845 protein-coding genes, 9 tRNA genes, 7 other RNA genes, 5 pseudogenes and 1 riboswitch (2 of these 867 only partly in view) are annotated in these 922,746 nt (G+C 53.0%); of the genes and pseudogenes, 280 read left to right on the plus strand and 586 right to left on the minus strand.

The window, feature by feature from the left end; genetic code table 11:
* The 8 genes from QUD59_RS00540 to QUD59_RS00575 form a co-directional block, all read left to right on the plus strand.
* Positions 1–428, plus strand: the final stretch of a protein-coding gene (locus QUD59_RS00540; RefSeq protein ID WP_286238855.1) for an NAD(P)/FAD-dependent oxidoreductase. The gene continues 925 nt to the left of window position 1, outside the view; the window shows 428 of its 1,353 coding nt (coding positions 926–1,353); the start codon falls outside the window, past its left edge; the stop codon is at positions 426–428.
* A 493-nt stretch (positions 429–921) separates the two neighbouring features.
* A complete protein-coding gene (gene dctP / locus QUD59_RS00545) occupies positions 922–1,953 on the plus strand; it encodes a TRAP transporter substrate-binding protein DctP (RefSeq protein WP_286238856.1) in 1,032 nt (343 codons plus the stop codon).
* Positions 1,954–2,045: 92 nt separating this feature from the next.
* Positions 2,046–2,549, plus strand: a complete 504-nt coding sequence (locus tag QUD59_RS00550; RefSeq protein WP_286238858.1) for a TRAP transporter small permease — start codon at positions 2,046–2,048, stop codon at positions 2,547–2,549.
* A 57-nt stretch (positions 2,550–2,606) separates the two neighbouring features.
* The gene (locus QUD59_RS00555; RefSeq protein ID WP_286238859.1) at positions 2,607–3,905 is read left to right on the plus strand and encodes a TRAP transporter large permease; all 1,299 of its coding nucleotides are present in this window, start codon (positions 2,607–2,609) and stop codon (positions 3,903–3,905) included.
* 63 nt (positions 3,906–3,968) lie between these two features.
* Complete coding sequence (locus tag QUD59_RS00560) at positions 3,969–4,655, plus strand: AzlC family ABC transporter permease (RefSeq protein WP_286238860.1); 687 nt, start codon at positions 3,969–3,971, stop codon at positions 4,653–4,655.
* 13 nt (positions 4,656–4,668) lie between these two features.
* On the plus strand, positions 4,669–4,995 hold the full coding sequence (locus QUD59_RS00565; RefSeq protein ID WP_286238861.1) for an AzlD domain-containing protein: 327 nt from the start codon (positions 4,669–4,671) through the stop codon (positions 4,993–4,995).
* 133 nt (positions 4,996–5,128) lie between these two features.
* Positions 5,129–5,917, plus strand: a complete 789-nt coding sequence (locus QUD59_RS00570; RefSeq protein WP_286238862.1) for a substrate-binding periplasmic protein — start codon at positions 5,129–5,131, stop codon at positions 5,915–5,917.
* 141 nt (positions 5,918–6,058) lie between these two features.
* Positions 6,059–7,912 carry a methyl-accepting chemotaxis protein gene (locus QUD59_RS00575; protein ID WP_286238863.1) on the plus strand — a complete coding sequence of 618 codons (1,854 nt, stop codon included), beginning with the start codon at positions 6,059–6,061 and terminating at the stop codon, positions 7,910–7,912.
* Between the two features lie 117 nt (positions 7,913–8,029).
* Here QUD59_RS00575 and QUD59_RS00580 read toward each other — a convergent pair whose 3' ends face one another.
* From QUD59_RS00580 to ylqF, 23 genes are all read right to left on the minus strand, one after another.
* Positions 8,030–8,644 carry a 2-hydroxychromene-2-carboxylate isomerase gene (locus QUD59_RS00580; RefSeq protein ID WP_286238864.1) on the minus strand — a complete coding sequence of 205 codons (615 nt, stop codon included), beginning with the start codon at positions 8,642–8,644 and terminating at the stop codon, positions 8,030–8,032.
* A gap of 547 nt (positions 8,645–9,191) precedes the next feature.
* Positions 9,192–10,322, minus strand: a complete 1,131-nt coding sequence (locus QUD59_RS00585; RefSeq protein ID WP_286241069.1) for a BaiN/RdsA family NAD(P)/FAD-dependent oxidoreductase — start codon at positions 10,320–10,322, stop codon at positions 9,192–9,194.
* A gap of 107 nt (positions 10,323–10,429) precedes the next feature.
* Positions 10,430–10,672 (minus strand): CDGSH iron-sulfur domain-containing protein, encoded by a 243-nt coding sequence (locus QUD59_RS00590; RefSeq protein WP_286238865.1) that lies wholly within the window; start codon positions 10,670–10,672, stop codon positions 10,430–10,432.
* Positions 10,673–10,747: 75 nt separating this feature from the next.
* Entirely contained in the window at positions 10,748–11,563 is an 816-nt protein-coding gene (locus tag QUD59_RS00595) for a hypothetical protein (protein ID WP_286238866.1), read from the minus strand.
* A gap of 8 nt (positions 11,564–11,571) precedes the next feature.
* Complete coding sequence (locus QUD59_RS00600; protein WP_286238867.1) at positions 11,572–12,450, minus strand: metal ABC transporter permease; 879 nt, start codon at positions 12,448–12,450, stop codon at positions 11,572–11,574.
* Positions 12,450–13,151 (minus strand): metal ABC transporter ATP-binding protein, encoded by a 702-nt coding sequence (locus QUD59_RS00605; RefSeq protein WP_286238868.1) that lies wholly within the window; start codon positions 13,149–13,151, stop codon positions 12,450–12,452. Before QUD59_RS00605 ends, QUD59_RS00600 begins: the two co-directional genes overlap by 1 nt.
* The gene (locus tag QUD59_RS00610) at positions 13,152–14,060 is read right to left on the minus strand and encodes a metal ABC transporter solute-binding protein, Zn/Mn family (protein WP_286238869.1); all 909 of its coding nucleotides are present in this window, start codon (positions 14,058–14,060) and stop codon (positions 13,152–13,154) included.
* Positions 14,047–14,547, minus strand: coding sequence for a DUF6162 family protein (locus QUD59_RS00615; RefSeq protein ID WP_286238871.1), 501 nt, complete (start codon positions 14,545–14,547; stop codon positions 14,047–14,049). The genes QUD59_RS00610 and QUD59_RS00615 overlap by 14 nt, the downstream gene beginning before the upstream one ends.
* Positions 14,534–14,842, minus strand: a complete 309-nt coding sequence (locus QUD59_RS00620) for a hypothetical protein (RefSeq protein WP_286238872.1) — start codon at positions 14,840–14,842, stop codon at positions 14,534–14,536. Before QUD59_RS00620 ends, QUD59_RS00615 begins: the two co-directional genes overlap by 14 nt.
* On the minus strand, positions 14,839–15,672 hold the full coding sequence (locus QUD59_RS00625) for a DUF4198 domain-containing protein (protein ID WP_286238873.1): 834 nt from the start codon (positions 15,670–15,672) through the stop codon (positions 14,839–14,841). The genes QUD59_RS00620 and QUD59_RS00625 overlap by 4 nt, the downstream gene beginning before the upstream one ends.
* 2 nt (positions 15,673–15,674) lie before the next feature.
* On the minus strand, positions 15,675–16,175 hold the full coding sequence (locus QUD59_RS00630; protein WP_286238874.1) for a DUF2271 domain-containing protein: 501 nt from the start codon (positions 16,173–16,175) through the stop codon (positions 15,675–15,677).
* 13 nt (positions 16,176–16,188) lie between these two features.
* Positions 16,189–16,824, minus strand: a complete 636-nt coding sequence (locus QUD59_RS00635) for a PepSY-associated TM helix domain-containing protein (protein ID WP_286238875.1) — start codon at positions 16,822–16,824, stop codon at positions 16,189–16,191.
* 141 nt (positions 16,825–16,965) lie between these two features.
* Positions 16,966–18,912, minus strand: a complete 1,947-nt coding sequence (locus tag QUD59_RS00640) for a TonB-dependent receptor domain-containing protein (RefSeq protein ID WP_286238876.1) — start codon at positions 18,910–18,912, stop codon at positions 16,966–16,968.
* Positions 18,913–19,011: 99 nt separating this feature from the next.
* Entirely contained in the window at positions 19,012–20,358 is a 1,347-nt protein-coding gene (locus QUD59_RS00645) for an ATP-binding protein (RefSeq protein ID WP_286238877.1), read from the minus strand.
* On the minus strand, positions 20,355–21,083 hold the full coding sequence (locus QUD59_RS00650) for a response regulator transcription factor (RefSeq protein ID WP_286238879.1): 729 nt from the start codon (positions 21,081–21,083) through the stop codon (positions 20,355–20,357). The genes QUD59_RS00645 and QUD59_RS00650 overlap by 4 nt, the downstream gene beginning before the upstream one ends.
* 4 nt (positions 21,084–21,087) lie before the next feature.
* Positions 21,088–22,299 (minus strand): tetratricopeptide repeat protein, encoded by a 1,212-nt coding sequence (locus tag QUD59_RS00655; protein ID WP_286238880.1) that lies wholly within the window; start codon positions 22,297–22,299, stop codon positions 21,088–21,090.
* 4 nt (positions 22,300–22,303) lie between these two features.
* Complete coding sequence (locus QUD59_RS00660; RefSeq protein ID WP_286238881.1) at positions 22,304–22,939, minus strand: energy transducer TonB; 636 nt, start codon at positions 22,937–22,939, stop codon at positions 22,304–22,306.
* Positions 22,939–23,349 (minus strand): ExbD/TolR family protein, encoded by a 411-nt coding sequence (locus QUD59_RS00665; RefSeq protein ID WP_286238882.1) that lies wholly within the window; start codon positions 23,347–23,349, stop codon positions 22,939–22,941. The genes QUD59_RS00660 and QUD59_RS00665 overlap by 1 nt, the downstream gene beginning before the upstream one ends.
* Positions 23,346–23,864, minus strand: a complete 519-nt coding sequence (locus QUD59_RS00670; protein ID WP_286238883.1) for a MotA/TolQ/ExbB proton channel family protein — start codon at positions 23,862–23,864, stop codon at positions 23,346–23,348. The genes QUD59_RS00665 and QUD59_RS00670 overlap by 4 nt, the downstream gene beginning before the upstream one ends.
* On the minus strand, positions 23,854–25,212 hold the full coding sequence (locus QUD59_RS00675; protein WP_286238884.1) for a MotA/TolQ/ExbB proton channel family protein: 1,359 nt from the start codon (positions 25,210–25,212) through the stop codon (positions 23,854–23,856). Before QUD59_RS00675 ends, QUD59_RS00670 begins: the two co-directional genes overlap by 11 nt.
* Positions 25,202–25,966, minus strand: coding sequence for a DUF3450 domain-containing protein (locus QUD59_RS00680; RefSeq protein WP_286238885.1), 765 nt, complete (start codon positions 25,964–25,966; stop codon positions 25,202–25,204). Before QUD59_RS00680 ends, QUD59_RS00675 begins: the two co-directional genes overlap by 11 nt.
* 180 nt (positions 25,967–26,146) lie before the next feature.
* On the minus strand, positions 26,147–26,407 hold the full coding sequence (locus QUD59_RS00685; protein ID WP_286238887.1) for a hypothetical protein: 261 nt from the start codon (positions 26,405–26,407) through the stop codon (positions 26,147–26,149).
* A 4-nt stretch (positions 26,408–26,411) separates the two neighbouring features.
* Positions 26,412–27,326: a ribosome biogenesis GTPase YlqF gene (gene ylqF / locus QUD59_RS00690; RefSeq protein WP_286238888.1), complete on the minus strand. Its 915-nt coding sequence runs from the start codon at positions 27,324–27,326 to the stop codon at positions 26,412–26,414.
* A 183-nt stretch (positions 27,327–27,509) separates the two neighbouring features.
* On the opposite strand from ylqF, the gene QUD59_RS00695 reads away from it, so the two are divergent.
* The gene (locus tag QUD59_RS00695; protein WP_286238890.1) at positions 27,510–28,727 is read left to right on the plus strand and encodes an EAL and HDOD domain-containing protein; all 1,218 of its coding nucleotides are present in this window, start codon (positions 27,510–27,512) and stop codon (positions 28,725–28,727) included.
* A gap of 117 nt (positions 28,728–28,844) precedes the next feature.
* Here the strand turns inward: QUD59_RS00695 and QUD59_RS00700 are convergent, their stop codons facing one another.
* Positions 28,845–30,116 carry an MFS transporter gene (locus tag QUD59_RS00700; protein WP_286238891.1) on the minus strand — a complete coding sequence of 424 codons (1,272 nt, stop codon included), beginning with the start codon at positions 30,114–30,116 and terminating at the stop codon, positions 28,845–28,847.
* A 171-nt stretch (positions 30,117–30,287) separates the two neighbouring features.
* Between QUD59_RS00700 and QUD59_RS00705 the strand changes: the two genes are divergently transcribed.
* From QUD59_RS00705 to QUD59_RS00730, 6 genes are all read left to right on the plus strand, one after another.
* Positions 30,288–31,178 (plus strand): LysR substrate-binding domain-containing protein, encoded by an 891-nt coding sequence (locus QUD59_RS00705; RefSeq protein ID WP_286238892.1) that lies wholly within the window; start codon positions 30,288–30,290, stop codon positions 31,176–31,178.
* Between the two features lie 93 nt (positions 31,179–31,271).
* Positions 31,272–32,042 carry a substrate-binding periplasmic protein gene (locus QUD59_RS00710; RefSeq protein WP_286238894.1) on the plus strand — a complete coding sequence of 257 codons (771 nt, stop codon included), beginning with the start codon at positions 31,272–31,274 and terminating at the stop codon, positions 32,040–32,042.
* A 407-nt stretch (positions 32,043–32,449) separates the two neighbouring features.
* Positions 32,450–36,067: a hypothetical protein gene (locus QUD59_RS00715; protein WP_286238896.1), complete on the plus strand. Its 3,618-nt coding sequence runs from the start codon at positions 32,450–32,452 to the stop codon at positions 36,065–36,067.
* Complete coding sequence (locus QUD59_RS00720; RefSeq protein WP_286238898.1) at positions 36,064–37,281, plus strand: ankyrin repeat domain-containing protein; 1,218 nt, start codon at positions 36,064–36,066, stop codon at positions 37,279–37,281. Before QUD59_RS00715 ends, QUD59_RS00720 begins: the two co-directional genes overlap by 4 nt.
* 175 nt (positions 37,282–37,456) lie before the next feature.
* Complete coding sequence (locus tag QUD59_RS00725) at positions 37,457–38,422, plus strand: WG repeat-containing protein (protein ID WP_286238899.1); 966 nt, start codon at positions 37,457–37,459, stop codon at positions 38,420–38,422.
* Complete coding sequence (locus QUD59_RS00730; protein WP_286238901.1) at positions 38,419–38,862, plus strand: hypothetical protein; 444 nt, start codon at positions 38,419–38,421, stop codon at positions 38,860–38,862. The genes QUD59_RS00725 and QUD59_RS00730 overlap by 4 nt, the downstream gene beginning before the upstream one ends.
* 16 nt (positions 38,863–38,878) lie before the next feature.
* On the opposite strand, the gene QUD59_RS00735 is transcribed toward QUD59_RS00730, so the two are convergent.
* The 4 genes from QUD59_RS00735 to QUD59_RS00750 are packed head-to-tail and all read right to left on the minus strand — an operon-like array spanning position 38,879 to position 41,276.
* A complete protein-coding gene (locus tag QUD59_RS00735; RefSeq protein ID WP_286238902.1) occupies positions 38,879–39,250 on the minus strand; it encodes a hypothetical protein in 372 nt (123 codons plus the stop codon).
* Positions 39,251–39,259: 9 nt separating this feature from the next.
* Positions 39,260–39,682 carry a hypothetical protein gene (locus QUD59_RS00740; RefSeq protein ID WP_286238903.1) on the minus strand — a complete coding sequence of 141 codons (423 nt, stop codon included), beginning with the start codon at positions 39,680–39,682 and terminating at the stop codon, positions 39,260–39,262.
* A 4-nt stretch (positions 39,683–39,686) separates the two neighbouring features.
* A complete protein-coding gene (locus QUD59_RS00745) occupies positions 39,687–40,160 on the minus strand; it encodes a hypothetical protein (protein ID WP_286238905.1) in 474 nt (157 codons plus the stop codon).
* A gap of 6 nt (positions 40,161–40,166) precedes the next feature.
* Positions 40,167–41,276: a hypothetical protein gene (locus QUD59_RS00750; protein ID WP_286238906.1), complete on the minus strand. Its 1,110-nt coding sequence runs from the start codon at positions 41,274–41,276 to the stop codon at positions 40,167–40,169.
* 226 nt (positions 41,277–41,502) lie between these two features.
* On the opposite strand from QUD59_RS00750, the pseudogene QUD59_RS00755 reads away from it, so the two are divergent.
* The 6 genes and pseudogenes from QUD59_RS00755 to QUD59_RS00780 form a co-directional block, all read left to right on the plus strand.
* A pseudogene (locus QUD59_RS00755) lies at positions 41,503–41,865 on the plus strand (transposase); the annotation flags it as partial.
* A 23-nt stretch (positions 41,866–41,888) separates the two neighbouring features.
* Positions 41,889–42,173, plus strand: a complete 285-nt coding sequence (locus tag QUD59_RS00760; RefSeq protein ID WP_286238908.1) for a hypothetical protein — start codon at positions 41,889–41,891, stop codon at positions 42,171–42,173.
* Between the two features lie 18 nt (positions 42,174–42,191).
* The gene (locus QUD59_RS00765; RefSeq protein ID WP_286238910.1) at positions 42,192–42,896 is read left to right on the plus strand and encodes a hypothetical protein; all 705 of its coding nucleotides are present in this window, start codon (positions 42,192–42,194) and stop codon (positions 42,894–42,896) included.
* A 446-nt stretch (positions 42,897–43,342) separates the two neighbouring features.
* Positions 43,343–43,966 (plus strand): DUF2889 domain-containing protein, encoded by a 624-nt coding sequence (locus tag QUD59_RS00770; protein WP_286238911.1) that lies wholly within the window; start codon positions 43,343–43,345, stop codon positions 43,964–43,966.
* Between the two features lie 14 nt (positions 43,967–43,980).
* On the plus strand, positions 43,981–44,526 hold the full coding sequence (locus QUD59_RS00775) for a hydrolase (RefSeq protein WP_286238912.1): 546 nt from the start codon (positions 43,981–43,983) through the stop codon (positions 44,524–44,526).
* A 155-nt stretch (positions 44,527–44,681) separates the two neighbouring features.
* On the plus strand, positions 44,682–46,631 hold the full coding sequence (locus QUD59_RS00780) for an acetoacetate--CoA ligase (protein WP_286238913.1): 1,950 nt from the start codon (positions 44,682–44,684) through the stop codon (positions 46,629–46,631).
* A 46-nt stretch (positions 46,632–46,677) separates the two neighbouring features.
* Here the strand turns inward: QUD59_RS00780 and QUD59_RS00785 are convergent, their stop codons facing one another.
* The 16 genes from QUD59_RS00785 to QUD59_RS00860 all read right to left on the minus strand — a co-directional run bounded on the left by QUD59_RS00785 (position 46,678) and on the right by QUD59_RS00860 (position 62,981).
* Positions 46,678–47,154, minus strand: a complete 477-nt coding sequence (locus QUD59_RS00785) for a DUF1499 domain-containing protein (protein ID WP_286238914.1) — start codon at positions 47,152–47,154, stop codon at positions 46,678–46,680.
* Between the two features lie 112 nt (positions 47,155–47,266).
* Positions 47,267–47,548, minus strand: coding sequence for a peptidylprolyl isomerase (locus tag QUD59_RS00790; protein ID WP_286238915.1), 282 nt, complete (start codon positions 47,546–47,548; stop codon positions 47,267–47,269).
* Between the two features lie 113 nt (positions 47,549–47,661).
* Entirely contained in the window at positions 47,662–48,801 is a 1,140-nt protein-coding gene (locus tag QUD59_RS00795; protein ID WP_286238916.1) for a hypothetical protein, read from the minus strand.
* A gap of 117 nt (positions 48,802–48,918) precedes the next feature.
* Positions 48,919–49,608 carry a 5,6-dimethylbenzimidazole synthase gene (gene bluB / locus QUD59_RS00800; protein WP_286238918.1) on the minus strand — a complete coding sequence of 230 codons (690 nt, stop codon included), beginning with the start codon at positions 49,606–49,608 and terminating at the stop codon, positions 48,919–48,921.
* A gap of 80 nt (positions 49,609–49,688) precedes the next feature.
* Positions 49,689–51,122 carry an aspartate kinase gene (locus QUD59_RS00805; RefSeq protein ID WP_286238919.1) on the minus strand — a complete coding sequence of 478 codons (1,434 nt, stop codon included), beginning with the start codon at positions 51,120–51,122 and terminating at the stop codon, positions 49,689–49,691.
* 172 nt (positions 51,123–51,294) lie between these two features.
* Positions 51,295–52,560, minus strand: a complete 1,266-nt coding sequence (locus QUD59_RS00810; RefSeq protein WP_286238920.1) for an inorganic phosphate transporter — start codon at positions 52,558–52,560, stop codon at positions 51,295–51,297.
* 18 nt (positions 52,561–52,578) lie between these two features.
* Positions 52,579–53,262 carry a TIGR00153 family protein gene (locus QUD59_RS00815; RefSeq protein WP_286238921.1) on the minus strand — a complete coding sequence of 228 codons (684 nt, stop codon included), beginning with the start codon at positions 53,260–53,262 and terminating at the stop codon, positions 52,579–52,581.
* A gap of 238 nt (positions 53,263–53,500) precedes the next feature.
* Positions 53,501–54,070: a class I SAM-dependent methyltransferase gene (locus QUD59_RS00820; RefSeq protein WP_286238923.1), complete on the minus strand. Its 570-nt coding sequence runs from the start codon at positions 54,068–54,070 to the stop codon at positions 53,501–53,503.
* A gap of 26 nt (positions 54,071–54,096) precedes the next feature.
* Positions 54,097–54,576 carry a GNAT family N-acetyltransferase gene (locus QUD59_RS00825; protein WP_286238926.1) on the minus strand — a complete coding sequence of 160 codons (480 nt, stop codon included), beginning with the start codon at positions 54,574–54,576 and terminating at the stop codon, positions 54,097–54,099.
* Positions 54,577–54,607: 31 nt separating this feature from the next.
* The gene (locus QUD59_RS00830; RefSeq protein ID WP_286238928.1) at positions 54,608–55,471 is read right to left on the minus strand and encodes a M48 family metalloprotease; all 864 of its coding nucleotides are present in this window, start codon (positions 55,469–55,471) and stop codon (positions 54,608–54,610) included.
* The gene (locus QUD59_RS00835) at positions 55,461–55,922 is read right to left on the minus strand and encodes an SH3 domain-containing protein (RefSeq protein ID WP_286238930.1); all 462 of its coding nucleotides are present in this window, start codon (positions 55,920–55,922) and stop codon (positions 55,461–55,463) included. The genes QUD59_RS00830 and QUD59_RS00835 overlap by 11 nt, the downstream gene beginning before the upstream one ends.
* Positions 55,912–57,768: an adenylate/guanylate cyclase domain-containing protein gene (locus QUD59_RS00840; RefSeq protein ID WP_286238932.1), complete on the minus strand. Its 1,857-nt coding sequence runs from the start codon at positions 57,766–57,768 to the stop codon at positions 55,912–55,914. The genes QUD59_RS00835 and QUD59_RS00840 overlap by 11 nt, the downstream gene beginning before the upstream one ends.
* 168 nt (positions 57,769–57,936) lie before the next feature.
* A complete protein-coding gene (gene fldB, locus QUD59_RS00845; protein ID WP_286238933.1) occupies positions 57,937–58,452 on the minus strand; it encodes a flavodoxin FldB in 516 nt (171 codons plus the stop codon).
* Positions 58,453–58,612: 160 nt separating this feature from the next.
* Complete coding sequence (hpf, locus tag QUD59_RS00850) at positions 58,613–58,963, minus strand: ribosome hibernation-promoting factor, HPF/YfiA family (protein ID WP_286238934.1); 351 nt, start codon at positions 58,961–58,963, stop codon at positions 58,613–58,615.
* Positions 58,964–59,111: 148 nt separating this feature from the next.
* Positions 59,112–59,993, minus strand: a complete 882-nt coding sequence (locus QUD59_RS00855) for a DMT family transporter (RefSeq protein ID WP_286238935.1) — start codon at positions 59,991–59,993, stop codon at positions 59,112–59,114.
* A gap of 66 nt (positions 59,994–60,059) precedes the next feature.
* Entirely contained in the window at positions 60,060–62,981 is a 2,922-nt protein-coding gene (locus QUD59_RS00860; RefSeq protein WP_286238937.1) for an insulinase family protein, read from the minus strand.
* Positions 62,982–63,357: 376 nt separating this feature from the next.
* Here QUD59_RS00860 and QUD59_RS00865 point away from each other — a divergent pair, with 376 nt between their 5' ends.
* The gene (locus QUD59_RS00865; RefSeq protein WP_286238938.1) at positions 63,358–63,915 is read left to right on the plus strand and encodes a phasin family protein; all 558 of its coding nucleotides are present in this window, start codon (positions 63,358–63,360) and stop codon (positions 63,913–63,915) included.
* A 102-nt stretch (positions 63,916–64,017) separates the two neighbouring features.
* Here the strand turns inward: QUD59_RS00865 and QUD59_RS00870 are convergent, their stop codons facing one another.
* Positions 64,018–65,238 (minus strand): UbiH/UbiF/VisC/COQ6 family ubiquinone biosynthesis hydroxylase, encoded by a 1,221-nt coding sequence (locus QUD59_RS00870; RefSeq protein ID WP_286238939.1) that lies wholly within the window; start codon positions 65,236–65,238, stop codon positions 64,018–64,020.
* 117 nt (positions 65,239–65,355) lie between these two features.
* Here QUD59_RS00870 and dbpA point away from each other — a divergent pair, with 117 nt between their 5' ends.
* Positions 65,356–66,732, plus strand: a complete 1,377-nt coding sequence (dbpA, locus tag QUD59_RS00875; protein WP_286238940.1) for an ATP-dependent RNA helicase DbpA — start codon at positions 65,356–65,358, stop codon at positions 66,730–66,732.
* On the opposite strand, the gene QUD59_RS00880 is transcribed toward dbpA, so the two are convergent.
* The gene (locus QUD59_RS00880; RefSeq protein WP_286238942.1) at positions 66,713–67,180 is read right to left on the minus strand and encodes a glycosyltransferase family protein; all 468 of its coding nucleotides are present in this window, start codon (positions 67,178–67,180) and stop codon (positions 66,713–66,715) included. The two genes, dbpA and QUD59_RS00880, sit on opposite strands and share 20 nt — an antisense overlap.
* 109 nt (positions 67,181–67,289) lie before the next feature.
* On the opposite strand from QUD59_RS00880, the gene QUD59_RS00885 reads away from it, so the two are divergent.
* Positions 67,290–68,879, plus strand: a complete 1,590-nt coding sequence (locus QUD59_RS00885; RefSeq protein ID WP_286238943.1) for a recombinase family protein — start codon at positions 67,290–67,292, stop codon at positions 68,877–68,879.
* 115 nt (positions 68,880–68,994) lie between these two features.
* Here the strand turns inward: QUD59_RS00885 and QUD59_RS00890 are convergent, their stop codons facing one another.
* Positions 68,995–69,750, minus strand: coding sequence for a hypothetical protein (locus QUD59_RS00890; protein WP_286238945.1), 756 nt, complete (start codon positions 69,748–69,750; stop codon positions 68,995–68,997).
* Between the two features lie 133 nt (positions 69,751–69,883).
* Entirely contained in the window at positions 69,884–70,687 is an 804-nt protein-coding gene (locus tag QUD59_RS00895; protein ID WP_286238946.1) for a hypothetical protein, read from the minus strand.
* Positions 70,688–71,226: 539 nt separating this feature from the next.
* Here QUD59_RS00895 and QUD59_RS00900 point away from each other — a divergent pair.
* From QUD59_RS00900 to QUD59_RS00915, 4 genes are all read left to right on the plus strand, one after another.
* Positions 71,227–71,772: a recombinase family protein gene (locus tag QUD59_RS00900; RefSeq protein WP_286238947.1), complete on the plus strand. Its 546-nt coding sequence runs from the start codon at positions 71,227–71,229 to the stop codon at positions 71,770–71,772.
* Positions 71,773–72,352: 580 nt separating this feature from the next.
* A complete protein-coding gene (locus QUD59_RS00905) occupies positions 72,353–73,207 on the plus strand; it encodes a hypothetical protein (protein WP_286238948.1) in 855 nt (284 codons plus the stop codon).
* Positions 73,208–73,810: 603 nt separating this feature from the next.
* On the plus strand, positions 73,811–73,966 hold the full coding sequence (locus QUD59_RS00910) for a hypothetical protein (protein WP_286238950.1): 156 nt from the start codon (positions 73,811–73,813) through the stop codon (positions 73,964–73,966).
* A 325-nt stretch (positions 73,967–74,291) separates the two neighbouring features.
* Positions 74,292–74,855 (plus strand): hypothetical protein, encoded by a 564-nt coding sequence (locus QUD59_RS00915; protein WP_286238951.1) that lies wholly within the window; start codon positions 74,292–74,294, stop codon positions 74,853–74,855.
* On the opposite strand, the gene QUD59_RS00920 is transcribed toward QUD59_RS00915, so the two are convergent.
* Positions 74,839–75,993: a tRNA-queuosine alpha-mannosyltransferase domain-containing protein gene (locus QUD59_RS00920; protein WP_286238952.1), complete on the minus strand. Its 1,155-nt coding sequence runs from the start codon at positions 75,991–75,993 to the stop codon at positions 74,839–74,841. The genes QUD59_RS00915 and QUD59_RS00920 overlap by 17 nt on opposite strands.
* A gap of 160 nt (positions 75,994–76,153) precedes the next feature.
* On the opposite strand from QUD59_RS00920, the gene QUD59_RS00925 reads away from it, so the two are divergent.
* Positions 76,154–76,759 (plus strand): YiiX/YebB-like N1pC/P60 family cysteine hydrolase, encoded by a 606-nt coding sequence (locus tag QUD59_RS00925; RefSeq protein ID WP_286238954.1) that lies wholly within the window; start codon positions 76,154–76,156, stop codon positions 76,757–76,759.
* On the opposite strand, the gene QUD59_RS00930 is transcribed toward QUD59_RS00925, so the two are convergent.
* The 6 genes from QUD59_RS00930 to nfuA all read right to left on the minus strand — a co-directional run bounded on the left by QUD59_RS00930 (position 76,756) and on the right by nfuA (position 83,194).
* The gene (locus tag QUD59_RS00930) at positions 76,756–77,223 is read right to left on the minus strand and encodes a DM13 domain-containing protein (protein ID WP_286238955.1); all 468 of its coding nucleotides are present in this window, start codon (positions 77,221–77,223) and stop codon (positions 76,756–76,758) included. The two genes, QUD59_RS00925 and QUD59_RS00930, sit on opposite strands and share 4 nt — an antisense overlap.
* A 94-nt stretch (positions 77,224–77,317) precedes the next feature.
* On the minus strand, positions 77,318–79,201 hold the full coding sequence (locus QUD59_RS00935) for a SurA N-terminal domain-containing protein (RefSeq protein ID WP_286238956.1): 1,884 nt from the start codon (positions 79,199–79,201) through the stop codon (positions 77,318–77,320).
* A 142-nt stretch (positions 79,202–79,343) separates the two neighbouring features.
* A tRNA-Asp gene (locus tag QUD59_RS00940) sits at positions 79,344–79,420 on the minus strand.
* A gap of 107 nt (positions 79,421–79,527) precedes the next feature.
* The gene (locus QUD59_RS00945; protein WP_286241070.1) at positions 79,528–79,803 is read right to left on the minus strand and encodes an HU family DNA-binding protein; all 276 of its coding nucleotides are present in this window, start codon (positions 79,801–79,803) and stop codon (positions 79,528–79,530) included.
* Between the two features lie 133 nt (positions 79,804–79,936).
* Entirely contained in the window at positions 79,937–82,363 is a 2,427-nt protein-coding gene (lon, locus tag QUD59_RS00950) for an endopeptidase La (protein WP_286238957.1), read from the minus strand.
* A 237-nt stretch (positions 82,364–82,600) separates the two neighbouring features.
* Positions 82,601–83,194 (minus strand): Fe-S biogenesis protein NfuA, encoded by a 594-nt coding sequence (gene nfuA / locus QUD59_RS00955; protein WP_286238958.1) that lies wholly within the window; start codon positions 83,192–83,194, stop codon positions 82,601–82,603.
* A 194-nt stretch (positions 83,195–83,388) separates the two neighbouring features.
* Between nfuA and QUD59_RS00960 the strand changes: the two genes are divergently transcribed.
* Both QUD59_RS00960 and QUD59_RS00965 read left to right on the plus strand, forming a co-directional pair.
* Entirely contained in the window at positions 83,389–84,714 is a 1,326-nt protein-coding gene (locus QUD59_RS00960) for an MATE family efflux transporter (RefSeq protein ID WP_286238959.1), read from the plus strand.
* A 71-nt stretch (positions 84,715–84,785) separates the two neighbouring features.
* Positions 84,786–85,961 (plus strand): cation:proton antiporter domain-containing protein, encoded by a 1,176-nt coding sequence (locus tag QUD59_RS00965; RefSeq protein ID WP_286238960.1) that lies wholly within the window; start codon positions 84,786–84,788, stop codon positions 85,959–85,961.
* 21 nt (positions 85,962–85,982) lie between these two features.
* Here QUD59_RS00965 and QUD59_RS00970 read toward each other — a convergent pair whose 3' ends face one another.
* Positions 85,983–86,972: a glycosyl transferase family protein gene (locus QUD59_RS00970; RefSeq protein ID WP_286238961.1), complete on the minus strand. Its 990-nt coding sequence runs from the start codon at positions 86,970–86,972 to the stop codon at positions 85,983–85,985.
* 73 nt (positions 86,973–87,045) lie between these two features.
* Here QUD59_RS00970 and QUD59_RS00975 point away from each other — a divergent pair, with 73 nt between their 5' ends.
* The 3 genes from QUD59_RS00975 (at position 87,046) to QUD59_RS00985 (ending at position 89,889) form a co-directional block, all read left to right on the plus strand.
* Complete coding sequence (locus tag QUD59_RS00975) at positions 87,046–87,801, plus strand: adenosylcobinamide-GDP ribazoletransferase (protein WP_286238962.1); 756 nt, start codon at positions 87,046–87,048, stop codon at positions 87,799–87,801.
* A 110-nt stretch (positions 87,802–87,911) separates the two neighbouring features.
* Positions 87,912–89,267 carry a 23S rRNA (uracil(1939)-C(5))-methyltransferase RlmD gene (gene rlmD / locus QUD59_RS00980; protein WP_286238964.1) on the plus strand — a complete coding sequence of 452 codons (1,356 nt, stop codon included), beginning with the start codon at positions 87,912–87,914 and terminating at the stop codon, positions 89,265–89,267.
* 1 nt (position 89,268) lies between these two features.
* Positions 89,269–89,889, plus strand: a complete 621-nt coding sequence (locus tag QUD59_RS00985; RefSeq protein WP_286238966.1) for an RluA family pseudouridine synthase — start codon at positions 89,269–89,271, stop codon at positions 89,887–89,889.
* Here QUD59_RS00985 and QUD59_RS00990 read toward each other — a convergent pair.
* The 4 genes from QUD59_RS00990 to dapA form a co-directional block, all read right to left on the minus strand.
* A complete protein-coding gene (locus tag QUD59_RS00990; protein WP_286238968.1) occupies positions 89,886–90,668 on the minus strand; it encodes a substrate-binding periplasmic protein in 783 nt (260 codons plus the stop codon). The two genes, QUD59_RS00985 and QUD59_RS00990, sit on opposite strands and share 4 nt — an antisense overlap.
* 56 nt (positions 90,669–90,724) lie before the next feature.
* Positions 90,725–91,672 carry a D-2-hydroxyacid dehydrogenase gene (locus QUD59_RS00995; RefSeq protein WP_286238970.1) on the minus strand — a complete coding sequence of 316 codons (948 nt, stop codon included), beginning with the start codon at positions 91,670–91,672 and terminating at the stop codon, positions 90,725–90,727.
* A gap of 69 nt (positions 91,673–91,741) precedes the next feature.
* On the minus strand, positions 91,742–93,130 hold the full coding sequence (locus QUD59_RS01000; protein ID WP_286238971.1) for an NlpB/DapX family lipoprotein: 1,389 nt from the start codon (positions 93,128–93,130) through the stop codon (positions 91,742–91,744).
* 25 nt (positions 93,131–93,155) lie between these two features.
* The gene (gene dapA / locus QUD59_RS01005; RefSeq protein WP_286238972.1) at positions 93,156–94,031 is read right to left on the minus strand and encodes a 4-hydroxy-tetrahydrodipicolinate synthase; all 876 of its coding nucleotides are present in this window, start codon (positions 94,029–94,031) and stop codon (positions 93,156–93,158) included.
* Between the two features lie 297 nt (positions 94,032–94,328).
* Here dapA and QUD59_RS01010 point away from each other — a divergent pair, with 297 nt between their 5' ends.
* Positions 94,329–94,796, plus strand: a complete 468-nt coding sequence (locus QUD59_RS01010; RefSeq protein WP_286238974.1) for a peroxiredoxin — start codon at positions 94,329–94,331, stop codon at positions 94,794–94,796.
* A gap of 17 nt (positions 94,797–94,813) precedes the next feature.
* On the opposite strand, the gene QUD59_RS01015 is transcribed toward QUD59_RS01010, so the two are convergent.
* Both QUD59_RS01015 and QUD59_RS01020 read right to left on the minus strand, forming a co-directional pair.
* Complete coding sequence (locus tag QUD59_RS01015) at positions 94,814–95,890, minus strand: AI-2E family transporter (protein WP_286238976.1); 1,077 nt, start codon at positions 95,888–95,890, stop codon at positions 94,814–94,816.
* Positions 95,891–95,901: 11 nt separating this feature from the next.
* Positions 95,902–96,138 carry a sulfurtransferase TusA family protein gene (locus tag QUD59_RS01020; RefSeq protein ID WP_286238977.1) on the minus strand — a complete coding sequence of 79 codons (237 nt, stop codon included), beginning with the start codon at positions 96,136–96,138 and terminating at the stop codon, positions 95,902–95,904.
* A gap of 277 nt (positions 96,139–96,415) precedes the next feature.
* On the opposite strand from QUD59_RS01020, the gene QUD59_RS01025 reads away from it, so the two are divergent.
* Complete coding sequence (locus QUD59_RS01025; RefSeq protein ID WP_286238979.1) at positions 96,416–97,849, plus strand: M48 family metalloprotease; 1,434 nt, start codon at positions 96,416–96,418, stop codon at positions 97,847–97,849.
* 47 nt (positions 97,850–97,896) lie between these two features.
* Here QUD59_RS01025 and nadA read toward each other — a convergent pair whose 3' ends face one another.
* The 20 genes from nadA to QUD59_RS01125 all read right to left on the minus strand — a co-directional run bounded on the left by nadA (position 97,897) and on the right by QUD59_RS01125 (position 112,992).
* Positions 97,897–98,949 (minus strand): quinolinate synthase NadA, encoded by a 1,053-nt coding sequence (nadA, locus tag QUD59_RS01030; protein WP_286238980.1) that lies wholly within the window; start codon positions 98,947–98,949, stop codon positions 97,897–97,899.
* A gap of 709 nt (positions 98,950–99,658) precedes the next feature.
* Positions 99,659–99,795: non-coding RNA, RtT sRNA (locus QUD59_RS01035), on the minus strand.
* A 192-nt stretch (positions 99,796–99,987) separates the two neighbouring features.
* Positions 99,988–100,125: non-coding RNA, RtT sRNA (locus QUD59_RS01040), on the minus strand.
* 41 nt (positions 100,126–100,166) lie between these two features.
* Positions 100,167–100,242 (minus strand) — tRNA-Lys (locus tag QUD59_RS01045).
* 50 nt (positions 100,243–100,292) lie between these two features.
* Positions 100,293–100,973: a 7-cyano-7-deazaguanine synthase QueC gene (gene queC / locus QUD59_RS01050; RefSeq protein WP_286238981.1), complete on the minus strand. Its 681-nt coding sequence runs from the start codon at positions 100,971–100,973 to the stop codon at positions 100,293–100,295.
* 18 nt (positions 100,974–100,991) lie between these two features.
* Positions 100,992–101,771 carry a tol-pal system protein YbgF gene (gene ybgF, locus QUD59_RS01055; protein ID WP_286238982.1) on the minus strand — a complete coding sequence of 260 codons (780 nt, stop codon included), beginning with the start codon at positions 101,769–101,771 and terminating at the stop codon, positions 100,992–100,994.
* A 3-nt stretch (positions 101,772–101,774) separates the two neighbouring features.
* Positions 101,775–102,290 carry a peptidoglycan-associated lipoprotein Pal gene (gene pal / locus QUD59_RS01060; protein ID WP_286238983.1) on the minus strand — a complete coding sequence of 172 codons (516 nt, stop codon included), beginning with the start codon at positions 102,288–102,290 and terminating at the stop codon, positions 101,775–101,777.
* Between the two features lie 93 nt (positions 102,291–102,383).
* Positions 102,384–103,697, minus strand: coding sequence for a Tol-Pal system beta propeller repeat protein TolB (tolB, locus tag QUD59_RS01065; RefSeq protein WP_434025464.1), 1,314 nt, complete (start codon positions 103,695–103,697; stop codon positions 102,384–102,386).
* Positions 103,698–103,742: 45 nt separating this feature from the next.
* The gene (tolA, locus tag QUD59_RS01070; protein ID WP_286238988.1) at positions 103,743–104,651 is read right to left on the minus strand and encodes a cell envelope integrity protein TolA; all 909 of its coding nucleotides are present in this window, start codon (positions 104,649–104,651) and stop codon (positions 103,743–103,745) included.
* Positions 104,652–104,661: 10 nt separating this feature from the next.
* Complete coding sequence (gene tolR / locus QUD59_RS01075) at positions 104,662–105,078, minus strand: protein TolR (RefSeq protein WP_286238989.1); 417 nt, start codon at positions 105,076–105,078, stop codon at positions 104,662–104,664.
* 15 nt (positions 105,079–105,093) lie between these two features.
* Complete coding sequence (gene tolQ / locus QUD59_RS01080) at positions 105,094–105,771, minus strand: protein TolQ (RefSeq protein WP_286238991.1); 678 nt, start codon at positions 105,769–105,771, stop codon at positions 105,094–105,096.
* A gap of 211 nt (positions 105,772–105,982) precedes the next feature.
* Complete coding sequence (locus QUD59_RS01085; protein ID WP_286238993.1) at positions 105,983–106,357, minus strand: TraR/DksA family transcriptional regulator; 375 nt, start codon at positions 106,355–106,357, stop codon at positions 105,983–105,985.
* Positions 106,358–106,476: 119 nt separating this feature from the next.
* Positions 106,477–107,490, minus strand: coding sequence for a Holliday junction branch migration DNA helicase RuvB (ruvB, locus tag QUD59_RS01090; protein ID WP_286238995.1), 1,014 nt, complete (start codon positions 107,488–107,490; stop codon positions 106,477–106,479).
* Between the two features lie 6 nt (positions 107,491–107,496).
* Entirely contained in the window at positions 107,497–108,129 is a 633-nt protein-coding gene (gene ruvA, locus QUD59_RS01095) for a Holliday junction branch migration protein RuvA (protein ID WP_286238996.1), read from the minus strand.
* Positions 108,126–108,788 (minus strand): trimeric intracellular cation channel family protein, encoded by a 663-nt coding sequence (locus tag QUD59_RS01100; RefSeq protein ID WP_286238998.1) that lies wholly within the window; start codon positions 108,786–108,788, stop codon positions 108,126–108,128. The genes ruvA and QUD59_RS01100 overlap by 4 nt, the downstream gene beginning before the upstream one ends.
* A gap of 4 nt (positions 108,789–108,792) precedes the next feature.
* On the minus strand, positions 108,793–109,311 hold the full coding sequence (ruvC, locus tag QUD59_RS01105) for a crossover junction endodeoxyribonuclease RuvC (RefSeq protein ID WP_286238999.1): 519 nt from the start codon (positions 109,309–109,311) through the stop codon (positions 108,793–108,795).
* Between the two features lie 159 nt (positions 109,312–109,470).
* The gene (locus QUD59_RS01110) at positions 109,471–110,211 is read right to left on the minus strand and encodes a YebC/PmpR family DNA-binding transcriptional regulator (RefSeq protein WP_286239000.1); all 741 of its coding nucleotides are present in this window, start codon (positions 110,209–110,211) and stop codon (positions 109,471–109,473) included.
* 98 nt (positions 110,212–110,309) lie between these two features.
* Entirely contained in the window at positions 110,310–112,070 is a 1,761-nt protein-coding gene (aspS, locus tag QUD59_RS01115) for an aspartate--tRNA ligase (RefSeq protein WP_286239001.1), read from the minus strand.
* 75 nt (positions 112,071–112,145) lie between these two features.
* Entirely contained in the window at positions 112,146–112,376 is a 231-nt protein-coding gene (locus QUD59_RS01120; protein ID WP_286239002.1) for an FmdB family zinc ribbon protein, read from the minus strand.
* Between the two features lie 166 nt (positions 112,377–112,542).
* Positions 112,543–112,992 carry an HIT domain-containing protein gene (locus tag QUD59_RS01125; protein ID WP_286239004.1) on the minus strand — a complete coding sequence of 150 codons (450 nt, stop codon included), beginning with the start codon at positions 112,990–112,992 and terminating at the stop codon, positions 112,543–112,545.
* A 96-nt stretch (positions 112,993–113,088) separates the two neighbouring features.
* Between QUD59_RS01125 and QUD59_RS01130 the strand changes: the two genes are divergently transcribed.
* The 4 genes from QUD59_RS01130 to QUD59_RS01145 all read left to right on the plus strand — a co-directional run bounded on the left by QUD59_RS01130 (position 113,089) and on the right by QUD59_RS01145 (position 117,977).
* Positions 113,089–114,216 carry a GNAT family N-acetyltransferase gene (locus QUD59_RS01130; RefSeq protein WP_286239005.1) on the plus strand — a complete coding sequence of 376 codons (1,128 nt, stop codon included), beginning with the start codon at positions 113,089–113,091 and terminating at the stop codon, positions 114,214–114,216.
* Between the two features lie 448 nt (positions 114,217–114,664).
* Positions 114,665–116,374 (plus strand): hypothetical protein, encoded by a 1,710-nt coding sequence (locus QUD59_RS01135; RefSeq protein WP_286239006.1) that lies wholly within the window; start codon positions 114,665–114,667, stop codon positions 116,372–116,374.
* 11 nt (positions 116,375–116,385) lie between these two features.
* Positions 116,386–117,135: a DUF3726 domain-containing protein gene (locus tag QUD59_RS01140; RefSeq protein ID WP_286239007.1), complete on the plus strand. Its 750-nt coding sequence runs from the start codon at positions 116,386–116,388 to the stop codon at positions 117,133–117,135.
* Between the two features lie 107 nt (positions 117,136–117,242).
* Positions 117,243–117,977, plus strand: a complete 735-nt coding sequence (locus tag QUD59_RS01145) for a sulfite exporter TauE/SafE family protein (RefSeq protein WP_286239008.1) — start codon at positions 117,243–117,245, stop codon at positions 117,975–117,977.
* 2 nt (positions 117,978–117,979) lie between these two features.
* On the opposite strand, the gene QUD59_RS01150 is transcribed toward QUD59_RS01145, so the two are convergent.
* The 5 genes from QUD59_RS01150 to QUD59_RS01170 all read right to left on the minus strand — a co-directional run bounded on the left by QUD59_RS01150 (position 117,980) and on the right by QUD59_RS01170 (position 123,230).
* Positions 117,980–119,194: a tetratricopeptide repeat protein gene (locus QUD59_RS01150; protein ID WP_286239009.1), complete on the minus strand. Its 1,215-nt coding sequence runs from the start codon at positions 119,192–119,194 to the stop codon at positions 117,980–117,982.
* 81 nt (positions 119,195–119,275) lie between these two features.
* A complete protein-coding gene (locus QUD59_RS01155; RefSeq protein WP_286239010.1) occupies positions 119,276–119,842 on the minus strand; it encodes a pyridoxamine 5'-phosphate oxidase family protein in 567 nt (188 codons plus the stop codon).
* A 46-nt stretch (positions 119,843–119,888) separates the two neighbouring features.
* On the minus strand, positions 119,889–120,134 hold the full coding sequence (locus tag QUD59_RS01160; RefSeq protein WP_286239011.1) for a DUF2164 domain-containing protein: 246 nt from the start codon (positions 120,132–120,134) through the stop codon (positions 119,889–119,891).
* Between the two features lie 274 nt (positions 120,135–120,408).
* Positions 120,409–121,761 carry an aminotransferase gene (locus tag QUD59_RS01165; RefSeq protein ID WP_286239012.1) on the minus strand — a complete coding sequence of 451 codons (1,353 nt, stop codon included), beginning with the start codon at positions 121,759–121,761 and terminating at the stop codon, positions 120,409–120,411.
* An 11-nt stretch (positions 121,762–121,772) separates the two neighbouring features.
* Positions 121,773–123,230 carry an NAD-dependent succinate-semialdehyde dehydrogenase gene (locus tag QUD59_RS01170; RefSeq protein WP_286239013.1) on the minus strand — a complete coding sequence of 486 codons (1,458 nt, stop codon included), beginning with the start codon at positions 123,228–123,230 and terminating at the stop codon, positions 121,773–121,775.
* A 155-nt stretch (positions 123,231–123,385) separates the two neighbouring features.
* On the opposite strand from QUD59_RS01170, the gene QUD59_RS01175 reads away from it, so the two are divergent.
* The 4 genes from QUD59_RS01175 (at position 123,386) to QUD59_RS01190 (ending at position 128,603) form a co-directional block, all read left to right on the plus strand.
* On the plus strand, positions 123,386–124,309 hold the full coding sequence (locus QUD59_RS01175; protein WP_286239014.1) for a LysR family transcriptional regulator: 924 nt from the start codon (positions 123,386–123,388) through the stop codon (positions 124,307–124,309).
* A 377-nt stretch (positions 124,310–124,686) separates the two neighbouring features.
* Positions 124,687–125,970, plus strand: a complete 1,284-nt coding sequence (locus QUD59_RS01180; protein WP_286239015.1) for an NAD(P)/FAD-dependent oxidoreductase — start codon at positions 124,687–124,689, stop codon at positions 125,968–125,970.
* 75 nt (positions 125,971–126,045) lie between these two features.
* Positions 126,046–127,551 carry a Na+/H+ antiporter NhaC family protein gene (locus QUD59_RS01185; protein WP_286239017.1) on the plus strand — a complete coding sequence of 502 codons (1,506 nt, stop codon included), beginning with the start codon at positions 126,046–126,048 and terminating at the stop codon, positions 127,549–127,551.
* 95 nt (positions 127,552–127,646) lie between these two features.
* Positions 127,647–128,603, plus strand: a complete 957-nt coding sequence (locus QUD59_RS01190; protein ID WP_286239020.1) for a DMT family transporter — start codon at positions 127,647–127,649, stop codon at positions 128,601–128,603.
* A gap of 29 nt (positions 128,604–128,632) precedes the next feature.
* On the opposite strand, the gene QUD59_RS01195 is transcribed toward QUD59_RS01190, so the two are convergent.
* The gene (locus QUD59_RS01195; RefSeq protein WP_286239022.1) at positions 128,633–129,538 is read right to left on the minus strand and encodes a LysR family transcriptional regulator; all 906 of its coding nucleotides are present in this window, start codon (positions 129,536–129,538) and stop codon (positions 128,633–128,635) included.
* Between the two features lie 100 nt (positions 129,539–129,638).
* On the opposite strand from QUD59_RS01195, the gene QUD59_RS01200 reads away from it, so the two are divergent.
* On the plus strand, positions 129,639–130,121 hold the full coding sequence (locus tag QUD59_RS01200; protein WP_286239024.1) for a PACE efflux transporter: 483 nt from the start codon (positions 129,639–129,641) through the stop codon (positions 130,119–130,121).
* Here the strand turns inward: QUD59_RS01200 and QUD59_RS01205 are convergent.
* On the minus strand, positions 130,096–130,590 hold the full coding sequence (locus QUD59_RS01205; protein ID WP_286239026.1) for a Crp/Fnr family transcriptional regulator: 495 nt from the start codon (positions 130,588–130,590) through the stop codon (positions 130,096–130,098). The genes QUD59_RS01200 and QUD59_RS01205 overlap by 26 nt on opposite strands.
* A 75-nt stretch (positions 130,591–130,665) precedes the next feature.
* A complete protein-coding gene (locus QUD59_RS01210; protein WP_286239028.1) occupies positions 130,666–131,373 on the minus strand; it encodes a type 1 glutamine amidotransferase in 708 nt (235 codons plus the stop codon).
* A gap of 227 nt (positions 131,374–131,600) precedes the next feature.
* On the opposite strand from QUD59_RS01210, the gene QUD59_RS01215 reads away from it, so the two are divergent.
* Both QUD59_RS01215 and QUD59_RS01220 read left to right on the plus strand, forming a co-directional pair.
* Complete coding sequence (locus QUD59_RS01215) at positions 131,601–132,317, plus strand: AzlC family ABC transporter permease (protein WP_286239029.1); 717 nt, start codon at positions 131,601–131,603, stop codon at positions 132,315–132,317.
* The gene (locus QUD59_RS01220; RefSeq protein ID WP_286239030.1) at positions 132,307–132,615 is read left to right on the plus strand and encodes an AzlD family protein; all 309 of its coding nucleotides are present in this window, start codon (positions 132,307–132,309) and stop codon (positions 132,613–132,615) included. The genes QUD59_RS01215 and QUD59_RS01220 overlap by 11 nt, the downstream gene beginning before the upstream one ends.
* A 12-nt stretch (positions 132,616–132,627) precedes the next feature.
* On the opposite strand, the gene QUD59_RS01225 is transcribed toward QUD59_RS01220, so the two are convergent.
* Complete coding sequence (locus QUD59_RS01225) at positions 132,628–133,401, minus strand: ferredoxin--NADP reductase (RefSeq protein ID WP_286239031.1); 774 nt, start codon at positions 133,399–133,401, stop codon at positions 132,628–132,630.
* 116 nt (positions 133,402–133,517) lie between these two features.
* On the opposite strand from QUD59_RS01225, the gene QUD59_RS01230 reads away from it, so the two are divergent.
* From QUD59_RS01230 to QUD59_RS01240, 3 genes are all read left to right on the plus strand, one after another.
* On the plus strand, positions 133,518–134,393 hold the full coding sequence (locus QUD59_RS01230; protein ID WP_286239033.1) for a LysR family transcriptional regulator: 876 nt from the start codon (positions 133,518–133,520) through the stop codon (positions 134,391–134,393).
* A gap of 232 nt (positions 134,394–134,625) precedes the next feature.
* Positions 134,626–134,970: a DUF7352 domain-containing protein gene (locus QUD59_RS01235; protein WP_286239035.1), complete on the plus strand. Its 345-nt coding sequence runs from the start codon at positions 134,626–134,628 to the stop codon at positions 134,968–134,970.
* Positions 134,971–135,078: 108 nt separating this feature from the next.
* Positions 135,079–135,972, plus strand: a complete 894-nt coding sequence (locus tag QUD59_RS01240; protein WP_286239036.1) for a LysR substrate-binding domain-containing protein — start codon at positions 135,079–135,081, stop codon at positions 135,970–135,972.
* Positions 135,973–136,043: 71 nt separating this feature from the next.
* Here the strand turns inward: QUD59_RS01240 and QUD59_RS01245 are convergent, their stop codons facing one another.
* The gene (locus tag QUD59_RS01245; RefSeq protein WP_286239037.1) at positions 136,044–136,676 is read right to left on the minus strand and encodes a CBS domain-containing protein; all 633 of its coding nucleotides are present in this window, start codon (positions 136,674–136,676) and stop codon (positions 136,044–136,046) included.
* 188 nt (positions 136,677–136,864) lie between these two features.
* Between QUD59_RS01245 and QUD59_RS01250 the strand changes: the two genes are divergently transcribed.
* The gene (locus QUD59_RS01250; RefSeq protein ID WP_286239038.1) at positions 136,865–137,122 is read left to right on the plus strand and encodes a hypothetical protein; all 258 of its coding nucleotides are present in this window, start codon (positions 136,865–136,867) and stop codon (positions 137,120–137,122) included.
* A gap of 111 nt (positions 137,123–137,233) precedes the next feature.
* On the opposite strand, the gene QUD59_RS01255 is transcribed toward QUD59_RS01250, so the two are convergent.
* Together QUD59_RS01255 and aptA are read right to left on the minus strand one after the other, a co-directional pair.
* On the minus strand, positions 137,234–138,724 hold the full coding sequence (locus QUD59_RS01255; protein WP_286239040.1) for a CoA-acylating methylmalonate-semialdehyde dehydrogenase: 1,491 nt from the start codon (positions 138,722–138,724) through the stop codon (positions 137,234–137,236).
* 76 nt (positions 138,725–138,800) lie between these two features.
* A complete protein-coding gene (gene aptA, locus QUD59_RS01260; RefSeq protein WP_286239042.1) occupies positions 138,801–140,147 on the minus strand; it encodes an omega-aminotransferase AptA in 1,347 nt (448 codons plus the stop codon).
* Between the two features lie 112 nt (positions 140,148–140,259).
* Between aptA and QUD59_RS01265 the strand changes: the two genes are divergently transcribed.
* Positions 140,260–141,189, plus strand: a complete 930-nt coding sequence (locus tag QUD59_RS01265) for a LysR family transcriptional regulator (RefSeq protein WP_286239043.1) — start codon at positions 140,260–140,262, stop codon at positions 141,187–141,189.
* A gap of 15 nt (positions 141,190–141,204) precedes the next feature.
* Here the strand turns inward: QUD59_RS01265 and QUD59_RS01270 are convergent, their stop codons facing one another.
* From QUD59_RS01270 to QUD59_RS01280, 3 genes are all read right to left on the minus strand, one after another.
* Complete coding sequence (locus QUD59_RS01270) at positions 141,205–141,561, minus strand: cupin domain-containing protein (protein WP_286239045.1); 357 nt, start codon at positions 141,559–141,561, stop codon at positions 141,205–141,207.
* Positions 141,562–141,625: 64 nt separating this feature from the next.
* Positions 141,626–142,306 (minus strand): TetR/AcrR family transcriptional regulator, encoded by a 681-nt coding sequence (locus QUD59_RS01275; RefSeq protein WP_286239047.1) that lies wholly within the window; start codon positions 142,304–142,306, stop codon positions 141,626–141,628.
* Positions 142,307–142,391: 85 nt separating this feature from the next.
* Positions 142,392–143,675 carry an NAD(P)/FAD-dependent oxidoreductase gene (locus tag QUD59_RS01280; protein ID WP_286239049.1) on the minus strand — a complete coding sequence of 428 codons (1,284 nt, stop codon included), beginning with the start codon at positions 143,673–143,675 and terminating at the stop codon, positions 142,392–142,394.
* Between the two features lie 354 nt (positions 143,676–144,029).
* Between QUD59_RS01280 and QUD59_RS01285 the strand changes: the two genes are divergently transcribed.
* Positions 144,030–145,376, plus strand: a complete 1,347-nt coding sequence (locus tag QUD59_RS01285; RefSeq protein ID WP_286239052.1) for a glutamine synthetase family protein — start codon at positions 144,030–144,032, stop codon at positions 145,374–145,376.
* 80 nt (positions 145,377–145,456) lie between these two features.
* The gene (locus QUD59_RS01290; RefSeq protein WP_286239054.1) at positions 145,457–146,575 is read left to right on the plus strand and encodes a polyamine ABC transporter substrate-binding protein; all 1,119 of its coding nucleotides are present in this window, start codon (positions 145,457–145,459) and stop codon (positions 146,573–146,575) included.
* Between the two features lie 238 nt (positions 146,576–146,813).
* Here QUD59_RS01290 and QUD59_RS01295 read toward each other — a convergent pair whose 3' ends face one another.
* The 16 genes from QUD59_RS01295 to leuC form a co-directional block, all read right to left on the minus strand.
* Positions 146,814–148,031 carry an O-succinylhomoserine sulfhydrylase gene (locus tag QUD59_RS01295; RefSeq protein ID WP_286239056.1) on the minus strand — a complete coding sequence of 406 codons (1,218 nt, stop codon included), beginning with the start codon at positions 148,029–148,031 and terminating at the stop codon, positions 146,814–146,816.
* A gap of 12 nt (positions 148,032–148,043) precedes the next feature.
* Entirely contained in the window at positions 148,044–149,561 is a 1,518-nt protein-coding gene (purF, locus tag QUD59_RS01300) for an amidophosphoribosyltransferase (protein WP_286239057.1), read from the minus strand.
* Positions 149,562–149,599: 38 nt separating this feature from the next.
* A complete protein-coding gene (locus QUD59_RS01305; protein WP_286239058.1) occupies positions 149,600–150,094 on the minus strand; it encodes a CvpA family protein in 495 nt (164 codons plus the stop codon).
* A 65-nt stretch (positions 150,095–150,159) separates the two neighbouring features.
* Positions 150,160–150,723, minus strand: coding sequence for an SPOR domain-containing protein (locus QUD59_RS01310; protein ID WP_286239059.1), 564 nt, complete (start codon positions 150,721–150,723; stop codon positions 150,160–150,162).
* Positions 150,724–151,971 carry a bifunctional tetrahydrofolate synthase/dihydrofolate synthase gene (folC, locus tag QUD59_RS01315; RefSeq protein ID WP_286239060.1) on the minus strand — a complete coding sequence of 416 codons (1,248 nt, stop codon included), beginning with the start codon at positions 151,969–151,971 and terminating at the stop codon, positions 150,724–150,726.
* A gap of 93 nt (positions 151,972–152,064) precedes the next feature.
* Entirely contained in the window at positions 152,065–152,994 is a 930-nt protein-coding gene (accD, locus tag QUD59_RS01320; RefSeq protein WP_286239062.1) for an acetyl-CoA carboxylase, carboxyltransferase subunit beta, read from the minus strand.
* A gap of 24 nt (positions 152,995–153,018) precedes the next feature.
* Entirely contained in the window at positions 153,019–153,822 is an 804-nt protein-coding gene (trpA, locus tag QUD59_RS01325) for a tryptophan synthase subunit alpha (protein WP_286239063.1), read from the minus strand.
* 20 nt (positions 153,823–153,842) lie between these two features.
* Positions 153,843–155,063, minus strand: coding sequence for a tryptophan synthase subunit beta (trpB, locus tag QUD59_RS01330; protein ID WP_286239065.1), 1,221 nt, complete (start codon positions 155,061–155,063; stop codon positions 153,843–153,845).
* Positions 155,047–155,676, minus strand: coding sequence for a phosphoribosylanthranilate isomerase (locus QUD59_RS01335; RefSeq protein WP_286239068.1), 630 nt, complete (start codon positions 155,674–155,676; stop codon positions 155,047–155,049). The genes trpB and QUD59_RS01335 overlap by 17 nt, the downstream gene beginning before the upstream one ends.
* A gap of 71 nt (positions 155,677–155,747) precedes the next feature.
* Positions 155,748–156,599: a tRNA pseudouridine(38-40) synthase TruA gene (gene truA / locus QUD59_RS01340; protein WP_286239069.1), complete on the minus strand. Its 852-nt coding sequence runs from the start codon at positions 156,597–156,599 to the stop codon at positions 155,748–155,750.
* Position 156,600: 1 nt separating this feature from the next.
* Entirely contained in the window at positions 156,601–159,633 is a 3,033-nt protein-coding gene (locus QUD59_RS01345) for a motility hub landmark protein FimV (RefSeq protein ID WP_286239071.1), read from the minus strand.
* A gap of 143 nt (positions 159,634–159,776) precedes the next feature.
* A complete protein-coding gene (locus QUD59_RS01350) occupies positions 159,777–160,799 on the minus strand; it encodes an aspartate-semialdehyde dehydrogenase (protein ID WP_286239074.1) in 1,023 nt (340 codons plus the stop codon).
* A 73-nt stretch (positions 160,800–160,872) separates the two neighbouring features.
* Complete coding sequence (asd, locus tag QUD59_RS01355) at positions 160,873–161,988, minus strand: aspartate-semialdehyde dehydrogenase (RefSeq protein ID WP_286239076.1); 1,116 nt, start codon at positions 161,986–161,988, stop codon at positions 160,873–160,875.
* A 157-nt stretch (positions 161,989–162,145) separates the two neighbouring features.
* Positions 162,146–163,228, minus strand: coding sequence for a 3-isopropylmalate dehydrogenase (gene leuB / locus QUD59_RS01360; RefSeq protein WP_286239078.1), 1,083 nt, complete (start codon positions 163,226–163,228; stop codon positions 162,146–162,148).
* Between the two features lie 55 nt (positions 163,229–163,283).
* The gene (gene leuD / locus QUD59_RS01365; protein ID WP_286239079.1) at positions 163,284–163,931 is read right to left on the minus strand and encodes a 3-isopropylmalate dehydratase small subunit; all 648 of its coding nucleotides are present in this window, start codon (positions 163,929–163,931) and stop codon (positions 163,284–163,286) included.
* Between the two features lie 17 nt (positions 163,932–163,948).
* Positions 163,949–165,367, minus strand: a complete 1,419-nt coding sequence (leuC, locus tag QUD59_RS01370; RefSeq protein WP_286239081.1) for a 3-isopropylmalate dehydratase large subunit — start codon at positions 165,365–165,367, stop codon at positions 163,949–163,951.
* 175 nt (positions 165,368–165,542) lie between these two features.
* On the opposite strand from leuC, the gene QUD59_RS01375 reads away from it, so the two are divergent.
* The 4 genes from QUD59_RS01375 to speD all read left to right on the plus strand — a co-directional run bounded on the left by QUD59_RS01375 (position 165,543) and on the right by speD (position 169,504).
* The gene (locus QUD59_RS01375; protein ID WP_286239082.1) at positions 165,543–166,418 is read left to right on the plus strand and encodes a LysR family transcriptional regulator; all 876 of its coding nucleotides are present in this window, start codon (positions 165,543–165,545) and stop codon (positions 166,416–166,418) included.
* Between the two features lie 67 nt (positions 166,419–166,485).
* The gene (locus QUD59_RS01380; RefSeq protein ID WP_286239083.1) at positions 166,486–167,478 is read left to right on the plus strand and encodes a poly(R)-hydroxyalkanoic acid synthase subunit PhaE; all 993 of its coding nucleotides are present in this window, start codon (positions 166,486–166,488) and stop codon (positions 167,476–167,478) included.
* Positions 167,475–168,539: a class III poly(R)-hydroxyalkanoic acid synthase subunit PhaC gene (gene phaC, locus QUD59_RS01385; RefSeq protein WP_286239084.1), complete on the plus strand. Its 1,065-nt coding sequence runs from the start codon at positions 167,475–167,477 to the stop codon at positions 168,537–168,539. The genes QUD59_RS01380 and phaC overlap by 4 nt, the downstream gene beginning before the upstream one ends.
* Before the next feature lie 143 nt (positions 168,540–168,682).
* Complete coding sequence (gene speD, locus QUD59_RS01390; RefSeq protein ID WP_286239086.1) at positions 168,683–169,504, plus strand: adenosylmethionine decarboxylase; 822 nt, start codon at positions 168,683–168,685, stop codon at positions 169,502–169,504.
* Positions 169,505–169,655: 151 nt separating this feature from the next.
* Here the strand turns inward: speD and QUD59_RS01395 are convergent, their stop codons facing one another.
* Complete coding sequence (locus QUD59_RS01395; RefSeq protein ID WP_286239087.1) at positions 169,656–171,140, minus strand: aldehyde dehydrogenase; 1,485 nt, start codon at positions 171,138–171,140, stop codon at positions 169,656–169,658.
* A gap of 214 nt (positions 171,141–171,354) precedes the next feature.
* Between QUD59_RS01395 and QUD59_RS01400 the strand changes: the two genes are divergently transcribed.
* Complete coding sequence (locus tag QUD59_RS01400) at positions 171,355–172,050, plus strand: TorF family putative porin (protein WP_286239089.1); 696 nt, start codon at positions 171,355–171,357, stop codon at positions 172,048–172,050.
* A 159-nt stretch (positions 172,051–172,209) separates the two neighbouring features.
* Here QUD59_RS01400 and QUD59_RS01405 read toward each other — a convergent pair whose 3' ends face one another.
* The 3 genes from QUD59_RS01405 to speB form a co-directional block, all read right to left on the minus strand.
* Positions 172,210–172,851 (minus strand): YceH family protein, encoded by a 642-nt coding sequence (locus QUD59_RS01405; RefSeq protein WP_434025549.1) that lies wholly within the window; start codon positions 172,849–172,851, stop codon positions 172,210–172,212.
* Positions 172,852–172,955: 104 nt separating this feature from the next.
* Positions 172,956–175,091 (minus strand): methyl-accepting chemotaxis protein, encoded by a 2,136-nt coding sequence (locus tag QUD59_RS01410; RefSeq protein ID WP_286239093.1) that lies wholly within the window; start codon positions 175,089–175,091, stop codon positions 172,956–172,958.
* Positions 175,092–175,381: 290 nt separating this feature from the next.
* Entirely contained in the window at positions 175,382–176,278 is an 897-nt protein-coding gene (speB, locus tag QUD59_RS01415) for an agmatinase (RefSeq protein WP_434025550.1), read from the minus strand.
* Positions 176,279–176,457: 179 nt separating this feature from the next.
* Here speB and QUD59_RS01420 point away from each other — a divergent pair, with 179 nt between their 5' ends.
* Positions 176,458–177,384 carry a LysR family transcriptional regulator gene (locus QUD59_RS01420; protein ID WP_286239095.1) on the plus strand — a complete coding sequence of 309 codons (927 nt, stop codon included), beginning with the start codon at positions 176,458–176,460 and terminating at the stop codon, positions 177,382–177,384.
* 10 nt (positions 177,385–177,394) lie between these two features.
* Here the strand turns inward: QUD59_RS01420 and lhgO are convergent, their stop codons facing one another.
* Complete coding sequence (lhgO, locus tag QUD59_RS01425; protein ID WP_286239097.1) at positions 177,395–178,609, minus strand: L-2-hydroxyglutarate oxidase; 1,215 nt, start codon at positions 178,607–178,609, stop codon at positions 177,395–177,397.
* 70 nt (positions 178,610–178,679) lie between these two features.
* Positions 178,680–179,624, minus strand: a complete 945-nt coding sequence (gene glaH, locus QUD59_RS01430) for a glutarate dioxygenase GlaH (protein ID WP_286239099.1) — start codon at positions 179,622–179,624, stop codon at positions 178,680–178,682.
* A gap of 155 nt (positions 179,625–179,779) precedes the next feature.
* Between glaH and csiR the strand changes: the two genes are divergently transcribed.
* Both csiR and QUD59_RS01440 read left to right on the plus strand, forming a co-directional pair.
* Positions 179,780–180,481 (plus strand): DNA-binding transcriptional regulator CsiR, encoded by a 702-nt coding sequence (gene csiR / locus QUD59_RS01435; protein WP_286239101.1) that lies wholly within the window; start codon positions 179,780–179,782, stop codon positions 180,479–180,481.
* 123 nt (positions 180,482–180,604) lie between these two features.
* Positions 180,605–181,711 (plus strand): ABC transporter substrate-binding protein, encoded by a 1,107-nt coding sequence (locus QUD59_RS01440; protein ID WP_286239103.1) that lies wholly within the window; start codon positions 180,605–180,607, stop codon positions 181,709–181,711.
* A 3-nt stretch (positions 181,712–181,714) separates the two neighbouring features.
* Here the strand turns inward: QUD59_RS01440 and QUD59_RS01445 are convergent, their stop codons facing one another.
* The gene (locus tag QUD59_RS01445; RefSeq protein WP_286239105.1) at positions 181,715–182,011 is read right to left on the minus strand and encodes an antibiotic biosynthesis monooxygenase family protein; all 297 of its coding nucleotides are present in this window, start codon (positions 182,009–182,011) and stop codon (positions 181,715–181,717) included.
* Positions 182,012–182,020: 9 nt separating this feature from the next.
* Complete coding sequence (locus tag QUD59_RS01450) at positions 182,021–182,662, minus strand: LysE family translocator (RefSeq protein ID WP_286239107.1); 642 nt, start codon at positions 182,660–182,662, stop codon at positions 182,021–182,023.
* A gap of 721 nt (positions 182,663–183,383) precedes the next feature.
* On the opposite strand from QUD59_RS01450, the gene QUD59_RS01455 reads away from it, so the two are divergent.
* From QUD59_RS01455 to QUD59_RS01475, 5 genes are all read left to right on the plus strand, one after another.
* Complete coding sequence (locus QUD59_RS01455; RefSeq protein ID WP_286239109.1) at positions 183,384–184,283, plus strand: DMT family transporter; 900 nt, start codon at positions 183,384–183,386, stop codon at positions 184,281–184,283.
* Positions 184,267–185,277 carry a CobW family GTP-binding protein gene (locus QUD59_RS01460; protein ID WP_286239110.1) on the plus strand — a complete coding sequence of 337 codons (1,011 nt, stop codon included), beginning with the start codon at positions 184,267–184,269 and terminating at the stop codon, positions 185,275–185,277. Before QUD59_RS01455 ends, QUD59_RS01460 begins: the two co-directional genes overlap by 17 nt.
* Positions 185,278–185,356: 79 nt before the next feature.
* Positions 185,357–185,845: a hypothetical protein gene (locus QUD59_RS01465; RefSeq protein ID WP_286239113.1), complete on the plus strand. Its 489-nt coding sequence runs from the start codon at positions 185,357–185,359 to the stop codon at positions 185,843–185,845.
* Positions 185,846–185,865: 20 nt separating this feature from the next.
* Entirely contained in the window at positions 185,866–186,456 is a 591-nt protein-coding gene (locus QUD59_RS01470) for an SCO family protein (protein WP_286239114.1), read from the plus strand.
* 14 nt (positions 186,457–186,470) lie between these two features.
* Positions 186,471–186,932, plus strand: coding sequence for a copper chaperone PCu(A)C (locus QUD59_RS01475; protein WP_286239115.1), 462 nt, complete (start codon positions 186,471–186,473; stop codon positions 186,930–186,932).
* A 50-nt stretch (positions 186,933–186,982) separates the two neighbouring features.
* Here QUD59_RS01475 and QUD59_RS01480 read toward each other — a convergent pair whose 3' ends face one another.
* Positions 186,983–187,768 (minus strand): DODA-type extradiol aromatic ring-opening family dioxygenase, encoded by a 786-nt coding sequence (locus QUD59_RS01480; protein ID WP_286239118.1) that lies wholly within the window; start codon positions 187,766–187,768, stop codon positions 186,983–186,985.
* Positions 187,765–188,718, minus strand: a complete 954-nt coding sequence (locus tag QUD59_RS01485; protein ID WP_286239120.1) for a glutathione S-transferase family protein — start codon at positions 188,716–188,718, stop codon at positions 187,765–187,767. The genes QUD59_RS01480 and QUD59_RS01485 overlap by 4 nt, the downstream gene beginning before the upstream one ends.
* A gap of 125 nt (positions 188,719–188,843) precedes the next feature.
* Here QUD59_RS01485 and QUD59_RS01490 point away from each other — a divergent pair, with 125 nt between their 5' ends.
* Positions 188,844–189,752: a LysR family transcriptional regulator gene (locus tag QUD59_RS01490; RefSeq protein ID WP_286239121.1), complete on the plus strand. Its 909-nt coding sequence runs from the start codon at positions 188,844–188,846 to the stop codon at positions 189,750–189,752.
* A gap of 61 nt (positions 189,753–189,813) precedes the next feature.
* Here QUD59_RS01490 and QUD59_RS01495 read toward each other — a convergent pair whose 3' ends face one another.
* The 10 genes from QUD59_RS01495 to QUD59_RS01540 form a co-directional block, all read right to left on the minus strand.
* Positions 189,814–190,245 carry a GFA family protein gene (locus QUD59_RS01495; RefSeq protein ID WP_286239122.1) on the minus strand — a complete coding sequence of 144 codons (432 nt, stop codon included), beginning with the start codon at positions 190,243–190,245 and terminating at the stop codon, positions 189,814–189,816.
* Between the two features lie 86 nt (positions 190,246–190,331).
* Complete coding sequence (locus QUD59_RS01500) at positions 190,332–190,667, minus strand: hypothetical protein (RefSeq protein ID WP_286239123.1); 336 nt, start codon at positions 190,665–190,667, stop codon at positions 190,332–190,334.
* Between the two features lie 171 nt (positions 190,668–190,838).
* A complete protein-coding gene (locus QUD59_RS01505) occupies positions 190,839–191,366 on the minus strand; it encodes an elongation factor P hydroxylase (protein ID WP_286239125.1) in 528 nt (175 codons plus the stop codon).
* A gap of 10 nt (positions 191,367–191,376) precedes the next feature.
* On the minus strand, positions 191,377–192,096 hold the full coding sequence (locus tag QUD59_RS01510) for a hypothetical protein (protein ID WP_286239126.1): 720 nt from the start codon (positions 192,094–192,096) through the stop codon (positions 191,377–191,379).
* Between the two features lie 68 nt (positions 192,097–192,164).
* Positions 192,165–192,815 carry a type 2 periplasmic-binding domain-containing protein gene (locus QUD59_RS01515; protein WP_286239127.1) on the minus strand — a complete coding sequence of 217 codons (651 nt, stop codon included), beginning with the start codon at positions 192,813–192,815 and terminating at the stop codon, positions 192,165–192,167.
* A 97-nt stretch (positions 192,816–192,912) separates the two neighbouring features.
* Positions 192,913–193,230, minus strand: a complete 318-nt coding sequence (gene soxZ, locus QUD59_RS01520; protein WP_286239128.1) for a thiosulfate oxidation carrier complex protein SoxZ — start codon at positions 193,228–193,230, stop codon at positions 192,913–192,915.
* Positions 193,231–193,258: 28 nt separating this feature from the next.
* Complete coding sequence (gene soxY, locus QUD59_RS01525) at positions 193,259–193,717, minus strand: thiosulfate oxidation carrier protein SoxY (RefSeq protein ID WP_286239129.1); 459 nt, start codon at positions 193,715–193,717, stop codon at positions 193,259–193,261.
* A 189-nt stretch (positions 193,718–193,906) separates the two neighbouring features.
* The gene (locus QUD59_RS01530) at positions 193,907–195,217 is read right to left on the minus strand and encodes a sigma-54 interaction domain-containing protein (RefSeq protein ID WP_286239130.1); all 1,311 of its coding nucleotides are present in this window, start codon (positions 195,215–195,217) and stop codon (positions 193,907–193,909) included.
* Positions 195,218–195,303: 86 nt separating this feature from the next.
* Complete coding sequence (locus QUD59_RS01535) at positions 195,304–195,861, minus strand: LOG family protein (protein WP_286239132.1); 558 nt, start codon at positions 195,859–195,861, stop codon at positions 195,304–195,306.
* Entirely contained in the window at positions 195,861–196,949 is a 1,089-nt protein-coding gene (locus QUD59_RS01540; RefSeq protein WP_286239133.1) for a methyl-accepting chemotaxis protein, read from the minus strand. The genes QUD59_RS01535 and QUD59_RS01540 overlap by 1 nt, the downstream gene beginning before the upstream one ends.
* 212 nt (positions 196,950–197,161) lie before the next feature.
* On the opposite strand from QUD59_RS01540, the gene QUD59_RS01545 reads away from it, so the two are divergent.
* On the plus strand, positions 197,162–197,650 hold the full coding sequence (locus QUD59_RS01545) for a hypothetical protein (RefSeq protein ID WP_286239134.1): 489 nt from the start codon (positions 197,162–197,164) through the stop codon (positions 197,648–197,650).
* A gap of 9 nt (positions 197,651–197,659) precedes the next feature.
* Here the strand turns inward: QUD59_RS01545 and QUD59_RS01550 are convergent, their stop codons facing one another.
* Positions 197,660–198,115, minus strand: a complete 456-nt coding sequence (locus QUD59_RS01550; protein ID WP_286239135.1) for a DUF3833 family protein — start codon at positions 198,113–198,115, stop codon at positions 197,660–197,662.
* 165 nt (positions 198,116–198,280) lie between these two features.
* Between QUD59_RS01550 and folE the strand changes: the two genes are divergently transcribed.
* Positions 198,281–198,919 carry a GTP cyclohydrolase I FolE gene (gene folE, locus QUD59_RS01555; protein ID WP_286239136.1) on the plus strand — a complete coding sequence of 213 codons (639 nt, stop codon included), beginning with the start codon at positions 198,281–198,283 and terminating at the stop codon, positions 198,917–198,919.
* A gap of 16 nt (positions 198,920–198,935) precedes the next feature.
* Here folE and QUD59_RS01560 read toward each other — a convergent pair whose 3' ends face one another.
* Positions 198,936–201,941 carry an EAL domain-containing protein gene (locus QUD59_RS01560; RefSeq protein ID WP_286239137.1) on the minus strand — a complete coding sequence of 1,002 codons (3,006 nt, stop codon included), beginning with the start codon at positions 201,939–201,941 and terminating at the stop codon, positions 198,936–198,938.
* Between the two features lie 121 nt (positions 201,942–202,062).
* Between QUD59_RS01560 and QUD59_RS01565 the strand changes: the two genes are divergently transcribed.
* Positions 202,063–202,854 (plus strand): substrate-binding periplasmic protein, encoded by a 792-nt coding sequence (locus tag QUD59_RS01565; protein WP_286239139.1) that lies wholly within the window; start codon positions 202,063–202,065, stop codon positions 202,852–202,854.
* A gap of 21 nt (positions 202,855–202,875) precedes the next feature.
* On the opposite strand, the gene QUD59_RS01570 is transcribed toward QUD59_RS01565, so the two are convergent.
* Genes QUD59_RS01570 through QUD59_RS01590 form a run of 5 tightly spaced genes read right to left on the minus strand, consistent with a single transcriptional unit; the run spans position 202,876 to position 207,295 of the window.
* Positions 202,876–203,574, minus strand: a complete 699-nt coding sequence (locus QUD59_RS01570; protein ID WP_286239141.1) for an MOSC domain-containing protein — start codon at positions 203,572–203,574, stop codon at positions 202,876–202,878.
* A 48-nt stretch (positions 203,575–203,622) separates the two neighbouring features.
* Positions 203,623–205,041: a cryptochrome/photolyase family protein gene (locus QUD59_RS01575; protein WP_286239142.1), complete on the minus strand. Its 1,419-nt coding sequence runs from the start codon at positions 205,039–205,041 to the stop codon at positions 203,623–203,625.
* Positions 205,042–206,007, minus strand: a complete 966-nt coding sequence (locus QUD59_RS01580) for a YbgA family protein (protein ID WP_286239144.1) — start codon at positions 206,005–206,007, stop codon at positions 205,042–205,044.
* Between the two features lie 29 nt (positions 206,008–206,036).
* Positions 206,037–206,702, minus strand: a complete 666-nt coding sequence (locus QUD59_RS01585) for a ChrR family anti-sigma-E factor (protein WP_286239145.1) — start codon at positions 206,700–206,702, stop codon at positions 206,037–206,039.
* Entirely contained in the window at positions 206,699–207,295 is a 597-nt protein-coding gene (locus tag QUD59_RS01590; RefSeq protein ID WP_286239146.1) for a sigma-70 family RNA polymerase sigma factor, read from the minus strand. Before QUD59_RS01590 ends, QUD59_RS01585 begins: the two co-directional genes overlap by 4 nt.
* Positions 207,296–207,427: 132 nt before the next feature.
* Between QUD59_RS01590 and QUD59_RS01595 the strand changes: the two genes are divergently transcribed.
* From QUD59_RS01595 to QUD59_RS01605, 3 genes are read left to right on the plus strand one after another with little or no spacing between them, the layout of a single operon-like run.
* On the plus strand, positions 207,428–208,798 hold the full coding sequence (locus tag QUD59_RS01595) for an NAD(P)/FAD-dependent oxidoreductase (RefSeq protein ID WP_286239147.1): 1,371 nt from the start codon (positions 207,428–207,430) through the stop codon (positions 208,796–208,798).
* A complete protein-coding gene (locus tag QUD59_RS01600; protein ID WP_286239148.1) occupies positions 208,795–209,595 on the plus strand; it encodes a DUF1365 domain-containing protein in 801 nt (266 codons plus the stop codon). Before QUD59_RS01595 ends, QUD59_RS01600 begins: the two co-directional genes overlap by 4 nt.
* Positions 209,582–210,802, plus strand: a complete 1,221-nt coding sequence (locus QUD59_RS01605; protein ID WP_286239149.1) for an SAM-dependent methyltransferase — start codon at positions 209,582–209,584, stop codon at positions 210,800–210,802. The genes QUD59_RS01600 and QUD59_RS01605 overlap by 14 nt, the downstream gene beginning before the upstream one ends.
* 6 nt (positions 210,803–210,808) lie before the next feature.
* Here the strand turns inward: QUD59_RS01605 and QUD59_RS01610 are convergent, their stop codons facing one another.
* The 3 genes from QUD59_RS01610 to QUD59_RS01620 all read right to left on the minus strand — a co-directional run bounded on the left by QUD59_RS01610 (position 210,809) and on the right by QUD59_RS01620 (position 214,677).
* Complete coding sequence (locus QUD59_RS01610) at positions 210,809–211,249, minus strand: nuclear transport factor 2 family protein (RefSeq protein WP_286239150.1); 441 nt, start codon at positions 211,247–211,249, stop codon at positions 210,809–210,811.
* Positions 211,250–211,329: 80 nt separating this feature from the next.
* The gene (locus QUD59_RS01615; protein WP_286239151.1) at positions 211,330–212,400 is read right to left on the minus strand and encodes a hypothetical protein; all 1,071 of its coding nucleotides are present in this window, start codon (positions 212,398–212,400) and stop codon (positions 211,330–211,332) included.
* A gap of 93 nt (positions 212,401–212,493) precedes the next feature.
* Positions 212,494–214,677, minus strand: a complete 2,184-nt coding sequence (locus QUD59_RS01620; protein ID WP_286239152.1) for a methyl-accepting chemotaxis protein — start codon at positions 214,675–214,677, stop codon at positions 212,494–212,496.
* 263 nt (positions 214,678–214,940) lie between these two features.
* On the opposite strand from QUD59_RS01620, the gene QUD59_RS01625 reads away from it, so the two are divergent.
* Positions 214,941–215,981, plus strand: coding sequence for a M48 family metalloprotease (locus QUD59_RS01625; RefSeq protein ID WP_286239153.1), 1,041 nt, complete (start codon positions 214,941–214,943; stop codon positions 215,979–215,981).
* 96 nt (positions 215,982–216,077) lie between these two features.
* Positions 216,078–216,716 (plus strand): helix-turn-helix domain-containing protein, encoded by a 639-nt coding sequence (locus QUD59_RS01630; RefSeq protein WP_286239154.1) that lies wholly within the window; start codon positions 216,078–216,080, stop codon positions 216,714–216,716.
* 111 nt (positions 216,717–216,827) lie between these two features.
* Here QUD59_RS01630 and QUD59_RS01635 read toward each other — a convergent pair whose 3' ends face one another.
* Both QUD59_RS01635 and QUD59_RS01640 read right to left on the minus strand, forming a co-directional pair.
* Entirely contained in the window at positions 216,828–217,340 is a 513-nt protein-coding gene (locus QUD59_RS01635) for a hypothetical protein (RefSeq protein WP_286239156.1), read from the minus strand.
* An 8-nt stretch (positions 217,341–217,348) separates the two neighbouring features.
* Positions 217,349–218,212 (minus strand): TraB/GumN family protein, encoded by an 864-nt coding sequence (locus QUD59_RS01640; RefSeq protein WP_286239158.1) that lies wholly within the window; start codon positions 218,210–218,212, stop codon positions 217,349–217,351.
* Between the two features lie 168 nt (positions 218,213–218,380).
* On the opposite strand from QUD59_RS01640, the gene QUD59_RS01645 reads away from it, so the two are divergent.
* Positions 218,381–219,175, plus strand: coding sequence for a response regulator (locus QUD59_RS01645; RefSeq protein WP_286239159.1), 795 nt, complete (start codon positions 218,381–218,383; stop codon positions 219,173–219,175).
* Positions 219,176–219,382: 207 nt separating this feature from the next.
* A complete protein-coding gene (locus QUD59_RS01650) occupies positions 219,383–221,155 on the plus strand; it encodes a DEAD/DEAH box helicase (RefSeq protein WP_286239161.1) in 1,773 nt (590 codons plus the stop codon).
* A 231-nt stretch (positions 221,156–221,386) separates the two neighbouring features.
* Here QUD59_RS01650 and QUD59_RS01655 read toward each other — a convergent pair whose 3' ends face one another.
* Positions 221,387–221,776, minus strand: a complete 390-nt coding sequence (locus QUD59_RS01655; RefSeq protein ID WP_286239163.1) for a RidA family protein — start codon at positions 221,774–221,776, stop codon at positions 221,387–221,389.
* Positions 221,777–221,864: 88 nt separating this feature from the next.
* Entirely contained in the window at positions 221,865–222,293 is a 429-nt protein-coding gene (locus QUD59_RS01660; protein WP_286239166.1) for a hypothetical protein, read from the minus strand.
* A 110-nt stretch (positions 222,294–222,403) separates the two neighbouring features.
* Between QUD59_RS01660 and QUD59_RS01665 the strand changes: the two genes are divergently transcribed.
* Positions 222,404–223,168, plus strand: coding sequence for a TlyA family RNA methyltransferase (locus QUD59_RS01665; RefSeq protein ID WP_286239168.1), 765 nt, complete (start codon positions 222,404–222,406; stop codon positions 223,166–223,168).
* Here the strand turns inward: QUD59_RS01665 and QUD59_RS01670 are convergent.
* The 13 genes from QUD59_RS01670 to QUD59_RS01730 all read right to left on the minus strand — a co-directional run bounded on the left by QUD59_RS01670 (position 223,158) and on the right by QUD59_RS01730 (position 235,529).
* Positions 223,158–224,870: a SpoIIE family protein phosphatase gene (locus QUD59_RS01670; RefSeq protein WP_286239170.1), complete on the minus strand. Its 1,713-nt coding sequence runs from the start codon at positions 224,868–224,870 to the stop codon at positions 223,158–223,160. The two genes, QUD59_RS01665 and QUD59_RS01670, sit on opposite strands and share 11 nt — an antisense overlap.
* A 2-nt stretch (positions 224,871–224,872) precedes the next feature.
* Positions 224,873–225,181, minus strand: coding sequence for an STAS domain-containing protein (locus QUD59_RS01675; protein ID WP_286239172.1), 309 nt, complete (start codon positions 225,179–225,181; stop codon positions 224,873–224,875).
* Between the two features lie 51 nt (positions 225,182–225,232).
* Positions 225,233–226,420, minus strand: coding sequence for a methyl-accepting chemotaxis protein (locus QUD59_RS01680; protein WP_286239173.1), 1,188 nt, complete (start codon positions 226,418–226,420; stop codon positions 225,233–225,235).
* A 24-nt stretch (positions 226,421–226,444) separates the two neighbouring features.
* Positions 226,445–227,518 (minus strand): protein-glutamate methylesterase/protein-glutamine glutaminase, encoded by a 1,074-nt coding sequence (locus QUD59_RS01685; protein ID WP_350227790.1) that lies wholly within the window; start codon positions 227,516–227,518, stop codon positions 226,445–226,447.
* A complete protein-coding gene (locus QUD59_RS01690; protein ID WP_286239174.1) occupies positions 227,515–228,129 on the minus strand; it encodes a chemotaxis protein CheD in 615 nt (204 codons plus the stop codon). The genes QUD59_RS01685 and QUD59_RS01690 overlap by 4 nt, the downstream gene beginning before the upstream one ends.
* Before the next feature lie 4 nt (positions 228,130–228,133).
* A complete protein-coding gene (locus tag QUD59_RS01695) occupies positions 228,134–228,973 on the minus strand; it encodes a CheR family methyltransferase (RefSeq protein WP_286239175.1) in 840 nt (279 codons plus the stop codon).
* An 85-nt stretch (positions 228,974–229,058) separates the two neighbouring features.
* A complete protein-coding gene (locus QUD59_RS01700; RefSeq protein ID WP_286239177.1) occupies positions 229,059–231,416 on the minus strand; it encodes a methyl-accepting chemotaxis protein in 2,358 nt (785 codons plus the stop codon).
* Positions 231,417–231,439: 23 nt separating this feature from the next.
* A complete protein-coding gene (locus QUD59_RS01705) occupies positions 231,440–231,961 on the minus strand; it encodes a chemotaxis protein CheW (protein ID WP_286239179.1) in 522 nt (173 codons plus the stop codon).
* Positions 231,958–233,199 (minus strand): chemotaxis protein CheA, encoded by a 1,242-nt coding sequence (locus QUD59_RS01710; protein WP_286239181.1) that lies wholly within the window; start codon positions 233,197–233,199, stop codon positions 231,958–231,960. The genes QUD59_RS01705 and QUD59_RS01710 overlap by 4 nt, the downstream gene beginning before the upstream one ends.
* Before the next feature lie 58 nt (positions 233,200–233,257).
* Positions 233,258–234,409 carry an Hpt domain-containing protein gene (locus tag QUD59_RS01715; protein WP_286239182.1) on the minus strand — a complete coding sequence of 384 codons (1,152 nt, stop codon included), beginning with the start codon at positions 234,407–234,409 and terminating at the stop codon, positions 233,258–233,260.
* A gap of 6 nt (positions 234,410–234,415) precedes the next feature.
* Positions 234,416–234,778, minus strand: coding sequence for a response regulator (locus QUD59_RS01720; protein WP_286239184.1), 363 nt, complete (start codon positions 234,776–234,778; stop codon positions 234,416–234,418).
* Positions 234,779–234,811: 33 nt separating this feature from the next.
* Complete coding sequence (locus QUD59_RS01725) at positions 234,812–235,096, minus strand: STAS domain-containing protein (protein ID WP_286239186.1); 285 nt, start codon at positions 235,094–235,096, stop codon at positions 234,812–234,814.
* Between the two features lie 223 nt (positions 235,097–235,319).
* Positions 235,320–235,529 (minus strand): DUF1289 domain-containing protein, encoded by a 210-nt coding sequence (locus QUD59_RS01730; RefSeq protein WP_286239187.1) that lies wholly within the window; start codon positions 235,527–235,529, stop codon positions 235,320–235,322.
* Between the two features lie 169 nt (positions 235,530–235,698).
* Here QUD59_RS01730 and msrB point away from each other — a divergent pair, with 169 nt between their 5' ends.
* Entirely contained in the window at positions 235,699–236,835 is a 1,137-nt protein-coding gene (gene msrB, locus QUD59_RS01735; protein WP_286239189.1) for a peptide-methionine (R)-S-oxide reductase MsrB, read from the plus strand.
* A gap of 59 nt (positions 236,836–236,894) precedes the next feature.
* Here msrB and hisA read toward each other — a convergent pair whose 3' ends face one another.
* The 5 genes from hisA to QUD59_RS01760 form a co-directional block, all read right to left on the minus strand.
* Positions 236,895–237,653, minus strand: coding sequence for a phosphoribosylformimino-5-aminoimidazole carboxamide ribotide isomerase (hisA, locus tag QUD59_RS01740; protein WP_286239191.1), 759 nt, complete (start codon positions 237,651–237,653; stop codon positions 236,895–236,897).
* 112 nt (positions 237,654–237,765) lie between these two features.
* The gene (locus tag QUD59_RS01745; protein ID WP_286239192.1) at positions 237,766–240,945 is read right to left on the minus strand and encodes a bifunctional diguanylate cyclase/phosphodiesterase; all 3,180 of its coding nucleotides are present in this window, start codon (positions 240,943–240,945) and stop codon (positions 237,766–237,768) included.
* A gap of 163 nt (positions 240,946–241,108) precedes the next feature.
* The gene (locus QUD59_RS01750; RefSeq protein ID WP_286239193.1) at positions 241,109–242,257 is read right to left on the minus strand and encodes a murein transglycosylase domain-containing protein; all 1,149 of its coding nucleotides are present in this window, start codon (positions 242,255–242,257) and stop codon (positions 241,109–241,111) included.
* A 42-nt stretch (positions 242,258–242,299) separates the two neighbouring features.
* Positions 242,300–242,995 carry a response regulator gene (locus QUD59_RS01755; protein WP_286239194.1) on the minus strand — a complete coding sequence of 232 codons (696 nt, stop codon included), beginning with the start codon at positions 242,993–242,995 and terminating at the stop codon, positions 242,300–242,302.
* 24 nt (positions 242,996–243,019) lie between these two features.
* Entirely contained in the window at positions 243,020–244,621 is a 1,602-nt protein-coding gene (locus QUD59_RS01760; protein ID WP_286239196.1) for an ATP-binding protein, read from the minus strand.
* 180 nt (positions 244,622–244,801) lie between these two features.
* On the opposite strand from QUD59_RS01760, the gene QUD59_RS01765 reads away from it, so the two are divergent.
* From QUD59_RS01765 to QUD59_RS01775, 3 genes are all read left to right on the plus strand, one after another.
* Positions 244,802–245,785: a tripartite tricarboxylate transporter substrate binding protein gene (locus QUD59_RS01765; protein WP_286239198.1), complete on the plus strand. Its 984-nt coding sequence runs from the start codon at positions 244,802–244,804 to the stop codon at positions 245,783–245,785.
* Positions 245,786–245,947: 162 nt separating this feature from the next.
* Positions 245,948–246,421, plus strand: a complete 474-nt coding sequence (locus tag QUD59_RS01770) for a tripartite tricarboxylate transporter TctB family protein (RefSeq protein ID WP_286239199.1) — start codon at positions 245,948–245,950, stop codon at positions 246,419–246,421.
* Positions 246,422–246,425: 4 nt separating this feature from the next.
* Positions 246,426–247,979 carry a tripartite tricarboxylate transporter permease gene (locus tag QUD59_RS01775; protein WP_286239200.1) on the plus strand — a complete coding sequence of 518 codons (1,554 nt, stop codon included), beginning with the start codon at positions 246,426–246,428 and terminating at the stop codon, positions 247,977–247,979.
* A 63-nt stretch (positions 247,980–248,042) separates the two neighbouring features.
* Here QUD59_RS01775 and QUD59_RS01780 read toward each other — a convergent pair whose 3' ends face one another.
* Genes QUD59_RS01780 through QUD59_RS01795 form a run of 4 tightly spaced genes read right to left on the minus strand, consistent with a single transcriptional unit; the run spans position 248,043 to position 250,622 of the window.
* The gene (locus tag QUD59_RS01780) at positions 248,043–248,750 is read right to left on the minus strand and encodes a hypothetical protein (protein ID WP_286239201.1); all 708 of its coding nucleotides are present in this window, start codon (positions 248,748–248,750) and stop codon (positions 248,043–248,045) included.
* A 1-nt stretch (position 248,751) separates the two neighbouring features.
* On the minus strand, positions 248,752–249,267 hold the full coding sequence (locus QUD59_RS01785) for a hypothetical protein (protein WP_286239202.1): 516 nt from the start codon (positions 249,265–249,267) through the stop codon (positions 248,752–248,754).
* Positions 249,264–249,872: a DUF2135 domain-containing protein gene (locus QUD59_RS01790; protein ID WP_286239204.1), complete on the minus strand. Its 609-nt coding sequence runs from the start codon at positions 249,870–249,872 to the stop codon at positions 249,264–249,266. Before QUD59_RS01790 ends, QUD59_RS01785 begins: the two co-directional genes overlap by 4 nt.
* Positions 249,873–249,875: 3 nt before the next feature.
* Entirely contained in the window at positions 249,876–250,622 is a 747-nt protein-coding gene (locus QUD59_RS01795; RefSeq protein ID WP_286239205.1) for a MotA/TolQ/ExbB proton channel family protein, read from the minus strand.
* 363 nt (positions 250,623–250,985) lie between these two features.
* Here QUD59_RS01795 and amrS point away from each other — a divergent pair, with 363 nt between their 5' ends.
* A complete protein-coding gene (gene amrS / locus QUD59_RS01800; RefSeq protein WP_286239207.1) occupies positions 250,986–252,071 on the plus strand; it encodes an AmmeMemoRadiSam system radical SAM enzyme in 1,086 nt (361 codons plus the stop codon).
* Positions 252,072–252,257: 186 nt separating this feature from the next.
* Here amrS and QUD59_RS01805 read toward each other — a convergent pair whose 3' ends face one another.
* The 6 genes from QUD59_RS01805 to QUD59_RS01830 form a co-directional block, all read right to left on the minus strand.
* Positions 252,258–252,749, minus strand: coding sequence for an STAS domain-containing protein (locus QUD59_RS01805; protein WP_286239208.1), 492 nt, complete (start codon positions 252,747–252,749; stop codon positions 252,258–252,260).
* Positions 252,750–252,751: 2 nt separating this feature from the next.
* Positions 252,752–253,921, minus strand: coding sequence for a PP2C family protein-serine/threonine phosphatase (locus QUD59_RS01810; protein ID WP_286239209.1), 1,170 nt, complete (start codon positions 253,919–253,921; stop codon positions 252,752–252,754).
* 137 nt (positions 253,922–254,058) lie between these two features.
* A complete protein-coding gene (locus QUD59_RS01815; RefSeq protein WP_286239210.1) occupies positions 254,059–254,754 on the minus strand; it encodes an MlaA family lipoprotein in 696 nt (231 codons plus the stop codon).
* A gap of 177 nt (positions 254,755–254,931) precedes the next feature.
* Positions 254,932–255,870 carry a porin gene (locus QUD59_RS01820; protein WP_286239211.1) on the minus strand — a complete coding sequence of 313 codons (939 nt, stop codon included), beginning with the start codon at positions 255,868–255,870 and terminating at the stop codon, positions 254,932–254,934.
* Positions 255,871–256,229: 359 nt separating this feature from the next.
* Complete coding sequence (gene hrpA, locus QUD59_RS01825; RefSeq protein ID WP_286239212.1) at positions 256,230–260,165, minus strand: ATP-dependent RNA helicase HrpA; 3,936 nt, start codon at positions 260,163–260,165, stop codon at positions 256,230–256,232.
* Between the two features lie 162 nt (positions 260,166–260,327).
* Positions 260,328–262,130 carry a methyl-accepting chemotaxis protein gene (locus tag QUD59_RS01830; protein WP_286239215.1) on the minus strand — a complete coding sequence of 601 codons (1,803 nt, stop codon included), beginning with the start codon at positions 262,128–262,130 and terminating at the stop codon, positions 260,328–260,330.
* Between the two features lie 390 nt (positions 262,131–262,520).
* Here QUD59_RS01830 and QUD59_RS01835 point away from each other — a divergent pair, with 390 nt between their 5' ends.
* Together QUD59_RS01835 and QUD59_RS01840 are read left to right on the plus strand one after the other, a co-directional pair.
* Positions 262,521–263,552 carry a hypothetical protein gene (locus tag QUD59_RS01835; RefSeq protein ID WP_286239217.1) on the plus strand — a complete coding sequence of 344 codons (1,032 nt, stop codon included), beginning with the start codon at positions 262,521–262,523 and terminating at the stop codon, positions 263,550–263,552.
* A 132-nt stretch (positions 263,553–263,684) separates the two neighbouring features.
* On the plus strand, positions 263,685–264,728 hold the full coding sequence (locus QUD59_RS01840) for a 2Fe-2S iron-sulfur cluster-binding protein (protein WP_286239218.1): 1,044 nt from the start codon (positions 263,685–263,687) through the stop codon (positions 264,726–264,728).
* Positions 264,729–265,644: 916 nt separating this feature from the next.
* On the opposite strand, the gene QUD59_RS01845 is transcribed toward QUD59_RS01840, so the two are convergent.
* The 9 genes from QUD59_RS01845 to peaA all read right to left on the minus strand — a co-directional run bounded on the left by QUD59_RS01845 (position 265,645) and on the right by peaA (position 276,983).
* Positions 265,645–267,057, minus strand: coding sequence for an aldehyde dehydrogenase family protein (locus QUD59_RS01845; protein ID WP_286239219.1), 1,413 nt, complete (start codon positions 267,055–267,057; stop codon positions 265,645–265,647).
* A gap of 81 nt (positions 267,058–267,138) precedes the next feature.
* Entirely contained in the window at positions 267,139–268,410 is a 1,272-nt protein-coding gene (locus tag QUD59_RS01850; protein ID WP_286239220.1) for an alginate export family protein, read from the minus strand.
* 173 nt (positions 268,411–268,583) lie between these two features.
* Positions 268,584–269,921 carry a flavin-dependent monooxygenase QhpG gene (gene qhpG / locus QUD59_RS01855; protein ID WP_286239221.1) on the minus strand — a complete coding sequence of 446 codons (1,338 nt, stop codon included), beginning with the start codon at positions 269,919–269,921 and terminating at the stop codon, positions 268,584–268,586.
* Positions 269,922–269,932: 11 nt separating this feature from the next.
* Positions 269,933–270,601, minus strand: coding sequence for a subtilisin-like serine protease QhpE (qhpE, locus tag QUD59_RS01860; protein WP_286239222.1), 669 nt, complete (start codon positions 270,599–270,601; stop codon positions 269,933–269,935).
* Positions 270,602–270,604: 3 nt separating this feature from the next.
* Positions 270,605–272,338, minus strand: a complete 1,734-nt coding sequence (locus tag QUD59_RS01865; protein ID WP_286239224.1) for an ABC transporter ATP-binding protein — start codon at positions 272,336–272,338, stop codon at positions 270,605–270,607.
* A 99-nt stretch (positions 272,339–272,437) separates the two neighbouring features.
* Entirely contained in the window at positions 272,438–273,565 is a 1,128-nt protein-coding gene (gene peaD / locus QUD59_RS01870) for a quinohemoprotein amine dehydrogenase subunit beta (RefSeq protein ID WP_286239226.1), read from the minus strand.
* Between the two features lie 13 nt (positions 273,566–273,578).
* Positions 273,579–273,902 (minus strand): quinohemoprotein amine dehydrogenase subunit gamma, encoded by a 324-nt coding sequence (gene qhpC, locus QUD59_RS01875; RefSeq protein ID WP_286239227.1) that lies wholly within the window; start codon positions 273,900–273,902, stop codon positions 273,579–273,581.
* 4 nt (positions 273,903–273,906) lie between these two features.
* Positions 273,907–275,340, minus strand: coding sequence for a quinohemoprotein amine dehydrogenase maturation protein (gene peaB / locus QUD59_RS01880; protein ID WP_286239228.1), 1,434 nt, complete (start codon positions 275,338–275,340; stop codon positions 273,907–273,909).
* A 59-nt stretch (positions 275,341–275,399) separates the two neighbouring features.
* The gene (gene peaA, locus QUD59_RS01885) at positions 275,400–276,983 is read right to left on the minus strand and encodes a quinohemoprotein amine dehydrogenase subunit alpha (protein ID WP_286239229.1); all 1,584 of its coding nucleotides are present in this window, start codon (positions 276,981–276,983) and stop codon (positions 275,400–275,402) included.
* A 576-nt stretch (positions 276,984–277,559) separates the two neighbouring features.
* Between peaA and QUD59_RS01890 the strand changes: the two genes are divergently transcribed.
* The 3 genes from QUD59_RS01890 (at position 277,560) to paaX (ending at position 285,786) form a co-directional block, all read left to right on the plus strand.
* Entirely contained in the window at positions 277,560–278,291 is a 732-nt protein-coding gene (locus tag QUD59_RS01890) for a response regulator (RefSeq protein ID WP_286239230.1), read from the plus strand.
* A 2-nt stretch (positions 278,292–278,293) separates the two neighbouring features.
* Positions 278,294–284,605: an AAA family ATPase gene (locus tag QUD59_RS01895; RefSeq protein ID WP_286240977.1), complete on the plus strand. Its 6,312-nt coding sequence runs from the start codon at positions 278,294–278,296 to the stop codon at positions 284,603–284,605.
* Between the two features lie 257 nt (positions 284,606–284,862).
* Positions 284,863–285,786, plus strand: coding sequence for a phenylacetic acid degradation operon negative regulatory protein PaaX (gene paaX, locus QUD59_RS01900; protein WP_286239232.1), 924 nt, complete (start codon positions 284,863–284,865; stop codon positions 285,784–285,786).
* Positions 285,787–286,113: 327 nt separating this feature from the next.
* On the opposite strand, the gene paaY is transcribed toward paaX, so the two are convergent.
* Positions 286,114–286,707, minus strand: a complete 594-nt coding sequence (gene paaY / locus QUD59_RS01905; RefSeq protein ID WP_286239234.1) for a phenylacetic acid degradation protein PaaY — start codon at positions 286,705–286,707, stop codon at positions 286,114–286,116.
* A gap of 15 nt (positions 286,708–286,722) precedes the next feature.
* Positions 286,723–288,405, minus strand: coding sequence for a phenylacetic acid degradation protein PaaN (gene paaN / locus QUD59_RS01910; RefSeq protein ID WP_286239236.1), 1,683 nt, complete (start codon positions 288,403–288,405; stop codon positions 286,723–286,725).
* Positions 288,406–288,932: 527 nt separating this feature from the next.
* On the opposite strand from paaN, the gene paaF reads away from it, so the two are divergent.
* From paaF to QUD59_RS01990, 16 genes are all read left to right on the plus strand, one after another.
* Entirely contained in the window at positions 288,933–289,712 is a 780-nt protein-coding gene (gene paaF, locus QUD59_RS01915; protein ID WP_286239237.1) for a 2,3-dehydroadipyl-CoA hydratase PaaF, read from the plus strand.
* A gap of 2 nt (positions 289,713–289,714) precedes the next feature.
* Positions 289,715–290,506, plus strand: coding sequence for a 2-(1,2-epoxy-1,2-dihydrophenyl)acetyl-CoA isomerase PaaG (paaG, locus tag QUD59_RS01920; protein ID WP_286239238.1), 792 nt, complete (start codon positions 289,715–289,717; stop codon positions 290,504–290,506).
* A 7-nt stretch (positions 290,507–290,513) separates the two neighbouring features.
* On the plus strand, positions 290,514–292,046 hold the full coding sequence (gene paaH, locus QUD59_RS01925) for a 3-hydroxyacyl-CoA dehydrogenase PaaH (protein WP_286239239.1): 1,533 nt from the start codon (positions 290,514–290,516) through the stop codon (positions 292,044–292,046).
* The gene (gene paaI, locus QUD59_RS01930) at positions 292,039–292,524 is read left to right on the plus strand and encodes a hydroxyphenylacetyl-CoA thioesterase PaaI (protein ID WP_286239241.1); all 486 of its coding nucleotides are present in this window, start codon (positions 292,039–292,041) and stop codon (positions 292,522–292,524) included. Before paaH ends, paaI begins: the two co-directional genes overlap by 8 nt.
* A gap of 6 nt (positions 292,525–292,530) precedes the next feature.
* Complete coding sequence (gene pcaF / locus QUD59_RS01935) at positions 292,531–293,739, plus strand: 3-oxoadipyl-CoA thiolase (RefSeq protein ID WP_286239242.1); 1,209 nt, start codon at positions 292,531–292,533, stop codon at positions 293,737–293,739.
* 144 nt (positions 293,740–293,883) lie between these two features.
* Entirely contained in the window at positions 293,884–295,188 is a 1,305-nt protein-coding gene (gene paaK / locus QUD59_RS01940; RefSeq protein WP_434025500.1) for a phenylacetate--CoA ligase PaaK, read from the plus strand.
* 114 nt (positions 295,189–295,302) lie between these two features.
* Positions 295,303–296,244: a 1,2-phenylacetyl-CoA epoxidase subunit PaaA gene (gene paaA / locus QUD59_RS01945; RefSeq protein ID WP_286239243.1), complete on the plus strand. Its 942-nt coding sequence runs from the start codon at positions 295,303–295,305 to the stop codon at positions 296,242–296,244.
* Positions 296,245–296,256: 12 nt separating this feature from the next.
* A complete protein-coding gene (gene paaB, locus QUD59_RS01950; RefSeq protein WP_286239244.1) occupies positions 296,257–296,550 on the plus strand; it encodes a 1,2-phenylacetyl-CoA epoxidase subunit PaaB in 294 nt (97 codons plus the stop codon).
* Between the two features lie 17 nt (positions 296,551–296,567).
* On the plus strand, positions 296,568–297,329 hold the full coding sequence (paaC, locus tag QUD59_RS01955; RefSeq protein ID WP_286239245.1) for a 1,2-phenylacetyl-CoA epoxidase subunit PaaC: 762 nt from the start codon (positions 296,568–296,570) through the stop codon (positions 297,327–297,329).
* Positions 297,330–297,335: 6 nt separating this feature from the next.
* Positions 297,336–297,875 (plus strand): 1,2-phenylacetyl-CoA epoxidase subunit PaaD, encoded by a 540-nt coding sequence (paaD, locus tag QUD59_RS01960; protein WP_286239247.1) that lies wholly within the window; start codon positions 297,336–297,338, stop codon positions 297,873–297,875.
* A gap of 35 nt (positions 297,876–297,910) precedes the next feature.
* On the plus strand, positions 297,911–299,008 hold the full coding sequence (paaE, locus tag QUD59_RS01965) for a 1,2-phenylacetyl-CoA epoxidase subunit PaaE (RefSeq protein ID WP_286239249.1): 1,098 nt from the start codon (positions 297,911–297,913) through the stop codon (positions 299,006–299,008).
* A gap of 60 nt (positions 299,009–299,068) precedes the next feature.
* Positions 299,069–301,114, plus strand: coding sequence for a phenylacetic acid degradation bifunctional protein PaaZ (gene paaZ / locus QUD59_RS01970; RefSeq protein ID WP_286239250.1), 2,046 nt, complete (start codon positions 299,069–299,071; stop codon positions 301,112–301,114).
* Between the two features lie 210 nt (positions 301,115–301,324).
* Positions 301,325–301,747 carry a homoprotocatechuate degradation operon regulator HpaR gene (gene hpaR / locus QUD59_RS01975; RefSeq protein WP_286239251.1) on the plus strand — a complete coding sequence of 141 codons (423 nt, stop codon included), beginning with the start codon at positions 301,325–301,327 and terminating at the stop codon, positions 301,745–301,747.
* Between the two features lie 247 nt (positions 301,748–301,994).
* Entirely contained in the window at positions 301,995–302,846 is an 852-nt protein-coding gene (hpaD, locus tag QUD59_RS01980; RefSeq protein WP_286239252.1) for a 3,4-dihydroxyphenylacetate 2,3-dioxygenase, read from the plus strand.
* A 76-nt stretch (positions 302,847–302,922) separates the two neighbouring features.
* Positions 302,923–303,354 carry a GlcG/HbpS family heme-binding protein gene (locus QUD59_RS01985; RefSeq protein ID WP_286239253.1) on the plus strand — a complete coding sequence of 144 codons (432 nt, stop codon included), beginning with the start codon at positions 302,923–302,925 and terminating at the stop codon, positions 303,352–303,354.
* A 3-nt stretch (positions 303,355–303,357) separates the two neighbouring features.
* Positions 303,358–304,542, plus strand: a complete 1,185-nt coding sequence (locus QUD59_RS01990) for a multidrug effflux MFS transporter (protein ID WP_286239254.1) — start codon at positions 303,358–303,360, stop codon at positions 304,540–304,542.
* A 210-nt stretch (positions 304,543–304,752) separates the two neighbouring features.
* On the opposite strand, the gene QUD59_RS01995 is transcribed toward QUD59_RS01990, so the two are convergent.
* The 5 genes from QUD59_RS01995 to QUD59_RS02015 form a co-directional block, all read right to left on the minus strand.
* On the minus strand, positions 304,753–306,039 hold the full coding sequence (locus QUD59_RS01995) for a dicarboxylate/amino acid:cation symporter (RefSeq protein WP_286239255.1): 1,287 nt from the start codon (positions 306,037–306,039) through the stop codon (positions 304,753–304,755).
* Between the two features lie 56 nt (positions 306,040–306,095).
* Complete coding sequence (locus tag QUD59_RS02000; RefSeq protein ID WP_286239256.1) at positions 306,096–307,535, minus strand: aspartate ammonia-lyase; 1,440 nt, start codon at positions 307,533–307,535, stop codon at positions 306,096–306,098.
* A gap of 271 nt (positions 307,536–307,806) precedes the next feature.
* On the minus strand, positions 307,807–309,225 hold the full coding sequence (locus tag QUD59_RS02005) for a sigma-54-dependent transcriptional regulator (protein ID WP_286239257.1): 1,419 nt from the start codon (positions 309,223–309,225) through the stop codon (positions 307,807–307,809).
* Positions 309,225–310,895, minus strand: coding sequence for a transporter substrate-binding domain-containing protein (locus QUD59_RS02010; protein WP_286239258.1), 1,671 nt, complete (start codon positions 310,893–310,895; stop codon positions 309,225–309,227). The genes QUD59_RS02005 and QUD59_RS02010 overlap by 1 nt, the downstream gene beginning before the upstream one ends.
* Positions 310,888–311,808: a LysR substrate-binding domain-containing protein gene (locus QUD59_RS02015; protein ID WP_286239259.1), complete on the minus strand. Its 921-nt coding sequence runs from the start codon at positions 311,806–311,808 to the stop codon at positions 310,888–310,890. Before QUD59_RS02015 ends, QUD59_RS02010 begins: the two co-directional genes overlap by 8 nt.
* A gap of 275 nt (positions 311,809–312,083) precedes the next feature.
* On the opposite strand from QUD59_RS02015, the gene cuyB reads away from it, so the two are divergent.
* The 3 genes from cuyB to QUD59_RS02030 are packed head-to-tail and all read left to right on the plus strand — an operon-like array spanning position 312,084 to position 314,285.
* Positions 312,084–312,794, plus strand: coding sequence for a cysteate racemase (cuyB, locus tag QUD59_RS02020; protein WP_286239260.1), 711 nt, complete (start codon positions 312,084–312,086; stop codon positions 312,792–312,794).
* Between the two features lie 16 nt (positions 312,795–312,810).
* Entirely contained in the window at positions 312,811–313,563 is a 753-nt protein-coding gene (locus QUD59_RS02025) for a TSUP family transporter (protein WP_286239261.1), read from the plus strand.
* 17 nt (positions 313,564–313,580) lie between these two features.
* A complete protein-coding gene (locus QUD59_RS02030) occupies positions 313,581–314,285 on the plus strand; it encodes a pseudouridine synthase (protein WP_286239262.1) in 705 nt (234 codons plus the stop codon).
* Positions 314,286–314,369: 84 nt separating this feature from the next.
* On the opposite strand, the gene QUD59_RS02035 is transcribed toward QUD59_RS02030, so the two are convergent.
* The 10 genes from QUD59_RS02035 to hpaH all read right to left on the minus strand — a co-directional run bounded on the left by QUD59_RS02035 (position 314,370) and on the right by hpaH (position 323,552).
* A complete protein-coding gene (locus tag QUD59_RS02035; RefSeq protein ID WP_286239263.1) occupies positions 314,370–314,855 on the minus strand; it encodes a universal stress protein in 486 nt (161 codons plus the stop codon).
* A 61-nt stretch (positions 314,856–314,916) separates the two neighbouring features.
* On the minus strand, positions 314,917–316,248 hold the full coding sequence (locus QUD59_RS02040) for a TRAP transporter large permease (RefSeq protein WP_286239264.1): 1,332 nt from the start codon (positions 316,246–316,248) through the stop codon (positions 314,917–314,919).
* 36 nt (positions 316,249–316,284) lie between these two features.
* Positions 316,285–316,800 carry a TRAP transporter small permease gene (locus tag QUD59_RS02045; protein ID WP_286239265.1) on the minus strand — a complete coding sequence of 172 codons (516 nt, stop codon included), beginning with the start codon at positions 316,798–316,800 and terminating at the stop codon, positions 316,285–316,287.
* Between the two features lie 37 nt (positions 316,801–316,837).
* Positions 316,838–317,848: a TRAP transporter substrate-binding protein gene (locus tag QUD59_RS02050; RefSeq protein WP_286239266.1), complete on the minus strand. Its 1,011-nt coding sequence runs from the start codon at positions 317,846–317,848 to the stop codon at positions 316,838–316,840.
* 481 nt (positions 317,849–318,329) lie between these two features.
* The gene (locus QUD59_RS02055) at positions 318,330–318,728 is read right to left on the minus strand and encodes a 5-carboxymethyl-2-hydroxymuconate Delta-isomerase (protein ID WP_286239267.1); all 399 of its coding nucleotides are present in this window, start codon (positions 318,726–318,728) and stop codon (positions 318,330–318,332) included.
* A 108-nt stretch (positions 318,729–318,836) separates the two neighbouring features.
* A complete protein-coding gene (gene hpaE / locus QUD59_RS02060) occupies positions 318,837–320,360 on the minus strand; it encodes a 5-carboxymethyl-2-hydroxymuconate semialdehyde dehydrogenase (protein WP_286239268.1) in 1,524 nt (507 codons plus the stop codon).
* 104 nt (positions 320,361–320,464) lie between these two features.
* The gene (locus QUD59_RS02065; protein ID WP_286239269.1) at positions 320,465–321,238 is read right to left on the minus strand and encodes a fumarylacetoacetate hydrolase family protein; all 774 of its coding nucleotides are present in this window, start codon (positions 321,236–321,238) and stop codon (positions 320,465–320,467) included.
* 13 nt (positions 321,239–321,251) lie between these two features.
* Positions 321,252–321,902: a fumarylacetoacetate hydrolase family protein gene (locus QUD59_RS02070; RefSeq protein WP_286239270.1), complete on the minus strand. Its 651-nt coding sequence runs from the start codon at positions 321,900–321,902 to the stop codon at positions 321,252–321,254.
* A gap of 16 nt (positions 321,903–321,918) precedes the next feature.
* Positions 321,919–322,725 carry a 4-hydroxy-2-oxoheptanedioate aldolase gene (gene hpaI / locus QUD59_RS02075; RefSeq protein WP_286239271.1) on the minus strand — a complete coding sequence of 269 codons (807 nt, stop codon included), beginning with the start codon at positions 322,723–322,725 and terminating at the stop codon, positions 321,919–321,921.
* A gap of 23 nt (positions 322,726–322,748) precedes the next feature.
* Positions 322,749–323,552, minus strand: a complete 804-nt coding sequence (hpaH, locus tag QUD59_RS02080; protein ID WP_286240979.1) for a 2-oxo-hept-4-ene-1,7-dioate hydratase — start codon at positions 323,550–323,552, stop codon at positions 322,749–322,751.
* 179 nt (positions 323,553–323,731) lie between these two features.
* On the opposite strand from hpaH, the gene QUD59_RS02085 reads away from it, so the two are divergent.
* The 4 genes from QUD59_RS02085 (at position 323,732) to QUD59_RS02100 (ending at position 327,727) form a co-directional block, all read left to right on the plus strand.
* Complete coding sequence (locus QUD59_RS02085) at positions 323,732–325,060, plus strand: hypothetical protein (protein WP_286239272.1); 1,329 nt, start codon at positions 323,732–323,734, stop codon at positions 325,058–325,060.
* A gap of 103 nt (positions 325,061–325,163) precedes the next feature.
* On the plus strand, positions 325,164–325,775 hold the full coding sequence (locus tag QUD59_RS02090; RefSeq protein WP_286239273.1) for a glutathione S-transferase family protein: 612 nt from the start codon (positions 325,164–325,166) through the stop codon (positions 325,773–325,775).
* A 173-nt stretch (positions 325,776–325,948) separates the two neighbouring features.
* Entirely contained in the window at positions 325,949–326,668 is a 720-nt protein-coding gene (locus QUD59_RS02095; RefSeq protein WP_286239274.1) for an SIMPL domain-containing protein, read from the plus strand.
* A 63-nt stretch (positions 326,669–326,731) separates the two neighbouring features.
* Positions 326,732–327,727, plus strand: coding sequence for a zinc transporter ZntB (locus QUD59_RS02100; protein WP_286239275.1), 996 nt, complete (start codon positions 326,732–326,734; stop codon positions 327,725–327,727).
* Here QUD59_RS02100 and QUD59_RS02105 read toward each other — a convergent pair.
* Positions 327,724–328,710 (minus strand): YeiH family protein, encoded by a 987-nt coding sequence (locus QUD59_RS02105; RefSeq protein ID WP_286239276.1) that lies wholly within the window; start codon positions 328,708–328,710, stop codon positions 327,724–327,726. The two genes, QUD59_RS02100 and QUD59_RS02105, sit on opposite strands and share 4 nt — an antisense overlap.
* 95 nt (positions 328,711–328,805) lie before the next feature.
* On the opposite strand from QUD59_RS02105, the gene QUD59_RS02110 reads away from it, so the two are divergent.
* Positions 328,806–329,678, plus strand: a complete 873-nt coding sequence (locus QUD59_RS02110; protein WP_286239277.1) for a LysR family transcriptional regulator — start codon at positions 328,806–328,808, stop codon at positions 329,676–329,678.
* Between the two features lie 15 nt (positions 329,679–329,693).
* On the opposite strand, the pseudogene QUD59_RS02115 reads toward QUD59_RS02110, so the two are convergent.
* From QUD59_RS02115 to QUD59_RS02130, 4 genes and pseudogenes are all read right to left on the minus strand, one after another.
* Positions 329,694–329,885, minus strand: a pseudogene (locus tag QUD59_RS02115) (Txe/YoeB family addiction module toxin); the annotation flags it as partial.
* 60 nt (positions 329,886–329,945) lie between these two features.
* Complete coding sequence (locus tag QUD59_RS02120; protein ID WP_286239278.1) at positions 329,946–331,403, minus strand: NAD-dependent succinate-semialdehyde dehydrogenase; 1,458 nt, start codon at positions 331,401–331,403, stop codon at positions 329,946–329,948.
* Positions 331,404–331,493: 90 nt separating this feature from the next.
* Positions 331,494–332,432: an AEC family transporter gene (locus QUD59_RS02125; RefSeq protein WP_286239279.1), complete on the minus strand. Its 939-nt coding sequence runs from the start codon at positions 332,430–332,432 to the stop codon at positions 331,494–331,496.
* 122 nt (positions 332,433–332,554) lie between these two features.
* Positions 332,555–333,730 carry a p-hydroxyphenylacetate 3-hydroxylase oxygenase component gene (locus QUD59_RS02130; protein ID WP_286239281.1) on the minus strand — a complete coding sequence of 392 codons (1,176 nt, stop codon included), beginning with the start codon at positions 333,728–333,730 and terminating at the stop codon, positions 332,555–332,557.
* 357 nt (positions 333,731–334,087) lie between these two features.
* Here QUD59_RS02130 and hpaA point away from each other — a divergent pair, with 357 nt between their 5' ends.
* Together hpaA and QUD59_RS02140 are read left to right on the plus strand one after the other, a co-directional pair.
* Positions 334,088–335,011 (plus strand): 4-hydroxyphenylacetate catabolism regulatory protein HpaA, encoded by a 924-nt coding sequence (gene hpaA / locus QUD59_RS02135; protein ID WP_286239283.1) that lies wholly within the window; start codon positions 334,088–334,090, stop codon positions 335,009–335,011.
* 205 nt (positions 335,012–335,216) lie between these two features.
* Positions 335,217–336,161 (plus strand): flavin reductase, encoded by a 945-nt coding sequence (locus QUD59_RS02140; RefSeq protein WP_286239284.1) that lies wholly within the window; start codon positions 335,217–335,219, stop codon positions 336,159–336,161.
* Between the two features lie 162 nt (positions 336,162–336,323).
* Here QUD59_RS02140 and QUD59_RS02145 read toward each other — a convergent pair whose 3' ends face one another.
* The 9 genes from QUD59_RS02145 to QUD59_RS02185 all read right to left on the minus strand — a co-directional run bounded on the left by QUD59_RS02145 (position 336,324) and on the right by QUD59_RS02185 (position 344,643).
* On the minus strand, positions 336,324–336,770 hold the full coding sequence (locus QUD59_RS02145) for a MaoC family dehydratase (protein ID WP_286239285.1): 447 nt from the start codon (positions 336,768–336,770) through the stop codon (positions 336,324–336,326).
* Positions 336,770–337,999: a multidrug effflux MFS transporter gene (locus tag QUD59_RS02150; protein WP_286239286.1), complete on the minus strand. Its 1,230-nt coding sequence runs from the start codon at positions 337,997–337,999 to the stop codon at positions 336,770–336,772. Before QUD59_RS02150 ends, QUD59_RS02145 begins: the two co-directional genes overlap by 1 nt.
* Positions 338,000–338,080: 81 nt before the next feature.
* Positions 338,081–338,926 (minus strand): YitT family protein, encoded by an 846-nt coding sequence (locus QUD59_RS02155; protein WP_286239287.1) that lies wholly within the window; start codon positions 338,924–338,926, stop codon positions 338,081–338,083.
* 29 nt (positions 338,927–338,955) lie between these two features.
* The gene (locus QUD59_RS02160; protein ID WP_286239288.1) at positions 338,956–340,629 is read right to left on the minus strand and encodes an AMP-binding protein; all 1,674 of its coding nucleotides are present in this window, start codon (positions 340,627–340,629) and stop codon (positions 338,956–338,958) included.
* A 36-nt stretch (positions 340,630–340,665) separates the two neighbouring features.
* Positions 340,666–341,433 (minus strand): class II glutamine amidotransferase, encoded by a 768-nt coding sequence (locus QUD59_RS02165; protein WP_286239289.1) that lies wholly within the window; start codon positions 341,431–341,433, stop codon positions 340,666–340,668.
* Between the two features lie 47 nt (positions 341,434–341,480).
* Positions 341,481–341,930: a bactofilin family protein gene (locus QUD59_RS02170; RefSeq protein ID WP_286239290.1), complete on the minus strand. Its 450-nt coding sequence runs from the start codon at positions 341,928–341,930 to the stop codon at positions 341,481–341,483.
* Positions 341,879–342,826 carry a M23 family metallopeptidase gene (locus tag QUD59_RS02175; protein WP_286239291.1) on the minus strand — a complete coding sequence of 316 codons (948 nt, stop codon included), beginning with the start codon at positions 342,824–342,826 and terminating at the stop codon, positions 341,879–341,881. The genes QUD59_RS02170 and QUD59_RS02175 overlap by 52 nt, the downstream gene beginning before the upstream one ends.
* Before the next feature lie 174 nt (positions 342,827–343,000).
* On the minus strand, positions 343,001–343,750 hold the full coding sequence (locus QUD59_RS02180; protein ID WP_286239292.1) for a TIGR00266 family protein: 750 nt from the start codon (positions 343,748–343,750) through the stop codon (positions 343,001–343,003).
* 128 nt (positions 343,751–343,878) lie between these two features.
* On the minus strand, positions 343,879–344,643 hold the full coding sequence (locus tag QUD59_RS02185; RefSeq protein ID WP_286239294.1) for an EAL domain-containing protein: 765 nt from the start codon (positions 344,641–344,643) through the stop codon (positions 343,879–343,881).
* 329 nt (positions 344,644–344,972) lie between these two features.
* On the opposite strand from QUD59_RS02185, the gene bktB reads away from it, so the two are divergent.
* From bktB to QUD59_RS02205, 4 genes are all read left to right on the plus strand, one after another.
* Entirely contained in the window at positions 344,973–346,157 is a 1,185-nt protein-coding gene (gene bktB, locus QUD59_RS02190; RefSeq protein WP_286239295.1) for a beta-ketothiolase BktB, read from the plus strand.
* A 120-nt stretch (positions 346,158–346,277) separates the two neighbouring features.
* Positions 346,278–349,406, plus strand: coding sequence for a bifunctional proline dehydrogenase/L-glutamate gamma-semialdehyde dehydrogenase PutA (gene putA / locus QUD59_RS02195; protein WP_286239296.1), 3,129 nt, complete (start codon positions 346,278–346,280; stop codon positions 349,404–349,406).
* Between the two features lie 146 nt (positions 349,407–349,552).
* Positions 349,553–350,857 carry a sensor domain-containing diguanylate cyclase gene (locus QUD59_RS02200; protein WP_286239298.1) on the plus strand — a complete coding sequence of 435 codons (1,305 nt, stop codon included), beginning with the start codon at positions 349,553–349,555 and terminating at the stop codon, positions 350,855–350,857.
* A gap of 108 nt (positions 350,858–350,965) precedes the next feature.
* Entirely contained in the window at positions 350,966–351,472 is a 507-nt protein-coding gene (locus tag QUD59_RS02205; protein WP_286239299.1) for an RDD family protein, read from the plus strand.
* Between the two features lie 36 nt (positions 351,473–351,508).
* Here QUD59_RS02205 and ppnN read toward each other — a convergent pair whose 3' ends face one another.
* Positions 351,509–352,903: a nucleotide 5'-monophosphate nucleosidase PpnN gene (ppnN, locus tag QUD59_RS02210; protein WP_286239300.1), complete on the minus strand. Its 1,395-nt coding sequence runs from the start codon at positions 352,901–352,903 to the stop codon at positions 351,509–351,511.
* 272 nt (positions 352,904–353,175) lie between these two features.
* Positions 353,176–353,886: a Sir2 family NAD+-dependent deacetylase gene (gene cobB / locus QUD59_RS02215; protein WP_286240980.1), complete on the minus strand. Its 711-nt coding sequence runs from the start codon at positions 353,884–353,886 to the stop codon at positions 353,176–353,178.
* A 297-nt stretch (positions 353,887–354,183) separates the two neighbouring features.
* On the opposite strand from cobB, the gene QUD59_RS02220 reads away from it, so the two are divergent.
* The 3 genes from QUD59_RS02220 to QUD59_RS02230 all read left to right on the plus strand — a co-directional run bounded on the left by QUD59_RS02220 (position 354,184) and on the right by QUD59_RS02230 (position 358,482).
* The gene (locus tag QUD59_RS02220; protein ID WP_286239302.1) at positions 354,184–355,578 is read left to right on the plus strand and encodes a PhoH family protein; all 1,395 of its coding nucleotides are present in this window, start codon (positions 354,184–354,186) and stop codon (positions 355,576–355,578) included.
* A gap of 276 nt (positions 355,579–355,854) precedes the next feature.
* Positions 355,855–356,172 carry a membrane protein insertion efficiency factor YidD gene (yidD, locus tag QUD59_RS02225; protein ID WP_286239304.1) on the plus strand — a complete coding sequence of 106 codons (318 nt, stop codon included), beginning with the start codon at positions 355,855–355,857 and terminating at the stop codon, positions 356,170–356,172.
* 96 nt (positions 356,173–356,268) lie between these two features.
* A complete protein-coding gene (locus QUD59_RS02230; protein WP_286239306.1) occupies positions 356,269–358,482 on the plus strand; it encodes a sodium:solute symporter family protein in 2,214 nt (737 codons plus the stop codon).
* Between the two features lie 68 nt (positions 358,483–358,550).
* On the opposite strand, the gene QUD59_RS02235 is transcribed toward QUD59_RS02230, so the two are convergent.
* Positions 358,551–359,363 carry a mechanosensitive ion channel family protein gene (locus tag QUD59_RS02235; RefSeq protein ID WP_286239308.1) on the minus strand — a complete coding sequence of 271 codons (813 nt, stop codon included), beginning with the start codon at positions 359,361–359,363 and terminating at the stop codon, positions 358,551–358,553.
* A gap of 220 nt (positions 359,364–359,583) precedes the next feature.
* Here QUD59_RS02235 and QUD59_RS02240 point away from each other — a divergent pair, with 220 nt between their 5' ends.
* The 3 genes from QUD59_RS02240 (at position 359,584) to QUD59_RS02250 (ending at position 361,184) form a co-directional block, all read left to right on the plus strand.
* Complete coding sequence (locus QUD59_RS02240) at positions 359,584–360,153, plus strand: TIGR04211 family SH3 domain-containing protein (protein WP_286239310.1); 570 nt, start codon at positions 359,584–359,586, stop codon at positions 360,151–360,153.
* A gap of 475 nt (positions 360,154–360,628) precedes the next feature.
* On the plus strand, positions 360,629–360,871 hold the full coding sequence (locus QUD59_RS02245) for a GrxA family glutaredoxin (protein ID WP_286239312.1): 243 nt from the start codon (positions 360,629–360,631) through the stop codon (positions 360,869–360,871).
* A 172-nt stretch (positions 360,872–361,043) separates the two neighbouring features.
* The gene (locus tag QUD59_RS02250; RefSeq protein ID WP_286239313.1) at positions 361,044–361,184 is read left to right on the plus strand and encodes a hypothetical protein; all 141 of its coding nucleotides are present in this window, start codon (positions 361,044–361,046) and stop codon (positions 361,182–361,184) included.
* 81 nt (positions 361,185–361,265) lie between these two features.
* Here the strand turns inward: QUD59_RS02250 and recD are convergent, their stop codons facing one another.
* From recD to recC, 3 genes are read right to left on the minus strand one after another with little or no spacing between them, the layout of a single operon-like run.
* Positions 361,266–363,113: an exodeoxyribonuclease V subunit alpha gene (recD, locus tag QUD59_RS02255; RefSeq protein WP_286239315.1), complete on the minus strand. Its 1,848-nt coding sequence runs from the start codon at positions 363,111–363,113 to the stop codon at positions 361,266–361,268.
* Positions 363,106–366,648 (minus strand): exodeoxyribonuclease V subunit beta, encoded by a 3,543-nt coding sequence (gene recB, locus QUD59_RS02260; RefSeq protein ID WP_286239317.1) that lies wholly within the window; start codon positions 366,646–366,648, stop codon positions 363,106–363,108. The genes recD and recB overlap by 8 nt, the downstream gene beginning before the upstream one ends.
* On the minus strand, positions 366,645–369,920 hold the full coding sequence (gene recC, locus QUD59_RS02265; RefSeq protein WP_286239318.1) for an exodeoxyribonuclease V subunit gamma: 3,276 nt from the start codon (positions 369,918–369,920) through the stop codon (positions 366,645–366,647). The genes recB and recC overlap by 4 nt, the downstream gene beginning before the upstream one ends.
* 169 nt (positions 369,921–370,089) lie before the next feature.
* Here recC and QUD59_RS02270 point away from each other — a divergent pair, with 169 nt between their 5' ends.
* Positions 370,090–370,257, plus strand: coding sequence for a hypothetical protein (locus QUD59_RS02270; RefSeq protein WP_286239320.1), 168 nt, complete (start codon positions 370,090–370,092; stop codon positions 370,255–370,257).
* Here the strand turns inward: QUD59_RS02270 and QUD59_RS02275 are convergent.
* The 6 genes from QUD59_RS02275 to ttcA form a co-directional block, all read right to left on the minus strand.
* A complete protein-coding gene (locus QUD59_RS02275; RefSeq protein WP_286239322.1) occupies positions 370,233–370,454 on the minus strand; it encodes a hypothetical protein in 222 nt (73 codons plus the stop codon). The two genes, QUD59_RS02270 and QUD59_RS02275, sit on opposite strands and share 25 nt — an antisense overlap.
* Before the next feature lie 49 nt (positions 370,455–370,503).
* Entirely contained in the window at positions 370,504–371,508 is a 1,005-nt protein-coding gene (locus tag QUD59_RS02280; protein ID WP_286239323.1) for a sensor domain-containing diguanylate cyclase, read from the minus strand.
* Between the two features lie 202 nt (positions 371,509–371,710).
* Complete coding sequence (locus tag QUD59_RS02285; RefSeq protein ID WP_286239325.1) at positions 371,711–372,517, minus strand: class II glutamine amidotransferase; 807 nt, start codon at positions 372,515–372,517, stop codon at positions 371,711–371,713.
* A 2-nt stretch (positions 372,518–372,519) separates the two neighbouring features.
* Positions 372,520–373,701, minus strand: coding sequence for an MFS transporter (locus QUD59_RS02290; RefSeq protein ID WP_286239327.1), 1,182 nt, complete (start codon positions 373,699–373,701; stop codon positions 372,520–372,522).
* A gap of 4 nt (positions 373,702–373,705) precedes the next feature.
* Positions 373,706–374,668, minus strand: coding sequence for a GlxA family transcriptional regulator (locus QUD59_RS02295; RefSeq protein WP_286239328.1), 963 nt, complete (start codon positions 374,666–374,668; stop codon positions 373,706–373,708).
* Between the two features lie 149 nt (positions 374,669–374,817).
* A complete protein-coding gene (gene ttcA / locus QUD59_RS02300) occupies positions 374,818–375,792 on the minus strand; it encodes a tRNA 2-thiocytidine(32) synthetase TtcA (protein ID WP_286239330.1) in 975 nt (324 codons plus the stop codon).
* Positions 375,793–375,887: 95 nt separating this feature from the next.
* Here ttcA and QUD59_RS02305 point away from each other — a divergent pair, with 95 nt between their 5' ends.
* Positions 375,888–376,367 carry a DUF302 domain-containing protein gene (locus tag QUD59_RS02305; protein ID WP_286239331.1) on the plus strand — a complete coding sequence of 160 codons (480 nt, stop codon included), beginning with the start codon at positions 375,888–375,890 and terminating at the stop codon, positions 376,365–376,367.
* 4 nt (positions 376,368–376,371) lie between these two features.
* Here the strand turns inward: QUD59_RS02305 and QUD59_RS02310 are convergent, their stop codons facing one another.
* Genes QUD59_RS02310 through recQ form a run of 3 tightly spaced genes read right to left on the minus strand, consistent with a single transcriptional unit; the run spans position 376,372 to position 379,713 of the window.
* Positions 376,372–377,157: a hypothetical protein gene (locus QUD59_RS02310; protein ID WP_286239332.1), complete on the minus strand. Its 786-nt coding sequence runs from the start codon at positions 377,155–377,157 to the stop codon at positions 376,372–376,374.
* A gap of 13 nt (positions 377,158–377,170) precedes the next feature.
* Entirely contained in the window at positions 377,171–377,590 is a 420-nt protein-coding gene (locus QUD59_RS02315; protein ID WP_286239334.1) for a YqaA family protein, read from the minus strand.
* Positions 377,587–379,713 carry a DNA helicase RecQ gene (recQ, locus tag QUD59_RS02320; RefSeq protein WP_286239338.1) on the minus strand — a complete coding sequence of 709 codons (2,127 nt, stop codon included), beginning with the start codon at positions 379,711–379,713 and terminating at the stop codon, positions 377,587–377,589. Before recQ ends, QUD59_RS02315 begins: the two co-directional genes overlap by 4 nt.
* 116 nt (positions 379,714–379,829) lie before the next feature.
* Between recQ and QUD59_RS02325 the strand changes: the two genes are divergently transcribed.
* Entirely contained in the window at positions 379,830–380,414 is a 585-nt protein-coding gene (locus tag QUD59_RS02325) for a YecA/YgfB family protein (RefSeq protein WP_286239339.1), read from the plus strand.
* A 67-nt stretch (positions 380,415–380,481) separates the two neighbouring features.
* On the opposite strand, the gene QUD59_RS02330 is transcribed toward QUD59_RS02325, so the two are convergent.
* Positions 380,482–381,150, minus strand: a complete 669-nt coding sequence (locus tag QUD59_RS02330; protein WP_286239340.1) for a haloacid dehalogenase type II — start codon at positions 381,148–381,150, stop codon at positions 380,482–380,484.
* A 103-nt stretch (positions 381,151–381,253) separates the two neighbouring features.
* Positions 381,254–382,360: an adenosylhomocysteinase gene (locus QUD59_RS02335; protein ID WP_286239341.1), complete on the minus strand. Its 1,107-nt coding sequence runs from the start codon at positions 382,358–382,360 to the stop codon at positions 381,254–381,256.
* Positions 382,361–382,574: 214 nt separating this feature from the next.
* On the opposite strand from QUD59_RS02335, the gene QUD59_RS02340 reads away from it, so the two are divergent.
* Positions 382,575–384,224, plus strand: a complete 1,650-nt coding sequence (locus QUD59_RS02340; protein ID WP_286239342.1) for a sensor domain-containing protein — start codon at positions 382,575–382,577, stop codon at positions 384,222–384,224.
* Here QUD59_RS02340 and QUD59_RS02345 read toward each other — a convergent pair.
* The 4 genes from QUD59_RS02345 to QUD59_RS02360 form a co-directional block, all read right to left on the minus strand.
* Complete coding sequence (locus QUD59_RS02345; RefSeq protein ID WP_286239343.1) at positions 384,221–384,679, minus strand: outer membrane lipoprotein; 459 nt, start codon at positions 384,677–384,679, stop codon at positions 384,221–384,223. The genes QUD59_RS02340 and QUD59_RS02345 overlap by 4 nt on opposite strands.
* An 8-nt stretch (positions 384,680–384,687) precedes the next feature.
* Positions 384,688–385,803, minus strand: coding sequence for a phospholipase D-like domain-containing protein (locus QUD59_RS02350; protein WP_286239344.1), 1,116 nt, complete (start codon positions 385,801–385,803; stop codon positions 384,688–384,690).
* A 21-nt stretch (positions 385,804–385,824) separates the two neighbouring features.
* A complete protein-coding gene (locus QUD59_RS02355; protein WP_286239345.1) occupies positions 385,825–387,603 on the minus strand; it encodes an ABC transporter ATP-binding protein in 1,779 nt (592 codons plus the stop codon).
* 119 nt (positions 387,604–387,722) lie between these two features.
* The gene (locus QUD59_RS02360) at positions 387,723–387,959 is read right to left on the minus strand and encodes an HP1242/YdcH family protein (protein ID WP_286239346.1); all 237 of its coding nucleotides are present in this window, start codon (positions 387,957–387,959) and stop codon (positions 387,723–387,725) included.
* A 129-nt stretch (positions 387,960–388,088) separates the two neighbouring features.
* Here QUD59_RS02360 and QUD59_RS02365 point away from each other — a divergent pair, with 129 nt between their 5' ends.
* Complete coding sequence (locus QUD59_RS02365) at positions 388,089–388,547, plus strand: methylated-DNA--[protein]-cysteine S-methyltransferase (protein WP_286239347.1); 459 nt, start codon at positions 388,089–388,091, stop codon at positions 388,545–388,547.
* 19 nt (positions 388,548–388,566) lie between these two features.
* Here the strand turns inward: QUD59_RS02365 and QUD59_RS02370 are convergent, their stop codons facing one another.
* From QUD59_RS02370 to QUD59_RS02380, 3 genes are read right to left on the minus strand one after another with little or no spacing between them, the layout of a single operon-like run.
* Positions 388,567–388,881 carry a BolA family protein gene (locus QUD59_RS02370; protein WP_286239348.1) on the minus strand — a complete coding sequence of 105 codons (315 nt, stop codon included), beginning with the start codon at positions 388,879–388,881 and terminating at the stop codon, positions 388,567–388,569.
* Positions 388,881–390,230 carry a DUF3422 family protein gene (locus QUD59_RS02375; protein WP_286239349.1) on the minus strand — a complete coding sequence of 450 codons (1,350 nt, stop codon included), beginning with the start codon at positions 390,228–390,230 and terminating at the stop codon, positions 388,881–388,883. The genes QUD59_RS02370 and QUD59_RS02375 overlap by 1 nt, the downstream gene beginning before the upstream one ends.
* A gap of 33 nt (positions 390,231–390,263) precedes the next feature.
* Positions 390,264–390,629, minus strand: coding sequence for a hypothetical protein (locus tag QUD59_RS02380; protein WP_286239350.1), 366 nt, complete (start codon positions 390,627–390,629; stop codon positions 390,264–390,266).
* Between the two features lie 182 nt (positions 390,630–390,811).
* Here QUD59_RS02380 and QUD59_RS02385 point away from each other — a divergent pair, with 182 nt between their 5' ends.
* Positions 390,812–391,501, plus strand: coding sequence for a hypothetical protein (locus QUD59_RS02385; RefSeq protein WP_286239351.1), 690 nt, complete (start codon positions 390,812–390,814; stop codon positions 391,499–391,501).
* 181 nt (positions 391,502–391,682) lie between these two features.
* Here the strand turns inward: QUD59_RS02385 and QUD59_RS02390 are convergent, their stop codons facing one another.
* The 5 genes from QUD59_RS02390 to QUD59_RS02410 form a co-directional block, all read right to left on the minus strand.
* Positions 391,683–395,129 (minus strand): SbcC/MukB-like Walker B domain-containing protein, encoded by a 3,447-nt coding sequence (locus QUD59_RS02390; protein WP_286239352.1) that lies wholly within the window; start codon positions 395,127–395,129, stop codon positions 391,683–391,685.
* Entirely contained in the window at positions 395,126–395,845 is a 720-nt protein-coding gene (locus tag QUD59_RS02395) for a DUF4194 domain-containing protein (protein WP_286239353.1), read from the minus strand. Before QUD59_RS02395 ends, QUD59_RS02390 begins: the two co-directional genes overlap by 4 nt.
* Complete coding sequence (locus QUD59_RS02400) at positions 395,835–397,268, minus strand: Wadjet anti-phage system protein JetA family protein (protein ID WP_286239355.1); 1,434 nt, start codon at positions 397,266–397,268, stop codon at positions 395,835–395,837. The genes QUD59_RS02395 and QUD59_RS02400 overlap by 11 nt, the downstream gene beginning before the upstream one ends.
* 232 nt (positions 397,269–397,500) lie before the next feature.
* Positions 397,501–405,819, minus strand: a complete 8,319-nt coding sequence (locus QUD59_RS02405) for a retention module-containing protein (RefSeq protein ID WP_286239357.1) — start codon at positions 405,817–405,819, stop codon at positions 397,501–397,503.
* A 188-nt stretch (positions 405,820–406,007) separates the two neighbouring features.
* Complete coding sequence (locus tag QUD59_RS02410) at positions 406,008–415,043, minus strand: retention module-containing protein (RefSeq protein ID WP_286239358.1); 9,036 nt, start codon at positions 415,041–415,043, stop codon at positions 406,008–406,010.
* 467 nt (positions 415,044–415,510) lie between these two features.
* Between QUD59_RS02410 and QUD59_RS02415 the strand changes: the two genes are divergently transcribed.
* The 6 genes from QUD59_RS02415 to QUD59_RS02440 all read left to right on the plus strand — a co-directional run bounded on the left by QUD59_RS02415 (position 415,511) and on the right by QUD59_RS02440 (position 417,539).
* Positions 415,511–415,586: transfer RNA gene (locus tag QUD59_RS02415), tRNA-Asn, on the plus strand.
* 28 nt (positions 415,587–415,614) lie between these two features.
* A tRNA-Asn gene (locus QUD59_RS02420) sits at positions 415,615–415,690 on the plus strand.
* A gap of 17 nt (positions 415,691–415,707) precedes the next feature.
* Positions 415,708–415,784 (plus strand) — tRNA-Pro (locus QUD59_RS02425).
* A 42-nt stretch (positions 415,785–415,826) separates the two neighbouring features.
* Positions 415,827–415,903: transfer RNA gene (locus tag QUD59_RS02430), tRNA-Pro, on the plus strand.
* Between the two features lie 40 nt (positions 415,904–415,943).
* Positions 415,944–416,067: non-coding RNA, RtT sRNA (locus QUD59_RS02435), on the plus strand.
* Positions 416,068–416,615: 548 nt separating this feature from the next.
* A complete protein-coding gene (locus tag QUD59_RS02440; RefSeq protein WP_286239359.1) occupies positions 416,616–417,539 on the plus strand; it encodes a tetratricopeptide repeat protein in 924 nt (307 codons plus the stop codon).
* A gap of 25 nt (positions 417,540–417,564) precedes the next feature.
* On the opposite strand, the gene QUD59_RS02445 is transcribed toward QUD59_RS02440, so the two are convergent.
* From QUD59_RS02445 to QUD59_RS02460, 4 genes are all read right to left on the minus strand, one after another.
* Positions 417,565–418,281 (minus strand): hypothetical protein, encoded by a 717-nt coding sequence (locus tag QUD59_RS02445; protein ID WP_286239361.1) that lies wholly within the window; start codon positions 418,279–418,281, stop codon positions 417,565–417,567.
* A 118-nt stretch (positions 418,282–418,399) separates the two neighbouring features.
* On the minus strand, positions 418,400–418,765 hold the full coding sequence (locus tag QUD59_RS02450; protein ID WP_286239362.1) for a hypothetical protein: 366 nt from the start codon (positions 418,763–418,765) through the stop codon (positions 418,400–418,402).
* Positions 418,766–418,774: 9 nt separating this feature from the next.
* Positions 418,775–419,191: a hypothetical protein gene (locus QUD59_RS02455; RefSeq protein ID WP_286239363.1), complete on the minus strand. Its 417-nt coding sequence runs from the start codon at positions 419,189–419,191 to the stop codon at positions 418,775–418,777.
* Positions 419,188–419,673: a hypothetical protein gene (locus tag QUD59_RS02460; RefSeq protein ID WP_286239364.1), complete on the minus strand. Its 486-nt coding sequence runs from the start codon at positions 419,671–419,673 to the stop codon at positions 419,188–419,190. The genes QUD59_RS02455 and QUD59_RS02460 overlap by 4 nt, the downstream gene beginning before the upstream one ends.
* A 42-nt stretch (positions 419,674–419,715) precedes the next feature.
* Between QUD59_RS02460 and QUD59_RS02465 the strand changes: the two genes are divergently transcribed.
* Both QUD59_RS02465 and QUD59_RS02470 read left to right on the plus strand, forming a co-directional pair.
* On the plus strand, positions 419,716–420,564 hold the full coding sequence (locus tag QUD59_RS02465) for a hypothetical protein (RefSeq protein WP_286239365.1): 849 nt from the start codon (positions 419,716–419,718) through the stop codon (positions 420,562–420,564).
* Between the two features lie 18 nt (positions 420,565–420,582).
* The gene (locus QUD59_RS02470) at positions 420,583–421,287 is read left to right on the plus strand and encodes a hypothetical protein (RefSeq protein WP_286239366.1); all 705 of its coding nucleotides are present in this window, start codon (positions 420,583–420,585) and stop codon (positions 421,285–421,287) included.
* On the opposite strand, the gene QUD59_RS02475 is transcribed toward QUD59_RS02470, so the two are convergent.
* Entirely contained in the window at positions 421,266–422,180 is a 915-nt protein-coding gene (locus QUD59_RS02475; RefSeq protein ID WP_350227801.1) for a diguanylate cyclase domain-containing protein, read from the minus strand. The two genes, QUD59_RS02470 and QUD59_RS02475, sit on opposite strands and share 22 nt — an antisense overlap.
* Positions 422,132–422,362, minus strand: a complete 231-nt coding sequence (locus tag QUD59_RS02480; RefSeq protein WP_286239367.1) for a hypothetical protein — start codon at positions 422,360–422,362, stop codon at positions 422,132–422,134. Before QUD59_RS02480 ends, QUD59_RS02475 begins: the two co-directional genes overlap by 49 nt.
* Before the next feature lie 858 nt (positions 422,363–423,220).
* Here QUD59_RS02480 and QUD59_RS02485 point away from each other — a divergent pair.
* Both QUD59_RS02485 and QUD59_RS02490 read left to right on the plus strand, forming a co-directional pair.
* The gene (locus QUD59_RS02485) at positions 423,221–425,206 is read left to right on the plus strand and encodes an autotransporter family protein (RefSeq protein WP_286239368.1); all 1,986 of its coding nucleotides are present in this window, start codon (positions 423,221–423,223) and stop codon (positions 425,204–425,206) included.
* Between the two features lie 6 nt (positions 425,207–425,212).
* Positions 425,213–426,130, plus strand: coding sequence for an alpha/beta fold hydrolase (locus QUD59_RS02490; RefSeq protein WP_286239369.1), 918 nt, complete (start codon positions 425,213–425,215; stop codon positions 426,128–426,130).
* A gap of 80 nt (positions 426,131–426,210) precedes the next feature.
* On the opposite strand, the gene QUD59_RS02495 is transcribed toward QUD59_RS02490, so the two are convergent.
* The 3 genes from QUD59_RS02495 to bamJ (QUD59_RS02505) all read right to left on the minus strand — a co-directional run bounded on the left by QUD59_RS02495 (position 426,211) and on the right by bamJ (QUD59_RS02505) (position 429,942).
* On the minus strand, positions 426,211–427,995 hold the full coding sequence (locus QUD59_RS02495; protein ID WP_286239370.1) for an HD domain-containing phosphohydrolase: 1,785 nt from the start codon (positions 427,993–427,995) through the stop codon (positions 426,211–426,213).
* Between the two features lie 128 nt (positions 427,996–428,123).
* Complete coding sequence (locus QUD59_RS02500) at positions 428,124–429,407, minus strand: M18 family aminopeptidase (protein ID WP_286239371.1); 1,284 nt, start codon at positions 429,405–429,407, stop codon at positions 428,124–428,126.
* A gap of 19 nt (positions 429,408–429,426) precedes the next feature.
* On the minus strand, positions 429,427–429,942 hold the full coding sequence (gene bamJ, locus QUD59_RS02505; protein ID WP_286239372.1) for a BamJ family beta-barrel-assembly machinery protein: 516 nt from the start codon (positions 429,940–429,942) through the stop codon (positions 429,427–429,429).
* 159 nt (positions 429,943–430,101) lie between these two features.
* On the opposite strand from bamJ (QUD59_RS02505), the gene QUD59_RS02510 reads away from it, so the two are divergent.
* The 4 genes from QUD59_RS02510 (at position 430,102) to amt (ending at position 438,113) form a co-directional block, all read left to right on the plus strand.
* Positions 430,102–432,192, plus strand: a complete 2,091-nt coding sequence (locus QUD59_RS02510; protein ID WP_286239373.1) for a carboxy terminal-processing peptidase — start codon at positions 430,102–430,104, stop codon at positions 432,190–432,192.
* Positions 432,193–432,222: 30 nt separating this feature from the next.
* Entirely contained in the window at positions 432,223–433,002 is a 780-nt protein-coding gene (locus QUD59_RS02515) for a hypothetical protein (RefSeq protein ID WP_286239374.1), read from the plus strand.
* Positions 433,003–433,196: 194 nt separating this feature from the next.
* Positions 433,197–434,876 carry a 30S ribosomal protein S1 gene (gene rpsA / locus QUD59_RS02520; RefSeq protein WP_286239375.1) on the plus strand — a complete coding sequence of 560 codons (1,680 nt, stop codon included), beginning with the start codon at positions 433,197–433,199 and terminating at the stop codon, positions 434,874–434,876.
* 156 nt (positions 434,877–435,032) lie between these two features.
* Entirely contained in the window at positions 435,033–438,113 is a 3,081-nt protein-coding gene (amt, locus tag QUD59_RS02525) for an ammonium transporter (protein WP_286239376.1), read from the plus strand.
* Between the two features lie 2 nt (positions 438,114–438,115).
* Here the strand turns inward: amt and QUD59_RS02530 are convergent, their stop codons facing one another.
* The 7 genes from QUD59_RS02530 to QUD59_RS02560 all read right to left on the minus strand — a co-directional run bounded on the left by QUD59_RS02530 (position 438,116) and on the right by QUD59_RS02560 (position 445,535).
* A complete protein-coding gene (locus tag QUD59_RS02530) occupies positions 438,116–438,556 on the minus strand; it encodes a YcgN family cysteine cluster protein (protein WP_286239377.1) in 441 nt (146 codons plus the stop codon).
* Complete coding sequence (locus tag QUD59_RS02535) at positions 438,557–438,844, minus strand: YcgL domain-containing protein (protein ID WP_286239378.1); 288 nt, start codon at positions 438,842–438,844, stop codon at positions 438,557–438,559. It abuts the gene before it with no gap.
* A 12-nt stretch (positions 438,845–438,856) separates the two neighbouring features.
* Positions 438,857–440,041, minus strand: coding sequence for a ribonuclease D (gene rnd, locus QUD59_RS02540; RefSeq protein ID WP_286239380.1), 1,185 nt, complete (start codon positions 440,039–440,041; stop codon positions 438,857–438,859).
* 7 nt (positions 440,042–440,048) lie between these two features.
* Positions 440,049–440,648, minus strand: coding sequence for a recombination mediator RecR (recR, locus tag QUD59_RS02545; protein WP_286239382.1), 600 nt, complete (start codon positions 440,646–440,648; stop codon positions 440,049–440,051).
* A 3-nt stretch (positions 440,649–440,651) separates the two neighbouring features.
* Positions 440,652–440,978, minus strand: a complete 327-nt coding sequence (locus QUD59_RS02550; protein WP_286239383.1) for a YbaB/EbfC family nucleoid-associated protein — start codon at positions 440,976–440,978, stop codon at positions 440,652–440,654.
* Positions 440,979–440,991: 13 nt separating this feature from the next.
* Entirely contained in the window at positions 440,992–443,061 is a 2,070-nt protein-coding gene (gene dnaX / locus QUD59_RS02555) for a DNA polymerase III subunit gamma/tau (RefSeq protein WP_286239384.1), read from the minus strand.
* An 83-nt stretch (positions 443,062–443,144) separates the two neighbouring features.
* Positions 443,145–445,535, minus strand: a complete 2,391-nt coding sequence (locus QUD59_RS02560; RefSeq protein WP_286239386.1) for a putative bifunctional diguanylate cyclase/phosphodiesterase — start codon at positions 445,533–445,535, stop codon at positions 443,145–443,147.
* 257 nt (positions 445,536–445,792) lie between these two features.
* Between QUD59_RS02560 and QUD59_RS02565 the strand changes: the two genes are divergently transcribed.
* Both QUD59_RS02565 and pyrC read left to right on the plus strand, forming a co-directional pair.
* Complete coding sequence (locus QUD59_RS02565; RefSeq protein WP_286239388.1) at positions 445,793–446,122, plus strand: hypothetical protein; 330 nt, start codon at positions 445,793–445,795, stop codon at positions 446,120–446,122.
* Positions 446,123–446,239: 117 nt separating this feature from the next.
* A complete protein-coding gene (gene pyrC, locus QUD59_RS02570; protein ID WP_286239389.1) occupies positions 446,240–447,268 on the plus strand; it encodes a dihydroorotase in 1,029 nt (342 codons plus the stop codon).
* Between the two features lie 52 nt (positions 447,269–447,320).
* Here pyrC and QUD59_RS02575 read toward each other — a convergent pair whose 3' ends face one another.
* The 4 genes from QUD59_RS02575 to QUD59_RS02590 form a co-directional block, all read right to left on the minus strand.
* A complete protein-coding gene (locus QUD59_RS02575; RefSeq protein WP_286239390.1) occupies positions 447,321–448,085 on the minus strand; it encodes a class I SAM-dependent methyltransferase in 765 nt (254 codons plus the stop codon).
* A gap of 237 nt (positions 448,086–448,322) precedes the next feature.
* Positions 448,323–449,756, minus strand: coding sequence for an aldehyde dehydrogenase family protein (locus QUD59_RS02580; RefSeq protein WP_286239391.1), 1,434 nt, complete (start codon positions 449,754–449,756; stop codon positions 448,323–448,325).
* A gap of 168 nt (positions 449,757–449,924) precedes the next feature.
* On the minus strand, positions 449,925–450,632 hold the full coding sequence (locus tag QUD59_RS02585; RefSeq protein ID WP_286239392.1) for a DUF445 domain-containing protein: 708 nt from the start codon (positions 450,630–450,632) through the stop codon (positions 449,925–449,927).
* A 65-nt stretch (positions 450,633–450,697) separates the two neighbouring features.
* On the minus strand, positions 450,698–451,873 hold the full coding sequence (locus QUD59_RS02590) for a GGDEF domain-containing protein (RefSeq protein WP_286239393.1): 1,176 nt from the start codon (positions 451,871–451,873) through the stop codon (positions 450,698–450,700).
* 335 nt (positions 451,874–452,208) lie between these two features.
* Here QUD59_RS02590 and QUD59_RS02595 point away from each other — a divergent pair, with 335 nt between their 5' ends.
* Positions 452,209–453,831: a methyl-accepting chemotaxis protein gene (locus QUD59_RS02595; RefSeq protein WP_286239394.1), complete on the plus strand. Its 1,623-nt coding sequence runs from the start codon at positions 452,209–452,211 to the stop codon at positions 453,829–453,831.
* A gap of 51 nt (positions 453,832–453,882) precedes the next feature.
* Here QUD59_RS02595 and QUD59_RS02600 read toward each other — a convergent pair whose 3' ends face one another.
* Together QUD59_RS02600 and QUD59_RS02605 are read right to left on the minus strand one after the other, a co-directional pair.
* Positions 453,883–456,021, minus strand: a complete 2,139-nt coding sequence (locus QUD59_RS02600; RefSeq protein WP_286239395.1) for an acetate--CoA ligase family protein — start codon at positions 456,019–456,021, stop codon at positions 453,883–453,885.
* 2 nt (positions 456,022–456,023) lie between these two features.
* Positions 456,024–456,818: an enoyl-CoA hydratase/isomerase family protein gene (locus QUD59_RS02605; protein WP_286239396.1), complete on the minus strand. Its 795-nt coding sequence runs from the start codon at positions 456,816–456,818 to the stop codon at positions 456,024–456,026.
* Between the two features lie 192 nt (positions 456,819–457,010).
* Between QUD59_RS02605 and QUD59_RS02610 the strand changes: the two genes are divergently transcribed.
* A complete protein-coding gene (locus QUD59_RS02610; protein WP_286239397.1) occupies positions 457,011–457,907 on the plus strand; it encodes a MurR/RpiR family transcriptional regulator in 897 nt (298 codons plus the stop codon).
* A gap of 18 nt (positions 457,908–457,925) precedes the next feature.
* Here the strand turns inward: QUD59_RS02610 and QUD59_RS02615 are convergent, their stop codons facing one another.
* From QUD59_RS02615 to QUD59_RS02625, 3 genes are all read right to left on the minus strand, one after another.
* On the minus strand, positions 457,926–458,399 hold the full coding sequence (locus tag QUD59_RS02615) for a peroxiredoxin (protein ID WP_286239398.1): 474 nt from the start codon (positions 458,397–458,399) through the stop codon (positions 457,926–457,928).
* Between the two features lie 105 nt (positions 458,400–458,504).
* Positions 458,505–458,696 carry a hypothetical protein gene (locus tag QUD59_RS02620; RefSeq protein ID WP_286239399.1) on the minus strand — a complete coding sequence of 64 codons (192 nt, stop codon included), beginning with the start codon at positions 458,694–458,696 and terminating at the stop codon, positions 458,505–458,507.
* Positions 458,697–458,929: 233 nt separating this feature from the next.
* On the minus strand, positions 458,930–459,811 hold the full coding sequence (locus QUD59_RS02625; RefSeq protein WP_286239400.1) for a LysR family transcriptional regulator: 882 nt from the start codon (positions 459,809–459,811) through the stop codon (positions 458,930–458,932).
* A gap of 102 nt (positions 459,812–459,913) precedes the next feature.
* Between QUD59_RS02625 and QUD59_RS02630 the strand changes: the two genes are divergently transcribed.
* A complete protein-coding gene (locus QUD59_RS02630; RefSeq protein WP_286239402.1) occupies positions 459,914–460,129 on the plus strand; it encodes a DUF2798 domain-containing protein in 216 nt (71 codons plus the stop codon).
* Between the two features lie 46 nt (positions 460,130–460,175).
* On the opposite strand, the gene QUD59_RS02635 is transcribed toward QUD59_RS02630, so the two are convergent.
* From QUD59_RS02635 to QUD59_RS02645, 3 genes are all read right to left on the minus strand, one after another.
* Positions 460,176–461,066: an EamA family transporter gene (locus tag QUD59_RS02635; RefSeq protein ID WP_286239403.1), complete on the minus strand. Its 891-nt coding sequence runs from the start codon at positions 461,064–461,066 to the stop codon at positions 460,176–460,178.
* 322 nt (positions 461,067–461,388) lie between these two features.
* Entirely contained in the window at positions 461,389–463,311 is a 1,923-nt protein-coding gene (locus QUD59_RS02640; RefSeq protein WP_286239404.1) for an acyltransferase family protein, read from the minus strand.
* 1,271 nt (positions 463,312–464,582) lie between these two features.
* On the minus strand, positions 464,583–465,032 hold the full coding sequence (locus QUD59_RS02645; RefSeq protein ID WP_286239405.1) for a hypothetical protein: 450 nt from the start codon (positions 465,030–465,032) through the stop codon (positions 464,583–464,585).
* 172 nt (positions 465,033–465,204) lie between these two features.
* On the opposite strand from QUD59_RS02645, the gene QUD59_RS02650 reads away from it, so the two are divergent.
* Entirely contained in the window at positions 465,205–465,618 is a 414-nt protein-coding gene (locus tag QUD59_RS02650) for an MmcQ/YjbR family DNA-binding protein (RefSeq protein ID WP_286239407.1), read from the plus strand.
* Positions 465,619–465,679: 61 nt separating this feature from the next.
* Here QUD59_RS02650 and QUD59_RS02655 read toward each other — a convergent pair whose 3' ends face one another.
* From QUD59_RS02655 to QUD59_RS02765, 23 genes are all read right to left on the minus strand, one after another.
* The gene (locus QUD59_RS02655; protein ID WP_286240982.1) at positions 465,680–466,753 is read right to left on the minus strand and encodes a sirohydrochlorin chelatase; all 1,074 of its coding nucleotides are present in this window, start codon (positions 466,751–466,753) and stop codon (positions 465,680–465,682) included.
* 97 nt (positions 466,754–466,850) lie between these two features.
* Complete coding sequence (locus tag QUD59_RS02660) at positions 466,851–467,933, minus strand: aminotransferase class I/II-fold pyridoxal phosphate-dependent enzyme (protein ID WP_286239410.1); 1,083 nt, start codon at positions 467,931–467,933, stop codon at positions 466,851–466,853.
* Complete coding sequence (gene cbiB, locus QUD59_RS02665; protein ID WP_286239411.1) at positions 467,930–468,874, minus strand: adenosylcobinamide-phosphate synthase CbiB; 945 nt, start codon at positions 468,872–468,874, stop codon at positions 467,930–467,932. Before cbiB ends, QUD59_RS02660 begins: the two co-directional genes overlap by 4 nt.
* A complete protein-coding gene (locus QUD59_RS02670; RefSeq protein WP_286239412.1) occupies positions 468,871–470,358 on the minus strand; it encodes a cobyric acid synthase in 1,488 nt (495 codons plus the stop codon). The genes cbiB and QUD59_RS02670 overlap by 4 nt, the downstream gene beginning before the upstream one ends.
* 72 nt (positions 470,359–470,430) lie before the next feature.
* Positions 470,431–474,288: a cobaltochelatase subunit CobN gene (gene cobN, locus QUD59_RS02675; protein ID WP_286239413.1), complete on the minus strand. Its 3,858-nt coding sequence runs from the start codon at positions 474,286–474,288 to the stop codon at positions 470,431–470,433.
* Between the two features lie 3 nt (positions 474,289–474,291).
* The gene (gene cobW, locus QUD59_RS02680; protein WP_286239414.1) at positions 474,292–475,365 is read right to left on the minus strand and encodes a cobalamin biosynthesis protein CobW; all 1,074 of its coding nucleotides are present in this window, start codon (positions 475,363–475,365) and stop codon (positions 474,292–474,294) included.
* A 9-nt stretch (positions 475,366–475,374) separates the two neighbouring features.
* Positions 475,375–476,157, minus strand: a complete 783-nt coding sequence (gene cobM, locus QUD59_RS02685; protein ID WP_286239415.1) for a precorrin-4 C(11)-methyltransferase — start codon at positions 476,155–476,157, stop codon at positions 475,375–475,377.
* The gene (gene cobJ, locus QUD59_RS02690) at positions 476,154–476,930 is read right to left on the minus strand and encodes a precorrin-3B C(17)-methyltransferase (RefSeq protein WP_286239416.1); all 777 of its coding nucleotides are present in this window, start codon (positions 476,928–476,930) and stop codon (positions 476,154–476,156) included. Before cobJ ends, cobM begins: the two co-directional genes overlap by 4 nt.
* Positions 476,931–476,942: 12 nt before the next feature.
* On the minus strand, positions 476,943–477,743 hold the full coding sequence (locus QUD59_RS02695) for a cobalt-precorrin 5A hydrolase (protein ID WP_286239417.1): 801 nt from the start codon (positions 477,741–477,743) through the stop codon (positions 476,943–476,945).
* Positions 477,740–478,465, minus strand: a complete 726-nt coding sequence (gene cobI, locus QUD59_RS02700; protein WP_286239418.1) for a precorrin-2 C(20)-methyltransferase — start codon at positions 478,463–478,465, stop codon at positions 477,740–477,742. Before cobI ends, QUD59_RS02695 begins: the two co-directional genes overlap by 4 nt.
* Positions 478,462–479,733 carry a precorrin-6y C5,15-methyltransferase (decarboxylating) subunit CbiE gene (cbiE, locus tag QUD59_RS02705; RefSeq protein ID WP_286239419.1) on the minus strand — a complete coding sequence of 424 codons (1,272 nt, stop codon included), beginning with the start codon at positions 479,731–479,733 and terminating at the stop codon, positions 478,462–478,464. The genes cobI and cbiE overlap by 4 nt, the downstream gene beginning before the upstream one ends.
* Positions 479,733–480,374 carry a precorrin-8X methylmutase gene (locus tag QUD59_RS02710; RefSeq protein ID WP_286239420.1) on the minus strand — a complete coding sequence of 214 codons (642 nt, stop codon included), beginning with the start codon at positions 480,372–480,374 and terminating at the stop codon, positions 479,733–479,735. The genes cbiE and QUD59_RS02710 overlap by 1 nt, the downstream gene beginning before the upstream one ends.
* A gap of 9 nt (positions 480,375–480,383) precedes the next feature.
* Positions 480,384–481,154, minus strand: a complete 771-nt coding sequence (locus tag QUD59_RS02715; RefSeq protein WP_286239421.1) for a precorrin-6A/cobalt-precorrin-6A reductase — start codon at positions 481,152–481,154, stop codon at positions 480,384–480,386.
* Positions 481,151–482,266, minus strand: coding sequence for a cobalt-precorrin-5B (C(1))-methyltransferase (locus QUD59_RS02720; RefSeq protein ID WP_286239423.1), 1,116 nt, complete (start codon positions 482,264–482,266; stop codon positions 481,151–481,153). The genes QUD59_RS02715 and QUD59_RS02720 overlap by 4 nt, the downstream gene beginning before the upstream one ends.
* A 9-nt stretch (positions 482,267–482,275) precedes the next feature.
* Positions 482,276–483,616 (minus strand): cobyrinic acid a,c-diamide synthase CobB, encoded by a 1,341-nt coding sequence (locus QUD59_RS02725; protein WP_286239424.1) that lies wholly within the window; start codon positions 483,614–483,616, stop codon positions 482,276–482,278.
* A complete protein-coding gene (cobO, locus tag QUD59_RS02730) occupies positions 483,616–484,203 on the minus strand; it encodes a cob(I)yrinic acid a,c-diamide adenosyltransferase (RefSeq protein ID WP_286239426.1) in 588 nt (195 codons plus the stop codon). The genes QUD59_RS02725 and cobO overlap by 1 nt, the downstream gene beginning before the upstream one ends.
* Before the next feature lie 2 nt (positions 484,204–484,205).
* Complete coding sequence (locus QUD59_RS02735; protein WP_286239427.1) at positions 484,206–485,873, minus strand: ATP-binding protein; 1,668 nt, start codon at positions 485,871–485,873, stop codon at positions 484,206–484,208.
* 51 nt (positions 485,874–485,924) lie between these two features.
* Positions 485,925–487,307, minus strand: coding sequence for an MFS transporter (locus QUD59_RS02740; protein ID WP_286239428.1), 1,383 nt, complete (start codon positions 487,305–487,307; stop codon positions 485,925–485,927).
* A complete protein-coding gene (locus tag QUD59_RS02745; RefSeq protein WP_286239429.1) occupies positions 487,307–487,990 on the minus strand; it encodes an energy-coupling factor ABC transporter ATP-binding protein in 684 nt (227 codons plus the stop codon). Before QUD59_RS02745 ends, QUD59_RS02740 begins: the two co-directional genes overlap by 1 nt.
* Before the next feature lie 8 nt (positions 487,991–487,998).
* Positions 487,999–488,781 carry a cobalt ECF transporter T component CbiQ gene (cbiQ, locus tag QUD59_RS02750; protein ID WP_286239430.1) on the minus strand — a complete coding sequence of 261 codons (783 nt, stop codon included), beginning with the start codon at positions 488,779–488,781 and terminating at the stop codon, positions 487,999–488,001.
* A 1-nt stretch (position 488,782) separates the two neighbouring features.
* Positions 488,783–489,364 (minus strand): NikL family nickel/cobalt ECF transporter subunit, encoded by a 582-nt coding sequence (locus tag QUD59_RS02755; RefSeq protein ID WP_286239431.1) that lies wholly within the window; start codon positions 489,362–489,364, stop codon positions 488,783–488,785.
* Positions 489,357–489,977 (minus strand): cobalt transporter CbiM, encoded by a 621-nt coding sequence (gene cbiM, locus QUD59_RS02760; RefSeq protein ID WP_286239432.1) that lies wholly within the window; start codon positions 489,975–489,977, stop codon positions 489,357–489,359. The genes QUD59_RS02755 and cbiM overlap by 8 nt, the downstream gene beginning before the upstream one ends.
* 14 nt (positions 489,978–489,991) lie before the next feature.
* Positions 489,992–490,792, minus strand: a complete 801-nt coding sequence (locus QUD59_RS02765; protein ID WP_286239433.1) for a DUF4198 domain-containing protein — start codon at positions 490,790–490,792, stop codon at positions 489,992–489,994.
* A gap of 125 nt (positions 490,793–490,917) precedes the next feature.
* A riboswitch (cobalamin riboswitch) is annotated at positions 490,918–491,146 on the minus strand.
* 115 nt (positions 491,147–491,261) lie between these two features.
* Here QUD59_RS02765 and QUD59_RS02770 point away from each other — a divergent pair.
* Entirely contained in the window at positions 491,262–491,672 is a 411-nt protein-coding gene (locus tag QUD59_RS02770) for a SpoIIAA family protein (RefSeq protein ID WP_286239434.1), read from the plus strand.
* 42 nt (positions 491,673–491,714) lie between these two features.
* Here the strand turns inward: QUD59_RS02770 and QUD59_RS02775 are convergent, their stop codons facing one another.
* Together QUD59_RS02775 and QUD59_RS02780 are read right to left on the minus strand one after the other, a co-directional pair.
* Positions 491,715–491,939 (minus strand): hypothetical protein, encoded by a 225-nt coding sequence (locus tag QUD59_RS02775; protein ID WP_286239435.1) that lies wholly within the window; start codon positions 491,937–491,939, stop codon positions 491,715–491,717.
* 154 nt (positions 491,940–492,093) lie between these two features.
* Positions 492,094–493,464: an alanine/glycine:cation symporter family protein gene (locus QUD59_RS02780; protein WP_286239436.1), complete on the minus strand. Its 1,371-nt coding sequence runs from the start codon at positions 493,462–493,464 to the stop codon at positions 492,094–492,096.
* Between the two features lie 383 nt (positions 493,465–493,847).
* On the opposite strand from QUD59_RS02780, the gene QUD59_RS02785 reads away from it, so the two are divergent.
* Complete coding sequence (locus tag QUD59_RS02785; RefSeq protein WP_286239437.1) at positions 493,848–494,195, plus strand: hypothetical protein; 348 nt, start codon at positions 493,848–493,850, stop codon at positions 494,193–494,195.
* On the opposite strand, the gene QUD59_RS02790 is transcribed toward QUD59_RS02785, so the two are convergent.
* A complete protein-coding gene (locus QUD59_RS02790) occupies positions 494,192–494,689 on the minus strand; it encodes an Lrp/AsnC ligand binding domain-containing protein (protein ID WP_286239438.1) in 498 nt (165 codons plus the stop codon). The two genes, QUD59_RS02785 and QUD59_RS02790, sit on opposite strands and share 4 nt — an antisense overlap.
* A gap of 144 nt (positions 494,690–494,833) precedes the next feature.
* Between QUD59_RS02790 and QUD59_RS02795 the strand changes: the two genes are divergently transcribed.
* The 4 genes from QUD59_RS02795 to QUD59_RS02810 all read left to right on the plus strand — a co-directional run bounded on the left by QUD59_RS02795 (position 494,834) and on the right by QUD59_RS02810 (position 498,006).
* Complete coding sequence (locus QUD59_RS02795; protein WP_286239439.1) at positions 494,834–496,090, plus strand: D-amino acid dehydrogenase; 1,257 nt, start codon at positions 494,834–494,836, stop codon at positions 496,088–496,090.
* A 75-nt stretch (positions 496,091–496,165) separates the two neighbouring features.
* Entirely contained in the window at positions 496,166–496,549 is a 384-nt protein-coding gene (locus QUD59_RS02800) for a Rid family detoxifying hydrolase (protein ID WP_286239441.1), read from the plus strand.
* A 24-nt stretch (positions 496,550–496,573) separates the two neighbouring features.
* Positions 496,574–497,650 (plus strand): alanine racemase, encoded by a 1,077-nt coding sequence (gene alr / locus QUD59_RS02805; protein WP_286239443.1) that lies wholly within the window; start codon positions 496,574–496,576, stop codon positions 497,648–497,650.
* A gap of 8 nt (positions 497,651–497,658) precedes the next feature.
* Positions 497,659–498,006, plus strand: coding sequence for a RidA family protein (locus QUD59_RS02810; RefSeq protein WP_286239445.1), 348 nt, complete (start codon positions 497,659–497,661; stop codon positions 498,004–498,006).
* 77 nt (positions 498,007–498,083) lie between these two features.
* Here the strand turns inward: QUD59_RS02810 and QUD59_RS02815 are convergent, their stop codons facing one another.
* Positions 498,084–498,578 (minus strand): MarR family winged helix-turn-helix transcriptional regulator, encoded by a 495-nt coding sequence (locus QUD59_RS02815; RefSeq protein ID WP_286239447.1) that lies wholly within the window; start codon positions 498,576–498,578, stop codon positions 498,084–498,086.
* A 425-nt stretch (positions 498,579–499,003) separates the two neighbouring features.
* Between QUD59_RS02815 and QUD59_RS02820 the strand changes: the two genes are divergently transcribed.
* The 5 genes from QUD59_RS02820 (at position 499,004) to QUD59_RS02840 (ending at position 505,725) form a co-directional block, all read left to right on the plus strand.
* Complete coding sequence (locus tag QUD59_RS02820; RefSeq protein ID WP_286239448.1) at positions 499,004–500,317, plus strand: OprD family outer membrane porin; 1,314 nt, start codon at positions 499,004–499,006, stop codon at positions 500,315–500,317.
* Positions 500,318–500,327: 10 nt separating this feature from the next.
* A complete protein-coding gene (locus tag QUD59_RS02825; RefSeq protein WP_286239449.1) occupies positions 500,328–501,881 on the plus strand; it encodes a sulfatase-like hydrolase/transferase in 1,554 nt (517 codons plus the stop codon).
* A gap of 28 nt (positions 501,882–501,909) precedes the next feature.
* Positions 501,910–504,039, plus strand: a complete 2,130-nt coding sequence (locus QUD59_RS02830) for a multiheme c-type cytochrome (RefSeq protein ID WP_286239450.1) — start codon at positions 501,910–501,912, stop codon at positions 504,037–504,039.
* 134 nt (positions 504,040–504,173) lie between these two features.
* A complete protein-coding gene (locus QUD59_RS02835; protein ID WP_286239451.1) occupies positions 504,174–505,037 on the plus strand; it encodes a bile acid:sodium symporter family protein in 864 nt (287 codons plus the stop codon).
* Positions 505,038–505,131: 94 nt separating this feature from the next.
* Positions 505,132–505,725: a hypothetical protein gene (locus QUD59_RS02840; protein ID WP_286239452.1), complete on the plus strand. Its 594-nt coding sequence runs from the start codon at positions 505,132–505,134 to the stop codon at positions 505,723–505,725.
* Positions 505,726–505,746: 21 nt separating this feature from the next.
* Here QUD59_RS02840 and QUD59_RS02845 read toward each other — a convergent pair whose 3' ends face one another.
* On the minus strand, positions 505,747–507,126 hold the full coding sequence (locus tag QUD59_RS02845) for a class II fumarate hydratase (RefSeq protein WP_286239453.1): 1,380 nt from the start codon (positions 507,124–507,126) through the stop codon (positions 505,747–505,749).
* 153 nt (positions 507,127–507,279) lie between these two features.
* On the opposite strand from QUD59_RS02845, the gene QUD59_RS02850 reads away from it, so the two are divergent.
* Entirely contained in the window at positions 507,280–508,182 is a 903-nt protein-coding gene (locus QUD59_RS02850; RefSeq protein ID WP_286239454.1) for a substrate-binding periplasmic protein, read from the plus strand.
* Here the strand turns inward: QUD59_RS02850 and QUD59_RS02855 are convergent.
* Positions 508,179–510,776, minus strand: coding sequence for a bifunctional diguanylate cyclase/phosphodiesterase (locus QUD59_RS02855; protein ID WP_286239455.1), 2,598 nt, complete (start codon positions 510,774–510,776; stop codon positions 508,179–508,181). The two genes, QUD59_RS02850 and QUD59_RS02855, sit on opposite strands and share 4 nt — an antisense overlap.
* 232 nt (positions 510,777–511,008) lie before the next feature.
* Between QUD59_RS02855 and QUD59_RS02860 the strand changes: the two genes are divergently transcribed.
* The 3 genes from QUD59_RS02860 to QUD59_RS02870 are packed head-to-tail and all read left to right on the plus strand — an operon-like array spanning position 511,009 to position 513,575.
* Positions 511,009–511,200 carry a zinc ribbon domain-containing protein gene (locus QUD59_RS02860; RefSeq protein WP_286239457.1) on the plus strand — a complete coding sequence of 64 codons (192 nt, stop codon included), beginning with the start codon at positions 511,009–511,011 and terminating at the stop codon, positions 511,198–511,200.
* 4 nt (positions 511,201–511,204) lie between these two features.
* Positions 511,205–511,714 (plus strand): MOSC domain-containing protein, encoded by a 510-nt coding sequence (locus QUD59_RS02865; RefSeq protein ID WP_286239458.1) that lies wholly within the window; start codon positions 511,205–511,207, stop codon positions 511,712–511,714.
* A 31-nt stretch (positions 511,715–511,745) separates the two neighbouring features.
* Positions 511,746–513,575: an ABC transporter ATP-binding protein gene (locus QUD59_RS02870; protein ID WP_286239460.1), complete on the plus strand. Its 1,830-nt coding sequence runs from the start codon at positions 511,746–511,748 to the stop codon at positions 513,573–513,575.
* Positions 513,576–513,605: 30 nt separating this feature from the next.
* Here the strand turns inward: QUD59_RS02870 and QUD59_RS02875 are convergent, their stop codons facing one another.
* From QUD59_RS02875 to QUD59_RS02975, 21 genes are all read right to left on the minus strand, one after another.
* Positions 513,606–514,322, minus strand: coding sequence for a substrate-binding periplasmic protein (locus QUD59_RS02875; protein ID WP_286239461.1), 717 nt, complete (start codon positions 514,320–514,322; stop codon positions 513,606–513,608).
* A 199-nt stretch (positions 514,323–514,521) separates the two neighbouring features.
* Positions 514,522–515,946, minus strand: coding sequence for an amidase family protein (locus QUD59_RS02880; RefSeq protein WP_286239462.1), 1,425 nt, complete (start codon positions 515,944–515,946; stop codon positions 514,522–514,524).
* A 66-nt stretch (positions 515,947–516,012) separates the two neighbouring features.
* Entirely contained in the window at positions 516,013–517,239 is a 1,227-nt protein-coding gene (locus QUD59_RS02885; RefSeq protein WP_286239464.1) for a Zn-dependent hydrolase, read from the minus strand.
* Positions 517,240–517,276: 37 nt separating this feature from the next.
* A complete protein-coding gene (locus QUD59_RS02890; protein WP_286239466.1) occupies positions 517,277–517,972 on the minus strand; it encodes an ABC transporter ATP-binding protein in 696 nt (231 codons plus the stop codon).
* A 2-nt stretch (positions 517,973–517,974) separates the two neighbouring features.
* Complete coding sequence (locus tag QUD59_RS02895; protein ID WP_286239467.1) at positions 517,975–518,727, minus strand: ABC transporter ATP-binding protein; 753 nt, start codon at positions 518,725–518,727, stop codon at positions 517,975–517,977.
* Complete coding sequence (locus QUD59_RS02900; protein WP_286239468.1) at positions 518,720–519,715, minus strand: branched-chain amino acid ABC transporter permease; 996 nt, start codon at positions 519,713–519,715, stop codon at positions 518,720–518,722. Before QUD59_RS02900 ends, QUD59_RS02895 begins: the two co-directional genes overlap by 8 nt.
* A gap of 3 nt (positions 519,716–519,718) precedes the next feature.
* On the minus strand, positions 519,719–520,576 hold the full coding sequence (locus QUD59_RS02905) for a branched-chain amino acid ABC transporter permease (protein WP_286239472.1): 858 nt from the start codon (positions 520,574–520,576) through the stop codon (positions 519,719–519,721).
* 168 nt (positions 520,577–520,744) lie between these two features.
* Positions 520,745–521,962, minus strand: coding sequence for an ABC transporter substrate-binding protein (locus tag QUD59_RS02910; RefSeq protein ID WP_286239474.1), 1,218 nt, complete (start codon positions 521,960–521,962; stop codon positions 520,745–520,747).
* A 241-nt stretch (positions 521,963–522,203) separates the two neighbouring features.
* Positions 522,204–523,466, minus strand: coding sequence for an ABC transporter substrate-binding protein (locus QUD59_RS02915; RefSeq protein ID WP_286239475.1), 1,263 nt, complete (start codon positions 523,464–523,466; stop codon positions 522,204–522,206).
* Positions 523,466–524,824, minus strand: a complete 1,359-nt coding sequence (locus tag QUD59_RS02920) for a sigma-54-dependent transcriptional regulator (RefSeq protein WP_286239476.1) — start codon at positions 524,822–524,824, stop codon at positions 523,466–523,468. The genes QUD59_RS02915 and QUD59_RS02920 overlap by 1 nt, the downstream gene beginning before the upstream one ends.
* Entirely contained in the window at positions 524,817–526,538 is a 1,722-nt protein-coding gene (locus tag QUD59_RS02925) for an ATP-binding protein (RefSeq protein WP_286239477.1), read from the minus strand. The genes QUD59_RS02920 and QUD59_RS02925 overlap by 8 nt, the downstream gene beginning before the upstream one ends.
* Positions 526,539–526,726: 188 nt before the next feature.
* Positions 526,727–529,963 (minus strand): EAL domain-containing protein, encoded by a 3,237-nt coding sequence (locus QUD59_RS02930; RefSeq protein ID WP_286239479.1) that lies wholly within the window; start codon positions 529,961–529,963, stop codon positions 526,727–526,729.
* A gap of 277 nt (positions 529,964–530,240) precedes the next feature.
* Positions 530,241–531,020 carry a nuclease-related domain-containing protein gene (locus QUD59_RS02935; RefSeq protein ID WP_286239481.1) on the minus strand — a complete coding sequence of 260 codons (780 nt, stop codon included), beginning with the start codon at positions 531,018–531,020 and terminating at the stop codon, positions 530,241–530,243.
* A gap of 153 nt (positions 531,021–531,173) precedes the next feature.
* Entirely contained in the window at positions 531,174–532,439 is a 1,266-nt protein-coding gene (locus tag QUD59_RS02940; RefSeq protein ID WP_286239483.1) for a type II toxin-antitoxin system HipA family toxin, read from the minus strand.
* Complete coding sequence (locus QUD59_RS02945) at positions 532,436–532,795, minus strand: helix-turn-helix transcriptional regulator (RefSeq protein ID WP_286239484.1); 360 nt, start codon at positions 532,793–532,795, stop codon at positions 532,436–532,438. Before QUD59_RS02945 ends, QUD59_RS02940 begins: the two co-directional genes overlap by 4 nt.
* A gap of 116 nt (positions 532,796–532,911) precedes the next feature.
* Positions 532,912–533,044, minus strand: a non-coding RNA gene (locus QUD59_RS02950) — RtT sRNA.
* Positions 533,045–533,072: 28 nt separating this feature from the next.
* Positions 533,073–533,205, minus strand: a non-coding RNA gene (locus QUD59_RS02955) — RtT sRNA.
* Positions 533,206–533,233: 28 nt separating this feature from the next.
* A non-coding RNA gene (locus tag QUD59_RS02960) (RtT sRNA) lies at positions 533,234–533,366 on the minus strand.
* Positions 533,367–533,394: 28 nt separating this feature from the next.
* Positions 533,395–533,471, minus strand: a tRNA-Val gene (locus tag QUD59_RS02965).
* Between the two features lie 87 nt (positions 533,472–533,558).
* Entirely contained in the window at positions 533,559–534,212 is a 654-nt protein-coding gene (locus tag QUD59_RS02970; RefSeq protein ID WP_286239485.1) for a response regulator, read from the minus strand.
* An 18-nt stretch (positions 534,213–534,230) separates the two neighbouring features.
* Positions 534,231–535,586 carry a cache domain-containing protein gene (locus tag QUD59_RS02975; RefSeq protein ID WP_286239486.1) on the minus strand — a complete coding sequence of 452 codons (1,356 nt, stop codon included), beginning with the start codon at positions 535,584–535,586 and terminating at the stop codon, positions 534,231–534,233.
* A gap of 75 nt (positions 535,587–535,661) precedes the next feature.
* Between QUD59_RS02975 and QUD59_RS02980 the strand changes: the two genes are divergently transcribed.
* Positions 535,662–536,525 (plus strand): DUF4922 domain-containing protein, encoded by an 864-nt coding sequence (locus QUD59_RS02980; RefSeq protein ID WP_286239488.1) that lies wholly within the window; start codon positions 535,662–535,664, stop codon positions 536,523–536,525.
* A 4-nt stretch (positions 536,526–536,529) separates the two neighbouring features.
* On the opposite strand, the gene QUD59_RS02985 is transcribed toward QUD59_RS02980, so the two are convergent.
* The 4 genes from QUD59_RS02985 to QUD59_RS03000 form a co-directional block, all read right to left on the minus strand.
* Positions 536,530–537,606 carry a TRAP transporter substrate-binding protein gene (locus tag QUD59_RS02985; protein WP_286239489.1) on the minus strand — a complete coding sequence of 359 codons (1,077 nt, stop codon included), beginning with the start codon at positions 537,604–537,606 and terminating at the stop codon, positions 536,530–536,532.
* Positions 537,607–537,802: 196 nt separating this feature from the next.
* Complete coding sequence (locus QUD59_RS02990) at positions 537,803–539,092, minus strand: TRAP transporter large permease (protein ID WP_286239490.1); 1,290 nt, start codon at positions 539,090–539,092, stop codon at positions 537,803–537,805.
* A gap of 12 nt (positions 539,093–539,104) precedes the next feature.
* The gene (locus tag QUD59_RS02995) at positions 539,105–539,641 is read right to left on the minus strand and encodes a TRAP transporter small permease subunit (RefSeq protein WP_286239491.1); all 537 of its coding nucleotides are present in this window, start codon (positions 539,639–539,641) and stop codon (positions 539,105–539,107) included.
* Between the two features lie 84 nt (positions 539,642–539,725).
* Positions 539,726–540,802 carry a TRAP transporter substrate-binding protein gene (locus tag QUD59_RS03000; RefSeq protein WP_286239492.1) on the minus strand — a complete coding sequence of 359 codons (1,077 nt, stop codon included), beginning with the start codon at positions 540,800–540,802 and terminating at the stop codon, positions 539,726–539,728.
* 384 nt (positions 540,803–541,186) lie between these two features.
* On the opposite strand from QUD59_RS03000, the gene QUD59_RS03005 reads away from it, so the two are divergent.
* Positions 541,187–542,920, plus strand: coding sequence for a methyl-accepting chemotaxis protein (locus QUD59_RS03005; protein WP_286239494.1), 1,734 nt, complete (start codon positions 541,187–541,189; stop codon positions 542,918–542,920).
* A 28-nt stretch (positions 542,921–542,948) separates the two neighbouring features.
* Here the strand turns inward: QUD59_RS03005 and QUD59_RS03010 are convergent, their stop codons facing one another.
* The 23 genes from QUD59_RS03010 to QUD59_RS03120 form a co-directional block, all read right to left on the minus strand.
* Positions 542,949–543,083: a hypothetical protein gene (locus QUD59_RS03010; RefSeq protein WP_286239496.1), complete on the minus strand. Its 135-nt coding sequence runs from the start codon at positions 543,081–543,083 to the stop codon at positions 542,949–542,951.
* 134 nt (positions 543,084–543,217) lie between these two features.
* The gene (locus QUD59_RS03015; RefSeq protein ID WP_286239497.1) at positions 543,218–544,150 is read right to left on the minus strand and encodes a flavin reductase; all 933 of its coding nucleotides are present in this window, start codon (positions 544,148–544,150) and stop codon (positions 543,218–543,220) included.
* Positions 544,151–544,189: 39 nt separating this feature from the next.
* The gene (gene thmT / locus QUD59_RS03020; RefSeq protein WP_286239498.1) at positions 544,190–544,381 is read right to left on the minus strand and encodes a 2-hydroxymuconate tautomerase; all 192 of its coding nucleotides are present in this window, start codon (positions 544,379–544,381) and stop codon (positions 544,190–544,192) included.
* Between the two features lie 33 nt (positions 544,382–544,414).
* Positions 544,415–544,606 carry a 2-hydroxymuconate tautomerase gene (gene thmT / locus QUD59_RS03025; RefSeq protein ID WP_286239499.1) on the minus strand — a complete coding sequence of 64 codons (192 nt, stop codon included), beginning with the start codon at positions 544,604–544,606 and terminating at the stop codon, positions 544,415–544,417.
* A gap of 11 nt (positions 544,607–544,617) precedes the next feature.
* Entirely contained in the window at positions 544,618–545,409 is a 792-nt protein-coding gene (gene dmpH / locus QUD59_RS03030) for a 2-oxo-3-hexenedioate decarboxylase (RefSeq protein WP_286239500.1), read from the minus strand.
* The gene (gene dmpG / locus QUD59_RS03035; RefSeq protein ID WP_286239501.1) at positions 545,409–546,437 is read right to left on the minus strand and encodes a 4-hydroxy-2-oxovalerate aldolase; all 1,029 of its coding nucleotides are present in this window, start codon (positions 546,435–546,437) and stop codon (positions 545,409–545,411) included. The genes dmpH and dmpG overlap by 1 nt, the downstream gene beginning before the upstream one ends.
* A 4-nt stretch (positions 546,438–546,441) precedes the next feature.
* Positions 546,442–547,353 (minus strand): acetaldehyde dehydrogenase (acetylating), encoded by a 912-nt coding sequence (locus tag QUD59_RS03040; RefSeq protein WP_286239503.1) that lies wholly within the window; start codon positions 547,351–547,353, stop codon positions 546,442–546,444.
* Positions 547,354–547,378: 25 nt separating this feature from the next.
* Entirely contained in the window at positions 547,379–548,164 is a 786-nt protein-coding gene (dmpE, locus tag QUD59_RS03045; protein ID WP_286239504.1) for a 2-oxopent-4-enoate hydratase, read from the minus strand.
* Between the two features lie 60 nt (positions 548,165–548,224).
* On the minus strand, positions 548,225–549,685 hold the full coding sequence (locus QUD59_RS03050; RefSeq protein WP_286239505.1) for a 2-hydroxymuconic semialdehyde dehydrogenase: 1,461 nt from the start codon (positions 549,683–549,685) through the stop codon (positions 548,225–548,227).
* Positions 549,686–549,754: 69 nt separating this feature from the next.
* Positions 549,755–550,678 carry a catechol 2,3-dioxygenase gene (locus QUD59_RS03055; RefSeq protein ID WP_286239506.1) on the minus strand — a complete coding sequence of 308 codons (924 nt, stop codon included), beginning with the start codon at positions 550,676–550,678 and terminating at the stop codon, positions 549,755–549,757.
* A 22-nt stretch (positions 550,679–550,700) separates the two neighbouring features.
* Positions 550,701–551,012, minus strand: coding sequence for a 2Fe-2S iron-sulfur cluster binding domain-containing protein (locus QUD59_RS03060; protein ID WP_286239507.1), 312 nt, complete (start codon positions 551,010–551,012; stop codon positions 550,701–550,703).
* Between the two features lie 5 nt (positions 551,013–551,017).
* Positions 551,018–551,530, minus strand: coding sequence for a universal stress protein (locus tag QUD59_RS03065; RefSeq protein ID WP_286239509.1), 513 nt, complete (start codon positions 551,528–551,530; stop codon positions 551,018–551,020).
* 184 nt (positions 551,531–551,714) lie between these two features.
* Positions 551,715–553,031 (minus strand): TRAP transporter large permease, encoded by a 1,317-nt coding sequence (locus QUD59_RS03070; RefSeq protein ID WP_286239511.1) that lies wholly within the window; start codon positions 553,029–553,031, stop codon positions 551,715–551,717.
* 3 nt (positions 553,032–553,034) lie between these two features.
* Entirely contained in the window at positions 553,035–553,574 is a 540-nt protein-coding gene (locus tag QUD59_RS03075; RefSeq protein ID WP_286239512.1) for a TRAP transporter small permease, read from the minus strand.
* Between the two features lie 11 nt (positions 553,575–553,585).
* A complete protein-coding gene (locus tag QUD59_RS03080; protein WP_286239513.1) occupies positions 553,586–554,602 on the minus strand; it encodes a TRAP transporter substrate-binding protein in 1,017 nt (338 codons plus the stop codon).
* Positions 554,603–554,737: 135 nt separating this feature from the next.
* Positions 554,738–555,694 carry a PDR/VanB family oxidoreductase gene (locus QUD59_RS03085; protein WP_286239514.1) on the minus strand — a complete coding sequence of 319 codons (957 nt, stop codon included), beginning with the start codon at positions 555,692–555,694 and terminating at the stop codon, positions 554,738–554,740.
* 84 nt (positions 555,695–555,778) lie between these two features.
* A complete protein-coding gene (locus tag QUD59_RS03090) occupies positions 555,779–556,522 on the minus strand; it encodes an SDR family NAD(P)-dependent oxidoreductase (protein WP_286239515.1) in 744 nt (247 codons plus the stop codon).
* 11 nt (positions 556,523–556,533) lie between these two features.
* Positions 556,534–557,013: an aromatic-ring-hydroxylating dioxygenase subunit beta gene (locus tag QUD59_RS03095; protein ID WP_286239516.1), complete on the minus strand. Its 480-nt coding sequence runs from the start codon at positions 557,011–557,013 to the stop codon at positions 556,534–556,536.
* Positions 557,014–557,032: 19 nt separating this feature from the next.
* Complete coding sequence (locus tag QUD59_RS03100; RefSeq protein WP_286239517.1) at positions 557,033–558,310, minus strand: aromatic ring-hydroxylating oxygenase subunit alpha; 1,278 nt, start codon at positions 558,308–558,310, stop codon at positions 557,033–557,035.
* A 24-nt stretch (positions 558,311–558,334) separates the two neighbouring features.
* Positions 558,335–558,856, minus strand: coding sequence for a nuclear transport factor 2 family protein (locus QUD59_RS03105; RefSeq protein ID WP_286239519.1), 522 nt, complete (start codon positions 558,854–558,856; stop codon positions 558,335–558,337).
* 10 nt (positions 558,857–558,866) lie between these two features.
* Positions 558,867–559,226, minus strand: coding sequence for an IacB protein (locus QUD59_RS03110; protein ID WP_286239520.1), 360 nt, complete (start codon positions 559,224–559,226; stop codon positions 558,867–558,869).
* Between the two features lie 36 nt (positions 559,227–559,262).
* On the minus strand, positions 559,263–560,411 hold the full coding sequence (locus QUD59_RS03115; protein ID WP_286239522.1) for an acyl-CoA dehydrogenase family protein: 1,149 nt from the start codon (positions 560,409–560,411) through the stop codon (positions 559,263–559,265).
* 32 nt (positions 560,412–560,443) lie between these two features.
* Positions 560,444–561,577 carry an amidase gene (locus QUD59_RS03120; protein ID WP_286239523.1) on the minus strand — a complete coding sequence of 378 codons (1,134 nt, stop codon included), beginning with the start codon at positions 561,575–561,577 and terminating at the stop codon, positions 560,444–560,446.
* A gap of 337 nt (positions 561,578–561,914) precedes the next feature.
* Between QUD59_RS03120 and QUD59_RS03125 the strand changes: the two genes are divergently transcribed.
* The 4 genes from QUD59_RS03125 (at position 561,915) to QUD59_RS03140 (ending at position 565,089) form a co-directional block, all read left to right on the plus strand.
* On the plus strand, positions 561,915–562,394 hold the full coding sequence (locus QUD59_RS03125) for a MarR family winged helix-turn-helix transcriptional regulator (protein ID WP_286239524.1): 480 nt from the start codon (positions 561,915–561,917) through the stop codon (positions 562,392–562,394).
* 114 nt (positions 562,395–562,508) lie between these two features.
* A complete protein-coding gene (locus QUD59_RS03130; protein WP_286239526.1) occupies positions 562,509–562,886 on the plus strand; it encodes a group II truncated hemoglobin in 378 nt (125 codons plus the stop codon).
* A gap of 250 nt (positions 562,887–563,136) precedes the next feature.
* Entirely contained in the window at positions 563,137–564,036 is a 900-nt protein-coding gene (gene rimK / locus QUD59_RS03135) for a 30S ribosomal protein S6--L-glutamate ligase (RefSeq protein ID WP_286239527.1), read from the plus strand.
* A gap of 6 nt (positions 564,037–564,042) precedes the next feature.
* Positions 564,043–565,089, plus strand: coding sequence for a succinylglutamate desuccinylase/aspartoacylase family protein (locus QUD59_RS03140; RefSeq protein ID WP_286239529.1), 1,047 nt, complete (start codon positions 564,043–564,045; stop codon positions 565,087–565,089).
* 92 nt (positions 565,090–565,181) lie between these two features.
* Here the strand turns inward: QUD59_RS03140 and QUD59_RS03145 are convergent, their stop codons facing one another.
* From QUD59_RS03145 to QUD59_RS03155, 3 genes are all read right to left on the minus strand, one after another.
* Positions 565,182–565,481, minus strand: a complete 300-nt coding sequence (locus QUD59_RS03145; RefSeq protein ID WP_286239530.1) for a hypothetical protein — start codon at positions 565,479–565,481, stop codon at positions 565,182–565,184.
* A 210-nt stretch (positions 565,482–565,691) separates the two neighbouring features.
* Positions 565,692–567,719, minus strand: coding sequence for a vWA domain-containing protein (locus QUD59_RS03150; RefSeq protein ID WP_286239532.1), 2,028 nt, complete (start codon positions 567,717–567,719; stop codon positions 565,692–565,694).
* Complete coding sequence (locus QUD59_RS03155) at positions 567,716–568,243, minus strand: RNA polymerase sigma factor (protein WP_286239533.1); 528 nt, start codon at positions 568,241–568,243, stop codon at positions 567,716–567,718. The genes QUD59_RS03150 and QUD59_RS03155 overlap by 4 nt, the downstream gene beginning before the upstream one ends.
* 291 nt (positions 568,244–568,534) lie before the next feature.
* Here QUD59_RS03155 and QUD59_RS03160 point away from each other — a divergent pair, with 291 nt between their 5' ends.
* A complete protein-coding gene (locus QUD59_RS03160; protein WP_286239534.1) occupies positions 568,535–569,239 on the plus strand; it encodes a DUF5610 domain-containing protein in 705 nt (234 codons plus the stop codon).
* A 46-nt stretch (positions 569,240–569,285) separates the two neighbouring features.
* Here the strand turns inward: QUD59_RS03160 and QUD59_RS03165 are convergent, their stop codons facing one another.
* Entirely contained in the window at positions 569,286–570,224 is a 939-nt protein-coding gene (locus QUD59_RS03165) for a LysR family transcriptional regulator (protein WP_286239536.1), read from the minus strand.
* A gap of 141 nt (positions 570,225–570,365) precedes the next feature.
* Here QUD59_RS03165 and QUD59_RS03170 point away from each other — a divergent pair, with 141 nt between their 5' ends.
* The 3 genes from QUD59_RS03170 to QUD59_RS03180 all read left to right on the plus strand — a co-directional run bounded on the left by QUD59_RS03170 (position 570,366) and on the right by QUD59_RS03180 (position 574,383).
* A complete protein-coding gene (locus QUD59_RS03170) occupies positions 570,366–571,781 on the plus strand; it encodes an acetyl-CoA carboxylase biotin carboxylase subunit (RefSeq protein WP_286239538.1) in 1,416 nt (471 codons plus the stop codon).
* 51 nt (positions 571,782–571,832) lie between these two features.
* Positions 571,833–573,635, plus strand: coding sequence for a sodium-extruding oxaloacetate decarboxylase subunit alpha (gene oadA / locus QUD59_RS03175; protein WP_286239540.1), 1,803 nt, complete (start codon positions 571,833–571,835; stop codon positions 573,633–573,635).
* Positions 573,636–573,726: 91 nt separating this feature from the next.
* The gene (locus QUD59_RS03180; RefSeq protein ID WP_286239541.1) at positions 573,727–574,383 is read left to right on the plus strand and encodes a carbonic anhydrase; all 657 of its coding nucleotides are present in this window, start codon (positions 573,727–573,729) and stop codon (positions 574,381–574,383) included.
* A gap of 72 nt (positions 574,384–574,455) precedes the next feature.
* Here QUD59_RS03180 and QUD59_RS03185 read toward each other — a convergent pair whose 3' ends face one another.
* From QUD59_RS03185 to QUD59_RS03210, 6 genes are all read right to left on the minus strand, one after another.
* Complete coding sequence (locus QUD59_RS03185; protein WP_286239542.1) at positions 574,456–575,097, minus strand: DUF47 domain-containing protein; 642 nt, start codon at positions 575,095–575,097, stop codon at positions 574,456–574,458.
* Positions 575,098–575,113: 16 nt separating this feature from the next.
* Positions 575,114–576,151 carry an inorganic phosphate transporter gene (locus tag QUD59_RS03190; protein WP_286239543.1) on the minus strand — a complete coding sequence of 346 codons (1,038 nt, stop codon included), beginning with the start codon at positions 576,149–576,151 and terminating at the stop codon, positions 575,114–575,116.
* 764 nt (positions 576,152–576,915) lie between these two features.
* Positions 576,916–576,992, minus strand: a tRNA-Met gene (locus QUD59_RS03195).
* A gap of 158 nt (positions 576,993–577,150) precedes the next feature.
* Positions 577,151–577,567, minus strand: a complete 417-nt coding sequence (locus tag QUD59_RS03200; RefSeq protein WP_286239544.1) for a PilZ domain-containing protein — start codon at positions 577,565–577,567, stop codon at positions 577,151–577,153.
* Positions 577,567–578,364: an OmpA/MotB family protein gene (locus QUD59_RS03205; protein WP_286239545.1), complete on the minus strand. Its 798-nt coding sequence runs from the start codon at positions 578,362–578,364 to the stop codon at positions 577,567–577,569. The genes QUD59_RS03200 and QUD59_RS03205 overlap by 1 nt, the downstream gene beginning before the upstream one ends.
* 2 nt (positions 578,365–578,366) lie before the next feature.
* A complete protein-coding gene (locus QUD59_RS03210; RefSeq protein WP_286239546.1) occupies positions 578,367–579,146 on the minus strand; it encodes a motility protein A in 780 nt (259 codons plus the stop codon).
* A gap of 166 nt (positions 579,147–579,312) precedes the next feature.
* On the opposite strand from QUD59_RS03210, the gene QUD59_RS03215 reads away from it, so the two are divergent.
* Positions 579,313–580,188: a DUF72 domain-containing protein gene (locus QUD59_RS03215; RefSeq protein WP_286239547.1), complete on the plus strand. Its 876-nt coding sequence runs from the start codon at positions 579,313–579,315 to the stop codon at positions 580,186–580,188.
* A gap of 1 nt (position 580,189) precedes the next feature.
* On the opposite strand, the gene QUD59_RS03220 is transcribed toward QUD59_RS03215, so the two are convergent.
* Together QUD59_RS03220 and smrA are read right to left on the minus strand one after the other, a co-directional pair.
* Positions 580,190–580,795 carry a DUF924 family protein gene (locus QUD59_RS03220; RefSeq protein ID WP_286239548.1) on the minus strand — a complete coding sequence of 202 codons (606 nt, stop codon included), beginning with the start codon at positions 580,793–580,795 and terminating at the stop codon, positions 580,190–580,192.
* A 46-nt stretch (positions 580,796–580,841) separates the two neighbouring features.
* On the minus strand, positions 580,842–581,432 hold the full coding sequence (gene smrA / locus QUD59_RS03225; RefSeq protein ID WP_286239549.1) for a DNA endonuclease SmrA: 591 nt from the start codon (positions 581,430–581,432) through the stop codon (positions 580,842–580,844).
* 241 nt (positions 581,433–581,673) lie between these two features.
* On the opposite strand from smrA, the gene QUD59_RS03230 reads away from it, so the two are divergent.
* The 3 genes from QUD59_RS03230 to QUD59_RS03240 are packed head-to-tail and all read left to right on the plus strand — an operon-like array spanning position 581,674 to position 583,835.
* Positions 581,674–582,468: a hypothetical protein gene (locus QUD59_RS03230; protein ID WP_286239550.1), complete on the plus strand. Its 795-nt coding sequence runs from the start codon at positions 581,674–581,676 to the stop codon at positions 582,466–582,468.
* A gap of 9 nt (positions 582,469–582,477) precedes the next feature.
* Positions 582,478–583,095 (plus strand): glutathione S-transferase family protein, encoded by a 618-nt coding sequence (locus tag QUD59_RS03235; RefSeq protein ID WP_286239551.1) that lies wholly within the window; start codon positions 582,478–582,480, stop codon positions 583,093–583,095.
* Positions 583,092–583,835 (plus strand): glycerophosphoryl diester phosphodiesterase, encoded by a 744-nt coding sequence (locus QUD59_RS03240; RefSeq protein ID WP_286239552.1) that lies wholly within the window; start codon positions 583,092–583,094, stop codon positions 583,833–583,835. The genes QUD59_RS03235 and QUD59_RS03240 overlap by 4 nt, the downstream gene beginning before the upstream one ends.
* A 55-nt stretch (positions 583,836–583,890) precedes the next feature.
* On the opposite strand, the gene QUD59_RS03245 is transcribed toward QUD59_RS03240, so the two are convergent.
* From QUD59_RS03245 to QUD59_RS03255, 3 genes are read right to left on the minus strand one after another with little or no spacing between them, the layout of a single operon-like run.
* Positions 583,891–584,739, minus strand: a complete 849-nt coding sequence (locus QUD59_RS03245) for a pirin family protein (protein ID WP_286239554.1) — start codon at positions 584,737–584,739, stop codon at positions 583,891–583,893.
* Positions 584,739–585,719, minus strand: a complete 981-nt coding sequence (locus QUD59_RS03250) for a glutathione S-transferase family protein (protein ID WP_286239555.1) — start codon at positions 585,717–585,719, stop codon at positions 584,739–584,741. The genes QUD59_RS03245 and QUD59_RS03250 overlap by 1 nt, the downstream gene beginning before the upstream one ends.
* A gap of 28 nt (positions 585,720–585,747) precedes the next feature.
* Complete coding sequence (locus tag QUD59_RS03255) at positions 585,748–586,344, minus strand: FMN-dependent NADH-azoreductase (protein WP_286239557.1); 597 nt, start codon at positions 586,342–586,344, stop codon at positions 585,748–585,750.
* A gap of 122 nt (positions 586,345–586,466) precedes the next feature.
* Between QUD59_RS03255 and QUD59_RS03260 the strand changes: the two genes are divergently transcribed.
* On the plus strand, positions 586,467–587,381 hold the full coding sequence (locus QUD59_RS03260) for a LysR family transcriptional regulator (RefSeq protein WP_286239558.1): 915 nt from the start codon (positions 586,467–586,469) through the stop codon (positions 587,379–587,381).
* Here the strand turns inward: QUD59_RS03260 and QUD59_RS03265 are convergent.
* Positions 587,360–589,795 carry an EAL domain-containing protein gene (locus tag QUD59_RS03265; RefSeq protein WP_286239559.1) on the minus strand — a complete coding sequence of 812 codons (2,436 nt, stop codon included), beginning with the start codon at positions 589,793–589,795 and terminating at the stop codon, positions 587,360–587,362. The two genes, QUD59_RS03260 and QUD59_RS03265, sit on opposite strands and share 22 nt — an antisense overlap.
* A gap of 222 nt (positions 589,796–590,017) precedes the next feature.
* Positions 590,018–590,845, minus strand: coding sequence for a hypothetical protein (locus tag QUD59_RS03270; protein WP_286239560.1), 828 nt, complete (start codon positions 590,843–590,845; stop codon positions 590,018–590,020).
* 171 nt (positions 590,846–591,016) lie between these two features.
* Here QUD59_RS03270 and QUD59_RS03275 point away from each other — a divergent pair, with 171 nt between their 5' ends.
* Positions 591,017–592,030, plus strand: a complete 1,014-nt coding sequence (locus tag QUD59_RS03275; protein ID WP_286239561.1) for a type I asparaginase — start codon at positions 591,017–591,019, stop codon at positions 592,028–592,030.
* A gap of 3 nt (positions 592,031–592,033) precedes the next feature.
* On the opposite strand, the gene QUD59_RS03280 is transcribed toward QUD59_RS03275, so the two are convergent.
* A complete protein-coding gene (locus QUD59_RS03280) occupies positions 592,034–592,438 on the minus strand; it encodes a phnA protein (RefSeq protein WP_286239562.1) in 405 nt (134 codons plus the stop codon).
* Positions 592,439–592,672: 234 nt separating this feature from the next.
* Positions 592,673–593,200 carry a hypothetical protein gene (locus QUD59_RS03285; RefSeq protein WP_286239563.1) on the minus strand — a complete coding sequence of 176 codons (528 nt, stop codon included), beginning with the start codon at positions 593,198–593,200 and terminating at the stop codon, positions 592,673–592,675.
* Positions 593,201–593,317: 117 nt separating this feature from the next.
* On the opposite strand from QUD59_RS03285, the gene purT reads away from it, so the two are divergent.
* Both purT and QUD59_RS03295 read left to right on the plus strand, forming a co-directional pair.
* The gene (gene purT / locus QUD59_RS03290) at positions 593,318–594,499 is read left to right on the plus strand and encodes a formate-dependent phosphoribosylglycinamide formyltransferase (RefSeq protein ID WP_286239564.1); all 1,182 of its coding nucleotides are present in this window, start codon (positions 593,318–593,320) and stop codon (positions 594,497–594,499) included.
* 100 nt (positions 594,500–594,599) lie between these two features.
* Positions 594,600–594,800 (plus strand): transcriptional regulator, encoded by a 201-nt coding sequence (locus tag QUD59_RS03295; protein ID WP_286239565.1) that lies wholly within the window; start codon positions 594,600–594,602, stop codon positions 594,798–594,800.
* Here QUD59_RS03295 and QUD59_RS03300 read toward each other — a convergent pair whose 3' ends face one another.
* The 5 genes from QUD59_RS03300 to QUD59_RS03320 form a co-directional block, all read right to left on the minus strand.
* Positions 594,801–595,733, minus strand: coding sequence for a nucleoside recognition domain-containing protein (locus QUD59_RS03300; protein ID WP_286239567.1), 933 nt, complete (start codon positions 595,731–595,733; stop codon positions 594,801–594,803).
* A gap of 127 nt (positions 595,734–595,860) precedes the next feature.
* The gene (locus QUD59_RS03305) at positions 595,861–596,400 is read right to left on the minus strand and encodes a DUF3299 domain-containing protein (RefSeq protein ID WP_286239568.1); all 540 of its coding nucleotides are present in this window, start codon (positions 596,398–596,400) and stop codon (positions 595,861–595,863) included.
* 13 nt (positions 596,401–596,413) lie between these two features.
* Positions 596,414–597,673, minus strand: a complete 1,260-nt coding sequence (locus tag QUD59_RS03310; RefSeq protein WP_286239569.1) for an ABC transporter permease — start codon at positions 597,671–597,673, stop codon at positions 596,414–596,416.
* A complete protein-coding gene (locus QUD59_RS03315) occupies positions 597,670–598,374 on the minus strand; it encodes an ABC transporter ATP-binding protein (RefSeq protein ID WP_286239570.1) in 705 nt (234 codons plus the stop codon). Before QUD59_RS03315 ends, QUD59_RS03310 begins: the two co-directional genes overlap by 4 nt.
* Positions 598,375–598,387: 13 nt before the next feature.
* A complete protein-coding gene (locus tag QUD59_RS03320) occupies positions 598,388–599,137 on the minus strand; it encodes a ZrgA family zinc uptake protein (protein ID WP_286239572.1) in 750 nt (249 codons plus the stop codon).
* A 215-nt stretch (positions 599,138–599,352) separates the two neighbouring features.
* Between QUD59_RS03320 and QUD59_RS03325 the strand changes: the two genes are divergently transcribed.
* Positions 599,353–599,727 (plus strand): hypothetical protein, encoded by a 375-nt coding sequence (locus QUD59_RS03325; RefSeq protein WP_286239574.1) that lies wholly within the window; start codon positions 599,353–599,355, stop codon positions 599,725–599,727.
* A 13-nt stretch (positions 599,728–599,740) separates the two neighbouring features.
* Here the strand turns inward: QUD59_RS03325 and QUD59_RS03330 are convergent, their stop codons facing one another.
* Positions 599,741–601,150 carry an aminotransferase-like domain-containing protein gene (locus QUD59_RS03330; RefSeq protein WP_286239575.1) on the minus strand — a complete coding sequence of 470 codons (1,410 nt, stop codon included), beginning with the start codon at positions 601,148–601,150 and terminating at the stop codon, positions 599,741–599,743.
* Positions 601,151–601,282: 132 nt separating this feature from the next.
* Between QUD59_RS03330 and ccoG the strand changes: the two genes are divergently transcribed.
* Positions 601,283–602,674: a cytochrome c oxidase accessory protein CcoG gene (gene ccoG, locus QUD59_RS03335; RefSeq protein WP_286239576.1), complete on the plus strand. Its 1,392-nt coding sequence runs from the start codon at positions 601,283–601,285 to the stop codon at positions 602,672–602,674.
* Between the two features lie 73 nt (positions 602,675–602,747).
* Here ccoG and QUD59_RS03340 read toward each other — a convergent pair whose 3' ends face one another.
* The 15 genes from QUD59_RS03340 to cysD form a co-directional block, all read right to left on the minus strand.
* A complete protein-coding gene (locus tag QUD59_RS03340) occupies positions 602,748–602,993 on the minus strand; it encodes a GIY-YIG nuclease family protein (protein WP_286239578.1) in 246 nt (81 codons plus the stop codon).
* Positions 602,994–603,354: 361 nt separating this feature from the next.
* Positions 603,355–603,990 carry an endonuclease III gene (gene nth, locus QUD59_RS03345; protein WP_286239579.1) on the minus strand — a complete coding sequence of 212 codons (636 nt, stop codon included), beginning with the start codon at positions 603,988–603,990 and terminating at the stop codon, positions 603,355–603,357.
* 25 nt (positions 603,991–604,015) lie between these two features.
* Positions 604,016–604,984, minus strand: a complete 969-nt coding sequence (locus QUD59_RS03350) for a GGDEF domain-containing protein (RefSeq protein ID WP_286239580.1) — start codon at positions 604,982–604,984, stop codon at positions 604,016–604,018.
* Positions 604,984–605,961 (minus strand): response regulator, encoded by a 978-nt coding sequence (locus tag QUD59_RS03355; protein ID WP_286239582.1) that lies wholly within the window; start codon positions 605,959–605,961, stop codon positions 604,984–604,986. Before QUD59_RS03355 ends, QUD59_RS03350 begins: the two co-directional genes overlap by 1 nt.
* 188 nt (positions 605,962–606,149) lie before the next feature.
* Positions 606,150–606,707, minus strand: a complete 558-nt coding sequence (locus QUD59_RS03360) for a hypothetical protein (RefSeq protein ID WP_286239584.1) — start codon at positions 606,705–606,707, stop codon at positions 606,150–606,152.
* 16 nt (positions 606,708–606,723) lie between these two features.
* The gene (locus tag QUD59_RS03365; protein WP_286239586.1) at positions 606,724–607,851 is read right to left on the minus strand and encodes a M48 family metallopeptidase; all 1,128 of its coding nucleotides are present in this window, start codon (positions 607,849–607,851) and stop codon (positions 606,724–606,726) included.
* 2 nt (positions 607,852–607,853) lie between these two features.
* Positions 607,854–608,621 carry a hypothetical protein gene (locus tag QUD59_RS03370; RefSeq protein WP_286239587.1) on the minus strand — a complete coding sequence of 256 codons (768 nt, stop codon included), beginning with the start codon at positions 608,619–608,621 and terminating at the stop codon, positions 607,854–607,856.
* Between the two features lie 87 nt (positions 608,622–608,708).
* Positions 608,709–609,410 carry an electron transport complex subunit E gene (locus tag QUD59_RS03375; protein WP_286239590.1) on the minus strand — a complete coding sequence of 234 codons (702 nt, stop codon included), beginning with the start codon at positions 609,408–609,410 and terminating at the stop codon, positions 608,709–608,711.
* The gene (rsxG, locus tag QUD59_RS03380) at positions 609,410–610,057 is read right to left on the minus strand and encodes an electron transport complex subunit RsxG (RefSeq protein ID WP_286239592.1); all 648 of its coding nucleotides are present in this window, start codon (positions 610,055–610,057) and stop codon (positions 609,410–609,412) included. The genes QUD59_RS03375 and rsxG overlap by 1 nt, the downstream gene beginning before the upstream one ends.
* Complete coding sequence (gene rsxD / locus QUD59_RS03385; RefSeq protein ID WP_286239593.1) at positions 610,057–611,118, minus strand: electron transport complex subunit RsxD; 1,062 nt, start codon at positions 611,116–611,118, stop codon at positions 610,057–610,059. Before rsxD ends, rsxG begins: the two co-directional genes overlap by 1 nt.
* 14 nt (positions 611,119–611,132) lie before the next feature.
* Positions 611,133–614,075: an electron transport complex subunit RsxC gene (gene rsxC / locus QUD59_RS03390; protein WP_286239596.1), complete on the minus strand. Its 2,943-nt coding sequence runs from the start codon at positions 614,073–614,075 to the stop codon at positions 611,133–611,135.
* Positions 614,075–614,671, minus strand: coding sequence for an electron transport complex subunit RsxB (gene rsxB / locus QUD59_RS03395; RefSeq protein WP_286239599.1), 597 nt, complete (start codon positions 614,669–614,671; stop codon positions 614,075–614,077). Before rsxB ends, rsxC begins: the two co-directional genes overlap by 1 nt.
* A 9-nt stretch (positions 614,672–614,680) precedes the next feature.
* Positions 614,681–615,262: an electron transport complex subunit RsxA gene (rsxA, locus tag QUD59_RS03400; protein WP_286239600.1), complete on the minus strand. Its 582-nt coding sequence runs from the start codon at positions 615,260–615,262 to the stop codon at positions 614,681–614,683.
* Between the two features lie 144 nt (positions 615,263–615,406).
* Entirely contained in the window at positions 615,407–617,089 is a 1,683-nt protein-coding gene (cysN, locus tag QUD59_RS03405) for a sulfate adenylyltransferase subunit CysN (RefSeq protein WP_286239602.1), read from the minus strand.
* 111 nt (positions 617,090–617,200) lie between these two features.
* Positions 617,201–618,118, minus strand: coding sequence for a sulfate adenylyltransferase subunit CysD (gene cysD / locus QUD59_RS03410; RefSeq protein WP_286239604.1), 918 nt, complete (start codon positions 618,116–618,118; stop codon positions 617,201–617,203).
* A 292-nt stretch (positions 618,119–618,410) separates the two neighbouring features.
* On the opposite strand from cysD, the gene QUD59_RS03415 reads away from it, so the two are divergent.
* The 6 genes from QUD59_RS03415 (at position 618,411) to QUD59_RS03440 (ending at position 625,993) form a co-directional block, all read left to right on the plus strand.
* Positions 618,411–619,196 (plus strand): sulfite exporter TauE/SafE family protein, encoded by a 786-nt coding sequence (locus QUD59_RS03415; RefSeq protein ID WP_286239605.1) that lies wholly within the window; start codon positions 618,411–618,413, stop codon positions 619,194–619,196.
* A gap of 50 nt (positions 619,197–619,246) precedes the next feature.
* Positions 619,247–620,905: a nitrite/sulfite reductase gene (locus QUD59_RS03420; RefSeq protein WP_286239606.1), complete on the plus strand. Its 1,659-nt coding sequence runs from the start codon at positions 619,247–619,249 to the stop codon at positions 620,903–620,905.
* Complete coding sequence (locus QUD59_RS03425) at positions 620,889–621,362, plus strand: DUF934 domain-containing protein (RefSeq protein ID WP_286239608.1); 474 nt, start codon at positions 620,889–620,891, stop codon at positions 621,360–621,362. The genes QUD59_RS03420 and QUD59_RS03425 overlap by 17 nt, the downstream gene beginning before the upstream one ends.
* 18 nt (positions 621,363–621,380) lie before the next feature.
* The gene (locus tag QUD59_RS03430) at positions 621,381–622,004 is read left to right on the plus strand and encodes a phosphoadenosine phosphosulfate reductase domain-containing protein (RefSeq protein WP_286239609.1); all 624 of its coding nucleotides are present in this window, start codon (positions 621,381–621,383) and stop codon (positions 622,002–622,004) included.
* A 365-nt stretch (positions 622,005–622,369) separates the two neighbouring features.
* Positions 622,370–623,794: a siroheme synthase CysG gene (cysG, locus tag QUD59_RS03435; protein WP_286239611.1), complete on the plus strand. Its 1,425-nt coding sequence runs from the start codon at positions 622,370–622,372 to the stop codon at positions 623,792–623,794.
* A 447-nt stretch (positions 623,795–624,241) separates the two neighbouring features.
* Positions 624,242–625,993: a diguanylate cyclase gene (locus tag QUD59_RS03440; protein ID WP_286239612.1), complete on the plus strand. Its 1,752-nt coding sequence runs from the start codon at positions 624,242–624,244 to the stop codon at positions 625,991–625,993.
* Positions 625,994–625,995: 2 nt separating this feature from the next.
* On the opposite strand, the gene QUD59_RS03445 is transcribed toward QUD59_RS03440, so the two are convergent.
* The gene (locus QUD59_RS03445) at positions 625,996–626,178 is read right to left on the minus strand and encodes a PCP reductase family protein (RefSeq protein WP_286239613.1); all 183 of its coding nucleotides are present in this window, start codon (positions 626,176–626,178) and stop codon (positions 625,996–625,998) included.
* 79 nt (positions 626,179–626,257) lie between these two features.
* Entirely contained in the window at positions 626,258–626,842 is a 585-nt protein-coding gene (locus tag QUD59_RS03450) for a TetR/AcrR family transcriptional regulator (RefSeq protein ID WP_286239614.1), read from the minus strand.
* Between the two features lie 108 nt (positions 626,843–626,950).
* Between QUD59_RS03450 and QUD59_RS03455 the strand changes: the two genes are divergently transcribed.
* Both QUD59_RS03455 and QUD59_RS03460 read left to right on the plus strand, forming a co-directional pair.
* On the plus strand, positions 626,951–627,490 hold the full coding sequence (locus tag QUD59_RS03455; protein ID WP_286239615.1) for a carboxymuconolactone decarboxylase family protein: 540 nt from the start codon (positions 626,951–626,953) through the stop codon (positions 627,488–627,490).
* A gap of 107 nt (positions 627,491–627,597) precedes the next feature.
* Entirely contained in the window at positions 627,598–627,888 is a 291-nt protein-coding gene (locus tag QUD59_RS03460; protein WP_286239617.1) for a hypothetical protein, read from the plus strand.
* Between the two features lie 84 nt (positions 627,889–627,972).
* On the opposite strand, the gene QUD59_RS03465 is transcribed toward QUD59_RS03460, so the two are convergent.
* A complete protein-coding gene (locus QUD59_RS03465; protein ID WP_286239619.1) occupies positions 627,973–629,256 on the minus strand; it encodes a DEAD/DEAH box helicase in 1,284 nt (427 codons plus the stop codon).
* A gap of 169 nt (positions 629,257–629,425) precedes the next feature.
* Between QUD59_RS03465 and QUD59_RS03470 the strand changes: the two genes are divergently transcribed.
* The gene (locus QUD59_RS03470) at positions 629,426–629,707 is read left to right on the plus strand and encodes a hypothetical protein (protein WP_286239620.1); all 282 of its coding nucleotides are present in this window, start codon (positions 629,426–629,428) and stop codon (positions 629,705–629,707) included.
* Here the strand turns inward: QUD59_RS03470 and pdxR are convergent.
* Positions 629,690–631,138, minus strand: a complete 1,449-nt coding sequence (gene pdxR / locus QUD59_RS03475; RefSeq protein ID WP_286239622.1) for a MocR-like pyridoxine biosynthesis transcription factor PdxR — start codon at positions 631,136–631,138, stop codon at positions 629,690–629,692. The two genes, QUD59_RS03470 and pdxR, sit on opposite strands and share 18 nt — an antisense overlap.
* A 94-nt stretch (positions 631,139–631,232) precedes the next feature.
* Here pdxR and QUD59_RS03480 point away from each other — a divergent pair, with 94 nt between their 5' ends.
* Positions 631,233–631,829, plus strand: a complete 597-nt coding sequence (locus tag QUD59_RS03480; protein WP_286239623.1) for a pyridoxamine 5'-phosphate oxidase family protein — start codon at positions 631,233–631,235, stop codon at positions 631,827–631,829.
* On the opposite strand, the gene QUD59_RS03485 is transcribed toward QUD59_RS03480, so the two are convergent.
* From QUD59_RS03485 to QUD59_RS03495, 3 genes are all read right to left on the minus strand, one after another.
* On the minus strand, positions 631,826–633,646 hold the full coding sequence (locus QUD59_RS03485) for an SLC13 family permease (RefSeq protein ID WP_286239624.1): 1,821 nt from the start codon (positions 633,644–633,646) through the stop codon (positions 631,826–631,828). The genes QUD59_RS03480 and QUD59_RS03485 overlap by 4 nt on opposite strands.
* A gap of 175 nt (positions 633,647–633,821) precedes the next feature.
* Positions 633,822–634,199, minus strand: a complete 378-nt coding sequence (locus QUD59_RS03490) for a DUF3461 family protein (RefSeq protein ID WP_286239626.1) — start codon at positions 634,197–634,199, stop codon at positions 633,822–633,824.
* Between the two features lie 107 nt (positions 634,200–634,306).
* The gene (locus QUD59_RS03495; protein WP_286239627.1) at positions 634,307–635,785 is read right to left on the minus strand and encodes an AAA family ATPase; all 1,479 of its coding nucleotides are present in this window, start codon (positions 635,783–635,785) and stop codon (positions 634,307–634,309) included.
* Between the two features lie 177 nt (positions 635,786–635,962).
* Between QUD59_RS03495 and QUD59_RS03500 the strand changes: the two genes are divergently transcribed.
* Positions 635,963–637,258 carry a cation:proton antiporter gene (locus QUD59_RS03500; protein WP_286239628.1) on the plus strand — a complete coding sequence of 432 codons (1,296 nt, stop codon included), beginning with the start codon at positions 635,963–635,965 and terminating at the stop codon, positions 637,256–637,258.
* A gap of 17 nt (positions 637,259–637,275) precedes the next feature.
* Here QUD59_RS03500 and QUD59_RS03505 read toward each other — a convergent pair whose 3' ends face one another.
* The 4 genes from QUD59_RS03505 to nrdA all read right to left on the minus strand — a co-directional run bounded on the left by QUD59_RS03505 (position 637,276) and on the right by nrdA (position 642,260).
* A complete protein-coding gene (locus QUD59_RS03505; RefSeq protein WP_286239629.1) occupies positions 637,276–638,043 on the minus strand; it encodes an META domain-containing protein in 768 nt (255 codons plus the stop codon).
* A gap of 442 nt (positions 638,044–638,485) precedes the next feature.
* Positions 638,486–638,752, minus strand: coding sequence for a class I ribonucleotide reductase maintenance protein YfaE (gene yfaE / locus QUD59_RS03510; RefSeq protein ID WP_286239631.1), 267 nt, complete (start codon positions 638,750–638,752; stop codon positions 638,486–638,488).
* 8 nt (positions 638,753–638,760) lie between these two features.
* Positions 638,761–639,891: a class Ia ribonucleoside-diphosphate reductase subunit beta gene (gene nrdB, locus QUD59_RS03515; protein ID WP_286239632.1), complete on the minus strand. Its 1,131-nt coding sequence runs from the start codon at positions 639,889–639,891 to the stop codon at positions 638,761–638,763.
* A gap of 104 nt (positions 639,892–639,995) precedes the next feature.
* Complete coding sequence (gene nrdA / locus QUD59_RS03520) at positions 639,996–642,260, minus strand: class 1a ribonucleoside-diphosphate reductase subunit alpha (protein WP_286239633.1); 2,265 nt, start codon at positions 642,258–642,260, stop codon at positions 639,996–639,998.
* A 510-nt stretch (positions 642,261–642,770) separates the two neighbouring features.
* On the opposite strand from nrdA, the gene QUD59_RS03525 reads away from it, so the two are divergent.
* A complete protein-coding gene (locus QUD59_RS03525; RefSeq protein WP_286239635.1) occupies positions 642,771–642,980 on the plus strand; it encodes a DUF2788 domain-containing protein in 210 nt (69 codons plus the stop codon).
* 2 nt (positions 642,981–642,982) lie between these two features.
* On the opposite strand, the gene QUD59_RS03530 is transcribed toward QUD59_RS03525, so the two are convergent.
* The gene (locus QUD59_RS03530) at positions 642,983–643,519 is read right to left on the minus strand and encodes a HugZ family pyridoxamine 5'-phosphate oxidase (RefSeq protein ID WP_286239637.1); all 537 of its coding nucleotides are present in this window, start codon (positions 643,517–643,519) and stop codon (positions 642,983–642,985) included.
* Positions 643,520–643,636: 117 nt separating this feature from the next.
* Here QUD59_RS03530 and QUD59_RS03535 point away from each other — a divergent pair, with 117 nt between their 5' ends.
* The 5 genes from QUD59_RS03535 to QUD59_RS03555 all read left to right on the plus strand — a co-directional run bounded on the left by QUD59_RS03535 (position 643,637) and on the right by QUD59_RS03555 (position 649,255).
* Positions 643,637–644,047 (plus strand): hypothetical protein, encoded by a 411-nt coding sequence (locus QUD59_RS03535; protein WP_286239638.1) that lies wholly within the window; start codon positions 643,637–643,639, stop codon positions 644,045–644,047.
* A gap of 82 nt (positions 644,048–644,129) precedes the next feature.
* Complete coding sequence (gene kdsA, locus QUD59_RS03540) at positions 644,130–644,978, plus strand: 3-deoxy-8-phosphooctulonate synthase (protein WP_286239639.1); 849 nt, start codon at positions 644,130–644,132, stop codon at positions 644,976–644,978.
* A gap of 108 nt (positions 644,979–645,086) precedes the next feature.
* Positions 645,087–647,111 carry an SUMF1/EgtB/PvdO family nonheme iron enzyme gene (locus tag QUD59_RS03545; protein ID WP_286239640.1) on the plus strand — a complete coding sequence of 675 codons (2,025 nt, stop codon included), beginning with the start codon at positions 645,087–645,089 and terminating at the stop codon, positions 647,109–647,111.
* 57 nt (positions 647,112–647,168) lie between these two features.
* Positions 647,169–648,587, plus strand: a complete 1,419-nt coding sequence (locus tag QUD59_RS03550; RefSeq protein ID WP_286239641.1) for a DUF4139 domain-containing protein — start codon at positions 647,169–647,171, stop codon at positions 648,585–648,587.
* A 2-nt stretch (positions 648,588–648,589) separates the two neighbouring features.
* The gene (locus tag QUD59_RS03555; RefSeq protein ID WP_286239642.1) at positions 648,590–649,255 is read left to right on the plus strand and encodes a tRNA-uridine aminocarboxypropyltransferase; all 666 of its coding nucleotides are present in this window, start codon (positions 648,590–648,592) and stop codon (positions 649,253–649,255) included.
* On the opposite strand, the gene QUD59_RS03560 is transcribed toward QUD59_RS03555, so the two are convergent.
* Positions 649,225–649,695, minus strand: coding sequence for a tetratricopeptide repeat protein (locus QUD59_RS03560; RefSeq protein WP_286239643.1), 471 nt, complete (start codon positions 649,693–649,695; stop codon positions 649,225–649,227). The two genes, QUD59_RS03555 and QUD59_RS03560, sit on opposite strands and share 31 nt — an antisense overlap.
* A gap of 196 nt (positions 649,696–649,891) precedes the next feature.
* Between QUD59_RS03560 and cysK the strand changes: the two genes are divergently transcribed.
* Positions 649,892–650,860 (plus strand): cysteine synthase A, encoded by a 969-nt coding sequence (cysK, locus tag QUD59_RS03565; RefSeq protein ID WP_286239644.1) that lies wholly within the window; start codon positions 649,892–649,894, stop codon positions 650,858–650,860.
* A gap of 73 nt (positions 650,861–650,933) precedes the next feature.
* Here cysK and QUD59_RS03570 read toward each other — a convergent pair whose 3' ends face one another.
* Complete coding sequence (locus QUD59_RS03570) at positions 650,934–651,119, minus strand: hypothetical protein (RefSeq protein ID WP_286239645.1); 186 nt, start codon at positions 651,117–651,119, stop codon at positions 650,934–650,936.
* Positions 651,120–651,273: 154 nt separating this feature from the next.
* Complete coding sequence (locus QUD59_RS03575; RefSeq protein ID WP_286239647.1) at positions 651,274–652,194, minus strand: Dyp-type peroxidase; 921 nt, start codon at positions 652,192–652,194, stop codon at positions 651,274–651,276.
* A gap of 268 nt (positions 652,195–652,462) precedes the next feature.
* Here QUD59_RS03575 and QUD59_RS03580 point away from each other — a divergent pair, with 268 nt between their 5' ends.
* The 4 genes from QUD59_RS03580 to QUD59_RS03595 are packed head-to-tail and all read left to right on the plus strand — an operon-like array spanning position 652,463 to position 658,337.
* Positions 652,463–653,917 carry a circularly permuted type 2 ATP-grasp protein gene (locus QUD59_RS03580; RefSeq protein ID WP_286239648.1) on the plus strand — a complete coding sequence of 485 codons (1,455 nt, stop codon included), beginning with the start codon at positions 652,463–652,465 and terminating at the stop codon, positions 653,915–653,917.
* 2 nt (positions 653,918–653,919) lie between these two features.
* Positions 653,920–654,897, plus strand: a complete 978-nt coding sequence (locus QUD59_RS03585; RefSeq protein ID WP_286239649.1) for an alpha-E domain-containing protein — start codon at positions 653,920–653,922, stop codon at positions 654,895–654,897.
* 42 nt (positions 654,898–654,939) lie between these two features.
* Positions 654,940–657,456 (plus strand): circularly permuted type 2 ATP-grasp protein, encoded by a 2,517-nt coding sequence (locus QUD59_RS03590; RefSeq protein WP_286239650.1) that lies wholly within the window; start codon positions 654,940–654,942, stop codon positions 657,454–657,456.
* Complete coding sequence (locus QUD59_RS03595; protein WP_286239651.1) at positions 657,453–658,337, plus strand: transglutaminase family protein; 885 nt, start codon at positions 657,453–657,455, stop codon at positions 658,335–658,337. Before QUD59_RS03590 ends, QUD59_RS03595 begins: the two co-directional genes overlap by 4 nt.
* On the opposite strand, the gene QUD59_RS03600 is transcribed toward QUD59_RS03595, so the two are convergent.
* Both QUD59_RS03600 and QUD59_RS03605 read right to left on the minus strand, forming a co-directional pair.
* Positions 658,334–659,176, minus strand: coding sequence for a sulfurtransferase (locus tag QUD59_RS03600; RefSeq protein ID WP_286239652.1), 843 nt, complete (start codon positions 659,174–659,176; stop codon positions 658,334–658,336). The two genes, QUD59_RS03595 and QUD59_RS03600, sit on opposite strands and share 4 nt — an antisense overlap.
* An 18-nt stretch (positions 659,177–659,194) precedes the next feature.
* The gene (locus QUD59_RS03605) at positions 659,195–660,472 is read right to left on the minus strand and encodes a tryptophan--tRNA ligase (RefSeq protein ID WP_286239653.1); all 1,278 of its coding nucleotides are present in this window, start codon (positions 660,470–660,472) and stop codon (positions 659,195–659,197) included.
* Positions 660,473–660,655: 183 nt separating this feature from the next.
* Between QUD59_RS03605 and QUD59_RS03610 the strand changes: the two genes are divergently transcribed.
* From QUD59_RS03610 to yaaA, 3 genes are all read left to right on the plus strand, one after another.
* A complete protein-coding gene (locus QUD59_RS03610) occupies positions 660,656–660,949 on the plus strand; it encodes a hypothetical protein (RefSeq protein ID WP_286239655.1) in 294 nt (97 codons plus the stop codon).
* Between the two features lie 95 nt (positions 660,950–661,044).
* Positions 661,045–661,278 (plus strand): DUF2789 domain-containing protein, encoded by a 234-nt coding sequence (locus QUD59_RS03615; protein ID WP_286239657.1) that lies wholly within the window; start codon positions 661,045–661,047, stop codon positions 661,276–661,278.
* A gap of 118 nt (positions 661,279–661,396) precedes the next feature.
* Complete coding sequence (gene yaaA, locus QUD59_RS03620) at positions 661,397–662,173, plus strand: peroxide stress protein YaaA (RefSeq protein WP_286239658.1); 777 nt, start codon at positions 661,397–661,399, stop codon at positions 662,171–662,173.
* Positions 662,174–662,247: 74 nt separating this feature from the next.
* On the opposite strand, the gene QUD59_RS03625 is transcribed toward yaaA, so the two are convergent.
* From QUD59_RS03625 to QUD59_RS03640, 4 genes are read right to left on the minus strand one after another with little or no spacing between them, the layout of a single operon-like run.
* Positions 662,248–663,111 (minus strand): Tim44 domain-containing protein, encoded by an 864-nt coding sequence (locus QUD59_RS03625; RefSeq protein ID WP_286239659.1) that lies wholly within the window; start codon positions 663,109–663,111, stop codon positions 662,248–662,250.
* Between the two features lie 58 nt (positions 663,112–663,169).
* Positions 663,170–664,057 carry a DMT family transporter gene (locus QUD59_RS03630; RefSeq protein ID WP_286240984.1) on the minus strand — a complete coding sequence of 296 codons (888 nt, stop codon included), beginning with the start codon at positions 664,055–664,057 and terminating at the stop codon, positions 663,170–663,172.
* Between the two features lie 18 nt (positions 664,058–664,075).
* Complete coding sequence (locus QUD59_RS03635; protein ID WP_286239660.1) at positions 664,076–665,770, minus strand: potassium channel family protein; 1,695 nt, start codon at positions 665,768–665,770, stop codon at positions 664,076–664,078.
* A gap of 11 nt (positions 665,771–665,781) precedes the next feature.
* Positions 665,782–666,165: a DUF6394 family protein gene (locus tag QUD59_RS03640; protein ID WP_286239661.1), complete on the minus strand. Its 384-nt coding sequence runs from the start codon at positions 666,163–666,165 to the stop codon at positions 665,782–665,784.
* A 201-nt stretch (positions 666,166–666,366) separates the two neighbouring features.
* Between QUD59_RS03640 and QUD59_RS03645 the strand changes: the two genes are divergently transcribed.
* A complete protein-coding gene (locus QUD59_RS03645; protein ID WP_286239662.1) occupies positions 666,367–669,216 on the plus strand; it encodes an insulinase family protein in 2,850 nt (949 codons plus the stop codon).
* 45 nt (positions 669,217–669,261) lie between these two features.
* Here QUD59_RS03645 and QUD59_RS03650 read toward each other — a convergent pair whose 3' ends face one another.
* Both QUD59_RS03650 and sbcB read right to left on the minus strand, forming a co-directional pair.
* Complete coding sequence (locus tag QUD59_RS03650) at positions 669,262–669,765, minus strand: hypothetical protein (RefSeq protein ID WP_286239663.1); 504 nt, start codon at positions 669,763–669,765, stop codon at positions 669,262–669,264.
* The gene (gene sbcB / locus QUD59_RS03655) at positions 669,755–671,221 is read right to left on the minus strand and encodes an exodeoxyribonuclease I (RefSeq protein ID WP_286239664.1); all 1,467 of its coding nucleotides are present in this window, start codon (positions 671,219–671,221) and stop codon (positions 669,755–669,757) included. Before sbcB ends, QUD59_RS03650 begins: the two co-directional genes overlap by 11 nt.
* Before the next feature lie 124 nt (positions 671,222–671,345).
* Here sbcB and QUD59_RS03660 point away from each other — a divergent pair, with 124 nt between their 5' ends.
* Entirely contained in the window at positions 671,346–671,768 is a 423-nt protein-coding gene (locus QUD59_RS03660; protein WP_286239665.1) for a YchJ family protein, read from the plus strand.
* A gap of 261 nt (positions 671,769–672,029) precedes the next feature.
* Entirely contained in the window at positions 672,030–674,855 is a 2,826-nt protein-coding gene (locus QUD59_RS03665; RefSeq protein ID WP_286239666.1) for a DUF349 domain-containing protein, read from the plus strand.
* A 63-nt stretch (positions 674,856–674,918) separates the two neighbouring features.
* Here QUD59_RS03665 and phbB read toward each other — a convergent pair whose 3' ends face one another.
* The 7 genes from phbB to QUD59_RS03700 all read right to left on the minus strand — a co-directional run bounded on the left by phbB (position 674,919) and on the right by QUD59_RS03700 (position 683,777).
* A complete protein-coding gene (gene phbB / locus QUD59_RS03670) occupies positions 674,919–675,668 on the minus strand; it encodes an acetoacetyl-CoA reductase (protein WP_286239668.1) in 750 nt (249 codons plus the stop codon).
* A gap of 209 nt (positions 675,669–675,877) precedes the next feature.
* Complete coding sequence (locus QUD59_RS03675) at positions 675,878–677,209, minus strand: MATE family efflux transporter (protein ID WP_286239670.1); 1,332 nt, start codon at positions 677,207–677,209, stop codon at positions 675,878–675,880.
* A 94-nt stretch (positions 677,210–677,303) separates the two neighbouring features.
* Positions 677,304–678,422, minus strand: a complete 1,119-nt coding sequence (locus QUD59_RS03680) for an ABC transporter ATP-binding protein (RefSeq protein WP_286239671.1) — start codon at positions 678,420–678,422, stop codon at positions 677,304–677,306.
* A gap of 4 nt (positions 678,423–678,426) precedes the next feature.
* Positions 678,427–680,001 carry an ABC transporter permease gene (locus QUD59_RS03685; RefSeq protein WP_286240985.1) on the minus strand — a complete coding sequence of 525 codons (1,575 nt, stop codon included), beginning with the start codon at positions 679,999–680,001 and terminating at the stop codon, positions 678,427–678,429.
* Between the two features lie 179 nt (positions 680,002–680,180).
* A complete protein-coding gene (locus tag QUD59_RS03690; protein ID WP_286239672.1) occupies positions 680,181–681,230 on the minus strand; it encodes a Fe(3+) ABC transporter substrate-binding protein in 1,050 nt (349 codons plus the stop codon).
* Between the two features lie 95 nt (positions 681,231–681,325).
* Positions 681,326–682,237, minus strand: a complete 912-nt coding sequence (locus tag QUD59_RS03695) for a sterol desaturase family protein (RefSeq protein WP_286239673.1) — start codon at positions 682,235–682,237, stop codon at positions 681,326–681,328.
* 142 nt (positions 682,238–682,379) lie between these two features.
* Positions 682,380–683,777, minus strand: coding sequence for a DUF4856 domain-containing protein (locus QUD59_RS03700; protein WP_286239674.1), 1,398 nt, complete (start codon positions 683,775–683,777; stop codon positions 682,380–682,382).
* A 178-nt stretch (positions 683,778–683,955) separates the two neighbouring features.
* Here QUD59_RS03700 and QUD59_RS03705 point away from each other — a divergent pair, with 178 nt between their 5' ends.
* Positions 683,956–684,666, plus strand: coding sequence for a 16S rRNA (uracil(1498)-N(3))-methyltransferase (locus QUD59_RS03705; protein WP_286239675.1), 711 nt, complete (start codon positions 683,956–683,958; stop codon positions 684,664–684,666).
* Here QUD59_RS03705 and ampD read toward each other — a convergent pair whose 3' ends face one another.
* On the minus strand, positions 684,667–685,215 hold the full coding sequence (ampD, locus tag QUD59_RS03710) for a 1,6-anhydro-N-acetylmuramyl-L-alanine amidase AmpD (protein ID WP_286239676.1): 549 nt from the start codon (positions 685,213–685,215) through the stop codon (positions 684,667–684,669).
* Between the two features lie 115 nt (positions 685,216–685,330).
* Between ampD and nadC the strand changes: the two genes are divergently transcribed.
* Positions 685,331–686,179: a carboxylating nicotinate-nucleotide diphosphorylase gene (nadC, locus tag QUD59_RS03715; protein WP_286239677.1), complete on the plus strand. Its 849-nt coding sequence runs from the start codon at positions 685,331–685,333 to the stop codon at positions 686,177–686,179.
* Positions 686,180–686,264: 85 nt separating this feature from the next.
* On the opposite strand, the gene QUD59_RS03720 is transcribed toward nadC, so the two are convergent.
* Together QUD59_RS03720 and QUD59_RS03725 are read right to left on the minus strand one after the other, a co-directional pair.
* The gene (locus QUD59_RS03720; RefSeq protein ID WP_286239679.1) at positions 686,265–686,606 is read right to left on the minus strand and encodes a hypothetical protein; all 342 of its coding nucleotides are present in this window, start codon (positions 686,604–686,606) and stop codon (positions 686,265–686,267) included.
* Positions 686,607–686,714: 108 nt separating this feature from the next.
* Positions 686,715–687,158 (minus strand): pilin, encoded by a 444-nt coding sequence (locus tag QUD59_RS03725; RefSeq protein ID WP_286239680.1) that lies wholly within the window; start codon positions 687,156–687,158, stop codon positions 686,715–686,717.
* A 203-nt stretch (positions 687,159–687,361) separates the two neighbouring features.
* On the opposite strand from QUD59_RS03725, the gene pilB reads away from it, so the two are divergent.
* Genes pilB through yacG form a run of 5 tightly spaced genes read left to right on the plus strand, consistent with a single transcriptional unit; the run spans position 687,362 to position 692,007 of the window.
* Positions 687,362–689,074: a type IV-A pilus assembly ATPase PilB gene (gene pilB, locus QUD59_RS03730; RefSeq protein ID WP_286239682.1), complete on the plus strand. Its 1,713-nt coding sequence runs from the start codon at positions 687,362–687,364 to the stop codon at positions 689,072–689,074.
* A gap of 16 nt (positions 689,075–689,090) precedes the next feature.
* The gene (locus QUD59_RS03735) at positions 689,091–690,311 is read left to right on the plus strand and encodes a type II secretion system F family protein (protein ID WP_286239683.1); all 1,221 of its coding nucleotides are present in this window, start codon (positions 689,091–689,093) and stop codon (positions 690,309–690,311) included.
* A 15-nt stretch (positions 690,312–690,326) separates the two neighbouring features.
* Positions 690,327–691,175, plus strand: coding sequence for a prepilin peptidase (locus tag QUD59_RS03740; RefSeq protein ID WP_286239685.1), 849 nt, complete (start codon positions 690,327–690,329; stop codon positions 691,173–691,175).
* Between the two features lie 2 nt (positions 691,176–691,177).
* The gene (coaE, locus tag QUD59_RS03745) at positions 691,178–691,783 is read left to right on the plus strand and encodes a dephospho-CoA kinase (RefSeq protein WP_350227791.1); all 606 of its coding nucleotides are present in this window, start codon (positions 691,178–691,180) and stop codon (positions 691,781–691,783) included.
* Complete coding sequence (gene yacG, locus QUD59_RS03750; RefSeq protein ID WP_286239686.1) at positions 691,780–692,007, plus strand: DNA gyrase inhibitor YacG; 228 nt, start codon at positions 691,780–691,782, stop codon at positions 692,005–692,007. Before coaE ends, yacG begins: the two co-directional genes overlap by 4 nt.
* Here the strand turns inward: yacG and QUD59_RS03755 are convergent, their stop codons facing one another.
* From QUD59_RS03755 to rsmI, 21 genes are all read right to left on the minus strand, one after another.
* A complete protein-coding gene (locus QUD59_RS03755) occupies positions 692,008–692,952 on the minus strand; it encodes a Nudix family hydrolase (RefSeq protein WP_286239687.1) in 945 nt (314 codons plus the stop codon).
* Positions 692,952–694,172 carry a bifunctional glutamate N-acetyltransferase/amino-acid acetyltransferase ArgJ gene (gene argJ, locus QUD59_RS03760; RefSeq protein WP_286239688.1) on the minus strand — a complete coding sequence of 407 codons (1,221 nt, stop codon included), beginning with the start codon at positions 694,170–694,172 and terminating at the stop codon, positions 692,952–692,954. Before argJ ends, QUD59_RS03755 begins: the two co-directional genes overlap by 1 nt.
* Before the next feature lie 75 nt (positions 694,173–694,247).
* The gene (secA, locus tag QUD59_RS03765; RefSeq protein WP_286239689.1) at positions 694,248–696,989 is read right to left on the minus strand and encodes a preprotein translocase subunit SecA; all 2,742 of its coding nucleotides are present in this window, start codon (positions 696,987–696,989) and stop codon (positions 694,248–694,250) included.
* Positions 696,990–697,196: 207 nt separating this feature from the next.
* On the minus strand, positions 697,197–698,111 hold the full coding sequence (gene lpxC, locus QUD59_RS03770; protein ID WP_286239691.1) for a UDP-3-O-acyl-N-acetylglucosamine deacetylase: 915 nt from the start codon (positions 698,109–698,111) through the stop codon (positions 697,197–697,199).
* A gap of 82 nt (positions 698,112–698,193) precedes the next feature.
* Positions 698,194–699,366: a cell division protein FtsZ gene (gene ftsZ / locus QUD59_RS03775; protein WP_286239692.1), complete on the minus strand. Its 1,173-nt coding sequence runs from the start codon at positions 699,364–699,366 to the stop codon at positions 698,194–698,196.
* Between the two features lie 92 nt (positions 699,367–699,458).
* A complete protein-coding gene (gene ftsA, locus QUD59_RS03780) occupies positions 699,459–700,715 on the minus strand; it encodes a cell division protein FtsA (RefSeq protein ID WP_286239693.1) in 1,257 nt (418 codons plus the stop codon).
* Between the two features lie 6 nt (positions 700,716–700,721).
* Positions 700,722–701,591 (minus strand): cell division protein FtsQ/DivIB, encoded by an 870-nt coding sequence (locus tag QUD59_RS03785; protein ID WP_286239695.1) that lies wholly within the window; start codon positions 701,589–701,591, stop codon positions 700,722–700,724.
* 1 nt (position 701,592) lies between these two features.
* Positions 701,593–702,540: a D-alanine--D-alanine ligase gene (locus QUD59_RS03790; RefSeq protein WP_286239696.1), complete on the minus strand. Its 948-nt coding sequence runs from the start codon at positions 702,538–702,540 to the stop codon at positions 701,593–701,595.
* Positions 702,537–703,982: a UDP-N-acetylmuramate--L-alanine ligase gene (gene murC / locus QUD59_RS03795; protein WP_286239699.1), complete on the minus strand. Its 1,446-nt coding sequence runs from the start codon at positions 703,980–703,982 to the stop codon at positions 702,537–702,539. The genes QUD59_RS03790 and murC overlap by 4 nt, the downstream gene beginning before the upstream one ends.
* Positions 703,982–705,073, minus strand: coding sequence for an undecaprenyldiphospho-muramoylpentapeptide beta-N-acetylglucosaminyltransferase (gene murG, locus QUD59_RS03800; protein WP_286239701.1), 1,092 nt, complete (start codon positions 705,071–705,073; stop codon positions 703,982–703,984). The genes murC and murG overlap by 1 nt, the downstream gene beginning before the upstream one ends.
* Complete coding sequence (ftsW, locus tag QUD59_RS03805; protein WP_286239702.1) at positions 705,070–706,308, minus strand: putative lipid II flippase FtsW; 1,239 nt, start codon at positions 706,306–706,308, stop codon at positions 705,070–705,072. Before ftsW ends, murG begins: the two co-directional genes overlap by 4 nt.
* 26 nt (positions 706,309–706,334) lie before the next feature.
* On the minus strand, positions 706,335–707,684 hold the full coding sequence (murD, locus tag QUD59_RS03810) for a UDP-N-acetylmuramoyl-L-alanine--D-glutamate ligase (protein WP_286239703.1): 1,350 nt from the start codon (positions 707,682–707,684) through the stop codon (positions 706,335–706,337).
* A gap of 9 nt (positions 707,685–707,693) precedes the next feature.
* Positions 707,694–708,776 (minus strand): phospho-N-acetylmuramoyl-pentapeptide-transferase, encoded by a 1,083-nt coding sequence (gene mraY / locus QUD59_RS03815; protein WP_286239704.1) that lies wholly within the window; start codon positions 708,774–708,776, stop codon positions 707,694–707,696.
* Positions 708,776–710,149, minus strand: coding sequence for a UDP-N-acetylmuramoyl-tripeptide--D-alanyl-D-alanine ligase (locus QUD59_RS03820; protein ID WP_286239706.1), 1,374 nt, complete (start codon positions 710,147–710,149; stop codon positions 708,776–708,778). Before QUD59_RS03820 ends, mraY begins: the two co-directional genes overlap by 1 nt.
* A complete protein-coding gene (locus QUD59_RS03825; protein WP_286239708.1) occupies positions 710,146–711,612 on the minus strand; it encodes a UDP-N-acetylmuramoyl-L-alanyl-D-glutamate--2,6-diaminopimelate ligase in 1,467 nt (488 codons plus the stop codon). Before QUD59_RS03825 ends, QUD59_RS03820 begins: the two co-directional genes overlap by 4 nt.
* 10 nt (positions 711,613–711,622) lie before the next feature.
* Positions 711,623–713,326 (minus strand): peptidoglycan D,D-transpeptidase FtsI family protein, encoded by a 1,704-nt coding sequence (locus QUD59_RS03830; RefSeq protein ID WP_286239710.1) that lies wholly within the window; start codon positions 713,324–713,326, stop codon positions 711,623–711,625.
* On the minus strand, positions 713,316–713,681 hold the full coding sequence (ftsL, locus tag QUD59_RS03835; protein WP_286239711.1) for a cell division protein FtsL: 366 nt from the start codon (positions 713,679–713,681) through the stop codon (positions 713,316–713,318). The genes QUD59_RS03830 and ftsL overlap by 11 nt, the downstream gene beginning before the upstream one ends.
* The gene (gene rsmH, locus QUD59_RS03840) at positions 713,681–714,619 is read right to left on the minus strand and encodes a 16S rRNA (cytosine(1402)-N(4))-methyltransferase RsmH (protein ID WP_286239712.1); all 939 of its coding nucleotides are present in this window, start codon (positions 714,617–714,619) and stop codon (positions 713,681–713,683) included. The genes ftsL and rsmH overlap by 1 nt, the downstream gene beginning before the upstream one ends.
* Before the next feature lie 20 nt (positions 714,620–714,639).
* Positions 714,640–715,095, minus strand: coding sequence for a division/cell wall cluster transcriptional repressor MraZ (mraZ, locus tag QUD59_RS03845; protein WP_286239713.1), 456 nt, complete (start codon positions 715,093–715,095; stop codon positions 714,640–714,642).
* Between the two features lie 270 nt (positions 715,096–715,365).
* An RNA gene (rnpB, locus tag QUD59_RS03850) (RNase P RNA component class A) lies at positions 715,366–715,724 on the minus strand.
* A gap of 31 nt (positions 715,725–715,755) precedes the next feature.
* Entirely contained in the window at positions 715,756–716,589 is an 834-nt protein-coding gene (rsmI, locus tag QUD59_RS03855) for a 16S rRNA (cytidine(1402)-2'-O)-methyltransferase (RefSeq protein WP_286239714.1), read from the minus strand.
* Between the two features lie 36 nt (positions 716,590–716,625).
* On the opposite strand from rsmI, the gene QUD59_RS03860 reads away from it, so the two are divergent.
* The 4 genes from QUD59_RS03860 to QUD59_RS03875 are packed head-to-tail and all read left to right on the plus strand — an operon-like array spanning position 716,626 to position 720,011.
* The gene (locus QUD59_RS03860; protein ID WP_286239715.1) at positions 716,626–718,446 is read left to right on the plus strand and encodes a penicillin-binding protein activator; all 1,821 of its coding nucleotides are present in this window, start codon (positions 716,626–716,628) and stop codon (positions 718,444–718,446) included.
* Between the two features lie 10 nt (positions 718,447–718,456).
* On the plus strand, positions 718,457–718,816 hold the full coding sequence (locus tag QUD59_RS03865; RefSeq protein WP_286239716.1) for a YraN family protein: 360 nt from the start codon (positions 718,457–718,459) through the stop codon (positions 718,814–718,816).
* A 20-nt stretch (positions 718,817–718,836) separates the two neighbouring features.
* Positions 718,837–719,427, plus strand: a complete 591-nt coding sequence (locus QUD59_RS03870; RefSeq protein ID WP_286239717.1) for an SIS domain-containing protein — start codon at positions 718,837–718,839, stop codon at positions 719,425–719,427.
* Positions 719,427–720,011 carry a BON domain-containing protein gene (locus QUD59_RS03875; RefSeq protein WP_286239718.1) on the plus strand — a complete coding sequence of 195 codons (585 nt, stop codon included), beginning with the start codon at positions 719,427–719,429 and terminating at the stop codon, positions 720,009–720,011. Before QUD59_RS03870 ends, QUD59_RS03875 begins: the two co-directional genes overlap by 1 nt.
* 38 nt (positions 720,012–720,049) lie before the next feature.
* On the opposite strand, the gene QUD59_RS03880 is transcribed toward QUD59_RS03875, so the two are convergent.
* The 11 genes from QUD59_RS03880 to QUD59_RS03930 all read right to left on the minus strand — a co-directional run bounded on the left by QUD59_RS03880 (position 720,050) and on the right by QUD59_RS03930 (position 728,208).
* Positions 720,050–720,484 carry a ClpXP protease specificity-enhancing factor gene (locus tag QUD59_RS03880; RefSeq protein ID WP_286240987.1) on the minus strand — a complete coding sequence of 145 codons (435 nt, stop codon included), beginning with the start codon at positions 720,482–720,484 and terminating at the stop codon, positions 720,050–720,052.
* Positions 720,485–720,560: 76 nt separating this feature from the next.
* The gene (locus tag QUD59_RS03885; RefSeq protein WP_286239719.1) at positions 720,561–721,199 is read right to left on the minus strand and encodes a glutathione S-transferase N-terminal domain-containing protein; all 639 of its coding nucleotides are present in this window, start codon (positions 721,197–721,199) and stop codon (positions 720,561–720,563) included.
* A gap of 83 nt (positions 721,200–721,282) precedes the next feature.
* The gene (locus tag QUD59_RS03890; protein ID WP_286239721.1) at positions 721,283–722,056 is read right to left on the minus strand and encodes a cytochrome c1; all 774 of its coding nucleotides are present in this window, start codon (positions 722,054–722,056) and stop codon (positions 721,283–721,285) included.
* Entirely contained in the window at positions 722,056–723,303 is a 1,248-nt protein-coding gene (locus QUD59_RS03895) for a cytochrome b (RefSeq protein ID WP_286239723.1), read from the minus strand. Before QUD59_RS03895 ends, QUD59_RS03890 begins: the two co-directional genes overlap by 1 nt.
* On the minus strand, positions 723,303–723,899 hold the full coding sequence (gene petA, locus QUD59_RS03900) for a ubiquinol-cytochrome c reductase iron-sulfur subunit (protein ID WP_286239724.1): 597 nt from the start codon (positions 723,897–723,899) through the stop codon (positions 723,303–723,305). The genes QUD59_RS03895 and petA overlap by 1 nt, the downstream gene beginning before the upstream one ends.
* A gap of 268 nt (positions 723,900–724,167) precedes the next feature.
* Positions 724,168–724,560: a 30S ribosomal protein S9 gene (gene rpsI / locus QUD59_RS03905; protein WP_286239726.1), complete on the minus strand. Its 393-nt coding sequence runs from the start codon at positions 724,558–724,560 to the stop codon at positions 724,168–724,170.
* Positions 724,561–724,574: 14 nt separating this feature from the next.
* Positions 724,575–725,003: a 50S ribosomal protein L13 gene (rplM, locus tag QUD59_RS03910; protein ID WP_286239727.1), complete on the minus strand. Its 429-nt coding sequence runs from the start codon at positions 725,001–725,003 to the stop codon at positions 724,575–724,577.
* A 255-nt stretch (positions 725,004–725,258) separates the two neighbouring features.
* A complete protein-coding gene (gene zapE / locus QUD59_RS03915; protein ID WP_286239729.1) occupies positions 725,259–726,371 on the minus strand; it encodes a cell division protein ZapE in 1,113 nt (370 codons plus the stop codon).
* A 197-nt stretch (positions 726,372–726,568) separates the two neighbouring features.
* A complete protein-coding gene (locus tag QUD59_RS03920) occupies positions 726,569–727,276 on the minus strand; it encodes an LrgB family protein (RefSeq protein ID WP_286239730.1) in 708 nt (235 codons plus the stop codon).
* Positions 727,273–727,620: a CidA/LrgA family protein gene (locus QUD59_RS03925; protein WP_286239732.1), complete on the minus strand. Its 348-nt coding sequence runs from the start codon at positions 727,618–727,620 to the stop codon at positions 727,273–727,275. Before QUD59_RS03925 ends, QUD59_RS03920 begins: the two co-directional genes overlap by 4 nt.
* Positions 727,621–727,629: 9 nt before the next feature.
* On the minus strand, positions 727,630–728,208 hold the full coding sequence (locus QUD59_RS03930) for a TMEM165/GDT1 family protein (protein WP_286239733.1): 579 nt from the start codon (positions 728,206–728,208) through the stop codon (positions 727,630–727,632).
* 162 nt (positions 728,209–728,370) lie between these two features.
* Here QUD59_RS03930 and galU point away from each other — a divergent pair, with 162 nt between their 5' ends.
* The 3 genes from galU to QUD59_RS03945 all read left to right on the plus strand — a co-directional run bounded on the left by galU (position 728,371) and on the right by QUD59_RS03945 (position 732,251).
* Positions 728,371–729,261, plus strand: a complete 891-nt coding sequence (gene galU, locus QUD59_RS03935; protein WP_286239734.1) for a UTP--glucose-1-phosphate uridylyltransferase GalU — start codon at positions 728,371–728,373, stop codon at positions 729,259–729,261.
* 84 nt (positions 729,262–729,345) lie between these two features.
* Positions 729,346–730,989 (plus strand): glucose-6-phosphate isomerase, encoded by a 1,644-nt coding sequence (gene pgi / locus QUD59_RS03940; protein WP_286239736.1) that lies wholly within the window; start codon positions 729,346–729,348, stop codon positions 730,987–730,989.
* On the plus strand, positions 730,986–732,251 hold the full coding sequence (locus tag QUD59_RS03945; RefSeq protein WP_286239737.1) for a nucleotide sugar dehydrogenase: 1,266 nt from the start codon (positions 730,986–730,988) through the stop codon (positions 732,249–732,251). Before pgi ends, QUD59_RS03945 begins: the two co-directional genes overlap by 4 nt.
* An 11-nt stretch (positions 732,252–732,262) precedes the next feature.
* Here the strand turns inward: QUD59_RS03945 and QUD59_RS03950 are convergent, their stop codons facing one another.
* From QUD59_RS03950 to pdhR, 5 genes are all read right to left on the minus strand, one after another.
* Complete coding sequence (locus tag QUD59_RS03950) at positions 732,263–733,267, minus strand: NAD-dependent epimerase (protein ID WP_286239739.1); 1,005 nt, start codon at positions 733,265–733,267, stop codon at positions 732,263–732,265.
* A gap of 93 nt (positions 733,268–733,360) precedes the next feature.
* Positions 733,361–734,701 carry a UDP-glucose dehydrogenase family protein gene (locus tag QUD59_RS03955; RefSeq protein ID WP_286239740.1) on the minus strand — a complete coding sequence of 447 codons (1,341 nt, stop codon included), beginning with the start codon at positions 734,699–734,701 and terminating at the stop codon, positions 733,361–733,363.
* A gap of 258 nt (positions 734,702–734,959) precedes the next feature.
* Positions 734,960–736,903 carry a pyruvate dehydrogenase complex dihydrolipoyllysine-residue acetyltransferase gene (aceF, locus tag QUD59_RS03960; protein WP_286239741.1) on the minus strand — a complete coding sequence of 648 codons (1,944 nt, stop codon included), beginning with the start codon at positions 736,901–736,903 and terminating at the stop codon, positions 734,960–734,962.
* Between the two features lie 45 nt (positions 736,904–736,948).
* A complete protein-coding gene (aceE, locus tag QUD59_RS03965; RefSeq protein WP_286239742.1) occupies positions 736,949–739,609 on the minus strand; it encodes a pyruvate dehydrogenase (acetyl-transferring), homodimeric type in 2,661 nt (886 codons plus the stop codon).
* A 222-nt stretch (positions 739,610–739,831) separates the two neighbouring features.
* A complete protein-coding gene (gene pdhR, locus QUD59_RS03970; protein ID WP_286239744.1) occupies positions 739,832–740,599 on the minus strand; it encodes a pyruvate dehydrogenase complex transcriptional repressor PdhR in 768 nt (255 codons plus the stop codon).
* Between the two features lie 358 nt (positions 740,600–740,957).
* Here pdhR and QUD59_RS03975 point away from each other — a divergent pair, with 358 nt between their 5' ends.
* From QUD59_RS03975 to QUD59_RS04005, 7 genes are all read left to right on the plus strand, one after another.
* Positions 740,958–742,028, plus strand: a complete 1,071-nt coding sequence (locus tag QUD59_RS03975) for a TRAP transporter substrate-binding protein (protein ID WP_286239745.1) — start codon at positions 740,958–740,960, stop codon at positions 742,026–742,028.
* A gap of 163 nt (positions 742,029–742,191) precedes the next feature.
* Complete coding sequence (locus QUD59_RS03980; protein WP_286239746.1) at positions 742,192–742,719, plus strand: TRAP transporter small permease subunit; 528 nt, start codon at positions 742,192–742,194, stop codon at positions 742,717–742,719.
* Entirely contained in the window at positions 742,719–744,101 is a 1,383-nt protein-coding gene (locus tag QUD59_RS03985) for a TRAP transporter large permease (RefSeq protein WP_286239747.1), read from the plus strand. The genes QUD59_RS03980 and QUD59_RS03985 overlap by 1 nt, the downstream gene beginning before the upstream one ends.
* Before the next feature lie 87 nt (positions 744,102–744,188).
* Positions 744,189–745,889 (plus strand): D-lactate dehydrogenase, encoded by a 1,701-nt coding sequence (dld, locus tag QUD59_RS03990; protein WP_286239748.1) that lies wholly within the window; start codon positions 744,189–744,191, stop codon positions 745,887–745,889.
* A gap of 137 nt (positions 745,890–746,026) precedes the next feature.
* Positions 746,027–746,515, plus strand: coding sequence for a universal stress protein (locus QUD59_RS03995; protein ID WP_286239749.1), 489 nt, complete (start codon positions 746,027–746,029; stop codon positions 746,513–746,515).
* 50 nt (positions 746,516–746,565) lie between these two features.
* Entirely contained in the window at positions 746,566–747,456 is an 891-nt protein-coding gene (locus QUD59_RS04000) for an AEC family transporter (protein WP_286239750.1), read from the plus strand.
* Between the two features lie 29 nt (positions 747,457–747,485).
* Positions 747,486–748,382 (plus strand): ROK family protein, encoded by an 897-nt coding sequence (locus QUD59_RS04005; RefSeq protein WP_286239751.1) that lies wholly within the window; start codon positions 747,486–747,488, stop codon positions 748,380–748,382.
* Between the two features lies 1 nt (position 748,383).
* Here the strand turns inward: QUD59_RS04005 and QUD59_RS04010 are convergent, their stop codons facing one another.
* The 12 genes from QUD59_RS04010 to gyrA form a co-directional block, all read right to left on the minus strand.
* Complete coding sequence (locus tag QUD59_RS04010) at positions 748,384–748,674, minus strand: ComEA family DNA-binding protein (RefSeq protein WP_286239753.1); 291 nt, start codon at positions 748,672–748,674, stop codon at positions 748,384–748,386.
* Positions 748,675–748,752: 78 nt separating this feature from the next.
* A complete protein-coding gene (gene pyrF, locus QUD59_RS04015) occupies positions 748,753–749,463 on the minus strand; it encodes an orotidine-5'-phosphate decarboxylase (RefSeq protein ID WP_286239754.1) in 711 nt (236 codons plus the stop codon).
* Between the two features lie 49 nt (positions 749,464–749,512).
* Positions 749,513–750,703: a lipopolysaccharide assembly protein LapB gene (gene lapB / locus QUD59_RS04020; protein WP_286239756.1), complete on the minus strand. Its 1,191-nt coding sequence runs from the start codon at positions 750,701–750,703 to the stop codon at positions 749,513–749,515.
* Positions 750,693–750,998: a LapA family protein gene (locus tag QUD59_RS04025; protein ID WP_286239757.1), complete on the minus strand. Its 306-nt coding sequence runs from the start codon at positions 750,996–750,998 to the stop codon at positions 750,693–750,695. Before QUD59_RS04025 ends, lapB begins: the two co-directional genes overlap by 11 nt.
* 10 nt (positions 750,999–751,008) lie before the next feature.
* Positions 751,009–751,302 carry an integration host factor subunit beta gene (locus QUD59_RS04030; RefSeq protein WP_286239759.1) on the minus strand — a complete coding sequence of 98 codons (294 nt, stop codon included), beginning with the start codon at positions 751,300–751,302 and terminating at the stop codon, positions 751,009–751,011.
* A 38-nt stretch (positions 751,303–751,340) separates the two neighbouring features.
* Positions 751,341–753,029, minus strand: coding sequence for a 30S ribosomal protein S1 (rpsA, locus tag QUD59_RS04035; RefSeq protein WP_286239760.1), 1,689 nt, complete (start codon positions 753,027–753,029; stop codon positions 751,341–751,343).
* A 34-nt stretch (positions 753,030–753,063) separates the two neighbouring features.
* Positions 753,064–753,750, minus strand: a complete 687-nt coding sequence (gene cmk / locus QUD59_RS04040; RefSeq protein WP_286239762.1) for a (d)CMP kinase — start codon at positions 753,748–753,750, stop codon at positions 753,064–753,066.
* Positions 753,750–755,966: a bifunctional prephenate dehydrogenase/3-phosphoshikimate 1-carboxyvinyltransferase gene (locus QUD59_RS04045; protein WP_286239763.1), complete on the minus strand. Its 2,217-nt coding sequence runs from the start codon at positions 755,964–755,966 to the stop codon at positions 753,750–753,752. Before QUD59_RS04045 ends, cmk begins: the two co-directional genes overlap by 1 nt.
* A complete protein-coding gene (gene hisC, locus QUD59_RS04050; protein ID WP_286239764.1) occupies positions 755,963–757,069 on the minus strand; it encodes a histidinol-phosphate transaminase in 1,107 nt (368 codons plus the stop codon). Before hisC ends, QUD59_RS04045 begins: the two co-directional genes overlap by 4 nt.
* A 10-nt stretch (positions 757,070–757,079) precedes the next feature.
* Positions 757,080–758,171, minus strand: a complete 1,092-nt coding sequence (gene pheA / locus QUD59_RS04055) for a prephenate dehydratase (RefSeq protein ID WP_286239765.1) — start codon at positions 758,169–758,171, stop codon at positions 757,080–757,082.
* Positions 758,172–758,202: 31 nt separating this feature from the next.
* Positions 758,203–759,288: a 3-phosphoserine/phosphohydroxythreonine transaminase gene (gene serC, locus QUD59_RS04060; RefSeq protein ID WP_286239766.1), complete on the minus strand. Its 1,086-nt coding sequence runs from the start codon at positions 759,286–759,288 to the stop codon at positions 758,203–758,205.
* A gap of 68 nt (positions 759,289–759,356) precedes the next feature.
* Entirely contained in the window at positions 759,357–761,957 is a 2,601-nt protein-coding gene (gene gyrA / locus QUD59_RS04065; RefSeq protein WP_286239767.1) for a DNA gyrase subunit A, read from the minus strand.
* 196 nt (positions 761,958–762,153) lie between these two features.
* Between gyrA and ubiG the strand changes: the two genes are divergently transcribed.
* From ubiG to QUD59_RS04080, 3 genes are read left to right on the plus strand one after another with little or no spacing between them, the layout of a single operon-like run.
* Entirely contained in the window at positions 762,154–762,888 is a 735-nt protein-coding gene (ubiG, locus tag QUD59_RS04070; protein WP_286239768.1) for a bifunctional 2-polyprenyl-6-hydroxyphenol methylase/3-demethylubiquinol 3-O-methyltransferase UbiG, read from the plus strand.
* Complete coding sequence (locus tag QUD59_RS04075) at positions 762,881–763,555, plus strand: HAD family hydrolase (protein WP_286239770.1); 675 nt, start codon at positions 762,881–762,883, stop codon at positions 763,553–763,555. The genes ubiG and QUD59_RS04075 overlap by 8 nt, the downstream gene beginning before the upstream one ends.
* A 25-nt stretch (positions 763,556–763,580) precedes the next feature.
* On the plus strand, positions 763,581–764,321 hold the full coding sequence (locus QUD59_RS04080; protein WP_286239772.1) for a YciK family oxidoreductase: 741 nt from the start codon (positions 763,581–763,583) through the stop codon (positions 764,319–764,321).
* An 85-nt stretch (positions 764,322–764,406) separates the two neighbouring features.
* Here QUD59_RS04080 and rluB read toward each other — a convergent pair whose 3' ends face one another.
* The 4 genes from rluB to QUD59_RS04100 form a co-directional block, all read right to left on the minus strand.
* A complete protein-coding gene (gene rluB, locus QUD59_RS04085) occupies positions 764,407–765,237 on the minus strand; it encodes a 23S rRNA pseudouridine(2605) synthase RluB (RefSeq protein ID WP_286239774.1) in 831 nt (276 codons plus the stop codon).
* Positions 765,238–765,327: 90 nt separating this feature from the next.
* Positions 765,328–765,720, minus strand: a complete 393-nt coding sequence (locus QUD59_RS04090; RefSeq protein WP_286239775.1) for an H-NS histone family protein — start codon at positions 765,718–765,720, stop codon at positions 765,328–765,330.
* Positions 765,721–765,799: 79 nt separating this feature from the next.
* Positions 765,800–766,417, minus strand: a complete 618-nt coding sequence (locus QUD59_RS04095; RefSeq protein WP_286239776.1) for an L-threonylcarbamoyladenylate synthase — start codon at positions 766,415–766,417, stop codon at positions 765,800–765,802.
* 75 nt (positions 766,418–766,492) lie between these two features.
* On the minus strand, positions 766,493–767,335 hold the full coding sequence (locus QUD59_RS04100) for a PHP domain-containing protein (RefSeq protein ID WP_350227792.1): 843 nt from the start codon (positions 767,333–767,335) through the stop codon (positions 766,493–766,495).
* A 65-nt stretch (positions 767,336–767,400) separates the two neighbouring features.
* Here QUD59_RS04100 and QUD59_RS04105 point away from each other — a divergent pair, with 65 nt between their 5' ends.
* The 3 genes from QUD59_RS04105 (at position 767,401) to QUD59_RS04115 (ending at position 769,092) form a co-directional block, all read left to right on the plus strand.
* Positions 767,401–767,952 (plus strand): septation protein A, encoded by a 552-nt coding sequence (locus tag QUD59_RS04105; RefSeq protein WP_286239778.1) that lies wholly within the window; start codon positions 767,401–767,403, stop codon positions 767,950–767,952.
* 9 nt (positions 767,953–767,961) lie between these two features.
* The gene (locus QUD59_RS04110) at positions 767,962–768,261 is read left to right on the plus strand and encodes a YciI family protein (protein ID WP_286239780.1); all 300 of its coding nucleotides are present in this window, start codon (positions 767,962–767,964) and stop codon (positions 768,259–768,261) included.
* Between the two features lie 225 nt (positions 768,262–768,486).
* On the plus strand, positions 768,487–769,092 hold the full coding sequence (locus tag QUD59_RS04115; protein ID WP_286239782.1) for an OmpA family protein: 606 nt from the start codon (positions 768,487–768,489) through the stop codon (positions 769,090–769,092).
* A 132-nt stretch (positions 769,093–769,224) separates the two neighbouring features.
* Here QUD59_RS04115 and purL read toward each other — a convergent pair whose 3' ends face one another.
* On the minus strand, positions 769,225–773,127 hold the full coding sequence (gene purL, locus QUD59_RS04120; RefSeq protein WP_286239783.1) for a phosphoribosylformylglycinamidine synthase: 3,903 nt from the start codon (positions 773,125–773,127) through the stop codon (positions 769,225–769,227).
* A 108-nt stretch (positions 773,128–773,235) separates the two neighbouring features.
* Between purL and mltF the strand changes: the two genes are divergently transcribed.
* A complete protein-coding gene (mltF, locus tag QUD59_RS04125; protein ID WP_286239784.1) occupies positions 773,236–774,714 on the plus strand; it encodes a membrane-bound lytic murein transglycosylase MltF in 1,479 nt (492 codons plus the stop codon).
* On the opposite strand, the gene tadA is transcribed toward mltF, so the two are convergent.
* The 3 genes from tadA to guaB form a co-directional block, all read right to left on the minus strand.
* The gene (tadA, locus tag QUD59_RS04130) at positions 774,700–775,218 is read right to left on the minus strand and encodes a tRNA adenosine(34) deaminase TadA (RefSeq protein WP_286239785.1); all 519 of its coding nucleotides are present in this window, start codon (positions 775,216–775,218) and stop codon (positions 774,700–774,702) included. The genes mltF and tadA overlap by 15 nt on opposite strands.
* An 83-nt stretch (positions 775,219–775,301) precedes the next feature.
* Positions 775,302–776,882, minus strand: coding sequence for a glutamine-hydrolyzing GMP synthase (gene guaA / locus QUD59_RS04135; RefSeq protein ID WP_286239786.1), 1,581 nt, complete (start codon positions 776,880–776,882; stop codon positions 775,302–775,304).
* 90 nt (positions 776,883–776,972) lie between these two features.
* A complete protein-coding gene (guaB, locus tag QUD59_RS04140; RefSeq protein ID WP_286239787.1) occupies positions 776,973–778,442 on the minus strand; it encodes an IMP dehydrogenase in 1,470 nt (489 codons plus the stop codon).
* Positions 778,443–778,611: 169 nt separating this feature from the next.
* On the opposite strand from guaB, the gene xseA reads away from it, so the two are divergent.
* The 4 genes from xseA to QUD59_RS04160 all read left to right on the plus strand — a co-directional run bounded on the left by xseA (position 778,612) and on the right by QUD59_RS04160 (position 782,372).
* On the plus strand, positions 778,612–779,970 hold the full coding sequence (gene xseA / locus QUD59_RS04145) for an exodeoxyribonuclease VII large subunit (protein WP_434025551.1): 1,359 nt from the start codon (positions 778,612–778,614) through the stop codon (positions 779,968–779,970).
* A complete protein-coding gene (locus QUD59_RS04150) occupies positions 779,967–780,818 on the plus strand; it encodes a M23 family metallopeptidase (RefSeq protein WP_286239790.1) in 852 nt (283 codons plus the stop codon). The genes xseA and QUD59_RS04150 overlap by 4 nt, the downstream gene beginning before the upstream one ends.
* A 115-nt stretch (positions 780,819–780,933) precedes the next feature.
* On the plus strand, positions 780,934–781,560 hold the full coding sequence (gene bamJ, locus QUD59_RS04155; protein WP_286239792.1) for a BamJ family beta-barrel-assembly machinery protein: 627 nt from the start codon (positions 780,934–780,936) through the stop codon (positions 781,558–781,560).
* A 50-nt stretch (positions 781,561–781,610) separates the two neighbouring features.
* Positions 781,611–782,372, plus strand: a complete 762-nt coding sequence (locus tag QUD59_RS04160; RefSeq protein WP_286239794.1) for an alpha/beta fold hydrolase — start codon at positions 781,611–781,613, stop codon at positions 782,370–782,372.
* A gap of 21 nt (positions 782,373–782,393) precedes the next feature.
* Here the strand turns inward: QUD59_RS04160 and QUD59_RS04165 are convergent, their stop codons facing one another.
* The 7 genes from QUD59_RS04165 to bioB form a co-directional block, all read right to left on the minus strand.
* The gene (locus QUD59_RS04165; protein WP_286239795.1) at positions 782,394–783,335 is read right to left on the minus strand and encodes a putative metalloprotease CJM1_0395 family protein; all 942 of its coding nucleotides are present in this window, start codon (positions 783,333–783,335) and stop codon (positions 782,394–782,396) included.
* 45 nt (positions 783,336–783,380) lie between these two features.
* On the minus strand, positions 783,381–783,632 hold the full coding sequence (locus tag QUD59_RS04170) for a hypothetical protein (protein ID WP_286239797.1): 252 nt from the start codon (positions 783,630–783,632) through the stop codon (positions 783,381–783,383).
* A 73-nt stretch (positions 783,633–783,705) separates the two neighbouring features.
* Complete coding sequence (gene bioD, locus QUD59_RS04175) at positions 783,706–784,404, minus strand: dethiobiotin synthase (protein WP_286239798.1); 699 nt, start codon at positions 784,402–784,404, stop codon at positions 783,706–783,708.
* 6 nt (positions 784,405–784,410) lie between these two features.
* Positions 784,411–785,205 carry a malonyl-ACP O-methyltransferase BioC gene (bioC, locus tag QUD59_RS04180; protein WP_286239799.1) on the minus strand — a complete coding sequence of 265 codons (795 nt, stop codon included), beginning with the start codon at positions 785,203–785,205 and terminating at the stop codon, positions 784,411–784,413.
* On the minus strand, positions 785,202–785,972 hold the full coding sequence (locus QUD59_RS04185) for an alpha/beta fold hydrolase (RefSeq protein ID WP_286239800.1): 771 nt from the start codon (positions 785,970–785,972) through the stop codon (positions 785,202–785,204). Before QUD59_RS04185 ends, bioC begins: the two co-directional genes overlap by 4 nt.
* Positions 785,969–787,141, minus strand: a complete 1,173-nt coding sequence (bioF, locus tag QUD59_RS04190) for an 8-amino-7-oxononanoate synthase (protein WP_286239802.1) — start codon at positions 787,139–787,141, stop codon at positions 785,969–785,971. Before bioF ends, QUD59_RS04185 begins: the two co-directional genes overlap by 4 nt.
* Before the next feature lie 42 nt (positions 787,142–787,183).
* Positions 787,184–788,227, minus strand: coding sequence for a biotin synthase BioB (gene bioB / locus QUD59_RS04195; RefSeq protein WP_286239804.1), 1,044 nt, complete (start codon positions 788,225–788,227; stop codon positions 787,184–787,186).
* Positions 788,228–788,336: 109 nt separating this feature from the next.
* Between bioB and QUD59_RS04200 the strand changes: the two genes are divergently transcribed.
* The 5 genes from QUD59_RS04200 to QUD59_RS04220 all read left to right on the plus strand — a co-directional run bounded on the left by QUD59_RS04200 (position 788,337) and on the right by QUD59_RS04220 (position 792,258).
* Positions 788,337–789,044 carry a ComFC family protein gene (locus QUD59_RS04200; protein WP_286239805.1) on the plus strand — a complete coding sequence of 236 codons (708 nt, stop codon included), beginning with the start codon at positions 788,337–788,339 and terminating at the stop codon, positions 789,042–789,044.
* Positions 789,045–789,157: 113 nt separating this feature from the next.
* Positions 789,158–790,786 carry a Na/Pi cotransporter family protein gene (locus QUD59_RS04205; protein ID WP_286239807.1) on the plus strand — a complete coding sequence of 543 codons (1,629 nt, stop codon included), beginning with the start codon at positions 789,158–789,160 and terminating at the stop codon, positions 790,784–790,786.
* A gap of 14 nt (positions 790,787–790,800) precedes the next feature.
* On the plus strand, positions 790,801–791,523 hold the full coding sequence (gene tsaA, locus QUD59_RS04210) for a tRNA (N6-threonylcarbamoyladenosine(37)-N6)-methyltransferase TrmO (RefSeq protein ID WP_286239808.1): 723 nt from the start codon (positions 790,801–790,803) through the stop codon (positions 791,521–791,523).
* A 60-nt stretch (positions 791,524–791,583) separates the two neighbouring features.
* Positions 791,584–791,934: a hypothetical protein gene (locus QUD59_RS04215; RefSeq protein WP_286239809.1), complete on the plus strand. Its 351-nt coding sequence runs from the start codon at positions 791,584–791,586 to the stop codon at positions 791,932–791,934.
* A gap of 153 nt (positions 791,935–792,087) precedes the next feature.
* Positions 792,088–792,258: a hypothetical protein gene (locus QUD59_RS04220; protein ID WP_286239810.1), complete on the plus strand. Its 171-nt coding sequence runs from the start codon at positions 792,088–792,090 to the stop codon at positions 792,256–792,258.
* A gap of 47 nt (positions 792,259–792,305) precedes the next feature.
* Here the strand turns inward: QUD59_RS04220 and QUD59_RS04225 are convergent, their stop codons facing one another.
* The 4 genes from QUD59_RS04225 to QUD59_RS04240 all read right to left on the minus strand — a co-directional run bounded on the left by QUD59_RS04225 (position 792,306) and on the right by QUD59_RS04240 (position 795,040).
* Positions 792,306–792,908: an HvfX family Cu-binding RiPP maturation protein gene (locus QUD59_RS04225; protein WP_286240989.1), complete on the minus strand. Its 603-nt coding sequence runs from the start codon at positions 792,906–792,908 to the stop codon at positions 792,306–792,308.
* 26 nt (positions 792,909–792,934) lie between these two features.
* Positions 792,935–793,711, minus strand: a complete 777-nt coding sequence (locus QUD59_RS04230) for an HvfC family RiPP maturation protein (RefSeq protein ID WP_286239811.1) — start codon at positions 793,709–793,711, stop codon at positions 792,935–792,937.
* Positions 793,692–794,549: an HvfB family MNIO-type RiPP peptide maturase gene (locus QUD59_RS04235; RefSeq protein ID WP_286239813.1), complete on the minus strand. Its 858-nt coding sequence runs from the start codon at positions 794,547–794,549 to the stop codon at positions 793,692–793,694. The genes QUD59_RS04230 and QUD59_RS04235 overlap by 20 nt, the downstream gene beginning before the upstream one ends.
* Before the next feature lie 65 nt (positions 794,550–794,614).
* Positions 794,615–795,040 (minus strand): HvfA family oxazolone/thioamide-modified RiPP metallophore, encoded by a 426-nt coding sequence (locus QUD59_RS04240; protein WP_286239814.1) that lies wholly within the window; start codon positions 795,038–795,040, stop codon positions 794,615–794,617.
* A 295-nt stretch (positions 795,041–795,335) separates the two neighbouring features.
* Here QUD59_RS04240 and bioA point away from each other — a divergent pair, with 295 nt between their 5' ends.
* Both bioA and QUD59_RS04250 read left to right on the plus strand, forming a co-directional pair.
* Positions 795,336–796,622, plus strand: a complete 1,287-nt coding sequence (gene bioA / locus QUD59_RS04245) for an adenosylmethionine--8-amino-7-oxononanoate transaminase (RefSeq protein WP_286239815.1) — start codon at positions 795,336–795,338, stop codon at positions 796,620–796,622.
* A 9-nt stretch (positions 796,623–796,631) separates the two neighbouring features.
* On the plus strand, positions 796,632–797,063 hold the full coding sequence (locus QUD59_RS04250) for an acyl-CoA thioesterase (RefSeq protein WP_286239818.1): 432 nt from the start codon (positions 796,632–796,634) through the stop codon (positions 797,061–797,063).
* Positions 797,064–797,119: 56 nt separating this feature from the next.
* Here QUD59_RS04250 and dnaB read toward each other — a convergent pair whose 3' ends face one another.
* From dnaB to rpe, 14 genes are all read right to left on the minus strand, one after another.
* Positions 797,120–798,514 (minus strand): replicative DNA helicase, encoded by a 1,395-nt coding sequence (gene dnaB, locus QUD59_RS04255; RefSeq protein ID WP_286239819.1) that lies wholly within the window; start codon positions 798,512–798,514, stop codon positions 797,120–797,122.
* An 85-nt stretch (positions 798,515–798,599) separates the two neighbouring features.
* Complete coding sequence (rplI, locus tag QUD59_RS04260) at positions 798,600–799,046, minus strand: 50S ribosomal protein L9 (protein ID WP_286239821.1); 447 nt, start codon at positions 799,044–799,046, stop codon at positions 798,600–798,602.
* 38 nt (positions 799,047–799,084) lie between these two features.
* The gene (locus QUD59_RS04265; protein ID WP_286239822.1) at positions 799,085–799,933 is read right to left on the minus strand and encodes a hypothetical protein; all 849 of its coding nucleotides are present in this window, start codon (positions 799,931–799,933) and stop codon (positions 799,085–799,087) included.
* 19 nt (positions 799,934–799,952) lie between these two features.
* Entirely contained in the window at positions 799,953–800,180 is a 228-nt protein-coding gene (rpsR, locus tag QUD59_RS04270) for a 30S ribosomal protein S18 (RefSeq protein WP_286239823.1), read from the minus strand.
* 23 nt (positions 800,181–800,203) lie between these two features.
* Positions 800,204–800,626 carry a 30S ribosomal protein S6 gene (gene rpsF / locus QUD59_RS04275; RefSeq protein ID WP_286239824.1) on the minus strand — a complete coding sequence of 141 codons (423 nt, stop codon included), beginning with the start codon at positions 800,624–800,626 and terminating at the stop codon, positions 800,204–800,206.
* A 129-nt stretch (positions 800,627–800,755) separates the two neighbouring features.
* Positions 800,756–802,423 carry a cache domain-containing protein gene (locus QUD59_RS04280; protein ID WP_286239826.1) on the minus strand — a complete coding sequence of 556 codons (1,668 nt, stop codon included), beginning with the start codon at positions 802,421–802,423 and terminating at the stop codon, positions 800,756–800,758.
* 185 nt (positions 802,424–802,608) lie between these two features.
* Positions 802,609–803,016, minus strand: coding sequence for an OsmC family protein (locus QUD59_RS04285; RefSeq protein WP_434025552.1), 408 nt, complete (start codon positions 803,014–803,016; stop codon positions 802,609–802,611).
* 16 nt (positions 803,017–803,032) lie between these two features.
* A complete protein-coding gene (gene trpC, locus QUD59_RS04290; RefSeq protein WP_286239829.1) occupies positions 803,033–803,842 on the minus strand; it encodes an indole-3-glycerol phosphate synthase TrpC in 810 nt (269 codons plus the stop codon).
* Positions 803,843–803,845: 3 nt separating this feature from the next.
* Complete coding sequence (trpD, locus tag QUD59_RS04295) at positions 803,846–804,868, minus strand: anthranilate phosphoribosyltransferase (protein WP_286239830.1); 1,023 nt, start codon at positions 804,866–804,868, stop codon at positions 803,846–803,848.
* 5 nt (positions 804,869–804,873) lie between these two features.
* Positions 804,874–805,467: an aminodeoxychorismate/anthranilate synthase component II gene (locus tag QUD59_RS04300; RefSeq protein WP_286239831.1), complete on the minus strand. Its 594-nt coding sequence runs from the start codon at positions 805,465–805,467 to the stop codon at positions 804,874–804,876.
* 62 nt (positions 805,468–805,529) lie between these two features.
* Complete coding sequence (gene trpE, locus QUD59_RS04305) at positions 805,530–807,014, minus strand: anthranilate synthase component I (RefSeq protein WP_286239832.1); 1,485 nt, start codon at positions 807,012–807,014, stop codon at positions 805,530–805,532.
* 335 nt (positions 807,015–807,349) lie between these two features.
* Positions 807,350–808,537, minus strand: a complete 1,188-nt coding sequence (nhaA, locus tag QUD59_RS04310; protein WP_286239834.1) for a Na+/H+ antiporter NhaA — start codon at positions 808,535–808,537, stop codon at positions 807,350–807,352.
* A gap of 243 nt (positions 808,538–808,780) precedes the next feature.
* Complete coding sequence (locus tag QUD59_RS04315; protein WP_286239835.1) at positions 808,781–809,458, minus strand: phosphoglycolate phosphatase; 678 nt, start codon at positions 809,456–809,458, stop codon at positions 808,781–808,783.
* Positions 809,459–809,461: 3 nt separating this feature from the next.
* Positions 809,462–810,133: a ribulose-phosphate 3-epimerase gene (rpe, locus tag QUD59_RS04320; RefSeq protein ID WP_286239836.1), complete on the minus strand. Its 672-nt coding sequence runs from the start codon at positions 810,131–810,133 to the stop codon at positions 809,462–809,464.
* Between the two features lie 88 nt (positions 810,134–810,221).
* Between rpe and QUD59_RS04325 the strand changes: the two genes are divergently transcribed.
* Positions 810,222–811,322, plus strand: coding sequence for a DUF3530 family protein (locus tag QUD59_RS04325; protein WP_286239837.1), 1,101 nt, complete (start codon positions 810,222–810,224; stop codon positions 811,320–811,322).
* Between the two features lie 8 nt (positions 811,323–811,330).
* Here QUD59_RS04325 and djlA read toward each other — a convergent pair whose 3' ends face one another.
* Genes djlA through QUD59_RS04340 form a run of 3 tightly spaced genes read right to left on the minus strand, consistent with a single transcriptional unit; the run spans position 811,331 to position 813,883 of the window.
* Positions 811,331–812,155 carry a co-chaperone DjlA gene (djlA, locus tag QUD59_RS04330; protein ID WP_286239838.1) on the minus strand — a complete coding sequence of 275 codons (825 nt, stop codon included), beginning with the start codon at positions 812,153–812,155 and terminating at the stop codon, positions 811,331–811,333.
* Positions 812,145–812,825 carry an N-acetylmuramate alpha-1-phosphate uridylyltransferase MurU gene (gene murU / locus QUD59_RS04335; protein WP_350227803.1) on the minus strand — a complete coding sequence of 227 codons (681 nt, stop codon included), beginning with the start codon at positions 812,823–812,825 and terminating at the stop codon, positions 812,145–812,147. Before murU ends, djlA begins: the two co-directional genes overlap by 11 nt.
* 5 nt (positions 812,826–812,830) lie before the next feature.
* Positions 812,831–813,883 (minus strand): aminoglycoside phosphotransferase family protein, encoded by a 1,053-nt coding sequence (locus tag QUD59_RS04340; RefSeq protein ID WP_286239841.1) that lies wholly within the window; start codon positions 813,881–813,883, stop codon positions 812,831–812,833.
* Between the two features lie 227 nt (positions 813,884–814,110).
* On the opposite strand from QUD59_RS04340, the gene QUD59_RS04345 reads away from it, so the two are divergent.
* From QUD59_RS04345 to QUD59_RS04385, 9 genes are read left to right on the plus strand one after another with little or no spacing between them, the layout of a single operon-like run.
* Positions 814,111–816,996 (plus strand): LPS-assembly protein LptD, encoded by a 2,886-nt coding sequence (locus QUD59_RS04345; RefSeq protein ID WP_286239842.1) that lies wholly within the window; start codon positions 814,111–814,113, stop codon positions 816,994–816,996.
* On the plus strand, positions 816,950–818,281 hold the full coding sequence (locus tag QUD59_RS04350) for a peptidylprolyl isomerase (RefSeq protein WP_286239844.1): 1,332 nt from the start codon (positions 816,950–816,952) through the stop codon (positions 818,279–818,281). Before QUD59_RS04345 ends, QUD59_RS04350 begins: the two co-directional genes overlap by 47 nt.
* 4 nt (positions 818,282–818,285) lie before the next feature.
* The gene (gene pdxA / locus QUD59_RS04355; protein ID WP_286239845.1) at positions 818,286–819,281 is read left to right on the plus strand and encodes a 4-hydroxythreonine-4-phosphate dehydrogenase PdxA; all 996 of its coding nucleotides are present in this window, start codon (positions 818,286–818,288) and stop codon (positions 819,279–819,281) included.
* Between the two features lie 3 nt (positions 819,282–819,284).
* Entirely contained in the window at positions 819,285–820,091 is an 807-nt protein-coding gene (rsmA, locus tag QUD59_RS04360; protein ID WP_286239846.1) for a 16S rRNA (adenine(1518)-N(6)/adenine(1519)-N(6))-dimethyltransferase RsmA, read from the plus strand.
* A gap of 12 nt (positions 820,092–820,103) precedes the next feature.
* On the plus strand, positions 820,104–820,490 hold the full coding sequence (apaG, locus tag QUD59_RS04365) for a Co2+/Mg2+ efflux protein ApaG (RefSeq protein ID WP_286239847.1): 387 nt from the start codon (positions 820,104–820,106) through the stop codon (positions 820,488–820,490).
* A 15-nt stretch (positions 820,491–820,505) separates the two neighbouring features.
* A complete protein-coding gene (locus QUD59_RS04370) occupies positions 820,506–821,345 on the plus strand; it encodes a symmetrical bis(5'-nucleosyl)-tetraphosphatase (RefSeq protein ID WP_286239848.1) in 840 nt (279 codons plus the stop codon).
* Positions 821,346–821,364: 19 nt separating this feature from the next.
* Positions 821,365–821,685, plus strand: coding sequence for a thiosulfate sulfurtransferase GlpE (gene glpE, locus QUD59_RS04375; RefSeq protein WP_286239849.1), 321 nt, complete (start codon positions 821,365–821,367; stop codon positions 821,683–821,685).
* Entirely contained in the window at positions 821,685–822,776 is a 1,092-nt protein-coding gene (locus QUD59_RS04380; RefSeq protein ID WP_286239850.1) for a tRNA nucleotidyltransferase/poly(A) polymerase-related protein, read from the plus strand. The genes glpE and QUD59_RS04380 overlap by 1 nt, the downstream gene beginning before the upstream one ends.
* Before the next feature lie 22 nt (positions 822,777–822,798).
* On the plus strand, positions 822,799–823,539 hold the full coding sequence (locus QUD59_RS04385) for a pteridine reductase (protein ID WP_286239852.1): 741 nt from the start codon (positions 822,799–822,801) through the stop codon (positions 823,537–823,539).
* On the opposite strand, the gene folK is transcribed toward QUD59_RS04385, so the two are convergent.
* Both folK and folB read right to left on the minus strand, forming a co-directional pair.
* Positions 823,536–824,060, minus strand: coding sequence for a 2-amino-4-hydroxy-6-hydroxymethyldihydropteridine diphosphokinase (folK, locus tag QUD59_RS04390; protein WP_286239854.1), 525 nt, complete (start codon positions 824,058–824,060; stop codon positions 823,536–823,538). The genes QUD59_RS04385 and folK overlap by 4 nt on opposite strands.
* Before the next feature lies 1 nt (position 824,061).
* Positions 824,062–824,418, minus strand: coding sequence for a dihydroneopterin aldolase (folB, locus tag QUD59_RS04395; protein WP_286239855.1), 357 nt, complete (start codon positions 824,416–824,418; stop codon positions 824,062–824,064).
* Between the two features lie 378 nt (positions 824,419–824,796).
* Between folB and QUD59_RS04400 the strand changes: the two genes are divergently transcribed.
* Together QUD59_RS04400 and plsY are read left to right on the plus strand one after the other, a co-directional pair.
* Positions 824,797–825,765, plus strand: a complete 969-nt coding sequence (locus QUD59_RS04400) for a GGDEF domain-containing protein (protein WP_286239857.1) — start codon at positions 824,797–824,799, stop codon at positions 825,763–825,765.
* 143 nt (positions 825,766–825,908) lie between these two features.
* On the plus strand, positions 825,909–826,496 hold the full coding sequence (gene plsY / locus QUD59_RS04405; RefSeq protein ID WP_286239859.1) for a glycerol-3-phosphate 1-O-acyltransferase PlsY: 588 nt from the start codon (positions 825,909–825,911) through the stop codon (positions 826,494–826,496).
* A gap of 13 nt (positions 826,497–826,509) precedes the next feature.
* On the opposite strand, the gene tsaD is transcribed toward plsY, so the two are convergent.
* On the minus strand, positions 826,510–827,538 hold the full coding sequence (gene tsaD, locus QUD59_RS04410) for a tRNA (adenosine(37)-N6)-threonylcarbamoyltransferase complex transferase subunit TsaD (RefSeq protein WP_286239860.1): 1,029 nt from the start codon (positions 827,536–827,538) through the stop codon (positions 826,510–826,512).
* A 200-nt stretch (positions 827,539–827,738) separates the two neighbouring features.
* Here tsaD and rpsU point away from each other — a divergent pair, with 200 nt between their 5' ends.
* The 6 genes from rpsU (at position 827,739) to QUD59_RS04440 (ending at position 834,146) form a co-directional block, all read left to right on the plus strand.
* Positions 827,739–827,954, plus strand: a complete 216-nt coding sequence (rpsU, locus tag QUD59_RS04415; protein WP_275814767.1) for a 30S ribosomal protein S21 — start codon at positions 827,739–827,741, stop codon at positions 827,952–827,954.
* A gap of 40 nt (positions 827,955–827,994) precedes the next feature.
* Positions 827,995–828,444: a GatB/YqeY domain-containing protein gene (locus tag QUD59_RS04420; RefSeq protein ID WP_286239862.1), complete on the plus strand. Its 450-nt coding sequence runs from the start codon at positions 827,995–827,997 to the stop codon at positions 828,442–828,444.
* Between the two features lie 35 nt (positions 828,445–828,479).
* Complete coding sequence (gene dnaG / locus QUD59_RS04425; protein WP_286239863.1) at positions 828,480–830,447, plus strand: DNA primase; 1,968 nt, start codon at positions 828,480–828,482, stop codon at positions 830,445–830,447.
* Between the two features lie 296 nt (positions 830,448–830,743).
* Positions 830,744–832,588: an RNA polymerase sigma factor RpoD gene (rpoD, locus tag QUD59_RS04430; RefSeq protein ID WP_286239864.1), complete on the plus strand. Its 1,845-nt coding sequence runs from the start codon at positions 830,744–830,746 to the stop codon at positions 832,586–832,588.
* 116 nt (positions 832,589–832,704) lie between these two features.
* Positions 832,705–832,781: transfer RNA gene (locus QUD59_RS04435), tRNA-Ile, on the plus strand.
* 102 nt (positions 832,782–832,883) lie between these two features.
* Entirely contained in the window at positions 832,884–834,146 is a 1,263-nt protein-coding gene (locus tag QUD59_RS04440) for a Wzz/FepE/Etk N-terminal domain-containing protein (RefSeq protein ID WP_286239866.1), read from the plus strand.
* 114 nt (positions 834,147–834,260) lie between these two features.
* Here QUD59_RS04440 and QUD59_RS04445 read toward each other — a convergent pair whose 3' ends face one another.
* Entirely contained in the window at positions 834,261–835,937 is a 1,677-nt protein-coding gene (locus QUD59_RS04445) for a methyl-accepting chemotaxis protein (RefSeq protein ID WP_286239867.1), read from the minus strand.
* 41 nt (positions 835,938–835,978) lie between these two features.
* Positions 835,979–836,878, minus strand: a complete 900-nt coding sequence (locus tag QUD59_RS04450; protein ID WP_286239868.1) for a type IV pili methyl-accepting chemotaxis transducer N-terminal domain-containing protein — start codon at positions 836,876–836,878, stop codon at positions 835,979–835,981.
* Between the two features lie 231 nt (positions 836,879–837,109).
* Between QUD59_RS04450 and QUD59_RS04455 the strand changes: the two genes are divergently transcribed.
* Positions 837,110–838,039 carry a LysR family transcriptional regulator gene (locus QUD59_RS04455; protein WP_286239869.1) on the plus strand — a complete coding sequence of 310 codons (930 nt, stop codon included), beginning with the start codon at positions 837,110–837,112 and terminating at the stop codon, positions 838,037–838,039.
* Positions 838,040–838,101: 62 nt separating this feature from the next.
* Here QUD59_RS04455 and QUD59_RS04460 read toward each other — a convergent pair whose 3' ends face one another.
* The 3 genes from QUD59_RS04460 to QUD59_RS04470 all read right to left on the minus strand — a co-directional run bounded on the left by QUD59_RS04460 (position 838,102) and on the right by QUD59_RS04470 (position 842,375).
* Positions 838,102–839,439: a glutamine synthetase family protein gene (locus QUD59_RS04460; RefSeq protein WP_286239870.1), complete on the minus strand. Its 1,338-nt coding sequence runs from the start codon at positions 839,437–839,439 to the stop codon at positions 838,102–838,104.
* 1 nt (position 839,440) lies between these two features.
* Entirely contained in the window at positions 839,441–840,739 is a 1,299-nt protein-coding gene (locus QUD59_RS04465) for an NAD(P)/FAD-dependent oxidoreductase (protein WP_286239871.1), read from the minus strand.
* Positions 840,740–841,299: 560 nt separating this feature from the next.
* A protein-coding gene (locus tag QUD59_RS04470; protein WP_286239872.1) for an IS3 family transposase occupies positions 841,300–842,375 on the minus strand; the annotation gives its coding sequence in 2 pieces (ribosomal slippage) (positions 841,300–842,123 and positions 842,123–842,375; 1,077 coding nt in all).
* Between the two features lie 113 nt (positions 842,376–842,488).
* Between QUD59_RS04470 and QUD59_RS04475 the strand changes: the two are divergent.
* Positions 842,489–842,635 (plus strand): annotated as a pseudogene (locus QUD59_RS04475) (cyanase); the annotation flags it as partial.
* A gap of 68 nt (positions 842,636–842,703) precedes the next feature.
* Here QUD59_RS04475 and QUD59_RS04480 read toward each other — a convergent pair.
* Complete coding sequence (locus tag QUD59_RS04480) at positions 842,704–844,650, minus strand: polysaccharide biosynthesis protein (protein WP_286239873.1); 1,947 nt, start codon at positions 844,648–844,650, stop codon at positions 842,704–842,706.
* A gap of 400 nt (positions 844,651–845,050) precedes the next feature.
* Here QUD59_RS04480 and cysC point away from each other — a divergent pair, with 400 nt between their 5' ends.
* From cysC to QUD59_RS04495, 3 genes are read left to right on the plus strand one after another with little or no spacing between them, the layout of a single operon-like run.
* Positions 845,051–846,841 (plus strand): adenylyl-sulfate kinase, encoded by a 1,791-nt coding sequence (gene cysC, locus QUD59_RS04485; RefSeq protein WP_286239874.1) that lies wholly within the window; start codon positions 845,051–845,053, stop codon positions 846,839–846,841.
* A 2-nt stretch (positions 846,842–846,843) separates the two neighbouring features.
* Complete coding sequence (cysQ, locus tag QUD59_RS04490) at positions 846,844–847,638, plus strand: 3'(2'),5'-bisphosphate nucleotidase CysQ (protein WP_286239875.1); 795 nt, start codon at positions 846,844–846,846, stop codon at positions 847,636–847,638.
* The gene (locus QUD59_RS04495) at positions 847,635–848,420 is read left to right on the plus strand and encodes a sulfite exporter TauE/SafE family protein (protein ID WP_286239876.1); all 786 of its coding nucleotides are present in this window, start codon (positions 847,635–847,637) and stop codon (positions 848,418–848,420) included. Before cysQ ends, QUD59_RS04495 begins: the two co-directional genes overlap by 4 nt.
* 13 nt (positions 848,421–848,433) lie before the next feature.
* Here QUD59_RS04495 and QUD59_RS04500 read toward each other — a convergent pair whose 3' ends face one another.
* From QUD59_RS04500 to QUD59_RS04665, 34 genes and pseudogenes are all read right to left on the minus strand, one after another.
* A complete protein-coding gene (locus tag QUD59_RS04500; protein WP_286239877.1) occupies positions 848,434–849,579 on the minus strand; it encodes a DegT/DnrJ/EryC1/StrS family aminotransferase in 1,146 nt (381 codons plus the stop codon).
* Positions 849,580–850,215: a sugar transferase gene (locus QUD59_RS04505; protein WP_286239878.1), complete on the minus strand. Its 636-nt coding sequence runs from the start codon at positions 850,213–850,215 to the stop codon at positions 849,580–849,582.
* Positions 850,202–851,059 (minus strand): sulfotransferase family protein, encoded by an 858-nt coding sequence (locus tag QUD59_RS04510; RefSeq protein ID WP_286239879.1) that lies wholly within the window; start codon positions 851,057–851,059, stop codon positions 850,202–850,204. The genes QUD59_RS04505 and QUD59_RS04510 overlap by 14 nt, the downstream gene beginning before the upstream one ends.
* Before the next feature lie 19 nt (positions 851,060–851,078).
* The gene (locus QUD59_RS04515) at positions 851,079–852,209 is read right to left on the minus strand and encodes a glycosyltransferase family 4 protein (protein WP_286239880.1); all 1,131 of its coding nucleotides are present in this window, start codon (positions 852,207–852,209) and stop codon (positions 851,079–851,081) included.
* Between the two features lie 67 nt (positions 852,210–852,276).
* Complete coding sequence (gene wecB / locus QUD59_RS04520; protein WP_286239882.1) at positions 852,277–853,407, minus strand: non-hydrolyzing UDP-N-acetylglucosamine 2-epimerase; 1,131 nt, start codon at positions 853,405–853,407, stop codon at positions 852,277–852,279.
* A 22-nt stretch (positions 853,408–853,429) separates the two neighbouring features.
* Entirely contained in the window at positions 853,430–854,542 is a 1,113-nt protein-coding gene (wbjC, locus tag QUD59_RS04525) for a UDP-2-acetamido-2,6-beta-L-arabino-hexul-4-ose reductase (RefSeq protein WP_286239883.1), read from the minus strand.
* A gap of 3 nt (positions 854,543–854,545) precedes the next feature.
* Positions 854,546–855,583: a polysaccharide biosynthesis protein gene (locus QUD59_RS04530; protein WP_286239884.1), complete on the minus strand. Its 1,038-nt coding sequence runs from the start codon at positions 855,581–855,583 to the stop codon at positions 854,546–854,548.
* Between the two features lie 77 nt (positions 855,584–855,660).
* A pseudogene (locus QUD59_RS19285) lies at positions 855,661–855,828 on the minus strand (DapH/DapD/GlmU-related protein); the annotation flags it as partial.
* Positions 855,829–856,161: 333 nt separating this feature from the next.
* Positions 856,162–857,313: a glycosyltransferase family 4 protein gene (locus QUD59_RS04540; protein ID WP_286239886.1), complete on the minus strand. Its 1,152-nt coding sequence runs from the start codon at positions 857,311–857,313 to the stop codon at positions 856,162–856,164.
* A gap of 4 nt (positions 857,314–857,317) precedes the next feature.
* A complete protein-coding gene (locus QUD59_RS04545; protein ID WP_286239887.1) occupies positions 857,318–859,132 on the minus strand; it encodes a hypothetical protein in 1,815 nt (604 codons plus the stop codon).
* Positions 859,133–859,174: 42 nt separating this feature from the next.
* Positions 859,175–860,272, minus strand: a complete 1,098-nt coding sequence (locus QUD59_RS04550; protein WP_286239888.1) for a glycosyltransferase family protein — start codon at positions 860,270–860,272, stop codon at positions 859,175–859,177.
* On the minus strand, positions 860,262–860,942 hold the full coding sequence (locus QUD59_RS04555; RefSeq protein WP_286239889.1) for a CatB-related O-acetyltransferase: 681 nt from the start codon (positions 860,940–860,942) through the stop codon (positions 860,262–860,264). Before QUD59_RS04555 ends, QUD59_RS04550 begins: the two co-directional genes overlap by 11 nt.
* Position 860,943: 1 nt before the next feature.
* Positions 860,944–861,942, minus strand: coding sequence for a hypothetical protein (locus QUD59_RS04560; RefSeq protein ID WP_286239890.1), 999 nt, complete (start codon positions 861,940–861,942; stop codon positions 860,944–860,946).
* Positions 861,943–861,974: 32 nt separating this feature from the next.
* Positions 861,975–862,787, minus strand: coding sequence for a sulfotransferase domain-containing protein (locus tag QUD59_RS04565; protein WP_286239891.1), 813 nt, complete (start codon positions 862,785–862,787; stop codon positions 861,975–861,977).
* Between the two features lie 22 nt (positions 862,788–862,809).
* On the minus strand, positions 862,810–863,976 hold the full coding sequence (locus QUD59_RS04570) for an O-antigen ligase family protein (protein WP_286239893.1): 1,167 nt from the start codon (positions 863,974–863,976) through the stop codon (positions 862,810–862,812).
* A gap of 21 nt (positions 863,977–863,997) precedes the next feature.
* A complete protein-coding gene (locus tag QUD59_RS04575) occupies positions 863,998–865,788 on the minus strand; it encodes an ABC transporter ATP-binding protein (RefSeq protein WP_286239894.1) in 1,791 nt (596 codons plus the stop codon).
* Positions 865,789–865,824: 36 nt separating this feature from the next.
* Positions 865,825–866,766, minus strand: a complete 942-nt coding sequence (locus QUD59_RS04580) for a Gfo/Idh/MocA family protein (protein ID WP_286239895.1) — start codon at positions 866,764–866,766, stop codon at positions 865,825–865,827.
* Between the two features lie 7 nt (positions 866,767–866,773).
* Positions 866,774–867,742: a Gfo/Idh/MocA family oxidoreductase gene (locus tag QUD59_RS04585; RefSeq protein WP_286239896.1), complete on the minus strand. Its 969-nt coding sequence runs from the start codon at positions 867,740–867,742 to the stop codon at positions 866,774–866,776.
* A 46-nt stretch (positions 867,743–867,788) separates the two neighbouring features.
* Complete coding sequence (locus QUD59_RS04590; RefSeq protein ID WP_286239897.1) at positions 867,789–868,487, minus strand: acylneuraminate cytidylyltransferase family protein; 699 nt, start codon at positions 868,485–868,487, stop codon at positions 867,789–867,791.
* The gene (locus QUD59_RS04595) at positions 868,484–869,539 is read right to left on the minus strand and encodes a nucleotidyltransferase family protein (RefSeq protein WP_286239898.1); all 1,056 of its coding nucleotides are present in this window, start codon (positions 869,537–869,539) and stop codon (positions 868,484–868,486) included. Before QUD59_RS04595 ends, QUD59_RS04590 begins: the two co-directional genes overlap by 4 nt.
* A gap of 54 nt (positions 869,540–869,593) precedes the next feature.
* The gene (locus QUD59_RS04600) at positions 869,594–870,190 is read right to left on the minus strand and encodes an acetyltransferase (protein WP_286239899.1); all 597 of its coding nucleotides are present in this window, start codon (positions 870,188–870,190) and stop codon (positions 869,594–869,596) included.
* The gene (gene neuB, locus QUD59_RS04605; RefSeq protein ID WP_286239900.1) at positions 870,183–871,259 is read right to left on the minus strand and encodes an N-acetylneuraminate synthase; all 1,077 of its coding nucleotides are present in this window, start codon (positions 871,257–871,259) and stop codon (positions 870,183–870,185) included. Before neuB ends, QUD59_RS04600 begins: the two co-directional genes overlap by 8 nt.
* Positions 871,256–871,924: a PIG-L deacetylase family protein gene (locus QUD59_RS04610; RefSeq protein WP_286239901.1), complete on the minus strand. Its 669-nt coding sequence runs from the start codon at positions 871,922–871,924 to the stop codon at positions 871,256–871,258. The genes neuB and QUD59_RS04610 overlap by 4 nt, the downstream gene beginning before the upstream one ends.
* Positions 871,921–872,817 carry a methionyl-tRNA formyltransferase gene (locus QUD59_RS04615; RefSeq protein ID WP_286239902.1) on the minus strand — a complete coding sequence of 299 codons (897 nt, stop codon included), beginning with the start codon at positions 872,815–872,817 and terminating at the stop codon, positions 871,921–871,923. The genes QUD59_RS04610 and QUD59_RS04615 overlap by 4 nt, the downstream gene beginning before the upstream one ends.
* Complete coding sequence (neuC, locus tag QUD59_RS04620) at positions 872,814–873,992, minus strand: UDP-N-acetylglucosamine 2-epimerase (protein WP_286239904.1); 1,179 nt, start codon at positions 873,990–873,992, stop codon at positions 872,814–872,816. Before neuC ends, QUD59_RS04615 begins: the two co-directional genes overlap by 4 nt.
* The gene (locus QUD59_RS04625) at positions 873,985–875,154 is read right to left on the minus strand and encodes a LegC family aminotransferase (RefSeq protein ID WP_286239905.1); all 1,170 of its coding nucleotides are present in this window, start codon (positions 875,152–875,154) and stop codon (positions 873,985–873,987) included. Before QUD59_RS04625 ends, neuC begins: the two co-directional genes overlap by 8 nt.
* Positions 875,155–875,166: 12 nt before the next feature.
* Complete coding sequence (locus QUD59_RS04630; RefSeq protein WP_286239906.1) at positions 875,167–876,354, minus strand: UDP-N-acetylglucosamine 4,6-dehydratase; 1,188 nt, start codon at positions 876,352–876,354, stop codon at positions 875,167–875,169.
* Between the two features lie 257 nt (positions 876,355–876,611).
* A complete protein-coding gene (locus QUD59_RS04635) occupies positions 876,612–877,697 on the minus strand; it encodes a DegT/DnrJ/EryC1/StrS family aminotransferase (protein ID WP_286240990.1) in 1,086 nt (361 codons plus the stop codon).
* Positions 877,697–878,278: an acyltransferase gene (locus QUD59_RS04640; protein ID WP_286239907.1), complete on the minus strand. Its 582-nt coding sequence runs from the start codon at positions 878,276–878,278 to the stop codon at positions 877,697–877,699. The genes QUD59_RS04635 and QUD59_RS04640 overlap by 1 nt, the downstream gene beginning before the upstream one ends.
* The gene (locus QUD59_RS04645; protein WP_286239909.1) at positions 878,279–879,226 is read right to left on the minus strand and encodes a Gfo/Idh/MocA family oxidoreductase; all 948 of its coding nucleotides are present in this window, start codon (positions 879,224–879,226) and stop codon (positions 878,279–878,281) included.
* A 12-nt stretch (positions 879,227–879,238) separates the two neighbouring features.
* Positions 879,239–880,519: a Vi polysaccharide biosynthesis UDP-N-acetylglucosamine C-6 dehydrogenase TviB gene (gene tviB, locus QUD59_RS04650; protein ID WP_286239910.1), complete on the minus strand. Its 1,281-nt coding sequence runs from the start codon at positions 880,517–880,519 to the stop codon at positions 879,239–879,241.
* Positions 880,520–880,665: 146 nt separating this feature from the next.
* Positions 880,666–881,628 carry a GDP-L-fucose synthase gene (gene fcl / locus QUD59_RS04655; protein ID WP_286239911.1) on the minus strand — a complete coding sequence of 321 codons (963 nt, stop codon included), beginning with the start codon at positions 881,626–881,628 and terminating at the stop codon, positions 880,666–880,668.
* 6 nt (positions 881,629–881,634) lie between these two features.
* Positions 881,635–882,765 carry a GDP-mannose 4,6-dehydratase gene (gene gmd / locus QUD59_RS04660; protein ID WP_286239912.1) on the minus strand — a complete coding sequence of 377 codons (1,131 nt, stop codon included), beginning with the start codon at positions 882,763–882,765 and terminating at the stop codon, positions 881,635–881,637.
* Positions 882,766–882,768: 3 nt separating this feature from the next.
* Positions 882,769–884,169: a mannose-1-phosphate guanylyltransferase/mannose-6-phosphate isomerase gene (locus QUD59_RS04665; RefSeq protein WP_286239914.1), complete on the minus strand. Its 1,401-nt coding sequence runs from the start codon at positions 884,167–884,169 to the stop codon at positions 882,769–882,771.
* A 526-nt stretch (positions 884,170–884,695) separates the two neighbouring features.
* Here QUD59_RS04665 and mnmC point away from each other — a divergent pair.
* Together mnmC and QUD59_RS04675 are read left to right on the plus strand one after the other, a co-directional pair.
* Complete coding sequence (gene mnmC, locus QUD59_RS04670) at positions 884,696–886,663, plus strand: bifunctional tRNA (5-methylaminomethyl-2-thiouridine)(34)-methyltransferase MnmC2/FAD-dependent 5-carboxymethylaminomethyl-2-thiouridine(34) oxidoreductase MnmC1 (protein ID WP_286239915.1); 1,968 nt, start codon at positions 884,696–884,698, stop codon at positions 886,661–886,663.
* A 71-nt stretch (positions 886,664–886,734) separates the two neighbouring features.
* Positions 886,735–887,376: a CBS domain-containing protein gene (locus QUD59_RS04675; protein WP_286239916.1), complete on the plus strand. Its 642-nt coding sequence runs from the start codon at positions 886,735–886,737 to the stop codon at positions 887,374–887,376.
* Here QUD59_RS04675 and QUD59_RS19240 read toward each other — a convergent pair.
* The 14 genes and pseudogenes from QUD59_RS19240 to ccmA form a co-directional block, all read right to left on the minus strand.
* A pseudogene (locus QUD59_RS19240) lies at positions 887,345–888,036 on the minus strand (DUF4126 domain-containing protein). The gene QUD59_RS04675 and the pseudogene QUD59_RS19240 sit on opposite strands and share 32 nt — an antisense overlap.
* 43 nt (positions 888,037–888,079) lie before the next feature.
* Positions 888,080–888,292 carry a YheU family protein gene (locus QUD59_RS04690; RefSeq protein ID WP_286239921.1) on the minus strand — a complete coding sequence of 71 codons (213 nt, stop codon included), beginning with the start codon at positions 888,290–888,292 and terminating at the stop codon, positions 888,080–888,082.
* An 8-nt stretch (positions 888,293–888,300) separates the two neighbouring features.
* Positions 888,301–888,867: a transglycosylase SLT domain-containing protein gene (locus QUD59_RS04695; RefSeq protein WP_286239922.1), complete on the minus strand. Its 567-nt coding sequence runs from the start codon at positions 888,865–888,867 to the stop codon at positions 888,301–888,303.
* A complete protein-coding gene (ligA, locus tag QUD59_RS04700; protein ID WP_286239923.1) occupies positions 888,867–890,897 on the minus strand; it encodes an NAD-dependent DNA ligase LigA in 2,031 nt (676 codons plus the stop codon). The genes QUD59_RS04695 and ligA overlap by 1 nt, the downstream gene beginning before the upstream one ends.
* A gap of 32 nt (positions 890,898–890,929) precedes the next feature.
* A complete protein-coding gene (zipA, locus tag QUD59_RS04705; RefSeq protein ID WP_286239924.1) occupies positions 890,930–893,326 on the minus strand; it encodes a cell division protein ZipA in 2,397 nt (798 codons plus the stop codon).
* A gap of 64 nt (positions 893,327–893,390) precedes the next feature.
* Entirely contained in the window at positions 893,391–894,638 is a 1,248-nt protein-coding gene (gene ccmI / locus QUD59_RS04710; protein ID WP_286239925.1) for a c-type cytochrome biogenesis protein CcmI, read from the minus strand.
* The gene (locus QUD59_RS04715; protein ID WP_286239926.1) at positions 894,635–895,111 is read right to left on the minus strand and encodes a cytochrome c-type biogenesis protein; all 477 of its coding nucleotides are present in this window, start codon (positions 895,109–895,111) and stop codon (positions 894,635–894,637) included. Before QUD59_RS04715 ends, ccmI begins: the two co-directional genes overlap by 4 nt.
* On the minus strand, positions 895,108–895,653 hold the full coding sequence (locus QUD59_RS04720; protein WP_286239927.1) for a DsbE family thiol:disulfide interchange protein: 546 nt from the start codon (positions 895,651–895,653) through the stop codon (positions 895,108–895,110). Before QUD59_RS04720 ends, QUD59_RS04715 begins: the two co-directional genes overlap by 4 nt.
* Positions 895,654–895,671: 18 nt before the next feature.
* Positions 895,672–897,627 carry a heme lyase CcmF/NrfE family subunit gene (locus QUD59_RS04725; RefSeq protein WP_286239929.1) on the minus strand — a complete coding sequence of 652 codons (1,956 nt, stop codon included), beginning with the start codon at positions 897,625–897,627 and terminating at the stop codon, positions 895,672–895,674.
* Positions 897,624–898,085, minus strand: a complete 462-nt coding sequence (gene ccmE / locus QUD59_RS04730) for a cytochrome c maturation protein CcmE (protein WP_286239931.1) — start codon at positions 898,083–898,085, stop codon at positions 897,624–897,626. The genes QUD59_RS04725 and ccmE overlap by 4 nt, the downstream gene beginning before the upstream one ends.
* Positions 898,082–898,261 carry a heme exporter protein CcmD gene (gene ccmD, locus QUD59_RS04735; protein WP_286239933.1) on the minus strand — a complete coding sequence of 60 codons (180 nt, stop codon included), beginning with the start codon at positions 898,259–898,261 and terminating at the stop codon, positions 898,082–898,084. Before ccmD ends, ccmE begins: the two co-directional genes overlap by 4 nt.
* Positions 898,262–898,272: 11 nt before the next feature.
* Positions 898,273–899,031 (minus strand): heme ABC transporter permease, encoded by a 759-nt coding sequence (locus QUD59_RS04740; protein WP_286239934.1) that lies wholly within the window; start codon positions 899,029–899,031, stop codon positions 898,273–898,275.
* Positions 899,032–899,042: 11 nt separating this feature from the next.
* Positions 899,043–899,762 carry a heme exporter protein CcmB gene (gene ccmB, locus QUD59_RS04745; protein ID WP_286239935.1) on the minus strand — a complete coding sequence of 240 codons (720 nt, stop codon included), beginning with the start codon at positions 899,760–899,762 and terminating at the stop codon, positions 899,043–899,045.
* Positions 899,762–900,397, minus strand: coding sequence for a cytochrome c biogenesis heme-transporting ATPase CcmA (gene ccmA, locus QUD59_RS04750; protein ID WP_286239936.1), 636 nt, complete (start codon positions 900,395–900,397; stop codon positions 899,762–899,764). Before ccmA ends, ccmB begins: the two co-directional genes overlap by 1 nt.
* Before the next feature lie 337 nt (positions 900,398–900,734).
* Here ccmA and fliK point away from each other — a divergent pair, with 337 nt between their 5' ends.
* Together fliK and QUD59_RS04760 are read left to right on the plus strand one after the other, a co-directional pair.
* Positions 900,735–902,693: a flagellar hook-length control protein FliK gene (gene fliK / locus QUD59_RS04755; RefSeq protein WP_286239937.1), complete on the plus strand. Its 1,959-nt coding sequence runs from the start codon at positions 900,735–900,737 to the stop codon at positions 902,691–902,693.
* Entirely contained in the window at positions 902,690–903,016 is a 327-nt protein-coding gene (locus QUD59_RS04760) for an EscU/YscU/HrcU family type III secretion system export apparatus switch protein (protein ID WP_286239938.1), read from the plus strand. Before fliK ends, QUD59_RS04760 begins: the two co-directional genes overlap by 4 nt.
* A gap of 103 nt (positions 903,017–903,119) precedes the next feature.
* On the opposite strand, the gene QUD59_RS04765 is transcribed toward QUD59_RS04760, so the two are convergent.
* The 22 genes from QUD59_RS04765 to QUD59_RS04870 form a co-directional block, all read right to left on the minus strand.
* Positions 903,120–903,527: a DUF2802 domain-containing protein gene (locus QUD59_RS04765; protein ID WP_286239939.1), complete on the minus strand. Its 408-nt coding sequence runs from the start codon at positions 903,525–903,527 to the stop codon at positions 903,120–903,122.
* A gap of 23 nt (positions 903,528–903,550) precedes the next feature.
* A complete protein-coding gene (locus QUD59_RS04770; protein WP_286239940.1) occupies positions 903,551–904,444 on the minus strand; it encodes a chemotaxis protein CheW in 894 nt (297 codons plus the stop codon).
* Positions 904,441–905,226: a ParA family protein gene (locus QUD59_RS04775; RefSeq protein WP_286239941.1), complete on the minus strand. Its 786-nt coding sequence runs from the start codon at positions 905,224–905,226 to the stop codon at positions 904,441–904,443. Before QUD59_RS04775 ends, QUD59_RS04770 begins: the two co-directional genes overlap by 4 nt.
* Positions 905,227–906,162 (minus strand): flagellar motor protein MotB, encoded by a 936-nt coding sequence (locus tag QUD59_RS04780; protein WP_286239942.1) that lies wholly within the window; start codon positions 906,160–906,162, stop codon positions 905,227–905,229. It abuts the gene before it with no gap.
* Positions 906,163–906,166: 4 nt separating this feature from the next.
* Complete coding sequence (locus QUD59_RS04785; protein WP_286239943.1) at positions 906,167–906,907, minus strand: flagellar motor protein; 741 nt, start codon at positions 906,905–906,907, stop codon at positions 906,167–906,169.
* 5 nt (positions 906,908–906,912) lie between these two features.
* Positions 906,913–908,136, minus strand: coding sequence for a protein-glutamate methylesterase/protein-glutamine glutaminase (locus tag QUD59_RS04790; RefSeq protein WP_286239944.1), 1,224 nt, complete (start codon positions 908,134–908,136; stop codon positions 906,913–906,915).
* A gap of 23 nt (positions 908,137–908,159) precedes the next feature.
* Positions 908,160–910,247, minus strand: a complete 2,088-nt coding sequence (locus QUD59_RS04795; RefSeq protein WP_286239945.1) for a chemotaxis protein CheA — start codon at positions 910,245–910,247, stop codon at positions 908,160–908,162.
* Between the two features lie 12 nt (positions 910,248–910,259).
* On the minus strand, positions 910,260–911,057 hold the full coding sequence (locus tag QUD59_RS04800; RefSeq protein WP_286239946.1) for a protein phosphatase CheZ: 798 nt from the start codon (positions 911,055–911,057) through the stop codon (positions 910,260–910,262).
* An 18-nt stretch (positions 911,058–911,075) separates the two neighbouring features.
* Positions 911,076–911,447 (minus strand): chemotaxis response regulator CheY, encoded by a 372-nt coding sequence (gene cheY, locus QUD59_RS04805; protein ID WP_350227793.1) that lies wholly within the window; start codon positions 911,445–911,447, stop codon positions 911,076–911,078.
* Positions 911,448–911,541: 94 nt separating this feature from the next.
* On the minus strand, positions 911,542–912,252 hold the full coding sequence (locus QUD59_RS04810; RefSeq protein ID WP_286239948.1) for an RNA polymerase sigma factor FliA: 711 nt from the start codon (positions 912,250–912,252) through the stop codon (positions 911,542–911,544).
* Positions 912,253–912,263: 11 nt separating this feature from the next.
* A complete protein-coding gene (locus QUD59_RS04815) occupies positions 912,264–913,091 on the minus strand; it encodes a MinD/ParA family protein (RefSeq protein ID WP_286239949.1) in 828 nt (275 codons plus the stop codon).
* 14 nt (positions 913,092–913,105) lie between these two features.
* Positions 913,106–914,542, minus strand: coding sequence for a flagellar biosynthesis GTPase FlhF (flhF, locus tag QUD59_RS04820; RefSeq protein WP_286239950.1), 1,437 nt, complete (start codon positions 914,540–914,542; stop codon positions 913,106–913,108).
* Between the two features lie 45 nt (positions 914,543–914,587).
* Positions 914,588–916,693 carry a flagellar biosynthesis protein FlhA gene (gene flhA, locus QUD59_RS04825; RefSeq protein WP_286239951.1) on the minus strand — a complete coding sequence of 702 codons (2,106 nt, stop codon included), beginning with the start codon at positions 916,691–916,693 and terminating at the stop codon, positions 914,588–914,590.
* 142 nt (positions 916,694–916,835) lie between these two features.
* Positions 916,836–917,975 carry a flagellar biosynthesis protein FlhB gene (gene flhB / locus QUD59_RS04830; RefSeq protein ID WP_286239952.1) on the minus strand — a complete coding sequence of 380 codons (1,140 nt, stop codon included), beginning with the start codon at positions 917,973–917,975 and terminating at the stop codon, positions 916,836–916,838.
* Between the two features lie 9 nt (positions 917,976–917,984).
* Entirely contained in the window at positions 917,985–918,758 is a 774-nt protein-coding gene (gene fliR / locus QUD59_RS04835) for a flagellar biosynthetic protein FliR (RefSeq protein WP_286239953.1), read from the minus strand.
* Positions 918,759–918,762: 4 nt separating this feature from the next.
* Positions 918,763–919,032 (minus strand): flagellar biosynthesis protein FliQ, encoded by a 270-nt coding sequence (fliQ, locus tag QUD59_RS04840; protein ID WP_286239954.1) that lies wholly within the window; start codon positions 919,030–919,032, stop codon positions 918,763–918,765.
* A gap of 17 nt (positions 919,033–919,049) precedes the next feature.
* Entirely contained in the window at positions 919,050–919,799 is a 750-nt protein-coding gene (gene fliP / locus QUD59_RS04845) for a flagellar type III secretion system pore protein FliP (RefSeq protein ID WP_286239956.1), read from the minus strand.
* Positions 919,792–920,235, minus strand: coding sequence for a flagellar biosynthetic protein FliO (gene fliO / locus QUD59_RS04850; RefSeq protein ID WP_286239957.1), 444 nt, complete (start codon positions 920,233–920,235; stop codon positions 919,792–919,794). The genes fliP and fliO overlap by 8 nt, the downstream gene beginning before the upstream one ends.
* A gap of 4 nt (positions 920,236–920,239) precedes the next feature.
* On the minus strand, positions 920,240–920,680 hold the full coding sequence (gene fliN, locus QUD59_RS04855) for a flagellar motor switch protein FliN (RefSeq protein WP_286239958.1): 441 nt from the start codon (positions 920,678–920,680) through the stop codon (positions 920,240–920,242).
* A 32-nt stretch (positions 920,681–920,712) separates the two neighbouring features.
* The gene (gene fliM / locus QUD59_RS04860) at positions 920,713–921,690 is read right to left on the minus strand and encodes a flagellar motor switch protein FliM (protein ID WP_286239959.1); all 978 of its coding nucleotides are present in this window, start codon (positions 921,688–921,690) and stop codon (positions 920,713–920,715) included.
* A gap of 29 nt (positions 921,691–921,719) precedes the next feature.
* Positions 921,720–922,247, minus strand: coding sequence for a flagellar basal body-associated FliL family protein (locus tag QUD59_RS04865; protein WP_286239960.1), 528 nt, complete (start codon positions 922,245–922,247; stop codon positions 921,720–921,722).
* Positions 922,248–922,404: 157 nt separating this feature from the next.
* A protein-coding gene (locus QUD59_RS04870) for a flagellar hook-length control protein FliK (RefSeq protein ID WP_286239962.1) crosses the window boundary here: on the minus strand, positions 922,405–922,746 show its 3' end. 1,458 nt of this gene lie beyond the right edge of the window; the window shows 342 of its 1,800 coding nt (coding positions 1,459–1,800); its start codon lies off the right edge, out of view — the gene reads right to left on this strand; the stop codon is at positions 922,405–922,407.

The raw sequence follows: 922,746 nt of genomic DNA on the forward strand, positions 1-922,746 counted from the left end.
GCGGGGATCGCATCGTCATCAGAAACCATGCGACTCTGAATCAGTCCATTGAAGCCAAAGAGAGCAATATGCAGCGGGCTGCAATGCTGCAGGACCGCTCATTTGAGAATCGGTTTCCCATGCTCTCGGGTATTGAAATGGAATATCGGTGGGGCGGCAGATTATGCCTGACACTGAATTCAGTACCGGCCTTTGGTGAAATTGAAGAGCGGGTCTGGTCCGCCTGCTGCCAGAACGGACTGGGGACGGTGAAAGGTACACTGTCGGGCATGATGGCTGCGGAGCAAGCCGTCTTGGGCAAATCCGAACTGCTTGACCTGTTTCTGGACTACCCTAACCCTTCCCGACTGCCACCGGAACCCTTCCTCAGCATTGGTGCCAATGCCACCATGCGCTTCAAGGAGTGGCAAGCGGGGCTTGAACTCTGACGTTTATCTGAAGCCGGCCGCTGGCCGGCTTACCCGCTTTCTGTAGCTGCAATACCTTGTACCTGCATCACCTCATATTGACCTAAAAACCCTTGTTGATTTCAACATCGCTTTAAACGCCGATCATCTCGTCTGTTCTGGCTTGTTTTATCCAGCTCAGCGTTCTCTGTGCTCAACCACACAGTCCCGCAGGCCTGCTCAATCGAAGCGCCCTCCCCTTTATCCCCGACAAAAACCGGTGGTTTTCATGGTTCAGATGAAAACTCTGTTTTCATACTGCCATTGAGTGAAAACCAGCAGAAATAAGGCATGAAAAGCGCAAAAACCAATAACTTCAGGTTATGGATAGCACAGTAAATATATCATTGGACGGTTTTTGCCCCCCCTCCATATACTGATTGAACGTACTCATAGCGCTGTCGAAGGTCACCTTCGGATGATCACAACAGTATTTGAGAGCAACCAAAAGACAACAATAACAAGGGTTACTAGCATGAAGTTTATTGCTAAAAAAATTGCCAAAACCACACAGATTGTTACGGTTTCCGCAGCGATTGCTCTGTTTGGCGCAGCCGAAGCCACTGCCAGTGATAACAACTACAAATTCAAACTTGCTCTTGAGTCAGGGGACCGTGACTCCGCTCAGGGTAAATCCATGCAGAAATGGGCAGATTTGATCAAACAGAACTCCGATGGCCGCATGAAAGTGAATATTTTCTATCAGGGCGAGCTGGGTGGTCAGCAGGAGATGTTCGATCAGTTGGTCAAGGGCAACATCGATATGATGGTGACCTGGCCGCAAACCTCTTATGACGAGCGCCTGGCGGTCAACTACATTCCGTATCTGACCCTTGGCTGGGATGATGCACTTGCAGCCTACGGCGAGAACGGCTGGCTGAAGAATATCCTCGGCCCGGTCTACAAAGATATCGGCCTGAAATATTTCGGCCCTTATCCTGAAGGTTTTGGCGGCATTGCCACCAAAGGTCGCTACGCGACTTCCTTCGAAGCTGCGAAAGGCATGAAAGTACGTTCACAGCCGGTATTCCCTCTGCCACAGACCATGAAAGCCATGGGTTTCCAGGCCGTGCCAATCGATTGGGCTGAAGTTTACACCTCTATCCAGACAGGCGTCGTGGATGGGGACTCCAGCAACGTGATCTACTGGGATTACGAGTACTTCCGTGATCAGCTGAACTACTACGTTCATTCAAAACACAACTTCTCCTCTTACGCATTGCTGATGAGCGATGAAACCTGGGCTGAGCTTGACGCTGAAGATCGCAAGATCATTGAAGAAAGCGCTCAGGTGATCATTAACGAACAGTTCAAGGCCGCAAAAGCTGAAGATGAGAAATGGATCAAGGCTGCTCAGGAAGCGGGCATGGAATACATCGTGCCAACCACTGAAGAGATGCAGGCCTGGGTAAAACGAGTGCGTGACGAAGTATGGCCACAGGCTGAGGAATCCCTCGGCAGTGAGCTCATGGCTAAACTGCGCGCTAACGCCTCTGTACCTCAGTAAGTCGTCATTAGTTCTATCCTTATAAAAGCTCTCTGAGCACAAACGACCGGCGGAACCCCGTCGGTCGTTACAAGAAAAAAAGCGGGTTACCAATGACTATTCTCCTCTCCTCCATAAGCACGATTGATCAACTGATCTCCGCGGTGATTAAACCTATCGTTGTGCTGATCAGTTCAGCGATTGCACTGATGCTGACTTACGGCATTTTCACCCGGGCGATACTCGATCAACCCGTGTTCGGCCTTGAAGAGCTGGTCCTTATGAGCGCCATGTGGCTCTACATGCTCGGAGCCGTACTGGCTTCCAGAGATCGCTCTCACCTCTGCGCAGACTTCGTGCAGGTTTTTACCGATAACCAGAAAGTGATCAGCTTTATGCATTTGCTGGCCACTTTTATCTCACTGGTGATGGCTGGCTTCTTTGCCACCTGGAGCTTTGACCTGATGCAATGGGCCTTTGAAAAGAGCCAGACCACTACGGTGTTTAAACTGCCCTGGTATCTGTCTCAAAGCAGCCTGTTTGTGGCCAGTGTTTTATTTATCTTTTATCTGATCCGCGACCTGCTCAACGATCTGAATAGCTTTAAAAATGATTAACGACCCACGGAATAGCGGCGTAGTCAAAATATAAATATAAAGTATTAGGGTTTTATTATGGGTGCTTTAATTGCAATCGCCGCTGTGGTGATATTAATGATGATTGGCGTACCGGTGGTCTTTTCATTCGCCGCCATGACGCTGATTCTTTCCGTGATGTACGAGGTCGATATCTCGTCTCTGATGACCACCGGCTTCTGGTCGGTTAACTCCATCATCCTTCTGGCGCTCCCCCTGTTCATCATGACCGGCTACCTGATGCAGGCCGGTGGACTGGCCGCCCGACTGGTAGAGTTTGTTGAAAATCTGGTGGGACGCTCACGCAGTGGTATGGGCTCATCCATGGTCTTGGCCTGCGGTGTTTTCGGTGCTATCTCCGGTACCGCCTCCGCCGCCGTAGCCTCAATCGGTACCATTATGATCGGCCCGATGGAGCGCCATGGATATAGCCGCGAATACACCAGCGCCCTGCTCGGCATCTCCTCATTACTCGGCCTGCTGATTCCTCCCAGCATTACCATGATTCTGTATGCAGTAGTAACCCGACAGTCCGTAGCCGCCTGCTTTCTGGCAACCATCGGTCCCGGCATTCTGCTGATAATAACGTTGTGCTTCATGAACTGGCTGAAGATGCGCAATCACCCGGATGAAGCCGCTGAGAAGATGAACATGCGCGAACGCGCCGAAGCAATCGGTGGCAGCTTCTGGAAAGCGCTGCCCGCACTGATGCTGCCTGTCATCATTCTGGGGGGTATTTACGGTGGTGTATTCACACCGACAGAAGCCGCTGCCGTTGCTGTTGTCTACTCTGTTCCGGTTGGATTCTTTATCTATAAAGAGCTGGATTTCAAGAAAATGGCAGCCTGCCTGATTAACGCAGCCGCTACCACCGGCGTCATCATGGTCATTCTGGTATTCTCATTCGTCGCCAGCCGCATCTTCACCTTCGAGCGGGTTCCTCAGGAACTCACTGAGCTGATGATGGATCTGTTCCAGAATAAACTGCTGATTCTGCTGGTCGTGAATATCTTCCTGATCCTGCTGGGCATGATTATGGATGATGTCAGTGTCGTTGCGATTATCAGCCCGCTGCTACTGCCCGTGATGGTGAATATCGGTGTCGATCCGGTTCACTTTGCAGCGATTGTCGGTACCAGTGTGGTCATTGGCTGTAACAGCCCGCCGATGGCGCCAATTCTGTTTATGACCTGCCGTATCGGTAAAGTAGGTATGTCTCAGGTGATGCGTCCGGCCCTTGGCTTTATGGCATTCGCTGCCCTGCCCGTCATGCTGGTCACTACCTACTGGCCACCACTGGCGCTTTATCTGCCAAGACTATTTGGTTATATCAACTGAGCGAACCATGCTCCCGATCAAACAGGGCTTTATGCCCTGTTTTCGCATGTTCGAGGTAGCGATATGAAACCGCTGACTAAGCAATTCTGGCTGGGCGTAAAAGATCTGATGCCTCTGGTATCCGGAATCCTGCCCTTCGGGCTCATCGCCGGTGCTACCGGCGTTTCACTGGGCATGACCCCGGAAATGATCATGGGCATGACCCTTTTATTCTTCGCGGGTTCCGCGCAACTGGCCAGCTACAGTCTTATTCAGGATAACGCGCCCTTCCTGATCATACTGCTGACAGTCATCGTTATAAATTTACGCTTCGCTATCTATAGCGCCAGCTTCTCCGGACTGATCGGCCCTCTGCGAAAACGCTATCGTTTCCCACTGGCCTATATGCTCTCCGATCAGGTTTATGGTCTCTGTCAGCGCCCGGAACAGGTGGAAAAAACAGCACCTGAACGGCTTTTCTATCTCAGCGGTGTAGCCAGCTCTATGCTGCTGGCCTGGATTGGTTCTGTCGCGCTCGGCATCGTTTTGGGCTCGGAAATTCCACCGAGCTGGTCCCTTGAATTTACTATCCCACTGGCCTTTCTCACGATGCTGGTCGGCACCATCAGTAACCGACGAATGCTGCTGGCAGCCATCATCTCGGCCAGCGCAGCCATTATCTTTTACGCCTTACCTTACAACCTGGGCTTTCTGATTGCTGTCGGCTGTGGCGTCCTCAGCGGCTACCTGATTCGCCCAAGTCACCCATAATGGATCAATGACCATGAACACGACTGAGCTCTGGTTTCTCTTTGCCGCTGTTGGTCTGGCAACTTTTCTGGTCAGGCTTTCTTTTATTCAGTTTCATGCCAGAACCGATACCCTGATCCAACGCTATCGGCACGTTTTAAGCCTGCTACCTGCTGTGATTCTGGCCGCGCTCTGCGCGCCCTCTCTCCTGTTCAGCAGACCCATAGCAGAGTTTTCGATCAGCGCTGAACAACTGGCAGCGGCGACGGTAACAATAGTGATCGCCAGGTTTTCACGCAGTGTACTCTGGCCTGTGGCCGGAGGGATGCTGACGCTCTGGATGCTCAACAGCATCGGTTAAGGCACACAGATCCGCCCAACTTATGTCTATACTGCATTTCATAATCCGTGCTGCGGTAATGCGGTATTGCCAATCAGTACCCAGTGTATTCCGGTTTAATCGGATACTCCCGGGAAACGAGTTAAGCGCTGCGATGAGTCAGTTCCCAGTCCACCTTGCGGGTAAGATCAGGCGGGCCTGCGCAATCGCGCTGACCTGCCTTCTGTTAACCCCTGCTGTTTATGCAGGTGATAACACTCTGCGCCTGACGGCCAATGAATGGCCGCCCTACACATCCGCCCGGATTCAGGGTGGGGGTCTGGTTGTAGAACTGATCTCAGCCGCTTTTAAACGGCAGGGTATCAACACCCGCTGGGAGATAATTCCATGGAACAGAGCCCTGCGCGAGGTTGCGTTTAACCAGTTAGACGGCATGCCCGCCTGGTATAGCAGTGAGCGTGCCCGAAAGTTTCTCTACAGTGATCCGATCCTGCTGAATAAGATTGTGCTGGTAAAACGGAAAGACCGGGTATTTTCCTGGAACACCATTGAAGATCTGACCCCTTACACATTTGTACTCCTCAGAGGCGGTGTTCACTCCGAAGAGTTTGATCACTCAGACAAGATCACCAGGCGGTATGTCTCAGAGGAGGAAAGTGCAATAAAAATGGTCGCAGAAGGCAGAGTAGATCTCACCATCAGAGACGCCGGCATGCTGAACTACTCTCTGCAAGGGCCTCTGCAGGAGTACCAGGACAAAGTAGAGATGGTAACTCCCGCCCTCAGCTACAACCATCTGTATTTTATGGTCTCCCGGAACCACCCCAGAGCTACAGAGATTATCGACACCTTCAACAAGGGGCTGAAAACCATCAAACTGGATGGCACGATGACGTCCCTGAAACAACAGTATGGTTTTTCACCCGATCAGGCAGTGGAGTAAAAAGGACTTCGACGGTAAACGCTTAAGCGGCTTGTCGTAATAATAAAAAATGCCGCCGTATGCCAGACAATCGTTTTGGCCAATTCCCATAAAATATCTGAGCATCATAACGCCTCACAATCATAACAAGATGGTAGTTGTATGCCCGGTATCAATCTCAGCTTCAAGCACAAACTTCTGCTCGCCATTGGCTTGACCTTTATAGGCTATTTATCACTGTCTACCCTTTCGGTTTCCTCACTGGCCTCGCTCAGTGAAACATCCGAAGATATTGACCAGTTAAATCAGCAACAAACCATTCTTAACCAGCTCCATCTGGAAATCCTCAAACTTTCAGCAGAAGATGACAGCCCGAAAAATATGCAGGCAATCAACGGGCTTGAGCAGAAATATTCTGATTTATTTGCACAGTATTCGATTCCCGAAGAGAGTCAGGCATCCATGATGCCGTTACTCAGTAGCTGGATCACCAGCAAACAGGATGCTGCCCTGATACTGCAACAACTCGGTGATCTGGAGACCCGGGGCGAACTTTATAACTACAACCAGAAACTGCTGACATTAGAGCAATCACTCTTCAGTGTTTACCGTAAGACATTTAAAGCCTTCCATCTGGCGGTACTTGAGATGATTCAGACTGGCAGCCTTAAAAGTCAGGATGCAATCCAGTCTGAACTGGCTGAGTTAAACCGTCTGGTCGTAGAAAAAGATATGACGGATTATCTCGGCGAGCCGCTGGCCGCAGTAGAAGCCACTTTAAAGCCGCTGATCCTGCGTTACCAGCAACTAGAAATACTGTCAGTGGCTATGCAGCAAACCCGGGCTCAGTTAATCCAGCAGATCAGTGCAGAGAAGCAATCCTTAAATACCAAATTATCCGACGCAAGAGCTGTGGCTCAACAGAACGGTCAGGTCGTTATTCAACAGATTATTCTTTGCGGGGTTATTGTTTCATTGCTGGTTCTGGGGCTTCTTCTGTTCACCTGGCTGCAGGCTAACCGCACCCTCAGCCAGACCGTCGGTTCTTTACAAAAAGTTTCCTCAGGCGATCTGAGTATTAAGCTCAACGTCAATCAGCAGAGAAACGATGAGTTTGACCAGTTAGGCTTAGCCGTGAACCTGCTGACGCAAAACCTCTCCGATATGTTCAGCAAGATAACCAAAGGCAGTAATCAGGTTCAGCAGATGACTCACCAGCTACAGGCCACGCTGAGCAGCCTTACGGAGAGAAATATCGATGCAGGCCTGCAGGCGCAAACTGTCGCTGCCGCCGTTGAGCAGATCACAACAACGACTGCTCAGATGGCGTCTGAAACATCCGCCGCACAAAAACAGGCGACTCAGGCCAGAGATACCGCAGAGAACAGCAAAGCGGTAGTCACAGACGCGCTCAGCTCACTGGACCAGATTGGTCAGGTATTCACTGAACTTAATCATTGTGCAGGTGAGCTCGATAGCGCATCGAGTAAAGTGGACGGCGTGACCGACATGATCAACGGCTTAGCCGAGCAAACCAACCTTCTGGCACTCAATGCCGCGATAGAAGCCGCACGTGCGGGTGAAGCCGGGCGAGGCTTTTCGGTTGTCGCTGACGAAGTAAGAGCACTGGCGGAAAAAACAGTAAAGGCCACCAGCGATATCAACCAGATCGTTCAGGCCATGAAAATGCAGCTCACCTCACTTATGACCACTATGGATCAGGGCGCCAGCCGGGTCACCGAAAGCCTGCAATTGGGAGATCAGGCAGCCGGGGAGATTAACAACATCAGCAATCTGATTGTGCAGGTTTCAGAAACCAACAACCGGTTAGCGATTGGTATCGAGGAAGTCGCACAGACATCACATGAAATAAACCAGAACATGACGAAAGTGGCTGATACGGTCGAACAGAACATAGGGCTCAGCCGTGAAGTTCTGGATTTTTCAGGCAGCGTGACCACGCTGAGCGCCGAGCAGGAAACAATTTGCCGGCAATTCCGAACGGAATCTGACTGAGGAAAGCTAAAGAAAGCCAGCTTCGGACAAGCACCGGTCATCCCTTGATCTGTCGGCCACGCTGACTGTAAAGAAACTGCTTTTCAGCTCAGCGTTACAGAAGCGTGGCCGCACTTCTCAATCCGCTTGGGTATGCAGACTCTGCAGTGTATCTGCTAATAATTCCAGACGATCCTGCCCCCAGAACTGTTCGCCATCCAGCACATAGGCAGGTACGCCGAGTACCTCTTTGGCTATCGCATCTTGCGTGTTTTCCCGGTAAACCGCGTCCACCTCAGAGGAATCTGCTTGCAGCAGTATCTCCTCACTTTCCATGTTTAATGCATCCAGAAGCGCACGGATTACCTCCGGGTCGGCAATATTTTTCTGTTCTGCCCAACACGCGGCGAGTGCGCGCCCAAGAAACGCACCAGCGTCCTCGCCGGCGAGCTGCAGTGCAATCACACATTTATCGGCAAGACTGGGATCCACCGGGAAATAAGCCGGATGTAAATGGACCGGCAAGCCCCTTTTCCGTGCCCAACGACCGATCTCCAGCAAACGATAGTTCTGCCGGGCCTTGGGTCGCTCCTTAAGCGGAAGCGCGCCCGATTCGGCAAAGATCTGAGGCACGATAACAGGCTTATAAAGTATCCGGGCATGAAAACTGCCCGCCAGTTCCAGCAAACGCGTATGACCCAAATAGGTAAACGGAGAGAGGCTGGTACAGTAGTAGTCTATTTGCCTGTTCATGTCGGACGTCCCCGGTAGCATTATCACTAAGCAGATGAAAAGATTTGCCAGATTAATAGCATATCAGTGCAGGGCGTGAAAGCGGATCAGGATTATTCCGGGCCCGGCTACGCGGTCACAGTCACCGCAATAGCGGATAGTGTGAGGCTGCTGTTCAACTAATCCCGGTAAACAGCAGCCGTCTGATTGCCAGCCTGATTATTCCCTACGTTGAAGGATATACCCTGACCGCTAAAGCCTTGCCCATCGATATTGAAGCGATCAATACCATGCTTGTGGCGACGGTCGTTGACATATTTTCGAATCAAACAAGAACATAACAATTGAGTATGAATCACCTGCAACGCTATAGGCACAGAGCAAGCGCTTTTCATATCGGTTCTTTTACCCTAACGGGGAACAATTCAGTATTGCCTTAGACTGCATAGGATCTGACCAAGGTACTGAGCACTGAATTAAAGCCTATACATTAGGATTAAGGCCTAATAATAGTCATATCTTAATCAACAAGCTTTCTTCAATTCGCAAGAAACGGAGATACTCCACATTAAACCACCTGCCCCGCGGCAAACCCTGAGGCCCAGGCCCACTGGAAGTTGTGGCCGCCCAGATGGCCGGTGACATCGAGGCATTCACCGATAAAGTAGAGGCCGGGGGCTTTTTTCGCTTCCATGGTTTTCTGGTTGATCTCGTTGGTGTCGATACCGCCCAGCGTGACTTCCGCAGTGCGGTAGCCTTCGGTGCCGGAGGGTTTGATTTTCCACTGGCGGAACGCCTGTTCGACCTGTTCCAGATCTTTGTTGGAGAGGCTGCCCATAACCCCTGCCAGAGCGAACATCTGGCAGAGTATCTGCGCCATGCGCTTACTCATCTGCTGTGCCATCACATTCACCAGCTCCGCTTTAGGCCGGGCTTCACGCTGCTCTTTCAGCCAGGTGAGCAGATCAAATTCGGGGAACAGATCCAGCGTGACTTCGCCACCGGGTTGCCAGTAGGAGGAGATCTGCAGGATCGCGGGGCCGCTGAGGCCGCGATGGGTAAACAGCATATTTTCTACAAAGCGGGTCTTACCGATGCTGGCGGCAATTTTATGCGATACTCCCGACAGCTCCTTCAACAGCTCTTTCTCTTTCGGCTGCAGGGTAAAAGGCACCAGCGCTGCGCTGCAGGGCAGCACTTCAAGGCCATACTGCTGAGCAATGTCGTAAGCAAAAGGAGTCGCACCGCCATTGGGTATGGAGAGACCGCCGCTGGCAATCACCACTGAAGATGCAGCAATTTCGCCATCGCTGCTCTGTAACCGGTAGCCCTGCTCACAGGGCACAATGGCAGACACTGAAACGCCGGTGCGGATCTCATTGCCGGCCCATTCCGATTCGGTGAGAAGTAGTTGCAAAATCTCTTTGCTGCTCTCATTGCAGAACAGTTGGCCAAGCGTTTTCTCGTGGTATTCCACCCCGTGACGTTCGACCAGTTCGATAAAGTCCTGCGCACTGTAGCGGCTGAGAGCTGATTTGCAGAAATGCGGGTTAGCAGAGAGAAAGTTAGCCGGGCCGTTATGAATATTGGTGAAGTTACAGCGCCCGCCGCCGGACATCAGAATCTTCCGGCCCACCTTTGCAGTATGTTCCAGCACCAGCACCGAACGCCCCCGGTAACCGGCTGTTGCAGCGCACATCAGCCCTGAGGCTCCGGCACCGATAATCACCACATCATACTGCAACACGCGCACTCTCCGCTGATTTTGAAAGCGCGCTATCTTACCATAGCCCTGATCGCCCGGTGTCAGTTTTTATGGGAGCCATCGCACAGTGGCGGCGTGCCGGACTGCTTACACATGCAGAGCCAGACATCACCATCTTTTTCGGCGGTGAACACCACCGGATCGATGCCGGTACCCTGATGTGAACCATCACAAAACGGCTGTGAAGCAGAGCGCCCGCAGGCACACCACGCGTAGGTCTGGCCCTCTTCCAGATGAACTTTGGCCGGCGCATCCCCTGCCCGGTGTACCGGTGAATGAGACATAGCATGGCACTCCTCTGATTTAGGGTTCGGTTTCCACTAAACGTAGAAGAGAGCCGGGGTTTGAGCAAACTTTGCTCAGCCTGCAGATTGCCTCAGGCGCTGAAGATTAGCATCAAGCCACTGCTCAAGGTTACCTTTGAGCGGCTTCTGTAAACCATTGACCTGCCACACACCGGCAACCGGACTGCCTTTACCCGTATCCCGCTTAAGTTGCAGTGCGTCAGGGGCACAGTCAGAGACAGCCACCGGTAAGTTGGTGGCCCGGGCCAACGGCATCAGTTCAGGGCTTAACAGGCAGATCTCTGCCAGATCATGATCGATCAGCCACTGATCCATCTGCAGTGCATAATCCCGCACCTGTTGTTGCAATTGCAGTTGGTTGGCCCGAATGGTGGCGGCATAGCGCGGCCAGATCCGCTGCATATCACGCGCCAGTATCTGACTCATCACCTGCAGATTATCCGGTGCCATCCAGAATGAGGTGCGGTTATCGGTATCTTCCCGGCTCAGGCTGATCCGGGCACCGCCATTGAGCAGTTCGGAAGCCGCATCCAGCTCAATCACGGCAACGTTATTCGCACGCAGGTGTTTCAGCAACGCCTGTTCCGGCCAGACTGACTCGATGGTCGTCAGAGCCGTTACCGGTTCCAGCCCGGAAATCACGTTGCCGCTTTTATGCTGCAACCAGTTACCGATCCGGCTGACCGGCAGACGTTTCGGAGGCAGGTAGATGGCTTTAACCGGTGTTCCGTTCAGCAGGGCCTGATTGAGTGCATGCAGCACGGGCAGTGCACTGACAATCGATGCATCCGGTTGGGCTTTACTGTGGGCCTGTGCAGGTGTGAGGTAAAACAGAAAAAGTACAGAGGTAAGAGCAATCAGTGTTCGCATATCAGGCCTCAGGCATACGCATTCATTCGGTTAATCAATACGGCGAGAACAAACCCAAGGCTCGCCAGCAGCACGATGGAAGCGCCGGATGGAATCGGCAGTTCAAGCGCCATCGGCAGAATAATCCCCAACACACAACAGGAGGTCGACAGCAGAATATTCAGCCAGAAAAATTGCCGCAGGTTGTGGCTGATCAAGCGGGCCGTCGTCGCCGGAATCAACAGCATAGCGCCCACCAGTACCGCACCGGCGATCTTTACCGCCGCCACAGTAATCAGCGCAATGAGGGCGACAAATACATAATCGAACAAGCGGGTATTGATACCGCTCACCTGCGCCAGTTCAGGGTTCAGCGCGGCCTGCAATGCCTGATTACCAAAGCAGATCGCCAGCAGGGAGCAGATCGCCGCAATCACCGCCAGTACCAGCAGGTCCTGATCCTGAACCGTAAGGATCGAGCCAAACAGCACATTTTCCAGAATATGGATGTTTACCTTACGCGCCACATAGAGCAGCAGCGCGGCCCCTATAGCGATGGCCACCGCCAGAAACACGCCGACCAGTGCATCATAAGGCACCTCGGTACGGCTCTTTACCCAGTGCAGCAACAGGGCAAAGATCAGGCAGAAACTGAACAGCGAGGCATACGGGTGCGCCGCCGGCTCGCCCAGCAGAATCCCTATCGCAATACCGGTCAGGGCTGCGTGCCCTACCGCTTCGGAGAAAAAAGCCAGACGCTTGATCACCACCAGACTCCCCATCCCCCCCAGCAAGGGGCCGATGATCAGCGCCGCCACCAGCGCATTGATCAGAAATCCGTATTCAAAGATCGCCGGCAGGCTTCCCGCCTCTGCCAGTTGAAACACCCAGTTACGTAATGCCTCCATCAGGCCACCTCCGCCATCGCACTGCCAAACGACGTCTCAGGCAGGCTCAGCAGATGCGGATGCCCGCTCTGTTTTAAGCCACCGTCTACCAGCAGGACATTGTCGGCATGCTGCGCAACAAACTGCATGTCGTGGTGCACCATGATCAGCGTTTTCTCCTCTGCCCTGAGGCTCAGTATCAGTTCGGCAAACAGCGTCTGCCCCTCTGTATCCAGCCCGGTCATTGGCTCATCCAGAAACCACAGATCCGCCGGCCGGCTCAGCGCAAGTGCAAACATCAGGCGCTGACGTTCACCACCGGAGAGCCGCCCCAGTTGCAGGCCGGCTTTATCCTGCATCCCTACCCGGCACAACAAATCCGTTACCTGCTGACGGCGCTTCAGTCCGGCACCCAAAAACACCGGGCGGCGACTGACAGCCGAGAGCAAAAAATCAGCGCAGGTCACCGGCAGTACCTGATCAAATCGTGGCTGCTGCGGTATATATACCGGACGCTGCGCCTTACCCGGCCAGTGCCGGATAATCTCACCCCGGTAGGCAGTCAGCCCCAGCAACGAACGCAACAATGAGGTTTTTCCTGCGCCATTAGGCCCCACCAGCAGATGCAACTGCCCTGCTGCCAACTGGGCATTCACAGGGGCCAGAATGGTTCTGCCATTCAGGCTCAGGCTGAGGTTATTCACGCTGATTTCCGGTCCCATTCAGGCCCCCTTGTTCACTGCAGACTGGATCGCCTCAACCAGTGTTTTCAGGTTCGCTTCCATCTCCCGGTAAACCAGATCCGGGTCATACTCACCAAATGTCAGGTGGGAGAAGTGATGCAACTGAACCCCGGTGGCTTCCTCCACCGTCGCCACATAGCGATAGTCCATATTCAGCTCGGTAAACAGCAACTGCACATTGGCCTGCCGAATCCGGTCGATGGTGGCCTGTAACTGACTGGCACTGGGCTCAACACCGTGAGCCGGTTCAATCACCGTATCGACACCGATTCCGAATTCCTGCAGAAAATACCCGTAAGCGTTGTGGGTACTGGCGATGCGGATGCCCGTCAGATCCAGCCCCAGCAACGCTTTGCTGTAATGATTTTTCAGTTTGCGCAGCTTACGCGCATAAGCCACCGCGTTTTTCTTGAAGAACGTGGCGTTGTCCGGGTCCAGCTCACCCAACGACTCGGCGATGGTATAAACCTGCCGCACTGCCGCACTGATCGAAACAAAAGTATGCGGATTCCATGCCCCCTGCGTATTCTCCGCCGCCAGCAGTGGGACGTCGCGGTTGGCGTGGATCAGACGCAGATGATCACGCTCTTTCCCATACTGACTCTCCAGCGTTTCCAGCGCCCGGAACGCAAACTCATCATGGCCAATTCCGTTCACCACCAGCGCGTCCATGGTCATCAGGCGTTTCAGGTCTGCCGGTTGCAGCTCGTAGCTGTGGGGGTTAAACCCGGCTTTCACCAGCGGTACGATCTCAGCGCGGTCCTGCACAATATTCGCCACATAGGCATAGTAAGGGTGCAGTGTGATACCGACTTTCAGCGGGGCTGCCGACAGATTCAGACTGAGCAGCAGAAGAGAAAAAATAAAGCCTGGTTTAATGATGTTCATCGACGGTCTGCCATGAGGTCAGATCAGCGCAATCTGCGCTGAATCCGGGATTAAAATACCAATACACGCCGGAGTCAGATGCCCCCGGCTTAAGAATAAATGTCGCGTCTCCGGGGGACCCCGGCACGCCGTAATAACATCCCCCGGCCAGCAACTGCCACTGATACTGCCCGGCATGCTCCGTATCCGCTGCAAACGGCGGCAGTTGCATATCTACCAGCTCAGCCAGAGCCGGCAATACTCCGGGATCAGAGGTGATAAAGCGGATCTCGTCGGCCGCGTTGATCAGCGATGTCAGCATCGCCCGGCCCTGCAGATCCAGATGCAGATGGGTCGTCGCGCTCCGGGTCTGAGTCTGATTAAACTGCAGTAACATGGCGGCCGCAGTCAGGATGATTGCGATACAGAGCAATAGCCAGCCACTCTCACGACGGCCATCATCGGGCAGGAGCCGCTCCCGCGTGCCGCCCGAATTAAAGCTCGCCATAGTCCACCTCTACCGGGAATTCATGCCCGGAATCAAACTGGATATAAAACTCGCCCTGTGGCTGGCTGAAGCTGACCAGTGAGCGCTGATCCGCCTCGGCTTCGGCAATCAGATTTTCATCGTAATCGTACAGGCGCACCGGTTTACCTGTGGCTTTGGAGCCATCACTGAAACCAACCCGACATTCGATCATTTCGCTCTGTGCTGCACATTCCATCATCGGATAATGCGCCAGGGCGCCCGCGGAGATCATCAGCCCCGTCAGGCCACCAAGGAGAGTCAACGGCCGGATCATTCCGGCAGTACCTCAAAGCTCATATAGCGGATCGACATTTTGTAATCTGCCAACGGGCTGTCTACCGGGCTTTTCAGGCTCGCACCGAGCAACCAGGGGCCTGCCTGCTCCGGGGTAAAGCGGATAGCGCCCTGCTGATCAGTATTCAACTGCAGAGCGCCACGTTCACTGCGATAACGGGTGCCGCCGGGGGTGATTTCCACTTCAACATCGCTCACCGGCTTGCCATCAAGCAGCAGCGCCAGCTCAACCGGCTCACCGACGACAATATCGCTCGGATGGGTCAGCAGATTAAGATCCAGACCTTTGGCCGCCGGGGTCAGAACGCTGTCACTCGGTGTGTTGTTGGTGACATAGGTTCGGGTCGACAGATCGATCAGCAGGGTAGATACGTCACGGGCATTTTTCGGCAACCGCTGCTTCGCTTCCTGTTTGTTCGCCATCATCCGCTTCGGGGTATCCCGTTTGCCGGATTTATAGCTGGTAAAGTAGAACGCCGGGCGCTGTCCCTCAATCTTGTAGGTTCCGTTCTGATCCAGATACAGCTCAAACACACTGCGCCGATGGCCTTTGAAATAGCTGCCCAGCGGTTGCCGGTCACCATCCGGCGCATACAGCTTAAAGCTGTCCAGCGGTACACCTTTGTCATAGGCAAAAACCGTATGCGATGCACTCACATCAAAACTGACCCATTGCCCCTGACCCTCTTCAGTCGACAGAGAAAACTCACTGGGCAGTACCCACAGCGGATGAGCCTGCGCCATCGATGAGATGGCCAGCAAACCGCCCAGCAGGCAGCTTTTAACAGGGTGACGTATGCCTTTAAACATGGTTATTTCTCTCCAACACTGATAACTACCGGGCCCAGTTCTTCGCCGGCATCCAGACGGTAAGTCTGCGCCGACTGGCCCAGGGTAAATTTCTGCTTCAGCAGGGTGTGATCGCCGTGCTCGCGCACAGCTTCCAGATAGAGGGTGTACTCGCCATCCGGCAACGCTTGTCCCTGCTGATCCTCGCCATGCCAGATCAACTGATAATCCCCCGGTGGCCGGGTGGCACCAGAGACACCATCCAGCTCGCTTTGATAACGGCCATCTTTGCGCCACCAGCGGCGAATATCCTTGAGCCATTTTTTGTCGTCATACCAGACACTCACCGTACCCACCGCACGGCGCTCGCCTTTACGTTCAACCCAGACCGCCAGAAACGGCCGCTGATACTTCGCCACCTGCAGTTGCGGCAGGGTAAAATCGATCTGCACCTGCTGCGCAACCGCCGGGACAGCGCCCAGCAGACAACACACCAGCAGTGCAGGATTAAGGATGCGTTTCATGCACACTCCGTATTTAAGTCAGAATCACCCAGAGGTAGGCGCTGCCAAACAAACCGCTCCCCAGCAGGCTGAGTGAGATCAGACGCTGGCGCTTTTTCTTTTGCGGCAGCACCAGCCAGAATCCGGTCAGGGTAAACAGCAGCATGGCGACGGCTGAGAGGTCGATAAAGCCGCTCCACAGCGCACCGGAATAGCGCCCCATATGCAGATCATTGAGCGTCGCTACAGCGCCGTAGGTCTGTTTTTCCAGCAGCACGGAGGCGCTTTCCAGATCCACCTCAGCCAGGCTGTAACCACCGGGACGCTTCACATCGATCACCATCAACTGTGAATCGGCCTCCCACTCGTAACTCACCTGATTCCCCAGCACCTGATATTCCCGGCTGAGCCAGCGGCGTACCTGCTCAGCCTGCGCCAGCGGATCTTCCCGCCACAACTCAGGCTGCGCCAGCATTTGCGGCAATGGCAATTCCAGCCTTTCAGGCGCAGGGGCATCGGCAAACCAGTCGCGATGGTTCAGCGTCAGGCCGGTCAGGGTAAAAAACAGCATCACCAGCAGCATCAGCATGGAGGTATAGACGTGCAGCAACCGGACCAACCGGTTTACTTTGCTGCTTTTCTTTGGCCTGACAGTAAGGGACTGATTCATTAATCTAAATAACAATCAAAATCATTAATTTATAGCTTGAGTCAACTGACGCCAAACACCCATACATTCTTTACAATCGAAAAGCGCCCGGACAATTGCCCGGGCGACACTCTGCATCTTTCCTGAAGGGGGAGGAAATAATCAGAAGCTGTAAGAAGCGGAAAGCTTGAAGTTACGCCCCGGCTCGTAGTCGGTCAGGTGCAGTGCCCCAAACACCGGGTGGTTCGCATCACCGATGCGGGAGGCGTGGGAGGCGTAGTACTCATCGAACAGGTTCTCGATACCGGCGGTCAGAGTCAGTCCCTGAATCGATACCGGTGTCCAGTTAGCCGACAGGCTGTGCACATCGTAAGCCGGCTTATCGTAGTACTCCTCTTCCAGAATGAACTGGCTGGTCCAGTTAAGCGCCAGATTCTGTGACGGAATGTAGTAATCCAGACCCAGTGCAATGCTGTCACCTACTTCGCGAGAGAGAGCCTCACCGGTTTCCCGATTCTCGGAGCCGGAATGCGCGTAAGAGAGGCGTGCATCCAGATTACCCTGACTCAGCCCCACACTGGCTTCGAAACCGCGCAGGCGGTAGTCGCCGACATTTTCCAGCGTTCCGTTACCTTCATCGTCGATGTAATCATCAATATCTGTCTGGAACAGGGTCAGGGAGAAGTTCAGCCGATCTAGCCCGGCCACCCCGGATTCTTCGAAGGACACACCCAGTTCATGGTTGATACCGGTTTCTGCTTTCAGATCCGGGTTAGCAGCCGATGTAGAGCTGGAGAACACTTCAGACAGGTTTGGCCCCTGGAACAACTGAGTGCTGCTGGCACGGAGGGTCCAGGCATCGGTCAGCGGATAAGCCGCCGCCAGACCCAGCGTGGTATCGGTAAAGGTTTTATCTGAGGCGGTGGTGTCGAGTTTGTAGCGGTTATAGCGAGCACCCGGCGTCAGCACAAAGCCATTTTCAAATTCGATCGCATCTTCCACAAACAGGGCCATCGAGGTGGCCTCTTCCGGACGAACCAGTGCGCCATCTTCCAGACGTTCGGTCTCATGCTTCCAGGTTTCCAGACCGTAGCGCAGGGTATGCAACACGCTGTCACCTTCCAGCACAGACTCTGCCAGCAGGTTCAGACCCCGGTTCACCGATTCACCCTCAGCGTAACGGTAGGATGCACGGCTGTTCAGCGCTTCATCACGCCACAGGTGCATCGTGTTCTGGTAGAGGGTTGCCCGCAGGTTGACAGCATCACCCAGATCCAGCTCGTAGTTCAGGGTCAGGGTTTCACGTTCAAACTCGGTCGGGTAAACCGTGTTGTCGGTAATCGCCGCATTGGTCAGTGCGCCCATGTCCGCACGCGGCGCGTAGTCACCTGCATCGGTGTATTTGTCGTAGCTGAACTCCACCCGGTTGGCATCATCAATATCCAGCCCCAGTTTGACCAGTGCGTTATCGATCTCACCGTCGTTACCGATGCTCTCATTGCCCGAGCCATCTTCCGGGTTGTCACGGTTGGTAGTGTTAAAGTAGGCCAGCAGATCCAGTTGATCATTCAACTGGCTGTAGGCGGTAGCGGAGTATCCAAAGTAGTCGTTGCTGGCAACGCTGGCATGCAGACGGGCACCGATTTTCTGGCCCTCTTTCAACAGGTCTTTGGCGTCTTTGGTTTCAAAGGCAACGCCACCGGAAAGGCCGCCATTAATCACCGAGTTGGTGCCCACCTGAAGATCAACCGCCTTAAGAATATCCGCGTTGATCAGCAGGTTGCCCATATGGTGGTACATAAAGTTGTTCTGACGGGCACCGTCGATGGTGATATCCAGATCCAGATCCTGCATACCACGGATATTGATACGCTGGTTGGTTGAATGGGCGCCACCGATATCCACACCGGGCTGATCACGCAAAAGGTCACTCAGGTGATCTGCCTGTTTCAGTTCGATATCCTCACTCAGCAGTGAGGAGGCATTGCTGATCTGCGTGCCCCATACCTGAACTTTACTGTTTTCGACAACCGGGGTTTCTGCCCAGGCCTGGGTGGCGATGCCGACAGCCAGCACCAGAGGTAATTTGGTAGCAACAAGCGTTTTCATTTGCGTTATTCCGATAATAAATAATGAGAATGATTTGCATTATTTATATCTACTGCAAAATTCCAACACCCTTTACACAATTTACAATTCAAAACCGGTTCAGGCACCTGCCGGCAGCGTGAGGACAATATCCAGACCGCCCGCCGTATTCAACTCTGCGCGGATCTCTCCACCTAAAAGGCGTACCTGCCGTTTACACAGCGCCAGACCGAGTCCAAAGCCTCCCACTTCGCGGGACCGGGCTTTATCGGTGCGAAAAAACGGATCGAAGATTTTCTCCAGATAAGCCTCAGGTACGCCCGGCCCCCGGTCAGAAATTGTCACCCGATACTCCCCTTCCCTGCTGCAACAGGACACCCTCACCGGCTCATCTTCAGGTGAATATTTCAGTGCGTTACGCAGGGCATTTTCCAGTGTCTGTGCCAGCGCCATCTGAGAGGATTGCCGCAAGGGTAGCTGCGCCGGGTAATCTCGCCGGATCTGCCGCCCGGGAAACTCAAAACCGGCGTCTTCACAGATCAGGTCCAGCAAGGTTGTCAGGTTAAATGCATCCCCGGTCTCTATTTCCGGCTCCCCTTCGAGCCACGCCAGCGTCAGTGCATCCTCAACCAGTTGGTGCATCTGGGCCAGTTCCCGTTTCAGACGCGGCTGCAACTCACCGATCCGTTTCGGTTCGGTTTCGCTGATCTCCAGTGCCAGCGCCAGACGTGTCAGCGGAGTTCGCAGCTCATGGGAAAGATCCCCCAGCAACTGTCGCTGGGAGCTGACCAGTTGTTCTACCTGATCGGCCATACGGTCAAATGAAATCGCCACCCGGGTCAGTTCATCGGCGCGCCGCCGACGGATGTCGGGTAAAACCCGCGCAGACAAGTCACCATCGGCCAGACGCAGCGCCCCCTTATTCATCGCCTCCAGTGGCTGCATCAGATAACGATAAGCCAGCCAGCAGAACAGGGTCATAATCAGTGAGGGCAGTATGATGGTCAGCAGACTGTGAACCAGCGCCGTATTGCCCTGCGGATACATGCTTCGCGGCAACTGCAGAATAAAACTGCCGCCGCTACGGGTGAACGGCTCACCGATCAGCAGGTGCTGCATAAACGGGTGCACCGGCCAGTTCACCTGGCGCTGGAACCCAAGCCGGGGCCGCAGCACTTCGGGTATGGGCTGATCTGCCAGCAACCGGTGATCCGCAAGCCTGACGCCAGACCAGACCCCGTATTCCCGCCGGATCCTCTGCTGTACCTGCAGTACCCGGGCTTCATCACCCTGCAACAGGGCCCCCTCAATCTCCAGCGCCAGCTCACGGATCCGTGTCTGATTGTCCGCTGAGACTTCGGTCATCCCCAGCGTAATCCGGGATGAGAGGTGATGCAGACCCGAAAACAGAATCAGTGACAGCGCCAGCAAACTGAAGTTAAGACGCCAGAATAAGCGACGGTTCATTGATAGCAGTAACCCTGTCCGCGGATGGTTTTAATCCGTTGCAGAGCAGACACTGCGGTAAATTTGGAACGCAGATTACTGACATGCATATCCAGCCCCCGGTCATAACGGCTGAAAGGCTTGTTCAGTACCCGCTGGTAGAGATACGGCTTGCTCAGTATCTCGCCTTTGTGGCTGAGAAAGGTTTTCAGCAGTTCGGCTTCGATCGGTGTCAGCTCCACCTCCGCCTGTGGCGAAACCAGCCGTTGCTGCTGCAGATCGAGCACCAGCTCCTCATCCTCAAACCGACTGGGGCGCTCCCGGGTTGCAGGTTGCGCCAGACTGCGGCGCAGTAACGCCCTGATCCGCAGCATCAGCTCAGTCATATTGAACGGTTTCGGCAGATAGTCATCGGCACCGCCATTGAAGCCGTCGATCCGATCCTGTTCCGCACCACAGGCAGACAGGATCATTACCGGCGTATCACGATAACGGCGGAGCCGCTGTAACAGCTCCAGACCATCCAGCTCCGGCAACATTTTATCCAGTAATATAAGATCAAAGGTCTGGTTGATCGCAGTGATCAACCCCTCCCGGCCGTTGAAGCTCTGTACGGTATGATAGCCCTTCTGCCCGAGCATTCCGGCCAGCGCATCACTGACTTCACGGTCATCCTCAATCAACAGAATGCGTGCCGTCAGATCCGGCCTGACCGCAGCGGAATCCACCTGTACTCCCCGCTCCATCCAATCAGCCCTGGCGTTCACTGGCAGCCTCCAGTTGTTCCAGATAACGCATCCAGCCAGCCACAGACCGGGCGTAGCGATCTTCACGGGAGGCGTTAACAAAGGCGCTGCGTGCCTGCTCAAACTGCTTCATGTTGACCCGGGCGATTCCCAGCAACAACTGCAGCTCAGCCGGTTTGGCCGGTTTCTGCTGCAACGCTTTGAGCAGCAAGGTTTCTGCGCTGTGCCACTGCCCTGTTTTCAGATGCAACTGCGCCAGACGCACTGCGCGACTCTGGCGAGGGGCCTGAGCCTGAAGGCGATTCAGCACGTTAATAGCACGCTGATCCTCCCGCGCCCTGATCCAGGCGTTGGCCAGCAGATCCAGATTTTTGGCGTTGGCCCGGAGTACGCCCTTGCGCACCCCTTTATCCAGTATCTCTCCGGCAACATAGGGCAACTGCTGGTTCAGCAGGAGCTGCGCCAGCAGACGATAATCCCGTGCTTCGTTTAACAACCCGCGCTGATACCCCAGACGCTGGGTTGCCAGCGCCTGCTTTTCGGCCCCCTGACGTACCTGCAAAGAAACCAGTTGGCGCCAGTATTCGGGCTTATCTGCATAATGCTGCACCAGTTGCTGTTGCTGCCTGACCGCACCGGCCCACTGTTTCAGTTGCACGTGGGCACCGATCTGTAGCAGGTACCAACTGGCCGGTGCTACCTTACGCTGACTGATAGCAGCCCTGATCGGCGGTAGCACTTCGCGCCAGCGCTCCAGTTGCGCATTAGCCTGCGCCAGCAACAGATAATCCTCAGCTCTGGCCTTAGCCTCCGGCTGCTGCATCCACTGGCTGATCTCACGGATACAGTTTTTCCACTGCGCCTCAGTGCAATATAACTGGCCAAGCGTATGCTGCAGGTTGAGCATCTGTTCAGGCGGCAACGCATCCAGCCCCCTGGCCTGCTTCAGATAGCCGATAGCAGCCGGGTACTGCTCCAGTTGCAGGCTGACCTGCGCCAGATTATGGAAAACCAGCGCTTTGGCATAATCACTGCGAACCTGTTTCTCAACACTGAGCCACTGCTTTCTGGCTTCAGCCCATTGCCCCTGCTCCATCAACGGAAATACCGCATTCAACTGCCGGTATTCCGCTTCGGTCAGCCTTGCCTGAGCCGCCTGCGATGAGCCCGCGAAGATCAGGCATAACCAGAGGATAGACTGTGTAATAGGTTTCATGGGATTACTTCTCCAGTTTGAATTCCAGCTCCTGACGGGCCTTAAAAGGTACGGCCCGCCCCTCGACCCGGCGTATTTTGAAACGCCAGCGCTTGATCGAGCGAAGCACCGCATCATCAAACACCCCGGCCGGTGTCGAACGGATCACCTTAATGCTGTCCGGCTGAACCGTACCGGCTTCGGTCACCAGAAACTCCACCGTCACACTGCCCTCCTGCTTGCGGCGCAAGGCCCGTCGCGGGTAGCCCGGAGGCACCTGACTCAGCACCGTCGGGTTGCTGTCCAGATACAGCGCTGGCTGGGGTGGCGCCAAGGGAGCCAACGCAGTGAGCACCGGTTGCGAGGGCATCAGATCAGGAATATCGACCTGCGGCGCCAGCGTATCCAGCTCCGGCTGTGGCAGATCCATACTCGGCACCGGTGGAGCAGACTGCGGCACAATCTGCTCCGGTTCCGGCGGCTTCTGCCGTTGCCGCAACTGCAGCTCCGGATCTTCACGCAGCAAGTGGAAATTCAGCTCCGGTGTCATCGACGAATCCCGGTTTGCCTGTTGCGGGCTGAGCGAAAGCATTGCCAGCAGATAAAACAGCAGCAATACCGATAACACACCGCCCGGCAGGGCCAGCAACATGCGCAACATCAATCGTTACCCTCGCGGGTCGAAACGGTGTAAGCCACCTTCGCCAGTCGCAACTGATCGATCACTTTAACCAGTTGCCCGGTCGTAGACGCCTGATCCGCCTGAATCACCACATTGATCTCAGCCTGTTCACTCTTCAGACGTTCAATAGCAGGACGCAGCATACGGATATCAACCGGCTTACGATCCACCCAGATCTGATTCTGGTCAGAGATAGCCACCAGCACAGCAGTCTTACTTTGCTCCGCACTGCTGGCCGCACTCGGCCGGTTAACGTCGATACCCGCCTCACGCACAAACGAGGTGGAGACGATAAAAAAGATCAGCATAATGAAAACCACATCCAGCATCGGCGTCATATTAATCTCAGCTTCATCCTGTTGTTGTGAAACCAGCAAACGCTGCCTCATCGGTTTTCTCCTGTCTGTAGCACCAGACGCAAACGACTGCGCTCAGCCTCCGCCCAGCGAAATAATCGGTTGTAAAACAGCAGGCCGGCCACTGCGACCGCCATTCCGGTCATGGTTGGGAAGGTTGCACTGGCCACACCCGCCGCCATCATTCTCGGATTGCCCGTGCCATAGAGTGCCAGCGCATCAAACACCTGAATCATGCCGGTGACCGTGCCCAGCAGGCCGATCAGCGGACAAAGCGTAATCAGACATTTGATCATGGCGAACTGACTGTTCAGAGCGATATCGAGATCACAGACCCGGCTGCGTCGTACCGAGAACGTGGCAGTGCGCCCCAGCTCTGTGGTCAGCGCCTTCTTAGCCGCCGGATACTGCCAGAAGCGATACCCCAGCCTTTCCAGAATCAGACTAAACAGCACGACACCCACCAGCAGAATCAGGTAAAGCACCCAACCGCCGGTCTGAAAAAACTGGCTCAGTGCATAGAGCCAGTCATGCAGGCTAGGCAGCATGTGACAGCGCCTCAGGTTCTTCCCCGATTTCCGATTCCGCCAGCAGGCCGAGGCTTTTCTCCTGCAGCAACTGGCTGATCCGGCGACTGCGGGACGACAGATAGCTGTGACAGAACAGCAGCGGAATCGCTACCACCAGACCCAATACCGTGGTCATCAGCGCCTGAGAGATACCGCCGGCCATCAGTTTAGGATCACTGGTTCCGAACAGCGTGATGCTCTGGAAAGTCGCGATCATACCGACCACCGTACCCAGCAGCCCCAACAGCGGGGCCACCGCGGCCAGCAGTTTGATTATGTTCTGACCCCGTTCAATGGCCGGCAACTCCCGCAGGATCGCCTCATCGACCCGCAGTTCGCGCTGACTGAGAGAATCATCAGTTCCGTTCAGTGCCAGCAACACCCGCCCCAGCGGGTTGCCTGAATTCAGATTGAGCGGATCATTTAACTGGCTGCGCACCCGCAGTTCGCTGCGGGTCATCATCAGCATCTGCCATAACGCGACCAGCAGACCTATGCCACCCAGCGCCAGAATCAGGTAACCCACTTCACCCCCCTGACGAATCCGCTCCGACAGACCGGGCATACGCTCCAGCAATGCCAGCAACTGCCCGCGCGAGGGATCAATCAACAGATCGCTACCGGTGCCATTCAGATATTCCACAAACGCCTGCTGATCTGCCGCCGGGGGCTGTTTTGCCAGCACACTGAATAGTTGCTGTGAGGTGTTCCAGCTAAGAAACTCGCCCTCCGCCGTTGCTGCGGTGAAAGTACCTATGCGCAGCAGGTCGCGTACTTCAGACAAACCATCCCCCGCCGTTACCGGGGCCTTGATACGGGCAATCTCACCACTAGCGGTCATCTCCAGTTGTAACTGGTACCAGAGATTTTGCAGATCCTGCAGATCCGGCACCCGCTTTGAATCTGCAAATGCCAGTTGTCCGGTCCGCTCAGGGTATTCAGCACTGGTCATGGAGTCCTGCAACAAAGGACGCAGCTCTGCAGCCACTTCACGGGCAACACCAAAGACCTCACCTAACTGGCCGGAACGTTGCTGCAACGCCTCTTCCAGACCGGCCAAACGGGTATCATTGGCATCAAATTCAGCTTTCAGGCGGGTCTGTTCCGCTTCCGCTGCCTGCAACCGTAACTGACTCTCTTTCAGCAACTGTTCGCGCTGATCCAGCTCGGCGGTAAAACGGGCTTCACGCTGACGGTTGATCTGGGTGTCGTTACTGCGAATCTGTTGCACATCATCCAGCAATCCACGCAAAGGCACCGGATCAGCCATAACCGCACTACTGATACCCAGCACCAGCAAACCTGAAGTTAACCATTTATTCCGCATGAGCCACCTCCATTGCCGGCAACGGCAGATTCAGCAAAGCGGGAACCTGCTGCTGCAGTGCCACCTGAATCGCCTGACCCAGCGCCAGATTCTGCGCTTCATCCAACATCTGCCAGCGTTGCTGCGACGGTTGCCAGAGTGCACTCTGACGTCGATCCAGACTCTGATAGTAGAGCGCCACGCGCCCCAGACGGAGGAACGTCACCTGTCGGCCCTCTGCGTCCGGCAGGCTGCCACTGTAGGCTTCAAGCGTCCGCCCATACTCCACTTCCACCAGATAGGCCTGCAGAATCTGACGATACTTTTCCGCAACACTGATATCCGCACGCTTTAACAGGGCATGCAGGCGCGCTATTCGCTGCTGGCGCTCTTGTGGAAGAAACGGGGTATCTGCGGAGACAAACTGCTGCAGGGTACTGAGCATTCGATTCAGCATCGGCAGCACGCTCTGATCCATCTCTTCAATGGAGTCGATCTGTTGCTGCAGATCAGCCATTTCAGCCTGTTGCGAGGCGACCAGCTGAGCCATCTGCTGGTTGTAGGCTTCTGTCAGATCAGCCATGCGCTCATTAGCCAGATAGGTCTCGGTTGCCTCCTGACTATTCAGGTCAAGCTGATTTATCCGCTTCTGCGCCTTCTGACCGAGTTCATGCACTGCGCCCGCCTGTGCGCTTGCGGAGGGTAATTGTGCCGCGTTTGCCACAGCGACAGACAGTGCCAGGCTCAGCACCGTACAGGTAAACTTTCCATGCATGATCATTCCCAAGAGACAAATAAACGTTAATGAGAATGATTATCTAGCACATTCTTATACACATCAAGCTTCTTTATCTTCTTTACAAACTTGACGCAGGCAATAAAAAACCGAAACACAGGTTTCGGTTTTTCAGGCACATCCACAACGGTGAGTGCCGGCTGATTCAGGAAACAGAGGTTACTCCTGCTGTTCTTTATCCTGATTCAGCTTTTTAATTTTATCCGCCAGCCGGGTTTTGCGCTCAGCAGGCTTCTGGCCCGCGGCAGCCTCCTCTTTCTGACGTTCTTTTTCATATACAGAGACATGCTTTTTCTTTTTTTCCTGCGCTTTACGTCGTCTGCTGTCATAGCTTTCCGGATCCGCCAGACGCTCACGCCGACTAGGGGTATCGCTGGGAATAAAGCCTTTTGCCTTACGGCTTTTCTTCAATCGTGTCATTTTATTACCTTTTGCTCTCTGCGGCTTCTTCTGCTGCCGCAGCTTCAGCGGCTAATCTTTCCAGCTCAGCCAGATGACGCTTATGCTGCCATTCTGCCACTGTTTCAAAACTTATTTTACCGAGTTTTCCGGAACGTATCTCGTTTAACAACAGCGTTGCCGCCTTATTGCGGTCAACAATGCCACCCGGCCGTAAACACCCGCGGCGGCGGCCGATTTCGTCGAGCACCCCCTGTGCATGATCCGGCATCTCTTTCAGGTTGAAGCGCTCGGCCAGCCGTTGCGGATAATCCTGACTCATAAACCCGGTCGCAAACAGCGCCACATCCTCATGCTCGATCGCGGTATCCTTGATCGCGCCACTGGCCGCCAGACGGTAACCGGAATCCGGGTCTTCAATTTTTGGCCAGAGAATACCCGGCGTATCCGACAGCGCCAGCCCATTGCGGGCGGTAAAACGCTGCTGGCTTTTCGTCACCGCAGGCTCATTACCCACCTTGGCGATTTTGCGCCCCAGCAGCGCATTAATCAGCGTCGATTTACCAACATTGGGAATACCCATGATCATCGCCCGCACCGGCCGACCGGCATCAGAACGCCCCGGCACCATCTGTTTGCAGATCTCGGCGATACGGTTGATCAGTTTTTTCTGGGTATGATTCAGCGCCATAGCGCGGGTGTCCGGCAGGCTGTTGAAATACTCAAGCCAGGCCTCGGTTTTTTCATCGTCGGCCAGATCGCTCTTATTCAGCAGTTTCAGGGTTGGCTTGCCTTTGCGCAGAGTATCCACCAATGGGTTTTCACTGGATTGAGGCAGACGGGCATCAAGCACCTCAATAATGACATCCACCTCATCCATTACTTTGGCGATCTCTTTCCGGGCTTTGTGCATATGCCCCGGAAACCAGTTAATACTCATTGGCTAGTCCTAAAACGGTAAAAGTACACTATTATACTGCATGCAAAGTATGAATGCTGATCCGGCACCACCCGGGAAGATAATTAATCTGAAATTTAGCCGAATTGGGCTTTTCACCCCCCCAGTTGGTGGTAGACTTGGCTTTGTTCTGTTCATCCATGCATTAAGGATACTTCACGCTATATGGAACATACCGATAACTCTCAGGTCCTGATGGCGCGCCAGCCAATTTTTGACCGCAATCAGAAAGTTGTAGCCTACGAGCTGTTATACCGTACCGAAGATGCCCAGGGGCATGCTCTGTTTGCGAACACAGAGGCCACCAGTGAGGTTCTGCTCAATGCATACACCAGTATTTCTGACTCTGGTGAGATGCGCCGGGTTCCCGCTTTTATCAATCTGACCCGTGATATTCTGGTTGAACAGAAGCTGCCTGAAGTTTCCAAGAAACAGATCGTGCTCGAGATTCTGGAAGATATCGAGCCCGATGACGAGCTGCTGGATGCCGTCCGTAAACTTCACAACGACGGATACCGCATCGCCATGGACGATTTTGTCTATGAGCCCAAATTTGATGCACTGCTGGAGTACTGCCATATCGTCAAAGTTGACGTGTTTGAGCTGGACTCCGAGCAGATCAAAGAGCAGGTCAAAGCGCTGCGCAAGCATAAAGTCACCCTGCTGGCAGAAAAGATCGAAACCCACGAAAAGCTCGAAGAGTGTATCGAGCTGGGCTTTAAACTGTTTCAGGGCCACTTCCTGAGTAAGCCTAAGGTGATCAAAGGCAAAAAGATTCAGGGCAGTCAGGTTGCGCTGATGCAGCTTATACAGGAACTGCAGAACCCTAAAGCCACACCGGAAAAGCTCGAAGAGCTGATTATCCGTGACCCGGCCCTTACCTATAAACTGCTGCGTATCGTTAACTCCGCCGGTTATCAGTTGGTTCGACAGGTAGAATCAGTTGCTGAAGCGATCGTTCTGCTGGGCCTTGAACAGGTTAAGAAATGGGCAACCCTGATCGCCATGTCCTCCAATCAGGACAAACCGGAAGAGCTCTCCCGCAGCCTGCTGATTCGCGGCCGTATGTGCGAACAGGTCGCTCAGAATGAAAAACGCCCCAGCCCGGGCAGCTACTTTATGGCCGGTATGATGTCCGGACTGCATGCTCTGCTCGATATAGAACGCGACACCATGCTGGAACAGGTTCCCCTCGGCGATGATATTAAAAATGCTGTCAGCCTGGGTCAGGGGCCAATCGGCGAAGTCCTCCGGAACGTCGTTAACTACGAAAACGGCGACTGGGACCTGTTACCGATGGATCTCGATGGCACCCTGTATGACAAAGCGTACCGCTCCAGTCTGGAATGGACTCAGGAGTCGATGCAGGCGATGTACGAATAATTCTGCCAGAGCGACCGGCTGCCAGATTCATCGCAGCGACAGGACACAAAAAAACCACCCGATAACGGGTGGTTTTTTTTCGAATGCACACTGCCCTGATATTCCGGGTCGATTCCTTCAGGCCGGCACCGGTGCACCGCCGCTTCTCTGCGCCCAGGGCTTTTCATTAACCGGCAGGTGGATCAAGGCTGAAAACGCACCAACACCGATGCCTATCCACCATACCAGCGTGTAATTACCATACAGGTCATACATAGAACCGCCGAGCCACACCCCCAGAAATCCGCCTAGCTGATGTGAGAAAAACACCAGCCCATATAAGGTTCCCATATAACGCAGCCCGTAGATCTGGGCGATCAGCCCGGCGGTCAGCGGCACGGTGGCCAGCCAGAGTGCGCCCATCAATATGGAAAAGATCACCACAGACTCAGGGGTAATCGGGTTCATAATGAACACGGCTGCAACCAGAGTTCGCATCAGATAGATGCTCGCCAGCAGGTATTTACGGGAGTAACGGTTGCCAAGCCAGCCGGCCAGAATTGTGCCGCCAATATTCGACACACCGATCAGAGCAATCGCGACCGCCCCCAGAATCGAGGTCGTGGATACGCCCAGCGACTGAATGATACTCCCTGGCGCCACCGCACTGCACATTTCAGTGATAAACGCCGGAAAATGGGCGGTAATAAACGCGAGCTGGTAGCCGCAGGAGAAAAATCCGACAAAGATAAAGGCAAAGGTCGGGTCCTGCACCGCTTTGAGAACAACCTGTCCCAGACCTTCATCCTGCTGTGTCGGGCTTGCAGGTTTCGGCACCTGCATAAAAAACAGCACCAGAAGCGAAAGCATAATCAGACCGGCGAAAACAACAAAGACAGACTGCCATGCAAGATCCTGCAACAGGAACTGCGCTAAAGGAGGGCCTACAATCTGGCCTGCCGAGCCTGCAGCGGTTGCAATACCCAGCGCCAGAGAGCGGTGCTGATCCGAAGCAGCCCTGCCAACAACCGCAAGGATTACCCCAAAACCGGTACCCGCTATGCCAAAGCCCACGAGAATTTCCAGAAACTGATGCTGCCCCGGAGTAATCGCATAGGAAGAAAGCAACAACCCGGCGGCATAGGTCATAGCACCGGCAATAATCGCCTTCCGGTCGCCGTACTTTTCCGCAAGCGCACCAAACAACGGCTGGCCGATCCCCCAGAACAGGTTCTGAACAGCGATGGCAAAAGAGAAATCGGCTCGCAGCCAGTTAAACTCTTCCGCGATGGGAATCTGGAAAATTCCAAAGGAGGACCTGATCGCAAAACTGACCAGAATGATAATACAACCCGCGATTAACACGGGGTTAAACAAAACATTGCCGGGGTGCGTATTACTACGACTCATCATTAGATCCTGCCTCCTGAAATGTTATGACCGGCCTGCGGCTGAACCGAAGCGCCCGTCATAGCGGAACTGCTCTGGCGAACCTATTTTTTGTGATATTTACGCTGGTGACAAACGATTAATTACCTCATAATGAAATAGAATTTCTATCTTATAAGCAGTCAGATTCCGATGCACAGAACCCTTCCTCCCCTGCGCGCGCTGGTCGCATTTGAAGCCGCCGTTCGTCACGGCAGCTTCAAACAGGCCGCAGCAGAACTTAACATCACCCCGGGCGCGGTTTCACAGCAGGTGATTAAACTCGAGCACTGGCTGGGTTATCCCCTGTTTCTGCGTCAGGTGCGCAAGCTCGAGGTAACGGAACGGGGCATGACCTACTTCAGTCAGATTGCACCGGCCATGGAACAGATCAGTACGGCAAGTAAAAACAGCCGGTGCAGCTCAGAGCGAAAAGTCGCTGTCTCTATGACCCATGCACTCGCATCCAGATGGCTGGGGCCCCGCCTTGAAAGCTTTGTCAGTCAGCACCCCGATATTGAGGTACATATTAATGCTTCGAACAGCCCGATTGATTTTGCAACCAACCAGATAGATCTGGCGGTGCGGCATTTTGATGGCCGGGATCCAGAGCTGGATGCCACGCTGGTCTATGATGATGAAATTCACCTCTACTGCAGCCCTGCCTACCAGCAGAAGAAACAACTTTATGCAATAGACCAGCTACACCATGCCACTCTGATTGTTACGACAGTGCTCCCTTTCTGGGACGCCTGGCTCGACCAGTTCACCCGGATAAGCCCCGAGCAGCGAAACGCCATGAACAGGATACATTTTGATCAGGCCCTGCTCTCAATTGAGGCGGCCAGACGCCATCAAGGTGTGATATTGGCCAATGCACTGCTGGTTCAGGAAGAACTCAGGCTGGGAGAACTCATTGAGCCTTTCCCACTCAGCCTGCCGCTGGAAAAAAACTACTATCTGGTGCATCCGAAACAACGCCCACTGAATAAAGCCTCGCGCCTGTTTAAAGACTGGATGCTGGAACAGTTTTCGATTAAGTGAAGAAGACAGCAGATTCCCGGCCCCCACCCAAATTAAGGCTTATACTTAAACAACCGGGCGCTTAGTCGGTTCAATAAAAAACGGGTGCTCCGCATGTTTTCCGTTATTTCGCTAACAATCCTCATGCTTGCCTCCCTGCTGTTTCCGCTGAAGGCCATGGCCGCATGCACTCAGGCCGTTATCGGCGGGCACCCGGATTTTCCGCCCTATATCTGGGCTGAAGAGGGAGCGGTTAAGGGCATTGGCGCCACAGCGACAGCGCTGTTACTGGATGAAATGGAGATTAAGGTAATCCATGATACGGGCTACCCCTACAAACGGCAGTTAAAGATGCTCGCCCGAGGTCAGGTTGATATAGCCCCACTGATGGCCCGCAACCCGGACCGGGAACAATACACGCTGTTTATCGAACCCGCCTACCTCTATGCCGATACGGTGATCTGGCAACGGTCCGACTCGACCCGGGAACTGAATACGCTGAATGATCTTAACGGGCTTCGCGGAGCACTGCGTTTTGGCACAACTTACGGTGAGCAGTTCGACCTGTTCTTTCGCAAAGAGAAAATCCTCAGAGTTCATGAGATTGAGGATGCATTCTCTATGCTAATCGCCAACCGTGTGGATTACGTTGTTTACGATCACCTGAGAACGCAGCTTCTGATCCGGCAACAGGGCTGGGAGGACAGATTCAGACATAGCGCTGAGGTACTCATTCGCAACCCGCTTTATCTCGCAATTTCACGCAAATCCCCCTGCATATCGCTCGCCCCCGCCTTTTCCGAACAACTCAAAAAACTGATTGAAGCCGGCCGGATCAGAGAGATCGTCCATCAGCAAATTGAAGGCACAGGACTGAAACAATAAGAATCCGAATTATGTCAACGCTCTGGCCATTTCTCATAAGTAATAAAAAGGCGCCTCATAAAAGTGAAACGGAAATGAAAAAGCAGCCTTAAGACTGCTTTATGATTGCTGCGCAACTTCCAAGTGTCAGGCACAGGCTATTCCTAGATGCCGAGTCTTCTACCGACACTGAGCGACAATAACGGAGATATTTCGAATATGGCACTCCGGTATCAAGCTTCCCTAACCGGACATTCTAGCCTCAACAGGGTGGATCTACTCAAGTACCTTACTGTCATAAGAACTCAAAGTCCTGCACAAGTTTAGTAAATGAACTACCATTCATGAGACTGTTAGGGAATGCTAACAACCTGATAACTTGTACAAACTTTTCTGAAATGCGCACCAATTGACTTCTGGAGTGTGTAATGCGAATAGGTTTTAGTTCATTTCTATTGCTCAATGTTATTTTGGCATTTATAAAACCTGCTTTTGGTGGCCTTATTGACTTAGAGCTTGAGCGTAATAAAAATTTTCAACTCAAGATTGCTCAACGAAGCTACTACGAAAAGCATACAGATGGTTATGCGCGCTTTCTAGACAAAGCTCATACCCGCATATTTATGGAGGAAAAGCTCAATAACGCAAGAGAAGGATCAGAATTAAGGCGTATTGTTAAAGACCGTATGGACAATGTAAGGCATGAAGCTGAAAGCTACAAAAGCTGTATACAAAGAGGTAATTGTTCTCCAGGTGCGGTGAACTCCATAGGTACAGTGGGATCGGCTATTTATTCTGTTTTTGGAACCAAGGTTAAATCAGCGCTTTTTGCTGTAGGGGTAGATACGGCAGGTCCGGGTTTACTGGATGGTTATCTTATCAAGGGAGCTAGAAAAGCCTTTGATGAAGATAATCCCTATGCTAATTCCGATGTTTATAATGATCTTGAAAAGGTAAAAGAAAAGTACCCGGGTTTCTATAATGATTTTGTCCAGTCCTATAACACTAATAGGAAAGCTTATTCTTCAGGAAGTGAATTCCAGTTAAACCTAACACAAGACGAAATTGATAGTAAGTTAGGGCATTCTAAGGCGAAACAATACAAGGAAATTATAGATAAAATTGAATCTATAAAAAAACAACATCCGGGTGACAACAATAAGGCTCGAGATGAGGCTATTGATCAATTAAAGGGGGAATTGAGCAAACTAACAGAGATGGCAAAGAAAAGCATTCAGACCTCAGAAAAAAACCATAAAGCAATATATAAATTAATTCAAAGTCAAGCTGGCCCCATCGCAATGGATGAGAAAAAAAGGCATATGCTTGATATGCACTTACGCCTTGGGAATTCCGAAGCCATTTTTGATTATTTAACAGGAGATGAAACTAAGCGGAGACACGCAAAAAGAGTACTGGGTAAAGATATTACGGTCACTTTAGATGCCGTGAGAAAAGACCCGCGTTTAATGAAATTACTAAACCCTATCAAACAGGATATCCAACAGGCAAGAGACGAACAGAAACTCAAGGTAGCGGAGTATGAGGTAGCCACACATATACTTATTGAGGTTATTAAGTTCGAAGACCCTGAAGCCGCAAAAAAAATAGGGGAAGTATCACAAGTTGTTTATAGACTCGTCAAAATGCAAATCGACTCTAATAACGGAGTTGGAGGCATTAGTACGACTTTACTATCTGGCAACTACATTTTGGGTGCGATTCAGATATTCAGTATTTTTAGTACACCAGATAAAAAAACTCCAGAGGAAACTATTTTAGAAGCCGTGCAGGATCTCGGCAAAATGATCGAACAGCTTTCTAAACAAATGCATACCCGCTTCGACAAAATTGATCATAAGCTAAATCAAATACACTTTAGCTTAAATGAAGAGCTTAGCCAGATTCAACGAAGCCTGGATTACCTTAAGGCTGAATCCAGGACTATTGTACAAAACCTTGAAAAAATAAGATCTAACAATATTGCCACCGAAAAAAGAATCACCCGAATGATGGCAGAACTTGCAAACAAGGACATTCAGCTATGCCATACACGGAGCTTTACTCAAACTGGAGCAATGGCTAAAGAGGTTTTCTCTGAATGTGAAGCTATATTTTTTAATTGGTCTGAGTTTGAAAGTGGAGAAGAAATACTTGCACCAAGTTTTTCACATTCAGATAGATTAACTAAAAGTACTGATATTTTAAAACTGAGTGCCGATAAAGCCTCTTCTCTAGACAATAAATTATTAAAATATTACTCAACATTAAAATATTTATTCGGGCTTATAAATGTCAAACTTCCAAACAAAGCTATAAATTTTCAAGAGTGGTTAAGGGGCGTTGAATGGCTTAAGAAACTACACTTCCACAATCAAGGACACACCCCTTCCGTAAGTAATGAGAGCATCCTTAAAAGCCTTACCGCATTTCTAGAAAATATAGAGCATATACGTAAAAGCAGGAAAATACTTTTAGGCGAGGCACTTGATAACTACGAAAATTCCAGCATAGAACTGCGAAAGAAAATACTAGAATCTAAGCCAAAAGCTGTTATGGCCAGCATTGATGCTGACAGAGCTAATGTCACTCTGAAAAAAGCTGAATCTGAACCGATTAGTGGCTTTTTTGACCTTGGTCTACTGGATATCCAACTGGCTCAACGCCCTCCAAACCCCGATGGACACATAGCAAATTGTTTAAGCCTCAGTGGCTTTAATATAGAATATGCACCCAAGATAGAGTATCGAAATGATCTGCTAACAGATGTAAATTTAAAAGCTCCTAACATCGAGAATGCAGCAGCCAAATATCTTAGCTCTGAGAAGGTGTATTTAATTGCTTCAGGTTTTGCTACCCATAAAGTCTGTTATTACTTGTCTTATCACATGTCATACTCAAAATCTTCAATGGACGCTATCGATGCACAAGAAGTTCAAAAAATTCTTAATATAAGAAACAATGGCAAGATAGGACCACTAAGCCATGGTCATTATGCTATTGAGCTTGTAAACGTTTTAAAACCTACTGAAAAATTTAAAAGAAAAATCAGATCCTACCTATCTGATGAAAACAACCGGCTATTCAAACAGTCCATCCTTGACAGGTGGGCATATATAAAATCCCAAAGTAAAGCAGTATCTTTTACCGAGTATCTTGAAGGACCCATTTTTGAATTCATAAATATTAAGAAAACCCATGATTTTAAAATAAACTCTTTACCTTTCTTAGGCAGCGTAACGACAGGTGTGATTCACCCTTTAATGGATCAAAACGGAAATATTGCAGATGGACAGGGGAGTAAATTTTTTAATTATACATCCAGCACGGATATTAGCACTCAGGTTTATAAACTCGATTACAATAATTTTGCTACAAAATTCAAAAGTTCAATGGAAGCCAATTCTGACAGCTTCGCATATCGTTTATCAACCTTAGACCCTCTAGAATACAACTCTCATAAGTTATTAGGAGACAAAGAGTTTTACTATTTAAGAAGCAGACCTGTTACAGATTCTGCTCTTCAGCCATTAAACTTATTTTTACATCAGCATCTTGAGCAGCTTTCTAAAAAGGTAGTTGATGATATTTTAACAGTAGCTAGGTTAGTAGAACCATCTGAATTCAGAACCCAATCAACATCATCTCATCAGGTTGAGTATGAGAAAGCCATTCAGGAAATTGGTGAGTACCTGAATGAACTTGAACTTATGAAAGTCATTACTACACACCTTTTAGGCATTATTTTCACTGATGAGATTATCAATGATGATTATCTTAATGCTGTTTTTCAAACGCAAAATGGGCTGATAGGTAAAGATGAATTTCTGACTCAGGTACAACTTTCTAATTTATCTGACCGCTTCAACAAACTATACCTTTTAAGGAACCCAAACATACTCCGCGCTGATCAACAACCGGACTGGATCGGCTTACCTTTTGAAATTGTCACTGAAGAAGTAGATAAGCTGTTAAGCTATGAGGCTAATCCTTTACCGGATTTCTTAGTAGATATTAAGGAAGAACTACAACAGGAGGCATTATGAAGTCTTTATTTATTACTTTAATATTATTATTTAGCAATGCAGTTTTTAGTGCCTCAGACCCGCTTTATAAAAAGGTGTGTAATCCAGCCTATAAAGACCGGGTTGCTATTGTAAATGCTGCTTTACAAGGAAAAGAAAGCTATACAAAAAAAATTTCTCAATACAAGCTAAGTAATAGTGAACAAAAAGTTTTAAATACTTGTGTTATAAATTTCTTAGAGGAAGGACTGACCGGACTAAACCAAAAAAGCCCCCTGTTTAGTGGAAATATAGAGGGCTCTATCATTATGCTTTTGGATTTTGGAGTTCATCCAGGACACAAATATTCATGGAGCCTGAGTCCTTTTTCTTCTATCGACAAGCTAAAACCTCATTTAAGTTCAGGTTCTCATATCGATATTTGGAATAAATACTTAATCCCCCTATTGAGTGATGATATCGATGAATCCATACGTTTTAATATGCTGGTTTCAGGTCTGACCAGAAATAACCCTCATAAGATCATAGCATTAGCTGAAAACGGAATGAGCCTTAGTTTTTCCAGAGAGTTTTACTCATTAGCTAATCCAAAGCGCCCCGATATGCAGTACATGGAAGCATTGATTCGACATGTCATGTTTTCTCCCTACGCAGATGTGGATGCATACCGACAGGCGTTTAATGCATTGAGAAAGAAAGGGCTTAAATACTACGATATGGGCCATGGTTATGATCTTTTTAAACTCAAGGAATTAGTTAAAAAGAACTATGACCTTTCATTTGAATATGTAAAATATTTAGCTCATAACGGTGTTCAGGTGCACTTAAAACCTGTAGATGAATTTGGAAAGAATCGGCAGGATGAACTAAGTCAATCCACTGAATTAAATACCTTATTTGATAGGTATAAGGAACTGAATTCTCAGTTAGAAAAAGTGGTTAAACCTACCGATCATAGTCCTGTTACACAGTGGTTTCGAAGTGTTTCAAGCAATGATGTAGCAATGGTTAGAACTCTAAACGGAGTTGTGAATATTGATACTGAAAATGATTTAGGTAGTACTGCTTTGATCATTGCTGCGGAGAAAGGTTATTTAGATCTTGTAAAATACCTCGTGCAAAACGGCGCCGAACTGAAAACTAAAGACCTTATGGAGCTTGATGCGTATCAAGCAGCCATCAACAATGGGCATGAGGATGTGGCTGGATATATCAAAAACTCTATGAGCTACTAAGGTAAGACAGGAAGGTAAGTCGTCTTATGAGCTATGTAACAAGAATTGGTATGATATCGTCTTTAAACTATCTAAAAAAGCTATGCATCTCCTGTGTCGTAATATAATTGTTTCAGCCAATGCTTTTCATCGCTATACATTAAGAAATAATAATTTTTCAACCCTAGGCCCTGATATGAAACTAAATTCTGGATCTCTGGTACTTGTCTCTGCCCTACTGGCTATTTCATCAGAAAGCTTTGCATCTGACTGGGGTTATATAGATAAACAGGGAACCGTGGTCATTAATGCGAAGTTTGATGGTGCGAAGCCCTTTTCTGAAGGTCTTGCTCCTGTATTGTTAGGTGAAAAATGGGGCTACATTGATCGTTCAGGCAATGTAATTATCGCATCAGAGTTTGACACCGCCATTCCCTTCCATGAGGGTTTAGCCGCTGTTCTGAAAGATGGCTCATGGGGCTACATAAAACCTGATGGCAGTTTCAAATTAAAACCCTCATATGCAAACGCCTGGCCCTTTACCGAAGGGGTCGCCCGAGTAAGCTCTAAACAAGCACCCCGAAATTACTTTTTTATCGATCAAGACGGCAAACGCATTATTTCCCCCAAACAAAACTGGGATTTCAATGGAGATCCTACGGACCCGTTCTCTGATGGCCTTGCAATGGTTGGTGTCGATTATTCATATAAAACCAAATACGGCTTTATTGACCATAGTGGAGCCTGGGCGATAAGTTCAGAATATGATGGAGTAGGTAGCTTTAGCGGAGGGTTGGCCCCATTTTGGAAAGGTGGGCTGGTTGGTTACTTTGATCACCAGGCCCAGCCAGTAATCCCCCCTATTTACCATTACGGGCATAACTTTTCTGAAGGCCTGGCTTTAGTCCAAAACTCTAAAGGTAAATGGGAGTTTATCGATATCAGAGGAAACGTCATCTTTTCGATAGATGGCGACGGATATGGACTATGGCCTGCGCCGGGTATTGATTATTTGAATTGGGGGTTCTCAGAAGGTTTAGCTCCTGTCTACTTATCTGATCAATGGGTTTTTGTTGATAAAACAGGGAAAACGGTTATTGATGGCTCCTATAGCTCTCTTTTACCTTTTTCAGAGGGCCTTGCCCCAGTGGAATTTAAATGATGAAAATAAGAGTAAGTAACTTTCTTCCCCACTTAAAAGCAGCTCCGGTTTTGCTTTTATTCTGTATCACATCAGCAAACGGATCGGAAAAAGACCACCATAAGTTACCGCTGTTTTATATTCAGAACACTGTAAAAGAAGTAACTAATAGCAACACCCTTGAGGAAAAGTTTTCTCTGATTAACGATCTCAGGGAATCTTTACAAAAACATTTCACAGAGCTTGAGGGATCGATGCCTACACAAGTCCGCCTAGACTATCTGAGTGTTATGGAAGTATTTCTCCCAGCTATTCCAACAAACGAAATTTTCATGCAAGAAGATTGTGATTTATATTGGCAAACTTACACAAACCCGGATGGCATAATCTCCGCAACATCTGAGTCAGAGAAAGAAATCGGCAAACTTCTTTCCAGTATATGCCCCGGACTTAATAACTGAGATAAGTGGGATTGGGTTAAAATTCAGGGTATTTTATACAGTGTTTGGTACCAGAACCGTTCAATGCGTAGCAGGTATATTCATCACCTGATTGCCCCTGAGACATTACATCCACTACCTCTCCATTGATCGAGACTTTTATGTCTGTTTCGGGACCAACCTGCTCCATGATCTGTGTTTTATCCGCTAATACCCACTTGATCATATAGTCATTGGCACTAGCGCAAACTTTAACCTGGCAAGCAATCGCCTTCTCTTCCTGACCAGTTACCACTTTGCAAACACCTTCTCCTGAATCACATCCAGCATGAGTATGCGAAGAGATGAACACAGGTATAAGGATAGTCAGGTATTTCTGAGGCTGTAATCTTCCTAACAGGCTGTTCAAAATATCCCCCTAACTAAAATCGTCTGAATCAAAAAAGCACAAATGATGCACAATGTCGTATACAACACGATACATCCCATAGGGAGGTGACATATCTGTTTCAGACACTGAGCTACCGCCTTTCTCTAATCGATCCAGTGCTTGCAGGCAACTCTCTGAATCCAGAGTATTAAGCTCAGCATGGGCTAACGCAGCAACTAGTTCCTGATAATCATAGTGCTCACTTAGCTGATCTGACTCATCCAATTTAAAGAGATCATATTCCAAAGTGATTAGAGCCTGTTGCTTCTTTTCAAAAGTAGGTGAGGTTTCAACCTTAAACAGTGTTTCCTGCAACATTACCTCAATAGGGTCTTCCCCACCTGATCCTGCCAGCAGTTTAACTGGCATAAAGAGCACAATAGCTAGAACAAGGTTCTTATATAGGTTCATTAGTTCATTCCCCCATTGTTTTCAGGACTCGGAGTCTGAAGAAGAGAGCAGCTAGGAGTAATAGCATCGCGATGAAGCCTGAAGTGATAGCCATGTTTTCAAAATAAGGGGTAAAGATGGTTATGGCAGCCCCCAGCCCGAAAAGATTGACTATTACAGAAAGAGAGATGGAAATCAGTATGATCTTTTTACGGAAATAAGCGACAAAAGGGGACAGGAAAAGAATCACTACTGTTGTGAATATAACCAAGGCTAGCATCAAAACGTTCTCTAACCCGATTTTCATTACAAGATAAAGTCCGTAGATAGGTATCCATGACTCCCCATCGATCTGAATCGATGGTCTACCGATAGTCAGTCGTCCAAAGTGAGGATCTGCAGGCAAAAGTAATACGGGCGAGATCAGGAAGTAGCAGTATAAGGCAACACCAAAAATTGAGAGCAGCAACGTGATATTTCTATAAGGTGCTTTGTGCATAGCTGATTACCGCTCGACCCTTCTGATCACTTGGCTATTCATATCAAATTCAAACGCTTCCCATGTCCCCCAATGTGAGCAGTAGGTACACAGCTCCAAACTAATCTTAGAGGAAGACAGTGATGTGTATTCAGGATAGTAGAGAAAGTGTTTCGAGCACCCAGAAGGAATACTATACAGGTGAAACCAGCTATCTGTTTCATTCACATGCAGCAGATCTACACCCGCACTGTCACAATCATGAATAAACTCGAGTCGATGAATTTCGTATTCAGGATGTTTTACTACCAATGAGAATTGGCTGTAACTGGGTAAGCAGCTCCGTTCGTAAATCTCATCATCCTGCCCCACCTCACAATCAGGCACATTGTAATAGCCGTTATATCGCTCAAAGTGTTCTAGGATAGAAGCTCGAGGATCACTGCTTAGCTCTGTGACTTGTAAAGTATCATTAAGGTCTGACCTTCCCTGCTTACCCTTTAGAGGGGTCAGACTTTCAATCAACTGCTGTTCCGCTTTGACAGCCTCTACGCTCAACTGTTTGTAGGCATCGATCAAATCTACACAACCCTTAGTCGTTAAGAAGCCCTCAGTGACTTCCTTATACTCAACGCGCTTATGCTTTTGATCGTAAAAAACATAAAATAAATCATCCGGGCGGGCGGCATTTACCGTCCCAGAGTAGTTACCCGCAAATATCAGGCTCATATTTCCATTCGATTCCCGTAAGCAGTACCCCCTGAAAGACACATAGTCATATGAGGCTTCAGGCCCAGGGATATCTTCAGAAGCAAATGTTCCCTCTCTGCCATTAATAGCGAAAACAGTCACATCATTCCAACTAAGTGCTGCACTACTTATCATGCTGCTCTCACCAGCAGCAATCATCTCTGCATCATCGTCATACACAGAGACCGCAATGATATTTAGTTGGTCATTCGCTGTGCTAAAAGGGCCTTCTACCTGAATTGTCCCGGTTTCTACATGAATATCGACAGAGCTGGAGGGAACAGTTGTTAAGGGCTGACAGCCTGATACTAAAAGGAGACTCATCATTGAAAACAACACAAGAAAGAACTGGGATGAATTACGGCTAACTGTCTGGACCATTTCCATTCCTAAAATCCATTCATAACGGGTGTCATCAGACACCATGGAAGATGTACGGAAGGTTAACTATATTGCTTTTAAGCAACAAAGCGTAAGCATCTCAGGTTATATTCATAAACTGACTATAATTATCAGCTAATAAACCGAACACATGCGATACTTATGAAAGAGACTGTAGATAAAACTGTGTAACTGCCTATTACAGAGCCAGCAATGGCTAAGGATAGGCAGTATGGATAAGAAACAACTCGAAACCCTCGCTCGTGAGGCCGCCAAAAGCATCAAAACTGAAAGTGACCTTAATGTCTTCAGGCAGATGCTGACCAAAGTCACCGTGGAAACCGCCCTCAATGCCGAGCTGAATGATCATCTGGGTTATGATAGGCACGGTAAAAGCCCATCGGATAACAGCCGTAACGGCCACTTCATCAAGACCCTACGTACTGAAGACGGCCAGTTCGAGATCGATGCACCACGAGATCGGGATGGCAGTTTTCAACCTCAGCTAGTCAAAAAGCAGCAGACTCGCTTTACGTCAATGGATGACAAGATTTTGAGCCTATATGCCAAGGGGATGACCGCCCACCCTGTTATTGATAGATACTGAAGAAGCCGAAGGTGGCGGTATTTTCAGAGAGGGGTTATCAGTTCGCAGTAGAAAAAGTACGTTATAGGCAGCATGGTGCTTTTCACTCTGTAACACTTTACTTTAACCACCCTGTAGTAGAAAGGCTGAAAATTGTATCGACACAACACCCTCGAGAGATCTATGTTTATCAGCTACAACAACAAACAGCAGGGGAAGGCTTCTGGGAAACACTGGAGAGCGCCTTAAACTCGGTTCAGCATATTGGTGGACAGATGTTCACTATTAAGCCAACAGCAAAACACTATTACGATTAAGGGAGGTAAAAGGAATTTATGCTTGATTATTTGTGTATTCCTGCAGAATACCTGACTGCTGATGAGAACCTCAAAACTAGCCCCATAGTCGATTCTCAGAACCGGGGTTGGCACTGTGGTAAGCCACCTGAATTGACGCCGAAGATTCAAGACAGCTTAAGTTCAGAGTATGCATATGCTGCATGGGAACTGAATTGCCTTAAGAGACTATTGGATCAGCTACATGTACCCACACCTGGGATGTTCGGTGGCTGGCCTACGGAGATCAGCGAGGTCTACAGTCTGGCGACAAAGATTAAAGCAGAATCCCAAGATTCATTAGCTATGGCTTTGGCCAATGTAGAAATACCAAACATAGATCAATCCATCAATCTTAATGCACTTCGATCTACACAATTACCCCTTTCAACACTCAGCAAAGATGAACGCAAGACTCTTTTAAAACATGCCAAAAGGGTTTGCAAAAAGCACCGGGAGTACGGTTCAGAAAAATACTTCTCAGGTGAATTCCGCCAAAACCGAGAGAACTATGCCAAAGATATCATTCGGGCTGCAGACTACGCTCTGGACCTGATTGAAGCCATTCCACGTAATTCTCTCTCTGTTGAGACAATTCAGTACATTCTTGAACATGGTGAGCACACCTACCTAGAGGAGTATGAAGATATGGAGGGGTTTGCTATCGGGACCCTAAGATGTATCCAACATGAGATATCTGAGTAACGCGGAAATCGAATCAGACGAGATTCCATCTCCTCATGGAGTGCTGCTATATAGGGTTACACTGGGAATCTAGTCTATTATTCGGTCTTGGCTTAACCCTTCTCGTAGACAGAAAGCTGAATTAACAGCTGCTTTTGGCACATTGCAGTCGCCTCTGTTCTGTTTATCAATTTATTTCACTATATCTGAACTTCAAGACATTCCTTTCGACTCTACTGAGATGCGTGCCTTCCTGAAATGTGAGGGCACGCAGAAACGACCCGCTGTTACAGGGACTTTAATTCCTTACTTATAAGAAACGGCAGTTCTGCATACGGATGCCCCGCGTACACACGCCCCTAGAACAGTGAGTTGCTTTTTTACGCATATACCTGAAGCTGTTTCCCCCGTAAAATAGCGCCCTTTTCAGTAATCCGGGCGTTTACGTCCGCCAATCAGTAACGCCTATGCCTTTACCTACACCTGCTGCGCGTAAACTTAAGCACACCCGCCGTGTTATCTGCGAAGGATATGAGCGGGAAGACGGACTCTGGGATATCGAAGCGTTTCTGCTCGATACCAAGAGCTTTGATCTGCAGATCCGGGATCTTAACCCGCGTACCCTGCCAGCCGGTGAGGCTCTGCACGGAATGTCGATCCGCATTACCGTGGATCTGGAGCTGAATATTCTCGATGCCGTGGCGACGATGGATCACACCCCCTTTAAACAGTGTCCGGCCATTGCCAGTGCGTACAGGCAACTGATCGGCCTGAAAATTCAGCCGGGTTTTACCAAACAAACCAAAGCACTGTTTGCCGGTCGCAGCGGCTGCACACACCTGCTTGAACTGCTTGGCCCGCTGGCTACGGCGGCCTTTCAGTCAACCCATCAGGAGCGGGAGAAAGCCGCTAATTTCTGGCAGGACAGCGATGAACGCCCCCCGCTGCTGGACACCTGTCATGCGCTGGCGGCGGATGGCCCTATTGTGAAGAAGCACTGGCCTCACTATCATCAGGGAAATCAACCGGAAGCCATCCCGGTTACCAACCTGGAGCAGGAGCCGCGCTGCAATCAGCCTGAGCCTGCCTGAACAAGGAAAAGACGATGCTGATTCATCCCAATAAGTCCTGCCTGCTGATTGTCGATATTCAGGAGAAACTGGTTCCGGCCATTCATAACAAAGAAACGCTGGTAGAAAACACCCGCTGGCTGGCGGAGATTGCCGGCAAGCTGAATGTGCCGGTACTGACGAGTGAACAGTACCCGCAGGGGCTCGGCCATACGATTGCCGAAATTGCCGAGGTGGTACCGGCCGAAGGAATCATGGAGAAAGTACATTTTTCCTGCATGTCCGAGCCCGCCTGCAATGAAAAGATCAACGCCCTGCGTCCCAATCAGGTTGTCGTTGTCGGAATGGAAGCCCATGTCTGTGTGCTGCAGACCGCGCTTCAGCTCAAACAGCAGGCACGTGAGGTGTATGTGGTGGCAGACTGTGTCTCTTCACGTAATCCGGAAGATAAAGCGCTGGCGCTGGAACGCATGCGTCAGGCTGGTATTTACGTGGTAAGCCGGGAGATGGTGGCTTTTGAGTGGATGCAGAAAGCCGGAACCGACAGCTTCCGCGAGATTTCAAAAAACTATATCCGCTGATTCGGTGAAGCTGGCCGGGTAACACCGCCAGCTTTTTTCAGACAAAACACCTTCCGTTTACGTAAACTACCCTATACAGGTATTCCCTTATTGTTTATTATCAGGCGATAACAGGTCTGGTGATCTATTCGACAATAATTAGAACGGAAAAGATTATGAGCAATCCACTGTGGAGCCCAACGCAAGCGCAAGTTGAACAGAGTCAGGTTTATCAGTTCATGCAGCATATCAATCAGGCACATGGACAAAAGCTGGACTCCTATTCCAGTTTTCACCAGTGGTCAGTATCCCACCCGGAATCCTTCTGGAACGAGATATGGGATCGCTGCGGGGTGATTGGCCATAAAGGGGATGCGCCCTATCTGGTTGACGGCGACAAAATGCCCGGCGCTAAATGGTTCCCACAGGCGCGAATTAATTTTGCCGAAAACCTGCTGCGCTACCGTGATGAGCGCAGCGCTATAATCTTCCGCACAGAAACCGATCAGCGTGCTGAGCTAACCTATGCCGAGCTTTACACCCGGGTCGCTCAGTATGCAGCCGGCCTGAAACAACGCGGTGTCGGCAAAGGTGACGTGGTTGCCGGCTTTATGCCCAATATTCCGGAAACCCTGATCGCCATGCTGGCCACAACCTCGCTGGGTGCGATCTGGACCTCCTGCTCGCCCGATTTTGGTATTCAGGGCGTGATGGATCGGTTTGGTCAGGTTAAGCCGAAGGTTCTGTTCACGATCCCTGCCTACCTCTATAACGGTAAAAAGATCGACTGCATCGAAAAAGTGGAGAAGATCGCGGCTCAGCTAGACTCCACGGAACAGGTGGTATTTGTGCCCTATCTGGGACAAAACGAAACGATCACCGACGTGCGTCATGCCTGCTGGCTGGATGCATTCGTTGACACCAGCGCCACCGAAGTAAGCTTCGAGCCTGTAGAGTTCTCCGCACCGCTCTATATCATGTACTCTTCCGGCACGACCGGCACACCCAAATGCATTGTCCACAGTGTCGGCGGCACCCTGCTGCAGCACCTGAAAGAACATCAGTTACACACGGATATACGCCGCGAAGACAAGCTGTTCTATTACACGACCTGCGGCTGGATGATGTGGAACTGGCTGGTCAGCGGGATCGCCTGCGGCTGTACTCTGGTCCTGTTTGACGGCTCGCCGTTTGCCCCCTCGCCTTCGGTGCTATGGGACATTGCTGAACAGGAAAAAATCAGCGTGTTCGGCACCAGCGCCAAGTATATTGCCGCGCTGGAAAAAGCCGGCAACAAACCGGGCAGCAGTCACGATCTGAGCGATCTGCGTGCAGTGCTCTCCACCGGCTCACCACTGGCCCATGAGAGCTTTGAATACGTCTACCGGGATATTAAAGCCGATCTGCTGCTGGCCTCTATCTCCGGCGGTACCGATATTCTTTCCTGTTTTGCTCTGGGCTGCCCGATGCTGCCGGTTTACACCGGCGAGCTGCAGTGCCGCGGACTGGGCATGGATGTCGCCATCTTTGATGATCAGGGTCAGGAGATTCGCGAGCAGAAAGGCGAACTGGTCTGCCGCAGCCCCTTCCCGTCGATGCCGATCGGTTTCTGGGCTGATGAAAGCGGCGAGAAGTATCGCAGCGCCTACTTCGCTCAGTTCGATAATATCTGGGCACACGGTGATTACGGTGAACTGACCGCCCATGGGGGCGTGATTATTCATGGCCGCTCTGATGCAGTGCTGAACCCGGGCGGGGTTCGTATCGGTACTGCGGAGATCTACCGTCAGGTAGAAAAGGTGGATGAGGTACAGGAATCGATCTGCATCGGCCAGCCGTGGAAAGATGATACCCGGGTGATTCTGTTTGTCGTCCTGAAACCGGGCTTCACACTGGATGATGAACTGAGTACACGGATAAAACAGACCATCCGCGCCAACACAACGCCCCGCCATGTACCGGCGCTGATTATTCAGGTCGCCGACATTCCCCGTACCATCAGCGGAAAGATCGTGGAGCTTGCGGTACGTAAAGTGGTACTGGGTGAGACCGTGACCAACAAAGATGCACTGGCCAATCCGCAGGCACTGGAGCTGTTTGCCAACCTGCCACAGCTACAGAGCTGAACCCATGCCCTGCGACGGTATTCGTTGCAGGGCGTTGCTTGCCGGCTTAGCCTGAGCCTGAGCCTGACGCCACAGCGAGCTTTTGCTGTAACTGCTCAACCCGTTTACGGTTGACGCCAAAATCAGAATGCCCGACCCGGGATGCAGAGCGGAAGTGTAACTGCCGCTCTGCCAGATCCAGCCTGACCTCAAGGTCATCCACAAAACCGAAAAACCGGCTTTTAAACACCGCCGCCAGATAAAGATCCGATCTGATCTCAACCCGACCACCGGCCTGTTCGATCAGTGCGACCAGGGGCGGCATGACCTGCTCGGCCGAGTCCACAGATTCGGGAAGTTGCAGGGGCGCGATGAAAGATTCAGGCCGGGTATCGGGTTCGGAACAAACACAGTTTGCCTTATTCGGGCACCCCGCAAGCCGCCCCTCAGTCAGACCAATCGCACGCCCTTCCCGGGAGGAGATAGCCAGCAGCCAGAACAGTAAAAAAATTGCGACTGGCAGCAGCAAACCAATCCATTGCATACAGCGAATCCATTTTCTTTGCATAAAACAACAGCCAGCCCTTGCGGGCGCAGGAATCTGCAAACAAGCCCTGAAGCCTGCGGAGCACCTTCAGGGCTTGCTTTGAGGTTTCTTAGTCTTCGCGACTGGTAACTTCCAGCAGGTGATAACCGAACTGAGTTTTGATCGGTCCCTGCACCGCACCTACTTCACCGGTAAATACTGCCTGATCAAACTCAGGTACCATCTGACCACGACCAAATGAACCCAGATCACCGCCCTGCGCACCGGACGGGCAGTTGGAGTGCTGACGTGCGGCTTCAGCAAAATCAAGACCAGCAGCAATATCTGTCTTCAGTTGTTCACACTGAGCTTCGGTGTCTACCAGGATGTGTCGAGCGGTTGCACGTGCCATATTTTTTACTCCGGTTCAGATAGATGAACGGCCCTGATGCGGGCCGGTGGTACATTGTAGGTGAAAATGGCTGACAGCCCAAACCTGTTCAGCTTAGTTGCCTGAACCAGCGTTTAATTCTGACTCAGCAGGTATAACCCCTGTTGCCGCTTATCGCTGAAACCATAACCACTGCCATTGCGGGAATGGATCAGTGCCAGTACCTGCGCATCCGGCGGTGACGGCTCCAGATAACCTTTCTGATAGCACCAGCCCACATAACTGGCGGCTCGCGCAACCTGCCCATAGATCAGGCTTTCATTAAAATAGTGACAGGCATCGACAAAATTGCTTTTGGCCAGTTGGATCTGCCCCATCGGAAACCCGGCGAATGGCTCACCCGCCTCGATCCGCTCCAGATAAGCGGTTTCGATCTGGTTACTCATATAATCATCAATATCGTTGCGCAAACGGCTACAGAGCCGGATCTGCTCAGCGCGGCTCAGTTCAGCGCAGTGATCCGGCATATGCTGTATCACCGCAGCCAGCAATCGCGGATAGTAACCATCCCCCGAGAGCATAGCCCAGCGGTCCTGTTCGAAGATAAAAGCAATGACCAGCATCCGGCCCAAGGGGTTTTCGCCATCAAGATAGTGGGCGCGGAAATGCTCCGCCCACTCATCCGCTTTACGCTCCCCCTCTTCCCGGACAATACTGCTGGCCCGGAAATGATAGAACGCATCCATGGCGTGATGCCCCATCTCATGCAGCAGTACATCCTGCAATACACTGAGAAACAAACGCTGCTTTTCCGCTAAAAGCTGCGCCTGCTCTTCCTGCCCAACGGCAAATAGCTGCCAGGGTGATTTAACCGGTGCCGCTGCGGAGTCCGGGTGACGGTTCCAGAAATACTGACTGAAATACTGCTCTATCCACTGCGGCTGCTGACGCTCACGAGCCAGCAGGTAGACTTCAATATAGTGCGACAGGCCATCAAGGAATTGTTCACTGATCAGAATTTGCGGCGCATCACCCGGCAGTGCCAATGCCATGGGCAACCCGCGCGGATGATCTGCAAGGCGGATTTTCACATCAGCCAGACGCTGCTGTTGCAGAGCCGGAAGCTGCTTAAGGTCGGGTGCTAACCGGACAGTGAGCTGGTGTAAAGTGTCGGCATACTGATCGCTTGTATCGCTGACTTCCAGTGCCTGTATGACCGGCGGGTAGAAAGCAAGCAGAGATAAAACGGCAGTAATACTGAGGACGAAACGCATATCGAACCTCCCTGCGGTCTACCTGAGTGCGGTTTAAACAGACAATGTTTAAACAGGGATACATGCACTATAGGTTATTTTTTCACCACAAAGGCTCAGTATGAGCAATCCTCAGTTTCAGTCAGACTGTGCTGGTTGCCCCCATTTTTCACTGAATACCATCTGTTCCAGTTGCTTGCGCTTCTCCCAGTTGGCCAGTTCCAGCTCAGGTTTTTCCAGAAATTCAGAAACATAGCCAACACACAGGTAGGCTACCGGCACGACACCCTCTGGCAATTCCAGCCGTTGTGCCAGCGTATCCCGGTCGATGATCGAGACCCAGCCAACCCCGACATTTTCTGCCCGGGCTGCCAGCCACAGGTTCTGTACGGCGCAGACGGTACTGTACAGATCCATTTCCGGCTGATGGGTTTTCCCCAGAATAACCGGACCACCCCGTTTACGGTCGCAGGTAATGCAGATATTCAGCGGCGCATCGAGAATCCCCTGAAGCTTAAGCCCCTGATACTGCTCACGGCGTGCACCACTGAACATCTCAGCCGCCTCACGATTGGCCTGCTCAAAGGCCGCATGTATCTGCTTACGCTTCTCCTGATCCCGAATCAGGATAAAGTTCCAGGGCTGGGAAAGCCCTACCGACGGTGCGTGGTGCGCGGCATGCAGAATATTCGTCAGCACCTCGTCCCCGACAGGCTTCGACAGAAACTGACTGCGTACATCACGACGCCCGTAGAGAACCTGATAAAAGTGCTGCCGGGTCAGCTCATCAATATCGGACTGAGTACGGTTTTGGTTGTCAGCGCTCATGTATGGCTAAAGCCCCTTTGTTCAGTCGATACAAACTCGATAATAAAAAGCCCGCACTGGGCGGGCTCAGGGTCTGCACATCAGGCGGCGGTGCCGATATCCTGCCCCGCTTTTTCAATCAGGGCGGCGTGCAGCGCGATAATCGCTTTTTCGTAATCATCTTCTGAGACCACACACTGCATCTCCACCTGACGGATTGACTGGTGCAGCGCCATCACATTGATACCGGCCTCAGCCAGCGCACTGACGGTACGGGCCAGAATGCCCTTCACTTTCATATGCGAGCCGATGGCAGAAACAATCGCCAGATTATGCAACTGAATCTGACCTTCCGGGTACATATCTTCCATCAGCCGTGCAGCGCGGTTCACCATCTTACGGGAACCACCCACGTAGTAGGTGATACTGTTAGCATCAGCGTCTTTATTCACCACGTAGAGTTTCAGTTTGGCCAGCAGCTTGGAGATCTCGATATCGTACTCCGCATCGCCCAGCATCTCCTGATCGAAGATCTCAATGCCAAACACATCCTTACGCCCGGCAACGATCTCTACCCGTGGCGTATCGCTGTGGTAATCCTGACTGATGGTGGTTCCTTCATGTTCTGGCTCAAACGCGTTTTTAACCCGCAGTTTCACACCGTTACGACGCAGACCTTTAGCTGCCTTAGGGTGGATCGCTTCCATCCCCAGATTAGATAGCTGATCCGCCACATCGTAGTTGGTCGCACCGATGGTCACCACATTTTCCGGGCCAACCAGCATCGGATCCGCCGAGCTCAGGTGGTACTCTTTGTGGATAATCGCTTCAGCAGCGCCGGTTACGGTGGCAATCATGCTGAAGGTCATCTCACTGTAACCCCGGTCAAACGTTTTCATCAGGCCTTCGGCGCAGTGCGTGTAACCGGTCGCGATCACCATCTCTTTGTCGATCTCAACGCCTTCAAACTGCAGTTGAACCATCTCTTCAAACGGCAGCGGCTGATCCATATGCCAGCCGGTCAGATCCACGAAACGGGCGTTGATTCCGGCTTTACGCAGCGCCAGTACAGAGTTGTATGCACTGTGCGCTTCACCGATAGAGGCGAGCATTTCACGCACCTTCATCAGGTGCTCTTCCAACTGGAAGTGACCATAGGTGCAGAGGTGGTGCAGACTCTTCATGCAGTCACGGACATCGTTCAGACGTTCAATCACGAAACTGTCGGCGGCATTGCGTTCAAACTCAGCATCCGGGAACAGTTCAGCGTTGATCTCTTCCATCCGCGCCTGAACCTTGTTCAGCTCTTCAACCCAGGCTTCTTCGCTTTCGGCGTTGGCAAAACGGGCATAAACACCCGGCTCACCGGTTTTCTTGTGCTCCAGAAGATAGTTGGTAATACCGCCGTAGGCAGATACCACAAAAATTCGGTTATACAGTTCTTCAGGTGTGGTGCGCTTACCCACCAGAATGGTGTCCATCAATTCCTCAAAGCGACTCATGGAAGTGCCGCCGATCTTCTCAACTGTATGCATCTTCTTTCCGGATTAACTTAATCGTTGCCAGAGCCCCGACCCTGACAGAAAAATTGGGGCGGAAATTTTACCCTAATATGATGAAATTGTGACCACATTAATTAGTTTTAGAGATAAAAAAAGCCCCGCAATGGCAACATTGCAGGGCTTTTTCGGGTAAAGCTCAGCCGTTTTAGCTGAACATACCTTTAAACATAAAGAAGAAGATGATTGCCAGACCGGCACCTGCAGGCAGCGTTACCACCCAGGATACGAAGATCGTACCGACAATACGCAGGTTCAGTGCCGCCATACCCCGGGCAATACCAACACCCAGTACCGCACCCACCAGGGTGTGCGTGGTAGAGATCGGCAGACCCGTACCTGAAGCCACCACCACTGTCGCGGCAGCCGCCAGAGTCGCAGCAAAACCACGGCTCGGAGTCAGCTCAGTGATATTGGTACCCACCGTTGCAATCACTTTGTGACCGTACATCACCAGACCGGCAACGATACCGCCACCACCCAGCAGCAGGATCCAGGCCGGCATGGCAGATTTCTGCGCCACTTCACCACCTGCACTGACCACACCGACAATCGCCGCCAGCGGCCCCACCGCATTCGCCACATCGTTAGAACCGTGAGCAAAGGCCATGGCACAGGCGGTAAACATCATCAGGATACCGAACAATTTTTCAACGCTGGTGAAGTGGTGTTCGCGATCCGCATCAACATCCGGGCTGATCTTCTTCAGCATCTGCACACCGATTGCCATGATCACAACACCGATAGCGACCGATGCCAGCGCACTTTCACCCCAGCTCAGGTGCAGACCAACATGCTTCAAGCCTTTGGTAAACGTCACCATCGCTACGATAAAGCCCACCAGGAAGATATAACCCGGAATGTAGCGCTTGGCGTTTTCGAAAGGCTTGTCAGTATCCAGTACCAGCTTCTGTACACTGCGGAACAGGAAGAAAGCGATAATACCGGCGGTCACGGGTGAAACCACCCAGCTTGCAACAATCTTACTGACTTTGCCCCAGTTAACTGCATCCATCGAGATGCCCACAGCAGCAAAACCAACGATCGCGCCCACAATGGAGTGGGTAGTGGAAACCGGCCAGCCAAAGTGAGTCGCCACCAGCAACCAGATACCGGCTGCCAGCAGAGAGGCCATCATGCCGAACACCAGTAATTCAGGTGTTCCACTTAACAGACCCGGGTCAATAATGCCTTTACGGATGGTGGAGGTTACTGCACCACCGGCCAGATAGGCACCGAGGAATTCAAAGATGATGGCGATCATGATCGCCTGCTTCAGGGTTAATGCTTTAGAACCTACTGAGGTTCCCATCGCGTTGGCGACATCGTTAGCCCCCACACCCCAGGCCATAAAGAAACCAAAAACACATGCGAGGATGACGATGATATCGCCGTACTGAGCAATAATTTCCATGAGCGTTTACCGAAACATTTAGCGGGCTACCAGTAGCTGAAGTCGGCTACCAACCTGTTGAGAACGATCAGCCAGGTCGCCGATCAGCCTGATCACCTGATAGAGGAACATCACGTCCACCGGTGGGAGTTCCTTCTCAATAGCGAACAGTTTCGCGCGGATAGCACGCTCATGTTCATCGGTGCGATGCTCCAGTTCGTCGAGGCGAACCAGCATCTTTTCAATGACATCCGTTTCGTGGCCACCGAAGCCACTGTTAACCAGTTCGTCCAGTTCCTGCAATGCTGTCAGCGCCTGTTCTGATGTATTCAGGGCCATACGCACAAAATCCTGCATATCCGACTGAATCGACTCAGGAATCTGCATCTGACGTCCCAGCATCAGACCTGCGATATCTTTGGCACGGTTAGCGATCTTATCCTGCATCCGTACAACTTCGAGCAGATCGGTACGCGGTACCGGCAGAAAAATACTTTTTGGCAGGCTCTGGCGGATATCTTTCTTCATTGCATCCGCTTCACCCTCCAGAACAGCGATTCTTGCCTGTACGCTGGAAGCTTCGTTCCAGTCATTGGCAATAACCGCTTCCATAAACGGGATCAGCTCAACAGCACATTCCTGCGCTTTAGCGATGTGTTCCTGCATGGGTTTGAACGGAGAACGTGCAAACATCTGCAAAAACGGGTTGTTGGTGGACACCATTTAACACACCTTAAAATTTAGGATGATTTTTGAACAACGCTGCTGTTCAGGCGGGCGAATTATGACGGAATTATTAAGCCAAGTAATTACAGTTTTGTTACAAATTCGTCATTTTTCGGTAAAAAAAATGAAATATTGAGTTCGATCTATTTTTCTGCTGTACCACAAATATCCCTTGTAAATCAGATGTATAACTTTGTATATACATTGATGTTCGAAATATTTTAAACACAGCGGTTCAGGATTCATCTCTTTTCTCAAACAGATAGAGATCCATACCCGACTGATGGGTATCGCTCTCAAGGCAACATAATCGCAGCCCGGTAAAACGCGCCAGCAGTTCGTTCGGCTGCAGACAGAATCGTTTTGAAAAGCCCGTTCGCCGATGGTGCGCCAGATTAAAGGTGGTAATCAACAAGCGGCCACCGGGGCGCAGTGCTTTGATCAGTTGGGGCCAGAGGCGGTCTGCCGGCTTGTAACGCAGGATAACAATCGAATCGAACAGACCCAGCTCCTCTAATGAGCAATCCACCGATTCAAGATCCTGCTGAAACAACTCGGCATGGTAGCCGCGGGCCCCGAGATGGGATGCCAGTCGCTGCAGCCCTACCGAAGAGATATCGACAGCCGCAAGGCGGAACCCTTTATCCGCCAGAAACAGACTGACGGCGCCATCGCCTGCTGCCAGATCCAGCACCCGCCCCGGCTTCAGATCGGTATAGTGCTCCATCAACGATTCCGGTACCTGAGGCAGTTGATCGCCTTTTTCAAGATAACGCTGATCCCACTTCTGTTCTGCTTTAGACATAGATTCCTGTGCTCAGGTTATTGATATCAGAGAGGTTTGGCGGCAATCACTTCGTAGTTACGAAAACCGAGCTGCTTCCAGAACAGGTCCGCCGCCCGGTTATCCGGATGCCAGCCAACCTGCGCGGAGGTTGCCCCCTGCGCGCGCAGCCAGTCGCTGGCAGCGGCAACCAACTCACTGCCCAGCCCCCGGCGACGGTACTCAGGTTCTATCCAGAGATTAAAGATCACACCGCTGTGCGGTTTGCTGAAACCGGTGTGTTGATTCAGTATGACTGCAATGGAACCCAGTTTCCCGCCCGCACTGGCCAGCAGAATGACAGCATCATCCCGTGCCGCACACTGTTGCAGTGTGTGCTGCAGGCGTTCGCGCTGCCCCTCTTCAAGCGGCGTTCCGAACGGCTGGAAGTGATGCGCCGGCAACTCCCGGTTTAACTGACACCAGTGTTCCAGCACCCGGGGTATATCCTCTGCGGACATCACTTCAACAGAATCGGTCTCTTGCACAACAGGCACTCAATCGCGGTGATTAAAGCGGCTACTTTATCATGTCGGCATAGCGCTGATTAAGCACTTTACCGCGCAGCGGGGACAGAGCTGCGGCGATCGCTTCCAGTGCTTCCAGCCGATCGGTCGCCGAAGGGTGGCGTTTATTAAAGCGCTCCCAGAAGTAACTGTCCTGACTGCGCGAGTCGATCTTCTGCAACACGGTGATATAGGCCATCGGGTCATAACCGGCCCGTGCTGCGATCAGCATCCCGAGACGATCCGCCGCCAGCTCGTCTTCACGGGCCAGACCATCACTGTAAATATCCTGAACCGACTGCAGCAATTTTGCTTCCGGGCTCATACCGGCAAACATCTCATTATGCTGTTTGGTATCGCGCTGACTGTCGCGGAGGAATTTTGCCAGATCCGCCGCAATGCCTACCCGGGCCTCTTTCTGAATTGCCTGCAGGTGATGTTTCTCTACCACATGGGCGATCTCATGGGCTAAAACCCCTGCCAGTTCCGCTTCGCTGTCGAGTTGCTCCAGCGTGCCACTGGTAATGTAGATGTACCCTCCGGGGGTCGCGTAGGCATTGAAACTGTCATCCCGGATCACCGCAAACTTCCACGGCACTTCTGTTCTCTCACTGTGCAGTGCCAGCCACAGGCCGACGGAACTGACATAGCGCTGAACCTCAGCAACGTTGTAAAGATTCTGATCCCGCAAAAGGACACCACTGACCTCCTGCCCCAGACTCACCTCCTCATCCAGCGATTTCTCAAACAGATCAGAGGACTTTTTACCGGCATCCATCAAGGGGGTCAGATTAATGTTATTGACCTGACAGCCACTGCTGATCAGCACCGCACTGAGCAGCAGGGAGAATCCGGCCTGTTTGTATTTACTCAACATAGCCCACCTCCCGGGACTTCAGTCCCGCCTGCCGGGCGAATCCCTGCGCCTGTTGCTGGCTCACCTGATACTGATCGATCCTCTGCAGCTCAACACCCTGCCCGGCACCGGATGCCGCATCTTCGTTGAGGCCTCTGACGCCTGTAGTTGTGGTGGTTTCACTGCGGTAGTCTTTTTCGCCCGCCAAATGTGGCGATGTCTGTACCCGGTCATAGCGGACACTGAGCATCTTAATCCAGCCGGTCTGCCCTTTGACCTCAACCAGATACCAGCCACCCTCTCGTTGCAGGATCAGGACTTGGGTATTTTTGGGTAACAGAAGAATGGATTTGGCGGTCAGGGCGGGCGTTTCAAGAAGGGGGACAGCGCGCACCGTCAATGCGTTCTGTTCGGCACTTGCCCAGGAGGATAACAGGAGTGCCAACCCTATTATCCCGATTTTAACTTTCATCACTCAACCTCCTCGGTTGATACACCGTGACTAACTCTTCCCGGCCTTTAACCTTATAGTCACCGATAAGTTCAAAGTCAAAAGCGTCACCGCAGGCAAGGCGGGTCTCCTCAGAAACCAATACACGCCGGTCAGCCTCTTTGGTCAGCCCCTCGATCCGGCTGGCCAGGTTCACTGCATCGCCAATGGCCGTATAGTCATAACGACTCTGGGTACCAATTGCACCGACCACCACTTCACCGGTATGGATACCTATGCCGATATCAAAATCAAATAAGCCGAACTCCCGACGGAACTGCATCATCTGCTCAACCATATCCAGCGCTGCTTCAACCGCTGCGATCTCCTGATTCGGCTGCGGTACCGGCTCCCCCCAAAACGCCATAATCGCATCGCCAATAAACTTATCCAGCGTGCCAGAATGTTTGAAAATCACTTCAACCTGACGGGAAAAATAGTGATTAAGCAGCTCCACAATCTCAACAGCAGAACGGTATTCCGAGAGATGAGTGAACTCACGAATATCAGTAAACAGAATAGTCACCCGGGTGCTTCGCCCTTTCAGGGCCCGCTCCGTCAGCCCCTGTTCCAGCAGCAGTTTGACCACCTTCGGGTCCAGAAACCGACCAAAGATATCCACTGTTTTACGGATCTCCCGTTGCTGTTGCAGGTAGCGGTATACGTAGAAACAGATCAGCATCAGGCTGAAAAGCGACAACCAACTGAGAACAGGCAACAACAGGGCCATCTGCATCAGTAACTGATGGCTGAGAAGAAACATCGAGGCATAAACCAGCAGCAGAGCCGGCAGCACCCTGCTGATACGTGGCAGCATCAGCATAATCAGACAGAGTAGTAAAAAGACTCCCAGATAGATTGCCAGGGTGACCCCGCGAGAAAGAGGGGTTAGAAAACTCTGTTGCGTAAAATTATCGATCGCGGTGGCAAGGATAAACACCCCGGGATAAGTGGTGCTGATCGGCGTCACCTTAATGTCATGCAGGCCGGCCGCCGTTGAGCCGATAATCACAATTTTGTCGCGAAAGTAGTTTTTGCTGTGAAAAACCTCGCCCTGACTCAGTGCGCTGTACACCTGATAGTAGCCATGACGAGGATAGGGTTGCACGCTGTTTCCCCGCCAGTCCAGCCAGTACTCCTGTGCGGTCGGCTCTACCCCGGCCAGATCCTGTGCGAGCACCGCAGGCATGGTCGCCACGCCCCAGCCGGAAAAACGATGGATCGATTCATAACGGCGGCCAATGCCATCCTTATCGGATTGAAAATTGATACTGCCCAGTTTCCAGGACGCCGGTTCAATCGCTTTAGGTAATACCAGACTGACATGAGGGGCCGGCTGCTCAGCTTCCAGTTGATAGCTCGGCACCTGGGGAGGGTATTGATCCAGTTGCGGGAAAAGAAGATCGGAATCGGTCTTCAGGTGCAGAAAAGGCAAATAGACATTCGCCGAGGCCGCCATCACCTCATTCAGATAGAGGTCGCTTTCCGGGTTATAGATATCACGATCGGCAAAAATCAGATCAAACACAACCGCTGTTGGCTGCTGCGGTTGCAGCAGCTCAAGCATTTCTGCATGAACCGCCCGAGGCCAGGGCCAACCGCCGGCAAGCGGCGCCATATTGTCCAGGCTGGCATCATCAATATCGATAACCACGATATTACTGGCTGGCTGAACCTTTTCAGCTCGCTGTCTAATCAGGTAATCCAGCCAGAGGTTGTCATAACTTTCCAGCAGCGGAGAACGTAAACTGAGACCGCCGAAGGCCATAAAGACCAGAGCTAACAGGAAGATAACTGCCAGATCATCCCGTTTAACGACGTTGCTCATAGTATTGGACTCAGCGGGAACGTTCCCTCAAGCATAGTCCAATGGGTTCAGAGCGCTACGGAACCTTTGAATAAGTCCTCGTAGTGCTCTGTCTATTCTGAAGTTTGTGTCGACAAGGCGCAGTTCGCTGTTCATGGCTGCAACCCTGAACAAGCGCTGCGTGGTGGGTCAGAAGATGCCAAGCTCCAGTTTGACCTGCTCCAGCCAGTCGCTGATACGCTGATCAGTCTGATCCCGCTGCCAGTCTTCATCCAGTGCCAGACCTACAAAGTGTTTACCATCTTTGCTCAGGGCCTTGGATTCTTCAAATTCGTAGCCCTCTATCGACCAGTGGCCGACAATCTCAGCGCCCCGGGCGATCACTTTATCATGCAGCATGCCCATAGCATCCACGAACCACTCCGGGTAACCAAACTGATCTCCGAGGCCGATCAGCGCGACCTGCTTGCCGCTGAAGTCGATCTGATCTACTTCATCCCAAACCTCAAGCCAGTCTTCCTGTACCTCGCCATAATCCCAGGTCGGCAGTGCAAAAATCAGCAGTTCATACTCGTCAATTTTGCCCAGCGCCGTGTCCACCACGTCAAACAGATCCAGCTCACTTTCATTCCACTGCTGCCTGATCTTCTCCGCGATATCTCCGGTGTTACCGGTAGTGCTGCCATAAAACAGTGCTGCCTTCACAGAATCTCCTTAACCGACTCAATAGTAATGATAACGATTCACATTATCTTCTTTAAAGACTGTCAGATCAAGCACTGCGTTTCCGCTCTTCCCATGCATAAACAAAAATGCCCGGCCAAAAGGCCGGGCATTCAGATTGATCTGCAATCGTGTTCAGGTATCAGGCCAATGCCTCTTCATCTACCTCAGCGTCATCTACTGCCGCTTCAGGTCGCCCTGTCCCCTTCTTGCTCACATGCTTCTGATGAATTTTATCCAACTGGCGATCAATCTTGTCGGCCAGTGCATCCAGCGCGGCATAGAGATTATCTGCGGATGCTTTCGCAAAAATATCTTTACCGGCGATGTGGATAGTTGCTTCAGCCATGTCTTCGCGATCATTTTTCTCCAGAATGACATGGGCGCTTGTAATCACTTCATAACGATCCTGGCTGTTATAAAGCCAGTCATTTACCTTCTCTTTGATACTGTCAGAAACTTTAGCATTGCGGTGAGTTATTTTAATGTTCATGAGCAAATCCTTAATGCCATGTTGCTGTTAGAGCAGTCCGGACGATTGTCCTGTTGCTCTTTACACTTACAGTAGTACCACTCTCACCCGGGAATACAAGCTATTTTTACTCACCATGAAAAAAACTTGACCTGAATTAACCAACCGATCAATTGTTAACCAACTCTTTGTTTAACCGTGGCTTTTTCGATTGTCCCACCGCCAGAACACCGGCACCGATAATCAAAAAAATACCGATCCAGCTGTGGTACGAGAGCACCTCATCCCACAACAGCCAGCCAAACAGCGCGGCGAACGCCACCGAGGCGTAGGTATAAGGCCCTAACTGCCCGGCAGGTGCCAGCGAGTAGCCTTTACTCAGCAGCAACTGGGCAGTCGTTGAAGTCAGCGCCATGAGCAGCAACCAGGCTGCCTGTGGCAGATCAGGTGTCTGCCAGTTAAGCAACGCCGGTAACAGCGAAAGCAGCGTACTGAAGAAAGCAAAATAGAACACCACCCGCTGCGCAGGTTCGGTACTGCTCATCCGGCGGATCACCACCTTCGCCAGCGCACCCAGCATCGCGCCAAACAGAGCAACCAGTACCACCAGATTGAGGCTCCCCTGACCGGGGTTAAGAATCATAAAGACACCGGTAAAACCCACCAGAATGGCCATTTTGACAGCGCCGGTGATTTTTTCGCCCAGCCACCACAGTGCAAACAGCGGAATAAAAAACGGTGCAGTCTGCTTAATCAGCGCCGCTTCAGCCAAAGGCAGATGACCCCAGGAGTAGTAGAGGCACATCATGGCCGTCACCCCGACCGCAGCCCGCATAAAATGAAACCGCAGGTATTCGGTTCTGATCGCACCCAACCCTTTGCGTAACAACCAGGGAATCAGCAGCATCAGACCAAACAGGTTCCGTGCAAAGACGATCATCTCGGTTGGAAGCTCACCGGAGATCTGCTTGACCACCATGCCTGATCCCACCAGAAACAGTTCTGAAAAAATAATCAGCAGCGCGCCCTGATAGATAGCATTGGTTGGCATAGAGAGTCTTCTGAAAGCAAAGAGCCACCCTAATGGGTGGCTCTGATCGATAGAGAGCGGAGAAGTTTATACCTCTATCACCTCGTAGTCATCCGCCAGCTTGACCGCCAGCTCTTTGCTGGTCACTACGGCCACACTGCTCTCGGCATCCAGCAGATAGGTCCGGGCGACCCGTTTAAGATCATCCATGGTCACCTGCAGAATGCGCGATCGGAACTCACGGCGCTGCTCCGGCGTACGCCCAAACAAGGTGCTGTGGAATGCCTGTTTCGCTTCGCCTGCCGGTGAACCGGGTTTATCAATGGAACTGACCACACCCAGAATAGCCTCTTCCAGCTTCTGCGGATCGTGATCCTGTTGCAGTAACCAGGAAACCGAGGCATCAAAATCATCCAGCGTCTCGGTCAGGCGCGGGTCACGGTAGGAGAAGAAACGGAAAGCCGCATCACCTGAATCCTGACCGGCGCCGGAACCATAGGCACCTCCGCGCTCACGGATGGCCCGATGGAGGAAGCCGTTGCGCAGAAACTCACCGAGAATTGTCAGCGGTGCAGCATCCGGGTGATCAACCGCCACGGTAGGAAAGGCTTTGGCACAGAAGCTGACCTGAGTACTGGTCACCCAGCATTGCTTAACCGTCTCGCGCAACGCCGGCAGTGAGAACCCTGCTACCGAACCCGAAGGCGTCTCCGCCCAGACGGATTCCAGCGATTTCTGCAACAGCGCCTGATGCTCCTCTTCGGCCACCAGCAGGAACTGACGCGGCGCCTGACGGATCTTCGCGTGCAGAGACTGCAACTGATCCGACAGGTTTTGCAGCGCGGCCTCTTCTGCCAGTTTCTCATCCAACTGTTTAAAGAAATGAATGGATTCAAGCCCTTTCGTTGCCTGAGCAAGCGCAGCGGCAGGACTCATCTTCGAGGTGGCTGCCATCATCGCCAGCGCATGACCCTGACCGGTAATGCTCTGCTCTTTACGGGTGCGCATCTGGGATACCACTTCACGGATACGGCTCAGCTCATCAAAACGTGCCTGATCCAGTGTTTCTTTCATCAGCCCGAGCAGCTCACTCTGTTTACTCAGCAGCGCCTTACCGGAAAGCGTGAAGTAACCTCTGACATCCTGTTCGTTATCCGGCATTCCACGGACCGACGCAAAGGCATGGATTCCACCACTGACTTCTGTCTGGTACTGCTGGTTCTCCTGATAACTGCGTTCACCGCAACCCAGTTCTGTCAGCAGATGGCTGAAGAGTGGCAGCAGATGTTGCTCCGCCTCGCTTAATTCAGGCAACTGCATAATCACCTGCTGATAGACCAATCCGTTCGTGCCCTGATCATAACGGGTCAGTGGCAACGTAGAAGAAACCTCTGTGGTTTCCGGTACGATCAGCTCATCCGGTACATCCGCCAGCGTGACTTTGGGCAGGATGGTCTCATCATCCTCAATATTCTGCCGTGCTTCCAGTTCAGCAGCACGTTCCACCAGATGCTGTTTCTCAGCGTCGCTCAGGCCCGCTTTGATCTGCGCCAGACGCGCTTTCTCAGCGGCATCCCGGCGTTCGGCCAGACGATTATCCGGGTACAGCGTCAGGCGAACGCGGTGCGGATTGTCCAGCAGTTCCTGAACCTGTTTCTGAACGAAATCCGGTTGTTTGATCTCTTCACGCAGACGATCCAGCACCGGATCCAGATTCAGCAATGCAATCGGATCGCCATGATTCACAGCCGCTCCCAGCGAGGACATGATCAAACTCAGACCATAGGGGTAGCCGTCACCGTTGATTTCGCGTTGCTGCAATTCTAACTGATGTAGCTGTGCTTCCAGCATCGCCTGAGGTACGCCCTTTTCAGCGACCTCACGCAGAACATCCAGCACCAGGGTTTCAAAGGCTGCGGCGGATTCCACCTCGCTGCCCTCAATACCACACATAAAACTCATCTCCCGGTTAGAGTCTTCCAGTCCGCAAAGCGGTGAAGGCGCACTACCCAGATCGGTCGACTCCAGCGCATAACGCAGGGGTGATGCACTGTTATCCAGCAATACCCGTGACAGCAGATGCGCTTTTAGCTGCGCTTCCAGATCACTGGAATGCCCCAGCAACCAGGCCAGTACATGGTGGGTTTTGCCGCTCAGATCGTCCTGATCCAGCTCATACCCCTCTTCTACCCGCAACGGTGCGAAGTAACGCTTCTCATCATGGATATCAATAGTCCGTCCAAGCGGCTCAAACCGGGACAGGGCTTTCTCATCAATAAAGGACTGCAGTTCTTCTGCCGGGATATCACCAAAGGTCATAATCACCGCGTTGCTCGGATGGTAGTGGGTCCGGTAAAACTCAAGCAGCTCGTCGTAGCTCAGATCAGGAATACTCTCCGGCTCACCGCCACTGTTATGGTGGTAGGTCGTGGTCGGGAACAGGTACTTAGTCACCGACTGCCACAGACGGGAAACCGGCGAGCTCATCGCCCCTTTCATCTCGTTGAAGACCACCCCTTTATACTCCAGCGCCGAATCCGTATTTCCGGTTTCGGCAAACTCAAGACGATGCCCTTCCTGCTCAAAGTCCAGCTCATCCAGACGGCTGAAGAAGACCGCATCAAGATAGACATCCAGCAGATTGAAATAGTCTTTGCGGTTCTGGCTGGCAAATGGGTACGCGGTCCAGTCACTGCTGGTCATAGCGTTCATAAAAGTATTCAGTGAGCGCCGCGTCATCATAAAAAACGGGTCACGTACCGGGAAACGTTCACTGCCACACAGGGCAGTATGTTCCAGAATATGTGCGACCCCTTTGGAGTCCTCAGGCACGGTTCGCAAACCTACCAGAAATACATTTTCGCTGTGATCAGCGGCAATATGGTAGTGAACCAGGCCGGTCTTATTATGGACATATTCCGTAACGTCGATACCCAGAGACTCAATGGTCTCAGCACGAAGAAAACGGAAAGATGAATGGGCCTTGCCTGCGGTTTGCAATTTTGTCATGGAAATAAACGATCCTGTCACAAGGGAGCGGATGCGATCAGCCGGAAAAGCTGTAACCTGGCCGTTTCGCGTGATGCCTTGATTGTAATGATAATTGCTTTAGATAAACAACCGTCGTCACACTCAGCAACCGGCGTTTCGGGCGAACAGAAATTACCGTTTTTCGCGCTGCCAGAGCACAAAACAGCTTCCTCATGGAAATTTAGTCATTTAACTAACCTTCTGTTATTTATGACTAAATCCATTCAATAATTAACCCTAAAGCCCTTTTGTGCATCGCACAAAAAAATGTTTGACAGGTTATTTATTAACCACTATATTGAGCACTAATGCTGCAATGCAACAAAATAAATTTAGGTTCTCAGAGGAATTGAAAATGTACGATGATCTGATGAAAGACGTTCAGGAAAAAATGCAACCTGCCATCGACGTTGCTGAAGTAAACAAAAAAGCACTGGAAACCCTGTTTACTCTGCAGTCTGAATACGTAACAGACTTTGTTGACTCCAGCGTTGCTCAACTGAAAGCTCTTTCTGAAGTTAAGGAAGCAAAACAGGCGGTTGAACTGCAGGTTCAGTTTATGAAGGACCTGGAAAGCAAGATGTCTGCAACCGCTGAAAAAGAACTGGCAGCCCTGACTGCAGCTAAGGAAGAGATCTCTGAGATCGTTGAGAAAAGTCTGTCAGAAATCAGCGAAATGCCGTACATGACTGATTTCAACAAGTTCCTGACTGAAACGGCTGAAGCTGCGTCTTCTGCCATGAGCCAGGTTCAGGCAACGGTTACACCAGCCGCAGAAGCTGCGCCAGCCGCCGCTGCAACACCGGCACCGGCAAAGAAAGCGCCAGCTAAGAAAGCTCCGGCTAAGCGTAAGCCTGCTGCAACCAAAGCAGCACCGGCTGCACCAGCGGCTGCTAAACCTGCTGCCGAATAAATTCACGTCCGGGACCACGTTACGGTCCCACTTCTCTACTCTGGCTGGTTAATCACCAAGCCTTTATCCTTTGCCGGTCTCCCAGACCGGCCTTTTTTTATCTCAGATCTGTTCCCTACGCGCCAGTGCGGGCAACGGCCCTTCCAGCCCCATCGCAAACTGCATGACTTTGTTTTTTGCCGGGGTGACTTTTTCTGCCAGCCCCAGACCAATATTCCGCAGTAGCTTTAATGGCGTGTTCTGATTGCTGAACACCCGGTAGAACGCGTCCATGGTTTGCATCATCAGCAGATTATGCTGACGACGTTGTTTCTCATAATCACGCAGCACTTCCAGCTCAGTGATATCCTCACCGGTACGTGCCGCCTGCAGTAAAACCTCAGCCAGCGCGGCAGCATCCAACAGACCAATATTCACGCCCTGACCTGCCAGCGGGTGAATCATATGCGCTGCATCACCGGCTAAAGCCAGACCTTCGAGCACATATTCCTGAGCATGCTGCCTGCGCAGCGGGAAGTAGCCACGCTGCAGTAGCTGATCGATTTCACCCAGCGCAGCCGGGAAGGTAGCGTTCAGCTCCTGCATGAACTGATGATCGTCCAGCGTCATCAAACGCTTCACCTGATCCGGGGTGTTGTACCAGACCAGTGACGCGTTCTGACCACACAGGGGCAAAAATGCCAGCGGGCCGGTCGGGGTAAACTGCTGCCAGGTAATATCCTGCTGCGGGTAAGCGGTCGTTACCGAGGCGACCAGCGCAAACTGATCGTAATCCCATTTGGTCACACCGATACCGGCAGCCTGACGTACCCTGGATTCACCACCATCAGCCGCAATCAACAAGCGGCCGATCAGTTCACGGTCATCACTCAGACGAATCAGGCTGGAGCCCGGGGAATAATCGATCTCTTCGATACTGACCGGACAGATCAGATCGATATTGCTGAATGCTTTGAGGCGTTCCAGCAACGCCAGTTGAATCACCCGGTTTTCAACGATATGCCCCAGATGATCATGGCCGATATGGTCAGAATTAAACTCGGTGGCGGCCCGCTCTTCGCTAAGTTCCCAAACCTTCATTCTGCGGTAGGGACAACTGCGTCGGGAAGTGATTCCCTCCCAGGCGCCAACCATGCGCAGGATATTTTCTGATGCCTGGCTCAGGGCGGAAACCCGTAAATCGTTCGGTTGGGAGGACTCAAACTCCTCTGGGTAGACGCTTTCTAACAGCGCAATCCGCAGATCAGTATCGCCCAGCGCTGCCGCAATGGTGGCCCCCACCATACCGCCGCCGACGATCACAATATCATAAGGAGTGTTCATCTCAATCCACCTTTCCTGACCGGTAAAACAAGGCTCGCAGTATACGCAAAAAAGCCGCTAAATACCTGCAAAGATCCGCTATAATGCCCAGCCAATCATTCCAACGATGAGCATTCCGTGTCCAGTTCCAGTTTTTCCAGCCTTGCCCTGCCAGACTCCATGCTAAGTAACCTGAAACAGATCGGTTATCAGGAGATGACACCCATTCAGCAACAGGCGATCCCTGAAGTGCTGGGTGGACGTGATCTGATTGCTAAAGCCAAAACCGGCAGCGGGAAAACCGCAGCCTTTGGTATTGGTCTGTTACTCAAGCTGAAGCAGCGTAATTTCGCCACGCAGGCACTGGTGTTATGCCCGACGCGTGAACTGGCCACTCAGGTCGCCAACGAGCTACGGAAACTGGCCCGTTTTACCGAGAACCTGAAAATACTGACCATCTGCGGCGGCATGCCCATCGGCCCGCAAATCGGCTCTTTAGAACATGGCGCTCATGTGATTGTCGGCACACCGGGACGGATCAAGGACCACCTGCGAAAAGGCACCATGAAACTGGATCAGGCCAGCACCGTGGTGCTGGACGAAGCTGACCGCATGCTGGATATGGGTTTTGCCGATGAGATCCGCAACATCATCGGCCACTGCCCTGAGCAACGACAGACTCTGTTGTTTTCCGCAACTTACCCCAGCTCCATCAAGCAACTCAGCGCTGATATTCTCAACCAGCCGGTCACTGTCGAGGTAGAAACACAACACACACCGGGCCAGATCGAACAACTGTTCTTTGAGTTTGATAAGGAAGATAAACTGGCAGGGCTGGGCCAGTTGCTGCAGCAGTATCAACCCAGTCATGCGGTGATCTTCTGCAATATGAAGCAGACCTGCACTGAGGTACAAAGTTTCCTCCGCTCTCAGGGCTACAGTGCCATGGCCATCCACGGTGATCTGGACCAGCGTGACCGGGATCAGATTCTGGTGCAGTTTGCCAACCGGAGCTGCAACTTCCTGATTGCCACCGACGTAGCGGCTCGCGGACTGGACATTGATGACCTGCCCTGTGTGATCAACTACGACCTGACCCGCGATGCGGAGGTGCATACTCACCGGATCGGTCGCACCGGCCGGGCCGGTAAGCAGGGCCTTGCCCTTAACCTCTACCAGCCATCAGAGGCGTACAAGGTCACTGCGATCGAACGCTCCCTGAACTGTGAGTTTCCGGTCAGCCAGTTACCTGCCGACCTGCCTCACTACGAACCACCCCGACCGGCGATGGTGACCCTGTCGATTGCCGGCGGCAAGAAAAACAAGGTACGGCCCGGCGATATTCTCGGTGCACTCACCGGAGATGCAGGCCTGAAAGGGGATCAGGTAGGCAAAATTAACGTCTTCGATTTTTTTACCTATGTCGCAGTGATTCGTAAAGAAGCCCGCAAGGCAGAAGACCGCCTTGCCAAGGGCAAAATCAAAGGCCGCAAGTTTAAGGTGCGCCGCGTTTAGCCACGCGCTCAATCTGCTGCCGGTAGCATTCAGCCAACTGTCCCCAGCCCAGTTGGCTGACATCCACCCGGCTCTCAGCTCCGCCCTCTGCTTTCTCATTAATTCGCTGTAGCAACATCGCCGCCATCGCTGCAGGCTCATCCTGAGCCGGATAGCGACAGGCTTCCGGAAACAACTCCTGATAGGCCAGCCGATCCGGAACGATCGGCCATGCGCCGGCGGCAGCACCTTCCAGTACAGCAATGCCCTGATAATCATGCAGTGCCGTCGATAACACCACATCGGCCTGCTGCAATAATTTCTGATAAGCTTCGCGGGATTGCATATAGCCCCAGTGGCCCGCCTGATCACCGAGCAGGCTATGCAATTCGCTAAAGGGCGGTGGCGTATGCCTGAACTGCTGACCAACAACATGCAGGGTGAAATCGCGGCTCTGCTGCAACAGCATACGGATCCCCTCCAGCAGCAGTTGCGGATTCTTGTCGAACTCCCAGCGATTAGTTACACATGGTCATCCAACACCCTATAGGACTTTTAAGTAATTACGGGGATAGACCATGAAAGCGTACAGCTATATTCGATTCAGCAGCGCCCAGCAATCCAAAGGGACCAGCTTAGAAAGACAAAGCCAACAAGCATTTGAATACGCACAAGCCCACGGTTGGGATTTAGATACACAAGCGACTTTCCAAGACCTAGGAGTCTCAGCGTTCCGGGGGAGTCATGACGGTGGAGCGTTCGGTAAATTCCTCAGAGCAGTGCAGGAAGGACTGATAGAAACACCTTGCGCCCTCATCGTTGAGTCCATTGACCGCTTAGGCCGCGATGAACTGGGCAAGGCTCAGACTCGATTCCAATCACTTCTGACCAGCGGTGTGACTGTAGTCACTCTCTCTGATAACCAAGTGTATACCCCTGAGAGTGCTAATGACTTGGGTCGCATTATGATCTGCCTAGTCAACATGCACCGGGCGCATGAAGAGTCTCAGGTCAAATCCAACCGCAGTGCTTATGCGTGGGACAAATGCCGTGAAGGAGACATAGCAAAGATGGGCGGTATCGTCCCCGGCTGGTTGAAACGGACAGCAGACCGTAAAGGCTTTGAGTTAATCCCAGAGCGTGTAGAGGTTGTTCAGCGTATCTTTCATTTGGCTGCTACGGGGTTTGGTTCAATGGCTATCGCCCGCAAGCTTAATGAAGAAGGGGTTAAGTCTTTCACAGGTCAGCAATGGTCTGCCGGTTGTCTATCGAAGATGCTGACCAGACGTACAGTGCTAGGTGAGTGGCAACCAAGGAAGTCACACATTGTTGAAGGTAAGAAGCGCTTTATACCTCACGGTGAACCACTGACCATCTACCCAGGGATCATTGACCAAGCGACATGGGCAAAGGTTCAAGCTGACAGAAGAGGCAGGAACCGAGGGGGGCTTAAAGGCAGTGAAGGTAAAGCCAAGTTTGGCACATCAATCTTCACCCGCCTTCTCTACTGTGCCTGTGGCTCACCGATGAGGTACACCAAGAACAAGGGGAAGCAAGCCTACCTACACTGCCGCCGCAATACTGAATATGGGCACGATTGCGGACACGACACTAGATTCCTCAACTATAAAAAAACTGTAGGTTCTCTCCTTGTTGGGCTTCAGCATCTTGATTGGGCTTCGGTCTTCCCGGAGATTCAGAGCGAGCAGAGTCAGGCACTATGCAAGCTGACTGATGAGATCGAAGTACTACAGATGCGCCAAGGTGAGTTAGAGAAGCGTCAGGCTAAACTACTGGAGGCAATTGAGGAAGACAGTTCCATCCCAGTCTTACTCAGCCGACTCAAGGAGATCGATCTGGAATTGGATAATGTACAAAGGGAGTTAGGGGTAAAACTCCCTAAGCGAGAACTGCTAGACAAAGCGCAAGGTGAATTAGAAGAGACACGTGAGGCTTTCTCTAAGCTGCCGGAGCTACTGAAGGAAACTGACGGTGTATGCGTTGTCAGCAAGTTTCTACGTGATCGCTTCAAGGCTATTACTGTCGATTGGGAAACTGACACCCTTGTATGCCACAGAGCAGACAGTGAGGTCTCTACTGGTATCTGGTTACATGCAGATAAGGCAGCAGAGGACTTCGGTGGTAAGCCTTTAGCAGACGCTATGTGATGCTGAGTGGGGCCACTTGTTAACTACAGGTGGCCCTATTGTTTTCGCCAGATAAACGATCAAGAACACTTACCCAAATGGTAGCCACGATAATACATAGGACCAAGGAAAGTTATCATTGCTCTTTAAACTGGTCAGACGGTAAACCATAGATTTGATTATATAGATCGCTCAGAATGAAACGTGCAGCAGTAATAGTCATCATACAGAAACCGTGAACATCATTTCGACTCATAGTTATTTCAGGGACGTTAAATAAGAAGTCCTTTACAGCAATCACATTACCACCGGCTACGTTAGTCCACCCCTCAGCGCCAACAGGACTATGCGGTTGAGAAAAATCAACAGAGCCGTTGTCATTCACTTTATACATTGGGGATACTGTAACCACTGCCCCACCGGGAAATTCAATTCTGGATTTTGCTTCACGCTTTCCCACAACCTCTGTAACCCGATCATGCTTTTTTGAATTTACGAGTTCATTAACGGCTTTCATGTCTCCATAGCTACAGATGGTGCCTGGAATAGTGTCACCAGATACGATTTTATTAGCTACGGATTGCAATACGGCGTATACATGTCCATGTCCTTCACTGAGAGGGTACAACGGTTTCCCCCTAGATAAAGTATCAGGATGAAACGGGAAATAAACATTGCTACGTGCGTCAGGGAGAAAATCAGATTTAATGTCAGCAATGAAGTAGTCAAAGCACTCTCTAACTGCACCTAGGATTGACCCTGCTTTCTGTGAAATATGTTTAACTTGTCCATCTGTTTTTTGCGCTTCGGAGATAAGCACAGCCAGTGCTCGATTCTCATCGAAAGCAAATTCGATGTTAGCGCTGATATAAGGAACTCGTGAAGCAGACATATCAAAACTCCCTTTGATTAAGTTGAAAAAAGTATCTGAGGTTCAGACTATTCTGTCCAGTTGCATTCTGACAGGATCGGGACAGGATAAGTACACCCCCTTGTGTGCGAGCTTTTATCAGCTCTCTGAATTATTAAGCTGTATAGTTTTCTTGCTTTACTCCCCCTTCCCAAAGCCCCGAGTAAAACGGCTTTAACTCTCCGATAACTGCAATTTGGTGCTGGCTCAAATTGGGCAAAGTATTTTCAGCAATCCATCCCATTGGCTCTTTTACTAACCAAGAAACTGACTCAATCATCGGATTATTCGGTGATAGCTCATGCATTCTCTCTAGTAATTTTTTGTGAACCGTTAGCAATGTCATAACCTCAGACAAGGCGGGTATCAAATCTGATCCGAACTCCTTAGGGTCAATACCGAAACCAGGAGCGGTCATATCGTGCAAAGAATAGTATTTAGATACCATCGATCCATCCTTAGCCGGGTGGTTGATAGGTATATCAGTCGGCTTGTTCCAGCTACGATTTACTAGCTCGGTAGTTTTAAGTAATGCATCTACAGTGGATTGGAGTTCAGCTTGTTTTACTGCAAGATAATTTTGCGTTTTGAACTCCTCAGCCTGGTACTCATTTGCTTTCCTGGTCATCTCAATTTCCTTTCGAGTCTCAGCGAGTTCTTCTTCAGTTAATTTCAATACCTTTTGGTTTTGCAAAATAGTAAAGATCAATGCCATAAAGGTCATCGTACTAATAATGGGATTGGAAAGACCTCCAACAAAGTCACCAACCACACCCCAGTCATTTATCTCCTGCGGCATCGTTTCGTGATTGCTGTAGAAAAACCACATGAATAGACCTAGTGGTGTAAAAAAGCACAAGACCCACATAAGAAGAAATCCATTTGCTATGCTGTTGTATCGCTTATCAAAGTCGCTCATTACTACTCCATGTATACCAGATCAACTAAGAAGTAATCCTAAGGCATATAGCTAGATTCAGAAAAGCTTTAAAAAACAGAGAAAAATCCATGAGTCTATTTTCAGACTCTATAAGCATAAGTTCCCCCCTTCCCCCCTGCTTTTTTCCAAACCCAGACATACCCCAGATTAACGATGGAAGCACCTTCAAAAAACCACAGTGAGAAGGGGTGTATATGACATAGTGTCTTACCACTGCAATTGAACCGGTGGATCGAAAGACAGTGAAAATGTCGTAACCCAATAGGCAGATTGGCCATGAGACCTCTTCAGGGTACTCAGAATTGGGGAGGAATACCTTCTATATTCATACTGAGGAGAGATTTCAAAATTGATCCTCGTAATGACATTGGCCAAAACTAGCTAGCCTCAGATCAATGTATTCTTGGAGTAAACCCTAGCAATACAATAAAACCTTGTCTCATAAAGGTTGACTTAGCCTTATACGATACAGTAACGTCTCACCATCTTAGATTTATACGAGACAGAAGGACAACGCTGTGACTACCTTTGCATACTGCCGTGTATCAACTCTGGATCAGGACACGACCATTCAGGAAGAGGCTATACACAAAGCCTACCCTGACGCAGTAATCAGAACGGAGAAGGCTTCAGGGAAAACCACAGAAGGCCGGGAAGTCCTTGAACTGATACTGGATATGGTCAGCAAGGGAGACAAGCTGGTTGTCTGGAAGTTGGACCGTCTCGCAAGGAATATGAATGACCTCACGAACATCGTTCAGACCCTAGAGGACAAAGGCGCATCCCTAGAGATACTTGATCAGAAGATTGACACCAGCACCGCCAGCGGCAAAGCGTTCCTTCAGATGCTTGGGGTCTTCGCTGAGTTTGAGACCAACCTGCGCAAAGAGCGTCAGATGGCTGGTATAGCCAAAGCCAAGGCTGAGGGTAAGTACCGAGGAAAGCAAGCTGTTATAGACACTGAGAAGGTCAGAGAGCTAAAAGCGAAAGGTATGGGTGCCACTGCTATCAGCCGGGAGTTGGGCATAGGTCGAGCCTCTGTGTATCGCATCCTGAATGGGTAGATGTATATACATTTAATATACCACACTCTAGGAAAGAAGATGACTAGGGAAATACTATAGGTACACCTACAGTACTTAAAGCCTACCCTGAGTTACTTAGGTACAGTGATACTCAGGGTTACTACTATGGTTATTAATTATTAATGTTATACCTATGCCAGTAGTCTTCAGTACCTTAGAGAAGACCCAGTCCTCTTTAGGCATTGTGTCAGCCCTATTGTTTTCTCGCTGTGAAACACTCCGTGAAACGGTGAATCCCTGTATCTATCTGTCACCCTGTTGTTTTCATCAACTACACACAACAGCAATCAGAAATCTAACTACCCCTAATTCTTCAAGCAGCAAACCTTGTGTGCCGAAATACACATAGGGGAATAGGTTTAACAGCTACCCCTCCCTGTTTTCTCTGTCAGAAACCTAGCTTAGTAATGACGGAGAGGTCATAACCCACTCTAATAGCACTTAATCTCCTGTGTAAGATACAGGAGGTCTTTACACACATATATATACATATGTAGGTTAAAAACCAATAATACACACTATGTAAATAAAAGCTCTTTAATACACACATAAAGGAGTGATGATTTTGGTCACCACAGATAACTTAGAACCCCATGAAAAAAGGCGACTCGCTGCATATCAGCACAGAGGCCTGAAACCTCTAAAAGCCGATGGATTGCCTGACACTATTTTTTTAACACTCAATGAATTTCCATCAGGCTCTTTAGTTTCGACAGCAGAGCTTCGCCTAAGCTTAGAAGGTATCTATCTTTCTAGTAAGCCCAGCCCACAGCAAATATCTAATTGCCTCAACTCCTTAGTCAAACGTGGCTATGTAGAAAAGATAGACAAAAATTACCGAATACTAGGTGATATCTCTGAAGACTTAGAAGCCGTAGTACTATCAAGCAATGTCGTTGAGGCTTTTTGCCGAACACTAATCAAGATGATTACACATAGCCTTAGATTTCAAAACAATAAAGAAATCCCTTCATACAGATACGATAGCCAAGCACGTTGCATAGAAGAGTCTTCATATGGATATCCGAAGTCAGGCATTCACTTCATGCTTATTAAAGATATGCCTCGTTTCATGTACTTGCCGACCTGTTCACCTGGGCCTGAAAGAATCATCGAGACCGCATTTGAAGCGCTACAAACTAGATATGCAACAGGTGACGAAGCTACACCAATCCTAGCGATGCCTTATTTCAAAGAATGTACAAAACTCAATCAGCGCTTTCGTAAAGTATTCACACAGTTTACTTCGCAAAAACATATTCTCGATTTGGGAGACGGTCACCTTGCACTATCGCTGAAAGTAGATTGGTTTTACTACGCGAACAAAGAAACAAAGGATTGGTTTGCCTCTGAGCTAGAACGCGCAATGCCACCAAAAACCAATCTACGACCAGCAAGTTCAGCTCCCTCTTGATAGCCCACATTATAGGCATCGCACATTCCCTGGACCTCAGATCAGCTTGCTATACGAAAAGGTATTCCTAAAGCTGTTAAGTGAAGGTTTAGGGAAACGACTGTCATTGCAACAACCAATTAAACCAACAAAGGAGAACACACATGTGCTCAAAGAAGAACTTTTACGAATTTGAAACCTTGCTAACCGAAGCAAAGAGACTCCAAGATCAAGCAATAGATTTCGAGATAGAAGGTCTAACCTACGAAATATTCTCAGACCTATTATTCAAACTGCAGGAAGATTTAGAGTTCATACCTCGCCCCCTAACAACAGCAGAGCAGTATTTAGTAAAAACAGCCCCAGAAAAGATCAGACTTAGATACCTCCCAAAATTCCGAAAGGCTATATCACAGATAATATAGCTCCTATATCCAAAAGCATTGGCTCCTAAACCTGTCTTTGTACCGCCCCCTCGATAACCTTCGCCTACACCTACTACCACCAAGCAAGCCTAGAAAAACCCGCAAATCAGCTTCTTTTTAAAGCTGTGAGCTGAGTTCAGATGGCGGGGTATACCAACCTACAGCCCCGCCCCTTATACCCAAAGAAAGAGAGATAAAAATGAGTTTACGTAACGCCATCAACGAGATGTGTACCCAGTGTATCTATGACAAGAAAAGTGAAGGCGGGAAGCTGCAACAGATAGCTGCCTGTACTGCTAAGCACTGCCCCCTGTTCGCAGTACGACCACAGCCAAAGGGTCAGAGCAGTGATTAAGTTGGTGATCGATGAGCAAGAGAATCTGATCGAGGCTGAGGGGACTGAGAGACCAGAAGCCCACTCAGCGTATGACTTGGAGCCTTCCCACGATGAGTAAGCCCAAGCTAGAAACATTCACTTTCAAGTTACCAAGGCGTGTTTACAAAGAGCTGTGCCGCGCCTCTGCGGATAGAAGGATGAATCCTAATGTTTACCTTGATTGTCTGGTAGTCAGCGACAAAGTACGGCGGGATATAGAAAGGGAGACTTAATGTCTCCCCTATTGTTTTCGAGGTAGTTGGGGCATATTCTCTTGGTCTTTAGGAGTGATCAGGAGAATGGAATGGGTGGTAGAAGTCCATCACCGCGCGCCGTGACTAAATGTGCAAGTCCCGAATTAAAACTTGATACGCTTGATGATCCACAGGATGAACAGCCTAAGAAGGCTGACCCTGAAGAGTTGAAAATCAAGCTGGAACGGCAGAAGCAACTCAATGAAAACCAAGCAGACACAAGGAAACGCGTTGATACTCTTGTACGTTATATCCTGACAGTCACGGGCGTTGCTTTGTCAGTGTCCATCGGTGTTTTTACAAATAGCCAACATACTATTTTATCTGAAGATACTCGCTTACTCTTAGCATGGTCATGGTCGTTATTATTCTCAAGCATTATTTCAATGTTAGCCGTAATGCTACTGATGATTATTGGTGGCTATATATTTGGTGAGAGATGGAAATTGCTTGAAGACGGAGAACTGGAAGTTGCTCAACAACCTAGGTGGGTTGATCCTCTCGCATGGACTTGTGGAACTCTAGGAGTAGTAACATTTGTCACAGGATTGATTACCCTATGTATTGTCGCCATATCCAGCATACCAATAACTCATATCATTTTGCGACCATAGTATCTATGAGGTGACGGTATCGGTCTGCCATGACACCCCAACTATACCCTGACACATCTGGGACTTTATGCCGACCCTGCTCAATCAACCCCTTGTGATGACAGATCGCATCTACAGCCGCCACCGATTCATACTCTATGTCAGCCCCACAGTCAGCATAAAGATACTCACTACTGAACATCTCTGTGTAAGACATCCGGTCAGGCAGCACAGGGATACAGCCTTGCGCGACCGCCTCCAGAACAGCAAGTCCTTGGAACTCATGTATTGAGGTGGATAAGAAAATGTCTGACGCTGCCAACCACGCCTTGTACTCATCTCGACTGGCTGCGTATCCCGCATGGTCTATCCGATGGGCAAACTCTTCCTTGATCATCTGGAACTCTTTGGGAGAGTGCTTGAAGCTCTGACCCAGAAGACATAGGCGGTAGTCCACAGCGTTACTCTCAAGCCGTCTGAGGATAGCTAGAAGCCTGTCTGGCCCCTTGTCATATTCCCATCTAGCAGCCCATGTGATACATATGGGTCTCACTGTATGACCATCTGTGACACTCTCCCAGCGGTGGTTCCAGACAATATGAAACCGCCCCGCTTCAGGCAATGCGGGCTGAAAGCTGTCATCACGCAGTGGCACGGGCAACACCGATGAATTGGCAGCGATCCGTTCGACCAACCCCGACGGCACCTGATCCGGGAGTTTTTTCAGCAGTTTTTTCGCTCCTTTGAGCAGGGTCCGGCGATTGTACTCACTGTTGAACAGGCAGTGATCCGCCGCCAGCGCGGTATACAGGTTGAGGATACAGGGCTCAACCGACTGAAACTCTCGCCCTGAACTGGGGTAGGCAAACTGATTCTCGTGGAAATAAACCAGCGTCGGGATCTGCGCCATTGAAGGCACAAAGCCCCGCAGTGCGGAGAGATCAGTCATGGAAGTCGCAATCACCAGATCGTAATCCTGCTGCAATGTATCACGCTCAGAAAACGCCCAGCTCAGACTGTTACCCCGAATCCGCCAACTGAAATAGCGCCCGGGGAGCGAAAGAACTGTCCAGTCATGCTCAGGCAGATGTTCAACCAGCCCCTTACGCCAGTAAAGATGGCTTTCAGCATCGTAAGCAGAGAGTAGAAGTATGCGCATGGACAGCCCGGACAAGAAAAAAGAAGCCTATTTTAGCACCGCAGACAGGATTCACATCCCAAAGTAGTGGATTTTGCTACCTCAACCAATCTTCTGCAGAATCCCCAGCATACGCAGCATACTCGGCACTCCCCGTTGATGAGTAGCCTGGAGTGCCGCTATGAAAGACCTGACCCTGAATCAACTCACCCACCAGATCGCCAGCCAGATTAAAGAGGGAGATATTATCTTTATCTCGATCCGTAACCTGCTCTACCGACAGGTAGCAAAAGGTACCGGGAGCTGGACCTCCCATGTGGGTTTTATTGTTCGTGAAGGGAATGAATGGATTGTACTGGAAAGCGCAGTGCCTTTTGTCCGCCGGACACCACTGAAGCAGTTTCTCGCCCGAACCTGTGACAATCAGGTCAGCATCAGACGACTTAAGCAACCCTTAGCGCCGCAACAGATTACAGCGCTGAAACAGGTCGCGGAACGCCGTATGGGCAAACTCTATCACACCGGTTTCAAATTCGACTCGCAACGCCAGTTCTGCTCAAAGTTTGTCTACCTGACATATAAGGAAGCACTGGGAGTGGAGCTGGGTAAGGTTCAGACCCTGCGTGAACTTCTCGACGAAAATCCACAGGCGTCGGTTGGTTTCTGGCGCTGCTGGTATTTCGGTCTGATCCCCTGGAAACGGCTGACGATTACCCCGGCCAGCCAGTTACATGACCCTAAGCTAACAGCGGTATTCTCTACCCTGCCGGAAGAACGGGCCTGCTAGCGATAGCGGGCTGCGGTGATAAACTCGCCGAAGGATTCACACCAGATCACCACCGTGTTGTATTGCTGTAAATCCAGCCCCTTCGGCAGATCAAACATAAAGCCATCAAAGCCCCGTACATCGGCAATCTGAACCATCTGTGGTTTCAGAGCCACAAAACTCGCTTCATCCTCGACGAACTGTGGTGAGAGATACAGCTTATAATCTGGCCCGGGCGCCAGTTCCCCCTGAAAAATAATCTGCTCTGCACTCAGACTGATTGTGCCTGTCCCCCAGTGCAGCCAGTCACTGCCGCGCAGATCTTTTCGAAACTCCCCATGAAACTCAGCTCTCTCAGCCGCACGCTCTAGTCTTTCTGGAGCCGGGGCCTGCTGCGCAGTCAGCACCGGCAACAGATAAATACCCAATGCAAAGCCTAAAAACCCGACAACACCATGGCTCAGTAACAATACGATTTTTTTCATCTGTGCATCCTTTTCGGCAGGCTAATGGACAGAGCCAATGCCGTACAACAAAAAACCACCCGAAGGTGGTTTTTGAAGAAAGTGAGTGGCCTGATTACAGGCGTTCAATCTCTGCTTTCTGTTTCAGCTGGCTCAGGTGATCCTGATAATCCTGCTGTCCCAGACGGTTATTCAGCATCATACCCATAAAACGAAGCTGCTCCGCTTCAAGGGTTTCCTCAGATTCAGACACCTTATCCAGCGCTACCAGCGCTTTACTGCCATCGAGCATGTCTACCGCAGCGTAGCTTGGCTTATCAGCCGGTTTTGGCATGCTGAACAGCGCTGTACGCAGCTCCTGCGCAACGCCCTCACCAGAACGGTTAACACCGTTTTCAGCGATCACCTCAGCACCCCCGGCAACGGCTTCCAGTGCTTCACCCTGCTTCAGTCTGGCAATCAGCTCATCCGCCTGAGTATTCAGTGCCTCTGCGACCTTTTCTTCAACCAGCAGCGCACGGATCTGGTCGGCTACTTCGCTCAGCTCTTCTGCACGGGGCAGTTCATGCTGAACAACGCGCAGCACCACTGCACGACCGGAATCGAGCTCAATCGGAGTACTGTTCAGGCCATCGTTAATCAGCTCCGGATCAAAGGCCATCGCCAGCACTTTAGGATTGGAGGTGATTTCCGCCTCGTTCCCGACCCGGGAGAACAGCTCGGTTTTCTGGATCTTAAGGCCCAGCGCTTCCGCCGGTTCAAGCAGATCCCCGGAAGAGAATGAGATATCCGCCAGACGCTCTAACTGACCGACATACTCCTCTTCGGAGCGAGCATCGATCAGGTCAGATTCAAGACCCGCACGAGCGGCAGCGAAGCTCGGCACTTCAGATTCAACAACATCAACCAACTGGATCAGGTGGTAACCGTACTCGGTACGAACAGGAGCAGAGACATCTCCCTTTTCCTGAAGGCTATACAACGCATCATCGAACGCTTCCGAGAAAACGCCTTTTTCGTTAACGCCCAGATCACCGCCCATCTCCGCAGAAACCGGATCATCGGATTCAGCCTGAGCCAGATCAGCGAAAGACTCGCCCGCCTGCAGGCGCTGTGCCAGAGATTCGATCTTCTCTTTCGCGGCTGCATCATCACGGCTGTCAGACACTTCTACCAGAATGTGCGCCGCATGACGCTGTTCTGAGGCCTGGAAGTTATCCACCAACTGCTGGTAGGCCGTTTCCAGTTCCTGCTCAGAAACAGTGATCTCCTGCTCAAGCGCGGAACGATCAAGCAGCAGGTATTCGATGGCCACCTGCTCCTCAGTCATAAACTCAGCGCTGTGTTCGGCGAAGTAAGCCTCTACATCGGCATCCGATACCTGCAGGCTGCTGCGCAGATCGTCTGCACCGAGAACGAAGTAGCGGAAATCGCGGGTCTGGTTCTGCAAAGCGGTCAGGGTGTTGAGTTCACCCGGCAGAGAGAAGGCAGACAGCAGGTAAGCGACACGCTCCTGCTCAGTCACTTTCTCTTTGCGTACCAGATCACGATACATCAGCGGGGTCAGACCAACATTTCGCAGCGTGGCTTCGAACTGTGCCCGGTCAAAACGGCCGTCAACCTGAAACTCTTTGGTCGCCAAGATCAACTGATCAATCATCGGGTCTGAGAAAGTCAGCCCCTGATTTTCGGCAGACTGCACCAGAACAGACTGTTCGATCAGCCCTTCCAGCACCATATTGCTGATCAGGTTTTCATCCAGCAGTGCAGGATCGGCATCTTCGCCCATCTGAGACAGCATCTGTCTGCGCTGCAGCTGTACGCCCTGATAAAGTTCCTGCTGACTGATCTCTTCGCCATTAACCGTGGCTGGCGCATTACTGCCCGCAGTCAGGCTAACCAGCGATTCAACACCGAATAAAGCAAAGGTAATGGCAATCAGACCAACGATGACTTTGGCGATGATTCCCTGAGAGTTATCCCGAATGGACTGTAACATTATGCCTTCTAAACCCCTGGCAATTTCTTTTACACATAAAAAAAGCGCTTTCATCTGAAGGCGCCTTTCTAGAATTCTTTTCCGACGCGCTGATGAGTCTCAGCTTGTCACTATGCCAGTCCGGACTTGTGTACTGCATAGTTGGCGGAACGGACGGGACTCGAACCCGCGACCCCCTGCGTGACAGGCAGGTATTCTAACCAACTGAACTACCGCTCCTGTTGCGGGTTTTATCCCGCTGCCCGGAAAACCGAACTCTGGTTTTCAGGGCTGGGCAATTCACGAATGAACCGCCCGGCAAAGCAAGATCGTGACGCGATCAGATCTTACTTGTTAACTGCGTCTTTCAGAGCCTTACCAGGCTTGAAAGTTGGCAGCGTCGCAGCAGCAATCTCGATTGGATTACCAGTCTGCGGGTTGCGACCAGTGCGCGCAGCGCGCTCTTTAACCGAAAATGTACCGAAACCAACAAGCGCAACAGAATCTCCATTCTGTAGTGCACCAGTAACCGCTTCCAGAGTTGCATCCAGCGCGCGACCAGCGGCTGCTTTTGGAATGTCGGCTGAAGCTGCGATAGCGTCGATCAGTTCAGACTTATTCACGTTGTTCCCCTTTAATAGATCGTTATTTTTAATTGTTCCGTTATCCATGCCCAGCAAGATGGTCAGGCATTTATACCAAGGGCTAGAAAGGGGTGTCAAGACAACTTCAACACCTTTCTACCCCTGATGGTTACTAATGTGGCTTTATTTGCTTCGGCGCAGTTTTAGCCGATTTCTCCTTTGCGGAAACCACCTCTTTTGTGCTTTCGCCGAGGGGTTCCGGCTGGTACTTCAGCGCAATATCCAAAACCTCATCAATCCACTTCACCGCCTTAATATCGAGATCTGCTTTGATATTGTCGGGAATTTCCTTCAAATCACGCTCATTCTCCTTCGGAATGACCACGGTCTTGATCCCGCCACGGTGCGCTGCAAGCAGCTTTTCCTTCAAGCCGCCGATCGGTAAAACCTGCCCGCGCAGGGTGATTTCACCGGTCATTGCCACATCCGCTTTCACCGGAATATTGGTCAAAACTGAGACTAAAGCGGTACACATACCGATACCCGCGCTCGGGCCATCTTTTGGTGTCGCGCCTTCCGGGACATGGATATGGATATCCTGTTTCTCATGGAAGTCGCTGGCGATACCCAATGATTCAGCACGATTACGCACAACAGTGAGAGCCGCCTGAATCGATTCTTTCATCACATCACCGAGGCTACCGGTCGTCACCTGACGTCCTTTACCCGGGACCACAGCCGTTTCAATGCTGAGGATATCTCCGCCGACCTGAGTCCATGCCAGACCGGTTACCAGACCCACCTGATCCTGTTCTTCCGCCATACCGAAGTTATGCTTGCGCACACCACTGTAGTGCTCCAGATTTTCAAGGTTGATTACCACCGGCTTGGACGCTTTGTCATCAAGCGCCAGCTCTTTAACCACCTTACGGCAGAGTTTGGCAATCTCACGTTCCAGACCACGCACACCCGCTTCACGGGTGTAGTAGCGGATCAGTCCGGTGATGGCTTCGTCGGTAACTTCTACTTCACCGGCTTTCAGGCCATTGTTTTTAAACTGTTTCTCAATCAGGTAGTTGCGTGCGATGTTGAGCTTTTCATCCTCGGTGTAACCCGGAATCCGGATAATCTCCATACGGTCCAGCAACGGACCCGGAATGTTCATGGAGTTAGAGGTACAGACAAACATCACATCGGAGAGGTCGTAGTCGACCTCGAGGTAGTGATCGTTAAAGCTGTTGTTCTGCTCCGGATCAAGCACTTCAAGCAGTGCTGAAGCCGGATCACCACGCTGATCCATACCCATTTTGTCGATCTCGTCGAGCAGGAACAGAGGGTTCTTCACGCCGACTTTGGACATCTTCTGCAGCAGTTTGCCCGGCATAGAGCCAATGTAGGTACGACGGTGACCACGAATTTCGGCTTCATCACGCACGCCACCCAGCGCCATGCGCACATACTCTCGGTTTGTCGCACGGGCGATAGAACGGCCCAGCGAGGTTTTACCGACACCCGGAGGGCCAACCAGACAGAGAATCGGCCCCTTCAGCTTTTTAACCCGCTTCTGTACCGCCAGATACTCAAGGATACGGTCTTTCACCTCTTCCAGACCGAAGTGATCCTGATTCAGGACTTTCTCGGCGCGCTTCATATCATGGCGAACTTTGGAGCGTTTCGACCATGGGATCTGCAGCATCCAGTCGATATAACCGCGAACAACCGTCGCTTCGGCTGACATCGGCGACATCATCTTCAGCTTGTTATATTCGCCCATGGTTTTATCGAACGCTTCCTGAGGCATTTTTGCGTCAGCGATGCGCTTTTTCAGCTCATCCATATCGTTGCTGCCGGACTCATCCATGTCCCCCAGCTCTTTCTGGATCGCTTTCATCTGTTCATTGAGATAGTACTCGCGCTGGCTCTTCTCCATCTGCTTTTTGACCCGGCCGCGGATACGCTTCTCAACCTCAACCAGATCGATTTCAGACTCCATCAGCGCCATCAGATGCTCCAGACGCTCTTTATTACCGAGCATCTCCAGAATCTGCTGTTTCTCTTCCAGCTTGAGGGACATATGCGCAGCAATGGTATCTGCCAGACGGCCCACATCATCGATATTCTGCAGCGAGGAAAGCACTTCCGAAGGAATCTTCTTGTTGACCTGAACGAAGCGCTCGAACTGTTCCAGCACAGTACGTTTGTATAGCTCATCCTCAGCTTCACTGAGTTCCTCAATCGGCAGCACGGAGGCATGGGCGGTAAAGAAGCCCTCCTCCTCATGCAGGCTGTGAATGCTGGCACGATAATCACCTTCGACCAGCACTTTGACTGTGCCATCCGGCAGTTTCAGCATCTGCAGTACGCTGGCTACGGTACCCACAGAAAACAGATCGTCTGCGGAAGGTTCATCGTCCGAGGCATTCTTCTGCGCCACCAGCAGGATCTCTTTATCCCCGGACATGGCTGCTTCAAGGGCTTCGATGGATTTTTCCCGGCCAACAAACAGCGGGATCACCATATGCGGGTATACCACCACATCCCGAAGCGGAAGTGCCGGTAACTCAAAAATTTGTGCCTGAGTTTCGTCAAGTTGCGTCATGCTGCTAAAGCCTCGTCAAACCAGTCCGCGGTGTACTGCGGAGAATTCTTAATAGTGCGCGTTTAGGTTACATGTGGGGGTCAACTTTTCAAATGCAACCAACCGGAGTAAAAAAATGCGTGCACGTCAGGGGGTTAGGGACATAGAGAGTCGGGATTGATAAAACTTATAGCAACATCCCGACACTGAGACAATAAAAAAGGGGACCTCTGCCCCCCTTTTATAAAGATTTTATGCTTACTTGTAATATGCCTGATCACGAACACTGTGATCAGTGATATCGCGAACCCCTACGAGGCTGGCGATACGCTCAACCAGTGTCGCTTCGACACCGTCTTTCAGCGTCATATCTACTGCGCTGCAGCCCTGGCACCCGCCACCGAACTGCAAAATCGCAATATGACCCTCTTCCTCTTCAACCACTTCCATCAGCTTCACTTCGCCACCATGGGACGCCAGGCCGGGATTGATCTCAGAGTAGAGGATGTAGTTGATCTGTTCAGCGATAGGGCTGTCCGGAGACACCTTCGGCACTTTTGCGTTCGGCGCTTTAATGGTTAACTGTCCGCCCATACGATCCTTGGCGAAATCCACCAGCGCTTCATCCAGATAAGGAATGCTGTTCTTCTCAATGTAGAAGCGCAGCGTAGGCAGCTCGAGGATCTCGTCATCCTCAATAACTTCATCCGGGCGACAGTACGCCAGACAGGTCTCAGCGTAGGATGTACCTGGCTGGGTGACAAACATACGCACAGCCATGCCTTCTACGTCCTGTTTTTCCAGGAGTTCTACCAGATATTCTTCAGCCGTTTCGGTGACGGTAATGTTCATACGATGTCCTGTATGTTGAACCAGATAATCTTTGCCCTGCTAGGATACACCCAAAACAAAACCGAGTAAATTGATCAACTATTATCCGGAACAGAAAAAATAATAATTTATTTCGCCCGTCTGACCGCCCGGAAAACGATCTTCTGCGCCTGATATCTGGTAGAATCGCGCGTTTTCAGCGACGCCGTTCTTCCATGACCTCCCTGCAACGCCAGAAGATTATATTCACTCTTGGCCTGCCGATCATCGCCGGCATGCTCTCCCAGAGCGTGCTTAATCTGATCGACGCAGCGCTGGTCGGCCGCCTTGGCGAGGCCTCTCTCGCCGGTGTCGGTATCGGCGGCTATGCCAATTTTGTCGTTATCAGCCTGATTCTGGGGCTCTCTTCTGCGGTTCAGGCGTTGGTGGCCAGACGTCGTGGTGAAGGACGGGCAGAACTAGCCTGCCATCCGGTTTATGCCGGTGTGTTGATCTCATTTCTGATCGCCCTGCCCCTGAGCCTCCTCTTTATCAGTCATTCGGAATGGATAATCAGCCTGATGACTGACGACCCTGCCGTACAGGAGATCGCTTCCGGCTATTTCGACTACCGTACCGCGGCTATGCTGGCGGTCGGGCTTAACCTGTCTTTCCGCGGTTGGTGGAACGGCAGTAAGCGCCCCTACCATTATTTCCGTGCCCTGCTGATCACCCATCTGCTCAACGTCATCATCAGCTATTGTCTGATTTTTGGTGAATTCGGCCTGCCCCGGCTGGGGGCTCAGGGGGCCGGGTTAGGCAGTGCCATCGCCCTGTTCAGCGGTGCGCTGCTCAATGGATTTCTGTTCTGCCGCGATCCACAGGCCCACCGCCAGATCAATTGGTTTAATCTGCTGCCCGGCCTGCGCCAGGTGATCCAACTGGCAGTGCCCCACTCCCTGCAACAGTTATTTCTGGCATTGGCGATCTGCATACTGATCTGGATTATTGGCCAGTTGGGTACCAATGAGCAGGCGATCGCTCATGTCCTGATCAACCTGTCACTGTTCCTGATCCTGCCCGCTGTAGGTTTTGGCGTCGCCTCTACCTCACTGATCAGCCATGATCTGGGCGCCGGGCGCGTGGATGCCGCAGCACAGTGGGGATGGGACGTGGTTAAAACAGCCCTGTCGACGCTCTGCCTGCTCAGCCTTCCTCTCTGGTTTCTTCCGCAGCAGGTACTGGCGATCTTCCTGACCTCAGCGCCCCTGATCGAACAGGCCAGCCTGCCTTTACAGTTGACGGCGCTGGCCATCTGTCTGGATGCTGCGGCACTGGTTCTGACCCAATCCCTGCTCGGCGTCGGTGCAAACCGTACTGTGCTTCTGATCAGTACCTTTGGACAGTGGTGTTTCTTTCTGCCGCTGGCCTGGCTGTTTGGCCCGATACTCGGCTTTGGCCTGATCGGAATCTGGCTGATGCAGGTGCTGCATCGCGCAGCCTCTTCGGTTCTGTTCATGCGCATCTGGTCACAGCAGAACTGGCAGAAGATCAGAATTTAGTTTTCGCCCCAAGGGTGAAATTGATATATTGGTTTAATCCCTTAAAGCTTGATGGAATAAGTGACGAATAGATGACAGAACAGTCGCTGGTTTTTTCGTTTTTTCTGATTTTTACAGGCGCCGCCGTTGTCGCCTCTCTCGCGCTCTACACCCGCCAACCTCTGCTGGTCGCTTATATCGTTCTGGGTGCCATCCTCGGCCCTTATGGGATGAGCATGGTGTCTGATACCAAACTGCTCTCAGATATCTCCCATGTCGGTATTATCTTCCTGCTGTTTCTGCTCGGTCTGGATATGCAGCCCTCACACCTGCTGCATATGCTGAAGAAGGCGACTCTGGTCGCCATCGGCAGCTCTCTGATCTTCTTTGCACTGGGGTATGGCGTTGGCTATGTCTTTGGCTACAGTCAGACAGAGAACATGATCATCGGCATTGCTGTGATGTTCTCCAGCACCATTATCGGCATCAAGCTCCTGCCCACCACCGTGCTGCACCACCGCCATACCGGTGAGCTGGTCGTGGGCCTGCTCCTGCTGCAGGACGTCATTGCGATCATGGTACTGCTGTTTCTTTACAGCGGCGATGGCGCAAGCAAGAGCGACACAATGGCGCAGTTCGCCACCACGCTGGTTGCCCTGCCGCTGATCATTCTCGGTGCCTTTATCTTTGTAAAATATGTACTGCTGAAACTCATACAGCGCTTCGACCGTTTTCATGAGTATATCTTTCTGCTGGCAATCGGCTGGTGCCTGGGGCTGGCCGAACTGGCACATCTGGCCGGGCTGTCCGCAGAAATCGGTGCGTTTGTTGCCGGAGTCTCGCTGGCAACCAGCCCGATCTCGCAATACATAGCCACCAGTCTGAAACCCCTGCGTGATTTCTTCCTGATCCTGTTCTTCTTCTCGATCGGTGCCAGCTTTAATCTGGATCTGGTTGGCGTGATCGCCATTCCGGCGATCATTCTGGCAGTGTTGATTCTGGTGGTGAAACCGGTGGTCTTCCGCTTTATGCTGAGCCGTATCAGCGAGTCGCCACAACTGGGCTGGGAGGTAGGCTTCCGTCTCGGTCAGATCAGTGAATTCTCGCTGCTGATCGCTTATATCGCGGCAGGCGCACTGATGATCGGAGAAGAAGCATCACATGTTATTCAGGCCACCGCGATTCTGACCTTCCTCTTCTCCAGTTATGTGGTGATCTTTAACTTCCCATCACCCATTGCAGTCTCTGACAAACTGCGCCGCGACTAATCGGTTAATCCAGCCGGAATGTCAGCCAAACAGGCTGATGTTCCGGCTACCCCAGAGTGCTTCAGCGCGCTGCCGCAGTTCGCTGACATCACCCGACTCACCAAGCAGACGCAAAGTCACCGCCAGTGTATCGATAATCGCGCGCTGACCGTACTCATGCGATCCCGTACCCTGCCAGAGTTCGAGCAGCATCTGATCGGACAGCTCATCCTCTTTAACAAAGCGTTTCTCCACTGAACGGGGCCATTCGTATTCACTGAGTTCGCCATCGATTACCCACTGCAGCAGGGACTCAGTATCCGGTCGGATCTCCGCCTCACCGCCATCCCCTTTCATCGTCAGGTTGCGCTGAATTCCCAATAACTGCGCGGCCTTCTGATGCATAGGCCCGTAAGGAGGGTGAAAAACGCCATCAATACTTGCCGGCGCCTGAGCCGGATTGAGCATCCGGCACAGGGTATGCACCGGAGAGCGCAACCCAAGGATCGGACGCAACTGGATAATCTCACCCAGCGGCGGGCAGAAATGGTCGACCGAAATATAAGCAAAATTGCACCGATCCAGCTCCGTACTCACCTGCTCCCAGTCCTGACAAGCCTTCATACCGAACAGCGCCAGCATATCCTCAACGTAGATCCGGCCCGGCGTATGGCCACGGGAACCATGCATAAACACCCGGTAGCCATGACTGGCCAGACACAGCGCCACCAGCAGATACCAGGAATGACGCCGTTTTTTACCGGCGTAAGTAGACCAGTCCAGATCCACATGCAGTTCGCGGCCCACCGAATAACGGGCACGTACCGCATCCGCAAACCCTGCCAGTTCTTCCGGCGCCTCCTCTTTGACCCGCAACAGCATCAGGAAAGCCCCCAACTGTTCAGGGCGTACCTGACCATCGAGAATCATACCCATCGCCTCGGCCGCTTCTTCACGGCTCAGCGAACGGGTACCATTCTTGCCTTTACCCAGAATACGTACAAATGGGGCAAATTTATGCTCTTCTACCATGGTCAGTTTTACCTTGTCCTTCGTTGGCGGAATGAATAGAGTAGGCAGCAATCACCTTCTGACCCTAAGTTTAATGAAATCCTACCCACAGCAGCTACACCTTTTTTTTAATGCGCTGAGCTTCTTCAGCCGCATCCCGGTGCCCGGCTGGGTAGATTTCCGCCCGGACAATCAGGCCAGAGCACTGCCCTACCTACCCTGGGTCGGGCTTTTAATCGGCGTATTATCGGCACTGGTTTTCTGGCTCTGTGAGTCAATTCTGCCCACCAGCGTTGCACTGCTGTTAACCATAGGCGCAGGCATTCTGCTTACGGGCGGATTACATGAAGATGGTCTGGCCGATTGCTGTGATGGCTTTGGCGGTGGCTGGCAGCGGGACAAAATCCTGCAGATTATGAAAGATTCTCAGGTCGGCACATTTGGTGTCATAGGCCTTGTTCTGGTGCTGCTGACAAAATATGAGGCACTGCTGCAACTCGAGCAGATTATTCCGGCTCTGATTCTCGGCCACACATTAAGCCGCCTTGCCCCCCTGCTGCTGGTTTATCGGGAAAGTTACGTCGGGCTGGAACAGAGCAGCAAATCAAGCGCCCTGCTGACACCGCCGACACGCACGCAACTTTTATTCGCAGCCCTGCCGGTGCTCCTCTGCCTGCTGTTTCTGCCGGCCAGCTACCTGAGTCTGATTCCACTCTGCCTGCTGATCACCCTGTGCATGGCGCGCTACTTTCGGCGCTGGATCGGCGGCTACACCGGCGACTGCCTGGGTTGCTGCCAGCAACTGTGCGAACTGGCCATCTACCTCTGGCTCTGCCTGTCCTGGTTTTAAAGCCAGTTAAAGACGGCCGGCACCGACAATTACCCAGGAAAAGATCAGACCACTCTGACGATCCCTGCGCTTTCTGCTAAAATCACGCCTCTTCCATCGGGTAGTGATACATGAAACGCAAAAACAGTCTGTTCAGCCGTCCAGCCGCCAAAAAACCGGTAAAATCCCGCGAACCTCTGGCTTACCCTGAAACCCTTGAGATCGAGCGCCTCAGCCACGAAGGCAGAGGTGTTGCCCGGCATCAGGGCAAAACCCTGTTTATTTCCGGCGCCCTGCCCGGTGAAACCGTGCGTTTCAGTATTGATACAAAACACCGTCGCTTTGATGAAGGTCACTGTGTTGAAGTCATCACCCCGGCTAACGAACGTACCGACCCGGTCTGCCCGCATTATGGTGTCTGCGGTGGTTGTGACCTGCAGCATCTGGCGCATGATCAGCAGATCAACGCCAAACAGGAGATTGTGCTGGAGCAGTTACAGCGCCTTGGCAAATTCCGCCCGGAGCAGATCGAAGCACCCATCACCAGCCCCGCCTGGCATTACCGCCGCAGTGCACGCATCGGCGTTAACCAGCTATTACGTGATGGCAGCCCGCTGATCGGCTTTCGCCGTCGCGGCAGTAGCAAGCTGACCCAGATCGAGCACTGCCCGGTACTGGCGCCCGCGCTGGAGCAGATTATGACCGGCCTGCGCGAGGTACTGGCAACCGCCGATCAGTTTAAAGAGATCACGCACGCTGAGCTGACTCAGGGTGATACAGAAGGGGCTCTGACCCTTCGGGTAAAAAAGACACCGCAGCCGGAGCTCTGCGTGAAACTTCAGCAGTTAGCTGAAAGCCACAACTTTAAACTGTATCTGGATAACGGTGAGCAGATCCGCGCCTATGCTGGGGATGCAGAACTGTTTTATCAGCATGCCGCGAGTGGTGCAGAGATCCATTTTAAACCCGGCGATTTTATTCAGGTGAATGCCAGCGTGAACCAACAGATGATCGATCGCGCACTGGCCTGGCTTACCCCGTCCGCAGAAGACTCCATCCTCGATCTTTTCTCCGGGGTCGGTAATTTCACCCTGCCGCTAGCCCGTCAGGCGGGACGCGTTGTTGGCATTGAAGGCGTCGATGAGATGGTGCATCGTGCTCGGGACAATGTTCAACGCAATCAGCAAAACAACTGCGAATTTTTCCGCGCAGACCTGAGCAAAGATCTGCGCGCAATGGCCTGGTACAAGCAGGGATTCAACAAGATTCTGCTCGACCCGCCCCGCACCGGTGCGCTGGAAATTATCCGGCAGTTACAGCAGCACAAGGCGGATACAGTCCTCTATGTTTCCTGCAACCCGGCGGCACTGGCAAGAGACGGCGCTGAGCTTATCCGGCAGGGCTATCGTGCCAGTCGTTTCTGCGTGATGGATATGTTCCCGCATACCTCTCACGTTGAGTCGCTGGCTCTGTTTGAGCGCCACTGAGATGATCGAGATTATTTATGCCGATGACGCACTGGTCATCGCTAACAAACCCTGGGATATGCTCTCCGTACCCGGTCGTGGCGAAGATAAGCAGGACTGCCTCTGGCGCCGGGTGCAGCAGCAATTCCCGACCGCCCGGATCGTCCACCGACTTGATTATGCCACCTCCGGCCTGATGGTTCTGGCGCTGACACTGGAAGCACAACGCCAGTTGAGCCGGGCGTTTCAGGAGCGCCAGACACAAAAGCGCTATCAGGCGATTATTGCCGGCACACCCGGACAGCGCTGTGGCCGCGTGGAGCTACCGCTGCGTTGTGACTGGGAACGTCGCCCATTACAGATAGTCGACCATGAACAGGGGAAAGCAGCGCTGACGCACTGGCAGATCACAGGAGAACATGAACTGGGAACACGGATCGAACTGACCCCGGTTACCGGCCGCTCTCATCAATTGCGGGTACATATGCAGGCGATTGGCCACCCCATTGTCGGGGACCGGTTTTATGCCGATGAAAGATCGCAGGCCGCATCGGAAAGACTGCTACTGCACGCGGAACAACTGGCCTTTCCCCACCCGGAAAATGGGAAAGAGTGCAGTTTCCAGGCACCCTGCCCGTTTTAATCCAGATAATTACGGTTGATAGCAGCCAGCTCACCGCTATTGAGCATTGCCTGAAGTTCCTGATCCAGAATCTGGCGCAATTCAGGAGACATTGCCGGGCTGTAAACCACCCATTGCGGAGTGGTTCTGAAGCGGGTTGGCAGGACTTTCAGTGAATAGTCGCTGTGCTTAACCAGATAATTCAGGCCCAGATCGTGGTAATAGAACAACCGAATCTTGCGTTTTGCCACCAGCCTTAGTGCTTCATCCAGACTGTAGATCTTATCAAACACTTCGGTGCCCTGATGGCTTTTCAGATAAGCCGCCGAGCTGGTACCAAACAACGCCCCCACACTGATCCCATCTTTGGCCAGCTGAGCAATGGAAGACGGCAGGTAGGCCTCATCCTGATGAGCCAGCACCACATTGGAGACGCTGTATACAGGAATCGCTGAATAGATAAAGCGCTTCTCGCGCTCGGCATTGCGACCCGCACCACAGTAAATCCCCGCCGGGCCCATTTCGACCTCACGCAAAATGCGTTTAATGGGCAGATACTGGGTATCAATCTTCAGCTCTACCTGACGCTGTGCCAAACGGCTTTTCAGCCTTTGATAGATCTCACCGCACAACCCGCCGAGGTTAGCGTTTTCCAGAAAATACTTGGGCTGAGAGTTCTGAACCAGCGCACGTACTGTCGCATCGGCCTGTACCATTGGGCTGATCAACACCAACGCCGCGGCACAGATAACAGAGCGCAGTCCATAGCGGCTGCGCGAGGTGGGCTTGGATAACGGCACTACATTCCCCCCAGAATGATCATTGCGGTTACATGCATATTACGTTTGATAATAAACTATACGCCGCGAATATGTCTTCCACCAACAAACGCATGAATATTTTCTGCCGTCTGCTGGATAATACGTGTACGTGCCTCGGCACTTCCCCAGGCGATATGCGGTGTAACGATCAGATTCGGCAGCGCCTGATCCAACAGCGGGTTACCCTGCCGGGGCGGTTCTTCGCTGAGCACATCGGTCGCAGCCCCTGCGATCTCTCCCGCCTGCAAAGCTGCCAGCAGATCAGCCTCGTTAACGATGCCTCCCCGCGCTGCATTGATCAGGAACGCATTCGGTTTCATCCGCGCCAGCACAGCCGCATCGATCAGATTTTCGGTATCCTCGGTGAGCGGGCAATGCAGGCTGAGTACATCGGACATTTCGAGCACCCGGTCCAGGCTGACCCGGCCTGACTGCGCCTGCTCGGAACCCGGTCGCTGCGCGATCAGCACCTGCATACCAAACGCACGACCAATCTCAGCCACGCCCTGTCCCAGATGACCATAACCGATAATCCCCAGCGTTTTACCTTTGAGCTCCACGATCGGATGGGTAAGAAAACAGAACTGTTCTGAACGCTGCCATTCACCCTGCGCCACGTCACGGGAATAGTTAAGCAGATTGGTATGCAGCGCAAGAATCATTGACCAGACATGCTGAACAACCGAATCAACACCATAAGCCACACAGTTAGAAACCGGAATACCCAGCTCCGCCGCCGCTTCTTTATCAACCACATTGGTGCCAGTGGCGACCACACAGATATATTTCAGATCCGGCAACGACTGCAGCAGTTCGCGGGTGAGCGGGGTTTTGTTGGTGATCACAATATCAAAACCTGCCGCCCGCCCTGCAACATCCTCAGCCCGGGTCAGGGGGTAGGTCACCAGTTCGTCCAGCTCCCTTTGCAGTGGCGTCAGGTCCAGATTTTCCATTCCTTTAAGGTCTAAGATCACAGCGCGCATGGTTTTATCCTGTTACAGAAAGTAAAAAGGGCCCGTCGGGCCCTTATTAAGTTAAGAGAGTGCGTCTGATCAGGCGCCCGGCAGGCGGTCCTTGATCTCCCACAGAATCTCTTCAGCAATAATAGCGGGTGCAGACACCGCTTCAGCCGTCTGCACACTGAGGAAGACATCACTGCGGGTACGGATCATCTTCAACTGATACTGACCGGTGTGTTCAAACTTGCCGGTGCTCTGGTTAAAGATACCGGAGTTATCGCCACCAAAGACATAGATCGGCTTGCCGGCAAACCAGATTTTGTAACCCTGTTTGTTTGCCGCATCCTGCGGATCATTCAGCAGATCACTGGAACCCTCACCCTGCGCAGCCATGAAACGCTCGGCTGTCTTGCCGGATGTATAGGTAACACCACCCTCTTCCGGATCGCGTTCAATACCCAGTGCAGACTCCAGTACGCTGGTATCCAGCTTGATCTCACCACGATCTGAGTGCAACCACTCGAAGAAACCCATCTCTTCCTCGTTTTCAAACGGCGTCGTGGTGGTATAGGTCATATAGAAGACACCGGCACCTTCATCGCGGGTACCCACATCCATATCGGCTTCATCCAGCGCCCGGCTGACTTCATTCCAGGCGGTCTGGATATCTGCATTCAGTTTCAGAACCGGGTTACCACGGGAATCACGCCCCAGTTGGGTGCCCTGACGGCGTTTTTCCTGGAACGCCAGCAGGGTCTGCGCACTGCGCTCACCGGTGGCTTTACCCAGATAACGCAGCATCTCAAACATCATGTCGGACTTGTAGCTGACGTCGCGGGCACTTTGCCCCCAATCAATAGCCGTCACTTCTTCGTCAGAGGCAAAACGAACATGCTGCATTGCCACCATGGTCCGCCCCGGCTCACCATCGACCGGCTTCAGACTAACCCGCAGACGATCTTTGGTAGGCCCCGGAATATCCTGGAAGGTCAGGCGCTTAACCCAGGTATCTACAAAGCTGTAGTCTTTCGCTTCATGGTAGATCCACTGGGTTTCCATCACCCCGCGTCGCGGATCAGATTTGGCAATATCGATGCCGTTAAACTGCCAGAACTCCTGCAGCTTGACCCAGACACTGGTAATCCCTTCGTCGACGATGATGAGTTTTTCACCGTCTTCACGTTTCATGCTGACCGTTTCGCTGCCCGCATGGGCATAGAAGAACTCAGGGCGGGGAACAATAAAGTCCCCGCTCCGTGTGGTTGCCACACGACTGACGTCTGGCACCCGCAGGGTATCTTCTGTCTGTTTTGGCTTCAGGTGACCGGGAACCTGCAACCGTTCAGCCTTCTCAGCCAGCTCATAGTCCTGACTGCGGTCACGGATGATGCCGCTGTCTCCATAGATAGGATTGTCATCAATGACACTACAGCCGGAAACCAGAAGACCAGCCAGTACAGATAGAGATACTTGTTTCTTCATTAGTCGAATCGCTTAAATGAATCGCTTAAATAATGTCGCATTTCTGCATTGCTTCACGCACCTGAGCGTGGCAGCCATCTGCCAGCACGGTCAGTGGCAGACGAATACCCAGGCCCATCAGGCCCATCTCTGCCATCGCCCATTTAACCGGGATCGGGTTCGCTTCTACAAACAACTTCTCATGCAGAGGCATCAGACGGTTGTTCAGGTCACGTGCCTGCTCAGTTTCTCCGGCCATAGCCAGCCGGCACAGTTCAGACATCTCTGCCGGCGCAACGTTCGCAGTCACAGAAATATTGCCTTTACCGCCACCCAGCATCAGCTCAACGGCTGTCGGGTCATCACCGGAATAAACCGCAAAATCTTCCGGCGCACGCTGAATCAGGTCAACGCCACGTTCAACATCACCGGTTGCTTCTTTAATACCGACAATATTCGGAACTTCAGCCAGACGCAGCACCGTTTCGGTCTGCATATCACAGGCGGTACGGCCCGGAACGTTATACAGGATCTGATCGATATCGACCGCTTCAGCGATCGCTTTAAAGTGCTGATACAAACCTTCCTGAGTCGGTTTGTTGTAGTACGGCGTTACGAGCAGACAGGCGTCTGCACCGACACGTTTCGCTTCTGCGGTCAGCTCAATGGCTTCGGCAGTGGAGTTAGCACCGGTACCGGCGATCACAGGCATGCGACCGGCAACGCGGTCAACCACCCGTTTAATGACCTGGCAATGCTCATCGCAGTTCAGAGTAGCGGACTCACCGGTGGTGCCCACAGCGACGATGGAATCAGTGCCCTTATCCAGATGCATATCCACCAGTTTGTCGAGGGCTTCCCAATCGACGTCACCGTTAGAATGCATAGGGGTAACAAGAGCAACAATGCTGCCAGTAATCATTTTATTCTCCATGAGATATATATCAGGTTAAGCAAGGGACAAAACTACTCTGCCCCAGTGCTTATTACAACCTTAAAACTATACTTATCCCGCCCTAGCTATATGAAAAAATTAATTTTTTGCAGAAGCGGGGTCGTTTCCCGGCGAACCCGGCCAGAATCAGGATCCCGGAAAAGATCGCTGTGCCGATTCCCGGTACAGCTTATAATCCGAACCATATCTGGTATCGTATAAAAGGGTCGTTATTCTATACGATTTTTCACTTTGTTGAGTAGCCATCATCACTAAGGATTTATTATGAGCAGCGTAGCTATTGGCCAGAAAGTGCCTGATTTTACCGCCCAGGCCACCAGCGACATGAGCGTTACCCTGAGCGAACTGCAGGGCAAAAACCTGGTTATCTACTTTTACCCTAAGGACAGCACACCGGGCTGCACCACTGAAGGCCAGAATTTTCGTGATGCGATCGATCAGTTTGAAGCCGCCAACACGGTCATTTTCGGGGTATCCCGCGATGGCCTGCGCGCCCACGAAAACTTCCGCAGCAAACAGTCATTTCCGTTCGAGTTGATCAGCGATCCTGATGAAGCGCTGTGCAAACTGTTTGATGTGATTAAGCTGAAGAAAAACTATGGCCGGGAATATATGGGCATCGATCGTTCAACCTTCCTGATTGATGCCGAAGGCGTGCTGCGCAACGAATGGCGCAGCGTAAAAGTCAAAGGTCATGTAGACGAGGTACTGGCAGCCGCCCAGGCCCTGTAAGCCATCCTGAGCGGTACTCAGGTACCGCTCTCCTCCACACCGACCTGCTGCACCTTCGGCCAGGCATTCACCACGGCCTTGAACAAAGTTGCCAGCGGGATCGCAAAGAACAGCCCCCAGAAGCCCCAAAGCCCACCGAAGACCAGCACCGCTACGATAATAGCCACCGGATGCAGGTTAACCGCTTCCGAAAATAACAGCGGCACCAGCACGTTACCATCGAGCGCCTGAATAATGCCGTAGGCGATCATCAGGTACATGAACTCGCTGCTCCAGCCCCACTGGAAGAAGGCGATCAACGCCACCGGCAAGGTGACCAGTGCCGCGCCGATGTAGGGAATCAGCACCGACAGCCCCACCAGAATCCCAAGCAGGGCCGCATAGTTAATACCCAGAAATACGAAGGTCACATAAGTCACCGCACCGACTACGATAATCTCTATCGCCTTACCACGAATGTAGTTAGCGATCTGATCATCCATCTCCACCCAGACCTTGGTCATCATCTCGCGTTTTTCCGGCAGAAATGAAACCCACCAGTTAGCCAGCGACGCGCCATCCTTGAGGAAGAAAAACACCAGAATCGGTACCAGTACCAGGTAGATCAGCAGCGCGATAATATTGGTGATTGAGTTCAGTGAGAAGGTCACCACCCACTGCCCCATCTGCGAAAGCTCCGTTGCCGCCAGGCTGATCAGCTCACGAATCCGTTCCTCAGAGATCATCTCCGGGTAACGCTCCGGCAACAGCAGAAGCACGGACTGGGTCTGCGACATAATTCCGGGAAGCTCATTAAACAGGTTAACCGACTGACGCCAGGCCAACGGCATAACGATCAACAGTAAAGCCGCCAGCCCCCCGACAAAAGCCAGAAAGACCAGCACCACCGACAGCAAATGCGGCACGTTAAGCTGCTTCAGGCGGTTGACGCCCCCCTGCATCAGAAACGCCAGAATAATCCCGGCGAATACCGGCGCAAGCGCCTGCCCCAGAGTAAGAATAACCACCAGAGACCCGGCCAGCAGGACAAACAACAGCAGCGCTTCCTCATCGGAGAAGTAGCGATCAATCCATTTACTGAAAATCTTGCGCATGGCGTGCCTGGTTAACCCCGTTTGATCAGGTAGATATAAGGTTCTTGATCGGTCTCAGCCGCCAGCAGCTCGTGTGCGGACTGATCGGTATAAGATTTGAAATCGCGGATGGAGCCACTGTCAGTTGCCACCACTTTCAGGACCTGACCTTCGCTTAGGCGGTTCAGTGCCTGCTTGGCTTTGAGCAGCGGCAGCGGGCAATTCAGCCCCGAGGCATCAAGGAGTTCGTCGTAGGCATATTCCGTCATCTGGGTCTCTTCAGGCATCAGCGATTTGGATTTAATCGGGCACTATATAACATATTCCCGGACAGGCCCTAACCCTTTACAGCAAAAACGGAACTCCGCAGCCGATCCGGCGCGGATTTACTCTCCGGGTTAAGCCATTCATGTTTAAAGATTGATGAACCGGGCCAGACGCAGGGAACTTTCGGACCGGTATTCAGATCTTAACCTTTTATTTTTAAAACAGGACCACAGATAACGTATAGTGGACCTTAGTTGCTTTTTTATTTTGGACAGGGATATGCGTCAGCTTTTTACCGCCTTATTCGCCTGGGTTATTCTGGGCTCTGTAACAATCAGCCATGCAGCGCAACAACTGCCCGATCTCGGCGGAAGTGGTTACAGCGTAATCTCAACGCAGCAGGAGTATCAGCTCGGACGGGCCTGGGTCAGAATGCTGCGCGGCAGCGCCAAACTTTCGGAAGATGCCCTTGCCAGTCAGTATATTGAAGAGCTGACCTGGAGCCTTGTCGGTCATAGTCAGCTGAATGACCGTCGTCTTGAAATTCTCCTGCTCGACAACCCCAAGGTGAATGCCTTTGCTGTACCCGGCGGCATTATCGGGGTACATACCGGCCTGATACTGGCCGCAGAAAATGAAGCTCAACTGGCTTCGGTACTGTCACATGAACTCGCTCACCTGAGCCAGCGTCATTTTGCCGCCCAACTGGAAGAAAAACGCCGTAACCGCCCCTTTATGCTGGCTTCAATTCTCGGCAGCATCCTGTTAACCGCTGCCGATCCTGAAGCCGGTATTGTCGGACTGCAATCAAGCATGGCGGCCAATATCGCCAACCAGCTCTCTTTCAGCCGGGACAATGAACGTGAAGCCGATCATATCGGCATGCAGACCCTGATATCAGCCGGCTATGCACCACAAGCGATGGCCGCCATGTTTGAGCAACTACAGAAACAGGCACGCTTCAGTCGCCTGCCACCCGAGTTTTTACTCACCCACCCGATCACTCAGGCGCGTATCTCTGATGCGCAGAATCGGGCACAGGCCTACTCACCTGCCGGCAAACGCAGCAACAGTCTGGACTTCAATATTATTCGAGCCCGTCTGCAAACCCTGTACGCCGCAGAGCCGAAAAAACTCCTTCAGGAGTACCTCAACCAGCAACAGCAGAACGATCACGACGGCATACGCTATGCCGTTGCTTACAGTGCGATCAAAAATGAAAACTTTGCCCTTGCAGAGAAAAACATGGCTGCTTTCAGCCCCGCTTTTCGCGCCCAACTGAGCGCAAAGCTACTGCAGGCTGAAATGCTGATGGCACAGGAAAAGTACCGCGACGCTGCTGAACAACTGACCCGGCTGCGACAGATCTATCCTGGCAACCGGGCCATAAGCTATACCCTGGCTGACGCCCTCCTCAAGACCAACCGCCCGGCGCCGGCAGTTGAAATCTATGAGTCGCTTACCGAGAGCAACCCCAACGACAGCCACGCCTGGTATCTGCTGGCAGAAGCCTACGGTCTGGAAGGCAACATCGTTGCAGTACACGAAGCACGAATTGAATTCTTCCTGCTGACGGCAAATATCGACCGCGCACTGCGACAGATTGAATTCGCGCTGCGGGAGAAAAGCCTGACGGAGTATCAGCGCGCCCGGCTGGAACAGCGTAAAGAAGAGGCGCTGGAGATCAGACAGTCACTGGAGATGGATTTCTGAAGAAAAAAACCCGGTCTGATTCACACCAGCCGGGCTTAATCGGGACTTCAGCGCTTCAGGTTGGCGGAGAAGTCGAGCATGCGCTGCAGAGGTTTGCGAGCATCTTCGATCAGGGCATCATCAACGAAGATCTCATCCTGCCCGGTTTCCAGTGCATGCAACACACTTTCAAGACCGTTCATGGCCATCCATGGGCAGTGCGCGCAGCTTCGGCAGGTTGCACCGGAACCGCCGGTCGGCGCCTCAATAAATTCTTTGCCCGGCGCTGCCTGACGCATCTTGTAGAAAATCGCCTTATCGGTAGCCACAATAAACTGCTTGTTCGGCAGATCGCGCGCGGCATTGATAATCTGTGTGGTAGAACCTACAGCATCGGCGATCTCAACCACAGAATCCGGAGACTCAGGATGCACCAGCACCGCCGCATCCGGGTAAACCTGTTTCAGATCGAGAATACCTTTGGCCTTGAACTCCTCATGCACAATGCAGGAACCATCCCACATCAGCATCTCGATGCCGGTTTCCCGTTGCACATAAGTGCCCAGGTGCTTATCCGGCGCCCAGATAATCTTCTTACCCTGTTCCGCCAGGTGCTCAACCACTTCCAGTGCGATGCTGGAGGTAACCACCCAGTCCGCCCGCGCCTTAACCGCAGCCGATGTGTTCGCGTACACCACGACTTCATGGTCAGGATGTGCATCGCAGAATGCAGAGAATTCATCGATCGGGCAACCGATATCCAGCGAACAGGTTGCCTCGATGGTCGGCATGATAACCCGTTTTTCAGGTGTCAGGATCTTGGCCGTCTCACCCATAAATTTAACACCCGCCACAACCAGTGTACTGGCCGAATGGGCATTACCGAAACGCGCCATCTCCAGCGAGTCAGATACACAACCGCCGGTTTCATCGGCCAGTTGCTGCAGAATCGGATCGGTGTAGTAGTGGGCGACCAGACAGGCATCCTTTTCTTTCAGCTTCTGCTTAATACGTGCCTTATAGTCTTCGACCTGCTCAAGGGTCATATCCAGTGGCAGGTGCTCTTTAGCGAAGTGCTCCTGCACAAGGATCCGATCGGAAATATCCTGTTTGCTCAACATGTGCTGTATTACTCATTCGTTCTGAGGTGGAGCGCCGCCCTGCTCACCTTTCATGTTGCGGCGCTGCTATCTGAAAGCTTTCAGATGCGAGAAAGCGCGCATTGTATCACACAGTCTGAGGCGGAAGCAGCGTTGTAAGCAGGTTACCGGGCACTGACAAGAGAACAGGGTACTGTACTCACCGTCGAAACAGCCTTATGCATTGATAACCCCCTAGAACCACAAAAACAATGCATGGAATAATCCACACCATCCCCCCACTGGAAAGGCTTAAACCCTGCTCAGACACACAGCCCGAGATCGCTTGCTGAATACACTCCGCGTATTTCCAGTAGCGCTGGTAAAAGAGGAAGCCAAACAACGCCGCCAATAAAAAACAAAGGAGCAGTTTAATCACAGTCCAGATCATGATTGTTTCCTGAGGCTTTCAATAAGGCATGCAGGATGATTATTTGCTTACCGGTACTGCCGTTAAGTTTAGACAGATTACAGAGCGGGCGAAGAGAGGCAGCGCCGGATAAATCAGAACGATAGCGCATCGGACCCGGATCGTGGTGACAAGTGGTAACAGGCTCTCGGCTCCGTTTCGGCTCGAACCTCCCCCTCCTGCTATCTACATTAAAGGAAGCGGTTCTCATCCTGTACGAAACGCAGTTTCTTTCAGGCATAAAAAAACCAGCCGAAGCTGGAGTTTTTAGAGTGGCCTGACCGAATAGCCGTATAGGATTGCTACGCACCTTCGGTGCTTGCCCTACGGGTCGTTGCTGCAAGCAGCAACGCTGTCTCGCGGCAAAGCCGCTCGGCTCGAACCTTTACGGTTCTCATCCTATACGAAACGCAGTTTCTTTCAGGCATAAAAAAACCAGCCGAAGCTGGAGTTTTTAAAGTGGCCTGACCAAATAGCCGTATAGGATTGCTGCGCACCTTCGGTGCTTGCCCTTCGGGTCGTTGCCGCAAGCGGCAACGCTGTCTCGCGGCAAAGCCGCTCGGCTCCGTTTCAGTTTGGCCATCAACAGCGTTAGGACTGTTTTTTTAAAGTGGTGTGTCGTATAGGATTACTGCGCACCTTCGGCGCTTGCCCTTCGGGTCGTTGCCGCAAGCAGCAACGCTGTCTCGCCGCAATAGCGGCTCGGCTCGAACCTTTACGGTTCTCATCCTATACGAAACGTAGTTTCTTTCAGGCATAAAAAAACCAGCCGAAGCTGGAGTTTTTAAAGTGGTGGGTCGTATAGGATTCGAACCTATGACCAATTGGTTAAAAGCCAACTGCTCTACCGACTGAGCTAACGACCCACACAGAGAGCGCGTATTCTACGTACTCTTATTTGAAATGCAAGGCTTTTTTACTGGTAACGGGTCGGGTCATCCACGCCTGCATCAGTGAAGCCTTTGGCCCTTAATCGGCAGCTATCACAGACACCACAAGCGCGGCCTTCATCGTCCGCCTGATAACAGGAAACCGTCAGACCGTAGTCGACTCCCAGTCGCGTTCCTTCCTGAATAATCTGCTCTTTGGTCAGGTCAATCAGCGGCGTTTCGATCCGGATCGGATCACCACTGACACCACGCTTGGTCGCCAGATTAGCCATCGTCTCGAACGCTGCGATATATTCCGGGCGACAATCCGGGTAGCCCGAGTAATCGACCGCATTCACGCCGATAAAGATCGCATCCGCCTCAAGCACCTCAGCCCAGCCCAGTGCCAGCGAAAGAAATACGGTATTTCGTGCAGGCACATAGGTGACCGGAATTTCATCGGTTTCGTCTTCAGGCACATCGATGCTGTGATCAGTCAGAGCGGAGCCACCGAAATCTTCCAGATGCAGACGGATCACACGGTGCTCAGCGACCTTCTGCTCAGCAGCGATCTGCCGGGCCGCATTTAACTCAGTCAGAGAACGCTGACCGTAGTCGAAACTCAACACGTAGCAGGCATATCCCTGATCCGCCGCCATCGCCAGAGCGGTAGCCGAATCCAGCCCACCCGAGAGCAGTACCACTGCCCTTTTCTCAGTAGTTGTCATGAAATTTACCGGTGTAACTTATTGCAGACGCTTGAACTCTTTAGCCAGTCGAACGGCTGAGGAGTCCGGATACTTAGTGATAACCAGATCGAGATACTCTTCAGACTTCTTAGCATCTCCCAACTGATCATAGACGATGCCCAGCTTATAGGCCGCATCAGGTGCTTTGCGATGACCGGCAAAGTGGGTAACCACCTGCACAAAGGACTCTCGCGCCAGCTCAGGCTTCTGCTCCGCAAGGTGGATCTCACCCAGCCAGTAATGCGCATTAGCCAGGCGCGCACTCTGCGGATAATCCTTGATGAAAGCGGTAAAAGCTTCAGCCGCTTTTGCAAAATCCCGCTGCCGGACTAAAGCAAAGGCTTCGCGATAAGCCTTGGCATCACTGGGCGATGCATCAGGCTGAGTTAATACAGGTTGTGGTTGAGGCTGCGTCGCAGGTGCTGCCGCCTGTCCACCTGTTACAGGTGGCTGTGCAACTCCAGGCGTCGATTGCATGGAACCAATACGTCGATCCAGATCGCGATAACGATCCAGTTGCTGGCGTTCCATCTGCTTAAGACGGTAACCCTGTTCTTCAACCTGCCCTCGCAGTGCCCGGACCTCATCCTGAAGCTGCTGGACAATCAGAACCAGTTCACTGTTACGCGAGATCGGCGCAGCAGCAACAGCCACAGGCTGATTGTTCTGAGGAACGCTGCCGCCCCCCAGATCAATCACCGGCACTTCTTCTGCACCGACACTGGCGCTGATCATCAGCGCCAGTGCAGGAACGGATAGTATGCGCGCTGAAGGCATAACTTAGCGAGTTACGTACTTCAGTTCTACACGACGGTTCTGGCTCCAGCTGGCTTCGCTATGACCCAGAATAGCCGGCTTCTCTTCACCGAAACTTACGGTTTCGATCTGAGAAGCAGAGGCACCGTTTACCTGCATGAAGCGCTCAACCGCTTTGGCACGACGCTCGCCCAGAGCGATGTTGTATTCGCGGGTACCACGCTCATCGGCGTGGCCTTCCAGAACAACCTGCGCGGAAGGGTTAGCGGCCAGGTAAGCGGCATGTTTTTCCAGATCTTCAAAGCCAGCAGCACGTACTACAGACTTATCGAAGTCAAAGTAGAAAACAGTCTGCAAGTTAGCGACATCAGACATGGAGGAACCGCTGACACCAGTACCCTGGCTTACGCCCTGAGTAGAACCGGTATCAGTGCCTGCTGTAGCAGATCCTTCAGAGGTTTTACTGCCGGTAGAACAACCTGCTACCCATGCTACGGAAAGAGCCAAAGCCACTGCTTTAGTTACATTGGAAGCTCGCATTGAATACTCCTGTAATTTGCCGGTTTTCGGCAAGATAAAATTGTGTTTAGCCGCCACATCCAAAACTGAACATAAGTTAATGTCTAGACAGCATTATTGCAAGTAGGGACTCCACGCTGGCTCCCTGACATCACCACTGGCCGATGGCAGAATGAAACGCACGTTGCCATCCAGAGTCACGCCACCCAGTACACCCTGCACCCCTTTCTGAGTTGCGTAGAGGATAATGCTGCCATTAGGCGCGATGGTCGGGGACTCATCCAGATAGGTGTCGGTCAGTATATCGAGCCGGCCGGTTTTCAGATCCTGTACCGCAATATGGAAGACATTGTCATCACCACGATGCACCATCGTCAGAAAGCGCCCGTCCTGCGTCAACCGTCCACGGGAGTTATAGTTCCCTTCAAAAGTGACACGTTCAAGCTGCCGGGTCGGCAGATGAATACGATAGATCTGGGGCTGACCGCCACGATCCGAAGTAAAGATCAGAGACTGACCATCAGGCGACCAGGAAGGTTCGGTATCAATACCGTAATGATGGGTCACGCGCACCAGTCGTGGGGAGGTCAGATCCTGAATATAGATTTCAGGGTTACCATCTTTAGACAAAACCAGTGCCAGCTTGGTACCGTCCGGTGACCAGGCCGGCGCACCGTTCAGACCACGGAAAGAGGGCAGACGCTCGCGTTTGCCTGTCGCCAGATGCTGGATATAGATTCTCGGCTTACTGGTTTCGAAGGAAACATAAGCCAGCTTGCTGCCATCCCGGGACCAGGCCGGGGACATAATGGGCTCGCTCTGCTCGCGAATGGTCATCGGCCGGGCGCCGTCGGCATCCGCCAGTTTAAGGCGGTAGCGTACTTTACCCTCACCAAAACGCTGCGCGGTAACGTAGACAATGCGGGTAGAGAAAGCGCCACGAATACCCGTCAGTTTTTCGTAGATCATATCAGCGATGTAGTGCGCTATACCACGCATGTTATCGCGGTTACCGGAAACACGCTCAGCCAGAATCTGCTGCTCTTTGAGCACATCGTAGAGTTCGAATTCGACCTTCATCTGGCCGTTTTCAGCGGGCATCTGCCGGCCGATCACCAGAAACTCAGTTTTGCTGACACGCCAGTCACGGAAAAACACTTGTCCACGCTCTGTGGGCAGGCTGAGCATATTCTTTCGATCCATCAGGGAGAACAGGCCTGTTCTGGCCAGATCCGCGGAGACAATCTGGGCAATATCTTCAGGCAGCGCTGAACCGCCACTCCATGAAAACGGTACCACCGCCACCGGCGTTGGCTCATCTATACCCTGGGTAATTTCCAGCGCCAGGTCACTTTCAGCAGCCTGGGCTGAAAAACCCCATAGTAAAGCTAAAGTGGCCACTATCCGGCATATCAACTTGTTCACCATAAACTCCTTTAACTCCCTGAAACCTCAGTATGAGACATTACCGGTTTAGTCACGCAGATCTTCCGGACGGAAACGCAGCACCCGTTTACGGAAATAACGATCAAAGACCGCAGAATCCATCTCCTGCAGCTTATCAAACACACCTACCCGGTCTATTGCCCGAAGCGCATCGTTATCGAACCGGCTGTCGCCACTGGAGCGGCTGACATAACGATCATTCACCCGGCCGGATGGCAGCAGGTGCACGGTCACCTCCACTACCATACCATTTCGGGCTGAAGGTGAACGTCGCCAGTTGCGTGTGATCATCTCAACCACATAGGCCTCATAGCTCATCGCTGAAGCCCGCTCCTCCTCGGCACGAAGAGCCGCCTCTTCTGCTTCCATCGCCCGCTGCAGGGCTTCATTACGCGCTTTACGCTCAGCCGCTTCTTTCGCCTCGCGGGCAGCTTTCTCTTTCGCGGCCCGCGCTTTGGCTTCTGCCGCTTTGCGCTCAGCTTCCTGTTTGCGTTTTGCCTCTGCCTGACGTTTGGCTTCTGCGGCTTTGCGCTGTTTTTCTGCCGCGGCTTTCTTAGCCTTTTCCTGCTCTGCTTTCTTCTTTGCAGCCTGCTGACGTTTCTTCTCTTCAGCAGCGCGCTGCTTCGCCTGTTCCTGCTTACGTTTTTCTGCCGCCTGTTTCTCTTTCAACGCCTGTTGACGCTTTTGCTCGGCTTCACGTTTTTTCTGCTCATCCGCGAGACGCTGCTGGCGCGCACGCTCTTTTGCCTTCGCCTCAGTTTCAGCTTTCTTGCGCGCGGCCTGAGATTTCAGGTCAACCACCTGCGCCTGCACATGACGCGGTGTTTTACGCACCTCTTCATGGTGTTCAAACCAGCTCTGCGCCAGCAACACAATCACAACGCCGTGCAGCAAAACCGCCAGAATGGTTGGGACTAGGTAACTACCCGCTCTCAAAAGCCCGCCCCTACTCTGTCACCAGACCGACAGCAGGCGCACCGGCCTGCTGCAACAGAACCATCAACTGCACCACCTGATCGTAATTGACGCTTCGATCACCCCGTACCAGCAACATCTTCTTAGGATTGGAGGCCAGCACTTTACCGACCCGGTCAGCCACCTCTTCACCGCTGACCGGTACCTTCGGATCGCCACCGATATCGATGTAGTAGCGGCCTTCAGCATCCACCGTGACAATCACCGGCTCATTATCGCTGTCATCCACAGGCTCAGCCGGCGCTTTCGGCAGCTCAACATTAACCCCCTGCGTCAGCATCGGCGCGGTCACCATAAAGATTACCAGCAGTACCATCATCACATCGATATAAGGTACAACGTTGATCTCTGCATTCAGCTTGCGTTTTTTCTTGTGTCGTCTGATCACAGTTCACCCCAGCCCTTAAGAGGCATGCATACGGCGGTGCAGAATCGAGGAGAACTCATCGGCGAAGGTTTCATAGTTACCCAGCAGGTACTCTACCTGCGCCGAATAGCGGTTGTAGGCAATAACCGCTGGAATCGCAGCAAACAGGCCAATCGCGGTCGCAATCAGTGCCTCGGAGATACCCGGTGCAACCGAAGCCAGCGTTGCCTGATGCACATTAGCCAGCCCCCGGAAGGAATTCATAATACCCCAGACAGTACCAAACAGGCCCACATAGGGGCTGGTAGAACCGACCGTTGCCAGAAACGGCAGATGCCGCTCTAACTTATCCTCTTCTCTGGATAGCGCTACACGCATGCTTCGCTCGACGCCATCCATCACTGAATCCCGGTCATAACCATTCTGCTGGGTCAGGCGGGTAAACTCTTTGATTCCGGCCCGGAAGATATTTTCAGCGCCGCAATCGTTGTTGGGTTCATGATTGATCTCCCGGAATAACTGACCGAGATCGACTCCGGACCAGAAACGGTCCTCGAAACGACGCATTGATTTACGCGCCTGCTTCAGAACAGCATGACGCTGAAAGATCATCACCCAGGAAAGCACCGATGCCAGCAGCAGCATCAACATAACCAACTGCACTACAAGACTTGCATTTGCCACCAGACTCCAGATCGACATTTTTTCGACCACAGTACCTTCCCTCTAACAATTCCCAGAACCTGAATCTAACCGGCTCTGTGATTGTATTCGGCGGCAGAAGTTCAGTTCATTTTTTGGTGATGAATAAGAAGGCTAAACAATAACAGTCAGAACGATTAATACAAGAAAAAACCAGCCAATTTGGCTGGTTCCGGGTGCTTTTGACAGGCCGGATGGAACGGCCGTTTAAACAGGAGGGTTATCAGGCGGTTTTTCGAACCCCCGCCTCATGAACAGACTGGCAGCGGATGCAGCGAGACGCGGTCGGGCAGGCTTTGAGACGAGTCAGTTCGATCTCCTCATCACAATCGATACAGAAACCGAAATCTCCGTTTTCTATTCTCGCCAGCGCTTCCAGACACTCCGCAATCTCTTCGTTCTGGTGACTGATTGATTCCACATTAACCAGCAGACTAGTGACCGCTGCAGCCTCATCACCCACATCGTGAACCTCAGGGTTCTCCGCCTGCTGCTGACGCCTGAACTGCTCGGCGGATTCTGCTTTGAGCTGCTCCAGCAGCGTTTCCAGCTCGGCTTTAAAAGACGCGACTTCAGAAAGATTAAGAGTTGCCGTCATGCTCGTACCCGCTATGCGTATTTAATTATTAGTTATTTTCTACGCATATTAGACGGCTAAAGCATGAATGCACCTTGATTGAGATCAGCGGAAAACAAAAAGCTTAGTTTCTTCAGGGTTTATTGATCTGTGTCGGGTTTGGCTATACCAAAGTGGCGATACGCGTGATCCGTCACGACCCTGCCTCGCGGTGTTCGCATCAAAAATCCCTGCTGAATCAGATAGGGTTCCAGCACATCTTCAATGGTATCCCGCTCTTCACTGATAGCCGCTGCCAGACTCTCAACACCCACCGGGCCACCACCGAATTTTTCGATCATAGTCAATAACATACGCCGATCAAGATGATCAAAGCCATGATGATCCACGTTCAGCATATTCAGCGCCAGATCGGCGACCTGATTATTGATCACACCGTCGGCCTTCACTTCTGCGTAGTCACGGGCACGGCGCAGCAGACGATTGGCAATTCGCGGAGTCCCGCGCGAGCGCTTTGCCACTTCACCGGCACCCTGCTGATCGATCTGCATACCAGACAGGTTGGCCGAACGGGCCACAATATGCGTCAGATCCTCGACGTTATAGAACTCCAGTCGCTGAACGATTCCGAACCGATCGCGCAACGGCGAGGTCAGCAGCCCGGCACGGGTGGTTGCGCCGACCAGCGTAAAAGGCGGCAATTCCAGCTTAATAGAACGAGCTGCTGGGCCTTCACCGATCATAATATCCAACTGGTAGTCCTCCATCGCAGGATAGAGCACCTCTTCAACGTTAGGGCTGAGACGATGAATCTCATCAATGAACAGCACATCATTCGGTTCAAGGTTAGTCAGCAGGGCAGCAAGGTCGCCCGCCTTTTCAAGCACCGGCCCTGAAGTGGTTTTAATCTCAGAACCCATCTCATTGGCAATAATATTTGCCAGTGTCGTCTTGCCCAAACCGGGCGGCCCGAAGATCAGCGTATGATCCAACGCCTCATTGCGCATCCGTGCAGCCTGGATAAAGATCTCCATCTGCTCGCGCACCACCGGCTGACCCACATAGTCTTCAAGTGTTTTTGGCCGGATCGCCCGGTCCTGAGCCTCTTCAACCGGATTGCTCAGTGGTGAAATAAAACGGTCTGCTTCGATCATCACGATTTACCCTACCATCGCCCTGAGTGCCGCCCGGATCAACTCTTCACAACTGGCCCCGGCACCCAGCGCTTTATCTGCCTGCGCAATGGCCTTGCTCGCCTGAACCGGTTTATAGCCCAGCGCTACCAGCGCACTTTCCGCTTCAGCACGCACATCATTCACCGGTTCAAAGCCGCTCATATCCGGCCCATCTGCAGCCGATAGCTGGAATTCACCGGCACTTTCAAGCCCCAGCGCTTTAATCTTGTCTTTCATCTCAACAATCAGCCGCTCTGCCGTCTTTTTACCCACCCCCGGCAGTTTCACCAGTGATGCGGTATCGCCATCGTTCACGCAGCGGACAAATTCTGAAGTCGATATACCTGAAAGAATCGTGATCGCCAGCTTAGGGCCCACACCGTTAGCCTTAATCAGCGTGCGGAATAACGCCCGCTCTTCACGATCATAAAAGCCATACAGCAACTGAGCATCCTCACGCACCACAAAGTGAGTGAACAGCGTCAGCTTTGCCCCCAGCTCCGGCAGACGATAGAAGGTATTCATCGAAGCCTCGACTTCGTAGCCCACTCCGTTCACATCCAGTACCAGTTGAGGCGGCTGTTTCTCGATCAATTCTCCTGTCAGTCGACCAATCACTTATTCTCTTCCTTCTCAAGCTTTTCCAGTTTATGCCCGGCCACAATAAATTCAGGCAGACTCAAATCAGCAAACAGCGTTGCCATACGCAGCACAAAGATGATCATCATCGAGGTTACCGCCAGCGGCTGCCCGGGTATATAGGGCTGAAAAACCACATAGAACAGTGCGCCGGCAAGGGCGCAGGTGGCGTACAACTCCCGTTGCAGCAATAGTGGAATCTGTCCGGTGAGCACATCACGGATCATGCCTCCGGCACAGCCGGTAATCACTGCCATCATAACCACTATCAAGGCCGGCAACTCCATCGCCAGCGCTTTTTCAGCACCCAGCACCGCAAACAGCGCCAGACCCATCGCATCCAGCACCAGCAACATGCGACGTGGATACTGCATATAGCGACACACGATAAAGGCGACCACCGCAGAAACAATCGCAGTCCAGAGGTAGGCTGTATCAGCCACCCAGACAACCGGATGAATATCCAGTGTAATATCGCGAATCGTTCCGCCGCCCAGTGCGGTGACAATGGCCAGCACTACAACCCCGAGAATATCGAGCCGTTTACCCTGAGCCGCCAGAGCACCGGCGGTAGCAAACACCGCCACCCCGATCAGATCCGCAATATAGATAAATTCACTGTAACTTAATTCAGGCATCAGATTATCGCCGCCAACTGGCATTTCGGGCCGACATACTGCCAGCGGTTTTGATCAGACTATTCCGGGTATGAGCATGACAGAGCGCAATGGCCAATGCATCGGCAGCATCTGCCTGAGGCAGACCGGGCAATTTCAGAATATGCGCCACCATATGCTGAACCTGACTTTTATCGGCGGAGCCTTTACCGACGACTGACTGCTTTACCTTGCGTGCCGCATATTCATAAACCGGCAACTCCGCATTGGCGCCAGCGACAATCGCCACGCCACGCGCCTGCCCCAGCTTCAGCGCCGAATCGGCATTTCGCGCCATGAAGACCTGCTCTATCGCCATCTCCTGCGGGCAGTACTGCTCGATAATCTGCGCCACCCCGGCATAGACCTGCTGTAACCGCTCCGGGAGCTCTTCACCCTTAATCCGGATACAGCCACTGGCCACATATTCGTTCTTATTACCCACGCAGTTAATGATCCCGTAGCCGGTAATTCGCGAACCCGGGTCTATACCTAATATCAGCATTCAGTCAGCACATTCATCCCGAAGCCTTCAGCCTCGAATCACTGGTTATTTATACAGGCAAGCATACAGCAGTGATGCCGATTTAAAAAGCCCAAACACGTACCTACAGAAAGCAAAAAGCCGGGACTGAGCCCGGCCTTCTATCGCTTCAGTAGAGGATCACTCCTCCATCGCCTCTTCCGGTATGATCGCGTTGTGATAAACATTCTGCGAATCATCCAGATCATCGAGCGCATCGATCAGCTTGAGCACTTTACGCGCGGTCTCCACATCGAGTTCGACCGTGGTCGATGGAATCATGGACACTTCCGCATGAACCGCCTCAAGCCCGGCATCGGTCAGCGACTGCTTCACATCCATAAACTCCTGCCAGGGTGTAAATACATCGATAGAACCATCGTCATTACTGACCACATCATCGGCACCCGCTTCGAGCGCCGCATCCATAATCTGCTCTTCATCGGCCTCATCAGCAAAGGTGATCTGACCTTTCTTCTCAAACAGATAGGAGACCGAACCGTTAGTCCCGAGATTACCGTTGTACTTATTAAACGCCGCCCGCACACCCGCTACCGTACGGTTGACGTTGTCGGTCATACATTCCACCAGAATCGCCACGCCGTTGGAGCCATAGCCTTCGTAGGTCAGTTCATCATAGTTCTCACCTTCACCACCGCCCGCACCACGCAGGATCGCCTTATCGATGGTATCGCGCTTCATGTTCGCGCCCAGGGCTTTATCAACGGCCGCCCGAAGGCGCGGATTATCCTCCGGGTTGCCGCCACCCTCTTTCGCAGCGACCACCAGTTCACGAATCAGTTTGGTGAAAATTTTGCCTCGCTTCGCATCTTGCGCTGCCTTACGATGCTTGATATTTGCCCATTTAGAATGACCTGCCATAGCGTCCCTCTTCTGTTGCAATCAGGTGGAGCCTTGCCCCGGATACAAATAAGCTGCCCGGAGGCAGCTTATCGTTTTACACTGAACGACCTGAAAAATCAGGGCGTTTTACGCAGTTTAATATTCAGTTCACGCAACTGAGCCGCACTCACTTCACCCGGAGCCTCTGTCATCATACAAGATGCACTCTGAGTTTTCGGGAATGCGATCACTTCACGAATGGAATCCGTGCCAGTCATCAGCATGATCAGACGGTCCAGACCAAAGGCCAGACCACCGTGCGGAGGCGCACCGAACTTCAGCGCATTCAGCAGGAAGCCAAACTTGTCATCGGCTTCTTCATCAGAGATACCCAGAATATCCAGTACAGTCGCCTGCATCGCCTGATCGTGGATACGCACAGAACCACCGCCCAGTTCGCAACCATTCAGAACCATATCGTAGGCACGGGACAGCGCTTCCAGCGGATTCGCTTTCAGCTCTTCCGGTGAGCAGCTTGGCGCAGTAAACGGGTGATGCAAGGCTGTCAGGCCTGCATCGGTCTCTTCAAACATCGGGAAGTCGACAACCCACAGCGGAGCCCACTCACTCTCGGCCATCTGCAGATCTTCACCCACTTTAATACGCAGGGCACCCAGCGCCTCAGAAACGATCTTCGCTTTGTCTGCACCGAAGAAGACGATATCGCCATTTTCAGCACCCAGACGCTGCATGATCGCCATGGTCACATCTTCACCCAGGAACTTGATGATCGGCGACTGCAGACCATCAACGCCGTTCTCGATCTCGTTCACTTTGATCCAGGCCAGACCTTTGGCACCGTAGATGCTGACGAACTTGGTGTAATCGTCGATGTTCTTACGGGTTAGCTGAGCACCACCCGGCACTTTCAGCGCGGTCACACGGCATTTAGGATCGTTTGCAGGGCCTGCAAATACCTTGAACTCGATCTCAGCCATCAGGTCAGCAACGTCAACCAGCTCCATCGGGTAACGCAGATCCGGCTTGTCGGAGCCGTAACGCTGCATTGCTTCAGCGTAAGGCATGCGCGGGAACTCGCCCAGATCTACACCTTTCAGCTCAACAAACAGCTTGCGAATCATACCTTCAGTGATCGACATAATGCCTTCCTCGTCCATAAACGAGGTTTCGATATCGATCTGAGTAAATTCAGGCTGACGGTCAGCACGCAGGTCTTCGTCACGGAAGCACTTGGCCACCTGATAGTAACGATCAAAACCCGCCACCATCAGCAACTGTTTGAACAACTGTGGAGACTGCGGCAGTGCGAAGAAGTGACCTTCGTGTACACGGCTTGGTACCAGATAGTCACGCGCTCCTTCCGGTGTTGCACGGTTCAGAATCGGCGTTTCAATATCCAGGAAGCCATTGTCATCCAGGAAGTTACGGATCGCATTGGTCACTTTAGAGCGGAAACGCAGTTTTTCCTGCATTTCAGGACGGCGCAGGTCGATATAACGGTGACGCAGACGCACCTCTTCACCTACATTCTGGTGCTCATCCAACTGGAACGGAGGCGTTTCAGCCTTGTTCAGGATGATCAGCTCTTTGCCCAGAACTTCGATCTCACCGGTAGGCATATCTGTGTTAACAGTACCTTCCGGACGATTACGCACAGTACCTTTGATCTCAACCACGAATTCGCTACGGCAGCTATCCGCCAGCGCAAAGCTGTCTTCACGGTCCGGATCGAATACCACCTGTGCGATACCTTCACGGTCACGCACATCCAGGAAGATAACACCACCGTGGTCACGACGACGATGCACCCAACCACACAGGGTAATGTCTTCGCCGATATGCTCTTTTCTGAGATCGCCGCAATAATGACTGCGCATATTTTCTTGTTCCTGTTTACTTAGCTCGGCCCGGACAACGCCCGGACACTGATAAATGAATTAGGTTAGACTGCTTTAACTACCGGAAGAGGCATCTGAACCGGAAGCCAGATTTTTCTTTTTGCCGGTTTTAAAATCGGTTTCGTACCAACCGGAACCGGACAGACGAAAACCCGGAGCAGATATTTTTCGGATCACTTCATTGCTCGAACAGGCCACGCAGGCCGGGGCCGGCGCGTCACTTTTAAGTACAAGCTTTTCAAACCCGTGACCGCAGCTTTCACACTGAAAATCAAAGATTGGCATTTGTTTTAAACCCGATCCCCGCAAAGGGGCTGTACGTTATAAAAACGGCGGATTATACCTGATTTATCCAGCGGAAACAGGCCCCAGATGAGATTGGGGCCGGAAAGATTTCAGACACTCAACAGCAGGCAGGAACGGGCAATCAGTCCGCCCGATAACCTACCGGTTACACAGCCTCCGGTACAAACTCCAGCTCCCCGGCCATCAGCGCCTCCAGCTTACGCCGGACATCATGAAGCTGTTCTGCGGTGTAGGGCACCGCTGGCACCTTACCCCAAACCGGACCCGGCCAGGCCTTATCGGATTCATAGCGAACAATATGATGCAGATGCAGTTGCGGTACCATATTTCCCAGCGAGGCCACATTCATCTTCCGCGCCGCAAAGGTATCTGCCAGGTTTGAAGCCAGAAATGATGACTCACGAATCAGCGTACACTGCTCCTCTTCTGACAGATGATAGATCTCTGTCGCCCCTGCCCGTCGCGGAACCAGAATAAACCAGGGATAATTGGCATCATTTAACAGCAACAGACGACTCAGGGGAAAATCCCCCAAAACGATACAATCTGCCGCCAGTTGCGGATGCAGTTCAAATTCAAGTTCTAATTCATCCATTACAATACTCCTGTACCTACACCTGATCGGGTATTTAAAATGGCCCGTACGATCATCCAGTAACTCAAGCTTAGCAATTCTGAGTGGAACCCGCACATGCAGGAAGTAAAAATCAGCCATAAAATCAGTGAAATAGGCGCGCAACGCTGGAACAGCCTATGCCCTGATGATTACCCGTTCTGCCGCTATGAGTTCCTCTCTGCGCTGGAAGAATCTAACAGCGTCTGCGCCCGAACCGGCTGGCAACCGCTACACCTGCAGTTCATCGATCAGGGTGAACTGATCGCAGTAATGCCGCTCTATCTGAAAAGCCACTCTTATGGCGAATATGTGTTTGACTGGGCCTGGGCTGATGCCTATCAGCGTTACGGCCTGAATTACTACCCGAAGCTGGTCACTGCCATCCCCTACTCACCGGTCTGCGGCCCGAGATTACTCACCCGGCTCGACCCGGCACCGCTGTTACAACAACTGGAACGCCTGCTGCCGCAACTGTGTGAGTCCCTCAAAGCACACTCATGGCACCTGCTGTTCCCACGCGAACTCGAGCAAACAACAGACACCGACCTGATTGTGCGTAAGGGCTGCCAGTATCAATGGTTTAACCGTGACTACCGCGACTTTGACGATTTCCTCCAGCACTTCACCTCACGCAAACGAAAAAACGTCAGAAAAGAGCGCCAGAAAACCCAACAACAGGGCATTACCCATCTTCAGCTCAGTGGTAACGACATCACAGCGGAGCAGATGGATCAGTTTTATGATTTTTATCGTCTGACCTACCTGAAACGTGGCCGCGAAGCCTATCTGAGCCGGGCTTTCTTCGACCTGCTGCAACAACAGATGCCAGAGAACCTGCTACTGGTGCTCGCCTGTCGCGATGACAAACCGGTGGCCGGCGCCCTCTCTCTGCGCGACAGCACGACGCTATACGGACGCTACTGGGGCTGTTACGACGAATATGACAGCCTGCATTTTGAAACATGCTACTACCAGGGGATTGAATACTGTATCCGCGAAGGCCTGCAGCGGTTTGATTCCGGTGCACAGGGCGAGCACAAGATTCAGCGTGGCTTTGAACCGGTGCCAACCTGGTCTGCACACTGGCTTCAGGAACAGGGGTTCAATCAGGCGATCCGCCAGTTTGTTGATGAAGAAACAGAAGCAGTTGATCAACAGATAGAGGAGCTGACAGGCTACCTGCCGTTCAAACAAACCTCATAAGAAGCCTGCCTCAGTCCGAACAGCTCTTTTGCCCTGTCACAGCAGACATCGCGCGGGGACCGCGCTCCTACAGCATTGGCCCCTTGAAAGGCCTGTCTCAGGCCGAAAACCTTCCTCCGCGCCAGAAAAACCTATAGAAAAAATAATAACTTCGCCACATTTGATAAGTTTGCCTTATCAAACGATATAACCTTCTGATTTGTACGGCCACTGCGTTATGCCCGATGATGTATGCAAGATCTAAGCAGATGGCATCGGCCTTAAACAGTGCCAGACTTAAGATAGTCTCAAACTGTCCTCTGCTCTGATCGCTCCTGCTGCCAGATAACAACATCAATAACGACAGCTATAGCGAGCAGAACAAGCCTGTCGCCGACTGAGGCCTCAAGGCAAGCGACACCACTATGCTGCAACCTTAAATGTGCTGCAAAGTATGAGGATAATAAAAATGACAACGCCAGCTTCCATTCAGGCGGCCCTGCGCGGCGATAACGCCCTGCCCCTGCGACCCGTTGACCAGGTGATGAACCTGGAGCGTCTCGGCTCTATTCACCAGAGCCGGCTGAGTTTTATGCGTACTCTGGTACGTCGGATTATGCGGGAACGCTGGCAGATCAAACCTGTTCAGTTCAATCTGAATGATCAGGGCTACGGCACCGTGATCTATGAGATCCACACCCCGAACAAGTGCTACAGCTTTGTCCTGTTTTCCGACTATCTGTCGCCTGAGGAACGCAATGACCGTGTGATCGCGACTAAGTGGGATCTGACCATGGCACTGGTCGATGGCGAAGTAGATGATATCTATCTGGAAAAACTGCGTCAGAACGTACCATTACAGGAAGCAGGCCGGGTCGATGCCCGGGTGTTTGTGCTTTCCCGCGCAAATCGCAGTGCACGCAATTTTGATTATGTGGTCGCGCAACTGGCAAAAGGCGAACAACCGGACGTAGAACAGATTGCAAAGGTTGGCTACCTGTACCGTACTACCGCCGTTTATGGCAGCGGCAAACTGGGCATGTCGGACTGGGAAAAGGTTGCCAGCCGGCACCCGGATTTTGCCCGCCCCTTTGCCGCAGAGATGTTTGTCTGCCTGATGCTGCGTAACTTCAGCCTGATTCAGGCGGAACATATCGCTCGCCATCAGGCCCCGGAAACCTGCACACCCATGCTGCCCGAAGTGAAACGCTTTTTCGGTATCGGCAACTCCACCGGGCTGGGCATGGCTCCCTATCTGATCAACCATCCGTTGCTGATTAACCAGTGGGTGGAGATGCGTGAGCTGGCGCTGGCCCGGGTCAGAGTGCTCGGCACCCTGAATCCACGCATTGCTGCTCAGTTTCAGGAGCTGCTGCAACGCTGCGCTGCCCACACCGCAGAAACCGTTACCGAAGATGAGTGGCAGACTGAAAATAACCGCCTGGTTCTGCAAGATCTGCAACAGTTGCAACAACACTGCTCAGAGGGAGTCAGTGATTGGGACAGTTTGCTGAGATGGAGTGAACAGCACTGCTCCCTGCAGGGACAGGAGATGCTGGTTTCCATTCTGCTGGAACTGTACCCGGAGCTGGTCAATGAACTGGAAGATTACCACTGTGCTGAAGAGTTTCTCGATCTCGACCCGGTGATGCCCGTGAGCGAGCTGAAATCAGTGATCGAGCAACGCTATCGCTGGGCGCTGGATTACGACTTCAGCGAGGAAGGCAGCCGGGATATTTTCTGGTATCGCTCCGAGGAAAAAATGGAACCGCGTTTAGGTAACGCCGCCGAAGAAGATGGTAAAGATAAGCAGATGGCGCTCGGCGTAGCCTATGCGGTACGTAAATGCTATGACCAACTTTCAGCCTACATCGCCGAACACCCGGACCACAGCACTGCCCGGTTTATGGTTGCACAGCCCAAACTGCGTGGCATCGTGCGCCGTATTCAGAGCATGAACCGCTGTATCTATGGTGACATTCAGGCCAACCTGCTGGATCGGGATATCCTGCCCATGCACCTGCTGCGCGCAAAACTGGCGTTTTTCGGGGTCGGAAAATTCGATCCCCGTTCCCGGCTCTGGGTGCGCAACACCATGTTCCAGGGCGCCCCGCTGCTGGAAGATATTGGCCACTGCTTTAATGATGACTGGTTTATGCCGCTGGCACCTAAGGTTTGAGGAGAATCACCATGCATGTCTCTATGACTGAACTGAAAGCGGCACTGCGCCGCTGCTTCGAAGCCACCGGCTATTTCGTTGGCAATTATGAAGATGCCGCGAATATGATTCTCTGGCTGGAAAAACATGGCCTTAACGGACTTGGCGAACTGCAACGGGCACTCCCCTACATCAATCAGGATAGTGATAAACCGCTCAGCACGGTGGTCTATGAAGACAGTACCTCGGCAATCATCGACAGCCACGGCCGCAGCGCCCTGAACTGCATCGCCGCATCGGTGGATCTGGCCCATGCCAAAGCACTGGAAACCGGCATTGCCACGGTTACAGTACACAACTGCCATAACCGGATGTTTATCCTTAAGGCACTGACCGATTGCGGTCGCCGGGGAATCAGCGTGGCCGCTTACTGGCGCAATGGCAGTCAGACCATCACCGAACATACCGCTGCGATAAAAGCCGGCGAGCGCTACCCCAGTTACAGCGAAGCCACCACCAGTCTGGCGGCCAGCAGTGAGGACCGGCAGGCCCTGACTATTGTCTGCAGCTCCCGGGTAGATCTCACCTCATCACTGCAGCAATCCAGCGGCAACCGAAATGTCAGCCACATCAGTGCCCGACAGATTAAGCTGAACAAGGAACAGAGCGTAGATTTCGGTATCGATATTGATCCTGCTGTCTGGTCTGAGATCAACCGGATCGGCGATGGCGTTCTGGTAGAAAACAGCGAACGCTCACGTCTCGGCGCTGGCGGTCGCTAAGCCCCTTCTGCCCCGGCCCGCAGCAGGCTAAACTGGCTGCGGGCCCTCTCCTTGTCTGGTGCCGGGAACCGGCTTTTCCGCTCTGCATAATTCAGGCAATTATTCACATGCTCTACACTCCCACTGACATACTGGCGCTGTTACTGGTCAGCGCCGGCATCAGCCTGCAAAGCTGGTTTGGTATCGGCTTTGGTCTGGTCGCCGCGCCGCTGCTCTACCTGATTAATCCGGCCTATGTGCCGGCACCGGTGTTGATTCTTGGCTTTTGCCTCTCCCTGCTGATGGTCCGACGTACTCGCGGGCAGGTACAGTGGTCCCGGATTACACCGGCAATACTGGCGCGACTCCCGGGAGCCTGGCTTGGCGCAGTGCTGCTGGCAGCGATTCCCGGCTGGAGTCTGAGCCTGTTATTTGGTGTCTGTCTTCTGGCTGCCGCAGGCCTGACCTGGCGCCTTTTCAAAGTCCGCGCGACGCGGCGGAACATGCTGGCAGGTGGCTTTTTCTCCGGACTGACCGGCACCGCCACCTCGATCGGCGGGCCACCCATTGCTCTCGTGTATCAGGAGCTAGACCGGATCGAAGCACGTAATGAGCTGGCGATGTTTTTCCTGCTTGGCACCCCGTTCTCCCTGCTGGCCCTGCTGCAACAGGGGGTATTGGATCTGGACAGTCTCCAGCTCAGCCTGAAGCTCCTGCCCGGCCTGCTACTGGGTTTCTGGATAGGTAACCGGTTCGATGGTCGTATCCCGGCAACCAGTGCGAAGCCGGTACTACTCAGCATTGCCTTACTTTCAGCTCTGCTGATTATCGGTAAAGGAATCATCCAGTGGTGGCAGAGCTGAAGCTAAGACAAGGTTGGCTGGCGCGCCCGGCTCTGCTGCTCAAGCAACTCGATCAGAATCCGCTCGACATTACTGCCGCCGATACCGATCCGCTCGCCCGGCGTGATTCCGGCCAGTGATGCCTCCGCCGCAGTATAATCTGCAGCAACGTAGCTGATAAGCGCATCAATCAGCACCAGCGAGAGCGTCCGGTTCGGACTTTGGGCCATTATATTCACTGTATCGTGACAGCGTTGTAGCCCGGCTTTATCTTCAGCCGAAGCGTAGAGCCCGGCCACATGCAGGGCGATAAACGGATGCCCCAGCATGTGCCAGACCTTATCGATATGCGCCTGAACCTCCTGATCCAGTGTCTGAACCTCACCGCTTTTGAGATAGTCCCTGAGCAGGAAACCAGCACAGTCAGCCAGCGTCAGAATCGGGCCGCAGGTTGTGGTTCGCGGCGAACAGTACTGCTGATAGCGACGGATCGCGGCTTCCCGCTCCCCCACCTGCCATTCGGAAAGCGCCAGATGCCACTGCACATGACCGTACATCTGTCCCTGCAACGCACCGTCGCCATACTGTTCTAACCAGTCGTGGAGTAACCGGGCAGATTCCTCCGCCGCGCCCTCATCATGCAGCAGATGGGCCAGCGCATGAATGCTGTAAAGCGCCTGCGGACGCAACGCTAATGCCCGCTCGAGCAGCGCCCTGCCGCGCTTATATTGCCCGGCCTCACTGGCGGCAAAACCGAGCCGGGCCAGCAGAGCCCAGTCGTCGGCCAGCGCCCCGGATACCGAATCGAAGAGCGTAAGCACGATATTCAGTTTGTCCGGACCGCCGTAAAAGAACAGATAACCGCCCAATTGCGCCAGTACCAGCCGGTCTGTTGGGTTGCGCCGCAGATACGCTTCAGCTTCGGCGCGGTTCTCTGCGGGCTGATCGATCAGGCCGATCAGAATCCGGATATGCTGTTGCTCAGGTTCAGATACAAGCCCGGCGGTGGCTTCTGCCTGCTGGCGGAACCGGTCCGCCCCCGCCTCACCACTGTCCTTGGCCACGCTGTAACGCGCGGCCGCGGCCAACGCAAATTCAGGGTCCAGTTGCAGGGCACGGTCGAGATTATCCGCAGCCCCGGATTCAGAGCCCAGCATCTGCTCCAGCGCAGTCCGGTATAAAACCTGAGCCTCGTCTGAGTGACAGGTCAGTGGCTGAACAAGAGAGGAATCCTGCATCGGTGTACTCCTTACAGCGGGTATCCGGGCGTGGCGGCCCGATGACCACCGTATCAGCGTAGTACAGGGGGAACCCTGCTGTTAGCTGCCGGGTTTCACGCCACTGCGTTCGACTATTTCGGTGGCAAAGCCATCGATTGATTGCTGGTTACGGCTGACCCAGTATGCCTCAATGCCGGCACGGCCCTTCTGTTGCGCCCACTGGCTATGCTGACTGCGCTCCTCCTGATACTGAAACAGGGGCACCGAGGTACCGCAGGAAGCCTGTACCTGATCGATGCTTTGCACAAAGATCTGCCGGGCCGCCACGTACTCAGGAAACAGTGCTGAATACGCTGCCCATTCAGGATCATCAGGATGAAGCACACGGGCGTTGCCGTAGGTTCGCAGAATCAGCGGTGCCCCATCAAAGGCACAGAACATCAGGGTCATACGCGGATTTTTCAGAACGTGGGCGGCAGACTCATTACCGCTGCCGGTCAGGTTCAGCCAGACAATGGTATTGGGGTCGATTACCCGCAATGAATCGGCGCCTTTGGGCGACAGGTTGACGTTGCCGGTCTCTGCCGCCGTGGCGACAAAATAGATTTTCTGTTCAGCAATAAAGCTTATCTGCTGATCGGTTAACTGAGAAAAAAGCTTACCCATTTGCCTGAACCTCCTGTTACTACATTAAGGGCTATATCCCCCTCGATCATCCGGGAACCTTCTCCAGTTCCTGAATCTGGTAACCCAGCTCCTCTACTTTTTCCTGCAACAGCAGATGAGCGTCGGCCAGCCCCTGATTGTAAAAGTGGGGGCCAATCTCGGATGCGAAAAAATCGATCAGAAATTCAGCCTCAAAGCCACCAATCTCCTGATCGAGCTCGGCTTCAAAGTAGGCTTTGACTTTGCTGACCAGCCGCGCGGTCTGATCGTTACTGAATTTAATTTCACTCATGATCTGTCCTTAAACGAGGGAATCCAGCCATTGTAGCAAACAATAAATAAGGGAGATGGCAGCGGTGAAAGCGCAGATAAAAAAAGGGGGAACAAGGTTCCCCCAAAACAAACAAACGATCCAGGATGGACCAGAGCGTAGAGCCAAGGTACTCCGGAAACAGAGCGCCTATCGTAAATCAGGGTGGAAGCGATCCGCAGTGGTAGTCTCGGATCAGCAACCGTCAGCCCCCCTGATCAGCAGGCTGACGGCTCTTGGGTTTTAGCGTCTGGAATTAGTCTTCCAGCAGACCTTCGCGGGTCACGAAGTCCAGGGTGTCCTGCAGACCAAGCGAGAACTTCTCGATCATCTCATCGACCTGGGATTTGTCGATGATCAGCGGAGGACAGAACGCCAGAGAGGAACCCGCTACCGCGCGGGTGATCATGCCGTGGTTCTGGCACGCCTGCATGGCGAAACCACCGACTGCACCACCCTCAAAGGCCTTACCGGTCTTCTTGTTGGCAACCATTTCAACCGCAGCGATCATGCCCTTGCCGCGGATCTCACCCACCAGCGGGTGATCCTGGAATTCACGCAGACGTTTCTGCATGTATTCACCGATCTCAGCAGCATGACCAAAGATGTTGTCACGCTCGTAGATCTCCAGCGTTTTCAGTGCAACCGCACAGGAAACCGGGTGACCGGAGTAGGTGTAACCGTGACCGAATACGCCGACCTGAGCGCTTGGCTCGATCATCGCTTCGTACATATCACCACGGATCGCAGAAGCACTGATTGGCATGTAAGCAGAAGAAAGCTGCTTCGCCATGGTCATCATGTCCGGCTTCTGGATGTTCATTGTGGTAGAACCGAAGTCATTACCGGTACGACCGAAACCGGTGATTACTTCATCTGCCCAGAACAGGATGTCGTACTTATTCAGGATCGCCTGAACCTTCTCGTAGTAACCTTTAGGCGGCACGATAACGCCGCTGGCACCGGTGATTGGCTCTGCGATGAAGGCAGCGATCGTGTCCGCGCCCTCTTTCAGAATCAACTGTTCCAGATTGTTGGTAATACGGTCAACAAACTGCTCTTCCGATTCGCCCTGCAGACGGCCACGGTAGTAATGTGGCGCATCAGTACGCAGGATACCCAGTGCTTCGAACGGCAGATCGAAGTGAGTGTGGTTAGGCGTCAGGCCGGTCAGAGACGCAGCCGCAACGGTTACTCCGTGGTAAGCACGTTCCCGGGCGATAATCTTGAATTTCTCAGGCTTACCGATCGCGTTGAAGTAGTAACGCAGCATTTTTACGTGGCTGTCGTTCGCATCACTACCGGAGTTACCGAAGAAGATCTTCGCGTTATCCATCGGCAGCATAGAAGACAGCTTTTCAGCCAGATCCATACCCACCTGGTGCGTTTTACCACCGAACATGTGGGAGTAAGAAAGCTGACCCATCTGCTGGTTTACGGTATCGATCAGCTCACGGTTGTTGTAACCCAGAGAGGTACACCACAGACCCGCCAGTGCTTCCAGATACTGCTTACCGTTGTTGTCGTAAACGTAAGCACCGTCACCACGCTCCAGAGTCAGAGTCTCTGTTGCTTTCAGGTTTGTAGTTGGATAGATAATTGTGCTCATTTCAATGCCCCTCACAGACCGCCCAGGCAGATATATTTAGTTTCGAGATAGTCATCCAGGCCATACTTGGAACCTTCACGGCCCTGACCGGACTCTTTAACGCCACCGAAAGGAATAATTTCGGAGCTGATCATGGTCTCGTTAACACCGACCATGCCGTAATCAATACCCTCAGACACGCGCCAGATACGGCCCAGGTCGTTGGTGTATACGTAGGAAGCCAGACCAAACTCAGTGTCGTTGGCCATATCAATCGCTTCCTCTTCTGTTTCAAATTTGAAGATCGGCGCAACCGGGCCAAAGATCTCCTCTTTGAACAGACTCATATCCTGAGTAACGCCGGTCAGAATCGTTGGCTCGTAGAAGTGAGAACCCTGTTCGCTCACTTTACCGCCCAGCACAACCTCTGCACCTTCCGCTACCGCCGCATCAACTTTTGCGTGGATATCGGCCACTGCTTTCTCAGTAATCACCGGGCCGTGAGTCGTGCTCTCTTCCAGACCATTACCGATACGGAACTCTTTAACCGCGGCAGCAAACTTCTCGACGAAAGCGTCGTAGATACCGGCCTGAACCAGCAAACGGTTCGCACAGATACAGGTCTGACCGGAGTTTCTGTATTTAGAAACCAGTGCACCGGCAACGGCTTTATCCAGATCAGCGTCATCAAATACGATCACCGGTGCGTTACCGCCCAGCTCCATCGAGGTGCGCTTAACGGTATCGGCACACTGTTTCATCAGCAGTTTGCCAACGCCGGTAGAACCGGTGAAAGTCACTTTCTTAACGATCGGGTTAGAGGTCATCTCACCACCGACGGCCGATGCAGTCGCACTTGGCAGTACGCTGAACAGACCAGCAGGCAGACCGGCACGCTCAGCCAGTTCCACCAGCGCCAGCGCAGACAGCGGCGTTTCCGCTGCAGGCTTGAGCACCATGGCACAACCAACCGCCAGTGCCGGCGCCACCTTACGGGTGATCATGGCATTCGGAAAATTCCATGGCGTGATGGCCGCCACAACCCCTACCGGCTGCTTAATTACGATGCTGCGACGATCCTGAGTGGATGGCAGAACATCACCGTAAACACGCTTGCCTTCTTCAGCGAACCATTTCAGGAAGGACGCACCGTACATCACTTCGCCACGTGACTCGAACAGTGGCTTGCCCTGCTCTGCAGTCATCAGCACCGCCAGATCTTCCTGGTTGTCCAGAATCAGTTGATGCCAGCGTTCCAGCAGGTCAGAGCGCTCTTTTGCCGGCAGCGCACGCCAGGATTTCATCGCTTTTTCCGCCGCTTCAATCGCCTGACGGGTCTGGCCTGCAGTCACGCTGGCCACTTCAGCAATGGTTTCTCCGGTTGCCGGGTTCAGTACGGGAAAGGTTACACCTTCTTCACCGTCTACCCACTGACCATCAATGTAAGCCTGGGTTTTCAGCAGCCCGGCATCTTTCAACTGGATCGACATTCTTGTTATCTCCTGCACATTAGCAGCCCGCTACAATATGGGCTGCACACTATATGCTCATTTATAGACCAGAATATTTATGGCTTATATAATGATTTAAATGAGCTTACATTTAGTTTTACAAAAGTAATTACTATTTTCCGGAGCGTTTTCCCATGGGTCGCCGTAAAGCAGCACTGTCCGGCCAACTGGCAGATATCGATTTCCGCCTGCTACGGGTTTTTAAATCCGTGGTTGAGGCCGGCGGTTTCAGCGCCGCTGAGCTGGAGCTCAATCTGGCCAACTCGACCATTACTAACTATATCTCCGATCTGGAGAAGCGCCTCGACATGCGTCTCTGTGACCGCGGCCGCTCCGGCTTCGCCCTGACCGATCAGGGCCGGGTGGTCTATGAATCCACGCTGGAGTTACTGGCAGCGGTCGATCATTTCCGCAACACCATCAACCGATCCCACAACCGGATACTGGGCAATCTGCATCTGGGTTTTGCCGAACATATGCTCGGTGCCCATGACTCCTGTATCACAGCGGCGCTGGATCGTTTCTCAACCGAGGCGCCGGACGTTAATATCCGGATCAGCACACTGGGCTCTGAAGAGGTGGCATCAGCACTGATGAATCACCAGATCGATATCGGCATCACCGTACTCACCCGCCCCTACCCGGAGCTGAAAAGCCTGAAACTGTTTGAAGAGGATATGTTGCTGTTCTGCGCCCGCAGCCATCCACTGTTTTATCGTGATCAGCCGATACCGCCGGAGGAGCTCAGCGAGCACCGCTTTATTGAATCCCCCCGCCTGCTGCCCGGACGCGAAACACACCCGGATATGCGTGGCTGGAACAAACAGGCCAAAGCCCACCATCAGGAAGCCCGTGCATCGCTGATTCTGAGCGGGCACTATCTGGGCTTCCTGCCCCGCCATCTGGTACAGAACTGGGGCCTGAGTGACGAGCTGCGCCCGCTTTTCGAAGAGCGATACGGTTATCGCAATACGTTTCAGGCCCTCTGGCGCGACACTCAACGCAACCCGCTGATCACCAACCTGTTTATCGAGTGCCTGACCGAGTCCCTCGTCTGAGCATCAATTCCGTCGGGATTAATCACGCATCACAAAGACTCACCAGGCGGCCGGAAGGGATGGACTACTTCCACCTTTTATAAAGCCCACGACCCGGTTCTGACAGATGATGCGATGATCAGCCTCTATAGTGATGCTGCTATAGCAGATGTTATATATCGCTTCTCCCGGAAGCGATCCGGATCAGGCCCCGTACTGAACAATTTCAGCTACAGGCCCCGCCGTCCGGGCTATGCTTAAAAATACCCTGCGGGGGGTATATAAACCCACCTCAATGGCAACGTATCTTTGTTATATCTGGAGACACCCCCTGAGGGGGCGTTGATAAGAATAAAACCGGCTGTAGCGCAGCGGTTAAATAAAAACAGAGAATTATTATGTCTGCACCTTCACATACCACCTCATACTATGCTGCCTCAGCGAATGATAAAAACATTCGCCCTGCGCTGACATCTCACGTTGAAGCGGATGTCTGCGTCATCGGTGCCGGATACACCGGCATGTCAACTGCCCTGCACCTGGCCGAAAGCGGTTTCAAGGTGGTTGTGGTTGAAGCAACCCGCATCGGCTTCGGCGCGTCCGGCCGTAATGGCGGTCAGATCGTTCACAGCTACAGCCGTGATATCGATTTTATCGAGAAACATTACGGTAAAGACACCGGCACTGAAATGGGCAAGATGGCCTTTGAAGGTGGCCGTATCATCCGTCGCCTGGTTAAAGATTACAATATCCAGTGTGATCTGAAAGACGGTGGTATCTTCGCTGCCTGTAACGACAAGCAGATGCGTGAGCTGGAAAGCAAAAAAGCACTGTGGGAGGCCCACGGCCATAAAGATCTGGAGCTGCTGTCTGCAGCCGGCACTCAGGATTACGTGGGTACCGATCGCTACCATGGAGCTCTGCTGGATAAGTCAGGCGGCCACTTTCACCCACTGAATCTGGTTTTGGGTGAAGCGGCGGGTTTCGAATCCCTCGGCGGCGTGATCTATGAAGATTCTCCGGTGACCCGTGTCGAAGAAGGCACAAAAGCGAAAGTATTCACCGACAAGGGCAGCGTCACGGCTGACTTCGTTGTGGTTGCCGGCAACGCTTATCTGGGCGGTCTGATTCCTAAACTGCAGTCCAAAGCAATGCCCTGTGGCACTCAGGTAATCACCACCGAGCCCCTGAGCGAAGCGCAGCAGAAAGCTCTGCTGCCTCACGATCAGTGCGTTGAAGACTGCAACTACCTGCTGGATTACTTCCGTCTCTCCGGCGATGGTCGCCTGATCTACGGCGGCGGCGTTACTTACGGTGCCCGCGAGCCGGGTAAGGTCGAATCCCTGATCGTGCCGAAGATGCTGAAAACCTTCCCGCAACTGAAAGGTGTGCGCGTTGATTACGCCTGGACCGGTAACTTCCTGCTGACTCTGATGCGCCTGCCGCAGTTCGGCCGTATTGGCAGCAACATCTACTACGCACAGGGCTACAGTGGCCACGGCGTAACCTGTTCACATCTGGCGGGTAAAGTCCTGTCTGATGCCATTCAGGGCCAGGCTGAGCGTTACGACGTTTTTGCCAGCCTGCCACAGTACCCGTTCCCGGGCGGTACTACCTTCCGAATCCCATATACTGCGATGGGCGCATGGTACTACAATCTGCGCGATAAACTGGGTATCTAAAACCTGCTCCGCAGGGTGACCCGCTGGTCGCCCTGCTCTGTCACAAGTGTCATAAAAAATATAAAGGGTCCCTCCATGAGTACTGATGCTACTCAGCCAAGTGCTGCGCAACTGGCTGACGCTGCCCAACAGGGTGTTTCCCAGCCTACCCGCTGGTTAGTTTTTTACGGTCTGGTGATGGCTGGCTTTGCCTACCTGTCAACCCAGCACGTTGATGGTGAATCCTATGGTGTCTACAGCCTGCTGCCGGCCCTGCTGATTCTGTTTGTGGCGGTAATCACCAAAAAGCCGCTGGAATCGATCTTTGCCGGTATCATCTCCGGCCTGCTGCTGCTCGATCCGACAAATATCGTCACCGGACTCGGCGATATCTCAATTGCGGTCGTTATGGATGAGACCATCGCCTGGATCGTACTGGTCTGCGGTATGATGGGCGGCCTGATCAACATGCTGGAACGGGGCGGCAGCGTCCTGAGTTTTGGTGAGATGCTGGCCAGGCGTATCAAAACCAAACGCGGCACCATGCTGACCACCTGCTTCCTGGGCATTATGGTCTTCATCGATGACTACCTGAACTCGCTGGCCGTTTCGGCCTCCATGAAAAACCTGACCGACCGCTACAAAATCTCCCGTGAGAAACTGGCATTTCTGGTTGACTCCACGGCTGCGCCGGTCTGCATTCTGGTGCCGGTTTCTACCTGGGCGGTTTACTTTGCTGCTCTGCTGGAAGAAAACGGTGCGGTTGCTGAAGGCAAGGGCATGTCCCTGTACATCGACGCGATCCCGTATATGGCTTACGGCTGGATCGCGCTGTTTGTCGTTTTCCTGGTGGCTGCCGGTATCCTCGGTGACTTCGGCGCCATGAAACAGGCCGAGAACCGCGCTCAGGCAGGTCAGCCAATCCCGGACGGTGCTCAGCAGGATGGATTTGATCTGTCCGGCATCAAGAAAACCAGCCCGATTGTTGGTCTGATCAACTTCCTGCTGCCAATGGCTGTACTGGTTGCTGCCAGTGTTTACTACGAGATTGATCTGCTGCTAGGTGCTCTGGTTGCGTCCATGTTCACCATGGTGCTGTACTTCTGGCAGGGTCTGCTGAGCTTCGGCAAACTGGTCGATTCCATGCTCGATGGCTTCAAAGTCATGCTGCATCCGATCGCGGTGGTCTGTGCCGGCTTTATGCTCAAAGAGGTAAATGATCAGTTGGGTATGACCCCCTATATCATTGAATCCCTGACTCCTTACCTGTCTCGCGAGCTGCTGCCTGCGCTGGTATTTGCTGCAATGGCTGCCGTGGTATTTGCAACCGGTTCAAGCTGGGGCGTGTTTGTTGTCTCTCTGCCGATCGTTATCCCGATGGCGCTGACACTGGATATCTCCATGCCCCTGACCGTAGGTGCACTGCTGTCCGCTTCCGCGTTTGGTAGCCATGCCTGCTTCTTCAGTGACTCCACTGTACTCTCTTCTCAGGGTTCAGGTTGTACACCGATGCAGCACGCACTGACACAGATCCCTTACGCCCTGATTGGCGCAGCGATCACCTTTGTTGCTCTGATCGTACTGGGCTTTGCCATGGCTTAACGCCGGGCTCCCACACTAAACCGTTCTGAAAACGCCCCGGGGTTGCCACTTTCCCCGGGGCGTTTGTTTGTTTCAGGCCACCGCGAGAAATAATCATGACAATAACCTCCCCTCGCAACGCGATCCTTCTTCTGCTGCTGGTCAGCTTTTTCTGGGGATCAGAGTTCGTTCTGATCGACCTGGCTGTAGCCATACTCCCGACCCATAGTTTTAACGCCGTGCGCTTCAGCATTGCGGCCCTCTCCCTTCTGCCACTGCTGTGGTTTGCACGGGAAAACATTGCCCCCGGCACCTGGCCGAAGCTGCTGGCCGCCGGTCTTCTGCTCGGCTTTCTGCTGTTCATCGGCTTTTACACTCAGACCGAAGGATTGCGCTACACCAGCGTCTCCAATGCCGGCTTTATCACCGGCCTGAACGTGCCACTGGTACCGGTTATGGGTTACCTGCTGTTCCGCAACCGGGTTGGCAAGAATGTCTGGCTGGGGATTATTATCGCGACCCTGGGCCTGTATTTCCTGACCATGGGCGGCGCGCTGACACTCAACCGGGGTGACCTGCTGGTACTTACCTGCGCCTTCGCCTTTGCGGTACACATTGTACTGACCGGTCGCTTTGTCGATAAAATGCCGGTGATTCTGCTGAGTATTATTCAGCTATTTGCGGTCGCCATTTACAGTGCACTCGCCGCCTGGCTGAGCCCCGACCCCGCGTTCTATCATCCGGAAGCAACGCCGGTAAGCTGGCCGGATCAGCTAAACCAGCCGGTCATTATCTGGGCCCTGCTGGTTTCTGCTCTGCTTGGAACCGCTTATGCCTACTGGGCACAATCGGCCTGCCAGACCGTTATCGAACCGCACAAGGTGGCACTGGTATTTGCTACCGAACCGATCTTTGCCCACGCCTCCGCCTGGCTGTTTCTGGATGAACATCTGGGGCTTCAGGGATTTATCGGGGCCGGCATGATTCTCGGCGGCATGCTGATCTCCGAACTGGGTGACCGGCGCCGTAAAGCCAGTATGAAACCGCTGGAACACACCGCTGCGGTGGATTAACCCACAGATAACCCACAGATGAGTCCGGGTCAGACCGAACGGTTCAGGCCCGGGCTATATTCCAGCCGCTGCAGTTGCTGCAGGAACCATTGCCCTGCACGCCCCAGAGGGCGGCTATCACTCCAGATCAGATCAATCCCCTGCAACAGGTCGGCCTGCTGATAGGCCAGATTCAGCTCCACCAGATCGCCACTGGCCAACTTTTCCTCGACCACCGCCTGATGCAGGTAGGCCCAGCCAATACCGGCCGAGAGCAATTCCAGAATCGAATAGGGACTTTCCGCCAGCCAGACGCGGGGACTGAGCCGGTAACGCTCATGACTGCGATTATCCGGATCCAGACTGCGTCCGATCAGTTGCCGATGCTGGCGCAGATCTGCCAGATCAACGCTGGGCTTCTTTGCCAGCGGGTAGTCAGCATGCGCAACCGCCACCACCTGAGAGTGACCAATCCCACGAAAGTGAAACCCCATCGGGTAATGCTCCTGCTCGATCATCAAGCCGATATGGGCGCGATGACTACGGATCAACTCCGCCACATCACCGCTGCCGGGATCCAGCAGTTCCACGGTGACGTAAGGAAAACGCTCAGCGAAGGTTTCCAGCAAGGGCAGCAGCGGAACGGTAGAAATATTCTGCTCCAGCGCAATACACAGGCTGGTTTCATCCTCCTCCCCCAGCGAGGCCGCATGCGCTGTAAACTCCTGCTGACTGAGCAACACACTGCTGGCGGTTTCCAGCAGTGCCCTCCCGGCATCCGTCAGCACCGGCGTGCGACCGGAACGCTGAAACAGCTCAAGGTTAAGATCGATCTCCAGATTACTGATCGCCATACTCACAGCAGACTGCGCCTTACCCAGTTTTCTGGCGGCTGCGGAGAATGACCCCGTTTCGGCCGCTGTGACAAAACAGTTGAGCTGTTCAAGACTCCACATATTCAACCTATCTATAAAACTGATGGATGCTAACTATTATTTATCAATAATCACTTTATTATGCAGAAAAACTTATTGCTAAACAGGACAGGAGGAGAAAATGGCGACCAAAATTGTTATGCGAAGCGGATGGGACCGGCTGCGTTATGCCCTGTCGTTTGAGCTTATCCTGCTGACGCTCTGTACCCTGATCATCGCGACGATTCTGCAACGGGAACTGCTGGATATCGGCCTGATGGGGGTCGCCATGAGCCTGCTCGCGCTGGGCTGCAACTATGTCTATAACTACGTTTTCGACCGTTGGGATGCCCGTTGCGGCCGGATACCAAGCGAACGCTCCATGCCCCGCAGGGTGTTACATGCACTGGGGTTTGAGCTGTCGCTGGTCACGCTGACCCTGCCACTGATGATGTGGTGGCTGGAGCTGGGGTTTATTGAAGCGCTGATTATGGATCTGGGGATGATGGCCGGGGTCGTCGTGTATACCTTCCTGTTTGGTCTGGCCTACGACTGGCTGTTCCCGGTTAAACAACCAGACGCTATGGAAGACTCCGCTCTCAGCGCTTCCTTAACTGGGCACTGAGACCGCTGCAGATCGCATCAAGATCAGTAATCTCCCGGCTCATCTCACGGGTCATATTGATCAGAAAGATAACAAAGTCACTGGCAAAGGTGTCACAGACCCGGTGAAACAGCTCACAGGAGATCTCCAGAACACAGCTATCCACTTCCGCCACAGCGTCACCGCGACGTTCATGCAACCCGATCATACCGACGTAACCTAACTGCTCACCGGTACGAAAGCTGCGGATGTGGATAGCTTCACCCTGCTCTTTGCGGAAATAACCCAGACTGCCATCGAGGATAATATAGAACCGCTCTGATGCATCCCCGTCATGGAACAATGTCTCTCCGGCGGCATATTCCAGTACCCGTCCCTCCGCCAGAAGAAACTGCAGACTGTCATTGCTCAGGGCACCAAACATCGACAACTCCCGGCAGCGGATCTCCGGAAACCGGGTTTTAATCTCAGAACCAGACAACTGTTGCATTCAACCTCACCTCTTCCTGCGAACGATCAGCCGATCGCCCTACTACAGGTATAGGCCATTATCACGACGAATACCTCAGACCGAAACCGGCCGCAGCAGATTCAGCATCAGGCGTCTGACCAGATCCGTATCTGCCGCCCACTCGGGCTGCTGTAAACGTTGAATCGCAGCATCGGTTAACGCCTCAGGAAACAGATTTCCTTTCAGCTCAAGTAGCTGTTCAGCCGTGAAATCCGCCATAAACTCCGGATGGGCCTGAATGCTCATCATTGACTCACCGTAGCAGACGCCGGCATACGGGCAAAATTCTGAACGCATAAACACCTTGCCCTGTGGCGGCAGGCTCAGTACCTGATCCTGATGGATAGCGTTCAGTACGACACTGCTCTGCTCTGCGATACCTTCAATCTGGTAACGCTGCGGCCCCAGCCCCCAGCCTTTATCGGATTTTTCTACCCGGGCACCCAAAGCCGCTGCCATGATCTGATGACCGAAGCAGATCCCGACCATCGGGACTCCGGCTGCTGCGACCTCCCGGATAAACTGCTGCAGCGGAGCCATCCACGGCAGGTTGTCATATACACCATGCTCCGATCCGGTAATTAACCAGCTATCACACTGCTGCGGGTTATCAGGAAACTCATGCTTAAGCAGATCAAAACAGGCAAACTCCAGATCAGGATCGGCCTGACGGAGCAGCGCCATAAACATGTCCGCGAAACTGCCATAGCGCTGCTTAAGCTCACCCTTGGTATCACCGGTAATCAAAATGCCTGTCTTCACCTTCACTCTCCAACAAAACACAGCAAAAACCCACTAGACCACAGCCTGAAACCGGAAAGATATCACCCCAAAGCGGTATATTATGCTCAGCACACACCGCATGATCGATTAAGGCCTTGAAACACCCGCTGCGGTACCCATATAGTGCACTCCACTCCGGTGTTTATTTATATATTAATCAAATTCAGGCACAGCTCGCTCTGCCCGGCAATCACAAGGAGACCTGCGTGGAGCAACCCGATAAGGAACTGCATCAACTCAACTGGCCACTGGTCTGGGCCGGTTATAAACAACTGGTGCCGCTTTCGACGCTGGTGATCGCCTTCGGTGCAGCCTTTGGTCTGGCCGCCAGTCAGACCGGTATCAGTGACCCGCTGATTTTGGCGATGAGTACGCTGGTCTTTGCCGGGGCGTCGCAGTTTGCTGCACTGGAGCTATGGGGGCCAGAAGCGCCACTGTTTACGATTCTGATCACGGTTTTCGCCATCAATGCCCGCCATCTGTTGATGGGGGCAACCCTTTACCCCTGGCTACGCCATCTGCCACCCGGAAAACGCTACGGCACGATGCTGCTGGCTTCCGATGCGAACTGGGCGCTTGCGATGCAGGCGTTCAGCCGGGGTCAACCGGGGCTTGGTCTGCTGCTCGGCGGAGGCCTGACGCTCTGGTCGTTCTGGATTGTCGGTACCTGGGCGGGGATCTACTTTGGCAGCGCGATTCAAGACCCGAAAAGCCTCGGTCTGGATATGGTGATGGGTTGTTTCCTGCTGGCGATGGTGGTGGGCGGCGAGAAGAACCTGCGCATGCTGTTAATCTGGATCGTCGCAGCCGCTGCGTCGTTGCTGGCGTTCTGGTATCTGCCGGAAAACAGCCATGTGGTGGTTGGCGCACTGGCCGGCGGTATAGCCGGGCTTATCATCAGGGAGCAGAAACATGAACATTGAGACCACCGGCTTCGGTGCACTGTTAATCATCCTGCTGATGGCACTGGTAACGCTGGCAACCCGCTGGGGCGGCGTCTTTGTGATGTCCTATGTGCCTATCAGCTACAGAGTGAAGCAATTTATCAACGCCATGTCAGGCTCTGTGCTGGTTGCCATCCTGACACCCATGGCCATCTCGGGTGACAACGGTGCCCGGCTGGCGCTGCTGGTTACCGCCGTGGTGACCCTGCTACTGAAAAAACCGCTGCCTGCGATCCTTGCCGGGATCCTGACAGCGGCCCTGTGGCGCTATTTCTGAGCCAGTGCTGAATCAACGCTCAACAAAGGCACGCTCAATCACATAGTGGCCCAGATCACCGTGGCGCGCCTCGATAAAGCCCATCTCATCAAGAATATCGCAACAATCCTGGAGCATGCTCGGGCTGCCGCAGATCATAAACCGGTCTTCCGCAGTATTCAGCGGTGGCAGACCAAGATCATCGGTGAGTTTGCCGCTGGTAATCAGATCCGTCAGGCGGCCCTGATTTCGGAACGGCTCACGGGTTACTGTCGGGTAGTAGCGCAGCTTATCCGCCACCATTTCACCGAAGTATTCGTTACCCGGCAGGTGCTCCTGTATCACATCGGAGTATGCCAGTTCCGACAGGTGGCGTACGCCATGGGTCAGAATCACCTGATCATACTGCTCATAGATCTCAGGGTCTTTAATGATGCTCATAAACGGCGCCAGTCCGGTACCGGTACTGATCAGGTAAAGCCGCTTTCCGGGCAACAGATGGTCATTAATCAGCGTACCGGTGGGTTTGCGGCTGACCAGAATTTTATCACCCACCGTAATATTCTGAAGCTTTGAGGTCAGCGGGCCATCCGGCACTTTAATGCTGAAGAACTCAAGCTGGTCTTCGTAGTTGGCGCTGGCAATGCTGTAGGCACGCATCAGTGGACGCCCTTCATGTTCCAGCCCGATCATCGTGAAATGGCCGTTCTTAAAACGAAACCCGGGATCACGGGTGGTTGTAAAACTGAACAGAGAATCATTCCAGTGATGCACACTGAGCACTTCTTCATGACCGATATTCGACATAGTTACGCCACCTGCTGTTTAAAAAAGGTATAGCTGATCTTGTGATGACAGCCTAATCCTGACTAACATATTGGTAAAGACGATTATTCTTCTAACCATAATCGGAAATACCGAATATGAAATATACCCTGCGTCAGTTAGAGGTATTCCTCGCCGTCGCCCAGAGTGAAAATATCACCCGTGCAGCAGACCAGTTGTCGATGTCCCAGTCCGCAGTCAGCGGTGCCCTGCGAGATCTGGAAACCCAGTTTGAAATTCGCCTGTTTGATCGCATCGGTAAACGCCTGCAGATCAACGAACTGGGGAGGCTGCTGCGACCTCAGGCTGAAGCGCTGCTGGAACGGGCATCGGCCCTGCAACAGAGCCTGCAGCAGCATCAGGCTATTGGTGAGCTGAAGATCGGTGCCACCCTGACCATCGGCAACTCACTGGCCGTCGACCTGATGGCGCGCTATCTGAAACAATACCCCGAGGCCCGACTGCAACTTAAGGTAGGCAATACCTCAAGCATCGCCGAACAACTGCTGAACTATGATCTGGATATCGGCCTGGTTGAGGGGGAGATCAATCACCCCGATCTGGATATTCAGCCCTGGCTGCAGGACGAACTGGTGGTATTTGCTGCACCGGATCACCCGCTGGCCAGCAAAAACCTACTCAGCGACAGCGACTTGCTGAGCGCTCAATGGATACTGCGTGAATCCGGCTCAGGTACCCGTCAGGCCTTCGACTGGGCGTTGCACGGCCTGCTCTCGAGCCTGAACATTCTGTTCGAACTGGAGCAAAGCGGCTCTATCATCCGCGCCGTAAGCAGCGGTATGGGGATCGGCTGCCTGTCACGTATTGCCCTGCAGGAATCATTCGACCACGGCACACTGGTACCGCTTAACGTCGCCGGAAGGGACTTTAACCGCCAGTTGTTTATCGCCCTGAACCGGCACAAGTATCAAAGCGAAGGCATCAAACGCTGGCTCCAACTGTGTCACGAATAGTTCGCATACATTCTGTATCTGACTGCGATCAGAATGTATGCCAGAGATCAGCGATCAACCGGGCCCGGCCTCCTCAACAGAGCAGACAAGGTATAAACACCAGAGACCGGTGTCCGACAGCCCCCCCTTGACCAGACACCCCAATTTTTTCGAAGCTTTGTTTCCATCAATTCTGTTTTTTCCGAGCGTTTACTCAGGGATAGTGACTGCAACCCAATAGAGGAGTGTAGTTATGAAAACCATACAGAAGCTCACCCTGACGACCGATAAAGAACATCAGACCCTGTCTTTTAAAGCGGGCTACCGGATTGTTCGCATCGAGTATCTGGTTACCGAACGCCGTATCTGCTTGTGGGTAGAGATCCCGTTACGTGCAGATATCCCGGAAACCAGAAAGACATTTGTGGTAAAGAAAACCAACGAGTCCGTGCCTTCTGATTTCATACACGTACATACCGCAGTCGATCTGCTTAAACCCGAAGCGTTTCATATATTTGAAGTGCCTGTAACACACGACCCTGCCCAGCCCGGCTGGGACAATAGAATGGAAATGTCAGATAAAGAACTGGCTGCTTAGGCAGCCAGTGTCCCCGCCGGTTAAGTTGACAAAGTTGCACGGCCATATAACCTAGTAATGCACTAGGTTATATGAGTGGTACTCACAGCCTGCAACGGAGTCAACACGATGAAAATGTTGAACCTGAAACACCTCTACTATTTCTGGCTGACAGCCAGAGAAGGCTCTATTTCCCAGGCCTGTGAAATTCTGGATTTAGCGCCACAAACACTCAGCTCGCAAATCGCTACCCTCGAAGAGAACATTCAGCACATGCTCTTTAAACGCGAGGGCCGCTCTCTGGTGATGACACCGTTAGGCAAGGAAGTATTTGCCTATGCCAATAAAATTTTTGATATTACAGCTCAACTCGAGGAAGTGTTGCAGCAGGCACCTGAAAACCGCGCGATCGATTTTTCAGTAGGTATTGCATCTACCGTGCATAAGATACTTGCCTGGAAAGTCATAAAACCCGCTATGCACATACCGAATAAGATTCAGCTTGTATGTAAAACATCAGACGCATATGAATTACTTCTCCAGTTAAAGCAAAAAAAAGTAGATGTGCTGATTACCGACTACCTGCCCCATGAATGTGACCGTGATGGCCTGACCGCACATAAACTTTTAACCACATCCATGTCATTCTTTTTCCAGAAAGAAAAAGCAGCCCTGCTCAGAGAGGAGTTCCCGCAAAGCCTTAATCATCATCCTTTTCTCAGTTACGGCCGACAAACACCTTATCTGGAAAAGTTAAGAGACTGGTTCAAAATCCATAACATTCAACTCAACATCCGGGCTGAGATCGATGACAGCGCTCTGTTAAAAGTATTAGGGCAGTCCGGGGAAGGTTTTTTCTCAGCGCCCACATTTATCGCAGATGAAATCTGTCAGCAGTATGGCGTCGAAGTGATTGGTGTTGCTAATAGCATCACTGAGGATCTATATGCGATTTATCGCGACAGCAGTCTGATTAATCCGGGTCTGGAGCAACTGCTGAACTTCAGCAATAAAAACGTATGAATGAAGCCCCCTCCCGGTTTATAGCCGTTAGAACATGCGACAAACCTGACCGCGTACACTGAGTCAGCCGTTTACGTCCAGATACTGACGGGAGGCTCATTCGCGACAGCTTTAGCTATATCTCTGGCTGAGATAAGGCCCACTAACGCTTCATAAGCATCGGTCACAGGTATCAGCGTCAGATTATATTGATACATGACCTCCGCAATTCTTCGAATACTGGTGACAGGTTCAGCGGTAATGACCTTATCTGAGACACAGGTATTCAGCGGCGTTATTTTTAAATTCGGGGGTTCCGATTCACTTTCAAGCAACGTTTTCACAAGCAGATCATGTGAAAATATGCCGACAATACGTTTCTTATCATTGACCACCGGTAATGCATTTAATTGCCGCTCGACCAGTGTATTCATTGCTTCATAAACCGTGCTGGTATCACTCAGCAAGTCAAATTCTTCCTGCATGATCTCATAGGCGTGGCGTAATTCATCTTTAGGACTGGCATGAATTAAGTCACGGTATGCCTGCAATGCGGTATGGTTAGGCACAGGGTGTTTAGCAACAAAACCGGCCTGTGAGCTGTCCTGATGGAACTCACCGCTGGACTTGAGCAGCTCAGCCGAACTCTCGACAGGATTAACCCTGTAAAGCTCCTCAAGTGTGTTTCTGAAAACTCGCCCTTCATAGTCATAAATAGAGAACATAGGCCACCCCGCATCTGGAATTTAATACCCGCCTGAAAACAGATTGACCTCGTTGGTAATAAATAGTTTTAAGATTTTTTAAGAACGACTCTCTCAGAAAACCTGTTATCAGGTGCAGGATTTTTTGTTTAGATAATCACAACCAGGCTACTCCCCCGGAACTGAATACACTTTTGAGGAAGGCTGAGATGAAGCACATTAATCAGAGTTTAGTCAAAAGAGTACACGCCAAAATCATGCGGTTTGGTAAGCGCCTGAACGGTTGCCATCACTTCTTAGGTGGGCTGTATGCACACAATAAAGGAAAGGGATTCAGCATCGCCGTATCTGATGCCTACAACTATGTGAAACTGGGTCAGAGCAATCATCTGCAATACGAGTGCGTATCGGCTGATTCACAGGAAAGGTTTTTAAGAAAAGTCCGCAGACTGGATCAACAGTATTGAGCCATAGCCTCTGGCAGAAACCTGATAAAAAAAAGCGGCTGTGAAAACAGCCGCAAAACTTACTAAGTAGAGCAAAGAATGTATAAACAATAGAGGCTACTAAGGCTGGCCTTAGCTCGGGAATGAGAAGCTCACCCCTTCACGCACACCGCTGGATGGCCAGCGCTGGGTGATCGTCTTGCGCTTGGTGTAGAAGCGAACCGCATCCGGGCCGTAGGCATGCAGGTCACCGAACAGAGAGCGCTTCCAGCCACCAAAGCTGTGGTAGGAAACCGGTACCGGCAGCGGTACGTTGATACCGACCATGCCCACCTGAATGTGATCAGAGAAGTAACGCGCCGCTTCACCGTCACGGGTAAAGATACAGGTACCGTTACCGTATTCGTGATCGTTGATCAGTTGCATCGCCGCTTCCATTGAATCTGCACGTACTACCTGCAGCACCGGGCCGAAGATCTCTTCCTGATAGCTCTGCATCTCTGCTGTAACGTTGTCGATCAGCGTTGCGCCCACATAGAAGCCTTCTTCATAGCCGGCAACCTGCGGGTTACGGCCATCAACCACCACGCTCGCACCATCGGCTTCCGCACTGCTGATATAACCGTTCACTTTCTCCTGATGAGCACGGGTGATCACCGGGCCAAAGTCGTTTTCGCGGTTGCTGAACGCACCTACTTTCAGTGGTGCCATCGCTTCTTTCAACTTAGCGACCAGCGTATCCGCGGCTTCATCACCCACGGCAACGGCAACAGACAGGGCCATGCAGCGCTCACCGGAGGAGCCGAAAGCCGCACCGAGCAGTTGGTTTACGGCGTTATCCATATCCGCATCCGGCATCACGATGGCGTGGTTTTTCGCGCCACCCAGTGCCTGACAACGCTTACCGTGCGCGTTCGCCGTGCTGTAGATGTACTCAGCAATCGGTGTAGAACCAACAAAGCTGACCGCTTTAACACGCTCGTCGGTCAGCAGTACATCAACTGCTTCTTTGTCACCGTTAACGACGTTGATCACGCCTTTTGGCAGACCCGCTTCTTCCAGCAGTTCAGCAATGAACATAGTGGAGGAAGGATCACGCTCAGATGGTTTCAGAACGAACGTGTTACCGCAAACGATCGCCATCGGGTACATCCACAGCGGTACCATCGCCGGGAAGTTGAACGGCGTAATACCGGCCACCACACCCAGTGGCTGGAACTCACTCCAGGAATCGATACCCGGACCGACGTTACGGCTGTGCTCGCCTTTGAGCAGCTCAGGCGCACCGCAGGCATACTCAACGTTTTCGATACCGCGCTGCAGTTCGCCCATCGCATCGTGGTGGATCTTACCGTGTTCTTCACCGATCATTTCGCAGATTTTGTCTGCGTGCTGTTCCAGCAGGTGTTTGAAGCGGTACATCACCTGTGCACGTTTCGCCGGTGGGGTGTTGCGCCATGCCGGGAAAGCGGCTTCTGCTGCTGCAATCGCCTCTTCTACAGTTGCAACGCTTGCCAGTGCAACCTGCTTATCTGCAGCACCGGTGGATGGGTTGAAAACGTCCTGGGTGCGCGCCGCATCAGTGCGGATCTCGCCGTTAATCAGATGTCCGATAATTGACATAATTTCTACTCTATAAAATCTGTAAGACTCAACAGCCCCGACGGGGCGGGGCCCTTTAAAAAATGACTGACCGGAATTAGTCCAGTTCGTTAATCGATTCACCCAGCGCATTGATCAGGGAATCGATTTCGGAAATCTCAACCGTAAACGGCAGACCCAGCTGGATGGTGTCACCGCCGTAACGCACATAGAAACCTTTCTCCCAGCACTTCATCGCGATCTGGTAAGGACGCAGCGCAGGCTCACCCGGTGCGGATTCAATCGTGAAGCCCGCCGCCAGACCGTAGTTACGGATATCGCTGATGTACTTGGTACCTTTGAGGCTATGCACCATCTCCTGGAACTGAGGAGAGATCGATTTAACCCGCTCCACCAGCTTGTCATTCGCCAGAATATCCAGAGAAGCCAGACCCGCTGCACAAGCAACCGGATGCGCTGAGTAGGTGTAACCGTGTGGCAGTTCGAGCATGTAATCTGCACCGCCCTCAGCCATGAAGGTGTCGTAGATCTCTTGCTTTGCGATCACAGCACCCATCGGAATCACACCGTTGGTCAACTGCTTCGCTGTCGTCATCAGGTCCGGGGTAACGCCAAACTCTTCGGCACCGGTGTTGGAGCCCATACGACCGAATGCGGTGATCACCTCATCGAAGATCAGCAGAATATTGTGCTTGTCGCAGATCTCACGCAGACGCTGCAGGTAACCCTGCGGTGGCGGGATTACGCCGGCAGAACCGGACATAGGCTCAACGATAACCGCGGCAATGTTAGACGCATCGTGCAGCATGATCTGTTGCTCCAGATCATCCGCCAGATGAGCACCGGAATCCGGCATACCCTGAGCAAAGCGGTTTTCCGCCAGCATAGTGTGCGGCAGGTGAATCGCATCGATGCCCTGACCGTAGATAGCCCGGTTAGGCCCAATACCACCCACACTGATGCCACCAAAGTTAACTCCATGGTAACCTTTCGCGCGACCAACCAGACGAGTCTTGCCGGCCATGCCTTTCTTACGCCAGTAAGCACGGGCGATCTTCAGGGCAGTTTCTACCGACTCAGAACCGGAACCGGTAAAGAACACGCGATTAAGGCCTTCCGGCATCAGCTCGGTGATACGGTGTGCAAGCTCAAAGGATTTCGGGTGACCAAACTGGAAGGCCGGAGAATAATCCAGCTCCTTAACCTGTTTGCTGACCGCTTCGGTGATCTCCGGGCGGCTGTGACCCGCACCACAAGTCCACAGGCCGGAGAGACCATCAAAGATCTTGCGGCCGTCAGCATCGGTGTAGTAGTTACCTTCGGCTGATACGATCAGACGCGGGTCCTGTTTGAACTGGCGGTTACCAGTAAACGGCATCCAGTGTGCATCCAGCTGCTGCTGGGTCAGGCCACATTTTGCCAGGCGGTCATTTTTGTCAGGCATTATCCACCTCTTCAGGGAAAACATTGCTCAATTAAGTTGACCCCATTATGGCCCACCTGTTAGGTTGTTAAATTCAATAAATATTAATTTAAGATAAGTAAAAAGTTACCCAATGAGCCGCTCCGATAACCTCCTGCCGCGCCAGCTTGGCGACGCCCATATACGCTTGCTGAGAATCTATAAAGCAGTCATTGAGAGTGGCGGTTTCTCTTCCGCCGAAGTGATTCTGAATATCAGTCGCCCGGCGATCAGTCAGGCGATCAGCGAACTGGAAAGCCTGCTGCAGATGAGACTCTGCAACCGCGGACGCTCCGGCTTTTCCATCACAGAGGAAGGCGAAGCGGTCTATCAGGCCACCTTGCAACTACTGAGCAGTCTGGAAACCTTCCGCGCCCAGATTAATGCCATCAACACCGACCTGCGCGGCGAATTGAATATTGGCATTACCGACAATATGGTGAGCATGCCACGGATGCGTATCACCCGGTCGCTGGCGGCGCTGAAACAACGCGGTCCGGAGATTGTTATCAATATCCGCATGATTCCGCCGAATGCAATTGAAACCGCGGTACTCGACGGCCAGTTGCAGATCGGCGTGGTACCGGAACTGCGCACCCTCCCCGGCCTGAACTACTTCCCACTGTATGAGGAACGTTCGGAGCTGTACTGCAGTGATACCCACCCACTGTTCGGGCGCTACGATTCCGAGATCAGCGAACAGGATCTGGCCAGTGCCGAAGCCGTTTTGCCCGCCTACCCTCAGGCCGCCGAAATCCGTCAGCAGCAGGCCGGGCTCAAAGCCAGCGCCAGTTCGACCGATCGTGAAGGGATCGCGTTTCTGATTCTGAGTGGAGAATATATCGGATTTCTACCGACCCACTTTGCTGAACGCTGGGTCAGGGACGGAAAGTTACGCGCGATTCAGCCGGGGCAACGCTATTTTCATACCCAGTTTATGGCAATAACCCGTAAAGGAGCCCGTACCAATCTGGTACTGGAGGCTTATCTTGAAGAACTGATTAATACAGAGCGGGCCGGATAGCCCGCTCTCAACGGTTTACGCCTCTTCGTAGATCGCGTAAAACTTCTGCGCTTCACCTACGGTTTCCCAGCTACCCTGAAAGCCCGCCGGAATCACAAACGCGTCACCGGCGTTCACCTCTTCGGCGCCACCTTCACTATTGGTGATAATCGCTTTGCCACGGATCATGTAGCAAAACTCATCCTCGGTATAGTTCAGAGTCCAGCGACCTGTATCAGAAGACCAGACGCCACAGAAGAAGTTTTCTTTATCGTTGGTAAACAGGTTTTCCAGCACCTCTTTGGGCGCACCGGACAAAATCCGCTCCTGAGCAATAGGCATCGCTTCAGGTGCAACCTCTGCCGGCTTGATACGAAGTAGTTTTTTCTGCATAAATCACCTCAAACATATTGGCCTTGATCGGCCTTTAAAAAACTGTTTGAAGTTGCTTAATCACTTATTGATCTGTCTGACACTGCTGCAGATGCTGACGCAACAGGCTACAAAGCATAAATTTCAGATCTGCAAGGGTACGCTTGGAACGCTCGCCGGTCTGATTCACCACCACCAGAAAAACACTATGACTGGTTTCCAGGTAGAGTCGACCGAGGCGCTCACGCTCCTTAAGGTGACGGTTGATCCCCATACGTTTGAACAAGGCCGCCATCCGGGAGATAACCAGCTCATCGTGCCGGGCATCCAGATCACGTAATTCAGGTACGGAGAACATCGCCTGCACCAGCGTCAGAACCGCCTTCTGTCGCTTATAAACCTTAAGGTTGATGGCCAGCATCTTATCGACCAGCTCTTCAAGCGCCATCTCCTCAACCGGCCACTGGGCAATCTCTTGCAGTACCCGGTCAATCTCTTCAAGCCAGCTCAGGCCCATGGCATAGAGAATCGCATGCTTGTTCGGGAAATAGTGGTACAGAGAACCGATTGAGATCCCCACCTCTTTAGCGATCAGAATGGTGTTCAGATCGTCAAAGCCAACCCGCTCCAGTAATTCGCCAGTCACATCAATGATCTGCTTTGAGCGTTTTTTTGAACGCCCCTGAACCGGAGCGTTACGCGGTTTAAGATCCTGTGCCTTACGTTTTACCGGGGTCTTCTGGTTTGCGGATTGATCCTTGCTCATCCCTTCCTTACTCATGCTTAAGCGTCAGCCTGAAATCGTATAATTGCAGTCATTATAAGTGAAAAGCAACTTCGATTGGGGCCGATTAAAAGAACCGGTCACGCATAGAGTAATAAAGCATCCCGGCAACCAGCCCCGGGAAACGCAGTAAGGTTCCGCCCGGGAACGTTGGCGTCGGCACTTTCGAGAACAGATCAAACTTCTCGGCAGAACCACTGACCGCTTCAGCCATCAGCTTGCCTCCCAGTGTCGCCAGCGCAACACCATGCCCGGAGTAGCCCTGTGCCACAAACAGATTCTCCTCAACGCGGTCGAAATACGGCATCCGGTTGAGCGTAATCGCCAGCGTTCCGCCCCAACCGTAGTCAATACGCAGATCTTTAAGCTCAGGGTAAAACTCAAGCATATACTTGCGCACAAAACTGCCGATATCGCTCGGGAACTTAGTGGTGTAGTTCTCACCGCCCCCCCAGAGCAGACGGTTATCACCGGACAATTTGAAGTAGTTAATAACGAAACGGGAATCAGCAATCGCCAGGTCATCGCGGTTTATTTTGCGGCACAGTGCTTCATCCAGCGGTTCTGTAGCCAGAATAAAGTTATTGATCGGCATGATCTTACCGGCAATACGCGGCTCCAGCTTACCCAGATAACCATTACAGGCCAGCAGAATGTAGTCAGCCCGCACCTCACCCTCTGCAGTTTTTACCCGGGCACCCGCACCGGCGTGGTACTCCGTTACGCGACTGTTTTCGTAGATTTTGACGCCGGCCTTCTCTGCTGCCGCCGCCAGACCCAACGCATAATTCAATGGATGCAGATGCGCCGCTTCAGTCCAGTATTCTCCGGCATGGTAACGGTGAGTCCCCAGCATGTCGGCCACCTCAGAGGGCTCTACATACCTGATCGCATCATAGCCAAGCACATTCTGCTTATATTCTACGGATTCCTGCAGCTCTTTACTGTGTGAAGGTTTGGCAGCAACGTGCATCACGCCCTGCTTCAGGTCACAACTGATCTGATGCCTGTCGATCAGCTCTTTCACCAGATCAACCGACTCCAGAGACATCTGCCACAGCGCATCCGCTGCCGGACGGCCCACTTTAGCGATCATCTCTTCATGGCCCATATTATGACCCTGACAGACCTGACCACCATTGCGGCCGGATGCACCCCAGCCCACCTTCTCAGCTTCCAGCAGAGAAACCGAATAGCCTTTTTCTGCCAGATGCAATGCGGCAGACAAGCCGGTAAAACCGGCACCGATCACACAGATATCGGTCCGTACCTCACCCTGCAGAGAAGGATAATCCTTTTTTGCGTTTGCAGAGTCCGCGTAATAAGAGGACTCGTACCCTTTCAAACTCATAGCCTTTTTCTCCAAAACCCTTACAAAACCGTTAGTTATGCAAGAAGGAAACATGTTTTATTAGAATAAGACCACACAACAAACCGAATAATACTTCTAATAATTACCCCTTACAAGCCAGATTTTTTGGATATTTTTTTCAAGTTTAGTGTTGATTTATAAATTCTCATATCTTAGCCTAAAAGCCGAATAATGATTCGACTTACAGCACACCACACAACAACGCATAGTCGAAACATTATTCGAAAAAATAAAATCCGCTTTGACACTGACTGCTGTTTACCGTTAAACAGACTAAAGTGAAGAGGCCAGCACTCAAGCTGAAACTAAGAACAAGATTGATATAGGTGATTTATGGAAGCCGTTGCCAGGTTTCTCAAAGAGAACGCCATTACTGAAGTTGAATCCACCATGCCGGACATGACCGGCAATGCCCGTGGCAAGTTTTACCCGACCAAGAAGTTCCTTGCGGAGAAAGGGGGTCGCATTCCTGAGACCCTGCTGGTCCAGACCGTTACCGGTGAATGGGCCGACAACCACTACGACATTGTTGACTCCAGCGACCGGGACATGGTGCTTAAACCAGACCCCGATACCCTGCGCACCGTTCCCTGGGCCAACGAGCCAACCGCTCAGGTAATTAATGACTGCTACACCGTGGAAGGCGAACTCCACCCTCTTTCAAGCCGCTCGGTACTGCGTAAGGTACTGGCGCTGTATGAAAAAGAGGGCCTGAAACCGATCATCGCACCTGAAGTCGAGTTCTATCTGATTCAGAAAAACACCGACCCGGATTACGAACTGAAACCGGCCATTGGCCGCTCCGGTCGCCGTGAAAGTGCACGCCAGTCTTACAGCATCGATGCGGTCAATGAGTTTGATCCGCTGATCGACACCCTGTATGACTACTGCGACACCCTCGGTCTGGATGTAGATACCCTGATTCACGAGACCGGCGCTGCGCAGATGGAGATCAACTTCCTTCACGGAGACCCGCTGAAGCTGGCTGATCAGGTGTTCACCTTTAAGCGCACCCTGCGTGAGGCGGCGTTTAAACACGGTGTTTACGCTACCTTTATGGCCAAGCCGATGCAGGCGGAACCCGGCAGCTCAATGCATATTCATCAGAGTCTGGTCGATGTTAAAACCGGAGAGAATATCTTTGCCGGTAAAGATGGTGAACGCTTCAGCGAACGGTTCTACCACTACCTTGGCGGTCTGCAGAAATACACGCCAAACGCGATTACCTTCTTTGCGCCTAACGTAAACTCCTATCGCCGTTTTGCACCAGAAATTTCCGCACCGATCAATATGAAGTGGGGTATCGATAACCGCACCGCAGGCCTGCGCGCACCCGATGCAACAGGCGCTGCGACCCGTATCGAAAACCGCTTCCCGGGTGCAGACTGCAACCCATATCTGGCAATTGCTGCCAGTCTGGCCTGCGGCTACCTCGGCCTGAAAGGCAAGCTTCAGCCAACTAAGCCAACGACAGATGCAGCCGCTGAAGAGGGAGACACCGTTGAACTGGCACGCACCCTGGAAGAGGGTCTGCGTCTGCTGGAAGAGTGCCCTGAACTGCGCGAAATCATGGGGTCCGAGTTCGTCGAAGCCTACATTGGCGTGAAACGTGCGGAATTCGAAACCTTCCATAAAGTCATCAGCTCCTGGGAGCGGGAATACCTGCTCCTCAACGTCTGATTAGCTAACTGATTTTCATTCCAAACGGCTCCGGTTGCCCAGCCCGGAGCCATTAAACTTAAGATGTGAGGCAGAAAATAATGAGTAAAACTGTTCCATCCCGTTTAAAACTCAGCCTGTCAGCACTGGCTCTGAGCGTGGCAGCCGCCACTCAGGCCCAGGCGCAGGAGGTCTTGAACGTATACAACTGGTCCGACTACATTGCTGAAGAAACCATTGCCAAATTTGAGCAGGAAACCGGCATTGAGGTGACCTACGACGTTTTTGACAGCAATGAAACTCTGGAAGCCAAGCTACTGGCCGGCAACTCCGGTTATGACCTGGTCGTTCCAAGCTCCCACTTTATGCAGCTTCAGATCAAAGCGGGTATCTTCCAGCCACTGGACAAAAGCAAACTGCCGAACCTGACTCATCTGGATTCGGACCTGATGAAGACACTGGAAAAGAAAGACCCGGGTAACAAGTTCGGCGTACCTTACCTCTGGGGCACCACCGGTATCGGCTACAACCCTGCAATGGTTGCTGAAGTCCTGGGTGAAGACGCCCCTGTGGATAGCTGGGATCTGGTATTTAAGCCGGAATACATGGAAAAACTGGCAAGCTGTGGCGTCAGCTTCCTGGATTCTGCGGACGAGATGATCACCTTCGCCCTGCACTACAACGGTCAGAACCCAAGCAGTACCGATCGCAAGGATTTCACTCCGAACTCCCCGGCGATCAAAACCCTGAAATCCGTGCGTCCTTATGTGAAACAGTTCCACTCCTCCCAGTACGTAAACGATCTGGCGAACGGTGATAGCTGTGTAGCAATCGGCTACTCCGGTGACGTTTTCCAGGCCGCTGCCCGCGCTGAAGAAGCAGACAACGGTGTTGAAGTGCTGTACAGCATTCCTAAAGAAGGTACCGATATCTGGTTCGATATGATGGTGATTCCGGCAGATGCTAAAAATGCTGAGAACGCGCACAAGTTTATTAACTTCCTGCTGCGCCCGGAGATCATTGCAGAGATCACTGATTACGTCTGGTATGCCAACCCGAACAAGGACGCTACCGATCTGATCGATCAGGAGATCGCTACAGACACCGCGATCTACCCGACTGAAGAGGCGAAAAAGAACCTGTTCATGGCCGACCAGACACCGCCTAAGATCACTAAACTGCGCAGCCGCCAGTGGTCTGACATCAAGACTGGTCGCTAAGCAACAGGCTCCATTTTTGGCTTGCTAAGGTGCAGACAAGCCTCCCACCCCGGCCCCGTGCCGGGGTTTTTTATGGGCACAAGGCCAACAACCACTGCACAAACAGCAGTGCGGGACAGCGCTGTTCACTATCGCACTCAAACGATGTTGTCTTTACAGATGGTGGTGCACGAGAGGGAAGAGAATACTGTCACGCCGGCGCAATCGGCAACGACGTGACAGTTGATACAGGAAAGCTTCAGATAGCAGCCAGACCGCGCTGCAGATCCTTCTTGAGATCATCCAGATCCTCAATCCCTACAGAGAGGCGGATCAGGTTATCCCGAATACCCGCTTCTGCGCGGGCTTCTGGTGACATACGACCATGGGTAGTCGTAGACGGATGGGTGATGGTGGTTTTCACATCGCCCAGATTTCCGGTGATGGAGATCATTCGGGTGGCGTCGATAAAGCGCCAGGCTGCTGCCTGATCACCTTTCACCTCAAACGACAGCACCCCCCCAAACGCTTTTTGCTGGCGACTGGCCAGCGCATGCTGCGGATGGCTTTCGAGACCTGCATAGAACACCCGCTCAATCCCCGGTTGCTGCTCCAGCCACTGAGCCATAGCAAGCGCGTTTCGACAGTGTGCATCCATACGCAGCTTCAGGGTTTCCAGACCTTTAAGGAAAACCCAGGCGTTAAACGGGCTGAGGCAGGCACCACCGGTACGGATGAAGCCATATACCTCTTCCATCTCTTTATTGGCACCCACTACAACACCGCCGACACAACGCCCCTGACCATCCAGATATTTGGTCGCTGAATGGATCACAATATCTGCGCCCTGCTGCAACGGCTGCTGCAGGATCGGGGTACAGAAACAGTTATCTACCACTAACAGCGCGCCATGCTCATGAGCAATCTCTGACAGCGCCGACACATCAGTCAACTCTGCCAGCGGGTTAGATGGGGTCTCCAGAAACAGCATTTTGGTTTCGGCCCTGATGCCGGAACGCCATGACTCCAGGTCAGTCGGGTCAACATAGCTGACACTGATCCCGGTGCGGGAGAGATACTTATCAAACAGTGAAACTGTCGAGCCAAAAACGCTGCGTGAACAAACCACGTGATCACCCTGCTGTAACAGAGACAAGCAGGTAGAAAGAATCGCCGCCATGCCCGAGGCCGTAGCTACCGCGCGCTCACCGCCTTCCATCGCCGCAATACGCTCTTCGAAGAACTGGACCGTCGGGTTGGTGAAACGGGAGTAGATATTACCCGCTTCATCACCACCGAAACGTGCAGCCGCTTCCCGCGCACTGGAGAATACATAGCTTGAAGTCGGGTAGATCGGGTCGCTGTGCTCCCCTTCCAGAGAACGATGCTGACCTGCACGCAGGGCAAGCGTTTCCTGTGCATAGCCATCCGGGTCGAACTGGATGCGCTCGGAACGCTCATAATCCGCAATGGACATTACATCCTCTCCTTAGTCGATCTTATTGCACAGGTTGGAAGACTCATTGCTGATCACCTGACCCTGCTCACCTTTGGCAGCGTCGTTACGCGCTTCCTGCAGACGGTTAAGGTAGTTCTCATCGATATCACCGGCCACATACTCACCGTCAAACACGCAGGTATCAAACGCCTGAATATTGCTGTTGCCTTCGCTCACAGCATCTTTGAGATCCTGCAGGTCCTGATAGATCATCCAGTCACAGCCGATCTCTTTGCCCACCTCTTCATCGGTACGACCGTGTGCGATCAGCTCTTCCGATGAAGGCATGTCGATACCGTAAACGTTCGGGTACTTAACCGCCGGTGCGGCAGAAGCAAAGTAAACTTTCTTCGCCCCGACATCACGTGCCATCTGTACGATCTGGCTGGAGGTAGTACCGCGGACGATGGAATCATCTACCAGCATGACAACCTTGTCTTTGAACTCCATGCCGATCGGGTTGAGCTTGCGGCGAACCGACTTTTTACGCTGAGTCTGCCCCGGCATGATGAAAGTACGCCCGATATAACGGTTTTTGATAAACCCTTCACGGAACGTCACACCGAGCTCCCGCGCCATCTCCATCGCAGAGGTACGGCTGGTATCAGGAATCGGGATAATCACATCAATATCATGGTCCGGGCGTTCGCGCCGCACTTTGTCGGCCAGCTTTTTACCCATACGCATACGCGAGATATGCACGTTAACGTCATCAATGATGGAGTCCGGGCGCGCCAGATAAACGTATTCAAACAGACAAGGAGCCAACTGTGTATTATCTGCACACTGCTGAGTCGAAATATTGCCTTCCATATCGATATAGATCGCTTCACCCGGCTCAATATCACGTACCCGCTCAAAGCCGGAGATATCCAGTGCCACGCTCTCAGAAGCCACCATATACTCGGTGCCCTGTTCGGTTTCACGCTTACCGTAAGTCAGCGGACGAATGCCGTTCGGATCGCGGAACGCCAGCATGCCGTAACCGGTGATCAGCGCGACCGCAGCGTAGCCGCCTTTACAGCGCTCATGTACGCGACGCACCGCTTCAAACATATCTTCTGCCTGAGGCTGCAGCTTACCCTGACGCTGTAACTCGTGGGCAAATACGTTGAGCAGTACTTCAGAGTCGGAAGTGGTGTTGATATGGCGCAGGTCAGCACGGAACATCTTCTCTGCCAGCTCTTCAGCGTTGGTCAGATTGCCGTTATGGGCCAGCGCAATACCGTAAGGTGAGTTAACGTAGAAAGGCTGTGCCTCCGCGGAGCTTGAGCTGCCTGCGGTCGGGTAACGGACGTGACCGATACCCACGTTGCCCAGCAGGCGTTTCATATGACGGGTACGAAACACCTCATTGACCAGACCGTTATCCTTTCTCAGGAAGAAGCGATTGCCTTCACAGGTCACCATACCAGCAGCATCCTGGCCACGGTGCTGAAGTACAGTCAGCGCATCAAAAATAGTCTGGTTTACATAAGATTTGGCTACGATGCCAACAATGCCGCACATTAAAACTCACCTCAGGTGCAAACTAACGATTAAATAATTCAGCGTCCCGCATTCCAGATAAGACGGCCCACTTCGCCCGCCGCATCTTTGGTCCATGCTTCCATAAGTACGAAATGGGGAATCAGCTCCGATTCCTGAAACCAGCGATCGTTTACCGCCGGGCTCATTCCGATCAGCGCAACGATGGCGACAATAATCAGCCCTCCACGCGCAGCACCGAACCCTATTCCTAAAATTCTGTCAGTGGCCGAAAGGCCAGTCGCTTCTACCAGCGCGCCAATCAGCTTATTAATCAGTACGCCCACCACGAGGGTGACTATAAAGAGGATAGCAAAGGCTGCCACAAGGCGTACGGACGGTGTTTCAATATAGGCTTCGAGCAGCACAGAGAGTGACTGCGAAAACAGACGGGCTACAATAAATGCCGCAATCCAGGTGACCAGCGACAGCGCTTCGCGGACAAAGCCCCGCTTCAGGCTCAGCAGGCTTGAGATTGCGAAAATGCCTAAGATAGTCCAGTCAGCCCAGTTCATATCCACTGCTCAACGAAAAAGAGGGCGCATTTTAACAGAGAAAGCAGCCCCGCTAAACGCCCTTATTACTGCGTTGTAAAACGCACAATGATTCCGTTTAAGCCAAACTCCTGTTTGAGTTTCAGCTTCAGACTTTCTAACCGGCTCTTCTGAAATTCCGGACCGATATAGACCTTAACCAACTCACCCTGTTTCCGGGTGAAGACCTTGTGACCTTCGGCAATCAGTTGCTTGCGCAGGCTTTTGGCGTTGGCTTCATCTTTAAAACTGGCTAACTGCAGCGTCCAGGCAACCGGCACCCCCTGCTGATCGAGCACCGGCTGGTCCTGATGAATCTCCAGCTCAGCTTTATTCTCTTCACGTTGGCGTTTGATGACCTGAACCACTTTCTCCGGCGGTACAGGCAACGCTGCCGGTGCTGCCGGTTCGGCAGGCTCGGATGTATCCGGCAATGGCTGATTCTGTGGCTCGATACGTACAATCTCAGGGCGCTCTGGCGCATCGGGTATTTCCGACACCAGATGCCTCTCTTTATAGCCTGAACCGTCAAAAAACACAGGAAAGATCACCGCAGCCGAGAGCAGGATGACAGCCATCCCCACTAAACGGTATTTAACCTTCTGCTGCATTTATCTGTCCTTTTCCAATGCCTGCAACGCTTCACTTACGGTGAAGAATGATCCTGCGATAATAACATTGTCGCCCGGGTTAGTGTCTATTTTCAGCGCCTGAAGCGCTGCAGTTACCGAACTGAACTGCTGTGCAGGACAACCCTCAGGTAACATGCCCGCCAGTTGCCCGGCGGTTTGTGCCCGCGACCCCTGCAGATCAGCCAGATAGAGGCTTTCTACCTCCGGTGCGAGCAAACTGAGAACCTGACGACAGTCCTTATCGGCGAGCATTCCCAGCAATAATTTACTGCACCCCGGCAACGCCCGGATCCGCTGTGCCAGTAACCCGGCCGCTTCCGGGTTGTGTGCCACATCCAGCCAGTAGATGCGCCCGTTTTTTTCAAGACGCTGCATCCGGCCGGTCATCTGCGCCCGCGCAATCCCATCACGAATCTGCTGCGGTGTGACCGGCAATGGAATCAGTTGCACTGCCTGAAGCGCGGTTGCCGCATTCTGCAATGGCAGAGCCGGCAACGGTAACTGACTGATCACCGGCTCAGGCTCACCCTGAGCAAACCAGTTCCAGCCGTTCTCATCCGCTGTGATCGAGAAATGGGTGCCGGACTGATATAACTGAGCCCCGATCTGTGCCGCATATTCTGCAACCGATGGTGGCGGATCCAGATCACCGCAGACAGCAGGACGCCCGGCACGGAAAATCCCGGCTTTCTCATAGCCGATCTTATTCCGGTCATCTCCCAGCCAGTCGACATGATCAATCGCCACGGTCGTGACAACTGCGATATCCGGATCGATGATATTCACCGCATCCAGCCGACCGCCCAAACCTACTTCAAGCAGGACCAGATCCGGCTTTTCTGCCGAGAAAATAACCAGCGCCGCCAGCGTACCGAATTCAAAATAGGTCAGCGGAATATCACCACGGGCCTGATCAATTTTCTGAAAAGCATCGCACAACTGCTGATCACTGGCATTCACACCATTGATCTGGACCCGCTCGTTATAATCTATGAAGTGGGGTGATGTATAAGCCCCGACACGGTAACCCGCCTCGCGATAGATGCGATTGAGAAATGTCAGGGTTGAGCCTTTGCCGTTGGTCCCGGCAATGGTCACGACAGTAGATGCAGACAGATCCAGTTGCAGGCTTTCAGCGACCCGGCTGACCCGCTCCAGACCCAACTCAATTTCAGCAGGATGGCACTGCTCCATCCAGGTAAGCCATTCAGACAGGCTTGTTTTCATCGCAGAGTCACTCATACAACGACAGTAGGGCTATCAGAAGAAAATAAAAAGGCCGGCGTTTTCACGTCGGCCATTCAGGTACTGAACGTTCGTTTAGCTGGCTTCCGGCGCTGGCGGAATCTCCGCTTCAGTCACCACTTCACCCTCTACCGCTTCAGGCACTTCAACCGGGCTCTGATGGGTAAACTTGCGCAGAATTCGCGCCAGTCGGGAACGCATCTCACCACGGCTGATAATCATATCAACCTGACCATGCTCAAGCAGGAATTCACTGCGCTGGAAACCTTCCGGCAGTTTTTCACGAACCGTCTGCTCAATGACACGAGGGCCGGCAAAGCCCATGAGTGCTTTAGGTTCAGCAATGTTCAGATCACCCAGCATCGCCAGAGAGGCAGATACACCACCATAAACCGGATCAGTCAGAACCGACAGGTAAGGCGTACCCTGCAGACGCAGCTTCTCAAGTACCGCACTGGTTTTAGCCATCTGGAACAGAGAGAACAGCGCTTCCTGCATACGCGCACCACCGGAGGCAGAGAAACAGATCAGCGGGATATTCTCTTCCAGCGCGATATTCGCCGCACGTACAAAACGCTCGCCGACCACCGCGCCCATGGAACCGCCCATAAAGCTGAATTCGAAAGCGACGGCCACAACCGGCATCCCTTCGAGCTCACCGCGCATAGCGATCAGTGCGTCTTTTTCACCGGTCCCCTTCTGCGCAGCAGAAAGACGGTCTTTATATTTCTTCGAGTCCTTAAACTTCAGGCGATCGACCGGCTCAACCTCAGCACCAATCTCACGACGGTTGTTCTCATCGAGGAACAGCTCCAGCCGACGACGGGCATGCAGCCGCATGTGATGATCACACTTCGGGCATACATTGAGATTCTTTTCCAGTTCCGGACGATACAGGACCGATTCACACTTCGGGCACTTCTTCCAAAGCCCCTCAGGAATGTTTGAACGCTTCTTCTCTGAACGCACCAGAGAAGGAACAATTTTTTCCAGCCAGTTACTCATCTTCTTACAAAACCTTAATTAACTTTAGCTGTCCATGGCCTGACGCATTTCGCTGATGATTGCCGCAACCTGCGGTGCAATCTGCGCCTGATCCTTAACCAGTTCGGCTATTTTATTCACCAGTACGCTACCGACAATAACCCCATCGGCAACTTCAGAGACCGCCCGTGCGGATTCAGCATCTTTGATGCCGAAGCCCACACCCAGTGGCAGGTCAGTGTAGCGACGCACCACATCCAGCTTGTCCGCCACCGCCTGAACATCCAGCGATGCGGAACCGGTTACACCTTTAACCGAAACATAGTAGATGTAGCCACTTCCGTTGTCACAGATGTACTTGATCCGTTCCTCTTCGGTGGTCGGTGCCAGCAGATAGATCGTGTCGATACCATGGGCACTCATAATCTGATTAAATTCTTCAGATTCTTCCGGTGGCAGATCAACGGTCAGAACACCGTCAACACCCGCCGCCTGAGCTGCCTCAGCGAAGCGCTGGTAGCCCAGCACCTCAATCGGATTCAGATACCCCATCAGAACAATCGGCGTTTCCTGATTGCTCTGACGGAATTCAGACACCATATCCAGTACATCCAGCAGACGTGTATTGTGGGTCAAAGCCCGCTCACATGCCAGTTGAATTACCGGGCCATCGGCCATCGGATCGGAGAATGGAACACCCAGCTCGATTACATCTGCGCCCGCCTCAACCAGCGCATGAAGCAGACCAACCGTGATAGCCGGAGCCGGATCACCGGCAGTAACATAGGGGATGAGCGCCTTGCGCCCTTCCGTCTTAAGCTTGGCAAAGCTTGTTGAAATACGACTCATGATTTAATTCTCCGCACAAATCAGATATTGATGCCATCGATCTGCGCGACCGTATGAATATCTTTATCACCACGACCAGACAGGTTAACCACAATGGTCTGATCTTTATCCATCTGTTTCGCCAGTTTCATGGCATAAGCCACAGCATGACTGGACTCCAGCGCCGGCATAATTCCCTCAACCCGGGTCAGGGTACGGAACGCATCCATTGCTTCTTCGTCGGTCGCATCCACGTACTCAGCACGGCCAGTATCTTTCAGATAAGAGTGCTCTGGCCCCACGCCCGGATAATCCAGACCCGCAGAAACCGAATGCGTACCGATGATCTGACCACCATCGTCAGACATCAGGTAGGTACGGTTACCATGCAGAACCCCCGGAGAGCCGGCAGACAGCGGCGCTGCATGCTGACCGGTTTCAACCCCGTAACCACCCGCTTCAACACCATACATTTTCACGTCGGCATCTTCGATAAACGGATGGAACAAGCCGATCGCATTGGAGCCACCACCGACACAGGCCACCAGCGCATCAGGCAGACGACCGGTCTGATCCAGACACTGCTGACGGGCCTCACGGCCGATAATGCACTGGAAATCACGAACCAGTTTCGGATACGGGTGCGGGCCCGCAGCAGTACCGATGATATAGAAGGTATCATCGACATTGGTTACCCAGTCACGCATCGCTTCATTCATAGCGTCTTTCAGAGTACGGGTACCCGATTCAACCGCGATAACCTCAGCACCCAGCAGCTTCATACGATAAACGTTAAGCGCCTGACGCTGAACATCTTCCGCACCCATGTAAACCTGACATTCCAGACCGAGTCGCGCCGCAACAGTAGCGGATGCAACACCGTGCTGACCGGCACCGGTTTCTGCGATAACACGCGGCTTACCGGTGTATTTCGCCAGCAGCGCCTGACCGATGGTGTTATTCACCTTGTGGGCACCGGTATGGTTCAGATCTTCACGTTTCAGGTAGATCTGAGCGCCACCGACTTTGTCAGACAGATGTTTGGCATGGTACAGCGGCGAAGGACGACCAACATAGTGCGCCAGGTCACGGTCAAACTCTTCCTGGAACGCGGGATCTCGCCACAATTTCTCATAGGTTTCTTCAAGCTGTTTCAGAGCAGCCATCAGAGTTTCAGAAACGAAACGGCCCCCGTAAGGACCAAAATGCCCCTTAGCATCGGGCAACTGAGAAAGTGCTTTAAGATCAATTGTTGTTGGCACGGGTTACCTCATTGATAAACGTAGTTACTTTAGCGGCATCTTTGATGCCTTTACTTGCTTCGACCCCACCACTGACATCAACAGCATAGGGCCGGACAACAGAAACAGCTTCGGCGATGTTGGCGCTGTTAAGACCGCCCGCCAGAATAATCGGTGCCGGATGCGACTCGGGAATCCGATCCCAGTCAAACACCTCTCCGGTACCACCCGGTACGCCGGGCTGATAAGCATCCAGCAGAATTGCCTGAGCACTCGAAAACCGCTTCACTTCCGCGCCCAGATCCAGCCCCGGCTTCATGCGCAGTGCTTTGATGTACGGGCGGGAAAACTGGTTACAGAAGCGCTCATCTTCGTGACCGTGGAACTGCAACAGATCTATACGTGTCTGTCGGATAACCCGATCAATATAATCGGTTTCTGCATCAACAAACAGAGCCGTTGTGGTAATAAACGCCGGCAGGTGACGGTTAATGTCAGCCGCCTTCTCAACATCTACCGCACGCGGGCTTTTTGCATAGAACACAAAACCCAGTGCATCAGCCCCTGCCTGTACCGCATGCAGGGCATCTTCAGTACGGGTGATGCCACAAATCTTAACACGGGTTCTGTTCACGTAGCTGCGTTCCACTCTGAAATCTACCAAGCTGCAAATAGTAGCAGATACCTGAGCCTGAAGTCAGGCTGCTAGCCAAGGAAAAACGGGCCTATTTGTGATTTTGGCAGTTCAAACTCTGGCGGATAGATCGCGTCGACAAAATACAGGCCATATGGCGGGGCTGTAACCCCGCCCTGACGGCGGTCCCGCGCTTCCAGCACCTGCTTTGCCCAGACCGGCTCCGCCTCGCCGGCACCGATTTTCATCAGCACGCCGGCAAAGTTGCGGATCATATGGTGCAGAAACGCGTTGGCGCGGACATCCAGCACAACCAACCTTCCGGATTGATAGACATCCAGTTGCTTAACCGTGCGCACCGGGCTATGGGCCTGACAACCCACCGCACGGTAAGAGGTAAAATCATGCTCGCCAATAAGGTACTGTGCAGCTTCATTCATCTGCGCCAGATCCATCTCTTTATAGGTCCAGGTAATCCCCTTAGGAAGGATGGCAGGCTTAAACGGATTCGAGTAGATCAGGTAGCGGTAACGCCGCTCCAGTGCCGAGAAACGGGCATGAAAATCCTGCGAAACCGGCTTTGCCCACTGAATCGCAATATCATCAGGCAGATTGGTATTGGTACCCAGCACCCAGGCTCGCTCATCGCGCTGTACCGGGCTGTCGAAATGGATAATCTGATAAGTTGCATTAACCCGGGCATCAGTTCGCCCTGCGCAGACCACCGAGACCGGGGCATTGGCAATTTTACTGAGCGCAGCCTCAACTTCAGCCTGAATACTGGGTACATCGCCCTCGCGCTGAATCTGCCAGCCACGATAGGCCGCACCTGAATATTCCACACAAAGGGCATAACGATAAGGGGCGATCGAAATCGCCCCTTGGGTGGAGCCTTGCGGCTCCGGATTTTTTTCGTTGGTCATACTATTTTTCGTTAATGGACCGAATCAGCGCTTCCGCTTCTTGTTTCTGCTCATCGCTGCCCTCAAGGATGATCTCTTCGAGGATATCCTTAGCCCCATCCAGATCTTCCATATCCATATAGGCACGTGCCAGATCCAGCTTGGTTTCGACCTCATCAGCGCCTTCCAGCAGATTCAGCCCGGCCAGCTCATCAAAGTCCTCATCCACTGAACCATCCTCTGCATCGGCCATGGTTTCATCCAGCTCAAAGTCATTGTCACCACCTTCAAGCAGCGCACTCAGCTCAGAATCGAGTTCCGCTTCAAGGTCATGCGCCCCGCTCAGCAGACCGTCATCTTCAAGATCGATCTGATCCTTGCCATCAGCCTGCGGCGCCGCAGCCATCTCTTCTTCGATGCCAACACCAATATCATCCAGCATCGCATCAAGATCATCAGCGGCAGCATCGGATTCCTCTTCAGACGCTTCCTCTTCAGCTTCCGGTTCAGCAGCCCTCGCCAGATCGATATCTTCATCGACTTTATCGAGCAGTGCATCGAAGCCTTCATCGGATTCGAAATCCATATCCTCAAAGTCTTCTTCGACCTCAATCTGGTCTTTAACCGGCACCGCCAGATCCTGTGGATCAGGGTTAGCTGCCAGCATCGCTTCCAAATCAGCATCCAGCTCTTCATCGTCAGCAGCAGCCGGAGCTTCAGCATCAGCTTCCGCTGGCGCCTCTTCCAACTCGCTCATATCCAGATCGGATGCCATCAGAGCTTCCAGATCGTCATCAGCGCTGTCAGTTTCAGCCGGTGCCTCTGCTGATGCTTCCGACTCCTCTGTGGAGGAGAGAATGTCGTCGAGGTCTTCACCCAGCTCCAGATCCAGATCGTCATCCGCTGAAACCACTTCAGCCTCTGCAGCTTCCTCTGTTTCAACCAGCTCAGGCACTTCATCAACGACAAAATCTAACCCGTCGTCGTCAGCCTCCCCGGCTGCCTCCGCCGCTTCCGGCTGAGCCATCTCCTGAACATCGAAGTCCAGATCATCGCCCAGTTCCAGATCAAGCTCTACATCCTCTTCAGCAGACTCGTCTGCAGAGGCTTCGCCAAGAATGTCATCCAGCGCATCATCGGTCGCGGTTTCTTCTTCAGCTTCAGGCACCTCATCCAGAATCGCATCCAGACTGTCGTCTTCAGCCGCATCCTCTTCGGCTGTTTCAAGCTCATCGTCAATGCCCAGGTCGAATTCGTCATCCGCCAGCAGAGCATCCAGCTCATCGTCGGCTTCGTCGTTTTCCTCAACCTTATCCAGCGCACCACCTGCCATCTCATCTTCAAGATTCAGGTCCATATCCAGATCAAGGTCATCCAGATCAGAAATTTCATCCGCATCATTCAGATTCAGATCGCTGTCGTTGAGCAGATCTTCCTCATCACCGATATCCAGATCATCCACATCGCTCAGATCTTCAAGGTCGTCGAGGTCATCCAGATCACTGATCTCTTCCAGATCATCAGCAACCTCTTCAGCTTCAGGCTCTGCAGTCAGCTCTTCAGCAGCCTCAGCCGCCGCCATCGCTTCAAGATCATCGTCAGTTTTAGGCGCGTTCAGCTCCTCCGGTACCTGTACCAGCCCATCGTTATCCTCGGCCGATTCCTCTTTTTTGTTCCGGCGCAGGAAGAACAGCAATCCGGCCAGCAGCGCAATCAGGCCGGCACCCAGGCCACCCAGCATTGCCGGGGACTGCAGAATGGTATCCAGCAGGCTTTTTTCCGGAGCAGGAGCAGGTGCAGGAGCCGGTGGCGGAGCCGCCTTGGCTTTCGCCACCTCGTTCTGCAACGAGGCCATCTCCTGATCTTTGAGCTCAAGCATCTCGCGAAGTTTTTCCAGTTCATACTGGATAGAATCAAGACGCTCATTCAGCTCCGCGTTTTCACGGCTGACTTTATCAACGTTTTCCAGAGACTGATTCAGACGATCTTCCAGATCCTGGTTCTTTTCCAGCAGCGCTTTTTCCGTATCTGTCTGCGCATCACCGGTTTCTTCAGTCGCCGCCTCGTCGTCTTTCATTTCCGGTTTGGGTTCTTCGCCCATACCGTTATCAGACTGGTCGGTTGCCATGCCCTCTTCAGGCTCAATCTTATCTTTAGGTGTGACGATTTTGAGTTCGGCAGATTTGTCGTCCTCAGGCGCAGGCTGTTCAGGCACAGCATCCGTTACCGGCTTTTTCGCGGAGGCTTCAACCGGTGCTTTTTCCTGCTTGGTCTGATTACGCCAGGATTCTGTCTGACGCTCGAATTCGCGCAGCACCTGAGCATTATCCAGCTTGTTCAGCTCCTCAGGGGTCGGCATCTGCAGCGTTACGCCCGCTTTCAGCCGATTAATATTGCCGCCGATAAAGGCATCAGGGTTTTTATCCTGAATCGCTATCATCATCCGGCGAACAGGGACGCTCTTAGCCGGGCGATGTTTAAGGGCAATACCCCACAGCGTATCTTTTGTATCCACGTACACCTGGGACTGACCAGCCGAACGGGATCCGGTAACAGCGGGTGCGGTTACTGCAGGCCGTGGGCTAACGGGCTTTTTTGCCGCGGGCGCCTCTACCGCCGCCGCAGGCTGGACGGTCTGACGTACCGGGGTTGGATCAAAAACAGGAGGATCCAGTAGCAGGGTATATTCACGAACCAGGCGGCCGTTTGGCCAGTTAATCTCAACCAGGAAGTTGAGGAAAGGTTCACGTACCGGATTCTTGGAACGGAGGGTGATCAGGCCAGTACCATCCGGATTAACTTTAACCTGGAAGCTGACATCGCTCAGAAAGCGGGACCTGTCGAGTCCGGCAAGTGCGAACTCATCAATATCGGCCATCCGCGGTTGAATCTGCAGCGGACTCAGTTGCCGCACCTGAAGCAACTTAATCTCTGCACTGAGTGGTTCGTTCAGTGCGGAATTGATCTTAATTTCACCTAACCCAAGCGCGTTTGCGTTGGTGGCCCCAATTACACCTGCCACAGCAAGGCTGACGGCGAGTTTACGCAACATCATCAGTTTCCTTGTTCCCCGACCCTCAAAACTTGGCATAAATCAGAGGGTTGCGATTCCGAAATCTCATCACAGTATTGTTTATAAACTGCTTATGGGTCAAGGAAATACAAACAGCTGTTTGTATTTCCCCTGATAAAAGCGCGCTAAATATAGTGCCGGATCAAATTTTCTGCGATCTGCACACTATTCAGGGCTGCTCCCTTACGCACATTATCGGCCACTACCCAAAGATTTATAGCATTCTCACAGGAAATATCCTCCCGGATTCGACTAACGAATACCTCGTCGGCCTTTGCCGCATCGCTTACCGGAGTTGCAAATTCAGCCTCATCCTGACCGTCGATTACCTCGACGCCTTCTGCATGACTCAGCAGTTCACGCACCTCTTCAGCACTGATCGGATCCCAGCACTCCAGATTGACAGCTTCACTGTGGCCGAAAAACACCGGCACCCGAACACAGGTCGGGTTAACCATGATGCTTTCATCACCGAGAATTTTCTGGGTTTCCCAGACCATCTTCATCTCTTCACGGCTGTAACCATTATCTTGCAGCTCATCGATCATCGGCAGCACATTGAAGGCGATCTGCTTCGGATACACCTTATTCTCCGGGGTCTGAGCATTCAGCAAACGCGCCGTCTGTCCGGCCAGCTCTTCTACACCGGATTTGCCGCTGCCGGATACCGCCTGATAAGTCGCCACATTGATCCGCTTCACAGACGCATGACGGTGGATCGGCGCGACCGCCAGCAACATCTGAATGGTCGAGCAGTTCGGGTTAGCGATAATGCCACGATTCTGATAATCAGCGATCCGCTCCGGATTGACTTCCGGCACCACCAGCGGCACATCATAGTCATAACGGAAGCAGGAGGTATTATCGATAACTATACACCCCTGATCCGCCGCAACCTGAGCATGTTCCTCAGAAACCGCTGCGCCTGCCGTAAAGAAAGCGATCTGTGCCTGTGAAAAATCGAACTCATCAACCGCTTCAACCCGGTAGGATTTGTCGCGGAACTGAATCTGTTTACCGACACTGTTTTCACTGGCCAGCAGATAAAGGTTCTCTACCGGAAACTCCCGTTGTTCGAGAATTTCCAGAATCGCCTCACCCACCATGCCGGTCGCGCCCACCAGCGCAATACTGTAACCCTGACTCATCTATTTGCTCCCAAAAGCAAACCAGCCCGAACAATGTCGGGCTGGTTAATATTCTTTTTTAAACGGTGACGGTTTAGTCAGCCAGCAGAATCCGCAGCATACGGCGAAGCGGCTCGGCCGCTCCCCAAAGCAACTGATCACCTACGCTGAATGCATTAAGGTACTCATCACCCAGATTCATCTTACGCAGACGACCCACCGGTACACTCAGGGTGCCGGTCACTTTCGCCGGGGTCAGCTCCTGCGCAGTGATGTCACGCTCGTTCGGAATCACTTTAACCCAGTCATTGGCTTCGGCCAGCATGGACTCGATCTCGTCCATCGGTACGTTCTGCTTCAGTTTGATGGTGAACGCCTGACTGTGGCAACGCATCGCACCAATTCGCACGCAGGTACCATCGATCGGGATCGGGTTATCACCCAGCCCCAGAATCTTGTTGGTTTCGGCGTAGGCTTTCCACTCTTCACGGCTCTGGCCGTTGTCCAGTTTGGTATCGATCCATGGAATCAGAGAGCCCGCCAGAGGAACACCAAAGTTATCAACCGGCATCGCATCACTGCGGATGGTTTCCGCTACCTGACGATCGATATCCAGAATCGCAGACGCAGGATTCGCCAGATCAGTGGCTACCGACTCTTTGATAATACCCATCTGACTGATCAGCTCACGCATATGACGCGCACCGCCACCGGAAGCCGCCTGATAGGTCATGGAGGTCATCCACTCAACCTGACCGGATTTAAACAGGCCACCCAGCCCCATCAGCATCAGGGACACGGTGCAGTTACCACCAACAAAGGTTTTTACGCCCTGGCTCAGACCGTCTTTGATCACGTTCATGTTGACCGGATCCAGCACGATGATCGCACTGTCGTCCATACGCAGGGAGGATGCAGCATCGATCCAGTAACCGTTCCAGCCAGCACCACGCAGATCAGCGTAGACCTGTTTCGTGTAGTCACCACCCTGACAGGAGATAATGGCATCCATCTGCTTCAGCTCATCAATCGATGTCGCGTCTTTCAGCGCCGGAATGGTTTTACCAATATCCGGACCCGCCTGACCTACCTGAGATGTGGTGAAGAAGACCGGTTCTTCGATATGATCGAAATCACGCTCTTCCATCATGCGTTGCATCAGCACGGAACCCACCATTCCACGCCAGCCAACAAAACCTACACGTTTCATTAAATTCACCAAATAATCTAGAAAAAACAACAAAGCCGGTGCCGCCATCGACACCAGCTTTCGTATACCCTGAACGCATCAGAGTCGCTCAATTATGCATTATTTCTGCATTTGAGACTATGGTAATCTGGCATCAGGATGCCCGACTAAGACTAAATTACGCCTGCAGCGCAGCGATTACCGCATCGCCCATAGCCGAGGTCGAAACCTGCTGCATCCCTTCAGACATAATGTCTGCAGTACGCAGATTCTGATCCAGCACCTTGCTTACTGCCGCTTCAATACGATCAGCAGACTCGCCCGCCCCCAGAGAGTAACGCAGCATCATTGCCGCAGACAGGATAGTCGCCAGCGGGTTAGCCAGACCCTGACCGGCAATATCCGGCGCAGAACCGTGGCAAGGCTCGTACATACCTTTGCCACTCTCATCCAGAGAGGCGGATGGCAACATACCAATAGAACCGGTCAGCATCGCCGCCGCATCGGACAGAATGTCACCGAACATGTTGCCGGTCACCATCACGTCGAACTGTTTAGGCGCACGCACCAGTTGCATCGCAGCATTGTCGACGTACATGTGGCTCAGCTCTACATCCGGATACTCCTTAGCCAGCTCTTCCATGATTTCACGCCAGAGCACGGTCACTTCCAGCACGTTGGCTTTATCGACAGAGCAGAGACGCTTATCACGCGCCCGCGCCGCTTCAAATGCCACCCGGCCAATACGGCGGATTTCATTTTCATCGTATACGTAGGTGTTGTAACCCTCACGAATACCACCCTCTTTCTCACGCACACCGCGTGGCTGACCGAAGTAGATACCGCCGGTCAGTTCGCGCACGATCAGAATGTCCAGACCGGATACAACTTCAGGCTTCAGCGTAGAAGCATGAGCCAGTTGCGGATAAAGAATGGCCGGACGCAGGTTACCAAACAGCTCAAGCTGCGAACGGATACCCAGCAGACCTTTCTCCGGGCGAATCTGGAAGTCCGGATTGGTATCCCACTTAGGACCACCCACCGCACCCAGCAGAATCGCATCGGCTGCTTTCGCTGCAGTCAGCGTGGCTTCAGGCAGAGGTACGCCATCCGCATCAATCGCGGCACCACCCACCAGCGCTTCACTGAATTCAAGACCCAGCTTATCCTGCTCGTTAACCAGCTCCAGTACGCGACGCGCTTCAGTTACGATTTCCGGACCAATGCCGTCACCCGGCAAAATCAATACATTCTTAGACATAGTAAAATTTTCCACTTACTCCGCTCAGGGGAGCTTTAATTCTTTTATAAACCCGTCACTGAATCGCGCCAAACAACCAGGGAGCCGACTGCTTGCGCTTCTCTTCATAGGCTTTGATATCGTCAGCATGCTGCAGGGTCAGACCGATATCATCCAGGCCATTAAGCAAACAGTGCTTACGGAACCCATCGATCTCAAACGCCATTTCAGCGCCTGAAGGCGTTACCACAACCTGCTTTTCCAGATCGATGGTCAGTTGATAGCCCTCTTCTGCCGCAACCTCTTTGAACAACTGATCGACCTGCTCATCACTGAGTACGATCGGCAGCAGGCCGTTTTTAAAGCAGTTATTGTAGAAGATCTCAGCAAAACTCGGCGCAATCACGCTGCGAATACCAAAATCTTCCAGCGCCCACGGGGCGTGCTCACGGCTGGAACCACAACCAAAGTTTTCGCGCGCCAGCAGCACACTGGTGCCCTGGTAACGAGGCTGGTTGAGTACGAATTCCTGATTCAGCGGACGACCGCAGCAATCCTGATCCGGCTGACCTTCATCCAGATAACGCAGTTCGTCAAACAGATTCTTGCCGAAGCCGGAACGCTTGATCGATTTCAGAAACTGTTTCGGAATGATCATATCGGTATCCACATTGGCACGATCCAATGGAGCTGCGATACCGGTGTGTAACGTAAACTTATTCATCTCGCTCTCCTGATACCTTACTTAATCAACTCACGTACATCGACAAAATGACCGCTCACCGCAGCCGCCGCGGCCATCGCCGGGCTGACCAGATGAGTACGACCACCAAAGCCCTGACGGCCTTCGAAGTTGCGGTTAGAGGTCGACGCACAATGCTCGCCATTACCCAGCTTATCCGGGTTCATCGCCAGACACATAGAGCAACCCGGCTCACGCCATTCCAAACCCGCTTCGATAAAGATCTTATCCAGACCTTCCTGCTCCGCCTGCTCTTTAACCAGACCAGAACCCGGAACCACCAGCGCCTGCAGAATGTTGTCCGCTACTTTACGGCCTTCAACCACTTTCGCCGCATCACGCAGATCTTCGATTCGGGAGTTGGTGCAGGAACCGATAAAAACGCGATCCAGTTTGATATCAGTAATATTCTGATCTGCATTCAGACCCATGTATTTCAGCGCACGGTTGATACCATCCACCTTAACCGGATCAGATTCATTGGCCGGATTTGGCACCTGACCGGATACACCCACCACCATCTCAGGTGACGTACCCCAGGTTACCTGCGGTTCAATATCCGCACCGTTGATCTCAACCACGGTATCGAATTCAGCATCCGCATCAGACACCAGCCCTTTCCAGGCCTTAACCGCCATATCCCACTGCTCACCCTTCGGCGCAAAAGGACGACCTTCCACATAATCAATGGTGATCTGATCCACAGCCACCAGACCCACGCGGGCACCGGCTTCAATTGCCATGTTACACACGGTCATACGGCCTTCCATGCTCATATTACGGAACACTTCACCACCAAACTCAATGGCGTAACCCGTGCCACCGGCAGTGCCGATTACACCAATTACATGCAGAATCACATCCTTCGGTGTCACGCCAATGCCCAGTTCACCATCCACACGCACCAGCATGTTCTTCATTTTCTTGGTAATCAGGCACTGAGTAGCCAGAACATGTTCCACTTCAGAAGTACCCACACCGTGAGCCAGTGCGCCCAGCGCACCCAGCGTTGCCGTGTGCGAGTCACCACAAACCGCGGTCACACCCGGCAGGATCGCGCCCTGCTCCGGCGCCATTACGTGAACGATCCCCTGACGCTGGTCGTTCATCTTGAACTCCAGAATGCCAAAATCATCGCAGTTGGAATCGAGGGTTTTCACCTGAATGCGGGATACCGGATCAACAATTTCATCTACACCACCAGAACGATCAGTGGTCGGTACGTTATGGTCCGGCGTTGCGATGTTCGCATCGATACGCCATGGCTGGCGTCCCGCCAGACGCAGACCTTCGAAAGCCTGTGGCGAAGTCACTTCATGCAGAACCTGACGGTCGATATAGATCAAAGAACTACCGTCATCATTGGTTCGAACCAGATGCGATTCGAACAACTTATCGTACAACGTCTTACCGGACATGCGCGTTCACCTCATTTATCTCTCAGTGCCGAACCCCTTCACCGGTCCGGCTTTCAGCTCAATGCAGCCATCCTAGTGCAGACCAAGCTACAAAACAAATTCATAATTTTTATACTTTGGATTCCAATATGGAATAGAATATTTTCAATCCTTATCACTGACACAGATGAAGCCCATGGATACCAACAGCCTGCAGGCCTTTCTTGCGGTTGCCGACAGCCGCTCCTTTTCCAAAGCCGCCGATGCCCTGTTTATTACCCAGTCCGCCGTGAGCAAACGGATCGCCCTGCTCGAAGAGCAACTCGACAGCAAACTGTTTGACCGCATCGGCCGCACCGTCTCCATGACAGAAGCAGGCAATGCCCTGCTGCCACGCGCCCGGGACATACTTCTGCAGCTGGATGATGCACGCCGGGTGATCGGCAATTTAAATGCGGGTGACGTGACCGGCCGCCTCTCGCTGGCAGCCAGTCACCATATCAGCCTGCATCGCCTGCCTCCCTTATTGAAACAGTTCAGTCAGGAGTGTCCCCGGGTGGAGCTTGACCTGCAGTTTGCAGAATCCGAAATCGCCTACGAAGGTGTGCTTAAAGGGGATCTTGAGCTGGCACTGATCACCCTTTCACCCCAGCCAGATGCCGCCATCCGTTCCGAAATCATCTGGGATGATCTGTTGCGTTATGTAGTGGCACCGGATCATCCGCTGGCCAATAAACCCCGGATCGCCCTGCAGGAGCTGACCCGCTACAACGCGATACTCCCGGGCAGCAACACCTTCACCCGCTCACTGGTAGAAGATCTGTTCGCCCATCACCAACTGGCACTTAATGTCAGCATGTCGACAAACTATCTGGATACAGTGCGCATGATGGTCAGTATCGGCCTCGGCTGGAGCCTGCTGCCGGACAGTCTGATCACCCCCGAACTGAGGGTACTGAACGTCATTGATTCGGAACCGGTTCATCGAAATCTGGGGCTGATTTACCACCGCAACCGCACTTTATCCAACGCCGCAGGCTATCTGGTTGAGATGCTGCGTCAGGAACGATAAGCGTATATAAAGCAGGGCTTAGTTGTAATAAGATGAGACAGACCAACTGAAGCGGAAAAACTGGCTTATGGAAAATAACGGTTCAACACTCGATGCTCTGTTAGAAGCCCAGAAAACCTACTGGGAGCAGATCGCCTCCGGCAGTGGCGCGCAATCCCCTGAAGCGTGGGCAGAATTTATCGCCCGCAATCAGGAAACAGTTAAACAGGAAGCGCCAAAACAGTTTTCTCAGCTACTGGATATTCTCGGCGCCCAGTCGGCTAACTTTACCCAGTACGGCGAGGAGCTGCTGAAGCAGTACCGCGAAGGTGGCGAACAACACATCAATGATGCCGTACAGCAGTTTCAGAAATATATGCAAAAACAAACCGCTGATGCATTGATGCAGCAGTGGCAATTCCCGGAACAGTTTGCCTCGCTTTTCAAAACCCATAGTTTTCGCGACGATCTGCTGTTTGAAAACCCATTTATCAGCGGTATGAAAAGCCTGCTGGAAACCCCGGTGATCGGCGGCCAGCGCGAATCCCAGGAACAGATCAGAGAAGCGATCCGCCTGACTCTGGAATATCAGGAAGCGCTGCAGGAATACGTCAACCACTACAACTCCATCAATCAGCATGCCGCCAGTAAGATGCTGCAGATTCTTGGCAACAGCGACGACAAGATCAACAGCCTGCAGCAACTGCATGATATATGGGTCGACGCCTACGAATCCGCTTATGCCGACACCGTGTTCACCGATGCCTATCAACGCTCCCACGGGCGCATCAGCAACGCCCTGATGCAACTGCGCAAGTATGTGCAGGATGTGCGCGACGTTCACTTCCAGTCAGTCGGTCTGGCCACGCGCAAAGGACTGGATACCGCCCTGCAACGCCAGCACCAGATGCGTAAAGAGCAGCGCACCAGCCATCGCGAGCTACAGGCACTGAAACAGCAGGTAAATGAGCTGCAGAATGAATCCGCAGCCGCACTGATCAGCGAACTGAAACAAGAGATTGCCAGCCTGCGGGCTGAGGTGGCCGAACTGAAAAAGCAGCGCAGGAGTGCTAAAGCATGAGTGGATTCAATCTGGACCCGGCCCTGATCAGCAACGAGCTGTTTGAGTTCAATCGTAAGCTGCTGAAAAGCTACAATACGCTGGCGCAACTCAAGGAAGTGGATGTCGACTCCACCCCCTACGAGGTGATCTACACCGAGGACAAGATGCGCCTGCGCTACTACAGTGCCCGCGGTGAAAAACGCTGCACCACCCCGCTACTGATCTGCTATGCGCTGGTTAACCGGCCCTATATGATCGATCTGGAAAGCAAACGCTCCATGCTGCAGCGCCTGCTGGAACTGGGCCTGGATGTTTACCTGATCGACTGGGGCTACCCGGACCCGGCAGACCGTTATCTGGATCTCGACGACTATATCAACGAATACCTGAATAACTGCGTTGCCGCCACCTGCCAGCATGCCGGCAGCGAACAAACCAACCTGCTCGGTATTTGTCAGGGCGGCACCTTCAGTCTTTGCTATACCGCGCTGAATCCGGCGCGGATCAAAAACCTGATCACCATGGTCACCCCAGTGGATTTTCAGACCGAAGATAACCTGCTGTACCATCTGGCCAAGTACGTGGATGCAGACCTAGCCGTTGAAACCTATGGCAATATTCCGGGCAGCATGCTGAATGACTCCTACAACTCTCTGATGCCGATGCGCCTCGGCGTACAGAAGAACCTGGGCATGCCCAACCAACTGGAAAACCGCGAGAGCGCGCTCAGCTTTCTGCGCATGGAAAAGTGGATCTACGACAGCCCGGATCAGGCCGGTGAAGCATTCCGCCAGTTTATTACCCAGTTTTTTCAGCAGAACAAACTGATCAAAGCGGAAGCGATGATCGGCGAGTACCGGGTCGACCTGAAACAGATCAGCCAGCCGGTACTTAACATCTATGGCAGCTTTGACCATCTGGTACCACCCAAAGCCTCAACCGCACTGAAACCACTGATCAGCTCAGACGATTATCAGGAGCTTGAGGTCCGGGCCGGGCATATCGGCGTGTTTGTTTCCGGAAAATCGCAAACTCAGGTCGCTCCCGCTATAGTTGAATGGCTTGCTGAACGCGACTAAGCAGGCCCGCAGAGCCCATGTTTAAAGGGCTTGAGAGGAATTAATGATTTTCATCCAGATGTAATGATTTTTTTCTTCCTCCGAGCCCCATTGTCTACTAAAATCGCGCGTCTGATTTTGGTGCCTAACCGGAGCATACGACATTGCCTACCACCAGAAAAATCAAGCTGCAGGGTTTTAACAATCTGACCAAAAGCCTGAGCTTCTGCATCTATGATGTTTGTTACGCACAAACGGCTGAACAGAAAGCCGAATACATTGCGTACATTGATGAACAGTACAATGCCGACCGCCTGACCGAAATCCTCAGCGAATGCTGCGAGATCATCGGCGCCAACATTCTGAATGTTGCACGACAGGATTACGATCCGCAGGGCGCCAGCGTAACAATTCTGGTGGCTGAAGAACCGGTCAAAGACGCTAACAACGTCGACACCACCGAGAAACCCGGCCCTCTGCCCGACTCCGTGGTAGCCCATCTGGATAAGAGCCATATCTGCGTTCACACTTACCCTGAAGCACATCCGGATGACGGTATCTGTACCTTCCGCGCCGATATTGAAGTGTCTACCTGCGGTATTATTTCACCGCTGAAAGCGCTGAACTATCTGATCCATCAACTGGAATCGGATATCGTCACCGTGGACTACCGGGTGCGTGGTTTTACCCGTGATATTCACGGCGTGAAACACTACATCGATCACGATATCAACTCGATCCAGAACTTCTTCACGGCCGATATCCACGACCAGTACCAGATGCTGGACGTGAATGTTTATCAGGAAAACATCTTCCACACCAAGATGATGCTGAAGGACTTCAACCTGAACACCTACCTGTTCGGCACCACCAAAGAGGAACTGCCGGCGTCAGAGGTACAGGATATTACCGATCGCCTCTATAAAGAGATGAACGAGATCTTCTACGGCCGCAATATGCCGGATATGAAACTGAAGCAGCCTTAAGCCTCTGGCTTTAACGGCCCGCTCAAACGAAAAAGCCCTCCAACGGAGGGCTTTTTTACGCCTTTAACTTTGCCTGACTATTTCGCAGACAAAAAAATACCCCTGTCAGATAACAGGGGTATTCCGGGTTAAGAGTAGATTCAATCTGCGATTACAGACGAATCAGCACCTTCTTAACATCGGTGTATTTTTCCAGCGCATGCAGGGATTTATCGCGGCCGTTACCAGACGCTTTAACACCGCCGAATGGCACCGTAGAGTCGCCTTCACCCCAGGTATTAACCCAGACCATACCACTCTCGATCTGACCGCTGACACGGTGAGCACGGGACAGATTTTCAGTCCATACGGCAGCACCCAGACCATATTCAGAGTCGTTCGCCAGCGCGATCGCTTCCGCTTCCGTTTCAAACTCGCAAACCGCCAGTACCGGACCAAAGATCTCCTCTTTGACAAAGGTCATTCCGTTGTGTGCCTTATCGACAATGGTCGGTTTAGCATAGAAACCCTGCCCTTCAACATACTCAGGCAGACCACCCAGTACCACTTCACCGCCCTCTTCCACAGCAGAGCGAACATAGCGCTCAACGGTCTGCAACTGCGCTGCATCAACCATCGGCCCCATCGTGGTTGCCGGGTCCAGCGGATCACCGGTCTGGAAGCGTGCCGCTTCTTCGATCAGTGCCGCCATAAACTGCTCTTTGATGCTCTTCTCAACATACAGACGGGAGCAGGCAATACAGACTTCACCCTGATTGGCAAAGATCGCGTTCGCGGCACCGGCGGCCGCTTTCTTGATATCGCAGTCCGCGAATACCAGATTCGGCGATTTACCGCCCGCTTCCAGCCAGATACGTTTCATGTTGGACTGACCGGAGTAGCCCATCAGCATACCCGCAACCCGGGTAGAACCGGTGAAGGCCAGTACATTAACATCCATATGCAGAGCCAGCGCTTTACCTGCGGTATGACCAAAGCCCGGCAGCACGTTCAGTACACCCGCCGGGATACCGGCTTCTACCGCCAGCTCAGCCAGACGCAGCGCACTCAGAGGTGACTTCTCAGACGGTTTCAGCACAACCGAGTTACCGGCTGCCAGCGCCGGTGCAATCTTCCAGCTCACCATCAGCAGCGGGTAGTTCCACGGCGTGATAGCGCCCACAACACCCACGGGTTCGTGGCTGATCAGGGCCAGCGTGTCGTTACCGGTCGGCGCAATTTCACCGTACACTTTATCAATGGATTCGGCAGTCCAGCGGAAGCAATCGATCGCATCCGGCACATCGATATTCACCATCTCATTGATGGATTTACCCATGTCCAGCGTATCCAGCAGTGCAAACTCATCTTTGTGCTGCTCGATCAGGTCGGCCCACTTCAGCATGATCTGCTTACGCTCGCGCGGATGTTTCTGCGACCACTCACCGGATTTGAAGACTTCACGGGCGTTCGCCACCGCAATATTGACGTCCGCCTCATCGCAGCTCGCAACGGTCGTCAGGAGTTGTTCTGTAGCCGGGTTTACACAGTCAAAGGTTTCACCACTGACAGCTGGCTGAAAACCACCATTGATATAAGCCTGACCATGAAGTGTCAGGGTTTCACTGAGGGCTTTCCACTCGCTATAGCTTTTCATTGTTAAAATTCTCCCGAGGCTAGTTACAGCAATAGCCGGATTCTAGAAGAGCGCCCGCCGGGGCGGCTATACACCCAAATGGGTAGTTGCCCGAAGTTTCTCTGTTCGACCTTTAATCTACCCCCCGAGGTATACCCTCCCGGGGGTATAGACGGTTCTTGTGCAGATTTTCAACAATGACTATCTCTGTAAAAAATAAGAAGGGGAACAACTGATGAAAAAAATTCTTACCGGCCTGACTCTGGCGATGGCTGTCAGCAGCGTAAACGCGGCTGAAGTTTCCGGCACGATCAGCTTCACCAACGACTACCGTTTCCGTGGCGTCAGCCAGACCGCTGGTGATGCCGCCGTTCAGGGCAGTCTGGATGTGGAGTTTGAAAACGGTGTTTACGCCGGTATCTGGGGCAGTAACGTAGATTTTGATGACGACGCAAACCTGGAAATCGACTACTACGTGGGTTACTGGGGCGAGATCAATGATGATTGGAGCTACGACATCAGCCTGAACTACTACACCTATCCGGGTTACGATGCTGCAGACGGCGATTACGCTGAAATTATTGCCGGCCTGTACTACGGCGATCTGGGTCTGACTTACGCCTACGCTGACGACAACTTCAACGCGGGTGAGTCTGCTCACTATCTGGCGATCGATTACAGCTACGCGCTGACCGAAGCAGTAAGCCTGGATCTGCACGCTGGCCGCTCTTTCGGTGACTACTGGGGCAACGAAGATATCGGCGATCTGGATGACTACACCGACTACTCTGTAGGCATCTCCGGCTCATACGCGGGTCTGGATCTGTCTGCAGCTTACCTGTTCACTGATCTGGACGGTGACGACGAAGTTGATTCCGGTGCATTCCGCAACGACAACACGTTGCTGCTGAGCGTATCCCGCACGTTCTAAGCTGAAGGATCCGGTAGTGGACTGGCTACCGGATTAACAGCGACCGGCCTGACTTACCCCGGGCCGGTCAATGCTACTCCACTACAGTCACGGGCAAAGGTTCATGCCCTCTTCGATATTATGCACTTTCCGCCCCTGCTCCCTCGCAGGGGCGGCTTTTTATCTCTCCTGCTCTTCTGAGTGCGTCATCTCCAGTAACTGCTGCTTCAGTGACGCCAGCTCATCTTCCAGTTGCGCTACCCGCTGCTCCAGTGCACTCCGGCTCAGGGGTTTATCTTCTTCCGGGATAACAGCAGCCTGATCCACCGGGCCACTGAATAGATGCAGATAACGCGACTCCCGCTTGCCCGGCTCGCGTTCAAGCCGCACCACCAGCGCTCGCTCAGCAAGGCGGACTAATACCTGCTCCACCTCACTGACATCATTAAAGCTGCACAGGCGATTAGTCCGGCTGCGCAACTCTCCCGGGGTCTGCGCGCCTCTGAGAAGCAGGACGCAGATAATGCCCAGCTCCTGCGCGGTTAGCTGCAGATCACTGAATTCAGTGTTACAGAAGCGATGTTTGTACTTCATGACCCGGCTGCCAAATCCGGATTCTTCACGAATCAGACGCTTATCACGCAACTGATCCAGCAGCGTCATTACATCGGCTTCAGCGAGGCTCATCACCGGTTCACGGTTACTTTTCTGGTTGCAGGCCTGGGTCAGGGCATTCAGGGAGAGGGGGTATTGATCCGGGGTGGTGATCTCTTTTTCAAGCAACGCACCAATCACCCGGGTCTGAGGTAAGGTTAAATCCATATCCACAATGGGTTCCTTCTGTTCCATCTTACTGAGATCAAACATAGCACAGCCGACGCTGACAGGAACCCATTACATTAGTCGCGCCCTCCCGGCGCGCTTTATCAGGTACGCAGTGAACTCAGTTGCTGATCCAGCGTCAGGATCTCATTCTCCAGTTCAGTACTGGCCTGATTACTCTGTCCGGCCAGCTCTGCCAGCGCTTCCGTTGCATCACCGATCACAGTGAGGTTTCGGCTGATCTCTTCGCTGACCGAGCTTTGCTGCTCAGCCGCCGTCGCCACCTGAGTGATATGCTCGGCAATCTCTCCAATTTCACTGCCGACCGTTGCCAGCAGATCGTAGCTCTGCAAGGTCTCTTCGCGGGTGCCATTAGCACGCTGAGTACCCTGCTCAATCGTCGCTACTGCCTGTGTCACACCGCTCTTGAGGCCCTGAATCATCGTATTGATCTCTTCAGTACTGTCCTGTGTTTTCGATGCCAGATTACGCACCTCATCAGCCACCACCGCAAAGCCACGACCTTTATCACCCGCCCGCGCTGCTTCAATCGCCGCGTTCAGTGCCAGCAGGTTCGTCTGCTCGGCAATGCCCTGAATCACTTCCAGAATCCGGTAGATTTCATCAGTGCGGTTAGCCACCTCCTGAATCGATTCATTGGCTTGCCCCATCTCAGCCGTCAACTGACCAACCTCATCCACGGACGCCGAAAGGGTTTTCTGCGCATTCTCAACTGATTGTCTGGCCCGCTGCGCGTTACCCGCCACCTCTGCTGCCAGTTTGGATACCTCCGAGGAGGTTGCAGAAAGCTCATTGGTTGCCACCACCACGCTCTGAATTTCGCGCTGCTGATCGGTGGTTGCATTCAGCGACAGGTCATTAATTTCCCGGCCTTTCAGGGCGCACTGTTTAGCGCCCTCGCCGACATTTTTAAGCTGCGTCACCATATCCCGCAGCTTATGCATAAACTGGTTGAAGCCATTACTCAATGAGATCAGCTCAGCATGGGTATCGATGGTCAGCACCTGGGTCAGATCCCCCTCAGCACTGGACAGGTTCATCACCCGGCGATCCAGCTCACGAATCGGTGACACCACCGAACGGATCAGCAGCAACAGCAGGAAGATCGCCGCCGCAGACACCACCAGAATCTGAATAATCTGCGAGCTGAGTATGGTCAGTACCTGCTGATCAATGGTCGCAGACAGACGGTTGGCACTCTCCAGCACCACCTCCTGAGGCAGTTCAATCAACAGCGACCAGGTAGTATCAGCCGCAGCGATTTTAACCGGATAGGCAACATAGTAAGTCCCCTCAAACAGCTCAATACCATTAGCCTGCTGGTGCAGTTTAAGAATACCGGCAGGCAGATCATTGCGCGCTTCGGTCAGGGGCCGGGTGAGTTTTTCACGGTAATGACTGGAGCTCACAATCAGCCCTTTATCACTCAGCAGACTGACCTTACTGCGTCCGCCATAGAGCTCTTTACTGACACGCTCGGTCAGGTTCTGAAAAATCGGCAGATTAACGTCAATCCCTACCAGACCGGAAAACGTACCTTCAACCATGACCGGTGCTGTCAGGCTGGTCATCAGCTCACTGTTGCCCGGCGAGATCTCATACAGGTAAGGGTCAAGAATACAGGGCGCTTTCTTATCTTTCGCGCAGAGATACCACTCCGCTTCACGAATGCCAAACTCACCGACTTCGTCGGCATATTTTTCCTGACTGTCCTCTACCCGCTGCTGTTCCAGCTCCGAGGGAGAGTTGCGCACCCAATAGATCTCCAGCGCACCCGAGTCGGCGACGGTATGGATCGACTGGCTGCCCCGGTTGTAGTTATCCGCACCATCATAACCATTGGCTTCAAACTGCGCATAGGTAGAGCTGATATCCTGATGCTGGCTGAGGCTGGCGCGTACCAGCTCGTTGACCTGATCCCGGCTCAGACGCACATCCGGTTTCGCTGCGGTTGCCGCGAGAATCCGGGATACCGTCAGGGGAACCCGGTAGACACTGTCTACGTATCCTGAGATAAAACTGCTCAGACGACCCGCTTCAGCATTCAGGCGGCCGAGTATTTCACTCTCCATCTCCTCCTGAGTCTGCGCCAGAATATCGGACTCCATCTTGCCCAGACTCAGATAGAGGCTGCTGCTCAGAATCCCGACCAGCAGAACAAACGCAATAATAATGGTAGACAGCAGCTTGACACTGATCGGCAAGGCTCTGATCGACATCAGGAAGACTCCTTATTGTTATTGTTGAACTGTCCTTTGGGGAAAGGGTGTGACGATCTTGAGCATCGCCATATATTGTTGAAAGTGTAGTCAAAATCCGGGGCAAAGCACTCTAACCCTGAAGAGGTATATGCGGGCAAAACCTGACAGAGCTGATGGCAGAGCTAACCGATAGCGCGGCTGAGCGATGTCGCCGGCGGGGTGAATACAAATGAAAAAAAGCCGGCAGGGCGAATTCGCTCTGCCGGCCATGCACGACCACCGGTAGCAGCCATGGCTGATCTGTCGCGTTATTTAGACAGGTAGTCCCCGCCTGCGCCCTGATTGGCTGCCAGTACGTAGAGGTATTCCAGTGCCAGCGTAGCGCCTGCCAGAGAGGTAATATCGGAGTTATCGTAGGCCGGTGCCACTTCAACCACATCCATACCGATCAGGTTCAGACCTTTCATACCACGAATCACTTTCAGCGCAGTATCGATGCTCATGCCTGCAGAAACCGGGGTACCTGTACCCGGAGCAAACGCCGGATCCAGACCGTCGATATCGAAGCTGACATAAACTTTCTTATCGGCCACACGTTTGCGGATACGCTCCAGCGTAGCTTCCGGACCGTTGCCATTCACCCAGGCCGCATCCAGTACTTCAAATGGGTGACCTTCTGTATCGTAAGCGGTACGGATACCGATCTGCAGAGAGTGCTCAGTGTCGATCAGACCTTCATTGACCGCATGATGGAACAGCGTACCGTGGTCATACTTAGTGCCACCGGAATAGGTATCGGTGTGTGCATCAAAGTGGATCACCGCAATCGGGCCATGCTTTTTCGCGTAAGCACGCAGAATCGGCAGGGTAATAAAGTGATCACCACCGAAGGTCAGCGCGGATTTGTCCGCTTCCATAATCTTGCTGATATGCGCTTCCAGATTATCTACCAGCGTCTGCGGCTCACCATGCTTGAAGTAAACGTTACCTGCATCTTCTACGTTCAGGTGATCATCCAGAGCAAAATTCCACGGCCAGCGCGCGCCTTCCCATGACAGGTTGGCAGAAGCTGAACGGATCCCTTCAGGTCCGAAGCGAGCACCCGGGCGGCCGGAAGTGGACATATCGTAAGGCACGCCGCTGACAATGACTTCCGCATCACTCGTCTGCAGATCCCGTAGCTGAGGAAACTGCATAAAAGTCATACCCAGTGCGCCGTACAGGGGAACATCCGCATTTGCCACTGTTACTTGTTGTTCTTTATCACTCACCGTGCTCACCTCACACTTAAATTCAACTTGATTACAGGGTAGCCTCTGACCAATAATTATTGAAATGCATTATTAAAATATATAAATGCACCAAATTAATAATTGGATTCCGCATGAAACTCCTGCGACAGTTTGACCTCAATCTGCTGGTATTGTTTGAAGCCCTGATCAGCGAATGCCATGTAACCCGGGCTGCGGAAAAGGTATTTCTCAGCCAGTCTGCCATGAGCCACGCCCTGAACCGTTTACGTGAACTACTCGACGACCCTTTACTGGTACGCACCGAGAACGGCCTTCAGCCCACCCCCAGAGCCTTACAGATGCTGCCTCAGGTGCGACAGGCGCTACAGTTAGTTGGCAGAACGCTGGAACCCCCTGCCCCCTTTGATCCGGCCAGCAGCAGCCGGACCTTCCGCATCGCCAGCACCGACTACTTTGAAACCGTTGTCTTCCCGGACTGGTTCAGCCAGTTGCGCCAACGGGCACCTCATATTCAGGTTGAGATCGCCCTGATTGCCGTTGAAACCGCCAGTAGCCATCTGCAGCAGGGGCAGATCGATCTGATTGTGGGTATGGAAGCGGGTCAGTCACTGCCTAAGCATCTGCTGGTAGAAGACTGGATAAGCGAGCGCCAGACCTGCCTCAGCGCGGCGGCCAATCACCAGATCGGCGACCAGCTCAGCCTCGATGAGTATCTGGAACAGCCGCATATTCTGTTTTTTGATCTGGAGGGAGAAACCAGTAGCGGGGTCGATCACTGGCTGACCCGGCTGGGTAAAACCCGCCAGCCGATTGCCCGCGCTACCAACTATACGGCAGCAGCGAGGCTGGCGACGCATACCGATGCACTGATCACGCTGCCCTCTCGTATGGGCGAGCTGTTTGCCGAAATGCTGCCGCTGAAACGGGTGGAACCGCCCGCAGAGCTACCGGCTATCGACATGACCATTGTCAGCCATCCATTGTATGCAGAAGACCCGGCGATTATCTGGTTGAAAGAAGAAATTCAGGCGTTTGGTCAGCGGCTGATCCGCCGCTGACCGGAGCGGGTTACTCCGCGCCAAGCTTCTCGGCGACCTTGTCGCAGATATAATTGCCGATCGGAATCGACGAGGTAGCAGCCGGAGACGGCGCGTTACAGACATGCAGGCTGCGCGGACTTTCCGCAAACAGAAAGTCATGCACCAGCGAGCCATCGGCCATCACCGCCTGAGCCCGAATACCGGCAGGATACGGCTTAAGATCGGACAGTTTCAGCTTAGGGCAGTATTTCTGCACAGTTTTCAGGTAACCCGGCTTCCACCAGGAGTTACGGGTCTCCACCAGACCCACCCTGAAGTGAGCACACAGCACCTTCCAGAATCCACTGAAACGGAACATATCCAGCAGGTCTCGCAGGCTGATATTAATCCGCCCATAGCCCTCACGTTTCCAGCCCTGCACCGCATTCGGCCCAACCGTCACCGAACCATCGATCATCCGGGTCAGGTGAACGCCGAGGAACGGCAAATCCGGGTCGGGGATCGGGTAGATCAGATGTTTAACAATCTGGTTGTGTTCCGGGCCCAACTGATAATATTCACCCCGGAACGGAATGATCTGAAAATCGGTCTTGATGCCCAGCATACGCGTCGTGCGATCCGCCATCAGACCGGAACAGGTAATCACAAAGCGACTTTCAATCTGTTCGCTGCGGCCCTGAGTTTCAACATCCAGCCGGATCAGATCCGCCGTTTCCTGCATCCCGACCACCCGGGTATTGAGGCGCGTTTCGCCACCCAACTGCTCAAAGCATTTCGCCATCGCCGTGGTGACTTTCTGATAATCGACAATCCCGGTCGTGTTGACCTTAATCGCCCCAACCCCGGTGATGTCCGGTTCCAGCGCGTTAAGCTGCTGCTGATCCAGCAGCTCCACCTCAATGCCATTGGTCTGACAACGCTCGAACAGGGCCAGCATCCGTTCCCGCTCCAGCTCGTTGGTTGCCACCAGCAACTTACCGCATTGATCGTAAGGGATATTCTGCTCTTCGCAGAATTTGATCGTCGCAGCCACGCCCTCTTTACAGAATTTAGCTTTAAGACTGCCCGGCGCGTAATAGACACCGGCATGGATCACACCGCTGTTATGACCGGTCTGGTGCATAGCATACGCCGCTTCTTTCTCAACCAGCAGCACCGATTTATCGGGGTAACGCTGCTTCAGTTGCCAGGCGGTTGAAGCGCCGACAATCCCGCCGCCAATAATCAGATAATCGTAAATCATGGTTTCCAATACGCAATAAAGCGGGAGTTTCGCTGTTAACGAAAGACTCCCGCCGGGTGACTAGACAGAATCAGGCTTTTGTAAAGTGGCCGCGCTGACGCAGCAGCTCACGGGACAGGCCCGGATGCGGCACAAATTTATCACGGCCATGCAGCCAGCAGTGGTTCTGTACAACCAGCATAGAACCTACAGGCACCCGCACGTTAAAGCAATTCTCTTCCGCCTCCAGCGATTCGCCCATCTCGTACAGGTAAAGACCCTGACGCATGTTCTGTGGCTCCGCAAACTGGTCGATAAACAGCATATGCGGCTTACCGTTACTGTCCTCTTCGAAGAACACCGGGTGCTCCAGTTTGTAATCCACCTTCTTGCTTGGCGGAGAACCCCAGACGATATCCTGTTTTGCCAGCGGGTGATTGTAGAATTTATCCAGATCCTGCCAGTCATCGATGTGCAGCAGCAGGGAATCACCGCCCTCCATGTTCTGCTCTTCCATCTTCATCATCAGAACAAAATCGGTGCGTTCATCTACGTATGTACCGTCATTATGCAGCTCCATACGGCGGTGAGCCTGACGCAGGTAGCTGTCACTGTTGTCTTCATTTTTCACCGTAAAGCGGGCGTAGTACTTGCCATACATGGAGTCAAAGTTAGGCATACCGATCAGATGTGACACAGCCGTGGAGAGCTTAACGTTCAGCTCGGTCTGATCATCTTCCGCCTGCCCCTCATACTGCAGCAGGAAACCGGCCTGATCACGGTTGCGCATAATCCGGTTAAGGCACTCACCGAGTTCACCACTGCACAACTGATCCAGCTTATCGGCAATAGCAAAACGCAGGAATGGTTTGTACTCCAGCGCCTGAACACCCCACTGACGGGTTTCGGTTTCAAACCGGTTCAGCACCTGTTCGGACAATGTAACTACCTGCAGACGCTGATTGGCGGCAAATGAGTGAACGCTGAAACCAGAGGTTTCAGCAGAATTGGCCTGTAATTTCTCGATCGCTGACATTTTTATTCTTCCTCAGAATCGGTGTATGAGTAATATGCAGCCAATAATGTCGACATTTTTTAATTATGTCAACATTATATTTTTTGATCGATGTTTAAATCTGTTCGCCTATTCACGTAAAATACCCCCAATCAATGCTGATACAGAGAGTACAGATGACAGCGCAAACCCGCCTGAACCCGGCCCAGAGCAGCGACAATTTTGCCGCTCAGGTACTGGGGCAACTGAAGCAGGACATTCTTAGCGGTTACTTTAATCCGGGTGAAAAACTCAAGATGGCGCGTCTGAAAGAGCGTTATCAGGTGGGTGTCGGCCCTCTGCGGGAAGCGCTTTCTCAGTTGCTGGTAGAACAACTGGTGGTGGTCGAAAACCAGCGCGGTTTCACCGTACACCCGATCAGCGCTGAAGAGCTGGAAGATATCTATCAGACCCGGGCGGAGATTGAAGCACTCTGCATCAGTCAGGCCATTGATAAAGGCGATGACGCCTGGGAAGCAGGTATTCTTGCCGCAGCCCATCAGTTGAATAAATCATCTCACCTGCTGGAACAGGATAATCCGCAGAACATTCAGCAGTGGGAAGCACTGCATCAGGCTTTTCACAAGGCGATAGCCGCTGGCTGCCAGTCACCGACACTGTTGCATGTTCGCCGCTCCCTGTATGAGAAAGCCTCCCGCTACCGAAACTACTGGCTGAAAGAAAACATGCTCGACAAAGTGGTGTTTGATGCCAATCAAAAAGAACATCAGACCCTGACCGACGCGCTTCTGGCACGCGATAAAGCCACTGCAGTGGCGCTGATCAGGCAACATATTCTCAGCCCTTACCGTCTGCTGAAGGACTCTATCCGTTTCTGAAGCTGGCACTTCGGGCCGCTGCCGGGCGGCCCTTATTTGAAAACTTCCCGGCAAAACACCTTCGCCGTTCTATACTCACTGATATAGAAAAGGATGTCACAGTACCGAACGCTGAGGTGTCCTATGTGTGTTTTACGTGCCGACAGATGTCGTGCCCTGTTTGCTTCCCTGCTCCTGCTGTTTGCCCCCCTGCTGGCCGCTGATACCCTTCGCATTGGTTACGTAATCTCACGTACCGTAGACGATATGTTCTACGGGCCGGTCGTTGCCTTTATGCAGCAGGCCGCCAACGATCTGGAAGTTGAGCTGGTTGTCATTGAAGCCAACGATAACCACCTTCAGGTGGCTGACCTTGTGGCTGAACAGCTTAACGGTGACCATCCTCTGGACGCTGTGATTGCTGTCAGCGTGAAAGAGAGCGGCGCCCGGATTCTGAAAGTCTGCGAACAGGCATCCGTTCCCCTGTTCATCGAAAATTCTGCCATTCTGGATACCGCTGTAGGCAGCCCCAGGCAGTACTTCCCCTGGTACATTGGTGAAATGCTGCCCGACGATGAGATGGCGGGTTATGTACTGGCGAAATACCTGATCCAGCAAAGCCTGATCAATCACCCCAATCATCCGGCAACGCTGGTAGCGATCAGCGGACCGTTTGGCACCTCGGCCTCGCTGGAGCGGGAAAAAGGCCTGATGCGGGCAGTAGAGGAATTTCCGGACACCGAGCTGTATCAGGTAGTACGGGCTAACTGGGAGAGGGAAAAAGCCCAACGGGCTTTTGAACATCTGCTAAAACGTTACCCGGATATCAGTGCCGTATGGACGGCCAGTGACGGCATGGCGCTGGGCGTAGCCGATGCCCTGGAGGGGATGGATGACTCTCAGGCTACTATTCTGGTGGGTGGAGTAGACTGGTCTCTGGATGGGGTCGAAGGGGTTCATCAGCGCGTTATTCAGGCCAGTGCCGGCGGCCACTTTATGGAGGGTGCCTGGGCGCTGATCAGTGTTCACGATTATCTCAAAGGGCATGACTTCGCCAACAGCGAAGGGCTGAAAATGAAAACCGATATGAGCCTGCTCTCCGCTGAGAACTACCAGCGCTATGCCCGGCTGATCGAACCTGCCACCTGGTCCAGAATCGACTTCAAACGATTCTCCAAAGTCTATAACCCGCAGCTAAAAAACTATGACTTCAGTTTACCCAGTGTACTCAGGTCGGTCTCAGAGGAATAAGGCTTACTCAGCAGGAAACTGATAACGCCGCTTCAATTCAACCACTTCGACACTGTAGCCGCGATACCATTGATCCCGGCCCTGCTGCTGAGCCAGTGCGTGTTCCGGGTCTTGCTTCCAGGCCAGAATGTCCGCTTCGCAGCGCCAGTAAGAGATCGCAATCTCCTGATCCCCTTCAGTCAGGGCCACAAACTCAAGGCAAGCATATTTTTCGAATGCCAGTTGCCGCATCCGCGCCACCGTATCCGCGTACGCCTGATCCTGCTTCCCGGTTTGTGCCCGGAAAATCACCGCATACATAAAATGACCTCAGGCCCTGTGAGTCAGCAGCAAACTGCTGAAATAGATCATGACACTGCCGGATAAACGCTGCACCCAACGGCCTGCTCTGCCCTCTCCGGCACGGGCACGAATCCGGTCAATGGCCAGAGTCACGCCGAAAAACCACAACGCGATCAGCACCGCATGAATGGCCACCAGAACAAATGCGCTGGCATAGCCCGGCGTTGAAAAATCGAGAAACTGCGGAAAAGCTGCCAGATAAAACATCGACACTTTCGGGTTAAGCAACTGGGTAAGAAAACCTTCGACAAAGCTTCCCCCCAACCCTCTGGCTTGTGGCTTTTTCATACTGGCCGGCAAGCGCTCCCGGGCAGCAACGTCAGCAGCACGAAACGAGGCGAAGATTGCACGGGCACCAATATAGAAAAGGTAAGCGGCACCGAGCAACTTAATCAGCAGAAACAGTTCTGCCGACTGCAACAGCAGCGCTGACAAGCCAAAGATAGAAAATGCACCATGACAGAAGGTTGCACTGAACAATCCGGCGATATTGGCGAAAGCCGGTGCGCGTCCGCCAACCGAAGCGGTCTTGACGATCAGGACACCATTGGGACCCGGTGACATCACCAATAACAATGCCACCACAGAAAAAGTCAGAAGCTCCTGCATCACCCTCTCCACACCGTTAATGAGTCGGATCGCAATTCTACCACAACAGGTGTTTACTCCGGCCAAAAAAAAAACCGGAGCCCCTGAGGGTCCGGTTAAGCAATGTGCTTCAATGACAAGAGCCATGTGCTTGAATACCTGTAAGGGAGTATTCAGATTGCGCCTGCGGAGGCACGGCGCGACACATACACACGATGCAACTATCAGAAGTGCATGGCGGCCGAGCTAGTGAGGGGAGCCTGCCGCCTGACGTGTTGGAAACTATATTATACGAATGATAATGATTTGCAATAATATTTATAAAATTATTTGTAATTATTTCCTCCCCTGTCTGTTCTTACCCTGTAAAGCGCTGAGCACCACAGAGGATATTTCACTGAATAGACAGGATTGATCTGCTCAGGGGGCCAACGGAAATAAAAAAGCCGGATCAGATGATCCGGCTTTAGGGTGAACCGAACAGGTGAGGGTCCGGTAATGATACCGGGGTTCGAGGGGGAAACCCGGTATCCCGGTGCCAGCCTCCAGTGAGCAGTGAAGGTGGCACCCATTTTCGGCAATGTTAGTGAGGTGAGGTCGTCCATTGCCGATCACTTATGAGCGAGTACGATAATATTGATATTGAGAATGATTTGCAACATCATTTTTATAAAAATATTCACATTTCCCTGATTCCCCTGAATAAGGTAACTTAGCGCCAATTTTTGCTGGCGGGGTTCCCATGCATTCCAAGAAAATACAATCCGATCTGATTCTGCTGCTGGTCGCCGCGATCTGGGGCTTCGCTTTTGTTGCCCAACGTCTGGGCATGGAGTCTCTCGGGCCTTTTGGCTTTAACGCCTTCCGCTTTATGCTGGGCGCCCTGTCACTGCTGCCACTGTTACTGCTGTTTAAAGCCAGCCCGGAACACTGCAATAAAAGCCTGCTTAAGAGCGGCGTGATTGCTGGCTCAGTTCTGTTTGCAGGTGCCTCGCTGCAACAGGCCGGCCTGCTCTACACCACCGCAGGTAATGCCGGTTTTATCACCGGTCTGTACATTATACTGGTACCGATTCTCGGATTAGCCGTGGGACAGCGCACCATTATCAACACCTGGATCGGTGGACTGCTGGCTGTACTGGGGCTCTACTTGCTGAGCTTTCAGGATCTCGGCGCGGTCAACTTTGGTGACATTCTCGAGCTGCTGGGTGCCGCCTGCTGGGCAGCCCATGTGCTGCTGATTGGCAAACTTGCCCCCAAGCTGGACAACCTGCGACTAGCCATTACCCAGTTTGCTGTCTGCGCCATGCTCAGTGGCATCGTTGCGCTGTTTATTGAAGCCGACAGCTTTAACCTTGAAAATGCTGTCAGCTCCTGGGCGCCAATTGCGTATGCAGGTCTGATCTCCGTGGGGATCGCTTATACGCTGCAGATTGTTGCCCAGAAACATGCACCTCCGGCCCATGCAGCAATTATCATGAGTCTGGAAGCCGTCGCCGCTGCACTCGGTGGCTGGTGGATGCTGAATGAGCAGTTCAGCACCGCCGGTTTGATCGGTTGCGGGCTGATGCTGCTCGGCATGCTGATCTCACAATTGCCAGCTTTGATAAAACGGGAAAAACAGATTGCACAAGTTGAATAATATACCGACTAACCTGATCACCGGGTTTCTCGGCGTTGGTAAAACCACCGCGATCAACAGGCTGCTGGAGCAAAAACCAGAAACGGAGACCTGGGCGATACTGGTCAATGAGTTCGGCCAGATCGGCATCGATCAGGCCACCCTGCCCCAGTCCTCAAACGGCCTGATCCTCAAAGAACTCCCCGGCGGCTGTATCTGCTGTGCTCAGGGGCCCGCTCTCAGCAGCACCCTGACGACACTGATCCGTCGTACCCGCCCTGACCGGCTGTTAATTGAACCGACCGGTATCGGACATCCGGCAGGGATCATCGATCTGCTGCAGGGAGCCCAGTTTAATCAGGTTCTCTCCCTGCAGTCGGTAATCTGCCTGCTGGATCCGCGTGCGCTGGATCAGCCGGAGGTGGTCAGCAATCCAAGCTTTCAGGATCAACTGAATCTGGCAGATCTGGTTCTGATCAACAAAACCGACCTGGCCAGCAGCGCACAGCTCAGCGCAGCCCGGGAATATATCAGTGCACTGTACCCGGCCAAACAGCATGTGCTGGAAACAACCCGGGGTGAGCTTGATCCGGCACTGCTCGATCATCAGCGCAGCGCGCACTTCGCCAGCCAGTTTCCTCTGGCCCATCAACAGACCCCCGTGGCTGAGCCTGTTCTGACACCGGGGCTACAGTTAGCTCCCCTGCCCGGCGCGCCCTTTTTCAGGGATGGACAGGGTACCGGTCTGTTCAGTGCCGGCTGGGTCTTTAATCCAAACGATAAATTCCGCAGCCAGGCGCTGTTCACGCTGCTCGATTCCCTGCAGGACTGCCAGCGTGCGAAGGGCGTGTTTTATACCGATCGCGGCTGGTTGCTGTATAACCGGGTCGGCGAGGAAACCGACATCAGCCCGATTGCCTATCGGCGAGATAGCCGGCTTGAGCTGATCAGTCACCGCAAGCCCGACTGGCACCCCGTCAACGCACAACTGATGGCGTGCCTGATGCAACCCTGAACAGGGAGTGCGACAATATGTCACTTTTTAAGGCCCTTCGCCTGCCCCTACAATAACGCTGCATTCGGGATGGACACAGATGACAGAACCAGCCACAGGGAAACGCCCCCTTCTCCTTCAAGCACTCTTCGTCCTGCTGATGCTGGGCGGACTGGCGGCTGTACTCTATGGACCACAACTGTTGCAGCCCGCGCCCCCGACATCTCGCCTGCTGACAACGGCTCCCGGATGCAATCTCGATCGCAGCAGTTGCATGGCCGGTTCTGCAGATCAGCAAATCAGTCTGAGCATTCAGGCCGACCCGCTTCGTTCCGGTGTGCCATTGCAATTTAAGGTCATACTGCACAATATCGAGGCCGATCAGGTGCTGCTCGATCTGAAAGGCAAAGCGATGTATATGGGAATCAATCAGGTCCGGTTGCAACCGGTTCCTGAGACACCGGGCGCGTGGCAGGGCGAGGCCACCCTCGCCGTGTGTACCACGGGTGAAATGATCTGGATAAGTTCAGTCATGGCCGAGGCCGAAGGCAATATCATCCAGGCTGATTTCGAATTTAAGGCGCATTGAATCGACAGGAACCGACCCCCATGAAAACATTACGTAATCTGCTGTTTCTGACTCTGGTCATGCTGATCGGTGTTGCCGTTGCTCTTTATTTCCGCCCACAACCGCTGGAACAGAGGATCGCTCTGGGCGAACAGCTTGGCGGTGACTTTACCCTGCAGTCGGAGTCAGGTCCGTTAAGCCTGAATGATATGCGCGGTAAAGTGGTACTGTTTTTTATCGGCTACGCATCCTGTCCGGATGTATGCCCCACGGCACTGGCGGTTGCCGCGCAGGGGCTGCACAACCTCTCTGAAGAGGAACAGCAACAGGTTGCCGGCATCTTTATGAGCGTCGACCCGGATCGTGACTCGGTCGAAAAGCTGGCCAAATACAGTGGCTTTTTCCACCCCAATTTTCGCGGCGCCACCGCCGACCGGGAAACCATTGACCGGGTGGTTAAACAGTACGGCGCCTTCTACCGCATGGTCGATATGAATGACTCCGCCATGGGCTACGCGGTTGACCACTCATCCCGGCTGTACCTGATCGGTAAAGATGGCAAGCTGGCCCGTGCCCTGCCCCACGCCACAGCGCCGGACCAACTCAGCGAAGAAATTCGGAATTTACTCTGACAGGAATCATAACGATGACCAAAGCACGTTTGCGTACCACCCTGATAGCAGCCTGTCTTGGCTTCTCAGCAACCGCAATGGCAGAAATCAGCATCGAAGGTGCTTATGCCCGTGCGGTACCGCCCGGCCAGAAAATCAGCGCATCGTTTATGCAGTTGAACAACAGTGACGCTGAAAAAGTAGCGCTGGTATCCGCCAGCTCGGCTGTAGCTGAATCAGTCGAACTGCATACCCACAGCCACGCTGACGGCGTCATGCAGATGCGTCAGGTAGAGCAGATCGAGGTACCCGCCTCCGGCTCTGTCACTCTGCAACCCGGGGGCTACCATATCATGCTGATCGGCCTGAAACAGGATCTGCCTGAAGGCTCACATATCGACCTGCAGCTTAACTTCTCCGACGGCACCCGGCAGGATCTCAACCTGCCGGTAAAGCGGGTCATGGCAGGCATGCAACACGGTAAAATGAACCACTGAAGCTCCCGCCAAAGAGGGGCCGGCAGATCGTACACGGCCCCTGATTCAGGCTACTCCTGACCACTCCACAGATAGCTCTCCATCGACAGCGCGTAGTGACTGATACCCCCTTCAAGCACGCTGAACCTGTCCTCAACTGAAGAGGCCCCCAGCGCAATCAACAACGGTAGATAATGCTCGGGGGTCGGGTGGGCCCGGTTAAAATCCTCATTGTGCTGATCCGGCCTCAGCAATGCCTGGCTATCGCGCCCTTCCAGCCGGGAGCGCAGCCAGCCCTGAAAGCGCTGCACGTACGCTGCCGACTGCTCACTGTCACGCCGGATATCGTAAAGATTGTGAGTGACCCCACCGGAAGCGATGATCGCAATCCCCTGCTCCCGGAGCGCGCTCAGTGCCGCACCCAGCGCCAGAAGCCGGGGCAGTGTATGCTGACGACTCAAAGAGAGCTGTAAAACCGGAATATCCGCTTCCGGGCGCAGATGCAGCAGCGGAACCCAGACCCCGTGATCCAACCCCCGGCGCGGATCCGCCTGACCGGAAAACCCAGCCTTATCCAACAGACCCCGCACCGTTTCAGCCAGCTCAGGTGCCCCCCTGACCGGATATTCCAGTTGATACAACGGAGCCGGAAAGCCTCCAAAGTCGTGAATGGTTTCGGGCTGTGCCCCACTGCTGATTCGCAGGTCCGGTGTACTCCAGTGTGGCGATACCCAGAGCATCGCCTTTACATCATCCAGTTCTGTTGAGTGTTGCTGTAACAGCCTGCCCGCCGGGCCCGGCTCGAGCGCGAACATGGGCGATCCATGACTGATAAACATCACCGGTGCCCTACTCATACGCCCTCCTGTAACCATCTGAACCAGGGTAACTGCGGCCCTGCCGGCACAATACCGTTGGGGTTCAGCGCCTTGATTGAATAATAGCCCGCCTTGATATGATCAATCCGGGTGTTTTTAGCAAATGCCGGAATCTGCAGCAGCCTCTCCAGATAAGCAGAAACCGACGGATAATTGCCGATCTGATGCAGATTGGTTTTAAACAGGCCGTAATATGCCGGATCGAAACGCACCAGTGTCACAAACAGGCGGATATCACTCTCTGTAAGCTGATCTCCCACGGCAAACGCCTGCTGCCGGAAATGTGTTTCCAGCCAGTTCAGGGTGGTGAACACATCATCCAGCGCCTCGGCATAGGCCTGCTGACTGGAAGCAAAACCGGCCCGGTATACTCCGTTATTAAAGCGCTGGTAGATCCGCTCGTTAAACTGGTCAATCTCTGGCTTCAATGCATCGGGACACAGGTTCAGATCGCCCCCATGCAACGGGCGAAAGGCCTCATTCAACAGCCGCAATATATCTGCAGATTCATTGTTAACGATCCGGCCTTCGCGCTGATCCCAGAGTACCGGCACGGTCGCCCGGCCCGTATAGGCAGGCTCGGTAGCCGTATACAACTGATGCATATACTCCACACCGGTAATACCACTGCCGGTGGCACCGGGATATTCAGCCCCCTGTTCTGACGCAAAGCGCCAGCCAGAATCGGTCAGAACCGGCTCCACCACTGATAACGGAATATGCGCTTCCAGCCCCAGCAGTGACCGGGCAATCAGGGTACGGCAGGCCCAGGGGCAGATATAGGCAACGCAGAGCCTGTACCGACCTGACTCGACCTCTTCCGCTGACAGCCCCCCGGTAAACGCACTGCTCTGACGGATAAACCGCCCCCGCTCATCTTTTTGCTGTACCGGATCCCATTTTGCGGACCACTGACCATTCATCAACATAACACGGACTCCTGCTGCCCCGGACTTCGGGCCGGATAAAAAATAGGGTTTGAAAAATTATCAGCAACAGAACAAAATCAAACAATATCTATATTTTATAAAACAGTGTTCAAATTTATTTAACAATGAACAAGATTAACCTGATGCAGGCGTTTATCTGTGTGTATGAAGAGGGTAGCTATACCGCCGCCGCGCGGAGACTGGGGAAAACCAAGGCCCTGCTCAGCACCCAGATAGCTCAGTTGGAGGAACACCTTCAGGTGCGTCTGATTACCCGTTCCACCCGAAGCCTGAAGCCGACATCAGCCGGTCGCAGCTACTATGAACAGGCCAGACAGATTCTGGATGAGATCAGTAATCTGGAAGCACGCCTCAGGGATGAACATCACAGCCTGCAGGGAAAGCTGCGCTTGAGTGCGCCCACTACGTTTGGCGAGGTCGTCCTGATGCCGTTTCTCGCCGAGCTGCTGCAGACACATCCGCAACTTGAATTTGATCTGATGCTCAGTGACCGCTACGTGGATATTATCAACGAGGGGTTTGATGCGGCAGTGCGCATTGGCCAGTTGCAGGACTCCTCACTGATTGCCAGCCAACTGGGCGAAATCCGAATGCAGCTTTGCGCAGCACCTGATTTTCTGCAACGCTACGGCACTCCCGCGAATCTGCAGGCACTGAAGTCACTTCCCTGTGTATTCGATACCAACTACCGATACAGTCACTGGGCGTTTAATACTGAACAGGGAAGCGTGCAGGTGAACCCAAGGCAGAAAGTACGGGTCAACAGCGCTCTGGCATCAGCCAGTATGGCCCGCAGTGGCGCTGCGATCTGTTACTGCCCGGACTTTGCTGTCACTGCGCTGATAAATTCCGGAGAACTGATCCCCCTGCTGGCGGATCAGTTTGATAACCGGACTCCGGTTCAGCTGATCTACCCACACCGAAAACATCTCTCAACGCGGGTAGCCCTGCTGAGTTCTGAACTGAAAACTTACCTGACCGGCTCCGGTTTCTCCGCCGAAAACGAAGCCTGAAGAGACCGTAGGCCGTAGCCAGGCATCTCAGTACAGCGTCATCACCTGGCGCGGCTACTATTCAGTCGCAACCGTTCTGAGCGTACTCAGCAAACACCGCCTCGCCGGTCAGTTCCCGGGTTTTGTCAGCAAAACGGTAGTAGCGGGGCTTTTCGTCGATAAAGATCTGTTCACTGAAACGCCACTCAACCCCGGCATCAAACAGCCCTACCGGAATCACGTAATGCGCCCCCTGCTTGAGACGATAAAACAGGTGAGTGCCGCAGGATTTACAGAAGCCCCGTTCAGCCCACTCAGAGGAGGAGTAAACCCCGATATTCTCCTCACCACTGAACTCCACGCCGCCACCACAATCGGTTGCAAACAGCGGCCCACCGCCCCACTTTCTGCAGATTGAACAGTGGCAAACGCCCATATTCCCGGTTGTCACATCGGCCATGACCTGCACCGCACCGCAAAGACAGCTTCCCTGTTGGTTTTTTTCATTATCCATAATGATCCTCCCAGATCCCTTGTTATTGCCGTAAAGGCAGTCAGAACCGCTGCCGGCTTAAAACCCGCCTCGCTGTGAAAGGGGCTTTAATTGTGCTCATCCACCCGGGTTAAACGAACGCCATCTACCACCATCTGCCAGCGACCATTCACCTTATGGGGTGGCTGACTGACATGAAACCGGGTCGACAGAGGGCCCAGACCTACTTCAAAACTATCGCCGTCGAAAGCTTTAACAGGGCCATTAACCGACACCGTGGTACCGCCTTTAAGACGCTTATAAGAAACGCTGCCATCTGCCAGTATCAACAATCCCATCTCCCGACTCTGCCACTCACCGGCATAATTGAGACGATCTTCAGGTAAGGGATCACTGCAACCGAGCAGTAGCGTAAACAACAGAATCAGACATCCCTGCTTCATCCTGTACTCCTTTTAGTCACCCGGACGGCAGCAGCCGTCAGGATTCCCGGACGCAAAATGTCAGGGAACCTTCATCACCTTAGCATAAGGTCCTGAGGAAAACCTGAACCTGAAGCAGGATCAGAACAAAGAACGCCCGGCTGCCGGGCTGAACTCATCCGGGAGGCCCGGTCAGAGCTGAAATTCAGCTTTCTGCAACGGCCCACGGCCGCTCTGCAGGCACAGGGCATGCACCAGTTTACCGAGTCGTTCCGGCAGTCCGGTATCGAGAAGCTGATGCACGGTCGTCAGCACATTCTGCTGAAACTGATCGCTGGCCCCCAGCTCGGCGGAGAGGTTATCGGCACTGAAATGGAATCGTTTTCCGGCAGCACAGGACATCAGCCACTCAAAGGCCTGAGGGCGCACCTCTACCCGTTCAAACTCAGCCTGCTCATCGGCACTGCGTCCGTCGGGTTTATACCAGTAGCCAAAATCGACTAACTCCCGTCGTCTGGCACCGGCTACACACCAGTGTGCGATTTCGTGCAGGGCGCTGGCATAAAAGCCATGGGCAAAGATCACCCGGTGATGCGGGTGGTCGGCATCGGCAGGAAGATAAATGGGCTCATCTTCCCCCTTCACCAGAATGGTATTCAGAGAATCTTTAAACAGCTGATTGAACAGCTCAATCAGCGCCTCAACGTGCGGTTCTTTCACATCTTGCCTATCAGTTGCGTATATAGGGCTGCCAGGTGTGCTGCTTTAACCACCAGCTCTCACCACTGATCCGGTTTATACGGGCAGCCACATAACCTTTTACATCCTGTTCGGCGCGCAACAATACAACGTCGTACTCGGCTGTACCAGTGCTGGTACTCTCTTCCAGCCTGATCCATTGACCTTTATCAGCCAGCCAGGTCTCCCCGCTGTAACGGTGATAACGGATCAATACCCATTCACCCTTCGCGGTGTAAGCCGAGGTGATCTGAAAGGCCCCGTTCTGAACCTGATTACTCATCTCGTTGGCCAGCATAGTGATCTGATCGAGCACACCGTTAAATTCTGCTGCATCGGGTGCAGCAGCCGGTTCTGCAGCCCCGTCCGCTTGCGGGACACTGCTGAGCGCTCCCTGCAACTGCTGTAACTGCAGCGACAGGGCCTGATTCTGTTGTTGTAGCTGGGCCGCCTGCGACTTGATCTGCAGCAGGTGGTCCTGCACTGCGGTGAGACGATTAGCGATCAGTTCGATCTGCTGCGGTTTCTGAGCCGCAGGCGCGGCAGCGGTATTGATCGGCTGTTTTGGCGGAGTGACCACCTGACGTTCGGCGGAAGCCAGTTCCTCTGCAGGAACAGCATCATCACCCGCAGACTGCGGTTTGACTCCGGCAGAATTACACGCGGTTAGCAGCACCGCAGATAGCAATACGGCTGAATGCAACAGTTTCACCTGGTCACTCCATTCCCTGATTTAAAGCAGATATTCTAACCGATTCCCCTGCTGAGAAAAGGAGAGCGTTAACGGAAAAACCGGCTGAGTGGACACTGGGGGTTGAGATGAATACCGATGGGCGTCGTGATCAGGGCTGTGGTGGAGAAACGGAACGGCAGGTCACGTCGCCACTGGTCGCTCAAGAATGCCTGCAGATGCTCATCCCCCAGCGCCGCATCTACCCTCTTCTGTTGCAGCATTCTCATTCCCTGAATCACCGTATCAACAAAAACCGGCCTGATCCCTGCTACCTGAAATTGCTCATTAAACACACTGGTCTGCAAATTCCGTAACAGAGCCACCCGATAGCCTTTGAGCTGGTGCAGCGTTTGCCAGTTATAGTGGGGGTCATCCTGACGATGGTATAAGCCGATCTTCAAAGGCTCAGCAGACAACGGGAAAAAACGGCTGCCGGATTCCGCTGGTGGCGGGTAAAAACTGCCGCACCAACGGATTTCACTAAACTGCAACTGAACTCTGGCCGGCGGCAAAAACCGCGGTTTAACCCGGATCTCCGGCTGATCGGCCAGATACTGACGCAGCAACCGAAACGCGATTCCCTGATCGCTCTGGTTGCGGGTTGTATAGGGAGGATACTCAATCGCCAGCACCTCCAGTTCAGCGGCTGCAAGCGTCTGAGTGTATATAACGATGAATAAAAACAGAAAGTTCAGCACCCGGGCAGTCCTTTTGTGTCACTGCTGTTGATACTAGTACACTCAGGGACGCTTGCAGAGAACTGATCAGGTCAGAAGGGGAACCGTCCCGGGGCCGTTATTTGATCTTGACGCTTTCGGTGGCCGTATCGCCGGTATTTTCCAGCCAGGTGATCATCAGTTCATCACCCGGTTCACCGGCCGCAAAGCTGAAGGCGAAGAAAGGGTTCTTTGAGATTGCTGTCCCCAGATTCGCGGCAAACACAGTTTTACCCTGATGCATCACCTGCAACGTCTGCAGATACCTGGCCGGAATCCGTTCACCGCTGGTATTATCCGTGCGCCGTCCGGTTTCCATCGTGTGTTTAGCCATCATTTTTACTTTGGTCATGCCACCCACCGCTTTGGCTTTGACCCGGATAATGCCTTTTGCCATTGTTTCTACCTCTTCTCAACCCGACCTTTCAGCTATCGCAACCACCCAGCACGACCTTCACCTCTTTAGCCGCACTGTAGAGCTGGCCCTCCGCTTTAACAACAGCGGTCACGGTCGAGGTTGATGCCATCCGCACCCGGGTAGCCACATCCGCCTCGGTCCCCTCAGGAATCAGGAACTCTGCCACCAGCGGTGCCGGATTACCTTCAACAAACAGACTGATCGATTCCACATTGGCCATGCTGGTGCGCACGGTGACCGGCACCATCGCCCCATTGTCGGCACTATCCGGCACTTTCAGTGTGACGTCTGCACTGGGCTGCGGACTCCCCCCCAGCAGTGCTTCCATGGCAGTTGCCTGATTATCTGCCTGAAATGCGTCGCTGTTCCAGGCAGCCAGCGCGATGCGTGGCATCAGCACGCTGATGCCGATCAGGGCACTGCCGCTGGCGATCGCTTTAACCACTGCACGACGATTCATACTCATGAACTCTTTCCTCTTACTCCACCACAGGGTAATCAACACGGTCCGCTACTTGATAACTCAGGTTGGCCGGCAAGCCCCTCTTTCCGCAATCAACGGGTTCTTTCCCGGCACAGCCTGCGAGCTAAATACAGCCCAATGACCCGATTCAACCACGTATTCCAGCCACGGTTCAACCAGCGTATTCCCAGGTCAGGATAGCTGACGTAATTTACGATACAGGGTTCGCTCACTGACCCCAAGCTGATCCGCCAATTCCCGGTTACTTCCGCTGAACTGCTTTCTGATCTGTTGCAGATAAGCCGTCTCGAGCTGGTCCAGCGGGATCAGGGTTTGCGGCAATAACGGATTCACCTGTTGAGACTGAATACCACCCACCTCATCCGGCAGATGCTCCGGCCCGATCCATCCGCTGTCACTGAGCAGGACCCCGCGTTCCAGAAAGTTTCTCAGTTCACGGATATTGCCGGGAAATGCATAGCGGCGCAGCCGGTCAAGCGCAGCCGGCGTCAGCTGGTAATGTTCGCCCCCCTTAATCCGTTTCAGCAAGGCCTCAACCAGTAACGGCAGGTCTTCCAGACGCTGCTGCAAACTCGGCAATTCAACCGGAAAACTGCTGATACGATAAAACAGGTCCTGTCGAAATAATCCCTGCTCCACTTTCTGCCGCAGATTATGGTGGGTCGCACAGATCAGCCTGAAATCAGCCTGTTTGAGATCAACCCCACCCGCCGCGCGGTAGGTACCGGTTTCAATCAGTCGCAGCAATTTAACCTGCAGCGTTGGCGGAATATCCCCCACCTCATCGAGAAACAGGGTCCCCCCCTGCGCTTCAGACACCAGCCCGGTTTTTCTGCTCACGGCACCGGTGAACGCTCCGCGCTCATGGCCGAACATCTCACTTTCGAACAGCGATTCAGAAAGCCCGGAACACTCCACCGTAACAAAGGGTTTATCACTGCGACGACTGGCCTGATGCAGGGCTTTCGCCACCAGCTCCTTTCCGCTGCCGGACTGCCCCAGCAACAGCACCGAAATCTCACTCGGAGCTGCCCGCTGAATCAGTTCCAGCATGCGGTTAAATGCCGCTGAGGTGCCAACCAGACCACTGCCTTCAGCATGGGTTTCTGCAACCCGGACCTTATGCATAATTTCAAGGTAAAGCCGGGGTTTGCCGGGCTGTTGCGGCAGCGGCAGCATCTCTACGTCAACATGTTCACGGCCGTGGCAGGTGTTATGCAGATGCAGCACCCGCTGGCGTAATCCACTGCTGCGGCAGTTTAACAGGGGACAGGACTCCCCGGCCTGATCGCAGGGCCGGTCATACCCGTGGGAAACTTCATAGCAGTTACGGCCCACCGGCGAAGGGGCCTGCTGATAATGTTCCAGATAAGCCTGATTGGTCGCCAGAATCCGGTAACTGTCGGATAATACAGCGACCGGCTGATCGAAACTTTCAAGAATGGTATTGAGCTGATCCGGGCTCAACAGAGGATTGTCCACCTTGTCTCCTTGCCTCTCGGGCTGCATGATCCTGACAAGTTACCTGAAACTCAGCGACATCCCCGCCGGGGCCGGCAGCACAAACGTTAACGGCTGTGGGGATGAACAAAGCTATCCATCTGGCGCAGAATCTCGTCGACAGAGCCGGAACAGATCAGCATACGGTAGTAATCCGGGTGCAGGAACCCCTGATCCCGCGCTCCCGCCAGAAATGCCAGCAGCGGATCGTAGAACCCCTCGATATTGAGGAAAGCACAGGGTTTTCTGTGCTGGCCGATCTGTGACAGGGTGATCGCTTCAAAGATCTCATCCAGCGTGCCACTGCCGCCGGGCAGGGCAAGAAAGCCATCGCTGATCTCCAGCATCGTCGACTTTCTTTCTGCCATCGTATCGACCGGGATCAACTCGCTGAGGCCCGGATGGATCGGCTCCTGCCGTGTCAGATGTTCCGGCATCACCCCGATTACCCGCCCGCCTTCGGCCAGCGCTGCATCAGCAACCGTGCCCATCAGCCCATTTACGCTGCCACCAAATACCAGACCAAGACCAGCTCTGGCGAGGGCCTGCCCGGTCAATACGGCTGCCTGACGATAAACCGGATCATTACCCGGCTTTGCACCACAAAATACTGCGATGTTCTGCATCAACACAATTCGTGATTTAACTGATCCAGCACCCGGGCCACTTCAAGGCTGGCCTGTTCCATGCTGGCAAGATGCTGGGCAGCGGTTTTAATATCGCCCTGACGTGCAGCTTCGACCGCCGCAAGCCCTGAGCTGTGAACCCGTTCATGGGGTGCATTCAGGCTGTCAAAGCCTGGCAGATGGCTGTATTTTTCCCGGCCATCACCGACAAAATACCAGTTCCCCAGACGGCAGGAGGTGTGATCCGCCAGCGAACTCAGGCTGCCGAGATTGCCGGTCACAATCCCCTCATAAACACTGTTTTTCCAGTTAACGTGATCCAGCTTAACGGTCTCGATAAAGGTACTGGAAGCGCTGCGGTTAATGACCGCGCTCATCCGCCCGGACAGATCAACCACATCCCGTACACCGGCTTTAATCTGCTCCGCGGAGGCCACAACCTCGCTGCTCAGCAAGTCTACCTGTTCAATATCTTCCGAGGCCACTGCGGTCTGCTGGCTGATCTGGCCGACCAGATTGGCAATCTCATTACTGGCTTCACTGGCTTTACGTGCCAGATTACGTACCTCATCGGCCACCACCGCGAACCCCCGACCTGACTCACCGGCACGGGCAGCTTCAATCGCAGCGTTCAATGCCAGCAGGTTAGTCTGATCGGAGATATCACGAATCACACCTACAAACTTTTCAATCTGCTCCGATACGGTCAGCAGTCCTTTCACCTGCTGATTACCATCCTGAGAACGGGTCTGGATGACATGCACCCGCTCCAGAATGGTTTCTACCGCCTGGCGGGTTTCGTCGAATATAGACAGAGAGTTATCCAGACTGTGCTTTTCCTGATCCAGATTAGCTGCGGCAGCAGCGATGGTATCCCGTACCTGTGCCACCAGTTGCCCGCCCTGAACCCAGGCGGAGCAAAGTGCCTGCTGTTCAGCACTGTGATCATCCTGGCTGTTATCCTGCTCATAGCAACGAACGGTCAAAGCCTGATTTTCAGAAATCAATTGTTGATTCTGATCTTTCAACTGAGCAATCTCAGCTTCAAGGTCCTTAATTTGCAGGTTCAATTTCCCTGAAAAAAACATTCACCGATTCTCCCGATAACAGCTCTGAATAAGCGCCCATCATAGCTCCTCTAAACGCCCGTTTCATCCTCCTTAGAGACTAATCGGTCTGAACTTTGATCCACATCCCGGTTTCCCCGGATGCGCGGCCGCGTTTTCGCTCATGCCACTATCCTCCATCCGCAATCTACCCTAAAATCGTCAGGCGAAGGTTTTCAGGATAAGGATTAACGATGGCTAAGATTACGCTGAGCGAAGATCAGTACCGCACTCTGGTTAAAGATTTTTTTGCCAAGCGCTCTGCACGCAGACTATTGACCCGGACAGAGTGTATCGCCATTGCCGGGCGGCTGAATGAAAAAGTCACCCTGCCATTTCTGAGTGAACAGAAAGAGCACGCTGTACTGGTTAAAATCGTGCTTAAGCTGGATCATTACCTCTACGAAAATCTGCCAAATGAGATCTACGAACTGATCCATAATCTGGATGAGGGCTTCGACGACAGTGAAGCGGCCCAGTTAGCCGCGCGCCTCAGTCAGCAGGCCCATAGTGAAATTAACCTGCCCTTCCTCACCAGCCATGTGGAGTATTACTCGATCGCCTTTATTCTCAGCCTGCTGATCAATGCCATGCGAGAGGGCTCAGATATCAAACACGCGATTGAAGTGACTAAGCATCCACGGATGATGTGTGACGATTTCCCGTTTCCGGATCTGATCTGATACGGCCCCTTACCCCGGTTCCGGCTTACAGAAACTCAGAGTCACCTGCCCGAGCGTCAGCCCCCATTTGCTGACGCGGGCCCGGTTCAGCAGTATCTGATCGGGCATCAGCAGCATCTGATCATCAAATTTCACCCGCAGCTTATGCTGGCCCAGCGGGAGATCGAAACGGTAATGCCAGCGCAGATGGTTTTCCCGGATCAGCCCTGAAGCCTCGCCGACCACCCCCTCGGCACGCCCCCGATAAATCCCTTCGCCCTGCTGACGTATCCGCCAGACCCGGAGCTCTTTGTTCCCGTCGTCATAGAGAAAATGCTCCTCAAGCACCAGCTCAGGCCCTTCAACCCGGCCCTGAATATCCACAGTAAAGCTGCGCCGAATGCGCCCGAAGCGATCTTCAAACAGGCCATAGGCCCGGGTCTGACCGCTGAAATAGGTGAATAGATCCAGTGCCTGGGTCTGCATTGTCTGGTCCTGTTCCGGTATAAATTCACTACTCTGATACAACAATTGAGAGTACGACTTACACCTTCTGTCAGATCACAACTAATCTGAATTGAGTATTCCCGCGTAACAAGGCTGTAACCGCGTAGTCATTTGCCGCTTAAAGCCAGAATAAGGATACCCTGTATGATCTCTGCCGAAGCGATCGCCGTCCGCGACCAACTGATCGAAAAAGGGCTGGAAACTCCCAGCATTGATAATGGCATCTCTCAGGAGCAACGCTACCAGAGGATTAAAGGCCTGATGACCGAGGTGGTCAGCACGCTCGGCCTGAATCTGGAAGACGACAGCCTCAGAGAGACCCCACACCGCATCGCCAAGATGTATGTATACGAGATCTTCTCAGGGCTTGATTACGCCAACTTCCCGCAGATCGCGATGATCGAGAATAAAATGGACGTTGAGGAGATGGTCAAGGTATGGGATATCAGCGTGGTCAGTTCCTGCGAGCACCACTTTGTAACCATCGACGGCACAGCCAAAGTGGCTTATATCCCCAATCGCAAGATAATCGGCTTGTCTAAAATCAACCGGCTGGTGCGCTTTTTCAGCCAGCGCCCGCAGGTGCAGGAGCGGCTGACCAAGCAGATACTGATTGCCCTGCAGACCCTGCTCGAAACCGACAATGTTGCCGTATCGATCAATGCCACCCATTACTGCGTCAAATCCCGCGGTGTAATGGACGTTAACTCACAGACCGAAACGACAGCTCTGGGCGGGATTTTTAAAAGCAACCCCCGCACCCGGGCCGAGTTTCTTACCTGAGATGGTCTGCGGCGGACTACCGGTTTTTCTTCAGCACCTCGATAAAGTCGGGTTCAGACAACGGCCGTGAGAACAGATATCCCTGAATCTTCGGTCGCCCATATTGTTGCAGTCGATTAAGCTGCTCCACCGTCTCAACCCCCTCCACAATAACCTCCATGGCCAGAGAATCCGCCATGGAGATAAGGCCGGAGACCAGCGCCTGATCATCCTCATTATGATCAAGGTCGTTGATAAAGGATTTATCGATCTTGATCCGGGAGATCGGGTATTTCTTCAGGTAACTGAGTGAGGAATAACCGGTACCAAAATCATCAACCGCCAGCCGGATTCCCATCGCCACCAGCGCCTGGAACTGCTTACCCACGATCTCCTCATCCATCAGCAGAAGGCTCTCGGTTATCTCCAGCAGAAGGCTTTCACCCGGCAGCTCATAGCGTTGCAGCATCAGCGCCAGTTGCTCAGCAATACCGCCGCGCTGGAACTGTAGACTGGACACATTGACACTCACCGTCGGACAGAAACCCTGTGTCCGGTGCAGATCACGGGCAAAACGACAGGACTGTTCCAGCACCCACTCGCCGATACTGTGGATGCAGCCGGTCTCCTCTGCAATCGGGATAAAGTCCGCCGGTGATACCAGCCCCTTCTCCGGATGACGCCAGCGCAGCAACGCTTCTGAGGCTTCAATCCGTGCGCCATCGGTGCTCCAGATCGGCTGGTAAACCAGAAAGAACTGATCCAGTTCCAGTGCACGGAAGATCTCTTTCTCCATCTGCGAACGCAACAGGCTGGTTTCGTTCAGCTCGCTGGAATAGTACTCTTTGGTATTCCGCCCCCGGGCTTTCGCTTTATACATCGCAGCGTCGGCATGCAGCACCAGACTCTCGAACTCCTCGCCGTTATCCGGGTACAGAGCGATACCTATGCTGCAGGAGATAAAGGCCTCGTGGCCATTCAGGTTATATGGCTTTTCCAGACTACAGAGAATCTTGTCGGCGATGCGGTCAACCACCTCAACCGAATTGAGCTGCGGCACCACCACAGCAAACTCATCGCCGCCCAACCGGGCAACCGTATCACTCTTACGAACGCACTCGGCCAGACGCTCAGCGACCTGCTTCAGCAACAGATCTCCGGTGAAATGGCCAAAGGTATCATTCACGTACTTAAACCGGTCCAGATCGATAAACATCAGCGCCACCTGCGAATGTTCACGGCTCGACAGCCGCACCGCCTGAGACAGACGATCACTGAACAGATTGCGGTTAGGTAACCCGGTCAGGGCGTCAAAGTTGGCCTGACGGATAATGATCGCTTCATCATTCTTGCGCTTGGTGATATCACTGAACAGGCAGACATAGCCTTCCAGCTCTCCCGCCTGATCATAGCGCGAAGAGATGGTCAGCCATTGCGGATACAACTGACCATTTTTACGCCGGTTCCAGATCTCTCCCTCCCAGTAATGGTGGGATTTCAGCGTGCTGTAAAGTGACTGATAAAACTCATCATCATGCTTACCGGATTTGAGCAGAGAGGGGTTCAGCCCGAGCACCTCCTCCTCATCGTAACCGGTAATACGATGGAACGATTCATTCACCATCTGAATCCGGTTATCCGCATCGGTGACCATAATCGCCTCGGCCGCGGCACTGAATACCGCTGAGGCCAGACGCAATTTCTCCGCCGCCTCTTTCTCCTCGGTAATCACCTCTTTCAGGGCAATATAGTGGCTGACCTCACCCTGTTCATTGCGCAACGAGCCGATGGTAGCCCGTTCCCAGTACAACGAACCATCCCGGGCGCGGTTATGGAATTCACCATACCAGGTACCGCCGTTGCGGATCTGCTGCCACATCGCCTGATACTCTTCCTCCCCGGTTTCACCGGACTGAAGCATACGCGGGTTCCTGCCAACGACCTCTTCGAGAGCGTACCCGGTCACCCGTGAGAAGGTTTTATTAACGTACTCAATATTGCCTTCAGCATCGGTAATCACGATCACCGTAGGGCTGTGCTCCACTACTTTCGACAGAAGCTGTACCTGCTCTTTCATCTCCAGCGAATGGCGGTTATTGCGCACCAGCAGCAGCGCTGAGCAGCCGAGTACCAGCAGAGCACCGATCAGACCGGCCAGCAACAGGAGCTTTTCCTCGAGCCACAAATAGAGCGACTGGCGATGCTCCACAACCAGTGCCACCGCCAGCGGATACTTAGCCAGCAGACGGATGGCCACAGTATTTAACGGCAACAGGCCCGGTTGCTGCTCCTGTAGCGCTTCGTCAGCCCCCCGGTCGATCAGTTGCTGAAGCTGGGCCACAACGGCCTCGCGATGCGGCCCGTAAAGGCCTTTTTGCAACAGCGTATCAGCCCTGAAATCCACCAGATAGACATTATCGCGGGCCGCCAGATCAAGGTCATTGATATAGCGTTTCAGATAATCCGGATTCAGTGTGGCGATTACCTTGAGCGGCTGCTGATCCTGCGTGAGAGCGCTGAAACCCACCGGAATCATGCTATGTCGCATCGATTCGTCCGGGAAACTGCCCGCTTTGGGGAGAAAACGGCCACGTACCGTATGCCCCAGTTGTAACCCCAGCGAGAGATGCTGGCGTTGCTGCCAGTCGATACCCAGTACCCCGAGGTTGATCGGATAGGGATCGTCATAAAGGGTATCTATCAGGGTCTGGTCACCGCGAATCACCACAATCTGCCGCAGATGCGGGGCAAACCGCAGCATTTTCTGGGCACGTGCTCTGACCCGGTGCAGATGTTCCGGATCCAGTTGGCCCGCATTCAGATCATCAGCCACCGAGGCCAGGCTGACTTCGACTGATTCCAGTGTCCGGGTAATAGTGCCTTCGATCATGCGCGCATACAAACCTGCGCGCTGATTCCGTTCGGTAACGCTCTGGGTAAAACTCAGCCAGAGCAACAGCAGGATAAGTATTACAAAGCAACTGACGATGGAATAAACCCATTTTGAGAAACTATACGGCCCGGGTTTAGCCTTTGGCGTCATACAACTACTTCACATCAATAAAACTCGTATTTAACGCGCATCCTATCACGCCACTCTTGCAAATCACCATGACCTGAATGCTTAATATCGCCTATTGTATTACCCCTGAGGAAGTGAGCGTATGAACCTGAAAGCCCTGACCTGCGGTATTCTGCTCTGCACCACCCTGAGTGCGCCGACACTGGCCAGTGAACGGCTGCAACAGATCAAGCAGGCCGGAGAGGTAAAAGTCTGTATCTGGCCCGGCTATTTTGCCATCAGCTATCGTAATCCGCGCTCCGGCGAACTGGAGGGGATCGACATTGATATGGCCGGCGAGTTTGCACGCCACCTCGGCGTTAATCTGCGTTTTGTCGAAAGCTCCTTTGGTAAGCTGATCGACAACATGAGTAATAATCAGTGCGATATCTCTATGCACGGTGTGGGTGTGCGTGACAGCCGCAAGCCCTACATGGAGTTCTCTGAGCCCTATCTCTCCAGCGGGATCTATGCAGTGGCCACGCGAAATAACGAACTGATCAGGCAATGGCAGGATATCGACCAGTCAGGCAATGTTGCCGTCGTACAGAAAGGCACCTATATGGAGCCGGTCGCCAATAACTACTTTAAAAAAGCCCGGGTCGCGGTGGTAGACAGCTTTAAAGCCCGTGAACAGGAAGTAGAAAGCGGCCGGGCCGATGTTTTTATGACCGACTACCCCTACGGCAAACGCATGACCGCCCTGACCGAGTGGGCCGTGCTGTTCGCCCCGCCACAGCCTCTGGCCCCCACTTCATACGCCTATGCTGTACCTAAAGGAGAGACGGCGTGGCTGGAAGAGGTTAATGCCTTCCTCAGGGAGATGAAACGTTCGGGCAAACTGGCCGCCGCCGCGGAAAAACACGGCCTCAGCGAGATTCTGGTTAAACAGTAAACCTCTGCCATTACCACTGATCTACCCTGATTCAGGTGGGCCCTGCAAACGAAAATGCCAGGGCTCCACCTGTCCGGTTTGCAGGCGCTGCTCAATTTTCTCCCGCCAGCTTGCCGCCAGTGCACTCTGGCTGAGCAATTGGCGTAAACCCTGCTCCTGCAACGGATCGCCGAAGTAGATCTGACAAACCTGCGCCACTGTCATCGCCTGCGCCAGCCGGTCAATCAATACAAGCGGTTCAGAGATACTCACCCTGCCCGGCTTCACAACCCGATACAGCCAGCCGCAGCGTCCGGAGCGCTGCATCTGTGCGGCAAAATCAGCCACCTGCCAGCGACGGTTGAGTTTAAAACAGGGTGAACGGGGCTGGCTGACTTCGATCTCAGCGTCACCCCAGCGCAAGCGATCCCCGAGACATACGGTTGCTTCTGTCATTCCCAGCGTACTGAGGTTCTCGCCCATACCGGGGGCCTGCCAGTGGCCACTTTCAGGACATTGCTGCTGCCAGAATGCGTAATGCTCTCTGGGATAATGATGCAATGCCCGGTCAAGCCCGCCGTGATGACGCAGATCGGCGCACTGATCTCCCTCGAGCCCCAGCTCAGAAAGATACACCGGCGTATCAACCGGGCATTTAGCGATCGCGGTTTGTAGTCCATAGCGCTGCGTCACCGCACCCCGATAGACTCCCAGCAGCGCAACATGCGGTTCCTTATTCATCCGGCTCCCTCTGTGTTTAGTGAGCCGGATTATAACCGAACCCGGAGTCTATGGCGTTTCGCCGTTGTACTGCTGAATACTGATAGTTCGCTCACGGGCATAATCGATCAGCGGTTCTGGCCGCCCCTGCCCCTGAGCAAACAGCGGATCCTGCTGCCGGCGCCAGTCAAGACCCGCCAGTTCCGGCAACCAGCGGGCCACATACTCACCCTGCGGATCGAAACGTTCTGCCTGAAGCATCGGATTAAAGATCCGGAAATAGGGAGCCGCATCGGCACCCACCGCGGCACTCCACTGCCAGCCTCCGAGGTTGGATGCAAAATCCCCGTCAATCAGATGCTGCATAAAGAAACGTGCACCAAGGCGCCAGTCCTGACGCAGCAACTTGCAGAGAAACGCAGCCGTGATCATCCGCAAGCGGTTATGCATCCAGCCGGTTTCCAGCAGTTGTTTCATACCGGCATCGACCATCGCATAGCCGGTTTCACCGGCGCACCAGGCGTGAAATATCTCCGGCTGAGACTGCCAGCGCAATTTCTCTTCGACCTCTGGCTTAAAAGGCAGCCAGCGGTTCATTTCAGGGAACAGCACCAGCAGGTGACGGTAGAACTCACGCCAGATCAGCTCGGTCACCCACTGGTTTTCAAACCAGTCGGGTGATTCTGAATACGCCTGCATCGCGGCCAGACACTGACCGGTACTGAGCACTCCGACACTCAGATAGGGAGAGAGTGCTGAGGTTCCCGGCTGCGCCGGAAAATCCCGCAACTGCTTATACTCTGACACCTGCTCCCGGACAAACGCCTGCAGCCGGTGATGCGCCTGATCACAACCGGCCGGCCACAGATCCTGACGCCATTCGGCGCCCATGGTATTGGCGTAACCAATCTTCTCGGGAATCGGGTCTGAAACGACCGGAGCCTGCGCCTGCATCGGGGGTGGGGGCAGTGGCTGCGGGTTCAGTTGCATATACTTGCGCCGCCAAGTGCGGCTGAAAGGGGTAAACACTTTGTAAGCGCCCCCCTGCTGATTCAGCACCGAACCGGGCGGCAGTACCAGATCATTATCGAAGCTGAGGCAGGCGATCCCCTCACGGCGAAACAGCGCCTCGACCTGCTGGTCCCGGCGCTGCTCATAATCCGGGTATTCCCGGTTGAAATAGAGCGCGGAGACCTGATGCTGACGCGCCAGATTGAGAAGTGTCGCGGGAATTTCATTGTTGGTGGCAGCACGTACCACTTTTAAAGGGATGTTCAGCCTCGCCAGATCCTGTTGCAGGGAGGCCAGATTAGCCAGCCAGAACTGCACCCGGCACCGGGCTTCATCCTGTAACTGCCACTGTTTCGGGCTGATCACGGCCACGGCCAGAACGCCCTCTCCTGCACTGTCCATACATGCCTGGTAGAGGGCGCGGTGGTCTCCTGTCCTGAGATCGTTACGAAACCAGACCAGTTTATTAGGCGTCACTTAAATATAGTTCCTTAAACCGAGTTCGTGTGGGTAGGGGTCAAGATAAACCTGAGACCGGATGTAATCAGAGCCATAACGTTTCAGATAATGCTTCAGCAACGCCAGCGGCACCGCCAGATGCACTTTGTTGGTCCGGTACTGCTCGATCGCCTCCAGCAGATCCTGCTTGGTCTGGGTATCGATCTCTTTTTTCAGGTAGCCCATGATATGCATCAGGGTGTTGGTATGGGTTTTACGGCTGGCGCGATGGCTGAGGTGCGCCATCAACTGCCGGATATAATAGTCCAGTACCTGCTCAATCGGCTGTTCCGATGCCTCCATCGCCAGATAACGGCCAAGCTGCTTGTAGCCCTCATAGCTGTGCGCCATCAGCATATACTTATGGCAGCTATGGAACTGAATAACCCGGTGCAAACTGGGTTCCGGCAACACCTCTTTTTGCCAACCGTAGTAAACAAATACCCGGGTTATGAAGTTTTCCCGAAGCACCGGATCGTTGAGACGCCCCTCCTCTTCGACCGGAAGGGCCGGATTATTCTGCATCAGCCGTGCAGCATAAACCCCGCTGCCAGCTTCATTTGGCAGACCATTTTCATGGTAGACCTTAACCCGTTCCATGCCGCAACTGGGCGAGCCCTTCATCAATATGTAGCCACAAAGATGCGTATTTTGCTCAGTCACCCGATCGGCATAAGCCTGCAGGGGCTCAGTCACATCCAGTGAGGGGTCTTTTGTCCCCAGAACCCGGGGCGCATCTGCCTGACCTACCAGCCGGATCGGCTCCCGCGGCGTACTCAGGCCAATCCCGACCTCTGGGCAGAACGGTACAAAATCAAAGCAATCACTGAGCACATTCAGGCAGTAACGGGACTGCTTGTGGCCGCCATCGTAGCGCACCTTATGCCCCAGCAGGCAGGCACTGATGCCCACCGGAATACGCGGGATAGTCTGTTCTTGTTCCATCGGTTTCCCCCGTTGTTAAGCGCTGTCTGCTAAAAACCGGTAAACGGCTGCACGACCCGACCCAGCAATGTGCTGAATTTGAGCGGTGCATCGGTAGCGATCAGGCAGATACAATCCTCATCACTGTCGACCAGTGGCTGGTGTTCTATCTCGGAATCCAGATCCGCCACATCGCCGGCACTGAAGCGGCCCACCTCATCACAGAATGATCCCTGCAGTACCAGCGTCAGTTCATTACCATCATGGGTATGCGGCAACATTCCCTTACCCGGCGCGATCCGCATCAGGCGTGACACCCCGCCGCGTTCACTTTTACAGGGCAGATCATGGTAGTAAACCCCGGGAACGAGACGTTTCCAGTTCACCTGATCCAGATTGCACCCCAGTTGTTCAAACAGCGGCGCGGGCAGGCCCGGTTCTCGCCGGACCGTGCTGATCGGTTCTCTGGCACTTACGGATTCCGGCATGACACCATCCAGCGCTGCCAGCGCCTGTTCCATGGCGTCACTGCGGATCTCCGCCTGTTGCATCTGATCCAGCAGCAGACCACCGATCGATTCAGCCTGGGCAACCCGTTGCCGGCAACTCGGGCAAAGGGAGATATGGGAAGCCACAACCAGTGCCATTGACTGCGAGATGGCTCCCGCGGCGTAACTGACCAGCGTTGCTTCATCCAGGTGATGTTTAATGTTCATACATCAGCCCTCCACATCTGTTTCAATTTTTCTGATGCCAGCCGGATCCGTGATTTCACACTGCCCAGCGGAATGCCAAGTCGTTCCGAGATATCAGAGTGGGAACGCCCCTCGAAAAAGGACATGTAGATCACCTGCGCCTGATTCTCCGGCAGTTGTTCAATGGCTTTTCCCATGCGATCTGCGGTGACGGTCTGTTCACACATATCGATCGACTCATCCGGCTCCTCATGCCACTCCTCAAGGCCATACTCAGGGTATTTCTGCTTGCGCATCCAGTCGATACTCTGGTTACGCGCCAGAGTAAAAATCCAGGTACTCGCTGCCGCTTTGCTGCGATTGTACATGTGGGCTTTTTTCCACACCGCGAGCATCGTCTCCTGCATCAGCTCTTCAGCGGTACTGTCAGTCAACCCCAGACGAATAATGTAAGCTTTGATCCGCGGGGCGAAATGCTGAAACAACTGAACGTACAGCTTACGGTCCCGGGTCTCGGCCAGGCGGGTCAGCAGGTCGTTCCAGTCAGCTTTTTTTTCTTTTTGTGAAAGTACGAGCAGATTTTCCACGTCATCACCGGGTGGCTTATTTTGCATAGTTCCCCTTACGCAGCCGTGTTCAGATTGGATCACCCTGTTACCATTCCGGACTGAAATCAGCCTGATTGTGATCTTTTCCCATGATCGCTGCGTAACAGGCAGCAAACAAGCTTTAAGTATGGATAAAGAATGAACGTTTCTGCCATCCGCGAAAAAAAAATAGCCGTTGTGGGTTCCGGGATCTCCGGGCTGAGTTGTGCCTGGTTGCTGAACAAAGCACACAAAGTCACCCTGTTCGAGAAAGATGATCGCCTCGGCGGCCACTCCAATACGGTCGAGTTTGAGCGTCAGGGCGAGCGGATCGCGGTTGATACCGGCTTTATAGTCTACAACCCGGTTAACTACCCTAATCTGGTGGCGTTTTTCTCAGAGCTTGGCGTAGAGACCTGTGACACCGATATGTCATTCTCGGTTTCGATTAATCAGGGCAACCTTGAGTATTCGGGCACGGGTATTCCGGGCCTTCTGGCTCAGAAACGTAACCTTCTGCGCCCTCGCTTCTGGCAGATGCTGTTGCAGTTGAAGCGGTTCTACGCAGAATCTGCCGAGCTGATGCAGGAGCCACAACAACTCCGTGGGCTGACACTCGGCGATCTGTTACAGCAGAAGAACTACTCCGATCCCTTCATCTATGATCATCTGCTGCCCATGGGAGCGGCGATCTGGTCAACACCGGTGAGCGGCATGCTGGAATATCCGGCAGAGAGCTTCCTCCGCTTCTGTCAGAATCACGGTTTAGTGCAGTTCAAAGACCGCCCCCAATGGCGCACCGTAGTCGGCGGCAGCCGGCAGTATGTCAAACGGATCGCTGACGAGCTTCAGGGTAGGGTCAGCCTTAACCGACGCATTCATAAGATCTATCGCCAACCCAACGCTGTGATTATCGAAGATCATCACGGTCAGCGAGAAACCTTTGATGAGGTGGTGCTCGCCTGCCACGCGGATCAGGCGCTGCGGTTACTGGATTCACCCAGCGTTGAAGAACAGCAGTTGTTGCGGCACTTCCCCTACCAGCGCAATCTGGCCTATCTGCATCAGGATTCTGCATTAATGCCTGAACGCCAGGCGGTATGGTCTAGCTGGAACTATTTGTCTGAAGGCTGGCGCGATGCCTCACAACAGGTTTCCGTAAGCTACTGGATGAACCGGTTACAACCGCTCAACACAGAGCAACCTCTGTTTGTCTCGCTGAACCCGCTGCGTGAACCGAAACCGGGATCGATCATTCGTACCTTCCACTATGATCACCCGCAGTTCGGTCGTAACTCTCTGGACGCCCAGCAGCAGCTCTGGTCTCTGCAAGGGCAGCAGAATACCTGGTTCTGCGGGGCCTATTTTGGTTACGGGTTCCATGAAGATGGCTTGCAGGCGGGACTTGCCGTAGCCGAGCAGCTTGGTGGCATACCCCGGCCGTGGACGCTGGAAGACAAGCACAGCCGAATTCACGTTACCCCTGTGCGGCATCATCCACAGCCGATTCGTGAGGCCAGCAGCCAATGAGTGATTTCAGCTCCTGTCTGTTCACCGGCAAGGTGGTTCATCACCGCTATCATCCGGCCCGGCATCGTTTCGCCTACCGGGTGTTCTCGATCTGTATCGATCTGGATGAACTGCCCTGGCTGCAAAAGCTGAAGCTGTTCTCCATCAACCGTTTTAACCTGTTCTCTTTTATGGAGCGTGACCATGGCAGCGGAGAAGGTCATCTGGCAGGAGAGATTCGTCGCCTGCTGATCCGGCACGGTTATCCTCAGGCAACACACCGTATCCGCCTGCTCTGCTATCCGCGTATTCTGGGCTATACCTTCAACCCGCTGAGTGTCTATTACTGCTACGACGCCAACGAAGAGTTAGCCGTCGTCCTGTATGAGGTCAGCAACACATTTGGTTCGCGGCACACCTATATTCTGCCCGCAGAAGCGCAAGCCCGGCCCCTGCAACATAGCTGTGACAAAGCGATGTATGTCAGCCCGTTTATGCCGATGCAGACCCGTTACGGTTTCCGCATACTTCCGCCTCAGCAACAGGTCTCTGTGCTTATCAGACAAACTGACAGCCGCAGTGGTGATCCGCTGCTAAACGCCAGTTTCACAGGCAAGCGCACAGCACTGGGAGACCGTCAGTTAGCCAGGCTTTTTTTCACTTACCCACTGATGACCCTGAAAGTGATAGCGGCGATTCACTGGGAAGCGCTGCGTCTGTGGCGCAAAAAACTCAGCATACAGCCCCGCGACCGGGCGATCAGTCGCAGTATCAGTTGGCAGGATGAGCAAGGAGTATCCCACTATGAGCGCCTATGAACAGCCCTCGCACCCGTTACAGCAACAGCAACCTTCTGGTCTGGAAAAACCGCTGCTCAGCCTGCTCAAAAAGCAGCTGGAGCGGTGTCAGGGGCAACTGCTGTTAACCCTGCCCAGTGGCTATCAGACCCGGTTTGGTCAGCAGGGCCCTGCAGCCAGCCTGCAACTGAACTCTCTGCGCCCGTTCGTCAGGCTGTTTTTTGGTGGCATTAATGGCTGGTCTGAGGGCTATCCCGCCGGCGAATGGGAGAGTCAGGATCTGACCGCCCTGATACGCTGGGCCCTGAAAAACGAAACCCGGCTGGAGCAGATGACCAAAGCCGGCTTTATCATTCGCACACTGCACAATCTGTATCACTACAGCCGGGATAACAGCCGTCGGGGCAGCCGCAGGAATATTGCCGCCCACTATGATCTGGGCAATGAGTTTTACCGCCGCTGGCTTGATGCCGGCATGACCTACTCGGCCGCACTGTTTGCGCATCCCGGCCAACCTCTGGAACAGGCTCAGGCGAATAAGAACCAGCGCATTCTGCAGATGCTCGATGCCCGGCCCGGTCAGCAGATTGTCGAGATAGGCTGTGGCTGGGGGGCTTTTGCCCGTCAGGCTGCAGAACAAAACCAGTTACGGGTAGATGGCATCACCCTCTCCCGGGAGCAGCTCGCCTGGGCACAGGAGAAAAGCACGGCTGCCGGGCTGGATTCTGCCCTGCAGTTTTCCCTGACCGATTACCGGGATCTGCAAAAATCTTATGATGGCGTGGTATCCATTGAGATGTTTGAAGCGGTGGGTGAGGCCCACTGGGATCATTACTTTTCGACCCTGAAACGGATTCTTAAACCCGGCGGCAACGCGGTACTTCAGGTGATCAGTATCGACGATCAGCGTTTCCTGAAGTATCGAAAGCAGGCTGACTTTATTCAGCGGTATATTTTCCCCGGCGGGATGCTACCCAGCGTCTGTGCACTGAAGGAGAAGATCGCAGAACATGGATTTGTTCTGCAGCAGGAACAGCGCTTTGGCAAAGATTACGCAGAGACCCTGCGCCTCTGGCGACAGCAGTTTGAAGATAACTGGTCAGAGATTCAGCAGTCGGGTTTCGACCAGCGCTTTTACCGGTTATGGCGCTATTATCTGGCTTACTGTGAGGGCGGGTTCGAGGAAGGTGCTATCGACGTGGGGCTGTACCAGCTCAGGCATGCCTGATCAGGATCACCCGCGGCTGCTGCTCGCGCCAGCATGACTGGCGCGACGCTTCACGTAGCGGAGCACCCTGCCGAGCATTGGCACCTTTTGCAGGATCTCCGCGCTGTCCCAGTAATCGTGGTGCAGCCTGATTAGCCCTTCGGAATCGGCTTCGATCCGGCTCATTCCCTGAAAACTGAAAGCCCCGGTCATCTGGCTATGCCCGGAAAAACGCCAGTGAATCATCGCACAATGACCTTCAGCGATACGCTGATCTACCCGAAACTCAACCTCATCCAGCCGCTCAAACATATCGGCCATCAGTTCGATAAACGATGCCCGCCCCTGACTCAGGTTAAAGGGATCGCGAAACTCAATATCAGCAGAGGTCAGCTTCTCAAGTGCATCTACGTTACCGGGATTCAACGCTTCCAGCGCCGAAATATAAGCTTCCAGCCAGTTTGCCATCGGTTCACCTGTTGTTTAGTCATGGATATCGCGGTTTCGCCTGAACCATTACGGCAGCCTGAGCCACTCAGATCATCGCCTCAGGCTGTCTCCGCTTTGGCCAGTAAAGCCACACCCTGTCGATAACCCAAACCACCATTGCCGTGCACCATGCCATAAACCTCTTCCCCTTCGAGCAAACGGTGATGCATCGTGATCAATGCGTTCAGGGCCGGATTATTCCAAGGGGCACGCGCCAGATTCATGCCTCCGGTTACCGTAATACTGTGCTGCTGAAGAAAATCAGGTAACTGATCCAGCATATCCACCAGACCACTGACCAGCAGGAAGGCCATGGGTACCACCGGATAGCAGGTATACGCTTCGAGTAACCCGGCACCACGCCGGAATTCGCTGGCAAAATCGATTCCCGCTTCGCTGCAACACTGCTGGTAAGCCTGACGCAGATGTTCATAGCTGGCGATCTGTTCAATATAGTGTTGCCCATCGCCCTCAAGCCGCCCCAGCCCCACACTTTTGATCTGCAAGCGCTCCTCGGCAGGCACTCCCAGAGCTTCGGTCAGGGTATCAGAGCAGATCAGCAGACGGCCGGAGAAGTCCACCAGCGGGTTAGCGCAGTCAACACCCCGAAACAGGGTGGTAATCGGTTTGTACCAGCGCTCGTCCGGAAGCTGATCCGGGGTAAAGTTATCTGCCAGCGCATGCCGGTAACTGAGTTTGTAGTTTTCGAACAGGGCCTGAGCGATTTCACGAAAGTGTTCATCATCCCTCTCATGGACCCGGAGAAAATGTTCAGCCAGGTCATTATAGGCTTCGGTCAGCGGGTATTCGTCACCGTAAACCGCCATTTTGCGTAACCGCTCTTCACGGGGGTAACCGGTCTTAATCTGATCCTCACCGCTGATCAGTACCGCATCGGCACCGGATTCGATCAGCGCTTTGGCTCTGGCCAGTGCTTCGATGGGTGCACAGCCGCTGCGAAAATGGTTCTCTGCCTCAGGGCTGTGCCAGTCCGCACTGAGCGGCTCAATCACCAGCTCGTGCAGCTCTGTACCCCGGGAGCGGATCGCCTCTTCCAGTTGCAGACAGTGTTGCTGACAGCCCTCGCTGTCGATGGTTTTCGCCGCTGCAATAAGCCACGCTGTTGTCATGATGCTGCCTTACTAATCAGGGATTCAGGCCCGATCATAACAGATTAATCAGGGTAAACCCCAATACCCTGAATTTACCCTTTGCCGGGCTATTCAGACTTTGAACCGGCCTACCAGCGATTGTAACTGCCCCGCTTCCGCCTCCATGGCGCTGGAGGCGGCTGCAACCTGCTCGACCAGGGCAGCATTTTGCTGTGTCGCCCCGTCCATCTGGGTAACTGCAACATTGACCTGTTCAATTCCGATCGCCTGCTCCCGGCTGGCACTGGCAATCTCACGAGTGATCTCAGCCACCCGGGTAATAGCGCTCATAATTTCATGCAGCGCCTGCCCGGACTGATCCACCAGCAACGACCCTTCACCAACCTTGTCAACACTGTCGCTGATCAGCTCTTTAATCTCTTTCGCCGCCGCGGCACTGCGCTGCGCCAGACTACGCACTTCTGACGCCACTACGGCAAAACCACGCCCCTGCTCCCCGGCACGGGCCGCTTCGACGGCTGCATTCAGGGCTAACAGGTTAGTCTGGAAAGCGATCTCATCAATCACTCCGATGATCTCGGCAATCCGCGATGAACTGTCACTGATCCCATGCATGGAGGCGACCACACTGTCTGCCACCTGCGTGCCTTTCTCGGCAAGGCGCTGCGCTTCTACTGCCTGTGTTCTGGCCTGCTCAGCATTGTCTGCATTTTGCCGTACGGTACTGGTCATCTCCTCCATGCTGGCCGCAGTTTCTTCGAGACTGGCCGCCTGACTTTCGGTGCGGCTGCTCAGCGTCCCGTTACCGGTGGAGATCTCGGTTGCCCCGGTGGTGATGGTGCTGCCCGCCACGGCAATCTGACCCAGCAACTGATTCAGGTTATCGATTGAGCGATTCAGAGCGTCATTCAGTTCGGCAAATTCCCCCTGAAAATCGCCGCTCATGCGTTGTCGCAGATCACCCTCTGCCATCGCACCCAATACCCGTTTTAACTCCTGCAGCGGCGCCACCACAGCCCCAAGCATCTGATTGATGCCGGATGCAATCTGCTGCAGGAACCCGGTGTAAAGGCTCTCATCCAGACGCTGGTTCAACTGCCCGCAGGAAGCCTGACGAATCAGCTCCTCTACCTGCTCCTCAGCGATGAGCTGGTCGGTAATATCCTGCCACTCAACTACAGTGCCCAGTCGTTTACCCTGCTCATCCAGCACCGGGCTGGCATGCAGATCAAAGCGACGCCGGCCCACTTTAATCCGCCCGTGATAGGTCGAGCTGAGACTCTGCAACAGGTCACGCTGATGCTGAGGATTTTTGTGAAAACGATCAAAATTGGAGCCGACAATCTGCTGTGCTGAAAAATCCGGTAACTGCTCGCGGATGTCCGCCTCAGCCCGGGACATCATCTCTGACACTGCCTGATTGCAGTAAATGATCTCGCCCTGATTATCCGCCAGCATGACGTTGGCTGCCACGTTATCCAGCGCCACTCTGATACGGTCTGCCTGCTGTGCCGCCTGTCTGGCATCATTAACCTCAAATCCGAGTTTAACCGCCAGCATCTTGATACTGCGATTCAGCTCACCGGTCTCTGCCGGTTGCTCCAGTGGGATCGGCTCCAGATAAGCGCCCTCCACCACTTCCAGCATATGCGCCCGGCTGACCTGCAACGGCTGAATCACATCCCGTTGCAGCGTGCGGAACGCCCCGAGCAGCATGATAATAAAGGCCAATAATGGCCCCAGAATCAGGCCGGCACCCTCGACTCCACTGACATAAAGCGCCAGATTGACCAGTACAGCAGCGAACACACCGACCAGCGCAGTGCGATGCAGATTACTGCAAAGCCCTTTGGCGCTGAGCTGGCGGGGATCCGGCAGGCTGATTTCGCCCCGGCCAAGCCTGGCATAAGCGGCCGATGCGGCTGCAATTTCCTGCTCCGAGGGACGGGTTCGGACCGACATATACTCGGTAATCTGTCCGTTTTTGAAAACCGGGGTCACGTTGGCTTTGACCCAGTAATAATCGCCGCTCTTACAACGGTTTTTGACCAGTTTCGACCAGGGACGCCCTAAGTGCAGCGTATCCCAGAGGTCTTTGAACGCCGCAGGGGGCATATCAGGATGGCGAACCAGATTATGGTTTTTGCCGATCAGTTCGGCGTGGCTGAAACCACTGATTTCAATAAAATCCGGATTGGCATAGGTGATGATCCCTTTAAGATCGGTGATCGATACCAGCTCCTGTCCGGGGCGGAGCTTCACTTCTCTGTCCGTAACCGGCTCGTTTATTTTCATCGCTATACTTCTGTAAACAGACCACAGCCCCGATGGTGGTCTTAGCCAACCATCACCGCAGCATTTGATTTCAGCCAAATATTGCATACTAGCCGGGTTATCCGTTGATGCCAGCGTGCCGGCGGGGAGTGTGCGCAGAGTTTGATCTGGATCAACCCCGCGGCCTCATCTGATCGGCCTAAAAAATGGCACAGTCTTTTCTCCGCTTGCCTGAGCCCGCAGCAGACTGCTATAAGAGTGAAAACTGCTGATCCTCTGACTCTATGAAACGCTGTCACTTTATACGCCGCTTACTGCCCCTCACCTGCCTTGTGATCCTCAGCGGATGCGCCGCACCGCAGCATATCGCACCCGCGTATAGCGAGGAGGAACTGAGTCAGGAGCGTCAAACGCAGTATCAACTGGCCTTTGAATATCAGCTACAGCAACAGATTCGCCTTGCCGAAGTATCCCGCCCCCTGCTGCGCAGCGCGACTGACCAGTGCAGAAGTCAGCGCAACAGCCTCGGGGTTCTGTTACACAGCATTGATGATTACCCTGAAGCTCAACGTAAAATGGTAGCACAGCGCTATAACACTGACCGGCGCCTGCAAGTGCTCTATCCGCTGAGTAATGGGTCGGTTAACGGGCAGTTACTGCGCGGCGACATATTGCTTCAGGTCAACAGCGAAAAACTCCCTCAGGACAACAGTCGGCGAGCACTGCAGAAGTTGCATCAGGCACTGCAACAGAACCCCTCGATCAGCCTGAAGGTGGAGAGAAACGGGCAACCACTGAACCTTCAATTGCAGGCAGAACCTGTCTGTGACTACCCGGTGAGCCTGCGTAACAGCGACCAGATCAACGGCTACGCAGACGGCAGCCGGGTGATTATTACCGCCGGGATGATGCGCTTCGCTGAGGCTGATAACCAACTGGCTCTGATTATCGCCCATGAGATCGTACATAACAGTCAGCGGCATATCAGCCAGCGCCTGAGCAATGCAGGCCTCGGCAGTTTGCTGGATATAGGGCTGATCAGCAGCGGCATTTTCAGCCCCATGCTGATGACAGGTCTGGCTGCCAACCTGCACACTCAGGACTACGAGATCGAGGCCGACCTGCTGGCTCTGCCCCTTCTGCAACAGGCGGGCTATGAGATCCGGGGGCTGGACCGTTTCTGGCAGCAGATGGCCAGCCTGCACCCCCAGACCATCGACCCGGGCCGTGAGCGCTCGCACCCGACTACGGCCGAGCGCGCCCTGCTGATGCGCAAGGAGATTGAACGTCTGAGCGGTCCATTTGCGACAGCCGCTGAGGAGTGATTATGGAACCCGGCCACAACCATGTATACTGTTCTTATCCAAGCATTTTTTGTCGATTTTAAGAACAACAGAAGCACAAGAGAGTGGAGTGCGTGAATGTCTGACGAACCATTTTTCCTCAAAGAAGAGAAAGAGAAACTGGGCCTGCAGCGGGCTGATGCCAGCACCGAAGCGACTCTGGAACCTCTTCAGCTTGGAAAAAGGGTCAAGGAGATCCGACTCAGCCAGAACCTGACTCTGGAAGAAGCCAGTAAACTGACTGGCCTGGCACGATCCACCCTGTCTAAAATCGAGAACGAACAGATCTCCCCCACCTTCAGCGCGGTTAACAAACTGGTTAAAGGTCTGGGCATCGATATCCCGCAGCTTTTCTCGCAACCCAAACGCGGTAACGGTGCCGGCGGACGACGCGATATCACCCGTGGTGGTGAAGGCCTGCCCCATCCGACCCCCACCTATGAACATGAGCTGCTGGCGACTCAACTGAGCACCAAGAAGATGATTCCCTACCGCACCACGGTCAGGGCACGCAACTTTGATGAGTATCAGGACTGGGTACGCCATGACGGCGAAGAGTTCCTGTTTGTCCTGCGCGGCTCATTGCTGCTCTACACCGAATTCTATGAACCACTGGAGCTGTTTGCCGGTGATTCCGCCTATTACGATTGCGAGATGGGCCATGCGCTGGTTTCCACCAGTGAAGAAGACGCCGAGGTGATCTGGGTCACGGCCTGACGGTGACTATCAGCATTTTTGGTTTATACTGAAACTAACCTTCCTGAACACCGTCACAGCTTGCCACGCCTTAGCGCAGCAAGATTATGTGGCGGTTTTTTTTATCTTTCGCTACCAGCCAAAGCCCGCAAGCGCGATCGGGTTTCCTGACGACCACACACCATCAGCCTGTAAGGCTTGCAGACAGGCGGCAGGGTTTGTCGCGATCCGTTGCAGTTGCTGCAAGCGTTGAGCAAGCTCCTGCTCCAGTGTCCCGGGGTCGGCCCGGTTGCGCCAGAGCTCATAGGTATCAATCGCCAGAACGGGATAATCCTGTTCCGACAAAAACGCCTGCCAACGCTTCAATAAGCCGGCATCATCCGGATTCAGCTCTGGTAACAGAGAGTCTATCCGGTTTTGCAGGCAGCTCAGCAGTGCGGTACGCCCGGCAATCAACAGCGGGTAGTTTTCTGCTTCAGCGCTTTCATCGGTAAATTGCTGCAGATCCGATTCGACAAACGGCAATAACCAGAACAGCGGAATCTCATGGTTAGCGGCACATAACATTTCTGCTCCCGTATCGCCCTGATCCGCATCCGGTAACGCGTTCATACCCAACAGAATAACCCGGGTTCCCAGCATCATACGATCCTCTACAACTGTTCTATCTGATAGCCCTGCGCGGCTAAAGCCCGCAGAATACCGTCAGGCCCAATCAGATGTGCGGCCCCAACCAGAACCAGCTCGACCTCCTGATTATCCAGCATACGCTGAATCTGTGGCAGCCAGTTCAGGTTTCGCTCCACCAGAAGCGACTGATATACCGCAGGATAGTATTGCTGCATATCTGACACCACGAGACGCTCAAGCGCCGGCACATCCCCCTGTTTCCAGGCCTTCACAATCTGTCTCATCATCTGTTCGGTCTGAAGACTATCTTCGAGCGACTGACGCAGAAATGTCTCTTCGTTGCCCTCACCAAGCCCTGCAATATAATTCAGATGGCTCTCGATCGACTCCAGCCCGGCAACCGCTTTTCCGTCTGCCACAGCGCGCTGGTAGTAGACCGTATCGGCACCACTTTCTGAGATTCCCAGACGCTGAAACTCAATCGCCAGCATCGTCAGCATGACCCCCGCCGGCTTCATACCAATAAACAGGTTGGGCAGCATCCCGCGTGCGCGCAGATACTGATTTAATTCAGCATAAAGCTCTGCCGATATTATCTGGTTCAGCAATCGGCCATCCTGATAAGAGAGACGGGACATCAACTGCATCTGGAACTGAGGCTGCAACAACACCGCCATATCAGTTTCCAGCACCACCCGCGCAGCATCTGAATAGGCCTGATCAAACGCCTGCGGTAACGGAAAATCTGTCGCCGAAAGCATATGAATAGTGCCACCCAGGTACATATGGCTCTGCCCTTTACTCACCTTCCATACCGAGGTCTCCGCATGCAACAGCGAGCTGAAAAGCAGGGCCAGAAAAAGCACCACCTGTTGTTTCTTCATCATCAGAATAGTCACCGTTAAAAATTACCCTTAAACTCTGTGCCGAATTAGCTATGATTGCAAACTGAACCGGCTCAATAGAGATCCGTCTGCTGTTATACAAACAGCGACTGTTCCGGGCCGGTAAAGACTGCTATGTTCTGGTTATAACAAGGAAAAATGGTTAACTCTATGGCTGAACTGAGATCATCAGACCTGAATATATTGCTGGTCGAGCCTTCGGCGATGCAGCGCAAAATTATCCGTAAAGAGCTGAACAAAGAGCGCGTCGATGCCATCGACGAAGCAGGCAGTGTAGCCACAGCACTGGAACGGATTCATGCGGTGAAGCCGGATCTGGTGATCAGTTGTCTTTACCTGCCCGATGGCTCAGCGATGGACCTGCTGCAGCAGATCCGGGAATCGGATGAAACCAGCGATCTGCCGTTTATGCTGGTTTCCAGCGAAACCCGTCATTCAGAACTGGATCAGTTTAAACAGTCCGGTGTCATAGCTATCCTGCCAAAGCCTTTCAATCACGATCATCTTGTCACCGCCCTTAACTCAACCCTTGATCTGCTCTCCAATGATGAACTGGACCTTGAGTTTTACGACCCGGCCTCTCTGCGGGTTCTGGTCGTCGATGACAGTCGCATGGCACGCAATGTCATTATCAAGGTACTCGGCAATCTGGGCATCGACCAGATTACCCAGGCGGAGGATGGGGCAGAAGCGATCACCCTGTTACCGCAGGGGTTTGATCTGGTGGTAACCGATTTCAACATGCCTCAGGTAAACGGCCTTGAACTGGCCGAACATATTCGTAATTCAGCGGACTACTCCCACCTGCCCATTCTGATGGTCACCAGCGAGTCCCGGCAGACCCACCTCAGTAACGTGGCTAAATCGGGTGTGAATGCGATGACCGACAAACCTTTTGAGCCAGCCACGGTAAAACAGTTACTGACCCGAATTCTGGAAGCCTGAAGCCGGGCCGCCGTTCATTTCACCGGTTTTATTATCAGAAACCCGCTCACAACCCTTCAAGATAACGGTATAATGATGGACTACAACGCCCTATACCTTGCTTTGCAGCAAATCAAGTGTATAATGCCCCCCTTTCCTACCAGCGCAGCCTATACTGTATCAACACAGATACACCCTGCCCTAATTCCAAACAGGTAACACAAATAAATGAATTCAGAAGATCAGCTATCCTTTGCTGAACTTGGCATTGCAGCACCCGTATTAAAAGTTCTGGACGAGATCGGCTATGAGACGCCGTCCCCCATTCAGGCAGCCAGTATCCCTCATCTTCTTGAGGGCAGGGATCTGCTGGGTATCGCCCAGACCGGTACAGGTAAAACTGCTGCCTTCTCTCTGCCACTGCTGTCCCGGCTTGATCTGAAGAGCCGTAACACGCAGCTTCTGATTCTGGCACCCACCCGTGAACTGGCGATTCAGGTAGCTGAAGCCTGTCAGACCTATGCCCGTAACCTGCCGGACTTCCACGTCCTGCCAATCTACGGTGGTCAGGCCTATGACAGCCAGTTGCGCCAACTGAAGCGTGGTGCTCAGGTGGTTGTCGGCACTCCGGGCCGGGTCATGGACCATATGCGTCGTGGCTCCCTGAAGCTGAACAACCTGCAGGCACTGGTACTGGACGAAGCCGATGAGATGCTGCGCATGGGCTTCATCGACGACGTTAAATGGGTTCTGGAACATACTCCGGAAACCCGCCAGATTGCTCTGTTCTCAGCAACGATGCCGACCGAGATCAAAACCGTTGCCCAGAACCATCTGGACAATCCGGCTGAAGTACGGATCAAAGCGAAAACCGCAACAGCAACGACCATTACCCAGAAATACCTGCGGGTTTCCGGCAATCAGAAGCTGGACTCCCTGACCCGGATTCTGGAGATGCAGTCGTTCGATGCCATGCTGATCTTTGTGCGCACAAAATCGGCGACCGTGGAACTGGCTGAAAAATTGTCTGCCCGTGGTTATGCCTGTGAAGCGCTGAACGGTGATATTTCACAGAACCTGCGTGAACGCACCATCGACCGCCTGAAGAAAAGCCAGATCGACATTCTGATCGCGACCGATGTCGTTGCCCGTGGTCTGGACGTAGAGCGTATCAGCCACGTACTCAACTACGATATTCCGTACGACACCGAATCCTACATCCACCGTATTGGCCGTACCGGCCGTGCGGGCCGCGAAGGTGAGGCGATCCTGTTCGTTTCTCCACGCGAGCAGCGGATGCTGAAAGCGATCGAACGCGCGACCCGCCAGAAGATCGAACCGATGCAACTACCCTCTACCGATGCTATCAACGAAAAACGTGTACAGCGTTTCGTAGATCGCATCAGCAACACCATCGAGAGCGAAAATCTGGAGTTCTACCACAACCTGCTGACCGAATATCAGCAGGAGCATGAAGCCGATCCTCTGGTGATCGCCGCTGCTCTGGCGCAGCTACTTCAGGGCAAAACTCCGCTGCTGATGGAAGAGCAGGCACGTCCGCCACGCGCTGAGCGTGAAGACCGTGGCGATCGCGGTGAGCGTGGTAACAGACGGATGCCGAAAAATTTCTCCTCACGCGCTAAGCCGCTGAAAGACCATCCGGATGTTGAGATGCGTCGCTACCAGATCTGGGTTGGCCATGAGCATGGCGTTGCACCGAAAAACATCGTCGGCGCTATCGCTAACGAAGCGGATCTGGATGCTAACTTTATCGGCAGCATCGATATCTATGATGACTTTTCTACGGTAGACCTGCCAGGCGGCATGCCTAAGTCTGTACTGGCACAACTGCGCAAAGCGGTTGTCTGCGGTCAGCGCCTGAATATTAAAGATCTTTCTGAAGACCAGAAAGAGGGACGTGGTGGCCGCCGTCGCGGCAATAATGGCCACAAACCACCTCGCCGTCACAAGAAAGACACAAAAAAGAGTAAAGATAGCTAAGGAGCCTGCGAATAAGTCCTGCTAGTGCTCTGCAATTCCTGAAGCCTGCAGATACCGGCTACAGGGCCTGATCGCAGACTCCCTCCCTGATCAAAATACAATCAGGACCGGTTAGTTCCCATCTTCACCGGGTATTCTGCCACCCCTTCGCAGAATATCCGGTGCTCTCTAAGGGATTAGACATAAAAAAAGCAAGCCACCGGCTTGCTTTTTTTCTTTCAGAAATTCGGCTTATTCTGCCGTTACCACCATAATCGCTTCAACTTCAATATCCGCATCTTTCGGCAACTGCTTCACCGCAAAGGCCGCGCGTGCCGGGTACGGCTCAGAGAAGTAGCGTGCCATCACTTCATTTACGGTCGCAAAGTGACTCATATCTGACAGCAGAATGGTAACCTTAACCACATCAGCCAGAGTGCCTCCCGCTGCTTCAGCGACTGCCTTCAGGTTACTGAATACCTGTTCAGCCTGAGCCTCAAACGATTCGGTCACCATCTCCATGGTCGCCGGAACCAGTGGAATCTGGCCGGAAAGATAAACCGTGTTACCGACACGTACAGCCTGAGAATAGGTGCCGATTGCAGAAGGGGCATTCTCGGTACTGATAATACTTTTATTCATGGTTGTCCCTATCAGAGTTGATATGATTTTCAGCTATGGATTATAAGCCAAACCGCCGCCCAGGGCCGTGCCACAGGGCGGCAGTTTGTTAACTTCTGGCGGCGATACGTAAGCGCACCCGGTTGGGTAGTTTAGGGTTGAAGATACACTGGATCTCCGCATTGCTTTCACGCTCGTAATACATCAGTACTCCGGCACCCTGATCAAACCAGCGCGCTTTATCAAAGTCCTGACTGTGCCAGTAGGAGGCCCACAGAGAGGAACCTGCGGCACGCCGTTTAAAAGCCAGACGGCAGGACTCTTTTGCCTGCTCCTGATAGCGATCCTGCCAGCATTCAAGGTCTTTTTTGCAACGGCTGAAAGCTACCCGGGTATTGGTTCGTTTGTAGAACTGCACACACTGACTGCGCAGTGCTGCGTTAGCGTATTCACGGCATTTGCTGAGATCCGCTTCATTGGTCTGGGCCCAACCCTGCAGAGGCAGGAACAACAAGATCAGAGGTAATAACTGGCGCATGGTCTTTCCCTGGGTTTGCACAGATTCAGAGTGCAGTTTACACCGCCCTCAAATATCTAACCAGTCAGGATCGAATGGCGTATAATTGGCCATTTTCCCGGATATACCCTATGCAACGCGCCGACCTGCTTCTGGTTGAACTGAACCTTGCTCAATCCCGCACCCACGCCCAGCGACTGATTAAAAATGGTCAGGTTGAAGCCTGTATCAAAGATCACTGGCAGACGTTGACCAAGCCGGGACTGAAACTGGAAACCGACACCCAGTTTCGGATCGAGGAGGATCTGGCAGACCGTTTCGTCTCTCGCGGTGCACTTAAACTGCTCGGCGCACTGGAGCGCAGCGGTTTGTCTGCAGAGGGTCTGACCGCCATAGACGTGGGTCAGTCGACCGGTGGCTTTACCGATTGTCTGTTACAGGCGGGTGCCGCCACGGTCGTGGGTATTGAGGTGGGTCACGATCAGTTAGCCGGGAAACTGCGACAGGACAGCCGGGTTCACTGCTACGAAGGGATGAACGCCCGGGAGCTCCCCAAAGCACAGTTACTCGAGCACACCGCAGGCAACGGCTTTGATCTGGCTGTCATGGACGTTTCTTTTATCTCGCAGTGTAAAATTCTGCCCTCACTGGCCGGGCTGATTGCCCCGGGCGGTACGCTGATCAGTCTGGTTAAACCACAGTTTGAAGTCGGCAAGGCCGGCGTAGGTCGCGGCGGTATCGTCCGCGACAGTAGCCTTTACGCTGAAGTCAGAACCAAGGTTGAGGATTGTTGCAAAACGCTGGGCCTTGAGCCCCGCGATTATTTTGAAAGCCCGATAAAAGGCGGAGACGGCAACCGGGAGTTTCTCCTGATCGCCGCGAAAGTCACTTCTTAACCGTGTAGTTGTAAACGATCTCGACTGCACTGCCGCCGTTTTCGTAGTGCACCTTTTCGCAGAGATCGGTCACCAGAGCAATGCCACGCCCGGAAAACATATTGTCCCCTTTGCTGCGCTTACTCAGCCAGTGATCATAGTCAAAGCCATCACCACTGTCTTCCACCCGTACCATCAGCCGACCGCCGGAAGACAAACGGGTGTGCTGCATAAACAGAGAAACCGAGCCGGTATTGAGACACTCCATCCGCTTTTCGCGCTCGCTGAAATAACTGGCAAACCCTTCCGGAGAAGATTTCATGCTCGATTCCAGCTTCAGTACCCCGTGGTCCAGCGCGTTCACGTAAAGTTCGGTCAGGATACTGAACACACTGTGCCAGTGATCACCGCCTCCCTCTGTTTCCTGTAACCGGCTCAGGGCCTGGGCAACCGGATTAATACGTGCCAGACTTTTGCCTTGCAGCTCCAGACTCCAGTTCCAGGTGTCCAGCGCCGCATCATCCGGCTCAACACCCGATTCACTGGCGACCTCCGCAGAAAATCCCTGCGCCGTCACCCGGCCGGGAACATCAATCATGGAGATATCATCTTTCTGGGTATGGGAGCCAACAAAGTCGTAGAGCCCTTTTAGAACCAGATCCACCAGACAACTGTCACTGCTCTGACCAAGCGCTGCAACCGCTGCAAGCAGACGCTCCTCACCAAACTGCTCCCCTTCAGCATCTTCCGCTTCCAGCACCCCGTCACTGAGCAGCAGGATTCGATCCTCCGGCTCAAGTTGGGTATGCTCAAAATGAAGCTCATGCAGGTTCGCAACGATACCCAGCGGTGGGTGATTAGAGAGCACCCGCTTTAATAAGCGCCCCTGAGAGATCACCAGAATATCCGGTAAGCCACCGTTCCAGATCTTTGCACTGCCATCATGGGCCAGCGTCACCATGCCACAGGCAAGGAACATCCCGGTCGGCAGCAGGCGCTGTAACTTGCGGTTGATCTGGGCCAGAATATCTTCCGCATCATAACCTTTCGTGGTCATGGCCCGGAATGTCTCAGACAGAGGCAGTGCCCCCACGGTGGATGTCAGGCCATGGCCGGTGAAATCACCGAGCAGCACATTCAGTTCACCATTGGGCCGAAACGCTGTCAGCAAGACATCGCCACTGAAAGTCTCGGCGGGCTGTTTGTGGATGCGTACCTGATCCAGCGCAACATTACTCGACTCAACGGCACCGCTGAGCAGTTGCTCGGCAACCTCCTCTTCACGGGCGCGCAGATAATAGAGCTGGTTAACCTGTCGATAGAGTTCTGCAATACGGCGCAGGGCAATGATCTTACCCTCCAGTAACTCGAACGGAAATGGTCGCTGAATATAATCGTCCCCGCCCACGCCAATGGCATTTCGAATCACATCCTGACCTTCAGCGCCGGTCACAAAAATTACCGGAATAAAGCGGTCTTCGGCCAGTGCTTTTATCCGCCGGGTCGCCTCAATACCATCCATACCGGGCATGTTGATATCCATCAGGATCAGGCTCGGCTGGAGCTCGATAAACTTTTCGATGGCCTCCTCACCGGTGCAGGCAAATGCCACCTCAAGCCCCATTCCACGGATCATCTGACCGAGAATCTCGCGGTTCAGACGGACATCATCAACGATCAGGACCAGCTTTTCGCTGTCCATCGACTGGCCTGGCTGCGGCATGATTAGTTCTCGATGGTTACAAACTGATCAAAATTGGCGATCATCAGAATTTTGCGTACTGACTCGTTGGGTTTGCTGATGATCACCCGACCACCCAGCTTCTCCGCATGCTCCTTGAGCAGCAGGATCATGCCCAGCGCGGAGCTGTCCATGTAGGTGGCTTTCGACAGATCAACCTTGAAGGTGGTACCGGCAGCACTGACATTACGGTAGGCGTCACGGAAGCCCTGATGCAGGGAATAATCAAACTGCTGCGAAACATTGATGTTAACGGTTTTGCTGTCGCTCGCGTTGTTAACGGATATTGTCATACTACATTCTCACTATAAGAAACTGATCCTGCCGGTTTAAGCCCGACAGATTTAAAACAATTCGATGTCGCCTTCATCCATGTCATTCTGAGCAACCGTGCGCATCTGGTTGCGGCTCTGCGCCTCCTGGCGCAGTTCACGGCATCGGGTCATACAATGCTCAGCCGCTTCCGGATTGACCTGATTATCTGCAGTGACCACATTCGAGATCAGCGCAGAAACCTCATTCAGGGAGTTCACATTGTGTTCTACCGAAGCCAGCGCCTGAGAGGAGATATCCTCAAACTGCAGTGAGCGTACCGCCTGATCCACACTGCCGCTCAACTGCTGACCAATATCGGAGATCTGCATTACCTTCTCATTCAGGTAATGGTTCATATTCGCCATATGCTCCAGCATATGGGCCATTTTATCCTTAGTGCCGATGGTATCGCTCATATCGGTTGAGGCCATGCTACCCACGGTGTTACGCAGGACTTCGATGGTCTCTTTTGCCGAACCGATCTCTTCGCGGATCTGATTATTCAGTTGTGCTGAGTTAATCGACAGGGTTCTGACTTCATCGGCGACCACCGCAAAACCACGTCCGGCTTCACCGGCACGGGCCGCTTCGATACTGGCGTTCAGTGCCAGCAGGTTGGTCTGACTGGCCAGCCCTTCTACGTTTTCGATCAGGCCAAAAATCCCGTCCAGTTTTTCCACCATATCATCAATATGGTGCACCGTTTCCAGACTGTTTTTGCTGACATCCACCATCACCTTAACAAACTGATCAAGGGTATAACCGGTTTCATTGATAAAGCCCTGAATGCTGAAACCTTCACTGTTACCCTCTCCCTCATGTGTCTGGTCGATGATTTCAGTGGTCAATGCTGCCTGCTGGCTGGCCAGCGAGTGCATGGTATGAAAGCTGTCGCTGAGCAGGTGCACCGATTCTTTTATCAGGCCGTCAACCCGGTTAACCTCCTGATTCACGATCATCGCATCATGCACCAGTGTCTCAGACACTTCACCGATCGCATTGCGCAGATGAGTGTCCACCGGATCACCGGGCTCTGCTTCAACTTTTTTCTGCGCTGCCGGCGCTTCGCTCTTTTGCAGCAGAAGGATCAGGACTGCCACCACGACAACAGCGATGGCGGCCCACTCGATCAGCGCTGCCAGACCCAGCAGTTTCGATACGGCCAGAACAATGGCTGCAACCAGGGCCAGCACCAAAATCAACTTTTTCTGTTTCATCCGAATAACCTCACTCATCCCGAGCTACGACAGGTGTTTAACCAGTTGTTTCGCAATCTTATCTAACGCCACGACTTCCCGTGCAGCACCAAGCCTCACCGCAGCCCCGGGCATTCCCCAGACCAGACTGCTGGCTTCATCCTGCACAATGGAATAGGCGCCAAGATCGACCAGACGCTTCATCGCTGCAGCCCCATCCTCCCCCATGCCGGTCAGCATCACGGTGGTGATATTACGCTGATCAAGCGCTTCCAGTGAATCGAACATCACTTCAACAGAAGGCTTATGACGATTCACCGGCGCCCGGGGATCCAGCTTACAGACATGTTCATGGCCATACTGAACCACCGTCAGGTGGTAATCTCCCGGTGCAATATAAACGCTGCCCGGATGCAGTACATCGCCATCACTCGCCTCTTTAACATTCAGGGTACAGTTCCGGTCCAGCCGGTTAGCAAAACGCTCACTGAAACTGGCCGGAATATGCTGGGTGACGATAATCGGCGGCATAGTCGCCGGCAATTGCACCAGAATATCGTGCAGCGCTTCTGTACCACCGGTGGAAGAGCCAATGGCGATCAGCTGATTGTGACGCTTAACGCCTCCCTGAAGAGGGATAGTACTGGCCGCAGGCTCTTTTGCCGCACTCGGGCGTCTAAATTTCAGTTTATTACTGGTTGAAGCGGCGGTTTTAACCTTGCCAATCAGCTCCTGCTGAAACTGCTGTAATGCACTGTCAGACTCAGCGGTGGACGGCTTGGCGATAAAATCAACCGCCCCCAGCTCCAGCGCCTGAAGCGTTGCATCCGCCCCTTCGTGGGTCAGTGTTGACAGCATGACCACCGGCATCGGGTTCAGTTTCATCAGATTTTTGAGGAAGGTCAGGCCATCCATTTTCGGCATTTCAATATCCAGCGTCAGCACATCCGGCTTTAACTGTTTAATTTTGTCCCGTGCATCATAAGGATCCACAGCAGCCCCTACCACTTCCAAACCTGGATCTTGCGACAACAGCTCCGTGAGGATACTGCGGACAACCGCAGAATCATCAACCACCAGTACCCGGGTAATATCCATAGGCTTAACTAGTACCTTCAAAACAGTTCTACATCTGTATCATCAAGATGCTGATTAACATCGACCTGATAGGAGCGCTCGGCCTCAATCAGGCGCTGGTCTTCACGATGATCCAGCTTATTAACCAACATCCTGCCTTCCAGCGGAAAGTAAGCCACTTTCCGCGCCTGATCACCGCCTAAATCTGAAGCTATCAGGTTTAGGCTTTCATCCTCAATATACTTAAGAATAAAGTCTATATTCTGCTGACCTATATTACTCATGCCGGCAATCATCCGGCCGCCTCCCGTCAGCTTGACCTGCATGTTATGACGACTGCAGCCATGCTTCATCAATTCATTGATCAACTGCTCCATCGCAAACAGTCCATAACGGGATGAACGGCACAGATCATCGCGTGCATCCCCTTCCGGCAACATAAAGTGGTTCATTCCGCCAAAACCGGCAACCGGATCATGGATACAGGCGGAGATACAGGATCCCAGCACAGTAGTGATCACCAGTTCGGTATTGGCAACGAAATAATCGCCGGGATAAACCTTAACCGCATAACACTTCCAGCGCGGCTCCCAGAACAGTTTGGCTCCGCTGAAGTCGTGTAACAGGGTCGGGGTCAGCATCTGGTCGCCCATCAGACTAGCCAACCTTGCGATAGATGGTTTTGCCCACCAGTTCAAACATTTTTGCCTGACGCGCCAGCGATTCAGAATGCCCGACAAACAGATAACCGTTGGGCTTCAGTAGCTGCGCCATGCGTTCCAGCAGGTTTGTCTGGGTGTTCTGATCAAAATAGATCATCACGTTTCGACAGAAGATAAAATCCAGCGGCCCCTGCATCGGCCAATCCTGCATCAGGTTAAGGTATTTAAAGGTCAGCATTTTCTGCAGTTCCGGTCTCACTTTAACCTGCCCCTGATTTTTCCCTTTGCCTTTCATAAACCAGCGACGGATCTGAGCCTGTGGTAAAGCCTTCAGGCGATCATGGGCATAGATCCCGGCCTGAGCGCTGCCGAGCACCTTAGAATCGATATCCGTAGCCAGCAGCCGTACATCCCAGTTGGTTGTATCTACGCCGGCTTCACAGAGTGTTATCGCCAGACTGTAGGGTTCCTCACCCAGAGAACAGCCGGCCGACCAGCCGCGCAAACGCCGCTGCCCACTGGCTTTAATCTCCGGAAGAATGGTGTCTCGAATAAATTCAAAGTGATGACGTTCACGAAAGAAGGCCGTGAGGTTAGTCGTCAGCGCATTGATAAACTGGGAAAATTCGGCCGGATTTTTATCCAGATGCTCGAAGTACTCGGCAAAACTGTTCAGCTTCAGCTCACGCAGCCGGCGTACCAGCCGGTTGTAGGCCATATCCTGTTTGTGATCTGCCAGCACAATTCCCGCATAATCGTACAGTTCGTCCCTAACCCTGATGAAATCCGCCCGTGAGAAAACAAACTCACGGTCTCTTTCAGGCTCTTTCGACATATCGTTTCCTTATGGCGGGCAACAACGAACAGCTAAAGCGGATAACCGGCTCCCTCATGGGGAGCCGGTCGGGAAGATTCAGTGCTCAGAACTCTTCCCATTCGTCATCACTGCCACCGGCCGGAACTATTGGCTGCGGCGGCAGATTACGTTTAACTTCCGGTTTTTTCTCTGCCGGTGCGCCCTGCTTTGCCAGTTCCCGAATCCGGTTAACCGAGCCCGTTGCCGGGGCCGCAGCAGCAACCTGTGCCTGAGATTCAGAAACCACAAACTGATTAACAAGACGTTGCAGTTGTCCTGCCTGATCTTCCATAGAGGAGGAAGCGGCTGCCACCTCTTCCACCAACGCAGCGTTCTGCTGGGTCCCCTCATCCATCTGGGTCACGGCAATGTTCACCTGCTCGATACCGATCGCCTGCTCACGGCTGGCGGCGGCTATCTCACTGATGATTGTAGAGACATTTTTGATCGCTTCCATGATCTCAGCCAGGGCTTTGCCGGATTCATCTACAAACAGGCCACCCTCTTCCACTTTTTCCACGCTGTCGCTGATCAGCTCTTTGATCTCTTTCGCTGCGCTGGCACTGCGCTGTGCCAGACTGCGTACTTCAGAGGCAACCACCGCAAATCCACGTCCCTGTTCACCGGCACGGGCCGCTTCCACCGCGGCGTTGAGCGCCAGCAGGTTGGTCTGGAAGGCGATCTCATCAATCACGCCGATGATTTCGGCAATTTTGGTAGAGCTGGCACGGATATCACCCATTGAGTGAACCACTTTGTTGGAGATTTCTCCGCCTTTCTCAGCCAGACTCTGGGCATCCGTTGCCTGCTTACGTGCCTCATCTGCGTTATCCGCGTTCTGTTTCACCGTACTGGTCATCTGCTCCATGCTGGCTGCAGTTTCCTGCAGGCTGGCAGCCTGAGCTTCTGTCCGGCTACTCAAAGTCGCATTCCCGCTGGAAATTTCCGAAGCACCGGTAGTGATACTCTGGCCGGCAGAACGAATCTCACCCACCATGTTATTCAGATTGCTGATCGAACTGTTCAGGGAGTCATTCAGCTCCGCAAATTCGCCCTGGAAGTCACCGCTCATCTGCTGGGTCAGATCACCGTCAGACAGTGCATTCAGTACCCGCTTCACTTCACGCATAGGTTCAACCACTGCATCCAGCATCTGGTTAACCCCGGTGGCGATGTTCTTCATAAAGCCAGAGTAAATTGATACATCCAGACGCTCGTTCAGCTCGCCCTGAGAGGCTTTCTGGATCAGATTCTCAACCTGTTCTTCCGCAATAAGCTGATCGGTAATATCCATCCACTCAACCACAGTACCCAGGCGGTTGCCGGTTTCATCGATAACCGGATTGGCGATCAGGCTGAAGCTGCGTTTACCCACTCGGATTTTGCCGCGGTAGGTCGATTTCAGGCTCTCCAGCATCCGCCGCTGATGATCCGGGTTCTTGTGGAACAGGTCAAAATTGGAGCCCAGTATTTTATCGGTGTCAAAGTCTGGCAGTTGCTCACGGATATCCTCCTGAGCGTTGCGCATCATGTCCAGTACCGCTTCGTTACAGTAGATAATCTCACCGTCATTGTCGGCCAGCATGACATTGGAGGAGACGTTATCCAGCGCCACTTTGATACGCTGAGCACGACGCCCGGCTTCTTTCGCGTCATTGACCTCATAGCCCAGTTTCACGGCAAGGATTTTAACAATCCGCTTCAGTTCACCTGCTTCACCCGCTTCATCCAGCGGAATGGGTGCCAGATACTCACCCTCGGTGACATCCAGCATATGCCGTTTCGCCTGATTCAGTGGCTTGATCACTTTGCTGGACATGCAACTGTTGGCACCAAACAGCATAATCAGGAACGCAACGATCGGCCCGATCATCAGACTGGCACCCGGCAGGCCTGCCAGATAGAGCCCGGCATCAATCAGCAAAGCAGCCACAACCGCAATAATCGCGTACTGCGTCAACTGACTGGACAAATTGGAGCTGGAAACAGAGCCCGGTGCCGGCAGGCTGGCTTCATTACGCTTCAGCTTGGCATAGAGCGCACTGGAAGCCGCGACCTCTTCTTCACTGGGGCGGGTGCGAACCGACATGTATTCAACGATCTCGCCATTCCGGAAGATCGGCGTCACATTGGCCTTAACCCAGTAGTAATCGCCATTTTTACAGCGGTTTTTCACCAGCTTGGACCACGGACGACCCAGCTTCAGGGTATCCCACAGATCCTTAAAGGCTGCCGGAGGCATATCCGGGTGACGAACCACATTATGGTTCTTACCCACCAGCTCCTCACGACTGAAACCACTGACCTCGACAAAATCGGGATTGGTGTAGGTAATGATCCCTTTAAGGTCCGTCTTTGTTACAAGTTCCTGACCATCTCTGAGCTTTACCTCTCGATCTGTAACCGGCTCATTGATCTTCATTGTTTAACCTCCGCACCCAGTGCTTAAACATCGCTTCTTGCTGGCTGTTCAATGGCCAGTTCATCGGAATTCATCAGTTCATCGATGTCCATCAGGACAATCATTTTATCTTCCTGCGCAACCAGACCGGTGATGAACTCAGTGTTTATCACCCCTCCGATCTGCGGTGCCGGCTGAATCTGATCAGCCGACAGGGTATAGGTTTCAGCAACCGCATCCACCACGATCCCCATCACTCGTTCACAACTTCCGCTGTCTACCTTGATTACAATCACCACGGTGGTGGGTCCGTATTCCAACCGTTTCAGGCCAAAACGCTGGCGCAGATCGATCACCGGAATGATCGCTCCACGCAGGTTCAGAACACCTTTAAGGTATTCAGGCATATCCGGGATATGGGTCACCGGAGTCCAGCCCCTCAGCTCCTGAACCCTGAGGATATCGATACCGTACTCTTCGTTATCCAGCAGGAAACTGAGGTATTGCTGACCATCGACCTGATGGCCCGCCTGCCCGGTCTCCAACTGCCATTCAGCGTCCGTCATGCCACGACTCCCCGCGGGTTGTGCCCCTGTTCATTGTGAAATATTTCATTCCGTTTCTGCGCCGCCTTCGCGGTTTCAAAGTCCAGTCCGCGTTTCATCAAACCGGCAATATCAAGGATCAGCGCAACACTGCCATCACCGAGGATGGTCGCACCGGCAAAGCCTTCAAGCCGTTTGAAATTAACTTCGAGACTTTTGATCACCACCTGCTGCTGGCCATAGAGCTCATCCACCACCAGCCCTACTTTCTGGCCGCCGTTTTCTACAATGGCGATCAGACTGTTGTCGGCCTGCTCTTCAAGTTGCGGCAGTTTGAACAGGGAGCGCAGATTAATCAGCGGGATATATTCGTCACGGAAATGCAGCAGTTTGTGCTCGCCGGCAATCGGGCTCATGGCATTTTTATCAGCCAGAATCGTTTCGACAATGGAGATCAGCGGTACGATGTAGGTCTGCTCCTCGACCCGGATCAGTTGCCCGTCGAGAATCGCCAGCGTCAGCGGCAGACTGACGCTGAAGGTGGAGCCGTGTCCCGGCTCCGATTTAACCTGAACATGGCCACCCAGGGATTCAATATTCCGACGCACCACGTCCATACCCACGCCGCGACCGGACAGATCGCTGACCGCATCGGCGGTGGAGAAACCGGGCTTGAAAATCAGTTCATTGATTTCGCTGTCAGAAAGCTGCTGATCGGCAGTAATCAGGCCGTTATCCAACGCTTTCTGATAAATTTTTTCGGTATTCAGGCCACGCCCGTCATCGGTGATATCGATAATGATAAAGCCACCCTGATGGTAAGCATCCAGCTCAACCCGACCGGTTTCAGACTTACCCGCGGCGACGCGTTCTTCAGGCATTTCCAGACCATGATCCAGAGAGTTACGGATCAGGTGAACCATAGGGTCACCGATCTTCTCCATCACGGTTTTATCAATCTCGGTCTGCTCACCCTTGATAATCAGTTCAACTTTTTTGCCCAGCTTACCGCTGACATCATGGACCAGACGCGGGAAACGGTTAAATACGAAGCTGATTGGCAGCATTCGCACCCGCATCACATCTTCCTGCAGATCCCGGGTGTTACGTTCCAGTTGTTCGAGACCTTCCTGCAGCCGCTCCACTTCAGAGCCTGCTGCAATCTCAGCCAGTTCAGCACCCACCTGCCCCAGCATCGCCTGAGTGATTACCAGCTCACCCACACGGTTGATCAGCGCATCAATCTTATCGGTATCCACCCGGATAGAGCTGCTTTCTGCAGCCGCTTTTGGCTTACGTGCTGCGCTGGCCGCAGGTTTAGCGGCAGCGGCCGCAGCCGGTTTGCCCGGAGCGGCAGGTTTGAGGAGAGGACACAGGTTCAGCCTGCGCGGCAGCCTGCACCGGAGCGGCTTCTTCAGCTACCGGTTCAATCGGGGACTGCAGCGCTTCGATCTGCAGATCGCACTCATCCTCAACCCATTCAAAAACTTCGGCTACCTCTTCCCGGTCACAGTCAGAGTAAATCTCCAGCTCCCAACTGAGGTAGATCTTTTCCGGGTCCAGCTCCGTCAGATCCGGCAGCGCCTGCGCCACAGGCGAAACCACCAGGCGCCCCAGCTCAGCCAGGGCCTGAAACATGTACGCCGGTTCATTTCCGGTTTCCAGCAAGCTCGGTTTAGGCCGGAAACTTATCCGCCAGCCCGACACCTGCCCGGACTGCCCTGCTGCCGGGGCCTCTGTTAACGCAGTTTCGGAGCAGCGGCGAATATTCAGCTCGCACTCGTCTTCCACCCACTCAAACACTTCGCGGATTTCCGCTTCGTCACAGTCCGAGTGCAACCGCAGGGTCCAGTTAAGGTGAATCTGTTCCGGATTCAGCTTGGAGAGTTTCGGCAACTTTTCAGGGTTTACCTGCACCTCCAGACGGCCAGATTCGGCCAGAGTCTGGAACATAAAGATCGGTTCATGGCCCGCCTGTAACAGGTCAGCATGGGGCAGGAACTCAATCTCCCAGTACCCCTTACCGGATGTCCCGTCGGATGTTTCGACCGGCATCGGCGTCTCGTCAGGGGTTTCAGCCACCCCCTCTGCGCCTAAGGCCTGCTCGAGCCGCTGTCGAACCTGAGCAATCACATCCGCATCCGCTTCAGGCCCCTCCTGAGTCGCTTCGAGCAGCATCTTCATGCAGTCGACCGACTCCAGCAGCAGATTTACCAGCGGCGGTGTAATGCTCTGTTTACCGCTGCGCAGTTCATCCAGCAGGGTTTCGACCACATGGGTAAAGTCCGCAACTTCGCTGAAACCGAACGTGCCGGCACCGCCTTTGATGGAGTGGGCGGCCCTGAATATTGTATTGATCGTTTCTTCATCGGCCGAATCCAGATTCAGCAGGCTGGACTCCATCACCTCCAGCCCTTCGTAACTTTCTTCCATGAAAGTCGCAATAAACTGTGAAAGATCAATAGACATAGGTTTCTACCGTACGACGCGTTTAATAGTGCTGAGCAGCTTTTCCGGGTTAAATGGCTTCACCAGCCATCCGGTAGCGCCTGCCGTTTTACCACGCTGCTTCATCTCGGGTGAGCTCTCGGTTGTCAGCACCAGAATAGGGGTAAATTTGAAAGCAGGCAGCTTACGCAACTCTCCACACAGGGTAATGCCATCCATAATTGGCATGTTCACATCGGTCAGGACCAGATCGAATCGTGCGCCCTGAGCCTTGGTCAGAGCCTCCTGCCCGTTTCCGGCCTCTACAACCTGATAACCCTCCTGTTTCAGGGTAAAGGTCACCATATTTCTCAGGGAAGCCGAGTCATCAACAACTAAGATGCTAGCCATGTAAATCTCTCCAAAACATCAGGGGGCAAGTAATTAATCTGCATTGAGTGAAAGGGACTGACTCAGGCCAAGCTGTTCAGCCGTCTCAATAAGAACAGTGGATGGGTTTTGCCACTGGCAGGATTTATTCGCAGCACTGGCTTTGCGCACAAAGGCCAGCAGCAACTGCATCGCAGCGGTATCTACCCGGGCAAGCTGATCGGCTTCGAGCAGCAGAGGCTCAGGTTCATTAACCAGATCAATCAGCTTATTTTTCCATTCTGTGACATTTGCTATAGAGAGCTCTTCGGGCAATTTAAGGGTACTACCAGTAGCCATAGATTGTTTTCCTTTGTTCCACTGAGCGATCAGGTTCTGGTAAGTACTTCCATACCGAACGGGCGACCAACAAATCTCATTATAAAATTCGCTTAACTACAATAATATGTCAAAGGGTTTTCCAGAAAACCATATGATTTTTCGGCTTTTTTTGACTTTCCTACTACTCAGGTAGTAAAGCTGGTTAATCTTTATCCGCTGCTCACACTGCCCTTTCCCGGCTTCAGCTCTGCAACTGCAACCGGGCGATACTTCTTCTTTCTTTTGTTCGGCGCAGGATCGCGGCCTTCTCCTCTTCACTTTCTTCGCTCCAGGCCAGAATTTCAGACAACGAGCGATAGCAGCCCAGACAGACATCGTTATCATCCAGGCAGCAGTTTCGGATACAGGGAGAAGCGTTTTGTTTTTTAGCCTTGCGTGGATCAGTAAGCATGTTTCGTTCCTTGATAGATGCCGGGGGCAGCAGAGAGCACCGATTTATCGTGAAGTTCAGCCATTAAGCATAGCAGAAAGCTGAACAAAACCTGTCTGGGGAACCTATTCCTTTGTGTTGCATCAAAAGCGGAGGTAGCCAAGCCTTAATTAACCCACAGGTGAAGAGCATGAACAAACTGATTCCCGTCTCCCTATTAACCCTGAGCATGCTGTTACAGGCGCCATTGGCCAGCGCCGGCAGCAACGCAAAAGAGATGCCCGCGAGTACGCCCCCGCTGGCTGAAAACCTAGCTCTGGCGACATTTGCCGGCGGCTGTTTCTGGTGCACCGAAGCCGACTTTGAAAAACTGGAGGGCGTAGTACAGGCGATTTCCGGCTACAGCGGCGGCGAAGAAACTAACCCCACTTATAAGCAGGTTTCTGCCGGCCGTACAGGACATACGGAAGCGGTTCAGATTTACTATAACCCTCAGGTCATCTCCTACGAGGGACTATTGCAGCGGCTCTGGCGTGAAATGAATCCATCCGATGGTGATGGTCAGTTCGTAGATCGTGGCAAACAGTATCGCCCTGCCGTGTTCTACCACAATCAGGCGCAGAAACAGTTAGCAGAAGCTTCACTGGCCGCACTGCAGCGCTCCGGCGTTTTCCCCAAACCTATGGCCACCGAAGTAAAACCTTTTACAACGTTTTATCCGGCCGAGGAGTACCATCAGGATTACTATTTCAAAAATCCGATCCGTTACAGTTATTACCGCAATGGCTCCGGTCGGGATCAATTCCTGAAACATATCTGGGGAGAGCAACTGGAACTCGACTACAGCCAGTTCAGTAACCAGCAATCCGCAGCAGACTTCCCGGCGGGCAGGTATGTGAAACCCTCCGAACACTATCTGCGTCATACCCTCTCTGATCTGGAATATGAAGTGACTCAGGAAGATGGCACCGAGCGCGCCTTTGATAACCCCTACTGGGACGAAAAACGCGAAGGGATTTATGTGGATATTGTCAGTGGTGAGCCGCTGTTTTCCTCTACCGACAAATACAAATCCGGCACCGGATGGCCCAGCTTTACCCAACCCATTCAGGGTGTTTCGATTGTAGAGAAAGAGGACAACTCACTGTTTATGACCCGCGTGGAAGTACGTAGCCCGATCGCGGATTCGCACCTCGGCCATGTGTTCAGTGATGGACCTGCCCCAACCGGTCTGCGCTACTGTATCAATTCAGCAGCGCTGCGCTTTGTGCCAAAAGAGGAGTTAGAACTGCGCGGTTACGCAGAGTACAGCCAGCTATTTAAGTAAACAGACAGGTGGTTAAGTAAACAGACAGGGGGAGTGGTTGATACCACTGCCCCGCTGGCTTACTGCTGACGATTCCAGTCGATACAGGCCTCTAACGTCACCCCGGAGCCCCCGAAGATATCCAGCGCACTGCCAATCGTCAGGTCGACCCTACCGGCCGATAAGTGTTTTACCCGTTCCAGATCGTCCAGTGAACGTGCGCCACCGGCATAGGTGACCGGGATCGGTGAAGCCTTACCGAGCAGCTCCACCAGCTCCTGATCGATTCCCGCCTGCAGCCCTTCTACATCCGCTGCGTGGATCAGAAATTCGGCACAATGATCACCCAGCGCCTGCAGCGTTTGCGCATTAACCGAGGTCTCGGTTACGGTCTGCCAACGGTCAGTGGCGATGTTCCAGCCACTTTCCGTACGACGGCAGCTCAGGTCAAGAATCAGTCGATCGGCACCGGTTTCTGCCTTTATTTTTTCCAGTCGTGACCAGCTAAACTGGCCATCTTCAAACAGATAGGAGGTTACGATCAGATGCGATGCGCCCGCCTCAAGGTATTCGGCGGCATTTTCCGGATTAACACCACCGCCAAACTGCAACCCCTGCGGCCAGGTTTTCAACGCCAGCAGCGCCTGCTCTTTGTTACCCGGGCCGAGTGCGATAACGTGCCCGCCGGTCAGGTTATGCTGTTGATAGAGCCGCGCATAGTACGCCGCATCATAAGGGCTGACATAGTTGGTCTGGGCGCCACTGTCCTGCAGACTGCCACCAACGATCTGTTTAACCTGGCCCTGATGCAGGTCGATACATGGACGAAACTGGGTCAAGGGAGTCTCCTAGCTGAAGTCGAACGATGGCGCTATTCTAACGATCGATCCGGGTTTGGTATATTGTTTCTGTGCCGGAATCAACAGATACCTGAAGGGCAGCGCCCCGCATTCAGGCCTCTGCGATTGCAGTCCATTCGGCCGGATTACGCCATGTCTCCATCCAGCCTGCGATCTGATCAGCCGGCATCGGCCGGGCAATCGCATAGCCCTGAGCGTATTCACAGCCCAGTTGCAGTAAGCGGACACCATGTGCGGTTGACTCAACCCCCTCGGCAATCACCTGCCGTCCGAAGGCACGCGCCAGACCCAGCACGCCTTCGATGATCGCCAGATCATCCGGATCTTCCAGCATATCGCGCACAAAGCTCTGATCAATTTTAAGCTCCGCCGCAGGCAGCCGTTTCAGATAGGTCAGCGAGGAGTAGCCGGTGCCGAAATCATCCAGCGAGAACTGTACCCCCATTGCACGGCACTCTTTCATGGTGCGGGATACTTTCTCAATGTCTTTGAGGGCGCAGGTTTCGAGTATTTCCAGTTGCAGACAACCGGGCTCTAACTTAGGGTAAGCGCTCAGTTTCTGCCGCAGGCGTTGCATGAAACGCTCATCCTGAATTTCGATACTGCTGATGTTCACACTGACCCGCAAGTGCACACCCTGCTCACGCCAGTTCGCTAACTGGCTCAGCACCTGAGACAGCACCTGCTGGCCCAACTCTACACTCAGCGCGTGTTCTTCAATTAAGGGCAGAAACTCCGCCGGCGATAACAGCCCCCGTTGCGGGTGCTGCCAGCGCACCAGCGCCTCCATCCCGACCACTTCACCCGTGGCCAGACGAATCTTAGGCTGGTAGTAAACAACAAACTCTCCCTGCTCCAATCCCTGACGGATACTTTGCAGACTGGCATTCAGACCTTTGGCTGCACGGTCTTGCTCAGGATTGAAGAAGTGATAGCAGTTTTTGCCCTCAAGTTTGGCCTGATACATCGCCTGATCGGCCTGACGCATTAACTGGTCCGCACTGATCTCCTCGTCCTGGGGGTAATAGGTCACCCCCAGACTGGCCGATACCTGAAGGCTGAGTTCACCGCTCTGTACCGGACGCGCCGCAGCCCGCAGCAAACGTTCCAGCAACGCAGAGGCATCAGCAACCTGCTTAAAACCGGTCAGCACGGCGACAAATTCATCGCCGCCCAGACGGGCAATGGTATCGCATCTGCGCAGGCAGGCCTTCATTCGCCGGGCCACTTCGATCAGCAGCAGATCCCCCTGATCATGGCCGTAACAGTCGTTGATATCCTTGAACCCGTCCAGATCCAGATAAGCAACCACCACCTGTTCCTGCTCACGGTCCGCCTGTATAAGGGCCTGACCGAGCCTGTCTGCCAACAAAATCCGGTTCGGCAGATCGGTAAGCGCATCATAGTGCGCCACATGTTCCAGGCGCTGCTCATTCATTTTGCTGTGGGTAATATCTGAGAACAAGGCCACATAGTTAGTCAGTTTCCCGGAGCGATCCCTTACCGCACTGATGGTCAGCAGTTCAGCATAGAACTGCCCGGATTTTTTCCGGTTCCAGATCTCACCATTCCAGTGATCATGGTTCTGCAGGTGTTGCCACATATCCTGATAAAACGCTTCACTCTGCATCCCCGAACGGAGAATCCGCGGATTCTGCCCCAGCACCTCTTCACGGCTGTAACCGGTCAGGTCGGTAAAGGTTTCGTTGACCTCAATAATCCGGGCATCAGCATCGGTGATCATGATCCCTTCACGGGCATGGGAGAAAACGCTCGCTGCCATTTTCAGCTCATGCTCCGCCGCCTTCCGGTCGCTGATTTCCGTGTGAGTTCCTGAGATTCTCTGTGGTTTTCCCTGCTGATCCAGCGCGGTAATCCGCCCCTTACTCTGAACCCAGATCCACTGCCCCTGCTTGTGCTTCATACGCATTTCGCATTGAAACGTCGCCTGTTTCCCCTGCAGATGCAGCTCCATCTCCCGCTCGACTTCAGGCAGATCATCCGGGTGCAACAGATTCGTAAAGCAGGCGTAGTTATGCGGTTTTAACTCATCGAGGGTATAGCCGAGCATCCCGGCCCATCGCTCGTTAAAATGACAACTGTCTTCCTGCAGGTTCCATTCCCAGGTACCTACCTGAGTGGCTTCGATAATATCCTGCAGACGCTGGCGAGCGTCCTGTACCGCATTTTCACGCAGGATCAGTTGGTGAGTTCGTTCTTCGACCCGCTGCTCCAGTTTCTGGTTACTGAGCTGTACCTCGCGCTCAGCAGCCTGCCAGCGTGCCCCGATCTGACGTACCAGCAAAATCGATGCGCCAATAATCAGCAGAATCAGCATTGCAGCAATCAGCGCAGTCTGTTCAACATTGGAAGCAAATTGCTCCGCCACCGCAGAAAAATTAGACACGACCCCCAGCGTCCAGCCACTCTGCAAGCGTACCAGCACCAGTAACTGCTCCCGGCCATAGGCCTCACTCAGCGCACCAATGCGGTAGGCATAGCCCTGATCCAGTTCCTGCCAGGCATCGCGCTCGGTGACCAGTTGCCTGATATGTTCATTAGCCCCGGCAGAGAGTCCCGTTTTCACCACCTCGTTGCCCACACGGTCGAGCATAAAGTAGGTTTCACCCAGCCCCATGCGCCCCTGACTGCTGAACAGGGATGTCATCTGGTTGAGATACATCACCCCCCCAAGGTGGGAGAGGATCTCACCTTGGGGATCGAGTATCGGAACATCAATCGCCACGGCCGGCACGCCGTCAGCCCCCACAAATGTATTCGACAGTACCGATTTCTTCATCGCCGTCGCCCGGCGGAAATATTCACGATGCGACAGGTTGTATGTTTTCAGCTCTTTCTGAACACGATAGGGATGCGAGAGGTAGTGATCACCGTTGGCAAAAAGGACAAACAGCACATTAAAACCGTGACTGTTATCCTCCAGCGTCCACTGCAGCGATATCCGGCGCCCCGGGTCCAGACTCTGGGGAATGCCGTTGAGTTTACGATCGACCAGTTGCCGATCCAGTGGCGGGGTAAATTCCGGTCGGTTGGCAATGTACTCCAGTCGTTCCCGGGCCTGATCAAATTCACTATCCACCCAGCCCGCCAGTTGCCTCACCGAATGCAGTACATCCTGCTGCCAACGCTCCACCGCAGACTGTCGCAGACTGACATTCAGATAAGCGATCAGAATCAACAGGGCGACCACCCCGCCGACCAGCAGAACCAGGTTAATTTTTTTAAGCGGTGAGAGCGTCTTTAACGGCATATACGACCTACAGGCGAAACTCCATTCAGGAAACCGACGAACAACCCCTGTTCGTGCTCTGCATGCTCTGAAGCCTGTATAGGTAAGGCGCAGTTCGCAGATTCTTTAGTTAATAGGTTTCCCTGCATAAATACCAGCATAAACTATAAGTATTTATTTTCACTCAGACATAACGCTTTTTAGCTTCGGTAACTTTAACCAGATAATGCCGGCTTTCATTGGGCATTTTTTGCCGCAAACGCTGCCAGACCTGCTGCGGTGACTGGCGGTTGATGGCATTGATTGCCCGCGTCCGGTCGCCGGAAAAACTGCGCAACACATTACCTGCCCCACCATTGTAGGCAGCAATCACACAGTATTCCTTGCTTTGCGGATTCTGTATGTCAGCCAGATAGCGGCTCTGCAGGATATGCAGGTAGGCGCAGCCCATACGGATATTATTTTCGACATTAAACAGATAATCCCGCGAAGGCGTCCCCTCACGACCGTGGATCAGGGCATGCGCATCCCGTCCGGCGGTGGTCGGAACGATCTGCATAAGCCCGTAAGCCGGCACCCAACTGACCGCATAGGGGTTAAAATGACTCTCAGTTTCAATGATTGCATAGACCAGTGAGGGGTTCAGCCGATACTGACGTGCGTATTTCTCGACGTACTGCGCATAACGGTAGCGCCGCTTGAGCCGATGATCAGAAACCAGCGGAAACTCTACATAATACTCCGTTCCCTGCTGACCATCCGGCAGGTTGATCTGGCGCTGCTGCAGCGCAGTATTAAGCAGATGATCAGCAAAACGACCACTGCGCCATGACCAGCGCAAGGGTTGCCCCTCCTGATCCAGTACCTGTCGGAAGAGGAAAGGTTCCGCACCGAGTTGCACCGCCTGATCTGAAAACAGATCAATATTCACCGGATCTTCGGGTGACAACAGCGTAACGATAATGGCTTCGCGCAGTTTCTCACGCTGCAGGCTCTCAACCCGGACCCGCCCGGTTTCGAAATCCACCACCCCCCGGCTGATATAGTGCTCACTGTATTTCACGTAGGTTGTTGCCGTGGGCCTGCGTGCGTTCTCTTCACCCCAGACTCCGGTGATCTGCCGGACAAAACCGCTCACCCGCTCAACATCATTGACCAGCGATTGCGGATTAGTGACCCAACCCGTCGCGCGGCTTTTCAGCCGGGAGCCCACCGCCCCCTCAAGGCTGTTCCCCCGGGCCACGCTCTCAGCAATACGAAACGCATCATGGGTGGTGCAGCCTGCCGCTCCCAGCGGTAAAAGGCCAATCAGAAAGCGTCGCCGGTTCAGCATCCACACCCCGTCAGCTCCGCAACAGACCCGACCTGAATCAGATCAGCGTTTGCAATAGCGCCGTTCCGGTCGCCCCACACTGCCATAATTAACCTCAGTTCCCAGTTCATCGGTACTTACCAGATACTCCAGATAACGCCGCGCGGTGGTTCGGCTGGCACCGATCCGCTCACCTACCGCCTCTGCACTCAACGCGCCTGATTCCGTCAGAACAACCTGCCGCACTTTATCCAGCGTCAGTGCATCTACACCTTTCGGCAAGCGCTGATCCGTCACAGGCTGAACCGGCTGCGTCTGCCCTGAAGAACGGGGCAACAGGGTATCCACATCACTCTGTGCCAGCGACTCCATCGCGCGTAGTTTCTGCAGGTGAGACTGATAGTTTTCCAGCGTCTCACGTAAGCGATCAAACACCAGCGGCTTAAGAATATAATCAAACACCCCGCCATGCAGCGCCTCGCGAAGGGTATCGACCTCTTTTGCCGCCGTAATCAGTATGACATCCACACGACGGCTGCCGGAACGGATCTTACGCAACAGATCCAGACCGGTGCCGGTTGGGAACTGAATATCCAGAAGCAGAAGCTCAGGTTGCATGATATCGACCAGATCCTCAGCATCCTGAAGACCATGCGCCACGCCCACCAGCTCAAAACCATCTATACGCTCAAGAAAGCGCTTTTGAATCTCGGCGATCTGCTGATCGTCCTCGGCAATAACTACCCGTACTTTACTCATCTTTTTATACTTATCTTGTGAGTCTTATTTTGGTATGTAAACAATAAACCGGCTGCCGTGAGGCTCCACCGGCTCCCAGGTCACAGTGCCTCCCAGGCTGTCCAGTAAACTTTTCACCAGATGCAGGCCATAGCCATGCCCCTCGTTTTGTTTACTGCTGAAACCTTTGTCGAAAATCCGTTCCTGTGCTTCTTCACTGATTCCCGGGCCCTGATCTTCGATCTCAAAAATCAGGTCATTCCCCAGATCCGTCATACTCAGTGATATTTCACCGCCGGCACCGGCCTGACGCCAGGTGGCCTCCAGTGCATTATCGATCAGGTTGCCGATAATACTGACCAGATGCTCTCGGGGCAGGCATTCCGGAATCTCTGTCATATGACTCTCCGGATCGATACTCAGCCGGAGCCCCATCTCCCGCGCCCGATTATATTTACCCAGCAGACAGCCCGCCAGAATCGGGTCGGGTACCGCGTCCATCAGCAACCGGATAAGATCCTGATGACTGCGCGATTCCTGCCCGATCAGCGCCAGTGCCTCTTCAGTGGCGCCAATCTGAATCAGTCCGGCAATGGTGTGCAGTTTATTCGAGTATTCATGGGACTGACTGCGCAGCGTATCGGCATACTGCTGAATCCGGGTCAGTTTTTTACTCACCATGGCCAGCTCATCTTTGCGCCGGAAACTGGAGACCACACCGGTAATCGTATCTCCCTGCTTCAGGGGCAGGCGGTTGGCGATAATACTACTGCCATGTCGCCAGACCTCCTCGTCATACTGAGGTTCTCCGGTACGCAGCACCTCCAGCATCGAACTATCCGGCAGCACATCGCCAATATAACGCCCGGACAATTCTATCCCTTCCGGCAGGCCGAGGGTTTCCACAGCCGTACGGTTAAAGGTTGTGATCAGGCCATCACTGTTGATCGCAATAATCCCTTCCCGCACCGATTCCAGCGTAGCCTTCTGTTCATCAAACAGCCGGGCAATCTGTTCTGGCTCCAGACCGAAGATCGCTCGCTTGAAGTGATTGGCAAACCAGACCGCAATCAAGGCGCTAAGCAGGAATGACGCCGAGATAACACCGATCAGGGTAAACCGGTAACGACGGATGATCTGTTCAACCTGATCCAGATGATACCCGACAGACACCAGCCCGATAATCGCACCGGTTTCGGTTGAAAAGATCGGCGCCTTGCCCCGCATCGACCAGCCCATACTGCCTTGCGCCTTAGACAGATAACCCTGCCCCTCAACCAGCGCCGGAGCATTGTCATCGCCTTCATCGTCAGACATCGAATGACCAATTTTCTCTGGCCGCGGGTGGGCTAACCGGATCCCTTCGCGGTCGCCAATCACCACAAACCGGGCTTGCGTCTCCCGCGCTAATGTGAGACTGAGTGGCTGCAGATAGTCACTGTTACGATGTTCAACCGCCGTAATAACCTGGGGGGTTGCGGCTATGGTTTTAGCCACATCCAGCGCCCGCTGGCCGATCTGTTCATCCAGCGACTGTTGCAGGGAGTGGACAGCAAAAAAACCGATAAACCCGGTCTGCACCAGTGCCATCAGGCCCAGAATCAGAATCATCCGGCTTTTCAGTTTCAGGTGAGGAAGTCGTTTCATAAGCGGATCAGTCGTCTATACACCTCTTGATAGTAGCGCAGCTCTCTGATATCTGGCCCGTGAACAATATAAACAAAATGCACTTTATGTTTTAAAAACTCTTTAAATTCATAAGCTTCATTTCAAAACAGTAACAATCTAATTTGCAGACATCAAAACAATAACGATTGAGGTGACACGATGTTCTGCAAACCAAACAGCAAAAAAGGTCTGGCAGCCGCTCTGCTCAGTACCTGTATCGCAGCCGGTGCTTCGTTCAATGCCCAGGCACTTGAAGAGGTCCACTTTCTGATTCCCGGCGGCGCTGGCGGCGGCTGGGATTCTACAGCCCGTGGCACCGGCGAAGCCCTGTCTAAATCCGGACTGGTCGAGACCATCTCCTACGAAAACATGTCCGGTGGCGGCGGCGGTAAAGCGATCGCGCACCTGATTGAGACGGCCGATCAGAAAAGCGACACCCTGATGGTGAACTCAACCCCGATTGTGATCCGCTCCCTATCTAAAGTATTTCCGCAATCATTCCGCGATCTGACGCCGGTCGCCGCTACCATCGGTGATTACGGCGCATTTGTGGTCAAGAAAGACTCCAAATACCAGAGCTTTACTGAAGTGGTCGCCGATTATCAGGCGAACCCTCGCGCCATCAAAATTGCCGGCGGTTCAGCCCGAGGCAGCATGGATCATCTGGTTGCAGCGATGGCATTCAAAGCCGCCGGTGGCGATGCCCGTCAGGTACGTTATGTAGCATACGATGCCGGCGGTAAAGCGATGGCTGGCCTGCTCTCCGGCGAGACCCAATTGCTCTCTACTGGTTTTTCTGAAGCGCTGGCACTGGCAGAAGCCGGTGAAGTCCGGATTCTGGTAATGACCGGCGCTGAGCGTAATGAAGCCGCGCCTGAAGTTCCTACTCTGCAGGAGCTTGGCTACGATGCGACTTTCGTCAACTGGCGTGGTTTCTTTGCTGCACCGGGCATCTCCGAAGCTGAAAAAGCCGAGTATGTCAGCGTCCTGAAACAGATGTACGACACCGAAGCCTGGGAAGAGGTCCGTTCACGTAACGGCTGGACCGAGATTTTCAAACCGGGTCAGGAGTTTGTTGCATTCCTCGAACAGCAGGAGAAAGAAGTCGGCGCACTGATGCGTGAGCTGGGCTTCCTGCGCTGATTATTGACTGATATCTGGCCGGTAGATTACCGGCCCCTGTTAAATGTGCTCCCGGCCCCTGTTTGCCGGAACCTCTCTTACCGGGGCCTGGCTCTGTCGACGGGCCCCGGATTTTTTAACCAGACAGACTGATGGTGCCCTTGCACCATTGAGGGAGGCTCCATGTTCCTGAGTAAAGACCATATCGGCGGTCTAGTATTTCTTGCCCTGTCGGTGGCCTATGGCTACTACGCCGGTCAGATCCCCCTGCTGCCGGGCGATGAGTTTGAACCGTTCCACGCCCAGACCGTACCTAACGCTCTGGCCCTGTTCGGCACCCTGCTGTCCATCGCACTGCTGGTCACCGCCGACCGCACCGGCGAGCACAAGCTTAAGCTCAAAGGCTACGATTTCGCGCTGGTAGCCAAACTCCTGCTACTGGTCATCCTGTTTGCCCTGGCGCTGGAATGGATCGGTTTCCTGCTGGCAACCTGTGTCTTCCTGATCGGCGGCTACTGGTTGCTCGGCGAACGCAGACCCCGCACTCTGCTGCTGGCGTCAGTACCTTTTGCGGCCGGCATCTGGTTTGTTCTGACCCAGTTGCTGGATATCTATCTGGCACCGGGCCAGTTATTCACACACCTTTTTGGAGGCTGATCCGATGTTAGACGGAATTATGACCGGCCTGACCACTGCGGTTATGCCCTTTAACCTGATGATGGTCGTCGTTGGCTGCTTTGCCGGCACCTTTATCGGTATGCTCCCGGGCCTTGGCCCCATCTCAGCGGTTGCGCTGATGATCCCGATTACTTACGGACTGGATCCCTCATCCGGTATCATCCTGATGGCCGGTGTCTACTACGGCGCAGTGTTTGGCGGCTCCACCTCCTCCATCCTGATCAATGCGCCGGGCTGCGCCAGCACCGTGGTAACCTCCTTTGACGGCTACCCGCTGGCTCAGCAGAAACAGGCCGGTAAAGCGCTGGCACTGGCGGCTTACTCTTCATTCACCGGCGGTACGATCGGAGCACTGGTACTGCTGTTTGCCGCACCTGCTCTGGCGTCGGTTTCACTCAGTTTTCAGTCCAGCGATTACTTTGCACTGATGATTCTCGGCCTCACCGCGGTGGCTGCCTTCTCCGGTAAGGGTCAGGTCATCAAAGCGCTGATTATGACCGTATTCGGCCTGATGATTGCCACGGTCGGCACCGATGTCACCTCAGGCACCACTCGCTTTACCTTTGGCAGCGTTGATCTGATTGACGGTATCAGCTTCCTGCTGCTGGCAATGGCTACGTTCGCCCTGACCGAAGTGATTATGACCGTACTCAAAGGCCAGCACCGCGAGGAGGAAGAGCAGATCGACATGAGCCAGCTAGGCAGCATGAAGCTCAGCCGCGAGGAGGTGAAACACGTAGCACCAACCATCGGCCGCTCATCTGTCTTCGGTTTCCTGATCGGAATTCTGCCGGGTGCCGGTGCGACTATCGCGTCTTTCCTTGCCTATGGTCTGGAACGTAATCTGGCCTCTGCGAAAGAGAAACTGAAGTTCGGTAAAGGCGCTCTGCGCGGTCTGGCTGCGCCAGAATCTGCGAATAATGCCGCCTCAACCGGCTCCTTCGTGCCTTTGCTGACACTGGGTATTCCCGGCTCCGGCACCACGGCCATTATGCTCGGTGCGCTGATCGCTTACGGTATCCAGCCCGGCCCACGGCTGTTTCTGGATAACCCGGATGTTTTCTGGTCAGTTATTATCTCCATGTACTTTGGCAATCTGGTACTGCTGATCCTTAACCTGCCGTTGATTCCGTACATCTCCAGACTACTGGTGATCCCGCGGCCCATTCTGATTCCGCTGATTCTGTTCTTCTCGATCACCGGCGTCTATCTGGTCAGCTTCAATAGCTTTGATATTCACCTGATGGCGATCATCACCGTGATAGCGATCTTCCTGAAACTGCTGGAGTTCCCGATGGCACCGATGCTGCTGGGCTTTATCCTCGGCGGCCTGATGGAGAACAACCTGAGCCGGGCACTGACGATCTCCGATGGCAGCTTCGCTTTCCTCTGGGAGCGGCCACTGACCCTCAGTATCGTTATCGTCGCGGTTGTGGTTCTGCTGCTGCCTCCGCTGCTGGAGCTCTATCGCCGCTCGAAAGGTGTGAAACAGAGCACTCCGGGGGCCGAGTGTTCGGTACAGGAGGGTGAAGGTTAACCTTCAATGACAACGGGGAAGCAATGCTTCCCCGTTTTGTTTACCCGCCTACAGGGGCGCACCTCAATACTCAAATCGCTGTAACTCAAAAACCATACTGCCACCTTTAAACAACGCCAGATCCAGCGGCTCCTGCCGCGCTAACTTCACCAGCCCGACGCCGGGCGCGTACCACTCACTCTGTCGCACACTGACCTCCTGATAGCCCAGCCTGGGATCCGCATAAAGTACCAGCGTGCCCGTCGCTTCCACCCGGATACAGTCCACAAACTCTCCGGCAGGTACCACGACCCGGGCATCAGTTTCGATAATTTCATAGGACAGCATAAAGCGATGCTGACCGGGATCAGGCAGCGCATGCGCGGTTACGCCATGCAGCAGATAAGGTTGCGACTGCACCTGCCACACCCGGCCAACTTCCAGATCCCTGAATGCGGGTAATACCTGTCTCGGTTCAGGGTCGAACCGCGGTCGGGTTTCCACCAGTGTCCGCTTGGCCACCCGATGGGTGCCGGCATCATCCTGCAGAATGAAATAATCGGTGCCGTTGCTGGTCCGCCGGAGAATCAGCGGGGTTTCATAATACCGCTCTTCATCCCGGTAGCTGCCCCCGATCTTAATCGAAAACGGAGAGCGCTCAATTTCACCCGCACGTTCAAGGGTTACGTCATAATGCCACTCAAGCCCCGGTTGCAGAGGAAAATAGTTATCTTTGGGAGGCTTTTCCCCACATCCCGCCAGAACCAGTATAAGAAGCAGAAAACCACGCATCCTATTTCTCCGGCAGAGCAGGATCAGGCAACCGGACAAATTCCAGTTGCGGGTACTTCTGTCCGGTCCGGCCTTTCTGTTTTTCCTGCTGGCGAAGCGCGGTCAGGGGTTTCACCTCTCCCAACTGAAGCTGACCGTTACGCATCTCCCGTAATGCCCGTTCGACCCGGCCATGCAATGCCTGATCGTATTCCAGCCGATAAGCCCGGGGACGTTCAGCCAATGTGTCTTCGCTCAGGTTACTGAGCCAGAGGTAGATACTCCCGGCGCTGCCCGGCTGTTGATCCGGCTCCTCTATCACCGCCGCATGCAACAGAAATCGCTCAGGCACTGACCGTTCTGCAGGCCATCCCTGCACCTCTTTCCAGCCCTGATAACTGCCCCCGTAGAACAGCAGTACCAGAATCAGCAGAATCGTTTTCAGCCAGTGCTTAAGCCGACCGTAGATCAGTACCAGCAACAACAGAGCCGTGAGAAATCCATATGCCAGTACAAACCAGATCTGCATCTCCGTCATTTATTCTGCCCCCGGGCCAGTGGTTTCTGTAACTGATTAATATTGATAACGTTGCCTTCGGGCGTCAGCGTAAACCGGACGGCGGTTGCCTCCTCCCCCTCCCGGGTTAACTGCAGGGTATGATAGTGCAGGACTTTCATTACCGGATTTACCTCCGCCAGATAGACAGTCACCGGCACGGCCTCTGCGGATTCGCTTTTGAAGTAATGCACGTTAACCACATACTCTCCCGGTGGACGACCGCGGATTGTCAGCACCTCCTGATTGAGCGGGTTGATAATCTCCCTGCCCTCAACCACCTGCGTATCATTGACCAGCCCGCGATCATCCCGATCAAGATGGATCAGCCCGTCCTGGGTTCGCTTATACCAGACCTTTCGACCGCCCGGCCCCTGCGCCCAGAGGTCGATATCATTCGGGTCCAGGTCCGGCCAACTGACGGTGACCAGTAATTCCGCTTTAGGGTCGATAATCCCTGTCTTGGCGGGAGGATTCAGCAGCAACAGAGCAACCAGAAACAGGAAGGTAAAGGTCAGAAGCGCATTAAACAGCAGATCCGTAAAGGGATCTAAATCTGAGCGCTGACCTGAACCGAACAGCGCCACGCCTCAGCACTCCTCAACTGCTGGCATATCTGTGCGATCCAGCTTTAACGCCACTGCGGCAGCCAGTAGCTGATCTGCGCAACGATCCAGCAACAGATACTGAACCCCCAGCAGCATACTGGCCAGTAATCCTACCAGCGTCGTATTCATAGCCACGCCCATTCCCTGCGTCATCTGTTGCATCAGTTGTTTGATATCGGAAATGTCCAGTTGCTGCAGGCCGGAAACAGAGCTCAGCATCAGAATAAACCCTACCACCGTGCCGAGCAGGCCCAGCTTGATCAGCAACGAGCTGAGAAACCAGCCCACCTGATGGGCACCGCGCAACTTCTCAGCCAGCAACTCAGCGGAAAGCGCGGAGGTGTCATCATCCGGACGGTTTCTCCTCAGGTAATCCTGAACAAAGGACTCACCTGCAGAAAACCGACACTGCTGTTCGTGCTCCGCAACATGCTCCAGAACACTCATCATCCACGCCTGACGGCTAAGGAACCAGCTTCGGTAGGCACAGTGCAGCCAGCCAGCGCCGGTAAGTATCAGAATGACGACGGAAATGCGGGTGCTGTCCTGCTGTAATACACGGGGTAACAGGCCCAGCTCCCAGACGATGAACAGCGCAAACAGAAACAGGCCGCTGAACAGCAACCAGAGATGAAAACACTGATGGGGATTAGACAATCGGTTCAACACGACCTCGTTGACTGACTGAGTATGTAAACAGGCCAGAGACCTGACCCTTACTATAGACATCTCTGAACAGCCCGGCAGCGCGTTCTGCCAAAACAGCACTAAAGAACACTCAGCCGGGGGTCAATAGTCGCAGAGGATAATTCTGTGAAAAAAGTCACAAAAAATTAGTAATAGCGCTTGACTATTGGATCAAACAAAGGAGAAAGATTTAATTAAATACAAATTTTAACACCATGAAAATTAAAGGATTTTACCCTGATTCATTTTCAATCAATTTGCTAAATCTGGCATAAAAACAGGCGTTTCAGGCCTTTACCCATAAACTATAAACAGAGTTATCCACAGAAGTTGTTTATAACATCAATAACCCTCCTGAGCGCGCCATAGCGATCTAAACTTAGAGGCAGAACGGAGGGAGCAACCATGAATATCGATGAACAGCCTGAGGGCCACCCAACCCGCTACTGGCACACGCTGGAAGATGGACGGGTACAGTGCGATCTCTGCCCCCGCTTCTGCAAGCTCAAAGAGTCACAGCGAGGACTTTGTTATGTTCGTGGTAATCAGGGAGGCGAGATCAAACTTTTTAGCTGGGGCCGCTCAAGTGGCTTCTGTATCGATCCGATTGAGAAAAAGCCCCTGAATCATTTCTACCCGGGGGAGCCGATACTCTCCTTCGGTACCGCCGGCTGTAATCTGAACTGCAGGTTCTGCCAGAACTGGGATATGAGCAAGTCCCGGGAGATGGACACGCTGGCTGATCAGGCCAGGCCGGAACAGCTTGCTGAATCCTGCCTGCAGCATCACTGCCTTGGCGTTGCATTTACTTATAACGACCCTGTGATCTTTATGGAATACGCACTCGATGTCGCCACGGCCTGCCATGAGCGGGGGCTGAAAGCGGTAGCCGTCAGCGCCGGCTATATCTGTGATGCTCCCAGAACCGAGTTTTTCAGTCAGATGGATGCCGCCAATATTGATCTGAAATCATTCTCAGAGAGATTTTATAAGAAGATCTGTGGCGGCCAACTGGCCCCCGTACTGGATACCCTGCTCTACCTGAAACAGGAAACCGACTGCTGGTTTGAGATTACCAACCTGATTATCCCCGGAGAAAATGACAGCAATCAGGAGCTTGAAGCGATGTGTCGCTGGATCCACGATGAGCTCGGCCCGGAAACTCCACTGCACTTTTCTGCCTTCCATCCAGACTACAAAATGCTGAATACGCCCCATACGCCATCAGAAACCCTCACAAGGGCCAGAGAGATTGCTCTGAATTGCGGACTGCACTACCCCTATACGGGTAACGTACACGATCCGGCGGGGAGCAGTACCTACTGCCATCACTGCGGGCTCCGCCTGATCGAGAGGGACTGGTATCAACTCGGGGAGTGGAATCTGGATGCTGCGGGTAACTGCCGGGGCTGTAGCAGCAAACTGCCGGGACGGTTCAGCACTCAACCGGGCAGTTGGGGGCCACGAAGGATGCCAGTCCGGTTGGTATAACCATAAAAAAGGCCCGATAGCATACCTGCTAACGAGCCATTTCCCCCAACGTCCCTGTCGGTCATCGCCTCTTCCTGAAGCAATGAGATTGAGGATTCAGTCCATGAAAACTGCTGCAATTCCTTTGCACCTCATGTCCAGTACCGATTGTAAGGTCTGAGAGGGAAACTGATATAGGAAAAATTCCTATTTTTCCTTAACTGATTCTAAAGTCGAAACCAGATCCCTGAAGGCTTCTCGATTGCTCTCGTTCAGATCCATCAGAATCCGGTGAGCCGCAATAATCCGAACCTTCATTTCATCCACAGACTCCTGCACCAGAGGCAACTGCTTCAGATCATGCACACTGGTTGGCAACTGCTCCAACAGGATAAAGATATGATCAAAGCCCATGGTGTAAAGAATGCGGGTAATATCGGGATTGGTTGAGACCAGCGCCGGCTTATCCAGCCCCAGCGCCTTGGCTTTTATTGCCAGCTTGGCGATGAGCCCCAGAGAAGTGCTGTCGATTCCTTCCGCCTGTGTCAGGTCGATAAGAATTTCACTGACTTCAGGCTCAGATAACGCGCCCTCAAGGTGACAATCGAGCGATGAGCAAAGCGTCAGCCGGACATCACCCACAAATTTCAGGACAAACCGCCCTTCGACCAACGCTGAATAGATAGAACCTTCCTGCATTATCACTGCCTGCAAATTGTCATGATCGCGATATCATCCGGTGCCGGGCTGATTATACCGGGAAGTAAAGCATGCTTAATCCTTTCAGGGCCTCCCCCTTTAGTCTCAGCAACCGCATCAATCAGACGCTGTTCTTTAGCCTCCATTCCCTCCTCTGGTAACACCTCGAGAATACCATCAGAGAAAAGGGTCAACTCAAACTGAGCGGGCAACATCAGTTTCTGCTCCTGAAACAGCGGTTCAGGAAACAGCCCCACCGGCATGCCCCGGCCCTCAAGGAAACGACACCCCTGCTGATCACGTAGCACCGGCATCGGATGATGACCTCCCACCGCATAGGTAAGACTACCGTTCTGCTCATCATACAAACCGATAAAAATACTCAGATGCTTACCTAATTCTGTTTCCAGAAGTTCAGAGTTGATTCGATAAAGTACGTCAATCGGCGACAAAATATCAAAGCTGGAGCGGCGCCGAAAATTACGCAGCAGCCGATTGGTCATATTTTTCAGCAGCACCGTTACCAGCGCAGAAGACGCACCATGACCTGAAACATCCGCCAGATAAAACAGCGTCTTATTTTTATCAATGGATACCACATCGACAAAATCACCACTGAGATACAGTGAGGGAATCAACAGATAACGCGCCTGCACCCGCCCCAGCACAACGTGATTATCCGGCAGCATATTCTGCTGGATCTGTCGCGCCGCCTGCTGATCATCCTGCAGCTCGCCTAAACTCTTTTCCAGCTCATCCCGGTAGTGGACATTTTTTTCGATCAGATCCGCCTGATTCAGCAGCCTGGAAATGGCCTGGGCAAAAACCGTCTGTTCAAGACTGACAGATTTACGCAGGAATACATCGGACGCTCCCTGACGCAAAGCCTGTAGCACCAGCTCCCCCTGCTCATCCGGCAACAGGGTTAACACCGGTTTGGGGGCCTGCTGTGCCGCCAGAAGCTTCAGGGCTTCCAGATCGAGATGCTCACCCACCCCGACAATCAACAAAGAGAACTCATGCTCCTGCATCATCTCAAGTGCATAACGGCTGCTGAAGGCGGTAGAGATCTTGACCGGGGGTAGATCCGCCAGATCACAGGCATCGATAACGGAATCGATAGCTTCTGCCATCTGATCAATTAAAAGAATGGTTTGGTAAATCTGCCTCATAGCTTAGCCTTTGTGAATAGGCTGCGATCCATGAGAGACCACGTTAAATCCAGAAGACTTAACATGCAATGAAAATTTAGCGAAAAGAAGAGAAAAACAGGAAGGCCGATCCCCGGACAGGCCGGGGATCGCACAGATCAGAAATTGCTGTCATCGTAATTTTCAATATTACCATCAGCAATTTCGTAAGCGCGCTTCTGCAGGTAAGCGTCACGGATAAAGGTGTACTTATCACCGGAGATCAGCTTCTCAGACTCCAGCAGTTGAGCACGTTTATCGATAACACGCACCACGTAAAGCGCGTTGCGATCACCATTCTCACCCACGTGATAAACAGGATCCGTATAAGTATCCGGAATCAGGCCAATACCATCACGCACGCTGGACGGACCAAAGAACGGCAGTACCAGATACGGACCACTCTCCATACCCCAGTAGCCAAAGGTCTGGCCAAAATCTTCGTCATGCTTAGGGATGCCCATCGGCGTTGCTACATCGATCAGGCCCGCCAGACCGAAGGTTGTATTAAAAGCAACACGCCCCAGATCCTGACCGGCATCGTTAAACTTACCCTGCAGCAGGTTATTGATCATGGTGCCAATATCCGCCAGGTTTTCGAAGAAGTTATTCACACCCTTTTCTGCCGGCTCAGGCATCACCGCTTTATAACCTTTTGCAAGCGGCTTCAGAGCATAGGTATCCAAACCATCATTGAAGCTGAACATTGTGCGGTTAAACCCTTCCCAAGGATCAACATCCTCAGCCACCGCAGGCTGGATCAGTGCCGCAGAAAGCGCACCCGTCAAAAGCAGATTACGTAGTTTGGATTTCATTTAGGTTCCCTTCTCACCTTACCCCACTGATAGTGCGTATTCTAACGGAGAATAAACACTAATAAAAATAAGAAAAAAGCTTATTTTTCAGATAAATGCCATAAAAATAAAAAGTTCATAAACGCAAAAAGGGCTCACAAGGAGCCCTTTTCGGATTCAAATCTTTGCTAAGAAAGATTAGAACTTAACAGTGTAACCAACAGACAGGATGTCGTCATCGTCTGCAGCAGTAACACCTTCCAGGTCAACCCACTCTACGTCCAGAGACGCCTGGGAACCCAGCTTGTATACAGCACCCAGACCGTACTGGCTGTCGATTTCGTTGTTGATGTCATCATCAACGTCGTGGTAGTTAGCCCACAGAGTCAGGTTGTCGATTTTGTGGGAAACTTTGATGCTAGCTACGTCAGTCTGAGCAGTAGTAGTATCATTTTCCTGGTAACCCAGAGCTACAGTAGTAGCACCGAAAGTGTATGCACCGGAGATACCAGTGAATTCAGTCTCAGCAGCATCGTACTTGTCATCAGCAGCCCAATGAGCAACAGACAGATCCAGACCGTTTGCAACGTAGTTTGCACCGATCAGCCATACGTCGTCGTCAGAGTCAGCATCGCTAGGAGTACCGTCCTGATCCATTACAACACCAACGTATGCAGTGAAGCCGTTCATTGCTGGAGATACGTAAGCAACAGTGGAACCCAGGAAGTCTGGAGTCATGTCGCAAGCAGTAGTCATTTCAGACTGGTTGCAAACTTTAGAAGGAACAGCTTCAGCTGGGTTAGCAATCTGACCCGCCAGAACTGTACCGAAATCGCCAGTTACACCAACGAATGCTTTACGAGTGTTCAGAGTAGAAGTAGAAGCATTGTACTCTGTAGGACCTACAGATGGGTTAACTTCAAATTCGTAGCCGTACAGGCCTTTAACACCATCGATACCCAGATCTGCATCGCCTTTGATACCGATACGGAAGTCGTCAGACTCAATGTTCAGGTCTTCAGAGTCCTGAGCAGTCAGACGTACTTCGAACTTACCGTACAGAGTAGCGTCAGCCTGTGCGATCATTGGTGCAGTCATTGCGCCAGCAACAGCCAGAGCGATCAGTGACTTTTTCATCAACATTTCCCCTTCAATATATTCAACATACTAGTAGTGAATTATTAATTTTTCTTAGCATAACGCACTCTATGCGCTATTACGCTATGAAAATACTATAAAAAAAAAATATTTCAAATAAATGAAAGATTTTTTCTTCTAAATTCTTTTCGGCAAAAAATCAGTTTTCTGAATAGCTGCCGGTCATTTTGCCTGACTTTTACTGATTTGAGGCTACTTTTCGGCCTTCAGCAGTCGCCAGCGTATCTAAATTTCGCGCATTACAACATAGACCCAGCCCTTGTGCAACCTTTGCTCTGGCCAATATCGACCTTATCGACACCTACAAAAGTATTAGTCGTCAAGTTGGTTGATCTGGGTCAAGCCAGCACTTTAGACCACTGTTGTTGCAATCGTTTTACAGAGACGGTCATTTCCGTCCCTAACTGTTGAGCGAACAGCGAAATACGTAGCTCTTCGATCATCCAGCGGTAGTTTTCCAGCTCGGGATCAAAGACCCCTTGCGAACGGTGTTTTTCCAGCCTGGCTTCATACTGCTTATAAAAGCCGCCCAGTTGCTCGCTGTGCAGCACTTCCTGTCGCAGACTACGCCGGAATTTCTCCAGCCGTACTTCGATCCCTTTCAGGTAACGGGGGTATCGATTCAGCACCTGACGGGAATTCTGCTGTAATGCATCGGCACTGAACAACAGCGCAAGCTGCTGTTTTATATCGTTCAGTACCGGCACTTCGTTCAGTTGCACTTTGCCTTTAAGCTGTTTCTGAATCCGGTTGTAGGATTGAGCCATTTCCAGCATCAGCTCCAGCAGGGATTCAGCTTCCGGCACCAAATCAGTCCGGGCACGCTGAACTGCGGTGGCAAAAGCGCCCTGATCACGCACCAACTGCCGATCCAGTTGCATCAACTCGCGGCAAGCTGACCAGATAATATCGGCTTCAAGTTTCTGCGGGTTCAACATGCCCCCGGTTAGCAGTGCAATCTGGGTCAGTTTATCTTTTGCTAATGCTTTTTTAACAAAGCGGATCTGCTCTTTGAGTTGTAACAGGGCTAACCTGACAATACCCTGCAAGCTGGCCTGATCCGCTTCTGCTTTGTGCGGTTTCAGACAGAGCGAAACCGACTCTGTGTTATCCACCAATGCAGGATAGGCCTCAACCTCTACTCCGGCGTATTTATTTATGCGGATACTTTCCTCCAGCTCACCAAAGCTCCATTCGGTAAGCCCTTCCCGGCCCCAGTCCTGATCCGACTTCTGAGCAAGCCGTTCGCCAATCTGCGAAGAGTACTTTTTGTTAAGCTGCTCCCAATCGCGGGATTCTTCCAGTAAACGCCCTTTTTCATCCACCAGACGGATATTCATCAGCAGGTGATCAGTCAATTCACTGCGACGCAGATCCTCCACCTGGAGGCGCACACCGGTCATACGCAGTAACTGGTGAGCGAAGACTTCGTACAGATCCCCCACACCAAATTCCGCTGCCTGAACAAACGCCTCCACATAGTTCGGCACCGGGACAAAGTGTTTGCGCTGCTGTTTTGGCAGGCCCTTGAGGATCGCCGTGCACTTCTCTTCCAGCATTCCCGGCACCAGCCATTCCATCTGTTGCAGCGGCAGCGCCGTTAACAGGGGCAGCGGTACCTGCAGGCTGACGCCGTCATCCCTGGCACCGGGAGCGAAGTTGTAAAACAGGCGTAAGCGGGCCTCTTCCCATTGCAGGTAATCGGGAAACGCCTGAGCCGTTACATGGTCTGCTGAGCGCTGCAGGATATCTTCCTCCTGCATCAAGAGCGCTTCCGGCTGCTCCTGCTCAATCTGCTTACGCCACTTTTCGAAACCAGCCGCATTCACCAGATGTTCTGCATTGAGAGATTTCAGACGCAGACGGTAGAACTCAAACAACTGCTCCTCATCCACCAGCAGGTCTTTACGTCGCGACTTGGCTTCCAGTTGCTCTACATCACGCAGCAACGCTCTGTTTTTCCGGATAAAAGTCGCCTGAGTCTTCAGCTCACCTTCTACCAGCGCCTGACGAATGAAGATCTGATGCGCCAACTGAGCGTCAATCTTACTGAAGCTGACTTTACGCTTTGGCACGATAATCAGCCCATACAGCGTTACCTGTTCGGTGGCAACCACCTCCCCGCGCTTTTTCTCCCAGTGCGGCTCAGAGTAATTTTTCTTGATCAGATGCGGAGCCAGCTTCTCCGCCCAGAGGGGATCGACCCGGGCGATACAGCGGGCATACAACTGACTGGTCTCCACCAGCTCGGCCGCCATCACCCACTTCGGGGCTTTTTTATAAATACCTGACCCCGGAAACAGGAAGAATCGACGGTTGCGCGCACCGAGATACTCTTTGCCTTCCTGTTTAAAGCCCATATGGCTGAGCAAACCGGCCAGCAGGGAGCGATGTACCGCTTCATAGGAGGCAGGCTCACTGCGCTCGACAAAACTACCGTCCTGCTCTTTCAGGTTTTTACAGATAAGGTGTAACTGACGGTGGGTATCACGCCACTCCCGCATGCGCATATAGGAGAGGAACTGTTTCGCACAGTATTTTCGCAACTGATTCTGGCTCAGCTCCTGGCGCTGCTCTTCATAAAGATCCCACAGGTTCACCAGAGTAAGGAAATCGGACTCCTCATGGGCATACAGACGATGTTTTTCATCACTCGCCTGACGTTTATCCTGAGGGCGCTCCCGCGGATCCTGAATACCCAGTGCACTGACAATAATCAGCACCTCACGCAAACAGTTATTGCGTGCGGCTTCGATCACCATTCTTCCAAGACGGGGATCGATCGGTAACTGTGCTAACTGGCGACCAATTCGGGTAATACCGCGCTTTGAGTCAACCGCACCCAGTTCCTGCAACAATTTGAAGCCATCATTGATATAACGACTGTCGGGCGGATCGACAAACGGAAACTCAGCGATATCTCCGAGCTTGAGCGACAACATCTGCAGAATAACCGCCGCCAGATTCGTCCGCCGGATCTCGGCATCCGTAAATTCAGGACGGCTGACAAAATCTTCTTCAGCATAAAGCCGGATGCAGGTACCTTCCGAAACACGACCACAACGCCCGGCACGCTGATTGGCACTGGCCTGTGATACAGCCTCAATCGGCAAACGCTGCACTTTAGAGCGATAGCTGTATCGACTGATACGCGCCAGGCCGGTATCGATCACATATTTAATACCCGGCACCGTCAGGGAGGTTTCAGCGACATTCGTCGACAACACCACCCGGGTGCCAACAGCCCCTTTACTACGCTGAAACACCCGGTTCTGCTCCGCCAGAGACAAGCGCGCATAGAGTGGCAGTATATCGACGTGTTTCAGCTCAGCCCGACGCAACTGGTCGGCGGTTTCGCGGATCTCCCGCTCCCCCGGAAGGAACACCAGAATATCGCCCTGCGGCCCCCTGCCCTGTTTGCGCTCCATCTGCAGCAGCTCCTCAACCGCAGCCAGTACGCCCTGTTGCAGGTCAAGCGCCTTATCATCGTCCGATTCCAGCTCATGCAGCGGGCGATAAAGCACCTCCACAGGATAGGTACGCCCGGAAACTTCAATAATTGGTGCGTCATTGAAATGCTTTGAGAAGCGCTCCAGATCAATGGTGGCGGAGGTGATAATCAGCTTAAGGTCCGGACGTTTCGGCAGAATCCGTTTGATATAACCCAGCAGAAAATCGATGTTTAGGCTGCGCTCATGAGCCTCATCGATAATCAGGACTTCATATTTTTCGAGAAAGCGGTCATGTCGGGTTTCGCCCAGCAAAATACCATCGGTCATCAACTTGACCTGAGTACTGTCGCCTACCTGATCGTGAAACCGTACCTGATAGCCGACACGCTCGCCCAGCGTGGTATCCAGCTCTTCAGCAATCCGCGAAGCCACTGTCCGGGCGGCCAGACGGCGCGGCTGGGTATGACCAATCAGCCCCTTGCAGCCCAAACCCAGATCGAGACAGATTTTTGGCAACTGCGTCGTCTTACCGGACCCGGTCTCGCCGGCGAGCACCACCACCTGATTTTCCGCTATCGCTTTGGCAATCTCCTCACGCCGTGAAGAGATCGGCAGATCCGGAAAAACAATCTCCTGCTTTGCAGACAGCTCTTTGCGCAGCGCAACCCACTCTACCGAAGCAGCAATATCATCTGCCAGTTTATTCAGTGCGGCCTCATCCGTGCCCTCTTTCAATCGATCCAGACGACGTTTTAGGTGGAATCGGTCAGATAATTTACATTCGCCGAGCAGTGCACGGAGCTGTTTCTTACTGTGGGCCAAAAGTCTTGCCTTAGCTGTTCTTCAATGAGGCGGCAATTCTAATGCATTGCAGAAGGGGCTTCACCTTTATCTCGGCATGAGAGCCAGGTACGGGGGAGGAGCCCCTCCCCCAAAAGATAAATATGTAGTCAGACTGCTGACTGAACCTGAATAGGCAGGTGCTTAGTTTTCAACGCTGAGTAGCTGCTCCGGCAGGAAACCGGCGCAGAAATTACCCCAGTGCTGGCCATTCACATACAGCGGTATGGAGATGGAGTTCATAATTTCGCCGGTATCACGGATAAAGGTCAACAACAGGAAAGGTGATGTCTGATTGGCACGACGCTGCTCCCCCCGGTTCGCGTTATAAAAGCGGCGATGGCGACTGAGTGCATTGTCCTTATCAAAATCGCCCGTCATCGGCTGCGATATTTTGCTGTTATGCGCCGGGCAGTAGCCGTTTTTATCAAACGCACAGGCAATAACGAATTCGGGATTTTCCGCGGTGACCTGATCGTAAATCGGCTGCATCACACGTTCAAACGCATCGGTGTAGCTGGTATCGAACTTCTCAGGCAATTGATCAGGGTTACTGCGCTGGTATGCGGTATCAAACAGATTGAGCCCCTGAGCCGCCAGATGATCCAGCGCTTGCTGAACCCGGCCGGCACCTTCGCGGGTTTTGCTGAGGATATCTTCAAAACCGCCGTAGCCAATTTTGAAGCGCGACAGCAACTCCTGCATCTCCTCAGTGGAACCTTCCAGTTCCAGTGAGTGATTCGCAGACAACTCCATCTCAGAGCGGATCGATCCCGAGAGCTGAGTAATTTCGGTGACATGGGTATGGGTATTGTCGTTGGTATAAGACAACTCCTCAATCGCCGCACTGATCTCATTCATCTGCTCACTGACCTGCTCGAAGTCAGCAATCATGGAGATAAACTTCTCACTGCTCTGCGAAATATAGCTGTCTGTATCTGTGACATAGCTCATAATATTCGCAGCCCCACTGCGGGTGCCTTCAACCAGCGTCACCATCTCATTGATGTTACTGTCGATCTCTTTGGTCGCCTCGTTCACTTTCTGAGAGAGCGTGCGCACTTCATCAGCCACCACAGCAAAACCACGTCCGGCTTCACCTGCACGCGCGGCCTCGATAGAAGCGTTAAGGGCCAGCAGATTGGTCTGATCAGAAAAATCCTGAACCAGATTCAGTACCTTGAGAATATTCTCCGAATTAGCCGACAACTGCTCAACTACACCACGGAAATCACTGACCTGAGATTCGATCGCCCGCATCTGCTCACGCACATGCTGCATCTCTTCCCCCGCAACCCGGATCTCCTGCAGATTATTGTCATTACTGCTGGAGATACTCTGGGTATGCTGAGCGATCTCCGCTATCGCCTGAGAAGCCTCCTGACTGGCCTGAAACACCTTCTGTGCCTGCTCCTCCTGAGACTGCGCCGACTGCTCCGCTTCCAGAATAACCTTCTGTAACTGGTTAGCACTCAGCGCCACCTTGACACTGCGTTGCCGGGTATCGGCGATCATCTGTTTCAGGCTTTCAGAGAAGCCATTGTAGCTTTTCGCCAGCAGTGAAATTTCATCGAAAGTGTAATCCGGCAGCGTTGCCGAGATATCGCCGTCCTGTTCTTTTACTGCACTTAACACCTCAGTGATCTGATTAACCGGGCGCAAAAACAGATGACGCATGAACAGGATACTGAACCCTGCCACCAGCAAGCCGAATACAGCCACCACCAGTACCGCCTGCAGCAGACTGTCGCCGACTGTCCGGATAACCTCAGCGGTCTGTCCATCGGCAGCCGATAATTGCTGCACCACAGGCTGCAACTCAAGATAGCTCCAATATCCCGCCAGCATCATCAGAATGCCTGGCAGCGACAGAAAAACCACGTTACCGACTATTTTTTTACTAAGGGAGTTGAAGCAGACACGTTCAACCGACTGATAAATACTCAAGGCAGCGACCTCTTTTGTTGTTCTTATACGCTGATGCTACTAAAGGATGAAACAAAAGATAAGCCCATAAGACACATAGATGACACTCAAAAACAAAAAACAGGTATCAGGTTACAAAAAATTACAATTTGTTACCCGCTCAATAAGCCAGTACGACCACCCCTGCCCACCATTAAATTAACCCTATAAATTTATTAGCTTTTTTAAACAGCGCAGCCACTCTGAAACATTCATTTCTCGCGCAAAAACGGCTTTGAATACGAATACCCACACAAAGTAAATGACACAACAATAAAATTTAATATTGATTTTGCGTATCACTTTAAAATAACCTTACTTTCGTTAATGTATTAAATAATTACAACAAGACACATAGACGAGGTTAAGAGAATGGCTTCACACGACAAGATTGCTAACACCATGGACATGCCACCGGAAACGCCGCAGCCGAATATCTACCCGCTGCGCTGGGAAACCAAAACGTCCAAAGCGGAGGAGATCTGGGATGCATCATTACGCGAAGCATGGAACCCGAAAGACCTGCCATGGGACACCTTCGACGTTTCCAGTTACTCCTGGGAAGAGCGTGAAGCTATCGCTTACTGGTGGACCCTGCTGTCTGTATTTGACGCGTCTGCGCCGCCAGTATTTGCAGAAGCCTTCATAAAAACCTATGAAGATCACGAAGAAGATGCGATTCGTCGCTGCTTCTTCTCCGTTACCCGTGATGAGCAGAACCACGAACAGATGTGTGGTCTGGCCATTACAAAATTACTGGAGTGCGCCAGCCCGCTGGAATACGAGCCAAAAACCGATCTGGGTAAACGTCTCAAACGTAATGCTGCATGGCTTTACTACAACGGCGGTCGTTACTGGAACGGTTACAAACAGGCCGTGCCTAAGTACAGCCTCGCTGTACTGTTCAGCTCCTTCCTGATGGGTGAAATTGCTGCGGCAACGATCTTTAAGCAGATGTCTGAGAGCTGTGAGGAGATGGTGTTCCAGGAAGCATTCAAGAACATCGGTCGTGACGAAGGCCGCCATATGGCGATCTGCCTCTCTCTGATGGAACGCGACTATCCGAAGCTGACCGACGAAGAGAAGAAGATCATCACCAAGCAGATCCGCGCGGGCTACCTGTTCCTCTCTGCGGTACTGTTTGAGCCACCCGCAGAGTTCTGGGATCTGCCGGAAGACTTCATTGACACACAGCGCGAAGCTGAAGCGATCGCCCGCGAAGCCGGCTTTGGCATTCCTGATTTCGAAGCGAAGAAGGATAACTGGCGCGCTGCCATGCTCAACCTGAAGGCGGTACTGGATAAGTACGACACCCCATTCCCGGCGATCCCTGAAGTAGATATCACCGGCGAAGAGGTAACCCAGGCTGATCTGGATGCGGCGGATATTATCCCGATCTTCTGATCCTGTCTGACTTAATCCAGACCACACAAGCCAAAGGCCCCTCTTTGGCCTGAGAACCTGCGAACAAGTCCTGTTAGCACTTACACGACTGGTTCGCAGGTTTCTTTGCTATAACCCTTCAGGAGAAAAAGCATGGGAGTTGTCAGACTTTCCCCTTCCGGTAAGGAAGTAGAATCAAGCGCAGGTGAAACCGTACTGGAAACCCTGGAACGGGCCGGATACGCCCTGCCCAACAACTGCCGGGCAGGTGCCTGTGGTGAGTGTAAGGTTAAGGTCACCAGCGGCGAGTTTGACCAGGGAATGGTGCTGGATATGGCCCTGTCTCAGGAAGAACGCGCCGAAGGCTACGGCCTGATGTGCATGTGCAAACCATTGACCGATGAGCTGGAGATTGAGTGGGGTACTGAAGACGCTCAACCGAAACTGTTCCCACCCAGTGAAAATATCCGTTTTATCGTGGTTGACCGGATTGAACGCACCCCACGTATCACTGAACTGCGCATCCGCCCGATTGGCCAGCAGATGCGTTACTGGCCCGGTCAGTATGTGATGCTTAACGACGTGGAACGTAAGATCACGCCACGCTGTTATTCCATTGCCAACGCACCGACCAACGACGGTGAAATTGTCCTGCAGATCACCCGGGTACCTGAGGGCGAAACCAGCAACTGGGTGCATGACAACCTGTTTCCCGGAAAAATGCTGAATGTTTCCGGCCCCTACGGGACTTTTATCGGCGATCCCAGCACCGATGGCCCGGTACTCTGTCTGGTTGCAGGCACCGGGCTCGCCCCCATTCTGTCTCTGGCCGATGCAGCTTTACGCCGTGGCTTCAAACAGCCGGTACACCTGATGTTCTCCGCTCAAAAGGAAGAGGATATCTACGATAAAGGGCTGATGGCGTTCTGGAATGCCAAACACCGCCGGTTTAAATTTATCCCGACCCTGACCCGGGAAGAGAAAGAAGGCTATCTGCACGGCCGTATCCCGGCGATTCTGGGCGAGCATTACCCCGACCTGTCACAGCATTCGGTGTATATTGCTGGCAGCCCGGATTTTGTCGAAGCCTGCTCAGAAGCTGCTATGGCGCTGGGTGCCAGTGAAACCATGATCCACAAAGAGGGATTTTTTGATCAGGCCCTGCCGGAAGCTCCGGCAAGTGACCGACTGGTCTGAAATCCATCCTGAAACCACCCAACCGGGTGGTTTTTTTCACGATTTCGACTGCTGGCCTTATCGGGCCTGTAGGGTGCAATAGCAAAGCGTATTGCACAAATCGGGATTCCCCTCATGCCACAACTTCTCATTTTTGGGTTACGCTCCGCTAACCCAACCTACAATCCTTTCACAAAGGCTCCGCACCGGCCATGCAGGGTGCAATAGCAAAGCGTATTGCACCAATGAAAACCCATCCGGCAAACCCATAAATTTTTTTGGGTTACGCTCCGCTAACCCAACCTACAACCCTTTCAGAAAGGATCGCACCGACCATGCAGGGTGCAATAACGAAGCGTATTGCACCAATGAAAACCCATCCGACAAACCAATAATTTTTTGGGTTACGCTCCGCTAACCCAACCTACAATCCTTTCACAAAGGCTCCGCACCGCCCATGCAGGGTGCAATAGCAAAGCGTATTGCACCAATGAAAACCCATCCGGCAAACCAATAATTTTTTTGGGTTACGCTCCGCTAACCCAACCTACAATCCTTTCACAAAGGCTCCCCACCGACCATGTAGGGTGCAATAGCAAAGCGTATTGCACCAATGAAAACCCATCCGGCAAACCCATAAATTTTTTTGGGTTACGCTCCGCTAACCCAACCTGCAATCCTTTCACAAATGCTCCGCACCGACCATGTAGGGTGCAATAGCAAAGCGTATTGCACCAACCGGGATTCATCCCGCAGGCATCATTTACAGGGTATGGGTTCAAATCAGATAGAAAAAAGGGAGCGGGCCGCTCCCAAGGTTCTCAAGCTGCCAAAGTGACTTGAGGGCAGATCCGGGACGGTCGCCCCGAACCTAGCAGAGGAAAGAATAAAACAAATAAACGGTGTGCCGCGCGAAGGGGTACGCAGCACAACCGGATCAGCGGTTGATGTTAACCACCTGAATTGTGGTGTACTCCAGCAGGCCTTCCTGACCAAACTCGACACCAAAGCCTGACATTTTACAGCCGCCAAACGGTGCGTGAGGCAGTACTTCAGCATGACCGTTGATCCATACGGTGCCACACTCAAGCTGCATACCCACTCTCTGTGCCAGTTCCAGATCAGAACCCCAGACAGAGCCACCCAAACCATTTTCACTGGCGTTGACCGCAGCCACCGCCTGATCCACATCGCTGTAGGCGATGATCGGCAGTACCGGGCCAAACTGTTCTTTATCGACTACCGCCATGCCATCTTTTGCACCGGTAACAATGGTCGGCGCAATAAAGTAACCATTACCGGCAGGTAAGGCCGCAGAAGCATGCACCTGAGCACCATTGTCTGCCGCATCCGCAATCAGGCTGTTAACCAGATCGTACTGCATCTTATTTTGCAGCGGACCGAAGCTGACACCTTCATCAAAGCCGGAACCGACTTTCTGCTGAGCTGCAATGGCTATCAATTTTTCTGCCAGTTCATCGTATTGAGACTCATGTACATAGAGTCGCTTCAGAGCGGCACAGGTCTGGCCCATATTCAGGAAAGCCGTCTGGAAGATACCTTCAGCGATGGCATCCAGATCAGCGCCCGGCAGAACGATACCGCCATCGTTACCTCCCAGTTCCAGCGTCAGGCGTTTCAGATTGGCCGCCGCGCTGCGCATAATATGCTGTCCCGTCGGGGTAGATCCGGTGAAAACAATCTTCGAAATCCCCGGATGTGCACTCATCGCCGGGCCGACCTTCTCTTCATCGGTCAGCACATTGATCACACCGGCAGGCACCACTTCGCTGATCAGTTCGACCAGACGCAGGGTATTAAACGGCGTCAGCGGAGAAGGCTTAACCACCACGGTATTACCGGTCCGCAGCGCTGGCATGATATGCCATACCGCAATCATCAGTGGCCAGTTCCATGGCAGAATCGAGCCAACAACACCGATCGGTTTACGATGCATCTCAATACGCTTGTTTTCGCTGTCCTCGATCACCTCAACCGGTACTTCCAGTTCAGCGGTGTAACGGGTCCAGGCAACAGCACCACCCACTTCCATCTGTGCCAGCGGCATGGGTTTGCCCTGTTCACGCACAATGATCTCAGCCAGTTCAGCAGCATTCTGCTCGATCTTATCAGCGATCTGATGCAGCAGCGCTTTGCGCTCATCATGGCTGGTGTGCTGGAAGGATTTAAAAGCCTCAGCCGCAGCAGCAACCGCCTGATCAAGCTGTGCAACCGACGCTTTAGGGCATTCAGCAAACGCCGCTGCCGTCGCCGGATCGATAACCGGGAAGCTTCCTTCATCCCCGGCAACAGCGCTGCCATTAATCAGCATGGAGTAGTGTTTAGTCATAGAGCATGCATCCGAATTCTGTGAAGTTAAAACCGCCGGGACAGAGCCCGGCGGTCCAGTAGATCGTTTTTTCCGAAGGGGTTAGAAAGGTACGATCGCCAGAACCTGGAAGTAAGTGTTGGTATCATCGTTACCCTGAGTGCTACCAGCAGAATCAGGCGTATAGAAACCCAGCAGCGGGCTGATGATCAGGTTATCGTTAACCACCCACTCCGCGTACAGGTCAATTTCCTGACCATCCATCGCATCACCTGCAGTGCCGCTGAAGTCGAAGAACAGCGCACCCACTGCCAGTGTTTCAGTCGGTGCCGCTTTCAGCGCAATGTGATGAACATCGGTATCGCTGTTGAAAGGACCGGCATAGTTTGCCGCTACTTCACCCTGGAACCAGGTACCGTAGCCACGGTTAAAGCCGAAGAACAGAGGGTCAAAACCTTCATCGAAGGTGCTGTAGCGATAGTTTACGCTTGGGGTCCAGGCTACGTCAGCAAACGTCCAGCCCGCTTCCACGTACCAGGCGTCGCCGTCGGCGCTGTTATCACCCGCGTTCTGGGTAACAAACTCACCGGACAGGAACAGGTTCTCAACACCGGCACTGCCCTGATAGCGCAGGCTGAAAGTGTCCTGACCATCACGGTGGTCATAACCATAGCCCTGTTCAACATCCAGACCGTTCAGGTACATAGCACCGAAGGTACCGGTCTCGGTTACGTACTCAACGTTGATACCCGCCATCTCAGGCTTAGCCTGTGCAACGTTATCAGACTCGAACCAGAACAGGTCAGAACGCAGGCCGGAGTCACCACCCACGCGCAGCATTGCCGTTTTGTCGAACGCTTTACGACCTGCCAGCCAGTACGCACCACCCCGGTCAAACTCATCACCCAGACCTTCACCCAGGTTCAGCGCATCGCCGTTAATCAGGAAGCCGTCGCCGAAAGAAAGGTTCTGACGACCAACAGAGAAGTCGATCATGTCGTTACGGTAACCGATATACGCGTCTTCCAGATCGATTTCACGCTCATCACCGGTGGTGAAGCCCGCAGGATCACCGTCACCCCAGGTACCGCTGAACAGCGCGTTGATGCCACCGTAAACCTGAGCACCGTTGTCAAGATTACGGAAACCGCTGAAGCCCGCTTTGATGTAAGCTTCCTGCCAGTCACGGCTTTCACCGGTGTTACCACCCACCGTGTTGTAGGTTTCTTCACTGCTGAAAACACCGAAGATCGCCTCAACATCCAGATTCACCTCACCGGCATCGCTGGAACTCAGATTATAGGCCTGGGCAGGCATGGCAACTGCTGCCGCTACCGCAGCGGTCAACAGAGATTGGGTAAACATTTTTTTCATCGGGATGGCTCCTCCACCGATCACAATCATCTTTCTTGTTATTGACCGCAGCCATGAGGACTTACGGTTTTGATCAGATGATAGTAAAACGGCGGTGTAAACCAGATACGCGATGAATGTCTTAAATTGTTCTCAGATGTAACAGAACGTAACCAGAACCCTGAACTGAACGCTCAGAAGCGAGCCCCTTGCTGTTGCAGCCAGCCCAGCACCATCTTCTGCTGCGGCTCGGAGAGCCCCCCGGCAGCAAGCCGGCTGAGTAGTTCCGGCAGATCCCGGCTACTACGGTAGGCAGTCACTACCGGCGCCAGAGGCGTACCGGACAGATGCCAGATGCCCAGCGGCTGGTCCGGTGTTGTCACCACATCCACCATCTGCACAAAACCATGATTCACCACCGGGCGCTGACAGACCTGAACCTGATCAATATCCGCTGGCAGATGCAGGGGCTGATCATCCGGCCAGTGACTACGTCCCTGCCAGAACGGCTGCTCCGGCCACTGCTGTTCCATGGCATAAAAATCGCGGCCAATCCGGGCAAAGCGATAGAACAACTCAGTAATTCTGAGTTGATGAAACTGCTGCGCCAGACGCGCCTGTGAAGGTTTATTCAGCAGCGTATTGATCACCGCAGGCGCCTGCAACGAGGAGGAAAGCGTCTGAAAAATCCCGTTACCGGAGAGCGGATCAACCGACATCGCCGCATCGCCGACCCTGATCCAGTTCGGGCCTGATGCTTCTTCGCAAAGCACCGGCGTGCTGGTACGGGCATGCAGCTCTCCGGTAGGTTCTGCACCACTGAGAAACGGCGCCGCCTGATCCAGACGCAGCAGCTGCTCATTACAGAACTCCACCAACCGGTTTTTTTCCGGCAGCGCGGCACTGGCCACATCAAAGGTCAACTGCAGATAGCGTCTCCCCAATCCATCGGATGCCAGCCATGCCCAGCCACGATCAAAACTCTGCACCGCAGAGCGGCGCTCCATCTCACTCCCCTGCCAGTACTGCAGCAGGGAAACCGTTTCCGCACCGCGCAGGCGCTTAAGCTGACCGCCCGGTGCTGCCCTGCCCCGGGCCTCAACCAGAAAATCCGCCTGCAAAACAATCGGCTGCCCGCAGGATTCCACCTGAATTTCATGACCAAACTCAGCGCTTTTAACCCCTTTAACCCGGCCCTGAATCACATGCACACCCTGCATCGCCAGATCCATCATCAGCGACTGATCAAACAGAACCCGATCAATCAGACGCTCTGTATTCGCCTGGTTACTCTCTCCGTTCCAGGTGACAAATCGCGGCCCCGGCTCCGGAAGATCTTTCAGCGCATGCTGAAACCCCGCGCCACGCAGCCCTTCCACCACACGTTCGGATATCCCCTCCATCGCTTTGAATGGACGGGCTTCGGTCACCAGCGTGATTCTTTCATAACCAAGCTTCTGCAAGCCCAGCGCGACCGCCGCACCTGAGGGGCCGCCACCGAGGATTACAATTTCGCGTTGTTGACTCAGCATCCTTTCTCCCTCTAGCGCAGTCGTCGTTCCGGGCCAAAATAAACCGCCCGCTGTTTAAGTATGGCAGCCGCTTCGGCGCTCTTCAGACCGGGCTGCTCCTGCAACAGTTTAGCCAGATGACCGCACATATGCGCACAACCCAGACTGGCACCTGCCCGGGCCTGAACTCCATCAAATCCGAGTACGTGTCCGCCAAAGTCGGCAAACTCCGTTTCCAGACAGGAGATCTCATCGACCGAACAACGTGCATCGCCGGTCATGCGTAAAACACCCGGATAGGCCGAAGGATAGACCGGCTCCCCCCGTGCCGGAGAGGATGCACAGAGGATCACCCCCTGCGCAACCGCACGTGCCACCGCGCCGGCGAGTACCTCGCGATCCTGACGCAGGCCCAGACTCATATTGATCAGGCGTACCCCCTGCTCACAGAGCCAGTCGATTGCAGCCGCAACCTGCGCCGGACTGGTTACCCCGCGACGATCAAATACCTGAGCCATATACAGTTCAGCCTGCGCCGCATGATGGCTGATAATTTCGGCAATCCGGGCACCGTGATCCATCTCATCAGGCCCCGCCTCACCCATCCATAGCGCGCCATCCTCAAGGTAGAAAGCCGCACTGTCTGCCAGCAACTGATCCGCGGCGGCGCCGCTGTCGATTACACCTACTTTGACTGTCATCGGTTACTCCACTGTCAGCTCAGAAACCGCAACCGGCTTCAGCTTACCGCCCTCAACCTGATAGTGCTGATCAACCCCCAGCAGGGTTGAAGCACGGTGCGAAATCAGAATACGGGTCTGCTGGCTGAACAGATGATCCACCGCCGCTATCACCTCAGCTTCGGTCTGTTCATCCACCGCCGCCGTCGCTTCATCAAGAATCAGCAAACGCGGCTTTTGCAAGATCGCCCGGGCAATCGCAATGCGCTGGCGCTGCCCACCGGAAAGCTGCTGACCTCTTTCACCAAGCTCCGAATCCAGACCCTGCGGCAGATGCTCGATTAAGCCATTTAACTGAGCGGCTCTTGCCGCCTGCTCAACCTCATCATCACTGGCGGAAGGCGCTGCATAGCGAATATTTTCTTTAAGGGAGGCGCGGAACAGCACAATATCCTGACTGACAACCGCCACCTGAGTACGCAGCAGCGCCGGAGCAATGGAATTAACCGGCTGCCCATCCAGCAGAATCTCGCCGCCTGCCGGTTCAAAGTGACGGTGAATCAGATCCACCAGCGTTGATTTACCCACCCCGGAGGTACCACTCAGCGCCACCTTGCTGCCACCGGGTATATAAAGTTCAGCCTGATCAAACACCTTCTCCTGACGCCCCGGATAGGCAAAGTCGAGACCGGAGATACGTAATTCACCGAAACCGGCGGGCAGATCTGCCTGTAATGATGCGGATGCTGAAACATCCGGCTGATGCAAACGTAATTCGTTAACACGCCCCAGGCTGACGCTCATTCGCTGTACCGCCACATAAAGCCCCAGCAGGCTGTTCACCGGCCCGACGGCCATACCCAGATAGGTAGAAAAAGCGATCAGCGAACCCAGTTGCCACTGCCCCTCAATCACCCAGTAGCCACCAATCAGAAATGCACTGGCCCGGGTCATGGACGTCAGGGTATTGGGGATCGCCTGGGTAAAGAATTCGGTGACCTGAAGTTTCAGCAGATCACCCAAGTACTCCTGATTCAGCCCTTCAAGCCGTTTCCGCTCGCGCGGTTCCTGACCAACCGACTGAATAAACTTCATGGCTGGCAGCGTTTCCACCAGAAAACTGGAGATATCGGCCGAACGTTCGCGCAAGCGCCGGGTCTGCACCTCGACCTTCTGCCGCATCCAGCGTAACCAGAGCACCTCCAGCGGAATCATGATCAGCACCAGCAGGGAGAGCTTCCAGGAGAGCAGCAACATCATCACTGCGGCGCCGACCAGCCCGAGAATACTGCTGACCGCAGAGAACAGGCTATCGACCGCAAAACGCTGAATCTGGGCAACATCGCCATCCAGTCGCGATATCAGATCACCGATCCGCTGACGACCATAAAACAGAGGTGATAAACCCTGAAGGTGCTGGTAAAGATCATTGCGCAAAGCAAACAGAATGCGGCCAGATAATCCCGTGTGCAGGTAGCGGTTCACACCCGACAGGGCTGTACTGAAAATCCCGACAAAGATCATCCCTATAGCAATAGTCACCAGCGCGGAATAGTCTTTAGCCAGCAGGCCGTCATCGATCAGCATCTTGGTCAGCCAGGGCTGCAGCAGCACCAGCAGAGAGGCACACATCGAGAGCAACAACAGCCCCAGAATCGATTTTTTCTGTGGCCGGACAAAACTGTAGAGCCAGCGGAAAGCCTGTTCCAGTTGGGCCGGGTTATCGTGGGTAACGGTGCGGGAAAGCCATTTCAGCATCAGGTGCTTAACACTCTTCTGATTATCGGATTCAGTCTGAGACAAAAAAGGGGCGATAAGAATCGCCCCTTTTCTTACTGATAAGTGATTACCCTAATCTTAGCGCTGTACTTTTGCAATACGCAGATCAGAGGTCGACATATCACCGGTGAGCTGGATCGAACCGATCTTCTCCAGCGTTTTCGGGTCATGAATCGAAATATCACTCGAGGTACCACCGACATAGATCTTACTACCATCCTGCAGCATGTTCAGGTTGTAGTAGGTGTGTGCCAGAGGCTGAACGATCAGGTTTTTACCCTCTTTGATGTTGTGCTTGGACAACTGGTTAAAAGAGCCGTACACCACATCTTTGTCGTTCGGGTCGGTCAGCCAGTTGAATACGATAAATTCAAATGGCAGCACTTCACCCGTTTCCACCTCACCGGTTTTGGTATCGATACGGGTCATACCCCAGAGGAACTCCGCTTTCTCCATATCGCCCGGCTCGCCGTTCCACTTAATAGTGAAGTACGGCATGATGTATTCGCCAATGTGCTCACCGATGGTGTGCATCTGGAAGGCATCAGGTGGAACCCACTCGCTCTGATCCCGATCCCAGTTCTGCAGTTTCGCCAGAGTACGGATTTCGCCGGTCTTGGCATCAATCGCCTTAACGTCACCACCACCCAGAATAACCTCACCGGTTTTCTCAATGAAACCCAGCTTGGTAATACGACGGTCTACCGGGAAAGTACGGACCGGTTTTGCATCCAGACCATCAGCGGTGTTGTATACCGCCAGACGTGGCTGCAGAGCTTCAAAGTGATCTTTATGCAGTTTCACCGGGTTCTGAACCGTATACAGCTCTTTACCGTCGGCACTCACTGCCATAGAGATCATGCTCTTCACCTGCTCCGTCGGAGAGGACTGTTTCATGGAGAAGACGATCTCGCAGTTGCTGATATCAAAACCAACCACGTCTTCCCATTTATTGGTCATCACGTAAGCGATCTTACCGTCCGGAGAAGGTGCAACCCCACCATTACCGAAGATACCCGGCACATCGCAGCTACGCAGTACCTTGTCAGTTTTGGTATCAATCACATGTAACTGGTTAGGACGGGTCACCGTCAGCAGGTACTCGTCAGTCGCCGCCTGAGCGCTGAAGCCGGTACCCAGCAGAGCCAGACTGGTCATCGCACCACCCAGCAGCTTCGCCGGGCTGAACTTGGATTTACGTTTCATCACTGTCACTCCCTTACTCAGATTCCGGGAAGATGGCATCGATCTTACGCCAGTCTTCATCTGCTTTAGCCACATCCTGAGACCAGTTAGGATGGGTCGACATAGTGTCTGGTACCTGAGCAGGCCACCAGCAGGCGTCTGCACAACCGTAGAGGTCAGACTCCATCGGCTGGCACAGGGAACCCAGGCCACCAAACGGGTCTACTTCCCAGCCCGGATCGTTCACGGAGGTACAGCCGACAACCGACTGCATCGCTACCACCTCTTCCACATCCCCCTGGGAAACGGCGGCATCAAGCATTTTTGCTTTCTTATTGAATGACTTTAAGTGTTTCATCTTATTAAGCACCTCTTCGTGGAGATACATATGCATCAAAGAACCCCGGGTTCTCGAGCATAATCTGCGAGTAAATCTCTACCCCATAGTCGATCCAGTCGCGCAGCAGATCGCAGTAGTGGTAGGACGGTTTCGCAGGATCACCATATTTTGCATAGCTTTCGTGATAGCAACCGCCAGAACAGATATTACGGATACGGCAGGTTTCGCAGCCTTTACCGCTACGATCCAGACGCTCCTCAATAAAGCTGGAGAGCGCCGGTTTATCGATGCCGTTTTCCACATCCCCAAACAGCGGCATATCCGATCCGGTAAAACGGTGACAGAGGTTAAGACCACCCTCTTTATCTACCGCCAGCAGACCCACACCGGCACCGCAGGGCAGTTGTTTCTTATTGCCTTCGTGCAGGTCGGTCATTAACTGATGCATATTGCCAAAACCGAAGTTTTTGTTTTGCAGCGCCGCTTCCAGGTACTTTTTACCCAGACGCTTCTGCCCTTCAAACACCTCAGCCATCTCCTCTTCGGAGAGGTTAAAGGCGGCAATATCACCCGAAGTTACCGGTCCGAATCCGACCTCGGCGAAGCCCAGGTCGTGATAGAGGTGATCAAAGATCGTTTCCACATCGGTGATACCCTTGGTCAGGGTGACACGGCAACCCACCGGGCGCGCCGTATACCGCGACAGCAGCATATCGACCTTTTTCTTAACCACATCATAAGTACCCTGACCACCGACCGTGATCCGGTTTTTGTCGTGCATCGCCTTTGGGCCATCCATAGAGATGGTCAGACCAAAACGGTGCTCGTTAAACCAGTCAATCAGATCTTCAGTCAGCAGTGTCGCATTGGTTGTCAGAGTGAAATCCACCCGGGCTTCCAGATCAGCAAAACGGCGTTCGCAGTACGCCACCACTTCACGGATCAGCGGCATGTTCGACAGCGGTTCCCCGCCGAAGAAAACAACGTTGTACTGACGCTGATCAGGAGATTCCTTAAGCAGCATCTCAACCGACTGAATCGCCGTATCTACCGACATTTTCAAACCTTCGGAAGGGGTCGTCAGGTCCTCTTTGTAGCAGTAGGTACAACTCAGGTTGCAGCCGGTGTTAACGTTCAGTACGACCGTGGTTAACGGAAAATTTTCGACCTTTTTCGGTTCAGGATTGTAGCGTGCAACACCGTTGCTATCGTGGATGATTTCCAGCGACTTGAACTCTTCAAGCAGCTCGAACACATCGCTCGCCGCATAACGGTCTTCCAGACGCTGTTTGATCATTGGCGCTGTTACTTCACCCTGTTCGCCAAACAGATCAATCACATCCTTACTCATCTCATCCAGTTCGAACAGACCGCTGGTTGGCACATGAAACAGCATAGTGCGTGACTTCAGGTCCACCAGGTGGATGTTCGGTTTTACCAGAGACAGAGATCCCATACTCACCTCGTTAATATTTGTATGCCCTTAGGCTGGTTGAGGTTGCTATCACATTCAGATTACTGAATCAGTTCTTTGACAAAGTCCTGAACGGTTACCATCAGATGTGCCTGACCACTCACTGCATCAGCGCCATCTTTGACTGTACCGACAACCGCCAGATTACCCACGTTGTTAGTGGACATCTTACGCTCAGGGTTAAGACCCGCATCACCCGGTGTAAAGATACCTTTGGCATCGATCGAACCGGCGTATTTCAGGTCATTGTCATGTTCGGCCATCTCATCGAAAGCCTTAAGCGTCCAGCTTGCTGGCAGATAACCCAGAGACAGGTCATCTTCAGTGCCCGCTTTACCATCGGCACCCGCGGCATAACCAACGGCGCGATAGATCGCTTTCTGCTTAGGAATCGGACCACCATTACCACCGATACGGGCAATGGATTCTGACGGAGTGATCTCAACACGCGCTACGCTGTCATAAACAGCAACCGCACCGGCCAGCGTCTGATCACCGACTTTCAGATCGCGCTGACCCATCGCCGCATTGGCTGCAGCCTTCACCTGCACAACCAGACGATCGGCCGACTGGCTGAGCACTTTCTCAACCTTAACACCGGCACCCAGAGAGACTTTGTCGCTCAGGTTGGCACCCGCGATCACCAGCGTCTGAGTTGCACCCTGCTTCACGGAAGCCGGTGAAACAGAAACCAGCGTGGCAGCTTTATCCGCTTTAACCGCGGTAACAGAACCACCCATCACATCGTCATTTTTAAGGTACGCACGACCGCTCAGCTGCTTACCGTCTTCAGAGGCCGCAAACACCTGACGCACGTTACGTCCGTCGATCACGACAGCCGCACGCCATTCGTAACCCGTGAACACCTTAGCACTGCCACTGCCGCTCAGTTTGGAGCCGTCCGCGTAGTGACCATTGATCAGTACCACGTATTCATCTTTCTGGCTCGGCATCACAGACATGGTCGCGGTGAACTCACCTTTATCCGGCATAAAGCCAGACATCGCCCAGTCGCCTTTCAGATCAGCTTTAGGCGCTGCTTTCCAGTCATCCCAGGCTTTAGATTTGAAGGGATAGCCTTCGCCCAGCTTAACGCTGGTCTCATCCACAGCAATCTGGAACCATGGACGGTCACGATGACCCGCCAGGAATTCAATCGAAGGTACCTGCCCCATATGGAAGTGGACCAGTTTTTCCCACTCGTCCTGAGTTCTGCGCTGCAGACCAGAACGGGCGCTGGAGTGACAACCGGTACAGGTGCCTGCCACATGCTCGGGCACATCCTGCTCTACTACGTTCGGCTCACGTTCCAGAACATAACGCAGACCTGCTGTCTCACTCGGTGCCAGACCCTGATTATCAGCCAGGTACTTAATCAGCACCCGCTCATGCTCAGGAGAGATATGCAGACCGCGCTGTGACTTCATACGGTTGATGGTCATCTGCCATCCTTCCGGGGTTTTACGCTGCTGGCTGATGCGCGTGAACGGCGCTTCCGCCTGACCGGTTTCACTGTGGCACAACAGACAGTTTTCCTTGATGATCTGCGGCCCGTCTATCGCCGACGCAGCACTTGCAAACCCCAGAAAAGCTACAGCCCCGCCAAAGCGTAGAACCCGCTTCATGCTATGATTTTTCAAGACTATCACTCCCCACTTTTTGGTGATCCTTTGTTATATAGCAAACATCCTGCGGCTTATCCGGCGGATGTTCAGGAACCTGCGAACAAGTCGTGTAGGCACTCTGGCTCCAGTGATGGTTCACAATCAAGGAAGTATTTTGCAGTAATGTCTGGACCTTACAAAAAATACTGACACCGAGTGTGAATCATCACTGAAGCCCCGCAGGGCAAGCCCTGCAGCCTGTATCTGCGGTGTTGCAGCTCTTGTTAAGGACTACGGCCATTAACGGCGAACTGCGCCTTGCATCTACAGGCTTCAGGGCTTGCAGAGCACTAACAGGACTTATTCGCAGATTCCCTTGTTTGGGTATGCCCAAAGTACGCCAATGATGTAAATGAAGTACCGGGCAGATGTGTTGTTTTGTCGGCTTATGTAACAAACTGTAACAATCGATCATTCAAAAATCATAAGCTAATGAAATAAAAAGAGTATTTAATTATCGCACCCCGTTACACCGAATACTTTTCATGCCCTGAAGCGGTTGCTAGACTGGAATCAAACCCTTGCTGATGAACCCCTATGAATCAGAATGCCAATACCCCTTACCGCATCCTTATCGTTGAAGACGATCTGGCCTCCCGCTCGTTGCTGTCCAGTTACCTGAGCAAAGAGGGTTACAGCGTCAGTGAAACAGAGCAGGCGGACGATCTCAGTACGCGGGTACAGAATGAACGGATCGATCTGGTTCTGCTGGATATCAACCTGCCCGGAAAAGATGGCCTGACCCTGACCCGGGAACTGCGTTCCGTCTCCAGCGTCGGCATCATTCTGGTGACCAGTAAGGGCGACGAAATAGACCGTATCGTGGGTCTGGAGCTGGGCGCAGATGACTATGTCAGCAAACCCTTCAATCCACGAGAGTTGCTGGTTCGGGCAAAAAACCTGCTGTGGCGGGTCCGGGACAGCCAGCAGGCCCGCGCCAGCGAGAACAGCAACAGCCAGCAATGGTTGTTTGAAGGCTGGAGCCTGAACGCCAACAAACGCCTGCTGACCGACCCTCAGGGGGTCAGCGAGCGCCTGCCGGAGGGAGAGTTCAAACTGCTCTCCTGCCTGCTGGCGACACCCGGCGCCATCCTTTCCCGTGACCAGCTAATGGACGCGATCCATGACCGGGAGTGGACCCCTAACGATCGCTCAGTGGATGTCATGGTCGGCCGCCTGCGGCGTAAGCTGGGTGATAACCCGGCTAACCCCCACTTTATTCTCACCGCTCACGGTGCCGGATACATGTTTGCCGGTGAGGTCAGTTGAGCATGGTCACAGACCGGCTTCGGTTCACGGAAAGACTGCACAAAGGAAAACATAGCCGCATCTCCCGCGGCAGCATTGAACGGGCTGGCGGCCAGCAGTTTCCGGTGATCATCAAACAACTGGCGCGCAGCGAACTGAATAAAACCGGTAATCTCCGGCTCAGCCATGAATTCAGCATCCTCAGCCAGCTTGATCTGGAGGTTATCTGCAAGCCACTGGAGTTGCGCCAGAGCGAACAGGGCAATCAGATCCTGTTTCAGGACGCCGGATCGCTCAGCCTGCGCCGCTGGCTCAGCCTGCAACGCCCTGACTTCCGGCAGCGACTGAGCGCTGCACTGAATATCGCCCGCGCGCTGGGTCAGATCCACGAGGCCGGCATTATTCATAAACAGATCAGCCCGGACAATCTGCTGATCGATCCGGAAACCCTGCAGATCAGGATCATCGATTTCAGTCTGAGCTCCCGCCTGCAACGGGAACACCCGGTATCCCTGGCGGCGATCAGCAGCAAGCAGGATCTGGCCTACATCGCCCCGGAGCAGACCGGGCGAATTAACCGGGTGATCGACTATCGCAGCGACTATTACGGGCTCGGTGCCACCTTCTACGAGATGTTCACCGGTGCCCCGCCGTTTCAGAGCGAAGACAGCCTGGAACTGATCCACTGCCATCTGGCCCGCCAACCGGTCGAGCCCTATATCCAGAACACAGATCTGCCGGAACCCCTGTCCCAGATCATTATGAAGTTGCTGGCCAAAGATGCCGGACAGCGCTATCAATCCTGCCTGGGTCTGTGTAAAGACCTGCAGGCCGTCGAAACTATGAACGCCAGCCAGAAGCGCGGCCCCTTCGCTCTGGGTAAAGAAGATATATCGGAACGCTTTGAACTGCCGCAGAAACTCTATGGCCGGGAGTTTACGGTTAACGCGCTGAAAAGCAGCTTTGATGCGATTACCCGTGGCCGCCAGTCACTGACCCTGATCACCGGCTATGCCGGGATCGGGAAATCCAGTCTGGCCCATGAGATTCGCCAGTACATTACCCAGCACCACGGTTTTTTCGCTGCGGGCAAGTTCGATCAGTATCACCGCAACCGCCCCTACTCGGCGATCTATCAGGCCCTGCAGATACTGATCCGCCAGTTACTCACCGAGTCCGATGACCGTATTCAGCAGTGGCGTGACGATCTGCTCAAAGCCACCGGCAGCAATGCACAGGTTCTGTTTCGCCTGATCCCGGAACTGGAACTGATACTGGGTAAGCAGCCCACTGCACCGAAACTGCCACCGTCCGAGGAGCAGCACCGTTTCTCCCACGTCATCCGGCAGATTCTCAAAGTATTCGCTACCGCTGCGCATCCGCTGGTCTTGTTTTTTGATGACCTGCACTGGGCCGATCTCTCATCCCTAAAACTGCTGAGTAAACTTTCACATAACCCGCAGCACCCCTATCTGCTGATTATCGGCAGCTACCGGGATCAGGATTTCAGCAGCAACCACCCGTTCAAACTGGCGATTGAGCATCTGAAACAGGCCCCGGTAGAGGTACAGCAGCTGGAGATTCACCCGCTGCAGCTTGAGGACATCACCCAACTGGTGATGGATACACTGGGCCAACCGCGTCATCGATGTGCCGAACTGGCCCGGATCTGCATCCAGAAAACCCGCGGTAACCCCTTCTTTCTTAACCAGTTCCTGCTCGATCTTTATGATAAGGGGCTGATCAGCTTCCAGAACAATGGCTGGACCTGGGATGACCAGCAGATTCGCGAATGCGAGATCAGCAACAGCGTTATCGACTTTATGGTTGATAAGCTACAGAGGCTTTCCAGTCAGGCACTGCGGGTACTTAAGGTCGCCGCCTGTATCGGCAACCCGGTGCCCCTGCATATTCTCTCCCGGGTGTGTCGACTGAATGCGGTTGAGACCGCAGATAACCTCTGGCAGGCCCTGACCGAAGGCCTGCTGCTACCGCTGGGTAACAGTCACCTTTACGACCCGGCTTCTGAGCCGGAAAAAATCCTCTATCGCTTTGTGCATGACCGGGTTCAGCAGGCCGCATACTCACTGATCAGCCCGGATGAACTGGCCCCGCTGCACTATCAGATCGGTCAGGAGCTCAAAGCCAGCCTGCCGATCGCCGAACTGGGCCGCCGCCTGTTTGACGTAACCAATCATCTGAATCAGTCACAATCCCTCATCAGCAGCGATAAAGAGCGCACGGAGCTGGCCCGGCTGAACCTGAAAACAGGCATCCGCGCCAAGGAGTCAGCCGCATTCGAATCTGCGTTTGAGTATTTCACTCAGGGGCTCTCACTGCTGCCCGCCCGAAACGAACCGGGCGCCCTGTTGAGAGACCTGCAGAAACACGCCGCCGAAACCGCCTATATCCGGGCCGATTTTGAATTTCTGGACCGACTGCTGAGCGAAGCAATCCCCAATGCTGAGACCCTGCCCCAGAAGAGCCAGCTAGAGGAGCTGCGAATCCACGCACTGGTGGCGCAAAATCAGTTTTCTGAAGCGCTGCGGGTCGCCATCCGACTGCTGCAACAGTTAAAAACCCCGCTGCCGCTGCTGCCATCGCCAAAGAGTATCGCCCTCAACCGGGTTAAGCTCAGCCTGCTGCTGCAACGCTACTCCGATAAACGCATCCTCAGCCTGCCCATAATTACCGATCCCACCCGGCTCGCCGCCATGTCGTTACTGGCGAATATGTTTGGCGTGGTGAAGTTTTCCAGCTCAGGTCTGCGTCCTCTGGTTATGGCAAAAGAGGTTGAGCTGACGCTGCGCCACGGACTCAGTGACGAGTCTCCCATGGCTTTTGCCGGTTACGCCGGGATACTCTGCGGCAAATATGGCCAGATTCCACAAGGCCTGCGTCTGGGCCATCTGGCAATAGAACTGAGCCAGCAACTGGGCAATCCCCGGGAGCACCAGACCCAATACCTCTACAACGCCTATGTACGGCACTTTAAAGATCCGCTTCGCATCTGCGCTGACAGCCTGTTTGATTACCATATCAAAGCGCTGGAAGGGGGTGATATCGAGTGGAGCGCCTACCTGCTGGCCGCTTACTCCCAGTATGAGTTTGCCCTGAACGGCAATCTGCGCAGTTTTGCCCAGTCGCTGAAACAGTATGTTCTGCAACTGCGTGAATCCGGGCAGCAGCAATCGCTGGATTATACCCTGATGACCCAGCAGACCGTGGATACCCTGACCGGGCCTTCACCAGCCGGGCTGGATGGCGCCTTTTATAACGAAGCACAGATGCTGGAAGAGTACCGCAGCAACAATCACCGAACAGCGATCTGCCTGCATTATCATTACAAGGGCCTGCTCGCGTTTATCTATCAGGATTACACTGAAGCGGAAACCTGTTTTGCTGAAGCCAGCGCCTATGCCCCCTATATCAGCGGCACCTATACCGCTCCGCAGCTGCATTTTTTCGCCACCCTGAACAGTCTGATGCTGCTGGAGCAGACCAGCGTACTGGAGCACCCGGCCACCCTGAAGCGAGCGCGACGCTACCTGAAACAGACCGGGAAACTCTGCCGCTATGCGCCGGAAAATCACCGCCACCACTATCTGCTGGTGAAAGCGATGCTGCTCACCTGTGAAGGCCGTTACAGCAGCGCCATCGATCTGTTTGATCAGGCCAGCAGCCATGCGCAGAAACAGCAGTTTACACTCGATCATGCCATCTGCCTGGAACTCACCGGACACTGCTACCGTCTGTGGCAGAAAGAACCCCTGTTCCAGCATTACCTTAACCAGGCTCATCAGGTTTATGCTGACTGGGGCGCGAAAAGCAAAACCCGACAACTGGAGCAGCGCTTCAGTTTTATCAATCCGGACCCGCTACTGCCGACAGAAACGAATCATAATCTGGCCGAGCGTGACGATCACCTGAGCCACCACAGTTACGATATCGCTTCGGTCATTAAAGCCTCACAGGCGATCTCTGACGAGATTATGCTGGAACCCCTGATCTCCACCCTGCTCAGGCTGGCCATCGTCAATGCCGGGGCACAGCGCGCTGTCCTGCTGATGAACCACGACAGTCTGGTGCTCTCAGCAGAAACCATGATCGATCAGGAGACCCGATTCTTTCAGGAGATGCCGCTGAACCGGGCCGTAGAAATCTTACCCACCAGCATCATCCACTACGTCGCCCGCACCAAGGAAAACGTAGTGCTTGGCAATGCCAGTGCCCATGAGATGTTCCAGCAGGACAGCTATATCCGGGACGTGCGCCCGTTATCATTACTGGCGCTACCGATCCTCTACCACGGCGAACTGACCGCCATCATCTATCTGGAAAACAACCAGAGCAGTGACGTTTTCAATCGTGACCGGCTGGAAACCTTGCAGATACTCGCGTCTCAGGCAGCGATCTCCATCGAAAATGCCAAGCTCTACCAGAGTCTGGAACAATCCGAGCACGACTTTAAATCCCTGTTCCTGAACGCCGTTGAGGGGATCTTCCGAACCACGCCACGAGGGCAGTTTATCTCCGCCAACCCGGCACTGGCGGCCCTGCTCGGTTTCCAGACCATGGATGAGTTCCACAGCAATATCAGCGACATCACCAAACAATGCTTCTTCGATGATGATGAGCGTGATGAATGCCTGCAGAAGCTGGACCGGGAACACAAGGTAGTTAACTTTGAAACCCGCTGGCGCACCAAATCCGGGGAGCCGCTGTTTGTTTCCATCTCCGCCCGCAAGGTGATCGATGCCAACGGACAGATTCAGTACTACGAAGGCTCCCTGACCGATATTGGCGAGCGAAAAGCCAAGGAAGCCGCCGAGCAGGCACGGCACGAAGCTGAGGCCGAAAATGAGGCTAAATCCCTGTTCCTCGCCACCATGAGCCACGAGATCCGCACCCCGATGAACGGCATCCTCGGCATGGCACAACTGATGAAAAAGGGTCAACTCAGTCAGGCGCAGAGCGAACAGGTAGAAACCATCTACAACGCGGGTCAGTCCCTGCTGGCGATCCTGAACAATATTCTCGACTACTCCAAGGTCGAATCAGGCCAGCTTGAACTGGAACAGAAACCGTTCTGGCTGCAACAGGTGCTCGACGAAACCTACAACCTGTTCCTGCCGGTTGCGCAGGAGAAATCCCTGCAGATAGTCCCGGCGATCGATCGCAGCCTGCCTCCCCTGCTGGGCGATAAGCGCCTGCTGAATCAGATCCTGATGAACCTCTGCTCCAACGCTCTGAAGTTCACCCATCAGGGCTATATCCGGATTCAGGCCCGGGGAGAAACGCTTCAGGATAACCGGGTCAAAGTGCATTTCAGCATAGAAGATACCGGCATCGGTATTGCCGATCAGGCCAAAGCAAAAATATTCCAGCACTTCACTCAGGCAGACAGCTCCATTACCCGCCGCTACGGTGGCACCGGGCTGGGTCTGGCGATCACCAAGCAGATTATCGAACAGCAGGGCGGGCGGATCGGCTTTGACAGCGAAGAATCCAGTGGTACCACGTTCTGGTTTGAACTCACCTACCCGATCGCCTCTGAAGCACCGCAGCAACTTCAGGAAGAACAGCCACTTACCGGCCGACAGGCGCTGGATATCCTGCTGGTTGAAGACACCCCGGTGAACCAACAGGTTACACAGGGGCTGCTGCAAAGCGACGGCCACCGGGTCAGCATCGCCGACGACGGCTTTACCGCCCTGTCGATGCATAACGATCATGATTACGACCTGATCCTGATGGATATTCACCTGCCGGATATGGATGGCGTGGAGACAACCCGCCGTATCCGCCAGCACCCGGACCCGGATAAAGCCAGCGTCAAGGTTATCGCCCTGACCGCCTCCGTTACTCCCCATGAGATCGAGAGTTATCTGGCCGCAGGCATGGATGGCGTGCTGGCGAAACCGATCCAGTATCAGGAGTTGCAGGCACTGCTGCTGCGACAACAACCCGGCACTACCATTGAGCAACAGACGGAATCCGGGGGGCTGTTAGATCTGGCGCTGATAAAACAGCACCGGGAGATGCTCGGCGATGAAAGCCTGAGTCACCTGCTACAGCAGTTCCACGATCAGGCAATCAACCTGCTTGATGAACTTGATCAGGCGTTCAGACAGGTACAGCGGGATAAGCTGGTACAGAAGGCCCACACCCTTTCCGGGGCGGCCGCCAACTTCGGCTTCAGCGCACTGCAAAAAGCCAGTAAAACGCTGGAAAATGAAGCCGAAACGGCTGATCCGGAAGCATTGCAAACACAACTGGAAGAACTGCGTTCGATCTACAGACAAAGCTGCGAACAACTGGCCCTGCTCCCATAATGGGTAACCGGGGCCTTCCCTTTCAGAAGGCAATTTTGTTCTATCCTAAGATCTATTTATAACAGGAAAATATAACAGTTTTGAGCAATAATATGCTCAACTACGTATCACTTTAAAGTTAAGATATTAATAAAAACAACAGCCACCCGGTTTCGTCTGGTGATCCCTGAACAGGTTCAAGTTGCCTGCATAAACAACGAGTTATAAAATGCGCAACCGTAAACCAGCGAGTAACCCTGAGTGTAAATTGGAGTCACATGCCCGCTTTCCCCGCCCTTGAAACACTGGTAGAAAATTTTCGTAACCGGCGCCCGATTCGCGCGGGTTCGCTGATCATTACGGTCTACGGTGATGCGATTGCGCCCCGTGGCGGCACCGTCTGGCTGGGCAGCCTGATCAATCTGCTGGAACCACTGGGCCTGAATCAGCGTCTGGTACGCACCTCGGTTTTCCGGCTCGCCAAGGAAAACTGGCTGGTTGCAGAGCAAGTCGGCCGGCGTAGCTATTACAGCCTCACCGGCCCCGGCATCCGACGCTTCCAGAAAGCCTTTGAACGGGTTTACGCCGAACACAATCCGGAATGGGATGGCCGCTGGCTGATGGCGATCCTCAGTCAACTGGAACAGGATGAACGCCAGAAACTGCGTCAGGAGCTGGAATGGCATGGCTTCGGTACGCTGGCACCCACGGTATTGCTGCACCCGCAGATGCAGAAAACCGAACTGCAATCGGTCTTGCAGGAGTTCAACTACCAGAACGATGTGATTATTCTGGAAGATATGGGTGAAGGCTCTCAGGCCACCCGCGCCCTGCGCCTGCAGACCCGCGAATCATGGAACCTGCCAAAGCTGGCTCAGAACTACCAGAGCTTCCTCGACAAGTTCCGCCCCATCTGGAACCACATCAAAGAGAAAGGCACCCCCACACCGGAGCAGTGTTTCCAGATCCGCACCCTGCTGATTCACGAATACCGCCGTATTATTCTGCGTGACCCGGAGTTACCGGATGAACTGCTCCCCGGCGACTGGGCCGGCAGCGCAGCCCGGCAATTGTGCAGCAACATCTACCAGCGCGTCTGGCAAGGGGCCGAAGCCCATATGGATGATGTACTGGAAACCGCTGAAGGGCCGCTGCCACCACCGAACAGCAAATTCTATAACCGCTACGGCGGCCTTAACTGAAAAACGGAGCCACAGGCTCCGTTTTTTTATGCGATCTTCATGCGAATTAATTGGCAATACAGAGGCGCGATGGAATACGCCAGATGGAATAAGTTTGGTGCAATAAGTTTGGTGCAATAAGTTTGGTGCAATACGCTCGGTGCAATACGCTTCGCTATTGCACCCTACGGGCCGGGGCTAACAGCCTGATTGAACGACCTTCACACAGCTAGCTCTTCCCAGCAGCGAAGCGTTCTAGTCCCTAGCCAGCCGAAGGCGTCCTGACAAGCGAAGCGTTCTGATCCCTAGCCAGCCGAAGGGGTCCTGACAAGCAAAGCGGTCTGGCATTTAAGACTGATACTTCGGTTTCACCTGACCTACATCCATCCGCGGGCGATCCGGCTCCACCTCTGTCAGCGGTTCAACCTGTTGCATCGTGCTCTGGCAACGGCGGGTGAGATCCTGATAGGTCGCGGTTCCGGCACTCTTCCAGGCCACTTCTTTGTCGCTGACTTCCCGAATCACTTTCGCCGGCGAGCCCACCACCATACTGCGGGGGTCACACTTAAAAGCCGCTTTTACAAAAGCACAGGCCGCCACAATCGACTCCGCACCTATCTCAGCGCCGTCCATCACCACCGCATTCATACCCACGAGTGCGTTACGGCCGATCCGGCAACCATGGAGCACCGCGCCATGACCAATATGACCATCCTTCTCGACTACCGTATCGGTGCCCGGAAAACCATGCAGCACGCAGGTATCCTGCACATTAGCCCCCTCTTCCAGAATCAGGCGACCAAAATCACCACGTAAAGAAGCGGCCGGGCCCACATAACAACCGGGGCCGATAATCACATCACCAATCAGAATGGCGCTGGGATGCACATAGGCGGTCGGATCGACCACCGGGGTGATGCCATCAATACTGTATACCTGCATGCTCAATACTCCTTTTTATTCTTCTCTGGCAGCCACATGGCGACGGCTCTGTACAACAGCAAAACGTCCGGCGACAAAGGCCGGATCGGTCAGGGAGGCGTTGGCTGCCGGGTTATTGCCGGTGGCATGAAAATCACTGAAGGCCGCCGCCTGATTCACAAACACAGCGCCATCGAGATTACACGAAAGCGCCACACCCTGCTCAACCGCCACGGCTTCCGCCTGATCAAGCAGCGCCTCATCGGTTGAATACACACCGAGCGTGATGGCCCCTTTACTCGCCACCGTTTCGGCAATCAGCGCCAGCCCCTCCTGACTGTCCTCAACCGCAACCAGGAAGGAAACAGGCCCGAACTGCTCCTGCTGCCAGACCGGATCATGCCCCTCCACCGACAGTATCAGTGGCGTGCGATACAGCGCGCCCTCATAACCGGGAATCCCGTGAGCCTCAGATGCCAACAGCACCTTACCCAGAGCGCTGGCCTGCTGCAGACGCTGTATAGTCGCCGGGTTAGGGATCGCCCCCAGTACCCCCGCCGCACGTTCCGGATCGGAAAGGAATTTACGCACCGTGTTACAGAGGTATTCACAAACCTGTTCATAGCTGAGGGTACCCTCATCAGTCGACACACCGGATCGCGGAATCAGTATTGCCTGCGGCGTGGTACACATCTGGCCGGAATAAAGGCTGACAGAAAATGCCAGATTCTGCGCCGTGCGCTTCATACTGGCAACACTGTCGATCAGCACCGTATTCACCCCGGCCTGCTCTTTATACAGACGCGCCTGTGTTGCGTGTTCGCTGAGCCAGTCACCAAACGCATTTCCGCCGGTGTAATCGATCAGCTTAACATCCGGGTGAGTCGCCAGAGTCTGCGCGATCCCCACTTCAGCGCCCTCAGCCGCCATCGTCACCAGACGCGGATCAAATCCCGCCTCGGCAAGCACCTGCTGACAGACCTGAACGGTAATCGCCACCGGCAGTACCGCCTGAGCATGAGGTTTGATAATCACAGGATTGCCGGTCACCAGACTGGCAAAGACGCCCGGATATGTGTTCCAGGTAGGGAAGGTCGAACAGGCCACCACCAGCGCGACACCGCGCGGCACAATATGGTAGCGCTTATCCATGACCAGCGGGTCATGCTTACCCTGAGGTTTGTGCCAGTGCGAAGTCGCAGGAACCACAGACATGGCCTGCCAGGCCGCCGCGACCGCTTCCAGCCCCCGATCCTGTGCGTGGGGGCCACCCGCCTGAAACGCCATGGCAAAACCCTGCCCGGTGGTATGCATCGTCGCATGGCCTATCTCGAAACTGCGCTTATTCAGACGCTCCAGAATTTCAAGACAAACGGCGGCCCGCTGCTGCGGACCGGCATCACGCCAGGCAGGCATCCCCTGCTTCGCTACATCCACCAGATCTTCAGCGGCATACAGGTCATAACTGATACCCAGCGACCCTGTGTAGGGTGATACCTCAACGCCATCTACCCCCTGCGGCGCAGGCCCCAGCAGCGAGAAATGGCTGCCGGGTAGCGCCTGATAGGCCGCTTCGCCCTCCTCTCTGGCACTGGCACCATAAAGCTTGCCACTGGGGATTTCCGGATAAGGCGTCCAGTGCCCGCGCGCCTGAAGAGCGGCACAAGCCTGTTGAAGAAGGGGCTGATGTTTCTGCCAGAGCTGATCCACGACTACCATCGGTCTACCTGCATTTGTAATAAATCATTACATTGTGATTCAAAAAACCACAAAAAAATTAATTTTGCGTATCTCAATACTGATCAAACTATAACCGAGGATATTGACCAGCATCAAGGAAAAAATTATTTATCATTATTTTTCAATAAGTTACAAAAAATTACTACCGCCCGAGTCGACACATCTAAAGCGATAATTCTGGTCTATAATTCGACTAATTGATCAAACAACATCCAGACCAGCGGTTTCATTTCAGGCTCGGAATAACAGAATAATTTCAATATATTTCAACACCTTAATACATATATCAGCAGGATATGGAGCAAATGCAGAAGTGACACAAAAAAAGCAGCATAAGTTTGACAAAGTGCATCACTTTGCATTTTACTATCCATATATTGACCGGTATCAATGTTTGCAGTGACTTTTCGAACCACTCAAAAGCACAGTCAAACCAGGCCAAAACAGAGTACTCCGCGCTAAGAGAAGGTACTCGTTAACATATTAAGCAAATGACAGGATAATGCATGAGTACTCTGACTACCCTTAAGGTCAGCGAGCCAGCCAATGGCGTACTGACTATCACCCTGCACCGCCCTGAAGCCCTTAATGCCCTGAATACCAAACTGCTGGAAGAGCTGGCTGACCTGCTGCAGGAGACTCAGGCAAACCCTGAAGTCGGCGCAGTGGTCATCACCGGCTCCGGCAAAGCCTTTGCTGCCGGCGCCGATGTCCGGGAGATGGCAACACTCGATGCCGTAGGCGTCCTGCGCGACCCCCGTGTTGATCACTGGAAACGCATCACCGCGTTCAAAAAACCTCTGATCGCCGCCGTAAACGGTTTCTGTCTGGGTGGCGGCTGCGAGCTGGCCATGCACGCCGATATCATCATTGCCGGTGAAGAGGCTAAATTCGGCCAGCCGGAGATCAAACTCGGCATCATGCCGGGCGCTGGCGGTACTCAGCGTCTGCTGCGCGCTGTTGGCAAGTCCATGGCGATGCAGATGGTCCTGACCGGCGAGCCGATCTCTGCACAACAGGCGATGGGCTTTGGCCTGATCTCTGAAATCACGATTCCTGAAGCAACCGTTGAGCGCGCCCAGAAGGTCGCCCGACAGATTGCCCGCCATGCCCCCATCGCGGTGGAGATGGCAAAAGATTCCGTTCTAAAAGCATTCGATACTGATCTGGCATCCGGCCTGCTCTATGAGCGCAAGGCGTTCACTCTGCTGGCGGCCACTGAAGACCGCAATGAAGGTATCAACGCTTTTATCGAAAAACGTAAACCCGCTTTCAAAGGATGCTAAGCATGAATTTCGAAACTGTCAGCCTGTCAATTGAAGATGGGGTAGCACTGCTGGCCCTGAATCGTCCGGATCGTCTGAACAGCTTTAACGCTGATATGCACGAAGAGGTACGTCAGGCGATTAAAGCGATCAAGAAAGATGAAAGCGTACGCTGTCTGGTACTTACCGGTAATGGCCGCGGTTTTTGTGCCGGCCAGGACCTGAGCGACCGTAATGTCGCAGCCGATGCTGAGATGCCCGATCTGGGCCTCTCCGTTGAGAAGAACTACAACCCGCTGGTACGTACCCTGCGTGATCTGCCGATGCCGGTTATCTGCGCGGTTAATGGCGTAGCCGCCGGTGCCGGTGCCAATCTGGCGCTGGTCTGCGACATTGTGGTTGCCGCACGCTCCGCCAGCTTTATTCAGGGCTTCAGCAAGATCGGTCTGGTACCTGATTCCGGCGGCACCTGGACCCTGCCACGTCTGGTGGGTACTGCCCGTGCCAAAGCGCTGATGCTGCTGAGCGAGAAAGTTTCCGCCGAGCAGGCTGAAGCCTGGGGCATGATCTGGAAGTGCGTTGACGACGAAGCGCTGATGGATGAAGTCATGGGCATGGCGAAGAAGCTCGCCAAGCAGCCAACCAAAGGTTTCGATCTGACACTGCGTGCCGTGAACGCTGCCAATACCAATACGCTGGATGAGCAACTGGATCTGGAACGCGACCTGCAGCGTCTGGCCGGTCGTACTGACGACTACCGTGAAGGTGTAGCTGCCTTTATGGAAAAACGTGCCCCTGAATTTAAAGGTAAGTGAGCGCCCTATGACTAATACTGTTTCACCTCTGGACAAAAGCGCTCAGGTTGCGGTGATCGGTGCCGGCACCATGGGTGCAGGTATCGCTCAGGTTGCTGCGGCCTATGGCCACCCGGTTATTCTGTTCGATATGAACCCGGAAGCGATTGAACGCGGCATCAACCAGATTAAATCCGGTCTGGAACGTCAGGTTTCCCGTGGCAAGATGACTCAGGAAGCGCTGGACGCCCTGCTGGCGAATATCACGCCGGCCTCCGAAATCGCTGCGCTGGCCGATGCCAGTCTGGTCATCGAAGCGATCATCGAAGATCTGAAAATCAAGCGCGGTCTGCTGGCCGATCTGGAAGCAACCTGCGCGGCTGATGCGATTCTGGCAACCAACACCTCCTCTATCTCCGTGACAGCACTGGGCGCTGAGATGCAGCACCCGGAGCGTCTGGTCGGTATGCACTTCTTCAACCCGGCTCCGGTGATGAAGCTGGTTGAGATCGTTTCCGGTCTGGCAACGTCTCAGGAGATCGCAGATCTGACTCACGCCACCGCGACTGCCTGGGGCAAACAGGCGGTTTACACCAAGTCCACACCGGGCTTTATCGTAAACCGCGTAGCCCGCCCTTTTTATGCTGAATCTCTGCGTATCTTTGAAGAAGGCGCAGCCGATATTGCTACGCTGGATCAGTTGCTGAAAGGCGCAGGCAACTTCCGCATGGGGCCGTTCGAACTGATGGACCTGATCGGCCACGATGTGAACTACGCCGTGACCTGTTCCGTATTCGACGCTTACTATCAGGACCCGCGCTTCCTGCCTTCACTGACTCAGAAAGCGCTGGTTGAGTGCGGTCGTCTGGGCCGTAAGAGCGGTCACGGCTTCTACAACTACGCTGAGGGTGCCGAGAAACCGGCTGCGGCTGTCACCACTGGCGGAAATACCCCTGAGCAGATTCTGGTCGTCGGTGATCAGGGTGTGGCCAATGCGCTGGTTGAGCGTATGGAAGCAAAAGGCCTGAACGTTGAGAAACAGGCCTCTGAAACTGAATCCTATATCAAAGTAGGCAGCGCCCGCCTCTGCCTGACTGACGGTCGTTTTGCGACCGAAGTCGCAGCTCAGGGTAATGCCAACACCGCACTGTTCGATCTGGCACTGGATTATGCCACGGCCAGCGCGCTGGCTGTCGCCTTTGCCGATCAGTGCAGCGAAGAAGCCAGACAGGACGTCATCGGCCTGTTCGCCGCGCTGGAGATCGCCCTCAGTGTTGTAGACGATATTCCGGGACTGGTGGTGATGCGTACCGTTGCGATGCTGGCTAATGAAGCCGCAGATGCCGTGAATCAGGGCGTCTGCACCGCTGCCGATGCTGACGTTGCCATGCGTGGCGGTGTGAACTACCCACAGGGCCCGCTGGCCTGGGCCGATCAGGTCGGTGTTGCGCACATCTTTACCTGCCTGAGCAACCTGCAGCAAAGCTACGGCGAAGACCGTTACCGCCCTTCCGCGCTGCTGCGTCGTAAATTCTTTTCCGGAGCGACCTTCCATGGCTGAGCAGACCAACTACGCAGAAAAATATGATCTGAATGATCCACAGCAACTGGCTGAAGCCTGCCGCGATGCCCTGCTGGCCGATGATCCGCTCACCCGCGAGCTGAAGATGGAGATCATCAAAGTGGCGCCCGGTTATGCCGAGCTGACCATGCCGGTACAGGACTGGATGACTAACGGTCACAACACCTGTCACGGCGGCATGATCTTCTCACTGGCAGACAGCGCCTTTGCTTTCTCCTGTAACACAGAGAACTACCCGACCGTTGCGGCGGGCGTGACCATCGATTACATCAGCCCGGGCCACAGAGGCGATCTGCTCACCGCGAAGGCGAGTAAATCTCACCAGCGTGGTCGTACCGGCGTTTATGACGTCCGGGTTGAAAATCAGAAAGGCGAACTGATCGCAATGTTCCGCGGTCGTTCACACCGAATTCGTGGTGTCGTTATTCCCGGCACTGAACTACCGGAAGGAAGGTAACTGACAATGACTGATGCATATATCTGCGATGCGATCCGTACCCCGTTTGGCCGTTATGGCGGAGCCCTCTCCCCTGTACGTGCCGATGATCTGGGTGCCGTCCCGCTGAAAGCGCTGATGGAGCGTAACCCTCAGGTTGACTGGGCCAGCGTGGAAGACGTGATCTACGGTAACGCCAATCAGGCCGGTGAAGACAACCGCAACGTGGCGCGCATGGCGACTCTGCTGGCCGGTCTGCCTACCTCCGTACCCGGCACTACCGTTAACCGTCTGTGCGGTTCCGGTATCGATGCGATCGGTATGGCAGCACGGGCGATTAAAGCCGGTGAAACGGAACTGATGATCGCCGGTGGCTGTGAATCCATGTCCCGCGCACCTTTCGTTATGGGTAAAGCGGAATCGGCATTCAGCCGTAACCCGAATGGTCTGTTCGACACCACCATCGGCTGGCGTTTCATCAACAAAAAGATGAAAGCTGAGTACGGCGTAGACTCCATGCCGGAAACCGCTGAAAACGTCGCTGAAGATTTCAATATCTCCCGTGAAGATCAGGATCTGTTCGCGTTCCGCAGCCAGCAGAAAACCGCTGTGGCCATGGAAAAAGGTCTGTTCAAAGAGGAGATCTGCCCGGTTGTGATCCCACAGCGTAAGGGTGATCCGATCGTGGTTGATACCGATGAGCACCCACGTGCGTCCACTACCCTCGAAGGTCTGGCGAAGTTGAAGGCGCCATTCCGCGAAGGGGGTTCGGTGACCGCGGGTAACGCTTCCGGCGTTAACGATGGTGCCTGCGCCCTGCTGATCGCGTCTAAAGAAGCCGCTGAGAAAAATGGCCTGACGCCTAAAGCACGTATCGTTGGTATGGCAACAGCAGGTCTGGAGCCACGCATCATGGGCTTCGGTCCGGCACCGGCTACCAAAAAAGTTCTGCAGAAAACCGGCCTGACGCTGGAGCAGATGGATGTGATTGAGCTGAACGAAGCTTTCGCCTCTCAGGGTCTGGCGGTGATGCGTGATCTGGGTCTGCCGGATGATGCGGAACATGTAAATCCGAATGGCGGCGCCATCTCTCTGGGTCACCCACTGGGTGCCAGCGGCGCGCGTCTGGTCACTACGGCGATGTACCAGTTGCATCGTACCGGCGGTCGTTATGCGCTCTGCACCATGTGTATCGGTGTGGGTCAGGGTATCGCGATCATTATCGAGCGCGTTTAAGCGCCCGGCGCGAGAGATATTCGGCGTGGGGACACGCCTCCTGCAGCCAGGAATGTATAGATAACCCTCACGGGATATCTGAGTTAACCGCCACAACAGCACCCGTCAGAGGTGTTTATAAAAAGTTAACGACAGGACAAAACTATGATGAATATGAAAGTGGATCCAAACGCACTCGATCCGATTGAAACGGCCAGTATTGATGAGATCCGTGCCCTGCAGCTGAGCCGCATGAAGTTCAGCCTGAAGCACGCTTACAACAATGTGGCAGCGTACCGCACACTGTGTGATGAAAAGGGTGTTCATCCGACAGACCTGAAAACTCTGGACGATCTGAAACTCTTCCCGTTTACCACTAAACAGTACCTCCGTGACGCTTACCCGTTCGACTCTTTCGCGGTGCCTATGAGCCAGGTCGTGCGTATTCACGCCTCTTCCGGTACCACCGGTCAGCCAACCGTGGTGGGTTACACCCAGCACGATATCAACGTCTGGTCTGACGTGGTGGCGCGTTCTATCCGTGCCGCCGGTGGCCGCAGCACTGATAAGGTTCACGTTTCTTACGGTTACGGCCTGTTTACCGGCGGTCTGGGTGCGCACTACGGTGCTGAGCGTCTGGGTTGTGCAGTGATTCCGATGTCCGGTGGCCAGACCGAGAAACAGGTCCAGCTTATGCGTGACTTCGATCCCGATATCATCATGGTCACCCCGTCCTACATGCTGAACCTGATCGACGAGATGGAACGTCAGGGCCTGAACCCGCAGGAGATGGCGCTGCGTATCGGTATCTTCGGTGCCGAACCATGGACCGCTGAGATGCGTAAAAACATCGAAGGCCGTCTGGGTATCGATGCCGTCGACATCTACGGTCTGTCTGAAGTGATGGGCCCGGGTGTCGCGATGGAGTGTGCCGAAACCAAAGACGGCCCAACCATCTGGGAAGACCACTTCTACCCGGAAATTATCGATCCGAACACCGGCGAAGTACTGCCGGATGGCGAATACGGCGAGCTGGTATTCACCTCGCTGACCAAAGAAGCGCTGCCGGTGATCCGTTACCGCACCCGCGACCTGACCCGTCTGCTGCCGGGCACGGCCCGTCCGATGCGTCGTATCGACAAGATCACCGGTCGTTCCGACGACATGCTGATCATCCGTGGTGTCAACGTATTCCCGACCCAGATCGAAGAACAGATTCTGAAGATTCCGGCGCTGGCGCCCCATTACGAAATCATCGTAACCAAAGACGGCAACCTGGATATGGTGCAGGTGAAGGTGGAACTGACCCCTGAAGCCCAGAGCACCGATCAGGCACCGGTTATCAAGGAACTGCAGCACCATATCAAGTCGGTTGTCGGTATCAGTACCAAGATCGATATCGTACCGGTTGGTGCGCTGCCACGTTCCGAAGGCAAGGCTAAACGAGTATTCGACAACCGCCCTAAGTAAGCGGTTGCATTTAATCTTTGCCGGCACGCCCTTCGCGCCGGCAAAACAAGAGCTGATGCAGGCTCAGCCTGATAAGCGCTGAGTTTGCAAACCCAATTTGTGGAGGCGATAACCATGACACCTCAAGAAGAAAAGTTCTGGCACAAGATCGAAAACGAAGAAAAGATCGAGCCTAAAGACTGGATGCCGGAAGACTACCGCAAGAACCTGATCCGTCAGATCTCCCAGCACGCACACTCCGAAATCATCGGAATGCAGCCGGAAGGCAACTGGATCACCCGCGCGCCGTCCCTGCGTCGTAAGGCCGTTCTGCTGTCTAAAGTGCAGGATGAAGCCGGTCACGGACTGTACCTGTACAGCGCCTGTGAAACTCTGGGTATCTCCCGTTCTGAAATGATCGAGCAACTGCAGACCGGTAAGGCGAAGTACTCCTCAATCTTCAACTACCCGACCCTGACCTGGGCCGACGTAGGCGCAATCGGCTGGCTGGTTGACGGTGCAGCGATTGTAAACCAGGTGTCCCTGCAGCGTACCTCTTACGGCCCATATTCCCGCGGCATGATCCGTATCTGTAAGGAAGAATCCTTCCACCAGCGTCAGGGCTATGAAGCGATGCTGGCACTGGCAAAAGGTTCTCCGGAGCAGAAAGCGATGGCTCAGGATGCACTGGACCGTTTCTACTGGCCTGCACTGATGATGTTCGGCCCGCACGACTCTGAATCGGCACACTCTCAGAAGTCCATGCAGTGGAAGATCAAGCGAGAAACCAACGACGACCTGCGTCAGAAGTTTGTTGACCAGACAGTGAAACAGATCGAAGTGCTGGGTCTTGAGCACCCGGACAAAAACATCAAGTGGAACGAAGAGCGTGGTCACTACGACAGCAGCGACCTGAACTGGGACGAGTTCTGGAGCGTGATCAACGGCAACGGCCACTGCAACCGTCAGCGTATTGAGCACCATGTAGCCGCTCACGACGAAGGCGAATGGGTACGCGATGCAATCTCCGCGTACAACGAGAAGAAACGAGTTAAAAAAGCACAAAATGCGGCGTAAGGGGTAATCGAGATGACTAACATTACTGAAAAACTGGAACTGTTCGAAGTATTCGTCCGCTCCAAGCGCGGTCTGGACCACAAACACGTTGGCTCTCTGCACGCAGAAGACCACGAACAGGCACTGGAATATGCCCGTGACTGCTACACCCGTCGTAGCGAAGGCGTGAGCATCTGGGTGGTTAAATCCAACGATATCTGTTCCTCGCAGGAAGACGATGCGGATTGCTTCTACGATCCAAGCGATGACAAACCATACCGTCACGCGACTTACTACGTCCTGCCTGACCCAGTTAACAACATGTAATCGGTGGGGTGAAGAGAATGAGTGATATCAAAGCTGCAACGCTTGAATACGCAACCCGACTGGGTGATGACTCTGTTGTACTGGGTCACCGCATCTCCGAGTGGGTGAGCTACGGTCCCTTCCTGGAAGAGGATATCGCCTACGGTAACGTAGCGCTGGATTACATTGGTCGTGCCCGCATGTTCTACACCTACGCGGCAGAACTGGCCAACGATGGCCGTGACGAAGACGATTTCGCCTTTATGCGTAACGACCGCGAATACCGCAACCTGCTGCTGATGGAGATGCCGAAAGGTGACTTCGCCTACTCTCAGGTTCGCCAGCTTTTCGCTGACGTTTATTACACCGTACTGCTGCCTGAACTGCTGCAGTCCAAAGACGATACCCTCTCCGCAATCGCTGCTAAAGCGATTAAAGAGACTAAGTACCACCTGCGTCGCAGCCGCGACTGGGTACTGCGTCTGGGCGATGGCACCGAAGAGAGCCACAAGCGTACTCAGAAAGCCATCGATCAGCTCTGGGGCTACACCCACGAACTGTTCGATATGGACGAAACTGAACAGTTGCTGGCGGATGAAGGCATCGGTGTAGACGTTTCCAAACTGCGCGATGCGTGGCTGAAGATGGTCAGCGATATTCTGGCCGAAGCGACGCTGACAGTACCGGAAGACAGTTGGGCTGTGCGTGGTGGCCGTACCGGTTACCACACCGAGAATCTGGGTCACATGCTGACTGAGATGCAGATCGTGCACCGCTCCTACCCGGGTTGTAAGTGGTAAGCCGTTATGAATGAAATCTCACTGATGCCGGAAGAGCAGTACCAGCGCCTGCAGCAACGCAACGCTGACGACGTAAAGGAACTATGGGATCTGCTTGATCAGGTAAAAGACCCCGAAGTCCCGGTGCTGACCATATGGGATCTGGGGATACTGCGTGACATTCAGCGTGAAGGTGAACGGATCGTCGTCACCATCACGCCGACCTACTCCGGTTGTCCGGCGATGGACAACATCAGTACCGATGTGACTGCGGCGCTGAATGCAGCAGGCTACAGCGACGTACAGGTGAAAACCTCGCTGTCGCCCGCCTGGAGTTCTGAGTGGATGTCACCTGAGGGCCGTCGCAAGCTGCGTAACTATGGCATCGCGCCACCGGAAGACGCAGATCTGGATGAAGATGGCCTGACCCCGGAAGCACACGCGCAGTGCCCGCACTGCAGCTCCCGTAACACCCGCCGGGTAAGTGAGTTTGGCTCCACTGCATGCAAGGCGCTGTTCCAGTGCAATGACTGCAACGAACCATTTGATTATTTCAAAAAGATCTAGGCAGGTCCCGGGTCTTAAAAGATAAAGGTGAAGCTATGTCTGACACCAGTTTCTACACGCTGAAGGTTGCTGATGTACAGCCGGAAACCGACGACGCGATCTGCGTATCGTTCGCGGTTCCTTCAGATCTGGAAGAGAAATTTAAGTTTATTCAGGGCCAGTTCCTGACCCTGCGTGCTGATATCGACGGCGAAGACGTGCGTCGTTCCTACTCCATCTGCTCCGGCGTTAACGACGGTCATCTGCGGGTAGGTATCAAACGTGTTAAAGATGGTAAGTTCTCTAACTACGCCAACGACAACTTTAAGCCGGGCGTGAGCGTTGAGGTGATGCCTCCGCAGGGTAACTTCTACACCGAAGTTAAACCTGAAAACGCCAAGAACTACATGTGTATTGCCGCAGGTTCCGGTATCACACCGATGATCTCGATTCTAAAAACGGTACTCTCTACTGAGCCGGAAAGTAAGGTCACTCTGATCTACGGTAACCGCCGCAGCAACACCATCATGTTCAAAGACGAACTGAACTTCGTTAAGAACCGCTACATGGATCGCTTCCAGTGGATCAACATCATGGACTATGAAGACCAGGGTGCCGATCTGCTGAATGGCCGCATCGACAACGCCAAGGGCTATGCCCTGCAGAAGTCCGGCCTGATCAACATCAAAGCCGTAGATGAAGCCTTCATCTGTGGCCCTGAAGCGATGATGTCTGAAGTTTCCCGCGGCTTCCGCATGGAAGGCCTGACTGACGAACATATCCACTACGAACTGTTCGCCAGCTCTTCTGCTGACTCTAAAGCGATGCTGGAGAAAGCAGCCAAGCGTAAAGAAGCGTTCGGCGAAGAGAAAATGTCGAAAGTGACCGTGATTGCTGATGGTCGTTCTGTCATGTTCGATCTGGCGACCGTGGGTGAGAACATCCTCGACGCCGGCATGGAAAACGGTATGGACCTGCCTTACTCCTGTAAAGGCGGTGTCTGCTCAACCTGTAAGTGTAAGCTGGTTAAAGGTGAGGTGGACATGGACATCTCCCACGGCCTGGAACAGCACGAAATCGATGCGGGTTACGTCCTGAGCTGTCAGGCTCACCCGATCTCCGACGAAGTGGTTCTGGACTTCGACGCACGCTAAAACGCGCGGCGCCCCGGAGCACCGCTCCGGGGCCACCTATCTTTAAGAGGCACTACCCCCATGAAACTACAGAGTTACATCAACGGCCAGTGGGTCGAAGGTACCGATGCCGGCACCGAGGTGTTCAACGCGATCAACGGTGAATCCGTCTGCAGCGTCAGCTCCACCGGCGTCGACTTCAATGATGCGGTGCGCTTTGCCCGCGAAAAGGGCGGCCCTGCCCTGCGTAAAATGACCTTCCATGAGCGTGCCAATGCCCTGAAAGAGCTGGGCAAGCACCTGATGGCAAAAAAAGAAGATTTCTACCGCGTCTCCGCCTGGACCGGTGCCACCCGTGCCGATAGCTGGATCGATATTGAAGGCGGCGTCAGCACGATGTTCACCTACTCCAGTCTGGTGCGCCGCGAACTGCCCAACGAGACATTTCTGGTTGAAGATGATGCCCAGATTCTGTCCCGTGAAGGCACCTTTATCGGTCGTCATATTCTGACACCAAAAGAGGGCGTTGCGGTTCATATCAACGCCTTCAACTTCCCTTGCTGGGGCATGCTGGAAAAGATCGCGCCGAGTCTGGCCGCGGGTATGCCAGTGATTGTGAAGCCTGCAACCGCCTCCGCTTATCTGACTGAAGTGATGGTTAAAGAGATCATCGCCTCCGGTATCCTGCCGGAAGGTTCGATTCAGTTGATCTGTGGTGGTGTGGGCAACCTGCTGGACCTGCTCAACGAGCAGGATGTTGTCACCTTTACCGGTTCTGCATCCACCGGCCAGAAGCTGCGCACGCATCCGAATATTGTTGCGAACTCCATTCCATTCACCATGGAAGCGGACTCCCTCAACTGTGCGATCCTCGGTGCTACCGTTGAGCCCGGCTCCGCCGAGTTTGACCTGTACGTCAAAGAAGTGGCCCGTGAAATGACCGTCAAAGCCGGTCAGAAGTGTACCGCTATCCGTCGTGCCATCATTCCGCGTAACCGCGTAGAAGCAGTGGCTGATGCCCTAAAAGCCCGTCTCAGCAAAACCGTGATCGGTGACCCGTCTGTCGAAGGCGTGCGCATGGGTGCGCTGGTTGGTCGCAGCCAGGTGGCTGATGTATGGGACAAAGTTGAACAACTGAAACAGAGCTGTGAACTGATCCACGGTGGCAGCGAAGATTTCGAAATCGTCGGTGGTAATCTGGAAACCGGTGCGTTCTTCCCGACCACCCTGCTCTACTCCGACAAGCCGATGGAAACCGATGTACCGCACGGTGTTGAAGCCTTCGGTCCGGTCTCCACGCTGATGGCGTATGACGATATCGATCAGGCGATCGCTATTGCCAAGCTGGGTAAAGGTTCTCTGGCCGGTTCCATTGTCACTGCAGATAATCTGGAAGCACGTGATCTGGTACTGGGCTGCGCCTCTTACCACGGTCGTCTGCATGTGCTGAACGAAGCCTGTGCGAAAGAATCCACCGGCCATGGTTCGCCTCTGCCAACACTGGTACACGGTGGTCCGGGTCGCGCCGGTGGCGGTGAAGAGCTGGGCGGTATCCGTGCTGTTAAGCATTACATGCAGCGCACCGCGATTCAGGGTAATCCAACCACCCTGACCGCGATTACCAACGAGTTCAACCCGGGTTCTGAGCAGATCAAAGATGATGTGCACCCGTTCCGTAAATACTTTGAAGATCTGCAGATCGGTGAAACCCTGATCACGCATCGTCGCACGGTGACCGAAGCTGACATCGTTAATTTCGGCTGCCTCTCCGGCGATCACTTCTACGCTCACTTCGATGAGATCGCAGCGAAGGACTCCCTGTTCGGCAAGCGCGTTGCCCACGGTTACTTCGTGATCTCTGCCGCCGCAGGCATGTTCGTAGAGCCATCTCCGGGTCCGGTTCTGGCCAACTACGGTATGGAGAATCTGCGTTTTGTCGAGCCGGTGGGTATCGGTGACACGATTCAGGTGCGCCTGACCTGTAAGCAGAAGATCAAGAAAGATCGCCGCTCGGAAGATGAACAGCCTAACGGCGTGGTCGTCTGGGATGTGGAAGTTCGCAATCAGGAAGACAAGCCTGTCGCGATCTATAACATTCTGACGCTGGTCGTCCGTCGCGAAGACTGATCCTTTTGAAAGCAAAAAAACCCGGCCTGTCCGGGTTTTTTTCTGCCTGAAATATTTTCATAAAAAAGCGGGATAAAGCGAATGGCATTAAAAAAATAACATATTAACAACCCTGCCCGACTATCCCTTAGATGTAATTAGTCTTGAAAAACTTGCAGAAAAAATTCTAAGCCGGGAGAATATCCTTAATTCTGCTATAAGATTAACCCTATGCGTAAATTTGAAGATTCCCTGCCCCTGCAACTGCTCAAAGCCCGTGAAGCCACCATGCACTTCTTCCGGCCACTGCTGCATGAAAATGCACTGACCGAACAGCAATGGCGTGTACTGCGTGCTCTCTACGCCTACAAAGAGATGGAATCCAAAGAACTGGCCAACCGCTGCTGCCTGCTCAGCCCAAGCCTGACCGGTATTCTCAAACGCCTGGAACAGCAGGGCTACGTGCAGCGCCGCAAGTCAGAAGAGGATCAGCGCCGCACTATCATCAGCCTGTCGGACAAAGCCAACGAACTGTTTCAGCGTCTCAGCCCCGAGGTAGAGGCACGCTATAAAACCTTTACCGACCGCTACGGTGAAGAGCGCCTGCAACAGTTGATGGATATGCTCAAAGAGATCGCTGAGATCGAGCCTTAAATCCCGATGGGCCGCACGCATACGTGGGGCCCACATTCTCTCCTGCGCCGACTGGCGACCCTGCCAACGCAGTTTTATACTGACTCTGATCAATATAATCGGTTGACATTAGATAACATGACAACTATCTTAAGCCTAAATATAATTAACATATTAAGTTAATTGCTTAACAGATAATTCTGCTGCTTCCTGTATCCGACAGACCGGATTATCTGTATTAAAAAATAAGACCAGAGAGAGGTTTACGATGGGAGAAATTGTCCTTGCAGCTAAGATTACACACGTTCCCACTATGCTGCTATCGGAACAGCCCGGCCGCCTGGAAGGCTGCCGCCAGCAAGCCATTGACGGTCATAAAGAGATTGCTCGCCGCGCACGTGAAGCCGGTGCAGATACCGTTGTCGTGATCGATACCCACTGGCTGGTTAATGCAGGCTACCACGTAAACTCCGGTGCTCACTTCAAGGGCGCCTTCACCAGCCACGAGTTCCCGCACTTTATCCAGAATCTGGAATACGAATACACCGGCAACCCGGCGCTGGGTGATCTGATCGCTGAGAAAGCCACTGAAAAAGGCGTGTTTACCCTGTCGCATCAGGTAGAGACGCTGGATCTGGAGTACGGCACACTGGTACCTATGCGTTATATGAACCCGGAAGCGGACCTGAAAGTGGTTTCCGTAGCCGGCTGGTGTACTGTGCACAGCATCGAATCTTCCCGTAAACTGGGCGAAGCGATCCGTGAAGCGATCGAAGCCAGCGACAGCAAAGTGATGCTGCTGGCTTCCGGCTCCCTGTCTCACCGGATCTGGGATAACGATGATTACGAAGCCAACAACGGCACCTTTACCATCTCCAAAGAGTTCAACCGTCAGGTCGACCTGCGCGTACTGGACCTGTGGCAGCAGGGTGAGATCGATACCTTCCTGAAGATGCTGCCAGACTACGCAGAGCACTGCTCCGGCGAAGGCGGTATGCACGATACAGCCATGCTGTTCGGTGCACTGGGCTGGGATCAGTACAAAGGTAAAGGCGAGATCATCGGTGAATACTTCCCGAGTTCCGGTACCGGTCAGGTGAACGTGGTGTTCAGCCTGTAAACCGATTAGATCTATTCTAAGGGCGCCCGGATCGGCGCCCTTTTCGTTTCTGCGACAACACTGAGGAAAAGTAACCATGCTGGTAACCGATAGTTCTCTTGACTGGCAAAGCGCCCAGACCATCGCTGCGGCTGCCTGCCAGTATGCCGACCAGCACCATCTGCGAATCTGTGCCTGGGTACTCGACCGGCATGGCAACCCACTGGCGATGCAGCGGATCAACAATGCCCCCCTGCCCTCCACCGAGATCGCCCGGGGTAAAGCCTTTACAGCCGTCAGCTTCGGCTTTGCGACCCACCTCTGGCAAAGCCGCCTGGCCGAAAAGCCACACCTGCTCAGTGGCCTCAACGTGCAGGAAGGGGTGGTGATGTTCGGGGGTGGCCTGCCGATCCGCTACAATGGTGAACTGGTCGGTTCGATTGGCGTATCCGGTGCCAGCGAAGCGCAGGATCAGGCGTGTGCCGAAGCCGGAATTGCCGCCATCAGTGAGCTGGATCAGGCCCGCTAATTAATGGATCAGCAGAAGCCCCTGCCACCCATCGCCTACTTCACCATCATGTCGATGGTGAGCCCGATCGCCCTGAATATTCTGCTCCCGGCCCTGCCGGATGTAGCGATGCAACTGGGGATCACCACGGCTGAGGTGCAACTGAGCCTGACCCTCTACCTGTTTGCGCTGGCGGTCGGACAACTGATCTGCGGCCCGCTGGCCGATCGTTTTGGCCGCCGGCCGGTGCTGCTGTTTGGTATCGCCCTGCACTTTGGCGGCTGCCTTCTCGGTGCCTTTGCCAGCGACCTCAGCGCCCTGCTCTGCGCCCGGGTTTTGCAGGCGCTGGGAGGCTGTACCGGAATGGTACTGGCTCGCACCATCATGCTGGACCGCTACAGCCGCGATCAGGCAGCCGGTAAGATAGGTTACATTACGCTGGCAATTGCCCTCTCGCAGGCCATTGCTCCAACCATGGGCGGACATATCAACCTGCATTTTGGCTGGCAGTACCTGTTCCATTTCTCACTGCTTCTGAGCACCGTTTCCTGGCTGATCGTGTTGTTTATGATCCCGGAAACAGCCAATCAGCGCAGCGCCAGCCTGCGGATCGATAACATTCTCAGGCAGTACTGGCAGGTGCTGCAAGCGCCCCATTATCTGGGTTACGCCCTGTCCACCACCTTTATTGCCTGCGCGTTTTACCTGTTTATTGGCTCTGCGCCCTATATCGTTCATCAGGAACTGGGTGGTAGCTCCGCCGATTTTGGTAACTGGTTTCTGCTGGTGTCTCTGGGTTTTATGTTTGGCAGTTTCAACGCAGCACGTTTCTCAGCCAGACTGGGCACGCAACGCATGATCGCGCTGGGACACAGCCTTTCAACGCTGGCCGCCGTGATTATGCTGCTCGCCACCTTCAGCAGCGGTATCAGCTACCTGACCCTGTTCCTGCCGATGGCCTTGTTTACAATCGGTCGTGGATTCAGCCAGCCCAGCGGCCAGTCTGCCGGCATCAGTTGCGCAACGGGGTCGCCCAGTACCGCCTCCGGCCTGATGGGCTTTATCCAGCTTCTTACCGGAGCCCTGATTGCACAGCTCACGCCGCTGCTTCTGCAGCTCGGCAGCCAATGGGTCATGCTGAGCCTGCTGGCCTGCCCGTTGCTGGCACTGATCGCTTACCGCAGCACTTTAACAGGGGCCAGGGGCTAGGAAAGCCATCGGTGCAATACGCTGCGCTATTGCACCCTACAGGCCAGAGTTTGCGAAACCTTCAAACCATATGCCCTTACCAGCACACGAAGCACTTCAGACCCAAGCCAGCCGAAGGCGTCCTGACAAACCGCTGCAAAAAAAAAGGCTGACAGCGAACTGTCAGCCAAAGAATCGACTCTTTTCTTTTCCGGCATCTGCCGGGGTTGTTTAAGCCAGTTCTGCTTCTTTTTCGCTCACTGTGGCTTCAGCGTTGTAGATACTTTCATCCAGTTCGTTTTCGCTCTTGGCGACCAGAACCGAGACCATCAGGTCACCGCAGACATTCACGCTGGTTCGCGCCATATCCAGAATACGGTCAATACCCGCAACAATAGCCAGACCTTCCATCGGCAGGCCAACAGTGGTCAGCACCAGCGACAACATGATCAGGCCCGCGCCCGGTACGCCGGCAGTACCAATGGAAGCCAGCGTCGAGGTCATAATAATCAGCAGGTAGTCAGAGAACGCCAGATCGATACCAAATGCCTGTGCAATAAACAGCGCACATACCCCCTGATACAGCGCGGTGCCATCCATATTGATGGTCGCACCCAGCGGCAGGACGAAGCTGGAAATGCCTTTGGATACACCCAGCTCTTCACGGGAAGCCTTAATGGTTGCAGGCAGGGTACCGGAGCTGCTGGTTGTGGTAAAAGCAACCGCCGCCGGGTTGATCAGGCCTTTCAGGTAGCGCACCGGGCTGAGGCGGCCAACAATGCTGATCAGACCGGAGTAAAACACCACCACGTGCAACAGGCAGCCGATGTATGCCACCGCGATCACTTTGATCAGCGGCATCAGAATCTCCAGACCGTATTTTCCTGATACCCAGGCCATCAGACCAAACACACCGTATGGCGCCAGCTTCATCACCAGCTCGGTCAGTTTGTACATCCCTTCTGCCAGACTTTCGAAAACCCGGATTGCCGGTTCCGCTTTTTCGCCACACAGGGTCAGAGCAATACCCAGCCCCAGCGCAAACACGATAATCTGCAGGATATTACCCGCTGCCAGTGCACTGATCGGGTTTTTCGGAATCAGGTTCAGCAGCGTCTGCACCAGTGTCGGTGCTTCTTTAGCGGCCGGTGCCGCTTCTGTGATCGCCATATCCAGACCCAGACCCGGCGTCAGCAGCGTCGCCAGCCCCAGACCAATACTGATCGCTACCGCCGTGGTTCCCAGATAAAGCACCACGGATTTGATACCGATCCGGCCCATCTTGCGGGTATCCTGCATGGAGGTAACACCGACCACCAGTGAGCAGAAGACCAGCGGCACAATCAGCATTTTAATGGCGTTGATAAACAGGGTACCGATGGGTTTCAGAACCTCGGCATCCGGCCCCAGAGTGATACCGGCAATGACCCCGAGGATCATACCGATGAGAATTTTTTTCCAGAGTGCCATCTGACTCCAACGGCCTGATGGACGCGCACTTACTGTCGCTTGTTGCATGGGATTCACCTTTTTATCGTTTTTCTCAAGTGGACGCATTACTGCGTAAATGGGATTTAGTTTTTATTCTGGCGGCGTTGCGGCCGGATCATGTAAGCCGGGCTCAGTACCCGTTGCAGATCCTCTTCGCTCATCAATTGCTCATCGCGGATCAGCTCCAGCACTCCGCGCCCGGAAGCCAGTGCTTCCTTGGCGATCCGGCTGGAGTTTTCATAACCGATGTAAGGCACCACGGCGGTGATAATGCCGATGCTCTGATCAACCAGTTCCTGACAGCGTTCGCGGTTAGCGGTAATGTCGCGGACACAGCGGTTTTTCAGCATATCCATGGACTGAGTCAGCATGCGGATCGATTCCAGTACGTTGTAAGCGATCAGCGGCTCCATCGCGTTGAGCTGCAACTGCCCTGCCTCTGCGGCCATGGTGACGGCCATATCGTTCCCGATCACCTGATAGGCCACCTGATTAACCGCTTCCGGAATCACCGGATTGATTTTGCCCGGCATAATCGAACTGCCCGGCTGCTGCGGCGGCAGATTGATCTCATTCAGGCCGCAGCGTGGCCCCATGCTGAGCATGCGCAGGTCGTTGGAAATTTTCGACAGCTTTACCGCCAGCCGTTTCAGCATGGAGGAGAACAGGACGAAGGCCCCCATATCGGAGCTGGCTTCGACCAGATCGGTCGCTCGTTTAAATTCAAAGCCACTGATCTCAGACAGGTTATTCACCGCCAGACGGGCGTATTCCGGATCGGTGTTGATGCCGGTACCGATCGCGGTGCCGCCCAGATTGATCTCTTTCAGCAGCTCAGAAAGTCCGGCAATACGTTCAATATCTTCACCCAGCGTGGTGGCGAAGGACTGGAACTCCTGCCCCAGCGTCATGGGCACGGCATCCTGCAACTGGGTCCGGCCCATCTTGATAATATCCCTGAACTCTTCAGCCTTGGCGGCGAAGGCATCCCGCAGGGAAGCCAGCGAGTGCACCAGATCTCCGTGTTTCAGCAGAATCGACAGACGCACAGCGGTTGGATAGGCATCGTTGGTAGACTGGGACATGTTGACGTGATTGTTCGGGTGCAGCTCAGCATACTCGCCCTTTGCAAAGCCCAGCTTTTCCAGCGCGATATTGGCAATGACCTCATTGGCGTTCATGTTCGTGGAGGTGCCCGCCCCACCCTGAATCATATCGACCACAAATTCGCGGTGATATTGCCCCTGCAAAATCTCATTAACCGCGGCTTCAATCGCCAGCGCTCGGTCCTCATCCAGCAGGTCGAGGCTGCGATTGGCACGGGCGCAGGCCAGTTTGACCATCGCCATCGCTTTGATCAGCGCCGGAAAGTGGTACAGGCGTACCCCGCTCAGATCAAAATTGGCACAGGCCCGTTGGGTCTGAATACCGTAATAAGCTTCTGCGGGTACCCGGGCTTCACCCAGCAGATCTTTTTCAAAGCGCCCTGCGTTCTGCGTATTCACCTGCAGATCGTTTGCCATTGCATCATCCTCGTTATTCTTGTTTTGCCAGTGACAGCATCGTGTCATTAGCCTTAACAAGAGCAACGCCAGTGCCAACCTGGCAAAACAAATCCTAACTTATTGTTATATATAGATATTCAATATGGAAACCGAAGTCAGGGAGCCAAACAGAAGGGTATAACCAAAGGAATAGAAAAAATTAACGATAATGAAAGTACTTAAAAAACATACAGTTAGGGCCTATCACAAAGTTATAGTCCAAACTCAGGTTATAGGCTTTTTTCCGGACTCAGAGGGAGTCCGGGCGCTTCTTCTTCAGCCGTTTACTCAAAGCTGGCTGGGAGATGCCGATCAAGCGGGAAGCCAGTGACTGGTTTCCCTGAGCGCGACGCATCGCCTCCTCCACCAGCAGGTCACCCATCTCCTGCAGTGACGGGAGCGGCTGTTCAGGATGAAAACTGACGGCTTCACCCGGTTCATCTGGCCCGACACTCAGCGCGGATTCACTCCCCAGCAGACGGCGAAAAATATCCATAGACAGAATCCCGCCCCGATGCTGACTGATCGCCTCAAACGCCAGTGCCCGGAGTTCGCGGACATTACCCGGAAAATCATAATGCTCCAGCAGAAGCGGCAGCTCTTTAGGCAGGGTGGGTTTAGCTTTACCCATCTCCTCCGCGGCTTCACTGAGGAAATACTCCAGCAGTAAGCCCAGATCAGATTTACGCTTACGCAGTGGCGGAATCTCCACCTGATGAATGCGCAGACGATAGAACAGATCCTTACGAAACTCACCACTGAGCTGCTTCTTCTCCAGATCCTGATGGGTTGCCACCACCACGCGCGCCTGAATACGTTTCGGCCGGTCGCTACCCAGCGGGTAATACTCCCCTTCCTGCAGCAGCCGCAGCAGCTTTACCTGTGAACTGAGACTCAGATCGCCAATCTCATCCAGAAACAGAGTGCCACCGGCCGCCTGCTCTATCATCCCGGCGCGCGCTTTATCCGCGCCGGTAAAGGCACCGCGATGATGCCCAAACAGTGTGTCTGCAAACACCGTGTCATCCAGACCCGCCACATTAACAGTGACCAGCTCACCGGAGCGGCCACTTAAGCGATGTACCGCTCTGGCGATCAGTTCCTTACCGACACCGCTTTCACCACTGATCAGCACCGGCTGATTGCTGCTGGCGATCGATTCCAGATACTGAAACACCGAGCGCATCGACTTATCCTGAGTGATAATGCCGTCAAATACCGCCGGATGCTCCAGTGTGTCGCTGAGAAAACGGCGGCGCAGCTCCTGATTTTCCAGACGCATCTCCTGCATCCGAACCGCTCGCCGGACCCCTTCGATCAGCCGCCCCTCTTCCGTGGTTTTCACAAAGTAATCGTAAGCCCCGAGGCGAATGCAGTGGACTGCAGTTTCGAGCTGATTAAGGCCACTGAGAACGATCACCCCCAGATCCGGATAGTCACTGACGATTTGTTGCAGCAACTCCTCACCGGAGATGTGCGGCATGGTCAGATCCAGCAGTACCAGTCCAATCGGCTCCCGCGCGATCAGCGCCATCGCCTCTCTACTGTCCTGACAACGGTAAAGATGATTGTAGCCACGCCGCTCCAGCACAATGCTCATGCTGCGCAGAAACGAGGCTTCATCATCCACCAGTAAAATGCCGAACTGTGGGTATAGATTGGTGTTCATCAACTACTGCCTGTCTGAATCGGTTTAAGAGTAAGTCGCACCCGGGTGCCTTCGCCGGGGGCCGAATCATAACGGAGTTCACCTCCATGTTCCTGCACAATACTGTTGGATACGGAGAGCCCGAGACCGGTCCCGCCCTCTTCACGCCGGGTGGTAAAGAAAGGATCACTGAGCCGGGCCAGATTTTCCGCCTCAATTCCGCGCCCCTCATCGCTGACCTCAAGGCAGAGCCGCCCCTGATCATCACGCAGGGTTTTTACCCGTATCGCCTGTTCGGAAGATTCCAGCGACTGACAGGCGTTGACGATCAGGTTAATAACCACCTGTTCAATGCGCTGGGCATTACCACAAAACAGTGGCAGGTTTCTGGCATACTCCACACTAAAGTGATCACTGCTGTGACGAATGGTGTTGTCCACCAGCCTGATGGCGGTCGCCACCACTTCATTCAGGTCGACCTGCTCACTCAGATCAGACGGGCTCTGGCGGGCAAAATCTCGCAGGTCATCAACGATGCGACGAATCCGCTGGGTACCACTGAGCATATCTTCCAGCATCGGCGGAATCTCATCGCGCATCCGGCTGTAGGGCAGCCCTCCCAGATAAAAATCCCCATGCGTCTGATAGTGCGCTTCAAGAATCTCCTCCGCATCCTGATATACCTCGCGAAACACCGGAAGATTCAGCAGTAACAAACTACTCGGGTTGTTGATCTCATGGGCTACCCCTGAAACCAGAATCCCCAGCGAGGTCATCTTATCGGCCTGAATCAGTTGTTGTTGCTGCAGTTTCAGCTCCTCGGTCCGGCGGCTGACTTCGCGGGTCAGCATCCGGTTCCAGAACATGATTCCACCCAGCACTAACAGCAGCAGCAAACTGGCCCAGAGGGTGACCTGACCGATCTTGTTCCACGGCAACCCGCTCTGCTCCAGCGGCCCCAGCCATTTGTCATAGATCGCCTGCTGCCGGCCGGTATTTTTCAGAATCGCCAGCCCCTCGCTGAACTGAGCCAGCAGTTCAGTATTGCCCTTCAGCACGGAATAACCATAGGACTGAGCGCCGAACGGTTTGCCTACAGGCACAATATTGGACAGTTCGAGCTCGCGCCCCAGATAGAGACCCGGCAGGTTAGCGACCAACGCATAATCATGCTGCCCGGAGGCCAGCAGCCGCAATGCTGACGCATGGGTATCAACCAGTATCAGGGTTGCCCCGCCCCTGTTTTTCAGCAGGTAGTCGTGCATAATGCCGCCCTGCTGCACGATCACCTCATGCCCGGCCAGTTCATCCAGTGATTCAACCCTGGGCGTGCCCTTGCGGGCGAAGATCGACTGATGAATCAGCGCGTGGGCCGGTGAGAAGTCATACTGGTGACTGCGCTGTTCGGAATAGATCATCCCCTGCAGGGTATCGAGTTCTCCCTGTTCCAGACGATTGCGCATCAGATCCCAGTGACCCAGCTCAATTTCGACCTCCATCCCCATCACTTCAGCAATCGCCAGCGTCAGCTCAGTGTTGTAACCATCAGGCTGGCCATCTTCATTAATAAATTCATAAGGCGGATAGTTATGATCCCCGCCGACACGAATTTTCTCCGCAGCCGCGACCGAAGCAGACAACAACCAACCGATAACAGCACCGCAGAGCAGCTTCAGCAGAGGTTTATGCATCAGACATTCCCGCAGTCTGCCGGCGCTGAAGCATCAGCTCCCAGAACTGTTCTGCCATGACGGAAAGCCCCCGTTGCTGTCGATAGATACAGATATTCAGAGGGGCCTGCCAAAGGTCGCTGCCGCAGATCACCAATGCCTCCTGAGCCAGCTCCTCCTTGACCGAGAAAGCCGGTACCCAGGCCACACCCAGCCCCTGCAGAGCCATCCCTTTGAGACTGTCTGCCAGAGATGATTCAAAAACCGTTTCCAGTACGATGGAGCGCGGCCTCCGCTCCAGCAGTTGCTGCAGGCAACGTCCCAGATAGATCCCCCCGGTGTAACCCAGCAGAGGAATTTTCTGCTGCCTGTTGCTGTCCAGATTAAAGAGCGGCTCGCCCTGTGTATCGGCCCGGCAGACAGGTACCAGCCGCTCATGCTGCAACAGCAGCTTGGTAAAGCCCGGCTCCTCAAGGCTCAGATCTTCAAACGCCAGCAGAAACTCGCACACCCCATTCTTCAGGGCCTGAACACAATCATCTGCATTCGCCACCATCTGGCGTGCGGTCAGGCTGCTGAGTTCCGTTTTAACCGATTGCAAAAACTGCGGAAACAGCGACAGAGAGAGCGCATGTGAAACCGCAAAATCGATCACCTGAGCCCCCCCGTTACCGAGTGAGTGCATATGACGGATACAGCTTTCCAACTGCTGCAGGAGGTTACTGGCACTTTCCTGAAACAGGCGTCCCTCAGCGGTTAATTCAACCGGCATACAACGACGGTCTACCAGAGCACAGCCCACGGCTGCCTCCAGCGCCTGTATCCGGCGACTGAAAGCCGGCTGAGTCAGATGGCGCTCAGCCGCTGAACGGGAGAAGCTCTGACTTTGCGCCAGAGAGAGAAAATCTTCCAGCCACTTGGTTTCAATATTCATAACGCCCTGTATCCGCATCACCTGACTCTGTAACTGAGTGATCAGTCAGATATGAAGTGTACCCCCTGATCCGCCCCGGCTTCCTGCAAATCTTTACCGTATACCGCAATTGCATCCCTCATGCATAAAACGCATAACCCACGCAGAACAAATAACTCGTTGTTTTACAGACACAAAAAACAACAATGCAAAAAAAGTATAGCCCTTCCGTAAACGGCATTGGCCGGGAAGGTTTCCCCCTCTTACAGTCCACTGACTTAGAAAGGAGGTAAGCAATGACAAAAACTCTGGGCATACTCGGCGGAATGGGCCCTATGGCTACCGTAGACTTCATCGCTAAACTGATCCGGCTGACACCCGCCCGCCGTGATCAGGAGCATATCCCGCTTTTAGTACATGCCGTGCCGCAGATACCGGATCGAAGTGCCTGCCTGCTGCAGTCCGGCGAATCCCCGCTCGATGCGCTGCTGAAGGGAATAAATGTGCTGGTCTCAGGGGGGGCCGACGGGATCGCCATCCCCTGTAACACCGCCCACTACTGGCACCCTGAACTGGTCAGGCAGTGTCCGGTGCCCATCTTTCATATGGCCGATATCTGTGCCGACTATCTGCAGCAGGAGCAGGTCTGCAACGTCGGTCTGATGGCCACCGACGGTACGCTCAAGGCCGGCTTCTATCCACCAAGACTGGCTGCCAGAGGGATCGAAACTCAGCTTCCCACAGCCGCATTACAGCAACAGATTATGCAGGGGATCTACGCCGTTAAATCAGGTCATACGGAAACCGGTTCCTTACTGCTGGAAGAGGCATTTCAGCAGATGCTGGACAGCGGCGCGCAACGTGTTATTCTCGGCTGCACCGAAATTCCCCTGGCATTAAGCCAGACCCGGGCTGATCTGCAGCACCGGGGCGTGGATGCAACCAACCTGCTCGCCGCCCACGCCGTAGACTGGTCACTGACCTCCCCGGCCAACCAGGCTGCCTGATTACCGAAGACCTCATATGGAACTTGAACTCACTGTTGTTCTTATACTGCTGTTAACCGGTTTTGCCGCAGGCCTGATCGATGCCATCGCCGGCGGTGGCGGTATGATTGCCCTGCCGGTATTGCTGGCCTGCGGCCTCAGCCCGGTGGAAGCGCTGGCAACCAACAAGCTTCAGGGAAGTTTCGGCACCTTCAGTGCCGCCCGGTATTTTGTGAAAAAACGGATGGTCGATCTGCAACAGATGCGGATTCCGATTCTCTGCACCTTCCTTGGTGCTGTGGCGGGTACGATTCTGATCCAGCAACTGGATGCCGGCTTTCTCGCAACCCTGATGCCCGTTCTGCTGATCAGTATCGCGCTGTACTTTATGTTTTCACCCAGCATCAGTGATGAGGAGAAAAAGCAGCGTATCGGCAGCACCGGCTTCGGTCTGCTGATCGGCAGCAGCGTCGGCTTCTACGACGGTTTTTTCGGCCCGGGTACCGGCACCTTTTTCACACTGGCCTACGTCGCGCTGGCAGGCTATGGCATGGCCAAAGCCACGGCCCATACCAAGGTGCTTAATTTCACCTCTAACCTCGCTTCCCTGCTGTTTTTCGCTTTTGGCGGGCATATTGTCTGGATGGCCGGAATGGTTATGGCACTGGGCCAGTTGATCGGTGGCCGGCTGGGCGCGAAACTGGTACTGAGTAAAGGCACCCGTCTGATCAAACCGCTGATTGTAACGGTCACACTGGTGCTCTCAATAAAACTGCTACTGACAAGCTGAAGCCAGCGAAACGCCGTATGCCATCACACAAATCCCGCCTCGACCGCTTTATTTCGCAGCACAGCCCTTTCTCCCGATCAGAGGTGAGGCTGCTGATCGCGCAGGGCAGGATACGGGTCAATGACCAACCCGCCGATAAGATCAGTCAGGTGATTGGCCAGTTCTGCCGGGTTCAACTGGATGACCAGTTGCTGCAGGATAATCAGCCGATCTATCTGATGCTCAACAAACCCCTGAATACCGTCAGTGCGACCCGGGATGATAAACACCGCACGGTGCTTGATCTGCTTCCGGCCGAGTTTGCACACCTGCACATTGCCGGACGTCTGGATCTGAACTCCACCGGGCTGCTTCTGCTGACAAACGACGGGGGCTGGTCCAGTGGTATCACTGCTGCCGGGAAGAAAGTCAGCAAGCAGTATCAGGTTCGGGTTGCTAACCCGATTACCGCAGAGTATGCCGCAGCGTTCGCGGCAGGGTTCTATTTTCCGTTTGAAGATATCAAAACCCAGCCTGCGCTGCTGCACCAGACCGGGGAATATGAAGCCGAGATTACCCTTACCGAAGGGCGTTACCACCAGATCAAGCGGATGTTTGGCAGATTTCGTAATCCTGTCACCCGGATACACCGGACAGCGATCGGTGCCCTGCAACTGGACCCGGCACTCAAGCCCGGCGAAAGCCGTCTACTGACGGCAGATGAGATTAACTGCCTGAGATAACCGGCAAAAAAAAGGCTGACAGGAAACTGTCAGCCAAATAATCGACTTTTTAACCATCACCTGCCGGAGCAGGTCATGCGCAGCTTATTTTTTCAGGGGTACAATCAGTACGGGCCGTTTAGTGTTCTGCATCACTTTGGTAGCGGTTGAGCCCATCAGCATCTGGCCCAGACCGGAATGTGGTCGGGTTCCCATCACGATCACGTCAGCATCCAGCTCTTCAGCCACATCAACGATCACTTTCCAGGGCTTGCCCTCACGGATGACGGAGCTGACCTGCTCCGCCTTAAGCATATCCAGCTCTTCAACCTCTTCCTGGAAGAACTTGTCGATACGCGCTTCCAGTTTGTCTTTCAGGTTAACCAGGCTCTGCTCATACATCTCGCGCATCCCATCCTCTTTGAGCAGGGTCTGCAGCGCCATATCATCCTGATGCTGGTTTTCCAGCACATGCAGGTAAGTGATCTGCGCATTGTAATGACCGCACAGGCTCACCGCTGCGCGGAAAGCTGGCCGGGAGCCCTTTTCAATGTCAGATGCGTACAGGATTTTTTTTACGCCAGGTATCATTCTTCACCTCTCAAGGTCACGAATATACAGTCAGGGCGGGCTGTATCGCCCGCCCTGTTCATCAGCTTCGGTAGAGCAGTTCCGGCAGGAACAGCGAGATCGCCGGAAGCAGGGTAATCAGCGCCAGACGAACAATGTCAGCACACCAGAAAGGGGTAACGCCCTTGAAGATGGTGGAGGCTTTCACATCGCGTAATACGGCACTGAGCACGAACACGTTCATCCCCACCGGCGGTGTAATCAGACTGATCTCAGTCACAACCACCACAACAATACCGAACCAGACCAGATCAAAGCCCAGACTATCCACCAGCGGGAAGAAGATCGGTACGGTCAGCAGCAGCATCGACAGACTCTCAAACACCATCCCAAGAACGATATAGATGCCGAGAATAACCAGAATCACCACCATCGGTGATACTTCCAGCCCGTTAACAAAAGCCAGCAGATCCGCGGGCAGTCCGGCACGGTTGATGAAGTTCGAGAAGATCAGCGCACCAATCACTACACCAAACAGCATGGTGGTGGTACGCGCAGTGTCGGTGAGGATATCGAACAGGCTGCCCCAGGTCAGGCTCTTGCGCGCCAGTGCGATAAAGAACGCACCACCGGCACCGATACCCGCCGCTTCAGTCGGGGTGAAGATACCCAGATAGATACCGCCCATTACGATGGTGAACAGGATCAATACACCCCAGACACCGTTCAGCGCTTTCAGGCGCTCAGACCAGTCCAGCTTCTCACCACAGGGGCCCGCTTCAGGATCACGCCAGACCACGTAACGTACCGCCGCCAGATAGAGCAGAATACCGAGGAAGCCGGGAATAAAGCCCGCCGCAAACAGCTCACGGATACTGGTTTCGGTCAGCAGACCGTAGATCACCAGAATCACGCTCGGCGGAATCAGGATACCCAGAGTACCACCGGCAGCAATAGACGCGGTGGCCAGAGAATCGGAGTAGCCGTACTTACGCATCGGTGGCATCGCCACTTTAGCCATAGTCGCCGAGGTTGCCAGACTTGAACCACAGATCGCCGAAAAACCACCACAGGCCACGACGGTCGCCATCGAGAGGCCACCTTTACGGTGTCCCAGAAACGCATTAGAAGCGCGGTAAAGTTCCTGTGATAAACCGGATTTTGTCACCAGGTTACCCATCAGGATAAACAGGGGAATCACGGACAGGCTGTACTCCTGCGCCGTATCGATGACACGTTTGGACGCCATCGACAACGCGCCATTCCAGCGGAAGTCCATGAAGTTGTCGAAACTGAGGCCCTGCATGTATGCGAAACCGAAGAAGCCGACCAGGCCCATCGCAAAGGCGATCGGTACCCGGACCACAACGATAATCAGCAGCAGGATCGCAAAGCCCGTTAATGCAGTAATCATTCTGAAAATACCTGTTGAATTGATTCAGGTCGCGGATCAGTCACGCGACACAAACAGCAGTCGGTAGACACCGTAGGTGATCATCGCGCCCGCGGTGACCCAGCTCATAATGGCGATATACTCCACGATATAGCCGACCGGCATCTGCAGGTACTCCGTTACCTCTTCGCGGCGAATGGAACGTTCCGCCAGCTCGTAAATACGAACGGCCAGAAAGTACAGCGAGGTCGACATCAGAAACGCCGATACCAGACCCAGGGCTTTAATAACACGGTTGCCCAGCGCTTTATCCAGAATATCCACCACCACATGACCACCGCGCCAGGTCACCACAGGTAACTCAGCAAAGACCAGAATCGCAATCCCCATCTCGGTCAGTTCGGTTGCACCATCGACAGCATTCCCCAGAAAGTACCGACCAAATACGTCGGCACAGGTTAGTGCCATCAGGAAGAAAAGGGTTAATGCCGCAATCAACTCAAGAAAAAAGGCCAGCCAGGCGACTGGCCCTTTTTCTTCGTAGTGCGCTGAAATCCAGGCACTCAAAGTCATAGAAGACTCCTAACTAAATCTTTGAAACAGCCGTAACTTACTTGTAGCTACGCGCTATCTCACGCAGTTCAGCCAGAGCAGCCTTGGCGTCTACGCCACGGTCAGACACTGACTCCAGGAAGGCTTCATCCATGCCCTTAGTGATGGCTACAAATTCCTCTGCCAGCGGATCGCCCGCTTTAACCATAGTGATGTTCACGCCCGCTTCTTTAGCAGCTTCAACACCTTCAGCATCGCCCGCATCCCATGCACGGCCTGCCATCGCAGACAGTTTTTCACCGGATACAGACATGATCGCTTCACGATCTTTCGGATCCAGATCTTCCAGGAATTCAGGGTTCATGAACATTGCGAAGCTGCCCATGTACATGCCGCCCGGCAGCATGATCACGTTACGTGCAACCTCTTTCAGGCGCAGAGACTTCTGCTCGCCCATCGGGATGAATACACCATCGATAACGCCCTGCTGCATCATCTCGTAAACTTTAGGCGCCGGTGCGCCAACCGCGGTTACACCCAGACGATGACCGATCTCACCCTGAACACCACCGCCCAGACGGATCTTCTTACCGCTCAGTTCAGACAGCGAGCTGATTGGCTCAGCCATGTGGATCTGACCCGGACCATGTGTGAACAGACCGATCACTTCCAGACCATCATGTTCGTTAGCTTTGGCAAAGTATTTCTGGTGGATGCGCCAGTGCGCTACAGAAGCGGCTTCTGCGCTGGCACCCAGCAGTGGCTGTTCAACCGCCTGAGTCAGTTTAAAACGGCCAGGTACGTAACCGTGGTAGCTGAAAGAGGCATCAACTACGCCATCTTCTACCAGTTCGTACATGGTTTTCGGGTGGCCCATACCATATTCAATAGCCACCTTGACCCGGCCTTCAGTGGCTTCTTCTACCCACTTTGACCAGGTTGGCCATACAACAGCATTCTGAGGATGAGTTGGCGGCAACCAACTGGCTACACGCAGGGTCGTTTCAGCAGCGGCCTGACCTGCAACGCCCATGAATAATCCAATAGCAAGAACTTTCTTTAGATTCATTATTGTTTCCTCTATTTAACCGTTTTTATTATTAAATGCTAAATATATTAACTATAGATCAAATAACCATATTTTATTTAAGGTTTATTTAACCCGTTCATTCCCGCATGTCAGTGTTACCTGCAGTCTTACGCCGCATAGTGACCACTGTGCCCGTCCAATCAAGATATTAAGCAGCAATATCTAAAGAACTTGTGAACAAACCCTGTCAGTGCTCTGCAGGACCCGTCCGCAGGTTCCCTGACCAGTCAGGCCACGAAACAAACATCCTTGGCATTATATCCTGATACTTTTAAAAACAGCAATCATACCATTTACGTATCACTTTAATTCTTACACTAAGTTTACAGCCTTTAAATTTGCTGCAACCGCACAAGAACTCTGCCCAATTACCCTTTTATGCGATACCTTCAGCTTAGACTCTGAATTAAAAAATGTAACACTTTATTCAGAACTAATCGTCAGTCCGCAGCGCTCTGCTTCAGCCGCCCTGCTGCAGCTTTGCGATCTTTTCGTGAATATTATTTTTTCGGTAATTACGCTCCGGGTGCAGTTCGATCATCTCAAAGCCGATACTCATATAACGACGTTGAAAAACCGGTTCCAGACACTCGGTAAAGGTTTCAAACACTTTATCTGAAGCGGCTTTCAGCACCTCAGGTTCACGCCCTGAGCCCACCTTGGCGGTCAGATGAATAAAAGTATTGTCCGGATCACCCTCGCCTATGCGGTAGTGCTCGCAGCGAATCGCCCGGGTGCGGATTCCGCCAATCGGGAACACCCCGGTGGCGATCGCGGTTTCATTCAGCTTTTCAAACAACGCCGGAATATCCAGGTCGTCATCCAGATTGGCCGAGTATTCCATTATGAAATGGGGCACGCAGAATCTCCTTGTTAACTATCGGTTCGGAGCAGCAGCCGTGGTTTACCCAAACGCGATAAACCACGGCTGCACGTCGAACACTCGCCTTAAGACAGTGTCGTCTGATTAACGACCCAGCACCGGAATACGGTGTGTATCGTGAGCGATACACACGTTTTTAGTTTCCATGTAGAAGTCGAAGCTCCAGTCACCACCGTCACGGCCAATACCGGACATCTTCACACCACCGAACGGTGATGGCAGGTTACGGTTGTTCTCGGAGTTAACCCAGAGCATGCCCGCTTCCACTTTGTCCGCCATACGCATGGCACGGCCGGTATTGCTGGTCCAGATGTAACCCGCCAGACCGTAAACAGTTTCGTTGGCCAGTTTGATCGCTTCCTCTTCGGTTTCGAACTCGATCGCGGTCAGCACCGGGCCGAAGATCTCTTCCTGAGCGATACGCATGCTGTTTTTAGCATCGGTGAACAGGGTCGGTGTCACCCAGTTGCCCGGCCCCATCTCATCACGCAGAGACTTGCCACCTACCGCAATGGTGGCACCGTCTTCTTTAGCGATATCGAAGTAGCTGGTGACCTTGTCATAGTGACCACTGTGTACCAGTGGGCCTACTTCGGTAGCCGGATCCAGTGGGTGACCCACTTTGATGTTCGCAACACGCTCTTTCAGTGCGCTCAGGAACTTGTCCTTAATACCGCTCTGAATAAGCAGACGGCTGGAGCTGGTGCAGCGCTGGCCGTTAAGGCTGTAGATCATGAACACAACCGCATCCAGAGCACGGTCGAAATCCGCATCGTCAAATACGATCACCGGGTTTTTACCACCCAGTTCCAGATGCAGACGCTTCAGAGTCTGAGCGGTCTGTGCCTGAATCAGCTTACCGGTTGCAGAATCACCGACCAGCGCAACCGCTTTAATGGCCGGGTGTTCGGTCAGGGTTTTACCGGCAACGGAGCCAAAGCCGTTGACCATGTTCCAGACACCTTTTGGCAGACCTGCCGCTTCGGCACACTCCGCCAGAATAGACGCTGTCAGCGGACTCAGTTCTGCAGGCTTGTGTACCACGGTGCAACCGGAAGCCAGTGCCGGCGCGATCTTCCAGGTGGAAAGCATGAACGGGGTATTCCATGGCGTAATCACAGCCACCGGTCCGATCGGGTTACGCACGGTGTAGTTGGTGTGTTCCGCCTGATGCAGGGACAATCCATTACGCGCTTCCGGTGCCTGATCGGCAAAGAAGCGAAAGTTAGCCGCACCACGTACCGCAGCCTGACGCATGAAACGGATCGCCTGACCGCAGTCCATGGATTCAACCATGGCGATCTCTTCAGCCCGTTTTTCCAGCTCATCACCCAGACGGTGCAGGATCTTACGACGCTCAGCACCCGGTGTAGCTGCCCAGGCTTCAGCCGCCGCAGCCGCCGCTTCACAAGCGGCGTTGACGTCTTCTTCGGTAGCCGCAACCACTTTGCCCAGATAGCTCTGGTCGAAAGGCGTGGTGTTATCGAAGGTTTCGCCTTTGCTGCCCAGTGTCCATTCACCGTTGATGTAGTGACCCAGGGTGTTCTCTTTGAAACGCGCCAGATAACCTTCCGCTTTCGCGATGTTTTCTTGCAGTTGTTCGCTCATCTGTTTTCTCCACTCTCAGGACCGGAGGCCTTCTGTTGACGGGCCGGTTCCGGTCATAAACGGGCTCAGATCACCGGCAGTTCAGGACCGCCGGTCTCTATGAATTAATATTTGTCGCCGTAGAATTCCTGCTCGGAAACGATGTAGGTTTCCAGTGCACCAATCTTCTCGATCTCGCAGACCACTTTGTCACCCGGCTGCATATCTTTCAGACCTTCCGGCGTTCCGGTTGCAATCATATCGCCCGGTTTCAGGGTCATGATCTTGCTCAGGTATTCCACCAGGAACGGCACATCGAAGATGATGTCTTTAGTGGTGCCTTCCTGTGTCAGTTCACCGTTCACGTGTGTGGTTACACGCAGATCGGAGATATCACCCACATCGTCTTTATCGATCACATAGGGACCGATCGGCAGCAGGGAATCACGGCTCTTAACCCGCAGGTTAGGACGGTAGTAGTTTTCCAGATAGTCGCGGATCGCAAAGTCGTTACATACGGTGTAACCGGCGATGTAATCCATCGCATCTTCACGGGAGATGTTCTTACCTTCCTTACCAATCACTGCAACCAGTTCACACTCATAGTGCTGGAATTCAATGTTGTCCGGACGGTAAGCGTTCTGCTTGTGACCGGTCAGGGTGTTGGTACCTTTAAGGAATACCAGTGGCTCTTTAGGTGGTTCAAATGCCAGCTCACGGGCGTGATCGGCATAGTTCAGTCCCAGCGCAAAGATCGTTCCCGGATTCTCTACCGGGCAAAGCCAGGTGACATCCGCTTCATTGATTAGCTGGCCGTCTGTTTTGGATTTCAACTGGCCGTTATCTTCTACGGTTACATCCAGTTCGGAGCCGTTAAAAAGTACGCGTGCGTGTTTCATGTTTAAGCTCCCCTTATTGACCCAACTGGTTGTTCAGGCTGACCACGCCAGCAATTTCAGATGTCACCTTATCGCCTTTGTTCACCGGCGCGCGCTGGCCCGGGAAGGCAACGGCGATCACATCGCCCGGCTGCAGAGTCATGATGTAGGAGATCGTGCTGATCAGTTCAGCAACACCACGTACAGTACGGCTCAGTGGCATCTCATTCACCACTTCACCATTCACTTTGGTCACTACGCTCAGCGCCTGTGGGTCAGCTACATTTGCAGCGGCAACTACGTCTGCACCGATCGGGGCACTGCCGTCCAGGCACTTACCTTTGATATCCGGGCGGTAGTAGCTTTTTTCCGGCAGGGAGAAGTCATGTACCAGGGTATAGCCGCCGACGTAATCCAGCGCTTCTTCCTGACTGACACGGCAGCACTCTTTACCGAAAACAACGGCCAGAGACGCGCCCACCACCATGCTTTCGGCATCCGCAGCCCACTCCACCTCAGCACCTTCGGTGCTCCAGGTGTTGTGAGGTTTGAAATACAGAACCGGCTGGGTCGGTGCACTTTTATACGGCGCTTCATTAAACTCAGCCTGCATGGCCTCGAACTGTTCAGCATCGTTCAGTGCAACACAGACCAGCTTACCTTTTACGATTGGATTGTTTGTCATCATTCTCTACCTGAAATTAATATCCGCTTGAGCCCGCAGCGTCTGCTTTGTTCTCACCGGATTTAAAACTGTCTGCCAGTTGCTTAGCCGCGTTGCTCAGCAACAGGGTATCCACACCGATGCCGACAAATTTGGCACCCTTGTCTACATAGTTGTGCGCTTTGGCCGGGTTGATGCACAGCAGGCCAGCCGCCTTACCGGCATCATTGATAACCTGCAGACCGTTCTCGATCGCTGCCACCACTTCCGGGTGATCCGGATTGCCGATATGGCCCATAGACGCAGACAGATCAGACGGGCCGATAAACACACCATCGACCCCCTCAACTGCGGCAATCTCCGCCAGATTTTCCATAGCCGTAACCGTTTCTGCCTGCACAATCAGACAGATCTCATCATTGGCCTTCTGCAAGTAACCGGGAATCCGGTTCCAGTTCGCCGCACGCGCCAGCGAACTGCCGAGCCCACGAATGCCCTGTGGCGGGTACTTCACCGCAGCGACCAGTTCACGGGCCTGCTCTGCGGTATCACACATCGGTACCAGCAGGGTCTGCGCGCCAATATCCAGCAGACGCTTGAGCAGTGCGGTTCGTCCCTCTTCAGGGCGGACAATGGCCGGCACACCGTAAGGTGCAATCGCCTGCAGATGACGCATCGTAGAATCCAGCTCAAACGGTGCGTGCTCACTGTCGATCAGCAGCCAGTCAAAGCCAGAGCCTGCGAGAATCTCCGCACAGCTTGCATCCGGCAGACCGAGCCAGAGGCCCCACAGTGGCTGATCGCCCTGCAGTGCCTGCTTAAATTTGTTAACCGGGAGTTCCATAACCACTCTCTCTCAGGATCTGATTAAACGAACTTCACAGAGATGCCGCCCAGCGGGCCGTAATCTGCGTGTACCGTATCACCGGCTTTAACCGGCACCGGACGGGTAAAGGAGCCGGACAAAATCACCTGACCCGGTTCCAGCGCAACGCCGTGTGGCGCAAAACGCTTACATACCCAGCAGATACCGTTGGCCGGATTACCCAGTACGCCCGCGGCGATACCGGTCTCTTCGATCTGGCCATTGAGGTACAACAGGGCACCCGCCCAGCGCATATCGATATCCATCGGTTTCACCGGACGCCCTCCCAGAATGATGCCGGCATTCGCTGCGTTATCCGCGATGGTATCCAGCACTTTACGGGTGTAGCCGGTTTCCGGGTCGGTTCGGTGACAGCGCGCCGCGATCAGCTCAATCGCCGGAATCACGTAATCGGTGGCATTCAGTACATCAAAGATGGTGATGTTTTCACCTTCCAGGCGATCCTTCAGGACAAACGCCAGTTCCACCTCAATGCGCGGATCAAGGAAGTCAGAAGCCTTGATCTCGGCACCGTCGTCGAAGAACATATCGTCCAGCAGCACACCGTAGTCCGGCTGATCAATGTTCACGGCCATCTGCATAGCACGGGACGTCAGGCCGATCTTGTACCCTTTAACAGAAGCACCCTCTTCGATCTTGCGATCAACCCAGGCTTTCTGGATCTTGTAGGAGTCATCCATGGTCATATCGCTGTATTCCAGCGTCAGTGCAGGAATCTGCTGGCGCTCTTTTTCAGCTTTATATAGACGATCTGCTGCGTTTTTGATCTGTTCCGGCGTTAACATAAACATCCTCGTTGCTGTATCTGGGTGCGCTGGGATCACCGCTACACCTGAATCTTTTTACTCATGCGGGAAACATAAGTAACATGTTAACTACAATATACTTAATATATTAATCAATTTCCAGCCCCAAATTTTTCCGTTATCCTGTTTACAACTAAATGATGAGCTTTGAGCACTGAATGCTAAAAAATACACTGACTGAAAAAGTAGTCACCGTATGGCCGGGCGGCAAGCTATCCGGCCCGGTTCTGTTCCTGATGTGGGCCTTCGCCCTGCTCAGTCAGACCCTCTATCCGGCGCTGCTGGCACCGGCAACACTGCTCGGCTGGCTCTATGTTGCGATCGAAGCGCCCAGACTGAACCCGAAGCAGCGACCACTGATACTGGTACTGGGCGTAGCCGGGATGCTGTTCTCCATGCTGGCCTGGGCTTTCGGATCTGATGCCACACTCATCGGGTTGCTGGATGAACACCTGAAGCTGGCGATGCTGCTCACTGCGATCAGCTTTATCGGGCTGGCGATCAAACCTCAGGCCGGTAGCAGCAGCAAAGGCTTTAAAAGCTACCTGAGCACCCTGCTGGGGATGCATCTGTTTTCTGCCGTGGCCAACTTCTCGGCTCTGCCGGTAGTTGGCGATCAGTTGAAACGTAAGGGGACGGTTGATCGCCTCTCCCAGAGCATTCTTGCCCGCGGCTTCAGCTTTTCGGTGCTCTGGTCACCGTTTCTGAGTATTACGCCACTGGTACTGGAGCAGGTGCCGGGCGCGAAAATCAGTAATATTTATCCCTACTCTGTTCCGCTGGCGATAAGCGGCATTCTATTCACCCTGCTGGAAGCCCGGTTCCGCTACCGGAGCCGCTTTGAAAACTATCAGGGTTATCCGATGAAGCTGGCCACGCTGCACCTACCCATGCTGCTGATCGGTTGTGTACTGCTGCTGGCCTGGCTGTTTCCGGGCACCTCCACGGTGATTCTGGTTTCAATCGTCGCCGTCAGTGTGCCGTTGCTGGTTGTCGCCAGACAAAGCGGTATTCGTGAAGCCGGACACACCCTGCATCAGCAAATTTTTGAGCGGCTCAGCGAAAGCCGTACCGAAATTTCTCTGTTTCTCTGTGCCGGGTTGCTGGCTGCCGGGGTAAAGGCCTGTATCGGGGTTGGCCTGATCAGCCTGCCATTTACCGAAACCAATGCACTGGTTGCCTCTTTCTGTCTGGTCGCGGTATTGCTGATTGCCTCTCTCGGCATTAACCAGCTCGCCGTGGTAGCGATCTTTGCCGGGCTGCTGGCCGATGTCACCACCACTCCGACGATTATGGGTGTGGCTTTTATTTACGCCACTGCTCTGTCGATGTTCAGCAGCGTATTCAGCGGTACCAATATGATTCTGCGCGCCCGTTACGGCTGCACCAGCCGGGCTATTCTGCGCAACCAGCTACCTTATAGTCTGCTGATGCTACTGGTCGGGATCGCCACCCTGTTTCTGATGGAAGCGATGGGCGTGAAGTAAACGGGGCTTGCTAAGCCACTATGAATCACATAGGTTAGCGTCATACACAGCCCCGGCAGAGCCCGGGGCGGACTATAATTAACATATTAAGTACGAGGTCAGGATGATTAAGGTTTACGGTAGCGTTTATTCCCGCGCCAGCATGGTGATGTGTGTTCTGGAAACACTGGGCCTGGAATATGAATACATCCCGCACCTGCCGAAAGGTAAAGAGATCAAGCAGGATGATTATCTTGCAATGAACCCGAACGGCAAAGTACCGACTCTGGTCGATGGCGATCTGGTTCTGTGGGAAACTCAGGCGATTCTGTTCTATCTGGTCGACAAATACGGGAATGGCCAACTGTGGAGCAACAGACCTGAAGGCCGCGCGGATATCTATCGCTGGTCACTGTTTGTCAGCAACCAGTTGGAACTGTTTGCGCTGGATCTGTTTATCCAGAACAAATTCGTGCCTGAAGAGTTGCGCGATGAAGCGATTATCCTGCGTGCTCAGGCTGAACTGGATAAGCACCTGCCCATCCTCAACAGCCACCTGGAAGGACGTGAGTTTGTCGCCGGCGACAGCCTCAGCGTGGCGGATATCCACGGTGCGACTATTCTTTCCTGGGCTAAGCTGGTTGGCTATGACTTCAAACAGTTCCCGAATGTCGACGCCTGGATCAAGCGCCAGATCAAATCCGAAGCGCAGCAGAAGGTGAATGCGAAAGCCTGATCCGCTCTCGCATGAGGTCAGTTTACAAAGCCGGATCACTCCGGCTTTTTAATACCCGCACCGTTCCCCTCTGTTAATCAGCGATCAACACTATTCAGGAAAGATACAGAGTATCGTCACCAGAATACTCCCCCATTAACCACTCAGCCCTTACCCACTAAAGGATTATCAAAATGCAGAGATCAGTTACTCCACTGGCGATTATCTTAGGGCTGTCGATCCTGTCAGGCCTCACCGCGCTGGGCTATCTGCTTGGCGATGCCGCCATCCGCTACAAACAGTTTGAGCGCAGCGTCACTGTAAAAGGCTTATCTGAACGTGAATATAAGGCGGATATTGCGCTCTGGCCGATTCAGTTTTCAGCCGCCGCCAACCAGCTCGACACGCTCTATACCTCCCTTGAGAGCCATACCGATAAGATCCGCAGTTTCCTGCTTCTGAACGGCATCCACCCGGATGAGATCAGTATCGCCTCTCCTGCGATTACCGATAAATCAGCCCAGACCTACGGCAGTAACAGCCGGCCCGAATTCCGTTACAGCGCCCTGCAGACCGTCACCGTCTACTCAACCAATATTGAGGTAGTACGCAATGTGATGAAAAAACTCTCCTCACTTGGCCGCGAAGGCATCGTCTTTACCGGAGGAGATTATCAGGCCCAGACCGAGTATCTTTTTACCCGGCTTAATGAGGTCAAACCGGAGATGGTTGAAGAGGCAACACGACAAGCACGGGAGGTGGCCGAGAAATTTGCCACGGATTCTGACAGTAAACTGGGCAAGATCAAGCGCGCCTCACAGGGGCAGTTCAGTATCAGCAACCGGGATCGGAATACCCCGCACATAAAAAGAGTGCGTGTTGTCTCCACTGTGGAATATTATCTGTCGGATTAGGCGACCATTCGCGCACAGGTATTCAACCTTGCCAGCCTGATACTGGGTATTAGGGACAATCAGATGCAAACGACAACTCAAAACCAACAGCCGGTTCCCGGTCTGCTGCATTCACTCTGCCTGGATGGAAACGGGGGGGCTACCGCACCTTCCGATCCGGCTTCGCTTAACCTGAAGAATGCGCCGGAACACCTCTGGCTGCACTTCGATTATACCGCTACCGGTGCCAGAGAGTGGTTACAGGAAAATTTTCAGCTCAACGAAATCGCCCTGGATGGGCTGTTCAGTGATGACAGCCGGCCCCATGTACTGAAGCGGGCCGATCACCTGCTGCTGGTCCTGCGCGGGGTCAACCTCAATCCCGGATCAGACCCGGAAGATATGGTGTCATTACGAATCTGGTGTGACGGCCAGCGGCTGATCAGCACCCGGCGCCGCGCCCTGCTCTCCACCGAAGATATGCTCAACACCTTGCGCGACCAGTCCGGTCCGAAACAGATTCCGGAGTTGCTGACCGAGTGGATCGACCGGATTATATGGCGAATGAGCGATACCGTGGATGGTCTGGAAGAATCCCTGTCAGACACAGAAGAGCAACTCTTTACCGCCGCACCCCGCGAGATGCGCTCAACCCTGCTCCGGCTGCGCCAGCAAAGCATCAGCATTCGCCGCTATATTGCGCCGCAGAGGGAGGCGATCAACCGCCTGATCAGCGAGCCGGTGAGCTGGCTCGATGAAATGACCCGACTGCGCCTGCGCAGCATCGCCGACCGCCAGATACGGCACATCGAAGATATCGATACCGTCAGAGAGCGGGCCGGCATGGCTCAGGAAGAGCTGGCCAGCACCGTGGCAGAACAGATGAACCGCCGCGCCTATGTACTCACCATCGTTGCCGCTATTTTCCTGCCATTGGGCTTCTTTACCGGCCTGTTGGGGATCAACGTCGGCGGTATGCCGGGTGTGGAAAGTAGCGATGCCTTCTGGCTGGTCGTCGCGCTGTGCGGCCTGATCACGGCCCTGCTGATGGCAGTGTTCTACTGGAAACGCTGGCTCTAGCCGATAAACAGCCGATTCAGCGCGTAACCCGCGCTCAGCAGAATGACAAAAAGGCTCAGGGCCAGCAGCAGAGGCTTAGGGCCCAGTTCACGCAGGAGTGTGATCCGGGTCTGACAGCCCAGCGCAGCCATCGCCAGAGTAAGACCAAATCCGCCCAATTCCAGACATGTCTGTTTCAGGTCAGCAGGGATATCCCACACAGAATTAACGCCAACCAGGGCAACAAAACCGAAGACAAACCAGGGCACCACCAGCGCAGGTTTTGAGCCCGCCGCCACCGCTTCACGCCAGTTCAGCCAGCTACCCAGCAAGAGAATGAAGGGCGCCAGCAGCAACACCCGGATCAACTTACTGATCAGCGCATTATCCTGCACCGCCGGACTGATCGACTGACCTGCAGCCACCGCCTGAGCGACTTCATGTACCGTGCTGCCGATATAAACACCGTAGGCGCTATCGCTCATCCCGCTAAGCGGAAAAAGAAGCGGGTAACTGAACATCGCCAGAGTACCAAACAACACCACCGTCGCAATGGCCATAGTCACGTGTTGCTGCCGCGCCTTCAGGCTGGCATTGGTGGCCAATACTGCGGCAGCACCACAGATGGCACTGCCGGAGGAGATCAACAGCACCAGATCCCGGGGCAACCCTAACAGGCGACAACCGATCAGCAGACCACTGCCGATAATCAGGCTCACCATTAAACCGTTCAACAGCAGTGTCATCCAGCCCAGCGCTGCGATCTGCTGAAAACTGACGCTCAGACCAAGGAGAATAATACCCGCACGCAAACAGCGTTGCTGACAGAATCGGGTAAACGCCAGCTCCCGCTCACTGCTACTCCCCCTCTCCCAATGCCCGACCAGCATCCCCAGAAGAATAGCCAGTGGCAGGGCGCCCAGCCCGGCATGGCTGAACCCGTCAATCTGAGATAGCTGGATAGCAGCAACAGCGATCAATGGCAGGGTAAACAGACGGTTCATGGCACTCTCCAGTTAACAGGTGGAGAGATTGTCAGCGCAAACCAAGCATAAGTATAATGGATATATTTAATATAAAACTTAAGAAAAACCGAACAATGTCACTCTCGATCCGACAACTACGTATCTTTGAAGCCACTGCCCGCCTCGGGCGTCTGACGCTGGCTGCCGATGAACAGGCACTGAGCCAGTCTGCCGCAAGCCAGTCATTGCGAGAACTGGAGCAATCACTTGGTTACCCCCTGTTTCAGCGGCTCGGGCGGGAGTTACAGTTAACGGATGCGGGCATGGAGCTGTTACCCCGGATAAGACAGATGCTGGGCATACTGCAAACCATCGAGCAGCCCAACCGAGAGCAGATCAGTGGCACCCTGCGGATAGCGGCCAGCGTGACCATCGCCTGCTACCTGCTGCCTGCACTGTGTGAACAGTTTCTGCAAAGACACCCGGAGGTCATCCCCGAGATTGAGATCTGCAATACACAGGAAGTTATCAACCGACTGGATCGCGGACAGGTCCAGATCGGGCTGATTGAAGGCCCCTCCACTCCGCCCCGCCAACGCCTGATCCCCTGGCTGGAAGATCAACTGGCACTGTTCTGCCACCCTGCACACCCACTGGCTGACAACGGGAAGATCAGTCTGCAGCAGATGCAGGCGTATCGCTGGATTTTGCGGGAGCCGGGTTCGGGTACGCGCGCGGTATTCGATCAGGCCCTGCAGCACGCCGGGGGCAGTATCGGACAGAGCCTCTGTCTGAACCGGCAGGAAGCGATTAAACAGATGGTAAAAGCAGGACTGGGCGTGGGCTGCCTGTCGCAACTGGCGATTGCAGAAGAGGTCAGCAACGGCAGATTATGCCTGCTCGAATCGGAACTCAACCTCGACCGCCGCCTGTCGATCGTGGTCAATCCACACACCTCGCCTCTGGCGGATGCGTTTATTCAGTTGCTAAAGGAAACTGATCACTGAGACCCGGCGCCTGAACTAATAATGATAGCGACAGGAGATAATCGAGATAGCCCTGTCATCCACCGTATAAACCAGCCGGTTGGTGTCATCGACTCGACGAGACCAGAACCCGGCCAGATATTCCCTCAGGGGTTCAGGATTCCCGATACCTTCAAAGGGTGAGCGCTTCACATCAAGTATCAGCTTGTTGATTCGTTTAAGGGTTTTTCAGCAAAAAAAGGGCACCCAATGGGTGCCCGAGAGCCAGTCTATCGATTCCTGAAAGGGTCAGATGCCACCCAGACAGATGTACTTTGTTTCCAGATAATCATCGAGACCGTACTTAGAGCCTTCGCGGCCCTGACCGGACTCTTTCACGCCACCGAACGGAATCACTTCAGAACTGATTGCGGTTTCATTCACGCCGACCATACCGTACTCGATCCCTTCAGAAACGCGCCAGATCCGGCCCAGATTCTGAGTGTATACATAAGCAGCCAGACCGAACTCTGTATCGTTGGCCATGCTGATCGCTTCCTCTTCCGTGCTGAATCTGAACACCGGCGCTACCGGGCCGAAGATCTCTTCACCGAAGATGCTCATCTTGTCATTCACATCGGTCAGTACGGTCGGTTCATAGAAGCAGTTACCCAGTTCAGAAGGCTTACCACCGGTCACCACATTGGCCCCCTGCTCGACCGCGTTCTTAACAATCGCGTCGATATCAGCCAGCGCCTTCTGAGAGACCACCGGGCCGTGAGTTGCATCGGCATCAAAGCCATGACCCAGTCTGAAATCTTTCACCGCTGCGGAGAACTTCTCAACAAACTGATCGTAGATTCCCTCCTGCACCAGCAGACGGTTTGCACAGATACAGGTCTGGCCTGAGTTACGGTATTTAGAGACCAGAGCCCCCTGTACCGCCTGATCCAGATCCGCATCATCAAATACGATGACCGGCGCATTACCGCCCAGCTCCATAGAAGTACGTTTAACCGTGTCAGCACACTGTTTCATCAGCAGCTTGCCAATCGGGGTGGAACCGGTGAAAGTCAGTTTCTTCACTTTCGGGTTAGAGGTCATCTCACCGCCGACTTTGGATGAAGAGTTACTTGGCAGCACGTTGAACAGCCCAGCAGGTACACCGGCGCGGTTTGCCAGTTCAGCCAGCGCCAGTGCAGACAGTGGTGTTTCGCCGGCAGGCTTAAGCAGAATCGCGCAACCCGCCGCCAGCGCAGGCGCAGCTTTACGGGTAATCATGGCATTCGGGAAGTTCCATGGGGTGATCGCCGCAACCACACCCACAGGCTGCTTAATCACAATACTGCGGCGGTCAGACGGAGATGGCAGCACATCACCGTAGATACGCTTACCCTCTTCTGCAAACCACTTCAGATAGGACGCACCGTACATTACCTCACCCCGGGATTCGGCCAGTGGCTTACCCTGCTCCAGTGTCATGATCTGAGCCAGATCATCACTGTTCTCCAGAATAAGACCATGCCAGCGCTCCAGAATTTCCGCCCGCTGAGCCGCTGTCAGCTTTTTCCACTCTGTCATCGCGGCTTCCGCCAGATCAACCGCACGGGCGGTTTCTGCCTGACCCACGCTGGATACCGCCGCGATCACTTCACCGGTAGCCGGGTTCAGTACGTCAAAACGCTCGCCTGCGTCACCTTCGACCCATTCGCCATTGATAAATGCCTGTGTCCGCAGCAGGCCGGAATCTTTCAGTTGGAGTTTCATACTGTCTCTTCTCACAAGGTAGGTTGCGATTTTAAATTCAGACTACCTGATTTTAAATTAGTTAACAAGTTAAGTATTTTGAATAATACATCAAAGACCCAACAGCCAGATCATCAGATTGATACTCAAAAACGCGCCCAGAGTGGTCGGCAACAACAACGCAGAACAGATCCCGCCGTAGTGATAGCGCATACCGATTACCGCGTAGATACTGAACATCGGCATCGTCGCCAGTATCAACGCCACACTCTGGAACAGCGGCGGAATCGGCGGTAACAGCAGAATCATCAGAAACACCGCCAGTGGATGGATCAGCAGCTTTCCGAGCATGACCGAGCCCATGTCCAGCGCCATTCCGGCGGGTTTCAGCCCCACCAGCATGCCCCCTATTGCAAACAGCGCAACTCCACCCACCGTAGCCGCCAGCATATCAATTACCGTGGTCACAAACTGCGGCGGCTCCAGTTGCGCCGCTGAGCTGAACAAACCCAGCGCGATTGAAAGAATGATCGGATTTTTCAGCAACCCCGGCAGGGATTTCACTAACGCCTGAAAAAAGGAAGCGCCCTGATGCTGCCCCGTATCCGCCAGCGCCAGTGCCAGCGGCAGAATCAGCAGGTTCTCGACGATCAGGGTCAGGGCAAATGGCACCAGTGCCGCCTCGCCAAACAACTGGGTGATGATAGGAAAACCCACCATCAGACTGTTAGAAAGGCTGCCACCCAGACCAAACAGCGCACAGAGAGTTAAAGGCTTGCCCCTGAAGCGTGCCAGTCCAAACATCAGCGCGAATGAGATCAGCGAACCCAGTCCGTAGATCAGCAGATACTCATAGTGCAAAATCTCCTGAAAGGAGCGCGAGCTGAGCGCTTTGAACATCGCTACAGGCAAACCCACATTGACCACAAACCAGGCCAGCGTCCGTACCTGATCCTTCTGCATCAGGCCCGCCCGAACGATCATAAAACCGAGCCCGATCAGAATAAATATCGGGCTGGTCAGCGACAGAATATTGCCAATCTCCTGCATGGTTTCATGCTCCGCCTGAAAACAACCTTAAAAGTAATTAATATATTAATCTTATTAGCCTATTACAAAAACCGGGCAATAAAAAACCCGCGGTTATCGCGGGCTTTTCAGAGGCGCGGCTTTTAAACCATGGTTGGATCGGGTTCCATCCCCATCACCGAGCGACCCAGAATCTGCTTACATACGTCGTAGTCGGTATAAGCGTGGGCTGCCGTCATGTTCACATCACGCCACAACCGCTGGATCTCATTATCGTGAATCCAGGAGGTGCCGCCAGAGACTTCAAACAGACGGTTAACCGCTTCACAACACATCTTCACGGCGTAAGCCTGATTGGTACGCCAGAACGCCAGTTCTTCATCGTTCGGATAACGCTTCTGCTCGCCAAATGCCTTGTGCTCATCCCAGGTTTTCTCCAGAAAAGCACGCGCCGCCATCACCTGATGCGTAGACTCAGCCAGACGCATCAGCGGCGGAATCTCTTTACCGCTGTTAGCCAGCGTGTAGGCACGGGTGCGGTTTTTAGTCATGTTTTTGTAAACTTCCAGCATCCGTTCAGCGATACCCAGTGCCATTGCAGCAAAACCACAGGCAAAGTACGGACGGTAAGGCGCGTAGTAGATCTTGCTGTCCGGGTAGAGACCGAAACCGGAAGACTGCCCCGTCATCATCGCTTTCGCTTTCTCAATGCGGTGCTCAGGAATAAAGGTATTGTCCTTCAGGCGCAGAGTCTTGGTACCGGAAGGTTTCATACCGGCAGAGTACCAGTCGTCAATAATTTCATAATCGCTGCTCGGCACAACGCCAAAGCAGTAATCTTTTTCACCGGTTTCCCGGTTGTTGCGCAGGAAGCCAAGGATCGCCCACTCTGCATGATCGCAACCGGAGCTCCACTTCATATCACCATTAAAGATAACGCCGCCTTCGCACTCTTCCGTTTTCCCGAAAGGTGCAATCGAACTGCTGGCAACCGCATCCGGATTTTCACCCCAGAACTCATCCTGTGCCTGTTTGGAGAACATCGCCATCTGGTGGCTGTGCGTAATCAGAAGGCTGAAAGCCCAGGCGGTACCACCACAGGCACCGGCCAGTGCGGCAATACAGTCAGTGACTTCCGGCAGAGACAGCTCCAGGCCACCGTAAGCTTTCGGCTGCAGTGCGCGGTGCAGATTGATCGACTTCAGGAGACGGATATTCTCGTCCGGAACCTTACGCTCCTGCTCGGCCTGAACAGCATTTTCAGCAATGTGTGGCAGAATTTTTTTCAGCTCATCGAGCATCGGATTAGGTCTTTCCATCGTTCAGTACCTGCTACTTTATTGTTGTATTAAGGCGCTGTCTCTCAAACCACCCCTCGTGGAACGGCCTGAGATCGCCTCAGTGATGGGCACATTATTGTTCACAGCAGGCAACCTGAAAATGGATCTTTCACAGGCTTTATTGTACTTTTGATAGTTAACATATAAACAAAACTGTCTATTTATCGATCAAATCCTATGCATTTAAGATCTCAACCTTTTGATTTGTATACATATAAAAACAAACCGGGCAAAACGGATGTTTTGCGATTGCACAAAGTACAATAGAACACACGCACAACCGTCCGATCAGAGCTAAGCTGATGAGTAGTCTGATGTACGTCACAGGAAAGGTTTATGAGCAGTATTACTCAGCCGCAACCGGCTGACACCGCCCCCCGGGATATTCCCAATATCGATATAGGCCACGCCTATGATCAACACTATGTCGATGCAGAGATCCACTACGAGCACCTGGAAAAACTGGCGGACTTCTTTGGCCGCAATATGCCGGTACATCACCACGACCGGTTTTATCAGATTCATGTCATTCTCAGCGGCACTGTGCGTGTCCATCTGGATGAAACCAGCTACACCGTTCAGGGGCCGATGTTCTTCCTGACTCCCCCGACGGTACCCCACGCTTTTGTTACCGAAGAGAACGCCCGCGGCCATGTTATAACCGCACGACAACAGTTGGTCTGGGAACTGATGGGCGGCATGGTACCCACCGGCTGGGGCAGCAACAGTTTTATGAATCACCCGCTCTGTGTCGCCCTGGAACCGGCCGGGGATAAAACCGCCGCCAGAGTCCTGCATCTGCTCGACCTGATGGCCGATGAGAATGACCACAGCAGTATGGAGCACCGGGTTGCTCTCAGGGCGCTGTTGCAACTGGTGTTGATTCATATCTCACGTCTGGCCGATCAGAGTCAGCCACAGCAGAAAACGCGTAAAGAGGATGTACGTATCTTCCACCGTTTCAATGAACTGATCGAAGCCCACTACAAAGAACACCTGACACTGAGCCAGTATACAAAGCTGATCAGTGTCACCGAAGCACGGCTGAATGAGATCTGTCGACGGCTGGCCGGGCTGCCATCTAAGCGTCTGATTATGGACCGGCTGATGCAGGAAGCACGCAGGCTGCTAACCTTTTCATCAGCGCCTATTACTGAAATCAGTTATCAGTTGGGCTTTAAAGATCCGGCGTATTTCGCCCGATTCTTTCGCAGAAATGCAGGAGTGACCGCAGGCCAGTACAGAGACTCAAAGAAATAGCTTAAAATTCATATAATTAAATATAAGCGTCACAAACAGTCAGATTTACAACCCGGCACAGAGACCATGAAAAGTACAGTCAAAGCAATGAAAAATATATTTCATCACTCTGGCCGCCCCCTATAATTAGTTAACATATAAACTTTCAGCACATCATGGCTGATCAAAGAATAACAGCGAACCGAACAGATTAAGGGTGACTTCCATGTCCGATACAGCATTTGATCCAAGAGATTTCCGTCGCGCACTGTCGCAGTTCCCTACCGGAGTCACCGTCATCACTACTCTGGACGCTGAAGGTAACCCGGTCGGCGTTACCGCCAGCAGCTTCAACTCCGTATCTATTGAACCGGCTCTGGTGCTCTGGAGCATTGATAAAGGCGCACATAGCCTGAGCGCCTTTGAAAACGCCAAATACTTTGCCGTAAACGTACTCGGCCGTGATCAGGTGACGACCTCGAATAATTTTGCCAGCCGAGGTGAAGATAAATTTGCCAATGCCAGCTACAGCGAAGGCCTTGGCGGAGTTCCGGTGCTGGACGACTACGCGGCGCAGTTCGAGTGTAAAACCTGGGCAGTCTATGAAGGTGGTGACCACCTGATTCTGGTGGGTGAAGTGGCGAAGTACCGCTACGCCGATACGGTTGAACCACTGGTTTTTGCCCGTGGCAGCTACGCCATCTCCAGCCAGCATCCCGAAATGATCAACAAGCCCAGTGGTGACAGCGGCACACAGATCGAAGGCGATTTTGTAAAAGATTATCTGCTCTACCTGCTCCGCGCCGGCTACCAGCGCTTCAGCGCCAACCTTTACCCTAAACTTCAGCAGGAGTGCGATGTATCCCCTGAAGAGTGGCGGATTCTGGCGCGCATGGCCAACAACCCGACTCAGAAAATCAGTGACCTGAGTGCGATGGTCATGCAACCTGAAGTAGCTTTGCGCGAAACCGCTGACTGGATGGTGGAAAAGGGTATGGTCGTATACGCAGATCCACAGACCCTGCAGGTCACCGACAAAGGCGCCGAACTGGCCCTGAGTCTGCAGAATCTGGCTCTGAGAGAAGAAGCCGCACTGCTCAGTCATCTCAGCGACGAGCAAACCGCCGACCTTAAATCCACCCTGCAGTCTCTGTTAGAAAAGCTGGATTAAATCCCGCTTTCTCAACATGATCAGATAAAAACCACGCAGGATTGCGTGGTTTTTTATAGGAGCCCCATTCCGGGCCAAACAGTTTTCGCGGTGAGACACCGCTCCCACAGGGGCAGGAGGCCCGTCCCGGGCCGATCAATGTTGTTCAGATACCTCGCGGTATCAGGCCGGTTTGCGTTTACCCATCATGATCACGATATAGCTGATCACTTTATCTTTGTGCTGGTTGTAACCGCTGCAGAGAATTTTCAGGACACCACGATCCGGCTTAGAGCGGGACGGCGTCACCTCAATAATTTCAGCCATGGTCTGAATCGTATCCCCGGGCCTGACCGGCGCGAGAAAACGCAGCTCGTCTAAACCCGGCCCGCCCAGACTGACCGTTTCAAATACCCGGGTCTGAATCATCATCCTGAAGCTGAGGGAGAGCGTCTGAAAACCGCTGGCGATAATGCCGCCATAAGGCCCCTCTGCCGCATGCAGCGCATCGATATGGATCGGTTGCGGATCATAGGTCAGTGCATAATCCAGTATTTGTCCTTCACTCAGAGTAAAGCTGGGCGCGGGAAACTGATCGCCCACAGTAAAATCATCCAGATAACGTTCCATTACGACTCCTTGGCAGTTTCACAGGCCGGGGCACGGGCCACCGCCCAACGGGTAATCAGATAAGACAAGCCCGGCAATATCAGAAAACCTACGATCAGCGGGATCGGCGTTTCGTTGTACGCCTGCCCGAGCAACATCCCGAGGATGACAGCGAGCAGGGTCGAGATCACGCCCACACAACTTGAGGCCATCCCGGCAATATGGCCAAACGGCTCCATCGCCAATGCATTGAGGTTACCAAACAGCAGCCCAACCCCCAGCAACAGCAGCAAAAAATAGATCATAACAAACCACAGCGGCGGTACCGCCCCCAGCCAGAAACAGGCGACCAGCGCCAGTAATGACAGCCCGGCGGTGCCCAGTTGGGCCCCCATCACCAGAGGTTTCATACCAAAACGCATCACCAGAGAGGAATTCATAAAGTTAGAAGCGCCGACCCCCATCGCCAGAATAGCGAAGTAGAACGGGAACGCGGCACCCAGTTGATAGAGCTCCTGCAAGACCTGCTGGATGGAACTGAGAAATCCGAGAAATGAGCCAAACACCAGCCCCAGTGCGAGTACATAGGCCATCGCAGTGCGATGTTTCAGTACCTCTTTAAAGCTGGAACCGAGCCGTTCCCAGGAGAAACCATTACGCTTTTCTGCGGGCAGGGTTTCCGGCAAACGGATGCCAAACCAGAGCAATACCAGCAGTGCCATCAGCAGTAAGAAAATAAAGATCATCCGCCAGCCGGAGAGCATTAAGATCCCCTGGCCGATGATCGGCGCAATCACCGGAACCAGAATAAATACCGTCATCACCAGCGACAGAACCCGAGCCATTGCCCGGCCTTCGTGCTTATCCCGGATAATCGCAATGGTCACGATACGTGGCCCGGCAGCCCCCAGCCCCTGCAATAAACGCCCGAGCAGGAGCATCTCCAGAGACCCGGCGATCAGACACACCAGCGTACCAATAAGAAACACGCCAAAGCCAAAGTAGATCGCGGGCTTGCGACCAATCACATCGGATAATGGCCCGTACAACGCCTGACCAAACGCCACCCCGAGAAAAATAGTGGTAATAATCAGTTGGGTATCGTTGGCACGCGCCACATTCAGATCGTCACCAATCAGAGATAAGGCAGGCAACATCAGATCAATCGCCATCGCCACAAAGCAGGTGACGGAGGCCATCAGGGCAACAAATTCGGTAAAACCGGGTTCTGGCTTAACGGCAGGCTTCATTGAGGTGTATCAACCTTTACTCCATAAATTTAGTTTCCATATTAACAGTTAGTCGCATCGATAACAGCCAAATGAAAACGCTCAACTGCGGGAGCCGGTGCCGTAGATCTCCATCGCGTTCATTACGATCAGGTAAGCATCAGGGTCATGTTCTTCAACCAGTTTACGGATGGGCACTAACTGGCTCTTCTCAACGATCAGAAACAGCACCTCTTTATCGCCGCCACTTTTCAGGCTCTTAGCTTTCACCACTGATCCGGAGATGCCCATCTTCTGCTCGATAATCGGCTTCAGTTTATCGGCCTTCCAGCAGGAGATATGCACCACTTTAATATCCGAGGAGCCGGCCACAATCAGGTCGATCATACGCCCGGTGACAAACACCGCCACACCGCCGAGCATCGCCGCTTCAAAGTCACGGAACACCACTGCCGACAGCAAGATCACCGCAGAGTCCATCAGGAACAGACAGTGCCCCAGACTGAGCCTGAACCGATCCGCAATCAACCGGGCCAGAATGCTCCAGCCGCCGGAGGAGGAACCGGCCTTGAACATCAGACCAACCCCGAGCCCCACCATCACGCCCCCATAAACCGCGTTGAGCAGACGGTTATCCCCGAGATCCGGTAACGTCATCAGCAGAGGCAGGGCATCGGTGAACAGGGCCGTGAGGAGCACAACGATCAGTGAGCGGATAAACAGCTTGCGCCCCAGCAATTTAAAACCCGCCAGTAACAGCGGCAGGTTCACCGCCATCAGCACCAGACCGGGACTGACCGAAAACATAAAGTTACCCAGAATCGCCAGACCCGGCGGCCCTCCGGCAGGAATCTGGCTGGGTGCCAGAAACATCACAATCCCCAGCGCCAGACAAACACAGCCGATCAGAATCAGACAGTATTCCCAGAGAACCTGCAGCTTTTTCATAACCTTTCCCTTCTGACTGAGCCTCAGAATTACAGGCGCTTGCGTAGTTTGTGCATACGGTTGAGTTCCTCTTCAAGCAGGCTGCGGCGCAGCACTTTACCCACATTAGATTTAGGCAGATGCGAGCGGAACTCCACCAGACGGGGGACTTTATAAGAGGTCAGCCGTTCGCGACAGTAGTCCCGCACCTGCTTCACGCTGAGGCGCCGGTTGGAGGTAACGACGTAAAGTTTCACCACCTCACCCTGCTGCTCATCAGGCAAACCCACTACCGCACACTCCACCACATCCGGGTGACTGGCGACGATGTTTTCCAGTTCATTGGGGTAAACCGGGAACCCGGAAATAGTAATAATCTCGTTTTTGCGGTCGATGATGCGCAGGCAGCCATCCTCAGCCAGACGTGCGATGTCACCGGTTGCCAGCCAGCCCTCCGCATCCGGATTATCCCCCTCTCCCTGCCAGTATCCCGACATTACCTGAGGCCCCCGGATATAGAGCTCGCCGGTTTCTCCGGAGCAGAGATCCTCGCCCTGTTCACCAACGATCCTGACTTCGGTCATTGGCATCGGGCGCCCGACCGCACCAAAGTTATAATCCCCGGCGTCCCCCAGAGCGACGACCGGCGAGGCTTCGCTGAGACCATAGCCCTGAGTGATCGGGCAACCACTGATCCGCTCCCACTCCTCGCTCACCGCGCGGGTCAGCGCCATGCCACCTGAGAGGGTCATTTTCAGCCGGGACATATCCAACTGACCAAAGCCTGCGTGCTGGCAGAGCGAGATGAACAGGCTGTTGATTCCTGAAAACACGGTAAAATCCCAACGCCCGAGCTCGTTAACAAAACCACTGGTATCCAGTGGGTTGGTAATCAGCACCACATGGGCTCCCATCGAGGTCATCACCAGACAGTTCAGGGTAAACGCATAGATGTGATAAAGCGGCAGTGGCGCAATGACCACTTCCTCTCCCACCCTCAGCACTTCAGGCATCCGGCTGCGCATCTGCAGGCAGTTGGCAATCAGATTACGATGGCTGAGCACAGCCCCTTTCGGATCACCGGTGGTTCCCACGGTATATTGAATCAACGCGGTCTGTTCCGGCTCCGTGACCACCGGTCGAAAACTGAAATGGCTGCCTTTCGATAAAGCCCGGCGCCAGCTCACCGCTTTGCGCAGCTTATAGCGCGGAACAATTTTTCGGATATAGCGCGCAGTCCAGTTGATAATCTGCCGTCTTGGTAACGGATGCAGATCCGCCAGTTCAGTCACAATTACCCGTTCCACGGACGTCTCTGCCAGAATCTCTTCCAGCATATGCGCCGAATTGGCCAGCACAATCACCGCCCTGACACCGGCATGATTAAACTGCTTGCGGGTCTCTTCAGCTGTATACAGCGGATTAGTGTTGACGATCACCAGACCGGCACGCAGGGCCGCCAGCACCGCAACCGGATATTGCAGGAGATTGGGAAGCTGGATGGCAATCCGGTCACCCGGTTCGAGGGGGGTGCAGTTTTGCAGATAGGATGCCAGATTAGCCGCAGCCTGATCCAGCTCGGCATAGGTGATGGTCGCCCCCATATTGGTATAGGCGTTTTTGTAAGCGAACTCGCGACAGTGATTATCCAGCAGCTCGGTCAAACTGCGGTAACGCTGAATCTCCCGACGTAAAGCCTGCACATCATCCTGCTGTTCACTCACTACGGGCTCCTCCGGCCGGGCATTTGTTCCTGCGCTCTATTCAGGCAGACCCTTCACAAAGGTCACCAGTTCACCCGGTTCAATGGTATTCCAGGCTTCATTATCGGTCAGGGGTACCGTAGCAATCACCGTCACTATATCGTTAGGTGTGGTTTCCTGACCAAAGTCCACGGTCATTTCACAGTCAGTCAGACTGGCTTCACCGAACGGCGCTTTACGGGTAATCCAGGTGAGTTTACTGCTGCAGAAGGCAAACAAGTGGGTGGATTCCGACAGCAGCATATTAAACACCCCCAGCGAGCGCAGCTCTTCACAACGGGCATGAATAAATTCAGACAGTTCAGTAAAAGAGTCCGGGCGAGACGGGAAAGCCCGGCGGATCTCTCCCAGTAACCAGCAGAAAGCGTATTCGCTGTCGGTGGTACCTACCGGCTGATAAAAGGAGAGCGGCTTATCAAATAACGCCTTGTCCAACTGACCATTGTGAGCGAAAGTCCAACTATAGCCCCAGAGTTCACGCTGGAAGGGATGGGTATTTTCCAGACAGATATTACCTACATTAGCCTGACGGATATGGCTGATCACCACATGACTTTTGATCGGATGCTGCTTGATCAGATCGGCAATTTTGGAGTCGACACTGGGGTTCGGATCATGGAAACAACGGGCCCCTTTACCCTCGTAAAAGGCGATACCCCAACCATCTTTGTGCGGACCGGTTCCCCCGCCACGCTGCATCAGCCCGGCAAAAGAGAAACAGATATCAGTTGGCACATTGGCGCTCATGCCCAGCAGTTCACACATATCAGGTGTTCCCTATTCCTTCAAAAAACCGTGACGCCACTGCGGACTCAGTCGGATTTTCCGTCCAGTACAACTTTATCCGGCAGAGAGTCGATGGCGTCCAGGCCGGTCTCGATCTTACCGCCATCATTCCCCAGTGCAGAGATCTCTTTCAGACGGCGCTCACCCAGAAAGCACCCCTGAGGGTGGATCGACATCTGCTTGCTCTCAACCGTGGCCCGAACCTGACCGCCGGAATCAATATGCAGCTCATCACAGATCACTTCGCCTTCCAGCAGACCGCAAACATCCACAGCACGTGCTTTAACCAGACCACGTACATGGCCAGACTTGCCGATAGAGATATTATCGAGCGAAGAGATATTCCCCTCGAATACACCGTCGATGTGCATCTTGCCGACGATACTCATATCACCGCAGAATTTATTTCCTTCAGCGATAATGGTTATCGCTGAGTGCGCTGATTTAGTGGATACATTTCGTTTAAGGATGCCCATTTAACGCCCTTAACCTTGCCAAACAAGGTATTGAAGTTGGTTATATTCCAGGTGAGAAAAGGCTCCGGATCAATATGTGTAAACAGGTGCCTGATCTCATAATGCAGATGCGGCCCCGTCGATAGTCCGGTGTTGCCACTATTACCTATCAACTGTCCCTTGCTGATAAAGTCCCCATTTTTCACCTTGACTGCGTCGAGGTGTGCAAAATAGGTTTTGAAACCAAAATTATGATTCAAGATGATCAGTTTGCCAAAGCCGCTGGACTTATGATACCCGGCAAACTCGACGATGCCGTCAGCAGTCGCGTACACCGGGGTGCCCCGGTTAGCCTTGAAGTCGATGCCATAGTGCATCACCTTCTTCTTTTTTACCGGATGGATGCGGGGACCAAAACGGTCAGAAACCCGGATCGCCTGAATCGGTACACCGTTGGGAATACTATGCAGGAAAAACAGCCGCTTGTTGGCTTCAACCTGCAACGCTTCAGCCCGTTCAGAACTGATCTCTTCTGAGGGCTCCATACCGAGCAGGCTTTCCAGACCGAACAGTGAATTATCCAGCGTGGCGTTGAGTTCACCAATGCGCAGGTTTTCCTCTTCCAGCTGATCACGTTCTGTTTTCAGAGAGTTCAGCGACAGGCTCAGCTCTTTCAGCTCATCGATATAAAGCTGTTGCGAGCCAACCATCATCTCGTAGTTTTCGCTGAGGATCTGATGATCCTCCTCCAGATCCGCCAGATCGTCAGTTTTAACCACCAGCAACGGATTGGAGATAAAGAAGCTGAGGGCAGACAGAATAAAAAATACCGGCAGCACATATTTGGCAACCTGATTCAGCGTGTATTGGCGTGACCCGTGAACTGTTGTAAGGGTGATAACCAGTTTGTTTCTCAAGATAACACCTGTTTGACCTGAGCATCCCGGCAAGAAAAATAAAGCACCTAAATATACCGGCTTTCACCGAAATGTCATAGTCAAAACAGGGTTAAAAAAAACCGCGGTCTGATTCACCAGATCGCGGTTTATTTGTTTGAATTTTAAGAGAATAGTGAGTTTTGAGGAAATCCCTCAATCTTCACCACGCTCAGCGCCGCCCAGGGCAGGCGATGCTGCGATCACCCGATCCGCCAGACGCGAGAACGGCAGGCTCTGAATCCATACCGTGCCGGTGCCTTTCAGTGTCGCCAGCCAGAGACCTTCACCACCAAAGAACATTGACTTCAGCCCCTTCACCATCTCAATGCTGTAATCAATGCCATCGGTAAAGCCCACCAGACAACCGGTATCCACCCGCAGCGTTTCATTGTTCAGCTCTTTGCGCACCACAGTGCCACCCGCCTGCATAAACGCCATGCCATCGCCTTCAAGGCTCTGCAGAATAAAGCCTTCACCACCGAAGAAGCCAGCCCCCAGCTTGCGCGAGAAGGTCACATCCACTTTCGTTCCGAGCGCAGCGCAGAGAAACGCATCTTTCTGACAGATCACCCGTTCACCATGTTCAGCCAGATTCAGCGCCACAATACTGCCGGGATAAGGTGCAGCAAACGCGACCTTGCGCTTACCTTCCCCCTCGTTGCCAAAGTGAGTCATAAACAGGGATTCACCGGTGATCATCCGCTTGCCGGCGGAAAACAGTTTACCCATCAGCCCCTGATCCGGATTGGAACCATCCCCCATCCGGGTTTCAAAACTGATGCCGTCCTCCATGTAGTTCATCATTCCGGCTTCAGCGATCACTTTCTCGCCCGGATCCAGTTCCACCTCTACAACCTGCAGGGCTTCACCAATAATTTTGTAATCAACCTCATGACAACGCATCTTATTTCCTTATCTGAATTCTGTGCATCTTATACGTTGCAGGCTATACCATCTGGCGAACCGGCGAAACCTTACAACGCTGCCAGTGTTACCACTTCGGAGATGAATCCGGCATGACTGCCATTGCCTTAGTCCCTTTGCAGACGAGGCTGCGGCAGCGACTCAAATCCGGGTCTGGCAAACAAATACCCCTGCATCAGTTCAATCCCGGCTGAACTCAGCCATTGCGCCTCCTCCCAGGTCTCGATCCCTTCGGCCAGCGCGGTCTGATTAAAATCAGCAAACATGTTCAGGCAGTTACGCACGATTGACTGACGCTTGCGATCTTTATCGATATTACGGATCAGCTCCATATCCAGCTTGATCAGATTGGTCTGGAATTCAGCCAGCAGGTTCAGTCCGGAGTAACCGGAACCAAAATCATCAATGGCCGTTTTAAAGCCCAGCGAGTTGTAATAATCCACAATCCTTCTGACATGGTCGGTGTCTTCGATTTTTTCCACCTCGGTAAATTCAAAAAGGATACGATCCGTCGGGAAATCATGGGTAATCGCCGCTTCCAGCGTGGTTCGGATACATCGCTCAGGCTTGTATACCGCATTAGGCAGAAAATTAATGCTCAGATAACCGGGCAGATTCAGTTCGGCCGCAAGCGCAATCGCTTTAACCCGGCAACGCTGATCAAACAGATAGCGATTCTCCTCATTAACCCGCGATATCACCGAACCCGCCGGCTCATTATTCAAACCCCGCACCAGTGCCTCATACCCCCAGACCCGCTGCTCACTCAGGTTTACGATAGGCTGAAACGCCATTGAGAAATCAAAACCCAGTGCCCCCTGCTCAGCACAGTGCCCACACTGAACACGATCAGCATCACCCCTGTAAGACATACTTACTTCCTGATTAATATAGGTTCAGAAGTAAGGCTAGGAGGAAATCGGACGCCAGACAAGCCGTGTTAACCTGCCCGGAGCAGCCCGGGGTCACACTCATCAGCCGCTTAACTCACTGGCCTTTCAACCAATGTCTTAGGCCAAAAGCAACAATTGATCATGTTTTGTTCACACAGCGGTGATAAGGTTATTGCTGGTTCGCCCCGGCCTTAAGGCCACAATAACTTCTAAAAAACAGGCGAACCGCTCAGAAGGATCTTGCGGTATGGGATGATAGGCAGGTCAAGACCTTCGATCTTCTATAAAAAATCTTAAAGGGCATAGAGATGACCAAAAGAGAGATCGTTGTACTGAGTGGAGTTCGTACCGCAATCGGCGGTTACGGCGGTAGTCTTAAAGATATTTCCCCCTGCCAGATGGCGGCCAGTTGTGTTGCTGAAGCGGTTAAGCGAGCGGGGGTTGCACCTGAAGATATCGGCCATAGCGTGTTTGGCAACGTAGTCCATACCGAGCGCAGGGATATGTACCTGGGACGTGTGGCTGCCGTAAACGGCGGGCTGTCGATCGAAACCCCTTCCCTGACCCTTAACCGCCTCTGCGGCAGTGGCCTGCAGGCGATTATCACAGCAACCCAGCAGATTGAACTCGGCGTTTGTGATGCCGCAGTTGCCGGCGGCTCTGAATCCATGAGCCGGGCACAGTACTGGATGCCTTCCGCGCGATTCGGCCAGCGCATGGGCGATGGCCAGATTATCGATGCGATGGTTGGCGCCCTGACCTGCCCGTTTGAAGATACCCACATGGGGATTACCGCAGAAAATATCGCCGAGAAATGGGGCATCAGCCGCGAAGATCAGGATGCGCTGGCCGTACTCAGCCACAACCGGGCTGAAGCTGCGATCACCTCCGGTCGTTTCAAGGAGCAGATTCTGCCGATAGAGGTACGGGTTAAACGGGATATGGTGCCATTCGACACCGATGAACACACCCGTCACGGCTGCACCATCGCCGATATGCAGAAGCTGCGTCCGGCTTTCAAGAAAGATGGCAGCGTCACCGCAGGTAACGCCTCCGGCCTGAACGATGCGGCAGCCGCGGTAACCCTGATGGCCGCCGATGTGGCAGCCGCCAGAGGATTGCAGCCGATGGCTAAACTGGTTGGTTACGCTTTCGCCGGTGTGGAACCTAAGTATATGGGGATCGGCCCGGTACCTGCGGTCAAGCGCCTGCTGGCAGAGGCCAACCTGAGCGTTGCAGATATCGATGTCTGGGAAGTCAACGAAGCCTTTGCAGCACAGGCTCTGGCAGTATGCCGCGATCTGGAACTGCCAATGGATAAGGTTAACCCGAACGGTTCCGGCATCTCACTGGGCCACCCGATCGGCGCAACCGGTGCGGTTATTACCGTAAAAGCGCTGTACGAGCTGCAGCGTAGCGGCGGTCGTTATGCGGTTGCCACTATGTGCATCGGCGGCGGTCAGGGGATTGCCGCCCTGTTCGAGCGGGCTTAATTCCAGCCGGACACCATCAGCAACGCCGGGCATAGCCCGGCGTTTTCATTTCATACAACATAGCCGCACGGAGCGTTGATCGTCTAAACTGAGGGAAAACTGTCCGGAACCAGCGCACCGATGCTCTCCCTCAAAGAACTTCTCTCCGACGATTTTTCACCCGCTGATCAGGATCAGCTCTGGCACTGCATAACCGACTATCACTGTTACGACGAAGAACGTCTGATCCTGCAAATGCTGGAACTCGCGCCCAACCCGGCCGCTGCCGGGTCGCAGGCAACCGAGTGGATCAGCCGGGTCCGTGAGGAAAAACCGGGGCCCCTTTCGGTGAACCAGCTTTTCTCCCGCTTCGGTCTGGACACGGCGGAAGGCATCGCCCTGCTGGCGCTGGCAGAAGCCCTGTTGCGCATTCCCGATCAGGAGAGCGCTGAAGCACTGATCAGAGATAAGCTGGCACCCCTGAACCCGCTCAGTGTCAGCCTGGATCAGGCCGGAGATCTGCTTTCCGGCAGCGCTCTGTGGGGTGTACTGATCAGTCAGCAGTTGATTGCCGAAGGTGAAGAAAGCTCTCTGCTGAAAAAGATGCTGCACAAGCTGGGCAATCAGAGTGTTTACAGCGCCCTGAAACTCGCCATGACCCATCTCGGCAAGCAGTTTGTCTTTGCCGAAACCATTCAGGATGCACTGCAGCAACGCTGTGACTATGCACCGCAGCGCAACAGCTTTTCCTTCGACATGCTGGGTGAGGCCGCGATCTGTGAGGACGATGTTGAGGACTACTTCAATGCTTATCTGGAAGCGATTCAGGCGGCCGGTGACGCTGGCGATTCGCAAAACGACAGCATTTCGATCAAACTCTCTGCGCTTCATCCCCGGCTTGAGAACAGCCAGTTAGAGCAGCTACAGAGTAAATTGCTGAACAGGTTGTTCCAGTTACTGGTGGTTGCCCGACAGCGGGACGTGGCGATCACCATTGATGCCGAGGAATCAGAGCGACTTGAACTGACCCTGCTGATCTTTGAACAGTTGCTGCGCTCCGAAATAGGCAGCGGCTGGGGCAAGCTTGGTCTGGCGGTACAGGCCTACAGTAAACGGGCGCTACCGGTGTTGCGCTGGCTCTCACTACTGGCCGAAGACAGTGCCACCGGGATACCGGTACGTCTGGTCAAAGGGGCCTACTGGGACAGCGAAATCAAACGCGCTCAACTGGCCGGTTTACCCGGCTACCCCGTGTTTTGCCAGAAATCCGCAACGGATCTTTCCTATCTCTGCTGCAGCCGTTTTCTGCTGTCTGAGCAGGCAAGCGGACTGCAGCCACAGTTTGCAACGCATAACGCCCTGACTATTGCGCAGATTCTGGCACAAAGCAGCCACAAACCGTTTGAATTTCAGCGCCTGCACGGCATGGGAGAAGCCCTGTACCGTCAGGTACAGCAAGACAGCCAGATCTGCTGCCGAATCTATGCGCCCATCGGCGAACAGCAAACCCTGTTACCCTATCTGATTCGTCGCCTGCTGGAAAATGCCGCTAACAGTTCATTCCTGTTCCAGCTCAGCAATCCCCGGCTACCCATCAGCGAACTGGTTCACCCGCCTCATCAGCAGGTGCAACCTTCAGTACGCGCGATCCCGCTTCCGGCACAGGTTTATCTGCCAATACGGGAAAACTCCTGCGGCGAGAATCTGTCCAGCCTCAATAGCTGGCAGCACTGGCAGGATGTACTGACCCAACAGGCGCAGCGGCAGTGGTACTGCCAGCCGATTATCGGCGGTGAGGTGACCGAAGGCACTGAGCTGCATCAGGTTGAGCCCCCCCACCAGAAAAACCGGTTACTGGGTTACCTGAGTCAGGCTGATCAGGAACAGATCCGGCAGGCGATCTCTGCGGCTGAACATCAACTGGCAGAGTGGGGTCAGGCCCCCTTAGCCGAGCGCTGCGCGATTCTGCGCCGCTATGCGGAACTGCTGCAGGAGCAGCGTGAAGAGCTGGTCAGCCTGTGTGTTCTGGAAGCCGGTAAGACCCTGACTGATGCCCTCAGCGAACTGCGTGAGGCGATCGATTTCTGCTACTACTATGCCGCTCAGGCCGAACAACTACTGCACCCTGAACAACTGGTCAGCGTTACCGGCGAATCGAACCAGCTACGCTACCTGCCCCGCGGGGTTGTGCTGTGTATCAGCCCCTGGAATTTTCCGCTGGCTATCTTCAGCGGACAGATCGCTGCTGCGCTGGTCTGTGGTAATACGGTTCTGGCGAAACCCTCCTCCCGCACCAGCCTCGTCGCCTTCAGGGCTGCCCAGCTATGGTATCAGGCGGGGCTTCCCCTGAATGCCCTGCAACTGCTGCCTTTCAGCAGTGATCAGCACGCCCCTACCCTGCTGAATGACAGCCGTATCGCCGGCGTTGCCTTCACCGGCTCTTGCAGCACCGCCAGTTGGATCAACCAGCAACTGGGACAGCGTCACGATGGTGCTATTGTCAGCCTGATCGCTGAAACCGGCGGCATCAATGCCATGATCGCCGACAGTACCACACTGCCGGAGCAACTGATCAGGGATGTGATCCGGTCGGCTTTCAACAGCGCCGGACAGCGCTGCTCTGCACTGCGCGTTCTGTATCTGCAGGAGGAGATCGCCGACCAGATCGAATCCCGTTTGCAGGGAGCCATGCGCGAACTGCAGGTCGGCTCACCTGAGAACACAAGTTGCGATATCGGCCCGGTGATCGACAAAAACGCCATGGACCGGCTGTATGAACATATTGAACGCTGCCGGGTGCAGGGCCGCCTGCTGTTTGAGCTGCCATTAACCGAAGAACACAATCAGGGCTATTTTGTTGCCCCTACCCTGATACGGCTGCAGGCGCTGGAGCAGCTTGAGGGCGAAATATTTGGGCCGGTACTGCATATCATCCGGTACCGCCGCGACGATCTGGACCGCGTCGTACAGGAGATCAACCGTTCTGGTTTCGGCCTGACGCTGGGCATCCACTCGCGCAATGATCAGTTTATCGAACAGATCTGCAGCCATGCGCGAATCGGGAACCTGTATATCAACCGGGATCAGGTCGGGGCTGTTGTTGCCGCACAGCCCTTCGGCGGCATGGGCATGTCCGGCACCGGGCCGAAAGCCGGAGGTCCTAACTACCTGCGCAGTTTTGTCCGGGAACAGACCCTGAGCCGGGATACCACCGCGAGCGGCGGTAATCTCAGCCTGCTCTGTGGCTCCGGCCCCGGCGGGCAATATTGAGAGCGGTCAGAAGACGCTCAATAAACAGTCAATGCCCGCAGGGAATCTGCTAGAATCCGGCCACTACCCGTGCGCCTGTGACGGCAGGCCTTTTATTGCCGGACGCAACATCTGTTTTCAGAGTAAACAAGGATGTATCTCAGCCTATGACGAAGTTTCCCGTTGATACCCCTGATCATCTCCCCATGCTGGACATCCTGCGGGATCATATGCTGGACGCGGTGTACCTGATTGACCCTGCCAGTTCAAAAATCCTCTGGGTTAATAAAGCCGGTTATGAGGATCTGCTGATGGAGGAATCCGAAGTACTCCACCACTCCGTGCTCAGCCTGCAAAAAGATGTGGTCGGTCTTGCGCAGTGGCAGAGTATCGCGGAGGTAATCCGTCAGTCCGGCCAGTTTACCTTTGTGGGTCGCCATCAGCGCAAAGATGGCAGCGAGTTCCCGGTTGAGGTGAACACCTCGGTCCTGCACCATAACGGGCAGGAGTTTTTTATATCCATAGCCCGTGATATCACCACCCGACGAGCGCAGGAAGCCGAATCACAAGGGCGGGAACAACAGATCTGGTTTGCTCTCAATGCCTGTGCCGATGGCATCTGGGACTGGCAGCTTTCCTCAGACAAAGTCTACTTCAGCACGCCCCTCAAACGAATGCTGGGCTATGGCCCCGATGAGATGCAGCCCGTGGTTGAGACCTGGAAACAGAGTGTTCACCCGCATGATCTGCCTCAGGTCTGGCAGGCGCTGGAGGAACATATCCATGGCCAGCGAGAACGCTACGAAGCGGTGTACCGGCTGCGTAATCGCAACGGCCACTATATCTGGGTTCATGATCTGGGCAGCATCTCCGAGCGTGATGAAACCGGTAAACCCTGCCGTGTGACCGGTATGGTCAAAGATATCACCGACTACAAGCAGCAGGAGTTCAAACTGCTGGAGCTGGCCGCCTACGATGAACTGACCCGGCTGCGCAATCGCCGTGAGTGCAGCCGGATTCTCGACAAGCAGCTTGAGTTTGCCCGGCGCCACGATCAGCCACTGAGTATCTGCCTGTTTGATTTTGATCATTTTAAAGCGATCAATGATCAGTATGGCCATCTGGCCGGTGACCATATTCTGAGTGAAGCAGCGGCGCGCCTCTCTGCCGGACTGCGCCGCTCCGATTACCTGTTTCGCTGGGGGGGTGAAGAGTTTGTACTGATCTCAGTGAATACCGATCTGCAGGCGATGAAAGCCATCACAGAAAAACTGCGCGGCCAGTTAGAGCAGATCGAATTCAACTATGATGGCCATCAGTTGCAGATCACCGGCAGCTTTGGTCTCGCCAGCTACCCGGCTCAGGGCAACAGCCGCTCGGCACTGTTGCTGGCTGCAGACTCTGCGCTGTATCGGGCAAAGTCCCTGGGACGCAACTGTATTCAGGTGGCTGATGTAGAACCGATTTTCTGAGTAAGCGGCACACACGCCAATCATAGGGCGAAAATGCCGCCTGCTAGACAGATCGTAACAATCTGCAGTTAACTATACCCTCTCAACTAAGTTACTAAGGAAAGCGCAATGGTTGATAATGTTTACAAAGCACCGGACTCCGAGCTGGAACTCCCCGCAAATCAGGAAGCCCGGAAACGGCCTCTGGCCAGCCGCTGGAGCCGCCTGTTCGCCTCGTTGATCGATAGTATTGTGCTGATGCTGGTGATGGTCCCGCTGATGTTTATCAGCGGCGGTATGGCCGGAATGATGCAGGTGGGCGACTCCCTGCTTTACAGCCTAGGGATGGGGATATCGGGGATTGTGATCTTCCTGCTGATTAACTTTAACTGGCTGAAAAAAGATGGCCAGACCCTCGGTAAGAAACTGCTGGGAATCAAGATTGTCAGCCTGGATGACCAGCAGGCTCAGGTTGGTGATCACCTGCTGAAACGCTATGCGGTGTACTTCCTGCCCGGTCAGATTCCGGTTCTGGGTCAGTTGTTTGTACTGGTCAACCTGTTGTTTATCTTTGGCTCCGAAAAACGCTGCGTGCATGATCTGGCTGGCGGAACTAAAGTCGTTAAATGTGACTGAACATAAAAAAACCGGGGCGTCGCCCCGGTTTCTGTATCAGACGGATTCCGCCTCCGGCTCCTGATGCTTCAGGCGATAACAGGGCTGGTATTCCTTATAGTTAATCTTCATCCGGCGCTGTTCGACAAAAGCACTCAGTAACTGATCCAGCGGCTGCATAATCTCCGGTTCGGCACAGATCTCAAATGGCCCATGCTGTTCGATGGCACGGATACCAGGTTCTTTGACATTACCGGCAACGATACCGGAAAGCGCCCGACGCAGATTCGCGGCCAACTCAAACGACGGCTGCTCCTGCGCCAGATTAAGCCGTGCCATATTTTCATGAGTCGGCTCAAACGGCTGCTGGAACGGCTCCGGTATATACAACTGCCAGTTATAATGGAACGATTCGCTGGTCGCTTTGCGGTAGCGGGTTACCTGCTCAAGCCCTTCGCGCATCACCTCCGCAACCTGATGAGGGTCATCAACGATGATGGTATAACGCTGGGCGACGGAATCTCCCAGTGTGGCACGGATAAACCGGTCCACATTTTCAAAGTAACTTTCACTGCCGGCAGGGCCGGTCAGAACCAGTGGAAACGGGATACTGTGGTTTTTCTCGTGTAGCAGTATGCCGAGGATATAGAGAATCTCCTCCGCCGTGCCTGCCCCGCCCGGAAAGACGATAATACCGTGGCCGAGACGGACAAATGCCTCTAGCCGTTTTTCGATATCGGGCATGATTATCAGTTCGTTCACGATCGGGTTTGGACTCTCGGCAGCGATAATACCCGGCTCCGAAATCCCCACATAACGCCCCGCCTTGATGCGTTGTTTAGCATGGGAAATGGTTGCCCCTTTCATCGGCCCCTTCATCGCTCCCGGACCGCAACCGGTGCAGATATTCATCGCCCGCAGACCCAGCTCATAGCCGACATGCTTGGTGTACTCGTATTCATTCCGGTTGATGGAATGACCGCCCCAGCAGACCACCAGATCCGGTTTTACGTGGGGCCTGATCGCGTCGGCGTGGCGCAGAATGTGAAACACCATATTGGTGATCGCTTCAGAATCGTTGGCACCCGGACAACAGGCGTCCAACTCGGTTTTGACGTACAAAAGATCACGCAGCACCGCAAACAGGTGCTCTCGGATACCGGTAATAATCTCACCGTTGACGAACGCCGTCGCGGGCGCATTCACCAGCTCCAGTTGAACGCTGCGGTGCTTCTGGCTGATGCGGATATCAAATTTGGAAAACCGGTCAAGTACCTGCTTGGTACTGTCCAGCTCGCTACCGCTGTTCAGTACCGCCAGGCAGCACTGCCGGAACAGACGATAGAGACCACCCTGACTGGCATCCTGCAGTTGATCGATCTCGTAGGGTGAAAGGGAATTAAGATTCTCTAATGGGGTAACACTGGTGGTTACGTATTGTTCTGTCATCATTATGACCACCTCCGGGGAAACAGCCCGACCGATCCTTCGGTATCCTGCTGCTCCCTGTAAACAGCGAAAATTGTCAGTACATTGTTAGTGGCTGGCTGTTAACGTTCTGTGAATCGATATAAAAAAATGCATCTGACCGGGAATGGAAAATGGGAGAAAGCATCACAGCTCGCAAAACCTGAGACCACCATGAATGCATTGAAGTTCCATGGGTAACTATAGTCAAGCACTCGGCTGATCGCAAAAAATCACTGAAAAATCAAACAGGTATTTTAAATTTGTCTGAGAATATCCTGAATAAATCCGGGTACAACTTCACTGGCCGGGCCATAGATATGATGATCAAACGCTGACTCAACCCGCGAGGGTTCCAGATTCAGCTCAACCGTTACGGCACCGGCCGCATTGGCGACCTCGACAAAACCCGCCGCCGGGTAAACATGGCCGGATGTGCCGATCGAGATAAACAGATCACAGTGCTCCAGAGCACGGTAGATCTGCTCCATATACATCGGCATCTCGCCAAACCAGACAATATCCGGACGCAGGTTACCGGAACTGCCACAACACTGGCACAGATCCTCTGGCTGGGAATCCTCCGCGACCGGGTAGACTACACCACTGTCCCGACAACGCAGATTCAGCAGTTCACCATGCATATGCAGCAGATTCTGACTGCCCGCGCGCTCATGCAGATTATCAATGTTCTGAGTCACCAGCAGCACTTCGCCGGGAAATTTCTGCTCCAGCTCAGCCAGTGCCCTATGACCCGCATTCGGTGCCACCTCGCCGGACAATAACTGGTTACGACGCTGGTTATAAAACCGGTGTACCAGACGAGGATCGCGCTCGAACGCTTCCGGAGTAGCCACATCCTCAACCCGATGATCCTCCCACAAACCATCGGCAGCGCGGAAGGTACGGATTCCGGATTCGGCGGAGATCCCCGCACCGGTAAGAACAACTATCGACTCAATCGCCATCATCCAAACTCCAGCAAGATTTAACCCTTGTCATACTGCGGCAACAATTGTATTACTAGACTAATCTAAACAAGGATGGCCTGCCGCAGTTTTTTGCCGCCATGAAACTGCGAACTCCGTGCAGTGTCGTCGCCGGTCAGCATTTATCTGAGACTTCGCAGTGGATCAATTCTCACTCAGCGTCAGCAACAGAATCATTAGAACTGCGGCCCCTGACTCCAGGACCTGCCGCACGCGCCCAGAAACAGACCACCCCGCTGGTTTGTACGACTCCCTCGGCTATACAAGGAACTGGTTATGACCGCCTCCAAACTTTATATCCTCGACACCAACGTTCTGCTGCACGACCCCAAGTGCCTGTACGAATTCAAGGAACAGGACATCACCATTCCCATGACAGTTCTGGAAGAACTGGATGATATTAAAGACCGGAAAAAGAATGTTGCTCAGGAAGCCCGTGCCGCCATCCGGGCCATCGACGAGATTTTGAGCAAAGCCGCCGACGCAACCGCCATCACTAAAGGCGTGGATATCGAGATCCCGCTGACCAGTGCCAATCCGGACATGAAACTGGGCCAGTTGAGCATTTTTCCCGACCATGAGCTGACTGCGCGACAGGGGTTCCTGCCGCAGAACGCTAACAAAGATAACCAGATCATTAACTGTGCCCTGCATATTCAGGCAACGAATCCGCACCGCGAGATCATTCTTGTCACCAAAGATATCAATATGCGCCTGAAAGCGCTGGGAGCCGGATTAAAACGCGTTGAGGATTACCGTACCGACCAGCTGGTATCAGATATCGACCTGTTACCCGCTGGCCACAGCAATCTGGAGGGTAACTTCTGGGAGCGGGTTGATGACGTTAAGAGTTATCAGGAAGGCAGCCATACCTATCATAAGATAAGCCAGTCAGTGCTGCCGGACACCTACCCCTGCGAATATATCTATGATGACTCTGAAGAGTTTGCCGCACGTGTCACCTCCGTGGCCGACGATCAGGTGACCCTGCGCGATCTTGGGGTAGACCGCCTGATGCAGCAGAACTGCTGGGGTATCGAGCCGATCAATATCTTCCAGGCATTCGCCATGAATGCGGTGCTTGATCCGGATCTGGATCTGGTCATCCTGAACGGTGCTGCAGGGTCCGGTAAAACCTTGATTGCACTCGCCTGTGCGCTGGAGATGGTGATTGAACAACGCCGTTACAATAAGATTATTGTTACCCGCTCTACACCACCGGTCGCTGAAGATATCGGCTTCCTGCCCGGTACCGAAGAAGAGAAGATGACCCCGTGGCTGAGTGCGATTCAGGATAATCTGGAAGCCATGCATGAGCATGATGAGCGGCCCCAGAGCAGCGTCAAATATGCGATTGAGAAAGCCAATATCCAGTTCAAATCCCTCAACTTCATCCGTGGCCGGAGCATACAGGAAGCGATCGTTCTGCTCGACGAAGCCCAGAACCTGACCCCATCACAGCTAAAAACCATTGTCACCCGGTGTGGTAAGGGGTCCAAACTGATCTGCCTCGGTAACCTGGCCCAGATCGACTCCAACTACCTGACACCACTGACCTCCGGTCTGACCTATCTGGTAGAACGGTTTAAAGACTTCGACGGCGCGGCAAATATCCACCTCGAAGGCATCTTCCGCTCACGTCTGGCTGAATATGCTGAGGAGCACCTGTAAATTAATACTAAAGTAGTATTATTGGCTACAGCCCTTCAGGCTCAATGGCTGGGGGCTGTTCACTGATTACTGCAGTGCGGATCGAACAACTGTATAGCTTTTAATCTATTTCGTTCTGTTTATAATGCCGGATTCCGATAGTTTCAGCAGGCGGGTCTCACCTGCGACGTTAAGGCTGACCTAATGCGTCAGGTCGCCTTAATTCTCCCCTGAGATATTGCCGGGCAATCTTTTTGATATACCCGGCATTTTTTATGGCCGTCTATACTCCAGTTTATGATTTCACTGCTTAAACAACTGCTGAGCAAATTCCTGATCGGTCTGGTTAACCTTTACCGCTATCTGATCAGTCCGGTGATCGGTCCCCGCTGTCGGTTTTACCCGACCTGCTCCAGCTATATGATCGAAGCGATCCGTCTGCATGGCCCTTTCCGCGGTACCTGGCTGGGTCTGAAACGACTCGGCCGCTGCCACCCCTATAATGAGGGTGGCTACGATCCGGTACCCGGCAGTGAAAGCGGAAAACAGGCCAGCCTCTCTCAACCCCACTGTGATCACTGCACCACCGGGGAAAGCGATCGGCCTTCCTCCTGAACAAAGTTGCAACTAATTGATTTTGACAGGTTTCCGCCAGCCAGCTATAGAGTTTAGAATAGAAAAAAATCCGGCCCTCTGAGCACACAGGCGATTATGTTTACACCTTTGTCGGTTATTCTCTACGTCACCGTTTACATGGGACTGCTGTTTGCCATTGCGCAGATTGTAGAAAAACGCATCCAGAACAAAGGCGTACAGAACACAGGTAACCCCTGGATCTATGCCCTCTCACTGGCGGTCTACCATACCTCCTGGACCTTTTACGGCAGTGTCGGCTTTGCAGCCAGCTCCGGCCTGCTGTTTCTCGGCATTTATGCCGGTGCCATTATCGGTATCTGTTTCTGGTGGCTGACCCTGAAAAGGATGGTACAGGCTAAAGAAACCTTCCGTATTACCAGCATCGCCGACTTTATTTCCACCCGCTATAACCGCTCGCAGAAGATCGCAGCGCTGGTCACCCTGATCGCTCTGATCGGCGTGGTGCCCTATATCTCGCTGCAACTGAAAGCGATCATCAGCTCCTTTGAACTGATCACCAACACCCCGAGTCAGGGTAACATTCACGACCTGTCCAGTTGGCTGGTCACCCTGTTTATGATCGGCTTCACCATCATTTTCGGGGCCCGGAAACTCGACCCCACCGAACGCCATCAGGGGATGATCGCCGCACTGGTTGCTGAGTGTCTGGTCAAACTGGTGGCCTTTTTCGCCGTGGGCTTCTTTGTAACCTACACCCTGTTTGACGGATTCAGCGATATTCTCGCCCGTATCAAACTGGCCGGGCTGGATCATGTCACCAGCTTCCATGCCACTGAAAACAGCGGCTTAATGTGGTTTACCCTGCTGCTATTGAGCTTCTCTGCCATCCACACCCTGCCCCGTCAGTTCCACGTTTCGGTGGTCGAAAACTCCAACCGAAAGCATATTAAAACCGCCATGTGGTTGTTCCCGACCTACATGGTACTGATCAACATCTTTGTGGTGCCGATTGCCGCCGCAGGCCTGCTGATGGGAATGCCGGCAGAAAATGCCGATTTCTTTGTGCTGCTGCTGCCACAGGCATCCGGCAATGACAGCCTGACCCTGCTCGCTTTTATCGGGGGCTTTTCAGCCGCGACAGGGATGATCATCATTACCACAATGACCCTCTCCACCATGGCATCCAACCATCTGATACTGCCCCTGATCGAACGTTTCAGCCTGTTGCGGCCCCTGCGGGGTTTTCTGCTACAGATGCGCTGGATGGTGGTCACCCTGATTCTGCTGGGCAGCCTCTGGTTTGCGCAGGAATTTGCCGACTCTTACATTCTGGTGGCCATCGGGCTTCTCTCGTTTGCAGCCGTGCTGCAGTTCACCCCTTCACTATTTGGCGGTTTGTTCTGGAAAAAAGGCAACAGCCTCGGTGCGCTCCTTGGTCTGTGCGCCGGCTTCATCACATGGATCTACTGCCTGCTGATCCCTACCTTCATCAAACAGGGCTGGTTCTCAGAAGAACTGCTGCTCGAAGGCCCCTGGCATATTGCAACCCTGCGACCGGAAGCGATGTTTGGTCTGGAGGGCCTGCACCCGGTCAGCCACGCGGTGATCTGGTCGCTGATCTTCAATATCGGCTGGTACGTTGTTGGTTCGCTGCTGTTTACACCGAATAAGTCAGAGCGCAACCTGAGCACCGAATTTATGAGTGCGATGACCTCTTCCCAGTCACGCCGGGCCCGCCCCACCGGGCTGGATGCGTATATTCTGCTGCAGCCAAAGCTGGAAGAGGCGAAAAGCCTGCTGTCTCATTACCTGCATGAGGACAAAGCCGAATCTCAGGTTCAGACCATTGCTGAAGATCTGCAGGTACTGGAAAAGCCCAAAATCACCATTATCGAGCTGGTCGAGTTCCATCGCATGGTCGAGCATGTCCTGGCCGGTTCCATTGGCTCCGCCAGTGCCCATCAGGCGATTGAAAATACCATCCGCTATAACAGCCGTGAAGAGAGCGACCTGAAAGCGCTTTACAGCCATATTGTTACCGAGCTGCAGACCACCGAAAAAGATTCCACCAGCAGCCACAGTAATGACCATACAGGCTACGGCCTGATCGCTGAGCTACAGACCCAGATCGATTCCCTTGAGGAGGAAGTTTCCCAGCAGCAGAAGATTATCCAGAAGATGGAAGTCAAGCTGGAAGCCCGCTACGAGGAGATCTTCAGGTACCGCATGGAAGCCCAGAAATCGAAACAGGATAATGCGCTGTTACGCGATGAACTGAAACAGATTCTGGCCAGCCGCAGCGGTGAACCGCCCGCCGGTAAATCCTGACGCTGAGCCCGTAAAGCAGCCACAAAAAAACCACCGCAAGCGGTGGTTTTTTCTTTCAGGCGCTGAACTTAGTCGGCAGAACCTTCTGTTTTATGCAGATGAACATCCATCTGCGGGTATGGAATACTGATGCCTTCTTCGTCGAAACGCAGTTTAACCGCTTCAGTAATACCCCACAGAACCGGCCAGTAATCCGCCGCGTTCACCCAGGGACGAACAACAAAGTTTACGCTGCTGTCACCCAGTTCAGAAACGGCAATGACCGGCGCCGGATCTTTCAGGATACGCTCATCAGCTTCGATGATCTCCTGCAATACCTGTTTCGCTTTGCGCAGGTCATCGTCATAACCGATACCAAACACCATATCGACACGACGGGTATCACGTGCCGAGTAGTTAGTGATCACACCGCTGTAAATCGCACCATTGGGAATAATCACCTCTTTGTTATCGCCGGTACGCATAACAGTGTTGAAGATCTGAATATGTTCAACGATACCTGTCACCCCAGCCGCTTCAACAAAGTTACCTTCACGGAACGGTTTGAATACGATCAGCATCACACCCGCCGCGAAGTTTTTCAGAGAGTCCTGCAGTGACAGGCCAATGGCCAGACCTGCTGCACCCACCAGTGCGATCAGTGAGGTGGTATCCACACCCAACTGATTCAGGGAAGCCACCACAACAAACAGCAGCAACACCACATTTACAATCGAGGAGATGAAGTTAATCAGCATCTGCTCTACTTTGGCTTTGCGCAGCAGGCGCTCCACCAGTTTCATCACCTGCTTGATTACCCAGCGACCAATAAAAAAGATCGCCAGCGCCAACGCAATATCCACAATCCATGGTAATACGTAAGCATCAAAGAAATTATCCATTTAGCTTCCCCTGAAGTTTGAGTTTGCTCTGAAAAAAAGTGAACGAATTTAATCAAAAAGAATCTGAACATCAGCCAAACAGGCTGCTGAGGCTGTCTCGCTTCGAGCAGGAATTACGTCTCTCACAGGGGAGTCACGGAATTACCTGTAAAACAACCTGTTAAGAGACCAGTTTAATCCGTACAATATGACAAATTCCAGTGTTCAAACAAATGTATCAATGAAAAAGTTAGCTCTGACTTCACTTCTGTTCCTCTCTCTCTCCGCCCATGCCGAAAAAGGCCATATCGCTGATGATGCGATGGTCTACGTGCACAACGGCCCGAGCAACTCTTACCGGATCATCACGCGGATTAAAAGCGGAACCCCGGTAGAGATTCTGAAACGCGATCCCAACACCAAATACGTTCAGGTAAGAATGCCGCAAGGACGTATCGGTTGGGTTGAAGCCAGCGGTGTTGACCGGGGTGACAGCATCTCTGTGCGCCTGCCAAAACTGCAGAGCAGTCTGGAAGAAAGCCAGACCACAGTGAAAGATCAGGCAACTCAGATTGAAGCTTTGCAGCAGGAGTCGGCCCAGCTCAAAGAAGCTAACCACTCCCTGAGCAGCTCAGTCGATCAGTTAAGAACCACGATTAAAGAGCTTGAATTCAAAATTGAAACCAGCGATGAAAGCAACCTGATGCGCTGGTTCACCCACGGCGGTCTGGTCGCGCTCGGTGGTGTCATTCTGGGCCTGATCCTGCCTTACTTTCCAAAACGCCGTAAGCGCAAGGATGAGTGGTTCTGAGCACGGATTTTTGCAAACAAAAAAACCGGGCCCAGACGTCCGGTTTTTTTTATTTCCGGGAAAATAAACCTTGACCCGGATTAAGGTTTAGTCATATTCCGCTGCACCTTCCGCTCCCCCGGATAACCCCCTTGTTTTCCGCAAAAAAACCTGAAAAACCCTTTACTTTCAATGCAATAAATATCTGTACATTTTTTAACCAATCCGTATCTATTGACCAGATCATGGTGCCTGAAACCCTTTTCACAGGGCTTTTTTACAGACTTATCCACAGACATTGGGGACAAAGAGCCACACCCCTGAAAGCGCAGTGCGTCGCCCCGATTGCTGCAGCGCAAAATTGTATTCACATGATTTTTTATACACCGATTAAGAAAACCAATGATGCGAATAAAGAGATCTAATTAGCCGCTGTCCGGCCCAGTTGGTTTAATAGCCTGCAACACCAACAGGACACCAACTTTTAGGAGCCAGCATGAAGCGTATTACTATTTTCGGCCGTGAAGGATGCGGTTACTGCAAACGGGCAAAAGAGATCTGCGAAATCAAAAATCTGGAGCACCGCTACATCGATATCCATAAAGAGGGTATCAGCAAGGCAGATCTGGAAAAGACTATCGGTAAACCGGTACAGACCGTCCCTCAGGTTTTTCATGGTCAGGAACATCTGGGTGGCTATACCGAACTGGCTGCATACCTGACTGCACAGGGCATCTGACAGATGCCGACTCCCCCTTTATCTTCACCCCTGCACTGCGGGGGTGTTTTTTTGCCTCACTCAGCAGATTCAGGTTTATACAGGCCAGAGCGTTTTCCGGCTTCCCTGAGCCCGGTATTCAGTTATACTGGATTAACATCGTAGCTGTTTCGAGTCAGTTAAGGAGTCTACTATGATGATCTTCACCACTTTGTTGGCCGTCGGTGCAGTCTGTTATTTATTGCTGCAGAGCCGTGGTGACCAGCACTCCGCACAGCCAATTCGTGTGGAAACCGAAGAGGAGCTGCGCAGACGCCTGCGTAACCGCCGTTAAGGCCCTCTCAACCGGAGCACCATCCTCATGGACTGATCAGACAGCCTATGCTGAATCCTCAGCACAGGCTGTTTTTGTTGCTCAGCCGGAATGACCTGACCATAAGCGTACAGCCAGACCGCCGGCACGCTCGGTACGACGCTGGGTGGCACTGGTCAGCGCCGATTCAGTGGCGTACAGAAAGAGCTGTTTTTTCGCCCGGGTAATCCCGGTATACAGCAGTTCCCGGCTCAGAACCGGCGCCTCCTGCGGTGGCAGTAACAACACCACATTATCAAATTCCGACCCCTGACTTTTATGCACCGTCATGGCATAGACCGTATCGTGCTCCGGTAATCGGCTAGGGCGGATCGGACGGGGCTCACCATTCTGTTCAAACCAGACCATCAGCTCGCCGTCTTCATCCTCAACAGCCACGCCGATATCGCCGTTAAACAGTTCCAGTGCCGGGTCATTACGACTGATCATAACCGGCCGCCCCGCATACCAGCTACCCTCTGCGGCCACCAGCCCCCGCTCTGCCAGCCCCTGCCGAATCCGCTGGTTGAGACCAGACACCCCATAGGGGCCTTCGCGCAGGGCGCAGAGCAACTGCATTCCGGCCAGAATCTGCAACTGTTGCCGGGGCGTTGCCCCCGCTTTTAAACGGCGCAGGGCATCCGCATGAAACAAAACCATCTGCTCGAGCATGGCTTCATAGTTCGGCTGGCTTAGAGGGCAGTAATTCAGATCAGCGTAACCTTTCTGTAACTCCTCACGGACCTGTTGCGGCTGTCCTGCATTCACCGCCCGGGCCAGATAGCCAATACCGCTCTGATCATGGAAACGATAACTCTTACGTAACAGCGCCAGACAATCGGCAAAACCGGGTTCAGCCGTGGTCGGTAATGTCTGATCCAGCTCACATAAACGCTCCAGGCTCGCCGCCTGAGCCTGGCTGTAACACAGCGCATCCGGCCAACTGCAGATATCACCAAGCACACTGCCGGCTTCTACCGATGCCAGCTGATCCCTGTCCCCTAACAGAATCAGCCGCGCATCGTGCGGTAGTGCATCCAGCAACCGGGCCATCATCGGCAGATCCACCATCGAGGCTTCATCCAGCACCAGAAGATCCAGATGCAGAGGGTTATCGCGGCTGTGACGAAAACGGATACTATTGGGAATCACACCCAGCAAGCGGTGCAGTGTGCTGGCCTCAGCCGGGATCGCATCCGCCAGCTCAGGTTCCAGCGCAAGACGTTGCTTGGCGCTGCTGATCGACTCCGCCAGCCGTGCCGCGGCTTTACCCGTTGGCGCCGCCAGACGAATATTGATACTGCTGCCGCTGGCTCTTTGCTGTTCGATATACAACGCCAGCAGTTTGATTACGGTGGTGGTTTTACCGGTACCCGGGCCCCCGCTGATCACCGAAAACCGCTTCTGCAGTGCCAGTGCTGCTGCCACTTTCTGCCAGTCGATCTCACCGGGGGCTGGCGGAAACAGACGGGCTAAGCCTTGCTGTAACAGCGCCGGGTCCTGCTCTATAGCCACGGCCCGCTGGTTTAACTGTTGTGCCACATGGGTCTCATACTGCCAGTAACGGTGCAGGTATAAACGCTCTCGATCCAGAACCAGCAGGGTGGGCTGTTCACTCTGCTCATCTCCCAGTATCACCTGATCCGGACAGAGCCGCGCCCAGTCGTAATGGCGCAACGCTGCGGCCATCTGTTGTGGCCAGTAATCCTCTGCCTGACTGAGGCGTGTCAGCGGCAGGCAGACATTACCCGCCGCCAGTTCGTGGCTGACCAGTGCACAGAGCACAACCAGCGGTGCGCTGGCTCCGGGTTGTTCTGCGGCAAAACGGGCGAGTTGATAATCTACCGCCCTGATTAATCCTGCCCGCGACCAGTCCTCAACAGCTTTCAGCATCGCCATCGCTTCAGACATCGCATCCCTCTCCTGCAAACAGTTGATCCAGTTGCTCAATCAACGCCTTTTCCGGTCGGCAACTGAAAACCCCGTAATTTTCATTCGCACTCTTGCCCGCTGCGTTTTGGTCAATACCCCGCAGGAACAGATAGAAGACCCCGCCGAAGTGGCGTTCGTAGTCATAGCCAGGAATCCTCTGTTTCAGCAGCCGATGAACCGCCAGAGAATAGAGCAGATACTGCAGATCGTAGCGATGCTCAATCATTCCCTGCTCCATCGCTGCGCGGCTGTAGTCCTCCACCTGATAGCCCAGATGATTGGATTTATAATCCAGCACGTAATAACGGCCATCACGACGGAACAACAGGTCGATAAACCCTTTCAGCATCCCACGCAGGGGTTCGAAAGAGAGCGGAGCCGCCCGGGCTGACAGCGGATCATAGCGCCGGATCAGACTCTCCAGTTCCGCTACCCGTACCCGGTCCGCACTGAGCATAAACTCCATCTCGACCAGACGATCCTGATCGTCCAGTTCTGCCAGCCGCAGCCCCTGGCCATCCAGATCACGTTGCAGCACATCATCGATCAGTTGTTCGATCACCGGCTGCCAGTTGCTTTCATAACCGGCCAGACTGAGCTGTTCCGCAATCTGTTCGCGATACTGATCCCCTGCCGCCATAATCGGGTGATACTGGTTAAAACTGATCTCCTCAAACACGGTGTGCAGAAAAGTACCCGCATTGGCTCCCTTGGGAAAAGTAAAGATACTCTCCACCTCTGGCTTCTCTTCGACGGCGGCGGATCGTTCTGCTGCCACCTCAAGGTCCAGACCCGGCAGTTCAGGCAGAGCGCTGCTGCTGTGCCGGCTCAGAGCGGAATAACTGCTGACCCGCCAACCCCGGTCGATACGACCCTGGAACTGAGCCGCTGCCAGCGATTCTGTTGCGCGGGTTGTTTCGCTGAACATATCTTTCTGTGCACCATGATTCGGTGGTGTCAGCAGCTCGATGGCCTCACTCCGGGCAGATAACTGCTGCAGTGCTTCTCCCAGCTCCAGCCCGGACTGCAGCAACAGGTAACCCAGCGCACTGTCCGCTAACCGTGAACGGGGGCTGTTCCCAATCCGCAGGTCGGAAACTCCCAGATAACAACGATACACTGAGCGGGTCAGGGCTACGTAAAGTAAACGCAGGTCCTCTGCCAGACGCTCCTGATCAGCCTGTTGCAGCGCCTCTTCATCAGCACTGATGTTAAGCACCGCCTCACCCTGCTGATCATGATAAAACGCGGTTTTCTGCTCGCGGAAGATACTCGCAAACGGCAGGAATACGATTGGATACTCCAGCCCTTTGGATTTATGTACCGTAACAATGGTTACCAGGTTGCGCTCGCTCTCAAGACGCAGAATCTGCTCATCCGCCCCACTGCCGGCGTTGGCGATCTGTTCGTTGAACCAGCGCAACAGACCACTGATCCCTTCGAGCTCAGTGCTCGCCTGTTGCAACAACTCACCCATATGCAGCAGGTTAGTCAGACGCCGCTCACCTCCCGACTGCTGCAGGTAGCGTACCGCCAGACCACGTTTCTGCAACAGGGCATTCAGCATCGGTAACAGTCCCGATTCAAGCCAGATCTCGCGATAGTCGCTGAACTCGGTAATCACCTGATCCCAGGCCCGTTCATCACGGTTCAGTGCATCAAGGCTGAGCATATCCAGTTGCATCAGTTCGGTAGCCAGCGCCGCCCTCAGCCCTCGTTCGGACTGAGGGTTTTCCACTGCAGCCAGTATCAGCACCAGTTCCAGCGCTTCAACCGAGTTAAATACCGAATCCTGATTACTCAGATACACACAGGGGTGTTCATACTGTGCCAGCGCCCGGCGTACCTCCTCGGCTTCGTAGCGGTTCTTAACCAGCACCGCTATATCCCCTCCCTGCACCGGCTTATCGCCGATAAGGGCATCACCACAGAGTAAACGGTCAATCTCAGCCGCAGTTGACTGGGCAAACAGGCTCAGAGACTGCTCCTTATTCAGGGGTTTATCCGCCTCCTGATACCAGATGCTCAGTGCGGCCGGCTCCCGCTGCTGAATGGTCAGGCGGTGTTTCTGTTTAGCCGCCGCTCTGACCGGATGAAAAGGGATATCCTGATCATAGATAAACGCATTATCCGGAAATTCGAACAGGCAGTTTACCGCCTCCACCATCGCCGCGGTGGAGCGCCAGTTGGTGTCCAGGGTATAGCTTTGTGCTACCGAACGGCGGGCCTGAATATAGGTAAAAATATCCGCGCCACGAAAAGCGTAGATCGCCTGTTTGGGGTCTCCGATCATGATCAGTGCACAGCTCAGCGGATCCGCATAAAGCCGGCTGAAAATGCCGTACTGCAGAGGATCGGTATCCTGAAACTCATCAATCATCGCCACCGGAAACTGCTGCCTGATCGCTTCGGCAAGCGCCGCACTCTGATCATTCTCCAGCGCCCGATTCAGGTTACTCAGCAGATCATCAAAGGTTTGCAGTTGCTGCTGTTTTTTGACCCGGTTCAGGCGCTGCTCCACCTGCGCTAAAGCCTGCCCCAGCAGTATTTCCCGCACCGGTACGGCGCCCGGCAATAACTCGGCCAGACGCTCAAAAAGAGGATGTTGAGGCGGCTCGCCGGATTTGGTTTTCTCGGCCAGCACATCCGGGGTGAAACGCTGCATCACTTCAATCAGCTTTTTATCCGGCTCCAGCAGCGCAGACTGAGCATAGTCGCTGATCTGATCAATCCATTTGGGCAGCAGGTTTTTCTTGTAACTACTCTTGTTAATGGCGGAGTTCTGCACAAGCTGAACCAGATCATCCGGGTTCTCCAGCCAGGCTTGCTTAAACGCCAGCACCTGCTGCTTGCGATTCTGATAAGCCTGCTCCAGCGCCTGCCCGGTCAGATCCGGTTCCAGCCGGACAGCTCGGCCCAGCAGCGGGCGCAGCTCCATGATCAACTGCTCCGGACTGTTCCAGCACTGGCTGAAAATCAGATCCACCAGCTCCGGGCCCAGCGGATAGATCGAGCTGCGCCAGAAATCCAGTACCGCGCTGCGTAACAGGCTCTGATCATCCTGAGTCAGTTCATTATCAAACAATGCACCGCTTTCGAAGGCATGCCGTTTCAGCATTCGCTGACAGAAACCATGGATGGTAAAAATCGCTGCCTCATCCATCTGCCGGACCGCCTGCTCCAGCAACCGCACCGCACTGTCGCGGTCACTCAGGGCCGCTTTCAGCTCAGCCAGAAACGGATCTTTCACCGGTTCCGTTAACAGCGCCTGACGGGCCTCCACAATCCGGGCCCGGATCCGGTCCCGCAACTCCTCGGTAGCGGCTTCGGTAAAGGTCACGACCAGAATCTGTTCGGGCCCCAGTGGCTTTTGACTGCATTCAGCCATGCCCAGCAGCAGCCGCAGGTAGAGGGCAGTAATGGTATAAGTCTTACCCGTGCCGGCACTGGCCTCGATCAGTTGCTGTCCCTGCAGAGGAAAGCTCAGAGGCTGAAGAATATTCACCTGACTCATCCTTTGCCCTCCTCCATATACTCCAGCATCGGTGAATACACCGTTTCAGCACGCTGCAGAAACGGCTCTGCAAAGCTTTCAAAATCAGGATAAGCACGGCGCATATAGGGGTCATCCAGCAACCCGGAACTGTAGGCCGAACCATAAAAACCCTTTTCCAGCTCAGCCATGGCCTTATCCGGATTCTTTGCCAGATTGGCGTAGTAGGTCCGGGCTAACCCCGGATCAAACGCCTGCGGTTGCTGCATGCCCTGACGGTAAAAGTCCAGCAGCTCCCGCAGCCGTGCCCGGGCGTTGTCGACCGGGAGCGGCCTGAACCGGAGCTGCCCGGACAAGCCCCGAAAAACGGTATGATTGCAGCGCAGATCAGAAGCACACAACGCCAGATGTTCCGCCCAACTGGCCATCTGGTCCCGGGCGTTGACCTGCGCCGGACGATAGCGCAGCAGGTGATCGGGATAACAGCCATCTAACCAGCCGAGCAGACGGGTTTCGTCCAGTTGCAGATTAACTTCCAGCCGCTGCGGTTCACCGCTGCAGAGCGGTAGCAGTTTTTCTGCCAGCTCCTCACAGTCACGGCGAATTTTCGCCAGATGCAGTTGGCCGGGCCGGGCAATTGGCAGCCCCCCTTCGGCCAGAACAACCTGATCCATCCGATCCAGATCCTGCTCCGCCAGCGCCGCTTCCAGATAACGCTGCTGCAGTTGATAACGCTGCAGGTTATCCAGCGCAAACGGTTCTTCATCCTGTGCCTCAATTTCGGAGTGGCCGAAAAATACCTTCAGGCGTTGCTGGAAGAAACTCCGGCAGGGGTGCTTGAGATAGCGGATCAACGCTTCCAGTTCCAGCTCCGGCAACGCTTCTGCCGGCAACTCTGTACGGATAAAACGGCCTGGCTCCTGCGCTTCGGCCGCGGCGGCAGGCAGCCACTGTTCGGCGTAACTGAACAGGCCGGAGCCACTGCGGAAATAAGCGGGACTAAACGCCACCAGCGGATGCTGCTGAATCAGCGACTGGCGTAACCGTGCGGCACTGGCTGTGCAATCCAGCGCGGCGTCCTCTTCCAGGCGATAGCCCTGCTCGACGTAATCGAGCAATTCGCTGACCAGCACTGAAGGAATCCGCGGGTTATTATCACGGATCGATCGCCCGATATAGCTGATGTAGAGTTTATCCTGAGCCGAGAGCATCGCTTCCAGAAACAGGTAGCGGTCATCATCACGTCGCGAACGATCGCCCCGGCGCGGGTAATCATTCATCAGATCAAAGCCCAGCGGTGGAATACTGCGCGGATAGGCATCATCGTTCATCCCCAGCAGGCAAACCACCGCGAACGGAATGGAACGCATCGGCATCAAGGTACAAAAGTTAACAGCCCCCACCATAAAGCGCTGAGATGAGCGCTGCTGGCCCAGACCATTACTCAGGTAGTCAGCCAGTACCGGAGGCGATAAAGGTGCGTCGAAACAGGCATCCTGGAGCTGCTCCTGCAGCCCCTGCAGTGTGGTACGAATCGCATTCAGGGCCACTTCATCCTGCTCATCAGCCTGATAGCACTCTTCAAGCAGCAGGTTGATCTGCACGATCCACTGTTCCAGCGGCTGTGCCTGACTGAAGCGCTGCCGAATCTGATCCAGCAGATCAATAAACCCGGCCAGCTTGCCCAGCAATTCCGCTTCCAGCCCTTCGATCTCGATAAAGGGCGCTGTTTCCTGCCACAGGTCGCAGTGCTCTCCCAGTGCATAGCCGGCCAGCATCCGGCGCAACCCGAAACGCCAACTGTTCTGTTCGAACAGAGGCAGCTCCCAGAGGCTGCGCTGCTGTGAATCCATGCCCCAGCGGATATTCACCTGATCAATCCAGTATCGCAGCCGCTGGAAACCCTGATCATCCAGCCCCAGACGACGCATCACCGCAGGCACTTCAAGCAGCTCAAGTACGTCAGACACGCTGAAACGACTGCTGTCCAGACGCAGGATCCGTTCAAAACTCAGCAGTAACGGATTTTCCTGACGACTGCTGCGGTCAGAGATCGAATAGGGAATAAAGCGCTGCGCCGGCGCGGTGGAGAACACCGCTTCAATATAAGGTGCATAGGCTGCCACATCGGGCATCATCACAATAATGTCGCGGGGTTTCAGTGCGGGGTTCTGCGCAAACATGGCCAGCAACTGGTCATGCAGCACTTCGACCTCACGCAGCGGGCTGTGGCAACTGTGCAGAACAACCGAACGGTCATCGGCTGAGATCACCTGTTTATGCTCACTACGACTCGGGTCTTCCGGGAATTTTGCCGGATTTTCCAGATCAAGAATATCCTGCTGAATACTGTTCAGCAGGCTGTTTCGTTCCGGGTCAGCAAAGGCGTCGATCTCCTCGACCCCAAGCTCCTGCAACTGATAGAGATAATCCCGACCCAGCTTGCCCATGGACGCGAGAATCGGGTTGGCCTCGGCGTAGTCATTAAAATCCAGTCCCGGTTTATCGAACCAGCGCCGGTTGATGCGTGCCGCCTGAGCCTGATCAATAATATCTCCCCAGTAGTACCGGCAGGGGTTGGTCACCATCAGGTGCACATCTACCCGCTCGCCGAGCGCCTGCAACGCCTGAATATAATTTTGCGGCAACGCAGATATACCAAACACAAAGAGTCGCTTCGGTAGTGTTGTGGTCCCTCTGCCTGCTCTCAGTTCAGAGACAAACTGGCTGAACATATTCGCCCGGTGCCAGTGAGGTTGCTGCAGGTTTTCGGTGTAACGGCAGAGTTCGCGCCAGAGTACAGGCTGCCAGGGGTGACGGGAAGCCGCCAGATCTCCGCCCTGCTCCCAGTTGTCGATCCAGTCTGGCCGGTACACCAGATACTGGTCAAAGATATCGGCAATTTTGTTGCACAACTGGTAGAGGCGATAGCCATCCGGGTCATCCTGCAGGTAACTGCGAAGCGGTGCAAACTCGCTCAGCGCCAATTGCGTCGGCAGCAGTGCCATCAGTTTCCAGCTCATCGCCTCTTTATTGAAAGCGGAGCGTTGTGGAACCCCGTCCAGCACTGTGGCAAAGCTTTGCCAGAGAAATGAGGCCGGCAGCGGAAACTCCACCGAGGCCGCAATCCCGGAAGCAGACGCCAGTTCCAGTTTGAGCCACTGGGCCATACCCGGGCTCTGGACCAGTATCTGTTCGGCTTCGAAAGGATCGGTAAGAGGATCGCGGCGGATCAGCTCCACCAGCAGATCTTTGAGTAGCAACAACGAGTTGGAATGATAAACCTGAAACATCCGTGCCCTGATCGGTTTGGTTGAATTGATCGAACTGAGACTACTTTACTGAAGCAGGAATTTTTTGTCAGATAAAACTTTTTTGACGGGTGTCATGTTGCTGTCACACTGATTTATAGAATATACCTCTCCAGAAATGGATAACCCGAAGTAAGGAAAGGAAAACCCGATGTACCCGATTCAGTGTATTGAAGTGATGCGTTTCAGCGAGCTGCCCGTTGCGGAGATGGAAGAGTCTCCGCTTGTTACCGAACCGCAGGAGATCCGCTTTGAGCAACGGGGTTTTGAAATGGCTCAGAAAGAGCGACTGAATCAGGTCGAACCCGGCGTGGCCTGACCACTGCCCGACGACTCAGAAGCAGGCGGCAGGCTGCCGAAACCTTCAGTTTCAGACCAGTAGTCACGCCCCTGCTCAACCCGGACGACCCCTTTAAAGCGCTGCTTCAGGTAGTCAACCGCCTCTGGCAGGGTATCAATATCGCAGAGTATCACTCCGCCCCGGTCATTATCTGTAGTAAAAAGGAAACTCTTCATATCAGCCTCATCTGCGCGGGCAGATAATGACACAGAGCATCATCCCAGATCAAATCCCGATAATGCAGTTTTTACCTGCATCTTTCGCCTGATAAAGCGCCTTATCGGCACGCTCCATCAATGACTGAGGCGAATCCCCGGCACGGTAGACGGTGATGCCGATACTGACACTCGATTGCACCCGGTCACCGTTATCCAGCAGGAACTGATAGTTCTGTAAACTGCGACGCACCCGGTCAGCGACAATATGCGCCCCATCCAGATCAGTTGAGGGCAACAGGATCGCAAACTCCTCCCCACCATAGCGATAGCCGGTGTCTGGCGCACGTAACGAGGAACGGATCAGTACGCCAAAAGTTTCCAGCACCTTATCGCCCATCAGGTGGCCAAAGTTGTCGTTCAGTTGCTTAAAATTGTCCAGATCAAAAAAGCACAGTGCAAAACCGTGATGGTAACGGCGAGCCGTTTCCACCATCTGTTCAAGTTGGCTGTAGAAGTGACGGGAGTTATGCAGGTTGGTCAGGCTGTCGGTAATACTCAGGTGCTTATAAAGCTGTTCCCGCTCACGCAGCTCAAATTCAGCTTTTTTTCTTGCCGAGATATTTTCCAGGGTTTCGATTACGCCGATGATCTCTCCCTCGGCGTCCAGAATGGTGGCAGCCGTAAAGTGAAGCCACTCGCCACTGTCACCGCAATCGGGGAAAAAGTCTTCACCTTCATAAGCATCTGCAATCAACTCGGAGCGAACACATTTATCGGCGTAGTAGTGCTGGACATCTTCCCAGCGTCCGCCATCCAGAATCAGGTCCGCAAGGCAGGGACGGGGGCTGGAGTAGAAAGGCCGCCAGTGGTCACGGGTGCCCAGCACTTCGGAGCGATTCACACCACTGAGTTGCTCCAGTGCGCAGTTCCAGTGGATAACCTTGTGTTCCTTATCCAGAACAAAGGTAGGCAGGGTGATGCGATCAAAGGTCTGCAACAGCATCGCCGGATCCATCTGCGGCGGGGCAGGTTTAATTGTACGCTTGGCTACGGGCACCAGTTTTGGGGTCATAAGTTTTACTAAACCTTTGCCAGAATCATCTGTGGCTTGCAAACGTTCACATCCTTATGAGTCGTAACAGGTCCTCAGCGACACGCCACAACAGCGATCGCTAATACAAGTTTAGAACCATAACCCCGTATTTTGAAGTGTTATTCATTAATAATCGGTTCAGGTCAGACCGTTCATTGATCTCCGCCCTGATACAGGCGTCTCAGGACCCATCGGAGGCAGAAAGCGCATCCGCACTCCAGAACCGAACCGGATCACACTGATCCACCAGCCGCGCCTGACGGAAACAGAGACTGCTTCCCGGTTCAATCGGCACCGCCTCCTCCGGTAACAGGGATTGATGGGCCACCAGCAGCATATCAACTTCCTCTTCTGACTCCGCCACCAGCTCAACGGCTTCGTTTAGCGCAAACCTTGAACGCCTGAGGCTGAGGTAGGCCAGTGGCTCCTCCTCACCCTGCTCGGCGCTGTAGGCAAACATCATCTCACCATCCCAGTGGATAAAGCTGTGTCCCCCGAGGCGGTTCAGACGGCCAGCATAATCGGAGACCATCGCCAGACGCATCTCCGCATCCGGGCGCCCTTCACTCCAGAGCTTACGCATCCGCTCCTGCAACAGGCAGAAAGCCCGCTCCTGATCGGTACAGCTCAGTGGCCACTGATCCCCCAGCGGGAAACGCTCATGATCGTCCAGACCGGGCAGCTCCCCGCTCATCGAAAACATGCAGGAGAGTCCCCGCTGAGGGCGGTGAAAAGGCTGTAACTCTACCGCTTCGAGTGGTTCCTCCTGATACAGGGCACAGCCCCAGAGCTCCGTTGGCTCGATCAGGCCACTGCGTCCACGCACCCCGCGAATGACCGCCTCCGCGCCGATCGCTGTCCAGCGCTGGGGATTTGATTCGTGCACGGAGCACACCCCCAGTGCCGCAGCGCCCTGTACTGCATTCAGTTGAATCCGTACCGTACCGGCACTGTAAAAGGTTAAAAAGCGGGGTTGGACTGGTAACACGATTATCCTCCGGCGACGGCGCTGACGGGTGACGGCTTTCTGCCGACCAGAAAGATCACGGCAGCCGCCCATAATACCAGAGGTAGCATAGTCCAGTTCATGGTCTGCCAGCCCAATGCAGACTCCATCCAACCGGAAGAGAGTGCAGAAAGGGTGACCATGCTGAAGACGATAAACTCATTCGCCGCCTGCGTTTTGGCTTTTTCTGCCGGCTGGTAAGTCGAGGTCACCAACTGGGTGGCACTGATAAACATGAAGTTCCAGCCAATGCCCAGGCAAACCAGCGCTGTCCAGAAGTGCCACTCACTGACGCCTGTGAGATTAATTCCGATACATGCCAGCATAAAAACAACACCCAACGTCATGATCCGGCGCAACCCGAACCGGCTGATCAGACTACCGGTAAAGAACGAAGGTACGAACATCCCCAGTACATGCCATTCGATCACATGGGCTGACTGGGCAAAACTGTACCCGCACCGGGCCATCGCCAGCGGGGTCGCCACCATCAGCAGATTCATCACCAGATAGGAGACCATCCCCACCACGGCCGCGACAATAAAATCCGGCTGACGCAGGATCTGACTCAGCGGACGTTGCGCTAAGGCTGTCTGATCCGCTTTTTCATGGGGAATATGGGTAAAGAACAGCATGATCAGCGCCAGGGTATAGAGTCCCAACAACCCCACAAAGGCCCCGGCAAACTCTGCCTCACCAAGCATATTCTGACTGTGCACCGCCAGTTGCGGGCCGAGTATGGCAGCAATCACGCCACCGGCCATCACAAAAGAGATGGCTTTGCTGCGCTCTGCCTCAGACGAGACCTCCACTGCTGCAAAGCGATACAGCGTACCAAAGCCGATACCGATACCCAGCAGGAATGTACCTGCGGAAAACAGATAAAACTGCCCCTGATTCAGCGCCAGAATACAGAGCAGTGCACCGCTGATTCCCACGCTGTTACCCAGATAAAAACCGTTCTTGCGACCAATCTTACGCATAATCAGCGACGCCGGTATGGTGGCCAGCATCAGACCGATAAACTGAGTTGCTACCGGAAACGTGGTCAGCGCCGCAGAGCTGGTCAGTTTCTGGCCAATCAGGGCTACCACCGCCACCAGCAGGACATTACCCGTGGTCAGCAGCGCCTGACAGCCAGATAAGAGAATCACATTCCTGTTCATTGTTTTACTCCTTGAAATGACTGCCGAAGCGCAGTTTGTATTCACTTGGATTCACCCCGAGACGGCGCACAAACACACGCCTCAGGTTGTCGGCAGAGACAAAACCGCAACGTTGTGCCACCTGCTCCAGCCCCATATCCCCGGCAGCGACCAGTTGCTGTGCCAGCGCCAGCCGACTGTTCTCGATATACGCCGCCGGAGAGTGGTTAAAACTGTTTTTGAATAACCGGAACAGATGGCGCTCACTGACACAGCAGTGTTCAGCCAGAGTCGGCAGACTCAGATCGTCGCCGAGATTACGTTCAATAAAAGCGATCGCTTTCGCCACCACACCGCTGGCTTTCTCCTGAGCCTGCAACTGGCTACTGTACTGCGCCTGACCGCCGGGACGCTTCATAAACACCACCAGTTCACGGGCCACCTCCATGGCTACGCTGTGACCGAAGTCCTCCTCCAGCAGAGCCAGAGCAAGATCGATCCCGGAGGTCACACCCGCAGAGGTGTAGAGGTTGTCCTGTTTGATCCAGATCGCATCCGGTTGCACCTGCATATCCGGGTACTCTCGGGCCAGCAGATCACAACAGCGCCAGTGGCTGACCACCTGCCGCCCTTTCAGCAGCCCCGATTCAGCCAGCAGAAATGCACCGCTGCAGACAGAACCCAGCCGCCGCACCTGTGACGCCTGCTGACGAATCCACTGTATTAACTGCGGGTCTTTGCATTGCGCAGCGACTCCTCGCCCACCCGCCAGCAGCAGGGTATCCAGCGCCTGCGCATCGGGGTAAGCCAGATCAGGAACCAACTGCATTCCGGAGTTAGTCCGCACAGGCTGGTTATCCGGCGCTAAGATACGGATCTGGTAGGCCTGCTTGCCAAGCAGGGTATTCGCCGAGGCAAACACCTGAAGGGGACCGGTTACATCGAGGATCTGACAATCCGGGTAAGCCAGCACGGCAATCTGTTTCACACGACTCTCCTGGCATTGACCTGAACACGGGCAGAGCCACACAGGTCACTTAATTGACAGGAGCAGTATCACGCGAATGGATGATGGCGGCAATGACGATAATCCGACAATTCAGGACATCGCCATTGCACACTTCTGAGATCGGGAGATCAGAGGGAGAGCAGGTCGATCTTTTGCGGGTTAAAACTCTGCACCGCCTGCGCCGGATCGGCCGGGGTTTCAGTTCGCCGGGGGCTGTCACTACCCGGCACAATGCCATGCGGGAAACCCTGCTGCAACCCTTTAAAATCAAACAGTTCCACATCCGCCAGATGGGAAGGCACCACATGCTGCAAAGAGCGGAACATGGTTTCGATACGCCCCGGGAAACGCTTGTCCCAGTCCTGCAGCATCTCCTTGATCACCTGACGCTGCAGATTTTCCTGAGAGCCGCACAGGTTGCAAGGAATAATCGGGAAGCCCTTCAGCTCCGCATAAGCTGCGATATCTTTTTCCCGCGAATAAGCCAGTGGCCGGATCACCATATTCTTGCCATCGTCGGAGACCAGTTTAGGCGGCATTGATTTGAGTTTGCCGCCATAAAACATGTTCAGAAACAGGGTTTCCAGAATATCATCACGGTGATGGCCTAAGGCTATCTTGTTCGCGCCGATCTCTTCGGCAAAGCCGTAGAGTGAACCACGGCGCAGCCTTGAGCAGAGCGCGCAGGTGGTTTTACCCTCGGGTACCACCTCTTTCACCACCGAGTAAGTATCCCGCTCAAGAATGTGGAATGGCACGCCGATAGAACTCAGGTAGGCGGGTAATACCTCTTCCGGAAAGCCCGGCTGCTTCTGGTCAAGATTAACCGCGACCAGCTCAAAGTTGACCGGCGCACTGCGCTGCAGGTTCATCAGGATATCGAGCATGGCGTAAGAATCTTTGCCACCCGACAGGCAGACCATTACTTTGTCGCCCTCTTCGATCATATTGAAGTCCTGAATCGCCCGTCCGGTTTCACGACGCAGTCGCTTCTGCAGTTTATTCAACCGGGTTTTCTGCTTCTTCTGCTCAGCCGCAAGGGCTTCAGCTTCGGGATTGTTCAGTGCTTCAGAGGTGTCACTTGTGGCCATGCTTTGGGTCATGATTGTCTGCTCAATTAAGGAGCGCGGATTATACTACAAGGGATCGGGCGTTACACAGCCCCTATTGTGCAAAAAACAACCAGGAATAATTCAAAATGGAAAAAGCACGGCCAACACAGTTTTATCAGCGTTTATTGTTTAGTTTCTGCCTGCTGTTTGTCACTGCCAGTCAGGCATCGCCGGTTTTTACCCTTGAGCTGGAGGGTGAATTCGAGGAGCACTATGACTGGGTCAGTCATGCGCTGGAGGAGCAACGCTTCTATGTAATCTTCGAGCCCAACATCGGCCGTTCCCTGTCCCACTATCAGGAACGCTGGGGAGAGGACTATAACCGCCACGGTTTTCAGCAGATTCGCAGTCTGGTGTTCTGTAACCCCTGGTACGCCAATCAGGTCATCAATAAAGACCCGGAGATGGCTGCCCTCTGCCCTCTCTCCGTTACCCTGTTGCATAAAGAGGGGGTCACTCAGGTGATGTTTCTGCGCCCATCTCAGCTCCACCCTGAAAGTCCGGCCCAGCCAATTCTTCAGGAACTGGAAACCGATGTTATCCGGGCGCTGGAAGCGGCCCGATAAATCTTCAGTCGGTTATCCAGTTGATCTCGGCGGCGGTTTGCGGCCCGATCATCACCTGCTGCAAACTGGAGGGTATCAGGGAGAAAGCCGCCGTTTCCGGTACCCGGCCGCCCATAATCTCTGCCCGGTACTGGGGTAAGCGGGGATACTGATAAGGATCTGCATAACCTTCCGGCCAGAGCGGCTGGTTGGTGGCGGGGTCATATTTATCCCGGGCACCCAGGGTATGCAGTACCTCGTGCAGGGTGACAAAATTATTCTGTGCCTGATAATCGATGCTGGCAAAGCCATTGACCACTCCGATCATCCCCTTCTGCAGGCCCAGTGAGTGTGCCAGTACCTGCCTGTTCTGGGGCGAGAACAGCCGCAGGTAGACTCTGATATCCGCCGACTCCCCCTGCCAGTTATCGTTCCGCCAGGCCCAGTAACGCAGTTCCAGACTCCAGATGACACTATCAAGCATGCTTGGATTCAGAGGCGGTGGCGGTGGATGCCCGTTAACCGGAGGCGCCAGATGAACCCGCAGAGGATCTGTCAGCGACAGCCCGTACAACGCTGCCTGCTGCCGGAGAAACCATTCGATCTCTTCAAAATGTTCCTCACTGAGGGCATCAAGGTATTGCTGAGTATCCTGACGCTCATCGGCATTGATCGGATAGATCACCAGAATCAGCGTTTCTTCCCAGTCACTGCTGCGAATCCGTGACAACAGGGCATTAAGGCTCACCACCAGCAGTAACAGCAACAGCAGTGTCAGCCGTATTTTTCCCCAGAATGAGCGTGCCGCCATAGTCTGCCCTGCCTCATATCAATCCCACAATAATAAGGTAGCGTATCGCTTTGCCTACTGTAATCAGCAGCAGACTCGGCAGCAAGCGGGTCTTCAGCCAGCCCGCCATCAGGCAGAGCGGATCACCGATCAGAGGCAACCAGGAAAACAACAGAGCCAGAGCGCCATATCGCTCAATCCAGCGTTGAGCCTGCTGTTGGCGGGGTTTATTCAGATTCCGCAAGGGATAGAAACGGGCCAGTATCAAGCCCATCAGAAAGGTCAGGATCCCCCCCAACGCATTCCCGGCAGTGACAGCCGCCCAGAGGTTCCAGGGATCGTGTAACTGCTGACTCAGTTGCCAGGCCAGCAAAGCCTCTGAACCGCCCGGCAGTAAAGTGGCAGAGATAAACCCGCTGACAAACAGAGCGAGCAGACTCTGCGACTCGCTCATCCCTGCTCCATACCGGCTTTGATACAGCGCAAAACACCGAGTTCATAGGCCCCTGCCAGCGCTTCATGAACAGGCTTCAAAGCCTGACCAAACTGTGTCTGACAGGCCAGAATAGTCTGTTCAATATTGCTGAATTCAGATTCAGGTAACTCCACCACATCCCTGACAGCCAGTTCACCGCGCTGGATGGCCTGCGCCAGATGGGCGTAAATTGCATTGGCCGACAAGTGCTGCTGACGACAAACCTGATCGATGGTCATGCCGCTTTTATACAACAGAAGCGTCTGGTCGGCCTGACTCGGCTCTGCGGTCTGATCGCTTCCACTGTGATGATTTTCGATCACCTCAAGGAACTCAGCACCGTACAGATCCAGTTTCCGCTCCCCAACGCCGTTGAGGCGACGGAACTGCTCCGCCGTCTGCGGCCGGTACATCACCATTTCCATCAGGGTTGCATCGTGGAAAATCACATAGGGCGGTACATCCTGCTCATCTGACAGACGCTTACGCGCCGCCTTAAGGTCATTCCAGAGCGCATAATCTTCAGCTTCCAGCTTGTTCTGCGGTACCTGACTCTTGCGATAAGGGGTATGCTGACGCTGATCCTTGCGTAACTCAATCCGCTCTTCACCGCGCAACAACGGCCGACAGCGATCGGTCAGATGCAGCACCCCATGCTGATCCACATTAACCCCCAGCAGCCCCCGGGCCACCAGTTGACGGAATACCGAACGCCACTGGTTCTTATCCAGTTCCTTACCGATACCCCAGGTGGAGAGCTTCTGATGGGCAAAACGCTCGGTTTTATCGTTGCTTTTGCCCAGCAGAATATCGATCACATGGTTTACACCAAAACTCTGACCTGAGCGATAAACTGCAGAGAGCGCCTTGCGCGCCGCTTCGGTACCATCCCATACCGGTACCGGTTCCAGACAGGTATCGCAGTTGCCGCAGGGGGGATGATCGGATTCACCGAAATAGCTCAGCAACACCTGCCGGCGGCACTGAGTGATCTCACACAAACCCAGCATCGCCTCCAGTTTCTGACGCTCCACCACTTTCTGCTCAGCGGGTGCCTGAGAGCCCTCCAGCATCTGCCGGAGAAACATAACATCCTGCAGACCGTAGACCATCCAGGCATCCGCAGGCATACCATCACGCCCCGCCCGGCCGGTTTCCTGATAATAAGCTTCGATACTTTTCGGCAGATCCAGATGGGCCACAAAACGCACATTGGGCTTGTCGATTCCCATACCAAACGCAATGGTCGCCACCATGATGATATTTTCTTCGGTCAGAAAGCGATGCTGATTGTGCGCCCGCAATTCGGCTCCCAATCCCGCATGGTAAGGCAATGCCGTAAAGCCCTGCTCACAGAGCCAGGCCGCGGTCTCTTCAACCCGTTTCCGGGACAGGCAGTAAACGATGCCGGAATCTTTCGGGTGTTCATCCTTAAGGAACTTCAGCAACTGCTTTTTGGCGCTGTCTTTCTGGCCGATACGGTAGCGGATATTAGGCCGGTCAAAGCCCTGAATAAACTCCGCCGGATTGCGCAGCGCCAGGCGCTGGACGATCTCCTGCTGGGTACGCTGATCCGCGGTTGCCGTCAGCGCAATCCGGGGAACCTGAGGGAAGCTATCGGCCAGTTGACTCAGTTGCAGGTATTCCGGACGGAAATCATGCCCCCACTGGGAGACACAATGCGCCTCATCAATGGCAAACAGCGCCAGCTCCGCCCCTTGCAGTAGGCTCAGTGTACGAGGTTGTAACAGTCTTTCCGGGGCGATATACAGCAGATCCAGACCACCGCTGCGCAGTTGATGCTCGGTCTCACCGATTAAGCTGAAGTCCATACTGGAGTTGAGGCAGCCGGCCCGGATGCCCCACTGGGAAAGCGCCGTCACCTGGTCCTGCATCAGCGCGATCAGCGGCGATATGACAATCGCCGTACCCCGGCGCATCAACGCAGGCAACTGATAACAAAGGGATTTCCCCCCACCGGTGGGAACAACCACCAGCGTGTCCCGGCCGCCGACCAGCGTTTCGATCACGTCCGCCTGAGGTTCACGAAACTGATCGTAACCAAAAACATCCTTCAATATCTGTAGCGCGCTTAAATTCATGCGCCGGATTATCCTGAAAGGCACCGGACTTGTCACTGTAATTAGCCGATAAAACTACTGCCAAACAGGCTCAGGCAGGCTAAAATCAACGCCATAACCCTGTATGGAAAATATTCATGACACTTATCTCTGCCAATCCCCTGTCCGACGCTGAGCTGGACACACTGGATGACTTCCTCTACTCCGATTTTGTCTCAGAAGACTGTCTCGACCTGATCGGCGTTCATGGTCTGTTCTGCGCTCTGAACATCAGCCCGACTCCGGTTGATCAGGCGACCTGGATAGAGCTGGTTTTTGAGCAGGAACCGAACTGGGAATCCCCGGCTCAGCAGGAACAGATTATGGGCCTGCTGAAACGCTTCTACAGCAGTATCGGTGCCAGCCTCTACAGCGATGGCGAGATTGAACTGCTCTGCGAGCTCTCTCTGGATCCCGAGGAAGATGAAGATATTTCTCCTCTTGCCTGGTGGGCACAGGCCTTCATGGAAGGTGTATTCACCCAGGAAGAAGAGTGGTTCGGAAGCAAATCGGAAGAAGATGTAGCACAGATGCTACTGCCGATTATGGTGGCATCTGACCTGTTTGATGAGGAAGATATCAGTAAGATCCGTGAAGATGAAAAGCTCTGCGCAGAGATGTGCGCGCAGATTCCGGAATTGCTGATTGATCTCTATCTGTATTTCCACGCACCGGACAAATAAGCCCTGATGGATTCACAAAAAAGCAGCCCGAAACCGGCTGCTTTTTTATTGCCTGATGCACAACGGCTTATTTCAGGTACGCTGCCAACTGAGGAATCCCGGAGACAGTAACAACCGGCTCCACACCCCATGGATCAAAAACAGCGCCGTCTGAACGCTTGACCCATGCCGCCTGCAAACCAAAATTCCGCGCACCGATCACATCAAAGGGATTACTCGAAATCAACCAGCTTTGCTCTGCTTTACTGCTGCTTCGGCGCAGAAAATGACGATACGTTGCCGGATCGGGTTTAAAGGTCGCAATCTCGTCGACACTGACGATATCGAGGAAATAATCACGCACCCCGGCATGACTCAGCAAGCCATCCACCGCCTCCGCGGTTCCATTAGAAAAGGCGTAGAGATGATGACCCTGCGCCTGAAGTGCCTCCAGGCCCTGCTTTACATCGGCAAAGACCGGTAATCGGGCGTAGCAGGCCAGTAACGCCTGCTTTTGTGCTTCTGACAGATCAACAGCCTGCGACTGACAGCAATATTCCAGAGCATCCCGGGTACAACTGGCAAAGTTTTTATACTCGTTCATCAGCCCACGGCGAAAAGAGTACTCCAGTTGTTTCTCTCGCCAGCACTGAGAAAAGCCACTCGCACGATCACCGATCCATGCCTCCAGTTGAGAAACCACCCCCTGGGTATCGATCAACGTGCCATAAACATCAAATGCCAGCGTCAGTGACATGGCTGCCTCCTTGTATCGGCTGAGTGAGTCAGCCCCCAATCTGAACTAATTTAAATGTTTATTCAACAACCTTACCACACGCGCTGAAAACGCCTGAAACCTATCAGGCAAAATGTGACAACCAGCTCTGTGCCAGTTCCTGACGTATGCTGTCAGGAAGCTCCTGTATAGCATTGGTTAACGCTTCACGCTGCAGGTAATTGATCGCTTTAATGACTTCGCCCTGCACCAGAAAAATATAGGGGCCGACCTCCGCCTGATGAATAAAATTAATGGCATTGCCCCGATTGGCCAGATAAAAATATTGCCCCAGTCGCTGGTAACGGGTGATATGAGCACTGACCGGCGTTTGCTCAAAACAGCCTTCAGCGCGGCTGAGATCCAGCTCATCATCCGAGGAGGTAACTGAAAACAGAAATGCACCATTTTTTATTCGGGTAAAATCATGATTACTCAGTGACTGGTTACCCGTGGCGCAGAAAATCACATCACTGCGCTCAAGCGCCCGCTCTTTACTGATCAGATCAAAACCGCGAGAGCGCGCCTCAATGGCACGAACCGGATCGATCTCGACAATCTTGGTATTAATATTCTTGGCATGCAGCGCTTTAGCAATCGAGCGGCCTATTTTGCCGTAACCGAACACCACCGCATAACCACCGTTCATAATCTGCTGACACTCCCGCATCAGCGCTTCAGCCGAATAAACAATCGATTGCCCGGTCAGATAATCTTCCGGCCCTTTCAGCGGACTACGGGCAATAGAGACCACCGGCACCGGCAGATCGCTGAGCACCTGATAGCGTTTCAGTCCGTTTTCGGTCACTTCCACCACCCCACGCAGCCTCGCCCGAAGGCGCTCCGGCAGCGCTCCGATCGCCGCCGCAAAGTAACCGCCTATATCCACCAGAATCAGATCTCCCTCGGTTACCGCATCATTTATAATAGCTGCCAGCACCTCCACTGACTCAATCTGCGCCCGCTTTTTCAACTGCACCGGAAACCGCTGCTCTATGGTTTCCAGCACCTGCGGGTTAATACTTCTCGGTTTAGGCAGTATCAGCGCAATCCGTGCAAACCCCTGCAGGGCCTCAAGATAAGCCGGGGCAGTGCCCAGCAAGTGGGTCACCACAACCAGATTCAGCTCAGACCGGGGTTCGGAATTCAGGTCTTCAAAAAAGTGGCGACCTTTCAAAAACAGAGGATTCATTGCAAATGTGCTCCAGAGAACATGATAATTGCCCAATCTTCCCAAAATGCAGCCAAATAACAAAACAAGCGTTTATTTGAAACGCTGGTTTTATTTATACTCTACCCACAGCACAACCGACACAAGATTGGTCATCTTCATCACCGATCATTCCGGGGAAATACCAGCTACAATTTCTTAAAGCTTTCAGGCGAGACACGGTTAGTACACAGCGATGAGCAAACAGGAGAAAAAACTGCATAGGGAAGCCTCCATTCTGGAACATGTCGACGATATGGTCTCCGTGGTAGACAGCCAGTATATCTACCGGGCGGCCAGCCTCGGCTATGCGCAGTTTTTTGGTCTTGCAACGGAAGAGATTGTCGGCAAACCGGTCTGGGAGATCCACGGTAAAACGGTGTTCGAGGACTGTATCAAAGCCGGGCTGGATAAAACCCTGGCCGGTGAGAAGGCACGACTGCAGTTCTGGCGCCCGAATCATCGCGGCGAAATGCGCTGTATCGACAGCAAACATGATCTCTACCGTGGTGAACTGACTCAGGGCATCGGCGTCGCCGTCGTTGGCCGGGATATTACCGATACAGTTCTGGCGCAGGAAGCCCTCAAAAAAGAACAGGACCTGCTGAACACCATTATCAATGCAGTCTCGGATTTTATCTTTATCAAAGACAGCCAGGGCGTCTATCAACGCTGTAACAAAAGCTTTGAACGTTTTCTGGATATGCCCGCTGCAGAGATTATTGGTAAAACCGATCATCAGCTCATGTCTCCGGCCTCAGCAGAATACATTCTCAACAAAGATCAGGCAGTAAAACAAAGCCTTCAGGGGATCCGTAACGATGAATGGGTCACCTACAAAGATGGCAGACGCCGGCTGCTGGATATGTACAAGCTGCCCATTCTGGCAGACGCTGATAAAGACCCCGGGTTACTTGGCATCGGACGCAATGTAACCTACGAACGTGAGGCTGAAGACAACCTGCTGCTAAGCACTCTGGTTTTCGATGCCACGCCGGACCCCTGCCTGATACTGACAACAGAGGGCAAAATTATTTCTGCCAATGCGGCCGCGCAATTGCAATTTACTGAGCTGAATAACACCCCCTGCCAGCTTCACCTCAGCGATCTGCTGCAATTTACTGCAGAACCGTTGCAGTCACTGGAACAACTGGAATACAAACAGGGTAACTGGTGTGGTGAGCTCACTGATCTGCACGGCCATCTTCATTTCGCCACCATCAGCCATCTTCAGGCCCGCGACGGCAAAGGTGACAAATATGTCCTTTTTATTCGTGATGAGGCAACCCAGCAACAGATTTCTGAGACGCTGAAGCTTCAGGCCTATCAGGACAGCCTGACCGGGCTGCCAAACCGCCGTATGCTGTTTTCCCGTCTCAACAGTGCTATCGCCCGGGCTGAGCGGCAGCAGCATCTGCTGGCCGTACTCTATATCGATCTGAACAAATTCAAACCGATCAATGATGAACTGGGTCACTTTGCGGGAGATGAGGTACTGGTAACGATTGCACAACGGCTCGAAGGTTGTTTTCGTGCGACCGACACACTGGCCAGACTGGGCGGGGATGAATTCGTTGCCCTGCTGGATATCAACGAACCGAACCAGGCTTCTCAGGTCGCAGAGAAAGTCTGCAATTGCCTGAACCAGCCTCTGGGAATAAAAGGGCTGGAGCAACGCAGCGTCTCTGCCAGTATCGGTATTGCACTGTTTCCGGAAAACGCCGGCAGCGCTGAAGAGTTGCTGCATAAAGCCGATCAGGCAATGTATCAGGCGAAACGCAGTGCCGGACAGAATTACCGCTTTTATGCAGAAAGCGGGGCTGACTCACCCCGCGATACAGACTAATAAGTAACCCGGGCAGCCCCCCGGCCACTCAACACCCTGACCCGGTCACCCGGGCTGAACAGCGGGCCTTCACCCACCTCCTGAACCACCGAAACAGTGTTGCCATTATCCAGCCGGACAGTGATCTCCTGCCCCTGGGCGCGGGTGAAACGCTCTTCGGCCTGCTTACCCGCTACACCCCCGGCTACTGCCCCCAGCACCGTGGCGATATCCTTACCCCGGCCGCCACCGATATTACTGGCCGCGATACCACCCACGACCGCGCCGGTTGCGCCACCGACAAAGCCAGAAGTACCTTCGATCACAACCGGCTGAGCCGACTGAACCACCCCGTACTGTACCTGCTGTACCTGACGCGCTTCGGCACGAGAATAGGTGGTGCCACTCAGATTACTGACACAGCCGGTCAGTAACACTGAGCCAATTAATGCTGTGGCAATGGTTAATTTGTTCATACTTCCTCCTACCTGATCTTCAGCACCAGGTGACTGATCAGCGCCCAGATCATCTCTTTAAGCCTGCGATGCCAGGGGCGTTTCGACCAGGCTTCATAGGTGACCTCCTGACAATGATTGAGGTCACTGTGAAATACCCCGGTCATCTGTTGCACAAAAGGCTGGTCATCCACCTCAATGTTGGCTTCAAGGTTCCAGCGCAGGTTCCAGTGATCCAGATTACAGGAGCCCATGGTTCCCCAACCGTCGATCACCGACATTTTTGCATGCAAAAAACGTGGCTGATATTCGTAGATCCTGATACCCGCTTTCAGCAGACGCCGGTAATAACGTTTCGAGGCATGAAACACCCAGGGTTGATCGGTGTATGGGCCGGCGATGATAAGCCGCACATCTACCCCTCTTTTAGCCGCCCGCCGCAGGGCATAGCGAATCGAAAAAGAGGGCAGAAAATAAGCGGTCATCAGCCAGATTTTATCCTGAGCTCCGTTAACCCGGTTGAGAAAACTGACCTTAATATCCTGCTGATAAAAACCCTGTACCGTGCGAACCCTGACCCGGGCCTTTCCGGCCTGCTCCAGAGTGCCCCCCGGAGAGAGCCGCTGCTCGGTACAGCGCTGCCACAACTGGTTAAACATATTGACCAGATCAGTGACAACCGGCCCCTCAACACGACTCATCAGTTCATGCCACGGACACCCCTGTTCCTGCGACAACCAGTATACATCGCTCAAGCCTGTACCGCCGATGAATGCAACCTTCTGATCGACGACCAGCAGCTTGCGGTGATCACGGGCAAAGTTGCGGGTAAATTTGCTCAGGTGTAAAGGGTTGTAGACGATGATCTCAATCCCCTCTACCTGCAACCGGTTGCGGTCGGTGCGGGAAAATCGGTAGGAACCAAAACCATCAATGATCAGTTTAACCATTACGCCACGTCGGGCGGCGGCCACCAGTGCCTGAATAAATTTGTCTGCGATCGCACCGGACGTCACAAAATAGAACTCAAGCAGCAGACTGTGACGGGCTTTATCGATCTCTTCCAGCATCACCGGGAAGAAATTCTCCCCATCCACCAGAAGTTGGAGTTGGTTACCATCACGCCACTGAAATTGCTTCCGCATTCGCTGTTCCTGTCGCCAGCCTTACTGATACTCCCCGTAAAGCCGGGCGTATAAGCCGTTTCCATTTAATAACTCTTCATGCCCACCCTGCTCGCAGATCTGTCCATCTTCGAACACATAAACATGATCGGCCTGTTTTACTGCACTGAGCCTGTGAGCCACGATAAGGGTGGTGCGCCCCTGAAGGAAATGCTGCAGTGCCTGATGCAGTTCATACTCGGTTTCTGCATCCAGAGCCGAGGTCGCTTCATCCAGAATAACCACTTTCGGATCACTCAGCACCATACGGGCAATGGCCAGACGTTGACGCTGACCGCCGGAGAGCCGGATTCCCTGCCGACCGACCCGGGCATCCAGTCCGGCAGCCTGCTCCTCGACAAAGGCTCTGAGCTGAGCGACTTCCAGTGCCTGCCAGAGCTGGGCATCGGAAAACTCTCGTCCCATGGTCAGGTTGCTACGCACGCTGCCATTAAACAACACAGGGTGTTGCAAAACCGTTGCAACATGCTCGCGGACACAGGTCAGCCCGACCTGTTTAACAGAAATATCATCAAAAAAGATCTCACCGGCCGAAGGTGGATACAGGCCAAGCAGCACCTGAACCAGGGTTGATTTACCGCCCCCGCTGGCGCCCACCAGAGCGATTTTCTGACCGGCGGTTACCTTGAGGGACACCCCTTTCAGCACCTCCATCCCGTTGCCATAACTGAAATGTATATTTTCTAAACGAAGAGAGACGGTGCGTTTGCCCTTAAAGGGGTTCAACCGTGCCGGATAAGCGGGTTCTTCTGCCAGCCCAAGCAGGCCATTGACCCGCTGCAGAGCCGCTTTGGCGGCGTACAGACTGTATTGAATACCCAACACCTCCTGCACCGGCCCCATCATAAACCAGAGGTAACCGAAGACAGCCATCATCTGACCAATACTCAGATCAGAAAAGACCACCATCAGCATCGCCAGTGCCCGGAAAAGATCCACCCCGATCATAAACAGCACAAAACTGAAACGACTGGCCGCATCACTCTTCCATTCAAAAGAGCTGGAACGATCACGTACTTCCCGGGCACCATCGATCAGCCGGGAGAGATAGTGTTGCTCCCGGTTATTGGCGCGAATCTGCTGGATACCCTCCAGCGTTTCGGTCAGCGCGGCCTGAAACAGTTCAAAGGCTTTATTCTCCTCTCCTTTAAGGTGTTTGACCTGCTTTGCAATGCGCGTGGTGAAATAGATCACCACCGGATTCAGAAACAGGATAAACAGCGCCAGTTGCCAGTGCATCCATAGCAGGATCACCGCAGTGCCCAGTATCGACAGCAAGGCAACCAGCAACCGGCTGAGGGAACTGCCGATAAAGCGGTCGATGGTATCCAGATCGGTAATAAAATGAGAGGCCACCGTGCCGCTGCCCAGCGTCTCGTACTCAGCCATGGAGATCCGTTGCAGGTGCTGCAACAGACTGGCCCTGATTCGATAGGTTACATCCTTGGAAATAATGGTGAATTGCCGCGCCTGCCAGACGTTGAGCATCAGGGCTGCCAACCTCAGACAGATGGTAAACAGCAGTACCATCCCGATAAACAACACCGGTCCGTGCCAGCTCTGTGGGAACAGCGGTGCGACTGTTTCGATGATCACCCCCGGCTGATCAAGCAGCACTTCATCTACCAGCAGCGGCATAAACAACGGCAGGGGAACCGAGGCAACCGCGGCCAGCAATGCAATCAGGTTTGCCTTAATCAGCTCCTGACGGTGTTCCAGTGCTACCCCGATAATGTATTGCCATGTGTACGACTGTTTCACGCTTCAATCCTTTCAGGCCTGTACATTAACTGTATACGAAAGCCTGTGAAGCCGCGATCAACCAGAGTAAGGAATAAAAAAGCCCGCTGGGTCAGCGGGCTCTTGAGATCGATTCAGGTTCAGGCCTGAAGCATCGCATACAACTCATCTTTCAGTCTGAGGCGTTTGTACTTCGCCTCTTCCTCAGTCCGGGTGCACACGGCCTCAATCTCTGCTTCCATTTTTTCCACCTCTTTGGTGACCTGATGGTACTCATCAAACAAGCGGGCAAACCGACCATCTTCCATCTTCAGTTCGTGAATCCGCTGACGATGTTCCGGAAATTCATGGATCAGATCATGATGCTCAATAGACATTATTGCTTCCCCTTCTACAACTTACTTATGTTCTGGGTTCAGTCTCCTCCTCCGCGTTAAGCAAAGCATTGACGGGCATCAATACAGATTCCAAACTATAGGAAAGAATGTTTAGCGGAGGGCAAAACAATGTACGCAGCAATTATGAACACCGCACTCGGCTCTCTGCTGATTAAAGCCAATGACAGCGCAGTGACTTCGATCCACTTTCTGCGCGATGACGAAACCCTGCCGGAACTGCTGGGCAACCCGCTGATTGATCAGTGTATCAGTGAACTGGGCGAGTACTTCTCCGGTCGCCGGGTGGATTTTGATATTCCACTGGCACCGGATGGAACGCATTTTCAGCAGAGCGTGTGGCGGGCGTTACGCGAAATCCCCTACGGTAAAACCTGCAGCTATGGTGAGATTGCCCGCAAGCTCGGTAAACCGCGGGCTGCTCGGGCAATCGGCATGGCGAACAACCGTAATCCGATTCCGATTATTATTCCCTGCCACCGGGTGCTGGGGAGTAATGGCAGCCTGACCGGCTACGCCGGCGGGCTTGAGAATAAGAGCTACCTTCTGAATCTGGAAAAGCGGCCGTAAACGACCGCCGGGTTAGTGCTTACTCCGACTTTGAACCGCCCAGGCACTTCGGCGAAGGCATCACTGTGCGGCCTTTATCGTTCCACTCCTGCTGGGTAAACAGGTGCATCGAGAGTGCATGAATCGGATTATTCATCCGATCTGCCATCAGCCCAAAGATAAGCTGGTGACGCTGCACCATTCGCTTACCGGCAAAATCTTCTGAAACCACGGTCAGCTTAAAGTGTGAATCGGTGGCCGGCCCGGAGTGCATATGGCTCTCATTTTCGATCACCAGATGTTCCAGATTTAACCCCTCTTCCAGCCGATTGCGGATCACTGCTTCAATACTCATTACTTACCCTTCTGATTCTGATCGTCACGGTCGGCCTGATCATGGGCCAACTGTAAAAAGTGTTTATGGATTTTCCGGGTGGTGAGCGCAACCAGACCAATCACCACCGGGACAGAGATCCCCAGCAGCAGATCTTTATTCAGACTGACCCCCGAATTATAGGCCGCTTCGAGCAGGTACTTAATCAGGCCTATAGTGTAGTAACTGATCGCGGCAACCGACAGCCCTTCCACAGTGTGCTGCATCATCATCTGCACTTTGGAGCGCTGATCCATGGAGGCCAGTAATTGCTGATTTTGCGACTGGATCGACAGCTCAACCCGGGTGCGCATCATATCTGCCACCCGGTCGATACGGCGGGAGAGATCTTCCAGCCGGTTACTGGTGGCACGACAGGTTTTTACCGCCGGTGTTAAACGCCGGGTCATGAACTCGGTAATGGTCAGGTGCCCGGAGACCTCATCTTCACGCAGTTCTTCAAGACGCTTGATCACCAGATCATGGTAGGCGTAGGTGGCACCAAAGCGGAACGTTGCCCGGGCCCGGCAATCCTCTACCCAGGAAGCCATATCGGTGAGTCGCGCCAGCAGCGCCTGCTCATCAATTTCAGTGCTGTGCGCCAGATGGTCGGTGATATCCGCCAGTTTCTGGTCCATATCCGCCAGCGTCGGATTAATCCTGCGTGCAGTAGGCAGCGATAACAGCGCCATCAGACGGTAGGTTTCAATCTCCATCAGGCGCTGCACCAGACGGCCTAACTGACTGTCGCTCATCTGTTTGTTGTAGACCAGAAAACGCCCCAGACCGTCACTGTGGATCTGAAAAGTAGTCCATACCCGGGCGTCACCATCCTGCGGACTACTGCCGACCAGACGCATCCCTTCGAAGAAGCGCTTTACCAGTGGCAGGTTCAGCTCATGGGCCTGACGGGCATCTTCAACCGACAGATGGAAAGCGGAGATGACTGTGCCGGGTATCTGATCCAGCCAGCCTTCAGGCAGCGGCGTCAGCCCGGTGGTGTTAAAGGGGTTTCCGCCCTGCTCCACGCCGGTGTTAATGAAGGTGTAAGTGGTAAACTCGACGTGTTTTTCCCGCCGTACCCGCAGTTTACCGAAATCCACGTGATAGCAGAGTTCGTCCTCTTGCGGTGGCGTCACATCGAAGTGCTGATAGAGTTTTTTCAGGTGCTCGAACTGAGCCTGGCTCTGCTCCCGGTTACACATCACCGCCAGATGGGTGATCCGTGCCGGGCTGGGAATCACCTGAAACGGACGTGAGTGGAGTTCGTTGTAGAGCGCACCCCGCATCGGGTGCATCTCCAAACCGTAAGGGTTATGTGTTTCAGTCATCAGTTAACTGCTCCATATCGCCTGTTCATGGCTTCAGACATCATCCAGCGCCGCCATTAACAACGGCTGCTTACTCAGGTCCAGCGCCATGATCTGCGGATACACATCGAACCACTCCCTGAAGCACTCAAAACTCAGCTCCATCGGCCAGTGATCACCCAGTTCATCCCAGGCTGACAGTTCATTCTGGAAAATGGTTTTCCACTGCTGTTGCAGGACCTGATCAAAATCACTTTCAGAACTGACTTCATCGATCAGGTAAACAGTGCCCTCCCGGCGCTGCTCTTCCAAGGTCAGGTTCTGATGCAGACCGTCAGCGTCCACATCCAGACTGTTGGTCCAGTCGGCAAAGGGTTGACGGGGTAGTACGACAAAGGCTGAACGATTCAGCAACTTCATGGTTCTTATCCTTAGCTTTAGATATACTCACGGACGGTCAAACTCCGGTTTAACCGAACCATAATAACAGCAGAAACGATTCCCAACAGGGGTAAAGAGAGGCAGTTTACACTGAGTTGGTGTAGCTTTTCAGCCTAATACTCCTGACTTAATACAGCAGAGAGCCATTTCAGGAATTCAGTGTGGTCATCCCCGTTATCAAACAGCTTGCCAGTCGTGATCAGTGGATGGATTTCTGTCGCCGGGAAACCGCCTACTGCTTCGTTGAGCAGCCTCAGGTGCTGGTCGATCTGCAATCTACCTTTCTCAAGATCACCCTGCTACCCGATCATCAGCAACTGCAGGATGCCGTGAAATACAGCCTGGGTTCACGAACCAGCATCGAACCGGTCTGGCAGTTAATCAAAGGTTGTCACTGGGATCTGTCCGCACTGATCAGGGGCCTTCAGGAGCTGGACTTCAGCAGCAACGTGCGCGATAACTCCCTGCTCAAAGCCCATACCGATCTGAGTGTTCGCAAATATTTCAGCCGTGAACGCTGTCTGGTTGCACCAGAGAGTCTGGGCCTTCTGGAACCGCTGATGGCCGCGCCTGACGTCTGGAGCAGTTTTCAGCTTAACCGGCTGATCAATAATGGTCAGTTCCGGGATCTGCGCAGTGAACAGAAACTCCTCTCAGATGGCCGCAGCTACGGCGGAGTCGATGCACCGGAGATGGAACAGATCAGAATGCTGCTGCTGAATCCGCAGGAGCAACTGATCGGTCAGCAGATCGATACACGACTGCACGTATATCGTAATCAGCAGCCCTTTATCAGCCTGATACCCGAATTTCGCTGGCCCCAGCCGCGGCTGAAGAAAAAACCCGCGTAGGAAACGATACCCTCACCGCGACATCAGCAGAACTTTCATCGCGGCGATGACTCTGCTCCTGCAAAAGCCCCGATAAAACATAAACAAGCTTCTTAATACACATGCAGTCAGAGCGGACTCAGGCAATAAAAAACCCCGGCTACCGGCGGCAGACGGGGTTTCCTGTTCGGCGTCAGTCAGCTCAGACCGGCTCGGACTCCAGTGCCATTTCAGAATCTTCTGCTTCGTCAGCCAGTTCGGCCATCATTCGCAGTGGATTATCTGAGTTGAGCAACTGACGCCCCTTCTCCGTCGGGAACTCCACATCCAGATCCACTACACGACCATCACGGCAGACGTTGATGATGGTGTCCATACAGGAGCTGAGCAGGGAGTATTTCTCGTCCGGTGCCGCGATGATGGTCTGCAGACCCAGATCGCTCATAAAGCCGAGCGAGGTCACCGTGTTTTCGGAGTCGAGTTTGTTGAATGCCTCATCGAATACCGACAGGCTCATGCCGCCCAGCGGCTGACCATCATTACCTTCGCGCAGGCGGTAAGTGGCACCCATCGCCGCCGCAATCGCGACGTAAAACGGAACCTGGTGCTCACCACCGGAACCGGTCTTGATACGCTGGGTCAGGGTGGTCTTGCGATTACCCTCCAGATCCTTCACCACCAACTCAAAGTTGTAGAAGTTACGGTAATCCTGCAGCAGGCTGCTCTCACCCTCATCTTTCAGCACTTCATGGATCTTAGCCAGCGCGTCCTGATGCGGTTTATCATTATCGAACTTCAGATCAAACAGGGAACCAACATTGGCTGAATCCATCTGGGTGTAGGCTTCAACCAGTTCCAGAATATCTTTCAGCTCAGGGTTCGGCATCATCTCGAAGCTGTACATCTCTTTATGGAACGGACGTCCTTTAAGATGCTGATTCAGCTCGCGAATCATATCCTTAATCTTGTTAATCTGATCGTTCAGGTGGGCCACGAAGTCAGAACGGAAGGCGGTTTCTGCTTCCTGACGGGCACGTTCCGCTTTCTGGCTGTAATTCGCCAGCTCAGAATCGGTCAGCGCCTGTACTGTTTCATCAACAAAGGCTGCCAGCTCTTCATGGCTGGAGTCCGGCGTCACCTTATCAAGCTGCTGATGGCTCAGACCACCGCCGTGATATTTAGCCTTATACTGAGCCACACCATCACGAACTGCGTTTTTCTTCTTCTCATGCAGCGCCAGCTCTGATTGAGCCTTTTTCGCCGCCTCAAAGATGATCCGTTCCAGCTCACCGGAGCAGCTTTCGTCGAGATAATCACGTTTTTCCTGAGCAGACTGGGCATCAAATTCCGACTTCTCTTCGCATACGGTACGCGCATTCGCATGCTCTTCCAGCTCCTGAGTAAACACCTCAAGCGCGGCATTATCCTTGATGATAGAGGTACGCACCTTCTGCAGTTTATCCATCAGGGAACGCTGCATCTGCTCTGCTTCTTTCTGCTCTGTGACCAGATCAGCAATACGCTGCTGCACGCCGCTGTCATCCTGATTACGCAGATCGGTAATCGCCTGACGCTGGCCTTCAATCTCAGTACTCAACTGTTCGCGCTGGTTCACCAGATCGAACACCCGCTCATTGATATTATCGAGGCCATTATTCAGGGTAATCAGGGCATCACGCAGCTTTTCCAGTGCGTCATGGTTGCGGCCAAGATCCGTAAATTCGGCCACCAACTGATCCACCTGTTTGCCCTGCAATGCCGCCTGATCAGAACGACGACGAATACCCATAATCGGCTGCAGTTCATTGATAGCCGTGGTGGAGCCTTCGGTCTGCAGCATGCAGTCGTAGGTCAGTGCGCGCTCATGTCGCAGCAGTTCGGTTTCGGTTTCAACCGCCATAACGCCGCCCAGTGCCCGGTTCATATAGGCCCGAGCATGGTCGTTATTGGTATCGATAAAGTGTGCCAGTGACCCGGCCTTGTAGCGGTTCAGCCAGTCACCGGATTTGGTGGTGTTGACGATACGACAGCCTTTAAGGTGACGGCCTTTACGTCGGTAAAGGGTTATCGCTTCCTTCACCCGATCCGGCTCAACAATCAGCGCTTCACGACGAGCACCGAGGAAAGACTCGATAGCAATACGCCACTTATCATCATTGATATCCGCCAGCTCACAGATCGGCGTGGACTCAATGCCGTACTCCTGCAGCAGCTCCATCAACTCACGGGTGTTGCGGCGAACCGGGGCATGACCCTGTTTCAGCGCTTCCACTGCACTCTTCTGATTCTGAATCTCGGAACGCAGCTCGTTGATACGGATAACAGAGTTTTCGTATCGACGGGAGACTTCACGCCGCACCGGTTCAACCTGCAATTTCAGGTTTTCCAGTACGTTATCCACCTCAACCGGCGACTGGGGCCAGAGGTCAGCCATAATATCCTGACCAGCACGCCACTGCTGTACACACTGCTCCACGACCGGGCGGAATTTCTCCGGCAACAGCTCACTGTTTTCTGCAAAGCTGACGGTGGTCCGCATCAGGCTGTAGACCCCCTGAATACGCTCTTTGACCACGTTAATTTCGTGCGTTTTCGCGGTAATCGAGGATTCCAGCGCCTTGACCTTATGCGCCGAATCAGAGGTATTCAGCTCCGCACGGGCATCGGCCAGTTGCTGCATCAGCTGATTGAGCTCTTCGCTCTTCTGCTCGAGCTCCTTCTGCAGGGTTTCCTCTTTCTCCTGATTGCTTTCCAGACGCTCCGCCGCATCCTCTTTTTTCAGATCGGCATTTTCAAAGCGGGTTTCATGTACCACCCACTCATATTCCGCCGCATTCTTAACATTACGTTCGATGCCGTGACACAGCTCCTGAACCTTCTCCAGCTCAGCGATGCGGTTAGCCACCTCACGGGTCTTGGTTTCCATCGCCCGGTATTCATCCAGAGATTTACGGAACGCCCCCACATGGACAATGTTCTCATCCAGAACGAATTCACGAATAAACCGGGTCGGGCTGTCAATCGGTACAAACTTCAGGGCGTTTTTAAAGTTCTTTACGAACTTCTCATCATCGTTCGGCATCTCTTCGTCGTAACTCAGATGAGTCACCAGCTCACGAACGAAGCGGCTGGAGCGTTTCTCCAGAATCATATCCGGGCACTGCTTCAGCAGATGAGTACGCACCGTATCCCAGGATTTCGGCAGACGGCCCTCGCCTTTTTTCTCGGTAAAGTCATCCAGAGAAACGGAGAAATCGGGCAGGATAAAGCGGCCCAACACGTCTTCATCGGCCGCCGCAGTCGATGCACTGATCGCCACACCGACGGTAGTTTCTTTGGCTGTTTCTGTATCGAAAAAGCTCAGCGCCAGATAGCAGAGAGAATCCTGACGGGCGGTGTTCTTCTTGCCGTCATCATCCAGAAAGCCGAGACAGTAGGTACGCAGGCTACGCTCTGACTTTTCGCCCGCGGATGCGTTAAAGCTCAGATGACGCTTGTTGCCGCCCATCAGTACCGTCTGGATCGCATCCAGCAATGAAGATTTACCGGAACCGTTCGGGCCGACTACCGCAACATTACCTTTGATCGGAATCTCAACGGCTCCCAGAACATACCAGTTAACCAGGATAATTCTGTTCAGCTGCTTCATTCGGCAATCACCTCATCCGCTTGCTTGACCGGCGTTTCGCTGTTTTCAGCCGGTTGCCCGGCAGAGACCTCATCAGCAGGCTCTGCGCTTTCGTTGTCTGTTTCTTCGTCTGCCGGCAGCTCATTATCCTGCTCTTGCGGATCACACAGCCCTTCCAACTGGCGGATAAAGTCTTCGACCACCACCTGACGGATCACCGGGTTGATCTTCAACGGGACATTTTTCGGATCCATCTCATCCGCTTTACCACGCTCAATCACTCCGTGGCGGGAGAACAGGGAGAGAATCTCTTTCAGACGCGTCTCGTTAGGAATCTCTTTGCGGGTGAGGTTTTCGTACAAGGTCAGCAGATCATTGGTGCTGGTATAAGCCTGCCCTGCTTCCACTTCAAACGATTCCAGCTTCTGTTCGTACTGCTGGCGAATACAGAGCAACAGCAGGGATTCATCCAGACGCAGGCGCATAAAGCGCTCTTCGCCTTTAGGCAAAATGCCCATGTAGGCTTCATCCGGCTGATGCACGAACGACCAGCCAATCGCCTCGAACAGGTTTTTGAAATATTCCACGTGAGAGGCAACCAGAAAGTAACTTTCACGGTGACCCGGGCGATCCGCGTAGAGAAACTGATTGGTCAGCAACTGATTAGCCGCACGACTGAAATCGCTGGCCTGATACTGATCGCTGCGACCGATGATTTTTTGCAGATCACCTAGCATCTGAAACGTCCTTTGAATGATCTTTTCGGGTTATGCTGAAGTTCCGGCATTCCACCATGTCAGCCACACTGACGTAGTCTTCCCGGAACTGAATTTGGTAGCGCTGAATGGTCTTGCGGGCCTTTTTGCCCAGCGACTGCATATGGCGGACATAGCTGAAGCAGATATAGTCTTCGATGGAGTCGATCTCAAAATCCACTGCATCAACCTGATCACGACCGATCAGGTGGCGCTCAAGGTAAGCCTCGATCCGATCCACCTTGACCTCACGACGCTCTTTGTACTCTTTGAAGAGCTGACGCAAATGCAGAACTTTAGGATCGATCTCCTGACGGGTTATGACCCGGGGCTCTGCCGGAGTCTTACGCTGGACCGGTGTACGAATACTGCCGGGTGCGATAAAGCCCACGGTTTCCAGCGTACGAATCCGTGGTATCTCACGGCCATCCTTTTCAGAGACCGCCGCAATCACACGGGACAGGCGCGAAGCCATGCCCGGCGTGGTTTTATCCATATAACGAACCGTATCCGACACTCGCTTCTCAAGCCGGTAACGGAAGTCATCAATGATCGCCAGACGCTGATCCACCGATTCAAAAATGCGGATAATACGGTTGATATGCTGATGCACCCGCGCTTCAGCATCATGCAGCTCCACTTCAAATTGCTGCTGATAGTGCACTATCAGTTGCTCAAGCTTCAGGGTGTCAAACTGCAATTCACGCAACAGGGAGAGAATCTGCTGACGGAAACGGAACGGGTTGTTTTTGGTTTTCAGGGTCTTATAGTCAGACACCAGAATGTGTTCAACAAACCGTTCGAAGAAGTTACGCACAATCTCCTGCGGATTGTTGGTTTCGGACAGGGTAATCTTCAGCTCACGCAGGCCCAGCATCATGTCGGTCAGATGGGCACTGAAGTCCGCTGCAGTCTGAGCTGCCTCGGAGAGAGTAATCCCCCTGCCCTGCGGATCGTTGATCGCAGCTTCCAGCGAGCTGAGTACGTTCAGAACCGCCCCGCCGTAACTGCGTTTTTCCAGATTAGCGATCGAGACCAGAGTTCTCAACAGGAAACTGTTAGCCGGCGACAGCAGCACGTATGTGCGATAGATGCGCTGCTCCTCTTCCAGCCAGCCAGTGCTGACCAGACGGCGATAGATTCGGCTGGTGTATTCCGCCGCTGAACGCGGAAGTTCGCGGGCTTCCTCTTCAGTATCGTCCGCTTCCGGTTCCCAACGCCGAACCCCGAGACGAATGACCGCCCCTTCGATGGTCGAACGCACCAGATCCTTAGGCACAAACGGGTCAACCAGATCCTCATCGAAAAACAGGTCAGCCAGTGAGATCAGAACAGCCTGATAAACCTGACGGTTCTGCCCGGAAAGCGGCAGAAAGAGGTCTTCAGGGAGTTTGTTAAACAGCATTAAGCGTTAATCCGCAGCTTGAGTTTTTTAAAATTCAGCAGACGATTCTAACGGAAAAATCAGGGTGGGATAAGGGCTAAGGATCAATATGGAGGTGAGTAGCAGAACGGACAGAAAAACAGGGTAAATAACAAACAGGTCTTGCCATTAAAGGCATTTCGCAGACATAAAAAAGCGCCCCTGTGGGGCGCTTTAAATTGACTCAGTCAACCATTACTGATGATTCTGGTGTTTACACACCGTCATCTATAGCGCCGGAACTCAGCAACGAGTTCAGCGCATCTGCTGCATCGGTAGTAATACCTACAGAATCCACATCAATGGTCTGAACCACATTGGCATCAGTATCCAGCACCTGGATCTGCAGATGACCGCCGTTGTCGATACCCTGAATAGAGTTGCCATCAGCCAGTACATCCGCAAGATCGATCACATCACCTTCTGCCGCATTGAAATCAACGATCTGATCTGCTGCAGGCGCGCCTGCAACCCCCAGATCTTCAGCGTTAAAGATGAACAGATCCGCACCTGCACCGCCCGTCAGAGTATCGTTACCCGCACCACCAATGAAGATTTCATCGTCTGCGGTACCGGTGAGGATGTCATTACCGGAAGTACCAACCATCGCTTCCACTTCCAACCCGCCTGGCTGACCACTCAGAGAAACCAGGAAATCCTGATCAGCCACATCACCATCACCATCGGATACATTTGACAGTGTGAAGTCAAAGTCGATGTCATCTGGCGCGGTTGATGAAGTGGTGGTTACATTCACGTTGTTCAGACGGAAACCATCATTGTGATCCTGGCTAGCAGCATCACTTTCAATAGTGATTGCACCAAAGCTATCGGTGTTAGCTGTACCAAAGCCTGACAACTGATCAACATTGATCACCTGCCCTGAAGCAGCCTCAGTAAAGAAGGTTTCGCTGGTACCATCACTGTAGGCAACTGTGATGTTAAGTCCAACCTTGCCACCTGATGGTTTACCTGTAAAACCATCTGCCACAAAGCTGAAGTTGGTCACTAACTGATTAAAGCTGAAGGTAATCGATTCTCCGCCATCAACCTGGTTATCTGAGATCGCCCACCCCTGAGTACTCGGGTTAACCTCATCATCAGATTCGTTATAAATGGCGTCGCCATCGCTGCCGGTAATGGTTACATTCAGACCGCTGGCATCATTAATATATTTCACCAGATCAGGACCGGAGGCAGATACAGAACCGGTCAGCAGAGAAACGGTCTGTGTATCATTCTCACGTGAGAAAGTCTCCAGAGAATCGGTTCCATCCGCATTCAACGTCATCTGAGCAACCAACTGACCATCACTGTCCGTCATATCAATGACGATTGAATCACTGTCTGAAAGCGCATTATTAATGCTCACAGTGCCATCAGCGCCGGTGTTATCGACCAGGTTGAAGCTACCTGCACCATCTGCACCATATACCCAGTCCGCGAATTGCACGCCGGTATAAGTCGCATCGGCATTGCCCGCACTGATGCTGACAGTGCCATCCTGATTACCGTCATTTACCAGTGTAAATGCAGGAACATCATCCACAACATTCACATCAACCGTAATAGAATCACTGCTGGTACCATCACTCACGCTTACATCGAATGACTCGGTATAACCCGCATCAGTTGCACCTGCCTGTGTGGAGTTATTAACCGCTTCATCCAGCGTATAAGTGTAGCTGAACTCACCATCATTGTAGGCCGTCAGTTGAACAGTGCCGTAGCCCACGTCCACTGAACTACCAACCAGATCACTGAAATCGGTAAAATCCACACCACGGGTATAGGTGGTACCGCCAACCGTGAGAGTCTCGATGTCGTCCAGTCCGTCAGAGTCGGCAAATGCGAAGCTGCCAGTGGTTACTTCACTGTCAGAGTCCGCATCAGAACCTGCAGCTAACCCCGCTTCATAGACAGTAGAAGGAGCTGCTGTTGCCTGAATAGTTGGCCCGTCATTAACACCGTTGATGGTGATGGTGATGGTGCTGGTACCGCTGCCGTCCAGAGACGCGACAGTCCAGGTCTGAACAATGGTCTCGCCTGCATCCAGATACTGTACTGCGGCGTTGTCCACTTCAAAGGTGTAGTTACCCTGATCATCCAGCAGGGTCAGTGTACCCAGCTGAGTGCTATCCAGATCACCTGCATTGGAGTTGGTACGACCGGTGAAGCTCAGGGTTGCTGTATCGAACGCGTCTTCGCCCTGATCCGCATCGCTGACGGTAACCTGACCGTTCACGCTCAGCGTTGGGTTGTTGTCGTCTTCGGTCACGGATTTCGCATCATCCGTTACCACTGCGCCATCTTCTACACCGTTGATGGTGATGGTGATGGTGCTGGTACCGCTGCCGTCCAGAGACGCGACAGTCCAGGTCTGAACAATGGTCTCGCCTGCATCCAGATACTGTACTGCGGCGTTGTCCACTTCAAAGGTGTAGTTACCCTGATCATCCAGCAGGGTCAGTGTACCCAGCTGAGTGCTATCCAGATCACCTGCATTGGAGTTGGTACGACCGGTGAAGCTCAGGGTTGCTGTATCGAACGCGTCTTCGCCCTGATCCGCATCGCTGACGGTAACCTGACCGTTCACGCTCAGCGTTGGGTTGTTGTCGTCTTCGGTCACGGATTTCGCATCATCCGTTACCACTGCGCCATCTTCTACACCGTTGATGGTGATGGTGATGGTGCTGGTACCGCTGCCGTCCAGAGACGCGACAGTCCAGGTCTGAACAATGGTCTCGCCTGCATCCAGATACTGTACTGCGGCGTTGTCCACTTCAAAGGTGTAGTTACCCTGATCATCCAGCAGGGTCAGTGTACCCAGCTGAGTGCTATCCAGATCACCTGCATTGGAGTTGGTACGACCGGTGAAGCTCAGGGTTGCTGTATCGAACGCGTCTTCGCCCTGATCCGCATCGCTGACGGTAACCTGACCGTTCACGCTCAGCGTTGGGTTGTTGTCGTCTTCGGTCACGGATTTCGCATCATCCGTTACCACTGCGCCATCTTCTACACCGTTGATGGTGATGGTGATGGTGCTGGTACCGCTGCCGTCCAGAGACGCGACAGTCCAGGTCTGAACAATGGTCTCGCCTGCATCCAGATACTGTACTGCGGCGTTGTCCACTTCAAAGGTGTAGTTACCCTGATCATCCAGCAGGGTCAGTGTACCCAGCTGAGTGCTATCCAGATCACCTGCATTGGAGTTGGTACGACCGGTGAAGCTCAGGGTTGCTGTATCGAACGCGTCTTCGCCCTGATCCGCATCGCTGACGGTAACCTGACCGTTCACGCTCAGCGTTGGGTTGTTGTCGTCTTCGGTCACGGATTTCGCATCATCCGTTACCACTGCGCCATCTTCTACACCGTTGATGGTGATGGTGATGGTGCTGGTACCGCTGCCGTCCAGAGACGCGACAGTCCAGGTCTGAACAATGGTCTCGCCTGCATCCAGATACTGTACTGCGGCGTTGTCCACTTCAAAGGTGTAGTTACCCTGATCATCCAGCAGGGTCAGTGTACCCAGCTGAGTGCTATCCAGATCACCTGCATTGGAGTTGGTACGACCGGTGAAGCTCAGGGTTGCTGTATCGAACGCGTCTTCGCCCTGATCCGCATCGCTGACGGTAACCTGACCGTTCACGCTCAGCGTTGGGTTGTTGTCGTCTTCGGTCACGGATTTCGCATCATCCGTTACCACTGCGCCATCTTCTACACCGTTGATGGTGATGGTGATGGTGCTGGTACCGCTGCCGTCCAGAGACGCGACAGTCCAGGTCTGAACAATGGTCTCGCCTGCATCCAGATACTGTACTGCGGCGTTGTCCACTTCAAAGGTGTAGTTACCCTGATCATCCAGCAGGGTCAGTGTACCCAGCTGAGTGCTATCCAGATCACCTGCATTGGAGTTGGTACGACCGGTGAAGCTCAGGGTTGCTGTATCGAACGCGTCTTCGCCCTGATCCGCATCGCTGACGGTAACCTGACCGTTCACGCTCAGCGTTGGGTTGTTGTCGTCTTCGGTCACGGATTTCGCATCATCCGTTACCACTGCGCCATCTTCTACACCGTTGATGGTGATGGTGATGGTGCTGGTACCGCTGCCGTCCAGAGACGCGACAGTCCAGGTCTGAACAATGGTCTCGCCTGCATCCAGATACTGTACTGCGGCGTTGTCCACTTCAAAGGTGTAGTTACCCTGATCATCCAGCAGGGTCAGTGTACCCAGCTGAGTGCTATCCAGATCACCTGCATTGGAGTTGGTACGACCGGTGAAGCTCAGGGTTGCTGTATCGAACGCGTCTTCGCCCTGATCCGCATCGCTGACGGTAACCTGACCGTTCACGCTCAGCGTTGGGTTGTTGTCGTCTTCGGTCACGGATTTCGCATCATCCGTTACCACTGCGCCATCTTCTACACCGTTGATGGTGATGGTGATGGTGCTGGTACCGCTGCCGTCCAGAGACGCGACAGTCCAGGTCTGAACAATGGTCTCGCCTGCATCCAGATACTGTACTGCGGCGTTGTCCACTTCAAAGGTGTAGTTACCCTGATCATCCAGCAGGGTCAGTGTACCCAGCTGAGTGCTATCCAGATCACCTGCATTGGAGTTGGTACGACCGGTGAAGCTCAGGGTTGCTGTATCGAACGCGTCTTCGCCCTGATCCGCATCGCTGACGGTAACCTGACCGTTCACGCTCAGCGTTGGGTTGTTGTCGTCTTCGGTCACGGATTTCGCATCATCCGTTACCACTGCGCCATCTTCTACACCGTTGATGGTGATGGTGATGGTGCTGGTACCGCTGCCGTCCAGAGACGCGACAGTCCAGGTCTGAACAATGGTCTCGCCTGCATCCAGATACTGTACTGCGGCGTTGTCCACTTCAAAGGTGTAGTTACCCTGATCATCCAGCAGGGTCAGTGTACCCAGCTGAGTGCTATCCAGATCACCTGCATTGGAGTTGGTACGACCGGTGAAGCTCAGGGTTGCTGTATCGAACGCGTCTTCGCCCTGATCCGCATCGCTGACGGTAACCTGACCGTTCACGCTCAGCGTTGGGTTGTTGTCGTCTTCGGTCACGGATTTCGCATCATCCGTTACCACTGCGCCATCTTCTACACCGTTGATGGTGATGGTGATGGTGCTGGTACCGCTGCCGTCCAGAGACGCGACAGTCCAGGTCTGAACAATGGTCTCGCCTGCATCCAGATACTGTACTGCGGCGTTGTCCACTTCAAAGGTGTAGTTACCCTGATCATCCAGCAGGGTCAGTGTACCCAGCTGAGTGCTATCCAGATCACCTGCATTGGAGTTGGTACGACCGGTGAAGCTCAGGGTTGCTGTATCGAACGCGTCTTCGCCCTGATCCGCATCGCTGACGGTAACCTGACCGTTCACGCTCAGCGTTGGGTTGTTGTCGTCTTCGGTCACGGATTTCGCATCATCCGTTACCACTGCGCCATCTTCTACACCGTTGATGGTGATGGTGATGGTGCTGGTACCGCTGCCGTCCAGAGACGCGACAGTCCAGGTCTGAACAATGGTCTCGCCTGCATCCAGATACTGTACTGCGGCGTTGTCCACTTCAAAGGTGTAGTTACCCTGATCATCCAGCAGGGTCAGTGTACCCAGCTGAGTGCTATCCAGATCACCTGCATTGGAGTTGGTACGACCGGTGAAGCTCAGGGTTGCTGTATCGAACGCGTCTTCGCCCTGATCCGCATCGCTGACGGTAACCTGACCGTTCACGCTCAGCGTTGGGTTGTTGTCGTCTTCGGTCACGGATTTCGCATCATCCGTTACCACTGCGCCATCTTCTACACCGTTGATGGTGATGGTGATGGTGCTGGTACCGCTGCCGTCCAGAGACGCGACAGTCCAGGTCTGAACAATGGTCTCGCCTGCATCCAGATACTGTACTGCGGCGTTGTCCACTTCAAAGGTGTAGTTACCCTGATCATCCAGCAGGGTCAGTGTACCCAGCTGAGTGCTATCCAGATCACCTGCATTGGAGTTGGTACGACCGGTGAAGCTCAGGGTTGCTGTATCGAACGCGTCTTCGCCCTGATCCGCATCGCTGACGGTAACCTGACCGTTCACGCTCAGCGTTGGGTTGTTGTCGTCTTCGGTCACGGATTTCGCATCATCCGTTACCACTGCGCCATCTTCTACACCGTTGATGGTGATGGTGATGGTGCTGGTACCGCTGCCGTCCAGAGACGCGACAGTCCAGGTCTGAACAATGGTCTCGCCTGCATCCAGATACTGTACTGCGGCGTTGTCCACTTCAAAGGTGTAGTTACCCTGATCATCCAGCAGGGTCAGTGTACCCAGCTGAGTGCTATCCAGATCACCTGCATTGGAGTTGGTACGACCGGTGAAGCTCAGGGTTGCTGTATCGAACGCGTCTTCGCCCTGATCCGCATCGCTGACGGTAACCTGACCGTTCACGCTCAGCGTTGGGTTGTTGTCGTCTTCGGTCACGGATTTCGCATCATCCGTTACCACTGCGCCATCTTCTACACCGTTGATGGTGATGGTGATGGTGCTGGTACCGCTGCCGTCCAGAGACGCGACAGTCCAGGTCTGAACAATGGTCTCGCCTGCATCCAGATACTGTACTGCGGCGTTGTCCACTTCAAAGGTGTAGTTACCCTGATCATCCAGCAGGGTCAGTGTACCCAGCTGAGTGCTATCCAGATCACCTGCATTGGAGTTGGTACGACCGGTGAAGCTCAGGGTTGCTGTATCGAACGCGTCTTCGCCCTGATCCGCATCGCTGACGGTAACCTGACCGTTCACGCTCAGCGTTGGGTTGTTGTCGTCTTCGGTCACGGATTTCGCATCATCCGTTACCACTGCGCCATCTTCTACACCGTTGATGGTGATGGTGATGGTGCTGGTACCGCTGCCGTCCAGAGACGCGACAGTCCAGGTCTGAACAATGGTCTCGCCTGCATCCAGATACTGTACTGCGGCGTTGTCCACTTCAAAGGTGTAGTTACCCTGATCATCCAGCAGGGTCAGTGTACCCAGCTGAGTGCTATCCAGATCACCTGCATTGGAGTTGGTACGACCGGTGAAGCTCAGGGTTGCTGTATCGAACGCGTCTTCGCCCTGATCCGCATCGCTGACGGTAACCTGACCGTTCACGCTCAGCGTTGGGTTGTTGTCGTCTTCGGTCACGGATTTCGCATCATCCGTTACCACTGCGCCATCTTCTACACCGTTGATGGTGATGGTGACATCCGCTGTTGTACCTTCATTTACGCCATCTGTAACCTGGTAGGCATCAGAGAAATTGATTGAGCCGGACTCACCTTCATCCAAGGATTGAATGTAGTCAATGCCATCTTCATTCAACACAAACTCATAAGAACCATCTTGCTGGATGGTCAGGGTACCCAATGCATGTTCGACGACAACAGGAGCCCCTGCTACTTCAAGCAGCCCATTGGAATCATCACCGTCTTCATCGGTATCGTTGGTGAGTACATTGCCAGAAACGGAGTAAATGTCACCATTGTCGGTCAGAGAGTTCTGATCGTTCACAGCATCCGGAGTTGTATCATCATCAATGATTGTGATTGTTTCAGAACTTGCATCCGGATTAATAGTGGCATTTACCGCATCAACCAGGACCAGTTCAAATACACCATCACCCTCATCGATACGGTCCTGATCAATTGTAATCGTAACAGGAACAACCGTGGAGCCTGCTGGAATGATGGTAGTTACTACCAGACCGGAGTTATCCCAATCCAGGCCATAATCGGCTGCGCCATTCTCAGAAATAACGTTGAACTGGTAAGTGACCTCTACATCCTGATCAAAGACCTTGTCCAATACCAGATTAAATTTAACTTCACGTGAGGAGCTATTCACTCCTTCAGAAGTGCCTTCGAGAACCTGAACACCCTCCGGGGTAACAGTCACATAAGAACTTACTGGTGTCTCTGGATTTTCAGGGTTCTGAGGATCTTCCGGATCTCCCACTTCAACCTCAACCTCGACAGAAACGCTTACTTCTGGAAGCTCGGTAATCGGCTCAACCAGAGGTTCTTCTTCCGGTGTTGTGAAAGTATCAGTTGTTCCGACAGTATCGTAACCCGCAGTCGGATCAACCTCTTCTGCAGTACGGGTAATATTAACAGTATTGGAACCTTCGTTACCCTGACCACCTGCTGCTGGGGCTTCACCACCGGCAGCGGTTGCTTCACCTACTTCGGTAGGGTCGGCACCCGCGAGGATCGCAGCCTGAATGGACTCAATATCCGTGGTCGCTTCAGAGTTATCAAAGGTTTCTGTAGTGTTGTAGGTTTCACTGCTTGCCAGCCAGCTCTGACCACCGTCAAGCTGAACCAGCTCGCCACTTTCTGTGGAAATTTCAATTGTGGCATCAGGTGCCAGACGAACCACTTCGTCAGCGAAAATCTGATCACCCAGACTGAGAAGACGTTCCGTACCATCGGCCTTGATAGCCACCGCTCTGCCAACCAGATGCGATACAGTTCCTACTACACTCATGCGTACATCCTTACTACTGAATATTGGAAGAACTAGCACTCTACTGATTCGTTCTCATAAAAACATTGTACTGAGGTACAGGTTGGCTTTTTTGTTTTAATTTAATGAGATAGAGCAATAAAAACGGCCCCATTCAAACAAAAAGGCCGGCATTAAGCCGGCCTTGTAATCATGCTTCCCGCGGTTGATCAGCTACCTCCATTGATCGCATCACTATCCAGTAACGTCTGTAACATCTCCGAGCTGCTACCTCCTAAGCCGTCCACACCACTGAGGATAATCTGCTGTTCGCCGCCTCCGGAAAAATCGCCCAATCCGTCTGCATCGATCGAGATTAGCGTATCCCCTCCTGATGCTTCGACTTTCAGATATAATTCCAGATCCGAGCTGCCATCAAGAATATCACCGAGCTGCAACACATCACGCCCCAGCTTGAAGTCAGTAATGGTATCCGTTCCTCCATCCAGGTCGCTTTGCATAAAGACAAATCCATCATTTCCTCTTCCACCGGTCATGACATCATCCCCGCGACCAGCAAAGAAAAGATCATCATCATCGGTTCCGGTCAGAATATCGTTCCCGGGCGTGCCTTCGAATATATTCTCCACAGCAACTTTGCCGATCACCTTAACGTTATCGATCAACGCCCCTGAGGTATCACCCGTAATACCGGTCTCAATCAAGATAAGCTCAGATGAATCACCGGTCGCAGTAACCTCCACGGTGATCTTTTGCCAGTTATCCGGAGTTATCTGAATAATTTCCACCCCCGCCGGGGCTGTAGCTGCGGGATCATTAGTCACCAGCGCAACCGTTACTCCCTCCCACTTAATCTCAAACTGTGAAGAGCCAGGTCTCTTAGCTCCACCGTAATCACGCACGATAGTTTCAAGACTAATTTCATAGGTTTCTCCGGCCACCGTATTAACAGACTGACTGAGTCCGTCAACTTCCCAATAGGAATCAATCTCAATCAATTGATTCCCGTGAGGGACATGAAAATCGTAAATACTCGTATCAGGATGCCAGACCTCCACTGAACCTGACCACGACCATCCCGTAAGCGGAACATCAAAGGACTCCCCGTATGGAAACTGATCATCCTCAAAGCTACCATTCACCAAGATGTTAGCAGTCAGATCAGCATTACCATTTGCTGGGTCTGGTGAGCGAGGCAACTGGTCGACAGACCCTTCATGCTCGACGGTAAGAGTCGCGGAGCTCTCATCTCCATCTCCGTCTTTCATGGTGTAATCAAAGTGTTCTTCCGTCAGTTCAGGAGCGAGACTGTAACTAAAATCGCCCAGTCTGAATTGTCCACCGATATCAGCCCCATCAACAGATAGCACAAAGCTACTGAATGACTGATCTACATCCGGTACCACGTTTATATTTGTACCATCCGTAACGATAATGCAGTCAGCCCGACCACCACTATCGACCAGTACCCCGTCCGCGTCATAGGCAAACCAGGTAAACTGATCGCCATCCGCCGCGTTTATCAGGTCAAGTGAGATTGATGAGACACTCTGATCAAACTGAATGACTAACGCTTCAACATTACCTGCACTGTTTTCGATCGGGCTTTGATTGTTATCGCCAACCCCTACACCAACGGAAGTCGCTGCGGTATCTTCGGTGCGCTGATCCAGGCCCAGTAGCTTACCATCGACATCAGTGAACGAATCTCCGGCAGAAAATCCATATAGAGTGACTCCCTCATAGGTCAGGTAGGCATTACTGTTAGCCGGGTCATCTGTGACACGAGTAAACACTGCATGACTCATATCCACGGCATAAGTCAGTGAATCCGCATCAGACTGGTACAGGTATTCACCATCTGCAGAGATCAGTATTTCACCGTATTCCGTATCAAATACTATTCTTCCGCTACCATCGAGATCAGAAGGGTTGTCGAAAGATTTAGTGACACCCTCATGGGTCACCGTTAACACTTCACTGGGGTCCAGGTCAGATTGAGTTGAAGTATTATTTAAATCGTTGCTGAGAATATTACCGGCCACGGTACTGCCCGGATCAACCATGGCGGAGTCATCTAAAGCGGTTGGAATGGAGTCCGTTACCTCTATTGTCACTTTAGTCCAGACGCCTTCAGAGGAACCATCGCTGGCAACATAATAAAAATAGTCATCAATACTGTCTGAAGTTTCATGATCCAGTATGGGCGCCGTGTATTGATAGGTTCCATCCGCCTGCATGACCACGCTACCGCCCAATGCCGTCGTGAAAGCGACCATACCATTAACGCTCTGAGTATTACTTCCGGCCTGATCGCTGGCCAGTTTCGTAACCGTCATACTGCCCGGGGCTGCGTCTTTGTCGATATCATTATCTAATACACTGACACTCTGACTGAAAACCGTTCCCTCGCGCACAACGGCACTGTCTTCTTCAGAATCCGGAGTGTAGTCAACCGTATTAGTGACATTGCCGGTGCTGGTAAGATGTTCATAGTTCCCACCGGAGGCATTACTGATGACTACATCCAGACTCGCAGGAGTATCAGCATCTGTCACCGTTACCGGGGCCGAATCGGCGGATGACTGGCCAACAGGGATGGTAATTGAAATGCCATTAGATAACGTCACGAGCAACGGTGTTCCAGTCACCGGGGCATCGACCGTGACGGTATAGATAATCGCTTCCCCTTCCACTATCGGGTCCCCGTTTGTGGCGGAATCGAGCGTCACGGTAGTGGTATCGATAGTATCGTTAACAGTGACTGTTGCTGTATCACTGGTATCCAGATCTTCGAAGTTACCGCCTGTTGAACCAGTTACGCTGACATCGAAGCTGGAACCATCAAGGTAGACATCATCATCGTTGTTGATCGCTACATCTACCGAACCGGTGGTCTCACCGGCAAGGATGGTCAGGGTATCGCCAGTCGACAGAGTCAGGACCAGATCGGTCTGCGGCGGGTTGTCCACGCTGGCGGTGATGGTTGCGGTGCCATCGCCTTCGTTAGCAGTCACATCGGACAGGGTTACGGTGGTGGTATCATTTGTATCCTGTACCGTCACGGTAGCGGTGTCACTGGTATCCAGATCTTCGAAGTTACCGCCGGAACTGCCGGTTACGCTGACGTCGAAGCTGGAGCCGTCCAGATAGACGTCATCGTCGTTGTTGATCGCTACATCCACTGAACCAGTGGTCTCACCGGCAAGGATGGTCAGGGTGTCGCCAGTCGATAAAGCCAGGACCAGATCGGTCTGCGGTGGGTTGTCCACGCTGGCGGTGATGGTCGCGGTGCCATCCCCTTCGTTGGCGGTGACATCAGACAGGGTTACCGTAGTGGTATCGTTTGTGTCCTGTACCGTTACGGTGGCGGTGTCACTGGTATCCAGATCTTCGAAGTTACCGCCGGAACTGCCGGTTACGCTGACGTCGAAGCTGGAACCATCCACATAGACATCATCATCGTTGTTGATCGCTACATCTACCGAACCGGTGGTCTCACCGGCAAGGATGGTCAGGGTATCGCCGGTAGAGAGGGTCAGCACCAGATCGGTCTGCGGTGGGTTGTCCACGCTGGCGGTGATGGTCGCGGTGCCATCGCCTTCGTTGGCGGTGACATCGGACAGGGTTACCGTGGTGGTATCGTTTGTATCCTGTACCGTCACGGTAGCGGTGTCACTGGTATCCAGATCCTCGAAGTTACCGCCGGAACTGCCGGTTACACTGACATCGAAGCTGGAGCCGTCCAGATACACATCATCATCGTTGTTGATCGCTACATCCACTGAGCCGGTGGTCTCACCGGCGAGTATGGTCAGGGTATCGCCAGTCGATAAAGTCAGCACCAGATCGGTCTGCGGAGGGTTGTCCACGCTGGCGGTGATGGTTGCGGTGCCATCGCCTTCGTTGGCGGTGACATCAGACAGCGTTACGGTGGTGGTATCGTTTGTATCCTGTACCGTCACGGTAGCGGTATCACTGGTATCCAGATCCTCGAAGTTACCGCCGGAACTGCCGGTTACACTGACATCGAAGCTGGAGCCGTCCAGATAGACATCATCATCGTTGTTGATCGCCACATCCACCGAACCGGTGGTCTCACCGGCGAGTATGGTCAGGGTATCGCCAGTCGACAGGGTCAGCACCAGATCAGTTTGGGGAGGATTATCCACGCTGGCAGTGATGGTTGCGGTGCCATCGCCTTCGTTGGCGGTGACATCAGACAGGGTTACGGTAGTGGTATCCAGCGTATCGTCAACAGTGACAGTCGCCGTATCACTGGTATCCAGATCCTCGAAGTTACCGCCGGAACTGCCGGTTACGCTGACGTCGAAGCTGGAGCCATCAAGGTAGACATCATCATCGTTGTTGATCGCTACATCCACTGAACCGGTGGTCTCGCCTGCCAGAATGGTCAGAGTGTCGCCAGTCGACAGAGTCAGGACCAGATCGGTCTGCGGTGGGTTGTCCACGCTGGCGGTGATGGTCGCGGTGCCATCGCCTTCGTTGGCGGTCACATCAGACAGGGTTACCGTGGTGGTATCGCTTGTGTCCTGTACCGTTACGGTAGCGGTGTCACTGGTATCCAGATTTTCGAAGTTACCGCCGGTGCTCCCGGTCACGCTGACGTCGAAGCTGGAACCATCCAAATACACATCATCATCGTTGTTGATCGCTACATCCACTGAACCGGTGGTCTCACCGGCCAGAATGGTCAGGGTATCGCCAGTCGACAGAGTCAGGACCAGATCGGTCTGCGGTGGGTTGTCCACACTGGCAGTGATGGTTGCGGTGCCATCGCCTTCGTTGGCGGTCACATCAGACAAGGTTACGGTAGTGGTGTCCAGCGTATCGTCAACAGTGACTGTCGCTGTATCACTGGTATCCAGATCTTCGAAGTTACCGCCGGAACTGCCGGTTACACTGACATCGAAGCTGGAGCCGTCCAGATAGACATCATCATCGTTGTTGATCGCCACATCCACCGAACCAGTGGTCTCGCCTGCCAGAATGGTCAGGGTATCGCCAGTCGAAAGAGTCAGCACCAGATCAGTCTGCGGTGGGTTGTCCACGCTGGCAGTGATGGTTGCGGTGCCATCGCCTTCGTTGGCGGTGACATCAGACAGGGTTACGGTAGTGGTATCCAGCGTATCGTCAACAGTGACAGTCGCTGTATCACTGGTATCCAGATCCTCGAAGTTACCGCCTGTTGAGCCGGTTACGCTGACGTCGAAGCTGGAACCATCCAGATAGACATCATCGTCGTTGTTGATCGCTACATCTACCGAACCGGTGGTCTCGCCTGCCAGAATGGTCAGGGTGTCACCTGTTGAGAGAGTCAGCACCAGATCGGTTTGCGGTGGGTTGTCCACGCTGGCGGTGATGGTCGCGGTGCCATCGCCTTCGTTAGCAGTCACATCGGACAGCGTGACCGTAGTGGTGTCCAGCGTATCGTCAACAGTGACTGTCGCTGTATCACTGGTATCCAGATCTTCGAAGTTACCGCCTGTTGAGCCGGTTACGCTGACGTCGAAGCTGGAACCATCCAGATAGACATCATCGTCGTTGTTGATCGCTACATCTACCGAACCGGTGGTCTCGCCTGCCAGAATGGTCAGGGTATCGCCAGTCGAAAGAGTCAGCACCAGATCAGTCTGCGGTGGGTTGTCCACGCTGGCGGTGATGGTTGCGGTGCCATCGCCTTCGTTGGCGGTGACATCAGACAGGGTTACGGTAGTGGTATCCAGCGTATCGTCAACAGTGACAGTCGCTGTATAACTGGTATCCAGATCCTCGAAGTTACCGCCTGTTGAGCCGGTTACGCTGACGTCGAAGCTGGAACCATCAAGGTAGACATCATCGTCGTTGTTGATCGCTACATCTACCGAACCGGTGGTCTCGCCTGCCAGAATGGTCAGGGTATCGCCAGTCGATAAAGTCAGCACCAGATCGGTCTGCGGAGGGTTGTCCACGCTGGCAGTGATGGTTGCGGTGCCATCGCCTTCGTTGGCGGTGACATCAGACAGGGTTACGGTGGTGGTATCGTTTGTGTCCTGTACCGTCACGGTAGCAGTGTCGCTGGTATCCAGATCTTCGAAGTTACCGCCGGAACTGCCGGTTACGCTGACGTCGAAGCTGGAACCATCCACATAGACATCATCATCGTTGTTGATCGCTACATCTACCGAACCGGTGGTCTCACCGGCAAGGATGGTCAGGGTGTCGCCGGTTGAGAGAGTCAGCACCAGATCGGTTTGCGGTGGGTTGTCCACGCTGGCGGTGATGGTTGCGGTGCCATCACCCTCGTTAGCAGTCACATCGGACAGGGTTACGGTGGTGGTATCGTTTGTATCCTGTACCGTCACGGTAGCGGTGTCACTGGTATCCAGATCCTCGAAGTTACCGCCGGAACTGCCGGTTACACTGACATCGAAGCTGGAGCCGTCCAGATAGACATCATCATCGTTGTTGATCGCCACATCCACCGAACCGGTGGTCTCACCGGCGAGTATGGTCAGGGTATCGCCAGTCGACAGGGTCAGCACCAGATCAGTTTGGGGAGGATTATCCACGCTGGCAGTGATGGTTGCGGTGCCATCGCCTTCGTTGGCGGTGACATCAGACAGGGTTACGGTGGTGGTATCGTTTGTGTCCTGTACCGTTACGGTCGCTGTATCACTGGTATCCAGATCCTCGAAGTTGCCACCGGTGCTGCCGGTTACGCTGACGTCGAAGCTGGAGCCATCAAGGTAGACATCATCATCGTTGTTGATCGCCACATCCACTGAACCGGTGGTCTCGCCTGCCAGAATGGTCAGGGTGTCACCTGTTGAGAGAGTCAGGACCAGATCGGTTTGCGGTGGGTTGTCCACACTGGCGGTGATGGTCGCGGTGCCATCGCCTTCGTTGGCGGTCACATCAGACAAGGTTACGGTAGTGGTATCCAGCGTATCGTCAACAGTGACTGTCGCTGTATCACTGGTATCCAGATCTTCGAAGTTACCGCCGGAACTGCCGGTTACGCTGACATCGAAGCTTGAACCGTCCAGATAGACATCATCATCGTTATTGATCGCTACATCCACTGAACCGGTGGTCTCACCGGCAAGGATGGTCAGAGTATCGCCAGTCGACAGAGTCAGCACCAGATCAGTTTGGGGAGGATTATCCACGCTGGCAGTGATGGTTGCGGTGCCATCGCCTTCGTTGGCGGTGACATCAGACAGGGTTACGGTGGTGGTATCGTTTGTATCCTGTACCGTGACGGTAGCGGTGTCGCTGGTATCCAGATCTTCGAAGTTACCTCCTGTTGAACCAGTTACGCTGACGTCGAAGCTTGAACCGTCCAGATAGACATCATCATCGTTATTGATCGCCACATCCACCGAACCGGTGGTCTCACCGGCGAGTATGGTCAGGGTATCGCCGGTAGAGAGAGTCAGGACCAGATCGGTCTGGGGTGGGTTGTCGACTGTCGCAGTAATCGACGCGGTGCCATCGCCTTCGTTGGCGGTGACATCGGACAGGGTTACCGTGGTGGTATCCAGCGTATCGTCAACAGTGACAGTCGCTGTATCACTGGTATCCAGATCTTCGAAGTTACCGCCTGTTGAACCAGTCACGCTGACATCGAAGCTGGAACCATCCAGATAGACATCGTCGCCATTGTTGATCGCCACATCCACTGAGCCGGTGGTCTCACCGGCGAGTATGGTCAGGGTGTCACCGGTTGAGAGAGTCAGGACCAGATCGGTCTGCGGTGGGTTGTCCACACTGGCGGTGATGGTTGCCGTGCCATCGCCTTCGTTGGCAGTGACATCAGACAGGGTTACCGTGGTGGTATCGTTTGTGTCCTGTACCGTCACGGTAGCAGTGTCGCTGGTATCCAGATCTTCGAAGTTACCGCCTGTTGAACCAGTCACGCTGACATCGAAGCTGGAACCATCCAGATAGACATCGTCGTCATTGTTGATCGCCACATCCACTGAGCCGGTGGTCTCACCGGCGAGTATGGTCAGAGTGTCGCCAGTCGATAAAGTCAGTACCAGATCGGTCTGCGGTGGGTTGTCCACGCTGGCGGTGATGGTTGCGGTACCATCCCCTTCGTTAGCGGTGACATCGGACAGGGTTACCGTGGTGGTATCCAGCGTATCGTCAACAGTAACTGTCGCTGTATCGCTGGTATCGAGGTCTTCGAAGTTACCGCCTGTCGAGCCGGTTACGCTGACATCGAAGCTGGAGCCATCAAGGTAGACATCATCATCGTTGTTGATCGCTACATCCACCGAACCGGTGGTCTCACCTGCCAGAATGGTCAGGGTATCGCCGGTCGACAGAGTCAGCACCAGATCGGTCTGCGGTGGGTTGTCCACGCTGGCGTTGATGGTTGCGGTGCCATCACCCTCGTTAGCAGTCACGTCGGACAGGGTTACGGTAGTGGTATCAAAATCATCCACGACAGTTGCACTGGTTCCGGTATCCGGGAAATCAATATCAGCACCCTCTCCCTGAACCCCGATTACGCTGGCTGTTATTGTTTCCGGCCCCTGAATATGCCAATCGTCCTCTCGGCTGCTTACTGTCACATCTACATAAGTCTGTCCAGCCGGAATCGTCACGGTACCAATGGTGGTTTCCAGAACAAGATCGCTGTCTGAAACCACATTGACCTTAAAGCGGAAGATAATATCTTCGCCTTCGATGACATTACGGGTGGTCAAGTTTCCATTCGCATCCACACGATCGATTGACACTGATTGGACTAACGATACCAGCTCCTCCTCAGGCAGAGTCGCTTCAACCTGGGTATAACCAATGGTTTCATACCCTGCAGTCGGGTCAACTTCTTCTGCAGTTCGGGAGATAGTAACGATGGATGAACCCTGATTGTCCTGTATATCTCCGGTATCAGACTCCCCCCCTGCGGCAGGCGCCTCATAGATATCAGTAGGGTCTTGCCCTGCCAGAGTCGATGCTCGAATGGATTCAGCCAGAGCTGAGCTTTCAGAAAGATCCAGATCTTTCGCGCTCATGTAAGTTTCGTTGCTGACCAACCAACTCTGACCACTGTCCAGACGGATCGACTCTCCAATATCCATCGAAATTTCAATTTCAGCGTCCTGTGCAACCCGAACTACGTCACCCGCATAGATTTGATCGCCGACAAATAATACGCGTTCTGTGCCATCTGCTCCTAAGGCGACCGCTCCTCCAGAGAGATAAGAAACTGAACCAACAATAACCATCGCTACCATCCTTTTGGCGCACGCCAATATACCTACAATAAACTGTACTACAATTTATTGCATTTTCAGCAAGAAAGCCAACTTCTGTATGAAATTCGAGCGTCTGACCGGTTGCTTGAGGACTTCAGCAGAGCGCGTGGGTATGTGGCGGGCAGCAAACTGCGGAGCCCGCGCAGATAACCATCCACGCAGAAACCTCTGAATTAGGTAATAAATGTTCACGACGACCCGGAAAATTTAAAATGTCTAACCAAAATGGCTGTCGCCGATGGAAGGTGTATTAAATAAAAGTACTGCGATTTACTCGGTTTATGATCACGTTCCGATCACTAAGTAACCCGTTTTGCATGAAAATACCTAGTTATTGATCAGGCAGTAATCAACCTTATAATTCTGTTAACTTTTTGCAAAAAAGCCCTTGACGCTATCCCCCGTGGTCATTAAGATACGCCGCACTTTCGAGGTGTTCCCCGATAGCTCAGTTGGTAGAGCAGTAGACTGTTAATCTATTGGTCGCTGGTTCGAGTCCAGCTCGGGGAGCCAACTAAAACCTCTTAAGTACAACTGATGATCCCTGATAGCTCAGTTGGTAGAGCAGTAGACTGTTAATCTATTGGTCGCTGGTTCGAGTCCAGCTCAGGGAGCCACCTTTAAGGTGAAAGTTCGGAGTGTAGCGCAGCTTGGTAGCGCATCTGGTTTGGGACCAGAGGGTCGGGGGTTCGAATCCCTCCACTCCGACCACTTTAAAATAGGCTAATCTTCATTTACCGTTCTGGTAAACGTCGGAGTGTAGCGCAGCTTGGTAGCGCATCTGGTTTGGGACCAGAGGGTCGGGGGTTCGAATCCCTCCACTCCGACCACTTTAAATCACCTTCACTACTAACATCACGTAAGCTGATTTATGTATCTGAGTTTATTGGGATGAGAACCTCCGAAGGGGCTCGAACCGAACGCAGTGAGTTAAGGTCGCGGAGCGACGCCCCGAAGGGTGAGGCGAAGCCGAATAATCCCTCCACTCCGACCACTTAATCAAAACCCTTTATATATCTTCTAAGACATGGATCGCTGAGATGGGTAGCCCTGCAAAAACCTTACGTTCTATTCGTGTTTTGAAATCCAGATTGGATCAGGCTGATTCGGTTGGTGTTCGGCAGGCATTAGATACTGGAACCCTTGCAAATCAATCTGAAGACCTGAGTCAAAGACTTGTCTCTTTGGCTGACAGAATTCAGGAAGTTCAGAAGGTGTCGAGAAAGGAAGCACTTGAAAGGCATTATAAAAAGGTAGTTCAGTTATCACCTAGGGGCTGATCCCCTACTCCCCATTCAATTGGTATTTTGGAATGCCACACCGGACCCGCTGATTTACATTTAATATTATCACTCCGCGACTGCAATATAGAATCGCTTCTAACTCCTTTCAACGCTCGAAGAAGCAAAACAGACACTCTTCAAAGTTTTTAGAACCTGTACCAATCTTTACCAGAAAGGTCGACACTGAACTTAACCATAGGCTCACCTGGAACTAATATAGTAGGATGGAATAGGTGACTAAATCCGGGGGCTAATTTTCATGTCATTCAAAAACACCTATGTTCTGCTTTTAGTTCTAACAATCTTCCCTAACATTATTCAGGCCAAGCAGTACACCGAACAAGAGGTCATGAATGCTATCCAAGTTGCCAATAAAAACAAAAAACCCGCTCTTCAATTTGCTATTGGATACCTATATGAGTCTGGGAACGGAGTAAAAACCAATTACTCTGAAGCCCACAGATGGTATTCACTGGCTGCCGAGCAAGGAAATACAAGCGCAATGACCCGCCTAGGGAGACTGTCAGTAGAAGGCCTAGGTGTAAATAAAGACCCCTCTAAAGCATTCTATTGGTATGAAAAAGCGTCACAGCTTGGAGATAAATCAGCTCAAAACATTCTTGGCCTAATGTATCAAGACGGTAATTTAATCGATGGGGATTACCAAATGGCAGCTTACTGGTTCAAAAAAGCAGCGAACCAGGGATCAGTATCTGCCCAGTATTCACTTGGTAATCTTTACTTCACAGGCAGAGGCGTAGCTGATGATTATTCGCAGGCCCGTTTTTGGTTTGAAAAGGTGATAAGAGCCCAGCAAGGTGGTGATAATGATAGCAAAGAGAGGGCCTACTATAGATTAGGGCAAATCTTTGAAGATGGCCTGGATGTTTCTAAAGATGGCCCAAAAGCGAAAGACTTCTATATGGCTGCGGCAAAATTAGGCCATGATGAAGCCAAGGTCAAAATAGGTGACGGATACAACCAAGGTAAGTGGGGATTACCAAGAGACAGAGAGAAAGCGCTTCACTGGTATCATAAAGCAGGTGCCTCAGGGGAATTTAGTGCAGGGCTACTGAAAGCTGAATTGAAACACCAAAAATGGTGCAAGCATGTATCTGGCCTACCGAACGAACAATGGAGTGTCAATGATGCAAGATACTTTGAGAGAACCTGCCTGAAATAGTAAAACTAGCACTGCAATTTACCACTCAATTTTCTAAAGCCTCATATCTCTCCTTAAGCCCTTGCACATATTTCACGTGGAAAGCCATATTCTCTGGAATCGGGTTGACTTTACCCCTGCCATATTTTTCTTCTTCAGCCTTCGTCACACCTCTTTTATATATTTCTGCAGCATTTGAATTCGACGCTACAACTGAGCCATATTCAGGCTCAAGGACAACCTGATAGGTGAACACCCCCTGCCCTACTTCGATCCATTTACGCGAAGTTTTATAACCGGGCTTACTCACTTCAATATCATACCGCCCAGGCTCAAGAATCATATTTTGATCAAACTTCGGCTTAATGTTCATGATTCGAATTTGAGCATCGCTCGGCTCGGGCTGAACTCTGAGCAGAGACTCATTTGTATCGTAAGAATTTTCACTTAGGTGGTTATCGGGAAGCAAAGCTATCCCAGCAACTACAGTGGCGCTCAAAAAAACTACAGCTAAAGACCATTTTAAGCCTCTTGAATTCCTCTCTTTACTTTTGCTACTGGCGACTTCAACTTTTTGATCTTCTGATTGCTCTACGCTATGCATCAGAAATACACTTCCGCCATCATCACAAATCTGAGCTTTCTTTTTACATTGCGGGCAACTTACTTTTCCACGATTCAGGTTTCGCGATGCTGGGGCACGAAAGTCAAATAAGTGCCCACAACTCGGGCAACGAACAGGATATCGAACTTTCTTAGTCATAACGCTGCAACCTCATCCTTTGCCTCAAGCTAATATGAAAATAATGTTAACGCACTGTAACATGGAGCCATTCGTATCAACCTTAAATGCAGAGACAGCGACACTTCAAATAAACGCCCTAAAACGAAAGTGGCTTCATACAATACTTGCCACTTGCACCTGGTAACGAAAAGCAAGACCATTCATCCGAATCTGATCCAGCTGCGATCGCAGGCTTTCCATTGATAGTTATTGCCATCGCCTTATTAATACCTTTTTCTTCAACAATCCGCGTCCCATCGGCAAGATCCCACTTAATCATATAATCATTGGCACTGGCACATACTTTCACCTGACAAGAGATCGATTTCTCTTCCTGACCAGTTACCACCTTACAAACACCCTCCCCTGAATCACATCCAGCATAAGCATATGAAGAGACAAGCATAGCTATAAGAATAGTCAGGTATTTCTGGGGCAGTAATCTGTGTAACAGGCTAATCAAAATGCTCTCCTAACAAGAACTATCTGTATCAAAGAAGCAGAGGTGTTGAATAATATCGTAGACCAATTCAACCATACCGGATAAACGAGGCACTTCTGATGTAGGGTCCCAGCCATATCCGATACGTCCCAATGCCTCGGTACAATTCACTTGGGTAAGTTCAGATAGCTTTACCACAGATAGAACTTCTGTGAGTTGCACATAGTTATAAAACTCACTGTCCCTGGCAGGCTCATCCAGATTACCCAGATCCTTTTCCAACACCTTTAGAATCTCTAACTTCTGCTCAAACGTTTTCGCTTCCTCAATCTTGAACATCGCTTTGTCTAGTAACAGCTCAATTGGGTCATCTTTCACCTGCTCTGCAGTTAGATGAAATGGCATCATGAGTGTTACGGCCAGAAATATATTCTGCAGCATCTTCATGGTTGAGCCCTTCCTGTAGCTGCCAGCTCCCCCTTCCTTAGATAGACAGCCACAAGAATCAAAATCATAGATAAAACACCTGCTGCGATAGAGGTGCTTTCAAGGTAAGGGGTAAAGGCGGTTATGACACCTGCTAACCCTATACAATTTGCTACAGCTGAGAATGTTAATACCGTCAGCAAAGTTCTAAGACTGGTCAATGCTGTGAACGGTGAAAGTATTAGGATTAAGGCAGTCGTGATCGTAAACAAAACAACCAGAAGCAGATTAACCAGTCCTGTTAGTTGCAGTACCAGGTGAAAACCGTGAAGAGCTACCCTGGACTCCCCATCAATCAGTAAAGCTGACTTGCCTATGGTAAGACGAGAAAACTCAGGTTCCGCGGGAAGCATTAACGCTGGGGATAAAAGAAAGTAAACGAATGCTATTACACCCAGAACTGAGCATATAAGGATTGGCATGCGCTGTGGTGATTGGGTCATTTCCTTTCCCAGATTCCATTCAGAGGTGATTCATCAGACACCATGGAAGATGTACTGCAGGTTAACTATATTGCTTTTAACTCGCAAAGCGAAAGGCCCCCCATGCTGAAGCGCTATCTACTGCTCATTACCCTGCTAGTTCTCCCCTTATCTGTGAAAGCAGAACTCACTGGCCTTTCCAGTATTCTGGATATCCCTAAAGGTACTATCTTCGAACTGACTCAAAAACTGGAAGTAAAAGCGAACCGGAGCTATCAGGTGATAGGAAAAGACCATCTGCTTGAAAGCTTTAACACGATCCATCAGCCCGGCAACGAGTACACCGGAAGGCACTATAGATACCCCAGTTACGATAACTACCTGATCCAATGGCGTAAGAACGTAGATCAAACCTATCAAGACTGCCTAAACCGCCATCGTATCTACTATCACTCGGATACCAATAGAGGCGGCAATAGCACCATCATCAACCGGGGTAACGGAAACACCAATATCATTATCAATCAGCCTTCTGAGGTGATATCAGGAAGTTATCAGGGCCAGCATAGTTGTATCCAACCTCAGCACACACTTACCCTATTATTGATTGATACAGATGAAGCAGAGGGTGGTGGTATCTTCAGAGAAGGTTATCAGTTCGAAGTGGATAAAGTACGTTATAGGCAGCATGGAGCCTTCCATTCAGTGACGCTCTATTTTGACCACCCTGTAGCTGAAGGGCTGAGAATTGTATCTACGCAGCCCCCTCAAGAGATCTTTGTCTATCAACTGCAGCAGCAAACAACAGGCGATGGCTTTTGGGAAACGTTAGGCAGTGCATTAAACTCAGTGCAGCATATTGGTGGGCAGATGTTCACTATTAAGCCACCAGCAACACGCTATTATGATTAAGGAAGGTAAAGGGAACTTATGCCTGATTTTTTGTGTATTCCAGCAGACTACCTGACTAATGATGAGAATCTAAAAACCAGCCCAATCATGGATTCTCAGAACAGAAGTTGGTACTGCGGGCAACTTCCAGAACTGACACAGGAGATGCAGGATAGCTTTTCTTCACCACATGCCTATGCTGCTTGGGAACTTACCTGCCTGAAGACCTTGCTAGATCAACTACGCATACCTACTCCTGGGATGTTTGATGAGTGGCCACCAGAGATCAGCGAACTCTACCACCTTGCTAAAAAAATCGAAGCAGAATCCAGCAAATCCTTAACTTCAGCTTTGGGAAGTGAAGAGATATCAGCCCAAAACCAGCCAATTAACCTGAATCCTCTTAGACCCATACAACTTCCACAATCAACGCTCAGTAAAGATGAACGTAAGTCTCTGCTTAAACGTGCTAGAAGAGTCTGCAAACAACACAGAGAGAGCGGATCAGAAAAGTACTTATCAGGTGAACTACAGCTCAATAGATACAACTATGCCAAAGATATTATCCGGGCTGCTGACTTTGCTTTGGACCTGATAGAGTCCATTCCCAGAGAATCATTCTGCGTTGAGACTATCCAATTCGTTCTGGAGCGCGGAGAGATAGATTACCTCTCAGAGCATGAAGACATGGAAGGTTTTGCTATAGGTACCATCAGGTGTATTCAACGGGAGATCTCTGTATGAGCATAGCTAACACGGAGTTGACCTCTGAGCCTGTTCCAGCGCAGCTCAGGGTCGTCTACCGACACATTGCAGACCGCCTCCCGTTCCATCTCCGGAGTAAAATAGCGGTATGCATTCTTACCCGAACCTTTAGCATGATACATAGCCGCATCAGCATTTCGCAGTAATGCTCCAGGATCCTCTCCATCTGAAGGGAAAAGAGTGATACCAATACTGGCTGTGGTCACAAACTCATACCCCTCAACCAGAACAGGCTTCGCTGCCACATCCAGAATACGCTCACAACCGGGCAGCTCTTCGGCCTCCACCTTCAGGTCTGGCAATATCACCAGAAACTCATCACCGCCTAAACGGGCAATCATCTCCCCCGCTTTCATGCACTGGTTAAGGCGCTGGCTGACTTCTTTGAGATGCCGATCCCCTACTTCATGCCCAAGGGTATCGTTAATTTTCTTGAAATTATCCAGATCAACAAATAGCACTCCCACCCGGGTTCCCTTTTGCCTTGCCCGGTTCAGCGCCTGCTCCAGACGTTCCATCGCTAAAACACGATTAGGCAGCCCCGTCAGAAAATCGTAGCTGGCCTGATGGATCAGCCTGTTCTCGTAATCTTTACGCTCTGTGATATCACCGATGGAACCTACCATCCGATAGGCCACGCCATGCTCATTCCGGAGCGCAAGACCATGCGCTAACACCCATACATACCCTCCCTGGCTGTTTCTGACCCGATACTCGCAGTCAAAAAATTCGGTCTCTCCTTTAAGATGACGGATAAGTTCATTCTGATACAGATCCCAGTCAGCCTCATAGACCCACTCCAGCCACTCATAAGAGGTTGTTTTCAGAGTATCTCCATGCCTATAGTGGTTAGCAGTCGTGCTGAGAGAAATAACTCCTTACTGACAGGATCCCAATCCCAAAGCCCTTCATTCGCACCTTTCATCGCCAGGGAGTACCGCATTTCAGTCTCCCTCAGCGCGGCCTCCACCGCTTCCAGCTTGCGTATTTTTTCACGCATCTGCCGGTTTTCCGAAATCAGATCAGACCTACTTTGTTCAGTAAGGGGGTTCACAATGCTTCTCTTCCTGACCCACAAAAAATTAGTAGTTCCAGCTTAGCAGAATGTTGCACACAATCTGAAAACAGCCCGATAGCCAAATCCTGTCTGAATCGCACTCACAGGACAAGCACCCTTTGGTGTAGCGACTACGCCACCTGCCAGATGAAGAAAGCAGTTACTGCAAGACAGTCCCAACGCGTACTTTGTGAAGAGCCATCAATAGATAAATGCCACGCAGAGAGATTACCAGAACAGCGCAGCATTCGATTTTGAAAGGCCCGGCATCTCTGATTCAGCGCAGGAAACCGGGTCGGTTGGTGTTTTAGTGTTCTGCCAGATAATCAAGAATAATATTCCGATTTTCAGGGGTAAGTTCGCTCATACCCTATTCTTCAACCATCCAATCTAGCAGCTCATCCCAACCCTCACGACTCCCCCCCTGCTACGCCACTATCATCTCTTAATGACAGGCAATGAATCTTTATTAACCTAGCCTGCTAGTAATGAGGTATTACCATTCACCCTACACACCCAATATCTGATCAGCGCAAAACGATCGCTAAGACAAGACTGCTGTCATAGACAGAGAGTTGGAGGCGTTTCAGTGACCCATGGTCAGTCATCAGAAAAGCAAAGCATGAATTGCTTCATACCCAGGGACCCAATCGGATATTCCATAAGCAATCCCCATGAAACAGCAACAAACATCGCCCTAAAAGTTTTATTCTCGAAAATACTCACTTGTGTTTAAATAATGCCCCCGGACTCCCACGTTTTAACAAAAAATCGAAATATTTGTTTGAACGTCAGGGGTATTCAATTTTCATTGAAAATACTTTTATCCGATCATAAGACAAGGAAGAGAAAGGCATGAAAAATAGCAGTAGAAGTTTTCATAAAAGCCCAGCATTCAAAAGAACAGCCCTATCCATCGCTGTCATGTTGAACTGCAGTGCCGCCTTAGCTGCTCCTGCCCCCATTACTTTATCTGGCGACTATATAAAAATTGGAACCAACCATTATGGTACTTTGGGTTCAATTGGTAACACATCACCAGGGATTCTGTATGACAATTCAGGTACAGGCACCTTTAACACCGCATATGACTACTTAACCCCTGGAACCCCTTTTGAGGGTTTCTATATACGCTCCACGGAGTCATCGACGACTTACAATACGGGGGCCAATAATTCAGGTGGCTTATTAGCAGGACTTTCATATTCTTCATTCACTGACACATCATCAGGTACAACCAATAGCGTTAGCTGGACAGGCTCATACGATCCAGGCTCTGGCAAACTGTTTGATATCACCAACGATGTTAGCTTTGAAGACGGGGATAAAATAGTCAAAGTAGTGACTACAATCACAGCCACTAAAGATTTGAGTGACCTGTATTTCTTAAGAGTTACAGACCCTGATGCACGGGCAGAACCAGGAGATAGCACAGCGACCACAAACATTCGCGGGAATGATTCGGTTGATGGGACAAATCTGGTTTATGCTGAAGCCCTGTCAAGTAAGTATATTATCGGCTATTACAGTAATGCCGCTTCTGGAGTTAACACCGGCGTCAGTAGCGCCTGGAGTACTGACCCGACATATTACTACGCTGGCAATACCAGTGGAGATGGCGACTATACCATCGGTATGGCTTTTTACGATGATAGCGTACTCACGGGCGATACTGTTGTATTCACCTATTACTACATTTTTGGCTCTGACATCTCTGCGGCTGTAGAGGCCGTTGGAGGATTAAGTGTATTGAATTCAGCAACCCTGGAGAGCAACTCTCCGGCTTTTGGCGCAGCCAATGTAATTGATAACAATGCCTCCCTGCTATCCGTTTTCACAGGAGCCGGACTCAGTGGGGATCAAGAGATTTCGGATGCAGCCAGCCAAACTCTACCTCTGTTGACTGGTTCCTCTACCATCGCAACAACAGCCGCCTTGAATGGTATAAACCGGGTGATTCAGGCTCGAATTGACTCCAATCTGGGTCTGTCTTCCGGTGATGGATTTATCCGGGACCAATATATCTGGGTCAAACCATTCGGTTCATGGGTTGATCAGGATAACCGCGATGGTATTGCAGGATTTGACGCAAACACCTATGGTCTGGCCGCTGGCTTTGACGGTCTGATACATGATAACTATCGTCTGGGTTTAGCCTTTGCCTACGCCGAATCAGATGTTGATAGTAAATCTTCAGTTGCACCGCAGCACCTGGAAACAGAAGTTTATCAATTAGTAGGTTATGGCAGCTATAGCCTGGATGCTCAGACAGATATTAACTTCCAGGTAGATGTGGGCCATAACAGCAATAAAGGAAAAAGAACTATTGCTTTCACTTCCACTGTTGCTGATGCAGATTACAATAGTTTAAGCGCTCATGCAGGTATCGGGATTGGCAGGACTCTGGAAATAAATGAAAGTACATCTTTCACTCCCTCCATAAGAGCAGATTACACATGGATCAAGGATGACAGTTACAGCGAAACGGGCGCAGGTGTACTTAATTTAAATGTTGATCAACGCAGCACAAGAGAGTTACTGATCGGCTTGCATGGTAAATTTGCGAATCAATTAAATAAGAACACAGCACTTACTGCCAATTTGGGTGTTTCCTATGACCTGCATAATGGCCCATCCAGTATCACCTCATCATTTGCCGGAGCCCCTTCTGCCTCCTTCGTAACCTACGGCATTGATCCTAATCCATGGCGGGCACACGCAGGTTTCGGCTTTGTTTATGCGCTTGAAAACGGAACAGAGATAAATGCCCGTTACGATGCCGATTATCAGAATGACTTCCTTAATCAGACTGCCAGCGTTAAATTCCGCTGGATGTTTTAACATCTGATGCCTATGGGAGTAAACCGCCAAAGCCTTATCGCTTTGGCGGTTACTTTGCTGCCCAGGACTAAGTTAGGGTCACTACTGCAGTTTACGGCAGTACTTTTTTCCGTCTGCTACTTAACTGCATGCTCTCCTGTTCCAAGCCATTCTTCACGCTTTTCGCACGCTTCTACCATAACAGAAGAAGCAGGTTGGACTTCGGAACTAATCAATACATCTATTCATTCTGTAAGAATCTTCAGGCCTGCAAAACCTGACTTCAACAAACAAATCACAATATTTATTGAAGGTGACGGGTTGGCCTGGCTCTCCCGAGATCGGCCTTCATTAAACCCCACACCAATCAACCCAATCGGATTGAAATTGGCACTTAGCCATCCCGACAGCAACGCTATTTATATAGCCCGACCCTGTCAGTATACAGATCTAAACAGATGTAAAATCAGTGATTGGACCAAGGGACGCTTTTCAAGCAGTATCGTTGCTGCAGTCAATGAAGCAATATCTGTCATTAAAGATCGCCTCGGGTCTGAATCATTAATACTGGTTGGTTACTCCGGAGGAGGAGCGATTGCGACACTGATTGCAGCCGGACGTGATGATGTTAAAAAACTTATTACCGTTGGCGGCAATCTGGACCATGCGATATGGACTCAGCATCATCGCATATCTCCCCTTACAGACTCCCTGAACCCTATAAAATTCGTAGATAATCTAAAAGATATTCCGCAATGGCATTTTGTAGGCAGCAACGATCAAATTGTCCCCCCCTATGTATCTGAAAGTTATAAAAGTGCATTTGGCAAATCTGATCATATTCAAGTCATATTAGTTGAACATACAAATCATTATTGTTGCTGGGAGCGACTATGGGGGAATTTGTGGCTACAAGCTAACAATAAAACAATAAATATCGACTAAGAAACCACACACGCAGAAAGCTATTCAACTTCACCGGAAGGCACGAACAGATGAGCAGCGCAGGTAATTATTTCGTGTAGTCAGGACATGCCTGAATCGGAGAAACGAACCCTGATCTGCCAGAACTCATCGGCAACAGATTCAAAGGCCTCAAGAACGCGGGGATCAAACTGACCGGTGCTTTCATGCAAGAGAATATGCTCAGCTTTCTCCCGGCTGAAGGCCTCCTTGTAAACACGCTTCGACACCAGTGCATCATACACATCCACCAGCGCCATTATTCGGGCAGTCAGCGGAATCGCTTCACCACTCAACCCTTTCGGATAACCGCTACCATCCCACTTTTCATGGTGATAATGAGCGATATCCCGGGCGCAGTGGAGGAACGTCATCGCTCCGGTACGCCCGGAATAATGACTGAGTGTATTAATCGCCTCCTCAATGGCATTACTGCCCAGTGTGGTATGCGTTTTCATCACCTCAAACTCATCCGCATTAAGTTTTTCCGGCTTATGCAGAATCGCATCCGGAATACCCACTTTACCGATATCATGCAGCGGGGCTGAGCGATAGATCTGCTCCACAAGCTTGTCGCTTAACTGCTCAGCGAAATCCGGATGCTGCCGGAGCTTATTTGCCAGCACCCGGGCATAACGCTGCGTCCTGCGAATATGCTGCCCGGTTTCGTTATCCCGGGTTTCTGCCAGAGTCGCCAGGCTGAGAATAGTTGCCTCGCGGGTGGCTTCCAGTTCACGGGTACGCTGCTCCACCTTCTCTTCCAGATGGTGGTTCAACTTACGCAATCCCTCTTCTGCCCGATTTTTTCCTGCCGTAGCGCGCGCCCAGTACCAGAGCAGGACAGACCCCAACGGATATGCCACCAGTAACGGATAAAGATAAGCCAGATGCTGTTTAAAGAAACTGAGACCCAACTGATTCTCAGCGTTAATCACCACCAGCTTCCAGGTTTTCAATCGATGGGCGGATCGGGATTTTTGCTGGGCAGCGGATATATTCAGGCTGATAAAATTAATCCGCCCCTGATGACTGTCAAAAACGCCCTGATCCGCAAGCTGAAGCTGCCGCCAGATCTCGGGGTATTGCGTATCGAACCGATCCTGACTGCCATACATAAAACCCCAGGGTTTAGCCCCTGCCCCGGTATCATAGAGCCAGTGACCATCAGCATTCAGCAACATAACCCTGCCCGCCTGCCCGCGAAAACTATTGTTCAGGCTGTTCAGAATCACATCGCCAAAATAATTCAGCACCACAACGGCACTGACCTGACCCGTTTCATCAAACAACGGCATGGAAAACCGGATCATCGGTTTTATCGGCTGCTCAATCTGCCCATTTTCAACATTCAGATCAAAACGCGAGATGAATACCTGCCCCGGTTGCAGAGCAAGACTTTCACGAAAATAGTAACGATCTGATTTATCCTGCAAATCCTCAGGGGCCACCGAATAAGGTCGCCCACGATTAAAATTAACCCTCACCTCCTCCCTTCCCTGAGGAGATAAAAGGCGCATCTGATCGTAACGTTTATGACTGGAAGACATACTCAGGAAAAGATCAGCAACCATCTTCTGATGAGTCAGATGAGGGTCATTCATAAAGTTTTGCGTCACCGGATTACCGGCAATAAAACGCAGGTCTGCCAGTGCGGTATTAAAATCTTCGTATATGTGATTTGAGGTGAGACGAAAAGAAGAGCGCACCTGCTCATCCAGCTTCTCCACCTGAAACTGGTAAAGCAGATAGAACGCCAGATAGATGACTGCGAATCCCGCTACAGACAGCGGTACCCAGGCGAACCAGAAATTGAGTTGTGCGGAATGTCCTTTTCCAGGCTGTATCATTGACAGTCCCCGGCACTATTGCAACAGATAACAGTTCAGCACTATTCTGCTGGCAAAGCGACTACAATAAACCACAGCCACGGGTTAAACGGGGCCTTTTCGTCCAACAGAAAGGCCCCGGATAAAAGTCAGACCTGCGCCTCACGGTAGAACCGGGTCAGCACTTTGCAAAGGTGACGTACATCCTCAACCCCTGCCATCTCCCGGATCGAGTGCATTGCAAACTGCGGCACACCAATATCCAGCGTCCGCACGCCCAGCTCGGCGGAGGTAATCGGACCAATCGTACTGCCACAACCCATATCACTGCGCACAACAAATGCCTGCACCGGTACCTCCTCCAGACGCGCCAGATCACGGAATAGCGCACTGGTCTCACTGTTCGTTGCATAACGCTGGTTGGCATTCAGTTTGATAACCGGCCCCGCATTCAGTAATGGCCCATGATTGGCATCATGCTTATCCGCAAAATTCGGGTGGATACCATGGGCATTATCGGCCGAAATCATGACCGAACGGCTCAGCATCCGGTTACGTGCCTCAGCATCAGGCATCAGCCGCTCCAGCACCTGCTTCAGCATAGGCCCCTGAGCACCGGCTGCGCTCATGCTGCCCACCTCTTCATGGTCATTACAAACCAGCAGGGTCGCGTATTCAGAATCAGCTTCAAGCAGAGAAGACAACCCCATATAGCAGCTAAGCAGATTATCCAGCCGTGCAGAGGTCAGAAATTCCTGATTCAACCCAACAAGGCCCGGAGGCTGGGTATCGTAGAGAGAGATCTCATAATCGAGTACCTGATCCAGATCCTCTACCCCCTCCGCCTGCAGTTGCTGTTTCAGTATCTGCCTGAATTCAGCTTTGCTCTCTCCCTGCCCTAAAATAACCGGCAGGTAGGTTTGCGCATTAATCGCGCGACTATTATTGGCTTCACGGTCAAGATGAATAGCGAGACTTGGGATAACTGCGACCGGCCGCTGAAAATTCAACAGCGCCTGCTTACGCTCTCCTTTTGCAGACAGATAATCAACTCGACCGGCCATCGACAGATCACGGTCAAACCAGGGATTGAGCAATACACCGCCATAAACTTCCACACCAAGCTGCTGGTAACCCTGACGATGCAGGTCCGGCTGGGGTTTTACCTTCAGACAAGGCGAGTCCGTATGCGCTCCGACCATACGTACACCGGTTTCTTCCAGAGGCGCTGCTTTTGGCAGAGTCCAGGCAACTACGGAGGAGCCGTTCCGCAGGGTAAAATAGCGCCCCCCAGCCTGAGTCTGCCAGCGATCCTCTTCAGCCAACTGAATAAAACCGGCTGCACGAAGACGCCCGGCCATCTCAGCAACCGCATGATAAGGGGTCGGTGATGCAGACAGGAATGCCTGCAGGTCAGCAATTAAATCAGCCATCTTTACCTTGCTCCTTTGCTTATTCAGCGGCAGTAAAATCGATCAGTTCCACCTTAAAGATCAGAGTGGAGTTAGCAGGAATATCCTCACTTGGGCTGGTTGCACCATAGGCCAGTTCAGGTGGGATATACAGCATCCAGACATCGCCTCGCTTCATCATCGAGACGCCCTCCGTCCAGCCCTTGATCACCCGATTGAGAGGAAAGGTGGTGGGTTTGCCACGCTTATAGGAGCTGTCAAAGACATGCCCGTCTGTCCGCATACCTTCGTAATGAACGGTCACCTGATCACTGACCGCTGGTGAATCACCGTCGCCGCTGGCCAATACCTTGTACTGCAGGCCACTCGGCGTGGTTACCACACCCTCAGCTTTGGCATTATCAGCCATGAAGGCATCACCCGCTTTACGCACCTCATCATTCAAGGCCTTCTCGATCAACTCCTGACGAAATGCCTCTTTCTCTGCATCTTCACCACAGCCGGAAATTGCTGCGGTCATCACCAGCAGCGCCAACAGCCCAAACCCTGTTTTCATAATTCTTTCCAATCTCAATTTATATCTGCAAAAGGTTAGCAACCAATTGATTTTACAACAGTGCGGCGCATGTCTACACTGCTACAGTCGGGATTGGGGGAACTCTCTCCCCGATATCCTGTCCTAGTTGAACCAAGAGCGTTAGATAAGACTTAAATTATGCACAGATCCCTGCTGAAGCCGCTGTTTATTACCGCTTTTTCCCTTCTTCTCCCGGTCAGTTCCCATGCAGTTGTCTCCCAACTGGAATCGGAACCTGTGCATAAGGAAACCCTGCTCGAGATTACTCAGGCCCTTAAACTGGGACACTACAACCGGATCAACGTTGATGATGCGCTCTCCGGCAAGATTCTGGATCAGTATCTGAAAGACCTGGACCCGGCACGCAGTTACTTCTACAAAAGCGATGTTGATGAGTTCGAACAATATCGCACCACGCTGGACGACAAAATTAAAGCCGGTGACCTGACAGAGGCCTACCGCATCTTTAACCGCTTTCAGGAGCGAATGGAAGACCGCCTGGAATTCACCATCTCCGAACTCGAAAACGGTAAAGAGTTCGACTTTGACAAAGAAGAGAGCCTGAATACCGATCGCGAAAACGCCCCCTGGATTACCAACCGGGAGGAGATGGATCAACTCTGGGATCGCCGCCTGAAAAGCGCCCTGTTAAATTTGAAGCTGGCCGACAAAAGCCTGGAAGAAGCCCGTGAAGTTCTGATTAAGCGCTATAAAAACCAGCTTAACCGGGCACAACAGGTCAACAGCGAAGACGTATTCCAGACCTTTGCCAACGCTTTCACTAAACAGTACGATCCCCACACCCAGTATTTTTCCCCGCGTAAATCTGAAAACTTCAAAATTAATATGAGCCTTTCTCTGGAAGGGATTGGTGCCGTACTGAAAAGTGAAAACGAGTTCACCCAGATTGTCCGGCTGGTTCCGGCAGGTCCGGCTGACAAAACCGGCCAACTAAAAGCCAGTGACCGGATTATTGGTGTCGGCCAAGGGGAAGAAGGAGAAATTGAAGACGTGATCGGCTGGCGCCTAGATGAGGTTGTCGATCTGATCCGCGGCCCCAAAGGCACCACCGTTCGCCTCGAAGTTAAAAGCTCCGAACGTGAAGACACACCCTCCAGGATCGTCAAAATTGTCCGTAACAAAGTTGAACTGGAGGAGCAATCCGCGCAGAAACGGATTCTCGACGTGGAGCATCTGGGCCGCCAGTTCCGCCTTGGCGTGATAGAGATTCCCGCTTTCTACATTGACTTTGCCGCCCTGCAGCGTGGTGATGAAGATTATAAAAGTACCTCCCGTGATGTGGAGAAGCTGGTTAAAGAGCTGAAACAGGAAAATATTGATGGTCTGATCATCGACCTGCGCAATAACGGCGGCGGCTCCCTGCGTGAAGCGAATGACACGGTAGGACTGTTTATCAAACATGGCCCGACCGTACAGATCAAAGACTCCACCGGCCGTGTAGAAGTGCTGCGCGACCGCGACCCTAAAGCGATCTACGTCGGCCCCATGGCTGTACTGGTTAACCGCCTGTCTGCTTCTGCATCGGAAATTTTTGCCGGTGCAATTCAGGACTATAACCGCGGTATCGTGCTCGGCGGCCAGACATTTGGTAAAGGCACAGTACAGACACTGCTCCCCCTGAACCACGGCCAGTTAAAACTGACCCACGCCAAGTTCTACCGGATTAATGGCGACAGCACGCAGAACCGGGGCGTACACCCGGACATCAGTTTCCCGACCCTATATGATCCCGAGATCATCGGTGAGAGCGCACTTGAGCAGGCACTTTCCTGGGATGCGGTCCGCTCAGCCCCACACGGCAGCTATCCAAGTCTGGATCCTGTTCTGGAGCACATCCTGCAACGCTACCAAAACCGTACCCTTACCGATCCTGACTTCGTCTACATGCGCGAGCAGGTTGATCACCTGAGCGAAGCCCGCAAAGAGAGCGGCCTGATCCCTCTGCGTGAAAGCACCCTGAAACAGGAACGTGATGCCGCAGAACAGTGGCAGGTTGATGCCGAAAACCGCCGTCGCAGCCAGAAACAGCTCCCCCCGATCAGCTCCCTGACTGAGCTCGAAGAGGAGCTGGAGAAAGACGCTCAGGGGCGGCCGATCAACCCGGAAGAGGAAGCGATGCTGGTTGAGAGTGGCCGGATATTGATGGACACCCTGTTTATGCAACTGCAATACTCTGCAGCCGAAGCGGAAGAAACACCGCAAAACTGATTCAGTGGAATAAGCACAGGGAATACCGGCATGCAGGCCAAGAAACTGATTATCCTCCTTATTGTTATCCCCGTCGTGCTGGCGATCCTCGGGATTGGCGGCTACTTCGCCTATAACGAGATGCAGGGCCAGCACGAACAGAACCTGAAAGATCTGGAGAAATTTGGCTTTACGGTTATCCCCACAACCGTGTATTCAGAGTCCACCGGCGAGCTGGGAACCAAGCAGTTGCCGGCAACCTTTGCCGAAACCAAGCTGACCCCCACCCAGAAGGTAATTAAAGGCCTGATGGCGGATAACGAACAGCTCATTGCCGACAAAGAGATGCTCAACCAGCAGATCGATGCTCTGAAAGCCGAGATAGCCGCACTGGAAGAGTATAAAAAGCTGAATGAGCACTTCGCCCCGCTGAGTATCATCGAGGAGATCGCCGCCGTTGAAAAACAACTTAAAGAGCTGCTGATCAACATGCCGGATGCACGCAGGTTCTCCAATCTGCAGATTGAAGCGATGTCCGCGGCAGCGGCCAACGAATACCGTAAGTTTATCGGCGGTAAGCGCCTGATTCTGTCAACGGTGGAGCGTGAAGATCTGGTTAAAACCTATATGCCGGAGTTCTCGTTCTGTATTGGCGACGGTATCGACATTGCAGCCAACTCCCCTCGTGAAGAGCGCCTGATCACTACCTATTTCCGCAAACAGGACAGCACCCTCCTGCCGGGCGACCTGAAAGCCGATCTGGAAGTGATCAGCAAGCCCTGCCAGACCGCACTCTACGAACGACTGGCAGACTACGACAGACCCTTCTGACCTGCATAAAAATCATGCAAAACCACTGTAACCGCGGTGGTTTTACTGTATAATGCGCGCTCATTTTCTATTGAATTGGGCGCTACACCGGTCACAGCTCCCTCTTTAAATACTTAAACTGACCCTGTAAGTCCGGTATTACAGGCTGTGCTGTTCTCGGTTCCGGGTAACAGCCCTACTATAGGACACATTCAATGAGCGAAAGCTTTGCTGATCTGTTTGAAGAATCCCTTCAGTCTCTGGACATGACCCCTGGTAAACTGGTAATCGGTGAAGTTGTCGATATCGACAGCGACTGGGTTACTGTTCACGCAGGTCTGAAATCCGAAGCAATCATCCCGCGTTCTCAGTTCCTGAACGATGCAAACGAACTGGAAATCAAAATCGGTGACGACGTTAAAGTTGCACTGGAAGCGGTTGAAGATGGCTTTGGTGAGACTCGCCTGTCTCGCGAAAAAGCGAAACGCGCTGAAGCATGGGAAGTTCTGCAGACTAAATTTGAAGCTGAAGAAACTGTTAAAGGTTACATCAGCGGCAAAGTTAAAGGCGGCTTCACCGTTAGCATCAACAACATTCAGGGCTTCCTGCCAGGCTCTCTGGTAGACGTTCGCCCGGTTCGCGATGTTGACCACCTGGAAGGCAAAGAGCTGGAATTCAAACTGATCAAGCTGGATCCTAAGCGTAACAACATCGTTGTTTCTCGCCGTGCGGTTCTGCAGGAAGCTAACAGCGCTCAGCGTGATGAGCTGCTGGCTACCCTGGAAGAAGGTCAGGAAGTTAAAGGTTTCGTTAAGAACCTGACTAACTATGGTGCATTCATCGATCTGGGTGGTGTTGACGGCCTGCTGCACATCACTGACATGGCCTGGAAACGTATCTCTCACCCATCTGAGATGCTGAACCCAGGTGACGAGATCACTGTTAAGATCATCAAGTTCGACAAAGAATCTGGTCGTATCTCTCTGGGTCTGAAACAGCTGTCTCTGGATCCATGGTCTCTGATCAAAGAACGTTACCCGGCTGGCAGCCAGTGCCAGGCGCGTATCACTAACCTGACTGACTACGGCTGCTTCGCTTCTATCGAAGACGGCGTTGAAGGTCTGGTACACGTTTCTGAAATGTCCTGGACTAACAAAAACATCCACCCATCTAAAGTTGTTCAGATTGGTGATGAAGTAGAAGTTATGATCCTGGACGTTGATGAAGAGCGTCGTCGTATCTCCCTGGGTATCAAGCAGTGCACTGCTAACCCATGGGTAACTTTCGCTGAGCAGTTCGCTGCGGGCGACAAAGTAACAGGTACTATCAAGACTATCACTGACTTCGGTATCTTCGTAGGTCTGCAGGACGAGCTGGACGGTCTGGTTCACATGTCCGACATCACCTGGGAAGCTGATGCTGAAGCAGCACTGCGCCAGTTCAAGAAAGGCGAAGAAGTTGAAGCAGTTATCCTGTCTATCGACGCTGAGAAAGAGCGTATCTCTCTAGGCATCAAACAGCTTGAAAGCGATCCGTTCGCTGAATACGCTGCAGCAAACGACAAAGGCTCTATCGTAACCGGTAAAGTAACTTCTGTTGACGCTAAAGCGGCTGTAGTTGAGCTGGCAGAAGGCATCGAAGGTACTCTGAAAGTATCTGAGATCTCTGTTGACCGCGTAGAAGACGCTTCTTCTGTACTGAACGTTGGTGACGAAGTTGAAGCTAAGATCGTTACTCTGGATCGTCGCAACCGCGTGATCAACCTGTCTATCAAAGCGAAAGAACAGGCTGAAGAGAAAGCAGCGATCTCTGCTGTACGTAACGCTGAAGTTGAAGTATCCGGCCCGACTACTATCGGTGACCTGATCAAAGCTCAGCTGGACAACCAGAAGTAATCACTTCCTGTCCTGACTGAAAAAGCCGCAATCTCCGGATTGCGGCTTTTTTGTTTCTGCCCCCGGCCAGAATAAAAAGGCACACTTTTTGCTCAACCTTTAGTGACAGACGCGGGTCCATTCGGGCCAGCGGCAACCCTGAAGGTCGAGGTAAGGATGCTTGATTATCTGTGGCTGATCATCTCTGCCCTGCTGGTTTTTCTCATGCAGGCAGGCTTTCTTTGCCTCGAAAGCGGCAGAATTCGCAGTAAAAACAGCATCAACGTTGCTGCCAAGAACATCTCTGACTTTATCCTCTCCATTGCCATTTTCTGGCTGATTGGCTTCGGCCTGATGTTTGGCGACAGTGTCGCAGGCCTGATGGGCAGTAACCAATTTCTCTTCGGCGACGACGCCAGCGCCTTTCAACTCTGCTTCTTTTTGTTTCAGATGATGTTCTGCGGCACTGCCGCAACGCTCACTTCTGGTGCAACCGCTGAAAGAATGACCTTTAATGGCTATATTCTGGTCACCGCCATACTCTGTATTTTCATCTACCCGCTGGTCGGACACTGGAGCTGGGCCAGCCTCTATAATCCCGAAAATTCAGGCTGGCTGGAAAGCCTCGGCTTTATCGATTTCGCCGGCGCTACCGTAGTTCACTCAGTCGGGAGCTGGATCGCTCTGGCGGCAGTTCTGGTGATCGGCCCGCGGATCGGCCGCTACCAGAATAAAACCCGCTTCCCTTCCGGCAACAACCTGCCAATGGCCACCATGGGCACACTGCTGATCTGGCTCGGCTGGTTTGGTTTTAATGGCGGCAGCGCAATACACCTGACCGGGCAAGTCCCGACTATCCTGCTCAACACCTGTCTGGCCGCTGTCTGGGGCGGATTTATTGCCTCCAGCCTGCACTATCTGAAACAGCAGTTTATCGATGTCAGCTACATCCTCAACGGCATCATCGCCGGTCTGGTCAGTATCACTGCCGCCTGTCATGCAGTTTCCCCCACCTCCGCCAGCGTGATAGGCATGATCGCAGGCGTGATTCTCTATTATGGCAGCGGACTGATTGAACGCTTAAAAGTCGATGACGCCCTTTACGTGATTCCAGCCCATCTTTTTGCCGGTATCTGGGGCACCCTCGCCTTCGCCCTGTTCAGCCAGCCGGAGCATCTCAGCCCGGGCCTGAGCCGCGGCGAACAGTTTGCTATCCAGTTGTTCGCGGTTGTGGTAACAGGCCTCTACAGTTTCGGCCTCAGCTACCTGCTTTTACGTCTGGTAAACCACTACCTCCCACTGCGGGTGACGCCTAAAGACGAAATCAAAGGCTTAAACATCACGGAGCATCGCGCATCGACTGAGCTGATCGATCTGCTCAGCGATATGGAGCAACAACAGAATCAGGGAAGATTTTCGACGCCGGTCAAGGAGGAGCCGTTTACCGAGGTCGGTCAGATCGCCAAAAAGTACAACGAGGTAATCGAGCGGATCAATCAGGAGATCCATGAACGGGACAACGCCATTGGCCAGTATCAGGCCAGCGAACGCCGCAAAGGCGCAATCCTTGATTCATCGATGGATTGCATTATCTCCATCGACTGGCAGGGCCAGGTCATCGAGTTTAACTCGGCCTCAGAACGCACCCTTGGCTGCCTGAAAAAACATATTCAGGGGAAACGCTTTGTCGATTTTTTTGTCATCAAACAGGACCGTGCGCAGTTCAGTCACAGCCTGGAACAGTTTTTCAGCGCAGCCAGCGGACCTGTGCTTAACCGACGCAACCGCCTGACCCTCAGACGCATTTCAGGGCATCAGTTCCCGGCCGAGGTCACCATTACCAGCACCCGGATGGACGAGGAATCACGCACCGAGTTCACCCTGCATATACGCGACGTAACCCGGGATCAGAAGCTGCAGTCCCGCCTCACGTTTCTGGCTTACAAAGATCCCCTCACCCGGCTTTCCAACCGTGCACATCTGATGAAAAAACTCGATCAGGAGATTCAGATTGCCCGCAACACTCAGCAGATGATCGCCCTACTATTTATGGATCTGGACCAGTTTAAAAAGATTAACGACACACTGGGTCATAAAGCCGGCGATGAGCTGCTTTGCGAGGTGGCACGCCGGCTCAGCTCCGTCTCCCGCCCCGGCGACATTATTGCCCGCTGGGGCGGTGATGAGTTTATTGTTGTGATCTGCGGCAACCTGCACCCGCAACTGATCCGGGATAAAGCCCAGAACATACTGGATATTATGCGCCTTCCGGTTGAGCTGGCATCGAAGCAGTTCAACATACCCGCCAGCATCGGGGTTGCGGTCTCTGAAAATGGCGAAACCGAAGCCGACCAACTGATTCAGGAAGCCGATATTGCCATGTATACCGCCAAACTGAACGGGCGGGATAACTATCAGGTCTTCGAACCCTACATGGCTGAGCATACCACCAAGGCCGTCAACTACGAGCGCATGATCAAACGCGCCCTGCAGGAGCAACAGTTCCATCTGGTGTACCAGCCAAAAGTACTTCAGCCCGGCAATCGTATCGTCGCGTTTGAGGCACTGATCCGCTGGAACCATCCACAGAAGGGCCCCCTGTCACCGGCGGAATTTATCCCTGTCGCTGAAGAGAGCAATCTGATTATCCAGTTAGGCGAGCTGGTCATCAGCGAATCTCTCAGGCAGTTGGCTGACTGGCGCGCTCAACACCTTCCTCTGATGCCAATCTCCGTGAATATATCCGGCCGCCACCTGATCTCAGATGATCTGCTACCGTTTATCAAACAGCAGCTCAGCCTTTATTCGATACCCGGCAGACTACTGGAGATTGAGATCACCGAAGGGGTGCTGATTCAGGATGTAGAGCGCTGCATTGAAGTAATGGAACAACTCAAGCAGTTACACATCAGCATCTCTATTGATGACTTCGGTACCGGCTACTCCTCCCTTAACTACCTGAAGCGGCTGCCACTGGACATTCTCAAGATCGACCAGTCATTTGTTGAGGAGTGTGCCAGCAAAGAGGAGGATGGTGAGATCTGCGCCACCATTATTAATCTGGCCCGAAGCCTGAATCTGGAAACCGTTGCGGAGGGCGTGGAAACTCAGGCACAACTGGACACCCTGCTGACACTGGGCTGTCAGATATTTCAGGGCTATTATTTCTATAAGCCACTGCAGGCGGACGAGATTCCCCCGCTGCTGCAGCCTGAAGCGTTGAGCTGCCCCGGCGATGGGCAACTCAGTACCGGATAAAGTTATTCGAGCACGTAGTCGATGTAGTCTTCTACTTCGATCTCGTTATCTTTCACTTCATACCAGTTAAGAACAGAGGCGCCGGATTCGATCACACTCTTCTGGTCACCGCTGATCAGAGGGTGCCATTCCGGCAGATCCTTCCCTTCATGAATCAGGCGATAAGCACAGGTAGGCGGCAGCCAGTGGAAGGCATCCACATCCTGAGGACGCAGCTTAACGCAGTCCGGTACCAGCTTGCAGCGATCTTCATAGCGGGTACAGCGACAGGTTTCAAAATCGAGCAGATGACAGACCACCGAGGTGTAGAACACCTCCTGTGTGTCTTCATCCTCAAGCTTATGCAAACAACACAAAGCGCAGCCGTCACACAGAGACTCCCACTCGGTGGGCGTCATCTCCTGCAGCGACTTACTGCGCCAGAATACTTCCTGAGCTGACACTTAGCGTACACCTGTTTCAGGACGATCCTGATGCAGATCCAGCAGGTAATCCTCTTTCGGTGGCGGCATCTGCAGGAAGTAACCTTTGTTTTCGATCTCTTCCAGCACTTTATCCGTATCCACACGCGCCAGTTTGCGCTGTGAAGTCAGCGGGATATCCATAACATGTCTGGGCTTACCAAACATTTCCAGCAGTGCTTCCGGCACCTGGCTCAACTGGTCACGCTTATCCACATACAGATACATCTCATCCTTCCGCGGACTCAGATAAACAGAGCAAATTTTCATAGGTACAGCACCTTAAGTTCTAAGTTTTTCAATTCGTTCCAGTTCGGCAAGCAACGCTTCGCCAATCAGCTCCTGACGCCAGGCCGACATTTCCTGTGGCAGGACATATTCACCACACTCAAGGCCCGAGCGAATTAACGCCTCCAGCTCTTTACGTCGCAACAGAATCTCCGGCGCAATATCCAGTGCTTCAGCTTTGTTGCGGGCGATCGCCTTGAGCTTTTTCAGATGCTTGTTCCAGAAAAAGTGCAACGGCCCCGGAATCGGCTCCGGCGGATAAGTATCCGCACTGCGCTGACTCTCCTTAAGGAACCCCAGAATGGTCTCACCATCCTGACGCAAAATACGCTTTTTGACCTCATCCAGACGGGACAGATCAGCCATACTCTGCGGCCAACGCTCAATAATCTGCAACAACGCCTGATTGCGCAAAATCCGGTTACGCGGCACATCCCGAACCCGCGCCTCACGCTCACGCCAGGCGGTCAGGTCACGCAGCGCCGCGATCTTGTGCTCAGGAATACGCCACATCTGCGAGAAACGCTTATAGTAATCATAGCCTTCCGGATCATCTTCGCGAGCCACCGCCAGTAAAGCGTCATTTTCCTGCTCTGCCCAGTGGTACTGGCCACGCTGTTCCAGCGCCGCCTGCTGCATGGCATAGATCGCTGGCAGATAAGCCACATCCAGTGCAGCGTACTTCTCCTGACTATCCGTCAGGGGACGCTGCAGCCAGTCAGAGGTAGTTTCATGCTTAGCCAGCTCAACTCCAAGTTTCTGCTCCAGCATCCGCTGCAGCCCCATCGAGAAGCCCCAGCCCAGAAGTGCCGCCGCGATCTGCGTATCAAACAACGGCTCCGGTAAAACATCCAGCATCTTGATAAACAGCTCAAGATCCTCACTGGAGGCGTGCATCAGTTTAAGCACTGAGGAATCGGTAAACAGCGTTTTAAGCGGCGTAAAATCGTCGATTTCAAGCGGGTCAATCAGGTAACAGGCACGATCATCGGCAACCTGAATCAGCCCCGGAATCGGGTAGAAGGTTTCTACCCGCTGGAACTCGGTGTCCAGCGCAATCAGCGGCAAACGACGCCACTGCTCACAATACTCTGCCAGTTGTGCGCTGCTGGTAATCCACTGTGGCTGTTCCGCCGAGGCTTCCAACACCTGCCATTGATATTCCGCTGAATTGCTCATCCAAACCTCAAAGCAGTGAACGACGCCCCGCCAGCGCATGCGCCAGGGTGCCACCATCCACAAATTCCAGTTCCCCGCCTACAGGTACACCGTGGGCGATACGGCTCACCTTGATCCCAAGATCCTTCACCTGAGCCGCAATAAAGTGTGACGTTGCTTCGCCTTCGACCGTCGGGTTAGTCGCCAGAATAAGCTCTTTAACCTCGGTTGTTTTGATCAGCTCAAGTAACTGATCAATACCCAGATCTTCAGGACCGATACCATCAATCGGCGAGAGGTGCCCTGATAGAACAAAGTAACGCCCGTTGTAGCCGCCGGTCTGCTCGACCGCCAGTACATCAATCGGCGATTCCAGCACACAGAGCAGAGAGGCATCACGCCCATCAGAAGCACAGATATCGCAGATGTCAGCTTCAGACAGGGTTCGGCACTGGCGACAATGACCGATTTCAGCCACCGCCTTTGTTAACGCTTCGGCAAGGTCCAGAGCGCCACGCTCATCCCGCTCCAGCAGATGAAAAGCCATCCGCTGAGCGGACTTAGGGCCTACCCCGGGCAGACAACGCAACGATGTAATCAGTTGCTGAATTAAAGGACTGAACGACATCGATCAGAACGGCATATTGAAACCGGGAGGCATGCCCATGCCGCCGGTGACTTCAGCCATTTTTTCCTGGGTGTAGCTTTCGATTTTACGCACCGCATCGTTAACCGCTGCAGCGATCAGATCTTCGAGGATCTCTTTATCTTCTTCCATCAGGCTGTCATCAATGCTGATGCTTTTCACATCATGACGACCATTCATCACGACTTTGACCAGACCCGCACCGGATTCACCGGTCTGTTCAGCTTTAGCGATCTGTTCCTGGGCTTTCTGCAGATTTTCCTGCATTTTCTGGGCCTGTTTCATCAGGTTACCCATTCCACCTTTCATCATTTCTTACCTCTAATTAATCAACAGGCAACACAGATGAGAGCTCAATCTGTGCATCAAATTGTTGTTGCAGCAACTGTACGGTTGCATCGTTGCGGATCGACTCCACGGCTTCAGCGTGGCGCTCCTCCCGCTTGCGGTTCATATACTGGGCCGGCGTTTCCTGTTGCTGGGGCGCCTGAATAAAGTCTACCTGAACCGGATTACCGAAATAATCAGCCAGTGCCGCACAGATCCGCTCACGCTGTACTTCGTTGAGCATGGTGTGCTGCTCTTTTGTGTAATGCAGAGCGATGCCGCTGCCACTTACCTGCTCCAGCGAGAGGTTAGTTGCCAGACTCTCGGTCATCCCGGTCAGCCCCATACTTCGGCTGATATGTACCCAGTGTTCCGGCTGAACTTCTGCCAGATTGCGCGGGCACGGAAGAATTTCAACCTCTGTTTTGGCGACCTGAATCGAGCGATCGAGTCGCGGCGCACTGACCGGCGCCGTCTCGGGTACCACCTGAGACTCCTGATGAGATTCAGACGGCGGCTCCTGATGAGATTCAGCAGACGGATAACCGGAGTCAGTATAAGCCCCGCTGTAATCATCACTGGCGGGAGGAATATCAGCTTCATCCCAGGGCGGAGCGTCTTGCTCGCCCTGTACTGGCAACGCTTCAGGCTTTTTTGCGCGATTTACCCCGGCTTCCGGTGGCGTATTGGCCTCATAGCCATTCTGCATCACTTGTGCAGGCTGGGCCATTAAAGCCGGTGCGGGTTCCGGCGCAGGCGCCGCAGCTACCGCAGCGGGTGGGGATAGATTTTCAGCCGGGGCAGCCTCAACCCGGGCAGCCTCAATTTGAGGAGCCTCAACCGGGGCAGTGGGAGGCTGAGCAGCTTCATGCCCAGCCAGTGCAGGTGCAGGTGCAGGTGCAGGTGCAGGTGCATCAATAGTATGCGCAGCGGGTGATACACTCTCAGGCGGGTTCGTTAAACTGGTTTGCCGCGGTTTGGCACCCGCCGGACGGAACGCCAGCATGCGCAACAGAACCATTTCCAGACCTTCACGAGGATCAGGCACAAACGGCAGATCCTTGCGCCCCATCAGCGCCACCTGATAGTAAAGCTGAACATCTTCAGCGCTGAGCTGAGCGGCCAGTTCACTGATCTGAATCTGGTCTCCCATGCTGTTGTCCACCGCATCAGGCAGCGCCTGCGCAACGGCAATACGGTGCAGAACACTGATCAGATCCGCCAGCACGGTATTGTAGTCCGGCGAGAACTGGGCCAGATCAGTCACCGCCGCCATCAGGCCACGGGCATCACCGGCTGCCAGACAATTCAGCATCTGATAAACCAGACGCTGATCGATAGTTCCGAGCATCGCCCGGACATCCGCTTCATTGATCTCGCCGGCACCAAAGGCTATCGCCTGATCGGTGAGACTCATCGCATCACGCATTGAACCATCTGCCGAACGGGCCAGCAGCCACAGCGCTGGCTCCTCAAAACGGATCTGCTCTTCACCCAGTACGTGAGTCAGATGGCTGACTATCCGTTCCGGTATCAGGTTTTTGAGATTAAACTGCAGGCAACGTGAGAGAATCGTAATCGGCAGCTTCTGCGGATCGGTTGTCGCCAGCAGAAACTTAACATGCGGGGGTGGCTCCTCCAGCGTTTTCAGCAGCGCATTGAAGGAATGGGTTGAGAGCATGTGAACCTCGTCAATGAGGTAAACCTTGTAGCGGCCGTGAGTCGGTGCATACTGCACGTTCTCCATCAGCTCGCGGGTGTCTTCAACCTTGGTACGTGACGCTGCATCCACCTCAATCAGATCGACAAAACGGCCTTCTGCAATCTCCGTGCAGGCCGAGCAGACACCACAAGGGGTGGAGGACACGCCCTTCTCACAGTTAAGCGATTTGGCAAACAGACGTGCGATTGAGGTTTTACCTACACCACGGGTCCCGGTAAACAGGTAAGCATGGTGCAGCCGGTCATCATCGAGGGCGTTTACCAGTGCCTTCAGCACATGCTCCTGACCAACCATCTCCTGAAATTTTGCCGGACGCCACTTACGCGCCAGAACCTGATAGCTCATCTGTAATCTGCTTCTAAGGAATTGTCGAAAAACAGTGCACTATGCTACCTGCTGAGCGGTTTTTAAGCCAGTTAAACCTGAGCTCAGAGGCTGAGCTGACCCGCCGCCAGGAGTGCTGCGGCTGCCTCGGGTGCCAGCGGCCGTGAAAACAGATAGCCCTGCCCTTTATCGCAGCCCAACTGCTGCAGAATCTCCAGTTGCAGCGGGGTTTCCAGCCCTTCGGCCACTACCAGAATATCCAGACTGTGAGCCATCTTGATGATCGTTTCCATAATCGCCTGCTCCGGCACACCTACCCCCAGTTCAGCGGTAAACGTACGATCCACTTTAAGGATATCCACCGGCAACTGACGCAGGTAGTTCAGTGAGGAGTAACCACTGCCGAAATCATCCAGTTCGACCTGCAGCCCCATCTCCCGGATCTCTTCCAGCACCGGCATGATGCTCTGAATATTTTCGATCACCGCAGTTTCGGTAATCTCGATATTCAGGTATTGCTCGATGCCCGGGTACTGCTCAAACTGGCGCCGCATCTGAGGCAGTAACTGAGGGTCTGAAAGCTGCCGTGGCGACAGGTTCACCGAGATCCGCTGACCGTCCACTATCTGCCCCTGCTGCTGCCATTGATCCACTTGTTTACAGACATTCGCCATCACCCACTGACCCAGGGGCATGATCAGCCCGCTGCGCTCCGCCACTGGAATAAAGTCCGCCGGCGAAACAAAGCTGCCATCCTCACGCTGCCAGCGCAGTAAGGCTTCCATGCCAAGAATTTTCTGGCTTTGCAGACAGACTTTTGGCTGGTAGACAAGGCTGAACACCTCCTGCTCAATCGCCTTGCGCAGATCAGCCTTAATCTGGATCAACTCCAGATTCTTCCGGTTCAGCTCCGGATCAAAGAAGCAGATCTGATCCCGCCCCTTGCTTTTCGCGCTGTACATAGCCGCGTCCGCATGCCTGATCAGCGTTTCGCCATCACGGGCATCATCCGGATAAAGGGCGATGCCGATACTGGCGCCAATATAGACATCGGTATTTTTCAGGCGGAAAGGCTGCTTCAGGCTGTCGAGAACATTAGACGCCACCACCAGTGCCATATTCGCTTTAAAGATCCCCGGCAATATCAAAATAAACTCATCACCGCCCCAGCGCACCACGGTATCACTGCTTCTGACCTGATCCTGAATACGCTGCGCCGCCTCCACCAGCAGCCGGTCACCGTATTCATGCCCCAGTGAATCATTCACATGCTTAAAGAAATCCAGATCGATAAACACCAGCGCCAGCGCTTCGTGGTGCCGGTCGGCCAGTTTCATATCATGCGACAGCCGCTCCCGGCACATGCTGCGATTGGCCAGATTGGTCAGCGGATCAAAATAGGCCATATTGCGCAGAGAATCTTCGGTCTTTTTCTGCTCCGATATGTCGGTAAAAACACCAAAGTAACCATCAATCTGCCCTTGTTCATCAAAGATAGTTTTGACGGTCAGCCATTCAGGGTAGATCTCTCCGCTCTTTTTCCGGTTCCAGATCTCGCCGGACCAGCTCCCCTGATGCTCAATCTCCTGCCACATCTGCTCGTAAAATGAGGGGGTCTGCTTATGGGAGTTAAGAATATTCGGCGCTTTGCCCTGAACCTCGGCCAGACTGTACCCTGTCGTATTTTCAAAAGCCGGATTGACCTGCACAATACGGTTATTCCGATCAGTCACCAGAATACCGTCTTTAGTGCTCTCGAAAATATACCGCGTCAGGCTCTGCTCTTTCTCCCGTTCAGCACGGGCGGTCAGATCAGTGGCTACCGTACAGACCGCGTGAATCGCATCATTTTCATCAAACAACGGAAAGCGTTCGCTGTAGAGCAGGCGACTTTTTCCTTCCTGCTGAAAAACCAGCTCGCGGCTGTCATGGGTTCGGCTCTGCAGCACCTGCTGATCCGCCTCCAGCGCCGACTCAGCGATATCACGGGGCAGGAACTGATCAACGGTTTTACCGATCAGCGCAGATTCCTGCTCCACGCCAGCAAACGCCAGATAGGCCGGGTTTGCTCTGAGGCAACGCCCCTGAGTATCACGAATCACAATCATGGTCGGCGAATTCTGCAACAGCTGATCCAGTAATTCAGCATTCGCCTCACGCTGTTGAGAGCCGGTTTCGACCAGCCGATACTGCATTTCGATCGCCTTTTGCAGGGCCCATAACTCATGCCCCTGAGGCAATACCGGTGATTGGGCTAAAACACTTTGCGGCCCTGACGTGCGCAACAACTGCGAGACCTGACGACGCAATAATGCGCCCGTAACCAGCATCAGCAACAGTGCAAGACAGATCAGAGAAACCAGCAAAGAAGGTGTCGAAATACCCGGGCCCGCGCTGTCATCGGCAAACAGCAGATCGACGACAGGCACAATGACCGCCGCAGCTAACAGAAAGATGCCCGGCAAAATCAGGCGTATTGGAAAGGAAAACAACATCAGGATCGTTTACATCAGCTACAAAAATAACGACGGCTAAAACTATTCTGGTTCACCGAGTGTAACCCATTATTTCTATTTTTCACTTATTTATCATTGGATTAGATAATCCTTTGACCTGCCTCACCCCCCTCGTTGTTTAGCTACTCTCTTTGAAATACCAATCCAGCCACCGAAATATCTACAAAACTCGCCTCGCAAGCCTGCCGGTTTGTGTTTAAAATCTATTCATCTGATTTTATATTCCGGCAAGCCTGATGTTCAAAAAGCGCCCTACCAAAGCAGAACTGCGTGATCAGCTAAGTGCTGAGGTCAGCCAGTTCCTGAAAAAAGGTGGCGAGATAAAACAGGTCGAAATGGGCGCCAGCGGCCTGGTCGATGGCCGATATAATCAGCACAAAGCACGCTTTGACCACCCTAAACCTGCGGAACGCACGCCGATACACGGGCTACTGGCCGCCATTGATGCCCGGCGTAAAAGCAAACTCCAGCCCGGCAACCGTAAAACCACGCAGACTTCACCCAGAAAGAAAGTGATCTACGACGACTTCGGCGAACCGGTTCGCACCGTCTGGGTAGATGAGTAATCCCCGCCTCAGCCTGATACGCCATCACTGATTCCGCCTGATTGGGTTTATACCGAAGACGTGGGATAATACGCCGCGTTTATCTTTCTGCACTAATACTTAACGGGTGAGCACTCTATGACTTCGATTACGATTACACGACCTGATGACTGGCATATCCACCTGCGTGACGGCAAACAGTTAACCGATACCGTGCGCGATGTCAGCCGCTATATGGGCCGTGCGATCATCATGCCGAATCTGGTTCCGCCGGTCACAAACACAGAGGAAGCACTGGGTTACCATGAGCGAATCAGTGCGGCTCAGCCACAGGGAAATTTTGATCCCCTGATGGTGCTCTACCTGACCGATAAGACCACCCCGGAAGAGATTCGCAAAGCGAAAGCCACCGGCAAGATCTATGCGGCCAAGCTCTACCCGGCCGGTGCAACAACTAACTCCGATTCCGGCGTTACCTCCGTTAAGAATATCTATCCGGTACTGGAAGCGATGCAGGAAGCCGACATGCTGTTGCTGGTACACGGTGAAGTGACCGATGCGGCCATCGATATTTTCGACCGCGAGAAGATTTTTATCGAAACAATCCTCAGTCAGGTGGTTAAAGATTTCCCGAACCTGAAGATCGTTCTGGAACACATCACCACCCGTGATGCCGCTGAATTTGTTGCCAATACAGGCAGCAACGTGGCCGCCACCATCACCGCCCACCACCTGCTGTTCAACCGCAACCATATGCTGGCGGGCGGTATCCGCCCACACTACTACTGCCTGCCGATTCTGAAGCGCAATATTCATCAGGAAGCGCTGATTAAAGCAGCCACCTCCGGCAGCAAGCAGTTCTTCCTGGGCACTGACTCGGCACCGCATATGAAGCATGCGAAAGAAGCCGCCTGCGGTTGCGCCGGTTCCTACACGGCACACGCCGCCATCGAACTCTATGCAGAGGCATTTGAAGCGGCGGGCGCACTGGATAAACTGGAAGCCTTCGCCAGCTTTAATGGCCCGGATTTCTATGGCCTGCCACGTAACAGCGACACGATTACGCTGGTAAAAGAGAGCTGGGACGTACCGGCTTCTTATCCGCTGGGCGAGGATCAGGTTGTACCGATTCGTGCTGGCGAGCAGATCCACTGGCAGGTAAAGTAAGTTTTACCGGCCTGTCGCAGGCGGCACTCAGCCAGCCTGCGACAGGTTTGTATCAGCGCTCCGGTTTCCGGAACTTCAGGGTAAACCGGTCGCTGAATTTATCGATCGACGGATGCACCGAATCGTAGATCAGTCCATCTTCCGCCCGGGCGTGCAGGTCTGACCAGGCCTCCAGTTCAAAGCCCGCATCCAGAGCCTCTTTAATAATCATAACCGGATCTACCCGACGCCAGCGATCTACCGAATACGGTTCCATATGCCGCCGGGTATGATCAATCACACCATAGATTCCGCCCGGCTTAAGTGAGCGGAAGACTTCGCGATTCAGAAGTCGCCGGCTGTTTGGCGTCATGTTATGCATGTTGCGAAAAGTCAGCACCATATCCAGATTCTGCAGACCAAAATCAATTTTATCGTAGTAGCGGATATAACGGTGCATTTTGGAGCGCTGCCAGAGATGACGTTCTTCATCGACAAAGCGGAACCGCTCACCGCCCCAGGCCTTGACCTCCTCATCCATGAAGTTAATCCCCAGCGCCAGATACAACTCCCCCTTTTCCTCCAGCACCGGAGCGAGAATTTTGCTGTACCAGCCCCCGCCCGGGAACAGTTCCAGCACGCGCATATCCTCTTCCAGACCGAAGAAACTGAGGGTTTCCAGAGGCTTACGGCGCACATCACGCTGCTTTTCGGCTTCCGTGCGAATATCCCCCTGCAAGGCCTGTACAATTTTCTGCTGAGTGACAGACAGCTCATTACCCTGCCCGATCAGCGGCAGAGATAAAGCCATCAACATGATAATAACCCGATTCAACATAAGGCCTCCTTGTTCTGTTCGGGAATCAATAGAACCGCGCTAAGCATAGCAGTGGCACCGTGGGTACGCTGAAAAAGACGCTGAACCGGTCATTTCGCCGGCGGCGAAAGGTTCTTAATCACAAAGGCCGGATAAAAAAAGCGGCTCAGGTACTCAGTTTGCGCCGGTAAATGAGCCCGTAGCCGCTTTCAACTGTATGATTTGGCGATGTTTTGATCAACACCACCGGGGGGCTGCTCAGTCGCGCGGAACCGCGCCAAACATCGCTTTGGTCTCGAGAAACTCCTCCAGCCCGTAATGACCCCATTCACGGCCGACACCAGACTGCTTGTAACCACCAAAAGGAGCACGAGCATCGGTTGAAGCACCGTTGAGATGAATCATGCCGGTACGGATCCGGCCAGCAACCGCTTTCGCCCGTTCCAGATCCGCTGAGAACACCGCTCCGGAAAGTCCGTAGATACTGTCATTGGCAATCGCAATCGCATCCTCTTCATCTTTATAGGTCATGATGCTCAGTACCGGGCCGAAAATCTCTTCCCGGGCGATGGTCATCTCCGGTGTGACCCCGGCAAATACGGTCGGTTTAACATAGCAGCCGCTTTCCAGCCCGTCCGGCAGACCGGTGCCACCGGCAACCAGTTCCGCACCCTCATCGATTCCGGTCTGAATCAGTGCCTGCACCCGCTGCCACTGCAGTGCTGAAACTACCGGCCCCATTGCCGTTGCCGTACTGGAAGGGTCACCGGTAACCACCGATTCAGCCGCAGCTTTAGCAATCTCAATGGTTTCTGCAAGACGAGACTCCGGCACCAGCATACGACTGCGGGCATTACAGGACTGACCGGTATTGGCCATCATCTCTTTCACACTGCGACGTACCACTTTGGCGAAATCAGCATCATCCAGAATGATGTTTGCCGACTTCCCCCCCAGCTCCAGTGAGACTTTTTTCAGGTTTTCAGCCGCAGCGATCGATACCTGCTTACCCGCCTGAGTAGAGCCGGTAAAGGAGACCATATCAATCTGCGGATGAGCGCTCAGCGCAGCACCCACCGTAGGCCCGTCACCATCAACCAGATTGAATACACCTGCCGGTACGCCGGCTTCATGCAGAATTTCTGCAAAGATATGTGCGGTACGCGGTGCCACTTCACTCGGCTTCAGTACCATGGTGCATCCAGCGGCGAGTGCCGGAGCCACCTTGCAGGTAATCTGATTCAATGGCCAGTTCCACGGCGTGATCATTGCGCAAACCCCGACCGGCTCTTTCACCACCGTCGTCGTACCAATCTGTTCGCTGAAATCAGTTTTCTTCAACAGGCTCAGGGCCACTTTGATATGACTGAGACCCGCCATCACCTGAAGGTTTCGTGAGAACTCGATCGGGGCGCCCATCTCTTCCGTTGTCGCCTGCGCCAGATCTTCAAGCCGGGCGTTGTAACATTCAACAACGCGTTCCAGCAGAGCAATACGTTCCTCTTTACTGCTTTGAGAAAATGCCGGAAAGGCTTTTACTGCGGCCGCAACCGCCCGTTCCACATCACTTTCATTACCCAACCGGATCTGAGAGACGACCGCATCGGTCGCCGGGTTCAGTACATCCAGAACCTGTTCACCCTGAGGCTCTACCCATTGACCGTCAATATAAAATTTCTGCAGGTTATGCATGGTAAGCACCTTCACCTATCTTTTAGTTATGCTTATAAATAGGGGAATACCTTTACACATAAAGACAAATAAAACCAGTATTCCCATTCCCGCCGGCCGCCACCGACAGACGGGCGCAAAAAAGCCGCATAACTGCGGCTTATATCTGACAACCAGACTCAGTGTAGCTCAGAGTTTCAGCAGAGCGGCCAGTAAACCGATCACAGCACCGAATACGCCTCCCCAGACGACCAGCCAGCCCAGGTGCTCCCGGATCATCTGCTGAATAATCTCTTTGACCAGTTGCGGGGTCAGCTCGTTCAGGCGCTGTTGCACAATCGCCTCCACCTTCGCCCGCATCTCAGCCATAGCGTCCGGGCTTTCCAGTTCATCTTTGAGCAGGCGCACAAAGCGCTCATCACGGGTCATATCCTCAATCGAGCTCTTCATCTTATCGACAAAGGGCTGACGCAGCGGCTCGAGCACTTCGGTGCCTCCCACCATTGCCAGCATACTGCCGAAGGAAGAGTTCTGAATCACTTCGATCAGTGAATCAAATGTCGGCGAGAAATCCACCTGTTCAATCACCGGTGCCAGATGCAGATCAGGCTGTTTATCCCCGTCGGCAGAGAGAAAACGCTCTATGTTTTCGGCGGTAAAAAACTGATCCATCATCAGCTTATGAATACCCCGTTTGAAATCCTCAAACCTTGCAGGAATAACCCCGGAGCCATACAGGCCCGGCACCCGTTCAAACAGCATATGTACCGCCAGCCAGTTGGTCAGTGCCCCCGACAGGGCAAACAGACCGATACTGAGGAGAATATCATCATCCAGTTTGATACCCGCAGCCAACGCCACCAGCGCCAGCAGATTGGTTAATAAGCTCTTGTTCATTGCGCTATCTCGATGTGGATAATCGGCGCATCATATAGCGGCACAGCAAAGTTTTAAAGAGCCGGCTATGGCTGCGCGACCATCACAGCTTCACCGACAACCACCTGATTCCGTCCTTGCTTTTTAGCCCGGTACAGAGCCATATCAGCCTGCCTGATTAATCGCTCGAGATCGGCGTCGGTTTGCGGGCCGGTATGCAGGGCGATCCCGATACTCACTGTTACCCCGACAGACAGGTTTTCCAGCCGGAAACGGTGCCGTTCAATGACGCTGCGAATGCGTTCAGCCATCTGTTGTGCCTGAACCTCATCGCTGCCTGGCAGCACGACCACAAACTCCTCACCCCCGAATCGGGCCAGCGTATCTTCCTGCCGGATAACACTGTGCGCCCGCGCCACCACCAGCTTCAGAATCTCATCACCGATCGCATGTCCATAACTGTCGTTGACCTGCTTGAAATGATCGATATCCATAATTAAGACCGAAAGCCTGTCGTGGACAGCCCCTAACTCTTTCCAGACCCGTTCAAGGCCCATACGGTTTTCAGTACCGGTGAGAAAATCCCGGGTCGAGAGATCCTGAAGTTTCCGGGAATGACGGGCAATCAACAGAAACAGCATACAGCCCTGAAACGAGATAATGGTCAGCCAGATAATAAACAGTGCATACAGATTAAACGCAGAATCCGACACCAGACTGACCTCATTCGGGGCCATCTCCCCACCCAGTTTCAGGCGCAGAAACCACAATCCTGTCGCCACTATACCGATCCCGATTACAAACCAGCAGACTTTGGGGCCATGCTCTCTGTACAGTGGCCTGCTGGCCTTACTGATCGCCAGACAACAACAGAAAACTGAACTGACCGCCAGTACCTGAAGGCGCTCGAAATAGTGAGCCCCACTATGGCCCAGAAAGAGCAGCAAAACAGCGCTGACAAGCAACAGAGGTAACAGCAGCAGCCGTGATGAAACCAGTTTGAAGTGCTCTTCAAAAGAGACCACCATCAATACAAACCCGGCAAGAATAGAGACATTACTGAGCTGGTAACTGGCCCAGTCCGGAACACTCCCGCGCAGGGAAATACAGATGATCCCCAATCCCCAAAGCGCGGTATAAGCGCAGGTTAACAGGCAATATCGCTTTTCCGTTCGGTTATAACGGGAACAACCCCACCAGACCAGAGAGAAAAAGGCCATTAATAAACCCAGAAGCGTGTAGCCGAGAGCAACAGCGGTCATAGAACCCCCTGTTTGAAGCGATCATTCAATGCAGACAATTATTCCGCACTCACAAATAACTACAATTTATTGCAGTTATCGTATTACTTTACCACTCCAGAGGGCAGTACAAAATATATGTAAGACCCTGTTTCTACGGCCAGGGTAATTAATACAGAAAGTACTTGAATAGTTTTTCCCAAACGCTATTGTTAGAAAATCTGTCAGGTTATCAGGATGATAAAGTCGTTTCAGGGACCGATTCCAGCAGAGCTCCTCGCTTGATTCTTATTTATATCCTGCCTTGCCTGAACTGATTGGCCAGTTATTCGCATTAAATTGTAGAGGCAGTATTAATGAACAATATTTCCGTACGTCAACGGTTGGGCCTTCTGGTTTTGTTCGCCATTGTCACGCTGGTTGTGATCAAGGCACTGGATATACTCGACTGGCGAAACGAACTCTATGAAGCCAGAGAATCAGAAATCCGCTCTCTGGTTGACTCCGCTAACCGCGCCGTCGCCAGCCAGCAAAAACTGGCCACTCAGGGGACAATCACCCCAGAGGAAGCACAGCAACGTTCCATCGCACTGCTTGAATCCATGAAGTACCGGGATGGGGAATATTTCTTTGTCTTTGACCAGAACGCCGTCATCGTTGCGCACGGTGGCAGCCCTGATCTGAAAGGCAAAAACCTCTCTGCAAGTAAAACCGAAGAGGGTGAGTTTGTCTTTCGGGATATGGCTCAGCTCGCCAGCCAGAGTAAGGCCGAAGGCGTGTTTAACTACAAATGGCCAAAGTCCGGCAGCACCGCCGCCGAGCCTAAAATCAGTTATGTACAGTCCTTTTCTGACTGGAACTGGGTAATCGGCACCGGGGTTTATGTGGATGATATTGAAAGCGCCGTTATTAACAAACTACTGCACTTTGCCTGGCAACTGGCCCTGCTGATTATCATCCTGATCGGCTTCTCAGTTCCGCTGATCCGCAGTATTACCAACCCATTGAAAAAAATGGAATCGGTGATGCAGGGAATCGCCAATAAAGACCTGACTCAACGGGTAGGCATCAACGCTCGGGATGAGCTCGGTCAGCTCAGTATATGTATCGACCAGACACTGGATGTATTTCAGGAGCTGGTGAATCAACTCTCCCTATCCATCAAGCAACTGCAGGAAAGCGCCCTGCAACTGGCATCCAGTGCTGAGCAAACCAGCATGGGAGCGCGTCAGCAATCATCCGAAACTGACCTGCTGGCATCTGCCATGACCGAGATGACCTCCACCGTTCAGGAGATCTCCCACAACGCCAGCCAGTCAGCCACCGCTACCGATGCCGCTGACCATGAAGCGGAAGAGGGTAACGCGGATGTGGATGAAACGATTAACAAGATCAAGCAACTGGCTGCTGAGGTTGAACAGGCAGCGCAGGTAATCCGCACGCTGGAATCCGATACTGAAGAGATTGGCACCGTACTGGAGCAGATTCAGGGAATCTCTGAACAGACCAACCTGCTGGCACTGAATGCTGCAATCGAAGCGGCCCGTGCCGGTGAGAGTGGACGCGGATTTGCTGTTGTTGCAGATGAGGTACGCCAACTGGCACTGCGCACCCAGAGTTCAACCAGTGAGATCCGCGATATGAACGAACGCCTGCGCACCGGTGCGAAACAGGCAGTACAGTCGATGCAGCGTTCAACTCAGGGGGCTGAAGACAGTGTTGCTTGCGCCAACCATGCCGGTAAAGAGCTGGAACGCATCGTCGAACAGATGAATCAGGTTCGCGATCTGGCCATTCAGGTGGCTGCTGCGACTGAGGAGCAGACGCAGGTTGCAGATGAGATGAACCAGAATCTGGTGAACATCTCCCGGGTGGCCGATGAGACGGCAGGCGCTTCCGAAATGGTGGCCGCCAGCAGTGAGCAGTTATCACAACTGGCAACCGATCTGGAAAACCAGATCAAACAGTTCCGGGTCTGACCTGATAACCAACGCCCCACGCCGTCTGCCGGCGTGGGGAGCTAGCGGCTCTCAGTGAGCCGCTTCACTTTGTACGATTACCCGTGCGTCCACTACTGAGCAACCATCAGCTCTGGCAATAACCGGGTTCAGATCGAGCTCCAGTATCTGTGGATGGTTCTGCACCAGCACAGAGACTTTCAGCAGTAACTCAATCAGCGCCTCCTGATCCACCACCTCTGCCCCACGGGCACCCTGCAATACCTTCTGGGCTTTAATCTGCGCCAGCATCCCGGCCGCATCATCCCGGCTCAACGGCACGGACCGAAACGCCACATCCGCCAGCAGCTCAACAAAGATCCCGCCCAGACCAAACATCATCACCGGGCCAAACACCGGGTCCCGGCTCATGCCGATAATCACCTCAGTGCCGGCGCGAGACATTGGTGTCAGCATAACCCCCTCGATCCGCGCTTGCGGAGCATACGCCCGGCAGGCGTTAAGAATCGCCTCACGGGCCTGAAGCAACGCATCGGTTCCCTGCAGGTTGAGTTTCACCCCTCCTGCATCACTCTTATGCAGAATATCTTCAGATACCACTTTCATCGCCAGCGGCTGCGCTCCCAGTTGTACCCAGGCCGCATCCAGCTCAGACACATCTCTTACCAGAATCTCTTCAGGCAACATCACATCATAGCCACGCAGCAAAGCCCGCGCCTCTGGTTCCAGCAGGTTACGGCCTGCCTGCAACGCAGTAATCAGCACCTGTGTGGCACCAGACTGTATCTCAGCGCTGACCGCTGGCGCTGCGGCACGCCGCAGAAATACGCCCCGCTCTGCCAGTGCCGCCATGACCTTAACCGCGTGCTCTATCGAGTCATAGACCGGCAGCCCTGCTTCCCGCAACCGGATCAGCGGCAACGGTTTAACATGGGAGTAAAGACTGTAGACCAGCAGCGGTTTATCGCTGTGCTGCTGCAACTGCGCCATCGATTCAGCAGCCGCCAGCTCTGCAGGCTCCAGCGATGCATCAAAGCGCAGGCTGTAGCCACCAAACATCCCCACCAGAAACACCATGTCGACGTTTTCGTCCCGGTTCAGCACTGCCAGACATTGCGCCAGTACAGTCGGATCCGCATCACTGCTTCCCGCCACATCCACCGGGTTCACCAGTGAAGCCTGCGGCAGTAATATCTGACGCAGTGCATCACGGGTCTCGGCAGACAGCTCTGCCAGCTCCAGACCCGCCTCACTGAGACGATCCGATGCGATAGTTGCCTGACCACCGCCATCGGCCAGCACCGCAACCCGGTTACCCTGCGCATTGGGCAGCAGGGAAAGGCCTTCCGCTACCGGCAGGATCTCATCGGATTGAGATACCACCGTCGCTCCGGCCTGACGCAGCAGATCCAGATTCATCGCATAGCTGCCAGCCAGCGCTCCGGTGTGAGAGCTGGCGGCCCGCTGTCCGGCTTCAGTACTACCGGATTTATACACAACCAACGGCTTTTTCAGTGCCGTCTGCCGGGCGACTTCCAGGAAGCGCTGCCCCTGCTTAAAACCTTCCACATACAGAGTCGCCACCCCGGTATCCGGGTCTTCAGCGAGGTATTGCAGATAATCGGCAAAATCCAGATCACTCTGGTTGCCCGGACCTACATAGGTACTGAAACCGATATGACCGTTACTCTGCGCCTCCAGCGCCAGCGAAAGCAGCATATTGCCCGATTGGGAGATGATCCCTACCTTGCCGGGTTTGACGTTCTGCAACGCCAGTAAATTCAGCTTGCTGTGCAAATTGAAAACACCGGAGGTATTCGGCCCGATCAGGCGGATCCCGCTGCTGCGGGCTGCATCAAGCATCGCCTGTTCCAGTTCAGCGCCGGCGGCATCCACCTCAGAAAAACCACTGGCCAGCACCACAGCGCCCTTAACACCCTGCTTCCCGCAACGTGCTACCAGATCAGGCAACGTGGCCGCAGGTGTGCAGATCAGGGCCAGATCAACGCCCTCCGGCAACGCCTCAACCGAGGGTACGACCGGCAGCCCCAGAATCGTCTGTTCCTTCGGATTAACCGGATAAACAGCACCGGCAAATCCATCCCGTATCAGTCCCTGAATCGCCTTAAAACCACGCTTGGTCGGATCAGCCGAAGCACCGATTACAGCAACTGACTGCGGTGCCAGTATCGGATGAAGAGGACTGGTCATCATTATTCTCCCCGGAACTGAGGCGGACGTTTAGCTGCGAACGCATCCACCCCTTCCTGCCAGTCAGCCGTCGTGGAACAGAAGAAGATCGCATCGCGCTCTTGCAACATCTGAGCCTGCATCGGCTGATGCGCCGCCTGATTCAGTAACGACTTAACCTGTGCCATAGATACGGGTGCCAGCGCAGCCAGTTGCTCCACCACATGACGGGCCTCAGACTCTAATACCTCATCCGCAACTGCGCGGCTGATCAGGCCGATCCGTTGCGCTTCGGCTGCATCAATTTTAGCGCCCATAAACAGCAGCTCCTGTGCTTTACGCAGACCCACCATGCGCGGCAGCAACTGGCTTACGCCGCCCCCGACACAGGTACCTATACTCACCTCAGGAAACCCGATCCGCGCGGATTCGGCCATCAGCACAAAATCGCAGGAGCAGGCCATCTCAGCGCCGGCGCCCAGTGCATAGCCCTGCACCGCCGCCAGCACCGGCTTCTTCAGCCCGATAATCCGGGCGCAAACCTCATTCGCCAGTTGCAGATACTGATGCCGTTGCGGCAGGGTACGCTGTCCCTCGCCATGGGCTTTCATATCAGCACCAACGCAGAACGCACGCCCCTCTCCGGAGAGCAAAACAGCCCGTACTTCAGGATCAGATTCAGCTTGCTGCAGTGCTTGCAGCAGTTCCAGATAAAGCGCCTCGATAACAGCGTTGAGACGCTCAGGTCGATTCAGACGGATTTCGGCATAAGCCGGATGCTTACGGTAGATCAGGGTCTCATAGTGTGAGATAGACATGGGGCAGATACCTGGCTGGGCCAAAAAATATATGTTTCAAATAAAATCATTAATGATACATATGTATCATTTGTTGCGAATATACGCCGCTTTTGTATCAAGTCAATACAAATTTTTTATTTTCTTATAGAAATGATTTTTTTGTTTCATCCGGCTAAAATCATTTGCTCATTCATCCAGACCTGAGCCCCCATGCAACCTGAAACAAAACAACCCGATACGGCTGATGAACTGTTAAAACATCTCAGTTCTCTCTACCCGGAACTCACGCCTCAGTTAAAGAAAGCCGCAGATTTTGTATTGGAGAACCCGGTAGAACTGGCGCTTCTCACCATCCGTAAAAGCGCGGACAGTGCAGACGTAACCGCATCGACGATGATGCGACTGGTGAAAACCCTCGGGTTTGACAGTTATGAGCCGTTCCGTCAACTGTTTCAGGATGCGGTTCAGAATCAGGCACCGATTACCTTTGGCAACCGTGCCCAGAGTCTGCAGGAGCTTGCCAGTTCTGCTCCGGGAAACCGTATCTTTACCGAGATGGCCGAATCCGCCCTGCAGGGGCTGGAACAACTGTTTCAGGAATCCACACTGGAACAGATCAAATCGGCTGCGCCCCTGATCGTTAACGCACCCAGAGTTTATGTGCTGGGGTTTCGGGACACCTTCGCCTGCGCCTACCACTTCGCCTACAGTGGCAGAATCGCTTTTCCACAGATTCAGTTACTACGGGGTATGGAAGGGACACTGCTGAGTGAACTGGCGATGATCACAGAGGAGGATACGGTACTGCTGTTTGGCTCATCACCCTACAGCAGTGAGTCCGTCAGCAGCGCGGAGATTGTACGGAGCAGTGGCGCTCGCCTGATCAGTGTGACCGATTCGCTGCGTTCACCGCTGGTTGCAGATGCGGAAGTCGTCTTTACCGTGCGCCACGATTCTCCGCACTATTTCCCCTCTATCATGGCGCCGATTCTGTTAATAGAAGCCCTGCTCGCGGAGTGTGTTTCTATCAGTGGGAAAGAGCGGGTGGAGAATATCACCCGATTTGAAGAGAGTTTGCGCAAACTGGGCGGCTACCATAACGGTTGACGCCCGGTCTGATAACGCTTACAGCAGCTTAAGCATCGCTTCCGCGCCACTGACTTCGAACTGTTTCGGCGCTTCCAGTTCCAGCGCCGTGACTACACCATCTTCAACCAGCATGGCGTAACGACGGGAGCGAATGCCACCAAAATCACCGCTGTCCATCTCCAGACCCAGCGCCTTAGTCAGTGCAGCGCCACCATCTGCCAGCATGGTGATCTGCTCCGCATTCTGAGCATCAGCCCAGGCCTTCATAACAAAACTGTCGTTCACCGACAGGCAACCGATAATATCCACCCCCTTAGCGAAGATCTCATCCGCATGCACCACATAGCCCGGCAGGTGAGCAGCGGAGCACGTGGGCGTAAACGCACCCGGCAGCGCAAACATCAAGACTTTCTTACCGGCAAACAACTGATCCGTGGTTGTAGCTTCGGTTTCGCCCGCCAGCACCGTACTGATCGCTGTTGAAGGCAGCTTATCACCGACTTTAATCATCACTTCTTACCTATTCTGAATTCAATAAATGGCCGGGAAAGGCCCCGTAGCGCAATGGCTACTGCTAACTCTAGCATGTGAGGCCGGGAAAACAGGCGGGGAAATTTAATCCAGCTCCTGTAACAGCCGCTGATAGGCATCAGGCTGCTCCAGTTTCAGACGTTCCAGTTCAGCCCGCAACTCACCGAGCAGACGATGGTTGTGCTGCTGCTCTACCGAACGGATCCGCCTGCGTAACTGACGCAGGCGTTTACTGGTCGTTTCCCCGTTTTCTTCAATCGGTTTGCTCTGTGCCATCAGCCCACTCCCGATCTGATCAGCAGGCAGTGAAATACACGCGGCTGATCAGATTGATTATGTTGGGGTTCAGTCTGTGGATTTAACTGCCACGCGCCGGCGGGCAGAGAGAGATACATCCATGTACTCATCACTAACTCCTGGGTTAGTTACCTGAGGAGCCTGCGCATAGGTTCAGGACTTGTTCGCAGGTCCTATAAGCATAGAACGCCTTGCAGAATTCACCACTGCAATTAAACGTACGTATGAATATAGTTTTGCATATAATCGCGCAGGCACTGGGCGCGAAGACTGAGCAGTTTGCCACTGGGCCAGACCGCATAAAGTTCACGCATAACGCCCTGCCACTCCGGTAATACCCGCTTCAGATACCCCTGCTGCAGCAGTTCCTGAACCTCGGTCAGCGGCAACAGCGCAATCCCCTGCCCGTCCAGCACCAGATCGCGAACAAAAGTTGTATCGTTTACCTGTACCGAGAAACGGGGATAGATCTCCTGTAGCGTACCCTGCACACTGTGTTGCAGCGGCCACTTATGCAGCATGGTAACGCCGAGTTGCCGATGCTGTTTCAGATCCAGCGGGTGCTCAGGCTCCCCCGCAGCTTTGAGGTAATCCGGCGCAGCGACCAGTACAGTGCCAACAGCCCCCAGACGCTTCTGGTACAGCAGTGAATCAGGCTGCGGGCCGATCCGCAGGGCCAGATCAGCTTTCAGGCTGATCATATCCTGTAGCTGATTACTGAGTACCAGCTCCAATTGAATCTCCGGGTACTCCCGGCAGAAACTGATCCACATCGGCTTCAGAATACCGTTAGAGATATTACTCGGCGCCAGCACTTTCAAGCGTCCGCTGAGTTGGCGCAGATCCCGGCTTAACTGTTGCCGGGCCTGATTAAACTGCTCCACCAGATCAGCATAGGCCTGATAGTACACCTCCCCCTCCTGAGTCAGTTGGCACTGTCGCGCTGAACGGTGCAGCAGTTGGCTGCCCAGCTCCTGTTCCAGTTTCTGCAGGCGCCGGGTAACGGTAGCCGCAGGCAGATCCAGATGCCGTGCAGCCGCAGACAACCCGCCCTGCTGCACAATGTGGATAAAGAGTGCGATATCGTCCAGCATGATTCCATATATGCAATTTAAGATTACATAATCTTATCTTTTTTCCGTTTAAGTAAAAACATAAGATGCATCCTCAGGTAACGCTTAGCAGGAGTAAATTACATGAAGCTTCGAATTATTTTTGCGCTGATGATGTCGATGGTGCTCGGTGTAATGATGACCGGCTGGGTTACATGGCTTAACCTGGGCTGGGATGAACAGTTCTTCAGTAACTGGATGCGGGCGTTTGTCAGCGCCTGGCCGATGGCAGCAACTATCTCCTTTTTTGTCGGCCCGGAGATTCAGCAAGCCGCAGCGCGTGTCGCCGCAAAGCTCTGATCCGGCAGGCAGATATCCCCCCTGAGGGCGACCGGACAGCCTGAAATCAGGCTGCCGTGCGCCAGCGACTTAACAGAGGCGCACCCCAGGTATTCAGCCCGAGCCCCAGCAGAACCAGTACAATACCTCCCCACTGCAGGGGCTGCAGCTCCTCCCCCAGTAACAGAGCAGCACAACTCAGCCCCACCACAGGCACACCCAGCGTCAGCGGAGAGACCTGCGCCGCAGGATAACGACTCAGTAACCTGCCCCACAGGCCATAACCTAAAACCGTAGCGATCAGCGCCAGATAGATCACCGCAAACCAGCTCAGAGCCGACATATCCAGTACCAGCTGCAGAGAAAAGTCCGCTTCGAACAGATAGGAACAGAGAAAGAAAGGCAAAGGCGGAATCCAGGCGGACCAGACCACCAGACTCAGCCCCCCTTTGTAACCCTTTTGCGCGATCTGACGATTCACAATATTACCCAGCGCCCAACTCGATGCCGCAGCCAGTGTCAGACCAAAACCGAGCGCCGTCATACTCGCCCCCTCCTGACTTAACCCCACCAGAGAGAGCCCGGCACCGGCAACCAGCAGTGCCAGAAACTGATGCAGGTGCATCGCTTCGTGGAGAATCCAGCGGGCAAACAGCAGCGTAAACAGGGCCTGAGATTGCAGCACCAGTGAGGCCAGCCCGGCAGACATACCCACCGCCATCGCCGAAAACAGCAGTGCAAACTGGCCAAAACCGAGACTCAGGCCATACAGCAGCATCCACTTCCAGGGCGTGTCCGGCCGGCGTACCAGCAAAGAGCCAACCAACGCCACCGCAAGAAACCGAAGCCCCCCCATAAACAGCGGTGGCAGCTCCTCCAGCCCCCAGGCAATGACGACAAAATTAAATCCCCAGACCAGAATAATCACCAGCCCGAGGCAGATATCGAGCGGTCGCATCCGGCTCTCCCTGCACACTAAATCCTCTGTAGATCCGAGTGTGCAGCAAGCGCCGGCATTTAGCCAGATGAATGATCAGTCTCTGGATTTCAGCAGACGATTCAGCCTTTGATCAAGGTTAGAGTTTTTTGCTCTCAATCTTCATGCCATATTCGGCTCTAAGGTAGAGCTCTCTCAGAATTCCACAGCGGTTTAGCACCTAATTGGCTTGTAACAATTGACAGCCTAGATCAGACAGAATCATGGATCTTAGGCTGCTCAGCAGCGCTGACCTGCGTTATAGAACATTAAACCAGTCGCTTCGGTTACTGACACACAACGGTCAATTAGACACAGATTCTTCGCTTAATACTGTTGAAATAGGCGATTGAGCACCAAGTATTCTTGTGGTTAGCAAGTCTGAAATATATGACGCACCGCTTACTGACAGGTGATTATCATCTCTATAAAAAATAATACCGTCTTTGCCTGATAGATAAGCCTCATCTGCGGAATTGAATAACATTTGAGCTATATCGATTCGATCAACTGGTAGCCCAAAAGAGGACGATTCTAGAAACTTCATAGCCTTTAAAGACTGATTCCTAAATTCATCAACCGTAAGAGATGGATAGGCGATATCAATGGTGTCTCGAAAGCGCGCATGCCTAGCCATATACAGTGGTGGATTTACATTCATATTAGGAACAGGATCAATAACGTAAACTTTCTTTCCAGCTTGGAGCAGTGAACTGATTACAAAACGAAACGACTCGTCGATAGATTTACTTTCAGATGTATTGAATATGAGATTTTTATCAAAGTAGCCAGTCCAGTAAGCGTGAAGTATTACGTAATTTATTTCTTTATTTGAAATAAGGTGTGCAAGTATTGCTTTTGAATTCTCAGAACATCTCCTAACACCAGAAGGGGATTTAATGTCGGTAATAGGAGGGCATCCAGCTATCGAAAACTCCACTAATGAGTACCCACGCTTTTCCAAATCTTTAGATAGAGGAAAAACTAATTGATCTACATGACTGTCTCCCCAAATAGCTACTTTATTGAGGTCAGCGCCTCCATATACGCACGCATCTTCCGGATTAATTACTCTATTTGAAACCCGGCACTCAGCTACTCTGGGGTTGTTATCGTAACGAAATGATAAGAACTCAGCCACTTGATCTGAATATATGTAATCTTCAGACGGCTTATGATAAAAATTAAAGGCCCACGCACACAAAAAAACATTTAGAGATATTACTAGCGTTGAACGAACGACTTTATGACCAAGTGAGCCTCTATATTTGAAACGTTCTTCGACCAAATGAAATAGGAAAAACCCCGCAATTAAAGAGATAACCACAGCTAAAATTTGTTCAATTAAGTTAAAATCTCTCGACAATATGGTTCTATAGATAGAAAAAATTGGTTGATGTACCAAATAGATACTAAAGGACGTTCTCCCAACATAAACAAGAGAATTTATAATTACATTCTCTTTTTTCTTTTCGCTACCTCCCAATATGATTATAAGCGCAGTAGCAATACAGGGCAGTAGCGCGTTTAATCCTGGAAATCTCGATTCTGAATCAAAAAAATAGAAACTGATAACAATTAAAACATATGACGCTATTAAAATAACTTTACTTGATATATGACGATTCCAGGACGTCTTATTTAAATAAATCGACACCATAATACCCAGGCAGAATTGCCAAGCCCGCATTACAGTGGAAAAGTAACTTTCATTTTGATCAACATATACAGATATGGAGGCATAAGTTAGTGACAAAAGGAAAATTAAAACAAAAATCAATAATGATATTGCATCGCCCCCTTTCCTCAACACAAAAATAATAAGAAGCGGAAATACAAGATAGAACTGCAACTCTACTGATAGACTCCAAAAATGAACAAATGGCTTATACTCTACACCAATATCGAAGTAGCCAATTGAGTTTGCCGCCCAGAAATTACTTTTAAGCTGAAAGAACGCTAAAGCACTTTCAGCTAGATCTTTCATCTCTTCAGGAAAAAGAATGTAGTTCGCAAAGATAAAGGTTATAGCAATAACAGCAATAGTTGCAGGTATAATCCTGAAGAACCTACGGGTGTAAAAATCAAAAAGTGAAAATTGACCTTTATTTACACCTTGCAATATCGAATTTGTTATTAAAAAACCACTTAAAACAAAAAAAATATCTACACCAGCATAACCTCCTTCAGCCCAGTCAAAACCAGCGTGAAAAAAAACTACTCCCATAACCGCTATTGCACGGAGAACTGTAAGATCCTGTCTGTATATCATTTTAAATAATTAATCTATTTATAATTTAGAAATTGGAGGTTACACATTTCATAGAACTATAACATATTTATTGAAGCCTCATGGCTAATTGCCGTTCTGAGACGCTCATAAAAAGCGAGAATTGTACGTACAAATCAAGCTCTTAATCGTGAACTATCACGATCATACTTGGGTACGCTCGGACGATACACGCTAAAGAGAAACTTGCAAACTGATGATGTCCACTGCTTACGAACTTCTTTTCGTACTCAATGCGACAGAATCGCCCTTAGTATTAACCAACTCATCAATCAAAAGCCGCACACCTTACTGGCAGGCAGAGACAATCAGGTCAAAGCTTGGCCGTAATAATTACAGAATTTCACAGTCTGTAAGGGTGATTCATTGGTAGGTACCGGTATAACAGTGTATTCCTAGATGCCAAGCGCCAGAGTTTGTTGCTTCTCAGATTAATTGCCTAGTGCTTCGTGTGCCATGACAAATTATCTGGCCTTAGAAAAGACCTTTTGGGTTCCCATCGGGCGACACTCACGATTGCTTCTATAACGGCTTCGTGGGTACCCATAACCGAGCTTAGACGCTTGTCGTTAAGGTGCAGGTACTTTTCGGTTGTGGTTATCGACGAGTGACCCAGAAGTTGTTCAACGATAACCTCCCCGCTGTTATACCCTCTAAATTCTATAGTTTACGGGTCGTAAGCATATGACGCAGTCGGTGGAGGCTGACACGCGGATTACCTCTGATCTCTTTGAGCTTGTCGTTCATCACCTTCATCTATAGAGCGTGGGGCAATCCGTCTTGATTGACGAACATGTATTTTTGATCTGAAACTCAGTTGCGTTGAGTAGATGATACCGCTCAAACACCATCTACTCCCAAAGTGCTTTATACAGACCCTCGGGTATGAAGATTATACGTTGATGGCTGCTTTTTCCGTCACCGTGTTCATTTCGAAGTCGAAAGGCAGTACATCAATCCAGCGCTTGCGTTCGGCTTACTCATAGAAGTTAAAAGTTACGCTAAGGCGCAGACGCGCCGTGGCCTGAGCAATGCCTGATTGGAATGTCAAAACTCAATAGGACTCAATGATTGAATTCGAAGGGTTAACCAGTGTATCGAACCAGCCCGAGGCAGATATCGAGCGGTCGCATCCGGCTCTCCCTGCACACTAAATCCTCTGTAGATCCGAGTGTGCAGCAAGCGCCGGCATTTAGCCAGATGAATGATCAGTCTCTGGATTTCAGCAGACGGTGCTGGCTGTAGATATCACTGCGTACCCGCTCGGCCAGTTCAGCGGAATCAGCCCCTACGGCGATACGCCGCTTCAGAATGATCCCTTCACCGGCACTGATCGACTCCTTAGCCCGCTGGTTAAAACCACTCAGCAGCGCCGTCTCATCCAGATCGGAACAATTCACTTTCGCCGAGAACAGCAGCACTTCGTCACCCTGTTCACACTCAAAGTGCTTTTCAGCAAATTCATAGAAAAATTCAGCCAGAGACTGGCTGAAACTGACCCCAATATTATTTTTCCGCACCGGAACCGCTAGTGTCGGCTCATCGTTGTCGCGGCTGATAAAGCCCAGCACGAAGCACTCCTGCTCATTACTGAAATGTCCCTGCACCTGTCTGGCGTAACCTTCATCTACGCCCTTAACTACATCGACATCGATCATAAGAAAACTCCTTTTAATTACGCATCTGATTACGCACCTGCACAATATTTATACAATTCCATTTCGCACCTGCAAAATGAATTTTTTTAAAGTACCCGGCCAAACGGTCGCAGGGTGACAACGGATTCATTCCCGGATACGCTGGCAGGGTGACCTCCACCGGAGATTGAGAATGGATTTTTCTGCCGCCTCTGAGTACTGCCTTTCACGTCCGCAAGCCACGCTGGATCACCCGTTTGGGCCAGAGGTTCAGGTCTTTAAAGTACGCGGAAAAATGTTTGCCCTGCTCTCCCGCTGCAACGCAAAAGGCAGTGAACTGGGCCCGGCTTACGCAGGCTGCGCTTTTCTTAATCTGAAATGTGATCCGGATGAAGCGATCATGCTGCGGGATATCTTTGCCGAAGTGCTGCCCGCCTATCATATGTCGAAACGGCACTGGAACAGTGTGGTGCTTGTGGACAGCATGCCAGAGAAAGAGATAGAAAGGCTGATCGACCGCTCATATGGTCTGGTGGTCAAAAGCCTGAAGAAAAGTGAACGCCTGCAACTGGAGCTCCACTATCCGGCAGAGCAGTTGTACAGATAGCCTGTAACTGAACGTCAGCAGAAAAAAAACGCTGCCGGAGGCTCAGGCAGCGTTTGTCAGATTAGCGATGCGCCAGCGCATCCTCAGGTTTACAGCGGGCTGCTTTTTCCTGCTCTTCGTCCAGAATCTCCTGCGGGAACTGACTCATAAAGCAGCAGCAGATACCCTCACCAATCATGGTTCGCGGGCCCAGTGGATGGCCGATGTGTTTATACACACCGTGGGAATGGCTATGAGAGTGGCCATGTGAATGATCATGGTCATGACTGTGATCATGGCTGTGTTCAGTGTCAGGGTTGTACTCCGCATGGTGATGGTGCACATCCACCTCACCCGCCGCCAGACGTCGCTGGAACGACTCCATCAGGGTCTCATCGCCGACCGGCTCACCATCCAGAATCTCCCGCACCCGGATTTCAAAAGCATCAATCACCTTGTCATGGTCATTAAGATAAGGCGTTTTGATAAATTCAAACTCTGGGTTTTCTGCCGCCACTTTATCCACATAACCGTAAATTCGCTTGATCAGACGACCGGTAAAAAGGAAGTAAGGCGCCACAACAATCTTTTTAAAGCCCAGCTTCATCAGGCGCTCAAGCCCTACACCCACGGATGGATAGGTAACGCCGGAATAAACAATATCCGCCCAGCCAAAGCCCATGTTTTCATTTACAATCCGGGTCAGTTTAGCCGCTTCCGCATTTGCTTCAGTATCGGAAGTACCCCGGCCAACCACGACCAGCATCGTATCATAGAGGCTTTCCGGCGGATTCTCCGGGTCCAGCCCCAGGGATTCATAGATCCGGGCCTGAAACGCTTCGATCATCGCCGGGTGCAGACCCAGCTCCTGACCATAATGCATCTCAACACCGGGCTTATCCTCAGCAAAGGTTGTCAGTACAGAGGGAATATCGTTCTTCGCGTGGGTCGCGGCAAACAACATACCCGGAACCGCGTAGATCTCCTCAACGCCCTGCTGCAGCAGAGAGTTAAGTCCCATATGAATATTCGGTGCCGAAAATTCCAGAAATCCATACTCAACCGGCATTTCAGGGAAACGCTTTTTAAGCCCCTCTGCAACACGGCCAAATTCACGTTCTGCATCTTTGTCACGGCTGCCGTGACCACATACCATAATACCCTTTTTAGGCACCGGGCTTTCTCCAACAAATAAACTTAAGATAACAACAATTTTACCGATTACAGATGATCAACGTCACTCCTGTGACAGATCAATCCACTGTAAAAATGTACTCACTTATAACCCGGCGCAGCTGTTCCAGCGCCGGACTATGATTCTGCTCAACCAGCCCGCTACGCAGCAGCGAAAACTGACTGTTCTTATCACCCTGCTCCGCAGCCGAAACCAGCCGCAGTAAAATGCCGCGTCGGGCAAAAAACAGATACACGGCTTCAGCCTGCTCAGATGGCAGCCGCCAACTGAGAAATAACCCTTCCTGCTGCAACGGTTGCGCATTCAGTTTACGCATCAGCGGTGCGAACAGTTCAGCAGTCAGGGCTGAGTTCTGCTCGATCTGCTGTCGGGCCTGCTGCTGCCAGCGGTGATCACTCAACGCAGCACAGGCAACCGCCTGCGCCGGGCCATTGACCGCCCAGGGACCGATGGTTTCCGCCAGAGCCGAACAGAGCTTCCCGGAACCGAAAGCAAAGCCCAGACGAATACCGGCCAGACCAAAAAATTTACCAAACGAACGTAAAACCAGCAGGTTGCCCAGATCCTGAAAACGCTGCGGTTGCGCCAGCAGGCTGCGTGCTGGCCAGAGATCGATAAATGCTTCATCGCAGATCAACACCCCCGGCTCCGGCAGACGCTCTGCCCAGCGACAGATCTGCTCAGGTTCAAAGCATAGACCACTGGGGTTGTTCGGGTTGATCAGCAGCAGATGAAACGCTTTCCCCTCACTCAACCACTGCTCAATGAACTCTGCCGCAGCCTGTGGATCATCTGCCGGATACATAGCTATCTCAGCGCCCGCCTGCTGCCAACTGGCCCGGTGTTCCTGATAGCCACAGGCAGGCAACAACACCGGCAGGCATGGCAGCAGATCGGGCAGCCGTTCAATCACCTGCTGAGTACCGCTGCAGGCAACACCCGACACTCCGTAATAACCTTTTACCGCTTCCCGGAACTGAGCGGACTGATAGGGCAGCCTCTGATATGCCTCTTCCGGCAGCGCTGGCAGCGGATAGGCCCGGGGGTTAATCCCGGTTGAGAGATCCAGCCACTGCGCCGGGTCGATCCCATAACGCTCGCTGGCACTGAACAGATCCCCCCCATGAATAAGCCAGCTCATAGCGGCGCTCCGTTTAAAGCCGCATTCAGGGCCAGCACCAGATAGAGCGTCACACACCAGAAAATCAGCACCCGGTTCACTAACCCACAGGCGTTGCGAATGCTGAGAGCGGAAGGCCGCTCTCCGGATTCCGGCCCCAGAGGCGGGCGCTGCTGTAACTCACCGTGGTAAACCGCAGCCCCGCCCAGTGAAACGTTCACCGCGCCGGCACCGGCCGCCATCACCGGCCCGGCATTCGGGCTTTTCCAGTCAGCCGCCTGCTGCCGCCAGCTACTCAGTGCAATCCGGGTCTGCCCCATCAGGGCATAACTCAGGGCGGTCAGCCGTGCAGGCAGATAGTTGAGCAGATCGTCCAGCCGCGCGGCACACCAGCCAAACCGGAGAAAACGCTCATTCTTATAACCCCACATAGCATCCAGTGTATTACTCAGACGATAGAGCACCACCCCGGGAATACCCAGCAGACAGAACCAGAAGATCGCCGCAAAGATTGCATCGGCACCGTTCTCCAGCACCGACTCAGTAGCAGCAGAGGCAACGGCCTCCTCGTCCAGTGCCGAGGTATCGCGGCTGACGATCATCCCGACGGCAGCTCTGGCCGCTTTCAGATCCCCTTGCTGCAGGGGTTCAGCAATCGCCAGTGCATGGCTCAGCAGACTCTGCCAGCCAATGGCCAGATACAGCACAACACCACCAATAACTGCCTGTAACACGGGGGTATCCGAGAGCCAGCAGGACAACAATCCAGCCAGCAGGGTCAGTGGCAGCACCGCCAGACACCAGGCCAGAACACCTCCGCGACGCTGCTCAGCCCCCCGATTAAATTGCCGTTCCAGACGGTTCGCCAGATTCCCGAAACCCACCAGCGGATGAAATCGCTTCGGCTCTGCCAGCAGATAATCCAGCAGCAGGGCCAGAATCAGGCTCAGTGCCAGACTCATGCCGGGCTCTCCACCGTCAGCAGCCGACACAATGCATCAACCGGGAGAACCGCTTCTACTGCATCTGCCAGACGGTTGATCTGTGCTTCGCGAAACGCCGGGTAATCAAACCCCTGCTGCTGTTCCAGCCCGGCCCAGTTAAGCAGCTCCTGCAACAGCTCCGGCTGGTCGAACAACCCATGCAGATAGCTGCCCAGTACCTGACCACCCGGATCGCGCACCCCATCAAAATAGCGCTCGCCATTGAGCTCCAGCTCAAACAGCGGCTGCTCAAGTGCCGGCCCCTGACTGACACCGGCATGAATCTCATAACCGCTCACCAGCACCTGCGTACCCCAGAGCTGACCGCTGACGTTACGCAGCGTTTTATTCCCGGTCAGCGTCGTTTCCATCGGCAGTATCCCCAGCCCTGCGCCGGAACCGGCAGCAGACTCGATCTGCTGCGGATCGTGAATCCACTCACCCAGCATCTGGTAACCACCACAGATGCCGATCAGCCGGCCAGCAAAGCGCAGATGGCGCTGAATAATCGCCTCCCAGCCCTGCTCTTTCAGCCACTGCAGATCACCCTGCACGTTCTTACTGCCCGGCAGTACAATCAGATCGGCACCGCTGAACTGCTGCGGATCACGGATAAACTCGCAATCCACCTGCGGATGCATGCGCAACACATCAAAGTCGGTATGATTACTGGCCCGTGGATAAAGTGGCACCACCACTTTCAAGGGTTGGCCCTGATCCCGCTTCTGCTGCTGATTGACCGCATCTTCCGCTTCGATATGCAGATTCGTCAGATAGGGAATCACCGCCAGCACCGGCACACCGGTGCGCTGTTCCAGCCACTCAAGACCGGGCTCTAACAGGCTGACATCACCACGGAAGCGGTTGATCACAAACCCCTTAACCCGGGCCTTTTCGCTGGCAGACAACAACTCGTAAGTTCCCAGCAGGTGCGCAAAAACGCCGCCGCGATCAATATCCGCGACGATAATCACCGGGCAATCAACCGCTTCGGCAAACCCCATATTGGCGATATCGTGTTCGCGCAGATTGATCTCCGCCGGGCTCCCCGCCCCTTCGACAATGACCGTCTGGTATTTCGCCTGCAACCGGCTGTGACTCGCCACCACCTCCTGCAAAAGGCCGGGTTTAAAGGCGTGATACTCGGTGGCTTTCATATTACCGATGGCGCGGCCATTAACGATCACCTGTGCACCGATATCACTGTTGGGTTTAAGCAATACCGGATTCATCTCGACTGATGGCGGCAGAAAGCAGGCCTCAGCCTGAACCGCCTGCGCCCGGCCGATCTCTCCGCCCTCAGCAGTCACCGCGCTGTTCAGTGCCATATTCTGGGGTTTAAAAGGTGCGACCCCGAAGCCGTGCCGGGCCAGAATCCGGCACAATGCGGTTACCAGAATACTCTTACCTGCATCCGATGTTGTGCCCTGAACCATCAGGGTGCGGGGGTTTCTGAACGGCATCAGTGAGCCGCTCCGACAAAGCTGAATCCAGCGTTTCTTAAAATCATTCCAGTCAGTTACTCAATAGGTTGTTCAGTGGCTCAGCTCTTGCTGTTCATCCAGCTCCAGCAACAGCTCCTGCAAACGTTCGGGATACTCACCCGGTTCCTGCCAGAGACCGCGCTGGGTCGCTTCCAGCAGCCGTTCCGCCATCTCCTCCAGCGCATGAGGATTGTGCTGCTGCAGAAATTCCCGGTTTTGCGGCTCAAACAGCAGAGTCTCAGTGACCTGCGCATACTGGTAATCCGCAATCAGGTTGGTGGTAGCATCGTAGGCAAACAGGTAATCAACGCTGGCGCTCATCTCAAAGGCACCCTTGTAGCCGTGCGCCTGCATACCGCTGATCCATTTCGGATTCAGCAACCGGGAGCGGATCACCCGGTTCAGTTCCTCTTTCAGGGTGCGGATTTTCGGCTTCTGCGGATTAGAGTGATCAGCGTGATACACCTGCGGCGCTTCACCCCGGTAAACTTCCACTGCGTTACTCATGCCACCCTGAAACTGGTAGTAATCATCCGAGTCGAGCAGATCATGCTCGCGGTTGTCCTGATTCTGAAGCACGGCCTCCAGTTGCGAAAGCTGATGCTGAAACGCCTGCGGCGCAGCAATACCATCACCTTGCTGATTACCATAGGCGTAGCCGCCCCAGTTCAGGTAAGCCTCGGCCAGATCACTTTTCTGCTCCCAGCAACGCTCATCGATCAGCCCCTGCAAGCCGGCCCCATAGGCTCCCGGCTTACTGCCGAAGACCCGGTACCCCGCTTCCAGCCGGGCCTGTTCTGCGCTCATCCCCTGTGCCTGCAACGCAGCCTGACGCGCCTCAATATTGCGGGCGATGGTATTGCCATCTCCCGGCTCTTCCAGCGCAGCGATCGCCTGCACCGCCGCATCATAGAGCTTCATCACATTAGGAAAAGCATCGCGGAAGAAACCGGAGACACGCAGGGTCACATCGACCCGTGGCCGGCCCAGTAACTGGCTGCTGAGGATCTCAAAATCCACCACCCGGTTGGAACCCGGTGCCCAGATCGGCCGGACTCCCATCAGTACAAACGCCTGAGCAATATCATCACCGCCGGTACGCATCGTAGCGGTACCCCAGACCGACAGGCCCAGAGTGCGCGGGTAATCACCGTGCTCCTGCAGATGCCGCGCAATCAGTACATCTGCTGAGCGCTGGCCGATCGCCCAGGCCGCAGGAGAGGGAATCGAACGGTTATCCACCGAATAGAAATTGCGCCCGGTGGGCAGGGTATCCAGCCGGCCACGGGTCGGTGCGCCACTCGGCCCCGGTGCCACAAACTGTCCCGCCAGCCCCTCCAGCAGAGAGCGGATCTCCAGCTCAACGCTCTGCTCGAGCGCCCGTTGAATCGTCGCTCTGGCATAAGTGAGCTGTCTCGCGGTGGATGGCAGGTCAGCCAGTTCAGACAACTCACCTTCCTGCAGTACGTAATCGATCACTAACTGTTGGGCCAGCAGTTCCAGACGCTCCCGGCAATCGGCCTCGCTGCGCCAGAGTGCCTCAGACTGTTGCTGCAGACGTTGCGGACGCGCTCCGTTCCAGTCACGGCTGCTCGCCTCCAGCGGGTTAAACCACTCACCGCTGTGCTGCAACTGCAGATCGGCGACCAGATTGTGCAGAATGCCCTGACTCTCTGCCGTCTCACCCCGGGGCAGACGCAACAGCGCCACCAGTGTATCGGCCAGTTTCCCGGTCTGCGGCAGTTCGCCGAGAATATGCAGGCCATGACGGATCTGCGCTTCTTTAATATCACAGAGGTAGGCATCGAGCTGGTTCAGCACCGTATCCGGATCGCCCGGATCAGCATCGCTCTGACAACTCAGGCCCAGCTCTTCCAGCAGATGGGTCTCAGCCACCTGCTTTAAAATCTCATCGCGCAGCCACTGCTGGCGTTTATCGTCCATCCCCATCGCCTGGTAGTATTCATCCACCAGCGTTTCCAGCCCGGCCAGTTCGCCGTAGGTCTCCGCCCGGGTCATGGGCGGCATCAGATGATCGATAATCACCGCCTGAGTACGCCGTTTCGCCTGCGCACCTTCACCCGGGTCGTTCACGATAAAGGGATAGAAATGCGGCAAAGGCCCCAGTGCAATATCCGGCCAGCACTCGGCTGAAAGAGCACTGCCCTTGCCCGGCAACCACTCCAGATTGCCATGCTTGCCGACATGGATCACCGCATCCACCCGGTAGCATTCACGCAGCCAGAAATAGAACGCCAGATAGCTGTGCGGCGGTATCAGATCGGGATCGTGGTAGTTGGCCTGCAGATCGATGTTGAAGCCCCGTGCCGGCTGGATCCCGACAAACGTTTCCCCCAACCGGATACCGGAAAGCATCAGCCGGCCATCACGGTACTTAAGATCCTGTTGCGGCAAACCCCAGCGTTGTATAACCGCCTGCTGACAGACCTCAGGCAAGGCGGCAAAACAGCGCTGATAATCCTCCAGCGCCATACTCTGCCAGCAGGGTAACTGATGCAGGGTGTTCGGGTTATTGGTTACCGCACCGAGCAGTTCCCGGATCAGGGCATCACCATCCGCCGGCAGCTCAGTCAGCGGATAACCTGCCTCCTGCAGTGCACGGAGGATGTTCAGCGCCGAAGCCGGGGTATCCAGCCCGACGCCATTGCCGATCCGGCCATCTTTGGTCGGGTAGTTCGCCATAATCATGGCGATCCGCTTTTCGGCGTTCGGTTTCGCAGCAAGATTTAAGAAGCCCCGCGCCAGCCGGGCGACAAACCCGGCCCGCTCCCGATGTAGCTGATAGCGCACCACCGACACCTGACTCAGTGGGTCGTAGCGATCCTCCGCTTTAAAGCTCAGTGCCCGGGTATGAATACGCCCGTCCATCTCCGGCAGTACCACCTGCATGGCAATATCACGGCTGCGCAGGCCCTGACTGTGATCCTGCCAGTCCTGCTCGGTACTGCTGGACAGCACCAGTTGCAATACCGGAACCGGCCGTACAAACGGCGAGTAAAACTCACTCGGCTGGGAGCAAAGGTCCGGACTCGCCACCGTATTCGAAGCAAAACCGGTGGTGTTGATGATCAACCCGGCCTGACTCTGCTCCAGCAGGGCATTTACCAGAGCCAGAGATTCTGCGTCTTTAAGCGAGGCCAGCGCCACCGGCAATGGCGTGACCCCGGCGCTGTACAATTCATCGATCAGTTGATCGAACATCCGGGTGTTACCGCTTTGCAGATGGCTGCGGTAAAACAGCAACAACGCGACGCAGCCCGCTTTCTGCTGTGGATAACGCTGCTGCCATTCGCTGTAAGAGGCCACCTGCACGCCCTGCCGGTTTTGCTGCGGCAGGTAGATCATGCATCTGGGCAGTGCCCTTGGCTCCTGCCAGCGCAGGGATTGCTGCAGGTACTCACTGCTGAGACAGTTCAGCAACTGCAGGCTGTTATCGATACCGCCCTCGCGCAGGTATCGCCAGATACGCAGCGCCTCGGCTTCACTCACTGACGAAGCACCGAACAACTCCGGGTCCGGGCTGTCATCACCGGGAACCACTATCAGCGTTCGTCCGGAGCCGGCCTGAGCCCACTGCTGCAGGCGCTCAAAGCCATAGCCCCAGTAGCTGGCACCGCCCAGCAGAGAGAGCACCACCACTTTTGCCTGTTCCAGCACTTTATGCTCATACAGGTCATAGGCGGCCGGTTTCAGAAGCTGCATCCAGTTGGCCAGCCGCAGGGTCGGCAGACCCTCCCCCTGCCCGGTATACAGACCTGCCGCATCCGCCAGCGCAGCCAGACTGCTGTCGGCTGCACAGAGGATGATCATATCGGCCGGGGTCTGGTTCAGGTCGATAATGCCTTCATCATCGACAAAACCACCGGGCTGGGCTGCAAGCAGGTGCATGGCTCAGATCTGTGCCTCAGCCAGCGCAGTGTGAATCACTGCTTCTTCGATCCCTTTACCGATAAACACCAACTGGGTTTTCGGCTGATCGTTGCCCCAGGGGCGGTCAAAATACACGTCGAGGCGTTTACCCACCGCCTGCAGTACCTGACGCATCGGTTTACCCGGCAGTGCTGCAAAGCCTTTAGCGCGGAAGATGTTGTAATCACTCAGCAGGCCTTTGAGGATGCCCTGCAGTTTGTCCGCATCCACCTCACCCAACGTGATAACAAAAGAATCGAAGTGATCATGGGCATGGTCGTGATCATGGCCGTGAGCATGGTGGTGATCGTGATGGTTATGTACCCCGTCGATGCGCTCTTCAGAGGCACTGTCCAGCCCCAACAGCACGTCCAGATCTGCTTCACCGTTGCTGATATAGGTGGTTTTAACCGCCGCCGGAACCCGGCCGGATACAACGCCCTGCACCTGTTCACGCTCAGTTTCACTGAGCAGGTCATTCTTGCTGACCACCACCAGATCGGCAGAGCTGAGCTGGTCTTCGAGCAGTTCTTTCAGACTCGGATCGTGATCCAGACTCTCATCCGCCAGACGCTGGGCCTGTACCTGTGCCTCATCATGGGCAAAGCGGCCCGCCGCGACGGCAGGGCCATCGATCACGGTGATCACCGCATCAACGGTGCAATGTTCTTTAATACCCGGCCAGTTAAACGCCTGTACCAGCGGTTTCGGCAGCGCCAGACCACTGGTTTCGATCAGGATATGATCGATATCATCCCGCCGCTCCACCAGTTGCTGCATCACCGGCAGGAACTCCTCCTCTACGGTGCAGCAGATACAGCCATTGGCCAGTTCATAGATACCGTTTTCGCCTTCAGCCTGCGCCGCACTCTCATCCTCACAATCCAGCGGGCAACTGCGCAGCAGGTCGGCATCAATATCCAGCTCGCCGAACTCATTCACGATCACAGCGATACGCTTACCCGCCGCCTGCTTGAGTACATTAGACAGCAGCGTGGTTTTACCGCTGCCAAGAAAACCGGTGACTACGGTCGTAGGGATCTTATTCAGTTGCATGATCGTTACTCAGTTCTCAATCGATTGGGGTTTGTGTTGTTTACGCCGGTAGACGTGGGCCTGATCCTTGTCGTACAGATAAGAATCGGCAAAATCATCGCTGTCCAGTACATGCCCGACCAGAATCAGCGCCGTACGGGTAAAGCCCTTCTCACGCACTTTGGCGACGATATCTTTCAGGGTACCGGTAACCTTGTCCTGATCCGGCCAGGAGCTGCGATAGCAGACCGCCACCGGGCAATCTTCGCCATAGTGCGGTATCAGCTCTTCAACAATTTTGTGAATGCGGGTCACGCCGAGATGGATCGCCAGTGTTGCACCACTCTGCGCTAACTGGGGTAACCGCTCCCGCTCCGGAAACGGGGTTTTTCCCTCGTAGCGGGTCATGATGATGGTCTGCGAGACACCGGAGAGGGTCAGCTCTTTCTTCAGGTAAGCTGCCGACGCGGCCACCGCAGAGACACCGGGAATCACCTCATAGTCAACGCCTTCGGCATCGAGACGGCGCATCTGCTCGCCAATCGCGCCATACAGCGCCGGATCACCGCACTGCAGCCGGGCGACATCCTGCCCCTTTGCATGGGCTTGCAGCATATGCGCGGTAATCTGTTCCAGATCGATGCACGAGGTATCGATGATCTTTTCTGCCGTCGTCTCGACCGATTCCAGCACCTCTCGTGGAATCAGCGAACCCGCGTACAGAACCACCGGGCACTGCTGCAGGATGCGCTGCCCTTTCAGAGTCATCAGCTCCGGGTCACCCGGGCCTGCGCCGATAAAATAAACCGTCATAGCTTTTTACTGTAACCCCGCGGAGTATAAACCCACTCTTTACTGCCGTTGATAATATGCCGTGACTCACTGTTGCCGACGCTGACCAGCGTGAACATATCCACATCCTTCGCGTCCAGCTCTGCCAGCGTGATAATCCGTACCGACTCGTCGTCACGGGTCAACTGCCGGCCCAGCAGTACCGGGGTTTCCGCCGGACGATACTGCAGCAAAATATCCCGCGCCCGGTTTAGCTGCCAGTCGCGCTTTTTTGAGACTGGATTGTAAAAGGACACCACAAAGTCACCGGCACCGGCACTGTGAATCCGTTTTTCGATGGTCTTCCAGGGGGTCAGCAAGTCCGACAGGGAGATGGTGCAGAAATCATGGCCCAGCATCGCGCCAACCCGACTCGAACCCGCCTGCATTGCAGAGATACCGGGAATCACCTCAATCTCAACATCCAGCCACTGAGGGTTATTTTCACGCCCCTGCAGTTGCTGATCGAGCAGTTCAAACACCAGCGTCGCCATGGCATAGATACCGATATCCCCACTGGATATCAGCGCGGTGGTTTTGCCTCCGGCAGCCAGATCCAGTGCCAGACGGGCACGGCCTATCTCTTCACCCAATGGCAGATCATGGTGCTGTTTACCGTCGCAAACCTCGCCAAGCAGATCGAGGTAGAGGCCATAAGCTACCAGATCGGAGCTGGCCGCAATCGCCTGCAGCGCTTTCGGTGCCACCAGTTGAGCATCACCCGGGCCGGTGCCCACTACAAATAACTGAGTCATCAATCTCTCTTCTTAATTCTGTTTCCGGGCAGGATCAGCGCCGTTTGCGCCGTCATCTCCGGGATAAAACCGTGCAATCGCGCAGGTTGCCCTGGCGGTTTTCTGTTTGTTCAGTAACAGCTCGGCAGGGTTGCCACCTAGCTGCCGGGCCGTGAAAAGCGCAGCGGATTCTGCCACACCATGCACCCCTACCGTTCTGAACACATATTCGGAGCGGGTGCTAAGACGCGCATCTTCCTCATTCAGTTGCGCTGCATTCCAGGTTTTAAAGGGCAATCCCAGTTTCTCAGCCAGCGCGATCAGGCCCACTTCATCCGCTTTAATATCAATACTGCTGAGCGCCTCGACCTGTTCAGGCTGGAGCCCTGCCTGCTGCAGACAGTCACGGTACAGCGCTTCCAGATGCGCCAGCGGACAACCGCGCTCACAGCCCATCCCCACCGTATACCGCGGGTGCAGATAATTGCAGGCGCTGGTGATGACCGGCTCGCCGCCTGTCAGTTGCGCCACTTCCAGCGCCCAGTGATTGGCTCCGCCCTCATGCCCGGAGAGCAGCGGGATCACATAACGTCCCTGCTCATCCAGCACCAGCACCGCCGGATCACGGTATTTATCCTCAAGAACCGGTGCCAGAGTACGCATCACAATCCCCGTGGCACAGATAAAGATCAGCCGGTCACCGGCCTGAAAAAAAGCCTGTACCTGCCCGGTAAAAGGCTGCGGTTTATAACAGAGTTGCGCCGCTGGCAGCAAACCGGTCAGCCGCTCAGCCAACTGCCGGCCCGGCTCGGTCAGGGCGATAACCCGGATCATCGGCTCTGCCTCTCTCGACGATTGATTACAAACAGCGAGAAGTAAGGCCCGCGCTTTGCTTCCAGTTCGCTGATATCGGTCACAACACGCTGATTCTCCCGACCGATATATTCCAGATAACAGGCATCGCCGCTACGACCACTTTGCTGCAACAGCGCCAGAATTCTCGGCCGGGCCTGTCCTGCTTTCATAATCACCAGTGAGTCATGCTGTTGCAGCGCATGCAGAATCTGTGCATCCGTATGCCGACCGCTGAGCACCGCAAAGGACTCTTTGAGCATCGTCAGGGGCTGAACCAGCGTGGCAGCCGCCGCGTTCACCGAGGTGATGCCCGGCACCACTTCGCAGCCAAACCGATCCTGCAACCGCTCCAGCAGGTAGCTGAACGAGCCGAAAAACAGCGGATCGCCCTCACAGAGGAAAACCACATCCAGCCCCTGCTCCAGCCGGGCACTGATCTCCAGTGCCGCCTGATCGTAAGCCTGATTAGCCGCACTGCGCTCAGTCAGCATCGGCATAGGTACCGGAATCTCAATCTGTGCCGCCGTTGCCGATTCCAGCGCCAGTGAGGCGATATCTCTGGCCTGAGAGTCGCCCCGGTCATTCACCAGATAACTGATCACATCGGCACTCTGAATCAGCCGCCAGGCTTTCACCGTCAGTAGTTCCGGATCACCGGGGCCGACGCCAACGCCGATAAAACGGCCTTTCACCAGATTCATGGCGCGACCTCGCTGCCGGTTTTCATCCAGCGAAACAGGCTCACCGGCAGATTCGGCCGATACAGCAGCTGACCTGCCAGTGTCTCGCCCCGGCTCACCGCCAGTTGCAGGGTCTCCTGCTCGGCGTCGGCCATATTTCTGCGCAACTGACTGAACTCCAGCAATTGCTGTTTACTGTGCTCGGTCACCGCACTGGCCACCAGCACACCACGTTCAGGCAACTGAGCCCAGACCTGTTGCAGCAGTTGCGCAAGTTCACCATCACTGCCGCCGATAAAGACTTTATCCGCCGGTGCCAGCCCCTGCATCGCCTCGGGGGCACGGCCAGCGACAATATTCAGATTGCTCACCACACCAAAGCGTTTGCGGTTGGCTTCGAGACAGGCCAGCCGCTGGGGATGGTGCTCAATCGCATCCACCTGTGCCTGCGGTTGCCAGTAAGCCAGTTCGACCGCCACACCACCGCAACCGGCACCGATATCCCGGACCCGCTCTCCGGGGTTCAGCTGCAACAGGGAGAGGATCGCCAGACGCACTTCGCGTTTGCTGATCATCCCCTTGCCCGGTTGTTCATTGTCGGTAATAAAGTGCTGATCCGGGATGCCGGGAAAGCCCGGCAGATAGCCGCGGTTCTCTCCGGGTTCGAGCAGGGTCAGATGTAGCGGGTCAAATTCAGGCGGGCTGTTTTGCAACTCAGACACCGTAAAACGCCGGATCTGCTCCTGGGGATAGCCCAGATTTTCCAGCACGGTGAGTTGTGCCTGTGGAAAACCCGTTTCGCTGCAGAGCTGTGCCAGATGCGCCGGCTGGCTGTTTTTATCGGTAAGAATCAGCAGGTTCTGCTGCTGGCGGAGCCGGGTTTTCAGCTTTTCCAGCGGTCGGCCGTGCAGGCTGAGCACCTCCATATCCTGAAGCGCCAGCCCCAACCGATGACAGGCCGCCTGCAAACTGGACACCGCCGGGTGAAACGTCAGCGACGCCTCCGTAAACTCGCGGCTGAACCAGCGGCCGATCCCGTAAAACAGCGGATCACCTGAAGCGAGCACCACAACCCGGCCTGATGTCTGCTGCAGCTCTGCTTTCAGCTCACTCAGTTTTGGCAGCAGCCAGCATTCGGTCTGGGCAGAAATCAGACCCGCAACGACCTCCAGTTGCCTGACAGAGCCGATCACGACTTCCGCCTGCCGTAAGGTATTACGGGCCGATATATTCAGCTCCGCCTCGGCGCTGACGCCCAAACCGATCACATCGATCTGTAACTCGCTCATCAGTAATACTCCCCACGATTACATCGCAGCAAGGCATTACAACTGGCGGCAGACACCGCACTGCCGCCCTGCCGGCCGAGCAGAGTGATACACTCCAGTCCGAGCTGCCGGTGCAGCTCCCACAAAGCCTGCTTCGATTCCGCCGCACCGACAAAGCCGACCGGCATACCTATAATCAGTGCCGGCTTATCTGCCCCCTGCCGGATCATCTCCAGCAGACGAAACAGCGCAGTCGGCGCATTACCAATCACCACCACGCTGCCCGCCAGCCTGTCACGCCACAGTTCCAGTGCCGCCATAGAACGGGTTTCGCCACGGCTACGGGCTATCTCAGCGGCTTGCGGATCGTTCAGATAGCAGTGCGGCGGCCGGGAGATCATCCGTTTGGTAATCCCCTGCTTAACCATCTCCACATCACAGAGAATCGGACACCCGGCCGCCAGCGCGGCCATCCCGGTGTCGCAGGCCGATTCGCTGAAACGCACCTGATCCGCGAGCTCCGGCATGCCCAGACTGTGCACAATGCGCATCACGACCTGCTGCTGTTCACGGCTGAACGCACTCAGGTCGGTCAGTTGGCGGATCTGGCGGAAACTTTCCTGCTCAATCGCCTGTGGATTCATTTCGTAATCGAAGCTCACAATGCTCTCTTAATCTGTGTTATGACAATAGGCCGCTACGGCGGCGGCACAACGCTCAATCGTATGGAACAGCCGATCTGCCGGCGGCAGCTCAGGCCGCTCCAGCATAAATACCTCAATACCCAGCTCACGGGCGGCACTCAGCTTCGCCTGCGTAGCCGCACCTCCGCTGTTTTTACTGATCAGCAGATCAGTCTTATATTGCTGCAGCAACGCCCGCTCCTGTTCCAGCCGGAACGGGCCGATCGCTTTCAGCCACTGCATGGCTGAATGAAGCTCCGCCTGCGGTGGTGCCGCGGTACGCAACACCTGTTGCTGAGCGTTACTCTGAGCCTGCGCTGCGAGCCAGTCGATATCGGCCTGCGTCAGTTGCCCGGCAGTCAGCAGAATAGAACGGTAGTCCCGGGTTGCCCGCAGCAGTGCCTGCCAGTCGCTGAACAAACGCCAGCGATCGCCCTCACCGGCCTGCCAGGGTTCCCGGTGAAAGCGCCAGCAGGGAATCCCCCGTGCTCTGGCACTGGTCAGCGCCGTTGTACTCATCTGACAGGCAAAGGGATGGGTCACATCCAGCAGCAGGTCGATCTGCCCGGCATCCAGATAAGCCGTGAGCCCCCCCCGCTTTGAGAACCCGCCACTGATCACCTCACAGGGCAGTTCGGGAATCCTGACCAGACCCGCCACACTGTAGATCAGCCGGTGGCTGGCCAGCAGCCCGGACTGATCCAGTGCCTGTACCAGTTTACGTGCATCGGAGGTGCCACCCAGCAGCAAAATATTCATTCCCTGACTCCGGCATGCCCGACAAACTCACCCTTACGATCAGTGGCCCAGACCTCGATCTGCAACTGCGGCTGAGTCTTATGCACAACCTTCTCCGCTGCTTGCAGCGCCTGTTTACACACTTCGCCCGCCAGATCCACAGCCGCATCCTGACACCAGCGCAACACCTCCATACTGGTATTGGCCTGCAGGATACGACGCTGTAATGCCTGATCTGCACCGGCGCTGGCAGCAAGCCCGGCAATCTGTTTAAAGTCGATACTGGAGCTGCGGCTGTTCAGATCCATATGCCCGTTGGCCAGTTTGGTCAACTTGCCAAACCCTGCACAGATCGTCAGCCGGGTCACCGGTGCCTGACGCAGGTGCTTGAGCAACGCGCCGACAAAATCCCCCATCTCAATCAGTGCCATCTCATCCAGCCCGTAATGCTGGCGAATCGCCTGCTCGCTGGTACTGCCGGTAGTAGCAGCAATATGCTCGATGCCGTTAGCCCGGGCGACATCAACACCCTGCCGGATCGAAGCGATATAAGCGGCACAGGAGTACGGCCGGACAATGCCGGTGGTGCCCAGAATCGACAGACCGCCAATGATCCCCAGCCGGGGATTCATGGTTTTCAGGGCAATGGTTTCCCCCTGCTCCACCCCGACAGAAACCTCAAAGCCACCTTCATAGGCGTATACCTGCGCCGCATTTTCCAGATGCTGCATCATCATCTGCCGTGGTACCGGATTGATCGCCGGCTCACCCACGGCCAGCACCAGCCCCTCACGGGTGACGGTGCCGACACCGGCAGCAGGCTTAAACACCACCCCCGGTTCCGGCATCAGTCTCAGCTCAACAAACACCGTTGCGCCGTGGGTCACGTCCGGGTCATCTCCGGCATCTTTAATCGTCGCCGTGCGTATCCCCTCAACAGCCTCATTCAACGCTTTGTACCCGGTAATCTCCAGTTCAACCCGTTGCCCGCGCGGCAGCAGCACTTCGACCCGGTCTGGCTGCTTACCCGCCAGCAAAGCCTGTGCCGCGGCGACACAACAGGCGGTCGCACAGCAGCCGGTCGTCAGCCCGCTGCGCAGTTCCTGTTGCTGTTCGCTGGATTCAGGCCACATAAGAAAACCTCAGCTCGCCGCCGATTGGAAAACTGCGCTCTCTGCGCCAAACAACGCCGCGATCGCTTCCGGGTTGGAGGCAAAAAACAGATGCAGGTAGCTGGCGGTCAGACCGCGATCACGGTAGATCGCCTCGCCCGGTGCCGGATGCCGCTGACGGCGACCATGAGCAATCGGATCGGCGGTGCCTGCACTGCGTGAGCGGTGATGGGCGTGCGCCTGAACCTCGCCCTCCGGCAACATCGCCGTCTGCATTCCCTGACATCCACGCTTGCCGCGCATCGCCCCCTGCCCCTGCAGCAAAGCCGTCATCGGGTAGGTGTTCCCCTCCAGATCGGTGAGTTGCTCCAGGCAGTAAAGAAAACCGCCGCACTCCGCCAGAATCGGCTTACCTTCAGCGTGAAACGCCTGCAGTTGTTGCCGCATTGCGCTGTTCTCAGACAGCGCCCGGGCATGCAGTTCCGGATACCCGCCCGGCAACCAGAGCGCATCGGCCTCCGGCAGTTGTGTATCTGCCAGTGGCGAGAAGAAACTCAGCTCCGCGCCCATCTCCCGCAGCAGGCGCACATTAGCATCGTAAATAAAACTGAAAGCCTGATCCCGGGCGATCGCTATCCGCTTGCCGCTCAGCCGTGGTGCCACCTCCGGCAGTTCCGCCGGGGTAAATTCAACAGCGGCGGGCAGTTCGGTGAGCGCGTTCGGCTCTGCTAACGGGCCTTTGATCCACTCGGCACCCAGCTTGAAACAGTGCTCCAGCTCGTCGGTCACCTCCGCCGCCTGCACCAGCCCCAGATGACGTTCCGGCAGTGCGATCTCCGGGTCACGGGCGAGGGTGGCCAGCAGGGGCAGGGAATCCGGCAGTGCATCACGGATCAGTTGCGCATGGCGCTCGGTGCCGCAGTTATTGGCGATCAGACCGGCAATCCGGATATCACTGCGATAACCCGCCAGCCCCATCGCCAGTGCAGCGGCAGTCTGGGCCATCCCTTTAACGTTCATCACAATCGCCATCGGGATATTGAACCGTGCCGCGAGATCGGCACTGGAGGGCTCACCGTCAAACATCCCCATGGCGCCCTCGACCAGAATCAGATCCGCGCTGCGGGCCGCTTCGTAAAGTTTCTGCCGGCAGTAGTTCTCACCCGCCATCCACAGGTCGAGTTGCTCCACATCCTGCCCGCTGGCCTGAGCCAGAATCTGCGGGTCGAGGTAATCCGGTCCTGTTTTGAAAACCCGTACCACTTTGCCCTGATCACGGAAATACCGCGCCAGTGCCGCGGTAATGGTGGTTTTGCCTTCGCCGGAGCTCGGCGCTGTGAGAAACAACGCCGGACAGTGTACAGCCGTCATCAGAATTCGATCCCCGCCTGCGCCTTAACCCCGAGGCGGAACGCATGCCGCTCATCGCGGATACTGCTGATGGTATCGGCAATCTCTTCCAGCCCTTCCGGCATTACCCGGCCGGTAATCATCACATGCTGGTTTTCCGGCCGATTTTTCAACGCCTCAATCACCGGCTCCAGCGGCAGGTATTTATACTTGAACATGTAACTCAGCTCATCGAACACCAGCATCTCGTAGCGCTCATCCGCCAGCAGTTGCTCCGCCACGGCCCAGGCTTTTTCAGCCGCAGCGATATCCTGCGTTTTATCCTGTGTTTCCCAGGTGAAACCGTGTCCCATCACGTGCCAGTCGATCAGCTCATGATTGCGGAACAACTTGTATTCACCGGTTTCAGTACGACCTTTAACAAACTGAATAACCGCCGCCCGTTTGCCATGACCCACACAGCGCGCCATGGTGCCAAACGCGGAGCTGCTTTTACCCTTGCCGTTACCTTTCAGCAGGATCAGTACCCCACGCTCTTCGGTGGCTTTGGCGATTCGCTCATCGATCACCGCTTTCTTTTTTGCCATTCGTTCCTGATGGGTTTTCATCTTCAGGCTCCTGCCAGTGCAAAGTAGGCCGCATTTAATTCTGCTGCAAAACGGCGGCCCCGACCCCGTTTTACCTGACTCAGTTCGGTATCGATCCAGATCAGATCAGCCCCCAGCTCAATTCCCTCAAGAGAGCTGCTGCTGCGGCCATCCGACAGGACATAACAACGTACCTGTAGTTCCGGCTGCTGTTTGCGCAACTGTTGCAGATAATCCCGCGCCTGCAAAAACGCCTGACGCATCGGCGTGCCACCACCGGCACCCAGATTATCCAGCCAGCTACGCAGCTCCTTGGGCGCCCGTACCCGCGACAGCAGGTTCTCCACCTGACTGTTCCCGAAACCAAACAGGGCGATCTGCTGACGCTTCAGGTAGGCCTGCTCAGAGATCTGCAACAGGGCCGCCTTAGCATGGGCAAAAGCACTGCCCTGCAGTGTAGAAGCCGAGGTATCCAGCAGCACCAGATGCAGGCAATCCCGGCCGAGGCGTTGCTGCCGGTAGCGTAACTGCTGAGGCGGCCAGTTGGGCAGGCTGCCCAGCAGGGTTTTAAACCAGTCTGGCCGGCTGCTCTTAACAGGGCTCGCCTGACTACCACTCCCCTGCCGCTTCGCCGGCTCGGGTTCTGGCAGGATCAGCTCCACCCGCTCAGCGGTTTTCTGCTGCTGCGGTGGCATCGCCCCCCACTCGCCCTGCGCCGATGCCGGCTGCTGAGTGTTCTCCGGTCGTTTAAACGGAGAACCGGAAGGCGGCTCTGGTGGCGGTGGTTGTGAAGGTTTCTGTTGCGAAGGAGGCGCTTTGCGCCGATGCGCCAGCACCAGCTCCTCAACCGCATCGATATCACTCATCTGTACCGCACTGCGCTGCTCAAGCGCGGCGTGAGCCAGTGCTGCACGGAACCAGACGATATCAGCACGTAGTCCGTCGACCTGCGCTTCGCTGCATCGTTCTGCGATGCTCAGACGCAGGGCATCGCTGCACTCAACGGCGCTGAGCTGCTGCCGGGCTGACAGAATCTGCTGAATCAGTGCCGCCTGCTGTGATGCATAGCTGTGCAGGAACGCCTGCGGATTACGGTCAAACTGTTCCCGGCGTTTAACGATCTCAACCCGCTCGGCCGGGGTGTACTGATTACTCAGGTCCACCGACAGACCAAACCGGTCATGCAACTGAGGCCGCAGTTCGCCTTCGTCCGGGTTCATGGTGCCAACCAGCAGAAACTCCGCCCGGTGGGAGTGGCTGATCCCATCCCGCTCAACCCGGTTGACGCCAGAAGTTGATACATCCAGCAGCAGATCAACCAGATTATCCGGCAGCAGATTCACCTCATCCACATAGAGCACGCCCCCATGGGCGCGACTCAGCAAGCCCGGGCTGAACTGTATTTTTTTCTCATTCAGTACCTGCGCCAGATCCAGTGTACCCAGCAACATCTCTTCGCTGGCACCCAGCGGCAGGGTCACAAACTCAGCCGGTACCTGCTGCTCACCTTCGGCCTGCTGATGAGCCGGCAACAGATCCGCCATGCCCCGCGCCAGTGTCGACTTGGCACTGCCACGTGGCCCGCTGATCACAACTCCGCCAATCGCCGGATTAATCGCCGCCAGCATCAGCGCCAGCTTAAATTCTGTCTGCCCGCAGACTGCGGTAAATGGGTAATGAGCTTTACTCATCCTGCTACCTTCAGGTTCCCGCCACGGCGGGAACGGTTTTGGTTAATTCCGTTACGAATGCTTCGGCCAGTGGGCGTGATGTTCATCGATCACAAACCGGTGCCGGTGTTTCTGCTGCGGGTGATAATGCGGATGCACGTGGGGCTCAGGCCCCTCCCATCCCTCATGTTCATGCTGATGATGTTCATCGTGCACATGAGGGTGCAGATGCTCCATCTCAGGATGTTCATGCCACAGCTCGGCCTGATCATTACGCCGCCAGATCAGCATAGCAGCCAGCAACGCCAGTGCCGCTAACAACGCCAGTCCGAAAAAGGCACCGCTCATTCCCCACTGACTGCCCAGCGTACCCGCCAGCAGATAGCCCAGCAGCCACATGCCGTGGGTCAACGCGAAATTGGCCGAAAAATAATCATTCCGATCCGTCTCACGGCAGGACTGCCGCAATACCCGTCCGGTTGGGATCAGCACCATGCTGCTGCCGCAGCCGATCAGAAACCAGATCGGGAACAGTCCCTCATACCCCGGCTGCAACAGTCCGGCCAGCAGCGCCACAACCAGCAGCCCGGCACCACTGAGCATCACCGGCCGATCGTGAAAATGTTCCAGTATGCGCGGCAGAACCAGCGCCGCCAGCATCGATCCGGCCCCTGCACTCAGCATAAGCAACGGTACCTGCTCCTCGCCCAGCCCCAGCACCGCCCGGACATAAACCACCGTATTCACAATAATCATCGCCCCCGCCGCAGACAGAGACAGATTCAGCAGCAAGACCCCGCGCAGGCGTGGGGTTTTCAGATAACTGCGGATGCCAAAACTGACCCGCCGCCAGATACCACCACTGCGATCCCCCGGCGTTTGCGGCGGAATCATCGCCAGCAACAGCAGCAGTGCCGACAGCAGAAAGCCAAACGCATTTAACTGAAACAGCAGTGGATAACTGCTGAGCAGCAGCAATACCGCCGCCAGCGCCGGGCTGAGCAGACTCTCCATCTCCATCGCCAGCCGTGACAATGACAGCGCCCGGGTGTACTCGGCCTCATCGGGAAGAATATCCGGCAACAGGGCCTGATAGACCGGGGTGTAACCCGCAGCCATCGCATTCAGCAGAAAGATCAGCAGAAACAGTTGCCAGATCTGATCACAAAACGGCAGCCCCAGTACCAGTATGGCCCGCCCCAGATTCAGGCCGGCAAGCCAGGCCTTACGCGGCAGGCAGGATGCGTAACCACCGACGATCGGTGCAACCAGCAGATAAGCAACCATCTTAATCGCCAGCGCGCTGCCCAGTACCAGCCCCGCATCCGCCGGGTTCAGCTCAAATGCCAGCAGGGCCAGAGCAACGGTGGTCAGTCCGGTGCCCAACAGGGAGATTAACTGGCCGAGAAACAGCCAGCGAAAAGCCGGTTGGGAAAGGGGCTGAAAAATACCCATCAGACGCTGGCCACCGCAATCGCTTCCGGCTCTGTCACCGCCTGCAATTTTGCTGCTTCCAGACGCACCTCCCGGGTCGCTAACTGCGCAATAAAGTCACTGTCATGGGAGATAATAATCATCGCCTGCGGCAACTGCAGCAGGGTCTCAATCAGACGCTGCCGGGCCCGGGTATCCAGCGCATTGCTCGGCTCATCCAGTAACAGCACCTCCGGCTCCATCGCCAGTACCGAGGCCAGCGTGATCATCCGCTTTTCACCACCGGAAAGCTGATGGGTGATCCGCTCTTCAAAACCGGACATGCCCAATGAGGCCAGTGTATCCCGCGCCATCTGCAGGGCCTGTTCGCGACTTTTACCCAGATTCAGCGGGCCAAAGGCCACATCCTCCAGCACAGTCGGGCAGAAGAGCTGGTCGTCAGGGTCCTGAAACAGGAAACCGGCCCGCGCCCGCACTTCAATAAACTCTTTCTCTTCACGGCGGGGGCTGCCAAACGCCCAGATCTCACCGGCTTTGGCTTTTTTCAGCCCCACCAGCAGATGCAACAGCGTGGTTTTACCGGCACCGTTAGCGCCGGTCAGTGCCACCCGCTCGCCCCGGTTGAGCTGAAAATCGACCGCATCCAGCACCACCCCACGACGGGGATAGCGGTAGCTCAGGCCGGTTACTTTAATCAGTGGCATGTGCTCACTCATAAGAAATTCAATCCACCAAGACCCACAATAAAGGGGATAAACAGGGCCATAAAGCGGTAATCATCACGCCCCAGTGCCATATCATCGAGCAGATAGAAACGCCCGCGATAACCCCGGCACTTCATCGCATCCATAATCCGTTCTGAGCGTTCCAGCGAATGCACCAGCAGCATACCGATCAGATAGCCAACCGAGCGCCAGGTATGCCTGTCCGTTCGCAGTACAAACGCCCGCGCCTGCATCGCCCGGCGCATCCGTTTGTATTCCTGACCGATCACCTCCAGATAGCGCACGGTAAACAGCATCAGGTGTACCAGTTTATCCGGCACCCGCAGATGGGCCAGCGCATGTGCCAGCGTGGTGGCACTGATGGTGCCAACCAGCGCCAGCAATGCCAGCACCACCGCATGTGCCTTTAGCAGAATCATCAGCGCGTGCAGAAACCCCGCCTTACTGGCCGGGAGACCAAACAGGGTGAACCAGGTCTCCCCCGGCGTAGTAAACGGCAACAGGATGATCAGGAAGATCATAAACATATCCATGGCGATCACCCGGCGCAGGGTACGTTTCAGATTCAACTGAGCGAGCAGCGCCAGTACCAGCCCGGCCACCGTTGCCACGGTGAGCACCCAGAAGTTTTCCGACAACACAGTGACAAACGCAAACAGCGTCACCAACACCACCCTCAGACGAGGATCCAGCCGGTCGATCAGCGACTGCTGATGCTTAACCTTCTGCCCCTTCCAGGAGGTACCACTGTGTTCCAGAAACTGAGGCATGTTAACGCTCCGCTTTGCTCTGCTGACGCTGCCGCCACCAGATTCCGATGCCACACAAACCGAAGATATAACCGATACCGCCAATCATATCCTGCAGAGAGGCTTTCTCTTTGTATGCGGCCAGCTCTTTACGCAGAGGCTTGACCTGCTTCGCCACGGCTTTTTCGATCATCGCCTGCAGGGCAGCCTGATCGCCGTTAAAAGCGGCAACCTCACTCTGTGCGACGGGGCCTGAACTCACCGGCCCACCGGGCAGGCTGTCGGGCAGCTCATCGGCCGGCAGATTCACCTGCAATACATGCCCGGAACTCAGATCAGCATAAAAATGATGTTCAATACGCTGACTGGCCTCAAAGCTGAACAGCCCGTCTGCATCAGTCAGTACCCGGCCCAGCTCATTGCCCCTACTATCGCTGACAATAATTTGTGTGCCTTCGGCAGCCATATCGCCATTAGAGAAGCCAACTTCACCTTCGATGGTACTGCCGATCGCATAGACTCCGCCCACCACATTGTGGGCGGCAGCCCCCAAGGACAGCAGCGTGAATATTGCAAGCAGCAGAGCCTGCAGCGACTTAACCATAGACCTTCTCCTCATCCAGACCGAGAAAGGCCGGTTTAACTTTACGGATCAGCAGCACTGCAGCCGCAGTCACAAAGCCCTCCACCACCATCACCGGAATATGTGCAACAAAGGTTGCCTTGGCCGCCAACAGGAACGCTTCACCGGAGAGCATCAGGGAGAACGCCACCATAATCGTGGTTAACACAATGGAGCCGGCACCGCCGACCGCCCCCCAGAAGGCTGCCAGTTTCGGTGACGAGGCCTGTATTCCGGGTCGGCAGAGGTAATAGATCAGTACCGCCGGCAGTGCGATGTTTACCGCGTTCACCCCCAGCACCAGGAAACCGCCAAAGCCGAAAAAAACCGCCTGCAGAAACAACGCCACCAGCAAAGCCGGGAAAGCGGCCCAACCAAGGGCCAGGCCGATCAGTCCGTTAAGGATCAGGTGCACACTGGAGAAGCCGATTGGCAGATGAATATAGGAGGCGATAAAAAATGCCGCCGAGAGCACACCCACCTGAGGCAGATGATCGTAGTCCATCTTTTTCAGGCCAATCGCCACGCCCGCCACCGTTAATGCAGCTCCCGCGGCCAGTACCGGCACGGCCAGCGCGCCATCGACAATATGCATGCTGATCCCCTCTGTTAGTCTGCCGGATGGGCCTGAACCCAGATTACCGCATCCTGAGACAACTCTTTACCCTTGTGCTCAGTTTTTGGCCCCACACCCAGTGCCACAAAGCCCCACTGCCCGGCTTTAGGGATACCAAAGGTAAAGGTACCGTTGGCATCGGCTTTGATCGTCATCGTAATGAAGACGTCCGAAGGAACCTTCATATTAGCTTCTTTGGCAAACGCATTCTGTGTCAGGTCCGGCTCGTAGTTGATGTATTCCACCTCAAGCTCTGCAAACGGCACAGGCTCGCCGGCGCTTTTCACGATGCCGGTAAATGTTCCTCCGGCATAGATCGCATAAGGTTTTGTCAGTGGAACAATCTCGGCATCCAGCCCCAGCTCCTGATCCCAGTCAGTCGGCAGGCTGCCAACATTCACAATGGTCTTGGTAATCTGCTGAATATAAAGATCTTCCGCAGCTTCGAGATAAGGCGCCATCTGGTAAACAAAGACATAATCCCCGAGCCCGCGCAACTTAACGTCTGCTTCGTAGGATTCACCGCGGTTTTCGTTACTGCTCCATTGCGCCGGGTTTACCTGACCCAGCAGATCGGTTTTCTGGCCTTTTTTGATCACATAGAACTGCTCCGGCCGGTCCACTGCCATCACATGACCATTGTCGGCAGGATGGGTAAACGGCATTTTAAGCGTAATCTGGCCGCCGCGCTCACGCAGCAGATCCGGGGTATAAACCATCTGAAAATGGGCCTGCGCCAGAGACGAATACAAAGCGGCGCCGGCAAGGGCAGAAACAGCAAATTTTTTAAACATGAAAAAGCTCCAACAGATAAGGTGTCGGAGTTGGGAGGATTAAGCAGGCGCAACCGGGCGGCCCTAACAAACAAGCCACCACCAGACAACAGTGCACCAATACTCGGTGAAGCCCTCCGCAACACCAGTGAAAAACTTACCAGGCTGGTATCCGGACTCATTGGCGGGGTTAACCCGATCGACTCGCCTTCCCATCTCCGCGCTGAGTGCGCAAGCGACAGTGGCATCAGAGCCGACTTAACCAATTTACCGTTGCGGGGGCAGTGTCGGGATTGCCGGAGTACTCCAGCGCACCAACTTCCCGGGCCAGTCACGACCTGTACCAGAGGTACGGCCTGATAAGCGGACAACCATACCGGGCCTGTGGAGGCAATGCAATTGAGATATCTGCGGTTCTGTATGAATGGAATACATAAAGCGGATGAGCCTCTATAATAAAGCCCGAATTTAACTCACAGACAGGTTCGAGATGCTTTACGTTTTACCTGAAACCACCGGCGATATCATTGTACTGCAGGCTAACGGTACCCTCACCACCGCCGACTATACAGAGACCTTCCTGCCCCTGTTTGATCATGTAAAGAACACGCACCCCGAAGTTCGTTTACTGATCACCTTCGCACCCGATTTTGAAGGCTTTGAGGCCGGTGCGTTGTGGGAAGATATGAAGTTCGGCACTCAACATGCCAGTGATTTCCATCGGGTTGCTATTGTTGGCGACGCGAAATGGACAGACTGGATGAGTAAAGTGGCTGATCTGCTGATGAAAGGCGAGATCCGCCACTACAGGATGACCCAGCTACTGGAAGCCCTGCGCTGGATCAACGATGAAGATGAGGATGACGAGGAGAACGAACCCCTCTATCCCTTTGGCGGCTGATCAACCGGCCACCGCAGGCAACAACCGGCACTGACCGCCAGGTCAGTGCACCGTCAGAATCCCGCTCTGCACCATCTGTGCATAGAGCGCATCACGCTGATCCTGCGGAATATCCACAAAGTCCAGATTACCGTAGAGAAACACCTCATCGAGATCGATCTCAATCACCTGGGCATCGGAATCCACCGTCTCCTCCGGAAGGAGAGACTCGTCATCGGCGAACTGGACTACTCGGTACACTTTTGCTTTTTCGTCGTTATCGCTCACGGCACATACCTCCCGTTCGGTTATTCTGAAACCCTATACCAGAAACGCAGTAAAGCCAAACCCCAAAGAGCAGAAAGCCGGGCGCAGGCCCGGCTTTCATTTCGACTTTTTACTGTGCAGAGCGCCGGGTAAGCGCTCTCACAACGCTCCCGGGTTATTTACCCTGCAGAGACGGTGCCTGAGCATCGAAGTACTCGCGTGTCAGACGGAACACAACCGGGCTCAGCAGCGCCAGCGCGATCAGGTTAGGAATCGCCATCATTGCGTTCAGGGTATCAGCCAGCAGCCATACAAAGTCCAGACTGATGGTCGTACCTACAAACACAGAGATAATCCACAGAACACGGAACGGCATAATAACCTTCACACCGAACAGGTACTCTGCACAACGCTCGCCGTAGAGGCTCCAGCCCAGAATGGTGGTGAATGCGAAGATCGCCAGCGCAATCGCTACGATGTAGTTACCTACACCCGGCAACGCGGCTGCGAATGCAGCAGACGTCAGCGCTGCACCGGACTCACCGGAAGTCCAGACACCGGAGGTGATGATCACCAGACCTGTGATAGAGCAGATGATGATGGTATCCAGGAAGGTACCCAGCATCGCAATCAGGCCCTGACGTACAGGATCTTTCGTCTGAGAAGCGGCGTGCGCAATAGGCGCAGAACCCAGACCGGCTTCGTTAGAGAAGACACCACGTGCCACACCGAAGCGGATCGCCGCCCAGACTGCAGCACCAGCAAAACCACCTTCTGCAGCAGATTCAGTGAACGCGTAAGTGAAGATCAGATCCAGAGCATGCGGAATGGCTTCAGCATTAATTGCCAGTACCACCAGACCCGCGATCAGGTAGCTGATCGCCATCAGTGGAACCAGAGAACCGGCTACCGCACCGATACGCTTGATACCGCCCAGCAGAACTGCAGCGGTCAGAACCATCAGGATTACACCCGTAACCCAGGTCGGCATTGAGAAGTTAGCTTCCAATACCGCAGCCACTGAGTTGGACTGTACCGTGTTACCGATACCGAAACCGGCAATAGTACCGAAGATCGCGAACGCTGTACCCATCCAGGCCCACTTGGAACCCAGACCGTTTTTGATGTAGTACATCGGGCCACCTACGTGGTTACCGTCTTCATCAACTTCACGATACTTAACCGCCAGAACGGCTTCAGAATATTTTGTGGCCATACCCACCAGGGCCGTACACCACATCCAGAACAGTGCACCCGGGCCACCCAGGAATACAGCCGTAGCCACACCTGCGATGTTACCTGTACCCACGGTTGCAGACATTGCAGTCATCAATGCCTGGAACGGTGAGATCTCACCGGATTCTTTGTCTGATTCAGAGGTCTGGCGACCATTCCACAACAGTTTGAAGCCGGTACCCAGCTTCAGGATAGGCATCAGTCTCAGACCCAGTTGCAGGAACAGGCCCACACCCAGAATCAGCACCAACATCATTGGACCCCAGACGATCCCGTTGATCTGACCGATCAGATTGCTTAACGCTTCCATTTTTTCCTCGATATATTTTTGTAATGTGAGGTTGCTCTACTTCTACTCATGGGGAGTAGATGTTTTTCTTCTTAGCGACACCAACCCGGCAAGGGGTCGACGGATCATTCGATTTGCGAAGGTGGTAACCGATTAACCTGCCAGCCTGCCTGATCAAGGCAAACCCCGGCGATCACAGCACTGCGACCTGATCAAGGCCAGCAATTTCCGTAAAGGATCAGCACCTGTTTACCACAAATAGAATTGCGCAATAGCCTATGGGAATTCAGCCAGCGAATGGCTTCAAATTAAACTAACTTATAGAAGAAAAACCTGTATCCAACCAACAAATCAGCAGAAAATACCAAGCCGGTCAAAAACCAGACAACCCAGGGTTTTCAGCTATGACATTGCCTTTCTCGCGCGAAAAACACTACGCCTTTCAGTCGGACAGCATCAGTTTACGTCCGGTGGCAGAGCTGTTTCTGCTACCCGACGGCGTGGTGTTTGCCGATATCGGCTGGTGCCAGCCAAAAGGTTGTTCGTTCAGCCCGTTCGTTCGCGTGCAGCAGCAAGACCTGAATAAACTGGTAGAGGTCGCCCCCTCATCAGAAGCAGGCAGGGCGTTACAGGCCTGGCAGCAAAGTAAAGAGGAACTGGGTGAGATGGCCTCAAGCGCGACATGCCTGACAGCGGTGCAGAAACTCTACCCTGCTGCCAGACACTGCGATCATGAGCGGATCACCGGCTAGCGGTTACCGGGCGTGAACTGGATAGGAAGTTCGAGGGTTTCCCGTACTTCTTCCATCACGATGTAACTTTTGGAGTTTTTCACTCCGGGCAGGGTCAGCAGCATATCACCAAGCAGGGCCCGGTACTGCGACATATCGTTGATACGGGCCTTAAGCAGGTAATCCGCATCACCGGAAACCAGATGACACTCCAGAATATACGGCAGCTCTTCCACCGCCTTATTAAAGCTCTGAAACGCATCCGGGGTCTGGTATGAGAGAGAGATCTCGACAAATACCAGCATACTGTATTCCAGCAACTGAGGGTTCAGTCGCGCATAGTACCCCTCGATATAGCCCTCTTTTTCCAGCCGTTTGACTCGCTCAATACAGGGGGTTGAGCTGAGCCCCACCTTCTCTGCCAGATCAACATAGCTGATCCGGCCATCTTTCTGCAGGGTTCTGAGGATGCTGACATCGAGCCGATCCAGGGTGCGCTTTTTACTGTTTGCCATGCACTATAATCCACTAGAAAAGCAAATATTCGCAGTAATTTATCCTTTAAATACCAAAAATTCAAAGCCTTCCAATGCTTAAAACCAAATAAACTAGCGTTTTCTCATTCAACAAAAATAACTTCTATTCAATGAGGTTGCGTTATGCAGGTACTGGTTCTGGGTGCAGGTGTGGTTGGCGTTACGAGCGCTTGGTATTTGGCCAAGGCCGGCCATGAGGTAACTATAATCGATCGACAGGTAGATGTCGCGTTAGAAACGAGTTACGGCAATGCGGGTCAGATCTCTCCGGGTTACTCGGCACCATGGGCGGGTCCGGGGATTCCACTGAAAGCCGTCAAATGGCTGATGCAGGATCTGGCTCCGTTTATGATCAGCGGTAAAGAGGTCGATGCTCAGACGCTGGGCTGGATGACCAAGATGCTCAGCAACTGTACCGAAAACGCCTACCATACCAATAAAGGCCGTATGGTGCGCCTGGCCGAGTACAGCCGCGACTGTTTTATCGACCTGCGTAAAGAACTGGATATCCATTACGATGAGCGCAGCAAAGGTACGCTGCAGCTTTTCCGGACAGATAAACAGGTTAAAGACTCGAAGAAAGATATCTCCGTACTCGAAGAAACCGGTGTTAACTTCCAGGTGCTGGACGTTGACGGTTGTGTTGAATACGAACCGGCACTGGCCCATGTCCGTGAAAAGATCGTCGGCGGCCTGCGCCTGCCGGGCGATGAAACCGGCGACTGCTTCAAATTCACCAACGCTCTGGCGGATGAATGCCGCAAGCTGGGTGTGAAGTTTGTTATGAAAACTGAAGTGCTCGGCATCAACGCTCAGGGCGATGAGATCACCAGCATCACCACATCACGTGGTGAGATGACCGCTGATTCTTACGTGGTGGCACTGGGCAGCTACTCGACTCCGGTCCTGTCGAAAATTGGCCTGAAGGTTCCGGTATACCCTATCAAGGGTTACTCCCTCACGCTGCCGATTCTGGATGAGAGCCGTGCACCCACCTCCACCGTCATGGATGAAACCTACAAGGTGGCGGTTACCCGTTTTGACGATCGCATCCGGGTCGGCGGTACTGCCGAGATCGCCTCCTACAACAAGGAGCTGGAAGCCAAACGTAAAGCCAACGTTGCCTTTGTTGTGGGCGACCTGTTCCCGGGTGGCGGTGATATCGAACACGCTGAGTTCTGGACCGGCCTGCGGCCGATGACGCCGGACGGTACCCCGATTCTCGGTGAAACCAAATACTCCAACCTGTTCCTGAACACAGGCCACGGCACACTGGGCTGGACAATGTCTCTGGGCTCAGCGAAATATCTGGCCGACGTCATCAGCCAGAAAACGCCGGATATCGACAGCGAAGGCCTGTCCGTAGCCCGCTACGCATAAACACTTTCTAACCCAACACAGGCTTCAGTCACTGCGGTGACTGGAGCTGATCTATTGATGATTAAGGAAATAACCATGAGCAACAAAACAATTATCTCCACAGACAAAGCGCCTGCAGCCATCGGTACCTACTCTCAGGCCGTTAAAGTCGACAACACAGTTTACCTGTCCGGCCAGATCCCACTGAACCCGGAAACCATGGAGATGGTGACTGAATCTTTCGAAGCTCAGGCAGTTCAGGTATTCGAAAACCTGAAAGCCGTTGCCGAAGCGGCAGGCGGCAGCGTAAACGATTTTGTTAAAATTACAGTACTGCTGTCTGACCTTGAGTTCTTCGCTCAGGTTAACGAACTGATGGAAAAATACTTCGAAGCACCTTACCCTGCCCGCGCAGCTTACGCAGTTAAAGCGCTGCCAAAAGGTGCAGATATCGAAATCGAAGCGGTTATGGTTGTATAACAGGACCGTATATTAGGAGTAGCTATGGCACGAGCAGCCACCGCCACCATTAATTTGTCGGCCATTCGCCACAATTATGAGCTGGCCAAATCCATGGCACCGGAGCAACGCGCTCTGGCGATCATCAAAGCGGATGCCTACGGCCACGGTGCTGTACGTGTCGCTGAAGCACTCAGCGATATCGCTGACGGTTTCGGTGTTGCCTGTATCGAAGAAGCGGTCGAACTTCGCGAAGCGGGTGTTACCCTGCCGATTCTGCTGCTGGAAGGTTTTTTCAGCGCAGATGAACTGGAATACATTAGCGAAAATCAGCTCTGGTGCACCGTTCACAGTTGGGAACAGATCGAAGCCCTGCAGACAGCCAGCCTGAAACAGCCGATCAAAATCTGGCTGAAAATGGACAGCGGCATGCACCGGGTTGGTATTCAGCCTGCTGATTACAAAGACGCCTATTCCCGTCTGTCAGAGATGGATCAGGTCAGTGATATCGTCATGATGAGCCACTTCTCTTCGGCAGATGAGCCGGAGAAACCCGTGACTGACACCCAGATCGCCACCTTTAATCAGGCGACTGAAGGTCTGGATTCACCCGTCAGTCTGGCCAACTCTGCAGGCACCATGGAACACAACGGCGCACGTCGCGAATTCCAGCGTCCGGGCATCATGCTCTATGGCGCAACCCCGTTTATGACCTCACATCCGGTAGCCGACAAACTGCAGCCCGCGATGACCCTGAGCTCTGAAGTGATCGCTGTGCGTGAACTGGAAGCGGGTGAACCGGTAGGTTACGGCTGCACCTTCGTGTGCGACAAGCCAAGCCGGGTCGGTACGGTCGCGATGGGTTACGCCGATGGTTACCCGCGTCATGCCAAAACCGGAACACCGGTACTGGTGAATGGGCAGATGAGCCGGATTATCGGCCGTGTATCCATGGATATGCTGGCAGTCGACCTGACCGATATCGATGATGCCAAAGTAGGCAGCCCGGTTGAGTTCTGGGGCGAAAACCTGCTCGCATCCGACGTTGCGGTGCACTGTGACACCATTCCTTACACCCTGTTTACCGGCATCACCCGCCGGGTACACAAGAAATATATCTGAGGTTCAGAATGAGTATTGAACGTATCGAATCCACTGAACGCATGAGCCGTATCGTTAAGCACAACGGTACCGTTTACCTCTGCGGTCAGACCGCAGGCGAAGCCCAGTGGGATATCGCCGAGCAGACCCAGCGCTGCCTCGACAAAATTGATGATCTGCTGGCCAAAGCCGGTAGCAGCCGCAACCAGATGCTGTCTGTCACCATCTACATCCGCGATATGAAAGACTTCGCAGCCATGAACGCCGTATGGGATGCCTGGGTATCTGAGTGCGAAAAGCCGGCCCGCGCCTGCGTTGAAGCACGCATGGCCCGCCCGGAAATTCTGGTCGAGCTTTCGGTCACTGCGGCTTACTGAGCAACAGTACATCTCAGCAAGATGATCCAAGCAGCCTCCGGGCTGCTTTTTTGTTGGTTTAACCGTAAAGCCAACTGTCAGCTTTCCTGGGGCCATTCCTCTTCCGGCGGATTAGTCTCCCGATCCATTCCCCTGACCACTTTAGCTAACAGAGCGAGTAACTGTTCATAGTCCTCTTCACCCAGAATATTGATAATTCTTTCCTGCGAACCTTTGGCTGCCAGAAGCGCCTCAGCAAAAGCGGAGCGCCCTTCGGCAGTTAACCTGACTAACCTTTGTCGGGTATCACTCGGCATCGTTTTACGCTCGATATACCCCTTGGCAATCAGCTTCTTGATCACCAGTCCTGTGGTGGATTTATCAAGATCCAGCAGACGGCCGATATTAGATTGAGGCATATGGTCAACAAAGCTCAGAATAAAGAGAACATCATACTGTTGCGCTGTCAGACCGGTCTTTTCACAGGCTTTTTCAAAAAAATTACGGGTCTCGTAGAACCCTCGCCGCATCATGAAACCCGGACGTTTCAGCAACGCCTGGACGATCTCAACCTCTTGTAACTCATAGCGCATATGCAAATAGCTTCCGCAGGATTAATGTCTTTGCCCGGTAATATTAAGGGGAATCCTTACAGATAACACGCCCCGGCAACCATCAATCTGCATATGAGCAGGCTTTTTCCGGCAAAACAACTTCGGTGCACGACAAAAGAGAGGAACAGTCACGAAAAGGCTGGTTCACAGATTGCTCAACGTGCTCCCCGGTTACAACCGGTTACATGCTTTTACATCGGATTTCTTGAACTGAGGATCAGAGGGTACTAGATTTAAATCCAATATAGTATGACGTCTTACTATATCGACAAGAAACACCCAATTACGACCGCTAACGTTCTTGGATTATTCTCGTCGACGAAACAGAAGGCTCTGTCATAACGGATGCACCCCTTCGCAACCTCACTGGCAGAGCGGCAACTCAGCTTCTAACGGCAAATATTATGAAAAAAAATAAGATCAGCCTCGCCGCATGTATCTCCGCAGCTCTCCTGGCTCCAACAGCCCAGGCAGGGCTGTTTGATGATGCAACCACCACCCTCAGGTATGCGAACTACCCATGGACAGGCGACACTAAAGACAGTGCATCCGGCATCCCCACATACAAAGAGGGAGAATGGGTTCATGCACTGGAAGTGAAATACCACTCCGGATACTTCAACGATGTCATCGGCTTCGATTACGGCATCTATGGGGTCGATACTATCTCTACCAAAAGCGATGCCACTCGCACACAAAACATTGATGGCGTGAACGACGAAGGACACGGCGGCACTAATCTGGCCTACCTGAAATCGAAGTTTCAACTGGGAGACTGGGACTTACGAGCGGGCTACGGAAAAAAGCGACGGGCATTCGAAACCTATGAAGACTTCAATTACCGTATTGTCGAGGCTACCACGGTCGGGGCCGATATCAGCCTGAGTCGGGATGACCTCTCCCTCTACGCCACAGTTATTGATAAAGCCAGCCGCCGTAATCAGGACAATTTTGGCGGAGACCTTAAAACGTTCCTCGGTGAAACGATCGATAACATCTCAGTCTTCGGGCTGAAATATCAACCGTCGAAAGCATGGACCTTTAAAGCAGAGCATCTGGAAGCCAAAGATTATATCAAGCGCGATTTTCTGGGTGTGAACTACAACTACCCCCTGAACGACACGCAGAGCCTCAACCTTGATGGTCGCTTTGGCACCATGAAAGACGCCGGCGATCTCTTTGAGCGAGTCCCCCTGGGCCAGTACGCAAACGACCCCGATGGCCTCGATGCCAGTTTTAATGAACTGGCTCTCACCTTCAAAGATAAAGAGCTGGGCTATTACGCCACCCTCTGGCGTACTGACGTCAACGGCGATGACTTCAACCGAATTCTGTTCACTGAAGATCATGGGTGGTGGGCATCCCGCACACAGCTCTGGCAATGGTCCGGACTTGAAGGTGAAACCTCCTACGGTGTGAAAGCTGGCATCGATTTCAGCAAGCACAATATTCCCGGCCTTTCTCTCCACGCTACGGCTGTACGATCGAACTCTGCCGAAGGCTACGACGACTTCAGCCGGCAGGAGTTCCGTACTGTGGCCATGTACAAATTTCAGCAGCCTGTGCTGAAAGGTCTCAGCGTAGTTTGGCTGCATATCGATCACGAAGCAGAAGGTACACCTGATGGCATCCGCAGAACAGGAACCGGCGCGGGCCCAACCGCGCTGGCTCAAGGCGATGCTGACCGGATCTATATCAACTATGTGAAAAAGTTCTGAGGTGAAACCCATGAAAAAACAGATACTGGCCGCCTCGATGGCAGCAACGATCTCCGTCTCTGCTTTCGCGGCTGAGCAGAAACCGAACATCCTGTTTATTCTGACAGATAATCAGCATTCCGGTTTACTCGGCGCCTATGGCAATAAAGAGATTAAAACCCCTAATATCGACCAACTTGCTGAAGAAGGCGTCAAGTTTACCAACGCCTTTGCGGTAAATGGCATGTGCTCCCCAACACGAGCAACCCTGATGACTGGTCTGATGCCATCCCAACACGGACTTCATGACTGGCTGAACGACGAACAGATGAAGGAGTGGCCCCGAGACTGGTCGGCGGTGGCCGAATTCCGCTCCGTGCCTTATACACTGAAAGAGAACGGTTATCAGACAGCCATGATTGGCAAATGGCATCTGGGTCAACCCTGGGAACCTTCTCTGGGCTTTGACCACTGGATGACATTCACCAGTGGTCATACTCTGGATTTCTGGAACAACACGGTTATCGAAAACGGTCAGGTGACGGATATTTCAGGCCGACACATGGTGGACTACTTTGGCGATAAAGCCGTTGAGTATCTGGAAAACTATGATTCCGACAAGCCATTCTTCCTGAAAGTATCCTTTGATGGCCCCTACATGGATCCACCTACCAACATGGGGCCTGCCAAGAACCGGCACTACGAATACTACAAGAACAAACACCTCAGCTCCTTTCCCAACGAACCGGTCAGCAAAAACTACGTGGACCAGTTGGTTGAATTTGCGAAAACCGGACAGGATAAAGAGTTCCTGAACCGGATCATCAAAATGGTGATTGGCAATATGGCCGGTGATCAGGCAACACGCGCCAATATGGCTTCGCAGAACACCCTGGTCGATGACAATGTGGGCCGCCTGATGGAGACCCTGAAAAAGAAAGGGCTGTCAGACAACACCATTGTGATTTACAGCTCAGATCAGGGAGTTTACTACGGTCAACACGGCTTATGGACACATACGGTACTGAGCCAGCCATCCACCCTGCAGGAAACAGCGTTCCAGATTCCGCTGATTGTCCGAAAACCGGGTGAAGCTGAAGGCAAAACCGTTAGCAACCTGATCGGCCAATATGATATCCCGGCGACCATTCTTGATCTGGCCGGAATCAAACAAACCCTGCCGAACTCCCCGGGACGCAGTTTTTCGTCCATGCTCGGCGCCCAGAAAGTTGGCGAGATCCACGATGCGGTTTTCTATGAGCAGACGGAATCCCGCGCTATTCGAACCCAGCAATATGCATACTGGAAACGCATGGATGCTGACTTTGGTCCAAACGAGCTTTATGACATGCAGAAGGACCCTTACCAGAAAAAAAACCTGGCAGAACTGGAAGCATACCAGCCTGTCATTGCTGATCTGGACAAGAAACTGGAAGCATTTTACGCCACCTACACCGATCCGAAATATGATCTGTGGAAAGGCGGCACGGCAAAGGGAACCATCTCTTATCCCCAGAAATTCAAGCAACGTTTTGGTGATCAGTGGGAGCTGAAAACCGAAATTCTTCCTTCGTTTTCTGAGTAATACTTGAGGTCTGGTCAGGATGAAACACATGAAGTCAGTCACTCCCGTTCGCAGCCTGCTACTGTGCCTGACCAGCCTATTCTTCTCTGCAAACCCGGCCGCTGCCGACTATATCGGTTCCACCGAATGCGGGACATGCCATACAGAACAGCTTCACAAATGGCAGCAGTCTCATCATAAACAGGCGATGACACCGGTAGAGGAGATACAGCTTCCCCAATTCGATGGTCAGGTGTTTGAACTGTCTGACCGTACAATACACTTTATTAAAAAACACAACAGTTACCTTATCCGGGAACAGCAGGAGGGTCAGCACAGGGATTACCCGGTAAGATATGCGCTCGGTTTCTACCCACTGCAGCAATACCTGGTTGATGTCGGACAGGGTAAACTGCAGGTATTTGATATTGCCTGGGACAGCCGCTCCGCTGAAGCGGGCGGACAACGTTGGTTTTCAGTTAACAACGAGCCAGATCACGACAGTCTGAACTGGAAACACAGTCTGATGAACTGGAACAGCCGCTGTGCCAGTTGCCACACTACGGCCTTCAACCGCGACTACTCACCGTCCAGTGGGCGCTATAACAGCCATTGGACAGAACCTCATGTGGGTTGTGAGTCCTGCCATGGACCGGGTCGAAAGCACCTCGACTGGGCACTGGGAAAGATCGCAAACGCACCGCAAAAAGGCCTCAATTACCTTTTGTCCTCCCCACAAAACTGGAACAATCGACAACCACAGCCTAAGTCCACCGGCACACCGAATGTAAAACTGGACGAAACTGAAATCTGTTTCAACTGCCATGCCCGAAGGCAGCTACTGAAAAATGAAACCAACAATGAGCCATTTTCTGAAACATCCACACTCCGTCTTCTGGAGCCTGAACTCTACTTCCCTGACGGGCAGATAAAGGATGAAGTGTTCGTTGCCGGTTCTTTTCTCCAGAGCAAAATGTACCGGGCAGGGGTGACCTGCAGTAACTGCCATGATCCACACAACAATGAGCTGACCCAACCGGGCAATAAGATCTGTACTCAATGTCACAGCCCGCAGACCTACGACACACAGGCGCACCACCAGCATGCAGATAATTCCGGTAGCGCATGTGTCAGTTGCCATATGCCCAGTCGTACCTATATGGGTGTAGATGAGAGACACGACCATGGTTTTCAGGTGCCTGACCCGATGCTCAGCCTTCAGCTCAACACACCCAATGTCTGCGCACAGTGCCATCAAGAAGCCAGCAGCCGTGACTGGCTGAAACAACAGAGCACTCACTTTAGCTCAAAAGGTCAGCCGAATAATCTGCGCAGACGTACAGCCCATCTGCTTGCGGATCTCTGGCAACAGAAAAGAAGACCCGGCTGGCAGCAGGAATTCGAGGAACTGCTGCAGGAGAACAGCTCAGACTTTCTTAAGGCATCCCTTCTGCAGGCGGCACCGCTTAGTCTGAAGCAACCGGAGCTTGCACAACTGATCAGGGGTGAACCTTCCCTGCTGACAACAATCGCAATCAACCAGCTTCAGCAACAACCTGCCCCCGGTTTGCTGGAAAGTACACTTCAACAACTTAGCAGCAGCTCTCTCAAGGTCAGAATTTCAGCTTATCGTGCCCTTATGCCCTATAACTTAAGTTATTCACAGCAGCAGCGGTATGGCACCCTTCTGACACAAGTGGAAACTGAATACATCCGGGCTATCGAACTGAATCAGGACACGCCGATGGGCCGGACAGAACTTGCAAATTACCATCTGTTTAAAGGTCATACCGATGCCGCATTGAAACATATGCAAGAGGCTTTAAAGTCCGATCCGGGGCTGTTAATCGCTGCACTGAATCTGGCTGACCTTTACCGTCAAAAAAAACAGGACAGACGAGGACTGGAAGTGCTGATTAAAGCGCAAATACATCATCCGGATAATCATCTGCTGGCTTATTCGATCGGTTTAACCTACGTCCGGCTGAGTCAATCTGAGCCTGCCCTACAACAGCTTAAGAAAGCCTATGAGGACTCTGGCCAGCAACTGGAATTTGGTATGACACTGCTGGTCGCCATGAACACTTTTAACTACGACCGGGAAGCAAACGCTCTAAAGCATGAATTGTTAACCCGCTTCCCAGATGATCCGCGCCTGCGGCAACTTATTTATCACTAGGAAAACGAATATACGCCCCATCACAATCGTGACCGGGAAGGTCACCTTCGGCACCTTTTCAGGTGCCTTTTTTATCTGGGGTGCTTTTTTTATCTGATGTACGATGTTGATCAGGTCATCACGAGACAGGACTCATGACTGCTTTTCTTGAAATATCCATCTCTGCGGTAACGTTTTTGGTGATGTGGGTTGTCGGTTTGGAGTTGCAGTTGGCAAACCTCCGCTCTCTTTCAAAGCAGAGTCTGGCCGTAATCAGCGGCACCCTGGCTCAAATCATTTGCCTTCCTGCTCTTACACTTCTGATGATCGCCGTCAGCCACCCCCCCACTGAAATTGCAGCGGGGATGCTACTGGTCTCACTTTGTCCGGGTGGAGCAGTTTCGAATTTTTATACCTTGCTGGCCAAAGGAGATATCGCTTACTCGGTCAGTCTCACGATTATCTCAACACTCAGTAGCCTGCTTTCACTGCCCTTGTTGTTCAACCTGTTCAGTCCTGCATTTATCGCTGCCCCCAATCCAATCATCCTGCCTGTGGGGCAAACCGTGGAGCAACTTTTTTATCTACTGATAACCCCCTTAGCCCTGGGTATGCTTTGCAATTTCTTCTGGCCAGGTCTGACTCATCGCTGTCTGCGATTGTTAAAAATCAGCGCCGCAGTGTGCCTGCTTAGTCTGGTTGCCCTGATCTTTCTGAGTAAAGGCCCGGCCCTGACTCAGTTTATCTCTGATGTATTTACAACGTCACTGATCTTCACCTTATCTGCGTTGGGCCTTGGACTGCTTGCAGGAAAACTGCTCAACCTGAGGCGGGAGCAGATCATTGCGATAGCCATCGAATTCCCTTCCCGTAATCTGGCCATCGCTACGGCAATTGGTCTTAACCTTCTGCAACAGAGCAACGCTGTTCTGTTTGCAGCCGCCATGTTTGTATTGCAGCTACCGGTTTTTATTTGTGTGATTCTTGCCACCTGGGGAATTAACAAAAGACCAGAATAAGCTCCCTGTTAAGCCGGTGCTTTTTGCCTGTTCTTCGGGGTGTTAAGGTGTTCATTAAAAAAACGGCCTGCTGCGTTGTTTCTGAGAATCTGCCATGAAAAAAATCATTATTCTGCTTCTGATCCTGATCGCCGTGTGGAAGTTTTCTCAGCCGGGTGAGGTGTCCACCGGCCCCGGGGTGATGGCAGAAGATATTCCGCTGCAGGTTGATCTGCCGCCCGGCGTCATTGCTGAAGTGGATGATTATCAGATCAACCAACTGGCGGAGTTTCGGATCAAAGCCAAAGTGTTAGGGCGTGAAGATTACACGCTGGACCGGGAAGCCGACCTCTCCCCTACTGATCTGGCACTGGGCTGGGGAAGGATGTCGGATGAAACGGTGCTCGCCGAGGTGGATATCTCACAGTCGGGGCGATTCTATTTCTGGCGGGTGGAGTCGTTCCCGATTCCGCGTCAGGAGATTGTCAGCTCCAGCGCCAATATGCATCTGATCCCCGCATCCGGCACGGTCAAAAGCGAAATCGATTCAGTCCGCCGCGGCGATATTGTGGAGATTAAAGGTTATCTGGTAGAAGCCCGCTCACAGGCCGATGGCTGGCGCTGGCGCAGTTCACTGACCCGCAACGACAGCGGCGCCGGAGCCTGTGAACTGATCTGGGTTGAGCAACTGAATATCGTCACCCCCTGAGCGCTGAATGATACCGCGGCTTCAGAGTCCGCCCCGGGTCAGGGCTGCCGGGTCGAGCAGCGTTTCCAGCGTCTCTCGTGTCAGATCTGTTTTCTCCACCGCCACATCAATCACCGGTCTGCCCTGCTGATAGGCGGCCTTCGCGATTTCAGCGGCTTTCATGTAACCAATCACCGGATTCAGAGCGGTTACCAGAATCGGATTACGTGCCAGCGCCTGACTGATCTGCTCCTCATTCACCCGGAAGCCGGCAATGGCCTTGTCGGCGAGCAACCGGCTGACATTCGCCAGCAGCTCAATACTGCTGAGCAGATTACTCGCCACCAGCGGCAACATGACATTCAGCTCAAAATTACCCGACTGCCCTGCTACGGTGATTGCGGCATCATTACCGATCACCTGCGCCGCGACCATCGCGGCTGCCTCGGGAATCACCGGGTTAACCTTACCCGGCATAATGGATGAGCCCGGCTGCAAGGCTTCCAGCTCAATCTCTCCCAGCCCCGCCAGCGGGCCTGAATTCATCCAGCGCAGGTCGTTGGCGATCTTCATCATGGCCACAGCCGTTGTTTTTAACTGGCCGGAAAGCGCCACCGCTGTATCCTGCGAGCCGATCCGGGCAAACAGATTATCCGCCGGTTTAAAGGCCAGCCCGGTCTGTTCACTTAACGCGGCACAGAAACGCGCCGAAAACTCAGGATGCGCATTGACCCCGGTACCCACCGCGGTGCCACCCTGTGCCAGACTCTGCAGCTCCGGCTGCAGTTGATGCAGTAACCCGATGCACTGCCGAATCTGCGCTGCCCAACTGAGTAAACTCTGGCTCATGCGTACCGGCATCGCGTCCATCAGATGGGTACGGCCGGTTTTCACAAAGCGATCCACTTCAACTGCTTTCTGTTCTGTTACCTGCAACAGGTGGTTCAGCGCTGGCAGCAGTTGCTCTGCCAGCTCAACCGAGGCACTGATATGAATACTGCTGGGGATCACATCGTTACTGCTCTGGGCATAATTGATATGGTCATTGGCCGAGACCGCCGCGCCGTAACGCCGACTGGCCAGCGTGGCCAGTACCTCGTTGGCATTCATATTCGAGCTGGTGCCGGAGCCGGTCTGGAAGATATCTACCGGAAAATGCTGCATCAGTGCATCATCTGTCAGCAGCTCTGTCACCGACGCTGTGATCGCCTCAGCCATCGCCACAGGAATCAGCCCCAGATCCGCATTGGCCCTCGCAGCCGCAGACTTAGCCTGCAACAGCGCGCGGATAAAGGCTTCGGGCATCGGCTGGCCACTCACGGGAAAGTTATTAACCGCGCGTTGAGTCTGAGCCGCATAGAGGGCCTTTGCCGGAACTTCCAGCTCGCCCATGCTGTCTTTCTCGATACGTACCTTACTCATGCCGGCCTCCCCGGAGCAGGCGGTAACCTGCGCCTCGAATTATTAATAATGATTCTCATTTTTATATAGAAAAACAGCGTAAGTCAATCTCTGCGCTGTGCCCCGTCTAATCGCTTCAGCTCAGCTACACTAAAACAAACTCAACTGTTGCAGATGTCGATGTACTCTATCCTGATCACGCTCTGGCTATTGCTCTTCCCTGTGGCCAGCTTCGCCAGTGAACCGCCCACGGTTAACTATAGCTATGCCGGGAAAACAATGAGCTTCATAGGCTCCAGAACACCCCACGGCTACCTTTACAACCCGGACGGAGAACAGACAGTGGAGCTGGCAACGCTCGACTGGCCTCCCTATATCGGTGAACAGTTATGCAATAAAGGCTGGAGCTTCCATCTGGCCGTCGCTGTTCTGACCAGCCAGAACTACCGGCTTATCATTCGTTTTATGCCCTGGCCAAGAGCCGTTCATCAGGTGGAAGCCGGGCGGATGGACATTCTCTACCCGGAGTATGAAATCAGTGAAACCACCCGTTCCGAGCATCTTACAGACCGCTTCCGGCTTTCGCTGCTGGCACTCTCAGATCCCTTTCCCGGGGGTGAGGTCGTTTTAATGAAACGTCGCGGGAGCTTTACCCACTTTACCGGCGAGCTGGAACAGTTACGGGGCCTGAAAATTGGCGTTGTCCGTGGCTACCAGAACACACCGGAGTTTGATGCGATGATGGAACGTGGCGAGTTTACGGCGGTGGAAGCGGTTAACGATCTGCAATTGATGAAGCTGCTGGACGCCGGGCGGGTGGATCTGGTTGTCGGCGACCCCAAAGTGCTGCGTCACCGGGTGATACATTCCTCCCTGAGTCAGGCCGATAAACAGCGAATTCTGCAAACCACCGCTCAGGTTAATCCGGCGTTGCGCTACAATCGCCTGCACTTTTCAGTGAGCCGGAAGAACGCCAACTGGCCGGAACTGTTGCAACGGATCAACACCGCGCTGGAGACACTGAATCGCAGCGGTGAACTGGACCGGTTGATTGCAGACAACAGCAGTTGCCGTTAACCCTGCTGCTTGAGCAACTCAACAAATGCGTCTTCGGGCAGCGGTTTACTGAAGAAGAAGCCCTGCCCTTCGGTACACTGCAGACTTTTCAGGAACTCGACCTGAGCTTCAGATTCGATACCTTCCGCAATCACGCTGAGGTGCATACTCTGCGACATCGCGACAATCGCCTGGGTGATCGCACGGTCGTTTTCATCCTCTTCAAGATCAAGGATAAAGGAGCGGTCGATTTTCAACTTGTTAATCGGTAGCTGCTTCAGATAACTCAATGATGAATAGCCGGTGCCAAAATCATCAATCGCCAGACTGATACCGGTAGCCTTTAACTTGGTCAGCTCCGCGCTCATCTGCTGCGGGTTTTCGATCAGGCTGCTTTCAGTGATCTCCAGTTCCAGTGCCGCCGGGTAACAACCGCTGCTCTGCAGCACCTCCTGCACCACGCCTACCAGATCGGTATTCATCTGCTGGCTGGCGATATTGACCGCCACTTTAGGGATGTAGATCCCCTCCTCCTGCCATTGAGCCAGTCGGTTGCAGACCTCGCGGATCACCCACTCACCAATCGGAACAATCTGACCGCTGGCTTCAGCCATCGGAATAAAGCTGTCCGGGGGTATCAATCCGCGCTCCGGGTGGAACCAGCGTAGCAGCGCCTCCGCACCAATCAACTCTCCGGTAAACAGGTTGTACTGCGGCTGATAGTAGATCCGGAACTGGCCTTTATCCAGCGCCTCACGCATCTCCTCGGTGATCGTAAAGCGCTGGGAAACCGCTTCAGTCAGGGCCGGAGTATACAGACAGTAGCGGTTACGCCCCTCTCTCTTGGCCTCATACATAGCTGAATCGGCGTTACGCAACAGAATTTCGGCACTGTCACCATCTTCGGGGAACAGGCTGATCCCCACGCTGGCGGTCACGTAATAGTCATTTCCCTCAATCCGGAAGGGCTGACGGAACGCTGCCAGTAACTGTTCTGCCAGCCGGCCAGCCTCCTCAGGTTCATTCAGCAGCCCGGTGATCACGGTAAACTCATCGCCCCCCAGACGGGCCACGATATCTTCATCCCGCACGGCCTCCCGCAGACGCTCAGAGACCTGACAGAGCAACTCATCACCGGCCGAGTGACCGAGGGTGTCGTTGATCTCCTTGAAGTGATCCAAATCGATAAACAGCAGCGCAGCCGTGGCCTGATGATGAAGGGTATGGCTGATCATCAGCTCCAGTTGAGTCGAGCCATGTAAGCGGTTCGGCAACGAAGTGAGATGGTCATGAAACGCCCGGTGGCGCAGTTCATCTGCCTGCCGGTTGAGGCCATCGATCATACTGTTGACGCTGACCGCCAGCCGTTTGAACTCGGTAAAGTGGATATCGCTGCCCTTCAGCCGGGTCCAGGTATCCACCGAACGTTCCAGGTTGTTCTGGAACATTCTCAGGTTGTGTGCCAGACGGCGGCCGATGGCAATCAGTACCACCGCCACCGCCAGCACCGCCAGCAGTAACACCAGTATCGTACCGAAATTGCGCTGCTGCATCAGGCTCAGGTAGAGCGTCTCCCGCTCATCCAGACGCTGGTCGATGGTATCCAGATACGCGCCCGCACCAATAAACAACTGCCACTCATCAATTCCCAGCACAAACGAGATCTTTTCTGCCTCAACCCCCTCTGCTTTCTCCCAGGTGTACTGAGTAAAGCCACCTTCGGGCTGGCTCTGTGCCAGTCGGGCATTCTCCTGTACCACCTTACGCCCCCGGGCATCGGTCACCTCCCAGATATTTTTCCGGCCGGCAAAATACTCGCCATTGGTCACGTAGAGATCGCCCTGATAGGAGTTGATAAAGAAGTACCCCTCCTCTTTCAGGCCAAAGCTGTCTGCGGCGATCTCACGGAAGATCTGCGCTTTCACCTGCTCCTCAAAATGGACCAGATAATCGCCGCTGCCGATGATCATACCGTAGGGCTTAAACAGCTTTACGTAGCTGTATTTGCGGGAGAGTTCATCCTCACCCGGCTGATACCAGTCGTATTCAACAAAGCCTTGGTCAGAAGCCGTGACGATATTGATCATCTCCTCCAACAGGGCCTGAATCGCCGGCGGGAAGATATCCGCCACCTGCTGCCCTTCAAACTCGGGACGTGGCGGGTAGAGATACTCAAGGCCGCTCAATGAGGTAATAAAGTAGTAGCCACGGCCCTGATTGAAGCGCACCTCACGCAAGGCGGCGACGATCATCTGCTTTATTTCCTGATCGCTGCGCTGGCCATGATAGGTCTGGTAGATCCCCTCAGCGACTCCGTAGGCGTAGTCCACCCGGCGTTTAAGCGCTATGCGCATCGCCTCTTCAGCCTGAGCTTTTTTGCGCAGTATCAGGGCTTTGGCACGGGTCACTTCTGAGCGGAGCTGCTCTCGCTGCTGTTCAAGGAAAGCTTCGGCATAGCGCTGCTTATCCTCTTCAAGATGGCGGTCTTCACTGGCGGTCCAGATATAGCCAACCAGCACCAACGCAGCCAGAATCACAATTCCCACGGGCACAAGTGAGCTCAGAACGCTGTTGCCCAGCGGAATTCCCAGAAAACGGTGTCGGTGACTAAACAATCTTGCTGCTCCGGTAAAACTTAGGGCACCTGTGAAAACATCCTGTTAGCGCTCTGTAAACCCTGAAGTCTATCCCTGAAGCCAGAGTGTCGGTACGACGGTTGTTGGCAGATTTCTGAGCCGTCCAGTTTATTGAAGAATTGTTACAGATTACCAAAAGGATTTGATTTGTCCGCAGATTTTTTCAACCAGCAGCTAAACTTTACTTCTCAGAGCATAGCCGGACACTCCGATGCAACCGATAGAATACCTTGCCTTTGCCTGCCCCTACTGCAGCGCCGAAAACCAGTTGGCTGTTGATACCAGTTGTGATCTGGAGCAAAACCTGACTCAGGATTGCGAGCGTTGTTGTCAGCCGGTTGAATTCCGGGTGGGTCTGGCGCAAGGTGAACTGCAACTGGAGATACGCAGAGAACAGGAGTAACCGCATGAGTCTGCAACAGATGTTCGCCCGCTATGCCCGCGACCTGCCGGCGGCAGAACTGATCTGGATCGGCATACGGCCGGAACGAAAACAACCGATGCAGGCGCTGGATCAGGTATATGCCTGGCAGGGCTCAGGGCTGGAAGGCGATCACCGCTGCAGCAAAACCTCCGGCTCAGCGCGACAGGTAACCCTGATCTCGGCCGAGTTTATCAGTCAGATCGGCCTCTACTGCGGCATTCCCGAACCGGACCCGGGCACATTGCGACGCAATCTGGTGGTCCGCGGCATCAACCTTAACGCCCTGCGCTACCAGCAGTTCCGCATCGGCGAGGCGCTGTTTGAAGCCACCGCGCTGTGTCACCCCTGCTCACGCATGGAGCGTGCTCTGGGCCCCGGCGGCGTAGCAGCGATGCTCGGTCATGGCGGGCTGTGCTGTAAAATTCTCAAATCCGGCGAAATAAAACTCGGCGATCAGCTAGAGGTGTTATACAAACAGCCGGCGCTGTTTTAAGCTCTGTTTTTTCGTTAACACCGAGATCGATATGTTCGCATTTTTTGAAAGGCTGATTCCTGCCTTTCCACCGGCTGAACCGGGCCAGCCGCCACAGGGATTGTTTGCATTTTGTCGTCATTACACCCGGGGATCAGAGTGGCCTTTACTGCTGATGTCTCTGCTCACCGCCACTATTGCGATTCTGGAGGTGACCCTGTTCGGCTTTATGGGCAAGCTGGTCGACTGGCTGTCGGACCACGACCCGGCGACCTTTCTCGAGCAGGAAGCATCCACCCTGTTACTGATGAGTCTGGTACCGCTGGTGGCATTGCCGGCCGCGGGCTTGCTGCACTCGCTGATCACTCATCAGACCCTGCTCGGCAACTATCCGATGTCGATCCGCTGGCTGGCACACCGCTATCTGCTGCGTCAGAGCGTTTCTTTCTATGCCAATGATTTCGCCGGACGCATCTCCACCAAAGTGATGCAGACGGCGCTCTCGGTCCGGGAAACGGTGATGAAACTGCTCGATGTGATGATGTTCGTCGCCGTCTATTTCTTTGCCATGCTGTTTCTGGTCGCCCAGTCCGACTGGCGCCTGACCCTGCCAATGGCGATCTGGCTGCTGCTCTACATCGGCATTCAGAGCTACTTTGTGCCGCGCCTGAAACGGATCTCCACCGCCCAGGCTGACGCCCGTGCGATGATGACCGGCCGGGTGGTTGATTCCTATGCCAATATCGCCACCGTTAAACTGTTTTCCCACACCAACCGTGAGGCGGAATACGCCCGCGAAGGGATGGATCAGTTTATGGATACGGTGTATGTGCAGATGCGTCTGGCTACCGGCCTGAATATGAGTGTGCAGTGCATCAACCATCTGCTCTCCTTCTCTGTCGCCGCGCTGTCGATCTGGCTCTGGCTGCATGAATCGATCTCGGTCGGTGCCATCGCCATCGCTATTGCGCTGGCCCTGCGCCTCAACGGGATGGCCCACTGGATAATGTGGGAGATCAGTGCACTTTTCGAAAATATCGGCACCGTAGCAGACGGTATGAGCACCCTTTCCAGACCACTGGAAATATCCGATCGCCCCGGTGCCCGCGCGCTTGAGGTGGAGAAAGGCGCCATCCACTTTGATCAGGTGGGTTTTCACTACGGGGAGAATAAACGCATCATCGAACATCTGGATCTGCAGATTAAACCCGGCGAGAAAGTAGGCCTGGTGGGACGCTCCGGCGCGGGTAAATCCACCATCATCAACCTGCTGATGCGCTTCTTTGATGTGGAACAGGGTGCCATCCGCATTGATGGTCAGGATATCCGCGAGGTCACGCAGGATTCACTGCGGGCACAGATCGGCATGGTGACTCAGGACACCGCCCTGCTGCATCGTTCCGTGCGGGAAAACATCCTCTACGGCCGCCCGGATGCTTCCGAGGAAGCGATGATCGAAGCGGCGAAAAAGGCCGAAGCGCATGAATTTATCCTCGGCCTGACCGACCCGGAAGGACGCAGCGGCTACGATGCCCATGTGGGTGAACGCGGGGTTAAACTGTCCGGCGGACAGCGGCAGCGTATTGCCATCGCCCGGGTATTGCTCAAGGACGCGCCGATCCTGATTCTCGATGAAGCAACCTCAGCCCTCGACTCCGAAGTCGAAGCGGCGATACAGGCCAGCCTGTATAAACTGATGGAAGGTAAAACCGTGATCGCGATTGCTCACCGTTTGTCGACCATCGCCGCGCTGGATCGTCTGGTGGTGCTGGATAAAGGCGATATCAATGAACAGGGCAGTCACGCTGAACTGGTTGCGAGTCAGGGAATCTACGCTCAGCTCTGGGCCCACCAGACCGGAGGCTTCCTCGGAGAAGACTAGCTCAGGGATGGGCCGTGCGCTGAACCTGTTTCAGCGCCAGTCCTGCAGATGGTAGCGGGCCAGAATCCGGGCCAGCTCGCCACTGGCCCGCAGTGCTTCAACACCCTCGGAAAGCAGCCGGGCAAACGTTTCTGAACGCGGGTCCGAAGGAGAGAAAGCAATATAAGCCGGCAGGGGCTCACCCAGAGTGCCGGCCACGGTAAACGCCTCTTCCAGTTCCATCTGACTGGCGGTATACCAGAACACCAGATCGGCTTCGACAAACGCATCCAGCCGCTGTTTATGCAGCATCCTGATACCCCGCTGCAGCGGTTTTTCGCTGCCGCTGAGCAGCGTCACAGGGTTGCTGTCTGAAGCCAGATAACGACTCAGTTCAGCGCCGTAATCATAACCATTGATAGCCCCCAGACGCACCTCTCTCAGGGAGTGCACACCACGGTAGCGCCATGGATTTTCCCGCCGTACAAACAACGAGTTCTGCAGCAACGCCAGCTCCTGCTGCGGAAAGATAAAATCCCGGGCATCGCCGGGAAAAGCCCCGAGAATCGCATGAAAACTACCCTTGCGCGTTTCCTGAACCGCCCGAGACCAGTTGGTCTCAATATACTCCACCTCATAGCCCAGCGGTTCGAACACCCGCTGTGCCACCTCGACCATAAAACCGGGCCGGTCCGAACCGGATTTACAGTTCAGGGGACACCAGTTATCCGCTGCAAACCGAAGCTTTTCAGCCTGTGCAGTGGTCACGGTTAAACAGAAGAGAAGCGCGGTAAGGCGCCATAACAGAGGGAACATCGATTACCCGAGTGAATTGAACAATCACTCAAACTCTAATACAGCCGGGATTAATCCTCAACCAGCCGAGTATGCCTCAGTGCAATCGAGCCTGTAACGAAAAAATCCCCCGGCAGAGAGGGCCCCTGACCGGAGGAAAAAAGGGAATCAGTTAGCCCTGATCCCTTTGCCATAAGCGATGGGCCATAACGCCCTGTGCGGTTTCCACCACCTCGGCGGCATCCAGACACTGATCTTCGCGATACCGGCGACCAATGATCTGCACCCCGACAGGCACGCCCTGAAAGAGGTGCGTAGAGATCGTCGCGGCGGGCAGGCCGAGCATATTCATATTCGCCATATACAGGTATGAAAGCAGAGTTTCCGCGGCACGTGCCGGGCTTTTCTCATCTTCACCGCGAGGATAAGGCGGTTGCAGAATCAGCGGTGTCAGCACCAGCGCATACTGTTCCTGAAATAGATTCCAGTCGCGCAGAATACTGTTCCGTGCCGCCATGGCAGCCAGCATACAGTCCCGGTCCAGATGCTCCGAAACCGAGTAATACCCCTGCATGATCTGCTTCAGAGTATCGCTGCCATAACGGTCGATACTTCCCGGGCTTAACTGACGGAAATCGGTAAACAACAGATCACGCCAGATCTTATTGGTCTCTTCAACCCGGGGAGCCTCAACCTCCTCGATGATATAGCCCGCATCCTGCAGCGCCTTCGCCGCCAGATCCAGCGCTTTCAGCACTTCAGGATGAATCGGCAGGCCATAGCTTTCACGGCACAACGCCACCCGCACAGGCCCCTTTTCCTGCGGTCCGAAAAACGGTGCTGGCACCCAGTTTGGATCACGAACATCACGCTGTGAAATCACCTCCGTTGCCAGACGCACATCTTTCACTTCACGGGCGATAATCCCCTGAACCGACATCAACTGCGACAGGAAAGGACGCTCCTCGCTCCCCGTCGGGTTGTAAGCTGGCACCCGGCCTAAGGTTGGCCGCACCGTGGTGGTACCGCAACAGTAAGACGGGCAGCGCAGCGAACCGCCAATGTCGTTACCGTGCGCAATCGGCCCGTAGCCCATCAACGTGGCTGCTGCGGCGCCACCGGAGGAGCCACCGCAGGTTATGTTTTCATCCCAGGGATTCAGAGTCAGGCCGTGCAGCGGATTGTCGGTCTGCCAGCGGATACTGAACTCTGGCGCATTGGTACGGCCGATCAGTACGGCCCCCGCTTCATTCAGATGCCGTGTGACCGGCGCATCACTGCCGGCGATCAGGTTTTTGTAAGCGGCAACGCCGTTATCGGTGGCATAGCCCTCCTGATCAATGTTCACTTTGATGGTGGCCGGTACCCCAAACAACGCACCGGTTGCCTGCTCCGGTTCACGGGCCAGTTGATTATCGAGCTGCCGGGCGCGCTGCAGCGCCGGTTCGCTCTGTTCCACCACCACCGCATTGATCCGCGGATTGGTCTGCTGCATCCGTTCCAGCGTTGCAGTGACTGCCTCTTCACATGAGAGCTCACGCGTTCTGATCGCACTCGCCAGATCACAGGCACTCCACTGCCAAAGTGGTCGACTCATTGTCAGACTCCTTTTTCAGATTCAGTAGCCGGGTTACCCGCCCCGTTGGCGCAGCAACCCGGTTGGTTAACACGCCTGATTGAGCACAGCACTCAACAGCACATTACAACCCGCGGCCAGATCTTCCGCTTTGGCCCGCTCCAGCTCGTTATGGCTGATACCATCCTCACAGGGCACAAAGATCATTCCGGTCGGCGCAACCCGCGCCACGTAGCAGGCATCGTGCCCGGCCCCGCTGACAATATCCCGATGACTGTAGCCCAGCGCCTGCGCTGCCTGACGCACAGACGACACGCAGTCCTCCGCAAACGGCACCGGCGGTGAGTACCAGATCTCTTCCAGTTGCAGCTCCAGCCCCAGTTCAGAAGCCATCTGATCACAGTAAGCGCGGAATTTGGCATCCATCTCACTCAGCACCGAATCATCCGGGTGACGCAGATCCACAGTAAAAAACACCTCTCCGGGGATTACATTGCGGGAGTTCGGGAACACCTGCATCAGGCCCACGGTAGAACAGGCCAGCGGACCATGTTCCAGACCGATCTGATTAACCCTGTCCACCACCCGGGCGCTGCCAACCAGCGCATCTTTACGCCGCAGCATCGGTGTTGGCCCGGCGTGCGCTTCCTGACCGGTGATTGTCAGCTCATACCAGCGCTGTCCCTGAGCATCGGTGACGACCCCGATGGTGGTCTCTTCTGCTTCCAGAATCGGCCCCTGCTCAATATGTGCTTCAAAGTAAGCCTTCACCGGTTTACCTACCGGCTGATCACCGGCGTAACCGATACGGGCCAGCTCTTCGCCAATGGTTTTGCCATCCAGATCGGCCCGGCTGAGGCCGTATTCCAGATCAAACACCCCGGCAAAGACACCGGAGGCCACCATTGCCGGCGGGAATCGAGACCCCTCTTCATTGGTCCAGATCGCCGCTTCCACCGGTGCTTCGGTTTCAATGCCGTGATCATTCAGGCTGCGGATCACTTCCAGACCGGCCAGCACCCCGTAAACACCGTCAAACTTACCGCCGGTGGGCTGTGTATCGATATGACTGCCCATCAGTACCGGTGGCAACGCATTGTTGCGCCCGGCACGACGGGCAAAGACGTTACCCATCTGGTCGATGCGGATCGTACAACCCGCTTCTTTACACCAGCTCACGAACAGATCCCGTGCCTGCTGATCCAGATCGGTCAGGGCCAGACGACAGCAGCCGCCTTTTTCGGTGCCGCCGATCTCTCCCATCGCCATCAGGCTGTCCCAGAGACGCTGTTCATTGGTTGTTATTCTGCTCATCTCAATCATCCCCAAAGGTTCCTCTAGCTCCCGGTCCTCAGACCGAGAGGTATTTCTGTTTGATGGTTTCCGCTTCATCGGAGGAGAAATCCTCGCGCTTCGCTTCATAAATCAGCCGGCCCTGCTCAAGAATGTAATGGCGGTCGGCGAGCACTTCACACACCCGCAGGTTCTGCTCCACCAGCAGGATCGAGATACCGCTCTGCTTGATCTTTTTCAGGATCTCAACGATCTCTTTGACGATGACCGGCGCCAGCCCTTCAGAGGGTTCATCCAGCAGCAGCACCCGCGGGTTGTTCAGCAAAGCACGGGCCAGTGCCAGCATCTGCTGTTCACCACCGGAGAGCTGACCGCCGCCGTTCTTACGCCGCTCCTGCAGACGCGGGAACAGCTCGTAGATATCCGCAATCGACCAGGGAGAATTGCGCTGCTGGGCGATCTTCAGATTCTCCTCCACAGTGAGATCCTGAAAGATATCGCGCTGTTCCGGCACCAGACAGAGCCCGTCCGCCGCCGTTTTATGGGTGGCCTGACCGAGAATCTCCTGACCTTTGTAACGCACCGAACCGGTGGCATTTTTCACCAGCCCCATAATGCTCAGCAGGGTGGTGCTTTTACCGGCACCGTTTCGCCCCAGCAGGGAGACCAGTTCGCCCTCCCCGACATTGATGGAGAGGTCAAACAGAACATGGCTTTTGTCATAGAATGAGTTGATATTTTCCAGTACCAGCATGCTTAAAGCTCCTCTCCCAGATAGGCCAGTTTTACCTTTTCATTGGCGGCGACTTCCGCCGGTGTGCCGTCGGCGATCACTTCACCGTTCTGCAGCACCGTCACCCGGTCGCAGACCTCCGATACCAGCCCCACGTTATGCTCGATCAGCAGAATGGTGCAGATTTTGCGCAGGTTACGGATCAGATTGATCACCTGAGGAATGTCGTCCACCCCCATCCCGGACGTAGGCTCATCCAGCAGCAACAGACGTGGCCGGGCCATCAGCGCCATCCCGATCTCCAGCATCCGCTGCTGACCGTGAGACAGCGTCTCGGCGGTTTTCTCCGCCATATGGCTCATGCCCAGACGTTCCAGTACCTCATGGGCGTGGAAAGTATCGGGGCCGTCATGGGGCACCGGGTGCCAGAACGCCATCGCCCGGGACGGGTTCAGGGCCTGACCGGAGAGACGCAGGTTTTCCAGCACCGTCAGTTCCGGAAACAGCGAGGTGATCTGGAACGACCGGCCGATCCCGAGACCGGGGCGGTCATGCTCCGCTTCGCCGGTAATATCATCCTCTTCGAACAAAATCCGGCCTTCACTGGTGCTGGTCGCCCCGGCCAGACAGTTAAACAGCGTGGTTTTACCGGCACCGTTGGGACCGATGACCGCATGTACCGTATCTCCCATCACCTGCAGGTTGACGTCCCGATTGGCATAGAAATCACCGTAGCGCTTCGACAGGGACTGGACTTCAAGAATCGGCTCAATCATGGCTCACCTCCGCCTTTTTCAGCTCGTCGTTACGATTACGGTTACGGAAACCTTCCCAGAGCAGGGTCAGGCCAGACCACAGACCGCCACGGGCAAACAGCATCACAAAGATCAGCAACAAGCCCAGCAGTAACATCCAGCGCGGCCAGATATCCGACAGCAGTTCGGTCGCTACCAGATAAACACCGGCCCCCACAATCGAGCCATACAGCGAACCCAGACCACCGAGTACACACATAAAGATGATCACTTCACTGGTTTCCAGATCGATATTGGAAAGCGGCGCAAAGTTCAGCAGCATCGCATACAACGCACCGGCCAGCGCCGTGACAACCCCAGAGAAAGCGAACACCGCTATCTTGTAGAGACGCACCTGATAACCGACCGCAATGGCGCGGCGTTCATTCTGTTTGATCGCCTGCAGTACGGAACCCAGCGGGGAGTCCACCAGCCGCTGCAGGAAGACAAAGCTGGCGATAAAGACCAGCGCCACCCAGCCATAGAAAGTCCAGTCATTTTCCAGACTGATCGACGGGATAATCCAGAAATCCAGAGCCGCGCGCGGTACGTCCAGCATGCCGTCTTCACCGCCGGTCACCCCTTCTGCCATGTAGGCAATGAAGTAACCGAGCTGACCGAACGCCAGGGTCAGCATGACGAAGTAGATCCCCTGACGACGGATCGAGAGGAAGCCGACCAGCACCGCGAGTGCGCCACCGGCGAGCAGTGCAAACAGCAGTACCGGCAGCATACTGGAGTCCCAGTGGATCGCCGCCAGACTGGCGACATAGGCACCCGTACCAAAGAACAGTGCCTGACCAAACGGCAGCAATCCGGTATAACCCAGCAGCAGGTTGCAGCCGATCGCCGCCAGCGCAAAGATCAGCACCTCAGCCGCCAGAATCGGGGACTGCAGAATCAGCGGCAGCAAACAGGCGATCGCAGCCGTCGCAATCAGATGAACAGAGATAGAAGTATGTCGGTTCATGGCTTATGCCCTCCCGAACAGGCCGTTAGGCCGCAGTAGAATAATCATCGCCATCACGGCATAGATCATGATGTTGGTGCCTTCCGGCCAGATGCCCGCAGACAGGCTCTGCACCAGACCGACCACCATGGCCCCCGCCAGCGCGCCGGGGAAGCTGCCCATACCGCCAATCACGACCACCACAAAAGCAATACCCAGTGCCTCAGCGCCCATAAAGGCATCCGCACCACGGATTGGCGAGATCAACGCACCGCCGAGCCCGGCCAGCGCAACCCCGAGTACAAACGTGGCGGAGAACAACAGGTTGGAGTTAAGGCCCAGCAGGGACACCATTTTCGCGTTTTCACTACCCGCCCGGATCATGATGCCGAAGCGGGTACGATCCAGCATCAGCCAGATCAGCAGGCCGACAACACAGGTCACCGTGATCACGAACAATCGGTAGTACGGGTAAACAAAGTCGCCAAGAATCAGTACCCCGGAGAGCGCTTCCGGTGGCGTAATCGGCTTTGGAACCGTACCCCAGAGCAGCAGGATGATCTCACGCAATACCAGCATGACGCCGATGGTGATCAGGATCTGGGTCGGATGATCAAAAGCATACAGGCGGCGGATCAGTGTACGTTCCAGCGCCAGCGCGATCAGGCCGACCAGAATCGGGGCGACCAGCAGACCCACCCAGTAGTTACCGCCCCAGTCGATGATCTGGAAGCAGAAATAAGCCCCCAGCGCATACAGCGAACCGTGGGCGAAGTTAACGAAATTCATCATTCCGAAAATAATGGTCAGCCCTGCCGCCATGAGGAAGTAGATCATCCCCAGCGCCACGCCATTCAGAATTTCAAACAGATAAATACTCATGAGCAATGACTCTTTACGCATTCCCGGGGTTGTTGTTGCTTGCAGCAGGCAGACCGGTAGCGGCCCGCTGCCAGAACAGGAAACAAAAAACCTCAGGTTTGATAAAACGGGCCGGAACCAGCCCTGAAACACCCTCCGCCATTCAAAGCGGAGGGCGGGCAAACAGGATTAAATACCCATGTTGCAACCGGTTTTATCCGCTGCGACAAAGTATTTATTGGTTGCCACGATGTCAGCAAAATCGCTGGAATCGGTCATTGCAGCTTCCCCCTTACCCTGCAGCAGGTAGAAGCTTTTCTCGATCTGGTGATCCGCGGTGCGCACCACCTCTTTACCGGTGACACCTTCATAGTTCAGGCCTTCCAGATGGGTCCGCACTTTCATCGGATCGTTACCCACGGCACGAATGGAATCGATCATCAGCTTGGACATCTGATAGTAGTGCGCCATCGGGTAGGTCGGGGTTTCACCCAGTTTTTCCTGAGCCAGCTTCACCAGCTCCTGGTTGGCCGGGTTCTGATCTTCATGCCAGTACTGAGAGCCGAAATAGAGACCATCGGAAACGGTTGAGCCCAGTGTACGCATCTGGTCCAGACCGTTACTCCACACCAGCAGGATCTTCATGCGGTTTTTCATGCCGAAGTTCACCGCCTGCTGGATGGTTGCAGTCGCCTGAGAACCAAAGTTATGCAGTACCAGCAGGTCAGGCTTGGCCGCCATCGCCTGCGTCAGGTAGCCGGAGAACTCTTTCTCTTTGAGCGAGTGGTAGCTGTTGCCGACCAGCTCTACGCCACGCTCCTCAGCCACCATTTTGGTGTTTTCCAGCATCGCATCACCAAACACATACTGCGGGGTGATACTGTAGATACGCTTGATTTCAGGGTACTTGTCCAGCAGTGGACGCAGGCTGGCATTAACCGCGCCATAGGTTGGCGCCGACCAGCGGAAAGTTGCTTTGTTACACTCAATGCCGGTGATCTCATCCGCACCACTGCCGGTCATGTAAACACCGCCGGTCCGGTTAACCTCTTTACCCACGGCCAGTGCTGTCGAGGAGAGTGTGGAACCGACAAAGTAGCGGCCCTCATCTTCCGCAATAATCGACTTCACCTTACGTGAGGCTTTACCCGCATTACTTTCGGTATCGACAGTCACCAGTTTCAGATTGACTCCATCAATCGGCGCTGCAGTCTCAACTGCCAGCCGGGCACCTTTTTCACCCTGATGACCAAAGTTGGCAAAGGTTCCTGACATACTCGCAACATTGTAGATTCCGACTTCCTGCGCTGCCTGAGCAGTGGAAGTAAGAGAAACCAGGGTAGCTGCGATTACAACGCTTAACTTGTTTTTCATCATGTTGGCATCCTTATTATCTTTGTTATGCATACTGGACTTCTGCCTGACCTGTGTTCGGTCCGATCAGTTTGGTTACAGACAAGCGGTAACTACATAGGTCTCAGCAAGGCCGATGCCAACTCAGTTATTTCAATATAACTACATGATTATTAAAGATTTAATACAAAATAAGCGAACAGTTTAAGCGAGCGCTTTAAGCTCATCGGGGAAAAACATGAGCGGATAGCGCTCATCATTTTGCGCTCATCCCGCGCAAAATGATGAGCCGGCATTAGTCTGCCGCCGGCGCAGACTGAGGGGGGCGGGACTCAGGATAGAACACCTGCCAGTTCCCCAGCATGCGGGTCGCCGGTGGGTAGCGGTCGTCGGCCATGCTTTCACCGATGGCCACCGCCTGCATAATCTGCTGGGTTTGCGGATCGATCCAGGAAACATATCCCGGCGGATCTTCCGGCAAGGGAATAGAAAGCCCCGGCAGGGCTTTACGCACCCCTTCAACATTCTTCTGTGACGCGGCCTTCCAGGCTTCAGCCACGGCAATAATCACCGAGTAGGCGTCCTGAGCGGTATGCGACGGGTAATGGCCTGCCCGGCTGTGAAAGGTTTCGACAAACTCTTTATTCGCCGCAGTCTCCGGCCAGTTAATATGATGTCTGGCCGCCAGTACCATGCCCGGCGGCAGATCATCCCCCAGCCGCGAGAGATTGTAGTACCCCCCCACCTGCTCAAAACCGTAAATTCGGGTCTGCTCAAGGAGCCCTTCTGCATTCGCCTGACGTACAAAGAATACAAAATCATCCCCCCAGTGACCTGAGATCAGGATGTCCGGCTGCTTCTCCGCCAGCGCGGTGATGTATTCGGAAAAATCGGTTTCCAGCAGTTTCGGGTAGTACTCAGCCACAATCGAGTATTCCACCTGCAGCGCATCCAGTGCCGCCAGCATATCGCGCATAATCTGATGGCCGTAATCATAATCCGGGCCGATATAGGCCAGCGTTTTCCAGCCATGTTTCTGCTGCAACTCGCGCAGGTAACGTGCACCGGCTCGCATCGACTGTTTACTGTCGTTACTGACCCGGAAATACCAGGGGTGAAGTGCACCGTTGGTGAGCTGTGATGAGGCGTGGCCACCACCGATAAACAGGGTCCGGGTAGCCCGCGCCAGATTGCTGATCTCCAGTGCAATACCCGAGTTGAGCACACCGCAGAGAATCTGCACCTGCTGCTGATCGATCAATTGCCGGGCGATCTCCGAAGCCCTGAACTGTTTGTTGCGGGTATCTTCCACCACCACATTCAGTTTGGGTGAACCATCATCCCGCCGGTGGATCTTCTCCAGTGCCATGCCGATTGCGATCGCCGCATCGCGTCCGTTCTGGTTGCCCGGCCCGGTCATCGGGTAGAGGCAACCCAGCCGCAGATCCGCTTTCCGGGCCGAGACACCCAGCTCCTGATTCGCCGAAACAGGGCCCGCCAGCCCGAGACCTAACAACAGGCTCAGCAGGGTGCTGCCGAGCTTGGCCGTGAATTCCATCAGTCGATCCCCAGTTTCTGCAGACGACGCTTAAACGCATGCCGGGAGATACCCAGCTTTTCAGCCGCCAGCCCTTTCCGGCCACCTACATCGCTCAACGCCTGCAGGATGATGCTGCGCTCTTTGTTCGCCAGTTGATCTTCAATGGTGATCTCCTCCGCGGCCACCGCGACCGGCAGATCCCCCGAATCCGAGGCACGCATCTCCGGCGGCAGCATATCCAGCTCGATCTCTTCGCCCGGATAGAGAATGGTCAGCCGCTCCATCAGATTTTTCAGCTCACGAATATTGCCCGGCCAGGCATAGGACTGTAACCGGGCACGGACCGGATCGGTCATCAGCACCGGCTTAACCCCTTCGTTTGCCGCCATGGTCAGGGCAAAGTGTTCCAGCAGCAGAGGGATATCCTGATCACGTTGCTGCAGTGAAGGTATTGCAATCGGCATCACGTTCAAGCGGTAGTAAAGGTCCGAGCGGAACTGCCCCTCCTGCACCGCCTGCTCCAGATCGAGATTGGTCGCGGCAATCACCCGGACATTGGCTTTATGCTCACGTCCTCCGCCCACCGGCCGGTAACTGTGGCTCTCCAGAAAGGTCAGCAACTTCGCCTGAATCGACAGATCCACTTCGCCGATCTCGTCCAGAAACAGCGTGCCATCGCTGGCCAGTTCGACCAGACCGGCGCGTTTTTTGTCGGCACCGGTATAGGCGCCCTTTTCGGCACCGAACAGTTCTGCTTCGAGTAACTGCTCCGGCAGGGAGGCACAGTTCACCTCGATAAAAGGCCCGGCAGACAGTTCTGAGAGGTTATGAATCTCCCGCGCGATCGCCGTTTTACCGGTGCCTGATTCTCCCTGCAGGAGGATGGTTTTTGCCGAACTGGCCGCCACCCGGCCGATCTGATCCTGCATTTTCACCATCCCCTCGCTCTGGCCAATCAGAGAGGAGTTCAGCTCTTTTTCCCGATAGTAATTCACCTCGGAATCCAGCCGCTGCCGCTCCAGACAGCGACTGATCAGAATTTTCAGCTCGTTGATATCAAACGGCTTAGAGATAAAGTCATACGCCCCGCTCTTCACCGCATCCACAGCCACTTTGATATCACCGTGGGCCGAGAGCATGATTACCGGGGTGGTTTTATGCATCTGTCGCAACTGTTTCAGCACTTCGAGCCCGCTCAGATCCGGCAGACGCAGATCCAGCAACAGCAGCTCCGGGTCCAGCTCCAGTACTTTGTTTATTCCGTCCTGACCGGTATAGGCCATCGCTACGCTGTAGCCTTCCGCTTCCAGTACCATCTGCATGGAGCGAACCAGTCGCTGCTCATCATCTACAATAAGAATCAAACCCTTATTCATCTGTACTCCGCGCTGGTTTAAATTCCAATGTCACCGTGGTGCCCTTACCTAAGATACTCTTGATCGAGAGAAAGCCCTGATTGAGGTGCATCAACCGGGCACAGATCGCCAGCCCCAGACCGGTGCCTTCCGACTTGGTGGTAAAGAACGGCTGCGTGGCTTTTTCGATCTGTTCAGGACGCATCCCCAGACCGCTGTCTTCGATCACAATGTAAATACATTCCCCCTGCGAATAGGATCGCAGGAGTAACCGGCCACCATCCGGCATCGCCTGAATCGCATTCAGTGCCAGATTCATCATCACCTGCAGCACCTGATTGCTGTCCGCCAGAATCACCGCATCCGGGTCACTTTTAAGCGTCAGTTCCACATCACTGCGGGTCGCCAGCGGGCCGACCAGTGATTCGATCCGGCTCAGCAGAGGGGCCAGCTCCACCCGTTCCAGACGGGGTGTCATCGGTCGGGCGTAGTCGAGCAGGTCTTCTATGACCTCATTAATCCGGTCGATCTCTTCCAGCATCATATCGAGCTGTTCCTGAGCACGGGGATCGTGCTCACCCGCCGACAGGCTCTGCACGCAGACCTTCATCGTCGCCAGCGGGTTTCGGATTTCGTGGGCGATGCCGGCGGAAAACTCCCCCATCACCGCTTTTTTCTCCATGCTGATCCGGGAATCAATCAGATCCTGCAGTTGTCGCCCCATGCTGTTGAAGGTTTTGGCCAGCAAGGTGATCTCATCATGCCCGGTGGGTGTTATCCGGTGGGTCAGATCACCTTTGGCGATCATATCGGCCCCGTCGATGAGGGGTAATATGCGTTTTTTCACCCGGTAGGCAAAGTTCACAAAGAAGAAAATTACCAGCAGGATCGAGGGCACGGTGCCCGCGATAATCAGCGAACGGGAGAGATCCTTAGTAAAGTCGCCCAGATCACCGGTCTTGATACCGATAATCTTCCAGCCCGGTGCGACACTCTCGCTGACCAGCGCCTCATCATTCACTTCAACCGCCTCACCCAGCAGGTTAAATGCATCACCATAGGGGGTCAGGAGGTAGGGTTTGATGGTCTGAATCTGGCCAAACGGTTTCAGCAGTTCGGTGATACTGGCCAGACGTATCTGCAGGGCTGCGTAACCCGGCGAAGCCTGATTCAGGCTCGACGAGTTAATCGGATGTGCCAGCAGAAACCAGCCGGATTCACCCCGGCTCGGCAGTTGCGGGCCAATCAGCAGAAAGTCGCCCAGTTTCACCTGAGGCAGCAGGGAGATATCAAACTCCCCTTCACCCCAGTAGGGGTAACCGGCTGCCCCCTGCCCCGGCAACGCATGTTGCAGCGTCCAGTTGCGGTCAAACAGCAGCACACCGTAGATATGCGGACTGTCGGTTTCAAAATTAATCAGGTTGTAAACGCTGTCGGGCAAAGGCCTGCCGGCATCCCCCGCAAGCAGCCCATCTACCCCCGGCAGATCGATTACCGAACTGAGTTCATACTGCCGGTTACGCAGAAACCCCATCACACTGAGGTAGGAGGTATTGATGGAATAGCCGGCCTTCTGCTCCTCAATACTGTCGAGCAGTTGTCCGGTAAAGCGGTCATAGGACCAGGTGATCACCAGCAGAGGTAAGGTTGCGATCAGCAGTGAGAAAAGAAAGTAGCGGCGGATCAGGCTGTTCTTCCAAAAACTGATTCTGTCGATGTTGCCCCGGGCCGGCATAGTGTGCTGTTCTCTGCTGCTTAAAACGAAAAGCCGCCCCCGAATAATCTGAACAATTCTGGATGCGGTGTAGAAAAACCTTATAAATTCAAGGTGATATATTGCGGTAGCCGGTTTGAAACCGGGCACTGACAGAAATACCAGCCCCCAGTTTTATAATCAAGCCGGGGGAATAGCAAGTGCGCCGCTCAGCTTTGGACGGCAGAAGGTTCGGATTCAGCCAGTTTGCTGATCATCTCAACCAGTTCATGGCTCATCTGTTGCAGTTGCGGCAGGCGGGATTGTGCCTGTGGCTGGCGCTGATGCAGGACAAGCCGGATCAGCTCCTGAGCCAGACTACAGATCGCCAGATGCTGCTCTTTCAGTTGATGATATCCGGGATGATCGCCATACCGAAACAGGCCGATCCCCTGATACCATCTGGCAAACTGGCAACTGTCGTTCTGCTGGCAGTGAGGCGGCTCTCCACTGCCACTCTGCACAAAGCCCATCACGGTATCCAACCAGATCCGATGGGAGAAGATCGCCACATTCAGATCATACGCCCCGGCGATGGCGGCATCCCCCTGCTGTAGCTGATGCCAGGGGTTATAGTCGTCAAACTGCTGACACCAGCCCGGTACCGCCTCTGCGGGCATCGGTTTGGCAATACCAAAGCCCTGTGCCTGCTGACAGCCCAGTTGCAGCAGCATCATGCCCAGCTCAATGCTCTCAACCCCTTCGGCAACCACCGGCCGTTTCAGGGCTTCGGCCAGTTTAACCACCCCTTCGACAATATCCTGATCCTGTGGATTGTTGAGCATATTTCTGACAAAGCTGCGATCGATTTTAAGAATGCTGATCGGCAGGCGGTGGAAGTAAGTCAGCGAAGAGTAGCCAGTACCGAAGTCATCCAGTGAAAACTTAACCCCCATCCGGGTGCAGGATTCCATAATCTCCGCCACCTGACTGGTATTCCCCAGTGCGCTGGTTTCGATCACTTCCAACTCCAGATAATCGGTTATATCCGGCGGGAACTCTGTCAGCAGCGACTGCAGGTAATCTGGCAGCGCCGCCTGTTTGAAGTGACGCGGGCTGATATTCACGCTGACCGGCATCAGCAAGCCTTGCCTGCGCCAGCGCATATGCTGATTCAGCGCCGCACGTAACACCCACTCATCCAGTGTTACCTCAATGGCTGAACCTTCGATCATCGGCAGGAACTCCCTTGGCGGTAACAACCCCCGCTGCGGGTGTTGCCAGCGTACCAGCGCCTCAACCGAAGCCACTTCACCGGTTTGCAGATCGATCCGCGGCTGATAGTGCAGAACCAGTTGTGATTCAGCCAGCGCCTGACTGAACTCACTGATCGCCTGCCGATAAGCGTGCATCTTATGATCGGCCACCGGGTCGAACAGGGTGTAGGTGTTTTTGCCGCTCTCCTTCGCCTTATACATCGCCTGATCCGCATGCCGCAGCAGGGTGTCGGGATCAGACTGATCATGGGGGTAGAGCGTGACCCCGATACTGGCGGAGATATGCATCCGGGAGTTCTCAATATCGAACGGCAGAGCGATCGATTCCAGTACCCGCTGAATGATCTCCTCGGCGTGGTAGATGGTATCCAGATCTGCCAGCAGCAACACAAACTCATCACCGCCAAGCCGTGCCAGCGTATCGCTCTCGCGTAACTCATCCTGTAAGCGCCGGGCAAAGCGGATCAGAAGCTGGTCGCCGGTTTGATGGCCGTAACGGTCATTAATCGGTTTGAAACCATCCAGATCCAGATAACAGATTGCCAGCAGATTCTGATTCCGCTGTGACTGCAGTATTAACTGGTGCAAACGATCTGACAGCAATTCCCGGTTCGGCAGGCCGGTCAGAACATCGTGGTAAGCCATATGCTGGATCCGCCGCTCCACCTGCTTACGTTCGCTGATATCCCGCAGGAAGGCGAATAACTGGCCGCCCTGAATCGGTGAGTAACTGATCGACACTTCAACCGGCCAGATACTGCCATCGGCCCGCTGGTGCTCAGACTCGAAGAGCACCCCTCCCTGCCTCATCAACAGCTCCTCATTGGCCCGCGCCTCAGCTTCGGTGTGCTTTACATCCAGCTCCCAGACTTTCTTCCCGATCAGCTCCTCCCGGTTGTAGCCGGACATCTGACAGTAGGTATCGTTCACCTCAATCAGCGCACCGCTGTCTTTACTCACTATCCAGAAACCATCTTTGCTGCTGGCCAGCACCGCTTCATAACGCTGGCTGCTTTCCAGAATGGCCTGCTCGGTTTTTTTCCGCTCACTGACATCGCGTACCGTCGCGATAAAATAACTGCCATCCGGTTCTGCGATGTAACTGACGGTCACCTCTACCGGTATCAGGCGACCATCCCGGTGCCGGTGCAGCTCTTCAAAAGGCAGCCCCTGACGCGCAATCAGCCGTGCACTCCCGGCCCGCCATTGCGCAGCAGAACTCACCCCGGTGCTGACATCCCAGACATGAAACCGGAGCATCTCCTCTTTACTGTAATCCAGACAATCATGGGCAGCCCGGTTCACATCGATAATCTTGCCACTTTCGGCTGCGATCACATAAAGCCCGTCTACCGCCTGATCCGCCAGGCTCTTCATCCGGTTCAGTTCCAGCTCGTTCAGCACCCGCTGTGTGACATCCTGTACGGTGCCGCGGGTTCGCAGCGGTTTACCGTCTTCGGCGTATTCCGTATGGCCCTGCTCCAGCACATATTTCACCTGGCCATGGACCAGTAACCGGTGCGAAATTGAATAGGGATGCTGCTCTGTAAGCGAGGCTTCAAATGCATCACTGACAAGCTGTCGGTCTTCAGGGTGGATCGCCTGCAGGAAGGCATCGTAACTGGGCGAGAATCGCTCCGGATCCAGATCAAAGATCCGGTACACCTCTTCTGACCAGTACAGTTGGTTCTTTTCCAGATCCAGTTCCCAGCCCCCGATCTTTGACAGTGCCTGCGCCTGCTTGAGGCGCTCCTCACTGACCCTGACCGCCTCCTCCTGCTGCTTGCGATGGGTAATATCATGGCCGATCCCCAGCACACCAATCACTTCACCACGCTCACCCAGAATCGGGGTTTTGGTGGTTTCCAGCAGCACCCGGCGACCGTCGGAGGCAAACGTGATCCACTCCTCATTGACCGACGCCGCGCCTTTGGCCATCGCCTTTTTATCATTCTCCCTGAAGGAATCCGCCAGCGCGGCTTCAACAAAGTCATAATCAGTTTTGCCAAGAATCTCCGCCTCCGACGCGCCAAAAAAGCGCTCAAAGACCTGATTACAGGCCATATAGACACCCGACTTATCTTTCATCCAGACCAGATCAGGTAAATTATGCAGCAGTGATTTAAGGAAACTGAGCTGGCGCAGCAGCTCGCACTGGGATAGAGAGGGATTGTGAGGTTGATCGCTCATACAGATTCAGTCCAGATACTGACCGTACAGCCCGGCAACAAAAAAAGATCGCAAAACAGCGGGCTGCTAACTTCGGATACTAACCCTCAGTCTAGGCAGACTCCGCAGCAGGAGCAAAAAGCCAGATCAAGTTTTCTTGAATTAGCATTAAATTAGTGAACATAGTATTCCGTTTGGCAAAATCAGGGCCCTTTTCCGAATTGCCAAACGATTTCTGAATGTGATTCGTAACACAGTGATATAACGCTTCTGAAGCCATAAAGGCGATGCAAGACGCTCAGGCGCTCGTCTTAATACTACCCCGACATTTAGGGAACTGACTGCATCCCCAGAATTGCTGACCTGTGTTTTGCCCTTTTTTGACCTCCCGCAACACCATTGCGCTGCTGCATCGGGGACAACTCGGATCAGTGGCTTTCTTTTCCACGATTGCCTGAACATGACGGGCATGCTCGATGTGAGTCTTAACCGAACGTTCCAGCCGGCCTCGTTCAATCTGTTTGATGATCAGCCGGACCTGAGCCTGTGAAAGCACCGGATTCTGTTTGTCTTTGATATAACGGATATAACCACGGACAAAGGTCACGTTTGCCGGCATCTCCGTCTTGAAAGTAGCGTCCCCCACAAACACAATCAGGGAATGGATACCGGCCGGATCAATCGCCAATGCTGATTCCAGCGTCTTCACATGTTTATAGTTCTGCCGCAGAGGATTCTGAAACTTCGATTTGTGCTTATAGATCTGCTGGGTCCAGTAGGGCTGGTTAACCGAGCCAAAAATCCAGCCTTTCATGTTCTTGGTTTCAATCACAAAGACGCCAAAGCGCGAGACAATGATATGGTCGATCTGGGTTGTACCCTCTTCCGTGGGCAGAGTGACGTTTTTGATCAGATGGTACTGCTGCTTATCAAGGAAAAACTTCGCAGCCAGGTTAACGATGACTTCACCCACTACCCCTTTGAACCAGGGAGACTTGATGAGTGAGATAAACAGAGCAAGTGGTATCAGATACCACAACATGCCAAAAAGCTGATCGTAGACTGGTGAAAAATCCATTTCCTGTCCCTGTGAATAACCGTCCTGATAACGGATGAACCATCATCCGCCTGTTGAAGCGCCCGATTATGGCAGCTTTGCGCTGAAACGATACAGGATTAGTTGTGATCCGGCACAGCTAAGGCACCTACTCTTTTTTTATGGAACGCCTTGCTACAAGCTGAAATCAGTATGAAGCTTCGCCCAATGAGCTCTCAATCCCTGCTTGTGCTGCTCATCCATGGGTAAACCCGTCAGTGCTGATGGCCAGAGAGTACGAGCCCTGTCCATCACATCATCTAAATGAGGTTTTATTGCTCGCCATGGTATGCCTGACCGGTCTGCCCACACTTGAAAATGCGCCATTGAAGCAACATACCACTCTTTATTCTTTGCCAGATTCAACGCGAACATTGTTTCATTCTCGATGTACACATGGGTAGTCACAATGTCATAAGCCGGCGAAAGGGCCGGAACGATCTGGTCTGGGTAGATCAGGCTCCAGTTTTTCAGATGCGCATCCCCATTTGCCAACAAAATGTTGACTAATAATCGTCGGGCAAATTGCTGTGCATCAGCTAAACCGTTACCAGAGTATTCGTAAAGCACCCTACCAATATTTTCATAGTTCGCAGAGTCATATTTCTCATGGGGATATTTCACGAGAATCTGAGCAAAGTCTTCCATGTGAATTCGCTCATTGCCATTGCGATCAAACCTTTTGATCGCAAATGCCACTTTCTCATCCGGCAAATTTATCTGTGGCAAGTTATCCAGCTTATCCAAGTCCACAAGTTTAATTTCTGGAATATCAACACCGGCTAAAGCGGCCAGCGACATAGCGGTATATTCATTGAGGGGGACAAACTTGTGTTGGGTCGAAGGCGTTTTAATGATCCAGTCACCAAGATCGCCGCCTTTCGATAAGTTATAGCGGCCCTCTTTTTCCTTCATGGAAAATTTCATCTGAACGCCGGCAAGAGAAAACTTATTCTCCTGCGTCACCTTATCGAACTTAATCGCTTTTGCCTGACCATGAGTCGTTAACACACTTTCAGGAACGTCATCAGGCTCCATTGGCGTTGCAACTAATGCTCCGGGCAAGTCCTCTCCTAAATAAGAAAGAAGATGAAATTCGTTATCTGCGTGAACCTTTAAACCTTGAGCTATCAGCTCTCTCAATGCCCCCTCAGGAAGAAGATTCGATAAAACGGGGTGTAATCGTTGATTTCTTACCCAGGGCTCCGACATGAGTTTTTCCGCGTGGGGAAAATCGGGATGAGTAATGAGACTGAATGTTGGCCGGCCAGAATCGTTTCTGAACCCGTCAGAGAAACTCAGGACGTTTCGGCCGTTTTTCAAGCCCGCAAGGTAACCAACCAATCGACCATGAAGCGTTAACTTAAGCGCGCTGAGTTCATCACTGCTAACATCTGTCATTGATCATCCTCTAACAGCCCCTGCCACGGATCCTCAGATAAAGGCTTTTCTGTTGATGATGTTTTTTGCCGTAATCTGGCTTCCGATGAATCGCCTTCTAAAACAGCAAGAACAGCATTAAGTTTGTCTTTAGGTACCAATAGAAGCTCACTATTCAATCCCTTGGCGATTAGCTCTAACGTATCTAATCGCGGGTTACCTTTAGACTCCAGCCGCTGGTATTGCTGACGAGAAATACCGACCCGCAGCATCATGTCATGCTGTTTCAGGCCTAGCTTAATACGACGCTGTTTGAATTGATCCAGTAAAAAAGGCATAAAGAAACGTATAAATTGCTTTTGACGAATAAGAAACATATTAGTTGCTTTATATCACATCAGCAACTTATATGTTTCTTTATGGATACGGCGGGCGATTCTCATCCACCTTACAGATACAAAAAAACCGCCATGAAGGCGGTTTCTTTTGAATCTGGTAGGACTAGGCGGATTATTCGTGGCTGCGCCACTCACCCTTCGGGTCATCGTCGTAAACTCCGATGGGGTCTCGCGCTGCGCGCTCGGCTCGAACCGGGCGGTTCTCATCCACCTGCAGATACAAAAAAACCGCCATGAAGGCGGTTTCTTTTGAATCTGGTAGGACTAGGCGGATTATTCGTGGCTGCGCCACTCACCCTTCGGGTCATCGTCGCACGCTCCGATGGGGTCTCGCGCTACGCGCTCGGCTCAAACCGGGCGGTTCTCATCCACCTGCAGATACAAAAAAACCGCCATGAAGGCGGTTTCTTTTGAATCTGGTAGGACTAGGCGGATTATTCGTGGCTGCGCCACTCACCCTTCGGGTCATCGTCGCACGCTACGATGGGGTCTCGCGCTACGCGCTCGGCTCAAACCGGGCGGTTCTCATCCACCTGCAGATACAAAAAAACCGCCATGAAGGCGGTTTCTTTTGAATCTGGTAGGACTAGGCGGATTCGAACCGCCGACCTCTACCATGTCAAGGTAGCGCTCTAACCAACTGAGCTATAGTCCTGAAGTGCGGTGTATTATACGCAGCCCGGTGGGTTGATCAAGCATAAGATTCTACTTTTTTTACCCCGGTACAGGGAGTAACCCGCTGTTAATCCACCAGATTATTTTCCAGTGCGTAGCGGGTCAGTCCGGCGGCGGTATGGATATCCAGTTTATTCTTGATATTCTGCCGGTGGGTTTCGACTGTACGTACTGAAATGTCCAGTTCGCGGGCTATCGCTTTGTTGCTGTTGCCTTCGGCCAGCAGGCGCAATACGTCACGTTCGCGGCCGGTGAGGGCTTCCTGTTCGGTGGTTTTCTCTTCGGCTCGGGCCTGCTCAAACTGGCTGAACAGGGCCTGAGAGGCGCCGGAGCTGAAGTAGCTGCCGCCGCTGTGTACGGTTTCGATAGCGGTGATCAGTTCGGCTGAGGAGACATCTTTCAGTACGTAGCCCGCTGCGCCGCACTGGATCAGGCGGACGATGTATTCACGGTCGTCGTGCATACTCAGAATCAGCACCCGTACATCGGGTTGTTCATCGCGAAACTTTTCAGCGGCTTCAAAGCCGTTCATGACCGGCATGGAGATATCCATCAGTACCACGTCGGGTCTGACTTCTGCCGCGAGGCTGAGGGCCTGCTGGCCGTCATTAGCCATGCCGACCACTTCGAGGGTGGCTTCGCCTTCGAGGCGTGCGCTGATTCCGTCCAGCACCAGAGGATGATCGTCTACCAGTAATACCCGTATCTTTGTCTCGCTCATGGTCGCTGTTTTTACCTGTCAGAGTATGGAAAAGCCTGCCCGAATCCGGGTGCCGCCGCCGGGGCGGCTTTTTAGAATAAAGTGGCCACTCAGCAGTTCGGTTCGCTCGCGCATGTTGAGCAGACCGATGCCATCTGCACTGCTGTTGGTCTGGAAGCCTTTGCCATCATCGGAGACTTCTACCCAGATGTTCCCCTCCCCGGTCCAGATGCGCAAGCCCACATGCCGCGCCTCGGCATGTTTTTCCACATTGGTCAGGGCTTCCTGAGTGATACGGTAGAGGGTGATCTCTATATCATCCGGCAAGCGCTGTTCCGGCAGGTCCAGATGGATATTGGTCAGTATGCCGGTTCGTTCAGAAAAGTCGTTGATCATGGTGTAGAGGGCGGATTTAAGCCCCAGATCGTCCAGTTTAATGGGGCGCAGGTCGTGGGAGATGCGCCGTACTTCCTGAATCGCCATATTCAGGACATCACAGCCTTTATCCAGATCTGCCACGGCGCTGGCATCATTCTTCTGCAGCTTTTTCTGCGCCAGCTCCAGGCGGAATTTTACCGATACCATCAGTTGGTTGATGCCATCGTGCAGTTCACGGGCAAAGTTACGCCGCTGGCTCACCTGAAACTGAACATAGCGATGGGCCAGTTTGCGCAAGCGCTCATCGGCGAGTTGCGAGGCATGCATGTTGATGGCGATCCCGACCAGCGCAATGATAATCACGGTGCAGGCCAGAATCACGACGACGGTAAAGAAGGTGTTACGGATATTGCGGGTCACCTTGAGCCGGGTAGCCGCCACCTCTTTGGCGATGTCATCGATATACAGCCCGGTGCCCATCATCCAGTTGAATTTAGGTACCTGCACCACGTAACTGAGTTTGTCTTCGAAATCATCCTTGGAGGGTTTACGCCAGATGTAACGATAGAAACCTCCCCCCTGTTCGGCGATGTCGAGCAGGTCTCTGACAACAAACTGACCTCCTTCATCCTGCAGGCCAGAGAGATTCTGGCCGACCAGTTCGGGCTGGGCCGGATGAACCAGGTTGATGCCTTTGGGGTCGTAAACAAAAAAGTAGCCGTCCTCTCCGTAGGTGAGTCCGTGAATGATCTGTTTAACCTGCTCCTCTGCATCTTTATCGCCGGGCTCCGCCTGCTCGACAATATGCTCGATGGAATTCATCGCCAGTGATACGTAGTGCTTCAGCTCCAGCCGTTTAGAGCGGAGCAGGTTCTCTTCAAAGGTGTTGATCTCCTGTTCGGAGAGCAGACGGGCCTGCGTCAGGCTGATCATGGTGATCGCCACCGTGACCGCCACCAGCGGCAATATAGAGAGCAGCAGAATTTTGGTTTTCAGCGATGCGGTAACCCGTTTCATCGGCGCTGGCATTCCTGAGGATTTACGATGATAGTTAATAGCAACATTATATCGAAAGGCTGGGGATAACTCGCTATGGATTTTCCACTCTGGGATAAAGCGGCCGCTGTACAGCAACGTGCTCTGCAAAGCCAAAGCCTGCAGTCACTGCAAACCCGGTCAGACTTTATCACCGATCAGGGCCTGACCTTTCAGATCCGGCAGTTATCGAATCTCAGAGATAAACAGCATACCGCGCCTGCCAACCACAGCGGCAACCCGTTTCTGCCTCACGAGGAGGCGCTTTATATCTCAACAGTCGGGCCCCGGCATAAGCTGCTGCTGAATAAGTTCAACGTGCTGGATCAGCATCTTTTGCTGGTAACTCAGGATTTCGAAGCGCAGCAACGTGTGCTTAATCTGGATGATTTCCGGGCCCTGCAACGCTGCATGCAACAGGCCGACTGCCTCGCGTTCTATAATAATGGCCCGACAGCAGGCGCCAGCCAGACGCATAAACATCTGCAACTGATTCGTATGCCGGCAGAGCCCTGTGAGTTGATTCCTTTCCAGCCCCAGCTACAGCAGTTTAACGATCAGGTGCCCCGTAAACTGGATGCCCTGCCCTTCTGTCATGCAGGTCTGGCTTTGCCTGCGGAACTGTTTGATCCTGAATACACCCCGGCTGAGGATGCTGCCGTTCAGCTACATAACCTCTATGACCGGTTGCGGATGACGCTGGAGATTGAGGCGATCAACGATGAGATCAGCCAGCCTTATAACCTGTTGCTGACCCGGGAATGGATGCTGCTGGTACCGCGTACTCAGGAGGCAATCGACAACCTCTCACTCAATGCGCTGGCGTTTGTCGGTTCGATTCTGGTAAGGGATAGTGAGCAGGCCCAACGGGTAAAACAACGTGGGCCTGCCCGGATGCTCGCCACTGTCAGCGGCGGCTGAGGGATCAGTCAGAGAGGCTGTTCAGGTAAGCCTGGTCAGCAATCTTTGTCCAGCCACGGGCTTTCGCCATGTACTCAGCCTGAGAAGCCTGAATACGCTGTGCCATCGGATCATCTTTAGCGGCCTGTTCCAGCAGAGCGTCGTTGGCTTTATGCATCGCTGCCAGCACATCCGCCGGGAAGGTTTTCACCTGAATGTCCGGGTGCTCTTCCTTCATCTTCGCCCAGCTCACCGCTGACTCGTGGTAAGACTGGATATACATGTCGTAAGCCGCTGTACGCATCGCGGTTTTCAGGATCGCCTGCAAATCTTCCGGCAAACGGTCAAACGCTTTTTTGTTCACCATAAACTGCAGTTCACTGGCAGGCTCATGCCAGCCGGTGTAGTAGAACGGTGCAATCTTATGGAAGCCCATACGGATATCCAGTGACGGACCCACCCACTCAACCGCATCTACGGTCTTGCGCTCCAGTGCTGTGTAAAGATCACCCGGTGCAATGTTGGTTGGCTTGGCCCCCAGTTGCGCCCAGATTTCGCCGGCAAAGCCCGGAATACGGATCTTCAGGCCCTGCACATCGTCCAGAGAATTAATCTCTTTCTGGAACCAGCCGCCCATCTGAACACCGGTATTACCACCCGGGAAGGAGTACATGTTGTACTTGCCAAAGACTTCGTTGGCCAGCGCCTGACCTTCGCCAAAGTAGAACCAGCCATACTGTTCTGGCGTGGTCATACCGAACGGCATGGTGGTGAAGTACAGTGCGTTAGGCACTTTACCCTTCCAGTAGTAAGACGCAGAGTGACCGATGTCATACTGACCCGCACGCACCATATCAAATACGCCAAAAGGCGCTTTGTGCTTGTTAGCGGAATCAATGGTGATCTTCAGACGGCCATTGGACATGGTGTCTGCCAGTGCGGCCATCTTCTGAGTAGTTTCCCCAAGAATCGGCGTATTGGCCCCCCAGGTTTCCGCCAGTTTCAGGCGATAAACATCATCGGCTGCCTGAGTCGCAGCGGAGAACAGCGTGCAACTCAAGGCAACGCCGGTCAGAACTTTTTTGTAGTTGTGTTTAGACATGGGTTTTCCCTAATTTTTATCCTGTCATTTTTCTCTCTACCGGGCCTGATACTAATACAGCACCGGGGTAAGTAACATATGAACAGATAAAAAAATGCCCCGTCATAGCGGGGCAGTCCAAGCCAATAGGACAATGGGAATGAACCATTAACAGGTGATGGCCAGCCTCGGTTGAGGACAGCCATCGCCCGGAGTCTTAGAGCAGGCCGTAGAAGCCCGGGAACAGCAGAATGGAGATAACAACCGCCACCTGCATCAGGATGAATGGCACCACGCCACGGTAGATATCCATGGTTTTAACCGACGCCGGTGCGACCCCTTTGAGATAGAACAGACTGAAACCAAACGGCGGCGTCAGGAAGCTGGTCTGCAGGTTCATCGCAATCAGAATCGCGAACCACAGCGGCGCAATACCCAGTGCATCGGCTACCGGTGCCAGAATCGGCACGATAATGAAGCTGATCTCTACAAAATCGATGAAGAAGCCCAGAATCATAATCGCCAGCATCGACAGAATCAGGAAGCCTGTTGCACCACCCGGCATATCGGACAGCACCTCTTCAACGATGTAGTCACCACCGGTGTAGGTAAATGCCATGGAGAATGCCGTAGCACCCAGCAGGATCGCGAAGACCATCGCCGTCACCTTAACCGTTTCGGTTGCGGATTCAGCCACCATTTTCCAACTGAACTGACGGTACATCAGCGCCAGTGCCAGCGCGCCCACACCACCCAGTGCAGAGGATTCAGTCGGGGTTGCAATACCGGCAAAGATCGAACCCAGTACCACCAGAATCAGCGCCAGTGGCGGGATAATCGCTTTCAGCGCTTTAATGTACTGCTCGCGCTTGGAATCGACATCATCATCCAGCGGCAGCGCCGGTGCAGATTCAGGTTTAACAAAGCTGTAGATCAGAATGTAAATCACATACACACCGATCAGCACCAGACCCGGGCCCACCGCGGCTTTAAACAGGTCACCTACCGGAATACCCAGTACGTCACCGAGGATGATCAGGATGATCGACGGCGGAATAATCTGCCCCAGCGTACCGGAGGCACAGATGGTGCCGCAGGCGAGAGACTTATCGTACTTGTACTTCAGCATTACCGGCAGCGAGATCAGGCCCATCGCTACCACAGACGCACCCACCACGCCGGTAGAGGCCGCCAGCAACGCACCCACCAGAACGGTAGAGATTGCCAGACCACCGCGGACACCGCCAAACAGCTTGCCCATTGACTCAAGCAACTGCTCAGCCAACTGGGTTTTCTGCAACACGATCCCCATGAAAACAAACAGCGGCACCGCCATCAGTACCGTATTCTCCATAATGCTCTGAATACGGAACGGCATGAAAGCGAAGATATCCGGACCTTCGGCAAAGACACCGAAAATCAGAGCCACACCACCAAACGTAAAGGCAACCGGGAAGCCGACCAACAGCATCAACAGCGCCACACCAAACATAATAATACCGATCATTGCTGGGGTTCCTTAGTGCTGCGGAGGTTGGTAGTGATCTTCCCGGGTGTTACCCAGATAGATATTGAGAGATTTCAGAAACATACCGATACCGCTGATCAGCATCGCAAAGAAAGCAAACGGAATAACCGATTTGATCAGCCAACGGTAAGGCAACCCACCCGGATCACCTGAGGTTTCGCCGAGTTCAAACGACTCGCGCGCAAAATCAACGCCGTACCATGCCACCAGAGCACAGAACGGGAAAAGAAGAATCAGACAGCCGAGCATATCGATCATTGCTTTTGTTTTAGCACTGAGACGCTCGTAGATCAGGTCAACGCGAACGTGACCACCCGCCCGCAGGGTAAATGACACACCCAGCATAAATACGGCGGCATACAGATGCCACTCCAGCTCCTGCATCCCTATGGAGACATCATTAAACACATAGCGCATAACAACATCGATAAAGACGTTGAACAGCATCACCACAAAAAGAAACGCAGAGATCTTGCCCATCAGGTCAGAAAAGCTATTGATCACCTGCTCCAGTCTCACTAGAAACATGCTTGCTCCTGCAGAATTAAAGAGGTTGGTACCCCGAACCGGGACATTATCCGGGATACCAACGAGGGGTCAAACCGACAAACCTTACTTAGACAGGCTGTTCAGGTATGCCTTATCAGCGATGTCGGTCCAGGCACGTGCTTTCTGCATGTATTCAGCCTGAGAATCCAGAATACGCTTAGCCAGCGGGTCTGCTGCAGCTTTCTCAGCCAGCAGTTCGTCGTTCGCTTTACGCATTGCGGTGATGACTTCCGCAGGGAAAGATTTAACCTGGATGTTCGGGAACTCTTTCTTCATGCTTTCCCAGTTAACACCAGAATCGTGAGTGGACTGGATGTACATATCGTACGCAGCGGTACGCATCGCAGTTTTCAGGATCACCTGCAGATCTTCTGGCAACTTCTCGAATTTCTTCTTGTTGATCAGGAACTGCAGTTCAGTAGCAGGCTCATGCCAGCCGGTGTAGTAGTAAGGTGCGATTTTGTGGAAACCCATACGCAGGTCAAGAGATGGACCTACCCACTCCAGTGCGTCGATGGTACGACGTTCCAGTGCAGTGTACAGCTCACCCGGTGGGATGTTAGTAGGTTTGGCACCCAGCTTAGCCAGGACTTCACCCGCAAAACCCGGGATACGCATCTTCAGACCCTGCAGGTCTTCCAGAGAGTTGATCTCTTTCTGGAACCAGCCGCCCATCTGAACGCCGGTGTTACCGCCAGGGAAGGACATCAGGTTGAACTTACCGTACACCTCATCCATCAGCTCCTGACCACCGCCGTAGTAGAACCAGCCGTACTGTTCAGGTGCAGTCATACCGAAAGGCATGGTGGTGAAGTACAGTGTGTTAGGTACCTTACCTTTCCAGTAGTAAGACGCGGAGTGACCCATGTCGTACTGGCCGGAACGAACCATGTCGAATACACCAAACGCAGACTTATGCTTGTTGGCAGAATCGATGGTGATCTGCAGACGGCCGTTAGACATCTTCTCAGCCATCGCAGCCATGTTTTTAGTAGCATCGCCGAATACAGGGAAGTTAGTCGGCCAGGTTTCAGCCAGTTTCAGCTTGTAAACCTTGTCTGCAGCCATTGCGGGAGTTGCCAGAACGGCTGTGGTAGCAGCCGCCATGATCAGCTTCTTGGAAAAATTCATTTTGAACATTGTTATTATCGTCCTCTATCTGTTCGCCCGGACTCAGGGGAAACATCAAATAAGGTTTGGCCGTACAGTTATGGAACTTCTGCCCCTTCGCAGCGACCAGAGTAACATCCACTGACTTTTGTCAGCCTGATAAGTCTGGCACAGCAGAGCCATGCTCCCAATGAGGACTACTGCGCAAAAAAGCAGAGAAAACTACGCAGGCTAACTAGGTAGTTTTACGTAGAGCGGAGTCATCCGGTTTAGAAATGGCTTAGCTGAAACACATCTGAAGATCGCCATTGAATCATGCACTTAATGCACTAATTAGCCTTTATGCACAGAATATTCCCGGCACCCGGGTTTATTTATAGGCTGAGCGGAACTACAGAATGAGGAGGCGACCTCATGACTACTTTTCTGCGAAATTTCAAAGTCACCACCCGGATTATGACGCTGGCAATTCTGTTAATTGCTGTGAAAGTCTGTGTACTGACCTTTCTGCTGTACGAATTTGATCGGGTCAGCGAACAGATCAGCACCGACTTCGAAAAAATTACCGACCAGAACCAATGGATTAACAAACAAGCCGAATTGATTGCCGCTCAGTCAGAGACACAGGCTCTGCTGAAAAGCGCACAGCGGGTGCAGAACACCTATTCAGAGATGCTCTTCTGGTACTTTGACGGCAGCGTTACCCAATACTACGAATCGCTGAACAAAGCAGGAGTCGCAGCCGACAAGCTGGAAGCGCTGCTGACCTCACTCGCCATGGATCCGGAAGCCGCTCAGCAAATCGTCCCGATGCTGGATAACCTCGCTGACTATCGTGGCACCATGGACAGCGCCATCCGTTTCTATCAACAGGGCCGCAATAACATGGCGGCATCCGAGATCAGTAGTGCACATATCATCGTTCAGGATATGAATGCACAGTTACTGGCGCTGACCTCCCTGTTTCAGGGCCGCTTAAGTGCTGACAATTTCGAAGTTGAGAACGCCCTCGACAAAACCCTGTCGGTCAGTTTTGAAGTCATGGAAGGCAGCAATGCATCCATGCTGAGAATCGAAGAGGTCACCGGTTTTGCATTACTGCTGATTGTGATCACGGTCCCCTGCTCCGTCGTCATCGCACTTTTGATTATTGTCTCCATTACCACCCCATTAAAAAACCTGCGCCGCCAGTTGCTACTGATCGATCATCAGAGCGACCTGACACAACCACTTAACCTTGAAGGTAAAGATGAAATCCGTGAAATGTCAGAAGCAACGAAAAGCCTGCTGACCCGACTCCGGGTCACCCTGACCGAAGTAGATGCCATGGCTTCGCAGTTAAAATCCACGGCCGATGACAGTTATAAAGTGAGCACCGAAACCCATGCACAGAGCAGTGAACAGCAACTGCAAAGTGAGGGGATCGCCTCTGCCGCCGCTCAGCTCGGTGCCAGTGCAGAAGATATTTCCCGGACCACGCAGGAGGGGCTCGGCTTCGTCGATAAGGTACGCAACGCCGCGGAAAAAGGACAAACAGACGTTCAGGCTACCGCAACATCGATGGGGCAGATCGCAGATCAGTTCAATCAGGTTGAAACAACCGTGAAAGACCTGATCGCCCGCAGTGATTCCATTGAGCAGGTATTGAATGTCATTCAGGGGATTGCCGAACAAACCAACCTGCTGGCGTTGAATGCCGCCATCGAGGCAGCCAGAGCAGGCGATCAGGGCAGAGGCTTTGCGGTGGTTGCTGATGAAGTCAGAACCCTGTCTAAGCGCACCAGCGAATCCACCAATCAGATTCAGCAGATGGTTGAATCCCTTCAGCAGCAATCCCGAAACGCAATCACATCGCTCGATCAAAACAGGCAGCAGGTCGATCTGGGTGTTGAGCTTTCCAGCCAGGCAGAAAACTCACTTTCAATAGTCCAGCAGGAGCTGCAAACACTGATCACGATGAATGAATCGATCGCCATCATCACTGACGAGCAGCAGCAGGCCGTTCTCAGTGTTGACGAAAGCGTGCAGAAAGTTCGCGATCTGGCGCGCAACGTCGAAGAGAAAGCGGCCAGTTCAAAGATTGCGAACGCAGATCTGAATACCCTGGCACAAACGCTGCAAAACCAACTGCTCGCGTTCAGACACTGAAACAGCGTCTGAGGTAGGGAGATATCTGTTACCAGAAGGGGGAACCGGGCTCTTCTTCACGCCACGCTTTAATCAACTCGATGACGGAAGCGCCCAGAACGATCCAGCCAATCAACATGCAGGCAATCACACCAGCCAGCAAAAAGAAAAACAGAACAACCATGCAAAGCCTTTATTTTTATACGTATATACAAAGCATATGCACAGCCGTTATGTTTTTCAAATCAGCCCCGGGCAGCCATCCTTATCCCGCTCTCTGAATGTGATAGCAACCCGGAGAGCGGGACTATGCAAAGCTCAGCCGTTTGCCTGCAACAGACTGCGTAGGCTGTTCTTCAGCAGTTCGGCCTGATCATCCGGCAGTGCGCGGAGCAGATTGGCTTCGTGGATTTTGGCCATATTCACCAGCCGTTCTGCCAGCAGTTTGCCCTCTTCCGTCAGGCCCACCTGCCCGGCTTCCAGACGTTGTACCACACCCTGATCCAGCAACCAGCTCAGAGTTTCTTCCAGCGCCACTTCGGGCTGCATCACCAGCGGTGACAGTTCAGCGACCTGCATGCCGGAGTTATCGGCGAGCACCGCCAGTACCCGCCACTGTTCCGGGCTGACACCACACTCATGCTGCAGGATTTTGTAAAAGCCATCGCTGTGACGGCTGTAGGTTTCGCGCAACAGGTAGAGCAGGTAATCCCCGATAAACTCCGACGAATGTTCACCGTTGGCCAGCTTGACCATGGAAGGATGCGATGCCGACACCGCATAGCTGCCACGGGCAAACACCAGCGGATGCTGGATATCCTGATAGCGGTAATCCAGTACTTCACCCACCAGAATCAGGTGGTCACCGCCTTCATACACCGCCCAGGTTTTACACTCGAACTGTGCAGCATAGTCCTGCAAAACCGGTGAACCACCGGCCCCGGCGCTGTACTCTACACCCTTGAATTTATCTTCACCGCGACTGGCAAAGCGGTTGGAAATATCCACCTGATCACGGCCGAGGACGTTGACCGCAAAGAACTCGGCGGTGCGGAAAGTCTCCAGGCTGTATGCCCCCTTATCGATGCTCCACAGGATCAGTGGCGGATCAATGGATACCGAATTAAAGCTGCTGGCGGTCACTCCCACCGGCTGACTGTCACCATCCAGCGTGGTGATCACGGTAACCCCGGTTGGGAACTGCGCCAGCGCGCGTCTGAAGTCTCGTACATCAAGATTACGCATAGTCATGGCAATCTCCTCATCTGTTCTGTCATGGACGGGCGCGATTCAGCGCCCCAGTTTGTCAGCGGCCACGCCACCAATACCGAAATGCGGTTTCGGTATCTCGTTAATCAGCACCCGTACCGAGGGTTCCGGCGCATCCAGCGCCAGCATGATCGCGTCAGTCACTTTGCGGATCAGCGCTTCTTTCTGTTCCGGGGTGCGTCCTTCCATCATCTGAATTTGTGCAATTGGCATAGTGTTTTACCTTTTATCTGTTATTGGCAGGGGTCAGCGCCCCTGCTTCGCGGCTGAGAGGCCACCAACCCCCCACGCCTCTTCAGGAAGCTCATGGATAATCACGGTGACGTTTTCCCGGGGCGCCGCAATCGCGTCCATCACCGCCTCTGTGACCTCGCGGATCAGCGCTTCTTTCTGCTGCGCCGTGCGCCCGCTCATCATGTTGACCTGAACAATCGGCATGCCTGCCTCCCTTATACAAAGCGGCCGCTGACGGTACCGAGATCCTGATAGCGCACCACAAAGCTGTCGCCTTTGTTCACCTGCACTGCGGCGGTGATTGCACCGATCATGATGAAGCTGCCTGCCGGAATCTCTTCGCCACGCTCACCGAGCATGTTCGCCAGCATCGCCACTGAAGAGGCCGGATGCCCCAGCACAGCAGCACCGGCGCCTACCTGTACCACCTCACCGTTGATCTCCATCACCACACCGAGATTTTTCAGATCCAGTTCGCTCGCCGGTTTCATGGTGCTGCCGGCAATAAAACGGCTGGAGGAGGAGTTATCTGCGATTACGCTTTTCAGATCGAATTTGAAATCCTTGTAGCGGGAATCGATCACCTCCACCGCAGGCATCACAAAGTCAGTCGCGCGCAGCACATCGGCGATATGCACACCCGGCCCTTTCAGCGGTGCCTTAGTCACAAACGCCAGTTCTGCTTCAATCTTCGGATGGATCAGTTCCTCGTGACGGATATCACCGCCATCGGCCACCGCAAAGTAATCGGCCAGAAAACCGTAACAGGGGTGCTCTACTCCCATCTGCGCCATCTTCGCCCAGGAGGTCAGGCCCATCTTCATGCCGACAATTTTGTTGCCGCGCACCTCTTTGCGACGACGGATCTCCCACTGGATGTCGAATGCATCGTCGTAGGTCATCTGCGGATAGTCGTCGGTAATTTTGGTAATTTCGTACGCCTGCAGTTCGGCGTTTTCACAATGTTCAGCCAGTTGTTCGATCTGTTTTTGTGTCAGATTACCCATCAGATCAGCCCCTTATCTTTTGCCATGGTTAACGCCAAATCTTCGATCATGTCTTCCTGTCCGCCCACAGTGCCGCGGCGGCCGAGCTCGACCAGAATGTCCCGTGCCTGAATGCCGTATTTCGCCTCCGCCCGCTTCGCGAACAGCAGGAATGAGCTGTACACCCCTGCATAGCCAAGTGTCAGAGCATCGCGGTCGACCCGGATTGGCTGATCCATCAGCGGCACCACCAGATCTTCAGCCACGTCCATAATTTTGTAGAGGTCGATGCCGTGTTGTGCCTGCATCCGCTCCAGTACCGCCACCAGCACTTCCAGCGGTGTATTACCGGCACCCGCGCCAAGGCCCGCCACCGAGCCATCGATACGGCTGGCACCGGCGTCAATCGCCGCCAGTGAGTTCGCCACCGCCATGCCCATATTGTGGTGGCCGTGGAAACCGATTTCGGTGCCCGGATTCAGCTCCGATCGCAGCAGCGCGATCTTTTCGCTCACCTCATCCGGCAGCATGTAACCGGCGGAGTCGGTGCAGTAGATGCAGTTAGCCCCGTAGCTCTGCATCAGTTTTGCCTGCTCCAGAATTTTCTCCGGGCTGGCCATGTGCGCCATCATCAGGAAGCCGACCGTATCCAGCTCCATCTTTGCCGCCATACCGATATGCTGTTCAGAAACATCCGCTTCGGTGCAGTGCGTCGCTACACGGATGGTGCTGACGCCACAATCCCGCGCCATTTTCAGATGATCGACCGTGCCAATCCCCGGCAACAGCAGAGCGGAGACTCTGGCGTTTTTCATTTTCGGCACCACTGCGTTGAGGTATTCCTCGTCGCTGTGCGCCGGAAAACCATAGTTAACGGATGATCCGCCGAGACCATCCCCGTGGGTGACTTCAATCAGCGGCATACCCGCCCGGTCCAGCCCGGTTGCTACCGCCACCATCTGCTCCAGTGAGATCTGATGACGCTTGGCATGCATCCCGTCGCGCAGGCTCATGTCATGCAGAGTTACCTGTTTATCTTTCAGATCCATCGTTTCAGCCTCGCTCTGGCAGTTGAATTGCGCCGCTATGGGCCTCTTGCGCGAACATCTCGGCAGTACGCAGTCCGGCAGCAGTCATAATGTCCAGATTGCCGGCGTACTTCGGCAGGAAGTCGCCCAGTCCCTCAACCTCCATAAACATGGAGACCCGGTTCCCATCGAACACCGGCCCGTTAACCAGCCGGTAGCCCGGTACATACTCCTGTACCGCCGCGACCATCCGTTCAACCGACGCGGTAATTGCCGCCTGATCCGGTGCCTCTTTGGTCAGGCAGTGCACCGTGTCGCGCATGATCAGCGGGGGCTCTGCCGGATTAATAATGATGATCGCCTTGCCTTTGTAGGCACCGCCCACTTTCTCCACCGCACCGGCGGTAGTCCGGGTAAACTCATCGATGTTCTGCCGGGTTCCCGGCCCTACCGAACGGGAGGAGACGGTGGCAACAATCTCGCCATACTCCACGGCCTGCACCTGAGACACCGCTGCGACCATCGGGATGGTCGCCTGGCCACCACAGGTCACCATGTTGACGTTCATCTCCAGCTCCTGAGCATGCTGCTTCAGGTTAACCGGGGGGATACAGTAAGGACCGATCGCCGCCGGCGTCAGGTCCACCATGATCACGCCCAGCGCATTCAGCTTGCGGCTGTTCTCCGCATGGACATAAGCCGAAGTTGCATCAAAGGCGATGCGGATATCATCGGCGATCACATGCCCGAGCATGCCATCCACTCCGCTGCTGGAGGTTTTTATACCCAGCTCTTTAGCCCGTTTCAGGCCCTCTGATTCCGGGTCGATACCAACCATCCACACCGGTTCGATCCACTCTGAGCGCATCATTTTGATCAGCAGATCGGTGCCGATATTGCCCGGCCCGATAATCACCGCTTTCAGTTTTTTACTCATAATCTTCTCCTTTTCCGCCTGCGGCTCAGACAAACCGAACCGAAGCAGAGCCGATACCGCCGATGCTGACGCTCATATAGTCACCGGCTTTCACCGGTTCCAGCGGCACCAGAGAACCAGACAAAATCACCTCGCCGGCTTTCAGCGCAATACCGTATTCACCCAGCGTGTTCGCCAGCCACGCCACGCAGTTCACCGGGCTGCCCAGCGCCGCTGCACCGGCACCGGTAGAGATAATCTCGCCGTTTTTCTCAACCACCATGCCGCAGGTGGTCAGATCGACCTCAGACGGGCTGACCGCACGATCCCCCAGTACAAACACGCCACAGGATGCGTTGTCTGCAACGGTGTCCTGAATCTTGATCTGCCAGTTTTCGATACGTGAATCGACAATCTCAAAACAGGGCATGACACAGTCAGTAGCTGCCAGCACATCAGCGTTGGTCACCCCCGGACCGATCAGGTCTTTTTTCAGGACGAAAGCGATCTCACCCTCCGCCTTCGGCTGAATCATGCTGTTGCTGATCGCCACTTCGGCGCCCTGATTGAACGCCATATCGTCGGTGAGAAAACCAAAGTCCGGCTGATGTACGCCGAGCATGTTCTGCACCGCTTTAGAGGTCACACCGATTTTTTTACCGATCACCCGTGCGCCGGCTTCCAGCCGACGTTCCAGCAGACGCTGCGAAATCTGGTAGGCATCCTCAATCGTGATATCCGGAAAACGCTCCGTCAGCGGCGGCAGGGTTTCACGTTTGGTCAGGGCCTGATAAAGCTCATCACCACATTGTTCAATCTGTTGTTTATCCATGATCTTTTCCTTCACTCACCGCCGGAAACCCGGCGGGATAACATTGTGTTTGCTGCAGCCTCAGAGCTTGATGCAGATATTTTTCAGCTCGGTATAAAACTCCAGACCGTGCACCCCGCCTTCGCGGCCGATGCCGGACTGCTTAGCGCCACCAAACGCGGTGCGCAGATCACGCAGGAACCAGCTGTTAACCCAACAGATACCCACTTCCAGTTGCTCAGCAACGCGAGATGCACGGGAGGAATTTTCGGTCCACACCGCAGCGGAAAGGCCGTAATCGGTGTCGTTAGCCAGCGCGATCACCTCCTCTTCTGTATCAAACGGACGGATATGGCAGCAGGGGCCGAAGATCTCTTCGCGAATCACTCGCGCGTCATCCGCCAGACCGGTCCAGATGGTTGGTTCTACCCAGGCACCCGCTTCCAGATCTGCTCCCATATCCGGTACACCGCCACCGGTAATCACCTGAGCGCCTTCCTCTACAGCAAGGCGGTAGTAAGAGAGGACTTTTTCCTTATGCTCCTGACTGACCAGCGGGCCAAAATCCACATCCGCATCCTGCGGGCGCCCCATTTTCAGCTTCTCAGCCCCCGCTTTCAGGCGCTGAACAAACGCTTCGAAGATCGGCCGTTCCACATAGACCCGTTCGGTTCCAAGACAAACCTGTCCGCAGTTCACAAACGCCGAACGCAGCGTGCCTTCGATCGCCTTATCCATATCGCAGTCGGCAAAGACGATGCCCGGGTTCTTACCGCCACACTCCAGCGAGATGTTGCGCAGGCCCACAGACGCCGCGCGCATAATGGTTTCGCCGGTACGGGTTTCACCGGTAAAGGTGATCGCATCCACCCCTTTATGCTCAGTGAGGAAAGCACCGGCAGAGTCCGGGCCAAAGCCGTGCACGACGTTGTAAACCCCTTCCGGTACACCACACTCGTTCATCACGTCGCCCAGCAGCGTGGCTGTCGCCGGCGTTTCTTCAGAGGGTTTAACCACCACGGTGTTGCCACAGGCCAGTGCCGGGCCGACTTTCCAGGTCATCAGCAACAGCGGCAGGTTCCACGGGCTGATCACCGCGATCACTCCTTTGGGAGTACGGTGGCCGTAGTTGAGTGCGCTGGCCCCGTCCGGGGTGTCCAGCTTGAACGCTTCGGTCGGATGGTTCGCCAGGGTTTCAGAAAATGCTTTGAAATTGGCTGCGCCACGCGGGATATCGATATGCGAGGCGATCTTGTATGGCTTACCGGTATCTTTACATTCCGCTTCCAGAAACTCGTCGAAGCGCTCGTTGATGCGATTGGCAACTTTATCCAGCAACGCAATGCGCTGCTGCTGCGTCATTTTTCCCCAGGGGCCCTGCATTGCGGCGCGGGCAGCCTGAACCGCCGCATCCACTTCAGCACGACCCGCTTCATGGACCAGCCCGATCAGGCTATTATCCACCGGGTTGCGGTTTTCAAAGGTCTGGCCACGCTCGGTGGTGACAAACTGACCGTTGATAAAATTTTTGAATTCTTGCATGAACTACACTCCGTAAGATGGCTCTTTGGCAAACAACCGCCGGGGCCCGGCAGCCCCGGCCTTGTGCAATCAGGTCAGAACTGAGAGGAAACGCTCGTTAAGCACGCGATCGTGATAGAAGATCGCCTTGCCCAGTTCGTCAGCAGTCCAGGTCACCGGCTCGTGATCCGGGTAGTGATAATCTCCCCCGCAGAACACTTCGTTGCGGTTACCGGACGGGTCAAAGAAATAGATGGTCTTGCCATGAGTCAGGCCATGGCGGGTCGGGCCGATATCCAGTGAGGTATCGGTCATGGAGATCAGGTCAGCGGCGCGCAGCACATCTTCCCAGGTCTCCAGAAAGAACGAGGCGTGGTGGAATTTGCCCGGCTCCGGGCAGTCAATAAACGCCACATCGTGGGCTTTCATACTCGCCGTAATAAAGGCGGCTACTTTATTCCCATCCGGATCAATCACCTGCTCCGCCAGACTGAAGCCCAGCACGTCGCGGAACAGCTCATAGGTCTGCTGTACATTCGGTCCGTACAGCAGGCAGTGGTCAAAGCGGGTCGCTTTCATCCCTTTCAGGTTCTGCGGCCAGGCCTCCGGATTAACGTTAGATAAGCCCCATTTACCGGTTTGCTCTTTCTCGGCATAAAGTTCGAACAGGTGGCCGGATGGCGCCTGAAAACGGATGCGGCGACCGCAACCATTCAGTTCGCCCGCCTCAATCTGCTCCACCTCAAGGCCGTGCTCAGTCAGCGCCTGCTGTAACTGCTCCAGTGTCTGGTTATCCAGCACTTTGAAGCCCATAAAATCCATTCCCGGATTGTCTGCCGGACGCAGTACCACCGAGAATTTGTCCACTTCGGTCCAGCCTTTGAGGTATACCCGGCCAGCCTGATCCCGCTCCACCTCAATCAGGCCGAGCAGATCACGATAATGTTTAACCGCTTCTTCAACATCCATTACACGGATCTGAACATGACCCGGACGCATTACACCTTTACGCATGGCTTAACCCTCTTAATTGTTTTTATGATTCAGTTGTTGGTATTTCGATAAGCAGATCACTGCGCGGAAAAACCCGGCAGGCCAGCACATAACCTGCAGCGCGCTCCTGCGCGGAGATATGTGCACTGCTCATTGGTTTGGAATAGATCTCACCGGCCAGCAGCCGGATTTTGCAGACGCCGCAACCACCTCCGCGACAGCCCACCGGGATCGCCGCATATCCCTGCTGCTCCGCACCGCGCAGCAGACTCAGGTTGTCCGGACAGGCAAACCCCTCCGGCGCCGATAACGCCGCGACATGAAAACGCGTTGCGAAGTTCAGTTCAGTGGTCATCGGTTTCAGCCCTCAGTTAACGGCACTACCAGCAGTGGCGTCGCCGTCATCTGCATCACATTCTGGGCCGTGGAGCCGACCAGAAAGCGTCCCAGGCTGGAATGGGTCCGGCTGCGCGTGCCCATTACAATCAGGTCTGCTGCAACCTCTTCAGCCACGCTGATAATGGTTTCTGCGGCGGGGCCGGATTCCACCCGGGTCAGCGGTCGCTTCTGCAACGGCAGACGGTCCTGCAGGCAGGTCTGGTTAAATTCATCGATACGCTGCTCCATCAGGCCGCGAATCTTTTCAATGCCCTGCCCACGCATCGCGCGCAGTTCCGCATCGGCCATGTAGTTTTCCAGCAACGCTTCCGTGGCATGGCTGATCGGCTCAATCACGTTGAGAAACACAATCTGCGCTTCATGCTTAAACGCCTCTTTCGCCGCCAGCATGTAGGCCGGCTTTGAACCCTCACTTAAATCCGAGGCGTAAAGGATGGTTTTAATCTCAGGAATCATCTTCAGCTCCTTGTTCATTTCCGCTGATCTCCGGCCTTGTCTGTGCCCACCCCAGCCCTGCGCTGCCATTTTCAGGCAAGCCGAACCCCTGCAGGGGGCGCCTGGCCTGCATCGCTATCAGAGAGATTGCTTAAGGTGATGCTTAACGCATCACAGGGTGTGTTGGGTTAATCAAATAGACTCAGCCAGAGCTCCTGTTGAATTAGCCGACCAGACCGGGCAGGTAGAGTGACAACGCCGGTACCGTGGCGATCAGCACCAGACGCACAATATCTGCCATCCAGAACGGGGTGACCCCTTTAAAGATGGTGCCCAGTTTCACATCCGGCAGAACGGTCTTCAGAACAAATACGTTCAACCCGACCGGCGGTGTGATCAGACTGATCTCGGTGACCACCACCACCAGAATGCCGAACCAGACCAGATCAAACCCCATTGCCTGCACCAGTGGATAAAACACCGGCACCGTCAGCAGGATCATCGACATACTTTCCAGCACGCAGCCCAGCAGAATGTAGATCGCAATAATCGCCACAATCACCAGTACCGGACTCAGATTCAGGCCCAGCACCATATCCCGCAGGGCATCAGGCAATCCCGCCAGATTGATAAAGTTGGAAAACAACACCGCACCGATCACCAGAAAGAACAGCATCGCTGTGGTACGTACCGAACTCACCAGCACATTCACCAGAATGTTAAAGGTCAGCCTGCGCCGCAGCAGTGCCATAAAGAACGCGCCGGATGCACCGATCCCTGCCGCTTCCGTCGGGGTGAAAATACCGCTGTAGATCCCCCCCATGACCACTACAAACAGAAAGCAGATGCCCCAGACATGACGGAACGCTGACAGGCGCTCAGCCCAGCCCGCCTTCTCCACTGCCGGGCCGCTCTCCGGTTTCAGTTTCACCGTGACCGACACCGCCGCCATATACAGCACAATGCCAAGGAATCCCGGCAACAGACCGGCGATAAACAGCTTGCCGATATCGGTCTCGGTCATGATGCCGTAGATCACCAGAATCACGCTGGGCGGAATCAGAATCCCGAGGGTGCCACCGGCCGCAATCGCGCCACTGGCCAGATCATCCGAGTAGTTGTATTTACGCATCGAAGGCATCGCCACCTTAGACATGGTGGCTGCGGTGGCCATGGAGCTGCCGCATACCGCGGAAAATCCACCGCAGGAAACCACCGTTGCCAGCGCCAGACCACCTCGAAAGTGACCGAGAAAAGCATGCGACGCCCGGTACAACTGGGCAGATAGCCCCGCTTCGGTAATAAAATTACCCATCAGGATAAACAGCGGCACCACCGACAGGCTGTAGGAGAGACCGGTCTCAAAAGCCACCTGCGACACCATATTCAGTGCCGCATCCCAGCCGCGACTGTTATCGAACTCCACCTGTTGTACGTAGGCAAAACCCAGTACCCCGATCAGCCCCATGGACACCCCCAGAGGTATCCGGGCAAAGATCAGCACCATCAGTGCTGCAAAACCGATCAGACTGATTTCCATGATCTACATATCCCCTTTAGTTTCACGTCGGAACAGCCCCTTACCGCCTTTAAACAGCAGCATGCAGAGCAGGGCCAGCGTCGATACCGAACAGCAGGCCGCCATCAGAAACACCAGCCCGGCAAACGGGATCTGCAGAATCGCGGTGGTGTCCTCATACTCGTAAGTACGCAGTGCAAACTTCCACAACATCCATGACAACACCGCAAAAGCGATCAGGTTGACCAGACAGATCAGCAGATTCTGCAGGGGTTTAAGAAAGGCCGGAACGGTCGAATCCAGCAGGTCCACATCCACATGGGCGTTTTCAGCCGTGACCATGGGCAGGCCCAGAAAAATCAGCGCCGCCAGCAGCAGTTCGGTCACTTCAAAGCCACCAGGCAGTGGCGCGGAAAACAGATCCCGCCCCACCACATCAACCAGCGTGACCAGCATCATCAGAAACATGAAGGCTGCAGCGGTGTAGGCCAGCACCCGCTCGAACAGAAATTCGAGCGAGCGCAGCCAGATCTCTGATTTCAGGCAAGATGAAATCAAACGCATAGGATGGCCCCTTAGTGACCGTAGCTGGCGGTAATCTGACGCAGTTCCGTGAGGGCCGATTTACCATCAACCCCACGCTTTTCTGCCTCTTCCATCCAGCTCTGCTGCAGCGTTGCGGTACGCTCTTTCAGGGCTGTAATAAAGGCATCATCCGCCACAGACAGATCATTGCCTTTGGCTTTGAGTGCTGACGTAGCGGCTGCATCAGCCTGATCCCAGGCTTTACCTGCCATCTTCGCGAAGGCTTCGCCGGAGACACTCATGATCGCTTTCTGATCCGCTTCGGAAAGCTCACTGAAACGCCCTTTGTTCATCACCAGAAAGAAGCTGATGTTATAGAGACCGCCCGGCACCATGGTGGTGTGGGTCACAAGATCCTGAATTTTAAACGCCGTTACCGACTCCATCGGCAGCAGCGTTCCGTCAGCTACACCATGAGAGAGCAGTTCATAGCTCTGGGAAGCTGGCTTGAGCAGTGGTACTGCATCCAGTGCACCGGCCACATCGTTAACCACACCACCACCGACACGCATCTTCATACCGGACAGGTCATCGATTGCTGCCACCGTTTTCTTGCTGTTATGAATCTGTCCCGGACCATGGGTAAACAGGCTGAGCAACTGGGTGCCTTTATGTTCATTGGCCTGCGCCAGATATTTCTGGTGCACCCGCCAGTAAGCGACAGACAGCGCTTCGGCACTGTTACCACTGAACGGAAACTCGACCGCTTTGGTCATCACGAAGCGGCCCGGTGTGTAACCGTGCACGCTGTAGGTAATATCCGCCAGACCATCACGGGCGATATCGTAGTGAACCTTGGGGTGACCCAGCGACTTGGCGAGGATATTCACCTTAACCCGGCCCTCAGTCACCTCCTCGACCTGCTGGGTCCAGGGGACAATCATATCGGTCACCACCGGGTGCGTCGGTGGCAGCCAGGATGACAGGGTCAGTTTGGTTTCCGCAGCCACCAGAGTACTGGTGGTGATGACTGCACCGGTTAGCACTGCTTTCAGAACCTTTCTCATTGTTATTCTCCTGTAACAGAACTTGCTCAGCTCATAAGCTGTTGATTGTGTTTTTGTTCAGAGACCGGAAGCGCGCACAACAAGTTGAATTTTCAACTATTTTTTCACCCAGGCAGACGCGCTTCCAAAGGCCGGTCAGATATCCAGAACCAGTCGCTCCGTTTTCGAACGCGAACAACACACCGCGATCTGGTCGTTATCTTCTTTCTCTTCATCCGTCAGGAAGTGATCTTTGTGATCCGGAGTACCTTCCAGTACATCGCAAAGGCAGGTACCGCAAACGCCCTGTTCGCAGGAAACCTCAACCTTGATCCCTGCGCCGGCCAGTGCATCGGTGATCGACTGACCCTCTTCAACGCGAACCGTAACCCCGCTCTGGCGCGCCTCCACTTCAAACGCCTCGCCACTGCTGTCGACTTCCGCATTGAAGTATTCAAAGTGAACATTCTCAGCCGCATAGCCCTGCTCTTTGGCGCTGTTCATCACCCAGTCCATAAAACCGGAAGGCCCGCAGACATAAACATGCCCGTTGGCTTCATAACCCGCGAACACCTGTTCCGGGTTAAAGCGCTGTTCATCAGCCTGATCATCAAAGTGCAGGTGCAGTTGCTGCGGGAATTCAGCCTGCAGCTCATCCAGAAATGCAGCGCTGGAGCGACTACGGCAGCAGTAATGCAGCTCAAAGGATTTGCCGGCCGCTTTCAGGGTGTAGGCCATGGTCAGCATCGGTGTAATACCGATACCGCCGCCCACCAGAATGCTGTGCTCTGCATTCAGATCGAGCGGAAAATGATTACGCGGGGCGCTGATCTGCAGCGTCATGCCCGGCTGGAACGTTTCATGGATGGTGCGGGAACCACCACGGGACTCAGGATCATTCAGAATACCGAGGCGGTAACAGTCACGGCTGCCCGGCGCATTACTGAGTGAATACTGGCGGATCAGCTCAGGGGTAATATGCACATCGATATGGGCGCCCGCTTCAAATTCCGGCAACGCCTCACCGCTGACACTGATAAATTCAAATACCGATACCCCGGCGGCCTGATCTTCGCGACGCTTGATCATCACGTCGATTTTTTCATTGTTCATACTATTCACCCACAGATTCTTTTTAATTCCCGGGGCTGAGCCCCGGGGCCTGAGCGGGGATCTCCGCCCCCTTTCGCTGATCCCTCAGCGCATGAAAATACCGCCGTTAATATCCCAGGCAGCGCCAGTGACGAAAGACGCCTCCCGACTGGCCAGTTTGGTCACCACATCCGCCACAAAGTCGGCACTGCCCAGCTCTTTCACCGGAATCATCTCGTTGATAATGGTTTCCAGTTTGTCGGCCGGAACCAGCTCACGAACCGAAGGCAGATCCATCGGCCCGGGTGCCACGGCGTTCACCGTTATCCCATCGGCCGCCAGATTGCGGGCAAAGATCTTGGTCATGGTGAGGATCGCGCCTTTACTGGAGCCATAGTGAGCGCCGGATGCGGCGCCCCCATTCTGCCCCGCCAGCGAGGCCATATTGACGATGCGGCCATAGCCACGCCCGGCAAAGTACTGACCAAACACCTGACAACCAAAGAAGGTGCCACGCTGGTTAACGGCGGTAACCCGATCAAACTCTTCAGGTGTGATCTCCATCACCGGGGTGGTCAGGGTCATCGCGGCGTTGTTGATCAGCGCATCCACCTGACCGAAGTTCTCACAGGCCTGCTTCAGTGCGGTTTCGAAGTTCTCTTTCGCCAGCACATCCAGCGCCAGCGCCAGCATCCGCTCGCCGTTCGGCGCAATCTCCGCCGCAGAACGGGCCACCGCATCCTGATTGGCATCGGTCATAACAACCGCAAACCCGGCTTTATACAGATTTTCGGCAATCGCTTTGCCCAGTCCCTGAGCCGCGCCGGTTACTAATGCAACTTGAGTCATCCGATCGCTCCTTACAGGATGTAGCCGATACTGCTGAGGTAAGCATTGGCGTTTTGCAGACGGATCACCTTCTCCTCAATCTGAAAACCGTTATCGGTTTTCTTCAGGGTGTAGGTCAGGTCTGCCGGGTAGGTTTTCAGGTTGCCGTGACGACACTCGCTCAGGTACATGGAGCAACGCACTGTGACAAAAGCCGCGCCTTCATCCAGAATGCGGAAGCGCCCCATCTGGCGCACGGTTTTATCGGTGGTCTGGGTCGACACCGCTTCACCGCTGTTGAGTCGCGCTACACGCAGTTCGCGCATCTCTTTTTTGTCGTAGGCATAATTCAGGCTGTTGGCGAAGTCGCTCTCTTGCGGATCGATGGGAACGATGTAGGTACCGGTTTCAGTCCACAGATCCAGCCAGCCCTGATAATCTTCAAAATCGAGCATATCGGCTTCGCTGTCGATAAATGCCCGCACCTGATTCAGCATGTTCAGATCACTCATTGCTATTCTCCCCTGCCAATCAGGCTGTCATCATTTTCTTGTAATACTGATACGCTGAACGCATACCGGTTTCCGAACAGACCGCACCGGAGACGTTGCCATCCGGGCTTTCCTTCAGGTTGCCCATGCCCCGGTTAACCAGAATCCACTCATCCTTACCTGCTTTTGAACCTTTCTGTACCCGCTCCCAGGCTTCCGCATCATCCGGCGTACCAAAGCCCATCGGCCCCTGAAAATGTTCGTGCAGACGCAGACGCATCTGGTTGAACGCCGCCGGCGCGCCTTCGCCACCAATCGCCACGTGGTGAATTTCGGTTTCTTCTACACTGACCGGCGCCAGCACCCGGAAGAACGCCATGGAGCAGGCGACATTCGGGAACAGGTTCAGGTTGAAACCGGAACCGCCCACCGCACGTACCATGCGACGTACTTCCAGATCAGAGTGTCCCTCTGCGGCCAGTTCTTCAGCCAGCGCCTGAAAACGCTCAGGAATCGGTGCATCCAGATCTTTTTCCAGATCCACCAGCTCAGGGATCATCACCATCACGCTGTGGCCGTTACCCAGATCTTCAACGTGGCCTTCGCCATCCAGAAAATCGAAGATCTCCGCAGTCTGATCATCCACCGAGGAAACAAACGATTTGTGCACAATCGGGAAATGGTAAGCATCGGTAGTGTTTTCCAACTGGATTTTCCAGTTACCCGGGAAACGGAAACGGTGATCGCCCAGCACTTTCAGCGGATAACCGCCGCCCTGCTTAACAAACAGGTCGATCCACTTTTTCGCGCCGCCGAGGAAATCTTCCAGTGGCTCAATATCTTCTTTGAAGGTCGCGAAGATCAGCCCCTGATAGGTTTCAAAACGCAGGCTGATCAGCGGGTAGTCCTCTTTGTTGATCACGCCTTCGTACTCTTCCGGCTTCGGAATCGCACGCAGCGCACCATCGAGGGAGTAACCCCAGCCGTGGTAAGGACACATAAAACTTTTGGTTTTACCGCGCTTGCCTTCGCACACGGTCGCCGCACGATGACGACAGCGGTTCAGCAGCACGTGGATATTCTTTTTCCGGTCGCGGCTGACAATCACAGAGTGACGTCCGATCATCGCGGTTTTGTAAGAGCCCACATCCGGGATCTCACTTTCGTGGCCTACCCAGACCCAGGTGTTGTTGAAAACTTTATCCAGTTCTTCTTCGAAGATTTCCGGATTGGAGTAGATTGAGGTGTGAACCTTATCTTCCATAATCAGGCTGTCGTAATCCGCAGCCACGTTTTTAATGTTGATTAAATCGGTCATCTGACTTTCCACTTATTATTCTGCTCACTCCGGTACCGGCAGAGCGGCTGCCTGATCCCAGGGAGTCTGTACAGGTCGGTTAAACAAACTTTCAGTGCGAAAATGGCTGATCTGCCATTCGCCCTCTGCGCAGATAAAATCCACTTCGAGCCGGGCACTGCTCAACTGCGAGCGGCCGTCACTGAAGGTTGCAGTCTGTAAAAGCACCCAGTGGCCGGTAGCCTGTTCCTCCTTCACCCGGATCAACTCACTGGTGAGGAAATGAACATTTACGGCGAAGTGCGCCGGTGGCTGGGTGTACTTGTGAAACATCTCGGCGATGGCGCTGCGCCCCTGCATTCGACCGAAAGTCTTGCTGTAGCGACTACCGATCCCTTCCCAGATCGCATCCTCACTGAACAGCGCCAGCAGCGGCTCCAGATCAAAGCCCACTGTCAACTGGTCGCAGAGCGTCATATAGCAATTCATGCAGGCTTTAACCGCATGTTCGTCTTCAAATCGCTTAAGGCGCTTAGCCAGTGAAGCAACGGTTTCGCGTGCTGCCATCGTTCTGTCCTCAGCCCGGTACGACCAGTTCACGGCCGATACGGGCCTCAACTTTGCAGTACTTCCAGAGTTTGTAGGTACCGTCACCTACCGGCGTGCTGCGAAACAGGTTGCAACCCTCAATCACGGTTTCCAGATCGGGTACATCGGCCATGATGTAAGCGGTCCATGGGGATGAGGTGGAGGGGCCGACCTGAATCCGGTCGTCATCCATAATGCCCAGTACGTTGACACCCGGCAGTTCAGCAATCCCCTGCATCATGGCGCTGAACGCCTGCCATACATCACCCATTTCGCTCTGTGGCGCGTCCATAAAGTTCTGGTTAACACCAATACAGAACAGCACTCGATGCGTTGTTGTCTCACTCATTGTTTTTCTCCTGAGAATGGTTGCCTGATCGCTGAATCAGAGATATCCGGGGAGCGGCTTATGTCCGAAGAACATCGCTCCTGCGTTTTTAAATGTGATGGCGCCCATAAAGGCGTGCTGCGTGCACATCATCGAATCACGCATAATTCGGGAAAGCGGGTGGCTGTTATAAGCGCCGGTCATTCCTGCGACCTGATAAGTGGTGCGGATCGCTTCGGCACATTCATGGGTCAGGTTCGATGCCGCCAGGCGAATCATGCTGATCTGATGATCGGATGGCTCGCCGCCCGCCTGAATGGCATCCCAGGCATCCCCGGTCACTTCGTAGAAGAAGGCACGGGAGGAGCGCACTTTGGCTTCCGCCTTGGCGACTTCAATCTGCACGTGTTCGCGCTCGCCCAGATTGGGCGCACCGGTCACAGAAACCCGTCCGGCTGCCATATCCTGCACAACGTCCAGCGCTTCCCGGGCCAGACCCAGCGTGGTCACCGCCAGTACCTGTGCGGCAAACGCCAACGACGGGTAACGGAAGAAAGGCTCATCCAGATTCGGTTTTCCGCCCCGGGTGAAGGTCCACTCTTCGGGCACAAACACATCTTTAACCACCAGATCGTGGCTGCCGGTACCGACCATGCCGACTACATCCCAGGCAAACTCCACATCCACCTGCTCGCGCGGCATCACCGCCATCCGGGGCAGGGACTCACCGTCGTCAGGCATAATGCCGACACCACACAGCGAAGCCCCCATGCAGCCACTGCCAAACTGCCAGCGACCATTGACCACAAAACCGTTATCCATACGTCTGGCCGGCTGTGGTGGGAAAATACCTCCGGCGAACACCACATCGGGTGTGTCTTTCCAGACCTTCTCGATCGTCTCCATCGGCAGCGATGCCAGATAAGCCGGGTTCATACCAAAACTGGCGACCCAACCGGCAGAACCATCAGCAGCCGAGATCGCTTCAACCATCTGCAGAAACTCTGCCGGTGACTTCTCATCCCCCCCGAAGCGCTTCGGCACCAGTGCACGATAAACACCAATCTGCTTAAACTTTTCGATCACGTCCTGAGAGATATACATCTGCGCTTCAAATTCATCGCGGCGCTCACGTATCTCTGCCAGTAAGGCATCAAATACGGCCTCACCACCCCAGGACTCTTTGTTTATTACACTGGAAGCCATATCGACTCACCCCATCCGTTCTTATTGGTTTGTTAAACAAATGTGCTCATTTTCTTCGCCAGAGCGCAGAGCAGTTCATCAGCCCCTTTGCGGCCAACCAACTGCAACCCGACCGGTAAACCCGATGCGCTCTGCAGAGGAATTGAAATCGCCGGATGCCCGCTCAGATTGAATGGCCGCAGCAGAAAAGAGAGACGCAGATCCATCTCCCCTGCCTCGGCCTGTTGCAGGGTCATCGGGAACACCGGCAGACTCGGCATCAACAGGCAGTCGACCTCCGCCAGTAACTGATCAATGGCGTCGCTGAAACGCTGCCCCTGCTGATGGGCTTCAGCCACCGCAGCATCGGAGGTCTCCGCCGCTTTCTGTAAGCGCTCAGCCACATCGGCCCCGACCCGACCGGAAGCGAGCAGATCACCGCAGGCATTCCACGTCTCGCGGTTGATCAAGACCATGCCCGCACTGTAGGCCGACTCCATATCCGGCAGTTGCACAGAGACCTGTTGCGCAGGCAGACGCCCGGTCAATTCACTGATCGTTGCCCGGATCTCGGCAATCGCCTCGACATCAGCAACGCCCAGCACACAATCTTCCAACTCAATATCCGGCAGCGCGTTAAACGAGGGATCAATAATCTTCATTCCCTGCTCCAGCATGGTTGCGCTGTCCGCCAGTACGCCAACGCAATCCAGCGAGGATTCAGCAGGCATCACGCCCTCACGGCTGACACGTCCGTAGGTAGGTTTGATACCGTAGACACCACAACAGGCTGCAGGCAGGCGAACCGAACCACCGGTATCCGTGCCAATAGCAAAATCTGCCAGCCCTGCGGCCACTGCGACCGCCGAACCACTGGAAGAGCCACCGGGAATTAACTGAGGGTATTTATGATTCAGCGGGGTACCTGCCCATGGGTTGATACCGCTCATGCCGAACGCCAGTTCATGGGTGTTGGTTTTACCGACCAGCCGGCAGCCCTGCTGCAAAACCCGGTCGACTACCGCAGCATTGCAACGGGCAGGCTCTCTGTCGGCCAGTGCCGCACAGCCTGCAACGGTCGGAAAACCAGCAATATCGATCGTATCTTTGACCGCTACCGTCAGTTTGTTGCGGTTCTCACCACTCACTGCTCCGGCCCTTAAGAAACGATGAAAAAATACACTCACAGGCATCACCCTCTGCTGGTTTGATCCGACCTTACATCCCCAAACAGGCGGCAGGTCATTCATTGCTCCCTATCAATATATTGATCGATTAGTTGAAATGTCAACTAATTTTAGTTGAACTTTCAACCATTTATGCAGTGCAAAAAACAGGCAAAACCAAACAAAATTAATATTTATCAATCAGTTAAAAATAAAAATATTTTTTAAAATTTGCAGAAACAAAACACAAAAAATCAAACTTACCCATGACTAAATCGTTCGCATAAGCGCAGTGAGTAGCGTAAAATCTGATCCTGTCAGCACCCTGATCCGGTGCCAGTAACTGAATGAGCACAGCATGACATCGAGAGATAAAAAGCTTGAGAAATACCTGCCCTCAAGCGCCTCCTTCCAGATTGATGAGTTCCCCTTCTACTGGGTCGCTAAACTCAATGCCCTCTACAGCCGGGAGATGGAGAAAACCCTGAAACCGCTGAATATGGATATCTCTCGCTGGCGTGTAGCCATGCTGCTGCGGGTTCATGGTGATCTGAGTATCAAAGATATAACCGAGCATGCCCTTGCCAAACTGCCGACCATCACCAAAATCGTTTACAAAATGCGGGATGAAGGCCTGGTTGATGTGCAACCCTCCGAGCTCGATGGGCGGGTCAGCATCGTATCGCTGACCGAACAGGGCCGGGACAAAGTGGAACAGGTGCGCCAGCAAACCCACCACCTGTTTACCGAAGCCTTCTCCGGCATGACAGAAACCCAGATCAACCGCAGTACCGCCTTACTGAAAAAATACTTCGAAAACCTTTCCGAAGTGGAGTAAGGCCATCCCCTGAGGGTTTAAGTATTCCTGACGCACGTCTCAATGACAAAATTTAGTTGAACTTTCAACTAAATTGTTATTCCCTATACCGGGACAACAAAACGAGGCGATCTGATGCAAACCCCTTATGAACTGATCGGCGGTGCTGCCGGCGTCAAAGCGCTGGCGGAAGAATTTTACCGGGTAATGGACAGCCAGCACGCAGCCCGGGGCATCCGGGCCATGCACGGCAAAGACCTGTCGGCGGTGTCTGATAAGCTCTACCAGTTTCTCTCGGGCTGGTTTGGCGGACCTCAGCTTTACCTGAAACAGCACGGTACTATCTGCCTGAGTTCACCCCACGCAAAATACGCCATCGGCAGCGCTGAACGGGATGCATGGCTACAGTGTATGGACCTTGCGCTGGATAATCTGAACAGTTCACCGGAACTGAAAAGTATGCTTAAAGACCCCCTGTTTGATCTGGCAGATATGATGACCAACCGGGATTAACCGGCAGCAGCGAAATGACTTCCAGTACAGCTAATCGCCAGGCTAATCATCACTGCGTTATGCAGCCGGATAGCGCGTTACCAACACCTGAAAACAACCAATTAACAGCTCCGCTTCAACACGGCTCCTCTCCGCTGATAAATTTATCCCCTGTGCCATACTTTTTTCTGGACGCAGAGCCGGAACTGTAGTCTTGTAGCAATCCGGCTGAGTCCGGCCTTTTACTCCTTTTCTGAGAATTAATTATCTGATGAAGATCGCCATACTGTCCCGCAACCCGAAACTCTACTCCACCCGACGTCTGGTCGAGGCGGGGGAAGCGATGGGGCATGAAATTGATGTAATCGATACCCTGCACTGCTACATGGATATCACCCGCAGCCGGCCGGTGGTGCGCTATAACGGTGAGCAGCTCCCCCACTACGATGCGATCATTCCCCGTATCGGCGCTTCAGTGACGTTTTACGGTACGGCGATCGTCCGTCAGTTTGAGGTGATGGGAACCTTTTGTGTCAACCGATCCGATGCGATCAGCCGTTCCCGCGATAAACTGCGTTCGTTGCAGATTCTGGCGGGTCAGGATGTCGGTCTGCCACGCACAGGATTTGCCAATAAGCCAGACAATATCAAAGACCTGATCAAGAATGTCGGCGGCGCACCGGTTGTCATCAAACTGCTTGAAGGCACCCAGGGGATTGGTGTGGTTCTGGCCGAAACCAGTAAAGCGGCTGAGAGTATCATCGAAGCCTTTATGGGCCTTAAAGCAAACATTCTGGTTCAGGAATACATTAAGGAAGCCGGCGGCGCCGATATCCGTTGCTTTGTGGTGGGCGATCAGGTGGTCGCAGCAATGAAACGTCAGGCGGCCGAGGGCGAGTTCCGCTCCAACCTGCACCGTGGTGGAACCGCCACGCTGGTTGAGCTGAGCGAAGAGGAACAGGCCACGGCGATCAATGCAGCTAAAGCTCTGGGCCTGAATGTCTGCGGTGTGGATATACTCCAGTCGGCTAATGGCCCGGTAGTGATGGAGGTGAATTCATCTCCGGGTCTTGAAGGCATAGAGATGGCTACAGGCAAGAATGTTGCTGGTATGATTTACGAATTTATCGAGCAGAATGCTCAGCCCAATTCGAATAATAAAAAAGGTTAACGCCCCATGGATATGCTTGAAATCGGAGGTCACAGCGTCCCGCCCGGGAAAACCCTACAGATTGAACTGCCGGTGGTGAAACTCTATACCGATACGGATATCTGTATGCCTGTGCATGTTATCCGAGGCCGTAAACCCGGCCCCACCGTGTTCGTCTCTGCGGCGGTACACGGTGATGAGCTGAACGGGATCGAGATCGTTCGCCGTCTGATCAATCAGAAGAGCCTGCGCCTTACCGCAGGCACATTGATTCTGGTACCCATGGTTAATGTCTACGGGGTACTTAACCAGAGCCGGTACATGCCGGACCGGCGTGATCTGAACCGCTGTTTCCCCGGCTCACCGAAAGGCTCGCTGGCCGGAATCGTGGCGGATAAGTTTGTCTCCGAGATTATCCAGCACTGCCAGTACGGTATCGATCTGCACACCGGCGCGATCCATCGTTCCAATCTGCCGCAGATCCGCGCCAATCTGAAAGATCAGGAGACACTGGAGCTGGCACAGGCGTTTGGCGTGCCGGTACTGCTGAATGCCAGTATCCGCGATGGCTCCCTGCGCGAAGCGGCGGTTGAAACCGGTGCCCGGGTACTGCTCTATGAAGCAGGTCAGGCCCTGCGCTTTGATGAGCTGTCGATCCGCGCCGGTATTCGCGGCATCAACAATGTGCTGAAACATCTGGGTATGATCTCAAGGAACACCCGTAAAGAGAGTAAGCGCCCGCCGGTGGTGCCGTTTATCGCCAACACCAGTCGCTGGACCCGCGCCAGCGCCAGCGGAATTGTGCATAACCTGAAAAACCTAGGCGATCAGGTCAACCGCGGCGACCCGCTGGCAACTATTGGCAGTCCATTCGGCAAGGTGCTGGAAACGGTTTATGCCAGCCGTGCCGGGATTATTATAGGTAAGCAGAATATCCCTCTGGTGCAGGAGGGTGATGCGATGTTTCACATCGCCTACTTCACCGAAGAGGAGCAGGAAGTGGTGGACAACATTGAGACGATGCAGGATATCCTGATGCCGGAGAAAAACGGCAACACAGGCCCCGATCTCTGATCCAGTCAGCGATCGGGTTTGCACCGGGTTTTCGGATAACAGGTTTAGATACGTTGGGTGACCCGAAACCCTTTGCAGCCTGATCGCTCCGCTCAGGATCGGTTCAACAATTCATTGATCGTTAACTGGTCCGGGTCTACAACGCCCTGACGATACGCAAACTCATTGATGATCGCCGCGTCTACCCGTTCCCGGCTTTCGATCCCCAGCTCTTCGCTCTTGCCGTAACAGTTCACCCGGGCCTGACAGCTTCCGGCTGCTACGATCTGCCATTTCGCGCCGCCTTTAGTCAGTACCGATGCGATGGTCCTGTGGGTAAAGTTGTCCGGGAAAAGAAATGGGATTTCGATTAACTGTCCGGCTTTCTGTACGGAGAAAATTAAGTATTTCATATTCCAGCCTCAGCGCTCTGTTCTGGAGAGATGAGTACTGCGAGGATCTGCCCGAACCCTATGGCCACAATCCAGAATCAACATCCCTTTTAATTAAATAGAATGGTTTGTCCGGGGCTGACATACAGCCAAACCCCGGAGCCCTTCATACTACAATATATTATAGCCAGCCTGTACCTCTATCCTGAGACCTCCCTGTGCGGACTGCCATCACATGGCGTCCGCCAGTTTTGCTTTACGAATCAACTGCACCAGTTCACTGCGATAGCCGTAAGGGTCATGTCCACGATTAGCAAGCGCCAGTTGCAGCGCATCATCATAGCTCCAGCTACCTGTGTATTTACCGCCTTTCAGCAGTTGACCAAACCCTGCTACGGCCGTAGCAAAGCTGGCTTCCTGAGCTGCCTCGGCACTGACCCGGCTCTGGATCGGAACCGCCTGCCCCAGCTCCAGTGAATGGTCTTGCTGAGGCAGTTTATAGCGCATTTTCAGGTAACCATACTCGCTGCTGAAGTTTGTCTCCGGCGCCGTATCGCTATAGCGAGAAGTTGGGTAGACCCCGCTACCGGCATCGACCGGCGTAATTTCATAGATCGCGGTCACCCGATGGCCTGCCCCTATATCACCTGCATCCACCGCATCATTTTTAAAATCTTCGGTGGCCAGCATCCGGCTCTCGTAACCCAGCAGACGGTATTCAGCGACAGTAGCCGGGTTGAATTCCAACTGAATTTTCACATCCTTAGCGATCGGAAACAGGTTCGACGTCGCCTCTTCCACCAGCACCTTCTGCGCCTCACTCAGGCTGTCGATATAAGCCGCTACCCCATTGCCGTTCTGCGCCAGATCCTGCATCAGGGCATCGTTGTAGTTGCCCTGTCCAAAACCGAGTACGGAAAGGAACACACCAGACTGACGTTTACGCTCGACATAGCCTTTCAGCGCTTCGCGGTTACTGATGCCGACATTAAAATCCCCATCGGTGGCGAGAATAATCCGGTTCACCCCTCCCTCAATAAAGTTCTGCTCCGCCAGTTGGTAAGCTAACTGTATGCCTGCCGCACCGGCGGTAGAGCCTCCGGCGCGAAGCTGATTCAGTGCCGCAAAAATTTTATCTTTCTCCTGCACCGGTGTAGGTTCCAGCACGGTACCGGCTGCCCCGGCGTAGACCACAATGGAAACCTTATCCTGCGGTTGCAGTTGACTCAGCAGCAGGTCCATAGACTGCTTCACCAGCGGCAGTTTGTCCGGCTGATTCATGGAACCGGAAACATCCAGCAGAAACACCAGGTTGGTAGCGGGTTTTTCGCCCTGCAACTGATAGCCCTGAATACCGATATGCACCAGTTTATTACCCCGCTTCCAGGGAGAATCGAGCACGGTCACCTGAGTACTGAATGGCTGCGAGGAATCCTGCGGATAAGGGTAGGCGTAGGGGAAATAATTAATCATCTCTTCCACCCGGACCGCTGCTTTTTGTGGCAGAACACCCTGATTCAACTGACGACGAATAAAGCTGTATGAACTGGTATCAACATCAATACTGAACGTAGAGACCGGTTCATCCTGCACCCGTTTCACCGGATTTTCCGCCGCAGTACTGAAACGATCACGGCCTTCATCCGGACGCGATGGCAGCGCCCGCTCCTTAGCTTGCAAACCCGCTTGCGGCATGGGCGCAGCAGGCATAGATGGGGCGACAGCAATCATTCGCTGAACCTCGGCCTGATGCATGGCTTCGGATTCCGGCATCTGCTTCTTCATCATCCGATCCGCTTCAACCCGTTCATCCTGAAGACGGGCGCCAGTGTCGGCAATTGAATCGGCCTTCAGCGCTTTCTCTTCCTGTCGTGCCTGAGGTTTTGCCACGAGCTGTTCAGTGACCGTGGCCTGGGGTACCTCAGCTACAGGCTCTGAGGAGTTCTGCAACGGATCAACCGGGTGTCGCTCCAGCCCCAGATAAAGCGCCATCACCATGACGGCGGCGGTTCCCAGACCTGCATAAAACCAGCGCGGTAGTGTATTAATGGTCAGGCTACTGTTCATGGTTCTGCTCCTCTCTTTATCAGATTCAGGAGTAAGACGAACCACGCGGGCATTTCCTTGGTCAGCTTCAGATGTTTTTTCACTCTGTGCCTGATCAAACTCAGCCAGTGCGGCTTCAAGCGCTCGGTTTTTAGCTTCCATCCGGGGTTGCTCATCCATCTGCCGGAACAGATTTTTCAGATCATCACTCATGATTCACTCCCCAATGGCAATTCCTGTTTCAGGCGTTTGCGGATCTCATGCACCCGCCAGGACACGGTGGATTCTTTCACATTCAGGATCTGTGCGGTTTCAGCATGAGTCAGGCCCTCCCCCATCACCAGCACCACGGTCTCACGAAAACCGTCTCCCATTTTGGCTACCCGGCTCAGCACCTGACGCAGCATAATCGCTGAGTCGCCGGAATCTTCGCGACCCGGCTCCTGCCAACGGCTGTCCTCTTCCGGTCGGGAGAACTGTTTCTGCCAGTCATGGGCGCAGTTGATGACGATCCGATAGAGCCAGGAGGTGAATGCCGCTTCAAAACGGAACTGCCCCAGAGATCGGGCCAGCTTGATACAGGCCTGCTGGGTGATATCTTCAGCATCGGTGGCGTTACCGCAATATTTACAGGCAAACCGGAACATCAGCGCGTAGTGCTGATCCAGCAAGGCCCGGAAGGCGTCGCGGTCGCCCGCCTGCGCCTGTTGTATCTGTTGGGTTAATGTCAGATCCATCGTTTAGATCCAGTCGCTTTTTCAGTTAGACGACACTCAGCGGAAAATCCTTGGAAAAAATTCACACTAACAGAATCCGCACAGATTAAAGGCTAAATCGGCCCGTAGCAGACCGGATAAAAATATTTCTGTTTCAATCTGCAACAGGAGTGCTTTCAATACAAAGGGTTAATAACGGCAAGCCAAAGCCTCGCTGTTTACCTATACTACTAGTGAGTATTTTTTGTTCAAACCTGCGTTTCAACGGCCGATATAGAAACTCATTGACCCCACAAGAATCAGGACAAGATCATGGCTATTGGCGATTACAGTAATTTCGGTGGCTACGTTAATAACGAGATCAAACCGAACCACGATGGCAGCCGGCCGCTGGGTAAAGCAGTGTCTGAAGCAGCTCACGCTAAAAATGAAGCCCGTAAAGCAGGCCCGGTTGAAGAGGTCGGCGAGATTCCTGAAGCCCCCGCCGACGTGCAGCAGGATCAGGCAATTATTGAAGCCACTGTCGGTAGCGATGTCACCCTCAGTGCCAGCAATGAACCGGTTAAACTCACGGTGAGTGCTGTGATTGCCAATCTGAATGAGGTACTGGCTCCGGATCTGGGCCCCCAGGCCATCGAAGCCGCTTATGACGCGCAGCTTGATGTTTCCCCTGAAGCGACTGCCGATCGGATTGTCTCCCTGACCACCGCGATGTTTTCAGCCTACCAGACCGCCAATCCCGATCTGGAAGGCGCAGCTCTGGTAGATCAGTTTGTCGATGTGATTGCCGGCGGTATTGAACAGGGTTTTAGCGAAGCCCGGACCATTCTCGACGATATGGGCGTGCTCGAAGGTGACATTGCCAGCAATATCGACTCGACTTTCGATCTGGTGATGCAGGGGCTGGAAAAATTCCGTGAAGAGAACGGCGGAACGCTGACCAGCACTGACACTGGCAGCGACAACCCGGCTGATCCGGCAGCCGGAACAACGATTCTCAGTTCATCTGAAGCCTGATTGTAAAGCGATTCAGACAACGCCCGGCATACCGGGCGTTTTTCGTTCAGACCCGGAAAATCTCTTCAAACTGGCTGATATTCTGCTGAATATAATCCAGAAAAGCGCGCATCGCCGGCGTTGGCTGACGCCCTTTCGGGTGCACCACACTGAAGCTGCGCCGCAACGGAAAACCTTCAACGTTGGCAATCACCAGTTGGCCGAGTTTCAGCTCCGAGGTAATACTCAATTTCGGTAGCACCGCGACCCCAAGCCCGGCAATCACCGCGTGTTTTACCGCATCATTTGATCCGAGCTCCATACTGGCCCGCATCCTCAGGCGTTCATGCTGACAGTGTTGTTCCAGGGCAAGGCGCCCACCGGAACCTGATTCCCGCACCAGCAAACCACTGTCGAGGAACGTTTGCGGGGCCACGTTTTCCTCCGCCAGCAGCGGGTGATCTGCGGGTACAACCGGCACCAGCTCGTTATCCAGAAACGGCAAAGTTTCAAACGGTTTATCGGTAGGAACCATCCCCATAATCACCAGATCATCACTGTTATCTTCGAGCCGTTTAAGCGCGGTTGCCCGGTTTACCACTTTAACGCTGATACTGATCTGCGGATGGGTATCGAGGAAGGAACGCAACAGGTATGGCACCATATACTGCGCGGTATTCACGGCCACCAGCCGTAATTCACCGGCGATTTTACCCTCCAGTGCAGCCAGGTCAGACTGCAGGTTAAGTAACTCGGTAAAGATCACCCGGATACTTCTGACCAGACGCTCTGCCGCGGCGGTACTGAACAACCTCCGCCCGACATATTCAAACAAAGTCTGGCCAAGCGCCTGCTCAAGCTGACGAACCTGACTGCTCACGGCAGGCTGGGTTAATCCCAGCAGTTCACCAGCCTTGCTGTAACTCTTCAGCTCATACACAGCTTTGAATACCTGTAACTGCCTGAACGTCAGGCGGCTACTCAGCTTTTGAATACTCAGTGGCATCCCCACTCCCCTAAAAGAATCTCATCTATTAGCAATAGATTATAGATAAACCAAGAAATATCAATTTTAACTTATTTGAGTGCATTACTAGGATATTTAGCCACTCTGACGGCAGTTAGCCGGAAGGCTTAGGAGAGTTTCATGATCAAGAAAGTACTGATTGCCAACCGCGGTGAGATTGCGGTACGTATCGTGCGAGCCTGTGCCGAAATGGGTATACGCTCTGTGGCAATTTATACCGAACCGGACCGCTACGCCCTGCATGTGAAACGTGCGGATGAAGCCTACTCACTGGGCGAAGATGCACTGGCTGGCTATCTTGACCCGCTGCGTATCGTAAACCTTGCGCAGGAAACCGGATGTGATGCGATTCATCCCGGTTACGGTTTCCTCTCAGAGAATGCGGAATTTGCCCGCCTCTGCGAGAAACACGGCGTCACCTTTATCGGCCCTGAGTCTGATGTGATCAACAAAATGGGTGATAAAACTCAGGCCCGCGATTCTATGCGTGCGGCCGGTGTGCCGATCACCCCGGGCTCCGAAGGTAATCTGGCAGACATTGACGAAGCCCTGACACTGGCAGAAGAGATCGGTTACCCGATCATGATCAAAGCAACCTCCGGTGGCGGTGGCCGTGGTATTCGTCGTTGTGACTCGGCTCAGGAACTGAAACAGCAGTATCCACGCGTGATCTCCGAAGCCACCAAAGCGTTCGGTTCTGCCGAAGTTTTCATGGAAAAATGCATCGTTGATCCTTGCCACATTGAGGTTCAGATTCTTGCTGACAGCCACGGTAATACGGTTCATCTGTATGAGCGTGACTGCTCCATCCAGCGACGTAACCAGAAACTGATCGAGATTGCTCCAAGCCCGCAACTGACCCCTGAACAGCGTCAGTATATCGGTGGTCTGGCGGTTAAAGCGGCGGAAGCGGTCGGCTATGAAAACGCCGGTACGGTTGAGTTTCTGCTCTCCGGTAATGAAGTCTACTTTATGGAGATGAACACCCGTGTTCAGGTGGAACATACCATCACCGAACAGATTACCGGTGTGGATATTGTCCGCGAACAGTTGCGCATCGCATCCGGCCTTAAACTCAGCTACCGTCAGGACGACATCAGCTATCGAGGCTATGCCCTGCAGTTCCGCATCAACGCGGAAGATCCGAAAAATGACTTCCTGCCAAGCTTCGGCCGGATCTCCCATTACTACGCACCCGGTGGCCCGGGCGTGCGGGTTGATACGGCGATCTATACCGGCTACGAGATTCCTCCTTACTACGATTCTATGTGTCTGAAACTGGTGGTCTGGGCGCTTACCTGGGAAGAGGTGATCGCCCGTGGTCAGCGGGCGCTGAACGACATGCGCCTGCACGGTATCAAGACCACAGCAACCTACTACCAGCAGATTTTGCAACACCCGGATTTCCAGAAAGCGGATTTCAACACCAGCTTTGTACCGAATCACCCGGAACTGCTGAACTACTCCGAGAAGAGTCACCCCAGCGAAGTGGCTCTGGCCGTAGCCGCCGCCATTGCAGCCCACGCGGGTTGGTAATCAGAGAACTAATTTTGTGCCAGCCGCTGCGGCGGTTGCAGGAGAACTACCATGAGTAATACCAGGAAAATTGAAGTCACCGATGTAATTCTGCGGGACGCCCATCAGTCACTCATCGCGACCCGTATGCGCACTGAAGATATGCTGCCGATCTGTGACAAACTGGATCAGGTCGGATACTGGTCACTGGAAGTCTGGGGTGGTGCCACCTTTGACGCCTGTGTCCGTTTCCTCAAAGAGGACCCCTGGGAGCGCCTGCGCCAGTTACGTGCAGCCCTGCCCAACACCCGCCTGCAGATGCTGCTGCGTGGCCAGAACCTGCTCGGTTACCGGCACTACGCAGATGACGTGGTCGAAGCTTTTGTTGCCTCTGCGGCTGAAAACGGGATTGATGTTTTCCGCGTATTCGATGCCCTGAATGATGTACGTAATCTGGAAACCGCCATGAAAGCGGTAAAAAAAGCCGGTAAACACGCACAGGGAACGCTCTGTTACACCACCAGCCCGGTACATACACCTGAACTGTTTGTTGAGCAGGCGAAAACCATGCGCGATATGGGCGCCGACTCCATTGCGATCAAAGATATGGCTGGCCTGCTCACCCCATACGCCACCTACGATCTGGTTAAGGCGCTGAAATCCGAGCTGGATCTGCCGGTTGTGGTGCACAGCCACTCCACAGCCGGTCTGGCGCAGCTATGTCAGATGAAAGCCATTGAAGCCGGTGCCGACCACATAGATACAGCGATCTCCTCTTTTGCCAGCGGCACCAGCCACCCCGCCACTGAATCGCAGGTAGCTGCCCTGAAAGATACCCCCTATGACACCGGACTGGATCTGGAACTGCTCAGCGAGATCGCGGATTACTTCCGCGAAGTCAGGAAGAAATATCATCAGTTCGAGAGCGAGTTCACCCGCGAAGACGTTTCCGTGCAGATCAACCAGATCCCGGGTGGCATGATGTCCAATCTGGCCAACCAGCTTAAAGAACAGCACGCACTGGATAAGATCCGTGACGTATTCGCCGAGATTCCCCGGGTACGTAAAGATCTGGGTTATCCCCCGCTGGTAACACCGACCTCGCAGATCGTTGGTACTCAGGCGGTTTACAACGTACTCGCCGGTGAGCGTTACAAGACCATCACAAATGAGGTGAAACGCTACCTTCAGGGCGGTTACGGCGCAGCACCGGCTGAAGTGGATGAAGCACTGCAGAAAAAAGCAATCGGCAACAGCAGCGTTGAAGTGGGCCGTCCTGCAGACCTGTTGAAGCCGGAAATGGCCAGACTGAAAGAAGAGATTGGCGATCTGGCGACCTCTGCAGAAGATGTGCTGACCTACGCCATGTTTCCGGATATCTCCCGCGAATACCTTCAGCAGCGTGCCGATGGCACCCTGCAGCCGGAAGAACTGCTGCCGGCAGAGTCGGGTTCGCAGCGCCTGACCGAATCCGTAGCCTCTGAATTTAAGATCAATGTCCATGGCGAAGTGTACGATATCGCCGTGACCGGTGTCGGCGAACACGGAGCCGGTAAACGTAAGATCTACCTGTCGATGGATGGTATGCCGGAAGAGGTGATCTTTGAACCGATGAACGAGTTTGTGGCCGAAGGTGGCAGCAGCCGTAAGCACGCCAGCGAGCCGGGTCATGTGACCACCGCGATGCCGGGTAATATCTTCGAAGTTCTGGTGAAAGAAGGCGATCAGGTTGAGGCCGGACAGGCCGTTCTCGTGGCAGAAGCAATGAAGATGGAAATGGAAGTTCACGCCAGTGTAGCCGGCACGGTGAAGGCCGTTCACGTCAAAAAAGGCGACCGTGTTACACCGGGCGAAGTACTGATGGAGATCGAATAAATACTTGAACTGAGTAGACAGTCGGATAATACTTGACCTGTCTACTCAGTTAATACTTTCGTTTTATTTTTAGAAACTCAGGAAACAACACGTGGAAAAGATTGTTAAAGGCGTTATGCACTTTCGCCAGAACGTATACCCGGAACACAAAGACCTGTTTGGCACTCTGGCCACCGGTCAGAGCCCTGACGTTCTGTTTATTACCTGCTCCGATTCACGCATTGATCCTAACCTGCTGACCGGCACCAATCCGGGCGATCTGTTTATCTGCCGTAACGCAGGTAATGTTATCCCGCCCCACAGCAACCAGACCGGTGGTATGACCGCATCCATTGAATACGCGGTCGCGGTGCTGGGCGTGCGCCATATTATTGTCTGTGGTCATACCGATTGTGGTGCGATCAAGGGTGCACTGGATATGAGTTCGGTTGAAGGGCTGCCCCATGTTAAGGAGTGGCTGGGCCACTGCCGCTCAGCGATGGAGATCGTCCGGGAACGTCACAGCATCCCTTGCAGTCACGGGATTGATGCTGAACACCTGAACGAAGCGATCGAAGAGAACGTACTGCAGCAGGTACAGCACATGCGCACCCACCCGATCGTAGCGGCGAAACTGGCAACCGGCAAAGTTGAGATTCATGGCTGGGTCTATGACATCAAGAAAGGCGCCGTGCGCTGCTGCAGCCATAACGACAGCGAATTCCGTGATTTCGAAGAGCAATACGCTGAGATCATCAGCCGCCTGTAACCCCTTCTTGCGGCCCTCTGCTCAGCACACATCGCCACCCTCCGGGGTGGCTTTTTTTAATTAAAACAGCGCCTAAACCAGCTTCACCATAATATCGTGGAGCACATTCGCCGCCGCGTGCAAACGCCGGGAGCCGTCCATCAGATGGTGATAGATCTCCCGCTTACGCAGCATCTCCGCGGTGACCTCCCCCTGAAACAGATCCGCCAGACTGTGTCGGTAGAGCCGCTCAATCCGTCGATGCGCATGTCGCGCTGCATGCGCCTCCTGTTCGCTCTTCGCCGGATCTTTTGAGAGCCCGACAAACCCCCGTTCCAGCGCTTCGCTGCCCGCCAGCATCTCTTCGAGAATCAGGCACATATTTCGATCCGGCGCGACCTCCAGATCCACCATCTCATTGATGGTGCTTTTACAGTGGGTAATGATCCAGTCCAGCGAATCGATCGAACGGTAGATATCCTCCCGATCAATCGGTGTGGAGAAAGCCCGGTTAAGCTGATTCAGGTTACGAATTTTAAGGGTATCCGCCTCATGCTCATCCTCAGTCAGCACGTCGGTCAGCGATTCAACCGGATTGAGCATGTACTCATGCAGGTTGCGAATTGTCACCGTGACCATGGCACTCTGCTCCGCCAGCAGGGTAAAAAAATCCGGCGGAACCGGAATCAGCCGGTTCAGCAATTTCTGCAATAACGAGGGATTGGACTCAGGCATAGATCAGATCCTTAATTCAGACGACCCCGATCAGGGTCAGCACAGCAAAACAGAGCATCGCCAACAATGCAGAACCGGGAATAGTCAGCAACCAGGTCACGGCTATCTCCCGCGCTTTTGCCCAGCGCACCGCACGTGGACGCTCCGCTGCACCGATCCCCATAATCGACGACGACACAATATGCGTGGTCGACACCGGCGCCCCCAGCAAAGACGCCATAAACACCACACCACCGGAAGTAAGCTGCGAATTAACCGCATGCAACGGACGAATTTTATAGATCGCAAAAGCCAGCGTACGGACAATTTTCCAGCCGCCCATCACCGTTCCCAGCGTGATCGCAGAGGCACAGATCAGCATCACCCAGAGAGGAACCCTGAATTCAGGGATCGCCCCGCTGAGGAACAGACACAGGGTCAGAATCCCCATGCTTTTCTGGGCATCATTGGCACCGTGGGCAAAGGCCAGCCCGGCAGTAGAAAACCACTGCGCTCCACGTAGTTCACGGTTGATCTTCGGGCTGGCAGAACGGAGCAGAAACAGGCTGATACGCTGCATCATAAATCCGAACCAGAAGCCGGCAATGGGTGACAGGAACAACGCCAGAATCACCTTAGTCACCCCGGTGAGACGGCCCTCAGCCAGCTCACTAAAGCCCCAGACAACGTAGTCAGGTCCGACTGAAATTACCACCACGCCCGCTAACCCGCCCACCAGAGCATGGGATGAAGAGGAAGGCAGCCCCCGCCACCAGGTCAGAAAATTCCACGCGGTCGCGGCAAACAAACCACAGATCACAACCGTCAGGGACAATTCAGGGGGAAGCGGCTCGAGGGTGACAAATTTACCGATGGTATTCGCTACCGCCGTCCCTCCGAGAACAGGCCCTAAAAAGGTAAAGGTGCCCACCAGCAGCACCGACTGCAGTGGCGTCATCGCCCGGGAGGCGATCACCGACGCGACCATATTCGATGCATCATGGAATCCATTCGTGAAATCGAACAGCACCACCATTACCGTGGCCAGAATGATAAAAAACCAGAACAGCTCCATGCTGGGGCGTTTCCCTGAATGCAGGCTAGAGATTAAGCCAGTATATATTAGAAAAAGATCATCTGCGCTAACCCGGCCTACGGGTCATTACCAACCTCGATACCACGTAGGGTGCAATAGCACGAATCATCACCCAACTTCGAGACCACGTAGGGTGCAATAACACGAATCATCACCCAACCTCGATACCAAGTAGGGTGCAATAGCGAAGCGTATTGCACCAAAGGGAATGGCACAGATTACGACAATATACCGAAACAGAGCCGCCGGGTTACGCTGCGCTAACCCAGCCTACAACTCATCGCCAACTTCGATACCACGTAGGGTGCAATAGCAAAGCGTATTGCACCAAAGGGAATGGCACAGATTACGATGGGTTACAAAGGGGCTGGATTGATTGGTTACAGCTTATCGCTGTAACCACCCTGCGGGCTTCGCGCTAAAGCGCTCGATGGTGATTGCTACGCAATCGCTGAACCAAGGGTATTAAAGGAACGAAAACCAGAACTCGTTTACGAGGTTCTGAAAATAAAAAAGGCCATCCTCACCGGAAATGTATGACCTTTTTAAATGCATAGGGCTGGATTGATTGGTTACAGCTTATCGCTGTAACCACCCTGCGGGCTTCGCGCTGTCGCGCTCGATGGCGATTGCTGCGCAATCGCTGAACCAAGGGTATTAAAGGAACAAAAACCAGAACTCGTTTACGAGGTTCTGAAAATAAAAAAGGCCATCCTTTCGGATGACCTTTTTTATTTTGAATCTGGTAGCGGGGGCTGGATTTGAACCAACGACCTTCGGGTTATGAGCCCGACGAGCTACCAAGCTGCTCCACCCCGCATCAACATCTCTGCGCTGAAATAAACCCTTTTCGGGCTCATCCGAAGGTCGAGACTCCCTTCGGCTGTTTTGGGTTGGGAGCCCGTTAAGCTACCAAGCTGCTCCACCCCGTATCAACGTGGCGCGTATATTACAGGAGTTATTGATAAAAACAACCCTTTACTCCTGATTATTTTCAACAACGATATGATCCGCTTTATTTGACGCATTTAAACGTCGCTCATAACGGATTCTGGCTTTCTGTAAGGCCACAACCAGTTCTGCCAGTGCCATGTGGGCACGCTCGGAAAGGCCGTTAAATTCAGCCCCACAACGGCCATTAGCGCAGAACGAAACATGCAGGCGGGGTTTGAGGCGGTATTTTTTGCTCACCTCAAAATAGATCTCAACGCCTTGCAGATCGCCACTGAGCTGCTGATCGGTTTCGAAGGCGACGCCTGTTGCAGAGATATCCAGCAGTTTCACCGGATGATCATTCAGGGTCATTCTGACGTTAACTTCGCCATCAACCTCCACCCGAAAGGCCTGACGGCGGTTTTCATTTTCAGTCAGTTTAAGTTCGAGAGGTATCTTCATTATTCTGCCGTCTCCCGTTCCAGCACAAATTCCAGACGTCGGTTTTTCGCCCGACCCACAACAGTGTCGTTGGATTCAAGTGGCTTCGACTCGCCATATCCGGTTGCAGACATCCGGTCGATCTCCACACCGCCCCGCGCCATATAACGCAGTACATTGGTCGCCCGAATCGCAGACAGATCCCAGTTGGACGGGAACCGGGGGGTCTCGATCGGGATATTGTCAGTGTGGCCGTTAATTCTCAGTTTCAGATCCGGGTTCTTGCGCAACATCAGCACCATGGTATCGATCATGGTCATCATTTCAGGGTTAAATTCAGCCGACCCGGACGGGAACAACACATCCCCTTTTACATTGATGACCAGCTTGCCATCTTTAGGTGTACCTATCTCCACCGCATCGGTCGCGACGGCCACCTGGAACTGCTGATTAATATCATCCGTGAGACGCGTCCACTCAGAATCAATGGCCACATTCTGCGACTCCGCCTCATTCTCATTCGGTTTTTCCGCCTGCTCTTCAGCAATCTCGGTGGCGGGAAGTACCTCTTCAATCTCTTCCGGGTTTTCTGTTTTTACCGGCGCTTCATGGGGCAGTTCGATAATACTGTTAGCACCCTCCACGCCGGTAAGCGCCTGATTCAGCGAGCGGATCGCTTTTTCGAATCGTTCAGTCTCAACGCTGGAAAGGGAAAACAACAGAACAAAAAACACCAGCAGCAGCGTCATCAGATCGGCAAAGGTATAGACCCAACCTGCTGATTCCTCTTCTTCCAGAAGTTTATTTTTGCTCGACATGGTCAGTCCTTCTCGGGTTTCTTACCAACCTTGATCTTTTTCCGCTGCGCCGCCGGGATATAGGAGGAAAGCTGCTCATACACATGCATGTAGTGGTCATTGGTCAGGATACTGATACAACCCTCACGGATGATCTCCAGATTTGTCACTTCGAGCAGGGTTCTTGACTTCAGCTTACCGGCAATCGGCAGGAACACCATGGTCGCCAGCAGAGACCCGTAGAACGTGGTCAGCAGCGCCACCGCCATCGCCGGGCCTATCGTCTCGGGGTTATCCAGCTCACTGAGCATCTGAATCAGACCGATCAGCGTACCCAGCATGCCGAACGCCGGCGAATAGGCCGCCATTTTGCGGAATACATCCTGAGTCGCATGGTGTCGTGCCACCAGCGAATCGATTTCGTTCTGAATGGTGTTACGGATAACCTGTTCCGAAGCGGCTTCGGCCAGCAACATGCAGGCCCTTTTCAGTACGGGCGAGGAGCTGTTCACATCCCCCAGTTTGAGCAGACCATGACGGTAGCTGATGCGGCTCAGCTCCAGCATGGTATCGATCATCTCCTGGGGGTTGGTTTTATCCTGAGTAAAAACGATAAACGCGCCCCTGAAGGCATTAAGTACGTCTTTAAACTGAACCGTCAGCAAAGTCGCGGCGATGGTACCACCCGCCACGATCATCATACCCGGCACATTGACGAAAACATCGCCACTGCCACCCATAATGATCGCGGAAACAATCAGTGCCAGACCGGAGATAATCCCCAACAGCGAGGCAAAATCCATAACGCTCTCTCTTATCTGCTAGCTCTTCAAAAGGTACAATCTACACGCTAATTTTTTAATGTACAGCAATTAGTTAGAGAAGTAATGAACAGAACTGACCTGTCCATACTGCAACAATTTAACAGGTTCCTGATCAGTCGGGCGCGGATTACGGATGCACCGCAAAATGTCTGAACCGGCACGAAGCGGGCACTGCTATATCGGCCTGACTCAATGGCAGCACGCCGCCTGGCAGGACAACTTTTTACTGCGCAGTGCTCACACCCATGTGCTGAATGCCTATTCCCGTCACTTCAGCAGTGTCGAGGGCAACACCACATTTTACGCTTTGCCCAAAGCAGAGACGGTTGACCAGTGGCTGCAGGAATCGGCAGCAGACTTCCGCTTCTGTTTTAAGTTTCCACAACAGATCAGCCACCAGCAGCAACTGCGTCACTGCGAGCAGGAAACCCGGGAATTTCTGCAGCGCATCGGCCCGTTACAGGAAAAGCTGGGCCTGCTTTGTATCCAGCTTCCCGGTCGTTTTTCCCCCTCTGAACTGGATTCCCTGAGCCGCTATCTGCAAAGCCTGCCACCTCAGTTTCAGTACGGCGTTGAAGTACGCCATCCCGACTTTTTCAATAAGAGAGATGAAGAGCGCCGCTTCAACCGGCTGCTCAGCGAACATCAGGTCAATCGCATCAGTTTTGATACCCGGTCTCTGTTTGCCCATCCGGCCACAGACCCGATCAGTATGAAAGCCAAAGAGCATAAGCCTCAGGTACCGGTTCACGCCGTTGCCACCGGCCAGCAGCCGATGATCCGCCTGATCACCCCGCTGGACTGGCCCTGGGCAGAGGATTACATAACCCCCTGGCTGACAAAGGCCTGCAGTTGGATGGATCAGGGCCTCACCCCCTACTTTTTCTTCCATACGCCGGATAATGCCGAAGCCCCGGCGCTGGCAGCACACTTTGTTGAGCGGCTGGAGCAGATGCGGCCCGGTTGCTGCCGATTCAGCCCCTGGCAGGACCCGCGTCAGAGCCAGACCCGTCTGTTCTGAGCTACTGCCCCCAACGGCTGTGGGACTGCAGCAGAAATGCCAGTTCTTCCGGTGTTGAACTTCGCCCCAGCACCTCATTACGGTGCGGGAAACGACCAAAACGCTTTATCTGTTCGTGATGCTGAACCGCAAAATCGAGCCAGTTCTCCACCTGAATCCGTTTGCTCTGCGGCACCTCCAGCAGCATCTCCTCAAAACAACGCAGGCACTGCTCCTGAATTTCAAGGCTCTCGGCATGTTCGAGGGGCATATAAAAAAAGGTGCGCTCAACGAATTCCAGCGCCCGGTCATGGCCACTGCTGCGCCCCTCCAGACTCAGCCGCAACGCCTGACTGTCGCCACTGAACGCCTCCCGGCTGCCCCGGTAGATAGTCCGGGTAAACTGGTCGAGCAGGATGATCAGCGCCAATCGACCACGCGGGGTATCGGCCCAGTGATCCAGCTCACCACGCAGTGCCCGGCGCACCTGAGCTCCAAACAGTTCAGTAATCAGGCGATCATGCTCACTGCTTCCGCCCCACCACAGATCTGATTTGTCACTTTGGGTAAACCCATCCACCAACGGCCCAAACCAGAAATTCAATACTTCATCGATCTGTTCGACCATAGCTCATCATCAGTTACAGTTATTGATTATTAAGATAGCGCAAAATCTAACGTTTCTGGTGCTGTTCCCAGTTTTCCAGGCGCTTCTGCTCGCTCTTGCTCAGCAGCACATAGATCGCACCGATCCCGCCATGCTGCGGCTGTGCGGAGTGAAACGCCATCACTTCCGGTAGCTGTTGCAGCCAGAGATTGAGATAGCTTTTCTGTCGGTTACCCATCCCCTGCGCGTCTTTACTCCGGCCATGATTAACCAGCAACGTACGGATATCGTAGCGCATACAGGTCTGAATAAACGCCAGCAGCTCATCACGGCACTGGGGGATACTTTTTCGAATCAGATCCAGACGCGCATCCACCTGATATTTGCCAAGGCGTAAGTTGCGGTAAACTCCTTCCTGCACCCCATCCCGCTTCCATTCAACCGGATCAAGCGGGTGCAACAGATCGATCGGGCCGGTCGTCAGCCCCTCCTCACCGGACACTGCCGCTTGCCGCCGGGCCTGCAGGCTTTCGTCATCCCGCTTAAGCAGATGATCACTGAGATCGGCCCGATCAGTCTGCTTCAGAGGTACCACCCCCTCGCCCTGCATCATTTCCAGAAAGCTCGTATCGGAACCCTGCATAATACCTCCACTCATCGTGCCAACATTCTGTTACTGAGATTAAACCGCTCAGTAAACCAGAGACAACCGGGCGCGCCGGTCGGTTCCCTGAACGCTGAGTATACTCAGCCTGTCTGGCCGGGGGTACTCAGCGCAGGCCACGCAAATTTATGCACAGAACGACTATGATTCCCGTACTTGTGAATGGTTTTCTTCTGTCACACTAAGGGATACATTAGGGACTCGGAGTCGCCTATAACAATAAAAGGATTCAAAAATGCTACGGATTCTCGCGATTGTGGTCGTGATCATTGCAGCCGCCGGATATTTTTTTTTCCAGCAGGACGCTCAATCTCCCAGCCAGACGGATACTGCGGATCAGCTCTCTGATGAAACCAGAGAACAGGCCAAAGCCCATATCAACCGTTTGACTCAGGGCGCCGATCAGGCCATTTCCATTCAGCAGGCAGATAATTTTGTGACCGCGGATCAACTGATTTCACTGCCTGAAAACCGCAGCGAAACCCAGCGCGGGCTGATTGCCGACACGCCTGATGGCAGCAGTTCCGCAGCTCAGGGCAGCACCTTTGCAGTCAACCCTCAGTTAAATATCATCGGCTCCCAGCGTAACGCTCAGGGCGGCAAACTCAGCACCGACACACTGTTACTGGCGAATCAGATCAAACTCCAGGAGCTACTCGATAACCCGGAGCAGGCAGGACAGCAGATCTACTTTATTCACGCCGTCAACAACAATGACGACAAGGGTCTGTGGGGGATTATCCAGCATGGTCTGATGCGTACTTTTACCGAAGGCCTGAGCCTGCCGGGTATGGATAAGACGGTCTATGTTGAAATCCCGGAAGAGGCCGATGAGCGGCTGGACGATAAACGCAGTTCGTTTCTCGGCCGGGTGCTGAAAAACAAAGTGGACCAGACCTACATCTACAACTACGACAAGGGGATTCTGGGGGATAACCCGGATCTGATTAAGCCGGGACAGCAGTTGGTCATTGTCACCTTCTCCGAACAGGAGCTGATCGGCATCTACAACCACTTTGTCAATCTATAGGGAATCAAGATGATAGAGCTTTATACCTGGGGAACCCCCAACGGGCGCAAGATCTCCATTATGCTGGAAGCGCTGCGGTTGCCGTACCGGGTGCATCCGGTCAACATCCTTGAAGAAGAGCAGTTCGAACCTAAGTTTCTCGCCCTGAGTCCGAACAACAAGATTCCCGCCATCACTGATGACGAAGGTCCGGATGGCGAACCCATCAGCCTGTTTGAAAGCGGTGCGATCCTGATCTATCTGGCAGAAAAATGCGGCGAATTTATCCCCAACGATCCAAAAGAGCGGCTGGAATGCCTGCAATGGTTGATGTGGCAGATGGGTGGCTTTGGCCCCTTCCTCGGTCAGGCTCATCATTTTAACCGCTTCGTTAAGGATCCTGTCCCTTATGCACAGGAACGTTACTACGATGAGGCTCAACGCCTCTGGGGCGTGCTCGACCGGCAACTGGCCGACAAAAAGTTCGTGATCGGCAGCGACCTGACGATTGCCGATTTTGCCATCTACCCCTGGTCGATGCGCTACGAATGGCAACATATCGACCCTGATAAATACCCGCACGTTAAAGCCTGGATGGAGCGTATGGGGCATATCGAATTTGTCCAGCGAGGCATGCAGGTGCCATGATCGCCAGCCCGGTGATTGGCCACCGGGGTGCAGCCCAGCTCGCTCCGGAGAATACCCTGGCCGGAATTCGTATGGCCGCCGAAAGCGGCGTTAGCTGGGTTGAGCTGGATGTGACCCTGCTCGGCGATGGCACCCCGGTTCTGTGCCATGACGAGGTGCTCGACCGCTGCAGTAATCGTCAGGGCCCTCTGGCCTTTCTCAGCGTATCGGACCTTCCCGAGCTGGATATGGGCAGTTGGTTCGCACCGCAATGGCTGAATGAACCGATGCCGCATCTGTCGGACGCGCTGCTGCTCTGTCAGGAGCTGAATCTGGGGCTGAATCTTGAAATCAAACCTTTTGGGCTCGACCCTGAACAGGTGGCACGACGGGTCTTTGCTGAGACCGAAGTCTACTGGCAGCAACCTGAACGGCTTCTGGTCAGCAGCTTTGATGAAACGTTATTGACCCTGTACCGGGCTCTGACAGCCGATACGCAGATGGCGATGCTGTTCGATTTTCTGCCGGAGTTATGGCAGCTTAAAGCGGAAGCGCTAAACGCGGTCAGTATCCATTGTGACTGCAGCCTGATCAGCCGCGAGGAAGTTCAGCAGATTAAAACCGCCGGTTACGACCTGTACTGCTACACCTGTAACAACCCCATTCAGGCCGCAGAGCTTTTGCAATGGGGCGTCGATGGCATCTTCACCGATAACCCGCTGCTGATGAAAGACTTACTGCCTTCCCCCTGCAACGCATAAAAACCGCGCTCATCTTCCCGGCAAACAAAAAAGGGAGCCGCAGCTCCCAATGGGGTTAATCTGTCAGGCGGTTGTCCCGATAGTCGGCGATTGCCTGCTCGACTTCCTGCATCGTATTCATCACAAAGGGGCCATACTGAGCCACCGGTTCATTGATCGCTTTTCCGGCAATCACCAGCATACGGGCCGGTTCATTCGCCGCGCTGAGCTGCAGCAGGTTGCCTTCGGACAGTTCGCTGGCCGTGTGCATCGGCAAGGCCTCCTCTCCCAAACGGGCTTCCCCCTCAAACAGGTAGATAAAGGCACGGTGCTCAGCAGGCAGTGGCAGACTGATCTGCTCTCCGGCCGCCAGACTCAGGTCAAGATAGATCGCTTCGGTGGTCGAGGTTTCGACCGGCCCTCTCAGGCGCTCGCCCGCCAGCTCCACTTCACCGGCAATCATTCGGATCTCCACCCCCTCATGTCGGTAGTGGAGAATCTGCTCCGGTTCAATGTTCTGGTAATCCGCTGGCAGCATCTTTTCAGCGGCCGGCAGGTTCAGCCAGAGCTGGAACCCGCGCAGCAATCCCTGTTCCTGTTGCGGGCGTTCCTCGTGGATCACACCGCGGCCGGCACGCATCCACTGCACGCCACCGGCTCTGAGATGACCCTCATTGCCCAGATGATCGCGATGCAGCATATGACCGTCCAGCATATAGGTTACCGTTTCAAAGCCCCGATGGGGGTGGGCCGGGAAACCGGCGATGTAGTCATCCGGATTATCCGATGAGAACGCATCCAGCATCAGAAACGGATCGATACGACTGGCCGGATTACGACCGACGCTGCGCTTCAGTTTGACACCGGCACCGTCCAGGCTGTCTACAGCCGGGATCAGCCGACGAATCGTACGCTGTGTATGCATTATAAAGTCTCCCGACCGTGGGCTGCGGTCAAATCAAATTCCGGGCCAACAGAGATCACACCGCTCGGGTTAATCATCTTGTGGCTGCGATAATAGTGGTGGCGGATATGGGGCATATCCACCGTTTCTGCGATGCCCGGCAACTGATAGATATCCCGCAGGTAACCGCTCAGCGCAGGGTAATCGCTGATCCGGCGCAGATCGCACTTAAAGTGAGTCACATACACCGGGTCAAACCGGACCAGCGTGGTAAACAGACGGATATCCGCCTCGGTCAGTTTCTGTCCGGTCAGATAGCGCCGGGAACTGAGCCTCGCTTCCAGCCGGTCCAGTGCGGCAAACAAACCGCTTACCGCCTGATCATAAGCCTCCTGAGAGGTGGCAAAACCAGCCCGGTAAACGCCGTTATTCACCTCCGGGTAGATCCATTCATTCAACTCATCGATCTGCTGGCGTAAGGCCTCCGGATAGAGATCAAGCTGATGAGCACCGAGATGATCAAACGCCGTGTTCAGCATTCTGATGATCTCTGAAGATTCATTACTCACAATGCACTGGCGTTGTTTATCCCAGAGCACCGGTACCGTTACCCGTCCGGTGTAATCGGCACTGTCCCGGCTATAGATCTGATGCAGGTACTCTGCCGCAAACAGGCTGTCTGCCGTGGTATTGGCAAAATCATCAGTAAAACTCCAGCCCTGCTCCAGCATCAGGGGATGTACCACATCCACACTGATCATCTGCTCCAGCCCTTTCAGCTTACGCACGATCAACGTGCGGTGTGCCCAGGGGCAGGCCAGAGAGACATACAGATGGTAGCGTCCCGGCTCCGCCTGAAAACCACCCTCACCTGTGGGGCCGGCACTGCCATCTGCGGTGATCCAGTGTCTGAACTGCGATTCACTGCGCACAAACTCGCCTTTATGTTTACCTGTGTCGTACCACTGATCGTGCCACTGACCTTCGATTAACAATCCCATCTTATGCTCCCTGTCATCACCTGTGGTTTTAGTGCAAACCTGCGATCTGCTGATTAGCCTGCTGCAGTGACCGCTCTGCCAGATCGCCCATGTTCAGTCCTTCGGCGTAGACCACTTCGACACTGCTCAGACCGATCAGTCCGAGGAACTGTTTTACGAACGGCACCTGAAAATCCTGACCGGCATCACGATACAGTCCGCCACGGGTCGCCAGCAGATAAACCGGCTTATCTTCGAGCAGACCTACCGGGCCGGTTTCGGTGTATTTAAACGTGACGCCGGCACGGGCTAACAGGTCAAAGTAGGCTTTCATCTGAGTCGGTACGCCAAAGTTATACATAGGTACGCCGATCACGACCTCATCTGCCTGCTTCAGCTCTTCCAGCAACTGATCAGCCCGGGCAATAATCGCCTGCTGTTCGGCATTGCGCTCTTCAGCAGGGGTCATCATTGCAGCCACTGCATTGCCATCCAGATGCGGAAGATTCTCAGCGACCAGATCGCGGACCTGTACCTGACCATCCGGGTTTCTGGCCTGCCACTGTTTGATAAACGCATTCGCCAGTTGGCTGGACTGCCCCTCATCGCCGAAAATACTAGTTTTGATATGCAGTAATGTTGTCATCGTCTTTACCCCTGTGAATATTTCTGTGAGTGCTCGCTGAATCGATGAAACCATTTTTATATTTATCAAAAAGATAAAAAACAGCTAAAATTAGCTCAATTTAATCGAAAAATTAGATATATATGCCTCAAGTCAGCCTTGAACAGTGGCAAACCCTGATCACGGTAGTGGATCAGGGCGGCTATGCCGCCGCCGCAGAAGCGATGAATAAAAGCCAGTCATCCATCAGTTATGCGATTCAGAAACTGGAAACCAGTCTCGAAATCCGCGTGTTCCGGGTTGAGGGCAGGAAAGCCGTACTCACCACGGCAGGCAATGCCCTCTACCGCCGGGCCAAAGTACTGCTGGAGGAAGCGGCGCAGATGGAGGGGCTGGCCGGACAATATGCTGAAGGCTGGGAGCCGGAGATTCGCATTGCCATGGATACGCTGTTCCCGGCCTGGCTGATGCTGGAGGTCATTGATCAGTTCGTTCAGCAACGCCCCCTGACCCGTATTTCACTGCAGGAAACCGTGCTCAGCGGAACCGATGAAGCCTTACTGCACAACGCCGCCGATCTGGTGATCGGTGCCCGGGTCCCGCCGGGTTTTCTCGGTGACCCGCTGCTGGGCATTGAGTTTATTGCCGTTGCCAGCCCCAGCCATCCGCTACACCAGTTGCAAAGGCCACTGGATTATCAGGACCTGCGTCTGCATCGGCAGTTGGTGGTCAGGGATTCAGGCAGCCGTGGGGTGGATTCCGGCTGGCTCGGCGCCGATCAGCGTCTGACGCTGAGTCATATTGGCACCTCAATAGAAGCTGCCTGTCGCGGTCTTGGCTACGCCTGGTATCCGACCCTGAAAATCAGGAAAGAGCTCGACAGTGGTGAACTCAAGCCGCTGACCCTTGCGGTTGGCAACAAGCGTCGGCTCGAACTCTGCCTGATCTATTCTCAGGGGAATTACGCCGGCCCGGCCACACGGCTGTTTGGAGAACTGCTGCAGAAACGCCTGCAGCAATGTACGCCGGAGCAGGTTCAATCGGCCCCGCTCAGGTAAACCGGTTTCAGTTGATCGGCCGGTTTCGGACGCTCAATATAGAACCCCTGAAACACATGGCAGCCAACCTGATGGGCCAGCTCCAGTTGCTTGCGCGATTCAATACCTTCCGCCACCACCGTCAGTTCATAGGCCCGGGCGATCTGAGTAACGGCCTCAATAATTGACTGACTCTTGCTCTGGGTGCCGAGTTCGGAGATGAAGGAACGATCAATTTTCACAATATCAATCGGCAGATCCTTGAGGTAACTGAGGGATGAATAACCGGTACCAAAATCATCCAGCGCGATGCTGATCCCCAGCTCCCGGATCATCTCCAGACGGCTGATGGCAAATTCAATGTTCTCTACCGCTACCGACTCAGTTATCTCCAGACAGAAATCCTCTAACCCGGCACCACTCTCGGTTATCACCCGTTCCAGCGTCGAAATCATGTCTGACTGGTAGAACTGTAACGGGCAGATGTTAACCGCCACATGCCAGTGCGGTTGCCAGTAGCCACTCGTTTTCCAGCGCTGGATCTGATGCCCGCACTCACCCAGCAACCAGTTACTCACCTCAATGATTTTACCGCTGACCTCAAGGCTGGGGATAAACTCAGACGGCGAGACAATCCCACGCTCAGGATGTTGCCAGCGGATCAGCGCTTCAAAACCACAGATCTGGTGCTGTGAATCGATCAGCGGCTGATAATGCACACAGAACTCCTGACGCTGCAGGGCCTGATGCAACTGGTTTTCCATACTCCGCTGTTCTTCTACGGCACGGGACATCGCCTGATGGTAAAAAGCAAAACAATTACGGCCATTCTCTTTAGCGTGGTACATGGCGGTATCAGCAAAACGCATCAGGTCGTCGACGCCTTTCTCCACCATCGGGAACAAGACCACGCCGATACTGGCCCCGATACGCAACTGATGCTGTTTAATCTGAATCGGCTCCGAAAGCGCTTTAAGCAGCTTTTCACATACCGTTTCCACATCCCGGGTGACATTCTGCAGCTTTTTTTCGAACCGCTGCAGCAAAATAACAAACTCATCCCCCCCGAGCCGGGCGACCGTATCGGTTTCCCGGACCTCCGCCTGCAACATCTCAGCAACCCGCTTCAGCAACAGATCACCGATACCGTGGCCAAGGGAGTCATTAATGGTCTTGAAATGGTCCAGATCGATAAACAACAGCGCCCCGCACTCCCCGGTGCGCTTACTGCCAGACAACGCCTGAGTCAGACGATCGTTCAGCAGTGCCCGGTTGGGTAATCCGGTCAGGCTGTCATGGTTAGCAATATGACTGATATGCGCCTGTACCATCTTCTGTTCGGAAATATCCGTGGCTACAAACAGAATCACTGGCTCTGAGAAGTATTCGAAGGGCACCGCCTGCAGGCTGAAATGCAGGGTTTTACTCTCTGGCTGAGTCCAGCGGAAATCGGTGATTTCCGTTTCAAGCTGATTCACCTCAACACTGCGCCGGATCGAATCCAGTTCATAAACCTCATCCAGATGCGAATGGAACTGAAACAGGCTCCGGCCGCAGAGTTGGTCTGCATCCGTCGAATAAAATTCCTCAAACTTCTGATTACAGAAGATCAGCTCGCCCTCCTGATTCAGGGCCATGATCAGTTGCGGTACCTGATTGATCAGTTGAGTCAGGCGGTTTTCGCTGCTCTCCAGTGCCCGCCGACTGTCCAGATTGGTCTGTAAAAGCTGTTGCACCGTCGTTACAAACTGATTGCCGGAATCACACAGTTGCCCCAGCTCACTGTGACGATGGGATTCAGGTACCGTGAGGCGGGATACCCGGTCTTTAGTGGGATCCAGATCCGAAAACTGCTGAGCCAGACGGGCCAGAGGCCGGGTCAGTACATAATTAAAAATTGCCAGCAGAAACACAGCCAGCAGGATATTGCGCACCACCCCCGAGAGCAGGATCGCCTGCGCCCGGGCATAGAAGGACTGCAATGCCAGATCCTGATCAACCACCACCAGCAGTTGCCCGGGTTCGATATTGGCATATTCAGGCGCTTTCAGATCCAGCAGATACTGCTTCTCCTCTGCTGAGAACAGTTGCGTCAACCAGCGGGTCTGGGTCGGCTGCGTTTCAACCGCGGTTTCGGCCAGCGTTTCACCCAGTTCATCGGCAATCCGGGCCTGCTTAATAAAGGCATACTGCATCAGACCGGAGACCACCTCCTGAGCCAGCGCCTGGTCGAGAGTATGCACTGCGCGGGTTGCCGGAGGCTTACTGGCGTTAAGGATTTTTTCGATGGTCTGGTCCAGTTGATCATCCTGATCATAGAAATCTTCCAGCACCTGGACAGAACTGAGCACGACACCTATGGCAAAGGCGATAACAACGGTGTATTTCGCTAACCTCAGCGCTAATCGCTGGGAAAGGTTAAATGATTTAGACATCAGATCGTTACACGCCCCCCCGACGCAGAATCCAGCGCTACCCAGTTAACAACGGACACTTCGCCCCTGACTCAGTCCCTGATTACAATCGGCAGCAGAGCGTAAACCTGAAGCAAGGTGCAGAGACAGTCACCTTCCAGTTTGTAATCAATAACTAATGTTTAGCACAAAACCCTGAAGATTAAATCCGACTTTGTCTCAGTTCAGAGCGGGCTGTCCGGCTCAAACCTCTATATTGAACTGCAGTAACTGCCTGGGTAATACTTCATCCAGATGATCTATCTGCTCATCATTCAGCTCTATCAGGTGACACTGATGCTGCTTCAGCAACTCACGGATACGCATTTTGACAGGTAACTCTTTTGCCGCCTGCTCCCCGACATACTGAATATAAAGTTGCTGGCGCGGCAGGTAAAAATCCGCAAACAGAGGTTCATTGAACGGCAACTGGCGCTTGTAGGCGTGCATCAGTCCGTTGAGATAGAGCCAGTTATCCAGTTTTCGCTCTGCCCCGTTCGCCACCCGATGGCCATCGCAACAGCAGAGCTCATCACCCCCTACGCCCTGATGCAGCTCCCCGGCCCGGTGCTTCAACAGCGGATCATCCAGCACCCCGGCCGGCCAGAGAATATAGGGCACGCCCGTCGTCGGGTTCTCCCGCTGACTGCCTCCGGCCGTTTCACCCAGCGCGGTCAGCACCCAGCCACGTTTCGCCGCCAGCACCCATCCCAGTTCGAGCAGCAACTGGTCAGTTGTTTTCCGGCTCATTGCCAGTTGTTTACCCAGTTGCCCGGAACTGATCATATGCAAGTCGGGGCTGGTCAGCGCTTTATGCTCAATCACTCTGCCCGGCCAGATAATGTAGCGGCCAAACTTGGGGCTTTCGCGGTAACTGCCCCCTTCAAACTCGCCCTTGGCCGTCAGACTCCAACTGTCTTCTCGACGGCAGATCCAGCCCAGCGCTTCCAGCTCAGCGAACATCTGCTTAGTGGTTTTACTCAACGCTTTGGCCAGCGCGGAGGTGGATAACGCAGAGGGGGTCTCAGACATCCGGGTCAGATCCATTAAATTAAACAGGTTTTAGCATAATCAAACTACCGGAACGGGAAAAGCATTTCACTGAGAAAAGAGGCCCGCCCATCCCGCTATGAAAGCAGCGCTGTACTTCCCTTTAACCTGCGATCCACGTATATATAACCAGACCAGACTCAGGGGGCAGTGATGAGCAAAAAGATTCTTCTTATCTATACCGGTGGCACCATTGGCATGCAGGCCTCCGATCGGGGCTACGTCCCCTGCACCGGGTTTGAACAACTGATCCGGGACCGGCTTGCCCACTCCCGGCACGGCACCCTGCCGGAGTTTGATCTGCTGACCCTGCACCCTTTGATCGACAGTGCCAACCTGAACCCCGGCCACTGGAACAAGATCGCCGGTCAGATCATCAGCCAGTATGCTGAGTATGACGGTTTTATCGTCCTCCACGGTACGGATACCATGGCTTACAGCGCTTCCATGCTCTCCTATATGCTGCAGGGGCTTGATAAACCGGTGATCTTTACCGGTTCTCAGATTCCGTTGTCTGAGCTACGCAACGATGCGCTGGATAACCTGATCAGCACCCTGCAACTGGCCGCGTTTCATCCACTGCCTGAGGTTTGCCTCTATTTCAATGGCCGGCTGTTGCGGGGCAATCGCAGCAGTAAAGTCAAAGCCACCGGTCTGGATGCGTTCGACAGCCCCAACTTTCCCTGGATGGGTCAGGTCGGAATCCATATTGAACTCCATGAACGGTTACTGCTACCCCCAGGAGAACAGGCGTTCTGTAACCCGGAATTTGATCCTCGTGCAGTCAGCATCCTGCCGATCTATCCGGGCATCAGCGCTGAAACCACCCATGCCATCTGCTCAACAGCGGGGCTGCGTGCCGTGATTCTGCGCAGCTACGGTGTCGGTAACCTGCCCGATCAGGACCCGGGCTTTATTCAGGCCCTGCAAGCCGCAGCGGCCAAAGGGCTGATTATGGTCAATATCAGTCAGTGCCTGCAGGCCGAAGTGGCTCAGGGTCACTATGCCTGCAGTGCTGTGTTAAATGATATGGGTGTGATTTCCGGCCAGGAAATGACGCAGGAAGCGGCATTTACCAAACTTCACTTTCTCCTTGCGGGCTGTGACGACAATAGCCTCGTCCAACAGCAGTTCAGCACTCCCCTGGCCGGAGAGGTCGATGAATAGGGATCAGTCCAGCTCGACCTGATCCAGCCAGGCCTGGTCTTCCGCTTCCAGATAGACCTGTTCCTGCAGTTCTACTGCCCAGCGTTCCTGCTCTGCGATCTTGGCCAGCATCGCCAGCGCCATGACCTTAACCGCCGGTACCGTACTCCAGACTGAGCCATTCAGGCAGCGCCAGTAGTTCGGATCACGGCGTTTGGGCCGTTCAATCTGCTCACGACAGTTGTCACAGATCATAATGCAATGGTCCAGATCCGGCTCAGCGGGAACCGGCGGCACCTCAAATATACCCAGCCCTACCCCCTGCGCATCACATAACTCACAGTGAGAACTGCAGCGTCGCACCAGATCCTTACCAAACAGCGACAGACCATGGTGCCGCTCCTGATGTCGATCATGTCCTCGGGACATTGTTACTCTCCTTAAAACCACCCCTGTTAACAGGCATAGCACATTATCTCCAGTTACAGGAGGTTCTGTCATCAGACCAAGGGAGGGTTTTTCTCAAGCAGCTGAATAAACACAGGCTTTTGCGTCAGCCAGATGAGTAAGGGGCGGTAGCGCAATCGTCGCTACCGCCCCTTAAATGCCGGATGGATACTCCGGCTAATCGGCCTATTACAGGCAAAAAATGTCAGGTCTGCTTTATGCGGCCTGTTGGTGATGATCCCAGTGCAGGTGAACAATTTCTACCAGCGCGCTAGGACAGTACTGTCTGATCGCTTTGTGGATCTCTGACATTCGCTCTTCAGGAATATCCACCATCACCAGTATGCCCCCCTGCTGCAGTGCGTGTTGATATTTCTGCAGCAGAGCAAGCGGTGTCTCTTCACCTACCAACCTGCCCAGCCATCCTCCCAGACCTATACCGAGGAGGCTGCTGACAACCAACGCACCACCACTGAGCAGAGGCCCTGCCGGCGTGAGTGCGCTACCTGCCACAAGACCGGCTGCCAGACCAAAACCACCACCGGCAACCATGCCCCAGTCCATATCATTTTCGAGTTCTGTCGTTTCGACCACACTGGCCGGACGCAGTGCGAGCAGCTCAAGCAGCTCGGCATCATCTGCCAGCAGATGGATCGATTCGTCTTCAATACCCCGGTTCAGGAACTCTGCAACCACGCCTTGCGCGTGCTGCAACTGCGGGGCCAGAAAAACCAGTCGCTTCATTCCGGTCGACTCCCCAATGATACTTCCTGAGTATAGTTTACCGCCCTATTTATGCTGGAGAATCGGCGCTTTTGCCCCGTATAATGCGTGAAAATTTTTCACGCCGAGGATTGGACAATGCTGCAAATTGGAACACCCTTATCCGGGACTGCCACCCGGGTCCTGATGTGCGGAGGCGGAGAGCTGGGTAAAGAGGTCGTGATCGAGTTACAGCGCCTCGGCGTTGAGGTGATCGTTGCCGACCGTTACCCGAATGCACCGGGCATGCAGGTAGCCCATCGCAGCCATGTGATCTCGATGCTGGACGGAGAAGCCCTGCGCCGGGTTGTCGAACTGGAGAAACCGGATCTGATCGTTCCGGAAATCGAAGCGATAGCGACCGATACACTGGTTGAACTGGAACAGGAAGGTTTTCAGGTAGTGCCCACAGCCCGTGCGGCAAAACTGACGATGAACCGGGAAGGCATTCGCCGACTGGCTGCGGAAGAGCTGGGCCTCCCCACCTCCGCCTATCGTTTCGCCGAAACATTTGCTGAGTATCAGGCGGCGGTTGAAGCGACCGGTCTGCCCTGCATCGTAAAACCCATTATGAGCTCATCCGGTAAAGGCCAGAGCACCCTGCGCGAGGGCAGCGACATTGAAGCCGCCTGGCATTATGCACAGGAGGGTGGGCGCGCCGGTAAAGGTAAAGTGATTGTCGAAGGCTTTGTTGATTTCGATTATGAGATCACCCTGCTGACGCTGCGCCATGACAGCCAGACCAGCTTCTGCGAGCCGATCGGTCATGTTCAGGTGGATGGCGACTACCGTCAGTCCTGGCAGCCTCAGGCGATGAGTCCGCTGGCACTGGAGCGTTCCCGTGAGATTGCCGGGAAAATTACTGAGGCGCTCGGAGGCCGGGGTATCTTTGGCGTCGAACTGTTTATCAAAGGTGATGAGGTGTATTTCAGCGAGGTATCACCGCGCCCTCACGATACAGGAATGGTCACCATGATCTCTCAGGATCTGTCTGAGTTCGCCCTGCATGCCCGTGCAATTCTTGGTTTACCGGTACCGAATATTCACTTCCATGGCCCGTCTGCTTCCAGCGTCATTCTGGTAGAGGGCGAATCCAGCGAGGTGAAGTTTGGCAACCTGCAGCAGGTACTCTCCGAACCTGACACGCAACTGCGTCTGTTTGGTAAGCCTGAAGTATCCGGCCAACGCCGTATGGGGGTTGTGCTGGCGCGTGACAACAGCGTAGAAGCCGCCCGCGATAAAGCCATTCGCGGCTCTACTGCCAGTAACGTCTCGCTCTGAGATCATAACAGCGCAAGCCTGCCTTTGGCGGGCTTGCGCGGTTGAACCTTTTGTCCGCAGCAGACACTAATCACTACTCAATAACAAACCGGAATGAAATATGGCAGAGCCAAAGTGTCCTGAATGTAACGTGGAAGGGATTGAACATATCGTATCGAAAGACAGCCAGGAGCGGGCTAAAGACCAGCATGCCTGGTTTCAGGTTGCCTACTGCGACAACTGCGGACATATCTACGGCGTCTTCGCCAAACACACCATCGGCTCCGGCAAAGCCGGCCCGCAATTGGTACTGAATCGCTGATCAGAAGATCAGCAGATGCATGATGCCCCGCAGCAGCATGCCAAACAAACCACCATAAACCGCATAACGTACCACCTGCCCGACCCGCTTACCGGCCGCAGCAAACACCGCAACGCCGACCACATCCAGAGGGTTGGTGGCGAAACCTGCCATTCGGTTCAGCTCGTTGGCCGTGATCAGGCCCTGATTCATCAGGTCAATAGTCACCCCCATAAAGGCGGTGCCTCCGGCAATAAACTTGGTCACCAGTGGCAGAACCGTGCTTTCCGGCAGACCGATCAGCGCCAGTGCCGGTGCCAGCAGCGTGCTGATCAGATCGATAGCCCCGGTGGTTTTCAGTACATTGACCAGAAAAATCGCCAGAATCAGCATCGGCAGCATATCAAGGACGATCTTCATCCCCTCTTTACCGCCGTCACCGAGAATCTGAATAACGGTTTTCTTCTCTTCCGGCACCGATTCCACCACCAGCTCCACCGTATCCGGGTCGGTGATATTCCGGGTCAGGAGATAGTAAGTAAACGCGGCGGCGGCGAGCCCTCCTGCTACAGAGGTCAGCAGGGTAATTCCCAGATTAAGACCCACCGCACTGAGCGGGAAGGTAGCATTGGCCTGAGACATCGCCAGCACCATCGCCAGAGTTGCCGCGATATAACGTCGTGAGGTGCCGTTTCGGTCCATCAGCGCAAACGTCGCCAGCGGGGCGATAAAGCTGACAAACAGCAGCTTGATCATGGCGAAGATACCCAGCCCGGGAATACCGAATATCCGCGAAACCGGCGCCAGCAGATTGGAGATCCAGCTCAGCACCCCTTTGGCGTCGAGCAGCTTCATCAGCGCCAGCATCACCACCATTATCGGCAGCAATATATAGAGCCCCATATCCAGGCCGGAGCGGCCAGACTCAAGTATCAGGCTGACGATCTGTTCCATAGAAGGGAGCTCCTGCACAACGGGTAGAGGCCAATAGTAACCAGCCGCTGACAGGGAGACCAGATTTTAATCGTTAAATTCTCTGCGGCGGTGACCGGTGCACAACTGAACGCGGGGTTTCCGGGTATCAAAGCTCATAAGGCTCAATCTGGAAAGCCTCCATGGTATAGCCGGACGTGGCCATATCGTTGCTGACCCGCTCGGTTTTCAGCTTACCGGTCACCCAGATTGCATCATACAGGTTCTCGACTTTCGTGCCGGGCTCGAAGCGGACGTAGACGATCTGATTTGAAGGCGGCGGGGGCACATGAATACAGGCGCCAAAATACGGCACCAGAAAAAACGCCGTGACGTTCATCCCGTCAGACTCCATAGGCACCACGTAGCCGGGGAGCTTAACCATCGCCCCATCGAGCTCCGGCACCACCGGCGCGGATTCCATCGCCGCCATCATTTCATCAAGCAACAACTGAGCCTTCGGGTCGAAATCATCGATGGAGGCCAGTTGGTCCTGCTGACCGAACAGATCCTCCAGAGAGAAATCAGCAGGCATCAACTGTTCCCACTCCATCTCCCGAACCGTCTCGCCGTTCAGAAGGTTCGCAGCGAACACCTGAAACGAAAACAGACTGAAAAATAAAACACTGAAAAGCGGTAAGCGGATCACTCAGGACTCCCGGTTAAAGTTTAATCGCCATGCCATCAGCCAGGGACTGACGGTAAGCCCGGTAACCCGGAATCAGCCCAACCAGTGCACCCAGCCCGAGCATTATACCAAGCATCTGCCACTGCCATAAACTGAGGCCCTGTAAACTCAGGTGTAAACCCAGTTCGGCCTGCAGCCAGGGCCCCAGTGCCGCCATGGCAAGATAGACCAGTGCCACACCCAGGGTCAGGCTGCATAACGTCAGCAGCAGAGACTCCAGCATCAGTAAAATACAGATCTGCCAGGGTCGGGCACCGACCGAGCGCAGCACTGCCATCTCCCGACGTCGCTCGTTCAGGCTGGTCAGCATCAGACTCAGTAAACCGATCAGGCTGGAGCAGAGCACCAGCGCCGAGATAATCAGCAGCGCTTTCTCAGCCAGTGAAAACATCTGCCACAGTTCCTGCAGGGCCAGCCCCGGCAGAATCGCCAGTAAGGGTTCTTTGCGGTACTGATTAATCGCCCGCTGTAGCTGAAAACTGGAGAGACGGGAATTAAGCCCCAGTAACATGGCGGTGATCTGCTCCGGTTGCAATGAGGCCTGCCGGGCCTGCTCGGCGGATACAGAGACACCGGGCATTTTCACTCCGCCCTGCCAGTCGAGATGGATCGCCTCAATCGCTTCCAGACTCACGTGCAGGGTACTGTCGACCGGTGTCCCGGTTGCCTCCAGAATACCCACAACACGAAACGGTTTATCTTTGTGCGTCATCAGCGCCGCATTACCGATACCGTGGTTGATCAGAATTTCACTGCCCAGCTTATAGCCCAACTGACGGGCCACTTCAGCGCCCAGCACCACATCAAACAGATCAGCAAACGGCTCGCCTTTACGGAATTCCAGTGCCTGTTTCCGGCCATAACGGAAGTGCCGGAAATACGCCTGACTGGTACCCAGTACCCGGAATCCGCGATGCGAATCACCCAGTGAAAGCGGGATGCTCCAGGCTACCTTAGGGTGCTGGCTGATCTCCTGATAGCTCTGCCAACTGATGTTATTGGTGGCATTGCCAATATGAAAAACGGAATAAAGCAGCAGATTAATCTGTCCACTGCGGGCCCCGACAATCAGGTCAGTTCCGGACACCGTTGCGGTAAAGCTGCTCTTGGCCTGCTGGCGCACCATATCCACACCGAGCAGGATAAATACACTCAGGCTCAGCGATAAAAGACTCAGCAGCAACGTATTACGCCGGTTGAGCAGGCTAAGCCAGGTCAGACGAAACAGAATCACAGGGTCGAACCTCCCTGTGGGGCAGGTTTTAAGCCTTCCACCCGATCAAAGTGCGCCTGCAACGCCGGATCATGGCTGACAAACAATAACGTTGAGCCCTGCCGTTCAGCCTCCTGGCAGAGCAGGTGCATAAAGCGATCACGGTGTCCGGCATCCAGTGCCGAAGTGGGTTCGTCGGCGATGATCAGTTCCGGCATACCCAACAGAGCCCGGGCCACCGCAACCCGCTGTTGCTGGCCGGTGGATAGCTGACGGACACCACGACCGGATAATGTTTCGGTATCCAGCCCCAGTGTCTGCAGCAGGCTGATCGCCCCTGCCTGTGCCGAACCGTACACCTGTTCGGCACGGCTGCGACGCAATTGGGAAAAGCGGCAGGGCAACAGCACATTATCGATCAGATTGAGGTAGGGCAGCAGATTGAACTGCTGGAAGATAAAGCCGCAGTGATCCGCACGGAACCGATCCAGCGCGGATGATGATAGCTGATTCAGCGCATTGCCCATCAGACTGACCTCCCCATGGCCGGGACGGATTATCCCGGCCAGAAGATTCAGCAGAGTGCTTTTGCCGCTGCCGGAAGGCCCCTGGATAAACACCCGCTCCCCCTGTCCAACCGAAAAATGCTCAATCGACAGGTCTGTGTGCTTTCCTGACCAGCTAAAACGCACCTGTTGCAGCTCTACAGCGGCGGCGGCCATTCACCCTTCTCCTTTAAAATTTAATCTGCTGATCCTGATCCAGTTGCCACTGCCGGCTACCCTGATCTGTCAGCAGGTTCACTTTTAACTGCTCCAGCCCCGGGAACGGCGCAAACAGTTTAATCGCCAGACCTTCGATCTGTGCCGGTTTGACGCATTTGAACCGGTAGTGGGCATGAAGTTCCCGATGACCTGACCCGGATTCTGCAGCCAGGTCATGATCTTCGTGATGCGCATGCTCATCTTTATGCTCATGGTCTTCGTCGTGCGCATGTTCTTCGTGATGTTTATGATCTTCTTTATGCGCGTGTTCATCGTGATGGGCGTGCTCATCTTTATGATCATGCTCTTTGTGATCACTATGGGCTTCCTCATGCTCATGCTCATGCTCATGCTCATGCTCATGCTCATGCTCATGCTCATGATCGTGCTCCCCGTCACCACTCAGATGCACATCCACCTGATCGCTCAGACACAACGCCTTCTCCGGCAGCCCGATCACGCCGGTAACATCTTTAAGCCTTTGAATAGCCTGATCCAGACGCTGCTGTTCCTCTTCGTTGCGCACCGCATGTTCAAAACCTGCCAGATTCATCAACGGCGAGTGCAACTCCATCTCAAGCATGTCACCTTCGAGCACTATATTCAGTTCAGCAGCGCCATGCACGTGGGAATCATGCTGACGCTCATACGCCAGTGCCGGGGCAGAGGCCACCACAGAACTCAGCGCACAGAACAACGCCGGTTTAGCCAAAAAAGTCATAACCACTCCAGTAAAAGTTACAATATAACATCACTATATCATGATGCATTTTCACCGGCTACGTTTCGCCTGTGGATGCCGGATCAATACCCATCTGTCAGTAACAGGCCGGGTCTTATGACTAAAAATCATACACTGGCTCGCACCTGCCCGAAGGTAAATCTGTTAATATATAAACAATTTCTGATTTAAACTTTTTCCTTGTTAACACACCCATGCACACCGTTCTTTCTCTGGCGCTGAATGCGTCCATGACCGTAGCAACACCCTCAGAACCGATCTACACAGCGTTTCATCAGGAAACACATTTCAGTGCGCATCACGAAAAAGTCGTGGCTCACTTTAACAGTGAAAACGAAACCTATGCACTGGAGAGTATGTGGTCTTCGCCAACGACCCTGATCATCGGCGCGTTAAAAAACAGCAGTATCAACTTCCAGCAGCAGGCGGATCAGGCATGTGAAACGATTAACAGACACGGCCTCTACCACCCGGAGCTGAACGTCAGAATCATCAACTATGCTCGCCTGATTGCCCTGGGTCATCACGAAACCCTGGGCACCCGCCAGTGCCCTTATACCGGCCCCTGAATCCGTTTCGGCTTCACTCACCGCCCAGAATCTGTCCCAGCCGGATCAGCGCCTGCTGTCGCGGTTTGGTCCATTCGTGGGCGAAGCTCAGGCGCAGGCAGTGGCTGAAGCGTTCCTGTGCACTGAACAGATTGCCCGGTGTGATGACGATACCCTGACTCCGTGCTGGCAGGTAACACGCTGCCAGATCATGGCCCGGTGCCAGTTCAACCCAGAGACTAAGCCCTCCTTCCGGCCGACTCACGGCGATCTCTCCGAGACCGCGCCAGTGCTGATCAAGCAGTGTAATCAACTGATCCCGCTGCAAACGTAACTGTTGCCGGTAACGGCGCAGATGACGGTCATAGCCACCATTACTGATAAAATCGACCACCCCCTGCTGGGTAAAACGACTCAGCCCCAGCAGGTTGACCATCTTCAGCCGTTTCAGTTGTTGTGGTCGGGAGGCGACCACCCAGCCAAGGCGTAACTCGCGGGAGAGGGATTTAGAGAGTGACCCGCACAGAATCACCCGCTGCGTTTTATCCAACTGACGCAACGGCGCTACCCGCTGAGAGAAGCCCAGATCACCGTAGATATCATCTTCAATCAGGATAAAGTCGTGTTCTTCAGCCAGATCAAGCAACGCTTGCCGCGCTGTCTGGGGCAGCAGAGAACCGGTGGGCGTGGCATATGCCGGAGTCACTACGCAGGCGCTGATATCCCACTGTTCCAATGCGCTTCGCAACGCGGCCACTGAGATACCCTGCTCCGGGGATGACGGAATCTCCAGCACCTTAAGCCCCAGCGTCTCCAGCAACTGCAATACCCCATAAAACCCCGGCGACTCAACCGCCACCGTATCACCCGGCCGGCAACAGCTCTGCAGAGCCAGAAACAGAGCGTGCTGGCAACCGGCAGTCATCACCATATCTTCCGCACGAATATCGCAGCCCAGACGGGCGTAACGGGCCGAGAGTTGCTGCCGCAGCTCAGGCAGCCCTGCCGGTTCATCATAATATTGGTGATCACTGCCCTTCTGCCGGCGCAAAGCCCGGCCGATACAGCGATTCAGTTCATTGATGGCAGCAGGCAGGCTGTCATACCCCTGTTCCTCATGGGGGCAGATATCAAATGCCGCGCCCTGCTCCATAATGTCACGCATCAGATCACTCATATCCACCAACTGCGGCATACTCCAGTGTGTCGGCTCGGAGGGAGTGCGATGGCGAGTCGCCGGAGCGCATACGTAATAACCGGATTTAAAACGCGACTCCACCAGAGCCGCCGCTTCCAGCCGCTGGTATGCATGGATGACCGTGGCTTTGGACAGGCCCCGCTCCTGACACTGCTGACGAATCGAAGGCAGCCGACTGCCCGGCGGCAGTTGCCCCTGCATAATCAATTGTGTCAGCTCCTGCTCCAGATCCTGATAGAGATACATCGTTAGCCTCTTGCTGTTTGATAAGTGATCGCCCCAATCTGTACCTATTATATTTATTTTTTTTATGCCTGACCCTATAAACCCTGATCGATTAGGCTTCACCTCAGTTAAGCCAACTGAAGTGAGCGCCTGATGCACCCCTCATCCGATAAAATTCCAGTGACCCAGCTATCCGATCCACCCCTGCCCGGTAATGGCAAATTTCATGTCCGCTTAGTGGAAGGGTTCTATCAAAATCTCAGACGTCTGATCAGCTGGCCCCTGATCGGCCTGTTTTTCGGTCTGGGTTGGGTGCGTATTGATGGCCAGCCGCTGGTTATGTTTGATTTTGCCGCCCACCGGATCTTTCTCTTCGGCGCTGAGTTGTCCTGGTACGACCTGCCCATTCTGGCGGGCCTGATGATCGCCGGTGCCAGCCTGCTGTTCTTTATGGCGGTTGGCTGGGGTCGTGTATGGTGCGGCTTTGCCTGTCCACAGTCGATCTGGACCTGGATTTTTATCCGCATTGAGCAATTCACCGAGGGCCGCGCATCTCAGCGGGCAAAACAGGACGCACAGTCTTTCACCCCGCTTCGCTTACTGCGCCGTGGCCTGAAACACCTGATCTGGCTGCTGGTTGCGCTGATCACGGCCCTCAGTTTCAGTGCTTACTTTGTGCCAATTGAAACCTTGCTGAGTGACCTGATACATGCGCGGGCCAGTTGGTTCAGTATCAGTTGGCTGACCGTGATGACCCTGCTGACCTACCTGAATGCCGGGCTGGTCAGAGAAAAGGTCTGCCTGCATATGTGCCCCTACTCGCGTTTTCAGGGAGTGATGTTCGACCCGGATACCCGCACGGTCAGTTACGATCAGCAGCGCGGCGAACCCCGGCGGGATAAACATCATCCACAATCCGCTGAAGGTGATTGTGTCGATTGCGGCATCTGCGTTCAGGTCTGCCCTACCGGGATCGATATACGCAACGGTCTGCAGGCCGCCTGTATCGACTGCGCTGCCTGCATCGATGCCTGCGATCAGGTTATGGATAAGCTGGGCCGGGATCGCGGGCTGATCGGTTTCTATTCAGAACAGCAGCTCAATACCACGATGCTACCCCGGCAGGAAGAACACAGCCCGATGCTGCGCCCTCGTCTGCTCGGTTATCTGTCGGTGCTGGTTGTCACGCTCTGGGCTGTCGTCTATGGCCTCGGCCAGCGAACTGATCTGCTGATTGAGATCGCCCGCGAACGGGGTGAACTCTACCAGATGGAAGGCAACCGGATCTGCAACCGTTACCGGGTAGAACTGGAGCGCTTTAATCCGGATCTGAAACAACTGCAACTGGCTGTCAGAACCGCAGAGCCGGGACTGAACCTGACCGTCTCCGGCCCGCTTCTGATCGATCTGCAACCCGGTAACCGGGTTATCCACTACCAGCTCTGTAGTCAGAAAGCTCCCATGCAATCACGTAATCAGATCCATTTTGAGTTTAATCAGGCCGGCTTCATTGCCAGTAAGGAGAGCACTTTTCTGGCACCCTGAAGAGGTGGCAGGCCGGTGAACCCAGGTTCGAGAGGGCCGGCCTGCCCGATTCAGAAATGCTCAGGAGGTGAAATCAGAGCAGTTTTAGTTTTGCCTGTCGTGGCCACTTCTTAATCGCAGACTCACGTTTACAGGCCGCAGACCTGTCCGGATGCGGCTCCTGCCAGACCAGTTCGACGGGGCGTCGCAACCGGGTGTATTTAGCCCCCCCAACCAGCTCGCCATTATGTTGCCTCAGACGACGCTGCAGATCGGTGGTCACACCGGTATAAAGGCTGCCATCAGCGCAGCGTAAGATATACACAAACCAGTCTGCCATCACTGCCCCTGTTGCCCTGTTGCGTCCATAAATGACACCCGCTCGCACCTATATCGGTAAGGATTCACTTACGCGCAAGAATATAAATTACGCGGAACATGAAAGGTCGATCAGAAATAATACCGGAAAATATGATCCACACCGCCAGCCTGTCCCCGAATGATTGTGGATATTTTTCAACCAACCCGGCCCTGGGCACACTGCTTACTTTTAAGCCAATGAAAAATAAGCGATTTCAAATATGAATAGATATCCATCAAAATGCTGAAGCTGTAGAGACTATCGGCTCTGCAGCGATCTGCCCAAAACTTATCCATGAAGTTATCCACAATAAATCTGGATAACTGCGCAGACCGGTCGCTCAGAAATCGGTCTTCTCTTTAAACTCGCACAGATCTTCAATCAGACAGGAGCCGCACTTCGGCTTACGTGCCACACAGGTATAACGGCCGTGCAGAATCAACCAGTGATGGGCATCCAGCAGAAACTCCTTAGGCACAAACCGCAGCAGCTTCTGCTCAACCTCATTTACATTTTTTCCCGGAGCGATTCGGGTACGGTTTGAGACCCGGAAAATATGCGTATCCACCGCCATAGCCGGCTGGCCAAAAGCGGTATTGAGGACGACGTTGGCGGTTTTACGGCCCACACCGGGCAGCGCTTCCAGCGCTTCGCGGGTATCAGGCACCTCGGAGTGATGCTTTTCGATCAGGGCCTTGCAGGTTTTGATCACATTTTCCGCTTTGGCATTAAACAGGCCGATGGTCTTGATATATTCCTTCAGGCCGTCCACGCCCAGCGCATAGATCGCCTCGGGCGTATTTGCCACCGGATAGAGCTTGCGGGTCGCTTTATTCACCCCAACATCCGTCGCCTGAGCAGAGAGAATCACCGCAATCAGCAGCTCAAAGGGAGTGCTGTATTCCAGTTCAGTGGTCGGGTTCGGGTTATCTTCGCGCCAGCGGGAGAAAATCTCGTAACGTTTCTGTTTATTCATTGCGGTTTAAACTTGGTAGCAGCGGTTATTCGTCTTCATCAAACAGGGTCACCAGATTGCGCCCGTTCTGCTTGGATTGATACAGGGCGCGGTCGGCCTCTTCCAGCCATACCTGAGAACTCCCCTGACGAAAACTCAGTTCAGACACCCCAAGACTGATGGTTACCTGAATCCGGTCAGCCCCATAGGGAAGAATGACCGATTCTACCCGCTCACGCAGGCGTTCAGCAAAAATCATTGCCCGCTCACCGTTGGTGCCGGTCAGTAACGCCACATACTCCTCACCGCCATAGCGTCCCAGCACATCGGTTTTACGTGCCTGCTCCTGAAGGGTTTTCGCTACCATCTTAATCACTTCATCGCCCGCCTGATGGCCGTAGGTATCATTAACCTTTTTGAAGTGGTCGATATCAAAAATCACCAGTGAAGTCGGCAACTGGCTGCGCTGGTAACGTTCAAACTCCTGCTCCAGACACTCCTGCCAGTGACCCCGGTTAAACAGGCCGGTCAGTCGATCTTCACGGCTCAGGTTTTCCAGTTTGCGGTTCATCTGTTTCAGCGCCAGCTGACCCATCGCCGTATCAGTCACGTCGTAGATCAGAATCCCGATATGATCCACCTCCCCCGAGGGTGAGTTAAGCGGAATCAGGGTGATATTCTGATACATATAACGCGCCTGACCGGTGACCGGCCGGTTACTCTTGAAATGGAACAGATAAGGTCGCTGCTCCCAGGAGATATAAGCGGGATTACGTAACAGGTATACCGACTCAATCTTATGCTGAAGCCAGCTTTCCGGCAGCTCGGGGAACAGGCTGAACAGGTGCTGACCACAGACTTTACGGGCTTCTACGCCGGAGTGGTTCTCCATAAACCCGTTCCAGAGCTTGATCGTACCCGCCCGGTCCACGACCAGCAGACCTACCTCCAGATTCTGAATCAGCCCCAGAGTCCAGTGCAGTTCATCGATATCCTGAAAGTCATAGCTGTTCATCAGAAGTAACTCGCTATTTTCTGTAACCGGGGCAGAGAGTCCGGGGTAAACACCAGCAACAGTTCGCACTCAAAGTCATGCTCACTGAGACGGTAGTCGATACTGATTGTCAGGGTTGAGGCAAACTTCTCGATCCGGTCGTTCATGCCGTTATAGTCATGCACGATAAACGGGGTGCCTTTACTGAAGACCAGATCGAGTTGCTGAGAGAAACTGGAGAGGAACGCCGCAATCAGTGCATTGGCTAACGACATCATCAGTTCGGAGCGACGAAACTCACCACTGTCATAGGCCGGCATAAGACGGGAGACCTTAGCCAGATTCCCCTTCGGCAGGATCAGCAATGCTTCACCGGCGACACCCCCGCCAATAAAGCCCTGACTGATCAGGTCACAATCTGACTGCCGTACCTGAATCAGTTGAGCATTAATATCCACGGCTTCTGTCATAGTCACCGCCGGAATCGGCAGATGAATAAAGGTATTCAGCAGTCGCGCCAGCATCTCACCCGCCTGCCCCATCGCCACGTTAGAGACCTCCTGATAATACTCTGGCAAGGCAATCAGATTGTCCGGGCTATCAGAAGTATCAGAAGGGTGCTCCAGCTCACTGAGTAACCCAAATTGCTGCAGCACTTCGGTGATCGACTCAGGCGTGGTAGGTTTTTTGATAAATTCGAGCGCGCCCAGTTGCAATACCCGCTTGCGCGCTTCCGGCTGCACATCAGCAGACACCACAATCGTCATGGCTGGCAGATCATCCCGACGGATACGCTCCAGCACCTGGTAGCCATCCATAATCGGCATAGTCAGATCCAGAAACAGAATCTCACCTTTTCCGGCGCGAACCGCCTCAAGCCCTTCAAGACCATGTTCGGCAAACGTTACTTCTACGTTCCAACCCCGCAGGGCCGAGGCCATCTGCTTACGTGCTAAACGGGAATCGTCACATATCACTACGGGAACAGGCCGGCTCACTCGATTTTCCTGACTCAGAAACAGTGGAAAGACAAGAGCAAAGCCTAAAGCAAGCCCCCGCAGAAAACAATTCTGCGGGGGGCCAATTTCAACCGCGTAGTGGCTTAAGGCCATTAACGGTGAACTGCGCGTTACATCTACAGACTTCAGGGCATGCAGAGCACCAACAGAACTTGTTCGCAGCTTCCTTAATTAACTAATCTGAAGGAACCCGCCATCGCTTCAAATTCAGCTAACTCTTTATCAAAGAAATAAAGGGCAGGCGCCTGATAGCTCATGCTATAGAATCGCTTATCTTTCAGGGTACCGTATACCAGGATTTTATATTCAAGACCTGCCGTGGTAACGGCGTTGAGGTGCATTTTGAACCCATCCTCTCCAAGCAGCATAACAGGCTCCAGAGACTCCTGTTCAACCGTCGCACCCGCAAGACGGGCTTTGTAGTCTTCAATATAATGTTCGGCGATCTCCGTGATCAACGCATTCTCAGCCAGCTTAATTTCCAGTGCAGCAAAGGGCTTTTCCAGCTCAGTCTGAATAAAGCCAATCTTCTGAAGGGACAGGCCATCTTTGGTGATAATCAATTCTCCGGGGACTGAACTGTTGTACTGTACCCAACCACCCGGAACCCGGACCTCGAACGAACCGGCACCATTTCTGACACTGGACTCAGCATCCGGCAAGCGTGTGAATGCCTGACAACCTGCCAGCATTAACGCAAGAGCAACAACGATGATTTTCTTCATTGATTGGATTCCTTTCTTACATCAACTTATTTAAATAGAATTCCGCAAAAGCAGTGTCTTCATCTTCAGAGGCGAACTTCAGATAGTTTTGCAGATGACTGACGGCCTGTTCCTGCTGCTCAGTTTTCAGATAATAAAAGCCTAACGCTTTGTGTGCAGCAGCGTAGCCCGGCTGTTGATCCAGTGCGGCCAGTAAATGCTCTTCCGCCTTTAAATGACTTTCCTGATCCTCTTTTTTCAACAGCGCAAGGCCCATCAGAAAATCAAAATGTTCCGGATATAATCGTTTCGACGCTTCATCCTCGAGCGTCGCCAGAACAGCCCGGACCTTACCGGCAGCAAGCTTTTCACGTAAAACACTTTCTCTGACAGGCCCTACTACAGACTGGTAAGCAGAGAAACCAACCTCTCCGCCGGCACTCCCCTCAGCCTCATGTAAACGCTGAAAGTTTTCGATCCGGCTTTGTAATTTGGGATGGCTGGCAAAAAAATAGGGTTCATCCACGTCCTCAGCCTTCACCTCACGGGCGAGAATTTCGAACGCCCGGGACGCTTCAGAGGTATCGTAACCCGCCTGCCTGAGGCGAATAAAACCCAGATTATCTGCTTCAGTTTCATGCTCCTGTGAGTAACCACTCATGGAGTTGAGAGCGACTAACTGTCCGGCAAAAGGAACACCCATCATTGATACAGCCAGCGCCCAGCCCTGACTGTTCTGATTGTAAACCCTCTGCTTCGCACCGTGCTTCTGAAGAAAATGGACTCCTTCGTGTGCCAGCACCGATGCGATCTGCGCCTCATTTTCCAGTGAAGTCAGCATACCCATATTGATGTAAATGCTGCCATTGGGAAGCGCAAATGCATTCAATACCGGAGCCTTATGCAGATTAACCCTGATACTGCCCTGAAACTCGGGGTAGAGCCGGTCCATCACTGCCTGAAGATAGCCCTGAATATCCGGATAGTCAGGAATTTTTCGCCCTTTAACCATCGCGGTATCAAACTTTTCAGCCTGATACCACAAACGGGTCTCTCCTTCCGTATCCGCAGCAATCTCATCTCCACTTTGAAAAGACTTAATTTGTGTAGATTTACAGCCGGCTAACAGCAGAATCAGGCAAATAAGGGTAATGCGATTCGCCATTGCTATTTACCAGCCACCTGAACCACTGCAGTGCGTCCTACCGCCTCAGCAGGCAGAGTTTCGAGCGCCTTGATGACTGACTTCTGGACATCTTCCTCAGTCAGGAATCCAACTTCCTGTGAGAAAACAAAATTGTTCCAGATAACATTGCCGGTTTCCGTCTCAACAATCCCGACAGTGAGATAGGAGAACCCCATAGGAATCGCCACGCCAAAAATAGCCGCTGCCACCATCGCGGCTTTACGCCCCTCGGTACTGATGTAATCCTGCCCCGAAGTAAAAACGATGTAATTAAGGCCATATTTTTCGTTTAGAAAGGCCAACCCAGGCCCCAGTGTCGTTTTCGTGCTCAGCGCGTCCTGATTCCAGGCGGGATGGCGGTTACGGGTGATCTCTGATTCAACCACCGGGTAATAGAGTTCAGCGTACTGCTCCAGAAGCTGCTTTTCTTCCCCGCTGAGCTCGGGCTGACCCACTACCCGAAATTTTTCCAGACCAGAGAACTCTGCGGTTACAGCTTCAGTCACCAGTTCGGTACCGGTCTGTGTCCACTCAGGTACCTCCTCAGCACTGCTGACACCCAGTTCAAATATCTGAATATCCGCAGTGGTCATCAGCAACTGATGATTCTCCTGAGAAGCCAGCGAAGTCTGGAGATGCTCATGCTGGCCTTTATGGACCGACGTCACGCAGCCGGCAAGCGATAATACGAGCAGGAATAGCGAAGAGATACGCAGCGACCGCTGCAGAGAAAACTCAGGTAAGATCATAGCCCCATCCATGAAACAACAATTGAATGGGGCCATGTTAATGAAGCCTTGCTAAAAAAAGCAAACGCCTTTAGTCGAATAGTGCGCTCAGCCGGTTACCCGCACTCGCTCCGGCCGGGAACCCGGGTCAGAAGCCACTTCCGCCTTACGCTGTTGCAGGCGGCTGTCGATAATGTTCTTCAGGGCGATCAGCAGCCCCATACCGACAAAGGCACCCGGTGGTAACACCGCAAACAGGAAACCTGTGTAATCTTCAACCAGAGTGATTTTCCAGCTTTCAGCCGCAGGGCCGAACAGCAGTTGCATATCGCTGAACAGGGTACCAAGACCCAGTGCTTCACGCATCGCCCCGAGCAGAATCAGTACCGCAGAGAAGCCGAGGCCCATCATCAGACCATCCAGCAGGGAGGCTTTAACCGGGTTTTTACAGGCGAACGCATCCGCACGGCCCATAATCGCGCAGTTGGTTACGATCAGCGGGATAAAGATCCCCAGAATCAGGTAAAGCTCATAGGTAAACGCTTTCATGAGCAGTTCGATGGCGGTTACAAACGAGGCGATGATCATCACAAAAATAGGCAGGCGGACGGAATCCGGCACAAACTTCCGAAAGGCTGACACCGTCAGGTTGGAGCCCATCAGTACCAGTGTACTGGCCAGCCCGAGACCGATCGCATTGACCACAGAACCGGTCACCGCCAGCAGCGGACAGAGCCCCAGTAGCTGAACCAGTGCCGGGTTATTACCCCAGAGGCCATCCAGAGTGATTTTTTTGTAATCCGCTGACATCAGTTAGTTACCTCTGCTGTGTGTTCCGGGCTTAGCTGCAGCAGATGGGTCCGGTTTGCTGCAAAGTAATCCAGCCCGCGGGAAACTGCGTTGACTACGGCGCGCGGGGTGATCGTTGCACCGGTAAACTGGTCAAACTGACCACCATCTTTCTTCACCGCCCAGCGCGGGTCATCAGTCCCCTGCTTGGCGAGACCGTTAAAGCTGAACACCCAGGCGGATTTCTTGGTATCCACCTTATCTCCCAGGCCCGGTGTTTCCTTATGGCCCAGTACCCGCACACCCGCTACGCTGCCATCCGCATTAAACCCGGCAATCAAATCGATTCGACCACTGTAGCCATCCGGAGCAACAAGCGGCAGAATCACCGTTGTCACCCGGCCAGCCTTACGTGCCCGGTAAGCGATAACCGGTTGAGTATCGCCGGTAATCTCCGGCGCGACCAGCTCCAGGGTATCTTCCAGCAGGTCATTATCGATACTCTGACGAGGCACAATCTCATACAGAGCCCGGGCTTTCTGTTCACGCTCATTACGCGAGATTTTATCGGCCGTAGTGACCTGAGTCACCGCAATAATCGCAGCGCAGACCACAGCAAACAGACTGATCGCCAGAGTGCTGGTTTTCATTGCACTGAAAAGCTGCATTATGCGCCTCCCTTCATGCCGCGCTTGGCACGGGCGTGGCCGTAAGAGCGGGGCTGAGTGTACTGATCGATAAAGGGTGCTGCCAGATTCATCAGCAGTACGGCAAACGCGACCGCATCCGGATAACCACCCCAGTCACGGATGATGAAGATCAGCAGGCCGATACCGATACCGAAAATAATCTTACCTTTGTTACTGGTCGCTGAAGTAACCGGGTCGGTGGCAATAAAGAATGCCCCGAGCATGGTCGCCCCTGCCGTCAGATGGAAAAACGGATCCGCATAGCTGTATGGGTCCAGCAGATAGAAAAGCGATGCAACCACACCCAGCGTGATCAGAATCGATGCCGGTGTGTGCAGCGTAAATACCTTACGGTAGAACAGAAAAATTCCACCCATGAGGTAAGCCGCACTGACTGCATGCCACGCACCGATACCATTGGCCAGCACCGGCACACTGCTCCACACCTCTTCGGTGGTCTGACCGCCACGATGACGCATGGCATCCAGGGGCGTGGCGCCGGAGTAGCTGTCGATCAGGGTCTGATCCAGTGAACCGAAGATCAGGCTCAGGGTGTCTGCAAACCCCAGTACGTTCCAGCTTTCGCCCCCCTCAATCATAACGAACGGCATGGTCCAGCTTGTCATCTGTACCGGAAACGAAACCAGCAGCAGTGCATAAGCGACCATGGCCGGATTAAAGGGATTCTGACCCAGACCGCCATAGAGATGCTTGGCAATCACAATCGCTACGAATACCCCCACCAATGTGACCCACCAGGGGGCAAACGGGGGCAGTGCCAACCCGAGCAATAACGCGGTAACCACCGCACTGTAATCTTTCAGGTAAAAGCCGAGAGGACGTTTACGCAGTTTGATGATGGCGGCCTCAAACAGAACCGCCAGCAGGACTGCCCAGATCACATTGATCAACGTTCCCCAACCAAAGAAAAAGGTCATCGCCGCCAGGCCCGGCAGGGTGGCAAGCGCCACCAGACGCATCACATCAGAGGTACTGCTGGCCTTATGAAGATGAGGGGAGCTGGTACGTATCAGCGCCATCGGTCACACAATCCTTAATCGGTAAAACGACTTAGAGTCTGGTTTAATTGTTCCGCTTCCTGCTGGGCAGCCACGAGCTGCTGCTCGATACCCGGCAGTTCTTCGGTATTCTCTTCACGCGCTTTGCTCAATGCCCGTTCCGCTTTAGTCACCGCAGCACGCGCCATGGCAGCATCGATTTTCAGTTGTTTCAGATCGATCCCTTCTGCGGCGGCGAGGTTAACCTGCTTCTGCTCATAAGCATCAAAGGCCTCTTTTGCTTCCTCATGCAAGGCTTCGAGACGATTGACCTCCGCCTGCAGTTCCGCCTGCTCAGATGGATCTGCCGCTTCCAGCGCAGCCTGTGCTTTCTTCAGTTTGGTGCGCATGATCGACACCTGCTGTTTCAGGGCTTTCGGGTCAACCTCGGGCTGAGTCTCCTCAACCACCCGCTCACCGCCTGCCTGCAGATATTCCTGCTCCAGCTCAGTCTGCTTAGCGGCCAGTTTGTCGACACCCGCACGCATCTTTTCAACCGCCGGGCTACCGGAAACGATCGCTTTTTCCAGCGCATCCCGCGCTTTCGCCACTTTCGCCTGCATCGCTTCCAGATCACTGCGCAGCTCATCAAGCTGAGCGTTAGCCGCCGGTGCAGCACTGAACGCGGCTTCAGCCTGCTCATATTCAGACCTGGCTGCATCATATTTGCTCTGCAGCTTGTCGACCCCGGCACGCATTTTCTCGACCGCCGGACTCGCGGAGGCTTCGGCATCGGCGAGTGCCTGTCGGGCTTTCTCGACTTTGGCCTGTAAAGCGTCCATATCGGCTTTGAGTTCTGCACGGTTATCAACGGCCGGCCGGGCCGCTCCGGCACCAGCCGCCTGATCATATTCTGCCTGTGCCTCAGCGTACTTAGACTGAAGTTTTTCAACCCCTGCACGCATTTTATCAACGGCCGGACTACCGGACGCTTCAGCAGCAGCCAGTGCCTGACGGGCTTTTTCTACTTTTGCCAGCGCCGCATCGGCCGTCGCTTTCAACTCATCCAGATTCACTGCAGGCGCTGCCGCCGGAGCGCTGCCGGATTCCGCCTGATCGTAAGCGGTCTGTGCGGCTTCGGTTTTCGCTTTCTGCTCGGCCAGACGTGCTTCCAGTTCGGCAATATTATCCGCCCCGCTCTCCTGCGCTTTTGCCAGCGCTTTCTCAGCCTGCTTAAGCTTGGTACGCGCCACTGCCGCGTTGGTTTTGAGCTGCTTGACATCAACCACCGGGGCAGCCGGAGGCGCGCTCTGAGCCTGCTGGTAGGCGGTCTCAGCCGCTTCCGCTTTGGCTTCCAGTTCGGTCACGGTCTGACGTAGCTGATCCAGACCATCCAGTCCTTTAGATTCAGCATCAGCCAGCGCTTTCTGAGCTTTCTTCAGTTTGGTCCGGGAAACGGCCGCTGCGGTTTTCAGTGTCTTCAGATCAGGCTCAGCCGAGGCTGCCGGTTTCTCTTCAGCAACACTGGCCGCTTTGTCTTTTTTCACTGCCTGTGCTTTAGCGGCTTCTTCAGCCCGCTGTTTGCGGCGCAGCTCTTTCTCGACTTTCTCCTGCTCCAGACGTGCCTGACGCGCTTCAAAACGGATACGGGCATGCTCGGCTTTACGTTGCTGCTCCTCTTCCGCACGAATCTCAGCTTTGGCAAAACGGTAGTACTGCACCAGCGGAATATTACTCGGGCAAACGTAGGAACAGGCACCACACTCGATACAGTCAAACAGGTTATGGTGCTTGGCCTTGTCGAACTCTTTACCTTTGGCAAACCAGTGTAACTGCTGCGGCAGCAATTCTGCCGGGCAAACCTGTTCACACATACCGCAGCGAATACATGGATTGGCCGGAGGTGCTGGAGGCATCTCGTCTTCCGTGGCAGCGATAATGCAGTTAGTGGTTTTGATCATCGGAATGGCCGATGTATCCACGGTAAAGCCCATCATCGGCCCACCGACGACCAGGCGGTAGAGTTCTGCTGATTTCACCTCAGCAGCCTGCAACAGGGTTTCCAGTGGTGTACCGATCAGCGCCCGCATGTTGTGCGGATGGCCCAAGGCGTCACCGGTCAGGGTAACAATACGTGAGATCAGAGGAACCCCCTCTGCCACCGCTTCCTGAATCGCCGCGGCCGTACCCACATTCTGACAGACGATACCGACATCCGCCGGAATCTTGCCGCTCGGAACCTCGATACCGGTCAGCAGTTTGATCAGTTGCTTTTCACCGCCGGAAGGATAGACGGTAGGCACCACGACGATATCGATCGTCAACGGCGAATGGGTCACCGCCTGCTCCAGAGCACGAATCGCCTGGGGCTTGTTATCTTCAATGCCGATCATCACATGGTGCGGCTGTAACAGATGAGCGATCACTTCGATCCCCTTCACCACCTGTTCAGCGTACTCCCGCAACAGCATATCGTCAGCCGTGATATAAGGTTCACACTCCATCGCGTTAAGGATCAGGGTATTAACGATATGATCATCGCCCAGATGCAATTTAACGTCGGTAGGGAAACCCGCACCACCCATGCCGCTGATGCCATGATGACGGATAAAATCGATCAGTTCCTGCTTGGGAACCGCTTTGTAATCTTCCAGTCCCTGATGTTCACACCACTCATCCTGTCCATCGGTACGGATTACCACACACGGCGCGCTCATACCAGAAATATGTGGTACCGGGCGTGATTCGATCGCTTCGACCACCCCGGAGCTGGGTGCATGAACATTTACGCTGATCCGCCCCACCGCTTCCGCAATCACCTGACCTTTAAGTACCCGCTGACCCACACTGACCACCACCTCAGAAGGTGCGCCAATATGTTGTGAAAGCGGCACGATCAGCCGTTCCGGGATCGGGGCAACCTGAATCGGGCCACCCGTGGACTGGCGTTTATTTTCCGGCGGATGAACACCACCATGAAAAGCAAACTGGGTACTCATCAGGCAGCACCCCGCTCAGACACATCACCACGGCGGTCAGTTACGATCAGTTCTACACCCGGTTTCGGCATATCCCACTTCCAGGTGTTCAGGGTTGTTTCAACAGGCAGCATATCTATACAGTCAACCGGGCAGGGTTCGACACACAGGTCACAACCGGTACATTCAGACTCAATCACCGTGTGCATCTGCTTGGCCGCGCCGAGGATCGCATCCACCGGGCAGGCCTGAATGCACTTAGTGCAGCCGATACATTCATCTTCACGGATATAGGCAACCTTGCGAACAGGTTCCTCTTCCGCCCCACCTTCAAGAGGAATCGCTTCAACATCCAGCAGATCTGCCAGCGCCTCGACGGTACTCTGACCGCCCGGCGGGCATTTGTTAATCGCATCACCCTCGGCAATCGCTTCGGCATAGGGACGACAGCCCGGGTAGCCGCACTGACCACACTGGGTCTGAGGCAAAATACCGTCAATCTGGTCGACCAGCGGGTTGCCTTCCACTTTGAAACGGACTGAGGCAAAACCGAGCAGAAGGCCAAATACCAGTGCCAGGCCGAGCAGGGCAAAAATCGCAATCAGAATTATCGTCACGGTCGGCTCCTAAATCTGTACCAGACCGGTGAAGCCCATAAAGGCGAGGGACATCAGGCCTGCGGTGACCATACCGATCGCCGCTCCCTGGAAAGGTACCGGCACATCAGCCACCGCAATACGCTCACGCATGGCCGAGAACAGAATCAGTGCCAGAGAGAAGCCGACCGCAGCACCGAAACCATAGACAATGGAGTCGATAAAGCCGTTCAGCTTTTTAATATTCAGCAGCGCTACACCGAGTACCGCACAGTTAGTGGTAATCAGGGGCAGAAAGATACCCAGCACTTTGTACAGCAGCGGGCTGGTTTTACGCACCACCATCTCGGTGAACTGTACAACAACAGCGATCACCAGAATAAAGGTGATGGTTTGCAGGTACCCCAGATCCAGTGGCTGCAGCAGGTAGGTATAAGCCAGATAACTGCAGACCGAGGACAACGTCAGTACAAAGGTGGTAGCCAGCGACATACCCATGGCTGTTTCCAGCTTATTGGAAACCCCCATAAACGGGCACAGTCCGAGGAACTGAACCAGTACAAAGTTGTTAACCAGCACGGTGCTGATGACGATCAGAAGGTATTCTGTCATTGGATCGCTTTATTCCTGGCCTTTACACCAGTACCTTGGGCAAAAGATTAGAAACCGCTAAAGTTTACCTGTTCTGTAAACGATTAGGTATAGCGTCAACCTGATCTGGCACAAGCGCGGGGAGCCGGAGCTCCCCGTTCGTGTTTACAGTGATTGCAACTGTTCCAGTGCTGCCTGCAGGCGTGCAGCATCGGATTCGGCTGGCAACTGAGCCAGTTCCAGATTGATGGCATCGGCTGCCGGCTGTTCCGCCTCGATCAGGCTGATAAGACCCGCCTGACCCAGCAGAGTTCCCAGCGCTGCCAGTTCAACACCGGCTACCTGAGCCTGATTGAAGGCTGCAACCGCACGACCCTGTTCGAACAGAACCCGTTCCAGACTGTACAGCAGCGTCGCACGCTGTGCGGCATCACCACCACTGATCACAACTGTCGCCGGCTGCTGACCAAAGCGGATTGCACGATCACCGGCAGTCACCGCTGATTCAGAAACGATACGGCCTTCAAGATCACTCAGTTCAGCCACGCTGTCTTCGATGATCATACCCGCCGCAACGGTGGCATTGGTCAGACGATCAACGATGATGAAAGAGCCGGTACCGTGGTGATCGCGGTAGTCATCCGCCACCACAGGACGCTCCAGTGTAATCTCGCAACGACCAATCTCATTCAGCGCCAGACCCGTAGCAGGTGACTGCTCCAGTGTGTTGACATCGACCAGATGACGAACGTTACTGATACCACCGGCAACCCGGGTAGTATTGAGTTTAACTTCGTACTGACGACCCGACTGCAGCGGCGCTTCAGCCATCCATACCACCATCGCATCAAAACGGCTGGTAGTCGCAGGGACTGATTTGCTGTGTACCAGCATATCGCCACGGGAGATATCGATCTCATCTTCCAGAGTCAGGGTCACAGCCATCGGCGGGAACGCTTCAGCGATTTCGCCTTCGTAGGTCACGATCGACTTCACTTTGCTGGACTTACCGGATGGCAATACAGTCACCTCATCACCCGGACGAACAATACCGGAGGTCAGGGTGCCGCAGTAACCACGGAAGTCCAGGTTTGGACGGTTAACGTACTGCACCGGGAAGCGCAGATCGTCAAAGTTCTGGTCATTGGCGATCTGAACGGTTTCCAGCGTTTCCATCAGTGGCTCGCCCTGATACCAGCTCATTGATTCCGATGGAGAAACCACGTTGTCGCCTTTCAGCGCAGAGATCGGCACAAACTGGATATCCGGCAGGTCAAGCTGCTTGGAGAATTCCAGATATTCCGCTTTGATCTGCTCGAAGCGTTCTTCGCTGAAATCCACCAGATCCATCTTGTTAATAGCAACGATGGTGTGTTTGATACCCAGCAAAGACACGATAAAGCTGTGACGTTTGGTCTGTACCTGAACTCCATGACGGGCATCGATCAGGATAATCGCCAGATCACAGGTAGAAGCACCGGTCGCCATATTACGGGTGTACTGCTCATGGCCCGGGGTGTCAGCAATAATAAATTTACGCTTGGCGGTGGAGAAGTAACGGTATGCCACATCAATGGTAATACCCTGCTCGCGCTCGGCCTGAAGACCATCTACCAGCAGTGCCAGATCCAGCTCTTCACCGGCATTACCTACACGTTCGTTATCCTTCTGAATGGCTGCAAGCTGATCTTCATAGATCATTTTTGAGTCGTGCAGCAAACGTCCGATCAGGGTGGATTTACCGTCATCCACGCTACCGCAGGTCAGGAAACGCAGCAGTTCTTTGTTCTCATGCTGATGCAGGTACGCCTGGATATCGTTTGCAATCAGATCACTTTGGTGACTCATTTGTTTCTCCTCAGGAGAGCCCGGCTGCCACTCAGCAACGGGGCCTTAATTCTGTAAATTTACCGAAAACGGGTGGCATAAAGATAAAACCACCCCAATAGCGAAAAAGCGTTAGAAGTAACCTTCCATCTTTTTCTTCTCCATGGAACCGGCGCTGTCGTGGTCGATGGCACGGCCCTGACGCTCAGACGTGGTCGTCAGCAGCATCTCCTGAATGATTTCAGGCAGTGTCGCAGCTTCAGACTCTACGGCACCGGTCAGCGGGTAGCAGCCCAGCGTACGGAAACGCACGCTCTTCATCTCAGGCACTTCACCTTCGTTCAGCGGCATACGCTCGTCATCAACCATGATCAGCATGCCGTCACGTTCAACAACCGGACGTTTAGCGGAGTAGTAAAGCGGTACGATAGAGATATTTTCCAGGTAGATGTACTGCCAGATATCCAGTTCAGTCCAGTTGGACAGCGGGAATACACGAATACTCTCGCCCTTATCTACACGGGTATTGAAAACATTCCAGAGCTCAGGACGCTGGCTTTTCGGATCCCAGCGGTGGTTCTGGTCACGGAACGAGAAAACACGCTCTTTGGCACGGGATTTCTCTTCATCACGACGTGCGCCACCAAAAGCGGCATCGAACTGGTGTTTATCCAGCGCCTGCTTCAGCGCCTGAGTTTTCATGATATCGGTGTGCTTGGAGGAACCGTGGGTAAACGGGCCAATGCCCATATCCACACCTTCCTGATTGATGTGCACAATCAGGTCCATACCCGCTTCTTTCGCCATCTTGTCGCGGAACTGGATCATCTCTTTGAATTTCCAGGTGGTGTCCACATGCATCAGCGGGAACGGCGGCTTGCCCGGCGCAAACGCTTTACGCGCCAGATGCAGCATAACCGCAGAGTCTTTACCGATGGAGTACAGCATTACCGGGTTTTCGAACTCAGCAGCCACTTCACGAATGATATGAATACTCTCAGCTTCAAGTTGCTTGAGATGCGTTAAACGATGTTCAGGTAAGGCACTCATCAGAAATACTCTAAATTGTTGCGATAAAAAGGTTCGGAACTGCCGCGTAAAGGCCAGGACAGAACTATCCAAAATAATTGCGGCGCATTATCGCAGCCCTACCAATAAAACGCAAAAGAATATATAATTAGCTTTTTATTCCTTATAGAAATATAGAGAGCGACATTCTATAGCGCAGCGGCCGTCCGGCCCGCTTAACACAAAATGATATAAACAGATTCCCAATTATTATTTTGAGTTATATAAAACCTGCTCTATTATGCCGCCAGTTTACTCTTGGACAGGTCTACCCATGGAACTTGCGTACAGTTTTGCAGGCTTAGTTGTTGGCTTTATCGTCGGCCTCACCGGTATTGGTGGTGGTGCGCTGATGACGCCAATCCTGATTGTGGTGTTTGGCATCCCGCCAATTATCGCCGTCAGTACCGACCTGTTGTACGCGGCCATCACCAAATGCGGCGGCATGATCTCTTACGCGCGTAAAAAATTGGTGGAGTGGAAGGTTGTTATTCAACTTCTGCTTGGTAGTATCCCCGGCAGCCTGATCACCATCAGTTACCTGAAAGGACTGGATGGTCTGGAACAGATCGAACATCTGATGAACCTGACCCTGGGCTTCTCCCTGGTCCTGACATCAGTAGCGGTGTTCCTGCGTAATAAAATTCGTAATCAGGCGATGCGCTGGCAGCACAGTACCGCCGCCAGCCATGCCCGACGCTGGCGTCCGGTGATGACCACAGCCATGGGCCTTGTGCTTGGCTGTCTGGTCACCCTCTCCTCGGTGGGAGCCGGTGCACTGGGCACAGCGCTGTTGATTCTGCTCTATCCACGGATGAGCATGCCGACCATTGTCGGCACCGATCTGGTACATGCGGTGGTTCTGACCTCCATCGCCGGTGCCGGACACTACCAGATGGGCAGTGTGGATTTTGACCTGCTGATCTATCTGTTGCTCGGTTCCCTGCCCGGGGTGTTTGTCGGCAGCCATATCGGCACCCGACTGTCACCCAAGGTAATGCAACCGATCATGGGATCCATTTTATTAGCCATCGGCCTGCGGTTTGTAATCGCAGGTTAACCCGAAAAGTGAGGTGTCGGACCACAACCGGTCCGGCAAGGGAATTAGTTATGTATCAGTATAACGAAGTCGACCAGAAACTGGTTGATGAGCGCGTTGAACAATTCAGAGACCAGACCCGTCGCTATCTGGCCGGTGAGCTGTCAGATGATGATTTTCTGGCCCTGCGTCTGATGAACGGTCTTTACGTCCAGCGTCATGCACCGATGCTGCGCGTTGCAGGCCCATACGGCATGTACAACTCTACCCAGCTGCGCAAACTGGCTCATATCGCCCGCACTTATGACAAGGGTTATGCGCACTTTACTACCCGTACCAATCTGCAGTTTAACTGGCCTGCGCTGGAGCAGGTGCCGGATATTCTGGCAGAGCTGGCCAGTGTGCAGATGCACGCAATCCAGACCTCCGGTAACTGTATCCGTAACACCACTACCGATCAGTTCGCGGGTGTGATTGCAGACGAAATTGAAGATCCACGTCCTTACTGCGAAATTATCCGCCAGTGGTCTTCCCTGCACCCTGAATTTGCTTACCTGCCACGTAAGTTCAAGATCGCGATCTCTGCCGGTCCGACTGACCGTGCCGCGACACAGGTTCACGACATCGGCCTGCACATCGTTAAGAACGATGCCGGTGAAGTCGGTTTTGAAGTACTGGTCGGTGGCGGTCTGGGCCGTACCCCGGTCATTGGCAAGCAGATCCGTCCGTTCCTGGCTAAACAGGACCTGCTTTCCTACCTGGAAGCGATTATCCGCGTTTACAACCTGAACGGCCGACGCGACAACAAATACAAAGCCCGTATCAAGATTCTGGTACAGGCGATGGGTATTGATAAGTTCCGTGAACTGGTGGATGCCGAGTGGGAACAGATCCGTGAAACCGATCTGCAACTGCCGCAGAGCGAAATAGATCGCGTGAAGGCTTTCTTCACCCCGTTCGACTACGACCAGAGTGCCGCAGAGGATACCAGCCTGGCGCAGAAACTGGCGGAAGATGAAGCGTTCCGTATCTGGTATGAGCGCAACACCGTTGAGCACAAACAGGCCGGTTACCGCATCACCTATGTCAGCCTGAAGCCTTACCTGAAACCTGCCGGTGATATCACCGCAGAACAGTTGGATCTGGTTGCGGATCTGGCTGAGAAATACAGCTTCGGTGAAGTCCGCGCGACTCACAACCAGAATCTGGTACTTGCCGATGTTCGCAACGCAGATCTCTATGCCGTCTGGCAGGTACTGGCGAACGCTGATCTGGCCCGCCCGAACATCGGTACCCTGACCGATATGACCGTTTGCCCGGGTGGCGATTTCTGTGCTCTGGCGAATGCCAAGACGCTGGGTATCGCCGATCAGATCAACCAGAAGTTTGAAGATATGGACTACGTCCATGATCTGGGCGATCTGAAACTGAACATGTCTGGCTGTATCAACGCCTGCTCCCACCACCATGTGGGCCACATCGGTATTCTGGGTGTGGATAAGAAAGGTGAAGACTGGTACCAGATCACCCTGGGTGGTGACGACGGTTCCGAAGCCGCGCTGGGTAAAGTAATCGGTAAAGCTGTCGCTGCCGATGAAGTTGCAGATACCCTGCAGAAAGTAATTGAAGTGTATGTGAACAACCGTTTTGAAAACGAGCGATTCATCGACACCTTCCGCCGTATTGGTCTGGATCCATTCAAGGAGTACGTATATGCCCCTGCTCATTAATCGTGAAGTTGTCAGCGACAACTGGACACTGGTTGACGAAGAAACCCTGCAGCAGAGCGGCGACATTATCGTACCGCTGGCCCTGTATCTGGAAAATCAGGCCGAACTGAACAGCCGTGAAGGCCAGACCGGCCTGCTGGTGAACGGTGATGATGACCTCAATACCGTACTGGAGATGGCTGAGCAGTTCCCGCTGATCGCTGTCGATTTCCCGGCATTCCGTGATGGTCGTGGTTTCAGCATCGCCCGCCTGCTGGTACGTGCAGGCTATCAGGGCGAACTGCGTGCTACCGGTGATATCGGCCGCGACCGTCTGGCTTATATGGAACGTTGCGGATTCACCGCAATCCAGATTGCCGACGAAGTTTATCGCCCGGAGATGCTGAGCGCCTTCACAGAAGTCAGCAACTACTATCAGAGCGCTGCCGATCAGGTTCGCGCGGTATACCACCAGTAAGCAACAGGAGTCAGTGCAATGAGTATCGATCTGGCAGCAGCAAACGCTGAACTGAAAGACAAAACGCCACAGGAGATTATCGCCTGGGCTCTGGCTAACTCCGAAAAGCCACTGGTGACCACAAACTTCCGTCCTTATGAAGCGGTCATCCTGCATATGGCCGTTCAGGTTAACCCGGACATCAAAGTGCTGTGGGTAGACTCCGGTTATAACACCTCAGCTACCTACCGCTTTGCCGAGAAAGTCATTCAGGATCTGAACCTGAATGTGGACACTTATATTCCGCAGATGACCTCGGCGCGCCGGAATGTGCTGATGAAAGGTATCCCGGAAGTGGACGAGCCGCTGCACGAAGAGTTTACCCGTCAGGTTAAACTGGAACCGTTCCAGCGTGCTCTGGCTGAGCTGAAACCTGATCTGTGGCTGAATGCGATCCGTAAAGATCAGACAGAGTTCCGTCAGAACATGGAGATCGTCAGCAGCAGCAAAGACGGCATCATCAAGGTTGCTCCTCTGTATAACTGGACCGAACAGGATCTGGAAAACTATCTGGCGGAGCATAACCTGCCAAACGAACACGACTACTTCGATCCGACGAAAGCGATCGAAAACCGTGAGTGCGGTCTGCATACCCAACTGTAAGCAGCCCCACTGAAGCGGTCAGGAAGAGCGCTTCAACAGGAGACCCAGCGGCCTGCCACTGCAGCAACTAACCGGATAACCCGGTCAGCCACTGCCGTGTCGGGCCGCATCTTTTTTAGCCGGTCGCCATCACACCTGCCGCGCGTGCACCAGATTCGGGCAGCCCCTGCCCTGCGCGCCAAAACAGTGCCCAACTGTTAAACTGAGAACATTCAAAGTCGGCTGCAGCGGCTGAATACAGGGCCTGTGCAAACAACACAATAGCTGTCATCAAGGCACAACCGTTGCATAATGACATTGCATTATATCGAATCATCTTTTAACCCGACCCCGATGTCTGGTTAGCTCGTCTGGAGAGAATGCCTGTGGACTATCTACCTTTGTTTTTTAAGCTCACTGAACAGGATGTATTGCTGGTCGGTGGCGGTAACGTAGCGCTCCGCAAAGCACGTCTGCTATGTCGTTCCGGTGCGCGGGTGACCGTCGTCTCCCACCGGATCTGCGATGAACTGCAGCAGATGCTGGATGAGCATCAGGGCAGCGCCATTATCGGCGAATATCACAGCGCCTTGCTGGAAGGAAAAATGCTGGTCATCGCCGCCACGGATGACACCCCCCTGAATGAGCGGGTCCATTATGATGCAGTCAAACGCCATATCCCGGTAAATGTGGTCGACAGCCCAAAACTCTGCACCTTTGTGTTCCCGGCTATCGTTGATCGCTCTCCGGTGGTTATCGGCGTGTCTTCCGGCGGCAGTGCTCCGGTACTGGCCCGGTTACTGCGGGCACGGCTGGAAACCTGGATTCCCAAGTCCTACGGCAAACTGGCCAGTATCGCCAACCAGTTCCGCGATCAGGTTAAACAGACCTTCAGCAGCGTTAACCAGCGCCGCGCTTTCTGGGAAAACGTGCTGCAGGGACAGATTGCCGAGAAGGTGTTTGCCGGGCGCAGTGAAGAGGCCGTGCAACTGATCAGCGAAAAGCTGACCGGAGAAGACCCGCAGAAGCAGGTTGGCGAAGTCTATCTGATTGGCGGCGGCCCGGGCGACCCTGAACTACTGACCTTCAAAGCGCTGCGTCTGATGCAGCAGGCCGATGTGGTGCTCTACGATGCACTGGTCTCGGAAGCGGTGCTCGACCTTTGTCGTCGGGATGCCGATCTGATCTTTGTCGGTAAAAAGCGGGATAATCATGCGCTGCCTCAGGAGGGAATCAACAACCTGCTGGTTGAACATGCCAAAGCCGGTCGCCGGGTTGTCCGCCTGAAGGGGGGTGATCCGTTTATATTTGGCCGTGGCGGAGAAGAGTTACAAACCCTGAAACAGCACAATATCCCGTTTCAGGTGGTGCCGGGTATCACCGCAGCGAGCGCCTGCTCCACTTATGCGGGCATCCCCCTGACCCACCGCAATTACGCTCAGTCAGTAAAATTTGTTACCGGCCAACTGAAAAACCGTACCACCGACCTCAACTTTGCCGAGCTGGTACACCCAAACCAGACGCTGGTGTTTTATATGGGGTTGCACACCCTGCCACAACTCAGCGCCAGCATGATCGAGCATGGTAAACCTGCCGATACCCCGGCCGCGATCGTTTCCAGAGGCACCTCTGCCGACCAGAAGGTACTGACCGGTACCCTGGCGACCCTGCCCGCGCTGCAGGAGCAGGCCCAACTGCCGGCACCGGCACTGATCATTGTCGGGGAGGTAGTTGAACTGCACGAAAACCTGAGCTGGTTTGGTGAGGAGGTACTGGCCCAGAACCTGACTCCGGTGAAAGCCGAATCCTGATTTTCCGGCCCCGTCCGGGATCGGTGAGGCTCCGGTCCCGGCCTGTGCAAAACTAAAATATCGCTGCAGAGCACAGCGTTTAAGGGCTTCCCCGGTTATCCCCGATTTCTGTGGATAAGTTAGTGAATAATATTGGGGCAGATGGCTATAGGCCCCATTATTACTGGCCCTGACTTAAACTGCATCATTCACACACAAAATAATAAATTCATTTAAAATCAATAAGTTAAATAAATTATAAATTTTCCTTACCCAACCATCAGGTTTCTGTTGACAGGCAAAAAATCCCTCGTTCCAACTGTGGGCTACTTTTTCTCAGACGCCGGCTCGGGCACCTTTTTATGCGCTTATCCACCTCTCTTTTCGACAGCCTAGACAAAGGTACAAAAGAAATAGGGTCATTTTCCGGTATAGTGCGAGAGATAATAAAAACAAGATCTGAATGCTGTGAAACGTCTTTTAAGTCTGCTGATCACGCTATCTGTGATCGGCGTTGGTCTGATCCTCAGTGTCACCCTGCTTCTGGTCGCCGATCTGGAGCTGGAAAAACGACTTGAGCAACAGGTTGACCATGTACACCAACAGATACACGAACGCTTTAAGCTGTTCGATGAACTAATCGCCGATGATGAACGGGCGCTGCACAAACATGCCCGCAGATCACTGAGTCAGTTGGAAGAGGAGGTTTTCTCCACACCTTTCGATCCGGACCAGTGGAATGCCGAACGGCTTGATAACCTCTCTCGCCGGCTGGGTGTTGATGCCATCTACATTATCGATCGCTCAACCCGGGTGGTCGCGACTAATTTCCAGCCCGATCTGAATTTTCAGCTGGGTACCATTTCCGATCCCTTTAACGCTTATCTGAATAAACTCTACGGCACTGGCCGGATCGAAGTAGACCGGATTAATGTCTCTTCAAAAACCGGAATCCTGCAGATTTACGCCTACTACGCCCCGCTGGGATCGGATTACATTCTTGAGGTCTCCTACGATGTCAGGAAGTACCTCAGCCGCACTCACTCTCCGCGCTATGTCGAGTTTATGTTCGGAGATTTTTTCACCGAACTGAGTCACAGCACGCCACTGCTGGAGAAGATCAACATCTATCTGGTCAATAACTATGCGGCCTACCCGTTCCTGAACGATACACCGGCCATTCAGAAAGCCCTGCTGCCTGAACCTCCGCTCACCGGTTTTGTGCAGATTGAGGAGAATGAACGGATCAATTACTACAGCCGGGCGGACCTGCAACGCTCGAACCTGCATAGTGCGGATTACCTGACCATTCACAGCCAGTTTAACCTGTCACCGGTGGATCAGTTTATGCAGAAATTTCTTGGCATCAGTTCGCTGATAACCCTGATTCTGCTCGGCCTCGCCTTCCTGCTTGTTTCCTTCCTGTTTGACCGCTGGATACTGCAGCGCATCTTCCGCATTATCTCCACCCTTGAGCGCAGCGCCGACGGTGACTACAGCGTTGTTATCCGGGACGAACAGCAGGATGAACTGAGACTCATATCAGAACATATCAACAGCATGAACCGGCGCATATCCCGACGTGATGTAGAACTGCAGGAAGCACACCATCATCTGGAGCAGCGGGTAACCGAACGTACAGCCGATCTTGAACAGGAGATCGATGCCCGCAGACAGGCGGAAGCCCAGTTACTGGAACTGGCCAGCACCGATCCCCTGACCCGGGTCATGAACCGACGGGCTTTTGAAGATCAGGCGGTACTGGAAATTGAACGCGCCCTTCGTTACGGCCGGGAGTTCTCTCTGATTCTGCTCGACATTGACCATTTCAAGCAGATCAACGATCAGTACGGCCACCATTTTGGCGATCGGGTACTGGTAAGCATCGCCCGCCTGCTGGAAAGCTGCCTGCGCAATATCGACAGTCTCTGCCGTCATGGTGGTGAAGAGTTTGTCCTGTTACTACCGGAAACCAATACCCATGCGGCCATGGAGCTGGCCGAGCGCTTACGCAGCGAAATTGAAGCCTTCAAAATCAATGAGAATGGTGAAACGGTTCATCTCACCGCCAGCTTTGGGGTAACGACCTGGCGGCGCAGCGAAGTAGATATTCAGCCCGCCGTGAAACGTGCGGACCGGGCCATGTATCAGGCCAAAGAGGAGGGGCGTAACCGGGTTCAACTGGCACAGAGAATCACCCAGCACTCCGTAACGTACTGAGATTAGTTGTCAGGCTTATCCATCTGTTTCTGCTTGACCTGATCCAGCAGTGCTTCAGTAATCAGGCTAAGTCCCTGCTGACGGGCTGCTTTTTCCACCTTGTGGCGAATCAGTTTACGCACAAAAAAAGGAGCCGCATCCACCCGCGCCTGCGCGGCCGGTTCCCATTCCAGTTTATCTGCCATATTCAGTCCTGCCGCTGAAATTTAAAGGGCGCTTATTATACGTTGCGTCGCTGGAAATGTAATCCACCCGCGACGAGCGTTATGCCTGCCATGCGGCAAACAACTGATCAATCAGCCCCGCCACAGCGGTACTGTTCTGGCTGCTGCGCAGATAACTTCTCAGCCCCATCATCTGCACCATCACTTCACTGGCCAGTTGTTCTGCATCCAGAGCGGCACTGATCTCATTATTCGCCTGAGCCTGATGCAGTAAACGGGCAATTTCCTCCTCGGTAGCGGCCAGCAGTGCGCGCCCCTCTTCCAGCAGCTCCTGCTGTTCTGCATTCAGCTCAGCAACCGTTTTCACCAGCATACAAAGATCGCTAGGCGCCTGCTCGCGCCGTTCCAGTACAACACCGCGGATAAACGCCTTCAGCCCTTCCACCACGGAATCATGCTCCGCCACTTTCTGTCGCAAAAAACTGCGCGACTCACCCGCATAGCAGCGCAACGCCTCACGAAACAGGGATTCCTTGCTGCCAAACGCGGCATAGAAACTGCCCGGGCGCAGATTAATGGTTTGCTGCAGGTCACGGGTTGAAGTGGCATAGAAGCCCTTCTCCCAGAACAACAGCATCGCCTGACGAATCACCGCCTCACGATCGTACTTAGCCACATTAACCATGATCCGCTCCTTTTTTGAACATGTGATCAATTTTAACTTGATCAATCGATCAAATACAAATATGCTCGCCAATATTGAGCACTCGATCAACAAAGGAAACATACACAGATGAACAACCTGAAAGTACATACTTACGACAGCGCACCGGAAGCCAGCCGCCCGCTGCTGGATAACTCAATCAAGGGATTTGGTCTGATTCCGGGACTGCATGGCATCATGGCAGAATCACCCGAACTGCTGGAGTCCTATCAGATTCTGCATCAGAAGTTTCAGCAGACCTCCTTCAGCAAAGAGGAGCTGACCGTCGTCTGGCAGACCATCAACGTTGAACACGAATGTCACTATTGCGTTCCGGCACACGCTGCCATCGCCAAAGCAATGCAGGTCGATGAATCACTCACCGCTGCCCTGCGTAACCGCGAACCAATGCCGAATGCAAAACTGCAGGCACTGCATGATATGACCCTGTCGGTAGTTCGTGGCCGGGGTAATGTACCTGCCGCTGAAGTAGAGGCTTTCTATGCCGCAGGCTATGGCCCTAAGCAGCTACTGGAGATCATTCTGGGTCTGTCACAGAAAGTGATCAGTAACTACGTTAATCATCTCGCCGACACCCCGCTGGATGACCGCTTCAAACCGTTCCTCTGAAGCGCACTGCCCGGACGGTCTGCCGCTCCGGGCTTTGTCTGGCCGATTGCTAAATGCAACGGATTCAGGCACTATTTTCGTCTCATTTCAGGACGATTCCTCAGACAATGATGTTACGCCACCGACCACTGATTCTATTGCCTCTGCTGCTTGCCGGCTGTGTTGAGGTGCCGTTTATTCAGCGTGAAGCGCCACAGCCTGCCGTCGCTGAGCAGAGCTACTGTTATAACGGTGGCCGCACCTACGAATATAGCTGTGAACAGAAACAGCAACTGGCCCCGGCAGATATGCGCGAGACCGAGGTTGATGAAGAGTGGATGTACCGCACGCTGGGCGAACTGAAGGTCTGGATCGCCGAACAAAAACAGTCGGCAAAAGAAAACAGCGCTGACGAATAAACCGCTTCCCCGTTTCAGGCATCAATCAGATGGCATAAAGCAGGGCCCGCGACGGCGCTATTTGATCAATAACCCGCCACATCGCTATTTTTTGAATAAAGAGGGCCGCACTGCCCGCTGTGTACGGTCAGCCTGATACCCCTCTGGCTTAGGCTTACGCGTCGCTTTCGGATCAGGTTTGGGGGCACGTTTGGGCTTTTGCACCACCGCTGGCTGGGCTTCGTGCCAGTGACCATTTTCGATCAGGGGAACCGACGTCAGCGTTAATCTCTGCCGGGTCAGTGCCTCGATCCTGCGCAGAAAGTCACGTTCATCCGCAGAAACCAGCGAGTAGGCACGTCCGCTTTCACCGGCCCGGCCGGTACGACCAATCCGGTGAACATAAGCCTCTGGCTGGTTCGGCAGATCATAGTTAATCACCTGAGGCAGGGCATCGATATCCAACCCTCGTGCAGCCACATCGGTCGCTACCAGAATCTGTAACTGGCCATTAATAAACGCCTGCAACGCTTCGCTACGCTCACGCTGGCTCAGATCACCATGCATCGCACCGGCATTGATCTTTTCCCGGCGCAGATACTGAACCAGGCTGTCCACCCGTTTTTTTGTGCGGGCAAACACCAGTGTCTGTCCCAGCTTACCCTCACGGATCATGTAACTGAGTATGTCGGCCTTGTCGCCGTTATCCACCTGATAGGCATATTGTTCGACCTGACGTGACGCGGAGTTCCGCGCCGCGACGCGCACCTTCTCCGGCCGCTTCAGGTAATTGCCGGCCAATGCTTCAATCGCTTCATCAGCCGTCGCAGAAAACAGCAGAGTCTGACGCTGTTCAGGCACATAGCGCATAATGCGTTGCAGAGCGTCTGAGAAACCCAGATCGAGCATCCGGTCCGCCTCATCCAGAACCAGATGCTGCAACTGATCCAGATGGAGGTATTTTTTATCAAGCAGTTCCAGAAGACGCCCGGGCGTCGCCACCAGAATATCCACACCCCGTTCCAGCTTACGGCACTGATTTTCCAGCCGCACCCCACCAAACACAGCAATCGCCCGCATGCCTAAAGCCCGGCCATAACGCTGCATCATCTCCGCCACCTGCTGGGTCAGTTCCCGGGTCGGGGCCAGCACCAGCACCCGGACCGGTCGCGGCTCCTGAGTATTAGGTGAACGTTGCAACTGCTCAATCAGAGGCAAAGAGAAACTGGCGGTTTTACCGGTTCCGGTCTGTGCTTCAGCCAACAGATCCCGGCCCTGCAGTACCAGAGGAATCGCTTTGGCCTGTATCGGCGTTGGCTTTTCATAACCCAGCTGCTGCAGGGTGGTTTGTAGTTCAGGGCAAAGATCTAAGGAGGCAAATGTGGTCATGACAAGACTGCGGAGACAATTCAGAAAGAGCCCTATTTTAGCCTATACCGCTGCGGCCCCCTAACCTTATTAGCCGGCTGCAGGCGAATTCTTTACCTGAGCGCCGCTTAAACAGCTAAGCTGATAGAGCCTCAGGCAATAATCCGGTGTCAACGCCATGAATATCAGGATGATAATTTCTACCCCGCTACTGGTGCTCCTGCTTGTCTCAGGCTGCAGCAGCAATCCGTCAGCAGAGCCTTCCGGGCAGCCGGCATCTGATCAGGACAGTTATTGCCTGAACGGCGGGCGCAACCAGCAATACAGTTGTGACCCGGCACTGGCCTCCCAGCAGCCGGATATGCGTCCCGGCGAAGTGGATGAAGACTGGATGTACCGCACACTCGGAGAGATTAAACAGTGGATTAATCAACTTAAGCAGGAAGCCGGCGGCTCATCCCCTGCTCCCTGACAGCGCCCCTCCGGCCAGCAGGTGGCGCTCTATCAGCGCCAGCCCGGACGCCATCCCGGCCTCGCTGTCCGCACAGTAGCCGATCACCAACCCCTGGTAGCCCGCTCCGGCTTCGCAGTAACCAGACAACCCCCGTACCCCAAGACCTGAGGCATTGAGTTGCCGGATCAGCTCCGCTTCATCGCGCTCTGCTGGCAGCCCGAGCACCATGTGCATCCCTCCCGGCGTATCCAGAACGGGTAGCTGGCTCAACGCACTCTCAGCAATCAGCTTCTCCAGCCGTTGCCGCTTGTGTGCATAGAGTTTGCGCATTTTTTTCAGATGCCGGGCGAAATAGCCCTGACGCATAAACTCAGCCATGGCGACCTGAGCGACCTGAGACAATCCACCGTCCATGAACCGCCGTGCCTTAACAAACAGCTCACAGAGCCGTTCCGGCAGAACCAGATAACCCAGACGCAGTGCCGGGTACATGGAACGACTGAAGGTTCCGGCGTAGATCACCCGCTGGCTTTTACTGATCGAATACAGTGCCGATACCGGCCTGCCCAGCGCAAACTCGGAATCATAGTCGTCTTCCAGAATCCAACTGTTATTTTTCTCTGCCCAGTTGATCAGCGCCAGTCGCCCCTCCAGTGACAGTGTGTGCCCCAGCGGAAAGTTACGTGTTGGCGTCAGCCCCAGCAGGCGGGCAGCAGGCAGTGAGTCGGGCAGCGGATCCAGCTCCACCATCTGCAGATCACAGCCATTGCTGCGGAAAGCCCCTGCAGTACCGGGAAAGCCCGGTGTTTCCAGCACTACCGGATCGGCAGGATCGGTCAGTAGCTGAGCCACCATATACGCTCCCTGCTGCGAGCCGGAGGTAATCAGAATCTGTGCCGGATCGGCGAAAATACCCCGCTCACGAAGCAAAAATTCTGCGATCTCCCGGCGCAACCCCGGATCCCCGGCCGGATTAACTGAGCTCAATGCCGGCTGGCTGGCCGCAGCCCCCAGACAGCGTTTCCATGCGTTCTGCGGAAACTCATCCAGTGCCGGCACTGCCGGTTGCAGCAGACGACGCTGATCCGGATTCAGTGCCGGTAACTGCAGAAACTGCGCCGCGTATCCGGAGACCCGGATATCTACCTCCGGTTTCGCGGGCGAGGTAAATTTCTGCAGCAGTTCGTCAGGCAACTCAGCGACAAAACTACCCGCTCCGACCCGACTCTGCAGATAGCCTTCCGCCAGCAATATCTCATAGGCGGCTTTAACCGTGTTTCTTGCAATTCCCAACTGCTGCGCCAGTTCACGGGTCGCGGGGAGGCGATATCCGGCCGGCAGATAGCCCTGCAAAATCGCCTGCTGAATCTGACGGGTCAGTGTCAGATACCGGGGTTGCTGTGCGGATTCGCCCTGCTGTGTCAGCAGGCTGATCAGATTAACACTCAAATTGGGCCCATAAATTAAATAAAAATGGATCTTATATAGACCTTATCACACCCCTAAACTGGGTCAAAACCGATTCATAAGAAGGAGCCCACTGGTGAGCGAATATCCGATCAGCAGCAGAACTCAGCTCAAGCGAAGCCCGAAAAAAGCCTGCTATGACAAACAACAGATCCGTGAAATTCTCGATGAGGCACTGGTCTGCCACGTCAGTACTCACTGGCATGGTCAACCGCTGGTACAGCCGACTATTCACTGGGTAGACGGTGATTACCTGTATATTCATGGCTCGAGTAAAAACGGCCTGTTTCAGGCTCTGCTGGCCGGCCAGCCAGCCGCGATCTGCGTCACCCTGCTTGATGGTCTGGTGTTTGCCCGCTCGGCCTTCCATCATTCAGTTAACTACCGCAGTGTGATGATCTACGCCCAGGCGGAGCTGATCGATGAGGAACAGGAGAAACGCCGCCAGCTTGACCTGCTGATGGAGCGGGTCCGGGAAGGCCGTTCTCTGGAGGCCAGACCCGCGAACGATACCGAACTGAAAGCCACCGCTGTACTGGCCTTTAAACTGGAGGAGGTTTCCGCAAAAATCCGCCGCGGCGGGCCGATCGACGAAGCGGAGGATATGCAACTGGATGTCTGGGCCGGAGTCCAGCCGATCACCCAGGTACTGGGCGAGATAGAACTGGACTAAAAACTGAAAAGCATCGGCACAAACAGCAGCGTCAGGGCCAGGGTCAGCAACTGAAGAGGGATACCCACCTTCACAAAGTCGTTGAAGCGGTAGCCTCCCGGCGTCATGACCAGCGTGTTCACCGGCGAAGCGATCGGCGTGGCGAAGGCGGTGGACGCTGCAATCGCCACGGTCATCAGCAGGGGTTCAGGGTTGAGACCTAACCCCTGCGCCGCAGCCAGTGCCACCGGTGCCACCAGCACAGTGGTGGCGGTGTTTGAGATAAACTGACTGAACACAGTGGTAAACACAAACAGACCAGCACACACCAGAACCGGCCCGCGCCCATCCAGCAGTTGCAGCAGGTTATCCACCACCAGTTGCAGCGCCCCACTCCGCTCCATGGCCCCCGCCAGCGGTAACATCGCCGCAATCAGGATCAGACTGGGCGCATTCAACGAACGGTACGCCTCATCCATTTTTACACAACCGGTCAGCAGCATCAGTAACATGGCCGTGAGTACCGCGGTCAGGCTGGATTGCCAGCCAGTCACCATCAGTATCAGCATCAACGCCAGAATCATCAGCGCCATGGGCGCATGTCGGGTACGTGCAGGTACGGAATCCTGCTCCGCCGGGGTATTCAGAATCACCAGCTCATGCTGCTGTGAAAGCTTTTCGATGTACTCCCAACCGCCACATAAGAGCAGGGTATCGCCCATCTCGATCGGGGTACTCTGATACTCGGTGGCAACGGTCTGACTCCCCCGCCGCATACCGATTACACTGAGTTTGTAGCGATCCCTGAAACGCGCCTGCTTCAGGCTCTGGCCGAGTATCTCCGCATCCGGCCGGGGCATCACCTCTACCACACCAAACTGCTGGGCAATCTCATCCCGACGGCTTTCCGCAAACCCGCGTAGTTGCAGGTGGGTATAACCACACAGCCGTTCAACATCTTCGCTGGTACCGTACACTAACAGCTCATCCTGCGCGGCTATCTGGGTGCCGGACAGCACCGGCATCAGGCTGCTGAGCAGGCGTCCCTTGCGGCGAATAGCGATCAGCGTAACCTCAAAATGGGTCCGCATTCCGGCTTCCGATACTGTCTGGCCGATCAGCGTAGAGTCGGGTTTGACGACCACACTGTGCAGACAGTCAGCCACCTCATAAACTTCGGCCATCTGCCGCAACGTCACCCGGCCCGGTTGTTCACTGCGCGTTTCCAGACCTGACAGTAACCAGCGGCCCACTGTCATCATGTAGAACATACCCGCCAGCAGGATAATCAGCCCCACCGGGGTGAACTCGAAAAAGCCAAAGCCGCTCAACCCGGCCTGTTGCAACTGACCGCTGACAACAATGTTCGGCGGGGTACCGATCAGGGTCAGCATCCCCCCCATCAGCGAAGCATAGGCCAGCGGCATCATCAGCCGGGCACTGGCGATATTCGCCCGCCGGGCAACACTGATCACCACCGGGATAAACAGCGCCACGGCGCCGGTTGAGCTCATAAAGGCCGAGATCAGCGCCACCAGCGGCATCAGCATCAGTAACAGGCGAAGTTCGCTCTCGCCGCCGGCTTTGATCAGCCAACTGCCAACCCGTGCCGCCACCCCCGTTCGAAACAGGCCCTCCCCGACCACAAACAGCGCAGCAATCATCACCACAATCGACTGACCGAACCCGGAAACCGCTTCGCCCGGGGTGATAATGCCACTGAAACAGAGCGCCACCACCGCCATCAGGGCAACCAGCTCCATACGAATCCAGTCGAGAATAAACAGGGCGATCGTAATAAACAGAATCAGAAAAGTGAGGCTAACGTCCAGGTTCACAACAGGGCATCCGGTCCGGGGGAAATGATCACTGCAATATGCATGCTTTTACCCGGCTTGCCAACCAGACAGTTTAGCAGACAGGGCTCGTCTCCGCCCCTGGGGCAGGGTATCGGTGTCATTGGAAAGAAGGGAGGGCTTGCGCCTGTAACACAGGGCCGCCCTCCGGATTGATTCAGAGATCTTCAATCTGACGGCGAAGATCTTCCATCTTCCGGGTCATAACTTTTTCAAGATGCTCCAGCTCTTCCAGCAGAACCTGTTTCTTCGACTGGGAATCGTGATCCACCTTGACCAGTTGTTCCAGCTCACCGAGCGCACGCAGAAAGAAACCTGATGGTTCAGTTGCACCGCCGTAGGCCGTGCCGCGCTCCAGAGATTTATCGGCACGTTTGAACTTGAACTTCTTACTCTTGGAAAACCAGTCACCATGCTGACGGCGCAGATAGATCTTCAAAATATCCATATTGCCTTCAGTCCGGGTGCTGAATCGCTCGATCTCCATCGGTTCGTTAAAGCCCATCTCTCTGAGGACTTCAAACTGCTTTGCCATAGACCCTACTCCGCATCTTATTGCTTAACGTATTAATTCATCCAGAAGTGTAGACCCAAATTCGCCCCATTTGGGAGAAGCCGGTACACAAAACCGCCTTCCCTGCACTAATCGCAGGGGACGGTCCGTTGTGAGGCCCAGGCCCTGAGTTCGGCAATCTGCTCCGCCATCACCACAGAAAGCGGCTGGGTTTTTCGCAGTTCCGCCAGTAATATTGCCTGATTCAGCTCACTCTCTTGTGCATGGGCTGTGTAAAACGCAGACACTACCGCTTGCTCAATCTCAGCCCCGGAGAATCCTTCACTGGCCTCAACCAGACGGGCAAAATCAAACGCAGCAGGGTCCGCCTTCTGGCGCTTAAGATGGATATCAAACACCTTGAAGCGGATCTCCTCATCTGGCAGATCCACGAAGAAGATCTCATCGAAACGGCCCTTGCGCACCAGTTCCGGTGGCAGCGCCTGTATATTGTTAGCCGTCGCCACCAGAAACACCGGGGCTTTTTTCTCTGCCATCCAGGTCAGCAGGGTACCCAGCATCCGACTGGCAGGACCGCTGCTTTCCCCGCCATCAGCGGATATCCCCTTTTCGATCTCATCCAGCCAGAGCACGCAGGGCGCCATCACCTCAGCAGTTTGCAACGCCTCGCGCAGGTTCTTTTCACTCTCTCCGTAATATTTATTGTACAGCGCGCCAAAATCCAGCCGTAACAGCGGCGCGTGCCAGCTCCCTGCCACGGCCTTGGCTGCCAGACTCTTACCGCAGCCCTGTACCCCCAGCAGTAACATCCCTTTTGGCGCAGGCGTATCCGGGAGACTGGATGCATCCCCGTTAAAAAACACTTTGCGCTCATCCAGCCATTGTTTCAGTCGCCTGAAGCCGGCTACTTCAGAGAATTGCGCGGTATCGTACTCAAAGTGCAGGTTATCCTGTTCACTGAGCAGCTTGTATTTCGCCCGGTTAACCTCAGGGATATCACTGGCGGTAATCGCGCCATCATCAAAGATCGCGTTCCGCGCCAGACGGCGGGCATCGGTACGGGTCAGACCGGTCAGATTGGACACCAGCAATTGCAGATTTTCCTGACTCGCCTGAACCCGCGCACCAGAACGTTTCAGCCAGTTCTGAGCCTCCTCCCGGACAATCCGCTCAATCTCGTTACGCCCGGGAAGTGAAATCTCCAGCCGGGCGCTGAGCTTACGCAGCTCAACCGGCACCTCAAACGCATGACTCAGCAGGATGACCCGATGGCCGAGCGTTTCATAGTTCAGGGCGATATCCTTCAGCAGACGGATATGCATCGGCTCATCCATAAACGGATGCAGATCCGCCATGATATAAACCCCGGGGTTACTGACCGACTTGATATGCTGCAGCGCCTCGGTGGGCTGCGAGAACAGTTTCTGCGCCGGCATCGGCTGATCAAGGCGCCTGATCCCCTCAGTGAGGGTCCACTTAAACAACGGTCGCTGGTAGCTGTGGCGTAGCTGCAACAGCAGTTCAACCACCTGATTTTCCTCTGTACTTTCAATCACCAGCAACGGAATTTCGGATTGAATCAGTACCTCAAGTTCATGCTGCAGCACGGCGCTCTTCCCTTTTATTTACGCTTGCACCAATCTAATACAAAGCACAACAGGGCGCCACACCTCCCGGTTTAGGATCAGGATGCAGCCCTGACCAGAAAACTGTGGTATAGGTGTCAGGGTAACGGACAGTGTCTGCCTCACTGCTATCACCGACAAGGACGGGAACCCCTGACAATGGGCTTTTATGCGCTGGTATTCTTTCTTCTGGTAGCCGGATATTCACTTTTCTCCAAGCGTCTGGACAGCGACAAAATTTCGCTGCCCACACTGTTTGCTTTTGGCGGTCTGCTCTGTGCGCTGGGGATGCCCTGGCTGATCCCCGAAACAGAACAGCCGGCCAAAGCAGAGAGTCTGGAAGTGATCAGCCTGCTGGCAGAACTCACGCTGGTCATCGTCCTGTTTTCGGATGCCTCTCTGCTTCGCTGGTCAGCTCTGCGCTATAACTGGAAGATTCCGGCTCGCATGCTCACCATCGGCATGCCATTGAGCATCCTCCTGGGCATGCTGGTCACCTGGTTGTTCCTGCCCGATCTCGCCTGGCCCGGCCTGCTGTTCCTTGCGGCAACCCTTGCCGCTACCGATGCCTCTCTGGCAAAACCGGTGGTCACCGATCTTCGGGTACCGGGCCCGATCCGGGATGCAATCAATATGGAGAGTGGTCTGAATGACGGCCTCGCGGTGCCCATGGTGATCTATTCCGCTGCACTGATCGCAGCATCCGCAGGGGACTTAAATACCACCACGCTGAACCCCGGCAGCTTTATTCTGCGCGAACTGGTTCTTGCCCCTTTGCTCGGCGCTCTGATCAGCTTTCTGCTGGCCAAAGGGTTCAATATGGAGAAACGACTCAACGGATATGCGGCGAGTCAGCACCCCGGAGGATTTGCTGAGGAGTACCAGAGCATCTTCTTTCTGGCCACGGCCTGTATCTGTTACAGCATTGCCGAACTGCTGCAGTCCAGTGGTTTTATTGCCGCCTTTGTCGGCGGACTGGTGTTTGGCAACACGGTTAAACAGCATAAAAAGTTTATTGAACAGTTTATGGATGCTGAGGGCCAGTTGTTCACCATGCTGACCTTCTTCCTGTTCGGCCTGTTTATGATTCCGATCTGTATTGAGTATTTTAGCTGGAATATGCTGCTTCTGGCGCTCTGCTATCTGACGCTGGTTCGCATGCTACCGGTGTGGTTATCGTTACTCGGGGCGCGACAAACTCCGCTGCAGGCATCAGGTCCGGCCCGGCCACGCCCGCTGACCACCCGGGAAAAGCTGTTTATGGCATGGTTTGGCCCGCGGGGTCTCGCGTCTGTACTGTTTGCTCTGCTGTTCATGCAAAGCCATCAGTTCATCCAGTACAGTGACCTGATCGCCTGTATCGTAATGACCGTTATTCTGTCGATTATGCTGCATGGGGTATCCGCCGCTTCTCTCTGCGAAAAACTTTACCGAAGAAGGTTTCCGCAGAAATAAGCAGCCCTGCCCCCGGCTCAGGGACGGGTGGCGATCAGGCGATCACCTTCAGCCGTCAACAGAATCAGCCGTCCCTGCTGATCTATCCGGTAACGCTGGATCTGTTCAAAGAACTTCAGGAAACGGTATTCCTGATCTCCCAGCGCAGGAATACAGGCGCGCATCGTTACCGCAGCCGGTTTAATCCGCAGCCTCTCCCCACGCTGTGTGTACGCAGCATTCAGCAGGTTGCAGCCCGTAGACCCTGTAACCCGGCCATCCGCATGAAACTGAAGCGCCGCTCGGCTGCGATCAATCACCGGCTGACCAGCAATGACCTCTACCCGCCACTGCCCCAGCAGCTCCGCTGCAGGCTTTGTCGACTGCACACGCACCAGCCTGATCATCTCCATCTGCTGCCGGGCCAGCAGGGGATCAATCAGATGACTGCGATCCGTCGTCCAGAGCATCTGCCCGGCCGCATCATAAATGGTTGCACGAACGGCATAACGACCTTGCTCCCGCAGTTTTTCAGCCGGTACTGCTAACTGATAGCTGACAGGTACTGAACGCCCATCAAGGGAGAACTTCTGCTCTGCTAATACCGGTGCAGCCACATCCACACGTGATACGTCACTCAGGGTTACCCGGGCTGTTGCCCCCGGTGGCAGTGCAATTCTTTCCCGGTAACCAAACTGCCCTTCAATCTGGCTGTGCGCTTGTTCCGCTGCTTCCTTCAGGTTTCCACATCCGCTGCTCAGCGCGATTAAACCAAGCAGGCCAAGCATAAGTGCTCTTTTCAACATCTTTTCTCTCCTTTAAAAAATTACCCGTTGAATGACCGCGATTGAAAACGGGCGGGTGACCAGATTACAGACATCAGCAGAACCTTAACTGAATAGATTCAGGCCCGTCTGAGGACAAAATACCGGGAATCCGTTTTACCCCCACCTTCTGTGGATAACTTGGTGAATAGTTTTTGGGTAAAGCGCCGTATTCCACTGATTACGTAGAACTCAGCAAATCGTTTATTTTTTAACCCAATAAAAATAAATACTTAATAATCAATAAGTTATACAAATCAACACTTATATTTAAAAGATTATTATTTTATTTTCTGGGTATTGACAGAACAACTTTCAGTCTGTGCAAAAAAGTCAGCAGAAAAACGGTGAAGCCTCTCGGCAGCACCGTTCTGAATAAATCTGATTAAATTACCCACAACAGATGGGAGCGGTTCCCCGGCAGTTATTCGTCGGGGATTTCCAGCTCAATATGGGTTTTCGGGATACAACAGCAGGTCAGCACTTCGTCATCCTGCAGATCCAGCAAACTTTCCTGTACGTACTCGACTTCGCCATCCAGCAGACGGACCTTACAACAACCACAGTAGCCACCCCGGCAGTTATAAGGCGCCGGGATCTCCTGCGCTTCCATGGCATCAAGCAGCGTCGGTTCGTACTGGTAGTAGAAGGTATGGTGGTGATTCACCTTAATTCTGGATGGACCCGCCATAGTTCCCCCTACAGATCAAAACCGTCGAAGTCGTCCTCGCCTACTTCGTTGTCGATCTGACCAACGAGGTATGAACTGATCTCCGCTTCCTGTGGCGCCACCTGAACGTTGTCACTGATCAACCAGGCGTTCATCCACGGCAGCGGGTTCTGGCGGGACGGGAAGATCTCCTCCAGATTCAGCGCCTTCATCCGCACGTTAGTGATGTACTCAACATAGTCAGACAGAATCTGCGCGTTCAGACCGATCATCGAGCCCTCTTTGAACAGGTAACTCGCCCAGTCCTTCTCCTGCTGCGCAGCTTCCTTAAAGATCGCATAAACCTCCGCTTCACACTCTTTAGCGATCTCCCTGAATTCAGGATCATCCGCGCCGGAAGCCATGATATTCAGCATATGCTGGGTACCCGTCAGGTGCAGCGCTTCATCACGGGCGATCAGTTTAATGATCTTGGCGTTGCCCTCCATGATTGCACGCTCAGCAAAGGCGAAGGAGCAGGCAAAGCTGACATAGAAACGGATCGCTTCCAGTACGTTGATCGATACCAGCGTCAGATAAAGTTTCTTCTTCAGGTTACGCATCGAGGTGTCATACACCTTGCCATCCACCGTATGCAGGCCTGAACCATGAATGCTGTGGACACTGCACAGATTGATAAACTCATCGTACAGTCGGGTGACGGAATCAGCCCGGCGGATGATTTCCGGATTGGTCACGATCTGATCGAAGACCTCGGACGGTTCCGTGATGATGTTGCGGATAATATGGGTATAGGAACGACTGTGGATCGTTTCACTGAACGCCCAGGTCTCAAACCATGTTTCCAGTTCCGGCAGGGAAACGACCGGCAAAAAAGCGATATTCGGAGAACGGCCCTGCACGGAATCCAGCAGGGTCTGATACTTCAGGTTGCTCAGGAAGATATGCTTTTCATGCTCAGGCATGTTCATGAAGTCTTTACGATCGGTGGAAAGATCCACCTCTTCCGGACGCCAGAAGAAAGAAAGCTGCTTTTCAATCAGCTTTTCAAAGATCGGGTATTTTTGTCTGTCGTAACGGGCAACGTTTACGCTGCGGCCGAAGAACATCGGTTCTTTTGTTGCGTCGTGAGCACTGTGGCTGAACGTGGTATACGCCATCGGGGTCTTCGTTCCTGAAACCTGATAGGTGAATGTCTAAAGTTAAACTGCCCGTCACGGGGGACGGGCTTGAATCTCAGCGGCTTAATCTGATCCTTAACGGATCAGAGTTTGCAGGCACCGCCTTCACAACCGCCGTCGTCTGCCTGATCGGAAGCGCCATCGCGGGTGTTGTGGTAATACAGGGTTTTCACGCCATTTTTATAGGCGGTCAGCAGATCCTGCAGCAGTTGCTTCATCGGAACTTTCTCGTTCGGGAAGCGGCTTGGGTCATAGTTGGTGTTGGCAGAGATCGACTGATCGACAAACTTCTGCATGATACCCACCAACTGCAGGTAGCCGTTGTTGTTAGGGATATTCCAGAGCAGCTCGTACTGATCACGCAGTTCGGTATAACCCGGAACCACCTGTTTCATGATGCCGTCTTTGCTGGCTTTAACCGATACGTAACCCCGTGGCGGCTCGATGCCGTTGGTGGAGTTAGTGATCTGAGAAGAGGTCTCACATGGCATCAGTGCAGTCAGGGTGCTGTTACGCAGGCCGAACTCTTTGATATCTTCACGCAGGGTTTCCCAGAAGTAGTGCAGCGGTTCTTCACAGAACTCATCCACTTCACGCTTGTAGGTATCGATCGGCAACAGACCTTTTGAGTACACAGTCTCGTTGAACTTCGGACAAGCGCCCCGTTCTTTAGCCAGTTCATTAGATGCCTTCAGCAGGAAGTACTGAATAGCTTCAAAGGTTTTGTGCACCAGACCGTTAGCCGAACCATCGGAGTAACGCACGCCATGCTTCGCCAGGTAGTAGGCGAAGTTAGTCACACCGACACCGAGAGGACGACGGTTCATGGTGGAAGTCAGCGCAGCCGGGATCGGGTAGTCCTGATAATCAAGCAGGTTATCCAGCGCACGTACGATCAGATCAGCCAGATTTTCCAGCTCATCCAGATTTTCCAGAGCGCCCAGGTTAAAGGCAGACAGGGTGCAGAGTGCGATCTCGCCCTCTTCATCGTTAACATGCTCCAGCGGTCTGGTCGGCAGCGCAATCTCCAGACAAAGGTTAGACTGCTTAACCGGCGCCACTTTCGGATCAAACGGGCTGTGGGTATTACAGTGGTCCACGTTCTGCACATAGATACGGCCAGTCTGCGCACGCTCTGCGGCGAGAATACCGAACAGTTCAACCGCTTTAATGGTCTGCTTGCGGATGTTCGGATCGTTTTCGTACTTAACGTAGAGGCGCTCGAACTCATCCTGATCGGCGAAGAACGCGTCATACAGACCCGGCACTTCATGCGGACTGAACAGGGTGATATTGCCGCCTTTGATCAGACGGTTATACATCAGCTTGTTGATCTGCACACCGTAATCCAGATGACGGACACGGTTCTCCTCAACCCCGCGGTTGTTTTTCAGTACCAGCAGGGATTCAACTTCCAGATGCCAGATCGGGTAGAACAGCGTTGCTGCACCACCGCGCACACCGCCCTGAGAACAGGATTTAACGGCGGTCTGGAAGTGTTTATAAAATGGAATACAACCCGTATGGAACGCTTCACCGTTACGGATCGGGCTACCCAGCGCACGGATACGACCGGCGTTGATACCGATACCGGCACGCTGGGAAACGTATTTAACGATGGAAGCAGAAGTCGCGTTGATCGAGTCCAGACTGTCACCACACTCAATCAGTACGCAGGAGCTGAACTGACGGGTCGGAGTCCGCACACCGGCCATAATCGGTGTCGGCAGGGACAGTTTGAACAGCGAGGTTGCATCGTAGAAACGACGCACGTAATCCAGACGCGTCTCTTTCGGATAATCGGAGAACAGGCAGGCCGCCACCAGCATATACAGGATCTGCGGGCTTTCGAAGACTTCACCGGTAACACGGTTCTGAACCAGATACTTGCCTTCCAACTGTTTCACAGCCGCATAGGAGAAGTTCATATCACGTTTGTGATCGAGGTACTCGTTCAGCGTGTCCCACTCAGCTTCGCTGTAATCTTCCAGCAGATGCTTATCGTAACGACCGGCTTCAACCTGAGCAGCAACGTGGTCGAACAGACGTGGCGGTTCAAACTCACCGAATGCACGCTTACGCAGATGGAAGATCGCCAGACGGGCGGCGAGATACTGATAATCCGGTGCGTCTTCAGAGATCAGATCGGCCGCGGACTTGATCAGCGTTTCATGGATATCGAAGGTTTTCATCCCCTCGAAGAACTGCAAGTGTGCTTTAAGCTCGACCTCTGATGGAGATACCGCATTGAGTCCGTCCGCGGCCCAGATTACTACTTTATGAATCTTCTCCAGATCCAGCTTTTCCTGTCTACCGTCCCGTTTGGTAACCATCAGATCTTGCTGCATGCGACCTTCCAAAAATAACGCTGATTGTGAACTTGTAATTATAGGGCTGTGGACTGCTGCGTTTCTGCGGCTAACTTCCGGAAACTTGCAGCAAACACCCTGCTCATGGGGTGTTCAGCCGTTCTACTCTGACTGTCTGACCGAACACAAGATATTGTATCCGGCGTCATTCAAGACACTAAATATAGTGATCCAGAGGGGTAATGCAATACTTGATTTTGGCCTGTGTTGGGTGTAGACCAAGGCCTTAATTGGCTGCAATCATTGATGGACCGTGGCCTACAGGGCGGCAGTAAAGTACCAGATCAATGTGACAATTTTTTTTAATTTTTTTCATGCCTCAAAACAGGTCGGGACAGATCTGATTTTTTCCCTGACGCAGGTCAAAAACCGACCAGCTAAGCCGGTGCATCCCGGCCGGATTTCAGCCACGCTGGGCCGCTACCTTTCAGCCGGTCATTACTGTACAATCCGCAACCAATTTTATCTTCTAACGATGAGGTAGCCACTATGCGCCTGGCTGAAATGGAAGCGATCGCACTGAATGTCGGACTCGCAATCTTTGCCCTGTTTATCTTCTTCATCATCTACGACCTGGCGAAGAAATCCAACGCCGGTAAGTTTGGCACATTCATTCTGTTCTTCGCCCTGGGACTGGGGCTGGCCGCGTTTCTGGTCAAAACCGTCGTCGTGGAGATGATGGGCGGCGGCCATATCTGATATCAGTTGTCGCGCTTAGCTGAAGCCCGGGCCTGTTTCAGGCGCTCTTCAGAGAGATGGCTCAGCTTGCCTGTCGCCGGGTCCAGTTCATAGGCCCGGCCAAAACCCACCACGTAACTGCCACTTTCCGGTGTCAGCCTGAACAGATGAAAATCCGGCAGAGATCGCAACATTGCCAGCGTATTGCCAAACCTGGTCTGCATCGCATCCAGCACCGGCGCATAGTCATCACACTCCCGTGACACCTCATCAGCCTGACACTGATAGATCAGACGCTCCCGGGCAAACAGGTTTCGGCTTTCCGCTTCCGCAGCGATAAACATCACAGAGGCCTGCCCGCTGCGCTGAAGATTAGCCGTGTGACTCGCCAGCTCACTGACAAATATATAAAAACAACCCGCCTCATCACGCCAGTATGGGGCATAACTGATCTCCGCCTGCTGCGCACCCAGCGTAGACAGCAACAACGTATCATGCCGCTGCTGCAGCGCCTGACAATCAGCATTCAGCTCATCCAGTGATTTTTCTGACGCACTCATGACTTCTCTCTCCGTTCTCGTCAGGAAAAGTTTAAAGCTCTCCTCCTGTGGCCGATATCAATTATACAAGCCATATAAATCAGGACTATACTGGGCAATACGGCTAAGGTGATGATTATGGGCGATGAAAAAGTTTATATACGCCACCCCGATGAGTTTCCCATCGAACTCTCTCTGCAGGAAGCAGCGCTGACTGCCTCCCCCTCCTCTTCACTGCAACTGCTCTGTCACTCAAGACAACCTTTCCATTCCGGTGAAGCGATCGGGATCAAAATCCCCAGCGTCGCCTCCAATCTGGAAGTTAAAGGCACGATTCAGAGCTGTACCGAGAGTCAGCAGGGCTATGTCCTGGGGATCGGTTTTTGCAATCAGGACGCACAGATGCGAATCCGGATGCTGGAGCAACTCTGCTATATCCAACGTTACCGCAGATACGTCCTGACCTTTGAAGGCCGTCATCTGACCGAGCAGGATGCCGCGCTTGAGTGGATCGATAAATACGCGCACCTGTTCCCCTGCAGTAACTGAGATAAAAAGTCCGGCGCCCCCTCTCACCTGCCTGCCGATATGGCTATAATGCCCCTTTCGATTTTTAAAATGGATGAGCAAGATGCAGCAGAAAACCGTCACTGTCGCCGGCATTGAGATTGCTAATGACAAGCCCATGGTACTGTTTGGTGGCATGAATGTACTGGAATCCCGTGATCTGGCTCTGCGCACAGCAGAGCACTATGTCGAGGTTACGCAGAAACTGGGAATTCCTTATGTTTTCAAGGCATCCTTCGACAAGGCTAACCGCTCCTCCCTGACCTCATTCCGCGGCCCGGGCCTCGAAGAGGGCCTGAAAATCCTGCAGGAGGTCAAGCAGACCTTCAACGTGCCGCTGATTACCGATGTCCATGAGCCTTATCAGGCAGCTCCGGCGGCGGAAGTCTGCGATATCATTCAGTTGCCGGCGTTCCTCTCCCGCCAGACCGATCTGGTTCAGGCGATGGCCAGAACCGATGCCGTTATCAACATCAAGAAAGCCCAGTTCCTGGCACCGCAGGAGATGAAACATATCCTGCATAAATGCGAAGAAGCGGGTAATGCAAACCTGATTCTCTGCGAACGTGGCTCCTGTTACGGTTACAACAACCTGATCGTAGATATGCTCGGCTTTTCCATTATGAAAGAGTTCGGTTACCCGGTTATGTTCGATGCAACCCATGCCCTGCAGGTACCGGGCGGTCAGGCCGATTCTGCCGGTGGCCGCCGGGCACTGGCCGCACAACTGTCCCGCGCCGGGCTTTCTCAGGGCATTGCCGGACTGTTTCTGGAAGCACATCCTGATCCGGCTCAGGCCAAGTGTGACGGCCCCTGTGCCCTGCCGCTGCACACTCTGGAAGCCTACCTCAGCCAGATGAAAGCCGTGGACGATCTGGTGAAAAGCTTCCCCGAACTGGATACCTCTGCTTAAATCAGAACTGGCGGGTTGTCAGCACTGGCAACCTGCAGCAGTACAGGCTGGTTACCCTGCCAGCCTTACCTTAACAGCGGCGGAGTAAGTCAATAAGGATTGGTCGACATGAGCGGTACGCCAGAATCAGTTTTCGAAGCCCTCCAGGAAGGAACCCTTCTCGGTCCCGAACACCACCGTTTCAAACTGCTGAAATTCAGCACCGACCACCCTCTCGGCCAGCTCTGGCAAGCGGAAGATATCGGCGTTTCCGGCAGCCCTCTGGTCACCCTGCTGATTCTGAATCCCGCGCTGCTGAAGCAGAACAGCTTCGTTGAAGGCGTCAAAAAACACGCCACCCTGAGTAAGCAGCTCCAGAACAAACATATCGCCGAATGCTACGGTTTCTTTTCACACAAAGGCGGTTTGCTGTTTCTCTCTTACGAAAAACTCGATGGCCTGACCCTGGGTTCCATGTTGAGCCGGGGCAACAGCCTGCAGGAAAGCCAGCAACTGGGCCTGATCCGGCAGATCGCTTACGCCATCGACATGGGCTTCCAGAAACTGCGCTCTGCCCACGGTTGTCTGGAAACCGGGCTGATCTATATCAACCGCCGCGGTGGAGTCAAGCTGACACTCTTCGCCATGCGCGACAGCATGGAAGCGATCGTTCCCTTACTGAAACAGCCGCCCGGCTACAAACAGTATCAGGCACCTGAGGCGTTCCATCCGGGCAAACTGAGCCGTAAAGCCGACGTATACTCTTTTGCCGGCATCATCTACGAACTGCTCAGCGGCAAAGCTCCCTTTAAAGCAGAAGATAGCGAAGCCGATCGGGTGCGCAGGCAACTGGAGCAACCGGACGCGCTGGACGATGAACAGTGGAAAACCCTGCAAAAGGCACTCGCTACCGATCCGGAAGAGCGTTTTCCAAACTGTACTGAACTGGTCAAAGCCCTGTTCCCGCCACCGTCTGAAGAGGAGGAGCAAGCCGCCGGGAACAGCGCCGAAGCCGATACCGGAAACGATGCTGACAGCAATACCGAGGCAGCCACCGAATCCGACGAGGGCCCGGCCAGGCTGAGTCTGAAAGATAAACTGGCCCGGCTGCGCCTGCCTGAAATTCCCAGAGTCGCACTCTACTCTATAATCGGGAGTCTGCTGTTCGTGCTCGGGTATCTGCTGGGCTGGTTTGTTTCCGATTTTATGAACTTTAAAGAGAAAGATTTCCAGGCACTGCAGATTCAGAAACAACAGGACGCTCTGCAGCAGATGTACGATTCTCTGCAGGCTCAGCAAGAGCTGCAGCAAGAGCAGGATAAAAAGCTGGAAGCGCTGAACCTGAGTAACACCGTTCTCAAGCAGCAGCTGGAGATTGCTAAGACCAAACTCGCTGACAGCGAACCGGATGAACCGGGCAATCAGATCTTTAAAGATCAGATCGATCAGGGCAGTTATGGGCCGGAGATGGTGCTGCTGCCCTCCGGGCAATTCCGCATGGGCGATCAATCCGATATCGGTGATGATAATGAAAAGCCGGTCCACGTTGTGACCATCGCCAAACCCTTCGCCCTGTCACGCTTTGAAGTCACGTTCGCCGAGTACGACCGCTTTGCCGAAGCCACCAACCGGCCTCTGCCGGATGATGAAGGCTGGGGCCGCGGCAATCGTCCGGTCGTCAACGTCAGTTGGCGCGACGCCGTTGCCTATGCCAGTTGGCTGAAGAACGAAACCGGACACCCTTACCGCCTGCCTTCAGAGGCTGAGTGGGAGTATGCAGCCCGCGCGGGTAATCTGACCACCTACTGGTGGGGCAATGAGCTCAAGCCGGGGATGGCAAACTGTGCCGGCTGCGGCAGTGAGTGGGATGGCAAGCAGACCGCGCCGGTCGGCAGCTTCCCGGCCAATACCTGGGGCCTGCACGATATGACCGGCAATGTTGAAGAGTGGGTGGCCGATTGCTACGAAGATAACTACAACCTCGCACCACTGGACGGCTCAGCCTACCGCAAGCGCGCCTGTGCTCACCGGGTCATGCGCGGAGGTTCATGGTTCGAGATAGATCGTCTGATCCGCCCGGCCAGCCGCTACCGCCACCCGGTGGATTCGAAGCGCAACAGCTGGGGATTCCGGGTTGCTCTGGATATCGAGTAAGTCCGGGTTCATCCAGCCGATGTATAACGGGCAGCAGTTAACAAAAGGGATTTCGACATGCGGTTACGCCAAATCAGTCTTGCGTTTATCACCACCGGACTATGCTTCACCCCGCTGATCACTCAGGCAGACAATTTGCAGATCAGCTCGGAGCAACGCCAGTCCGTCAATCTGACCCTGTATAACCAGAATCTGGGGCTGGTCAGAGAGACCCGGCAACTGCCGCCTCTGTCGGCCAGTCAGGAGGTTACTCTGGAAGATGTCAGCGAGCAGTTACAGGTCGAGAGTCTGCGCATCGATAACGCCGGGCAGATTCTGGAGCAGAACCTCAACACCAACCTGCTGAATCAGCACAACCTGCTGCAACACTATATTGGCAAATACCTGCAACTGGCCCGTCTCAATCCGGTGTCCGGTCAGGAAGTGATCAGTCAGGTACAATTGCTGAGTATTGACGGCAACCGGGCCCTGATCAAACGCGAAAACCGCTTTGAAAGTATTCCGCTTAACCATCAGTGGCGATTCATTTTTCCCGAGCTCCCCGGTCATCTGCTCAGCAAACCCAGTATCAATTTCCGCAGCGGCGGCACTCAACAATCGCAGCAGAGCCGAATCAGCTACCTCACCGGCGGTCTTAGCTGGGGAATGGATTATGTGCTGACACTGAACGAACGGGGTGACAAGGCCAGCCTTGATGGACGCGCCAGCCTGAGTAACCAGACCGGTACCGACTTCAGCAACGCACGCATTTCACTGGTCGCCGGGCAACTCAATACCCCGGTACGTAATCGCCATGCCGAGATGCTGCAGGCCGATTTTGCCCGGGGAGCCGTCGCCCAGGCGGCACCGAAAATGATCGATCAGCAGGAACTGGGGGACTTTCAGTTATTTAATCTACCACGCAATGTAGACCTGCTGAACGGTCAGATCAAACAGGTGGCCTTCCTCAGCGCCGCAGAGATCCCGGTTAAGCGCAGTTATAACTATGAGTTCCTGGTGTATCCCACGCTGGAGCGTAATCAGCACCGGGTTAAACCTGAGCTGACCCTGACCTTCGCCAACACAGAAAAAAGCCACCTCGGCGTTCCCTTACCCGGCGGCAAAATCCGCACATTCACCCCGGATGAGCATGGCCAGTTGCAGTTCTCCGGTGGCAGTGAGATCGGACACAGCAGTATCAATGATGAGGTGGAGATCCGTCAGGGTAACGCCTTTGATCTGTCGATTCACCGCAAACAGACCCACTTCAGCAAAACCTTCAACGGTTTTATGGTGGGTCAGGAGCTGCGCATCAGCAACAGCCGGGCCACACCGACAACCCTGGAGATGACAGCGAATTTCCCGCTTGAGTGGAAAATGCTCAACAGCAGTCATCCCCACGAACAGGTGATGGGCGGCAGCGCACGCTGGCAGGTGGACGTTCCGGCAAAAGGCGAAGCAGTTCTGCAGTTCAAAGTTCAGATGGAGAAACGCTGAGTGTGCCTCTGAACCGATGCAGCGGCTGCGGCCTGCCTGAACTGTGGTGCTGTTGCAGCCAGATTCAGCCACAGCAGAGCGACCTGACACTGGCACTGCTGCTGCATCAGAACGAACCTGAGCGGGCCAGCAGCACCAGCCGGATCATCCGCCGCCTGCTCCCCGGGTGCCAGCTATACCTCTGGCAACGCCGGGAACCGCCTGAAGCGCTGCTTGAACAGATTCAGTCTTCCGATGTGGAGTGCTGGCTGCTATTCCCGGCAGACCGGCCCGATCTGAAACTGCGCAGCCGGGCACTCAGCCCGAAAACATCGGCCAGAAAACGCCTGATCATTATTCCTGATGGTACCTGGAAAGAGGTACGTAAGATGGTACGCAAGAGCCCCTGGCTGAACGACCTGCCACTGCTGGCGTTCGACCCCGGAACCCCAAGCCGGTATGACCTGCGTCGCAATCCCGACCCGGATCACCTCTGCACCGCCGAAACGGTCGCCGAGCTGCTCCGGCTCAACGATGAGAAAGAGGCAGCACAGCAATTAGACCAGGCTCTGGATCTGTTTATACAGCGCTATAAAGACGCCCGCCAGAAAGGCGCGCTGAAGGACTCAGCAAGCGACCGAGATTACCGGGGCGCAGGTCAGAGCGAGGGGAGCCGGGCACGCCACTGATCGGCAACTTCCGTATCCACAGCCTGTTCCAGCTCGCCCTTGGCAAAAACCTCCACCAGCCGCCGGATCGCCAGCAGATGCGACTGTTCAGCCGCCTGACGATAATACGCCAGCGCTTTCACCGGATCGGGCTGAAAATAGTGTTCGAAGCCCTGTTCATAGATCCGGCCCATCTGGTAACTGGCTTTGCTGTCCCCTTTTTCTGCAGCCCGCTGCAGATAGATCCCACCCTGAATTCGGTTCTCAACACCCTCACCACGAAAGTGCAGCAGATGACCATACAGAGACAGCGCCCGGCGCGAGCCGTTATCGGCAGCAAAGCGAAACAGTTTCATAACCCGGTCATGCCCTGTCCGGGAGGCGCGGAATAGCGGAATACGAAACATCAAATAGGCAAGCATAAATGCCACCGGGGCAAGCATTCGCGAGATAATCTGCATCACAGTTCCAGGCTGGTGAAATCAACGTCATCATAACAATGCCGGCCTCAGGTCTAAATAGCCATACACACAGAAAAATCCTTGATCCCTGCTGCGCATCTGAGATACAACAACTAGACTGTAATGCACTTAAAAAACAGAACTTATATTCAATTATGGAATATAAGCATGACTAAAGGATAAGTTGGGTAGCAGAATGAAAATATACGAAGATAACTCTCTGACCATCGGTAACACGCCGCTGGTGCACCTGAAACGCATCGCGCCCGGGCTGAACATTTTCGGAAAAATTGAATCCCGCAACCCTGCAGGTTCTGTTAAATGCCGTATCGGTGCCAACATGATCTGGTCTGCCGAAAAAAGCGGCGCCCTGAAACCCGGCATGACAATGGTTGAACCGACCAGCGGCAATACCGGTATTGCACTGGCTTTCGTTGCTGCGTCCCGCGGTTATGACATCGTTTTCACCATGCCCTCCTCCATGAGTCTGGAACGCCGTAAAATCATGAAAGCACTGGGTGCCCAGATTGTGCTCACGGAACCGGCGAAAGGGATGAAAGGTGCAATCGCCAAAGCTCAGGAGATTGTCGATCAGAACCCTGACACTCACATGATGCTGCAGCAGTTTGAAAACCCGGCTAACCCTGAGATCCACGAGAAAACGACCGGCCCTGAGATCTGGAATGATACCGATGGCAAAATCGATATTCTGGTTGCAGGCGTTGGTACCGGCGGTACGATCACCGGCACCTCTCGTTTTATCAAGCAGGAAAAAGGTAAAGCAATCACCTCTGTGGCGGTAGAGCCTGTCGATTCCCCGGTGATTACCCAGACCCTGAACGGTGATGAAGTACAACCTGCACCGCATAAAATTCAGGGTATCGGCGCGGGTTTCGTACCGAAAAACCTGGATCTGGAACTGGTTGATCAGGTTGAACAGGTCAGTAACGAAGATGCGATTGAGACCGCACGCCTGCTGATGGAGAAAGAAGGCATTATGGCCGGCATCTCCTGCGGTGCAGCACTGTGCGCTGCCCTGAGAGTTGCCGGGCAGCCAGGTAACGAAGGCAAAAACATTGTCGTGATCCTACCGGATTCCGGCGAACGCTACCTTTCCTCTGCGCTGTTTGAAGGCATGTTCAGCGACAACGAACTGGTTCAGTAATCCGCTACAGAACCTGCAGAAACAAAAAAGCCAGAGCGATGATTGCTCTGGCTTTTTTATGCACTGCCGAAAATCAGTTCAGCAGTTCACGGATCTTATCGTGGGTAGGAAACTCATCCAGATGTTCAACCTGAACACTGCGGTCACTGCTTTTTACCACATTGTACCACTGCGCTTTACGCTGCTTTCCCTGATAACATCCATCCACTTCATAGTTCTCGCCATCAATTGCCAGGATGGCAATAGTGCGAGTATTCATCTCTGTACGCATCTCACTCTGACCTTCATTTTTGTAATTTTTCTACATGAAAGCATAGTGTATACCAGACACTTTACAAATTGGTGACTATTTTATAGTCAATTTCCGGCTTTCTGTGTAACAACACTACCTGGATCAATTTTTGATCAGTTTTCTATAAGCCCTGCAGAAACGCTACCGACGGCGCAAAGAATGCCTGACCTGTAACAGCACGAGTGTACTTCAGCAGGTGATCACTGTGCCCCTCTCCATCACCCTCAATCATACTTTGCAGCATCAGGGTAAAATTCTCTGGGCTGCGACAGTAACTGGCAAACAGCAGACCGCACTCTTCGGTTGAACCATAGGGCATGCTGTGACGGAGTATTTCGATCGAGCGACCTTCAGCATCTTTGAGTGAGGTCCGTTTGGTGTGCGCTGTCAGATCCTTCTCGGCTGACGGATACTCTACGTTGTCAGACTTGGTCCGACCGATTGTATCTTCCTGCACCTTCAGTGGCTGACGGTTCCAGAACGCCATATTGTGAACATAACGCTGCAGATGGATATAGGAACCGCCACTGAACTCAAGATCCTCATCCGCGACCACTGCGACGTCAATCCGGTCATCGCCCTGCGGGTTCTCTGTACCATCTACAAAGCCGGTCAGATCACGGGAGTCGAGATAGCGGAACCCCTCAACCTCTTCAACCAGTGTCACCGCATCGCCCAGTTGATCCACCAGCCGCTGAGCCAGCATAAAGTTGAGATCTTTACGTGCCGAGCGGATATGAAACAGCAGATCCACCGGGGTGTTAGGCGCCACCATTTCACCCTTTTCAAAACTCGGAAATGGCTGCAGGGAAGCCGGTGTTCCCTCCACACCCAACTGACTCCAGTAACTGCTGCCGATCGCTGCCACAATGTGCAGATCAGCATCCGGGTTGTTGTCATTAAATAGCTGCTGTAACGCCGGAATTTTAGCCAGAACCGTTTTGACTTTGGCCAACGCGCCATCATTACGACTCTGATTAAAAGTCAAAAACAGTGCCGCAGGACTGGCCTCTGCGACAACACCACTCTGAAACTGTGCCATGGATGCTCCCTCAAGTATTAACTCAGCCTGTTCAGTATAAAGAGAACCCGGCAGCGGGAAAACACTCAGCCTCGCTCATCTCCGCCTGTGATTCCGGTTTCCACGGCTGGCCTGATAATTGCCTACACTGTGTATTGAATAATTAAGCCAACGAATTGCCTGGCCAACATGATCCGCTGCACCAATATGGAACATGAGCTGAAGCACACAGCACCCTATCGGCACACCGCGCGCCGGGCAACTTCGTGATAAGGGAGTCAGCCAAGCAATGAGTAACATCTGGGACAACTACCAATCCGATCAGCACTACGATGAGCTGATCGATCAGCATGGCCAATCCCGTCACTGCGCCAGTGAGCTGGTGACACAACTGGCCGACATGGCTACTGACGATCTGGATAAACGTCGTGAAATGGCCGAAGCCACCATTCAGGAAATGGGCATCTCCTTTACGGTTTACACCGAAGAGGGCAACATCGACCGGGCCTGGCCCTTTGATATCATCCCCCGCACCATCTCGGCACAGCAGTGGCAAACGACCGCGGCCGGACTGAAGCAGCGACTCACCGCACTGAATATGTTTATCGATGATCTCTACAACGAGCAGCGGATCATCAAAGCCGGGATTATTCCGGAACACATCATTAAGGAATCTAAAAATTTCCGCCCTGAGTGCTGCGGCATGAGCCCCGCCTTCGGAGTCTGGGCACATATCTGCGGGACCGATCTGGTCCGGGATAAAGATGGTCAGTTCTATGTACTGGAAGATAACCTCCGTGTTCCCTCAGGTGTGTCCTACATGCTGGAGAACCGGGCGATAACCAAACGAGTGATGCCGGAGCTGTTCGAAAAAGAGAGCATCCTGCCGATCGATGATTACCCGGACCAGCTTTTTGATATGCTCGCCTCGCTCTCGCCGCGCCAAAACGAGGAACCGGAGATTGTCGTCCTGACCCCCGGTATCTTCAACTCCGCCTATTTTGAGCATGCCTTTCTCGCCCAGCAGATGGGGGCGGAGCTGGTTGAAGGTGATGACCTGTTTGTCGCCGCAGATGACTGTGTCTACATGAAGACCATTTCCGGCCCGGAGCGGGTCGACGTTATCTACCGCCGGATTGATGATGAGTTCATGGACCCGGAAGCCTTTAATCCGGAATCCGTACTGGGCGTTCGCGGCCTGATGCGGGCATGGCGTGCCGGGAACGTGGCACTGGCCAATGCCCCCGGCGCCGGGGTCGCTGACGATAAGGTGGTGTATGCTTACGTACCGGAGATCATCCGCTTTTACCTGAACGAAGAACCGATTCTGCCGAATGTAAAAACCTACCTCTGTGAAGACCCGGAACAGAGAGCGTACGTGCTGCAGAATCTCGATAAACTGGTCGTCAAACCGGCCAATGAATCCGGCGGCTACGGCATGCTGGTCGGCCCGCATTCCAGCAAAAAGGAGCAGGCCACGTTTGCCAGACTGATTCAGGACAACCCACGCAATTACATTGCCCAGCCAACCCTGAGCCTCTCCACCGCGCCGGCACTGATCAGCTCGGGAAAAGTGGAACCCCGCCATCTGGATCTGCGTCCGTTCATCCTGCAGGGTAAAAATACATACGTCACGACCGGCGGCCTGACCCGTGTTGCTATGAAAAAAGGCTCTCTGGTAGTGAACTCCTCCCAGGGTGGCGGAAGTAAAGACACCTGGATTGTTGCAAAGGAGGGTAACTGATCATGCTTTCACGTGTTGCCGAACGAATTTACTGGAGCGCCCGTTATCTGGAACGGGTGGAAAATACCGCCCGTCTGGTCAGCGTTTATGACAATCTGTTGTTTGACCTGCCAAAGGATACCAATATCAGTTGGTACAACCTGATCCGGATCAACAGCAGTGAACAGCTTTTCCACGACCGCTATACGGTTCAGGATGAGCACAACGTCGTCAAATTTATGCTCGCGGACGACACCAACCTCAGCTCCATGCTCTCTTCCCTGAATATGCTGCGGGAGAATATCCGCACCACCCGCGATGTCCTGCCACAGGACACCTGGGAACTGGTCAACGAGCTGGATCTGTTCGCCCAGAATAATATCCGTCAGGGGATTAACCGCACCCATCGCCACCAGTTTCTGAATACGATCATTCAGAAATGCCAGGAGCTGAATGGTCTGTTTGATGGCACCATGAGCCGTGATCCGGGCTGGCAGTTTCTGATGCTGGGCCGCAACCTTGAACGGGCCGATATGACTACCCGTATTCTGGATGCGGGGATCTCAGTGATACTGCAACCCAATGAGGGCAGCGCACTTAACATAGCACAGGTGGTCTGGGGTAATGTGTTACGCTCACTCAGCGCCGACATGAACTACCGACGCAGCGTTCGCAGTGCTGTGCAGTCACGTAAAGTTGCCCGCTTCCTGCTTCAGGATAAAAACTTCCCGCGCTCATTCGCGTTCTGTATTGACGAGATTCAACGCGCCCTGAACAGCCTGCCCCGGGCAGATAAGATCAAACTTAAATCCCTGCTCCAGCCAGAATCACCTTTGCAGCAGCAGGCGATGCCTAATGCCGAACTGCAGGAATTTCTCAATGAACTGCAGATTTTACTGATTGAACTGAACAACCAGTTTGCACAAACCTGGTTTGCGTTCGACAATCAGGATACAGTGCCCGCCATAAATTCAGCGCAAACCCAGGCCTCTCAGGCCTGAACAGCGCGGCACTGACCGATTTCAGCTACATGAGCGGCAACTGTGAACCCAGAGCAATCTTTAAAGGCCCCGACAGAGAACCTGATTGAGTGGCAGGATCTGCCTGCCGGGCATTTTAATGAAGCCTTCACCGCTTCAGGTGAAGCACGCCCCCATTGGCAGTACCTGCTGGATGGTTATGCTGCTCTGGGCCAGCAGGGCATTCAGGACCGGGCCGGCAAAGCAGCCCGCATTCTGCGTGACGATGGTGCGACCTATAATATCCACAGTGCGCATGTCAGTGAGCATCGCTGGGAACTCGACCCGATTCCTATGCTGTTTTCCAGCGAGGAATGGTCACACATAGAAACCGGCCTGATCGAACGCAGTGAAGTGCTGGATCTGTTCTTAAAGGATATTTACGGGCCACAGGAACTGCTGCGTCAGGGGATAATCCCACCAGAACTGATCTTCAGCCACCCCTGCTTTCTGCGCCCGTGCCACGGTCAGGCCCTGAGTACTAATCAACTGCTGACGCTGCACGGCATCGACATGGTGCGCGGACCTGAGGGCGAGATCCGGATTATTGGTGACCGGACCCAGGCACCCAGCGGCTCCGGCTATGCGCTGGAAAACCGCACGGTGATGTCGCGGGTGATGCCCAGCCTGTTCCGCGACAGTCAGGTTCACCGGCTGTCTCTGTTTTTCCAGACGCTACGGAATACGCTGACCCGCGAAGCGCAGAAACTGAGCCCTTATCCGAATATCGTGATTCTTACGCCGGGCTCCTACAGCGAAACCTATTTTGAGCACGCCTACCTGGCCAATTATCTGGGTTTTCCTCTGGTACAGGGCAGCGACCTGCAGGTGAAACAGGGCAAAGTCTGGCTTAAATCCCTTAACGGTCTGAGCCGGGTTGACCTGATTTTGCGCCGGGTGGATGACTCTTACTGTGATCCGGTTGAGCTGAGACCCGACTCATTTCTGGGTATCGCCGGTTTAATGGAGGTAGTCCGGGCCGGCAATGTGATTGTCAGTAACCCTCTGGGTTCCGGGATTCTCGAATCGCCCGCCCTGCTGAAATACCTGCCGGCAATCAGTGAGTTTTTCCTTGGCAGAGCACTCAGCCTGCAATCGGTTAAAACCTGGTGGGGAGGCGATCCTCAGGATCTGGCCTATATGAAAAAGCATCTGGGCCAGTTGATCATCAAACCGGTAGCCCGTAGTCAGGCGGAGGCCAGTATCTACGGCCACCTTCTGAATAAAACCCAGCGGGAACAGGTCTGGCAGAAGATTCAGGCCCGCCCTCTGCACTATGTCGCGCAGGAGTATCTGCTCCCCTCCTACCTGCCCGCCTGGCAGAAAGGCGTGATTTCACCGCGGCCTGCGATCTTCCGCAGCTTCACCGTGGCAGACCAGAGCGGATTCAGTTGCATGCCCGGCGGTCTGACACGCATCGGCTTATCCGAGAATGAAACCGTCGTTACCAATCAGGCCGGCTCGATCAGTAAAGACACCTGGATTATCGCCTCCGAGCCGGAAAAACAGCTCTCGCTTCTGGAACAGAAAGCCGACCTTCCTGAATCGCGGTTTGAAGCTGAGCTACCGGGGCGTGTGGTTGAAGATCTCTTCTGGATGGGCCGTTATGCAGAGCGTGCCGAATCCGGTTTACGCCAGATCCGTACCCTGTTTATCCAGATTAACGGGGTTGAAAACCTCAGCCCCAGTTGCAAAGCACTACTGTTTGCGGCGCAACACCCGCCGATCTCTTCAGAGCAGGAACTCGCAGCCCGACTGCTGGATAAGGATAATCCGGAGAGCGTAAAAGCCAGCATTCTTGCCTTCCTGATCAACTCCGAAAAAGTTAAGGAGCGACTCTCCGCCGACAGTAACCGGGTCATCAACGACCTGAGAGATTATCTGTATGATCTGGAAAGAGCCTTCATCAGCGGTATTCCTTCGGCACCCGAGGAGTCGCTGGACCCGCTGGTAACCGCTCTTCTCGCGTATACCGGCGTCAGCCACGACAGCATGCTGCGGGGTGCCGGCTGGCGTTTTCAGGAGATGGGACGGCGCTGTGAGCGTATCCTGCAAACCACCCATCTGATCGACAGTTTGCTGTCTACCCCGCTGCCCTATTACGCACAGGGACAGGCACTGGAGTCCGTACTTCTGAGTGCAGAATCGATGATCAGCTTTAAACGCCGCTATCGTGGCAATAACCGGGTAGCCAACGCACTGGAGCTACTCCTGCTTGAACCGAGCAACCCACGTGCCCTGATCTATCAGTTAAATCAATTGCAGCAGCAGTTTGAGCAGTTACCCGCCAAAGGGGCCCAGAGCGTCAGCCTGAGTCTGGGTAAGAAGCTGCTCCTGCAATCCATCCATCTGATTCAGCTGGCCGATCTGAAACAACTGGCAGAATCAGACCCTGAAGGGATCAGTCGCCCTTATCTCCGCCAGTTGATGCACTCCCTCAACGCCCAGATTGAACAGTTCTGTGATCTGCTGACGGTGCAGTATTTCGATCGTCAGACCAGCCTGCAGCAACTGACCAGCAATAAGAGCAGCCGCCGATGATCTATCGTATCCGTCACATTACCGAGTACGACTACCATTCCCCGGTGTCCCTGTGCATCAATCAGGCCCATGTGCTGCCGCGCAACACCACCGAACAGCGATGCCGTCACAGCGATATCCGAATCACACCGCGTCCGGAGTACCTGGCTGAACGGGAGGATTATTTCGGCAATCGCTACTGTTATTTTGCCGTGGAACGGGAGCATCAGAAGCTGGTTATTGATGTCACTACCGAGATTGAAACCTCTGCCCAGAATGCCAACCGGAATCTGGATCTGGGTAACACCTGCGCGCAGGCTAAAAAGCTGCTTGCCGATGCCCGCAGCGCAGAATGCATCGCCGCCCGTGAATTTATACTCGACTCACCGATGGTTCAGGCCTGCGACGCGCTGCGTGAATTTACCCGGGGAATTTTCAACGAAGACCGTCCACTGCTGTCCGCGGTACGCGAGCTGTGCCATAAGATACATCACGAATTTACCTACGAACCCCTCTCCACCAATACCACCACCTCGCTGGAAGAGGTCTTACAGAACCGGCGCGGAGTCTGTCAGGACTTTGCCCATCTGGCGATCGGATGCATCCGGGCACAGGGGTTTCCGGCGCGCTATGTCAGCGGCTATCTGGAAACACTGCCGCCCCCCGGAAAAGAGAAACTGATCGGTGCCGACGCCTCACACGCCTGGCTGGCGATCTATTCACCCGGTGAAGGCTGGTTTGATTTTGACCCCACCAATAACAACATGCCGGATGAGCAGCATATCACTACCGCCTGGGGACGGGATTACGGCGATGTCACGCCGGTTAAGGGGGTAATTTTTGCAGATGATGCCAGTCAGGAACTTAAAGTGTCGGTTAATGTGGAACGCTTAACCGGTTAACACGCCCCGGTGGCTACCGGCCGTGCCGGATGACGAATCCACTCGCTCCAGGAGCCTGCATACAAGCGGCTGCCGGACAGTCCGGCAATCTCCATCGCCAGCAGATTATGACAGGCCGTAACCCCGGAACCACACATATGCACAACCCCGGAAGGATCGGCTCCGGCCAGCAGGGCCAGCCACTCACTGCGCAGTTGCGCTGCCGGTTTAAACTGGCCATCGTGCAGGTTGTCGGTAAGCGGTCGGTTCAGCGCCCCCGGCACATGACCGGCAACCGGATCAATCGGTTCCTGTTCACCGCGAAAGCGCGCTTCAGCCCGGGCATCCACCAGCGTGACCGCTTTCTGCTCCAGCGCACGAACCACCTGATCTGTAGATAACGCAGGCCACGCCACGACAGGCATCGACGATACCGCTTCTGCTGAGCGCTGCACAGGCTGGCAAACCTCACCCGCTGCAGCCTGCCACGCCTGCAAACCGCCATCGAGCAAAGCCACACTAAAACCCAGCTCACGTAGCATCCACCAGGCCCGGGCCGCCATGGCCCCGGCACAATCATCAAACACCACCAGTTGCTGTCCGGGCTCAATACCAAGACTGTTCAGCCGGTTCAGTAACACCTGAACCGAAGGCAGGGGATGACGCCCGGAGTCAGCGGTTATTGCGGATGAAAGGTCTTTTTCCAGATCGAGGAACCGCGCACCGGGCAATGATCCTGCCTGAAAAGATGCCAGCCCCGCTGCCGGATCGGCCAGACTGAAGCGGCAATCCAGCACGACACAACCCGGCTCCTTTAACCGCGCCTTCAGCTCAGAAACGCTGATCAGATTCCGCTGCATATCCTGACTCCCTGAGGCTTACAGGTAGCTGGCCAGCTCCTCCTGGAGCAGTTCCAGTTCATTCTGCGCCTTCTGTCTGGCTTTCTTTTTCAGACCTTCAACTTCTGCTGTTTTATCAGCGATCAGAGACTGAGCAACAGCCGCTTTATCTTCGGCCTGCGCTACCTGATCAAGCAGCGGTTTCAGTTGCATCAGAATCGCACGACGACGCCCCTCTTCCGCCCGGGCAATCGCTTCAGCCGATTTCTCTTTCTTCTGGGTCTCTTCAGCTTTTGCTGCCGGGACATAGGTCAGTGGGCGGATACCCGCCGCAATACGCGCCTTCTCCATGACCGGAGTCGCAACGGCGCGGGCTTTTTCAGCACCTTTCTGCAGCACGGCTTCTACCGCACCCAGATCGTTCATCAGTTCGTTGTAACGGGCCCGCGGTTCAGAAAGCTTAGCGTCCATAAACTCGAACAACTCACGCTTGGCGTCACCCCAGCCGATACCATTTTCAAACTGCTGACGCATCGCAGCCGCTTCCTGCTCGCTCGCAAAGCAGTTATATAACTGGAACAGCGTGCTGTTATCTGCATCTTTTGGCTCGCCCGGCGCGCGGCTGTCGGTTTCAATCTGCTTGATCAGCTTGTAAAGATCGTCGGATGAACTGAACAGCGGAATGGTGTTGTCATAGCTTTTTGACATCTTCCGTCCATCCAGGCCCGGAATCAGCTGGGTCTGTTCATCAACTACCGCTTCCGGCAGGGTGAACAGGTTTTCAAAGGTATGATTAAAACGGCCAGCCATATCCCGGGCCATCTCGATGTGCTGAATCTGGTCTTTACCTACCGGAATCAGATCCGCATTAAACATCAGGATATCCGCAGCCATCAGGATCGGGTAGCTGAACAGCCCCATGGTCACGCCATCATCCAGATCCGCGTTGCCTGCATCACGGTTGGCATCAACCGACGCTTTGTAGGCGTGCGCACGGTTCATCAGACCTTTGGAACACATGCAGGTCAGAATCCAGGTCAGTTCAGTAATCTCCGGGATATCAGTCTGACGGTAGAACGTTGCTTTATCAGTATCCAGACCGAGCGCCAGCCAGGTTGCCGCGATCTCACGGGTGGATTGCGCAACGCGCTCCGGTTCATGGCACTTGATCAGTGCATGAAAATCCGCAAGAAAATAAAAGTTGTTATAGGCATCACTCAGGCTCATATCAATGGCAGGCTTGATCGCCCCCAGATAGTTACCGATATGCGGCGTACCTGTGGTTGTAATTCCGGTGAGAACTGTTTTCTTTTCCATTAACCTATCTTCTCTGTCTGTCCGGCGCCTGAATCCCAGGCGGGAGTGCACAACACTAACTCGATGAATGGCCGCTATGATACCGAAAAATCTGCGCACTTGCCGCTGCCTGACCAAGGTAGGAATGAAATAGATCAAAGAAAGTGCTACAAAGGCCCAAACAATAAAAACATGACGACGACTATGACCGAATCTGCAGCCTCCCTGATTACCCTTTCTGCCCCTCTGGCCAGCGCTGGCTGGTATATCTGGCAAAGCCCGGAACGGGATATCCACAGCATCGTAATGTGCCTGATCAGCGGTGTACTCTGCCTGTTTGGCGGTTTCCTGATCTCCGGGGCCGTAATGAAACTGATCGGCCCGTTTGACTCACCCCTGATCCCGGCCCTGCTGGTGTGTACAGGTACCACGCTGTGTACTGCTGGGCATCACTTCTACCTGAAACGCAAATCTGCCGGCCAAAAACCAACTAATTAAGTCAACTTTGACAGATTACCGATTCTGACCAACACTTTAATTCGCTAATCAGCAGCCCGGAGCCCAAGTCTCCGGGCGCGAAGCGGGAGGTCAGCATGTATACGTCAGAACACAGCTTTTCAACACTCTTTCAGCAGTTGGGCCTGCCCAATAGCGAAAAGGAGATCAATCAGTTTATTACCACTCATCGTCTCTACAGCAATCAGATCAAACTGGCCGATGCCTCTTTCTGGAGTCCCAGCCAGTCAGACTTTCTCCGTGAGGCGATCGATCAGGATTCAGAGTGGGCTGAACTGGTGGATGAACTGGACACCCAGCTCAGACAGTAGCCCATCAGGCACCTATAGACTGTTCCTATCAAGGCCATTGAAAAAATGGCCTTTTTTGTGCCCCCCGGTCGTTGTTATCATGCGTCTAACACTCATAATTTAAGAACAGATCATTCCTATGCTGATTGTCGTATCTCCCGCAAAAACACTGGATTACGAAACCGCCCCGGTGACTCAGAAGCTAAGCCAGCCTGAATTTATTGAGCACTCGCAGGCGCTCATCGACGAGTTAAAACAACTGTCGGTGCAGGATGTGGCTGAACTGATGAAACTCAGCGATAAACTGGCCAGCCTGAACGTTGCCCGATATGAGTCCTGGGTGCCTGAGTTCAGCACCGAAAACGCTAAACAGGCAGTGCTGGCCTTTAAAGGGGATGTGTATACCGGACTCGATGCTGAGTCACTGAGTGAGGATGATCTGGCCTTTGCGCAGGATCATCTGCGAATTCTCTCGGGCCTTTACGGCGTACTGAAGCCACTGGACCTGATGCAGCCTTACCGGCTGGAGATGGGCACCCGACTGGCCAACAGCCGGGGTAAGAACCTGTATGACTTCTGGGGTGACATTATCTGCCAGCGCCTGAACAGCGAACTGGCCGAATCGGCACAACCGGTACTGGTCAATCTGGCCTCCAACGAGTACTACAAAGCCGCCCGGGAAAAGAAAATCGAAGCGCGCATCATCACACCGCAGTTCAAAGACTGGAAAAACGGCCAGTACAAGATGATCAGTTTTTACGCGAAGAAAGCCCGGGGTCTGATGACCCGTTATATCATCCAGAACCGGATCGAAGACCCTGAGCAGTTAAAAAACTTTGATCTGGAGGGTTACCGCTTTGCCGAATCGATGTCTGAAGGCGATAACTGGACCTTTATCCGCGATCACGAAGAGTAATCCCGGAGCTCCGCCCCAAAGCAATAAAAAAGCCAAAGCAGATGCTTTGGCTTTTTTGCTGTGTAAACGCCGGCTCAGTTCTGTTCGATACCGACAATAAACCAGTCGGCATTCGGCTGGTTCATGCTCCGGGACAGGTGCCAGGTTTCATTAAACTCAGTGGTCTCATCGCTGTTCTCTTTCAGCCAGCCATAGAAGTTAATACTGACGATCACTTCGCCCGGCTGCTCAATAAAGTTAGTCAGCTCAGTCATCACTGAAACCACCTCAGTTACCTGATCCTGAGGGTGGCGCTTACGCTCCTCACGCAGGGCATTGAACAACTCAGGCGATGTGTAGCTGCTGATCTCATCCCAGTTATTTTCATCCCAGGCTTTCTGCAGGGTGATAAAGTGCTCGCGCGCACCTTCAAGGAAGGCTTCACGGTTGAACCACTGGGGTAGTTGCAGTGCCGAGGTTTCTCCCCAGCCGGAGCTGAACGACGGCATCGGTTTAAACGATTCGGCCTGAGGTTCAGCCTGCTCACGCTGCTGATTCTGGTCGTGCGGCTTAATCTCGTATTGCTGCGGCCCATTGCTGGCGTAAGCGTTCTGCGCCTGAGCCGGCTTGCGCATGGCAAAAATTTTATATACCACAAAGATCAGACCTGCGATCAGCAACAGATCCATAAACTGCAGCCCCTCAAAGGCACCACCAAACAGCAGTGCTCCGAAGATACCACCTGCCAGCAGACCGGCCATCATGCCGCCAAAGCCAGAACGTCTGGTCGGGGTTGTCGCGGTTTTATTAACCGTGCTTCCCTGCTGCGCCTGTTGCTGAGTCGGGGTGGATTGTGATTTTTTAGGGGAAGAGAAACTTTTACCAAAAGATGATCCGCCACCCAGACGCTTTGCATCCGCCTGTTCAGCGATCGGCAGAGAGATCAGAAATACTGCCATTAACGTAACAAAAAAAGTCCGCATTATGTCTCCTAATGACTTTTACAGCTTAATGCCTTTAACCAGCCTGTTGCCTTTTACCCGAAAGTACCGCGAGATATATCCCAATGAATATTAATCCGATGCCCCACAAATGGAAAGTGTGTACCTGCTCGCCGAGAAACAGCACTGACAACATCATGCCCCACAAGGGTACCAGATGAATGAACAATCCGGCCCGGCCAGCACCGAGTCTGGCAACACCGTAATTCCAGAACATGTAAGCGAGAATTGAGGGGAACAGCGCCAGATAACCCAGCGTCAGATAAAGATCCTGATTCCAGTTAATCGGATCACTGTGTGCCATCTCCCAGACGGCAAACGGAATCAATGCAATCACGCCCACCGAGAGCGTTACCGAAAAGAACGCAAAGCCTGACAACCCCTGAGGTCGCCAGCGCAGGCAGATACTGTAGGTTGCCCAGACCAGCATCGCCAGCAATATCCACAGATCACCGGGATTAATCTGAAACTGAACGATCTGATCCGGCTGACCACGGGTAATCAGGGTTGTCACACCCAGTAGCGAAACCGCTACCCCCAACCACTGTTTCAGACTGGCCGGTTCACGCAGAAACAGCGCACTGATCAGCAAGATCATAATCGGCATGGAAGATTGCATCAGCGTGCCGTTTACCGCAGTGGTGTACTGCAGACCGATATAGGCCAGCGTATTGAAGGTCGCTACACTGAGAATCCCCAACACAATCAGGATCTTCAGATTGTCACCAATTAACTGGCGGTTCTTAACCATTACCGGAATCGCAAAAGGCAATAAAATCAGCAGCGCCAGGCTCCAGCGAATAAATGCCAGCGAAAACGGCGGAATATCCACCGAGAATGCCCGCGCCAGAACAAAGTTACCGGCCCAGAACAGTGTGGTCAGGGCTAAAAGCAGATAAGCCAGGGGAAATACCTCAGAAAGTCAGGATCGAGATTGCAGCAGACGGGAAAGCAGACTGTTACTGGCATCGTTTCCGGTCAGCACATAGTGCAGCACATTGTAGTTGTTCACTGTCCACTGCATTCTGCGGAAAGATTTATTCAGACCACAGATCAGCAGTTCATCGCCGGGTTGCAGCAGATCCAGCTCACCGGGTTGCATATCAATCACGCCCTCCCGGCGTAACATCAACGGGAAGGCGTGCAGGTTACGCTTGCGATTGTGCGGATCTTTAAAAAACAGTGAAATTTTCAGTTCAAAACCCTGCGCCATCGCTTCCATCAGCGCCGGGGTTTGCTCCTCGCCCACCGTGTAAGCCCAGGTATCCAGCTCCTGATCACCGACGACACTGCTCATCCGGTTGATCAGAGTATGTGCCCAGACATCATCGTGATGGCGCTGCATATGTTCAATAAACACCGGCAACAAAGGGGAGCGGACATGAGCCAGTACCCGGTTGGCGATGATTCTTCCGGGCTCCATAATAAAATCGGCACGACTATTCTGGAACACCAGTGCATTGGCATGAACATTCTGCCGTACCACGGTTACCAGTTTTGGATTCAGTTCCCGGGCCGTCATAATAATCGACAGGTTGTCCGCATCATTCCCGGTACCGGCGACAATACCCACCGCTTCGTGCACACCCGCCTCCAGCAGCGTCACCGCCTCAGTGCCCACGCCGGTCACCTGATTGGGAATCTGATCGATTTTGGCCGGGTCCACATCGACCACGGTCATCTCCACTTCACTCTCATCGAAAGCCCGGTAGAGTGCCCGGCCGAAACGCCCGTGACCACAGATAATCCAGCGTCCCCGGGTACGCTGGTAGACACTGGAAAGCGGCCGGTGATACGGGTTATGAATCCAGTCATAAACCAGATGCATATAGGGCTGATGGGCCGCCAGTGAGAGGTACTGGGCAAAGGTACGAAAAGGGTCCACCACCAGATCGGTACCAAACGAAAGCAGGTTGGCCGTGGTGACATCGGATTCGGTCCGGCTGATCACCAGACGTTCAGGGCAGAGCAGCTTACTGGCAATAGCAATCGAAAGGTTGACCTGATCATCATTCGTTAATGCCATAATTCCGACGCACCGGGCGTGCTGCAACCCGGCCGCGTCCAGCACATCCGGCAACGAGGCATCGGCACAGAGCGCGGGCACAGAAACCGGCAATTCGTCCATCTCCAGCGCATCGATCCGGTCCTGCTCTACATCCAGTACGACCACACGGATATCCCTGCGCACCAGTTGACTGACCACCACACTGCCGGTCACGCCGTAACCGCAGACCAGATAGAAAGGTTCATGAATGCCTCGCACCGTGGCAGTAAAGGAGCGTCGTCGCATCAGGCGACCAAACACCGGCTCCTGTAACAGCGCCAGCGTTGTACCGATGCCATACAGCCAGGCGATGACCGTGGCGTAGATACATAACAGGGTCCACATCCGCTGCGCCGGGGTGAAAGCATAGGGAATCTCGCCAAAGCCGATGGTCGAGCCCATAAAAGAAACGAAATAGACCGCATGGAAGAAATCCATCCGGTAAGCCTGCCCCTGATCATCCACCCCGGGAATCAGGACAAATCCCAGCACCGATACCGAATAGACGATAATCAGCGTGATCAGCGGAACGCGCAGTCGCCTTAACAGCAGGTAGATAACGTTATTCATCAGAGCCGCTTCTAGCGTCGCAGCATCGCGGTTTCAAGCACTAACAGAATCACCGAGATGATGTTGGCCATCAGCGCCCCACCACTCAGGGAAACAACGCTGGACATATTTGAAGGATCCATGCCCACGCCGCTGATATGCTCAGCGTAGCCCCAGATGCCGGCAGCAATCACCAACTGCAGATCCGCCACCAGCGAGGTTGCCAGCATCAGAGCGCCCAGGTGTGTACGATCACCAAATTTGATTACCGTACAGATCATACTGACCACCAGCGCGGCGAAGAATTCATAGATATTGTGGTGAGCAGGGTTCTCTATATCCCCCAGATAGAAGCCGAAATTAAGGGTAAATGCCAAGACGATAAAAAACGCAAAAATTACCTTCTCTTTGTTCATCGCATCCTTCCTGAATACAAGACCGCTTCTGTTGATGAGGATTGTAACACCCGACCGGCTAAAAGCTATTCCGGCAGAAGTGCTTTCACCGGGGAACCTCAACCGTTATTCTTGGTCACAGCTCAATAACTCAGAATCCTGCCATGTACAAACGCAGGATGGCAGGCTTTGATTTGTCCCGAACATTAAGGCACCGACTCCATGTATTCGCTATCTATACACCGAAGCTTTCTCTCTCTGCTGACGCTACTGATACTCTTCACCCTGTCCCTGAACAATGTACAGGCAGACGTCGAGAAAAGCCCGAATGACCCGAAGCATTACCGGAGCCTGACGCTGGATAATCAGCTCCGGGTCCTGCTGATCTCCAAGCCGGGTGCTGATAAAGCCGCCGCATCGATGAATGTAGCAGTAGGCTCCAGCGCGAACCCTGAGGAGCGCGCAGGTCTGGCCCACTTCCTTGAGCATATGCTGTTTCTGGGTACCGAAAAATATCCGGAAGCAGATGAATACCAGAGTTTTATCCGCTCCCATGGCGGTGGCCATAACGCCTATACCGCTCAGGAAAACACTAACTACTTTTTCGATGTTTCCGCCGAGCATCTGGAACCCGCTCTGGACCGCTTCGCCCAGTTTTTTATCGCACCGCTGTTTGATGCCAAATATGTGGATCGCGAACGTCACGCCGTCCACTCGGAGTATCAGGCCAAGATCAAAGACGATTACCGCCGCGGCTTTGCGGTGTCTAAAAGCCTGATGAACCCTGAAAACAGTCAGAACCGGTTTGTCGTCGGCAGCCTGAAAACGCTGGCAGATCGTGAAGGCAGCCCGATTCGCGATGAACTGATCGACTTTTACCAGCAATACTATTCTGCCAATCTGATGACACTGGTCGTGCTCGGCGGGGAATCTCTGGATCAGTTAGAACAGATGGTTCGGCAGAAATTCAGCGCGGTCAAAAACCACAATGCCACTGAATTTCAGGATACGGCGCCCCTGTTTATCCCCGGTCAGTTACCACAGCAGGTCAAGATCAAAAGCGTCAAGGATATCCGCTCCCTGACCCTGACCTTTCCGATTGCTGAGACACGCAGCCACTGGCGAGCCAAACCGGTTTACTACATCAGCCATCTGCTCGGCTACGAAGGCCATGGCAGTCTGCTTTCTCTGCTTAAAGAGAAAGGCTGGGCTACGGCGCTTTCTGCCTCTCAGGGCCACAATCTGAGTAATGGCGGCAGCATTATGATCAACATCCAGTTAACTGAAGCAGGCGAGAAAAACTACCTCAGCGTCACTCAGACCGTATTCCAGTTTGCAGAACTGATCAGGCGTCAAGGGGTACAGGAACAGCTTTACCGGGAGCAACAGCAACTCAGCCAGATCAGTTTCCGTTTTCAGGAGCAAGCAGAACCGATCCATCTGGTCAGCGGACTGGCGCAGCAGATGCAGCACTACCCCACTGAACTGGCACTGTCCGCCGATTACAAATTTGAGCAGTTTGATCCTCAGCTAATCCAGAGCTATCTGCAGCAGATCCGCCCTGACAACCTGTTCCTGAGCCTGAAAAGTCAGGCCGTTGAAGGTGATCAGACAGAGCCTTACTACAACGTCCCATACCAAACCGGCAAACTGACCGCCGCACAACTGAAACAGCTGGAGGTCACAGCGATTGACCCGGCCTTGTCGGTACCCGGCAGCAACCCGTTTATTGCCGAAAATCTGGAACTGCAGCAAGGTCCGGAACAAGCCGTTCCGCAGCTGATCAGCCACCGTCCCGGTTTCGAGCACTGGTACCAGTCAGATACCCGTTTCGGTCTGCCTAAAGCGAACGCTTATTTCACTCTGCAAAGCGCTGAAGCCAACCGCAACGCCCGCAACTGGGTTCTGAACAGCCTCTATACCAGCATGCTTCAGGAACAGCTCAACGAAACCCTCTACGATGCTTATCTGGCCGGGCTCAGCACCCAGATTTATCCGCACATGAAAGGCATTACCCTGCGCCTTTCGGGTTATAACGACAAGCTGGATCGCTTGATGCAGGCTGTGATCCCGGCACTGACGACACTGGAGTTGAATGAAAAACGCTTCCGGATTCTGAAACAGCAGTATCTGGACAGTCTCAACAATGAACTCAACGAGAAGCCCTCTACCCAGACCAGCGCCCGACTCTATGAGCTGCTGCTGCCGCAGTGGAGCAATCAGGCACAACAGGCCGCGCTGCAGGAAGTGACCCTGCAGGATCTGGCCGATTACAGCCAACGCCTGCTCAGGGCTCCCACACTCAAGCTGCTCAGCCATGGTAACCTTAACCGCGCACAGGCAGATGTTCTGGAGCGTACACTCACATCCAGCCTGCTGCAGGAGCAGGCTGAAGCCCCTGAAGCAATCCGTGTGACCCGCATCCCTCTGGATCAGCCACTCAATGCCGAGCTGGATATCAACCATGATGATTCAGCACTGGCCATGCTGCTGCAGGGCGAAAGCAATGCTCTGCGCAGCCAGGCTCAGGTCGCACTGCTCAGCGAGATTCTGGCGGCTCCGTTCTACCATCAGGTGCGGACAGAAAAGCAATTGGGTTACATTGTGTTCGCCACCCCCATTCAGATGAACAAAACACCGGGCATCGGTTTTATCATTCAGTCCCCGGTTGCCACGGCCACCGATCTGAAAAACGAAGTCGATGGGTTTCTTGCGCAATGGGGAGAGAAACTGAAAGCTCTGGATCAGGACAGTCTGGCACGCTACAAAAACAGTGTCGTGGCCCGCATCAGCCAACAGGAAAACACCCTGTCGAGCCGAAGCAAACGCTACTGGCGGGAACTGGACTGGGGGGAAACCGGATTTGACAGCCGTCAGAAGCTGGCTGCTGAGGTAGAAAAGCTGACTCTGGCTGATCTGGAACAGACCCTGAGTCAGTTGCAACGCAGAAAACTGACGGTCAGCAGCAACGGAAAGCGCTTCTCACAGAAGGATAGTAAAGAAAACATTGCGCAGATCTCCTCAGAACTGAAACAACTGCGCTCCTCCGGCGCGATCGTGCCTGAGGCCTGAAAGCATTAACAGGATGCGTATCTTCAGGTAATCAGAGACAGGGGGTCAGGGCTTGACCACCTGTCTCGATTTAGCCGCATCGGGCGTCTCCCCGGACGCTTCCATGCGTTCTAACTGGGCCTCGATAGGTCTGAAATAGATCGAGTCCTTAACCTCGGGTTCGGCCAGCTCTTCACACCCCTGACCGAGAATAAAGCAGCGTGCCTCCTGCTCATCCTTACCGATCTGAACAAAAATCTTATCTTCGCCCTTCAGCACCGGTTTTTTGCTCTTACCGGCCGGCACTTCATTCACTTTGGCAGGAACAAATGGCACCACCACCGGTTTCGGCAGATTACTCGGCAGATCCTCAGGCTGAACTTCCACCATCGGCTCTTTATCAAAACTGCCCCGGCGCCAGTTTTCATAAGCGGTTTCACCATCCACGGTGCCATAGAAATAGCCCTTAGGTACTGTTACCTGGTACTCGATCGGCACCTCGCTCTCCTCCTCGGCCTGCAGGCCAGGAGTAATCAACAATGATGTAAGCAGTAAAACCTTAATAGCCATCGGCAAAAGGATCATCCATCGGGTAAATAGCTTCAGCATAGACCGCCAGCTCTTCGAGAATATGCTTTTTGTTCTCATCCAGATCAGCCTGGGAGTAGAGTTCGTTCAGGCGCTGATAGAAGCGCTCCATCGTCAGATGACCGCCCTCTCCCTGCAGCAGTTTGCGCCGGCGATACTCCTCCCACTGCTGTAACTCCTCCTGACTGAGCACAGCCGGACAGTTACGTGCCTTATAGCGGAGCAGCATCTCTTCCAGCCGCGGATCCTGAAACGGCAGATCCAGCAGCGCCAGTTCTTCAGGCCCGGCATGACGAACCTGATCCATCAACTGACGATCGCTGGGCGAAAAAAAGCCCCCGCTGTAGAGCATCTGATCCGGATCAGCGTCAGATTCGAACGGGCTCTCACTGTAGATATCGGCCACCTTTTCCGCCAGACCAGTAAAACTTCGGATCATCTGCAAGTGAGTACGACAGACATCGCCATCAATCTGCATCCGGGCCGCCTCTTCTTTGTTCAGCATTCCGGCAGGTGCAATGATCGGGCATTTATTGATATGTACCTGTTTTAACGCGATCCGCGGGTCACCCTCACCGAGCTCAGCCTGCGGGGTATAGAGCAGACGACGAATCTCTTCAACCGGCAACTGCATCAAAGGTTCCGGGCTATATCGCAGATCCCATACCAGTACGCCATTTTTATTCACCGGATGCAGGGCCAGCGGAGACACCACTGCAGCATTGCCAAGGTCTGTCGGATAACGTGAAGAGATATGCAGGACCGGCTTGTGGCTCTGCGGGTCTATCAGCTTCTGAATCGCCTGTTTACTGCGATTATTCACCACATAGTTGTAAAGTTTGGGCTGCTTTTCACGCACCAGTTTCGCCATCTCAATGGTGGCATATACATCGGAAAGTGCATCGTGGGCATGGCCATGATCAATGCCATTGGCTTTGGTCAGATCCTCCAGACGTAAACTGGGTGAACCGTCCTCATACTCCGGCCAGTTAATCCCCTCAGGACGTAACGCCCGGGTCAGGCGGAGCATATCGATAATATCCCAGCGCGAGCAGTTGTTCTGCCACTCCCGGGCGTAGGGGTCGAAGAAATTCCGATAAAGACCGTAGCGGGTCACTTCATCATCAAAACGGATACTGTTGTATCCCACACCACAGGTGCCCGGCCGCGCCAGTTGTTCATGCACCAGGGCAAAAAATTCCGCCTCGCAAACCCCTTCACCCATCGCCTGCTGCGGCGTAATGCCAGTGATCAGACAAGCTTCCGGTTGCGGCAACTGATCTTCACTCGGTCGGCAGTAAAACATCACCGGCTCTTCGATAATGTTTAACTGTTCATCCGTCCTGACTCCGGCAAACTGCACCGGCCAGTCCCGCTTTGGATCAGCGCCAAAGGTTTCGTAATCATGCCAAAAGAAAGTCAGGGGCGGCTGTGCCATAAATTATCCTTGCCAAACCGGTGAATCAGAACGATATAATGTGGATGAGAGGTATCGGGCCAACCATTGTATTCAGCCCCCGACACCCCGCCCAGAGTAACATTTCAGCCAAAAGGGTTCACCCATGTTGCAACAGGACGTAACACACAAAGAATGCCCCTGTGGTTCACAGAAGCCATTTGACTACTGCTGCAAACCGATCATCGAGGGCCAGAAACCCGCACCTACTGCTGAAGCGTTAATGCGCTCCCGTTATACCGCCTTTGCTCTGGGCGCCATCGATTATCTGGTCGACACCACTGCCCCTGAAAAGCGCGGCAAAGATGATGCAGAACTCCTCGCCGATCAGGTCAAATATACCAACTGGGTCGGCCTGACTATCCTCAGCACTGAACAGGGGCAACCTTCAGATCAGACCGGCAGCGTTGAGTTTGAAGCTCACTTCGAAACCGAAGATCAGCGCGGTGTTCTGCACGAAAAATCAAACTTCCGTAAAGATGAAGGTTTCTGGGTTTATGTCGACGGGGATGTTGAGGTCCGCACCTGACCCGGCAACCATAACCCACCCGCCTCAGTATTAAAGATTTTCATCTGGCCCGGCGTTGTCATGGCAAAGCCGCGGCAGATCTCAGTTGTCACTGGCCGCACAGATTCGCAGACAGATAAATCCGCTGCAGACTGGGCCTGATACAATTCTTTCCGCTAATGTCAACGCTGTCAGCGTGATCTTTCTGAGTTAGAATGGCAAACCTTAAACGGCCCGGGCGCTCCAGCTTATATACGCCCCGCCTTTGATCTACAGGTAGATATGCTAGCTCGATTTTTAAAACCCAACTGGCAACACCCAAAACCGGATAAACGTGTCAAAGCCGTTGCCAGACTGCGCCCGACAGATGCCAAAGCGCAACCCATTCTGTCACAGCTTGCCCTTGAAGATCAGGATGAGCTGGTGCGCCTGAACGCTACAGAAAAGCTTCTTAACTTGAACCTGCTGATTAAAATCAGCAAACAGGACCCTTCTGCCAACATTCAGCAACAGGCCTTACACCGCATCAGCCAGATTCTGCTGAATCAGGAGATCGACACCTCAGCCGAAGAAAAACAGAATGCACTGGCTTCGCTGAAAGAGAGTAACTTTCTCACCCACATCGCCCTCAACAGCCGCGATGCCAGCCTGAGAGAACAGGCGATCCGGCAGTTGAACGACAACGCCAATCTGGCAGTAATCGCCGAAAAAAGTCAGCGTGCCAGCGTTCGCCTGCTGGCTGCAGAGAAGATTGACTGCCCGGAGACACTCGAGCGGCTGAGCAAACTGGCTCGCAACAAAGACAAAGGCGTGTACAAAATTGTCCGCGACAAACTGCAAGACCTGCGAAAGCAGGAAAAGCTGCAGGCGGAGTTGCAAGAGCGTATCGAAAAACTGATCAGTGCCACCGCCGATCTCAGCCGCAGTGAATTTTTCCCGTTGTATGGGGCCAAATTAAACGCTCTCGAGAATGAATGGGTGCCACTTGAGACGCAAGCAAGCCGGGAGCAGCAGCAACGCTTCAATCAGTTTCAGGTATGCTGTCAGCAACAGATCGCCGAACGTCAGGCCGAAGAACAGGCAAAACAGCAACAGATTGCCCGGGAACAGGCGTTACGCGAACAAGCCCATACGCTTTATACAGAACTCTGCGCGCTGAAAGAAAGTGCCGGCACAGCCCCGGACGAACTCAGTCAGGTTGATCAACTGGAAGCGGAGCTCACGGCACTGGAACAACAGTGGCAGGAAATGGAAGCATTCAGCACAGGGGCTGATCAGAACAGTTTCACCCGTGTCAGGAATCAACTGCTGACTCTGCTGAACAGCTTTCGCCTGTTCTTCGAGCAGCAGCAGGCAGTGATACGACAGACCGATGCACTGAGCAACCCTGAACTCAGTGGCGATCAGGCCAGAAATATGGCGAGCAAGGCTGAAAAACTGATCAACCGGATCAACTGGCCGCGACAGATCAGTAAACCTGACACGCTGAGCCGTCTGGAAAACGCACTGTCCCGTCTTCAGCAGCAGGTAGATCAGCAGCAATCCCAGACACGAAAGTTGCAGCAGGAGCTGGATCAGGAACTGAACAGCCTGAAACAGGCGATCAGCGCCGGTGAAATACGCAGCGCCGATAAGCAGATCAAACGCGCTGAACAACTCAGCAAGCGACTGAATGGTAAATTACCGGCCGAGCTGGATCAGAGAATCAAATCCCTCGGTGCTGAGCTTCAGGAGATCAGAGACTGGCAGGCCTACGCGGTCACCCCGAAGAAAGAAGCCCTGTGTGAAGCGATGGAAGCCCTCGCCGATTCGACACTGGATGTGGCAGAGCTGGCCACACAGATTAAACGCATTCAGAAAGAGTGGAAGCTGCTCGACGCTACTGATTCAGTACATTCACAACAGCTCTGGAAGCGATTCAAGAACGCCTCTGATCAGGCCTATGCGCCCTGTGATGCGCACTTTGCCGAGCAGCGCGACCTGCGCCGGCATAATCTGCAACAGCGTGAGCTGATCTGCACAAAGTTGAGCCAACTGGCTCCGCTTAATGAGGATGAACCGAACCCCGACGTCTGGAAAGCCTATGAGGAGCAACTGCGTCAGGCCAAACTCAACTGGAAAGAGCATACCCCGGTTGATCGGGCGCCCGGAAAAAAACTGCAGGCTCAGTTCGATCAGTTACTGCGCGCACTGGAACACCCTCTGAAGGCACAGCAAAAACAGAATGCCACGGCCAAACAGGCATTGATCAGTCAGGTACAGGAGCTGCTTTGTGCATCTGATCTGCAGCAGGCTACCGAACAGGTGAAACAGCTCCAGCAGGACTGGAAACTACTGGGCAGCGCTCCGCGCAATCAGGAACGCAAACTCTGGCAACAGTTCCGCGAACTCTGCAATCAGGTATTCGAACGCTACTACGACAGACGCGCAGGACATGCTGATCAGACCGGGAAGCTCAACGAACGCTGCAACGAACTGGAGCAACTTTGCAACAGCAATAGTCCTCTCAGCCTGTTACAGCAAAAACTGGCGCAGGCTCAGCAGCTCAGCGATGAGATTGATAACAACAGCCCGCTGCTTCAGCGCCTGAACCGTATCGCAACCCGTATCAGCCAGCAGCAGACAGTTCTGGCCCGATTTGAGAGCGAACCCTTCCAGCGTCAGCAGCGCAAAGCTGTTATCTGTAATCGTCTGGAAAATGCCATCCTGAATGACCAGATCGACACCGAACTGGAACAGATCCGCAACGACTGGAATCAGGAAGGCGAAGATACCGGTTCCGAGGTTGATCAGCGCTACCAGACCCTGATGCAACTGATCGAAGCCCCGGAGCAGATCCATGCGCTGCTGGAGCAACAGGAACTGCGCCTGCGCCAGCTTTGCATCCGCTTAGAGATCGCCGCCTCCCTCCCCTCCCCGGTGGAAGATCAGGCACTGCGTATGGAATACCAGATGGAGCGATTGCAGCAGGCGCTCGCCGAACAGAACCAGAGCTGTAATCTGGCGGAGATCAGAGAACTTGAATTTGAATGGCTGGGTGTGCCTTTCGCTGACCAGTTTGAACATCTTCAGGAACGTTTTCAGCAACAGTTGCAAAATCTGATCTGATTGCTGCTCTGCAGACACAAAAAAACCCGCTTGCGCGGGTTTTTTGCTTTTTGCCTTGTCCGGTCAGGACATGTGCAGACCACCGTTTACAGACAGGTCCGCACCGGTGATGTAGCCAGACTGGTCATCTGAGAGGAAGGAGCACATACGGCCAATCTCTTCAGGTGTACCGAACCGACCTACCGGAATACCGGCACAGATCTGATCCTGAATCTCCTGAGCAATCTTCGCTACCATCGCAGTTTTAATGTAGCCCGGAGACACAGTGTTTACGGTGACACCTTTACGCGCCACTTCCTGCGCCAGCGCTTTAGTGAAACCATGGATACCGGCTTTAGCGGCAGAATAGTTACACTGGCCAAACTGACCTTTCTGCGCGTTAACAGACGAGATATTGATTACACGTCCCCAGCCTTTGTCGATCATGCCATTGATCACCAGACGGGTCATATGGAACATAGAATCCAGATTGGCTGTGAGCACTTCATCCCACTGCTCCCAGCTCATCTTCTTGAACTGACCATCACGCGTGATACCCGCATTGTTGATGAGTACATCAACCGTACCACCGGTCAGTTCTTCAACGGTCGCAATACACTGAGCGCAAGACTCTGCATTGGTCACATCCCCGTAGGCTACTTCAATTTCGTAGCCATCTTTTCTCTGCTCTTCCTGCCAGGCCTTGGCTTTATCATGGTTGCCACCGCTGTTGTAACCCGCTACCACTTTAAAACCTTCATCCGCCAGAGACCGGCAGATTGCTGTGCCCAGACCACCGGTACCACCAGTCACGAGTGCAATTTTCTGACTCATGCTCACATCCCCTTTATAAATCTATGTTGTTTGTGGGTTCTAATATTTTTTATTATCTTCTCGGTCAATTTCCTTGGCCTACCTCGATCATAATGCCATCTCCAACGGGAGATTAATATGACTTTGGTTGAAGAGGTCTCAGGGTAAAGCCGGGTCGTGAAAATATAATGACAGTGATATCGGTATTACCGGTTTGCTGCAACGCAAAATCAGAGCTTTGCAAGAAAGCGCTGCATCAACCACCAGGCAACACCGGCAATGAGCAGATTTGCCACCACTAAAGCTGCAAACATGCCTTGTAAACCAGCAAGTTGGGAGCCAAGCAAGGCCAGTGGAAGGGAGAACACGAACAGCCGCATAATGCTGATCCGCATCGCACGCATCGGCTGATGCAGTGCATTAAAACTGGAAGCGGTCAGAAAGGTCACGGCCTGAAAACCGAAACCGGCAGGCAGAATAAAAATCCACAAAATAATTAGGGTTTGTACCGCTTCGGTACTACTGAACGCTGCTGCGACCTGTTCTGAGGCGATCATCAACAGACCAAAAACCAGTAATTGCCAGACCAGAGAGAAGCCAACGACCAGCCGGTAAGCCGCCCTGACCCGCGCTACCTGACCGGCACCAAAGTTCTGACTGATAAACGGAGGCAGGGTCATCGACAACGCCAGACAGACCAGCAGTGAAAGTGATTCTATACGATTACCCACACCAAAGGCCGCCACCGCTTCGGGGCCGTGTCGGGCTACCAGATAGGTGAGTACCGCCTGAGCAACCGGCGTCATCATATTGGAAAACGCGGCAGGCAATCCAATCTTCATCACACTGGAAAAATGCCCCATGATCCGATCGGGCACAAATGCCTGCACACGCAGCAGGCGCTTTTTATGAAACAACAGATAGAACGCAACCAGCGTGGTGAAGCTCCAGGCAATAATGCTGGCAATAGCCGCCCCTTTAATCCCCAGCCCGGGCACCGGCCCATAACCAAAGATCAGCAGCGGGTCGAGGGCAAGGTTAAGCAACGAAGACCCTGCCATCAGCAGCGCCGGGGTTTTGGTATCGCCACTGGCCCGCATGCAGGAATTGGAGACCATATTGATCACCAGAAAAACTGAGCCCACCAGCCAGTACCGCATATAATCCTGAATCAGCGGCATCAGTTCCGGGGCAGCCCCCAGCAACCGGAATACCGGATCAACCAGAAACTGTAACAGGATTGAGATCAGCACAATCATGACCGCAATCGCCAGCAGATTATCGCTCGCCAGTGCTGCCGCTTCCTCCTCCCGACCAGCTCCCAGCAGCCGCGCCAATGTTGCAGAGGTGCCGATCCCCAGCCCGATGGCCAGACTGATCACGGTAAAGCAGACCGGAAAGGTAAAACCCAGAGCCGCCAGTGCATCGGTCCCCAGACGACTGACAAAATAGAGATCCGCCAGATTGAACAGCATCAGACTGACAATGCCCAGCATCATCGGGATCGTCAGACGTATCAGAAGAGAACGGATATCACCCGCGAGCATATCGGGACGTGGCATAGGACACCAGGGAAAAGAAGGATCATCTATCCTACTGTATCCACCGCCGGAAACAAACGCCGATCAAAACAACGCTGTGTTGCGCGGTGTGGCGTTACAGGGTGATCGCCTGAGCCTGAACCACCTCTGCCTCCTGCAGATCACAGACGCCACTCTCCTCATCACACAGAGGCAGCACAACCAGATGATCAAGCTCGATGCTGATACCAAGGTTTTCACCCACATCATGATCGTGGTGGCAGGCGGTAATACAGGGCAGTACCTCACCATTTTCCAGTTGGACATGGTACAGATAGTGCGAACCCCGGAACCATTTACTGACGATCTTACCTGTCAGCGGACTCTCCTCCGCATGCTGGATATCATCAGGGCGAATCAGCAGCTCAACCGGGGTTCCCGGAGCGTAATTGATCGGTTCATCACCCACCAGGCAGCCCAGAGCTGACTCGACTGAGTACTCATCTTTAATGGTCGCCTTCAGGAATTCACCCAAGCCTATAAAGTCGGCCACAAAGCGGGTTTTCGGTTCGTGATAAATATTAAACGCGGTACCCCACTGCTGGATTACGCCCTGCTGCATCACGGCGATCTTGTCGGCCATGGCAAAGGCCTCCATCTGATCATGGGTCACCAGAATCGCACTCATCTTCTCCTGTTTGAGGATGTCACGAATTTCAGGGACCAGTTTTTCCCGCAGATTAGCATCCAGACCAGAGAACGGCTCATCCAGTAACAGCAGCTCCGGCTTGGGCGCGATCGCCCGGGCCAGAGCAATTCGCTGCTGCTGCCCGCCAGAGAGCGAGTGCGGATAACGCTTTTCCACACCCGGTAAACCCACCAGCTCCAGAAGCTCAGCGATACGTGTCTGCTGCGCCTGCCGGCTCCAGCTACGAATGCCAAACGCAATATTCTCGGCAATGGTCAGATGGGGGAACAGGGCAATATCCTGAAACACCATACCGATCTTACGCTGTTCTGTCGGCAGATTAAGTTCCGGGCCTGAGAGCTGACGGCCCTGCATGGTGATTGAACCGGCACGCACCGGTTCAAACCCGGCAATCGCACGCAACAGCGTAGATTTACCGCAACCACTCGGGCCCAGCAGGCAACCGATCTCGCCTTCCGTCAGCGTCAGGCTGACATTACGTACAATATCTTCCGCGCCGTAGGCCAGACAGACCTGATCAATATTCAGGTGAGGTGTAGTATTCATAGGCTCAACTTCCCGCACGCCCTTTTGAGATAGAACGGCTCAACAGAATAACCGGTAATAAACCGACCACAACGATCAGCAGTGACGCAGGCGCTGCATCGACCAGCCGCTCATCCGATGCCAGTTCGAACGCCCGTACCGCCAGGGTGTTAAAATTGAAAGGTCGCAGAATCAGCGTCGCCGGGAGCTCTTTCAGCACATCCACAAACACAATCAGCAGTGCTGTCAGTACGGAGCTTCGCATCAGCGGCACATGAATCTGGCGTAACACCTGCATCGGCGAACAACCCAGCGTCCGGGCCGCACCATCAAGGCTGGGTTTAATCTTATCCAGACCACTCTGTACAGCGCCGAGCGATACCGCAAGAAAGCGAACCGTATAAGCAAACAACAATGCAACCAGAGTCCCGGAAAGAATCAGGCCCAGATCGATACCCAGACCGGTTCGCGCCAGATCGATCAGACGATGATCCATCCAGGCAAACGGGATAATCACCCCCACCGCGATGATTGTACCCGGCAAAGCATAACCCATACCCGCCGTGGCAACGGAAATGCGTACCGCCGGACTCGGCTTAAGGCGTTTGGCATAGGCCAGAAGCAATGCAAAACCCACCGCAATAAGCGCAGCCAGAAACGCCAGATAAAACGAATTCCAGGCCAGACTGAGAAACGCCCCGTCGCTCAGATCAGCCTGAGTAAAACTCCAGTAGGCAAGCTGCCCTGCCGGAATCAGAAAGCCAAACAGTACCGGTACCAGACAGATCAGAAAGGCCACAACCGCTTTCATTCCGGTCAACTCAATCAGTTTCGCTTTGGCTTTAAATTCTGCAGAGGAATGATAGCGGGCTTTGCGGCGGGAGTATTTTTCAACCAGCACCAGTAAAGCGACAAAGCCTAGCAGGAAAGCAGCCAGTTGCGAGGCTGCCGCTGAATCACCAAAGCCATAGAAGGTGCGGAAAATTCCGGTGGTAAAGGTATTCACCCCGAAATACTGAACCGTGCCGTAATCGGCCAGCGTCTCCATCAGCGCCAGTGTCAGTCCGGCAATAATCGCCGGCCGTGCCAGAGGCAACGCCAACCGAAACAGACCCTGCCACTGGTTATAACCGAGGGTGCGACTGACCTCCAGTGTGCTCGCGGACTGCTCCAGAAAAGCCGCCCGGCTGAGCAGATAAACATAGGGATAAAGCACCAGCGCCAGCATCAGAATCGCGCCCCCCAGAGAGCGCACTTCAAAAAACCAATACTCGCCATACCCAAGGCCAGTCAGATCCCGAATCAGGGTCTGCACAGGCCCTGCATAATCAAGCAGCCCCGTGTAGGTATAGGCAATGATGTAAGCCGGAACCGCCAACGGTAGCAACAGGGCCCAGGTAAAGATGCGTCGCCCGGGGAAATCACAGACACTCGTCAGCCAGGCACTGGGGATCCCCAGCAGCAATACACCACCGCCAACCCCCAGCATCAGCAACAGTGAGTTGCTGATGTAATCCAGCAGAACCGTCTGATAGAGGTGTGAGAACAGTTCAACCGAACCACTGAAAACAAACCCGGCAATCACCACAATGGGCAACATCAGCAGAATCGCAACCAGCAGCGAGCCTGTGCTCAGCCAGTCTATTTTCTTTTCAGTGGTGGATAGATTCACTACAACAGTTCATCAGCAATTAACACGGAAACGCCCGCAGATAACCTGCAGGCGCATAGAGTCGGGTATTCTAGCAGGTTATGTGAATAACCTGACAGACCTACCGGTTACTTCCAGCCGGCGCGGTCCATAAGTTCAACGGCCGCCCGATTGTTATCACCCAGTTTACTCAGGACAATATCATCCGCCTTGAACTGACCCAGACCGGACAGTGTATCGGAGATTTTTGCGCCCTCAACAACCGGGTACTCATTATTAACCTCTGCGTACCAGGCCTGAGACTCATCCGAAGCCATAAACTCCATCAGCTTGATCGCATTGTCCACGTTACGCGCGTGTTTGGTCACCCCCACACCGCTGACATTCATATGCACACCACGGTCATCCTGATTTGGCCAGAAAACCCCTAACTTGCCGGCAACAGCCTGCAGATCAGGCTTGTTACTGTTGAGCAAACGGCCAAAGTAATAAGTATTCGCAATCGCCAGATCACAGACACCTGCGGCTGCAGCTTTTAACTGGTCAGTATCACCACCGGCAGGCGGCTTGGCGAAATTTGCCACCAGACCTTTAGCCCAGGCTTCGGTTTTTTCCACACCGCTGGCATCAATCATCGATGCGACCAGAGACTGGTTATAAATATTGTTGGAAGAGCGGATGCAGATGCGCCCTTTCCACTTTGGATCAGCCAGATCTTCGTAGCTGGAGAGCTCAGACGGGTCTACTTTGCCCTTTACATAAAAGATTGTACGCGCCCGCTGGGACATGCCGTACCAGTAACCATCGGCATCGCGCAGGCTGGTTGGTATACGTTGTGTCAGCGTATCACTGCCGGAAACCTGCAGGACACCCGCTTCTTTGGCACGATGAAGACGACCGGCATCAACCGTGACAAACAGATCCGCCGGACTGGCACTGCCTTCGACCTCAAGACGTTTCAACAGAGCGTCAGCCTTACCGGTTACCAGATTCACTGTAATACCGGTCTGCTCGCTGAAACGGTCCAGCAGGGGTTTAATCAGAGCCTCTTTACGCGCCGAATACACATTGACCATACCATCAGCAGCAAAAGCATTGACCGGGAGTGCGGTAGAAATCGATACGGCCGCGACCAGACCCAGCTTAGCGAAAAATGTACTCAGTGATCTTTTCTTCATTGCATGGATTCCAAAATCAGACTTTGTTCAACAAATACGGTATTAAGAATAGAATCATAAACGATAACCGTTATCATTGATACAGATCTATTTAATTAATCATTAGCTGTTGTGCCCGAGCCCTGACGCCTGATCAGCATCCGCCAGAGGAGCCGGAAAGGCCCCCAGTAGAGCTGCCACAGAGACTGCTCCCCGGGCGTTACCCGATGCGATAAACCAAACGCCAGTTGTTGCCCTTTTTCCGATAAAACCAGCGTCCCCCATAACCGGTCCCAGAGCGCCAGTACAACCCCGTAATTTTTATCGAAATGTTGCGGATCAGTGGAATGATGAATCTGATGCTGGGCAGGCGATATTAACCACTTCTCAACATAACGCCCGTATCTCAGCCCTACATGTGAGTGGCGCAGATTCGACCCTGACAGGTTAAACAGCAGTGTAAACAGCGCGGCCCCCATAAAAGTAATGAGATCAGCCCTTTCGCCAAAGAAAAAGACAAACAGCGCTATCGAAACCGCCTGTACCAGTGTTGAACGTAAAGAAAACAGAATCCCTTCAACCGGATGGGTACGGAACACGGTTATCGGTGTCAGGGTGCGGGCTGAGTGATGTACCTGATGAAACGCCCACAGCGCCGGCACCTCATGCAGCAGCTTATGCAGGTAAAAACGGGAGAAGTCGTCCAGCAGGAAGAGACACAGGGTGAACAACCCCGCCACACAAACCGCAGGCCACCCGGCTCCGATGACAGGACGGTAACCAAACCACTCATACAGTGAGAGAAACAGCCAGTTTGCCAGAGTGAGCTGAGTGAGGAGCAAAGGCGCCAGCAGGAGAAAAGACAAACGGTTAATCAGAAACAGCGCGTAGTCAGCCCTGGCGGATGCTGACCACCAGACCTGCCGACGAAACAGGGCCTTAAGGGTCTCACGGCTTGAGGTTCGGTTCTGCCATTTCAGCCAGCAGAAACCGATCAGCAGTGCTGCCAGCAAATATCCCCAGAACACCCGTTTTCGCGGATCTGAAAAAGCTGTCCACAAATCCTGAAAGAAAGCGCTATATAAGTCGTACACTTTTGTACACTAAAGCCCCAAAAGAAAAAGCCGGCACTGTAAAAAGTCCCGGCTTTTATTATGTTACAACCAGTTATCAGTCGTTCTCTGCACTGGCACCGCTGCCCAGCTTTTCAGCCAGTACGCCCATCTCGGCCAGAAGGTCATTGTTACGTGCCTCAACAGCAAAGGTATCCAGCATCAGTTGCTGAACCTTGAGCATATTCAGCATGTATTCTTTCATGCTGACAGAACCGGACTGAATGTAGTTACCCTTGTCATCAATACCGGTGATCTGGGTATTACCCAGCAGTACCGGGCTGAAACCGATCAGGCGATTCAGTTGAACACCGGTCGCTCCCAGATTTTTCTTACCTGTCTGCAACGCCAGAGCAAAGCCCTTCATCTCTGCCCAGTGTTTCGCGTACTTGCGGAACGCAGGACCCACATCACCGTTACCTTCAATCAGGGTTTCCAGCGCCTGAAGATCCTTGTAAGTGGAACCGGCATACTTGAACACGGCTTCTGCGATTACCTTTTCCCAGTTGGTCGCAATAATATCAGCGTAACCCTTCAGCTTGTTTCGCTGGCTGTCACTGAGCGCTTCGCCTTTAGCATCTGCCAGTAACTGACGGCCGTCGACAAATGCCTGAACGATGGTATGCAGGTAGTTGGTTTTTCCACCTTTATCGAAGCCGGCAGCGTAATAAGCGTGAGCATAGGTCATCTCATTATACAAAGACACTTTGCCATCTTTATTCAGATCAGCAAGCGCCAGAGCTTCCGGCTTCTGCTTAGCAACCTGATAAACCTGCTTTGCCGTCAGATTAAGGCTGTTAGCCTGAGCGCCGAAGTAACCAAACGCCTCGTCCCAGACATGTTCTTTACCGGTATAGGCGGCACCTTTTTTGTAAGGCTGGTTATTAGGCTTGGTGCCGGCTTCCAGTTTTTCATCCAGATAGTTATCTACTGCCTGATTGTAAAAAACCGCGCCCATCGCAAATTTAGAGATTAGCTGGGTGTAATCAAGACCGCTCAGCGGGTCATAACCTTTGTTCGCGGAAGAAGCCTTGTCGATCATAAAGGTCAGCACTTCCTGACCCGTCATATTGCCAGGCCAGCCAGGCACAACACCCTGATAGGTTTTGCCTGAGAGGTTTTTCTTTTTCGACAGTTGATCAACCTGATCCTGCGCTACGGGGAAGCCCTCTTTGGAAACCGGCGCGAGAATTTTTCTGCCCGCTTCTTCGCCCTGATAATAAGCCATTAACTGTGCTTTAAGCTCTGGGTTTGCCTGACCATTGCCCTTGGACGCCAGCTTTTTCAGCGAGGTATGCAACACCTGGCGCGCGGCCTGACCAGTGTATGAAACCGAGTGCTTCGCATCACCCTGATAATCTTTCACAGTTACCGGAAAATCCGCATAGTTCTGAGCCGCATGAGCGCCCAGCGTCGTTACCATGGCCATGGCGGAAACAAGAAGCTTAATCTTCACCGAGATCCCCTTTCATCAGGTTTTGAATTTATTGTCAGGTGGAAATTATCACAACAATAAAGAGAACGCTACAGATAAACATTCTCATTTAGATCTATATCAATATTTATCTAAACGGATTTGGCGAAGACAAAACCACAGGATAAAATCCCCTATCCCTCTGACAGGCTTCGCTCTTATGAATCTTATTCTGCTGTTTCCTTCCGACTTTATCAGCCCGAACAGGGTTAAACTGAGGGATCGGAGGTTTCAGCACATACGCAGCATCCATCAACCCGAACCGGGGCAGGAGCTCAAAGTCGGGCTGCTCGAAGGTGAGATGGGCACCGGTCTGGTCACCGATCTGAACCATGAATCGATCACGCTGGATGTGAAGCTGACGGATGCTCCTCCGCAGGCCTTGCCTCTGAACCTGATTTTAGCGCTGCCACGCCCAAAGATGCTGAAACGTATTCTGCAGACGGTGGCCACGATGGGGGTTAAAGAGCTGTACCTGATCAATTCTTACCGGGTCGATAAAAGCTACTGGGGCACGCCGATTCTGGACCGACAGCTTGAAGAACAGCTTCATCTTGGGCTGGAGCAGGCAGGCGACACCCGGATGCCTAATGTCTATCTGCGCAAGCGATTTAAACCCTTTGTCGAAGATGAACTGCCCACTATCAGCCAGAACACCCGGGCACTGGTAGCCCACCCCTATCATGCACAGAGCTGCCCGGCGGCAGCCGCAACAGCCACCACACTGGCGATTGGCCCAGAGGGGGGATTCATCCCTTACGAGGTGGAAAAGCTGCAACAGTGCGGGTTTACACCGGTGCATCTCGGCCCCCGTATTCTCAGGGTCGAAACGGCAGTGCCAGCTCTGCTGTCGAGGCTTTTCCCGGTCTGACTATTTGCTCAGCCCGTCCAGATAGCGCTGCCAGTCAAAGCATGGGCCCGGGTCGGTTTTACGCCCCGGCGCTATATCAGAATGACCGGTAATTCTCTGTCTGGTGATGGCCGGATAAAGCTGTTGAATCTGTTGTGTCAGAGCAACCAGTGCCGCATATTGCTGATCGGTAAAAAGCTCGGTATCACAGCCCTCCAGCTCAATCCCAATCGAGAAATCATTGCAGGCCTCCCGCCCGTCAAAGCAGGAAACACCCGCATGCCAGGCTCTGCAGGCAAGGGGCACAAACTGGGAAACCGAGCCATCACGCTCAATCAAAAGATGTGCAGAGACCTGAAGCTGATGAATTTCAGCAAAATAGGGATGATCTTCGACCGGGAGTTGATTCTGAAAAAAACGCTGCACATAGCCACCACCATACTCTCCCGGTGGCAGACTGATATTGTGAATCACCAGAAGAGAAACCTCTTCCGCTTCTGGCCGCTGATTACAATTAGGCGAAGGCACCACCTCCACCCCATCAAGCCATTGCGCTGCAGCAATCTCCATCAAGCCTGTTCTCCATCTACCCTAGTCTGGCCAATTTCGCTAAAATTGCGGCTTTATTTTAACAGAGGCTGGCGCTGAACCCACCTGCGCTAACCCATTCAAGACAGGATACGTTATGTTAACCCGCGCAGATATTCAGTCGCTTATCCCCGAAGCTGTTCGCCTGGCCCTGCAGGAGGATGTTGGCAGCGGCGATATCACCGCCCAGCTCATTCCGGTGGAGCAGCGCGCCACAGCCCGGGTGATCAGCCGACAGGACGCCACCATCTGCGGTGTAGACTGGGTCAATGAAGTGTTTCGTCAGGTTGATCCTGAACTCTCCCTTGAATGGCAGGTAGACGACGGTGATCAGGTCAGCCGCGATCAGGTGCTGTTCTATGCCCGCGGCTCCGCCCGCAATCTGCTGACCGCAGAACGTGCTGCGCTCAATTTTCTGCAGACCCTCTCCGGCACAGCCACACTGAGCCAGGCTTATGCCGACAAAGTTGCCGGCACGCCGGTAAAGCTGCTGGATACGCGTAAAACCCTGCCCGGCCTGCGCTTTGCTCAGAAGTACGCCGTCACCTGCGGCGGCTGCTTTAACCACCGTATCGGCCTGTTCGACGCCTTCCTGATCAAGGAAAACCACATTATGGCCTGTGGCGGAATCGAAGCCGCTATTGCTACCGCTAAAAGCAACGAGCCCGGCAAGCCGGTAGAAGTCGAAGTGGAAACCATGACTGAGCTGCGTCAGGCGCTGAATGCAGGTGCCGACATTATCATGCTGGATAACTTTACACTGGAAGCGATGCGTGAAGCCGTAGAGATCACGCGGGGTATCGCCAAACTTGAGGCTTCCGGCGGCATCACCGACGCCACCCTACGTCCGATTGCCGAAACGGGTGTGGATTACATATCAATCGGCGCCCTGACTAAACACTGTCAGGCGGTTGATCTGTCTATGCGACTAATTGACGAGAAATAAACCACAAAACACCGGCCTGCAGGAGGCCGGTCTCCGACCGATAATATCCCGGATTCTGCCAAACCCTCGCGCCGGGACGGCGTTCCTACCGGCAGCTATCCGCAGCTAACTGCTTCCAGTCATCCTCTTTCTGAATTTTCACCACATCATAGATCTCTACAACCGTGGTGAAAATCCCTTTGCTTTTTAACACGTTACAGGCTTTAGCCGCGGCTTGATGCGGATTAACCTGCCCGGCAATCACACCAATGGCCAGCACCGAATCATCCTGCCACCAGACCGGACGCGCCGGAAATTCAGGCAGTTCCAGCAGTGCATTTTCAACCGCACTTTTCTGCTGCGGGGTTAACCGCTCTGTAGAGTTAGCGATATACCAGGTAACACCGACACAGGCGGCGATAAGAAGGATAATTATGGTTCGTTTCATTAACGGACGGACTCGAATCTGCTTGTTGGGGTAACGGTACTGTAAAATTGGCGATAAAAAAGGGCCACATTATAGTGGCCCTTTTTCCATATCAACTAACTAAAGGTATTAGTGTGGGCAACGAGCTGCATCAATACCTGTAGTGCATGCGTAAGTCCATGAAAGACTACCTGAAGCAGACTCTGTAGCACTAAAGGTCATAGTATCCGCACCCGCTGTCGGATCTACTTCACCACCTCCTGTAGCTGTAACTGTTGCAGTGTACACAGCATTAGATGCAACAGCACTGGTCTGAACAAGAGCCATTGAAAGATGGGAACCTACCAACGGTGTAGAAACACCTGCTGATGCCCAAGCATTGGTCAGAGAACCGGTTTCAGAAAACCATTCCTCTATAACAATCTTATTTTGCCCCCACAGGGAACCAGACTCAGACAGAGTCGAACGGATCGTGTAGTTCTGGTATGCAGGCAGTGCAATGGCAGCCAGAATACCGATGATCGCTACCACGATCATCAATTCAATCAGGGTAAAACCTTGTTGTTTTTTCATTTTTAATTCTCCAGCGAATAGTTTTACTTGGCAGCAACCAAGTCCTTTGATTGTAGCGTATTTTTGATGACACGCCAGTGACCCGTAAAAAATTTACTCTGGCAAAGAGTATAGTCCGCATTTTCAAATAGTCATGCAAATGCTATTTTACCCCTAACAAGCGTTTTACCTATGTTTGTAGTCGTTTTTAAGGGATTAATACCTTGCAGTCACGTCAACCACTCAGCGGCCTCGCTAAAAGGCTCGTCAACGAAGGGGTCTGTTCTGCCGAAGTCGCAGCGGACGCTGCCCAGCAGTGCCGCGATAAACAGCAGACCTTTATCTCCTATGTGATTGAGCAGCGTCTGGTCAGCGCCTACCGCGCAGCCGCAGCAGCGTCGGAGGAGTTCGGCATCCCTCTGCTGGATCTGGATGCACTGGATATGAGCAGCCTCCCTCAGGGGCTGATCAATGAAACCCTGATTACCAAACACCATGCGCTGCCCTTGCAAAAGCGCGATAACCGACTGTTTGTGGCCATTTCTGACCCGACAAACATTCAGGCGCTGGATGAATTCAAGTTTCAGAGCGGGATCACCACCGAGGCAGTGATTGTCGAAGAAGACAAACTCACCCGGGCGATTGAATCCTTTCTGGATAATCAGGGCTCTGCTCTGGACGACCTGGAAGACAGCGATCTTGATAATCTGGAGATCGATGATGCCACTCCCGGTGAGCAGGAAGATGATAGCGGTGAAGATGCCGCCAACGATGCGCCGATCGTCCGCTTCGTTAACAAGATACTTCTCGACTCGATTAAAAACGGCGCCTCGGATATCCACTTCGAGCCCTATGAGAAAAGTTACCGTATCCGTAGTCGTATCGATGGCATCCTGCAGGAGGTTGCCAAACCTCCTTCTAATCTGGCGTCGCGTCTTTCGGCACGCCTGAAGGTTATGTCACAGATGGATATATCAGAACGACGCCTCCCGCAGGATGGTCGTATAAAGATGAAAATATCCAAAAATCGCGCCATCGATTTCCGTGTTAACACCCTCCCCACCCTGTGGGGGGAGAAGATCGTGCTGCGTATCCTCGACCCCAGCAGCGCTAAGATGGGCATTGAGGCGCTGGGCTTTGAGCCTTTCCAGAAAGATCTGTATATGACGACCCTGCACAAGCCACAGGGAATGATTCTGGTAACCGGCCCTACCGGTAGCGGTAAAACCGTGAGTCTGTATACCGGCCTGAACATACTGAATACCGAGGAGCGAAACATCTCGACCGCAGAAGACCCGGTAGAGATAAACCTCGAGGGGATCAATCAGGTTCACGTGCACGCCAAAGTCGGCCTTACCTTTGCTGAAGCCCTGCGTGCCTTCTTGCGACAGGATCCTGACGTAGTCATGGTGGGTGAGATCCGGGATCTGGAAACCGCCGAAATTGCGATCAAAGCGGCCCAGACCGGGCACATGGTACTCTCCACCCTGCACACCAACAGTGCACCGGAAACCCTGACCCGACTGCGCAACATGGGTGTACCGGCCTTCAATATCGCCACCTCAGTCAGCCTGATTATTGCCCAGCGTCTGGGGCGCCGTCTCTGCGAAGGTTGCAAAAAGCCCCTTCAGTTGCCCGAAACCACACTGCGTGAAGAGGGATTCTCGGAAGAGCAGATCAAAGAACTGAATCTGTTCGAAGCCAACAAAGAGGGCTGCAACAAGTGCAACCGAGGCTACAAAGGCCGGGTAGGTATCTACGAGATGCTGCCGATGAGCCAGGAAGTGGCTGAAGTAATCATGGAGAACGGTACCTCTTTGGATATACTTAAGGTGGCCGAACAACAAAATTTCCAGACATTAAGACGTTCCGGGCTGAAAAAAGTAGCCGAAGGGGTTACCAGTCTGGAAGAGATGAACCGCGTAATCAAAATCTGATACGGGAAGTTAGAAAATGCCGAAAGAAGCCAAACTGCAGACGTTTTCCTGGCAGGGCAAGGATAAAAATGGCAACAAAAGTAAAGGTAAGCTTGACGCTGAAAGCCTCTCTGTTGCCAAAGCACAATTGCGCAAACAGGGCATTATTTCTCCCAAAGTCAGCAAAGAGATTGAGATTGGCTTTTTAAGCAGCAAAAATAAGCCGATTAAACCTGTGGATATCGCTTTTTTCACCCGACAGATGGCGACCATGCTCAAATCCGGTGTACCGCTGATGCAAGGACTGGATATCACTGCAGGCGGCATGGATAAACAAAAGCTCAAAGAGATGGTTTATGCCATTAAAAATGATGTAAACAGCGGCCTCGACTTTTCGACATCCCTGACCAAGTATCCCGAACATTTTGATGATCTCTACTGTAATCTGGTTCATGCAGGCGAGCAGTCGGGTGCTCTTGAGCAGATGCTCGATCGAATTGCGACCTATAAAGAGAAGCTGGAGACTCTCAAAGGTAAAATCAAAAAAGCATTGACCTACCCTACCGCTGTTATTGTGGTGGGCTTGATTGTGTCGGCTATATTGCTGGTCAAAGTGGTCCCACAGTTCGAGATGGTATTCAAGAACTTCGGTGCCGACCTGCCCGCATTTACGATGTTTGTTGTCGGTCTGTCTGAAGTCGCACAGGAGTGGTGGTGGGTAGCCCTGCTTAGTATTGCAGCAGCCGGCGTTTCTTTCAGTAAAGCCAGAGCCCGATCCCAGAAATTCAGTGACTCGGTTGATCGTTTCATGCTGAAAATACCAGTAATCGGCAAAATTCTGCAAGACGCTTCCGTGGCTCGATTTTCGCGTACACTGGCCACTACCTTTGCCGCAGGTGTGCCTTTGGTCAATGCTCTTGAGTCAGCCGCGGGCGCCTCTGGTAACGCCCTCTATCGGGATGCGATTCTGCAGATCCGGAATGGGGTATCCACCGGTCAGTCATTACAAAATGCCATCAATATGACCGGCATTTTCCCCAACATGGCTGTACAGATGATCTCCATTGGTGAGGAAGCCGGCTCTCTGGAGATGATGCTGGAAAAAGTCGCCGACTTCTATGAAGAGCAGGTGGATAACGCGGTTGATAACCTCTCCAGCCTGCTGGAACCGCTGATCATGGTCGTACTGGGCGTACTGGTTGGCGGTCTGGTAGTTGCTATGTACCTGCCTATATTCCAGTTGGGTAACGTCGTTTAAGTTAGCTCGAACTTTATGCCTCTACTAATAACAGACCCTCTCTGGGCAGCAGGCCTGATTTTCCTGCTCTCTCTCTGCGTGGGTAGTTTCCTGAATGTGGTGATCCACCGTCTGCCAATTATCATGGAACGGGAGTGGGCATTGATGTGCTCGCCGGAGCAGCCACTCACGCCTGCAACCTATAACCTGTCGCTCCCTGCATCATCCTGCCCGGGGTGTGGACATAAGATCCGCTGGTATGAAAATATCCCCCTACTCAGTTACGCCTGGCTGAGAGGCCGCTGCTCCGGCTGCAGGACGCCGATCTCTCTGCGCTACCCCTTTGTCGAATTGCTGACCGGGTGCAGCTCTGCGTATGTGGTTTACCTGTTCGGGCTCAACCCTGCAGGGCTCACTCTGGTGCTGCTGACATGGGGGCTGATCTGTTTGCTCTTTATCGATCTGGATCACCAGCTTCTGCCCGACCGAATCACTCTGCCCCTGCTCTGGCTGGGCTTATTAGCCAACAGCTTTAACCTGTTTACTTCTCTTGAGAATGCGGTTTACGGGGCTATGGCGGGTTATTTGACCCTTTGGGGTGTTTACTGGGCGTTTAAACTGCTCACCGGTAAGGAGGGCATGGGTTACGGAGATTTTAAACTCCTGGCTGCGCTGGGCGCCTGGGCGGGTATTGGCCAACTGCCCTTTATTATCCTGATGAGTTCACTGGTCGGAGCCATCTTCGGTATCGGCATGATGCTGTTACGTAACCACCAAAGCCAAACCCCGATTCCATTTGGCCCCTACCTGGCCATCGCCGGATGGATCGCGCTGCTCTGGGGCGACCATATCACTAGTCTCTATCTTCAGTTTCTGGCGGTGTAATCATGCTGATCGCAGGTGTCACCGGTGGAATCGGTAGCGGAAAGTCAGCGGCAACTGACTTTCTCGCGGCTAAGGGCGTAAAGGTCGTTGATGCAGATATTGCTGCCCGTGAAGTTGTTCAGCCTGGAGAGCCGGCCCTGCAAGCGATCGCTGATCATTTCGGAACCGAACTTCTTCAACCCGACGGTTCCCTGGATCGCGCCGCCCTTCGAAAACATATCTTTGCCGATGAAAGTGCCCGTCAGTGGCTGGAGCAACTCCTGCACCCTCTGATCCGGCAGCGCATCATTAAGCAACTCAGTGAAGCTGAGGGCAGCTACGCAGTGCTGGCATCACCACTGCTCTTGGAAACTGATCAGAAACAGTTAACCCAACACGTCGTTGTCATTGATGTTCCTGAAGAGGTTCAGTTAGCTCGCACTATGCAGCGGGATAATAACAATGAACAACAGGTGAGAGCGATTATTGCTGCACAGATGCCGCGACAGCAGCGCCTGCAACAGGCTGACAGCGTTATCTACAACGACAGAGATCTGGCTTACCTGCATCAACAGCTCGAGCAACTTCATGCTAAACTGATCAGGATTTCCAACAAGAGCGAACTATGAGCAAGCCAAGCATTAAATGCCCGACCTGCGAAAAACAGCAGGTCTGGGACAGCAACAACCCCCACCGCCCTTTCTGCAGTGAGCGCTGCAAACTGATTGATTTGGGCGCCTGGGCGAATGAGGAATATACAATTCCGGAGAGTAAATCGGTCAGCGAGTTCAGCAGCGCTGAGCTGGAAGAACAGACCGACCGGGATCAACCGGTTCCTCCAACCATGCACTGATCATCGCCAGGCGCTGATCCCTGCAATTCCCTGAGCACCAGCCTCTCGCGCTCGCGCACAATCTTCAGGCTTGACGCCACCCAGCGCATACACCGGTAACCGGCAGGCTTTAACCCATTCAGAGAACATCGCCCAACCAAGCGGTTCAGCATCCGGGTGAGAAGAGGTTTTTGCCACCGGGGACAGGGTAATAAATTCCACACCTTTTTCCTGCGCCTGCAGTACCTCTTCAGGATCGTGACAGGAAGCGCTCAACCAGCGACCCGTAAATTCAACTCGGCTGTTCAAGTGTCGCAAACGTTCTGAAGACAGGTGCAACGCATCCACAGACCACTGCTTCGCAAGCTCAAGCGTACCGTTCAGGATCAGCATACACCCCTTCGAACGACACAACTCCAGCAGTGCATCCCATTGCCCTTTAAACTCACCGGAAGCTGCAGAGAGCGCCTGGCAGCGTAGCATCAGAGCCTCTGCCCCGGCCGCTATCATAGTGTCGGCGTATTCAAGCCACTGATCAGGCTCAAGATCATAAGGCGTAATGGCGATAGTGCGTGGTAACAGGCAGGCATTCAGAATCGGCTGATTCGCCGCCGGAAACTGATGCTGCTCCAGTTCAGCAGGTGTCACCCACTTGACCGGCTGCCCTTCACGCCCCCAGGCTTCACCGCGAAAACGGTCAACCTCATATACATCCAGCAACACTGATTTGTCCGGGTACTGATAAGGCACACGGATCAAAGGATGTGCGGCCAGCACCTCTATACCCAATTCCTCCTGAAGCTCTCGCCCCAGAGCACTGAGTACAGACTCACCGGTTTCTACCTTACCGCCGGGAAACTCCCAAAAACCGCCCTGATGTTTATCATCAGGCCGTCTGGCAATCAGGATATTCCCGGCGCCATCCCGGATAACCGCAGCCGCTACGTGAACCGTTTTGCTGCTCATCAGCTACGGTAATCCGCATTGATACTGACATACTCCTGAGACAGATCGGTGGTCCATACTGTTTCGACCACATCACCCCGATTCAGAACCACCCGGATCAGAATCTCTTCCTGATCCATCACTGCCTGCCCTGCGGACTCAGTGTAATTTGCATCCCGCCCGCCGTTGCTGACAATGCAGACATCACCCAGATAGATCTGCAAGGTATCCAGATCCAGATCCGGAATCCCGGCACGCCCGACGACTGCCAGAATCCGGCCCCAGTTGGGATCCGAGGCAAACAGTGCGGTTTTAACCAGCGGAGAGTGGGCAATATCGAAAGCGGTTTTCAGCGCCTCATCCTGAGTCGCAGCGGATTCGACCTGCACGGTAACAAACTTAGTGGCACCTTCACCGTCGCGTACGATCGCGTGAGCCAGATCCTGCATCAGCTCATTCAACGCCTGAGCAAAGCGCTGCAACAGCTCAGTATCGACGCCATCAACCACAACGCCTGACCGACCGGTGGCCACCAGCATGCAAGAATCGTTGGTCGAGGTATCACTGTCCACCGTAATCCGGTTAAAAGAGCAATCAGTCGCTTCGCGCAACAATGTCTGCAACAGTTCCGCATCAACACAGGCGTCTGTAGCAACATAACCCAGCATGGTTGCCATATTCGGTTTGATCATCCCGGAGCCTTTGGAGATACCGGTAAGACTGACCGTCTGTCCCTGATATTCAAACTGACAGGAAGCCCCTTTAATACGGGTATCCGTGGTCATAATTCCTTCAGCCGCCTCAGCCCAGCCTGATTCTGACAAAGCTTCCCGGGCTGCGGGCAATGCCGAAATCAGTTTTTCCACAGGCAGTTTTTCACCGATAACTCCGGTGGAAAACGGCAGAACTGAAGCCGCGTCGATCTGGCATAACTCCGCCACCGCTTCACAGGTAGCCACCGCATCCTGATAGCCTTCCTCCCCGGTACCCGCATTCGCATTACCCGTATTAACAACCAGATAGCGTGCAGGCGAAACAGCCAGATGCTTCTTACAGATCTGCACCGGCGCCGCGCAAAAGGCATTCAGTGTGAACACCCCTGCAACCGTCGCTTCCGGGCAAAGCTCCATTAAAACAACATCTTTACGGCCAGGCGTTTTAATCCCGGCAGACGCGGTACCTAACTTAAACCCGGCAATCGGGTGCATGATTTCAGGAAAAGTTGCTGGGCCTACTGCCATTATTCTCTCTCCAAAGGGGCGGAAAGCAGCCAATGGCTGCTTTCCGGGTGATACACGAACAATCCAGGGGTCAGGTCAGGAAATCTTTCCGTGACACTGCTTATACTTTTTACCGGAACCACAAGGGCAAGGCTCATTACGGCCGACTTTACGCCCTTCTCGCACAAAGGTTTCCACCGCTTCCTGAGGTGCCTCAGATTCAGTATCAGCCTCTTCGGTCATGGCTGAACTCTGATCGTGGGTGAAGTCCATCTGCTGGCGCTGCGCCTGTTCACGGCGCTGCTGCTCCATCGCCTCAACATCTTCAGGCTGTTGTACCTGAACATGACTGAGCACCCGAATCACATCGCGCTTGATATTTTCAAGCAACTCCTGGAACAGGTGGAAAGACTCGCGCTTGTATTCCTGTTTCGGGTTCTTCTGCGCATAACCACGCAGATGAATCCCCTGACGCAGATGACTCATGGTCTGCAGATGCTCTTTCCACAACGTATCCAGAACCTGCAGCATCACCTGCTTCTCAAAATTACGCATGGTGGCCTCACCCACCTGCTCCTCTTTCTGCCTGTACACCGTCAGGATCTGATCCTGAATCTTCTGCAGCAGGCTCTCCTCATGCAGCGAGTCATCCTGATCCAGCCATTCCTGAACCGGAATCTTCACACCAAAGTCAGTTTCCAGTGCTTTCTCCAGTCCCGGCACATCCCACTGCTCTTCGAGACTTTGTGGTGCTACATATTCGCTGAATCTATTGGCAACCACCTCTTCACGCACCGCATTCACGGTTTCTGAGATATCATCGGTAGCCATCAGCTCATTACGCTGTTCGTAGATGATGCTGCGCTGATCATTGGCGACATCATCATATTCCAGCAGTTGTTTACGGATATCGAAGTTACGTCCTTCAACCTTGCGCTGCGCTTTTTCAATGGCGTTACTCACCATCTTATGCTCAATCGCTTCACCGCGCTCCATACCCAGCGCCTGCATCAATTGACGCACCCGGTCAGAGGCAAAGATACGCATCAGATCATCTTCCAGTGAGAGGAAGAAACGGGAAGAACCCGGATCACCCTGACGACCGGCACGACCACGCAACTGGTTATCGATACGCCGCGACTCATGGCGTTCGGTACCGACAATATGCAGACCACCGTTATCCAGCACCTCCTGATGGCGCTTCTCCCAGGCAGCCGTCAGTTCGGCAATCTGTTCATCGGTCGGATTTTCCAGCGCTTCGAGTTCAGATTCGAGCTTACCGCCAAGGACGATATCGGTACCACGACCTGCCATGTTGGTCGCAATGGTCACCGCACCCGGGCGACCCGCCTCAGCAATGATACTCGCTTCACGACCGTGATTTTTGGCGTTCAGAACGTTGTGTTCAATCTTCTCTTTGTTCAGCAGTGTCGAGATCAGCTCGGAAGATTCGATCGACGCGGTACCCACCAGTACCGGACGCTTAGCTTCCTGACAAGCCCGGATCTCTTTGATAATCGCTTCGTATTTCTCTTCAACTGTCAGGTAGACAAGGTCGTTCTCATCCTTACGCGCAATCGGCTTATTGGTCGGAATAACAATCACGTCGAGACCATAGATCTGACGCAACTCGAACGCCTCAGTATCTGCAGTACCGGTCATCCCCGCCAGCTTGTCGTAAAGACGGAAGTAGTTCTGGAAGGTTGTGGAAGCAAACGTCTGGCTCTCATTCTGAACCGACACGCCCTCTTTCGCTTCAACGGCCTGATGCAAACCTTCAGACCAGCGACGACCCGGCATAATACGCCCGGTGTGTTCATCGACAATCACCACTTCGTTGTTCTGAACAATGTAATCCACATCTCTCTGGAACAGGTGGTGAGCACGCAACCCGGCCAGTACATGGTGCAGCAGGTTCAGATTCTGTGGAGCGTAGAGGCTCTCCCCCTCCTGCAACAGACCGCGCTCTGCCAGCATATCCTCAACCGCCGCATGACCCGCTTCAGTCAGTTCCACACTGCGGTTTTTCTCATCCACAGCAAAGTGTTCACTGATATCCTGATTGTCGTCCTGCGGGTCAATTTCACCGTCATAGCGGCTGAGCTGAGGAATTAGCTGATTGATCGCAATATAAAGCTGAGAGCTGTCCTCAGCAGGGCCTGAGATAATTAACGGTGTACGGGCCTCATCGATCAGGATCGAGTCCACCTCATCCACCACAGCAAAGTTGAAACCGCGCTGAACCTTCTCATCGATGCTGAAGGCCATATTATCGCGCAGATAATCGAAACCGAATTCGTTGTTAGTGCCGTAAGTAATATCCGCCGCATAAGCAGCCCGCTTGGCGGCAGGGTCCTGACCTGAAAGAGCTACACCCACTGTCAGCCCCAGAGACTCATAGAGTGGACGCATCCACTCAGCATCTCGGCTGGCCAGATAATCGTTAACGGTAACCACATGGACACCTTCGCCTGGCAGGGCATTCAGATATACCGCCAGGGTTGCCACCAGCGTTTTACCTTCACCGGTACGCATCTCGGCCACTTTACCATCGTGCAGGGTCATACCACCGATCATCTGCACATCAAAGTGACGCATCCCCATCACACGCTTCGATGCTTCACGCACCGCAGCAAAAGCTTCCGGCAGGATCTGATCCAGTGACGCGCCCTCTTCGAGACGCTGGCGGAACTCAACCGTCTTAGCCTTAAGCTCCTCATCGGTCAGCTTTTCCAGATCGACTTCCAGTGCATTGATCGCTTTTACGATGCGACCCATACGTTTCAGTTCACGATCATTCTTACTACCAAAAACTTTCTTAAACAGTCCTGTCAGCATATCTCGACTTATACCCGTGAAGTCTAAAAACCTTCGTTCTGCGTACTCGCAGACAAAATTAACTCAGCATTCTACCTTTATTGGGGGCAGAAAATGAATCTAAAAGGGGAAATTTAAAAAACCTTACAAAAACTGGCAAAAAACCCGAAATAACAGACAAAAAAAAGGCCGATCCCACTGGGCTCGGCCTTCGTTTCTATCCGCTGATCAGACAGCCAGAACAGGCTTCTGATAGGAGATGGGTGCGCTCTCTTCGTTATCTTCGAAAGTCACAATCTCCCAGGCATCCTGATTTGCCAGCAACTGACGCAGCAGGCGGTTATTCAGGTAGTGACCGGATTTGTCACCATAAAACTCACCGATCAGGCTCTTACCCAACAGGTAAAGGTCACCTACAGCATCCAGCACCTTGTGCTTAACGAACTCATCGTCGTAACGCAAACCATCTTCGTTAAGAATACGGTAGTCATCCACCACGATGGCGTTATCAAAGCTGCCACCGAGCGCCAGATTCTGAGAACGCAGATACTCATAGTCACTCATGAACCCAAAAGTACGTGCGCGACTCACCTCTTTCACAAATGAGGTGCTGGAGAAATCCAGACTGGACTCCATATTCCGGCCTTCAAATGCCGGATGGTCGAAATCGATTTTGAAACCCACTTTAAAGCCATCAAAGGGCTTGAAGGTAGCGGACTTGCCATCGGACTCAACCGTCACCTCTTTCAGGATCCGGATGAACTCTTTCGGCGCATCCTGCTCTTCCAGACCGGCAGACTGAATCAGGAAGACAAAAGGTGCGGCACTACCATCCATGATCGGCACTTCTTCTGCGCTCAGCTCTACGTAGGCATTATCGATGCCCAGACCCGCCATGGCAGACAGCAGGTGCTCCACAGTAGCAATCCGTGCACCATCCTTCGCCAGGTTGGTGGACAGGGTAGTATCCGCAACATTATGTGCGTGGGCCTTGATCTCAACGACCGGATCCAGATCGACACGACGGAAAACGATACCGGTATTTACAGGGGCAGGTTTCAGGGTCAGATAGACCTTTTGACCGGTATGCAAACCGATACCTGTCGCCTTGATGCTGTTCTTGAGAGTTCTTTGCTTAATCATGCTTTCTGCCAAAAAATTAAAAGTGGGCCACACTAGCGCGCGATATTAACAAAGAAATGACCTTTTAGAAAGGTCAATCCCCTTAATCTGCCTGCTTTCTGAGGAAGGTCGGAATATCCAGATAGGCCGATTCTCCCTCAGTTCCGGTGTGTTGTAACAGGTCCCCCTGAACTTCAGCGGGGCCCTCCAGTGCTTCATTTTTTTTGCGCCGCAAAACGGTTGGCAGATCAATCTGCTCCAGATCCAGACTGCCATCCACTTTTTTCATGCTGTCGCTGACCGGGCGTACAGTCTCCTGCGGCTTGTCCAGACCTGTAGCCACGACGGTCACTTTAATCTCATCGGACATCTCCGGTTCAATGACCGTACCAATCACAATCGTGGCATTCTCTGACGCATATTCTTCGATCTGGTTCCCCACTTCGGTAAATTCACCCAGACTGAGATCCATGCCCGCAGTAATATTCACCAGAATACCGCTGGCACCGCGCAGATCAATATTATCCAGCAACGGACTCTTGATCGCCTTTTCCGCCGCCTCTGCGGCACGGTTCTCACCGCGGGCACCACCGGTTCCCATCATGGCCATGCCCATTTCCGACATGACCGTGCGCACATCTGCAAAATCGACGTTGATCATACCGGGGCGGGTAATCAGGTCAGAGATCCCCTGCACTGCGCCTTTAAGTACATCGTTTGCAGACTGGAATGCATTCAGCAAGCTGCAGTTACGTCCCAGTACCTGCATCAGTTTCTCGTTCGGGATAATAATCAGGGAATCCACATTCTCACGCAGCTCCTTGATCCCTTCGATGGCAATGCTCATACGCTTGCGCCCCTCAAACGGGAACGGCTTGGTCACCACAGCCACGGTAAGAATACCCATGCTTTTGGCTACCTCGGCAACAATCGGCGCTGCGCCGGTGCCTGTACCACCCCCCATCCCGGCGGTGATAAACACCATATCAGCCCCCTGCAGAAGCTCTGCAATACGGTCCCGGTCTTCCATCGCAGCCTGACGGCCCACTTCAGGGTTGGCACCCGCGCCCAGACCTTTCGTCAGGGCGTTACCCAACTGAATAACGGTCTGGCCGGACATAGATGACAGTGCCTGCGCATCGGTATTCGCACAAACAAACTCGACCCCTTCGAGGTCACCACTCTCCATGTGTTTAACCGCGTTTCCGCCGCCACCGCCGACACCTACTACTTTGATCACAGCGTTCTGCGGCACGCTATCTAACAGTTCAAACATTGTCAGCTCCTTTAGTGCCCTGCCAAGCACTAGTCTGTGATTCAGCAATCCAACTCATTGCCTACACCCAATCCCAAAATCAACCGACCCGTTCAGAAATTACTCTGAAACCAGGCTTTCATTCTTTCCAGCACACTGATCTGCGGACGTGTTACAACATCGGTAGGCCCTACTTCGGCTTTAGGTGCCGTGCCAACCACATGATCCTGCTTAGCGTACTGCAACAAACCAATCCCTGTGGCATAGATCGGGCTACTGAGAATATCCTCCATCCCCCGTACGCCATGCGGCGTTGCCAGACGTACCGGCATATGGAAAATCTCTTCAGCCAGCTCCACTGCACCTTCCATCTTCGAAGTACCACCGGTGAGCACGATCCCCGCCGCTGCCAGATCCTCAAAGCCACTGCGACGCAGCTCGGCCTGAATCAGTGAAAACAGCTCTTCGTAGCGCGGCTCGACCACTTCTGCCAGCGACTGTCGTGACAGGTTCCGCGCCGGACGATCACCGACACCGGGCACCTTGACGGTTTCATCGCCTGCCGCAAGCTGAGCCAGCGCACAGGCATACTTAATCTTGATATCCTCGGCGTGCTGGGTCGGTGTGCGCAGTGCCATCGCTATATCATTGGTCACCTGATCGCCGGCAATCGGGATCACCGCGGTATGCCGGATCGATCCACCGGTAAAGATCGAAATATCCGATGTCCCACCGCCGATATCCACCATACAGACACCCAGCTCGCGTTCGTCCTCAGTCAGCACTGAGTAACTGGAAGCCAGTTGCTCCAGCACCAGATTGTCAACTTCCAGCCCGCAGCGGCGCACACATTTTTCGATATTCTGCGCCGCATTCACCGAGCCGGTTACCAGATGCACCTTCGCCTCAAGCCTTACGCCGGACATCCCCAGAGGCTCTTTAATGCCCTCGGAACTGTCGATCTCGTACTCCTGCGGCAGTACGTGCAGAATTTTCTGATCCGCCGGGATTGCCACCGCTTTAGCGGCATCGATTACCCGTTCCAGATCGTACTCAGTCACTTCGCGGTCACGCACCGCCACAATACCGTGCGAGTTCAGGCTGCGGATATGGCTACCGGCAATCCCCACCGTCACTGAGTGGATCTTGCAGCCCGCCATCAACTCCGCTTCCTCTACCGCCCGCTGAATCGAACTGACGGTAGATTCAATATTCACCACAACACCCTTCTTCAGACCACGTGAAGGGTGGGAACCGATACCGATAATTTCGATGGAGCCGTCGAGATTGATCTCACCCACCAGGCAAAGCACCTTGGATGTACCAATATCAAGCGCAACAACCATATTGTTATCCATCGAAGCACTCATTCTGTTTTATCCTGCATTTTCATCTTCAGGCATCTGCCGCCATTTAACTGCCACCCCATGCGGGTAGCGAATATCGATCTGTTCAATTTTTTCCGCCTGATCTTTCAGGCGCCGCTGGTAGAGCATCAGAAAACGCTGCAACCGCTCATTTACCGCTTCTCTTCCAACCACAACACGGATCTGGTTATCCAGCTCAAGGCTCCAGGCCCCACGTGCTTCCAGCTCCAGACTATTGACCTTCAAACCTGCCGGTCGGAACATTTGGTTGAGGTCATGAAACTGCGACATCACCCGGGAGGTATCTGGCGCCGGCCCACTTAACCGTGGCAGGTTCCGGTACTCCTCTTTCAGCTCTGGCCAGAAGATATCCCCCTGATGGTTCAGCAATCCGCGCTCACCCCAGCGGGCTACCGGTACCTCTTCCTCTATCTCCACCACCAGCGTGTCCGGCCAGTCCCGGCGAATCGCCGCCACCCGGACCCAGGGATGTTCACCCACCTGTTCCCGGATCATCGAAATATCCACCGACAGCAGCGGTTGCCGAAGCTCCCTGCCAATCTGCCGGGCCAGTCCGGCACGATCCAGATGCCTCGCCTGCCCCTCAATCACAACCTGAGTAACCGGCCTGTCCAGCCACTGCCATATCTGTTCACTCAGCCCCCATAACAAGCCACAAAAAAGCAGCAGCGATGAGCTGGTCCAGAAAGGTTGCCACCAGATTTCAGGATCACGGTGAACCTTTTCTGCTTTGTTTCCGGTACCGCGCACCTCAGCTTTTTTCAGAGGCGCCCGGCTGGCTCCGCGCGCTTTTACGGGCTCTGCATCGCCGTCCTTTGACTCCGCCGATTCACTCTCCACCGAGCGCCAGGGTTTCATATCAGCCAGCCGTTCTTAAGATTTTAACGACCAACTGTTCAAAACTGATATCCATCTCCCGCGCGGCCATCGGCACCAGACTGTGGTCCGTCATTCCCGGCGCGGTGTTCACTTCTAATAGCTGAAATTCGCCGTGTTCATCACGCATGATGTCTACTCGTCCCCAGCCGGAACATCCCACTGCAGCAAAAGCCCGTTCAGCCAGCCGCTTAAGCTCCGCTTCCCTTTCTGCAGTCAGATCGTGATCAAAACGATACTGGGTATCGGTTGCAACATACTTAGCGTCATAATCATAAAACGCATGGTCGGTGACCAACTGGATCGGTGGTAATGCCTTTCCATCCAGAATGGCTACAGTAAACTCGCCGCCACTCATCCAACGCTCTGCCAGAACGGTGCGATCAAATCGGCTGGCGGTTTCAAGAGCTTGCTGCAACGCCTCCAGTGACTCCACTTTGCTCATACCAATACTTGAGCCTTCATGCGCGGGCTTCACAATCAGCGGCAAGCCAAGGCGGGCAACCAGTTCCGGCAGAGCCACCTCTTCATCCGACACCCAGAATGGCGGAGTCGGCAGACCGGCGCCCAACCAAAGCTGCTTGGTGCGGTACTTATCCATGCCTATCGCAGATGCCGCCACACCGCTGCCGGTATAGGGCTTACCGAGCAGTTCCAGCGCTCCCTGAAGGGTGCCATCTTCGCCGACCGGTCCATGTAAAATCAGAAACGCCCGATCAAATTCTGCACTCTGAAGCTGCGTCAGCGGATCCTGATTACCTTCAGGCCCATAGAGATCGATGCCGAACGCATCAACCCCGGCACGCTGCAAACCAGCCAGCACTTCCGCCCCGCTTTTAAGCGACACAGGGCGTTCCGATGAGTTGCCACCATAGATCACAGCAACCCGACCAAATTCAGCCTGCAACTGCGGATCGATCTGCACACTCATGCCGTTTCCTCCGCAACCAGCGATAACTGTTTCAACTGATGGGCCAGGGCGGTGATATCACCAGCCCCCTGAGTCAGCAGCAGATCATCCGGCTGCAAAATATCGCGCAGCACCTCAGCAACGGAATCTTTGTCACTGACAAATACCGGATCAAGACGTCCACGCTGACGGATACTCCGACACAGGCTGCGACTGTCAGCACCCGCTACCGGCTCTTCACCGGCCGGATAGACTTCCAGCAGCAGCAACACATCCACTTCGGACAGCACTTCAACAAAATCTTCGTACAGGTCACGGGTACGGCTATAACGGTGCGGCTGATAGATCATCACCAGGCGTTTATCAGGCCAGCCTTCCCGGATCGCTTTAACGACCGCATTGACCTCACGCGGATGGTGACCATAATCATCCACCAGCATGGCATCACCGCCCGACACGGGCACATCGCCCAATACCTGGAAGCGACGGCCGACCCCTTCAAATTTCTCCAGCGCGGCACAGATCGCCTCATCGGAGATCCCCTCATCGGTGGCCACGGCAATGGTAGCCAGCGCATTCAGCATATTGTGATGACCCGGCATATTCAGCGAAACTTCCAGATCAGCAAAGCCATCCGGACGCTTCACCGTAAACTGGGTGCACATCCCCAACTGGCGAATATTCTCAGCCCGATAATCGGCATCATCAGAAACCCCGTAGGTCAATACCGGACGGCTGACCTCAGGCAGAATCTCCCGTACAACCGGATCATCCACACACATCACTGCCAATCCATAGAAAGGCAGATTATGCAGAAACTCAACAAACGTGCGCTTCAGCCTCGAGAAGTCGTTCTCATAGGTTTCCATATGGTCGGCGTCGATATTAGTCACGATCGCCACCATCGGCTGAAGATGCAGGAATGAGGCATCACTTTCATCCGCTTCCGCTACCAGATAGCGGCTGGTACCCATCTTCGCATTGGTGCCGGCACTGTTGAGGCGGCCACCGATCACAAAAGTCGGGTCCAGCTCGCCCTCGGCAAAGATCGATGCCAACAGACTGGTTGTCGTGGTTTTACCGTGAGTACCGGCTACCGCAATACCGTGCCGGTAACGCATCAGTTCGGCCAGCATCTCTGCACGACGAACGATCGGAATCCGCTGTTCTCTGGCCGCTTTAACTTCCGGGTTTTCCTCGTTCACCGCAGTAGAGACCACCACCACATCAACCGCAGACACATTTTCCTCTGAATGGCCGATACAGATCGTCATACCCAGCCCCTGCAGACGGTTAGTCGTCGCAGACGGCTTAATATCAGACCCGGAGATCTGATACCCCTGATTCAGCAGCACTTCGGCAATACCGCACATACCCACACCACCAATACCGATAAAGTGGATCCGGCTGATACGGCGCATCTCAGGAATTTCAAAACGGGTCAGTGCTTTTTGCTGTGTCATTACTTAATCGCCTCAAGGCAGACATCTGCCACCTCATCACTGGACTCAGGCTTACCCAGAGCCAGGGCCTTATTGGCCATATCGATCAGCGTTTCACGCTGATTCAGTTGTTCAGTCAATACCCTTTTCAGAGTCTCTTTATCCAGGTCCGCCTGCTGTATCAGCAAAGCGGCACCGCGTTCCGCCAGATAGCCGGCGTTTTTGGTCTGATGATCATCCACCGCATGGGGAAACGGCACCAGCACAGAAGCAACTCCGGCGATACCCAGTTCACTCACGGTCAGTGCCCCGGCCCGGCAGATAACCAGATCGGCCCAGGCATAAGCTTCATCCATGGCATCGATAAACGGCACAACACGGCATTCATCCAGCCCCAGCGTCTGATAGCGCTGCCGGGTTTCCTCAAAATTACGCTTACCGGTCTGATGCCACACCTGCGGCCGCTGCTCCGGCGCAATCTCCGCCAGCACTTCCGGCAGCAGGTCATTGATCGCTTTTGCGCCCAGACTGCCACCTACGACCAGCACCCGGATCGGGCCCGAACGCCCCGCCATACGCTGTTCTGGCGCAGCGACCTGTAAAATACTGCCACGCACCGGATTACCCACAGAGCGTGTTACCAGCCCCGGTTTAAAGGCTCCCTGAAACGCCTCCAGTACCTGACGGGACAGACCCGACAGCGCTTTATTGGTCATACCCGCAACCGCATTTTGCTCATGAATCACCAACGGGATTCGCAGTAACCATGCCGCCAGTCCACCCGGCCCCGAGGCAAAGCCTCCCATACCCAGTACCACATCCGGACGCACGGCGCGCACAACGCCCAGCGCCTGCCACAACGCCAGCAGAAGTTTAAATGGCGCCAGCAACAAACTAAGTTTTCCCTTGCCACGTAAACCACGCACCTCAATGGAGTGCAATTTTATCCCGGCAGCAGGTACCAGCTCAGCCTCAATGCCATGACGCGAACCTAACCACTCCACATGCACGCCCTGTTGCTGCAGTTTTTCAGCAGTCGCCAGTGCCGGAAACACATGGCCACCGGTTCCCCCGGCCATCAGCAAGGCGACTTTCTGCTTTGCCTGACTCATGCTGCTTTCTCCCTGGTTCTCACATCTGCCTCACTTTTTTCATTCTCTTCTTCAGGTGCCGGCTGCTTTCCGAACGCCTTCAGTTCATAGTCTACCCGCAGGATCAAACCCAACATGGCACAACTCACCAGCAGACTACTGCCGCCATAACTGACCAATGGCAGTGTCAGCCCCTTGGTCGGCAGAGCACCCACGTTAACGCCGATGTTAATCAGTGCCTGCCCGGCGAAAATAATCGCGAAGCCGTAACAGACATACGCTTTAAAAAATGCCTTTAACTTCTCTGCCCGCCGTCCGATCCGGAAAATATTCACCACCAGCACGGCATAGGTCAGCACCAGAAATGCCGCACCAATAAAGCCAAGCTCTTCAGCCAGCACCGAGAATACAAAGTCGGTGTGTGCCTCTGGCAGATAAAACAGCTTCTGTACACTGTTCCCAAGGCCGGTACCAAACCACTCACCGCGCCCAAAGGCGATCTGCGCCTGAGACAACTGATAGCCAGTACCAAAAGGGTCCGACCAGGGATCAAGAAAACTCTGCAGACGCGCTACACGGTAGGGTTGCAACCCAACCACAGCCACCAACAGGCCGATAACCCCGGTGATAACCATCAAAAACTGTGAAAAGCGCATACCACCGAGAAAGATCATCCCCATGACAGTACCCATCAGCACCACCAGCGCCCCGAAATCAGGCTCAAAATAGAGCAGGATACAGAAGATCCCCAATGGCAGGGTTGGCTTCGCAATTCCTTTCCAGCTACTGCGCACCTCATCCAGCCGGCGCACCAGATAACCACCCATGTAAACCACCATGCAGAACTTGGCGACCTCGGAAGCCTGCAGGTTCAATGGCCCCAGCGGTAACCAGCGATTACTGCCATTCACCCCTTTGCCGATACCGGGCACCAGCACCAGAATCAGCAGAAAACCGGCACCAATCATCCACCAGTGTCCGGTTTGCTCCCAAAACCGAAGCGGGATATTCCACACTATGACCGCCCCCACCAGCGCGATCAGCATAAACACTCCCTGACGGATCACATAAAAGTAGGGAGTGCCGTTATTCTTCATCGCTACATCCAGCGATGCAGAGCTGATCATGATAAATCCCGTCAGAATCAAAACCAGCGCACTACTCAACACCCAGGGATCAAACGGTAACTGATTCTGGCCGGGCACTGCAGGTAACGAAGGCCGGGCCGCCGGCAGCAGCTCTGCGATTCGTTGCATACAGGAACGCCAGTAATCGGCCACCATCAGAGTGCCTCCACCGCCTTAACAAACGCCTCACCCCGGGCCGGAAACCCGGAGAACATATCAAAGCTTGCACAAGCCGGTGAGAGCAGAACAATATCGCCTGCCCGGGCCATGGTCGCAGCTTGCTGTACCGCGCTCTCCATTGAATCCGCCGACTGTTTATCAATATCGCCACAATCGCCGGCCAGACGTGCACCATCCGTTCCCAGATACACCAGCCCACGTCCATAGCGCTGTAGCGGTTCAGCCAGCTCGGTAAATTCGGCACCTTTACCATCGCCACCCGCGATCAGGACTAACTTACCGCCGTCTGGCAGGGTTTCACCTAAACCATTCAGCGCTGCGACACTGGCGCCGACATTAGTGCCTTTGGAATCGTTAAAAAATACCACGCCATTTTTTTCTGCGACCCATTCGCAGCGGTGGCGCAGGCCGGTATACGCCTGCAACGCCTGCAGCATCGCCGGCATCGGTATGCCCGCCTGCTGGCCAAGTGCGAGGGCTGCAAGGGCATTGGCCATATTGTGACTGCCACGAATTTTTAACGCTGACACCGGCAGTAACTTCTCTAACCCCAGCGCCAGCCAGGTTTCCCCGTCCTCTTTAATCAGCCCGAACAACTTAAGATCGGGTTTACCCAGATGAAAACCCGACTGCGGCACCCCCATGGGCAACAGCGGCATGGTCAGTTGATCATCCCGATTCACCACGACCGCTTTAGCACCACGAAAGATCCGGTGTTTTGCCTGATAATAATCCTGAAACGATTCGTAACGATCCATGTGATCCGGACTGATATTCAGCACGGTAGCGACTTCCGCGCGCAGCTCATGGGTGGTCTCAAGCTGAAAACTGGACAGCTCCATGACATAGAGCGCTTTTTCCGGCTGCTCCAGCATCTCCAGCACCGGCGTACCAATATTTCCACACACCCCGACATCAATACCCGCTGCTGCGGCCATCTCTCCGACCAGACTGGTTACCGTGCTTTTTGCATTGGAACCGGTAATCGCGATAATCGGCGCGCTGATTTCACGACAGAACAGGTCAATATCACCACTCAGACTGGCACCCGCCGCCACGGCAGTCTGAATAGCAGGTTGATCTTTAGCAACGCCCGGACTGAGGATCAGCTCATCGGCACGACCGAGAAAAGCGGGGTCAAATTCACCGCAACGCAGCTCAACATCCGGCATTTCCTGACGCAATTCATCTGCACCCGGAGGCTGCTCCCGGCTATCAGCGACGGCAAACGGAACCCCTTTCTTCGCCAAAAAGCGCGCACAGGCCAGCCCGGTTTTACCTAAACCGACAACGATTTTAAATTGATCGCTGGCTATCAGTCCCACACATGTCTCCTAACGAATCTTCAGCGAGGCCAGTCCGATCAGAACCAGCACAACAGTAATAATCCAGAACCGAACGATAACCCGGGGTTCCGGCCACCCTTTCAGCTCAAAATGGTGGTGCAATGGCGCCATACGGAAAATCCGTCGACCGGTCGTTTTGAACGACGCTACCTGCAGAATCACTGATACGGTTTCTGCTACAAACACACCACCCATAATAAACAGCACCAGCTCCTGCCGGACAATCACTGCCACTACCCCAAGTGCGGCCCCCAGCGACAGTGCGCCTACGTCACCCATAAATACCTGCGCCGGATAGGTGTTAAACCAGAGGAAGCCGAGTCCGGCACCCACAATGGCTCCACAGAAGATAATCAGCTCACCCGAACCCGGTATATAAGGGATCAACAGATACTGTGAGAAATTAGCGTTACCCGACAGGTAAGCAAACACACCCAGCGCACCACCCACCAGCACAGTCGGCAGAATCGCCAGACCATCCAGACCGTCAGTCAGGTTCACGGCATTCGAGCTGCCGACAATAACGAAGTAGGTAAAGACAATGAAAAAGATCCCCAGTTCAATGGAAACATTCTTCAAAAAAGGGATCAGCAGAGAGGTTTCGGCTGGCGACCCCGCCATGGCGTAGAGCAGTACCGCCGCACCAAGACCACCCACAGACTGCCACAGGTATTTCCATTTAGCCGGCAGGCCACGCGGATTCTTTTCAACCACTTTACGATAGTCATCGACCCAGCCCACAGCGCCGAATATCAATGTCACGCCGAGCGTAATCCAGACGTACAGATTACTCAGGTCGCTCCACAAAAGGGTACTGATCGCGATGGCGACGAGAATGAGCGCCCCCCCCATGGTAGGCGTACCGGCTTTACTCAGATGAGTCTGCGGGCCGTCATCGCGTATCGCCTGACCGATCTGATTACTGCGGAGTTTATTGATCACGTACGGACCGACCAGCAGAGATATCAGCAGCGCCGTCAGCACCCCGAGAATCCCGCGCAGCGTCAGGTACTGAAATACCGCGAAACCGCTGTAGTATTGTGATAAAAATTCCGCCAGCAGTGGTAGCATTACTCTTCTTCCCCTTTTGTCAGGCCTGCTACGACCTGATCCATAGCCGCACTACGGGAGCCCTTCACCAGAATATTCACTCCCGGTCCGGCCACCTCACGCAATGCGTTGATTAATTCTTCTCGTGTTTCAAAATGCCGTCCCTCACCTGCAGATTCACTCTGATAGGCAGAAACGGAGTGCCGTGACAGCGCGCCAGTCGCCCAAAAGCGACCAACCCCCTTCTGCGCTGCCCGGCAACCGACCTTCTCGTGCTGAGCCTGAGCATCTTCGCCCAGTTCAGCCATATCCCCCAACACCAGAACAGATTCACCCGGCAAACTGACCAGCAGGTCCATCGCCGCCGCAACCGATCCGGGGTTGGCGTTATAACTGTCATCAATGACCACAGCACCGGCAGCCTTCAGCGGTTTCATGCGCCCGGCTACGGCGGTAAAGGCTTCCAGCCCGCTGACAATCTGTTCCAGAGGCATACCTCTGGCACTGACCGCCGCTGCAGCAGCCAGTGCATTGGCGACGTTATGCTTACCCATCACCTGCAACCGAACCGGACGATTTTCTTCGCCCCGGTGTAATAGAAACGAGTAACAACCGTTATCCGCTGTTTCTATATGGGACGCCCGCAAATCAGCTTCAGGATACTCGGTTGAGAAACCCGTCTGACGCACACCGGCGGTGGTTTTTAACCAATACTCCGCATGCGGGTCATCCAGATTAATGACCGCGGTCCCTTCGGTTTTTGCCAACTGCGAGTAAATTTCAGCTTTCGCTTCAACCACTCCCTGCAAAGAACCGAACCCTTCCAGATGCGCGCCCATTGCATTATTCAGAATCGCCACCTGCGGCAACGACAATGAAGTGGTATACGCAATCTCGCCAGCACCGCTGGCACCCTGCTCAATCACAGCCACCTGATCCGAATCACTCAGTTCCAGCAGCGTCAGAGGCACACCGATTTCGTTATTCAGGTTGCCGCGTGTTGCCAGCACCTGCTGATGCTGTGCCAGAATCGAACGCAGCATCTCTTTAACGGTGGTTTTACCGCTACTTCCGGTCACCGCATACACCGGTCCGGTAAAGCGTTGCCGGTTAGACAGCGCTAACTGTCCCAGAGCAATCAGGGTGTCCTCAACCAGCCACTGTGGCAGGTCTGCCTGCTCAAGGGGCCGCGAAACTACCGCAGCGACCGCCCCTTTGTCCAGCGCCTGCTGAATAAAGTTATGGCCATCAAAATTTGGCCCGACCAACGCCACAAAAAGGTCACCCGGCTGCAGACTTCGGGTATCGGTACTCACCCCGGTAAACGCGCAATCCTGAGTGAGCTCACCACCAAACTGAGTCTGCAACTGAGCCAGATTCCATTGCCCGATCATGCCGCGACTCCTAATAATTTTTTACTGATAATCAGGTCACTGAAAGGCAACCGTTCCCGGCCAATCTCCTGATAATCCTCATGCCCCTTACCGGCGATCAGCACCAGATCATCGGCTCCCGCCTGACAAATAGCCAGCTCAATTGCTGCAGCCCGGTCGGCCTCGATCTCAGGAAGATGCTCTGCAATCCCCTGCCTGATCATCTCGATAATGGTTGCCGGCTCTTCGGTGCGCGGATTATCACTGGTCACCACCAGATGATCCGCCAGCCGATCAGCGACTTCACCCATCAAAGCCCGCTTGCCCGTATCCCGGTCACCACCGCACCCAAAGACACACCAGAGTGTGCCGCGGGTGTGGGCACGTACCGCCAGCAGTGCTTTTTCCAATGCATCCGGCGTATGCGCATAATCGATAATGACCAGAGGTTTATCAGCAACAACCAGTGCCTGCATCCGTCCGGGAACGGCATCAAGCTGAGCCAGTGCGTCCACCAGTTGGCGGTGGCTGAATCCCTGCTCCGCCAGCGCTGCAGCGACCAGCAGCAGATTATCCAGATTAAAATCACCAATAATCCTGCTGCTAAACGCAAAGTTCCCCTGCGCGGTTTTCAGTTCTGCCTCAATACCATGCAACGCCAGACGGTAAGCCGCGAGCAGATAATCTCCCTGCTGCCGGCCCACTGCTACCTTGCGACAATCAATTCGCTGATCGTTCAGCAGTTGCTGCCCAAACGGGTCATCCCCATTGATGATCGCAGCCTTCAGGCGGTAGTCAGTAAACAAACGCGCCTTCGCCTCGGCATAAGCCTGCATCGAACCGTGGTAATCCAGATGATCACGACTCAGATTGGTGAACAGCGCGTAATCAAATGCCACCGCAGCAACCCGCCCCTGCTCCAGAGCATGGCTGGAGACTTCCATCACTACAGCTTCGGCTCCCTGCTGCTGCAGTTCAGCAAACAGACGCTGCAATCCGATCGCATCCGGCGTGGTATGCGTAGCTTTATCCAGCGCTCCCGGAAAGCCGTTACCCACAGTGCCAATAATCGCGGTTTTAATCTGCAGATGATTCATCGCCTGAGCAATAAAATGCGCGCAGGAGGTTTTTCCATTGGTACCGGTCACCCCCAACACCCGCAGGCTGCGACTCGGCTCGCCATAAAAACGCGCCGCCAGCGGACCGATCTGGCCGGCCAGTTCCGGCACAGCAATAACCGGCACCGCTACCTGAGGGCAATCGGCCAATTCAGACTGATCGAGGAGGATCGCCACTGCGCCCCTGCTGACCGCTTCCTCAACAAAATCGACACCCCGATGCTGTAATCCGGATCGCGCAACGAACAGTGTTCCCGGAACTATCTCCCGGCTGTCCTGCGAAATAGCAGACACCTCAAGATCGGCATGGGCGCTCTCCACCCATTCCGGCACGATCTCAACTAAGGTTCTGCGTATCTGCAACATGTTTCGCTCACTATCGATTCGCTATCTGTTTATCGTTCTTCGGCCAGTTATCCGGCGGTATGTTCATCAACCGCAAGGCCCCGCCTACCGCCCGTGAAAACAGTGGTGCCGCCACCTCACCACCGTAATATTCCTGTCCTTTCGGGTTATCCACTACGGCCACGGCTACAATGCGTGGATTACTCGCCGGCGCCATACCGGCAAAAAACGACATATACTGATCATCCAGATATCCCGCCTGCCCTACTTTATGTACCGTGCCGGTTTTGCCTGCCACCCGATAACCGGCAACAGCCGCGCGACGTCCGGTACCTTTACGGCTGATCACCGTTTCCATCATCTCGCGCACATCCCTTGCCACCTGTGCAGGCATCACTCTGACCGGCTTACCGGCTTCGCTCTGCCGGATCAGGCTGACCGGACTGAGCACACCGTCATTAGCCAGCGCCAGATAAGACTGCGCTAACTGCAGCGGTGTCACCGACAAACCATAGCCATAGGACATAGTTGCCCGCTCCAGCACCTGGCGCTCATTCAGGAACGGCAGATAACCGCTACTCTCCCCGGGAAAACCGATCCCTGTCGGCCGCCCGAAGCCAAGGTTGTGGTGCAGATTACGTACTGAGCCATTTGGCAGGCTCAGCGATAATTTAGTAACACCTACGTTGCTCGACTTGGTAATAATTGTGGAAACGTCAATTTCACCGTAATTACGGTGATCTCGAATCGTCTTCCGTTTTACCCGCATATATCCGGGCGAAGTATCCACCATGGTGTGCGGCGTGTACTGGCCACTCATCAACGCTGCCGCCACGGTCATTGGCTTGACGGTAGAGCCCGGCTCAAAGGTATCGGTCAGCGCCCGGTTACGCAGCGCTGAAGATATACGCTGACGCGGGTCATTCGGGTTGTAGGATGGCTGGTTCACCATCGCCAGAACCTCACCGGTCGCCGCATCCAGCATCACCATTGAACCGCCATCCGCATTATGTGCCTTAACCGCGGCTTTCAGTTCACGGTAAGCCAGATACTGTAATCGCAGATCGATACTCAACTGAATATCATTACCATGCTGCGCCGGCTGCACCTCGCGAATGTGCTTGATCGTCCGTCCCAGACGATCCTTCATCACCAACTGTCTGCCCGACTCCGCCTGCAACCAGTCTTCATAAGCCAGCTCGATTCCCTCCTGGCCTTTCCCATCCAAATTGGTAAAACCGACCAGATGCGTAGTCACCTCGGCGGCCGGATAGTACCGTTTATATTCCCGGTCCACATGAATCCCCGGAATCCGCAAAGCCCTGACTTGCTCTGCCAGCTCAGGGGTGACCTGACGCTGCAGATAGAGAAAGCGCCGGCTGCGATTCTCTGCCAGCTTAGCCGTCAGCATCTTACGGTTGGTTTTCAGCAACACCGCCAACTGCGCCAACCCGCTGTGCTGCAGATCCGCCATCTTCGGATCCGCCCAGATAGTAGCCACCGGCGCACTCACCGCCAGAGGCTCACCATTGCGGTCTTTAATAATGCCCCGGTGGGCAGGTACCTGAATGGTTCGCAGGCTACGCGCGTCCCCCTGGGTCTGGAGGAATTCCTGCTCATCCACATAGAGGCTGAGCATGCGCCCCATAATCCCCCCCATGACCAGCAACAGCAGAATCAGCACCAACCAAAGGCGCCAACCACGACTGACTGCTGCTTCTGCTTTATCGCTCATGGGTCACTATCTCTATCTGTTCCACATCCGGTACTTTCATACCTAGCTGTTTAGCCGCCTGCTGTTCGACCCGGTTATTGGCCGCCCATGCACTCTGCTCCAGCAACAACTGTCCCCACTCAACCTGAAGTTCATCCCGTTGTGTGATCAGCTCCTGATGCTGGTTAAACAGCTGACGATATTCAAAAGCACTCATAATCACGGCAAGGCTGGACAGAATCAGTACAACCGCCAGCAACAAGATCACCAGAAAAGGCCGCAACAACTCTTCTGCACTGAGGAACACACCCTCAGCGACCGGCTCGGACTCCCCCCGCTCAGGGAGCAGACGCTGGAGCCAGGCCTTAAGCTGCATCAGGCCACCTTCTCCGCCACACGCATCACAGCACTGCGAGCACGCACGTTATCCTGGGTTTCACTACTGCTTGCCTTAACCGCTTTACCCACCTGTTTCAGGCGAATTTTCAGCATATCCTGAGTCACCGGAATGCCCGGCGGCAGGTGCTCATCCCCCTTCACATGCTGACGGATAAAGCGCTTAACAATCCGGTCTTCCAGTGAGTGAAAGCTGATGACGACCAGACGCCCTCCCACCCGCAGCATATCCAGTGCCTGATCCAGACAATTTTCCAGATCTTCCAGTTCCCGGTTGATATGAATCCGGATTCCCTGAAACGCACGCGTCGCCGGGTTTTTACCCTTTTCCCAGGCCGGATTCGCTTCAGCAATAATCTTCGACAACCGGGCCGTTGTGGTAATCGGCGCCTCTTCACGCTGAGCAACGATCGCCCGGGCCATCCGTCGGGAGAACTTCTCTTCGCCGTAGGTGTAGATCACATCAGCGATCTCCTGCTCATCGGCGCGGGCGATCCAATCCGCCGCGCTTTCACCGCGCGTCGTATCCATCCGCATATCCAGAGGGCCGTCATTCAGAAAACTGAAGCCCCGTGATGCATCATCCAGTTGTGGTGATGAAACCCCCAGATCCAGCAGCACCCCATCCACTTTGCCATCCATGCTGCGTTCAGTTACAAACTGCTGCAACTGAGCAAAGCTGCCATGGGCAATCGAGAAACGGGGCTCGTCGGCAAATCTCTCTTCAGCATGGCTGATCGCCTGAGGGTCTTTATCGATCCCCAGCAAACGCCCCTGATCCGATAACTGATCCAGCACCAGTGCGGAGTGCCCGCCACGGCCGAAGGTACCATCCACATAGAAGCCGGACGCATCCTGAACCAGTGCATCCACTGCTTCATTCAGCAATACCGTAATGTGTTTAAATTCCTGGCTCATCTATGTGTCTCTTTATTGGTTTACAACGACAGATTCTGAAGCTCTTCCGGCATCGCCATGCCACCTTCAACATCCTGAAGGTACTCTTCCCGGGTAGCCATCCAGCGCTCTTCGCTCCAGATCTCAAACTTTTGCCCCTGACCGAGCAGCACCACCTTTTTATCCAGCTCGGCGTATTCGCGCAGCGGCGCAGGCAGCAGTAAGCGCCCGCTACCATCCATATCAATATCAGTCGCATGACCGATCAGCAGCCGCTGAATACGTCGGGCGGCCGGATTAAAACTGGGCAACGCTTCAATTTTTTCCTGAATGGTTTCCCACTCTTCCAGCGGGTATAGCAGCAGACAGCGTTCCTCCGTATCAATCGTTGCTACGAGCTGGCCAGCACAACAACTCGTGAGCTTGTCACGATAGCGTGCCGGAACGGCCATGCGCCCCTTAGCATCCAGATTGATTTGATTAACACCCCTGAACATTTCTCAGCCTTTAAACCCACTCAAAAACCAAATTTACCCACTTTTACCCACTTTATCCCACTAAAGCACACTATAGAAACTAACCCCAACTAAAGCAAGGCTGAAAAGCGGTGAAACAGGCGTTTAAACCGGTCTGTATTAGCCAGATAAATACAGACGCATGGCATTAACCAGAGAGGCGAAAAAAGAGTTATTTAAAAACAGACAATTACATAGAGAAGACGCACAAATCGCTGTTTTTCAGCAACAGCGACCTGAACATAAAGAATGATGAGGAGTTTGCCGGTAAGCCGGGTTCTGTCGTGGACAGTCATTCATCTGGGATGCATGTCACCATGCACCTCAAGCAACCTACCCGGTTCCAGCGCGGGTCACGCCTGTAGGAACCCTATTTGGTCTTGCTCCGAGTGGGGTTTACCCTGCCGTGGAATGTTGCCACCCACGCGGTGCGCTCTTACCGCACCATTTCAACCTTACCGGCATCCCGATCCGAAAACCGGGCGCTTAGGCGGTATATTTTCTGCTGCACTGGCCGTCGGCTCGCGCCGCCCAGACGTTATCTGGCACTCTACCCTTTGGAGCCCGGACTTTCCTCCACCCTTGCGGGCAGCGACTGCCTGGCAAACTCCTCGGCGCGGATTCTAACAAAGCCGGCAGCAATTAGCGATCCAAAGCCGCCTGATAAAGCACCTTTTTCTTAAGGCCGGTCAATTTAGCCGCCAGAGAGGCCGCCTGACTGGCAGGCAACTCAGCCAACAGTATATCCAGCACCTCCAGTGCCCGCGCATCGAGCTCAGGCTTTTGCTCAGATGAAACACCTTCAACCAGCACGACAAACTCACCGCGCTGCTGATTACTGTCAGATTCCATCCACTCGAGCAATGCCGACAACTTATCCACATGGATAGTCTCATAGGTTTTGGTCAGCTCACGCGCCACCGCAACCCGGCGCTCAGCACCGAAAACCTCCAGCATATCTTTAATGGATGCAAGAATGCGGTGCGGTGACTCATAGAAGATCAGGGTTCGGGATTCATCAAGCAGGCCTTTTAACTGCTGCTTCCGTGCACTGGCCTTATGCGGCAAGAACCCCTCAAACACAAAACGATCCGTCGGCAACCCGGCGGCGGACAACGCCGCCACAAACGCCACACAACCGGGCACAGGTACTACCCGATATCCCTGCTCACGCACACCTTTGACTACGACGTAACCCGGATCCGAGATCAGCGGCGTTCCGGCATCGGAAATCAGCGCGACGCTGGAACCGGAAGCCAACTGGTGTACAATCGACTCTATTCGCTGGCGTTCGTTGTGCTCATGGACGGAAACAAGGCGGGTATCGATACCAAAATGCGCCATCAAACGGGCACTATGCCGGGTGTCCTCAGCAGCAATCAGCTCAACTTGCTGCAATACTTCGACCGCGCGCGGCGTCATATCCTGCAGATTCCCGATAGGTGTTGCTACAACGTACAGTGCGGGTTCTAACATTACCGATACCATCCTCAAACTTGGGTTGAGAAGTATATGAAATTTCAGTGGCGCCTGTCTCTTTCAGCCATCCTTATCAGCATTATTATCAGTGGTTGTTCAACACCAACTTCGATGTCGCAGGCTCCACAGAGCGCTGCCGACAGGGATCAGGCACGAATTACCCGCCTGCTCGACCAGGCTGATTCAGCAAAACCCATCAAAGCCGCCGAACTGCGCGCAGAAGCCGCTGAGCTGCTGATTGCGCTGGGCAACAAAGAACAGGCCGCTCTGGTACTGGATCAGATTGAGATCAGCCTGCTGCCACCGGCTCTGCGCTTCGACATTGCTAAACTGCAAGCCCAGAGCGCTATAGAGCAGAATCGGCCGGAACGGGCTTTGCAACAACTTGATGCATTAGAAAAATCCGGCGAAGCGCCCCTGGCAACCGAGCAGCAGATTACTGTCCTGAAAATGCAGGCCGCTGCCTATCGCCTGCAGCAGGCGCTTTACAGCGAAACCCGTGCACTGATCAGGCTCAGCCTGCTACTGGATACCGATGCAGCCAGACAGATGCTGCACAATCAGATCTGGAGCAACCTGTTGCAACTGCAGCCCGATACACTCAACCAGCTACTGCGCAGCGGCCAGAACAACTACTTTGAACAGGGCTGGCTCGAACTGATCAACGAACTGAGCAGCCACACGCAACTGGATAGCCAGTTTCAGGCGCTGCGAAACTGGGGCCTACTCTGGGAAGCCCACCCGGCCCTGAAACTCCCGCCAGATGCACTGGCAGGCCTTAATCAGGACACCCTGAGCAGCGGCAAGATCGCGGTACTCCTTCCTTTCAGCGGCAACCTCAGCAAACCTGCCAACGCCATCAAAGAAGGCCTGATGACCGCCTACCTGCGCGACCAGCAACCCGGGCGCACACCACCCGAACTTCTGTTTCTGGATTCCACCCAGATCAACACCCCGCTGCAACTGGCCAGCATTATCGAAGAGCAGGGCATAGAACTGGTCATCGGCCCGCTGAATAAAGACTATGTCTCCGCCCTGATGGCAGATACCCGTATCACCACGCCGATTCTGGCGCTTAACTATACCGATTCAGGCTACCGCGAAGGCCTCTACCAGTTCGGACTGTCGGCCGAAGATGAAGCGAGACAGATCGCTGAGCAGGCATGGAGTGAAGGTGTTCGTACTGCCGCAGTTCTGACCCCGGCAACACACTGGGGAGAAAAAATCAGCCAGGCATTCAGTGAGCATTTCCGAAACCTCGGCGGCACGGTGGCCAGCCATCAGGCCTTTGGCCAGACTGCAGAATTTTCTGACGATGTCAGCCATTTTCTGGCTACTGATAACAGCAAAGCCCGGTATCGCAAAATTCGCGAAGTACTTTATACCCGCAAGGTGGAGTTTGAAGAGCATCGCCGACAGGATATCGACGCAATCATCCTGTCAGCCCTGCCTAACGACGCGCGCCAGCTAAAACCGATCCTGGCTTTCAACTTTGCAGGCAACCTGCCTATTTATGCCACTTCACACGTTTTCAGCGGCAGCCCGTCCCCGGTACAGGATCAGGACTTGAACGATGTCCGTTTTGTCGACACCCCCTGGAGCCTTGGGCCACCATCACAGGACAAAATCCTGATCTCGCAGCAACGCAATGACACAAACAGCCGCTTCGGCCGCCTGTATGCGCTCGGACTGGATGCCTACCGAATTCACCCCTACCTTCGACAGCTCAGCGCCCTGCCCGGAACTGAGATCAATGGCGAAACAGGTCAGCTCAGCATATCCGCCGACGGCGTTGTTCGCCGCAAGCTGATCTGGGCAGTTTACAGCGAAGGACTCCCACAACTGGCCCAATAATGTAGAGACTATGGACAGACAGCAGCGCGGCAAGGATGCCGAACAGCAAGCGGAACAATACCTCTGCCAGCAAAAGCTCAAACTGCTTGAGCGCAATTATCACTGTCGCTTCGGCGAGATTGACCTGATAATGCAAACCCGGGACACGCTGGTATTTGTCGAGGTCAGATTTCGCCGCAGCGCTCATTTTGGCGGCGCTGCGGCCTCAGTCACACCCAGCAAGCAGCGCAAAATAATCAAAACCGCTCAGCACTTTCTCAGCACCCACCCACAGCACAACAACAAAAATTGCCGTTTTGATGTCATTGCATTCGAATATGGTGCAGCGCAAGAGCAGCCGCTGTGGTATAAAGATGCCTTTAGAATTTAAGCATCAAATCTAAGGACAGCATGGAACTCGAAGACCGCATTGTCAGCCAGTTTCACAACTCAATGGAGATCAATGCGATAACCATTGAGCAGTACACACCGCTTATTGCCCATGCTGGCGAACTTTTACTGCACTGCCTTGTCAACGAGAACAAGATTCTCTGCTCGGCCAACGGCGCCTCCTCATCATTAGGGCAACATTTCACCACCCTGTTGATGAACCGTTTTCGCCATGAACGGCCCGGGCTTCCGGCAATCAACCTGAACTCCGATGGAGCAACCCTGAGCGCCATCTGTGAAGACAGCAGCTTCATGGACACTCAGGCTAAACAGATCCACGCCCTTGGCCAGCCGGGAGACATCCTGCTGCTGATTACGCCCCATGGTCGCTCCAGCAATCTGGTTCAGGCGATTCAGGCAGCCCACGACCGGGAGATGACGGTAATTGTCCTGAATGGTTCGGATGGCGGTGATATCACCGCACTGCTAAGCCCGGAAGAGATTGAGATCTGCATCCCCAGCGACGAGCAATCGCTGGTTCATCACGCACAGCTTCTGGTGGTACATGCACTGTGCGATTTAATTGACTATCAACTGTTTGGAAGCGACTAATGTTTAACACTAAAACGCTTTTACTGGCCTCCGGATTAAGCCTGTCAGTCGTAATCAGCGGCTGCTCTGATGTCATCAGCGCCGGACGTGAACAACCGATCAAAGAAGACCCGGGCCACCGCACCGTAGGCTCTTATCTGGATGATGAAGTCATCGAAACACTCTCTCTGGTCAACCTGAATAAAGGCTCAGAGCAGATGAAAGCCTCCAACATCAGCGTCACCAGCTATAACGGCGTAGTGCTTCTGACTGGTCAGGCACCCAGCGAAAGCGCCCGTCAGGAAGCTGAACAGATCGTCAGCCAGGTACGCAAAGTACGTAAAATTCACAACGAAATTAAAATTTCCGGAATCAGCTCCACCATCGCACGCACCAATGACACATGGCTGACCACTAAGGTGAAGAGCGAACTGCTACTCAACAAGTCTATCGACGGCTCCCGCATCAAAGTAGTAACCGATAGCAGCACAGTTTATCTGATGGGTCTGGTCAACCAGCAGGAAGCAGACAACGCAATCCTGATTGTGCGTAACATTGCCGGCGTAGAAAAGATCGTTAAGGTTTTTGAATACGTTAACCGCTAAGCACTGTCCGCCGCCAGCATTGCTGGCGGCAATCCCTTCTATTTAACAACTTTCAAACTTGGCTTCCCGTCCGCCTTCGTCTTCGATGGCGCCGGCGTTGCTTCAACGTCGCTCTCTGCAGACTCCACCTCTGCCACCTCCGCTGACAGATAAGACTCCGCACCGGGCTCTGCCCCAAAGCCCATGCCCTGACCATTTTCACGCGCATAGATAGCCAGCAAGGCCTTCATAGGCACATACACATCCATCGGCTGACCGGAAAACCGGGCATTAAATGACACCGCCTGATCATCCATATAGAAGTTACGAACCGCCGACGGATTAATATTCAGTACAATCTGGCCATTTTCGACAAACTGGGTTGGTACCGTCACATCTTCAGCAGTCGCATCAACCAGCAGGTGAGGCGTCAGATCGTTATCCAGTAACCACTCATAAAGCGCGTTAACAATATAAGGACGGCTTGGTTTTATCATCTCAGATTACTCGCGTTTTTCAGACATAAAAAAAGGGATGATAGCTCACCCCTTTTCAGAATAGAGTTTGCACTTAATCGCGCATTTCCCGCTCTGCTTCAGACAGGCTGGCCTGGAAGGATTCACGCTCAAACAGGCGATCCATGTATTTTACCAGAGGACGACACTGATCTTCAGGCAGCTCGATACCCAGCAACGGCAATCTCCAGAGCAGAGGTGCCAGGCAGCAATCTACCAGCGTAAACTCTTCACTCATAAAGAAAGGCTTTTCAACAAAGATCGGTGAGATCGACACCAGACTGTCACGCAGCTCTTTACGCAGCGCTTCAGCAGCATCCTCATCATCTGCCATAGCAGCAGCGATAATCTGATCCGCCAGATCACACCAGTCGCGCTGGATACGATACATATACAGACGACTTTCCGCACGGGCTACAGGATAAACCGGCAGCAGCGGCGGATGAGGAAAACGCTCATCAAGGTATTCCATCATAACGTTCGGCTCGTACAGAACCAGATCGCGATCCAGCAAAGTCGGCAGACTATTGTATGGATTCACTGATGTCAGATCCTCAGGCAGATCTGCCTCATCGCAATCGTGAATTTCTACAGCCACACCCTTTTCAGCCAGCACGATACGTACACGATGGCTGTACTGGTCTTCACCATTAGAATAAAAGGACATGGAAGAACGTTTTGCCACGACACCCATTAACGATTCCCCTTTTCAGAAACAGATACGCGGCCCCTCGAAAGGAGCCGCGTCAGAAACAATGCGATTATATCACAAAGCTATTAGTGTACGTCTTTCCAGAACTCTTTCTTCAGCGCATAAGCCAGGAAGAAGAACAGGAACAGGAAGATCAGCACGTAGGTACCAATACGGTGAGAATCCAGCTTAGACGGCTCACCCATGTACACCATAAAGTTCACCAGGTCATAAACAACCTTGTCGAACTCTTCAGGAGACAGCTCACCCGTACCCTTCTCAACAGATGCACAGTTGTTCAGAGGCGTGTTAGTCAGCGGATCAATACCTTCGCCGCGCATACCGTGAGCATGCATATCATCCCAGCTACAGTTTGCAGTAACAACACCCTGCAGAGGACCCAGTACGTTTGGCATACCTACATCCTTGAACACCGCATTGTTCACGCCCCATGGACGGGAATCATCAGCGTAGAAGCTACGCAGGTAAGTGTACAGCCAGTCAGGACCACGCAGACGCGCTTCCAGAGTCAGATCCGGTGGCGGGTTACCAAACCACTTGCCCGCATCTGCTTTGGACATAGCGATCGTCATCTGCTCACCAACCTTCTGATCACCAAAGATCATATGCTCAGCAACCAGCTCCGGATTCATACCCAAATCCACTGCTGCACGCTCATAACGCTGATACTCCGCGGAGTGACAGCCCATGCAGTAGTTTACAAACGTTTTCATACCACGCTGCAGGGATGCCTGATTGTGCAGATCGACATCCATGTGGTCCAGGTGGCCCTTGGAACCTGCGGCGCTAGCAGCCAGAGGCAGCGCCGCCATTACTAATGCGATTAAAAACTTTTTCATTAGCCTGTAACCCTTTCTGGAACCGGTTTAGTGCTTTCCATTTTGGTGTAGAACGGCATCAGGAAGAAGTACGCGAAGTACACCGCAGTACAGATCTGAGCCACCAGAGTACGTGTTGGAGTGGACGCAACAACACCCAGATAACCCAGAATAACGAAACTGATGCAGAACAGAACCAGCATAAGCTTGCTCATCATGCCTTTGTAACGAATGGATTTAACCGGGCTGCGATCCAGCCAGGGCAGCACAAACAGGATAGCGATCGCACCACCCATCACAACAACACCCGGGAACTGAGATCCGGCGATAGGCGGAATAGCTCGCAGCATTGCGTAGAATGGCGTGAAGTACCATACCGGAGCAATATGCTCAGGCGTTTTCAGCGGGTTAGCCGGTTCGAAGTTTGGCGCCTCGATCAGGTAACCACCCCCTTCAGGGAAGAAGAAGATAACCGCACAGAAAACAAACAGGAACACAACCACACCCACAATATCCTTAACGGAGTAGTAAGGGTGGAAAGGAATACCATCAACCGGTACACCGTTCTCATCTTTATTGTCTTTAATCTCAATGCCGTCAGGGTTGTTAGAACCCACTTCGTGCAGTGCAATGATGTGCAGAACAACCAGTGCCAGCAGAACGATTGGCAGCGCCACAACGTGCAGAGAGAAGAAACGGTTCAGAGTAATTCCGGAGATCAGGTAGTCACCACGAATCCACTCAGCCAGATCAGGCCCGATCACCGGAACCGCAGCAAACAGGGAAACGATTACCTGCGCACCCCAGTAAGACATCTGACCCCATGGCAGCAGGTAACCCATGAAGGCTTCAGCCATCAGCGCCAGGTAGATTGTCATACCGAACAGCCATACCAGCTCACGCGGCTTACGGTAAGAACCGTACATCATGCCACGCAGCATGTGCAGGTAAACCACCACGAAGAATGCTGAAGCACCGGTAGAGTGCATGTAACGCAGCAACCAACCATACTCAACGTCACGCATGATGTATTCGATAGACGCAAACGCACCTTCCGCAGAAGGGTTGTAGTTCATCGTCAGCCAGATACCGGTCAGGATCTGGTTAACCAGCACCAGCAGTGCCAGAGAACCGAAGAAATACCAGAAGTTGAAGTTCTTCGGTGCGTAGTATTTGGACAGATGATCTTCCCACATCGCAGTTGCCGGGAAACGGTCATCAATCCACCCCATGAAGCCAGGGTTTCCTTTATTGCGGGTACCAGCCATTATGCAGTCTCCTGATCTACACCAACGATGATCACATTGTCGCTCTCATAATGATGAGGCGGAATCACCAGGTTCTGTGGTGCCGGGGAGCCGTTCATTACACGACCCGACAGGTCAAAACGGGAACCGTGACATGGGCAGTAGTAGCCACCTACCCAATCTTCACCCAGATCGGCCGGAGCCACTTCCGGACGGTAAGTTGGAGAACAACCCAGATGTGTACAGATACCTACCAGAACAGCGATATCATCGCGCAGTGCACGGTTAGCTGTTTTAGGTACGTATGCAGGCTGATTGGAAGTTTCAGAATTCGGATCCTGAAGATTGCCATCCAGCTTAGCCAGATTCGCCAGCGCTTCTTCGCCACGACGCACAATCCATACAGGCTTGCCACGCCATTTCACGACTGCCTGCTGACCTGGCTCCAGCTTGCTGATATCCACCTTTACAGGTGCACCAGCGGTCTTAGCCTTTGCACTTGGGTTCCAAGAAGCTACGAATGGGACTGCTGCTCCCACGGCACCTACCGCACCCACTGCGGATGTAGCACCGATCAGGAGACGGCGCCGACCCTTATTCACGCCATCATTGCTCATTAAGATTATCTCCCCTCAATCGACCTTATTTTGCTGCTCTGCAGAAGCAGAAGCATTCTGGCCGCTAAGAATTATAAAGCTACGGAATCGTGTACCTTAAAAATGGCCCAAATAGTAAAGAAAATACCCCTTTCTTACAAGGTGAATTGGCGATTTTCCCAACTTGTTAGGCCAAAGTCTTGACCTGATGCAGAGCAAAAAAAAACGCCTGCTCCAATACAGGAGAAGGCGTTTTTTCTGAATCGGGATTGCTCCGCGAAAAAGCGTATTAACGCTTGGAGAACTGTGGCTTCTTACGCGCTTTACGCAGACCCACTTTCTTACGCTCAACCATACGTGCATCACGGGTAACGTAACCCGCTTCACGCAGTGCAGGACGCAGAGTTTCATCGAACTCCATCAGCGCACGAGTGATACCGTGACGAATCGCACCAGCCTGACCGAAGCCGCCACCGCCTTTAACGGTTACAACAACATCAAACGCTTCCAGATTGTTAGTCAGTTCCAGAGGCTGACGAACGATCATGCGCGCAGTTTCACGACCGAAGTATTCTTCGATAGTGCGGTTGTTGATAGTGATTGCACCTGTACCTGGACGCAGGAAAACACGAGCAGTAGAAGTTTTACGACGACCTGTACCGTAATACTGTGTAGTAGACATGATTTTCCTTCCCCTTAGATGTTCAGTTCTTTAGGCTGCTGAGCCTGGTGCGGATGTTCTGCACCAGCGTATACTTTCAGCTTGGCGTACATAGCACGACCCAGAGGACCTTTTGGCAGCATGCCTTTAACAGCCAGCTCGATAGTGCGCTCAGGGAAAGTTTCTACCATTTTATCGAAAGATGCTTCTTTCAGACCACCTGGGAAGCCAGTGTGGTGGTAGTACATTTTGTCCTTACGCTTGTTACCGGTAACGCCTACTTTCTCAGCGTTAACAACTACGATATAGTCACCAGTATCAACGTGTGGAGTGTATTCTGGCTTATGCTTGCCACGCAGACGGCGTGCAATTTCAGTAGCCAGACGACCCAGAGTTTTACCTTCTGCGTCAACAACGTACCAGTCGCGTTTTACTTCGGCTGGTTTAGCGACGAATGTTTTCATCTGTATAGCCTTCACTAGACTCAGATCTCGTTGATTTTATTAATAAAATCGACCGACCTGACTTATAATTATTTGTTGCCGCAGCATCTCTGCAACAACTCGCTTGTGCCTGCCTCCCGCAAGAGCGGAAAACAGGGAGCGCGCATTATATATATGCGCACCAGGTACTGCAAGGAAAAAGTAACCCGGAGTGAGGGACTAACTATCTGATTCGAACCACCGTCAAACCACAAGCCCTTTCCGGCAGCGAACCGTTCAGGCCCGATGCTCCCTTGCCAGGTATTCGTGAGACTGCATCTCCAGCAACCGGCTCTGAGTACGCTCAATCTCAAATTCCAGACGCCCTTCACTGTAGATTTCATGAATAGGCTTTTCAGCACTGAGGATCAGTTTCACGCCACTGTCGTAGAACTCATCTACCATATTGATAAAGCGGCGTGCCGCATCATCATTGGAGCGACCCAGCTGCGGCACATTACCGACCAGCACTGCATGGAAGATCTTCGCCAGTTCAATATAGTCGTTCTGAGAGCGCGGCCCTTCACAGATATCCTTAAAATCAAACCAGACCACATCTTCACAGCAACGGCGGGTCTGCATATTACGGCCATTCACATCCAGCACTTCAGCCTCGACCACCTCTTCCAGATCCGGCGCCAGGCTTTCAAAACTACGATTCAGACTCTCATCTGCTTTGGAATCCAGCGGGTAGTGATAGAGCTCCGCCTGCTCCAGCGCACGCAGACGATAATCAACCCCACCATCCACATTCACTACTTCTGTAAACCGGTTCAGCATATCAATTGCCGGCAGGAATCGGGCCCGTTGCAATCCGTCTTTGTACAAACCGTCCGGTACAATATTTGAGGTTGCCACCAAAGCCACGCCGTTATTGAACAGCTCCTGCAGCAAGCCACCGAGTATCATTGCGTCGGTGATATCGGTAACAAAGAATTCATCAAAACAGATAATCCGGGTTTCAGAGGCGTATTTCTTGCCGATCTCTACCAACGGATTAGCCGTACCATCCAACGCTTTCAGCTCAGCATGCACACGCTGCATAAAACGGTGGAAATGGGTGCGCATCTTTTGTTCAAAAGGCAGACTGTCGTAGAAGGTATCCATCAGATAGGTCTTGCCGCGACCCACGCCACCCCAGAAATAGAGGCCTTTAACCGGCTCAACAGGCTCAGCTTTTTTCAGCTTGCTCTTGAGCCGCCCCATCAGACCTGATCGGGGCGCCGCAGGTTTCTGCGCAACCAGATCATCATACAGTCGCTGCAGGTGCTTGACCGCCATTTCCTGTGCGGGGTCGTAAGAGAAATCATCCCTTTGCAGATCTTGTTTGTATCGTTCTAATGGGGTCATTTTCAGTGCCAGTAATGTCAAAATTTAACCAGCGCGAACTTTACCGGCGAATCCGTCATTTAGCAAATGCAACATAAGGCGTAATCCGCCAACTCAGCAGCCCGAGAAGAGCGTTTTAAAAGGCTGCAGCGCGCTACGCGAAGTACAGGAAGCGGATTGTTTACACCGCAACAGGCGCAACCCAGAACCGGCGCTCTTTAAACGCCGATCAGGGAGGTCAACACCGGCAGCATAAACGCGGTAAAAGTTCCCGTCATAGCCATGGCAAGACCACCAAAGGCACCCGCAATCATGCCATACTCGAAGGCAAAGGCAGTGCCCATTGCGTGCGCCCCGACTCCCAGAACAAAGCCTTTCACAGCAGGGTCTTCAATTCTCAGCAGGCGATAGACCAGCGGCGCGATCAAACACCCCATCGCTCCGGTTATCAGCACCAGACCCGCAGCCAGTGAAGGGAACCCACCGATTTTTTCGGCAATGGCAATCGCGATGGGCGAAGTCACCGACTTAGGTGCAACCGTCATCAGCAGCGCGCGATCCAGCCCCATCCATGCCGCCAGCAAGATAGCAGAAACCGCCGCAACCAACGCACCTGATACTGACCCCAGCAACAAGGGCACCAACATCCGCCGCACCGTTGCCAGATGGTCATACAGCGGCACAGCCAGAGCGACGACGGCCGGGCCAAGCAAAAGATGGAGGTACTGCCCCCCCTGCATATAGGTTGGATAATCGGTATTGGTCAGATACAGCAGCAGTATGATCAGACTCAGAGACAACAGTACCGGATGCAGAAACGGCGTTTTTCCTGCCCGGCTGTTCAGCCAGGAAGCCAGAAGAAACACCACCAGCGTTACCACCAGCCAGGTTATTGGCTGAGACTGAAAATGCTGCCACAGACTCATTTTGACTCCTCCCCGGAGATAAATTTCCGCAGTAACAAGGCAACCACCAGCATGGTAATCAACGTACTGACAAACAACGACAGCAGTAACGCCCCCCAATACTCAGAGATAACGCCGAAGTGCTTCATCAGACCTACCCCGGCGGGCACTAACAGTAACGGCAGGATCTTCAGGATTCCCTCACTGCTCAACCTTAGCGAATCCGGCACCTTGCCATAGCCAATCAGCGCAAAAAACAGTACGACCATGCCCACCACAGATCCCGGCACAGGCACGCTGAGCATCCAAACCAGCAGCTCACCCAGCAACTGACAAAGCAACAGTATCAGAAACCCCTGTATCATCTTCAGCCCCTATACCAGCAATCCATACAACCGCCAGGATGCTGCGACCGCAAAACCGATAAAGAAAACCCCGGCAGCACGATGCACCCAGACCAGCGGCAGCTTTTGCAACACCACACGACCAAACACCACCCCCATCAGCGTTGTTAACGCCAACGCCATGGTACCGGCCAACCAGACGACTAAAGCAGGCTCAACCGCCGCCATGCCCGCAACCGAAAGCTGTGTTTTATCTCCCAGTTCGGCAAAAAAGATCAGCAGAAATACCGAAGCGATCAGGTGCGCCCCCACCTTTAACTCATCGTCTTCATCTTCATCTTCTGCTCTGAAAGCCTGAATACCGAAGAGCAAAAACAGCACCGCAACCACAGCCAGCACCACCTCCTGAGGGAGGTAAGCACTGATCGCAGCACCGAAAAGCACGGCAACCGTATTCAACACAGCAAAGGCAGCAACGCTGCCGATCACAATCGGCCATCCACGGCGGTATCTTGATGCTAAGGTCATGCAGACTAACTGACTCTTGTCACCGAACTCTGCCAGAAAGACCAGCAAAAAAACCTTAACAAAGGGCTCAAACAGCTCCATCCTAACTCCTGTATCAGCATACCGCAGCGCACCTTAACACAATTCCCCCGGCCTGCCCTGCCGAAGAATCACCGATCTCATTGAATTGCAGCCAGATCTTAACCCACCAGACGATGATCAATGTTAGAATATTCGCCAAATTCAACCTGACCGATCGATGCTATGAATTCCGTTATTAAAAAAGCCGTTATTCCCGTTGCCGGCCTCGGCACCCGTGTCCTGCCTGCCAGCAAAGCGATTCCTAAAGAGATGATGCCGGTAGTAGATAAACCGGTCATTCAGTATGTCATCGAAGAGGCGGTTGCCGCCGGCATCAGCGAGATCGTTCTGGTTACCCGCTCGGGCAAATCCGCCATTGAAGACCATTTCGACTGCCACTATGAGCTGGAAGCAGAGCTCGAACGCAAAGGCAAAACCGATATTCTTAATAGCGTGCGTAATATACTGCCATCTCAGGTCAGCATCACAGCAGTGCGTCAGCATCAGGCACTGGGTCTGGGTCATGCAGTGCTCTGTGCCGCTCCGATTATTGGTGACGAAGATTTTGCCGTCCTTTTACCGGATATGCTGATCGCCTGCGCACCCGGTCAGGAAGCGGATCTCAGCGCCATGACCGAGGCCTATCGCCAAAGCGGCATCGGCCAGATCATGGTCGAACCTGTACCCGAAGAGAAGGTAGACCGCTACGGCATTGTTGATTGCTCAGGGGTTAAGATAGCGCCCGGCGAAAGCGCGGCTATCGCCCGCATGGTTGAAAAGCCGAATGTCAACGAGGCGCCTTCCAATTTGTCCATCAACGGCCGCTACATCCTGCCGGGCCGTATCATGCAACTCCTCACCCAGACCCGCCCGGGCGCCGGAGGCGAGATACAGCTCACCGATGCGATGGCGACCTTCCTCGATGAAGGAGAGCTCGAGGCATTTCATATGCGCGGTAAAACTTATGATTGCGGCAACAAAGCCGGATACCTGCAAGCCAATCTGGCTTATGGCCTGAATCATCCGGAAACCGCCGCAGCACTGAAAGACTTTATTCGCGATCTGGACCTCTGAGGTCGTCAGGATCAAGGGACATTTTTCTTCAGGTTTATCAGGGGTACAATCCCCTGAGACCGCCCGTTTTCGAAAGGAACCGCCATGCCACTGCAACAGTCGCCTGCCTGGCAGGCTCTGACAAAGCATGCAGAACAGATGTCTGCCCGCCATATCAGCGACCTGTTTAAGTCAGATACGCAGCGCTTTACCCAACTCAGTTTCAGTCAGGATGATATCCTGCTGGATCTGTCGAAACAGCGCATGACTGAGGAGACCTTATCGCTGCTGACATCGCTGGCTAGCGAGCGAAACCTGCAGCAATGGACGGAAGACCTGTTTTCTGGCGCACCGGTTAACGCCTCTGAAAACCGCCCCGCCCTGCATACCGCATTACGTGCACCGGGCAGCTCCAGCCTGCTGCTGAATGGTCAGGACATCATTCCGGAGATTCAGTCTAATCTGGAACGCATGCAGGCGATTGTCGAGCGCATTCATTCAGGGCAATGGCGTGGTTTTACCGGACATTCGATCAACACCGTTGTTAATATCGGCGTAGGCGGCTCTGACCTTGGCCCCTTGATGGCGTGCAAAGCCCTGGCAGAAAACCAGCCTGAAGAAGCCGCTCACATCCAGATCCACTTTGTCTCGTCAATGGATGGCAGTCAGTTGGCCGAGCTGCTGAACAAACTGAATCCGGCCCGTACCCTGTTTGTCATCTCCTCTAAGTCATTTACCACGGTAGACACGCTGGCTAACGCCAATACCGCCAAAGAGTGGCTGAAGAAATCCAGCATGGCAGACAATGAAACCATGCTGACCGCACGTCACTTTATCGGCGTATCTGCCGCCAGTGAGAAGATGACCGAATGGGGCATCTCCGCCTCCCACCAGCTCGGATTCTGGGAGTGGACCGGCGGGCGTTACTCAATGTGGTCCACCATAGGATTTCCCATTGCACTGAAGCTCGGCATGCCCGGCTTCCGTCAGTTACTGGCCGGCGCGCACGCGATGGACCAGCACTTTCGCACAGCCCCTTTCGGGGAAAACCTGCCGGTGCTACTGGCTTTATGCGGGATCTGGAATATCAATTTCCTGAAGATCAACGCCCATGCCATTCTCCCCTACGACGGCCGTCTCAGCCACTTCCCGGCCTATCTGGAACAGCTTGAGATGGAGAGCAATGGCAAATCCGTTACCCGAGATGGCACGCTCACGGATTACAGCACCTGTCCTATTCTCTGGGGAGAAGTGGGCAGTAATGCCCAACACGCTTTCTATCAACTCCTGCATCAGGGCACCGAATCGGTGATGTGCGACTTTATCGTCGCCGCCAGACGCTATCATCAGAGCGGCAATAACGAGCTGCTGCATCAGCACCAGCTGAATCTGGCCAACTGCCTTGCCCAGTCCCGCATTCTGGCTCTGGGTGATTCAGTACTGAAAGATGCCGAGAGCGCACCGGTATATAAACGCTACCGTGGTAATCAGCCCTGCACAACTCTGCTGCTGGACGAACTCACGCCAGCCAGTCTGGGCCAACTGATCGCCCTTTATGAGCACAAAGTTTTCGTGCAGTCGGTTATCTGGGGCATTAACCCATTCGATCAATGGGGCGTAGAGCTGGGGAAAAAAGTAGCCACCTCATTACTCAGCGCACTGTCAGCAGACCCCGCCGCCAGCGACTTTGACTCCTCAACCCGGGGATTACTAGAGAAAATTTCCAGCCAGAGCGAGCCCGAAGCATGAGAATCACAATCTGGGGTAATGAACTACCCGCCTGGACCGCCGCTGCCGCTCTCGCCGAGGCCGGCAACCATGTCAGCATGGTCAGCGAATACCTCAGCTCAGATCAGGAACTGGAATTCAAAGCCAGCAACGAACCCGGCCTGCAGGGATTGATCCAGTCACAGCGCGAGGCCGGCCGACTGAGCTTCAGTGACCAGCAGCAGGCCCTGCAGGGCAGCAACAATCATATCTTTGCACTGAGCCCGAATCAGTACCCTCTGGCTGAGCAACTGACCCTGCAGCTAAAACAGTTTCATCCGAATAAGCTTCTGATTATTAACCAGTCCAATTTTGGTGTCGGCAGCAGCGATAAACTGCAGAAACTGCTGCAAAGTAAGCGCAATCAGATTGTTGCTTATATACCCGACATGCTCGCCGAAGGCTCGGCACTGAAGAATTTTAAATCGCCGGAAACCCTGATACTGGGTTGTGAAGATGAATCTGCCATCATGACCATCAGGGCATTACTGCGCCCATTCAGCCAGGGGCTGAAGCAGTGGCTGATCATGTCTGCAAAGGAAGCGGAGTTTACCAAATTCGCCAATACCGGAATGCTTGCCCTTCGACTCGGTTATATCAATGAACTGGCTAACCTCGCAGATCACCTTCAGGTCGATATCGAAGTGATCCGGGCCGCTCTGATCAGCGACCCACGCATCGGCCCACACTACCTGCACCCCGGCTGCGGTTTCGGCGGCCAGCATTTTCAGCAATACATCGCCGGCCTGTCGGAACTGATGAGCGAGAATCGCAACTCTAAACTGCTGGATACGGTTCTGATCGAAAACGAAAAACAGAAAGAACAACCGTTCCGCAAACTCTGGCGCCACTATGAGTGCGATCTGCAGGGCAAAACGATTACTGTCTGGGGGCTGTCATTTAAACCCGGCACGGCCAGTATCGACAACGCACCCAGCCTGAAAATCATCGAGACACTGCTTGCACAAAAATGCCAGATTAAACTGCACGATCCGCTGGCACTGAGCAATATCCGCCAGCGTTTTGGTGATCTACCTGAACTGATCTACTGCGAGGACAGCTACCAGGCACTGGAACAGAGTGATGGCCTGCTGCTGCTGACCGAATGGCCTGAATACTGGTCACCCGACTACGAGCGCATTCTGCAACTGATGCGATCACCACTGGTGATCGACGGTAGAAATATTTTCGCAAAAGAAACCCTGCTTGAGCAGGGCTTCACCTATTACGGAGTAGGCCGCTGACGCGGCCTCTGTCAGTTGCCGGGGTAAAAGCCCCGGTACCAGTCCACGAACCGGTTCATACCGTCCTGAATACTGGTGCTCGGTTTGAAACCAACCGCCTGCTCCAACCCTGACACGTCAGCATAGGTCGCAGGAACATCCCCCGGCTGCATCGGCAGATACTCTTTTACCGCTTCCCGACCGGCTGCATTTTCGATCGCCTGAATAAACTCCATCAGCTCAATTGGCTGATTATTACCGATGTTATACACACGGTACGGCGCCTTACTCGCTGCCGGGCTGTTCATCGCCTGCTGATCATCTCGCTGCGGAATCACATCCTGAATCCGAATCACACCTTCGACAATATCCTCAACGAAGGTAAAGTCACGGCGCATCTTGCCATGGTTGAACACCTTAATCGGCTCACCCTGCAGAATCGCCCGGGTGAACAGGAACGGCGCCATATCCGGACGGCCCCAGGGCCCATATACGGTAAAGAAACGCAGGCCGGTCGTTGGGATATCGTAAAGGTGGGAGTATGAGTGAGCCATCAGCTCATTGGATTTTTTCGTCGCCGCATAAAGGGAGACCGGATGATCCACCGCATCATCGGTAGAGAATGGCATCTTCACATTCATACCATACACCGAAGAGGAGGAGGCGTAGACCAGATGACCCACCTCATTATTCCGGCAACCTTCCAGAATTGTCATCATCCCCACCAGATTAGAATCCACATAAGCAAACGGATTCTGCAGCGAATAACGCACGCCGGCCTGAGCGGCAAGGTGTATAACGCGATCAAACTTCTCCTGCCTGAACAGCGCCGCCATCCCTTCACGATCCGCCAGATCCAGCTCGACAAAACGAAAACCTTGCAGGGGCTGTAACTGATTCAGACGGGCATGCTTCAGGTTAATGTCATAGTAGTCGTTAAGATTATCCAGACCGACCACTTCATGGCCTGCCTGACAAAGGCGTTGCGCCGTATAAAAACCGATAAAGCCGGCTGCGCCCGTGACTAAGAATTTCATTCTATTATCCGCTACCAGAGGTGATTCAATGCTGGCCGTGCTGACGACCATGCAAAATTAATAAAGCGCGTCATGCTGACGCGCCCGCTTTGATCAGAGCTGAGCAATACTCCGCCCACGGCCGATACCGTAGTATTCCAGACCATGACGTTCAACCAGCTCCGGCTCATACATATTCCGGCCATCAATAACGACCGGATTGATCAGCGCTGCCCTGATCATATCGAAGTCAGGTGCACGAAACGCCTTCCACTCGGTGCAGATCACCAGCAGATCAGCACCCTGCAAGGCCGCTTCTTTAGTACCAACCAGTTCCAGATCATCCCGGCAACCATAGATGCGCTGGGTTTCTTCCATCGCTTCAGGATCGAAAGCCCGTACTTTTGCCCCCTTCTGCCACAGGTTTTCCATCAGTACCCGACTGGAAGCCTCGCGCATATCATCGGTATTCGGCTTGAAAGAGAGCCCCCACAGCGCAATGGTTTTACCTTCGATGTTACCGGAAAAATAATCATTAACCCGGTTAAACAGCACCTCTTTCTGGCGGTAGTTCACCGCCTCAACCGACTTCAGCAGCCGGGCATCGTACTCAATCCCGTCCGCTGTGCGCACCAGCGCCTGAACATCTTTAGGGAAACAGGAACCGCCGTAACCACAACCCGGATAGATAAAGTGATAACCAATGCGCTCGTCCGAACCAATACCCCGACGAACATTTTCAATATCGGCACCAAGGCGCTCCGCCAGTTGTGACATCTCATTCATAAAGCTGATCTTGGTAGCCAGCATGCAGTTCGCCGCATATTTGGTCAGCTCAGCACTGCGCAGATCCATAAAGATCATACGATCATGGTTACGGTTAAACGGCGCATAGAGTTCGCGCATCCGGGTTTCGACATGATCACTGTCCGTACCAATAACAATGCGATCAGGGCGCATACAGTCATTAACCGCCGCACCCTCTTTGAGGAACTCCGGATTGGATACCACATGGAAATCAATCGATTCATTACGTGAGGCCAGCACCGCAGCAATATGCGCAGCCACTTTATCTCCGGTACCTACAGGCACAGTCGATTTATCAACGATGATTTTCGGCGAAGTCATATGCGTTGCAATGGTCTCAGCAACAGCCAGCACGTACTTCAGATCCGCTGAACCATCCTCATCGGGTGGTGTACCCACCGCAATAAACTGCACTTCGGCATGAGCCACACCCTCAGCCGCATCGGTCGTAAAGTGCAGACGACCTTCAGCAAAGTTACTCTCTACCAGCGGTGTCAGACCGGGCTCATAGATGGGAATAATACCCTTCTTCAGGTTATCTACCTTCGCCTGATCGACGTCGACACAGACCACTTCATGACCCACATCAGCCAGAACCGCAGCCTGGACCAGCCCCACATAACCGATGCCAAATACCGTAACTTTCATTCAGATTTCCTTAACCGGCAAAGCCGACCCGGCTTCACCTACAGAACACTTGGAGAATTTAACCTTAGTGCAACATTATACGCACTTAAAATGAAAAAGTTATTGCGAAGACCTGTACTGAAAATCCCGTTTAACAACCGTGGAAAAGACAGGCAAAAAAAACGGCGAGCTCCTGCACAGGCTCGCCGTTTGGGTTATCTACCCCCTTGAAAAAGAGCGCCTCCGAAGAGGCGTTGAGCCAAGGGATTGGTAAATGGGTTACAGCACCAGGCGACGAATGTCGCTCAGCAGGCTGTTCAGGTAGGTCAGGAACTTACCGGCATCACCACCATTAATGGCACGGTGATCGTAAGAAAGGCACAGCGGCAGCATCTTACGCGGCTCAAACTCCTTACCATTCCAACGCGGTTCGATATCCGCTTTAGAAACACCCAGAATAGCCACTTCAGGCGCATTAACGATTGGCGTAAAGCCAGTACCGCCAATGCCACCCAGGCTGGAAATAGTGAAACACGCACCCTGCATTTCGTCTGGCTTGAGCTTACGATCTTTCGCCTTGCCCGCCAGCTCAATCGCTTCTTTGGACAGCTCGTAAATACTCTTCTTATCTGCATCCTTGATTACAGGCACCATCAAACCGTTCGGGGTATCAACCGCCATACCGATATTGACGTATTTCTTGTAAACAATATGCTCACCATCCGCATGCAGAGAAGCATTGAATTTAGGATGCGCCTTAAGAGCAATAGCAATCGCTTTAAGCATAAATGGCAGCGGAGTCAGCTTAACGCCGGAGGCAGCCGCTTCATCCTTCATATCCTTACGGAACGCTTCCAGTTCGGTGATATCCGCTTTATCGAATTGGGTCACATGCGGGATATTCAACCAGCAGCGACTCATATTGTCGCGCGTCACTTTGGCGATCTTGCTCAGTTTTTCAACTTCGATCTCACCAAACTTACTGAAGTCGACTTCAGGGATCGCCGGAATACCCGAACCACCGGTGACAGTTCCGGCTTTAGGCGCTTCCGCCAGTTGCTTCAGCGCACCTTTAACATACGCCTGCACATCCTCTTTAAGGACACGACCACGACGACCGGTACCTGAAACCAGTGACAGATCGACACCGAATTCACGCGCAACAGCACGCACGGCAGGGCCGGCATGAACGCTGCGATTCTTTTTCTCCAGCGCGGCTTTATCTACACCCGCGGCCGGTGCCGCAGATGACTTGGCTGGCGCAGGTGCCGGTGCTGACGGAGCAGCCGGAGCCGGAGCTGCCGCAGGGGCCGCCGGAGCAGGAGCCGCACCACCGGACACTTCAAGCTCCAGCAGCAGATCACCTTCATTAACGGTATCACCCTCTTTGATCTTCATGGAAACCACAGTCCCCGCCTTAGGCGCAGGCACCTCCATAGAGGCTTTATCTGTTTCCAGTACAATCAAGCTGTCACCTTCAGACACACTGTCTCCGTCCTTCACCAGGACTTCAACCACGTCCACATCAGTAGCGCCGGACAGATCAGGGATCAGAATATTCTCTTTACCACCCGCAACCGCCGCAGGCGCAGGGGCCGCCGCCGGAGCAGGCTCAGAGGCAGCAGCAGGAGCTGCCGCAGGTGCCTCAGCGGCCCCCACCTGCAGATCCATCAGCAGATCACCCTCGTTGACGGTGCTGCCCTCTGTGATCTTCATGGAAATCACCACACCCGCTTTAGGTGCGGGCACCTCCATAGAGGCCTTGTCCGTTTCCAGAACGATCAGGCTATCGCCTTCCGCAACCGTGTCGCCGTCTTTTACCAGGACCTCAACCACATCCACATCAGTGGCACCGGAAAGGTCCGGGATCAGCACAGCCTCAATTGCGGTAGCAGTCGCTTCTGGTGCTGCAGCCGGCGCGGAAGCTGCCGGGGCAGGCTCCGCTGCGGGCGCTTCTTCTGCAACCGGGGCGGCAGCAGCGGCTGCACCGGTATCCAGTTCAAGCAGAAGGTCACCTTCATTAACCTGATCATCCACTTTGATCTTCATGGAAACCACGACACCGCTATGGGTAGATGGCACTTCCATGGATGCTTTATCTGTCTCCAGAACAATCAGGCTATCGCCTTCATTAATGCTGTCGCCGTCCTTAACCAGCACTTCAACAACATCAACATCCGTGGAACCCGACAGGTCTGGCACAGTAATTGTGATAATACTCACTTTAAATTCCTCCAGTTCTAAGCTGTTTAGAAGTTCCGCGCAGACTTAAACAGTCCACGGTGCCGGCTTAGCCGGGTTGATGTTGAACTTCTGCATGGCCTTGGCAACATCCGCGCCCGTGACCTTGCCCTCTTCCTGGAGTGCTCTCAGAGCCGCAACCACTACGTAGTAACGGTTAACCTCGAAGAACTCACGCAACTTACCGCGGGTGTCGGAACGACCGAAGCCATCGGTACCCAGCACTTTAAAGTTACGAGGAATGTATTCACGCAGCTGATCTGCGTAGGAACGCATGTAATCTGTAGATGCGATAACCGGGCCTTCACCACGGCTTTCAATACACTCAGTTACATAGGCTTTTTTCGGATCCGCTTCTGGATTCAACATATTGTCACGCGCAACCGCCATTGCATCACGACGCAGCTCGTTGATCGATGTTGTGCTCCAGATGTCCGATTCCACACCATACTCGTCGCGCAGAATATCGGCAGCAGCTTCCACCTCACGAAGAATAGTGCCACAACCCATAAGCTGGACTTTTTTCTCCGCCTCTTTACCCTCACGCAGCAGGTACATACCTTTAATGATGCCCTCTTCGGCACCCTGAGGCATGGCCGGGTGATGGTAGTTTTCGTTCATGGTGGTGATGTAGTAGAAGCAGTTTTCCTGATCCTGATACATCCGACGCAGACCGTCCTGAACAATCACCGCCAGCTCATAGCCATAGGTCGGATCGTAGGACTTACAGTTCGGGATCATCTGCGCCATCAGATGGCTATGACCATCCTGATGCTGCAAACCTTCACCGTTCAGGGTAGTACGGCCTGAAGTCGCACCAATCAGGAAGCCGCGAGCCTGCATATCACCTGCAGCCCAGGCCAGATCCATTACTCGCTGGAAACCAAACATGGAGTAGTAGATATAGAACGGCACCATCGTGCAGTTATTGTTGGCATAAGAGGTCGCAGCCGCCATCCAGGCAGACATCGCACCGGCTTCGTTAATCCCCTCTTCAAGGATCTGGCCGGTTTTCGACTCTTTGTAGAACATGATCTGGTCGGAGTCATGCGGCACATAGCGCTGACCTTCAGAGGTGTAGATACCCAACTGACGGAACATCCCCTCCATACCGAAGGTACGTGCTTCATCCGGTACGATCGGTACCACCCGCTCGCCCATGTTTTTATCTTTAACCAGTGTACTCATGACACGGTTAAGCACCATCTGAGTAGACGCCGTACGTTTACCACTGTCTTTCAACTGACCTTCGAAATCAGCAAGCTCAGGAGTCTGCAGCTTTTCAAACTCTGTGCGACGCACCGGATAGAAACCACCCAGGCTCTCACGACGCTCGAACATATACTTCATCTCAGGCGAATCCGGAGATGGACGGTAATAAGGCACTTCCTTGAGCTGATCATCAGACAGCGGAATATTGAAGCGATCGCGGAAATCTTTCAGGTCATCGATCGCCACCTTCTTCATAGAGTGGGTGTCGTTCTTCGCCTCACCAGATTTACCGGTACCGTAACCTTTTACAGTCTGCGCCAGAATCACGGTAGGCTGACCTTTATGGTTAACCGCTTCGTGGTAGGCTGCAAAGACTTTATAAGGATCGTGGCCGCCGCGGTTCAGATTCATAATGTCGTCGTCAGACAGATCCGCCACCAGCTCCAGCAGCTCAGGGTACTTACCGAAGAAGTGCTCACGCGTATAAGCGCCGCCGTTGGCTTTGTAGTTCTGCAACTCACCGTCGCATACTTCATCAAAGCGCTTCTGCAGCAAACCTTTGGTGTCTTTTTCGAACAGGGCGTCCCAGTGACGACCCCACAGACACTTGATCACATTCCAGCCTGCGCCACGGAAGATCCCTTCCAGCTCCTGAACAATCTTGCCGTTACCACGTACCGGACCATCCAGACGCTGCAGGTTACAGTTAACAACGAAGATCAGGTTTTCCAGCTGCTCACGACCGGCCAGAGAGATCGCACCCAGAGATTCCGGCTCATCACACTCACCGTCGCCCAGGAACGCCCACACTTTACGATCGCCACGATTAATCAGGTCACGCGCTGACAGGTAACGCATAACGTGCGCCTGATAGATCGCCTGAATCGGTCCCAGACCCATCGATACCGTCGGGAACTGCCAGAAATCAGGCATCAACCACGGGTGAGGGTAGGAAGACAGACCGTTACCGTCGACTTCGCGACGATAGTTGTCCATCTGCTCTTCAGTCAGACGGCCTTCAAGGTAGGCCCGGGAGTAAATACCCGGAGAGATGTGTCCCTGGAAGAACACCATATCGGATTCCTGCCCGCCGTCATTACCGCGGAAGAAATAGTTAAAACCGATATCGTAAAGGGTTGCCGATGAGGAGAAGGAGGAGATATGACCACCCAGACCTTCATCGTTATCATTGGCACGCATAACCATAGCCATCGCGTTCCAACGGATAAAGGAGCGGATACGGCGCTCCATAAACAGATCGCCCGGCATACGGGCTTCATCTTTGACTGAGATCGTATTGCGGTAAGGCGTTGTCAGCGCAGATGCAGGGCTAACACCCATATCCGCCGCTTTTTCCCCCAGCTTACGCAAAATATATTTAGCCCGGTCGTCGCCATCATTCTTCGCGACCGATTCAAGCGCATCCAACCACTCCTGGGTTTCAATTGGATCAACATCATCAATTATGTCTTGCACTTTGACCTCTCCACTCTAAGTTAACGCAGCGTTATTTTTTTACGGCTTTTGCCAGCTCGGGCCCTGCTGAAGCAGCATTTTTGACCCCTGATCAAGCCTTATAGTGATTATCTTGTAGTAATACTACATATCTGTGAACACAGTGTCTACAAATGCGTAAAATTCAGGTTTAAACACAATTAAACCCGAATAAAAAACAACATACTGTAGTTTTTATACAAGCTATAAGTCAGAGCTTATATTAGCCCGGCGCAATGCTCGCTCCAGACGCGTGTTTTCACGCTCACCTTCCAGCAATGCTTCTTCCACATAAGCCAGATGATGATGGGCAGCCTGCCTGGCTTTCTCCGGGTCCCCTTCGAGAATAGCATCCATTAGCACTTTGTGCTGATCATGGATCTTTTCGCGGTAGACCGAATTAGGGTAGATGTTTTTCAGGTTATCCCAGATATGCTCCCGCAGGAGATTGAACAGCGCCCGCATCATATGCAGCAGCACCATATTATGAGTGGAGGCCGCGATCGCCAGATGAAAGTCCACATCGGCATGCACCTCTTTCTGAATCTCTCGATCAGCATGGTAACGCTGAAGGTCAGCATAGCACTGGCGGATCGCATCTTTATCTGCCTGAGTACTACGCAACGCCGCGTAGTATGCAGCCACCCCTTCCAGAGCATGACGAAATTCAAGCAGATCGTACTGAGCTTCAGGGTGAGTGCGAAACAACTCCAGCAACGGATCAGAAAAAGAACCCCCAAGATCTTCAGACACGAAGGTACCGCCACCCTGCCGGCTGACCAGCAGACCTTTAGCCGCCATCTTCTGCACAGCCTCCCTTAAAGAAGGACGCGAGACCTCAAATTGCTTCGCCAACTCCCTCTCCGGCGGCAGCTTCTGCCCCGGCTTCAGGGTCCCCTCCATAATCATGGCTTCCATCTGCTCCACGATCACATCAGAGATTTTTGGCTGTTTCACCCGACTGTAGCTCATTGCACGCACTCAAATAACATTGGTATGACCAATTATAATAGTAATTTATTCTGTTTAAACAACCCAGAAACTTTTATGCCCTCAGTTGTACACCAACTATCCAGAAAGAAACAACTAGGCATTCTACTTAGTCATAAAACATTTCAGGCAGGACTATTATTTTGGACTATAGTAGTTAGGATCGAAAAATTAGTTGACAGCCCCTGCTCAAAAAAAATACAGTACAAACTCTTTAGCGGTAAATTGGTATTACCAATTAATCGTTTTACTGTGGAGCAGATGGTGACTTTCCGCATTCATCCTCTCCCGGTTAAAGCAAATAACTAAATATAAAAAATGAATCTCTAGAGGATGTGACATGAAAAAGTTCGCCAAGTCTCTGATCTCTGCAGCCGTTGTCACTGCTGCTGTCGCAGGCGCAACCGCTCCGGCCCAGGCTGCCGACAAACTGCTTCTGAAAACCCCTATTGCTTTCGGTTCTCACCTGCCTGCACTGGGCACCCCGATTGTCTGGGTTTCCGAGCAGCTTAAAACCGTGAGTGACGGCAATGTAAAAATGAAAATCTATGAGCCGGGCAAACTGGTCAGCCCGAAAGAGATTCTGGACGCTGTCTCATCCGGTAAAGTTAACTCGGGTTACTCAACCGCCGGTTACTGGCAGGGCAAAATGCCTGCAGCCGCACTGTTCTCCGCGGTACCTTTCGGTCCTGAAGCCGGTGAGTACATGGCCTGGATCTATTATGGCAATGGTCTGAACCTGTATCAGGAGATGTACGACACTGCGGGTTACAACGTTAAAGTTCTGCCTTGTGCCATCATCTCTCCGGAAACCTCCGGCTGGTTCTCTAAACCAATCGAGAAACCAGAAGACCTTAAAGGTCTGAACATGCGCTTCTTCGGCCTGGGTGCTTCCGTAATGGAAAAACTGGGTGTAGGTACCGTTCAGCTTCCGGGCGGTGAGATCTTCGGCGCACTGGAAAAAGGCGCCATTGATGCTTCCGAATTCTCCCAACCAGCGATCGATCAGCGCCTGGGCTTCCACAAAATTGTTAAGTACAACTACTTCCCGGGCTGGCATCAGCAGGCCACTATCTTTGAGCTTCTGATCAACAAAGATACCTGGAACAAGATGAGCAAAGGTCAGCAGGCGCTGGTAGACACCACCTGTAAAGCATCTATGACCAACGCCATCGCCGAAGGTGAAGCGATGCAGTTCCCGGTTATGGAAAAAGCCCAGGAAAACGGTGTAGAGATCCGTTACTGGAACAAGACCATGCTCGACACATTTGAAAGCACCTGGAATGAGGTGGTTGAAGAGAAATCCGCAGCGGATCCGTTCTTCAAGAAAGTCTGGGATGACATGAGCACATTCCGTAAGGGTTACGATCTGTGGGAAGCCAATGCCTTCCTGCCACGTACCACCAAGTAATCCTGCCTGGATACTCCGGCGGCAGCCCAGCCTGCCGGAGTCTGACAGAGGGCGGCCAAGGCCGCCCTTTTTAGTTTTCCGGGTATTTCATAATTATAAATATTGCTGAATGGACAGAGCATGCTCCGCGAATTCAGCCAATTAGTAGCGAAGGTAAGTTTCGGTGACTGAAAACGAAAAACTGACCCCTGTACCGCTCGCTGACGCAATCGACAAATTTGTTCAGCGCATCGGTATCACAATCGCCTGGGCCTATGTTGTTCTGGTACTGGTAATCATGTTGCAGGTCATCCTGCGTAAGGGTTTCGCCAGTGGCCTGATTGCTCTGGAAGAGCTGCAATGGCACCTTTACTCAATCGGCGTCATGTTTGGTCTCTCTTATGCGCAGACCACCAACTCCCATATCCGGGTAGATCTGTTTTACTCGCGACTGCGCGCAAAAACCAAGCGCCTGATCGAGGTTATCAGCATTCCTACTATGGTGCTGCCATTCATCGTCATTATCTTTTTGCAGGGTATCGATTTTACGGCCGAGTCTTATCGTGTAAACGAGGCTTCTGAAGCAGCATCCGGCCTGCCCTACCGCTGGCTGATAAAAGGGGTGATTCCGGTCAGCTTTGCACTGCTGGCACTGGCGGTAATTTCCCGCTTTATCCGCGATCTTACGCTACTGATTAAAGGTGATGACTGATGGATGCGAATGAGATTCTCGTTATCGCGATGTTTCTTTCTTTCATCGCACTTCTGTTTACTGGTATTCCTGTCGCCTGGGTATTAGGCGGCATCGGTATTATTTTTGCTTTTCTGGGTCAGTTTACTGATACCTACATGGACACCATGACCGGCCTTGATTACACCACTCTCGGTCTGGTGGTAAACCGTCTCTGGACAATAATGGAGAACTGGATTCTGGTGGCACTTCCCATGTTTATCTTTATGGGAATCATGCTGGATAAGTCTGGCGTTGCGGAACGTCTGATGAAGTCAATGCAGGAGCTGTTTGGTCGGGTACATGGTGGTCTGGCCATTACCGTCACAGCCATCGGCATTATTCTGGCCGCCTCCACCGGAATCATCGGAGCCTCGGTTGTGCTGCTGGCCGTCATGTCTCTGCCGGCGATGACCAAGCAGGGCTATAACATGTCTCTGGCGCTAGGCACGATCGCCTCAGCGGGTACCCTCGGCATTCTGATCCCCCCCAGCATCATGCTGGTTATTATGGCTGACCAGCTGGGGCTCTCTGTGGGCGATCTGTTTATGGGCGCCGTATTCCCGGGCCTGATGCTCGGTGGGTTCTACATTGTCTATATCGTTATCCGGGGGATGATCAATCCAGATGACATGCCGGTACCGGCTGATGCCAAACCCGTCAATGCGCGCGTTGTACTGAATGTCCTGAAAGATGTACTCCCGACCGTACTGTTGATTTTTGTGGTACTGGGTTCAATTTTTGCCGGTATTGCTACGCCAACAGAAGCAGCAGGTGTTGGCGCCTTTGGTGCAACAATGCTGGCACTTTACAACAGAAAATTCAGTTTCAAAGTCCTGCATGAAGTGGTCGGCGGCACCATGAACACAACCGCCTATATTTTTGCCATTTTCATTGGCGCAACCTGCTTCGCGCTGGTACTGCGTGAGCTGGGCGGCGACGAGATGATTGAGTCATTCCTTACCGGGCTGCCTTTTGGCCCTTATGGCATCATCTTCTTTATTCTTGGTGTTATCTTCCTGCTGGGCTTCTTCCTGGACTGGATTGAGATCACGCTGATCATACTGCCTTTGCTGGCGCCGGTGATCTCCGCGCTGGGTCTGGATATTTCCGCACCGGGCATCGACAACCCGGAACTGGTCTGGTTTGTGATGCTGGTCGCCATGGCGCTGCAAACATCGTTCCTCACACCGCCGGTAGGGTTTGCCCTGTTCTACCTCAAAGGCGTATGTCCACCGAATGTGAAGATTACCGATATCTACCGTGGCGTAATCCCGTTTATCCTGCTGCAGCTTGCCGCTCTGCTGGTTCTGGTGTTCTGGCCACAACTGGTGCTGTGGTTACCAACCGTCGCTTACAGCTAAGTACTGCCAGCCCCGGCCTTCCGGTCGGGGCTCACTGTTTTAACCGGCAGAAATATTCTGCCGACTTTGTTTGAGAGTGTCTTTTCTATGTCGAGTCACAACTTTGTGGATGAACTGATTGCCATTCTGGGCAGTAATAATGTACTGACCGGTGAGAATCAGACAGAACACTACCGTACAGGTTTCCGTTCCGGACAGGGGTCTGCGCAGGCAGTTGTCTTCCCTACCACTCTGCTGCAGCAATGGCAGGTTCTGAAAGCCTGCGTTGACGCAGACAAAATTGTGATTATGCAGGCCGCCAATACCGGCCTGACGGAAGGCTCCACTCCCAGCGGAGATGATTACGATCGCGATATTATCGTCATCAATACCACCCGGATGAATAAGATCTACCTGCTGGATGAGGGTAAGCAGATTATCAGCTTCCCCGGCGCCACACTATTCACCCTGGAAAAACTGCTCAAACCGATCAATCGCGCCCCCCATTCTGTGATTGGCTCCTCCTGCATTGGCGCATCGATTGTGGGCGGTATTGCCAACAATTCAGGGGGTGCGCTGGTTCAGCGAGGCCCCGCCTACACTGAGATGGCCCTGTTTGCTCAATTAAATGAAAAAGGCGAGCTGGAACTGATTAACCATCTTGGCATCGAACTGGGCGATAGCCCGGAAGAGATTCTGACCAATCTGGAAAATCATAATTTCAGTGAATCCGCGGTTGAAAAAACACCACTCAAAGCCTCAGCAAATGATTACCCGGAGATTGTCCGTGATGTAGATGCAGACTCACCTGCGCGCTACAACGCAGACACCAGCCGTCTCTATGAAGCCAGCGGATGCGCCGGAAAGCTGGGGATTTTTGCAGTCCGCCTGGATACCTTTCCGGTCGCACAGGAGGAAAAGGTCTACTACATCGGCACCAATAATCCGGATCAGCTCACAGTCATCCGTCGCCACATTCTGCAGCACTTTAAGCATCTGCCTGAAGTTGCGGAGTATATGCACAAGGATATCTACGATATCGCCGAGAAATATGGCAAAGATACCTTCCTGATGATCAACTACATGGGCACCGATCCACTGCCTAAACTGTTCGCCATCAAAGGTAAGATCAGCGCCTACCTGAACAAGTTCAGCTTCCTGCCCCGCGAACTGCCAGACCGGATCATGCAGATTGCCAGCTACTGCTGGCCAAACATTCTTCCGAAACGGATGAAAGAGTATCGCAAAAAATACGATCATTACCTGATTCTGAAAATGAGCGACGGAGGCATTGCGGAAGCGGACAACTATCTGAAGCAGTTGTTTGCGGACTCAACGCAGGGCGGTTATTTCGAGTGCACCCCTGATGAAGCGAAGAAAGCTTACCTGCATCGTTTCGCCGCTGCAGGCGCGGCTATTCGCTACCAGATTGTGCACCAGAAAGAGGTGGAAGATATTCTTGCCCTGGATATTGCCCTGCGTCGTAACGATCCTGACTGGGTTGAACATCTACCCGAAGAGATCAGCCAGCATATTGTTCACTCACTCTATTACGGTCACTTTATGTGCCACGTATTCCATCAGGACTATATTCTGAAAAAAGGGGCCGATGGCAAGAAAGTGAAGCAGATGATGCTGGACCTGCTCAGCAAGAAGGGCGCAAAATATCCGGCGGAGCACAATGTCGGACATCTGTACGAAGCAGAACAGGGGTTGCAGTCTTTTTATTTTGATCTGGACCCGACCAACAGCTTCAATCCGGGCATAGGAAAGACAGCAAAAAGCCGCTGCGGTTGCGGCACACACTGATCGGCGGAAGAAAATTTAACATCTTATTGAGCTATATCCAGTCGCAGCTCAATATAGAAAATGACCGCCCGGTGCGGTGGTAGAATGGCCCGATTACAACTTTTGTCTAAAGCTCATATCAGTTTGAGGTAAGGATCATGGCACTACCCGAAATTAACACCATTCTCTATGCAACCTCCCTCGGCAAGCACACCCGTCCGGTTTTTCGCCAGGCGGTTAAACAGGCGATGCTCAATGACGCTAAAATCGTCATGCTACACGTGGTCGAGCCTTTGGGTGAGATGGGCCACGCGCTGATTCAGAATTACGTCTCGGAAGACCTGATTAAACAGATGCATGATGAGGGAATTGCAGAGATCCATAAAACCATGCAGGCTCGGATTGAGAAATTCTGTGACGATGAGCTACAGAGCCTGAGCACCCCGGTGGTACTGAACGTCGAGCATAAGGTTGCTGAGGGCAATCAGACCGACTCGATTCTGGAAGCCGCCAAATCAGTTGGCGCTGACCTGATTGTTATGGGTGCTGAAAACCGCCTCGGGCATCACAGCCATACCAGTCAACAGGTGATGCGTCATGCGAAGATCCCTGTTCTGATCGTTCCTACCGGTAAAGAGTACAGCTAATATTTCAGCTAGCCGCAGACCTTGCGCTTGCAGTCTAAGGAGAGAGTTCAGTGGAAGCCCAGGGTCTGTTACTGGAAAGAATGCTATTGACCATTTTCCCACTGGTGGCGATTGTCACCGTGGGGTTCTTCTATGCCCGCCGTCACAGCCCGGATATGAATGCGGCAAACCAGATCAATATCGATGTATTTGTGCCGGCATTGATATTTTCAGTACTCTCCGCCGAATCTTTTGACCTGCTGAAATACCAGTCGCTGGCCATCGGTGCTGCGGTGATTGTGATAGGTTCCGGTCTTCTGTTATTTCCGCTCTGCAAGCTGCTGAAGGTGGATCCGAAAACCTTTATCCCGCCGATGATGTTCAGCAACAGTGGTAATCTGGGCATACCACTGATTGTACTGGCCTTTGGCGAACACGCACTGCAGGCCGCTGTGGTCCTGTTCCTTGTCGAAAACCTGCTTCACTTTACAGTCGGCATCTATATCCTCGACCATAAAACCCGGCTGCTGAATCTGCTGCGAATGCCCATGATTCTGGCAACTATCCTTGGCCTGATCTGGAGCGGATTTGATCTGACCATGCCTAAAGCCCTGCATACCTCGATTGATATGCTGGGCCAGATCTCTATTCCTCTGATGCTGTTTTCGCTGGGTGTACGTATGACCAGCGTCAGCTTCGAACACTGGCGTATCGGCGCCCTTGCAGCACTGCTCTGCCCGGCCAGCGGCATCATTATCGCCCTGATCGCCCAGCAGTTCCTGCAGCTCAACACCACGCAGTTTGCTTACCTGCTGGTATTTTCCGCACTGCCCCCCGCCGTTCTCAACTATATGGTCGCGGAGCGCTATAATCAGGAACCACAACAGGTGGCTTCTATTGTTCTGCTTGGCAATATCGGCAGCCTGATTGTCATTCCTGCCACACTGGCCGTGGTGTGGTAGGCACAACCTGATACGGGTCTTGCTGCAACATGAATTATACGATCGGCGTTGATCTCGGTGGCACTAAAATTGAAGTGATCGCCCTTACCAGACAAAGCGACATTCTTTATCGCTACCGTCAGGCAACCCCTCAGGGTGACTATCTGGCGACGCTGCAGTGCATAACTCATCTCATCAACCAGACCGAATCTCAGATTGGCCAACCTGCGGCACGCATTGGTGTCGGCATTCCGGGTGCAGTGTCACCCGCCACCGGACTGATTAAAAATGCTAATTCGACCTGTCTGATCGGCGAGCATCTGCAGCGGGATCTGGAGCAGCGACTCGATCGCCCGATAAAGCTGGCAAATGATGCCGATTGTTTTACCCTCTCAGAAGCGACCGATGGCCGCGGAGCCGGCCATGCTTGTGTCTTCGGTGTGATTCTCGGTACGGGTGTTGGCGGCGGAATCGTGATTAACGGCACGCCCTTGTGTGGCCCTAATGCAATCACAGGCGAGTGGGGCCACAACCCCTTACCCTGGCCCAAAACAGAGGATCATATCGGAAGGGCGTGCTACTGCGGCCAGCAGGACTGCATTGAAACCTTTCTCTCGGGCCCCGGTTTCAGCCAGTCTTTCCGCAGAATCTACGGCACTACCGCCAGCGCCGAAGAAATATGGCGATTAGCTGAAACAGGCCATGAAGATGCGCGTGACCATTGTGATCGGTATCTGGAACAACTGGCCAAATCTCTCGCTTCTGTGATTAATCTGCTCGACCCGAATATTATTGTACTTGGTGGTGGCCTCTCCAATCAGGCGCGACTTTATCAGGAGCTACCCGGGCGACTGCAGCAATATGTTTTTTCGGATCAGGTCTGCACTCCAATACGTCAGGCGATGCATGGCGACTCCAGCGGCGTACGTGGAGCCGCCTGGCTCTAGCCTATTCGGTTGAGTTTTTCGCTGCGGGCGTCAGGGTTAAACGGTCAAGATTTTTCTTTAAGGTCGCCTGACCAATTCCCTCTACCTCTGTGAGCTGATCCACCGAGGTGAAAGGACCGTTCGTTTCACGATAATCGATAATCGCTTTCGCCTTTGCAGGGCCCACGCCGTCCAGCCCAGCAGATAACTGCTGCGCAGTCGCCGTATTGAGATCAATCGGCTCTGCCAGAGCAGGCAGAGAAAACAAGCAGATGAGGGCTAACAGAAATGCCCGAAGATTAAGCACTTTCATAGTAAGTTCCTTTTACTTGAGATTAAAAAGCCCGAGCACATCCTTTGCTCAGGCTTCCTTTATAACTCTGCAGGCGGGTTATAGCAACGGTGCAAGGTCCGCATCAATTCGCGCCAGTGCATCTACCGGAGAGGCTGATTGGGTAACAGGCCGACCAATCACCAGATAGTCACTGCCAGCCGTAATGGCATCCACGGGCGTCATAATCCGTTTCTGATCACCAACGGCCGCATCGGCCGGACGAATCCCGGGTGTGACCAGTTTGAAATCGCTACCAATCACTTCACGCAGTGGTTTAACCTCCTGCGCAGAGCACACCACCCCATGCAGACCGCTTTGTTCGGTCAACAGGGCCAGACGCTTAACCTGATCAAGCGGATCCAGATCCAGACCAATATCACGCAGATCGCCCTGCTCCATACTGGTGAGCACGGTCACAGCGATCAGTAAGGTCTCAGCACCGTTGACCTGCTCAAGCTCATTTCGCGCTGCTTCCATCATTCGCCGGCCACCGGAAGCATGTACGTTCACCATCCAGACACCCATTTCAGCCGCCGCCCGGACCGCCTTGGCTGTTGTATTCGGGATATCATGGAATTTCAGATCAAGAAACACATCAAAACCGGACTGATGCAGGGCTTCTACGATAGCCGGCCCACAGCGGGTAAATAATTCTTTGCCAACCTTCACACGACAGCGGGCCGGATCCAGTTGCGCAGCCATAGCCAGAGCCGAAGTTTGATCCGGGTAATCCAGGGCAACGATGACACGTTTCTTATCTACAGACATAACACTCTCTAACAATAAATCGGTGGGTCACTGACAGGCTCAGGCGTTTCTATTCGCCTTCCAGCCCCTGAATAGGCTTGGTACTGCCCCAGGTTTTACAGGAAGGGCACTGCCACATCAGCGTTCGCCCGGAAAAACCGCAGCTATTACAGCGGTAGATCGGCTTGGAAAGCTCAAGCTGCCCGGTCAGACCGCGCAACACCTTAAGACTGTCTCTGGCACTATCAGAGCCATATTCTATATGAAGATCGATCAGACTATTAAACCCTTTTACTGAAGGGCGTCGCTTCAGCTCCTCAGTGATAAAGCTTCCGGCGGCGTAAATACCCCGCTCCTGCTTAATCTGCTCCGCCAGAGCAATGATCACACTGGTCGAAGGGGCCTGAGCCAGGCAACTGCGCAAAAATTCCGTATAGTCTTTATCCGCTTTGACATGCTGGTAACACTCCCGCAGATAGGGGATCGTCTCGGAGACAAACAATTTGTCCTGACGCGCAACCGCCTTTAAATATTTAACCGCCTGCTTCCACTGCTCCGCCTGCATTGCGATCTTCGCCTGCAACAGACTGATCCGCACATTATCCTGATCAAACTGTTCAGCGGCCTTGAGATACTCTGCGGCCTGCTTAACCTTCTTCTTCTGCAGTGACTGCTCAGCCAGTTCGCAACAATAGTGGGCCAGTTCAGTAGAGACATTACGCCGTTCATCCGCCGGTAGCTGCTGAGCGGTATCAATCGCCTCCTGCCACTCACCTTCTTTCTCGTACAGCTTAATCAGCAGCGCCAGTGCCTTGGCCTGGGTACTTTTGGGTGGCAGCGATCTGATAATTTCCTGTAGCAGATTTTCAGCCCGGTCCAGCAGGCCGACTGCATAATAGTCACGTGCCAGCGCCATCTGAACCCGCATAAAATCCTCACGCCCAAGGTCAGGACGCGCCAGCAGGTTCTGATGAATTTGAATAGCCCGATCTACATCGCCCTTGCGGCGAAACAGCTTAGCCAGCGCGAGATGCGCAGGAATCGTGTCAGAATTAATCTCCAGCGCACGGATAAAGCTCTCAATCGCCTCATCCATTTTCTCGTTAAGGAGATAATCAAGACCCGTGAAGTACTCGTGACTGAGGGAGCCGGGGGGGCGTGAAGCAGGCCTGCCCCGTTCCCGTCGACCTAAAAACCAGCCAATGCCAATGGCCAGTGCCAGCGGAAAGACCAGCAGGTAGTTGTCGAAATTAAGTGGCATCTTTGAGACTGGACACTCTCAATTGATCTAGCTCTTTCTGAGTGCTGACTATCTTACGACGAGCCGATCCAAGCCGGGTTCTGAGCATCAGTACGGTCATGACACTCAGTAATACCCCCATAAATCCGCCCAGCACGAACGTTGCGATCAACCAAACCGACAGACTGGCTTCCGGAAGCTGGAAAAACACCAGATCGATTGCCACCTTCTCTGTGTTGTGAATTGTGAACAGAATTCCCACCAACAGAACGACCAGACAGAGCAGGCCGACAACCAATGTTTTCAAAAAACGCACGTGATAAACCTCAAGAATTATTGATTGAATCATTCACCTGTTCGCGCAGCTCTTTCCCTGGCTTGAAGTGCGGAACGTATTTGGCTTCTAAAGCAACCGATTCACCGGTTTTAGGGTTACGACCGGTGCGCGGCGCGCGGTAATGCAGCGAAAAACTACCAAACCCTCTGATCTCAATACGGTGCCCCTGAGAGAGTGATTCCGTCATATGATCGAGCATCGTCTTAACGGACAGTTCAATATCCTTAACAGAAAGCTGATCGTGACGGTCCACCAGAATTTCAATCAGTTCAGATTTTGTCATACCTACTCCTTAGATCCTTTGACCTTGCCCTGGAGAGACTACTTGGAGTCGCCTTTTTTCATCTGCGCCTTGATCAGGTCACCGATGGTAGTCGGGCCGGAAATTTCAGTTTCAGACTGCTGGCTGATCTTATCCATCGCTTTGCGTTCCTGCTCAATTTCAAGCAGCTTGATCGACAGCGAGATCACCCGGTTACGACGATCAATATTACTGATGACCGCTTCAACCTGATCGCCGGGTTTAAATTGCTCATTCAGATTGTCTACCCGGTCACGGGAGACATCAGCCAGCTTGAGGCTACCTTCAACGCCCTCAGCCAGCTCTACAGTGACCTGCTTATCTGAAACTTCAGTCACCACACCTTTAACGGCAGCACCTTTATGATTGTCCGCAGTAAAGCTGGTGAACGGATCAGAATCGAGCTGTTTGATACCCAACGCAATTCGTTCACGTTCCGCATCAATAGAAAGCACTACTGCTTCAACCTGATCGCCTTTCTTGTATTCCTTAACCGCGTTTTCGCCGCTGTCATCCCAGGACAGATCGGAGAGGTGGACCAGACCATCGATGCCGCCATCCAGACCGATAAACACACCAAAGTCAGTGATTGAGCGGATCTGGCCGCTAAGCCGGTCACCTTTGTTGTATTTGCCGGAGAATTCCTGCCATGGGTTAGGCTTGCACTGTTTCATACCAAGCGAGATGCGCCGCCGCTCCATGTCGATATCCAGCAGCATAACGTCAACCTGATCGCCCACCTGTACAATTTTCGACGGGTGGACATTTTTGTTTGTCCAATCCATTTCAGAAACATGGATCAGACCTTCGATACCATTTTCAATTTCAGCGAAACAGCCGTAATCCGTCAGGTTGGTCACTTTGGCACTGGCTTTAGAGCCGACAGCGTAATTCGAAATCAACTGAGTCCAGGGATCATCAGTGAGTTGTTTCAGGCCTAGTGATACGCGGTTACGCTCCTGATCAAAGCGCAGCACCTGAACTTTAATCTCTTCACCGACTTTCAGTGCTTCACTCGGGTGTTTGACCCGTTTCCAGGCAATATCCGTAATATGCAGCAGGCCATCCACACCACCCAGATCGATAAAGGCGCCATAGTCGGTAATATTCTTGACGATACCATTGACTACCAGCCCCTCTTTCAGGTTCGCCAGCAGTTTTTCACGCTCTTCGCTGTAAGCGGCTTCCAGCACAGCCCGGCGCGAAACCACAATATTGTTGCGCTTGGCATCGAGCTTAACCAGTTTGAATTCGAGTTCCTGAGACTCAAGATGAGAAGTGTCGCGCAGAGGCCGGACATCGACCAGTGAACCCGGCAGGAATGCATTGATAGAGTTGACGTTGACGGTAAAGCCACCCCGTACCTTCCCGGTGATATGGCCTGTAACCACCTCATCGCCGGCGAACGCTTTTTCCAGCTCGCCCCAGGCTTCGGCCCGTTTCGCTTTATCGCGGGATAACTGGGTCGCACCAAAGCCGTCTTCGACCGCTTCAAGTGCTACCCTGACCTCTGAGCCAACTTCAACTGTGAGTTCGCCGTTATCATCGACAAACTGGCTCCTTGGGATCACGCCCTCTGATTTGAGCCCCGCATTGACGATGATAAAATCATCTTCAATTGCTATCACCGTACCCGTAACTATCGCTCCGGGCGCCATTTCCAGCTCTTGAAGACTTGCTTCAAACAGCTCAGCAAAGCTCTCGCTCATATCAGTATCCCGCTTTCAGTCTAAACGACGTCAATCAGCGAAGCCCTTTATGCCTCGCTTCATCCAGTACAGCGGCAAGGACCTCATCGATCGACATCTCTGTCGTATCCAGAATTACTGCATCCGCCGCGGGCTTGAGAGGAGCCACAGTACGGTTCATATCACGCTCATCCCGTGCTTGAATGTCCTCTAATATAGCTTGAAGACTAGCACCCAGTCCCTTGTTTATCAACTGGTTATAGCGCCGCTGCGCACGCTCCTCAGCACTGGCATCCAGATAGATTTTCAGCTCAGCCTCCGGGAACACCACCGTACCCATATCGCGCCCGTCGGCGATCAGGCCCGGCAACTCAGCAAAGGCACGCTGTCGCTCCAGTAATGCATCACGAACCGCCGGGATAGCGGCAACAATCGAAGCATCTCCTCCCACCGCTTCGGTGCGAATCGCATCCGTTACCTCTTCCCCTTCCAGAATGATCTGGACGGAGAGATCTTCTTTAGCCACAAACTGCACATCCAGATGCGCGGCCAGAACCACCAGGGCTTCCTCGTCGTCCAGATCCACCCCATGATGACGTGCTGCCAGACCCACCAGGCGATACAATGCGCCGCTGTCTAACAGCTCCCAACCTAATTCTCGTGCCAGTAGATGGCAGATAGTTCCCTTACCCGATCCACTTGGACCATCAACGGTAATGACGGGCGCCTGTCGTTGAGACATCAGCCCTCCTCCTTTTCAACCTTGATTCCCGCCTGCTGCGCCAGTTCCACAAATGCCGGGAACGAAGTTGCCACATTGGCGCACTCATTAATTGTGATCGTATCCGTCGCACGCAGTGCCGCAACACAGAAAGACATGGCGATACGGTGATCATCATGGCTTTCGACAACACCACCGCCCAGTGTACCACCCTGAATGATGGCGCCATCCGGGGTACCCTGAATATCGATACCCAGTGTCTGCAGACCATCGACCATGGACTGAATGCGGTCACTTTCCTTAACCCGAAGCTCTTCCGCACCGGTCACCACCGTAGTGCCTTCAGCACAGGCGGCCGCAATAAACAGCGCAGGAAACTCGTCGATCGCCAGCGGTACCTGATCTTCCGGAATATGAATCCCTTTCAGTGGAGTATAGCGGATGCGGATATCAGCCACCGGCTCACCACCCACTTCACGCTCATTCAGCAACTGCAGATCAGCACCCATCAGGCGCAGAATGTTGATCACACCGATACGGGTCGGATTGATACCCACATGCTCCAGAGTCAGATCAGAACCCGGCGCGATCGCTGCCGCCACCATAAAGAAGGTGGCAGAAGAGATATCTGCCGGCACATCGATCCGGGTAGCACTCAGCTTACCGCCGGAACGCACCGCCGCCGTCGCCCCTTCCTGCTGCACAGGGTAACCAAAGCCGCTCAGCATACGCTCGGTGTGATCCCGGGTAGGAGCCGGTTCGGTCACTGAAGTCTGGCCATCTGCATAGAGACCCGCCAGCAACAGACAGGATTTAACCTGCGCACTCGCCATCGGCATATCATAGTGAATACCCTGAAGCGCCTTGCCGCCTTTAATCTTCAGCGGTGGGCGGCCATTTTCAGCGGTCTCAATCTCAGCCCCCATCAGACGCAAAGGGTCTGCCACACGCCCCATCGGACGTTTGGTCAGAGAGGCATCGCCAGTCAGCTCGGTATCAAACGCCTGTGCGGCCAGAAGGCCGGACAGCAAACGCATAGATGTACCGGAATTGCCTACGTAAAGCGGCCCCGGGGGTGCCTGCAAACCGTGCAGACCGACACCGTAAATCGTTACATTGCCATCTACGGGCCCCTCGATCACAACGCCCATATCGCGGAACGCCTGCAGGGTCGCCAGACTGTCTTCACCTTCCAGAAAACCGGTCACCTCGGTAACACCGTCCGCCAGGGAGCCCAGCATAATGGAACGATGAGAGATGGATTTATCACCTGGAACTCGGAACTTACCCTGCACGCTGCCGCCAGGTTGGGCGCGGAAGGTTACTTGTTGATTACTCATATCTTGTGAATATGCCGTACCAGAAAGGATTCTTGAAAAATGTTCTCTTGCTGCCCGTGCCCGGGTAAAAATACCCAGCATGGATTCACTGTCACCGCTTTCAATCGCCTGACGCAAATTCGTCAGCCCCGAACTGAACAGATCCAGTTGCCCCAGCAACGCCTCTTTATTCGCCAGACAGATATCATGCCACATCGTCGGGTCACTGCCCGCAATCCGGGTAAAGTCGCGAAAACCTCCCGCTGCATAACGGAAGATATCGGTATTCTTTCCCTGCTCCTGCGCCAGCGTATCGACCAGCGAAAACGCCAGTATATGTGGCAGGTGACTGGTTGCCGCCAGCACCTCGTCATGCTTCTCCACCTCCATCAGCAATACCTCTGCTCCGGTGGATTGCCACATGCGGGTGAGGACTGTAACAGCCCCAGATGAAGATTCTGCTAAGGGCGTTAAAATCACTTTATGCTGTTGAAAAAGCGCCGCATCGGCTGCGTCTACGCCACTCTTTTCTGAGCCGGCGATAGGATGTCCGGGCACAAAACCTGAAGGCAACCGCTGAAAGACCCGCTGCGCAGCGGCAACAACATTGGCTTTGGTACTGCCGACATCGGTCAGCAGGGCATCCGGTTTAATGAAGGGGGCGATATCAATCAGCACACGCTCCATCGCCTTAACCGGCACCGCCAGCACAATCAGGTCGGCTTCGGCCACTGCATCAACCAGACTCTCAGCAGCCTGATCAATCACACCGTTGCGCAGCCCCTTTGCCGCCTCTTCATAATCCCGGTCATACCCCATGACCAGACCGCATTGACGATTCAGACGCAGCGCCTTAGCCAGCGAGCCACCAATCAGGCCTAAACCAATGATCAGCGTCTTATTTATATGCAAACTCAAGAGCGTCCCACCACGTTGGCCAATGCTTCGAGGCAGCGCTGATTTTCTTCCGGCAAGCCGATACTGATTCGCAGATGTTGCGGCATCGCATAATTGGCCACCGGCCGGACAATAACCCCCTGCTCCAGCATGGTCTGATACAGCGGCATCGCGTCCTGCCCCATATCAACGCTGACGAAGTTACCCACCGAAGGAATAAAGTCCAGCCCCAGCCGTGCCAACTCAGTCTGGTACAACGCCATACCCTGACGGTTGATCTCGACCGCCTGTTGCAGATAGGCCTCATCTGCCAGTGCAACTTCAGCGGCCACCAGCGCCAGACTGTTCACGTTAAACGGCTGACGCACCCGACTCAGGATATTGGCAATCTGCGGATTGGAAACAGCAAAACCCACCCGGAGCCCTGCCAGACCATAGGCTTTGGAGAAAGTCCGGGTAACCATCAGGTTGCTGTAGCGAGATTGCAGCACAAGGCCGTTTGCAAAATCAGGCTCATCCACGTACTCGGTATACGCCTCATCCAGTACCACCAGCACTCGCTCCGGTACCTGATCCATAAATTCAGTCAATTGTGCTTCACTCAGCCAGGTACCGGTTGGATTATTCGGATTGGCAAGAAAGATAATCCGGGTCTTATCGGTAATCGCCGCCAGCATCGCCGCCAGGTCATGCCCCCAGTCGCGGGCCGGAGTAATAACTGCTTTGGCACCGGTTGCCTGAGTCACCAGCGAATACACAACAAAGGCGTACTGTGAGTAGATCACCTCATCACCCGGCTGCAGGTAAGCACGCCCCACCAGTTCCAGTACATCATTGGAACCATTACCCAGCGTCAGTTGTTCCGGCTGCAGCGAAAATTTGGCAGCAAGCGCCTGCTTCAGCCGGTAGCCACCGCTGTCAGGGTAACGGCAAATACCTGCCAGTTGCTGCTCAATGGCCTCAACCACGCGCGGTGAAGGGCCCAGCGGATTTTCATTACTGGCCAGTTTGACAACATCCGTCAGCCCCAGCTCACGCTCCAGCTCTTCCGGCGGTTTACCCGGCAGATAGGGTGAGAGGTTCTGCACACCCGGTGCAGCCAGAGAGATAAAATCACAGCTCATTTTTACCCCCTCAGAGTACAGCGCGAGGATAAGAGCCCAGCACTTTCAGCTCGACGCTCTCTTTGGTCAGATCATGCAGGGCCTGTTTGACCACCTGATCGTCGCTATGCCCTTCAAAATCGATATAGAACATCGAATGTTTTGATGCCGAACGGGTTTCCACCCGGGTCAGGCTCAGACCATAACGGTGGAATGGCTCAAGTAGCTGGTAAAGCGCACCCGGAGCATCCGGTACAGAAACCAGAATCGAGGTTTTATCATCCCCACTGGGCCCCACATCCTGATCACCGATAATCAGGAAGCGGGTGGTATTATCCGCCTGGTCTTCAATATTTTTCACCGCCGGATCCAGATCATACAGCTCCGCAGCCATATCACCGGCAACCGCGGCATAACCGCTGCCTTCCTGCTTCGCCAGCCGCGCGGCTTCAGCATTAGAGCTGACCGCTACTTTTTCAATGTGCGGGAAACGGGCATCCAGCCAGCTCCGGCTCTGTGCCAGAGACTGTTCGTGAGAATAAATTTTTGCGATCTCATCCAGCCCGTCACCTTTATTCAGTAGCAGGTGCAGGTGTACCGGCACCTCTACCTCACCACAGATCTTCAGGTCGAACTGTTTGAACAGGTCGAGTGTATGACTGACCACCCCTTCAGAAGAGTTCTCGATCGGTACAACACCGTAGTGGGCCGAACCGGCCTGAACCTCACGGAACACATCTTTCAGCGATTGCATCGGCAGATTACGGGCAGAGTGACCAAAGTGCTTCATGGCCGCCTGCTGGGTAAAAGTCCCTTCCGGGCCGAGAAACGCCACCCGCATTGGTTCTTCTAACGCCAGACAAACCGACATCACTTCGCGGAACAGACGTGCGACTTCCCGGTCCGGCAACGGGCCCGTATTACGCTCCATGACCCGACGCAACACCTGAGCTTCACGCTCAGGGCGGTAGAAAACAGCGGCCTCGGAGCCCTGATAACGTTGTTTAACTTCAGCCACGTTCTGGGCGCAACTGGCACGTTTGTTCAGTAACTCATGGATTTCACGGTCAATACCGTCGATCTGATCACGTAAAACGCGTAACTCTTTTTCCTGTTCACTCATATCTATCTACTTATTCTGCTTACTACGGGAATCAGGCGTGCTGTTTCTCGAACTGTTGCATAAAGTCAATCAGGGCATCCACCGCGGTTTCCGGTACGGCGTTATAGATACTTGCACGCATACCACCTACGGAACGGTGACCTTTCAAGTTTAGTAGACCTGCCGTTTCAGCCTGCTCCAGAAACAGTTTATCCAGCGCTTCATCTGCCAGCGTAAACGGTACATTCATCCAGGAACGATTAGCTTTGGCCATCGGATTGCCATAGAAATCACTGTTATCAATCGCAGCGTAGAGCTTATCGGCTTTACGGCGGTTAATCTCAGCCATCGCTTCAACCCCGCCCTGGGCTTTCAGCCACTTAAATACCAGCCCCGCAAGATACCAGCCAAAGGTCGGCGGTGTATTGAACATCGAGTCTGCATCGGCATGCAGCTTGTAGTCAAACATGCTCGGCGCTCCGGCCAGCACATCACCCAGCAGATCTTCACGCACGATCACAACCGTCAGGCCGGCCGGACCGATATTTTTCTGCGCACCGGCATAGATCAGGCCAAACTGACTCACATCCAGCGGACGGGAAAGAATGGTTGAAGAGAGATCCGCTACCAGTGGAACACCATCCAGCGTCTGCGGAACATAATCATATTCCAGACCACCAATGGTTTCATTCGGCGTGTAATGCAGGTAAGCCGCTTCAGGATTCAGACTCAGTTCCTGCTGCGAAGGCACCGCGGTAAAACCGCCTTCTTCGCTGCTGCCCGCAACATTCACGTCACAGTAACGTGCCGCCTCTTTAATCGCTTTCTTAGACCAGATACCGGTATTGATGTAATCCGCGCTGGTTTTTCCACGCAGCAGATTGATCGGCACCATGGAAAACTGGGTGGTCGCGCCGCCCTGCAGAAACAGTACTTTGTAGTCAGCACCAATTCCCATCAGGTCACGCAGATCCTGTTCGGCTGTTTCAGCCACAGAGACAAACTCTTTACTGCGGTGGCTCATCTCCATGATGGAGAGGCCCTTACCCTGCCAGTCCAGCAGTTCTTCCTGTGCCTGCGCTAAAACCGCATCGGGCAGACCTGCAGGTCCCGCACTGAAATTGTACTTACGTGTCATCTGCTTGTGTTCACTCTTAACAACAGTGGATAAAAAGTGCGGCACCAGGCCGCACTTGATCAGGAAGTTTACGCGTCGGCCTCTGGCGTTGAGGCCTCGGTTGTCTCAGTTGCGTCATCTTCCAACAGGCTTTCATCTTCATCCGGCTCTTCAATCCGGGCCACGCTGACCAGATGCTCGCCATCACTGACGCGAATCAGGGTCACCCCCTGAGTATTACGCCCCAGTTCGGAGATGCCATCACAACCGGTACGCACCAGCGTACCTTTATTGCTGATCAGCATCACATCATCGCCATCGAAAACCTGTACAGCGCCCGCCAGTTCACCATTTCGCTCGGAGCACTGTTGAGCAATCACGCCCTGACCACCACGACCTTTGACCGGGAAGTCATCGACCGCCGTTTTCTTACCGTAACCATTTTCGGAAGCGGTCAGGATCTTACCCCCCTCTTTCGGGATAATCAGGGAGATCACTTTAATCCCGTCATCCATTTTCACGCCACGCACACCACGGGCGGTACGACCCATTGGTCGCACATCATCCTCGCTGAAGCGCATCGATTTACCCGCGCTGGTCATCAGCATGACATCGTCGTTGCCATCGGTGATAGCGGCACCGATCAGATGGTCGTCATCCAGCAGATCCAGAGCGATCAGGCCACTGCTACGAGGGCGGGAGAAGTTAGTCAGGGCTGTTTTCTTAACGGTACCGGAAGCGGTCGCCATGAAGATGTATTTATCCTCTTCATAATCACCCACCGGCAGGATAGTGCTGACCCGCTCACCTTCATCCAGCGGCAGGATATTCACAATCGCACGCCCACGGGCAGTACGGCTGGCCACCGGAATTTCGAATACCCGCAACCAGTACACCTTACCCCGGTCGGTAAAACAGAGGATGGTGTCATGGGTATTGGCAATGAGCAGATGCTCAATAAAGTCTTCATCTTTGATCGCAGCAGCCGACTTGCCTTTACCTCCACGACGCTGAGACTGGTAGTCGGTCAGCGGCTGAGTTTTGGCATAACCACCGTGGGAGATGGTGACCACCATGTCCTCTTCGGTAATCAGATCCGCAACGGTCAGGTCTTTGCGCGAAGCGGTGATCTCGGTACGGCGTTCATCACCATACTCTTCCAGAACAGCTTCCAGCTCTTCACGAATCACCTCCATCAGGCGCTCGTGGGAACCCAGAATACGCAACAGTTCTGCGATCTTCTCCAGCAGCTCTTTGTACTCGCCAATCAGCTTTTCATGCTCAAGGCCGGTCAGACGGTGCAGACGCAGTTCAAGAATCGCCTGAGCCTGCGCCGGTGACAGATGATACTTGCCATCACGCAGGCCATATTGCTCTTCCAGCTCTTCCGGACGGCAGGCATCTTCGCCGGCACGTTCCAGCATCTGAATCACATCACCAGGCACCCAGGCTTCAGCGATCAGTTTCTCTTTCGCTTCCGCCGGTGTCGGGGACTTTTTAATCAGTTCGATAACCGGGTCAATATTCGCCAGTGCAACCGCCAGACCTTCGAGGATATGACCCCGCTCACGAGCTTTACGCAGTTCGTAAACAGTACGACGGGTTACCACTTCACGACGGTGACGGATAAAGCATTCCAGCGCGGTTTTCAGATCCAGAATCTTCGGCTGGCCGTCAACCAGAGCGACCATATTGATGCCGAACACTGACTCCATCTGGGTCTGAGCAAACAGGTTATTGATCACTACATCCGGCATTTCGCCACGTCGTAGTTCAATAACGATGCGCATGCCGTCTTTATCCGACTCATCACGCAGCTCAGTTATCCCTTCGATCTTCTTATCTTTTACCAGCTCAGCGATCTTCTCGATCAGGCGTGCCTTGTTAAGCTGGTATGGAATTTCAGTGATAATAAGGGAAGGTTTGCCGTTTTTCTCGTCTTCTTCAACGTGATAGCGGGCACGTACATAGATCCGTCCCCGACCGGTACGGTAGGCCTGCAGAATACCTGCACGTCCGTTGATAATACCGCCTGTCGGGAAGTCCGGGCCGGGAATGTACTCCATCAGCTCATCAACGCTGAGATCGCCATTTTCAATCAGTGCAATACAGCCGCGAACCACTTCGCCCAGATTGTGAGGCGGGATATTGGTCGCCATACCAACCGCGATACCGGAAGAGCCATTCACCAGCAGGTTCGGTACCCGGGTTGGCAACACTTCCGGAATTTTTTCTGTACCGTCGTAGTTGTCGACGAAATCAACGGTTTCTTTTTCCAGATCAGCCAACAGTTCATGGGAGATCTTATCCATGCGAATTTCGGTGTATCGCATGGCCGCTGCGGAGTCCCCGTCAATCGAACCGAAGTTACCCTGACCATCGACCAGGGTGTAGCGCATGGAGAAATCCTGCGCCATACGAACAATCGTGTCATACACCGCACTATCGCCGTGCGGATGGTATTTACCGATCACATCACCAACGACACGCGCCGATTTCTTGTATGCTTTATTCCAATCATTGCCCAGTTCATTCATCGCAAACAACACGCGACGATGCACCGGTTTCAGGCCGTCCCGCGCATCAGGCAGTGCACGGCCAACAATCACGCTCATGGCGTAATCAAGATAAGACTGCTTCAGTTCATCTTCGATGTTAACTGGCAGAATTTCTCTGGCTAAATCACCCATTCCCTATCCTTGAATCGCTCTCACAACGGAAGGTTTCCGCGGATATTTTTAACCGCCGGAGTATATCACATTTATTACATTAGAACCCTGAAAAAATAAGTGCTTATCCTGCCCGGAACGGGCTGAGGGTTTTGCCTGTTTTTCGCCCCTGATGCAGTGCTAGAATGGGCAAAAATTTACTGATTGAAAGATTGTTATGACTCAAGCAGACTCCGCCTCACAACCTAATATCGATCCGGAAGAGATTGCCAAGTTCGAAGAGCTGGCAAGCAAATGGTGGGACCGCAACAGCGAGTTCAAACCCCTGCACGATATCAACCCGCTGCGGGTTGGCTTTATTGACCGCATCGCCGGCCTGTCCGGAAAAAAAGTACTGGATGTCGGCTGTGGAGGCGGAATTCTCTCCGAATCTATGGCCCAGCGCGGTGCCGAAGTCAGCGGAATTGACATGGGTGCAGGGCCACTCAAGGTTGCCAAACTGCATGGCCTGGAAAGCGGCGTCAATGTCAGCTATCGCCAGATTACGGTCGAAGAACTGGCCGCCGAACAACCCGAGTCCTTCGACGTTGTTACCTGCATGGAGATGCTGGAGCACGTTCCTGATCCTGCCTCTGTCGTGACCGCCTGCGCCCGCCTCTGCAAACCCGGCGGCAAGGTATTCTTTTCCACCCTGAACCGGAATCCGAAAAGTTATCTGTTTGCGATTCTCGGAGCCGAAAAGCTTCTCAAGCTGGTGCCGGACGGCACTCATGATTTTAAGAAGTTTATCCGCCCCTCCGAGCTCGGCCAGTGGATTCGTCAGAGCGGTCTGAAGAACCTTGAGATCAACGGCATGACATACAACCCGCTGACTAAAAGCTACCGACTGCACCCGACTGATGTCGATGTGAACTATCTGATCGCTACCGAGAAGCCAAATAATAATGACTGAACAGACAGCGGCCGTCCTGTTTGATCTTGATGGCACTCTGATCGATACAGCACCGGATTTCCACTGGGTAATCAACCAGCTTCTCAGTGAGGAAGGGCTGCCTCCGGTGGAATATGCATTCCTGCGTCGTTACGTTTCTCAGGGCGCCAGAGCCATGGTCGAGGCTGCATTCAACTACCGGGAAGACGAAGAGGAGTTTACCCGACTGCATCAGCGCATGCTTGAGATCTATCTCGGCCATCTGGATGTAGATAGCAAACTATTCCCCGGACTGGAGCAATGCCTGCAATGGCTGCAAACAGCCGGCATTCCCTGGGGCATTGTCACCAATAAACCGGAACTCTACACCCTGCCGGTCATGCAGGGACTGGGCCTGAAACAACAGGCCGCCTGCATCATCTGCCCGGACCACGTCAGCCAGCGCAAACCTCACCCTGAAGCACTTTACCTCGCCTGCGAACAGATCGGCTGCAGCGCCGAAAAGAGCATCTATGTTGGCGACCATATTCGGGATATCGAAGCGGGCAACCGCGCCGGAATGACCACTGTAGCCGCCACATATGGCTACCTCAATGAAGGGGAAGACCCTGCCAGTTGGCAGGCCGATCACTATATATCGTGTGCAACGGAACTTACCCCCCTGCTACAATCTCTATATAAAGCCTAAAGCCCACGATCAGGAAGAAGTGACCATGTACGACTATCAGGCCCCCGACGACCTACTTAAAGACCGCATTATTCTGGTAACCGGCGCGGGCAGCGGCATCGGACGGGTTGCCGCAAAAACGTATGCAGCCCACGGCGCCACAGTGATTCTGCTTGGCCGCACACTGGAAAAGCTAGAACAGGTATATGATGAGATTGAAGCGGCCGGCCACCCACAGCCAGCACTGGTGCCGATGAATCTTGAAAGCGCACAGGAACATGACTTTATCGAGCTGACCAACACCATCGAACAGGAATTCGGCCGGCTGGATGGTATTCTGCATAATGCCAGCCTGCTCGGCGTTCGCACGCCCATTGAGTCTTACGATCCGGTTATCTGGCAACAGGTCATGCAGGTTAATGTGAACGCGCCTTTCATGCTCACGCAGATCCTGATGCCTCTGCTCGAACGCTCTGAAAACCCTTCGGTGATATTCACCTCCTCCGGCGTCGGGCGCAAGAGCAAGGCTTACTGGGGCGCTTACGCAGTATCAAAGTTTGCCACAGAAGGCCTGATGCAGACCCTGGCCGACGAACTGAGCAACGTCAGTAAGATCCGCGCCAACTGCATCAACCCCGGCGCAACCCGCACCCAGATGCGCGCCGACGCCTACCCGGGGGAAGACCCCGCAACCGTTGCAACACCAGAACAGATCATGCCCCTCTATCTCTACCTGATGGGCGCTGACAGCGAGTCTGTCAATGGTCAGTCGCTGGACGCCCAGTAATAAAAAGCCTCCGAATGGAGGCTTTTTATTGGCGTTCCCCGTCCTGAAAACAGCAACTTACATCAGGACCGGGGCAGCAGAGGGGTTAATCGCCTTCCTGACGACGCGCCCGCTGTTTTTTATAGCGCCGCTCGAGCTTCTGCTTATCAGCAATACTCATGCGCGGCGCTTTTTTCGGTTTAAGCTCAAGCATCTTCGACAGTGAGTTTACCTCTTTGACGCTCATCTCCTTCCAGGTTCCGGAGCGCACATCACTGGGCAGGAACAGCGGGCCAAAGCGCACGCGCTTCAGACGATTCACCTGTACCTCCTGCGACTCCCACAAACGACGGACCTCGCGATTACGCCCCTCCATAACCACACAGTGGAACCATTTGTTGGCACCCTCACCATCAAAAAACTGCACATCGGTAAACCGCGCCATGCCATCCTCAAGCAACACACCGTCCTTAAGGCGCTGCAGCATCGCATCATCTACATTTCCCAGCACCCGCACCGCATATTCACGGTCGATCTGAGCAGAAGGATGCATCAGCGCGTTGGCCAGCTCCCCGTCGGTGGTAAACAGCAGGAGACCTGAAGTATTGATATCCAGACGCCCTATCGCAATCCAGCGCCCCTCTTTAAGCGGCGGCAGGTGACGGAATACGGTCGGCCGCCCTTCCGGGTCATGCCGGGTGCAGATTTCACCCACCGGCTTGTTGTAAATAAGCACCCGACGGGTCGCTTCACGATCAAAAATCAGATTGACCGGATGCCCATCCACATTCACCTTATCACCTTCGGAAATACGATCCCCCAGACTGGCCACAGCATCGTTTACTGAAACCCGCCCTTCTTTAATCCAACGCTCCATCTCACGACGTGAGCCAACACCGGAGCGCGCCAGAACTTTATGTAATTTTTCATCAGACATTTGACGCACCTTAATAACAGCAGTTTTTGCCACTCAACAAAAAAGCCCTTTCTGTCAGGAAAGGGCTTTCAGGAAAACAGTCATCCAATTTTAAATGAGACAGTCTTCCTTAGTAAATCCTTTATCAAAATAGGCCTGAAAAGCCAGTGGCGTACGACCACGACCCGACCATTCATGTACAGTACCTTCATCATCCGTAATACGGTACTTAGGCTGAACCTTTTTCTTTGGTGTTGCGGTTTCACCAATCAGACCCATCAGATCATCAATCTCAATACCCGCATCCAGCATACTCTGACGAATCGCTTCAATTTTATCTGCCTTTTCCTGCTCGGCAGCTAAAAGCGCTTCCTCTTCTGCTTTTTTATCCTCAGCAATTGAAGTGAGATCGGCAATTACCTTTTCCAATTCTGCAACAGACAATTCCTGGCACTGCTTACGCAAAGAATTTTTGCGCGTTAGTGTTTTAATAAAATCAGACATTTCAGTACTCACTGAGTTATAAGGACCGTAACAGCATTATCAACAAAGATAATAATTAATCAACCAAAATACAAATCAATTAAAAAACGGAAGTATCTCCGGCCCCCTCCCGAATAACCTCAGGCACCTCTTCAACCAGATTAATTACACTGGTCGCCTCCAGCCCGCAATAACCACCATCAATAATCAGATCCACCTGATGCTGCAATAATTCACGCATCTCATAAGGATCCATTAATGGCATTTCTTCACCCGGCATAATCAGCGAGGTACTCATAATTGGCTCACCGAGCGCTTCAGTTAATGCCAGTGCAATTGCATTATCAGGTATACGAATTCCAATGGTACGCCGCTTAGGATGCAATAAACGCCGTGGCACTTCGGACGTTGCCTTAAGAATAAAGGTATAAGCCCCGGGAGTATGCGCCTTCAACAATCGATAACAGCCATTATCAACCTTAGCGTACGTGCTGATTTCACTCAGATCACGACAGACAAGAGTAAAATTATGTTTATCATCCAACTGCCGGATACGTTTTATTTTCTCCATGGCAGCTTTGTCACCCAAGTGACAGCCCAGCGCATAAGCACAGTCAGTAGGGTAGATAACCAGCCCCCCTTTTCTGATGATCTCTACCGCTTGATTAATCAACCTCTGCTGAGGATTTTCCGGATGAATCTGAAAAAACTGGCTCACGCTTAGTAACCTTTTCTGAGCAATGGTTATTTTATTTTATCGCAGATATTCTGAAATGCGCACATCAGTAGCAGCTTAATTAATAAGCAGACGGAGCACATGGTTTTTCGTGGTCTTCAGAGGTGGGTACTTACCCAGATCTGTCCAGCCCGCATCCGGGGTATGAAAATCACTCCCTGCAGACACCAGCAGATTATTCGACTCAGCGATACGATTTAAATGTAATTGGTGATCCGGTGTGACGCCCGGATAAGAAACCTCAATACCATCCCCCCCTGCGGCTATAAAATCAGCCACCAGCGAGCGTATTTTGGTAAATGTCATTTTATACTTGGTCGGGTGGGCAATTATTGAGACCCCACCGGCAGCCTTAAGCACTGACACAGCATCTGCCAGGTCTGGCCAGGGCATTTTAACATCCCCTTTCTTACCAGCGCCTAAATATTTCTTAAACGCCTGTTGCTCGTTTACTACAAAACCTTTTTCAACCAGCGCCCGGGCAAAATGCGGACGCCCGATGCTCCCTTTACCCGCCAGAGCCTGCGCCTCCGCATAAACCGGGGGCACACCCATTTTTTCGAGTTGCCGGGCTATTTTTTCAGAACGCTGGCGACGCAATAAAGCAAGGTTATTCAAATACGCTTGCAGATCGTTATTTTCAGGATCCAGCCCTAAACCCACCAGATGTATCACGCGCCCCTGCCATAAACAGGTTAACTCTGTGCCCGGCACCAGTTGAATGCCTTCAAGATCCTGCCGCATCAGCTCACGCACCCCTTCAAGGGTGTCATGATCGGTCAGAGAAAGTACCTCTATGCCACGAGAACGGGCCCGGTTAAGCAAGTCAGCGGGGGACAGAGAACCATCCGAAGCGGTCGAATGGCAATGCAGGTCGTAACGGGGTAAATCCATACACATTTCACTGTTTATATAAAAGGCTGGCAACCTTATACTTTACTTTTAATCTCTAGAATACAACGACCATGAAGCTGTTACTCGATTTTTTACCCATTATTATCTTTTTTATCGTTTATAAATCGACGAACGATATTATTCTCGCCACCGCGATCCTGATTCCGGCAACACTGCTGCAGATGCTCTACACCTGGATTAAAACCCACAAAATTGAAAAAATGCAGTTGGTTACTCTGGTTCTTGTTGTCGTTCTCGGTGGCGCTACCGTGTTACTGGAAGATAAAACCTTTATCCAGTGGAAACCCACCGTTGTGAACTGGCTGTTTGGCCTTGCTTTCCTTGGCAGTCAGTTTATCGGCAGCAAAACCATTGTTGAGCGCCTTATGGGCAGCAACCTGGCCCTGCCAGCGTTCGCCTGGCGCAACCTTAACCTGGCCTGGGTGGTATTCTTTGTTCTGATGGGCGTTGTGAATCTGTTTGTTGCTTACAGTTTCAGTGAAGAAACCTGGGTGAACTTCAAACTTTTCGGCATGCTGGGTCTTACTCTCGTGTTCATTATCGCCCAGGGGGTTTACCTCTCCCGACACATTGAAAACAGCGAAAATAACGATCAACCCTGAGGATACGGAATGTACTACGCAATTATCTCGGAAGATGTAGAAAACAGTCTGGAAAAACGTCTGGCTGCACGCCCCGATCATCTGGCCCGCTTACAGCAGCTCAATGCTGAAGGCCGTTTATTGATTGCTGGCCCGCATCCGGCAATCGACTGTGAAGACCCGGGCGAAGCCGGCTTCAGCGGCAGTCTGGTCGTTGCTGAGTTTGATTCTCTGCAAGAAGCTCAGCGCTGGGCAGACGCCGACCCATATATCAGTGCAGGCGTTTACGAAAAAGTAACGGTAAAACCTTATAAAAAGGTGCTTCCGTAAAATTTAATATATACTTTGCTTAGTTGCATGACTAAAGGAACTTGGTCCAGCGGAGAAAGAAGGAGCGACGAAAGGCCGGAAAAGATTTTATATCTGTTTTTCGGATCACTTTTGTCACCAGATTTACTGCTGTTTATCTCAGGTTCAGGTTGGAAGAGTTGTAATAAGCTAATTCTTTCTTATTATTCTTAGATACAGAACCCCAAACGTATTAAGGACAGCACAATGAAAAAGATCGCAATCGCTTCAGGCCTGGTTTTGGCTATGGGTCTGGCAACAGGTGTTCAGGCACACCCTGAAAACTCTGGTTACGTAGACGCTAAGAAGCACGGCACCGTGTGGAAAAACAGCTACGGTGAATGCTGGCGTAACGGCTTCTGGAACGAAGCAGACAAAAAAGTCGTAGGCTGTGACGGCGTAATGGCTGAAAAAGCCGCTCCGGCACCTGCTCCTGCACCGGCTCCAATGCCAAAAGCAATGAGCGTTGTTGAGAAGCACGTTGTTTACTTCGACTTCGACAGCTCTAACCCAGGCGACGTAAGCGACATCTCCAGCTACATCAACTCTCTGAAAGAAGTTTCCAGCGTAAATCTGGTAGGTCACGCTGACCGTATCGGTACCAGCGCGTACAACGATGCCCTGTCTCAGAAGCGTGTAAATGCAGTGTCTGACGCTCTGCAGGCTGGCGGCGTTACCGGTTCTGTGATCAGCACCGGCTACATGGGCGAAAACGCTCCGGCTAAGTCCTGTGACGGCCAGCGCGGCGCTAACCTGATCGACTGCCTGCGCGCTAACCGTCGCGTAGAAGTTGAGATCTCCGGCAAGAAATAAGCCACAGAGATAATCATTGAAAAGGCGCTCATTTGAGCGCCTTTTTATTTGCCTGAAGTATTTCAGCCCGGCCTTCGGACATAAAAAAGACGACCAGATGGCCGCCTTTTTAAACAAACTCAGAGAGTCCGATTAACCAACCCAGACGCGGGCATTACGGAACATCCGCATCCAGGCACCGTCTTCAGACCATTCATCCGGAGCCCAACTGTTTGTCACAGCACGGAAAACTCGTTCCGGGTGAGGCATCATAATCGTTACGCGTCCATCCTGAGTTGTGACACCGGTTATACCCTGTGGTGAACCATTCGGGTTAGCCGGGTACATTTCAGTAGGCTTGCCATAGTTATCCACATAACTCAGCGCAACAGTACCGGACTGCTGCAGCCCCTGCAGGTGACCTGCATCCTTAAACTCAGCACGCCCTTCACCATGCGCCACAGCGATCGGCATCCGCGAACCTGCCATACCCTGCAGCAGAACGGAGTTGGATGACTGTACTTCAACCATCGCCACACGCGCTTCAAACTGCTCGGATGCATTGCGCACAAAGTGCGGCCACAGCTCAGAACCCGGAATCAGCTCATGCAGGTTGGAAAGCATCTGACAACCATTACAGATACCCAACGCAAAGGTATCTTCACGATTAAAGAATGCCTGGAACTCATCACGCGCACGTGGATTAAACAGGATCGACTTAGCCCAGCCTTCGCCCGCACCCAGTACATCACCGTAGGAGAAACCACCACAGGCAACCAGACCCTTAAACTGATCCAGTTCTACACGGCCAGACAGGATATCACTCATGTGCACATCAACCGCGGCAAAGCCGGCGCGATCAAAGGCTGCAGCCATTTCGATCTGACCATTCACACCCTGCTCACGGATGATCGCCATCTGCGGTCGAACACCGGTAGCGATATAAGGCGCCGCCACATCTTCATTAACATCGAAGCTAAGATCAGCATGCAGACCCGGGTCCGCTTTATCCAGAATAGCGTCAAACTCCTGCTGAGCGCATTCCGGATTATCACGCAGTGCCTGAATCTGATAGGAGGTTTCCGCCCACCAGCGCTGCAGCTTGACGCGGGACTCCGCATAAATCTCTTCTTCATCGAAGTGGAAACGCAGCTCATCATCCGGATTAGTTGACCCGATCACCTGAGCAACATCGGCCAGGCCTGCAGCATTCAGCTCAGTCAGTACGGATTCAAGATTATCCCGCTTAACCTGAATAACAGCACCCAGCTCTTCTGCAAACAGCGCTGCAGCCAGCTCTGAAGTCTCGCCCGCCAGCATATCCAGATTGATATCCACACCGACTTTACCGGCAAAGGCCATCTCAGCCACTGTAGCAAACAAACCACCATCGGCACGGTCATGGTACGCAAGAATAAGCCCCTGCTCATTCAGCTCCTGAATCGCAGCAAAGAATGCCACCAACTGTTCCGGCTGATCCACATCCGGGACGGACTGACCCACCTCATTGTAAACCTGCGCCAGCGCGGAGAGGCCGATTCGGTTCTGACCATTACCCAGATCCAGGAGGATCAGATCGGTTTCACCCTGATCAGTGCGCAGCTCAGGGGTCAGCGTTTTGCGACAATCCAGAACTGGCGCAAAACCGGAAATAATCAGTGACATAGGCGCCGTAACCGACTTATCTTCACCCTGATCATTCCATACGGTGCGCATAGACATGGAGTCTTTACCCACCGGGATCGTAATACCCAACTGAGGACACAGCTCCATACCTACCGCTTTTACTGTGTCGTATAGTTTTTCATCTTCACCGGGATGACCTGCTGCACACATCCAGTTAGCAGACAGTTTAATATCTTTAATATCCGCGATACGGGCAGAGGCAATATTGGTAACAGTTTCACCGATAGCCATGCGTCCGGATGCCGGTGAATCAACCAGCGCCAGCGGCGTACGCTCGCCCATGGCCATCGCTTCACCCGCATTGGTGTCATATGCTGCAGTCGTTACAGCACAGTCTGCTACCGGAATCTGCCACGGCCCCACCATCTGATCACGGGCAACCTGACCGGTAATCGAGCGGTCGCCAATAGTAATCAGGAAAGATTTCGACGCCACCGCAGGCAGTTTCATAACCCGCTCAGCCGCATCTTTCAGGTCGATAGCGGAAGTATCAAATTCAGGGACTTCGTAGGCTTTACGCTCTACAGAACGGTGCATCTTCGGCGGCTTACCGAACAGCACACTCATCGGCAGGTCGACCGGCTTGTTCTCAAAGTGACTGTCACCCAGTGTCAGGTGCATCTCTTCGGTCGCTTCACCAACTACCGCATATGGACAACGTTCACGCTCACAAATCGCTTCAAAGCGAGCCATATCGGCTGGCGCAACCGCCATGACGTAGCGCTCCTGCGCTTCGTTACACCAGATCGCCAGCGGCGACATACCCGGCTCATCATTATTGACGTTACGCAGCTCAAAGTTACCGCCACGTTCGCCGTCTTTAACCAGTTCCGGAAACGCATTCGACAGACCACCGGCCCCCACATCGTGGATAAAGGCGATCGGGTTTTCATCACCCAACTGCCAGCACTGATCAATGACTTCCTGACAACGGCGCTCCAGCTCAGGGTTATCACGCTGCACAGAAGCAAAATCCAGATCAGCAGAAGAGGAGCCAGACGCCATTGAAGATGCAGCACCACCGCCCAGACCGATCTGCATCGCAGGGCCACCGAGACAGATCAGCTTAGCCCCTACCGGGATCTCACCCTTCTCGACATGCTCATCACGGATATTACCCAGACCACCGGCGATCATGATCGGCTTGTGGTAACCACGCACCTCTTCACCCGCTGCACCATTCACCTTCTGCTCGAAGGTACGGAAGTAGCCGGTCAGCGCAGGACGACCAAATTCATTGTTAAACGCAGCGCCACCAATCGGCCCCTCAAGCATGATATCCAGCGGCGTTACAATACGCCCCGGCTTACCATACTTGGATTCCCATGGCTGCTCGAAGCCGGGAATGTTCAGATCGGATACGGTAAAACCAGTCAGGCCAGCCTTGGGCTTAGATCCTTTACCGGTCGCACCTTCATCACGGATTTCACCACCAGAACCTGTCGCCGCACCGGAATGGGGTGCGATGGCAGTCGGGTGGTTATGCGTTTCTACTTTCATCAGGATCTGAATCGGTTCCTGATTGTAGCTGTACTCTTTGCTCTGAGGCTGCGGGAAGAAGCGACCCGCTTCAGAACCGACCATTACCGCTGCGTTATCTTTGTAAGCAGACAGTACGTTTTCACCGCCCACTTCATTGGTATTACGAATCATGGCAAACAGCGACTTCTCCTGTGCTTCGCCATCGATATCCCATGATGCGTTAAAAATTTTATGGCGGCAGTGCTCAGAGTTTGCCTGGGCAAACATCATCAACTCAACATCCGTCGGGTTACGCCCCAACTCCTGGAAACTGGTCACCAGATAGTCGATCTCATCTTCAGCCAAAGCCAGACCCAGATCTACGTTAGCCACTGCCAATGCATCGCGTCCACCAGCGAGAATATCGACAGTGGTCAGAGGCTTAGGCTGCTCTTCAACAAACAGCACTGATGCATCATCCAGTGAATCCATAACCGCTTCAACCATACGGTCGTGCAGTTCAGCCGCAACCAGCTGACGCTGCTCAGCGGTCAGCGCTGCAGAGGCCTGAACATAGTAAGCCACACCGCGCTCCAGGCGCTTGATCGCAGAAAGACCACAATTGTGGGCTATATCAGTTGCTTTGGATGACCAAGGCGATATAGTGCCCGGACGCGGCACGACCAGAAACAGTTCACCATTGGGTTCCTGAACCTCTGCCTTCGGTCCATAACGCAGAATACGTTCCAGAACTTGCTGCTGATCTGCCGATAAAGCTTGAGCCAGATCGGAAAAGTGCATAAATTCAGCATACAAGCCAGTGACGGCAGGAACCTTGGACTGAATACCAGAAAGTAGCTTTTCATGTCGAAAAGCTGAAAGAGCAGGTGCTCCGCGCAGTGCCAGCATCTCAAATAGAGCCTCTTGATAGCTGCCCCGGTCAGGCAGTAGTTACAGGAGAAATACAGGCTGTGAATTTTACCGAAACAGCCTGTTGGATACCAGAAAAGCAGCACTATGTTTGATATTACCCGAAAAAAAGATGCAGCCTACGCCCTGGTGATTTTCATCCTGTTCTGCATCCCCGCCCTGCTAAGCTGGAACAGCAAATCCCAGCTTGGGGCCATTATTGAATCGGGCTCAATAAAACTGGTCACCCGCAACTCCCCTAACACCTATTTTATCGATAAAGGCGACCCGGCGGGCTTTGAATATGATCTGGCTAAAGCTTATGCCGACTATCTTGGTGTAAAACTGGAACTGGTACTCCCCAACAGCTTCAGCGAAATTTTCACAACCATGCAGCGCCGCGACGGCCATATTGCCGGCGCCATGCTGACCATTACCGATGAGCGCCAGCAGAAATTTGAGTTTGCCAGCCCCTATCTGGAAACTACCACCGCGCTGATTTACCGCACAACTCAAGGTGAAACACCACCACAGGATATTCCAGACCTGATCAATCAGAACAAACAGGTCATGGTGATCGCCAACAGCAGCCATTCCGAACTGATGAAATCCCTGCAACAGGAATACCCCAAGCTCAAATGGGAGGAAACCGGCGCGTTCTCCTCGGTAGAACTACTGGAAAAACTGCACAATAAAGAGATCGATTACGTCATTACCGACGCGGTCACTTTTGACAGTCAGAAATCTTTTTTTCCCGGTCTGAAAAAAGCCTTCGACCTCGACTCACCCAAACCTCTGGCCTGGATGCTGGCACCCCATCACGATCAGAGCCTGCGCGATTCGATTAACCGCTTCTTTGCGCTGGAATCCACCCAAAAGCTGATTGAGTCGCTGGAAGACAAATACTTCAATCGCTCCAACCCACTGGGTTTTTATGACACCGCCGCCTTCCGTGGGGATATGCAGGATCGCTTCCCCAAGCTTGAGCAGTATTTCATGATGGCCGAACAGGAAACCGACATTGACTGGCAGCTTCTGGCGGCCATCGCCTATCAGGAATCTCACTGGAACCCTGATGCTGTCTCTCCGACGGGTGTAAAAGGGATTATGATGCTGACCCGTGCGGCAGCCAAAGAGGTGGACGTAACTGACCGTACCGACCCGATGCAGAGCATTATCGGCGGCGCACACTATCTGGTAAAAGTAATGGAGAAGATCCCGGATCGCATCCCCCAGCCCGACCACACCTGGTTTGCGCTGGCCGGATACAACGTCGGCTACGGCCATCTAGAAGACGCCCGGGTGCTGACCTCCCGAGCCGGTCTGAATCCGGATAAATGGCGCGATGTAAAGAAACACCTACCTCTGCTGACCCAGGAAAAACACTTCAGTACCGTCCGCTATGGCTACGCCCGTGGCTACGAGCCGGTCAGATACGTCAGCAATATTCGTAAGTACATGAAACTACTGAAATGGGAAGTTCAGGTCATGCAGGCGAAACGTCAGAACGAGAGGGCCGATTTTGACCCTGACCACGAAAGCTGGGATGAAGGCACCGTGGTTGAAGACTTCCTACCCGCCCTGTAACCCTTTTGCCGCTTTTTCAGCCTTGCGCAAAGCCTTCTTCTCTTCACGCCGGCGGCTGAAAAAGGCACTGATTTTGGCACTGCACTTCTCGGCCAGCACCGCATCCTCGACCTTAATCAGATGGTTAAACCAGGGCTGCTGAAACAGTTGCCCGTTACTCTTTGCCACCCCGGACTTCTCTTCCGCAGCACCGTATACCAGACGCCGGATTCGAGCATGTACCATCGCACCGGCACACATTGTACAGGGCTCAATTGTCACATACAGATCGGCTTCAGGCAGACGGTAATTACCCACCCGCGCAGCCGCCCGACGCAACGCCATCATCTCAGCATGTGCCGTCGGATCATGTCCGCTGATAGGATGATTCCATCCTTCACCGATCACCTCACCATCCAGCACCACCACAGCACCAACCGGCACCTCTCCCAGCGCTTCAGCCCGATCCGCCAGCATCAATGCATGCTGCATCCAGTGGCGATCCTGTTCCTGCTGTTCGTTCATAGTCTCTATTGCCCAGATAAAAAAAGCCCGCTGTATAGCGGGCTCTTATAATAGCCTAAGCGGCTTTCAAAACCAGAACAGGATCATTCCCACTCAATGGTTGCTGGCGGCTTAGAGCTGATATCGTAAGTGACCCGGGATACCTTAGGGATCTCGTTGATAATACGACTGGAAACAGTTTCCAGCAGCTCGTATGGCAGATGCGCCCAACGAGCGGTCATGAAATCAATTGTCTCAACCGCACGAATCGCAATCACGTACTCATAGCGACGACCATCACCGACGACACCCACCGATTTAACCGGCAGGAATACCGCAAACGCCTGGCTGGTTTTGTGATACCAGTCTGCCTTATGTAGCTCTTCGATAAAGATAGCATCTGCCTCGCGCAGAATATCCGCGTATTCTTTCTTCACTTCGCCAAGAATACGCACACCCAGACCCGGCCCCGGGAACGGATGACGGTAAACCATATCGTATGGCAGACCCAGCTCCAGACCCAGCTTACGCACCTCGTCTTTAAACAGCTCACGCAGTGGCTCAACCAACTCAAACTGCATATCTTCCGGCAGCCCGCCCACGTTGTGATGGGACTTAATAACATGCGCCTTACCGGTCTTCGCAGCCGCTGATTCAATCACGTCCGGGTAGATTGTGCCCTGAGCCAGGAATTTCACATCCTGCAGCTTGGTCGCCTCATCATCGAATACTTCAATAAACGTATTACCGATAATCTTACGTTTCTTCTCAGGGTCATTTTCACCCACGAGACGACCCAGGAAAAGATCTTCAGCATCAGCACGGATCACGTTCACACCCATATTTTTGGCGAACATGTCCATCACCTGATTGCCCTCATCCTTACGCAGCAGGCCGTTATCCACAAAGACACAGGTCAGCTGATCGCCGATTGCCTTGTGCAGCAGCGCGGCTACCACAGAGGAATCCACACCACCTGACAGACCCAGCAGCACCTTACGATCACCTACCTGCTCACGCACTTTAGCAATCTGGTCAGCAATAATGTTCGCGGAGTTCCACAGCGCTTCTGTGCCGCAAATCTCAATAACAAAGCGCTCCAGAATACGGCCGCCCTGCTTGGTGTGAGTTACTTCAGGGTGGAACTGAACACCGTAGAAGTTTTTCTTCGGATGACACATCGCTGCAATCGGTGCAGACTCAGTGGACGCGATAATGGTAAAACCTTCCGGCAGAGTCGTCACTTTATCACCGTGACTCATCCACACATCCAGAGAGAGAGAACCATTGTTAGCAACATGATCCTCAATGCCCTCCAGCAGGCGACTCGGACTGCTCTCCAGGCGTACCTGAGCATAACCAAATTCACGTTTTTCTGAAGTAGAGACTTCGCCACCCATCTGCGCAGCCATGGTCTGCATGCCGTAGCAGATACCCAGAACCGGCACATCCAGATTAAATACAACCTCAGGTGCACGAGGAGAATCACCTTCAGTGACCGACTCAGGCCCACCCGCCAGGATAATCCCTTTGGGTGCAAAACTGCGGATATCCTCTTCCGGCATATCCCAGGCATGAATTTCACAGTAAACACCGATCTCTCGCACGCGACGTGCGATCAGCTGAGTGTACTGGGAACCAAAATCCAGAATCAAAATTCGTTGAGCGTGAATATCTTTGGTCATTTTTTCTGTCTCTATGTTTTACAGAACCGATTTCTGCAAAAAAAAAAGGGGGCGGAAAAAATCCCACCCCACTTTTCAGAGTTTATTTGCTTAGCTTACGCGGTAGTTCGGCGCTTCTTTGGTGATGCTCACATCGTGCACATGACTCTCGTTCATGCCCGCATTCGTGATACGCACAAACTGTGGCACGGTGCGCATGGTGGTAATATCGGCACTGCCGGTATAACCCATTGCCGCACGCAGACCACCCACCAACTGATGAACGACACCACCCATCGGGCCTTTGCAGGGAACCCGACCTTCAATACCTTCCGGCACCAGTTTTTCAACGCCTTTGGAAGCGTCCTGGAAGTAACGGTCAGAGGAACCTGAAGACTGGCCCATCGCACCCAGAGATCCCATACCACGATAGGACTTGAACGCACGGCCCTGGAACAGTTCCACTTCACCCGGCGCCTCATCGGTACCTGCCAGCATGGAACCCACCATGATCGCAGAAGCACCGGCAACGATTGCTTTAGCCAGGTCACCCGAGAAACGGACACCACCATCAGCAATCACCGGAACACCACGCTCAAGCATCGCTGTCGCTACATTAGCTACCGCGCTGATCTGAGGCACACCGACACCGGCAACGATACGGGTAGTACAGATAGAACCCGGACCGATACCCACTTTAACACCGTCCGCACCGGCATCCGCCAGCGCAATCGCTGCTTCGGCGGTCGCGATATTGCCACCGATTACCTGAACCTGCGGGTGATTTTCTTTAACCCATGCCACACGATCGATAACACCTTTTGAGTGACCGTGCGCGGTATCAACGATGATCACGTCCACGCCCGCAGCCACCAGTGCGTTAACACGGTCAGGCGTTTCCGGGCCGGTACCTACAGCAGCACCAACAATCAGACGGCCTTTCGCATCTTTCGCAGCATTCGGGTGAGACTGGGCTTTATTCATGTCCTTAACGGTCATCATGCCCTGCAGCTTGAATGCTTCGTCAACCACAAGAATCTTTTCGATACGGTGCTTGCGCAACAGGTTACGCACTTTGTCCGGATCAACACCTTCCTGCACGGTAACCAGACGCTCTTTCGGCGTCATAATTGAGGCAACGGTCGCCTCCAGCTTGTGCTCAAAACGGAAATCACGGTCGGTTACGATACCCACCAGATCATCACCATCCACTACCGGAAAGCCAGAGAAGCCAACTTCAGCCACCAGGGCACGCAGTTCGCCGACAGTCATGCCGGAGTGACAGGTCACCGGATCGCTTACAACGCCCGCTTCATATTTTTTAACACGGCGTACTTCTGTAGCCTGCTGCTCAATCGTCAGGTTTTTGTGGATAATACCAATACCACCTTCCTGCGCCATCGCAATCGCCAGACCCGATTCGGTCACGGTATCCATTGCAGCAGAAACCAGAGGAATATTGAGTTCAATTTCCTTGGTTAGACGGGTTTTCAGTGAAACGTCCTTAGGCAATACTTCAGAGTAGCCCGGAACCAGCAACACATCGTCAAAAGTGAGTGCTTCCTCAGCAATTCGCAACATTCTTTGCCAGCCTGTGTAGTCAGTAAATGTAAACGCGAAATTATACAGAAATTAGCCTTTTGTCTCAATCTAAAACTTGAGTTTTACACTGCCGTTAAAAAGCCCGGAAAATAAATCCAGACTGGCGGCTGTCGCTGGGATCAAGATCGTTTAAGATGCCCCTATGTCTATGAGTAATCCATCGCTAAATCCCCCCTCCACACAGGCTCTCAGCGTTTCTGAACTCAACCGTCAGGCGCGCACCCTGCTGGAGCGTTCGTTTCTGACCATTCAGGTAGAAGGCGAAATATCCAACTTTGTCCGCCCCAGTTCGGGTCATTGGTACTTCACCCTTAAAGATGACAAGGCGCAGGTGCGCTGTGCAATGTTCCGCAACAGGAATGCGCAGCTTAACCAACCGAAAAATGGTGATCGGGTGCTGATCCGGGCCAAAGTCAGCCTGTACGAAGGCCGTGGTGACTTTCAACTGATTTGTGAGGGTCTCCAGCCGGCAGGCAGCGGCTCACTTCAGATCGCCTTCGATGCTCTGAAACTGAAATTACAGCAAGAGGGTCTGTTCGACAGTCAGCATAAAAAGCCACTGCCTCTGCACCCTCGTCACCTTGGCATCATCACCTCACCCAGCGGCGCCGCCGTGCACGATATTCTGACCGTTCTCAAGCGACGCTTCCCGGGCATGCCGGTCACCCTTTACCCCAGTGCAGTTCAGGGTGAGGACGCACCCGCTCAGCTCTGCAGGGCGATTCTTCTGGCCGAAGCGCATCAGACTTGTGATGTGCTGATTCTGGGTCGTGGCGGCGGATCACTTGAAGACCTGTGGGCCTTCAACAACGAACAACTGGCACGCGCGGTCTTTGAGTGTGAGATCCCGATTATCAGCGCGGTGGGTCATGAGGTTGATGTGGTGATCACCGACTTTGTCGCCGACACCCGTGCACCGACCCCTTCCGCCGCTGCCGAACTGATCAGCCCGGATCAGGCTCAACTCAGACTACGTCTCAGCCAAATGGAAAACCGGCTCCAGCGACAGATAAATCTGGTGCTGAAGCAGGGACAAAACCGTATCAGTCATTTGCGCAGCCGACTGCGCGAGCCCGGCCAGCGCCTGAAAGAACAGGCGCAACGGCTGGACAACCTCGAGTTTCGTCTGGGCAATGCACTGCAACAGAGGCTCAGGCAACTTAACAACCGTCAGCAACAGTTGGCGACCCGACTTCAGGCTCAGTCTCCCCGACGCAACCTCGAACGTCAGCACAATACTGTCCAGACCCTGGAGCAACGTCTGAAGCACGCGAATCAACAGCGCCTGCAACAACTTCAGTTCCAGCTCAGGTCCGCCATGCAACGCCTGCACAGCGTCAGCCCGCTGGCCACGCTTGAGCGCGGTTACGCCATTACCAAGGATGCCGACGGCAGAATCATCAGCGATGCCCGGACCCAGCAGCCCGGCAACCTTATTGAAACCCAGCTTCATCAGGGACGTCTGCTCTGCAGCGTTCAGGAGATAATCACGGAGTCGATTGAATGATACAGCTTAGCCGATTAACCCGACTACTCTGCCTTACACCTCTGCTGCTATGGAGTCTCAACGCAGCCGCAATGCAGCTACCGGATGAAAGTAAAGTTCCCGGCGGCATCGTCGTTATCCCTCTGACCGGCCAGAACAGCGCAAGCGCTCCCTCTGCCTGGTATAAAGGCAACCGGCTGATGGTGCTACCGAGCAAGGGAACCCGCTACGAAGCCGAGAGTCACTGGATTGCCGTTGCCGGCATCCCTCTGAGCGCCAAACCCAGCGAAAAACAACATGTACGCGCCAACGCCACCTCTTACTACTTTGAGATTGATAACAAAGAGTACAAAGCCCAGTACCTGACGGTTAAGAACAAGCGTCATGTTGATCCCGATCCGGAAGACGTTAAACGCTGGCGACGGGAGAAGGCAAAGATGGTTGCCGCTTACAAAAGCTGGAGCGAACCGGCAAGCCCGGTTACCCGTTTTGAGTTACCTGCCAAAGGCCCCTACAGCAGCCCCTTTGGCCTGAGGCGCTTCTTCAACAAACAGCCACGCAACCCGCACAGCGGTCTGGATATCGCGGCCCCGCATGGCGACCCGATCACAGCCCCTGCCGCCGGGGTTGTAGTCGATACCGGCGATTACTTTTTTAACGGTAACACGGTGATTATCGATCACGGTTTTGGCCTGACAACCATGTACTGCCACATGAGTAAAATTGACGTGCAGATTGGCGACAAAGTAAGCACCGGCACACGGCTGGGCGCCATTGGCAAAACCGGCCGGGTCACCGGCCCACACCTGCACTGGAGTGTGAGCTTGAATAATACCCGGGTCGACCCCATATTATTTTTGAACAACTAAGGAACCTGCGAACAAGTCCTCAGACACTGACAGGACTTATTCGCAGATTCCCTGATTTCACAGTAACGGGCTGATTGGATAGCCCGTTTTTTTAAGCAACAGCGGGACTCTATTAATGTCTGACGTACAACTGGAAACACTGGAACAGAAAGCGAGCTACGGTATCGGCCGTCAAATGGGCGACCAGCTGGCACAACAGCCTTTCGAGGGTATGGATCTGAATGCCATCTCCGCAGGTATTGCCGACGCTTTCAACGGCGAAGCGATGCGCGTTGAAGTTAAAGATATCCAGGAAGCCTTCAATGTCATCAACGATCGTCTGCGTGCGCAGCAAGAAGCTGCAGCGAAAGAAGCTGCTGCCGCTGGTGAAGAGTTCCTGAGCAACAATGCCAAACGCGATGAAGTGATCGTGCTGGAATCCGGCCTGCAATACGAAGTCGTTGAAGCAGGCGACAGCAGCAGCGACAAACCGGGCCGCGAATCCAAAGTCCGTGTTCACTATCACGGCACTTTCACCGATGGCAACGTCTTCGACAGCTCATACAACCGCGGCCAGCCAGCAGAGTTCCCGGTTGGCGGCGTTATCGCCGGCTGGACAGAAGCACTGCAACTGATGAACGTTGGCGCCAAGTGGAAACTGTACATTCCATACGACCTGGCTTACGGCGCTCAGGGTTCTCCGGGCGGAATCCCTCCGTACTCTGCACTGGTATTTGATGTCGAGCTACTGGACATCCTCTGATCACAGCTAAAACCGAGGCGGCATGACCGCCTCTTTTTTCGAGAATTCGCATGCAACTCAACTATCAGCTTCATGGCGAGGGTGAGCCTCTGATCATCCTGCACGGCCTGTTTGGCACCCTGGAGAACTGGGGTAGTCAGATTAAATCACTGGCAGAACGGTTTCAGGTGATCGCGGTCGATCTGCGAAACCATGGCCGTTCCCCCCACAGTGATGAGATGAGCTATCCATTAATGGCCGCAGATATTCTGGCATTGATGGAGCAGTTGAACGTAAGCAAAGCGCATATTCTCGGTCATTCGATGGGCGGCAAAGCAGCTATGCAACTGGCGCTGAATCACCCTGACAGAATCGACAAACTGATCGTTGTTGATATCGCACCCGTTGTCTACCCACGGCATCACGACGATGTATTCGAGGGCCTGTTCAGCATCGACCTGACCAGCCTGAAAAGCCGCTCACAAGCCGACAGCCAACTGCAAGCACTGATAAAAGAGCCCTCAGTCCGGGCATTTCTGCTCAAAAACCTCTACCGCAACGAAGCCGGACAATTTGACTGGCGTATGAACCTGCAGGCCCTGCATGATGACTATGCGCAGATCAGCGCAGCCCCTCAGGGAAGCAGCCCCTACCCGAAGCCGGTTCTGTTTATTAAGGGCGCCAACTCAAACTATCTGATTCCGGAGTATCGGGATGATCTCTTAGGCCTGTTCCCCAAAGCCAGTTACAAGGTCATCCAGAATGCCGGGCACTGGCCTCATGCCGAACAGGCAGACAGCTTCAGCCGGATGGTATTAGATTATCTGGGATAGTCTTAGCAGAAAAAGGCGGACTCAGACCTGCTGATCCAGCAGCGAGCCTTCAGGGAAGAGTTTCTGGAAAACGCCGGCATCTACCAGCTTTTTATTGATCTCAGCCAACTGCTTATTAAGATCATTCAGACGGTCGTTAAACTCATTCAGCGCCTCAGCAGCCCCCTCTGAACGGGCACTTCGCTCATCACGCAGCGCCTGTAAGCGCTCCCCTGCAGTAGGCGAATCATCATCAGCATCTTCCTGTTCAGACTCATTCACTCTGTCCGCAGACTGTTCAGCACGCGCCTCTTCCTCCATCTGCAGGATTTCAGCCCTTGCCTCGATCGCCATCACCCGGGCTTCGGCCGCCGCAGCCCTGTCGGCCGAGGAGGGCTCTGCCACACTCAGCGCTGCACGCTGAATAATTTCTGCTTTTTCCAGAGTCGCCTGAGGGTCATTGGGGATAGGTGAGGTATCAATTTTCACTTCGCCCGCGACCGCATACAGCCGGCCGTCAGGCCCTCGCTCATAAGAATAACTGGGCGCAGAAGCATACTGCCCACCAATGGCAGCATGGGTCTGCTCATGTGCACGCACTTCACGATCACGTTTAGCCAGCTCACGGGTAATCTCAAGCTCTTGCTGCTCTTCCGCCTCAGCGGATGCTTTTGCCCCTGCGCTACCGGCTACCGGGGATTCCAGACCCACCAGCTCAGCATCATTGGATTCGAGCCCAACCAGCTCTCCATCATCACGCTTTAGCGGCGTTGGATCATTAATAGCAAGACGCGACAGCTCAGTGGCTGCAGCCGACAGGGTAACCCGATCACGATTAACAAAATTGCGCGAAGACTGCAGCTCCTGCTCAACAGGCACCGCATTGGCAGTAGAAAACAGACGTTGAAGATCGCGGGAGCGAAGCTCCTGAGGGGCAGCACTGGAATTCAACGCCTGCGAACTGGCGGCACTGAATATCTGCACTTAACTATCCTCCCCTGGCGGGCTCATCAGAACGGGAGCCCGGACTCAGACACGAACATTAATGATTGACCCGGGCTCACCCGGCTCGACTGCCTGCCCGACCACCTTAGTCGCAGCAGCCTCAACCTGAGTACCCGCAGCGGATTCAACCACAGCTTCATCCTGGGTTCGTCCGGTTGCCTGTTCAGGCTGATCCGGTTTACCGGAACCGGTCACATCGCCAGCAGCACGCGGCGCATTGTCGAGTCCCCGGTTAATTCCGATCAGTCCTGTCTGTTGAGCGTTTGTCACATTCATGCCACACCTCAAATAATTCAGATACAGCTAGGGCAACAGTAATTATAGATCACCAGACGCGAATGTTCATATTTTAGCCAGCGCCCTGCTCGAATAATTTGTCCAGATCAATATATTCGGCAACGTTCTCTGGCAAAGGTTCCTCAAGATGAGGGATTTCAGCGATCAGGGGTGCACGTAACATGGCTTCGATGGTAGCCCGGTTCTCTTCATAGCGGGACATCTCCGGATCGATCCGGTTTGCCACCCAGCCCGCCAGACGCAAGCCATCCCGGGCAATACTCTCTGCCGTGAGCAGCGCATGATTAATACAACCCAGTTTCATGCCCACCACCATAATCACCGGGATATTCAAAAGTTTGGGGATGTTAGCCATGGTTTCACGGTGACTCAGCGGTACCCGCCAGCCCCCCGCGCCTTCAACCAGCGCAAAATCAGCAGGCTGCATCAGCGCTCCCTTGCACAAAGCAGCAATCCGATCAGCGCTCAACATCCGTTTCTCATCAATAGCGGCGATATGCGGCGCAATCGGGGGCTCAAAGGCTACCGGGTTAACCTGCTCGTAGGGCAACTTCAGTGATGCTGTTTCCTGCAACAGCAGCGCATCACCGTTACGCAACCCATCTTCTGTAGCGTCACAGCCCGCTGAGATCGGTTTCAGTCCCATCGAGGACATGCCCCGTGCATTCGCTGCCGCCAACAAACCGGCGGCGACAATGGTCTTACCGGCATCCGTATCGGTGCCTGAGATAAAATAGGTGTGTTTAGCCATGCGGATTTACTCCTGCTCTGCACGCTCAAATACGGCGTAATAAACCTGATACGTAGCGGGAAGATACCCGTCTGGATGACGCCGGGCTTCATAAGCCTCTTTGAAACGCTTTATCCGGGCGCGGCCGGTCAGCCCGGTCTGCTGCCCTGAATTCATATTATGGGCGCCCAGTCCCTTCAGCTCATCAGTCAACTGCTTTAACTGGGCGTATTTCAGTACCTTAAAAACCTGATCTAACTGCACACAACGCAAGCCCGGCGGCAGCGCCTGATGCAGTGCCTCTGCCGGCAAAAACTGATTTACATGAGTGTAATCATCCGCCTGCTGCCATGCGTAACGCAGCTCTGATAATGTTTCAGGCCCCAGCGTGGCCACCACAAAACGGCCACCCGGTGATAACACCCGGTTAATCTCCCGCAGCAACTGAGGCAGATCCTCACACCACTGAATCGCGAGACTGGAAAAGATCAGATCCACCTGACCTGAAGCCAGTGGCAGCGCTTCAGCATCGGCACATAACCAACTCGCCTGTTCCGCAAAGCGATGGCTGCGCGCGTAACTCAACATGCCGAACGCCAGATCCAAATTGATGAGCTGAGCGTCCGGGTAGCGCGCTACCAGTTCCGGCGTGAAGTAACCGGTACCACTCCCCAGATCCATTATCCGCTGCTGCGGTTGCTGAGGAAGGTACTGCAACAGCGCTGAACCCACTTCCCGCTGCAGCTCCGCCACACTGTCATAGGTGTGGGCGGCTTTACTGAAAGAGCTGGCTACGCGCTGTTTATCAATTAACTGTGTCACGGTGCCAGAGGCTCCCTTAAGAACCCTGTCAGATCAGCACAGAGCTGCTCTCGATGGGAATAGAATGGCAGATGCCCCGCTCCCGGATAGACAATCACCGGTTGTCCGCTCAGCGCTTCACAGGCTTCAGCCGCGGCAACCGGCACCAGCAGATCCTGATCGCCAAATACCTGCAGTATTGGATGCTTCAGGCGACCGAGCAATGGACGCAGATCATCTCTCAGCAAACCCAGGCTTTCGATCGGTGCACTTGGTTCAGTTTCGCGCAGCAGTTGCTTCAGAAACTTCAGCGTTTCACGTCCCGCTTCAGCCCCTTGCGTCTGCAACATCACGAACCGGTTCAGGGTTTTACTGAGGTTTGCCTCAAGCCCCGCCTCAAATTCGGCATGGGTTGCTTCAGGCATCGCACAGGACCAGTCCGGCCGCTGCACAAAACAGGGATTGGAAGCAATCGTGACCAGCTTTTCTACCCGCTGCGGATAGCGTTCGGCAAACGCCAACGCCAGTTGCCCACCCATCGACCATCCCAGCCAGGAAGCCTGCTCAGGCGCCACTTCAGCAAGGAGAGACAGTACCGCCTCACAGGTATAAGGTTGCGGAAAATCATAAGACCGCCCCAAACCCGGAAGGTCAATCAGGGTCAGGCTGAACGCTGATGCCAGACAATCAGCAAAGTCACCCCAGACCTGACTATTCATGCCCCAGCCGTGTAACAAAACCAACTCCGGCTTACCCGGATTTTCACGTCGCTCGTGGTAAAGACTCATATGACACCACGCTCCCGGGCAACCCGCTCCAGCGTATCCAACAGGCGCTGCACCTGTTGCTCAGTATGTGCCGCACTCAGGGTTACCCTGAGGCGTGCACTTCCCGCAGGAACCGTTGGCGGACGAATCGCACTGATAAAGATCCCTTCGGCTTCCAGCGCCTGACTCATCGCCACCGCCTGATCGGATTCACCAATCAAAATCGGCTGTATCGGTGTTGGCGAGTCCATCAATGACAGGCCCATAGATTCACAACCCCGACGGAACTGAGTGATCAGGGCCTCCAGTTTGTCTCTGCGCCAGGTTTCACTGCGCAGCAGGCGCAGACTGGTCAACGTCGCCGCAGCCACCGCCGGAGGCATACTGGTGGTATAGATGTAAGTCCGGGCATGCTGAATCAGGGTTTCGATCAACTCCTCAGAACCGGCAACAAAAGCACCGGCTGTACCGAAGCCTTTCCCCAGCGTACCAACCAGCACCTGTAACTTCTCGCCGGACAGAGAGAACTGCTCTGCACAACCACCGCCCTGCGCTCCGAGACAGCCAAAGCCGTGAGCATCATCCACCATCAGCCAGGCATCATGGCGCTGACAAACATCAGCCAGCGCCGGCAGGTCGGCCACATCACCGTCCATACTGAAAACACCATCGGTAACCACCAGCTTACGACGCGCCTCGGTTTTCCCGAGACGTTTATCGAGGCTAACAGGATCATTGTGCAGGTAACGCTGAAAACGCGCCCCGCTTAGCAGGCCTGCATCAAGCAGCGATGCGTGGTTCAGACGATCCTGAAACACGGCATCCTGTTTGTCCAGCAGCGCATTCACCGCCCCCAGATTCGCCATATAGCCGGTAGAGAAAAGCAACGCGCGGGGCCGGCCGGTAAACTCAGCCAGCGCCAGTTCCAGTTCGTGATGGGCCCGGCTATGGCCATTTACCAGATGAGAAGCACCACCGCCTACACCGTAAAGCTCTGCAGCCTGCTGGAAACTTTTGATCACTTCCGGGTGATTAGCCAACCCCAGATAATCGTTGGAACAGAACGCCAAGTATTCACGCCCATCAACCTGAACTACCGGTTGCTGCGGTGTTTCCAGCGTGCGCCGCTGGCGGTAAAGGGATGCCTGCTTCCGGGCCTGAAGCTCGGCAGAGAGAGAGTTAAAAGACATAAGAATCTCATCAGAGACCGGGAGACAGGCTCCCGGCCGACATCAGGCTTCGTAGAAGACAGAGCTGTCCTGCTGTTTCTGCAGATCTTTCAGGATCGCGGCTTCCTGAGTTTCATCGTTATCGCCGATCCGCTGCTCCATGTTGATACCCAGTTTACGGAACAACTGCACATCACGATGAGTTTCCGGGTTTGGCGTCGTCAGCAGACATTCACCGTAGAAGATTGAGTTAGCACCGGCAAAGAATGTCATCGCCTGCATCTCATCACTCATTTTCTCACGTCCTGCGGACAGACGAACATGAGAGGCCGGCATCATGATCCGTGCAACCGCGATGGTGCGGATAAAATCCAGATGATCCAGATCATCCACATTTTCCAGCGGCGTACCTGCTACTTTAACCAGCATGTTGATCGGAACACTTTCCGGCTGCACCGGCATGTTCGCCAACTGCATCAGCAATCCATAGCGATCCTGAGCGGTTTCACCCATACCGAGAATACCGCCACTGCAGATTTTCATCCCGGAATCACGCACATTCTGCAACGTATCCAGACGATCCTGATAGGTTCGCGTCGTAATAATTTTGTCGTAAAACTCAGGCGAGGTATCCAGATTGTGGTTGTAATAATCCAGACCGGCATCAGCAAGCTGACTGGCTTTATCCTGATCCAGCATGCCCAGTGTCATGCAGGTTTCCAGCCCCAGTGCTTTAACCTGCTTCACCATCTCAACCACGTAAGGCATGTCTTTATCTGCCGGGTGTTTCCAGGCTGCGCCCATACAGAAGCGGGTAGAACCGGTCGCCTTGGCTTTTTTAGCCTTTTCGATCACCTTTTCTACCTGCATCAGGCGCTCTTTTTCCAGACCGGTGTTGTAATGGCCGCTCTGCGGACAATATTTGCAATCTTCCGGACAAGCGCCGGTTTTGATCGACAACAGCGTGCTGACCTGCACCTCATTCGGATCAAAGTTCTGCCGGTGCACGCTGTGCGCCTGAAACATCAGATCGTTAAAAGGCAGTTCAAACAGAGCTTTAACCTCTGCCTCTGTCCAGTCATGACGAATGGCACCCAACTGTTGCATCTTGTCTTATCTCCGGGAAAATAGCCTGCAAGGCAGGAGGCCTTACCACAGCGTTTATTCTGAGTTGTATAGCCGCTCATTCTATCGGCACAGAGGGAGCTGTCAACCCATGAAAACACCACCGGTTAACCTTAGGTCATTTTTTGACCTGTGCATTTTATGTCATCGCCGCTTCCATCCTGAACCCGGCAGTATTATCAATCTCTGCCCGGACTGCCTGTCCGATCTGCCCTGGCTCAGAAGCTGCTGCTCACGCTGCGCACTGCCTCTCCAATCCCCTAACCAGAATACGCTGCTGTGCGCACACTGCATCAGCCATCCACCCAGCTTTGATCGCATTCAATCCCCATTCCACTACCGCTTCCCCATTGATCACCTGATCACCCAGACCAAATATCAGAAACAGACCTGCTATATCAGCACGCTTGCAGAACTACTGTGGCATCACTGCGACATCCCCGACAGTGCAGATGCACTGATACCGGTTCCGATGCATCCTTACAGCCTGATCAGACGGGGCTTTAATCAGGCAGATTTGCTGGCCCGGCAGCTCAGCCGGCTATCCGGGATTCCACTCGCCAGCCATCTGATCCGCAAAACCCGCACAACCCATGCGCAGATGGGACTGAACCGACAGCAGCGCCTGCGCAATCAGAAGGGAGCCTTTAACTGCAAGCGCTGCCCGGGGCTGCATCTGATTCTGATCGACGATGTAATGACCACCGGCGCGACACTGGAAACCCTCAGCCACAGCCTTAAAAAGGCTGGTGCCCGACGGGTTGAAGCGATTACCTGCGCCCGGACAGATCAGTTCTGAGCCGACAGATTGATTATTTCCCCTTTTAGATCAAGAATTAAGTTCCGTAATAACGATATCGGCCGCGCCTGAAGGTGCTGCCGACTGGGCGCAGCGCGAATAAGGAGTAGCGGATGAATCTGGGGCAGTTTGGAGACCTGGCTGGCGGCATCGGCCTGTTTTTGCTCGGTATGCACCTGATGACCAATGGCATGAAACAAGCCGCAGGGCAGGGCTTAAAACGCACCCTCCAGACAGCCACCAGCTCACCGCTGAAAGGGTTGCTTGCGGGCATTCTGATCACCGCGCTGGTGCAATCATCCAGCGCGGTTACCGTTGCCACCATCGGTTTCGTGAATGCCGGACTGTTACGACTGCGTCAGTCAATCACGGTGATATACGGCTGTAATATCGGTACCACCATGACCGGCTGGCTGGTTGCGCTGATCGGATTCAAACTCAAAATCAGCGCCTTTGCCCTGCCTTTGGTAGGTCTCGGTATGCTGATTAATCTCAGCGCCGGCGAAAACCGCCGCGGCCATTTTGGCATGGCCCTCGCCGGATTTGGCTTGTTTTTTATCGGACTGGATTTCCTCAAAGGCGCCTTCGACGGCCTTGAACAGCAACTGCCTCTGGAGCAGATCAGCCACGCGCCGGCAGGCCTCATCCTGTTCGTTGTGGCCGGATTTATCCTCACTTTCCTGATGCAGTCATCCTCGGCCGCCATGGCGATAACCCTCTCCCTGACCGCCGCAGGTGCAATCCCGCTTCCCTCTGCCGGCGCACTGGTGATCGGCGCGAATTTAGGTACAACATCCACAGCCATGCTTTCGGTTATTGGTGCCACGTCCAATGCCAAACGTATTGCTGCAGCCCATGTGCTGTTTAATTTGCTGACCGGTATCGTCGGATTACTGATTCTTTTCCTGCTCGCCGGTTTTGCCCCGTCACAGAATGAAAGTGCCAATCTGGTTGTGCTGCTGGCAGCGTTCCATACCCTGTTTAACCTGATGGGTGTCGTTTTGATGTGGCCCCTGACAGACCGGCTGGAACAATTTCTTCAGCGCCGCTTCCGTTCTCAGGAGGAGCAGTTAAGCCAGCCACGCTATCTGGATGATACCGTACTCGCATCACCCGCTCTGGCCATCGAAGCCATGAGCCGGGAACTCAGCCGGGTCAGTGAAATGACTTCGGCCATGGCACGTGCCGCCATCAGCGCTGAACCTTCAGAAGTCGCTAAGCTCAAAGCATGGACCACCAGCCTGCAAGGATTAAATGACCAGATAGGCCGCTACAATCAGAAAATAGCTTTGGCCAACCTCACCGAAGAGATCAGTGCAGCCCTGCCCGTTGCCATGCGCATCTCCCGCTACTACAGCGAAATTGCCCGACTCTCGGCCCTGATGCCCAAGTATTATCCGATCTTTGAGCAGATCACAGATCACTCGCTGCAAAAACTGCTCTATGAATACCAGCACGCAACAATTGAACTGATCGATAGCTGTGAAATTCATCCTCAGGTCGACAGCTCTGGGCTGGATAGCCGCCGCCTGATCCAGCAGATGGAAAAGCAATACCAGATACTGAAGTCTCATGTGATGGAAAGCAGTATCGCTGGCCGCATCAACCCGCAAGAGGGGATTGAATTACTCGAGGGGCTGAGTCATATTCACCGCCTCAGCGGTCAGGTTGAAAAAGCCTCGCGTTACTGGAGCAGCCTGACACCGATACAACCCCGCGAGCCGATCGCGGAGGCCGGATAACCATTGGAAAGCCCATGTCAGAGCCGTTTAGCTTTACCCCCGTTGCTACTGTCGCCAGTCCGTTCAAAGAGAAGTTTGGCATTCCCCGCCAGCCGGGGCTGGCCAGTAGCCTGATATCTCGCATTGTGTTGCAACCGGGATTTGATTCGGCGGACATGGTCCGCGGGCTCGAAGGCTGCAGTCATATCTGGCTATTATTCATCTTCAGTGAATGTGTCGACAAAGGCTGGCAACCCCTCGTCCGTCCGCCACGACTGGGCGGTAATAAAAAGCTCGGAGTCTTTGCAACCCGCTCGCCCTTCCGCCCCAATCCCGTTGGCCTGTCACCGGTCCGGTTGATTGCGATAGAGCAAGTGGCCGGCAAAGTGCAACTGGTGGTGAGCGGCGCCGATCTGCTGGATGGCACGCCGATCATCGATATCAAACCCTACCTGCCCTATTCGGATCGGATCGACGAAGCTGAATTTGAACTGGCCGGGGAGATCAGCACCCTTTCGCAACCGGTTATTTTTGCTGACGCTGCCGATGCTTTCCTCAGCCAGAAAGAACGGGAATCCGACTTACCACTGAGGCTTCAGATCAGCGAACTGCTTAAATGCGATCCACGACCCGCCTACAAAAAGAATACGGCCGAACAAAGCTATGGCGTCCGTCTGCACGACTTTAACATCCGCTTCCGTATTACCGATGAAGCCATTATCGTGGACAGCATAGCAGCAGAAGCTGAGCAGCAATGATTCACCTTCGCTTAAGCCGTCTTCCCCTATGCTGTGCATAAATTACTGACAGGATTCATTATGAAAACCATTCCCGGCCTGCTTCTGAGCAGCCTGTTGCTCTCACCCCTCGCCTCCGCTGACACTGACCTCAGTCAACTACAGCAGTGGCTGCAGCACCTCCCGGGCCTGCTCGAAGAGCGCAGTGAGACCGGGACCGCCTATCTGGATAACTACCTCCAATGCATGGATGACCAGCAGGCACTGAACAGCCAGCAGGATCCGACGGTTGGTCAGGTGATCGATAATATGCTGGATTCCACCAGCGCCTGCGCGCCGTTACTCGACGAGATGATCCGCTCCATGACCGATCAGGACCCCGACACACTCAGTGAATCAGAAAAACGGAAACTGCTGGAAAAAAGTCTCTGACCCTAAAGCCCTCCAGACAACACTGCTCAATCTTTGACCAAAGTCTAATAACCGAGTAAAATGCTGCGGCAATACAGGATCCCCTATTTCTTTCCTGCCGGGCATCGCTCAGGACGAGTCTTATGCCAGCCGACAGCGAATTTTGAGGCCACAATGACTAATACGTTCGACCATGTTGAAAACATGCTTGAGGAATCCAGTGCACTTTTCGAATGTTATCTGGAACGGGTGATGGAATCCGAAAGCATCAACGATCTGATCAGCGCTTCGCACTGGTACACAGACGCCGTTTTCAGCCTGATGACTTACCCGACCCAGCGGTAAGTCCAATTGATAAAAAAGGCCGCAAAAGCGGCCTTTTTTATGCAGCATCAGGACAAGGAACGAAAACGCTTAGCGATCCAGTAATCCAGACTGAACCAGCGACCACCTCCGGTAAAGAACAGGCTGAGCAGCATCACAAAATAGGTGATGGCAAACTCGATACCATTATTCAATATCACCACAGAACCTCGCCCGGTCAGCCAGTCATAATTGCCATACTCAGACAAAATACTTTTTGCCATACTCAGGCGCTCCTGCGCTTCCATTACCCGATCATTAGCCAGCCAGCTACTACCGTCTGCTATCGCCAGCCAGCCATTATCCCAGTGCACGGCAAACGCAGCGACCAGCATCGTCACCATCAGCGGGATACTGATCCAGCGAACGGCCAGACCCACGATTAACAGCATCCCCCCGACAAACTCAGCTCCCGCCGCAAGCGCCACCATCAGTTCAGGGAAAGGCAGCCCCAGCCCCCACTCCGGATTACCAAACCAGGCAGCACTGTCCTCGAAATTGGACAACTTATTCCACCCCGCCTGCAGCAGAACCGGTGCCAGATACAGACGCAATAAAAGAGGCGCCACCCCGTCCAGACAGCGGCTTTTATCCAGCCCGTCCTGCAGGCGATTGAAAAAATTCACGATCATATTCATTGATAAATCCTATCTGCTTCTCAGCGCAGGGTGCCGAGAATAATGCCTTTGGTACGCAGGTGTTCCAGCGTTTCTGCTCCGCCACGCAGTACCATCTCAGGATCAGGGTGCTGCATCTCTTCAGCTATCTGCAGCAACGCCTCACGTCCACTGAGGGCATCATCTTCATTTAACAGGTAGAGCAAACGCGCAGTGACCTGGTTAACCTCCATAAAATGGACCTGATCCTCACGATTCCTGTATGCGATCAGAAAAGTCGGGGCCTGCCCCGGCGCCTGCGGCTGAAACTCCGGGCCAATACCATGCACAGGAAACTGATAGCTGAGCAACCAGGCAAGCGGTGATTGCCGGGGATGACCCTGCAGTAAATCACCGTTAGCATCGACATCCTGAACAGGCAATTCAATCTCTGAGGCATCCAGCGCGAGCTCTACCCATTCATAGTGCAGCAGCTCTGCCAGAAATGGCGGATCTTCCGGTTCAGGCTGCCGCGCGTGACTGACGAAATCGATAAACTCTTCACCGATCTCGAGAAAATAAGGGGTCTGGCAGCGATGCTGATCAAGAAAGCTACGCACCAGCTTTAACCAGTAATCTTGCGATGATATTTTCTTCAGCACCGGGAAGTTTCCCGCCAGAAAGCCTTCTACATTATTAAAAAACAGTTCCCGGTAGATCCCCATACGCCGATCCTCAACCCCTTCCGGTGCTGACTGCGCATCAGGGTTGCGAATATGGCCCGCGAAGGCGTACTGTAATTGCTGAAATTCAGAACGATCAGGCGACGGTCTGGGCATGATTCAACTTCCACTGATTCTGATAGAAACGCACCTGATCCACCTCCTGCAACAGCTCAACCAGCGGCGGTATATTAAAATCCCGCTCCAGCAGCGTCGGCACCGGGCCAAAACAATCATAGGTATGCTGCAGCAGCGTCCAAACCGGTTGCACCACATCGGCACCATGGGTATCCACAATCAGATCCTCCGCCTCGTTATAGTGTCCGGCAATGTGCAGATACATGATCCGCTCCGCCGGCATTGACCGGATAAACGCCTGCGGGTCGTAACCATGATTAACACTGTTTACATAGACATTGTTAACGTCCAGCAGAAGGTCACAGTCCGCCTCCTCCAGCACTGCGAGGAGAAAATCCAGCTCACTCATCTCCGCTCCGGGTGCGGCATAGTAAGAGACATTTTCCATGGCAATACGCTGCTCCAGAAGATCCTGAACCTGACGGATTCGCGCCGCTACGTAGTGCACCGCTTCCTCGGTAAAAGGTATCGGCATCAGATCGTAAAGATGACCGTCATCCGAACAGTAACTCAGGTGCTCCGAGTAACCGCGAATATTATGTTCCCGAAGGAAGACTTTGAGGCGTTTAAGAAACTCAAAATCCAGTTCCGAAGGGCTACCGATAGAGAGCGAAAGACCATGTGCCATAAAAGGGTGCCGCTCGGTGTAGTGGCGTAACCACTTACCAAAACGCCCTCCCAGACCGATCCAGTTTTCCGGCGCAATTTCGAGAAAGTCAAAGGCCCCCGGCGCAGCCTCCTGCAAGGTATCAGCCATAGAACGTCTGAATCCCATTCCGGCGCCTGCTACCGGATAACTTTTTGCATCCGCGTCCATCTTGCCCCCGCACTGATTAAACTGAAGGCCCTGCATGGCAGGGCCTCTGTGGTTACACCGGATAGTTACTTAGAACCACCGCATTTACCTTCGCCACATTTACCTTCTTTCTTAGTTTTATCGCCGCCGCATTTGCCTTCGCGCTCAGCTTTATCACCACCACATTTACCTTCACCGCACTTGCCTTCTTTTTTGGCTTTATCACCGCCACATTTGCCTTCGCCGCATTTACCTTCTTTCTCGGCTTTTTTCTCAGCACCGCATCGGCCTTCACCACACTTGCCTTCTTTTTCCGCTTTTTTCTCAGCGCCGCACTTCCCTTCGCCACATTTTCCTTCACTGGCAGCCAACTGCTGGTTGTAACCGGAAGAGAGATCCGTCGTTGCAAACGGGTTCTCTGCAGCGGTCGCGATTGGTGCCGTTGCCATACCCGCAATAAACGCGGCGCCTACCGCAGCCACCATCGGTTTTACAGAAGATTGATTAGCCATTTTAAAACACCCCTAATGTCAGTTTGTTATCGTCTTGCTCTTGTTTATGTTTGCCAGAGCCTGTCACGAGCTCTTGCGGTTGAGACTCAGGAATTTTAATAAGGTTTCAAAAATTATTCTGAATTACCTTTACCTGTCATCCGAGTACCACAGATAGATTCCATGACTGATAAATGGTTCCATAAACTTTGGTCCAACCCTGAAGTTTGCTTGATCCCTTAGCTCAGGCAGGCTCTAATTAGCGGTTCGGCCTCAGGGCATTCATATCGGCAACGCAAGACATAAGGTCTGTACCATGATCAACAATCAGCAGGTTGAGTTCGACCAGCAACATATCTGGCACCCCTACTCATCGATGATCAATCCTCCTGCCGCTTATCCGGTGGAGTCCGCATCCGGGGTTCGGATCAAGCTCGCTGATGGCCGCGAGCTGATCGATGGCATGGCCTCCTGGTGGTCGGTGATTCATGGCTATAACCATCCACAACTGAATCAGGCTGCCCACGAACAGATCGACCGTATGGCACACGTGATGTTCGGTGGTCTGACTCACGAACCAGCCATTGAGCTGTGCCGTAAATTGGTCGAGATGACCCCCGCCAGACTTGATCGGGTTTTTCTCGCCGACTCAGGCTCTGTCGCCGTTGAAGTTGCACTGAAAATGGCGATCCAGTACTACCACGCGCAGGGGAAACCGCAGAAACATAAATTACTGACCATCCGCAACGGCTACCATGGAGACACGTTTGGCGCGATGTCAGTATGCGATCCGGTTACCGGCATGCATGAAATTTTCAGCGGCGTACTGCCAAAACACTTTTTTGCTCCGGCTCCTCAGATCGGCTTTTCGGACGCCTGGAGAGATGATGAGATCACTCCTCTGGCCAGTCTGCTGGCAGAAAACCACGGCCAGATCGCCGCATTGATACTCGAACCGATTGTGCAGGGTGCCGGGGGAATGCGCTTCTACTCCCCCACCTACCTGAAAAAAGCCCGTGAACTGTGCGATGAATACGATGTACTGTTGATTGCCGATGAGATCGCGACCGGGTTTGGCCGCACCGGCGCACTGTTTGCCTGTGAACACGCTGGCATTGAGCCGGATATTCTCTGTGTCGGCAAAGCACTGACCGGCGGTTACATGACACTGGCAGCCACGCTGACCAGCGCAAAAGTCGGCGAGACAATCTCCGCAGGCGGCGCGGGCTGTTTTATGCACGGCCCCACATTTATGGGTAACCCGCTGGCTTGCGCCGTGGCGAATCAGAGCCTGCAGCTTTTGCAGACCAACGACTGGCAGTCGAATGTCCTGCGGATTGAACAAGGCCTCATAGCCGGGCTTGCCGCCGCCACAGAGCTGGAGGCCGTCGCCGATGTTCGCTGCCTCGGTGCCATTGGTGTCATTGAGATGAAAGAGCCCGTCGTTACAACAGAGATACAGAAACTGTTTATTGAACGCGGCCTCTGGATTCGGCCGTTTGGAAAACTAGTCTACGTAATGCCGCCCTACGTGATGCAGGATGATGATCTGGATCTGCTCACCCGGGGCATGATTGATGCGATCGCCCACTACAGGAGATAGGAAGCGAACATGGCAAGAATAAAGATCGACATGCCGGAGAATTATATTTTCTCTACTGAACTACCGATCCGTATCAGTGATATCAACTACGGCGGTCACCTGAGTAACGATGCGATGCTCTCGATTGTGCATGAAGCGCGTATTCGTTTTCTCAACCAGTATCACTATGCTGAGCTGGACATTGAGGGCCTGGGTCTGATCATGACAGACTCTGCAATTGTTTATAAAGCGGAAGGCTTCCATGGCGATCAACTACAGATCGATGTAGCTGTGGGTGACTTCAATAAGTATGGCTGTGATATCTACTACCTGATCAGTAACAAGAAAACTGCTGTCGAAGTGGCCCACGCCAAAACTGGCGTTGTGTTCTTTGATTACGAGAAACGCAAAGTCAGCCCAATCCCCGAAGCATTCATGGATAAAGTGGTTAAATTGAGATAAACGGCGCCTAAAAGCCATAAAAAAGCCGCTAAGTGCGGCTTTTTTACATTCAGAGACTAGTCATCCATCCCAGCATACTGCGCGTAGACATCCGGCGCCAGATTCTCAAATTTAGTGTACTTACCGATAAAGGCCAGACGTGAGGTACCGATGGGACCGTTACGCTGCTTACCGATAATGATCTCCGCAACCCCTTTGTGCTCAGAGTCCTCGTTGTACACCTCGTCACGGTAGATAAACATGATCACATCGGCGTCCTGCTCGATCGCACCGGATTCACGCAGATCCGAGTTAACCGGACGTTTATTAGGCCGCTGCTCCAGCGTACGGTTAAGCTGCGACAGGGCCACCACCGGACACTCCAGCTCTTTGGCCACCGCCTTCAGGGAGCGGGAAATCTCTGAGATCTCCTGGGTACGGCTCTCAATACCCGGCGTTTTCATCTGCATCAACTGCAGGTAGTCGATCATGATCATCGCCAGATCGCCATGTTCACGTACAATACGTCGCGCCCGGGTACGCATCTCATTGGGGCTGATGCCGGCCTGATCGTCGATAAACAGCGGCTTGTCACGCAACATATTTACCGCGGTGGTCAGCTTAGGCCAATCTTCCTCTTCCAGCTTACCAGTACGTACCCGGGTCTGGTCGATCCGTCCCAGAGAGGACAACATACGTGTCATCAACTGCTCCGCGGGCATTTCCAGACTGAACACCAACACCGGCTTATCACTCGACATCAGCGCATTTTCAACCAGGTTCATGGCAAAGGTCGTTTTACCCATCGATGGACGGGCCGCAACGATAATCAGGTCAGAGGGCTGCAGACCAGAGGTTTTCTTATCCAGATCATCAAAACCTGTGGTCACACCGGTCATATCGCCATCACTGTTGAACATGGTGTCGATACGATCGACCGCCTTCTTCAGCAGCTCATTGACCCCTTCCGGGCCGCCCTGACTGGGACGATTCTCCGCGATCTGAAAGATCTTCTGCTCAGCTTCGTTAAGGATCTCTTCGGAGGTACGCCCCTCCGGGTGGAAAGCACCGTCTGCAATTTCGTTGGCAGCGGTAATCATCTGCCGTAACAGCGAGCGGTCACGGACGATTTCAGAGTAGGCGCGAATATTCGAGGCACTGGGGGTATTTTTAGCCAGTTCGATCAGGTAATCCAGACCTCCGGCGCTTTCCAGCTCTCCGGTCCGGTCCAGCTCCTCCGACAGGGTTACCACATCGATCGGATTACCATTATTCACCAGCTTGCGCATGGTACGGTAGATCTGACGGTGCTCCTGACGATAGAAGTTATCATCCAGCACCACCTCAGACACGGTATCCCAGGCGTTGTTATCCAGCATCAGACCGCCCAGAACAGACTGCTCCGCCTCCATCGAGTGGGGCGGCACCTTAATCTTGGCCAGATCGGCGTCTGTCAGTTCACTCTTTTCCATAATGTCCATCGGTCAAAAAACAAAAAAGCACTGCGGGCTGAGCCACGCAGTGCTTTATAGTACAGCAGTGTCTGACTGAAGACGATTACTCGCCTACAATTGCCAGCTTAACTGTTGCAGTAACTTCAGGGTGCAGCTGAACAGCGATGTCGAACTCACCGATAGCGCGCAGAGCGCCTTCTGGCAGACGAACTTCGCTCTTGCATACTTCTGCACCAGCAGCAGTGATTGCATCAGCGATATCGCGAGTACCGATAGAACCAAACAGTTTACCTTCATCGCCACATTTAGCAGTGATGGTCACTTCTTTTTCGTTCAGTACTTCAGCGCGAGCAGTCGCAGCAGCCAGCTTCTCAGCAGCAGCAGCTTCCAGTTCAGCACGACGTTCTTCAAACGCAGCAACGTTTGATGCAGTTGCAGGAACAGCTTTGCCCTGCGGTACCAGGTAGTTGCGACCGAAACCGCTTTTTACGGAAACTTTGTCACCGAGGTTACCCAGCTTACCAATTTTTTCGAGCAGAATAACTTCCATCTCGTAAACCTCTTTTGTTCTGCAATCTAATTGCAGTCCTAGTTCTTGACCGGTATCCGTGCCCGGATATCAACAAAACTGTCGATAAGGGCCGCCAATACCAGTAGCGTAATCACATACGGTCCTACAAAGATGATCGCCATATAAAAGGCCACCAGCCAGGACCTGCCTAAATCACGTTTTGCCAGACTGCCATGCACCAATGCGAAACCCGCAAAGATCCAGGGTAGCAATAACAGTGGTAACCAGCGCATAAAGTCGAGCTCCAACTGGTAACTCAACAACACGACCAGTAACAGCGCTCCGCTGAAGGATGGCGGTAGTTTCAACTGATGAAACTCCTGCCTGAACCCGCCCGGATTGTACAAGCCGGACTGCCAGGAACGCGCCATGATCAAACTGAGCAGCATGATCGCTGTATGCACCGAACCCAATCCACCTAACAGCAGCAACCGGAGTCGCTCTCTGTCGAGGCTGACCTCAGCAGACGGGGCCGCCGACTGTGAAAGAAACTTTTCTGTCGCTTCAATCACCTGACCGAGAACACCGTCGAGCACTGTTTCCAGCCCCAGACCGGCCAGTGCCCCGATCGGCAGTGCTATCATCAGCACTTTCGCCCAGGACACGGTTTCCCGTAATGCGACAGCAAGCAAATAAGCGCCTGTTATCACAGCCAGTGGTGTCGGATCTCCACTGTATGCCCAAGCTCCGGCAGGCAATAACACCCACAACAGAACTCCGGCACCATCGCCCGGCCCCTTACGCAGGGTCACCAGAGCAACAGTTGCTGCACTCACCCAGTAAAGCAGTGGCAGCAAGGCGGCAATAACCGCCACAAAAGCCGCTTGTTTGCGGCCTTTCATGACCAGTTCGGCCAAGGCACGCATAGGCGACTCTCCTACCTAATTACTGATGACCATCAGTGTAAGGCAGCAGCGCTACGAAACGAGCACGCTTGATAGCAGTTGCCAGCTGACGCTGGTAACGCGCTTTAGTACCAGTGATGCGGCTAGGTACGATTTTGCCAGTTTCGGTGATGTAACCTTTCAGAGTGTCCAGATCTTTGTAATCGATCTCTTGAACACCTTCAGCCGTAAAACGGCAGAACTTACGACGGCGGAAAAAACGAGCCATTGTATCTCTCCTCAGAATTAATATTACTCAGCAGAAGCTTCTTCAGAAGCTTCAGCAGCAGGTGCTGCTTCTTCGGCTGGTTTTTCAGCAGCTTTCTCTTCACGACGTGGCTTACGCTCTTCGCGGGATTCAGCAGCTTTGATTGGAGAGATCTCAGTGATCGCTTCTTTACGACGGATAACCATGTTACGCAGAACAGCGTCGTTGTAACGGAACAGGTTTTCCAGCTCATCCAGAGTTTCCTGACCACATTCGATGTTCATCAGGACATAGTGTGCTTTGTGAGCATTGTTGATTGGGTAAGCCAACTGACGGCGGCCCCAGTCTTCCAGACGATGAATTTTGCCTTCAGCACCTTCGATCAGAGAGGTGTAACGCTCAACCATCGCAGAAACCTGCTCACTCTGGTTCGGGTGAACCAGAAATACGATTTCATAATGACGCATTTTAGCTCCTTTCGGGTTAATAGCCCCCTTCCGCACCATGCGAAAGGCAGCAAGGAGATTGGAAATAGTTCTCCAAAGGACGCGTAATTCTACGCACCTTGCAAGTCGGTTGCAAGTTATGCCTACAGATTAATCAACGGCTTCGAGAGAGGAGGTCACCTGATGCACCAGAATATAAGCCCCCAGCTTTTCACCCTGGGTATCGTACAGCGGCCGGCCACTGACCTGAGCCCGCTTGCGTTCACCCAGAGCAGAAACAATCAGAACGTCCTGATTGGTAACGGTTTCGCCTGCCAACGCCCGGAAGATCGGCCACTGCTGTTTATCCAGCGGCTGCTCACCCTCAGGATCAAACAACCGGAACGGTGTATCCTCAAAGCGCTCCAGGCGCGCATCCTCCGGTAATCCACGTAATTTATTCATCACCCGGTTGGAGTAAATAAAGCGCCCTTCCAGATCACAAACCACGACACCGCTGTCAATATTGGCCAGCACCGCTTCCATAAAGCTGGCCTGCTGGGTCAGGTGGCGCTTCAACTGTTCGTTTTTCTGCTGATTTTCATTCAGGAACGCCACCATACCGGCAAACGCCCGGGTGGTTTCCTCAATATCATGGAACATACTACTGCCGGCATCAATATCCACCTCAAGCTGGCCCTTTTTCACCGCCTCGACATTCTTCTGCAAAGCCTTAATCGGACGCGACAGAGAACGGGCAAACATCACCCCGATAATCAGGCTGGCCAGCGTGATGGCGGCGGCCAGCAACAGATTCAGGCGCTGATTCTGTTTGATCTCATCAAGAAAATCATCTTCCGGTACATAGATCCCCAGCAGCCAGGGCCAGTTATCCGAAAACGGCGTGAATACCGCATGGAACACTTTGTTGTCGTAGCCAAAACTGGTGTTTTCGGCGCGGTTCAGTACATACCACCCCGGCGACCGGTTGAGGGATGCCACTGCCGCTTCTGCAGCCGGGTTGCCCAACTCACCAACCCGCAGCAGACGACGGGAGGTACTGGTAACAGGCTGACTTCCCCCCTCGGCCTGACGGTAGGCAATCACATCGCCATTATTGTTCAGTATCAGCGCGGAGGAGTGCTCACTCAACTCCAGATAACCGAGAAAATCCGAGAGTGCAGACAGGTCAATATCAACCCCCACTACCCCTGTCACGCCGCCCTCTTCGTTAAAGACAGGGCTGGCGACAGTGATACCCGGCGTTTTGGAGGTAAAAAACAGGTAGGGGTCGGTCCAGACCTGCTTGCGCTCGCTGACCGCTTTGGTGAACCAGGGACGAGTACGCGGATCAAAGTCATCGCCGGGATCTTGTTTACTTTGTACCAGCACCTGCTGCTCATCGAACCAGCGATTGGTTACTTCACGCTCACCGATCTCAGTCTCGATAATGCGCTTGATCTGGTAAGCGCCAACCTCCTGACTGCGGCGGACAAAATAGAAATCCCCCTCCAGATTGCCGTAATAGATGCCGGCAATATGTGGGTAGAGCAACAGTTGCTCAAAAAAATACTGCTCCATCTCCCGCGGCTTTTCTGCACTGACCACCTGATGCCGGGCCAGATTCTGGGTCAGGCTGACCGCGGACCGGGCTGGCGAAAGAAATTCCTCTGAACGGTGAATCACCTCACGGGACAGGTTGCGCATCAATTTCTGCGCGTGGCCGATCAGTACCTGCTCCGTACTGACATAGGAGGAGATCAAAATAACCGCCACCGTCACGACCTGCAGACCGATAATCCCCAGCGCCAGTGTTTTCGATATAGATAATCTCATCATCTTCCAACCAGAGAAAACCCGGCTTTCCATTAACCGGGTAGAACAATATTTAATTCAGCAAGTTACCCTGAAAACCAGATTAAATCAGGGCCAATCAAGAATCGCCCTACTATAACCTATTTTTAAAGGGGGCAGAAAAAAAGCGCCCTGCGGCGCTTTTCTCTTCAACTCAGCGGTAAGCCGGATCATTCAACTTCAACAATCTCGAAGCTGTGGCTGATCTCAACACCACCCTTTTCCAGCATGATGGAAGCTGAGCAGTATTGCTCTGCGGAAAGCTTTACCGCACGCTCCACCTTTTTTTCGTTCAGACCACGGCCGGAGACGACAAACTTAACGTGAATTTTAGTAAACACCGAAGGCACAGCATCTGCTCGCTCCGCTTCAATCTCAGCAACACAATCCACCACATCCTGCCGGGTTTTCTTCAGGATGCCGATCACGTCATAGCTGGTACACCCACCGAGACCGAGCAGCATCAGCTCCATCGGCCGCGGCCCCTGTTTCAGCTCGCCATCGATCATGACGTCAAACCCGGAACCGGTGGTTCCCTGAAAACGGACATCACCATCCCATTTGACTTTGGCACTCATACCCATGATTTATTCCTTACTGAAACAGTTCGTTTAATTTCTGACCCGGCTCTTCAGCGCGCATAAATGCCTCGCCCACCAGGAAGCTGTTGACATGATGTTCACGCATCGCCCGCACATCGTCACGGCTGTGAATTCCGCTTTCGGTCACCACGATACGGTCTTCCGGGATCTGCGCCAGCAGTTCATAGGTATTATTGAGCGTCACCTCAAAGGTATGCAGATTGCGGTTATTGATACCAACCAGACGATTGTTCAGGGGTAAAGCCCGCGCAAGCTCATCTGCACCATGCACCTCGATCAATACATCCATCCCCAGCTCGATGGCCAGTCCGTTCAGATCGGCCATCTGCTGATCTTCCAGCGCAGCAACAATCAACAGGATGCAATCAGCACCGATCGCTCGCGCTTCATAGACCTGATAAGGATCGACAATAAAGTCTTTACGGATTACCGGCAGGGAACAGGCAGCACGCGCTTCCATCAGGTAGGACTCAGCGCCCTGAAAATAGTCTTTATCGGTCAGCACCGAGAGGCAACTCGCGCCGCCCTGCTCATAGGAGCGGGCGATAGCCGCAGGGTCAAACGGATCTCGCAGCAACCCTTTCGAGGGGCTGGCCTTCTTTGCTTCAGCAATCACCGCAGAACGACCCGCCGCCAGGCTGCGGGCCATACTGTCGGTAAACCCGCGAGGATCAAATTCACTACCCTGCTGCGCAGCAATCTGTGCTTTCAGATCAGCGATGGAGACCTTTGGCTGGCGCTCAGCCACCTCTTCAGCTTTGCGCGCCAGAATCTTTTTCAGAATCGTCGGAGTATCCGTCATGATTTAACCTTTAAATGCCTGACTGAACTCAGCCAGCTCTTTCATTTTGGCGGCAGCCGCACCGCTGAGAATAGTCTCATGCGCTAACGCCACACCGGCTTTCAGATCATCCACCAGGTCGGCCGCATACAGTGCAGCGCCGGCGTTAAGTGCGATCATATCTGCCGCTTTTGCATGCTTGCCGGCAAAGGCAGCCTCAATCAGCTCGAGGCTTTCAGCCGCGCTGCTCACCTGCAAACCTTCCAGTGACTGTTTATCCAACCCGGCATCTTCAGCATTGATGGTGTATTCGGAGATTTCGCCATCTTTAAGTTCAGCCACAAAGGTACTGCCTGCCAGACTGATCTCATCCAACCCTTCGGTTGCATGCACCACCAGCACATGTTTTGCGCCCAGCGTGCGCAGCACCTCAGCCAGAGGGCGGCAAAGCTTTTCATTAAAAACACCAAGCAGATAATGTCGCGCACCTGCCGGGTTTGTCAGCGGACCGAGCACATTGAACAACGTCCGCAGCGCCGTTTCTTTACGCGGGCCGATCGCATATTTCATGGCACTGTGATGCTGCGGCGCAAACATAAAGCCAAGGCCAACCTGCTCAATACACTGTGCAATCTGCTCCGGATTCAACTCAAGATTGATCCCCGCCGCTTCGAGCAGGTCCGCAGCGCCCGAACTGGAAGAGACCGAGCGGTTGCCATGCTTAGCCACATGCCCACCGGCGGCTGCGACAACAAAAGAACAGGCACTGGAGACATTGAACAGATTGGCACCATCACCGCCGGTTCCGACAATATCCACCGCATTTTCCACACTGATCTCAACCGGCGTGGCCAGTTGCCGCATCACATCTGCGGCGCCTGCAATCTCATCGACGGTCTCCCCTTTCATACGCAGCGCTACCAGCAAAGCGCCAATCTGCGCATCGGTCGCGTTACCGGTCATAATCTGCTGCATGACCGCTTTCATGTCATCTGTTGACAGATCCTGATGATCTACCACCAGTGCCAGCGCTTGTTTGATATCCATGAATACTACCCTTGTGCTTTACTGCGTTTGAGGAAATTAGCCAGCAGGTCATGCCCCTGCTCTGTAAGAATCGACTCCGGATGGAACTGAACCCCTTCGATATCCAGGGTTTTATGCCGCACCCCCATGATCTCATCCAGATTACCTGCATCATCCTGCGTCCAGGAGGTGACTTCCAGACAGTCCGGCAGAGTCGACTGCTCAATTACCAGTGAGTGATAACGGGTCACCTCTACCGGGTTATTCAAGCCCTCAAAAACCCCATTATCATGATGATAAACGGGCGATGTTTTACCGTGCATCACCTGTTTGGCACGCACAATATGCCCGCCAAAAGCCTGACCAATACTCTGATGGCCAAGGCAGATACCCAGAATGGGCAGTTTCCCGGCAAAATGCTTGATCGCCGCAACCGAAACACCGGCTTCGTTCGGGGTACAGGGGCCCGGTGAGATCACCAGATGATCCGGATTCAGGGCTTCGATCTGCTCTACCGTAATCTCATCGTTACGGTAAACCTGCACATCGGCGCCCAGTTCGCCCAGATACTGGACAACGTTATAGGTAAAAGAGTCGTAGTTATCAATCATCAACAACATTATTCGGTCCTCAGGCCGCATTTCGCGCGCCTCTAACAATTCGGATTGGATCTCGGAGCCCGTTACAGGTTATCCAGCCCCTTCTCAACCATGGCCACGGCACTGAATACTGCCCGCCCTTTATTCATGGTCTCTTTCCATTCCAAACGTGGCACTGAATCTGCCACAACCCCCGCGCCGGCCTGAATGTGCAGGAGGTCATCTTTAATCACAGCGGTACGAATGGCGATCGCGGTATCCATATTACCATTCCAGGAGAGGTAGCCTACCGCGCCGCCATATACACCCCGTTTAACCGGTTCCACTTCATCGATAATCTCCATCGCCCGGACTTTCGGTGCACCGCTGAGCGTACCCGCCGGCAAGGTGGCACGCAGAACATCCATCGACGATACATCCGGCTTCAGGCGACCGTTAACATTGGAGACGATATGCATCACATGGGAGTAGCGTTCAATCACCATCTTATCGGTCAGTTCGACACCGCCGATTTCAGCAACCCGGCCTACGTCGTTCCGACCGAGATCAATCAGCATCAGGTGCTCAGCGATCTCTTTCGGATCAGCCAGCAGCTCCCTCTCCATTGCCAGATCTTCCTCAGCGGTTTTACCGCGCTTACGGGTTCCCGCAATCGGTCGCACACTCACCTGACCGTCTTCAACCCGGGCAAGGATTTCCGGTGATGAACCCACCACATGAAAATCATCCAGATTCAGCACATACATATAAGGTGAGGGATTCAGGCAGCGCAGGGCGCGATAAAGATCCAGCGGATCGCGCTTAAACGGAATCGACATACGCTGCGAGATAACGCACTGCATGATATCCCCATCCAGCACATAGTCTTTCAGCTTAACAACAGCATCTTTAAATGCCTGCTCACCAAAACTGGATTTAAACTCTGCCTCGGCCACTTCGCGCTGTTCATCACCCGCCGTCTCGACATAAGGCGTTGCTACACGCAGCTCTGTAACCAACTGATCCAGACGCTGCTGAGCCTTTTCATAAGCCCCCGCTTCAGCGGGATCAGCATGGCAGATCAGGATCAACTTACCGGCCAGGTTATCAAACACGACCACTTCATCGGAGACCATCAGCAGAATATCCGGCGTGCCGATCACATCTTCCGGGCAGCTATCCTTGAGTCGCTTCTCGACATAACGGACACAGTCATAGCCGAAGTACCCGACCAGACCACCGTTAAAGCGAGGCATCCCCTCCAGCTCGGCCACCCGATAACGCTGCAGGAAAGACTCCACGTAATCCAGCGGATCATCCATCTGGCAGGTTTCGATAACCTCGCCATCCTGTTCAACAGAGATCTGATCCTCATACACTTTGAGAATGGTTCTGCAGGGCAGGCCGATCATGGAGTAACGCCCCCATTTCTCTCCACCTTCAACAGATTCCAGCAGGTAGCTGTATGGCCCATTGGCCAGCTTTTTATAGGTCGACAGCGGGGTATCCAGATCCGCCAGTACTTCACGGGTTACAGGGATACGGTTGTAATCTTGTGCGGCCAGTTCCGCAAACTGTTCGGGGGTCATTTTTATCTCTCACAATGCCAGCAAATAATGGTGTTAGCGTGCTGAGCAGACAAAAATGAGGAGGTAGGATCAGGTACAGCCAAAGTAGCTGATTAGCCGGGAGCGGCAGTGAACTATACGCTACGCGATAATCCAACCTGCCTGCATCTGTGTCTGCCGGGTTGAATCAGACACGCCATCGCCATCGCTCTCCGACAAAGGGGAAACGATCAATTGCTGCATCAGTTTTTACGGTTGCTGTAGCAAATGGCATCACGGCAGGCTTAGTTAAAATTCACGAATAGCCAAACCTTATAGCAGCGGTCAATCTGAATCAACCGCTGCTATCAGTTAAATCAGGCTTTTTTCCTGTTATCAGCCGCTTTGGTACCAAAAAGCAGTAACAGATAACCCAGTATCGCCGAAGCAAAAGAACCGATAAGCACAGCCAGCTTATCCGCCGAGTTGAACAGCGCTTCCATTCCCTCAAACGCCAGTGAGTCGATAAACAGACTCATGGTAAAACCGATACCGGTCAACACCGCTACGGCATACAGCGACAGCCAGGTACTGCCCTCGGGTTTCTTACACCAGCCAACGCCAATGGCCACCGCACTGAACAGAAATACACCCAGTTGTTTACCCAGGAACAATCCCAGCATTATTCCCATCGGCACAGGCTCCGCCAGCTTCTCGAGTGACATCCCCGCCAGAGCGACGCCGGCATTGGCGAAGGCAAACAACGGCAGAATCATAAATGCCACCCAGGGGTGCAACGCATGCTCCAGAGTTTCCAGCGGAGAGTAACCCGGATTTTTCTTGTCACTCATAGGTATTGCAAAGGCCAGCACAACCCCGGCCAGCGTGGCATGCACGCCCGACTTCAGAACGCTGACCCAGAGCACTGTACCTACCAGCACATAGGCAGCGATACGCATGACGCCAAGACGATTCATCAGAATAAGCGCGACCACCGCAGCCGAGGCCACCATCAGCGATTCCACTGAAAGGTCAACGGTATAAAACAGGGCGATAATAATGATCGCGCCCAGGTCATCGATAATCGCCAGTGTCATCAGAAACAGCTTTAACGATACAGGCACACGGGAGCCCAGCAGGGAGAGCACACCCAGTGCAAAGGCAATATCGGTCGCGGTCGGAATCGCCCAGCCGCGCATGGCGGTTTCATCCCCCATATTGAAGAAGACATACACCAGAGCGGGCACCGCCATACCACCAATCGCCGCCACGCCCGGCAGGACGATCTGCTCAGGTTTAGAAAGCTGGCCGGTCAGCACTTCGCGCTTTACCTCGAGCCCGACCAGAAAGAAGAAAACCGCCATCAGGCCATCGTTAATCCACAACAACAGCGGTTTGGCCAACTGCAGACTCCCGACTCTTACCTCGACCGGCAGTTGTAACACCGCGTGGTAATACTGATCTAACACGGTATTGGCCATCAGCATCGCCAGCAGCATGGCAAATATCAGCAAGATCCCACCTGATGATTCGTGCTTGATAAACGACTGAATAAACGTAGTCATTAAGTTCCTCCAGAACAAACCCGGCTTGCACACAAAGTTGAGCGCAAAAAAAAGCCCCGACAAAGCGGGGCATACAAGTGCTGTGATAAGAACCTGCTATGTTTCTGACTCTGAAAACCTAGCAGTACAAGTCATTAAATGGGGGATGACCTGTGAGCTGTGGTTAGGATAGAAAAACGCCAGAACCAAAAAAAATCGATTTTAATTAACAATAAACTCGATTTTTTCGATCTATGCCAATTTTCAGTCCAGCAACTGCTCCAATCCTGTCAGCACCTTATCCGGTTCAGCCAGCGCAATGCTGACTCCGTGGTTGTAACCGTAGGGAACACAGGCAATCGGACAACCGGCTGCCCGGGCAGCTTTCACATCGTGAACTGAATCACCAACCATCAGGGTGGACTCTGCAGTTGCCTGACAACGGCTCATTGCCTCCAGCAGAGGCATGGGATGGGGTTTCTTTTCAGCCAGACTGTCCCCCCCGATGACCACCGAGAAGTAATCCCGCAAGCCAAAGCCCTGCAACATGGTTTCGGTAAAGCTGATGGGTTTATTGGTAATCAACCCAAGGCTGATGCCCCGGGCCCTCAAACCGGAAAGACAGACCTCAACACCGGGATAAAGCTGACTATGCTCGGCCGTAGCTTCGGCGTAAAAATCAAGAAACCGCTGATAGGCAATATCAAACAGATCGCCATCGACCTCGCCATAGTCGACAGCCCCTGCCAACGCTCTTTTAACCAGAACCGCAGCGCCGTTGCCCACCCAGTGACTGACCGCTTCCTCACCTGCCGGGGGACGATTCAGGCTGAGCAGCATCCGATCCACCGCCCGGCTCAGATCAGGCACACTGTCGACCAGCGTACCATCCAGATCAAACAGGACCAGTTCAGGTTCATTTCCGGAGAAAAGATCACGCATGTTTTATTTCACCTGTGCCAGTTGCTCTCGCATCTGAGCGATAGTCGCTGCGTAATCATCCGTATTGAAAATGGCCGATCCCGCAACGAACGTATCCGCACCTGCCTCAGCGATCTCGCGAATATTACCGATACCGACTCCCCCATCGATTTCCAGGCGGATATCGTAGCCACTGTCATCGATAATTTTCCGCGCCTGACGCAGCTTATCCAGAGTACCGGGAATAAATTTCTGACCGCCAAAACCCGGGTTAACCGACATCAGCAAAATCATATCCACTTTATCCAGTACATACTCCAGATGGCTCAGCGGCGTCGCCGGATTAAATACCAGTCCCGACTTACAGCCGCCATCGCGGATCATCTGCAGGGAACGATCCACATGCTCTGAACCTTCCGGGTGAAAGGTAATGTAAGACGCGCCCGCTTCAATAAAGTCACCAATAATACGATCCACGGGTTTGACCATCAGATGGACATCGATCGGTGCCGTGATGCCGTGCTTGCGCAATGCGCTGCACACCATAGGCCCAATCGTCAGGTTCGGCACATAGTGGTTGTCCATCACGTCAAAATGAACAATATCCGCACCTGCGGCAAGAACGTTCTCCACCTCTTCGCCGAGACGGGCAAAGTCAGCAGAAAGAATAGAGGGCGCAATTTTAAAGTCAGCCATGAAATCCACATCCGGTCATTTGGTTTGCGGCCATTTTACCGGAGCGGGCAACTTGCTGTCAGCCCACTTCTTTCCCATAATCGGGCACATGAAACTGATCGTCTCTACCTTATCCCTTACGCTGGCACTCAGCACCCTGACACTGGCCGCTGATGAAACTGACAGCGCAGCAAGCGTAGCCAGTGGTGCGCAGGCCAGCAACGCCCCCGTGGAACGGACAGAACCCAATCCGGAGCGCAACCGACTGAGCAATCTGGCCCTGACATCCGATCCACTGACCGAAGTCCTGCAACTGGACACCGGCAAAGACGGAGAGCAGCTACTGGCGTTCTACCGGACAGAGGGAACCGGCATCACGCAGGGCGGAGTCATTCTGTTCCCGGATGAACAAACCCATATGGACTGGCCTGACGACCTTAGCCACCTGCGCCAGGGGCTGTCAGACCACGGCTGGTATACCCTTGCCCTGTACCTGCCAGACAGTGGAATCAACCCCTTGCCAGAGAGAACCCTGCCGGTGCTCTCTGCCATCAAAGTCGCCAGCAGCCAGGCACAACCCAGCGCCCCCCTGAGCGACGCAGAAGAGGGAGGTACACCCGATACCGCCGAGAATGCCTCTGCACCTGCAGAGAACACGCCAGACAGCGCAGCGGAAGAAACCAAAGAACCGGAAGAAGCCTATCAGGAGAAAGTCTACCGATTGGGCAGCACGGCTATCACTCACCTGAAACAACAGGGCCCGGAACTGGATCGGTTTATTGTATTAGGCGTCGGCAGTGGCGCAGTCTGGGCCGCTGACTTTGTCAGAAAATATCAGGAACAGGAGGAGCTGCGTCTGGTCATGATTGATGCGCGTCAGCCCCGGATCAACGCAGCCCCGGATCTGCTGACAGTTCTGCCTGAGATCAACAGCACCATGATCGATCTTTACCATGGACAGCCGGTTTCACTTCAGCAAGACACCAACAATTCGGCAGAACAACGCCTGCGTCTGGCACGGCATAAACGACTCAACAATTTTCATCAGAGCCGCCTGCCGGTCGCAACGGAAAACTGGAAAAAAGACAGCCGCTGGCTGGTGAAGCAGGTAAGAGGGCTGATCCGCACCTACATTGTCACTGCCGAAAAGGAAGCGCGCGAAAGAAAGCTTAATGCCGGGAGCGAAACCATGGAAAAAGGACCGGGCTGAGTACTTTCTCAGCCCTTACGGGAGGCCCGGATGCGCTCGTAGGCCGCTTGAATCTCCTGAGACTTTTCCTTCGCCAGCTCAATCATCTCCTCAGGCAAGCCTTTCGAAACCAGCTTATCCGGATGATGCTGACTCATCTGACGACGGTAAGCCTTCTTCACCTCCGCATCCGTAGCGGTTTCATCGACCCCAAGCACGGCATATGCATCCTTGAGCAGCACCGCGCTATCAACACCCGCCTGACCATGCTGATAAAAATCCCGTTGCGCTTTGACCCGGGCGATGACCTCTTCAACCCCTTCAGCACCGAAATCCAGCAACTGGCATACCTGATCGATCAGGCGCATCTCTGATTCACTCACCTCACCATCGGCCATCGCTGCCTGCAGCTGAATTTCAACAAACATCAACTTAACCGAAGGACGATGCCGTAACATAAGCGCCAGCGGCTTCAGTACTTTCTCCAGCTCAAATTCAGGCGCTTTACCCTGGGTAAAATATTCAATCGCCTCGCGTCGACGTGCCTCATCCAGACGCATCTGGGCCATAACATCCCGGGCAAACTGGATCTCATTCTCGGTGACCCGACCATCCGCTTTGGCCAGCTTCCCCATGACGCTGAAGGTAGCCCGAAAAAACACCGCCTGAGGATTAGCGGCCTTCACCGCCCCACTCAGTCCCCGGCCGATCAGAAAACCCAGCGCCCCACCAAACAGCAATCCCCAAAACCCACCCGAGAGCAAACCTACGGCGGCGCCAAGGATAATTGAGGTCGAGTGCTGTTTGATTCCGGCCGCTAACTCAGCGCCTTTTTCCTGTGGATCATAGGCCATCGATCTTGTGCTCCAACACTAACTGATTAATCTCTTCCAGACGCTGCGGCGTCCCCACATCTGCCCAGTAACCCCGATAGAGTTCACCACTGAGCTGCCCCTCAGCAATGGCCTGACGTAGCAAAGGCGCCAGCGGACAAGGCAGCTCCGGTGGCAGATCCTGAAACAGAGACAACGGCAGACGACTGATACCACTGAACGTCCATTTCTCGCCGTGATCAACCGTGACCCTGCCTTCCTGTAAATAAAAATCACCATGCGGATTGTGCCCGGGGTTCTCCACCAGCACCAGATGCCCCGGTTTTTGCTGATTTTCCAGCAGCCGGGCAAACGGGTAATTGGTAAAAACATCGCCGTTAACCAACACAAGCTGATCAGCACCGTTTTCAGCCAGCAAAGGCAGCGCCTTACGGATACCTCCCGCGGTCTCCAGCGGTTCACCTTCAGCCGAGTAGACTATCTCTGCGCCGAAACGCTCGCCGTCTCCCAGATACGTCTCAATCTGCTCACCTAACCAGGCATGGTTAATCACAATCTGACGGATACCCGCCTGCGCCAGCCGCCGAATGTGGTATTCGATCAGAGGCATTCCGGCCACGGTTAACAGAGGCTTAGGCGTTGTCAGCGTCAGTGGCCGCATCCGGGTACCCAGACCCGCGGCCAGAATCATCGCTTTCACAGAGTCGTCCACTCAGTCAGCAGGTCATCAGCAAAATAGTCACTGCGGCGCATGGCGGGCAACACTTCCATCACCAACCATCCCCCTACCGGCTTCAGCGACTCATAACGCCCACAGACCGTAATCAGATAATTCAGGGTTCGCGGAATATCCTCCAGATAACCGGATTTACCATCCCGGATATGCAACCGGGCAAAGATACCGATCGCTTTACAATGACGCTGTGCGCCCATGAGGTCAAACCAACGCCGGAAATGCCCGACATCAGGCATCATCTGCCCCTGAGCAATCAACGCCTGACGATAATCATCAACCCAGGCATAGACCTGCTCTTCGGGCCAGTCGATGTAGCAATCCCGCAGCAGGGAGACAAGATCATAGGTCACCGGTCCCTTCACCGCATCCTGAAAGTCAATGATCCCCGGCGGCAGCCCTTCGCGATACATCAGGTTGCGCGAGTGATAATCCCGATGCACAAAAACCCGGGGCTGCTCCAGCGCCGCATCAATCAGATAATTAAACAGCAGATCGACCAGATGCTTCTGCTCCGGTGTCATAGAAATACCCAGCAGTTGCTGCAGGAACCAATCCCGGAACAGCTCCACCTCACGCTGCAAAAGCGCCTCATCATAATCCGGCAACGGCTGACCGGGACGCGGCTGGCAATCTTTCATCTGTAGCAGTGTCGACAGCGCATCGGCGTACAAACGGTCGACCGTAGCCGGATTCAGTTGCGGGAGATAAAGCTGATCGCCAAAATCAGACAGCAGCATAAAACCCTGTTCCAGATCCGCTTCATAGATATGCGGCACACTGATCCCCTGTGCTTCGAGCGCACGGGCAACATCCACAAACGGCCGGCTGTCTTCTTTTTCCGGCGGCGCATCCACCGCGATCCAGCTTTGACCGCCGGATAACGCCCGAAAATAACGCCGGAAACTGGCATCACCGGAAACCGGCTCCAGAGACCACTGATCCCCGTCAAACTCCGCGAACTTTACCAACACCTGTTCCAGCCAGGCCTTTAACTCTGCTAATCGCTGATCCATTCAGCCACTTCCCAAACTCTGAAATTTGCGCGCTATTATGACACTGCAACGGCCCAAAAAGGTAGATTTCCCCGGTTACAGTTAACAGACTACCCTTGGCAGAAAAAGCCGTATAAGCTCTACAATCGGTGCATGGAATGTTTTATTATTCTGCACTTTACAGCATTTATAAGGGGTTCGGCGCAAACCGGATTCTCCGGACACAGCTGAAACGGATTTAATACCAGATGCCCTTTGCCAAACGATCTACTTACGCCCTGACCGTCGCGATCAGCACCGCTCTGCTCTCCACCTATGCAGCAGCCGAGTCGAAGCCTTCATCCAAAGAGATGGCCTGGGACTGCAACATGACCAAAGATGGCGGCTGGGATTGCACGGTGAATGAGACGGTGGTGGAGCAGGTAGAGGCTGCCAGCCAGCAGCAATCCCCTGCCCGACCTGACAACACGGCTACCCCGGCTCAGACAGCTGAGCGCTCACCGGTGGAGCCTGTGGTCAGCGACAGTAAGCAGGCCACAACGCAAGCCGCAGCCGTGCGCAGCGTTCAATCAGAACCGATCCGGCCTGCGGAGCAGGCAAGTGCAGCATCCCAGCCCCCCTCACCCGCGCAACCCCGTTCGCAGGCTCGTCAGGCTTCAGCAGATACCTGGAACTGCACCGCAAACAGCGCCGGAGAATGGGTCTGTAATGATGCAACCGGTAACAGGCCGACCACCGGCAGCAGCCAGCAGGCACAGGTAGCAAGCAGCGCACCAGCAACGGCAACGGCCCCCTATACTACAGACGAAGTGATCGGCAGCGAGTGGCAGTGCGATACCAGCCCATCCGGAGACTGGGACTGCCGCCGCATCAATGTCCACGCGCTGGCAACCGCGCCAGTCCGTGGCCAACAGGGTAAAGCAACATCGACCTACATCAGCAACAATGATTACGCACACCTGGACTGGGTTTACTACCGCAACCCCGAATTACAGCAGTGCGCCGGACGCTATCTGGAACCCGATTTTCCGAAAATGGGCGATGAAGATCAGGCAGAACCGCCGCTGCACCTTGAGGCCACCCGTTCCAGCACGATTCTGGGCGGCCTGACGCAGTTAGAAGGCAATGTCTCCATGCGTCAGGGCTATCGCCGCCTTCGCTCCAGCAGCGCAGAACTTGACCAGGTGACCAGCAAAGCCCGTTTCGAAGGTAACGTTCAGTTCCGCGAACCCGGCATGCTGATGCTCGGCGACAGCGCGCAGGTTGATACCGAAACCTCGGAGGCAATATTCAACAACGCCTCTTTTGTCCTGCATGAAGAAAACCTTCGCGGCAACGCCGACCGGATTCTTCGCCTTGAAGATGAACGCATTCGTCTGGAACAGGGCCAGTACACTTACTGTCCGCCTTACAGCGAAGCATGGATGCTGGATGCTGACAGCATCGTCCTGAATCGCGAAGAAGGTTACGGCGAAGCGGAAGGCACCGTACTGCGGGTCGGCGGCGTACCGATCATGTATGTGCCCTATTTCACATTCCCGATCGATGATCGCCGTCGCTCAGGCTTCCTCTACCCAAGCATGAGTTACAGCAAAGATAACGGCCTCGATCTGACGGTGCCTTACTACTTCAATATCGCACCTAACATGGATGACACCCTGACCGCCCGTTACATCTCGGAGCGGGGGTTGATGCTGGAAAATGAATTCCGCTATCTGAATAGTTGGTCAGAAAACCGCCTCAGCACTGCTTACCTGCCGGGTGATGACGCTTATGGCGATGACCGCTGGCTGCTGGGCCTCAACCATGAAGGCCAGTTTGCCGAACGCTGGCGCTCTTATGTCGACTTCACATCGGTGAGTGATACCGAGTATTTCGATGACCTCTCTACAAACCTTGAGATCAACCGCAAAGATCACCTGGATCAGTTAGGATGGGTAGCTTACTCCGGTAACGACTGGAGTTTCCGCGCATTAGTTCATGACTATCAGACCATTTCCGGCACGGCACCCTATCAGCGGATGCCGCAGCTTAGCCTTCAGGGTAATGAAAACCTGCAGGAAAACCTCAATCTCAGTTACAAAGCCGAATTTACCCGCTTTGACCGTAACATCGAGGACCTGACCGGATTCAATCGGGTAACCGGCGACCGTTTCTTCGCCCAACCGGGTCTGAACTACAATTTTTACGCCCCCTGGGGCTTCGTTACGCCAAAAGCTTCACTCTGGCTGAGTCAGTACTCACTGGAAAATCAGGTCAGTGGCTATGATGACAGCCCGAACATTGCGGTTCCGATCCTCAGTGTCGACAGCGGACTTTATTTTGACCGGGATCTGATCAACGGTGGCACCCATACTCTTGAGCCCCGCCTGTTCGCACTTTATGTGCCTGAAGAGGATCAAACCTCTGTTCCTGACTTTGATACCTCACGGCTGAGCTTTAACTACACCTCCCTGTTCCGCGAGAACCGCTTCAGTGGCCGGGACCGTATCGGCGACAGCCAGCAGATCTCTCTGGGTCTGACCTCCCGTTACATTACCGAAGAGGGCTTTGAAAAAGGCTCGATCAGCGTGGGGCAGGCCTATTATATGGCCGACCGGGAAGTTCAGTTAAGTCCGACCGGAGCACCGGAAACTGAGGGGCAGAGTGATATCGCCACGCTGGCGACCTGGTACCTGAATCCGAATCTGCGTACTTATCTGGATACGATCCTCGACCCGAGCGATTACAAAATTAACTCATCCACTTTCGGCATGAAGTACAACGGGGATCTCAACCATCAGGTCAACTTCCTCTACCGCTTCACTGACCTGACCCGGGAACAGACCGACCTCTCCTTCATCTGGCCTCTGAACCATCAGTGGACCGGTATGGGGCGAGTCCTCTACGACATTCGCGGCAACGAAACAGAAGAAGCCTCCCTCGGTCTGGAGTACGAGAGCTGCTGCTGGAAAGTCAGCTTCGCAGGGCGTCGCTGGCTGGACGGCTCAGAAACGGATGGCAGTAACAAATATGATGCCGGAATCTTCCTCCAGCTGACTCTGAAAGGACTGGGTTCATTCGGCAGCGGCAGCGGAGGCTTCCTGGATGACATTATTGGATATGAAGAGCGTGAAGATCAAAATGATTACTAAGCTGCGTCACTCCCTGGCCGCCTTTGCTATAGGCGCACTGATTCCTGCGGCATCAGGCCTGCAGGCAGCCGAAATCCCACTCGACCGGGTTGCTGCCATCGTCAATGACGGTGTGATCATGCAAAGCGAACTGGATAACCGTACCGCGCTGGTGCGTGAGCAGCTACAGGCACAGCAGACCAGCCTGCCACCTGAAAACGTACTGCGCAAACAGGTTCTGAGTCGTCTGGTTATCGAGAGTATTCAGCGCCAACTGGCTGAGCAGCAGGGCATCCGTATTTCCGATTCTCAGCTCAATGCCGCGCTGACCAACATTGCTGCGCAGAATGGCATGAATCTGGAGCAGTTCCGGAACGCTCTGATCGCCGAAGGCCGCGATTACGCTCAGGCCCGCGAACAGATTCGTAATGAGCTGCTGATCAACAATGTACAGCAAAATCTGGTAAACCGTCGTATTCGTGTATCAGAGCAGGAACTCAATGACTTCCTGCGCTCTGCCGATGGCCAGACCCAGACCGCTGCCGATTATCTGCTCGGCCATATTCTGATTGCAACACCGGCTCAGGCATCACCTGAACTGATTCAGCAGGCTGAGCGAAAAGCAGAGCAGGTTTATCAGGCGCTGCAGGAAGGCGGCGAGTTCGCCGAACTGGCCGTAGAATTTTCCAATGCACCGAACGCCCTGAAAGGCGGCGATCTGGGTTGGCGTAAACTGAGCGAGCTTCCCCAGGAACTGGGAGACGCGGTACGCAAACTCTCTCCGGGCGAGTACACCCGCCCCATCCGCTCGCCCAGCGGATTCCATATCATGCTGGCCAAAGACAAACGCGGCGGCAGCGTACAGATCATCAACCAGCGTCTGGTCAGCCACATTTTGCTGACACCCAGCGAAATCCGCAGCAACCAGCAGGCCAAACAACAGATCACCCAGCTCTACCAGCGGATCCTCAGTGGTGAGGACTTTGCTGCACTGGCCCGTGAATTCAGTGATGATGCGGTCAGCGCTTCCGAGGGCGGCTCACTGGGCTGGACTCAGAATGGCCAGATGGTGCCGGAATTCGAGCAGGTCATGAACAGCACTGCAGTCGGTCAGGTTTCCTCCCCCTTTGAGTCCCGTTTTGGCTGGCATATCGTCAAAGTGATGGACAGCCGGACTCAGGACCTCGGCGATGAGATGCAGGAGAGCCGGGCCCGGGAAGCCATCCGCAAACGCAAGTTCAACGAAGAGCTGATTAACTGGCTGCGGGAGATTCGCTCCCAGGCCTACGTTGATATCAAGGAGTAAGCCTTTGGCGATCAACCGTCTTGTCATCACCCCCGGGGAACCCTCCGGGGTTGGCCCGGACCTCTGTATCCAGATTGCTCAGCAGGGCCACGCCGATGAACTGGTCGTGATCGCCGATCCGGAGCTTTTGCGCAAACGCGCCGAACAGTTACAACTGCCCCTATCTATTGAGCAGTTTGAAGCGGAACAGGAACCCGGCCCGACGCCCGCCAGAACCCTGAAGGTACTGCCGGTCCGTCTGAAAGCAGAAGCAGAACCCGGCGTACTCAATCCGGCGAATGCGGCTTATGTGCTCGAGACCCTGACCAGAGCGGCACAGGGCTGTCTGGACGGCACCTTTTCCGCCCTGATCACCGCACCGGTTCACAAAGGTGTTATCAATGATTCCGGCGTTCCTTTCAGTGGCCATACCGAATTTCTCGAACAACTGACCGACAGCCACAAAGTGGTAATGATGCTGGCAACAGAGGGACTCAGAGTCGCCCTTGCGACTACCCACCTCCCCCTCCGTGACGTTGCCGATGCCATTACGATTCCTCTGCTTAAGGACGTAATCCGGGTGCTGCACAAAGACCTGCAGACCTGTTTCGGCATCCCTCAGCCCAGAATCCTCGTTACCGGGCTGAACCCCCACGCGGGAGAAAGTGGCCATATGGGACGGGAAGAGATCGACGTGATTGAACCCGCGCTTGCATCACTCCGCGAGGAGGGCATAGACCTCTCCGCACCACTCCCGGCTGACACCCTGTTTACCGACAAATACCTCAAGCAGGCGGATGCGGTGCTGGCCATGTACCATGATCAGGGCCTGCCCGTGCTAAAATACAAAGGCTTTGGTAACGCAGCCAACATAACCCTGGGCATGCCGATTATCCGTACCTCGGTAGATCATGGCACCGCTCTGGATCTGGCCGGAACCGGCAAAGCCGATGCAGGCAGTCTGCTGACCGCCATTGACTATGCTGGCGAAATGGCCCGTCAACGCAACCTTACGAACTGATTCATGAGTAAAAAACCTGTAATGCATAAGGCCCGGAAACGCTTTGGCCAGAACTTCCTGCACGACCACGGTATTATTCGCCGTATTATTCGTGCAATCGCCCCGCATGAGTCCGACCAATTGGTAGAGATCGGTCCCGGCCTTGGCGCACTCACCGAAGAACTGCTGGCAGAAGCCGGCGAGCTGGATGCGATCGAACTGGACCGCGACCTGCCCCCCATTCTGCGGACTAAGTTCTTCAACTACGGCGACAAATTCCGCATCCACGAAGCGGATGCGATGAAGTTTGATTTTGCCCAACTGCGTAAGGGCGATAAACGCCTGCGCATTGTCGGCAATCTGCCCTACAATATCTCCACCCAACTGATCTTCCATCTGCTCAGCCACGCAGAGCACGTTGAAGATATGCACTTTATGCTGCAGAAAGAGGTGGTTGACCGGATGGCAGCCGGCCCCGGTGAAAATAACTACGGTCGACTGGGTATTATGGCGCAGTACTTCTGCAAGGTAGAATCTCTGTTTATCGTGCCGCCGGGCGCATTCAACCCGGCACCGAAGGTCGATTCCGCCATCATCCGCCTGACTCCCTATCAGACACTACCCCATGTAGCAGATGATCTGTCGCAACTGGAAACCGTTGTTCGAACTGCGTTTAATATGCGCCGCAAAACCCTGCGCAATAACCTTAAACCGTTGATCAGTGCTGAAGATCTGGAATCACTGGGGATCGATCCGGGCCTGCGTCCGGAAAAACTGCCGATCAGCGATTTTGTTATGATCAGTAACTTCCTGACCCAAAAGAAAGCGTAAGTAGAATCACGAATGGACAACCTAGAACTCGGCAACAACGTCAGCATTATTGTTGAAACCAACTATCTGGATAAGCAATCAGATCCGGAAAGCAAACGCTTCGTGTTCTCTTACCAGATCACCATCACCAACCACAACCCGGTTCCGGTTCAACTGCTCAACCGGCACTGGCTGATTACCGATGGTAACCAGCACGTACAGGAAGTTAACGGTGAAGGCGTGGTCGGCGAGCAGCCGGTCATTGCACCGGATCAGAGCTACAGCTATACCAGCGGTGCAGTGCTGGCCACCAGCGTTGGCAGCATGCAGGGACACTACGAGATGCGCAGTGATGACGGGGAACTGTTTAAAGCCCCCATATATGCCTTCACGCTGGCACGCCCAAACGCACTCCACTGATTCAGGAACGCACAGATGGCGACCTACGCAATCGGGGATATTCAGGGCTGCTTCGATGAATTTATGGCGCTGCTGGAAAAGATCCGTTTCTCCGCTGATGATCGCCTGTGGATAGCCGGCGATCTGGTCAACCGCGGCCCAAAGTCGCTTGAGACCCTGCGCTTCATTAAACAACTGGGCGATCAATGTAGCTGCGTACTCGGCAACCATGATCTGCACCTTCTGGCACTTTACTACGGCACCTCACCGGTCAAACGCAGCGATACCCTGACACCGATTCTCGAAGCAGAAGATCGTCATGAGCTGATGGACTGGTTACGCCGGCAAAAACTGCTCGTTCTGGATAAAGAGCAACAAGTGGCAATGGTACACGCAGGCATTCCGCCCTGCTGGACCATCCGCAAAGCCCGCAAGTACGCAAAAGAGGTAGAGCAGACCCTGCAAAGCGACCAGATCCACGCGTTTCTGGGCAACATGTATGGTAACCAGCCAGACCACTGGGACAGTGATCTGCGGGGCTGGGAGCGCCTGCGCCTGATCACAAACTACCTCACCCGCATGCGCTTCTGCAGTGATCAGGGGCGTCTGGATTTCTCCGCTAAAGGCCCTTTAAGCTCACAGCCGGCAGGCTACAGCCCCTGGTTCAAACTGCCGCGCAAAGATCCACAAGAGCAAAGCATTCGTATTCTCTTTGGTCACTGGGCCGCCCTCGAGGGCGAAGCAGAAGCCGAAAATGTGTTTGCTCTGGATACCGGTTGCGTCTGGGGTAACCGGCTGACCGCACTGCGACTGGATGACCACCAGATTTTCAGCGTCACTGCAATCACCAACGAACCCGGCAATGCTTCCGCCTGAACAGAAAAAGGTAATTTAAATGAGCCAGTATAAATGTATCGATTCGGCCCAGGCGGCCGAACTTATTCGTCAGGGCGCCGCCGTTGCCGATATTCGCGACCCACAGAGCTTTGCTCAGGGTCATATCAGCGGTTCCTGCAATCTGAGCAATGAAAATCTCCCTCAGTATCTTGCTGAGGCTGATATGGACCAGCCACTGCTGGTCTGCTGTTACCACGGTATCAGCAGCCAGTCAGCCGCCCAGTTCCTGATCGAACAGGGTTTTGATGAGGTTTACAGCATCAACGGCGGTTATGAAGCCTGGCGCACAGAGCAGCCCGATCTCTGCGAGACCCCCTGATGCAGGTCTATCTGGTAGGTGGCGCTGTCCGGGATACGCTGCTGGACTATCCGGTCTACGACAAAGACTGGGTTGTTGTGGGCGCCACTCCGGAGCAGATGATTGAGCAGGGTTATCAGCCAGTCGGGCAGGATTTTCCGGTGTTCATCCACCCGGAAACCGGTGAAGAATATGCCCTGGCACGTACCGAACGCAAATCCGGCAAAGGCTATACCGGCTTCAGTTACCACGCGTCACCGGATGTCACTCTGGAGCAAGACCTGCAGCGCCGTGATCTGACCATTAACGCCATGGCAATGGATCAGCAGGGCACCCTGTTTGACCCCTACCAGGGCCAGCAGGACCTGCAGGATAAATACCTGCGACACGTATCACCCGCCTTTGCAGAAGACCCTTTGCGCGTTTTGCGGGTTGCCCGTTTTGCCGCCCGCTATGCCCACCTCGGTTTCAGGGTGGCTGATGAGACAATGGCCCTGATGCAACAGCTCTCCGCAAGTGATGAACTCGAGCACCTGACCACTGAACGGGTCTGGAAAGAGTGCGAGCGTGCGCTGGGCGAAGGCTCTCCGGAAGTTTTCTTTCAGCGCTTGCTGGAGTGTGGCGCAATCAGGAAAGTCTTCCCCGAACTGGAAGCCGCGCTGAAACAGCCACAAACCCTGACTGATTTCAGACACTGCTGTCAGCAGATCGATCTGCCCAGCGCCCGTTTTGCCTGTCTGGTGACGCTCTGTGATCTGAACGACAGTAACGCTTTCTGTGATCGGATACGCACGCCCAGGGCTTACAAAGAACTGGCGCAACAGTGCCTGCAGCAACACAGCAACCTGAGCCGGTTTGACCTGCTCAGCGCCGGGCAGAAATACGACACGCTAAAACAACTGGACCTGATTCGTCGCCCGCAACGCCTCGATCACCTGCTGGCGTGCATCCGGGCGCTGCATCAGGAGACCCGGTGTACGACACTTCAACCGATACTCGAACAGATCAGCCATATCTCCCCTCAGGCCCTGCTGAAGCGCGGCTTTAAAGGCGCCGGGTTGGGCGCAGAGATTGATCGTCTGCGAATCGAGATCTGCCAGCAACACAGCTAAACCGCGAATAAGGAGCGTAACCATGAGCGATTCTGTTAAAACAGCCCTGATTACCGGCAGCGCACGCCGTGTGGGCGCCCATCTGGCAGAACGCTTTCATCAGGCCGGTTACCGCATCGCTCTGCACTATCGAAGCTCAGAAAAGGATGCCCGGACACTTTGCTCCCGACTGAACAGCATCCGCCCCGATAGCTGCGAAATATTTCAGGCAGACCTGCATCAGATGGAACAGATTCAACCGCTGGCCGACGCTGTACTGGCCTGGGCCGGCGAAATCGATCTGTTACTGAATAACGCCTCAGAGTTTTACCCCACGCCGCTGCAAGACAGCTCTCAAGAACAGTGGGACCAATTGATCAACAGCAACCTCCGCGCCCCCTATTTCCTCTGCGCCGCTCTGGCCCCGAGCCTGCACCGGCAGCAGGGCTGCATTATCAATATGATCGATATTCACGCGCAAAGAGGACTGCCGGGCTACCCGATCTACTCGATTGCAAAAGCCGGGCTAGAGATGCTGACCAAAAGTCTGGCCAAGGAGATGGCGCCTGCCGTGCGGGTCAATGGAATCTCACCGGGTCCAATCTTATGGCCGGAACAGGCGATGACTGAAACCGAGCAGCAGAGCATTCTGCAAAAAACGCTGCTGCAACGACTCGGGAGCAGCGAAGATCTGGCTGAGGCTGCGATCTACCTTGCTGCAGCCGGCTATGTCACCGGCCAGATTATCGCAGTGGATGGCGGAAAATCACTCTACAGTCATTAAACCGCTGCCAGCTCGCAGGGTAACGCACTGCCCCGCCAACTGAACTCCACCGGCCAGAGCTTCTGCCGGGTTTTATCATATGCCTGCCAGAGCGCTGCGTAGGAAACCCCTTCAGCAGGATGGATCTGTTCAGGTGCGATCTCTGCCAGTGGCCAGAGGACAAACGCGTTCTTGCCTATCTCATCACGTGGCAGTTGCACCCCGGCATGAGTACCCACCAGATCACCATAGGTGAGAATATCGATATCCAGCGTACGGCCACTGAACTTCGGCCCCTGCCGACAACGACCGTTTTCATCTTCGATCTGCTTCAGCAACGGCGACAGTTCAGCCAGTGGCATATCCGTCTCGAAGCCAGCGACCAGATTGTAGAAGTTATCGCCATCAAAACCGACCGCCTGACTTTCATAGACAGCCGAAAAGCTGATCGGAGAAAAATGCGTTAACAGCGCGCTGAGTGCTGACAGAATATGCTGCTCGCGCTGGATATTGCTGCCGATACTGAGATAGACCTGAGCCATCTTAAACGCGCTCCCCACGCTCGATAATCACACCCACATCTCTGGCCTGCGGCACAGCACCCGGCTTACCAAGGCGCAGGCGCAGCCATTTAACCCCGAACTCATCCTGCAGAATCTCAGCAATCTGTTCCGCCATGGTTTCCACCAGCAGAAATTCACTTTCCTCGATAAAACCGATCAGACGATCCGATACTGATTTATAGTTCAGGGTATTCTCAATATCATCACTGCGCGCAGCAGCCAGAATATCTGTTCCCATTTCCAGATCGAGACTGACCCGCTGACGGATCTCACGTTCCCAGTCATAGATCCCGATGACGGTCTCCACCTCTAACTCACGAATGTAAACAATATCCATCAACGACTCTGTAACCTTATGAAACCAATAGATAAATAACGATTATATTTGCAGTAGCGATCCGCTTTTTGTCCATCGAAAGCTCAGAGTTCAGTATGAACACAACTTACGGTGGTCAGGTGATAGGTGTGCATATCCGGCGGCCAGATAGATTTTACTATGCCCCACGATCTTTTGCAGTGTCAGAATCCGACTCTCCATAGCGTTTAAACGCCGGCTGCAGGTGTAGCGGCTCAACCCCAACCGTGTTGCCAATCCATCACACCGCCCTTATGCTGAAACATGCCACATTGACCCTATTCAATTGCAGTACAATACTTCTACTCTGCAGTCGACAGGATTGCCCCCTTTCCCAACCCGCAATGAGTCGTGTGATTTATGCTAAAGGCTTTATGGAATCGTCTTTTGCAAGCGCTGATGTTTAAAGAGCCCCATGTTTCAACACCAGCTGATCAGCAAGAACACTCCCTCTCTTCAACGCTGAACGCAATGCCCGACCTGATGTTTGAGCTGGATGCTGATGGCCGACATTACGACTTTCGCGCGCTGCGGACCGACCTGCTGGTTGCTCCGCCGGAGAATCTCCTTGGCCGTACGGTGAACGAGGTGATGCCCGCTGAAGCAGCAGAAGCGGTCATGCTGGCACTCCGGGAAACGCACGCCAAAGGGTATTCAAATGGTACCCAGATACACCTCCCGACTCCCCTTGGCGAGCGATGGTTTGAAGTTTCCATGGCCCGAAAAGAGCAGATCAACGGCGAAGAGCCACGTTTTATTGCCCTCTCCAGAGATATTACTGAGCGAAAAGAGCAGCAGCTTAAAATAGAAAAGCTCGCCTACACCGATACATTAACCTCCCTGCCCAACCGCCTCCTGCTGGAAGAGCGACTGCGAATGGCTCTCCGCTCCGGTCAGAGAACCGGGTTGTATACCGCGATCTTGTTTATGGATCTGGATAACTTTAAAGCACTCAATGACTCCCGCGGCCATGCTGTGGGGGATCGCTTGCTGCAACAGTTTGCGGATCGCTTACGTTCATCAGTGCGGGCTCAGGATCTGGTCGCCCGGTGGGGAGGAGATGTATTTGTTGTCGTTATAGAAGCCATAGGTCAGGACCGTGCACAAACTGAAGCTCAAGCTCGCCTCATCTGCAAACAGATCATTGAAAAAATGACTCAGCCTTTTAACGTGGATGACAATCTCTGCCAATGCGCGGTCAGCATTGGTGTCAAACTTTCCAATCAGGATCCCGGTAGTATAGATCAGCTTATCAAACACGCCGATATGGCCATGTATGACGCTAAGAAGAATCAGGGCAGCCACTACCGGATATATACCGAGGCTTAAGCAAGCCAAATACCACAATCCCAGGCCTCTTGCTCAAGCACGAGCCATATCCCGTTACTTTTACAGCCTTTATATTTCATTGCTATCCACCAGCAAAACGTAGTTTGATAGTGGCATGAACGACTTTCACCCTTGGACAGCGAATGAGCGACCCGGTTGAGATTACCCTTGGACTGGTATTTCTGGCATACCTGTGGGGTTCTGTCCCTACCGCAGTACTGGTGTGCCATGCGCTGGATATACCCGACCCGAGAGCGCGGGGCTCAGGTAATCCGGGAACCACAAATGTACTGAGGATCGGGACACCTAAAGCGGCCGGGCTGACTCTGCTCGGCGATGCCGGCAAAGGTTTTCTCGCACTGCTGCCCGGCCTGTTACTGGGCTTATCTGATGATACCCGGAGCTATTGCGCTCTGGCTGCGGTCATCGGGCATATGTTCCCGCTTTTTTCAGCCTTCCGTGGTGGAAAAGGCGTCGCGACCACCTTTGGCGCCTGCCTCGGGCTGTTCTGGCCACTGGCCGTCGTGCAGTTGCTGATCTGGGGGCTGGTCGCGGTCATCGGCCGCATTGCATCCCTCGCATCGATTGCCTGCGCTCTGATTGCCCCGCTGTTTATCTGGCTGGTTGCGCCAGATTTGCTGATCACCCTCTGCCTGATCGGGTTACTGCTGCTGTTCAGCCACCGGAACAATATCCGCAACCTGTTGCAGGGTGCTGAGCCCCGGCTATAAAGCGACTCCAACCTCAGATAGCGTCCAGCGTATCTAACGGCCAGCGCGGCTTTGTGACAATGGCCAGATCACTCTGCTGACCGGCGAGCAAACGCTGGCATCCGGCATACGCGATCATTGCGCCATTATCGGTGCAGAACTCCGGTCGGGCATAAAACAACTCGGCCCGCTCTTTGTTCACCATCAGCTCCAGACGCTCACGCAGACGGCGGTTAGCACTTACACCACCGGCGATGACCAGATGCTTATAACCCGTATGTTGCAGCGCACGGCGACATTTAATTGCCAGCGTATCGACTACCGCCTCCTCAAAGGCTGCTGCAATATCACAGATGGTCTGACTATCAATTTTACCTTCGGCATCACGATGATCATTGGAGGTATTCAGGGTAAAGGTTTTCAGGCCGGAAAAGCTGAAATCCATGCCCGGGCGATCCGTCATCGGGCGTGGAAAACGGAACCGGCTGCGATCACCCTGTTCTGCATGTTTCGCGATCAGGGGACCGCCCGGATAATCCAGATCAAGCATTTTAGCTGCTTTATCGAAGGCTTCACCGGCTGCATCATCCAGCGATTCACCGAGTAGTTCGTAACGGCCAATCCCTTCAACTTTCACCAGTTGCGTATGACCACCGGAAACCAGCAGCGCAACAAAGGGAAAGGCCGGTGGATTTTCTTCCAGCATCGGTGCCAGCAGGTGCCCTTCCATATGATGCACACCTATCGCCGGCACACCCCAGGCTAACGCCAGCGCTCGTCCGGTTGAAGCCCCTACCATCAGCGCACCAATCAGGCCGGGACCGGAGGTATAAGCCACCGCATCCACTTCTCCCCGCGCCAGACCCGCCTTAGCAAACGTTTCATCCAGCAGAGGCAGCAACTTACGCACATGGTCACGAGAGGCCAGTTCCGGCACTACCCCACCGTACTCGGCATGCATTTTTACCTGACTGTATAAGGCATCGCCCAACAGACCCTGTTCGCTGTCATAGATCGCCACTCCTGTTTCATCACAGGAGGTTTCAATTCCAAGTACGCGCATTACTTACTCACCCGCATTATGCTAATGCGCGGCATTATACCCCCAGTGCCGGCAAGACGCACCGTGAATGGCCCTTAAGCGGATTAACTGCTTTACTTAACTCCTCGAAAGGAATAGAATTTCGCGCCTTGCCATAAAACCGACTGTTTTTTGGCGAGATTTTATAGTGGATTAACTAAACAATTAGGGTTTGTTCAAACATGCCAGCTGTAAAAGTTAAAGAAAACGAGCCATTTGACGTAGCTCTGCGTCGCTTCAAACGTTCTTGCGAAAAAGCAGGTATCCTGGCAGAAGTTCGCCGTCGTGAATTTTACGAGAAGCCAACCTCTGTTCGTAAGCGTAAAGCAGCCGCTGCTGTTAAGCGTCACGCTAAAAAAGTATCTCGCGAAAACGCACGTCGCGTTCGCCTGTACTAATCCACGAGATTCAGATCCCATCCAGGCTTAGAGGTCAGTCATGTCAGAATTAAAGCAGCAGATCACCAATGAGATGAAAGCTGCCATGCGCGCCAAAGAAAAACTCAGGCTCGCTACCATTCGCATGATTCTGGCTGAAATCAAGCGCATCGAAGTCGATGAACGCATTGAACTGGATGACACAAGAGTGCTGGCGGTGTTGGACAAGATGTCTAAACAGCGCCGCGACTCGATCTCGCAATTTGAAGAAGCGGCACGCATGGATCTTGCTGATGCTGAGCGCCAGGAGTTGGAGGTGATTAAAACTTTCCTGCCGCAACCGCTAACCGACGAGGAGATCGCAGCCCTCGTAAAAAATGCTGCCGAACAATCCGGTGCCACCACCATGCAGGACATGGGTAAAGTTATGGGGATCATCAAGCCCCAGGTTCAGGGTCGCGCCGACATGGGCATTGTTTCCAAACTCGTCAAAGAACAACTGACCGGTTAAACTGCTGCTGAAACAAATCTCAGCAGACACAGTCGATGGCCGGACGCATTCCTCAGCACTTTATTGATGATCTTTTAGCACGCGTCAACATTATTGATGTGCTGGATGGCCGGGTGCAAAAGCTTAAGCGTACCGGCAAAAACTACTCCGGGCTCTGCCCCTTCCATAAAGAGAAAACCCCCTCCTTTACCGCCAATCAGGAAAAACAGTTCTATTACTGTTTTGGCTGTGGCGCGGGTGGCAATGCGCTGGGCTTTCTTATGGAATACGAAAATCTCAATTTCCCCGAAGCGGTTGAAGAACTAGCAAAAAGCGCCGGCATGGACGTTCCGAAAGATGACTCCCCACAGCAACGGGAAAAGGATCAACGCCTGAGCAAACTCTATGATCTGCTCAGCCAGAGTGATCAGTTTTATCAGGAACAACTGCGCAGCAGCGAGCACCGTGGCGATGCGGTTAATTACCTTAAAGCCCGCGGCCTTACTGGCCAGATAGCCAAAGCGTTTGGCATCGGCTTTGCGCCTTCAGGCTGGGATAATCTGCTCAACCATCTTGGACAGAGTGCCGACCAGCGCAACCTGCTGGAAGAAGCCGGGCTGCTGATTCACAACGAGGAACGCGACAGCCGCTACGACCGGTTCCGTAATCGCATCATGTTTCCTATACGCGATCAGCGCGGCCGAACCATTGGCTTTGGCGGCAGGGTACTGGGTGATGACAAACCCAAATATCTCAACTCACCGGAAACACCCACGTTTCATAAAAGCCGTGAGCTTTACGGACTGTACGAAGCACGCAAACATAACAACAAGCTAGACCGCCTGATTATTGTTGAAGGCTATATGGATGTGGTGGGCCTGGCCCAGTATGGCATCCATTATGCTGTTGCCACTCTGGGCACCGCGACCACCGCACAACATCTGGAACGTCTTTTCAAACTGGTTCCGGAAGTCATCTTTTGCTTTGATGGCGACAGCGCCGGCCGTGAAGCAGCACTCCGGGCGTTAAAGACGACACTCCCGGTGATCGAAGATGGCAAAGAAGCGCGCTTCCTGTTTCTGCCCGAGGGGGAAGATCCGGATAGTCTGGTTCGTCAGGAAGGCGCAGAAGCGTTCAGTGAACGGCTCAGCAGTTCACTGCCACTGTCAGAATTTTTCTTTAAAAGTTATTCAGAAAATGCGGATCTGGACAGCATGGACGGTCGCGCCCGCTTCAGCACCGAAGTCCTGCCCGCCATCAACTCGATGAAACCCAGCCTGTTGCAGCAGATGATGCTGGATCGGATCTGTGATCTGACCCATCTGTCACTGGAACAGATCCAGACCACGGTTAACTTCCATCAGGCAGTACAACCGCAGACGAGCAGCAGTACCAATGCCTCCGCTCCGGCAGCAGACAGCAACGATAACAGTCCCGGCTATTATGATGACTACCAGCCCGCCGAACCGGACTACCCTGACTACGCGGTAGATTTTTATGAATCAGCAGATGCGCAGCCATCCAACCGCCCCTCTTACACTAATAAGAAACAAGGCTTTTCCCGGCGCTCTGGCGGCAACGCTCCGCGCAATACCGAGCTCAACTTCTCACAGAAGCTGATCGCACTGTTGCTGCATTATCCGCAGCTTGCCCATGAATTTCAGCTACCCGACGGGCTCGAACAAAGCCTTGACGCCGACCTGAAAATTCTCAGCCAACTGGTCGTTTACTACAAGCAGCATCCTAAAGCCTCACTGGGACAACTGGTGGTCGACTGGCGTGAAGATGAACAGCTATCCAACACCATTGTCAGCCTCTACGAAATCTCCACTTCCCTGGAGATCCACTCTGAAGCCGATGCCCGGGAGTACCTGACTGATGCCCAGACCAGTCTGAACCGCAAAGCCCTGGAATCAGAGATCTCCACCCTGCAGAAGAAACACAGCCTCAGCCAGGAGGAAAAATTGCTTCTGGTTCAGAAAATGCAGCAGCTCCATCAGGTCAAGACCACCAGCAAGGCCTGACCCTTGAAAAAAAACAGAGCTGCCACCATATCTCTGATTAGCTGTCCGACAATTCAATTTCAGCCACGCAAGCAGGGATCTGCCAGCCGATGTTGCAGTGCAAGCTAACAGCCACCGGCAAAACCCTCCGACTCTGGAATTTATTTACCTGTTCCAAGCAAGTTGCTGAAATATAGTCTATTTTTAACGGACAACAGATAACAAAGCACAGGCCCATTTCCCTAGCATATTGTGGACTACACCGCTATAATGGCCTGCTCGAATTTTCATCCATTTTTTTCTAGTCACAGGGTCCTATGTCCGATACTTCTCAGCAACAGCAGTCTCGCCTCAAGGAATTGATCGCCCGTGGTAAGGAGCAGGGTTACCTTACCTACTCCGAAGTAAACGACCATCTGCCGCAAGATATTGCCGATCCGGATCAGGTTGAAGATATTATCCGCATGATCAATGACATGGGTATCTCCGTGTCTGAAGAAGCGCCCGATGCAGAAACCCTGCTGATGACCGAAGGCGACTCCGCCGATGATGCCGATGAAGAAGCCGTTGCCGCCCTGGCCGCGGTAGAGTCCGATGCTGGCCGCACAACTGATCCCGTCCGCATGTACATGCGTGAGATGGGTACCGTTGAACTGCTGACGCGCGAAGGCGAGATCAGTATCGCTAAGCGTATCGAAGAAGGTCTGCGTGAAGTCATGTCTGCGGTTGCCTGCTACCCGGGTTCGGTGCAACTGATACTGAATGCCTACGATCAGGTACTGGAAGAAGAAGGCCGTCTCAGCGACATCTTCAGTGGCTACATTGATGCCGATGATGACGAAACCGCACTGCCCTCTGCTGCAACTGAGGAAAGTAGCGAAGACGAAGCCCTCGACGACGACGCTGATGACGACGAAGAAGACGATGACAGCGAAGACGAGAAAGAGAAAGGCCCGGATCCTGAAGAAGCCGCTCGCCGTTTCGGCCTTCTGCGCGACAGTCTGGAAGCGATGTTCAAAACGCTTCAGACCCATGGCCGCGACAGCCAGGCATTTGGTGATGCACAGCAGGCTGTGGGCGAAGCATTTGCTCCCATCAAGCTGGCCCCGCGTTACTACGACGCGCTGGTTGAACAGATCCGTGATGTTATTGAGAATATCCGTCACCAGGAACGCACCATTATGCGCATCTGCACCCAGCGTGCAAAAATGCCGCGTAAAACCTTTATCAAAGAGTTCCCTGGTAACGAAACCAACCCTGAATGGTTCAACAGCGTCATTGAGTCAGGTGAAGACTACGCCCGCGCCATTAAGACGAATCTGATTGAACTGAAACGGGCTCAGAAAAAACTGATTCAGACCGAGATCGACACCGGCATCAGCCTGGCCGAAATCAAAGAGGTCAATCGTCGCATGTCGATCGGCGAAGCACGCGCTCGCCGGGCGAAAAAAGAGATGGTCGAGGCCAACCTGCGTCTGGTTATCTCTATCGCCAAGAAATACACCAACCGTGGCCTGCAGTTCCTGGATCTGATTCAGGAAGGCAACATCGGCCTGATGAAAGCGGTCGATAAGTTCGAATACCGCCGTGGTTATAAGTTCTCGACCTATGCTACCTGGTGGATTCGACAGGCAATTACCCGCTCTATTGCCGATCAGGCACGTACTATCCGAATTCCGGTGCACATGATCGAGACGATCAACAAGCTGAACCGTATCTCCCGTCAGATGCTTCAGGAGATGGGCCGCGAAGCCACTCCGGAAGAGCTGGCAGAACGTATGGAGATGCCGGAAGATAAAGTACGTAAAGTACTGAAGATCGCGAAAGAGCCGATCTCCATGGAAACACCGATCGGGGATGATGAAGACTCCAGCCTGGGCGACTTTATCGAAGATACCACCATCTCTTCACCCGTGGACTCTGCAACAGGCGAAGGCCTGCGTGAAGCCACCCGGGAAGTGCTGGCCGGCCTGACCGTTCGTGAATCTAAAGTACTGCGGATGCGTTTTGGTATCGAAATGAACACCGACCACACGCTGGAAGAGGTTGGTAAGCAGTTCGACGTAACCCGTGAACGTATTCGACAGATCGAAGCAAAAGCCCTGCGCAAACTGCGCCACCCAAGCCGCTCCGAGCACCTCCGCGGCTTCCTTGACGAATAGTTAAGGGTTCTAAATCAAAAGGTTGTGCCCATAATCCCTTAGCGGTATTATGGGCACCCTTAAATTCCCGGGACCTCGTAAACTCTCCTGTCCCGGCGAATTATGGCAAGCTTAGGGGGCCTTTAGCTCAGTTGGTTAGAGCATCCGACTCATAATCGGCAGGTCCTGGGTTCAAGTCCCGGAAGGCCCACCACTCCGCAGCTCGCCACTGTCTGGCATCAATAGCAGTAACCGCCTGTAACAATCACCTGATATTAAGTACATTGATACTTTTAACGCTTCAGCAGGGACTGAGATGAGCGACACTAACTATCCACACACCAATGATGAAATCGACCTGTTCCAGTTAGTTGAGAACCTCTGGAAGGAAAAATGGTTGATTGTTGCCACGACCACCGTCTGTGTAGCTATTGCGGCAATTTTTGCTTTCACAACACCGCCAGTCTATGTCGCTAAGGTTGACCTGAAACAGCCCTCGCCCGCCCAGCTCTCCCAGATCAATACACTGCCCCTCTACGATAAACTCAGTGTCACCCCTATGGATGATCTGCTTCAGCTAATCAATGCGAGTGATCTGCGTATGGCTTTCATAAACGCAGCCCCTGAAGAGGCTCAGAGCATCTACCCTCAGAAAGTTCAGGCCAACTATGAACTGCTTGCTCAAAATGCCTTTACAGGCATGTTTGCGTATCAGAGGAACGATGGCGGCAAAAATAAAACTGCTCTTTTCCCCTGGACGCTTACATTCAAATCCTCGGATCGACTGCTCGCAGCGAGCGAGCTTGACCGTTTGATTGAATTCAGCAGTCAGGCACTGCTTAAGCACTACCGTGGCGACTACAATACTGTCAGGAACAACGAGATTGAACGCCTGCTCTCTGCCATCGATTATCTGGAGCAACAGGCACAACAGCAACGGGAATATAAAATTCAGCGTATTGAAGAGCAGCACTTACAACAAAAGCTGCAGCTAGAAGACAAACTGCGCGCAGCTAAAGAAACGTATCAGAAACAGCTCAACGATAAAATTTACAGTCTGAAAGAAGCGATCAATATCGCCAGCGCTCTGGGCATCAAAAAACCGGTTCAGTTGGCAGACCTGAATGAAAACAGCCGAAGAGTGGAGATCGGCCTGAACGCTTCAGGTCAACCTCTTTACCTGCGAGGTTCGACACTGTTAAGCGTCGAGTTAGAACAATTAGAGACTCGCCCAGCCGATTACTTCCCGGATGCCTCCATACGCACCATCGAAGAACGCCTGCTTTCACTGCAAAACAACCGGGAAATTGAACTGCTGAAAGCACGAAAAAGTGATAAAGCATTTATCCCCGAACTGGAAGGCCTGCAGGCTCGACTGGATAAAATCAGAGCGGAGGAATTTCCTTCTGATCTGAGTCTGGAGTTCAGAAATAGTCCGGCGATGGCCGAAAGCGCTCCAATCAAACCGAAAAAATCGCTGATTCTGGCGCTCTCTGTAGTACTTGGCGGTATGATCGGTGTGATCACCGCCCTGATACGCTGCGCGATCAGAAACAGAAAGCTCAGAACCCGCCTGTAACAACGTTCTCCAGCAGGGCCACCCGCTCCCTGCCAGGACATACGCACAAATTACTCTTTGTGAAGTTAAAGAATGCCAGCCCCGAAAGCTGGCATTCTTTCTTCCATCTTGCGTTTAAATCTTAAACTGCGAGATCTGCCCTTTCAGCACTTCGTTAATATGGTTAAGTGATTTACACGCCTCTACGGTTTTATCCACCCCTTCTGAGGTTCTACCCGAAAGGTCGTTGACCTGAGTGATGCGCTTATCGATCTCTTCAGACACCGCGGTCTGTTGTTCGGTTGCGCTGGCGATCTGGGTGTTCATGTCGTCGATGATCTGAATTGCTTCGGTGATGGCAATCAACGCACCGCTGGCTTCATCGGCACCTTCAACGGTCTCTTTGCAGGACTCATGGCTGACTTTCATCGCATCGACGGCCTGCTGAGTGAGCTGCTGCATCTCGGCTATGATCGTCTGAATCTCTCCGCTGCTGGCATTGGCTCTTCCTGCCAGCGCTCTGACCTCATCGGCTACTACCGCAAAGCCTCGTCCCTGCTCACCGGCCCGTGCCGCCTCGATCGCAGCATTCAGCGCCAGCAGGTTGGTCTGTTCCGCCACATCCTTGATCACATTGATAACGGTCGAGACCTCTTCGGATTTCTGATTCAGGGTGTTGATCACGCCTACCGCACTTTCGACTTCATCCACCAGCGCGGCAACCGAATCGTGCGCTTTATCCACCACCTGCTTACCCGTATGGGTATGTTCATTAGCATTCCGCGCCTGACTGGAAGCGGCCTGAGTGTTGTGCGCCACCTCTAAAGAGGAAGCCGTCATCTCAGTTATCGCTGCTGCGATCTGCTGGATCTCCTCCTGCTGTTTATGGATTGAGCTGTTGCCATCCAGCATCGCCTGATAGGTGGCATCAGAAGCGGCTGACAGCTCCTGTGTCGAAGCACGCACTTTGGCCAGCAGCGTCTGAATTTTCTCAGCAAAATGATTAAACGATTCTGAGATTGAGGACATCTCATCATTACCCTCAACCACCAGCCGGGCTGTCAGGTCGCCATCGCCATCGGCCACCTCACGCATTAACTTCACCGTGCGATTGATCGGTACCAGTGCCGCTTTAATGATCAGTAAAGTGGAGATAACGGAGACCGCCACCAAGATAAACAGCAGCGAGACAATCAGGGTTTCACTCCACTTTATCTCGGTCAACGCAGCGCCCGCCTGATCCGCTATCGAGCGGTTATAATCCCTTGCCTGCTCACTGATCTGTACCTGCCCTTTGGTAAAATCACTCAGGCTACTGATCTGCTCTGCCTGAGCAGCGATCTGGTTACTGAACTCGACCATCTGTTTGGTGGAATCGCCCAGGCTGATTAAGGCCTCCCTGCGCAGCCTTTCATCGATATCAGCAACCTCATCGCTGATCTCCTCAAACAACTCAAGCGAGTATTCATCCTCTACATCAGCAGAGAGTTCCTCGATTGTCTCATTCAACTCACGCAACGTCAGACTGATATCTTCTACTTTGCGACTCAGCAATTGAGTGCGCTGATTAGCCCGACTGATACCATCCACAATCGCCAGACTTTCAACATTCAGTGATTCGAGCTGCTGACTCCCCTGCGTTGCTCCCTCTGCGGTCTGCGCCGCAGCATCTGCGCTGGTTTGCGCGGATTGCACCACTAAGTGCAATTGCTGCGACAGGCTTTTAAAGGTAAAAACCGAGATCAGCCCGACCACCAGAATCAGCCCGGTCACAACAAAGCTACTCGTGTAGAGTTTTGTCTTAATACGCATAGAAACCTTTCCGGTCAGTTGATGAGCAAAGTCAGAAGAACTTACTTCGCCGCTTCCAGCTCATACATTTTTACGGCTTTATTCATCTCTGAGAGCAAAGGAAGATTGCTGGCAGCCACTTTTGAGATCATCGCGGCATCAACAGCCGTGGTTTTATAGTCCGCTGCGGTTTGCATAAGCGGCATAAAGTCAGTCCACAGCGCTTTCACCTGATCGAGCTGCTCAACAATAGACGGCTGTTTTGTTCCCGGCAGACCGAGATTCTCATCTCCGGCCACGAGCCCGGTGAGGGTTTTATCAAACAATGTATAAGTTTCCAGAAGATTGAGCTTATTCGTCTCCACCTCATGCTGAAGTGCAATCAGGAAGAACTCTTTACTCATTTTCTGAGTCAGCATCCGCTGCTTACCTGCCAGATTGATGGTCGCCGCTAACCCCGGCGCCGATTCCAGACCATTTTTCTGCGCATCTTTTTCATACAGACCTACCGCTTTGTTCATCTCCTTCAACAGGGGGAGGTTCTGACTGGCAATCAACTGCAACTGCTCTGCAGATACCGCTTTAGACGCCAGAACCGTCTGCACTACCGAGTAGAACTCAGCCCAGATGCCATCAACCTTATCCAGTTGTTTCAGGATACGCCGTTTCTCAGTGACCGGCAGACCCAGTGAACTGTCTCCATTGCGCAGACCTTTGAGGGTTTTATCGAAAAGCGTTGCGGTATTACTCAGGTTCTGCAGATTTTTATCCACGTCGACACCCAGCGCGACCAGCGCCACCTCCTTCGACATTTTCTGGCTGAGCATTCTCTGCTTACCTGACAGATTCAGCACAACACCATACTCGGCCGCCGTAGGCGCAGCCTTCAGTGGAGAGAATGCAAACAGGCAGAGAAACGGGATAAGGAACAGTTTGGCTTTAACTGTATTCAGAGCAGACATCATCTTTTCCTTGATCTGATAATTTAGGCAGTCCTGAAAGCGTAGTAACTGACAAGGAAATCAACAAGCTACAACATTCAGTAAACGAGGCCTGATCGCCCTTTCCTTGATATGGCTCAGCCGCCCGATCGGCTTTGTGAGTACAGATTACCCCTTTAGGTGTATTAACTTGCAGACAGGATTCTCCGACTATTCTTACTGCATTCACCACATCATCAGTAAAGATCGATTATGCGTCGAATCAGACACTTACTTCCAAGGCTCTACTGTTTTTCAATTGTCGCTAAACAGCGCAGTTTTACCCAAGCCGCTGAGGAGCTGAATATTTCCCAGTCGGGAGTCAGTTATCAGATTAAGAAACTCGAAGAACAACTCGGCTACGCCCTGATGATCCGGGAACCGCGCCGTCCAATTCAACTGACAGATAAAGGCCGTACACTGCTGCACCTTTGTGAGGAGATCTACGCCAATCTGGAAAATACGCTGGATGAGATGAGCGGTGACAGCCTCTCAGGAGAACTGTCGATCACCTCCGATGTTTGCTTCGGCTCACTGGTTCTGGCGCCGGCACTCGGCTTTATTGAACAACGCTACCCCAACCTATCGCTACGGATGCAGTTTCAGGATGAGTTTATCGAGCTGGGAAACAGAAATATTGATATCGCTATTCGCTCACTGACCAGCGACCCGGATCTGGATTACATTCCCCTGTGTAAAACACGGATGCATCTGGTCGCCAGCAAAGCTTACCTGAGTAACGCAGGGCCAATCAGGAAACTGGAAGACCTCTACCAGCATAAGATTCTTTGCAGCGGAGAGGATGACTTCGACTGGCACAACCTGATCACTCAGGTTCCGCATCTGGACTGGCACAAACTGAATAAACATTGCATGATCAACAACCTGCAGGCCCTGAGCCAGTCGATGTGCGCAGGCTCGGGGATCGCCTACCTTGCCGCTTATACGGTAGCATCCCAGCTGATGGAGGGCTCCATTGAGACCTTGCTGGAGAACCAGATCCCCGACATGGAGATCTCCTACTATCTCGCCTGCCGTACACACACGGCCAACAACCCGAAAACCCGTGCGTTCTGTGAACGAATCAAAGACTACATTCAGCAGTCGGAATTGAGTGCTTTTCTTCAGACCCCGGATGGATAAGGTGAACGCTCAGACAGCGATCTGTGCAGGCATACTTTTCCCGAATTCAGCCGGGACGGTTATCAGAGATACCAGTCATACTCGCGCGCGGAGATCTCGTTTTCAAACTCAAGAAGTTCACTCAGACGCTGAGCGGCAAACACCTCAACAAACTCATCACCTAAATAGGTTTTAAGCACCTCCGACTGACGACACAGCGCTATAGCACTGCGCAAATCCACAGGCAGCCCCTCTGCATTGAGGCAGATATCCTGAACCGGCTCGGGCGGTTCGGCAGCCGCATCAAGACCGTAGTGAATACCGGCCAGAACCACCGCCATCGCCAGATAGGGGTTCGCATCGGCCCCTGCCACCCGGTGCTCAACCCTGCGATTGCGTTCATCGGAGAGCGGAATGCGCACGGCAACAGAGCGGTTTTCATAACCCCAGTTGGGTGTAAGTGGCGTATTGTTACCGGGCTTCAGCCGCCGAAACGAATTGATATTAGGAGCAAAGAACAGCATCGAAGCCGGCATAAGCTGCAGTAATCCTGCAACCACCTGACGCAGCCTTTCATCCTGATTCGGGCTGAGAATATTCTCGCCCGAAGCACCGTACAGGCTGGCATGAAAATGGAATCCGTTACCCGCCTCCTGCAGATAAGGTTTAGCCATAAAGCTGGCCTGATAGCCATGCTTGAGCGCCACCCCTCTGACGATGCGCTGAAACAATACACACTGATCCGCAGCCGCCATTACATCTTCATTATGCTGCAGGTTGATCTCATACTGACCCGGCCCTAATTCCGCAGATACAGGGCCGGTTATCACTCCCTGCTGTTCACAACATTGGATAATTTCGCTCAGGCAATCGCCGTAATCGGCAATACGCTCTAATGACAGCACCGCTAAGCCATCAGCCCTGCCGGTCAGTTTTCCCTGAGGCGGCTCGATCTGCGCACTGCCATCCGCTTTTGGCCGGCAAAGATAAAACTCCAGCTCAAACGCCACCACCGGGAAACAGCCTGCCGCCTTTAAACTATCCACAACCCGTTGCAGAACTGCGCGGGGCTCCCAGAACAGCGGTTCGCCCTGTTCCGTTGTGAAAGTCGCCATCACCTGGGCCCGGGGTACCGATTCCCAGCTCACATAATTCAGGCTGCCCGGCACCAACTGAATGTTTGCGTCCGGATCACCGTCATCAAAACCGTACCCTTTCGCATCAACCGGATAGCCTTTCGTGCACATCAGATGCATGGCTGCGGGCATCTTCGCCTGCCCCTTTGCCAGCTTTTCCAGATCACGGATCGGATAGCGCTTACCGAACAGCTTGCCGACCAGATCCAGCGCAATCACATCCACTTCCCGAACATCCGGGTACTGGCTGATAAAACGTTCTATTTCGCTTTGCATATCCATCATCCTACTTCCGGGAAGCCCCCAATTTGTCACGCAACAGGTAATACCAGGAGCCCATTATCACTGCCGGAACCTTGAGCAGACGCCCACCGGGCATCGGCATCTGTTTAACATTTGCAAACACATCAAAGCGCTCGGCACTGCCCGCCACGGCCTCCGCCAGCAACCGTCCCATAATATGGGTGGTCGTCACCCCGGTACCGGAGTAACCGTGCGCATAAAACACACTGGACCCGGGCAAACGACCCACATCCGGCATGCGACTGTAGGTAATGGCAAAGTTACCGCCCCAACTGTAGTCCACCTTGACGTCCTGCAACTGCGGGAACACCTTCAGCATATTCTGCCGCAGGCGCTGGCTGACATTACGCGGCTCTTTACCGCCATAAAAACTCTCGCCACCGAACAACAGACGCTGATCACCGGTCAGACGGTAATAATCAAGCACATAGTTCCAGTCACAAAAACCATAATCTTTACGGATAATCTCCTTTGCCAGCGCATCCGGGAGCGGCTCGGTAGTGACGATAAAGCTGCTGACCGGTACCAGCCTGGCCTCCATCTCAGGAACCAGATTGCCCAGATAAGCGTTACCCGCCAGCACCACCTGTTTAGCCTTGACCCTGCCCAGCTCGGTATACACGGTCGGAGTCATGGTTTTGTCTATTTTCGTCACACGGGAGTTTTCAAAGATCTCACCACCAAGACCAAGTAACGCCCGCGCTTCACCCCGCGCCAGATTCAGCGGGTGCAAATGAGCCCCATTCGGATCATAGTAAGTACCCACATAGTTCTCACTGCCCACCATCTGCTGTACAGCAGCATGACCAGCATTCACCTTGATATCGTCATGACCACAACGTGCCCAGACCTCCCGCTCATGTTCCATCGCCTGTAACTGGCGATCACAGGTCGCAAGGCCCGCATGACCCTCTTTAAGATCACACTCAATCTGATAATCCTCAACAAACTGGCGAATGATCTGACACCCCTCCAGCACAAACTCCAGATACTTTCTGGTATCTTCCAGACCAAAGCGCTGCTCCAGCATGCCGATACCGTTGTTATAACCGATGATCGCCTGGCCACCATTGCGTCCTGATGCCCCCCAACCTACCCTCTCGCCTTCCAGCAGAATCACTTTATAGCCCCGTTTAGCGAGATGGATCGCACTGGACAGACCGGTAAAACCAGCCCCTACCACGCACACATCACACTGATGTTCCCCCTGCAGAGTGGGTAGCGATAACTCGCTGTTGAGCGAGTTGGCGTAGTAAGAATTTACGTAGGAGGCATTCGCCATAATGAGTCCATTTCAGTCAATTGGTTGTTAGTGACTACCACTATGCGAAAAGCCTATGGATGAGTGAAATACTTATATTTGATGCATGAATCAGTAAAACAAATGCATGCGGTCGGGCCTCACAGCGCCTCCCTCAAAAGCCAGAAATCCCCCACCGGTAGACATAGGAAAATATTGTGCGGCGCAATTTAACTTTACTACACAGCTATTTATTGGCTGCACTGTAATGAACCGCTCACACTTAACCAGCACTATTAAGAAGCCCTGAGAATAATAAAAAGCCCACCAAAAACCACATAACAATTTGATAAATAACAATATTAATTTTCTGGCATTGACTGTGCTTTAACAACTTCAGCCAATGATGGCTATAACGCTTCAGAAACCCGATCAGGTGTTACCCCACCCGGCGGCTCTGAAGTTTTTATTGCAGTGCAAAAATTCGCTTACTGGACAATGGCGTCCACAGCTTGCCTGAGTAACTCAGGCGGGATGTGGGCGCCCTTTTTTTGCCCGGAAGGGGTAATCCTCCCATTTTTAACTGGCGCTAAAAGTAGAAGTTAAGCCACCCTTAGTGGCGGCTTGCCGCCATTGGCTTTATGAGGGCGCTCATGATTGTAAAACCAGAGCCACCGCGTTGCATAGTCTTGTACCTCCTCGAGTGTTTCGAATAGATGTTTACTGACCCAGCTGTACCTGATTGTGCGGTTATGCCGTTCAATGTAGGCGTTCTGCTGAGGCTTACCTGGCTGGATATATTCAATTCGAATATTCCGCTTTTTAGCCCAATGAGTGAACTCGTGACTTATGAACTCAGGCCCGTTATCACAGCGCAGCACCGAAGGCTTTCCACGCCACTCGATCAATTGATTCAGTGTTCTGATGACGCGTATGGCAGGCAGTGAGAATCCTGCCTCAATCGCTAGACCTTCACGTCGAAAATCATCAATGACGTTAAATAGACGGTAATTACGGCCCTCTGAAAGTTGGTCGTGCATGAAGTCCATTGACCAAACCTGATTCTGGCGTAGCGGTTGCTTCAGAGGCTCTGGCTTATGCCGATTCAGTCGTCGACGTGGCCGTATCCTGAGATTAAGCGACAACTCGCAGTAAATTCGGTAAACCCGCTTATGATTCCAGTGGAAACCTTCCACATTACGGAGGTAATCAAAACACAAACCAAAGCTCCAATCCGACTCTTTATCTGTCAGTTTGATCAACCAATCAGCAATTTCAGCGTTCTCAGAATCCAGCTTAGGCTGATACCGATAACAGCTTTCGCTGATACCAAAGGCTAAACATGCCAGCCGGATGCTGGTTCCTTGGGTGGCTACGGCCTGTTGCGCCATCTCCTTGCGCTGAGACGGCTTTACCACTTTTTTTGTAAAGCCTCTTGGACAATCTCAGCCTTGATGCGCTCTTCAGCATACATTTTCTTGAGACGGCGGTTTTCTTCTTCCAGCTCCTTCATACGGGCCATTAATGAAGCATCCATGCCGCCGTACTTTGCACGCCATTTATAGAATGTCGCTGAACTCATGCCGTGCTCACGGCACAGTTCAGGCACGGGGGTTCCTGCTTCAGCCTGTTTAAGAATCGCCATGATCTGGCTGTCGGTATAACGTGATTTTTTCATAAGAATCTCCTGCGTTTAGGTTACGAGAAAATTCTACTTTTGAGGACCGTTAATTTTCGGGGGGATTACCAAGGCAGCCACCAATGGAAACCGATAACAAGGCATAACTATGGCTTAAGGAACTGACCCACGGAGAGTTTGGCGACAACATAATGAGCGCTATCGACTTCTCTATGGATATCCAGCGCGAAGAAAACCCGAATGGGGATCGGGTGAATGTGGTGCTTTCAGGTAAGTTCTTGCCGTATAAGACGTACTGAAAACACAGTAACCGGCCTGAGTTCAGAATACAGGCCAGTTACTCGCAGGGGTAGAAATTGGAAGCCACTTAGTGAAGCGGCTTGCGAGCCTTCTCTGTTTTTTCCTGATATAGCCAATCCACATCTGGACTAGCAGGCCGGAAGCCGGAGACGGCCTCTTGAAGAAGCGCCCGAGCGCGCTCTGAATCTCCGGTTTGTAGCGATTCGTTAAGTGCAGCCAGAATATTCTGTAACACATCCCTGCCCAAAGACTCTTCCTGAGCCCTCATAATCTTCGCATGCTGCGTGCCGATAACATCATCGCCGATCAGCAGCTCTTCATATAACTTTTCTCCAGGACGTAGGCCACTGAACTGTATCTCAATACCTGAGAGGTGCTGATCGGTTTTCACCTCCTCCCCCATCAGCTTGATCATCCGTTTAGCCAACTCGGTAATTTTTACCGGTTCTCCCATATCAAGGACAAAAACATCTCCACCTTGTGCCATGGATCCGGCCTGAATAACCAGTGAGGCCGCCTCCGGAATCGTCATAAAAAACCGGGTTATCTCCGGATGCGTCACCGTGACCGGACCACCCTCCCTGATTTGTTGACGGAAAAGCGGAACGACTGAACCGGATGACCCCAGCACATTACCAAACCGAACCATCGAGAAAACGGTAGTACCGCCTTTCTGTGCAAGATCCTGTAATACCAGCTCTGCCAGACGTTTAGTCGCGCCCATTACATTAGTAGGGCGTACGGCCTTGTCCGTCGAAATCAGGACAAAACGCTCTGCCCCCGCTTGCAGGGCCGCTTCGGCTATTACTTTTGTGCCAAAAGAATTATTACGGATACCTTCCAGCACATTATGCTCCACCATGGGCACGTGTTTATAGGCTGCTGCATGATAGACCGTCTGGATATTAAACCGGCGCATGACTCGATCAAGGCGATCAGGGTCCAGAACTGAACCTAAAACAGGAAACAACGGAATAGACAAACCACGTGTAGTCAGCAGTTCCTGAAGCTCCCTTTCAATCGAATAAAGTGCAAATTCGCTGATCTCATACAGAACTATGAGTTTGGGCTTATTCTGGATGACCTGTCGGCAAATCTCGGAACCAATCGATCCTCCCGCGCCAGAAACCAGTACCGCTTTATCCGTAATACTCGTTTCTATGAGTAACATATCGGGAGGTACGGTATCCCGTCCGAGGAGATCTTCAGGACTCACATCTCTGAGACTATCTACCGACTCACCTGAAATAATCTCCGGCATAGTCGGCACCGTTTTAACATGGACGGATTGCTCAGATAATTTTTCAAGAATTGAGCGACGTTGAGAATGACTGACAGAAGGCAAGGCAAGCAGAACATGGGTTATACCATGGCTCGTGATCAGCTCTTTCAAGTTCGAAGGGTCATAGACAGGGAAACCGTTTACCGTACTCTTCCACAATGCCTTATCATCATCAAGGAAACCTACTGGAAGGTACTCCGCTCCGCTCCCGAGGGCAGTAGCAAGCTGCACACCCGAACCACCGGCTCCATAAATCAATACGGGCTCTTTTTCTATATAGTGTCGAAGCAACCAATGATAGTAGTTACGGACTAATAGACGACTGCCACCCACATACACTAGTGCGGCCAAGGCAAAATTCACTGGTACAGATCGGGGGAACGGCTGGATATTCAACACGATGGCGCTCGCCCACAGGAGTACCGCTAAAGCCACAACTCCTTTACAGACTGAGAGAATCGCCTGCGCTCCCATAAAACGGACAACCGCACGATACAAACCCAACCGCATAAAAATAAAAACACCAAACACAGGTGTTAATAAAAATAACAACCAAGCTTCAGACAAATAACTGGAAGGCCACCATTCAGCCAATCGCAGGGCATAACCAGACCACAAGGCCAACGGCAGAGCAATAAGATCAGATAGGACCATTATCAACTTTTTGCTATTACGCCCTAAGCTTAAAATCCAATAATGCGTGACTGGTGTGTAATGTTTATATTTTTCCATACATAACAAACTTAGAACTGTAAATAATCACCTTGTTGAATGGGAGGAGTTACAGATTGGTTGCCAACTCCACACAAAGCGACATCACAATAGGCCTCTTCAAGTGCGACCTCAACCTTAGATTGAAGTGAGTGTGTCATTTCGAAAGCCAACGACATTTTGTTTATCAGTACACCACTGATGAGATACCGAAGTTAGGGCCGTCCCATACTGCGCTATCGCTGATTTTCCGCATAACATATGGCCCAGCAGCTTCATATTAACACGCAAGGGGTTTATATCCTGTATAATTTTCCGGTTAATCATCTTAGGTAACTACCTAGCCAACCCAGCTACTTTGAAGAATCTGGGGCAACTAATCCCATAGCTAAACAAGAGCAATAATGGAGAATTAATTCAGATGGACCATCTTAAGCAAATTGCTCAGAAACAATCCTCTGCATATGGTTCTAATCAAACAGATTTCCTAATCGTAGCCTGCGGCTCTCACAACATGTGTAAGGCAGAACTTGTAGAGCAATTGTTAACCTCTACTGCGGTTACCTCGCCTACTTCACCCCAGCGTACTAATCACTCAGATAACTCTAGGGCAGAGGAATCAGGGAACACTCTTCACCGCTCGTCAATTTTACAGAGCAATCTATCGGTAGTTGACTCAACTGACCTACAGCAATTAACCGAAGCCCTATTTACTTCAAGTTCTACCGCAAGAGTTGCTATTATTTTAATAGACCCGACGATCACCATTGACGCAACGACCAAGCAACAAGTCATACTGTGCTCGATGTTTGGCATTAGGAAGATAGTCTTTTCCATCAACGTTACGAATGAAAAGCACTACAACAAAGAACAATTCCTAAATTTAGAAAAAGAATATCAGCACTTCTCAAAGTCACTTGAACTGGACTCAGCAGTATTAATCCCATCTTGCTTGGCGTCAACAGACAAAGAAAGCAGCTGGTATCAGGGCCCTAGTTTAATTGAGTACCTTTCCGAGAGTTCTGATCCGCACGCAATAAAGGAGCAGCCATTTAGATTCCCTGTTGAAGAGATTACACAGGTTGATTCAGATTCTATTGCTGCTTCAGGAAGAATCGAAACAGGTAAAGCATACCCAGGCCAAAAACTCAGAATTCTGCCGTCTGCACAGATAACCACAGCCAAGGCGGTCTCCCTCTCTAACGTAACCGGCTGCAAGCCTGTAAAAGAAGATAGCGCCGTAATCGTTTTACCTGCGGATGTTAAATTATCTACAGGCAATGTTCTTGTTACATCAGATTCCCCATGTGAAGTTTCTGATCACTTTGAACTGCAACTGGTTTGGACAGATAAAGAGCCCGGTTATTTGGGACGGACCTACTGGATTCAAATTGGCACGGCCACCATGCGTGCAGAGATCACCAATATAAAACATAAGTTAAATATTCATACCTTTGAAAAGCTATCTGCCAATAAGCTTTCCATCAATGATATTTCAATTGTGACCCTCAAAACCGAAAAACCGATCCCGTTTGAGCCGTTCAAACAATGCCGAGCCTTAGGAAAATGCACACTACGTGATCACAGCAACAAAGTCACCGCCTATGGCACTATTAACTTTTCACTGCGTAGGGCAAAGAATGTTCATCTGCAAAAACTTGACGTAGATAAACAGGCGCGTTGTAAATTAAACGGTCATCGAAGCAGGGTACTTTGGTTTACAGGACTGTCCGGTTCAGGGAAGTCAACTATTGCGAATGCCCTGGAAAAGGAGCTGCATTCAAGAGGGATTCGCACCTATGTACTGGATGGCGACAATGTTCGCCATGGGTTAAATAAAGATCTGGGATTTACCGATGCAGATAGGATTGAAAATATACGGCGCATTTCCGAAGTAGCCAAACTCATGGTGGATGCTGGCATTGTCGTAATAACAGCATTTATTTCCCCCTTCCGCTCTGAACGCCAAATGGCCAGAATGCTATTTGAGAAAGGGGAATTTATAGAAATTTTCGTCGATACCCCACTTTCTGTTGCTGAAGCCAGAGACCCAAAAGGTCTATACAAGAAGGCGCGCAAAGGAGAAATTCCAAACTTCACCGGAATTAACAGTCCTTACGAAGAACCGGAAAACCCGGAAATCATCCTGCCAACAGCAGATAAAGCAGTTGATGAACTTGTTGCCGACCTCCTCTTGGAATTAGAAATATAATCATGAATATTGCTCAAAAAATTCTGTCTGATTCGAACATTTTATCTTCACTAAAGCATCTTATGTGGGAAGCAGGTGATGTGATTATCGACATCTACAACAATGAAAAAATCGATATCACAACAAAAAAAGATCAATCCCCTGTGACTAAAGCCGACCTCGCTGCGCATAACGTTCTAATTCAGGGGCTTTCAAAACTAACACCAGAGATTCCTGTTGTCAGCGAAGAAGACCCCGCTTCTCTAGCTATACCTGAAACGGTTTCAGTATATTGGCTTATTGACCCATTAGATGGCACAAAAGAATTTATCAACAGAAATGGTCAATTCACATGTAACCTGGCTCTCATTGAATCCCACAAACCCACCCTTGGTTTTGTGGGCATTCCAGTAAAAGATGAGCTTTACATTGGTGGGGATGGTATTCAGTCGATACGCGAAAAGCGGGGTAGTTCAAGCACAGAGGAACAGATTCATTGCTCACGTATTTCCGCAGATTTAACCCGTGTTGTCGCAAGTAAAAGTCACTTAAATGCGGAAACAGAGGCGTTTATTAATTCACTAGAAGGCGACGTCGAATTAGTTCAAGCGGGGAGCAGTCTCAAATTCTTAAAAATTGCAACCGGCGAAGCGGATATCTATCCACGACTGGCCCCAACCTGCGAATGGGATACGGCAGCGGCCCACGCCGTACTTGAGGGAGCTGGCGGTAGTATTACACAAAGCAGCGGCAGCCCCATGGTCTACGGAAAAAGGGATATTCTGAACCCTTATTTCATTGCTAAGGGCCACCGGTGATTGAAATTGAATGGGCACTACTCTCCGGTGCTTTGGTCGGTTTTATTGTCGGTATAACCGGTGTTGGAGGAGGGGCTTTAATGGCTCCTATTCTGCTATTGGGCTTCAAACTAGACCTGACTGTAGTCATTGCCACTGATTTACTGTTTGCTACCATAACTAAACTAGCCGCAAGTGGGCTGCACGCTAAAAATGGCTATGTTGACCGGCAAATCATCAAACGCATGTGGCTTGGCAGTATACCGGCAGCTGTTATTGTTGTAGCCCTCGCCCACTCAGGTCTGTTATTCGACCATCCGTCCTGGATTGCAACACTACTCGGCTTCCTGGTAATTCTTTCAGGCCTCTCTATGTTGTTTGGGAAGTATTTCCAGGCCTTACAAAAGCGCCGACGAATAGCGACTCCAACTTCATTTAAAAAACTCCAACCCAGCGCAACAGTACTGGGAGGTGTCTTGCTTGGTGGACTGGTATCTACAACTTCAATCGGTGCAGGTGCAGTCGGAGCACTACTTCTCAGAGCCCTATACCCGCTAAGAATGCAACCCAAAAACCTGGTCGCTACTGATACTCTGCATGCAATCCCGGTATCGCTGATAGCGGGAGTAAGCTATCTTGGGATGGGTTATACTCACCTCGAGCTTCTCAGCTATTTAGTTCTGGGTTCTATTCCTGCTGCAATAATAGGAAGTCATATGGTGACATTATCTAAGCCAGAGTTAATTAAAAACCTCTTGAGCATTGCTTTACTAATTGCCGGCTACAAATTATTAAGTACCTAGCACTCGTGAGCTATCAACGACAGACCTCTCTGATAACACAACACGTTTTATCTAATTCGTCCTGGGTCAGTGTTGGATGACAAAGGAACATCAGACTCGTTTCACCCAGCTCCTTCGCCACAGGCAATCTTTCAGCAGGCCTCCCCCCTGAATTATCAAATGCCTTCTCTAGATAGACTTCAGAACAAGAACCAGAGAAACAAGGAACACCTTGTTCGTTAATCTCTGCCATGATCTGATCGCGCTGACCGTTTTTAACAAAGACATAGCATTTGTATGCAGCATGCTCAATTACATCGGGTAATTCAGGCACGCGAAGAGCAGAGCATTCTTTTGCTGCTGCCCATATTTGATTGGCATAACGAACACGCCGGTCATGCCAATCCCCCATACGAGCCAGTTGAATGCGGCCTATTGCCGCCTGCATTTCGGTCATACGCCAGTTAGTACCGAATGATTCATGTAACCATCGAAATCCTGGCGGATGCTCTCGTTCATAGACAGCTTCCCAGCTTTTGCCATGATCCTTATAAGACCACATTTTAGACCACAGTTCTCTGCTATTGGTCGTAACCATGCCGCCTTCACCACCTGTAGTCATTATTTTGTCTTGGCAGAATGACCAGGTACCAATATGTCCTATTGAACCGACAGACCTACCCATATATTTCGCGCCATGAGCCTGAGCACAATCCTCAATCACATAAAGATCGTTTTCTGCAGCCAGTTTCATAATTGAATCCATCTCGCAGGGCCACCCGGCAAGGTGTACACATACAATGGCCTTCGTACGGGGGGTCAGAACCATTTTGATGGTGTCGGCTGTAATATTCTGACTATCCCGATCGATATCTGCGAAAACAGGTACTGCCCCCGCATTCACAATGCTAGAAACTGAAGCAAGGAAAGTTCTTGAAGTAACAATTACCTCATCCTCTGCACCAATATCGAGTGCCCTCAATGCAAGATCCAGTGCTACAGTTCCGTTTGCAAGCGCAATAGCAAACTTAGATTGAGAAAAATCAGCGAACTCTTTCTCAAACAAGCGGCCTTCCTGCCCAGTCCAATAGTTAACCTTATTCGAAAGCAGAATATCCCGAACCGCATCCGCCTCTTCTGATGTGAAAGAGGGCCATGGAGAAAAAGGTCCATTTAACATTTAATGAAAAACCGTTTGTAGGATGTATTGAAAGTCACGACTAAGAGACCATTTACGAATATATTCAATGTTGATCTTTACCTTATCAGGCCAGATAACCTCAGCGTTATAGGCATCCGGGTCATCTTGCTCGGCAAGCAACTCCTCCTCGTTTCGATACTTTAATGTTGCGGGACCAGTAATACCCGGCCTGATGGATAGCATTACCTGCTCATCACCGCTTAATTTATCCGCAAACCCTGGAACATCTGGACGGGGACCAACAAAACTCATTTCACCAATAAAAACATTAAATAATTGTGGCAACTCATCGATTTTTGTTCGTCGTAGAAAAGCGCCAAGTGATGTTATTCTTGGATCACCACGCCGTGTGACAGTAGTGTTAAACGAATCAATTGGGCGCATAGTTTTAATCTTTATCACTTTAAAGATTCTCCCGTTGCGCCCTACACGCCGCTGAATAAAAAAACCATTCGAGCGGGTGTCGTAACTAGCAGCGATCCACGCAATAAGAATCAGCCACCAAAAAACAAGCAGACCAAAGGCAGAAAAAATAAAATCAAAAGATCGTTTCTGAAAGGCCTGACAACTGCTGAGCCTACCTTTTACATCGCCTAATTCATCACAGGTAGTCATAACGTTTTAACGTCTCCCCTACCAAGGCTTCCAGCTTGTCAACTTCCTCTTTGCCCAGGGCTTTTCGCCCTTTACCTAGGCTGCGAGCAGATACTCCACTAACCGCTTCTGAAATTTTTTCACTATCCACCTTCCTGTTCAGAAACACGAGAATACGTGAGAGCTCCTCTTCTGGATTACGAACAAAATCCTCATAACGAACACGAACAACTTTATCTTCAGGCATCGCTGATAACGCCGACTCAGATAAATCTACGCAGCGCTGCCATTGGAGCGCGCAAACCTCATTAAGGCTATGTCGTTGCAAAATCTGTTGCATTCCCTCCAGAGCAGGCCCCCAAAAGGCAAGGCGCTGTTCTCTTGAAATGAATCGGTACATACGCGCCCATAAATAACGAAAACCATAATAGGGCAAATCTGTTTTCGGTACGAATCGTACTTTTTCCAATATGTACGGTATGTCGAGTTTCGCAGTCCAACGTAGTTTGGCTGAACCTGTGGCATCGATGCCATCCCGATAAATAAAAATGTACTTAGCATCAGGCATAATTTCATTAACAAACGGAACTCGCAATGAATTAGCACAGGTCTTTTCAATAACAATTTCAGAACCATAGGTCGAACGGATATTCGCGAATCGCCCCTGGATATATTCTTTCACTGATGGGGTGGCTTTTTCAGCAGGAATCTCGTCTGATGCATATCTAATATTTCCATGACGCCATATGTAATTAATCTCATCACACGGCCAGGTGGCAATACCATCTAAAGAGGTCAATATGTCCCTAAGCATGTTTGTACCTGAGCGTGGTGCCCCAATGATAATTACGTCGGTATTACTCATTCTATTTTCCCTAACATTACTACAGAAGAGAAGACCACTTGACCATTACCGCTTCTTCTGAAAACTCTCTTGACGCAAGTGCTGTCGCGTTCTTGTGCATCGCTTCTAACTCAACAGAATCATCTGCTAAGGCTTTAATTGCATCAGCAAGCTTTTGTGCATCACCATTAGCAACCGCGAGGCCTACACGATTCTTTACAATATCATTCGCCAGACAACTGTCCTCTTCAACAGACACTAACACAGGACAGCCTTGTTCCAGATATGTCATCGTCTTGCTAGGATAAGCATACTTATGAAGTTCAGGCATCAGGCTAACAAAACCAGCACTGGCTTTTTTCATCGCCACCTTAGCTGTAGCAACAGAATGGTGACCTACGAAAGTAATCCTGGCTCCAGTTTTCTGAGCCTGAATAGTGAGATTCTCTTTTTCCGCCCCTTCACCCATCATTAGGAGATGGATATCATCACGGTCAGCAATACAGGCCATAGCCTCAACCAACACCTGAAGACCCTGAAAGCGCCCTATATTGCCCGCAAAAATAAGTACGAAAGGCTCTACCGGCCATTCGAAGGGAAGCGTTTCGCCATATTCAACAACGTCTGAGGGCAAGCTGAAATTATTAATGACTAACGTTTCTGGAGGCTTACCTGGGCAGCGGTTTTCGAGCGAAGACGCCATGTCATGTGACAATACAACTACTGGTTTTGCTTGACTACAGGTCCAACGATCCATTCTTGATAAGAATGAATAAATCTTCGGATTCCTGAACTCACCTGAAATACGACCAATTTCGGGGTGAATATCCATACAGTGATAAACAAACCGCGCACCGGAAACCCTTGCTGCAATCGCGACAAACCACCCAGCAAGAACCGGCGGTGAAGTCGATACCATAATCACGTCATAGCGTTTTCGAAAAACAGCCTGCCATAATACCCTCATGCCCAGTTTAAAAGCGTTGCGAATACGCACTAATGGTTTACCCGACTCCGGGGGTAAATTAAGGCGAACAACACAAGCTCCATCAAGCTCCGTTCGGGCAGGTTGAACAGAGTTGTCAACGGCCGACTTGTAAGAAGGCTGAGAAGTCAAAACATCTACCTCATGCCCATCCTGAACCCAGCGCTGCACAATGGTACGTAACATAGAGGCATAAGGCGGCGTATCCGGCCAGTAATACCGGTGAATTACCAAAACTTTCAATGACTGCCTCTCAATACTGCTTCCAAACCGTGCGCATAACATAGTCACGGTAGCTATGAACAATACGCACTACCTTCTCCGCCACGTTCGGCATGCTGTAATCCTCGACCTGCCTCAGGCTACGTTTTTCACCGCAGCCTTGTGTATCCAAGATCGATAGTCCCTGAAGCACTCGTTCTACTTCCAGCCCAACCATCATAGCTGCGGCTTCTTCCATCCCTTCTGGACGCTCGTGCGCTTCACGTAAGTTCAGTGCAGGGAAGTTAAGTATTGAAGATTCCTCATTGATAGTGCCGCTATCAGATAAAACAGCCCGTGCCGACAACTGGAGTTTATTGTAATCCTTAAATCCTAAAGGTTTGAGCAACTGAATGTTTGAATGGAAATTAATCCCCATTGCATCAACACGTTTCTGAGTACGGGGGTGTGTCGATACAATAATCGGCAGATCGTATTGTTCAGCCACGGCATTCAACACACCAACCAGCTTGAGAAAGTTTTTGTCTGAATCAACATTTTCCTCACGGTGAGCACTTACAACGAAGAACTCATTCTTCGTAAGGTCTAAACGTTCAAGCACATCCGAAGCATCAATCCCACCACTGTAATAATTCAGCACTTCAAACATGGGGCTGCCAGTTTTAATCACACGATCAGGTGGCAGGCCTTCGGCCAACAGGTAGTCTCGTGCGATCGTACTATAGGGCAGGTTGATATCCGCTGTATGGTCAACGATACGACGATTAATCTCTTCTGGCACACGCATATCGAAACATCGATTTCCCGCTTCCATATGGAAAGTTGGAATTTTTCTGCGCTTAGCAGGCAAAACCGCCATACAGCTGTTGGTATCACCCAGCACAAGCACCGCTTCCGGCTGCACCTCGGCCAGCACACGATCAACAGCAATAATTACATTACCAATAGTCTCAGCTCCGCTTGATCCTGCAGCACTGAGAAAATGATCCGGTTTGCGAATTCCCAGATCATTAAAGAAAATTTCATTCAGTTCGTAATCATAATTTTGACCGGTATGAACCAATACATGTTCACAGTGCTCATCGAGTTTGGCCATCACCCTGGACAAACGAATAATCTCAGGCCGTGTGCCAACCACGGTCATCACTTTCATTTTGTTCATAATAATCCTTCAGTGCTCAGGCTTAAGCCTCAACCGGGCAGGCAAAAGTGTCTGGTTTTTCACGATCAAAAATCTCATTAGCCCAAAGCATGCAAATCAATTCGTCATCACCAACATTGGTAACATCATGGGTCCAGCCAGGCACAGTTTCGACAATTACAGACTGTTCACCCGAAGTATATAGCTCGTAGAATTCGCCGGTGAACATATGACGAAATCGGAAGCAGGCCCTACCTTTAATCACAAGAAACTTTTCAGTCTTCGAATGATGATAATGCCCACCGCGGGTGATACCAGGGTGTGCAGTGAAAAAGGAGAATTGTCCGGCGTCCGGGGTTTTCAACATTTCGACGAACACACCACGACTGTCTCCATGTTGAGGCACCGCGTAGGTAAAGCTATCCGGCGGCAGATAACTGACATAAGTAGAGTATAAGGCCCGTATCAGACCGGTACCGACCGGCTCGGTAATTAAATTATCGCGCGTATCCTTAAAGCGGTTAAGCTGATCAGCTAATTCCCCTACAGTGATCTGATATTCGGGAGCGACTTCAACAAAAGGGCTTTGTGTATCAACAGCTTCAATCAGCGATATAAAGCTATCGACTACATCATCCACATACACCAGCCGGATGATGGCATCCGGATCATTGATCTGGACAGGCAAACCTCGTGCTACATTATGGCAGAAGGTCGCAACAGCTGAGTTGTAATTGGGGCGGGCCCATTTACCAAACACATTCGGTAAGCGATAGATAAAAACGGGATTACCCGTTTCCTTCTGCAGCTCTAGCAAAGCGTCTTCAGCCGCGCGCTTACTATTGCCATAGTCATTATCTCGTTCAACCTGGATGGATGAGGTATAGACCACAGGCACAGGCCTGTCGCAGGCCTTAATTGCTGCGCACAACTGATGAGTCAATCCCGTATTACCACTGGCAAACTCCTCTTTGTTTTGAGGGCGATTGATACCAGCCAGATGAAACACCCAATCGATGCCTTCCAGCATATCAGTCAACTGATCAATGCTGTGTTCACGGGTAAAGGGCACCACCTCGATATCGCCAGCCTCCTGAAAGTGCATCAGCAGGTTTTTACCAATAAATCCCTTTGCTCCAGTCACCAGTACACGCACAATTTAATCCTCGGGGCTAATGAACTCACCCCGCTCCAGGGCGCGAATAAAATCCAGTTTACGAAGCAGTACTTGCATCCCAGGCACATCCAATCGCTCAGTATTATGAGAGTTATAATCCTCGGTATGAGAAATCTTAGCTTCTCCCTGCTCTACAAACTTTCCATAATTAAGGTCACGAAGATCTGGGGGTACCCGGAAATAGTCCCCCAAGTCTTCAGCACATGCCATCTCTTCGCGGCTAAGCAGAGCTTCAAACAGCTTTTCACCGTGGCGAGTACCAATTACATTAATCAGATGATCAGGTTCACCCAACAGATCTATCAATGCCCTAGCAAGTGTCTCTATTGTGGCGGCTGGGGCCTTCTGTACAAATAGATCACCATTGTTACCATGCTGAAAGGCATATAGAACTAAATCCACAGCGTCAGCCAAGGTCATCATAAAGCGGGTCATATTTGGATCAGTAATAGTAAGCGCGTCACCTCTCCTTATTTGGTCAACAAACAACGGAATCACAGATCCACGAGATGCCATTACGTTGCCATAGCGTGTGCCGCAGATGACCGTCTTACTAGGGTCAACATTGCGCGACTTGGCGACCATAACCTTCTCCATCATCGCTTTGGAAATTCCCATAGCATTAATAGGGTAAACCGCTTTATCAGTACTCAGGCAAACAACCCGTTTTACTTCGTTTTGTATCGCAGCCTCAAGAACATTTTCAGTGCCAATAACATTGGTTTTAACTGCTTCCATGGGGTGAAACTCGCAGGAAGGCACCTGCTTAAGTGCGGCCGCATGGAATATAAAATCTACGCCACGGGTTGCATTAAGAACACTGTTGTAATCACGTACATCACCAATATAAAACTTAAACTTGGCATTGGAATACCGCTTGCGAAGATCATCTTGTTTTTTTTCGTCACGGCTAAAAATGCGAATTTCTTGTATATCACTATCAAGAAAACCCTGGAGGACTGCATGCCCAAAAGAGCCAGTACCACCAGTAATCAATAAAGTAGAGCCATCAAAATTCATAATTTTTCCTGCAGCGGTGAACAATAACTACCATGAATAACACCGCGGTCTAAAGCTAAAGCATGTGAAGTTCTGTCCAAAGGACTAGGAAAGCGGTCTTTAATCTTGCGAGCGGGAACACCTGCATATATACAATACGGTTCAACGTCATGTGTAACAACAGAATTCGCAGCGATAATAGCCCCCTCACCAATTGAGATACCTGCCATGATAGTTGTCCGGGCACCAATCCACACATCTGAAGCAATTGTTGTAGAATCAAGAACAGGCCGCCCTGAGAAAATCATTGGAGTACCAGGAACATCGTAACGGTGATCGCTACCTGTAATGAATACCTCTGGTCCGAACATCACGTACCTACCGACACTAACCCGTGGGCATATTCGGCAGCCACGACCCATAAATCCATTTTCACCAGCGGAAAAGTCTTTTGATATAACGCAGCCACGAGAAATTAAAAAGTTTGACTTAACATATCGAAGCCGATGAACTTTAACCATTAGTAAGCAACGCAGGGCGCGCATTTGTGGATAAAAAGAATCTAATCTTAATATGCGTGATATGTTCCTAAACATGAGCTAACCTTTAAAGCCATAAATATTATAATATTCGTGCTTCAATGAAGACCAAGAGAACTCTCTGCTATTAGATGCAATCTGATTGTGATCAATACCAGAGCCTTCTTTAGCATTTAAGAAAAAATCTATGCAAGATACTAATTCTTGTTGTGTATCAAACAATAAACCACGACCATTAGACACCCGGTGATCGAGGCCCGATATAGAATTATACAAGACGATAGGAGTACCACAGCCTGTAGCTTCAAGAGTTGTGATAGATATAGAGCCAGGAAAAACCGCTAAATCTAAGCCTGCATAAAAATCAGAAAGCTCGGATGGTGCTGAAATAAAACTAGTTAAGTGAATGTTATTACGACCAGTAGACTTCACATAATCAAGTAAAGATTGCTGATACTGTGACAGTCTATCCAAATTAAGGCCAGCAATTTTAATATCAAGGACTGATTCATCAAAACACAAAGAGGCATCAACAAGCCTTTCAAGTTTTTTAGCTTCGTTAATCTTCCCAGCAAACCCCAAAACAAAGGCTTTTTTACCCCTTGAAGGGTTAGAATTACAGAAAATACGCTCATCATACCCTAATGGAATAATAGTTAAATTACGCATTACCCCAGAGCCATAACGACGTACAATCTCATTAAAAGAAGAATCATCAGGGACTATTATCTTATATTTACCCCTAATAAATATTTTAAAAAAAACCGCAAAAAAACCGTAGTAAAATCGAGCCTTTAAGCCTTTTTTTCGTTCATTAGGGTCACTATGATCATTAAAAACAATCTTCCCTTTATAATTAGAAAAAAATAGCGCCAAAAGCACAACGACAGTAATGAAGTTACTAATACCAAAAAAATGGACTACGTCAGGCTTAAAAAGCCTGACCTTAGAAATCACCCCAAAAAAATCATAAGGAAAAGGTTTACCAAAGACAAAAAATGACTTAAGAAAAGAAACATTATAAGTCGAGTTTTTGTCTGACTCACTAGAAAAGGCTGAGTAATTAGGCGGCGTATAGTCGGGGCAAATAAAATGCGTATATACATTATCCTCAAGCATCTTATCGGCTAGATATTGATCATGGTATTTGATACCGTCAACCCAAAACGGCCAAACTTTAAGGATTCGATACTCACTGTTTACACTACTCATATCATCAATACATACGTTCAATATTATTCAAAACACCAACAACTTCTTTGAAATCAAGACCTAAAACATCCAAATACCAACGAATGTTCTGGTAACGTGGTTTATTTTCTTCTTTAACCAAAGACAAAGCCTGATCTCGAGAAATCTGCCCTTCACGAATCTGATTACTGCGAAATGTATCATGCTCTGTGAAGCCAGCAACAAGATAGTAAATGTAATTATAAAACGCAGCAGTACCATCACCGATTCTCCAAGTGGTTTGGGTATCTACAGCAGTTTCCCAATCATAGGTATTGATCAAAGTATCATCGATAACGCCCTCATCCCAACGCCAGTAATCGAACAAATGGTAGTAGTCACTTTTATGAGTAAAACTTCTATAATATTCTCCTGACAGCGTATCCCACAAAGAACTATTAAAATACCCAGGACTGTCCAACATAGCCTTAAAGCGCAACTTTTGATATCGCAACTGTTTTGCACGCCCACTCATATAAACATTTTTTTCTTCGAAATCTGGTGGTATTCCGAGGAAACCCGCCTTAAAGTGAGTAACTTCCAAGGGGTTGATTCCCCAGAGGTTTAAATTAATACCTGTTTGCTTTTTAACACTTTCTACATACCTAAAAAAATGCTTATCACCGGCAGTCAAAATGCTTATCATACCTAAATGCGGTGAGCGCAACCAAGCCTTAAGATTTCTTGCAATATTTTTGCGCTTCTTTGAAATGTCGGCAGCCACAATGATATTTTCAACACCAAGTTGCGAGCACATCCTACTGATATTTCTCCTACCCAGATCAGTCACCATCCCCCAATCATATGTATAAGTAATAGGCTTCATATCAAGTTCTTCCACAATAAGATGAAGTCCATAGCAACTATCACGGCCACCAGAAAAAGGGACGATGCATTCAGCGCCAGAACGGCGACGATAAGGCTCAAGCAAACTCAGCAACTCTGCTTTAGGCTTAGGATTATTTCGAGGGACATAATTATTGCAATAATTACAAACGCCATCTTCATCAAAGTGGATGAAAGGCATTGTTTCGGGCAGGATACACTTAGTACATCTAATCAAGTCATGCTCAGGATAAAGCAAGGCCTTCTCTTCATGGGAGACATTAGCAAAGTCAGGAATTAGATTTTTTTTATTTAACTGCTCATCAACAACATTGATTTTAGCCGAAACTGGGATATCAAATATATGAAACCCACCATTAACCTGAATTATATTATTACAACCCAACTCTTCGAGAGAAACTGATTCTGATGCAAAAAACTTAAAATCATTCTTATCACCAATAAAAAGGCTTCCATTATTTGAAAAAAGGAGAGCCTTACCATGTTCTGGAATAATTAAAGCGCAAGATATAGTCCCTTTACACAGGCTTAAAATCTTGTCTGCAAGACTTTCAACATTCCCTCCATCAGAAAAATGCTCTAACGCAACACCAAGAATAACTTCAGAATCAATTGAAAAGTTTCTTTCTATTGATAACTCTTCCCATACCTCATCTGCATTAACAATAATTCCATTATGTATAACAGATATACCATCCCTTACAACTGGCTGGTTATCAGCCAGCCCATTGGTAATAAGACGGCTATGCCCCATTACAGTTGAGGCCTTAATAGGACCACGTTTTTTTAGAAGTCGATTGATATCAAAATCAGCTCGAAAGCACTTGTACCCTTCTGCAGAAGAGAAAATTAATCCGCTTGAATCTCTACCACGAATGCGAGCCCGGCTAGCTAATTTCTTTAAATCGTCATTTAAAACATCATGCTGACCGAAAATACCAAAAATCCCACACATGAAAACACCTAAAAAAATTATTAAGCCGATAAAAATAAAAACCTAAGAAAGCTTATGAGCCAATTCATTTGAAACAGAAATAGACGAAAAAGAATCAAAACAGCCATCATCCAATATTAAACTGCTAGGACTGTTAACAAAAAGATCTATACTTTTTGCCAGACTATCTGAGTCACCCTCTTCATAGTAAGAAGAAAAAGCTGAATATTCCACATACGGATCGGCAAACGAAGGCAACAACAGGTTTTTTTTCAGGAAAATCGCATCTCCAAAAGCCCCTGTCCCCTTATTAAGCCCGTAGCCCAATTCACTTTTCAGTGGAGATAACAAAAAATCACAAGAAGAGCCAATATCAAGAAAGTCATCATCAGAAATATAACCCGGCGCATACTGAACCGGACAATATTTTTCAATTTGATTGATGACATGCATAGCTTGGCCAGAGCACTCACCAAGTACCGCAAAACTGATTCTATTTACAACTTCAGGCTTAAGCAAACCAAGCGCATGAATTAGAGTATCATAATCACGCCTAAAAGAATCGATTGAACCTGTCAAACCAATTTTAATAGATGACCTAGAATCATAAGGAAAAGCAACATAATCAACGAAGTTAAAATCAGAGTAATATACATAAGCAACAAAGAGCTTTGAATCATCACACGACGCCATGTCCTTGAAATTCGACAAAAGCGTTTTACTTTCAAAGCATATCAAGCGTGCATCAAGAACTGATTTACGCCGCAAATAACCCAATAGATTTTGATAAACAGAACCAGAGGAGAAAAACTTATTATTATCCCTAATATGAACAATAACCTTATCACCGTAAAAAAACACCAGAATCAGGAAAGAAAGCACATAATAAAAGTCAATTCCACTTCGACCATATTGTGGAGCAGTTGCGATGTACAAATAATCATATTGCCGCCCCCTAAACAATGCGGACAAGAATATAAAATACATAGAAAGACATGAAACAAGCTTACACTCAGGAATGAAAGAAACTTTTGAAATGCCGCTCTTAGGGAGAAGAACTTCCACATCAAAAACTTTACTAAGCATTAAATACAGATGTGGCAATACCTTGTAATGGCCCCCAGACTCAACTAATAAGACATTAGGCTTGTTATTTTGCATTGTTAAAGTCACTAATAAACGATGAAATATCACTAAATTTATCTGAATTATCGATCACCCAGTTAACATCTTCATCCCACCAAGAGATTGAAAGTAATGAGTCGATGATGTCAGGGCTAAATCGATACTTTATAACTTTCGCTGGAACACCACCAACGATGGAGTAAGGTTCAACATTCTTTGTTACAACTGCACCTGCGCCCACAATAGCACCATGCCCTATTTTAACACCGTCCATAATAATGGAGGATGACCCAATCCATACGTCACTACCAATTTCAACGCAGATATCTTTTCCCGCATTAATAAAGATATGCTCTTCAAAGAGAAGCTCGTCTGTAAAGCTGACATGAGCCCTAGGAGAATAAAAAGAGGGATGCGTACTAACAAATTTCGAGGTAGGATGAACACCCAGACCAATACGAACATTGTCCCCTATTGAACAGTATTTGCCAATTATACTCCTACTAATAAATGAAGATTGTGCAACGTATGATAAATCATCAAGGTGAGATTTAAATACAACGGTATTTTCACCAATATAACAATGTTTACCCAATCCTGAACAAGAGACAACAGCACCACGTTCAATACGAGCACCGTATTTAACCTGATAAAATACTCTCTTTAGCAGCCTAGTTAACTTTATTGGAACAATACTTCTTAACATTTCATTGCCCAGGCAAAATATCATTTAACAAGCAACTTAGTTCATCAATAGATTGAGGATATAAAATTGATTTATTTGGTGAATTACTAGTCAAGTATGAATACAAAGTATCAATTCGATCATCACTAACATTACCTAAGGTGAATAACAGAGACAATGGTGTTGCTCCGAACTGCGTTGCTTCAAACAAAACCGCACTTCCATAAGATACCACTATCGAATCAGGCCCAATTACTATAGAGCCGGGGATGTCTTTGGGTATAACATCCAAGCCATCAAATGGAACGAGGGAGGGAGGCTGATAGCGCGGATGATATTTAACGGCTACTCTTCCCGAACCAAAAGCTGAACAAAACATAGATACAACTTTCTGATACACATTTACATATCTAATCTCATCCACCCCAATTTCCCCTCCGGCAAAAATAAGGACATCATAGTCATTCTCTAAACCAGACAAGACGCGTAACTTTTTGTGTAAAGGAGCATCAACTTTTGCACCTTGTAATTTTAGAACTGAAGCATTACATAAATCTAAAAATTTTTTACCAACAGCATTATAATAATTATAGCCATTCGAACATATATCAAGAGATGCAGGAAACAAAAGCGCTGAAAGCTTATTTTTCACATAAGATTTTATATTTAATGTATAAGCAGATTCGATCTTAGCAACTACTGGACTGTAATAAACACGACACTTACTAGAAAGCCTAAGTATAAGCCAGCTTTCAAAGTCACAATATCCAACATGAAAAAAGTAAACAGAAACTGGAGAGAGCTTTTCAATACAATCAAGAATCTCAGCTCGCTTTTTATAGAACTCCAGAGTATCTTTTAATAAAGATGTCCTTCTAGGAAAAGGACTATCAACAAGAAAACTGATATCCCTTCCTGGATATATATCCTCAAACAAATTTTTAATTTCAGCATCATTGACTATGACCTTAAGATCACAGTCCAGAGACTCTATAAGTGAAATTGTCTTAAGAATAGACAAATAACTATTACAGAAAATTAAAACCATAAAAGTTAACTATACCTTAACTTTTCCATTTGGCTGCACCACTTCTTATCAATTAATTCTATAATCTCTGGAGATAGAACATCCCGTCCTTCTCCTTTTTTCCCTGAACGGACAAACGAAATATCTTTGCGGGAATTCTTTACTGGCTTCCAGTTTAGTGACTGTTTTATTTCTAGATTTTTCATTCTTTCAAATGAACTCATAGAAACGATATGATCGATATCGCGCTCACAGGACGGCAAGTGAAGAAAATCATTGATTTGCTTCACACTTCCTTTAGTGTCGGAAAGCATATCTTCATAACGTAGAACGAGCACTCTTGAACTATCTAGCGATGAAACCGAGAGCCAGCTAGCTACATTTTCCCCCCAATCGCCAAAAGAGTCCACTTCACCATCAATAAAGCGTCTGGCAAATTGATCTAAAGTTTCATTAGACAACAGAGCACTCATCTTCATTAAATAGTAATAATAAGAGACAAGAACGTCACGAGGATCACGTACAATGTAAATTACTTTCTTATATCTAGGATCAAAATATTCATGACTTTTTAGATAGCGTGGACTATCCATTTTTGCTAACTGATTATTACTGGCTTGGTAAATATCAGGAACAAGAAAGTCAATATTTTTAAAGTCAACCTCTAAACCAGGCTCTGATATTATGTTTGCAATCAAAAACCTGGTCCAGGTATTACCTGATTTAGGATAAGAAACAATAAAAACATCATCTTTTCTAACAGAAACATTTCTACGCGCTGGAACTGTACCTAATACAGACTTAACAGCCCTTTTCAAACGAACAACTGTAGAACTCATCCCAAGTACCCTTTAACTATACTCAACAAGATTTACTTCTTTTCGCAAAGCCATATCCAAGACCAAATGTATACCATGCTAGCAAATTGATCATGAACACATTTGAAAAAAGGTACTCGGATGACGACATAAAGATAATGCTAGACAGCAAATAGCCAGCCACAATCGAGACCTTCAAATCCTTATTGGAATCACATAATACGCGCCATATATAGACCAAAATTGCTGAAAACAACCCAACCCCAACAATTCCTGTCCGGTAAAGAACTTCAATCAGTGTATTATGTGAACTCAAATTACGAGGCATAAGGGTCGACTCAAGCATAGAACTATTACAGTTAGAACATACACCAAGCCATACTGAATCACTTATATACCCAAACAACTCCCCCCAAATCACTTCACGGCCGGTATAAATTGGTTTATTAAAAGCAGATAGACTGTGTGTATTCAGAATATCAAGCACCAAGCTATCTGGAAAAGCAACATATACCCAAACTAGGAACACTGACATTACAACCAACAAAAAAACCAAAGACTTAGATAAAGCTGTAGGCAGATAGCTAAAACAGCAAAAAAACAAATAAAAAAATGCAGTACAGAAAAATGCAACCCTAGCTGTGACCAAAAAAAGAAACATACTACTTAAGAGCACCGCAGCAAATATCAAAATTCGGCCATACTTATCAAAAAAAGAAAAATACAAACATATCAATGGCAACAGAGTAAAAACAACAAAACCACTCCATAGATTGAAACCATTTATTGTTTCATTGATGTTATAAGAAACTTTTGCCATGAAGGCTGCTAGATAAAGCAAAGCCCCCATACCCATTATTAATGGGCGCCCGCCATTATAAGCATATTGAACAGAGCATATAAAAACAACAAGATAACAAATCTGCTCGAAAAAAATACTCAGATCATACCTAAAGTCAAGCCTTATCAACAAATAAACAACAAACAGCAGACTCAAGTAAAAAGGTGCATCTATCCTGACAAACTTAAAACCATCAATAGACAAGGCACAGTATATAAAAACAGAGAGAACTAATAAAACAAGCAAATAGCCTGCATAATCAGTAAAAGCAAAGCGACTCAAGCCATAAACAAAAAACAAACAGAGGGCAACAAAAGTTAGAGAAAGCAAATCACGTAACATGTTACCGTTTTTTATTTCATGAAACATCAATATTAGCCATTTCATATTTCATTGAAGACTCATTTCTCTGAAAACGCCCTCTCTACTAATCAATTCTCCATATGTGCCATCATCTACGATCCTTCCTTTATCAAAAACAAATATATTATCACATGATTTAAGCGTAGTAAGTCTATGAGCAACCATGATCACGGTCTTATTACTAGCAACTTTCAATATAGCCGTCATAACCTCAGCTTCAGAAATATTATCTAAAGCACTGGTTGCCTCGTCAAAAATTATTACAGATGAATCATTATACAGCGCCCTTGCGATTCCTATTCTTTGCTTCTGTCCACCACTTAACTGGGCACCATTTTCACCAACAATCGTATTTATGCCATTAGGAAGGTCATTGATTAGCTGCTTTAACCCGACAGAAGATGTAACTTCATCTAATAATTCATAGTTAATACTATTTTTGTCGCCAAATGCAATGTTTTCGGCAACAGAAACATCAGCCAGAAAAATATTTTGAGGAACGTAAGAAAGGTGCTTCTGCCAACACCGCTTATTATCCTCTACAACCTCATTATTACCAACATACAGCTTACCCTGATCAGGTGAAATAAGACCTAAAATAATATCAACAACAGTTGTTTTTCCAGAGCCAGAAGAACCACAGAAACCGACAATGGAACCACCTTTAATACTAAGATTAAGATTATTGATTGTTGATTTATTAGCACCAGGGTACTTGAATTCAACATTTCTAAGCCGGATATCCTGCCCAGGTTCTATCGAGACTTCGGGTGGATTCACGACCAGGGCACTTTCAAGAGTTATACCACCTTTAAGCTCACCCTCAATATTGTGTAGTGCAGATATATTCGACCTTACACTCGCAATATTAGAATAAATACCCTGAAAAGCTGGAAGTAATTTAAATGCTGCAACGGCATATAAAGCCAACGTAGGGAAGGCTTCAATAAACCCGCCCTCCTTTATCAACAAATATAGTGTTGCGCTCAATATACAACCAAAAACTAAAACTTCGAGTATATATCGTGGCGCCAATGAAAGAACTGAATTTTTAACATATACTTCAGCTAAATCAGTTGAAGCCTTATCAAATATTGATGAGTAGTAGTGTTCCTTATGCATCAACTTAAGTTCTTTAATACCACCGAAACCCTCATTCATAGCCGAATATCTAATCTTCGTTGCAGCAGTTATCACCTTACCATTTTTTTCAAGTGCCAGCTTTACGATTTGATAGATCACAGCATATGACAATGTAAAGGCACTAAAAGCAATGATTGCTAAATATATATCAATAATCATCAAGCCCAACACAATCAAAAAGACAGTTATCGCTCTTGAATTAATTTGCAACAAGGGATATATAACATGAAAAGTAACACGATTAGCTTCCTGTGCAATTTTACCCATCAGATCTGAGCTATTATTCACAACATGAAACAAATAGTCTCTGCTAAGATATGAGTCATAAAGATTTACAGAAATTTCTTTTCCTATAATCTGGCTATGCTTAGCCACTAACCAACCACCGACAATAGAAAATACATTACCGACAAACACCAAAAGCAAAACTATGACACCCAATACGATTAAAAAATTGTTTTGACTATCAACTTGTAATATACGCTTAATTTCATGCAACAGTGCGTTTGAATTTATCATTTCAGGGTTTGATACTACTGCCATATATGGCGCTACAGCAGCAAGGCCGAATAACTCCAGGGTCGCGGTTAGGAGCAACAGCAATTGCAACGCCCCTATCCTCAACTTCTGAGAATAATTCAATACACCAAGAACATCCTTGACATTAGCTAGCACGATAACACCGATTCAAATTAACCATATAAATCTTTTTTAATATCCCGAAATTTTGAAATAGTATTTATTATTTTCTATGTGCTCGTCTAGACTACAGCAACTTGAGTTTTCTTTGATAAAATCCTTTACCATTTGATATATCCCAGGTTTGAACAATTTATCGTCCTCATCTGCGATTGGCACTTCATTAACCGCAATTTCACCAATTTTCTGCACGCTCAGTTTTTCAAGTGGTCTAAAATAGATCCGATTCTTTTTAGTAAGAATTTCCAACGCCCAGCGCCCTGGAGCGGTCCAGTTAGCTTGATATGTAAACAGCGCCCCTCCTGTTGATATTCCAGCACCTGCAAAATTCGAAGCATTAGTGTGCCAAGGCAATTCTCCCGCTCCATTGTTAAAGCATTTTATCACGGCAGGTCGACCACCTAGGTGAAATGCCAGATCTGTGACATGTGTTGAATTAGCTAAAAACCAGCGGGACTTTACTTGTTCAGGTTTATTAAGCCCTGATATAACATGAGCCCACTCTGTAAATTCAAAATTAAATGAGCTAACACCACCATCTCTTTCTATAATTTTTTTTGCCGCCAAAACTGAACTATAAAACCTACGATTGTATGCAACAAAAACTTTCGCATTCTGTCTTTTCGTAGCACTAACCATCCGATCCAACTCAGATTCTGTAAGTGCTACAGGTTTCTCAACAAGTATTTTTTTAATATTATTTTCAATAAGAATAGATGTAGTACCGGCAAGTTCTTCAATTGGAGCTGTATTTATAGCCATTTCAAATGATGATACATCATTAGATTTAACAAACCTTTCTAGCCCCCCAATGTATGGTTGAAAACCAGTATCATCTTCGAACTTCTTTGCCGAACATTCACCGCGCCCCACGACCGTGAAATTAACACTCAGCGCAACCAGAACTTTCGCATATTCACGAGCCATATTACCCGCACCTATCAGTAATACCATCTCTACCTCACGTTATTGGCACAATTTTGCGAAATTGCTCATCATAATTTTCAAATATAGCACCGAGCTTATCTAGATATTCAGCATGCAGAACAACCGAATCTTCAAATGATATCAATTCACACGTTCCACCATCATATATTGACTTAACTAGTAAATCGGTAAGATTGCTTTGATAAGGAAGGTTAAACTCCTGTTTTGTATTTTCCACACCCTTTTTGTCTACCCAAATCATCTCCCCTAGTGTTTCATTAATTATCAGTTCTCTATCATCCATAATAAACTTTATTGACACACTTGGGCTTAAATTATCATCCTGCTTACAATCAAAATACAATTCATAAACACTACAATCACTTGATGCCCTACCACTTCCTATTAGTTCTTTATATCCTCCCCTCTTACTGTCTATAATCTTAAGATCATAAAAACCCAAGCTGTAATCATTAAAACACGTAAAATAATGCCACAAGTCAATGAAGTGAATTATATTACAAGCTAATCCCCAATTAACTCCGGTTACCTCGATCGATCTACAACCAGAAAGCTCATCATGTAATCCCTTATATAGTGAATACATCCTACGAGGACAATTCACCCAAGACTTTATCCCCTTAGTTTTAATCAACTGTTGAGCCTCATAAAGCTGCTCAGTTGATTGGAAAAGCACCTTCTCTAAAACTAAGTTTTTTACATCAACGTATTTAATTAGTATTTTTATAACCTCAAGCCTAACTGCTGCGCTTGTGGCTATAATAGCGACCTCGACCTTAATCCCTTCTAAGTCCTTCATAGTTTCAGATACATGTAAGTTCGCAGATTTTTCACCTGCTACCTCCGAATAACGCCCTATAGCCACTTTTATCGCTTGTTTACATGTATCTACAATATATATATTATGTCTATTATCTAGCTTTGAAAGGGCTTGCAGATGCCGGCTACCCAGCTGCCCGACACCAACAATCAAAATATTCATTTTTCAAACACTCTTATTGAATAATATTAGAAATAACTCTTATTTATTAAATTCCACTTACAGAGCGTTTACTGAGCAAGCACTCTGCGAAATCAAAGTCAAACTGAGTATCTATATCTACGGAATCATAATGAGACATAAGGTAAGCTTTTGATCCTTCAGTATAAATCCCTGTATCACTATATGCCAAATCTCGCTTAAACATATAGATAGCTCCATTTAGTCTATATGCGATCTTAAAATCTTGCGATCTCAAACCTTTATCATCACAAAAAAAACCTTTCATAGATTTGTCGAATGGAAGATAATTATAATATTCAAGTGGATGCTCTGCTTCACAGACAGATATAACACTATCCACATTATCTAGATCATATATTTTCTTAGCTCGACATATATCTTCCGCACTTCTCAATGGAGATGTAGGCTGTAATATAGTTACTGTTTCAATCTTGCTATTAATCCGAGCCTCTAGCCTATTAATTTCATAGCGAACAACATCGAAAGTACTACTTTCATCTGTCGCTAATTCTTCCGGCCGTAAATGATCACATATCACATCGTACGCACTAGCTACTTTCTGTATAGATGTACAATCTGTACTTACAATTATATGATCAAAGATATTGGAGGAAATTGCACTTTCTATTGTCCAGCACATTAATGGCTTACCAGCTATATCGCGTATGTTTTTTCTTTTTAATCGTTTGCTTCCTCCCCTTGCAGGGATAATAGCAATATTCATAAAGTCAACTCCAATATATCTTCCTGCGCTTTCCTGTAATCCGCCATTTGACCTATATCTAACCAATAATTATTACTTTTGTGCACACCTACATGAAAGCCAGATTCCATACGCCTTTCTATTAAATTTGGCATATCAACTTTTTCATTTGATTTTACAGATCGAACACAGAGAGCACTTAATACATATATACCGGTATTAATTAAATACCTGTAAACAGGCTTTTCTACCATCCTCAATAATTTATTTTGATCTGTTTCAACAACCCCGTATGCAACTTGATGCTCTACTTCTCTAACACATACAGTAGCATCGCATCCATTAGCGTCATGTTTTTTCAATACTGACACATAATCAATATCTGTTAACACGTCACCATTAACCATTATCAATGGCAATTCAGGCATATCTTTCGGGAGCAAACCTAATGCACCACCCGTTCCTAATGCTGAGCGTTCATGAACATATTTAATTGACACACCAAATTGACGCCCATCGCCAAAATGATTTCTTATCATTTCAGGTAAATAGTGGGTTGATATATAAAAGTTATGGAAGCCCTGACAAATAAAACGATTAATCTGATGTTCCAATAAAGGTTTATCACCGACTAATAACATTGGTTTGGGGCAGTTGTCTGTTAATGGTCTGAGTCTCTTACCAAACCCTCCAGCCATTATGAACACTGGATTATTTTTTAATACCGGCTCACTTACTGTATGATGCAGCGTCTCTACACCTACTACTTGTCTTTCCCGCATTAGAGGAATTGCCAAGATATCCAGTTGATTCATTTTTTTAACAAGGTATTCACGCGACGCATCTTCTGGTGCCGTAATTGGGCTTTTGTTCATCACTTTACATAATTGATCTTGCAATGTAATACCATTTAAAAGCCCGCGTCTAACATCTCCGTCTGTTACTATCCCTAAGAGATGGTCATTTGAGTCTGTCACTAAAACAAAGCGCAACGCTTCTTTTCCAAGTACTTCCAATGCCTCACGAATCGTGTCATCGGCATTTAGAAGTACTCGCCTCCATTGCTTAATCATTTAATTAGAATCCTGTTTGATCTAGCTGTACTCTTCACTTGTTATGGTTGAGCTCTAAGCCATATCCTTTTTAATGACCATACCGGCTCCAACTAAGCAATCTTGTGAGAGTTTAATATGTGGAAGAACTGTAGCACCAGCACCGATGAAGACATTACTTCCAGTTACAACTTCTCCGCAGAGTGTTGCATTTGGCGCAATATGATTATTTGGCCCTATAAAACAATCATGTTCTATGACTGCTGCGGTATTCACAATACTATCTTCGCCTACAGTCGTTCCTGTTTGTACAACTGCATTAGTTAGTATTTGGGCACCTTCCCCTATTTCAGCAAAGGGAGAAACATAGGCACTATCATCTATAACAGTTTCAAATCTAAAACCCAGGTTTCTGCCATATGTTGATATGCTAGCCCGCAATTTTGACCAAGGTGTAAAGCCAATTCCGTTAACTAATCTGACATCATCGCAAGAAAAGCTCGTCAACTCCTCATCATTCTTTATATGCCTTATACCATTGTATACAAGTCGTTCTGCTACGGATTGAGGGCATATTACAGCCATAATTTCCCGCTTCTGTCTGAGCAATATATCAATCAGAACCGATGCATGACCTCCACCTCCCATCACGATCAGCGGTTTGTTAGACAATGATCAAATCCCCAGCTTGAAAATTTCTTTTTGCAGTGGTTCCAATGATATCCCAGTACATGTAAGGAGAGATTCCATTTCCGGGTCTCATTATCGCTATATTTTCTTTAGTAAAAGACTCACCGCAATTGATTGGTGCCACTGCTACTAAACTTTTTCTCACTACCATCCTGTTCTGTAATTCTGAGACGCTAGGTAATTTCATCCTATTCCCCAAAGCCGTCTCCACTTCTCTAACGCCATGTATCATTGCCCTCAACTGCTCTGGGTTTAATGAAGCTTTGTGATCAGGACCTTCCATACCCCTGTCAAGGGTAAAATGCTTTTCGATTAACGTCGCTCCCTTAGCAACTGCTGCGATTGGTACGTTGATCCCTTCACTATGATCAGATAAACCTACTGGCAGATTAAAAGCCTGACGCAATGTGTTCATTGTATTCAGATTAATTTCGCTCAAAGGGGCAGGGTACTCAGTTGTACAGTGCAAAATGGTAACTTTTTGCCTTAGAGCCTCCCTTCCTTCCTCCGACAGGTATGCAAGCTCAAATGCCTCTTGTGACGGCTTGTCTTTTTCCTTACTAATATAACCATATGCAATCACCCCTAAAGCTGCTTCAATTTCTGATAACATCGACATACCAGTAGAAACTATTAAGTCACAGCCAGTTCTTGCATGCTCCAAAAGAAGTGGAGCATTGGTCAGTTCCCCCGAAGGTATTTTTAGGCGCTTTAAGCCAAGATCATTAGCTAAAAATCTTAAACTATCTGAATCAAAAGCGGTTGATAAAAATTCAATACCTAGTTCATTACATCTACTAAGCAGGCGGTGATGTGCTTCATACGATAGCTCAAGCCTGGATAGCATTGACAACTGAGACTCTTTTTTCTGTGTGTTCTCTATTTGATAAGCAGCCTGCTCGGCCTCAGGAGTCACCAGCTTCTCAGCCTTGAACGTTTGAAACTTTACAACATCAGCTCCAGCAAAACTGGCAGCCTCAACAAGCTTAAATGCTAAGCTCTCGTCACCATTATGATTAACTCCTGCTTCTGCTATTATCTCAACCTTCATATTATCTCCTTAATCAACATAAAGGCTTCAGCAGCGAAGCAATTGCTCTGAGCCCCGCGCAAGGTAGCCAAGGCTTCTATCACAGGCCGACTCCTCGGAAAAGGAAACGCTCCCATCTCAGAATCAAAGATATCTAAAATTCTTATTTTCTGTTCTATATAGGGCGTGATATCGACAAATATATTTGGCTTAAACCCTCCATCCTCTGGCTTCAAACCAAACTCTGTTTCAGAAATTGTTTCATACGCCAAGACCTTCTTTACAAAAGGGTAACGAAAGCTTTTAGAGGACGAAATGGATGCATCGAAAACAACCTGATGATCACTATGAGCATCATTTCGATATGGAACATAAATAATTTCGGGCTCGACACCAGAGACGACAGTACTAATTGCGCTAATTAAGTCCCCCAGCGGGATAGAGTCCAATGCTGCCGGAGGAAATTTAAGCTCGTGCACTGAACTAAATTCATAGCAGGAAGCCACATGCTGAATTTCTCGCTGACGCGTTGAAATGAGTTCATCATCATACCCCTCATCCTTTGTCATCCCGGTTATGAGCAACCAATGTATACTGTCACCCTCCTTAAGATGCCGGAGTAGTGTCCCACCGCAGCCCAAAGATTCATCATCTGCGTGCGGAGCGATAACCAGCACATTTCTCATAAAACATCTCCAACAGCCGGAACCTGACTTAACTCAAGGTCATGCATCCATAATGAACTATTCCCCCCGCACTTTATTAGAACAGAGTTTTTGGTAGCAGCAATGACTTTACCCGGCTCTATAGCCCGAATTCCATCACTTTCACCAACGCTCGTTTTCAAAAGTTTGTGATACTTACCGTTAAAGCTGTACTCCGCTCCTGGGTATGGAGGACAAAGGGCCCTTACCAAATTATGGATATCCACTGCAGGCATCCGCCAATCAATTAGTCCATCTTCTCGGGAGCGCTTTCTCCAGTATGTTGCCTTATTGTGATCCTGGGGTATAAATTGGGCGTCACCATGCGCCAACCTATGAGTAAAGTCTATGATTTGCTTATCACTTACTTCCATGATTTTATTGTACAAAGAAGCAGCGTTATCCTGTTTACCAATTTCAACAAAAGCCTGACTAAGAATCGGCCCAGAATCAGCACCTGAATCCATTTTAAAAAATGTCGAAGCTGTTTTATCAAGCCCCAAAGCAATTGCCCAAATAATAGGATGTCTCCCTCTGCCCAACGGTAGAGGGGCGGGATGAAACCCAATCGCCCCCATTGGGGCCAGTGTTAGCATTTTGTCATCCAATAACTGACTCCACCCGAAGCAGAAAATCACATCAGGATCATAACCGCTTAAGAAGGCTAAACTTTTTCCTTTAGCCTTTGAATCTTCATAATGGTACGGAATACCATTTTCGATACATAAAGGCGCTAAATCCACAAAGTCAGAATTAACAGCTGAGCGTGACTTTGTAACAACCGCAACCACTTCAATACTATCGTCAGTAAGCGAAAGCAACGCTTTCAGAGCTCTGTGACTTGATTGAACACAACCAATAAATCCAATTTTCATATTTTAGAATTCAGATCATAAAATTTCTTTTCAAGAATATTATTTAATGGATAAGATAAGAGTGCATTTACTATTTTATCTGATGCATCTCCATTCCCATAAGGATTTTCAGCCCGCTGAATTTTTTCACGAAATTCTGTGCTTAAAATCTTTTCCATTGCTTTTCGTATCGAATTAGCACTTTCCGAACAACTTACTACAGTTTCTCCGAAAATACGGCCTTTTTGCCTATCACCAATATTTAAGGTTGGTATACGAAAAGTTGGAGCCTCGATAAGCCCACTTGAAGAGTTCCCTATAACAGCAGTACAGTGTTTTAATGCACTCAGGTATCTAAGCTGCCCCAAAGACTCAACCAGTAATACCCTGTCTGGATTTGAGTCTCTATAGCGCTCTAAAATCTCTATTAAATGGCGACCATCCATATCAGCGTTAGGATAAGAAACAACCATCTGATGATCAGGATATTCATCCATTACAATTAAAAGGTTTTCTAATGCTTGTGAAGCCCCACCTTCAATTAAGGTAACAGGATGATAGGTGACTACGAAAAATGGTCTCCCAGGGGCCAAGCATAATTCGCTATCTAACTCATCCCGAGTCATTAACGGCAAGCGCACTATACTATCAATCCCTGGGGCACCGGTGTTAAACACGTTGCGCGGGTTCTCACCTAACTGAATTACTCTATCTCGATATTGTTCGGTCGATGTAAAATGCAAGTGAGACATCTTAGTTATTGAATGACGTACAGCCTCATCAATAAGACCTTCTGTCGTTTCACCCCCATGCAGGTGCGCAATTGGTACCCTGGCTACCATCGCCGCCTGCGCTACAGCCATTGCCTCAAAGCGATCTCCCAGAACAACCAATAGATCTGGCTCATTCCTTGCGAAGGCTTCTGCAGCGCTCATTAAGGCAAGCCCCATCGACTTAGCCACTCCAGCAGTCGAATCCGAAGATAGAAGAAATTCAAGCTTCTCCATGATAGGAAAGCCATCAGCTTCTATATGCGAAACCGTATATCCAAATTCATTGGAAAGATGCATTCCTCCGACCATTAACTGTAATTCTACGTTAGGGGCCTCGTTTAACGCCTTAATGATCCAATACATCAGACCATATTCAGCTCTCGTACCTGTAAAAACAGCAATTTTTTTCTTATTGTTAACCATACGATTTTCCCGAGCTATCTTTATTGGGAGGGGAGCTTGGAAGACTTACCACCCGGGACTCCAAGAATTCTGAGTTAATCAGATCACCACGAAAAGCATTAGAAAACATAGGCAGTCGGTGCATTAATTGCCAAATTGGTCTGGTCATGACACCTGCATGATTAGAAACCTTTAACAATTGATCCCTATGCTCTGTATCCGGGCATATAACAGCGTTCAACCAATAGTTGGACTTTGCGTACCCCGGCTCTGTTACAAACTCATACTCACTTCCTGCAAAAAAGTTCTTATATTCTTCAGCAAGTGCACGTTTCATAAGCAGGAAATCGCACAATGACTCCATTTGAGCACAGCCCAAAGCAGCATTCAGATTCGGCAACCGATAGTTGAAGCCCGGTTCATCGTGGAAAAATTCATATGGATGAGGAACCTTTGCCGTTGTTGTAATATGCTTTGCCTTTTCCCCATCCCTTTCTTTTCGACACAGCAGCATACCTCCACCTCCCGTAGTAATAATTTTATTACCATTAAAACTAAGAGCCGAAAAATCGCCAAATGTACCTGTATGCCTGCCCTTATAGAAGGAACCAAGACTTTCTGCCGCGTCTTCAACCAAGGCAAGTCCCCATTTGCTACAAACGTTCAGAAGCTCATCCAGTTCAACAGGGTGGCCAAAAGTATGCATTGGTATCACCGCCTTAATACGGCGCCCGGTTTGCTTGTGGAAACAGCCAGCGGAATCAATGCCGGCATTTTCACTTAAATATTCTTCAACAGCCTTTGGGCATAATCCAAGACTTTCACTGGAAACATCGCAAAAGATCGGCTCCGCCCCCATATGAATAAGAGCGTTACAAGTTGCAACAAAGGTAAGAGCCTGAGTAATCACTAGGTCATTATTTCTCACACCCGCCATATATAAAGCTGCGTGTAAAGCAGCTGTACCATTAACCGTTGCTACTGCCTTTGCTGTACCTGTAAAGTCTTCTATTTTCTTCTCAAACTGATCAACAAACGCCCCCACACTAGAAACAAATGTGCTCTCTATCGTTTCCTCTAGATATTTTTTTTCATTTCCCTTGAAAGACGGTGCGTGCAACGGGATAAAATCATTCGTCTGATATTGTTCCCTGATAAATTCAGAAAGAAAATCGAGGTTCATTTAGCATGTTCCTTACATCTTGCTATCAAGATACTTGCCGGTTTCTTTGTGCCCAAAATCAGGGATCATATAATGAAAGAGATCGACTAACTCCCGCTTATCCCAAACCAGCTCACGTTTCATTTTACTGATACGGTCTTCGAAGTCTGTTAGCTTATTTATGTCGAAATCAGCTTTATTCTTAATGATTCCCAAATTTTTGAAACGATCCATATCAAGCGTTTCATGATCAGTGAAAAACTCTTCGAAATCCTTCTCACCGGTCGTATCGCTACCTGTGAATAAGCAAGGCCATTTGCCCTGTTCAGGAAGCGTTTTGGCTAGTCCCCTGGCTTCATCTTCACTAGCACAAAGAAATGGCTGATAGCCCTTCTCATTCAGATACCTTATCGCTATATCGGCAAAGCTAATTAGGTGCAGCGCCTCATTGAGTTTAGGAAAAAAGATATCTCTATTTTCGCCAAAGATACACGACATCAAGCAGAGCTCCCCAGATTCTTGGGGTGTAACAAAATACCTCTGCACATCGTTCGGAGCGACGATAGGCTGCCCCTTGTCAATACGCTGATTAAATCCATGCAGAAGAGATCCATCAGAAAAAGCAACGTTAGCAAATCGAGCTGTCGAGATATCAATTTCTAAACTTCTTCGCATAAGGAACATTTCCATGATGCGCTTTGAAGCCCCCATCATGTTAACGGGATTCGCAGCTTTGTCTGTAGACACGCAAAAATACTTTTTAACACCTGCCTCAATAGCTTGCTTTAATGTTTTATCCGTATTAAACACGTTTACATCGACCATGCGCATCAGCGTATAGGGATCCTTTTCGCTTCGTACATGTTTTAACGCAGATAAATTGAGAATGTAGTCATATTGCCCATCAGCTTTGAAAAAGGCATCATACTCTGTGGAACCGATATCAAGGGCGAAGGTTTGAAAATCGCCGCTGATATAGCCAAAGGAACTTCGAATATCCCTGACAAGTTCGACCATATTGTTTTCGCTGATATCGACAACATGCAGCTTCTTGGGGTTTCGCTTGAATATCTCTTTTGTTACGGCTTGGCCAATCGAACCCGCGCCACCAAGCACCAAAAAACACCCACCTTCCACTTTCTTTTTGAGCAAATCACTTTGAAGCTCCAAATCTCTCTCAAAAAGAGGCATCTCACGGCCGATCAAAGACAAAATATTCAATTATTCCTCCAAGGCGAAACCATGACATTGGGGTAATCTTCACAGAGAGAATCCAAGCCACTCGAAAACAAAAAATATTGGCGCTTAAAATTAAGCATGTACAAAAACCAAACTCCCCAACAAACAAAATATCGCGAAAATAGAAAAAATCATAACTGCCCAAACTCGCCAGGACTTAGGAATCAAATCGTAAAGCCGCAGCAGAACTAACGGGGCTAACACTGCTATAACACTACTGATAAAAAGTCACAGGCTTCTTAAAGAGAGTCAAGCAGCGCACCTGCAACGAGTGCAATATTAGATTCTGTAAGATATGGATGCATCGGCAGGCTTAACACCTCCTCTGCCATAAGGTCGCCAACGGGGAGTACAACAGAAGAATCCAAAACAGCAGACTGCTTATTCAGCGGTATGGGATAATGCACAGCAGTCGGAACCCCTCCCTTTTTTAGCTTCTCCTGGACAGCTGCACGATTTTTAACACGAATTGTATATTGCGCCCAGGCTGAAATATTATGAGTTTCAACAAACGGTGTCGCTTTAATACCCTGATCAGTTAGTAATTCTTGGTACCTATTCGCAACTTGATTTCTCAGCTGCACCTCTTCAGGAAAGAGTTGCAACTTGGATATCAGTATCGCCGCCTGCAGGGTATCCAGACGACTGTTCACACCGATCCTTATATGGTGATAACGTCGATCCTGACCGTGTCGGGCAATTTGCCTGACTACTTTGGCCAGATCTTCATCATTGGTGAAAATTGCTCCGCCATCACCATAGCAACCCAATGGTTTGCTCGGAAAAAAGCTTGTGGTGGCTAACGTGCTCAAATTACATGACTTACGTCCTTTGTAAGAAGCACCAAAGCTTTGAGCTGCATCTTCAATAACCGGCAAACAGTACTTCTCGGCTATAGCATTGATTGCATCGAAATCTGCACATTGGCCATAAAGTGATACTGGAATAATCGCTTTAGTTTTAGATGTTATAGCGGCTTCAAGTTTAGTCGGATCCAGATTATAGGTCTTCGGATCAACATCAACATAGACAGGCTTAGCCCCCAACAACGCAACTGTTTCAGCAGTCGCGATGTAGGTAAAACCCGGGGTGATGACTTCATCTCCTGGCCCAATACCTAAAGCCATTTGCGCGATCTGCAGTGCATCCGTGCCATTTGCACAAGTTATGCAATATTTAGCCCCAGTAAATTCCATCAGCTTTTCTTCTAGCTCATGAACTTCCGGACCAAGTATATATTGCCCATGATTCAGGACCCGCTGAATTCCTGCATCAATTTCTGCTTTAATCCGAGCCTGCTGAGCGGCCAGGTCAATAAACGGTATCATTCTTCATCCTTAATGAGACGGGTTCCGTTAAGTACATACTTCTGCCCCGTTTGAGGGCAAAGCGTTTCTCCACTCCCCTCTAAAGGTAAATCCAGTTGTTCACCGAACTCGCTCATCCAGCCAATTTGCTTAGCAGGTACTCCCACAATCAATGCGTAATCTGGCACATCTTTATTAACTACGGCACCGGCTCCAACAAAGGCATACTTGCCCACTGTGCAGCCGCAAACGATCGTACAATTCGCCCCCAGTGTCGCGCCTTTTTTTACCAGCGTATCTCGGTATTCACTTTTTCTTTCGATTAATGAACGAGGATTGTAGACATTGGTAAAAACCATGCTCGGACCACAGAAGACCCCCTCTTCCAGATGAACATTGTCATAGACAGACACATTATTCTGGATTTTACAGTTATCTCCAATGGTAACTTTGTTGCCGATAAAGACATTCTGCCCAAGAGAAACGCTTTCACCTATTATCGCGCCCGCACAAACATGTACAAAGTGCCAGATTCTGGATCCGGCACCTATCTGTGCGCCATCATCAACAATAGCGCTTTCATGCACCTGGTAGTCCATTTAAATGAGTCTCTGTAAGAACGGATGCCCTTCCCCGGAAGCTGGGGTTTCTATTGGTGCTGATCTAATATAATCAACAGTTTCAACACAGTGTCGGGCGTCCTCAATACCATAGCCTCGTCCAGCAAGAATCTCCTGATAACTCACCGTGTGAAGGTCTGTAAAACCACCTGAGAACTCTATTTCTTCTCCGTCGCACGTAATCGAACGGTAGGTAGGCTGCTTGCCCACGACCGACTCAGGCAGGTCATTAGCGTCTATTGATAAGAACCAGGGAACACGGGCTTTTTCATATTCAAGATACCCAGAAGCTTTATAATCGTCAGCATAATGGAGGACATTCTTCTCTAATTTGCCGAAGACAAAATGCAACATATCAAAAAAATGAACCCCGATATTGGTCGCCACTCCAAATGACTTACGCGGATCGCCTTTCCAGCTTTCCATATACCATTTCCCGCGAGAGGTAATATAGGTGAGTTCTACCTCATGCTTTTCCTGGCGCGCTTCGGACGCAACTTTCTCTTTAAGCGCTAAAATCGCACCATGGTGCCTTAGCTGAAGTATGTTCCAAACACGCTTGCCCGTCTCTTTCTCCAGCTCAGCCAGCTCATCTAACAGGTCTGCAGTTGGTACAAGTGGCTTTTCACAAATCACATCGCAGCCCATTCTCAGGCCTGCTGCAATGTGAGGTTTGTGCAGATAGTTAGGAGAACAAACCGCAACATAATCTAGCGCTGTTTCAGGCTGACGTTTCAACGTATGAGCATAATCTGAGAAACGTTCAAACTCAGTGAAAAATTCACTTTGTGGTGAAATACTATCAATAATGCCAACTGAATCATTGGTATCATACCCACAGACCAACTGATTCCCCGTTTCTTTAATCGCTTTCATGTGGCGTGGGGCGATATAGCCTGCAGCACCTATTAACGCAATTTTTTTCATTTTACCCACTCGTTACAAGCGCAAATCAGATTTATCTTTTTCTAAAACATGTTTAACATCGTATAAAACATGCTTTACTTTACCATATGAGCGAATTCTTTTTGCTCCCCACTCCTTAAATTCGGAATGATCAACAGCTAGAACTATTGCATCATAAACCCCTTCAGAAAGCGTTGAAGTTAAACGTATTCCATATTGTCTAAAAACTTCTTCAGAGTTAGCCCAGCTATCATAGACATCAACATGCATATTAAAACTCTTGAGCTCGTCTACCATATCAATAATCTTAGTATTTCGAACATCAGGACAGTCACCTTTGAAAGTGAATCCTAAAATCAAAACCCGCGCTTCATCAATGTGGATTTTTTTCTTACTAACTGCCTTAACTAACTGCGTTGCCGTGTACTGTCCCATTCCATCATTAATACGTCGCCCTGCAAGAATCACTTCAGGCTGATAACCAACCTCTTTTGCTTTATATGTCAAATAATATGGATCAACACTTATACAATGGCCACCAACCAAACCCGGTTTAAACGGAAGAAAGTTCCACTTTGTACCAGCTGCCTCTAACACTTCTTCTGTATCGATCCCTAAAATATTAAATATTTTTGCAAACTCGTTTATTATCGCAATATTCAAATCCCTTTGTGTATTCTCTATGACCTTAGCAGCCTCCGCCGCTTTTATTGAGCTTGTCTTATGCGTACCAGCTGTAATGATTGAGGAATACAGTTCATCAACATAAACCGCAGTTTCAGGCGTAGAACCAGATGTTATTTTTTTTATTTTTGTTAAAGTATTTACTTTATCACCCGGGTTAATTCTTTCCGGACTGTAGCCAGCAAAGAAATCCGTATTAAATCGTAAACCACTACCCTTCTCTATAATTGGGATACAAACCTCCTCTGTTACACCTGGATATACAGTCGATTCGAAAATCACTATATCCCCGGGTGACACAACAGTTGCCAACATTTCCGAAGACTTACGCAAGGGAGTCAGGTCAGGGGTATTATTTTCGTCAATAGGAGTTGGCACAGTAACAATATATACGTTTGAATCCGCTAATTCTTTCAGAACATTGGTATAAGTAAGATACCGAGCTGATTTCAGATCGAGATCCGAGACCTCCAGCGTTGAATCATGCCCCGTTACCAGCTCATCTATTCTAGCCCTATTTATATCAAAACCAACCACCCGGTTTTTCTTACCAAATTCTACCGCTAAAGGCAGCCCCACATAGCCAAGACCAATAATAGCTATCTTCGTTTGTTCTGTTGATTTAAACATAGGAATACTTTCTTTTTCGCGATACCAAAAACACTTAGAGTACGCTACAAAAACATTGTTTAAGGAAAACGGACGCTACTACTTTCACCAAACACCTGCCAAAAACCCTCTTTGACACTAAGAAGATCAGCGTTCAAATTCCAGTTTCATCCTTTACGTACAGTTTCCAAATTATCCAGAAACCACTCATATGTACTTTTCAACCCCACTTTAAGTTCAATAGATGCTTGCCAACCCAGATTTCTGAGCCTTTCAACATTCATTAATTTTCGAGGCGTACCATCAGGTTTTGTCGTATCCCAAATAATCTCCCCTTTATATCCAACCACATCCGCAACAGTCTCTGTTAATTCCCTGATTGTACAGTCAATTCCAGTTCCAATATTGATGTGGGACTGCATCATTTCGGTATGTTTTGAATAAGAATCTATATCAAGATTCATAACATGAACTGTACCTTCTGCCATATCGTCAACATGAAGAAATTCTCGCATTGGGGTACCACTACCCCAAGCAATCACTTTTGATTTTTCACTTTCCTTTGCTTCATGAAAACGGCGAATCAGTGCTGGTATCACATGGGAATTTTCAGAATGAAAATTATCCCCAGGCCCATAGAGATTAGTGGGCATCACGGAACGATAGTCACGGCCGTACTGACGATTGTAGCTTTCACACAATTTTATTCCCGCGATCTTCGCTATTGCGTAAGGCTCATTTGTTGGCTCCAGAGCACCAGTAAGGAGCATTTCCTCCGTCATTGGCTGACCAGACGACCTGGGATATATACATGATGACCCCAGAAAAATAAGCTTTTGTATTCCTGCTCTATGAGCTGCATCTATCAAGTTTGCTTCAATCATCAAGTTGTCATATATGAATTCAGCTGGATAAGTATTATTTGCATGAATTCCACCAACTTTTGCTGCTGCGAGATAAACTTCATCGATTGAATTATCCGTAAAAAACTCACGAGCCTGTTTCTGGTTTGTAAGATCTACCTGGTCTCGTGTCGCTGTAACAAGCTCAATCAAAGAATCTTTTTCTAACTTACGGCAAATGGCGCTACCTACCATACCGCGATGCCCTGCAACGTAGACCTTTTTCATAGTCAATTAACGTCCCTCTTCAATCGAGACAGGAATATCATGACCACTGGATTTCAAAAAAGCATGGCGTTGGGCAATTTTGAGATCTTCTGTCACCATCTCTTCGCACATTTCTCGCACTGAAATTTCTGGAAACCAGCCTAATTTTTCCTTCGCGTTTGAGGGATCGCCCAGAAGAGTTTCAACTTCTGCAGGCCTGAAATATCGAGGATCAACCTGAACCACCACATCTCCTTCCTTCAAAGCCGGAGCATTTCCTCCCTCAATTGAGGCAACAATTGCCTTTTCGTCTTTTCCTTTACCTTCAAATTTAAGAGTGATCCCAAGCTCCTCTGCTGACCATTGGATGAACTGACGAACTGAATATTGCACCCCAGTAGCAATCACAAAATCTTCAGGCTGTTCTTGCTGTAACATCATCCACTGCATACGTACATAATCTTTAGCATGTCCCCAGTCTCTAAGCGCATTAAGATTACCCATAAAAAGGCAGGACTCCAGACCTTGGGCAATATTAGCCAGTCCCCGCGTAATTTTACGTGTTACAAATGTTTCTCCTCGACGAGGAGACTCATGGTTAAATAGAATGCCATTACAGGCGTACATTCCATATGCTTCTCGATAGTTAACGGTAATCCAGTAAGCATAGAGTTTTGCAACTGCATAAGGTGACCGGGGGTAGAAAGGTGTTGATTCTTTCTGTGGGGTTTCTTGCACTAAACCATAAAGCTCTGAGGTAGACGCTTGATAGAAACGAGTTTTACTTTCAAGACCTAAGAATCGAATTGCTTCTAAAAGCCTTAATGTCCCCATTGCGTCAACATCAGCAGTGTATTCTGGTGATTCAAACGACACTGCCACATGGGACTGAGCGCCTAGATTATAAACCTCGTCTGGCTGCACTTCCTTAATAATACGAGTAAGATTCGAAGAATCAGTCAGATCTCCGTAATGAAGAATAAAGTTAGCATTGTCGACATGTGGATCTTGATAAATGTGGTCAATACGCTGCGTATTGAAAGATGATGCTCTTCTTTTTATTCCATGAACCTCATATCCTTTTTCTAACAAGAATTCAGCCAAATAGGATCCATCTTGACCTGTAACTCCCGTAATTAAAGCTTTTTTTTTGCTCATTATTCACGCACGTCCATATTTATCTTCAAATCTAACTATATCATCTTCATCTAGATAGGAGCCTGACTGAACCTCAATTAACTCCAGAGGAATTTTGCCCGGATTTTCTAACCAATGCACACAACCCACAGGCAAATAAACTGATTCGTTCTCAGTTAAAATGATCTCTTCGCTATTTCTTCCTACTCTGGCGGTACCTGACACGACAATCCAATGTTCGGCACGATGATGATGCATCTGCACTGAAAGCTTATTTCCCGGTTTTACTGTAATTCGCTTAACCTTGTACCTTACCCCGTGGTCAATTGAATCATACTTACCCCAAGGACGGTAAACTTCTCGATGCAATTCACATTCCGAGCGCTTTTCAGCTTTTAACTGTTCAGTGATTTTTTTCACATCCTGAACATCCTCTTTGGCAGCAACTAATACCGCATCTTTCGTTTCTACAACTACAACGTTAGACACCCCGACAGTTGCAACTAACTTACTGGTAGACCGTACGAGGGAATCACTCGTGTTGTGGTAAATCACATCCCCCATTATGACATTACCATTGGTGTCTTTTTCTGTCACATCCCAAAGAGATGACCAAGCACCGACATCATTCCAGCCAACATGTAAAGGAACTACAGCAGAGGAATCAGAATTTTCCATTACGGCATAGTCAACAGATTCATTCGGACAGGCCCTGAAGGCATCCTCATCAATTCGAACAAAGTCAAGGTCAGGGGTAATAGTTGCAACCGCTTGCAAGCAAGCTTCAAGTATCGATGGCCGATATTTTTCTAACTCTTCTATATAGCGGGAAGCTTTAAACAGGAACATTCCGCTATTCCAAAAATATTGCCCAGAATCCACATAAGCTTGTGCTCGTTCCTGATCGGGTTTTTCAACGAACTCTGCCACTTTATAACCATCACCTTCAGGAGCGCCGCGACGGATGTAGCCGTACCCCGTTTCCGGATCCGTTGCAACAATTCCAAAAGCCACCAATGCCCCCTCTTCAGCGAGCACTTTCGCTTTTAGTACCTGCTGACGAAAAGTAGCAGCATCTTCAATAACGTGATCCGCAGCCAGCACAAGCAACAAAGGATCTTCGTCATTTTTCAAGGAATTTAACGCAGCCAGCGCTATAGCAGGAGCAGTATTACGACCAACAGGTTCAAGAAGTATGTCTGCAGTGATGTTAAGTTCCCGAATTTGTTCCGCAGCAATGAATCGGTGCTCTTCGTTACATATAATCAGCGGTGATCCATCACTGATTTCAGACACACGCTCTATGGTTGTCTGAAGCATTGTTTTCTCACTAGTAAGCGGCAAAAACTGCTTAGGATACAAGGAACGAGAGAGGGGCCACAGTCGCGAACCAGAACCACCAGCCATGATTACAGTCTTAATCATATATCCTTAGTCTCTTTGTCAATGTAACAATCCAAAGGAATCACAAATACTCCATATTATATTTATATCAATCCAGATTGATGAATAAGACTACCTTCATGGAGCGACAGGTAATAAATAACCTAAACCCTGATTAGGAATAAGATCCTATGTTCGATTTTCGGAGAGGGCATTGTATCTTGACTAGTTAGAATGCTCTACATACGAAACCAAACTAATACGGACAGGACAACTAGTGGCACGAGTCATCGCACTCCTCCATTTTCATGGTTGAAATAGATTAACCTTAATTCAGGACGACCCTCACAAACCTTCTGAAAATTTCCAAAATCACTTTATGATGTTTATCAAGGTTAGTTGGAAAAAACCGTCCCACAATCTGATACTACTTTCCAATTTCAGAAAGGCCTAAAATAGCAATCACTTAGATCTTCTAACTCATAGAGCTTTTTATCAGATCAACCAATAAGACATTTTTCCGGAAGAACGTTATGTTGCTAACGTTATAACTTTTACGCGGACCTTCATGCATAATATTAGAAATGCCTTAATTAGATGGTGCAAGGACAATAGCCCTCACTGCGCCACATTTGACGACATCTACTTCAATCCAGGTGCAGGCGCAGATGAAAGCCGTTACGTTTTTATCGATGGTAACCGCCTTACCGCTGAGTCTTTCCCGCCTGATCAACAGACGTTAATTATTGCCGAAACAGGTTTTGGCAGCGGGCTTAATTTCCTGGTCACCGCCAAGCATATTCTAGATTCATCGGCCGTCCCTCCTAATCTGCATTACCTTTCTGTCGAAAAACACCCCTTAACCAAAGAGGATCTGCTGAAGGCTCTTAGTGCCTGGCCTGAATATTCTGAACTTGCAGCGCTGTTGCATACTCAGTACCCACCCGCTGCCGCTGGCTACCACCAACTCAATTTCGCTGAAGGGCGCATTAAACTCACCTTAATGTTTGGCGACGCCGCCGAATCATTCTCCCGCCTCGAAGGGCAGGTAGACGCCTGGTATCTTGATGGTTTCGCACCGGCAAAGAATCCGGACATGTGGAGCCCGGAGCTGTTTCAGCAGATGGCGCGACTGAGCCATCCGGGAACGACTTTTTCTACTTTCACCGCCGCAGGAGTGGTTCGCAGGGGCCTTAAAGAGGTCGGGTTTGATGTTCGAAAGCAAAAAGGGTTCGGGCGTAAGCGGGAGATGCTGGTTGGCAGCTATGTTGGCCCAAAACCGGAGCACCGGGAAGGTAAACCCTGGTTTAAGCTTCCTGCCTCCAACACAAAACCAGAGGCGGTTACAGTTATTGGTGGCGGGCTCTCAGGCTGCTCTACCGCCTGGTCTTTGGCCCAGCGGGGTATTAAGGTCCGGTTGATTGAGAAAGAATGTGAGCTTGCTACCGCGGGCTCCGGCAACCGACAGGGGGCGCTGTATGCGAAGCTTCCGGTCAGCTGGACTCATCAGGGCGAACTGCATCTGACCGGGTTTCTGCACTCGGTCAACCTGCTTAATCATTTAGATCCTGAACATACGCTCTGGTCTCAGTGCGGGGTGATACAGTTAGCTACCACAGAAAAAGAGCAGCAACGCCAGCAATCGATGCTGGCACAGGGGCTCTATCCGGATTCACTGGTCAGCTATAGATCAGCAGGGGAGCTATCTTCGATCGCAGGCAGCCGGATCGAATCACCAGGGCTGTTTTTCCCGGACGCAGGCTGGGTGTCGCCCCGCGATTTCTGCCACCAACTGACTACCCATCCTGATATCGAGATAGCCCATGCCGAAGTTGCCTCCATTTCAAGACAACAGGAACATTGGCAGATAGACACTGTAACGGATCAGTCTTTCGCCGCCAGCCATCTGATTATCTGCAACGCCGAGTTAGCCAATCGTTTCGAGCAAACTGCCCACCTGCCCCTCAAACCCATTCGCGGGCAGGTTTCGATCACTCCTGAGTCAGCCATAGACCCAAGTTTGCAGACGGTCGTTTGCGGCGAAGGGTACATCTCTCCGGCACAGGAGGGGCGCTTCTGCTTCGGCGCAACCTTTGATCTTAAAGGGAAAGAGCGCAATGTTACACTTGAGGACCATCAGCACAACATCTCGAAGTTAAGTGAAGCGCTGCCGGATATCGCTGCACAAGTATCAGACGTTCAGGATCAACTCGAAGGCCGCACTGCTTTTCGCTGCAGCACACCTGACTATATGCCGATGGTCGGGCCTGCGCCGGTCGCCGATGCATTTATCGAAACCTTCGCTCAACTGCGTAAAGACCGTAAGTGGCAGTTTGGCAATGCAATCCCGGAGCATCACCCCAACCTTTACATCAACACCGGCCACGGCTCCAAAGGTCTGATCACCTGCCCTATCAGCGCAGAACTTCTTGCTGGAATGATATGCAACGAGCCACTTTTGCTACCTAAGCCGGTGATTGATACTCTGAACCCGGCACGGTTTATCATAAAGAACCTGATCAGGCAGGCGATATAGTGCTATAGGAAGATTTGCATATTCCTCTACTGCAGATTTATATTGGACCTACAGGGACAGCGGGAGCAATTATGGCACTCTACGTCTACGATCACGGCTATCGTATTCAGACCCCAAAAGAAGCGCTTTTCCCCAAGCGGGGTGTCAGTTCGCTTACGGAAAGCCGTCCTGCCCATCGCAGTGCCGATATAGAAGACAAGCTGCATGCCGACGGGGAAAAATTTGTAATCCCCGGCCCGGCTAAACAGGCCGAAAAGAAAGACAGTGCCAGCCGTGCATACAATGAGCATGCGAGAAACCAGCACGATGAGGGCGAGCAACCGCGTTTGACCGTCGCCAACATCATGGTTTCCCCGGTACACAGTATTGCTCCGGGGACTACCATCAGCGCAGCCTGGAAGCGGATGCAGAGTTTAGAGATAAGCCATCTGATTATCAGCGAAGCCGATGATCGACCACTGGGTCTGGTCGCCAGAGCTGATCTGCAACAGGCCGGTACCGACTCCATTCAGCCAGTTGCAACCGTCTATGATAAAAAACTGATCGCCGCCACCCCGGAAACACGGGTTCAGGATGTGGCGATCAACTTTATTGAGAATGATATCAATGCGATACCGGTTGTGGATAAAGAAGACAAAGTAATCGGAATCGTCTGCCGCACCGACCTGCTCCGTTTGCTGGTCAGTGGCCCCCATCTCGAACGCTGGGTTTAGTACCTCCCGGAAGATTCGGTCGCCCGGCTGATTCCGCAGGTATATCCGGTTCTGATTTAGCGCCAAACAACCCGGCAATAAAACGAAAGACCTTCTTCACACCGCGCCAGATTTTCGGCAACAGCCAGATCAACAGCAGAATGAACACGACCAGCGCCGCGAGAAACCAGATGGGATGATTCAGCGCGGCCCACAACCCGCCGAGTACCATCAGATCCTCGCTGATTGAAGCGGTCCAGTTAGTTACCGGCTCAGGGGAGGTATTGATCAACACCCGGGAGCCGGCCTTCGCCGCGTGGCTGCCGGCGGCCAGTGAGCCCCCACCAGCGCTGCTGCAATCTCTACCGCGGGTGTCATGTCCCCCACAGCGCCGGCAGCCAGAGCAGCACCGGCGGGTATGCGAATAAAGGTATGCAGGGTATCCCAACCGGTATCCACCCCGGGGACTTTGTCGGCAAAAAATTCGACAAAATACATAAAGCCCGCGGCCATCAGCACCAGAGGATCACTGACTACCTGCAGCTCTTCAGGGAGGGCAATATGCCCCATATTATTGAGCACACCGAGCATCAGCACGGTGGCATAAAGATTGATCCCACTTGCCCAGCCCACACCCATGGTCAGGGCGACTACACCAACGATCTGTTCAAGCTGATCCATAAAGTACCTCGTCGCAAAAGGCCCGCTAAGAACAGCCGGAGCCTTACAAAAGTTCTTTAGGCACTATATTACAAAGCCCTGTACTTTCGCTGAACAGGATCACTGCCTGCCCGGAGCTGAGCTGTCGGCTAACCTGACTGACCTTCTCTTCCAGGCTCATCTCCTGCTCGCCGTAATCGGTACCGTCCCGGCTGACAAATTCCTCGATCAGCGCTCGTAATGTTTCGGGCTGCAATGCCTCTGGCGGAATCTGCATACCCGTGACTACCAGAACTTAAGGCTGTTAAACCAGCCTTGATCTCGCCAGAGCTGTGTACATCCCTGTAACTCGCGATTCCAACGGGTCGCACGCTGCGCCACCGCTTCGGCCTGACGCTGCAGTTCAGGAAACTGCCCAGGCTCCAGCCGGTGCAGACCACCATGCCCCAGTCGCAATGCAAGGTAGTGGCTGGCCGCATCATCCCAACTGATGCCATTTCTGTCACGACTCTGACGGCTGAACCAGCCAATAAAATCCACCGCATCTTCTGGCATATAGGGCGATGCATCCCAACGCTCACTGCGAATCCGATACTCATCCCAGTCTGCGGCACGGGGCCGGACATGCTTTTTGTCGAGATCAGACAGCGGCAGCTCAAGCAGTGCCAGACTCAATGCCATCGGCGTCCCGTAGCGCTGCTGATTGATCACCACCGGCTCAAGCCAGCGCTCTTCATCATCCAGCTCCTCACAGATCTGTATATGATGTGACGGCTTTTCAGGGCTGCCAGAACAACCTGCCAGCATCAGCAACGTCAGCATCGCAGTTAACGGCCAGACTATAGTTTTCATCACAGATTGATTCCCTGCTCTGCGAGAAAGGCGATAAACCCTTCCTCGTCCATGGTTGGAATATCCAGCTCGGCCGCTTTCTTAAGTTTAGACCCGGCACCGGGGCCCGCCACAACACAATCGGTTTTCGCCGACACGCTCCCGGCCACTTTGGCACCCAGTTCCAGCAAGTAGTTTTTCGCTTCGCTGCGCCCCATCTGCTCCAGCTTACCGGTCAACACCCAGGTCTTACCTGACAGCACCAGACTCTCTTGCGCTGCTTTCTCTATGGCTTGCCAATGTACCCCTGCTTCCTGCTGCAAAGCCTCAATCACTTCCCGGTTATGACCCTGAGAGAAGAAATTAACAATATGCTTAGCAACAATAGGCCCGACATCCGGCACCTCCAGCAAGGATTCCTCATCGGCAGCCAGTAATGCTGGCAGATCCCCAAAGTGCTGCGCCAGCGCTCTGGCGGTAGCTTCACCCACCTCGCGGATACCCAGCGCGTAAAGGAAACGAGGCAGTTCGGTTTCCCGACTGGCCTCAATCGCAGCCACCAGATTCGCAGCCGACTTAGGCCCCATGCGTTCCAGTTTTGCCAGCGATTCGGCGGTTAACTGATACAGCCCCGCCGGATCATGTAACATATCGAGATCAACCAGCATCTCAATCAGCTTATCGCCCAAGCCATCGATATCCATCGCCTTACGCGAAGCAAAATGTTTCAACGCTTCTTTACGTTGGGCCGCGCAGTACAAACCACCCGTACAACGGGCGACCGCTTCGCCCTCCAGCCGCTCGACACCCGAATCACACACCGGACACCGCTCTGGCGCAATCACTGCCTGAGTATCGTCCGGACGCATCTCATGGATCACACGGACCACCTGAGGAATCACATCGCCGGCACGGCGGATAACCACCTGATCACCGGCACGCACATCCAGCCGCTCAATCTCATCCATATTGTGCAGGGTTGCATTAGAGACGGTCACCCCGCCCACAAAAACCGGCTCAAGACGCGCTACGGGGGTAACCGCACCGGTGCGTCCGACCTGAAACTCAATAGCCCGAACCCGGGTCATCTCCTCCTGCGCCGGAAACTTATGAGCAATTGCCCAGCGGGGTGCGCGGGAGACAAAACCCAATCTCTGCTGCAGCCCCAGATCATTTACCTTAAAGACCACACCGTCAATTTCATATGCCAGCTGGTCACGCAGGCCGCTGACCTTCTCATAGTAAGCCAGACAGCCTTCAACTCCCTGCACCACTTCAAGCAACGGGTTCAGCTTAAAGCCCCAGCCCTGAAGTTGCTTCAGAATATCAGCATGTTTCTCAGCCAGCTCACCACCCTCGGCGATGCCGATACTGTAACTGCACATCTCCAGTGGGCGGGAAGCCGTTATTTTCGGATCAAGCTGACGCAGGCTTCCGGCCGCGGCATTGCGGGGATTAACAAAAGCCTTCTGCCCCTGAGATAGCGCTCGCTGGTTGAGTTCAGCAAAGCCCTGCCGGGGCATATAGATCTCACCGCGCACCTCCAGACGATCCGGATAATCATGGCCACTGAGTCGCAAAGGGATGGTTGGAATGGTTCGCACATTGAGCGTGATATCCTCGCCGGTTGTTCCGTCCCCCCGGGTTGCACCACGCACCAGCACGCCCTTTTCATACAGCAGGCTGACAGCAATACCATCCAGCTTGGGTTCACAGGCATACTCAATCAGGGCCTCGGCGCCCGAATTAAGGCGATCCACAATACGTCGGTTAAACTCCGACATATCTTCGGCATCGAAGGCGTTATCCAGTGACAGCATTGGCAGCTCATGGCGAACCTGACTGAAGACCGACAGAGGCTGCGCACCGACCCTTTGCGTGGGCGAATCAGGACTGATCAGCTCAGGATGTTCCTGCTCTAATGCTTTCAACTCGCGGAACAAACGATCATATTCAGCATCCGGAACCTCCGGATCATCCAATACGTAATAGCGATAGTTATGATGGTTGAGCTGCTCACGGAGCTGCTGAATCTGTTCTTCGATTGACACGATGATACTCGGAAAAGATAAGAAAGCGCGGCTTATCGGCCACGCTTTTTCAGGGTTTGCATTTCAAAATCCCGGACACGTTGCCGGTAATGTTCCATGGTCTGGGTACGCAGAACGGATCGGTTCTCGTCGAGCATTTCGCCACCCAGGTGTTTAGCGACGGTCTCAGCGGTTGCCAGCATACACTCAAAGGCTTCCATCACATCATCCGGCTCTTCCATAGACATAAAGAACATCACCGCACGGGTACTCAGGGATGCAGGATTGAATTCATCAAAGGTACCGGGCGGCAGAGCATTAGCCATACTGAACTGAACAGCACTCTCACCCAGATCCTGTTCAAACCGGTGATAGATATCCATCTCGCCAAAGGTCATGCCACAGGCTTCAACCACCTTTTTCAGCATCGGCCCGTTGAACTCAGCTTGCTCTTTAGAAATAACCGAAATCACCAGTACATTCTCTGGTTCCGGCTCCTGCACACGCTTACGGCGACTGACCCCTGAAGAGGGCTCTGCCGGCACCGCTGCAGCTGCTGGAATTTCTGCCTCCACCTGCTGCTCAGGTGCCTGCTGATCCCATGCCTGTGTTTCTTCAGGCTGTGGAGTAACGGACTGAGACTCAACGGATTCTGCAGGCGCACGGCGAGCAGTATAGTCTGTTTCGGGCTGCAGGTTGCTTGCTGTGCGGACCGATTGCAGAGGCTCATCGTCGAGGGCTGAGCCCAGTTGCAGGTTGGCAAAAGGATCTTCTGCGATATTCTCAGACGCTGTCGTCTCAGAGGAGAACCGGTCTCTGGCCTGTTCAGTAACCTGAGTGGCCGCCGGGGGCTCAACAAACGTCTCCCGGGCGAGCGGCTCGGAGCTTATCGCCTGCTCCGGTATGGGTTCAGGCTCTGGCTCTGGTTCCGGTTCTGGAAAGTCCAGCGCCAGCGGCTGCTGCAGATCAGGCTGATCCGATACCGGGGCATTTTTCTCAACCCCCGCCAGATCCAGTTGCGGGAAGGGCTCTTCTTCCTCATAACCCGAAGGATCAGCGTGATCCGGCTGATCCATCTGTTGCATCAGCTCAGTAATCGGTTTTTCAAAGTCGATCTCCTGCGCCGCCTCTTCAGGCACCAGTTCCGGTTGCCAGCCCTGATGCTGCGCGACAGGCTCTTCAGGTTCTTGCTGAATCTCAACGTCGAATGCTGGCTCTGGCTCTGGCTCTGGCTCTGGCTCTGGCTCTGGCTGTTCAGTCAAATCCAGCTCCGCCCCCGTGTACAGTGCGTCAGACTGTTCAGCCTCTGCAGGCTCGAAATTCACATCTGCCAGAGGATCATACTCTTCGGCTTCCACGCCGCTGTTAAGCGGAGCGTCTTCCTCAGCCATCACCGTCTCAGTGACGATTTCCTCACTCATGGGCGCGGCTTCGGCGACCGCATCGGTCTCTGGCAAATCCGCATGCAGTTCAGAAAGCTGTGAAGGCTCTGATGGCGCTGAAGGCTCTGAAGGCTCTGAAGGCTCTGAAGGCACCTTAGCATCTTGCGCAGTCAATGGCGCTTCAGGTTCTTTGGCAGATTCTGTTTCAGCCAGTAATGCCGCAGATTCAGTCTCAGTGGAGATTACAGGCTCAGTCGCTGCAATCGTCTCTTCAGATTCAACTTGAGCGGCTTTTTCTTCTACCGGTTCGTCAAGCGTGCCAACCGGATCGGTCAGGATTGATTCCGGCTTCGGAATTTCCTCAGGTTCTCTGTCATCATAAACCTCAGAAAGCACCACAGGTGCCGTATCAGGTTCCTCTGCCGCTGGCAGCTCTGATTCAATGTAAGGTTCTGGTTCTGTTTCCGGCAGCGGCTCTCTTTCAGCCCTACTGACCACACGAGCAGGGCCAATAATGCCATCGTCATCCCTGTCATCCAGCGGTTTCAGAGTGGCCTCCGGCTGCGCTAAACGAGTGGCTTCGGTCAGTTCTGTTTCACTGAAACCGGGATTGCTGACCGTTCTGGCTGCACCGATAATGCCATCATCCATATGCAGATCATCACGCCAGTCCGCAGCAGGCTCAGGCGCTCGGCCTGATACCGATGGAGCAGGCGTGAAACGGGGCTCGGCCTGAATCTCTGGCGCGGAGGTTCGGGTTTGGACAGGTCGTAGCTCTTCATGAGCAGATGCAGGCACCGGCTTCGATGGCTGCAGGTCAGGTTCAATCGAAGGACGGTGATCAGAAAACAGAGGATCACCCTCGAGGGTGACCTTGCGGGCACCACCCCCGGGCAGTTCAGGGTTAAAACTTTCACCCTCCTCAGTGGGCAGATCAACAAAGTTTTTATCAATGTTCATCTTCAGACGGTTACGACCGCTTTGCATACGGCGCCAACCATCCAGGATTATCAGCAGAATGAGAATCACCCCACCGATAATCAGCCACTCCTTAAGACTGAGTTCCATGTGCCTAGCTTCGCCCCTGTACCTTTTATTATGTCGTTTCTACCCAACTATAAAAGAGCCGGTATTATTCGACAACTTTATCAATAACCAGCGTGACAGGCTCGTTTATTTCAGCCACGGTTACCGGGCCGATCAGACCATACAGATCGCCTTTCTGCTGCTGCGGCTGTCCTGAGGTCGAAATACGGGCCGAGAGTTCGACACCAGAAGCGGATGACAGGCGCTGCTGTGGCACCATCGCCATACTGTCGTCCAGAATCACTTCTGCAGGCAGATCCGCCACGGTCAGACGCACGGCTGCCAGCGGCATCCCCCCGCCTTCAGCGCGGGCAAAAACAAACACAATCTGATCCGGGTTCAGTCCCGCTTTCAGTTCTTCGCTGATCGATACATTCAGGGCCACCGAAACGTCAGCCAGTTCGGGGATTTCCGGAACCTCTTTACCCTGCGCCAGCAGGGCATCACGCGCACGGCGAACTCCACCACGCAGCGTCTCAGCAGTCTGGCCTTCAGCATTACGCAGTGCCTTTAACCAGTGCTCCAGCGCAAGCTCATAGTTCTCCTGCTCATAAGCATCAATCCCCAGCAATCCCAGCGCAGCAATTTCGAATGGCTCAATCGCCAGAGTTTTATCAATCTGGGTTCGTACTTGCGGGGTCATTTTGCTGTCAGCGGCAAAAAACAGCGCCTGGGCATACTGCCCCATCACGCTCGGGTACTGCGGAGCTTCTTCCGGCAGCAGGTCTAACACCTGTCGGAAGCCTTCAGCGGCCTGAGTAAAACGCCCCTGATTCATATAGGTCGTCGACAACAGGTACCAGCCTTCCGGGTTTTCGGGGTGCAGCTCAAGCTCTTTCTCCAACTGAGCAATCGCCTCTTCCAGTGTGGGCTGACGACCATTAAAAGGATCAGCCGGCTGTTGCAGAGATAATTCCAGATCCGCAGAGCGCCCCAGAACAGAATACAGGCCGATACCCGCTACAGGCACCAGCATTGCCAGAATCGTCACCGTGATCAGCACCTGTGAAGTAAGTGCAAGCTTACCTCCGGAGGTTGATTCACGTTTAACATCAACCAGCAGGTTCCGCTCCAGCTCGGTCTTCAGTGCAGCGAAATCTTCCTCTTCCAGATTGCCTGTGCTTTTTTCAAGTTCAAGCTCAGCCAGACGTTCCCGGAAGATCTCAATATTCTGCTGCTCACGGTCTTCACTCAATTCCAGACCTATCTGCCTGCGCGCACGCAAAAACGGCAGAAACACAAAAGCGATCGCGAGCATACTCAGCAGCGCGATCCCTATCCATAACTCAATCATTTAGATTCATCATCCTGCAAAATATCTTTTAAGCGCTGCTCTTCTGCGTCGGTCAGGTGGGTTTCCAGATCTTCACCACTTTCACTGACCCGCTTACGCCGGCGCGCCACCAGGATAATTACAACAATCCCGATCAGAGCCAGACCAAAAGGGCCATACCACAACAGGTAGGTCATCTGGTTTACCGGCGGACGATACAGTACAAATTCACCATAGCGCGCTACCATAAAATCAACGATTTCAGTGTTATCGTTACCCGCCTGCAGCATCCGGTAAACCTCACCGCGAAGATCCTCCGCAATCGGCGAATTCGAGTCCTGAAGATTCTGGTTCTGACACTTCGGACAGCGCAGCTCGAAGGTCAACTGACGGAAACGCTCCCGGGTTTCTTCATCTTTGAACTCATACGTATCAATCGCTGCCCATGCGCTCAGTGGCAAGCAGAACAAACAGATTAAAATCAGTTTCTTCATTGCATGCTCACCTGCTGACCTGACTTTAACTGATCCATGATGGTTTTCAGTTGCTGCCAGACCTTCTCATCCACGACACCGACATGCTTATAGCGAATAACCCCCGCCGCATCGATCACGTAGGTTTCCGGTGCTCCGTACACACCCAGATCGAGACCGAGGCCACCTTCCGGGTCAAAAACGTTCAGAGCGTAAGGGTCGTGATAATTCTGCAACCAGATCTTCGCTTTCTGCCGGTCATCCTTATAGTTAATACCGATGACCTTATAGCCTTCGGCTTTGATCTGGTTCAGTTGGGCATGCTCCTGCTTACAGGATGGACACCAGGTAGCCCAGACATTGACCAGAGCCGGCTCACCCGTCAAATCTGTTTCATTGAGTGTTTTTTCCTGATCGTACAGGGAGCTGAGTTCAAACTGAGGAAACGGTTTGTTCAGCAGCGCTGAGGGCAGTTCAGTCGGATCCAGCTGCAAACCACGCCAGAGAAAAATACCGATTCCGATAAAAACAAGCAGAGGAATAAATAATACTAAACGACGCACAATCTCTCTCCAGACCAATCAGGCAGCAGCCGCTGCCCGTTTTCCCTGTTTGCGGTAACGCGGATCAGTCGCTGCCAGCAGTCCGCCCAAAGTCATCAGCAGTCCACCCAGCCACAACCAGCGCACGAAGGGTTTATGCTGTACCCGCACCGCCCACGCACCACCTTCAAGTGGTTCACCCAGCGCCACATACAGATCACGGGTCAGACCCGGATCAATGGCGGCTTCAGTCATTACATTGCCACGGGCGGTATAGAGACGCTTCTCCGGATACAGTTCACCGTAGGCTTTACCGTCTTTCAACACCCGCAGACGGGCCTGATCCGAAACATAGTTAGGCCCCTCAACCTTGCGTGCACCGTCGAAGATAAACTCATATTGCTTGAAGCTCAGCTTATCCCCCGGCGCCATACGCAGATCACGCTCTTCGTTATACACCGTGACCAGCGTCATACCGACCACCGTTACGGCCACACCGATATGCGCCAGCACCATGGCGTAGTAGCTTCGGGAGAGTCCCGTAAGGCCGGCCAGTTTACTGCGCTTTTTCGCAATTTTATTCCAGATATCCCGAGCCGATACCAGCACAATCCAGAACACCAGTACCATGCCCATGCTGACAATCCAGTCAAACTCGCCGCCGTACAGCATCGGGAACGCCAGTGCCAGGCCCACCGAAAGTACCAGAGGCAAGAGCAACTGAGCACGCAGAAGTGAACCCTGCGTGGTACGCCAGCGTGAAACGATACCCAACCCCATAAAACCGACCATCACCGCCATAAGCGGCACAAACAGGGCATTGAAGTACGGCGGGCCTACAGAAATTTTGCCCATACCCAGCGCATCGATCAGCAGCGGGTAGAGCGTACCCAGCAGCACCATCATCGCCACCACTACCAGCAGGACGTTATTTCCCAGCAGGAAAGTCTCCCGGGAGATCAGGCTGAAACTGGATTCGCTTTTTACATGCGCTGCCTTGATCGCATACAGCAGTAATGAGCCGCCGATGGTAATCGCCAGCAGCGCCAGAATGAAGTAGCCACGTTCCGGGTCAGTCGCGAACGCATGCACCGAGGTCAATACACCGGAACGAACCAGGAAGGTGCCCAGCAGACTCAATGAGAAGGTAAAGATCGCCAGTAACACGGTCCAGCTCTTAAAAACTCCACGCTTTTCTGTCACTGCAAGGCTATGCACCAGTGCGGTACCCACCAGCCAGGGCATGAAGGAGGCGTTTTCAACCGGATCCCAGAACCACCAGCCGCCCCAGCCAAGCTCGTAGTAAGCCCACCAGCTCCCCAGAGCGATACCCAGCGTCAGAAAGGCCCAGGCGACAACAGTCCAGGGCCGGGACCAGCGGGCCCAGGCCGCATCAAGCCGGCCACTCAGCAGCGCGGCAATAGCAAAGGCAAAGGCCACCGAGAAACCAACATAACCCATATACAGCATCGGTGGATGCAGAATCAGACCGATATCCTGCAACAGCGGGTTAAGATCCCCCCCTTCCTGCGGGAAACGGGGTAAATGACGCTCAAACGGACTTGAGGTCAGCAGTGTAAAGAGAATAAAGCCCACACCGATGATGCCCATAACCGACAGAACCCGAGCCACAATATCCTGTGGCAGGTTGTCACTCTTGACCGCGACAGCCCAGGTCCAGCCACCAAGAATCACCACCCACAACAGCAGTGAACCTTCATGCCCACCCCAGATCGCACTGATCTTGTAGTGTATCGGCAGTGCTGTATTGGAGTTCGTGGCCACATAGACCACAGAAAAATCATCAGTGACAAAGGCGTAACCAAGGCAGATCAGACTGACCATCAGGAAAGCAAACATACCGGTAGCCAGAGGCCGGGCAAACGCCATCCACAGCGGATTATTGCTGTAAGTGCCTGCCAGCGGAATAACGGACAGCAGAGCGGAAAGGCAGAGCGCCAGAATAAGTGCGTACTGACCTAATTCAGGAATCATTTATTGTATACCTCAGCGGCCGGCTGGGGCATTTTTCCGGCCTTCTCCAGCGCTTCAGCCACTTCAGGTGGCATATAGTTTTCATCATGCTTAGCCAGCACTTCAGTTGCCTGCAGATGGTTATTCTCATCCAGCTTGCCCTGAGCAACGATTCCCTGCCCTTCACGGAACAGATCCGGCAGAATGCCGGTATAGTGCACGGTCATGGTGCTTTCGTAGTCGGTCAGATCAAACTGAACCCGGAGACTCTCCTGATCCCGCACGACACTGCCTTCCACTACCATACCTCCGGCGCGAATACGGGTATCCTGCGGTGCATCCCCTTTGGCGATGTCGGTCGGTGAGTAGAACAGATTAATATTCTGGCTCAATGCAAACATGGTCAGACCGACCGCTGCACCGACACCAAACACAATAAATAAAACAATAATCAGACGTTGTTTACGCTTGGGGTTCATGAAGACTTTTTCTCCCTCCGCAGGCGGCGTGCAAGGTCAGAGATGACTTTCTTTCTTTGCAGCACCGGGCTCACAATATTAAAAACAATAACAAGTAACGCGATGGCATAACTTAACCAGACATAGAGGCCGTGCCCCCCCATCGCAATAAAATCGGAAAAACTATCAAAACTCATATTCAGATTCCTCAGCGTTTTTCCAGTAACTCTCGAACCCAACTGGCACGACGTTCCCGGTAGAGAATTTCGTTACGGGTCCGCATCATCAGCGAGACGGAAAACAAACAGTAAAAACCGATCACCATCACCAGCAATGGCACCCACATCTCGGCAGGCATTGCCGGACGCTCAGTCAGTTTGAACGTTGCTGGCTGGTGTAACGTATTCCACCAGTCCACTGAATATTTAATAATCGGGATATTAACCAGACCCACCAGCGCCAGCACCGCTGAAGCACGGGCGGCGGTCGTCTCACTCTCAATCGCAGAGTTCAGTGCAATCACGCCCAGGTAGAGAAACAGCAGAATAAGCATCGAGGTGAGGCGCGCATCCCAGACCCACCAGGAACCCCAGGTCGGCTTACCCCAGATTGCCCCGGTAGCCAGAGCCAGTATCGCAACCGAGACCCCGATCGGGGCGCAGGCTTTGGCGACCATATCGGCCACTTTCATTTTCCAGATAAGACCGATAGCACCGGCGATGGCCATCAACATGTAGCAGGATTGCGCCAGAATAGCGGAAGGGACGTGGATATAGATGATACGAAAACTATTACCCTGCTGATAATCGGCCGGAGCAAAGGCCAGCGCCCAGACCGTACCCGCAACAAGAAACAGCAGCGCTGCAACGACAAAGCCCGGCAGCAGCTTGCCCATGATTTCATAAGACCAACGCGGTGAAGCCAGTTGATAAAACCAGCGCGGCATCCATTTTTTCTTATCACTCATAACAACCTAACTTATCCGCTTACCGAAATTCTTAATGCAGCCCCGATCGCCAGGGGCGCCATAACCATACCCAACGCCAGCATTGCGCCCAGCAAAGCAAAAAAACCAGCCAGTGGCAGCCCGGTTACTGCTGCCTGTACGGCAGCGGTACCGAAAATCAGCACCGGAATATACAGCGGGAGTACCAGCAGCGAAATAAGCACACCACCTTTTCGCAATCCCACCGTGAGTGCCGCACCTATCGCACCGATCAGGCTCAGAGTGGGCGTACCCAGCAACAGACTGAGCATCAGCCCGCCCATTCCCTCAGAGGGAAGAAACAACATCACCCCCAGAAGCGGGGCCAGCAACGTCAGTGGCAGGCCACTCATCATCCAGTGTGCCACGACCTTGGCCAGAACAATCACAAAAAGAGGCTGCGGACTGAGCAGGGTTTGCTCCAGCGTGCCATCCTCAAAATCTGAACGAAACAGGCTGTCCATCGACAGCAGCGTGGCCAGCAACGCAGCCACCCAGACCACGCCGGGAGCAACCTCAGCCAGAAAATCGGGTTCCGGACTGACCCCCAGAGGAAACAGGGTCGCAACCATCAGGAAAAAGATCAGCGGGTTAAACAGATCACTCTTTTTCCTGTAGGCCAGCATCAGATCACGCTTAAGCACGGCCCAGAATAAACCCTGTGCAGAGCTTTCAGGCTGATTTGACTGTTCATTTGTCACTGTCTGATCCATTAAGTTCCCGCCAGTTCATCAAGATTAATCCGACGGATATGATCGCCGACAGCCAGTTCATGGTGGGTGGTCAGGACAACACTGCCGCCACGACGGGCATGCTCCAGAATCAGTTGCTCTTTCTCAGCCACGCCCTTCTTATCAATGGCGGTAAACGGCTCGTCAAGAATCCAGAATCGGGCTTTGCTCAGATAGAGTCGAGCCAGACTGACACGGCGGTTCTGGCCCGCGGACAGGGTATGACAGGGAACATCCTCATAGCCTTTGAGGCCTACCCGCTGCAACGCATTGGCAATCGCCTCGCGTTCCATACCCGGGTGCATCGCTGCATACCAGTTGAGATTTTCTTCCGGAGTCAGAACCGCTTTCACACCCGGATGGTGACCAAAATAGAGCAGGTCACGCTGAAACTGTTCACGCACATCCGCAATCGGTTCACCCTGCCAGAAGATATCGCCTTCGTAGTTACTGGAGAGACCGCTGAGAATTCTTAACAGGGTGGTTTTGCCGCTGCCATTCTGGCCTTCAATCTGAATCACCTCACCCGGCTCAACAGAAAAGCAGAGATGCTCAAACAGGACACGCTCGTCACGTTCGCAAAAAAGATCTTCTACCTGTAACAGCGCTGTACTCAAACCGCCCCCGAAGCACATTTTTATATCACCCTTCACCTTATTGCGCAGGCCGAAGAGTTAAATATCAGTGCCTTAAACTATACTTTTAGCCGGATCTGCCGATAACCAGAGAACCTGTGAATAAGACCTGTCAGTGCTCTGTAAGCCTTGAAATCTGTAGTCACAAGGCTTGTTCTCAGGTTCCAAAGGCGGTGATTATATACGATTATCCAATAGCGCTGCACTGTTGAGTTACTTTCCAAAAGGCTGATTAGCGTCCTCATTTAGCACAACAGTCACGCCGAATTGATACAGATCATCACAACACCGCTCAACGCTGCGCTACCGAGGTTACCACGTGCTACCACAACTCCCGGCCATTCCGCTGCAAAGCACCAGCAACAGCAGCGATTCGACCCAGAACCTGAACCGGCTGCTTCCCGTCGGACAGAATGTCAGCGCCACGGTGGTCGCCGTCAGCCGTGATCAGATTCAGCCTGAGATCTTTCGCCTCAAGCTTGAGGTTAATAACCGGCTGATTCAGATGGGCGTATTTCAGGCACTGCCGGTAGGACAGAAGATCAATGTTAACCGCCAGAGTGATGGCCAGATCCAGATTCAGGTCAATCCCCAACCCACCACTGCCGGCAGCAGTAACCGTACCGAAGGGGCTAACAACACCCCGCTGCCACAGCCCCCGGCTCAACCCGCCAGCTCAGGCAGCACGGAAAGAAATCGCCCCAATCTGCAACTCAGCCTGCCAGCCGGCAACAGTGCCAGCAGCGCAGAAAAATTACCTCTGGAGCAACGGATTCAGGCAGCTGTGATCAGCAGCCGGCCGGTTTACCCACCCCAGACCGGTAACAGCAACGCCGCCCCTGCATCCAGCCCGGCTCCGGCGGCATCGACAGCCCCCACTGTAACGACAACGCCTGTAACGACAACCAACACTGCAGCAGCGCAACTTCAGCCATCGGCACCGCCTACGCCTCCACCGCCAGCAAGCGGCAGCGCAAACAGCAATCCGGCCCCTGCTCAAGCCAGCAACCCGGGTATTCAGAGCAGCACTCCACCCCAGCCTCAGCCCGCTCCACCTGCAGCCACGACAGCCAACAGCCCAGCATCTTCTGGCGCATCGATTCCGGCACAGCCGGCAAACACAGCAGCTAACCCACCACCCGCTAACAACCCGGCTATCGCTTCAGCGACGACAAACAACAGAACAGAAGCCGCCCAGAACCCGATAAACACTGCGCCGCCTAAAGTGGCACCAACCCCCACAGACAATAGCCGTGCTGCGGGTCAGAGCGCCACTGCTGAACGTCTGCCCACCCCGCCCGGTACACTGCCAAGCCATCACCGGATCAGCCTGGCCCTGCCTGATGGCAGCAAGGTTGAACTAAACTCTCCACGCCCGTTGCCACAGGGAACTCAGGTGCAACTGCTGCGCAGTAACGATCAGACCGTTCAGGTAGTACGCATGCAGGAGCCGCCCTTATCTCCGGCCAGCGCTCTGGATAAGCCCGGCGTACAGGAGATCATGCGCAATGCCCTGCCGAACCAGATTCCGGCGGGTAATGCCTTCAATCAACTGGCCCAGATCGCTGGCACGGATACCGCTCAGGCCACCCAAATAGGCAGCGTTGTACGCTCCATGCTGCAACTGTTTGGCGTATCTCCCGGCAGTCAGGAAGCGCCACAACAGATTCGCCAGAACGTTGAGTTGGGTGGTTTGCAAACCGAACGCAGCCTGAGTCAGAACCTGCGATCTAATACCCTCGATATGAAAAGCCAACTGCAGCAACTGCAACAGCTTGCAGACAAATTACCTGAGGAGCAAAAGGAGCGTTTCGAGCAGATTCTTCGCGGCATTCATTCCCGGGTTACCAGCCAGCAGATCGGTTCGCTACAGCAATGGCGCGAACAACCCGACGGGAGTTTTGAACGTGTGCTTCAGTTTGACCTGCCAATCAAACAGGGGGAACACTGGGAGAATCTGGAACTGCGACTAAGCCGTGAAGGTGGCGCCAATGCCGCGGGGGAGATTGTATCTGTCTGGCGTGTAAGGCTGCATTTTGATCTGGAAGAACAGGGCGGCGTCGATGCAGAGATCCGACTGACGGACGGCCATGAGATCAGCACGCTGTTCTGGTGTGAACAACCGGAAACGGCTGATAAACTCAGACAACGCTCTGAGGAATTCTCTGAACGGCTACGCCAGTGTGGCTTCAATAATACCGAGGTTAGCTGGCATCAGGGCAACGCACCGGAACAGAAACAGGTAATTCAGAAACAACTGGTTGATCTGCACACATGAAATTTTCCCGCCCCGATGACAGTGACGAACAGCGGCAGAAAGCCATCGCCCTGAAATATGATCAGGCGATGGGTCGCGCGCCCCTTATCGTGGCCAAGGGCATGGGTGAGATCGCCGAGCAGATCATCAGTCTGGCCGAGGAACATGGCGTTCACATTCACGAAAGCCCGGAACTGGTGGAGGTATTAATTCGTCTGGAACTGGGCGATGAGATTCCGGAATCATTGTACCGGGCGATCGCTGAAGTGATCGCGTTTGCCTTCAGTCTGAAGAATGATCCCCAGTCACTGGTTCAGGAAGCCCTCAAGAACAGCCAGCGCTGAGATTTTCCTGTTTACGGGTAAAGGAGTTCGGTTACCGCGCGCGCGAGGCACCGACAAGAAACCTTTTCGGCGCGTTACAAAGTATGTTTGCGGCAGAAGCCAGCTAGCGATCGCTGCCCAGAGACTGATGAGGCGCATGCAGCTCTTTATGCAGCAGCGCCATCAGCTCAGCTTCAGGCCGGCCGATCCCGCAATTCTGCACCAGATCGTCCACATCCGCGCCCATCTCCATCAGACGGGTAGCCTGATTATAAGCCAGTGCACTCGGATCACGGTTCTCCAGCTCGAGCTGTTTGTCTGCGGTCAGATTCAGTTTCTGCTCAACCTCAATCAGACGACGCCCCATGCCGATAGAGCTGTTAGTCATGGCCTGAATCTCATTACGCAATACATTGATCAGGGCCTGATGACGACGCTCATGCTGGCGTAAACGGCGAAACAGGACAAAACAGGCCACTGAAGCGCCCAGCGCCAATAAAAGTAAAAGCAAAGTAATCCAGGTTGCTGCCATGCTCGGTCCTAATTCGTGCTCAATCAGAAAGCCTGATCAAACTGTTTCATCAGCTCAGGGATATCCAGAATTGCGCATCGCTCTTCCATGTATGTACCCCGCAGCCATTTTCGAGGGTTATTACTGCCGGCCCAGGAGACTTTATCCGCCGGTATACGAACCGATTTGACCAGCTCATCACAAGCCAGGGCCCAATGCCGTCCCTGCAAAATAATTAACTCATCGTAACGAGCCAGCTCCGGCTTATAACGCTCAGGAATCAGCCACAGTGCCGTATCGATCACATTAGTTTCTGAGGTCATACCGCCAAAACGCCCCAGACACCAGTCATGGGCCGCATCCAGCGTCAGTGAAACTGAACTCAGGTGAACCGCGCCTTCAACATAATCGAACGGAATCGCGAGATTAAGGCCGTGCATACGGATCAGCACGCAGTTGATCTCACGACCGGCCATATCCGGTGATAGATTTTCTGCTACAGCCTCTTCAGGCTCAGCTTGTGCCGCCAGTTCCGGCTCTGGCTCTGGCTCTGGCTCTGGCTCTGGCTCTGGCTCTGGCTCTGGCTCTGGCTCTGGCTCTGGCTCTGGCTCTGGCTCTGGCTCTGGCTCTGGCTCTGGCTCTGGCTCTGGCTCTGGCTCTGGCTCTGGCTCTGGCTCTGGCTCTGGCTCTGGCTCTGGCTCTACAGCAGCATATTGATCTGCCGCCTCAATACCAGCGCTATTTTCAGAAATTTCGGCGTCGGGTTCAGCACCCTCTTCCACGGCCAATTGCTGCTTAATCGCAGCGATTTCTGTCTCGGTATCGATACCGGCATCCGGATCAGACAGCAGAGATTCCAGATAATCAAATACCAGCTTCTGAACGCCGTGAACCTCTTCTGTACCGTTCTGCTGTGGATTCTTATCGGACTTGGTCATAGAACCTCCTGCTTCTGACGTTCAAGCAGAGACCGCAGCAGCCGGGCGTAAGAGTGAACCCCCCGGCTACCGGAGTCCATCACAGAGGGGACAAGCCCCTGAATACTGGCATTACGGAATTTGGTATCAACCGGAATCACAGCGTTTGAAATCTCATTCGGATAGTTATGATGCAGCTCACGCAGACTGCTCACGGAGGCCTGCGTTCTGCGATCATAAAAAGTAGGGATAATGGTAAAACTGAGTTTTTTACTACGCGCCCGGTTAATCATATTGATCGTGCGAATCATCCGTTCAAGGCCTTTGAGGGCCAGAAACTCGGTCTGAACCGGTACCAGCAGATGCTGACAGGCAGCCAGTGCATTAACCATCAGAACGCCGAGCACCGGCGGACTGTCGATCAGCACATAGTCATAGCGATCCCGAACATGTGCCAGGGCTTTCGCTATCTGTAAGCCCATCCCTTCTGCACCAACCGCTTTACGCTCCAGCGTCGCCATAGCCGTAGAGGCCGGAATCAGTTCAATGCGGCCATGACTGGTCTTCAGCAACAGATCAGTAACATCCTCTTTATGCACCTTGCTGCTACCCTGAAACAGGTTATAAACGCTGTCTTCCAGCTCGTCAGGATCGTAGCCGAAGTAACTGGTCAGCGAGCCGTGCGGGTCGAGATCGACCAGCAACACCCGATAACCAACCTCAGCCAGCAGACCTGCGATCGTCACTACGGTTGTTGTTTTGCCGACACCACCTTTCTGGTTGGCAACAGACCATACATGCATTTATCTATCTTCCTGTTGTAACAATTCAGGTTCCGGACGTCTGAATAATACACCACCGTCACCGGTTTCGACCTGTTCAATCACCGGCAACGCCTCCTCTTCGGGCGAAGCGAGCACCGTTGACACTGCATCAGCACTGACCTGCTGGCTACCGAATGAAGAAACGGCCCGGCGTACTTTTTCATCACGGGAAACCACAATCAGCACCCTGCGGTTAAGGCGCTGTCCCGCTTCAGTCCGGTTACTGTAAGCCGGCTGATATTCACCATAGCCTACTGCAGCCATCCTTTCCGGTTGTACACCAAACTGTGCCAGCAAACGTACTACCGTCGCCGCCCGGGCAGCGGAGAGCTCCCAGTTTGACGGATACACCGAATTGGAGATCTGCTGGTTATCGGTAAAACCCTCTACATGGATCGGGTTCTTCGTCTCTTTAAGGATCAGCGCAATCTGTTCAAGCAGCTCGTCAGCCAGGACATTAGGTACCGCACCACCGGAATCAAACAGCCGGGTGGCGCGCAACTCAATGGTAAACCAGAGGTCATTACCGGTCACTCTGATCTGCCCGTCGGATATCAGCTTCGAAAAACCCACCTCAAACGCCTGTTGCAAGGCGCGGAGTGCATCCGTTTCTGCCTGATCCGGCGGTGCTATTTTAACTTCCGGGGCATCCTCATCAGCCACCCCGCCACGGAAAATACCGGCACCTGACTTACTGCGCCCCAGCCCGTCACCATCGACTGAATCTGCGCTCGGATCGCCACCTACAAACACCCCGGACAACGCCTCAGCCAGGTGTTTGTATTTTTCTTCGTTCACCGAAGAGATCGCATACATCACCACAAAAAAAGCAAACAGCAGGGTGATAAAGTCAGCGTAGGAGATCACCCAACGATCATTGCGGATACTCTCTTCAACCTGCCGACGTCTGGGCATAACGCTACCTCAGATAGCCCTGCAGCCGCTGCTGAATGGCTTTGGGATTCTGACCTTCTGCAATAAACATCAGCCCTTCCAGAACCATCTCCTGATACTGGTATCGCAGCAGCACCAGATTTTTAATCTTGTTGGCTACCGGAATCAGAAACAGGTTGGCAATGCCGATACCGTAAATAGTAGCAACAAAGGCCGTGGCAATGCCGGCACTCAGCCCATTGGGATCAGTCAGGTTACTCATCACGTGGATCAACCCCAGCACGGCACCGATAATCCCCAGCGTCGGAGCATAACCACCCATACTTTCTATTACTTTCGCGGCCTGAAGGTCTCTCTGCTCTACCGTGATCAGCTCAACCTCCAGCGAACTGCGGATCACCTCAGGCCCTTTTCCATCTGCCAACAGCAGCAAGCCCGCTTTGACAAAGGGATCGGATTCTTTCTCTGCTTCTTTTTCCAGTGCCAGCAGCCCTTTACGGCGGGCCACAACACACCATTTGACGATTCTGTCGATACGCCCGGCGAGATCCTGTTTATTACTACCGAACGCCCAACCTAACAGCTTTACCGCCCGCGCTACATCCTGAGCCGGAGACTGGATAATCGCTGCTGCCAGCGTCCCCCCGATCACAATCGCCGCAGCCGGCAGGTTCAGTAACTCGGCAAACTGACCACCTTCGAGATAGTTCCCCCCCAATACCGCAGCCAGCGCCAGTATCACACCCAGAATTGCAGTGATATCCATATCCGCTACCTTTTATTGCTGAGGATTGGGCCGAACTCGGTCAGGTCGAGGATCTCATTTGCAAGCCCCGCATTGACCACTGCCTGCGGCATACCATAGATGGTGCAACTCTCTTTATTCTGCGCCCACACAGTCGCTCCCTGCTGACGTAGCAGCCTGGCACCGTCACAACCGTCGGCGCCCATCCCGGTAAGAATGATCGCTAACACTTTGCTTGCATAGGATTTAGCTGCGGAGGCATAGGTCACATCAACGCTGGGTTTATAGGTCAGACGCTCATCCCCCGGCATAATGCGTATCACATCTTTATTCCGCGGATCGATAATCATCTGATGACCACCCGGCGCCAGCAGTGCGCGCCCCGGCATCAGCCGATCGCCATCTTCCGCCTCTTTAACCGCAATATTGCACTGCTGATCCAGCCGGCTGGCAAACACCGAAGTAAATGTCTTAGGCATATGCTGCACCAGCAGAATCGGATGGGGAAAGTTGGCGGGCAACTGAGTCAGTATCTGCTGCAGCGCAGCCGGGCCACCAGTGGAGGAACCGATCACCACCAGCTTACAGTCGGCCGGTATTGATTTCCGTGACACTGGTCGGCGCGGTGCAATACCCGTCGCCGGGGTGGCGCTACGCTCCTGCAAACGACTGCCCGCAGGTTCAGTTCGCTGCCCTGATGGACGGGCGGCAGGTGCAGGGGTTCGCGCCGGGCGTGATGTCGCCGTTGACGACGCCGGAGAACGACTGGCGCTGTCCGGACGAAAAACCATCGACGTGCCACCACTGCTTTTACCGGCAGAAGAAATAAACGAGCTACGCTGCCGGGCATGTCGGGAACGCCCCAGCTCGACTACTTTATCGCGAAGTTGTTTTTCCAGTGACGATGAGTGCTCCATCCAGGCGCGCATATCTTTGGAGAGATAGTCCAGCGCCCCCGCTTCCAGTGCCTGCAGTGTTACCTGAGCACCTTCGTGGGTGAGAGAGGACAGCATCAGAATATTGGTCGGGCATTCCCGCATAATCACCCGGACAGCTTCGATGCCGTTCATCTGAGGCATCTCCACATCCATGGTAATCAGGTCGGGCTTAAGCTTCTTTGCCTGCTCAACCCCTTCCCGCCCGTTCTGGGCAGAGCCGACAACCTCTATCCGGCTGTCGCCTGCCAGAAGATCAGTGATCCGGTGACGAAAGAAACCTGAATCATCAACAATCAGAACCCTAACCGGCATAAATCATGATCCCCTCACCTGCCTCAGGATGCGTAATGCTTCAACAGATTCGGGATATCGATAATCAATGCGATACGGCCATCGCCCGTAATTGTTGCACCGGACAGACCCGGCGTACCGTGCAGAATAGTACCCAGAGGCTTGATCACAACCTCTTCCTGACCCACCAGTTGATCCACCACAAAGCCAACGCGCTGGGTGCCAACCGTTACGATCACAACGTGTCCCTGCTCCGGCAGATCCGCACCCTGCTGACCATCGATCAGCCAGCGTTTCAGGTGGAACAGTGGCAATGCCTGATCCCGTACGATAATCACCTGCTGACCATCTACGATGTTGGTTTTGGTCAGATCCAGATTAAAGATTTCGTTTACATTCACCAGCGGCAACGCAAACGCCTGATCTTCCAGAATAACCATCAGCGTAGGCATGATCGCCAGTGTCAGAGGCACCTGGATCGCAATCCGTGAACCCTGACCGACCACAGAGTCGATATTCAGCGTACCATTGAGCTGAGTAATTTTGGTTTTCACCACATCCATGCCAACACCACGGCCGGACACGTCGGAGATCTCTTTCTTGGTTGAGAAACCGGCAGCAAAAATCAGGTTGAAGCATTCCTGTTCTGTCAGGCGTCGGGCAGCTTCGGCATCCATCATGCCACGCTCAATGGCCAGATTACGCAGTTTTTCCGCGTCCATACCGGCACCATCATCCTGAATGACCAGCAGGATATGATCCCCTTCCTGCTCAGCGGACAACAGCACATGACCTTCACGGGGCTTACCCGCCGCTTCACGGGCATCAGGGGCTTCAATACCGTGATCCACCGCATTTCGCACAAGGTGAATCAACGGGTCAGCGAGCGCCTCAACCAGGTTTTTATCCAGATCGGTCTCTTCACCGCGCAGTTCCAGACGAATCTCTTTCTTCAGATTTCGGGACAGGTCACGAATCAGGCGCGGAAAACGACCAAAGACTTTTTTCACCGGCTGCATACGGGTTTTCATCACCGACATCTGCAGATCGGCGGTTACCATATCCAGCGTGCCCAGTGCCTTGGCCATCTCTTCATCTTCGCGGGTGACCCCCAGACGCACAAGACGGTTACGCACCAGTACCAGCTCACCGACCATGTTCATGATCTTATCGAGCAGACGGGTATCAACCCTGACATTGCTCTCAGCCTGAGGCTTGGCTTGCTGATGTGCGGCTTTAACTGCTGCAGCGGTCGCCTGCTCGGAAACAACTTCCGCTGCGGCCGCAGGGGCCGGTGCTGGCGCTACTGGAGCCGGCGCAGGTGCTGCGGCGACCGGTGCCGGCGCAGGTGCAGCCACGGGTGCCGCCGGAGCGGGAGCAGAAGGCGCACCGAACGCCCCTTTACCCTGAGCCTGAAGCTCATCCAGCAGGGCTTCGAATTCATCTTCTGTGATCAGATCCTGACCGCCAGCGGCAGCCGCGGCAGGTTCAGGTTCTGCAGGCGCCTGATTTTCATTGCCCGGCCCTTTACCAGGGCCGTGCAGCTCATCGAGCAGCGATTCAAATTCATCTTCCGTAATCAGGTCATCACCGGCTTCGGCCGCAGGCACGTCAGCACCCGCCGAATCCTCCATATCACCGAGCAACAGGTCGAATTCATCATGGCTCTTATCGGCAGCAGGAGCCGCCTGAGGTGGCGCTGCCGGAGCAGGTGCGGGCGCTACAGGCTGTGCAGCCGGCACATTACCTGTTGAAAAGTTAATCAGCGCCTGAATCAGTTCCGGATCAGCGTTATCCGGCTCGACACCACTGCGTACCGCATCAAACATCACGTTGACGGTATCCAGAGCCTGCAATACGACATCCATCAGCTCAGGTGTAACCGTAATTTCCCGGTTACGCAGCATATCAAAGAGGTTTTCCGCCTTGTGGCAGCAATCCACCATCGGATCAAGCTGCAGGAATCCCGCGCCGCCTTTTACCGTGTGGAAGCCGCGGAAAATTGCATTGAGCAGATCGCTGTCATCCGGACGCTGCTCCAGATCAACCAGCTGTTCGGATAATTGCTCAAGAATCTCTCCTGCCTCGACAAGAAAGTCCTCAAGAATCTCCTGATCCACATCCAAACTCATATGGCGCTCCTCTTAAAAACCCAGACTGGATAGCAGGTCATCAACTTCGTCCTGACTGCTGACCACGTCAGCCGCCTCCTTATTGACCTGAGGACCCTCAGCCTGAATAGGATTCTTTTTATTGGCCTGTTTTTCTTCTTCATCTGCTTCCAGCACTTCAATGCCAGACAACCGTTCGACCTTGGCAGCCATCTCCATCAGGCTGACCAGGTGAGTCTCGACATTGGTAACCAGATTAATTACCCGGCGGATCAATTGCCCGGTAATGTCCTGATAGCTCTGTGACACGACGATATCGGTCAACTCGGTACGCAGGGTAGCAATGGTGTTTTCGGATTCTTCTTTCAACGCACAGGTCCGGTCAAACACCCCGGCCAGGGTTGAGTGTTCTTTCTCCAACTGCCCCACCAGAAGCAGCAGGTCTTTAAAGCGTTCGCTCTGGACATCAAGGTTGTCCACCAGAGTCAGGGCCTTATCCACCCTGTCCATGGTTTCATGCGCATTTTTTTCAGTAACTTCGATGACGTAGTTCAGACGGTCAGCAGCATCCGTATGATCGGGGACAGACTCATCTCCCACATCAAGGCTGCTACCCAACTCATGGGAGAAGGCTTTGATCGCCTCATGCAGCCCCCTGGTCAGGTGGCCTACTTCACTGAAGAAGGTTTTGTGGCGGAATTCGTGCAGATCCTGAATGATGTCCATTGCATCAGACAGATTGCCCTCGTTGAGCACAGAAACCAATTCCTGAGCCTTCAACTGCAATTCCATTTCGAAGTGTCCCAACCCTTTGCCTGTTCCTGAAATCATTACTACCGACCTTATTCTTTAACCCAGGCGCTCGAAAATTTTGTCAATTTTCTCTTTCAAGACAGCCGCGGTGAACGGTTTGACTACATAGCCATTAACCCCGGCCTGCGCAGCGGCGATAATCTGCTCTTTCTTCGCCTCAGCCGTAACCATAAGTACCGGCATATGCGCCAGATTCGGATCGGAACGCACCTCTTTCAAAAGGTCGATACCGGTCATGCCCGGCATATTCCAGTCAGTAACCAGAAAATCGATACCCCCCTGTTTGAGGATAGGCAATGCGGTCTGGCCGTCATCTGCTTCCTCAACATTGGTCATACCCAGATCGCGCAACAAATTTTTGATTATGCGTCTCATGGTGGAGAAATCATCCACTACAAGAATTTTCATGTCTTTATTCAAGACGACCTCCCGTTAGAACTACGCAACTCATTGAGTCTACACCTAATTACCGCAATTACGTTGAGTCGGGTCAACCCTTTTTTTACTGCCAGTCACTTAGCCTTGATCTCAATCGCAAAGCCGCCTGGCTGTGAATCTGACTAACACGAGATTCACTCACCCCTAATATCTGGCCTATCTCTTTCAGGTTGAGCTCTTCATCATAATAGAGCGCAAGCACCAACTTTTCTCTTTCCGGTAAATTATTTATAGCCGTACTTAGCGCTTTTAAAAACGCTTCACGCTCAAAATTCTGATTTGGCCCCGGGTCATCATTAGCAAATGATTCACCGGGCCCCTCATCCTGAGGACTGATTAACTCTTCAAAACTGAACAGCCGGCTATCCAGAGAATCGCGCAGCAGATTATGATATTCATCGACGCTGATCCCCATCTCTCTGGCGACTTCAGCATCCGATGCATCTCTGCCAGTTCGCCCTTCAACCTGTTGAATGGCTTCGGTGACACGTCGGCTGTTGCGATGCACAGAACGGGGAGTCCAATCCCCCCGGCGCACCTCATCAATGATGGAACCACGAATGCGGATCCCTGCATAAGTTTCAAAACTGGCCCCTTTGGAAGCGTCGTACTTTCCGGCGGCTTCCAGCAGACCAATCATTCCGGCCTGTATGAGATCATCCAGCAATACCGTTGCCGGCAAACGAGCCAGCAGATGATGGGCAATGCGTTTAACCAGAGGCGCATACTGCTCGATCAGCTCTTCACTCGACTGTAATTGCAGCTGGTTGTACATACTGCCTCTATTTAATCTGTTGAACTCACTCCCTGAACGAGCCGTTCAACAAAAAACTCCAAATGACCACGGGGCACGGACTGGACCGGCCATCCGTTTACTTTATTCGCTAACTGACGATATGCCAAGGAGACTTTGCTCTTTGGAAACGCTTTTAAAACAGCTACTTGACGCTGAACGGCTTTACGAACGTTTTCATCATAAGGGATTGACCCTACATATTGAAGTGTTACATCCAGAAACCTGTCTGTCACGGTCAGCAGCTTACCAAACATGTTACGACCTTCCTGTTCACTGCGAACCATATTCGCAAGAACCCGGAAACGGGTCATCTTATAATCTCTGTTTAGCAGTTTTATTAAAGCATATGCGTCGGTAATTGAGGTGGGTTCGTCACAAACAACCACCAGAACTTCCTGCGCAGCTTTCACAAAACTGACTACAGATTCGGAAATACCGGCCGCCGTATCAATGATCAGAACATCAATATCATCAGCAACCTGATTGAAAGCATGGATCAATTCAGCATGTTCATGTGCAGAGAGCGAGGTCATCTCCTGAGTACCGGAAGACGCCGGGACAATGCTCAGGTAATCATCAACCTCCAGCAGAATATCCTTTAATCCGCAGTCACCATTGAGCACATCTGCGATGGTTCGCTTCGGCCGCAGCCCCAGCATTACATCGACGTTGGCCAGCCCCAGATCGGCATCCATCAGTATGGAGCGCTGCCCCAGATCCCCCAGCGCCAGCGCCAGATTAACCGAGACATTGGTTTTACCTACCCCACCCTTACCGCCGGTCACGGCGATGACTTTAACGGGTTTATGCTGATTCATATCTTTTCCTGCTCTCAACCCGTTTTATAGGCAGACCCAAGGGCGGACATTTTTTTCTCGGCTTCGATCGCCCGCTGAGCGGTAATTACCGCACGGCTTACCAGCTCATGCTGTCGAGCCACTTCAATGTCATCCGGTATACGCTGCCCGTCTGTGACATAGGTCACCGGCAGGCGCTTTTCAATAATCAACGACAGTGCCTCACCGAGACTGCCCGATTCATCCATCTTACTCAAAACACAGCCATTCAGACCTAATGTCTGATAAGCATTAAACGCCTGTTCAACCACACGGCGCTGACTACTGCAGGAAACAACCAGCAATTTTTTCAGCCGCAGAGTGACGCCTTCAAGCATCTGCAACTGCGCCTCGCTGTGAGGCTCCTGAGCATTCAGCCCCGCAGTATCAATCAGCACCAGACGACGATTTTTCAGACTGTGCAACACTTCGTCGAGGCTGTTGTTTTCATCCACCACCCGGACAGGCACGTCAAGAATCCGACCAAAGGTGCGCAATTGCTCATGCGCGGCAATACGGTAAGTATCGGTTGTCACCAGCGCCAGACTGGAACTGCCGTACTTCAGCACATAACGTGCTGCCAGCTTACCAATAGTGGTGGTTTTACCGACCCCGGTCGGCCCCACAAATGCGATCATGCCACCGCGTTCGATAAAATCATCACCCAGCACGGGGATTGAATCCGACAACCGCGCCAGCGCATGTTTCCAGGCCTTATCCGGTGCCAGACCACCCTCCATACTGGATATCAAATGCGATGAGAGACGCTCACTGACACCCAGCAATTCAAGCTTACGCTGCAGAGGCGGTTTCTCCGGAGCAGCCACGGGCGCAGATCGTTGTGCCAGCACCTGCTGATTCAGCAGGTTTTTTAACTGGGCGATCTCGTCCTGCATCGATTTGATAAGCTGATCGTCCGGCCCGGCCACTTCAGCCGAGGAAGCCAGTAATTCATCTTCAAGATTAACGCCCAACGGGGCGTCATCCAGAGCCGAGCCCTGCATAAAGTTGCGGTGCGCCATATCCGCTTTGGCCTTCTGCCGGTCTTTCAGCGACTGCAGAATACTGCGCAGATCATCGTCATCCTGCTCAATCTGGCGATTAACATGACCCGGCTGTTTCAGCTCCTGCCCCTGCTGCTGGGCCTCCGCAATCTGCATACGGGCCTTTTGCAGCTCACTCGCCAGCGCTGAGCCCTGACCGCCGGTCAGGGTGTCGATCTGCTCCTGCCGCCGCTGCTGCGGGGTGGGCGTAGTTGCCTGCCGTGAGAACTCCTGCTGAGCAGCTTCATAATCATTTTCATGCGCTGCAACCACCTCAACCCCACCGGCAACCCGGTGATTGGAGACAATGACAGCGTCCGGCCCGATCTCATCCCTGACCCTTCGCATAGCCTGGCGCATATCTGGCGCAAAAAAACGTTTTACTTTCATATCAGTTCCTTATCGGCCACCAACTGCAGGGCTGTAATGAATTGATCATCCATTCTCACCCCCTACGGTTGCCACTATGGTGACCTTTTTATTTTCAGGAATTTCCTGATAAGAGAGCACATTAATCTGATGCTCACCATAACGTACAAATTTGGCCATCAATGGCCTTACCGGAGCCGCCACCAGCAATACCGATGGTCGGCCCATCATCTCCTGCTGGGTCGCAGACTCTGACAGGGAGGCCTGCAGACGTTCAGCCATCCCCGGCTCCAGCACCAGACCATTATCCTGCCCCTGCTGCACAGAGTTCAGCAGCAACTGCTCCAGTTGCGGTGCCAGAGTAATGACCGGCAACTCCGCCTCAGAGCCATTGATATTCTGAACAATCAGACGTGACAACGACACTCTCACCGCAGCCGTCAGCGCCAGCGGATCCTGCGTCCGGTTGACTGCGTCGGCCAGGGATTCGGCGATCGTTCTGAAATCTTTCAGCGGTACCTGTTCCATCAGCAGGTTCTGCAGCACTTTAAGCAGAATACTGAAAGAAAGCTTGGCTGGCACCAGTTCATCCACCAGTTTCGGCGAAGTTTTCGACAACATATCAAGCAGTTGCTGTACTTCCTCATGGCCCAGCAGCTCGTGGGCATGCAACTGCAACAACTGATTCATATGGGTCGCCACTACAGTGGAGGCATCTACCACGGTATAACCCAGCGACTGCGCCTGCTCTTTCTGAGACTGCTCAATCCAGATCGCATCCAGACCAAACGCCGGGTCTTTCACCTCAACACCCTGCAGCTTACCGAATACCTGACCGGGATTAATCGCCAGCTCCCGGTCCGGGTACACCTCAGACTCACCAACAACCACACCCATCAGCGTAATGCGGTAGGCGCCGGGCAACAGATCCAGATTGTCACGAATATGCACCGAGGGCACCAGAAAACCCAGATCCTGTGAAAGCTTCTTACGTACCCCTTTGATCCGGCTCAACAACTGGCCACCCTGCATCTTGTCTACCATCGGAATCAGACGATAGCCAACTTCAAGGCCCACCATATCCACAGGCATCACATCATCCCAGTCCAGCTCACGCTTCTCGGACTCTTCTTCCTGCGGCATCTCAGCCTGTTCCAGTGCCTCAGCTTCTTCCCGCTCTTTGTTTCTGACCTGTTGCTTGAAGATCCACCAGGCACCTGCACCTGCCAGCAGAGCCAGAGACAGGAAGGCGAAATGCGGCATACCGGGGATAACCCCCATCACAGTCAGAATAGCTGCCGCCACCGCCAGTGCTTTTGGCGAACCAAACATCTGGCTGACAACCTGACGCCCCATGTCATGAGACACATTCTGTCGCGTCACCATAATAGCCGCTGCAGTAGACAGCAGCAGAGAAGGAATCTGCGCCACCAGACCATCACCAATGGTCAGCAGGGAGTAGAAACGCATCGCGGTCTCGAAATCCAGATCATGCTGCAGCATGCCGATCCCCAGACCACCGAGCAGGTTGATCACCAGAATCAGGATACCGGCGACCGCATCACCACGAACAAACTTTGAGGCACCATCCATCGAACCATAAAAGTCCGCTTCCTGAGTGACATCCTGACGCCGCGCTTTAGCCTCTTCCTGCCCAATCAGGCCGGCATTCAGGTCCGCATCGATTGCCATCTGTTTACCCGGCATCGCATCCAGAGTAAATCGCGCACTAACTTCCGAGATTCGTCCGGCACCTTTGGTCACCACCACAAAGTTAATGATGATCAGAATCAGGAAGACCACGAAGCCGACCACGTAGTTACCGCCGACCACGACCTCACCGAATGCCTCAATCACCTTACCCGCAGCATCTCCCCCCTCGTGCCCGTAAAGCAGCACTACACGGGTTGAGGCAACGTTAAGCGCCAGACGCATCAACGTAGCAACAAGGATAATGGTCGGAAAGATGGCGAAATCGAGTGGCCGGTCGGAGTACACACAGACCAGCAGAACCACAATTGAAAGGGCAATATTGAAGGTAAAAAAGACGTCGAGCAAAAACGGAGGCACGGGCAGAGTGACCATTGCCATGATCACCAGCAAGAGCAGAGGAACCCCCAGATTCCCCTTACCTAGCCCACGCACATTATCGAGAATTACCGCTCTGTCCACCGAAGCCCCAAACGTCAAAAAAACAACACTTAGATCTGTTTACAACCAATTACCCGGCCCATCCGGGGTTAGGCAAGCCATAATACGTTATTTTTTTGACGAATAGCTATACCAGCCTTAAATTCTGCAATTTTTGAGCCAATTATTCGTCATCGCGGAACTCATCCGGTATCGGCAGTTTATCCACCTTCAGCTCATCCGGACGCTCGGCATCGCGTGCTTTATAGCGTTTCAACTGGAACACATACGCCAGCACCTGAGCCACCGCCATATACAAACCTGAAGGGATTTCATCGTCCAGTTCGGTGGAGTTATAGATTGCTCGCGCCAGAGGGGGTGCTGCCAGAATCGGCACATCATGCTCTTTGGCAATCTCCCGGATTTTCAGGGCGACAAAATCAGCCCCTTTGGCCACCAGAATCGGAGCGCCCCGGTTGTCGCCATCATATTTCAGCGCCACAGAATAGTGGGTCGGGTTGGTGATGACCACGTCAGCATCCGGCACTTCCTTCATCATCTGCCGCTGCGCAATCTCACGCTGCAACTGACGGATACGCCCTTTTACTTCAGGCTTACCCTCAGTATTTTTCAGCTCATCCTTTACCTCCTGCAGCGTCATTTTCATTTTCTCGGTGTAATCATAGATCTGATATGGCACATCCACTGCCGCCACCAGAATCAGCACGGCACTCAGCGCCATAAACACCCAGATAATGATCTCCAGCGCCTGATCGATCGCCGGACGCGCCTCAAAAGTTGCCAGCGCCAGAATATCGTTGCGAATATTCCACAGAATCAGAATGGCAAAGCCACCCACCAGTGAGAACTTGGCAACGGCCTTGAACAGCTCAATCAGGGATTTAAGCGAAAACATCCGCTTAATCCCCGCCAGCGGATCGATACGACTGCCTTTAGGCGCTATCGACTGGGCACTGAAATTCCAGCCCCCGAGGGCGATCGGCCCCACCAGCGCCGCCAGCAACAGTACGCCAAAGACACCCGCCAGCCCTTTAAGCGCCTCCCAGGCAGAAGAGCCGAAATGCGAAAACATTTTATTGGTGTCGAAAACCGCCTGCCGGTCGAGAACAAAATTACTCTCCATCATTCCCAGCAAACTGTTGGCCAACTGAGAACCGAAGATAATCACGGAGAACACCGCGGCCATCAAAACCAGCGTGGTCGCCAGCTCCTTCGATCGGGGAACGTCCCCCTTTTCCCGCGCCTCTCGCAGGCGCTTGGGTGTGGGGTCTTCGGTTTTTTCCTGACCGGAATCTTCAGCCATAAGCCCTCACTAGAGAAACAGGTTCTCGATGTAATCGAGCACAAAGGTGGAGATCCGCATGTACTGATCGAGGAACCCACCCAGATTAACCCAGTTAATAAACAACCCCAGCACCATGGTAAACGGGAACCCCACTGCCAGAATATTCAACTGTGGTGCAGCACGGGACATAATACCGAACGCCATGTTCACCACCAGCAATGCGGTCACCGCAGGCAGGGCCATCAGCATCGCCGCGGAAAACATCCAGCTACCCGCCATCACAACCCGCCAGAAACCCTCCCGCTCAATCGCCTGCAGGCTGACTGGCATCACATCAAAGCTCCGCACAATCACCTCAATCATAATCAGGTGACCGTTCAGCGCCACAAAGATCATCATAATCAGCGTCAGGTAGAACTGACCCAGCATGACCACTGAGATACCGTTCGCCGGATCGGTCATTGAGGCAAAACCAAGACCCATCTGCAAAGCGATAATCTGCCCGCCCAGCACAAAAATCTGATAGAACACCTGAAACAGAAAACCCAGCATCGCCCCGACGATAATCTGCTGAGCAATAATCAGATAACTGGCCACACTCAAACCATCAAAGTCGGGCATCTCAGGCAGCAGAGGCGCTATCACCATAGTCACTGCCAGCGCCAGCATCAAGCGGATGCGGGCATTCACCAACTGACTACCGAGCAGAGGAACGGCCATAAAGAATGAAGCGATGCGAAAAAGCGGCCAGAGGAAAGCGGCCACCCACTGTTCGATCTGCAATACGCTGAGCTCTAACAACGGATCAGCCTATCAGGTAGGGGATATTTTTAACCAGCGTCGTAAAGTGCTCAGTCAGCTGATTGAGAATCCAGGGTCCGGCCCACATGATCACCAGAATCGTGATCAGCAGACGCGGCAGAAAACTGAGGGTCTGTTCGTTGATCTGGGTTGCCGCCTGAAAGGTAGAAACCACCAGACCGACCAGCAGGCTGGGAACAATAATCACCGACACCAACACAACGATCAGCCAGAATGCCTCACCAAACAGACTCAGAACCACTTCAGGTGTCATTGCGGCCTCCCCCTCTGCTACATACCAAAGCTGGCCGCCAGCGTGCCAATGACCAGCGCCCAACCATCCACTAAGACGAATAGCATGATCTTAAACGGAAGGGAAATAATCACCGGCGACAGCATCATCATACCCATTGCCATCAAGACACTGGCAACCACCAGATCAATCACCAGAAAAGGAATAAACAGCATAAAGCCGATCTGGAAAGCCGTTTTCAGCTCACTGGTAACAAATGCAGGCACCAGCACGGTAAAGGGAATCTGCTCAGCGGTTTCCACCGCAGGCGTACCGGAGATGCGCATAAACAGCTCAAGATCACTTTCACGGGTCTGCAGCATCATAAAATCGCGGAACGGCACACTGGCTACCTGAAACGCCTCAAACACATTCAGGTCTTCATTCATGTACGGCTGCACCGCCTGCACATAAACCTTATCCAGCACCGGCGTCATAATAAACAGGGTCAGAAACATCGCCATCCCCACCATAATCTGGTTTGACGGCGTCTGCTGCAAACCCAGCGCCTGACGCAGGATTGCAAAAACAATAATAATCCGGGCAAAAGAGGTCATCATCATGAGCATCGCTGGCAGGAATGTCAGCATGGTCATGAGTGCGAGCACCTGCAGTGTCACACTGTAACTGGTCGAACCATCTTCTCCGGTGGTCAGGGTCAGGGCAGGGATGCCTGTGTCTGCGGCAAAAACCACACCCGGCAGCGCCAGCCCCAGTAATGTAATGAGCAGCGGAACAGCTCTATTCATCCGTGCTTTTCTCCTGACGCCGCTGCAACGCCTCACCCAGCCGGGAAGCAAAACTTTCCGGCTTTTCTGAGGTATCCACCACTTCACCCTCAAACGAACAGAGGTGATTGACGCGGCCCGGCGCCACCCCCAGCAACAGTTGTTTATCCCCGACTTTCACCAGAACGGCTTTCTCCCGGGCGCTCAGCGGCAGCACGCCCAGCACCTGCATATTCTTTGCCATCGGAGAGATGCCGGAAAACCGGCGCAACAACCAGAAAAACAGAAAAATCACCGCCAGCACCAGTAACAGACCCAGTATTAACTGACCAATCGCTGCAGCAGAAAAAGGCTCCTGATAAGCCGCTGGCAGGGCGGGTTGGGCGGAGGATGCGGACGGCGCTGCCTGCAACGGCAATACCAGGCACCCCAATAGCAGGATAAGCAGCGCGCGCATAAACTTACTTGAGCCGCTTGATACGTTCTTGCGGACTGATAACGTCCGTCAGACGGATACCATAGCGATCATTCACAACCACCACTTCACCGTGCGCAATCAGCGTGCCGTTAACCATGACATCCAGCGGTTCACCAGCCACCCGGTCCAGCTCAATAACAGAGCCCTGATTAAGCTGCAGCAGGTTACTGATTGGGATATCGGTCTGCCCTACTTCCATCGACAGGGTCACCGGAATATCGAGAATGACATCCAATTTGGGATCAGAGACAGGTTTGCCTTCATCGGTCAGCTCATCCAGCTCAACCGAATCACTGGTAACTCCGGTTGCTGCCAGCAATTCATCAGGATCAACAACATCACTACCTTCTGTAGTGACCTGCTCCTCCATCGCTGCAGCCCATTCATCAGCCAGTGCTTGCTGGTCTTCAGTTTCATCACTCATTGGTTAAGCTCTCTATATGCTTTGCTCTGCGCCTATTTCGGGCGCTGAATCTGGCTGACAATTTTAACCGCAAGGTTACCCCTGGACACCCCCATGGTGCAGTTATAAACCGGCACCTTGTTGGCTTTAAGCTGGAAGGTTTCAGGCAGTTCAATCGGGATCACATCCCCCGCTTCCAGTTCGACAACATCGCGCAGAGTCATCTCCTGTCTGGCCAGCGTCATCTCAAGCGGCAGGCGGGCCATGAGAATATCCCGCTGCAGGGCAATCTGCCAGCGCTCGTCTTTCTCATCTTCACTGTTCTGGAAGCCAGACACCAGCAGATCCCGGATCGGCTCCAGCATGGAATAAGGCATCGCCACATGAAACTCACCCGAACCACCTTCCAGATCAACCTGAAACGTACTGACCACGACCACTTCAGTCGGATTAATGACGTTTGCCATTGCCGGGTTCATCTCGTGGCCAAGGTGCTCAAAGTTCAGCTCTTTAACCGGGCTCCAGGCCTCCTCAAGATCAACAAAGAACTGCTCGAGCACTTTATGAATCAATCGGGTTTCTGTCGGGGTAAATTCACGCCCTTCAATTTTTGCGTGCCGCCCGTCACCACCAAAGAAGTTATCCACCAGTTTGAAAACCAGCTTCGCATCCATAATAAACAGAGCAGTACCGCGCAGCGGATTAACCCGGATCAGGTTCATACTGGTGGGAACGTAAAGGGTATGAATATAGTCGCCGTACTTCATGACCTGAACACCGCCAACAGTAACGTCGGCAGCGCGGCGTAGCAGATTAAAGAGGCTGATACGGGTGTAACGGGCAAAACGCTCGTTGACCATTTCCAGAGTCGGCATACGGCCACGAACAATTCGTTCGTGACTGGCAAGGTCATATGTACGAACCTCGCCTTCATCAACCTCAGCATCCTCGGATGTCTCGACGTCGCCATCATCTACGCCATGCAGAAGGGCATCAATCTCATCCTGTGAAAGCAGATCTTTAACCGACATTTACGCCTCAGTCCCGCGCTGTCTGAACACTATTGCATTACCATATTGGTGAACAAAATGGTTTCGACGCCCGGCTTGCCAATCTTTTCCTGCATAATTTCACGTACCAGATCGACAGAGCTTTCGCGTAGCGCCAACTTACCTTCCATCGACTGCAGGGTTCTGAAATCCTGCGTACTGTAAAGACTATTCAGACGCGAAACGATTAACGGCATATGCAGAGTCAGCGCATCAGCCACCGCCTGATCACGGCTTTTAGCTTCGACATAAAGCTGCATATAGTGCGAACGGTTGTCCTGAGACTGCAGGGTTACCACAAACATCGGCTTCCCTCCCATAGTACGCACCTTGGTATAAATTGCGTCCGCTTTCACCGGTTCCGATGGTGCTGCCGCCTCTTCAGCAGCAGGCTCATCACCGCCCATTAAAAACAACGCGGCGGCAGCTCCGCCACCGCCAACAATCACCAATGCCAGAACCGCAATAATAATGAGTTTCAGCTTGGAGGACTTTTTCTCGCCACTGTCCTCGCCGCCTTGAGCCTGCTCTTCAGCCATTAAACTACTCCAACCTTAACCCGCGACAAAAAAACCGCCGCATATCCTAAAACCAGTGCAACGCTTAATATAACACACTGATTTTAAGGCTGAAGATTATCTCGGCACAATAATCCTTCTCAGTTTCCGAAAAGCTTCCGGCCAGAGCACTTTTCAGTTACGCATAGTAATCAACCAGCGAGACCGGACGCGCACGGGTGTTTACAGCCTGCTCCGATTCTCCGGCTACAGCACCGTCAGCATACTGCCCCTGACCCTGACTCTCTCCGGCCATCTGCTCCCGGGATTGCTGCTCAGAGGAGTGATCAGATACAGAGGAGTCCTGCAGCGCAAGCCCCTGCTCAGCAAACATCTCTCTGAGGCGAGGCAAACTCTGCTCCACCGCATCACGAACATGCGCATGAGGTGAACTGAAACTCAGACTGACCTGATCCTGATTAACATTCACCCTTACACTCAACGATCCCAGTTCCGGCGGATCCAACTGAATCTCAGCAAC

The organism is Neptuniibacter halophilus (genome assembly GCF_030295765.1).
Classification (GTDB): Bacteria; Pseudomonadota; Gammaproteobacteria; order Pseudomonadales; family Balneatricaceae; genus Neptuniibacter; species Neptuniibacter halophilus.

Excerpts from the sequence above, each read along its gene's own strand:
- dctP (WP_286238856.1), top strand. The coding sequence starts at position 922 with ATGAAGTTTATTGCTAAAAAAATTGCCAAAACCACACAGATTGTTACG.
- QUD59_RS00550 (WP_286238858.1), top strand. The coding sequence starts at position 2,046 with ATGACTATTCTCCTCTCCTCCATAAGCACGATTGATCAACTGATCTCC.
- QUD59_RS00555 (WP_286238859.1), top strand. The coding sequence starts at position 2,607 with ATGGGTGCTTTAATTGCAATCGCCGCTGTGGTGATATTAATGATGATT.
- QUD59_RS00560 (WP_286238860.1), top strand. The coding sequence starts at position 3,969 with ATGAAACCGCTGACTAAGCAATTCTGGCTGGGCGTAAAAGATCTGATG.
- QUD59_RS00565 (WP_286238861.1), top strand. The coding sequence starts at position 4,669 with ATGAACACGACTGAGCTCTGGTTTCTCTTTGCCGCTGTTGGTCTGGCA.
- QUD59_RS00570 (WP_286238862.1), top strand. The coding sequence starts at position 5,129 with ATGAGTCAGTTCCCAGTCCACCTTGCGGGTAAGATCAGGCGGGCCTGC.
- QUD59_RS00575 (WP_286238863.1), top strand. The coding sequence starts at position 6,059 with ATGCCCGGTATCAATCTCAGCTTCAAGCACAAACTTCTGCTCGCCATT.
- QUD59_RS00580 (WP_286238864.1), bottom strand. The coding sequence starts at position 8,644 with ATGAACAGGCAAATAGACTACTACTGTACCAGCCTCTCTCCGTTTACC.
- QUD59_RS00585 (WP_286241069.1), bottom strand. The coding sequence starts at position 10,322 with ATGTGCGCTGCAACAGCCGGTTACCGGGGGCGTTCGGTGCTGGTGCTG.
- QUD59_RS00590 (WP_286238865.1), bottom strand. The coding sequence starts at position 10,672 with ATGTCTCATTCACCGGTACACCGGGCAGGGGATGCGCCGGCCAAAGTT.
- QUD59_RS00595 (WP_286238866.1), bottom strand. The coding sequence starts at position 11,563 with ATGCGAACACTGATTGCTCTTACCTCTGTACTTTTTCTGTTTTACCTC.
- QUD59_RS00600 (WP_286238867.1), bottom strand. The coding sequence starts at position 12,450 with ATGGAGGCATTACGTAACTGGGTGTTTCAACTGGCAGAGGCGGGAAGC.
- QUD59_RS00605 (WP_286238868.1), bottom strand. The coding sequence starts at position 13,151 with ATGGGACCGGAAATCAGCGTGAATAACCTCAGCCTGAGCCTGAATGGC.
- QUD59_RS00610 (WP_286238869.1), bottom strand. The coding sequence starts at position 14,060 with ATGAACATCATTAAACCAGGCTTTATTTTTTCTCTTCTGCTGCTCAGT.
- QUD59_RS00615 (WP_286238871.1), bottom strand. The coding sequence starts at position 14,547 with ATGGCGAGCTTTAATTCGGGCGGCACGCGGGAGCGGCTCCTGCCCGAT.
- QUD59_RS00620 (WP_286238872.1), bottom strand. The coding sequence starts at position 14,842 with ATGATCCGGCCGTTGACTCTCCTTGGTGGCCTGACGGGGCTGATGATC.
- QUD59_RS00625 (WP_286238873.1), bottom strand. The coding sequence starts at position 15,672 with ATGTTTAAAGGCATACGTCACCCTGTTAAAAGCTGCCTGCTGGGCGGT.
- QUD59_RS00630 (WP_286238874.1), bottom strand. The coding sequence starts at position 16,175 with ATGAAACGCATCCTTAATCCTGCACTGCTGGTGTGTTGTCTGCTGGGC.
- QUD59_RS00635 (WP_286238875.1), bottom strand. The coding sequence starts at position 16,824 with ATGAATCAGTCCCTTACTGTCAGGCCAAAGAAAAGCAGCAAAGTAAAC.
- QUD59_RS00640 (WP_286238876.1), bottom strand. The coding sequence starts at position 18,912 with ATGAAAACGCTTGTTGCTACCAAATTACCTCTGGTGCTGGCTGTCGGC.
- QUD59_RS00645 (WP_286238877.1), bottom strand. The coding sequence starts at position 20,358 with ATGAACCGTCGCTTATTCTGGCGTCTTAACTTCAGTTTGCTGGCGCTG.
- QUD59_RS00650 (WP_286238879.1), bottom strand. The coding sequence starts at position 21,083 with ATGGAGCGGGGAGTACAGGTGGATTCCGCTGCGGTCAGGCCGGATCTG.
- QUD59_RS00655 (WP_286238880.1), bottom strand. The coding sequence starts at position 22,299 with ATGAAACCTATTACACAGTCTATCCTCTGGTTATGCCTGATCTTCGCG.
- QUD59_RS00660 (WP_286238881.1), bottom strand. The coding sequence starts at position 22,939 with ATGTTGCGCATGTTGCTGGCCCTGCCGGGCGGTGTGTTATCGGTATTG.
- QUD59_RS00665 (WP_286238882.1), bottom strand. The coding sequence starts at position 23,349 with ATGAGGCAGCGTTTGCTGGTTTCACAACAACAGGATGAAGCTGAGATT.
- QUD59_RS00670 (WP_286238883.1), bottom strand. The coding sequence starts at position 23,864 with ATGCTGCCTAGCCTGCATGACTGGCTCTATGCACTGAGCCAGTTTTTT.
- QUD59_RS00675 (WP_286238884.1), bottom strand. The coding sequence starts at position 25,212 with ATGCGGAATAAATGGTTAACTTCAGGTTTGCTGGTGCTGGGTATCAGT.
- QUD59_RS00680 (WP_286238885.1), bottom strand. The coding sequence starts at position 25,966 with ATGCATGGAAAGTTTACCTGTACGGTGCTGAGCCTGGCACTGTCTGTC.
- QUD59_RS00685 (WP_286238887.1), bottom strand. The coding sequence starts at position 26,407 with ATGACACGATTGAAGAAAAGCCGTAAGGCAAAAGGCTTTATTCCCAGC.
- ylqF (WP_286238888.1), bottom strand. The coding sequence starts at position 27,326 with ATGAGTATTAACTGGTTTCCGGGGCATATGCACAAAGCCCGGAAAGAG.
- QUD59_RS00695 (WP_286238890.1), top strand. The coding sequence starts at position 27,510 with ATGGAACATACCGATAACTCTCAGGTCCTGATGGCGCGCCAGCCAATT.
- QUD59_RS00700 (WP_286238891.1), bottom strand. The coding sequence starts at position 30,116 with ATGAGTCGTAGTAATACGCACCCCGGCAATGTTTTGTTTAACCCCGTG.
- QUD59_RS00705 (WP_286238892.1), top strand. The coding sequence starts at position 30,288 with ATGCACAGAACCCTTCCTCCCCTGCGCGCGCTGGTCGCATTTGAAGCC.
- QUD59_RS00710 (WP_286238894.1), top strand. The coding sequence starts at position 31,272 with ATGTTTTCCGTTATTTCGCTAACAATCCTCATGCTTGCCTCCCTGCTG.
- QUD59_RS00715 (WP_286238896.1), top strand. The coding sequence starts at position 32,450 with ATGCGAATAGGTTTTAGTTCATTTCTATTGCTCAATGTTATTTTGGCA.
- QUD59_RS00720 (WP_286238898.1), top strand. The coding sequence starts at position 36,064 with ATGAAGTCTTTATTTATTACTTTAATATTATTATTTAGCAATGCAGTT.
- QUD59_RS00725 (WP_286238899.1), top strand. The coding sequence starts at position 37,457 with ATGAAACTAAATTCTGGATCTCTGGTACTTGTCTCTGCCCTACTGGCT.
- QUD59_RS00730 (WP_286238901.1), top strand. The coding sequence starts at position 38,419 with ATGATGAAAATAAGAGTAAGTAACTTTCTTCCCCACTTAAAAGCAGCT.
- QUD59_RS00740 (WP_286238903.1), bottom strand. The coding sequence starts at position 39,682 with ATGAACCTATATAAGAACCTTGTTCTAGCTATTGTGCTCTTTATGCCA.
- QUD59_RS00745 (WP_286238905.1), bottom strand. The coding sequence starts at position 40,160 with ATGCACAAAGCACCTTATAGAAATATCACGTTGCTGCTCTCAATTTTT.
- QUD59_RS00750 (WP_286238906.1), bottom strand. The coding sequence starts at position 41,276 with ATGGAAATGGTCCAGACAGTTAGCCGTAATTCATCCCAGTTCTTTCTT.
- QUD59_RS00765 (WP_286238910.1), top strand. The coding sequence starts at position 42,192 with ATGCTTGATTATTTGTGTATTCCTGCAGAATACCTGACTGCTGATGAG.
- QUD59_RS00770 (WP_286238911.1), top strand. The coding sequence starts at position 43,343 with ATGCCTTTACCTACACCTGCTGCGCGTAAACTTAAGCACACCCGCCGT.
- QUD59_RS00775 (WP_286238912.1), top strand. The coding sequence starts at position 43,981 with ATGCTGATTCATCCCAATAAGTCCTGCCTGCTGATTGTCGATATTCAG.
- QUD59_RS00780 (WP_286238913.1), top strand. The coding sequence starts at position 44,682 with ATGAGCAATCCACTGTGGAGCCCAACGCAAGCGCAAGTTGAACAGAGT.
- QUD59_RS00785 (WP_286238914.1), bottom strand. The coding sequence starts at position 47,154 with ATGCAATGGATTGGTTTGCTGCTGCCAGTCGCAATTTTTTTACTGTTC.
- QUD59_RS00790 (WP_286238915.1), bottom strand. The coding sequence starts at position 47,548 with ATGGCACGTGCAACCGCTCGACACATCCTGGTAGACACCGAAGCTCAG.
- QUD59_RS00795 (WP_286238916.1), bottom strand. The coding sequence starts at position 48,801 with ATGCGTTTCGTCCTCAGTATTACTGCCGTTTTATCTCTGCTTGCTTTC.
- bluB (WP_286238918.1), bottom strand. The coding sequence starts at position 49,608 with ATGAGCGCTGACAACCAAAACCGTACTCAGTCCGATATTGATGAGCTG.
- QUD59_RS00805 (WP_286238919.1), bottom strand. The coding sequence starts at position 51,122 with ATGCATACAGTTGAGAAGATCGGCGGCACTTCCATGAGTCGCTTTGAG.
- QUD59_RS00810 (WP_286238920.1), bottom strand. The coding sequence starts at position 52,560 with ATGGAAATTATTGCTCAGTACGGCGATATCATCGTCATCCTCGCATGT.
- QUD59_RS00815 (WP_286238921.1), bottom strand. The coding sequence starts at position 53,262 with ATGGTGTCCACCAACAACCCGTTTTTGCAGATGTTTGCACGTTCTCCG.
- QUD59_RS00820 (WP_286238923.1), bottom strand. The coding sequence starts at position 54,070 with ATGTCTAAAGCAGAACAGAAGTGGGATCAGCGTTATCTTGAAAAAGGC.
- QUD59_RS00830 (WP_286238928.1), bottom strand. The coding sequence starts at position 55,471 with ATGTTGAGTAAATACAAACAGGCCGGATTCTCCCTGCTGCTCAGTGCG.
- QUD59_RS00835 (WP_286238930.1), bottom strand. The coding sequence starts at position 55,922 with ATGAAAGTTAAAATCGGGATAATAGGGTTGGCACTCCTGTTATCCTCC.
- QUD59_RS00840 (WP_286238932.1), bottom strand. The coding sequence starts at position 57,768 with ATGAGCAACGTCGTTAAACGGGATGATCTGGCAGTTATCTTCCTGTTA.
- hpf (WP_286238934.1), bottom strand. The coding sequence starts at position 58,963 with ATGAACATTAAAATAACTCACCGCAATGCTAAAGTTTCTGACAGTATC.
- QUD59_RS00855 (WP_286238935.1), bottom strand. The coding sequence starts at position 59,993 with ATGCCAACCAATGCTATCTATCAGGGCGCGCTGCTGATTATTTTTTCA.
- QUD59_RS00860 (WP_286238937.1), bottom strand. The coding sequence starts at position 62,981 with ATGACAAAATTGCAAACCGCAGGCAAGGCCCATTCATCTTTCCGTTTT.
- QUD59_RS00865 (WP_286238938.1), top strand. The coding sequence starts at position 63,358 with ATGTACGATGATCTGATGAAAGACGTTCAGGAAAAAATGCAACCTGCC.
- QUD59_RS00870 (WP_286238939.1), bottom strand. The coding sequence starts at position 65,238 with ATGAACACTCCTTATGATATTGTGATCGTCGGCGGCGGTATGGTGGGG.
- QUD59_RS00880 (WP_286238942.1), bottom strand. The coding sequence starts at position 67,180 with ATGCTGTTGCAGCAGAGCCGCGATTTCACCCTGCATGTTGTTGGTCAG.
- QUD59_RS00885 (WP_286238943.1), top strand. The coding sequence starts at position 67,290 with ATGAAAGCGTACAGCTATATTCGATTCAGCAGCGCCCAGCAATCCAAA.
- QUD59_RS00890 (WP_286238945.1), bottom strand. The coding sequence starts at position 69,750 with ATGTCTGCTTCACGAGTTCCTTATATCAGCGCTAACATCGAATTTGCT.
- QUD59_RS00895 (WP_286238946.1), bottom strand. The coding sequence starts at position 70,687 with ATGAGCGACTTTGATAAGCGATACAACAGCATAGCAAATGGATTTCTT.
- QUD59_RS00905 (WP_286238948.1), top strand. The coding sequence starts at position 72,353 with ATGATTTTGGTCACCACAGATAACTTAGAACCCCATGAAAAAAGGCGA.
- QUD59_RS00910 (WP_286238950.1), top strand. The coding sequence starts at position 73,811 with ATGAGTTTACGTAACGCCATCAACGAGATGTGTACCCAGTGTATCTAT.
- QUD59_RS00915 (WP_286238951.1), top strand. The coding sequence starts at position 74,292 with ATGGGTGGTAGAAGTCCATCACCGCGCGCCGTGACTAAATGTGCAAGT.
- QUD59_RS00920 (WP_286238952.1), bottom strand. The coding sequence starts at position 75,993 with ATGCGCATACTTCTACTCTCTGCTTACGATGCTGAAAGCCATCTTTAC.
- QUD59_RS00925 (WP_286238954.1), top strand. The coding sequence starts at position 76,154 with ATGAAAGACCTGACCCTGAATCAACTCACCCACCAGATCGCCAGCCAG.
- QUD59_RS00930 (WP_286238955.1), bottom strand. The coding sequence starts at position 77,223 with ATGAAAAAAATCGTATTGTTACTGAGCCATGGTGTTGTCGGGTTTTTA.
- QUD59_RS00935 (WP_286238956.1), bottom strand. The coding sequence starts at position 79,201 with ATGTTACAGTCCATTCGGGATAACTCTCAGGGAATCATCGCCAAAGTC.
- lon (WP_286238957.1), bottom strand. The coding sequence starts at position 82,363 with ATGACGCAACTTGACGAAACTCAGGCACAAATTTTTGAGTTACCGGCA.
- nfuA (WP_286238958.1), bottom strand. The coding sequence starts at position 83,194 with ATGAACATTACCGTCACCGAAACGGCTGAAGAATATCTGGTAGAACTC.
- QUD59_RS00960 (WP_286238959.1), top strand. The coding sequence starts at position 83,389 with ATGACCTCCCTGCAACGCCAGAAGATTATATTCACTCTTGGCCTGCCG.
- QUD59_RS00965 (WP_286238960.1), top strand. The coding sequence starts at position 84,786 with ATGACAGAACAGTCGCTGGTTTTTTCGTTTTTTCTGATTTTTACAGGC.
- QUD59_RS00970 (WP_286238961.1), bottom strand. The coding sequence starts at position 86,972 with ATGGTAGAAGAGCATAAATTTGCCCCATTTGTACGTATTCTGGGTAAA.
- QUD59_RS00975 (WP_286238962.1), top strand. The coding sequence starts at position 87,046 with ATGAAATCCTACCCACAGCAGCTACACCTTTTTTTTAATGCGCTGAGC.
- rlmD (WP_286238964.1), top strand. The coding sequence starts at position 87,912 with ATGAAACGCAAAAACAGTCTGTTCAGCCGTCCAGCCGCCAAAAAACCG.
- QUD59_RS00985 (WP_286238966.1), top strand. The coding sequence starts at position 89,269 with ATGATCGAGATTATTTATGCCGATGACGCACTGGTCATCGCTAACAAA.
- QUD59_RS00995 (WP_286238970.1), bottom strand. The coding sequence starts at position 91,672 with ATGCGCGCTGTGATCTTAGACCTTAAAGGAATGGAAAATCTGGACCTG.
- QUD59_RS01000 (WP_286238971.1), bottom strand. The coding sequence starts at position 93,130 with ATGAAGAAACAAGTATCTCTATCTGTACTGGCTGGTCTTCTGGTTTCC.
- dapA (WP_286238972.1), bottom strand. The coding sequence starts at position 94,031 with ATGATTACTGGCAGCATTGTTGCTCTTGTTACCCCTATGCATTCTAAC.
- QUD59_RS01010 (WP_286238974.1), top strand. The coding sequence starts at position 94,329 with ATGAGCAGCGTAGCTATTGGCCAGAAAGTGCCTGATTTTACCGCCCAG.
- QUD59_RS01015 (WP_286238976.1), bottom strand. The coding sequence starts at position 95,890 with ATGCGCAAGATTTTCAGTAAATGGATTGATCGCTACTTCTCCGATGAG.
- QUD59_RS01020 (WP_286238977.1), bottom strand. The coding sequence starts at position 96,138 with ATGACGGAATATGCCTACGACGAACTCCTTGATGCCTCGGGGCTGAAT.
- QUD59_RS01025 (WP_286238979.1), top strand. The coding sequence starts at position 96,416 with ATGCGTCAGCTTTTTACCGCCTTATTCGCCTGGGTTATTCTGGGCTCT.
- nadA (WP_286238980.1), bottom strand. The coding sequence starts at position 98,949 with ATGTTGAGCAAACAGGATATTTCCGATCGGATCCTTGTGCAGGAGCAC.
- queC (WP_286238981.1), bottom strand. The coding sequence starts at position 100,973 with ATGACAACTACTGAGAAAAGGGCAGTGGTACTGCTCTCGGGTGGGCTG.
- ybgF (WP_286238982.1), bottom strand. The coding sequence starts at position 101,771 with ATGCCTTCAGCGCGCATACTATCCGTTCCTGCACTGGCGCTGATGATC.
- pal (WP_286238983.1), bottom strand. The coding sequence starts at position 102,290 with ATGCGAGCTTCCAATGTAACTAAAGCAGTGGCTTTGGCTCTTTCCGTA.
- tolB (WP_434025464.1), bottom strand. The coding sequence starts at position 103,697 with ATGGTGAACAAGTTGATATGCCGGATAGTGGCCACTTTAGCTTTACTA.
- QUD59_RS01085 (WP_286238993.1), bottom strand. The coding sequence starts at position 106,357 with ATGACGGCAACTCTTAATCTTTCTGAAGTCGCGTCTTTTAAAGCCGAG.
- ruvB (WP_286238995.1), bottom strand. The coding sequence starts at position 107,490 with ATGATCGAAGCAGACCGTTTTATTTCACCACTGAGCAATCCGGTTGAA.
- QUD59_RS01100 (WP_286238998.1), bottom strand. The coding sequence starts at position 108,788 with ATGCCTGAATTAAGTTACAGTGAATTTATCTATATTGCGGATCTGATC.
- ruvC (WP_286238999.1), bottom strand. The coding sequence starts at position 109,311 with ATGCTGATATTAGGTATAGACCCGGGTTCGCGAATTACCGGCTACGGG.
- QUD59_RS01110 (WP_286239000.1), bottom strand. The coding sequence starts at position 110,211 with ATGGCAGGTCATTCTAAATGGGCAAATATCAAGCATCGTAAGGCAGCG.
- aspS (WP_286239001.1), bottom strand. The coding sequence starts at position 112,070 with ATGCGCAGTCATTATTGCGGCGATCTCAGAAAAGAGCATATCGGCGAA.
- QUD59_RS01120 (WP_286239002.1), bottom strand. The coding sequence starts at position 112,376 with ATGCCAATCTTTGATTTTCAGTGTGAAAGCTGCGGTCACGGGTTTGAA.
- QUD59_RS01125 (WP_286239004.1), bottom strand. The coding sequence starts at position 112,992 with ATGGATGAATTAGAACTTGAATTTGAACTGCATCCGCAACTGGCGGCA.
- QUD59_RS01130 (WP_286239005.1), top strand. The coding sequence starts at position 113,089 with ATGCAGGAAGTAAAAATCAGCCATAAAATCAGTGAAATAGGCGCGCAA.
- QUD59_RS01135 (WP_286239006.1), top strand. The coding sequence starts at position 114,665 with ATGACAACGCCAGCTTCCATTCAGGCGGCCCTGCGCGGCGATAACGCC.
- QUD59_RS01140 (WP_286239007.1), top strand. The coding sequence starts at position 116,386 with ATGCATGTCTCTATGACTGAACTGAAAGCGGCACTGCGCCGCTGCTTC.
- QUD59_RS01145 (WP_286239008.1), top strand. The coding sequence starts at position 117,243 with ATGCTCTACACTCCCACTGACATACTGGCGCTGTTACTGGTCAGCGCC.
- QUD59_RS01150 (WP_286239009.1), bottom strand. The coding sequence starts at position 119,194 with ATGCAGGATTCCTCTCTTGTTCAGCCACTGACCTGTCACTCAGACGAG.
- QUD59_RS01155 (WP_286239010.1), bottom strand. The coding sequence starts at position 119,842 with ATGGGTAAGCTTTTTTCTCAGTTAACCGATCAGCAGATAAGCTTTATT.
- QUD59_RS01160 (WP_286239011.1), bottom strand. The coding sequence starts at position 120,134 with ATGAGTGAAATTAAATTCAGTAACGATCAGACCGCGCGGCTGGTCAGC.
- QUD59_RS01165 (WP_286239012.1), bottom strand. The coding sequence starts at position 121,761 with ATGAGCACAATTATCTATCCAACTACAAACCTGAAAGCAACAGAGACT.
- QUD59_RS01170 (WP_286239013.1), bottom strand. The coding sequence starts at position 123,230 with ATGTCGATCCAGTTGAAAGATGCCGGGCTGCTGAAAACCCAGGCTTAC.
- QUD59_RS01175 (WP_286239014.1), top strand. The coding sequence starts at position 123,386 with ATGGGTCGCCGTAAAGCAGCACTGTCCGGCCAACTGGCAGATATCGAT.
- QUD59_RS01180 (WP_286239015.1), top strand. The coding sequence starts at position 124,687 with ATGTCTGCACCTTCACATACCACCTCATACTATGCTGCCTCAGCGAAT.
- QUD59_RS01185 (WP_286239017.1), top strand. The coding sequence starts at position 126,046 with ATGAGTACTGATGCTACTCAGCCAAGTGCTGCGCAACTGGCTGACGCT.
- QUD59_RS01190 (WP_286239020.1), top strand. The coding sequence starts at position 127,647 with ATGACAATAACCTCCCCTCGCAACGCGATCCTTCTTCTGCTGCTGGTC.
- QUD59_RS01195 (WP_286239022.1), bottom strand. The coding sequence starts at position 129,538 with ATGTGGAGTCTTGAACAGCTCAACTGTTTTGTCACAGCGGCCGAAACG.
- QUD59_RS01200 (WP_286239024.1), top strand. The coding sequence starts at position 129,639 with ATGGCGACCAAAATTGTTATGCGAAGCGGATGGGACCGGCTGCGTTAT.
- QUD59_RS01205 (WP_286239026.1), bottom strand. The coding sequence starts at position 130,590 with ATGCAACAGTTGTCTGGTTCTGAGATTAAAACCCGGTTTCCGGAGATC.
- QUD59_RS01220 (WP_286239030.1), top strand. The coding sequence starts at position 132,307 with ATGAACATTGAGACCACCGGCTTCGGTGCACTGTTAATCATCCTGCTG.
- QUD59_RS01225 (WP_286239031.1), bottom strand. The coding sequence starts at position 133,401 with ATGTCGAATATCGGTCATGAAGAAGTGCTCAGTGTGCATCACTGGAAT.
- QUD59_RS01230 (WP_286239033.1), top strand. The coding sequence starts at position 133,518 with ATGAAATATACCCTGCGTCAGTTAGAGGTATTCCTCGCCGTCGCCCAG.
- QUD59_RS01235 (WP_286239035.1), top strand. The coding sequence starts at position 134,626 with ATGAAAACCATACAGAAGCTCACCCTGACGACCGATAAAGAACATCAG.
- QUD59_RS01240 (WP_286239036.1), top strand. The coding sequence starts at position 135,079 with ATGAAAATGTTGAACCTGAAACACCTCTACTATTTCTGGCTGACAGCC.
- QUD59_RS01245 (WP_286239037.1), bottom strand. The coding sequence starts at position 136,676 with ATGTTCTCTATTTATGACTATGAAGGGCGAGTTTTCAGAAACACACTT.
- QUD59_RS01250 (WP_286239038.1), top strand. The coding sequence starts at position 136,865 with ATGAAGCACATTAATCAGAGTTTAGTCAAAAGAGTACACGCCAAAATC.
- QUD59_RS01255 (WP_286239040.1), bottom strand. The coding sequence starts at position 138,724 with ATGTCAATTATCGGACATCTGATTAACGGCGAGATCCGCACTGATGCG.
- aptA (WP_286239042.1), bottom strand. The coding sequence starts at position 140,147 with ATGCCTGACAAAAATGACCGCCTGGCAAAATGTGGCCTGACCCAGCAG.
- QUD59_RS01265 (WP_286239043.1), top strand. The coding sequence starts at position 140,260 with ATGAGCCGCTCCGATAACCTCCTGCCGCGCCAGCTTGGCGACGCCCAT.
- QUD59_RS01270 (WP_286239045.1), bottom strand. The coding sequence starts at position 141,561 with ATGCAGAAAAAACTACTTCGTATCAAGCCGGCAGAGGTTGCACCTGAA.
- QUD59_RS01275 (WP_286239047.1), bottom strand. The coding sequence starts at position 142,306 with ATGAGCAAGGATCAATCCGCAAACCAGAAGACCCCGGTAAAACGTAAG.
- QUD59_RS01280 (WP_286239049.1), bottom strand. The coding sequence starts at position 143,675 with ATGAGTTTGAAAGGGTACGAGTCCTCTTATTACGCGGACTCTGCAAAC.
- QUD59_RS01285 (WP_286239052.1), top strand. The coding sequence starts at position 144,030 with ATGGAAGCCGTTGCCAGGTTTCTCAAAGAGAACGCCATTACTGAAGTT.
- QUD59_RS01290 (WP_286239054.1), top strand. The coding sequence starts at position 145,457 with ATGAGTAAAACTGTTCCATCCCGTTTAAAACTCAGCCTGTCAGCACTG.
- QUD59_RS01295 (WP_286239056.1), bottom strand. The coding sequence starts at position 148,031 with ATGTCCATTGCGGATTATGAGCGTTCCGAGCGCATCCAGTTCGACCCG.
- purF (WP_286239057.1), bottom strand. The coding sequence starts at position 149,561 with ATGTGCGGCATTGTTGGCATCGTAGCCAAATCTTATGTAAACCAGACT.
- QUD59_RS01305 (WP_286239058.1), bottom strand. The coding sequence starts at position 150,094 with ATGAACTGGGCTGACTGGACTATCTTAGGCATTTTCGCAATCTCAAGC.
- QUD59_RS01310 (WP_286239059.1), bottom strand. The coding sequence starts at position 150,723 with ATGCAGCAGAAGGTTAAATACCGTTTAGTGGGGATGGCTGTCATCCTG.
- folC (WP_286239060.1), bottom strand. The coding sequence starts at position 151,971 with ATGAAAACAAGCCTGTCTGAATGGCTTACCTGGATGGAGCAGTGCCAT.
- accD (WP_286239062.1), bottom strand. The coding sequence starts at position 152,994 with ATGAGTAACTGGCTGGAAAAAATTGTTCCTTCTCTGGTGCGTTCAGAG.
- trpA (WP_286239063.1), bottom strand. The coding sequence starts at position 153,822 with ATGAGTCGTATTTCAACAAGCTTTGCCAAGCTTAAGACGGAAGGGCGC.
- truA (WP_286239069.1), bottom strand. The coding sequence starts at position 156,599 with ATGACCAACGAAAAAAATCCGGAGCCGCAAGGCTCCACCCAAGGGGCG.
- QUD59_RS01345 (WP_286239071.1), bottom strand. The coding sequence starts at position 159,633 with ATGATGTTGCGTAAACTCGCCGTCAGCCTTGCTGTGGCAGGTGTAATT.
- QUD59_RS01350 (WP_286239074.1), bottom strand. The coding sequence starts at position 160,799 with ATGAGTCAGGGTTACAGTATTGCGCTGGTGGGCGCGACCGGCATGGTG.
- asd (WP_286239076.1), bottom strand. The coding sequence starts at position 161,988 with ATGAAACGTGTAGGTTTTGTTGGCTGGCGTGGAATGGTGGGTTCCGTG.
- leuB (WP_286239078.1), bottom strand. The coding sequence starts at position 163,228 with ATGTCTAAGAATGTATTGATTTTGCCGGGTGACGGCATTGGTCCGGAA.
- leuD (WP_286239079.1), bottom strand. The coding sequence starts at position 163,931 with ATGAATAAGTTTACGTTACACACCGGTATCGCAGCTCCATTGGATCGT.
- leuC (WP_286239081.1), bottom strand. The coding sequence starts at position 165,367 with ATGTCCGGTAAGACGTTGTACGATAAGTTGTTCGAATCGCATCTGGTT.
- QUD59_RS01375 (WP_286239082.1), top strand. The coding sequence starts at position 165,543 with ATGGATACCAACAGCCTGCAGGCCTTTCTTGCGGTTGCCGACAGCCGC.
- QUD59_RS01380 (WP_286239083.1), top strand. The coding sequence starts at position 166,486 with ATGGAAAATAACGGTTCAACACTCGATGCTCTGTTAGAAGCCCAGAAA.
- phaC (WP_286239084.1), top strand. The coding sequence starts at position 167,475 with ATGAGTGGATTCAATCTGGACCCGGCCCTGATCAGCAACGAGCTGTTT.
- QUD59_RS01395 (WP_286239087.1), bottom strand. The coding sequence starts at position 171,140 with ATGAAAAGCTATAGCGAGTGGAAAGCCCTCAGTGAAACCCTGACACTT.
- QUD59_RS01400 (WP_286239089.1), top strand. The coding sequence starts at position 171,355 with ATGAAAAAAATTCTTACCGGCCTGACTCTGGCGATGGCTGTCAGCAGC.
- QUD59_RS01405 (WP_434025549.1), bottom strand. The coding sequence starts at position 172,851 with ATGGATTTAACCTTACCTCAGACCCGGGTGATTGGTGCGTTGCTTGAA.
- QUD59_RS01410 (WP_286239093.1), bottom strand. The coding sequence starts at position 175,091 with ATGTCGATCAGAGCCTTGCCGATCAGTGTCAAGCTGCTGTCTACCATT.
- speB (WP_434025550.1), bottom strand. The coding sequence starts at position 176,278 with ATGACTTTTATGCAGTTTCCTCAGCTACGGGATCTGCAGACGAGTGAT.
- QUD59_RS01420 (WP_286239095.1), top strand. The coding sequence starts at position 176,458 with ATGAAACTCCTGCGACAGTTTGACCTCAATCTGCTGGTATTGTTTGAA.
- lhgO (WP_286239097.1), bottom strand. The coding sequence starts at position 178,609 with ATGATTTACGATTATCTGATTATTGGCGGCGGGATTGTCGGCGCTTCA.
- glaH (WP_286239099.1), bottom strand. The coding sequence starts at position 179,624 with ATGTCAGCGATCGAGAAATTACAGGCCAATTCTGCTGAAACCTCTGGT.
- csiR (WP_286239101.1), top strand. The coding sequence starts at position 179,780 with ATGACAGCGCAAACCCGCCTGAACCCGGCCCAGAGCAGCGACAATTTT.
- QUD59_RS01440 (WP_286239103.1), top strand. The coding sequence starts at position 180,605 with ATGTGTGTTTTACGTGCCGACAGATGTCGTGCCCTGTTTGCTTCCCTG.
- QUD59_RS01445 (WP_286239105.1), bottom strand. The coding sequence starts at position 182,011 with ATGTATGCGGTGATTTTCCGGGCACAAACCGGGAAGCAGGATCAGGCG.
- QUD59_RS01450 (WP_286239107.1), bottom strand. The coding sequence starts at position 182,662 with ATGCAGGAGCTTCTGACTTTTTCTGTGGTGGCATTGTTATTGGTGATG.
- QUD59_RS01455 (WP_286239109.1), top strand. The coding sequence starts at position 183,384 with ATGCATTCCAAGAAAATACAATCCGATCTGATTCTGCTGCTGGTCGCC.
- QUD59_RS01465 (WP_286239113.1), top strand. The coding sequence starts at position 185,357 with ATGACAGAACCAGCCACAGGGAAACGCCCCCTTCTCCTTCAAGCACTC.
- QUD59_RS01470 (WP_286239114.1), top strand. The coding sequence starts at position 185,866 with ATGAAAACATTACGTAATCTGCTGTTTCTGACTCTGGTCATGCTGATC.
- QUD59_RS01475 (WP_286239115.1), top strand. The coding sequence starts at position 186,471 with ATGACCAAAGCACGTTTGCGTACCACCCTGATAGCAGCCTGTCTTGGC.
- QUD59_RS01480 (WP_286239118.1), bottom strand. The coding sequence starts at position 187,768 with ATGAGTAGGGCACCGGTGATGTTTATCAGTCATGGATCGCCCATGTTC.
- QUD59_RS01485 (WP_286239120.1), bottom strand. The coding sequence starts at position 188,718 with ATGTTGATGAATGGTCAGTGGTCCGCAAAATGGGATCCGGTACAGCAA.
- QUD59_RS01490 (WP_286239121.1), top strand. The coding sequence starts at position 188,844 with ATGAACAAGATTAACCTGATGCAGGCGTTTATCTGTGTGTATGAAGAG.
- QUD59_RS01495 (WP_286239122.1), bottom strand. The coding sequence starts at position 190,245 with ATGGATAATGAAAAAAACCAACAGGGAAGCTGTCTTTGCGGTGCGGTG.
- QUD59_RS01500 (WP_286239123.1), bottom strand. The coding sequence starts at position 190,667 with ATGAAGCAGGGATGTCTGATTCTGTTGTTTACGCTACTGCTCGGTTGC.
- soxZ (WP_286239128.1), bottom strand. The coding sequence starts at position 193,230 with ATGGCAAAAGGCATTATCCGGGTCAAAGCCAAAGCGGTGGGTGGCATG.
- soxY (WP_286239129.1), bottom strand. The coding sequence starts at position 193,717 with ATGAGTATGAATCGTCGTGCAGTGGTTAAAGCGATCGCCAGCGGCAGT.
- QUD59_RS01535 (WP_286239132.1), bottom strand. The coding sequence starts at position 195,861 with ATGCAGAACATCGCAGTATTTTGTGGTGCAAAGCCGGGTAATGATCCG.
- QUD59_RS01540 (WP_286239133.1), bottom strand. The coding sequence starts at position 196,949 with ATGTTTTTTTCAGGGAAATTGAACCTGCAAATTAAGGACCTTGAAGCT.
- QUD59_RS01545 (WP_286239134.1), top strand. The coding sequence starts at position 197,162 with ATGGCTAAGATTACGCTGAGCGAAGATCAGTACCGCACTCTGGTTAAA.
- QUD59_RS01550 (WP_286239135.1), bottom strand. The coding sequence starts at position 198,115 with ATGCAGACCCAGGCACTGGATCTATTCACCTATTTCAGCGGTCAGACC.
- folE (WP_286239136.1), top strand. The coding sequence starts at position 198,281 with ATGATCTCTGCCGAAGCGATCGCCGTCCGCGACCAACTGATCGAAAAA.
- QUD59_RS01560 (WP_286239137.1), bottom strand. The coding sequence starts at position 201,941 with ATGACGCCAAAGGCTAAACCCGGGCCGTATAGTTTCTCAAAATGGGTT.
- QUD59_RS01565 (WP_286239139.1), top strand. The coding sequence starts at position 202,063 with ATGAACCTGAAAGCCCTGACCTGCGGTATTCTGCTCTGCACCACCCTG.
- QUD59_RS01570 (WP_286239141.1), bottom strand. The coding sequence starts at position 203,574 with ATGAATAAGGAACCGCATGTTGCGCTGCTGGGAGTCTATCGGGGTGCG.
- QUD59_RS01580 (WP_286239144.1), bottom strand. The coding sequence starts at position 206,007 with ATGGAACAAGAACAGACTATCCCGCGTATTCCGGTGGGCATCAGTGCC.
- QUD59_RS01585 (WP_286239145.1), bottom strand. The coding sequence starts at position 206,702 with ATGAACATTAAACATCACCTGGATGAAGCAACGCTGGTCAGTTACGCC.
- QUD59_RS01590 (WP_286239146.1), bottom strand. The coding sequence starts at position 207,295 with ATGCAAAATAAGCCACCCGGTGATGACGTGGAAAATCTGCTCGTACTT.
- QUD59_RS01595 (WP_286239147.1), top strand. The coding sequence starts at position 207,428 with ATGAACGTTTCTGCCATCCGCGAAAAAAAAATAGCCGTTGTGGGTTCC.
- QUD59_RS01600 (WP_286239148.1), top strand. The coding sequence starts at position 208,795 with ATGAGTGATTTCAGCTCCTGTCTGTTCACCGGCAAGGTGGTTCATCAC.
- QUD59_RS01605 (WP_286239149.1), top strand. The coding sequence starts at position 209,582 with ATGAGCGCCTATGAACAGCCCTCGCACCCGTTACAGCAACAGCAACCT.
- QUD59_RS01610 (WP_286239150.1), bottom strand. The coding sequence starts at position 211,249 with ATGGCAAACTGGCTGGAAGCTTATATTTCGGCGCTGGAAGCGTTGAAT.
- QUD59_RS01615 (WP_286239151.1), bottom strand. The coding sequence starts at position 212,400 with ATGACAACAGCGTGGCTTATTGCAGCGGCGAAAACCATCGACAGCGAG.
- QUD59_RS01620 (WP_286239152.1), bottom strand. The coding sequence starts at position 214,677 with ATGAAAATAAACGAGCCGGTTACGGACAGAGAAGTGAAGCTCCGCCCC.
- QUD59_RS01625 (WP_286239153.1), top strand. The coding sequence starts at position 214,941 with ATGAAACGCTGTCACTTTATACGCCGCTTACTGCCCCTCACCTGCCTT.
- QUD59_RS01630 (WP_286239154.1), top strand. The coding sequence starts at position 216,078 with ATGTCTGACGAACCATTTTTCCTCAAAGAAGAGAAAGAGAAACTGGGC.
- QUD59_RS01635 (WP_286239156.1), bottom strand. The coding sequence starts at position 217,340 with ATGATGCTGGGAACCCGGGTTATTCTGTTGGGTATGAACGCGTTACCG.
- QUD59_RS01640 (WP_286239158.1), bottom strand. The coding sequence starts at position 218,212 with ATGATGAAGAAACAACAGGTGGTGCTTTTTCTGGCCCTGCTTTTCAGC.
- QUD59_RS01645 (WP_286239159.1), top strand. The coding sequence starts at position 218,381 with ATGGCTGAACTGAGATCATCAGACCTGAATATATTGCTGGTCGAGCCT.
- QUD59_RS01650 (WP_286239161.1), top strand. The coding sequence starts at position 219,383 with ATGAATTCAGAAGATCAGCTATCCTTTGCTGAACTTGGCATTGCAGCA.
- QUD59_RS01655 (WP_286239163.1), bottom strand. The coding sequence starts at position 221,776 with ATGAATAAAAGTATTATCAGTACCGAGAATGCCCCTTCTGCAATCGGC.
- QUD59_RS01660 (WP_286239166.1), bottom strand. The coding sequence starts at position 222,293 with ATGCGCCAGTTATTACCTCTGATCTTGTTGTTCCTGCCTCTGCAGGGT.
- QUD59_RS01665 (WP_286239168.1), top strand. The coding sequence starts at position 222,404 with ATGCAACGCGCCGACCTGCTTCTGGTTGAACTGAACCTTGCTCAATCC.
- QUD59_RS01670 (WP_286239170.1), bottom strand. The coding sequence starts at position 224,870 with ATGCCGCAGCCAGGCCAGTCGATGGACAGCGAAAAGCTGGTCCTGATC.
- QUD59_RS01675 (WP_286239172.1), bottom strand. The coding sequence starts at position 225,181 with ATGACAATATCCGTTAACAACGCGAGCGACAGCAAAACCGTTAACATC.
- QUD59_RS01680 (WP_286239173.1), bottom strand. The coding sequence starts at position 226,420 with ATGAAACAGAAAAAGTTGATTTTGGTGCTGGCCCTGGTTGCAGCCATT.
- QUD59_RS01690 (WP_286239174.1), bottom strand. The coding sequence starts at position 228,129 with ATGGGCGACCAGATGCTGACCCCGACCCTGTTACACGACTTCAGCGGA.
- QUD59_RS01695 (WP_286239175.1), bottom strand. The coding sequence starts at position 228,973 with ATGTCGAAAGAGCCTGAAAGAGACCGTGAGTTTGTTTTCTCACGGGCG.
- QUD59_RS01700 (WP_286239177.1), bottom strand. The coding sequence starts at position 231,416 with ATGAAGATCAATGAGCCGGTTACAGATCGAGAGGTAAAGCTCAGAGAT.
- QUD59_RS01705 (WP_286239179.1), bottom strand. The coding sequence starts at position 231,961 with ATGACGGACGCTGAATGGCAGTTGGAGACCGGGCAGGCGGGCCATCAG.
- QUD59_RS01715 (WP_286239182.1), bottom strand. The coding sequence starts at position 234,409 with ATGTCTATTGATCTTTCACAGTTTATTGCGACTTTCATGGAAGAAAGT.
- QUD59_RS01720 (WP_286239184.1), bottom strand. The coding sequence starts at position 234,778 with ATGGCTAGCATCTTAGTTGTTGATGACTCGGCTTCCCTGAGAAATATG.
- QUD59_RS01725 (WP_286239186.1), bottom strand. The coding sequence starts at position 235,096 with ATGGCTACTGGTAGTACCCTTAAATTGCCCGAAGAGCTCTCTATAGCA.
- QUD59_RS01730 (WP_286239187.1), bottom strand. The coding sequence starts at position 235,529 with ATGCTTACTGATCCACGCAAGGCTAAAAAACAAAACGCTTCTCCCTGT.
- msrB (WP_286239189.1), top strand. The coding sequence starts at position 235,699 with ATGAACAAACTGATTCCCGTCTCCCTATTAACCCTGAGCATGCTGTTA.
- QUD59_RS01745 (WP_286239192.1), bottom strand. The coding sequence starts at position 240,945 with ATGCCGTTAAAGACGCTCTCACCGCTTAAAAAAATTAACCTGGTTCTG.
- QUD59_RS01750 (WP_286239193.1), bottom strand. The coding sequence starts at position 242,257 with ATGCTGAACCGGCGACGCTTTCTGATTGGCCTTTTACCGCTGGGAGCG.
- QUD59_RS01755 (WP_286239194.1), bottom strand. The coding sequence starts at position 242,995 with ATGAGTAAAGTACGGGTAGTTATTGCCGAGGACGATCAGCAGATCGCC.
- QUD59_RS01760 (WP_286239196.1), bottom strand. The coding sequence starts at position 244,621 with ATGAAACGACTTCCTCACCTGAAACTGAAAAGCCGGATGATTCTGATT.
- QUD59_RS01765 (WP_286239198.1), top strand. The coding sequence starts at position 244,802 with ATGTTCTGCAAACCAAACAGCAAAAAAGGTCTGGCAGCCGCTCTGCTC.
- QUD59_RS01770 (WP_286239199.1), top strand. The coding sequence starts at position 245,948 with ATGTTCCTGAGTAAAGACCATATCGGCGGTCTAGTATTTCTTGCCCTG.
- QUD59_RS01775 (WP_286239200.1), top strand. The coding sequence starts at position 246,426 with ATGTTAGACGGAATTATGACCGGCCTGACCACTGCGGTTATGCCCTTT.
- QUD59_RS01780 (WP_286239201.1), bottom strand. The coding sequence starts at position 248,750 with ATGCGTGGTTTTCTGCTTCTTATACTGGTTCTGGCGGGATGTGGGGAA.
- QUD59_RS01785 (WP_286239202.1), bottom strand. The coding sequence starts at position 249,267 with ATGACGGAGATGCAGATCTGGTTTGTACTGGCATATGGATTTCTCACG.
- QUD59_RS01795 (WP_286239205.1), bottom strand. The coding sequence starts at position 250,622 with ATGTCTATAGTAAGGGTCAGGTCTCTGGCCTGTTTACATACTCAGTCA.
- amrS (WP_286239207.1), top strand. The coding sequence starts at position 250,986 with ATGAATATCGATGAACAGCCTGAGGGCCACCCAACCCGCTACTGGCAC.
- QUD59_RS01805 (WP_286239208.1), bottom strand. The coding sequence starts at position 252,749 with ATGCAGGAAGGTTCTATCTATTCAGCGTTGGTCGAAGGGCGGTTTGTC.
- QUD59_RS01810 (WP_286239209.1), bottom strand. The coding sequence starts at position 253,921 with ATGAGGCAGATTTACCAAACCATTCTTTTAATTGATCAGATGGCAGAA.
- QUD59_RS01815 (WP_286239210.1), bottom strand. The coding sequence starts at position 254,754 with ATGAAATCCAAACTACGTAATCTGCTTTTGACGGGTGCGCTTTCTGCG.
- QUD59_RS01820 (WP_286239211.1), bottom strand. The coding sequence starts at position 255,870 with ATGAAAAAGTCACTGATCGCTCTGGCTGTTGCTGGCGCAATGACTGCA.
- QUD59_RS01835 (WP_286239217.1), top strand. The coding sequence starts at position 262,521 with ATGGCTTCACACGACAAGATTGCTAACACCATGGACATGCCACCGGAA.
- QUD59_RS01840 (WP_286239218.1), top strand. The coding sequence starts at position 263,685 with ATGGGAGTTGTCAGACTTTCCCCTTCCGGTAAGGAAGTAGAATCAAGC.
- QUD59_RS01845 (WP_286239219.1), bottom strand. The coding sequence starts at position 267,057 with ATGACTAAACACTACTCCATGCTGATTAATGGCAGCGCTGTTGCCGGG.
- QUD59_RS01850 (WP_286239220.1), bottom strand. The coding sequence starts at position 268,410 with ATGAAAAAAATGTTTACCCAATCTCTGTTGACCGCTGCGGTAGCGGCA.
- qhpG (WP_286239221.1), bottom strand. The coding sequence starts at position 269,921 with ATGCTGAGTCAACAACGCGAAATTGTAATCCTCGGTGGCGGCCCCTCA.
- qhpE (WP_286239222.1), bottom strand. The coding sequence starts at position 270,601 with ATGACAGTCAAAGTAGGTGTAATCGACAGCGGCGCCGCCGCGGATCAG.
- QUD59_RS01865 (WP_286239224.1), bottom strand. The coding sequence starts at position 272,338 with ATGCTGAAATGGCTTTCCCGCACCGTTACCCACGATAACCCGGCCCAA.
- peaD (WP_286239226.1), bottom strand. The coding sequence starts at position 273,565 with ATGAAACGTAAATCCAAGTTCAGCCCGGCGAAGCTGCTGGGTGGTGCG.
- qhpC (WP_286239227.1), bottom strand. The coding sequence starts at position 273,902 with ATGAAACACTTAAAGTCATTCAATAAGAAAGCAAAAATGCTTGATGCC.
- peaB (WP_286239228.1), bottom strand. The coding sequence starts at position 275,340 with ATGGGATCTCTGTCTCTGGTAAAACCGAACATCCACCTGGTGGACCTG.
- peaA (WP_286239229.1), bottom strand. The coding sequence starts at position 276,983 with ATGAAGCGGGTTCTACGCTTTGGCGGGGCTGTAGCTTTTCTGGGGTTT.
- QUD59_RS01890 (WP_286239230.1), top strand. The coding sequence starts at position 277,560 with ATGAATCAGAATGCCAATACCCCTTACCGCATCCTTATCGTTGAAGAC.
- QUD59_RS01895 (WP_286240977.1), top strand. The coding sequence starts at position 278,294 with ATGGTCACAGACCGGCTTCGGTTCACGGAAAGACTGCACAAAGGAAAA.
- paaX (WP_286239232.1), top strand. The coding sequence starts at position 284,863 with ATGCCCGCTTTCCCCGCCCTTGAAACACTGGTAGAAAATTTTCGTAAC.
- paaY (WP_286239234.1), bottom strand. The coding sequence starts at position 286,707 with ATGCAGGTATACAGTATTGATGGCATCACCCCGGTGGTCGATCCGACC.
- paaN (WP_286239236.1), bottom strand. The coding sequence starts at position 288,405 with ATGGTAGTCGTGGATCAGCTCTGGCAGAAACATCAGCCCCTTCTTCAA.
- paaF (WP_286239237.1), top strand. The coding sequence starts at position 288,933 with ATGAGTACTCTGACTACCCTTAAGGTCAGCGAGCCAGCCAATGGCGTA.
- paaG (WP_286239238.1), top strand. The coding sequence starts at position 289,715 with ATGAATTTCGAAACTGTCAGCCTGTCAATTGAAGATGGGGTAGCACTG.
- paaH (WP_286239239.1), top strand. The coding sequence starts at position 290,514 with ATGACTAATACTGTTTCACCTCTGGACAAAAGCGCTCAGGTTGCGGTG.
- paaI (WP_286239241.1), top strand. The coding sequence starts at position 292,039 with ATGGCTGAGCAGACCAACTACGCAGAAAAATATGATCTGAATGATCCA.
- pcaF (WP_286239242.1), top strand. The coding sequence starts at position 292,531 with ATGACTGATGCATATATCTGCGATGCGATCCGTACCCCGTTTGGCCGT.
- paaK (WP_434025500.1), top strand. The coding sequence starts at position 293,884 with ATGATGAATATGAAAGTGGATCCAAACGCACTCGATCCGATTGAAACG.
- paaA (WP_286239243.1), top strand. The coding sequence starts at position 295,303 with ATGACACCTCAAGAAGAAAAGTTCTGGCACAAGATCGAAAACGAAGAA.
- paaB (WP_286239244.1), top strand. The coding sequence starts at position 296,257 with ATGACTAACATTACTGAAAAACTGGAACTGTTCGAAGTATTCGTCCGC.
- paaC (WP_286239245.1), top strand. The coding sequence starts at position 296,568 with ATGAGTGATATCAAAGCTGCAACGCTTGAATACGCAACCCGACTGGGT.
- paaD (WP_286239247.1), top strand. The coding sequence starts at position 297,336 with ATGAATGAAATCTCACTGATGCCGGAAGAGCAGTACCAGCGCCTGCAG.
- paaE (WP_286239249.1), top strand. The coding sequence starts at position 297,911 with ATGTCTGACACCAGTTTCTACACGCTGAAGGTTGCTGATGTACAGCCG.
- paaZ (WP_286239250.1), top strand. The coding sequence starts at position 299,069 with ATGAAACTACAGAGTTACATCAACGGCCAGTGGGTCGAAGGTACCGAT.
- hpaR (WP_286239251.1), top strand. The coding sequence starts at position 301,325 with ATGCGTAAATTTGAAGATTCCCTGCCCCTGCAACTGCTCAAAGCCCGT.
- hpaD (WP_286239252.1), top strand. The coding sequence starts at position 301,995 with ATGGGAGAAATTGTCCTTGCAGCTAAGATTACACACGTTCCCACTATG.
- QUD59_RS01985 (WP_286239253.1), top strand. The coding sequence starts at position 302,923 with ATGCTGGTAACCGATAGTTCTCTTGACTGGCAAAGCGCCCAGACCATC.
- QUD59_RS01990 (WP_286239254.1), top strand. The coding sequence starts at position 303,358 with ATGGATCAGCAGAAGCCCCTGCCACCCATCGCCTACTTCACCATCATG.
- QUD59_RS01995 (WP_286239255.1), bottom strand. The coding sequence starts at position 306,039 with ATGCAACAAGCGACAGTAAGTGCGCGTCCATCAGGCCGTTGGAGTCAG.
- QUD59_RS02000 (WP_286239256.1), bottom strand. The coding sequence starts at position 307,535 with ATGGCAAACGATCTGCAGGTGAATACGCAGAACGCAGGGCGCTTTGAA.
- QUD59_RS02005 (WP_286239257.1), bottom strand. The coding sequence starts at position 309,225 with ATGAACACCAATCTATACCCACAGTTCGGCATTTTACTGGTGGATGAT.
- QUD59_RS02010 (WP_286239258.1), bottom strand. The coding sequence starts at position 310,895 with ATGCATAAACCTCTGCTGAAGCTGCTCTGCGGTGCTGTTATCGGTTGG.
- QUD59_RS02015 (WP_286239259.1), bottom strand. The coding sequence starts at position 311,808 with ATGAATATTGAAACCAAGTGGCTGGAAGATTTTCTCTCTCTGGCGCAA.
- cuyB (WP_286239260.1), top strand. The coding sequence starts at position 312,084 with ATGACAAAAACTCTGGGCATACTCGGCGGAATGGGCCCTATGGCTACC.
- QUD59_RS02025 (WP_286239261.1), top strand. The coding sequence starts at position 312,811 with ATGGAACTTGAACTCACTGTTGTTCTTATACTGCTGTTAACCGGTTTT.
- QUD59_RS02030 (WP_286239262.1), top strand. The coding sequence starts at position 313,581 with ATGCCATCACACAAATCCCGCCTCGACCGCTTTATTTCGCAGCACAGC.
- QUD59_RS02035 (WP_286239263.1), bottom strand. The coding sequence starts at position 314,855 with ATGATACCTGGCGTAAAAAAAATCCTGTACGCATCTGACATTGAAAAG.
- QUD59_RS02040 (WP_286239264.1), bottom strand. The coding sequence starts at position 316,248 with ATGATTACTGCATTAACGGGCTTTGCGATCCTGCTGCTGATTATCGTT.
- QUD59_RS02045 (WP_286239265.1), bottom strand. The coding sequence starts at position 316,800 with ATGACTTTGAGTGCCTGGATTTCAGCGCACTACGAAGAAAAAGGGCCA.
- QUD59_RS02050 (WP_286239266.1), bottom strand. The coding sequence starts at position 317,848 with ATGAATCTAAAGAAAGTTCTTGCTATTGGATTATTCATGGGCGTTGCA.
- hpaE (WP_286239268.1), bottom strand. The coding sequence starts at position 320,360 with ATGAGCGAACAACTGCAAGAAAACATCGCGAAAGCGGAAGGTTATCTG.
- QUD59_RS02065 (WP_286239269.1), bottom strand. The coding sequence starts at position 321,238 with ATGAAACACGCACGCGTACTTTTTAACGGCTCCGAACTGGATGTAACC.
- QUD59_RS02070 (WP_286239270.1), bottom strand. The coding sequence starts at position 321,902 with ATGACAAACAATCCAATCGTAAAAGGTAAGCTGGTCTGTGTTGCACTG.
- hpaI (WP_286239271.1), bottom strand. The coding sequence starts at position 322,725 with ATGGAACTCCCGGTTAACAAATTTAAGCAGGCACTGCAGGGCGATCAG.
- hpaH (WP_286240979.1), bottom strand. The coding sequence starts at position 323,552 with ATGTTAACGCCGGAACAGATCAAAAACGCAGCAGATCGTCTATATAAA.
- QUD59_RS02085 (WP_286239272.1), top strand. The coding sequence starts at position 323,732 with ATGCTAAAAAATACACTGACTGAAAAAGTAGTCACCGTATGGCCGGGC.
- QUD59_RS02090 (WP_286239273.1), top strand. The coding sequence starts at position 325,164 with ATGATTAAGGTTTACGGTAGCGTTTATTCCCGCGCCAGCATGGTGATG.
- QUD59_RS02095 (WP_286239274.1), top strand. The coding sequence starts at position 325,949 with ATGCAGAGATCAGTTACTCCACTGGCGATTATCTTAGGGCTGTCGATC.
- QUD59_RS02100 (WP_286239275.1), top strand. The coding sequence starts at position 326,732 with ATGCAAACGACAACTCAAAACCAACAGCCGGTTCCCGGTCTGCTGCAT.
- QUD59_RS02105 (WP_286239276.1), bottom strand. The coding sequence starts at position 328,710 with ATGAACCGTCTGTTTACCCTGCCATTGATCGCTGTTGCTGCTATCCAG.
- QUD59_RS02110 (WP_286239277.1), top strand. The coding sequence starts at position 328,806 with ATGTCACTCTCGATCCGACAACTACGTATCTTTGAAGCCACTGCCCGC.
- QUD59_RS02120 (WP_286239278.1), bottom strand. The coding sequence starts at position 331,403 with ATGAAACTCCAACTGAAAGATTCCGGCCTGCTGCGGACACAGGCATTT.
- QUD59_RS02125 (WP_286239279.1), bottom strand. The coding sequence starts at position 332,432 with ATGCAGGAGATTGGCAATATTCTGTCGCTGACCAGCCCGATATTTATT.
- QUD59_RS02130 (WP_286239281.1), bottom strand. The coding sequence starts at position 333,730 with ATGGAAAGACCTAATCCGATGCTCGATGAGCTGAAAAAAATTCTGCCA.
- hpaA (WP_286239283.1), top strand. The coding sequence starts at position 334,088 with ATGAGCAGTATTACTCAGCCGCAACCGGCTGACACCGCCCCCCGGGAT.
- QUD59_RS02140 (WP_286239284.1), top strand. The coding sequence starts at position 335,217 with ATGTCCGATACAGCATTTGATCCAAGAGATTTCCGTCGCGCACTGTCG.
- QUD59_RS02145 (WP_286239285.1), bottom strand. The coding sequence starts at position 336,770 with ATGGAACGTTATCTGGATGATTTTACTGTGGGCGATCAGTTTCCCGCG.
- QUD59_RS02150 (WP_286239286.1), bottom strand. The coding sequence starts at position 337,999 with ATGAAGCCTGCCGTTAAGCCAGAACCCGGTTTTACCGAATTTGTTGCC.
- QUD59_RS02155 (WP_286239287.1), bottom strand. The coding sequence starts at position 338,926 with ATGAAAAAGCTGCAGGTTCTCTGGGAATACTGTCTGATTCTGATCGGC.
- QUD59_RS02165 (WP_286239289.1), bottom strand. The coding sequence starts at position 341,433 with ATGTGTGAACTGCTGGGCATGAGCGCCAATGTGCCAACTGATATCTGT.
- QUD59_RS02170 (WP_286239290.1), bottom strand. The coding sequence starts at position 341,930 with ATGGGCATCCTTAAACGAAATGTATCCACTAAATCAGCGCACTCAGCG.
- QUD59_RS02180 (WP_286239292.1), bottom strand. The coding sequence starts at position 343,750 with ATGCGTTGTCATGAGGTTGATTACAAAATTATTGGTGAAGCCCTGCAG.
- QUD59_RS02185 (WP_286239294.1), bottom strand. The coding sequence starts at position 344,643 with ATGTCTTACAGGGGTGATGCTGATCGTGTTCAGTGTGGGCACTGTGCT.
- bktB (WP_286239295.1), top strand. The coding sequence starts at position 344,973 with ATGACCAAAAGAGAGATCGTTGTACTGAGTGGAGTTCGTACCGCAATC.
- putA (WP_286239296.1), top strand. The coding sequence starts at position 346,278 with ATGCTCTCCCTCAAAGAACTTCTCTCCGACGATTTTTCACCCGCTGAT.
- QUD59_RS02200 (WP_286239298.1), top strand. The coding sequence starts at position 349,553 with ATGACGAAGTTTCCCGTTGATACCCCTGATCATCTCCCCATGCTGGAC.
- QUD59_RS02205 (WP_286239299.1), top strand. The coding sequence starts at position 350,966 with ATGGTTGATAATGTTTACAAAGCACCGGACTCCGAGCTGGAACTCCCC.
- ppnN (WP_286239300.1), bottom strand. The coding sequence starts at position 352,903 with ATGATGACAGAACAATACGTAACCACCAGTGTTACCCCATTAGAGAAT.
- cobB (WP_286240980.1), bottom strand. The coding sequence starts at position 353,886 with ATGGCGATTGAGTCGATAGTTGTTCTTACCGGTGCGGGGATCTCCGCC.
- QUD59_RS02220 (WP_286239302.1), top strand. The coding sequence starts at position 354,184 with ATGACCGCCTCCAAACTTTATATCCTCGACACCAACGTTCTGCTGCAC.
- yidD (WP_286239304.1), top strand. The coding sequence starts at position 355,855 with ATGATTTCACTGCTTAAACAACTGCTGAGCAAATTCCTGATCGGTCTG.
- QUD59_RS02230 (WP_286239306.1), top strand. The coding sequence starts at position 356,269 with ATGTTTACACCTTTGTCGGTTATTCTCTACGTCACCGTTTACATGGGA.
- QUD59_RS02235 (WP_286239308.1), bottom strand. The coding sequence starts at position 359,363 with ATGGATAATTTCTTTGATGCTTACGTATTACCATGGATTGTGGATATT.
- QUD59_RS02240 (WP_286239310.1), top strand. The coding sequence starts at position 359,584 with ATGAAAAAGTTAGCTCTGACTTCACTTCTGTTCCTCTCTCTCTCCGCC.
- QUD59_RS02245 (WP_286239312.1), top strand. The coding sequence starts at position 360,629 with ATGAAGCGTATTACTATTTTCGGCCGTGAAGGATGCGGTTACTGCAAA.
- QUD59_RS02250 (WP_286239313.1), top strand. The coding sequence starts at position 361,044 with ATGATGATCTTCACCACTTTGTTGGCCGTCGGTGCAGTCTGTTATTTA.
- recD (WP_286239315.1), bottom strand. The coding sequence starts at position 363,113 with ATGTCTGAAGCGATGGCGATGCTGAAAGCTGTTGAGGACTGGTCGCGG.
- recB (WP_286239317.1), bottom strand. The coding sequence starts at position 366,648 with ATGAGTCAGGTGAATATTCTTCAGCCTCTGAGCTTTCCTCTGCAGGGA.
- recC (WP_286239318.1), bottom strand. The coding sequence starts at position 369,920 with ATGTTTCAGGTTTATCATTCCAACTCGTTGTTGCTACTCAAAGATCTG.
- QUD59_RS02270 (WP_286239320.1), top strand. The coding sequence starts at position 370,090 with ATGTACCCGATTCAGTGTATTGAAGTGATGCGTTTCAGCGAGCTGCCC.
- QUD59_RS02275 (WP_286239322.1), bottom strand. The coding sequence starts at position 370,454 with ATGAAGAGTTTCCTTTTTACTACAGATAATGACCGGGGCGGAGTGATA.
- QUD59_RS02280 (WP_286239323.1), bottom strand. The coding sequence starts at position 371,508 with ATGACCCCAAAACTGGTGCCCGTAGCCAAGCGTACAATTAAACCTGCC.
- QUD59_RS02290 (WP_286239327.1), bottom strand. The coding sequence starts at position 373,701 with ATGAACAGGAATGTGATTCTCTTATCTGGCTGTCAGGCGCTGCTGACC.
- ttcA (WP_286239330.1), bottom strand. The coding sequence starts at position 375,792 with ATGACCCAAAGCATGGCCACAAGTGACACCTCTGAAGCACTGAACAAT.
- QUD59_RS02305 (WP_286239331.1), top strand. The coding sequence starts at position 375,888 with ATGGAAAAAGCACGGCCAACACAGTTTTATCAGCGTTTATTGTTTAGT.
- QUD59_RS02310 (WP_286239332.1), bottom strand. The coding sequence starts at position 377,157 with ATGGCGGCACGCTCATTCTGGGGAAAAATACGGCTGACACTGCTGTTG.
- QUD59_RS02315 (WP_286239334.1), bottom strand. The coding sequence starts at position 377,590 with ATGAGCGAGTCGCAGAGTCTGCTCGCTCTGTTTGTCAGCGGGTTTATC.
- recQ (WP_286239338.1), bottom strand. The coding sequence starts at position 379,713 with ATGAATTTAAGCGCGCTACAGATATTGAAGGATGTTTTTGGTTACGAT.
- QUD59_RS02325 (WP_286239339.1), top strand. The coding sequence starts at position 379,830 with ATGACACTTATCTCTGCCAATCCCCTGTCCGACGCTGAGCTGGACACA.
- QUD59_RS02330 (WP_286239340.1), bottom strand. The coding sequence starts at position 381,150 with ATGTCACTGACGCTGGCATTTGATGTTTATGGCACGTTGATCGATACC.
- QUD59_RS02335 (WP_286239341.1), bottom strand. The coding sequence starts at position 382,360 with ATGAATCCTCTGTTTTTGAAAGGTCGCCACTTTTTTGAAGACCTGAAT.
- QUD59_RS02340 (WP_286239342.1), top strand. The coding sequence starts at position 382,575 with ATGAGCAAACAGGAGAAAAAACTGCATAGGGAAGCCTCCATTCTGGAA.
- QUD59_RS02345 (WP_286239343.1), bottom strand. The coding sequence starts at position 384,679 with ATGAACAAATTAACCATTGCCACAGCATTAATTGGCTCAGTGTTACTG.
- QUD59_RS02350 (WP_286239344.1), bottom strand. The coding sequence starts at position 385,803 with ATGCGGAAGCAATTTCAGTGGCGTGATGGTAACCAACTCCAACTTCTG.
- QUD59_RS02360 (WP_286239346.1), bottom strand. The coding sequence starts at position 387,959 with ATGTCTATTGAGCATCATGATCTGATCCATGAATTTCCGGAACATCGT.
- QUD59_RS02365 (WP_286239347.1), top strand. The coding sequence starts at position 388,089 with ATGTACGCAGCAATTATGAACACCGCACTCGGCTCTCTGCTGATTAAA.
- QUD59_RS02370 (WP_286239348.1), bottom strand. The coding sequence starts at position 388,881 with ATGAGTATTGAAGCAGTGATCCGCAATCGGCTGGAAGAGGGGTTAAAT.
- QUD59_RS02375 (WP_286239349.1), bottom strand. The coding sequence starts at position 390,230 with ATGACTGAAACACATAACCCTTACGGTTTGGAGATGCACCCGATGCGG.
- QUD59_RS02380 (WP_286239350.1), bottom strand. The coding sequence starts at position 390,629 with ATGAAGTTGCTGAATCGTTCAGCCTTTGTCGTACTACCCCGTCAACCC.
- QUD59_RS02390 (WP_286239352.1), bottom strand. The coding sequence starts at position 395,129 with ATGAAGCAGCTGAACAGAATTATCCTGGTTAACTGGTATGTTCTGGGA.
- QUD59_RS02395 (WP_286239353.1), bottom strand. The coding sequence starts at position 395,845 with ATGCTAGGTGATCTGCAAAAAATCATCGGTCGCAGCGATCAGTATCAG.
- QUD59_RS02400 (WP_286239355.1), bottom strand. The coding sequence starts at position 397,268 with ATGCTGTTTAACAAACTCCCTGAAGACCTCTTTCTGCCGCTTTCCGGG.
- QUD59_RS02405 (WP_286239357.1), bottom strand. The coding sequence starts at position 405,819 with ATGAGTGTAGTAGGAACTGTATCGCATCTGGTTGGCAGAGCGGTGGCT.
- QUD59_RS02410 (WP_286239358.1), bottom strand. The coding sequence starts at position 415,043 with ATGGTTATTGTTGGTTCAGTTTCTTATCTCTCTGGAGGAGCGGTCGCC.
- QUD59_RS02440 (WP_286239359.1), top strand. The coding sequence starts at position 416,616 with ATGTCATTCAAAAACACCTATGTTCTGCTTTTAGTTCTAACAATCTTC.
- QUD59_RS02445 (WP_286239361.1), bottom strand. The coding sequence starts at position 418,281 with ATGACTAAGAAAGTTCGATATCCTGTTCGTTGCCCGAGTTGTGGGCAC.
- QUD59_RS02455 (WP_286239363.1), bottom strand. The coding sequence starts at position 419,191 with ATGAAGATGCTGCAGAATATATTTCTGGCCGTAACACTCATGATGCCA.
- QUD59_RS02460 (WP_286239364.1), bottom strand. The coding sequence starts at position 419,673 with ATGACCCAATCACCACAGCGCATGCCAATCCTTATATGCTCAGTTCTG.
- QUD59_RS02465 (WP_286239365.1), top strand. The coding sequence starts at position 419,716 with ATGGAAGATGTACTGCAGGTTAACTATATTGCTTTTAACTCGCAAAGC.
- QUD59_RS02470 (WP_286239366.1), top strand. The coding sequence starts at position 420,583 with ATGCCTGATTTTTTGTGTATTCCAGCAGACTACCTGACTAATGATGAG.
- QUD59_RS02485 (WP_286239368.1), top strand. The coding sequence starts at position 423,221 with ATGAAAAATAGCAGTAGAAGTTTTCATAAAAGCCCAGCATTCAAAAGA.
- QUD59_RS02490 (WP_286239369.1), top strand. The coding sequence starts at position 425,213 with ATGCCTATGGGAGTAAACCGCCAAAGCCTTATCGCTTTGGCGGTTACT.
- QUD59_RS02495 (WP_286239370.1), bottom strand. The coding sequence starts at position 427,995 with ATGATACAGCCTGGAAAAGGACATTCCGCACAACTCAATTTCTGGTTC.
- QUD59_RS02500 (WP_286239371.1), bottom strand. The coding sequence starts at position 429,407 with ATGGCTGATTTAATTGCTGACCTGCAGGCATTCCTGTCTGCATCACCG.
- bamJ (WP_286239372.1), bottom strand. The coding sequence starts at position 429,942 with ATGAAAACAGGGTTTGGGCTGTTGGCGCTGCTGGTGATGACCGCAGCA.
- QUD59_RS02510 (WP_286239373.1), top strand. The coding sequence starts at position 430,102 with ATGCACAGATCCCTGCTGAAGCCGCTGTTTATTACCGCTTTTTCCCTT.
- QUD59_RS02515 (WP_286239374.1), top strand. The coding sequence starts at position 432,223 with ATGCAGGCCAAGAAACTGATTATCCTCCTTATTGTTATCCCCGTCGTG.
- rpsA (WP_286239375.1), top strand. The coding sequence starts at position 433,197 with ATGAGCGAAAGCTTTGCTGATCTGTTTGAAGAATCCCTTCAGTCTCTG.
- amt (WP_286239376.1), top strand. The coding sequence starts at position 435,033 with ATGCTTGATTATCTGTGGCTGATCATCTCTGCCCTGCTGGTTTTTCTC.
- QUD59_RS02535 (WP_286239378.1), bottom strand. The coding sequence starts at position 438,844 with ATGAAAATTTGCTCTGTTTATCTGAGTCCGCGGAAGGATGAGATGTAT.
- rnd (WP_286239380.1), bottom strand. The coding sequence starts at position 440,041 with ATGAGCAATTCAGCGGAATATCAATGGCAGGTGTTGGAAGCCTCGGCG.
- recR (WP_286239382.1), bottom strand. The coding sequence starts at position 440,648 with ATGTCGTTCAGTCCTTTAATTCAGCAACTGATTACATCGTTGCGTTGT.
- QUD59_RS02550 (WP_286239383.1), bottom strand. The coding sequence starts at position 440,978 with ATGATGAAAGGTGGAATGGGTAACCTGATGAAACAGGCCCAGAAAATG.
- dnaX (WP_286239384.1), bottom strand. The coding sequence starts at position 443,061 with ATGAGCTATCAGGTTCTGGCGCGTAAGTGGCGTCCGGCAAAATTTCAG.
- QUD59_RS02560 (WP_286239386.1), bottom strand. The coding sequence starts at position 445,535 with ATGTTGTTTTCCTTTCCAATACGCCTGATTTTGCCGGGCATCTTTCTG.
- QUD59_RS02565 (WP_286239388.1), top strand. The coding sequence starts at position 445,793 with ATGTTCAAAAAGCGCCCTACCAAAGCAGAACTGCGTGATCAGCTAAGT.
- pyrC (WP_286239389.1), top strand. The coding sequence starts at position 446,240 with ATGACTTCGATTACGATTACACGACCTGATGACTGGCATATCCACCTG.
- QUD59_RS02575 (WP_286239390.1), bottom strand. The coding sequence starts at position 448,085 with ATGTTGAATCGGGTTATTATCATGTTGATGGCTTTATCTCTGCCGCTG.
- QUD59_RS02580 (WP_286239391.1), bottom strand. The coding sequence starts at position 449,756 with ATGCATAACCTGCAGAAATTTTATATTGACGGTCAATGGGTAGAGCCT.
- QUD59_RS02585 (WP_286239392.1), bottom strand. The coding sequence starts at position 450,632 with ATGAACAAGAGCTTATTAACCAATCTGCTGGCGCTGGTGGCGTTGGCT.
- QUD59_RS02590 (WP_286239393.1), bottom strand. The coding sequence starts at position 451,873 with ATGACCGCTGTTGCTCTCGGCTACACGCTTCTGGGTTTATTAATGGCC.
- QUD59_RS02595 (WP_286239394.1), top strand. The coding sequence starts at position 452,209 with ATGAACAATATTTCCGTACGTCAACGGTTGGGCCTTCTGGTTTTGTTC.
- QUD59_RS02600 (WP_286239395.1), bottom strand. The coding sequence starts at position 456,021 with ATGACCAGTCCTCTTCATCCGATACTGGCACCGCAGTCAGTTGCTGTA.
- QUD59_RS02605 (WP_286239396.1), bottom strand. The coding sequence starts at position 456,818 with ATGTCTATCTCACACTATGAGACCCTGATCTACCGTAAGCATCCGGCT.
- QUD59_RS02610 (WP_286239397.1), top strand. The coding sequence starts at position 457,011 with ATGCAACCTGAAACAAAACAACCCGATACGGCTGATGAACTGTTAAAA.
- QUD59_RS02615 (WP_286239398.1), bottom strand. The coding sequence starts at position 458,399 with ATGATTAAAGTCGGTGATAAGCTGCCTTCAACAGCGATCAGTACGGTG.
- QUD59_RS02620 (WP_286239399.1), bottom strand. The coding sequence starts at position 458,696 with ATGGCACAGAGCAAACCGATTGAAGAAAACGGGGAAACGACCAGTAAA.
- QUD59_RS02625 (WP_286239400.1), bottom strand. The coding sequence starts at position 459,811 with ATGCTGGACGATATCGCACTCTTTATCCACATTGTGCAGCAGGGCGGG.
- QUD59_RS02630 (WP_286239402.1), top strand. The coding sequence starts at position 459,914 with ATGAAGCTTCGAATTATTTTTGCGCTGATGATGTCGATGGTGCTCGGT.
- QUD59_RS02635 (WP_286239403.1), bottom strand. The coding sequence starts at position 461,066 with ATGCGACCGCTCGATATCTGCCTCGGGCTGGTGATTATTCTGGTCTGG.
- QUD59_RS02640 (WP_286239404.1), bottom strand. The coding sequence starts at position 463,311 with ATGGGAGTAGTTTTTTTTCACGCTGGTTTTGACTGGGCTGAAGGAGGT.
- QUD59_RS02645 (WP_286239405.1), bottom strand. The coding sequence starts at position 465,032 with ATGATCGATGTCGATGTAGTTAAGGGCGTAGATGAAGGTTACGCCAGA.
- QUD59_RS02650 (WP_286239407.1), top strand. The coding sequence starts at position 465,205 with ATGGATTTTTCTGCCGCCTCTGAGTACTGCCTTTCACGTCCGCAAGCC.
- QUD59_RS02655 (WP_286240982.1), bottom strand. The coding sequence starts at position 466,753 with ATGGTATGTGGTCACGGCAGCCGTGACAAAGATGCAGAACGTGAATTT.
- QUD59_RS02660 (WP_286239410.1), bottom strand. The coding sequence starts at position 467,933 with ATGAGCTGGCTTATTCATGGGGGGGATCTGTTCAGTGCCAGCGAGCGT.
- cbiB (WP_286239411.1), bottom strand. The coding sequence starts at position 468,874 with ATGAGTCTGGCACTGAGCCTGATTCTGGCCCTGCTGCTGGATTATCTG.
- QUD59_RS02670 (WP_286239412.1), bottom strand. The coding sequence starts at position 470,358 with ATGCCGTTCAGAAACCCCCGCACCCTGATGGTTCAGGGCACAACATCG.
- cobN (WP_286239413.1), bottom strand. The coding sequence starts at position 474,288 with ATGCACCTGCTTGCAGCCCAGCCCGGTGGTTTTGTCGATGATGAAGGC.
- cobW (WP_286239414.1), bottom strand. The coding sequence starts at position 475,365 with ATGCAACTGAATAAGATCCCTACGACCGTAGTCACCGGTTTTCTTGGC.
- cobM (WP_286239415.1), bottom strand. The coding sequence starts at position 476,157 with ATGACGGTTTATTTTATCGGCGCAGGCCCGGGTGACCCGGAGCTGATG.
- cobJ (WP_286239416.1), bottom strand. The coding sequence starts at position 476,930 with ATGACTCAGTTATTTGTAGTGGGCACCGGCCCGGGTGATGCTCAACTG.
- QUD59_RS02695 (WP_286239417.1), bottom strand. The coding sequence starts at position 477,743 with ATGATCCGGGTTATCGCCCTGACCGAGCCGGGCCGGCAGTTGGCTGAG.
- cobI (WP_286239418.1), bottom strand. The coding sequence starts at position 478,465 with ATGAATCTGGTGAAAGGCCGTTTTATCGGCGTTGGCGTCGGCCCCGGT.
- cbiE (WP_286239419.1), bottom strand. The coding sequence starts at position 479,733 with ATGAGCGAGTTACAGATCGATGTGATCGGTTTGGGCGTCAGCGCCGAG.
- QUD59_RS02715 (WP_286239421.1), bottom strand. The coding sequence starts at position 481,154 with ATGAATATTTTGCTGCTGGGTGGCACCTCCGATGCACGTAAACTGGTA.
- QUD59_RS02720 (WP_286239423.1), bottom strand. The coding sequence starts at position 482,266 with ATGTGGCCTGAATCCAGCGAACAGCAACAGGAACTGCGCAGCGGGCTG.
- QUD59_RS02725 (WP_286239424.1), bottom strand. The coding sequence starts at position 483,616 with ATGACGGCTGTACACTGTCCGGCGTTGTTTCTCACAGCGCCGAGCTCC.
- cobO (WP_286239426.1), bottom strand. The coding sequence starts at position 484,203 with ATGAAAACCCATCAGGAACGAATGGCAAAAAAGAAAGCGGTGATCGAT.
- QUD59_RS02735 (WP_286239427.1), bottom strand. The coding sequence starts at position 485,873 with ATGAGTAAAGCTCATTACCCATTTACCGCAGTCTGCGGGCAGACAGAA.
- QUD59_RS02740 (WP_286239428.1), bottom strand. The coding sequence starts at position 487,307 with ATGGGTATTTTTCAGCCCCTTTCCCAACCGGCTTTTCGCTGGCTGTTT.
- QUD59_RS02745 (WP_286239429.1), bottom strand. The coding sequence starts at position 487,990 with ATGCCACTGATTAAAGTAACCGGCCTGAGCTACCGCTATCCCCGTCGT.
- cbiQ (WP_286239430.1), bottom strand. The coding sequence starts at position 488,781 with ATGCCTCAGTTTCTGGAACACAGTGGTACCTCCTGGAAGGGGCAGAAG.
- QUD59_RS02755 (WP_286239431.1), bottom strand. The coding sequence starts at position 489,364 with ATGGTTAAGTCGCTGCAGGCTCTGCTGCTTGCAATATTCACGCTGCTG.
- cbiM (WP_286239432.1), bottom strand. The coding sequence starts at position 489,977 with ATGCATATTGTCGATGGCGCGCTGGCCGTGCCGGTACTGGCCGCGGGA.
- QUD59_RS02765 (WP_286239433.1), bottom strand. The coding sequence starts at position 490,792 with ATGTTTAAAAAATTTGCTGTTTCTGCCCTTGCCGGCGCCGCTTTGTAT.
- QUD59_RS02770 (WP_286239434.1), top strand. The coding sequence starts at position 491,262 with ATGCTTTACGTTTTACCTGAAACCACCGGCGATATCATTGTACTGCAG.
- QUD59_RS02780 (WP_286239436.1), bottom strand. The coding sequence starts at position 493,464 with ATGGAAGCGTTAAGCAATCTGATCGGTCAGATCAACGGGATCGTCTGG.
- QUD59_RS02785 (WP_286239437.1), top strand. The coding sequence starts at position 493,848 with ATGACATTGCCTTTCTCGCGCGAAAAACACTACGCCTTTCAGTCGGAC.
- QUD59_RS02790 (WP_286239438.1), bottom strand. The coding sequence starts at position 494,689 with ATGGCAAACAGTAAAAAGCGCACCCTGGATCGGCTCGATGTCAGCATC.
- QUD59_RS02795 (WP_286239439.1), top strand. The coding sequence starts at position 494,834 with ATGCAGGTACTGGTTCTGGGTGCAGGTGTGGTTGGCGTTACGAGCGCT.
- QUD59_RS02800 (WP_286239441.1), top strand. The coding sequence starts at position 496,166 with ATGAGCAACAAAACAATTATCTCCACAGACAAAGCGCCTGCAGCCATC.
- alr (WP_286239443.1), top strand. The coding sequence starts at position 496,574 with ATGGCACGAGCAGCCACCGCCACCATTAATTTGTCGGCCATTCGCCAC.
- QUD59_RS02810 (WP_286239445.1), top strand. The coding sequence starts at position 497,659 with ATGAGTATTGAACGTATCGAATCCACTGAACGCATGAGCCGTATCGTT.
- QUD59_RS02815 (WP_286239447.1), bottom strand. The coding sequence starts at position 498,578 with ATGCGCTATGAGTTACAAGAGGTTGAGATCGTCCAGGCGTTGCTGAAA.
- QUD59_RS02820 (WP_286239448.1), top strand. The coding sequence starts at position 499,004 with ATGAAAAAAAATAAGATCAGCCTCGCCGCATGTATCTCCGCAGCTCTC.
- QUD59_RS02825 (WP_286239449.1), top strand. The coding sequence starts at position 500,328 with ATGAAAAAACAGATACTGGCCGCCTCGATGGCAGCAACGATCTCCGTC.
- QUD59_RS02830 (WP_286239450.1), top strand. The coding sequence starts at position 501,910 with ATGAAGTCAGTCACTCCCGTTCGCAGCCTGCTACTGTGCCTGACCAGC.
- QUD59_RS02835 (WP_286239451.1), top strand. The coding sequence starts at position 504,174 with ATGACTGCTTTTCTTGAAATATCCATCTCTGCGGTAACGTTTTTGGTG.
- QUD59_RS02840 (WP_286239452.1), top strand. The coding sequence starts at position 505,132 with ATGAAAAAAATCATTATTCTGCTTCTGATCCTGATCGCCGTGTGGAAG.
- QUD59_RS02845 (WP_286239453.1), bottom strand. The coding sequence starts at position 507,126 with ATGAGTAAGGTACGTATCGAGAAAGACAGCATGGGCGAGCTGGAAGTT.
- QUD59_RS02850 (WP_286239454.1), top strand. The coding sequence starts at position 507,280 with ATGTCGATGTACTCTATCCTGATCACGCTCTGGCTATTGCTCTTCCCT.
- QUD59_RS02860 (WP_286239457.1), top strand. The coding sequence starts at position 511,009 with ATGCAACCGATAGAATACCTTGCCTTTGCCTGCCCCTACTGCAGCGCC.
- QUD59_RS02865 (WP_286239458.1), top strand. The coding sequence starts at position 511,205 with ATGAGTCTGCAACAGATGTTCGCCCGCTATGCCCGCGACCTGCCGGCG.
- QUD59_RS02870 (WP_286239460.1), top strand. The coding sequence starts at position 511,746 with ATGTTCGCATTTTTTGAAAGGCTGATTCCTGCCTTTCCACCGGCTGAA.
- QUD59_RS02880 (WP_286239462.1), bottom strand. The coding sequence starts at position 515,946 with ATGAGTCGACCACTTTGGCAGTGGAGTGCCTGTGATCTGGCGAGTGCG.
- QUD59_RS02885 (WP_286239464.1), bottom strand. The coding sequence starts at position 517,239 with ATGAGCAGAATAACAACCAATGAACAGCGTCTCTGGGACAGCCTGATG.
- QUD59_RS02890 (WP_286239466.1), bottom strand. The coding sequence starts at position 517,972 with ATGCTGGTACTGGAAAATATCAACTCATTCTATGACAAAAGCCATGTT.
- QUD59_RS02895 (WP_286239467.1), bottom strand. The coding sequence starts at position 518,727 with ATGATTGAGCCGATTCTTGAAGTCCAGTCCCTGTCGAAGCGCTACGGT.
- QUD59_RS02900 (WP_286239468.1), bottom strand. The coding sequence starts at position 519,715 with ATGAACCGACATACTTCTATCTCTGTTCATCTGATTGCGACGGCTGCG.
- QUD59_RS02905 (WP_286239472.1), bottom strand. The coding sequence starts at position 520,576 with ATGAGTATTTATCTGTTTGAAATTCTGAATGGCGTGGCGCTGGGGATG.
- QUD59_RS02910 (WP_286239474.1), bottom strand. The coding sequence starts at position 521,962 with ATGCATAACAAAGATAATAAGGATGCCAACATGATGAAAAACAAGTTA.
- QUD59_RS02915 (WP_286239475.1), bottom strand. The coding sequence starts at position 523,466 with ATGGAATTCACGGCCAAGCTCGGCAGCACCCTGCTGAGCCTGTTGTTA.
- QUD59_RS02920 (WP_286239476.1), bottom strand. The coding sequence starts at position 524,824 with ATGAATAAGGGTTTGATTCTTATTGTAGATGATGAGCAGCGACTGGTT.
- QUD59_RS02925 (WP_286239477.1), bottom strand. The coding sequence starts at position 526,538 with ATGCCGGCCCGGGGCAACATCGACAGAATCAGTTTTTGGAAGAACAGC.
- QUD59_RS02930 (WP_286239479.1), bottom strand. The coding sequence starts at position 529,963 with ATGAGCGATCAACCTCACAATCCCTCTCTATCCCAGTGCGAGCTGCTG.
- QUD59_RS02935 (WP_286239481.1), bottom strand. The coding sequence starts at position 531,020 with ATGGATTTTTCACCAGTCTACGATCAGCTTTTTGGCATGTTGTGGTAT.
- QUD59_RS02940 (WP_286239483.1), bottom strand. The coding sequence starts at position 532,439 with ATGACAGATGTTAGCAGTGATGAACTCAGCGCGCTTAAGTTAACGCTT.
- QUD59_RS02945 (WP_286239484.1), bottom strand. The coding sequence starts at position 532,795 with ATGTTTCTTATTCGTCAAAAGCAATTTATACGTTTCTTTATGCCTTTT.
- QUD59_RS02970 (WP_286239485.1), bottom strand. The coding sequence starts at position 534,212 with ATGAGCGAGACAAAGATACGGGTATTACTGGTAGACGATCATCCTCTG.
- QUD59_RS02975 (WP_286239486.1), bottom strand. The coding sequence starts at position 535,586 with ATGAAACGGGTTACCGCATCGCTGAAAACCAAAATTCTGCTGCTCTCT.
- QUD59_RS02980 (WP_286239488.1), top strand. The coding sequence starts at position 535,662 with ATGGATTTTCCACTCTGGGATAAAGCGGCCGCTGTACAGCAACGTGCT.
- QUD59_RS02985 (WP_286239489.1), bottom strand. The coding sequence starts at position 537,606 with ATGTCTAAACACAACTACAAAAAAGTTCTGACCGGCGTTGCCTTGAGT.
- QUD59_RS02990 (WP_286239490.1), bottom strand. The coding sequence starts at position 539,092 with ATGATCGGTATTATTATGTTTGGTGTGGCGCTGTTGATGCTGTTGGTC.
- QUD59_RS02995 (WP_286239491.1), bottom strand. The coding sequence starts at position 539,641 with ATGTTTCTAGTGAGACTGGAGCAGGTGATCAATAGCTTTTCTGACCTG.
- QUD59_RS03000 (WP_286239492.1), bottom strand. The coding sequence starts at position 540,802 with ATGTTCAAAATGAATTTTTCCAAGAAGCTGATCATGGCGGCTGCTACC.
- QUD59_RS03005 (WP_286239494.1), top strand. The coding sequence starts at position 541,187 with ATGACTACTTTTCTGCGAAATTTCAAAGTCACCACCCGGATTATGACG.
- QUD59_RS03010 (WP_286239496.1), bottom strand. The coding sequence starts at position 543,083 with ATGGTTGTTCTGTTTTTCTTTTTGCTGGCTGGTGTGATTGCCTGCATG.
- QUD59_RS03015 (WP_286239497.1), bottom strand. The coding sequence starts at position 544,150 with ATGACTATGCGTAATCTTGATGTACGAGACTTCAGACGCGCGCTGGCG.
- thmT (WP_286239498.1), bottom strand. The coding sequence starts at position 544,381 with ATGCCAATTGCACAAATTCAGATGATGGAAGGACGCACCCCGGAACAG.
- thmT (WP_286239499.1), bottom strand. The coding sequence starts at position 544,606 with ATGCCGATTGTTCAGGTCAACATGATGAGCGGGCGCACGGCGCAGCAG.
- dmpH (WP_286239500.1), bottom strand. The coding sequence starts at position 545,409 with ATGGGTAATCTGACACAAAAACAGATCGAACAACTGGCTGAACATTGT.
- dmpG (WP_286239501.1), bottom strand. The coding sequence starts at position 546,437 with ATGGATCTGAAAGATAAACAGGTAACTCTGCATGACATGAGCCTGCGC.
- QUD59_RS03040 (WP_286239503.1), bottom strand. The coding sequence starts at position 547,353 with ATGAGTAAAAAACTGAAAGCGGTGATTATCGGGCCGGGCAATATCGGC.
- dmpE (WP_286239504.1), bottom strand. The coding sequence starts at position 548,164 with ATGGATAAACAACAGATTGAACAATGTGGTGATGAGCTTTATCAGGCC.
- QUD59_RS03050 (WP_286239505.1), bottom strand. The coding sequence starts at position 549,685 with ATGCAAGAATTCAAAAATTTTATCAACGGTCAGTTTGTCACCACCGAG.
- QUD59_RS03055 (WP_286239506.1), bottom strand. The coding sequence starts at position 550,678 with ATGCGTAAAGGTGTAATGCGTCCGGGTCATGTTCAGATCCGTGTAATG.
- QUD59_RS03060 (WP_286239507.1), bottom strand. The coding sequence starts at position 551,012 with ATGACCACTGAACTGAACTTCGCAACGCGTTTTCATGTCGCGGCGTTA.
- QUD59_RS03065 (WP_286239509.1), bottom strand. The coding sequence starts at position 551,530 with ATGAACAAGGAGCTGAAGATGATTCCTGAGATTAAAACCATCCTTTAC.
- QUD59_RS03070 (WP_286239511.1), bottom strand. The coding sequence starts at position 553,031 with ATGGAAATCAGTCTGATCGGTTTTGCAGCACTGATGGTGCTGATCTTT.
- QUD59_RS03075 (WP_286239512.1), bottom strand. The coding sequence starts at position 553,574 with ATGCGTTTGATTTCATCTTGCCTGAAATCAGAGATCTGGCTGCGCTCG.
- QUD59_RS03080 (WP_286239513.1), bottom strand. The coding sequence starts at position 554,602 with ATGAGAAAGGTTCTGAAAGCAGTGCTAACCGGTGCAGTCATCACCACC.
- QUD59_RS03085 (WP_286239514.1), bottom strand. The coding sequence starts at position 555,694 with ATGAACAATGAAAAAATCGACGTGATGATCAAGCGTCGCGAAGATCAG.
- QUD59_RS03090 (WP_286239515.1), bottom strand. The coding sequence starts at position 556,522 with ATGACTCAAGTTGCATTAGTAACCGGCGCGGCTCAGGGACTGGGCAAA.
- QUD59_RS03095 (WP_286239516.1), bottom strand. The coding sequence starts at position 557,013 with ATGAGTGATCTGAACATGCTGAATCAGGTGCGGGCATTTATCGACAGC.
- QUD59_RS03100 (WP_286239517.1), bottom strand. The coding sequence starts at position 558,310 with ATGACCGATTTAATCAACATTAAAAACGTGGCTGCGGATTACGACAGC.
- QUD59_RS03105 (WP_286239519.1), bottom strand. The coding sequence starts at position 558,856 with ATGGCAGCACGCGAAACCGTTGCTTCACTGGCTAAGCGCCTTAAGCGA.
- QUD59_RS03110 (WP_286239520.1), bottom strand. The coding sequence starts at position 559,226 with ATGAGTGAGACAACAACGCATCGAGTGCTGTTCTGTATTGGTGTTAAC.
- QUD59_RS03115 (WP_286239522.1), bottom strand. The coding sequence starts at position 560,411 with ATGGCTTCCAGTGTAATAAACAAAGAGTCCTGGGGTGGTGAGGCCGTA.
- QUD59_RS03125 (WP_286239524.1), top strand. The coding sequence starts at position 561,915 with ATGACATCGAGAGATAAAAAGCTTGAGAAATACCTGCCCTCAAGCGCC.
- QUD59_RS03130 (WP_286239526.1), top strand. The coding sequence starts at position 562,509 with ATGCAAACCCCTTATGAACTGATCGGCGGTGCTGCCGGCGTCAAAGCG.
- rimK (WP_286239527.1), top strand. The coding sequence starts at position 563,137 with ATGAAGATCGCCATACTGTCCCGCAACCCGAAACTCTACTCCACCCGA.
- QUD59_RS03140 (WP_286239529.1), top strand. The coding sequence starts at position 564,043 with ATGGATATGCTTGAAATCGGAGGTCACAGCGTCCCGCCCGGGAAAACC.
- QUD59_RS03145 (WP_286239530.1), bottom strand. The coding sequence starts at position 565,481 with ATGAAATACTTAATTTTCTCCGTACAGAAAGCCGGACAGTTAATCGAA.
- QUD59_RS03150 (WP_286239532.1), bottom strand. The coding sequence starts at position 567,719 with ATGAGTGATGATCTGAAAAATCTGTTCCGGCAGATGGATGAGCAACCC.
- QUD59_RS03155 (WP_286239533.1), bottom strand. The coding sequence starts at position 568,243 with ATGGATCTGACATTAACCCAACAGATACAACAGGCGCAGGCGGGCGAC.
- QUD59_RS03160 (WP_286239534.1), top strand. The coding sequence starts at position 568,535 with ATGGCTATTGGCGATTACAGTAATTTCGGTGGCTACGTTAATAACGAG.
- QUD59_RS03165 (WP_286239536.1), bottom strand. The coding sequence starts at position 570,224 with ATGCCACTGAGTATTCAAAAGCTGAGTAGCCGCCTGACGTTCAGGCAG.
- QUD59_RS03170 (WP_286239538.1), top strand. The coding sequence starts at position 570,366 with ATGATCAAGAAAGTACTGATTGCCAACCGCGGTGAGATTGCGGTACGT.
- oadA (WP_286239540.1), top strand. The coding sequence starts at position 571,833 with ATGAGTAATACCAGGAAAATTGAAGTCACCGATGTAATTCTGCGGGAC.
- QUD59_RS03185 (WP_286239542.1), bottom strand. The coding sequence starts at position 575,097 with ATGCCTGAGTCCAATCCCTCGTTATTGCAGAAATTGCTGAACCGGCTG.
- QUD59_RS03190 (WP_286239543.1), bottom strand. The coding sequence starts at position 576,151 with ATGGAGCTGTTCTGGTTTTTTATCATTCTGGCCACGGTAATGGTGGTG.
- QUD59_RS03200 (WP_286239544.1), bottom strand. The coding sequence starts at position 577,567 with ATGAAGATACCTCTCGAACTTAAACTGACTGAAAATGAAAACCGCCGT.
- QUD59_RS03205 (WP_286239545.1), bottom strand. The coding sequence starts at position 578,364 with ATGTCGAGCAAAAATAAACTTCTGGAAGAAGAGGAATCAGCAGGTTGG.
- QUD59_RS03210 (WP_286239546.1), bottom strand. The coding sequence starts at position 579,146 with ATGGATTTTGCCTCGCTGTTGGGGATTATCTCCGGTCTGGCACTGATT.
- QUD59_RS03215 (WP_286239547.1), top strand. The coding sequence starts at position 579,313 with ATGTCTGAACCGGCACGAAGCGGGCACTGCTATATCGGCCTGACTCAA.
- QUD59_RS03220 (WP_286239548.1), bottom strand. The coding sequence starts at position 580,795 with ATGGTCGAACAGATCGATGAAGTATTGAATTTCTGGTTTGGGCCGTTG.
- smrA (WP_286239549.1), bottom strand. The coding sequence starts at position 581,432 with ATGAGTGGAGGTATTATGCAGGGTTCCGATACGAGCTTTCTGGAAATG.
- QUD59_RS03230 (WP_286239550.1), top strand. The coding sequence starts at position 581,674 with ATGCTACGGATTCTCGCGATTGTGGTCGTGATCATTGCAGCCGCCGGA.
- QUD59_RS03235 (WP_286239551.1), top strand. The coding sequence starts at position 582,478 with ATGATAGAGCTTTATACCTGGGGAACCCCCAACGGGCGCAAGATCTCC.
- QUD59_RS03240 (WP_286239552.1), top strand. The coding sequence starts at position 583,092 with ATGATCGCCAGCCCGGTGATTGGCCACCGGGGTGCAGCCCAGCTCGCT.
- QUD59_RS03245 (WP_286239554.1), bottom strand. The coding sequence starts at position 584,739 with ATGCATACACAGCGTACGATTCGTCGGCTGATCCCGGCTGTAGACAGC.
- QUD59_RS03250 (WP_286239555.1), bottom strand. The coding sequence starts at position 585,719 with ATGGGATTGTTAATCGAAGGTCAGTGGCACGATCAGTGGTACGACACA.
- QUD59_RS03255 (WP_286239557.1), bottom strand. The coding sequence starts at position 586,344 with ATGACAACATTACTGCATATCAAAACTAGTATTTTCGGCGATGAGGGG.
- QUD59_RS03260 (WP_286239558.1), top strand. The coding sequence starts at position 586,467 with ATGCCTCAAGTCAGCCTTGAACAGTGGCAAACCCTGATCACGGTAGTG.
- QUD59_RS03265 (WP_286239559.1), bottom strand. The coding sequence starts at position 589,795 with ATGTCTAAATCATTTAACCTTTCCCAGCGATTAGCGCTGAGGTTAGCG.
- QUD59_RS03270 (WP_286239560.1), bottom strand. The coding sequence starts at position 590,845 with ATGTCTGAGACCCCCTCTGCGTTATCCACCTCCGCGCTGGCCAAAGCG.
- QUD59_RS03275 (WP_286239561.1), top strand. The coding sequence starts at position 591,017 with ATGAGCAAAAAGATTCTTCTTATCTATACCGGTGGCACCATTGGCATG.
- QUD59_RS03280 (WP_286239562.1), bottom strand. The coding sequence starts at position 592,438 with ATGTCCCGAGGACATGATCGACATCAGGAGCGGCACCATGGTCTGTCG.
- QUD59_RS03285 (WP_286239563.1), bottom strand. The coding sequence starts at position 593,200 with ATGAAGCGACTGGTTTTTCTGGCCCCGCAGTTGCAGCACGCGCAAGGC.
- purT (WP_286239564.1), top strand. The coding sequence starts at position 593,318 with ATGCTGCAAATTGGAACACCCTTATCCGGGACTGCCACCCGGGTCCTG.
- QUD59_RS03295 (WP_286239565.1), top strand. The coding sequence starts at position 594,600 with ATGGCAGAGCCAAAGTGTCCTGAATGTAACGTGGAAGGGATTGAACAT.
- QUD59_RS03300 (WP_286239567.1), bottom strand. The coding sequence starts at position 595,733 with ATGGAACAGATCGTCAGCCTGATACTTGAGTCTGGCCGCTCCGGCCTG.
- QUD59_RS03315 (WP_286239570.1), bottom strand. The coding sequence starts at position 598,374 with ATGGCCGCCGCCGCTGTAGAGCTGCAACAGGTGCGTTTTAGCTGGTCA.
- QUD59_RS03320 (WP_286239572.1), bottom strand. The coding sequence starts at position 599,137 with ATGACTTTTTTGGCTAAACCGGCGTTGTTCTGTGCGCTGAGTTCTGTG.
- QUD59_RS03325 (WP_286239574.1), top strand. The coding sequence starts at position 599,353 with ATGCACACCGTTCTTTCTCTGGCGCTGAATGCGTCCATGACCGTAGCA.
- QUD59_RS03330 (WP_286239575.1), bottom strand. The coding sequence starts at position 601,150 with ATGTATCTCTATCAGGATCTGGAGCAGGAGCTGACACAATTGATTATG.
- ccoG (WP_286239576.1), top strand. The coding sequence starts at position 601,283 with ATGCACCCCTCATCCGATAAAATTCCAGTGACCCAGCTATCCGATCCA.
- QUD59_RS03340 (WP_286239578.1), bottom strand. The coding sequence starts at position 602,993 with ATGGCAGACTGGTTTGTGTATATCTTACGCTGCGCTGATGGCAGCCTT.
- nth (WP_286239579.1), bottom strand. The coding sequence starts at position 603,990 with ATGAATAAACAGAAACGTTACGAGATTTTCTCCCGCTGGCGCGAAGAT.
- QUD59_RS03350 (WP_286239580.1), bottom strand. The coding sequence starts at position 604,984 with ATGAACAGCTATGACTTTCAGGATATCGATGAACTGCACTGGACTCTG.
- QUD59_RS03360 (WP_286239584.1), bottom strand. The coding sequence starts at position 606,707 with ATGAAGAAAATCATCGTTGTTGCTCTTGCGTTAATGCTGGCAGGTTGT.
- QUD59_RS03365 (WP_286239586.1), bottom strand. The coding sequence starts at position 607,851 with ATGGCGAATCGCATTACCCTTATTTGCCTGATTCTGCTGTTAGCCGGC.
- QUD59_RS03370 (WP_286239587.1), bottom strand. The coding sequence starts at position 608,621 with ATGATCTTACCTGAGTTTTCTCTGCAGCGGTCGCTGCGTATCTCTTCG.
- QUD59_RS03375 (WP_286239590.1), bottom strand. The coding sequence starts at position 609,410 with ATGTCAGCGGATTACAAAAAAATCACTCTGGATGGCCTCTGGGGTAAT.
- rsxG (WP_286239592.1), bottom strand. The coding sequence starts at position 610,057 with ATGCAGCTTTTCAGTGCAATGAAAACCAGCACTCTGGCGATCAGTCTG.
- rsxD (WP_286239593.1), bottom strand. The coding sequence starts at position 611,118 with ATGGCGCTGATACGTACCAGCTCCCCTCATCTTCATAAGGCCAGCAGT.
- rsxC (WP_286239596.1), bottom strand. The coding sequence starts at position 614,075 with ATGAGTACCCAGTTTGCTTTTCATGGTGGTGTTCATCCGCCGGAAAAT.
- rsxA (WP_286239600.1), bottom strand. The coding sequence starts at position 615,262 with ATGACAGAATACCTTCTGATCGTCATCAGCACCGTGCTGGTTAACAAC.
- cysN (WP_286239602.1), bottom strand. The coding sequence starts at position 617,089 with ATGAGTCACCAAAGTGATCTGATTGCAAACGATATCCAGGCGTACCTG.
- cysD (WP_286239604.1), bottom strand. The coding sequence starts at position 618,118 with ATGAGTGCCTTACCTGAACATCGTTTAACGCATCTCAAGCAACTTGAA.
- QUD59_RS03415 (WP_286239605.1), top strand. The coding sequence starts at position 618,411 with ATGGAACTTGCGTACAGTTTTGCAGGCTTAGTTGTTGGCTTTATCGTC.
- QUD59_RS03420 (WP_286239606.1), top strand. The coding sequence starts at position 619,247 with ATGTATCAGTATAACGAAGTCGACCAGAAACTGGTTGATGAGCGCGTT.
- QUD59_RS03425 (WP_286239608.1), top strand. The coding sequence starts at position 620,889 with ATGCCCCTGCTCATTAATCGTGAAGTTGTCAGCGACAACTGGACACTG.
- QUD59_RS03430 (WP_286239609.1), top strand. The coding sequence starts at position 621,381 with ATGAGTATCGATCTGGCAGCAGCAAACGCTGAACTGAAAGACAAAACG.
- QUD59_RS03445 (WP_286239613.1), bottom strand. The coding sequence starts at position 626,178 with ATGGCAGATAAACTGGAATGGGAACCGGCCGCGCAGGCGCGGGTGGAT.
- QUD59_RS03450 (WP_286239614.1), bottom strand. The coding sequence starts at position 626,842 with ATGGTTAATGTGGCTAAGTACGATCGTGAGGCGGTGATTCGTCAGGCG.
- QUD59_RS03455 (WP_286239615.1), top strand. The coding sequence starts at position 626,951 with ATGAACAACCTGAAAGTACATACTTACGACAGCGCACCGGAAGCCAGC.
- QUD59_RS03460 (WP_286239617.1), top strand. The coding sequence starts at position 627,598 with ATGATGTTACGCCACCGACCACTGATTCTATTGCCTCTGCTGCTTGCC.
- QUD59_RS03465 (WP_286239619.1), bottom strand. The coding sequence starts at position 629,256 with ATGACCACATTTGCCTCCTTAGATCTTTGCCCTGAACTACAAACCACC.
- QUD59_RS03470 (WP_286239620.1), top strand. The coding sequence starts at position 629,426 with ATGATAATTTCTACCCCGCTACTGGTGCTCCTGCTTGTCTCAGGCTGC.
- QUD59_RS03490 (WP_286239626.1), bottom strand. The coding sequence starts at position 634,199 with ATGGCAAAGCAGTTTGAAGTCCTCAGAGAGATGGGCTTTAACGAACCG.
- QUD59_RS03500 (WP_286239628.1), top strand. The coding sequence starts at position 635,963 with ATGGGCTTTTATGCGCTGGTATTCTTTCTTCTGGTAGCCGGATATTCA.
- QUD59_RS03505 (WP_286239629.1), bottom strand. The coding sequence starts at position 638,043 with ATGTTGAAAAGAGCACTTATGCTTGGCCTGCTTGGTTTAATCGCGCTG.
- yfaE (WP_286239631.1), bottom strand. The coding sequence starts at position 638,752 with ATGGCGGGTCCATCCAGAATTAAGGTGAATCACCACCATACCTTCTAC.
- nrdB (WP_286239632.1), bottom strand. The coding sequence starts at position 639,891 with ATGGCGTATACCACGTTCAGCCACAGTGCTCACGACGCAACAAAAGAA.
- nrdA (WP_286239633.1), bottom strand. The coding sequence starts at position 642,260 with ATGCAGCAAGATCTGATGGTTACCAAACGGGACGGTAGACAGGAAAAG.
- QUD59_RS03525 (WP_286239635.1), top strand. The coding sequence starts at position 642,771 with ATGCGCCTGGCTGAAATGGAAGCGATCGCACTGAATGTCGGACTCGCA.
- QUD59_RS03530 (WP_286239637.1), bottom strand. The coding sequence starts at position 643,519 with ATGAGTGCGTCAGAAAAATCACTGGATGAGCTGAATGCTGATTGTCAG.
- QUD59_RS03535 (WP_286239638.1), top strand. The coding sequence starts at position 643,637 with ATGGGCGATGAAAAAGTTTATATACGCCACCCCGATGAGTTTCCCATC.
- kdsA (WP_286239639.1), top strand. The coding sequence starts at position 644,130 with ATGCAGCAGAAAACCGTCACTGTCGCCGGCATTGAGATTGCTAATGAC.
- QUD59_RS03545 (WP_286239640.1), top strand. The coding sequence starts at position 645,087 with ATGAGCGGTACGCCAGAATCAGTTTTCGAAGCCCTCCAGGAAGGAACC.
- QUD59_RS03550 (WP_286239641.1), top strand. The coding sequence starts at position 647,169 with ATGCGGTTACGCCAAATCAGTCTTGCGTTTATCACCACCGGACTATGC.
- QUD59_RS03560 (WP_286239643.1), bottom strand. The coding sequence starts at position 649,695 with ATGCAGATTATCTCGCGAATGCTTGCCCCGGTGGCATTTATGCTTGCC.
- cysK (WP_286239644.1), top strand. The coding sequence starts at position 649,892 with ATGAAAATATACGAAGATAACTCTCTGACCATCGGTAACACGCCGCTG.
- QUD59_RS03570 (WP_286239645.1), bottom strand. The coding sequence starts at position 651,119 with ATGAATACTCGCACTATTGCCATCCTGGCAATTGATGGCGAGAACTAT.
- QUD59_RS03575 (WP_286239647.1), bottom strand. The coding sequence starts at position 652,194 with ATGGCACAGTTTCAGAGTGGTGTTGTCGCAGAGGCCAGTCCTGCGGCA.
- QUD59_RS03580 (WP_286239648.1), top strand. The coding sequence starts at position 652,463 with ATGAGTAACATCTGGGACAACTACCAATCCGATCAGCACTACGATGAG.
- QUD59_RS03585 (WP_286239649.1), top strand. The coding sequence starts at position 653,920 with ATGCTTTCACGTGTTGCCGAACGAATTTACTGGAGCGCCCGTTATCTG.
- QUD59_RS03595 (WP_286239651.1), top strand. The coding sequence starts at position 657,453 with ATGATCTATCGTATCCGTCACATTACCGAGTACGACTACCATTCCCCG.
- QUD59_RS03600 (WP_286239652.1), bottom strand. The coding sequence starts at position 659,176 with ATGCAGCGGAATCTGATCAGCGTTTCTGAGCTGAAGGCGCGGTTAAAG.
- QUD59_RS03605 (WP_286239653.1), bottom strand. The coding sequence starts at position 660,472 with ATGGAAAAGAAAACAGTTCTCACCGGAATTACAACCACAGGTACGCCG.
- QUD59_RS03610 (WP_286239655.1), top strand. The coding sequence starts at position 660,656 with ATGACCGAATCTGCAGCCTCCCTGATTACCCTTTCTGCCCCTCTGGCC.
- QUD59_RS03615 (WP_286239657.1), top strand. The coding sequence starts at position 661,045 with ATGTATACGTCAGAACACAGCTTTTCAACACTCTTTCAGCAGTTGGGC.
- yaaA (WP_286239658.1), top strand. The coding sequence starts at position 661,397 with ATGCTGATTGTCGTATCTCCCGCAAAAACACTGGATTACGAAACCGCC.
- QUD59_RS03625 (WP_286239659.1), bottom strand. The coding sequence starts at position 663,111 with ATGGCAGTATTTCTGATCTCTCTGCCGATCGCTGAACAGGCGGATGCA.
- QUD59_RS03635 (WP_286239660.1), bottom strand. The coding sequence starts at position 665,770 with ATGAATAACGTTATCTACCTGCTGTTAAGGCGACTGCGCGTTCCGCTG.
- QUD59_RS03640 (WP_286239661.1), bottom strand. The coding sequence starts at position 666,165 with ATGAACAAAGAGAAGGTAATTTTTGCGTTTTTTATCGTCTTGGCATTT.
- QUD59_RS03645 (WP_286239662.1), top strand. The coding sequence starts at position 666,367 with ATGTATTCGCTATCTATACACCGAAGCTTTCTCTCTCTGCTGACGCTA.
- QUD59_RS03650 (WP_286239663.1), bottom strand. The coding sequence starts at position 669,765 with ATGGCTATTAAGGTTTTACTGCTTACATCATTGTTGATTACTCCTGGC.
- sbcB (WP_286239664.1), bottom strand. The coding sequence starts at position 671,221 with ATGGCACAGCCGCCCCTGACTTTCTTTTGGCATGATTACGAAACCTTT.
- QUD59_RS03660 (WP_286239665.1), top strand. The coding sequence starts at position 671,346 with ATGTTGCAACAGGACGTAACACACAAAGAATGCCCCTGTGGTTCACAG.
- QUD59_RS03665 (WP_286239666.1), top strand. The coding sequence starts at position 672,030 with ATGCTAGCTCGATTTTTAAAACCCAACTGGCAACACCCAAAACCGGAT.
- phbB (WP_286239668.1), bottom strand. The coding sequence starts at position 675,668 with ATGAGTCAGAAAATTGCACTCGTGACTGGTGGTACCGGTGGTCTGGGC.
- QUD59_RS03675 (WP_286239670.1), bottom strand. The coding sequence starts at position 677,209 with ATGCCACGTCCCGATATGCTCGCGGGTGATATCCGTTCTCTTCTGATA.
- QUD59_RS03680 (WP_286239671.1), bottom strand. The coding sequence starts at position 678,422 with ATGAATACTACACCTCACCTGAATATTGATCAGGTCTGTCTGGCCTAC.
- QUD59_RS03685 (WP_286240985.1), bottom strand. The coding sequence starts at position 680,001 with ATGTTGCCCATTGTGGTGATTGCCGGGTTTGTTTTCAGTGGTTCGGTT.
- QUD59_RS03690 (WP_286239672.1), bottom strand. The coding sequence starts at position 681,230 with ATGAAGAAAAGATCACTGAGTACATTTTTCGCTAAGCTGGGTCTGGTC.
- QUD59_RS03705 (WP_286239675.1), top strand. The coding sequence starts at position 683,956 with ATGAATCTTATTCTGCTGTTTCCTTCCGACTTTATCAGCCCGAACAGG.
- ampD (WP_286239676.1), bottom strand. The coding sequence starts at position 685,215 with ATGGAGATTGCTGCAGCGCAATGGCTTGATGGGGTGGAGGTGGTGCCT.
- nadC (WP_286239677.1), top strand. The coding sequence starts at position 685,331 with ATGTTAACCCGCGCAGATATTCAGTCGCTTATCCCCGAAGCTGTTCGC.
- QUD59_RS03720 (WP_286239679.1), bottom strand. The coding sequence starts at position 686,606 with ATGAAACGAACCATAATTATCCTTCTTATCGCCGCCTGTGTCGGTGTT.
- QUD59_RS03725 (WP_286239680.1), bottom strand. The coding sequence starts at position 687,158 with ATGAAAAAACAACAAGGTTTTACCCTGATTGAATTGATGATCGTGGTA.
- QUD59_RS03735 (WP_286239683.1), top strand. The coding sequence starts at position 689,091 with ATGCCGAAAGAAGCCAAACTGCAGACGTTTTCCTGGCAGGGCAAGGAT.
- QUD59_RS03740 (WP_286239685.1), top strand. The coding sequence starts at position 690,327 with ATGCCTCTACTAATAACAGACCCTCTCTGGGCAGCAGGCCTGATTTTC.
- coaE (WP_350227791.1), top strand. The coding sequence starts at position 691,178 with ATGCTGATCGCAGGTGTCACCGGTGGAATCGGTAGCGGAAAGTCAGCG.
- yacG (WP_286239686.1), top strand. The coding sequence starts at position 691,780 with ATGAGCAAGCCAAGCATTAAATGCCCGACCTGCGAAAAACAGCAGGTC.
- QUD59_RS03755 (WP_286239687.1), bottom strand. The coding sequence starts at position 692,952 with ATGAGCAGCAAAACGGTTCACGTAGCGGCTGCGGTTATCCGGGATGGC.
- argJ (WP_286239688.1), bottom strand. The coding sequence starts at position 694,172 with ATGGCAGTAGGCCCAGCAACTTTTCCTGAAATCATGCACCCGATTGCC.
- secA (WP_286239689.1), bottom strand. The coding sequence starts at position 696,989 with ATGCTGACAGGACTGTTTAAGAAAGTTTTTGGTAGTAAGAATGATCGT.
- lpxC (WP_286239691.1), bottom strand. The coding sequence starts at position 698,111 with ATGATTAAGCAAAGAACTCTCAAGAACAGCATCAAGGCGACAGGTATC.
- ftsZ (WP_286239692.1), bottom strand. The coding sequence starts at position 699,366 with ATGTTTGAACTGTTAGATAGCGTGCCGCAGAACGCTGTGATCAAAGTA.
- ftsA (WP_286239693.1), bottom strand. The coding sequence starts at position 700,715 with ATGAGTGCTTCGATGGATAACAATATGGTTGTTGCGCTTGATATTGGT.
- QUD59_RS03785 (WP_286239695.1), bottom strand. The coding sequence starts at position 701,591 with ATGAAACCCTGGCGCTCGGTGGAGAGTGAATCGGCGGAGTCAAAGGAC.
- QUD59_RS03790 (WP_286239696.1), bottom strand. The coding sequence starts at position 702,540 with ATGAGTGTGCAGATCGATCCGCAGTTGCAGGCTGAATTTGGTCGGGTT.
- murC (WP_286239699.1), bottom strand. The coding sequence starts at position 703,982 with ATGACACAGCAAAAAGCACTGACCCGTTTTGAAATTCCTGAGATGCGC.
- murG (WP_286239701.1), bottom strand. The coding sequence starts at position 705,073 with ATGAGTCAGGCAAAGCAGAAAGTCGCCTTGCTGATGGCCGGGGGAACC.
- ftsW (WP_286239702.1), bottom strand. The coding sequence starts at position 706,308 with ATGCAACGAATCGCAGAGCTGCTGCCGGCGGCCCGGCCTTCGTTACCT.
- mraY (WP_286239704.1), bottom strand. The coding sequence starts at position 708,776 with ATGCTACCACTGCTGGCGGAATTTTTATCACAATACTACAGCGGTTTC.
- QUD59_RS03820 (WP_286239706.1), bottom strand. The coding sequence starts at position 710,149 with ATGATCGGGCAATGGAATCTGGCTCAGTTGCAGACTCAGTTTGGTGGT.
- QUD59_RS03825 (WP_286239708.1), bottom strand. The coding sequence starts at position 711,612 with ATGTTGCAGATACGCAGAACCTTAGTTGAGATCGTGCCGGAATGGGTG.
- QUD59_RS03830 (WP_286239710.1), bottom strand. The coding sequence starts at position 713,326 with ATGAGCGATAAAGCAGAAGCAGCAGTCAGTCGTGGTTGGCGCCTTTGG.
- ftsL (WP_286239711.1), bottom strand. The coding sequence starts at position 713,681 with ATGCAGCTTAAGGCCTGGCTCCAGCGTCTGCTCCCTGAGCGGGGGGAG.
- rsmH (WP_286239712.1), bottom strand. The coding sequence starts at position 714,619 with ATGAGCCAGGAATTTAAACACATTACGGTATTGCTGAATGAAGCAGTG.
- mraZ (WP_286239713.1), bottom strand. The coding sequence starts at position 715,095 with ATGTTCAGGGGTGTTAATCAAATCAATCTGGATGCTAAGGGGCGCATG.
- rsmI (WP_286239714.1), bottom strand. The coding sequence starts at position 716,589 with ATGTTAGAACCCGCACTGTACGTTGTAGCAACACCTATCGGGAATCTG.
- QUD59_RS03860 (WP_286239715.1), top strand. The coding sequence starts at position 716,626 with ATGAAATTTCAGTGGCGCCTGTCTCTTTCAGCCATCCTTATCAGCATT.
- QUD59_RS03865 (WP_286239716.1), top strand. The coding sequence starts at position 718,457 with ATGGACAGACAGCAGCGCGGCAAGGATGCCGAACAGCAAGCGGAACAA.
- QUD59_RS03870 (WP_286239717.1), top strand. The coding sequence starts at position 718,837 with ATGGAACTCGAAGACCGCATTGTCAGCCAGTTTCACAACTCAATGGAG.
- QUD59_RS03875 (WP_286239718.1), top strand. The coding sequence starts at position 719,427 with ATGTTTAACACTAAAACGCTTTTACTGGCCTCCGGATTAAGCCTGTCA.
- QUD59_RS03885 (WP_286239719.1), bottom strand. The coding sequence starts at position 721,199 with ATGGGTGTCGTGGCAAAACGTTCTTCCATGTCCTTTTATTCTAATGGT.
- QUD59_RS03890 (WP_286239721.1), bottom strand. The coding sequence starts at position 722,056 with ATGAAAAAGTTTTTAATCGCATTAGTAATGGCGGCGCTGCCTCTGGCT.
- QUD59_RS03895 (WP_286239723.1), bottom strand. The coding sequence starts at position 723,303 with ATGGCTGGTACCCGCAATAAAGGAAACCCTGGCTTCATGGGGTGGATT.
- petA (WP_286239724.1), bottom strand. The coding sequence starts at position 723,899 with ATGAGCAATGATGGCGTGAATAAGGGTCGGCGCCGTCTCCTGATCGGT.
- rpsI (WP_286239726.1), bottom strand. The coding sequence starts at position 724,560 with ATGTCTACTACACAGTATTACGGTACAGGTCGTCGTAAAACTTCTACT.
- rplM (WP_286239727.1), bottom strand. The coding sequence starts at position 725,003 with ATGAAAACATTCGTCGCTAAACCAGCCGAAGTAAAACGCGACTGGTAC.
- zapE (WP_286239729.1), bottom strand. The coding sequence starts at position 726,371 with ATGACCCCATTAGAACGATACAAACAAGATCTGCAAAGGGATGATTTC.
- QUD59_RS03920 (WP_286239730.1), bottom strand. The coding sequence starts at position 727,276 with ATGAGTCTGTGGCAGCATTTTCAGTCTCAGCCAATAACCTGGCTGGTG.
- QUD59_RS03925 (WP_286239732.1), bottom strand. The coding sequence starts at position 727,620 with ATGATACAGGGGTTTCTGATACTGTTGCTTTGTCAGTTGCTGGGTGAG.
- QUD59_RS03930 (WP_286239733.1), bottom strand. The coding sequence starts at position 728,208 with ATGGAGCTGTTTGAGCCCTTTGTTAAGGTTTTTTTGCTGGTCTTTCTG.
- galU (WP_286239734.1), top strand. The coding sequence starts at position 728,371 with ATGAATTCCGTTATTAAAAAAGCCGTTATTCCCGTTGCCGGCCTCGGC.
- pgi (WP_286239736.1), top strand. The coding sequence starts at position 729,346 with ATGCCACTGCAACAGTCGCCTGCCTGGCAGGCTCTGACAAAGCATGCA.
- QUD59_RS03945 (WP_286239737.1), top strand. The coding sequence starts at position 730,986 with ATGAGAATCACAATCTGGGGTAATGAACTACCCGCCTGGACCGCCGCT.
- QUD59_RS03950 (WP_286239739.1), bottom strand. The coding sequence starts at position 733,267 with ATGAAATTCTTAGTCACGGGCGCAGCCGGCTTTATCGGTTTTTATACG.
- QUD59_RS03955 (WP_286239740.1), bottom strand. The coding sequence starts at position 734,701 with ATGAAAGTTACGGTATTTGGCATCGGTTATGTGGGGCTGGTCCAGGCT.
- pdhR (WP_286239744.1), bottom strand. The coding sequence starts at position 740,599 with ATGAGCTACAGTCGGGTGAAACAGCCAAAAATCTCTGATGTGATCGTG.
- QUD59_RS03975 (WP_286239745.1), top strand. The coding sequence starts at position 740,958 with ATGAAAAAGTTCGCCAAGTCTCTGATCTCTGCAGCCGTTGTCACTGCT.
- QUD59_RS03985 (WP_286239747.1), top strand. The coding sequence starts at position 742,719 with ATGGATGCGAATGAGATTCTCGTTATCGCGATGTTTCTTTCTTTCATC.
- dld (WP_286239748.1), top strand. The coding sequence starts at position 744,189 with ATGTCGAGTCACAACTTTGTGGATGAACTGATTGCCATTCTGGGCAGT.
- QUD59_RS03995 (WP_286239749.1), top strand. The coding sequence starts at position 746,027 with ATGGCACTACCCGAAATTAACACCATTCTCTATGCAACCTCCCTCGGC.
- QUD59_RS04005 (WP_286239751.1), top strand. The coding sequence starts at position 747,486 with ATGAATTATACGATCGGCGTTGATCTCGGTGGCACTAAAATTGAAGTG.
- QUD59_RS04010 (WP_286239753.1), bottom strand. The coding sequence starts at position 748,674 with ATGAAAGTGCTTAATCTTCGGGCATTTCTGTTAGCCCTCATCTGCTTG.
- pyrF (WP_286239754.1), bottom strand. The coding sequence starts at position 749,463 with ATGTCTGTAGATAAGAAACGTGTCATCGTTGCCCTGGATTACCCGGAT.
- lapB (WP_286239756.1), bottom strand. The coding sequence starts at position 750,703 with ATGCCACTTAATTTCGACAACTACCTGCTGGTCTTTCCGCTGGCACTG.
- QUD59_RS04030 (WP_286239759.1), bottom strand. The coding sequence starts at position 751,302 with ATGACAAAATCTGAACTGATTGAAATTCTGGTGGACCGTCACGATCAG.
- rpsA (WP_286239760.1), bottom strand. The coding sequence starts at position 753,029 with ATGAGCGAGAGCTTTGCTGAGCTGTTTGAAGCAAGTCTTCAAGAGCTG.
- cmk (WP_286239762.1), bottom strand. The coding sequence starts at position 753,750 with ATGTCTCAACGACAGGCGCCCGTCATTACCGTTGATGGTCCAAGTGGA.
- hisC (WP_286239764.1), bottom strand. The coding sequence starts at position 757,069 with ATGAGCTGTGATTTTATCTCTCTGGCTGCACCGGGTGTGCAGAACCTC.
- pheA (WP_286239765.1), bottom strand. The coding sequence starts at position 758,171 with ATGAGTGAACAGGAAAAAGAGTTACGCGTTTTACGTGATCAGATCGAC.
- serC (WP_286239766.1), bottom strand. The coding sequence starts at position 759,288 with ATGACACGTAAGTACAATTTCAGTGCGGGACCTGCAGGTCTGCCCGAT.
- gyrA (WP_286239767.1), bottom strand. The coding sequence starts at position 761,957 with ATGGGTGATTTAGCCAGAGAAATTCTGCCAGTTAACATCGAAGATGAA.
- ubiG (WP_286239768.1), top strand. The coding sequence starts at position 762,154 with ATGACTCAAGCAGACTCCGCCTCACAACCTAATATCGATCCGGAAGAG.
- QUD59_RS04075 (WP_286239770.1), top strand. The coding sequence starts at position 762,881 with ATGACTGAACAGACAGCGGCCGTCCTGTTTGATCTTGATGGCACTCTG.
- QUD59_RS04080 (WP_286239772.1), top strand. The coding sequence starts at position 763,581 with ATGTACGACTATCAGGCCCCCGACGACCTACTTAAAGACCGCATTATT.
- rluB (WP_286239774.1), bottom strand. The coding sequence starts at position 765,237 with ATGTCTGATGAAAAATTACATAAAGTTCTGGCGCGCTCCGGTGTTGGC.
- QUD59_RS04090 (WP_286239775.1), bottom strand. The coding sequence starts at position 765,720 with ATGTCTGATTTTATTAAAACACTAACGCGCAAAAATTCTTTGCGTAAG.
- QUD59_RS04100 (WP_350227792.1), bottom strand. The coding sequence starts at position 767,335 with ATGTGTATGGATTTACCCCGTTACGACCTGCATTGCCATTCGACCGCT.
- QUD59_RS04105 (WP_286239778.1), top strand. The coding sequence starts at position 767,401 with ATGAAGCTGTTACTCGATTTTTTACCCATTATTATCTTTTTTATCGTT.
- QUD59_RS04110 (WP_286239780.1), top strand. The coding sequence starts at position 767,962 with ATGTACTACGCAATTATCTCGGAAGATGTAGAAAACAGTCTGGAAAAA.
- QUD59_RS04115 (WP_286239782.1), top strand. The coding sequence starts at position 768,487 with ATGAAAAAGATCGCAATCGCTTCAGGCCTGGTTTTGGCTATGGGTCTG.
- purL (WP_286239783.1), bottom strand. The coding sequence starts at position 773,127 with ATGCTGGCACTGCGCGGAGCACCTGCTCTTTCAGCTTTTCGACATGAA.
- mltF (WP_286239784.1), top strand. The coding sequence starts at position 773,236 with ATGTTTGATATTACCCGAAAAAAAGATGCAGCCTACGCCCTGGTGATT.
- tadA (WP_286239785.1), bottom strand. The coding sequence starts at position 775,218 with ATGAACGAACAGCAGGAACAGGATCGCCACTGGATGCAGCATGCATTG.
- guaA (WP_286239786.1), bottom strand. The coding sequence starts at position 776,882 with ATGACCAAAGATATTCACGCTCAACGAATTTTGATTCTGGATTTTGGT.
- guaB (WP_286239787.1), bottom strand. The coding sequence starts at position 778,442 with ATGTTGCGAATTGCTGAGGAAGCACTCACTTTTGACGATGTGTTGCTG.
- xseA (WP_434025551.1), top strand. The coding sequence starts at position 778,612 with ATGAGTAATCCATCGCTAAATCCCCCCTCCACACAGGCTCTCAGCGTT.
- QUD59_RS04150 (WP_286239790.1), top strand. The coding sequence starts at position 779,967 with ATGATACAGCTTAGCCGATTAACCCGACTACTCTGCCTTACACCTCTG.
- bamJ (WP_286239792.1), top strand. The coding sequence starts at position 780,934 with ATGTCTGACGTACAACTGGAAACACTGGAACAGAAAGCGAGCTACGGT.
- QUD59_RS04160 (WP_286239794.1), top strand. The coding sequence starts at position 781,611 with ATGCAACTCAACTATCAGCTTCATGGCGAGGGTGAGCCTCTGATCATC.
- QUD59_RS04170 (WP_286239797.1), bottom strand. The coding sequence starts at position 783,632 with ATGAATGTGACAAACGCTCAACAGACAGGACTGATCGGAATTAACCGG.
- bioD (WP_286239798.1), bottom strand. The coding sequence starts at position 784,404 with ATGGCTAAACACACCTATTTTATCTCAGGCACCGATACGGATGCCGGT.
- QUD59_RS04185 (WP_286239800.1), bottom strand. The coding sequence starts at position 785,972 with ATGAGTCTTTACCACGAGCGACGTGAAAATCCGGGTAAGCCGGAGTTG.
- bioF (WP_286239802.1), bottom strand. The coding sequence starts at position 787,141 with ATGTCTTTTAACTCTCTCTCTGCCGAGCTTCAGGCCCGGAAGCAGGCA.
- bioB (WP_286239804.1), bottom strand. The coding sequence starts at position 788,227 with ATGCAACAGTTGGGTGCCATTCGTCATGACTGGACAGAGGCAGAGGTT.
- QUD59_RS04200 (WP_286239805.1), top strand. The coding sequence starts at position 788,337 with ATGAAAACACCACCGGTTAACCTTAGGTCATTTTTTGACCTGTGCATT.
- QUD59_RS04205 (WP_286239807.1), top strand. The coding sequence starts at position 789,158 with ATGAATCTGGGGCAGTTTGGAGACCTGGCTGGCGGCATCGGCCTGTTT.
- tsaA (WP_286239808.1), top strand. The coding sequence starts at position 790,801 with ATGTCAGAGCCGTTTAGCTTTACCCCCGTTGCTACTGTCGCCAGTCCG.
- QUD59_RS04215 (WP_286239809.1), top strand. The coding sequence starts at position 791,584 with ATGAAAACCATTCCCGGCCTGCTTCTGAGCAGCCTGTTGCTCTCACCC.
- QUD59_RS04220 (WP_286239810.1), top strand. The coding sequence starts at position 792,088 with ATGACTAATACGTTCGACCATGTTGAAAACATGCTTGAGGAATCCAGT.
- QUD59_RS04225 (WP_286240989.1), bottom strand. The coding sequence starts at position 792,908 with ATGATCGTGAATTTTTTCAATCGCCTGCAGGACGGGCTGGATAAAAGC.
- QUD59_RS04230 (WP_286239811.1), bottom strand. The coding sequence starts at position 793,711 with ATGCCCAGACCGTCGCCTGATCGTTCTGAATTTCAGCAATTACAGTAC.
- QUD59_RS04235 (WP_286239813.1), bottom strand. The coding sequence starts at position 794,549 with ATGGACGCGGATGCAAAAAGTTATCCGGTAGCAGGCGCCGGAATGGGA.
- QUD59_RS04240 (WP_286239814.1), bottom strand. The coding sequence starts at position 795,040 with ATGGCTAATCAATCTTCTGTAAAACCGATGGTGGCTGCGGTAGGCGCC.
- bioA (WP_286239815.1), top strand. The coding sequence starts at position 795,336 with ATGATCAACAATCAGCAGGTTGAGTTCGACCAGCAACATATCTGGCAC.
- QUD59_RS04250 (WP_286239818.1), top strand. The coding sequence starts at position 796,632 with ATGGCAAGAATAAAGATCGACATGCCGGAGAATTATATTTTCTCTACT.
- dnaB (WP_286239819.1), bottom strand. The coding sequence starts at position 798,514 with ATGGAAAAGAGTGAACTGACAGACGCCGATCTGGCCAAGATTAAGGTG.
- rplI (WP_286239821.1), bottom strand. The coding sequence starts at position 799,046 with ATGGAAGTTATTCTGCTCGAAAAAATTGGTAAGCTGGGTAACCTCGGT.
- QUD59_RS04265 (WP_286239822.1), bottom strand. The coding sequence starts at position 799,933 with ATGCGTGCCTTGGCCGAACTGGTCATGAAAGGCCGCAAACAAGCGGCT.
- rpsR (WP_286239823.1), bottom strand. The coding sequence starts at position 800,180 with ATGGCTCGTTTTTTCCGCCGTCGTAAGTTCTGCCGTTTTACGGCTGAA.
- rpsF (WP_286239824.1), bottom strand. The coding sequence starts at position 800,626 with ATGCGTCATTATGAAATCGTATTTCTGGTTCACCCGAACCAGAGTGAG.
- QUD59_RS04280 (WP_286239826.1), bottom strand. The coding sequence starts at position 802,423 with ATGATGAGATTATCTATATCGAAAACACTGGCGCTGGGGATTATCGGT.
- QUD59_RS04285 (WP_434025552.1), bottom strand. The coding sequence starts at position 803,016 with ATGAGTGCCAAAGTCAAATGGGATGGTGATGTCCGTTTTCAGGGAACC.
- trpC (WP_286239829.1), bottom strand. The coding sequence starts at position 803,842 with ATGACGGATACTCCGACGATTCTGAAAAAGATTCTGGCGCGCAAAGCT.
- trpD (WP_286239830.1), bottom strand. The coding sequence starts at position 804,868 with ATGGATATCAAACAAGCGCTGGCACTGGTGGTAGATCATCAGGATCTG.
- QUD59_RS04300 (WP_286239831.1), bottom strand. The coding sequence starts at position 805,467 with ATGTTGTTGATGATTGATAACTACGACTCTTTTACCTATAACGTTGTC.
- trpE (WP_286239832.1), bottom strand. The coding sequence starts at position 807,014 with ATGACCCCCGAACAGTTTGCGGAACTGGCCGCACAAGATTACAACCGT.
- nhaA (WP_286239834.1), bottom strand. The coding sequence starts at position 808,537 with ATGACTACGTTTATTCAGTCGTTTATCAAGCACGAATCATCAGGTGGG.
- QUD59_RS04315 (WP_286239835.1), bottom strand. The coding sequence starts at position 809,458 with ATGCGTGATCTTTTCTCCGGAAATGAACCTGAACTGGTCCTGTTTGAT.
- rpe (WP_286239836.1), bottom strand. The coding sequence starts at position 810,133 with ATGGCTGACTTTAAAATTGCGCCCTCTATTCTTTCTGCTGACTTTGCC.
- QUD59_RS04325 (WP_286239837.1), top strand. The coding sequence starts at position 810,222 with ATGAAACTGATCGTCTCTACCTTATCCCTTACGCTGGCACTCAGCACC.
- djlA (WP_286239838.1), bottom strand. The coding sequence starts at position 812,155 with ATGGCCTATGATCCACAGGAAAAAGGCGCTGAGTTAGCGGCCGGAATC.
- murU (WP_350227803.1), bottom strand. The coding sequence starts at position 812,825 with ATGATTCTGGCCGCGGGTCTGGGTACCCGGATGCGGCCACTGACGCTG.
- QUD59_RS04340 (WP_286239841.1), bottom strand. The coding sequence starts at position 813,883 with ATGGATCAGCGATTAGCAGAGTTAAAGGCCTGGCTGGAACAGGTGTTG.
- QUD59_RS04345 (WP_286239842.1), top strand. The coding sequence starts at position 814,111 with ATGCCCTTTGCCAAACGATCTACTTACGCCCTGACCGTCGCGATCAGC.
- QUD59_RS04350 (WP_286239844.1), top strand. The coding sequence starts at position 816,950 with ATGACATTATTGGATATGAAGAGCGTGAAGATCAAAATGATTACTAAG.
- rsmA (WP_286239846.1), top strand. The coding sequence starts at position 819,285 with ATGAGTAAAAAACCTGTAATGCATAAGGCCCGGAAACGCTTTGGCCAG.
- apaG (WP_286239847.1), top strand. The coding sequence starts at position 820,104 with ATGGACAACCTAGAACTCGGCAACAACGTCAGCATTATTGTTGAAACC.
- QUD59_RS04370 (WP_286239848.1), top strand. The coding sequence starts at position 820,506 with ATGGCGACCTACGCAATCGGGGATATTCAGGGCTGCTTCGATGAATTT.
- glpE (WP_286239849.1), top strand. The coding sequence starts at position 821,365 with ATGAGCCAGTATAAATGTATCGATTCGGCCCAGGCGGCCGAACTTATT.
- QUD59_RS04380 (WP_286239850.1), top strand. The coding sequence starts at position 821,685 with ATGCAGGTCTATCTGGTAGGTGGCGCTGTCCGGGATACGCTGCTGGAC.
- QUD59_RS04385 (WP_286239852.1), top strand. The coding sequence starts at position 822,799 with ATGAGCGATTCTGTTAAAACAGCCCTGATTACCGGCAGCGCACGCCGT.
- folK (WP_286239854.1), bottom strand. The coding sequence starts at position 824,060 with ATGGCTCAGGTCTATCTCAGTATCGGCAGCAATATCCAGCGCGAGCAG.
- folB (WP_286239855.1), bottom strand. The coding sequence starts at position 824,418 with ATGGATATTGTTTACATTCGTGAGTTAGAGGTGGAGACCGTCATCGGG.
- QUD59_RS04400 (WP_286239857.1), top strand. The coding sequence starts at position 824,797 with ATGCTAAAGGCTTTATGGAATCGTCTTTTGCAAGCGCTGATGTTTAAA.
- plsY (WP_286239859.1), top strand. The coding sequence starts at position 825,909 with ATGAGCGACCCGGTTGAGATTACCCTTGGACTGGTATTTCTGGCATAC.
- tsaD (WP_286239860.1), bottom strand. The coding sequence starts at position 827,538 with ATGCGCGTACTTGGAATTGAAACCTCCTGTGATGAAACAGGAGTGGCG.
- rpsU (WP_275814767.1), top strand. The coding sequence starts at position 827,739 with ATGCCAGCTGTAAAAGTTAAAGAAAACGAGCCATTTGACGTAGCTCTG.
- QUD59_RS04420 (WP_286239862.1), top strand. The coding sequence starts at position 827,995 with ATGTCAGAATTAAAGCAGCAGATCACCAATGAGATGAAAGCTGCCATG.
- dnaG (WP_286239863.1), top strand. The coding sequence starts at position 828,480 with ATGGCCGGACGCATTCCTCAGCACTTTATTGATGATCTTTTAGCACGC.
- rpoD (WP_286239864.1), top strand. The coding sequence starts at position 830,744 with ATGTCCGATACTTCTCAGCAACAGCAGTCTCGCCTCAAGGAATTGATC.
- QUD59_RS04440 (WP_286239866.1), top strand. The coding sequence starts at position 832,884 with ATGAGCGACACTAACTATCCACACACCAATGATGAAATCGACCTGTTC.
- QUD59_RS04445 (WP_286239867.1), bottom strand. The coding sequence starts at position 835,937 with ATGCGTATTAAGACAAAACTCTACACGAGTAGCTTTGTTGTGACCGGG.
- QUD59_RS04450 (WP_286239868.1), bottom strand. The coding sequence starts at position 836,878 with ATGTCTGCTCTGAATACAGTTAAAGCCAAACTGTTCCTTATCCCGTTT.
- QUD59_RS04455 (WP_286239869.1), top strand. The coding sequence starts at position 837,110 with ATGCGTCGAATCAGACACTTACTTCCAAGGCTCTACTGTTTTTCAATT.
- QUD59_RS04460 (WP_286239870.1), bottom strand. The coding sequence starts at position 839,439 with ATGATGGATATGCAAAGCGAAATAGAACGTTTTATCAGCCAGTACCCG.
- QUD59_RS04465 (WP_286239871.1), bottom strand. The coding sequence starts at position 840,739 with ATGGCGAATGCCTCCTACGTAAATTCTTACTACGCCAACTCGCTCAAC.
- QUD59_RS04480 (WP_286239873.1), bottom strand. The coding sequence starts at position 844,650 with ATGGAAAAATATAAACATTACACACCAGTCACGCATTATTGGATTTTA.
- cysC (WP_286239874.1), top strand. The coding sequence starts at position 845,051 with ATGGACCATCTTAAGCAAATTGCTCAGAAACAATCCTCTGCATATGGT.
- cysQ (WP_286239875.1), top strand. The coding sequence starts at position 846,844 with ATGAATATTGCTCAAAAAATTCTGTCTGATTCGAACATTTTATCTTCA.
- QUD59_RS04500 (WP_286239877.1), bottom strand. The coding sequence starts at position 849,579 with ATGTTAAATGGACCTTTTTCTCCATGGCCCTCTTTCACATCAGAAGAG.
- QUD59_RS04505 (WP_286239878.1), bottom strand. The coding sequence starts at position 850,215 with ATGACTACCTGTGATGAATTAGGCGATGTAAAAGGTAGGCTCAGCAGT.
- QUD59_RS04510 (WP_286239879.1), bottom strand. The coding sequence starts at position 851,059 with ATGAGTAATACCGACGTAATTATCATTGGGGCACCACGCTCAGGTACA.
- QUD59_RS04515 (WP_286239880.1), bottom strand. The coding sequence starts at position 852,209 with ATGTTACGTACCATTGTGCAGCGCTGGGTTCAGGATGGGCATGAGGTA.
- wecB (WP_286239882.1), bottom strand. The coding sequence starts at position 853,407 with ATGAACAAAATGAAAGTGATGACCGTGGTTGGCACACGGCCTGAGATT.
- QUD59_RS04530 (WP_286239884.1), bottom strand. The coding sequence starts at position 855,583 with ATGAATTTTGATGGCTCTACTTTATTGATTACTGGTGGTACTGGCTCT.
- QUD59_RS04540 (WP_286239886.1), bottom strand. The coding sequence starts at position 857,313 with ATGAGTAGTGTAAACAGTGAGTATCGAATCCTTAAAGTTTGGCCGTTT.
- QUD59_RS04545 (WP_286239887.1), bottom strand. The coding sequence starts at position 859,132 with ATGTGTGGGATTTTTGGTATTTTCGGTCAGCATGATGTTTTAAATGAC.
- QUD59_RS04550 (WP_286239888.1), bottom strand. The coding sequence starts at position 860,272 with ATGCAAAATAACAAGCCTAATGTCTTATTAGTTGAGTCTGGGGGCCAT.
- QUD59_RS04555 (WP_286239889.1), bottom strand. The coding sequence starts at position 860,942 with ATGTTAAGAAGTATTGTTCCAATAAAGTTAACTAGGCTGCTAAAGAGA.
- QUD59_RS04565 (WP_286239891.1), bottom strand. The coding sequence starts at position 862,787 with ATGAGTTCTACAGTTGTTCGTTTGAAAAGGGCTGTTAAGTCTGTATTA.
- QUD59_RS04570 (WP_286239893.1), bottom strand. The coding sequence starts at position 863,976 with ATGTTTCATGAAATAAAAAACGGTAACATGTTACGTGATTTGCTTTCT.
- QUD59_RS04580 (WP_286239895.1), bottom strand. The coding sequence starts at position 866,766 with ATGGTATTACTGATAGGTGCGGGTAATATGGCTCGTGAATATGCGAAA.
- QUD59_RS04585 (WP_286239896.1), bottom strand. The coding sequence starts at position 867,742 with ATGAATATTTTGATTGTTGGTGTCGGGCAGCTGGGTAGCCGGCATCTG.
- QUD59_RS04590 (WP_286239897.1), bottom strand. The coding sequence starts at position 868,487 with ATGAATATTGCTATTATCCCTGCAAGGGGAGGAAGCAAACGATTAAAA.
- QUD59_RS04595 (WP_286239898.1), bottom strand. The coding sequence starts at position 869,539 with ATGATTAAGCAATGGAGGCGAGTACTTCTAAATGCCGATGACACGATT.
- neuB (WP_286239900.1), bottom strand. The coding sequence starts at position 871,259 with ATGAAGGTTGAGATAATAGCAGAAGCAGGAGTTAATCATAATGGTGAC.
- QUD59_RS04610 (WP_286239901.1), bottom strand. The coding sequence starts at position 871,924 with ATGAGAAATGTGCTGGTTATCGCTCCGCACGCAGATGATGAATCTTTG.
- QUD59_RS04615 (WP_286239902.1), bottom strand. The coding sequence starts at position 872,817 with ATGAAAATTGGATTTATTGGTTGTGTTCAATCAAGTCACAGAGCTCTG.
- neuC (WP_286239904.1), bottom strand. The coding sequence starts at position 873,992 with ATGGTTAACAATAAGAAAAAAATTGCTGTTTTTACAGGTACGAGAGCT.
- QUD59_RS04625 (WP_286239905.1), bottom strand. The coding sequence starts at position 875,154 with ATGAACCTCGATTTTCTTTCTGAATTTATCAGGGAACAATATCAGACG.
- QUD59_RS04640 (WP_286239907.1), bottom strand. The coding sequence starts at position 878,278 with ATGGACTACCAGGTGCATGAAAGCGCTATTGTTGATGATGGCGCACAG.
- QUD59_RS04645 (WP_286239909.1), bottom strand. The coding sequence starts at position 879,226 with ATGAAAAAAATTGCGTTAATAGGTGCTGCAGGCTATATCGCCCCACGC.
- tviB (WP_286239910.1), bottom strand. The coding sequence starts at position 880,519 with ATGTTTAAATCAACAGAACAAACGAAGATAGCTATTATTGGTCTTGGC.
- fcl (WP_286239911.1), bottom strand. The coding sequence starts at position 881,628 with ATGAAAAAGGTCTACGTTGCAGGGCATCGCGGTATGGTAGGTAGCGCC.
- gmd (WP_286239912.1), bottom strand. The coding sequence starts at position 882,765 with ATGAGCAAAAAAAAAGCTTTAATTACGGGAGTTACAGGTCAAGATGGA.
- QUD59_RS04665 (WP_286239914.1), bottom strand. The coding sequence starts at position 884,169 with ATGATTAAGACTGTAATCATGGCTGGTGGTTCTGGTTCGCGACTGTGG.
- mnmC (WP_286239915.1), top strand. The coding sequence starts at position 884,696 with ATGCATAATATTAGAAATGCCTTAATTAGATGGTGCAAGGACAATAGC.
- QUD59_RS04675 (WP_286239916.1), top strand. The coding sequence starts at position 886,735 with ATGGCACTCTACGTCTACGATCACGGCTATCGTATTCAGACCCCAAAA.
- QUD59_RS04690 (WP_286239921.1), bottom strand. The coding sequence starts at position 888,292 with ATGCAGATTCCGCCAGAGGCATTGCAGCCCGAAACATTACGAGCGCTG.
- QUD59_RS04695 (WP_286239922.1), bottom strand. The coding sequence starts at position 888,867 with ATGAAAACTATAGTCTGGCCGTTAACTGCGATGCTGACGTTGCTGATG.
- zipA (WP_286239924.1), bottom strand. The coding sequence starts at position 893,326 with ATGGAACTCAGTCTTAAGGAGTGGCTGATTATCGGTGGGGTGATTCTC.
- ccmI (WP_286239925.1), bottom strand. The coding sequence starts at position 894,638 with ATGATTGAGTTATGGATAGGGATCGCGCTGCTGAGTATGCTCGCGATC.
- QUD59_RS04715 (WP_286239926.1), bottom strand. The coding sequence starts at position 895,111 with ATGAAGAAACTGATTTTAATCTGTTTGTTCTGCTTGCCACTGAGCGCA.
- QUD59_RS04725 (WP_286239929.1), bottom strand. The coding sequence starts at position 897,627 with ATGATTCCTGAATTAGGTCAGTACGCACTTATTCTGGCGCTCTGCCTT.
- ccmE (WP_286239931.1), bottom strand. The coding sequence starts at position 898,085 with ATGAACCCCAAGCGTAAACAACGTCTGATTATTGTTTTATTTATTGTG.
- ccmD (WP_286239933.1), bottom strand. The coding sequence starts at position 898,261 with ATGAGTTTTGATAGTTTTTCCGATTTTATTGCGATGGGGGGGCACGGC.
- QUD59_RS04740 (WP_286239934.1), bottom strand. The coding sequence starts at position 899,031 with ATGAGTGATAAGAAAAAATGGATGCCGCGCTGGTTTTATCAACTGGCT.
- ccmB (WP_286239935.1), bottom strand. The coding sequence starts at position 899,762 with ATGGATCAGACAGTGACAAATGAACAGTCAAATCAGCCTGAAAGCTCT.
- QUD59_RS04760 (WP_286239938.1), top strand. The coding sequence starts at position 902,690 with ATGAAATTTTCCCGCCCCGATGACAGTGACGAACAGCGGCAGAAAGCC.
- QUD59_RS04765 (WP_286239939.1), bottom strand. The coding sequence starts at position 903,527 with ATGGCAGCAACCTGGATTACTTTGCTTTTACTTTTATTGGCGCTGGGC.
- QUD59_RS04770 (WP_286239940.1), bottom strand. The coding sequence starts at position 904,444 with ATGACCAAGTCCGATAAGAATCCACAGCAGAACGGTACAGAAGAGGTT.
- QUD59_RS04775 (WP_286239941.1), bottom strand. The coding sequence starts at position 905,226 with ATGCATGTATGGTCTGTTGCCAACCAGAAAGGTGGTGTCGGCAAAACA.
- QUD59_RS04780 (WP_286239942.1), bottom strand. The coding sequence starts at position 906,162 with ATGCCCAGACGTCGGCAGGTTGAAGAGAGTATCCGCAATGATCGTTGG.
- QUD59_RS04785 (WP_286239943.1), bottom strand. The coding sequence starts at position 906,907 with ATGGATATCACTGCAATTCTGGGTGTGATACTGGCGCTGGCTGCGGTA.
- QUD59_RS04790 (WP_286239944.1), bottom strand. The coding sequence starts at position 908,136 with ATGCCGGTTAGGGTTCTGATTGTTGATGATTCAGGTTTCTTTCGTCAC.
- QUD59_RS04795 (WP_286239945.1), bottom strand. The coding sequence starts at position 910,247 with ATGAGTTTGGATGTGGATCAGGAGATTCTTGAGGACTTTCTTGTCGAG.
- QUD59_RS04800 (WP_286239946.1), bottom strand. The coding sequence starts at position 911,057 with ATGATTTCAGGAACAGGCAAAGGGTTGGGACACTTCGAAATGGAATTG.
- cheY (WP_350227793.1), bottom strand. The coding sequence starts at position 911,447 with ATGAAAATTCTTGTAGTGGATGATTTCTCCACCATGAGACGCATAATC.
- QUD59_RS04810 (WP_286239948.1), bottom strand. The coding sequence starts at position 912,252 with ATGTACAACCAGCTGCAATTACAGTCGAGTGAAGAGCTGATCGAGCAG.
- QUD59_RS04815 (WP_286239949.1), bottom strand. The coding sequence starts at position 913,091 with ATGAATCAGCATAAACCCGTTAAAGTCATCGCCGTGACCGGCGGTAAG.
- flhF (WP_286239950.1), bottom strand. The coding sequence starts at position 914,542 with ATGAAAGTAAAACGTTTTTTTGCGCCAGATATGCGCCAGGCTATGCGA.
- flhB (WP_286239952.1), bottom strand. The coding sequence starts at position 917,975 with ATGGCTGAAGATTCCGGTCAGGAAAAAACCGAAGACCCCACACCCAAG.
- fliQ (WP_286239954.1), bottom strand. The coding sequence starts at position 919,032 with ATGACACCTGAAGTGGTTCTGAGTCTGTTTGGTGAGGCATTCTGGCTG.
- fliP (WP_286239956.1), bottom strand. The coding sequence starts at position 919,799 with ATGAATAGAGCTGTTCCGCTGCTCATTACATTACTGGGGCTGGCGCTG.
- fliO (WP_286239957.1), bottom strand. The coding sequence starts at position 920,235 with ATGCGCGCGCTGCTTATCCTGCTATTGGGGTGCCTGGTATTGCCGTTG.
- fliN (WP_286239958.1), bottom strand. The coding sequence starts at position 920,680 with ATGAGTGATGAAACTGAAGACCAGCAAGCACTGGCTGATGAATGGGCT.
- fliM (WP_286239959.1), bottom strand. The coding sequence starts at position 921,690 with ATGTCGGTTAAAGATCTGCTTTCACAGGATGAGATTGATGCCCTTCTG.
- QUD59_RS04865 (WP_286239960.1), bottom strand. The coding sequence starts at position 922,247 with ATGGCTGAAGAGCAGGCTCAAGGCGGCGAGGACAGTGGCGAGAAAAAG.